General features: G+C 42.8%; 569 protein-coding genes, 18 tRNA genes, 1 other RNA gene, 3 pseudogenes and 2 riboswitches (1 of these 593 only partly in view). Of the genes and pseudogenes, 360 read left to right on the forward strand and 231 right to left on the reverse strand.

The features are described 5' to 3' along the window. The 8 genes from MLE17_RS00470 to MLE17_RS00505 form a co-directional block, all read right to left on the reverse strand. Nucleotides 1-1,707 carry the 5' portion of a BatD family protein gene (locus MLE17_RS00470; protein ID WP_243345431.1) on the reverse strand. Its footprint begins 129 nt before the window's first position, so only the first 1,707 of its 1,836 coding nucleotides appear in the window; its start codon is at nt 1,705-1,707; its stop codon lies beyond the left edge, outside the window. Between the two features lie 34 nt (nt 1,708-1,741). After that, complete coding sequence (locus MLE17_RS00475) at nt 1,742-2,461, reverse strand: tetratricopeptide repeat protein (RefSeq protein WP_243345432.1); 720 nt, start codon at nt 2,459-2,461, stop codon at nt 1,742-1,744. A 51-nt stretch (nt 2,462-2,512) separates the two neighbouring features. Further along, on the reverse strand, nt 2,513-3,529 hold the full coding sequence (locus MLE17_RS00480) for a vWA domain-containing protein (RefSeq protein WP_243345433.1): 1,017 nt from the start codon (nt 3,527-3,529) through the stop codon (nt 2,513-2,515). 42 nt (nt 3,530-3,571) lie between these two features. Beyond that, complete coding sequence (locus tag MLE17_RS00485; protein ID WP_410795593.1) at nt 3,572-4,555, reverse strand: vWA domain-containing protein; 984 nt, start codon at nt 4,553-4,555, stop codon at nt 3,572-3,574. Further along, nucleotides 4,555-5,523, reverse strand: coding sequence for a hypothetical protein (locus MLE17_RS00490; protein WP_243345435.1), 969 nt, complete (start codon nt 5,521-5,523; stop codon nt 4,555-4,557). Before MLE17_RS00490 ends, MLE17_RS00485 begins: the two co-directional genes overlap by 1 nt. 88 nt (nt 5,524-5,611) lie before the next feature. Beyond that, nucleotides 5,612-6,481: a DUF58 domain-containing protein gene (locus MLE17_RS00495; protein ID WP_243345436.1), complete on the reverse strand. Its 870-nt coding sequence runs from the start codon at nt 6,479-6,481 to the stop codon at nt 5,612-5,614. Between the two features lie 126 nt (nt 6,482-6,607). Continuing rightward, nucleotides 6,608-7,603: an AAA family ATPase gene (locus tag MLE17_RS00500; RefSeq protein WP_243345437.1), complete on the reverse strand. Its 996-nt coding sequence runs from the start codon at nt 7,601-7,603 to the stop codon at nt 6,608-6,610. Between the two features lie 197 nt (nt 7,604-7,800). After that, nucleotides 7,801-8,583, reverse strand: coding sequence for a sulfite exporter TauE/SafE family protein (locus MLE17_RS00505; protein WP_243345438.1), 783 nt, complete (start codon nt 8,581-8,583; stop codon nt 7,801-7,803). A 497-nt stretch (nt 8,584-9,080) separates the two neighbouring features. Between MLE17_RS00505 and MLE17_RS00510 the strand changes: the two genes are divergently transcribed. From MLE17_RS00510 to MLE17_RS00520, 3 genes are all read left to right on the forward strand, one after another. Then, entirely contained in the window at nt 9,081-9,383 is a 303-nt protein-coding gene (locus MLE17_RS00510; RefSeq protein WP_317236620.1) for a DsrE family protein, read from the forward strand. Nucleotides 9,384-9,572: 189 nt separating this feature from the next. Beyond that, nucleotides 9,573-10,097 (forward strand): methyltransferase family protein, encoded by a 525-nt coding sequence (locus tag MLE17_RS00515; RefSeq protein ID WP_243345440.1) that lies wholly within the window; start codon nt 9,573-9,575, stop codon nt 10,095-10,097. Nucleotides 10,098-10,452: 355 nt separating this feature from the next. Continuing rightward, nucleotides 10,453-10,794 (forward strand): TM2 domain-containing protein, encoded by a 342-nt coding sequence (locus MLE17_RS00520; protein WP_243345441.1) that lies wholly within the window; start codon nt 10,453-10,455, stop codon nt 10,792-10,794. A gap of 337 nt (nt 10,795-11,131) precedes the next feature. On the opposite strand, the gene MLE17_RS00525 is transcribed toward MLE17_RS00520, so the two are convergent. After that, nucleotides 11,132-12,073, reverse strand: coding sequence for a substrate-binding domain-containing protein (locus tag MLE17_RS00525; RefSeq protein ID WP_243345442.1), 942 nt, complete (start codon nt 12,071-12,073; stop codon nt 11,132-11,134). 243 nt (nt 12,074-12,316) lie between these two features. Between MLE17_RS00525 and MLE17_RS00530 the strand changes: the two genes are divergently transcribed. Then, nucleotides 12,317-14,335 carry an AAA family ATPase gene (locus MLE17_RS00530; RefSeq protein WP_243347068.1) on the forward strand — a complete coding sequence of 673 codons (2,019 nt, stop codon included), beginning with the start codon at nt 12,317-12,319 and terminating at the stop codon, nt 14,333-14,335. 36 nt (nt 14,336-14,371) lie between these two features. On the opposite strand, the gene MLE17_RS00535 is transcribed toward MLE17_RS00530, so the two are convergent. Together MLE17_RS00535 and gyrA are read right to left on the reverse strand one after the other, a co-directional pair. Continuing rightward, nucleotides 14,372-15,595 carry a hypothetical protein gene (locus MLE17_RS00535; RefSeq protein ID WP_243345443.1) on the reverse strand — a complete coding sequence of 408 codons (1,224 nt, stop codon included), beginning with the start codon at nt 15,593-15,595 and terminating at the stop codon, nt 14,372-14,374. Nucleotides 15,596-15,616: 21 nt separating this feature from the next. Further along, complete coding sequence (gene gyrA, locus MLE17_RS00540) at nt 15,617-18,184, reverse strand: DNA gyrase subunit A (protein ID WP_243345444.1); 2,568 nt, start codon at nt 18,182-18,184, stop codon at nt 15,617-15,619. A 309-nt stretch (nt 18,185-18,493) separates the two neighbouring features. Here gyrA and MLE17_RS00545 point away from each other — a divergent pair, with 309 nt between their 5' ends. The 3 genes from MLE17_RS00545 to rluF all read left to right on the forward strand — a co-directional run bounded on the left by MLE17_RS00545 (nt 18,494) and on the right by rluF (nt 23,571). After that, on the forward strand, nt 18,494-21,010 hold the full coding sequence (locus MLE17_RS00545; protein WP_243345445.1) for an ATP-dependent Clp protease ATP-binding subunit: 2,517 nt from the start codon (nt 18,494-18,496) through the stop codon (nt 21,008-21,010). Nucleotides 21,011-21,089: 79 nt separating this feature from the next. Further along, nucleotides 21,090-22,373: a DNA recombination protein RmuC gene (rmuC, locus tag MLE17_RS00550; RefSeq protein WP_243345446.1), complete on the forward strand. Its 1,284-nt coding sequence runs from the start codon at nt 21,090-21,092 to the stop codon at nt 22,371-22,373. Between the two features lie 199 nt (nt 22,374-22,572). Beyond that, nucleotides 22,573-23,571 carry a 23S rRNA pseudouridine(2604) synthase RluF gene (gene rluF / locus MLE17_RS00555; protein WP_243345447.1) on the forward strand — a complete coding sequence of 333 codons (999 nt, stop codon included), beginning with the start codon at nt 22,573-22,575 and terminating at the stop codon, nt 23,569-23,571. Nucleotides 23,572-23,645: 74 nt separating this feature from the next. On the opposite strand, the gene MLE17_RS00560 is transcribed toward rluF, so the two are convergent. From MLE17_RS00560 to MLE17_RS00570, 3 genes are read right to left on the reverse strand one after another with little or no spacing between them, the layout of a single operon-like run. Further along, nucleotides 23,646-24,137, reverse strand: coding sequence for a hypothetical protein (locus MLE17_RS00560; RefSeq protein WP_243345448.1), 492 nt, complete (start codon nt 24,135-24,137; stop codon nt 23,646-23,648). A 7-nt stretch (nt 24,138-24,144) separates the two neighbouring features. Next, nucleotides 24,145-24,639, reverse strand: coding sequence for a hypothetical protein (locus MLE17_RS00565; RefSeq protein WP_243345449.1), 495 nt, complete (start codon nt 24,637-24,639; stop codon nt 24,145-24,147). Continuing rightward, nucleotides 24,636-25,187: an RNA polymerase sigma factor gene (locus MLE17_RS00570; protein WP_243345450.1), complete on the reverse strand. Its 552-nt coding sequence runs from the start codon at nt 25,185-25,187 to the stop codon at nt 24,636-24,638. Before MLE17_RS00570 ends, MLE17_RS00565 begins: the two co-directional genes overlap by 4 nt. A gap of 239 nt (nt 25,188-25,426) precedes the next feature. On the opposite strand from MLE17_RS00570, the gene MLE17_RS00575 reads away from it, so the two are divergent. The 15 genes from MLE17_RS00575 to MLE17_RS00645 all read left to right on the forward strand — a co-directional run bounded on the left by MLE17_RS00575 (nt 25,427) and on the right by MLE17_RS00645 (nt 41,440). Continuing rightward, entirely contained in the window at nt 25,427-26,272 is an 846-nt protein-coding gene (locus tag MLE17_RS00575) for a hypothetical protein (RefSeq protein ID WP_243345451.1), read from the forward strand. Between the two features lie 740 nt (nt 26,273-27,012). Beyond that, the gene (locus MLE17_RS00580) at nt 27,013-27,738 is read left to right on the forward strand and encodes a hypothetical protein (protein ID WP_243345452.1); all 726 of its coding nucleotides are present in this window, start codon (nt 27,013-27,015) and stop codon (nt 27,736-27,738) included. A gap of 224 nt (nt 27,739-27,962) precedes the next feature. Next, a complete protein-coding gene (locus MLE17_RS00585) occupies nt 27,963-29,246 on the forward strand; it encodes an AAA family ATPase (protein WP_243345453.1) in 1,284 nt (427 codons plus the stop codon). Nucleotides 29,247-29,249: 3 nt separating this feature from the next. Continuing rightward, nucleotides 29,250-29,795 (forward strand): DUF4276 family protein, encoded by a 546-nt coding sequence (locus tag MLE17_RS00590; protein ID WP_243345454.1) that lies wholly within the window; start codon nt 29,250-29,252, stop codon nt 29,793-29,795. A gap of 240 nt (nt 29,796-30,035) precedes the next feature. Then, the gene (locus MLE17_RS00595; protein ID WP_243345455.1) at nt 30,036-31,139 is read left to right on the forward strand and encodes a lactonase family protein; all 1,104 of its coding nucleotides are present in this window, start codon (nt 30,036-30,038) and stop codon (nt 31,137-31,139) included. Nucleotides 31,140-31,157: 18 nt separating this feature from the next. Next, entirely contained in the window at nt 31,158-31,685 is a 528-nt protein-coding gene (locus tag MLE17_RS00600) for a hypothetical protein (RefSeq protein WP_243345456.1), read from the forward strand. Between the two features lie 557 nt (nt 31,686-32,242). After that, nucleotides 32,243-33,523 (forward strand): serine hydroxymethyltransferase, encoded by a 1,281-nt coding sequence (gene glyA, locus MLE17_RS00605; RefSeq protein ID WP_243345457.1) that lies wholly within the window; start codon nt 32,243-32,245, stop codon nt 33,521-33,523. A gap of 133 nt (nt 33,524-33,656) precedes the next feature. Beyond that, the gene (locus MLE17_RS00610) at nt 33,657-34,091 is read left to right on the forward strand and encodes an OsmC family protein (RefSeq protein WP_243345458.1); all 435 of its coding nucleotides are present in this window, start codon (nt 33,657-33,659) and stop codon (nt 34,089-34,091) included. A 150-nt stretch (nt 34,092-34,241) separates the two neighbouring features. Then, the gene (gene rpiB / locus MLE17_RS00615; protein ID WP_243345459.1) at nt 34,242-34,700 is read left to right on the forward strand and encodes a ribose 5-phosphate isomerase B; all 459 of its coding nucleotides are present in this window, start codon (nt 34,242-34,244) and stop codon (nt 34,698-34,700) included. Nucleotides 34,701-34,872: 172 nt separating this feature from the next. Next, a complete protein-coding gene (locus MLE17_RS00620; RefSeq protein WP_243345460.1) occupies nt 34,873-35,697 on the forward strand; it encodes a tetratricopeptide repeat protein in 825 nt (274 codons plus the stop codon). Between the two features lie 21 nt (nt 35,698-35,718). Beyond that, on the forward strand, nt 35,719-36,942 hold the full coding sequence (pepT, locus tag MLE17_RS00625; RefSeq protein WP_243345461.1) for a peptidase T: 1,224 nt from the start codon (nt 35,719-35,721) through the stop codon (nt 36,940-36,942). A 16-nt stretch (nt 36,943-36,958) separates the two neighbouring features. Beyond that, the gene (gene gcvT, locus MLE17_RS00630) at nt 36,959-38,044 is read left to right on the forward strand and encodes a glycine cleavage system aminomethyltransferase GcvT (RefSeq protein WP_243345462.1); all 1,086 of its coding nucleotides are present in this window, start codon (nt 36,959-36,961) and stop codon (nt 38,042-38,044) included. A gap of 70 nt (nt 38,045-38,114) precedes the next feature. Continuing rightward, on the forward strand, nt 38,115-38,759 hold the full coding sequence (thiE, locus tag MLE17_RS00635) for a thiamine phosphate synthase (protein ID WP_243345463.1): 645 nt from the start codon (nt 38,115-38,117) through the stop codon (nt 38,757-38,759). A gap of 210 nt (nt 38,760-38,969) precedes the next feature. After that, a complete protein-coding gene (locus MLE17_RS00640; RefSeq protein WP_243345464.1) occupies nt 38,970-40,169 on the forward strand; it encodes a pyridoxal phosphate-dependent aminotransferase in 1,200 nt (399 codons plus the stop codon). 26 nt (nt 40,170-40,195) lie between these two features. Next, complete coding sequence (locus MLE17_RS00645) at nt 40,196-41,440, forward strand: ABC transporter permease (protein ID WP_243345465.1); 1,245 nt, start codon at nt 40,196-40,198, stop codon at nt 41,438-41,440. Here the strand turns inward: MLE17_RS00645 and MLE17_RS00650 are convergent, their stop codons facing one another. Both MLE17_RS00650 and MLE17_RS00655 read right to left on the reverse strand, forming a co-directional pair. Further along, nucleotides 41,441-42,160, reverse strand: a complete 720-nt coding sequence (locus MLE17_RS00650; RefSeq protein ID WP_243345466.1) for a pirin family protein — start codon at nt 42,158-42,160, stop codon at nt 41,441-41,443. It lies immediately after the preceding gene. 93 nt (nt 42,161-42,253) lie between these two features. Beyond that, entirely contained in the window at nt 42,254-42,559 is a 306-nt protein-coding gene (locus MLE17_RS00655) for a carboxymuconolactone decarboxylase family protein (protein WP_243345467.1), read from the reverse strand. Between the two features lie 204 nt (nt 42,560-42,763). Between MLE17_RS00655 and MLE17_RS00660 the strand changes: the two genes are divergently transcribed. The 7 genes from MLE17_RS00660 to MLE17_RS00690 all read left to right on the forward strand — a co-directional run bounded on the left by MLE17_RS00660 (nt 42,764) and on the right by MLE17_RS00690 (nt 49,950). Beyond that, nucleotides 42,764-43,369, forward strand: coding sequence for a TetR/AcrR family transcriptional regulator (locus tag MLE17_RS00660; RefSeq protein WP_243345468.1), 606 nt, complete (start codon nt 42,764-42,766; stop codon nt 43,367-43,369). Continuing rightward, nucleotides 43,366-44,619, forward strand: a complete 1,254-nt coding sequence (locus MLE17_RS00665; protein ID WP_243345469.1) for a TolC family protein — start codon at nt 43,366-43,368, stop codon at nt 44,617-44,619. Before MLE17_RS00660 ends, MLE17_RS00665 begins: the two co-directional genes overlap by 4 nt. Nucleotides 44,620-44,686: 67 nt before the next feature. After that, nucleotides 44,687-45,559: an HlyD family secretion protein gene (locus MLE17_RS00670; protein WP_243345470.1), complete on the forward strand. Its 873-nt coding sequence runs from the start codon at nt 44,687-44,689 to the stop codon at nt 45,557-45,559. 84 nt (nt 45,560-45,643) lie between these two features. Continuing rightward, the gene (locus tag MLE17_RS00675; protein ID WP_243345471.1) at nt 45,644-46,606 is read left to right on the forward strand and encodes an ABC transporter ATP-binding protein; all 963 of its coding nucleotides are present in this window, start codon (nt 45,644-45,646) and stop codon (nt 46,604-46,606) included. Between the two features lie 35 nt (nt 46,607-46,641). Continuing rightward, a complete protein-coding gene (locus MLE17_RS00680) occupies nt 46,642-47,367 on the forward strand; it encodes an ABC transporter ATP-binding protein (protein ID WP_243345472.1) in 726 nt (241 codons plus the stop codon). Nucleotides 47,368-47,514: 147 nt separating this feature from the next. Beyond that, nucleotides 47,515-48,618: an ABC transporter permease gene (locus MLE17_RS00685; protein ID WP_243345473.1), complete on the forward strand. Its 1,104-nt coding sequence runs from the start codon at nt 47,515-47,517 to the stop codon at nt 48,616-48,618. A 216-nt stretch (nt 48,619-48,834) separates the two neighbouring features. Then, nucleotides 48,835-49,950, forward strand: coding sequence for an ABC transporter permease (locus MLE17_RS00690; RefSeq protein ID WP_243345474.1), 1,116 nt, complete (start codon nt 48,835-48,837; stop codon nt 49,948-49,950). Between the two features lie 160 nt (nt 49,951-50,110). Here MLE17_RS00690 and MLE17_RS00695 read toward each other — a convergent pair whose 3' ends face one another. Further along, a complete protein-coding gene (locus tag MLE17_RS00695; protein WP_243345475.1) occupies nt 50,111-50,560 on the reverse strand; it encodes an SRPBCC family protein in 450 nt (149 codons plus the stop codon). Nucleotides 50,561-50,803: 243 nt separating this feature from the next. On the opposite strand from MLE17_RS00695, the gene MLE17_RS00700 reads away from it, so the two are divergent. Next, complete coding sequence (locus MLE17_RS00700) at nt 50,804-51,403, forward strand: nitroreductase family protein (protein ID WP_243345476.1); 600 nt, start codon at nt 50,804-50,806, stop codon at nt 51,401-51,403. A gap of 454 nt (nt 51,404-51,857) precedes the next feature. Here MLE17_RS00700 and MLE17_RS00705 read toward each other — a convergent pair whose 3' ends face one another. After that, entirely contained in the window at nt 51,858-52,358 is a 501-nt protein-coding gene (locus MLE17_RS00705; protein ID WP_243345477.1) for a hypothetical protein, read from the reverse strand. Between the two features lie 340 nt (nt 52,359-52,698). Beyond that, nucleotides 52,699-53,346, reverse strand: a complete 648-nt coding sequence (locus tag MLE17_RS00710) for a hypothetical protein (RefSeq protein ID WP_243345478.1) — start codon at nt 53,344-53,346, stop codon at nt 52,699-52,701. A gap of 274 nt (nt 53,347-53,620) precedes the next feature. On the opposite strand from MLE17_RS00710, the gene MLE17_RS00715 reads away from it, so the two are divergent. Next, nucleotides 53,621-54,361 (forward strand): hypothetical protein, encoded by a 741-nt coding sequence (locus MLE17_RS00715; RefSeq protein WP_243345479.1) that lies wholly within the window; start codon nt 53,621-53,623, stop codon nt 54,359-54,361. A gap of 18 nt (nt 54,362-54,379) precedes the next feature. Next, on the forward strand, nt 54,380-54,829 hold the full coding sequence (locus tag MLE17_RS00720) for a hypothetical protein (RefSeq protein WP_243345480.1): 450 nt from the start codon (nt 54,380-54,382) through the stop codon (nt 54,827-54,829). Nucleotides 54,830-55,061: 232 nt separating this feature from the next. On the opposite strand, the gene MLE17_RS00725 is transcribed toward MLE17_RS00720, so the two are convergent. Next, nucleotides 55,062-56,213, reverse strand: coding sequence for a glycosyltransferase (locus MLE17_RS00725; RefSeq protein ID WP_243345481.1), 1,152 nt, complete (start codon nt 56,211-56,213; stop codon nt 55,062-55,064). A gap of 263 nt (nt 56,214-56,476) precedes the next feature. On the opposite strand from MLE17_RS00725, the gene MLE17_RS00730 reads away from it, so the two are divergent. Continuing rightward, nucleotides 56,477-57,004 (forward strand): hypothetical protein, encoded by a 528-nt coding sequence (locus MLE17_RS00730; protein ID WP_243345482.1) that lies wholly within the window; start codon nt 56,477-56,479, stop codon nt 57,002-57,004. Beyond that, nucleotides 57,001-58,203, forward strand: coding sequence for a hypothetical protein (locus MLE17_RS00735; protein WP_243345483.1), 1,203 nt, complete (start codon nt 57,001-57,003; stop codon nt 58,201-58,203). The genes MLE17_RS00730 and MLE17_RS00735 overlap by 4 nt, the downstream gene beginning before the upstream one ends. Nucleotides 58,204-58,207: 4 nt before the next feature. Here MLE17_RS00735 and MLE17_RS00740 read toward each other — a convergent pair whose 3' ends face one another. From MLE17_RS00740 to MLE17_RS00770, 7 genes are all read right to left on the reverse strand, one after another. Next, nucleotides 58,208-60,322 carry a patatin-like phospholipase family protein gene (locus MLE17_RS00740; RefSeq protein WP_243345484.1) on the reverse strand — a complete coding sequence of 705 codons (2,115 nt, stop codon included), beginning with the start codon at nt 60,320-60,322 and terminating at the stop codon, nt 58,208-58,210. 324 nt (nt 60,323-60,646) lie between these two features. Beyond that, on the reverse strand, nt 60,647-63,103 hold the full coding sequence (locus MLE17_RS00745) for an outer membrane beta-barrel protein (RefSeq protein WP_243345485.1): 2,457 nt from the start codon (nt 63,101-63,103) through the stop codon (nt 60,647-60,649). A gap of 225 nt (nt 63,104-63,328) precedes the next feature. Further along, nucleotides 63,329-64,489 (reverse strand): four-carbon acid sugar kinase family protein, encoded by a 1,161-nt coding sequence (locus MLE17_RS00750; protein WP_243345486.1) that lies wholly within the window; start codon nt 64,487-64,489, stop codon nt 63,329-63,331. Beyond that, on the reverse strand, nt 64,486-65,514 hold the full coding sequence (gene pdxA / locus MLE17_RS00755) for a 4-hydroxythreonine-4-phosphate dehydrogenase PdxA (RefSeq protein WP_243345487.1): 1,029 nt from the start codon (nt 65,512-65,514) through the stop codon (nt 64,486-64,488). The genes MLE17_RS00750 and pdxA overlap by 4 nt, the downstream gene beginning before the upstream one ends. A 53-nt stretch (nt 65,515-65,567) precedes the next feature. Continuing rightward, complete coding sequence (locus MLE17_RS00760; protein ID WP_243345488.1) at nt 65,568-66,716, reverse strand: iron-containing alcohol dehydrogenase; 1,149 nt, start codon at nt 66,714-66,716, stop codon at nt 65,568-65,570. Between the two features lie 34 nt (nt 66,717-66,750). Continuing rightward, the gene (locus MLE17_RS00765) at nt 66,751-68,307 is read right to left on the reverse strand and encodes a sodium:solute symporter (protein WP_243345489.1); all 1,557 of its coding nucleotides are present in this window, start codon (nt 68,305-68,307) and stop codon (nt 66,751-66,753) included. Nucleotides 68,308-68,341: 34 nt separating this feature from the next. Next, the gene (locus MLE17_RS00770; RefSeq protein ID WP_243345490.1) at nt 68,342-69,247 is read right to left on the reverse strand and encodes a dihydrodipicolinate synthase family protein; all 906 of its coding nucleotides are present in this window, start codon (nt 69,245-69,247) and stop codon (nt 68,342-68,344) included. 280 nt (nt 69,248-69,527) lie between these two features. On the opposite strand from MLE17_RS00770, the gene MLE17_RS00775 reads away from it, so the two are divergent. Continuing rightward, complete coding sequence (locus tag MLE17_RS00775; RefSeq protein WP_243345491.1) at nt 69,528-69,857, forward strand: zinc ribbon domain-containing protein YjdM; 330 nt, start codon at nt 69,528-69,530, stop codon at nt 69,855-69,857. Nucleotides 69,858-70,453: 596 nt separating this feature from the next. Here MLE17_RS00775 and MLE17_RS00780 read toward each other — a convergent pair. The 4 genes from MLE17_RS00780 to aldA form a co-directional block, all read right to left on the reverse strand. Beyond that, on the reverse strand, nt 70,454-71,038 hold the full coding sequence (locus tag MLE17_RS00780) for a lactate utilization protein C (protein ID WP_243345492.1): 585 nt from the start codon (nt 71,036-71,038) through the stop codon (nt 70,454-70,456). A gap of 2 nt (nt 71,039-71,040) precedes the next feature. Next, nucleotides 71,041-72,420 carry a lactate utilization protein B gene (locus tag MLE17_RS00785; protein WP_243347070.1) on the reverse strand — a complete coding sequence of 460 codons (1,380 nt, stop codon included), beginning with the start codon at nt 72,418-72,420 and terminating at the stop codon, nt 71,041-71,043. Nucleotides 72,421-72,450: 30 nt separating this feature from the next. Further along, nucleotides 72,451-73,191 carry a (Fe-S)-binding protein gene (locus tag MLE17_RS00790; protein ID WP_243345493.1) on the reverse strand — a complete coding sequence of 247 codons (741 nt, stop codon included), beginning with the start codon at nt 73,189-73,191 and terminating at the stop codon, nt 72,451-72,453. Nucleotides 73,192-73,309: 118 nt separating this feature from the next. Next, nucleotides 73,310-74,743: an aldehyde dehydrogenase gene (gene aldA, locus MLE17_RS00795; protein WP_243345494.1), complete on the reverse strand. Its 1,434-nt coding sequence runs from the start codon at nt 74,741-74,743 to the stop codon at nt 73,310-73,312. Between the two features lie 227 nt (nt 74,744-74,970). Here aldA and MLE17_RS00800 point away from each other — a divergent pair, with 227 nt between their 5' ends. Beyond that, nucleotides 74,971-77,010 carry a M13 family metallopeptidase gene (locus MLE17_RS00800; protein ID WP_243345495.1) on the forward strand — a complete coding sequence of 680 codons (2,040 nt, stop codon included), beginning with the start codon at nt 74,971-74,973 and terminating at the stop codon, nt 77,008-77,010. Between the two features lie 120 nt (nt 77,011-77,130). On the opposite strand, the gene MLE17_RS00805 is transcribed toward MLE17_RS00800, so the two are convergent. Then, nucleotides 77,131-78,033 carry a hypothetical protein gene (locus tag MLE17_RS00805; RefSeq protein ID WP_243345496.1) on the reverse strand — a complete coding sequence of 301 codons (903 nt, stop codon included), beginning with the start codon at nt 78,031-78,033 and terminating at the stop codon, nt 77,131-77,133. A 379-nt stretch (nt 78,034-78,412) separates the two neighbouring features. Here MLE17_RS00805 and MLE17_RS00810 point away from each other — a divergent pair, with 379 nt between their 5' ends. Both MLE17_RS00810 and MLE17_RS00815 read left to right on the forward strand, forming a co-directional pair. Continuing rightward, nucleotides 78,413-79,498, forward strand: coding sequence for an SGNH/GDSL hydrolase family protein (locus tag MLE17_RS00810; RefSeq protein WP_243345497.1), 1,086 nt, complete (start codon nt 78,413-78,415; stop codon nt 79,496-79,498). A gap of 273 nt (nt 79,499-79,771) precedes the next feature. Next, nucleotides 79,772-80,665 (forward strand): phospholipase A, encoded by an 894-nt coding sequence (locus MLE17_RS00815; protein ID WP_243345498.1) that lies wholly within the window; start codon nt 79,772-79,774, stop codon nt 80,663-80,665. 134 nt (nt 80,666-80,799) lie between these two features. Here MLE17_RS00815 and MLE17_RS00820 read toward each other — a convergent pair whose 3' ends face one another. Beyond that, nucleotides 80,800-81,225: an HIT family protein gene (locus MLE17_RS00820; RefSeq protein ID WP_243345499.1), complete on the reverse strand. Its 426-nt coding sequence runs from the start codon at nt 81,223-81,225 to the stop codon at nt 80,800-80,802. Nucleotides 81,226-81,562: 337 nt separating this feature from the next. On the opposite strand from MLE17_RS00820, the gene MLE17_RS00825 reads away from it, so the two are divergent. After that, a complete protein-coding gene (locus tag MLE17_RS00825) occupies nt 81,563-83,020 on the forward strand; it encodes a sialate O-acetylesterase (protein ID WP_243345500.1) in 1,458 nt (485 codons plus the stop codon). Nucleotides 83,021-83,872: 852 nt separating this feature from the next. Here the strand turns inward: MLE17_RS00825 and MLE17_RS00830 are convergent. Next, nucleotides 83,873-84,604, reverse strand: a complete 732-nt coding sequence (locus MLE17_RS00830) for a hypothetical protein (RefSeq protein WP_243345501.1) — start codon at nt 84,602-84,604, stop codon at nt 83,873-83,875. Nucleotides 84,605-85,089: 485 nt separating this feature from the next. On the opposite strand from MLE17_RS00830, the gene MLE17_RS00835 reads away from it, so the two are divergent. The 15 genes from MLE17_RS00835 to MLE17_RS00905 all read left to right on the forward strand — a co-directional run bounded on the left by MLE17_RS00835 (nt 85,090) and on the right by MLE17_RS00905 (nt 95,787). Then, entirely contained in the window at nt 85,090-85,437 is a 348-nt protein-coding gene (locus MLE17_RS00835; protein WP_243345502.1) for an adenosylhomocysteinase, read from the forward strand. 47 nt (nt 85,438-85,484) lie between these two features. After that, nucleotides 85,485-86,039, forward strand: coding sequence for a lysozyme inhibitor LprI family protein (locus tag MLE17_RS00840; RefSeq protein WP_243345503.1), 555 nt, complete (start codon nt 85,485-85,487; stop codon nt 86,037-86,039). A 135-nt stretch (nt 86,040-86,174) separates the two neighbouring features. After that, nucleotides 86,175-86,978 (forward strand): fibrobacter succinogenes major paralogous domain-containing protein, encoded by an 804-nt coding sequence (locus MLE17_RS00845; protein WP_243345504.1) that lies wholly within the window; start codon nt 86,175-86,177, stop codon nt 86,976-86,978. A gap of 55 nt (nt 86,979-87,033) precedes the next feature. Next, the gene (locus tag MLE17_RS00850; RefSeq protein ID WP_243345505.1) at nt 87,034-87,486 is read left to right on the forward strand and encodes a hypothetical protein; all 453 of its coding nucleotides are present in this window, start codon (nt 87,034-87,036) and stop codon (nt 87,484-87,486) included. 32 nt (nt 87,487-87,518) lie between these two features. Then, nucleotides 87,519-88,040, forward strand: a complete 522-nt coding sequence (locus tag MLE17_RS00855) for a TlpA family protein disulfide reductase (protein ID WP_243345506.1) — start codon at nt 87,519-87,521, stop codon at nt 88,038-88,040. Nucleotides 88,041-88,087: 47 nt separating this feature from the next. After that, entirely contained in the window at nt 88,088-88,378 is a 291-nt protein-coding gene (locus MLE17_RS00860) for a hypothetical protein (protein WP_243345507.1), read from the forward strand. A gap of 54 nt (nt 88,379-88,432) precedes the next feature. After that, nucleotides 88,433-89,239, forward strand: coding sequence for a hypothetical protein (locus MLE17_RS00865; protein ID WP_243345508.1), 807 nt, complete (start codon nt 88,433-88,435; stop codon nt 89,237-89,239). Between the two features lie 151 nt (nt 89,240-89,390). Then, nucleotides 89,391-90,035, forward strand: coding sequence for a hypothetical protein (locus MLE17_RS00870; RefSeq protein ID WP_243345509.1), 645 nt, complete (start codon nt 89,391-89,393; stop codon nt 90,033-90,035). A 298-nt stretch (nt 90,036-90,333) separates the two neighbouring features. Then, nucleotides 90,334-90,882: an energy transducer TonB gene (locus MLE17_RS00875; RefSeq protein WP_243345510.1), complete on the forward strand. Its 549-nt coding sequence runs from the start codon at nt 90,334-90,336 to the stop codon at nt 90,880-90,882. A gap of 2 nt (nt 90,883-90,884) precedes the next feature. Beyond that, a complete protein-coding gene (locus tag MLE17_RS00880) occupies nt 90,885-91,526 on the forward strand; it encodes an energy transducer TonB (protein ID WP_243345511.1) in 642 nt (213 codons plus the stop codon). A gap of 2 nt (nt 91,527-91,528) precedes the next feature. After that, nucleotides 91,529-92,122: an energy transducer TonB gene (locus MLE17_RS00885; RefSeq protein WP_243345512.1), complete on the forward strand. Its 594-nt coding sequence runs from the start codon at nt 91,529-91,531 to the stop codon at nt 92,120-92,122. A gap of 3 nt (nt 92,123-92,125) precedes the next feature. Continuing rightward, nucleotides 92,126-93,148 carry a radical SAM/SPASM domain-containing protein gene (locus tag MLE17_RS00890; protein ID WP_243345513.1) on the forward strand — a complete coding sequence of 341 codons (1,023 nt, stop codon included), beginning with the start codon at nt 92,126-92,128 and terminating at the stop codon, nt 93,146-93,148. A gap of 24 nt (nt 93,149-93,172) precedes the next feature. Continuing rightward, nucleotides 93,173-94,774 (forward strand): DUF4419 domain-containing protein, encoded by a 1,602-nt coding sequence (locus MLE17_RS00895; protein ID WP_243345514.1) that lies wholly within the window; start codon nt 93,173-93,175, stop codon nt 94,772-94,774. A gap of 74 nt (nt 94,775-94,848) precedes the next feature. Beyond that, the gene (locus MLE17_RS00900) at nt 94,849-95,199 is read left to right on the forward strand and encodes a YciI family protein (RefSeq protein ID WP_243345515.1); all 351 of its coding nucleotides are present in this window, start codon (nt 94,849-94,851) and stop codon (nt 95,197-95,199) included. 3 nt (nt 95,200-95,202) lie between these two features. Beyond that, complete coding sequence (locus tag MLE17_RS00905; protein ID WP_243345516.1) at nt 95,203-95,787, forward strand: hypothetical protein; 585 nt, start codon at nt 95,203-95,205, stop codon at nt 95,785-95,787. Nucleotides 95,788-96,223: 436 nt separating this feature from the next. Here MLE17_RS00905 and MLE17_RS00910 read toward each other — a convergent pair whose 3' ends face one another. The 8 genes from MLE17_RS00910 to MLE17_RS00945 all read right to left on the reverse strand — a co-directional run bounded on the left by MLE17_RS00910 (nt 96,224) and on the right by MLE17_RS00945 (nt 101,989). After that, the gene (locus MLE17_RS00910) at nt 96,224-96,820 is read right to left on the reverse strand and encodes an electron transport complex protein RnfA (RefSeq protein ID WP_243345517.1); all 597 of its coding nucleotides are present in this window, start codon (nt 96,818-96,820) and stop codon (nt 96,224-96,226) included. Between the two features lie 81 nt (nt 96,821-96,901). Further along, complete coding sequence (rsxE, locus tag MLE17_RS00915) at nt 96,902-97,492, reverse strand: electron transport complex subunit RsxE (protein WP_243345518.1); 591 nt, start codon at nt 97,490-97,492, stop codon at nt 96,902-96,904. Between the two features lie 12 nt (nt 97,493-97,504). Continuing rightward, nucleotides 97,505-98,119, reverse strand: coding sequence for an RnfABCDGE type electron transport complex subunit G (locus MLE17_RS00920; RefSeq protein WP_243345519.1), 615 nt, complete (start codon nt 98,117-98,119; stop codon nt 97,505-97,507). Then, nucleotides 98,112-99,065 (reverse strand): RnfABCDGE type electron transport complex subunit D, encoded by a 954-nt coding sequence (locus tag MLE17_RS00925; protein ID WP_243345520.1) that lies wholly within the window; start codon nt 99,063-99,065, stop codon nt 98,112-98,114. The genes MLE17_RS00920 and MLE17_RS00925 overlap by 8 nt, the downstream gene beginning before the upstream one ends. A gap of 24 nt (nt 99,066-99,089) precedes the next feature. Continuing rightward, a complete protein-coding gene (gene rsxC, locus MLE17_RS00930; protein ID WP_243345521.1) occupies nt 99,090-100,445 on the reverse strand; it encodes an electron transport complex subunit RsxC in 1,356 nt (451 codons plus the stop codon). An 18-nt stretch (nt 100,446-100,463) separates the two neighbouring features. Beyond that, complete coding sequence (locus MLE17_RS00935) at nt 100,464-101,306, reverse strand: Fe-S cluster domain-containing protein (protein ID WP_243345522.1); 843 nt, start codon at nt 101,304-101,306, stop codon at nt 100,464-100,466. A gap of 18 nt (nt 101,307-101,324) precedes the next feature. Beyond that, nucleotides 101,325-101,732 carry a SoxR reducing system RseC family protein gene (locus tag MLE17_RS00940; RefSeq protein WP_243345523.1) on the reverse strand — a complete coding sequence of 136 codons (408 nt, stop codon included), beginning with the start codon at nt 101,730-101,732 and terminating at the stop codon, nt 101,325-101,327. An 89-nt stretch (nt 101,733-101,821) separates the two neighbouring features. Then, complete coding sequence (locus MLE17_RS00945) at nt 101,822-101,989, reverse strand: hypothetical protein (protein WP_243345524.1); 168 nt, start codon at nt 101,987-101,989, stop codon at nt 101,822-101,824. 370 nt (nt 101,990-102,359) lie between these two features. Here MLE17_RS00945 and spt point away from each other — a divergent pair, with 370 nt between their 5' ends. The 3 genes from spt (at nt 102,360) to MLE17_RS18910 (ending at nt 106,828) form a co-directional block, all read left to right on the forward strand. Further along, the gene (gene spt, locus MLE17_RS00950; protein WP_243345525.1) at nt 102,360-103,544 is read left to right on the forward strand and encodes a serine palmitoyltransferase; all 1,185 of its coding nucleotides are present in this window, start codon (nt 102,360-102,362) and stop codon (nt 103,542-103,544) included. A 279-nt stretch (nt 103,545-103,823) separates the two neighbouring features. Then, nucleotides 103,824-105,206 carry an OmpA family protein gene (locus tag MLE17_RS18845; protein ID WP_317236615.1) on the forward strand — a complete coding sequence of 461 codons (1,383 nt, stop codon included), beginning with the start codon at nt 103,824-103,826 and terminating at the stop codon, nt 105,204-105,206. 218 nt (nt 105,207-105,424) lie between these two features. Continuing rightward, nucleotides 105,425-106,828, forward strand: a complete 1,404-nt coding sequence (locus MLE17_RS18910) for an OmpA family protein (protein WP_317236616.1) — start codon at nt 105,425-105,427, stop codon at nt 106,826-106,828. 293 nt (nt 106,829-107,121) lie between these two features. Here MLE17_RS18910 and MLE17_RS00980 read toward each other — a convergent pair whose 3' ends face one another. After that, the gene (locus MLE17_RS00980; RefSeq protein WP_243345526.1) at nt 107,122-110,508 is read right to left on the reverse strand and encodes a DEAD/DEAH box helicase; all 3,387 of its coding nucleotides are present in this window, start codon (nt 110,506-110,508) and stop codon (nt 107,122-107,124) included. A gap of 2,619 nt (nt 110,509-113,127) precedes the next feature. Here MLE17_RS00980 and MLE17_RS00985 point away from each other — a divergent pair. The 17 genes from MLE17_RS00985 to MLE17_RS01065 all read left to right on the forward strand — a co-directional run bounded on the left by MLE17_RS00985 (nt 113,128) and on the right by MLE17_RS01065 (nt 130,137). Further along, nucleotides 113,128-114,792: a tyrosine-type recombinase/integrase gene (locus MLE17_RS00985; protein WP_243345527.1), complete on the forward strand. Its 1,665-nt coding sequence runs from the start codon at nt 113,128-113,130 to the stop codon at nt 114,790-114,792. 353 nt (nt 114,793-115,145) lie between these two features. After that, on the forward strand, nt 115,146-115,607 hold the full coding sequence (locus MLE17_RS00990; protein WP_243345528.1) for a hypothetical protein: 462 nt from the start codon (nt 115,146-115,148) through the stop codon (nt 115,605-115,607). A 14-nt stretch (nt 115,608-115,621) separates the two neighbouring features. After that, nucleotides 115,622-116,554: a hypothetical protein gene (locus tag MLE17_RS00995; protein ID WP_243345529.1), complete on the forward strand. Its 933-nt coding sequence runs from the start codon at nt 115,622-115,624 to the stop codon at nt 116,552-116,554. A 145-nt stretch (nt 116,555-116,699) separates the two neighbouring features. Next, nucleotides 116,700-117,338, forward strand: a complete 639-nt coding sequence (locus MLE17_RS01000) for a WG repeat-containing protein (RefSeq protein ID WP_243345530.1) — start codon at nt 116,700-116,702, stop codon at nt 117,336-117,338. A gap of 252 nt (nt 117,339-117,590) precedes the next feature. Continuing rightward, nucleotides 117,591-118,262 carry a phosphoglycolate phosphatase gene (locus MLE17_RS01005; protein WP_243345531.1) on the forward strand — a complete coding sequence of 224 codons (672 nt, stop codon included), beginning with the start codon at nt 117,591-117,593 and terminating at the stop codon, nt 118,260-118,262. A gap of 1 nt (nt 118,263) precedes the next feature. Then, nucleotides 118,264-119,697: an FAD-dependent oxidoreductase gene (locus MLE17_RS01010; protein WP_243345532.1), complete on the forward strand. Its 1,434-nt coding sequence runs from the start codon at nt 118,264-118,266 to the stop codon at nt 119,695-119,697. A gap of 244 nt (nt 119,698-119,941) precedes the next feature. Then, the gene (locus tag MLE17_RS01015; RefSeq protein ID WP_243345533.1) at nt 119,942-120,562 is read left to right on the forward strand and encodes a CDP-alcohol phosphatidyltransferase family protein; all 621 of its coding nucleotides are present in this window, start codon (nt 119,942-119,944) and stop codon (nt 120,560-120,562) included. 484 nt (nt 120,563-121,046) lie between these two features. Further along, entirely contained in the window at nt 121,047-121,625 is a 579-nt protein-coding gene (locus tag MLE17_RS01020) for a YdeI/OmpD-associated family protein (protein WP_243345534.1), read from the forward strand. A 79-nt stretch (nt 121,626-121,704) separates the two neighbouring features. Continuing rightward, nucleotides 121,705-122,226, forward strand: coding sequence for a hypothetical protein (locus MLE17_RS01025; protein WP_243345535.1), 522 nt, complete (start codon nt 121,705-121,707; stop codon nt 122,224-122,226). A gap of 4 nt (nt 122,227-122,230) precedes the next feature. Next, the gene (locus MLE17_RS01030) at nt 122,231-122,911 is read left to right on the forward strand and encodes an HD domain-containing protein (protein WP_243345536.1); all 681 of its coding nucleotides are present in this window, start codon (nt 122,231-122,233) and stop codon (nt 122,909-122,911) included. A gap of 103 nt (nt 122,912-123,014) precedes the next feature. Beyond that, nucleotides 123,015-124,004, forward strand: coding sequence for a DUF6263 family protein (locus MLE17_RS01035; protein WP_243345537.1), 990 nt, complete (start codon nt 123,015-123,017; stop codon nt 124,002-124,004). Between the two features lie 97 nt (nt 124,005-124,101). Beyond that, on the forward strand, nt 124,102-125,415 hold the full coding sequence (locus tag MLE17_RS01040) for a hypothetical protein (RefSeq protein ID WP_243345538.1): 1,314 nt from the start codon (nt 124,102-124,104) through the stop codon (nt 125,413-125,415). 388 nt (nt 125,416-125,803) lie between these two features. Further along, nucleotides 125,804-126,328: a hypothetical protein gene (locus MLE17_RS01045; RefSeq protein WP_243345539.1), complete on the forward strand. Its 525-nt coding sequence runs from the start codon at nt 125,804-125,806 to the stop codon at nt 126,326-126,328. Nucleotides 126,329-126,478: 150 nt separating this feature from the next. Then, nucleotides 126,479-126,982 carry a hypothetical protein gene (locus MLE17_RS01050; RefSeq protein ID WP_243345540.1) on the forward strand — a complete coding sequence of 168 codons (504 nt, stop codon included), beginning with the start codon at nt 126,479-126,481 and terminating at the stop codon, nt 126,980-126,982. Between the two features lie 240 nt (nt 126,983-127,222). Continuing rightward, complete coding sequence (locus MLE17_RS01055) at nt 127,223-127,720, forward strand: hypothetical protein (RefSeq protein WP_243345541.1); 498 nt, start codon at nt 127,223-127,225, stop codon at nt 127,718-127,720. Nucleotides 127,721-127,851: 131 nt separating this feature from the next. Continuing rightward, the gene (locus MLE17_RS01060; RefSeq protein WP_243345542.1) at nt 127,852-128,730 is read left to right on the forward strand and encodes an ATG16 family protein; all 879 of its coding nucleotides are present in this window, start codon (nt 127,852-127,854) and stop codon (nt 128,728-128,730) included. An 87-nt stretch (nt 128,731-128,817) separates the two neighbouring features. Then, on the forward strand, nt 128,818-130,137 hold the full coding sequence (locus MLE17_RS01065) for a sigma-54-dependent transcriptional regulator (RefSeq protein ID WP_243345543.1): 1,320 nt from the start codon (nt 128,818-128,820) through the stop codon (nt 130,135-130,137). Here MLE17_RS01065 and MLE17_RS01070 read toward each other — a convergent pair. Next, the gene (locus MLE17_RS01070) at nt 130,127-132,304 is read right to left on the reverse strand and encodes a hybrid sensor histidine kinase/response regulator (protein ID WP_243345544.1); all 2,178 of its coding nucleotides are present in this window, start codon (nt 132,302-132,304) and stop codon (nt 130,127-130,129) included. The genes MLE17_RS01065 and MLE17_RS01070 overlap by 11 nt on opposite strands. Before the next feature lie 157 nt (nt 132,305-132,461). On the opposite strand from MLE17_RS01070, the gene MLE17_RS01075 reads away from it, so the two are divergent. Continuing rightward, nucleotides 132,462-133,883: a hypothetical protein gene (locus MLE17_RS01075; RefSeq protein ID WP_243345545.1), complete on the forward strand. Its 1,422-nt coding sequence runs from the start codon at nt 132,462-132,464 to the stop codon at nt 133,881-133,883. A 441-nt stretch (nt 133,884-134,324) separates the two neighbouring features. Here the strand turns inward: MLE17_RS01075 and MLE17_RS01080 are convergent, their stop codons facing one another. Genes MLE17_RS01080 through pyrB form a run of 3 tightly spaced genes read right to left on the reverse strand, consistent with a single transcriptional unit; the run spans nt 134,325 to nt 136,277 of the window. Continuing rightward, nucleotides 134,325-134,891 (reverse strand): flavin reductase family protein, encoded by a 567-nt coding sequence (locus tag MLE17_RS01080; protein ID WP_243345546.1) that lies wholly within the window; start codon nt 134,889-134,891, stop codon nt 134,325-134,327. Beyond that, nucleotides 134,888-135,346: an aspartate carbamoyltransferase regulatory subunit gene (pyrI, locus tag MLE17_RS01085; protein WP_243345547.1), complete on the reverse strand. Its 459-nt coding sequence runs from the start codon at nt 135,344-135,346 to the stop codon at nt 134,888-134,890. Before pyrI ends, MLE17_RS01080 begins: the two co-directional genes overlap by 4 nt. A 19-nt stretch (nt 135,347-135,365) precedes the next feature. Then, a complete protein-coding gene (pyrB, locus tag MLE17_RS01090; RefSeq protein WP_243345548.1) occupies nt 135,366-136,277 on the reverse strand; it encodes an aspartate carbamoyltransferase in 912 nt (303 codons plus the stop codon). Between the two features lie 446 nt (nt 136,278-136,723). Here pyrB and MLE17_RS01095 point away from each other — a divergent pair, with 446 nt between their 5' ends. The 3 genes from MLE17_RS01095 to MLE17_RS01105 all read left to right on the forward strand — a co-directional run bounded on the left by MLE17_RS01095 (nt 136,724) and on the right by MLE17_RS01105 (nt 138,852). Further along, nucleotides 136,724-136,885 carry a hypothetical protein gene (locus MLE17_RS01095; protein WP_243345549.1) on the forward strand — a complete coding sequence of 54 codons (162 nt, stop codon included), beginning with the start codon at nt 136,724-136,726 and terminating at the stop codon, nt 136,883-136,885. Between the two features lie 155 nt (nt 136,886-137,040). Continuing rightward, nucleotides 137,041-137,401, forward strand: an RNA gene (gene rnpB / locus MLE17_RS01100) — RNase P RNA component class A. A 116-nt stretch (nt 137,402-137,517) separates the two neighbouring features. Beyond that, on the forward strand, nt 137,518-138,852 hold the full coding sequence (locus MLE17_RS01105) for a YihY/virulence factor BrkB family protein (RefSeq protein WP_410795594.1): 1,335 nt from the start codon (nt 137,518-137,520) through the stop codon (nt 138,850-138,852). 92 nt (nt 138,853-138,944) lie between these two features. On the opposite strand, the gene MLE17_RS01110 is transcribed toward MLE17_RS01105, so the two are convergent. Continuing rightward, nucleotides 138,945-139,649 carry an MgtC/SapB family protein gene (locus MLE17_RS01110; protein WP_243345551.1) on the reverse strand — a complete coding sequence of 235 codons (705 nt, stop codon included), beginning with the start codon at nt 139,647-139,649 and terminating at the stop codon, nt 138,945-138,947. A 143-nt stretch (nt 139,650-139,792) separates the two neighbouring features. Continuing rightward, nucleotides 139,793-141,727, reverse strand: a complete 1,935-nt coding sequence (locus MLE17_RS01115; RefSeq protein ID WP_243345552.1) for an ABC-F family ATP-binding cassette domain-containing protein — start codon at nt 141,725-141,727, stop codon at nt 139,793-139,795. Nucleotides 141,728-142,054: 327 nt separating this feature from the next. Here MLE17_RS01115 and MLE17_RS01120 point away from each other — a divergent pair, with 327 nt between their 5' ends. From MLE17_RS01120 to MLE17_RS01130, 3 genes are all read left to right on the forward strand, one after another. Beyond that, nucleotides 142,055-143,155, forward strand: coding sequence for a chorismate-binding protein (locus tag MLE17_RS01120; RefSeq protein ID WP_243345553.1), 1,101 nt, complete (start codon nt 142,055-142,057; stop codon nt 143,153-143,155). Between the two features lie 170 nt (nt 143,156-143,325). Further along, entirely contained in the window at nt 143,326-145,020 is a 1,695-nt protein-coding gene (gene menD, locus MLE17_RS01125; RefSeq protein ID WP_243345554.1) for a 2-succinyl-5-enolpyruvyl-6-hydroxy-3-cyclohexene-1-carboxylic-acid synthase, read from the forward strand. Between the two features lie 84 nt (nt 145,021-145,104). Next, complete coding sequence (locus MLE17_RS01130; RefSeq protein WP_243345555.1) at nt 145,105-145,695, forward strand: protein-L-isoaspartate(D-aspartate) O-methyltransferase; 591 nt, start codon at nt 145,105-145,107, stop codon at nt 145,693-145,695. 227 nt (nt 145,696-145,922) lie between these two features. Here MLE17_RS01130 and MLE17_RS01135 read toward each other — a convergent pair whose 3' ends face one another. The 3 genes from MLE17_RS01135 to MLE17_RS01145 all read right to left on the reverse strand — a co-directional run bounded on the left by MLE17_RS01135 (nt 145,923) and on the right by MLE17_RS01145 (nt 149,171). Then, nucleotides 145,923-146,483, reverse strand: coding sequence for a helix-turn-helix domain-containing protein (locus MLE17_RS01135; RefSeq protein WP_243345556.1), 561 nt, complete (start codon nt 146,481-146,483; stop codon nt 145,923-145,925). 62 nt (nt 146,484-146,545) lie between these two features. Then, the gene (locus MLE17_RS01140) at nt 146,546-146,758 is read right to left on the reverse strand and encodes a heavy-metal-associated domain-containing protein (protein ID WP_243345557.1); all 213 of its coding nucleotides are present in this window, start codon (nt 146,756-146,758) and stop codon (nt 146,546-146,548) included. 199 nt (nt 146,759-146,957) lie between these two features. Beyond that, nucleotides 146,958-149,171: a heavy metal translocating P-type ATPase gene (locus MLE17_RS01145; protein WP_243345558.1), complete on the reverse strand. Its 2,214-nt coding sequence runs from the start codon at nt 149,169-149,171 to the stop codon at nt 146,958-146,960. A 214-nt stretch (nt 149,172-149,385) separates the two neighbouring features. Here MLE17_RS01145 and MLE17_RS01150 point away from each other — a divergent pair, with 214 nt between their 5' ends. The 4 genes from MLE17_RS01150 to MLE17_RS01165 all read left to right on the forward strand — a co-directional run bounded on the left by MLE17_RS01150 (nt 149,386) and on the right by MLE17_RS01165 (nt 152,530). Continuing rightward, nucleotides 149,386-150,021: a cation transporter gene (locus MLE17_RS01150; protein ID WP_243345559.1), complete on the forward strand. Its 636-nt coding sequence runs from the start codon at nt 149,386-149,388 to the stop codon at nt 150,019-150,021. A gap of 104 nt (nt 150,022-150,125) precedes the next feature. Then, nucleotides 150,126-150,731: a hypothetical protein gene (locus MLE17_RS01155; RefSeq protein ID WP_243345560.1), complete on the forward strand. Its 606-nt coding sequence runs from the start codon at nt 150,126-150,128 to the stop codon at nt 150,729-150,731. After that, nucleotides 150,728-151,027, forward strand: coding sequence for a winged helix-turn-helix domain-containing protein (locus tag MLE17_RS01160; protein WP_243345561.1), 300 nt, complete (start codon nt 150,728-150,730; stop codon nt 151,025-151,027). Before MLE17_RS01155 ends, MLE17_RS01160 begins: the two co-directional genes overlap by 4 nt. A gap of 54 nt (nt 151,028-151,081) precedes the next feature. Next, complete coding sequence (locus MLE17_RS01165) at nt 151,082-152,530, forward strand: DUF4173 domain-containing protein (RefSeq protein ID WP_243345562.1); 1,449 nt, start codon at nt 151,082-151,084, stop codon at nt 152,528-152,530. 88 nt (nt 152,531-152,618) lie between these two features. Here MLE17_RS01165 and MLE17_RS01170 read toward each other — a convergent pair whose 3' ends face one another. Continuing rightward, on the reverse strand, nt 152,619-152,957 hold the full coding sequence (locus MLE17_RS01170; protein WP_243345563.1) for a cupin domain-containing protein: 339 nt from the start codon (nt 152,955-152,957) through the stop codon (nt 152,619-152,621). 226 nt (nt 152,958-153,183) lie between these two features. Here MLE17_RS01170 and MLE17_RS01175 point away from each other — a divergent pair. Together MLE17_RS01175 and mnmA are read left to right on the forward strand one after the other, a co-directional pair. Continuing rightward, nucleotides 153,184-153,254 (forward strand) — tRNA-Gln (locus MLE17_RS01175). 185 nt (nt 153,255-153,439) lie between these two features. Beyond that, nucleotides 153,440-154,504 carry a tRNA 2-thiouridine(34) synthase MnmA gene (gene mnmA / locus MLE17_RS01180; protein WP_243345564.1) on the forward strand — a complete coding sequence of 355 codons (1,065 nt, stop codon included), beginning with the start codon at nt 153,440-153,442 and terminating at the stop codon, nt 154,502-154,504. 67 nt (nt 154,505-154,571) lie between these two features. Here the strand turns inward: mnmA and MLE17_RS01185 are convergent, their stop codons facing one another. From MLE17_RS01185 to MLE17_RS01195, 3 genes are all read right to left on the reverse strand, one after another. Further along, nucleotides 154,572-155,177, reverse strand: coding sequence for a hypothetical protein (locus MLE17_RS01185; protein ID WP_243345565.1), 606 nt, complete (start codon nt 155,175-155,177; stop codon nt 154,572-154,574). Between the two features lie 648 nt (nt 155,178-155,825). Further along, nucleotides 155,826-157,058: a PLP-dependent transferase gene (locus MLE17_RS01190; RefSeq protein ID WP_243347074.1), complete on the reverse strand. Its 1,233-nt coding sequence runs from the start codon at nt 157,056-157,058 to the stop codon at nt 155,826-155,828. A gap of 155 nt (nt 157,059-157,213) precedes the next feature. Next, nucleotides 157,214-157,870, reverse strand: a complete 657-nt coding sequence (locus tag MLE17_RS01195; protein WP_243345566.1) for a response regulator transcription factor — start codon at nt 157,868-157,870, stop codon at nt 157,214-157,216. Nucleotides 157,871-158,225: 355 nt separating this feature from the next. Between MLE17_RS01195 and MLE17_RS01200 the strand changes: the two genes are divergently transcribed. From MLE17_RS01200 to MLE17_RS01260, 13 genes are all read left to right on the forward strand, one after another. Continuing rightward, complete coding sequence (locus MLE17_RS01200) at nt 158,226-159,170, forward strand: PstS family phosphate ABC transporter substrate-binding protein (protein ID WP_243345567.1); 945 nt, start codon at nt 158,226-158,228, stop codon at nt 159,168-159,170. Between the two features lie 175 nt (nt 159,171-159,345). Further along, entirely contained in the window at nt 159,346-160,242 is an 897-nt protein-coding gene (gene pstC, locus MLE17_RS01205) for a phosphate ABC transporter permease subunit PstC (RefSeq protein ID WP_243345568.1), read from the forward strand. An 88-nt stretch (nt 160,243-160,330) separates the two neighbouring features. Next, nucleotides 160,331-161,170 carry a PstA family ABC transporter permease gene (locus MLE17_RS01210; protein WP_243345569.1) on the forward strand — a complete coding sequence of 280 codons (840 nt, stop codon included), beginning with the start codon at nt 160,331-160,333 and terminating at the stop codon, nt 161,168-161,170. A gap of 30 nt (nt 161,171-161,200) precedes the next feature. Continuing rightward, complete coding sequence (locus MLE17_RS01215) at nt 161,201-162,091, forward strand: phosphate ABC transporter ATP-binding protein (RefSeq protein ID WP_243345570.1); 891 nt, start codon at nt 161,201-161,203, stop codon at nt 162,089-162,091. 198 nt (nt 162,092-162,289) lie between these two features. Beyond that, the gene (locus MLE17_RS01220; RefSeq protein WP_243345571.1) at nt 162,290-162,523 is read left to right on the forward strand and encodes a DUF2061 domain-containing protein; all 234 of its coding nucleotides are present in this window, start codon (nt 162,290-162,292) and stop codon (nt 162,521-162,523) included. Between the two features lie 510 nt (nt 162,524-163,033). After that, nucleotides 163,034-163,966, forward strand: coding sequence for a substrate-binding domain-containing protein (locus MLE17_RS01225; RefSeq protein WP_243345572.1), 933 nt, complete (start codon nt 163,034-163,036; stop codon nt 163,964-163,966). Nucleotides 163,967-164,059: 93 nt separating this feature from the next. Then, the gene (locus MLE17_RS01230) at nt 164,060-167,089 is read left to right on the forward strand and encodes a SusC/RagA family TonB-linked outer membrane protein (RefSeq protein WP_243345573.1); all 3,030 of its coding nucleotides are present in this window, start codon (nt 164,060-164,062) and stop codon (nt 167,087-167,089) included. 83 nt (nt 167,090-167,172) lie between these two features. Then, nucleotides 167,173-168,690, forward strand: a complete 1,518-nt coding sequence (locus tag MLE17_RS01235; protein ID WP_243345574.1) for a RagB/SusD family nutrient uptake outer membrane protein — start codon at nt 167,173-167,175, stop codon at nt 168,688-168,690. Nucleotides 168,691-168,702: 12 nt separating this feature from the next. After that, entirely contained in the window at nt 168,703-171,000 is a 2,298-nt protein-coding gene (locus MLE17_RS01240; RefSeq protein ID WP_243345575.1) for an arylsulfatase, read from the forward strand. A 128-nt stretch (nt 171,001-171,128) separates the two neighbouring features. Then, entirely contained in the window at nt 171,129-172,379 is a 1,251-nt protein-coding gene (locus MLE17_RS01245) for a hypothetical protein (protein WP_243345576.1), read from the forward strand. 12 nt (nt 172,380-172,391) lie between these two features. Beyond that, nucleotides 172,392-172,652 (forward strand): hypothetical protein, encoded by a 261-nt coding sequence (locus tag MLE17_RS01250; protein WP_243345577.1) that lies wholly within the window; start codon nt 172,392-172,394, stop codon nt 172,650-172,652. A 10-nt stretch (nt 172,653-172,662) separates the two neighbouring features. Continuing rightward, nucleotides 172,663-174,978 (forward strand): arylsulfatase, encoded by a 2,316-nt coding sequence (locus tag MLE17_RS01255; RefSeq protein WP_243345578.1) that lies wholly within the window; start codon nt 172,663-172,665, stop codon nt 174,976-174,978. Between the two features lie 431 nt (nt 174,979-175,409). Further along, nucleotides 175,410-177,986 carry a TonB-dependent receptor gene (locus tag MLE17_RS01260; RefSeq protein WP_243345579.1) on the forward strand — a complete coding sequence of 859 codons (2,577 nt, stop codon included), beginning with the start codon at nt 175,410-175,412 and terminating at the stop codon, nt 177,984-177,986. A gap of 571 nt (nt 177,987-178,557) precedes the next feature. On the opposite strand, the gene MLE17_RS01265 is transcribed toward MLE17_RS01260, so the two are convergent. Next, on the reverse strand, nt 178,558-180,354 hold the full coding sequence (locus tag MLE17_RS01265) for a serine/threonine-protein kinase (protein WP_243345580.1): 1,797 nt from the start codon (nt 180,352-180,354) through the stop codon (nt 178,558-178,560). Nucleotides 180,355-180,955: 601 nt separating this feature from the next. On the opposite strand from MLE17_RS01265, the gene MLE17_RS01270 reads away from it, so the two are divergent. The 18 genes from MLE17_RS01270 to MLE17_RS01355 all read left to right on the forward strand — a co-directional run bounded on the left by MLE17_RS01270 (nt 180,956) and on the right by MLE17_RS01355 (nt 200,739). Next, on the forward strand, nt 180,956-181,171 hold the full coding sequence (locus MLE17_RS01270; RefSeq protein WP_243345581.1) for a hypothetical protein: 216 nt from the start codon (nt 180,956-180,958) through the stop codon (nt 181,169-181,171). 530 nt (nt 181,172-181,701) lie between these two features. Next, on the forward strand, nt 181,702-182,949 hold the full coding sequence (locus tag MLE17_RS01275) for an anaerobic sulfatase-maturation protein (RefSeq protein WP_243345582.1): 1,248 nt from the start codon (nt 181,702-181,704) through the stop codon (nt 182,947-182,949). A 3-nt stretch (nt 182,950-182,952) separates the two neighbouring features. Next, nucleotides 182,953-183,438, forward strand: coding sequence for a GNAT family N-acetyltransferase (locus MLE17_RS01280; RefSeq protein WP_243345604.1), 486 nt, complete (start codon nt 182,953-182,955; stop codon nt 183,436-183,438). A 275-nt stretch (nt 183,439-183,713) separates the two neighbouring features. Then, on the forward strand, nt 183,714-186,035 hold the full coding sequence (locus MLE17_RS01285; RefSeq protein WP_243345606.1) for a sulfurtransferase TusA family protein: 2,322 nt from the start codon (nt 183,714-183,716) through the stop codon (nt 186,033-186,035). A 718-nt stretch (nt 186,036-186,753) separates the two neighbouring features. Further along, on the forward strand, nt 186,754-186,969 hold the full coding sequence (gene thiS, locus MLE17_RS01290) for a sulfur carrier protein ThiS (protein ID WP_243345608.1): 216 nt from the start codon (nt 186,754-186,756) through the stop codon (nt 186,967-186,969). 133 nt (nt 186,970-187,102) lie between these two features. Continuing rightward, nucleotides 187,103-187,912, forward strand: coding sequence for a HesA/MoeB/ThiF family protein (locus tag MLE17_RS01295; RefSeq protein ID WP_243345609.1), 810 nt, complete (start codon nt 187,103-187,105; stop codon nt 187,910-187,912). A 228-nt stretch (nt 187,913-188,140) separates the two neighbouring features. After that, nucleotides 188,141-188,662, forward strand: a complete 522-nt coding sequence (locus MLE17_RS01300) for a DsrE/DsrF/DrsH-like family protein (RefSeq protein WP_243345611.1) — start codon at nt 188,141-188,143, stop codon at nt 188,660-188,662. Between the two features lie 75 nt (nt 188,663-188,737). Further along, nucleotides 188,738-188,965: a sulfurtransferase TusA family protein gene (locus tag MLE17_RS01305; protein WP_243345613.1), complete on the forward strand. Its 228-nt coding sequence runs from the start codon at nt 188,738-188,740 to the stop codon at nt 188,963-188,965. Nucleotides 188,966-189,041: 76 nt separating this feature from the next. Then, nucleotides 189,042-189,446: a Mov34/MPN/PAD-1 family protein gene (locus MLE17_RS01310; protein ID WP_243345620.1), complete on the forward strand. Its 405-nt coding sequence runs from the start codon at nt 189,042-189,044 to the stop codon at nt 189,444-189,446. A 278-nt stretch (nt 189,447-189,724) separates the two neighbouring features. Continuing rightward, nucleotides 189,725-191,476: an ABC transporter ATP-binding protein gene (locus MLE17_RS01315; protein ID WP_243345622.1), complete on the forward strand. Its 1,752-nt coding sequence runs from the start codon at nt 189,725-189,727 to the stop codon at nt 191,474-191,476. 15 nt (nt 191,477-191,491) lie between these two features. Next, nucleotides 191,492-193,291, forward strand: coding sequence for an ABC transporter ATP-binding protein (locus MLE17_RS01320; RefSeq protein ID WP_243345624.1), 1,800 nt, complete (start codon nt 191,492-191,494; stop codon nt 193,289-193,291). Between the two features lie 295 nt (nt 193,292-193,586). After that, nucleotides 193,587-194,495: an alpha/beta hydrolase family esterase gene (locus MLE17_RS01325; protein ID WP_243345625.1), complete on the forward strand. Its 909-nt coding sequence runs from the start codon at nt 193,587-193,589 to the stop codon at nt 194,493-194,495. A gap of 208 nt (nt 194,496-194,703) precedes the next feature. Further along, complete coding sequence (locus tag MLE17_RS01330; protein ID WP_243345628.1) at nt 194,704-195,897, forward strand: FN3 domain-containing metallophosphoesterase family protein; 1,194 nt, start codon at nt 194,704-194,706, stop codon at nt 195,895-195,897. A gap of 262 nt (nt 195,898-196,159) precedes the next feature. Continuing rightward, nucleotides 196,160-197,050, forward strand: a complete 891-nt coding sequence (locus tag MLE17_RS01335; protein ID WP_243345636.1) for a hypothetical protein — start codon at nt 196,160-196,162, stop codon at nt 197,048-197,050. A gap of 213 nt (nt 197,051-197,263) precedes the next feature. Next, nucleotides 197,264-198,064, forward strand: a complete 801-nt coding sequence (locus MLE17_RS01340; protein ID WP_243345638.1) for a TIGR00266 family protein — start codon at nt 197,264-197,266, stop codon at nt 198,062-198,064. A 569-nt stretch (nt 198,065-198,633) separates the two neighbouring features. Next, on the forward strand, nt 198,634-199,425 hold the full coding sequence (locus tag MLE17_RS01345) for a hypothetical protein (protein ID WP_243345641.1): 792 nt from the start codon (nt 198,634-198,636) through the stop codon (nt 199,423-199,425). A gap of 33 nt (nt 199,426-199,458) precedes the next feature. Beyond that, on the forward strand, nt 199,459-200,058 hold the full coding sequence (locus tag MLE17_RS01350; RefSeq protein WP_243345643.1) for a hypothetical protein: 600 nt from the start codon (nt 199,459-199,461) through the stop codon (nt 200,056-200,058). Between the two features lie 21 nt (nt 200,059-200,079). Then, on the forward strand, nt 200,080-200,739 hold the full coding sequence (locus MLE17_RS01355; RefSeq protein ID WP_243345645.1) for a hypothetical protein: 660 nt from the start codon (nt 200,080-200,082) through the stop codon (nt 200,737-200,739). Between the two features lie 30 nt (nt 200,740-200,769). Here MLE17_RS01355 and MLE17_RS01360 read toward each other — a convergent pair whose 3' ends face one another. Beyond that, a complete protein-coding gene (locus MLE17_RS01360) occupies nt 200,770-201,924 on the reverse strand; it encodes a CapA family protein (protein WP_243345647.1) in 1,155 nt (384 codons plus the stop codon). A 388-nt stretch (nt 201,925-202,312) separates the two neighbouring features. Here MLE17_RS01360 and MLE17_RS01365 point away from each other — a divergent pair. The 8 genes and pseudogenes from MLE17_RS01365 to smpB all read left to right on the forward strand — a co-directional run bounded on the left by MLE17_RS01365 (nt 202,313) and on the right by smpB (nt 209,343). Further along, nucleotides 202,313-203,101: pseudogene (locus MLE17_RS01365) on the forward strand (ADP-ribosylglycohydrolase family protein). Nucleotides 203,102-203,127: 26 nt separating this feature from the next. Continuing rightward, on the forward strand, nt 203,128-203,541 hold the full coding sequence (locus MLE17_RS01370) for a hypothetical protein (protein ID WP_243345657.1): 414 nt from the start codon (nt 203,128-203,130) through the stop codon (nt 203,539-203,541). A gap of 32 nt (nt 203,542-203,573) precedes the next feature. Further along, the gene (locus MLE17_RS01375) at nt 203,574-204,032 is read left to right on the forward strand and encodes a hypothetical protein (RefSeq protein ID WP_243345664.1); all 459 of its coding nucleotides are present in this window, start codon (nt 203,574-203,576) and stop codon (nt 204,030-204,032) included. 35 nt (nt 204,033-204,067) lie between these two features. Then, nucleotides 204,068-204,793 carry a DUF6250 domain-containing protein gene (locus tag MLE17_RS01380; RefSeq protein ID WP_243345667.1) on the forward strand — a complete coding sequence of 242 codons (726 nt, stop codon included), beginning with the start codon at nt 204,068-204,070 and terminating at the stop codon, nt 204,791-204,793. A 154-nt stretch (nt 204,794-204,947) separates the two neighbouring features. Beyond that, nucleotides 204,948-205,274, forward strand: a complete 327-nt coding sequence (locus MLE17_RS01385) for a hypothetical protein (protein ID WP_243345669.1) — start codon at nt 204,948-204,950, stop codon at nt 205,272-205,274. 122 nt (nt 205,275-205,396) lie between these two features. Continuing rightward, nucleotides 205,397-207,820 carry a TonB-dependent receptor gene (locus MLE17_RS01390; RefSeq protein WP_243345677.1) on the forward strand — a complete coding sequence of 808 codons (2,424 nt, stop codon included), beginning with the start codon at nt 205,397-205,399 and terminating at the stop codon, nt 207,818-207,820. A gap of 446 nt (nt 207,821-208,266) precedes the next feature. Then, the gene (locus MLE17_RS01395) at nt 208,267-208,839 is read left to right on the forward strand and encodes a YIP1 family protein (RefSeq protein ID WP_243345679.1); all 573 of its coding nucleotides are present in this window, start codon (nt 208,267-208,269) and stop codon (nt 208,837-208,839) included. A gap of 51 nt (nt 208,840-208,890) precedes the next feature. Continuing rightward, nucleotides 208,891-209,343: an SsrA-binding protein SmpB gene (gene smpB / locus MLE17_RS01400; protein WP_243345688.1), complete on the forward strand. Its 453-nt coding sequence runs from the start codon at nt 208,891-208,893 to the stop codon at nt 209,341-209,343. Nucleotides 209,344-209,460: 117 nt separating this feature from the next. Here the strand turns inward: smpB and MLE17_RS01405 are convergent, their stop codons facing one another. The 6 genes from MLE17_RS01405 to MLE17_RS01430 all read right to left on the reverse strand — a co-directional run bounded on the left by MLE17_RS01405 (nt 209,461) and on the right by MLE17_RS01430 (nt 217,415). Beyond that, complete coding sequence (locus MLE17_RS01405; protein WP_243345689.1) at nt 209,461-210,306, reverse strand: sugar phosphate isomerase/epimerase family protein; 846 nt, start codon at nt 210,304-210,306, stop codon at nt 209,461-209,463. Between the two features lie 79 nt (nt 210,307-210,385). After that, entirely contained in the window at nt 210,386-211,774 is a 1,389-nt protein-coding gene (locus MLE17_RS01410; protein ID WP_243345692.1) for a carbohydrate porin, read from the reverse strand. A gap of 103 nt (nt 211,775-211,877) precedes the next feature. Further along, nucleotides 211,878-213,218, reverse strand: coding sequence for an L-fucose:H+ symporter permease (fucP, locus tag MLE17_RS01415; RefSeq protein WP_243345694.1), 1,341 nt, complete (start codon nt 213,216-213,218; stop codon nt 211,878-211,880). Nucleotides 213,219-213,249: 31 nt separating this feature from the next. Next, a complete protein-coding gene (locus MLE17_RS01420) occupies nt 213,250-214,173 on the reverse strand; it encodes a carbohydrate kinase family protein (RefSeq protein ID WP_243345703.1) in 924 nt (307 codons plus the stop codon). Between the two features lie 75 nt (nt 214,174-214,248). Further along, a complete protein-coding gene (locus tag MLE17_RS01425; protein WP_243345706.1) occupies nt 214,249-215,250 on the reverse strand; it encodes a LacI family DNA-binding transcriptional regulator in 1,002 nt (333 codons plus the stop codon). 227 nt (nt 215,251-215,477) lie between these two features. Then, nucleotides 215,478-217,415, reverse strand: coding sequence for a DUF4914 family protein (locus MLE17_RS01430; protein ID WP_243345714.1), 1,938 nt, complete (start codon nt 217,413-217,415; stop codon nt 215,478-215,480). Between the two features lie 543 nt (nt 217,416-217,958). Here MLE17_RS01430 and MLE17_RS01435 point away from each other — a divergent pair. Further along, the gene (locus MLE17_RS01435) at nt 217,959-219,416 is read left to right on the forward strand and encodes a hypothetical protein (RefSeq protein ID WP_243345716.1); all 1,458 of its coding nucleotides are present in this window, start codon (nt 217,959-217,961) and stop codon (nt 219,414-219,416) included. Between the two features lie 71 nt (nt 219,417-219,487). Here the strand turns inward: MLE17_RS01435 and MLE17_RS01440 are convergent. Next, a tRNA-Ser gene (locus MLE17_RS01440) sits at nt 219,488-219,574 on the reverse strand. Nucleotides 219,575-219,744: 170 nt separating this feature from the next. Next, nucleotides 219,745-219,831, reverse strand: a tRNA-Ser gene (locus MLE17_RS01445). A 157-nt stretch (nt 219,832-219,988) separates the two neighbouring features. On the opposite strand from MLE17_RS01445, the gene mltG reads away from it, so the two are divergent. From mltG to MLE17_RS01485, 8 genes are all read left to right on the forward strand, one after another. Then, on the forward strand, nt 219,989-221,014 hold the full coding sequence (gene mltG, locus MLE17_RS01450) for an endolytic transglycosylase MltG (RefSeq protein ID WP_243345718.1): 1,026 nt from the start codon (nt 219,989-219,991) through the stop codon (nt 221,012-221,014). A 32-nt stretch (nt 221,015-221,046) separates the two neighbouring features. Beyond that, nucleotides 221,047-222,507, forward strand: coding sequence for a glycosyltransferase family 2 protein (locus MLE17_RS01455; RefSeq protein ID WP_243345721.1), 1,461 nt, complete (start codon nt 221,047-221,049; stop codon nt 222,505-222,507). Nucleotides 222,508-222,513: 6 nt separating this feature from the next. Continuing rightward, the gene (locus MLE17_RS01460) at nt 222,514-223,503 is read left to right on the forward strand and encodes a DUF4922 domain-containing protein (RefSeq protein WP_243345724.1); all 990 of its coding nucleotides are present in this window, start codon (nt 222,514-222,516) and stop codon (nt 223,501-223,503) included. A 369-nt stretch (nt 223,504-223,872) separates the two neighbouring features. Next, nucleotides 223,873-225,030 (forward strand): lactaldehyde reductase, encoded by a 1,158-nt coding sequence (gene fucO, locus MLE17_RS01465; protein ID WP_243345726.1) that lies wholly within the window; start codon nt 223,873-223,875, stop codon nt 225,028-225,030. 171 nt (nt 225,031-225,201) lie between these two features. Then, nucleotides 225,202-227,655 carry an endopeptidase La gene (gene lon, locus MLE17_RS01470; protein ID WP_243345728.1) on the forward strand — a complete coding sequence of 818 codons (2,454 nt, stop codon included), beginning with the start codon at nt 225,202-225,204 and terminating at the stop codon, nt 227,653-227,655. A gap of 194 nt (nt 227,656-227,849) precedes the next feature. Continuing rightward, on the forward strand, nt 227,850-228,239 hold the full coding sequence (locus MLE17_RS01475; protein ID WP_243345730.1) for a hypothetical protein: 390 nt from the start codon (nt 227,850-227,852) through the stop codon (nt 228,237-228,239). A 21-nt stretch (nt 228,240-228,260) separates the two neighbouring features. Beyond that, on the forward strand, nt 228,261-228,629 hold the full coding sequence (locus MLE17_RS01480) for a hypothetical protein (RefSeq protein WP_243345732.1): 369 nt from the start codon (nt 228,261-228,263) through the stop codon (nt 228,627-228,629). A 36-nt stretch (nt 228,630-228,665) separates the two neighbouring features. Beyond that, nucleotides 228,666-229,985 (forward strand): B12-binding domain-containing radical SAM protein, encoded by a 1,320-nt coding sequence (locus MLE17_RS01485; protein WP_243345742.1) that lies wholly within the window; start codon nt 228,666-228,668, stop codon nt 229,983-229,985. Between the two features lie 157 nt (nt 229,986-230,142). Here MLE17_RS01485 and MLE17_RS01490 read toward each other — a convergent pair whose 3' ends face one another. The 4 genes from MLE17_RS01490 to MLE17_RS01505 are packed head-to-tail and all read right to left on the reverse strand — an operon-like array spanning nt 230,143 to nt 234,704. Next, nucleotides 230,143-231,606, reverse strand: a complete 1,464-nt coding sequence (locus tag MLE17_RS01490; protein ID WP_243345744.1) for a TolC family protein — start codon at nt 231,604-231,606, stop codon at nt 230,143-230,145. A gap of 4 nt (nt 231,607-231,610) precedes the next feature. Next, entirely contained in the window at nt 231,611-233,221 is a 1,611-nt protein-coding gene (locus MLE17_RS01495) for a DHA2 family efflux MFS transporter permease subunit (protein ID WP_262920271.1), read from the reverse strand. Next, entirely contained in the window at nt 233,221-234,231 is a 1,011-nt protein-coding gene (locus tag MLE17_RS01500) for an HlyD family secretion protein (RefSeq protein ID WP_243345752.1), read from the reverse strand. The genes MLE17_RS01495 and MLE17_RS01500 overlap by 1 nt, the downstream gene beginning before the upstream one ends. Before the next feature lie 26 nt (nt 234,232-234,257). Beyond that, on the reverse strand, nt 234,258-234,704 hold the full coding sequence (locus tag MLE17_RS01505) for a MarR family winged helix-turn-helix transcriptional regulator (RefSeq protein ID WP_243345753.1): 447 nt from the start codon (nt 234,702-234,704) through the stop codon (nt 234,258-234,260). 1,607 nt (nt 234,705-236,311) lie between these two features. On the opposite strand from MLE17_RS01505, the pseudogene MLE17_RS01510 reads away from it, so the two are divergent. From MLE17_RS01510 to lysA, 7 genes and pseudogenes are all read left to right on the forward strand, one after another. Continuing rightward, nucleotides 236,312-236,644: pseudogene (locus MLE17_RS01510) on the forward strand (tyrosine-type recombinase/integrase); the annotation flags it as partial. A 9-nt stretch (nt 236,645-236,653) separates the two neighbouring features. Beyond that, nucleotides 236,654-238,999, forward strand: a complete 2,346-nt coding sequence (locus MLE17_RS01515; RefSeq protein WP_243345754.1) for a hypothetical protein — start codon at nt 236,654-236,656, stop codon at nt 238,997-238,999. 1,142 nt (nt 239,000-240,141) lie between these two features. Next, complete coding sequence (locus tag MLE17_RS01525; protein ID WP_243345755.1) at nt 240,142-241,683, forward strand: sensor histidine kinase; 1,542 nt, start codon at nt 240,142-240,144, stop codon at nt 241,681-241,683. A 944-nt stretch (nt 241,684-242,627) separates the two neighbouring features. Further along, on the forward strand, nt 242,628-243,221 hold the full coding sequence (hisIE, locus tag MLE17_RS01530; protein WP_243345778.1) for a bifunctional phosphoribosyl-AMP cyclohydrolase/phosphoribosyl-ATP diphosphatase HisIE: 594 nt from the start codon (nt 242,628-242,630) through the stop codon (nt 243,219-243,221). 39 nt (nt 243,222-243,260) lie between these two features. Continuing rightward, a complete protein-coding gene (locus MLE17_RS01535; protein ID WP_243345780.1) occupies nt 243,261-243,941 on the forward strand; it encodes a cell division ATP-binding protein FtsE in 681 nt (226 codons plus the stop codon). A gap of 129 nt (nt 243,942-244,070) precedes the next feature. Continuing rightward, nucleotides 244,071-245,396: an aspartate kinase gene (locus tag MLE17_RS01540; RefSeq protein WP_243345782.1), complete on the forward strand. Its 1,326-nt coding sequence runs from the start codon at nt 244,071-244,073 to the stop codon at nt 245,394-245,396. Between the two features lie 81 nt (nt 245,397-245,477). Next, a complete protein-coding gene (gene lysA, locus MLE17_RS01545; protein WP_243345784.1) occupies nt 245,478-246,665 on the forward strand; it encodes a diaminopimelate decarboxylase in 1,188 nt (395 codons plus the stop codon). A 358-nt stretch (nt 246,666-247,023) separates the two neighbouring features. Here the strand turns inward: lysA and MLE17_RS01550 are convergent, their stop codons facing one another. The 8 genes from MLE17_RS01550 to MLE17_RS01585 form a co-directional block, all read right to left on the reverse strand. Next, a complete protein-coding gene (locus tag MLE17_RS01550) occupies nt 247,024-247,236 on the reverse strand; it encodes an RNA-binding S4 domain-containing protein (protein ID WP_243345786.1) in 213 nt (70 codons plus the stop codon). A gap of 259 nt (nt 247,237-247,495) precedes the next feature. Continuing rightward, nucleotides 247,496-247,573, reverse strand: a tRNA-Val gene (locus MLE17_RS01555). A 48-nt stretch (nt 247,574-247,621) separates the two neighbouring features. Further along, a tRNA-Val gene (locus MLE17_RS01560) sits at nt 247,622-247,696 on the reverse strand. Between the two features lie 51 nt (nt 247,697-247,747). Beyond that, nucleotides 247,748-247,822, reverse strand: a tRNA-Val gene (locus MLE17_RS01565). 52 nt (nt 247,823-247,874) lie between these two features. Beyond that, nucleotides 247,875-247,949: transfer RNA gene (locus tag MLE17_RS01570), tRNA-Val, on the reverse strand. Nucleotides 247,950-248,000: 51 nt separating this feature from the next. Continuing rightward, nucleotides 248,001-248,075 (reverse strand) — tRNA-Val (locus MLE17_RS01575). Nucleotides 248,076-248,127: 52 nt separating this feature from the next. Next, nucleotides 248,128-248,202: transfer RNA gene (locus MLE17_RS01580), tRNA-Val, on the reverse strand. Between the two features lie 51 nt (nt 248,203-248,253). Further along, nucleotides 248,254-248,328, reverse strand: a tRNA-Val gene (locus MLE17_RS01585). Nucleotides 248,329-248,484: 156 nt separating this feature from the next. On the opposite strand from MLE17_RS01585, the gene purB reads away from it, so the two are divergent. From purB to MLE17_RS01615, 6 genes are all read left to right on the forward strand, one after another. Beyond that, nucleotides 248,485-249,828 carry an adenylosuccinate lyase gene (purB, locus tag MLE17_RS01590; RefSeq protein ID WP_243345787.1) on the forward strand — a complete coding sequence of 448 codons (1,344 nt, stop codon included), beginning with the start codon at nt 248,485-248,487 and terminating at the stop codon, nt 249,826-249,828. Nucleotides 249,829-249,897: 69 nt separating this feature from the next. After that, entirely contained in the window at nt 249,898-251,406 is a 1,509-nt protein-coding gene (locus tag MLE17_RS01595) for a pseudouridine synthase (RefSeq protein WP_243345796.1), read from the forward strand. A 230-nt stretch (nt 251,407-251,636) separates the two neighbouring features. After that, entirely contained in the window at nt 251,637-253,034 is a 1,398-nt protein-coding gene (gene asnS, locus MLE17_RS01600; protein WP_243345798.1) for an asparagine--tRNA ligase, read from the forward strand. Nucleotides 253,035-253,248: 214 nt separating this feature from the next. Continuing rightward, entirely contained in the window at nt 253,249-254,139 is an 891-nt protein-coding gene (locus MLE17_RS01605; RefSeq protein ID WP_243345801.1) for a DUF4294 domain-containing protein, read from the forward strand. Between the two features lie 285 nt (nt 254,140-254,424). Further along, nucleotides 254,425-255,804, forward strand: coding sequence for a tRNA lysidine(34) synthetase TilS (gene tilS, locus MLE17_RS01610; RefSeq protein WP_243345802.1), 1,380 nt, complete (start codon nt 254,425-254,427; stop codon nt 255,802-255,804). 3 nt (nt 255,805-255,807) lie between these two features. Then, a complete protein-coding gene (locus MLE17_RS01615) occupies nt 255,808-256,617 on the forward strand; it encodes a DUF3108 domain-containing protein (RefSeq protein WP_243345804.1) in 810 nt (269 codons plus the stop codon). Nucleotides 256,618-256,707: 90 nt separating this feature from the next. Here MLE17_RS01615 and MLE17_RS01620 read toward each other — a convergent pair whose 3' ends face one another. Continuing rightward, nucleotides 256,708-257,295, reverse strand: coding sequence for an RNA polymerase sigma factor (locus tag MLE17_RS01620; RefSeq protein ID WP_243345814.1), 588 nt, complete (start codon nt 257,293-257,295; stop codon nt 256,708-256,710). A 331-nt stretch (nt 257,296-257,626) separates the two neighbouring features. After that, on the reverse strand, nt 257,627-258,928 hold the full coding sequence (locus tag MLE17_RS01625; RefSeq protein ID WP_243345817.1) for a bifunctional folylpolyglutamate synthase/dihydrofolate synthase: 1,302 nt from the start codon (nt 258,926-258,928) through the stop codon (nt 257,627-257,629). Nucleotides 258,929-259,011: 83 nt separating this feature from the next. On the opposite strand from MLE17_RS01625, the gene MLE17_RS01630 reads away from it, so the two are divergent. Next, entirely contained in the window at nt 259,012-260,337 is a 1,326-nt protein-coding gene (locus tag MLE17_RS01630) for a PhoH family protein (RefSeq protein ID WP_243345832.1), read from the forward strand. Between the two features lie 106 nt (nt 260,338-260,443). Here MLE17_RS01630 and MLE17_RS01635 read toward each other — a convergent pair whose 3' ends face one another. The 17 genes from MLE17_RS01635 to MLE17_RS01715 all read right to left on the reverse strand — a co-directional run bounded on the left by MLE17_RS01635 (nt 260,444) and on the right by MLE17_RS01715 (nt 274,831). Then, nucleotides 260,444-260,968, reverse strand: a complete 525-nt coding sequence (locus tag MLE17_RS01635; RefSeq protein ID WP_243345841.1) for a cob(I)yrinic acid a,c-diamide adenosyltransferase — start codon at nt 260,966-260,968, stop codon at nt 260,444-260,446. Nucleotides 260,969-261,071: 103 nt separating this feature from the next. Next, nucleotides 261,072-261,818, reverse strand: a complete 747-nt coding sequence (gene cobK, locus MLE17_RS01640; RefSeq protein ID WP_243345843.1) for a precorrin-6A reductase — start codon at nt 261,816-261,818, stop codon at nt 261,072-261,074. Continuing rightward, entirely contained in the window at nt 261,815-262,549 is a 735-nt protein-coding gene (cobJ, locus tag MLE17_RS01645; RefSeq protein WP_243345848.1) for a precorrin-3B C(17)-methyltransferase, read from the reverse strand. The genes cobK and cobJ overlap by 4 nt, the downstream gene beginning before the upstream one ends. Before the next feature lie 305 nt (nt 262,550-262,854). Next, complete coding sequence (gene cbiG, locus MLE17_RS01650; protein WP_243345849.1) at nt 262,855-263,856, reverse strand: cobalt-precorrin 5A hydrolase; 1,002 nt, start codon at nt 263,854-263,856, stop codon at nt 262,855-262,857. Beyond that, a complete protein-coding gene (gene cobM / locus MLE17_RS01655) occupies nt 263,853-264,617 on the reverse strand; it encodes a precorrin-4 C(11)-methyltransferase (protein WP_243345859.1) in 765 nt (254 codons plus the stop codon). The genes cbiG and cobM overlap by 4 nt, the downstream gene beginning before the upstream one ends. A 63-nt stretch (nt 264,618-264,680) precedes the next feature. Further along, complete coding sequence (gene cobI / locus MLE17_RS01660) at nt 264,681-265,370, reverse strand: precorrin-2 C(20)-methyltransferase (protein WP_243345876.1); 690 nt, start codon at nt 265,368-265,370, stop codon at nt 264,681-264,683. A 14-nt stretch (nt 265,371-265,384) separates the two neighbouring features. After that, complete coding sequence (gene cbiT / locus MLE17_RS01665; protein WP_243345878.1) at nt 265,385-265,972, reverse strand: precorrin-6Y C5,15-methyltransferase (decarboxylating) subunit CbiT; 588 nt, start codon at nt 265,970-265,972, stop codon at nt 265,385-265,387. A gap of 161 nt (nt 265,973-266,133) precedes the next feature. Further along, the gene (gene cbiE, locus MLE17_RS01670; protein WP_243345880.1) at nt 266,134-266,778 is read right to left on the reverse strand and encodes a precorrin-6y C5,15-methyltransferase (decarboxylating) subunit CbiE; all 645 of its coding nucleotides are present in this window, start codon (nt 266,776-266,778) and stop codon (nt 266,134-266,136) included. Nucleotides 266,779-266,793: 15 nt separating this feature from the next. Beyond that, entirely contained in the window at nt 266,794-267,909 is a 1,116-nt protein-coding gene (cbiD, locus tag MLE17_RS01675) for a cobalt-precorrin-5B (C(1))-methyltransferase CbiD (protein WP_243345882.1), read from the reverse strand. Nucleotides 267,910-267,968: 59 nt separating this feature from the next. After that, nucleotides 267,969-268,607 carry a precorrin-8X methylmutase gene (locus tag MLE17_RS01680; protein WP_243345891.1) on the reverse strand — a complete coding sequence of 213 codons (639 nt, stop codon included), beginning with the start codon at nt 268,605-268,607 and terminating at the stop codon, nt 267,969-267,971. Next, on the reverse strand, nt 268,580-269,941 hold the full coding sequence (locus MLE17_RS01685; RefSeq protein WP_243345911.1) for a cobyrinate a,c-diamide synthase: 1,362 nt from the start codon (nt 269,939-269,941) through the stop codon (nt 268,580-268,582). Before MLE17_RS01685 ends, MLE17_RS01680 begins: the two co-directional genes overlap by 28 nt. Continuing rightward, nucleotides 269,938-270,756, reverse strand: coding sequence for an energy-coupling factor ABC transporter ATP-binding protein (locus MLE17_RS01690; RefSeq protein ID WP_243345914.1), 819 nt, complete (start codon nt 270,754-270,756; stop codon nt 269,938-269,940). The genes MLE17_RS01685 and MLE17_RS01690 overlap by 4 nt, the downstream gene beginning before the upstream one ends. Nucleotides 270,757-270,881: 125 nt before the next feature. Continuing rightward, a complete protein-coding gene (gene cbiQ / locus MLE17_RS01695; RefSeq protein ID WP_262920272.1) occupies nt 270,882-271,628 on the reverse strand; it encodes a cobalt ECF transporter T component CbiQ in 747 nt (248 codons plus the stop codon). Beyond that, complete coding sequence (locus MLE17_RS01700; RefSeq protein ID WP_243345918.1) at nt 271,628-271,918, reverse strand: energy-coupling factor ABC transporter substrate-binding protein; 291 nt, start codon at nt 271,916-271,918, stop codon at nt 271,628-271,630. The genes cbiQ and MLE17_RS01700 overlap by 1 nt, the downstream gene beginning before the upstream one ends. 12 nt (nt 271,919-271,930) lie before the next feature. Beyond that, on the reverse strand, nt 271,931-272,662 hold the full coding sequence (locus MLE17_RS01705; RefSeq protein WP_243345927.1) for an energy-coupling factor ABC transporter permease: 732 nt from the start codon (nt 272,660-272,662) through the stop codon (nt 271,931-271,933). Then, nucleotides 272,662-273,036 carry a sirohydrochlorin chelatase gene (locus MLE17_RS01710; protein WP_243345930.1) on the reverse strand — a complete coding sequence of 125 codons (375 nt, stop codon included), beginning with the start codon at nt 273,034-273,036 and terminating at the stop codon, nt 272,662-272,664. Before MLE17_RS01710 ends, MLE17_RS01705 begins: the two co-directional genes overlap by 1 nt. A gap of 89 nt (nt 273,037-273,125) precedes the next feature. Then, a riboswitch (cobalamin riboswitch) is annotated at nt 273,126-273,326 on the reverse strand. A gap of 89 nt (nt 273,327-273,415) precedes the next feature. Continuing rightward, complete coding sequence (locus MLE17_RS01715; protein WP_243345932.1) at nt 273,416-274,831, reverse strand: DUF5723 family protein; 1,416 nt, start codon at nt 274,829-274,831, stop codon at nt 273,416-273,418. A 443-nt stretch (nt 274,832-275,274) separates the two neighbouring features. On the opposite strand from MLE17_RS01715, the gene MLE17_RS01720 reads away from it, so the two are divergent. The 29 genes from MLE17_RS01720 to MLE17_RS01860 all read left to right on the forward strand — a co-directional run bounded on the left by MLE17_RS01720 (nt 275,275) and on the right by MLE17_RS01860 (nt 304,588). Beyond that, nucleotides 275,275-277,617, forward strand: a complete 2,343-nt coding sequence (locus MLE17_RS01720; RefSeq protein ID WP_243345943.1) for a transglycosylase domain-containing protein — start codon at nt 275,275-275,277, stop codon at nt 277,615-277,617. Nucleotides 277,618-277,956: 339 nt separating this feature from the next. Beyond that, nucleotides 277,957-280,419 carry a phenylalanine--tRNA ligase subunit beta gene (gene pheT, locus MLE17_RS01725; protein WP_243345945.1) on the forward strand — a complete coding sequence of 821 codons (2,463 nt, stop codon included), beginning with the start codon at nt 277,957-277,959 and terminating at the stop codon, nt 280,417-280,419. A 338-nt stretch (nt 280,420-280,757) separates the two neighbouring features. After that, entirely contained in the window at nt 280,758-281,495 is a 738-nt protein-coding gene (locus MLE17_RS01730) for a YebC/PmpR family DNA-binding transcriptional regulator (RefSeq protein WP_243345947.1), read from the forward strand. A 1,073-nt stretch (nt 281,496-282,568) separates the two neighbouring features. Further along, nucleotides 282,569-283,489, forward strand: coding sequence for a carboxypeptidase-like regulatory domain-containing protein (locus tag MLE17_RS01735; protein WP_243345948.1), 921 nt, complete (start codon nt 282,569-282,571; stop codon nt 283,487-283,489). Between the two features lie 89 nt (nt 283,490-283,578). Beyond that, nucleotides 283,579-284,103: a hypothetical protein gene (locus MLE17_RS01740; RefSeq protein ID WP_243345949.1), complete on the forward strand. Its 525-nt coding sequence runs from the start codon at nt 283,579-283,581 to the stop codon at nt 284,101-284,103. Nucleotides 284,104-284,196: 93 nt separating this feature from the next. Continuing rightward, nucleotides 284,197-284,745 (forward strand): REP-associated tyrosine transposase, encoded by a 549-nt coding sequence (locus tag MLE17_RS01745; protein WP_243345974.1) that lies wholly within the window; start codon nt 284,197-284,199, stop codon nt 284,743-284,745. Between the two features lie 84 nt (nt 284,746-284,829). Then, entirely contained in the window at nt 284,830-285,522 is a 693-nt protein-coding gene (locus tag MLE17_RS01750) for a DUF4304 domain-containing protein (RefSeq protein WP_243345977.1), read from the forward strand. Between the two features lie 271 nt (nt 285,523-285,793). Then, entirely contained in the window at nt 285,794-286,261 is a 468-nt protein-coding gene (locus tag MLE17_RS01755; RefSeq protein WP_243345978.1) for a hypothetical protein, read from the forward strand. 429 nt (nt 286,262-286,690) lie between these two features. After that, on the forward strand, nt 286,691-287,374 hold the full coding sequence (locus MLE17_RS01760; RefSeq protein ID WP_243345987.1) for a 4Fe-4S double cluster binding domain-containing protein: 684 nt from the start codon (nt 286,691-286,693) through the stop codon (nt 287,372-287,374). A gap of 306 nt (nt 287,375-287,680) precedes the next feature. Next, complete coding sequence (locus MLE17_RS01765) at nt 287,681-288,304, forward strand: hypothetical protein (RefSeq protein ID WP_243345989.1); 624 nt, start codon at nt 287,681-287,683, stop codon at nt 288,302-288,304. Between the two features lie 114 nt (nt 288,305-288,418). After that, complete coding sequence (locus MLE17_RS01770) at nt 288,419-288,562, forward strand: hypothetical protein (RefSeq protein WP_243345991.1); 144 nt, start codon at nt 288,419-288,421, stop codon at nt 288,560-288,562. A 65-nt stretch (nt 288,563-288,627) separates the two neighbouring features. Continuing rightward, complete coding sequence (locus tag MLE17_RS01775; protein ID WP_243345994.1) at nt 288,628-289,371, forward strand: energy transducer TonB; 744 nt, start codon at nt 288,628-288,630, stop codon at nt 289,369-289,371. 549 nt (nt 289,372-289,920) lie between these two features. Continuing rightward, nucleotides 289,921-290,514, forward strand: a complete 594-nt coding sequence (locus tag MLE17_RS01780) for a DJ-1/PfpI family protein (protein ID WP_243345997.1) — start codon at nt 289,921-289,923, stop codon at nt 290,512-290,514. Between the two features lie 162 nt (nt 290,515-290,676). Then, a complete protein-coding gene (locus tag MLE17_RS01785; RefSeq protein ID WP_243345999.1) occupies nt 290,677-291,129 on the forward strand; it encodes a GNAT family N-acetyltransferase in 453 nt (150 codons plus the stop codon). A 484-nt stretch (nt 291,130-291,613) separates the two neighbouring features. Further along, complete coding sequence (locus tag MLE17_RS01790; RefSeq protein ID WP_243346007.1) at nt 291,614-292,345, forward strand: carbon-nitrogen hydrolase family protein; 732 nt, start codon at nt 291,614-291,616, stop codon at nt 292,343-292,345. A gap of 310 nt (nt 292,346-292,655) precedes the next feature. Beyond that, nucleotides 292,656-293,141 carry a pyridoxamine 5'-phosphate oxidase family protein gene (locus tag MLE17_RS01795; RefSeq protein WP_243346015.1) on the forward strand — a complete coding sequence of 162 codons (486 nt, stop codon included), beginning with the start codon at nt 292,656-292,658 and terminating at the stop codon, nt 293,139-293,141. A gap of 171 nt (nt 293,142-293,312) precedes the next feature. Beyond that, a complete protein-coding gene (locus tag MLE17_RS01800) occupies nt 293,313-293,732 on the forward strand; it encodes a GNAT family N-acetyltransferase (protein ID WP_243346017.1) in 420 nt (139 codons plus the stop codon). Nucleotides 293,733-293,997: 265 nt separating this feature from the next. Continuing rightward, nucleotides 293,998-294,783 (forward strand): DUF6794 domain-containing protein, encoded by a 786-nt coding sequence (locus tag MLE17_RS01805; RefSeq protein ID WP_243346019.1) that lies wholly within the window; start codon nt 293,998-294,000, stop codon nt 294,781-294,783. A 1,025-nt stretch (nt 294,784-295,808) separates the two neighbouring features. Beyond that, nucleotides 295,809-296,927 (forward strand): IS110 family transposase, encoded by a 1,119-nt coding sequence (locus tag MLE17_RS01810; protein ID WP_243346046.1) that lies wholly within the window; start codon nt 295,809-295,811, stop codon nt 296,925-296,927. Between the two features lie 118 nt (nt 296,928-297,045). Continuing rightward, nucleotides 297,046-297,597, forward strand: coding sequence for a hypothetical protein (locus tag MLE17_RS01815; RefSeq protein ID WP_243346048.1), 552 nt, complete (start codon nt 297,046-297,048; stop codon nt 297,595-297,597). A 114-nt stretch (nt 297,598-297,711) separates the two neighbouring features. Beyond that, a complete protein-coding gene (locus MLE17_RS01820) occupies nt 297,712-298,014 on the forward strand; it encodes a hypothetical protein (RefSeq protein WP_243346050.1) in 303 nt (100 codons plus the stop codon). Between the two features lie 196 nt (nt 298,015-298,210). Then, a complete protein-coding gene (locus tag MLE17_RS01825) occupies nt 298,211-299,149 on the forward strand; it encodes a hypothetical protein (RefSeq protein WP_243346052.1) in 939 nt (312 codons plus the stop codon). A gap of 46 nt (nt 299,150-299,195) precedes the next feature. Then, nucleotides 299,196-299,816, forward strand: coding sequence for a hypothetical protein (locus MLE17_RS01830; protein ID WP_243346060.1), 621 nt, complete (start codon nt 299,196-299,198; stop codon nt 299,814-299,816). A 191-nt stretch (nt 299,817-300,007) separates the two neighbouring features. Beyond that, a complete protein-coding gene (locus tag MLE17_RS01835) occupies nt 300,008-300,655 on the forward strand; it encodes a hypothetical protein (RefSeq protein WP_243346062.1) in 648 nt (215 codons plus the stop codon). Between the two features lie 74 nt (nt 300,656-300,729). Beyond that, nucleotides 300,730-301,761, forward strand: coding sequence for a hypothetical protein (locus MLE17_RS01840; protein WP_243346065.1), 1,032 nt, complete (start codon nt 300,730-300,732; stop codon nt 301,759-301,761). 68 nt (nt 301,762-301,829) lie between these two features. Beyond that, nucleotides 301,830-302,432 (forward strand): hypothetical protein, encoded by a 603-nt coding sequence (locus MLE17_RS01845; protein ID WP_243346073.1) that lies wholly within the window; start codon nt 301,830-301,832, stop codon nt 302,430-302,432. Between the two features lie 55 nt (nt 302,433-302,487). Then, complete coding sequence (locus tag MLE17_RS01850; RefSeq protein ID WP_243346075.1) at nt 302,488-303,231, forward strand: hypothetical protein; 744 nt, start codon at nt 302,488-302,490, stop codon at nt 303,229-303,231. 261 nt (nt 303,232-303,492) lie between these two features. Further along, nucleotides 303,493-304,182, forward strand: a complete 690-nt coding sequence (locus tag MLE17_RS01855) for a DUF2293 domain-containing protein (RefSeq protein WP_243346077.1) — start codon at nt 303,493-303,495, stop codon at nt 304,180-304,182. 10 nt (nt 304,183-304,192) lie between these two features. Then, entirely contained in the window at nt 304,193-304,588 is a 396-nt protein-coding gene (locus tag MLE17_RS01860) for a YchJ family protein (protein WP_243346078.1), read from the forward strand. Nucleotides 304,589-304,683: 95 nt separating this feature from the next. On the opposite strand, the gene MLE17_RS01865 is transcribed toward MLE17_RS01860, so the two are convergent. Beyond that, a complete protein-coding gene (locus MLE17_RS01865; protein ID WP_243346079.1) occupies nt 304,684-305,142 on the reverse strand; it encodes a hypothetical protein in 459 nt (152 codons plus the stop codon). Between the two features lie 89 nt (nt 305,143-305,231). Continuing rightward, nucleotides 305,232-305,927, reverse strand: coding sequence for an SIR2 family NAD-dependent protein deacylase (locus MLE17_RS01870; protein WP_243346081.1), 696 nt, complete (start codon nt 305,925-305,927; stop codon nt 305,232-305,234). A gap of 110 nt (nt 305,928-306,037) precedes the next feature. Here MLE17_RS01870 and MLE17_RS01875 point away from each other — a divergent pair, with 110 nt between their 5' ends. The 4 genes from MLE17_RS01875 to rfbC all read left to right on the forward strand — a co-directional run bounded on the left by MLE17_RS01875 (nt 306,038) and on the right by rfbC (nt 309,108). Then, complete coding sequence (locus MLE17_RS01875; RefSeq protein WP_243346083.1) at nt 306,038-306,622, forward strand: FKBP-type peptidyl-prolyl cis-trans isomerase; 585 nt, start codon at nt 306,038-306,040, stop codon at nt 306,620-306,622. Nucleotides 306,623-306,669: 47 nt separating this feature from the next. Continuing rightward, on the forward strand, nt 306,670-307,464 hold the full coding sequence (locus tag MLE17_RS01885) for an FKBP-type peptidyl-prolyl cis-trans isomerase (RefSeq protein WP_317236618.1): 795 nt from the start codon (nt 306,670-306,672) through the stop codon (nt 307,462-307,464). A 42-nt stretch (nt 307,465-307,506) separates the two neighbouring features. Next, the gene (locus tag MLE17_RS01890; protein WP_243346085.1) at nt 307,507-308,409 is read left to right on the forward strand and encodes an FKBP-type peptidyl-prolyl cis-trans isomerase; all 903 of its coding nucleotides are present in this window, start codon (nt 307,507-307,509) and stop codon (nt 308,407-308,409) included. Nucleotides 308,410-308,553: 144 nt separating this feature from the next. Next, entirely contained in the window at nt 308,554-309,108 is a 555-nt protein-coding gene (rfbC, locus tag MLE17_RS01895) for a dTDP-4-dehydrorhamnose 3,5-epimerase (RefSeq protein ID WP_243346087.1), read from the forward strand. A 46-nt stretch (nt 309,109-309,154) separates the two neighbouring features. Here rfbC and MLE17_RS01900 read toward each other — a convergent pair whose 3' ends face one another. The 8 genes from MLE17_RS01900 to hisG form a co-directional block, all read right to left on the reverse strand. Further along, nucleotides 309,155-310,045: a LysR family transcriptional regulator gene (locus MLE17_RS01900; protein WP_243346091.1), complete on the reverse strand. Its 891-nt coding sequence runs from the start codon at nt 310,043-310,045 to the stop codon at nt 309,155-309,157. A 102-nt stretch (nt 310,046-310,147) separates the two neighbouring features. Continuing rightward, on the reverse strand, nt 310,148-311,515 hold the full coding sequence (locus MLE17_RS01905) for a TrpB-like pyridoxal phosphate-dependent enzyme (protein WP_243346099.1): 1,368 nt from the start codon (nt 311,513-311,515) through the stop codon (nt 310,148-310,150). Nucleotides 311,516-311,667: 152 nt separating this feature from the next. After that, a complete protein-coding gene (locus MLE17_RS01910) occupies nt 311,668-312,159 on the reverse strand; it encodes an SPOR domain-containing protein (RefSeq protein ID WP_243346101.1) in 492 nt (163 codons plus the stop codon). 125 nt (nt 312,160-312,284) lie between these two features. Beyond that, a complete protein-coding gene (gene hisB, locus MLE17_RS01915; protein WP_243347082.1) occupies nt 312,285-313,415 on the reverse strand; it encodes a bifunctional histidinol-phosphatase/imidazoleglycerol-phosphate dehydratase HisB in 1,131 nt (376 codons plus the stop codon). 84 nt (nt 313,416-313,499) lie between these two features. Then, nucleotides 313,500-314,528, reverse strand: a complete 1,029-nt coding sequence (gene hisC, locus MLE17_RS01920) for a histidinol-phosphate transaminase (RefSeq protein WP_243346104.1) — start codon at nt 314,526-314,528, stop codon at nt 313,500-313,502. Nucleotides 314,529-314,635: 107 nt separating this feature from the next. Beyond that, on the reverse strand, nt 314,636-315,916 hold the full coding sequence (hisD, locus tag MLE17_RS01925; protein ID WP_243346112.1) for a histidinol dehydrogenase: 1,281 nt from the start codon (nt 315,914-315,916) through the stop codon (nt 314,636-314,638). A gap of 62 nt (nt 315,917-315,978) precedes the next feature. Beyond that, nucleotides 315,979-316,233, reverse strand: a complete 255-nt coding sequence (locus tag MLE17_RS01930) for a four helix bundle protein (protein WP_317236621.1) — start codon at nt 316,231-316,233, stop codon at nt 315,979-315,981. 168 nt (nt 316,234-316,401) lie between these two features. Then, complete coding sequence (hisG, locus tag MLE17_RS01935) at nt 316,402-317,253, reverse strand: ATP phosphoribosyltransferase (protein WP_243346114.1); 852 nt, start codon at nt 317,251-317,253, stop codon at nt 316,402-316,404. Nucleotides 317,254-317,810: 557 nt separating this feature from the next. Here hisG and MLE17_RS01940 point away from each other — a divergent pair. From MLE17_RS01940 to rodA, 28 genes and pseudogenes are all read left to right on the forward strand, one after another. Further along, entirely contained in the window at nt 317,811-318,818 is a 1,008-nt protein-coding gene (locus MLE17_RS01940; protein WP_243346139.1) for a TerC/Alx family metal homeostasis membrane protein, read from the forward strand. 458 nt (nt 318,819-319,276) lie between these two features. Next, on the forward strand, nt 319,277-320,290 hold the full coding sequence (locus MLE17_RS01945; RefSeq protein ID WP_243346172.1) for a TerC/Alx family metal homeostasis membrane protein: 1,014 nt from the start codon (nt 319,277-319,279) through the stop codon (nt 320,288-320,290). A 420-nt stretch (nt 320,291-320,710) separates the two neighbouring features. Further along, nucleotides 320,711-321,733: an FAD:protein FMN transferase gene (locus MLE17_RS01950; protein WP_243346175.1), complete on the forward strand. Its 1,023-nt coding sequence runs from the start codon at nt 320,711-320,713 to the stop codon at nt 321,731-321,733. Between the two features lie 273 nt (nt 321,734-322,006). Next, entirely contained in the window at nt 322,007-322,816 is an 810-nt protein-coding gene (locus tag MLE17_RS01955; protein ID WP_243346176.1) for a polysaccharide biosynthesis/export family protein, read from the forward strand. A gap of 101 nt (nt 322,817-322,917) precedes the next feature. Continuing rightward, the gene (locus tag MLE17_RS01960; protein ID WP_243346179.1) at nt 322,918-325,257 is read left to right on the forward strand and encodes a GumC family protein; all 2,340 of its coding nucleotides are present in this window, start codon (nt 322,918-322,920) and stop codon (nt 325,255-325,257) included. A gap of 93 nt (nt 325,258-325,350) precedes the next feature. Further along, the gene (locus tag MLE17_RS01965; RefSeq protein ID WP_243346182.1) at nt 325,351-326,856 is read left to right on the forward strand and encodes an oligosaccharide flippase family protein; all 1,506 of its coding nucleotides are present in this window, start codon (nt 325,351-325,353) and stop codon (nt 326,854-326,856) included. Further along, a complete protein-coding gene (locus MLE17_RS01970) occupies nt 326,846-327,526 on the forward strand; it encodes a CatB-related O-acetyltransferase (RefSeq protein ID WP_243346185.1) in 681 nt (226 codons plus the stop codon). The genes MLE17_RS01965 and MLE17_RS01970 overlap by 11 nt, the downstream gene beginning before the upstream one ends. Then, the gene (locus MLE17_RS01975) at nt 327,523-328,164 is read left to right on the forward strand and encodes an acyltransferase (RefSeq protein ID WP_243346186.1); all 642 of its coding nucleotides are present in this window, start codon (nt 327,523-327,525) and stop codon (nt 328,162-328,164) included. The genes MLE17_RS01970 and MLE17_RS01975 overlap by 4 nt, the downstream gene beginning before the upstream one ends. Beyond that, complete coding sequence (locus tag MLE17_RS01980; protein ID WP_243346188.1) at nt 328,161-329,297, forward strand: NAD-dependent epimerase/dehydratase family protein; 1,137 nt, start codon at nt 328,161-328,163, stop codon at nt 329,295-329,297. The genes MLE17_RS01975 and MLE17_RS01980 overlap by 4 nt, the downstream gene beginning before the upstream one ends. Beyond that, nucleotides 329,294-330,184 (forward strand): glycosyltransferase family 2 protein, encoded by an 891-nt coding sequence (locus tag MLE17_RS01985; RefSeq protein WP_243346198.1) that lies wholly within the window; start codon nt 329,294-329,296, stop codon nt 330,182-330,184. The genes MLE17_RS01980 and MLE17_RS01985 overlap by 4 nt, the downstream gene beginning before the upstream one ends. Nucleotides 330,185-330,187: 3 nt before the next feature. After that, a complete protein-coding gene (locus tag MLE17_RS01990) occupies nt 330,188-331,294 on the forward strand; it encodes a glycosyltransferase (RefSeq protein WP_243346200.1) in 1,107 nt (368 codons plus the stop codon). A 331-nt stretch (nt 331,295-331,625) separates the two neighbouring features. Beyond that, nucleotides 331,626-332,861: a hypothetical protein gene (locus tag MLE17_RS01995; RefSeq protein WP_243346209.1), complete on the forward strand. Its 1,236-nt coding sequence runs from the start codon at nt 331,626-331,628 to the stop codon at nt 332,859-332,861. Beyond that, entirely contained in the window at nt 332,842-333,792 is a 951-nt protein-coding gene (locus MLE17_RS02000) for a DUF6492 family protein (RefSeq protein ID WP_243346211.1), read from the forward strand. Before MLE17_RS01995 ends, MLE17_RS02000 begins: the two co-directional genes overlap by 20 nt. Before the next feature lie 295 nt (nt 333,793-334,087). After that, nucleotides 334,088-334,846 carry a glycosyltransferase family 2 protein gene (locus MLE17_RS02005; RefSeq protein ID WP_243346213.1) on the forward strand — a complete coding sequence of 253 codons (759 nt, stop codon included), beginning with the start codon at nt 334,088-334,090 and terminating at the stop codon, nt 334,844-334,846. A gap of 342 nt (nt 334,847-335,188) precedes the next feature. After that, complete coding sequence (locus MLE17_RS02010) at nt 335,189-335,572, forward strand: lipocalin-like domain-containing protein (protein ID WP_243346215.1); 384 nt, start codon at nt 335,189-335,191, stop codon at nt 335,570-335,572. Between the two features lie 175 nt (nt 335,573-335,747). Further along, a complete protein-coding gene (locus MLE17_RS02015; protein ID WP_243346218.1) occupies nt 335,748-337,178 on the forward strand; it encodes a capsule assembly Wzi family protein in 1,431 nt (476 codons plus the stop codon). A gap of 118 nt (nt 337,179-337,296) precedes the next feature. Continuing rightward, a complete protein-coding gene (locus tag MLE17_RS02020) occupies nt 337,297-338,301 on the forward strand; it encodes a radical SAM protein (RefSeq protein ID WP_262920273.1) in 1,005 nt (334 codons plus the stop codon). Between the two features lie 142 nt (nt 338,302-338,443). After that, a pseudogene (locus tag MLE17_RS02025) lies at nt 338,444-339,527 on the forward strand (mannose-1-phosphate guanylyltransferase). 447 nt (nt 339,528-339,974) lie between these two features. Then, nucleotides 339,975-340,202: a ferredoxin family protein gene (locus MLE17_RS02030; RefSeq protein WP_243346241.1), complete on the forward strand. Its 228-nt coding sequence runs from the start codon at nt 339,975-339,977 to the stop codon at nt 340,200-340,202. Between the two features lie 72 nt (nt 340,203-340,274). Then, a complete protein-coding gene (locus tag MLE17_RS02035; RefSeq protein ID WP_243346257.1) occupies nt 340,275-341,351 on the forward strand; it encodes a 3-methyl-2-oxobutanoate dehydrogenase subunit VorB in 1,077 nt (358 codons plus the stop codon). 135 nt (nt 341,352-341,486) lie between these two features. Continuing rightward, the gene (locus MLE17_RS02040; RefSeq protein ID WP_243346260.1) at nt 341,487-342,248 is read left to right on the forward strand and encodes a thiamine pyrophosphate-dependent enzyme; all 762 of its coding nucleotides are present in this window, start codon (nt 341,487-341,489) and stop codon (nt 342,246-342,248) included. 89 nt (nt 342,249-342,337) lie between these two features. Next, complete coding sequence (locus MLE17_RS02045; RefSeq protein WP_243346268.1) at nt 342,338-342,895, forward strand: 2-oxoacid:acceptor oxidoreductase family protein; 558 nt, start codon at nt 342,338-342,340, stop codon at nt 342,893-342,895. Nucleotides 342,896-343,098: 203 nt separating this feature from the next. Further along, the gene (gene purH / locus MLE17_RS02050) at nt 343,099-344,622 is read left to right on the forward strand and encodes a bifunctional phosphoribosylaminoimidazolecarboxamide formyltransferase/IMP cyclohydrolase (protein ID WP_243346276.1); all 1,524 of its coding nucleotides are present in this window, start codon (nt 343,099-343,101) and stop codon (nt 344,620-344,622) included. 135 nt (nt 344,623-344,757) lie between these two features. Then, nucleotides 344,758-345,777, forward strand: a complete 1,020-nt coding sequence (locus MLE17_RS02055; protein ID WP_243346278.1) for a rod shape-determining protein — start codon at nt 344,758-344,760, stop codon at nt 345,775-345,777. Between the two features lie 305 nt (nt 345,778-346,082). After that, nucleotides 346,083-346,928, forward strand: a complete 846-nt coding sequence (mreC, locus tag MLE17_RS02060; RefSeq protein WP_243346286.1) for a rod shape-determining protein MreC — start codon at nt 346,083-346,085, stop codon at nt 346,926-346,928. Then, a complete protein-coding gene (gene mreD, locus MLE17_RS02065) occupies nt 346,925-347,431 on the forward strand; it encodes a rod shape-determining protein MreD (protein ID WP_243346296.1) in 507 nt (168 codons plus the stop codon). The genes mreC and mreD overlap by 4 nt, the downstream gene beginning before the upstream one ends. Continuing rightward, a complete protein-coding gene (mrdA, locus tag MLE17_RS02070; protein ID WP_243346298.1) occupies nt 347,428-349,356 on the forward strand; it encodes a penicillin-binding protein 2 in 1,929 nt (642 codons plus the stop codon). The genes mreD and mrdA overlap by 4 nt, the downstream gene beginning before the upstream one ends. Beyond that, on the forward strand, nt 349,268-350,722 hold the full coding sequence (gene rodA / locus MLE17_RS02075; protein ID WP_243346301.1) for a rod shape-determining protein RodA: 1,455 nt from the start codon (nt 349,268-349,270) through the stop codon (nt 350,720-350,722). Before mrdA ends, rodA begins: the two co-directional genes overlap by 89 nt. Before the next feature lie 80 nt (nt 350,723-350,802). Here rodA and MLE17_RS02080 read toward each other — a convergent pair whose 3' ends face one another. Further along, a complete protein-coding gene (locus tag MLE17_RS02080; protein WP_243346303.1) occupies nt 350,803-351,396 on the reverse strand; it encodes an NAD(P)H-dependent oxidoreductase in 594 nt (197 codons plus the stop codon). Nucleotides 351,397-351,591: 195 nt separating this feature from the next. Then, nucleotides 351,592-353,148, reverse strand: coding sequence for a replicative DNA helicase (dnaB, locus tag MLE17_RS02085; protein WP_243346306.1), 1,557 nt, complete (start codon nt 353,146-353,148; stop codon nt 351,592-351,594). A 178-nt stretch (nt 353,149-353,326) separates the two neighbouring features. Here dnaB and MLE17_RS02090 point away from each other — a divergent pair, with 178 nt between their 5' ends. Both MLE17_RS02090 and MLE17_RS02095 read left to right on the forward strand, forming a co-directional pair. Then, nucleotides 353,327-355,282: a putative porin gene (locus MLE17_RS02090; protein WP_243346308.1), complete on the forward strand. Its 1,956-nt coding sequence runs from the start codon at nt 353,327-353,329 to the stop codon at nt 355,280-355,282. 15 nt (nt 355,283-355,297) lie between these two features. After that, nucleotides 355,298-356,146: a transporter substrate-binding domain-containing protein gene (locus MLE17_RS02095; protein WP_243346310.1), complete on the forward strand. Its 849-nt coding sequence runs from the start codon at nt 355,298-355,300 to the stop codon at nt 356,144-356,146. Between the two features lie 82 nt (nt 356,147-356,228). Here the strand turns inward: MLE17_RS02095 and glmM are convergent, their stop codons facing one another. From glmM to MLE17_RS02110, 3 genes are all read right to left on the reverse strand, one after another. Continuing rightward, nucleotides 356,229-357,617, reverse strand: coding sequence for a phosphoglucosamine mutase (gene glmM / locus MLE17_RS02100; RefSeq protein WP_243346333.1), 1,389 nt, complete (start codon nt 357,615-357,617; stop codon nt 356,229-356,231). Between the two features lie 97 nt (nt 357,618-357,714). Further along, a complete protein-coding gene (locus tag MLE17_RS02105) occupies nt 357,715-358,290 on the reverse strand; it encodes a DUF4827 family protein (protein ID WP_243346335.1) in 576 nt (191 codons plus the stop codon). A gap of 118 nt (nt 358,291-358,408) precedes the next feature. Continuing rightward, nucleotides 358,409-359,440, reverse strand: coding sequence for a DHH family phosphoesterase (locus MLE17_RS02110; protein ID WP_243346337.1), 1,032 nt, complete (start codon nt 359,438-359,440; stop codon nt 358,409-358,411). Nucleotides 359,441-359,639: 199 nt separating this feature from the next. On the opposite strand from MLE17_RS02110, the gene MLE17_RS02115 reads away from it, so the two are divergent. From MLE17_RS02115 to MLE17_RS02125, 3 genes are all read left to right on the forward strand, one after another. Continuing rightward, a complete protein-coding gene (locus tag MLE17_RS02115) occupies nt 359,640-360,509 on the forward strand; it encodes a DMT family transporter (RefSeq protein ID WP_243346345.1) in 870 nt (289 codons plus the stop codon). A 193-nt stretch (nt 360,510-360,702) separates the two neighbouring features. Then, nucleotides 360,703-362,715, forward strand: a complete 2,013-nt coding sequence (locus MLE17_RS02120; RefSeq protein ID WP_243346390.1) for an alpha amylase C-terminal domain-containing protein — start codon at nt 360,703-360,705, stop codon at nt 362,713-362,715. A gap of 293 nt (nt 362,716-363,008) precedes the next feature. After that, on the forward strand, nt 363,009-363,740 hold the full coding sequence (locus MLE17_RS02125) for a peroxiredoxin (protein ID WP_243346392.1): 732 nt from the start codon (nt 363,009-363,011) through the stop codon (nt 363,738-363,740). 51 nt (nt 363,741-363,791) lie between these two features. On the opposite strand, the gene MLE17_RS02130 is transcribed toward MLE17_RS02125, so the two are convergent. The 4 genes from MLE17_RS02130 to MLE17_RS02145 all read right to left on the reverse strand — a co-directional run bounded on the left by MLE17_RS02130 (nt 363,792) and on the right by MLE17_RS02145 (nt 367,321). Next, a tRNA-Met gene (locus MLE17_RS02130) sits at nt 363,792-363,865 on the reverse strand. Nucleotides 363,866-363,944: 79 nt separating this feature from the next. Further along, nucleotides 363,945-364,018 (reverse strand) — tRNA-Met (locus MLE17_RS02135). 165 nt (nt 364,019-364,183) lie between these two features. Beyond that, nucleotides 364,184-366,730 (reverse strand): prolyl oligopeptidase family serine peptidase, encoded by a 2,547-nt coding sequence (locus MLE17_RS02140; protein WP_243346401.1) that lies wholly within the window; start codon nt 366,728-366,730, stop codon nt 364,184-364,186. A 6-nt stretch (nt 366,731-366,736) separates the two neighbouring features. Further along, complete coding sequence (locus tag MLE17_RS02145) at nt 366,737-367,321, reverse strand: nitroreductase family protein (protein ID WP_243346404.1); 585 nt, start codon at nt 367,319-367,321, stop codon at nt 366,737-366,739. Nucleotides 367,322-368,516: 1,195 nt separating this feature from the next. Here MLE17_RS02145 and MLE17_RS02150 point away from each other — a divergent pair. The 7 genes from MLE17_RS02150 to MLE17_RS02180 all read left to right on the forward strand — a co-directional run bounded on the left by MLE17_RS02150 (nt 368,517) and on the right by MLE17_RS02180 (nt 377,413). Beyond that, nucleotides 368,517-369,425 carry a carboxypeptidase-like regulatory domain-containing protein gene (locus MLE17_RS02150; RefSeq protein WP_243346406.1) on the forward strand — a complete coding sequence of 303 codons (909 nt, stop codon included), beginning with the start codon at nt 368,517-368,519 and terminating at the stop codon, nt 369,423-369,425. A 368-nt stretch (nt 369,426-369,793) separates the two neighbouring features. After that, nucleotides 369,794-371,938, forward strand: a complete 2,145-nt coding sequence (locus MLE17_RS02155) for a coiled-coil domain-containing protein (RefSeq protein ID WP_243346408.1) — start codon at nt 369,794-369,796, stop codon at nt 371,936-371,938. A 363-nt stretch (nt 371,939-372,301) separates the two neighbouring features. After that, the gene (locus MLE17_RS02160; RefSeq protein ID WP_243346410.1) at nt 372,302-372,946 is read left to right on the forward strand and encodes a DUF6563 family protein; all 645 of its coding nucleotides are present in this window, start codon (nt 372,302-372,304) and stop codon (nt 372,944-372,946) included. Between the two features lie 201 nt (nt 372,947-373,147). After that, nucleotides 373,148-373,588 carry a C-GCAxxG-C-C family protein gene (locus MLE17_RS02165; protein WP_243346412.1) on the forward strand — a complete coding sequence of 147 codons (441 nt, stop codon included), beginning with the start codon at nt 373,148-373,150 and terminating at the stop codon, nt 373,586-373,588. A gap of 926 nt (nt 373,589-374,514) precedes the next feature. Next, nucleotides 374,515-375,066 carry an REP-associated tyrosine transposase gene (locus MLE17_RS02170; protein ID WP_243346414.1) on the forward strand — a complete coding sequence of 184 codons (552 nt, stop codon included), beginning with the start codon at nt 374,515-374,517 and terminating at the stop codon, nt 375,064-375,066. A gap of 186 nt (nt 375,067-375,252) precedes the next feature. After that, a complete protein-coding gene (locus tag MLE17_RS02175; protein ID WP_243346416.1) occupies nt 375,253-375,984 on the forward strand; it encodes a hypothetical protein in 732 nt (243 codons plus the stop codon). A gap of 286 nt (nt 375,985-376,270) precedes the next feature. After that, nucleotides 376,271-377,413, forward strand: coding sequence for an endo-1,4-beta-xylanase (locus MLE17_RS02180; RefSeq protein ID WP_243346426.1), 1,143 nt, complete (start codon nt 376,271-376,273; stop codon nt 377,411-377,413). A 526-nt stretch (nt 377,414-377,939) separates the two neighbouring features. Here MLE17_RS02180 and MLE17_RS02185 read toward each other — a convergent pair. Both MLE17_RS02185 and MLE17_RS02190 read right to left on the reverse strand, forming a co-directional pair. Beyond that, a complete protein-coding gene (locus MLE17_RS02185; protein ID WP_243346429.1) occupies nt 377,940-379,829 on the reverse strand; it encodes an ABC-F family ATP-binding cassette domain-containing protein in 1,890 nt (629 codons plus the stop codon). A 533-nt stretch (nt 379,830-380,362) separates the two neighbouring features. Then, a complete protein-coding gene (locus tag MLE17_RS02190; protein ID WP_243346430.1) occupies nt 380,363-380,554 on the reverse strand; it encodes a cold-shock protein in 192 nt (63 codons plus the stop codon). A gap of 345 nt (nt 380,555-380,899) precedes the next feature. On the opposite strand from MLE17_RS02190, the gene rlmD reads away from it, so the two are divergent. The 7 genes from rlmD (at nt 380,900) to cobC (ending at nt 388,331) form a co-directional block, all read left to right on the forward strand. Then, the gene (gene rlmD, locus MLE17_RS02195; RefSeq protein WP_243346439.1) at nt 380,900-382,312 is read left to right on the forward strand and encodes a 23S rRNA (uracil(1939)-C(5))-methyltransferase RlmD; all 1,413 of its coding nucleotides are present in this window, start codon (nt 380,900-380,902) and stop codon (nt 382,310-382,312) included. 12 nt (nt 382,313-382,324) lie between these two features. Then, entirely contained in the window at nt 382,325-383,827 is a 1,503-nt protein-coding gene (locus MLE17_RS02200; protein ID WP_243346449.1) for a T9SS type A sorting domain-containing protein, read from the forward strand. Between the two features lie 172 nt (nt 383,828-383,999). Continuing rightward, entirely contained in the window at nt 384,000-385,343 is a 1,344-nt protein-coding gene (locus tag MLE17_RS02205; protein WP_243346451.1) for a hypothetical protein, read from the forward strand. A gap of 2 nt (nt 385,344-385,345) precedes the next feature. Next, nucleotides 385,346-385,819, forward strand: coding sequence for an NfeD family protein (locus MLE17_RS02210; protein WP_243346453.1), 474 nt, complete (start codon nt 385,346-385,348; stop codon nt 385,817-385,819). Nucleotides 385,820-385,837: 18 nt separating this feature from the next. Next, nucleotides 385,838-386,830 carry a flotillin-like protein FloA gene (gene floA, locus MLE17_RS02215; protein ID WP_243346456.1) on the forward strand — a complete coding sequence of 331 codons (993 nt, stop codon included), beginning with the start codon at nt 385,838-385,840 and terminating at the stop codon, nt 386,828-386,830. A 94-nt stretch (nt 386,831-386,924) separates the two neighbouring features. Next, nucleotides 386,925-387,797 carry a nucleoside phosphorylase gene (locus MLE17_RS02220; RefSeq protein ID WP_243346458.1) on the forward strand — a complete coding sequence of 291 codons (873 nt, stop codon included), beginning with the start codon at nt 386,925-386,927 and terminating at the stop codon, nt 387,795-387,797. Nucleotides 387,798-387,803: 6 nt separating this feature from the next. Continuing rightward, nucleotides 387,804-388,331, forward strand: a complete 528-nt coding sequence (gene cobC, locus MLE17_RS02225) for an alpha-ribazole phosphatase (protein ID WP_243346460.1) — start codon at nt 387,804-387,806, stop codon at nt 388,329-388,331. 50 nt (nt 388,332-388,381) lie between these two features. Here cobC and MLE17_RS02230 read toward each other — a convergent pair whose 3' ends face one another. Further along, entirely contained in the window at nt 388,382-389,491 is a 1,110-nt protein-coding gene (locus tag MLE17_RS02230) for a hypothetical protein (RefSeq protein ID WP_243346462.1), read from the reverse strand. A 204-nt stretch (nt 389,492-389,695) separates the two neighbouring features. On the opposite strand from MLE17_RS02230, the gene MLE17_RS02235 reads away from it, so the two are divergent. The 6 genes from MLE17_RS02235 to MLE17_RS02260 all read left to right on the forward strand — a co-directional run bounded on the left by MLE17_RS02235 (nt 389,696) and on the right by MLE17_RS02260 (nt 395,002). Continuing rightward, the gene (locus tag MLE17_RS02235) at nt 389,696-390,097 is read left to right on the forward strand and encodes an acyl-CoA thioesterase (protein ID WP_243347088.1); all 402 of its coding nucleotides are present in this window, start codon (nt 389,696-389,698) and stop codon (nt 390,095-390,097) included. A gap of 12 nt (nt 390,098-390,109) precedes the next feature. After that, nucleotides 390,110-391,216 (forward strand): DNA-processing protein DprA, encoded by a 1,107-nt coding sequence (gene dprA, locus MLE17_RS02240; RefSeq protein WP_243346465.1) that lies wholly within the window; start codon nt 390,110-390,112, stop codon nt 391,214-391,216. 72 nt (nt 391,217-391,288) lie between these two features. Then, nucleotides 391,289-391,363: transfer RNA gene (locus tag MLE17_RS02245), tRNA-Val, on the forward strand. 88 nt (nt 391,364-391,451) lie between these two features. Further along, on the forward strand, nt 391,452-392,627 hold the full coding sequence (locus MLE17_RS02250) for a nucleotidyltransferase family protein (RefSeq protein ID WP_243346468.1): 1,176 nt from the start codon (nt 391,452-391,454) through the stop codon (nt 392,625-392,627). A gap of 11 nt (nt 392,628-392,638) precedes the next feature. Then, nucleotides 392,639-393,790 carry a hypothetical protein gene (locus tag MLE17_RS02255; RefSeq protein ID WP_243346470.1) on the forward strand — a complete coding sequence of 384 codons (1,152 nt, stop codon included), beginning with the start codon at nt 392,639-392,641 and terminating at the stop codon, nt 393,788-393,790. A 120-nt stretch (nt 393,791-393,910) separates the two neighbouring features. Next, complete coding sequence (locus MLE17_RS02260; protein ID WP_243346472.1) at nt 393,911-395,002, forward strand: alkene reductase; 1,092 nt, start codon at nt 393,911-393,913, stop codon at nt 395,000-395,002. Between the two features lie 62 nt (nt 395,003-395,064). Here the strand turns inward: MLE17_RS02260 and MLE17_RS02265 are convergent, their stop codons facing one another. The 7 genes from MLE17_RS02265 to MLE17_RS02295 all read right to left on the reverse strand — a co-directional run bounded on the left by MLE17_RS02265 (nt 395,065) and on the right by MLE17_RS02295 (nt 402,085). Continuing rightward, entirely contained in the window at nt 395,065-396,324 is a 1,260-nt protein-coding gene (locus tag MLE17_RS02265; RefSeq protein WP_243346481.1) for an ABC transporter permease, read from the reverse strand. Nucleotides 396,325-396,327: 3 nt separating this feature from the next. Continuing rightward, a complete protein-coding gene (locus tag MLE17_RS02270; protein ID WP_243347090.1) occupies nt 396,328-397,236 on the reverse strand; it encodes an ABC transporter ATP-binding protein in 909 nt (302 codons plus the stop codon). Nucleotides 397,237-397,442: 206 nt separating this feature from the next. Further along, nucleotides 397,443-398,231, reverse strand: coding sequence for a hydroxyethylthiazole kinase (gene thiM / locus MLE17_RS02275; RefSeq protein WP_243346482.1), 789 nt, complete (start codon nt 398,229-398,231; stop codon nt 397,443-397,445). 105 nt (nt 398,232-398,336) lie between these two features. Continuing rightward, nucleotides 398,337-399,221, reverse strand: a complete 885-nt coding sequence (locus MLE17_RS02280) for a homocysteine S-methyltransferase family protein (RefSeq protein WP_243346492.1) — start codon at nt 399,219-399,221, stop codon at nt 398,337-398,339. A gap of 301 nt (nt 399,222-399,522) precedes the next feature. Beyond that, nucleotides 399,523-400,275, reverse strand: coding sequence for a LytR/AlgR family response regulator transcription factor (locus MLE17_RS02285; protein ID WP_243346494.1), 753 nt, complete (start codon nt 400,273-400,275; stop codon nt 399,523-399,525). Continuing rightward, nucleotides 400,257-401,306 (reverse strand): sensor histidine kinase, encoded by a 1,050-nt coding sequence (locus MLE17_RS02290; RefSeq protein WP_243346496.1) that lies wholly within the window; start codon nt 401,304-401,306, stop codon nt 400,257-400,259. Before MLE17_RS02290 ends, MLE17_RS02285 begins: the two co-directional genes overlap by 19 nt. Further along, nucleotides 401,303-402,085, reverse strand: a complete 783-nt coding sequence (locus MLE17_RS02295; protein WP_243346507.1) for a LiaI-LiaF-like domain-containing protein — start codon at nt 402,083-402,085, stop codon at nt 401,303-401,305. Before MLE17_RS02295 ends, MLE17_RS02290 begins: the two co-directional genes overlap by 4 nt. 397 nt (nt 402,086-402,482) lie before the next feature. Beyond that, nucleotides 402,483-402,577: riboswitch (TPP riboswitch) on the forward strand. Between the two features lie 55 nt (nt 402,578-402,632). On the opposite strand from MLE17_RS02295, the gene thiC reads away from it, so the two are divergent. The 4 genes from thiC (at nt 402,633) to thiD (ending at nt 406,669) form a co-directional block, all read left to right on the forward strand. Then, nucleotides 402,633-404,333, forward strand: coding sequence for a phosphomethylpyrimidine synthase ThiC (thiC, locus tag MLE17_RS02300; protein WP_243346509.1), 1,701 nt, complete (start codon nt 402,633-402,635; stop codon nt 404,331-404,333). A 69-nt stretch (nt 404,334-404,402) separates the two neighbouring features. Then, nucleotides 404,403-405,050 (forward strand): TenA family protein, encoded by a 648-nt coding sequence (locus MLE17_RS02305; RefSeq protein WP_243346511.1) that lies wholly within the window; start codon nt 404,403-404,405, stop codon nt 405,048-405,050. Nucleotides 405,051-405,087: 37 nt separating this feature from the next. Then, nucleotides 405,088-405,738 (forward strand): hypothetical protein, encoded by a 651-nt coding sequence (locus MLE17_RS02310; protein ID WP_243346513.1) that lies wholly within the window; start codon nt 405,088-405,090, stop codon nt 405,736-405,738. Between the two features lie 124 nt (nt 405,739-405,862). Beyond that, nucleotides 405,863-406,669, forward strand: a complete 807-nt coding sequence (gene thiD / locus MLE17_RS02315) for a bifunctional hydroxymethylpyrimidine kinase/phosphomethylpyrimidine kinase (protein ID WP_243346515.1) — start codon at nt 405,863-405,865, stop codon at nt 406,667-406,669. Between the two features lie 477 nt (nt 406,670-407,146). Here the strand turns inward: thiD and MLE17_RS02320 are convergent, their stop codons facing one another. From MLE17_RS02320 to MLE17_RS02345, 6 genes are all read right to left on the reverse strand, one after another. Beyond that, nucleotides 407,147-407,779 carry a 4'-phosphopantetheinyl transferase family protein gene (locus MLE17_RS02320; protein WP_243346518.1) on the reverse strand — a complete coding sequence of 211 codons (633 nt, stop codon included), beginning with the start codon at nt 407,777-407,779 and terminating at the stop codon, nt 407,147-407,149. Nucleotides 407,780-407,788: 9 nt separating this feature from the next. Beyond that, nucleotides 407,789-408,361 (reverse strand): gliding motility protein GldD, encoded by a 573-nt coding sequence (locus tag MLE17_RS02325; RefSeq protein ID WP_243346521.1) that lies wholly within the window; start codon nt 408,359-408,361, stop codon nt 407,789-407,791. Between the two features lie 107 nt (nt 408,362-408,468). Continuing rightward, nucleotides 408,469-409,779 (reverse strand): gliding motility-associated protein GldE, encoded by a 1,311-nt coding sequence (gene gldE, locus MLE17_RS02330; RefSeq protein ID WP_243346523.1) that lies wholly within the window; start codon nt 409,777-409,779, stop codon nt 408,469-408,471. A 145-nt stretch (nt 409,780-409,924) separates the two neighbouring features. Continuing rightward, nucleotides 409,925-410,389: a single-stranded DNA-binding protein gene (locus MLE17_RS02335; protein WP_243346524.1), complete on the reverse strand. Its 465-nt coding sequence runs from the start codon at nt 410,387-410,389 to the stop codon at nt 409,925-409,927. A gap of 98 nt (nt 410,390-410,487) precedes the next feature. Beyond that, a complete protein-coding gene (locus MLE17_RS02340) occupies nt 410,488-411,012 on the reverse strand; it encodes a chromate transporter (protein WP_243346531.1) in 525 nt (174 codons plus the stop codon). 18 nt (nt 411,013-411,030) lie between these two features. Beyond that, nucleotides 411,031-411,567, reverse strand: coding sequence for a chromate transporter (locus MLE17_RS02345; protein WP_243346534.1), 537 nt, complete (start codon nt 411,565-411,567; stop codon nt 411,031-411,033). 131 nt (nt 411,568-411,698) lie between these two features. Here MLE17_RS02345 and MLE17_RS02350 point away from each other — a divergent pair, with 131 nt between their 5' ends. Then, nucleotides 411,699-412,148 carry a PH domain-containing protein gene (locus MLE17_RS02350; protein WP_243346536.1) on the forward strand — a complete coding sequence of 150 codons (450 nt, stop codon included), beginning with the start codon at nt 411,699-411,701 and terminating at the stop codon, nt 412,146-412,148. A 6-nt stretch (nt 412,149-412,154) separates the two neighbouring features. Here MLE17_RS02350 and MLE17_RS02355 read toward each other — a convergent pair whose 3' ends face one another. The 28 genes from MLE17_RS02355 to metF form a co-directional block, all read right to left on the reverse strand. Next, on the reverse strand, nt 412,155-412,757 hold the full coding sequence (locus MLE17_RS02355) for an IMPACT family protein (protein WP_243346539.1): 603 nt from the start codon (nt 412,755-412,757) through the stop codon (nt 412,155-412,157). A 96-nt stretch (nt 412,758-412,853) separates the two neighbouring features. Next, nucleotides 412,854-413,957: a glycosyltransferase family 4 protein gene (locus MLE17_RS02360; protein WP_243346540.1), complete on the reverse strand. Its 1,104-nt coding sequence runs from the start codon at nt 413,955-413,957 to the stop codon at nt 412,854-412,856. Continuing rightward, entirely contained in the window at nt 413,951-414,691 is a 741-nt protein-coding gene (locus MLE17_RS02365; RefSeq protein ID WP_243346543.1) for a WecB/TagA/CpsF family glycosyltransferase, read from the reverse strand. Before MLE17_RS02365 ends, MLE17_RS02360 begins: the two co-directional genes overlap by 7 nt. Further along, the gene (locus tag MLE17_RS02370) at nt 414,657-415,907 is read right to left on the reverse strand and encodes a glycosyltransferase family 4 protein (RefSeq protein ID WP_243346544.1); all 1,251 of its coding nucleotides are present in this window, start codon (nt 415,905-415,907) and stop codon (nt 414,657-414,659) included. Before MLE17_RS02370 ends, MLE17_RS02365 begins: the two co-directional genes overlap by 35 nt. 166 nt (nt 415,908-416,073) lie before the next feature. Next, the gene (locus tag MLE17_RS18935; protein WP_410795592.1) at nt 416,074-417,156 is read right to left on the reverse strand and encodes an acyltransferase family protein; all 1,083 of its coding nucleotides are present in this window, start codon (nt 417,154-417,156) and stop codon (nt 416,074-416,076) included. A gap of 34 nt (nt 417,157-417,190) precedes the next feature. Further along, nucleotides 417,191-418,333 (reverse strand): hypothetical protein, encoded by a 1,143-nt coding sequence (locus tag MLE17_RS02375; RefSeq protein ID WP_243346546.1) that lies wholly within the window; start codon nt 418,331-418,333, stop codon nt 417,191-417,193. Then, the gene (locus MLE17_RS02380) at nt 418,308-418,856 is read right to left on the reverse strand and encodes a serine O-acetyltransferase (RefSeq protein ID WP_243346555.1); all 549 of its coding nucleotides are present in this window, start codon (nt 418,854-418,856) and stop codon (nt 418,308-418,310) included. The genes MLE17_RS02375 and MLE17_RS02380 overlap by 26 nt, the downstream gene beginning before the upstream one ends. A gap of 11 nt (nt 418,857-418,867) precedes the next feature. Beyond that, on the reverse strand, nt 418,868-419,803 hold the full coding sequence (locus MLE17_RS02385; RefSeq protein ID WP_243346557.1) for a glycosyltransferase family 2 protein: 936 nt from the start codon (nt 419,801-419,803) through the stop codon (nt 418,868-418,870). Between the two features lie 45 nt (nt 419,804-419,848). Then, complete coding sequence (locus MLE17_RS02390) at nt 419,849-420,835, reverse strand: glycosyltransferase family 2 protein (RefSeq protein ID WP_243346565.1); 987 nt, start codon at nt 420,833-420,835, stop codon at nt 419,849-419,851. A gap of 3 nt (nt 420,836-420,838) precedes the next feature. Further along, a complete protein-coding gene (locus MLE17_RS02395; protein WP_243346567.1) occupies nt 420,839-422,062 on the reverse strand; it encodes a hypothetical protein in 1,224 nt (407 codons plus the stop codon). Nucleotides 422,063-422,112: 50 nt separating this feature from the next. Further along, complete coding sequence (locus MLE17_RS02400; protein WP_243346577.1) at nt 422,113-423,291, reverse strand: glycosyltransferase family 4 protein; 1,179 nt, start codon at nt 423,289-423,291, stop codon at nt 422,113-422,115. Between the two features lie 213 nt (nt 423,292-423,504). Then, the gene (locus MLE17_RS02405) at nt 423,505-424,560 is read right to left on the reverse strand and encodes a GNAT family N-acetyltransferase (RefSeq protein WP_243346578.1); all 1,056 of its coding nucleotides are present in this window, start codon (nt 424,558-424,560) and stop codon (nt 423,505-423,507) included. A 5-nt stretch (nt 424,561-424,565) separates the two neighbouring features. Next, nucleotides 424,566-425,321, reverse strand: a complete 756-nt coding sequence (locus MLE17_RS02410) for a PIG-L deacetylase family protein (RefSeq protein WP_243346579.1) — start codon at nt 425,319-425,321, stop codon at nt 424,566-424,568. Nucleotides 425,322-425,400: 79 nt separating this feature from the next. Continuing rightward, nucleotides 425,401-426,543: a glycosyltransferase family 4 protein gene (locus MLE17_RS02415; protein ID WP_243346582.1), complete on the reverse strand. Its 1,143-nt coding sequence runs from the start codon at nt 426,541-426,543 to the stop codon at nt 425,401-425,403. Between the two features lie 107 nt (nt 426,544-426,650). Continuing rightward, nucleotides 426,651-427,709: a glycosyltransferase gene (locus MLE17_RS02420; RefSeq protein ID WP_243346583.1), complete on the reverse strand. Its 1,059-nt coding sequence runs from the start codon at nt 427,707-427,709 to the stop codon at nt 426,651-426,653. A gap of 29 nt (nt 427,710-427,738) precedes the next feature. Then, the gene (locus tag MLE17_RS02425) at nt 427,739-428,632 is read right to left on the reverse strand and encodes a glycosyltransferase family 2 protein (RefSeq protein WP_243346585.1); all 894 of its coding nucleotides are present in this window, start codon (nt 428,630-428,632) and stop codon (nt 427,739-427,741) included. An 18-nt stretch (nt 428,633-428,650) separates the two neighbouring features. Then, the gene (locus tag MLE17_RS02430) at nt 428,651-430,006 is read right to left on the reverse strand and encodes a glycosyltransferase family 4 protein (protein ID WP_243346587.1); all 1,356 of its coding nucleotides are present in this window, start codon (nt 430,004-430,006) and stop codon (nt 428,651-428,653) included. A 23-nt stretch (nt 430,007-430,029) separates the two neighbouring features. Beyond that, nucleotides 430,030-430,998, reverse strand: a complete 969-nt coding sequence (locus MLE17_RS02435; protein WP_243346589.1) for a glycosyltransferase family 2 protein — start codon at nt 430,996-430,998, stop codon at nt 430,030-430,032. A 2-nt stretch (nt 430,999-431,000) separates the two neighbouring features. Beyond that, nucleotides 431,001-431,963: a GT-D fold domain-containing glycosyltransferase gene (locus MLE17_RS02440; protein WP_243346591.1), complete on the reverse strand. Its 963-nt coding sequence runs from the start codon at nt 431,961-431,963 to the stop codon at nt 431,001-431,003. Then, on the reverse strand, nt 431,960-432,928 hold the full coding sequence (locus MLE17_RS02445) for a glycosyltransferase family 2 protein (RefSeq protein ID WP_243346601.1): 969 nt from the start codon (nt 432,926-432,928) through the stop codon (nt 431,960-431,962). The genes MLE17_RS02440 and MLE17_RS02445 overlap by 4 nt, the downstream gene beginning before the upstream one ends. After that, the gene (locus MLE17_RS02450) at nt 432,925-433,749 is read right to left on the reverse strand and encodes a glycosyltransferase family 2 protein (RefSeq protein WP_243346603.1); all 825 of its coding nucleotides are present in this window, start codon (nt 433,747-433,749) and stop codon (nt 432,925-432,927) included. The genes MLE17_RS02445 and MLE17_RS02450 overlap by 4 nt, the downstream gene beginning before the upstream one ends. A 40-nt stretch (nt 433,750-433,789) precedes the next feature. Continuing rightward, complete coding sequence (locus MLE17_RS02455; RefSeq protein WP_243346605.1) at nt 433,790-434,575, reverse strand: hypothetical protein; 786 nt, start codon at nt 434,573-434,575, stop codon at nt 433,790-433,792. Nucleotides 434,576-434,607: 32 nt separating this feature from the next. Beyond that, nucleotides 434,608-435,864, reverse strand: a complete 1,257-nt coding sequence (locus tag MLE17_RS02460) for an ABC transporter ATP-binding protein (protein ID WP_243346608.1) — start codon at nt 435,862-435,864, stop codon at nt 434,608-434,610. 11 nt (nt 435,865-435,875) lie between these two features. After that, nucleotides 435,876-436,739, reverse strand: a complete 864-nt coding sequence (locus tag MLE17_RS02465; protein ID WP_243346611.1) for an ABC transporter permease — start codon at nt 436,737-436,739, stop codon at nt 435,876-435,878. Between the two features lie 116 nt (nt 436,740-436,855). Beyond that, nucleotides 436,856-437,323 (reverse strand): gliding motility lipoprotein GldH, encoded by a 468-nt coding sequence (locus MLE17_RS02470; protein WP_243346613.1) that lies wholly within the window; start codon nt 437,321-437,323, stop codon nt 436,856-436,858. Nucleotides 437,324-437,403: 80 nt separating this feature from the next. Beyond that, nucleotides 437,404-438,819 carry a stage 0 sporulation family protein gene (gene ricT, locus MLE17_RS02475; protein WP_243346616.1) on the reverse strand — a complete coding sequence of 472 codons (1,416 nt, stop codon included), beginning with the start codon at nt 438,817-438,819 and terminating at the stop codon, nt 437,404-437,406. Nucleotides 438,820-438,948: 129 nt separating this feature from the next. Further along, nucleotides 438,949-440,115, reverse strand: a complete 1,167-nt coding sequence (locus MLE17_RS02480; RefSeq protein ID WP_243346618.1) for an ATP-binding protein — start codon at nt 440,113-440,115, stop codon at nt 438,949-438,951. A 117-nt stretch (nt 440,116-440,232) separates the two neighbouring features. Continuing rightward, entirely contained in the window at nt 440,233-441,186 is a 954-nt protein-coding gene (metF, locus tag MLE17_RS02485; protein WP_243346619.1) for a methylenetetrahydrofolate reductase [NAD(P)H], read from the reverse strand. 1,688 nt (nt 441,187-442,874) lie between these two features. Here metF and MLE17_RS02490 point away from each other — a divergent pair. The 5 genes from MLE17_RS02490 to MLE17_RS02510 all read left to right on the forward strand — a co-directional run bounded on the left by MLE17_RS02490 (nt 442,875) and on the right by MLE17_RS02510 (nt 448,157). Then, nucleotides 442,875-444,353, forward strand: a complete 1,479-nt coding sequence (locus tag MLE17_RS02490) for a hypothetical protein (protein ID WP_243346621.1) — start codon at nt 442,875-442,877, stop codon at nt 444,351-444,353. Between the two features lie 175 nt (nt 444,354-444,528). Next, nucleotides 444,529-445,374, forward strand: a complete 846-nt coding sequence (locus tag MLE17_RS02495; RefSeq protein WP_243346624.1) for a hypothetical protein — start codon at nt 444,529-444,531, stop codon at nt 445,372-445,374. Between the two features lie 277 nt (nt 445,375-445,651). Beyond that, nucleotides 445,652-446,773, forward strand: a complete 1,122-nt coding sequence (locus tag MLE17_RS02500) for a linear amide C-N hydrolase (protein WP_243346627.1) — start codon at nt 445,652-445,654, stop codon at nt 446,771-446,773. 54 nt (nt 446,774-446,827) lie between these two features. Beyond that, nucleotides 446,828-447,748 carry a hypothetical protein gene (locus tag MLE17_RS02505; protein ID WP_243346629.1) on the forward strand — a complete coding sequence of 307 codons (921 nt, stop codon included), beginning with the start codon at nt 446,828-446,830 and terminating at the stop codon, nt 447,746-447,748. Nucleotides 447,749-447,872: 124 nt separating this feature from the next. Next, nucleotides 447,873-448,157 carry a hypothetical protein gene (locus MLE17_RS02510; RefSeq protein WP_243346642.1) on the forward strand — a complete coding sequence of 95 codons (285 nt, stop codon included), beginning with the start codon at nt 447,873-447,875 and terminating at the stop codon, nt 448,155-448,157. 1,545 nt (nt 448,158-449,702) lie between these two features. On the opposite strand, the gene MLE17_RS02515 is transcribed toward MLE17_RS02510, so the two are convergent. Then, entirely contained in the window at nt 449,703-450,101 is a 399-nt protein-coding gene (locus MLE17_RS02515; protein ID WP_243346644.1) for a carboxymuconolactone decarboxylase family protein, read from the reverse strand. Between the two features lie 637 nt (nt 450,102-450,738). Here MLE17_RS02515 and MLE17_RS02520 point away from each other — a divergent pair. The 4 genes from MLE17_RS02520 (at nt 450,739) to MLE17_RS02535 (ending at nt 455,666) form a co-directional block, all read left to right on the forward strand. After that, on the forward strand, nt 450,739-452,031 hold the full coding sequence (locus tag MLE17_RS02520; RefSeq protein ID WP_243346653.1) for a nucleoside hydrolase-like domain-containing protein: 1,293 nt from the start codon (nt 450,739-450,741) through the stop codon (nt 452,029-452,031). 93 nt (nt 452,032-452,124) lie between these two features. Continuing rightward, nucleotides 452,125-452,787 carry a hypothetical protein gene (locus MLE17_RS02525; RefSeq protein WP_243346656.1) on the forward strand — a complete coding sequence of 221 codons (663 nt, stop codon included), beginning with the start codon at nt 452,125-452,127 and terminating at the stop codon, nt 452,785-452,787. Nucleotides 452,788-453,491: 704 nt separating this feature from the next. Further along, a complete protein-coding gene (locus MLE17_RS02530; protein ID WP_410795595.1) occupies nt 453,492-454,130 on the forward strand; it encodes an acetylxylan esterase in 639 nt (212 codons plus the stop codon). Between the two features lie 84 nt (nt 454,131-454,214). Next, nucleotides 454,215-455,666 carry a family 43 glycosylhydrolase gene (locus MLE17_RS02535; protein WP_243346667.1) on the forward strand — a complete coding sequence of 484 codons (1,452 nt, stop codon included), beginning with the start codon at nt 454,215-454,217 and terminating at the stop codon, nt 455,664-455,666. Between the two features lie 147 nt (nt 455,667-455,813). On the opposite strand, the gene MLE17_RS02540 is transcribed toward MLE17_RS02535, so the two are convergent. Then, a complete protein-coding gene (locus MLE17_RS02540; RefSeq protein WP_243346670.1) occupies nt 455,814-456,248 on the reverse strand; it encodes a peptidylprolyl isomerase in 435 nt (144 codons plus the stop codon). Between the two features lie 321 nt (nt 456,249-456,569). Between MLE17_RS02540 and MLE17_RS02545 the strand changes: the two genes are divergently transcribed. Continuing rightward, nucleotides 456,570-456,664: transfer RNA gene (locus MLE17_RS02545), tRNA-Met, on the forward strand. Nucleotides 456,665-456,692: 28 nt separating this feature from the next. On the opposite strand, the gene MLE17_RS02550 is transcribed toward MLE17_RS02545, so the two are convergent. Beyond that, the gene (locus tag MLE17_RS02550; protein WP_243346679.1) at nt 456,693-457,502 is read right to left on the reverse strand and encodes a DUF5602 domain-containing protein; all 810 of its coding nucleotides are present in this window, start codon (nt 457,500-457,502) and stop codon (nt 456,693-456,695) included. A gap of 904 nt (nt 457,503-458,406) precedes the next feature. Here MLE17_RS02550 and MLE17_RS02555 point away from each other — a divergent pair. The 11 genes from MLE17_RS02555 to MLE17_RS02605 all read left to right on the forward strand — a co-directional run bounded on the left by MLE17_RS02555 (nt 458,407) and on the right by MLE17_RS02605 (nt 470,154). Further along, nucleotides 458,407-460,497: a M3 family metallopeptidase gene (locus MLE17_RS02555; protein WP_243346681.1), complete on the forward strand. Its 2,091-nt coding sequence runs from the start codon at nt 458,407-458,409 to the stop codon at nt 460,495-460,497. Between the two features lie 100 nt (nt 460,498-460,597). Beyond that, on the forward strand, nt 460,598-461,095 hold the full coding sequence (gene tpx / locus MLE17_RS02560; protein WP_243346683.1) for a thiol peroxidase: 498 nt from the start codon (nt 460,598-460,600) through the stop codon (nt 461,093-461,095). Nucleotides 461,096-461,330: 235 nt separating this feature from the next. Further along, complete coding sequence (locus MLE17_RS02565; RefSeq protein ID WP_243346686.1) at nt 461,331-462,155, forward strand: glycogen/starch synthase; 825 nt, start codon at nt 461,331-461,333, stop codon at nt 462,153-462,155. Nucleotides 462,156-462,316: 161 nt separating this feature from the next. After that, nucleotides 462,317-463,672 (forward strand): DUF4270 domain-containing protein, encoded by a 1,356-nt coding sequence (locus MLE17_RS02570; RefSeq protein WP_243346688.1) that lies wholly within the window; start codon nt 462,317-462,319, stop codon nt 463,670-463,672. Nucleotides 463,673-463,819: 147 nt separating this feature from the next. Continuing rightward, nucleotides 463,820-464,677, forward strand: coding sequence for a murein hydrolase activator EnvC family protein (locus MLE17_RS02575; protein WP_243346690.1), 858 nt, complete (start codon nt 463,820-463,822; stop codon nt 464,675-464,677). Between the two features lie 4 nt (nt 464,678-464,681). Then, the gene (locus MLE17_RS02580; protein ID WP_243346691.1) at nt 464,682-465,833 is read left to right on the forward strand and encodes a 1-deoxy-D-xylulose-5-phosphate reductoisomerase; all 1,152 of its coding nucleotides are present in this window, start codon (nt 464,682-464,684) and stop codon (nt 465,831-465,833) included. Between the two features lie 34 nt (nt 465,834-465,867). Then, on the forward strand, nt 465,868-467,190 hold the full coding sequence (rseP, locus tag MLE17_RS02585; RefSeq protein ID WP_243346703.1) for an RIP metalloprotease RseP: 1,323 nt from the start codon (nt 465,868-465,870) through the stop codon (nt 467,188-467,190). Between the two features lie 217 nt (nt 467,191-467,407). Then, nucleotides 467,408-467,563 (forward strand): hypothetical protein, encoded by a 156-nt coding sequence (locus tag MLE17_RS02590; protein WP_243346710.1) that lies wholly within the window; start codon nt 467,408-467,410, stop codon nt 467,561-467,563. A gap of 313 nt (nt 467,564-467,876) precedes the next feature. Next, complete coding sequence (locus MLE17_RS02595; RefSeq protein WP_243346717.1) at nt 467,877-468,467, forward strand: RNA polymerase sigma factor; 591 nt, start codon at nt 467,877-467,879, stop codon at nt 468,465-468,467. Between the two features lie 64 nt (nt 468,468-468,531). After that, nucleotides 468,532-468,900 carry a hypothetical protein gene (locus MLE17_RS02600; protein WP_243346720.1) on the forward strand — a complete coding sequence of 123 codons (369 nt, stop codon included), beginning with the start codon at nt 468,532-468,534 and terminating at the stop codon, nt 468,898-468,900. 117 nt (nt 468,901-469,017) lie between these two features. Continuing rightward, nucleotides 469,018-470,154 (forward strand): hypothetical protein, encoded by a 1,137-nt coding sequence (locus MLE17_RS02605; RefSeq protein ID WP_243346728.1) that lies wholly within the window; start codon nt 469,018-469,020, stop codon nt 470,152-470,154. Between the two features lie 446 nt (nt 470,155-470,600). Here MLE17_RS02605 and MLE17_RS02610 read toward each other — a convergent pair whose 3' ends face one another. The 7 genes from MLE17_RS02610 to hemA all read right to left on the reverse strand — a co-directional run bounded on the left by MLE17_RS02610 (nt 470,601) and on the right by hemA (nt 478,632). Continuing rightward, the gene (locus tag MLE17_RS02610; RefSeq protein WP_243346730.1) at nt 470,601-471,971 is read right to left on the reverse strand and encodes a sensor histidine kinase; all 1,371 of its coding nucleotides are present in this window, start codon (nt 471,969-471,971) and stop codon (nt 470,601-470,603) included. Next, the gene (locus MLE17_RS02615) at nt 471,971-472,651 is read right to left on the reverse strand and encodes a response regulator transcription factor (RefSeq protein WP_243346742.1); all 681 of its coding nucleotides are present in this window, start codon (nt 472,649-472,651) and stop codon (nt 471,971-471,973) included. Before MLE17_RS02615 ends, MLE17_RS02610 begins: the two co-directional genes overlap by 1 nt. Before the next feature lie 90 nt (nt 472,652-472,741). Next, nucleotides 472,742-473,773, reverse strand: coding sequence for a uroporphyrinogen decarboxylase (gene hemE / locus MLE17_RS02620; RefSeq protein ID WP_243346744.1), 1,032 nt, complete (start codon nt 473,771-473,773; stop codon nt 472,742-472,744). Nucleotides 473,774-473,858: 85 nt separating this feature from the next. Further along, a complete protein-coding gene (hemL, locus tag MLE17_RS02625; protein ID WP_243346746.1) occupies nt 473,859-475,151 on the reverse strand; it encodes a glutamate-1-semialdehyde 2,1-aminomutase in 1,293 nt (430 codons plus the stop codon). A gap of 173 nt (nt 475,152-475,324) precedes the next feature. Beyond that, entirely contained in the window at nt 475,325-476,293 is a 969-nt protein-coding gene (gene hemB, locus MLE17_RS02630; RefSeq protein ID WP_243346749.1) for a porphobilinogen synthase, read from the reverse strand. An 83-nt stretch (nt 476,294-476,376) separates the two neighbouring features. Next, on the reverse strand, nt 476,377-477,300 hold the full coding sequence (gene hemC / locus MLE17_RS02635) for a hydroxymethylbilane synthase (RefSeq protein WP_243346752.1): 924 nt from the start codon (nt 477,298-477,300) through the stop codon (nt 476,377-476,379). Between the two features lie 78 nt (nt 477,301-477,378). After that, nucleotides 477,379-478,632 carry a glutamyl-tRNA reductase gene (gene hemA, locus MLE17_RS02640; RefSeq protein WP_243346754.1) on the reverse strand — a complete coding sequence of 418 codons (1,254 nt, stop codon included), beginning with the start codon at nt 478,630-478,632 and terminating at the stop codon, nt 477,379-477,381. A gap of 409 nt (nt 478,633-479,041) precedes the next feature. On the opposite strand from hemA, the gene MLE17_RS02645 reads away from it, so the two are divergent. After that, nucleotides 479,042-479,224: a hypothetical protein gene (locus MLE17_RS02645; RefSeq protein ID WP_243346761.1), complete on the forward strand. Its 183-nt coding sequence runs from the start codon at nt 479,042-479,044 to the stop codon at nt 479,222-479,224. Between the two features lie 294 nt (nt 479,225-479,518). After that, nucleotides 479,519-480,166, forward strand: coding sequence for a hypothetical protein (locus MLE17_RS02650; RefSeq protein ID WP_243346763.1), 648 nt, complete (start codon nt 479,519-479,521; stop codon nt 480,164-480,166). A gap of 68 nt (nt 480,167-480,234) precedes the next feature. On the opposite strand, the gene MLE17_RS02655 is transcribed toward MLE17_RS02650, so the two are convergent. Then, the gene (locus tag MLE17_RS02655) at nt 480,235-481,467 is read right to left on the reverse strand and encodes an isocitrate dehydrogenase (NADP(+)) (protein ID WP_243346765.1); all 1,233 of its coding nucleotides are present in this window, start codon (nt 481,465-481,467) and stop codon (nt 480,235-480,237) included. Between the two features lie 301 nt (nt 481,468-481,768). On the opposite strand from MLE17_RS02655, the gene rsfS reads away from it, so the two are divergent. From rsfS to MLE17_RS02685, 6 genes are all read left to right on the forward strand, one after another. Next, complete coding sequence (rsfS, locus tag MLE17_RS02660; protein ID WP_243347092.1) at nt 481,769-482,128, forward strand: ribosome silencing factor; 360 nt, start codon at nt 481,769-481,771, stop codon at nt 482,126-482,128. Between the two features lie 20 nt (nt 482,129-482,148). Next, entirely contained in the window at nt 482,149-484,137 is a 1,989-nt protein-coding gene (gene ftsH, locus MLE17_RS02665) for an ATP-dependent zinc metalloprotease FtsH (protein ID WP_243346773.1), read from the forward strand. Nucleotides 484,138-484,244: 107 nt separating this feature from the next. Then, nucleotides 484,245-485,060 (forward strand): phosphatidate cytidylyltransferase, encoded by an 816-nt coding sequence (locus MLE17_RS02670; RefSeq protein WP_243346783.1) that lies wholly within the window; start codon nt 484,245-484,247, stop codon nt 485,058-485,060. Between the two features lie 238 nt (nt 485,061-485,298). After that, the gene (kduI, locus tag MLE17_RS02675; RefSeq protein WP_243346785.1) at nt 485,299-486,144 is read left to right on the forward strand and encodes a 5-dehydro-4-deoxy-D-glucuronate isomerase; all 846 of its coding nucleotides are present in this window, start codon (nt 485,299-485,301) and stop codon (nt 486,142-486,144) included. A 110-nt stretch (nt 486,145-486,254) separates the two neighbouring features. Then, nucleotides 486,255-487,049: a gluconate 5-dehydrogenase gene (locus MLE17_RS02680; RefSeq protein WP_243346786.1), complete on the forward strand. Its 795-nt coding sequence runs from the start codon at nt 486,255-486,257 to the stop codon at nt 487,047-487,049. A 137-nt stretch (nt 487,050-487,186) separates the two neighbouring features. Then, a complete protein-coding gene (locus MLE17_RS02685; RefSeq protein WP_243346787.1) occupies nt 487,187-488,308 on the forward strand; it encodes a DUF4861 domain-containing protein in 1,122 nt (373 codons plus the stop codon). 84 nt (nt 488,309-488,392) lie between these two features. On the opposite strand, the gene serS is transcribed toward MLE17_RS02685, so the two are convergent. From serS to MLE17_RS02710, 5 genes are all read right to left on the reverse strand, one after another. Next, entirely contained in the window at nt 488,393-489,664 is a 1,272-nt protein-coding gene (gene serS / locus MLE17_RS02690) for a serine--tRNA ligase (protein WP_243346788.1), read from the reverse strand. Nucleotides 489,665-489,874: 210 nt separating this feature from the next. After that, nucleotides 489,875-490,132, reverse strand: coding sequence for a 50S ribosomal protein L27 (gene rpmA, locus MLE17_RS02695; RefSeq protein WP_243346789.1), 258 nt, complete (start codon nt 490,130-490,132; stop codon nt 489,875-489,877). 20 nt (nt 490,133-490,152) lie between these two features. Further along, nucleotides 490,153-490,464: a 50S ribosomal protein L21 gene (gene rplU / locus MLE17_RS02700; protein WP_243346790.1), complete on the reverse strand. Its 312-nt coding sequence runs from the start codon at nt 490,462-490,464 to the stop codon at nt 490,153-490,155. Between the two features lie 217 nt (nt 490,465-490,681). After that, nucleotides 490,682-492,430 (reverse strand): phospho-sugar mutase, encoded by a 1,749-nt coding sequence (locus tag MLE17_RS02705; RefSeq protein WP_243346792.1) that lies wholly within the window; start codon nt 492,428-492,430, stop codon nt 490,682-490,684. 77 nt (nt 492,431-492,507) lie between these two features. Continuing rightward, the gene (locus tag MLE17_RS02710) at nt 492,508-494,154 is read right to left on the reverse strand and encodes a dipeptidase (protein ID WP_243346794.1); all 1,647 of its coding nucleotides are present in this window, start codon (nt 494,152-494,154) and stop codon (nt 492,508-492,510) included. A gap of 383 nt (nt 494,155-494,537) precedes the next feature. Between MLE17_RS02710 and tsaA the strand changes: the two genes are divergently transcribed. Beyond that, complete coding sequence (gene tsaA / locus MLE17_RS02715; protein ID WP_243346795.1) at nt 494,538-495,026, forward strand: tRNA (N6-threonylcarbamoyladenosine(37)-N6)-methyltransferase TrmO; 489 nt, start codon at nt 494,538-494,540, stop codon at nt 495,024-495,026. A 33-nt stretch (nt 495,027-495,059) separates the two neighbouring features. Then, nucleotides 495,060-496,232, forward strand: a complete 1,173-nt coding sequence (locus MLE17_RS02720; RefSeq protein WP_243346798.1) for an ABC transporter substrate-binding protein — start codon at nt 495,060-495,062, stop codon at nt 496,230-496,232. 62 nt (nt 496,233-496,294) lie between these two features. Here the strand turns inward: MLE17_RS02720 and MLE17_RS02725 are convergent, their stop codons facing one another. Next, a complete protein-coding gene (locus MLE17_RS02725) occupies nt 496,295-497,302 on the reverse strand; it encodes an elongator complex protein 3 (RefSeq protein WP_243346808.1) in 1,008 nt (335 codons plus the stop codon). 296 nt (nt 497,303-497,598) lie between these two features. Between MLE17_RS02725 and MLE17_RS02730 the strand changes: the two genes are divergently transcribed. The 5 genes from MLE17_RS02730 to MLE17_RS02750 all read left to right on the forward strand — a co-directional run bounded on the left by MLE17_RS02730 (nt 497,599) and on the right by MLE17_RS02750 (nt 502,680). Beyond that, a complete protein-coding gene (locus tag MLE17_RS02730) occupies nt 497,599-498,417 on the forward strand; it encodes an ATP-binding cassette domain-containing protein (RefSeq protein WP_243346809.1) in 819 nt (272 codons plus the stop codon). 6 nt (nt 498,418-498,423) lie between these two features. Then, entirely contained in the window at nt 498,424-499,290 is an 867-nt protein-coding gene (locus MLE17_RS02735) for a hypothetical protein (protein WP_243346810.1), read from the forward strand. Beyond that, entirely contained in the window at nt 499,287-499,664 is a 378-nt protein-coding gene (locus MLE17_RS02740; RefSeq protein WP_243346812.1) for a GntR family transcriptional regulator, read from the forward strand. Before MLE17_RS02735 ends, MLE17_RS02740 begins: the two co-directional genes overlap by 4 nt. Further along, nucleotides 499,661-500,329, forward strand: coding sequence for a hypothetical protein (locus tag MLE17_RS02745; RefSeq protein ID WP_243346815.1), 669 nt, complete (start codon nt 499,661-499,663; stop codon nt 500,327-500,329). The genes MLE17_RS02740 and MLE17_RS02745 overlap by 4 nt, the downstream gene beginning before the upstream one ends. 1,169 nt (nt 500,330-501,498) lie before the next feature. Further along, a complete protein-coding gene (locus MLE17_RS02750) occupies nt 501,499-502,680 on the forward strand; it encodes a hypothetical protein (RefSeq protein WP_243346816.1) in 1,182 nt (393 codons plus the stop codon). A gap of 72 nt (nt 502,681-502,752) precedes the next feature. On the opposite strand, the gene MLE17_RS02755 is transcribed toward MLE17_RS02750, so the two are convergent. Next, complete coding sequence (locus MLE17_RS02755; protein ID WP_243346818.1) at nt 502,753-503,091, reverse strand: winged helix-turn-helix transcriptional regulator; 339 nt, start codon at nt 503,089-503,091, stop codon at nt 502,753-502,755. 248 nt (nt 503,092-503,339) lie between these two features. On the opposite strand from MLE17_RS02755, the gene MLE17_RS02760 reads away from it, so the two are divergent. From MLE17_RS02760 to MLE17_RS02850, 19 genes are all read left to right on the forward strand, one after another. Next, entirely contained in the window at nt 503,340-504,188 is an 849-nt protein-coding gene (locus MLE17_RS02760) for an SDR family oxidoreductase (protein ID WP_243346819.1), read from the forward strand. A gap of 109 nt (nt 504,189-504,297) precedes the next feature. Continuing rightward, nucleotides 504,298-505,635, forward strand: coding sequence for an APC family permease (locus MLE17_RS02765; protein WP_243346821.1), 1,338 nt, complete (start codon nt 504,298-504,300; stop codon nt 505,633-505,635). 202 nt (nt 505,636-505,837) lie between these two features. Then, entirely contained in the window at nt 505,838-507,244 is a 1,407-nt protein-coding gene (locus tag MLE17_RS02770; protein ID WP_243346825.1) for an alpha/beta hydrolase family protein, read from the forward strand. 134 nt (nt 507,245-507,378) lie between these two features. After that, nucleotides 507,379-508,131, forward strand: a complete 753-nt coding sequence (locus tag MLE17_RS02775; RefSeq protein ID WP_243346826.1) for a hypothetical protein — start codon at nt 507,379-507,381, stop codon at nt 508,129-508,131. Between the two features lie 147 nt (nt 508,132-508,278). After that, nucleotides 508,279-511,641, forward strand: coding sequence for a T9SS type A sorting domain-containing protein (locus MLE17_RS02780; RefSeq protein ID WP_243346828.1), 3,363 nt, complete (start codon nt 508,279-508,281; stop codon nt 511,639-511,641). Between the two features lie 146 nt (nt 511,642-511,787). Next, nucleotides 511,788-512,444, forward strand: coding sequence for an START domain-containing protein (locus MLE17_RS02785; protein WP_243346830.1), 657 nt, complete (start codon nt 511,788-511,790; stop codon nt 512,442-512,444). A 309-nt stretch (nt 512,445-512,753) separates the two neighbouring features. Then, nucleotides 512,754-513,761 (forward strand): FecCD family ABC transporter permease, encoded by a 1,008-nt coding sequence (locus tag MLE17_RS02790; protein ID WP_243346831.1) that lies wholly within the window; start codon nt 512,754-512,756, stop codon nt 513,759-513,761. A 5-nt stretch (nt 513,762-513,766) separates the two neighbouring features. After that, the gene (locus tag MLE17_RS02795) at nt 513,767-514,573 is read left to right on the forward strand and encodes an ABC transporter ATP-binding protein (protein ID WP_243346832.1); all 807 of its coding nucleotides are present in this window, start codon (nt 513,767-513,769) and stop codon (nt 514,571-514,573) included. A gap of 15 nt (nt 514,574-514,588) precedes the next feature. Then, a complete protein-coding gene (locus MLE17_RS02800; RefSeq protein WP_243346833.1) occupies nt 514,589-515,272 on the forward strand; it encodes a GTP-binding protein in 684 nt (227 codons plus the stop codon). Between the two features lie 361 nt (nt 515,273-515,633). Further along, complete coding sequence (locus MLE17_RS02805; protein ID WP_243346834.1) at nt 515,634-516,620, forward strand: ATP-binding cassette domain-containing protein; 987 nt, start codon at nt 515,634-515,636, stop codon at nt 516,618-516,620. Nucleotides 516,621-516,949: 329 nt separating this feature from the next. Further along, a complete protein-coding gene (locus MLE17_RS02810; RefSeq protein WP_243346835.1) occupies nt 516,950-517,651 on the forward strand; it encodes a hypothetical protein in 702 nt (233 codons plus the stop codon). Between the two features lie 43 nt (nt 517,652-517,694). Then, the gene (locus tag MLE17_RS02815) at nt 517,695-518,684 is read left to right on the forward strand and encodes a DNRLRE domain-containing protein (RefSeq protein WP_243346839.1); all 990 of its coding nucleotides are present in this window, start codon (nt 517,695-517,697) and stop codon (nt 518,682-518,684) included. A 55-nt stretch (nt 518,685-518,739) separates the two neighbouring features. Continuing rightward, complete coding sequence (locus MLE17_RS02820) at nt 518,740-520,785, forward strand: TonB-dependent receptor (protein ID WP_243346841.1); 2,046 nt, start codon at nt 518,740-518,742, stop codon at nt 520,783-520,785. A gap of 78 nt (nt 520,786-520,863) precedes the next feature. Next, nucleotides 520,864-522,072: an ABC transporter substrate-binding protein gene (locus MLE17_RS02825; RefSeq protein WP_243346844.1), complete on the forward strand. Its 1,209-nt coding sequence runs from the start codon at nt 520,864-520,866 to the stop codon at nt 522,070-522,072. Nucleotides 522,073-522,144: 72 nt separating this feature from the next. After that, nucleotides 522,145-523,146 (forward strand): ABC transporter substrate-binding protein, encoded by a 1,002-nt coding sequence (locus MLE17_RS02830; RefSeq protein ID WP_243346846.1) that lies wholly within the window; start codon nt 522,145-522,147, stop codon nt 523,144-523,146. A 41-nt stretch (nt 523,147-523,187) separates the two neighbouring features. Then, nucleotides 523,188-523,400, forward strand: a complete 213-nt coding sequence (locus MLE17_RS02835) for a hypothetical protein (RefSeq protein ID WP_243346848.1) — start codon at nt 523,188-523,190, stop codon at nt 523,398-523,400. A 296-nt stretch (nt 523,401-523,696) separates the two neighbouring features. Next, complete coding sequence (locus MLE17_RS02840) at nt 523,697-523,903, forward strand: molybdopterin-binding protein (RefSeq protein ID WP_243346851.1); 207 nt, start codon at nt 523,697-523,699, stop codon at nt 523,901-523,903. 543 nt (nt 523,904-524,446) lie between these two features. Beyond that, on the forward strand, nt 524,447-525,409 hold the full coding sequence (locus MLE17_RS02845; protein ID WP_243346852.1) for a polysaccharide deacetylase family protein: 963 nt from the start codon (nt 524,447-524,449) through the stop codon (nt 525,407-525,409). A gap of 479 nt (nt 525,410-525,888) precedes the next feature. Beyond that, the gene (locus tag MLE17_RS02850; RefSeq protein WP_243346854.1) at nt 525,889-526,902 is read left to right on the forward strand and encodes an AraC family transcriptional regulator; all 1,014 of its coding nucleotides are present in this window, start codon (nt 525,889-525,891) and stop codon (nt 526,900-526,902) included. A 309-nt stretch (nt 526,903-527,211) separates the two neighbouring features. On the opposite strand, the gene MLE17_RS02855 is transcribed toward MLE17_RS02850, so the two are convergent. Continuing rightward, the gene (locus tag MLE17_RS02855) at nt 527,212-527,352 is read right to left on the reverse strand and encodes a response regulator transcription factor (RefSeq protein ID WP_243346856.1); all 141 of its coding nucleotides are present in this window, start codon (nt 527,350-527,352) and stop codon (nt 527,212-527,214) included. Between the two features lie 230 nt (nt 527,353-527,582). Between MLE17_RS02855 and MLE17_RS02860 the strand changes: the two genes are divergently transcribed. The 7 genes from MLE17_RS02860 (at nt 527,583) to MLE17_RS02890 (ending at nt 536,162) form a co-directional block, all read left to right on the forward strand. Further along, nucleotides 527,583-529,124 carry a M28 family peptidase gene (locus MLE17_RS02860; protein ID WP_243346858.1) on the forward strand — a complete coding sequence of 514 codons (1,542 nt, stop codon included), beginning with the start codon at nt 527,583-527,585 and terminating at the stop codon, nt 529,122-529,124. A gap of 47 nt (nt 529,125-529,171) precedes the next feature. After that, nucleotides 529,172-530,125, forward strand: a complete 954-nt coding sequence (locus MLE17_RS02865; RefSeq protein WP_243346860.1) for an alpha/beta fold hydrolase — start codon at nt 529,172-529,174, stop codon at nt 530,123-530,125. 219 nt (nt 530,126-530,344) lie between these two features. Beyond that, a complete protein-coding gene (locus MLE17_RS02870; protein WP_243346862.1) occupies nt 530,345-530,785 on the forward strand; it encodes a nuclear transport factor 2 family protein in 441 nt (146 codons plus the stop codon). A 273-nt stretch (nt 530,786-531,058) separates the two neighbouring features. Next, nucleotides 531,059-532,612 (forward strand): serine hydrolase, encoded by a 1,554-nt coding sequence (locus MLE17_RS02875; protein ID WP_243346863.1) that lies wholly within the window; start codon nt 531,059-531,061, stop codon nt 532,610-532,612. 69 nt (nt 532,613-532,681) lie between these two features. Continuing rightward, on the forward strand, nt 532,682-533,887 hold the full coding sequence (locus MLE17_RS02880; RefSeq protein WP_243346864.1) for an MFS transporter: 1,206 nt from the start codon (nt 532,682-532,684) through the stop codon (nt 533,885-533,887). A 59-nt stretch (nt 533,888-533,946) separates the two neighbouring features. Further along, on the forward strand, nt 533,947-534,906 hold the full coding sequence (locus tag MLE17_RS02885; RefSeq protein WP_243346867.1) for an amidohydrolase family protein: 960 nt from the start codon (nt 533,947-533,949) through the stop codon (nt 534,904-534,906). Between the two features lie 302 nt (nt 534,907-535,208). Then, complete coding sequence (locus MLE17_RS02890) at nt 535,209-536,162, forward strand: alpha/beta fold hydrolase (protein WP_243346868.1); 954 nt, start codon at nt 535,209-535,211, stop codon at nt 536,160-536,162. 796 nt (nt 536,163-536,958) lie between these two features. Here MLE17_RS02890 and MLE17_RS02895 read toward each other — a convergent pair. Next, complete coding sequence (locus tag MLE17_RS02895; protein WP_243346871.1) at nt 536,959-537,102, reverse strand: hypothetical protein; 144 nt, start codon at nt 537,100-537,102, stop codon at nt 536,959-536,961. A gap of 683 nt (nt 537,103-537,785) precedes the next feature. Between MLE17_RS02895 and MLE17_RS02900 the strand changes: the two genes are divergently transcribed. The 3 genes from MLE17_RS02900 to MLE17_RS02910 all read left to right on the forward strand — a co-directional run bounded on the left by MLE17_RS02900 (nt 537,786) and on the right by MLE17_RS02910 (nt 544,626). Next, nucleotides 537,786-541,400 carry a YDG domain-containing protein gene (locus tag MLE17_RS02900; protein WP_243346873.1) on the forward strand — a complete coding sequence of 1,205 codons (3,615 nt, stop codon included), beginning with the start codon at nt 537,786-537,788 and terminating at the stop codon, nt 541,398-541,400. Between the two features lie 222 nt (nt 541,401-541,622). After that, nucleotides 541,623-542,186 carry a hypothetical protein gene (locus MLE17_RS02905; RefSeq protein ID WP_243346875.1) on the forward strand — a complete coding sequence of 188 codons (564 nt, stop codon included), beginning with the start codon at nt 541,623-541,625 and terminating at the stop codon, nt 542,184-542,186. Between the two features lie 1,678 nt (nt 542,187-543,864). Continuing rightward, the gene (locus tag MLE17_RS02910; protein WP_243346877.1) at nt 543,865-544,626 is read left to right on the forward strand and encodes a DUF6261 family protein; all 762 of its coding nucleotides are present in this window, start codon (nt 543,865-543,867) and stop codon (nt 544,624-544,626) included. 159 nt (nt 544,627-544,785) lie between these two features. Here the strand turns inward: MLE17_RS02910 and MLE17_RS02915 are convergent, their stop codons facing one another. Both MLE17_RS02915 and MLE17_RS02920 read right to left on the reverse strand, forming a co-directional pair. Next, complete coding sequence (locus MLE17_RS02915; protein WP_243346880.1) at nt 544,786-546,477, reverse strand: T9SS type A sorting domain-containing protein; 1,692 nt, start codon at nt 546,475-546,477, stop codon at nt 544,786-544,788. Between the two features lie 6 nt (nt 546,478-546,483). Then, on the reverse strand, nt 546,484-548,406 hold the full coding sequence (locus tag MLE17_RS02920) for a T9SS type A sorting domain-containing protein (protein ID WP_243346881.1): 1,923 nt from the start codon (nt 548,404-548,406) through the stop codon (nt 546,484-546,486). A gap of 1,043 nt (nt 548,407-549,449) precedes the next feature. Here MLE17_RS02920 and MLE17_RS02925 point away from each other — a divergent pair. The 7 genes from MLE17_RS02925 (at nt 549,450) to MLE17_RS02955 (ending at nt 562,576) form a co-directional block, all read left to right on the forward strand. Next, nucleotides 549,450-550,229: a hypothetical protein gene (locus MLE17_RS02925; RefSeq protein ID WP_243346884.1), complete on the forward strand. Its 780-nt coding sequence runs from the start codon at nt 549,450-549,452 to the stop codon at nt 550,227-550,229. 41 nt (nt 550,230-550,270) lie between these two features. Further along, a complete protein-coding gene (locus MLE17_RS02930; protein ID WP_243346886.1) occupies nt 550,271-550,714 on the forward strand; it encodes a hypothetical protein in 444 nt (147 codons plus the stop codon). 287 nt (nt 550,715-551,001) lie between these two features. After that, a complete protein-coding gene (locus MLE17_RS02935) occupies nt 551,002-551,565 on the forward strand; it encodes a hypothetical protein (RefSeq protein ID WP_243346888.1) in 564 nt (187 codons plus the stop codon). 74 nt (nt 551,566-551,639) lie between these two features. Further along, a complete protein-coding gene (locus tag MLE17_RS02940) occupies nt 551,640-553,175 on the forward strand; it encodes a leucine-rich repeat domain-containing protein (protein ID WP_243346890.1) in 1,536 nt (511 codons plus the stop codon). Between the two features lie 80 nt (nt 553,176-553,255). Further along, a complete protein-coding gene (locus MLE17_RS02945) occupies nt 553,256-560,383 on the forward strand; it encodes a leucine-rich repeat domain-containing protein (RefSeq protein ID WP_243346892.1) in 7,128 nt (2,375 codons plus the stop codon). Between the two features lie 955 nt (nt 560,384-561,338). Beyond that, on the forward strand, nt 561,339-561,782 hold the full coding sequence (locus MLE17_RS02950; protein ID WP_243346897.1) for a hypothetical protein: 444 nt from the start codon (nt 561,339-561,341) through the stop codon (nt 561,780-561,782). Between the two features lie 98 nt (nt 561,783-561,880). Further along, nucleotides 561,881-562,576: a hypothetical protein gene (locus MLE17_RS02955; RefSeq protein WP_243346898.1), complete on the forward strand. Its 696-nt coding sequence runs from the start codon at nt 561,881-561,883 to the stop codon at nt 562,574-562,576. A gap of 134 nt (nt 562,577-562,710) precedes the next feature. On the opposite strand, the gene nadC is transcribed toward MLE17_RS02955, so the two are convergent. Both nadC and MLE17_RS02965 read right to left on the reverse strand, forming a co-directional pair. Next, on the reverse strand, nt 562,711-563,550 hold the full coding sequence (gene nadC, locus MLE17_RS02960) for a carboxylating nicotinate-nucleotide diphosphorylase (protein ID WP_243346899.1): 840 nt from the start codon (nt 563,548-563,550) through the stop codon (nt 562,711-562,713). Next, nucleotides 563,543-563,932 (reverse strand): DUF4783 domain-containing protein, encoded by a 390-nt coding sequence (locus MLE17_RS02965; protein ID WP_243346900.1) that lies wholly within the window; start codon nt 563,930-563,932, stop codon nt 563,543-563,545. The genes nadC and MLE17_RS02965 overlap by 8 nt, the downstream gene beginning before the upstream one ends. A gap of 193 nt (nt 563,933-564,125) precedes the next feature. Between MLE17_RS02965 and rlmH the strand changes: the two genes are divergently transcribed. The 3 genes from rlmH (at nt 564,126) to MLE17_RS02980 (ending at nt 566,238) form a co-directional block, all read left to right on the forward strand. After that, nucleotides 564,126-564,599 (forward strand): 23S rRNA (pseudouridine(1915)-N(3))-methyltransferase RlmH, encoded by a 474-nt coding sequence (gene rlmH, locus MLE17_RS02970; RefSeq protein WP_243346902.1) that lies wholly within the window; start codon nt 564,126-564,128, stop codon nt 564,597-564,599. 116 nt (nt 564,600-564,715) lie between these two features. Then, complete coding sequence (locus MLE17_RS02975) at nt 564,716-565,894, forward strand: M24 family metallopeptidase (protein WP_243346903.1); 1,179 nt, start codon at nt 564,716-564,718, stop codon at nt 565,892-565,894. Nucleotides 565,895-565,926: 32 nt separating this feature from the next. Further along, entirely contained in the window at nt 565,927-566,238 is a 312-nt protein-coding gene (locus tag MLE17_RS02980; protein WP_243346907.1) for a hypothetical protein, read from the forward strand. A gap of 9 nt (nt 566,239-566,247) precedes the next feature. Here MLE17_RS02980 and ybaK read toward each other — a convergent pair whose 3' ends face one another. Next, nucleotides 566,248-566,721 carry a Cys-tRNA(Pro) deacylase gene (gene ybaK / locus MLE17_RS02985; protein WP_243346908.1) on the reverse strand — a complete coding sequence of 158 codons (474 nt, stop codon included), beginning with the start codon at nt 566,719-566,721 and terminating at the stop codon, nt 566,248-566,250. A gap of 9 nt (nt 566,722-566,730) precedes the next feature. Next, nucleotides 566,731-567,183 (reverse strand): DUF695 domain-containing protein, encoded by a 453-nt coding sequence (locus tag MLE17_RS02990; protein WP_243346909.1) that lies wholly within the window; start codon nt 567,181-567,183, stop codon nt 566,731-566,733. Between the two features lie 185 nt (nt 567,184-567,368). Between MLE17_RS02990 and MLE17_RS02995 the strand changes: the two genes are divergently transcribed. The 4 genes from MLE17_RS02995 (at nt 567,369) to MLE17_RS03010 (ending at nt 572,538) form a co-directional block, all read left to right on the forward strand. Continuing rightward, a complete protein-coding gene (locus MLE17_RS02995; protein WP_243346913.1) occupies nt 567,369-569,027 on the forward strand; it encodes a nucleoside kinase in 1,659 nt (552 codons plus the stop codon). 168 nt (nt 569,028-569,195) lie between these two features. Then, on the forward strand, nt 569,196-570,647 hold the full coding sequence (gene rpoN / locus MLE17_RS03000; RefSeq protein WP_243346914.1) for an RNA polymerase factor sigma-54: 1,452 nt from the start codon (nt 569,196-569,198) through the stop codon (nt 570,645-570,647). A 45-nt stretch (nt 570,648-570,692) separates the two neighbouring features. Continuing rightward, nucleotides 570,693-571,028 (forward strand): 30S ribosome-binding factor RbfA, encoded by a 336-nt coding sequence (gene rbfA / locus MLE17_RS03005; RefSeq protein ID WP_243346915.1) that lies wholly within the window; start codon nt 570,693-570,695, stop codon nt 571,026-571,028. A gap of 268 nt (nt 571,029-571,296) precedes the next feature. Continuing rightward, complete coding sequence (locus tag MLE17_RS03010; protein WP_243346916.1) at nt 571,297-572,538, forward strand: FtsX-like permease family protein; 1,242 nt, start codon at nt 571,297-571,299, stop codon at nt 572,536-572,538. 29 nt (nt 572,539-572,567) lie between these two features. Here the strand turns inward: MLE17_RS03010 and MLE17_RS03015 are convergent, their stop codons facing one another. The 7 genes from MLE17_RS03015 to MLE17_RS03045 form a co-directional block, all read right to left on the reverse strand. Next, complete coding sequence (locus MLE17_RS03015) at nt 572,568-573,398, reverse strand: lysophospholipid acyltransferase family protein (RefSeq protein ID WP_317236619.1); 831 nt, start codon at nt 573,396-573,398, stop codon at nt 572,568-572,570. Further along, complete coding sequence (locus MLE17_RS03020) at nt 573,398-574,402, reverse strand: lysylphosphatidylglycerol synthase transmembrane domain-containing protein (RefSeq protein ID WP_243346920.1); 1,005 nt, start codon at nt 574,400-574,402, stop codon at nt 573,398-573,400. The genes MLE17_RS03015 and MLE17_RS03020 overlap by 1 nt, the downstream gene beginning before the upstream one ends. Further along, nucleotides 574,389-575,324, reverse strand: coding sequence for a CDP-alcohol phosphatidyltransferase family protein (locus MLE17_RS03025; RefSeq protein ID WP_243346923.1), 936 nt, complete (start codon nt 575,322-575,324; stop codon nt 574,389-574,391). Before MLE17_RS03025 ends, MLE17_RS03020 begins: the two co-directional genes overlap by 14 nt. A gap of 82 nt (nt 575,325-575,406) precedes the next feature. Further along, on the reverse strand, nt 575,407-576,141 hold the full coding sequence (locus MLE17_RS03030; RefSeq protein WP_243346924.1) for an SDR family NAD(P)-dependent oxidoreductase: 735 nt from the start codon (nt 576,139-576,141) through the stop codon (nt 575,407-575,409). A 6-nt stretch (nt 576,142-576,147) separates the two neighbouring features. Next, a complete protein-coding gene (locus MLE17_RS03035; protein WP_243346927.1) occupies nt 576,148-576,606 on the reverse strand; it encodes an adenylyltransferase/cytidyltransferase family protein in 459 nt (152 codons plus the stop codon). 117 nt (nt 576,607-576,723) lie between these two features. Continuing rightward, the gene (locus MLE17_RS03040) at nt 576,724-577,797 is read right to left on the reverse strand and encodes a DUF1573 domain-containing protein (protein WP_243346928.1); all 1,074 of its coding nucleotides are present in this window, start codon (nt 577,795-577,797) and stop codon (nt 576,724-576,726) included. A 95-nt stretch (nt 577,798-577,892) separates the two neighbouring features. Further along, nucleotides 577,893-583,664: an alpha-2-macroglobulin family protein gene (locus tag MLE17_RS03045; RefSeq protein ID WP_243346930.1), complete on the reverse strand. Its 5,772-nt coding sequence runs from the start codon at nt 583,662-583,664 to the stop codon at nt 577,893-577,895. A gap of 162 nt (nt 583,665-583,826) precedes the next feature. Between MLE17_RS03045 and MLE17_RS03050 the strand changes: the two genes are divergently transcribed. Both MLE17_RS03050 and MLE17_RS03055 read left to right on the forward strand, forming a co-directional pair. Further along, nucleotides 583,827-584,429 carry an acetate uptake transporter gene (locus MLE17_RS03050; RefSeq protein ID WP_243346932.1) on the forward strand — a complete coding sequence of 201 codons (603 nt, stop codon included), beginning with the start codon at nt 583,827-583,829 and terminating at the stop codon, nt 584,427-584,429. A gap of 209 nt (nt 584,430-584,638) precedes the next feature. Continuing rightward, nucleotides 584,639-585,658, forward strand: a complete 1,020-nt coding sequence (locus MLE17_RS03055) for a hypothetical protein (RefSeq protein ID WP_243346934.1) — start codon at nt 584,639-584,641, stop codon at nt 585,656-585,658. Between the two features lie 351 nt (nt 585,659-586,009). Here MLE17_RS03055 and MLE17_RS03060 read toward each other — a convergent pair whose 3' ends face one another. The 3 genes from MLE17_RS03060 to MLE17_RS03070 all read right to left on the reverse strand — a co-directional run bounded on the left by MLE17_RS03060 (nt 586,010) and on the right by MLE17_RS03070 (nt 589,294). Further along, nucleotides 586,010-587,638, reverse strand: a complete 1,629-nt coding sequence (locus MLE17_RS03060) for a beta-N-acetylhexosaminidase (RefSeq protein WP_243346936.1) — start codon at nt 587,636-587,638, stop codon at nt 586,010-586,012. 114 nt (nt 587,639-587,752) lie between these two features. After that, the gene (locus MLE17_RS03065; protein ID WP_243346938.1) at nt 587,753-588,262 is read right to left on the reverse strand and encodes a hypothetical protein; all 510 of its coding nucleotides are present in this window, start codon (nt 588,260-588,262) and stop codon (nt 587,753-587,755) included. A 27-nt stretch (nt 588,263-588,289) separates the two neighbouring features. After that, a complete protein-coding gene (locus MLE17_RS03070) occupies nt 588,290-589,294 on the reverse strand; it encodes an AraC family transcriptional regulator (protein ID WP_243346940.1) in 1,005 nt (334 codons plus the stop codon). A gap of 333 nt (nt 589,295-589,627) precedes the next feature. Between MLE17_RS03070 and MLE17_RS03075 the strand changes: the two genes are divergently transcribed. The 4 genes from MLE17_RS03075 (at nt 589,628) to MLE17_RS03090 (ending at nt 595,075) form a co-directional block, all read left to right on the forward strand. Beyond that, the gene (locus tag MLE17_RS03075; protein WP_243346942.1) at nt 589,628-591,148 is read left to right on the forward strand and encodes a TolC family protein; all 1,521 of its coding nucleotides are present in this window, start codon (nt 589,628-589,630) and stop codon (nt 591,146-591,148) included. Nucleotides 591,149-591,222: 74 nt separating this feature from the next. Continuing rightward, on the forward strand, nt 591,223-592,203 hold the full coding sequence (locus tag MLE17_RS03080; RefSeq protein WP_243346945.1) for an HlyD family secretion protein: 981 nt from the start codon (nt 591,223-591,225) through the stop codon (nt 592,201-592,203). Between the two features lie 99 nt (nt 592,204-592,302). Next, nucleotides 592,303-593,472 carry an ABC transporter permease gene (locus MLE17_RS03085; RefSeq protein WP_243346946.1) on the forward strand — a complete coding sequence of 390 codons (1,170 nt, stop codon included), beginning with the start codon at nt 592,303-592,305 and terminating at the stop codon, nt 593,470-593,472. Nucleotides 593,473-593,827: 355 nt separating this feature from the next. Beyond that, nucleotides 593,828-595,075, forward strand: coding sequence for an ABC transporter permease (locus MLE17_RS03090; RefSeq protein WP_243346948.1), 1,248 nt, complete (start codon nt 593,828-593,830; stop codon nt 595,073-595,075). Nucleotides 595,076-595,144: 69 nt separating this feature from the next. Here the strand turns inward: MLE17_RS03090 and MLE17_RS03095 are convergent, their stop codons facing one another. From MLE17_RS03095 to MLE17_RS03140, 10 genes are all read right to left on the reverse strand, one after another. Further along, the gene (locus MLE17_RS03095) at nt 595,145-595,789 is read right to left on the reverse strand and encodes an energy transducer TonB (protein WP_243346950.1); all 645 of its coding nucleotides are present in this window, start codon (nt 595,787-595,789) and stop codon (nt 595,145-595,147) included. Nucleotides 595,790-595,792: 3 nt separating this feature from the next. After that, the gene (locus MLE17_RS03100) at nt 595,793-596,791 is read right to left on the reverse strand and encodes an energy transducer TonB (RefSeq protein ID WP_243346952.1); all 999 of its coding nucleotides are present in this window, start codon (nt 596,789-596,791) and stop codon (nt 595,793-595,795) included. 64 nt (nt 596,792-596,855) lie between these two features. Then, nucleotides 596,856-597,047, reverse strand: coding sequence for a hypothetical protein (locus tag MLE17_RS03105; RefSeq protein ID WP_243346953.1), 192 nt, complete (start codon nt 597,045-597,047; stop codon nt 596,856-596,858). Then, the gene (locus MLE17_RS03110) at nt 597,028-600,687 is read right to left on the reverse strand and encodes an AAA family ATPase (protein WP_243346954.1); all 3,660 of its coding nucleotides are present in this window, start codon (nt 600,685-600,687) and stop codon (nt 597,028-597,030) included. The genes MLE17_RS03105 and MLE17_RS03110 overlap by 20 nt, the downstream gene beginning before the upstream one ends. Nucleotides 600,688-600,787: 100 nt before the next feature. Then, nucleotides 600,788-601,996 carry an exonuclease SbcCD subunit D C-terminal domain-containing protein gene (locus MLE17_RS03115; protein WP_243346957.1) on the reverse strand — a complete coding sequence of 403 codons (1,209 nt, stop codon included), beginning with the start codon at nt 601,994-601,996 and terminating at the stop codon, nt 600,788-600,790. Between the two features lie 198 nt (nt 601,997-602,194). Continuing rightward, complete coding sequence (locus MLE17_RS03120; RefSeq protein ID WP_243346962.1) at nt 602,195-602,629, reverse strand: cold-shock protein; 435 nt, start codon at nt 602,627-602,629, stop codon at nt 602,195-602,197. 33 nt (nt 602,630-602,662) lie between these two features. After that, nucleotides 602,663-603,784: a DEAD/DEAH box helicase gene (locus tag MLE17_RS03125; protein WP_243346963.1), complete on the reverse strand. Its 1,122-nt coding sequence runs from the start codon at nt 603,782-603,784 to the stop codon at nt 602,663-602,665. 632 nt (nt 603,785-604,416) lie between these two features. Continuing rightward, nucleotides 604,417-605,895 (reverse strand): ketol-acid reductoisomerase, encoded by a 1,479-nt coding sequence (ilvC, locus tag MLE17_RS03130; RefSeq protein WP_243346964.1) that lies wholly within the window; start codon nt 605,893-605,895, stop codon nt 604,417-604,419. Nucleotides 605,896-606,030: 135 nt separating this feature from the next. Continuing rightward, nucleotides 606,031-606,918: an AraC family transcriptional regulator gene (locus MLE17_RS03135; RefSeq protein WP_243346966.1), complete on the reverse strand. Its 888-nt coding sequence runs from the start codon at nt 606,916-606,918 to the stop codon at nt 606,031-606,033. 335 nt (nt 606,919-607,253) lie between these two features. Further along, nucleotides 607,254-608,063: a hypothetical protein gene (locus tag MLE17_RS03140; RefSeq protein WP_243346967.1), complete on the reverse strand. Its 810-nt coding sequence runs from the start codon at nt 608,061-608,063 to the stop codon at nt 607,254-607,256. A gap of 896 nt (nt 608,064-608,959) precedes the next feature. Between MLE17_RS03140 and MLE17_RS03145 the strand changes: the two genes are divergently transcribed. From MLE17_RS03145 to MLE17_RS03180, 8 genes are all read left to right on the forward strand, one after another. Next, nucleotides 608,960-609,766, forward strand: coding sequence for a hypothetical protein (locus tag MLE17_RS03145; protein ID WP_243346968.1), 807 nt, complete (start codon nt 608,960-608,962; stop codon nt 609,764-609,766). Nucleotides 609,767-610,084: 318 nt separating this feature from the next. Further along, nucleotides 610,085-610,873, forward strand: coding sequence for a hypothetical protein (locus tag MLE17_RS03150; RefSeq protein WP_243346970.1), 789 nt, complete (start codon nt 610,085-610,087; stop codon nt 610,871-610,873). 143 nt (nt 610,874-611,016) lie between these two features. Then, a complete protein-coding gene (locus MLE17_RS03155; protein ID WP_243346978.1) occupies nt 611,017-613,479 on the forward strand; it encodes an immunoglobulin-like domain-containing protein in 2,463 nt (820 codons plus the stop codon). Nucleotides 613,480-613,969: 490 nt separating this feature from the next. Beyond that, nucleotides 613,970-614,320: a DUF6678 family protein gene (locus MLE17_RS03160; protein WP_243346979.1), complete on the forward strand. Its 351-nt coding sequence runs from the start codon at nt 613,970-613,972 to the stop codon at nt 614,318-614,320. A gap of 174 nt (nt 614,321-614,494) precedes the next feature. Next, on the forward strand, nt 614,495-615,364 hold the full coding sequence (locus MLE17_RS03165; protein ID WP_243346982.1) for an isocitrate lyase/phosphoenolpyruvate mutase family protein: 870 nt from the start codon (nt 614,495-614,497) through the stop codon (nt 615,362-615,364). A gap of 401 nt (nt 615,365-615,765) precedes the next feature. Beyond that, on the forward strand, nt 615,766-617,307 hold the full coding sequence (locus tag MLE17_RS03170) for a S26 family signal peptidase (protein WP_243346983.1): 1,542 nt from the start codon (nt 615,766-615,768) through the stop codon (nt 617,305-617,307). Between the two features lie 428 nt (nt 617,308-617,735). Continuing rightward, on the forward strand, nt 617,736-618,020 hold the full coding sequence (locus MLE17_RS03175; RefSeq protein WP_243346984.1) for a GNAT family N-acetyltransferase: 285 nt from the start codon (nt 617,736-617,738) through the stop codon (nt 618,018-618,020). Between the two features lie 250 nt (nt 618,021-618,270). Beyond that, complete coding sequence (locus tag MLE17_RS03180) at nt 618,271-619,134, forward strand: YkgJ family cysteine cluster protein (RefSeq protein WP_243346987.1); 864 nt, start codon at nt 618,271-618,273, stop codon at nt 619,132-619,134. A 7-nt stretch (nt 619,135-619,141) separates the two neighbouring features. On the opposite strand, the gene MLE17_RS03185 is transcribed toward MLE17_RS03180, so the two are convergent. Continuing rightward, nucleotides 619,142-620,020, reverse strand: coding sequence for a DMT family transporter (locus tag MLE17_RS03185; protein ID WP_243346989.1), 879 nt, complete (start codon nt 620,018-620,020; stop codon nt 619,142-619,144). A 545-nt stretch (nt 620,021-620,565) separates the two neighbouring features. Between MLE17_RS03185 and ilvD the strand changes: the two genes are divergently transcribed. The 4 genes from ilvD (at nt 620,566) to MLE17_RS03205 (ending at nt 625,539) form a co-directional block, all read left to right on the forward strand. After that, on the forward strand, nt 620,566-622,398 hold the full coding sequence (gene ilvD, locus MLE17_RS03190) for a dihydroxy-acid dehydratase (protein WP_243346991.1): 1,833 nt from the start codon (nt 620,566-620,568) through the stop codon (nt 622,396-622,398). A gap of 132 nt (nt 622,399-622,530) precedes the next feature. Beyond that, the gene (gene ilvB, locus MLE17_RS03195) at nt 622,531-624,231 is read left to right on the forward strand and encodes a biosynthetic-type acetolactate synthase large subunit (protein WP_243346995.1); all 1,701 of its coding nucleotides are present in this window, start codon (nt 622,531-622,533) and stop codon (nt 624,229-624,231) included. 46 nt (nt 624,232-624,277) lie between these two features. Then, nucleotides 624,278-624,808: an acetolactate synthase small subunit gene (gene ilvN / locus MLE17_RS03200; protein WP_243346997.1), complete on the forward strand. Its 531-nt coding sequence runs from the start codon at nt 624,278-624,280 to the stop codon at nt 624,806-624,808. Continuing rightward, nucleotides 624,808-625,539, forward strand: coding sequence for an acyl-[acyl-carrier-protein] thioesterase (locus MLE17_RS03205; RefSeq protein WP_243347000.1), 732 nt, complete (start codon nt 624,808-624,810; stop codon nt 625,537-625,539). Before ilvN ends, MLE17_RS03205 begins: the two co-directional genes overlap by 1 nt. A gap of 95 nt (nt 625,540-625,634) precedes the next feature. Here the strand turns inward: MLE17_RS03205 and MLE17_RS03210 are convergent, their stop codons facing one another. Next, entirely contained in the window at nt 625,635-626,615 is a 981-nt protein-coding gene (locus tag MLE17_RS03210; RefSeq protein WP_243347004.1) for an SPOR domain-containing protein, read from the reverse strand. A 312-nt stretch (nt 626,616-626,927) separates the two neighbouring features. On the opposite strand from MLE17_RS03210, the gene pheS reads away from it, so the two are divergent. Further along, nucleotides 626,928-627,947: a phenylalanine--tRNA ligase subunit alpha gene (gene pheS / locus MLE17_RS03215; protein WP_243347006.1), complete on the forward strand. Its 1,020-nt coding sequence runs from the start codon at nt 626,928-626,930 to the stop codon at nt 627,945-627,947. A 101-nt stretch (nt 627,948-628,048) separates the two neighbouring features. Beyond that, on the forward strand, nt 628,049-628,876 hold the full coding sequence (gene lgt, locus MLE17_RS03220; protein WP_243347007.1) for a prolipoprotein diacylglyceryl transferase: 828 nt from the start codon (nt 628,049-628,051) through the stop codon (nt 628,874-628,876). Between the two features lie 78 nt (nt 628,877-628,954). Here lgt and MLE17_RS03225 read toward each other — a convergent pair whose 3' ends face one another. The 9 genes from MLE17_RS03225 to dacB all read right to left on the reverse strand — a co-directional run bounded on the left by MLE17_RS03225 (nt 628,955) and on the right by dacB (nt 639,508). Beyond that, complete coding sequence (locus MLE17_RS03225; RefSeq protein WP_243347008.1) at nt 628,955-629,443, reverse strand: lipid-binding protein; 489 nt, start codon at nt 629,441-629,443, stop codon at nt 628,955-628,957. 19 nt (nt 629,444-629,462) lie between these two features. Then, nucleotides 629,463-630,110: a DUF5011 domain-containing protein gene (locus tag MLE17_RS03230; RefSeq protein ID WP_243347011.1), complete on the reverse strand. Its 648-nt coding sequence runs from the start codon at nt 630,108-630,110 to the stop codon at nt 629,463-629,465. A 19-nt stretch (nt 630,111-630,129) separates the two neighbouring features. Further along, nucleotides 630,130-631,515, reverse strand: coding sequence for a SusD/RagB family nutrient-binding outer membrane lipoprotein (locus tag MLE17_RS03235; RefSeq protein WP_243347013.1), 1,386 nt, complete (start codon nt 631,513-631,515; stop codon nt 630,130-630,132). 19 nt (nt 631,516-631,534) lie between these two features. Next, a complete protein-coding gene (locus MLE17_RS03240) occupies nt 631,535-634,687 on the reverse strand; it encodes a SusC/RagA family TonB-linked outer membrane protein (protein ID WP_243347014.1) in 3,153 nt (1,050 codons plus the stop codon). 221 nt (nt 634,688-634,908) lie between these two features. Beyond that, nucleotides 634,909-635,604: a YjjG family noncanonical pyrimidine nucleotidase gene (locus tag MLE17_RS03245; protein WP_243347015.1), complete on the reverse strand. Its 696-nt coding sequence runs from the start codon at nt 635,602-635,604 to the stop codon at nt 634,909-634,911. A 126-nt stretch (nt 635,605-635,730) separates the two neighbouring features. Then, on the reverse strand, nt 635,731-636,606 hold the full coding sequence (locus MLE17_RS03250) for a hypothetical protein (RefSeq protein ID WP_243347016.1): 876 nt from the start codon (nt 636,604-636,606) through the stop codon (nt 635,731-635,733). A gap of 40 nt (nt 636,607-636,646) precedes the next feature. After that, the gene (gene rsmI / locus MLE17_RS03255; protein WP_243347017.1) at nt 636,647-637,348 is read right to left on the reverse strand and encodes a 16S rRNA (cytidine(1402)-2'-O)-methyltransferase; all 702 of its coding nucleotides are present in this window, start codon (nt 637,346-637,348) and stop codon (nt 636,647-636,649) included. Nucleotides 637,349-637,354: 6 nt separating this feature from the next. Further along, nucleotides 637,355-637,912: a hypothetical protein gene (locus MLE17_RS03260; protein WP_243347018.1), complete on the reverse strand. Its 558-nt coding sequence runs from the start codon at nt 637,910-637,912 to the stop codon at nt 637,355-637,357. 156 nt (nt 637,913-638,068) lie between these two features. After that, nucleotides 638,069-639,508, reverse strand: coding sequence for a D-alanyl-D-alanine carboxypeptidase/D-alanyl-D-alanine-endopeptidase (gene dacB, locus MLE17_RS03265; protein WP_243347020.1), 1,440 nt, complete (start codon nt 639,506-639,508; stop codon nt 638,069-638,071). Between the two features lie 154 nt (nt 639,509-639,662). Between dacB and MLE17_RS03270 the strand changes: the two genes are divergently transcribed. The 6 genes from MLE17_RS03270 to MLE17_RS03295 all read left to right on the forward strand — a co-directional run bounded on the left by MLE17_RS03270 (nt 639,663) and on the right by MLE17_RS03295 (nt 642,560). Further along, a complete protein-coding gene (locus MLE17_RS03270; RefSeq protein ID WP_243347022.1) occupies nt 639,663-640,820 on the forward strand; it encodes an AI-2E family transporter in 1,158 nt (385 codons plus the stop codon). A 69-nt stretch (nt 640,821-640,889) separates the two neighbouring features. Next, nucleotides 640,890-640,962: transfer RNA gene (locus tag MLE17_RS03275), tRNA-Lys, on the forward strand. A gap of 36 nt (nt 640,963-640,998) precedes the next feature. Continuing rightward, a tRNA-Lys gene (locus MLE17_RS03280) sits at nt 640,999-641,071 on the forward strand. A 36-nt stretch (nt 641,072-641,107) separates the two neighbouring features. Beyond that, a tRNA-Lys gene (locus MLE17_RS03285) sits at nt 641,108-641,180 on the forward strand. 12 nt (nt 641,181-641,192) lie between these two features. Next, a tRNA-Asp gene (locus MLE17_RS03290) sits at nt 641,193-641,266 on the forward strand. Between the two features lie 199 nt (nt 641,267-641,465). After that, complete coding sequence (locus MLE17_RS03295; protein ID WP_243347025.1) at nt 641,466-642,560, forward strand: NAD(P)H-dependent flavin oxidoreductase; 1,095 nt, start codon at nt 641,466-641,468, stop codon at nt 642,558-642,560. A 55-nt stretch (nt 642,561-642,615) separates the two neighbouring features. Here MLE17_RS03295 and MLE17_RS03300 read toward each other — a convergent pair whose 3' ends face one another. From MLE17_RS03300 to MLE17_RS03310, 3 genes are all read right to left on the reverse strand, one after another. Further along, nucleotides 642,616-643,428 (reverse strand): TPM domain-containing protein, encoded by an 813-nt coding sequence (locus MLE17_RS03300; RefSeq protein WP_243347026.1) that lies wholly within the window; start codon nt 643,426-643,428, stop codon nt 642,616-642,618. 13 nt (nt 643,429-643,441) lie between these two features. Next, the gene (locus MLE17_RS03305; RefSeq protein WP_243347027.1) at nt 643,442-643,879 is read right to left on the reverse strand and encodes a TPM domain-containing protein; all 438 of its coding nucleotides are present in this window, start codon (nt 643,877-643,879) and stop codon (nt 643,442-643,444) included. A gap of 66 nt (nt 643,880-643,945) precedes the next feature. Then, nucleotides 643,946-644,554: a LemA family protein gene (locus MLE17_RS03310; protein WP_243347028.1), complete on the reverse strand. Its 609-nt coding sequence runs from the start codon at nt 644,552-644,554 to the stop codon at nt 643,946-643,948. 428 nt (nt 644,555-644,982) lie between these two features. Between MLE17_RS03310 and MLE17_RS03315 the strand changes: the two genes are divergently transcribed. Both MLE17_RS03315 and MLE17_RS03320 read left to right on the forward strand, forming a co-directional pair. Next, nucleotides 644,983-645,609 carry a DUF47 domain-containing protein gene (locus MLE17_RS03315; RefSeq protein ID WP_243347029.1) on the forward strand — a complete coding sequence of 209 codons (627 nt, stop codon included), beginning with the start codon at nt 644,983-644,985 and terminating at the stop codon, nt 645,607-645,609. 61 nt (nt 645,610-645,670) lie between these two features. After that, the gene (locus MLE17_RS03320) at nt 645,671-646,699 is read left to right on the forward strand and encodes an inorganic phosphate transporter (protein ID WP_243347030.1); all 1,029 of its coding nucleotides are present in this window, start codon (nt 645,671-645,673) and stop codon (nt 646,697-646,699) included. Between the two features lie 509 nt (nt 646,700-647,208). Here the strand turns inward: MLE17_RS03320 and MLE17_RS03325 are convergent. Next, nucleotides 647,209-649,242 (reverse strand): DUF2264 domain-containing protein, encoded by a 2,034-nt coding sequence (locus MLE17_RS03325; protein WP_243347031.1) that lies wholly within the window; start codon nt 649,240-649,242, stop codon nt 647,209-647,211. A 24-nt stretch (nt 649,243-649,266) separates the two neighbouring features. Continuing rightward, nucleotides 649,267-651,120, reverse strand: coding sequence for a family 43 glycosylhydrolase (locus MLE17_RS03330; protein WP_243347094.1), 1,854 nt, complete (start codon nt 651,118-651,120; stop codon nt 649,267-649,269). 477 nt (nt 651,121-651,597) lie between these two features. On the opposite strand from MLE17_RS03330, the gene MLE17_RS03335 reads away from it, so the two are divergent. Continuing rightward, nucleotides 651,598-655,674: a hybrid sensor histidine kinase/response regulator transcription factor gene (locus MLE17_RS03335; RefSeq protein ID WP_243347032.1), complete on the forward strand. Its 4,077-nt coding sequence runs from the start codon at nt 651,598-651,600 to the stop codon at nt 655,672-655,674. Nucleotides 655,675-656,992: 1,318 nt separating this feature from the next. Here MLE17_RS03335 and MLE17_RS03340 read toward each other — a convergent pair. The 6 genes from MLE17_RS03340 to MLE17_RS03365 all read right to left on the reverse strand — a co-directional run bounded on the left by MLE17_RS03340 (nt 656,993) and on the right by MLE17_RS03365 (nt 669,856). Next, nucleotides 656,993-657,748: a DUF6261 family protein gene (locus MLE17_RS03340; RefSeq protein ID WP_243347033.1), complete on the reverse strand. Its 756-nt coding sequence runs from the start codon at nt 657,746-657,748 to the stop codon at nt 656,993-656,995. 657 nt (nt 657,749-658,405) lie between these two features. Beyond that, nucleotides 658,406-660,274, reverse strand: a complete 1,869-nt coding sequence (locus tag MLE17_RS03345; protein ID WP_243347034.1) for a P-loop NTPase fold protein — start codon at nt 660,272-660,274, stop codon at nt 658,406-658,408. A 360-nt stretch (nt 660,275-660,634) separates the two neighbouring features. Next, on the reverse strand, nt 660,635-664,201 hold the full coding sequence (locus tag MLE17_RS03350) for a hypothetical protein (protein WP_243347036.1): 3,567 nt from the start codon (nt 664,199-664,201) through the stop codon (nt 660,635-660,637). A gap of 281 nt (nt 664,202-664,482) precedes the next feature. After that, nucleotides 664,483-667,488 carry a protein translocase subunit SecDF gene (secDF, locus tag MLE17_RS03355; RefSeq protein ID WP_243347038.1) on the reverse strand — a complete coding sequence of 1,002 codons (3,006 nt, stop codon included), beginning with the start codon at nt 667,486-667,488 and terminating at the stop codon, nt 664,483-664,485. Between the two features lie 351 nt (nt 667,489-667,839). Then, nucleotides 667,840-668,847, reverse strand: coding sequence for a phosphatase PAP2 family protein (locus tag MLE17_RS03360; RefSeq protein WP_243347041.1), 1,008 nt, complete (start codon nt 668,845-668,847; stop codon nt 667,840-667,842). 1 nt (nt 668,848) lies between these two features. Continuing rightward, a complete protein-coding gene (locus MLE17_RS03365) occupies nt 668,849-669,856 on the reverse strand; it encodes an NAD-dependent epimerase/dehydratase family protein (protein ID WP_243347043.1) in 1,008 nt (335 codons plus the stop codon). A gap of 395 nt (nt 669,857-670,251) precedes the next feature. Here MLE17_RS03365 and MLE17_RS03370 point away from each other — a divergent pair, with 395 nt between their 5' ends. The 6 genes from MLE17_RS03370 (at nt 670,252) to MLE17_RS03395 (ending at nt 682,397) form a co-directional block, all read left to right on the forward strand. Beyond that, on the forward strand, nt 670,252-672,909 hold the full coding sequence (locus MLE17_RS03370; protein WP_243347045.1) for a beta strand repeat-containing protein: 2,658 nt from the start codon (nt 670,252-670,254) through the stop codon (nt 672,907-672,909). Between the two features lie 129 nt (nt 672,910-673,038). Then, complete coding sequence (locus MLE17_RS03375) at nt 673,039-675,315, forward strand: GH92 family glycosyl hydrolase (RefSeq protein WP_243347049.1); 2,277 nt, start codon at nt 673,039-673,041, stop codon at nt 675,313-675,315. A gap of 383 nt (nt 675,316-675,698) precedes the next feature. After that, a complete protein-coding gene (locus MLE17_RS03380; RefSeq protein WP_243347050.1) occupies nt 675,699-677,531 on the forward strand; it encodes an NPCBM/NEW2 domain-containing protein in 1,833 nt (610 codons plus the stop codon). Nucleotides 677,532-677,893: 362 nt separating this feature from the next. Further along, nucleotides 677,894-679,720, forward strand: coding sequence for an assimilatory sulfite reductase (NADPH) flavoprotein subunit (locus MLE17_RS03385; RefSeq protein ID WP_243347051.1), 1,827 nt, complete (start codon nt 677,894-677,896; stop codon nt 679,718-679,720). Nucleotides 679,721-679,883: 163 nt separating this feature from the next. Next, the gene (gene cysI, locus MLE17_RS03390) at nt 679,884-681,683 is read left to right on the forward strand and encodes an assimilatory sulfite reductase (NADPH) hemoprotein subunit (protein ID WP_243347052.1); all 1,800 of its coding nucleotides are present in this window, start codon (nt 679,884-679,886) and stop codon (nt 681,681-681,683) included. A gap of 255 nt (nt 681,684-681,938) precedes the next feature. Then, nucleotides 681,939-682,397, forward strand: a complete 459-nt coding sequence (locus tag MLE17_RS03395; protein ID WP_243347053.1) for a pyridoxamine 5'-phosphate oxidase family protein — start codon at nt 681,939-681,941, stop codon at nt 682,395-682,397. Nucleotides 682,398-682,514: 117 nt separating this feature from the next. On the opposite strand, the gene MLE17_RS03400 is transcribed toward MLE17_RS03395, so the two are convergent. Then, a complete protein-coding gene (locus MLE17_RS03400) occupies nt 682,515-683,351 on the reverse strand; it encodes a Cof-type HAD-IIB family hydrolase (RefSeq protein WP_243347054.1) in 837 nt (278 codons plus the stop codon). 368 nt (nt 683,352-683,719) lie between these two features. On the opposite strand from MLE17_RS03400, the gene MLE17_RS03405 reads away from it, so the two are divergent. The 6 genes from MLE17_RS03405 to MLE17_RS03430 all read left to right on the forward strand — a co-directional run bounded on the left by MLE17_RS03405 (nt 683,720) and on the right by MLE17_RS03430 (nt 689,707). After that, nucleotides 683,720-685,048 carry a metallophosphoesterase family protein gene (locus MLE17_RS03405; RefSeq protein ID WP_243347055.1) on the forward strand — a complete coding sequence of 443 codons (1,329 nt, stop codon included), beginning with the start codon at nt 683,720-683,722 and terminating at the stop codon, nt 685,046-685,048. A 120-nt stretch (nt 685,049-685,168) separates the two neighbouring features. Then, the gene (locus MLE17_RS03410) at nt 685,169-685,993 is read left to right on the forward strand and encodes a helix-turn-helix domain-containing protein (RefSeq protein WP_243347057.1); all 825 of its coding nucleotides are present in this window, start codon (nt 685,169-685,171) and stop codon (nt 685,991-685,993) included. Between the two features lie 435 nt (nt 685,994-686,428). Continuing rightward, entirely contained in the window at nt 686,429-687,001 is a 573-nt protein-coding gene (locus MLE17_RS03415; RefSeq protein ID WP_243347059.1) for a YceI family protein, read from the forward strand. A gap of 91 nt (nt 687,002-687,092) precedes the next feature. Next, nucleotides 687,093-687,911, forward strand: coding sequence for a 4,5-DOPA dioxygenase extradiol (gene ygiD / locus MLE17_RS03420; protein WP_243347061.1), 819 nt, complete (start codon nt 687,093-687,095; stop codon nt 687,909-687,911). A gap of 173 nt (nt 687,912-688,084) precedes the next feature. Beyond that, nucleotides 688,085-688,657, forward strand: coding sequence for a pentapeptide repeat-containing protein (locus tag MLE17_RS03425; RefSeq protein WP_243347063.1), 573 nt, complete (start codon nt 688,085-688,087; stop codon nt 688,655-688,657). A gap of 6 nt (nt 688,658-688,663) precedes the next feature. Further along, nucleotides 688,664-689,707 (forward strand): acyltransferase, encoded by a 1,044-nt coding sequence (locus MLE17_RS03430; RefSeq protein ID WP_243347064.1) that lies wholly within the window; start codon nt 688,664-688,666, stop codon nt 689,705-689,707. Here MLE17_RS03430 and MLE17_RS03435 read toward each other — a convergent pair whose 3' ends face one another. Together MLE17_RS03435 and MLE17_RS03440 are read right to left on the reverse strand one after the other, a co-directional pair. Then, the gene (locus MLE17_RS03435) at nt 689,708-690,616 is read right to left on the reverse strand and encodes a PorP/SprF family type IX secretion system membrane protein (RefSeq protein ID WP_243347065.1); all 909 of its coding nucleotides are present in this window, start codon (nt 690,614-690,616) and stop codon (nt 689,708-689,710) included. Nucleotides 690,617-690,627: 11 nt separating this feature from the next. Next, nucleotides 690,628-697,833 (reverse strand): PKD-like domain-containing protein, encoded by a 7,206-nt coding sequence (locus MLE17_RS03440; protein WP_243347067.1) that lies wholly within the window; start codon nt 697,831-697,833, stop codon nt 690,628-690,630. Nucleotides 697,834-697,910 lie beyond the last annotated feature (77 nt).

Consider the following 697,910-nt stretch of genomic DNA (forward strand, 5'->3'; position numbering starts at 1 on the left):
AGTCTTGACAACCTCTTCTGCTGCTCCGTATTTTATCAACTCGCTTTCAATATTGTCTCTATTCAATGCCGAAACAGGAATATTGAGCTTGTCACTTAAATATCCCCAGCTTGCTTTCAGTACCTCATCATAGAAATCATCCTTCTTATTTTCTTTCAAATACTTAGCTGCAAGTTTCAATCGTTTTTCAGCCACTTTATTTGCCTTTTTCGTACGCATAAATGCCAGATTGGCATTTTCCTGTGCATTTTTCCGGAAAATAACAAATACAACAATAAATGCAAGCAAAGGCAAAATGTACAACAGCCAGTACAATGCAGAACCAAAGAAATAGTTCTTCTCTTTACTCAGGACAAACTTCTCGGTTTTTATAAAGCTGATATCCTGACCTAATAATTTGAGACTTTCTTTGCTCGTGTAGTCCGCTGATATATTCTGAGAACCACTTACACCTTTATCAACCTGTAAGTCAAAAGACTGTGTCTGGTGTGTTTTGTAAGTCCGGCTATTCGGATCAAAATAGCTAAAGGTTACCCTCGGAATTGTATATTTACCCTGGAAACGCGGAATCGCAAGATATTCAATCACTTTGCTTCCGACTGTTCCGGCTGCCGTAGTCTTGATATTGTTAGTTACTTTAGGGTCATAGACTTCAAAGTCCGCAGGGAATTTAATCTCCGGATTCTTCAGGAGCTTAAGATTTCCGTTACCGGAAATAACCACTTTTACTGTCACCGACTCGTTAGCCTTCAGGTGCTGTCGGTTTATCGAAGATGTAATATTGAAATTACCCACAGCGCCGTTGAAGGTAGCCGGTTTATTGGCTGGAAGGGGTAATACTTCAACAGTAACCGGTTCGGTAGTCAGAACCTTACGCACATCCTGATAAGTTTCGAAAAAATCGTCAAAAATGCTACGGCCACCGCCTCCTGCTCGAGACTGGATTCTGACAACTGCATTTAACTTACAGCCCCCGATTTTAATTGTACCGGTACGTTGTGGGAATAATAGCAACTGGCGAAGCACACCAACTCTATAGGTTTGGCCATTGACCGTTTCAAGGGTTAGCTGACGAGTTTTCGGAGTATAATCCTCCACCATAAAACCTTCAAATTCAGGATACTTTTCATTCTCGAAATCAAAATCATAACGAGAATAAACCTTAAAGGTAGCCTGAATATATTGCTGTTCGTAAATCTTCTTGGTAGAAAGATTTAAGCGAACAAAAAAGTTTTGATTGGAGATTTTAGCACCTGACTCTGTTGTAGTTGAAGTAGAAGCCCTTCCGCCCTGAGCCGCAGCTTGCTGACCGGATGATTTGTCCGCCGGCAATACACGGACAGACACTGCATTGGAAGAATATTTAGTTCCTCCGACCGTGACGGTTGCTGCCGGGATGGTAAAAGTTCCCTCTTTCTTAGCTATCAGGATGAAGGTGTAAGAGGTTGCAACCTCACGCGACATTTTACCATTTATGTACTGTGTACTGGAATAGGATGATGCGGAAGGTCCAAAGATAACATCAAAATTACCAATTGAAGGCATACGGATATCTCTGGCATTGTCTGAGTTAACAGAGTAGACCAGCTGAAACTGTTCCCCCTTGGCTACAGCGCCGGGAGCTTTTGCCGTAAATTGAATATTCTCGGCATGCACTACCGATACTACGGCGAAGAACAGTGCAATCAGAATATTTAATCGTCTCATCTATATATTGTTATAAGTGTGTATTTATTCGATTTTACCAGTCTTTGGATGTTGATTTTTGCTTTTGGGCTTTCACTTGCTGCTGTTTCATCTTGTCTTGGGTATTTTTTTCATCCTGCAAGAAGGCATCAAGCAATTGCTGCGCATTTTCCTTGGACATCTGGTTTGGATTAGGCTGCTGCTTTTGCTGATCTTTTTTATCCTGATCTTTTTTATCTTGATCCTGCTTGTTTTGATCCTGCTTCTGCTGCTGTTTCTGCTGGTCTTTTTTGTCTTTATCCTTATTCTTATCGTTTTTATTCTTGTTGTTCTTGTTTTGTTGCTGTTGCTTTTTCAGCAATGCCTGGGCCAATGCTAGGTTATAACGTGTCTCCTGATCATTGGGATAAAAACGCAAAGCCTGTTTGTAAGCTTCGACTGCCTTTTCATAGTCCTGTTGCTGGGACAGACAGTTTCCCAGGTTATGAAACGCCATGTATCCCTTTTCTGGATCCTTGACCGTCCGTATAGCAGCCTGATATTGCTGGGCAGCCTCTTTGTACTTTTTCTGGCGGTACATAGTGTTAGCCAGGTTGTAATTTGCCTCTACCGAGTTGGGATTTTGCTGCAAAGCCTTGCGGTAAGAGACGTCGGCTTCGCTATAACGTTCTTTTTCATACTGTTTGTTTCCCGACCGTATATTTTGGCGAACCGCTTTCTGGGAAAATGCAGTAAGCGAAAAACAGGCAAACATTATGATGAATATCTTTCTCATTGCGCTATTGATTAATTCATTAACAGTTGGGATGAATCACGAAAACGATCATCATTTGAATAAACGAATGTTTTTAGTCAGTTTATTCTTTCTTTCCAGAATAATAAATTCGATGATAAGCAGTATCAAGGCCAGCCAGGCAATGCTCTGGAACTGCTCATCGTATTCCGAATAAACCTTCCCTTCGATATCTGCTTTTTTGAGTTTTGCCAACTCTTTTTGAATGGTTTTTTGAGCATGGTTTGAGTTATCAGCACGGTCATAGACACCTTTTCCCGCCTGTGCAATCTGACGGCACATGTCTTCATTCAGTTTCGTGATCACAACATTTCCAGATTGGTCTTTTCGGAAATCACCTCTTTCATCAGGGATCGGCGCACCGGTCAGGCTTCCTACCCCAATCACATTGACGTGAATTCCTTTTTTGGCAGCAATCTGAGCCGCACCTACCGCGTCATCTTCGTGGTTTTCTCCGTCAGTGATTACAACGATAGCTTTCTCGCTATCTTCTTTCGGTGTAAAAGATCGGACAGCCATATTTATCGCCTCTCCGATTGCTGTACCCTGTGTAGGCACCTGACGGGTATTGAGACTGGAGAAAAACATTTTAGCAGATACATAGTCAGATGTAATAGGCAACTGAACATATGCCTGTCCGGCAAAGACAATCATCCCGATTTTATCGTTATCAAGACCATCCACCAGTTTGGAAAGAATCATTTTCGATTTTTCAAGGCGGCTGGGCTCTACGTCTTTAGAATTCATCGAATTAGAAAGATCAAGACAAATCATCACTTCGATACCTTTGCGTTTCACCGTATCCAACTTGGAACCGAACTGCGGTCCAGCCATTACAATAATCACCATCGCAATGGCACTCAGTAAGAGCCAGAATTTCAAAGGCGGACGGCGTCTCGAAACGTCCGGCATCAATTGAGACAGCAGTTCCGGATTTCCGTAGCGCTTGAGATCTCTTTTCTTTAAAAGTAAAGTATATACATAGAACCCGAATATTGCCGGTAATATCAGCAATAAAAAGAGGTATTCCGGTTGTCCAAATCTAAACATAATGCACTTTTATTTAATACTGCGAATTTTCACCGGTTATCATCACGGAATTTTTCGCAACACAAAATTTCTCAATAACAATTCAAGTAAAAGACACAAAAAAGCGGCAATCGCAAATGGCATGTAATGCTCATAACGCTTGCTGTACTGACGAACATTAAGTTTTGTCTTTTCGAGCTTGTCGATTTCGTTGTAAATCTCTTTCAGCTTTTCTTTGTTGGTAGCACGGAAATAACTTCCATCCGTAGTTCCGGCGATTTGCTTCAATACGGTTTCGTCAATCTCCACCGGCAGATTCTGATAACGAATGCCGTAGGGAGTCTGAACCGGATAAGGCGCCAAACCTTTCGTCCCCACCCCAATGGTGTAAACGCGGATACCAAAGGTTTTTGCAATGCCGGCTGCTGTCAGCGGAGCAACAGTCCCCATATTATTGGAACCATCCGTCAGCAAGATGATCACTTTGGATTTTGCCTTGCTATCTTTTAAGCGTGTAACGGCATTAGCCAGACCGGAACCGATAGCAGTACCATCTTCCAACATTCCACTCTGGATTCCCTGAAATAGATTGAGCAAAACGGCATGGTCTGTAGTCAGCGGACATTGAGTAAAGCTTTCACCTGAGAAAATAACCAATCCGATATTATCATAGGGACGTCCATTTATAAAAGACGAAGCTACCTCTTTAGCCGCCTCAATACGATTGGGCTTGAAATCTTTTGCCAGCATACTACTTGAAATATCAAGCGCAATCATGATGTCAATCCCTTCGGTTGAAGTATTTTTCCAACTGTTTGAGGATTGCGGACGGGCCAGCACAAGAATGATCAACACAACGGCCAGGACACGGAAGATAAAAGGCAAATGTCTCAGCCTTACTTTACGGCCTACCGGAAGGCGGTCAAAAGCCTGTACGGTAGGAACCTGCATCGAAGCCTGCGCTTTCTTATGTTTCAGCACGTACCATACGATCATGGCGATAGGCACGATCAGCAGGATAAAATATAATGGTTCTGCAAAACGAATCATGACTCTTTACTGTTTTTCAGTTTTACTGACTTAGCTAGTTCTTCAGGAGAAAGTTCAACCGGCTTAGTGCTGTCGATGAAGAGAATAGCATTGATCATACTCTGTTCATTTTCATCAGGTACCGGATGCCACTTCGCGAATTTCACGATATCAGCCAACTCCAGGATATTTTTCAGATTCTGATATACAGTCTGAGATTCCGGGAAGCAACGGATGATGTTAAGAATTTCTGCAGAAGTCATTTCCAAAGCATTGATTCCAAAGCGGTCAGTCAGATAAACACGCAACACATCGGTAAGGCGGGTGTAATAATCCTTCTCACGCCCCTGCTGCCAAAGTTTTTCTTTCTTGATATTTTCAAGCTCTGAAACGGCTTTGATGTGGGGTGGTAATTGGGGTTCGGGAGCTTTGGTAATCAGGAAAGGCTTGTCCTTCTTGTAACGAAGGTAAGCGTAAATGCCCCATACGACAAAGAACAAGAAGATCAGGATAGCCAATCCAATAAAATAGTAATCAGCCAATACCCATTCCGGCTTCATCACACCCTTGATGTCTTTAAACTCCTTTTTCACCGTATCCACTGGCAGTGTCACCACTTTAAGTCCCAGCGAATTGGTTCTCAGAGTATCTTTCCCGACCACAAATTTAATTGCCGGAATATAATAAAGACCTGAATCAAAAGAGGTCACCAGCAGATCCTGTTTGATACGGATAATTCGGTCATCAACTTCTTCCGTATCAGGTTTAGAAGCCGATAACACCTCAATCCCGGGCATCAGCCCTTCCGAAAAAGAAGGGAATTGCACCTTTTTATTTTTATCCTGCGAAACATCGAGATGGATTACCGTCTGCTGGCCTATCATGATGGCAGCCGAATCGATGGACGCCCGTACGGTCGTATGAGCCGATAGGGCAACCGGTAACGTCAACAGGCCGAACAAGCCATATTTAATTCTTTTAGTCATTTGATATACTGTTATTAGCGCAAGACAAGCGCCTACGGTAAATACAAATTATTTACTCCGAAAAGTCATTGCATAAGATTGCTCTACGTTAAGCTCTGCGCATAAAGAGAGACATAAGCGCCTTGACATAGTCCTCATCTGTAGCCACTGTCACGTAATCGACACGTGTTTTCTTCATCGACTCCTCCATCAGACGCTGACGGTTGCTCCACCATTCATTATACGCCTTGCGTGTTTTCGCCGATGAGGTATCAATCCATTGCTCTGAACCTGTCTCTGCATCGCTGATTTTCATCAGCCCAACATCAGGTAGGTTAGTTTCACGCTTGTCATAGACCTGCACGGCAATCAAATCATGTTTATTATTGGCAATGGAAAGCGCATCTTTGTACGGAGAATTATCGATAAAATCGGAAATCAGGAATGCCGTACAACGTTTCTTGATCGCCCCGGTCATATAACGCAACACCAACGACAAGTCAGTCTGCGTCTGCTCCGGTTCGAAGCTGAGCAATTCGCGGATGATGAAAAGAATATGTTTACGGCCCTTTTTAGGCGGGATAAATTTCTCGATTTTATTGGAAAAGAAGATGACGCCGATCTTGTCTTTGTTTTGAATGGCTGAAAATGCAATAGTGGCTGCTATTTCAGTCATCATCTCTTTTTTCATGACATTGGTGGTTCCGAAGTTCCGGCTGCCCGAAACGTCAATCATGAGCATCACGGTCAGCTCACGTTCTTCTTCAAAGACCTTTACAAAAGGCCGGTTATATCGCGCCGTCACATTCCAGTCAATGTCACGCACGTCATCACCATACTGATATTCACGCACTTCCGAGAATGCCATACCCTTGCCCTTAAAAGCAGAATGATATTCTCCGGCGAAAATATTATTGGTAAGTCCGCGCGTCTTGATCTCGATGCGGCGTACTTTTTTCAGAATTTCACTTGTTTCCATTAGTAGACCTCCCCCAGCCCCTCCAAAGGAGGTGAGTAAGCTTCATTATCAGATTAGACAACGTTCTTCAAATACATAGAAATACACTCTTCAAGCCCCTCCTTCAGAGAGGCTGGGGAGGTATTATCAGGGCACTTCTACTTTGTTCAGGATTTCGCTGATGATCTCTTCAGAAGTCATATTATTTGCTTCAGCCTCATAGCTCAATCCGATACGGTGACGGAGCACATCATGACAAACAGCACGGACGTCTTCCGGAATTACATAACCGCGGCGTTTGATAAATGCGTAAGCACGTGCAGCCAGGGCAAGGTTAATAGACGCACGAGGCGAACCACCAAATGCAATCATATCTTTCAGTGGTCCAAGACCGTACTCCTCAGGGTAACGGGTGGCAAACACGATATCAACAATGTAGCGTTCGATTTTTTCGTCAATGTAAACCTCCTTAACCACGTTGCGGGCTTCGATGATTTCCTGCGGTTTGAGGATTGGTTTAACTTCTGGTTGGGTGAATCCAATATTCTGACGGATAATGAGTTTTTCTTCTTCTTTTTTAGGATAACCGATCACAACTTTGAGCATGAAACGGTCCACCTGAGCTTCAGGAAGCGGATAGGTTCCCTCCTGCTCTATCGGGTTTTGGGTAGCTAATACGAGGAAAGGATCGTCAAGTTTGAATGTTTTCTCGCTGATGGTAATCTGGCGCTCCTGCATCGCTTCAAGCAAAGCACTCTGCACTTTTGCCGGAGCACGGTTGATCTCATCCGCCAATACGAAGTTGGCAAAGATCGGCCCTTTTTTCACCAGAAACTCTTCAGATTTCTGACTATAAATCATTGTACCGATTACGTCGGCAGGCAAGAGGTCAGGAGTAAACTGGATGCGGTTGTATTTAGCGTCAATCAACTGGGCGAGTGTTTTAATCGCTAACGTTTTCGCCAAACCGGGAACCCCTTCCAGCAAAACGTGGCCGTTTGACAATAAACCGATCAACAACGACTCCACTAAGTGTTTTTGTCCGACAATGACATTGTCCATACCCATGGTAACCATGTTAACGAACGAGCTTTTCGCTTCTATTTTTTCGTTAAGTGCTCTGATATCAACGGATTGATTCATAATCTCTATATGATTTTAAGTTTTATATCTCTGTATTTTTGTGTGATTTTGTCAGGCATTTCGCGAAATGCGATTGCAAAAATATAAATGTCCCGCCGTGTTTTAACAATTGAACCGTTAAATAAACAAAACCCTTTTCCTTAAATAGCGACATTCCACTTAGGCTTTTGTTTATCAGCTATTTACACAATCCGGCATCAAATGTATTTATACACCATATATGTCGCAACCCCAAGCAGGAAAACAGCATATACTTTTCTGAACACGGCTGTGGGAAGATTCAGCGCCAGTTTTGACCCCAAAACTACACCACCTACAATACCCAATGCCATTAATCCCGCATACATAAAATTGAAATACCCCTCGTGGGCATATACCAACACGCTTGGCAATCCAACCGGAAGTTGTAAAGCTGCCAATGAAGTTGCAGTAGCCGCTTTGGCATCGTAACGGAAAAACTTAATCAACATGGGAACAATAACGATGCCACCACCTTTACCGAACATACCGGCGATAACTCCGGCAAAAAGTCCGACTGCGATGTACAGCCAAAACGCACGGGTAACATGTTCCCCGGATACATCAGCCGGTTTGACTTCATTCTTTCTGAGTTTCGAAATCAGGGCTGGAATGTTAAGGTAACCAACTGCCACATACAAAAGGAAAAGAGCATATAACTTTGACAGCAGACTTACATCAACCCGGGTAGCCAGTTCTGCGCCACCAAATGAACCGGCAAATAGCCCCAAAGCTATCCACAACGACTCTTTCAGGTTGATTAACCCTGCCTTATAATAAGTTATCACACCCAATACACCCACGGGAAGTAACATCGCCGCCAAAGAGGTCGCATTGGCATTTAGCATTTCCATCCCGAAAAAAGCAATCAATGCCGGAACCATCACTATTCCTCCGCCAATTCCAAACAGTCCGGACATCACTCCGGCTAAAAGTCCTACGACAAATATTCCGATCTCCATTACTACTAAAATTGATTTCGACAACAAAAGTAGGCAATTCGGAAAAGCTTTAGTTGTAAAGAAAAAGAAGAAAAGATAATTTGTCATACCAGACGGAGATATACCGATGATAAAACCCATCCCTATTGATTAGTTTTATCCCGGGTTCATCAGGAAGTCATGAAGGATTTTTCAGAAAATTATCCCTTCTCCCCCCAGCCAGTAATGCTGTTGCATTTACTCGTTTCCTCCAAATAATTCTTTAACCAGAACATCAAAGTGTAAAAAAACAGCAATATATTGAAATGATTTTTCGTAGATTTGTAAGAAGATACATTACCGACAAAATATACTTGATAGACAAAACTACAATCGATGACGTAACCTTTAATTCTAACGATATGAAATCTCTGTTCTTTGCATTAGCCATCGCGTAAACTGCATTTCGCTATTTCCCCAGAATTGCAACAGTAAGCCTATTCCAGACTAACACACATGCCACCTCTATTGGAATCGTTATTTATTCTAATGATACAGAAACGGTATGGAACGCCATGCGGTTTGCCAATTTCGCGAAAAACGAAGGTGATACCATTTCCATATTCTTACTTGGCAAAGGTGTTGAAGTCGAAAAACTGACAGAAAAAAGCAAGGAGATCAATGAACAGGTGGATCGTTTTTTAGACATTAGAGGTAAAATTCTTGGTTGCGGAACCTGTCTTCAAAAACGGAACAATAACGAGCCTAAAGTCTGCAAATTCTCTTCAATGCAGGAACTTTACAATTTGACATGTGAAAACAAAACTGTATTGACTTTCTAATTGATCTCCGAGTGGAAAACAAAACCTTATCACTTTATAATCATGAAGGCTAATTATTTGATCAAACACCTTATCGGCACATGTCTATTTTTTGCATTTCTTTTTGTCAGTGCCGGAAGGATAAATTACTGGCAGGGGTTGGTTTATGTTTCGATTGGCCTGATCATGTTTGTTTTAAATTACACAGCTTTGAGAATAACCCCAGAGCTGCTTAACGAACGCACCAAGCCTGGAGTTGGAACAAAGAAATGGGATAAAGTCATTTTGGGATTGTCTTTACTCACGACCCTTTCAATGTATGTTGTAGCAGGACTTGACTCAGGCCGATATCACTGGTCTCCTGATTTTCACTGGAGTCTTTATCTGTTAGGGATTTTATTAACTGTCACAGGTCAGCTTTTGTTTCTCATTGCTCAAAAACAGAATAAGTTCTTCTCCAGTACGGTCAGAATTCAGACAAATAGAGAACATCAGGTTTGTGAGAACGGATTATACAAAGTTGTCAGACACCCTGCTTATCAGGGTTCTATAATTCAATCTGGAGGATTTCCATTACTCTTTGGCTCGATCTGGAGCATTATAACGGCATGTGCTTCAATTGCATTATTAATCATCAGAACCTCACTGGAGGACAGCACATTAAGAAAAGAGCTGAAGGGATATATAGAATATTGCGATAAAACCAGATACAAACTCATACCCTATATTTGGTAACAATTGAATAACCTATATATGTGGAAAAATGCGAGAAAACATATCATTAGTGGAAAAATGGAAGGATGGTTCTGGTTAATTGCCATTGCTCTGCTTACCATGACCGATCCAGATCAATGCGAACACTTCTCGTTCTGCCTGTTTAAGCACTTGGGAATTGATTTATGCCCGGGCCGTGGATTAGGACATTACAATGCAATGCATTGTTGTTCAGAGGAAGGTTTATTGAATCCTTTCACGCACACCCGTTAGCACTTCCGGCTGTTGTAATATTAATACACCGCAGCTACAAATTGCTTTTAGTTCGGAAGTCTTCATCCAATGACAAATAAAACACAACTTTAAAATCAATATTATGAATCGACTCTTATCACAAATGCCCGAACTTGAACTGGACGAGGCAATGACCATTGACGCACTATTGAAAGACAAAACTGACGAACAAGTCCGCAACTTTGCAATAATTTACCGCAGTCGACGACGTGATCCGATGATCATCCTGGTGACCACACTGCTTGGATTTGTCGGCTTTTCAGGTATCCAACGCTTCCTCACCAATCAAATGGGTATGGGCATTCTCTATTTTTTCACAGCAGGACTCTGCCTGATCGGCACTATTATTGATTTGGTTAATTACAAATCTCTAGCATTGGAGTATAATCGAAAAGTAGCACAGGAAGCTGCGATGTTTATTTAGACCTGATAAAAACAGGGGACATAGTAACTTATCCTATATTAAAGCATGAAATATCAAGTTATCGTGACTCCTTTCAAGAAAGACAGGCTGGGATTCAGCATGGCAAGTTGTACATGGATGTTTTGTTAATTTCAATGCCAGAACTGAAATTAACTACACAGACAGAGAAAATGGATGTTGGTGGATTCTGGGTCCGGTTCAATGGGATATCTGCTGTATTAATAAAAGATATATCAGCAGACTGGATCTAGTAAAAAGTATCCGACTCTGACGAATACATCAAAAAACGAGGCTGACAGAATAATACTGACAGCCTCGTTTTTTAATATAGGAAATATTACAACTTCTTCTCCTCTGCAGCTGCATTGGACTGATCTATAACTTTTACATTAATGAGATATTCCGGATTAAACTGCTCTCCTTTAATCGCTTTGTAAAGGTTTTTCACGCCTTCATAACCCATAGTCTGGAAATCCTGCTTCATCGTAGCACAGTTCGGATGTTTAGAAATGTAGTTCAGAAGCGGTTTGGAAACATCAAAGAATACAACAACTCCACCATCATCAACAAACTTAGATAATGCCGGAATTTTTTCTACGCCATCCAATGTCATTGCCCCCCAAACCATCTGGATTCCATTGATCTTCTTATTTTTTTCCAACTCGAGGCTTAGGATTTCTTTGCCTACATCCGGCATCTCAAATGAATAGAGGACATTCGATAGATTTTTCATACCAAATGCTTCTTTGAATCCATTCAAACGTTGAACCAGGTTATCTGCTGTCGGACCACCTCCAATAACAATGACATTATCAGGAGTCTTTCCGGCCTTTTGGTATAACTTATTCATAGTTTCAGCACAAACCTTTCCTGCGGTTTTATTATCGGAACCAATATAAAAAGTACGACCGCTACCCGGGCAATCAGAGTCAAAAGTACCGACTTTAATACCTGCAGCCATTGCTTTTTGGATAGGTTCTTTCAATGCATCGACATCATTACAACTAATCAGGATACCATTCACCTGATATTTAATCAGGTTTTCAATAATTTCCTTTTGCTTATCTGCACTACTGGAAGTAGGAGCTTCCCATGTCACTGTAACACCCAATTCTTTACCTGCTTTTTTACTGCTCTCCTTAACCTGATCGAAGATCGCATTATCAACTTTTGGAACCACGGCAATGATTACCTCATCACTCTGACGTACTTTTTTGCAAGAAACAGTCAAAGCCAGGAGCAGAGACAATGCAGAGAACAAAAACCATTGTTTTTTCATAACGTCTAGATTTAATATAGTTAGTAATTATATAAGTAACCAGGGATCATTCAACAGTTTACGGGAAGATGGTTTCAGATTAATTAGTACAACTGTATAACAATTTGCAGCTCAAGTTAGTTTTATACGTTTATACAGAAATCTATGTGTCAGAGACTTTTGATTGAAGTAACCTCTGAATTAATTGCCATTTCAAAGCCAAAACAATTCCGTACATTTGCAGGACTAATTTCAAGCAACAACATGTCCACGGTAATTGACACAGATAACCCCGAGTTTAAGGATGCGCTGAATCTGATTCAACACACCCGCCAGTCCGTTTTTCTCACCGGAAAAGCCGGAACGGGTAAATCTACATTTCTCAAATATATCTGCCAGATTACCCGAAAAAAGTTTGTCGTACTGGCACCTACCGGTGTAGCTGCCATTAATGCAGGTGGCAGCACTATCCATTCTTTCTTTAAATTACCGTTCCGCCCCATGTTGCCTGACGATCCCGACCTCAGCCTGCAACACTCCCGCATCTTCCATTTTCTGAAATACAAACGCGAGCACAAAAAGCTGATCCAAAACGTTGAGCTGGTCATCATTGATGAGATTTCGATGGTGAGAGCTGATATTATCGACTTTATCGATCGTGTACTTCGTGTTTATTCCGGCAATATGCGGGAACCATTTGGTGGGAAGCAGATGCTATTCGTCGGTGATGTATTTCAGTTGGAACCGGTCGTAAAAAGCGATGAAAGGGAAATTCTGTCACGCTTCTACCCTAACCCGTTCTTTTTCTCAGCCCGAGTGTTTAATGAAATGGCATTGGTTCCCATTGAGCTGAAGAAAGTTTACCGACAAAAGGATGCGGAATTTGTTTCCATACTTGACCATATTCGCACCAATACCGCTCATACTGTCGATTTACAGCACTTAAACAAGCGTTACCAACCATCGTTCACTCCGCCCAATGACGACTTTTTTGTCACCTTGGCTACCCGTAGGGACAATGTCGATTTTATCAACGATCAAAAGCTTTCGGAACTCTCCGGGGAAGAGTTTCGTTTTGTAGGAGAAATCAGGGGCGACTTTCCTGAAAGCAGTCTTCCTACCCAAATGGAACTGGTACTCAAGGAGCAGGCTCAGGTCATTTTCATTAAAAATGATTTTGGAGTCCCTCAGGACCGACGTTGGGCAAATGGTACAATCGGCAAGATTACACACATCTCTGACGATGGGAAAATCTATGTCTTACTGGAAAATGGACAGGAGTGCGAGGTCTCCAGAGATTCCTGGCGGAATATCCGGTACAAATACAATGAAAAAGAGAATAGAATCGAGGAAGAAGAACTTGGCGTCTTTATTCAATACCCCATCCGACTAGCCTGGGCGATAACCGTACACAAAAGCCAGGGACTGACATTCAATCATGTATTGGTGGACTTCAGTGGAGGCGTTTTCGCCGGAGGACAGGCTTATGTGGCACTAAGCCGATGTACATCTATGGAAGGAATGGTGCTGAAAAAGCAGATCAACCGCAGCGATATTTTTATCCGCCCAGAGATCGTCCAGTTCTCCAGACAGTTTAACGACCGGCAACTGATTGATCGTTCTCTGAAGCAGGCTCAGGCGGATATTTTATATGCACAATGTGCCAAAGAATTTGACCAGGGCGATTTTGCCAAATGTCTGGACTCTTTCTTTCAGGCTATTCATTCCCGCTATGACATTGAAAAGCCGGTTCCCAGAAGATTTATCCAGAAAAAACTCAATATCATCAATACTCTCCGGAAGAAAAACAAAGAGCTTCAGGAACGTTTAAACGAACAGCGCGTTTTTCTCAATGATCTTTCGCACGAATATCTTCTAATGGGAAACGAATGTATACTGAAAGCCAAAGACAGTAAAGCGGCACTGGCCAATTTTGAGAAAGCGCTCAAGTTAAATCCGACCAATATTGACGCCTGGATCAGAAAAGGTGTAACGCTTTATGATGAAAAAGAGTATTTCGATGCAGAAACCTGCTTTAACGAAGCAGTCCGGTTAAGTCCGGTATATTTTAAAGCTTTATACAACAGGGGGAAAAACCGATTTGCGATGAAGAATTATCAGGGAGCAATGAGTGATTTTGAGAAAGCGGTCGGCATAAAACCGGAACACGCGTCTGCTGTGGAATATCTGGGAGATTCATTTTCCCAACTGGGAGATCAGGAAACGGCGATGAAATTCTGGGAGATCGCAGAACATCTGAGAGATAAGAAAAAAAGGAAATAAAAAAGGATGCCGAAGCATCCTTTTTTTATTTGAGTCTTATTGTAAAGCTTTGATTTGTTTATCTATAGCATCATACTCTTTGGTCATATTGAGCTGATAGTAGATATTGCGGATCGGAGTCATATACTCCAGATTGTTGGGCTTCAACTCCAACGCTTTTTTGAAGTAAGGCAACGCCTCACGGAAAGTAGCTTTCACCTGCTCTTTAGCCGCATTGTACTTTTTCACCTCTTTCATAGGGATTTTACTTGCCGCTTCATTCATCTCAACAGCTTTGTTGAATTTCAGACGACCCAGGTAGTAGTGAGCTTGTGCGTAGTTAGGATCTACTTTCAATGCAGCTTCGAAAGTTTCTTTCACTTCCTGCTCTGGTTTGTTAGCAGCCTGCAATACTTCACCCAATGCGATGTAAAGATTCAAATCCTGTTTACGTTTCAAACCTTCTTTCAGAAAGGTAATCGCATTTTCGTAGTCTTTGTTATTGATGTATTCATTTACAAGGTTACCCAGGAAGAACATACTGTCAGAGTAAGCTTCATAACCCTCTTTCAACGCCTGAAGATATTTATCCTTCTGTCCGTTTTTTTTGTACACATCAGTAATGAAGTAATAAATGTTGTAACGTTGATAATCGACTTTTTTGGCAAAATTCAAAGCGTCAATTGCCAATTGATTATCGCCTGAGTTCATTGCAGCTAAGCTGGCATAATATGGAATCTGTTTGTAGTTTTGATCAGCAGCCAGATTCAGATCTTTCAGATTCTCGTTTTCAGGCACTTTTGCATAGGTAGAGAAATACTTGTATGCTGCCTGATAGTCTTTTTGATCATAGTAATATGCACCTCCATTGATAAAGTCATTGACACACTCTTTGATTTTAGCAACGATTTCTTTGTCGTACTTAGGTTTTATTTTACCTTTTGCATCCGGAAGCTTATCCAGTTCCAGACATTTTGTCCAATAAGTGTAACCATCATACAAAGCAGTATACATCACCTTTTCATCCACTTTTTGCTTCAGAATTTTTTTGTTACGCTCAGCTTCATAATGTTTGATAGAGATACTACCGGCAGTGTACCAGGTTTTCACATCATTTTTAGTCTCATCGTTTTGAAGAGCTTCTTTGATTTTTGATTCAGCAGTAACAAAATCAGGTTTTTCCTGCACTGCCAGGCTCATAGCTTCGGAAACCGCTTTTTTCTGTGCGAATCCCACTGACGTACCAGCAATGAGGCACGCCATCAACATGTACTTTTTCATTTAATTCTATTTTTAGGTTGATTATTCGTTATTCTCGTTTGAATCAGTTGTTGGCTCGTTACCTTCAGTATTCACCTCTGTATTTTCTGCTCCAAGTTCAGGGAAAAGCACTCCGTTAACAGGTTCAATAGTCTCTTCATCCGGATCTGTCATTACCTTACAAACTGAAGCGATCTGATCGTTACGTTTCCCCAGGTTAATCAGGCGAACTCCTTGTGTAGCACGTCCCATGATACGGACATCTGCCATCTTCAGACGAATCGTTACTCCCGATTTATTGATAATCATCAGGTCATTCTCATCATTCACGTTTTTGATTGAGACCAGTTTTCCGGTTTTGTCGGTGATATTCATGGTTTTTACACCTTTACCACCACGGTTTGTAATACGGTAATCATCAAATTCGGAGCGCTTACCATAACCTTCTTCAGACACCACCATGATAGATTCTGCTTTGGTATCTTCGATACAAATCATACCTACCACTTCATCCTGACCATCCTCATCAAGTGTCATACCACGAACTCCGGTCGCGGTACGGCCCATTTCACGAACTGCACTTTCGTGAAATGTAATAGCACGACCATTTTTGTTGGCCAAAATTACATAGTTGTTACCGTCTGTCAAACGAACCTGAATTACCTTGTCGTCTTCACGGATGGTGATCGCATTTACACCATTCTGACGGGGACGTGAATAAGCTTCAAGCGAAGTCTTTTTAATCACACCCTGTTTGGTACAGAACAACAGATAGTGAGATTGATTATATTGCGGGTCCTGTAGTTGTTTGACTTTGATAAACGCATTTACCTTATCATCCGATTCTATGTTCAAGAGGTTCTGAATAGCACGACCTTTGGTATTTTTAGCACCTTCCGGAATTTCATAAACCTTCAACCAGTAACATCTTCCTTTTTGGGTAAAGAAGAGCATGGTACTGTGCATGGAAGCCGGGTAAATATGCTCAATAAAGTCAGCATCGCGGGTCTCGCTTCCTTTAGAACCCACGCCTCCGCGATTTTGAGTACGGAATTCACTTAGCGGAGTACGTTTGATATAACCCATGTGAGATATGGTGATTACCATCTCATCATCGGCGTAGAAATCTTCTGGATTGAATTCTTCTGATGAATATACAATTTCCGATTTACGCTCGTCACCGTATTTATCCTTGATTTCAAGTAATTCATCTTTAATAACCTTCATACAAAGTTCCTCATTTGAAAGAATCTCATTCAAATAAGCGATCAGTTTCATGATCTCTTCATATTCTGCATGGAGTTTTGCCTGCTCAAGACCAGTCAACTGGCGCAAACGCATTTCAACGATTGCTCTTGCCTGAATATCAGATAATGCGAAACGTTCGATCAGTCGGTTGCGGGCTTCTTCCGGGTTTTGAGATGAACGGATAATAGCAATAACTTCATCAATATTATCAGAAGCGATGATTAAACCCTGAAGGATATGAGCACGCTTTTCAGCTTCAGCCAGCTCGTATTTGGTACGACGAATAACCACATCATGTCGGTGCTCTACGAAGAGGCTCACCATATCACGCAGATTCAGTAAGCGCGGACGTCCTTTTACCAGGGCAATATTATTTACTCCGAATGATGACTGAAGCGCCGTCATTTTGAACAGGGTATTCAGTACCACGTTGGAATTGGCATCACGCTTCACATCCACCACAATACGCATACCTGTTCGGTCTGACTCATCATTTACATTCGAGATACCTTCTATTTTCTTATCTTCTACAAGATCTGCAATGGTTTTAATTAGCTCTGCCTTATTGACAAGGTATGGAATCTCTGTTATAATGATCTTTTCGCGATTGTGCTCTGTTTCGATTTCAGCTTTTGCACGCATCACTACCCGACCGCGACCAGTTTCATACGCCTCTTTCACTCCAGCATGACCATAGATGTAGCCTCCGGTTGGAAAATCAGGCGCTTTCACGTACTTCATCAGTCCGTGAATGTCAATATCTTTATCCTCAATGTAAGCGATTGTTGCGTCAATTACCTCAGAAAGGTTATGAGGAGGCATATTGGTTGCCATACCTACGGCAATACCAGAAGCTCCATTTACCAAAAGATTTGGAATACGGGTAGGCAATACAATAGGCTCTTTCAACGTATCGTCGAAGTTGAGCTGGAAATCCACCGTATCTTTTTCAATATCAACGAGCATCTCTTCAGCGATTTTACTCAGACGTGCCTCGGTATAACGCATCGCAGCAGGGCTATCGCCGTCAACAGAACCGAAGTTACCTTGTCCGTCAACCAAAGTGTAACGCAATGACCACTCCTGTGCCATACGTACCAGGGCAAAATAGACAGATGAATCACCATGCGGGTGGTATTTACCTAATACCTCACCCACGATTCTCGCACATTTTTTATAAGGTTTATCGGAAGTATTGCCCAGCTCGTTCATTCCAAACAAAACGCGTCGGTGAACGGGTTTAAATCCGTCCCTCACGTCAGGCAACGCACGCGAAACGATTACAGACATCGAATAGTCGATGTAGCTGCTCTTCATTTCATCTTCGATGTTTACTTTAATTATTCTGTCTTGATCAGTCATTTATGAGAAATTTATTTGAGATACCATTTTCGTTAAAAAAGCGTGCTAAGGTAAGCTTTTCCCCTAAAATATGAAAGAAAGACAGCCAAAACTTTTCTCGATAAAAGCATCAAATCCCTATTCGGTAAACGGCTCGAAAAAATATGCAGAAAATATCGCCACAAGTGACCGAAATTAAATATAAGTGCTATATTTGCGGATAACAGGGCGTAAATCACTCTCTGTTTATTGTTATAATATTAACGAATGAATAGATGAATCAGCACGAAATTGGGCTGCACAAGTTTAGTCATTACAAAATGAGTTGGTATGAAAAATAACTATACACAAAAGGTAAAGGATGCTATCGGGTATAGTCGTGAAGAGGCAGAACGCCTTCAAAGCGCAAGCATCGGCCCGGAACATCTGATGCTGGGCATTTTCCGTGAAGGTACCGGAAAAGCCATAGACATTATTAGTAATATGGGGGTAAATATTACCGAGATGAAGCAAAAAATCGAACGTTTGGTTCAACGGAGTAATACCTACCTGATGCATTGGGACAAAGTACAAGATGGAATTTCGGTCAGTCAAAGCGCCGAACGCGTATTGAAAATCAGCATGCTGGAAGCCCGTCTGATGCAAAGCGACTCCACTGATACAGAGCACGTCTTTCTGGCAATACTGAAAGACAATAACAACCTTGCTGCAGAAGCATTCAGCGAACACAATATCACTTACAACTCCGTCCATCAGTTTATAGACGGTAAAGGTTTTGAAGCTCCTCAAGACATGGGTGCCGATTTCAGTGACGATGACGATGAAAATGATGACAAATTCCTTCATGGAGATTCACATCAGGGAGGTACGGCACATGCCAAAACATCTCAGGACACCCCGGTACTGGACAATTTCGGTAGTGATTTGACTAAAGCTGCCGAAGAAAACCGTTTGGATCCTGTCGTTGGTCGTGAACGTGAAATCGAGCGTCTGGCTCAAATCCTGAGTCGTCGCAAAAAGAACAATCCGGTATTGATCGGTGAGCCCGGTGTAGGAAAATCAGCTATTGTTGAAGGGTTGGCATTACGCATCGTTCAACGCAAAGTATCACGTATCCTTTTCGATAAACGTCTGATTTCATTGGATATGGCATCAGTGGTAGCGGGTACAAAATACCGCGGCCAGTTTGAGGAACGTATCAAAGCGATCTTGAATGAATTATCTAAGAATCCGAATGTCATTCTCTTTATTGACGAGATTCATACCATTGTAGGCGCTGGTGGTGCCGGAGGCTCTCTGGATGCTGCAAATATGCTGAAACCAGCATTGGCACGTGGAGAAATCCAATGTATCGGAGCTACAACTCTTGATGAATATCGTAAGAATATTGAAAAAGACGGAGCATTGGAACGTCGTTTCCAAAAGGTAATGGTAGATCCAACCACCCCTGAGGAAACGCTGCAGATCCTGAATAACATCAAGGATAGATATGAAGACCACCACAACGTAGTCTTCACTCCGGAAGCGTTGACAGCTTGTGTAAAACTCACAGAGCGTTATATCAGCGATCGCAACTTCCCTGACAAAGCAATTGACGCTTTGGATGAAGCCGGATCGCGTGTCCATATCACCAATATCGTTGTTCCAAAGGACATTGAAGAGCTAGAAAAGAGCATTGAAACTACCCGTCAGGAAAAAATCAGTGCAGTAAAAGCGCAAAATTTCGAACTGGCAGCCAGCTTCCGTGATAAAGAAAAGACGTTGCTCAACCAGCTTGATCACGCCAAAGACAAATGGGAAAAGGAGACAAAGGAAAACCGACAAATCGTTGACGAAGAGAAGATCGCAGAGGTTGTCGCCATGATGTCCGGTGTTCCGGTTCAGCGTATAGCACAGGCCGAAAGCCACAAGCTGTTGCAAATGGGGACAGAGCTAAAAGGTCGTATCATTGGTCAGGATGATGCCGTCGAGAAAGTGGTAAAAGCTATCCAACGTAATCGTGTAGGCCTTAAAGACCCCAATAAACCCATCGGTACATTTATGTTCCTGGGGCCAACCGGCGTAGGTAAAACTCACCTGGCTAAGATTCTGGCCGAGTTCCTCTTCGACTCATCGGATGCGTTGATCCGCGTCGATATGAGTGAGTACATGGAGAAATTCACCGTCTCACGCCTTGTCGGAGCACCTCCGGGATATGTCGGATATGAAGAAGGCGGTCAGCTGACTGAAAAAGTCCGTAGGAAACCATATTCAGTTGTTCTTCTGGATGAAATCGAAAAAGCGCACCCGGATGTATTCAACCTGTTGTTGCAAGTGTTGGATGAAGGCCGTCTGACAGACAGTTTGGGTCGCAGGATTGACTTCAAGAATACAATCCTGATTATGACCTCCAACATTGGCACCCGTCAGTTGAAAGACTTTGGTCGCGGTGTTGGCTTCACTACACCAACAGACGCCGATGATAAAGATTACACTCGCGGAGTGATCCAGAAAGCGCTCAACCGTGCGTTTGCCCCTGAGTTTCTGAACCGTGTAGATGACATTATTATGTTTGACCAGTTGAACAAAGAGGCCATCTACAAGATTATCGACCTCGAACTCAAAGGCTTCTACAAACGGGTAGAAAATCTGGGGTATCAGCTTCAGATTTCAGACGATGCCAAAGACTTCATCGCATCAAAAGGGTACGATGTTCAGTTCGGAGCCCGCCCGTTGAAACGTGCTATCCAGAAATACCTGGAAGATGAGATGGCTGAAATGATTATCCGCGCTACAGTCTCAGATGGTCACACCATCCACGTTGACTTTGACAAGGAGAATCAGAAAATCCTCACCAGTATTCAGTAAACGAAGAAAATTGAAATACACGAAAGCTGCCTGTTGAACACAGGCAGCTTTTTTATGCCACTTTATTAAGATTCCGGAAATGATAGGTATTGAAATTGGAATATTAGTTGGAGTCATTGCGCTGATTGTCATTTCTATGACAAAGAAGAATAATCTGACAGAGCAAAACAGGGAAATTATAGAACAACTCGAGAAGCGATTGACAGACATGGAAAACCGTTTAAGAGAGGAGTTTAAAACAAACCGTCAGGAAATGGCGACCAACGTGTCCGAAAACAGGACTGAGCTGAATGCCTCTCTAAAAGATAACCGAGAGGAACTGAACCAGACATTAGCCCGTTTCCAGGTCAATCTTGACCGGAATATCCAGTCATTCAATGAGCTTCAGCGGGAGAAATTTGCCCAAATGGACAACAAACAATCCGAAATGATTCTCAAAACAGAGCAGAAGCTGGAACAAATGCGGGAAACCGTTGACGAGAAACTACAGAAAACGCTCAACGAACGACTTGGGCAATCTTTTGAAACTGTCAGCAAACAGCTTTTGGCTGTACAGGATGGACTTGGAGAGATGAAGACCTTAGCACAAGACGTTGGAGGACTTAAGAAAGTGCTGAGCAATGTCAAAGTCCGTGGTACACTGGGAGAAGTTCAGCTTTCGATGTTATTGGAACAAATCCTGGCACCAGACCAGTTTGAAGCAAATGTCCGTACGAAGAAAGGATCATCCGATCTGGTAGAATTTGCGGTGAAACTTCCGGGACGTGACGATAACCAATCTCATGTTTATCTTCCGATTGATGCCAAGTTTCCTAAAGAGGTTTATGAAAAACTGCTTGATGCCTACGAATCAGGCGATAGCGTTCAGGTGGAAAGCGCTGGCAAGGTTCTGGAAACAACCATCAAACGCATGGCGAAAGATATTTCGGATAAATACATCGACCCTCCCGGAACAACGGATTTCGCCATCCTTTTCCTTCCGTTTGAAAGTATTTATGCGGAGGTCATCCGGCGCTCAGCATTGCTGGAGCAGATACAGCGGGAAAGTAAGGTGATTGTAACCGGCCCAACTACCCTGGCAGCTATTTTGAATAGTCTTCAGATGGGTTTCCGAACATTGGCACTACAAAAACGAAGCAGCGAGGTTTGGTCTATTTTGGGAGCGGTAAAGACCGAATTCGAGAAGTTTGGAGGGCTGTTGGAAAAGGCACAGAAGAATATCAATACCGCCAGCGACCAGATTGGAGAACTTATCGGAACGCGTACCAACGTCATCAAACGAAGATTGAGAGAGGTGGAATCACTCCCCAGCAGCGAATCCCAAAACATTCTTGGAATTACATCGGAGGAAATTGAAGATTAAGAAATAATACAGAGGGTACTTGCGGAGGTACCCTTCTTCATTTCCTAAAATAAGCCACTACCCTATCCCCGTTTTTGAATATCTCAAATAATATCACGACCTTTGCGACAATTTGGGAATAGAAAGTAACGATTTCGGAAGAAACCGCTAATGTTGACGTCATTTCCCGAAGCCAACAAATCCACTTATTTCCAGGTTAATGACAAACATCAACACTACCCGGCTCAATAAATTTATCAGCGAAAGCGGAATCTGTTCCCGCAGAGAAGCCGACCGTTACATCGAACAGGGCCACGTTTTCATCAATGGCAAACGCGCCCAGATCGGCGATCAGGTAAGTCCGCGGGACAAGGTCATGGTCAATGGCATCCTTCTCAAAGCTCAGGAACAGCAGGACATAGTTGTTCTTGCATTTAATAAACCTGTGGGAATTACCAGTACCACTGAGGTGGGTGTTCGTGACAACATTGTCGAATTCGTCAACTTCCCGCAACGCATTTTCCCCATCGGGCGCCTCGATAAAGATTCTCAGGGATTGATTTTCCTCACCAACAACGGGGATATCGTCAACAAAATCCTCCGTGCGGGCAATAACCATGAAAAAGAGTATCTGGTTACAGTGGATAAACCCGTTGACGATGAATTTATCTATAATATGTCAAGCGGAGTGCCTATCCTCGGCACCATGACCAAGAAATGTAAGGTCGTGAAAGAAGCTCCATTCGTATTCCGCATCACACTGATTCAGGGCCTGAACCGCCAAATCCGCCGGATGTGCGAGCATTTTGGTTATGAGGTGACGAAACTGGAGCGTGTCCGTATCATGCACATCAGTAGCAAAGGGATTCCCGTGGGTGACTGGCGCGAACTGAACGAAGAGGAAATGAAGAAACTTTTTCATCTGATTAAAGATTCTTCATCTACCCAAGAGGCCTCCGTACCCAAAAGTGCAGCGAATAAACGGGAGCCAAAACGCGACTTCAGAGCAGATGCTAAACGTGGAGGAATGCAGGACGACAAATTCGCGCCACGAGGAAGCTCTGCCCGTTCCGGCAAATCAGCACACAAACCGGAAGAGCGCTTCGGCGGAAAGCCTTCACGCGGCGGTAGCCCCAAAGGCGGCAAAAGCCAGGGAGGCAGCGCCAGAAGCAACCGTCCTAATGCGGGTAAGCCCGGTGGCAAATCAGGCAGAAGATAATCATCTCAAATATTATAAAGCAAACCCTTCTAACAGTAATTGTACGAAGGGTTTGCTTTTTGATTTCAGGCCGTTTACGGCAGGATATTTTGCTCCTGATTAAGTTCGCGGCGCTCAATTGCTCTGCGTTTCAACTCCTGAGTAACCTTTCGCTGGATTTCCATATCCGTCTTAAACATCTTCAGAATCTCCTGTGGTGAAAGAACTTTCCGGAATTCATCGTAATATTTCTCCCGCAAATCAATCAGTTTACGAGCCTTCTCGTTTTGTTCCCGGAACAGGCGCTCGGCCTCTTCGTTGGTCATCTCATCGCTCCGCATGGCCTTTGCACCGCGAAGAATATCCTTGGCTGATTGCTGTTTTTCCTGCTCAAACCGGATATATACAGGGCGAAACTGTTCGAAACGTTCCTGCGACAGGTTCAGTTCGCGGCGCATTTCCCGTAGTTTGATTTGCATAAAGCGTTGGCGCAGGTTTTCACCCAGACGTCCGGGCTGTTGGCTCCAGCTCATCTGAGCCGAGAGCAGCATGAGTAGCGTGATACTCAAAATCTTTATCGTCTTCATATCTTGATTATTCTTCGTTTATAAAATCATTTTCCGAGTAGCCATTGAGTTGCTCCAACTCCTCTCTGGAAAGGCTTTTAAGCGCATCATCCAGCGTTTCTGCCTTTTCAGCTTTTGGTGATTGCTTCCGGTTTGCCTTTTCGGACCGGGAGGTTTTATCCTGTTTAGGAGAAAAGACCACCTGCTTTTGCTGCGCCTTTGTAGTTTTCTGCTCTTTTGTCGCAGCGGGATTGACGATGGATGAATCTTTTTCCTTTTGGTTGTAAGCCAACGGAGAATCCAGCCCCCTGTTTTGATAAAAAGCAAACCAAACCCCGCTTCCCAAAACCAGTACAGCCGCAACCGCCGATATCCACCGCTTCAGGTGAACGACCTTCGCCTTTGGGGCTTTGCGGCGCTCATATTCGGCCATGATTTTCTCCGAAGTCTCTTCGAAGAAATCGTCCGGCACCTCGTAAGGCATGCGTTTGCCGATATTTTTAAAGTCAAAATCTTCTTTCATAGCTGATGTTGTATCATAAAATCCTTAATCTTCTCCTGTGCGTAATGGTAATTGGTCTTCAGCGTGCCAACCGATGATTCTAGTATCTGGCTGATTTCCTCGTAACTCAGTTCGTCGTAATAGCGAAGGTTGAAGACCAGCCGTTGCTTCTCGGGCAGTCGTAGGATAGCCTCCTGAAAAAGGAGCAATATCCGGTCGCTTTCGTCTGAGGAAGAGTCGTAAAGCGTATTTACCAGCACCTCTCCTACTTCATCGAGCGAAAGAAGCATTCCTTTGCGACTTCGAAACAAACGGCCACACTCGTTGGTCGCTATTTTATAGATCCAGGTGTAGAGTTTGCTGTCGCCTTTGTAGCTTTCGAAGAAGCGAAAGATATTAATAAAGGTTTCCTGCAATACATCCTCCGCATCTTCGTGCGAGACCACGAGGCGCCGCACGTGCCAGTACACCGGCTCCCGGTATTTTCGCATCAACAAAGCAAATCCCTGATTGGCCGTGCCCTTTCCCCGGATTAATGTCAGAATTTCGTCATCTGATATAGTAGTCATTGGCTCAATGTTCTTAATGATTCGAATGAATAACAACGGTTGCATTGTTATTGATTTCAGGACTCACTTTATCGGTTAGATGCAAGTTAGGCGAAAAGGTTAAATGCGAAGGCAAAAATCGGGAAAATATTTTCCGGCAAAAAAAATCTCTGTCCGCATTTAACTTCGGCTATATTTGTGCATCAAACCCTCAGAGACATTTCTCAAGATCAATTACAAACCCTCAAATCAAAAGTCAAATGAAAAAGCTTAGTTATCTTATTGTAGCGGGTGTGCTTGCCGTTTTTGCAACCTCCTGTAATAAATCGGAAGATCCTGCAGCGACAGCAGCCGCAGCAGAAACCAACCAAACCATAGTCGCCGATGCGAATACCACCGACCACGTGGCAACGGAAGTGGACGCCATCAGCGACGAATCCCTTTCGGTCTATTCTGCCGGCACATTAAAATCGGCCATTGCAACAGACTCGCTGAGTTACCTGATTACCGGAAAATTCTCAATTACCAAAGATTCAACTACGACCACCAAACGCCTGGTCATCAATTTCGGTACTACCGGTGTGACCTGCAAAGACGGTAAAGTTCGCTCAGGTAAAATCATCATTACCACCAAAAACTTTGCCGACATCAAACTGGCGAGAAGAGTTATTTTTGAAAATTACAAGGTGGACAGCCTGCTTATCGGGGGTAGTATCACCAAAACGTTTAAGATGGACTCTTCTTCAGTTGTCCGCACCTGTACCATCAAGGATAGCATCACCGTTACCTTCCCGACACGAGGTACCGCAACTCACATTTCTGACCTGTACCGCGTTTATCATTACGGCCTGATTGATACTACCCGTGTAAAATGGACCGCAACGTGGGGAAGCAAAAAGTTCACCAGCGTGAAAGGCAATGTCGTGACCAAAACCGTTGACAAAGCGACTCCGCTGATCTACCGGATGGCTTGCGGACACATCGTCAAAGGCATCGAGGTGATCACCCGTAACAATAAAACCATCACGGTCGATTACGGCAACGGCACCTGCGACAACGTAGCGACCGCAACGGACGGCACCAAAACCTGGACTATAAAGTTGTAAGATATTGTTTTGATTGCGTTGTTTGTTAATGCAGTGGTTTCTCTGGAAGCCGCTGCATTTTTTATTTACTCACCCAGCTAATGGCCGGACATTCATTTTCCTGAAAAGAGGCTTTACATCGGCCTTCCCGTCCGGAATAGTGCACTTTCCCAACCCTTATTCACATATCCCGGCCGACAGTTTGTAAAAATATTTTTTCGTTATTATTTGGCGGATAGAACTGTTTTTATAATTTTACAACCGGACTGAGTCATAATTCTCAATATCCAATCACTTTTTTCCTAAATATCAGCTAATAATACGGCTGAAAACAGGGTAAAAGCACAAACTACGGTATAAGATCACCGGATAACGCTTCCTGATCGCCCAATACCGACACTAACCCTGCCTGCAACAATACCTGGGAGACGCGTAACGATAGTGGGCAGTCCTGTAACGATGCAGATCGCGATATAACGAGGCCGGATTGACCTATAACGGTACTGACTTCGAATATAACGATGCGGGGTAAGTCTGTAACAACGCAGAATAAGATATAACGGTGCAGAATGCGCTGTAACGGCCCTATCCGCTAAAATAACCTTCGCAGAATGGGCTGTAACGACGCAGAATACGATATAACTGTGCGGGACAAGGCTGTAACGTCGCAGAATGGAATATAACGATGCCGGTTTAAACCGTAACATCACCTGGTAAGACAACTGTTTTCCTTAGTTATAACATAAAAAAACAAAGTAATCATGGAGTCAAAAAATTTCAAATGCAAACACGAAGAGGTACCGGTCATTGCCGGATTTGCAGCTACCAGCCTGCGCCGAGACATGTCTGCCTTCTCGGATTATTCGTCTCTGTTTAGCGAAAGTTATGCCGCCGAATTGGATTCGAGAAGTAAAACCTGCTACGAGATGATCAAATCAGGCGCCATCACCAGCCAGATCAAACAGGTTACCCAGCAAATGAGCGATAAGGTACAGAGCCTTCGCCTTAGTCTGAACAAGACAGAGGGTTACCTCGACCTGGCCAAAGGAAGCCTGGACATTGCGGTGGAAGACTTCGGCCTCAAAGCCATCCGCACATGCATTAACGTGGGTGACACGGAGGGGGTAATCATGAAGGGACATAATCTGGTCACCATCCTCACACGCAATCAGGCAGCGCTTCTGGCCAAAGGCATGAAGGCCGATTTCGTCACCACACTCACCACTCTCATCGACGAGATTGCCACGCTAAATAAAGACCAGAACAGCAAGCTGAGCGAACGCAGCCAAACCACCAACGATAACATTAAAGAGTTTAACGACCTTTGGGAAATGGTTGCCACTGTCCTCAAAACCGGCAAACTGCTCTATCGCGGCGTGGACGATGTGAAGTTGAAAGACTACACCCTCGATCAATTGCTGAAGCGGATTAATGCGGAAGGTAGCAGTAGTGCAGCCGGAGGTGCTACCACGGGAGGGAATAACTAAAAACATTCAACAAAAAGGAGCCAAGGGCTCCTTTTTGTCTATCAATGGGATACATACACACGATAAAAATTTCTACAATTCTTTGTTCCTAAGAATAAAGAGAATGCTCCGAAAGAAATATTCTCATTTTTTATTTTCGACCATTGAAACACATACACATTATATCTGTGCCAGATTAATATTTATCTTTGTAAAAACGAAACCACTCAAAATCTTTTGGTATCATGTTAATTAACAAAATACATCTCTCCAACTTTAAGAATTTCGAAGATGTGGAAGTTGATTTGTCAGATATGAATGTAATTGTCGGAGCCAATGCTTCGGGTAAAACAAACTTTATTGAAGCACTTCAGTTTATCAAAGACATCAAAGATTTCGGCATTGAGAATGCGTTTTCTTTACATGGCGGTATTGAATATCTTCAAAACATACAGTTAAAAGAAAAACGGTCAACAGTTATAGAAATTCATTTTCAAACAGATGAAGGTATCTCTATTGAGTCATCTTATAAAAATACTCTATACCTAAATATTAACAATATAATCTATTCACTTGAAATTATATTGAGCGATTCAGGATCGTATGAAATACAACAAGAGAGCTTTAGGTATAAAACCGAACTCCTTGATTTAATTTCGGAAACTCCTGTTTTGGACGAATATGAATTTGAATTTGAACTATTGTCAAAACAAGGAAAAATAACTTTTGAAAGCTCCTTAGATAAAGACATTACGATTACATCGAAAGAGAAAACGATAATTATAAAAAAAGAAAAGATAAGCCCAATCAGAGTTCCAATAGAGTTTCTAACTGATAATCCAAACCCATATGAGAAAAATAAGAAAAGAACTTTACTTGAAGAGTATTCTTTCTTAATTGAAAGTGATTTATTCAATTTCTCAATTTATGACTTTGACCTAAAAAAAGCAAAAAACAGTGCTCCTATAATTGGAAAGACAGATTTGGCTAACAATGGTGAGAATTTGACTTTCATAATTAAAAACATATTATCAAATCAAGAGAAATATAGACAGCTAGCAAATCTATTAAGAGATATATTGCCTTTTATTAAAGGATTAAATGTCGAACGATTTTATGATAAGTCCTTGCTATTAAAAGTTCAAGAGACATATAATTCGAATTCAGAGATTCCAAGTTCATTGTTATCAGATGGTACAATTTCAATTACAGCTATTGTTATAGCTTTATTTTTTGAGAATAAGAATCTAGCCATTTTTGAAGAACCAGAGCACGGGATTCATCCGGCTCTTATCGCTAAACTGATACAATTATTTTATCAGGCATCGAAAAAGAAACAGGTAATTATCACCACTCATAATCCAGAGATATTAAAACATACTCGCCTTGAAGATTTAATCTTGATTTTAAGAAAAGAAGATGGATTTGCAAACATAAGTAAACCAGCTGAGAAAGAAATGGTAAAAGCCTTTCTGGAAAATGAATTGGGAATAGATCAGTTATTTATCCAAAACCTTTTAGATGCTTAAGTCATGGAGTATCGTCAATTATACATTTTTGTAGAAGGACCAGATGATGAACGCTACATAAATCAGGTAATTAAACCCATATTAAAGGATCAATATAATGATATTAAAGTTATCAAGTATGCTAAATTACCAAAGGTTGTAGTTCAAAACTATATCAAAACATTCAACAAACAACAATCATCGGATTACCTTTTTCTATGCGACATGGACGCAAGAGGTAATTCTACCTGTATCACTAAACGAAAGGAAAAAGAACAAGGAATATTTGGCAACGTGATTGATAATGATAAAATGGTTATTGTAAAAGAAGAGATAGAGAGTTGGTATCTTGCTGGTATCACATCTGATCATCTGCAAAAGTTCAAAATAAAACCATTTACTGATACTCAGAGTATAACAAAAGAAGAGTTCGTCAGATTGATACCCAAAAACTTTAACTCGACTAATGATTTTATGGTTGAAGTTTTGAAAGAGTACTCGATAAAACAAGCGCAAAGCCTAAATTCTTCGCTAAATTATTTTATTACAAAGCATTGTATTCAAGAATAAACACTACAATCGTATTACGACAACTTCCACGTTGCTATGGAGAATAATCTTATAAAAACGTCAGGACGTGATCAGTGATCCGTACTGACGTTTTTATAGGCATTTACAAAGCGAAAACATAGCGATTCCCCGACTTACTGTTAAAGCCTCTTCTACATATTCCAGACATTCTTTTCTCCGATAGTCCCGTGAAATAAGGTATCTTTGGGCACTAAAATCTACAAACTACAAAACACGACTATGAGAAAAATTGGCTTAACCCTTCTTTTATGCGTTTCGCTGCTGGCTGTGCAGGCCCAGAACAAACACTATCGACTGTTGGTCGGCACCTATACCAATCCCGGCAAAAGCGAAGGAATCTATCTGTATGATCTGGCTCCGGAGAGCAAAACCTGTACACAAAAGTTTGTTGCAAAGGGAGTCGAAAATCCGAGTTTCGTGGCCTTGACCAAAGACCACAAATACCTTTACTCGGTGAATCAAAACCAGACAAACGCCACCATCAGCGCATTCTCATTCGACGAAAAGAACGGCACCATCACCTTTATCAATAAGGTCGATGCTCGCGGAGAAGGCCCCTGCTATATCACTGTTACCGACCATCACGTAATCACAGCCAACTACAACAGCGGCAGCCTCTGCGTCTTCGGCCGTAAAGCCAACGGTTCGCTGACTGATGCACAGCAAGTGATCCAACATACCGGCAGCAGCGTAAACAAAGACCGCCAGTCTACTCCACATGTACACCAGACAATCTTTTCTCCCGACGGAAAATACCTCGCCGTTAATGACCTCGGAACGGATAAAATAACTATCTATAAATACAACATAAACGGGACATCCCGCACACTGATTCTCAATGATTCCCTCAAGGTAAAAGCAGGCAGCGGGCCTCGCCACGTCACTTTCAGCAAGGATGGAAAACGCGTCTATCTGATCCAGGAACTGGATGGCACGCTATCTGTCATGCAGATGAATGAGGGAAAACTGAAGCTGCTTCAGGAAACTTCTGTAGTCAAAAAAAGCAATATCGAGACCGGAGCTGCCGACATTCACCTTTCCCCTGACGGAAAGTTCCTCTACGCCACCAATCGCGGCACGGCCAATGACATCAGCTGCTTCTCCGTCGGCAAAAACGGAACCTTAACTTACAAAAACCAGGTATCTACCGGTGGAGACGGCCCCCGCAACTTCACCATCTCTCCCGATGGGAAATATGTGCTGGTTGGTAACCAGAAGACGGATAACATTGTCATCTTCAAACGAAACGCCATCACCGGACAGCTCTTCCCTACCGGCCAGCAGATAAAGGTTGGAGCACCGGTGTGTCTGGTATTTTATTGATAGCGAGAACAGTAATCGATGAAAATAAAATACAACGAAACATTTAAGCAACTTCTGTCCGAATACAATTTATCAGAAGACTTCTCATTTTCAGTAGACTTTCCAGCGGAAATTCAGGAAATGCTTCGTGACAAAATAATTATTTCAACACTTGGAATACAACTAAAAAAGTTTGGTAGGTTACATAAGCCCAAAGAAACGTGGGAAACTAAATCAATTATAGAGGATTCTGAGAATCATTTTCATGTTGACTGGTATATTGAGCCTGAAGACAATAAAAATGCATTTTCATTAGGAATAAAGACTCTTTTATCACTGGCTGAGAAGTTTGAAAATGAAAAAATCTCTGGTATTAGATTTTGGTACTCGTTTCAACCACCTGAACTTGCAGAAAAATGGGCCAAGCATAATAATGTATTCGATGAAGACGAACAACATTATATTAGTGACAGGTTGAGTTTCTTTACACTAAGAAAAGATGAGGAAATAATTGAGATTAAAGAGAATGAGAACCTGTCCCATGCTATTCTGACAATTGATATTTAAAATGCTCCAACAATTTTCTGAATGATTTTTTCGGTAAAAAGAAAGGACAATTAGTCTTAACCAAAAATAGAGTGGGGCGATGCTTCCACTCTATTTTTGTATTTAGGAAATCCTGTTGTCATATTTTTTCGTAAACCTTCGGCTATGTACACCACAAAAAAATCCCGCAATAATCAAACTGCGGAATTTTCATTTCAGAGGTATCCAGTAATTGGGGTGAAGCACATCAAGTCTTCTTTCTTATCCACCCTTTTTGTTTTTGCAAAGTTATGGACCAAAACATAGGAGTACAAGATGCGGTTTACCGAAGGCTTACATTAAATACAGAAACTCGTTCTATTTCTTTCCCATCCGCTTTTCACACGAATTGCAAAACACTTTGCCCAACAACTCCAAGCCATACTAAAGGATTATTCCCCTTAATTGTTTCACTGGTCAATTTTCCATTGCTTTCTCTCTGCATTATGGACATAAAGTCTTATCTTTGCGCCTTAAAAATCAAATCCAGCCATACTTTGGCCATTATTTTCTTTGTATAAAACTAAAGCAACAATACAATGAAACGAGACAACGTTATTTTTGACATCATTGAGAAGGAACACCAACGCCAGTTGAAAGGTATTGAGTTGATCGCTTCTGAAAACTTTGTAAGTGATCAGGTAATGCAAGCTATGGGCTCATGCCTGACTAACAAATATGCTGAAGGTTATCCCGGCAAACGCTATTATGGCGGTTGCGAAGTAGTTGACCAAAGCGAACAAATCGCTATTGATCGCCTGAAAGAGCTTTTCGGTGCTGAATGGGCAAACGTTCAGCCTCACTCTGGCGCTCAGGCTAACTTAGCGGTATTCTACGCTGTAATGAATGCCGGAGATAAGTTTTTAGGTCTTAACTTGTCTCACGGTGGTCACTTAACTCACGGTTCTCCTGTAAACTTCTCAGGCTTGATGTACCACGCTCTTGAGTACAATGTGCGTGAGGATAATGGCATGGTAGATTACGATCAAATGGAAGAGGTTGCATTGCGCGAACGCCCGAAAATGATCATTGGTGGTGCTTCTGCTTACTCTCGCGATTGGGACTACGCCCGCATGCGTCAGATTGCTGACAAAATCGGCGCTATCCTTTGGGTGGACATGGCTCACCCTGCCGGTATGATTGCTGCTAAAGAATTGAAAAGCCCGCTTCAACATGCACATATCGTAACGTCTACAACACACAAAACATTACGTGGCCCTCGCGGTGGTGTAATCTTGTTAGGTCAGGATTTTGATAACCCTTGGGGTAAAAAAACACCTAAAGGTGAAATCAAAAAGATGTCGGCCTTGTTAGATTCTGCAGTATTCCCGGGTGCACAAGGTGGTCCGTTGGAACACGTAATTGCAGCTAAAGCTGTAGCATTCAGTGAGGCTTTGGCTCCTGAATTTACAACTTACCAAAAACAGGTAAAAAAGAATGCCGCTGTTATGGCTCAGGCATTTATGGATAAAGGTTACAAAATTGTTTCAGACGGTACTGAAAACCACTGTATGCTGATTGACCTTCGTACCAAATTCCCGGAATTGACTGGTAAAATGGCTGAAAATGCATTGGTAAAAGCAGACATCACCGTAAACAAAAACATGGTTCCTTACGATAGTCGTTCTCCTTTCTTAACTTCTGGTATCCGCGTTGGTACCCCTGCTATTTCGACTCGTGGTGCTAAAGAAGATTTGATGCTCGAAATCGTAGAGATGATGGACACTGTGCTTTCAAACCCTAACGATGATGCGGTTGCCAAAGCTGTTTGCGAAAAAGTAAACAAGACTATGGTGGAATATCCTATCTTTGCTTGGTAATCAGGCTTTTTTCATCTGAACATTCTATTTGCTGAAACGTTTATTCGTAAGCATATTACCCGAAATGCCTCTTAACTCTGTTTTGAGGCATTTCGTCATAATAACATTACATAAACATGAACAGCAAATAAATATGGCAGCGAAAATTACAATGAAGTGGCAGGACGGAATGAGCTTTGAAGCTACAATCGGCGACAACAAACTAACAATTGATGCAACTCCGGAACACGGGGGGAAAGGCAAAGGCCCTGACCCAAAGCCGTTAATGCTTACAGCATTAGCCGGTTGTTCAGGCATGGACGTAGTCTCCTTACTCGCTAAAATGCGGGAAAAGCTGGAAGAGTTTGACATGACAGTCGAAGCCGATATGACTGAAGAACACCCTAAAGTATATACCAGATTCACTATCGAATACCATCTCAAAGGGGAAACTCTTAATCAGGATAAAGTAATAAAGTCGGTTAAGATGTCGCAGGAAAAATATTGCGGTGTAGCGGCAATGCTTCGTAAAGTCGCTCCTCTTGATTTCAAGATATTCTTAAACGAAAAGCAATTGTCAATAGATTAGACAATTGCACATATTATTTACATTCAACTCCTCCAAATTTCTAATTTCAAACCATCATTTAAAAGTGCTTTTACTTCTCTATTCTGTTTTATTTACCTAATTTTGAATCGTAAAAACCAGAATAAGAAGTAAAAACTACATTAGAATAATATGAGCATTTTAAAATCAGGAAAACCCATTGGCATTGCATGCGACCATGCCGGGTATGAATTAAAACAATATCTGTTGGAAGTTTTCAAACAAAAAAAAATCGAAGTTGTTGACTTTGGAACAAACTCGACAGACAGCGTTGACTATTCCGATTACGCACACCCTTTGGCTGAAGCGGTTGAACGTGGCGAAGTATATCCGGGCATCGCTATCTGCGGAAGTGGTAATGGCATCAACATCGCGCTAAACAAACATCAGGAAATTCGCGCCGGACTTTGCTGGAGCGTAGAAATTGCCCGTTTGGTACGCCTGCATAATGATGCAAACGTATTGGTAATGCCTGGCCGTTTCATCTCTAAAGAAGAGGGAATGTTCATCGTGGACACTTTCCTGAATACCGATTTTGAAGGCGGTCGCCACCAGTGCCGCATCGACAAAATACCGGTAAAAAAACAATAACATCAAATATGAGGAAAGCCTGTCGCCCTTTGCTACAGGCTTTTTTTATGCCCTTTTCGAAGGAAATATACCTTCAACTAGTACTATTTATCGTTTCTCGATTATTTTTTCAATGTAATAATACCTCTCTTTGGTGCGGATAAATTAATTTAGGGCTCAAATCAAAATCAGAATGAAAAGATACGCATTATCGCTATTCTTCATCGGCGGAAGTCTTGTTAGTGGCTTCGCCCAAACCTATAATGAATGGGTGGAACAATCGTTTAAAGCATTAGCAGATAAAGACACAGTTAAAGCAGAAATGTGTCTAAAGAGCGCATTGCGGAAAGAACCCGCCAATCCGCAGAACTCATTAATACTCTCGAATCTGGGAACAGTCCAACGCATGATGGGACACCGTCTGGATGCACTCGCGTCCTACTCTGATGGGTTATTGTTTGCGCCTAACTCTGTTGCTATTTATATGAATCGCGCTGCTCTCTTTCTGGAAATGGACAGTCTGCAAAGTGCATTAAATGATTACTCCCTTGCAATCGAACTGGACAATAAAGAGGTGGATGCTCTGCAAATGCGAGGCAAGATTTACATGGAAAAAGCAGATACTGTTTCAGCCAAAAAAGATTTTGCACGCATTCTGGAAATAGACCCCAACAATCGTGAAGGCAAAAAAGGAATCGCTCTGATATGCAAGCTTCAGGGTAATTTCCAGGAAGCAGAAAAGCTATATAACTCCCTGGTTAAAGGAAATATAAAAGACCCGGAATTATATCTGAACCGTGCAGAACTATATTATTTCACAAAAAAATATGATAAAGCACTCTCTGATATTACCAAATCCATTGATCAGGATAATAACAATCCTGCCGCTTATTTTCTTCGTGGAAAAATCAATTGGGGTCTCTATGATCGTATTGATGCCAGAAAAGATCTCCTCAAAGCGAAGCAATTGGGGTATGATGCCAAACAGGTTGACAATTGGCTACATAAAATCAAATAATTGAAGAATACACAACGTAGTATGGAATTAATAGATCGCTTTTTACAATACGTCAAATTTGACACCCGCTCAAATGACACGACACATCTGACACCCAGCACTCCCGGACAACTTATATTTGTCCAACATCTCGAACAAGAGCTAATTGCAATGGGCATGCGCGATGTTCTTCTGGATGATAATGGTTACCTAATGGCTACTTTACCGTCCAATACGGATAAAAATGTTCCAGTAATCGGATTTATATCCCATCTGGATACTAGCCCGGATATGACTGGAAAGCACGTTACACCACGGGTAGTTAAATACGAAGGAAATGATATCGTATTAAATGAAGAGGATGGTACAATTCTATCACCTAATGATTTTCCTGAATTAAACGACTACCTCGGACAAGATATAGTTGTAACAAATGGCAAAACCCTGTTAGGTGCAGACGATAAAGCCGGTGTAGCCGAAATAGTATCGGCCATGAAATACCTTATCGCCCATCCAGAAATTAAACATGGAAAAATCCGCATTGGATTCACGCCAGATGAGGAAATCGGACAGGGTGCGCACAAGTTTGATGTGGAAAGATTTGGGGCTGATTGGGCCTATACGATGGATGGCGGAGCAATTGGCGAACTGGAATTTGAAAATTTCAACGCAGCTCAGGCTAAAATAACCTTCAAGGGGCGTAACGTTCATCCGGGATATGCAAAGCGCAAAATGCTCAATTCCATCCGGATTGCAAATGAATTCATCACCATGCTTCCCCGTTGGGAAACACCGGAACATACCGAAGGATACGAAGGTTTCTACCACCTTATAAACTTTGAAGGAACGGTAGAAGAAACCACTATCACCTATATTATCCGCGACCACGATAAAGACCGGTTTGAACGCCGGAAAAAGGAATTTGAACATCTGGTCAGAAAAACAAATACGGAATTTCCCAATTGTGCAACGCTGGAACTGAAAGACCAATATTATAACATGCGGGAAAAAATCGAACCGGTGATGCAGATTGTAGATATTGCCCATGAAGCAATGATACAGGTTGGCGTGAAACCTCTGGTTAAACCGATCCGGGGAGGAACCGACGGCTCACAGCTTTCGTACAAGGGACTCCCCTGCCCGAATATCTTCGCGGGAGGGCATAATTTCCACGGCCGCTATGAATATGTACCGGTTCAATCAATGGAAAAAGCGATGCAGGTCATTGTCAAAATCGCGGAACTGGTTGCTGAGAAAGAACTTTAAAACACCTTATATCACCATGAAAACAACACCATTTACCAGCATTCACGAGGCGTTGGGAGCCAAAATGCTCGAATTTGCCGGATATAACATGCCTATAGAATACAGTGGCATTATCGACGAACATATGAACGTGGTCAATAACGTCGGAGTTTTCGATGTGTCACATATGGGTGAATTTTGGGTAAAAGGCCCGAATGCTCTGTCATTTCTGCAAAGCATAACCTCCAACGACCCGGCATTACTTAGTATCGGTCAGGCTCAGTACTCTTGCTTTCCTAATGAAAAGGGAGGAATTGTAGACGACATCCTGGTTTATCACATGGAGCCGGAGAAATATATGATTGTAGTCAATGCTGCCAACATCGAAAAGGACTGGAACTGGTGTATCACACACAATCAGGCCGAAGCCACTATAGAAAATGCTTCAGAAAGAACTGTCCTATTAGCGGTACAGGGACCCAAAGCCATTGACGTTATCCAAAAACTGACTCAAGTGAAATTGAGCGAAATTCCATACTATCATTTTGCTGTTGGTGAAGTTGCGGGCGTAAAAGAAGTCATTATTTCAAATACCGGATATACCGGCGCCGGAGGTTTCGAGCTGTTTTTTTATCCGGAATATGCAGAGCAAATCTGGAACGCTTTGTTTGAATCCGGGGCTGAATTCGGTATCAAGCCGGCTGGACTGGGTGCTCGCGACACCCTTCGTCTGGAAATGGGTTTCTGCCTGTATGGCAACGACATAGACGATACTACTTCAACCATTGAAGCAGGTCTTGGCTGGATTACAAAGTTCACCGAAGGAAGAAGCTTTTCATCCAGAGCGATTTTTGAGAATCATAAAAACGAGGGGGTCTCCCGTAAGCTATGTGGATTCCGCATGGTCGATAAAGGAATTCCCCGTCACGATTACGAAATCGTAAACGAAAAGGGTGAAATTATTGGTAAAGTCACATCCGGCACCATGTCACCAACCACCAAAGAGGGTATTGGATTAGGCTATATAAAGACGGAATTTTCAAAAACAGGAACGAAAATCTTTATCCGAATCAGAAACCGAGATCTGAAAGCTGTGGTTGTCAAGCCGCCTTTTAGAAAATAACAAACTGAATATCATGGCGATTGTCAAGACAATCGCCATTTTCATGAACAGGATAATATTGAGCTAAATAATGAAAAAAGCATTTGACCTATCCCTATATCTCGTTACGGACCGTTCATTATCACTCGGTCGGTCGCTGCCGGAGGTAGTGGAAAAAGCCGTGGCAGGTGGTGTAACGATGGTTCAGTTAAGGGAAAAAGATTGTACGACCAAGGAATTTATCGAATTAGCTGTTGCTATCAAGAAAATCACCGCACCGAAAAATATCCCTCTGATTATCAATGACCGCGTAGATATAGCATTGGCTGCCGAAGCCGATGGAGTACATGTAGGGCAGAGTGACATGAGTTGTCATTTGGTTCGCAAACTGATGGGAAAAGAAGCGATAATCGGACTTTCGATTGAAAATGAAGCTCAGGCCATAGAGTGTGCTGACTGGGATATTGATTACATTGGCATTAGCCCTGTATTCTCCACTCCCACTAAAACCGATACAGCACCGCCACTGGGACTGAAAGGCATCCAGCGAATCCGGGAAATATGCCCGCACCGGATTGTGGGCATTGGAGGAATTAATCAAACCAATCTTGATCGGGTTATTCATGCGGGTTCGGAAGGGGTTGCACTGGTAAGCGCTATCTGTTCTGCTGCTGATATCGCCCTCGCATCCCAACAGCTAAAACAACAACTCGACCAAGTCAAATCTTCGCTCTGATTTGACTTATGAATAAAATTGAGCCGCTTGGCAGCGATTGTTCGGGATTTATTTGTTAAAACCCCATTTTGATAATAAATTTGCAGGCTCAAAGAAAACACAAACTACCAATAGTGGAATTTAAGTTTCGGTTCAGCACTGTAAATGCTTTTTTCAAGCATTCATACAAGAAGAACCGGATGAGATGACGGCTAAATAAATTATTAAAAGATGCCCGGAATATCAGACCGCGGGGTGAAAATGCCCGCTTCGCCTATTCGTAAATTAGTACCGTTGGCTAATCAAGCCAAAGAAAGAGGTGTGAAGGTGTATCACCTGAACATCGGTCAGCCTGACCTTCCTACTCCAGAAGTGGGTATCCAGGCCATTCGTAACATTGACCGTAAGATATTGGAGTACAGTCCCAGTGAAGGTATTGCCTCATTACGTCAGAAACTGGTAGGATACTACGCGAAATTCAACATCAATGTGAGCGCGGAGGAGATTATCATTACTACCGGAGGTTCCGAAGCGGTATTATTTGCATTTTTGGCGTGCCTTGATCCGGGTGACGAGATCATCGTCCCTGAGCCTGCTTATGCCAACTATATGGCCTTTGCTATTTCAGCCGGTGCGATCATCAAGACTATCCCAACAACCATCGAAGAAGGCTTCTCACTTCCTCACGTCGATAAATTCGAGGAACTGATAACAGAACGCACCAAAGGTATTCTGATCTGTAACCCCAATAACCCGACCGGCTATCTCTACACTCAGAAAGAGATGAACCAGATCCGTGATTTGGTCAAAAAATACGATCTGTTCCTTTTCTCGGATGAAGTTTACCGTGAATTTTGCTATACCGGTGCACCATATATCTCGGCTTTCCACCTCGAAGGCATCGAAGATAATGTTGTACTGATTGACTCTGTCTCAAAACGTTACAGCGAATGCGGCATCCGTATCGGTGCTTTAATCAGCAAAAATAAAACAGTTCGCGACAGTGTCATGAAATTCTGCCAGGCTCGTCTGAGTCCTCCGTTGATCGGACAGATCTGTGCTGAAGCTTCACTGGATGCTCCGGATGATTATTTACTGAATACCTACAACGAATACGTTGAGCGCCGTAAGTTCCTGATTGATGGGCTAAACCGCATTCCGGGCTGCTACTCGCCTATTCCGATGGGTGCTTTTTACACCGTAGCAAAACTTCCGGTAGATGATGCCGATAAGTTCTGTGCTTGGTGCCTGGAACATTTCGAGTACGAAGGTCAGACTGTCTTTATGGCTCCGGCTTCGGGATTCTATACCACGCCCGGCATTGGCCGTAATGAAGTACGTATTGCTTACGTCCTGAAAAAAGAAGATCTGGCAAATGCACTGATAGTTTTGCAAAAAGCACTGGAAGCTTATCCGGGTAAAACAATCTGATAGTTGGTTTCTTTTTGAATTAAACTATGAATCTGGAATATTTTATAGCGAAAAAGATACATTTCGGCACTGAGGGGGAGAAGCGGGTTTCTCCCCCTGCTGTTCGTATAGCTACCATCGGTGTGGCATTGGGACTTATGGTAATGATATTATCAGTCGCTATTGTAATCGGATTCAAACAAGAGATTCGCAACAAGGTAATCGGATTTGGCTCTCACGTGCAGATCACCCATCTGGACAGCAATAACTCTTACGAAATGCAACCCATTAACGTAAGTCAGCGATTGTTGAATGATGTAAAGCACACCAATGGAGTAATGCATGTGCAGGAATTCGCGACCAAACCGGGTATTATCAAGTTGGAAAATGATTTTCAGGGCGTTGTATTGAAAGGCATTTCAAAAGACTACGACTGGAACTTTTTCAAATCCAACCTGGTGGAAGGCGAGGTTCTCAAATTTGACAGTGATGCAACTTCAAACGATATAATGATCTCCAAAACACTGGCTAATAAACTCAGGCTGAAAGTTGGAGATAGCTTCCTAACTTATTTTGTAGAAAACAATGTACGTGTTCGTAAATTTCACGTTAAAGGCATTTATCAAACCAACTTCACCGAATACGATAAAGCATTCATTCTTGCAGACTTACGTCATATTCAAAAGCTAAACGGTTGGGACCCGGAACAAGCCGGAGGTCTGGAAGTATTGGTTAACGACTACAATCAACTTGCTCCTATTGCCGATGAGCTAGGTCAAAAACTTACTAACCGCGAAGACATTTACCACAACAATCTTTACGTTCGCTCCATCAAGGAAATCAATCCACAGGTATTTAGCTGGCTCGACTTGCTGGATATGAACGTCTGGATTATCCTGATCCTGATGATATCTGTGGCCGGATTTACAATGATTTCAGGGCTGTTGATCATTATTCTGGAACGGACCAATATGATTGGCATCATGAAAGCAATGGGAGCCAATGACCTGAGCATTCGCAAGATTTTCCTTTATGTGTCTTTTTTTCTGGTTGGGAAAGGGATGATTTGGGGAAATGTAATCGGCCTAGGCATTTGCATCCTTCAGCAACAATTCCACTTCCTCAAACTCGACCCTGAGGTCTATTATCTGACTTCAGTACCTATTGAACTAAACTGGGGAATACTGCTACTATTAAATCTCGGAGCTATGATTGTATCCATGCTGATGTTGGTAGGTCCCTCCTATTTGATCGCCAAAATCCGCCCGGCCCAGTCTATCCGATTCGAGTAATCAAAGCTTCATTGGAACTTCCATCAGCAGAATTTCCGCATCCTGAGAAAGGGCTTTAATTGAAATCTGAGCTGTATCGTAAATTCCAAGCCCATCACGTCTTTCAAGCACTTTTCCATCAATCTCGATGGTCCCCTTAACTACAAGAGCATAAACCCCATTTCCTTTTGCTTTTATCTGGTATTCCAAAGCAAAGTCTTTATCGAACTCACCCAAATGAAACCACGCATTCTGGTGAATCCACACACCTTCATCTTCCGTATTCGGAGAAAGAATCTGTTGGAGCTTATTCCGGCGATCCGCCACATTGAGACTAATTTGCTGGTAACGCGGAATCACATTCTTTTTATTGGGAAATACCCAAATCTGAAACAACTTCAACCCTTCTGAACGGTTAGCATTGTATTCGCTATGTTGAATACCCGTTCCGGCACTCATTACCTGTACATCTCCATGGTAAATAACGGAGGTATTCCCCATGCTGTCCCTGTGTTCCAAATCACCTTCCAACGGAATGGTAATGATCTCCATATTATCATGCGGGTGCGTTCCAAACCCCATTCCCGGTGCAATATAGTCATCATTAATCACCCTTAATGCACCAAAATGGATTCGTTCGGGATCATAATACCCTGCAAAACTGAAGGTGTGATAAGTATCGAGCCATCCGTGGTTAGCATGCCCACGGGAATTGGCCTTATGTAAGATGTAATTTGCCATAATCTTTACTTTTAAATGATCTGACAAAGTTACATTCCCAACAGGTGAAGAGGGTAGCACTTATAGGAAACAGTGTGGCAGTTTTAAGAAATCCTATTCCGCTTTATCATAAACCTCAAGAGCAACGGGTAAACAACTTGCAACACCTTTCAGTCCGCAAACTGATAAAGTAATCAGAATAGTATCCTTGATTTCATCGCGGGTAGCACCCAATTGCTTTGCCATAGCCACATGATAATATACGGCTGTAGTATCGCCCATGGCTGCTTTTATCCCGATATAGACGAGTTGTTTTGTCCTGGCGTCCAGCCCTGATGTTGATTTTAAAGCCTCTATCAGCCCGTTAAACGCTTCCGCCACTTCCGGCGCTTCTTTCTGAAAAACTTCCATTGGATTCATTGTGTTCTATTTTAGTGGATTATTACTACTTCAAAATTAATCATTCAAAAGAAATCAAGACTAAGATTCTCATTTTTATCGATTGAAAATCCGCACTTACCAACCAATTTAACCATTTGGTCAATATTTTCGTTTAACCATTTGGTTAAATCAGAAAAACACATTTACTTTGCCGTACAGTTTAACCATTTAGTTAAATACAAAATGAACAAAGATATCAGTACAGAAGAAAAAATTCTGGAAGCAGCCCGTCAGGTGTTCTACCGCAAAGGTATGGATGGGGCGCGTATGCAGGAAATAGCCGATGAGGCCGGAATTAACAAGGCGCTGCTCCATTATTATTTCAGGAGTAAAGAGAAATTGTTTGAAGCTGTCTTTCAGGAAGTAATCAAAGGATTCTTCCGTTCGATCGAGAAAACGCTTTATGCAGAACTGCCACTAACCGAGAAAGCCGAGTTTATTGTCGAACGCTACATTACGATGATCGAAAGCAACCCGTTTGTTCCTCAATTTATCATCAGCGAAATCAACCGGAATCCGCAAATGCTTCGAAACGTAATGATGAGCGAAAAACTAAATCCACAAACCCTTGTCAATGTTTTTGGAAAACCAAATGATGAAAATCAGCAATCCAAATACGATCCCCGACAAATGGTTATCAGCCTTCTGGGAATGGTGATATTTCCGTATGCTGCCCGTAACCTCTTGCAAATGATTTACTTTGATGGAGATGAGGCGGAATATTCAAAGTTCCTGACTGACCGGAAAGAATTTGTAAAAACCATGATATTAAAAATGTTGACAACATGAAGCGACTAATATTCATTTTATCCGCAACATTAGGATTAACAACAATGCAGGCTCAGGAAATCTCACTGGACAGTTGCCAGAGTTGGGCCAGGCAAAACCATCCCCTGCTGAAACAATCCGGTGTTATTGACGAAATATCGTCGTTAAAGCAAAAAAGCATCGAATCCGGGAATCTACCACAAATAGACCTTACAGGCAGAGCTACCTACCAATCCGATGTTACCAAGCTTATGACTTCAAATCCCAACTTCAACCTCAGGGATTTGTCGAAAGATCAATATAAACTCTATATCGACATCAAACAGAAGCTGTACGATGGTGGCATCTCCAAAAGTCGCAAGACAATGGAAGAGGTTGACCGAAAGATTTCTCAACAACAAAAAGAAGCAGACCTGTATAAAATCAGGGAAACGGTAAATCTGCTTTTCTTCCAGTCCCTGACCCTTCAGGAAAACAAAAACATTCTGAAGCTAAAAAAGCAGATGCTGGACGAACGAATTGCAGTGGTCGCTTCGGCAGTGAAAAACGGCATGGAGCTACTCAATGATTTAGACAACCTGAAGTCTGAGCAACTCCTGACCGACCAGCAATTGACCGAAATCGAAGCCGGACAACAAACCTCAGCTGATTTGCTAAGTATTATCACCGGCAAGAGTATTTCGGCTACAAGTAAATATTCAATGCCTGTAGTTGCTGACGATAACAAAAAGATCACACGTCCGGAGTTAAAGCTATTCTCTCTGCAAAAAGAGAAACTGGATAGTAATAAAAAGCTGCTCGATGATAGTCGAAAGCCTTACGCGTTCGCTTTTGGGCAAGTCGGCTACGGACGGCCCGGATTGAATATGCTGAATGACGGTTTTGACGATTGGTATATGGTAGGACTGGGTGTTTCCTGGAATATCTGGGACGGACGGAAATCTAAACATGACCGTGCTATCATTCAAAAGCAAAAAGGGCTGATTGATATTCAGCAGGAGAATTTTGAACGAAGCATCAATCTATCTGCCACTCAAGAGCGTAACAATGTCGGAAAAATGACTAGACTGATTGAAAGCGACCGGCAAATCGTTGCCCTGAAAGAGCAAATTGCCAAACGCTCGGCATCTGCTTTGGATAACGGCACGCTAACATCGGCCGACTATATCCGCGATCTTAACGCTTCTCTGCAAAGCAAAATATCTCTCGAAATTCATAAGATTCAGAAAATACAGGCATTAATCAATCTGAATACAATTCTTGGAAACTGACTTATTCGATTTTAGTAAAAGACAAAAGATATTTAGACAGAAAATAAAACCTATAAAACAACTCATTATGAAAAAACTACTCATACTTCCGCTGTTGGTATTAGCCGCTTGTTCGGGTAAAAAGGATCTTCCTGACGCTTATGGAAACTTTGAAACAGATGAAATTACCATATCTTCCGAGAATGGAGGCAAAATTGTCGATCTTCGTATCCACGAAGGAAGCGATATCAAAGCTGGTGACATTATCGCCATCACCGATACAGTGAATCTAAATCTCCAACGTCAACAATTGCTGGCACAAACCCAATCGGTCGAAGCACAATTAGCCAACGTGCAAGCTCAAATGGCTGTTTCTGACCAGCAAATTAGCAATCTCGGCAAAGATCAGGTACGCATCAATAAAATGTTGACCGATGGTGCTGCTACCCCAAAACAAAAAGATGATGTTGAAGGACAAATTGCTCTGGCACACAAACAAAAAAATGCATCCGCGTCACAGCTTCAGTCCATTCGCAAACAGGCAGATGCTGTAAAAGCTCAAATCAACGTGTTAAACGACAAAATCCGTAACGCATTTATAAAGGCGCCTGTCAACGGAACTATTCTGGAGAAATATGCCGAAATGGGGGAATTCTCGGTTCCTGGAAAAGCAATCTGCAAAATGGCTGATTTGGAGTCTCTGATTCTCCGGGTATATATCAGCGAAAATCAACTTGCCTCCGTCAAAATCGGACAAAAAGTGAAGGTTAATATTGATGCCGGAGATGATAAAATGAAGGAACTGCCGGGACAGATCGAATGGATTGCTTCTCAGGCTGAGTTTACTCCTAAAATCATCCAGACCCGTGAAGAACGTGTCAAACTGGTCTATGCCGTTAAAATACGGGTGCAAAATGATGGTTCGTTGAAGATTGGAATGCCGGGAGAGGTAAAATTCTAGCCACTCATAAAGACTTTCAAGGGACAGTTCTGTTAGTATATTTAACATCATTCCCTCAATCAATCATCCCCTCATTCCCTATTTATGATACACATTAATAACTTACATAAATCCTACGGCGAAACCGTCGCACTAAAGGACATCACCCTGCAAGTCAATGAAGGAGAACTCTTCGGGCTTATCGGGCCGGATGGTGCCGGAAAAACTACGCTGATGCGCATTCTGATGTCGCTCATGCTTCCGGATGGGGGTATTGCTCGTTTGGACGGATTGGACGTATGCAAAGACTACAAACAGGTACGCCAGATTACAGGGTATATGCCCGGGCGCTTCTCGCTTTATCTCGATTTGAGTGTAGAAGAGAATCTCGAGTTCTTTGCGACTGTATTCGATACTACGATTGAAGAAAATTACGATTTGATCAATGATATCTATTGCCAGATCGAGCCATTTAAAAAGCGTCGGGCAGGGAAACTTTCGGGTGGAATGAAGCAAAAACTGGCACTCTCCTGTGCATTGATTCACAAACCCAAAGTACTGATATTGGATGAACCGACCACCGGAGTAGATGCCGTTTCCCGTAAAGAGTTCTGGGAAATGCTGATGAGGCTAAAGAAGCAGGGGATTACAATTCTAGTATCTACCCCCTATATGGACGAAGCGTCACTCTGCGACCGGATTGCATTGATCCAGGAAGGTCATATCTTTACGGTAGATACTCCGGAAAAGATTGCTGCCGGTTTTCATGAAGATATTTGGGCTATTAAATCTCCGGTTCTGTATGAAACGTCTAAAAAGCTCCAGAATTTGCCCAATATGATTTCTGTAAATAGCTTCGGGCAGGAATTGCATCTGGTCACACCCAAAGGGCTCTATTCAGAGTCGTCTATTTCGGACTTTTTGAAGGATGCTGGTGAAGTTGGATTTGAAATCAATACAACGAAAGCATCCATTGAAGATGTTTTCATACTGTTTATGAATGGGACCTCCCCTCCCGATAACTATCGGGTCCTTCCGAAGGAGGGGCTTACTGACGCAGGTCTTTGAAATATTAGCTCGTTATTCCTGAAACAAAAACAACTATGACCCAAGATACAGTCATTTCAGTCAAAAATATGGTGAAAAAATTTGGCAATTTCGTGGCCAATGACAATCTCAACTTTGAAGTTCACCGGGGAGAAATCTTCGGATTTCTGGGAGCCAATGGTGCCGGAAAGACCACGGCTATCCGTATCCTTTGCGGCCTCTCTACTCCTACTTCCGGTGAAATGAAAGTGGCCGGATTTGATATATATAAAGAGACCGAAAAGATCAAAAAGAATATCGGCTACATGAGCCAGAAGTTTTCTCTCTATGAAGACCTGACCATTCATGAAAATATCCGATTCTACGGTGGAGTTTATGGAATACCACCTTCTGAACGGAAGAAAAAAACAACAGAAATGCTCGATCGTCTTGGTCTGACACCCTATGCCGACCGCAAAATCGGAGACCTGCCATTGGGCTGGAAACAAAAGCTGGCTTTTTCCATTGCTATTCTGCATGATCCGCATATTGTGTTTCTCGATGAACCCACCGGAGGGGTTGACCCTGTCACCCGCCGTCAATTCTGGAATCTGATCTATGAAGCGATACAAAAGGGCATCACCGTTTTTGTCACCACACACTACATGGATGAAGCAGAGTATTGCGACCGGATTTCTATCATGAACGAAGGAAAAATCGTAGCGCTGGACACACCGGAGAATCTGAAGAAGCAGTACAATGCAAAGAACATGGATGAGGTGTTTCTGAAGATTGCGAGGTAAGACCTCCCTCGCCCCCTCCGAAAGAGGGGAGATTAAGGGTACTCCATTATTCTACTGAGATGAGACATAAAAAATAACCAATTAATATCCGCACTCCCTACTCTCTCCCATTTGGGGAGGGCCGGGGTGGGGTCTTCCCTTTTAACTATGAAACGATTTTACGCTTTTGTCAAAAAGGAGTTTCTCCATATTTTCCGCGATAGACGGACTTTGGTTATCCTTTTCGGGATTCCCATTGTGCAACTGTTGCTTTTCGGTTATGCACTTTCGAGTGAGGTAAGGGACGTAAAAGTAGCGGTGGCCGATTTTTCCAAAGATGAACTATCGCGCAAGATTACCAACCAGATTGCAGCCTCTCCCTGGTTTCAGCTGGTTACCGTAACGGATAATCCCGCCCAATACGAAGAGCTTTTGCGTAGCGGTCAAGCCAAAGAGATCATCGTCTTTGAGCCAAAGTTTGCTCAAAAGCTGACTCATCAGGGTAAAGTATCCGTGCAATTGATTGCCGATGCTTCTGAGCCAAACACAGCACAGCTGGTAGTCAATTATACTACGGCGATCATCAACAGCAATATGCAGGCTACGGCAGCAAAACTGTCGATCAAACCGGACATTGACATCAAGACCCGCATGCTCTATAATGAAAACATGAAGGATGCCTTCAACTTCATCCCGGGATTGATGGCAATGATCCTGATGCTGATTTCTGCTATGATGACAGCCATCACCATTGCCCGCGAAAAAGAGATGGGAACGATGGAGATCCTCCTCGCCTCTCCGTTAAAACCGATTCAAATCATCCTGGGCAAGGTCACACCTTACATGATTCTTTCCATTCTGAATGCGATTGTGATTGTCGGGTTGGGGACATTCCTCTTTGGCCTTCCTATTCGGGGTGAACTGATGTTATTGATGTTTGAGGTGTTACTGTATATCTTCCTGGCATTGAGCCTGGGGATTATGATTTCAACGATCGCAGCGAATCAGATGGTGGCGATGGCGATTTCGGGATTTGTATTAATGCTTCCCTCTATCCTTTTGTCCGGGTTTATCTTCCCGATAAAAAACATGCCGCTTCCATTGCAGGTAGTCGCTCAGGCAATGCCTCCCCGTTGGTTTGTGGAAACGGTACGCATGGTAATGCTCAAAGGGGCGGACCTGACGTTGGTTTGGAAACATACATTGATTATGATCGGTTTTTCCGTATTGTTTATTGTAATCAGTATGAAGAAATTTAAGGTGAGATTATGACCTCCCCCTGCCGAATGCTATCAGGACCCTCCGAAGGAGGGAAAAACACTAACTGCAACCGGATAAGGTTCACCCCTAAATCCCCTAAAGGGGACTTATAAAGTGCAAAATATTAACTGAATACGTGTTTAACAACCCTCTTGCCGTAGTAAAATCAATGTTTCCACTGCGGCAAAGTCCCCTTCAGGGGATTTAGGGGTTTAAATGATCATAAACATGAAAATCCTCTTTTACATCCTTCAAAAGGAATTTACCCAGATATTCCGCAACAAGAGTATGCTGCCGATCATCTTTGCCATGCCGATGGTGCAGATGCTGATACTGGTGTTTGCCGCCACCTTTGAGATCAAGCAGTTGGATATATCAGTGGTAGATAACGACCACTCTCCTGCTTCGCGTCAACTGATTCATCAGGTGATGGGAAATAAACTCTTTCATGTGGATTATTTCCCCACCTCAGCCAAAGAAGCCGAACTTCTGATTCAAGCGACCAAGACTGATCTGGCATTAGTAATCCCGAAAGACTTCGACAAGAAGCTTACCCTGCACGAAGGAGCCGATGTGCAGATACTCGTAGATGCTATTAATGGTAATGCGGCACAGTTGGGCTCGGCCTACCTCTCCAACATCATTACCGATTTTGCCCATCAGATACGGGTAAAAGAGGCGGTGGTGAGCCAGATGCAACCGACGACGATCAATGTCACCCCCTCCTTCTGGTACAATGCGGAGCTGAATTACAAATTCTACATGGCGCCGGGGATTCTCGTGATCCTGATCACCATTGTGGGGATGTTGCTGGGAAGTATGAATCTGGTGCGGGAGAAGGAACTGGGAACGATTGAGCAAATCAACGTTACTCCGATCAAAAAATGGCAGTTCATTGCGGGAAAATTGCTCCCCTTTCTGGTCATTGGACTCTTTGATCTTGCTTTTGGTCTGACGTTGGCCAAACTGGTCTTTAGCATTCCCATCCGGGGAAGCCTGCCACTGCTCTTTTTCCTCGCCTCTATCTATCTGGTGCTGGTATTGTCGGCCGGACTCTTTATCTCGACCATCAGCGAGACGCAGCAACAGGCGACCTTCTCGGTCTATTTCTTTATGATGGTCTTCCTCCTGATGAGTGGGCTCTTCACTCCGGTGGAGAGTATGCCGCTGTGGGCGCAACGGCTCGATTACATCAATCCGCTCTACTATTTTGTCAAAATCATGCGGGGGGTGATTCTCAAAGGCGCCGGTTTGGCCGATGTTTTCCGCGAGTTTGCGGCGTTGGTGGTGTATGCTTCCATTATGTTTTCGCTTGCGATTATGCGGTACCGGAAGACGTCCTGACTTGTTTTAGTATCACAGAGAACAACAGAGATTTTGCACAGAGGACCACAAAGGTTTTCTTATGCAGCGAGGGGGCAACTTTGTGTTTGCCCCCTCGCTGTTTGTATGAAATCTTACTTACATACCTTTTTTGTTCTACACCCTATAATACTTCCTCTATTCAAGCGTCCGGGATATCCGGTTCTACCAGATTCTTCAGTTTTTCCAGAGACTCTTGCCATCCGAGATAGCACATTTCAACTGGAATGACAGCCGGAATATTCGTTTGAATGATATGTAATTCTGTACCACAGATCACCTCTTTCAGCGTGATGGATGTTACCATTTCTCCCGGCAAATTAGGATCATCAAACTGATCCGTGTACATTATAAATTCATTCTGAATCAATTCCTGATAAGTACCACCAAAGGAGTGTCCGTTTCCCGTCGAAAAATTCACAAAAGACATCCTGAATTGTCCGGCAACCTTTACATCCATACTATGGACTATACATAAAAAACCATACGGAGGTATCCACGATGCGAGCGCAAGAGGATCTGTAAAAGCACGATAAATCTTTTCGGGAGTTGTTTTTAGCACTCTGTGAAGTGCAACACTGTTATGTTCCATAATTCCATGATTTAATTAGTGTAACCTCTGTTTCCGACCCGTTCACATTAAAGGATGTGCAGCAATCAGACATTACATCTAACAGAATCACATAGTCACTGGTTCATGTCTGGTCGTTGTAGTAACCTTACACATATCTTTTCCTGAATGTACCACACCATTACCGTTTTGTGTAATTCCTGAGAGAATTATGGTCATAACTTTGTTCTATAAATAAGTAACAAATAAAAAGGAGATAAAATCATGGCAAAAGATTTTTATGCAGCTGTAGCTGACAGACGCACATTCTATGGAATAGGAAAAGAAATAAAAGTTTCGGATGAGAAAATAGAAGAGGTGGTTGCTCATGCAGTAAAACACACTCCGTCAGCGTTTAACTCACAGAGTGCAAGGGTAGTGCTTTTATTAAAGTCCGAACACGACAAATTGTGGAACATCACGATGGAAGCATTGCGAAAAATTGTTCCACCTGAAAAGTTTACTCCGACAGAGGAAAAGATCAATTCTTTTAAAAGCGGTTATGGGACTGTTTTGTACTTTGAAAACAGCAGCGTGGTTGAGACTTTTCAAAAAAAATTCCCTCTTTACGCGCATAACTTTGCGATTTGGTCTCAGCAATCTAACGGGATGTTACAATTCGTGATCTGGAGCGGACTTGAATTGGAGGGACTCGGTGCTTCATTGCAGCACTACAATGAACTGATCGAAGAGGAAGTAAAAAAAGAATGGTCATTACCTGCTGACTGGAAATTGACGGCCCAAATGCCGTTCGGGGCTCCTACGTTCCAACCTGGGGAGAAACAATTCAACCCGCTTTCTGAGCGACTATTTGTTTACAAATAATCACTGCAACCCAACAAAAAAAACGTCTGACAGATTATATTTCTATCAGACGTTTTTTTGTTTCCCCTAGCGCGAGATTAGCGAAGCGTTCTCGTGCTGGAAATTTAAACAGCTTGTAGCTGTTTTAGAATTCGAAGAATTCAGTACTACAAATATACGCTCATTAAGCTTATTGAAAAAGACAGCTACAAGCTGTCTCAGTTTTGGGCACGGGTTACGCTTTCGCTAAACCCGCGCCAGTGAGGGGACTCTGACTCAAATTGTTTCAGTTTTCAAACTGAATTTTCTCTCAGGTATCTTATCCTACGATCTTCTCAGTCATAGACTGCATTTCCAGCACAAGACCCCGCTGCGCTCAGACTCGCGAAACACTGACTACCATTGATTAAAATTGCGCGAAAGAGGGATTACGCTTTCGCTAAAGCCACGTCAGTGGGGGTACTCATTTCTTCATTTATTTCCCAGCGTTTCTCCAAACATAAATAGACATACTGCATATAAAAATTCCTACTAATAGTGTCGCAATACTTGCTTTGCTATGATTATGCTTCACTTCGTCAATTTGTAAATAATTCTCACCGTTTATTTCTACTTGATAAAGGTCTGAATTAAAATAATCCGCTGAGTGTTTTCGGAAGTAAATTGAAACGACATCTCCTTTTTTTACCGTTTGAAAAAAGTCGCTGTAATTTTGGCTTGGTCTAAAAACTCTAATGTTTTGGTCAAGACCGGCAATTTCGAGAGCCACAAATTTTTTATTAATACTAACCTTTCCACCTACAACTGAACTCTTGTCGGTCAGATAGAAATTTGTCAAAGTCCCTGTGAAGTGTGCTAAGTCAGATAGGTTAACTTGGTTTTCATTATGAACCTTATATGAAACTGCTAAACACAATGAGCCCAAAGCTAATGTCATAATGGTTGCATATATTTTTTTGAAAAGCATTTTGTTCATTCTGTTTATTTTGTTATCATTTTTTGTCTGTCAGTTGCGTTTGCTTTGTCTTCAAATAGTAGCTAGTAATAAGTACTTATCCTCCCCAATTCTTTCAAGCCTAAAATCCTGCACTCAGCACCTAGTTCTATTCTTCGCGCAGCAGGTACTTGGACACAAAATAGATTCAGTTTTCAAACTGAATATCCTCTCAGGCATCTTATCCTACTATCTTCTCAGTCACAGACTGCGCTGGTTTCCAGCACAAGTTCCCGCTGCGCTAAAACTTGCGCTAGGCACTGAATACCTTTAATTAGACTTGCGCGAAAGAGGGGCTTAAACTTACGTTATTAGGCCCTATCTATTTGTGATTAATCTTACGTGATATAGGAGATGTTTCTATTTTACACTTAAATTCTCCAGACCTATATTCGACAATTCCATATCGATCTTTTGTATGAAGATAAAAAGACCCATATATAATTTCTTCTTTTAAATAGTCTGGCTTATTTAAAACCAGTTTCTGACATTTAATTTCCGGATAATATTTCTTCGCTCCTTCTATAATATTATCAGAAGTTCGATATGGTAATATTGAATATTTATTTTTCACTATCGTTATATTCAAACCATCACTTGTAAATCCTGTATTAAAACACATATCAACAATTAACGTGTCATTTTTCAGAAGTGCACTACAATGATAATTTTTCAATTGACAAGCATACGTACTTCTCATCTTTTCATTTATCACTGATTTGTATATATTACATGTTTGCTTATGCATAGCTGTATCTCCAAAAAAGGGCTCTTTATAGAATGTTTTATCAATAGCCTCAAAAGAAGGATCATTGGGTAATTGCAAATTATATTCTAATGTAGACCAAACATATTTTCTATTGTATCTATTGTAACTAAAATATAGCGATAACGAAAAGAGTATTATGAAAACAGATACTCCCATAATAATCGTTGATTTTACTTTTACAGACAAATTGCATGTTTTCATATATAGAATGCTTTAGACGACTTATCCCGCCACAAACCTACCAATTCCCCCGCACATCTCCAACCCTTTCGAAAGATATTATTAACCGAATCAATCAAAACAAAAACATTTTTCTGCAATAAAATTCTTTTTGATGTATTTGCCAATTAATTTATTTTCTATATTTGCAAAGTAAGCTAAGTGATATTCACGTAATACAGGAATAATCATCATGCTTACAACAAAGCATTTAGAGATTAACAACTGTTTTACTCACCTATCAAAATCACACATTATGGCTAACAAAAAGATTTATTCATGCACTGACATCGAGATGGTGACTGCCAGCCTAATCATTGCCGGACACTTCGAAGAGCATTTCACGGAACTCTCTCCCCTGCGTGGCAATTGGACTCCGGACTATCTGAAAGACCTGAAAAAGCGAATCAATGACACTTCTACTAAGTATGTAAGTTCAGACAACCTGAAGGGACAACGTGATGCTACTTACAGCCTGCAAGAGATTCAAAGTGCAGCTAAGAACGACGTGGCTTTCTTCAAAACCCAGGTAGAAGAAGATTTCAGGGACAATCCCTCTTTTTGCAGCGAAACATTGAAGACGCTGAGTATCGAAAAGTACATCCGCGATGTACAGAGGGGAAGCCACGAGGCGCTTTCGGCACTGCTGATTGGATTTAACAACGGGATGACCGAGGCTTTGCGGCAGTCCGTTACGGCTAAGGGAATAAACGGAACATTGATTGATAGAATCATCAGCTATACAGATGCATTCCAGACCGCCAATGTAACTCAGGAGATACAAAAATCAACCTCCAAAAGCAATACACAGGAGGCTACCGACGCGCTAAACGGAATTTACACCGAAATAATCAGCATTTGCAAGTATGCCTCAAAACACTATAAAAATGATAAACTCCGCAAGGATCGTTTTACCTTTGGCAAAGTGGTGGCGCAACTGAGCGGTGGCAGCAAGCCATCATCAGGAACTACCCCGACTGACAATCCGACTACATAATCCGCTTTCGATAAGCGGTTGACACAGACAAAAGGCTCTCTGCACCAGCGGGGAGCCTTTTTTGCATTCATCCATGAAGGGGTAAATCTCATAGAAAAGAGTCTGACACAGATCGAAATCAGTTTGACAGACATAGAAATTAGCTTGACAGAGATCGAAATCAATTTGACAGACATAGAAATCAACTTGACAAAGATCGAAATTGGTTTGACAGAGATAGAAATCATCTTGACAAAGATCGAATTCAGCTTGACAGAAATAGAAATCGGTCTGACAGAGATAGAAATCATCTTGACAAAGATCGAAATCGGTCTGACAGAGATCGAAATCAATTTGACAGAGATAGAAATGATGTTGACAGAGATTGCCAATTTAAATCAAAAAAGCCGTATAACCGGCACTTACTGGCTGATTAAACGGCTTTTCCGTTTTATTGACCGGGTATCCCAAAAGTCAATTCTTTCATAATCAAACTTACATATTGATAGTTCGTCTGTTCTTTCCGCCCCTAATTGGCTACGCCGATCTTCGATTCCCCTGAAGGGGACTTTGAAGAGTGGGATTTAGTTCCAGATTTGCACTTTCAAACATCCCCTTTAGGGGCTTGGGGCGGTTTGTACTTACAATTTGTTACTCTTGAATTAATGATTTTTCTTTTGGGACATCCGGTCAAAAATATAGGACATATAAAGAAAATATCTTACTTCTTCTTACTCGTTCTCCCTTTTATGCGGTAGATAAAGTCAACCATCGGCTGCCACAGGTCATATACCGGCAGAAGTAAATAATAGTATTGTTCGCCCCATATCTTCGCTGTCTTTCTGAAAACAATAGTCTGTGGGATGAAACGTCCCAGGAAGAAAATCCCTCCCGCTACCGCCAATATCCAGTGGCAGAAACTTAAAACAAACATTGTGATGATGGCTGCATAAAACAGATAACGGGTCAAACTCTCGAATCCGAAAGTCAGGGCGCCCCGTTTTTTCAGGTAGCGGGAAGTGATGGCATAAGCCAGTTTCTGCTCGCGCCAGGCTTTATCGAAGAGGTAGTAATCAGCACGGGTAATGGCCTCTTCCGCAATCTCGATGCGGGTATTCTCACGGTAAGCCACACGGTTGATGAAGAGGTCGTCGTCGCCGTCACGCAGGTTGAGATAACCGGAATAGCCTCTGTTTTTGAAAAACAGCTCTTTGCGGTAAGCCAGATTGCGGCGTACTCCCATAAAAGGATTTCCACCCAATGCCAACCCCAGGAAGCGCATGTTGAAAAATAGATTATCCAAAGAGCGCCAAGCTGATGCTATGGCCTCGGGGAATAAATAGGAAGTATAAAGAATCACCACCTGGGTATCTTCGGTAAAGTTGCGGGCCACTGTAGCGATCCACTCCTCTCCCGCCACCTCACAGTTGGCATCGGTGGTCAGAATCCAATCGTATTTTGCCGCTTTAATCCCAACGCTCATTGCCAGCTTGCGACGGCTGTGGTTTTTAGCTTCTTCGGGAATATAGGTCTGGTAAAGATGCGGATTGGTCGGTTCGAGCTGGGCAAGTACCTCTTTTGTCTCATCGGTGGATCCATCATTAACCACGATGACCTCAAACTTCGGATAGTTTTGTTTCAGGATGGCCGGCAGGAACTTTTCCAGATTCTCGGCATCGTTGCAGGCATACACCACCACCGAAACCGGCGGCTGCTCGGTAGTATAGGATATATCTCCCCGCTTCTGCTTTTTGGTTTGGACAATGATACGTCTGTAAAGCGTAAGTATGTAAATAAGCTGGACTACCAGAAACAGAAAAGCTGCACCGACAAGGATTAATTCAGGGATGGAGATGTAGTTTGTTAAAATCATAGCGTGGTTCTCTTACAAAGTTGGTGCAAAGATAGCTTTTTTTAATCCTTTAAGGATGCTCAACGAGTCATTACCGGCAAGAAAAAACATAATCTTCCGTCATCTGTTTTATTTTAAAGAAACTATCCTGAACAGCTTAGTCCAAATGTCTTTTGAAGTGCCACCCAAACATCTGAATGATGTAGTATTGCATAACCTGAAGCAAAGACGTTCGTAATCTAAACCTTATAATCTTCTCATTTTTCACAAAAGCCTGAATTACCATGAAGAAGATCATTCTATTTTCCATAATCAACATTTTCCTACTATCCGTTTGCATCGCTCAAACCGATACTACCCTACAGGTGATCAAAAGGAATAGCGGCAAAACAGTTGTCATCAAAGAAAACAAGAAGATTAGCATCATCCGGTTTGACAATTCCAAAGTAACCGGAAAGCTGGACATCGTCTCCGACTCCTCCATTGCCCTAAACGGAGATACTATTCTTCTGAAAAACATCAACGAAATCAGAAAAAAAACGATTGGTCTCAGTATTCTCGGATTTTTATCTACATATCTGGGAGTTAATATAACTCTGGGATGCCTTATTACTCTGACTAGCATAATCGCCGAATTAGGGATTAACCCTATAAGCGTTATCTATGAAGGTTTATTTATCATCATCACATCCCCCTTTATCGCCGCCGGGGTAATTGGAACAATCTGGGGAATCAAAAAATTCTTTATCGGAAATAAGTATCCCCATACAAAATGGATATACAGAATCAATCCTAAACCCATAACACAATGAAAACATGTCTATTCTCAATAGCTATTTTCCTATTTAGCCAGACATTTTATGCCCAGAATGACACTCTTCAACAGGAAATTATAAAAATGGGAACCAGCAAAACAATGCTGATCAGTAATGGAAGAGTGTTACTTCTGGAAAAATTCCTCGAAGGAGATATGGTAAAGGTCAAAGAGATAAAAGATTATCTGCTAAGTCTGGAAAATGAAAATTACCGGGCTCTTTATCCCGGAGAAAAATGGTTGATTCTCTTCTGGACAAAAGAGTATCAGCCCATTCTGAATGACATCAGGGATTATAAGAATGTGCTGCACCCAAACAGAAACAAGATTGAACCACCTGATGATAATCTTTTCGAAAGACTTCGTGTCAAAAGTTACAACCACAAAGAGGATCTTTTTCAATATATTGAAAATGCATCCATCACAAATGAGGAGAAAGAAATCCTGGACATGCACCTGACACTCGGACTTAAGAAAGATGCTGATACTCCCGACATCACGCAAGAACAATTAAACGACCGTGCCGACTGGTTTCTCAAAACATATCCAAACTCTTATGCTGTGGATTATACCCGTGAATATATCCGCTACAAATGGGGAGCATCAAACTGGGGATGGGGATATGAGTTCTTTTTAGGGGCTGGTCCGCTGACAAACAAGCTGAAGGAACATTTTGACGTTCCAGCTTATATAGGTTTAGAGTTTTCTGCCAGCTATAAAAGGTTTCATTTTTTCCAACGTGATTTTATCGGACTTACCACGACTCTCAAAGACATACCTTCGTCAAATCTCATCTGGACTAAAGGAGCTGATGCAGAATTCTTTCTTTGGGAATTTTCAGTTGGTTATGCTGCAATTGAAACCCGCAAAATAAAGTTGGTTCCCTTTACCGGCATCGGAGGTAGTAATGTCGAGCCACCACAGGATCAAATCGATAAATACCCGGAATTATCCACGTTTAAAATGGCTTTCAAGACTACATACACCATTGGTGCAAATCTCGATATTAAATTGGGAAAAGGCGACGAGCATTTTGTCACATACACAGGTTGGGTAAAGACACGATGGATACTTCGCCTACGATATGAATACGCTTTACCTCAGTTTGCAGCTTATTATCCGGGGTACAATGGAAACATGCACATGATCACTGTAGGTATCGGAGCATTTTCACACAAAATCGTCCGTCAAAAATAGCGTCTTAAAACCAAAACCCGAGATTGGCAGAGAATGTCGGTCGTTTGTACAAATCAGACAATCCTACACCAATATCCAACGGCCCTACTGCTGTCTTGATGGAGTATTTTACGCCACCGCCAAAGACCGACCTGAAGTTTAGGTTCCGAATCGCATCATCCGTCTGCAATAATTCATTCAGAAGCACCGATACGTATCTGTTTTCGGACAAATGATATCGGGCGCCCAACGAACCGATATAGGCATAACGGTCTGCCAGCATCACCGGCGGCAATCCGATAAAAGGCAAATGGTGATTGAAATACTGCGAATAAGATTCCCCGCCCACCATCGTTATTTTTGCCAGCGGATAATCTTTATTGAAAAGCATACGGCTGTAAAATGCTGTCTGAAGAGCCACTTTATGCGACACCGGAATGGTATTATTCATCCGGATCAACAATGTCGGGGTCATTTTCTCAAGCGTATGCAAATCTGTGTTCAGTGAAAACTCCATATAGAGATTGGTTCCTTTAGTAGGAAAATAGTAATTATCCAGATTATCCAGCGAAAACCAGACATAGGGATTGGTCACCCAAAATGTGGACTTATCCGGTGATAAAATCTGATAGTCATTCTTGGAAAATATATCTCCTTTGAAAAACTCTTCCCGGACACCCACTCCGGCATTACATTTCGACAAAAAAGACTGGTACAAATAGGCCGAAGCGGAGGTGTAAAATATATCTATATTAAACGCCTTATGTCCGTCCTCAAAGACATTAATATGCTGGAATTTTCCCTTTATCTCAGCACCAAGCGTCATGAAGTTTCGGTTACTGCTCTCCGCAATCAGGCTCAGACCGGGATTGGCCGAAAACTCCGCATTGCCTGACAAAAGGGTAAACCGGTTGCCATAGCTTTTCTTCGAAATATTAAACATCAATGCGGCTGCATCGGTGGTATTTGCCTTGAAGCCAAAGTTCTGTGACCTCACTTTTTGCGGAATCACATCCAGATTCAAGGTCTTGGACTCAGCTCCGGTCAGGTCGAAATAGATACGTTCGAATCCACCCAAACCATATATCCGGTCAATCGCGTTTTTAATTTCCTGGTAAGAGTAATTTCCAGGCAGGGTCAGTCCCATCATCCCTTTCAGGAACTCTTCGTCGAGTGTGTAATTTCCTCTGAAACTGATTTGACCAACGTGCCACTTTTCAGGCATGATGTATTGCCGGGAACGCACTTTCGGCTCCAGATGATATTTTGTCTTTATCCTCCGGAACTCTTCCCGGTATTTGTCGGCAGCTTCCCGACCTCTCAGGGTTAAGGAGTCCAGCGCCTCCCCCGTAAAGGTCAGCATCGAGTATTTAGTTACATCCGGACGAATGAGAATATCACACATTCGGGTGTTTTGGGCATATTTTTCCTTACTCATAAATGCGACCAACTGGTTGACCACAATATCCATTGAGTTAAGCTCATTCTTCTTGGGTGGGTCGCGCTGCAAATCGACACCGATGATGATATCCGCACCCATCTCTTTCGCCACATCGATAGGGAAATTATTCACCACTCCCCCATCAATCAATGTTCGCTGATTACGCTGGGGCGATTGGAAAAGCGTCGGAATCGCCATACTCGAAAACATCGCAGTAGGCAGGAATCCATCTTTCATTACTACCTCTTGCCCCGTCTCCAGGTCGGCAGCCACACAGGCAAAAGGGATAGGAAGTTTGGAAAAATCCATGTCCACCGGCACATTGCCGGCAAGTCCGCAAAAGAGGTTCATCACATTCTGACCTTTCTTAAGCGCCTGGGGAAGTCCGATTTTCTTATCAAGTCCTACATCAAGCGAAAGCAGGTATCGCTGGCGAATCATCTGGTCATGCCTTGACAAATAGGCCCGTGGAACTTCGTCTTTCAGTAACGCGTCCCACTTTTGTGCCTTGGCGATGCGGTAAATCTCATCAGAAGAATAACCCATCGCATAAATCCCACCGACCAGACTTCCTATGCTGGTTCCCACTATAATATCGACAGGAATGCCCTCCTCTTCCAGCACCTTCAGCACTCCGATGTGGGAGAAGCCCTTTGCACCGCCACCACTCAATACGAGAGCGACTTTGGGTCGTTTCAATGTTATTGAATCTGATTGTGATGCAAAAACTGGATTGGCAAAAAATAAGAAGATTCCTAATAAAGAACTGATAATAGTGTACTTGTTTACCAACATATATCCCTCTATTTTTATGTTTGGTGCAAAAGTACTTGTTAGGCTGCATTCGTTCTGCAACATTTATTACAGAAGGCGGGAAGAAGTCGGTGAATGTTTGATTTGCGGGGATAAAAAGACAAACCGCAACGTTTCACAACGCTACGGCTCGAGAAAGTTAACCTAATTACAACTTTATACCTGACAGGTTTTCAAAACCTGTCAGGTATATATTTTATCGAAATCCAATTACTTCGCACTCCGACTCTGCTCTTCGCTCGATGCCGTGGAACGGTTAGCTCTTGTTTTAAAATTATCCTTACCAAAGCGATAGTTGAAAGAGATGTTCAGCTTACGGCTATCCCAATGATTCATCACATTCAGATCCACATTGGCATATTTGGTGTAACCTCCTCCCCGATTGGTATTAAAGAGGTCATTGACAGAGATCTTCAAAGTACCTTTATTATTCAGCAACTTCTTCTGGATACCTAGATCCACTTCATAACTATCGTAGATGTAGAAGTTTCCCCATAACTGTTTGGACTGGTAGCGACCCGATAGTTCCACTCCGAAGTCCTTTGGCAAGGTGAAGCTGTTGGTCATGTTTCCGCTGTAGCTCCATCGCTCAAACTTCGTCGCTCCGGCAAAGTCGGAAGTCACCTTCTTAAACATTCCCGTCACGGTTGCATTTAACCGCCACCATTTGGTCAACTCCAGCTGTGCAGTCTCGGAAGCGTTAAGATCAATGGCGTTGCTTAGATTTTCATTGGTTTGGTAAATCACTTTGGTCTCATCATTTTGTTGAATCACCTCGGTAAACAGGTCTTTGGTGTAATTATAGCCTACCGTGGTAATGAATTTACCTTTATAACTATGATTCACACTCATCGAATGGGTAAACTGCGGTTGCAGGAACGGATTGCCCTTCATGTAAGTATAAGGGTCAAGTATCCAGACAAACGGATTAAGAATATGGTAACTCGGACGTCCGATACGATAGCTGTATGAGAATCCCAACTGGTTGTTGTCATTCAGTTTTTGTTGAATAAAGAGCGAAGGAAACAAGTTGGTGTAATGGTTCTTATCCACGCGGTTCATCGAGAGCGAGTTTCCTTTGGAGTTGGTATTCTCAACGCGCAATCCCAGTTGCAGCGAGGTTTTACCAAACTGCCCGCGGCCGCTAACGTAAGCCGCATTAATATTTTCATCGTATATAAAATGGTCGTGCTTGCTAAGATCATTATTCCAGACAGTACCGGTTTGATCATCCACATCAAAATCTGATTTTCCATCATTGGTTACAAAACTTGTTTTTAATCCGGATTCAATTGTAATTTTCTTATTCAACGGATGAACGTAATCAGCCTTCACGGTAAAGATGTCGATGTCTCCGGTCTGAATACCCAACAATCCGAAATCACGGTTCAGGTCCTGGCCAATACTGTTGTAATATTTACTGGACTGATTATTGGTTGATTTGAAATAAAACTTCGCATAGTCGGCATCTACAGTCAACGAACGTCCGGTGCTGTCAATGTCCCATTTGTAGTTGGCATTGTAGGTAAAATTGTGCCAACGGGCATCGTCATCCATAGAGGTAATGATGGTAGAATCCAGCTTCTGATTACGGTCTGAGAAGGATGTCTGAGAAGCCCCGTCTCCCAGGTTATAGCCGGAGGATCCGCGAAACATCACGCTCACGACATGATTTTTGGCTAAATAGTAGTCCGCCCCTACCTTGAAGTTATGTGCGTTACCGTTGTTATTATCTTTCGCATAGATATTCTGGTAAGCACCTGCCAATGCCGAAGAGGTAAAACGTCGCGTGCCATCCATCGTATGCCAGCCCCTCCAATCGTAGAAGGAGTAGTTGCCGTATAAGTTTAGTTTGCCTGAATTGGCATTCAGGTCAATGGTGGCAAAATCCCCCAAACGTTTGCCAATATTCAGACCCGCGCTCACGTTTCCGTTGAAACCCGGCGCCTTGATGTGCTTCGTCTTGATATTAATGATACCGGAATTACCTTCCGCATCGTATCGGGCCGATGGATTTTCAATAATCTCAATCTTATCGACGTTCTTGCCCTGCATACCTTTAAGCAGGTTGGCCAGCTGGTCGGCTGAGAGGTAAGTCGGTTTGTCGTCAATCATCACCTTCACGCCCTGTTTGCCCTTCAGACTGATATTATCATTGTTATCGACCGATACACCCGGCAACTTCTTCAGTATCTCGTACACATTTTCCGAAGATGTAGTAATAGATGCTTCGGGATTAATCACCATCTTATCAGCCTGCTGTTCGATAAATTTCCGTTTGGCTACTACTGTCGCTTCCTTCAGTTGGTGAGTCGATTCTTTCAGTACAATGGTACGCTCTACACGAGCATTGGCAGCAATCTCAAATTTCTCTGTCTCCACTTTATTGTAACCCAACATAGAAACGGTAACAATGTAAGTACCCGGCACCACTTTATCAATCACAAATTCACCCGAACGGTTAGTAACACTTCCTTTAACCAACGATTTATCATTGGCACGCAACAAAGCCGCAGTGGCAAATTCCAACGGCTGCTTTTTCTGGTCCACGATGCGACCTTTCACACTTCCCAAGGATGCTGCACATATTGCAACCGGGAAAAGAATGCTAAACAGGACAATCCACGTTATCCTTCTTAGCTGACTAATGGTAGTTGTTGTTTTCATAGAGTTATCGCTTAATATTTTCTGGTTTTCTGATTGAATTTGTCTGTTAGACGGAAGAGAAATATCATCCGGTTGCAACAAGTGTGATATATTTTGTTAATTAAAACCATGACAGTATTCTATTGACGACCAGAAAGCGAAAACGTAACCTGAAGCGCATAAAAAAGCCTGACAAGAACGAATCCTGTCAGGCTATATCTGAATAAAACAATAACACGAAGTTTTTTAACTCTCTACTCCCCCTAAATACTTTGGCCAAAGGTAACTACCGGGTTTGATGGTTAGGTAAAGCGATGGTCGGTGCGAAACCTGCATGCGAACAACTCCGGGTGCCAACTCCTGAACGGGTATCAGCGTGTCCCATTGCTGAAATTTCATTACGCTGAAAGCTGTAGCTCCACCTTCTATCAGCAATTCACGCACATCACATTTGTCCAGAATATCTTGAATTACTTTGCTCATGCGCAATCCCAGGATGGAAGAACTGTTTGGATAACTTATCCGCTCATTGGAAATCGAAAGCACCAACCGGTGCGTCTCTTTCCAGATATCGGACATTTCGGCAGACCAACGGCCAGTTTCACCTTCAGGTTCTGTTTCCTCCAATAAAGCTTTGGGAAAATAGTGCACCGGACATCCCGTATCACGGATCTCCTCCACAAAGCGGCGGCCTTGCGGGTGTGTACTTCCGCAAATCATCAGGAAATCGGAGTTGATTTCCTTACTAACGATTTCCGGTTGCTCTGTTACACCAAATTTGTGAATCAAAACCTGTTCGAAGAAAGCAGCACTGCCTGCCATCATAGTATCAGGAGAAACCTCCGTCAAAGCCTTTGCCATATCTTCAACCGAAACAGCTTCGGGAATACAAATTCCATTCGGAGTAAATTCTGTTGAAATATTCCACTCCTTTTTAGCTGCGAACTCCGGACTGCGTTGCAAAAGCAACTCCTTTACTGAAGAACTTTTTGCCGGAAAGTCGGGATCTGTGGCAAAACCCGTCTCGTGTAATAACCTTTCTCCTACCCAATATTGTCCCTCACGAATGCAACGACCGACCGAAGGATTGGCTGGTTGAAGCAATACGGATGTTTTACCCGTTGCCTGCAAATGCGCCTCTATTTCCGCCAGCACATGCCCACGAAGCACGGAGTCGGTCTTTTTGAAAAGGAAACCCTGTGGCTTGGAGGCATCCCTTGTCAACTGCAAGTGTTGGGTAAACGCCTCTTCTTCTGAAGCGGAACGACTATCAGTCGCTACAACACACACATCGGATTCAACATCAGGTATCGATTCGATACCAAATGCCACCCGAAGGCCATAGCGCATAGCGACACCTGCCATTTCAGCCGCTCCGGTAAGGTCGTCAGCCAGTACGGTTATCATTTCTTGCGGTGTTTAGCCATCAGAATAGCGTAGTCGATTGCCACCAGCAATGCATCCGGTGAGGCAATACCTTTTCCGGCAATCTCAAACGCAGTTCCGTGGTCCACTGAAGTACGGATAATAGGCAATCCGAGAGTGATATTTACCCCTTTCACGCTCTTCATGGTCTGTTTCTCGTTATCCCACTGGAAACCTTCGAGTTTGAACGGAATGTGTCCCTGGTCGTGGTACATCGCCACGCACCCGTCATATTTGCCCTGAACCGCTTTTACAAACATCGTGTCGGGCGGTACAGGTCCTTCCACGTTATAGCCTTTTGCATTAGCTTCCTGAATGGCAGGAATAATCTCATTAATCTCTTCGTCACCAAACAAGCCATTCTCTCCGGCATGAGGATTCAATCCGGCTACAGCGATACGCGGATTTTCCATTCCAAACTGCACACAGGCATCATTGAGCAACTGAATTACTTCCAACACCCTTGACTTGGTACAAAGGTCACACGCTTTACGCAACGACACGTGTGTAGTAGCATGGATTACACGCAGGTTTTCATCAGCCAGCAACATGGCAAACTTAGCAGTGTTGGTATAATGAGCATATATCTCGGTGTGACCTGAGAATTTATGTCCGGCTGTGTGGATAGATTCTTTATTGATTGGGGCAGTCACTGTTGCATCAATTTCCCCGGCCAAAGCCAGGTCAATCACGGTTCGTACCGCTTCGAATGCTGCATTACCTGCCATAGCCGATACTTCGCCCGGTTTGAGCTCAGCAATATTTACATTGGCTAAATCATATACATCTACGGTACCAATCTCAAATTTCGCATCCGAGACAGATTTAACAGCGTTGATTTTAAGCGAACTACCAAGGTTCTTAGCAGCCTGTTTCATTACAGAGGCATCACCGGCTACCATAGGGCGGCAACGGTCATATACTGAAGCGTCAGATAACGCTTTGAGGCAGATCTCCGGTCCGATTCCGGCCGGGTCGCCCATGCTTATTCCTAAAATGGGTTTCATGTGGAGTGTGCTTTTAGACCTGACAGGTTTTGAAAACCTGTCAGGTCTGTGTATTATAAAAGTTTCTTGTAAATCGCAATTGCATCTTCCTTAGTCACCACGCGTGGATTGTTATTCAACAAACGGGTAACGTTCATCGCAATATCAGCCAGTTCAGGCAAAACCTCTTCGGTGATACCTATTTCTGTCAGGTGCTGAGGAATGCCGCAAGCTTTGGAAATCGCTTCCACTTTCTCAATACCGGCAAGGGCAGTAGCTTCGTCTGTAGCTTGTGGAGCCACTCCGAGAGCAATGGCCAGTTCAGCATGACGCTTTACATCGGCTGACATATTAAAACGCAATACTTCCGGCAAAAGAATAGCATTCGCCAATCCGTGAGGAACGTGGAATTTACCACCCAAACCGTAAGACAGAGCATGAACAGCAGAAGTATTAACCGGACCAAGTACCATACCGCCATACATTGAACCGAGTGCCAATGCTGAACGGGCATCCATATCAGCCCCGTCTTTACACGCTTTTTCCAGATTCTCAGCAATCAGTCCGATACCTCTCAGCGCATATGTATCTACTGCCGGATGAGCGAATTTATTGGTAAATGCCTCAATACAGTGGCAAAGTGCATCCATGCCTGTTTCGGCAGTCAGGCGTGAAGGTAATGAAACGGTCAGTGCCGGATCAATATATACGGTATCCGGCACCAGATAAGGACTGATAATACCGCTTTTTGCCATTGTCACTTCATTTAGCAAGATAGCATTAGGAGACATTTCACTACCGGTTCCCGCAGTTGTAGGAGCACAGATAAGCTTCATCGAACGACCGTTCAGGAATCCGATACCAACCACATCTTCGAGTTTTTGGGTATTATGGGTTAATGCTGCCAGCAGTTTAGCACAGTCCAGAACACTCCCGCCTCCTACTCCGACGATACAGTCTGCATTAAACGGTTTGGTTTTCTCCACCAATGTATCAAACAAGGCAAAAGTCGGTTCGCCCGGGAAGTTGTATTCAAATACTTCTACACTTTTTCCGGCAGCTTTCATCACTGCGACCGGAGCTTCCACAGCGCCCAGCACCGGAGTCGCCACCAATAGCAAGATGCGTTCGGATACACTAATCAAACGGTCTTCTGCCAGTTTCTTCAGACAATCAGGTCCGAAAGCTATACTTCCGGGCTGCAATAACAGAGTTGAATTCATTATTTCTTTTCGTTATAGAACAAAGTCAGTTTAATTATTTAGTCTTTTCCTTGAAATAGCCGTACAGCGTCAGGTGTGCCTCTGCCGGTTCGGTTTTGAAGAACATACTGGCGATGTACCCTACCACAAATACAATGATGTGACTATAGACCCCCAGCATATACTTATGGTGCGGGAAATTGTATTTACCCAAATCCAAGATCACATGCTCGCTGCCGTCCGCTCCTACTTTTGTAGAGGTCAATACGGCATAAGCGGTAAAGAGGATACATACACCGATACCGATGTAAAGTCCCTGCCAATTAGCTCTTCTCGACAACAAGCCGAGCAGGAAGATACCCACGATACCGGCAGAGAAGATAGCGTATAACCCGAATACAACACCGAGCACACCTTCTCCTTCCCATTTAATATAAAGAGTGGCAACAGTAATCATAATCAATCCGGCAGTGAAAACCAGAATCCGGCCCATTCTCAGGCGTTGTTTATCAGTACAGTTGGGTTTTATGCGTTGGTAATAATCCTCTACCCCAATCGCAGATATGCAGTTGAGGTCTGATTGCAAGCTTGCCAAAGCTGCTGCCACAAGCGCCGAGAGCACAAGCCCTACAGCTCCGGTCGGAAGTTGCGTACTAATAAAGTAAGGGAATACTTTATCGGCATTAATATCCGCAGGCAGAGAAACATTCCCGGTGTGATAGAATACATATAACAACGCTCCAATCAACATAAACAACGTCCAAACCGCTACACTGGCAAATACCCCGATATAAGCTGCCTTCTTGGCATCTTTATCTGATTTTGCAGCCAGATAACGTTGAACGATGGTTTGGTCTGTTCCGTATTTCTGCAAGGCATAAAAAGCACCGTTAATTACCATTACCCAGAAGGTCAGGTCGGCAAAACTGAAATCATACGGGCCAACATCTATTTTACCCATATCAAAAGCCTGATGAAGCGTTGTCATCGGGCCACATTCGGGACGGAATAATAGAATTCCAAGACAAAGCAAACCACCACCAATCAAAAGGCATCCCTGAATTACGTCCATCCAGATTACCGCTTCCATACCACCCAAAACCGTCAGGGTAATAATCGCGATACTCAGGATAATCATCACGGTAAATACATTAAATCCGGTAAAACTACTCAATGCAATACTTACCAGATAAAGCACGGTTCCCATTTTGGAAAAGTGGGTAAGCAGGAAAGCAATCGAACTATACATACGGGCAAATACACCAAAGCGTCGTTCGAAATATTCGTAGGTACTCAGGCGAATTACCTTGCGGAACAACGGTACAATATATCCGATAATTCCGACCAGGACAATCGGCACCATCAGGCCCTGTACCAGCAGAATCCAGTTTGATTTATACGCAGCTGCCGGATAAGCCAAAAAGGTTACGCTACTTAGCAATGTTGCAAAAATAGAGAGACCGATTGCCCACGCGGGAATGGTCTTACTTCCTGCAAAATAGCGGTCGGAACTTTTTTGTCTTCTGGCAAAATAAAATCCTGCGCCAATGGTAAAAAGCACCGACGCCACAACAATGAGTACGTCAATCAGGTGAATAGAGTTTTGTATCATTTCGTTAGATTATTCAGATTAATAAAGGTATTTCTCAGGCCAATTTGCTCTTCCATTCTGCGAAGCGGGTTAAAACAGCTTTTACATCTTCAGCCGGAAGTTCGGTCAAAGGCGGCATCATGGCAGTTCCGCAAATGCCTTCGCCATCCATCATTACCTTTAGCGCAGCCAGTGACTGTCCCAGCGTGCGGTCTTTCTGATAGATAACCGCCACTTCATCGGTTAAGTCTTGATAATGTTTGGTTTTAGCCCAGTCTCCCTGAAGTGCGGCTTCATATAATTTTCCGTATAACTCAGGAACAATGTTTCCGGTACTTGGCACCACTCCGTCAGCTCCCGCCTCGAGGCTACCATAGCTCTGAGCACCCCAACCACAGAAGTAAGCAAAATCAGCACGGTCTTTATAAGCTTCAATACACTCTTTCATGCGGTCAGCATCGCGCTCTGAGTCTTTCAGTCCCCAGATGTTCGGGTGATTGCTCAATGTTTTTACCACATCCAATGGAATAGACATCTGGGTGGTCGCTTTAATGTTATACACCATCACAGGACCTTTTACGTTATTGGCAAGTTGAATGTAGAAAGCAGTCATTTGCTCAGGAGTCAGGATATAATAACAAGGTAAAGTAGCCACCACTACATCGGCGCCCAATTCAATGAACTTATTGCCACGCTCAATCAAATCCGAAACCTGATTACCTACCAATCCGGCATAGACGCACTGGCCCACACCTTTAGCGGCAACGGCAGCTTCCACAAAACGGAGGCTCTCTTTTTCGTCGATGGAAGAGCTCTCACCCGTTGTACCCAGCACCAGCGGGTGTATTCCATGAGCGGCAAATCTTTTCATGATAACTTTTACCGCTTCAGTATCTACAGTAAAATCCGGTTTGAGTGGAGTAATCATTGGCACCACAACGCCTGAAAAACGTTTTTGCATTGTCTGAAATATTTGGTTAGATAAAGTCATTTAAAGGGTGTACTCCGTCATGTAAAAGCACACTTTTCAGCAGTACAAAAATAGTTTCACACCTATAGATCGGGCATACAGATAATTTCCAAAAATGTACTCAAATTGACAAAACAGGTATTTATTCATTATTGACAAAACAGACAGTTGAACCGCAAGCATCTGAATATCTTTACGTTCACTACCACTCCTTTGTTTTTGGTCAAAAATGACTACCTTTGCAACCCAATTAAAAAACTAAGAAACAATTATGAGTGAATTTCCAAGCTGTCCGAAGTGTAATATGGACAACACTTACTTTGATGGGGTAATGAATGTATGTCCCGATTGCGGATACGAATGGACAGGTAGCGAAGAAGAGGCTACGCAGGATGATGTAGCTAAAGACAGTAATGGTGCGGTATTGCAGGATGGCGATGCGGTAACCGTGATCAAAGATTTGAAAGTAAGAGGATCATCAATGGTAATCAAACGCGGTACAAAAGTAAAAAGCATCCGTCTGACCGAAAATCCTGAAGAAGTAGATTGCAAAATCGATGGCAGCAGCATCGTTTTGAAAACCTGCTTCCTGAAAAAATAAACTTATAGTCTTATAAGCAACAAAGCGCCGGAGAATCAAAACCTCCGGCGCTTTTGTGTTATATTGCTATCTAACTTACTTTTAAAGTTGGTCTCTTCATAAATACAATCTAATACAAAAAAGAAAAGGTTGTCATCACGACAACCTCAACCCTTTATTAACCTTAAAATCTAATACCATGAAAAACACATTGCAAATGTAGTACTTTTATGTCGCACAACATACTATTTGAGCATACTTTCACTTCAATACAACTTTGTTTAACAGTACAATCCTGCATACCTTATCCTTTTCACACTTACAAACAGGTTAGTACAGTTTTACATCTTCATATTGCAAGAATATTATAGTAAGTGATCAAAAACAGACCGGTAATCGCATCAAAAACAAACTGTATTGAGAAGTGCTACAAAGAATGGAGTTTGTTTTTGATCTCCAGATAACAAGCAACAACAGGAGATTTTTTCAATAAATAGAGAGTTTATACAATAACGGAATGATTATAAAAACTGCTACTGGAAGATCATAAAAGAAACAGGGGACTCCGACAAAACGGACATCCCCCATTTACACCAAAAACTCAACTTAAGAACGATTTATACCAGTAAAACAATCAGACTGCGGCTACCGTGCGCCCCGATCACCAGACTTTGCTCGATATCTGCTGTCTTAGAAGGACCGGAAAGAAAAAGTCCGAATCCTCCAACGTTATGCAACTCATCCTGCTGATAAGCCTGGTGCATATTCCATACTAGTTTTGATTTATCCAGCACAATAACCAGATGCTGGACTATAAAGGGTAATACACGATGTAACACCGACTTTTCGGAAATCCAGACAGCTCCGTTTTCTGCTACTCCGAATTCACCCGGCACAATAGCCAGCTCAATATCGTTCAGGAGGTGAGGGTCTGTTATGGAAGAGGCATTGATATTAGCCCGACTGACACCTTCTACCAACGAGCAGATTTTTTCCAGATCAGGATAATTCGCCTCAATGTGTGTATTAATCTCCTCACCCGGCATCAGCTCGATAGCCAATCCACCCACAAATTGCAGATTCTCCTTAAATTCGGCAATCAGATCACGAGGCTTCCCGTCAAACAATCCGAACTCGGGAAGTGGTGAGGCATCAGGTTTATTCTGCCGGATACGCTGTAATATAGATTCTTTACTACTCATATTCATTTGTGTTTATACTTTTCCTGTGACAAGTACCATTCGCGGAAACTTTGAGGCGGAGCCTGCGGTACTTCCCGCTTGATTCCCCAGGCATTGAGCTTGCTGTACAGGAGGAAGCGGGGCATAATCTTCACCGCTACCCGCCCCATCTTACCGGTTATGCGATAAAGTGACGGATGAGCAAAAAGAAATCCCATCATCTTCATCGAAATTTTCTTCACCGCAGGAAAATCACCCTGTTCAGCCACGATCTGCCGCCATTTATAGAGCTGGTGGTGGATGTCAATCTTCACCGGACAGACATCGGAACACGATCCGCAAAGCGTAGACGCAAATGGCATAGCGGAGTGTTTCTTAAGATCGACACCCGGAGAGAGTATCGAGCCGATAGGTCCCGGTATTATGTAACTATAGCTGTGTCCGCCACTGCGACGATAAACCGGACAGGTATTGAGGCATGCTCCGCAACGGATGCAATAGAGCGATTTGCGAAAATCGGCACGTCCCAGCTGTTCGCTACGTTTGTTATCGACAATGACGACATGCAGTTCCTGACCTTCACGCGGTTTGATAAAATGAGAAGAGAAGGAGGTGATAGGCTGTCCTGTAGCATTTCTTGCCAACATGCGTAGGAATACGCCCAAATGCTCCTGTTTCGGAATCAGCTTTTCAATCCCCATGCTGGCAATATGTATCGGAGCCAGATGAGCGCCTAAGTCGGCATTGCCTTCATTGGTACAAACTGTAAATCCTCCGGTATCTGCCACAGCAAAGTTTACTCCGGTCAAAGCGGCATCGGCAGCAAGGAACTTTTCACGGAGATGCTTGCGGGCTACTTCAGTCAGGTATTTGGGGTCACTTGCTCCTTTTTCTGAATGGAGATATTGATAAAATGTTTCGCCCACATCCTCTTTTTTGAGGTGAATGGCCGGAAGAACGATGTGGCTGGGTGGCTCATTGCGCAATTGGACGATGCGTTCGCCCAAATCTGTATCAACCACTTCAATGCCATTTTCTATAAGGTAGGGATTCAAATGGCACTCTTCAGTGAGCATCGATTTGCTCTTCACCATTTTCTTTACTCCTTTAGAACGGAGAATATTGAGAATGATTTCGTTGTGTTCGGCAGCATCTTTAGCCCAATGGACTTGTGCGCCGTTCTTTAATGCATTTTCTTCAAACTGGAGCAGGTATGTATCGAGGTTGGCCAGTACATTGGCCTTGATACCGGACGCTATTTCCCGCAGGGTTTCCCATTCATCCACCTTTTTGGTCTGGATATCCCGTTTCTTGCGGACAAACCACAGCGCCTGGTCGTGCCAGTCAGTGCGGCCTTCATCCCGGATAAATGCAGATGCTTTATTGGCATGTTCTGACATGATAATATGATTTTAGATTTAGCTTCGGTTAAATTAGATAGTAGCTCCATTGAAAATTTCAGCTAGGTGAAGAACCTTTATCCCCGTCCCCTGCCTGCGTATAACTCCCTCCAGATGCATCAGGCAAGAGACATCTCCACCTGTAATGACCTGCGCTCCGTTTCGCTGATGGTCAGCCACGCGGTCTTTTCCCATCTTGGCCGAAACAGCCTCCTCGGAAACACAAAAGGTACCTCCGAAGCCGCAACATTCATCCGTACGGTCTAATTCAATAAACTCCAGTCCATTGACCATTTCCAGCAATTGGCGTTGTTTGGAAAAATAGGTTACATTCAATTCGGATGAAGCGCCTAATCTCATCTCACGCAGACCGTGACAACTTTGGTGCAATCCTACTTTATAGGGAAAAGAGACATCCAGCTTTTCAATCTTCAGGACATCCAGCAGAAATTCGCTTAAATCATAGATATGCCTGCGCACATGACTTACAGCAACGGTTTGCTCAATGATATTGTAGTGTTCTTTGACGTACCCGACGCAACTGGCTGTAGGGCCGACAATATAATCGTAATCTTTGAAATTTTCGACAAAGAGCTGTGCCGTTTTAGCGCTGTCCTTTTCGCAACCGGAATTGCCCATGGGTTGCCCACAGCAGGTCTGGTTTGTTGGAAATCCGACGTCACAACCCAGTTTTTCGAGGAGTTGCAGGGTCGCAATGCCCACCTGCGGATAAAACTGGTCGATATAGCAGGGAATAAATAATCCGACTTTCATGATTTAGAGGTTTGGTGGTTAACTACGGGAATAAATAAAAACAGAATGTCGTACTCGTGGAAACCCGTTCCACAAGTACGACGGTGATCAAAACATTTGAAAACTATACTACTTATTCTCAGAACTGAATATAGGCAACATGTGTCTGGAGATACTCCATCAGACCATGTTTACCGTCGGCGCCACCAATACCCGATTTACGCCAACCCGCGTGGAAACCCTGCATCGCTTCAAAGTTTTCACGGTTGACATACGTCTCACCAAACTTCAGGTCTTTCACTGCCTTCAATGCAGTATTGATGTTTTTAGTAAAAATGGATGAGGTAAGGCCATATTCACAATCGTTAGCCAGGGCAATTGCTTCATCGTATTCAGAGAAGGTCAATACAGGAATAACCGGACCAAAGACCTCTTTGCGGACAATTTCCATATCCTGTGTACAACCGGCCAATACGGTAGGTTCGTAAAAATAGCCGGATGGAGTATCTGCTTTTTTACCACCAGTAAGCACTTGAGCACCTTCTTCTTTGGCTTTCACCACCATAGCATCAATTTTATCCAGCTGGTTCTTATCAATTTGCGAACTCATATCCGGGGTATGTTTGGCTAAAGGATCGCCATAGGTCACCTCTTGCATAGCTGCCGTAAATTTTTCAAGGAATTTATCCAATACGTTTTTATGAACATACACGCGTTCAGCACAGTTACAGACCTGTCCGCTGAAGATGACTCGCGAAGCCACGATACTCTTCACTGCTATATCCAGATCCGCATCTTCGAAGACGATGGCCGGTGCTTTACCGCCCAGCTCAAGCGATACTTTGGTCACGTTTTTAGCAGAAGAAGTAATGATTTCCTGACCAGCCTCCACACTGCCGGTCAATGTAACCATATCGGTCAGCGGACTTTCCACCAGATATTTACCCATCGTCTTGCCACCACCGGTTACGAAGTTGACCACACCATCAGGAAGGCCAATACCATCAATCATTTTGGCAAATGCAAGTGTGGTATTCGGAGTAAGACTACTTGGTTTCAATACGATAGTACAACCAGTCAGCAATGACGGAGCCACTTTGCGCGCCATCACAAAGAAAGGAAAGTTCCATGGACAAATACCAACCACTACGCCGATTGGTTTGCGGAAAAGGAAAATATTTTCGTTCGGACGGTCGCTGTTGATAATTTCACCTTCGTAAATGCGTGCCCATCCTGCATAATAATCAAAATAATCAGCAGTAAAATCAACTTCTACCTGAGCCAACGGAAGAACTTTTGCCTGCTCAGCTACCAGAATCTGAGCCAGTTCAATGCGGTTTTTTCGAATAACTTCTGCCATTTTCTTCAGGTAAGAAGCGCGGTCAGAGGCAGTTCTTGCAACCCAGGCATCTTGCGCGCCTTTTGCGGCTTGCAGAGCAGTTTCGGCATCACGGTTATCACCTTTCGGCACTCTCGATACGATTTTTCCTGTAAAAGGATTTTCTACTTCAATCCACTCTCCTGACTGGGAATTCACATATTTCCCGTTAATTAATTGCTGATACTCTTTCATGGAAATTATAATTTAAAGGTTTGATTCACAATCTCTCTAAACAATGGCTTTTCGGAGTTTGTTCGGCGTTTTTGAAGAAACATCAAAACACAAATATCAATGCCAAAATTGCAATCTAAAAAGATACTCTGAAATTGGTAAAAGATATCGTGGGTTATTTTAACTTTGCGGGGAATCAAAAATGTATTCTTTATTTTCAGATATTTATTCAATCCATAAGAAGTGTCATGAAACTCACCCACTCCATCAAAATGACATTCTCCCTGATGTCATTTCTCTGTGTAGCCATGCTTGGCAATGCTGCACAAAATACAGATCCGCTGGTAGCGCATATCGATTCAACAATCTCTCCGGGTAGAGATTTCTTCATGTTTGCCAATGGCAAATGGTTTAAACAGAATCCGATTCCGGCCAGTGAGACATCGAACGGCATTTTCCAGATGATACAGGACACCATCAATGCGCAGATCCACGATGTGTGCGTCTCGTCTGCCCGGATGAAAAACAAAGAACAGGGAAGTGCACGTCAAAAGATCGGCGACCTTTATATTACCGGCATGGATTCTGTCTCGCTTAACCGCAACGGTATTAATCCGATCAAAGCAGATCTGGCACGTATCGACAAGATTGCCTCGCAAAAAGACCTGTTGGCCACCGCAGCCTGGATGCGGACAATCGGAGCCGGAACAATGTACGGTCTTTATGTCGCGCAGGATGATAAGATCAGCAGCAAACATGCGGTTTTTATAGCACAGGGAGGATTGAGCCTGCCTGATCGGGAATATTACTTTGCCACGGATAAGCAAGCGGTAAAAGTTCGTCAGGCTTTCGTCACTTATGCCCGGAAAATGTTTCTGAGAATGGGATATGACGCTAATGGTGCACAATCAGCAGCCAAAGAGATTATGAAACTGGAAACTGCACTTGCCAAAGTTTCCCGCAAGCTGGAAGATACGCGTGATCCTTTTCGCAACTACAACAAAATGTCTTTCAACAAACTGACAGCAACCAACCCTGCGCTGGAGTGGCAACTAACTTTCCAGACCGTTGGATTACCTAAAGTGGATAGTGTGATAGTCGGCCAACCGGAATTTGTAAAGGCGCTGAATGGTTATTTAAAAAGCTTTCCGCTATCGGTATGGAAATCCTACCTGAAACTGAATCTCATCGGCTCTTATGCTGAATACCTCGATGATAAAACCTTCCGCATTGCCTTTGATTACAGTTCGGCACTGCGTGGAACTAAAGTGCCCCGCCCCCGCTGGAAACGCGTCACCAATGAAGTGGACGGCTCACTCGGTGATTTGGTCGGACAGGTTTATGTAAAGGATTATTTGCCTAAGGGTACCAAAGAAAAATTACTTGAAATAGGTACGGAGATCAAGAAAGTATATGCTGAACGCATCAAAAACCTGGATTGGATGTCGCCGGAAACTAAGCAAAAAGCCCTTCACAAACTTGATGTGATGATTATGAAAGCCGGTTATCCGGATAAATGGAAGGATATGAGCAAACTTGAAATCAACCGTTTTTCCTTTGCTGAGAATATGAAAAGAGTGGCTCAATGGCATTTCAACTACATGTTTTCCAAATATGGGAAACCGGTGGATCGGACAGAATGGGATATGCAGCCACAAACCTACAACGCTTACTACAATCCTTCGAACAACGAAATCGTAGTGCCGGGATGCAACATTCTTGTTCCGGGTTTCGAACGCAAAATGGCCGATGACGCGATTCTTTATTCCATCATCGGAGGCTCTACTTTCGGTCATGAGATGACTCATGGATTTGACGATCAGGGTGCTAAATATGACGCTAACGGAAACCTCACTAACTGGTGGACTCCCCAGGACAGCGCGAAGTTCTTTACCCGGACAAAAATGATCGTTGCGCAATTCAATAAATACGTTGCCGTGGACACGCTGCATATCAATGGTGAGATGACACAAGGTGAGAATATCGCCGATCTTGGCGGCATTGCGATGGGATACGAAGCCTTTAAGAAAACCGCCCAATACAAAAGCAACGAGATAATCTCAGGATTCAATCCTGACCAGCGGTTCTTCCTCGGATATGCTATGGCCTGGATGGTGAATGCCCGTCCCGAGTATATCTCCAATCAGGTACGCAGTGATGTCCATTCACCTGCAAGATTCCGTGTAAACGGACCGCTATCAGATATGGATGCTTTCTACTCTACGTTTCATATTCAAAAAGGAGATGCCATGTGGTTACCGGAAGAACTTCGGGTGAAAATATGGTAAAACGAAGAGACGATATTATTCAATTAAGCCCTGTTGATTTATTTTCAACGGGGCTTATTGCTTGTGCAAAAGTTATAATTCAAAGAATAAGTATCGAAAGAACGAATCTAACTTCTCTACTTATTTCTTGGGAGTCCAAATGGCCTTCCACAGGAGTACTTCATCATTAGCCGAATAAGATCTGGCAAAACGATCGCCTTTATCCGGATCTTTTTCGATAAACTTCACATCCGGTCCGGAGAGATATTTGTACGTCAATGCCTTGTTTGAACGGAATGTGATTGAATAATGCCTTTGATCTTTCTTGTTCATCTTCTTAATTGAATTCCAACCATCCCAACCACCGACGATATAGCAACCGTTTGTTCCCTCAGGCACTGTGACAGTATAGGTAATAAAGGCATCAGGAACCGATTTATCATACACAGCCAACCATTTTGCAACTACATCATTAGCGGAGTAGGTTCTTCCATCCACCCAATCACTAGTGGCTGTTATTTCCCCATACCCTTTACAGGGACCGGCAAAATAAACGTACTTCATTAATTTATTAGTCAGGATAGTTGTGGTATAATGTGTATCATCCACTTTCTGCATTTCTTTAAAGCTTTTCCAACCATCCCATGCTCCTGAAATATAACAGCATTTAGTACCCTGAGGTACCGTAACGTGAAATGTAAGGTTTTCATTCCTTATAGATTTATCATACACAGCCACCCATTTTGTAACAATATCTTTTGCAGCATAGGCCCGGTTATCAATTTCAGTGCCATCTGCTGCTTTTTCAACGTATCCCCAGCCCGGACCGGAGCAATATTTATATTTATGCGAGGTCTTTGCGGTCGGAATATTTATTGAGTAGTGTGTATCATCTATCTTTTTCATCATTTGATGCTTCCATCCATTCATTTCACCAGCAATGTAACAGGCATTTGTGCCCATAGGAACCGTAACAGAATAAGTAAGCGCGTTTGCCATTATAAAAGCAAACGACACAATCAGGGTCAATATCACTCTTTTCATGGCTTTGTTTGTTTTTTAGATTTTAGAGATTTCTCTTAAAGAAGAATAGTTTAAGGATTTGCGTATCTGTCTTAGGCATGAAAAATAAAGGTATGTAACAGCAGATTCGGAAAACATACCGGAGAGTGTTGTCACAAAGGGCTTAGGTATATACACCAACAATCATAATAAGGCTAACAATATAACAATCGGGGAAAATAAAGAGTTTATTTACTGAATATAACCCTTTAAAGTAGAATATTGAAACGGCATACTTTCAATTGGAGCAATTATTTCCTATAATGAGATGGCAGTCACAAATTTGATCAACAAAAAATGCCAGCATTTTCACGGAAAGCAATAAATTTGCCGCCTTAAATAATAATACTACACATCTACAATGAAAAAGAAACAACTACTGACGCTGCTTCTCTTTGCGTTTGCATTGCTGAGTTACGGAACTATTCCGGTTCCTTTCAATCAAAAAAACATCACTTACATGGGGCGAATCGGCATGGAGTCAAACCAGTACGCCGAATTGTATTGGCCGGGAAGTTCCATCTCGATTAACTTTAAAGGGACTGAAATCAAAGGGACATTTAAAAACGTGAAAGAAGAAACCTACTTCTTCGTAATCGTGGATGGTGACGATAGCAATCCGGTGAAAATCAAACCTGACACGATTAAATCCACCATTGTTTTGGCGAAGGGCCTGAAGAATAAGAAACACACACTACAGGTTTTCAAACTCACCAATAACACGACCTTCTCCCGCTTTTACGGTTTTGAACTGGCCGATGGCTCTAAAATTTTGCCTGCTTCTCCCCTGCCTAAAAGAAAAATAGAATTCTACGGCAACTCTATTACAGCCGGTCACGGAGTGGATGTGAAAGCCGGCAATCCTGATTCAGGAAGTTCAGCCCTGTTTAATAACTACTGGACTTATGCTGCCCGCACTGCCCGCCATTATCATTCGCAATACTCTTGCATTGCCCGCAGCGGCATCGGCATCATGGTAAGCTGGTTCCCCGAGATTATGCCTGAGATATATGACCGCACCAACCCTGACAATCCTCAAAGCAAATGGGATTTTAGCAAATACACTCCCGATATCGTGGTGATCAACCTCTTCCAGAACGATTCCTGGATAGTAAAACAGCCCAACAATGCACAGTTTAAGGCTCGATTTGGCACAACGGCACCTGACGAAGCGTTCATCATCAAATCATACCAGGATTTTGTAAAATCAATCCGCAGCAAATACCCAAAAGCTTCCATCATTTGTGCTTTAGGTAGCATGGATGCAACCAAAGAAGGCTCGCCATGGCCGGGATACGTGGAAAAAGCGTCAAAAGGATTGAATGACCCGAAAATATACACCTACTTTTTCCCTTTCAAAAACACGCCGGGACACCCCATTGTCGCTGAACAGAAAGTCATGGCAGATGGTCTGATTAAGTTTATCGACGAACACATCAAATGGTAAGATAATCGCTTTCCGGATACATAAAACTAAACGACAAAGATGGGAAATCAACTGCCCTCTTTGTAGTTTTTTGTTGCCGTACTCAAGGAAACAATTTGTAACCGAAGTGTAATATTTATCCGGTCTATCCTTCTTTTTAACGGTAAAACAGTCCGTCTTACCGATAAACATATCCCCGTTTTCCTCACAATCCTGAACTTTACATCGTTAAACAAAGGCAATCCGAGGATTGTCCGATTCAATTTACCCGAGATGGTCAAGACGATGAAATCAATGATCTGCAAACAACTTTTTCGCAAACCTCTGCTTCTGACAATAATGGCAGGATTGAGTTGCTCCCTTTCCTCCTATGCCGCACAAAACGATTATTCAGCTTTGATGGATAGCATTGACATCCACAAGCCCAATTATATCAAAGTTTATCACCAAGTAAACAGAAACGAACTCATTCGTCAGATAAACGAATCTCCGGCATTTGCTCCGGGAAAAGAAAACTACCTTAGTACGGGAGCTCCTATCGAAGACGAATTTGAGAAGGAAAATGCCGACATGAAAGCGCAGATCGAGCTCCGATACCGGTTCACCAAAGATATTATGCCTTTTCATTCCTATCTCATAATGAACTACCGCCAGACTACTTTCTGGCACATCTTCGACAAATCAATGACTCACAATTTCAATCCGTCTATCGGACTGACGAAGATTATCTTTAAAGGAAAACATATTATCGGAAGAGCCTCGTTGATGGCCGAACATGAATCGGACGGTAGGGATTCGCTCAACAATCACGGGTGGAACAATGTCTCTCTGACAGGTGAGTATTTTTTCAATCCAAGGTTGCACTTTGAGGGGAAATTATGGGCTCCCTTTGGTATCGGTAAGGAAAATTCTGATTTGATGAAGTATCGAGGGTATGGATATGTGGCTATTAGTGCAATGGATCGTTCAAAAATGGTCAGAGGCTCTCTCCTGCTCAATCCCAGAGGTAAGAATGACGGTGTAAACCTGACTCTGGATCTTAGCTTCAGGCTTTCGCAAAATGACAACCGCTATATATTCTTCCAATACTACAAAGGCTATGGCGAAGAGCTGCACAATTACAAACAATATCATTCGATTTTACGGGCAGGATTTGCCATCAAGCAGGATTTCGCATCATTTTTCTAATCCATCAGCATAAATCAAAACGAACCATCCGTAATATATGAATGGTTCGTTTTTTATTTCATTTCAGAAAAGCATCACGATGCACTAGTAAAGAAAAAGGACGTTCCGTGGAGTGTCCTTTCATATTTCAGTGATTATAATCCTGCTTTGATTTTGTCAATCATCTCAGCATATTCCGCATCTGAAAGATAAGTCTTCTGTGGATTCATTTCGATTACGCCACCGAAGTTATAGCCTCCCTCGTATTTAGGAACAATATGCATGTGCAGGTGAGAAAGTTTGTCAGAGAATGCACCGTAATTGATTTTAGCAGGATTGTAAGCCGATGCGATAGCTTTAGCTGTCTTAACCACATCACGCATAAAGGCGTTACGCTCTTCATCACTCAGTTCATATAGCTCAACGCCGTGATCTTTGTAAACGACATTGCAACGTCCCGGGTGAGACTGTTCTTTGAAAAGAAAAATTTCGGAAACTTCCAGCTCGGCAATTTTGATCATCAATTCGTCTAGTACCGGCAGTTTTTGGCAGTACAGACATTCTGATACAGGTGTTGGCATAATTGGTTTTGTTTTGGTAAATAATTGGTTTTAGCTGAATGCAAAGATATGTATTTATCAATAAGAAGAGCCTTCCATCTCTTTTATATCCTCAACAGATATCATCAAATATGGTATCCAAAATATCAAAATCAGCCCTTCAATCATTCACTCATCAAAGAGCGTAAGGCATCTACCGAAAGTCCGGCTTCAAAATATATGGGTAAATCATACAAAAACATGTCCTATCTTCCACCCAAAGAATAACGAAAGAGGCTTCTGACTATATTTGTGCGGTTTTTTAATTACCACTATAATCATTCTGGATTATTTATTCACACAAAACATACTACTTACTATGAAAATCAAAACACTTCTCACCCCTGCCCTTGCGCTTCTGCTGGCTGCGGGAATCAAGGCCGAAATTACCTTGCCAAAAGTGCTTGGAAGCAACATGGTGCTTCAGCGAAACCAATCCGTTCCCGTTTGGGGAAATGCTGATAAAGGCGAAAAAGTCACCGTAAAATTTGCCGGACAAACCAAAACCGCTGTTAGCGACACGTCCGGTTATTGGAAAGTGATGCTTACACCACTCAAAGCGTCAGAGAAACCTGCATCAATGACGATCAAAGGAAAAAACAAGATCATCCTGAATAATATTCTTGTGGGAGATGTATGGTTGTGTTCAGGTCAATCAAATATGGAATACCCCCTGAATAGAAAAACAAAGAAATATCAGGGTCCCAAAGCGACTCCCGATGTGGCAGCTGCCGAGCTGAAGAAAACACAACCGGATAATATCCGTTACTTCTACGTGGAAAAGAATTACAAACCCAACGAATATAAAACCAAAGGCTGGGTAAATGGCAACGACAGCGTCCTTCATAATCTGTCAGCTATCGGATACTTTTTTGCTCAGGAAATACATAAAGAGATCGGTGTACCCATCGGTATTATGTCAATATCATGGGGCGGAACCCGCGTGGAACAATGGACACCTTACTGGGCCTACGAACAATCTCCAATCTTTAAAGAACAAGCTTCCAAAAAGGATTTTAAGATTGACGGAATGCATCCCGGACAAATGTACAACAGTATGCTGGCACCGGTAATTCCTTTTGCAACCAAAGGAGTACTCTGGTATCAGGGAGAATCGAATCTTATGGTACACGATAGCCTGCGCTATTGTGACAAATTTAAACTTATGGTGGACACCTGGCGTAATTTATTTGGCATAAAGAACTGGCCTTTCTACTATGTACAGATTGCACCACACTATTATACACATCGAACTAAAGATCGCTTTCCGCATGATGTGGAAACACTGCCCATAACATGGGAAGTACAGTCTCAATGTCTCAAAATCCCATCTACAGGTATGGCAGTTACCACTGATCTGGTCGATAGCCTGAAAGATATTCACCCATGGAACAAATGGGATGTGGCCCACCGCCTTGCATTGATTGCAGCAGCAAAAAGTTATGGAAAAAACATCGAATACTCCGGCCCGGTCTATAAATCAATGCAGGTAATGAATGATAAGATTATCCTGTCATTCGATCACATTGGCAGCGGGCTGATCAGTAAAGACGGAAAGCCGCTTACCTGGTTCACCATTGCAGGAGAAGATGGTAAGTTTGTACAAGCAGAGGCAAAAATTGAAAACAATCAGGTAATTGTCTATTCTCAAAATGTTAAATCACCAAAAAATGTCCGCTTCGGATGGCATGAAGAAGCACAATCCAACTTCTTTAATAAGGAAGGATTGCCGGCATCACCTTTCCGTACTGATGCTCCTACGTGGGAGATGAAATAAGAGAGGGAAAGTAAGAGCTGAAATAAAAATGGAATCAGCTCTTACCCTCTACTCTATATTTCACCACAAAGATCCACATTCAATAGCACTGATAATCATATCAATAAATGTGATATCAAACAATGGCTATGCTCAACCAATCATTGGAGGAGCATAGCCATTGTTGTTTTTAAGAAGAAATATTCCAGGAAAATCAAATGTATAATGTATCTCTGAATCCCTTAAAATTCATCATCATAATGGATAATCCCATCAGTATAAATGAAAAACCGGTTATTAGGATAGGTTCTTTGGGAATGGAAATGGGAAGTTCAATCATCCGAATTTATAGTCCAATAGTGAACATATATTAATCATGTTTGGATATTGATAGTTCGACTTTCGATATTGATAAACCAATTATTAATATAGATTAATCCGGTTTGGATATTGGTTAATCCTTTTAAGATATGGAACTTCCAACTTTGAATATAGATTAATTATTATTGCGTAGGACTAATACCTTTTTACTGTAGGATAAACCAACTTTGAAAATAGATTAATCAATTATCAATATGTATTAATCGTTTTACGATAATGATAAACCGGGAATGGATATATATAATCCGGGAATCAATAATACAAAATCAGGTTTGGAAAATGATCAGATAGAAAAGCGGATATATGAAACAGCAGATATCCTGTTTCAATCATAAAGGCAGATATAAAAAGTTGAAGTCTCAAAAGGCTCTTATTCTCATTATACTATCATGAAAGGCTTAAAAAAAACCCTAACAGGTATTCAAAAACTGCCAGGGTTGGACTATCAAGATGCATTATAATCAAAATTGAAAATCAAAACAGGTGAAAGGGTTATTTGTTAAATGAGATATTACTAACAGCTTTGTATTGTGCAGATCCGGCTCCAAAAGCGGATTTTACATAATTCTTAACCGCCAAACCCACATCCACCAAACCAATACCGTCTTCATACAAGACCTGATCCCTCTTATTGGTATGAGTATCTACCAGTACGCTGGCAGATGTAATCGCCAGATTGGCATTCTTGTACTCCACTGATTTTGCTGAAATCGCTTCAATAGTCAAATCGGGTTCGTTGGGCTTATATTCAGGAATTTCTTTGAGAAAAACAACAAGACGGTTAAAGTTTGAGGCTTTCCGGTCATACGCAGCCAAATGTAAAGTATTGGATTTGCTTTCCGGGTCAGTTGCATTTTCTGCTGACTCGGTATTATCAGGCTTCTCGGAACTCCTCTGAGACCGCAATTCACGTATAATACTCTGGAACTGGTCAACGACCTCATTGGAAGCGCCTGATACCTTTACCGCATTGTTGATACGGGTAACATACTTATCAAAACCTCCATAGAGTGTTTTCCTGAAGCTTATCGCATTATTCATCAGGACAGTTGCTGTATGGGTTTCCTCTATACATACCCCTCCATCCTCTTTTAACTTTGATAAGTTGGAAATCAACAATACACTCCTCGACGGCTGGTATTTTTCTCCAAATGTCTCCACCCGGGAGATCATTTCTTCCATGCTGGTCACATTTTGTTCGTGTTTGAATTGTGATGAACGCATAAATTTTACATTTTACAGTAGATAACTTAATTCAATCTATCTCACACTTATTCGTCGGAACATCTCCATAATTAACGGCAGCTACAATCGCCGCAACCGACTAATAATCAATTCTATTTTCTATTTTCATCTTTCTCTTATTTCGGCCTCCTTTCTATATTATTATCCAACATAAAACATCGAATAACATTTATTACATTGGCAAATGTATTAAAACCCTACAACACACAATGATTTAGTGTGTTATATTTTGTTATACACATTGTTTGAAGTTCATTTTAGCACTAAAACCAATGATAAAAGCTCAATTATTCGTCTTTTTGCTTAATTTAGTTGATAAATATTTTTCAGGAGTGTTGGTAGTCTGGGGATTTTTTGGGAGATTTGTGGGGAGAAGAAAAATAAATTTATCTTCAAAACCTGTCAGGTCTTTAAGACCTGACAGGTTTAATAAAAGAACAAATAACAATAAACCTTACCCCTCCATGAAAAAGAGATTCATATTTGCTATTATGGCTATGACGTTTATGCTGGCCAAAGCCGAAAACAAAGTATCTGCCATCACTACGGCTCAAAATGATTCTATCACTGTCAAAAAACCGGCTGACGGCAGCTCATTCGAGAATGCAATTGTAATAACTGAAACCACAGAAGACAAAGGAGTAGCAGCCGAATATAAATGGATTAAACAGAATTATCCGGATGCCAGCGTAAGAGGACAGGTTTGTTCGGGCAAAAACAAAAGAAAGTATGACATCATAGATATCATCACAAAGTCAGGTGAGAAAAAGAGTATCTATTTTGACATCACCAATTTCTATGGTAAATTCTGAATTGAATAAAGCGGAAAGTATTTACTGATTCAGTAAAATCGTCATCTATGAAAAAGACACTATTTCTACTATTCGTATTGTCATTACCCCAACTCTGTAATGCTGCTTCACCCAGGGAAATCACAGCTCAGGAATTGGATAAATACAAAACTGAGATTCGTAAAATGGCAGCAGAACTCCGACAGAAACTCACAAAGAGTGATGATTTTGAAGGACTGAATAAGGCTATTTGCATTGAGTTTCATACTGACACATTATACATCGAAAGGCTAATGGATAAAAGAATCTCTATAGACTATTCTACTGCCGGGATGATTAAAGCCGCCTATGATGCCGAAACGGATTATGACAAACTGCTGAATAAGTACTACAAATATATTCTCAAGAGACTAAATCCATCGGATAAAGAGATCTTGAAAGAAACTCAAAGATGCTGGATACAATACAGAGATTGCGAACGTAAATTTAATAGCACTATTTCAAAAGATGAATACTCTGGCGGAGGAACTATGCAGAGGATATTGGTTACGAACAGAGATCTCGATCTAACCCGGATGCGTGTCTTTGAACTGTACGATTATCTGATACGAATGACAGAATGACAAAACAATGTGTACTCCTTATATTTACATACAACAATACGTCTTTATACTTCAGGAGTTTAAGCTGAAACAGCAAGATAAGACTAAATATCATACAAACAAAATAAGCAAACCCACAGACAATTCTCTATGAAAATGAAAAAAATTCTCATTATCCTATTTATCACTATCGCAATTGTAAACATAACCAAGGCGCAGGATACTCTTTATATCTATAAAGCAGGTAATGTAATAGATAAACATGCTGTTTCCAATATTGACAGTATTACATTTACAAAGCCGGCAAAATCTACCACTGGTACTTTGACAGATATTGATGGAAATATATATCATTGGATTACCCTTGGCAATCAAACCTGGATGGTCGAAAACCTTAAAACCACTAAATACAGAACCGGAGAAAGCATTAGTAATGTGACAAATGCGACTTTGTGGTCAAATGCTACATTCGGCGCCTATTGTGCATATGAAAACAACATTACTAATGGCGCTAAATACGGATATCTTTACAACTGGAATGCTGTTGTTGATAGTAGAAAAATAGCTCCTGCAGGTTGGCATATTCCAACTGATGCAGAATGGACAATATTAGTAAACTATCTGATTGCGAATGGATACAATTATGATGGTACTACAACAGGAAATTATATAGCTAAATCATTAGCTTCCACTACGGATTGGAGTAGTTATTCATCCAATGGAACAGTCGGAGACAATCTCAGTAAGAATAATAAAACCGGCTTCACGGCTCTTCCTGCAGGATTACGTAATCTTAATGGATCTTTTTCCAGTTTAGGAACCGGAGCCTATTGGTGGAGTTCTACACCAAATAGCGACAATTCAAACAATTGGGGAAGAGGAATTTGCTTCTATAAAAGTGATTTATTTACCTATGCACCCAAGGATTGTGGTTTATCTGTGAGGTGTATTAAAGACTAATTGTTCGCAATGAAACAACAAACTTATCTTCAAACAAACACACAAACATCACATTATGGGATTTATACAAGACTGGATCTTTGGAAAAGAGATCACATACAATGATAATCGAATTGGGGAATTGACTGCCCGGATAAGAAATAAAAAGAAAACTGATTGCGTCTGGACCGGAACCTATCTTATTCCGGGACAGAAAGCAGAAACCGTAATCATCCTCGAAGGGGATAGTAACACTCCTTTTTCCAGCCAGATCAAAGGTATCTATGCATTATTAGACAATATACAAGATATAAACCATAAGGTAGAAGAATATTGGAGAAACCAACCAATCGTGAAACAATCATTTACGGCAGATTGGATGGACAGATATTATATTGAAGGAATAAGTCCCTGGGAAATTGAGGATAATAGTTTTGAAATCAGCTATGAGCCTTATGATAAAAATGATTCATCATATATTGCACTGATTTGGAAAGATCAGGAGATCAGGGAAGTGGAGATAAAATAAAAACTGACATTTTACCCATAACATTTTGAACTATGAAAAAACGATATGTTAGTAGCATTCTATTAAGTTTGTTCTGCCTGGTACTGTTTGCACAAACCGATCTGATAAAAACGGGGCAACAAGCGCCTGCTTTCAGCTATAAAACTGAAAGTGGAAAGTTTATGAAATCAGCTGAACTAAAAGGAAAAGTCGTACTCATCAACTTCTTTGCAACATGGTGCGGCCCCTGCCGGATGGAACTTCCCGTACTACAGGAAAAGATATGGAACAAATACAAAGACAATGAAAAGTTCAGACTCATGATAATCGGGCGTCAACATACAGCTGAAGAGATTGCCACATTCAAAAAGAGTAATAAGTATGAAATGCCGATGTTTGCCGATCCCGAAAAGAAGATTTACAGTCTGTTTGCGACTCAATACATTCCCCGTAATTATCTTATAGATGGAAACGGCAAAGTGGTTTATTGCTCTATGGGCTATTCGGAAGAAGAATTTCAGAAACTACTTGAAGAGCTGGATAAACTGATGGCCCCAAATGAATCTAATCTGTAAAAAGTAATCTTATAATAACATGTTTGCTACTTCAAATCTTTAATCCTATGTCTGGTATATTCTTTATTTCATTTTTGACAGGTCTTATGAAAGGCGCTTTATTAATCGCTGTCGGTCTATTAATCAGCAGGTATTTCGAAACTTTGCTCGGAGTTATTAGAAGAAAACAAGAACCGGAAGAGACCCCGGACAATTACCAATACCATAAAATGATATCCCTGATAAAAATCATCGGATATATAATCATGCTGATGGGAGTCATAAACCTTTTATTGGTTATGATCACGTTGATATTTATGAACGGACATGGAATGGGTAATATGCATCTGAATTTGTAGTTTGGCTTCCACGTTCTTATTTCACACATAATGACAACATTAAAATCAGATACAATGAAAAACATCATTATCCTATTGCTCGCAATGACCTCACAGCTTTGCTACGGACAAACATCTTTCACCGATCAGGAAATCAAACAAAAGACCGATTCTATCCTGCAGGAAGGAACAAAACTTTATCAATTCGAACGGGCAGCATGGGTATCTACCGATCTTTTTCATGAACGGGGAGATCTTAAAGAAGTTGCAGTAAACTATCTTGTTTACCAGACAAACGATACCGTACGGACAATTTTCTACGATAAGGCAAAGAAACAATCCGTGATAGAATATTTCTTTTACAAAACATTTGATGCTCCGGTACTAACCCGTAAACATATCAGAGAATTGACTTTCAAAGAAAACCAACTAATAGATGCCCGAAACAAGATAATCGAACAAATCATCAAAGAGAAATATCCTGTGGGCGCTCCTCAGGGATATACTCTAAACAACCAGATTATTCCCAACGGAAAAGAATTCAAACTCTATTTCGTTACGGGTACTTCCCAAAACAATATCATTCCTTTGGGAAATGACTACATCTTCCATGCAGATGAAAGCGCTAAGATTCTTTCATGGAAAAGATTTCATTCGAGATTGCTACCACTACCTTCTAAGGGTGAAGATGGCTCGGCTGTAAAGGGACTTATTCACAGTCACCTGGTTGCCGAACCATTTATTTCAGCTACGGACATCTGTACCTTTAAGTTGTATGGACAACTTTACGGACTGAAAAACTTTTCTGTCTTATCCACTGCCTTGTCAAAAATTTTCACTTTCGATATAGATGAAAATAAGATTGAAGTAAAGAATAGATAAATCGGACCAATCCTTTATTTATCTGAACATTAAACAGAATATTAGAAATCAGCAGAATTATGAATCCCGACTTGCAGAAAAAACTGGAAAATATGTAATGCTTCAACAGCTACTCCATTCCAGACCGGAGATTACAAGCAGAAAGGCTCAGATGAAGTATCTTATCTTTGAATTTGACAATGTTATTGAGCTGATCAATGAAATATCCTACAAGAATATTGCCAGTATAGCATATAAACAAAGTATCAAATCAAGATTGATTAGTATGACTGTCGATTATTCTCAAAAGATTCAATCATATGCGATAGACCAGCAAAAAGTATTTTTACAGAGCACAACACTATTCACTGTTGATGCTCTTGATAAATTATCTATAAACGAGCTTCTGACAGCCTCTAATCAACTTTACAATATAATAGATATACACCTTAATGATCTTGACACCTTCTCATTGAATCAAGAAACTCAAGTTCGATATAAAACAGCAATTCTCTTATGTGAAAAGACGCTTGACAATGTAAGTTCTTTTTCTGTAGAAGATTATTTTACGGTAGCTGACAGAATCCTCCATAAAATGGAAAAGAGAGTCAAAGATGCTAGAATAGAAGAGCCTGAATTTCATAAAGAGTTTAGAAAGGTGATTAAATTACATCAAGTACCAATTATCAGACACCAAAAACCAGGATCTTTAGCGAATATATTAGTCAAAGGTTGCGTGAATGGAAATGTATATGATACCGAAACAGGAAAGGCTATACCAGAGGCCCGTATAACCTTCAAAAATTCGCACATTTAACTCCTGTATTAGAAATAAACACTTTAAGAGACGGTTCATTCAACAACAAATGGCTTCAAGTGGGAAAATATGATCTTACAATATCTCATGCTGACTACCGGACTCAGACCTTCTCGTTTTTGGTAACTAAAGATAAAGATTGTGTTATTACAACATCATTGAAGAAGCCATATAATGATGTGATGCCCGAAAAACAAGAAGTGATCAGATTGCCGGAAAAAGAGCAGTGATGAAAAAGGAATTTATTATATATGCAACTAAGAACTCCTATCGTTATATTTGAAGTAAATCAATAACCATGGCAAAAAGAATCCAACTACACACATTTCATTTGTTGTTTCGTCTCTTCTCCTTTTTAGCTGATAAATCGGGAGGATGGAGTATGTTTGTAAAGCCGAAATTGGTGATTGGAGCTTTGATTATGGGTATAAATGTTGTAGTTGGCAATGCTCAGAATAATATTATAAGTATTGATACTTTTAGCAAGCAAAATAATGATTCTGTTTCAGAGTTATGCTATGAACCTATAATATTAGTTGACGAACTCCCTGAATTTCCAGGTGGTTATGATTCTTTATATTCATACATCCAGAAGAAGATAATATATCCTCCTAAGGCAATTAGTCTGAAAATAGAAGGCATGGTTATATGCACTTTTACGATTGACGAGAAAGGAAAGGTTACAGACATTCAAATTATAAAAGGGATTCACCCTCTTCTTGACAATGAAGTAATCAGAATTTTTAAAGAAATGCCTAAGTGGATACCTGGAGGAAAACAAAACAAGCCTGTTCCTGTAAAATTCACCTATCCTATTCGCTTTACATTACCTGAGAAAAAACATTAACCATGGCAAAAAGAATTCAACTACATACCTTTCATCTGCTGTTTCGCCTCTTCTCCTATTTAGCTGATAAACCGGGAGGATGGAGTATGTTTGTAAAGCCGAAATTGGTGATTGGGTCGCTGATTGTGGGAATAGGATTTACTTCCTGTGATGTAAAAACACGAAATAAACCATCCTCATCAGAAAAAGATAAACAAGATTCTTTTCAAAAGATGGCTGAACAAAAAAAATCGAATGAAGAATCAACCACAACTTGTTATTTTACTGTAAACTCTTCTGAAGGCGGGAATATCAATACACCTGTTTTTGATGAGAAAGGCCAATATTATATCGTAGATCAAATGCCTGAATTCACTGGCGGTACAGATGCTTTGCTCAAGTTTATAAAGAAACATATAATATATCCAAGTTCAGTCATAAAAGAAGGTATTGAAGGAGTGGTAATATGTAGTTTTATTATCAATACTGATGGTTCAACGAGAAACATTCAAGTTATAAGAGGGCTAAATCCTAAACTTGACAATGAAGCAATTCGTGTTATCAAATTATTCCCCAAATGGAAACCCGGCAAACAAGGAGGAAAGATTGTCCCTGTGAAATTCACCTTACCTATTCTCTTTACTATACCAGAGAAAAAGAATTAGCCATGGCAAAAAGAATTCAACTCCATACCTTTCATCTGTTGTTTCGCCTCTTCTCCTATTTGGCTGATAAATCGGGAGGGTGGAGTATGTTTGTAAAGCCGAAATTGGTGATTGGGGCCTTGATAATAAGCTCAGGTTTAACCCCTACTGAAAAAATATTTAGTCAGAAAAATCTGTCTGATAGTAAAACAAAACAGCCAACACAATTAAAAAAGAGAAGTTCTTCTCAAGCAAAAACTTCAGATTCAACAGCTAAAATGCAAGATATGGAAGAAACTTGCTATATCATTGTTGAAGAAATGCCGGAATTCCCGGGTGGAACAGACTCATTAATGAAGTTTTTATCCAAAAACATCATCTATCCGAAAGAAGCCATAGAGAAAAAAGTAGAAGGAATGGTCATATGTTCCTTTATCATTAATAAAAGAGGACACGTTTCAGACATTCAGATTACAAGAAGCGTTAATCCTTTACTTGACGCTGAAGCTGTAAGAGTAATAAAAATTATGCCCAAATGGAAACCGGGCAAACAAGTCGGTAAACCAACTTCAGTAAAATACACCTTACCCATCAGATTTACATTACCCAATAAATAAAACATGCTCAATCTCCCACATATCGCCTTTGAAACAACCGACCGGTGCAATCTCGATTGCGTCTATTGCTACAACATCTGGAAAACGGATGCCGTAGAGCGCACACCGTTCAACTCTTACCAGAAAGCCATTGGTACGTTAAAACAGCTTTTCAGCACAACAAATATCCAGTATGTTGCATTTACAGGAGGTGAACCTTTTCTTTCGGAACGCTTTGCCGAGGTGATTCTCTACTGCCGCATGGAGGGGAAACAGGTCACACTCATCAGCAACGGCACGAAAGGAACAGAAAAAGACTACAAGCGGCTAATCAAACTCGGCGTGGGATTATTTGAATTCCCCATCCACTCAGCCCACGCAGAGGTTCATGACCAAATGGTGCAAATAAAAGGAAGCTGGCAAAAGTCTGTTGATTCCACGTTGGCTGTTTTGAAAAACGGAGGACGCGTTGTTCCGGTGGTGGTCATTACAAAACACAATGTCAACCAACTCGGAGAAACGCTCGAATACATCGCATCGCTCGGTTGCCGCAGAATTATGCTTAACCGGTACAACATTGGCGGGAAAGGATGCAATCAGCCGCTTGAAGTTTCGGCCACAGCGGAAGAACTGCGCAACGCTTTTGCCACAGCCAATGATAAGGCGGCCGAACTGGACCTGCAACTATCAGCAAACGTCTGCACTCCGGTCTGCCTGCTCAATCCGGCAGATTATCCGCTGATTGCGTTCGGGCATTGCTCGTTTGATGTGCTGAGGCGCCCCATCACAGTAGATATAAACGGAAATGTACGCCTTTGCAACCACTCTCCGGTTGTGGCGGGAAACATTTTCGAAAAAGAGATGGAAGAAATTCTCTTCTCAGACTACACGCGGGAATGGGAAGAGACGGTCCCGGCATTCTGTTCCGACTGCTCCCACTGGACAAAGTGCAAAGGCGGATGCCGCGCCGCATCGGAGCAGTGCCAACAATCCTTAGCCAAAGAAGACCCGATTATCGAACATTTAGGTATATTAGCATTGAAATAAAAACCTCCATGAAACACGTCAATCATGAATAAGTTCCATTTCCTACTAATTTCGTTTTTCTATTTAAGCTCTTCTGTTGTATATGCTCAGGAGAAAGCCCCATCCGGAAAACGATTTCTCGTTTCCAATGTTGTACAACCAAAGGCAATGCTGGAAACAGAAAGTGTAGTTACCGCATTTGAGGCTAAACTTCATAAGAAAATCAGCTACTATCCGACAGAATTCTCCTCTAAACAATTGGTTTATTGTGCCAATAACGGACTTATCGAAACCTTACAGCAATGTTATGACCAACACCGTCCATTAATTCTTTCACCGGATATTATCTGGTTAGCCATTTGCCAGGGAACCTCCATCCACATTAACCAACATTTCAAAGATTTCGAATCGGTTATCTTCAAGAAAGATAAACCCAATGAGATTGTAATAAACAATGACAGTCTCGAATTTGGCGAAAAACACTGGCAAAAACTGATCAATGATTTCTCCAGGGAAACACAGAAATATACGCAAGATGATTATTACAATTTCTTTGTGCCGGCTTTTTCCACGACTACTGCAATCGAGCAAAGAGCTTATCAAATCACCATGCTTGAAGCGTTCAAAAAAGCATTTACCTATATCGGTGAAACAGGTTGCGGAATTCCCAATATTACCCTGACCGGATCAAAAAAAGACTGGTTAGCGATATACAACAGGCTAGATCAATTGGACAAGATAGGTTTGTCTGAATGGAGAAAAGAGCTTAAACCAATCGTTCAGGAATTTATCAATGTGTATGATGATAAAATCAATATGCAGTTCTGGCAATCAATCTACAAATCTGCATCGACTTATGGCGCAGTGTATGTATCCGGATGGATTGTAAAGCTTTACCCTTATATCAAGGAAATTGAGTTGACAAAAGAGAAAGATTCCACCGGCGAAAAAGCCAAAGCAATTGAAAAAATCCTACCTAATCAGTTTCTCAAGGGAAACAGCTATCGTCTCTCCACCTTACAAACAGATAATTTTCCTTCCGGAATTGCGAAGATTGATATTATCTGGAAAAACTATTACAAACAGACCACCGAAACACTCGAAGCCTGTTCCGGATTTATGGGAATCAGACAGTATCAGGATAAATCATTGATGCCGGTTATTGCCTGGGCTTTATGTAAGAAAGATGCTCAAATTATTGAAGACCGAGAGCCAACCGCTGACACTCTTACGCTTAATATTCCCCACAAAAAGGATTATTGGTCTCCGCTAGTTTGCGACAAACTTGTCACACCGGCACAATACGATATACGAACCTATAAAACTCATCAGGAAGGAATCGACTATATCCGCAAACGGATTGAAAATGCCATCCTGAACAATAAAGAATTCAAACAGAATAAACTATCAAATATAAAAGTAAAGCTAATTATCCTGACCAATGGCGACATTGCCGACGGAAGCATAAAGTGTAATAATAAAATGCTGGCTGACTTTGTACGAAAAGAAATGACCTCCCTACCTGGCAAATGGACTCCCGCCCTGGCTTATCCGCAGGACTTCTTTGATGAAGAATTAACTGAGCAGGAGATGAAACTCAAGGTCAGGGTAAATAGCAAAGTGGAATTTACATTGTTCATTAATTAAGCAGACAATATCAGAAACTCTTCAGGAGTTATTATAAGATGATTTTCAATCTATACGATAAATAAATCAAAGCTATGAAGACGAAAGAATACATCCTCTTTTTCCGGATGGACATCACCACTCCGGAAGCTCAGCCTACCGCAGAGCAAATGGCCGTTTACATGGAACAATGGAGCCAATGGATAGAAGGCATTGTCGCACAGGACAAGATGGTCAGCGGCAATCACCTTTCACCGGACGGTTTTGTGCTGAAAACGAACGACGCTATCGCGGCCGGGCCTTACATTTCAGAGAAACAATCCGTGGCGGGATACATCATCGTTCAAGCCAATGATATGGACGAGGCATTGAGCCTGGCGAAGGATTGCCCTATCCTGCAAGGTGAAGGCACGAGTGTGGAAGTACGGGAAATCAGCAATACGTGACAGATGATGAAGCATTTTGCAACTGCAATTCTCCTGCTGCTTTCGCTCAGCGCCTGCAATGACCAGCGCGAAGCTGCCCACACCGTAAAGGCCATCATCAACGAAACGACTTCGTTGGTAAAACAGGCTACCGACCCGGATAATGATTCGGTAAAAATAGTCGGCGACCTGATCCTGAGCGGGAAAAGCATCTGGAACGACAACGAGAAATACATCAAACCGCTGATGGACAGTCTTGCCACCAAGGATTACGCCAAAAGCGAATATTACTTCAAGGTGTTTGGCAAAATCTGCGAACAGGCTGATGGGTATGTCGGTGAAGAACTGGGAACGTATATCCTGGATTATTTCCAGAAAGACCCGCAGAAGTTTCTTCGCCATTCAGCATTGGTTTCTAATGATATAGTGGGGAAAATGGGCTACGAAGCCGGTGTTGAATTAGCCATGAGGGAGGAACATCCCGAACAGGCTTTCCAGAAATTGATTAAAACAACCAAAGAACATCTCCCCAACCTGACCGACGACCAAAAGGAGAAACTGAATGAGTTTTTCCGAAAAATGAAAGAAGGGATGAAAGCGGGGGAATAATAAGGGTTTTAGGAGGCTTTCTGCATCACAGGGAAGCCTCTTCTTAATTCCTGAATATTATACCGTTGAAGATAGGAACCTTTCGATAGAAGATAGACAGCATTTCTCAGAGATAGTTGGCTTACCGCTCAAGTCCGAAGCCTCTTCGCAGAGGATAGTTGCCAGGTCGAATGAGATAGATGGCACTCCGAAGAAGTTAGTTGCCTATTTGCATCAGATAGTTACCTTTCCGAATAACATAGAAGCGACCCCGAACCACTTAGAAGCCTTATCGTAGAAGATAGAAGCTATCACGAATGAGTTAGTTGCCTTTTCGGGAAGGTAGTTACCTTTCCGAACAACATAGAAGCTGCCCCGAACCACATAGAAATCTTATCGAAGAAGATAGAAGCTACCCCGAATGAGTTAGTTGCCTTTTCGGGAGGTAGCTCAACCATCACATTCCCCACAACTTCGCCAGCGTCTTATCAATACCGGAAAATCCCATAAAAGCCATCGCCAGCATACCGGCCACAATCAGGGCAATGGGAGTTCCTTTCATTCCTTTGGGAATAAGGGTCATTGCGAGCTGCTCCCGCAATCCGGCAAACAAAACCAACGCCACGCCAAAACCAATCGCGGTGGAAAAGGCAAAGACTACCGACTCCACCAGATTGAGATTCTTCTGAATCACCAGAATAGCCACGCCCAGGATGGTGCAATTGGTCGTAATCAGCGGAAGGAAAACACCTAACGCCTGATACAACGGCGGCGAGACCTTCTTCAGGATAATCTCTACCATCTGCACCAAAGCCGCAATCACCAGGATAAAGGTGATGGTCTGCATAAAATCAATGCCAAATGCGGTCAACGCACCCTGTATGAGATAGGTGATAATAGTGGAAAGCGTCATCACAAAAGCCACCGCAGCACTCATGCCGATGGCGGTTTCCACCTTACGGGAGACGCCCAGAAAAGGACAAATTCCCAGAAACTGCGCCAATACGATGTTATTGACAAAGACAGCTGTGATAAATATGACAATGTAGGACATGGACTAAAGAAATTAAATAAATGAAGGCAATGAAAGGAATTAAAGTAATGAAGAGAGGAGAAAATGCATTACTCCAATACCTTATTTACTCCGTTTGATGAAAATATTGAATAATGCGATCAGGAAGCCAAGCACGATAAATGCCCCGGGTGCCAGCACAAAAAGCAGCGAACCGAATTTCTCCGGATAAATATTCCAGCCAAAAATCTTACCGGTTCCGAGGAATTCACGCACAGCCCCCAGAATCGTAAGTGCCATCGTAAAACCAAGCCCGATACCCAACCCGTCAAAAGCGGATTCTGTGGTTGTACTTTTTGCCGCAAAGGATTCAGCACGGCCAAGCACGATGCAGTTCACCACAATCAGCGGGATAAAAAGGCCCAGGCTGGCATAAAGCGCAGGTACATAGGCCTGCATCAGCAACTGCACCGCCGTTACAAAGGTCGCGATAACCACCACATAAGCCGGTATTCGCACCTTATCGGGGATAAGATTTTTCATCATAGCCACCGCCATATTGGAAGCCGTCAGCACAAAAGCCGTGGCGAGTCCCATACTCATGCCGTTTAGCGCCGACGAGGTCGTTCCCAGCGTTGGACACATCCCCAGCAAGAGCACGAATGTCGGATTCTCCTTAATAATTCCGTTGGTTAATATCTTCAGGTAACTCATATCTTCAGTTAATCAATTGGCATTCATTCCGGATTTCACATCATTTCCTGTTGTTGAGTGGTAAGCCTTGGCCGCTTGGTTCACCGCATCCAGAAAGGCTCGTGAAGAGATGGTTGCCGCAGTTATAGCATCGACCTCTCCCCCATCTTTTTTCACCTTTAGCGGCGTTTCCGGATTGTGACCTAAGATGGATTGCGAGGATTTGCTTTTGTCGGAAAACCACTGCTGCATTTTCGAACCCAACCCGGGTGTTTCACTGTGCTTCAACACCACATAGTTTACGACATTTCCCTCTGCATCAAATCCAACCATTAGCCTGATTTTTCCGGAGAAACCTTTATTCGTCACCGCCTCCACAGCGGCACCAACCAGCTTTCCGTTCTTTTTTGCCAGAAAAACCGTAAAAGAATCAGCACCTGCTACCGCTACTTTACAGGCTTCGTCCAAAGGTGAATTATCAAAAGCAGGTACCACTTGCCCTATTGCGTCAATCTGTTTTTGTTTCTCCGAAAAGGCAATCGGCTCCTTCGTCATCTTATAGACCGAAGCCAGGAGTGCGGCCGCCAATCCGGTAATCATAACCAGCGACAACACCATATTCCGAAATGAAGATTCCAGTTTAGCCATGTTTTACCTCCCCGAAACGTGTTGGTTTACAATAGGTATTAAGCAAAGGCGTTACCCCGTTCATCAGCAGAATGGCAAAAGAAACCCCTTCCGGATAAGCGCCGTATTGACGAATCAGCATGGTAAGCAGTCCGATAGAAGCGCCATAAATCAGCATTCCTTTGGATGTCATGGGTGAAGTCACATAATCAGTTGCCATAAATATCGCGCCCAGCATCAAACCGCCAGAGAAAAGGTGCTGCACCGGATCGCTCCCCATCAGGAAAGCAAAGAGAGCAACCGACGCAAAGATGGAGACCGGAATATGCCAGGTGATAATCTTACGGATCAACAGGAATACGAATCCGGCTAACAGGGCCAATGCACTGATTTCACCAAGACTTCCTCCCATTTTTCCATAAAATAAATCGAGAAAATGGAGTGAATCCGTTGATAGATATCCCTTCAACACAGCTAAATGGGTGGCTCCGGTCTCCACATCCACCGTGGAAAAACGATTGGCAGCATTGGCTATGGGCCAGGTGGTCATTTGAGCCGGAAATGAAATCAGCAGAAAAACCCTTCCGGCCAATGCGGGATTAAAGAGGTTGTTCCCCAATCCCCCAAACGGCATCTTGGCTACACCGATCGCAAACAGGGCTCCTAAAACGACTATCCATAATGGTAAATTAGAAGGCAAATTAAAGGCAAGCAACACGCCGGTCAATATCGCCGAACCATCCGAAATGGTCTTTTCTCCTTTAAGCAAATAGCGCTGTATCAGGTATTCGAATAGCAAACAGGCCGCTACCGAAGTCGCCGTCACCGTAATGGCTCCCAGTCCGAATGCATATACAGCCACGCAAAAGGCCGGAACCAGGGCAATCAGCACACTGTGCATGTTTTTGGCGACCGAGTCGCCACTGTGGATATGAGGGGATGGGGAAACTATCAATGGTTGTGTCATGATTAACTGTCAGTTTGTAGAATATTACTTTTGGGCACGCAATAAAGCGCCTGCTTTTGATTTACCCAGTCGGATAAAATCGACCAAAGGTCGATTGGCCGGACAAACGTAGGAGCATGTACCGCACTCGATGCAATCCATTACCCGCTCTTTTACTGCCATTTCCCAAAGTTGCAATTCTCCGGCTTTTCCAAGCAAATAGGGCTCCAGTTCCATCGGACAAGCCTGTACACATTTTGAACAGCGAATGCAGGGTTTCATCTTTACCCGTTGGGCTTCATCGTTAGTCAGAAGCAAAATCCCCGAACAACCTTTCACGACAGGCACGTCTGCATTTACCACCGCCTTCCCCATCATCGGTCCACCAGCAATGATTTTTCCGGTATTACCGGGCATTTCCCCAACGGCTTCAATCAGTTGCCGGATAGGAGTCCCAATACGCACCAATTTATTTGAAGGCCGGAGGACCGAACTTCCTGAGATTGTGACCACCCGCTCCACCAACGGTTTATTTTTTTGCACCGCTTCGTACACGGCAAAAACCGTGGCAACATTCTGCACCGTAGCGCCTACAGATGCGGGAAGTTCACCACTTTTCACTCGACGATTCAGTACAGCTTCAATCAATTGTTTTTCACTTCCCTGCGGATATTGGGTTTGCAGGGCCACCACTTCAATGCCGGAAGAATCCTTCACCTTCTCCCTGAATAGCCGGATTGCATCTGCCTTGTTATTTTCAATGGCGATAAATGCCTTATTAATTTTCAATGCCTTCATCAGCAATTGAATCCCGACCAGGATTTCATCCGCCTTTTCCAGCATCAGTTGATGGTCTGCGGTCAGGTAGGGCTCACATTCTACCGCGTTGACCAATAACACTTCAATTGTGGCACCGTTCGGCGGAGTTAATTTTACATGAGTCGGAAAGGTAGCTCCTCCCAGGCCAACAATCCCCATTTGCCCGATTTTGGAAATAATATCTTCAGGAGAGTATTGAATATCAGTTACCAAAGTATCAGTCCGGTCAATCCCGGATTCCCATTCATCCCCGTCCACATCGATAAAAATTGCAGGGCGACGATACCCGCTGATGTCAGTTACTTCATCAATCTTACTCACGACACCGGATACGGAAGAATGAATATTGGCAGAAACAAAACCATTTGCACGGGCAATGAGTGTACCCACCTTCACACTGTCTCCCTTTGCAACAATGGGAGACGATGGAATGCCCAGACTTTGAGCAATCGGGATAACGGCTGTTGTCGGGGGATGAAGCAATACTATCGGCTTTCTTGCCGACAATTTATTTTCAGGAGGATGAATCCCACCTTTTTTAAATGTTCTGTATTTATACTTTTGGAAAAACGATAAGCTCATAGTAACATTCGATATCGATTATTCTTCTGCCTCAGTTTTCTTTTGGGGCGGAAAGTTCAACTCTGCAATAGCCGAAGTTGGACAAACTTCCACACAAGCACGGCACAACGTACATAAATTACAATCTATGTACGCCAGATTATTTGCAATGGTAATTGCGTTATAGCTACAGACTTGCCGGCATTTGGAGCAGGCAATACAGGAAACCGAACAGGCTTTACGGGAAATAGCTCCTTTGTCCTTATTTACACAGTTGACAAATATCCGGTGTGATTTCTCCCCTTTTTTCCTGAGTTCGATTATATTTTTCGGACAAGCCTTAACACAAGCCCCGCAAGCTGTACATTTATCTTCAACAACTTCTGGCAGGAGTGTTTGTTCATTAATATATATAGCGTCAAACATACACGCTTTCACACAATCGCCATGCGAAAGACATCCGAATGAACAACCCGTTTCACCACCATAAAGCATCGACTCCACGGCACAGCTTTTAGCGCCATCGTATTGACTGGTACGGGGGCGATTGTCGCAGGATCCATTACACCGAACCACCGCAATCATCGGAGCAGTGACTTGCACTTCAAAACCCAGCAAACCTCCAACCCTTGACATCAACTCATCACCACCAACCGGACATCTCAGTCCATTTAAAGACGAAGCTTTCACACAGGCTTCGGCAAATCCGTGACAACCGGGATAACCGCATCCACCGCAATTGGCCGCCGGAAGGATTTCCTCGAGCAGATTCACCCGTTTATCTTCCACTACCTGAAAGCGATTGGCAACCACATATAATATGATTGCACTTGTACCCCCGACGATAGCGAGCAAAATTACAGATATAAGGATAATACTCATAAACAATAAACCTACAATTTATATACCGGTCTTTATCCGAAAGACGAATTTTCGCTTCAGGGTATCCCGCTTCAGATACAAAACCAGATAATATGGGACCAGCATCAAAAGAGACACTGCTCCGGATATTAATTCACTGAAAAAATAGTGTTGGAAAATAACGAGTGTAAAAATAAGAATTACCAGCGGAATAACGAAGGCATAAACAATGGCCTGCATACCCATTGACACACTTCCTTCCAGTAATACTTTCTGACCGATGTGAAGATTTTCAGGAGGCAAAGGCAGGTCAAGAATTATTTCCGATTGATCAACAACACTGCAACTACCTTTTGCATGACACCCGGCACAAGCCGACTGCTTATATAACCGGATGGTAACCTTCGCTTCATTAAGTTCAATAATTGTACCTTCGTGCTGGATCATTTTACTGCTTCCTTACTTTTCGAAGTAAAGATAAATAAAGATAATCAGACCGGATTCCCGGAAAATAAAAAAAGCAACTTTCGTTGCTTTTAGTTCAGAAACATATTGACTGTTTTTCCTTTTTCAGTTTTCTCCACAGTGAAGGTTCGGGCAAATTGCTTTAGCAGATTTAATGTAGATTTTCTCGGATTGTACCGACTTAATTCATTTTGCATTTTGTTTTTACTGTGAAATTCAGAAGTGTAAGCTTTCTTCATAGGCTAATTTAATTATGGTAAGGTAATACAGGTGATTGCAATATCCCTGCTATAATAAACTAACGCAACTGTTTGTCATTTAGTATCCAAACCTCCATTATTTGATTTTACAGGTTGAAAATCCGATTAACTAAAGGAGCGTTTCAAATTTAACAACCGCGGTCATCTTGAAATATCCAGCTGATTTACTTACACATACAACCATTTCAAAACCCTTCATCAACCGGCCCCCTTCTATATTTCAATATAAATTCAGGTGAAAAATCCGGATTATAATTTTTTTCACTATTTTTGCCGGTCGAAATTCGAAAGACCTGAGATATTCGGATAAAATAATGAGGAGTTAATAACCCTACCTTATACAAATGTTATGAAACTAATGCAACAGAAATTGGCCGAGTTCGATGCCCCACAAAAGGCAAAAGCACTTGGTGTTTACCCCTATTTTCGCATGATCGAGAGCGATCAGGATACGGAAGTAATCATTAACGGTAAAAAGGTATTGATGTTTGGATCAAACAGTTACCTCGGCCTGACCAACCACCCCAAAATTAAGGAAGCTGCTATTGCTGCTATAAAAAAATATGGAACCGGATGTGCCGGTTCACGTTTTTTGAATGGTACACTGGACATCCACGTTGAGCTGGAAAAACGCTTGGCTAAATTTGTTGGTAAAGAAGATGCTATCATTTATTCTACCGGATTTCAGGTAAACCTCGGTGTAGTATCGTGTCTTACCGGACGTCAGGACTATATTATCTGGGACGAACTTGACCATGCTTCAATCATTGAAGGACGCAGATTGTCATATTCCAATTCAGTTAAGTTCCGTCACAATGACATGGCTTCTCTGGAAAAAGCACTGGCTAAATGCGATCCTGATAAAGTAAAACTGATCGTTGTTGACGGCGTTTTTAGTATGGAAGGCGACCAGGCTCCATTGACAGAGATTGTACCTCTGGCTAAAAAATACAATGCCAACCTGATGGTGGACGAAGCCCACAGTTTGGGTGTGTTCGGCAAAAACGGACAAGGATTGTGCCACGCTTCAGGCGTAACTGACGATGTTGATCTTATCATGGGTACTTTCAGTAAATCGTTTGCTTCTTTAGGTGGATTTATTGCAACAGATGAAATTACAGCCAATTACCTGCGCCACAATTCTCGTTCATACATCTTCAGTGCAAGTATTACGCCTGCATCGACAGCCGCAGTTAATGCAGCTTTGGATATCATGGAAAGTGAACCGGAGCGCTTCGAGCACCTGTGGAAACTGACTGATTACGCATTGAAAGGTTTCCGTGCTATCGGTTGCGAAATCGGCCACACTACCACTCCGATTATTCCATTGTTCGTTCGTGACAATGAAAAAACCTTCCTGGTTACAAAAATGCTGCTTGAAGCGGGCATTTTCGTAAATCCGGTTGTTTCTCCGGCAGTTGCTCCAGACAGCACATTGATTCGCTTCTCTCTGATGGCAACGCACACATTCGAACAGCTTGACTATGCTATCGAAACCATCCAAAAATGTTTCAAGCAATTAGGCATTATCTAATTCCCGAAATATATTACTTCAAAAGCCCTGCAGATCATTATCTGTGGGGCTTTCTTTTTGTCCGATATTCCGTTTTCACAATAACAACTTTTCATATCCCCTCCCCTTCAACGCATTTTGTTAAAATGGCATAACCCAAGAAACTATTTAAGGATCAATTATGTTATTGAGGTATGTTGTTTGTTTTATTCACATTTCGCCTTATTTATCAAACAGATGAAAGAGTAATTTGCTGATTTTACATTCGAATCAAATAATACTAATCTAAACTTTACGATTATGAAAAAGATTTCTATTCTACTGTTAAGTTTCATGTGTAGTATGGTTATGATTGCCCAGAATGCTGACAATCCCTGGGCAATAGAAGGCCAGTTTGGTAAAAGCGAATACCGTGGTGACATCCAGAATCAGTATTGGAAATGGGATCCATTCTATGCCCTGGGCGGTATTGGCATAAGTAAATACCTCAACAAGTCATTCGATCTGGGAGGCTATTTTTCATTGGGTAAAATCGGAGCAGAAGTTGGAACGCGTAAATTTCTTGGTGGACGTTGGGACTTAAACCTACTAGGCAAATACAAATTGAACAACGGCAAAATCCTAAGCGAAAACAGCATTATTGCCCCCTATTTAGCTGCAGGATTAGGCTATGCTGACTATTACAACGGCTTTGGAGGCAACAGTTCAATCTTCCGTACAGGTGTCAATATGACGATTCCGCTGGGAGGCGGCATTAAAGTCAATCTATCCAAAAACGTAGCCCTTCAATACCAATTACTGTTCAACTTCAACGAAAGCGACTGGAACGGAGATAAACGTTACGATAATAAGATCGATAACTTCCTGAAACACACCGTAGGAATCGTGATTAGCTTCGGTGGTAAAAAAGACTCAGACAAAGACGGCGTATCAGATAAACTCGACGCCTGCCCGGGAACTCCGGCGGGTGTGCAGGTTGATGCCAAAGGTTGCCCAATCGACAGTGACGGCGATGGTGTAGCAGACTATCTGGATAAATGTCCGAATACCCCCCCCGGTGCGCAGGTTGATGCCAGCGGTTGTCCGATTGATAGCGACAATGACGGTGTTGCCGATTATCTGGATAAATGCCCGAATACACCTGCCAATGTAAAAGTTGATGCAAAAGGCTGTCCACTTGACAGCGATGATGATGGTGTGGCTGACTACCAGGATCAATGCCCGAACGAAAAAGGCAAGGCTTCTACCATGGGTTGTCCTGACAGAGACAATGATGGAGTGGCTGATAAAGATGATAAATGCCCTGATGTTGCCGGCCCTGCAAGCAACGGAGGTTGCCCGGTAGTTGAAAAACAAGGTATCCCGAATCTGTTATTTGCAACAAACCAATATGCAATTACACCCGAACATCAAACCATCCTGAGCGATGTGGTTAAAACCCTGAATGCAAACAAAGACTCCAAACTTTTGGTTAACGGTCACGCTGACAGCACAGGACCTGATGAATACAACCAGAAACTTTCCGAAAAAAGAGCAACCTCTGTAAAAGTTTATCTGGTGAAAAAGAAAATTGCCGCAAAACGTATCTCAACAGCCGGATACGGAGAAACCCAACCGGTCGGTGATAATAACACTGAAGAAGGCAAAGCTCAAAACAGAAGAGCTGAGTTGCAACTTAAATAACAAAAACCGATTCAAGCCCTGCTCCAAAAAAGCAGGGCTTTTTCTTGCTTAAAACTACATCTCTTATTGTTTTCTCAACACAAAGTCCCTTTGCTTTAAACTTTTTTCATTACCTATCTGTTTACAAGGATAGGTATTTGTGTTTATTCACAAATCAAATAAACTTTATTCATTCAAACATTTCATATTTAGTCGTTTAATCAAATAATAGATCAGTTATGAAGAAGATTAGCATTTTATTACTGGGTGTATTTTGCTCGATAGCCATTTATGCCCAAAACGCAGACAAAAAGTGGGCCATCGAAGCTCTGTTCGGGAAAAACGAGTACAATGGCGACATTGCCAATGACTACTTCAAATGGAACAAAACCTTCTACGGAATGGGAGGATTGGGGCTAAACTTCTATCTGGATAAAAATTTCGATGGAGGTTTTCAGGCTACTTATGGAAAATATGGTTCCTGGGTTAACTCAACAAGTAATTTTCTGGGAAAGAAGTTTGACCTTTCCGGATTATTGAGATATAAACTCAATAATGGCTATATCCTGCCGGAGAATAGCTTCTTTGCCCCGTACCTGACTGCTGGGTTTGGTTATGTGAATTACTCTGGTGGCCCCAAGATTTACGAAAGCAACACTGCGATCATTCCATTGGGAGTAGGATTAAAATTCAATTTCTCAAAGACCGTGGCATTACAGTACCAATGGCTCTTCAACTTTAATGCGAGCGACCGTCAGGATTTCAAAATGGATAACAAAGACGATAACTTCATGAAACACTCCGTGGGACTCGTAATCAGCTTTGGAGGCAAAAAAGACAAAGACAACGACGGTGTACTTGACAAATATGATCTTTGTCCGAACACTCCGCTGGGCGTAAAAGTGGATGCCAAAGGTTGTCCGATTGACAGTGACGGCGATGGTGTAGCTGATTATCTGGATAAATGTCCAAACACTCCGGCTGGTGTTAAAGTGGATGCGAATGGTTGTCCGCTAGACAGTGACGGTGACGGTGTACCTGACTATCTGGATAAATGCCCGAATACCCCTGCCGGTGTACAGGTGGATGCAAATGGGTGCCCGATTGATTCTGACGGAGACGGCGTGGCTGATTATCTGGATAAATGTCCTAATACTCCTGCCGGTGTTCAGGTTGATGCTAACGGTTGCCCGCTGGACCGTGACGGTGACGGTGTGCCTGATTATCTGGATAAATGCCCGGATGTGAAAGGTACAATTGAAAATAAAGGATGTCCGGAAATAAAACAAGAGACCAAAGAGGTATTCAAAAGAGCACTACAGGGTATACAGTTTGCCACCGGTAAAGATGTGATCCTGCCGAAATCATTCCCGATTCTGGATAATGTCGTTTCCATTATGAAAGAAAATCCGGCTTATCAGCTCGACATTAACGGACACACCGACAATGTTGGTAAACCTGAAGCCAACCAGATTCTTTCGGAAAAACGTGCAGCAGCAGTGAAGGCTTACCTGGTACAAAAAGGCATCAGTGCTGATCGTTTGATGTCAGCCGGATTCGGGGATAAACAACCGGTTGCTGACAACAAAACGGCTGCGGGAAGACAACAAAACAGACGGGTAGAGTTTAAAGTAAACTTCTAAAACAAACCTGTTTCAGATAACGGAAAAGGAGGAAATCTTTGCAGGTTTCCTCCTTTTTTTATTGAACACCAAGGCGATTAAGTACTGAGTATAATTTAATGTCCTATTTATACCATGCTTCTATAGGACTGTCTAGTCTTATCAATCCGGCAAGCGGCATGAAGCCGCTGCCCGGAGCACAGCGCTAGCGTTCAGCGGCTTCATGCCGCTTGACGCGTAATTCTTATTTCCCAATTCATACGACATCAATTCTCTCCTATCACTTAATGGATAAAATCAAATAAGCTTTCCCCTCACCCTAACCAGTCTAGCAATCGTTTATAGATCGGATTCTTCTCCAATATCTCCGGATTGCCCAGAATAAAGAGTTGTTTCTTAGCACGAGTGAGCGCTACGTTAAGTTTACGGTCCACCTCTACCCCTTCGTCGATGGTGATGTTGGGAAGAAAGGCCAACTGGTGCAGACGGTTTACACAAAACGAATAGATAATCACATCGCGTTGCCCGCCCTGGAAGCGTTCCACCGTATCAACAGAGAGGCCTTGCAGTTCGGTGATGCCGGTATTTTGCAATTCACGGCGGATGGCTGCAATCTGACTGCGGTAAGGTGTTATGATCCCCACACTTTCTCCGCCGTGAAACGGAATATCATTCAACTTATATAAATCATAGACCGACCGGCAAATCTCAGCCGTCAGTTTCGCCTCATTGCTGTTTATCTTAAATGAAATATCGGACGAAGAGGTCGTAGTCGGGAAAAAGTGAATCCGTTTCGAAGCCAGCAACTGCGTGAAACTATCCTCCCCCTTCTGTTCGTAAGGCAGATCCTCCTCTTGATGCGGAGTTGGTACCACGCGAAGTCGGTTATGGTAAAAGGCTTTGTTTGCAAATTCCGCAACCTCTTCATGCATGCGTCCCTGACGGTGAAGCATGTCAATGCAATGAGTTAAGCCCTTCTCCGTAGCATTGCGGAAGAGCCGCTCAAACAACGCTTCCCGGAAATTCAACAAACCAATCTGCCGCAATGACTCTTCTTTCACCTCCGATTCGGAAGGGGACTGCACCACAACAGCCGGTAATTGCTTATGATCGCCAATCAGTACAAACTTCCCGATGGCATTCTCTCCGTGACGGTCTTTCGCACAGAGCAGCCACAGCAGTTGCGGCTCGATGATCTGGCTCGCTTCGTCCACGATGGCTACGTCGAAACGTTTCAGGCGGAAGAGTCCGGTACGACCGTTCATCGTGGGCACGGTGGAGACATAGACGCGACAGTTTTGAAGGCGCTGGCGAACTTCGGCTCGATTACGACATTCCGCCAATTGGTTTTCGAGCAGGCGCGGGTGAAACTCCACTTCACTGGACCAGGCATTTCCTACCCGGATATAATCAATCGACGGCTCAATACACTCCAGGGCACGGCAGATTTCATCCACCGCCTTGTTGGTATAAGCCATCAGCAGAATGTTTTTATCTGGTTCAGCGTAGAAGGTTTCCACCATCTGCCGGAGTGCACAGGAGGTTTTTCCGGTACCGGGAGGGCCCAGCAACAGAAAGTAGTCCTTCGCCGCTTTGGCCTTAAGAGCCACCCGCTCGAAATCACTCTCCTCCCCGGTCAGTTTATCCAGAACGGATTGGTCTGTTTCCGCCTCCCGTTGCCCTAAAAGCAGGTCGCGGCGCTCTCCTTTTGCTTTGAGGAAGGCTGCAAGGCTTTTGTACATAGCCGTAAAGCCGACATCCATATAGTCGTGCTCGATGGCGTATTTGCTATTTAACGGTAACACTGACGCATTTTTCTGCGGACAACGCAACTGTAACTCCACGGAACTATTATCCATAGCGATGATCGAAGCCTTGATCACCTGACGGTTACAGACGTTATCCTGCGCATTGTTCCGTTCATAAATCAGAACAATGTCGCCCGCACGGAAATTGGGAAGAAAATCACCTTCATAAGCCGGAATGGAAAGTCGGAGACGATGTATATCGTTACGAATCTCGCTCTTTTCGAGGGTCAGGTCGTGCAGAATCTCACCGGACTCAATCTTCTCCTGCAACGAAGCGTTCCAAAGGGTAAAGATGCCGCGATTGGCATCGTAGTCTGAACCGCTGCCGGTCTTGGAGACAAACTGTTCCTTGGTGATGAAATTGTAGAGTCTGTGAAAATAGTCCGATTCAAGCTGAGTCAGATTCTTCAGCCGCTTTTCAAACTTGTCAATATCCGGTTGCAGATAGGTTTCCCAGAATTTCCCAGACATGTTTTTCTCGTTGAGCGTTGTCGCATTCAGAGTCGCGAGGAAACTGCGGGTATAGTCAATCTCGTTTTGATGCTGCACTCCGTAATCACAGAGCACGATGCGGTTACGCACCTCCACTGCGGTCTTCACCAGGCTCCAGAAAGGGCGCTCAGGATAGAGCATCGGATATTTGGAATACATCAGATAGGCCTGCGATTTATGCACATCCACACCCATATTGTAATGGAGGATCGCAAAGTAGAGCATCATCTGCACGTAATGGTTCTCGCGATGGGAAAGCGGCGGTGGAAACTCCTTTGCCTTGCCCGACTTTAACTCGATAAAGCAACTGTAATCCTGCATCATCAGGTCGAGACGCCCCTGAAAGCCAAGCGTCTCACAAAGGAAACCGGGCTCAAGTACCACCTGAGACTTATCTATGCCGTAACTTTTCTGTGGAAAATATTCGTTGACCAGCTTGCTGATATTATCAAACTGAAGTTTACAATCGGCAAAGAACTGTTTCTCTGCATCCATCTGCTCGATGTCGGGGCAAGTCGTGAAGTCAAACGGATTGCGGTTGAAAATCTCCTTCATCAATGCTCCGTATTCCACCGTTTCCCCCTCCCCGGCATTGACAAAAGCATCCAGGAAAGCATTTGCCACGTTTCCAAGCAACAGGTATTTATTGTTTGCAGGCAGCTCAAGGCGTGAATAGATGTAGTTCAGCGGATGCTTGCCGTAATCTTTGAAACATTCAGCCAGCGCACTGATATCCATCAGGTAATCAGGCTCAAGCACCACCATCTCGGGCAGATAAGCATGATTCTCTTCGTCAAATGCCACATCCACCAAATTGAGAGAAGCGCCATGATGAATCTTTTCGAGCAACGCGGCAAAATGCACACTCTCATCAAAGTCAGGTGAAAGCTGTACTTTCATCGGTTCGTCGGGGTCATCATCGGTCCAGGCCAGGAAGGAGTCTTCACCTGTTGCCTGTGAGAAGTGGCAGCGGATCTTTGGAATGCGTTCACCCTTGAAGCGACTTTTGAGCGAAAAGTTGATTTTTCCCGTTGGATAAATATCGAAAAGCGCAACCGGAGTCGGTTCGTTCGATACCTCATAGATCAAATCCGCCAGCAGCTTGATGGCCCACTCCACCTCGCTCACTGTGGTCTTTTGATCGCGATGAGAAGGATTGGTACGGATACGCAGGGCATTAAGCCCCTGATTGAGCGAAGGCGAAATGCCGTACTTTTTCACCACAAAATCGAGACGCGAAAAGAAGTTGGCAAAAGACAACTTATCCTCGTGTGTCGCCTGACGGCAAAAGCGGTCAAACAACTGCCGCAACCGCATCAGCTTATCGCCTGGCTTCCGATCGGAAACGTGGAGGGTTAGCAGCTCGGCATAATATTCCTGTGGTGAAAAGTGGTGTATCATAATTATCGTAAACCTCCAACGTAAACCTCCAAGGTTTTGAAAACCTTGGAGGTTTGTACCATCGGTTTGTTCTATCCTACAAAGGTCGGTAAAATCACCGAGCCGGAAAAGCCGAAATAGCAATCTTTTTGAGAATACGCATATCCGGTAACTTCAAGAATTTTTGCCCTACTTTTTTCATCTCTTCCAAGAGCCTTTTTTAAGGGTAGAAACAATAAAGAAACGCCCTTTTTGCAGCTACCGGCTCCCTGCGAACGTCCAAATATCACTCTGATATATTAAAAGTAAAAACGGCCAATTTTTGCAAACAAATCGAGTCCATTTCCTATCCCTCCCTTTTTCTATACCATCACCGGAGGATACCTAGAGTGTCCCTAGAGGATCCCTAGAGGATCAATACCGGGAAAAAGACTCATTTTCGAAATCCGACAGTAGCAAAATGTCAAAAACAGTCTGACTGATATTCTGAAATAAAACCCGAAGTGAAATCAGCAAAGTCAAACAAATCTCCCCTCCCATTTAAATACTATCCGGAATCAAAGCAAAAGATACTATCCATCCAATCCGGAAAACCATACTTTTAAACTGTTATTTTTTGTGGTATATATCATTACAAATCGACACAAAACGCCCACCCATATCAAAAAACGACAACAAACACTTATAAACCATCAATAAGAGCAGTATCGGAGGAACATCGGAGCAGTATCGGAGCTAGAACGGAGGAGAAGCGAAGCTGGCTGCTTTTCAGGTGAATTCTCTCTGATAGTACAAATACTCTCAAGAGTAAGAACCCAATTTGTTATATGGTCAAGCTCCTTAGGATTGCGAATACAATAAAAGTCGATGCGCCCTAAACAAAAAATGAATATCCCGATATACACCTAAGCCGTTTGACGAAACTCATATTACGGTGCGCTGCACCTAATGTTGAGTGGTATTATCCATATTCTACAAATATTATGGTGCTCTGCACCAATTATCATCATATAAAGGGACAGAGTCCCGTAATATTTGTAGAAAAATTGAATCCCCGGACAACAAAGGTGCAGAGCACCATAATATAAGACTCCGGTTAGATTAATAGGTGATTATACGGATATTCATAAACAAAATGTTTTTTGGTAATAGAAGTTGCGCGTGGATATAAACAGAAAAAGCGTTCTTTGATGTAGGTAGTATGAATGCTCAATGAGGCCGAACAGTGCCCATTGATGAAAATGAGAAAATAATCGCTTCGCACCATTTAGCCCTTCTGGTCTGTCCCCATTCATAAAATAAGTGCGAATCCTCAGGATTGTGCAAAACAATCAATTGCAAAAATCAAAAAGAGTCAGGAAAACGTATCTGTCGCAATGTACACAAGTGTGACATCAGCGGAAATGTATATATCCCATCGGGGATATGTTAAATTTCCACTGGAAATGTGACTATCCCAAACGGGATATCATAAATTCATACCGGAAACAGGCTTGTAACATGTGGAGTATCTTAAAATGTCTGAAGAAACAGACGTATCCCACGTTACACAAGCCCGTCATCACTAAAAACACACGTATCCCACATGGGATATATGCGTCAACTGCGGAAATTTGTAATATCCCATGTGGGATAAATGGAGTCATCACTGATGATAGGCATATCCCCGAGTAAAATGCAAAAATATCCGGTCGATCAGTTATTTCCCAGATTCAAATTGACTTTTCTATAGATGATGCCGTATTTCTCCTTAAAAGTTTTGGCTCTCATATCGGATATGAAAACGTAAAAAAGCAATGTGTAATCAAGGCGGTTCTGAATTCTATCGGGACTGCCACTACGGTACCGAAAATCCCAAAAGTATATCCGTCAGGGGCATTGGGAATATTTAGTCGAATGTCCTTTTGTTTTAGTAAGGCAGAAGGCCTTGTTTTTGGCTACGCAGGCCGGAGCCACACGCCGTACATCCTCATGCGTTTTGTGATTGTTAGTTAACCAGGTTACGCAGGACGGAGGCGTGCCCAAATCCCAGACTGCTTGTAGCTGTCGTATTCAAAAAGCTCAAACACTAAAATCAATAAAGAATCAAAACAACGCCATCAGGTGTTGCGGTTTTTAACCGCAATTATCTTGTATTGGAATCAACGGTTAAATCAGGCTGATCGGGACTCTGCTCCCATAAGAAAATGCGATAAATGAAAGGATGCTCCTTTTTTCATCGAATGAACAGTAAAGGACTTAACGCTGACAGATCTATAGACGCTGTCAGGTTATCGGTATACGATCATTGGGCGGTTAATTAGGCGGACTGGTACTCGCATCCCTCCAACTTCGTCAGCGTGCTTTCACCTAACAGCGTTATTAAAAACAGCATCACGCCTCACAACCATTATCATTCTGATAGTAAAAACCGGGAAACCCGACTATTTTTATCAAATCACCTATATGTGGACAACTGTGGAGCATATGTGGAGTTGCTGTTGAGTTGCTGTGGAGGAAGAGCGGAGTTGCCCGTTTTAAAAATTAGAGATATGGGGGACAAAATGACAAACACACTGGAGCCAGGGCTATTATTTATCCATTAGCCATTCCACCCAATTTTATATTTATTATTTTTGTATACAACCAACCTGACACACCATGAAAGCCAGCAAAATCACCCACCGAAACGAAATACGCATCCGGATAGATTTTCCATACAATCAGGAAATAGCGCTCAAATTAAAACGAATACCCGATTGCAAATGGAGCAGAACACTGAATGCCTGGCATATTCCTTATACGAAAGAGGCTTTCGAAAGGTTGAAAGAGTTATTTCCGGAAATAGAATATCCCCGGCCAGAACAATCTGATCCTGAAACCCCGAAAAACAGTCAGCAAAGGATAACGAAAATAGAAAAATCAGGGGAAATTAATACAAACGCAAACAATCCTCCTCTTAAACCAACTAACACATCCAACACAATCACAATTGAACTCTCCGATAAACAAATCAGTATCAAAATGCCCAAAAACGAGGTGGATATCCAATTCATTCGATCATTCAGGTATTTCCGATGGAATAAGAATACATTTTGCTGGTTAATCCCCAATTACAGGGATAATATTGACAAACTGAAAGCCTATTTCGGCAATCGAAAGATAGAAATCATTGAACACACATCTTCTATCCAGCCATTAAACTCCACACAACCAACGTATAATAAAGACCAAATGCTGGTCATCAGCTCCTTCAGGCGCAAATTACGGATCTATTTCAGCTACAACAAAGATCTGGCAGCCCGAATCAGACAAATTACACTCAGCAGTTGGAACAGCGATATACGATGTTGGGAACTTCCTTATTCTGAAAAATTTTTGACTGAAATCAAAGACCTGGCACAACAGAACTCTCTCGAATGGATTTATCGAGAAGAAAACAAAGGCAAAATTATACCACGTAAATCCCGGTTGGATATCAGAAATTACAAAACCTGCCCGATTGAATACATCGAAAAGCTCAAAGAGCTAAGATACAGCCAACACACGATCAACTCATACACTGACCTGTTCGAAGAGTTTATCAATCATTATGAAGCTCATCAACCGGAAAATATCACCGAGCCGATGATCATCGACTTCCTGCGCTATCTGGTAAATGAGCGGAAAATATCCACCTCCTACCAGAACCAGTCTATCAATGCTATCAAGTTTTACTACGAAAGGGTGCTAGGTGGAAATCGAAAAATCTATATCATCGACCGCCCCCGCGAAGAGAAGTACCTACCCGAAGTACTTAGTACAGAAGAAGTCACGATGATACTGAATGCCACCGAAAACCTTAAGCATAAAGCCATCCTGATGACTATATATTCTGCCGGACTGCGTATTAGCGAAGCCATTGACCTGAAGATTAAAGATATCGACAGCCAACGTATGCAGATAAGGGTGGAGCAAGGCAAAGGAAAAAAAGACCGATACACTTTGCTGGGATATAAGACTTTGGAAATACTGCGAAAATATTTTCTTCAATACAAACCAAAAGTATGGTTGTTTGAAGGTGCGAATGGAGAGCAGTATTCAAGAAGCAGCATCAAAAAAATTCTCAAAGCAGCTGTAGCTAAAACCAATATTAAAAAGCATGTCACCGTTCACACATTACGACATAGCTTTGCAACACATCTACTTGAAGCAGGCACGGATCTTCGTTATATACAAAATCTACTTGGTCATGAAAGTAGTAAAACAACAGAAATATATACACACATAACAACTAAAGGGTTTGAGCAAATAAAAAGCCCATTAGACCAATTAAACATCACATAATATTACAATAGATCAAAATACTTTATTACTTTTGAATCCAGAATTTAATAACATAATGACATCAGACATAGTATAACGAAATTCCTGTATGAGTACCTATCCCAAAACACCGAATATTCATATATCACTCATCTACAACAACATAGCAAGTTGCACAGCTATTTATATGACGGATATATGGGCAATCAGGTGACCATACAGAAAATGAGGTAACTATATATTGGTGTTATGGCCAAGTGTAAAAAAAAGAAAAAACGCATTCTACTATTGATACGTTTTGTAAAACTGACATAGAACAGAATTATTTATGGAAGTTCTTTTACGAATTTTCAAATCATTATAAATGAAGAATTATGATAAAACCACAAGAATTACGAATTGGGAATTTAGTCAATTATATGGGAAATCAACACACTGTAAATGGTGTTTTTGTTGGACACGTAAATTTTGAGTTTATGCTTGAAGAAACTGATAATCCTTCATTTCCCTCAAGATACAAGAATATAAATCTAAATAAAATAGAGCCAATTCCACTTACAGAAGATATTCTTTTAAAATATGGTTTTAAACAATCCAAAGAAGTACATACAACATATGTTCTAAGTTTGGACACATACTTTTTGTCACCGTCAATTAATCTATATGCTTACCTAGACACGCAAGGAAAAGTATGTGGATTTAGGTTGATACAAGGTCAAAATAGACATGGTAATATGCTATCAGAAATCTTGAGTGTTCACCAGCTACAGAACTTAATTTACACGTTGGCAGGTCAAGAGATGAACTTAGAACTCTCTCAAATTAAAAACTCATAAAACAATGATAATCTATGTTTGAGTATTATAGAGTCGAAAATTTAATTAATGAACCTAGTTCATTTTGGCTAAGCCTCTTAGTAGCATTTTTAGGAACAGGTCTTGGCTTTCTTGGAGCTTACTACTTAACAAAAGTAGCTGAAAGAAAACAGAACGAGAGAGATAAATATATTAAGCAAGACTTATATAATGACAGACTTGTATATATGTCTCAATTAATAGAAACTTGTGTTGATATTATAAAGAAGCAAATCGGGAAATTTGAAAAACTGTCAGCTGAAATTGAGAAAGTACCCACTGAACAACATTTATTAGAACTAATAGCTAGTAATGATTTGCTGAGACTACAAAAGATGGATACAGAAGAGGTTTTTCATGCATATCATTCTATTATACCCGATAGTCAAGAAAAAATAGCAGACTATAAAAATATATATAGTTCGATTGACTTTCTATACATGGAACTTAAGCAATCAATTGATTCTGTAGACAAACAGGTGAATTTTGTTTATCGAGACCAATTATATATCAAGGATAAAATTGAAAGTTTATCTACAGAAATAATAAAATGGATAAAAGATATCGAAGTAAAAGAAGGCAATTATGCTTCATTACCAGAATACCACTTTCTGACTTCTTTTCATGACGTATATCAGAAGCTAATTGATGAAAAAGCGCAACTTGGAAAAATAGAATCAAATTTTCTTTTACCTTTTGGAGTAGAATTAGCAAAGACATATAGCAGAGCTCCTTTCTTTAACGACTTGCATACATTAGCAACTCAAGCTGGAATTAGATTTAACCATGTTCGACTAAATGCTACTGAATTCGCAAAACAACTAAAAGGGATTAGAAAGAGAATCGAAACGTCACTTGAAAAACTAGAAAAAATTAACGACAAAATAAAAACGACAACCAGTATAATAAAACAAACACCTAGGCCATAACACACGCCTATGGTCATTGGCTGGCTGACGTGCATTTAGCAGGTTTTGCTCCCGCATTCACTTTGTCGCTGTGCGACAGCGAACGCTCCCGCAAACCGCCAAATGCCCATAGCCTCGGTCGTTAGGGGCAGCTTTAAAAAAGAAAATGAAGAACAGAAAACATATTACGACTATTATCATACTTCTTTTTTATCTAACTTCATTTGGACAAGAAAAGAAGTCAGACTATTTGCTTGCATTTAAAGACAAGGTTGGAGGAAAAGAATTGTGGGGCTTCAAGACAAGAAAAGGAAAAGTGGTTTTAAGTCCCAAATATGAACACGTAGAAACTGATACAATGTACCACATTGCATTTGTGACAAAAAAATTCAACTGGATTGTAATTGACCGACAAGGAAAGGAAATTCTAACACCGTTTATTTACGACAATGGTCCTGACTATGTTGTTGAAGGACTTTTCAGATACCAAGAAAACAAACGAATTGGATTTGCAAACATGAAAGGTGAGAAAATAACAAAACAACCCTTTGAATTTGCCTTTCCATTCAGTAGTGGCTTAGCAGCTTTCTGTGTGGGTGGACATATTGAGCGAGTAGACGAAGAACACACAATTTGGACTGGAGGACTCTGGGGATTTATCGACAAAACTGGAAAAATTGCGATTGAACCAAAGTTCACAAAAGTACGCGACTTTCAAAAACAGTATTGTGAAGTTTGGACTAAGGACAAAAAACATGTCTTGATTGACAAAAAAGGAAACATATATAAACTGTTGACAAAATAGAAACAAAAAAGTTGCCCCTAACACATGCCTATGTTCATTGGCTGGCTGACGTGCATTCCGGCAGTTTTGCTCCCGCATTCACTTTGTCGTTTCACGACAGCGAACGCTCCCGCAAGCCGCCAATGCCCATAGCCTCGGTCGTTAGGCGTAATTACAAATAGGACGCGTATAGAGTCCATTTTCTTCTAAAATCCCTATAATTGCTTCTTACTTAATCAAAACTTCCACATCTTTGTCGCACAATTAAGTAATATGGATTATAAAGACAAAGAACTTATTATATTTGACTTTGATGGTACACTTATCAATAGTATACCAGACTTAGCTACGGCGATCAATAACATGTTGACGCACTTTAATTTACCCGACATAGAAATCAGACTCATCGCTTCCTTTGTGGGGAATGGAGCTTCTACACTGGTCAAAAGAGCGCTTAACCTTGCCATGCAGGAGAAGGAACTAACGGATGATTTCTTCGCAGAAGCTTTTGCGTTTTATCTTTCGGCATATAAAGAGGTATCGTGTCAGAAAACCTTCACTTATGCCGGAGTATCAGAAACGCTAAACTACCTGGATGAAAAAGGGTATAAGATGGTGATATGCACCAATAAACCGTTTGATTACATCGAATCGATACTCGATTTTCTCTCCATTAAACAGTACTTTAAGCTTTGGATTGGCGAAGATTCCATACCTGAGAAAAAACCTCATGCCGCCCCTTTGCTCTATTTAGCCAACGCGATGAACACGACCATAGAAAAAAGCATCATGGTTGGCGACTCGAAAAATGATATTCTTGCAGCGCAAAATGCGGGGATGAATAGCATTGGTGTGACGTATGGTTACAACTACAACGAGAATATTGCAGACTATAAACCAGATATAGTTTTAGATCATTTTTCTGACCTACAAAAACTATTTTGAAATGAGTAAGATATATAAGGTGGGCATTATTGGAGGTGGAATATCAGGTTCTGTTATTGCCTTACAACTTGCCCAAAACGGAGTAGACAATATTTTATTCGAACAGGGTGAAAGCCTTGTAAACGGGCCTCCATTCTGCCACTTACACGCAGGAGGAAACCTGTACCCCGAAATATCGGTAGAGCAATGTAAACAGCTCATGCTTCAATCCATCGACATGGCGAAACTATTTCCACAGTCGATTGATGAAAGACCGACCTTTATCAGCGTTCCAAAATCAGAAAACATTGATGTAAATAAGATTGAGGATAAACTCAAACTCCTGGCAAACTACTATCAAGAGCTGATTAGCGAAGATGCATCAAATGAAGTGTTAGGCAATCCTGCCGACTATTACAAATCATATTCGCACGAAGATTTGGTCGCGCTGGCAAAGCAAGCCACGGTACAACATCCCAAATCGCAGGATGAATGGATGGCTAATGCTATTAAATACATTGATTACGAAAACCTGAAAATGCCGGTTTTCTTAGTGCAGGAATATGGATGGAACCTTTTTCGATTGGCGGCTCAGGCGCAGTTAGCTCTTTATAAGGCCGATGCATGCGAGCTACATACGCATACTAAAGTCATAAATATCAATGATGTACGCAACCAGCAACTGGATTACAATTGGGAAATAAGGACGAAGGATGCAGTCTATAAAGTGAAGTATTTAGTCAATTCATCTGGCTATAAAACTGCTCATGTAGATAAACATATACAGTTAAACTCTAATAGACTGGTTGAATACAAAGCGGCCTATATATCCAAATGGCATAGTATTCCGGGCTTAATTCCTGAGATGATTTTTCACGGAGAGCGTGGCAGTACGCACGGAATGTTACAGATAACGCCTTACAATAATGACTATTATCAGATCCATGGCATGACAAAGGATATCACTTTGTTTGACAATGGATTGATACAGTCAAAAAAGGATGGATCACCCGCTGAATTTGACTCATCTATCAAAAGGAAAATTGCTCGTGAATGGCATCAGAATGAAATCAACACAAGAACTGAATCCGCCATCCGTTATGCAGCCCGATATGTGCCTTCATTCAAATCGGCTACCGTAGGAGGGCCGCCCTTGCACGGAGCACAGCAGATACCGGGCGATGACCCGAGCCTGAGAGTGGGTGAGGTGAGTTTTCCAAGTGATTCGTATGCGCGTGCCGAGATTGTAAAAGCCTCTTCTGCCTTAACGGTAGCCAGGCAAATCATTCAAAAGATTCAGGAAGAAAACATTGTTCCGGTTATGGCAACGAATGCAAAACAAAATGCACTGCTTGACAGCATCTCAAAAACCGAGATTGATCATCTGGCAAGTGAACTGGCCATCCAACGCGGATATCCGGGCTCGCTCTCGCAACTACTTATTGAAAGAAAATAACAAACCACAGGGTTAAAACCCGTGTACTACAACATCGGCCATGCCTACGGCATTTGACAATGACAAAACACCGTAGGTGTGGCCGATCCGGTAACGCCGGACTTTAGTCCGGTGATGACAAAAGTAGAACACAAACCGCAGTAGGCTGTTCTACGCATGACTCCGGCCTACATCATCAAAAAACTGTCCCCACTCACCTCGCGCCAGGTCCGAAGTACCGCAACTGATAATCTATAATACCTGAATGACATTGAAAGCTCTGTTGCATAAAATCCCGCTAGCGTTAATATACTCAAGATTATTATTGGGGCCGGTTGTTCTTTTCCTCTCCTTTTATGATTCAATTTTAATCAGAGAGTTGATTGTAGGAATAATGATTTGGGCAATAGTATCGGATATCTTTGATGGTATAATTGCGAGGTCATTGAACATCTCGAATGAGAAATTGCGAAGGTTAGATTCATCAATCGATCAGATATTCTGGATATTTGCATTCGTGGGAGCCTTTATAATATCTCCGCAGTTTTTCAGAGACAATCTGTGGAAACTATCTTTAGTGATTGCTTTAGAAGCGCTTACTTATGCAATAAGCTATCTGAGATTCAAAAAGGAAGTAGCGACACATGCAATCCTGTCAAAATTCTGGGCATTAACCATTGTGGCAACCTTGATCGAAGTAATCCTAAGAAATGGCTCCGGCTTAATATTCAATATTTGCTTTTACCTGGGTGTATTGTCACGTATTGAGATAATAGCCATTCTACTTATACTCAGAAAGTGGACAAATGACGTTCCATCTGTTTTTCACGCAATAAAGCTCAGAAAAGGAGAGCCAATCAAACGAAACAAGATGTTTAATGGATAATCTTATTCCATTTATCCATCAAATAGCTTTGTTAGTAATATGCAAAACAAGGGAACATTACTGGAATTGTTTAAATTTGCGGTGTCTGGGGGACATACTGAGAGTAAACCTAACAGGTTTTCAAAACCTGTTAGGTTTGTCCATTTGAACTAGTTACAAAACAGGACATCAGGTAAACGCAGTAAGTGCATGAGCCAATTTAGTTTATACTAAAGTGTTAATTCAACTCTAGATTACCGACCCCTCCCGACCTCCCCAAAATGGGGAGGAGTGGTGCAATCACAACGTTAGCCTGGTCGAATAGCTAATTAAATGTGCTAATATTCATATATAGAACTGCGTTATAGCCCCCATTTTGGGGGTTGGGGGTCTGAGTGAGAAACTTGCAGCTCTGTCCCTTTAAGAACAAATAATACAAACTAATTACATTGTCCTACTTATAAGCAAACACTTTATAAAACAACTTCTTCAAAGAAAAAGCAATATGAATCCAAAGGTTGATGCATTTTTGAGCAAAACAGACAAGTGGCAGGAAGAGATGGTGAAGCTGAGAAAGATCGCTCTTGACTGTGGACTGACTGAAGAGTTGAAGTGGGGTGTACCATGCTATACGCACCAGCAGAATAACGTGGTACTCATTCACGGCTTTAAAGAATATTGCGCATTACTGTTTTTCAAGGGAGCCTTACTACAGGACACCCACGGGATCCTGATCCAACAAACGACGAATGTGCAGGCGGGCAGACAAATCCGCTTTACCAATATCAGGGAAATCACAGAGCAGGAAGACATTCTGAAAGCCTATATCTTTCAGGCTATCGAGGTGGAAAAGGCCGGCCTAAAAGTGGAGTTTAAAAAGTCGTCTGAATATAATATTCCGGAAGAGTTTCAAAAGAGACTGGATGAAATTCCTGCATTGAAGAGTGCGTTTGAGGCGTTGACTCCGGGACGGCAAAGGGCCTATATCCTTTACTTCTCACAACCCAAACAAGCCAAAACCAGAGAGTCGAGAGTTGAGAAATGTATCCCGATGATCCTGGATGGGAAGGGATTGAATGATTAGAGACAATAAATGCTTAATCAGCAACCAGACTTGCTATTTAATAAGATACACCTGAAAAATTATAAGAATCAAAAATCAGATGACAAAGAAAAGGAAAAAGCAAATTCAGATCAGACAAACACTTAGTAAAAAGAAAGATAAGAGTAAGATCAGGAAGAATATCCGAACTATGGTAATAATTATAGCAGTCTTTACTCTAACTATATTTTCATTCAGTTTCTATGTAGTACAAAATCACAACTCCATTCGCGAAGTGGTGAATCAAGATCCCAAATCAACAACTTCAAAAGTAACCTATATTTCAGGAGGTAAAGGCGCACACACGGCCACTTTTGAATTTTATATTGCCGGCATCAAACATTCAGGCTCAACATTTAATACCTATGATGGAGAAATAGGCGATAACATTAGAGTTATGTACTCTGCATCTAATCCTGACATCAATATCTATAGTGACGACACTACCCCGGAAACTTTTGTTGATGACGTCTTAATTTATACATTAGAAATTCTGGGAGTGTTTTTAGGTTTTCTTTGTGTAAGTCTTATGTACCTTAAATTGAAGCATCCGGGTAAAAACATCTGGGAATTAGAAAGCTAGAAACATGAAGATCACCACCACTCATCAATCAATGCTCAAAACCTCCATCATCCAACAAACCATCGCCTACGTCCAGTCAGAACTATCCACCACCGAAGCCGGGCACAACTGGTGGCACATCTACCGGGTGTGGAAACTAGCCCAACGGATTGCGCAAGGCGAAGAAGCGGATCAGTTCGTGGTGGAGCTCGGCGCTTTACTGCATGACATTGCCGATTCGAAATTTCATAACGGGGATGAAGAGATCGGGTCTAGTAAAGCGAGAGAATTCCTGAGTGCGATGGCAGTTGACAAAGAGGTGATTGATCATATAGAGCAGATTATCCGCCATATCTCATTCAAAGGGGGAAACCATGAGCAAACGTTTCATTCCCCGGAGCTAGACATTATCCAGGATGCCGACCGACTGGATGCGATGGGGGCGATTGGCATTGCCCGCACATTTAACTACGGTGGACACAAAGGCCGGGATATTTACGATCCTGCCATTCCTCCCAGCTTCAATATGACCAAAGAGGAGTATAAAAACAGTAACACCCCTACCCTCAACCATTTCTACGAAAAGCTTCTGCTACTCAAAGAGCGGATGAACACCCGAATGGGAAAAGAACTGGCTGAAGAGCGACACCGCTTTATGGAACTCTATCTGGAGCAGTTTTATAAAGAGTGGGAAGGGGTATTGTAATCTAAGGTTATACCTGACAGGTTTTAAAAACCTGTCAGGTATAAAACGACTCATTTCTCACAACGCACAAACACACAGTTAACCACCAATAATTCAAAAGATAATGAAAAGCATCAACCAACTGAGACTTATTACAGTTTTCACCGCATTACTCCTTTGCGGAACAACACAAGGAGAGACTTTGAAGCTTAACCTGAAAAAGGGTGACCAATTCCTGATGCATGGCCGCTTCAACATCACCACTTCGATCATTGCACCGGATAAGAACATGGAAATGCATGTAAAATTCGCTCCGGATATTTTGTATCGGATTAAAGAACAGACTCCGCAGGGGTACGCGATGGATGTTTCGTTTGAAAGACTGCTCATGAATGCCGCAACTCCACTAAAAGAGAAAGACTTCAGCATTGATACCGACGCTATTGCATTCAGCGACTCCCTCAGCACAACGACAGGCGATGTTGACCTGAAGAAACAACTGGGTATTATGTTGAAAATGATGATGGGAAAAAGCCTCTCCCTGGACGTTGCCCGGAATGGAAAGATACTAAAAACCGGGAATATTGCAGAAGCAATGCAACCGGCCCTGAATTACATGACCCGCCAACTGGCCAAAATGAAACTACCGGCTGATTCCTTAGAGAAAATCAAGGCAAAGCAAAAGAATAACCTCAAACAGGCTGATTTTGCTTCAGGGTTCGAGAAAACGTTCATCGAATTACCGGAGAAACCGCTTAATCCGGGGGACACCTGGCAAACGTTCACTCCTTTGCAAGGTGACACATTACATAAAATGACCAACACCTACAAATTACTAGCTATAAATCCGGACGAATACCTGATTGAAAGCGTTTCGAGCCTGCCGGAAATGCCTTCATCCGGGGCAGGTGGTTTTCTGGCCATGCTGTTCAAGCTGGAAATCGGAGAAAACAAAGCAATATATCATCTGGACCGTAAAACAGGATGGATTAAGAGCTTAGATGGTTCGATGACAATTTCCATTACCATCAATAGTAATTCTTCAGACAAGAAGCAAGCCGAAGGTAAAAGTACCAAAATGTCGATCCGGACCGACTATACAGTCACGATGTAAGAACAGGTGATTAGCTCACGGTTGAGCTCTTGATCGTAATACCAACAAAATTGATTCATCTCCTTATTCCGTTTAACCTTTCAGAAAAACCACCATCATGAACAGAGTACTCCTTTCCCTTCTTGTCTTGCTATTTGGCACATTGATTTCATGCCGGGGAGTGAATCACTCAAACGAAACAATTAAGGCCATTGAGAAAACGGATTCGTGCCTTACGGATGCTGCCAACAAATATGAGGTGTATATTCCGGCAAGGACGAAAGAGGAGGAAAAGTTGCCATTACTGGTGATTATTGATGCGCATGGTTCCGGAAAGTTTGCCCTGAATAAATTCAAGCTGGCTGCCGGGAAATATCCGATGATATTAGTCGCTTCCGATTATGTAAAAAACGGTTTTGAAGGGTATGACCGGGCAATACAAACACTGATTAACGATGTACGCAGCAAATATCCGGTAGGGAAAGCACTGTTCCTGACCGGTTTTTCGGGTGGAGCACGCATGGCATTGGGTTATGCGTTGGGACATCCGGCAGACGGACTGATCCTTTGTGGGGCTTTGGCCGGACGGAACGAAATCAGCACCCTCTCCTGCCCGATCATCTCCATTTCAGGAACGGATGATTTTAATTTTATGGAGACGGCTCAGTATCTTTTTCAGGAAGAATCCCTTCCGCATAATCTGAAAATTGAATTGACCAATGCTTCACACAGCTGGCCCGACAGCCTGATACTGGACAATGCAGTGGGGTATCTGCATTTCGTCACGCCAAATGCAGAATCTGCGAATACGAGGACTCAACTAACAGCCTATAATCAGCAACAACAAACCCGAATTGAATCACTGAAGCAACAGGGAGATTACCTGAAAGCAGCACTTATCGCCCGAAATATGGCCTCCGTTGAGCTCTTTGACTGGAATAAAACATTTGCCACAACCTATAATTCCCTGAAAAACGATGTGGTGTACAGAAATCAGCTCAGCCGTCTCGGAAATTGCCTGAACTACGAAATCGGGATGCGTCAGACTTATGTGGAGGCTTTCAACACCAAAGAGAGCAACTGGTGGAAAAACGAAATCAATACCGTTGAAGGTAAAATCAAAACCGAACAGGACGCCATGCGTGCAGACATGTACCGGAGAATTAAAGGATTCTGGGGAATAGTCTGTTACTCGCTGGGGAAACAAGCCATAGCTCAACACAATGCAGACTTACTGAACCGGGTTTTATTCGTTTACCGCACGATAGAACCTGAAAACTCCGAGATGTATTACTACTCTGCCTTCCCTCCTTTCTGGCAGGGTAACAATGAGGCGACAATTTCCGTTCTTCGAAAAGCGCTCAAAGCCGGATTTACTGACCTGAACAGGTTGAAAACGGATTTTCCGGAATCAATCAGTTCTAAGCTTTAAAGGCTCGTATCAAAAGAATTGTAAGTCTGACTCTCAAGCTCCACCGGGCAATCCAAGTTTGTTCGTTTATTTCATTACTGTCAATCCGGCAAGCGGCTTTGAGCCGCTGCCCGGTGTGGGGCTCTAGCATTCAGTAGCTATGAGCCGCTTAAAGTGTAACAAATACCCCCTTAAATTTGAACATTCTTAAATCTTGTCCCAGGTAAAATGGAATCTGAGACAAAAGGAGCTTCCATTTCCACACATCCAGCCACATTCCACACCACACAATTCCACAAATTTCCACACTCCACAAAATCATTATTCATAAATATATCAGCGCATTAGCAATTCCGGCACAATGATTGTCCTTTTCAAAGAGAGTAACAAACCTCTAAAATCAATCATTATGAAACCGCTAAGAATAATAGTAACCGGAATGGCAATCTTCATTGCCTGTGCCATGCACGCTCAATTTTCCATCAGTGTAAATATCGGTGCCCGTCCGTCATGGGCTCCCGCTGTAGAAGCGAGTGTACGGTATTATTACCTGCCCGATGTAGATGTATATTATGACATTCCCTCGTCTATGTTTATTTATATGGACAATGGAGAATGGATACACAGACGCGAACTTCCCGGACGATTCCGCAACTACGACCTGCACCATTGCCGCAAAATGGTAATCAACGATTATCGTGGAGATTCCCCATACACCCATTACCGCTATAGTGAAAGATATGCGCCGGGGCGTGATTATGATCACAACAATTACGCTCGCTCCGAAAGAGGATATTACCCCGACAACGACCGTCGTACTTATGAAGTTTCTTATAGAGACAATCAACGGTACAGACAAGACGGCGATGAAAGGGAGGACCACGATCGCGGCAGAGGACACGCTTATGGCAGATATAAAAGCTGGAAGGATTAAAAGCCAGAGCTGTCCTGACTGCTAAAACGGGGTTGTAAGTTTCGACCCCAAAACTTATTCCACACATTTACATTACATACATATCGAAAAATCTGGTGTGGGGTAATTATAATTCGCAAATCACATTAAACACCAATATAATAGTCTATTATGAAAAAGTATCTTTTATTATTTGCAGTAATCTCCTTCATTTCAGTATCATCATTCGGCCAGAACTCATTAGCAACGGGTAGAAGCCAGTTAAATTTCGGTGTAGGTCTCTCTGACTGGGGAGTACCTCTTTACCTGGGATTTGACCATGCCGTCAGCAGTGATGTAACGCTGGGAGGAGAACTAACTTATCGCTCATATCGCGAATACTGGGATCACTATTATTACGACCATAGTATAACCGGTATTTCAGGAAATGCGAATTACCACTTTAATAACGTATTCAACATTCCCCGCAACTGGGATCTCTATGCGGGACTCAACCTCGGATTCTATGTATGGAGTTCACCCGACACATACGACGGATCTCACACCTCCGGATTAGGACTGGGAGCTCAGATAGGCGGACGCTATTTTATTTCAAAAAAAGTGGGGATTAACCTGGAGTTTGGTGGAGGAAATGCCTTCTCTGAGGGGAAATTTGGCCTGACAATCAAGCTATAACATTTCTGTATCTCTATAGAGAAAGCTGTGGATAGATCAAATAATGCTGTTCACAGCTTTCTTGTTTTATTGAAAAGGGTTGATACACATGTCCACACCTATCCCCATCGCCCTTCTACAGTTTTCCACAACTTTCCACACCGCACTAAAGGCACACACCTATCATTATCAACCAGTTAACTATTCCGGCATAATAATTGAATTTATATCAGTATAAGACATTCTTTAAAAGCGAACATTATGAAACCTTCAAAACTTATAGTAGCCGGATTGGCAATATTACTTGCCGGTGCAATGAAAGCACAAGTATCTGTCAATGTAAACATTGGTGCCAGGCCGACATGGGGACCTGTTGTTGAACAGGACGTCAGATATTACTATCTGCCCGAAGTAGAAGCTTATTACGATATTCCATCAGCCATGTTTATTTATGCTGACAATGGAAGATGGGTACACAGACACCAGCTTCCCGGCAGATTCAGGGACTACGACCTGTATCGTGGCCGCAAAATCGTAATCAATGATTATCGCGGTAATTCGCCATATATCCATTGCGGATATACCCCAAGAAATACTCCTCCGGGACATGCTTATGGCCGTTACTTTCACGGTAACCCAAACAGAGGTTATTATTACAGGGAATATGATCGCCAGCCCCGGGAAGAATTTTACAAGGAAAAAGGAAATGGTCATGGCAGAGGACATGCGTATGGCAGAAATAAAGAGTGGAAGGATTAAGAGCCGCCCGGTCATGACAGCTAAAACGGGGTTGTAATACTCAACCCCACATTCTTTAGCCAAAATCAAAAACACCAACCCATTTAAAAGAACAAACAAAAAATATCATGAACCAATTAACTTTTAAACGTATGAAAACTTTCAAAATCTACGCAGTGATCGCTGCGCTTGCATTGACCTCTGCTTCTTGTGTCGAAAATTCAGGTAAATACAAATCCATGGTTGCCCAACGGGATTCGCTGAAACTGGAAAACGAGGCTTTGGATTCAAATTATAATCAAACACTTGCGACAATTAACGATGTTGAAGCCGGTTTTGCAGAGATCAGCAAAAGCGAAAACCGGATGAAGCTCAATATTAAAGGCACTTCAGAAAATGCGGCATCCAGAAAAGCAATTATCGGTGAACAAATGAATATGATCAAACAGATCATGGAGCAAAATAAGGCCAGGATTGCCGAACTTCAACGGATTTCAGGCAAAAAAGGAAAAGAGAACAGTACTCTGACTAAAACCATTAAACGTCTGCAAGGCGAACTGGCAGAAAAAGATGCGCTGATACAGTCTCTGCAGGAAGAACTTAATCAGAAAAACATCAAGATTGATGAGCTCAACGGCACCGTTAATAATCTGAATAACAACGTAGCCGAACTGAATAAAGTCAGTGACCAGCAAAAAGCAACCATCAAAACCCAGGATGACAACATCAATACAGTATGGTATTGCGTGGCTTCTACCAAAAAGCTGAAAGAAGCACATATCCTTTCCGGAACCGGTCTTTTCCAAAAGAAAAAAGTGATGGACAAGGAGTTTGATCAACAGGCATTTACCCAAGGTGATCTGAGAAGCATGACTTCGATCCCGACTAATAGCAAAAAAGTGACCATTCTATCAGCACATCCTAAAAACAGCTATAATCTGGTAGCCGGAGCAAATAAAACAATCTCAATCGAAATCACCAACCCATCCAGATTCTGGAGCGTATCGAAGTATCTGGTCGTTCAGATCTAAATTCATTCAAAATATCAGATTTGACAGATGATCACAGCATTATTATAACGGGAATAATCCGGTAAATTGATTATTTTTGTTCCCGTTATGCAACAGAGAATACTGATCATCGAAGATGACACCACCTTTGGAACCATGTTGCAAAGGTGGTGTCTTCGTAATGGATACGAGGCTGAGCTATGCTCAAAAGTGTCGGCTGCACAAGAGGTACTAACAAACAAGAAAGTAAACCTCGTGCTGACGGATCTTCGTCTGCCCGACGGAGACGGAATCCTGCTCCTGCAATGGATTCGGGAGCAAAAGATGACTATGCCCGTTATCGTTATGACCAGTTATGCTGAAATACGGAGTGCAGTGGCAGCCATGAAGCTGGGTGCGGAAGATTTCCTTGAAAAACCTATCAATCCTACCGTTCTTAAAGAAAAGATCGAGCAGGCTTTGTCAAAGACGCAGGAAAAAGTACGACCAACCCAACCGGTCAAACCGATAGCCAATAATATGGTGATGGGAAAAAGTGCAGGTGCCAGACTGATGTATAATCACATCTTGCGTGTAGCCCCTACCCGAATGGCCGTACTGATTCTTGGCGAAAGCGGTACCGGAAAAGAGTATGCCGCACGGATGATTCACGAAAACAGTACCAGGAAGAATAAACCGTTTATTGCAGTGGATTGCGGGAGTTTATCGCGGGAGCTGGCTCCGAGCGAACTGTTCGGACACCTGAAAGGCTCATTTACCTCAGCCGTGGAAGATAAAACAGGGGTATTTGTCCAGGCAAACGAAGGAACCGTGTTCCTGGATGAAGTGGGGAATCTGTCGTATGATGTGCAGGTGCAACTGCTCAGGGCCTTACAGGAGCAAAAAGTTCGTCCGGTAGGCTCAGCCAAGGACATCAAGGTAGATGTACGTATCCTTGCCGCAACCAATGAAAACCTCGAAACAGCCATTGCCGAAGGCCGTTTCCGGGAAGATTTATACCATCGTCTGAATGAGTTTTCTGTTTTCGTACCGCCATTGCGGGAACGGAAAGGTGATATTGAAGTATTTGCTAATGAATTCCTACGGCAAGCCAATGAAGAGTTGGATAAAGCGATTCTGGGATTCACCCCGGAAGCCCTTGCTATGCTTGAAAAGCACCATTGGAGCGGAAACCTGCGTGAGCTGCGCAATACGGTGCGAAGAGTGGTTCTGTTTGCATCCGGGGAGATGATTACCCCGGAGGACTTTCCTGCTTTTGCAGCAGCTCCGACGATCGAAGATATGGCCCTGCAACCCGAAAACGAACGGGAACAAATTGAAAACGCGCTCCGGAAAGCGCGCGGCAATAAAACATTAGCAGCCCAACTGCTTAAAATTGACCGTAAAACGCTCTACAACAAAATGCACCTTTACGGTATTAAACTTTGATGTTCAGGATAACTTCCACATCTGCCTGCCAGCCTTCATACACTTCACCCCGACGGGCATCCATGCGACGCAACTCATCGGTCGGATAGCCCAACTGGGCAAACATCGGCAGCATCTTGTGGCAAATAGATTGGGCTGTCCTGAAGTCGTTTTCCTCAAGGGCAGCTTTCAGCATATCAAAGTTATCCGCCGTCGAAGCCCGGAATATTTCCAGTATTTCATCCAAATCATCGCCCCATAGATCATCTTCGACCTTTTCTCCTTCACCAAAAATCTCACGTAATGCATTCAACGTGAAAGGTTTTGCCAGAAATCCGTCAAAGCCCAGGGAACGCGCCTTTTCGGTCGTATAATCACTGTGCCCCGTCATGACTACTACCGGAACATTGCCGGCAGAAGCCAGAATATCCAACCCGGTGATATCGCCCATTTCCATATCGGTGAGGATGATATCAGGCTCCTGCTCTACCACTTTATGTCCCAATTTCAGCAACATATCACGCACCATTTGTGCGACCACCGGATCATCTTCATAAATGGCAATCTTCTTCGTTCCGCTTTTGATGACATATTGTACCTGTTCGCAGGGAATCGTCACCTCAACCTTAGTCCCCTCTCCTACTTTTGACGTAACCCTGATCGTTCCACCCAGCAGATCGACCAATCCTTTAACCACGAACATACCCAGTCCGGAACCATTCGCCAGGCTATTGTTGCTCTCTACGCGGGTAAAAGGCTCGTAGATTTCCGCCAGCTTATCTTCGGGAATACCGGCACCGGTATCAGCTACAGTTAGCAGAAGCTGCCCTTCGGAATATTTCATTTGCAATGATACCTCTCCCTGACGAGTGTATTTGATGGCATTGGAGACCAGATTGATGATAATCTGTTTGATTTTCATTTGGTCTGAATGAATCCGAACTTTATCGGATTGTGCACTGAATGCGAGCTTTTTTGCTTCGGCCAGAGGAAGAAACATCTGACTGATCTCCTCATTCATGCCATAAATGGAAAAATCGCTCTTGCTTACAGTTAATGAGCCCTGTTCAAGACTTGAAAACTCCAGCAGGTTTTCCAGCAATGCCAGAATGTGCCGGGCAGAGCTTTTCATCGACCGGATATCCTCTCCCTGTTGCTGTCGAAGCTCCAGATAACCAAGGATGGAGCCCAGCGGACTTTTAATGTCGTGCGATACCGACAACAAGAGCTTATGCCGGCTTTCCATCACCTGACGGATTTTGTCGCGTGCCTCTTTGCCCTTGTTTACATCATAAATTATCAGAATAATAAACAATAAGATCAACGCCAGAGCCAATGCCCCACCAATTCTCGACACGTTATAATTCTTATCAATCTCCTTCTCGCTGCGTGAAATGGCAGTCAATACAGAATCAAAAGTCTGGCGATGTAGTTGCATCAACAGAGCCGATATTTGCGTAGAGATTTCCCGGTCAGAGGCAATCAGTTCAGCAACCTTTTGTCCGATCGATTTGATATTTTGCTGGTAACTCAGGTCTGCTTTCCTTGCCATCCGATCCACTTCTGCCAGAATCTTCTTCGAATCATTGTCGGTAAGACGAACAGTATCGATACGCTGGCGGTTGACAATGGTCATTTTAGGCTTTACGGGATTGAAGGCCTCCTTTAACCTGCCAAAAAAGCCTTTACGCTTCACGGTATTGTATATCGTGTCCTTTTTATAAGAGATTCGCAGGGTATATTCCTGTTTGGGTTTATAGCTGTGGATACGTTCGCTGATGGCCGCCACCGGGATCGGTTGGTTTAACTGCCGGTTGAGCTCTGTGATGTTGGAAGCCTGACGGGACAGCAACCCTTTGATCTGTTTCAACTTTGCCTTACCCACAGGCTGCGTCACCGAAAGGGTATCAATCAGCAAGTCAATCCGGTGGATTTGCTTACCAAACTTTCGGATGTAAAGGGTATCATTTGTCGAAATAAACAGGCTGACCGACGATTGCGCCTCCCCGACGGTATAGATCAGCTCGTTGGTTAAAGCCAATGACCTGTGTTGCGACTCAATTTCCTGCTTCTGTGACTGGATATTGCTCCGCAAATTATACAGATAGAAAAGCATAAATGCAGCTGCAATTCCGACGATGATATACAATCCTGCAGCTTTAAACCGTATTTTACTTTCAATGCTCATATTACAAAGGTAGAGATATTTTTACGACAAATAAAACCGCTTTGTTTTAGAGTAAATATTAAAGATCAGACTATTTTCCCCTATATTTACTTTTTGAATAGTGAAACGACAAAACCCAAACGGCCTTTGGTTGTTGTAGTTAAAAACCGTCCCGCTTATGAATGAACCCATGAATATCCTTTCCGCTAAGGAAAAATCGGTAAGAATCAACCTACATTCGCAGTATTACGGAGCCATCGCTGAGATCGGCGGCGGTCAGGAGACTGCCCGGCATCTCTTTCAGGCCGGAGGAGCATCCAATACCGTGGCCAAAACCATTTCGGCTTATGATAAATCCTTCAGCGACCATTTTTACAACCAGGGGACTCCCTCGCGCTATGTGGCCGAAGAGCGTGTCCGGAAAATGATCGAATACGAATACGATGAACTGATCGAAATACTGGACAAGAAGAATCCGCAGAAGTTTTTCGCCTTTGCCAATACGGTGGAGACGCTCAACTATACCAAAACCAATCAGGGAAACGGCTGGCTGGGGATTGCCGTGGAAGGAACCGACCGCTACAAACCCAACAAAATCGTGATTCACGTCAAACTGCACGAAAACGACACGCTGCTTCAGCAATACACGCTCGGATCGTTGGGCATTAACCTGATTTACGGAGGCTTGTTTATGTGGGAAGAGCCGCGCAAGGTGCTGCTCTCGTTGCTCGACAACCTCGACACCGACCGTGTGGAGGTCGATTACATCTTCGTGGATGGGCCCGACCTGCAATGGTGTGACAATCGCCTGCTCAACCTGATGCTGGTAAGCAACAGCATGACACCGGCCATTATGTTTGACCAGTCGGGACGCGTGCGTCAGCCGGGGGATATGCTCTACAAAAAGAACGTATTGCTGATGCGTGGATTTTTCCGTCCGATCAACAACCTCGCCATCGAGTTTATGGAGGACAGCCTCAACATCTTCAAAGGCGATGAAGATTACCGCCCCGACAATACCATTGCCTTCTGCGAAATTTCGCTGAAATACCTGATGCAAGGGGAAAAACTTGACGACAAAGACTTCCTCGACCGGGTTGACCTCGTAAACATGTCCGGCCACAGCGTCATGGTCTCCAATTTCTACCGTTATTTCAAACTGGTGGATTATTTTGCCCAGTTCAGGATGAATAAATTGCGAGTAGTCCTCGGATTACCAACGTTCGACAAGATTTTCCACAGTTCACAGTACACAGACCTGCGTGGCGGGCTGCTCGAAGCAATGGGAAAGCTGTTTCAGGAAAATGTGAAGCTCTACCTCTACCCCTACACCGACATGGAAACCGGCGATGTTATTTATCCCGAAGATAGCCACTTCAAAGACGAATACCGCTCGTTGTGGCAATATCTCGTCTCGACACGCAAGGTTCTGATTCTTCAGGGCATTCCGGTCAGCCACCTTAAAATCACGGCATCTTATATCTCCAGCCTGATTGAAAATGCTGACGAAAGCCTCCGGGATTATGTACCGGAGAAGATTTTTGAACATATCAAAACGAATCGGCTGTTTGGATATGGGAGGAATATTTCCAGTGAATAGTAACAATCATCCTCAGAAACTGAGTTTCCAGCCCCCGATCAGATCACCCAGGAAACTCAATTTTCAACATAGTTATAGATACAAAGGCTTTATAACGAATAGTGTGGGGTACATTACTTAGGGGAATATTCCCCTATGCTTCGTGTAATTATTTTTGTAGAAAGAATTCTTTTCAAATAATACAGCCACGAATCCACGAATAAAAGTCAGAAACACCAAATGTGTTGATTTTCAAATGAAAATAAAAACTGAACAACACAAATACTTTTCCAAAATTGGAAAAGAAAAGATACTTTCTTATTCGTGGATTCGTGGCTTAGAGATTAAGAATATTTCAGACTTAAATACACTACCCATACCATATAAACCGTTATAGAGCCGACACAAAAAACTCCCGCCTTCATTGCGAAAGCGGGAGTTTTGTATTGAATAGGCAACCATTTATTTCTTCTTCTGTACCGACCAGCCGAACTTGCCGATATGCTCGCCCAACCCGTAATAGTGCCCGTGCGAATAGGCCAGCAGTTTGGATTCATAGAGCTTGAACTCTCCGGTCTCAGGATCGATGTATTTGTCATCGGCCTTCACATTCACCACATCGGCGATAAACATATCGTGGGTACCCAATGCCATCACCTCACGTACACGGCATTCGATGCAGACGGGAGACTCCTCGATGATGGGTGCATTTACCATTGTCGCCTTACCCGGTGTGAGCTTCATCTCCTCAAACTTGTTGAAATCCTTTCCGGAACGCACGCCCACCCAGTCGGTCGCAAACGCCATATCTTCCGTAGTCAGGTTAATGACAAACTCCATATTCTTCTTGAGAATCGGATAAGAGTGACGGCCCGGACGTACCGAGATGTAACACATCGGGGGATCGGAACAAATCGTTCCCACCCAACTTACGGTAATCAGGTTATACTCATCTTCAGTTGCTCCGCAGCTCACGATAGCTGCCGGAACCGGATATATCATGGTTCCCGGTTTAAAATCTACCTTCATCGGATAATCAGATTTTCTTTGTCAAATACTCGTTCGCAATATAGGCATTTCACCACACCCTCCTCTTTATTCACTACCTTGAAGTGGGTCTTCATCGGCTCGTTGTTGGTGATACATTTGGGGTTCGGACATTTCGCGATACCCACCAGTTCACCCGGGAGTTCGATTTTAATCTTCTCCACCACGCGGAAGTTGCGGATCATACTCAGGATCACATTAGGTGCAACCAATGCGATGCGGTCAATTTCCTCTTTATGGAAATAACGGTTGGCAATCTTGATGATTCCTTTCTTACCCAGCTTCTGACTCTCCAGGTTAAATCCAATGGTGATACTATTTGAGCAGCTGTCCAATCCTAAAAGGGAAACAACTTCAAACAGATGTTCGGACGGTATATGGTCAATTACAGTGCCGTTTTCGAGGGCGGCTACCAAAAGTTCTTTTTTACTAGTCATCGTACACATAGTCGTTGATTTACAATAGTCCTAATACGTCGCAGATAATGGCCTGGCGGGCATACATCCCGTTGCGGGCCTGGTCGAAGTAGTAAGCTTTAGGATTGTCATCCACATCAATCGAGATTTCGTTGACGCGGGGCAGCGGATGCAATACACGAAGATTTTCCTTGCTATGTTCCAGCATCGCGTTGTGCAGGGTATAAACGTTTTTCACCTTTTCATATTCCATCAGGTCGGTGAATCGTTCACGTTGCACACGGGTCATATAGAGAATGTCGGACTGGTTAATCACCTCTTCGGTAAAGTCGCTGTACTCGAAGTACATGATATTATGCTTTTTGCAAAAGATCTTATACTCGTCCGGCATCTTCAGCTCTTTTGGCGCTACGAAATGGAAGGTCGGATTGAAATGCGACAGTGCAATCAGCAGCGAGTGTACGGTACGTCCGTACTTGAGGTCTCCCACCATTGTCACTTGAAGGTTCTCGAGCGTGCCCTGCGTTTTGTAGATAGAATAGAGGTCGAGCATGGTCTGAGACGGGTGCTGGTTGGCTCCGTCACCGGCATTTACTACCGGTACATTAGAAACCTCAGAAGCGTAACGCGCTGCCCCTTCGAGGTAGTGACGCATGATGATCAGATCGGCATAGTTGCTCACCATCTTGATGGTGTCTTTCAGGGTCTCGCCTTTCGAAGAACTGGTGGTAGCCGCATCGGTAAAGCCGATAATGCGTCCGCCCAAACGGTTAACGGCGGTCTCGAAACTCAGGCGTGTACGGGTAGAAGGTTCGAAGAAAAGCGTCGCCACCACTTTCCCGTCGAGCAGCTTCTGATTAGGATTCTGCTCAAACTTCTCTGCTTCTTTCAATATCCGGAGGATATCCTCTCTGGAATAATCCTTGATGGATACAAGATTTTTGTGTGTCATATCGGATAGTTGTTTTTATCGCTCGCAATCAGGCAAAAAAAAACCAACCGGAGATTACTTCCGACTGATTTTCCCTTAGAAATATTGAATCATTGATTTCATATTGCTTGCCTTACTCCTGCAAAAGTACAAAATCAAACTCATCTATTCACACTTATTTAGGTAAAAAAGAGTTGTTCTTCGGCAGATTTATTTTCAATGGGAGTCATTTGGAGCAATAGGGAGTTAAATGGAGCTAAATGAAACTCAGAGCCATTACCTGTAATCCTGAAAAGAAGATTTACCCTAATCGACTTCCCATTTTCCAAAATAAAGTAGGATAAATAGAATCCCAACTTATCAAAAATCTTAACCCGGCAAATATAAATGCCAACTCGGTTAAGACAAATGTAATCTCGGTATGCCAAAATACGATCTCAGAAGGTATAAATGCCATCTCGGCTGTTATGGATGTAATCTCGACTTTGCAAAATGCCATCTCGGCAGATATAAATGCCAACTTGCATAAGACAAATGTAATCTCGGTATGTCAAAATACGATCTCGGAAGGTATAAATGCCATCTCGGCTGATATGGATGTAATCTCGACTTTGCAAAATGCGAACTAAGGAGCAAAGAATGCTCATTCACCTCAAAAGAATGAGACCCAGCACCTTTCCACCCCATCTAACGACCTCTTTACGACCTGTGACTCCCGCCAAATGCCACTATTTTCGCCCACCGGCAACCAATTCCCCATATTTTAAACTATCTTTGCACTGATGCAGCAGAACGGTCTGTCGCTCTTCCGGTATAGGAAGGGAGGAAAGTCCGGGCAACACAGAGCACCATGCTTCCTAACGGGAAGGAGTTCGCGAGGGCTGAGTAGCGTAACAGAGAATAACCGCCACGGTTCGCCGCGGTAAGGGTGAAAAGGTGGGGTAAGAGCCCACCGGTCTGGGCAGCAATGTCACGAGCCGTACGCCTCATGGGTTGAAAGATCATGTATACCGACGCACGTAGGGCTGCTCGCCCGATGTCGGGGGGTAGATCGATAGAGCTGCGTAGTGATACGCAGTCAAGACAAATGACAGACATTCCGCTTCGGTGGAGTACAGAACCCGGCTTATAGGTCTGCTGCATTACTTTTTATACTTACGGTAAATTTGCACTCAGATGGAGTCCAGCATTTTTACCTTCTGCGAAAACGACCCTTTTTCTTTTACCTAAAAATGCTCTCCCCATGGCTAAAGAAAATCAAATCATTCAAAAGTCTAAATCCCTGATAGAATTTGTCACTACCGACATCTGGCGAATCTCAGAAACGGAACTCAGCAAAAGTAAACGACGGCTATATACGTTGCTCAAAGCGCTGACTGTATCCATCCGACGCTTCGATGAGGATGACCTCCAGACCAGAGCTTCGGCACTGACATACAGCACGCTGCTTGCCATCGTTCCTATCCTGGCATTGCTGTTTGCTATTGCCAACGGACTGGGATTTAAAACACTGATCGAGACCCAGTTGATGGACTACTTCCCCGGGCAAAAGGTAGTACTGGAAAAAGGATTGGAATTTGCCTCTTCTTACCTGGAAAGTGCTAAAGGAGGAGTATTCGTAGGAATTGGTATTATCATGTTAATTTGGGCCGTGATCGTATTGATCAGCCACATTGAGAATGCCTTCAACGACATCTGGCTGGTAAAAAAACCCCGCTCCTACTACCGGAAGTTTACTGACTACCTATCTCTGTTTCTCATCCTGCCGGTGCTGATGATTGCGTCCAGCGGAGTCTCTATATTCATCACAACAGCGCTCGAAAGCCTCAAAGAGTTTCAGGTAATCAGTCCGGTAATCGGGATTTTCATACGTTTTATTCCATTTATCATTACCTGGTTGATTTTCCTCTCTATCTACATATTTATTCCCAACACCAAGGTCTCTTTCAAACATGCTTTAATACCTGCACTATTGATCTGTATTGCTTTTCAGGTATTTCAGTACCTCTATATCGGCGGACAGATTTGGGTGACAAGATACAATGCGATTTATGGTAGTTTCGCCGCGCTTCCGTTATTGTTATTGTGGCTTCAGGTCTCCTGGCTAATTACACTTTTTGGTGCCGAGCTCTGCTATGCCTCGCAAAATATTCACAATTTCTACTTCGAAAAAGACACGAAACACATCAGCCGCCGCTACAAGGATTTCGTAACGTTGCTGATTGCCTCCATTGTTATCAAACAGTTTGAGAACGGAGGTAAACCGTTACGGGCAAAAGACATTTCCCAGGCTCACCATATCCCTATCCGCCTGACTCAGGATGTACTTTATCTTTTATCTGAAATCGAAATTATCAATGAATCGCTGGATGAAGATATTGACGAACAGATTTACCAGCCGGCATTGGATATCAATAAAATAACTGTGGGACTGTTGCTTTCCCGGCTCGATTTGCACGGCTCGGAAGTGTTTAGGATTGACTCCCAGAGTAAATTCTATTCCCAATGGAAATCCCTGCTGAAAAGCCGTGAAGAGATGCTGGTTTCGGCAAACGAGACGTTGATTAAGGATTTGGTCATTGAAGAAAAGAGATAACGCCAATCGGTTCTACCATAAAATTGAGCCCCGGATATACGATGCAAGACGTAAATCCGGGGCTTATTATTTATTGCAAATCAAAGGATGAATCAGGCTACTATTCTGACAGATGTGACTGCATCAAGCTTTCTCAACTGCTCGAAAAGAAGTACGTAATCGGTTTTTATTTTTACATAGACACTAAAATGTAGTTCGGTGACATTCCGGTGAAAATCCTGTTCGATGAAAATGTCATGTATCGACACGCCATGTTTTCTCAATAATTCTTCCACTTCTGCTTTCCTGACTAACAAGTCACTAAAAACCAGAATGACCGTTTTGGAGTTCCATTCAATCATGACCTTCCTTTCGAAATTGGCCATATTAATCAGGATAAAAAGCGTTATGACCATCCCTGCCAGAGAAACCTCATACATCCCGGCTCCGATAGCCAGTCCCAATGCTGCCACCATCCAGATGGAAGCGGCTGTGGTCATGCCTTTAATCGCTCCCCGGCTTTGAATAATCGCCCCGGCACCAAGAAAACCAATTCCGGTAATCACCTGCCCGGCTACCCGTGTCGGGTCGGAGCTATACGTCCCCCAAAAGACCTGTGGTAAATAAAGAGATATCAGCATCATTACTGTGGAGCCGACGCAAATCAGCGTGAAGGTACGGAATCCGGCATAGTGCTTGCTGTGTTGGCGCTCATAACCAATTATTCCACCGATGATAAGACTGAGCGCAAGCCTGAACATTGAGGTCTCAAAAGTGACCTCTCTGGAATAAATGATATCGGTTAGCCAGGTTGACATGGTAGTAGGTTTTTAAGGAGTTTATGGAAGGAAATGGAGGAAAAGGTCTTTCCATTTCCGGTTATCGAACCTTTCTATGAGTGAAAGGTTCGGGTGGCATTCGAAAGGTTCGCTCATAGAGAACCTTTCAATATATGATAAAATCAGCCTTTTATTTCGTCCAGTTCCATGGTCAGGTCCGTCCAGCGGTCCATTTCAGCGGAAAGCTTTTGTTTCAATGCCCCGTGTTGCGTGTAAAGAGAAACATCCGATGCGCCTTCCGGAGTTGCCATTTTTTCTTCCAATACTGAAATCTCCGTTTCGATTTTCTCTATCTGTTTTTCGGCATCGGCAATCGACTTCTCGATTTTACGGATTTGCTTACTGAACTCTTTACGCGCTTCGTAACTTTCCTGACCGGAACTTTTCGAAGCCTCTACGGTTGCAGCTTCTTTGTCTGCGACAGTTTTACGTTCCAGTTCCTGAAGGTTTTCCATCTTCTTTTTCTCGAGGAAAGCGTAGATTCCGCCAAGGTGTTCGGTCACTTTCTGATTACCGAACTCATAGACTTTATCCACCAGTCCGTCAAGAAATTCACGGTCATGCGAGACGACAATCACCGTACCGTCAAAGTCTTTGATAGCACCTTTGAGCACATCCTTCGAACGCATATCGAGGTGGTTGGTCGGCTCATCGAGAATCAGCAGGTTAACCGGTTCCAGCAGCAAACGAATCATTGCCAAACGGCTACGTTCACCTCCCGAAAGCACCTTCACCTTCTTGTCCGAAGCCTCTCCGCCAAACATGAATGCGCCGAGAATATCCCGGATTTTGGTACGGATGTCTCCGACTGCAACATAGTCAATGGTCTCAAAAACGGTCAGGTTCTCATCAAGCAACTGCGCCTGGTTCTGGGCAAAATAACCAATCTTAACATTGTGACCCAGCTTTAGAACGCCCGAAAAACCGGTTTCGTTCATGATACATTTTACTAAAGTTGACTTCCCTTCACCGTTCTTGCCGACAAACGCCACCTTCTCTCCCCGCTTGATGGTAAAGTTGGCATTGGCAAAGACCAGATAATCATCATAGTACTTGGTCAAATCATCTGCAATCACCGGATAATCACCCGAACGGGGTGCCGGTGGAAATCGCAGGCTGAGTGCAGAACGGTCGATTTCATCAATTTCGATTCGCTCGATTTTATCCAGTTGCTTGATGCGCGACTGTACTTGTACCGATTTGGTTGACTTGTAGCGGAAACGTTCGATAAAGGCTTCGGTATCTGCAATCTGTTTCTGCTGGTTTTCATAAGCGCGAAGCTGCTGCTCACGGCGTTCTTCGCGCAGCACCACATATTTGGAATAGGAAACTTTATAATCATGGATGTCCCCCAGCGAAATCTCAATAGTACGGGTAGTCACGTTATCGAGAAAGGCACGGTCGTGCGACACCAGCACCACAGCATTGGCACGCGTCGACAGAAACTGTTCCAACCACTGGATAGACTCGATATCGAGGTGGTTGGTCGGCTCATCGAGCAGCAACACATCCGGCTGACGCATCAGCAATTTAGCCAACTCAATACGCATACGCCATCCTCCGCTGAACTCCGAAGTAGGCCGGTCAAAATCACTGCGTTTGAAGCCCAATCCCATCAGCGTCTTTTCGATATCTGCCATGTAATTGGCAAAACCCATCATGGCCAGTTGTTCGTTGGCATGGGTCACCCGGTCAATCAGTTTGTGGTAGGAATCAGACTCGTAATCGGTGCGTTCCGCCAGTTCGAGATTCATCTTCTCAATCTCTTTTTCCTTATCAAAAAGATGCTTGAATGCCTGCTCGGCTTCCTCAATCACGGTGCGGCTGTTATCATGCACCATGTGCTGGGGCAGATAGCCGATAGTCACCTCTTTGGGGTAGCTGACGTTTCCGCGTGTCGGAGTCTGCACACCTGCCAAAATCTTCAGCATGGTACTCTTTCCGGCACCGTTTTTACCGACCAGACCGATGCGGTCTTTCTTGTTTATTACGTATGTGATGTCGTCCAACAGTGTAAAACCGCCAAACTCTACGGTCAATCCTTCTACTGAAATCATTATTCTGAAATCTATTTTAATGGGTAGTTTCGGGAAAATAATAAACTGCAAATCCATCGTATCGACCCTCTTTCCATGAGCGAAAGGGTCGAATTGCACTCGACTGGTTCGCTCATAGAGAACCTGTCGATAGTGAAGATTCTCAATATATTCCTGAAACGGAGCACAAAGATAGCCCAATTTTCGCAGGGTAAAAAAGGGGAAGAGCAAACAAATCCCCTATCCCACTCCTCTCTTTGCCGAATTTCCCCTACCTTTGCGGGAATTGAAAATGCAAAATCGTCTCCGGCGCTAAAAACCGGTGGATTTACGCCCTTTTCCTGAGAAATGAATTTATCCGACATTCAACATATTTGCCTCAATAACGGGATTCCCTTCTACAGCTACCGGATGCCACAAAGCAACGTGGTGGTGACGGGCTTACAACTCTCTCCGGATGTAGAGTCTTTTACCGGTTTTGCAGGACATCAGCAGGGATTTGTGATCGCTCCGTTTGATACGGAAAACCATTTGCCCTCTCTCTTTATCCGCGGGGAGATTATTTTTGAGAATAACGACCTGACGGCTAAAGATTCCGAAAGATTGAAGGCCATTCATTACACTCATCCTGCCCCGAAAGAGGAAATCTTCGAAATTTCAAAATCAGATTACATAAAACAAGCTGACGGACTTATCCGAAAACTGGCTGACGGTGAATTGCAAAAAGTGGTGCTTTCGCGCATCATTCATCACTCCAAAGGTTCACAGTTGGATGCTCCGACCATCTTCGAAGCGCTTACCCGCTCCTATCCGCATGCTTTCGTTTCGCTGTTTCATATTCCGGGAAAATGCACCTGGTTGGGCGCAACTCCCGAAACGCTCCTCTCTGTATCTGAAAATAGCCTCCGTACCATGTCATTGGCCGGAACCAAAAAGAAGGATGCCGCTATTGAATGGACGGTAAAGGAGAAAGAAGAACAGCAGATGGTAACCGATTTTGTGGAACAGGTTTTGGGAAAATTCAACGGACTGGAAATTTCTATCGACGGCCCCAAAGAGGTGGAAGCTGGCAATCTCTGCCACCTGATGACGGCATTCGATTGCAAAGGCAAACTTTCACCGGAGGATTTAGGCAAATTGGTCAGCGAATTGCACCCAACCCCGGCTGTGTGCGGACTTCCCAAGTCGGCATCGATGCAACTGATACGTGAAACGGAACAGCACGACCGTGAGTATTATGCCGGATTTATAGGTCCTGTTGTGGGTGAAAATATCGACCTGTTTGTCAACCTGCGCTGCATGAAGCTGATGAAAGAAAGTGTCGCCTTCTATGTCGGAGGCGGATTGACTGCCCTCTCCGACCCGGAATCGGAATGGCAGGAAACTTGCCTGAAAGCGGAGACGCTTTCGCGGTTTGTGGAGATGAACGCAAAGGAGCTAAGTCGCTAAGGGGCATATTAATATTTTATCACAGAGGACACTGAGTTTTTGCACAGAGAACCACAGAGAAGGTTTTCTAAACCTCTGTGGTTCTCCGTGATTTTCTCTGTGAATCTCTGTGATATAAACCAATTCAAATAACATCATCAGGCGTCACCACGCCATTTCGATAAAAAACTATGACCAGCACATCAGATAAAGAGACCGTACAAATCATTGTTGACCTTTGCGCCCGAAAAGGCGTGAAACGGGTGGTAATCTCTCCGGGGTCGCGCAATGCACCACTTTCCATCACTTTCAACCGCGACAAGCGCATCGAATGTTTCGTGATTGTGGACGAACGCAGTGCGGCATTCTTTGCCCTCGGCATGGCGCAGAAATCAGGCGAACCGGTCGGGCTGGTTTGTACCTCAGGAACAGCGTTGCTCAACTACGCTCCCGCCGTGGCCGAGGCTTTTTATCAGCGCATTCCGCTGGTGGTACTTTCGGCAGACCGTCCGACCGAGTGGATTGGTCAGGATGACAGCCAGGCCATCAACCAGCAACTGGTTTTTGCCAATTTCACCAAATACAACTGCCAGTTGCCGTCTGAAGTGACCTGCGCCGACGAAGCCTGGCATGTGAACCGTAGCGTAAACGAAGCCATCAACGCAGCTACATCGGGGCGCAAAGGACCAGTGCACATCAACATTCCTTTGCGGGAGCCACTTTACGGAACGATGTCGGCTAACGAAAAGTCGCAACGAACATTTACCCTGTTTGAACCGGAATCTGTCCTTTCGCAGCAAGCGATTTCCGAACTACAGAAACGTTGTGTTCAAAGCCCCAACATCCTGATTCTGGCCGGATTTTTACCTAAAGAATCAGGCGAAGCAGCAAATGCAATCATCAGGAAAATCGAGTCTCTACCCAATGTTGTGGTACTGGCAGAACCAATATCCAATATCCAAAGTAAAAAATCCATCAGCACCATCGACCGTGTGCTGAATACTTTTTCGATAGAAGAGGCGCAGAATTTCCGGCCTGACCTGTTGATTTCGTTTGGCGGTGCTTTGGTTTCGAAGCAAATCAAGACTTTCCTCAAAAAATACCCGCCCCGCGAGCATTGGTACATCGGCAAAGGAGAATCGCACATCGATACTTTCCGCCAACTGACGGCATTGATACAAACAGAACCGGCCGCTTTCTTGGAGCAGCTTTTTGCCAATATTTCTCTTCCGGAAACTGACTTTGCCAGCCGTTGGCAAGCGAAAGCCGAACTGGCAACGGAACGCCACGATGCCTTTATGCAGACCGCCGAATGGAGCGACTTGAAGGCTTTTGACATCATCAACAACGCTTTGCCTGAAGGTTCTGACCTGCAATTGGGAAACAGTTCTGCTGTCCGTTACGGACACCTTTTTGAGCAAAGAAACATCAACAGCATACAGAGCAACCGCGGTACCAGCGGCATTGACGGCTCTACTTCGACAGCAATCGGAGCAGCATGGCTGAATGATAACATCACCACCTTTATCAGCGGCGACATCAGTTTTTTCTATGATTCGAATGCCTTTTGGAACAAATACCTTTCGCCCAACCTGCGCGTAATTGTAGTGAAAAACGGCGGTGGTGGCATTTTCCGGTATATCCCCGGACCTTCGTCGGTACAGGAGCTGGACGACTATTTCGAAACGGCTCAGGATGTGAATGTGGAAGGGATTGCCCGGTTGTACAACCTGCCCTTTTACCGGGTGACGAATGCAGAAGAGCTGGAACAGGTTCTGCCTAAATTCTTTGCTTCGCATGAACAGCCGCCTATATTAGAAATTCTGACACCGAGGAAGGTAAATGATGAGGTTCTGAGAAAATATTTCGCAGCGATGCGAAAATAAGAAATGAAGTCCGGAAATGAGTAATCAACGCTCATTTCCGGACTTTTTCTTTAGCTAAAGCGTTATAAGAGAAAGCCATTAGTTATGCACTTCTCTATCCAGCAAATCTACAAAATCATGAATGAGGTGGGCCGGAGAAACTTCCTTCCTTCTGAACTCAAATACCTCGCCGACATCGAAGAGGCTCTTCCCATCGGCCATGACCAGACCATTTCCCAACCTTACATCGTGGCATTTATGACGGCTGCCCTTTCACCGGACAAAGACGACAAAGTGCTGGAAATCGGTACCGGGAGCGGCTTTCAGGCGGCGGTACTGGCCAAACTGGCTCATAAAATTTATACGGTGGAAATCATTAAAACACTGGCCGATGAAGCCCGGGAGCGCCTGTTTCAATTGGGCTATGAGAATGTATTTGTGCAGCACGGCGACGGCTACTGGGGATGGAACGAACAGGCGCCATACGATTGCATCATCGTGACGGCCTGTGCTGAGACGGTCCCCCAAACGTTGATTGACCAACTCAAACTGGGTGGTCGCATGATTATCCCGGTCGGACCGGTACATGGGGCGCAGAGTCTGGTCTTGATTCAGAAAGATGAAGCGGGGGTAATCTCCTCAAAAAATGTACTGGCGGTGCGTTTCGTTCCATTTACCAGAAATATCAGGTTGTAGGAAAGAGGATCTCAAAGTTCTGAGTTGTCGCAAAATTGCAGCGGCTCAGAACTTGAAGTTCCTGAGTCCTGCAAAATTGCAGGGGATAATTTCACCAAGTTCTGAGCTCCTGCAATTTGCAGCAGTCAGGATCCGGTTGAAATCGGGCCCTGCAAATTTGCAGGAGATAATTTCATGAAGTTTTCATCTGCTGCAAATTGCAGGAGATATTCTCGCAAAGTTCTCATTTAAACCTCATCCAGTGGTTTCCGGGGCTTTACCTTCAACTGCTTGTAGTGCGACGGAGTCATTCCGGTCTCCTTTTTGAAGCGGCTGGAGAGATAGGCCACGCTGCTGTACCCCATTTTATCGGATATTTCAGCCAGCGAAAGCTCTTCATAGGCAAGCAACTCCTTCACCCGTTCTATCTTTTGCAAAATGATATAACGCTCTATGGTCATGCCTTCCATCTCGGAGAAAAGATTACTCAGGTAGGTGTAATCGCGGTTCAGCTGGCTTTCGATAAATTCAGAATAGTTCGTTTTAGGCTGCTCCTCGGAATAATGCACCAACTTCACTACGGCATTTTTGATCCTTTCCACCATCCGTTCCGGCGTATTCTCAATGAGCTCAAAGCCCAGTTCTTTCAAACGCACAGCCAGTAAATCCATTTGTCCGCTTGTTAATTCCCGGTCAAGTTCCACCATACCCAAGTCAATGGAGCTGGCAGGAAATCCCAACTCCTTAAGCAGCCCGTCAAGCGCCATGACGCAACGGTTGCACACCATATTTTTGACGTATATCTTCATCGGTCACGGATTCTTTTTCTCAAAAGTAGGGCTTTTCTCTTTTGTTTCCTGAAAATGAAGAGTTAATCAATCTTTTCGGCCTGATAACCGAAGCCATTCAACGCGCCAATAATTTCTTCCGCAGCTACGGAATCGGGTTCCACTGTCAATACTTTGGCAGGAACAGTTACATCTACGCTCCAGTTTCCGTCACCGACCAGTTTATCGAGCAGGGCTGATACTTTTGCTACACAGTTGTTGCAGTTGAGGCTGGTTTTGAATTTTAATGTTGCCATAATCTATTGTTTTTTGTTTGTTTGTAAAATGCTTTGTTATCTGAGGTTGAACCCTTTCAGGGTTCAGTTTTGCTTAGTGTTTTTTTTCCACGGGTTTTACCCGTGGTTATTGAAATTCAATCCCTTCAGGATTACTAAAGTCAGCATTCGGTTCGACTCCTCCCCTTTGGGGAGGCCGGGTGGGGTCTCCCTCACCCCCTCAATCCTTCATTCCCTTCAATCGGAGGCTATTCGTCACCACCGACACCGAGCTAAACGCCATCGCCGCCCCGGCAATCATCGGATTCAGCATAAATCCGAACACCGGATAAAGTGCACCCGCAGCGATTGGAATCCCGATGAGGTTATAGATAAATGCCCAAAAGAGATTCTGGTGTATGGTGCGCACCGTCTGTTTGGACAGGCGAATGGCTTGTAAAATCAGGCGAAGGTCTGAGGAAATAATGGTCATCTTGGCCACATCCATCGCAATGTCGGAGCCTTTCCCCATCGCAATACTAACATCAGCCTGTGCCAATGCGTGCGAATCGTTGATGCCGTCCCCCACCATCGCGACTATTTTACCCTCTCGTTGAAGTTGTTGGATAAATCCGGCTTTATCAGCAGGCATCACTTCGGATTGGAAATGATTGACTCCAACCGATTGGGCAACAGCCCGTGCCGTCTGTTCATGGTCACCGGTCAGCATATAAACTTCGATGCCTTCGTTTTGCAGGTCGCGAATGGCTTCAGTAGAGGTCGGTTTTATCCGGTCGGCAATGGCAAAAGCAGCCAGTAATTCATTTTCCCGGGAAAAGAAAACGACCGTTTTGGCCTGTTGTTGCCACGATTCGATTTGACGTTGCATGTCATCAGCTATCGATACGTCCGCTTCACGACAAAGCTTTTCATTCCCCACGAAATAGTTTTGATCCTTATATTCTGCCTGAACACCTTTCCCCGTGAGGCTTTCAAAGCGAGACAAAGGCAGTCTTTCCCCGCTGTCTGGCAACGCATGAATGACCGCTTCTGCCAAGGGATGTTCAGACTGCTTTTCGATGGATAACAAAATCTGCCCCGAGTCCTTTTGCTCTTCGTCAGGAACCGTCCACAACAGATCGGTCACTTCCGGTTTTCCCTCCGTGATGGTTCCGGTTTTGTCCAGCACCACAGCATTCACACGAAGAGCCAGCTCCAGGCTCTCAGCATCTTTAATCAGGATTCCCTGCGAAGCGCCTTTGCCCATTCCCACCATAATCGCCGTGGGCGTGGCAAGTCCAAGAGCGCAAGGACAGGCAATCACCAATACCGTCACCATCGCCAGCAACGCTTGTGTAAAAGCATTTTCCCCACCAAAAATCATCCAGAGTGTAAAGCTCAGGATTGCGATCAAAAGAATCACCGGCACAAAGATTCCGGCTATTTTATCCACCAATTTCTGCACCGGAGCTTTGCTTCCCTGCGCCTCCTGCACCATTTTGATGATTTGTGCCAATATCGTTTCACCCCCCACCTTTTCTGCTTCAAAGACGAAACTACCTTTTTGATTGACCGTCCCGGCAAAAATTTTATCTCCGGGCATTTTCTCAACGGGCAATGATTCTCCCGTTATGGTGCTTTCGTCCACAAATGAAGTGCCGGAAACAATTACGCCATCAACAGCTATCCGTTCGCCCGGTTTCACCAATAGTCTGAAACCGACCTTCACCTGCGAGACGGGGATCTCCATTTCCGGCTCACCTTCGGCTACGAGCGTAACGGTTTTGGGTTGCAGGCCGATGAGTTTCTTTATAGCTGAAGAAGTCACGGACTTTGCCCGCTCTTCCAATAATTTGCCCAACATCACAAAGGCAATCACCACCGCCGAAGCCTCGTAATAGACATGCGGATGCAAACCGCGACTGTGCCAAAATTCGGGGTAAACCGTGTTGAAAAGGCTGAAAAGAAAAGCAATGCCGGTGCTCATAGCGACCAGCGTATCCATATTGGAACGCCCTTTCAGTGCCAGACGAGTGGCATTGACAAAAAACTTCCGGCCAAAGATAGTCAGCACAGGCAGGGTCAATGCCATCATAATCCAGTTGGCATAAGGGATATCCATCAGCAACATTCCGATAATCACCACCGGCACGGAGAAGACTCCGGCCAGAATCGTGTTACGCTGCATCTGTATATATTGTGTGCGGTGAATCTCTTCCACTTGCTCGCCTGCCTCTTCTTCAACCAACAAGTCGTAGCCGACATTATTCAATACCGATTTCAATGCTTCGGGCGAGGTTTTGTTCGGGTCGTATTCAATCATCGCCATGGCATTGGCCAAATTGACCGAAACGGACGATACTCCTTGCTGCATCTTCAGCACGCTCTCCACGCTGGCTGAGCAGGAGGCGCAACTCATTCCCATGACCGGGAAACTTTTCTTTATGGTTGACATACATGTTAGGGTTTGAGGGATTGATTAATTGAGGGATTGAATCCCTTCGGCACTTTATCCTGATTGCAAAGTTAAAGCCGCATTGAGCGGAATTTGTTATACTATCAGACTATTTACTTATAAGATTTACAGGTTTAATGACTAAAACTAATTGAAACAGTACAATACAAACCTTTTAGAAGTAAGTTTGTTCTGAAAAATTAAAAACAAAGCTATGACTGAAAAGGAACAAATACTCTACAAAAAGGCTTATGCACTGAGCCTCTTCACCATCTTCTATAATGTAGTCGAAGGAGTTGTTTCGATGATTCTGGGATATTCCGATGATACGTTGACGCTATTTGGCTTCGGGGTGGATAGTTTTATTGAGGTGATGTCGGGCATTGGCATTGCGGTGATGATTCGCCGTATCGGTAAAAATCCGGATAGCCCGAAGAGCTATTTCGAAATCACGGCGCTCAAAATCACCGGTACGGCATTTTATCTCTTATCAGCAGGTTTGCTGGCGGGAATTGTGGTAAATATCATCACACACCACAAACCGGAAACTACCCTCTGGGGAATTGTGATTTCGCTGATCTCCATCCTGGTAATGATATGGCTGATGAATGCCAAAAAGCTGATCGGACACCAGCTCGATTCCTCACCCATCCTTGCCGATGCCAATTGCACCAGGGTGTGCGTCTATATGTCGGTAGTATTATTGATGTCAAGCCTGATTTACGAACTAACCGGATTTGCCTATGCTGATGCAATCGGTGCGGCTGGTTTGATTTATTTCTCCATTATGGAAGGGAAAGAAGCCTTTGAAAAAGCAAAAGGTAAAGCGTGTTGCTGCGATTGTGATTGACCGAACACTTTTTTATTGATATATATTTCCCATTTATTTTCTCTCTTTTTTCTTGCATAATAAATTCTTATCCCATTACTTTGCATTTCAAAGTACTTTATCTTATGAAAAACGACGAAGCATTAGAATCTATAAAGGAGATTCGAGAAATGATGAACCGCTCCTCCAAATGCCTATCTTTAAGCGGTATATCAGGAGTATTTATTGGTTGTTATGCTCTTTTGGGGGCATATTCCATTCACTATATTTTATTAGAAATGACTGCTCTCCATACGACAGAGCGTAAAATTTATGTTGCAGCTATAGCAATAGTTATACTTCTGATATCTGTATTAACAGCCGTCATTCTATCTAAACGAAAAGCCCGTAAAAAGGGCGATTCCATATTCTCAGCTACGGCTATAAAAATACATAAGACCTTATTTACAGGACTTTTACCAGGAGGAATCCTATCAATAGCTATGGGAATATCTGACCATTCACAGTATATTACAACTGTAATGCTTTTGTTTTATGGACTGGCAATGGTTAATGCTTCACATTACACCTACCGGGACATTCGTTTCCTTGGTTATTCATTTCTGGCTACAGGATTTGTGAATTGTTTTCTTACCGAATACTCTCTTGAAATCTGGTGTTTAGGATTTGGACTTCTTCACATCATCTATGGAATCGTAATGTATTTCAAATACGAAAAAGCCGTCGAATGAAAAACCCGATTGAAAAGCTCAATAAAGCCTTCGAAAGTAAAGTTCGATTAGGGATAATGTCAACGCTTATGGTCAATGAAAGCGTTGACTTTAACTCCCTTAAATCATGGCTGAACCTGACAGACGGTAATCTCTCCAGCCACATCAAGGGGTTGGAAGAATTGGGGTATATTGAAGTTCGTAAGCAATTTGTAGGTAAAAAACCCAATACAACCTACCACATTACCGATGCTGGTAAAATTGCTTTCGAAGAGCACATTAACGGCCTTGAAGCCTTACTTAAAAGTATGGGATAATTTTTTTGCACATTCACTTTGCATTTCAGAGTACTTTATAAACAATACATCAATATGAAAAACGTAAAATTATTCGCCGGTCTTCTTGCAGGCTCAAGCCTGTATTGTTTGCTTATGTGGTATCAGGAACTTGGAATTAACACTCTTATATTCTCAGTTTTACTCATCGGTATGATTTACTTATACAAACCGGAACAACGGAATCTTCCGATAGTTAAGTGGCTGGCATTGGCATTCTTTGTCAGCACAGTGGGTGTTGTAATTAACGGAAACATCTTTAGCAAAAGCATTTACTACATGAGTATGCTTACTTTTTTGAGCGTTACCCAATCCCCCAAATTAAGGTTATGGCCATCAGCGGGACTTTCATTTCTAATCCATTGGGGTAAAGGAATCGTACTGGATCTAAGATTATTGGGAGATGTGATTCAGACTCTATTTTACAAAAACAAAACAAAGAATTTAAAAAACAGGATCGGAAACAAATTACTCCGCATAAGTATCATTGGTATGCTTTTCATCATATTTTTTCTCATCTTCACTTCTGCGAACCAGCAGTTCAGACACTTATGTGAGGGTATCTTTATTCCATTAAACAATTTCATAGAATTGATTTTCAAGACAATCAAACCGTTCGATATTATCCATTACCTTTTTGTTTTATTATTCCTTTCACTCTTTTTTCTCCGTTTCCAGGAGTCAACCCTATCAAAGTGGGAGGTCGAACAAAGCGATATCCAATTACGAAAAAAAGAAAAGTTGGTCTCTGATTATATGAGTATGGGATTAAAGGAAGAATATAAAACACAATGGTGGAGTATAGTTATACTTAATGCATTGTTACTTGTCGTAAATCTCACTGACGTGTCAACTGTCTGGATAGGAATTACCCCTGAAGACCCGGGAGACCTCTCCCACTTTGTCCACACAGGGACTTACTCATTGATTTTTAGTGTGCTGATTTCAGTTGGGGTATTATTAATTACTTTCAGGGGAAATCTCAATTTCATCAGAAATAACCGGCAATTAAAGATTTTATCGTATATCTGGATTTATCAAAATGGATTTCTGCTCATGTCCGTCGCTCTTCGAAACATCTTTTACATCAGTGAGTGGGGCCTTACTTATAAACGAATAGGTGTATTCATGTTCCTTATCCTAACTGGAATCATGCTCGTTTATCTTGCAATAAAGATTAAAAACAGACAATCCTTCTTCTACTTTATTCGTAAAAGTATGTGGGGTATTTACGCTGCACTGATACTTTTCGGACTATTCAATTGGGATTTGATGATTGCATCATATAATCATTTTCACAACCAAACAGATGCCAACTACAATAAGTACCAACTATCAGATCAGACTCTTATCTATGTTCCATTAAACCAAAGGGATAATCTGGATACAAATTATCGACAAAGAGTGACTAACAGACATTGGCTTTCATTCAACTGGTTTGATTATTGGGCAGTAAAACAATTGGAAAAGGAAAAACGTAACTAAATCTACAAAGATTTTGACCGGACTTAAAAATAGAAAAGCTGCCTGGAATTAAAAATCCGGACAGCTTTTCTATTTGCTTTTCAAAGATTTATTTCTTATCCCCCTTCACCATCACCAACATCATTTTAAACTTTTCGGTAGCAAAAACAGCGTGCGGAATGTGTGCGGGCATGACGATAGCCTCACCTTCGGTCAGCTCGTAAGGCTGTCCGTCGATGGTAATCTTTGCCAGCCCCTCAATGACCACCACCATGGCATCAAACGGTGCCGTATGTTCGCTCAGCCCTTCTCCTTTATCAAAGGCAAAAAAAGTAACATTTCCACCGGACTGTTTAATGGATTGTTTGCTGACTACAGAGCCGTCTGCATAAGATACAACCTCTTTGAGTGAAAATTTCTTCGGGGGGACATACATTTTGAATTCCATCACATCTTCATTTTTGGATAAATAATTCGGTAAACATCGCCACTCATGGTTATGTTCAATCGCGCCAAATTATTTTAACAGATTTTTCATGCAAAAAACCTCCATCTTATCTTTCTGAAAAGCAATAAAATAGCCATGAAACCCTTTCTAAATGGGCGTTCCAGAGAGCAAATACAGTTCATTTGTATTGCAGATTCAGAAAAAAGCACTACTTTTGCAATGTGATTGTCCCATGGTGTAATGGTAGCACAGCAGATTTTGGTTCTGTTAGTCTGGGTTCGAATCCTTGTGGGACAACGAAGTAAACGTTTGATTATCTGAATGATAGTCAAACGTTTTTCTTTTCTATAACTTTGGGTAGAAAGCAGACCCTCTTTTAGTTAAATAGCTCAAAGCCAAGACTAAATTACATACATTAAGATAATCCGGACAGCTTTGATTGTATCTTTGCACGTCCAAAAATTATAGCAAAAGGAGTTTTTATGGAAATTGCAGCATTGGTATCGGGAGGAGTGGACAGCTCCGTAACCGTCCATTTGTTGAAAGAACAGGGTTACGACCCAACGATCTTTTACATCAAAATCGGAATGGAAGACGAGCACGGTTACATCGATTGTCCGGCAGAGGACGATATGGTAATCGTGAACTGGCTTGCCAAAAAGTACGGTTGCCGTGTGGAAATGGTATCGTTGCACGAAGAGTACTGGGAGCATGTCGTATCTTACACCATCGAGAATGTAAGACGCGGCCTCACGCCCAACCCCGACATGATGTGTAACAAAATGATTAAGTTCGGCTACTTTGAGCAGAACTGGGGCAAGGAGTTTGATAAAATCACAACCGGTCACTATGCTACCACAACAGAACATGACGGTAAACTCTACCTTTCTACCGCTAAAGATGCAGTAAAAGACCAGACCTACTTCCTCGGACAGATTACACAACAGCAACTTTCCAAAATCATGTTCCCCATCGGGAGTTATGAAAAAAGTGAAGTGCGTCGCATTGCCGAAGAAGCCCGCCTGATCAGCGCCCAGCGTAAGGATAGCCAGGGAATCTGCTTCCTTGGAAAGATTCACTATAACGACTTCATCAAGCGATATCTGGGGGAAAAACCGGGTAAGATTGTGGAGCTTGAGACCGGCAAGGTACTAGGCTCACACCGCGGGTTCTGGTTTCACACCATCGGCCAGCGCAAAGGTATCGGTCTCAGCGGAGGTCCGTGGTTTGTGGTGAAGAAGGATATTGAGAATAACGTCATCTTCGTATCTAACGGATATGATCCCGAAACGCAATACGGTAATGTGGTTAACCTGAAAGGATTTAACTTTATCAGCGGAGATCCGTTTGGAGAGTTCGCAGGAGAGCGGGATATTACGTTTAAAATCCGCCACACTCCTGAATTTACAAAAGGTACACTGGAGAAAATCGGAGACATTTATCGCATCCGTTCTGAAGAGAAGATCCAGGGTATTGCAGCCGGGCAATTCGGCGTGCTTTACGATACCGAAAGTAAACTATGCTACGGTAGCGGTGAGATTATTTAAGCGCATTCATTTTTAAGATAAGATAGGAACGTGATTCAAAATAGATTATATTTTGAATCACGTTTTTTTATTCTTCGTTAGTAACAGCAACAGCTTCGGTCAGGTAATACTGAACAGGTATAAACCCTCTCTTTTTACCCTTAAATACATAACTAATTCCTGCTGACACAGTCACAAGCCCATCATAATCAAAGTCTTTATTAGCCTGATAACTAACTGGTATGACCGTCCCCTGTATATCCGTAAATACGGATAAAGCTTCACTCAGGTTATATTTCACCACTCCTCCTGCTTTTAGATTCAGATGAAAATTCTGGGGAAAATTGAGACTATTAACCGTACGTGTAGCTCCCGGACCTGCATAAGTAATTACTGTTATTTTCCGATGTCGGTTGTAGCTGTCGAAAAGATTGAATACATCCACCATCAGATTGAGATGTCCTTCCAGAATATTAATCCGTTCTTTGACCGGATCCTCCTTTACTTTGAGATAAGACCGTGGATTCTCACCGCCCAAAGAGCAGAAACCAGCTACCATCCTGACTCCGACCGATGGTGTCAGCCACTTTCCTCCATTAACATTAATATTTGGAATGATCACATCTTTGAAAACAAGCTGATTGTGATAAATATCTTCACCCAGATACACGCTGTTTCCAATTCCAGCACTCATAAACCAATTATCATTAGCATGACTGGTGTAGAGTGTTCGCACAGACTGCCCTTTAGTAAGTGTAAAATGAGAGTAGCAACAAAGGGCGAGTATTAGAAATCTAATCGCCGACAACATCACAAAAAAGGTTTAGGTTAAATCTTACGTTATAATCAAAATAAAATGGCTAAATCATATTCTATCTTCAGAAACAGGACAATAGCCTAATCACATATACAGAGTTACTCTTATAACGGTCAGACCTGAGTTTAAATCAACAGGTCAGACAACAAAAAATAATACTTTTCAACTCACAGAATATCTGCGCAAACAATACAAAACAACGTAATAAAATTCAGCTTATAGATCAATAGCCTTTAATATAAATACAGAACTGACTATGTCTTTCTTTCATTCGATCTTCTATATTAAAAACAACAAGAATACTATTTTGTTTATACTGGTTTTAAATAAAGACAAAAACTAATATGAAGCTATTGCTATAGTATATGATACAAAAAAAGGATTTTCGAAATCCATTGGACACGTCTTTATTTAAAGGGAGAACCTAAAAACAAAGACGTATCCGGCAGATTAAACGAAAACCCCAGAGTAATATTAAAATCCCGGTTTAATTACATTTCATCTTAAAAACAGACAATCAAAACGTTATACCAACGCCTGCTTAATATCTGCCAACAAATCATCAACAGACTCAAGCCCTATGGAAATACGGATCAGACAATCGTCAATATCCATCTCGTCACGCTGAGCCTGCGTAAATGTGCCGTAAATAGTAGAAGCCGGATGGATAATCAACGTGCGGTTGTCAAACAGATTTGTAGCACGACGTATCAGCTTCAGTTTATCAAGAAATGCAAAACATGCCTCCTGAGAGTCAAGCGTAAAGGTGAACATGGCTCCGGTATATTCACCAAACTGCTCTTTGCTTATACTGTAGTAAGGATGGTCTTCCAATCCGATGTGATTCACATGTTTAATACCAGTCAGTGATTTCATTCGCTTTGCCAGCTCTTTTGCAGAATTGGAAGCCTGACGGAAACGCAATTCTACGGTCTCCAATCCGAGAGTCTGCAACTGTGCCGTTTGAGGTGACATATAAGCTCCTACATTGCGGTGAATCTCTTTGCGCATTTTTGCAGTGAAAGCCATCGGTCCGAATTGTTTGGCAAATGCTTCCAATCTTTTCGAATGCTTCCAGTTGAAATTGCCGTAGTCTATAACCAGGCCGCCAATGCTTGTCGCACCGCCCGAAATATATTTTGTACTGGAAACAATCTCAATATTTACCCCAAAATCCTGCGCATGAAAATCAATAAACGGGATAATGGTCGTATCGGCCACCAATGGTACATTTTTGCTTTTAGCGACAGCTGACAAAGCCTTCAGGTCAGCCACTTCAAGGTGCGGATTGGTTACGATTTCAAGGAAAATTGCACAGGTATTTTCATCCACGTTAGCCGCGACTTCTTCGGGATTAGTTAAGTCGCAAAAGCGGGTTTCGAGTCCGAATGGAGCTAGCGTACTACTGAGTAACGACCATGTATTACCAAAAAGATGCGATGAGGTCACGATATTTGCCCCTGCATAGGCCAGTTCAAGAATGACATTAGTAATGGCAGCCATCCCGGAGTTTAAAGCCGTCACACCGACAGCACCGGTAATCTTTTGTACTCTTTGTTCAAAATATTGAACAGTAGGATTGGTGATACGTGAATAGGTATGTTCAGCCGAACGACCCTGAAAAGCATCCGCCATCGCTTCCGCAGACTCAAACTCGTAGGCGGCATTGGCATACAACGGCATTTGCAAAGCATTGTATGCGTCTTTTTTGAAATACCCGGTACTGATAATACCGGTAGTGAAATCTTTTTGCATAATAATAAGAGAGAGACCCCACCCCATCCCGATAGCTATCGGGACTCCCCTAAGGGGAGAGAGATGGAAAGTGCGGTCATTAATATTTGTAAGTTAATTCTGTTTCCTCAGTTTCAAAACGGACTCTTTCTCCCCTCCTTTGGAGGGGAAGGGGGAGGTCATATATAATATTCAGTCAAATCCACCAACCCGTGCTTCAACGCATATTTAATCAACTCCTGCACACTGTTTACCTCCAGTTTACGGAAAATATTTTTGCGATGCGTATTTACCGTATGGTGGCTGAGGCAGCGTTCTTCGGCAATCTCCTTGGTGGTTTTTCCTTGTGCCAACAGCTGCACCAACTCATTTTCAGTAGGTGTCAGCAGACTCTTATGGTCAATGTGCTTGCGGGTGCGTCCTTCAAGAATCACATCAAGCGCTTCACTGCAAAAGTATTTCTTCCCGGCCATTGTTGATTGAAGGGCCGCCACTACGATATCGTGCGTATTGGTTTTGAGGATAAAGTTGGCGCCCGGCAATGCTGAGGTCAAAGGCAGCACGAATGTCTCATTGACCTTCTCGGAGACAAACAGCCATTTGGATTCGGAAAAAGCCTGCGCCAGCGTTGCAACCTCATCAATCCCGGAAAAATCGAAGGTCTCGAAATCAACAATCACTACCGGAAGGTCGTTCATCGCCAATGCACGACGTAATTCCGATTTGGTGGTTACAATCTCAATAGGATGGTTGCGGATTTCGGCTTGTATCAGGTATTCAAATCCCAAACGGATGAGATCCTGATTGACTGCTAAGACAAATGTGGGCTTATTCATACGTCATTAATTATTTTGTTTGGGCTACGTATGGTACCGATAGCTATCGGTGTCGCATACAATGTCATCAACTTTGATAAACATTACGTCAAGCTCGTTTCATAAGATTAGTATTAATCCATTGGCAAAGGTAAAGCAAAATGGGGAATTATGGCTTTTTCACCACCATTTCGGTAGGAAAAAATCTGTTTTCAAACATAATTCACTTCAATTTACCCTAAACTAAGTATGGATATACCTAAATCAGGGTATTCTTTTCGGCCTGTATAGTGGCCACCTTTGCAGTATCAATTTCAAGTAAAGATTTACCTCTAACAAATATAGGTCAATAAGAAACATTAAAACCCCACATCAGATGAAAAAATTCACTTCACTTCTCGTTTTAGCGACACTTTTGCTGGCTTTGCCATTCAAAGCGAAAGCAGCAAGCAACGAATTGCAAGGAGAAATTTCCCTATCGGGCGCCTTCGCTCTTTATCCATTGGCTGTAAAATGGGCCGATGAGTTCAAAAAACTTCACCCGAAAGTAAAAATCGACATTTCAGCCGGTGGCGCAGGTAAGGGAATCACCGATGCTTTGGCAAAGGTGGTTGACCTCGGCATGGTTTCCCGCGAAATCCACCCGGATGAAGTCAAAAAAGGAGCTCTGGCATTCGCCGTGGCTAAAGATGCCGTGGTGCCGACCATCAACGCGAAAAACCCGAAAATCAAAGAGCTTCTGGCTAAGGGAATTTCTCAAAAGGCAGCTGAAAAGCTCTTTATCACCGGAGAGTTCAACGACTGGGGGGATATTACCGGCGTAAAAAGCAGCGTCCCGGTACACCTATATACCCGTTCGGATGCTTGTGGCGCGGGTGAAACCTGGGCTAAATTCCTCGGCAAAAAACAGGAAGACCTGAAGGGTACCGCCGTTTTCGGTGACCCGGGCATCGCCTCTGCCGTGCAAAAGGACCCGCTGGCATTTGGCTACAACAATATCTCTTATGCCTATGATATCAAGAGCAAAAAACCGAATCCCGGCATCCTCGTTTTGCCTATCGACATTAATAATAATGGAAAAATAGATGCGGACGAACAGTTTTACGCCAATTCAAACCAGCTAATCCGTGCCATTGCCGGAGGTAAATATCCTTCTCCTCCCGCCCGTGACCTTTACCTGGTTTCAAACGGTAAACCAAAACCGGTGGTAGTCGAATTCCTGAAATTTATCCTGACCGAAGGCCAAAAATACAGCAACGCCGTGGGTTACATCCAATTGAATAAAGACAAGCTGAAAGCTAATCTGGCTAAACTGAAGTAAAAAAGGCTGCCACTAAGCTTAGTGATAAGGAAAAAAGGTTCAAAAGCTCATCACTAAGCTCAAGTATGAAGAAAACAAACCCAAAACCTCATAATTGAGCTCAACGATGAACAAAAAAGATTGCACGGCTCAGACCTGAGCTCTTGCATCAAAAAACAAAATCGCACCCAACATCATGTCATCAATTGCTTACAACAGAATTCTCAAAGAAAAAATAGCCGGAGGTACCATGCTGGTTATTACCATTGCCTCTGTGCTGCTGGTAATTGCCATCGCCATCGGACTATACCTGAAATCGGCACCCATCTTTGAAACCAAATCCCTCTGGGAATTACTCTCCTCATCAGAATGGAAACCAGGCGAAGCAAAATTCGGGTTCCTGCCCTTTATCCTCAGCACGCTCTGGATTACCCTACTGGCTATTGTTCTGGCTCTACCGATTGCCTTGCTGACAGCCATATTCCTGACCGAGCACTCCAAAACATACGTTAAGAAATGGGTATTTCCTGCCCTCGATATCCTGGCCGGACTTCCTTCGGTGGTGTATGGCGTGTGGGGAATCCTGCTCATCGTGCCCTGGATTTCGGAGAAACTGGCCCCTCATTTTGTGGAATATGCCACAGGCTACAGCACACTGGCTGGCGGTATCGTGTTGGGAGTTATGATCCTGCCGCTACTGGTTAGCCTGTTTATCGAGATATTTTCATCGGTTCCGCGTGAGTTGCGTGATGCTTCTCTTTCACTGGGCGCGACACCTTGGCAAACGACCAAACTGATCATCCTGCGCAAAAGCCTTCCGGGTATTATCGCCGCAGTGGTGCTGGCCGTTTCCCGCGCTTTCGGAGAAACTATCGCCGTGTTGATGGTGTGCGGAAACCTGCCCCAGATACCGCATTCGTTATTCGACTCATGCTACCCGCTACCTGCATTGATCGCTAATAATTACGGAGAAATGCTCTCTGTTCCGCTTTATGAATCAGCCCTGATGCTGGCGGCATTCTTCCTGTTTATCGTAGTGCTGCTGTTTAATGCAGGGTCACGGATTGTGTTACATCGAATTGAAAAGGTTTGAGGGGTTGAGGGAATGAAGGATTGAGGGTCCTTAACCTGTAATCTTCAAATTTGCTAATTCTCTAATCTGCTAATTTACAAATTAAGATATGCGCTTCATCGAAGAAAAAATATTCAAAGTCCTGATGATACTGGCTACCCTGTTGGTGTTTGCCTTTGTCGGGAACATCCTATATACCATCCTGGAGCGGGGACTGCCTGCGCTTAACTGGGACATGATTACCAAGCTGCCGAGCGGAGGATTCTACATCGGCGGTGAAGGCGGTCTGCTTAATGCGATTGTCGGTTCGCTGTACATCGTGGGAGGTTCTACCCTGCTGGGCTTGCTTATCAGTATTCCGGTCGTTTTTTACCTGAATGTATATCTCTCGCGACAATCGAAACTGGCCTATCTGGCACGATTGTCATTCGACATCCTGTTTGGCATTCCCTCCATCGTGTATGGTGCATTTGCCTTTACCATCATGATTTTCCTGGGATTGAAAACATCACTCGGAGGAGGTATTCTGGTCATCACACTGCTGATCATCCCCATCTTCATCCGCTCGATGGACGAGGTGGCACGACAGCTTCCGCGTGATTTGCTGGATGCCTCCTACTCGCTCGGCGCTACCCGACTCGAAACCATCAAAGTGGTGGTGCGACAGATTGCACCGGGCATTGCGACCGCAACATTATTATCCATCGGCCGAGCCATTGGTGATGCTGCTGGGGTGATGTTTACCGCCGGATTTTCGGATAGCATCCCCACATCGCTGAGCCAACCGGCCGCTACGCTGCCCCTGTCGGTATTCTTCCAGTTGAGCAGTCCGTCGGCCGATGTGCAGGACCGCGCCTACGCTGCGGCATTAATCCTGACCATCATCGTACTCATCCTGAGCATCCTCGGAAGAATCGTTACCAACAAGTTTTCCAAACACAAAGTATAAAGCAAACAACATCAAAACACATAAGGAGATATGAAGAGTAATGATTTTGGCATTCCTGCCCTCAACCTCGAACCGGTGACCGAACGCCGTTCTTTCCTCAGCCTGTTTAAATCAAAACAGGAAGAACCGGCTTTCATTCCCAATCATAAAATCCGCAACAACGTAGTTGGCGCCGAACTAAAGGTGGAAAACCTCAACGTTCACATTCAGAAAAATCATATTCTGAAAAATGTCAACCTGGCCATTCCCGACAAGAAGATTACCTGTATCATCGGCCCTTCGGGTTGCGGTAAATCGACTTTGCTAAAGACATTCAACCGCTTAATCGACAACACGGAGAATGTGACTCTCGATGGAAGCGTACTCGTCGATGGCGAAAACCTCTACGATAAAAAAGCGGAAGTAACCCACATCCGCAAAAAGATGGGATTGCTGTCACAGCGCCCCTGCCCGCTGCCGATGTCCATTTACGACAATATCACTTACGGACTGCGCATACACGGCATCCGCAACAAGAAGCAACTGAACCGCACGGTGGAGCATTACCTAAAAGCGGTTGGACTGTGGGACGAGGTAAAAAACCGTCTGCACGCTCCGGCTGCGAAGCTTTCCATCGGTCAGCAACAACGCCTCTGTCTGGCTCGTGGACTGGCTGTGGAACCTCAGTTTATCCTGGCTGACGAAGCCACTTCGGCTCTCGACCCCATTTCAAGCCGCCACATCGAAGAGCTTTTCGTGAAGCTGAAAGAAGAATATGCGATTATCCTGGTGACGCACACCCTGCGTCAGGCCCTGCGCATCGCCGACCATGTCATCTTCATGTATTTGGGTGAAGTAATCGAAGAAGGTCCGGCCAATGAGGTATTTAAAAATCCGAAGCAAGAACTGACCCGCAAGTATCTGGAAGGAGCATTTAGCTAAATAACCGGACTGGAAACTTTTCCAAAGTTTAGAACTTTGGAAAAGTTGAATTACATCAAATTACTACAAACGAGGTATCGATTTACCCTGAATATGGTATTTATTGGGGGATGAAGTTGGTGCATCTTTGCATTATCGATTCGATTGAAATTTTGCAAAGAAAAAACCCAACACATCAACAACCCAAACAATATCATCATGACATCAGAAAAATCATACCGCAGCATCATTAAGGCCATATCGTGGCGTACCATCGGTACATTCGATACGATCATCATCTCATTTATCATCGTGGGCAACATCAAGTTTGCCTTCTCCATCGGCGCCGTAGAGTTATTTACCAAAATGACGCTATACTATCTCCATGAACGGGCCTGGAATAAGATTAAATTCGGCAAAGTGGAAACTCCCCCCATTGAGTACCAGATTTAAGTTATTCAATAATCATCTTAAAAAGCTATTGCAAAACCAGGAACAGTCAATATCGAATGCTCTTCGTTCTGCAATAGCTTTTTTGTTTTTAGTGCCTTTAGAAGTGACAATCTATCCCAATTATAAGCCTTAGTACAGGTTGACATTTACGCTACTCTTTCGAGCCAAAGCATCTTATTTTTTAGTCTAATTGAGTATAAACAGCTTATTCCATGTGTAACAAAATGCTATGCAACACAAAATATCCCATAAACGTGGTATGAATATACCCATTCAACGGGATTTCGGGAAGACTTGCAAATAAAGAACTTTGCATTATAAACCATAACCAAAAATTATACAGTTATGAAACAGAAAAAAATGACAATTATCAGGCTATTTAAATCTCAACGATATTGACGTTCTCCTTCCTTTGAAGCACATAAGATTATTCAGATAAAATTCTCATTAACTACTATTACTCCGGTTATGCAATACCGGGAAATTTTCTAATTAGCAAACTACAAGATTATGAAAACGAATAAATTACTTCCCCTGCTCCTTATTTTGGCACTTACCGTCAGCGCCACAGCTCAGGAAAAGAGCGACAAAACCATTTATATCAAAGGTGCTAAATTTGCTTATCCTTTAGTTGAGAAATGGATCTCCGAATACAAGAAAGAGAATCCGAAAGCTGACATTCAGATTATCAGCAAAGCAAACGCTTCGAAAGAACCTAACGTGACCATCCTCGCCCGAAAACCGGCAGAAAATGAGCTGGAGAAAGACCAACAGTTGACTTACGTGGCCCGTTATGCACTACTACCGGTTAGCAATAAGAAAAATCCGCTTCTGGACGAAATTAAGAAAAACGGCATCAGCAAAAAAGAGTTGAAGTTATTGGTTTTCAACGGTGATCCGTTCGACGAAGACCAGCCCAAATCAAAAATAAAAAGCCGCATCAACATTTATACCCGTGAAACGCAAGCATGTACTGCAGTCACGCTGGCTAAACATTTTGGATTCAACCCGTCCGATATCAAAGGGAAAAAAGTGACTGGTGATGACAATTACCTGATCAGCGCAGTGAAAAAGGACTCTATTGGATTTACGTTCAATAATTTCAACAGCATCTTCGACCTGCAAACCCGTAAAGTAAAAGATGATTTGGCAATTGTTCCGCTTGATCTGAAAACCGAAGTCAAAGAACAAATTTATTCCTCAAACCTGGATCAGGCGATTGCCCTGCTTGAAAAGAGTAATGTGGAATCCATTCCGGTCGAAAAGATTAGCTTTGTCGTTGCCAAGAATGATGGAGTTAACCCCGAGTTAACTGGATTTTTATCCTGGATATTAAGAAAAGGGCAAGAATACAACCACGAACTGGGATTCCTCAATCTCTCAGGCGATGATCTGGTAGAGCAACAAAACAAATTAAACGAAAAACTGCTAACCTTGAAATAGGCTGCTATCTTTAAATATAAACTAAAGCGAGCGCCCCTTCGTCCGTCGGCAAACTGATTCAGGGTGCGCCCGCTACAATTCACGAAAAATTGTATGGCAAAATTATTCATTTTTTCCGGAAATCAAAATCGATTTCCACTACTCTCTTATTCCCGACAAGGAATACTACTCCTTCTCTTTACACTCTCTTCTCTATCGTCTTACGCCCAACAGGTATTACTTAAAGGAACTATCATCGACGAAAAGAGCAAACTATCCGTTATTGGCGCTACCATCAAAATCAAAGGCCAACCCGGCGGAGCCATCACTGATGTGAATGGAAATTATTCGCTTAAGGTAAAATCGCTCCCGGCAACGCTGCTCATCACTATTGTAGGTTATAAATATCAGGAAGTCGATGTGTATGATGCTGAGCCAGTCACCATTTACCTGAATGAAGATTTCAACAAACTGAGTACAGTGGTTGTGGTGGGATATGGTACGCAAAAGCGGAGTGACTTCACCGGTTCCTTATCATCTATTCCTCAGGAACTAAAAGCGTTACCGGTAGCATCACCAGACCTATTGCTTCAGGGAGCAATAAGTGGTATTCAGGTCACTCAATCTACCGGTCAGCCGGGAGGTTCAGCATCCATCCAAATCCGGGGAACTTCATCTATTAATGCAGGAACCGAACCTTTGTATGTTATTGATGGTATTCCGGTTTATAATGGAAACAGTTCGGTGGATGCAGGTGTTACCACCGGTTCGAAAATTGATCCGCTCACAGGTCTTAATCCATCGGATATTGAGTCTATTGATGTATTGAAAGACGCTTCTGCAACTTCTATTTATGGTTCGCGCGGAGCCAACGGGGTAATCATTATTACCACAAAAAAAGCAAAGAAAAACGAATCAACCATCACTTACTCAGGTTATGCTGGCATTCAGCAGATAAGCCGACAGATTGATTTATTAAACGGACAACAATGGGCGGCTCTTAAAAATGACGCATTGGCCACCTCTGGAAAAACTGCGTTATTTACACAGGAGCAAATAGATGCATTTGGTGAAGGCACCGACTGGCAAAATGAGATTTTCCGCAAGGCCAATACGCAGAGCCATACTTTGTCATTAGCATCTGGTTCTGATAAAACACAATTATTTTTCTCTGGCAATTATCTAAAGCAAGATGGTATAATTCTCAATACAGGATTTGAAAAATATTCCGGACGACTGAATGTAAATCATGATGTGAACAAGGTACTGAAGTTCGGATTTCTCGGAAACGGCAGTTACTCACATGCCGACGTAGCTCCTGCCGGAATAGTAGAAAATACGTTAGCTATGGTGCCTATTGTACCTGTAAAAGATGAAAATGGGAACTACACTTCTTTCAGTAATTACGGTTCTGCTGTGGCAAATCCGGTTGCCACTTTGTACGGGACGACCAATGAGACAAACACCACCCGCTTTCTGGCAAATGCCTTTGGAGAATATCAGGTTCATAAAAACCTGACAGCAAAAGTTCTTTTGGGTACTGATATTGTTAGTAACAAACAGAACCGATATCTTCAATCATCTTTGTATGAAAGCGCAACAGGTGGACAAGCTTCAATAGGGTCACTGAATACTATCAGTTGGCTTAACGAGAATACTTTAAACTACAACAAAACGCTTCATGAAAAGCATTCGTTGGATGTGTTGGTCGGAAACTCACAACAACGTTCCATTACAGAACTTGTTACAGCAGGTGCAACTAACTTCTTGACCGATGAAACAACCTATAACAATATGGGCTCAGGTTCGGTTATTTTAACTCCTACGTCAAATGCGAGTCAGTGGTTTCTCCAGTCATTCTTTGCCCGGGTTAATTACGGATATAATGAAAAATATTTCGTGACATTAACGGCGAGAGCTGATGGTTCGTCAAAATTCTCAGAAAATCATAAATGGGGTACTTTTCCGTCAGCAGCGTTGGCCTGGAATGTCGCAAAAGAAGACTTTCTGAAGGGAAATAAAGTTATTGACGTCTTAAAACTCCGTTTGAGTGCGGGTCTGACTGGTAATCAGGAAATTAGTCCATACCAATCATTCTCAAGATTATCATCGTATCCTTATACAATAAACAACGCTTTAGTATATGGAACAGCCCCCAGTACTTATAAAATCTCAAATCTTACTTGGGAAAAAACGGCACAATACAATCTAGGATTGGATATTAATCTATTGAAAGACAGAATACAGCTAACAACAGACGTGTATTACAAAAAGACCTCCGATTTATTCTTGGAAGTACCTGTTCCATTCTCCTCCGGGTTGAATAGTGTATTTCAAAACACAGGGTCTGTTGAGAATAAGGGGTTAGAATTAGGATTGAAAACATCCAACATAAGAAAAAAACACTTCGATTGGTCTAGCAATGTGGTGTTTACGCTGAACAGAAATAAAGTTCTGGATCTGGGAGGTGCCGACTATTACATACCCGTTGATCCTTCAAACGTAACACAACCATCGCAAATAGTGAAAGTCGGAGAGCCGTTGGGGGCATTTTACACCTATATTACGGACGGACTGAATGCCGATGGAAGCCAGAAATACAAACTGGATGCAAGCGGAAATAAAGTAAAAGAAATAGTAGGAAGCGCTCAACCTGCATTTTTGGCAAGTATTACCAATTCCTTCAAATATCACAATTTCGATTTAAGTGTTTTCGTCTATAGTTCTTACGGAAATAAAATTTTCAACAGAACGAGAGCGAACATAGATTTAGGATCCGGTTACACTAATGCATCATCCGATTTATTGAATCGTTGGACTCCGACCAATACCAATACGAGTGTTCACAGAGCCGAAGAAAATCCGTCTGTCTCCATTTCTGATCGCTATATCGAAGATGGGTCCTACCTGAAGATTAAAAATATTACCCTGGGATATTCTTTCCCTAAGAAGCTGGTATCTAAGTTTAAAGTTCAGTCATTACGAGTATATGCATCAGCGCAAAACTACTTTACATTCACAAACTACAAAAGCTATGATCCCGAAGTAAGTGTAAATGGACAAAGCGCCGTAAATGCAGGTATTGATACAGGTGCATACCCATCTTCCAAATCACTTATCGGAGGCTTAACCATCCAGTTCTGATTCATAAATCAAAGGCCAATCATGAAGCCGTTCTCCGTGAAAACGAGGACGAGTTACGTACGGCCTAAATTAATTACTATCTTATGAAAATAAATATTTTAACAGCAATAATAGCATTATCGGGGTTGACGGCATGCTCCTCACTCTTAGAAGAGACACCTCAGTCTTTTATTTCTCCTGAACAATTCTATAAAACGTCGGCTGATGGTACCGCTGCAGTAAATGCGATTTATTACAATTTCGCCAGTAATGGAGATGGGAATCAACCCATTTATAATTCCTTGTTTAATACCGGGATGGACTTTATGACGGATGACCTCGACGCAGGCCCCGGATCTCCGAACAACGATGTGAGGACAATGGCAGTCCTATCTCATATTTCTGCAAATCTACGGGTAAAAGAAATCTGGCAACAACACTATTCGGGAATAAACAAAGCGAATGTAGCACTGGCCCGCATCCCGGGAATAGAGATGGATGTGAAATTGAAAAACAAATTGTTGGGGGAAGCCCGTTTTTTGAGAGCATTATATTATTTCAACCTGGTGCGTTTGTACGGTGCAGTCCCATTGTTGCTGACAGATCAGACTCAGGAAAGTGTTGAAGACCTGGATGTCGCACGAACACCCGTAGATGATGTATATACTCAGATTATAACAGATTTGAAAACTGCCTCAGTTCTGTTTAAGACTGGTTCCACCCCGGAAACCGGACGAGCAACGGAAGGAGCAGCCAAGGCTTTATTGTCAAAAGTGTATCTTACCAAACGCGACTGGACAAACTCAATTTTGTATGCCGATTCGGTGATTAATGGTTCTTTCGGATATGATCTATTTGCAGATTATAGTCAGGTCTTTTTGCCGGCTTATAAAAATGGCAAAGAACATATATTCTCAATTCAGTTCAAAAATGGAGTACAAACCAATCAGGTTTTAAGCCGGGATATTAAATCAGGTGTGCCGGGATTGAAAGGATCTTACGGTGATCAGGTCCGTTTTTATACGGTTGGTAATGATAATTATTTCAGCATTTTCAAATTATTCCCCAAAGGAGATAAACGTAAATACGTATCATTTACCACGAAATATGTAAGTCCGACCAATGGTAAAACCTATATAACACTGAATGCACCAGGCGATTCTGTTCCGTTTATCAACAAATACTGGGATCCGAACTATGCAAGTACCAATGTTTCTGAAGCGAATGCCACCATATTACGTTTTGCAGAAGTATTGCTGATAAGAGCAGAGGCGGAAAATGAATTGAATGGACCTGCAAACGCTTATGTTTATGTTAACAGAGTAAGAAAGAGAGCCGGATTAGCCGATTTGAAAGATCTTACGCAGAACAAGTTTCGCGAAGCAGTGTATCTGGAACGAAGGCTGGAATTGGTTGGCGAATATCAGCGCTATTTTGATCTGATTCGTGAAACCGACAGCATTGCTACCGGAGAAGGTCCTTTGGGACGGGGAATATTGAGTAAAAGCTTGAAAGCGGTGGGTAAAACCAATGTGGTAGTCCCCAGACATTATTTGTATCCGATTCCTCAAACTGAAAGAGAGCGAAATCCAAAACTTACTCAAAATCCCGGATGGGAATAAAAACTGAATACAATGATATCGAAAAATAAAAATATAAAACTGTTGGCTTCTACCCTCCTATTGGGAGGTGGAGTTACACAAGTCACCTTGGCTCAACACCAACCGCTTCAACCGTTCGGAGGTAAAATCGGTAAAACGCTTGATGAATCAACTCAAGCATGGCCCGAAAAGAATAAAGCGCCTAGAAATGCACCAAATGTTGTCTGGATTTTGCTTGATGATGTGGGGTTTGGAGCCTCATCAGCCTTTGGTGGTTTGGTGGAAACACCCCATTTCGAGGCACTAGCCAATGACGGGTTACGATTTACCAACTTTCATACAACCGGAATTTCAAGTCCGACCCGGGCTGCTTTACTGACTGGAAGAAATCATCACAAAGTAGCCATGGGGCACCATGCCGAGCTACAGATAGGAGCGCCTGGCTACACTGGAGAAATCCCTTTGGAAGCCGGACTCATCAGTGAAGTATTTCTCGAAAACGGATACAATACTTTTGCACTTGGTAAATGGCACGGGATTCAACCTCAACAGCAAAGTCTTAACGGCCCCTTTAACCGGTACCCAACCGGACGTGGCTTTGAGCATTTTTACGGATTCTTTGGTGGTTCCACCGACCAGTGGCATCCGCAGTTAGTAGATGGCATCAATCAGGTTAATATTGAGCCCAATGCCAAACACCTGAATGAATTATTGGCTGATAAAGCTATTGCTTACATTGCCAATCAAAAATCAACAGACCCGGAAAAACCATTCTTTGTGTATTATGCTACCGGAGCGACACATGCCCCCCATCATGTTGCCAAAGAATGGAGTGATAAGTATAAAGGTAAGTTTGATAAAGGCTGGGACTGGTACCGTCAGGAAGCTTTTAAACGTCAAACAGATCGCGGTCTTTTGCAAAAAGGGACGGTTCTGCCTCCGCGCCAAACAGGTGTAAAGGCATGGGATAGTCTTTCGGTAAATGAAAAGAAAGTTTTTGCCCGATTCATGGAAAATTATGCCGGATACCTTTCCTATACCGACCATGAAATTGGCCGTGTTATTGATTATCTAAAAGACAACGATTTGTATGATAATACATTGATCTTCCTGATTATCGGAGATAATGGCGGAAGTAAGGAAGGAACTTATACAGGAACGGTTGGGTTAGGCCAGCAAGAGAAGGCATTGGGTAATAATATCGATTTACTTTTAGGACAATATAACAATATAGGTACTGAAAAATCGAATCCGAACTACCCTCTTGGTTGGTCACAAGCTTGTAATACACCTTTCCGTTATTGGAAAAGTGATGCTAATAGTGAAGGTGGTACGCACAATCCTTTAATTGTTCACTGGCCGAAAGGTATTAAGGAAAAGGGGGGAATCCGCACGCAGTATTCGCATGTATCTGATGTATTCCCGACCACCGTTGAGTTATTGGGGCTAAATGTTCCTGAGAGCATCAATGGCTATCCACAATTACCGATTCAGGGAACCAGTTTTGCCTATGCGGTGAATGACGCTAAAGCTCCGACACGCAAATCTGTACAATATTATGAACTGCACGGAGGCCGCTCTATATACAAGGAGGGTTGGAAAGCCAGTGTGTACCATCCGCGAAATGTATTTGGTGAAGTGGGTGGAACTGACCCAAATTTCAGTCCGCGACCATTCAGTCAGGATAAATGGGAATTGTATAATCTCAATGAGGATTGGAACGAAGTTAATGACTTAGCTGATAAAAATCCCGAAAAGCTAAAAGAGTTACAGGATTTATTTGATAGCGAGGCTAAGAAAAACAATGTCTATCCGCTACATAGTTATCAGGAAGGATTAGCTGCACCTGTAATTAAACCTCAGACCGTTATACTTGAAGGTACTGATCAGAAAATCGCTGTAAACATTGGGAAAGGTGCTATAAAAATAACTGCAACAATAGAAACAAACGGGATAAATTCCGACGGAGTTATTTTTGCCGATGGAGGGTTGCTTGGAGGTACAAGTTTGTATGCTCAAAACGGAAGGATCAAATATCTGCTGAATGATGGCCTTTCAGAAAAACTGTTAGTTTCAACAAACACCCTCAAATCAGGATTAAATACAATAACCGTCGAGTTTACCGATAGCAAAACAGTAGTTCTTTCGGTAAACGGCGAAAAAGTGACGCAGGAAAATATCACAGCCCGCGCTAAATATCTGAATCCCATTTCCGGGGAAGGACTTAGCGTTGGGAAGGACTTGAATTCTCCGGTAACTAAATCATACCCCTGGCCGTTTCCATTCAAAGGAAAAGTGAAAAAACTGACAATTGATCAGGTTGTAAAATAACTTTCGCTTCAAAAAAAAGAAGTCGTCGGAATATGATATTCAGAATCATTAAGACGACTTCTTTCTGCTTTAGATATAACCTTCCCTAATCGGATAACATTGAGTTACCCAAAACATACAATTTAATCATGTTGAAATCAGCATTTAAAGTCATCATGTTTTTGTCATTACCCCTAAATGTGTGGGCACAGCAAAGCGAGTTTAATGGAAATGAGATATTTGCTACGGTGAACAAATATGTTTCGCTTGGTGAGCACAGGACTGGAACTAAAACAGATATACAGACGTCGGAATGGATAGGTTCGGAACTCAAATCTGCGGGTTATGAAGTAAACTTTCTTGAATTTCCGATTCGTCAGTTTTTCCCAGAAAAAGTTTATCTCGCAACAGGGAAAGATACCATTCAGGCATTTCCACTCTGGTGGGTCAACGAAAGTATAAACAGAGAAGTATCAGGTAAATTGCAACAAGCCCAATTGGCAAAATCCGGAGATATAGCACTTATACATTTTCCATTAAAAGGGGCCGAATCGGGGCTTAAAACCAGAGAGTATATTGATTCCTTAGCAAGAAAAGGTATTTCCGGCATTGTTGCTATTACCGACAATCCGTCAGGAGAAATAGAAGCTTATAATACGGATTGGAAACAGAAACCGTGGCCCATTCCAGTCGTATTGATTGCACCAAAAGATGAATCTCAAGCATTGAACTTCATTAAACAACATAATCAGATTCTTTTGTCTATTCAGGGGCAGTTCAGAGATGTAAAAGGTAGAAACATATATGGAACAATCGGGCATGGCGATAAATATATAGTTGTATCAACTCCCATAAGCGGATGGGTTACATGTGGCGGAGAAAGAGGTTCTGGTATAGGTATCTGGTTGGCTCTGGCTAAGTGGGTTGCCAGGCAAAACAGCAACTACACATTTGTTTTCACCGCAAATTCCGGACATGAACATGCTTTTAAAGGAGCACATGAGTTTTTAGAAAGATTTGCCCCACCTGTAGAAAAAACAGCGCTATGGATACATTTCGGAGCAGGAGCTGCTACCCTGGAATGGAAGCAAACTGCTACCGGATTGGTAAAACAGGCTAATGTAGATCCCCAAAGAAGGTTCTTTTATAGCTCTTTAGAAAAAGAGGTGTTCAACAATGCCTTTAGTAACATCACCGCTGTAAAGGTTCAAAGCGATGACAGTCCGGGTGGTGAACTAATTTATGTTGCCCAAAAAGGGTATAAAAATTTTGTGGGTGTTTCATACGCTCATCCGTTCTTTCATGTCAAGACCGACAATGAATACACGACTTCATCGGAAATACTGGAGGAGACTGCCAATGCTTTTAAAAATCTGATTAAAGCAACTATCACAAAATAGCAATATGAAAATATGAAAAAAGGACTTCTGGCTGGTATTCTACTGACGACATCAGCGCTATCAGCTCAAACAATTGATATTGTTGCACCTGAGAAAGATTACGAAGGAGCCAATCTCCCGTTTACGACATCGAAGTATGGATTATTCTGGGGAAAAACCCGTGAGTTACGAGATCCGGCTTTATTCGTAGAAGGGAGCAAATGGTATCTGCTCTATTCTGTTGCCGGTGAGAGTGGGATAGCTATTGGAGAATTAGACTTTATAAATCAATAAGAATTTACGTATGAAAAGAGAAAAACTAATTAAAGGCGGACTGGGTATTGTAGCCTCCTCACTTTTTGTAGGGACGTATGCACAAAATGCAATTAACGTCACCCCAAACACCGGATTTAAAGGAAAAATAGGGAAAACTTTGGCTGAATCAGAGCAATCCTGGCCTGAAAAGAAACAAGCCCCGGCCGGAGCTCCGAATGTATTAGTCTGGCTTATTGACGATGCCGGTTACGGAACCTCCAGTGCATTCGGAGGCTTAATGCAAACACCGGTTTTGGATAGTTTGGCAAACAATGGATTACGGTTTACTAACTTTCACTCCACGGGGGTCAGTTCTCCAACACGTGCCGCCTTATTGACCGGTCGCAATCACCATTCGGTACACATGGGAACGCTCAATTACAGTTCGCAGGGTTTTCCAGGCTACGATGCCATCATGCCGGGCGACAAAGCAACCATTGCCGAAGTGTTGCACGAAAATGGCTACAGCAATTTCGCCGTAGGTAAATATCACGTAGCTCCTCTCGACGAAATCACCGCCAACGGACCATTTGACCGTTGGGCGGTAGGACGCGGGTTCGACCATTTCTATGGTTTCCAGCTTGGACATACCGACCAATATCATCCTAATTTGTATGAAGATACAAAAGTGATCGACATTGAGCCAAATTCCAAGCATTTAACTACTTTGCTGGCCGATAAAGCGATTAGCTATATCGCCAACCAAAAGTCTATTCAGCCTGAAAAACCATTTTTCCTCTATTTTGCAACTGGAGCTATTCACTCACCTCATCAGGTGGATAAGAAATGGAGCGACTTATACAAAGGCAAGTTGGATAAAGGTTGGGATTGGTACCGCGAAGAAGTATTTGCCCGTCAGAAAAGATTGGGCGTTATTCCGGCCGATGCCGTGTTGCCCGATCGCGATCCGACGGTAAAATCCTGGGATAGCCTTACACCCGAACAACGAAAAGTATATGCCCGATTCATGGAAGTATATGCCGGTTTCTTAACTCATGCCGATTATGAATTTGGTCGCATCATAGACTATCTGAAAGAAATCGGACAAGATAAGAATACAGTTATTCTGGTGAGCATTGGCGATAATGGTTCAAGCCACAGCCCGAGAAACGGAAGTCTGAATCCATATATCAGTAGCCTCGATGAAGACAAACAAGTGGCCGAATTGTACAAGAACATTGATAAAATTGGTACAGAACACTCGTTCGAAGACGCTCCATCGGGTTGGACGCAAGCCACCAATACGCCTTTCCGTTTATGGAAAGCCGATCCCAATAGCGAAGGTGGAACTCACCAACCGTTGATTGTTTATTATCCGAATGGAGGTTTGGAAAAAGGGGGCATTCGTGGACAATATGGCCATGTGATTGATATTGCCCCAACTATTTATGAACTTACCGGAGCAAAAGTACCCGAAGTGATTAAAGGATACAAACAACAACCCATCGAAGGTACTAGTTTGGTGTATTCACTAAAAGACGCCGATGCGCCAAACCGTCATACCGTGCAATACTACGAACTATTTGGCAAGCGAGCCATAGTGAAAGACGGTTGGAAAGCATCCGTATTTCACCAATCGGGAACTGATTTCTCGAAAGATGTATGGGAGCTTTACGACTTGAAAAAAGATTTCAACGAACGTATTGACCTGGCTGCCAAATTCCCCGAAAAGGTAAAAGAACTGCAAGCTGTATTTGAAGCCGAAGCAATCAAATATAATGTTTATCCATTAAATGATAATGCATTGGGACATGGTGCAGGTGGCAGAGCCCGCAGTCCGTTTGGATTGAATAAAAAAGTGGTTTTGTACCCGGGTATTGATCAATTGCTTACTTATAGCGGGCCTCAATTTCAAAATGACCCATTTTCCATCACTGCCGATATTGAACTAAAATCTGCAACCGAACAAGGCGTATTGTTTGCAACAGGTTCCGAGTTCGATGGGTTAAGTTTGTATATTAAAGACGGTAAATTTCAGGTGGCTCACAACACCGGAAGCATAGTTCGATATTTGGAATCCAACGTCACTGTTCCTGCTGGAAAATCTAAGTTGAGATTTGAGTTAAACTACAAAGCACCTGAGAAAGGGACGAGAAATTATAATGCACCTGCGGGAACAGAAGCCATTTACATTAACGACCAAAAAGTGGGAGAAAGGGACATTGTTGCTTCCGAAGGTAGAATTGCCGTTTACAAAGATGGCATTGATGTGGGTTCTGACCGAAACTCGCCGGTTACCGACCGTTACAAGGTACCATTTGCCTTTACCGGAAAATTGAACAATGTGACGATTGAATATAAATAAAGCCTCTATTTATAAGCCTCATCCGGGAAATACCCGTCAATCTACCGCAATCAGGGTATGCAAATACTCCGATTGCGGTATTTTCCTTTAACGTCAGTAGATATAATTTTGCTTTATCAAATGTAACGGATTAATCAAGTCTTATCCGGCATTATATTTCTATATAAAAACAGGCAAACGACTTCCTCGTCCGTCGGCAAAACAGATTCGGGAAACGGTAGCCACAACACGAAAAATTGATGAAAAGTATCTCCTCTCAATCGGGTAAACCCAATAGGTTACCCCGGGATTATCTCTGCATTCCGGCATCCCATCCAATCTCTGTTACTTGCATTCACTATTCGTGTCGTTTTACACGAAACCGTTCGTAATAAATTATTACGCAACCGCATATATCCCAAATACATTAATAGTCACTAAAATTGAAAAAGATGAAACTACGAATTTACCTACCTTATCTTCTATTCATATTAGCAGCGCTCCCGGTGAGTGTATTGGCGCAACAAGTCACGGGAAAAGTTATTGACAGCAATTCCGGAGAACCTCTCATCGGCGTTACCCTTAAACTGGAAGGCACCAATACGGCTATCCAGACTGACGCAAAAGGAAAATTTATCCTGAAAACAAGCAAAAAACCGCCACTGACGATCTCTGTATCCTATACAGGATACCAGAAACAAGAATATATTATTGAAAATACAGAGGACGAGCTTACTTTCGACCTCCATCAGGATTATAACATTTTAAATCAAGTGGTAGTCACATCACGTCGCCGCAAGGAAACGGTTCAGGAGAGCCCTATTCCGGTCTCTGTAGTAACAGGTGTTAAGGTGGCCGAAGCCGGTGCATTCAATGTAAACCGGCTCAAAGAGTTAATCCCTACCGTACAGCTTTACTCGTCCAATCCCCGCAATACGGGTCTGAGTATCCGTGGATTAGGTACCACTTTCGGTCTGACCAATGACGGCATCGACCCGGGTGTGGGCTTCTACGTGGACGGTGTTTACTATGCCCGTACAGCTGCCACCACACTCGACTTTATCGACGTGGAGCGCGTGGAAGTATTGCGCGGCCCACAGGGAACACTTTTTGGTAAAAATACCACCGCCGGAGCATTCAATGTGACCACCCGCAAGCCAAGTTTCAAGCCGGGGGCAAACTTCGAACTGAGCTACGGTAACTACGGCTATATCCAGGCTAAATCATCCATAACCGGTCCTTTGAGCAAAAAGCTGGCAGGAAGATTCTCGTTCTCGGGAACCCAACGCGACGGACTGATTTACAACGTGGCCACCCAGCAGCATGTAAATGACCTCAACAACCTGGGAGGCAGAGCGCAGTTGCTATACAGACCATCTGACAAAACCGACATTATCCTGGCTGCCGATGCTTCCCGCCAACGTCCGAACGGTTACGCACAGGTGTATGCCGGAACCGCTCCTACCCTTCGTGCCAACTACCGCCAGTTCAGCCAAATCATTGCCGACCTCGGCTATACCTTACCGAGCACCAATCCGTTTGACCGCGTCATCGACCAGGATACTCCATCCCGTTCGTTCCAGGATTTGGGCGGTGTCTCATTGAATATCGAAACAGAACTGGGCAAAGGAACACTGACCTCTACCACAGCTTGGCGTTACTGGAACTGGAATCCATCCAACGACCGCGACTTTACCGGCCTTCAGGCATTAGCCTTGTCTCAGGCTCCGTCAAAACACCAGCAATGGTCACAAGAGGTGCGCTGGGCAGGTGATTTCTCTAAAAAACTGAGCGGTGTATTCGGTTTGTTTGCATTCGGACAGAATCTGAAATCGGACCCTTATCACACTGAAGAATCGGGTGTGGATACCTGGCGTTTTTCCCAAAATACGACCAACACCGCACTGTGGAAAACCACCGGTCTGTTTGACGGATTCGGTATCCATACCACTTCAGAACTGAACACGTTCAGTGGTGCTCTCTTCGGACAGCTAGACTGGGCCGTAACCAAAAAACTGCATGTACAACCGGGGCTTCGTGCCAATTATGATAAAAAGAAAGTGAACTTCGACCGTCAGACTTACGGCGGATTGCAAACCACTGATGCTGCATTGCTGAAACTAAAAAATGCGGTGTACACCAACCAGACTTTCAACGCAGATGTGGACAATACCAACTTCTCCGGTCAATTCACGGTAAGCTATAAGTTCAGAAAAAACATCAATGCATTTGCAACCTACTCTACCGGTTACAAGCCTGTGGGACTGAACCTCGGCGGTCTGCCTACCGGAACTGACGGTAAACCGTTACTTGACCTTGCAGTAATCAAACCGGAACGTGTACACCACGTGGAAGTAGCAGTAAAAACCTCTCCGACAAAGTTCTCTACGCTAAATATTACTGCGTATAATTCAGATATCAAAGACTACCAGACTCAGGTACAGTCTCCCGAACTAGGTGTAAACCGCGGTTACCTGGCCAATGCTGAAAAAGTTCGCGTTCGTGGTGTGGAAATCGAAGGGGATATCAAAGCGAATAAGCATTTCACCTTCAACGGTTCTGCTGCTTACACTGATGCTAAATACCTATCGTTCAAAAACGCACCACTTCCGTTGGAGGAAACCGGTAAAACCGACAACGGCGTTCAGGTAGCATTCAAAGACATCTCCGGCGGCGAACTTCCCGGTGTATCCAAATGGGCCGGTTCATTGGGTGGTGATTACAGCACAGCGGCAAAATTCTTAGGTCAGAAGGGCGATTTCTTCGTAGCGCTTGACACTTATGCTCGCTCTACCTTCTCCTCTAACCCATCACCTTCAAAATATCTGGTAGTTAAAGGATATGCCCTGCTGAATGGCCGCATCGGGTTCCGCAGCTCAAAGAAAGTATCAGTGTTCTTCTGGGGACGCAACCTGCTCAACAAAAACTACTTCGAGCAATTGCTGCCGGGCGCCGGAAACTCTGGTCAATATGCAGGTGTACTGGGCGACCCGAGAACTTACGGTATCACGCTGAAATACACCCTGTAATCAACTACATGGATGTACCCACATAGATTAATCATTCAAAGACAATTCGTTTAGAAGAAGATAATAAGAATAAATCAAACCATCTCCTGATGTCAATAGTGCACAGGAAGTGATGTCTTGATGTATGTTGGGTGAGGGAGTGCGATGTGAATCGCACTCCCTTTGTTTTTGTGAAGATTTTCTGTTGGGAGAATAAAAGAATGGCTCTGAGATTTCCTTTATCGGTCAGGCATTCAAATCGGAACTCCTCAGCACCTGGTTCTGAACACGGAGGGAACTTATTTTCTGTTCGGTATCCATTAATCAGCTTAGAGACGCAGGACGGTGTACGACAAGCGTCCCGCGGCTCGAGGCCGCTTGACGCGTTAGGAAGGAAACCGATCAGCATCAATGCGAACTTACCTTTCCTGTTTTCAAACGGATATACTTTTAAGCAGTTACAACTTGCTTTTGTTTTCGGTCCAGGTTTTGAAAATTTGAACCAGAAGTTATCTTCAATACTTGCGAGAAGATGTGCCAAAAGTTACTTCTCAAATTCGCGCCAAATAGAGAGAGAGTTGATAGATTAATTCTAATCATAGTCTTTTTTTAATCCAAGAATAATAGGTAATGGTTTTGCAATATAAAACACCCTCGAAAGTTTTATCTCCACTATACCATTAGCATAATTATATTCCTTGATAATATCCAATATTTCCCCCTTTATAATATCTATCGTTTCAGGCAAGTTCGCTACTTTATGAGTGTGCTTTCTGAATTTTTCAAACTGCCGATAGCTCTTAAATTTTATTGAATAATATCTTTCGTCAATTTTGTTGAATACTATTTGCCACTGCCGTTGGAACTCTATAAGTATTTCATTGATTTGTTTTTCATCATCCACATAACTATCTTTTATCAATTCGAGATCATCTTCGTTAGTTTCATAATTTATTGTGCGACTCCAGTTGATCGAAATATGTTCATCTAAATTAAACTTATAATGTGCCCCAAAAATATTTGAATAACCTTCGATCATTCCAGACCTATTTTCCTCAATCGTATTTTTCAATGCACTAACTATCCATAAAACAGGTGCATCTAAAAGATGGTATTTAGTCATTTTTAAAAGGTCATTTTCCTGGATGTGTTTCAGGATTTCTTTGCAATGATAATCTGCGCAGGACGAAAAGTATTTTAGGATTTGCCCAGATAAATCAAAGAATCTTTCGTATTCATACTTCAATGGATATTGATCAATTAAATCGCTCATCTGGTGATACAAAAGTAAATGTTCTTTATTCTCGTCCAGATTAAGAGGCGTATAAGTGTTATTGCGCTTATACACATTACTTTCATAAACGAACTTATTTTTGCAAAGCGTCAAAATCCTTTCCTGAAAACATATATTAAACAAAAAGGAGTCCACATTATATCCAATCTTCTTGTGCCAGTTCAGATTGATTTTATTTATTTCTTCAAGAGATTTAGTTTCAAAAACCATTTTAGCAAATAATATATCTTCGCTTGCTCTATTAATGATTTTGTTCAATGTTTTTCTACTAACATCATTCGGGTATACATCTTCAAGTAATACAGTCTGAATCTCTTGTAAATCCTGCTTGATTTTACCATGAATATATTTTAGTTCAACAATAACATCTTCAATTGTGAATCTTTCAATTGGATTTTGTTTGGTCATATTTTCCACCAAAGTGTCCAGATTGAAAAACAATGGATAATCGTCAGCTATGACTTTGAAACTTGAGCCTGCCGGATTTTGCTTGGTAAAGCATTCATTAATCACCAATCCCAGTGCATAAATATCAGCGGATTTCTCAATGTTATTGGCATTATTCTTTAGTTTTTGCTCAGGGGCTAAATAATTACGACTAACCAACAAATCGTTAGGCTTAGTTAGTTTTGAGTCTTTGAAATGAGCAATTCCAAAATCTGCAAGAACTAACTTTCTCCCGGCGATTAAAATATTCTCTGGCTTTATATCTCTATGTACAACACCATTCTTATGTGCAAACTTTATAGCAACGCACAATTGCAAAATATACTTTACTAAAAGATCAGCATCTTTTTCATCATGAATAATTTCTCTAAGAGTTTTTGTATAAAGAGGCATTACATAAAAGCGTTTACCTTTATGCATGCCTGCTGCTATAACAGAACATATATTTTTATGAGAATTTTCCGCGCAGAATTTCAATTCATTTTCAAATCGAATACCCTTTTTTGTTTCGATAGAATGCAAGAATTTTATTGCATAGTATTCGTTATTTGTAGTAGCTTTCCAAACTTCACCAGAGCCTCCTATTCCAATTGATTCAATTAACGAATAACGAACGTCTTTACAATAAATAAATTCGCCCTTTCTCATTGAAAATCTTTTTTGATTATCGGGACTGGACCCAAAACTCGTTCAGTTGTCAGACTGATATTCTTTCAGGTTGTTACAAACTGCTCCTATTTTAGGTTCAAGTTTTAAAAACTTGAACCAGAAGTTACCTTCTATACTTGCGACAAGAGAAGCAAAGCATCCCTGACAAATATGAGGATTATATCATAAATCCCGGTAGCTTACGGTTTCTCTAAAATCCACTTCCCCCACAAAAGTACACACATTTCTAACCCTTTTACCAAGTCACATCAAATAAACACAAAAACAACAAACAATTTTACTCCGGCAACAAATCACATTATTATCGGGCGTTAAAGGCTTGCAATAATTCCATAGTGCATTACAAGGATTACGTAGCGTTACATTCCCCCATCAAGTCACAATGGAGTGACAGTATAGGATAATACTACTTCAACACTGTCCATTTCCTGCCATACAATGAACATTATCGGAGCTACAATGTCCATTATCGGCGCTATAATGTCCATTGTAGCTCGAATAATGTTCTCTATTCTCGCAATAATCCTAAGCAGCTAAATAGTAATCCATTGATATTCAACATCAAGACAATCCCTATAAGTTGGAGAAACATCGCTGCATTGGATATGGTATCGGTGCGGTTCTTCTCTATCAGGGCGGAACGATGATTACAAACCGTATTGGGGCTGATAAACAATTTACGGGCAACTTATTCGGCGATATCCCCCTTCAGATTCAGACCGGCCACCTCCTGTTAGGAGTCAGAAAGGTGTTCTGTAGTTTAAAAGAGTGTCCAATGGGAGATTATAGTTCGTAATCAGATATACATCCCAGTCCTTTACTCGATAGTATCTAATCGGAGTAAAGTCTTGAGGGCAAAAACGGCTTTGTTTTCTTCAACCTCCGATGATGCTCCTGTGATCCTCTAAGGACACTCTAGGGATCCTCTAAGGATGCTCCGAAAAAGTTGGTTGGATTGATCTTTTAGATTATTATTATATAGAAGTGCTTTTCTTATGATTTGATGATGTATGGAGTATGATTGTTTTAAATTGAAAGTTCGGTTTTATTGATGTGAAAAGTCTTTGTATGATGTGTGATACCTGAGAGTATTTGTATCTGCCCACATAAATTGCTTGACGGCACTGATCTTACCATTGCCAACACTAACTATAACAATCAGGGGCTCAACGGCAAGGTAACCGGTGAAACATTATTGCCGATTCACATCATACCCCGATTATGGTACGCAAATACTTTAATCGGGGTATTTTCATTTGTAAATAAAATCAACACCTTTGCAGACAATAAATTAATCGGTCAATGAACCACACTCCCCGACACTCAATGAAAAAAACTATACAATTCAATCCCCTCAAATATCCCGTCTATGTGATGGCTAAGCCCATTGGGGCAGCCTGTAACCTGCGCTGTAACTACTGTTATTTTCTCGAAAAAGAGAAACTGCGCCCCAGGAACAGTTCTCCTAAAATGAGCGATGCCCTGCTTGAAGAGTTTACGCAGCAATACATCAATGCGCAACCCATCGAACAGGTGCTTTTCACCTGGCACGGCGGCGAACCGCTGCTGCTCGGGATTGACTATTTCCGCAAGGCGCTGCAATTCCAGAAGAAATACGCCCGTGGCCGCCAGATTGACAATGTACTGCAAACCAACGGCACATTGCTGTCTGACGAATGGTGCCGCTTCTTCAAAGCCAACAATTTCCTGATTGGACTTTCACTGGACGGGCCGGAGCATTGTCATGACCGCTACCGCAAAGACATTGCAGGCAAAGGCTCTTTTGCTGAGGTTATGCGTGCGGTGGAACTGCTCCAGTTGCATGATGTGGAGTTCAACATCCTGTCGGTGGTGAATGATTACAACGTGAAATATCCGTTGGAAGTCTATCATTTCTTTAAATCCATTGGCGCGCAATACATCCAGTTCTCACCGGTGGTGGAAAGGCTTGCACCCGACTCCGAGCTGTTGGCGACACTCCAAGAGCAAGACATTGCACTCACTTCCTGGTCGGTTCCGGCGCTGGAATACGGCAAGTTCCTGACTGCCATCTTTGACGAATGGGTGCGCAACGATGTGGGGCGGGTGTATGTCACCACTTTCGACAATACGCTGGCCGGATACGTGGGCGCTCCACACGGCACCTGCATCTTCGCCCCTACCTGCGGACATGCGGCAGCTCTCAGCCCGAACGGAGACCTATACGCCTGCGACCACTACGTCTTTCCGCAATATAAACGGGGCAATATTAAGGAAAAAACCATCACCGAAATGATGCTATCGAAAGAGCAGATTCAGTTTGGAAACGACAAGGCTGAGCGCCTGACACAAGCCTGCCGCCAGTGTGAATACCTGAAGCTTTGCAACGGGGAATGTCCCAAAAACCGCTTCGTCAGAATTTCCGGAGAGTCCAATGCCCACAACTACCTCTGTGCGGGACTCAAGCATTACTTCCGGCATACGGAACAGGCGATGCGATTCATGGCCAACGAACTCTCATACAAACGCGCTCCGGCCAATGTGATGTTGCAATATATCGATAAATCACCAATTCCAACATCTTCAAAGCATTAATCGATGAATGTACACATCCGCCCTATCTCCCCTCAAGACAACGCTCCGTTAGCAGCGCTTATCCGGCAGATCTTTCGTGAGTTTGGCATCGATCGTCCCGGCACGGTATATACCGATCGTGACACCGACCGGCTTTACGAAGTATTTCAGCATCCGAAATCAGCTTACTGGATTGCAGAGGAAGAGGGACAAATCATTGGCGGATGTGGTATTTACCCTACAGAAGGATTACCGGAAGGGTGTGCCGAGCTGGCAAAGTTCTACCTTCTCCCCCAATCCCGCGGAAGAGGTATTGGCAGACTTCTGATGGAAAAGAGTCTCTCGTCGGCTCGTGAGCTGGGCTACAAACAAATTTACCTCGAATCATTTCCGGAACTATCAGGTGCTGTATCGATGTATCGCAAAGCCGGATTCAAAGACCTCCCGCATTCCTGGGGAAACTCAGGACACTTCGCCTGTACGATATGGATGGTGAAATCACTCGAATAATTCTACTTCTCATGGGATTTATTTCCCAACACCCTCCCCTACCACGATTTAGGTATATCAAATGCCCTGATTGCGGGATTTTCCCGCCCGCCATTTTCCACGACCTTTGCTTTCTCAATTTTGCATCCCTGTTTGCGGATGAATGGATAACCAACAGTTATGCTCTATGGTTATTATTGATTTTTCCGTGAAATGGGAAAGCCATACTTTTGTGCCCAAACCCAAGAACTCAAAAACGTATAACATAATACGTAAAACATATAACTCATATCATCATGTACAAACTTCCTTCAACGCTTACGGACGACATTGCCTATTTCGGCACGTTGATTGACGACTTCCAACAGGGAAAAACCGAACCGGTCAAATTTAAGGGAATCCGCGTCCCGATGGGGATTTACGAACAGCGCAAAGACGGCACCTACATGGTGCGGGTGCGCACTACCGGAGGTTTTATCACCCCGCAGCAACTCAAACAGGTGGCATTGACAGCACAGGCACATCAATCGCCTTTTCTGCACATCACCACCCGTCAGGAGATTCAGATTCACCACATAGGCATCGACCAGGTGAAAACGATCCTGCCCGAACTGCAACAGGTGGAGCTTTCGTCAAAAGGCGGCGGTGGTAACACGACCCGAAACATCCTGGTAGATGTCGAAAGCGGCATCAGTGCCGAAGAGGAGTTCGACGTACTGCCTTATGCCATTGACCTCACCACCCGCCTGATTGCCGAGGCAGATTCATTCACGCTGCCCCGTAAACTGAAGATTGCTTTCTCGGCACATGCCGCTAACGGTGACCTGGCATTGGTCAATGACCTCGGCTTTGTGGCTAAGACCGTGGATGGCAAACGTGGTTTTACCGTTTACCTCGGTGGCTCGCTCGCTTCACACGCTACACTGGGCTGGAAAGTCTTTGACTTTGCACCGGAAGAAGAGCTTTATTATATTGCTGAAGCGGCTAAACAGTTCTTCTCCGCGCACGGTAACCGCAAGAACCGCCACAAGGCACGTATCCGTTACATTTTCTATAAACTGGGTGAAGAGAAAACGCTCGAACTATTCTTCAATGCCTACAACGAGCTGAAGAAAGACCCGAGCCTGAAATATACTCCGGGCAAACTGGATGTGCAGCTCACTACTCCCTCTTTTGCTCCTGCAACCATTGAAAGCGCCGCTTTCGAAGCCTGGAAAAACCGCTATGCACAACCGCAGAAACAGGCTGGATTATTTGCAATAACCATACCGGTGGAACATGGAAATGCACCCGCCGAGACCTTCCTCAAGATTGCTAAGTTTACCGAAGCATTCGGCACTGATGTGATACGCTTTACGGTTCGCCAAAACATCCAGCTGCGAAATATTCCTGAAGCATATCTTGGCAATGTCTATCAGTTGGTGAGCGAATTGAGACAAAAGGCAGATGTGCCTGCTTTGGTCAACAATGTTATCTCCTGTACAGGTGCTGATACATGCCGCTTGGGAATCTGTTTGCCCAAAGGTGCAGCGGCCGCCCTTCGCCAGAAACTGAACGAGAGCAAACTGCCGGTGGATGAGCTGAAAGATTTGCACATCAACATCTCCGGTTGTCCAAACTCCTGCGCACAACAGCGCTGGGCTGACCTCGGATTTGCCGGTCGCGTGTCACGCAACGATAGCCAGAAGATGTTCCCTGCATATACCATCTTCGCCGGAGCCGATCGTACGGGAAACGGCGAATTGGGCAATCCGTTCGGGGTGGTAAGCGCCAAGGATTTGCCTGACTTCACCCATGATTTGCTTGAGGAATATTTGAAAGTAAAAGCGAAATACGCTTCATTCCGCGAATACATTCAGCAGGAAGGAGCTAAAGCGATTGCTCTTTTGACCGAGAAATACGCCGATGTACCGTCATTCGAAGAAAACCCGGATTACTACTACGACTGGGGTAGCACCGAGCAGTTCTCGGTGGTAAACAAAGGACCGGCAGAATGTTCTGCGGGACTGTTTGACCTGATAGATGTGGACCTCAAAACCATCCAAACCGCTCTGGACTCATTGGAGGGTGAAGTGGATTTACAGAAAGTAAACCAACTGCTCTACACCATCGTTTTTGCATCGTCACGCATGTTGCTCGTGACCCGCGGTGCCGAGGCCAAAACAACAGAAGAGACCTTCGACCTGTTTATTGATAAATTCATCAAAGAGGGATACGTCAGCAAAGAGTTTACCTCGCTGGTGGAAGCTGCGAAAGCGGATCAGAAATATGACTTTGGCAAAAACAAAGAGGCAGTGATTGCCTTGGCCAAAGAGGTCATCGCACTCTATGAAAGCATGGACGATTCGCTCCAGTTTAAGGTAAAAGCGGAACCGGCAAAAGAAGAAAAGGCAGAAGCCGCAAGAGTGAAAGACCTCCGCCGTGTAGCTTGCCCATTCAACTTCGTAAAAACCAAGATTGAGCTTTCCACCCTCAAATCGGGCGATCTGCTTGAAATCCTGCTTGATGACGGCCAACCTATCGAAAACGTGCCGGGTTCGGTTCGCAACGAAGGACATGAGGTGGTATCAGCCACTCCCGTGCAGGACTACTGGAAGGTACTGATTCGTAAAGCGTAAGTTTCATTTTCCATAAATAAGAATAGCGTCATTCTCTGTCTCACGGCAGCGGGTGGCGCTTTCTTATAATATTAAGGTGATGAATACGCCCGTATTAAGGCGTCCAATACGGGCGTATTGAGGTATCGCATACGGGCGTATGGGGATGTCGCATACGCTCGTATGTTCTCATCGAATATTACCCTATATTATTTTGGAATATTGCTTTTGCAAATCCCCAGTGCGGGATAAAGGGTTTATCTCGTACGAGATAAGGTGTCGATCTAATACGAGATAAGCCCATTATCCCGTATTAGATAAGATCTATATCTAACGTTGTAGCGTCAGGCACTATCGCCCGTTAGCGGGTGACACTACTAGATAAGATCTATATCTAACGTTGTAGCGTCAGGCACTATCGCCCGTTAGCGGGTGACACTACTATGTTATTCAGGGAGGCTGAATCGTACGATTCAGGGTGTCAGAGTCGGGCGATTCAGAGGGTCTGAATCGCTCGGTTCAGGGTGGCTGAATCGTACGGGCGGGTTTCGGGGGTAAACCCGGGTTAGTTTCACACGTAAACTCGTACGGGTTTCACCGGTAAACTAACGTTAGTTTAAGTGCCAAACCCGCCATATCCCATAAACAGGGTAGATAAATGCCCCTTTTGTGGGATTTCTTTGCCCTCCGCTTTGGCGTTACTTTGCATTATCAAACAACAACATCAAATCATCATATTATGAGCAACATTATTGTAAATGGAAAATTACAGGCGATTGAAACCGAAAACATCTCGGTGATCGACCTGATTAAACTGAACAACGTGCAACAACCCGACATGGTATCGGTACAGTTGAACGAGGAGTTTGTTCTTCGTGATAATTTCGAATCGACCCTTGTAAAAGAAGGCGATGAGGTGGATTTTCTTTACTTCATGGGTGGAGGCGGTAAGTAATTTACCATTTAATCATTTACCATTTACAATTGAATATAGCTCATAAGCTTAAATTGTAAATATGTAAATTGTAAATCCTACAGCCCGTTTCCCTAAATAGTAAATTGTAAATCTCTAAATCGTAAATAAACAAGTGGAACTAAACGAAGAACAAATACAAAGATATAGCCGCCACATCCTGCTACAGGACGTAGGTGTGGAAGGACAGGAGAAAATCAGCAACGGTAAGGTATTGATTGTCGGCGCAGGCGGACTTGGCGCTCCTATCGCACTTTATCTGGCAGCTGCCGGTGTAGGTACCATCGGCATTATCGACGGTGACGTAGTGGATCTATCCAACCTGCAACGCCAGGTGATTCACTTCACCGAAGATGTCAACAAGCCCAAAGTGCTTTCGGCCAAGGAGAAAATCAACCGCATCAATCCCGATGTCAAAGTGGTGACTTATCAGGAACTGCTTACTGCCAGCAATGCGCTCGACATCATTAAGGATTACGACTTTGTGGTGGACGGTACGGATAATTTCCCCGTCAAGTTTCTCATCAATGATGCCTGTGTGAAGGCGCAAAAGCCTTTCTCCCACGGAGGAATCCTCCGCTTCGAAGGCCAGACCATCACCGTGCTTCCGGGCACAGCCTGTTACCGTTGCGTATTTCATGCCCCCCCTCCGCCGAATGCCGTACCTACCTGTTCGCAGGCTGGTGTATTGGGAGCCATCGCGGGAATGTTGGGAACTATCCAGGCCGCCGAAGTATTGAAATACCTGACCGGCGTGGGCGAACTGCTCACCAACCGTCTGCTCACTTTCAATGCCAAGACAATGGAGTTTCGCACCATCAAGGTGAAACACAACCACAAATGCGGGGTGTGCGGCGATGAACCTACGATTACCGAATTAATCGACTACGAGCAAGCGGCTTGTGAATTTAAACCTAAAAAATAGTTCTGAGCAACAAGTATCGCCTTGCCGTAAACTACTCAGGAAAATGGTTATGAAAGTCTCATTAGCGATCCCTCCGTTTTCCTTATAATTTAAATTAGAGATTGGGTTTTGTGTGTTAGTCATGCCTGTTAATGAGGATGGTTTCATTAGCCTCCCCTCATTACTCTCAGGCAAATGCTATTCAAACCCTCATTCCCTCACTCCTTCAATCCCTCAATCCTTGTAAATATGGGAATTACAGAATATGCCAGAAATCAGGAAGCCCAACAGATAACCCATCCGAAAAAGCTTTCGCTTATCGCCTTCAGCGGCGACTTTGACAAACTGGTGGCAACTTTTACTCTCGCCACAGGTGCAGCGGCCGTAGGTTACGAGGTGAATATCTTCTTCACCTTCTGGGGGCTGGATGCCATCAAGAAGAAACAGGGACGTGCCTTTGTCGGTACGGGATTCCTGCCGAAACTCTTCGGTTTCTTCATGGGTGGACCTAAAAGCTCACCCGTCAGCCGACTTAACTTCTTAGGCCTAAGCCCGAAGATCTTCCGCTACCTGATGAAAAAGAATAACGTTGCCACGCTCGAAGAGCTAATAGAAGCTGCCAAACTGCTCGGCATCAATCTTTATATCTGCGAAATGGCAATGCACATCCTCGGATTGAAGAAAGACGACTTCATCCACGAGGTGAAAGACGTACTGGGTGTACCTACCTTCCTGGAAATCTCTGAAGGTGGACGCACGCTATTTATCTAAAGGACGAATTGATTGGTCGTCTATGAATGAGGTTTCTTGAAATTGTAAATGGTAAATCCATAAATTGTAAATAACATGGCACTCAAACAACTAGACATCACCCGCGAACATTGCCCGATGACATTCGTTCGCACCAAAATACAACTCTCACAACTCAATCCCGGTGACCAGCTCGAAGTATTGGTATCCGAAGGCGAACCCTTGGAGAATATTCCCCGCAGTGCTGCCGAACAAGGCTATAACGTACTCGAGGTAGCACACGTGGAAGGCACTACCCACCGGATTCTCATTCAAAAGGATTGAATGACTGAAGGATGGAGGGAATGAAGGTTATATGCTCAAATTGTAAATGGTAAATCTTTAAATTGTAAATCAACAGATGCTCACAATACCCCAACATATCATTGACGAAATCATAGCCCATACCCGACAGGAGCTACCCAACGAAGCTTGCGGTTACCTGGCAGGAAATGGAAACGAAGTAAAGCAGGCTTATGCGTTGACCAATATCGACCATAGTCCGGAGCACTTCTCCTTCGACCCGGCGGAGCAGTTCCGCACAGTTAAGTCTGCCCGCAAGGCCGGTCTGGAGATTCTGGCAAACTTCCATAGCCATCCAGAGACACCGGCGCGTCCATCGGTCGAGGATATCAAGCTGGCATACGACCCGGAGATAAGCTATATCATTATCTCATTTGCAGGCGAGACGCCGGATGTAAAATCATTCAAGATCCGTAACGGAGAAGTAGAAAAAGAAGAAATACGTGTTGTTGTAAGTGTTTAGATTTGATGTTGGAACAGGTTCCGGAGAGAAGATTCCGACTTTTCCCGGAACCGTTTTTTACTTCATCCTACTTATTCTCTGTCAAATCGATTGAGTTAAAACATATAACGCATTTTGTCAAAAGAATATTCAGTACACCCCAAATCCATCGTCAACCACGTTGGGTATGGGGTGTTTTATTTCCGTCTTAATCCTTCAATTTGCACCACTTAACGATTATCAGATGGGAAAACCGACGGATTCTCGTTACTTTGCACTCCTTATTTTGAAGATGAAATATGTCAACCCAACAAGCCAAACCCCAAAAACCTCCCAGGCCCAATCTCTTCGCCATACTAAAGCCCTACAAAGGGCTGACTTTTATACTGATCGCCTTTGCCCTGCTGAGTAACGGCGTCAACCTCATTATTCCGAAAATTATCTCGCGGGGGATCGATTCCTTCGGTCACGGGGCATTCAACTACCGAACCATAGCCATAGAGTTTCTTTCGGCAGCATTGGTAATCTTCATCTTTGCCTATTTGCAGGGAATCCTCCAGACGCTTGTATCAGAGCGGGTTGCCAGAGATATGCGCACTAGCCTATCTGACAAGATCTCCCGCCAGGACTTCGTCTATATCCAGCAGGCAAATCCCTCGAAACTGTTGACTAACCTGACTTCCGACATCGACTCCGTCAAATTTTTTGTCGCACAGGGCTTTGTTTCCATCATTTCGTCGCTCTTCATGATTATCGGAGCCAGTGCGCTGCTGATTTCCATCAACTGGGAACTGGCACTGGCCGTGCTGACCATCATTCCGCTGGTAGGTGTAGCTTTCTTTCTCATCTTCCGCAAAGTGCGTGTGCTCTTCAAGCGCAGCCGGGAGATCATTGACCGCCTCAACAAGGTGATCAACGAAAGCATTCTCGGCGCGGCCATTATCCGTGTGCTCAATTCGCAGCAACTCGAATACAACAAGTTCCTTTCCGCCAACAGCGAGGCGCTGGGCCTGGGACTATCCATCCTGAAAATGTTTGCCACGCTGATCCCGATTGTCAACTTCGTGGGTAATATGGCCGGACTGACCATCCTCGTTCTGGGTGGGCATTTCGTCGTGACGGGCAACATGACGCTGGGTAATTTTGCTGCGTTTAACAGCTATCTGGTACTCCTGATTTTCCCGATTATCGTTATCGGATTCATGAGCAATTTCATTGCGCAGGCCGGAGCGTCATATCAACGAGTCAAAGAGGTGCTGGACGCCGCTGAACCGGTAGAATCCGGCACGCTGGAAAAGAAGTTGCAGGGAAATGTAGAACTACAAAACGTTTCCGTCAGATACGGAGAAAAGTACGCTCTGAAAGAGGTTTCCCTTCAGTTGAAAGGTGGCACGCAAACCGCGATTATCGGGCCGACGGCAGCGGGAAAGAGCCAGCTGCTCTACCTGCTGACGGCATTGATCAAACCCGAATCGGGCGCTGTCCTGTTTGACGGGGAAAGGATAGAAAACTATCGCAAGGAGGTTTTTCACCGCCAGATTGGACTGGTTTTTCAAGACAGCATTCTCTTTAATCTGTCGTTGAGGGAAAACATTGCCTTCAGTGACAAGGTGTCTGACGAATTGCTGCAAAAGGCGATTGAAACAGCCGAACTGGGTGAGTTCATTGAATCGTTGCCGGATAAATTAGACACGATCGTATCGGAGCGTGGCACATCACTCTCAGGCGGACAAAAGCAGCGCATCATGCTGGCGCGTGCCCTCGCCCTGAATCCGCAGATATTGCTTCTGGACGACTTTACGGCACGCGTGGATACGCTCACCGAACGTAAGATATTGCAGAATGTGCGCCGCAACTATCCCGATATCACAATTATCTCCGTCACCCAGAAGATTGCCTCCGTACAGCATTACGAGCAGATCGTACTGCTGATGGAAGGTGAAATCAGCGGTATCGGCACACACGAAGAGCTGCTCAGCAGTTGTCCGGAATATGTGCAAATCTTCAATTCGCAAAAAAGTCTCAACCATTACGAAACCGGCATCCGCTGATAAAGATATATGTATATGCCTGAAACAAAGCAAACCCCTCACCCATCCCGATATACGCTCAACCCGAAAACGGATCAACCCGCCAAATCCATGTCGGTGTACGCCACGCTCAAACGCATCATCGATTTGCTGGGTGACGAACGGCGTAACCTCTTGATTGCCTTTTCGGCTATCCTGGTCAATGCAACGATAAACATGGTTGCTCCGATGATGATCGGTTACAACATCGACCATTATGTGCAAACGAAGCAATATCACGGCATACTGGTCTTTTCTGGTATTCTGCTGGGCATGTACCTGACGGCATTGGTAGCCAACTACCTGCAAACGAAACTGATGGGTGGCATCGGCCAGCGCACGCTTTATAACCTGCGTAACCGCGTCTTCAGCAAACTGCAGGAGCTGCCCGTGGAGTTTTTCAACCAGAACCAGGCCGGAGACCTGATCTCCCGCATCAACAACGATACAGACAAGCTCAACCAGTTCTTTTCCCATTCGCTGATGCAGTTTGTCGGCAGCATCTTTATGATGCTCGGAGCAGGGATATTCCTCCTGAGCATCAACTTCCGCCTCGGTGCAGCAGCCCTTGCCCCTGCCCTGCTGGTCTATATTTTCACCCAATTTGTATCTCCATGGGTAAAACGACGCAATGCCGTGAACATGAAAAGTACAGGTACCATGAGTGCCGAGATACAGGAAAGCCTCAACAACTTCCGGGTAATCATTGCCTTCAACCGCCGCGATTACTTCCGCCGCCGCTTCGACGAAGTGAATGAAATCAATTACCGCACTGCCATCAAAGCGGGATTAGCCAATAACATCTTTATGCCGGTATATGGCCTAGCTTCCAATATCGGGCAGTTTGTGGTACTGGCTTTCGGTATTTACCTGATCTCCACCGGCCATTTCTCTATCGGTTTGCTGATCAGCTTCCTGGCCTATATCAACAACTTCTACAACCCGATGCGCCAACTGGCAGCGCTGTGGGCAAACTTCCAGGTAGCATTGGCAGGCTGGGACCGCATCTCGCAGATTCTGGATATGCACAATGACATGACCGTTATTGCATCTTCAACGGTTGCCCCTTCGGCCCCGTTGCTTTCGTTCCGCGATATTTCGTTCCGCTACCCCAATGGCAAAGAGGTGCTTCATCACATCAACTTCGATCTGGAACGGGGGAAAACCTATGCCTTTGTCGGCCCGACCGGAGGAGGAAAGACCACCACAGCATCGCTGATTGCACGCCTGTACGACCCGACAGAGGGAACCGTATTGCTGAATGGAAAAGACCTGCGCTCCATTTCGATAGAAGAACGGACGCAGAAGATCGGCTTTATTTTACAGGAACCGTTCCTCTTTTCCGGAACGCTGAAGGAGAATATCCTCTATGGCAATAGCGACTACGCCGGATACAACGATGAAGAGACCGAAAAGCTGATTCGCGAAACAGGGCTGGAACGTCTGCTGGAACCGTTCGAAAACGGACTGGCAACCCCATTATCGGTAAATGGGGACGGCATCAGCCTCGGACAAAAACAGCTGATCGCCTTTATGCGTGCTATTCTCAGAAAACCCGACCTGCTCATTCTGGACGAAGCTACCGCCAATATCGACACTGTTACCGAACAACTTCTGGATTCGATTCTGGAGAAATTACCGGCAACGACCACCCGTGTTATCATCGCACACCGTCTCAACACCATCACCAATGCCGATGAAATCTTCTTTATCAGCGAGGGCGAAGTGCAACGCGCCGGCTCTCTCGATGATGCCATCCGCCTGTTGCTTCACGGAAGTAGAAAGCTGACTTCATAAGTTAACTTCGGATGTTTATATCCGGAAAATCATTTGCCTGAAAAACGCCAGATCTTGATAAATGTAATCGTCTCTGAAAATCGGAGAAAAAAGTCTATTTTTAACATGCCATATCCGATTGCGGCCTGTGACTTTATGTTTATCTTTGCCCTGTTGAGAATGGAATATGCCACACAAAGACTCGCTCCTTTCTTTGTTCCTGCTTCAGTCTTTAGACATAAAAACAAACATCAATTGTCTTACGAATAAAAAGTAACAAGAAATAACCAGGAATCATTTAATTAAATCATGAACGATGAAAAAAACAGTTGTAATCTTTTTCCTTTTGGCTTCAATTTTTGCGGTCAATGCGCAATCAGGTAAATCAGTCGAAGCAGCACGTAAACTAAAAAATGCACCAACTCACAGCGCCGGCTACGGCAAAGACCTTGGTGATTTTAAGAGCGGAATTTACACGATCAACAGTGCAGGACTTGAACGCCAATATACCATTGACATTCCCAAAAACTACGACAAAAACAAAACGTACCGTTTGATCTTTACCATGCACATGATGGGCGGAAGTATGAAAACAATGGTTGATAATAACTATTATGGTCTTAAAACCTATGCTGAAAAAGAGAATGTTCCTGTTATTTTCGTTGCACCTCAGGGATATACCGACCAAACTCCCTGGCGTACACGTGATAACAAAGATCATATCTTCTTTACCGATATGCTTAAGTTGTTTAAGGATAAATTGAGCATTGACACCTCCCGCGTATTTTGCTGCGGCTTTAGCTTTGGGGCTATGTTTACCTACTCATTATCATTAGAATTCCAGAGCGATCTTCGTGCTGTGGCTTGTTATGCACCGGCCAACTGGAACATTTATCTTCCTGAAAACAAACACAAACCTCTGGCTTACTTTAGCACAACAGGTACTCAGGACGGTCTTTGCAAGTATGTCAACTCTGATGAAAAAAGGGAGGGGGGTAAGTATTGTGTATTGACTCATGCCGAAGATAACGGATTAAAACAATTGCCGGAATTACCATTAGCCACTACTCCTACTCATGTCACCACTGAACTTAAAGGACTTCCTGCTGAATATCCTGTAATGTTTGGTTCATTCGTGGGTGGTCATACCGATAACGCTAAAGATCCCGGTTCTGATGTTAACTGGATTGCTAAAGAAACGTGGGATTTCTTTATGCGTTTCTAATGGCTCATCACATTTGATTTGAATAATAATTGCCGGGGGTATTTACAGTTCGCTTGTAAATACTCCCGGTCTTTAAACAGGCTATTATATCTGTAAAGTAAGTTCTTATTCAGACTTTTCCTCACAACTCTTTGAGGCTAAAAAAGTTAAACAAACAGATTAAATCCGGCTCTTTCGTTGTTATATTCATATAACTAAAGAAAAAGCCATGAAGGCATATTTATTCCTGATATTATACCTTGGTACGTACCTGGTTACTGTTGCGCAGGACAGCCTGAAATTCGGGTTCAAAGCGCAACCTTATCTGCAACGCATGACCGAAACCGGTGTGACGGTGATGTGGGTAGCCAATAAGATGTGCACCTCTTATCTGTTATTTGGAGAAAACGATCGCCCGGATAATAAAGCATTAACGACCCATTACGGACTGATTGATGCGAATGTACCCGTCCAAAAGATCCGTCTGGACAATCTGACTCCGGGCAAGACCTACTTTTACCGGGCTGTCTCGGTTGAAATCAAGCAATACGGTGCCTACCGGATGACCTTTGGCGATACCATCATCAGCACATTACACTCGTTTACTCTTCCCCGGAAGCAAGTTTCTGCTTTCAACTTCCTCGTTTTTAACGACATTCACGGCAAGCCTTATTATGTGGACTCTGTAATTAAAGCCAATCCGGATTTCGATTTTGCTATTTATAATGGCGACATCATGCCAACCGCCTCTTCCGAAGAAGAGATTCTGAGCTTTATTTGCGGAAATGCTTTGGGTTCAGTGGCGGGAAACAAACCATTCATCATGGTGCGCGGCAATCACGAAACCCGCGGTGCCGAAGCCCGAAACCTCATCAACTATATCGACACGCCCAACGGTCAGTTTTATTACCTGTTTCGATGGGGAAATACCTGTTTTCTGATCCTCGATAGCGGAGAAGACAAGGAAGACAAGAACGCTCAATATAGTGGCCTGAGCGACTTTGATTACTACCGTAGTGAAGAGGCCGAATGGCTGAAAAAGGCTGTCACATCGGAAGAATGGAGAAATACTGATCACCGGATTGTCTGCTGCCACATCCCGGTTTCATTAAATCGCGGAGACGGACGTCACGGAACCACTGAGATCAGGAATAAGTTTGCGTCTATTCTCGATACAGCCAATGTTGATCTGGTGATCTCCGGACATACGCACCATGCCGAGCTGAAAAAACCCGGAAACGGACACCATTATGCCCTCGTGATCGGTGGAGGTCCCGAAAAAAGCGTTCCGTTTGTATTGTCCGGCCCCACCTACATAAGGGTTTCCATCGACGGCAAAAGGTTGTTTGTCGGACTATACCACATTGATGGCAGGATGATCGGATATTATAGAAAAGAGTTTACCGACGTCAGGGAGAATTAACACCATCATGACTTCTTGTCATTGAGTTTAAGGGGTTATTGCCAACATAATACGTCATTCCACTTCACCATCGGTATGTCCGATGATGACTATTTCTCTTTCGAGTCACCCCTTTTCCGGTATATTTCTAGGCTATTGCTTTGCATCAATAGTTTTACCTGAAAACGTATTTGAAGAACGCACCTAAAATCCATCTCATAAACATTTGTTATTTCCACTTTGTTATCAGTACAATCTGAAATAACCTAAAAACCAATATTTTATGAGATCAATACATTTTGCCGTTGCATCATTGCTCGTTACCAGCATCTCTGCTCAGGCTCAAAACAGTAAAATCCTGACAAGCAAGAGTGACACCCTCAACTCAAAAGATAAACAGATTACCAAAGTTACCACCTCCAAACAAACGCAGGGGGCAACATTTGGTAAAAAGGTCAATCAAGGCATACACGCAGCAGGAAGCGCTATAAACCAGGGAGCAACGCTGGTAGGTGGAGCTTTGCCGGGCGGAGCTATCGTCAGCGCCCGACAGATTCCCAATAGCATGCCCAATCGTATTTCCATGAATGTCACGGTAGCCAAACAGACACAGGGCGCCACATTCGGTGAACGTGCGGCTTCTTCAGCGGCAGGAACCATACACATTAGCCTGACCGATGAAGGTTGTGTGGTTTTTATGCCTGACAATACAACAATTCAGATCAACACCCGCACACAGACTGCCTCACAATTGAACGAAAAGGAGGCCATACCACTTAAAAGCAAACTGACAGCCAGAGATGCCCTTTGGGTGAGAAGCTCAAATAGCACAGCCGCCAACCTTCCGGGAGGTTCTATTGTTTCGGCTGCCGTCTCGTCTGTTTCAACTCTTGCGGGTTCGGAGGGTGGCGCAGCATCGGCATCCTATGCAGCTACCGGACGAACTGCCTCCGCCAGTCAGCAACTGATTGCCGAACTGCCTGACAACGATTGCGACGATGTACTACTGCTCTCTGACGGGGACTACGAGATCAGCTTCAAAGTGGTGGAGAAAGCCACTTCGGGACTGAAAGACACGCTGAAAACTCAGGTAAGAATCGGATTTACCGTGAAAGGTAACACCCTGAAGACAAAACACGACACAGCTAAAAATGCCATCAACAACGTTCGGTAAACGGGCTTACTGCTATTTCCTCTTTTCACAAACAGACTCTACCTTCATCCGGAAGAGTCTGTTTGCGTTTTCCTACTGTTTATCCAAATGAATGCACCTGAATCTAGCGGGTAAGGTCAATTTATATATATTTGCTGTCTGAAGAGCATCGGACTCTTATGCCGATGCTGAATGCAGAAATCAAACGTTTACAACTATAAACACAATCAACCTATGAGATCACATGAGATAGATTACCAAATCTATGGAGAAGAGATGCAATACATTGAGATCGAGCTCGATCCGCAAGAGGTAGTGGTAGCCGAAGCGGGCAGTCTTATGATGATGGATAACGGAATTCGCATGGAAACGATATTCGGAGACGGATCGTACAACAATTCCGGCATCTTCGGAAAACTACTTTCTGCCGGTAAACGCGTACTCACCGGTGAAAACCTATTTATGACAGCATTTGAAAACGTCGGTTACGGCAAAAGCAGGGTTTCCTTTGCTTCGCCCTATCCCGGCAAGATCATTCCGATAGCCCTGGCGCGCTTCGACGGCAAGTTTATCTGTCAGAAAGATGCTTTCCTTTGTGCAGCCAAAGGGGTGCAGGTAGGCATTGAGTTTACCCGCAAGCTCGGCACCGGACTCTTCGGCGGTGAGGGCTTTATCATGCAAAAGCTGGAAGGTGACGGACTGGCTTTTGTGCACTCAGGAGGCACACTGGTAGAGAAACAGCTTGCAGCCGGTGAAGTTCTGAAGGTGGATACCGGTTGCATTGTGGGTTTTACCCGCGATGTGCAGTATGATATTGAATTTATCGGTGGTATCAAAAACTCACTCTTTGGCGGTGAAGGACTCTTCTTCGCAACCCTGCGCGGTCCGGGCACCGTCTATGTACAGTCATTGCCGTTTAGCCGACTGGCCGATCGCATCATCGCTTCTGCTCCCAAAGCAGGTGGCAGTCGACGCGAAGAGGGCAGCATCCTGGGAGGTCTGGGCAACCTACTTGACGGTGATAACCGGTTCTGATTCTGAGAATAAGTTATCGTCTATTGTTTTATAAAGTTACTATCATCCCGGATCGGATGGTAGTAACTTTTTTTGTTTCTACAAATGGGCTCTTTCTCCGTACCATCTCCGGTGCATATTATCTATTATAGTATAGATATAACATACATATAGCTTAGATATAGCATATATATAGTATATTTTTAAAAGTATATAACATCTATGCTATAAATATATTATTACTAACTTTGTAGTGAACCATAATAGATATACAGGTACGGAGAAGCCCCCTGTATGACACATAGAGAGCACTGATTTGAATCGATATACACCGATAAAAAAAGATTCTTCCCCGTCCGCACCAATATTAATCCGCAACAGCCTCTCCATTATCCAAAATACGTTAACTTTGAACATCAAAGCAGAAAACAAAGTTATCCCGGATAGGAACGACTTTATCTTCAATACATTTCAGGTTAACGATAGTCTATTAAAAGGAAGGTTCTCAAAGAAATCCAGGCCAAAACAATCGGTCGGGATTACCCCTCTAAAGTTTCAGAACTTATTTATTTAACACAAAACATCTAATCATGAGTAAGAATCAATATCCGGATGACTTGCCCGATAAAAAAGAGCAACTCCGAAAAGAGAATGAAATAAAAAAAGAAAAACTTCGCCAGGAATATGGCGCAGATTTATCCGGAAGCAACAAAAACCTTTCACCTGAGATTGAAGGACAGTTTCTGGATTATATACTGAACTTTGAGAAGGCCTTCGAAAATGCTGAACCCATACAACTTTTCGAGATGATCGGAAGACCCGAATACCGTAAGTCGGAAGATATTCCCGATACTGAAATCGGAGAAGAACTGGACAATCTCTTTGAATTACTCAATCAACACAACCTCACTGTGGACACTATTTGTGAGGTAGAAGATCGTGAATTGTACCGGTTTATCACCGAAGAACTCTTCCTTGAAGAGATCGACAATATGAAAGTCCCCGGGATGTTCACCCACTTTACGTATGAAGAGTTTCATCCCAATCATGCTTATGACATTGAAAATCACAGCATCGACTTTTTCAGAATTTACCTGGACAAGAAAAGCACCTATTACACAACCTTCTTGTCAAAAGAGGCTGAAGCAGGAAACTGGCATACTGATTTCAGAGCCTCCTTCAGAGCATTCACCATCCGGAAATTCTCCATCACGAAGCTCTTTTTTGATCTGGAAAAAGCCCGGGTGCAGTTCGAATGTGACTTTACCGGAGAAATTGAAAACTCAATAGAGAAGGTTCGTTATTCAGGGAAAGGAAAGATGGAGTTGGTCAATCAATGGGGTTTCTGGTGTATCGACAAACTGATATTGCCTCAACATTAAACACAACGATTTCCACCAAATATCATAAAAATCATGGGCATCACCATTCATTACCGCGGACGATTCAATCCTGCCGCCAACTTATCAGAAATGATTGACGAGATCGAAGACATTGCCCGGACACAAGGTTGGGAATATTTTATTTTTGAGCGGGAATTTCCTGTTGATCTTTATAGTGATCGTATGACCTTAAATCATCCGATCACCGACAACATCTACGGTATCTCCTTCTCCCCTCCCCATTGTGAAGCGGTGCAATTCTCGTTTCTGTCCAACGGTCGCATGAGCAATCCGCTCAACTTACAGCTATACGGCCAGTCTACCAACCCTCAGGAACAAGAATTCCTTTACATGCTGTTTACCAAAACACAGTTCACCGGTGTTAAAACCCATATGGTGATCGTTGCATTACTCCGTTATCTGAGCAATAAATACCTCTCTGAATTTGTCGTAAATGACGAAGGAGAATATCGGGAAACGGGAGATAAGTATCTACTGGAAAGCAATTTCAGAAAGGTTGAAAATTATATCGACCTGGTCCAGAATAGCTTTGAAGCATTTCCAATCCATGAAAACGAATCAATCGAGCAATACGTTGACCGGTTGATGGGATATATCTTTAAGAATAAATGAGTTCCTATAAAAGCAAAGCGTATGAATTCCCATCCTGACTATATAGAAAACGTACACAACAACTTGCCCGACAAGCTTTCAGAAGATGAACTGGAGCAATGGGGAAAGACTCTCTTTGAACCGGATAAAACAATTGCAGACAAAAAACAAGCTCTGGCAATCCTGGCTCACTCCGGAAAGGTTTCGGCACATCAGCATCTGAAGAAATACGCCGAAAATCCGGAACAGGAACTGGAAGAGTGGGCTAAGTTGGCATTAGGCGAGTCTGTTCTTTTCCTACGAATGGAATTGGGGGTTGAAGATGAAGACTTTGTCTATACCGGCATCGGGAAAAACAATGACCAACTGAAGTTTTGTTTCATGATACTGCCCCGCGAAGAAGATCAGCATTTTAAAAACTGGCAAAACATTTACATAGAAACGGAAGCCAACGATATTGCCCGGGAACTTGGCTGCGAGCTTGAGTGGTACGAGGCTAAAGATGATTTCTTTATGTTCAGCATCCTGATGCCCACAACGATTTCCGTCGCCTCATTTATTGAAAAAGTAATCGAGACCTGCAATCAAATGGGCAATTTCATTCTGGAAGATTATTATTGCGGCTGTGAGAAACCCGACGATTCAGAAACATCGGAGATTATGGATATTGTAAGGGGGAAAATTCCACCACCTGAGTTTTAATGATGTAAGATATATTCATCTGAATCAGTACTACTTCTCCCATACCAGACAAAGTCTGTTATTTGGGTCCAATACTATCTTCCCACCGGAAAGTTGAGATTCCCGGTTTAGCATTTTAGCCAACCATTGGGCATCAGTTCGGGATGCCTTGTTCAACCTGAACTTCCGGATCGGCATAGGAGACATGGTCAGATTGACCAGTTTCCCGGTAGATGGATCTATTTCTACAAAATACATCAGAGCCAAATCCGGCCTGTAGGCCTCTTCCCCACCGATGCCTTCGTAGTCGTTTAACAAATCACCGCATCCGTACAGAATCAGTTTGCCTTTATACACTTCCAATCCTTTCGCATGGTGTGAAGAGTGGCCGTGGACAATATCCACTCCTGCTCCGTCAATTAGACGATGGGCAAAACGGACATAACTTTCAGGCGTTTCATATCCCCAGTTGGCTCCCCAATGAATCGAAAAAACAACAATATCCCCATTCTTCCTGACCGATTCAATCTTTTCCTTTATCCGTTGAAAGACCTTTTCCGTCAGATCGGGCAATAGATTTACTCCTGCTCTATTTGCAGTAGCAGCCCACTCTTCAGGAACTCCGCTGTAGAGCGTTCCGCAGGAATAGATAATCACCTTGCCTTTGCCCTTCACCGAAACGATGGCAGGTTTCTCTGCCTCATCCAGATTTACTCCGGCACCTGCATAATGAATATCTGATTTTCTCAAAGTTGCAAGCGTCTCCTTCAGTCCGGTATAGCCCCAGTCCAGGACATGATTATTGGCCAAAGAACAGTAATCAATCCCGACAGCAGTAAGACTGCCGATGTTGCGCGGATTCATCCGGTAGTTGATTTCCTTGTCAGGCCAGCACTCTTCGCTGGAAGTCACGGCCGTTTCCAGATTGATGATTTTAATATCAGGACTGAATCTCCTCAATTCCTTCAACCCGTCGCCCCAGATGTAGAAATTATTCACGGGATGTGGTATCGGTCCGTTAACCTCCTCCGCAATGCGGATATAATCACGGGCATCGCGTACATACGATTCATAAATAACAGGAGAAACCGGATAACGAAGGATCTGGTCAATTCCTCTTCCTGTCGCCACGTCACCACACAGAAAAAGTCGGATTGTAGCGGGAGTATCTTTGGGGTGAGTGTTTGAAAGATGGGGATGGTTCATGGTTTCAGAATGAGTAACTGTGCTTTTTCTTTGCAAAGGATGTCGGGATGAATCCGAACAGGCTGTAACGCAAAAAATGGTGGTAACAAGCAGTACAATTAGCCTGTCCCATCGGATTATCCGTTGTTTAATTGCGTTATTTGTATTCATTCCTGTTTCGGACATTAATAAGCAATTGATCTGCTACAACATTCTGTTGACATATTGCATATTGATGACTATTTCGTAACGTATGTATTTCTACTTTTGTTTGCGTGACCGGCAATTATTCGGAGGAAAGATATTGGTCAGAAAAAATAGATTTCAAAGCCATATCCGGGTTGAACAATAAATTATAAATACCTTTGTAGATAACCTGTAAAATGGAGATTCACCTTAAATTATACTTATGTTAGGAGTAATTATAGGCGACATTGTAGGTTCGCGATTTGATTTCCGTGATTTTAAAAGCAAAGCATTTGAGCTGTTTCATCCTGAATGTGACTATACCGATGACACGATATGCACGGTCGCTACAGCCGATTGGTTGATGAATGACGAAGCTTTGCAGGCCTGTCAATACCAGGCAACCCTGCTTGATTATTGCCGCAAATACCCCAATCCGATGGGTGGTTACGGTGGTTCGTTTGCCCGCTGGATAAGAAGTGATGCACCGAAGCCCTACGGCAGTTTCGGGAATGGTTCGGCTATGCGCGTCTCTCCCGTAGGATGGTTTTGTAATACGCTGGAGCAGACGTTAGATCTCGCGGAACGTTCCGCAGCGGTCACCCACAATCATCCGGAGGGAGTAAAAGGAGCACAGGCTGTAGCTGTTGCTATCTTTCTGGCCCGTTCCGGAAAAAGCAAACAGGTGATTAAGGAGGATATTATCGCTCGTTTCGGTTATGAACTGGATAAAACCTGAGACCAGATCAGACCAACCTATCAGTTTAATGAGACCTGCCAGGGAACCGTACCACAGGCCATAACCGCATTTCTGGATAGTACGGACTTTGAAGAGGCTATCCGGCTGGCTATTTCACTGGGCGGAGACAGCGATACGTTGACCTGCATTACCGGAGCAATTGCAGAGGCTTACTACGGCATCCCCGATGCGTTGATTAACAAGGCACTGCAATATTTACCTGAAGAGCTTCTGGAAGTCTATACCACTTTCAGTAGCCGGATAATCAGATGATTTTCTTTACATTTAACCAATAAGCGATGAAGACGTTTCCGAGACTCACCCCGGCATACATCACCACCCTTGCCGATAATGAAATCTTTGTATTCGGCAGTAATATCCACGGCATGCACGGTGGTGGAGCCGCACGACTGGCCCTGAAGTGGGGCGCCATTATGGGACAGGGAGTCGGTCTGCAAGGTAAAACCTATGCCATCCCGACCATGTTTGGCTCGGTTAGGGAAATTAAACCCTATGTCGATGAATTTATCTGTTTTGCCCGGCAACACCCGAACTACCACTTTCTGGTCACTGAAATTGGATGTGGTATTGCAGGATATACTCCTGAAGATATCGCACCGCTATTTGCCCAGGCGGTTTCTGACGATATTCAGAATATCTGGTTGCCGGAGCGCTTTGCAAAGGTAATTGCCGGAATTAACGAAGGGAAATAATATATTTGCAGAAACCCGATAGTATAAAACCGATGTTTGACAAAGAGAATTACCGAAATAACATAGACAGCCATCCCCTGTTCCAAAAGGGGAATGAAATATTGGAAATGGTCATTCAGATTACCGACCTAATCCCTGAAACTGAAGACCACTTAAATACCATCAAACGAATCATGCTGGAGGACGCACTGATGCTGACCTCCAAAGTAGCGGGTGCAGAGGGCGGCGACCTCTATGACCTGCGCATGGAGTGTGCCGCACTGATCCGCAAAGCTGCCCGCAACCTGATGGTACAGAATCACACACTGGAGATGTTCGGTTTCGAGCACACCGAATACTTCGATATCGTGCGCAAACTGATTGAGGAATATCGCCTGCTCTTCATCGACTGGGTGGCAGGCTTCGATAAATGGAATTATATTGTGGATGACTGGGGATTGTTTAATCCTCCGGGCATCGGACCATTTGATGGGGAAAATAGTTCCCTGTAGTTGAGCACCCACTCTAAAACATTTAGCAAACTCTTATGCACAATATCACCAGCTTATCATTCTCCAGACGACTTATACACAAAGTCGCATTTGCCATCATTTGCCTGATTCTTACTCAGTCAATTTCTGCAAAGAAAATAAAATCCGTTCTTTTGCCCGAAAACTGGATCATCGAGCAGGAATCTCCCCAAACGAAAGTGAGATTTTCAAAAGACACCGTCGAAATAAATTCCCCCAAAGGCATTACCCTCTGGTACAATCAGCCGCTCTCGGGAGACATCAGCATCAGTTACAAAGCACTATTCATCATGAATGGTGGTCCCAACGACCGGCTCAGCGATCTGAACAGCTTCTGGATGGCACAGGATTCTCTACATCCCAATGATTTCTTCGCCCGGAAAGAGTGGCGGGGAGGCGTTTTCTCAAAATATTATTCCCTGAAAATGTACTATGTGGGCTTTGGCGGCAACAACAACACTACCTCCCGTTTTCGCAAATACGACGGCGATTACGACAGCTTCAGGCAAGGGAAAGTACGTCCTGACATCATCAAAGAATACACCGATGCAGCACATTTGCTCAAGCCCAATTACTGGTACGATATCAAAATTGAAGTCGTTGGAAATAGAGTCACTTATATATTGAATGGCGAAAAACTCTTTGACTATACTGACCCGGCCCCTTATCGGTCAGGATATTTCGGATTCCGCACCGTACAGAGCCACCAACTGATTACCGGATTCAGGATTGAAAGACATTAAAAATCGGATAACCAAACGAATAAATGCAATAAACTGATTACCCCGATATCTAACAGGTATCGGGGTGTTTTTTTGTCTTATACAGATGGATTCACTCTATTTAAAATTGAATTAGCCAAATCCAACCGGTTTTCCTTCTACCTTTGCAGGCAAGATGAAAAGCCGGAAACGACATATAATCCTGATTGCGTGGCTGCAACTTCTCCTGCTACTGTTCCCTACTGCGGTGAAATTCATTCACCGCCATACGCAAGCGGACGTTTGCCGGCAAGAGAAGCAAACGGGATATGTTATTACTGGAGGTAAACATGCTTCTGACTGTCCCATCTGTGACTTTGAGTTTGTACAGTTCGTACAACCGGAGGAAGGAATTCTCCCGGAGCAACCGATTTATCCCGACAAACAATATGCGTTTCATCTTTCAGCCGTTACGGTTGAAGCCGTAGCACTTCCTTCTCTACGGGCACCTCCTGCGTGCTGATATTTTCATTCTCAGAATCAATTCATCAACAAAGCTGATGGCTTCTGTTACAATCTATTATATCCGTGTATCTGTTACGTTGACAGATGACTCCTATTTACATTAATCAATAATCATTTTCAATGAAAAGAATATATCTTGTACTGACGCTGATAGTGTCGGTTACACTTCACATATCTGCACGTACAACGGCGAAAGCCATTCTCACCGGGAAAGTCACCGAAGCTGCCACCGGCAATACGCTCCCCGGAGTAACCATCTATTTCCCCGACCTGAAAGTGGGAACCGTTACCGACATCAACGGTAACTACCGCATGGAGAATCTGCCCAACACCAAAGTGCTGATACAGGTTCAATACCTCGATTTTCGTACCGTCATAGAAAGCATTGACCTGACGAAAACCGCTGTAAAAAACTTCGCGCTCGAGCACACCGTGACTGAACTGAACGAGGTGGTGGTAACCGGACTTTCCAAAGCCGGGGAACAGAAACGCACCCCCACTCCGATCAGCGTTGTGCCGAAGCTTCTGCTTCTTCAAAATAGCTCGACCAACATCATCGACGCCATTGCCTCTCAGCCCGGAGTTTCGCAAATCACCACCGGAACAGGTATCTCTAAGCCGGTTATACGTGGATTGGGGTACAACCGCGTGGTGGTGGTTAACGATGGTATCCGTCAGGAAGGACAGCAATGGGGCGACGAGCACGGCATCGAAGTAGATGAATATGGCGTAGGCAGGGTGGAGATACTGAAAGGTCCGGCCACACTGATGTATGGCTCGGATGCAATGGCGGGGGTTGTCAATCTGCTGCCGGAACCGCCGTTGCAGGAAGGTAAGATTGCGGGCAATGTGACAACGAATTACCAGACCAACAATGGGCTGACAGGTTATTCGCTCAATCTGGCAGGCAATAAAAAAGGCATCATCTGGGACGTGCGGTACAGCCATAAGATGGCGCATGCCTACCAAAACCGATACGATGGATATGTCTTCAATTCAGGATTTCGGGAGAATGCCTTCAGCGGAAAGATTGGGCTAAATAAATCGTGGGGATATTCACACCTGACACTGAGCGCTTATCACCTCCAACCCGGCATGGTGGAAGGCGAACGTGACAGTGCTTCGGGCAAATTCCTTAAAACGGTTATCAATCAAAACGGACAGGAAGATTTCGCCATTGCCTCCGACAAGGACATGAAATCCTATCATCCGCAAATGCCCTACCAGCAAATCGACCACTACAAGGTTGTCTGGAGCAATAACCTCTATCTGGGGAAAGGCAATCTGGCGGCAACCTTGGGACTTCAGCAAAACCGGCGCCAGGAGTTTGACAATATTCTGACAAATCAATACGGACTCTATTTCCACATGAATACGTTGAATTACGATGTCAAATACAACTTTCCGGAAATCAACAATTACAACATCTCCGTTGGGGTAAACGGCATGCAGCAGGCTTCCCGCAATAAGGGGACAGCATATCTGGTGCCGGAGTATAACCTGTTTGATGCCGGGATATACGCCATTGCCCAAAAGGCTTTGGGGAAAGTCGATGTGAGCGGAGGTGTGCGTCTCGATAACCGCCACATTGATAGTCAAAGCCTATTCGTAAACGACAAAGGTGAAGCGGTAAGTTCAACAGAAAGCGGTGCCACCGAACGGTTCTCTGCATTCAGAAAGAATTTCGGTGGAGTGTCAGGTAGCCTGGGTGCGACGTGGCAAATCTCCAAAACCCTGTTTACCAAACTCAACCTCTCGCGTGGTTTCCGTGCCCCGAATATCTCCGAATTAGGAGCAAAGGGCGTGCATGAGGGGACTTTCCGTTACGAGATTGGAAACGTCAACCTGAAGCCTGAAAACAGCCTGCAACTGGATTACACTTTTGGACTGAACACGCAACACATCTCTGCCGAACTGAATCTCTTTGACAACCGCATCAACAATTATATCTTCGCCCGCAAGCTCAACAACGTGGCAGGTGGCGATTCGTTGATGGACGGAACTACCGCGTTTAAGTTCGTATCCGGAGATGCTCATCTGTATGGCGGAGAGTTCCGTTTCGACATTCACCCCCACCCGATAGATTGGTTGCACATTGAAAATGCCTTCTCATACGTGCGTGCCATGCAGTTGCATCAGTCCGATTCGACAAGGAATCTACCGTTTACTCCCGCTCCGAAATACCAGTTGGCAGTCAAAGCAGAGCTGCACAAGTGGGGAAAATTCATCCGAAACGGTTACCTTAAACTGGAGCTGGAGAACTATTTTGCCCAAAACAACGTCTTTTCGGCTTACAATACCGAAACACGCACTCCGGGCTACTCTCTGCTCAATCTGGGACTGGGAACGGACTTTACATGCAAAAGACATACACTCTTCTCCATTTACATGAATGTAACCAATCTAACTGATGTTGCCTACCAAAGTCACCTTAGCCGCCTGAAATATGCTCCGGTCAACTATGCCACCGGACGGACTGGCGTCTATAATATGGGGCGAAATTTTAGCGTGAAGTTGGTGGTGCCGATTGGCCGGGATCATTAAGGTGATCAATACGGACGTATTAAGATGTCCAATACGCCCGTATTCATGTATCGCATACGAGCGTATATGAGTGTCGTATATTAGCGTATGCGATTGTCGAATACGAGCGTATACGAGTGTCGCATATTAGCGTATGCGATTGTCGAATACGGGCGTATGCGAACATCGAATATTACCCTATACTTTACCAATATATAACGGGTATCAATTCAACCGTATAAGTTTGAAGGATTATCCCGTGTGATTCAGGGTGACTGAAACGAGCGAATCAGTTTTTACGGTAAAGTACGAGCGATTTTAAGCGGTAAACACGGGTTAGTCCAAACACCCACAATATCAGGGGCAATCGGAATAGAAATTAAAACGGTTATCCGACATTTTAGCAAAACCGTTCTTTAAACCTCTCTATTAATTTTTATCTTTGCACGAATATAACGACCCAGGAAATGATTAAGAATATTTTCACCTCCATACTTTTGCTTATCACCCAGCCTGCCAGGGCGTGGGATATGTTGTCAAAACGCGAAGAGAGCCACCAGGAATATCTGAGTCGCTTCGTCTATCCGTTGATTATCACAGCCACCATAGCAGCTTTTCTGGGTAAAATATATCAGGCTCGTGAAGATGAAGGCATGCAAACTGCAATAAAAGAGGCAACTACCGTTCTTACCGGACTTATAGGAGGATTCTACCTGGCCGCTTTTGCGCTAAAGCAGATAGCCGGTCGTTGGTATCCCACGATTAAGGGAGACAGCCGCTTTTTCCAGAAATATGTCGGTTATGCCTCTTGCATCACATTTGTTATCGTGGCCGTATTGGAACTGATTCCTGACTTTTTCTTTATCAAAGTAGGTGAATTGTACGTTATCTATATCATCTGGGAATCCATCGGCCCGTTTGTCAAACTTGATGAAAAGAAAAGAATCACCTTTACTGCTGTTTTCTCGGCCCTGATTCTTTTATCTCCGGTAATTATCGAGAAAATCCTCTTTTCCCTGATGCCGGGATTAAAAGTTTGATTTATAACAACCTACCATTGACAATTCTTATTTTGTAAATACATTTTCACAGTGAAACCATCTTCCATCAATATAAAAAATAAACGCGCCAGCTTTGACTACGAATTGCTGGATCAATACATTGCCGGTATCGTGCTTACCGGGACCGAAATCAAATCCATCCGTCTGGGAAAAGCCAGTCTGGTTGACACCTTCTGCTACTTCGCCAACGGTGAGCTTTGGGTCAAAAACATGCACATCGCCGAATACTCGTATGGTTCCTACAACCAGCATAATCCGCGCCGCGACCGCAAATTGCTGCTGACAAAAAAAGAGTTAACCAAACTCTGGCGTGCGACCAAGGATACCGGTTTTACCATTGTCCCCTCGAAGCTTTTTATCAGTGAGAAAGGGCTTGCCAAGCTGGTTATCTACACCGCAAAAGGTAAGAAAGAGTACGACAAGCGCGAAACCCTGAAAGAGAAAGAAGACCGCCGGGCCATGGACAGGGCGTTCAAGAAATAAAACGAAAAAGCAACGATATGGAAATCATTCCAACCGTTGCTTTTCTTTTTTAAAGGCTTGCAGAGAAAGCCCCAGTAGGCTTTCAACTGCAAAACCTTACTCAAACACACATTTCAACTATTTATACCATTTTTCTACCATCTGTTTCATAAAGGCGAGACTGCCTTTAGCTAAATCTTCAGAGTTGTATTTAGACGGTCGCCACAATGAGGTCGGCCCCACCAATTCTTTAATCTGAGACGAGAAATTCTCCAGTACCAAAGGCCCCTGGTAATTAATCTCAGCCAATGCACGGAACAGGTCGTCCCAATGTACATTCCCCTCTCCCATCATACCACGGTCACTTTCTGTCATGTGGACATGTTTCAGGCGGCTTCCAGCTTTGATCACCGGCTCATAAAAGTTCCTTTCTTCAATATTCATGTGAAAGGTATCCAAATGAACGCCAATATTATCGGCACCAATGGCCTCAATCATCTCCAGTACCTCTTCCGCTGCCGTAAAGACATAGCTTTCGTAACGGTTGATAGGCTCGGGGGCGATGGTGATGTTTCGCTCTTTGGCATAGGCCGCCACTTCTTTAAAGACCTGCTGCACGATTTTACGCTCATCCGGTGTACAGGGCTGTCCGGTAAAGGTTCCTATGGCGGAATGCAACACACCACCCAGGAAGTCACCCTCCATCTCTGCCACTAAATCCAACGCTCTTTTCAGCAAATCGGTCGCTTTATCCGGATAGTACGGGATGTGGCAATTGGCAGGGATATTGAGCGACAGTCGTCCTTCCACGCCATTATCATCAAGTTGTTTTTTCACCGTTTTCGCATCAAAATCGAGCGTTGACGGCAAGCTTATTTCCAGCATATCAAAGCCGAAGCTGGCTGTTTGTTGTATCGCGTATCTTCCTCTCTCTGCATCCCAGGAAGGGATAAACGATAATATGGATGTTCCAAATTTGGGCATAATCTTAATTTACAATTTATTCATTTACAATTGACTCTCTGATTCGCATTTGCTTATTGCTAATCCGCTAATTTTCAAATTAGAATATCCACCACTCTGTCTTCACACCGATGTAAGTCCCCCACTGTTTCTGGTTGATTTGCAACCAGGGCGAATACTGGTTATTCTTTGCAAAGTCGTTATAACGAGCCAGAGAGAATACCAGACGAATGTGCGGACGACACCACGGGTCACGTTTACCCAGCGGCACAATGGTCGGTGCAAAATCAAACTTCATCATCTCAGCATTCGGATTCACACCGTCTTTACGGATGGCGTAGTGTGCCTCTCCCAACAGGTGTAGCCAGTTGGTTGCATAAAACAATCCACGCATACCTACCACAAAGTCCGTTTTGCGGTTGTAAATCTGGTTACCGTTGAAGTAAGTCGCTTTACCGTCACTGTCGGCACCACCTTTACTTTTGGTAAATACTCCGTAACCATTCAACGACAGCTTTCTTGACAGGTTCAGCAGAAAATGCTCGACAGTCGTAAACGAATAGGCACTAGTATATTTGCCATTTTCATCAGGAGCACCGTAAGTAGCCCAGGTATAAGTGGTTCCGTTATCTCCTCCGTTGGCAATGCCATGTCCGTAACGCATTGAAAACTGGTTAAATGACCCCGGCAAAGCGGTCTTGATATCGTTATTATACTTCGCACCAATCACCCAGCCGTTGTCTGCGGCATATTTGACAGTTGCTTTTTCAGAAGTTCCGGCTACGTGGTGGAATTCACCCAGTAACTTCAGGACGGAACCATTTTTCGAAAGAATGCTATGCTCAATCACCCAGGCCTGACGTTGACGAATAACCGCATTCTTAGAATTTCCGATATTAATAGCATAATTATAGGGATAGACACCTGCCGAATCAGTATTTGCAGGCATATACATGGCAATCTCCGTATTCTTATGGCTGAATCCGAATCCCTGAGCCGAGTGGTCATCAAAGTAGAAGTAGTCCGTAATATGAATATCATCGTAACGACGGAAACGAACGCCTGCCCATGCCGACCATTTGCTACCCAGAATATTTTTACCTTCAATGTAGGTTTCAGGCAAAATAAAGGTCAGTCCACTCATGGTACGTGTACTCGTATTTCCCATAAACTGACCGTTCTGGGAATACATTCCCAATCGTACCTGAAACGTTACATTTGTACAATCTTTCCCTGCGATCATCGGAGTAAAGTGCAGTGCTGGCAACAAGTCCATATAATCCACTTGCTCCATACGTCCGCCCAATGAGCCCTGACCGTTAAGATTAAGTGGTTTCCACATATTACCTTCACCGGTGGGTGATGCACCCACTCCGATACGTCCTGTTGTTCCGAATGACATCCGGGTGTTGGTAATTACGACCTGCGCTTTCATTACCTGAATGAAGAGCAACATCGCTATAATGATGATTGATTTTGTGTTTTTCATTTTGTTTAATCGTTTAACCTGCGATGCAAAAAAAATAGCAGGGAGAAATTGAAATTTGTTTAGGCTAAATATTCAAATAGATTAAAAGGGTTATAAGGGCAAATTAATATGCTGAACATTCGGTATCGGACTCTGATTTTTCCTTGTATCCTCTCAAAGCGTAGAATGCGATAAAGACGAAACAAAGCAGCGGAACGAACAAAGAATTTGAAATTCCAGCCACATCAGATACAGCTCCCATTATCATGGTCAGTACAGCACCACCAATAATAGACATAACCAGCACCGAAGCAGCCAGTTTGGTATGTTGTCCCAGGTCACGGATACCCAATGAGAAAATAGTCGGATACATGATAGACATAAAGAAGCTGGTAGCCACCAAAGCCCAAACACCGATATTTCCGGGAAGCAAAACACCAATCAATAATAATACTACATTAATAACAGCATAGATACCCAATAGGTTGTGCCCTTTGATTTTCTTCAACAAAGCTGTTCCCACGAAACGTCCTGTTGTAAACACCAACAACGAAATAGTCAGGAAGTTAGCTGCAATTTTCTCAGGTGTTCCCGGAACAGTTCCCTGAATGTAACGAATCAAATAGCTCCAGATACATACCTGTGCACCTACGTAGAAGAACTGTGCCAAAACGGCTTGTCTAAAATGACGTTTGCCGAAGATGTGCACCAAGGTCCCTTTTGCGGAAGTTTTTTCTGCATCTTCCTCATCTTTTACAGTCGGGAATTTTGTAATGGCAATGGCAAAAGCAAAGGCCAGAATCACCATTCCAATCACTAAATAAGGCATTTGCACGGCATGAGACTCAGCTGAATAGTAGGCGTTCAGGGCTTCGGGAGACATTTTGGCCATCTGCTCTTTGGTATATTCCACACCCGAGAAGATGAAATGCTGACCAACCAGAATACCGGTTACGCAACCAATCGGATTAAACGATTGAGCCATATTCAAACGGAAGGTCGAAGTTTCAGGAGTTCCAAGCACTGATACATAAGGATTAGCAGCCGTTTCCAGGAAAGCCAGACCGGAAGCAATCACAAACAGGGCAAAGAGGAAGAATCCATAAGATCCCAGGTTTGCCGCCGGAAAGAAAAGAAACGCACCGGTAGCATAAAGCAACAACCCGATAATGATACCAGCCTTGTAGTTAAACTTCCGCATCACCAATGAAGCCGGAATGGCAAACAGAAAATATCCCATGTAAAATGCAGACTGCACCAGACCCGATTGAAAATCGGTAAGTTCAAACGTTTTCTTGAATTGTTTTATCAGAATGTCGTTTAGGTTATTGGCCATTCCCCACATAAAGAAGAGGCTCACGATAAGAATAAGCGGCAACAGATAGCTGCTTGCTTTTTGTACTTTCTCACTGGTCGATGCCGATGCAACGACGGTTTTCGCTGAATTAAAGCTTGAAGTTTGCATAGATTTGTGTTTTAAAGTATTAGGTTTTGAATTAAAAGGCAAGTTCAGGTTCTTTTTTTGTGATAAATTCGTTTAGGTTTTCAAGATTATATTCTGGGCAGGCTCCTTCGTGTGAAGCGACAAATGCACCCAATGCGGTGGCATATTTCATACCTTCTTCTGCCGGTGCTCCCTGTAATTTTTTAGCTAAGAATGCAGCAAGGAAGGAGTCTCCGCTACCTACCGTATCTTTCACCTCTACCAGGTAAGCCGACAATGAGCAACTTTCGGTCAGGGTGTAATAGGTTGCTCCTTCTGAGCCTTTGGTTACGATTATCTCGCTAATGTTGAATTCTTTTTGCAGAAATCGAACGCAACCCACTTCATCATCACATTCAAGGGAATACCATTGAGCAAGCAATGCCACCTCGTTTTCGTTTAACTTCAGTAAATCGCATTTTCCCAACAGATATTCCAGGATATCCCGCGAATAAAACGGAGGACGAAGGTTGATGTCAAACACTTTGAACTTCGCCTCTTCAATCAGGCGGTAAAGCGTTTCGCGTGATGTTTCGTTGCGTGTCACCAGACTGCCGAATACGAATGCGTCAGCATTTCTCACCAGTTCAGCCTGCTGCTCATTCCATTCGATAAAATCCCAGGCAGCACCTTCCTGGATGGTATAGCACATCTCATTGCCGGGTAATACGGTCGCCAAAACCTGTCCGGTTTCGTGATTGGTATCCGGCTGGCAGTAATTTGCAGGGATATTCCATCCTTTGAGCAAATAATTTAACCGGTCTCCCAGGTTGTCTGCACCTACCCGACTAATCATACGGCTGTCGATGCCGAATTTACGCAGATGGTAAGCCACATTCATCGGTGCGCCGCCGGGTTTGGTCTGTGTTGGGAAAATGTCCCAAAGTACTTCGCCGTAACACACCACTGTCTTGATTTTAAGGTCATTTGAGTTCATGATAAATATATTATTGATTTGAATTATTAATCCAAAGAGATTGTTTAATCGTTTAAACATTCGGGCAAAAAAATATTATCTGGAAATAACAGAAGATTGGCGGATGATAAGTTCAGTGTCCAGGATAACCGATTCGTAAGAATCAGGGTTTTCAATGGCATTGAGGAGGAGCTTCACAGCCTCGCTACCGAGTTCGGTCATAGGCTGTCTCACATAAGTAACGGGAGCATAAAACAGGTCAAAAGCATCTGTTTCGTCAAATCCAACCACTGCGACCTCATCGGGGATCCTTATCTTTCTCTCATTCAGGCTTTTCAGGCCGGAGATGGTCAACAAGTTGGTTGTAAAGAAAATAGCATCAACAGGTTCAGGTTGTGAAAGGAAGCGGGTTACCGCAGCCGTTACATCTTCGGCTACGTGATCAATACGCACCTCTCCGACCAGCGAAGGGTCATTCATCAATTCCACAGCACCTCTCTGACGTTCATTCAGGTGATGCAGGGTGGTGGCGTAAGATACCACACCAATGCGTTTGCGACCGTTATCTATCAGATGCTGAACAGCTTTAGCCGCTGCACGATAGTTGTCAATAGTCACGCAGTTTGCCGTAATTTCAGGAAAATAACGGTCAATCATCACGAAGGGAACTCCTACTCGTTTTAGATAATTGACCTGCTCTTCACAACGTTCCGGAAAAGCGATGATAAATCCATCCACCTGACGGTTCATCAGCAGCATAATGAGGTCCTGTGTCTTTGAGCCACTTTCGTCAGAACTGCCAAAAATGACAGTGTAACCATGTCTTTGCGCTTCATCCTCGATAATGCGGGCAATCTGGGACGAATACGGGTTAGCTATGTCAGCAACAATCAGGCCGATCGTAAGCGTCTTTTGCGCTTTGAGGCTGCGGGCGATTTGGTTAGGTTGATAGTTTAGGTCAATAGCCGCCTGTTTGATCTTGGCAGTCACCTCTTTGCTGATCCGGCCCTCTTTCTTATTGTTCAGCACATAAGAGACCAGTGCTGTCGATACTCCGACATGCGCTGCTATATCTTTTAAGGATACTTTCTTCTTCATGGCTGAACTGATAAGATTTTTATCTGATTACGCTTTGATAGGACAAATATAATTGGTTAAACGATTAAACCAGCACCTAAACGCAACTATTTATTACTATTTAACACACTATCATTCAACCAATCGGTCTGAAACAAAACAGTCCGGCACATTTAACCAATTGATATTGAATAAAAAAGCCCACCGGAGCAAACCGATGGGCCTTAACAATATATTAATCGTGGGGATTAATCTTGAGATTCGAGATCTTCCATAGTCAGGAATGAATATTGGTATTCCATTGGAAGCATTTCATTGTACTCTTCGACAGAAGCACCGTTAAGGCAAGCCTCGATGATTCTTCTACCCAGTGGGTTCAAGCCCGGCTGAAGGTATTTAGGCAGCTGTTTTCTGAAGAAGTCGTACAGGATTTCAGCTCCTTTGTCGTAACCCTCTTCTCCTACTTCAGGCTGACGGTACACTTTAAGGAAGCGTGAAGGAATTTTAGCGCCTTCGATAGTTACATAGTTCATCTCGTAACCCAACAGCGGACAACGCGCCGGTTCGTACTGATCACGACGGAACATCGCATTACCACGACGGGTCAGGTACTCACGCATGAAAAGCTGCGGTCTGAAACCTACTTTCCATACACCGATGTGCTGGTTAGGAGTCAATGTATAACGAACACGTGGGGTGTTTACGATCTGCTCAAGCAACAGGTTAGCGTGGTGAATCATCTGACCGGTAGCAAATGGCCAGTATGAACCTACACCTTCGCTCTCCATCTCGCCTGTATCCACGATACTTGGGTTAGCAAATCCACGTGGACTTACCAGACGCCACAACCATGCCAATGCTGGCGGCAACAGGTGGAACATACCGATGATACCGTAAGAAGGAGCTTCTTTGGTACATGGCGGAGTGCGCACCCCGAAGCTACGTACGTCAACCGCAACCGGTTTGTTCAATACGTTAGGGAAGTTCTTTCTTGGGATCACCACACGTGGGTTCGGACATCTTTTACCCGGAGCATCTTCAATGTGGTTCCAGATGATAGCCAAACCATCAGGTTTAGTATCGATATTTAAGAAAAGAAGCGGCTCTGATGGGTTCAGACTGAGTTTTTCCAGAATAGGCTCATCACCATAGTTATTTACCCCATCGGTACGCATAAACCAACCGTTCTCTGCATCAATTACAGTTAACTTACCACTTGTTTTTTGAACTGATGGGTGACACATTGCCATGTCATCGGTTACAGGGTAGTAAGAACAGAACATCGGGATAGAAATCAAACGCTCTTCCTGAGTCGCCATATTCAGACCGATTTTGATCTGACCGTTCGCTTCACGTGGGATGTTTTGCATCATCTCACTCTTACCACCTCCCGAAGCACCTTCGTGCATGAAAGTAGTCAGATTGTCGTAAGGGCTTGCAGCCTGTACGGTAGAACAGTGAGTGGTGATCCAACCCTCTTTTTCACCTTTATCCAAAAGAACTGCATAAAGACCTTTCTTAGCACTTGGTCCCGGATAGAGGTTATATGAATACACTTCGTGCAGATGCTCGGTACGGTTGTGAACCACGATCTGTTTGCCATCGAAGTGAGTATGTCTGAATGGAGGAGCAACGAATACAGCCGATTCGATTTTGAAATCTGAAGGAAGAGTATCGGTAGCCATCAGTTTCTGCAATTGAGCCAGTCCGAATCCAAAGAAGCCGGCATTAGCAGGAGCAATTACCAAACCACCCACACCTACAGGATAGTGTCCTGCAAAGTAAAAATAGGTAATCAGATCCTGATTTTTCAGCCATTCGAAGGTCTCTTTTCTCATTTCTGAGAATTCGTAACCACATTTGTCTTTGAATCGTGTCTTATCAGTCGGTTTCTCATCGCCGATCAACATGGTGTTGGGGTCTCTGCGGCGCATGTATGATTCAACATAGTTTGCAGAAATACCATTGATCACTTTGTGAACTACAGCCTCAAGGACTTCTCCTTTACCGGGAACATCATATTTCACTTCGAAACTGTTGTTTCCTTTACCGCCATAAGATGCCTCCAACAAATCCTGAGTAGAATTGTAGTGAGTCACACTTTTAGCTTGTAAAAGAAGATTTTCGATCTCGAGGGGAAGCGAAATTCCTTTTACTCTCAGTGTTTTTAATACGTCTGTAATCATATTCATCAGTTTAAATTTACTTTCCAGAACATTACCTCCTTTTAATCAGAGGGTTAGAATGAAAACATTAGGGTTTTACTTTTTCCGCTCGCAAAGATAACTAATAATTTCCAAAAATCAGCCTTACCCCAAAGTCAAAGTAGATGCGAAAACCCGCTACATCACTGAAACTTACGCAATAAAAAATTGAGCTGTTCTGCAATTTAAAAACACCGACATATTTAAGAATGTATCAAAATAACACAATCCGTGCACAGCCAAACTCCCCTTACGATAATAGCGGTATCTGGGCTGTCAAATGTGAATCAACCGATATCAAAAAGAGGCTTGTCTTCATTTTTTTTCGCAAATACCAAATCACAACCATTGATATTTGATATATTTTGCTTATTATTGCATTTAAACCGATGTTTTACACATATATACTAATCCACAACACTCAATCCCCCCATTAAAAAGAGCTACAAGACTATGTGTAAAGCATTTGAGCTATCCGAGCCCTAGGGGGCTACAAATTCAATACTTACCAAAAACTTATTCATTATGAGAAGGACAAACTTACTTAACAAAGGAAATTTTATTTCACTAAAAACGGGATTAACATTTCTATTGCTGCTATTTGCCACCAAAAGCCATTCCGGCAATACCCTAATCTCAGAATCATGCGCCTCTTCACCTACTGAGTGGAGCTACACAAACAACAACACCAATAATCCAATCCAGAAGGAGGGCTATTGGCTACTGGATGCAGGAACGCCTGGCGACCAGATCATCAGTCCGGCCTTCGACACTGGCAACTACACCAACCTGACGCTCTCATTCAGCTACGCCGGTTTTGATAACGGAAATTATAATTCGATCTTGGTTTCGTACTCCACAGACGGGGGCGCCTCCTGGTCCGCAACAAACTTCCTGACAGCTACACCCACCTCTAATAGCACATTCACCGCTTCGGGCGACCTGATCATCGGAACAGCAAACACCCGCAATTTCAAATTCAGACTATCCAATCCAGGAAGCAGCGGTAGAGGTGTCAAAATCAAAGACATCTTGTTAACCGCCTCGCCAATCATCACCGCCCCCACCTCACTCGAAGCTACCTGCATTTCACTCAAAAGCTTCAACGCCAATTGGAGCGCAATGCAGGGTGCAACAGGGTATCTCTTAAACGTAAATAAATCAACTCCGGCCATTGACGAAAACTTCAATACAATTGCAGCAAGTAGCTCTTTCGTCACCTCCGGAAGCGGGGCTTCTGGAAATCTAAACTTAAGCAACTCAGGCTGGAGTGTAATAAACGGATATGCAGCCGGCGGAACAGTCAAGCTGGGCACAAGTTCACTGGCAGGCACCTTAATTTCTCCCGCCTTAAATCTATCCGGAAAATTCAAAATAACCTTTAAAGCTGCCGCCTGGAGTGGCGATTCAAAAACAATCGACATCTTACTAAACGGAACGGCGCTAAAAACAATCACACTGGACAACAACATCTCATCCGCCTCAGAACTCAAAGAATTCACCATATCCGGAGTCGGCACAGGTGTTGACACTATCAGGTTTTCAGCACCCAAAACCACATCCAACCGATTCTTTATCGACGATGTAAAAATATGCAAACTTGAAGCGATTGAAGGCTCTCCATTTTCCGTAGCCACGGGAGAAACCTGCTACAAAGTCAGTGTTTCAACATCCGGAATCTACTCTTATACAATCCAGGCGACAAATAACATCTACACAAGCGAAGAATCAAATGAAGTAACAGTGGGCGTCAACTCCATATCAGAAGCAACTACAGCTAAAGTCAATCAAACAACCCTTACTCTATCCAAAGGTGCTGTAACCATCCTTAATCCGACACAAAACGAAAAGATTACAATATACAAGACCAACGGAGCGATTGTATCACAATTCACCCCAACCAAGACAATACATATCCCACTACCGGCGGGAATCTATTTGATCAGGTCATTAAATAGCACACTAAAAGTGGTAATCGAATAAGCAAAGCGACACAAGCAGAAAAGCCGCCTGACATAAAATATCAGGCGGCTTTTTTAGCAATTAATCTGAAGCGGAAGCGGGGGGATTCGAACCCCCGGTACGGTTACCCGTACGTCAGTTTAGCAAACTGGTGGTTTCAGCCACTCACCCACACTTCCTTTCTGCAAAGGGATGCGTCTCAATTGCGAGTGCAAATATAAGACAGAACTTTGAACCTCGCAAGTATCTTTGAAAATTTATTTCAGAAAATAAACGGAAATAAAAAAACCCGAAGAAAGAACTTTCAACGGGCTTTATGGTACATTTCTCGAAGTCATTAGATTTTGAGCGGAAGCGGGGGGATTCGAACCCCCGGTACGGTTACCCGTACGTCAGTTTAGCAAACTGGTGGTTTCAGCCACTCACCCACACTTCCTTTCTGCAAAGGGATTGCTTCTCGATTGCGGTTGCAAAGATATGTCGGAAGTTTGAATCTGCCAAGTGTTTCGGAAAGATTTTAATTAGAAATTATTTCGTACTTTTGGCCGTCTATTCGCATTTGTACATATATATCATTAGCCAAAACGTAAATTATGAAAACAAAATTCGGGGGTAAGCACCTGACTCTTAGTCTGCTTGCCACAGCTGCTTTTGTAGGTTTGATACTCTTCTATTTTATCTTTATCAAAAGCTTTTCCAGTGAAAAATTTTCTGTAAATATTCGTCCCAACACCCAATATACGGAGGTTGAAAGCCAACTTAAGGCTCATGCAAGCACCCCTTCGATGACTTTCTTCTCTCTTTTGAATGGTATTTTCAATTATAAAGAGCATGTAAAGGTAGGACATTATGAAGCAAAAAGAGGGACTTCAGTATGGACACTCTTCAGCAACATGCGCAAAGGCCGCCAGACTCCGGTCAGACTTACCTTTAATAATATACGCACCAAGGAGCAACTGGCCGGTCGTTTTGCCGAACAGTTAATGGTTGACTCAATTACCATTATCAACGAATTTAATAATCCGGACACTTGCGCTAAATATGGATTCAATATCGAAACTATCCCTGCAATGTTCATTCCGGATACCTATGAAATGTACTGGGACATTTCGCTCAGCAAGTTTATGAAACGGATGAAATCGGAGTATGATGATTTCTGGACTGCCAAACGCAAAGCGGAAGCAAAAGAAGTGGGACTTACCCCGGTGGAAATTTCAACCCTGGCCTCTATCGTTGAAGAAGAGAGCAACAATAAGGAAGAAAGACCCGCTATTGCAGGACTTTACCTGAACCGGTACCGCATCGGCATGCCACTGCAAGCTGACCCGACCGTTAAATTTGCCGTAAATGATTTTTCTTTGAAGCGTATTTTATTCGAACACCTGAAAGTCAATTCACCATACAATACTTACAAGAATATAGGATTGCCTCCGGGACCTATCCGTGTACCTTCTAAATCGGGGATTGACGCAGTGTTGCATTATCAGAAACACGAATACCTCTACATGTGTGCCAAATCGGATTTTTCAGGCCGACATGCCTTTGCCCGCACCATGGAGGAGCATCATAAGAATGCTCAACTTTACCGTGACGAACTAAACAAACGTAAGATTAAATAAGCAGTTAACCTTTCTACAAAACAGGATTGATTATGAACAAAATAGATTGCTTTATACCCTTGGGCGAAGCTGCCCAGACACTTAAAACATTGGATTATTTACGCGATTCGGGTGTCGTAAATAATATTTTCCTGCTTTCTACAAATGCAGAGTTTACTCTGCCCGGCTATGAAACAATTGTAATTGATAGCCTCCAAAGCAGTGATACAGTCGCTAAAATAGAAGCCAAATCCAAAGCTGAATATATCCTAATCTACTCAAAAACTTCCATTCTTGGACTCGGCTATTTTGCATTGGAGCGAATGGTCAAAATTGCAGAAGAGAGTGGCGCCGGACTGTTATACTCGGATTACAACGAAGTCAAATTAGGCCGCGTACATCCGGTTCCTTTGATTGACTGCCAGGAAGGAAGTGTACGTGACGATTTTAATTTCGGCTCGTTGATATTATATAAAACTGAAGCAATCCGTCAGGCTGTGACCAAAACGGAAACATCATACAAACATGCCGGACTTTACAATCTGCGCCTGAAGATTTCACAGCAATGGCCGTTGGTGCATTTGAATGAATATCTCTACACGGAAGTCGAGCTGGATGAACGCGTGTCAGGTGAAAAGCAGTTTGACTACGTTGACCCCAGAAACCGTGCTGTACAAATCGAAATGGAAGAAGCCTGCACCGACCACCTCAAAAAGACAGGTGTATGGCTGAAGCCGGAATTCAAAGCCGTTTCTTTCAACCAACAGGAATTTGAATTTGAGGCATCGGTAATTATTCCGGTACGTAATCGCGTCAACACCATTAAGGATGCGGTTAAATCTGCTCTATCCCAGAAAACAAACTTCCCCTTCAACGTTATTGTCATCGACAACCATTCGACAGACGGCACCAGCGATGTCATCGAGGAGTTCAAAATGGACCACCGACTGATCCACATCATCCCCGAAAGACTGAACCTTGGTATTGGCGGCTGCTGGAATGAAGGAGTGCATCATCCTCAATGCGGAAAATTTGCCGTTCAGTTGGATAGCGACGACATCTACAGCTCACCGCAAACGCTGCAAACCGTTGTGGATGCCTTTTACGACCAAAACTGTGCGATGGTGGTCGGCACATACCGTATGACCAATTTCGCTTTGGAAGAAATTCCTCCGGGCATCATCGACCACCGCGAATGGACACCTGAAAACGGTCGCAACAATGCTCTTCGCATCAACGGATTGGGTGCTCCACGTGCTTTCTACACGCCAATGCTCCGTGAAATCAAGGTTCCGAATACCAGCTATGGAGAAGACTACGCACTTGGTCTGAATTTTTCCCGCGAATATCAAATCGGACGTATTTACGATGTACTTTATCTCTGCCGCCGCTGGGAAGGCAACTCCGATGCTGCATTGGATGTACACAAACTAAATGCCAACAATCTTTACAAGGATAAAATCCGCACCATTGAGATGGCAGCTCGTAAACGCTTGAACCAAAAACAGAACTAACACTGCATGAATCGTATTCTCACAGATAATGAATTGAAGCCGTTCCTCCAGGGAAGCGGCTTCTCTGCTAATGCACGGGCGTTGCTGGCCCAACAACGAATCCACTTCCCACTGGCGGCCAAATTTTACGGCAGCCTGGATGGCGTGCAGGAAAAGTCATTTACCATCGATGGCACAGTCGTTCGCGTACAATTCAATCCGGCGCGTATCCAGTCTTCAGCGGCCAAAGTGGATGCAAAGTCAATCAGCGAGCGCAAATGTTTCCTGTGCGAAGCTCACCTTCCGGTCGAACAAAAGGGACTTTCATTCGGCAATCATTATATGGTACTGGTCAACCCCTTCCCTATTTTTCCGGAACACTTCACCGTTCCTCACCTCATTCATACTGATCAGCGAATTTCAGGCAGAGTCGGAGATTTCCTTGCATTGGCTGATTTGCTGAGCGAATTTGTCATCTTCTACAACGGGCCCAAATGCGGGGCATCAGCTCCTGACCACTTCCACTTTCAGGCAGGAAACAAAGGCTTTATTCCGCTGGAAACCGAATTTGAATCTATCCTCAACGAAAGCGAAGCTGTTTGTAAAAATGGTGAAACCGACATCTACTGTATCAAGCCATTCGGAGCAAACTGTATAGCTTTTGTATCTGATAATATCCGGTCCATTGAAGATGCTTTTGAAAAAGCTTATAACTATCTGTCGGAGAAATCACAAGAAGGGGCTGAACCAATGATGAATCTTCTGGGCTGGAAATGGCAAGATAAGTTTGTCCTGACGCTTTTCCCCAGGAAATTGCACCGCCCCTCACAGTTCTTTGCCGAGGGAGATTCCAATATCCTGTTAAGTCCGGCAGCTGTTGACCTGGGTGGAGTCTTTATCACTCCACTTGAAAAGGATTTTACCAAAATAACGGCGGATGACCTGTCTGATATTTTAAGCCAGATCCTGATCAGTGATGACGAGATAGCTAAATTGTGTAATAGCATTGCTCAATAGAAAATAAGATTCCTCATTTCTAATAATACATGCCGGTAATCCGGGTTTCTATAAATCGCCAGGAGCCCACAAAAATTAATACAAGAGGTAGTCTGTCAAATACATGGCTACCTCTTTTTATTCGTGTTTTAGTGGAATAATTTTCCTCATTATATCTTTCCGAATAACATGGTTACCCTAATTCCATATCTAAAATCAGTGCTGCTACCCTACCCCCTGCTTTGCATTATGACAATCGAATTTCAGTTTTGATGTTTCTTCCAATCGAGGTCTAAACAAGCTCCTTATTAAGGAAATATTTCTCTAATTTTGCCAACCTGAAAATTAAAGGATCAGATACATAAAACCAATTTATCTTTAAACTCAATTATGGCAATCTCTAGAATTATCCTGAACGAAGTTTCTTACTTCGGCCCCGGTGCGAGAACAGTTATCCCAACTGAAGTGGCTCGCAGAGGCTTCAAAAAAGCGTTGATCGTTACTGACAAAGACCTGATGAAATTCGGTATCGCGCAGAAAGTAATCGACGTATTGGTAGAAGCTAATATTCCATACGAAATCTACGATGAAATCAAACCAAACCCAACCGTTACCAACGTAAAAGAAGGTGTGGCTGCTTATGAAAAAAGCGGTGCTGACTTTATGATAGCTATCGGTGGCGGTTCGTCTATCGATACTTCTAAAGCCATCGGTATCATCATCAACAACCCTGAGTTTGCCGATGTGGTTTCTTTGGAGGGCGTAGCTGACACTAAAAAACGTTCAGTGCCCATTATTGCGGTTGCAACTACTGCCGGTACTGCTGCTGAGGTGACTATCAACTACGTAATTACCGACGAAGCCAACAAAAAGAAAATGGTATGCGTTGACCCTAACGACATTCCTGTATTGGCAATCGTTGACGCAGAGTTGATGACCTCTATGCCTAAAGGCCTGACTGCTGCAACCGGCATGGATGCCTTGACTCATGCGATCGAGGGTTACATCACTAAAGGTGCATGGACTATCAGCGACATGTTTGAGTTGAAAGCGATCGAACTGATCGCTAAACACCTGAAAACAGCGGTAGAACAACCAACCAACCTCGAAGCACGCGACGGTATGGCTGTTGCACAGTACGTTGCCGGTATGGGATTCTCTAACGTAGGTCTCGGTATCGTTCACTCTATGGCTCACCCACTCGGTGCGTTCTACGATACTCCTCATGGTGTAGCAAACGCATTGTTGTTGCCATACGTAATGGAATACAACATGCCTGCTGCTATGGACAAATACAAAGACATCGCCATTGCAATGGGTGTTAATGTAGCTGGTCTTAGCACTGAAGAAGCTGCTAAAGCTGCCGTTAAAGCTGTGAAAGACCTGGCGGTTTCAATCAACATTCCTCAGCAATTGAGCGCAATCGGCGTGAAAGAGGAAGATTTGGAAAAACTGGCAGTTTCAGCATTCAACGACGTATGTACTCCGGGTAACCCACGCGACACCAGCGTTGAAGAGATCCTCGCTATCTACAAAAGCGCTTTTTAATTCCTGATTTTATATAGGTTAATGATCCCGCTACGGCTTATGCTGTTAGCGGGATTTTTATTTTTTAATAAAAAGAACCATTTACATTGGAGATTCCGGGCAGTTTCCTTATTTTTGGCACGAATATTGAAGTGATACTACTCAATTAAATATACTGACAAATTCCCGCTTATGAATATTTACAAAAACATATTTGCCCAGGACGGTGAGGAGGAAAACGACGAGCAGATGATTCCTATTTTCACGGAAATAGAGATCAAAAACGATGACGAAAGCGTAAAAGTCCCCACCGACGGACTGCCTATCCTGACCCTTCGTAATATGGTAATGTTTCCAACCATCGCCTTACCGGTAACAGTAGGTCGCTCTAAATCGTTGCGACTGATTAAGGAAGCTAACAGCAAGAAGAAACTCATCGGAGTGGTTTGTCAAATGGACGAATCCATCGAAGAGCCGGAAGAAAAAGACCTTTTCCGTGTCGGTGTGATCGCTGAAATCCTTCGTGTAATCGAATTGCCCGATAAAACAACCACCGTAATTCTACAGGGAAAACGTCGTTTTGAGCTGGAAGAGATTACCAGCACAGAACCGTACTTTAAGGGTACAGTTCGCCTGCTTGACGAAATCAGCCCGGCGGATGACGACAAAGAATTCGAAGCGCTCACCGCTACCGTTAAGGAGATGACGCTCAAATACATGCATCTGCAAAACGAGATTCCACGCGAAGCGATGATGCTGATCAAGAATATGGTTCATCCGAAATTCCTGATCCACTTCATCTGTTCTAATCTGCCTATTTCGTTGGAAGAAAAACAGGCTTTACTGGAAATGAACGACCTGAAAGAGCGTGCATACCAGTTGATCCGTATCCTCTCCCGCGAAACGCAACTCGAGGAAATCAAGAGCGACATCCAGACCAAGGCGCGTGAAGACCTCAGCCAGCAACAAAAGGAGTATTTCCTTCAGCAACAGATAAAAACCATTCAGGAAGAGCTGGGCGGTACGTCAAACGACAACGAAATTAATGAGTTTCGCATCAAGGCGGCCAAGAAGAAATGGCCGGAAGCTGCAGCTGAAACTTTCGAGAAAGAGTTGAAGAAACTGGAACGTACCCACCCGCAATCGCCCGATTACTCGATGCAGCTCAACTATCTGCAGACCTTTATCGGATTGCCCTGGGGTGAATTTACCAAAGATCATTTCAATATCAAAAGTGCGCAAAAACTACTTGATAAAGAGCACTTTGGCATGGAAAAAGTAAAGGAACGTATCCTTGAACACCTCGCCGTGCTTCAGCTGAAAGGCGATATGAAGTCACCGATTATCTGCCTCTATGGCCCTCCGGGAGTAGGTAAAACCTCTTTGGGAAAATCCATTGCAGCGGCATTGAAACGTAAATACGTACGCATGTCTTTGGGTGGTCTGCACGACGAAGCTGAAATTCGTGGACACCGTCGTACCTACATCGGTGCTATGCCGGGACGCATTATCCAGGGCATTCAGAAAGCTGGGTCATCTAATCCGGTTTTCGTACTCGATGAGGTGGACAAGTTAGGTAAAGACTACAAAGGCGACCCCTCGGCCGCACTACTTGAAGTACTTGACCCTGAGCAGAATAACGCCTTCCACGATAATTTCCTCGATGTGGATTACGACCTGTCCAAAGTGTTGTTTATCGCAACAGCTAACAACATCGGAGATATTCCACGTCCCCTGCTCGACCGTATGGAGATGATTGAAATCAGCGGTTATATTCTCGAGGAAAAGATGGAAATTGCCCGCAAACACCTGATTCCGAAAGAGATTGCTAACCACGGTCTGAAAAAAGACCAGATAAAACTACCGAAGCCAACTATCGAAGCATTGATAGATGGTTACACACGCGAATCAGGTGTCCGCGAACTGGACAAGAAGATTGCCAAGGTGATGCGTAAGGTTGCTATCAAAGTACTGAACAGCGAAATAGGCGACGGTACAATTTACCCGGCTGAACTTCCTGATTATTTAGGCATGGTAGAATACACCCGCGATAAATACCAGACAAACGAATATGCCGGCGTAGTAACCGGATTAGCCTGGACAGCGGTAGGTGGTGAGATCCTTTTCGTGGAATCGAGTTTGAGTAAAGGCAAAGGCGGCAAGTTAACTTTGACAGGTAATTTGGGTGATGTCATGAAAGAGTCTGCCATTTTGGCACTCGAATACATCAAGGCACACGCCGATAAATTAAATATTAAGGAATCTGCTTTCGAAAACTGGAACGTACACGTTCACGTACCGGAAGGTGCTATTCCCAAAGATGGTCCTTCGGCGGGTATCACGATGGCAACATCACTGGTCTCTTCTTTTACCCAACGTAAGGTGAAAAGCAACCTCGCCATGACAGGTGAAATTACCCTGCGCGGACTGGTGCTTCCTGTGGGTGGTATCAAGGAGAAAATCCTCGCCGCCAAACGCTCAGGCATCAAGGAGATCATCCTTTGCAAAGAGAATGAAAAAGACATCAAGGATATAAATCAGATTTATCTCGAAGGCCTGACTTTTCACTTCGTGAAAGACATCAAGGAGGTGCTGAAAATTGCACTGCTTGACGAGAAGGTGGAAGATGCCTTAACGATAGAATAATCAGTACCGTTTTATACCAGACACCCCGAATGTTTAACGTAACATTTGGGGTGTTTTTTTGAAGAAAACTCCCCGAACAAGACCAAACTTATCTGCGGAAAACGCCCCTCTCCCACCGTCACAAACATTCCCCTCATTCCGATTGTTTTATAATTGCATTTCAACGTATTAACCCCATCTGAAAGCAATCCACCATGAGAAACATTAATTTCTACAGGACGGTCTTTATCGCAGCAAGCGTGTATGACCTGTTTTTGGGCTTCATTTTCTTCTTATTTTACAAAGCCATCTATTTCCTCTTCAACATTCAGCTACCGGAAAATCCGGCCTATCTTCATCTGGCTACTGCGTTTGTTTTTGTACAGGGCATCAGCTACTACTATGTATTCCGCAACTTACGACAAAATATCGATCTGGTCAAAGTGGGCATTTTCTACAAAATCATCTATGCCGGAGTATCGTTCTATTACTGGATAGTCGGTGGACTGCCCCATCCGATTTTTGCGGTGTTCGGGATATGCGATCTGATCTTTGGTGTTCTGTTTGTCCTGTATCTGAAAGACTATAAAAGAGTGATCCGCTAACATATACAAAGCCTTACCACTATGATCAACATTTACGCTGCCTGGATTGGATTTCTGCTGGGTTGCATTGCCGGTGCAGTTCCGGGGCTTTTCTTCCATAAAGAGAGCTGGTTGGGTGGATACAGTTCATGGAAACGCCGGCTGATCCGGTTGGGGCATATTGCATTTTGGGGAATCGGGTTCCTGAATCTTTCATTTGGGTTAACCGCCAAAGCTTTTGGTCTTGATATGGAAAACTCCGCAGCATCCATTTTGCTGATTATCGGAGCTGTTGCAATGCCTCTGACCTGTTATCTCAGTGCCTGGAAACCGTTCTTCCGGAACTTCTTTTTTATACCGGCGCTCTCTGTAACATTTGCCATTCTATTGTTTCTGACCCGGATCTTGTAAAGAGAGATACAACAACTCATTCATATTACATAGATTATGAAAATAGGACTTATAGCCATGAGTGGAATCCGTGTATGCGACACGGAGCTGTTAAAGCTGGGACTCACGCTTCCCGGTTTTGTAGAACGGAGTAAAACCATTGCCTCCCTGCCCAGTCTGGGGCTGCTTACTCTGGCCGGCATGACTCCCCCAAAGCATGAACTCCGCTACATCGAAGTGGCGGACCTCAATGAAGTAGAAGATATTCCCGGTAATTTTGATCTGGTGGTCATTTCAAGCTTCAGTGCCCAGATTGACGAAGCTTACCAACTAGCCGAACGTTATGAAAAGCATGGTGTGCAGGTGGTTATGGGCGGACTTCACGTTACAGCAGAGCCTGAAGAGGCATCCCAATACTGTACCTCCGTCATTATAGGCGAAGGTGAACCTTGCTGGCTCCAGGTACTTGAAGATGCCGAGAATGATGAACTGAAGCCTTTCTACGGCAACCGAAACAGTAAGTTCGATCTGGCAGACTCCCCTATTCCGGCCTTTGAGCTGCTCGATATCTCCAAATATAACCGTCTGACTATCCAGACCAGCCGGGGCTGTACTCACCAATGCGAGTTTTGTGCCAGCTCAATATTACTGACCAACCAATACAAGCAGAAACCGGTCCATAAGGTATTGGCAGAAATAGACCGGATACTTAGCATCTGGCCCCACCCGTTTATTGAGTTTGCAGATGATAACGGCATGGTTAATCATGCCTACTGGAAAGAGCTGCTCCAACAACTCCGGGGAAAGAAACTGCGCTGGTTTACCGAATCGGATCTCTCGATTGCCGAAGACACCGAACTGCTTGACCTGATGCGTGCCACCGGTTGTGCCCAGGTGCTTATCGGACTCGAAAGTCCGGTAAAAGAGGCACTACAGGGAGTAGAACTAAGATCCGACTGGAAATTCAAACATTTTGATTTCTATAAGAAAGCGATTCAAACCATCCAGTCAAGAGGCATCACCGTAAATGGCTGTTTTATCATCGGTCTGGACGGTCAGGGCCCCGATATTTTCGACCAGGTATTCAGCTTTGTAAAGGAACTGGAGCTGTATGAAGTGCAAATCACCATTCTGACACCATTTCCGGGAACTCCATTGTATGAGCGTCTGAAAAATGAAGACCGTCTGCTCGAACCGCGCAACTGGAAGAAATGCACCCTCTTTGACATCAACTTCAAACCGAAAAATATGACCGTGGAAGAATTACATGATCGCTTTAAGAAACTGGCAGTAGAGCTTTACAGTGATGAGTTTACCAATTGGAGAAGAAGTACCTACAAAGAACATTTGCGGCAGCAACTTTTGGGAAAGGATTAATCTGTCATCACTGACTGAAATATACAAAAAGAGGATGTTCTAAAAGATACATATCCTCATATACCTCTACAAGGCGTTGAGAATAAACCTGACAGGTTAAACTTGTCAGGTTTTCTTTTTAGAACATCCTCTTTTTTATGAGAAGAATATGATATGATCAATACAACCTTTCTCCGACAGCTGATTTCAGCTTATACAGATTGACAGTATAATCGATTTTTGATTTAAGCAACATCAGGCGGCTTTCGGATACAGCCGTAGAACCATCCAGCAATTCGAGGTTAGTAATCACACCCGATGCAAAGCGGTTCTGCGCCAGTTTGTATGCCTGGGTAGCCTGCTCAAGTTGCAGTTCCGATTGCTCCACTTTCTTTTGAGAAGCCTTCACGTTAGCAGAGCTTTCCACTACCTCATTGACAATGGTACGGCGGGTATATTCCGTCTCTTGGTCATTGACTACAATTGCGGATTTAGCCTGTGCCAGATTGTATTTACTGCGTTTGCCGTCATAAATCGGCACTTTCAGACTCACACCAATGGCGTAATTGGCTTTCGGTTGGTAAAGGTTTGGAAAATAGCCATCCTTGATACCGCCCTGCAGGAATCCGTTGATTGAAGCATTATTTTGCGCACCGGTCAGGCTGTATTTCATTTCTGCCAGTTTCGCTTTCTCGCGGGCCAGTTTCATCTCATCGCGGTTCTGCATAGCAGTGTTGATCAGCGCCTCATTTTGCAAATCCATAAGAGAGATATTCAGTTCGTTCTTCACCTGCTGCGAAGTCGATTCCGGTTTACCCAACAATGTATTCAACTGACTAACCTGAGTCTGACGGGCTACCTCAAGATCCGTTTTCTGGTTCTCAATCGCCGAGATACGCACCTGGGTAGTCAGGATTTCGTATTGAGTAGCCGAACCTGTCTCTTGTTTCTTCTTCACATAGCGAAGGTGCTCATTGAGTGTAGCCAGCTGCTCGTCTTTAATCTTAATAGATTCCTGGAGATACAACAGAGCGAAATAGTTGCCAATCGCTGCCTGCGAAAGCTTTTGTTTCACTTGCTCAATGGACTGGCGGGTTAACTCTTTGCCCTGTTTTTCCAGAGAAATAGCCTTATCGGTGCGTTTAAAATCGGTGATTTTCTGCACCACATTGAAGGCTGCGTTGTAATTCTCTGTAGGTGCCATTTTAAAACTATTTCCATTGAAACTTATTTCTGGCACCGGTCCGATATGAGTATAGGTTGCATCAAAATCAACTGTTGGCAAATAGGCCGATTGGGCAATGCCGATGCGGGCATCGCTGACAGTCAGTTCCTCCGATGCCTTCTTTACCAACGGGTGGTTTTGTACCACTTCGCTAATTATCGCATTGAGCGAAAGGGAATCTTTAGCCTGGGAAGCGCCTTTCACCGAGAAAACGGTAAATGCAACAGTAATCAAGCTCAATATTACTCTTGCTACCCCCAACCCCCTAAAGGGGGCTTTTGCAGAGGAGCCATTTGAAATTTCGGCTGTTCTTAATTGAATAAATCCAACTGCCCCGGAATTGCACTCCGCCAAGTCCCCTTTAGATTTAGGGGTGAAAGAAGCATAAGGAAATTCCTTTTTACTTGATAATATCATTGAATTAAGCTTTTACGGTTTGTTTATGTTTTTGGGTTCGCATCACAAGTACCGGGATAATCCCCAGAATGGTAATCACAGATGCAATCCAGAAGTCATCGTCAATCCCCTGGATATAAGCTTGCAAATTGAGGTGCGACAAAATCATGTACTTGCTTTGCTGCATAGCGGTGGCTGCACTACTGCCCACATGCTGTTGGGCATAATAGGACAGATTGGTCGCTACGTTTTTAAACTGTTGCGATGTGGCCTGAATGGCGGTTCCGTACATCTGCGCGTTATAGGTAATGCGAGAGGTGAGACAGGTAGAAAAAATGGCCACCCCAAGGCTACCGCCTAACTGGCGAATGGTATTGGAAATACTCGACGCCTGCGCCATCTTTTCGCGGGGAATATTCAACAGCATCACGGCACTTAGAGGTGTAAACAAGATACCCAAAGCAAGTCCACGAATGTAGAGCGAAGTCATGATATAGTCATGTTCGGTCAGGTACGAGAGCTTTGAATTCAGGAAAAAGCTGATGGCCAACAGTATCACGCCTAATGCCATAGGTGCTTTCGGACCGTATTTATCCGAAATCTTCCCAGACAACGGAGACATGAACCCCTGAATAATCCCTACCGGCAGGAACACCGAACCGGCCTGAACGGCGGTATATCCCAACGCATTCTGCAAATAAAGCGGCATCAGGAAGGTACTGCCCAGCATCCCCAAAAAGAGCAACAGCATGACCAGATTCCCCATCCCGAAGTTGTAATCCTTCAACAGTCGCAGTTCGATAAACGGATGGTCAGTCGTCAGCTCCTGGGTAATAAAGACGGCCAGCGAAAGTATCGAAATGGCCATACAAGAGAGGATAAACGGAGAGCTCCACCCTTCGCTATTCGTGGCTGCATTACCTTCCGACAAAGTGTACAACGTCAGAGGCAGGAAGATGACCACAGAGATAAACCCGATAAAGTCGAATTTTCCCACACGCGGATTGATAAACTCCTGCTGAATCAGTATTGTGAAAAGCATAGCCGCGATACCAAACGGAATATTTACCGTAAAGATGAGCTGCCAGCTGAAGTTATCCACCAGATAACCGCCAATCAGCGGTCCGAAAGATACAGAAGCCGCTGCCGCAATCGCCCAGAAACCTAACGCCATACCGCGTTGTTGCGGAGGGAATTCACGGGTAATCACCGCCATACCCAACGGCTGGATTACACCGGCACCCAAACCTTGTATGATACGGGAGATAATGAGCGTATTTTCGTCATACGACATTCCGCACAGTAATGACCCAATCGTAAAGAATAAAATCCCGAGGAAGTAAAGCCTTTTGTACCCAAACTTATCGGCGAGCCAGCCCGAAGTAGGCAGCATCACCGCCATGGCCAGCATGTAAGCGGTAATCACCCATTCGATCTTATCAATACCGACACCGAAGGAAGCCATAATCTTGGGCAGCCCCACATTAACGATCGTACTGTCGAGCACAGCCATGAAGGTACCTATCATGATATTCCCCAGCACGAACCACTTGTATTTATGGTGTCGGGGGTGATAGACCGATTCACGACTACGCAGTTTCCGGCGCAGTTTATGTGCTGTAGTAACTCTTCTCATTACCTAACTATTTTTACAACGGCCGACATACCTGATAAGATACGGTATTCGGATGCTTTTTTGCCGTCTGTTGTTCCGTCGATAGAGATTTTCAACTGCACGCGCTGAGTTACTTTGGTAAAGTTACCCGATGCATTGTTGGCAGGAATCAACGAGAAGGTAGAAGCGGTATTTGAACCCAATGTCATGATTTTACCGGTAAATGTCACGCCCGGATAGGTATCGAGGGTAAAGAGGACATTTTGTCCGATATGCAGGTTTTCCAGTTTTGTCTCTTCGAGGAAAATGCTGATCCACAATTTATTGCTACTTACCAGGGTAAAGATAGACTGTCCCGGCTGCGCAATATCGCCCGGCATCAACCAACGTTTACCAACTACACCGTTACAGGGTGCATACAACTTCGTATTGTTGATTTGGGTCTGAATCACACGGATCTGGGCATCAGCACTGGCAACGGCTGCTCTTGAACTGCTGATTTGTGCGCTCGACACTTTCGCCTGTGAACGGGAAGCTTCCAACTGCGCCTGAGCCGATTCGTATGCCTTTTTAGCATGGTCGTATTGCTCTTTGGCAATTACATCACCGCTGTACTGGCTTTTGGCACGGGCATAATCTTCTTTGGCTTTATCTAAAGCGATTTTCTGTACAGTGCTGTTTTTTACATCAAACTGCAATTTGGCTTCTGCCTGAGCGATAGAGGCCTGAGTCTGAAGTTTGTTGGCAATGGCCTGGTTTTTCTGGGCAACGAGGTCGGTACTGTCAAGCACGGCAATCAGTTCGCCTTGTTTTACCGAATCACCCTCCTGGGCAAACACCTGGCTGATTCTTCCCAGAATCTTCGAACTCACTGCCACATTATCACTTTCCACGTGCGCATCGTCCGTTTTGATGTATTTGGAGTAGTCGATATACCAGTAAACGGCACCACCCAGAACTAATATGATCACTAAAATGAGGGGAATATATACTTTCCCGCTTTTCTCTTTCTTTTCTTTGTTATTCTCCATAAACAATAGTTGAATATTAATTTGAATTACTCTTTTGACAATATAGTAAGTAGAATCTCTTTCACTTTTTGGGAAGAAACGAGCAGCTCTTCGAGTTCCTGATCGCTGAGTAATGCCAGCTTCTCCTTCAGGCCCTCTGAGGCACTTCTCTTTATTTCTTCAAAATTGTGTAATCCCTTTTCGGTCAACACAATATTAATCACACGCCTGTCTTTCGGGTCATTATGACGTTCCACATACCCCTCCTCGATCAGCTTATCCACAATCACTGTCACGTGTGGCTTGGGCATATCCAGGCATTTTCCGATATCCGTCATGGAAAGGGTTCCGTGCCTTTTCAGGCTCCCCAAAACAAACATCCCCCCCGGCGTAATCGGTGATTTGGCGCGCATAGGACGCGAAATGCTTTTATACAGCAACGGGTGAATCGAAATCAGGTTTTCGGCAATAATATTAATATTTGGTTCAGTCATCGCAATTATTCATTTGAATTAATGATTACAAAAGTATAACTATTATCAATGCGAAACTTATTAGTTAAGATGAATTGGGTGGAAAAGAGTATAGCGAAGATACTTTTAACAGAACAGCAAGCTCAATTAAAGACTATTTCCGAGAGTGAGGACACCAGCGTTCAGCGGCTCTAAGCTGCTTGACGCGTAACAAATAAAGAAATCAGAGAAAACAAATCACCTTTCCCGATCATTTAATCCTCACATTATCATTTTGACAGGAAAACACTCCTATCAAACAAAAAAGGCAAGCAAATCCCCCGACATACGACTTTTACCCGATTCCCGGAGCGTATGTAGACCATACGTGGAGCATACATGGAGGATACGTGGAGCATCAGCAGTATAAAACAGGGGGAATTTTGAAGTTTCGATAGTAACAAAATGTCAAAGCGGATGCATCGGAAGAATCTCAGCTTTCCCGAAAGCATCAACCTTTGGAAAAGTTGGCTATAACCGGAAATCACCCAGAGCTTCAACACACCGCAAGCACAGTCTCCTCTATCCTTAAGCACATTTCTGATTAAACTGATAAAGCAGAGTTATACTATTAATACAGTGATATCACAGTCCTATATAAGACTGTAATAACACTGTATTACTACTGTGTCAATACTGTGATACTACTGTGATATCTCACTTAATGGTGTGTTCATGGTATATCTATGATATGCTTATGATAACACTCCGAAACGAACAAAAAACGGAGATACCCCACCCCAAAGGCTCCCTCATCGAGAGTCTTTGGGTAAATGAAAAAATCTCCTCTTTCACTTTTCCCTACGAGGGAGCTATTGTAATACGTCTCCGGTGTCAATAAGGCACTCAATATCCAGACGAGATTAACAGCTGTCTCTTCTGCCGGAGTATAGGTAGTTTTTAACGCTGACAGATCTATCGACACTGCCAGGTTATCGGTACGTGATCATTGGGCGGTTAATTAGGCGGACTGGTATTCTCATCCCTCGAAACTGTCAGCGTGCTTGCATCTGACAGCGTTATTAAAAACAGCATCGCTCCTCACCCCATTATCATTCTGAAAGTAAAACCAGCCAATCCCGTATTTTTTATCAAACTGACTACATGTGGACAACTGTGGAGCATATGTGGAGTTGCTGTGGAGCATATGTGGAGTTGCTGTGGAGCTGCTGTGGAGGAAGAACGGAGTTGGGTGCTATGAAAACCGCATATTCTTGTGACAAAATGGCAAATGCTCACTTTTCCAAATTTTGCAACTCATACCTCCTAGTTATCGTTAGCAGGCATTACTTCAAGTAGCCGATAGTAACATCTCGAAAGGAGTTTCTGCAATAGATATGAAACATTTTTTTCAATATGAAGGTGGTAAAGCAGAAATAATCGGAAAGGAATGGTTATTTTTGATTCTTGTTCGAAAAATCAAATAATATTGGTGTGGAGATTTCCATTTATTATCGGGTGATTTTCACATTAAGGTAAATCCGGAGGCTTTGATATTCTAACGACGAAGACAGGAGCCTCTCGCCGAACGACATACTGCGGTTTTATTTTGTATGTAGTAGTTATTGGCATATTATGGAGAAAATATGGTTGAATATATGCCAATTTCAAAACAAGCTTATCATCTTTGCGGTGAACCCGACAAGCCGGAGCAACATGTTTTTGAAGATTTACCAGACCCCTATTGGAATTCGGGCCCATTAAAGCGTTGGATAAAATCCGCAGGAATTACACGAAATATTACGTTTCATTGCTTCCGTAATACTTACGCAACCTTGCAACTTGCAGGCGGTACAGATATTTACGCCGTTTCCAAGTTGTTAGGCCACACCAATGTAAAAACAACACATATTTATGCTAAAGTGGTAGATGAAAAGAAAGAAAAAGCAGTACACGCCATAAAGTTGAACATCAATAAATAATAACCTACTATGCCTAAAAGTAGAAAAAGAAAATTTCCAAAGAAAAATCCAAAGAAGAGGAATCCTAAACCATACGAAGTCGTTAAGCAAGAATTTGTTCAAATGGAAAATCCTTTTCCAGCTGATATTCCATTTGAGAAAAGAATAGAGTTTCTACTCGAAATAGGCAACAAAGCAAAAAACGACTTTGAAAGTGATTACCCAAAACTGATTCACTTCTTCAAAGAATATGATTCTTTGTATTTATGCTCTTTTTGTGCATATTATTTTTCGCTAAATAAAGAGGGGATTGATGAAGAAGCTGTTAATGGTTATCTTGACTTTGCCCCCTTTCACCTTGAAATTTTGCAATGTATCTCATTGATGTTTGAGCAAAACCTTTCGGCGAAGCCACTACATGAAAGTATTGAAGAATTTAAAACAACCATTAAAAACCTTAGCCAGAATCATTCTTTTATGAGTTTTCTGTTAGTAGAGAAAGCGGAAACCCAAGAAGACATTAGCAAAATGCTATTGAGAACAGAAATGATGAACCACACCCGAGCGGTGAGAAATTGGGCATTTGTTCAACAAATGGAAACCACAGCTTATGATTTAGCCGAATTGATAGAAGACCGCTTTGTTACTTCGCTAGGTTTTAGTCCTAAAAATTTTCTTGACATTCTCTTTAGTTTAGTTTCTCTTACAGAAGAAAAAATAAATATTCATCTCAGAAAAACCTCCTCTTTTTGCAGGATGAAAAAATATAATGAAGTGTTTGATAAATACGAGAAATGCTTTAGGCATGTGAAATGCACCGATGATTCGACAAGAAAAAGATTATGGGATAGGTATGGAAAGGATATCAAAACACTAAAAGCACTATTACTACAGCATTCCGATTTGTTTTTATCAGACATTTTCACGCATAGTTCATCCGAGATTCACAGTCATTTATCAGGCGAAATTCCAGAAAATGAGATTTGCAATGTCTTAGATAAGCTCAGTTTTAAATTTGGTGAACTCTCGCAGATAAATAAAGACCATATATTTTTGGATAATCCGGTTCATTCAAAACCATTTATAAATATAGATGGGGATAAGTATTTCTCTGTTATCACACACATGTTCAGTCACCTTGGAGTGGACTTACTTGAAAAGTTTATTTCGAACGACAACGAATTGAAAAAAGAATATGCTCTAAAAAAAGGGAAATATCTCGAAGCGAAAGTAGAGCAACTATTCAGGCAATCCTTTCCCGATGCTCAGATTTTTACCGGGAGTTTATGGAAATGCCCAACAGAAAATAAAGAATTTGAAAACGACTTAATCGTATTAATAGAAGATTTTGCAATAATAGTAGAATGCAAATCTGGCACCGTATCACCACCGGCAAGGCGTGGTGCAACTGAAAGACTTTCCGGAACTTTACAGAAACTAATCATAGAGCCTTCTGAACAAGCAATTCGCTTTGAAAATTACTTAAAGAAGCACAAACAGACACATACATTTAAAACAAAATCCGGGGCAAAAAATCAGATAGACAGTACTAAAATCGAATACTACGTGCCGCTTGGGGTTACTCTCTCAAACCTGGGATCAATAGGTTGTAACCTTAAAAATTTAATCGATTCAAAAATTACCTCTCACAAGTTAAGTGAATTAGCTCCCTCAATAAGTTTGACGGATTTAGAAGTAATATTTGAAGTACTTCCTTTACAAGCAGAAAAAATACACTATTTGTCAAGAAGAAGGGAGTTTGAGGCACATCTGAATTTTCGAGGAGATGAAATAGATTTGTTCGGCTTCTATTTAGATAATGGATTTAATATTGGAGAGACAGAATACGACGAATTATTCCACATTGATTTGACATTGAAATCAAAAGCACTTGACCCGTATTTTATTGGAAAACATAGAGGGGTTAATGTAAAGAAACCATATTTAAGAAAGACCAAGTATTGGAACGATTTGCTAGTAACGCTTGAGAAAAACGCCAAGAATTGGCTGCATATGTCGTACATCTTATTAAATATGCCAGAAGAGGATCAACTTAAATTTGAGAAGACTTTAAAACATCTTTCCGATAGGGTTATAAAGGGCAAGTGTATTCAACGGCACAATTGGCTAATTATGGATTGTGGCCCGAAAAGAAGAAAGTATGCAATAGTTGGGTATCCATATAAGGACACAGATAAAGAAACTAGAAATGCTATTATTAACGACATTGTCGTTTCGTGCGATAAAGAAAACATTAGAGGAATTGTGATATTAGGATATAACTTAGATTCTAAAAATTACCCATATTCTGTCGTTGCAGGAAGTCTCAAAACCGATTTCTTCGATAGTTTGGAATTGAAACATCAAATAGAGTAAGTAAACATTCTCCGTTCAGCATAGCTTAATAAACACCAATATAACAAAATGCAGCATGCCGTTCGGCGTATGACTCCAGCCTACGTCGTCAAAAAATCAAAGCCTCCGGCCTTACCAAAACAAAAATATCCGACCTAAGCACGCCACTTCAGTCGGATGTTTTTTATTTAAAACCAGCAGTTGAAAACTAAGTCACTGCAACTTGACACATCATACAGAACCTACAAGATAAAATTACCATAACTTTTGAGGGTAATTTTTTGAACAATAGAGTAGATGACTTCCAAATTATGAGCAACGCCCAAATATCCATCCGTTATTTTTGACGACCGCGAAGCACGAGCCGCCTGGGACGAACAAAAATCCAAATGGCGGTTTAGTGTGTTGGATATTGTAGCTGTGCTTACTAACTAGGACGATTACACCAAAACCCGCAACTATTGGAAACATCTAAAAGCCAAATTGAAAAAGAGAACAGTGAGTTTGTTAGTGACACTACCCAGTTGAAACTTTTAGCAAATCAACCAAAAACCTCATTAGGTCGTTCGGCGTATGGCTTCTGCCCAAGAAATGCACCTTAGATATAAGGACACTGTAAAATCAGAAAATGACACTGTAAATGACACTGTATTTTATCTGATAAAGGAAAACGACAAAATAACTACAACTGGAATCAGCGGTTAAATAGCTATCGGGAAACTTCCTCAACAAAGGATTGTCATCAATGAAGGTATATTTCTTCCCTTTTTTAGCGTAGCTTATAAACAACCAATACAACAATGACATACCACAGTTGATCACTCGGTGTATGGCAACACTCTCCGTAGGTTATCATATAAACTTAACCCCTCTTTTGTGCGAATATATTCATAGCACAACTCAGATATCAGACTTGAAAAAAGGCTTTATTATCTATAATCTGCAACAATTGCCTGTTTCGAATTTCGCTAAAGGGAAAATCCGCACCTAACTTGCTTTCCATGTTAAAAGTTTGGTTAAATTTGCCGCTACAACATCGTTTCCATCAGGTAAAGCTTCATCTAAAAATGAAACTATGTTTCGCTAAGGCTAATTCAACCTGCTTCAATCCGAATCGATGTTTATGTTATTATGAAACTAAATCTAATTAACCCGGAAAAAGAATGAGATTAAAAAAAGTAATCCTCGCTTTAAGTTTATGCCTCTATATGATGGTTCAAGCTCAAACCCCGACTAGCAAGGGAGATGACTTAATAAAACAGGCAAAAGCCCGATATGAACAAAAAGATTTTACATCTTCGCGTTCTCTCTACAAACAGGCCTTTGATGCTTTTGCAGCAGCCGGAAGCTATAAACAGGCAGTTGAATGCGGAATATACGTCAGCAATCTTTATCACAGAGAATTCCTTTATAAAGAGGCCTTCGATATGTGTCGCACATTGGATCAGATGATTGCTAATGCAGGACAGACTCAGCATAAAACACTATACGACCTCTTCTTTCTGGTAACCAAGGAACGGGAAAACATGTACCTGAAACTTAAAAATCCGGTTCAGGCAAAAGTTCAGTTGGACCGACTGCAGGAACTGGCAAATCAATCGGACAATCAGGATATCCATAATGACTATCTGTATAGCAAAATGAACTACCACTACTCTTTTGGACAAAATACAGAAGGCGATGCGACATTCTCCGAATTGATTGCCAAATACCGCAAACAGAAGAACTATGATAAAGTGACAGCATGTTACAAAACGCTGATCGGAGTTGCTACCCGCGCCAACAATGCACCACTCGTAGCTCGTACTTATGACAAGCTGATTGCATGGCTTGAAACTGCAAAAACAATGAATGCTCAGGACGAACTGAGTGTCGCTAAAAGGAAATACAACGAAAGCCTGCAAACGATAAAGGAAAAGGATGACGCGTTAGCCACTAAAAAGCACATTATCGGTGGACTGATTACTCTGATCGTAATTCTTGCAGCAGGTCTTGCAATTCTTATCGTATTGATGATTCGTAATCTGGCGGTAATTGCCCGGCAGAAAAAAACAATCCGCATTGCTAATGAACACAATGAACTGAAATCTCAGTTTATCAATAACATCTCAGCTCAGATGGCTCCGGCATTGGATGCTTTGGATCAATCAGCCGGCAGGATAACAGGAGCTCAACATTTGAGCGTACAAATCAGCGCATTGAAGAGTTTTAGTAAACATATCCAGGATCTTACAACTCTGGAAAATTCTTTATCAGAAACATATGAACTCAATGACAATTGTAATGTCGGTAAATTGTGTGATGAATTGATAAGCGGAATTAAAGGAGAGTTGAAAACAGGCGTTACCACTTCACTTGATGTGACTGCTCTTCAATTGAAAACCAACACCGAACAACTGACTTTTCTATTGAATCATTTACTGCGAAATGCAGCTTATCATACTGAAAGCGGGAAAATTACTCTCGAATTTAAGAAACGTGCAGCTCATGTCTTCCAGTTTTCTGTTACGGATACAGGTCCGGGAATTCCAGCTGAACAACGCGAAGAAATATTCAAACCGTTCAGCGGCATTAAGGATCTTACACAGGGTGATGGTCTTGGATTGCCTATCTGCTCTCTGATTGCTATGAAATTAAATGGCAGTCTGACACTTGATCCGACTTACACAAAAGGTTGCCGCTTCATACTTAAAATAACCGCATAAAGTGTCATTGCAAGCATAAAACGCTCACTTTTCACAGGATTGAAAAGTGAGCGTTTTTTTTATTATTAGGGTTCTACTGGTTTTAGTATGGGTTAACATTCTTAGCAACCTTTACAATTGAATCTTTAAGGTTAATACAATGCGTGAGCAAAAGTCTGAAGGACTTTAATTTGAATAACCACGGGTGAAAACCCGTGGAAGAATAAATAACCATCTATCCGTTCGGCGTAGCCTGATTTACAACCGATAAACAATCAAAACCGCAGTAAGCCGTTCGGCGTATGGCTCCGGCCTACGTCGTGAATAATCAAGGCCACCGGCCTTACCAAACAAAAAACATCCGACTAAAGCACACCGCTTCAGTCGGATGTTTTTCATTTAAACCCGACAGTAGAGAGTATATGCGGAGAAGAAAGCCACCAATCTCCGGAAAACATACGGAAATTACCCTACCCAACAACAGATTTACCTTACCGGGGTAATCTACTGCTCCGATACTCCTCCGATATTGCTCCGATACTCGTCCGATCATCCGCGATCATTCTCTGCATAGCGCAAACTATCACAATCAGCAAGTAAAGCTCAATACTTGCAAAGAATGTTCTTCTGCGGGCTATGTGATAACCGCGATAATATCCGATTGGAATCAGCGGTTAAATAGCTATCGGGACGCTGCACCCACAAGTGACTACCATCAATGAACATATATTCCTTTCTCTTTCATCTTACCACCCGACTAAAGACCGACGCCTGCGACACTCCACAACCGCACAACCCCGTAAGTGTGACCGATACATAATGCCAGAGCTGAGTCCGGCATATACCGACAACACTCCTGCATTGACAAAAACCACTCCCTCTCCCACCGATTCATCCAGTCAAACTTTCCGCTGTCCATTAAAAATGACTATCTTTGCCGCCTGCAAGCAAACTAATAGACAATTATGATCGACTTTAATAAAATGGAGGGATTGGTTCCCGCCATCATCCAGGATGAACAGACCAACAAGGTATTGATGCTCGGTTTCATGAACGAAGCTGCTTATCAGAAAACAGTAGAAATCGGCAAAGTAACCTTCTTCAGCCGCACTAAAAATCGTCTTTGGACGAAAGGTGAAGAAAGCGGAAACTTCCTGTTGGTAAAAAATATCGCTGTAGATTGCGACAACGACACATTGCTGATCAAGGTAAATCCGGTAGGCCCGGTATGCCACACTGGCGCGGATACCTGCTTCGAAGAGATCAACGAAAACCCGATCCAGTTCCTCGCATACTTGCAGGACTTCATCACCCGTCGTCACCAAGAGATGCCTGAAGGTTCTTACACCACTTCTCTTTTCAAAAAAGGGGTAAACCGCATGGCGCAGAAGGTAGGCGAAGAGGCTGTAGAGACTGTTATCGAAGCGACCAACGGTACCGACGAAGGGTTCCTTTACGAAGCTTCTGACCTGATCTACCACCTGATCGTATTGCTGACCAGCAAAGGCCACCGCATCGAAGACCTGGCTATGGAGCTGAAAAAACGTCACAAAGAATAGTTCGTCAAACTTAATCCTGCACCTCATACTGAGATCCTCATGGAAGTATTGGTACATTACCAGGGAGTAGATATTTCCCGTCAGGACAACGTTGTTCTGAAAAATGTAGAACTGGAATTGCGCAAAGGTGAATTCCTCTACGTCATCGGCAAGGTAGGCTCCGGAAAGAGTAGTCTGCTCAAAACCATGTACGCTGATGTGCCCCTTGAGAATGGCGTTGCCAGCGTACTTGGGTACGACCTGCGCCACCTGAAGCGCAAACAGGTACCGTACCTGCGCCGCAAGATGGGGATCGTATTTCAGGACTTCCAGTTGCTGACCGACCGTACCGTATTTGAGAACCTTCGGTTTGTGCTCAAATCGACCGGCTGGAAAAACAAGGAGGATATCCGCCACCGCATCAACGAAGTGCTGCAACAGGTGGGTATGAAGTTTATGGACAACAAGATGCCACATGAACTTTCGGGAGGAGAGCAACAGCGTGTGGTGATCGCCCGTGCCCTGCTCAACCATCCGGACATCATCCTGGCCGATGAGCCGACCGGCAACCTCGACCCGCAAACAGGGGATCAGATCGTACAGCTCCTGCAAAGCATTTGCGAAACCGGCACCGCGGTAATCATGACCACGCACAACCACCGTTTCGTGAAAGAATTCCCCGGAAAAGTGATGATCTGCGAAGATGAACAGCTGATTATATCGGAACACTCATCTTTGTAAATCAATTATTTGTTATAAATTTGCACGACTTTTTGAGTCAGAAAAGATAAACCGCAGGAACAGATCGGACGATCATAGCGAATGCGGTTTTTTATATAATCATACAATCCTCTTAATTTACAACGAAAAATGAAAGTTTTAAAGTTTGGTGGCACTTCTGTAGGTTCTGCACAAAGAATGAAAGATGTGGCCAAATTGATCTGTGACGGCGATAAAAAAATCGTAGTCCTGTCAGCCATGTCGGGTACAACCAACACCCTCGTTGAAATTTCCGATTATCTTTACAAAAAGAACCCGGATGCTGCAAGCGAGATCATCAACAACCTGGAGAAGAAATATGCAGGTGTAGTTAATGAATTGTTTACAACAGAGGAATATAAGAAGAAGACACTGGATGTATTAAAAGGCATCTTCAACGATATCCGCGCTTTGACCCAGGATCTGTTTACCATGTTCGAGGAAAAAGTGGTTTTGGCACAGGGCGAATTGATGTCAACCGCGATGGTGACAAACTATCTGCAAGAGACCGGCATTAAAGCCGCTTTGCTTCCTGCGCTTGACTTTATGCGTACAGACAAAAATGCAGAGCCGGACTTAAACTACATCAAGGAAAAAATCGCTATCCAGCTGCAAAACACACCTGATTCTGAAATCTACATTACTCAGGGATTCATTTGCCGCAACGCTTATGGCGAGATCGACAACCTGCAACGCGGAGGTAGTGACTACACCGCTTCATTGCTGGGAGCTGCGGTTAAAGCTGACGAAGTTCAGATCTGGACCGACATCGACGGTATGCACAACAACGACCCTCGCTTCGTGGATAAAACCACTCCGGTTCGCGTGCTGAACTTCGACGAAGCAGCTGAACTGGCATACTTCGGTGCGAAAATCCTTCACCCGACCTGTATCCTGCCAACAGCATTGGCTAACATCCCTGTTCGCTTGCTGAACACCATGGAGCCTAAAGCTCCGGGCACACTGATCTGCAACGAATCGGAACCTAATAAAATCAAGGCGGTAGCTGCCAAAGATGGTATTACCGCTATCAAAATCAAATCGGGCCGCATGTTGCTGGCTTACGGTTTCCTCCGTAAAGTATTCGAAATATTCGAATCGTATCAGACAGCGATTGACATGGTAACCACTTCTGAGGTTGGAGTTTCGGTAACGATCGACAACGCTAAAAACCTTCAGGAAATCGTTGACGATCTGAAAAAACTCGGAACCGTAACCGTTGACAAGGACATGGTGATCATCTGTGTAACCGGTGACCTGCAATGGACCAACCTCGGCTTCGAGGCCAAAGTGGTGAACGCATTAAAAGGAATCCCGGTTCGTATGATCTCTTACGGTGGTAGCGACTACAACATCTCATTCCTGGTACAGGCTGACGACAAGAAACGCGCCCTCCAGGCATTGAGCGACAACCTGTTTGCTGAAGATAACAAGTAATCATATCTCTACCCCTTCCGCAAGAAGGGGTATTTTTCAAATATACTCAGGTAAATAACAATAAAAACTATATTTCTAAAGATGAATACTAAAGGAAATTTCCCCGTAGAGAATTTTAAGAAATTACAGACTCCGTTCTATTTCTACAATACGGACTTGCTTCGTGAAACGCTTGACGTTGTAAATCAGGAAAGCAATAAATACGATAACTTCCACGTACACTATGCAATCAAAGCGAACGCTAACCCCAAATTGCTCAAAATCATCCGTGAGCAGGGATTGGGCGTTGACTGCGTGAGCGGCGGCGAGATCCTGGCTGCATTGAAAGCTGGTTTTTCTGCAAACAAAATCGTTTTTGCCGGTGTAGGTAAAGCCGACTGGGAAATCAATCTTGGTTTGGATCACGACATCTTCTGCTTTAATGCTGAGTCAATTCCAGAACTGGAAGTAATCAACGAACTGGCTGAAGCAAAAGGCAAAGTAGCATCAATCGCATTGCGTATCAATCCTGACGTAGCTGCTGACACTCACCACTATATCACTACCGGTCTGAAAGAGAACAAATTCGGCATCAGCCTTTCTCACATGGATCATGTAATTGATGTGGTCGCTTCAATGAAAAACCTGAAGCTGATCGGTCTGCACTTCCACATCGGATCTCAAATCCTGGATATGGGCAACTTCAAAAGCCTTTGCGTACGCATCAACGAACTACAAGACAAACTGGAAGCCCGCAATGTAAAACTGGAATTAATCAATGTAGGTGGAGGTTTAGGTATCGACTACCAACAGCCTGAACAGAACCCAATCCCGGGATTCGCTGCATACTTCGAAACTTTCCACAAACACCTGAAACTGCGTGCAGGACAAGGCGTTCACTTCGAATTAGGACGTTCTATCGTATGTCAGTGCGGTAGCCTGATCACCAAAGTGCTTTACGTAAAAGAGGGTGTAAATAAGAAATTCGCTATCGTAGATGCCGGTATGACCGATCTTATCCGTCCGGCTCTTTACCAGGCTTACCACAAAATCGAAAACATCACCTCTGAAGGTGAAATGGAAGCTTACGACGTAGTAGGTCCTATCTGCGAATCGTCTGATACTTTCGCGAAAGCGCTTGACCTGAACAAAACAAAACGTGGCGACCTGATCGCTATGCGTTCTGCCGGTGCTTACGGTGAAATCATGGCTTCTCAGTACAATTGCCGCCTGTTGCCGGCGTCTTACCTGACTGAAGATTTCGTAGTAGTTGAAGAAAACGAAGACTAATCTGTCGTTACAGTATAATGCAAAAAGAGCGGATTCCGGTTTGGAATCCGCTCTTTTTTTGCTTAATGAATATCTTTATAAAGATTGAAGAAATGCAAACATACAACCTTTCCGCAATCATCATATCTAATATTGTGCTATCTATCCGACAAGCGGCTTCAGGCCGCTTGTCGGAATGCGACAGAGCGTTCAGCGGCTTCAAGCCGCATGTCGCGTAGTCAACTATACCAGAACGCTATCGCTTTAAAGCGTGTTACGGCAATATTAGCGCAAGACTAACGCACTCATCTGAAGCCACAACGAGACAATATAATCGTATCTATCATCCAATCGAATCAATGTATGCCGCTGAAATCAATTACGCAGTAATATCTATCAGCACCTGACCGTCAAAATCAACCTGATCTCCGGCCCGCAGCTTTTTTCTTTTCTGAAATTCCACCTGACCGTTCAGTTTCACATAACCTTCAACAATCACGGTATTAGCCATACCACCGCTCTCTACCAGGCGAAGTATCTTCAGCAACTTGTTCAGCTCAATAAATTCGCGCCCCTCTAATGAAAATTCCATATCCGTTGAATGTTTAGAGCCTGTTTAAATTTTACCGAAACATTTTCATATAAGGAGATAAAACTCCTTTCTTTGCTCCTTTTTTAGCCTCTTTAGGGTATATTTTTCACTTTTCCCCCTTGATTTAGCCCGCTAAATCTGCGTGATAAAAGCAAAAAATCTACCTCGAAACAGCCCTTAAAAAGTCGAGCAATAAAATTTAAACAGGCTCTTAGTATATAAAAAAAGTCCTGCAAAAACTGCAAGACTTTCCAATTGGTGGTGGGCCCAATAGGATTCGAACCTATGACCCCCTGCTTGTAAGGCAGGTGCTCTGAACCAGCTGAGCTATGAGCCCCAATATTTGTTTTGTTGAATGAGTGGGAGTAATACTCCTTGTAAATCGTGGGTCCAATAGGATTCGAACCTATGACCCTCTGCTTGTAAGGCAGATGCTCTGAACCAGCTGAGCTATGAACCCGATTTATGCAATAACTTTGATGAACGTCTGGAGAAATTCTCCTGTAAATCGTGGGTCCAATAGGATTCGAACCTATGACCCTCTGCTTGTAAGGCAGATGCTCTGAACCAGCTGAGCTATGAACCCGATTTATGCAATAACTTTGATGAACGTTTGGAGTAAATCCTCCTGTAAATCGTGGGTCCAATAGGATTCGAACCTATGACCCTCTGCTTGTAAGGCAGATGCTCTGAACCAGCTGAGCTATGAACCCGATTTATGCAATAACTTTGATGAACGTCTGGAGAAATTCTCCTGTAAATCGTGGGTCCAATAGGATTCGAACCTATGACCCTCTGCTTGTAAGGCAGATGCTCTGAACCAGCTGAGCTATGAACCCGATTTATGCAATAACTTTGATGAACGTTTGGAGTAAATCCTCCTGTAAATCGTGGGTCCAATAGGATTCGAACCTATGACCCTCTGCTTGTAAGGCAGATGCTCTGAACCAGCTGAGCTATGAACCCGATTTTGCAATAACTAAGATGAACATTTGGAGTAAATTCTCCTGTAAATCGTGGGTCCAATAGGATTCGAACCTATGACCCTCTGCTTGTAAGGCAGATGCTCTGAACCAGCTGAGCTATGAACCCGATTTGTTAAGAAGCTTTATTTCTCAAAAGCGATGCAAAGGTACGACTTTTCCGCAAACCTCCAAATTTTTCATACAAACTTCTACAAAAAAGTCTCTATCCATCGTATTTTCCGACAAATAAGCATTAAATTTGCAGGGTAATAGAACCTAATTTATGAGATTAAATTCATTAACCGCTATTTCACCCGTTGATGGGCGTTACAGAGACAAAGCAGAAGCTTTAGACCTATACTTTTCAGAGTTTGCACTAATCCGTTACCGCGTACTGGTTGAAGTAGAATACTTTATCGCACTTTGCGAGCTTCCATTACCGGAATTACGTAATATTTCAGCCGACAAATTTGAGCCATTAAGAGAAATCTACCGTTCGTTTACCGAAGAAGATGCTCTGAAAATCAAATCTATCGAGTCGGTTACCAACCACGACGTAAAAGCCGTAGAATATTTCATCAAAGAAAAATTCGACATCTTAGGTCTTCAGGAATACAAAGAGTTTATTCACTTCGGACTGACTTCACAAGATATCAACAACACATCAATCCCGGTTTCTATCAAAGAGGCGGTAGATAAAATCTACATTCCATTGCTGGAGAAACTGATTGAGACGTTAAAAGGATTCGCCATCGAATGGAAAGAAATCCCGATGTTGGCAAAAACACACGGACAGCCTGCCTCTCCTACCCGTCTGGGCAAAGAGGTGATGGTATTTGTTTACCGTCTGGAAAAACAACTGGAGCAACTGAAAGCAGTTCCTCACAGCGGTAAATTCGGTGGTGCTACCGGAAACTTCAACGCTCACACCGTTGCATACCCTTCTTTCGACTGGAAAGCCTTCGGCGAGAAATTCCTGAGCGAAAAACTGGGTATCATCCGCGAAGATTACACCACACAGATTTCAAACTACGACAATCTGGCTGCTTTGTTCGATGCTTTGAAACGCATCAACACCATCGTGATTGACATGAACCGCGACTTCTGGCAATATGTTTCGATGGAATACTTCAAACAGAAAATCAAAGCCGGTGAAGTAGGTTCTTCAGCCATGCCGCACAAGGTTAACCCTATCGACTTTGAGAACTCGGAAGGGAACCTCGGTATCGCAAATGCAATTCTGGAGCATTTGGCAACCAAATTGCCTATTTCACGTTTGCAGCGCGACCTGACCGACTCAACCGTATTGCGTAACGTGGGTGTTCCGTTTGCTCACACGATGATCGCATTCCAGAGCTCATTGAAGGGGCTGAACAAACTGTTGCTGAATGAAAAAGCATTACAGGCTGACCTCGAAGGTTGCTGGAACGTGGTTGCTGAAGGCATCCAGACTATTCTTCGTCGTGAAGGTTATCCACAACCATACGAGGCATTGAAAGGATTGACCCGTACCAATGAAGAGGTGAACGAATCTTCTATCCATCGCTTTATCGACACATTGAATGTAAGTGAGGCGATTAAAGACGAGCTTAAAAAAATAACACCGCACAATTATACAGGAATCTAATTTATACCGTTATATAAAACACAAAGACAACAAAGCCGAGAGGCCCGTAATATTTAATTTAATTTACAAATGAAGACAGAAAGAGAACACAAGCGTCCAAGGATTGGCTCAGCCAACAAAGATGTAAACCGTGAGGGTAACAATTACGAGAGAGGGAACTCTCAATTTTCAGGCGGACGTCAATTTGAAAGAAGGAATGATGGAGGTTACGAACGCAGAAATGACCGTTTCGAGCGCCCGTCACAAGGCGGAGACAGAGATGGTAACCGTTTCGAACGCCCACGCCGTGAAGGTGGATACGAACAACGCCAGGGCGGATATAACCGCGAAGGTGGCAACCGTGAGGGTGGATTCCGTCGTGAAGGTGGATACAACCGCGAAGGTGGATTCAATCGTGAAGGAGGTAACCGCGAAGGTGGATTCCGTCGCGAGGGTGGATACAATCGTGAGGGAGGTAACCGCGAAGGCGGATTCCGTCGCGAAGGTGGATACAATCGTGAAGGAGGTAACCGCGAAGGAGGTTTTCGTCGTGAAGGCGGATACAACCGCGAAGGTGGCAACCGTGAGGGCGGATTCCGTCGTGAAGGTGGATTCAACCGCGAGGGAGGTAATCGCGAAGGCGGATTCGACAGACCACGTAAACCGTTTAACCGCGAAGGCGGATACAATAACAGAGACGGAAGAAGCAATGACCGTCCTTTCAACCGTGACCGCAATTTTGGCGGCGGACAAGGAGGATATAACCGTGGTGGTGGAAACCGTCCCGGTGGCAGACCCTTCCAGAGAAATGACCGTTTCAACAGAGAACCGTTCGTAAAACCGAAAGAGGTTGAATACAACGATACAATCACCGATCCAAACGAGCCTATTCGTCTGAACAAATTCCTGGCTAACGCTGGTATTTGCTCACGTCGTGAAGCGGATGAATTTATCCAGGCCGGTGTGGTGAAAGTAAATGGTGAAGTGGTTACCGAACTGGGAACCAAAGTTCACCGTTACGATCAGATCCATTTCCACGATGACGCGGTGAAACTGGAGCGCAAAATCTACGTTTTGCTCAACAAACCGAAAGATTGCGTAACAACTGCTGATGATCCACAGGCACGTACCACTGTAATGGAGCTGGTAAAAGAGGCATGTCACGAACGCATTTATCCGGTAGGTCGTCTGGATAAAAACACAACCGGTGTTTTATTGCTGACTAACGACGGTGACCTGGCATCAAAACTGATGCACCCGAAATTCCTGAAGAAAAAAATCTACCACGTGTGGTTAGATAAAGATATTCCAATGGAAGATTTGCAGAAAATTGCTGACGGAATCGAACTGGAAGACGGAGAAATCCACGCTGACGCTATCAGCTACGCCAACGAAGAATCCAGTAAAGAAGTCGGAATCGAAATTCACTCAGGAAGAAACCGTATCGTTCGTCGTATTTTCGAACACCTCGGTTACCGCGTGATGAAACTTGACCGAGTTTACTTTGCCGGCTTAACTAAAAAGAACCTTCCACGTGGACGCTGGAGATACCTGACACAACAGGAAGTCAACATGCTTCGCATGGGCGCTTTTGAATAATGAATTTCATCAGATAAACGACCGCAAAGAGCGCCGGGTGTGCGCATGAAGCCTGAAATATTGTCACTGACAAATATTTAAAGCCGAATGTAATGCCAATAAGCGATCTTTGCGGTTATTTTTTTTTCGTTTCTGTCGGTTTTTCGTTAATTTCGCAAACGATTTGCGTCAAATCGACAAAAATCAGTGACAATTAAAATTACAACAAACATATTTCAATCGTAATCATTATGGAGAGTATCAGTAGAACTAAAATCGTTGACCTGCTGAAACGCGAAGATTTCGGCGCTAAGGTAAACGTAAAAGGTTGGGTTCGTACCCGACGCGGTAGCAAACAGGTGAGTTTCATCGCCCTGAATGACGGTTCTACTATAAATAATGTACAGATCGTTGTTGACAACGAGCATTATGACGAAGAACTGCTGAAAGTCATTACCACAGGTTCATGTGTAAGCATTAACGGAACTTTGGTACAATCACACGGCAAAGGTCAGGCTGTAGAAATCCACGCTAACGGAGTTGAAGTATATGGTTCAGCTGATGCAACAACCTATCCGCTTCAGAAAAAAGGTCACTCATTGGAGTTCCTGCGTGAAATCGCACACCTTCGCCCACGTACCAATACATTCGGAGCTATACTGCGTGTACGTCACCACATGGCATTCGCTATCCATAAATTCTTTAATGAAAAAGGATTCTTTTACCTGCATACACCAATCGTTACTGCTTCAGACTGTGAAGGTGCCGGTTCTATGTTCCAGGTAACCACGCTGGATGTAAATAATCCTGCCCGTACTGAAGAGGGAGCAATCGATTATACTCAGGACTTCTTTGGAAAAAGCGCAAACCTGACTGTATCAGGTCAGCTTGAAGGAGAACTGGGTGCAATGGCTCTGGGTGCTATTTACACATTTGGTCCAACTTTCCGCGCAGAAAACTCCAATACACCACGACACCTGGCTGAGTTCTGGATGATTGAGCCGGAAGTCGCATTCAACGAGCTGAAAGAAAACATGGATTTGGCTGAAGAATTCATCAAATATCTGATCCAATACGCTCTAGACAACTGTATCGATGATCTGAACTTCTTGTCGGAAATGTACGACAAAGAGTTGATTGAGCGTCTGAAATTTGTCATTGAATACGACTTCGTTCGTTTGCCATATACTGAAGGGGTTAAAATCCTCGAAGAAAGTGGTGAGAAGTTCGAATTCCCGGTTTACTGGGGCGCAGACCTCCAATCAGAACACGAGCGTTACCTGGTGGAGAAACACTTCAAAAAACCGGTTATCCTGACCGACTACCCGAAAGAGATCAAAGCTTTCTATATGAAGCAAAACGAAGACGGAAAAACCGTTCGTGCGATGGACGTACTTTTCCCGAAAATCGGAGAGATCATAGGTGGTTCTCAGCGTGAGGAAGACTTCGATAAACTGTCAAAACGCATCGAAGAGATGGAGATCCCGATGAAAGATATGTGGTGGTATCTTGATACCCGTCGTTTCGGTTCAGCCCCACACTCAGGATTCGGACTCGGATTTGAACGTCTGTTGCTTTTCGTAACCGGCATGTCAAACATCCGCGACGTTATTCCTTTCCCAAGAACTCCGAAAAACTGCGAATTCTAATCTGGCATTTCGCCTTTTCATACAATGGCTTTCCGGCAACGGAAGGCCATTTTTTATAGCACTCCGTGAGCCTTGCTGCCGGTAACTGCGAAAAATTAACAATTCTACTTTCTTTAATCCTTTGGAATTATTTTACCGGAAAATAAATGGCTAAATTTGCATCCATTTTCAGAATAGCCGGACCAGACCGACGCTGAATGAAGCACGCATCAAAATGAATTTTTTCAGAAGAAACCGATATAACTTAATTGCTGCTTTTGTATCTATAGCTCTACACGTAACGTTTGTAGTGGTACTTAGTTTTAAGCTGAATAAGGAATTATTTTCGAAGGAAGATGAAGATAATCAGTTTGAGCTGCAGCTTCAACCAGAGCAAGAAAACCCGCTGCCACCTCAACCCCAACAAAAAACAGAAGAGACAAAAAAGCTGGTGGAAGAGATAATGAAAACCATTGACATCCCCCAGCCCGATCTTACCGATAAAACAGAAAACACTTCTCAGGATTTGGGAGAAATCCCGCTTGCCGAAAAGAAGGATACAGCTGTAGCTCAGGCCGTCGAGAAACTACTAGAAGCATTAACGACACCGCCTCCACCCGTTGAAGACAGCATTATCAAAAAAGAGATTCAGGAAATGCAAAAAGCAAGAGAGCAAATCCTGACAGACAAACGCCGCAAAGAGGACGACCGTCGCTTCCTGATAGACAATTACCGAACCATCCGTAACTTCAAAAAGGTTTATCCGTACGCTCTCAAAACCAGACAGGTGATTGATAGTTTAAATAAAAAACTGGCTACAGTTTCTGACAATCGTGTAAGAAAACAAATGATCAAAGAAAAAGAAAAAGAGCTTTTTGGTCAATTTGAAAAGGAAGTCCGGAATATGTCATTCTCTCAGGGAAAGCTTCTACTCAAGCTTATTGCCCGTGAAACTGACCAGAGTGCTTATGATTTGATTAAGACCTACAAAGGGAAAGTTCCGGCCACATTCTGGTATGGAGTGGGATTACTCTTCCGGGAAAATCTTAAGATGGAATATGATTCAATAAGCGAAGATGCTTTACTGGAAAAGATCGTTATAAAATACAAGCAGGGAAAATTGTAAAATCGATTATCAGGAAACCAAGATTTAATGAAACGCATTCGAATTACTACGTTCTTCAGGAAAATATAGCATAACACAAAAAGCGAAAAGAGGTTGTCTCCTGTTTAGGAGACAACCTCTTTTCGCTTTTTATCAGGCTCTTATTTGCTGATTGTGATAGTTTGCTTTACTTTTTCCACACCGGTAACCGTCTGAGGCATTTTAGTTGTGTAGTATAGTGACTCATTACAACGAGCAAATCCAATCAGGTAAATCATACAAAAACTTGAATAATCCTTCAGGAAGATGGCCGAATGTCGTTACCTTTGCAGTCTAAATAACATAAGGGTGCAACTAAAGGTCAAAGCATATATTCAGCAAAACAAACTATTACCGGACGGTGTAAAAGTGATTACAGGCGTTAGCGGAGGCGCCGACTCCGTCGCACTCTTACATTATCTGAAAGAAGCGGGATATGAATGTATTGCTGCTCACTGCAATTTTCACCTTCGGGGAGAAGAATCAAACCGTGACGAAGAGTTTGTACGTGATTTGTGCGGTAGGTGGGATGTACCACTGGAGGTAATTGATTTTCATACTGAAAAGATTGCTGCTGAGCAAAAAGTATCCATCGAAATGGCCGCGAGAGAACTTCGTTACCAATGGTTTGAAGAGTTGCGTATTCAATACAAGGCAGAAGTCATTGCTGTTGCCCACCACAAAGACGATTCGGTTGAGACCTTTTTGCTTAACCTGATCCGGGGAACCGGAATTCGCGGTCTGTCAGGGATGAAACCAGTCAATGGCAAAATCATTCGTCCGTTACTTTGCGTCTCCCGTCAGGAAGTTGAAGAATATATCGAACAAAACAATCTCTCTTTCGTCCACGACAGCACTAACAGCGAAACGCTCTATACCCGGAATAAAATCCGACTGGAAGTATTACCGCTGTTACAACAATTTAATCCATCTATAAAGGAAACGATTATACAGACTTCCTGTTATTTGAGTGATACGGCAGAGGTCTATTTCTCCGAAATTGAAAAGCAAAGGAGAAATCTGATCCATTCTGTCTCAGGAAAGACCTATATCTCAATTCCTGAGCTAAAAAAATCGCCTTTTGCCCAAACCATTTTATTTGAATTATTAAGCCCGTTTGGTTTTAACAGTACAGTTTGTGCTGAAATATTCGAATCTCTGGATGGCCTTTCCGGTAAACAGTTTTTTTCGACCGAATATCGGTTAGTGAAGAATCGTGAAGAGCTGATCATCGATAAAAAGAAGGAAGAAAATGAGGTTTCAATCACAATTCCGTCTCCGGAAGAAAAAGTGAGACGACCTTTCTATCTCAGTTTTGACATTATCCCGGCCGCAAATTTTAGCATCCCAAAAGATAAAGAGATTGGCTGCTTCGATGCCGATAAGGTCAGATTTCCCCTCACCCTGCGCAAATGGAAAATCGGAGATCGTTTCGTTCCTTTTGGAATGAAAGGCAGTAAGAAGCTAAGCGATTATTTTTCAGATCGGAAGTTTAGTCTTTTGCAAAAAGAGGAAGCAAATGTGTTATGCAGTGGAAACAAGATCATTTGGCTTATAGGCGAACGGACGGATAACCGGTTCAGAATTGACGAGCAAACAACCAAAATCCTCGTTATACAATACAATGCTAACTCAACAGATTTATAAGAAATGGAATTCTCACATAAAATAAAAAGCTTTGTCGCATGTCTGCTTTTATGCCTGACAGTTGCCAATGCCCAAAACCGTCCATTTCAACCAGGTGAGAAACTTACCTATAATGCATTCTACAACCTGGGAATGATCTGGCTGCACGCCGGAGAGGTACAGTTTTCTGTCGATCAAAAACCATTTGGAGGCAAGACGGCTTACTTTTTTGAAGCCGTTGGCAAAACAATTCCCAAGTACGACTGGATGTACAAAGTAAGGGATTACTACAAATCATACGTCGATATAGACACCTTCAATTCGCTTTGGGCAGAAAGAAACACCCTGGAAGGGAGTAACAAGGTGTATGAAAACTATACGTTTAAACCCAGGGATAAGCACATATATTACACAATAAAGAATTCGAAAACGAAATTACTCAAAGATACGTTGCAAGTATCCACAAATAGTGTGTTCGATGTATTGACTTTGATTTATCAATGCCGCAATTTAAACTTTGAGCGCTACAAAGTCAACGAAAAATTTCCGTTGCGAATTATTCTTGATGGTAAGGTTTATCCTATTTTCCTGCGATATCTCGGTAAAGAGGTGGTCAAAAATAAAGACGAAAAGAAATACCGATGTATTAGATTCTCAGCACTTTTGGTCGAGGGAAGTATATTTAAAGGTGGTGAAGATATGAATATCTGGGTAACAGATGATGACAACAGAGTCCCCATTCTGGTGGAAGCAAAGATTCTGATCGGTTCTGTCAAAGCCTATCTCAGGACCATGGAAGGACTAAAATATGAGGTAAAGGCGTTAGTACGATAAATATCCTGACATTCAAAAATAAAAGCATCTTTCTCTATTCAAAAGAATGAATGAGAAAGATGCTTTTGTATATTTATATTACTTGAAACACTAATCTAAAGTCAGTATCACATTATTTTCCTGAGCAAGGCGGCGCATATTAATCAGCGCATAACGCATTCTACCCAGAGCCGTATTAATGCTTACGCCTGTAATTTCGGCTATCTCCTTAAAGCTAAGATTCTTATAATAGCGCATAATCAATACTTCACGTTGGTTATCTGGCAGATTACGGATAATCTTACGGATATCCGAACGAATCTGGAGTTTTACCAACTGATCCTCAATGGTACCTTCGCTAAAACGCGAATTATTCAACACACCACTATCTTCACAAGAGGTCGAATTTTCATCTTTATCCTGACGGAAAAAGTCGATAATCAGGTTGTGTGCAATCCGGGAAATCCAGGCACCAAACTTACCATTCTCGGAATAACGACCCTGTTTAATGGTTATGATAGCCTTCATGAAAGTCTCCTGAAAGATATCTTCTGTCAGTTCCTTATCACGAACGATATAAAAAATGTACGAGTAGATTTTTGACTTATGGCGAGTAAGCAAAATATCAAATGCCTCATTCGTTCCGCTTGCAAACAGAGCAACCAGTTGCTCATCGGTCTGCTTTACTAATTTTTCCATGATGTTAGCTTTAAAAAATCAGTGTAAGCGTCATCTCATAGGCGTTGATATCTTTTTTAGAGGTTTATGATGCAAATAAAAGTCATTTTTCCGAGAAATAAAAACGAATCAGGCAATATTTCTGTCAAATCGTAGTTGAAAATTACATTTTAACACATTAACATCCGATATGTAAATACCCAATCTTGTGTTTTGAAGAAAAACCCCATTAAATCAAAGATTTCCACGGGACAACGTAGGGTATTTTACATCTCGCTCGGTGTGCAATCTCATTCTAAACAGATATTATTTTAACAAACAATCCGTCATTAATGTTCGGATGTTCTCCGGTTTATTTAGATTCAGTGGGCTTAAATACCGGAAGAGCATCTGCCACTACAAATGTACTTCCACCAATATATATCAGATCATTCTCTGCTGCATTTGCTTTAGCTGCGTTCACTGCTTCAGGAACTGACAAAAATGACTCCCCTACCAGCTGATATACCAATGCCTTTTGTTGCAGCTCTTTTGCATCCAGGGCACGCGGAATTCCGGCTTTGGTAAAATAATAGCGGGCATTGCGGGGCAGCATGGAAAGGACTTTGTTTACGTCCTTATCATTTACCATACCAATCACGAAATGCAATGTATCATACTGTTCATTCGCCAGTTGCTGAACAATATATTGAATTCCACCTTCATTATGAGCGGTATCACAAATAATCTTAGGGGTATCTCCCAGTTTCTGCCAGCGTCCCTGTAAACCGGTCAATGATGTTACTTTTGCAAATCCTTCTATAATGGCTTTCTGAGGAATATTATATCCCTGTTTAATCAGGATCTCCAATGTCAGAAAAACTGTAGTGGCATTTTTATCCTGACATAAACCACCCAGCTCTCCCCAGACCTCACCAAACGAACGGGTAGTATAGAGCCATCCACCACTTGTTTGTGATTCCGCTTTTACAATTGGCTTCTCTTGTTCTGCAAAATAGATCGGTGCGGAAACCTCATTCGCCTTATTTCTAAAAACAGCTTCTGTCTCTTCTACACTTTCGCCAATCACCACCGGCACACCAGCTTTGATGATTCCGGCTTTTTCAGCAGCTATTTTAGGTAAAGAATCACCTAAAAACTGCACATGGTCAAAGCTGATATTGGTAATTACTGAAACATCCGGGGTAATGATATTAGTGCTATCCAATCTCCCTCCCAATCCGACTTCAATGATTGCTACATCTACATTCTGCTGTGCAAAATAGTCGAAAGCCATGGTCATGGTAAGCTCAAAAAAAGAAGGATGAATAGTTTCGGAAAATGCCTTGTGCTTCTCTACGAAATCAATAATGAAATCTTTTTCAATCATCTCTCCATTTACACGAATGCGCTCACGAAAATCTACCAGGTGCGGAGAAGTATAAAGCCCCACCTTATAACCTGACTGCTGAAGGATTGCTGCCAAAAGATGAGACGTAGATCCTTTTCCATTCGTTCCGCCAACGTGAATGGTTCTGTACTTTTTATGCGGATACCTGAGGTAACTATCTAAGGCTAAACTGTTTTCCAAGCCCTCCTTGTAAGCGCTGGCTCCGGTCCGTTGAAACATTGGCAAACGGGTATAGAGATATTCGAGCGTTTCTTCGTAATTCATTAAAAAATCTGATATGAAAATGAGAATTATTCCAATTAATATTGTAATTTGGGTGCAAATATCACCAATTAAATCGATATACTATGGGAACAAAGAAAAATTTTGTGCTGGATACAAACGTTATTCTGCACGACTACAAATGTTTGGAGAATTTTCAGGAAAACGATTTATACATTCCCATTGTCGTTTTGGAAGAACTGGATAAATTCAAGAAAGGTTCGGAGCAAATCAACTACAACGCAAGGGAATTTGTCCGCCAACTCGATGCCCTGGCTGACAATGATATGTTTAAGAAAGGGGCTGATCTGGGAACCGGTCTTGGGAAGTTATTCATTATGGCCACTGACCATATCGAACCGGAAGTTTCGGAGGTTTTTCAGGAACGTATTCCCGACCATAAAATTCTTTCGGCTGCGATCCAACTTATCAAAGGAAAAAAATCCACGCACACAATACTCATTACCAAAGACATCAATCTGCGGATGAAGGCCCGTGCGCTAGGAATTCCTACCGAAGACTATATTAATGATAAAGTTACCAATGTCGATATTTTTGAACGGGAAGAACAGACCTTCAGCAATGTTGATCCCGATTTAATTGATAAGATCTATCACTCCAAAGAAGGTGTGCCGGTGTCTGAGTTTGAATTTGCCAACTTTATCCAACCCAATGAATGCTTTATCCTGCAAAGCATTCGCTCTTCTGTGTTGGTGAGATACAACCCATTCAGCCGAATGATCAGAAAGGTTGTAAAAGAAAAAAACTATGGAATCGAACCCCGTAATGCAGAACAAAGCTTTGCATTTGAAGTTCTTAATGATCCAGATATTAAGCTTGTAGCATTAACCGGTAAAGCTGGAACGGGTAAAACCCTGCTGGCACTGGCTGCAGCATTGAAACAACATCAGGACTACAAACAAATCCTTTTAGCACGCCCTATTGTTTCGCTGGCAAATAAAGACATTGGCTTTCTTCCCGGAGATGAGAAACAGAAGGTAGCACCATATATGCAACCTTTATTTGACAACCTGGCAGTCATCAAACACCAGTTTCATCCATCTTCTGCCGATTTCAAACTACTGGAAGACCTGCAAAGCAGTCAACAGTTGGTAATCGAAGCGTTGGCGTTTATTCGCGGGAGGAGCCTGAGCGAAACTTACTTCATTATTGATGAAGCGCAGAATCTGACCCCGCATGAAGTCAAAACGATTATCACCCGTGCCGGTGAAGGGACTAAAATGGTACTGACAGGTGATATTCAACAAATTGACTCCCCCTATCTGGATGCGGAGTCAAACGGACTGGCCTATATGATTGACAAGATGAAAGGACAGGACCTCTTTGCCCATGTGAACTTGTTGAAAGGAGAACGAAGTAAGTTATCCGAATTAGCTAGCAATTTGCTTTAAAAAGAACCGAATCGAATGGACAATAGCAGGTCTGAAGTCAGATATTTGTAAATAGCCAGATCATAGAAACGCCCCGGAAGAAGACCTTTCGGGGCGTTTTCTTCTATTAACTCTCAATACCTACCCTTGCCGGAACGCCTTGCTCCATCGGATGTTTGAGACATCTCATCTCCGTCACCAGATCAGCGACATCGATCAACCAGTCCGGAGCGTTGCGCCCGGTCATCACGATCTCCAGTCCCAATGGTTTGTTTTTGAGGAAACGAATCACATCCTCCTTGGCTACATATCCTTTGACAATGCTGTGGATGAGCTCATCCAGTATCAGGATATCGTATTGGTTGGATTGAGCAATGCCGACTGCCGTTTTAAAGCCTTCTTTGGTTTCCTTATCAAGAGCTGCAAGCTCTTCGTCATTCATCTCCCAGGTAAATTTCTGATTGGTATTTACCCGCTGGAAATGGATATTGGGAATCTTTTTGATGGAGAATAGCTCTCCCGTCACATCCGTCTTGAGAAACTGCACAATGGCTACCTTGAAATCACGGCCTGCAGCGCGGATGGCAAGGCCGAATGCGGCGGTGGTTTTACCTTTACCATCGCCGGTGTATAGTTGAATTAGTCCTTCCATGATTTTAAGGATTGAGGGAATGAATAAATGAGGGAATGATGGATTCTGTAAATAATTGACCTTATGCTTTTCGCCTTACGCCTTACGCCTTACGCCTTACGACTTATGACTTATGACTTATGACCTCCACAATCTCATCATACCCCGAAAAAACCGCCGGATATTCCAATGCCGGACGTCGTATTACAACAGCCGTGATGCCGGCTTGTTCAGCCGCTTCGAGCTTTTCAGGAAAACCGCCTTCGTTGCCGCTGTCTTTGGTGACAAGGTAAGCGATGTTATATTGGCGAATAGTAGCCAAATTGAATTCTGTGGAAAAAGGTCCGATAACTGCAAGGATATGCGACGGAACAATGCCTGCTTTGCTGCAAGCTTCCAGTCCGGCCGGAACGGGCAGTACGCGAGGGTACAACCGATCGGCACCCAACGGCACAAAGTCCGTCAGATTCTTGGAGCCGGTGGTCAGCAACACATTTCCGGGCTTATCCAGGAGGTATTGGCAGGCATCGGCATACGAATCGACATAAATGGCATTTGCCGAAACCTCGTTGGTCTCCCGCTCGAATCGGAGATAGGGCAACCCGGTTTGCTTTGCCACCGCCATTGCATTTCCCGAAACCACATAGGCAAAGGGGTGACTGGCATCGACAATCATCGAAACCGATTTCTCCCGAATCAAAGCCGTCATATCCTCCGGTGTCAATGCTCCTGTGCGCACCTCCACCCCTTCGCACCGGAACAGCGATTCGCCATATCCGGTGGTGACCGTCACCAGCAGAGGCAGACTTTTATCCGCAATCCGGCTGGTGAGTTCGATAGCGTTCGACGTGCCGCCTATCAGCCAGATCATATCTTGTAACCGCGCGGGGTGATCATCCGGCCATTATGCACAAAGGTCTGCGAGTTTCCGACGATCAGCGTCGTAGTCATATCGATGTGATGAGTCAGCATTTCACCGAGCGTAGTGATTGTCACCTGTTGCTCTTCGCGCATGGCATCACGCACGATGACAACGGGAGTCTCGGGCTTGCGGTGGCGCAGTACGATTTCACGGAAGATACCGATCTGCTCCACACGCTCCTTGCTTTTAGGATTGTACAGGGAGATGACAAAATCACCCTCTGCCGCTTTGTCGATGCGGTGGGTAATCACCTCCCACGGAGTCATCAGGTCGCTGAGGCTGATCACGGCGAAGTCGTTCATCAGCGGCGCTCCGGCCAACGAAGCCGACGATAGCGCAGAGGTAATGCCCGGCACTACTTCCACATCGATATCATCGCCGCTTTGGGCCAACATCTCCAACAGAATGCCCGCCATGCCATACACCCCGGCATCGCCGCTACTGATGAGGCCAACCACATTGCCCTGTTTAGCCAGATTGATGACTTCGCCGCAACGGTCCACCTCTTTGCGCATGCCCGATGATACGACGGTTTTGTCGTCGAGCAACGACTGAATGAGGTTGATATAGGTCTTGTAACCTACCACGATGTTACACGCTTTGACGGCGTTGATGGCACGCTGACTCATGTATTCGATTGAGCCGGGGCCTGTGCCGATGATGAATATTTTTGATTGCATATTTTTTAAACGCGAAGGAGCAAAGACGCGAAGGTCTTGCTGCTTCTTTCTATTAAACTATTAAATAGATTACTTATTTCGCTATGGTCTGATTAATTCTAATCAGGATTAATTCCCGATGGGCATTGGGAATATTTCCCAATTCCCGTCGGGAGAACTTTCCGATGAGTATCGGAGAATGAATCACACGCTCGTGTGATTTATAATCATACGCTCGCGTGACTCACAATCACACGCTCGTGTGATTCAAGATCACAGCCTCGTATGAGACCATTCAATATAAACATCTCTCACGGAGACTTCCCTTAATTGAAGATCTCAAACAATGCTAATGTGACTCCGTTACCGGCCTGTTTACGCAACAGGAAGCGTCCTTTGCCTCCCCCGACGATGAATGCAGCCGGTTCGCACACCCCTCCTACTCCGACGGCGCTCTGCACAAACTCCGAACGGGTGAAATCCGTTTCCAGCGCATTGATCTGCTCTTTGGTCACAAAGGACAATGGCAGATTCCAGTGTCGGGCGGCTTCGAGCAAACCCGCTTCATCCTGCTTCAGGTCAATGCTGGCCAGCGAACGAATGCAGCGCAAATCAAGTCCCAGCTTCTCCAGTTCCTTTTCTACAAAGGAAATGATCGTCTCAGACGGTACGCCTCTGCGGCAACCGATTCCGGCCACCACATTGGAAGCCAGCAGTCGGGCAAAAGGAAGTTCGCTCCTCACCTCTTTTTTATGGGTAATATAAATGAGTCCATCAGCGACATCGGGCGAATCATAAGCGGTCAAAGCCAACGATGTCTCATTGATCAAAGCCAGTTTGCGGCCATTGACCAGCATGGCAGTCAGGCGTTTCACCTCATCGAATGAGGTAATCATCAGCCCGTGCTGTTTGGCAAACATATCCACCGAAAGCAGCCCCTGTACATCGGTCGCGGTAGTGATCACCGGGATGGCATTGACCCTCTCGGAAATAGTGCGGGTCAGTTCATTGGCACCGCCCAGGTGCCCCGACAAGAGGCTTATGGCAAATGTGCCCTTTTCGTCCATCACCACCACACCCGGATCGGTCGATTTGTGTTGCAGCCACGGGGCAATGCAACGCATCACAATCCCCATCGCCATCACAAAGAGCAGCGAATCGTATTGCTGAAACAACACTCCGGTAAAGCTTTTCAAATCGCCTTCGATCACCTCTCCCCCCTCATAGCCCAGGACTTTATGGGCAAATATCTTGCTGTCGGGGAAATGGGACTGAATGCGTTTGGCCAGTTCCAGTGCGTTGCGGGTGACGACGACAATGGCTATCATTCGTTGGTTCCTTTTCTGTATTCGTGAGTAAATGTGGCATCATAGAGCTTCGAGTAGTTGTACTCTTCACCGAGGAAACGACCCACGAGGATCATCGCCGTCTTGCGGATACCTGCCTCTTCGATCTTTCCGGCAATGTCAGCTAACGTACCCCGCACGATGCGCTGCTCCGGCCAGGTGGCTTTTTCCACTACAGCAACGGGAGTGTTGGCAGGATAATGCGTCATCAATCGCTTGCACAGGCTGCCCATCATTTGTACAGATAAGAAAATAGCCATCGACGTCTGATGCGACGCCAGCAGTTCGATCTGCTCCAGATCGGGCACAGGAGTGCGTCCCTCGAAGCGGGTACAGATCACCGTCTGTGAAATCTCCGGCACGGTAAACTCCTTGCCTAACGCTGCTGCCGAAGCCACGAACGAACTCACGCCCGGGATCACTTCATAGGTAACTCCCTGTGGCTCGATCACCTCGATCTGCTCACGGATGGAGCCGTAAATCGAAGGATCACCTGTGTGGACACGAGCTAACAACAGCTTTTTTTCCTTTGCCTCGATCATCAGGTCGGTGATCTCCTGCAAGTTCATTCCGGCACTGTTATAGACACGGGCATCCGGTTTGCGATGTGCAATCACCTCGGGATTCACCAACGAACCGGCGTAGATGATGATATCGGCTTCACCGATTATGCGGTGGCCTTTGAGAGTGAGCAGCTCGGGATCGCCCGGCCCTGCTCCGATGAAATAGACGGTAGTTGTCATTATAATGGAGTTAATGGGAGTCATAAGAAGTAAAAGGGAGTTAGATGAAAACCCATCGATTCGTTATCCCCTCTTCTTTAATATTACGGTTGAAAAATAATGCACACCGTCCTTCAGATCATTAAAATCAAATGATACCACTTCAGAAGGTTTACCGGCATTAGTCACCATGCTGAAATCCCAACCGGACGTTTCACTCAGCAACTTGTACAGCAAGGGTGCATAAGCAGAGACCTTCATCAGCACCAGTGTGTTGAACGACTGGTAGGTCTGCCAGTTCTCCTCATCAATGGCGCACACTATCGCCATGTTCTCATCACCTTTTACCAGCGGGAGATTGAGCATATTGCTGATGGCGTTGAAGGAGTAAATACCGGGAATGGAAACCGGTTCCACACCATCCTGCTTCAGGTATTCGAGCAAGTAGAGGTAAGTACTGTAAAGCATTGGATCGCCCAGAGTCAGGAAAGCGACATGCTTGCCCTGATTGAGTTGCTCGGCTACGCGGTGAGCGTTGTTGCGACGGAATTGCTCCCGTTGTGCCACATCCCGTATCATCGGAAATTCGAGAGAAAGAATCTCCACATCGTCTTTCAGGTGCGGACGGGCAATGTCGTACGCTGTGCTCCCCGCTTCACGGGAGCTTTCGGGCACGGCGATGATGTCGGCCTGTGCCAGTGCCTTGACGGCTTTGAGGGTGAGCAGGTCGCAATCTCCGGGACCTACTCCTATTCCATAAAATGTTCCTTGCATGGGTATGTTGTTTCTTATTTCTTTCTCGCTACTAAAATAAATACCGGAGTCAGCGGCTTCATCATCGAATACTTACCAACCGCTTCGAAACGAGTAACCGCTACCTGGCTCAACTCCGTATCAAAATCCTCCCGATCTGCAAACCAACTCTGCGCTGTCATCAGGGTTTCCAGCGTAATGGCATTCACCACAAGAGTAAGATCGGCTTTTACCTGAGCGATGATCCACTCCAGTATCGCAGGGAGATTACCACTTGATCCGCCAATAAATACCTTATTTACTTCCGGTACATCAGAAAGTACTTCGGGTGCTTTTCCGGCGATTACCTTTATATTATTGACGCCGAACTTTTCGCAGTTTTGCCCGATCAGCGAGACTGCTTCCGGATTGTGCTCTACGGCATAAACGGTCTGTTCAGGTAAAAGTAGCGCCGCTTCGATGGAGACCGAACCGGTTCCAGCACCGATATCGAGAAAGTGATCGCCGGGCTGCAAACGCAGCTTTGCGATGCTGAGTGTACGTATTTCTTCTTTGGTCATCGGCACCTTACCACGGATAAACTCGTCGTCGGGAATGCCGGGGGTACTATATTTATTGCTCATAGATGTGTCCGATTTACTATTTATTCATTTACCATTTACTATTTAAATCTTATCAATCACGCGTCAAGCGGCCTGAAGCCACTGATCGCTCGCGCCTCACACCGAACTGCGGCTTCGGGCCGCTTGTCGGATTGACAACAATTTACTATTTAAAACAAGCCTCAGGAGTAGAGAATGATCACCGAGCACAATCCGAATTCATGCTCCTCATTCTCCAATTCCCGAGCCGTTTTCCGTAGAATAGTCTCATCGGGATATGAGAACCGATCCCCCACGATCATCTGACAATGCCCCAGTCCGTTATCACACAACAACTGTGCAATATACTTCCAAGAACGGTGGGTATCGGTCAGCAGAAAGAGCTTCGGATGCGTTCTGACCAGATTTACCACATCTGCATCCTGCCCATGTACGCTGGCAATGTGTGCGTCATGGTAGCTCATACCCACTTGGGCAAAGAGGTACTGGAACGAACTGATTCCCGGAATCACCACATAATCTTCGGACGAAAAATAGCGCTCCATCGTTCCAAGCAAACTATGAAATCCGGTATCGCCGGAAACCAGCAAAGTCACCTGCTTCCCATCGGGATTGTGCTGCAACAGTTGGCGCAGCCGACACACAATATCGTCGATGTTATTCGACAGCGCTATGGTCTCCTTGCCCGTGCAGTCAAAGAGTGAAAGGTGGCGTTTGCCCCCGATCAGCAGGTCGCTTTCGGCAACCCGTCGAAACACCGCTGGCAAAATGTAATCAGGATGGCCGGGGCCGATACCGCAGATATAGATAAATTGAGACTTTGTCATTTACTATTTGTTCATTTACAATTTACTATTGAAATGGTTCTTGAGAGTTATTTCCGCTCCATCGGTCACACCCAATAATCCTCTGTCCAAAGCGAATAAAATCACCTCCACCTCCAGTTTTCCCTTGACATGATCAACGCATCGGGTCTGGATTTCCCCACAGAGATAATGGAAAAAGCTATCGTCGCGCACCGCTTCGATGGCTTCCTCCGTGGTGTTACTCTGCATGATGTGGGCGAATCCGGCTGCATCATTCGTATTGTGGAAATAGTGTGCCGCCATCACCTCTCGACGACCATCGGCCACGCTGCTATGGGTGTTGAAGATACCGCCCGCCACCTTAATCAGCTTTCCGATATGACCTACGAGTACCACCCGTTTCATTTGGTAAAACACCGCCTGATGGAGCATGTAACCGATAAAGTTGCTGGTCTTGACAATTCGTTCAGGATCTACCTCAGCAAACTCCGCGATAAAGTTCTCCCCGTAATTGCCCGGTGAAAAAATCACACTATCGTGACCGGCCTCTTTCTGCATCGAGAGTTCGAGAGCCAATGCCTCTTTGAAGGCTTCGTCCGACATCGGGCTTACTATACCGGAGGTTCCCAAAATGGAGATTCCGCCCACAATGCCGAGCTTTTCATTGAAGGTCTTTTTTGCAATCTCCACTCCTTCAGGCACGGAGATTTCGATGGTAATGCCGCAATCCTCGCCACACACCTCCGACACTTCTGCCAGGATCATTTTCATCGGTCCGGGATTGATCGCCGCTTCACCGACCGATACCTGTAAGCCTCTTTTGGTGACCACTCCGACTCCGATACCGCCTTTGACTATGATCCGGTTTTCCGTATTCCGACTGGCACGGGCATAGACGCGTATGCCGTGCGTCACATCCGGATCATCTCCGGCGTCCTTGACTACGCAACAGTAGGCAAAGTCGGGTGTACTCTGCTGCTCCAGCACATCGAGTGTCAACTCTATGCCTGCGGGAGTCTGGATAATCACCTGCTCTTCCCACTCGGCACACAACAACAATGCCGTGGCGGCTTTGGCAGCCGCAGCAGCGCATGAACCGGTGGTGTATCCGCACCGGTAGGTTTTCCCGTTGATGTATTTAGTTGCAAGCATATGGAGTTGTTTAAACTTTTCCAAAGTTTGAAACTTTGGAAAAGTTATCGTTGACTATTTCAATCTCTTTTCAATCCGTACATGATCGCATTGAGGATCGCCACGGCCACGGTACTACCGCCTTTTCGGCCGTTGGTCACCACATACGGCACGCCCTTTCTGCGAATCATCTCTTTCGACTCAGCAGCACCGACGAATCCCACCGGCACACCGATCACCAATGCCGGATTGATTTTTCCCAATTCGATCAATTCACAGATGCGCACCAAAGCTGTGGGCGCGTTGCCGATTACATAGATGGCCGTTTTTTCATCCGAAGCGGCTTTATTGATTCCTACGATGGAACGGGTGATACCCGATGCTTTTGCCTCGGCAGCCACTTCGGCATTGTCCACATAGGTAAGGATTTCACATCCGAGGCTTTTCAGTACCCGTTTGTTTGCCCCCGCCACGATCATGTTGGTATCACAATAGACGATGCAGCCTTTAGCCAAAGCCGCCCGTCCCGATTCGATCGCGTCGGGGTGAATTTCGGTAATACATCCGTACTCAAAATCGGCCGTCGTGTGGATGACCCGTTTGACCACGGAAGCCTCCGGTTCAGGCAAGGTAAGGTGTCCGAGCTCCTCGGTAATGATCTCGAAGCTGCGATCTTCGATCTTGGTTGGATCTAAAATGGTGTATTTTGTTTGGTCCATAAGTCTATGATTTTATGATAAAACGAGGGGCTTGACAGAAACTGCACGTGAGCATAAGCTGCCAGAACGTTCTTACGGTGCAATCCGCAACTCCATCGGCGACCGTTAGAGGCTTTGGTGACCTGATAGGCCAGTTCAAAATTCGGCTCATCGGGTGTCAGCTGTTCGGAGTGGTGAAACTCGTGCGCCCTCGTCTCAGCCCCATCCAGTTGCACACTGCAATATCCAAATCTTTGCAAACGTTTAGTCATCGCCGAGGTGCTATTGAAAATACCCGTCATCGGGATGCATTCGCCCGAAAGCAATCTGATATTTTCAGTCAAATACATCAGTCCGCCGCACTCGGCATAGATGGGTAGCCCTGTTTCAGCAGCCTCTTTCAGGCTATCGAGCATTTTATTGTTAGCCGAAAGCCCGGAAGCATAAACCTCGGGGTAACCGCCCCCGATGTATAAAGCATTTGCCTTAATGGGAATATTTTTGTCATGCAGCGGACTGAAATAAACCAGTTCCGCACCGTGCAATTCCAACAGCTCCAGGTTGCTTTTATAATAAAAGGAAAATGCTTCGTCCTTCGCCACACCAACGCGCAATCCGGCAAGATCACGATGCCATTTGGCAAAAGCATCCTTATTATCAAAAGAAGATACTTCCGGCAATCGTGTCACCTTCAATAAAGAGTCATGATCAATGGTCAGCTCAAAAAGCGTCGTAAGATTGTCAATCTTTTCATTGAGCGAGTCCACTTCCGTAGCCTGAATCAGGCCGAGATGACGGCTCTCGAGCACCACATCCGGACGGGTAGGCAAGTAACCGATACAGACTACTCCGGTCTTACTTTCGATCATTTTTTTCAGGAAAAGATAATGCTCGTGATTCGGGACATGATTGAGAATTACGCCTGCAATCTTTACCGAAGGATCAAGCGTGGCAAAACCATGCACGGTAGCCACTACGCTCTGCGAAGCTCCTTTGCAGTTGACCGCCAGGATTACGGGAAGGTTCAGTATCCGAGACAAATCGGCGGCACTGCCTTCACTCTGCTCCCCCATACCATCAAACAGCCCCATTACGCCTTCGACCACAGCAATATCTTTCCCCGCTGTTTTCTCTAAAAAATGGGTGCGCAACATATCATGACTAACCAGATGGCTATCCAGATTGTAAGAATGCACTCCGGTTGCTTTCTGATGAAAAGCCGGGTCGATAAAGTCAGGTCCTGCCTTGAATGGAGCCACTTTCAATCCCTGTTTTTTCAGCAACGACATTAAGCCAAGCGTAATGGTCGTTTTACCACATCCGCTATTGGTTCCGGCCAGTATAAATCCGTTCATAATGCCGTTGTTATCAGGTTTGACAATTCCTCCACCGAACGGGGATAGTTTCCGGTTTGTAAACGCGGATGAAGACGTTCAAACAGCTCCACCAATACGGGTTGGCGAAGTTTGCAACGACTCATCAGCTCTGCATTGACCAATATTTGTTCAGGAGAATCATCGGCTTCCACCTGTCCGTCTTTCATCAGGATAATTTGCTGCGCCCAACTCCACGCAAAATCCACACTGTGCGTCGAGACAATCAGCGTCTTTCCTTTTTTATGTAAATCATTCAGAATCGCGGTCATCATCTGTGCCGATTCGGGATCCAGTCCCGATGAGGGTTCGTCAAACACAAGCACATCGGGATCCATAGCAATGACGGCGGCAATCACCACCCGCTTCTTTTGCCCGTAACTGAGCAGATGCGGCGGACGATGCTGCAAATCTTCGAGTTGCAATTGTTTCAGTGTCGCAGCTACCCGTTCACGAACTTCACTTACCGGCAATCCCATATTGGAAAGGCCAAACGCCACCTCGTCATACACGCTGGAGGTAAACAATTGATGTTCGGGATCCTGGAAAACAATCCCGACACGCTGGCGCAACATCTGCAGCTCTTTCTTGCTATAACCGACCGACGTTCCAGCTAAGAAGTATTCCCCCTTTTGCGGCCTGACAAGTCCAAGTAAGAGCGTAAACAGGGAGGATTTTCCGGCCCCGTTACTACCCAGCACGGCACATTTCACCCCTTGCCCGACGGTCAGGCTGACGTCTGACAAAGCCTGTGTCCCGTTAGGATAAGCATACGATATGTTATTTAACCTGAGCAATGGTTCTATTTTTGTTTTAGCAAACTCATAACACGGAAAGGACGGAAATGCACCAATCTATTCAACATCAGCATTAGTATCAACCACACCAATCGGTGCAAATCCGCATCTTTCGTGTAACAATATTATATTAGTATAAATCCTTCGGCAAGGAAAATCAGAAATCCAAACCACAATCCTAAATAGTTCTTTGAAAATTTCACCGGCAATACCGATGCCGGCCATTCACCCTGATAGCCCCGGGTCAGGACGCTGTTGTATTGCCGGTCCGCGCGGTAATAAGACAAGACGAAGGTTTGTCCCATCAACGAAACAAGAGAACGGTAGCCATTTCTGGCATTGTTGTATCCCATCCGGCAAGTTTGTGTCCGGTGAATCTGATTACTGACCCCAAGCAGTAGAAAGATATTCCGGTAAACCAGCAGCAGCACATCAATAAACAATGCCGGGAGCTTTATTTTCCTGAAAATATAAACCAACTCCTGCACCGATGTCACCAGAATAAACCAATACATGGCCGTTGTGAGTGCAAAACTGCGCGACAGAATTAGTTCCGACTGCTGCAATCCGTTAGAGGAAACGCCCCACCCCTTCCATAGTTTCATTATCAAGTCAGGCTCGCGGGTAATGACCAAAGGCAAAATGCCGAGCAGCACGAATCCGAACGGCAGGAGAAGCATCTTCAGTAAGACTGATTTTGGCATTTTCACCGAAAACAGAATAAATGCCACAATGGATAAGCCTTGCAAACAAAGAAACCCGACAGACTTTGACAAAAAGGCAAATACGATGAACAACAGAAAGAACATCACTTTATTTATAGGATGTACATGACTTAATCTGTTGGCTTGTAAATAGCTTTCCGGAAACATTATTTCAGGGTTGTTTTTTGTCCGGATTTCTTCAAAAAGCGGAAACAGATGGCAAATATTACCACACCGCTCAACATCTGTAATCCGAAAAACAGGGCTTCCATTTCCTTTGTCAGATCAAAGCTAATGCTTTTGCACCAGGGTTTATAAGCAGGTGCAATTTGACCGATAACGGTCGAAGCATTATCATCGGCGCCGGGCAAATCCTGCCGGAAATTATACATGTAAAGTCCTGCTACAATCAGCAGAAAAATGGATGCCGACAAGATTCGGATATGATTATTCTTCATAGGTTCAATTTTCTACTCTCCCGTTTTGACAAATGAGATTTCGGGAATATGTTTCGATACAAAACGATAGACAAACAACGTCAGGAAACCTTCGATGACCGAAAGCGGCAACTGAGTAACGGCAAACAAAGCGCCGAACTTCAGGAATGAAACCCACCATCCTCCAGTCGCATCCGGAAATGAAACCGCCAATTGGAACGAGGTCACCACGTAGGTGAAAAGACTACCAACAAACGAGGCAAAAAAGATATTCACCGATTCGTTCCAACGAACCTTTTTACCCAGGCAGAACAAACCATAAGCCAGAAACGGTCCGGCTATAGCCATTGAGAAAACATTCGCCCCGAGCGTCGTCAGTCCGCCATGTGCTAGCAAAAGAGCCTGAAACAAAAGCACCACCACGCCGACAACAGCCATCGCAGCAGGTCCTGTAATCATAGCCCCCAGGCTCGTGCCCACCAAATGCGAACTACTCCCCGTCACCGACGGCAACTTAATGGCCGACAGCACAAAGACAAATGCCCCGCATATCCCGAGAATCAGCTTCGACTTCGGGTCTGCGCTAATGGTTTTCCGTAAACGGTTCAATCCCCAGGCAATAAACGGCAACGATACCAGGTACCACACCAAACACCATTGAGGGGGCAGAAAGCCTTCCGAAATATGCATCGCCGAAGCGTTCTGAACCGCCAAAAGAGCAATCGAAACAGCAAATAACCGAAGAAACTTAGCGCTTTTCATCATCAGATTTCTACCACTTCATGAGCTTTTGCCAACAAAATATCGGCAATACGCGGGTCAAAGCCCAATGCTTTTCCGAAACTGAATTTCACCGCAGGATAGTTTTCTTTCACATCGGCAAGGATTTCCGGGATATCCTGCTTGATGTGGTTGCCGGTGTAGAGAAAATAAGGCAATACACGGATGTCAGTCACACCGCCGGCTACCAAAGCTTCCACAGTATCGGGAATATTGGGTTCAGCCAACTCCATGTGCGCACCTTTTACAATAAACTCGTCAGTCTGGAGGCTGGTATAAGCCACCATCTGCTCAAATTCCCTGACTGCATCGGATGACTTACTGCCATGACCGACAATCAGGATTCCTTTACGTTTCATAAAGCAATCTGTTAGGTAAATAAAATGTAAAACTTGGAACAAGAAAATCTTGAATGAGATGTGATTCGTGGCCCTTAGTTCCCGAAGGCGACGAAAAAACATTTACGGGCAGGTCTTCTGGCTTGTCCCGTTCCGGCGCCTTCCCGTTTCAATCAGAAACAGTGGCAAAAGTGTGCCGAAACGTTTTTTGCGGACTTTACAGCTACGGGGATAGCTCACGAATTGCACGTGATTCCCTTTTAATCCGTCTTCGAGAGATCGAATCCGGAACCGGTAAATTGCGGGGCAAAGGTAGGGAAATATTTTACACGACAAATCCCGAAGAAAAAACTTTTCCCGATTCTGCCTCTTTTGAAAGACAAAAAACCGGGAAAGGAAGTTAATACGGGTAATCTTTATACTTGTAGCGATAAGGAGGTTTATTCAGGAAAAGAGGAATTGCAATGCCGGTCTGCACATTAAAGGTAAAAGCGTTTTTAGGCAGGTAATCACTGTTTAACCGGGGCAAAAGAAAATCAGATGCGATGAAGAAATTAATCCATTTGGGTGAAAAGTTCATAGCCAATCCAAATCGATTCGGGTTCTTGTGTAAGAATGCGCATGTTCCTGTAAGACAAAACCAACTATTAGGTCTGAGATTTACAGACCCAACAGTTTCAAAATCGGAATCATACTCTCCGTAATAGATCGTATTCAAAAGGCCCAGACTGATTCTCTTATTGCCATTTTTCAGAACATCATATTCAAGACCAGTTCTGAGAGTGGCAGTTAACATATCAGTGTACCGTCGTTTCGTTGTCAAACGTTTGTACGCCAATATCTGTTTTCCATTCTCTCCGAGCCACCAGATCTGATTATTCCAGGTTCCGTAAGAGTATGTTGCCGAATCACTAACGCCACTAATATCATATTCATTTTTAGCTTCCCCTATTTTTACAGCAGAAGGATTCCAGGAAATGAAGCCTAAATCGGTCAAACTGGACGAAAGGGTAAGATCGGGAGTTATCCGATAGGAAAAGCCGAGGTCAATAGCAGCTCCAAATCCCGCAGGTTTGATATTATGCTTGTTAAACGTGTAATCCTGAAAGGTAAAATGATTCGTCGAATCAACCTTATACGAAAGGAAATTGGACGCGATGAAAGTCTGTCCGGAAGCATTCACATGCCACTGATCCCCAACGCGATTCAAATCCAGCTTACTGTATTTGATGATCTCCTCAGACATACCGGTGAGCAACTTTACCTTAAAACCAACCCTTAAACGTTCGTTGATCTCTTTTGAACAACCTAAAGAAGCCTCCAACCAGCAAACACTCTTTGCCCGCAAATCGGAAAGATCGTAATAGTTTTTCGTTGAATCTTTTGCAAATTCAAAAAGGGATTTGGGAAGAACTGCCGACGTGTTCTCTTTCAATGATAAACCGATTGTCCAGAAATCGTTATTTGAGGTAAAAAAGCCGCAAGAAAAAAGATCTGTGCTCAAACTTTGTTTTATCCTGTTTCGCGGCTGAAGTTTATTCAGGAAATCGGAGGTATTCACCGAAGGATGCAAAAATAACACCTGCTTATTATTATACGGAAAAAGAAAATTCAGAATCCCCACATCAGAGGTCGCTCCAACCTGCGTATTACCAATAACCGGCAGGGCAAAATAACCGTATTCAGGCACAAATGCCGGATTATACTCATGCCGCTGGCTCATTTCATTGATAAAATATAGCGAATACGCATACTGGGCGTTTACACACAACAACGACGTAAAAAACAGAATGACCGCAATCAGGGTTTTCTTCATGTCTAAATTTGAAATTTAAGGTATTCATTTGCAATAATGCGCCATTAATCCGTCCGGGGCACTATATATCAGGTAGTTGCCGGACAAATCAGACAAAACAGGTCGGGCTATTTAAATAACAAATTCCGGCACTAAAGATATTACAGATAAAGCAACAAAATATGGATTCAAGAGAGATTAATAGTATTATTAATTTTCTCTATACTAGCCCACTAAACGGAATTGAATAATTCACCGCACTATACCGAGCGAAAGGATTTTAACCCTAATCAGGCTGCAATTCTTAACACAATAACAACATTCGGGCAAAAGACTCTAAAAGATCGGGCTGAACCATCAGGATACAGGCATGAAAGAGACCTTATCCGGCATTTCCAACAAGAATTTATTGCTGCAAAACCAATAAAAGGATTAATTTTGCAGGGTTTAAAACTTTTCGATCAATGACGACCAAACAAAAACGCTTTATCCGCTTCTTTTGGATTTCATTTACCTTGTTTATTCTATCCATCGTTACCATATTTTCCCTGATCGCTTTTGGTAAAATCGGTTACATGCCACCCATCGCCGAGTTGGAGAACCCGAAGAACAAATTCGCGTCCGAAGTCTATTCTTCCGACATGCAGGTGCTCGGGCGATTCTACCAAAGCAAAGAGAACCGTGTATTTGTCACCTACAAACAGCTCTCCAAGCATTTGGTAGAAGCGCTGATCGCCACAGAGGACGCCCGTTTTGAAAACCATTCTGGTGTGGACATCTGGGCATTGCTCCGTTCGTTTGTGAAACGCGGCATATTCATGCAGAAAAGCGCCGGTGGTGGTAGTACCATTACCCAACAGCTTGCCAAACAGCTCTATTCGCCCACGGCTGAAGACATTTTCCAACGTATGCTGCAAAAACCGATCGAATGGGTAATTGCAGTGCAGTTGGAGCGCTTCTATACTAAGGAAGAGATCGTCAATATGTACTTCAACAAGTTTGACTTCTTAAATAATGCAGTGGGAATACAATCGGCTGCGTTGGTTTATTTTGGAAAATCGCCCGATCAGCTGAGTATCGAGGAGTCAGCTACATTGGTGGGGATGTGTAAAAACCCGGCAATGTTTAATCCGCTACGATTCAACGAAAGAACACGCGATCGCCGCAACGTGGTACTCGACCAGATGCGTAAATCAGACTATATTACAGCCGAGCAATGTGATTCGTTGCAAAAATTACCACTGGTAGTCCATTACAATAAAGCCGACCACAAGGAAGGTCCTGCCCCCTACTTCCGTGAATTCCTGCGTAAAATCATGATGGCCAGGAAACCGGAACGTAGCGAGTACGGTGAAGACCAGCAACAAAAATACAGCGAAGATTCTTTATCGTGGGAAACCAATCCGCTTTACGGTTGGTGTAATAAAAACAAAAAAGCGGACGGCTCACACTACAACCTCTACGTGGATGGATTGAAAATCTACACCACAGTGGATTCCCGTATGCAGCAATATGCCGAACAGGCGGTTACCGAACACATCGGAAAATTCCTGCAACCAAAATTCTTCGCAGAAAAACGCGGAAGAGACTACGCGCCGTTCTCCAATAAAATCAGTCCGGAAGAACGTGAAATGATCATGCAGCGTGCGATAAAGCAAACAGACCGCTATCGCATCATGAAAAAAGCAGGTGCTTCTGACAGTGAGATCCATCGCGTTTTCAATACGCCGGTTCCGATGCAGGTATTTACCTGGAGCGGCATGAAAGATACCGTGATGACGCCAATGGACTCGATCCGTTACCACAAATATTTCATCCGTTCGGGATTTATGGCAATGGATCCGCGCACAGGCTACGTGAAAGCTTACGTGGGAGGCATTGACTTCAAACAATTCCAGTATGACATGGTGACAAATGGTCGCCGTCAGGTCGGATCTACGATTAAACCGTACCTATATACCCTGGCGATGGAGGAAGGATTCACGCCATGTAACCAAATGATGCACGTAGCGCAACGTCTCTTCACGGAAGACGGAAAAGTGTGGGTGCCGCGTAATGCAAACAAGAAGTGCATCGGACAAATGGTGACGCTCAAATGGGGATTGGCAAATTCCGACAACTGGGTTTCGGCTTACCTGATGAGTAAGCTTTCGCCTTACGCATTTGTGCGCCTGCTCCGTTCATTTGGTATCAAGTCCAAGCTCGACCCTGTGGTTTCCCTTTGCCTTGGTCCATGTGAAGTGACCGTGGAGGAGATGGTTTCGGCCTATACCGCATTTGCCAATAAAGGAGTTCGTGCTGAACCGATATACGTTACCCGAATCGAAGACAGTTATGGAAACGTACTGGCCAATTTCACCCCGAAAATGTCGGAAGTATTCAGCGAAGAGACCGGATACAAAATGCTAACCATGATGAAAGGGGTAATCAATGAAGGAACCGGGGTTCGCCTGCGTTACAAATACGGTATTACTGCACCAATGGCCGGTAAAACCGGTACTACCAACCAAAACTCTGACGGTTGGTTCATGGGAGTTACGCCAAGACTGGTTGCGGGTATGTGGGTAGGCTGTGAAGACCGTGCCATCCACTTCGATATGACGGCCGATGGACAGGGGGCCAACATGGCATTGCCAATTTATGCCAACTTTATCAAGAAGGTGTACGCCGATCCCCGATTGGGCTACACCCAAACCGAAGATTTCCCGCCGTCACCGAAATATACCGACCCTTGTGCGGAGTCTTCATTTATCCAAAACTATCAAACAGAGCCGGCAGAAGAGAGCATCGACGAATCATTTCAGTAAAAATGCCTATTTTTGCATCCCGAATTGAGGGTAATAAGCAATTAATCGGATATCAGCCTTGATTGGATGCTTATTTTAGTCAGGTGAATAGACTAAAAAGCTTCTATTAAACTGTTCCGACCCCCAACCCCCAAAATGGGGGCTTTAAGAGCAGTTACAACAACGGCTTCTTTCGGAATAATAAAAGAGTAAACCATCAAAGTGTAATGTATTGCACGCGTTCCTCCCCACTTTGGGGAGGTTAGGAGGGGTCGGCAAATAAAGATTTGGACACCTTTCTCCTTTGTTTAATCGAAGGTCAAATATCTTACTAATAACACGTAACTAACTTACTGTACAATGAATATTTCATACAACTGGCTGAAAGAATACTTAAACTTTGACCTGCAACCCGAAGAAGTTGCGGCAGCGCTCACCTCTATCGGTCTCGAAACCGGAGGTATTGAAGAATTTCAGACCATCAAAGGTGGATTGGAAGGATTGGTAATCGGACATGTATTGACATGCGAAGATCATCCCAACTCCGATCATCTGCATATCACCACCGTCGATCTCGGAAACGGCGAACCACAGCAAATCGTGTGTGGAGCAGCTAACGTTGCAGCCGGACAAAAAGTGGTAGTTGCCACATTAGGTGCAAAACTTTACGACGGTGACGATGTATTTACCATCAAGAAATCAAAAATCCGTGGCATTGAGTCAAACGGAATGATCTGTGCCGAAGATGAAATCGGTGTTGGTACCAGCCATCATGGCATCATCGAATTGCCACAGGACGCGGTAGTAGGTACATTGGCCAAAGACTATTACAATGTAAAATCGGACTTCATCCTTGAAGTCGATATCACTCCAAACCGCGTGGATGCGGCTTCACATTACGGTGTGGCACGCGACCTGGCGGCATATCTGACCCAGCAGGGACAACAAATTAAACTGGAAAAACCGTCAATCGACAGCTTTAAAACAGTTGCCGACAGCGATGCGGTAAAAGTGACTGTGGAAAATCAGGCTGCTTGTCCCCGCTATTCTGGCGTTACCATCAAGGGAGTTACTGTGAAGGAGAGTCCGGAGTGGTTGCAAAACCGACTGAAATCCATCGGCCTTCGCCCTATCAATAATGTAGTGGACGTAACCAACTACGTCCTTCACGAAATGGGTCATCCGCTTCATGCATTTGACAAAAACCAGATCAAAGGCAACCAGGTCATCGTAAAAACCACACCGGAAGGCAGCAAATTCGTTACACTCGATGAGTTGGAGCGCAAGATGTCGGAAAACGACCTCATGATCTGCAACGCTGAAGAGGGAATGTGTATCGCAGGTGTGTTCGGCGGACTGAAATCAGGCGTAACCGAAGCAACTACCGATATATTCCTTGAAAGTGCATACTTCAACCCGATGTGGGTGCGCAAGACTGCCCGTCGTCACGGATTGAATACCGACTCATCTTTCCGCTTCGAGCGTGGTGCAGACCCTAACAATACCGTATATGTATTGAAGCGTGCGGCAACGCTCATCCAGGAGCTGGCCGGAGGAACCATCGCTGGTGATGTGGTGGACATTTACCCTGAACCGATCGAGAACTGCAAGGTAGAATTGACCTATGCCAAAGTCAACAGCCTGATTGGCAAAGAAATTCCGAAGGAGACCGTAAAAAATATCCTGAAAAGCCTCGAAAAAGAGATCGTGGCCGAATACGAAACTACATTGATCGTAAGCATTCCTACCTATCGTGTGGATGTACAGCGTGATGTGGACGTGATCGAAGACATTCTCCGCATCTATGGTTATAATAATGTAGAAATCGGTCAACAGGTAAATGCTACACTCTCTTATAAAACCGACACCGACAAGAGCAACCGTCTCCAAAACCTGGCTGCGGAGCAATTGATTGGATCAGGCTTCAACGAAATCCTCAACAACTCGCTGACAAAATCGGCATACTACAATGATCTGGTTTCGTTCCCGGGTGCAAACTGCGTGATGCTGCTCAATCCATTGAGTAACGACCTCAACGCAATGCGTCAAACCTTGTTGTTTGGTGGACTCGAAAGCGTTGCATACAACCGTAACCGCAGAAACAACGACCTTTCCCTGTTCGAATTCGGTAACTGCTACCGTTTCGAAGCTGAGAAACAAAAAGAGGGTGAATCACTCTCTCCGTACAGCGAAGACCAACACCTCGGATTGTGGTTGTGCGGCAGCAAAGTCAGCAACAGTTGGGCGCACGGTGACGAAGAAACTTCTGTTTACCTGCTGAAAGCCTATGTAGAAAACATCTTCACCCGCTTAGGAGTAAACAGCAACCGCTATTCGACCTTGCAAGTGAGCGATGATATCTTTGCAGCGGCCCTCACCTACTCAACCAAAGGTGGAAAACAACTGGCTATCGCCGGTATCGTAAACCGCAGCCTGACCAAGCAGTTCGACATCGACACACCGGTGTTCTACGCTGACGTCAACTGGAACGTACTGATGCGCGAGATCCGCAACCAGAAAGTAACCTTCAGTGAGATCTCAAAATTCCCGGCAGTGAAACGCGACCTTGCCCTGTTGCTTGACAAAGCGGTTACATTCGCCGAAATCGAAAAGATCGCATTCGAAAGCGAGCGTAAACTGTTGAAGAAAGTGGAGCTATTCGATGTGTATGAAGGCAAAAACCTCGAAGCAGGCAAGAAATCATACGCGGTCAGCTTCCACATCCAGGACGAAACCAAAACCCTGACCGATAAACAAATCGAGTCTATCATGGGTAAAATCCAGAATAACCTGGAACAAAAACTCAACGCGAAATTAAGATAAGTATAATATAAACCAGAACGGAGTTCAAAGAAGAGAAAAAGAGAGGCTCTCTTAATAGTCAGGAAAGATCGGAAAGATAACATTTTAGATTCAGATATGGATTGCTTTATATACCGCCCCTAAATCCCCTAAAGGAGACTTAAAGAGCGTGCAAGACATCCACAGAATCCTATAAATATATCCCTTTTAAGCACAGCATATTCCTAATTGCACTGCTGCAAAAGTCCCCTTTAGGGGATTTAGGGGTAATATAAGGAGTAAGAATTATAAAACTTCTTCCGATGAAATGATACTAACTATTTTCTCAACTACCTTACTCCACTAACTTCTAAAAACCAATGGGAAGAGCGTTTGAATACCGCAAAGCAAGAAAAATGAAACGTTGGGGCAACATGGCCCGCACGTTTACCAAACTGGGAAAAGAAATTTCGATCTGTGTAAAAGGCGGAGGTCCGGATCCGGATTCCAACCCACGCCTGCGTGCGCTTTTGCAGAATGCCAAAGCAGCCAACATGCCTAAAGAAACCATTGAACGCGCCATCAAAAAAGCGACATCGAAAGACGAAGCTGATTACAAAGAGATGGTATATGAAGGATACGGCCCCTTCGGTATCGCCGTGGTAGTGGAAACAGCTACCGACAATACCACCCGTACCGTTGGTAACGTGCGCAGCTACTTCAATCACTGCGGAGGTTCATTGGGTACTACCGGTAGCCTTACCTTCCTGTTCGACCGTAAATGTGTGTTCAAAGTAACCAAGAAAGACGGAATCGAGCTGGAAGACCTCGAACTTGAATTGATCGACTTCGGTGCCGATGAATTGGTGGAAGAAGAAAACGAAATCACCATCTACGGTGAATTCGAGTCTTTCAACGCGATCCAGAAATACTTCGAAGAAAACGGATTTGAGATCATCAGCGCAGAATTCGAGCGTATCCCTAACGATACCAAAGAACTGACTCCTGAGCAACGCAAACAGATCAACAAACTGATCGACAAGCTGGAAGATGATGAAGACGTGCAAAACGTTTTCCACAACATGGCTGAGTCGGAAGAGGACGAAGACGAAGAGTAATCTCTATCTTACACGATAATGAAACGGGCGGTAATCTGATTATCGCCCGTTTTTTTGCTTAAAACCTCCCCCGACCTCTCCGAAAGATGGGTGAATCTGGCTGATTAGACTGAAATCAGCTCTATTTACCCCAAAAACTACACTTATTATATCAAAGTACAGGGAATACAAAGACCGATTACAATAGTAACAAAGGTAAAATACACTTAAACATAGACTGATTACAGCAAAACATAAGCAAAGAACAAGAAAACATAAACCGATTACAGTAGTAACAAGGGCAAAGTACACGAAAACATAGACTGATTACAGCAAAACATAGGTAAAGTACACGAAAACATAGACCGATTACAGTCAATACAAAGGCAAAGTACACGAAAACATAGACTGATTACAGTCAATACAAAGGCAAAGTACATGAAAACATAGACCGATTACAGTCAATACAAAGGCAAAGTACACGAAAACATAGACTGATTACAATCAATACAAAGGTAAAGTACACGAAAACATAGACCGATTACAGTCAATACAAAGGCAAAGTACACGAAAACATAGACTGATTACAGTCAATACAAAGGCAAAGTACATAAAAACATAGACCGATTACATTAAAGCATATTGATCAAATAGGGATATATTCATCACAACATAGAATTAATCCCTCTAATTAACTAAAACTACCAGAAAAACAGACAACCAGTAGGATTAATAAGTAAAACACAAAAAAAAACAGCACATATAAACCTGGCAATAAATACATTAAACAGACACAACCCAATTTACACTATCAAATATTATGTATTAATCTAATTACATCTGGTTAAAACAAGCCACAAATTAGCCCATTAACAAAGGGATTGCAGCCAACATTAAACTTATTAAAGCTAACAGGTCTATTTATAACCTAACTAAATTAGCTCTTCTACCTGCATTATGTGTGTTTATTTTTGCTATTTCAAAACAGTATTCATACTTTAGCACAACCGATTCATTAAATATCATTAAGAGTAGTTTATCAAACACCCATCATACCATAAAAATTAAATACTAATCTTTTAAACTGATGTATCATGAAAGGAAGACTTCAAGCCAAATTAAACATGTATCTGGCATTATGTGATTTTTTGAAAAAGAATCCTGAAATTACAGCTAAAATCCCCGGCTTTACTGATTTTATGGCTGATCTTGATGCGGCAATCCTGTTGATTCAGGCACAAATCAATGAACAGAACCATAATCCTGCCGGAAAAATTGTCAATAGCCAGGTAATTAAGGAATCTGTAGTTGACATTACGCAGGAAAATGCCGATAAGATTTATGCTTATGCTAAAATCAGCAACAACGCCACTTTGCTGGCAGAAACGAAATTTACAGTTTCAGACCTGAGAAGACTTTCCATCCCGGAATTAATCAATGTATCAAATAATCTCTATAATCACATTGATGAGCATCTGGAGTATGTCGGGCCCTTTTTTCTGAATAGTAATACGCAAAGTGCCTTTAAAGCGACAATCAATTCACTGTTTGTCACAATCCCCGGTAATCTGAATGCCAATACTCAAACGAAAGAGTATCAGTTTATCGCCAATCAGGGATTTGAAGCCGCCGAAACCGCCATAGAAAATATGGATACCGTAATAAAAATAATCAGAACCACTGAGCCGGTCTTCTATAATAGCTATCTGAATGCGCGCAAAATTAAAGAACCGGCAATTTCGTCACTCAGCGCACAAGGTACCGTGACGGACGTTGCCACCGGCAAGCCGGTCATCGGCGCAACACTCACTTTCCGCCTTCAAGGTACAACCGACATCGTCCTGCAGAAAGAGAGCGCAGCCAAAGGCGGCTTTATGATCAAATCACTTGATGATGGCATCTATGAAGTCACCATTGAGAAGGTGGGCTTCAAAACAAAAACAATCATCGTCACCGTAAGCTGGGACGAATTGTGCAATATTAATGTGGAATTGGAAAAGATAGTGCAGGGGTAAAACCCTGTGCTACAAACTTTGGCGCGAGGTCAGCGATAGCGGATCTCGCGCTAATAGGTACTAAACTCGCTAGAGGAAGGACATTATAAATGAAAACACTATATAAAATATTAGGACTTACGATTATTGACTTTGGACTGATTTGGCTATGGGTGTATCGAATGGACCCAGACCCAAGTGTTTCAATAGAAATCATTCTTCTGGTTCCTTTTGTTTTTGTTCTTAATCTTATAATAGCAGGAGTTCTATTATTTGCTAAAAAGAAGGAGTATTCGAGTGTATTTCTTGTAAACTCAGTCCTTTCTTCAATTATAATGTTTTACCTGTTTGGAAGGGGTATCGACAGACACCAAAACAAACAATTAGAAGAATGGACATTTCAGAAAGCCGACACTACTTTTTCATTGATAAGGTTGAAAGAAACAAACGAATTTAGTCTCACTTACAGTTTAAATCCTGGTTCATCCTGTGGGTTCTTAGACGGACATTATGAGAACGAAAATGGGAATTGGATTTTAAAAGCGGACTCTATGACAATGAAAATTAGCAAAGACAATTTGATTGGTTTCAGAAATCCAACTGACACCATAAGAATGAAAAAAATAGAAAGATAAAAAGTAACTCTTGGCGCGAGTTTAGCGATAGCGTAACTCGTGTCCAAAACAAAGACAGCTTGTAGCTGTCGCATAAATAAAAGCAGAAATTCTATGAGTAGAAAATACAAATTCCGAAACCCGGAAGCGATCTATTTTGCCACATTCGCGACTGTAAACTGGATTGATGTTTTCACAAGACCATTATACAAAGATATAGTGGTCGATAGCCTGAATTATTGCATTAAGGAGAAAGGATTAGTGATATATGCATGGGTGATAATGAGTAATCATGTGCATCTGGTCATCGAGCAAAGGGAAATTCCGTTGGAAGATATCCTAAGAGATTTAAAAAGACACACTTCAAAAGCGATAACCAAAGCGATTGAAGAAAATCCACAGGAAAGTCGGAAAGAATGGATGCTTTGGATGTTTGAGCGTGCCGGAAAACGAAATTCTCATAATAGTAAGTATCAATTCTGGCAGCAACATAATCAACCGATAGAGCTTTCAACTCAAGCTTTTGCGATAGATAATACGATTGACTACATACATGAGAATCCGGTAAGAGCTGGTTTTGTGGACAGACCGGAAAACTATCCATACAGTAGCGCAATAGATTTTGCAGGTGGCAAAGGAAGAGTAAATATTGAACCTTGTTAAACAAAACCGCAGCTACAAGCTGCTCAAATTTCCAGCACGAGTTACGCTGCGCTAAACTCGCGCTAGAGGGAGTAGAAAAAACATATGACACCTGACAATTTAAAAACTGACTTCGACGAGATTTTTAAGGGAATAATTATTCCTTTCTTCAAAGACCTTGGATTTAGACGAAAAGCACAACATTTTTCACGACAAACGAATGACATAACACAGTGCTTTACTGTTCAGAAAAGTCAATGGAACTCGTATAACGACAGTTTGAGTTTTACGTTTAATTTGGGATTTTACAATGAGGAAATAAGGACACTTTCGTTGGGTAGAGAGTTGCCAACTAACTTTCCTAAAACTACAGACTGTTTTATATATGACAGACTTGGATCTTATTCTCACAAATGTGACCATTGGTATGAACTAAGTAAACGTGTTGACAGAACCAAAGTTGCAGGACAAGTAAAGAGTGATCTTGAGAAATATTTAAAACCATTATTTGAAGAGTATAAATCGCTTGACGACCTCAAAAGATATTCGGAAAGAAATACAGGCTTTCTTTTGTCTCCATACGGAAAAATAGTATTTCTAATGATGACAGATCAAATGGAAAGGGGTAAACAACTCATAAAAGAACAACACAAACTTGCTTTGACACCTCAAATGACGACTCAAATTATAAATTATCCAGACGGTCGAAAAGAAGAAAAAAAGTCTAAACCATACATAAATCAATATTATGTTGATCATATAGAAAGACTTGCAAGACATTACGATATTGAACTATGAAAAACCCTCTTTCGCGCGAGTATGAAAAGTAACTCCTGGCGCGAGTTTAGCGATAGAATAACTCGTGTCCAAAACAAAGACAGCTTGTAGCTGTCGCATATTAATAATACGAATATGATAAATAGTCGACTGGCATTGTTAGAGATTAAAGACAGAGTTAATATTGCAGCTTGTAGGACTATGCCGCAGCTACAAGCTGCTCGTATTTCCAGCACGAGTTACGCTGCGCTAAACTCGCGCTAGAGGGGTGTGTAATTGAAAAAAAGCTCTTATGAAAGTGGATTTGCTGAACGAAAAGCTTAGGATTTTAAAAAAGAAAATGGAAGGATTTAATTACGAAGTGTCCTTACATTTTGACTTATTTGAACAAGTTATTGATTTGGGTTTAATTAAAGATAAGATCAAAACTCTTTATCCAAAAGCTTATCCAGACTTTGACTCTTTGACTTTAACTGATTACGGAGACTTAAAAATAGTTGTTAGTGACTGTTTTGATTATCGCGTAGATAGCGGCGCTGGACTTGAATTAAATGAGAAAGAAGAAAAGGAATTAAAACTAGAAACACTTGAATTCTGGAATGCTTTTGATGGTTTCATTGCAAAGGATAATACTGATTTCTATATTTATCCAAATGAAACAGGATTGTCAATTTATCCAGTATGGTGGGATTTCGAATATTTAATTATCGATAATAAAAATCAGAACTCAGTATTATTTTATGGTGCAGCGTCTGATTAATGATAAAAATCAACTACCCCCTCTTTCGCGCGAGTTTGAAAAGTAACTCTTGGCGCGAGTTTAGCGATAGCGTAACTCGTGTCCAAAACAAAGACAGCTTGTAGCTGTCGCATATTAATGATATGAATATGAGAAATAGTCGACTGGCATTGTTAGAGATCAAAGGCAGAGTTAATATTGCAACTTGCCGGACTATCACGCAGCTACAAGCTGCTCGTATTTCCAGCACGAGGTACACTGCGCTAAACTTGCGCTAGAGGGGGGACTTATTGAATAGTTTGACAAAAGTAAAATTACCGACAAAACAAGAGTAAAACAAATACTACGTTCGTTGCTCGTTGACGAACAATCAATTGAACTAATAGTTGAATGAGGAAATTATATAGAAAATAAAAACTACCCGTTGGGTGCTATATAAAAAAGAAAATTATGATAACATCGAATGATATAAAAAAATATGCTTTTGATCAAGGAGCAGATTTGTGTGGAATAGCTTCAATAGATAGATTTGATGATTTTCCGAAAGGTTTTCATCCTAAAGATGTATACAAAGAAACACAATCTGTCATATCGATAGTATGTAAAATTCCTGAAATGCCATTGTATATAGATACTCCATCACCATATACAGCGATTGAAGAAATAGCTCTAACAAAAGTAAGTCAAATAGCATTTGCAATTACAAACTATATTGAGAAGAAAGGATATTCAGCAATATTGATACCTTCAGTTCCATATGATTATTGGGATGCAGATACTTTAACTGGAAAGGGAATACTCTCATTAAAACACATAGGATATAAGGCTGGAATCGGAAGAATAGGAAAAAATGCATTGTTATGTAATGAAAAGTATGGTAATTTGATAAAACTTGGAGCCATAATAACCAATGCTGTTTTAGAATCTGATGACTTAATCGATAAAGAGTATTGTAATGAAAAGTGTAGATTGTGTATCGATAGTTGTCCGGTAAATGCAATAGATGAAAATTATCATGTATCACAAAAGAAATGTCGAGAGTATTCAGAAATTAAAAATAAAAGGGGTGTTGAGATTTATTCTTGTAAAGAATGTCGAAAAGTTTGCCCAAATGGAAGTAGATTGAGAAAATAAATAATACAGCTCCTCTTTCGCGCGAGTTTGAAAAGTAACTCCTGGTGCGAGTTTAGCGATAGCGCAACTCGTACCCAAAACTAAGACAGCTTGTAGCTGTCGAATGTAAAGAAATAAATAAGCTGAAAGCAGTGAATCTATATTATCAAACAGGAACTCCTAAACTCGCACTAGTGAGGATAGCATAAAGGATTTGAAAGCAGTGAATCTATATTATCAAACAGGAACTCCTAAACTCGCACTAGTGAGGATAGCATAAAGGATTTGAATGTTATATAGAGGGATGCTAGGGCAGTTGAAAAAAACATGAGACAACAAAAGACAGACGATATAATCAAGTTCCTTAAGGACAATATTGAACCACTGCAAGACAGCGTATATGGACTTGGCTACCGTGCTTCTGTTTATTTAACAGACGGTACATTTTTACCATGCGTTATTTTCAGAAATCCGAAAACGATTGTGGATTTAGCGATAGGGCGGTTTAAAGAAGAACAACCGGAAAAAGGAATTTTTAAAAGAAAATCCGGAGTTAGTTATTACGACTTAGTGAAAAACTTCGTGACAACTGGTAATTGTATAAACGAATATGACATTGACAGAGTTGAGAAAAGTAAATTTGCTTTTCCACTAAAAATACAAAAGCAAATACAAGGTGAAACAACTATGGGTTGGACAGGTTTTGCAGCAAAAATGAAAGATGGAAAGTACGTAGGATTTGGAACGAATTTTCATTGGGAGTTTTTCAATATGCCTGACAATTATTCGGTTGACGACATTGAAGAAATAATTAATCATAGCTATGTTCTTAAGACTGGAGAGCTACGGTCACACAGGCAAGGACCATTAACAAGACCAGAAGAATATAAAAATGCTGTTGTTTATAGAGAACGACCATATTTTGAATGTTACTTAGACAACTTATTATGAGACAACACGAGTAATTTAAAAACGAAAAGTAACTCCTGGCGCGAGTTTAGCGATAGCGTAACTCGTGTCCAAAACAAAGACAGCTTGTAGCTGTCGCATATTAATGATATGAATATGATAAATAGTCGACTGGCATTGAAAGAGATCAAAGACAGAATTAATAATGCAACTTGCCGGACTATCCCGCAGCTACAAGCTGCTCGTATTTCCAGCACGATCCCGATAGAATTCGGGAATGCTGCGCTAAACTCGCGCTAGAGGGAGGATGTTATGTGCAACCGTAAAAAAACATAATCCGAAACTACTACAACACAATACTAATCATGAAAAGAAAATTATTTATTGCGCTCATTTGCTATCCATTAGTTTTAACTGCACAGCAAACAGTAAAAGTGAAAAAGAGTATGAAAAATTCATGCAGAACTGAGAATTATGAAGTTCTTAAATCAGATCGTAAAATTCGACATGGTCATTATCAACAGATATTAAACGGTCATATTTTGGAAGATGGTTATTACAAAAATGGTTTGAAAGATAGTCTTTGGCAAGACTATAATCTCAATGGATCTTTAATCTCAACTGGAATGTACAAGGAAGATCAACAGGTTGGTAACTGGAACTTCTACAATGCAATGGGCTTACTTGAGCAAACATATGATTTCACAAATCAGAAACTATTATATTACCTTCCCGAAAAGCAAGGAGAAGAACAAAAATATAATATTTTGATTAATAACGAAAATCAAGAGGTCATATTGGATAGACCTCCTTTATATATAGAAGGTACCGAAGCAGTAAGAAAGAAATTTACTTTTAACATGAAAATCCCTTTTGAGGTTTATGAATCAGGGAAAAGTGGGAAAGTAGTTATTCGACTTAGCATCAACGAAAAAGGAGAAGTTACCGATTATGAAATCAAACAAAGCTTTGGATATGGCTTAGACGAAGAAGTGCTGCGTGTTGTAAAAACCCTAACACATTGGCTACCTGCCATTTATCAAGGGAAAGAAATCGCGACAAAAATAAACATACCATTTAACTTTATGATGTCCACAGGAACACATTGACAATCATAAACAAAAAAGAATTCTAAAACGGCTAGCACATAATACATAGCCTTTCGTGCGGTCGGCAAGACCCAGCATGAAAGGCAGGTTGAACTATATTCCCGATTCACTGTCGGTCATGTACGGAAGAAAGAAGTCCCCTCTTTTGTGCGAGTTTTAAAGGTAACTCCTGCCGCGAGTTTAGCGATAGCGTTCCCGCTATCGGGAACGCTACCCCTCTTTCGCGCGAGTTTGAAAGGTAACCTCTGGCGCGAGTTTAGCGATAACGTAACTCGTGTCCAAAAACAAAGACAGCTTGTAGCTGTCGCATATTAATGATACGAATATGATAAATAGTCGACTGGCATTGTTAGAGATCAAAGACAGAGTTAATATTGCAGCCTGCAGGACTATCACGCAGCTACAAGCTGCTCGTATTTCCAGCACGAGTACGCTGCGCTAAACTCGCGCTAGAGGGAGTCGCATACAGGATTTGAGTGTCATATAGAGGGATGTTGGCACCAATGTTAGAGGAGGACACTGAAGCAATTGGATTATAAAATTACAAAGATGACTAAAAAGGTACTTTTATTTTTATCGCAAGGATTTGAAGCTTATGAAGCCAGCGCATTTACTGATGTGGTTGGATGGAGTCGTGAAGTCGGATTTAATGCTGTAGACTTAATTACAACAGGATTACGACCAGAATATACATGCTATTGGAATTTAATAGTAAAACCAGAAATATCATTTGACCAAATAAAAGTAGAAGATTTTGACGCACTTGCAATTCCAGGAGGAGCACCTGTTGCGGGATTTTTAGAAGATGTATACGATGAAAGATTCCAAAACTTAATCAGAGAATTTGATAAACAGAACAAAATAATTGCATCAATCTGTGTCGGTGCACTACCAATCGGGAAATCAGGGGTCTTGGCAAATCGAAAAGCAACTACTTGGGACTTGAACAATGGTAAACGACGAAAAGAATTAGCAGATTTTGGAGTAACTGTATTAGACAAACGACTTGTAATTGATAAAAATATTATCACATCAACAGGTCCTGCTACATCACTAGATGTTGCATTTACTTTGCTTGAAATGTTGACGAATATTGAAAATGTCAATGAGGTTAAAAAGAACATGCGATTTAATCTGGATTAAATCCATAGAATCACTGGAAAACTATAAATGCCCAGAATGTGAGACTTTAAATTCAGGTTGGGATTTATCTTGTCGAAAATGCGGAAACACACCGAGTTGTAAGTACGTAGAGAACAACCAAACAGAAATACAAGAACGAATAAAATAAAAGACAACTGGAATATGATAAGAATTAGAGAAGCGGTAGAAAAAGACTCAGTAATAATTTATGACTGTATTTGTGGACTGGCGGAACATGTTAATCAACTAGACATGGTTTCGGCAACAGAACAAGACATAAAAGAATCAATTTTCAGTTCAGACAGTCATGTTAAAGTGTTTGTAGCCGAGAACGAAGAGAATAAGATTTGTGGCTTTGCGTTGATTTTAAAAACATTTTCAACGTTTAAGGCGAAGACGAATTATTACATTGAAGACTTATTCGTTTTTCCTGAGTATAGAAATTTAGGAATTGGGAAACAGCTTTTTGATTACATAAAAGACTATGCGCAAGTTCATGGAGCGAATAAAGTGGAATGGTATGTGAACAACGCAAATCATGGAGCGATTGACTTTTATAAAAAGATTGGGGCTAAAGAACTTGATTATAAGTCGATTTACTACTTGACTGTTTGACAAACCAAGCACCTAGCCCATAATACATAGATCTTCGTGCGGTCGGCACGACCCAGCATGAAGAGCAGGTTGAATTACATTCCCGATTCACTGTCGGTCATGTATGGAAGAAAGAAGTCATATGATTATGGAGAAAGCAGCAGGTTTTAAGAGCACCGCGGTGTCAGGGAAAGAGAGAAATCGCTTGCTTCAAAGAGGCATTGACTGATACAAACACCAAAAGCAACGCAGCCATGAGTCTCTCTTTCGCGCGAGTTTGAACGGTAACTCCTGGCGCTAATAGGTAATTCTGTACAAGACACAAAAGATTCAATTCGAAAAACATTAAACAACTGAAATCCAACAATCAATCTATTAAGACATTAGTGTCGCATAAAGGATTTGATTGTCATATAGAGGGAAGTTAGTGGCAATTATAAAAAACAGACGAGAATCCTGGAATTAATAGAAATCGGTATAAAATGAAATTTAAATATCTAATAGAATGAGAATCGCAATAGCCCAAACAAAGGCAATTAAAGGAAATATTGAGAAGAATATAGAAAACCATTTAACGTGGATTAAAGAGGCAGTCCGGAATAAAGCGGAAATGATAGTTTTTCCAGAGTTGTCTGTAACAGGATACGAACCAGAGATAGCAGCGAGTCTTGCAACCAATCAAAACGATATAAGATTAAATGAGTTACAGGATTTAAGTGATAGAAATGGAATCACGATTGGCGTTGGATTGCCAACAAAAGACGAGAATGACACATTTGTAAGCATGATTATTTTCCAACCCAATAAGGAGCGAACGACCTATTCCAAACAGTATTTATATCCACCAGAAGAAACAATCTTTAAAGCTGGCAAAAATCCACTTGTTTTAAATTTTGAATCAGAAGTTGTATCTCCAGCTATTTGCTATGAGACGACTAATAAAGCACATTGTGAATTTGCAAAACAAAACAAGGCAACAGTTTATGTCGCAAGTGTATTAAGTTCTATAAACGGAATTGATGCTGAATTAAAATTACTTTCAGACATAGCTAAAAACAACAATCTGATAACATTTATGGCAAATTATGTCGGAAAATCAGGAGGATATGAATGCGCAGGAAAATCATCGGTTTGGAATGAGAAAGGAGAATTAATCTGGCAACTTGGGGATAAGGAAGAAGGTTTAATTGTTTACGACACGAAATCCAAAGAAATAATAACTGCCACTAATACATAGGACCCTGTTTCGCGCGAGTTTGAAAGGTAACTCCTCTTTCGCGCAAGAATGAACAATTGCAGTCAGGACCTAGCGCAAGTCTTGAGCGCAGCGGGGACTTGTGCTGAATTGAAAATCAGCGAAGCTAAAATCAAAGCTGTCTGCGACTGCAACAAGGAGTAAGCTCCTCTTTCGCGCAAGTTTGAAAAGTAACTCCTGGCGCGAGTTGAGCGATAGCGTAATTCGCAATAAAGAGGGAATAGCATAACTCGCGCTAAAGGGGGCTTTTTGGATAATTCAATTTGATTAAAAGAGAGAGATTAGAAATTATATGCAAAAATATCATTTACATAATAGACCAAATCGAGAGATTAAAGCAAATTCAGATATTTATGAGATACTTAAAAACGGTAAATATTCAGTGATTTCAATGTGTCGTGATAATGAGCCTTATATTGTAACTTTAAGTTATGGATTTGATTCTGAAAACAAGACTTTATATTTTCACTGTGCACCTCAAGGATTAAAACTTGATTTTATTGGTGCAAACTCACAAGTATGTGCTACTGTAATTGAAGACGGTGGTTATGTTATAAATGAATGTGGACATAATTATAGAACAGTTGTATTCTGGGGGATTATGACAATTGCTACTGATTTAGAAGAAAAGATTCATGGAATGAGTGTATTATTGAATCATCTTGAGAGTGATAGTATGGTGATTAAGGATAAGTTATTTAAATCGAACGATTATCACTCAAAAATGGTTGTCTTAAAGCTTGATATTACTCAAATACATGGAAAGGAAGGAAGATAAAAAATAAAAACGGCTTACAACAACGTATATAAAATAAAGCAGTAGCAGTGGGTTTTCGGGCAATTTGTCCTGCATCATCGTTTGTCACAGGGGATACAGACGCAGCTCCACAATCCGCTTCATTTCATATACGCAAACCGTTATGTGCAAGTTTATAAAAAAAGAATGACCATGAGTAATTTTAAAATATCTACGGATAAAGACAAGTTGGATTTAAATGTGATACATGATTTTCTAACAAATCGTTCATATTGGGCTATTGGTAGAAGTTATGAGACAGTTAAACGCTCCATTGAGAATTCTATTTGCTTTGGAGTATATGATAATTCAGACAAACTAGTCGGATTTGCAAGAGTTCTCACAGATTATGCTGTGTTTGCTTATATTATGGACGTTTTTATCTTAGAAGAATACAGAAAACAAGGATTGGGGAAACAACTTATGAATGCAATAATGCAGCACTCTGATTTGCAAGGTTTGCAACGCTTTATGCTTGCGACTAATGATGCCCACAAATTATATGAGCAGTATGGTTTTAGACAGACTGTAATTCCAGACAAGATAATGGAAATTGTAAATAAACCTCAGTAAAGACAATAATATTTATGCCTATATCGCGCGAGTTTGAAAGGTAACTTCTGGCGCGAGTTTAGCGATAGCGTAACTCGTGTCCAAAACTAAGACAGCTTGTAGCTGTCGCATATTAATGATACGAATATGATAAATAGTCGACTGGCATTGAAAGAGATCAAAGACAGAATTAATATTGCAACTTGCCGGACTATCACGCAGCTACAAGTTGCTCGTATTTCCAATACGAGTTACGCTGCGCTAAGCTCGCGCTAAAGAGGAATCTATGAAGAATCAAGCACTTAAACGGTTGACTATTTTATTATTTGGATTATTCATATTGACAGGTTTAATCGCACAAAAGCCTGATAATAAGTATAAACCCAAGAATTTAGATGAAGCTATTTCTCAGTTAGACATTTTGCTAACAGAAAAAGACAAGAAGGATATTTACGACATGACTGAAAAAGATTACACAACTAACAGTCATTTTTCGACTGGAATGTGGATAAGAAACAATTGGGGCTTATGGGGTGGACAAGAATTAGCGAAATACTTTAACGGACTAGGTATTTATCATCCAGACGATATGTCTGGAATTATTTTGTGCAGTTATTATCGCCACATACACAATCAAGACTACAAACTAGAAGAACAAATAAAATACTATCAAGATTACTGGAAGAAATCTCAAGAACTTGGACAACGATTAAAAACCGACACTGCATTTGCAAGACAAGAAAGAATCAAATTCGAAGAATCTATGAGAGAGAAAAAGGAAAAACAAAAACAATCATTTCCAATAGGCTCAAAAATAAAAGCATGGGTTGAGTATAATTCCGTTGGTAACAGAACTGAAATTATTGGAACCGTCATTGAATGGCGATATGTTGACGAAAAAGGCAAACGACTTTCTACAGACGGAACATATTTTAAGTTGAAGGACGTCGAAGCGAAAATCAAAGTTATTGAATTTATCGACAAGAAAAAGAAGAATCAAGTTGAGAAACAAAACCAAATGACAACTGACGAATTGTGGGTAAACATTGGTCAACTCGAAAAACAAGAATGAACAATGGCAGTCAGTCTCCTCATTCGCGCGAGTATGAAAAGTAACTCCTGGCGCTAAGGAGCAACATCAAAAATACAAGAAAGTAACATTATAAGTTAATAATATGGGATTATACTATCGGATTTGGGTCGATTGCATCATAAGATTGAAGTTGATTGATTCCAAAAAAACTGATTGGAAGCTTAAAAGTATGATTACTATGTCTATTGCTATGGTTTTCAATCTAGTATTAGTATTAGTTATTTTACAGAAAAATGTATTTGGATACTTTTATGAGATTAATATAGAATCTCTTTCTGGATTTGAGAATTACATTCTAACTATATTGGGTTTGTATTTGACACCTGTCATTGTGCTGAATTATTTATTGATATTTCGACATAATAGATATGAAATACTTTTAGAAAGATATCCATATAAAAACGGCAAAGTTATTGTGACATATATTCTGATTTCTATGTTCTTACCAATTATTCTTCTATGGGGTGGAATTATATTGGCAAAATTGAATGTCCTCTAACTATCTTGATTTAAAGATGAATGATAATGAGCAACTCTCGGCTCCTCTTTCGCACAAGAATGAACAATTGCAGTCAGGACCTAGCGCGAGTCTTGAGCGCAGCGGGGACTTGTGCTGGATATCAAAGCAGTCTGTGACTGTGATAAGAACAAAATATATGTCCGTTTAGAAACCATTCAGTTTGAAAACTGAAACAATTTGGAGTCCAAGTCTCCGCTGCGCTCAAGACTCATATCTTTACGACATATAAACATACAGCTAATACTTAGAAGAAACTTCATTGTTATAGAAGAAATGGCCTCTAATAGTGTAAAACAGCTAAGACTAAACACGAGACATCGATGTAGCGTTCAAGGAATCACACTATTAGAGCTTCTTCAAGAGTTTGAACAGTACTTAAGGATATGCGCATTGTTGCATAATCCAGCATAAAATATGAGTAAAGACGAAAAGAAGAGGAACCATTTAAAGCTCTAATTTATTATCAACTTAAAGCTAATTACTTATGGTAACTCCAGTAAAGTATTCGGTAGGAATAGATTGCTCTAAAGAAGAGTTTGTAGCTGCAATGTCGTTGTTTACCAGTGATCAAAAGATTACAGTCAAAGCGACTCGAAAGTTTAAAAATACAGCAAAAGGATTTAGTGATTGTGGTCATTGGATCTGCCAACACAAGAAAGTAGATGTTGCAATTGTATTGACAATGGAGGCTACAGGTAATTACCATGAGAATCTAGCTTATTACTTCTATAACCAAGGGTATATAGTAAGTATTGTGTTGCCGAATAAGGCTAAGAAATACATGCAAAGCCTGGGGTTAAAGAGTAAAAACGATACAATTGATGCAAAGGGGCTTTCTCAAATGGGAGCAGAGCAAAGACTTTCTAGATGGGAACCATTTTCACCATCAGTTTATGAGCTAAGAACCCTAACCCGTTTTTGTGAGCAACTGTCAATGAACCGTACACAACTCATGAATCAACTTTCAAGTATGGAGTATGGCATGTTTCAGGTTGAAGAGGTTAAGAATAGCTTGCGATCTCTTATTCAACTTATAGATACTCAGATTGCAGAAACAAAGGTTCAAATAGAAGAACTGATCAATAAAGATGAAAAGATTCATGAGCGATATGAAAAGATCAGTCCTATAAAAGGGCTTGGGCTTCTTACCTTTGCTACAATTATAGCAGAAACAAATGGATTTAAACTCTTTGAAAATGAACGTCAATTAACCAGCTATGCCGGTTATGATATTGTAGAGAATCAATCCGGAAAGAGAGTCGGAAAGACTAAAATATCGAAGAAAGGAAATAGCCATATTCGCCGTATAATGCATATGGCATCTTTGAATGTAGTCAAGTATGGAGAACCTAAATTCGTGAATCTATACAATCGGATTATGAGTAAAACGACAATAAAAATGAAAGCCTATGTCGCTATTCAAAGAAAACTTTTATGCTTAACATATATCCTGTGGAAAAGAAATGAAGCGTATGATGCAAATTACGAAGCTAAACAAAGCAATCCAGGTATAGATAAAAAAGTAGGTGGAATAAATCCACCTACACAAGATGAACTGTCTAGCATTGCTGCTGATAGTCCTCTTTCAATTCCACAAATATAGGAAAAATAATTGCGATTTTATTTGGAGATTAAGACAGTACCTTGAACTAAGTGCAGAGTGCAAAATAAAAACATGGAAGGAAATAAGAAAAAAATCAAAATAGAAATAACGATAAACAATGAAACAACTATTACTAGTTCTAGCCTTAATAGGGCTAAGTGTAAATGGGAAATGTCAGAATAATCCCGAATTCTTACTCTGGAATACAAATCATAGATTGACTGTTGATGATTTTGGTATAAAGAAAGGCCATACAACCTCACAATATTGCTTTGCTCAATTCAGCATTGAATATAACGTCAAAGGATTTGACTTTTTCACGAGCAACTTTAATAAGAAAGTAAAGAATTGTCTTATCAAATCAGCGTCCTGGATCGATACAACTCAATACACAGCACAGTCATTGAGATATCAGCAAACATTATTCGATATGGCAGAAATATATGTGCGACGCTTTCGCAAGGAACTACGGGAAAACAAAAAGAAGCTATTTGCAGGACTCTCAATCGTTGACCAGTTAAATGCAAAAAACTCGGCAGATTTCACCAAACGCAGATTACAATATGATTCGGAAACTAAATCCGGTACAATTGAAGAACAACAAAAAATTTGGAAACAAACAATTCAAGCCGAACTCAATGAATTGAGTGAATTTGCATACGATAAATAACGCCGAGAAGCACTGTCAACCGCTCGTGCACGCTTAATAAACACGAAAAAGATATATCCTGTATCACCAAAAAATTCATTCAAAAATCAATTACATAACCCCAAAAACAATCTTATGAAAAAGTTAATGCTTATCCTGGTTTCAATTTTAATGTTAGGAATTACATCTTGCAGTAAAGATGATGATGCAGCAAGTAATGTAAAACAAGACTGGACTATTACAATCACAACTACAATCTCTGTCGTACCGGCAATGGATGGTTACCCATTGACTCAAACCATTACAGTAGACGAAACCAATCTGACGGAATCTGAGGTTAAAACCATTGCCGATAAATATAAATCGACAATAACGCAAAGCATGGCGGGATATAGTTATACAACTACAATGTCTGCAACCTACACGGTGAAGAAATAATCCACTCTTACTCCGAGTCTAATCATTAGCAGTAAGGATCTGGTTCTAAACGCAACGATGACTTGGGCTCAAAACCAAATCAGTCTCCCTCTGTGATAAAACGCCACTAAACCTAACAGGTCTTTGAGACCTGTTAGGCTTCCCAAAAAGGAACAGCAGCAACACAAAAAGCAAATAACCATAAAACAACAACACAATGACTGAAATCGAAGTAGTACTATTCGAAAAGAATATATTATGGTATGAAATATATTCTGCCGAGTGCCCCGATACAGAGATTGATCTCGAAACAATGGAAGATCAGGACAGTGAAAATCCCATGATGAAACTCGGTAGTATGTACGACTACGCCATCCTGGAGGATAATAGCCGTGAGTTTTATACCGATATCATAGTAAAACTGCCTCATACGGCTGCAATGATGATGCGTTCGCAATATTCCATAAAGGCGGATGGATTTGAATGGGAATATCTCTTCTATCCGGAGAGGCTTAAACCGATTGTATATGATGCATTGATGAATTCAATGATAGAATTCAGGGCATTTTGTGCAGACAAAGGAGTAAAGCTTCCAGCGGAAATGTTAGCGCAAGAGCCCGAACTGACCGATGAAATGGTAGATGGTGTTTGCTATAACTTCGTAGAGGATTACAATAGCTACCGCAAAATCTATGATGCAGCAAATGCGGATGCGCAGAAAGAGATAGAGCTCAATTGTCCGAGATCAAACGGCGCAATCGTGACATTAAACCTGACATTCCTGGTGATGGAGCAAATATTGTTCTATAACAGACGGTTTAACCGGGCGCATAACCGGGAAGCATTCTTCAATGTCGTACCCGAAATGAAGTTCAACACCTTACGCATGAAGTGCATCCAGATCGGGCAACACCCGGTCGCATTAACGGTGGAGGATATTCACTATTTTCTGATCTGTATGGATTGCGCACTCCAAATGATACTGGGAGATAAAGCAGATTATTTAACTCCGGTGTTGCAACAACGTGGCGTAACCGAAGAGGTGCAGCAAATGTGGTTTAAGAATGCCTCGCAGTTATTAAATGCATGCCGCAAATCAGTCGAAGATTCAACCCGGAAAGGAGAAAAATTTGACTGGAGTGGCATGATCAGATAAATAAAAAGAGAGAGAATCTCCATGTCTAACAAAATCAAACAAATAGATGAAACGAACCACAGAAATATTAGCGGGATTGACCGGATTGGGAATAATTATTAGCTTTCTGGTTCTTCCATTCGGTAAACTATTGTCAGTAATATCTATCGTAACTCTTACTGCAATAGCTATAACTCGGCTAATTAAGGAAGTGATTAAGAAAGAACCGTCTGTAATACAACGACTTTATGAATTAACCTGCATACTTTGGTTATTGGTTTTAATTTCCCGGATAATGTTTTGGGAAATCGGGAAACCAATCTATTATATCTCAATATTGATGAGTATCGGTACGTTGACAACTCTGATTTCGAAAAATGAAAGGCTGGAAATTAAAGGAATTATTATATCGTCCTTGCTAATCTTTGGAGGAGCCAGTGGATGGCTCCATTCTTATACCTTCTTTAAATACTCAAACATCCATATCTTGACCGGGGAAGACATCAGAGCCAAAGAACATGACCGTTACAGCTATTACCTCTTTCTGGGAGAGAAAACAGAAGAAGGGATTATCGAAGGAGAAAAAGCATTACAGCAATCTATAAAAGAAACCGGAGAGAATAGCCAGGAGACAAATTACTTCAGAAATTGTCTGGAACAACGGAAAAGAGGTAATATAGTCTATTAAAAGACAACTGGACAAATGTATCCAATTCTAATGGAGATTGAGCACAACGGAAATCCGGATTCAAAACCAAAGCAATCTCAAACTAAGCAAAGTACCATTAAACAGGTTTCAAAGACCGGTTAGGTTTTCCGAAAATAGAAACACATCGTTTAAGAGATAAGAAATAGTAAACTACCTACACAAAAAAGCACATGACACGCATCACCAAAACATTAATTCTGCTCCTGATCGTATTGGTAACAAACGCCAATGCACAGGAGAAAAGAGAATATACCACCGATATCTTTGGATATAAAGTTTACAAATGCAACGGCTACGAAGAAAAATTCGGTAAGGATATCATGGGAAATTACGAGTATGAAAACAACCGCAGAGAAAAAGCCTCATTAGAGAAAGATGTTTTCGGAGGTATGACCTACAGCGATAGTAACGGCAATGAAATAAAGTATGGAAAGATCCAGTGGGCCGAATTAATTCGGAAATGGAACAATGACGAAGAAGGATTCTTTATGAATATGGTGGACAAGTATATGAAGAGTCGAAAAAAACAGTTCAGAGAAGAAGAAGAAGAAGAGCTCCCCGGCCACGACATTCATATGGGGAACATCGACAGGGAAGAGTTTAGACAGGATATAACCGGAGACTGGCAATACCGAAATAGCGAAGGACAAACAGCATCACTTCACATAGATGTGATGGGAGATATCAACTATTCGGACAGCGATGGAAATAAAGCAGTCATTTCGAAAAAAACTATGCATTCACAGCGTAAATTTCGCCACAGGAATCCCGAAGAAATCTTCAGGCATCTCGTCAAAAGCATCTTACTGGATTTATGATGACAACGCTTGGTGACACACAACTCATAAAACTATCAGAAACGACTTAATAAACAGAGATAACAAACAATAATATGAGGCTAAAGACATATCTGAGAACAACATTTATATTGCTATACATGAGTCTGTTTGTGATGGAACTCCCGGCTCAGAAAACAAATACAGATAAAAGAAAAGAGTCGGGTAACATCAGCAAGGGATCTTTTGAATATTACCAGGATTTACTTACGAAGAAGATCACCTTTGAAGAATCAATGCCCTACAGAGCCAATTATCTGTACTCAAGCCAGAATATAAAACCAGATTTAAAATCCAGAATAATCCAGATCCTACAAAAATCTGCAAAACCATCTATAAAGATAACCGGTGACAGCACGTACTTCTGTATCAATTATAATTTTGACACCCTCGATACTGAATCGGGCAAAATAATCAAAATCGATCATCTAAATATCGATAATACTTATTTTACACTAGCAGATGGCAAGTTAGTTCGAAGTAAAAGTATTTTAGGTCATAGCTATTCTAGTGTCAGAACAGTGAAAAGGGCGAATAAAAAAACTACCGGTATTATCATGACAGGAGAATCAGAATATTTAATCAATGACGCTATCTCAAAGAAAATAAAAAGTGGCAAAGCTAATCTGGTATTACAGACAATCGATTCCTATGATTCAGTAAGAATACAAAATCCGAAAGTAAATCAGCAAATTAAAATCGGTAATTACATGTTCGTTATTAAAGCGACGGTGAATAATAAGCTGATACTTGTATCAAATTCTAATTCCGGATTTCCAAACGGCTGTAATTATAGTTGCTTTGATAGCACAGGACAGGTTATCAAATTGGAAGAAAGCTTCCCCAGAGACCCTAATCCCCTATTTTATAAAAAAGAGATAATACAAGTAAGCCAGCCGTGCTATGACTTTATCTCAAAATACCCCGAAGGAAGTTATGAAGATTATCTGAACAGTCACCCCAACTCAGAAAACGAGAAGAAATACTACTATATTCTTAACGGATTCTGCCCGGAGACGAAATCATATTTAATATGTATCCCTCATTACAATAAAAGTCTGGCAATTAATCTTACATTCAAGAGGTAATCTGAATGAACATATCTGTTCTTCTGATTGAATCGAGGATACATATTTAAAACAACCATTACAGCAAAATGAAAAGATTTTTCATAATCCCGGCTATACTCCTATTTACTATTACATCATGTAACAAGCTCAGAATTAAAAAGCATGAGAATGTAGAAACGCCAAAAGCTTTACAAAAAGAAAGCTCATTGGATATTGTTTCCAAATGTAGATACGATGATATGGCAACAAGCTTATATAACGAGCAAGTTGAAAAAAGTCCAGAATTGAAGAAACTTGAAACTAAATTGGAGATGCTGTCAACCGCCAAGGGTGACTCGACCAGTGCATATAACATCTATAATAGATCAAATCAATCGTATTACAATTCAGCAAAAAATCATCTCAATTTAATCCAGGATTCACTTCTGAGAAAAAAGATAGAATCGTTGATTAATAAAAGCTTATCCGGATACAACACAAGAATATCCAGACATAACGCTTTACTCAAATCAATTGAAGCAAAAGAATCATATTTAAATGACTTACACCAAATACTAATCATTACAACGACATTACCTCTTATTGAAAAGTTCCAGAAAGATAATCAGCCATCGACTCAACCGATAGAGGGGTATTCAAAACAGATCGATAAAGTATTAAACTACGAAAAGGCTCTTATCAAAAAATAGAGGGAGGAATTTAGAAGAAATAAAGGGAAATCAATATGAAGATTAAAGACTTGGTATGAAACTGATTAAAATCCTCGAATTTATTGCAATTTCAATCTTCTGCTTGACAAGTTGTCAAAAGAAAGCAGATAAAGCATTAAGCAAGAAGCGATATTCATTGACTATTATGTGTGATAGTTGTATGAATAAGAGATTTTACAATAACATATATCTTACTTCAGAAAATGACACGATTAATCCTGAAAAGATAAATCGAAATAGAATAAACAGAACCATATCGTTTAAATGGGATAGTCTAAATATGGGGAAATATAAATTCCATATCAAAACAGTCTTCCAAAAAGAATACTCTACTTCATTTGCCTTATCTGGAGATACGACAATTATCATCAATTACAATACGATATATAGGCCAGCCTGTTTTATCACAAAAACAGAAATGGAGAAGGCTGATACTATTGAATTTGCATATCGAAGCACAGGTTGCTCATATCATCTTGAAAACTTTATGCTTGTAAAGGAAGGAAACCTATATCATTTGACAGGATCATATAAACGCAATGGAGAACTAATAGTCATTGACAAGATCATATTCCACAATATTATTGATGCTCTGAATAATATTGAAACGCAATACAGAATAAAAAGACAAGATATTCCTCGATCTACAATGAATCACGAATTCTTTTTGCTGGTAAAAAGCAAATTGTTCTATTTTGATGAAAACTATTCCTCTGACTACTATATGTATGGAACTCTTAAAGAACGGTATATTTTAAACACTAATGAAAGCAATTAGAGTCATAAGCAATTACAGTAAACTCTTTAATATGCTAATCGCGGATAGAAATAAAAAAACGCCATCTTATAGAAAGCATTGAAGTAAACTTCTGATTTCCAAAAACCTGAATCACATCAAGAAGCAACCCCTAACTGCTGTAAGATTATATTGAAAGCAAAAAACATCTATTTTACTCTACACCTCCCCTTCATAAAAAGGATATTGAGTAACTTTGAATCGTTGAAAGCCTGAAATTACGGGCTACAAACAGATAAATCAATGAAAGATCCACAAACAGAAAAAGGTATTCGCATTGTAAGACCAGCCAACGGAGGAAAACTAACCGGAGAAAATGGTGCACCACTCTCTCCTCCTCAGGGTTGGACATTTCTACCGGCCGGTGATGCCGGAGTCACCCGTAAAGTAACATCGAAGGGTAAATATTGGAGAGTAGAAGTCAGGAAAGGCCGGCGAACGATTTCGTTAGGTATCTGGGCTCCGGGGGATACGATATTGCAGGCGCAACAGGAGGTTCAGGCCATGCGCTCCACCGAAGAATACAAGAAAAAGAAAATATACACAGCCGAACGACGTGAAAAAAAACAAGCGGAATATGATGCCGAATTCTGCCAGGCCATTGAACGCTATCTTAATTTCCATAGCAATCACAAAGAGCTGGAGCATAAATTAGCAAGAGTGGTGACGGCTCATGCTATTCCTATCGGGAGCGGCACAGTTGCCCGCACCCAACTCATTCCGATTGAAGAACGAGCCGCTCATGCAGTCATTGCCTGGATGCGCCATCAAACTACTTTCTACGACGACATGAAGATTGCGCGGATAAAAGGTGAACGGAGGTCAATCAGACGACAATTAGCCCAGATATCGGTGAATCTACTTGCAGGATATCGTGAAGGAAAAGATATTGACAGAGATTGTCCGCTACAAAAAGCTTTAGATAACTTATAATCAACCTATCATGCCCAATAATTGCCCATGCGGTTCAGGTCGCCCCTATGCATTATGCTGCGAACCCATCATCAACGGAAAATCAGACGCCATCACTGCACAGGAACTTATGCGCTCGCGCTATACCGCCTTTACCCTGGCCAATGTCAATTACCTGATGCGTAGTCACCACTCCTCAACCCGCCCAAATAAAGAGCGAAAAAGTATCGAGAAATGGGCAAAATCAGTCAGATGGATTGGATTGAACGTGCTGAATTCTCAAGCAGGAGAAGCAACCGACGAAACAGGTTATGTGGAGTTTAAAGCGCTTTTCATGGAAAACGGACAGTTACAACAGCTTCACGAGCGCTCTTTTTTCCAACGGGAGAATGGGAAGTGGGTGTATGTATCGGGGACGATGTATTAGTTCTGATTATCTGCAATCCCCCGACTAATGACTAGAAAAATAAAAACCGGTTCGAGCCAATCGAACCGGTCTATATTCATAATGCATTATTACCATTAAAAGGTGTATCTGATGCCTAAGCCAAGGCTGCTTCCGCTAAAATTGGAAAAGCCAAAAGATGGACGGACATCCAGAGAGATTTGAATCGGCACATCAAGTTGGTATTCCAGTCCGACGTTTCCAACCGCATCAAGGATAAGTTCATTGCTTCCACTGTTATTGGATTGGTGACCTACACAAGCACCCAATCCCGCATACCAGCCAAGATTTCCCTGAATGGGCCAAATCCATTGATGTAGGCCGGTAATTCTCACTCTGTTTTTATCACTGCTGTTGAAAAAACCTAAATCACCCTCAAAACGGGTCGATGACGTCAAGCTACGTTGATAAGAGATCTCTGTCAGGAAACCATCACCACCACCTAAGCGTAAACCAAGCGCATTTGAATTTGATTGTGCCATTGCCCCTAATGTTGCTAATACGACTACAATCAAGACTGCAATTACTTTCTTCATAACCTTATTCTTTTAAGTTAAAAAACAAAATTCGCTGCAAATATAGGCCTTTCGCTGTTATCACGATGTTACAAATGCAAAATAATCCACTAACTGAGAGCAATCAGCTCTTCCGACAGAATTTTTACGCCTTCTGATGCACCCTGACGAATCACTTTTACATTATAGCCTCCCGAAACGCTGACGTCATTGGGGTCAATCAGATAAACCGGAACATCTCTCGAAACATAATGAATCAGTCCGGCTGCCGGATATACATTCATAGAAGTACCGATAATCACGAAGATATCCGCTTCTTCCGCTATTTTTGCTGCCTGCTCAATCATGGGAACAGCCTCTCCGAACCAAACAATATGCGGACGCAACTGGTACCCTTTTTCACAAGTATCGCCCAAATGAACTTCCGCATTTTCCGGCGACAATTCATAAATCAGCTCTTCGTATCGTTCTGAACGCACTTTCATCAATTCTCCATGCAAATGAAGCACATGGCTGCTACCGGCTCGCTCATGCAGATTATCAATGTTCTGGGTAATGATGCGAACGTCGAAGAATTTTTCCAAACCTGCCAAACCCCTATGTCCGTCATTGGGTTCAGAATTTATCAACTGTACCCTCCGCTGATTGTAGAAGTCTAAGACAAGCCCCGGGTTGCGTTGCCAGGCTTCCGGAGTAGCGACCTCTTCAATACGGTATTGATCCCACAAACCACCTGCTTCCCGAAAGGTAGAAATACCGCTTTCTTTACTCATTCCGGCACCGGATAAAACCACTAATTTTTTCATAACTCTATGATTAAGCGTTTTTTACTAAGCTATCCCTACAAAAATAGAGTTTTTCAATGTGTGAATCAATAAAAAGTTTACTTTTGCAGCCGAAAACTTTAATACTGACAATGGATAAAATCAGCTACGCCCTTGGACTAAGCATGGGCCAAAACTTCCTGAACACAGGAATCAAAACTTTAAATATTGAAGACTTCACCCGCGCTATTCAGGCTGTGTATGCCGACGAAAAACCGGAGATTTCTTACGATGAGGCTAAACAGGTGATTAATACTTACTTTGAAAAGCTGCAAAATGAAGCTTTAGAGGCAAATACAAAAGCCGGTGAAGCCTTTTTGACAGAAAACGCTAAAAACGAAGGTGTGGTAACCTTGCCTAGCGGTCTTCAGTATGAAATAATCAAAGAAGGAGATGGTGAAAAACCAAAAGCAACAGATCGTGTGAAATGTCACTACCACGGTACTCTTATCGACGGTCGTGTATTCGACAGCTCTGTAAGCCGTGGCGAGCCTGCTGTGTTTGGTGTTAATCAGGTAATTCCGGGATGGGTGGAAGCTCTTCAGCTGATGCCTAAAGGTTCTACCTGGAAGCTGTACATTCCTTCTCAACTGGCTTATGGCCAACGTGGAGCCGGTGAAATGATTGCTCCAAACTCAACCCTTATCTTTGAAGTGGAACTGATTGATATCGTTTAATTCAGTTAGAATTGACAGAAATCTAAATAATGAACACACAACAAACTATGAAACGTAATTTAATTGTACTGGCTGCCCTTTCATTTTTGGCAATGCCTTCTCAGGCAAAAAAGAAACAACCGGTAAAAGTTGCGCCGGCTGCTCCTGTTTTCCAAAACAATGTGGACTCTATGAGTTATGCTTTAGGTGTAAATATCGGTACTGATTTGGGTAGTAACCTGAAAAAAATCCCGGGAGGAAAATACAATCTTGATTTGTTCCTCAAAGCATTTACAACTGCTATTAAAGGTGATTCAGCAATGATGACCCCTCAGGCTGCTAATGAGTATTTCAGAAACTATATGATGAAAGCTCAGGAAAAAGAGGCAAATGAGAAAAAAGCTGTAGGAGAAAAATTCCTTGCTGACAACAAAACCAAGCCGGGTGTGATGACTACTGCTAGTGGTCTTCAGTATCAGGTAATCAAAGCAGCTGAAGGTGTAAAACCTAAAGCAATTGACTCTGTAACTGTTCACTACACAGGTACCTTAGTTGACGGAACTAAATTCGACAGCTCTGTTGACAGAGGCGAACCAGTAACCTTCCCATTGAATCAGGTTATTCCGGGATGGACTGAAGGTGTTCAGTTGATGTCTGTAGGTTCTAAATACAAATTCTTCATTCCTTACACCCTGGGTTATGGAGAAAGAGGCGCAGGACAAAGCATTCCTCCTTATTCAACTTTGATCTTCGAAGTAGAATTATTGAAAGTTAGCCCGGCTGTTGAAAAACCGGCTGCAAAAGCTGACGATAAGGCTGTAAAAAAAGCTCCGGCAGCAAAGACAGCATCTAAAAAGAAATAATACAGGTATCTCAAGTAATTACGAATCAAAAAATCAATAGAAATGAAAAAATCAATTTCTTTAATTGCAGCAGCGCTCATCATCGCTGTTTCTTTCACCTCTTGCAGCAAAAAGTCTGCTAAAATGAAAAATGAGACAGACTCTTTGAGCTACGCCTTGGGTATCAATCTGGGTAACATGTTCAAAGAAAATGCTGCTCAAATCCCTGGTGGTAAAAACAAAGTTGACTCTGTAATCGCTGGTTTCAAAGCTGGTTTGGGTGAATCAGAGCAATCTTATATCCTTGGTCTTTCTTACGCTTCAAACATCTCTAACCAGTTCAAACAAATGACTGAAGGTCAGAAAGTAAACAAAGACCTAGTATTGAAAGCTTTCATCGCTGCATTGAAAGGTGATAGCGCTACTGCTATGAACAACGAAGCAGCTAACATGTACCTGAGAAGCTACGTTCCGAAATCAAAAAAAGTAGAAAATACTAAAGCTAAAGTTGCTAATGAGCAATTCCTTGTTGCTAACAAAGCAAAAGCAGGTGTTGTTACTACCGCTAGCGGTCTTCAGTACGAAGTAGTTGCTATGGGTAAAGGACCAAAACCAACAATTAACGACAAAGTAAAAGTTAAATACCGTGGTACTACAATTGACGGTAAAGAATTTGACAAAAACGAACAAGGTGTATCATTCCCTCTGAATGGTGTAATCAAAGGCTGGAGCGAAGGTATCCAACTGATGCCTGTTGGTTCTAAATTCAAATTGTACATTCCTTACCAGTTGGCTTACGGCGAAACCGGCAACCAGGCTATCAAACCTTTCTCTACTTTGATTTTCGAAGTTGAATTGGTAGCTATCGAAAAAGGTGATGCTGCATCTGCACAGGCTGATCAAGCAGCTCAAATGCAAGCAGCTCAGGCTGCTGCTGCACAAGCTCAAGCTGCACAAGCTCGTTAATCCATTCCTTATAAATAATCAAAGAAACCTGAGACTTAAAAGTTTCAGGTTTTTTTATGCTCAATATTAAATCCCGTTTGCCCGAAAGGGGATTTTTAGATACTTTTGCCCTTCGGAAAATCTAAAGACTAAATTATATACCACATGAATGTGATTCAAACAGAAATACCTGAGGTTTTGATATTCGAGCCAAAGGTATTTGGTGACCATCGAGGCTACTTTTTCGAATCATTCCGACAGGATGTCTTTGACAAAGCTGTCGGACGAAAAATCGAATTTATACAGGACAATCAATCCAAATCATCTTACGGCGTGCTCCGCGGACTGCACTTTCAGCGCCAACCTCATACACAAAGCAAACTGGTACGTTGTATTGAAGGAGAAGTACTCGATGTGGCTGTTGATATGAGAGTCGGTTCACCGACCTACGGTAAACACGTCGCAGTTCGTTTGTCTGCTGAAAATCATCGTCAGTTGTGGGTTCCACAGGGATTTGCACACGGTTTTGCCGTATTGAGCGAAACCGCTGTTTTTGCCTATAAATGCGACAACTACTATTGTCCGGAATATGATGGCGGGGTTCTTTGGAACGACCCTGCACTAAATATTGACTGGTTGATTCCGAATAAAGATGTGAAACTGTCGGAAAAAGATAAAGTCCAGCCGCTATTTGAAACAGTAAAATGCTTCCAATATTAAGATATAAGAAATGCCCTCCGGTGATAATTCCGAAGGGCATTGTTGTTTATAGTGACTGACGTCTGACAAAGCGTATAAAGTCCTCAATCACTCCCCCGCTCTTCCCTTGCAATTCAATGAACTGAAAGGTACGAAAGATATCAAAATCCTTTATCTCAATCACCTTAAACCGACCATTAAAGATATCCTTGTTTACCGAACGGATGGAGACTATTCCAATACTATCCGAATTTTCAAGAAAAAGCTTGATACTTTCCGTACTGCCAAGTTGCATCAGGACGGACATATCCGAAAGCTTCAGGTGATGCTTCTTCAACTCCTCATCGAATACCTCGAGCGTACCGGAACCATGTTCCCGTAACACCAGTGGCAGATGCCTTAATTCATCCAGCGTAACTTCGTCATGTTGAGCCAGGATACTTTTTACAGAAGTAATAGCCACCAACACATCTTTCATGTAAAGGCTATATCGCAGATTAGGATTACGACTCTGACCTTCAATGATCCCCAGGTCGATTTTTTTATCGAGCAAGGCTTTTTCAATCTGCGCAGTATTTCCACTTAACACGGTAAGTTTAAGTTCTGGAAATTTCTTCAGAAAAGCCGCCAATACTGGAGGTAACACATACTGAGAAATGGTAGAGCTTGCTCCGATGCGTAATTCACCGGTAAAACGGGCTGTAAGCAAGTTCATTTCATAATCAAGCTGACGGAAAGCCTCCACGATACGGTCAGCATGGGAAAGCAGCAATTCTCCCTCCGGAGTAATACGGATATGGGTACCGATCGTGCGCTCGAAAAGACGAACCTTGTATTGCGACTCCAATTCCTGGATATGCTTGGTTACAGCAGGTTGAGAGATCAACATCTCTTTAGCCGCCCTGGAAAAGCTTTGATTACGAGCTACACTCTGGAACACTTTTAATCGGAAATCCATATTATTCTACGTTTAGTGATTCAAACAAAGATAAGGGATAAAAAAAGAAAAGGCACGAAAAACTGTTCATTTTTCGTGCCTTTTTATGATTCTGGTTATTTATCAGAACTTCTCAGCCAAATGCTCCAGCTTGGAAACATTATCGGCAATTGTCTCGGCTGAAACGCTGTAGTTCTGCAACTTACCTGCAAAATACTGATCGTATGAAGCCATATCAATCAGACCATGACCAGAAAGGTTGAACAAGATGGTTTTCTCAACACCTTCCTCTTTCGCACGCAAGGCCTCACGAATAGCCACAGCAATAGCGTGAGTCGATTCCGGCGCAGGAATAATACCTTCTGTCCGGGCAAAGAGCGTTCCTGCCTCGAAGGTTTCCAACTGAGGAACATCTTCAGCAACCACAAAGTGATCTTTTACCAACTGGCTCACAATAGAACCTGCACCGTGATAACGAAGCCCACCAGCGTGAATATCAGCAGGCTGGAAATTGTGTCCAAGTGTGTACATCGGCAACAGCGGAGTCAATCCTACCGTATCTCCAAAGTCATACTGGAATACACCGCGTGTCAGTTTAGGACAAGATGAAGGCTCTGCTGCAATAACCTTGAGTTTTTTACCTTCTTCCAACGTATGACGCAGGAATGGAAAAGCAATACCTGAGAAGTTGGAACCGCCACCGAAACAACCAATCACCACATCAGGGAAGTCACCCGCCATCTCCATCTGCTTTTCAGCTTCAAGGCCGATGATAGTCTGGTGAAGAATCACGTGGTTAAGCACGCTACCTAAAGCATAACGGGTATCAGGGTCTTTAGCCGCCATTTCAACAGCCTCAGAAATAGCAATACCCAGGCTGCCTGATGAATTCGGGTTCTCGGCAAGGATTTTGCGGCCACTCTCTGTCAATGTACTTGGAGAAGCCACAACCTGTGCTCCCCAGGTGTTCATCATTGATTTGCGGTAAGGTTTTTGCTCGTAACTCACCTTAACCATGAAGATACTTAAATCAATTCCGAACAATTTGCAGGCAAAGCTCAACGCTGTCCCCCACTGACCGGCTCCGGTTTCAGTGGTAATGCGTTTGATGCCCTCCATTTTATTGTAATAAGCCTGAGGAATAGCAGAGTTCAGTTTATGTGAGCCAACCGGGCTTACGCTTTCGTTTTTAAAGTAAATCTTTGCCGGCGTATCCAGTGCTTTTTCCAGGCCGTAAGCACGTACCAACGGCGTCGGGCGGTATATTTTATAAAGGTCTTGCACTTCTTCAGGAATCTCAATCCATTTCTCCTGGGAAATTTCCTGTTGAATCAGCCCTTTTGCAAAAATCGGCTCCAAGTCAGCAGGATTCAACGGTTCTTTCGTTGCAGGATTCAACGGAGGAAGTGGTTTGTTTTTCATATCAGCCACAATGTTGTACCATTGTGTTGGCATTTCATTTTCAGTCAATACGAACTTTTTCTGTTTCATTTTCAGTTTATATTAGAAATTGTATTATGAACATTGAGGGTAAGGCAAAAGTATAAATTTCGGTTTAATAACCTTTGTCTTTTCCCGATTATATTCAAAAAAACCGCCTCAACAAACTGTTGAAGCGGTTTTCCCTGAATATCTTCAGAATTCTATTCCTGACGTTCGAGCAACCAAATATCCTGGAAGTCAGGAGCATATTTAGCTTTAAAGCTGTCTCTTTCAGATGCAGCTGCCTCTTTTGTATCAAAGCTGGATACAATCACGCGAAACATCTGCTTTTCGTTCTGAGCAATAATTACTTTATACCCGTTTTTCTCCATTTTGTCCTTCAGCACATTTGCATTTGTCTGATTCACAAAGCTACCAATCACAACGCTGAATTTGCGTAAGCCTGATGCATCAGCAGCAAGTACCGGAGTGATCTTTTCTTTGCGGACAGCAACCTGTGCGTTGGTTGAGCGGGTTACAGTTACATTAGGTTGAGTAGCCTGTTCTGCAGCATTGGTGTTAACTTCAGGAGCTACAACCTCTTTCTCTTTCGCTCTGTCAAAAGCATTTTTGTAAGCAGTCTTTTTGGTTTTACAAGACGTAGCACCGACAGCTAGAAGTACTACAAAAGAATAAAATATCAGCTTTTTCATAGTCCGTGTGATTTTAATGATTACAAATATAAGAAAAATACAAAACCGACATCAATAAACAGCTATAAATTAAGGTCTGAACCCAATTTATGCTGCAAATTGAGCAAGGTCATTTTAGATTACAATTACAACACCCCCTTGGTGGAAGGCAATTCGTAGTTAAAGATATCCCTTCTTACAGCCATTTTAATTGCTCTGGCCAATGCTTTGAAGATACCTTCGATTTTATGATGCTCATTCTGACCTTCTGCTTTGATGTTCAGGTTCATTTTGGCTGCATCACTGAGTGATTTGAAGAAATGCAGAAACATTTCGGTAGGCATATCCCCTACTTTTTCGCGATTAAACACGGCATCCCACACCAGCCAAGGGCGTCCGCCGAAATCAAGAGCTACACTACAGAGACAGTCATCCATCGGCAGACAGTAACCATAGCGTTCAATGCCCCGTTTATTGCCTAAAGCCTGAAAAAGGGCATCACCCAGAGCAATCGCTGTATCTTCGATGGTGTGATGTTCATCCACATGAAGGTCTCCTTTTACTTTGATAGTCAAATCCATTCCGGAGTGTTTGCCAATCTGCTCCAGCATGTGGTCGAAAAAGCCAAGTCCGGTTTCGATATCGCAACGACCTTTTCCATCCAGATTGATTTCTACCAGAATATTGGTTTCGTGGGTAACGCGCTGCACTTTAGCCCGGCGTTCACCGGCAAAGAGGAATTCGGTAATCTCATCCCAGTCAGTTGAAATCAATACGCAAGACTCCTCCAGATTATTTTCGGCAATCAAAGGCTCCGCCACCTCAGCAGGCTGCATAAAGATAGCCTTACATCCGAGATTTTGCGCCAGCATCACATCTGTGACACGGTCTCCAATCACATAGCAGGAAGACAAATCATATTCATCGGTCAGGTATTTGGGAAACATGCCAATACCGGGCTTCCGGGTCGGCTTATTTTCATGTGGGAAAGATTTATCAATCAGAACATCATCAAATGTAACCCCCTCGTTTTCGAACGCCTGCAAAAACATATTATGAGGCGGATGGAAGGTATGCTCGGGGAATGATTCCGTACCTAAACCGTCCTGATTGGTCACAATCACCAATTCGAAATCGAGGTTTTTGCGGATAAAATAGAGATTGCGGAAAACCTTGGGTACGAACTCCAGTTTTTCCAGACTATCGAGTTGATAATCAACGGGTGGTTCTACCACTAATGTTCCGTCACGATCGATAAATAATGCTTTCTTTTTCATCATTCAAAGTAATATGTGCATACTGACAACTCAGTTGCAACAGATTGACACTGATATTTTCTTTAAGTTCTTAACCAGGTACGGTTAAATAGCTTTCATCGCATCCAGCAGAGTCTTGTTCTCCTCCGGAGTTCCTACCGTGATACGCAGACAGCCTTCACAAAGCGTTACCGAATGACGGTTGCGCACGATGATTCCCTGCTCTACCAACTTATTGTAAATACCGTTGGCATCTCCTACTTTCACCAAAACGAAGTTGGCATCTGTTGGATAAATCTTCTGCACGTAAGGTAACTGATTCAACTGTTCCACCAGATTCTGACGCTCGTTGAGCAAAACATTCACCCAGTCCTTCACCTGATCAGCATTAGCCAATACTTTCAGCGCCTGCTCCTGAGTCAGTTGATTGACGTTGTAAGGATATTTAATCTTATTGAGTACCGAGATGATTTCTTTGCTGGCAAATGCCATTCCCAGACGGATAGCTGCACTTCCCCATGCTTTAGAGAATGTCTGCAACACAATCAGGTTCGGGAAATTATCCAGATCAGAAAGGAAAGTACCTTTATCTGAGAAATCGATGTAGGCTTCATCCACGATAACGATACCGCCGAATCCGTTCAAAACACGGATGATTTCTTCTTTTGGAAAAGCATTTCCGGTCGGATTGTTGGGAGAACAAAGGAAAATTATTTTGGTTTTGGCATCCACAGCTTTCATCAAAGCATCCACATCGAGTTGGAAGTCTTCGGTCAGGCGGACTTTCCGGTATTCGATATTATTGATATCGGCGCAAACCTGATACATGCCGTAAGTCGGATCAATAGCGACCACGTTTTCCACTCCGGGCTCGCAGAATGCACGGAAGACCAAATCAATCGGCTCATCGCTGCCATTACCCAACAGGATATTCTCGCGTGACACACCTTTCACCTTTTCAATTTGCTCTTTTACCACCCATTGCAAAGGATCCGGGTAGCGGTTATAGGGCGCGTTATAGGGATTTTCGTTCGCATCGAGGTAAACAGAAGCCTCTCCTTTAAATTCATCACGCGCTGATGAGTAAGGCTTCAGACTCCAGATGTTTGGACGAACAAGTTCTTGTAAATTCATTTCTTTTAGGAGTTAGAGGGAGTTAGAAGGAGTTATAGGAGAACTACAAACTCAACAAACATCTAACTCTCTAAATTTATATTTCTACAAAATTATTCTCACTCTGATTATAGCGTTTTCAAGCGAACCGTTACCGCATTCTTATGCGCATCCAGCAACTCGGCAGCAGCCATCGTTTCGATAACAGGCCCGAGCTGCTTCAACCCTTCGGCTGTAATCTCCTGGAATGTAATTTTCTTGATAAAACTATCCAGATTCACACCGCTATAGGCTGTAGCATAACCGTTTGTAGGCAAGGTATGATTGGTTCCTGACGCATAATCACCTGCACTTTCAGGCGTGTAATGCCCCATAAATACCGAACCGGCATTGATGATTTGCCCTGAAAGCTCACGGTAGTTTTCGGTTTCGATAATCAGGTGCTCCGGTGCGTATTGGTTTGTCAGACGCACTACCTCATCCCAATCTTTTACCACGATAATTTTGCTATGGTTCAATGACTTTTCAGCCAGTTCACGACGGGGAAGAACGGACAACTGAGCTTCAATCTCTGCCAACACCGGTTCAACTACTGATTCGTCGCAAGTCACCAGAATAGACTGGCTGTCAGCTCCGTGCTCAGCCTGAGACAAGAAATCAGACGCTACAAATGCCGGATTTGCAGTAGCATCGGCAATCACCTGTACTTCTGAAGGACCGGCAGGCATGTCAATCGCCACATCTTTGAGGCTGACCAATTGCTTAGCTGCTGTCACATATTGATTACCCGGACCAAATATCTTATAAGTTTTAGGCACACTTTCCGTGCCGTAAGCCATTGAACCGATAGCCTGGATACCACCGATTTTAAAGACCTTGCTCACTCCTGCTGATTTCGCAGCAAACAGAATCGCCGGGTGAATCTTTCCTTCGCGGTTAGGAGGCGTACAAAGTACAATCTCGCTACAGCCCGCGATGCGTGCCGGGACTGCCAGCATGAGCACCGTAGAGAATAGCGGAGCTGTACCGCCCGGTACATAGAGACCGACTTTCTCAATAGCCACAGCTTTCTGCCAACAGGTTACACCGTTCATGGTCACCACCAGCTTGCCTTCAAAACGTTGTGAAGCATGGAAAGTCTCGATATTCTTCATCGCAGTCAGGATAGCCGATTTGAGCTCAGAAGAAACCATCGTTTCCGCTTCTGCTATTTCATCGGCTGTAACCTGCAAAGAGGTCAGTTCTACCTTATCGAACTTCAGCTCGTACTCCTTCACGGCTTCATCTCCGCGTGAACGAATATCGTTAAGTACCCCTTGAACGGTACCAAATAACGATGTCGTGTCCATTGCCGGACGGGCAAGTAATGCTGCCCATTCGCTTTGGGTTGGATATTTGACGATTTTCATAATTAGCAAATTAGCAAATTAGCAAATTAGCAAATGAATACACCCCTAATTGCTGAATCGCATTATTTATTATTCGATTTTGATGAACCAATGATTTTATTCAGTATCCGAATTATAACTGCATTTTTCTCTTGAAGCTCAATACAATCCGGATATTGTTTAGAACGGTTGCATAACACCAACCAGAAATCCGTCTCATCGGCTTCTTTCGCTGCTATCTTCATTTTATGAATAAAATCAATTTTGCTTTCTGCATTTTGAGCTTCTCTGACATTGGCTCCGATAGATGTTCCACTCTTTAATACCTGTTTAGCAATGACGAACTTCCATTTTCTTCCAAAAGCTCAGCATATTGGATAATATCCAATGCAAAATCAAGGCTCAAATTAAGAATCACATTCCCTTTATTTTCCATAAGTCAAAGAATTTCAATTCGCAAATTAGCTTCAGTCATTTGCTAATTTGCGAATCCTCAAATTTGCAAATTAAAGAATCATCTTCTCAATCGGCACGACCAAAATACCCTGAGCTCCAAGACCTTTAATCTTGTTGATTACATCCCAGAATTGTTTGTCGTCGATTACCGAATGAACAGAGCTCCAACCCTCTTCTGCCAATGGCATAATGGTAGGGCTTTTCATTCCCGGAAGAGTATTGATAATCTCTTTCAGGTTTTCGTTAGGAGCGTTAAGCAGGATGTATTTTTTGCCTTCTGCTTTCTGTACAGAGTCGAAACGGAACATCAGTTCATCCAGAATCTCTTTCTTCTCTTCTGACAATGCGTTGTGGCCAATCAGAACAGCTTCAGATTGCATTACAATCTCCACCTCTTTCAGGTGATTGCTTACCAATGTGCTTCCGGAGCTAACGATATCAAAAATTGCATCTGACAAACCGATACCCGGAGCGATTTCCACCGAACCGGTAATCACATGAATATCCGCTTTGATATTGTTTGCATTCAGGAAGTTTTGCAGAATTACCGGATAAGAGGTTGCAATTTTTTTACCATTGAACCAGTTTACCCCCTGATAATCCACATCTTTAGGAATAGCCAGGGAAATACGGCATTTGCTGAAACCGAGGCGTTTTACGATTTGTGCATCTTCTTCTTTTTCCACAAATTCGTTTTCGCCCACGATACCTACATCGGCAACACCCGATGCCACTGACTGTGGAATATCGTCATCACGAAGGAAAAGTACTTCGATAGGGAAATTCTTTGAAGGAATCAGAAGGGTACGTTTAGCATTCGAGAGTTTGATGCCTGCTTCTTTCATCAACTCCATAGTTTCTTCGTAAAGACGGCCTTTAGCCTGCACTGCGATTCGTAACATAGCTTTGTTGTTTGTATAGTTATTGTTATTCGTTTATATCATTTGTCAACTACCCGGAGGTATTATTTCTCCTACCCCTAAATCCCCTGAAGGGGACTTGAAGAGAGTGCAAAACATTAAGATTATCACACACCACTGCTTCTCTAAACGCAGAAAAACTGGTATTTTCACTGCTGCAAAGTCCCCTTCAGGGGATTTAGGGGTTATAGAGAGTGATTGGAAATAATAAAAAAGGCTCACCGGAAACGGCAAGCCTTTGCATAAATATCGTTTGTAAACATACATGACAAAACAGCCCACCGAGTATTACTGCTGGAAATGGTGATGACCGTGATGAAATGTTGTTGCGTACATATTCTTTTAATTTGTCGCAAATATAGACCAAAATATTGGAACCGCTATAATATTCACTGTACAAATTCTGTTTTCAGGGATTTTTTTCTGTCCTAAAACAGTTTTTATTACCGACTCGCTCCTATTGCCCCATGTTATTTCGGGAAAATCGTTTTTCTTTGTAAGACAATTCCCAATGACCACATAAACTTTGAATTAAAAAAATGGATTTACATCAGGTGTTTACTTACGCATTCTGGATTATTTTCCTGATTGCATTTGTTATTGATTTTCGATTTACCGGTACCAAAGACCGAACGATGAGTGTAAAAAAAGCCATCGGCTGGACACTTTTCTGGATTGCGATTGCCTTTGCTTACGATGCATTTATCTATCTTTATTATCCGCAAAATCCGGAAACGACCGTTTCCACAGCGCACACCATGGGACTAAAATTCTTGTCAGGGTTCCTCATGGAAAAATCGCTTTCGGTGGACAACCTCTTTGTGTTTATCGTAATTTTCTCTTCCATGGGCATCCGTGAAGAGAAACAAGCCAAACTACTAAAACTCGGAATCCTTCTTTCCATTATACTGAGAATCATCTTTATCCTTGCCGGTATGAGCCTGGTACACCAGTTTGAATGGTTGTTCTATGTATTCGGAGGTATCCTTGTATTTACCGCTATTAAGATGCTGGTCAAAAAGGAGGAACTGGAAGAGGTTCACCCAGAAAAGAATATGATGTACAAATGGGCCTCTAAGATCTTTCCGATAGATGCTCATTCCGACAAACTGATTCTCTTCAAAGAGGGCAAAATCACCGTGAGTTACCTGTTTCTGGCACTGCTCGTGATTGCATCCTCCGACGTATTGTTTGCAGTCGACTCCATCCCTGCCATCATCGGTATTATCCGCGAAGGCGCCCAGGGGATATTGACCAGCAGTCAGGAAAACTTTATTGCGATTTCTTCCAATATGTTTGCCGTGATGGGATTGGCCTCCCTATATTTTGCACTAAAGAGTGTGATGAATTCATTCCACTATCTAAAGGTGGGGGTAGCTGTCATCCTGGCCTTTATCGGATTCAAAATGTTGGTTGCCGATGCCGCATTCTTCAAAGCGATATTCGAAGAAAACCACTGGATCTCTTTCGCTGTAATTGTTACAACCATTTTCATTTCTATCATTGCCTCTATTGTCAAAAATAAGATTGAAGAGAAAAAAGGCTGAAACACAATCTGGAAGCTACATATTTATTAGAATATCAACAAATGGACCTCATGTTGGTCCATTTGCTGATATATACCCAATTGTTGATATTACAGAGCCTCTTGATTTGCTCTTTAATGGCCTCTATTTTGTCTTTTCACCCCTGTAAATCTCACCATCATCTATATATTTTGCTTCGGTGAAGCTTTAATTCGCATCAGAACTACTTTATTTTGCTTCGCGGTCTCTATAATTTGCGTCTGAGCCGCTTTATGTTACCCCGAGGTTTCTTTATTTTGCGTTGGTGCTGCTATAATTTGCTCCGGAGTTGATTTATTTTACATTGGGGCGCCTTTAATTGACTTTGGGGGAGCTTGAATTTGCATCGGGGCAAATAGACTTGACAGACTCCCCAATCAAACCATCCCCCACCCCGTTTGTTTTAACCCTGAAACAAGATCCTCCCAACACCTTACGCCATGAACTCAGAGCTCATATTCACCCTCTCTTTCTGGTTGATTTTTATCCTCGGTTTCACCATCGATTTCCGCATAACCGGTAAAAAGCATTTTCATATCACATTCAAAAAGGCGGTGGGATGGACTCTGTTCTGGATTAGCTCTGCCCTGCTCTATTGCGCGTCAATCTACTTTTTCTATCCGCAAAACCCGGGCAGCACCTACCCCACCGCCCAGCTCATGAGCCTGAAATTTATCTCCGGATACATCACCGAATATTCACTATCGGTGGACAATCTGTTTGTCTTTATCCTTATCTTCTCCTCAATGCACGTAGCTGAAGACCGCCAGGTCAAGCTACTCAAGCTAGGCATCCTTATCTCTATCGCGCTGCGAATACTGTTTATCGTGGTAGGCATGGAGCTTGTAAACCGCTTCCACTGGATGTTCTATATTTTCGGAGGAATCCTGATTTATACCGCCGTGAAGATGCTTTATGAAAAGGAAGACAATACACCCAAAGACCCTGCTCACAACATCGTCTGCCGGATAGCTTCCAAAGTCGTCCCGGTAGATGTGCACACGCGACATTTCTTCTCCCGGAAGGATGGGCAGTTTCACTTAGGCTACCCCTTCCTGGCACTCTTAGTGATAGGCAGCACCGATGTCATGTTTGCCACCGATTCTATTCCGGCTATTATTGGGGTTATTCGCGAAGGTTCCGCCAACATCCTTACCCAAAGCCAGAATAATTTCCTGGCCATTTCTTCCAATGCCTTTGCCGTTATGGGACTTACCTGCCTTTTTTTCATGATAAAAAGCATTATCACCAAATTTCGCTATATAAAAACAGCAGTATTCTTTATCCTGTCTTTTATCGGGGTAAAAATGCTGCTATTTGATTTCACACTCGTTGCTCAATGGATTGAAAAGCGACAGTGGTTTTCTTTTGTGGTGATCATCTCTACGTTAGTGATTGCGGTATTAGCATCGGTCTGGATACCTCATAAAGGGAATGAGGGAATGAGGGAATGAGGGACTGAGGGGGTGAGGGAAGGACGAAAATTGAAGGAATTTTGCCTGCTCAGAAAATTTATTTCTGGTATATTTCTTATTTCCACCCGAAACATTACAGAACCCCAAATAGAACCGAGGGTTTGTAGACATATGGACAATGCCACTCAGCATTAGGTGCAGCACACCGTAATATGTAATTCGAAAAATGGGTTAGGTGAATATCCGGATACTCAAAGGTACAGATCACTGTGCTCTGTACCTTTGAATCTTGAGTTAAACACCTTTTCTATAACTTCACAGCCCCCGACTCATGGCTTAAATTGAGTTGTGTTATTATATCACCCTTTAACTCTTAAGGCAATCTCTGCGACAAATATTTTGACTATTTTCGTGCCCTGACCATCAGGATGAACCTGCAACCCTTTGAACTGAAACGAAATGAATAAAAAAGCAATTATCATCACCACTTTGCTGGCCATTTTGATAGTGGTTTTTCTTCTTAACAGAAAACAAACCACTGCACCTGTTCCTTATCAGTTTAACGAAGGCCCCATATTTGGAACAACCTATCACATCAAATACCAATACGGGAAAGATGTGAAGCGCGAAATAGATTCTACGCTACAGATATTCAACAATTCGCTCTCGTCCTATAAACCCAACTCTATCATTTCCCGGATAAACAATAACGATCCGGATGTCGTCCCCGATAAGTTCTTTCTGACCGCGTACAAGGAAGCCATGGTTGTAGCCGAAGCCACCGACGGTGCTTACGACCCCACCGTAGCCCCTCTGGTCAACCTCTGGGGATTTGGGTTTAAAAAGAACCAGGTAGTCACACAGCAAAAAATAGACAGTCTGAAGAAATTGATTGGATACAAGAAAGTCCGATTGGCGAACAACAGGATTGAGAAAGACGATCCCCGCATCACGCTGGATCTGGCCTCCCTCTCTGACGGTTATGCCAGCGATGTCATCGCAGCTCTTCTGGAGCAAAAGGGTGTCAGCAACTACATGGTGGAAATTGGCGGTGAAGTGATGCTCAAAGGGGTAAATGCGGAAGGCAAAGCCTGGTCCATTGGCATAGACAAACCCATCGACAATCAGGCTCCAACAACGATTGACCTCGAAGCAAAAGTACAGATGACCCGGGGAGCAATCTCCACCAGCGGCAACTATCGTAATTTCTATTACAAAGACGGAAAGAAATATGCGCATACCATTGACCCGAAAACCGGGTATCCCGTCCAGCACAACCTGCTTAGCGCTACCATCGTTGCCCCCACCTGCATCGAAGCTGACGCCTACTCTACCGCTTGCATGGTGATCGGACTGGAAGAAAGCCTCGAACTGATCAGAAAACGCCCCCAATTAATAGGCTATTTTATCTATGCCGACAAAAACGGGAATATGCAGGTGAAATATACGAAAGGGTTTGAGAAGTTGCTTTCAACACACTGACCTTATATCTGCCGGTCAGTGACCTCCCGGATAAAATAAAAACCACTATTTATCGTTGAATAATGGATGCGTTTATAATACCTTTAAAACATATCTCATTCAAATACAAGCACTTCAGACCAGAATAAACAAAAAGGAGAGTTATTTAGCCAGATTATCCACATTGTTCCGCTAAAATATCTTTATCTTTACACCGGATTTGACTAAAAATCACGTTAACCCAGACAGAGTTTAAACTGAAATTCTGTTTGATTTGTATCAAATATAAAGTTTATGAACAAGATATCGTTGTTATCACTTACACTCTTTATTTTATTATTTACATCCTGTACATCCTATAAGAAAGTCCCCTATCTCCAGGGAGCTGAATCTATACCCAAAGAAGAGTTGAATAAACTCAATAAGCAATACATCCAAAAAATTATGCCCAGCGACCTGTTATCTATAACAGTGAACTCCACCACTCCTGAAGCCGCGATACCATTTAATTTACCATTAATTCCTACATCCCGGTTAGAAAACAGTGCCGGTGGAATCAACCAAACAATGGGTATGCAAACCTACCTGGTGGACCAGGAAGGAAATATAGACTTCCCTATTTTGGGGCGCTTAAATATTGGAGGCATGAGCAAACAAGAGGTACAAGACCTGATCAAATCAAAAATCTACCCCAAATACATTAAGGAAGAACCGATTATTACCGTACGATTCACTAATTATAAGGTATCCTTATTAGGGGAAATATCCAGACCTGGGACCTATGGTGTTGCTAACGAAAAAATCAATATACTGGAGGCATTGGCATTGGGTGGGGATATGACCATATACGGACGTCGAGACAACGTATTGCTGATGCGTGAAAACCTCTCCGGTGAAAAAGAAATTATCCGACTTGACCTGACCGATAAGAATCTGGTATTGTCCCCTTACTTTTTCTTACACCAGAATGACATTATATACATCCAACCCAATAAATCAAGGGCTCGTGGAGCGGATATCGGATCAGCCGAGACATTGACTATCTCGATTGTGGGTACTTTGATTTCACTGACCAGCTTGCTGGTTACCGTATTAGTTAAATAATATTGCACAAGAAACATCATGACAAAGAGAGTAAGTGTCAGCAAAGAAACATCCTCTTTCGACTGATGATCCAAGACTCACGACACACTACTTAAACAAAGATGGAATTACATTACCCAAGAGAAATAAAAGAGCAAGAAGAAGATAGCAATTTAAGCATCCACGATATCATACACCACATTGGCAGATATTGGAAATGGTTTGCTGTTTCTGTGTTGATTTGCCTGGCGGCAGGTGTTTTCTATGCTATGAAACAGACTCCAACCTTTAATGTCTATGCCTCCATCCTGATTAAAAGTAAAGAAGACTCTAATCCTATGCAAAACCAGATGGATGTACTTGACAACTCCAGCCTATTGGGAATGAAAGACAATGTACTTGATGAGATTGAGGTAATCAACAGCAAGTTATTACTCACAAAGGTGGTAAACCAACTGAAGTTGCATACTACATATTTCAGGAATAAAGGGCTGAAAGAGCTCGAACTTTATCAAAATAGTCCTATTTGCGTATCTATGCTCCCCGAAAATCAGGACACACTGGCGGCTCCGGTTATTATGAATATAAAATGTAACAACGGGAAAATATCAGTAGAAGGGCAGATGAAAAAGGGAACCTTTAGTTCTGTAAAGTTTGAAAAAACATTTACATCCCTGCCTGCCGCAATATCCACCCCTATGGGTATAATCCGCCTTACAGCCAGCAAACAACTGTCAGAAGGCAACTATAAAGTAACATTACTAAGTCCGTTTACAGCTGCCTCCGCATTACAAAACAGCCTGTCCGTAGAGCTTAAAAACAAGAAAGCCAATGTTATTACGCTTTCTGCCACGACAAAAGATATAAGGAAAGGACAAGACATTATTGCCTCACTGATCCACTTCTATAATGAAGCCTCCATTGAAGAAAAAAACAAAACCGCCTACAATTCCATTAAGTTCATCAACGAGCGCCTGGGACTGATTACCGGTGAACTCACCGATGTTGAAAAGCAGGTAGAAAACTACAAACAGGCGAATAAGCTAACCGATATCCAGCAAGAGTCAAAGCTCTATATTGAGCAAACGGGAGACTACGACAAACTACGCTTAGACAACGAGACACAACTCAATCTGGTGCAATTTGTGGATCAATACATCCGAAAAGAAGAAAACAAATTTGGAATTGTCCCCAATATCGGGCTCAAAGACGAGGCTCTGTTGAATGTCCTCAATGAGTACAACAAAATACTCTTCCAACGGGAACGCTTGATACGTACCACAGCAGCTGACAACCCGGTAATCGTGGATCTTGACAGACAAATCCGCTCCATGCGTACTGCTATTTTCGCCAGCATCGAAAGTTCGCGCAAAGGACTATTGATAGCAAAGCAAAATCTGGAACAACAGGGTTCAACGGTCTCTTCACGTATAAAATCTGTCCCTCGTCAGGAACGTGAATTCCTGGAAATCAAACGACAGCAGGAAATTAAGGCCGCCCTCTATACCTACCTGTTGCAAAAACGGGAAGAGAACAGTTTAACTCTCGCGATTTCTGTACCGGCAGCACGAATTATTGAGTCGCCCATTCCGGATGACAAACCCGCCTCCAAAGGTGCTTCATTTTTCCTTGTAATTGCATTGATTGCAGGGTTGATACTCCCGGTTTTTGTCATTATCCCGAAAGAGATCCTCAATGTACGACTCTCTGAGAAATCACAGCTGGAACGCATGACCGATGTTACGATACTTGGAGAACTACCCGATTACAATGGCAATGATACCATTGTCGTTCGACCAGGTAATCGTGAACCCATTGCCGAAATGTACCGACTAATGCGTACTAATCTTCAGTTTATCCTTAACGATAAACACAAGAAGGTCATTAATATTACCTCTACCGAACCGGGAGAAGGCAAATCTACCTTCTCTATCAATATGGCGATGACCCTGGCCCTGACCGGTAAAAAGGTGATTATGGTAGGATTGGATATACGAAAACCGTCTCTTGCGAGCTATATCAATATGACAGACGAACATGGAATTACATCCTATCTATCCGGGCATCATACCAACCTGGAGAAGTTGGTCAAAAAAACCCATTTGCATGAAAATCTATTCATTCTCCCGGCAGGAACCGTACCTCCCAATCCCAATGAATTGCTGCTCAGAGAGTCGTTGGATGACCTGTTTGCCATTTTGCGTAAAGATTTTGATTATATTGTAGTAGATACAGCTCCTGTTGGCCTGGTTTCTGACACCTTCCTGCTTGATCGTATTGCAGATGCTACACTTTATATATTCCGACTAAATTATTCACACAAGAATAACATCAAGATAATCAATGACATTGCAAAGAATAAGAAGCTGAAGAATATGTATATTGCCCTGAAAGGTTGCAACCTGAAATCAAACCCTTATGGATATGGAAAAGGTAAGAATGGGTATTATGGAAATAAGTAGCTCTGCACTTATATATCCAATCTAACCGGACGTCAATACAAACCTCTCAACTACTTTATAGTACAATAAAAACAAATTCAAAAGAATTCAAACTTGAAAAATCATAAAGTAAAACTAAATGTTATAAGCTCAGCAAGTCAGGTTATTATAATTGGGCTTGTGTACTTTTTTTTATACAAGTACTTATTAACTCAACTAAATATAGAATTGCTTGGCGTATGGTCTGTAGTACTGGCAACTTCATCATTAGCCAACCTTGCAAACTTCGGCATATCAAGCTCTGTAGTTCGATATGTAGCGCTATATAGCACGGAAAACGATGTTGAAAAGATCAAAAAACTCGTGTTTACATCTGGGCTTTTTTTACTGGGGTTGTTTACCTTTCTTTCAGCGGTTATCTACCCTTTTGCTGGGTTTATATTAAAATTGGCAATAAATGAAAAACACATAAATATTGCATTATCTATTTTACCATATTCTCTAATTTGCCTGATAACCAATGCTGTTGCAGGTGTTTTCTCTTCTGTTTTAGATGGGCTTCAAAAAAACTATATACGCAGTTTGGTTTTTTCAGCTTCAGCATTATTCCTTCTTGGAACAACAATTTTATTAACACCTCGATTTGGACTAAAAGGTGTTGCAATGGCCCAGGTAGCACAATCAATTTTCAGCTTGATTGGCTGTTTATTACTTGTTATACGGACAATTAAATACAATCCATTTAAATGGAACTGGAACAAACCGATATTCAAAGAGATCTTCTCTTATGGCATGAAGTTTCAGGTCATATCGCTATTCAGTATGTTTAATGAACCTGTAACAAAAGCTCTATTAGCTAAGTTCGGTGGACTTGCATTTACCGGATATTACGAAATGGCAAACCGCTTAATTATGCAAGTCAGGGGAGTCATAGTTAATGCAAATCAAAGTCTGATCCCTGTTTTAATAAACAAAGGGAAAGAAAATCATGATCATTGGTTAGCTTTTTACAAAAAGACCTTCTATTCTGTTTTTATGATTGCTCTATTTATTATAGGCTCTGTCTATTTAGGTAGTAATGTATTCTCTATTATCTGGATTGGACACGATGAAAAAGCATTCAGCAATATTGTAACAATACTCTCGTTTAGCATCTTTATCAACTTGTTATGTAGTCCAGCATATTTCTCTGTACTAGCAGACGGCAATCTGAACATATTGATTAAATCACAATTCTGGATTGCTGCAATCAACCTAGTACTCGGCATTAGTTTCGGTTTATTTTATAACGGATACGGAATTGTAATTGCGGGTTTCCTTTCCATCTTATTTGGCACAGTATATTTAACAATCAATTTTCATAAGAGTAAAAACACAAGTCTGAATTACATAATATCTGGAACAAATATAAAACTATTCACCTTAATGTCGTGTATAATATTCACTGCAAAACATTTCATCAACGGGCAACTGTTTACACTTCAAATCCAAATAGGTTTAGTCTGCCTTACCTTGTTCATATACACTTTAGTTTTTTTCTATAGTTATATACTGAATCGCCTACCTCAAAATATTGTTAACGCAATACCTGTATTTAAATCTAAGAAAAATGCCATTTGACAGAAGCTATTTACAGAATCCTATTTGGGAGTATTTTAAATGGTTATTTACTAAAGTGAGATATCAGAAGAAATACAAACATCTAAGAATTGGATACAAAACCAAACTTTCGAATGTAAAGTTTGGAGAATATAATTGGACAACTAAAAATGTAATTATTGAGAATTCAACAATTGGAGACTTTTCCTATGTATCAGACAATTGTGTAATTTTAGAAAGTGTAATAGGAAAGTTTTGCTCAATCGGCCCCAACGTCAGAACAGCACCTGGTAAACATCCAACAAAAACTATTGTTAGTACGCATCCTGCAATTTATTCTAGGCCTCATTATTGTTTAAAAAATTTCTCAAAAACAGACCATCATAAACCATATCGTAAAGTTATGATTGGAAATGATGTATGGATAGCTGCAAATGTAATAATTGCTGATGGCGTTAAAATTGGAGATGGTGCAATTATAGCAGCAAATTCAGTAGTAACAAAAGATATTGAACCTTATTCTATCGTGGGAGGTACGCCTGCTAAATTTATTAGAAATCGATTTGAGCCTAAAGAGATTGAATTTCTACTTAAATTTGAATGGTGGAATAAAGATCATTTATGGATAGAAGAAAACGTTGATTACTTAATTGACATAAAAAAATTCATGTCATTATCTCAGTACAAATGAAAGATAAAATAAATCACCTGATAGATTTCATACATCGCAAAATAGATAGCATCTTTTATTTTGCAACCATTTACCCCATTTACAAAATTCGATTTCGAGAAATTGGATACAAAACAAGGATTATGAGCCCTCTCCTAATTACCCCTTCTTTTATAAGAATCAAGAACAAAGTATCTGTAAGAAATGGAGCGCGAATTGAAGGAGTCTCAGTTTATTTAACAAAAACTTATTCACCTGACATTTTAATAGAAGACAATGTTACGATTGAACAAAACTCACATATAACCTGTGCAAATAAAATAACCATATCAAAAAACACTGCAATTGCAGCCAACGTGACAATTACTGACATTGACCACCCATATATAGACATCAACACACCTCCTGAAAAACAGGAATTAAACGTTGGATTTGTTTTTATAGGCGAAGACTGTAAAATATATAACAATTCTGTCATTTTACCAAATGCTCAAATAGGGAAACATACAATAATTGCTGCGAATAGCGTCGTATTAGGAAAAATATACCCTGCATATTGTGTTCTAGCTGGCATTCCAGCAAGAATAATTAAACGATATAGCTTTGAAACAAATAGTTGGAAAAAGACAGACTCACAAGGAAATTTTTTAGAAGTATGAAAAATGTATTAATCACTGGTGGAGCCGGATTTATTGGCTCAAATATAGCACTAAAACTTATTGCTAAAGGTTATAACGTTACAATTCTGGATAGTCTATCACCACAGATACACGGAGAAAACCCCGAAATTGATTCACCATTATATTTAACAATAAAGGGGAAAGTGAATTTTATCAAGGGAACTGTAACATCAAGAACTGACTGGCAGTCCGCCCTGGAAAACCAGGACGCAGTTATACACTTAGCCGCAGAGACAGGAACAGGACAATCAATGTACGAAATACAACGTTATGTAGATATAAATATCGGAGGAACCGCTATCTTATTGGATTTATTGGCCAATACAACTCATAATGTAAAAAAAGTCATTGTAGCTTCATCCCGTGCAATTTACGGTGAAGGCAAGTACAATTGCCCTAAACACGGCATTGTATATCCGACAGAAAGACTTGACAAAGAAATGGCACAAGGAGACTTCGCCTGTAAATGTCCATCATGTCATCAAACAGTTGAATTATTACCGACAACTGAAGATAGCAAAATTCATCCAACTTCTGTATATGGCATAACTAAACAAAATCAGGAACAAATGGTATTAACTGTCTGCAAATCCCTTGGAATAGCTGCTGTTGGCTACAGATACCAGAATGTATATGGACCCGGACAATCATTATCAAATCCATACACAGGAATTCTTTCCATATTTTCTACCCGTATTAAAAACGGTAATCCGATAAACATTTTTGAAGATGGCAAAGAAACCCGTGATTTTGTATATATTGAAGATGTAGCTGACGCCACTATGCTTGGATTGGAAAAAGATGAAGCCAACGGTCAGGTTTACAACGTCGGCACCGGTGTTTCAACGGATGTAATTACCGTAGCTCAAACCCTGAGTAAGAATTACGGTATTAGTGTCCCAATGACTATATCTGGAAATTATAGATTAGGAGACATTCGCCATAATTTTGCAGACATTTCCAAGGCACAAAGAGAACTCGGCTTCGCTCCCAAGTGGAGCTTTGAAAGAGGAATCGCGGCATTTACGGAGTGGGTAACCGAGCAAACAATTCCAGCGGATAAATATGAGGACTCGATTGAAGAAATGAAAAAGAAAGGACTTTACAAATGAGTAAAAAAATTGGAATTGTTACTGTTTTATACAACAGTCAGTCTGTTTTAGATGAATTCTTTGAGACGCTAGAGAGGCAACTCTACAGAGACTTTATATTGTACGTAGTTGACAATAAATCTCCGGATAATTCCCTGAATTTAAGTAAAGATCTTTCACAAAAGACAACATTTAAAACCGTGATTATAGAAAACGACTATAATTACGGGGTTGCTAAAGGAAATAATATCGGCATAAAAGCAGCTTTAAAAGATGACTGTGATTACATCCTTTTGTCCAATAACGACATTCGTCTCGAAGACGATACGATTTCGAACCTAATGCTTTCAGTTGTTAAGGAAAATGCACTATTAGCGGTTCCAAAAATATACTATTATGGGAGCAATAAAATATGGTGTGCGGGAGGTGAGTTTACCAAACGTTCAGGAATGACACGCCATTATCACGTAAGAGAAGAAGATTTGGGGCAATGTGATACACAAAAAATTGTTGCCTATTCTCCAACTTGTTTTATAGTTATAGCTAAAGAGGTATTCAATAAGATTGGAATAATGGATGAGGAATACTTTGTATATTTTGATGATACCGATTTTATGTATCGAGCATACAAAGCTAAAATACCTTTGCATTATTTCCCAAATTCTAAATTATATCACAAAGAAAGCGTATCAACAGGATACAAAAGTCCATTTTCCATTTACTATCATACTCGAAATATACTTTTATTCAACAGTAAATTCCGATCAAAAACATATTTATATTACATGATAGTGAGGATGTTTGTGTTTTTAACAGTAAAGTTGCCTTTTTCAGCGAATAAAAACACGCTGAAATCAGGCTATAAAGGTCTATACGATGGAATTAAACTATGCTTCAGAAAATATTAATCAATGAAGGTAGCGATAATAACAGGAGCTGTCCCGCCCGCGAAATGCGGTGTCGGAGACTACACAGATGTGCTGATTTCAAATCTCATCAATGCAGGTATCAAAATAGATGTAATTACAGATATCAAATATGGTGAGAATAATAAAGGTTATGTTCTACACAATGTAATAAAGCACTGGTATGGAATTTCATTTTTCATCACTGTTCTCCGGGTTTTAAAAGAGATCAATTGCGATATTGTTCATATACAATATCCGACAATTAGCTACAAAGGTTTTATTGAAATCAATCTTTTACCCATTTTATTAAGGATAAAAGGATATAAGGTTGTATATACACTTCACGAGTATAGCCAGAGACCTCTGATGTCAAGGATACGACGTTGGCCGAGCGTTAAAGCCTCACATAAAGTGATCGTTGTAGAAGACACTTTTAAGATCGATTTAGAACGTCTTCGACTAATAACATCTCGAGAAAAAACCGAGGTTATTTATATTGGTTCAAACATACCGAAGTCAAATGCCGCAGAAGGAGACCTATTAAGACTTAGAAGCCAGTTATTTGGCAACTACAACGGTTTAATAGCTTCATATTTCGGTTTTGTAAATTCAAACAAGGAATTAGTCACAACTATTGAAACAATGCATACTCTAAACAAAGAGCATCGTTTATTCTTTAAACTGCTAATTATTGGAGAACTAACCCCATCTGATGCTTATCAAAACGAAATACTTAAACGAATACACGAGTATAAGTTAGAGAATGAAATCAAAACCGTCAAGTATCTACCCAAAGAGGAAGTCGGAAAACATATTGCTTGTTCTGATTTTGCAATTGCTCTTTTTAGCAACGGAGTTTCGATTAGAAATGGAAGTTTTTTGGCACTATACCAAGAAGGAATTAAAGTCATTACCACAAAACCAAAAAATCATTATCCTATCAAGTTAAACAACGCTATCTTTTTAAACAGCAATTCTGTTTCAGAATTAAAATCAGCATTGCAACAATTACAAACATTAAATCTAAATAAGAACCTCGGAGATATTATCAACTGGGATAATATAGCTCAAGAACATATTAGAATTTACAATTCAGTTTACCGTCTTTGAGATATTCATTTCCGCCTCACTAAAGAATGATACTAAGACTTACACCTATTAGATTTAAATATAGAAATTTATTTGTCAGATTCAAAACGAATTATGGCGCTAATCCTTCTGTATATTGTAATATCTAAAACTTACAACTCATATCCAAAGGCCTCGGTGAATAAAACCTCAAAAGACTATTGTTTTTATGTTTGAATATAAACCCGCAATAAAAGTAACAGCACCAACTTGTGAATAAACTAGAGCAACATGTGATATACGCGTTGAGCTTGCTATAAGAAAGCATACAGACATCGAACTCATATTGCATAATGCCAAAATAAAAGACTACATGAGAGAAGCTTTTTTTTACATATACTTACTATTTCAGTTCAATTTCCTTGGATTGATGTATGATGATAGCCAATCATATAATTTGGTTCGTCTATTGGGTGGCATTACAATCATTGCATTGATTTTGAACGTAAATAAGATTAAGCTTAAAGGCAAATTTACCTGGATCATTCTTTTCCTTATGTTATATGTATTACTAGAGATTCTAATATCATCAATATTATATAGCACCTCAATTCATGTGATGTTCGCCTTTTCTTTAGGATTCGCTACTTGCTTGGCTTATTTTTTATTTAACAATGTAGAGCATGAGCGTTTAACACGACGTTTATGCTGGTTCTCTACTATAACTATTACGATCCTGACCTCACTCTATTTAATATTCATCTTTACAGGGGCTGAGCCATTAATTAAATTTAGCGAAATACCATTACGCATGGGTGTGCAAAGAATTTATGTTGGCGCATATCTTTTCCCATACTGCTTCATTTTGGCGCTATCAAAAATTATTAGATATTCAAACCTTAAGCAACGAATCCCTCCTCTATATATAATAACGTTGGCACTTACGTTATTTGACTTATTCTTTTTCATAATGACAAGAGCGTATCTTGTTATTCTTTTATTTGTAGCATTTGTAATGATCCTCGTTTTTTTAAAATGGAAACCCAAAATCTATCTTTTTATCACGATAGCTTTTTTCATTCTTATTATTGGTATTAATAACATAGGAATCCTCAAGGCCTATATTGAATTCTCTCAAGATGCAGACAGCGACACTATGAGCATAAGATATGCCGCTATGAATTATTATTTCAATCAAACAATTAATGGAAATTTCATTACCGGTTTAGGATTCATCAAACCTGACAGCTATGCACTTAGGACATTATTAAATGGGCCTCATGAAGAATTTTATCGTGAAGATGTGGGGATCTGGGGTTTTTTTAATACATTTGGACTTATCGGCTTATTATGGTTTATATCATATATACTAAGAGCGACTCAAATTGTAATGATCAAATTCAAGGCAAAAACAATTTATAACAACCCCGAGTTTTTTGGTATATTATTATTCTTTATCTTAGCTCAGTTCTCAACAATAAATATAATTGATTACGGAGGTATTGGTGCATTACCTATTATATCACTTTTATTAAATAGCAACATCAAGAAAGGTCCAAACCTAAAACAACTTATAATAGCAAAGCAAAATGCAAGCACCAAAATTTGATCTTATTATCCCTATTGTAAGGAAGGATCTCTCTCTAATATTAGACAATCTCAAACTATTAAACCACAACATAAAAGCACAAAATATTATTTTCATTGGAGAAGAAGACTTGACTGAATTATTTACTGGGATTCCAAATGTAAAATTCATATGTGAGAATAATATGATCGAAGGTCTGACCAAAAAAGAAATTGAAAATATTAAAACCTCAATAACTGGAGATGCAAAAAGATCCGGATGGTATTTTCAGCAATTCTTAAAAATGGGATATTCCTGTATTTGTGAGAATGAATATTACTTAGTTTGGGACAGCGATACAATCCCTCTAAAAGAAATAGATTTTTTCTCAAGCGCAGCCAAACCCTATCTATCTTTTAGGGAATATGCCAAATATGATGAATGCTATAGCAAAACAATTGAACACCTAATACAGGATAATCCAATAAAGAAAGATTCCTCAAAATCATTTATAACAGAACATATGCTTATCAATGCTTCCATTATGAGAAAATTAATAAGCGACATTGAAGCTAATATTTCATTGGCCGGGAATAAGTTTTATGAAAAGATAATGCATGCAGTAGATCCAAAATACATTAACCTATCGGGGTTCAGTGAATTTGAAACATACGCAGCATATATCCTTAAAAACTTTTCAAATGAATATTCTCTTAGACACTGGAACAATCTTCGATGTGGAAAAGTGTTTATTGGAAATAAACCTACCAAAGAACAATTAAGTTGGATTTCAACCTCTTTTAGTACTGTATCAATAGAAAAGTACGATTCACATTGGATTATCTTCAAGGTATTCAACCAACTTAAACTTGATAAGCTTTTAAGTTTTCATTATGTATATATTACGTGTATCCCCATTATTTCAGTTCTATATTCATTAAGATTAACTTTAAGAGCATTTATAAAAAGGTAAAGCTTTTTCCACTCAAAAAATTATTACCTATGATAACCAAATTGCGTGTGATAGATTATCTTTCAATATCCAATCACTCTAAAACGACTTATTAGAGTCAAAGTAGGGAAATTATTACAACAAATCCGCATACCAACCGTTATTTACTGTTGGGTCTAAAGTATTATATAAAAACATAACGTATTTATCACCCATTCTCTGTATTTCGGCACAAAAGGTCCATCTTTAGAAAGATTACCTAAGAACGAAAAATACAAGTGGTATATATACAAAAGCATTTTTTAAAGACAAAACAATGAAAGTATCCATCATTACTACTTGTTACAATCGAGCATATACCATTAAGGATGCAATAGAAAGTGTCTTAAACCAAGATTATCCCTTAATTGAATATATAATAGTAGATGGAGCATCTACTGACGAAACCATGGAGATCGTCCATCAATACAGTAACAGGATCACTAAGATTGTATCAGAACAAGACAGAGGAATGTACGAGGCAATCAACAAAGGGATTAGAATGGCCACTGGTGATATCATAGGACTGATGCATTCGGATGATGTGTTTTATAATAATCAAGTCATCTCCAGTATTGTTGCAGCCTTTAAAAGATATAATCCAGATATGATTTATGGAAATGGGATTTTTGTTGACGCCAAAAATCATAATCGCACTGTCAGAAACTGGATCAGTGGAAAAAAACGACACAAACGTTTTAAGCTAGGATGGCTCCCTTTGCATACTACCACTTATTTTAAAAGTGAAGTGTTAAAGAAATATGGCCTTTACAATGAAACATATCAAATCGCAGCTGATACTGAATTTCTAACACGATACATGTATAAATACAAAATAAAAACACACTATTTAAATCAATATATTGTTAAAATGAAAATAGGAGGTGCCAGTACTGATTTAAAAAAAGCAATAATTAAATGGAGCGAAGACATACGTGTATATAGACGATACAACCTAAATCCATATATCGCCTTACCTGCTAAAATACTACTTAAAACGCCTCAACTAATTACCAGAAAGAGACTTACAGAATAACAAATATTGGGTATAGAAAAACCAATATAATACAATTACCATATTGCAACACCCAACACTCTCGTCTTTCTAACTGAATATTTGAACTAAAACACATAAAAAGCACTCCAAATACACAGTTTTATATCGTATAACTTAGTGACTATATTGACACGCAATAGAACAGAAACACCCCATCTATACTTAAAACAAAGACTTCGGCGAATGAACAAATAATCGGCATGCCCCATACACTTATCAACAATAAAAAAAAGCAGAAATCGAGACAACAGAAAACCACAAGTCACAAATACGACATTTGAAGTGTTATACGCTGCCTGAATATCAAACAATTTAATACCAATGAAACGAATACTCTGGCTTTTCTTGCCCATCATATATATAGCCTGTTCCAATGAATTTGAAGATCAATTAAGAGGACAATGGCAATTGCAAAGCATAGTTATGAACGGAAAAGATTCTCTGCCGGAAATACCGTCATACTACTGTTTTCAAAACAGCGTATTTCAGATTAAAGACAAAAGCGGAATGGCTTTTGGCAGGTATTATAAAAAAGATGATTCTCTATGTATTATCTTTGAAGACAGTCTACAAGCAGAGGCGCTTCTTAACATGAAATACACCGATTGGAAGTCTGCCTACAGATCCTTCTATATTTCAGAACAAACCCCAAAGCACATATCCCTTAAAGACAAAAACAAAACTCTTAATTTCAGGTACTATTAATTTCGGACAACTATAATAACTTGTTTACATTTGCACAAATGTAAACAGGTTAAATAAAAGCGAATAGGCTCCTTTGAGTTTTGCAACAAAAGTAATCTTTGGTTTCACGTTTAGAATCTATTTAGATATAACTTAAACAGACCTCAAAACATATAAGCAAGAATACTAAAAAACAATGATAAATAGTCCCAAGATACAGAAAGCCTCACTGATATTAAGCGTGTGTATTAATATCTCCCTACAGTTTGGATTTGCTCAAGCACAGATACATACACAAATAGAGAGTGAATGCAATTCGAGCAACGGACAAAGTCCATTTTGGTTTACAAACAACAGACAAGGCATTTCTACTCTAAAAAATGAAAATGACTATTTAAAGGCTGGTTTATTTCGTGAAATGAACGATACCAGCAAATTTGATTACCAACTTGGACTAGATATTGTAGAGGCTCAAAACTATCCATCTAGCTTTTTCATACAACAACTCTATGGTGACATTCGGTATAAAAAATTTATATTTTCCCTCGGAAGTAAAGAACGGTGGGGAATACTAAAAAACCCTGAGCTAAGTAGCGGGGGATTATCATGGTCAGGAAATGCAAGGCCTATCCCTCAAGCCCGACTGGAAACAAATGGGTACCTAAGCTATCCATGGCTGTTAAACAATCAGTTAAAAGTAAATGCTGCATTATCATATGGTATCTTTTCGGACTATCAGTTTATTAAAAGAACTGCAGGAAGTAGTATAAACAATGTATTTTATCATAATAAGACACTGATTCTTCAATATGATATCCCACAAACACAATGGAGCACATCTATTGGTTTAGAATCACATTCACAATTCGGAGGATACCGAAAAGATCTAAAACAATTCCTCTTAATAACTATCCAAGCACAGGGAGACAGCAAAAGCTCAAAAGAAGATAAGCTTTATATGATTGGGAGCTCCCGTGGTAGTTGGCACATAATGCCGACCTATCATACTAATAACTACAATTTAAGTGTTTATCTAGAAAACTTTTTTGAAGATTTCTCTGGAATGGCAAAACAAAATAGACTAGATGGAATTTGGGGCTTGGAATATAAACGGACTGATAAAAAACAAGGAATAAGCGGAATAGTTTTAGAGTATCTACAAACTACTGATCAAAGTGGTCCTGTCAATTGGGTTATTCATGACCACCCCGGGACACAATTGCTTGCTGAATCACCCAAAGGGAATGATGGTTATTACAAAAGTGAATTCAATGGCATATGGGCTCATTGGGGAATGATTAATGGAAATCCATTACTTACATCTTCTATTTATAACAATTACTCAACTGTGGTATTCAATAATAGAGTTAAGGCTTTTCATTTTGGAATATCCGCATTATTCAATAAAGAGTGGAGTACAAAAATTATCTCCACATACACAAGAGGGTGGGGAACTTATGATAAACCATTCAATGATATCACAAATGATTACATGTCATTGGTAGAACTACATTACACACCGTTAAAACTCAAAAACTGGAGGCTTACGATAGCCGGAGCTTTAGACAGAGGAGACTTATACGGAAACAATACCGGAATCAGCTTAAAATTAAGATACCGACGATAAAGTTTTATAGTCAAACAACAACAGAACAAAAACCATCTGTATTTTATAATGAAAGGTCAACGATCAACGTTACAAGCAACAAAGTCCCTACATTATATAACAAATAAACAAAGCTCCCATGGGTCCCATTTACAAGTTACTAAAATACAGCAAGATAATAAAAAGCCATAGAGTTAAGAGTTTCGGTATATACTTGTTATACCTTTTACGGAGACGCTATCTGGCAATTTTTTTTGATCCGGTATTAAATTGCAACTTACGTTGTCAAATGTGTTACTTTAGTGATAGTGAGAAAAGAAAAAAAATGCAGGGCATCTTTCCCAAAGATAATCTAATAAAATTGTCTGATGCACTGTTTCATCGTGCATTAAAGCTCCAGATTGGATGTGGTGCAGAACCATCGCTCTACAAACACAACCAGGAAATTATACTTCTCGCCAAAGAAAAAGGCATTCCGTTTATATCGATGACTTCGAATGGCAACTTACTGGATAAGAAAACCGTTAAGACATTTATTGAATCAGGCCTGAATGAATTAACACTTTCATTACACGGTGTAAAAAAAGAAACCTATGAGCACCTTATGACAAATGCCTCTTATGACAGATTTCTATCCATACTAGAAGCTGTCAGAGAGTTAAAAGAAGATTACCCTAACTTCCAATTGCGCATCAATTATACTATTAACAATTCCAATATCGATGAATTAGCCCTTTTCTTTGACAAGTTTGGCCACATTCCAATTAATGTTATTCAACTGAGACCTATACAGAAAATGGGAGAAACAGCCTATGCCGATTTTTCCATAGAGGGTATTATTCAGAAATACGATCAGACTATTGGAAAAGTAATCAATGAGTGCCATAAACGCAATATCACATGTATTGCCCCGACTTTACAGTTATTACAAAAGGACAATAATAATGACAGCATGTTGGTAGAATCTACCTACTGCTATATTTCGCCAAACTATATCTGGAGAAATGATTTTGATTATCTAAATGAAACCTTCGAACAATATTCATCTCGAACTCAAATGAACAAATTGCTTTGGAATGAGATTTTCCGCAAGAAATCGGATTACATTTCAAACAAAAGGAATCTGAACTATACTGTAAACTGATTTCCGAATGATATAAAGTCATTATATGACACTCATTAAAGAAAACTATTCGGAGACAACAATGTATGAGCCTAAAAATAAACACAGGCATTTTCAAAAAACAATAAATCACACAACACACTATTAGCTAACACATATTTATATGGAAAATAAATCAACTATTTCAATAAACAACAACTATCTGATCATCATGGCCGGAGGAGTCGGCAGTCGCTTCTGGCCAATGAGTACCAGCGATTGCCCCAAGCAGTTTCTGGATGTTTTAAACATCGGGCGTACTTTATACAGCAAACCGCCGACAGGTTTGAAGGAATAGTGCCCAAAGAGAATATCATGGTGGTCACCTCTCAGAAATACAAACTGCTGGTTCGTGAGCAACTGCCCTTTTTAACTGATAATCAAATCTTGTTGGAGCCCTGTATGAGGAATACTGCCCCATGTATAGCATACGGCGTATGGAAAATAATCAAGCGCAATAAGCTGGCGAATATCATAGTTGCCCCGAGTGACCACCTGATCACCCGTGAAGAGGATTTTAAGAACGTTATAAACGAAGGAATCCGTTTTATCGCATCGACCGAGTCACTCTTAACACTGGGTATGAAAGCGCACAAAGCAGAAACCGGCTATGGTTATATCCAAGCTTCCCTTCAAAGCGCTATTGAAGGTTACACTCAACTCTATCCGGTGAACCGCTTTGCCGAAAAGCCAAATAAAGCTACCGCAGAGCAATATCTTTTGGATAGAGACTACTTCTGGAACTCAGGAATCTTTCTGTGGTCTGCACGCAACATCGAAAAAGCGATTCGCTCCTACCTACCAGAAGTTGCCGAAATCTTTGATAAGGGTACTAACCTTTTCGATACAGCAAGCGAGCAGGAGTTTATCAATGAAGAATTCCCCAAATGCACCAATATATCGGTCGATTATGGAATTCTGGAAAAAGCCGATAATATTTATGTAAAAACAGCGGACTTTGGATGGTCTGACTTAGGCACCTGGGGTTCTCTTCACGAGCAATCTGATAAGATAGGTGAAGGAAATGTTGTTATGGGGAAATTCGCACATTCGAGACACAAGACTCCATCATACGCATCTTCAGCGATAAAAAAGTAGTAGTCCAGGGCCTGAACAACTACATCGTAGTAGATACCGGCGAAGCCTTACTGATTTGCAATAAAGACGAAGAACAACGCATAAAGGAATTTCAGGCAGAATTTCTTTGAATTCATACCTGATTTGAATTCAATCAATGGTTATAGAGAAAGGGTTGCTTTACGGACCTTTCTTCCTTTGTATGAAAATATTGTATACTAATATACGTGACTACTTAAAGCGACAATTAATTACAACTTCAGTTTTTCATCCACACATGAAAAATCAACAAAATCTAAACACAAACACCTCTTTCTGGTCTGTTTTTTAGTCTCATTTACTCTTCGCCACAACCAACCAATATAATTCCACACAACATTATTTATCTATCTTTAGAGTTCCAAGATCCACTTGCACATCCCCAAATCAAATTACCCTAATTAACGATATTTCATTCTTATTCAGAGACAAACACACCCCAGACATCTTCAAAGATTGATTTTTCTTCCCTTAAACTATCGGATAGTGAAGTAAAATAGCGTAAATTTGCGAGCATTATCAAACCAAAAACGACTTTTATGGCTAAAGTAAAAGGGACTGTCGTAATCAATACGGAGCGATGTAAAGGATGCAACCTGTGTGTGGTAGCCTGCCCTTGCAATGTATTGGATCTGCAACCCAAAGAGGTAAACAACAGAGGATATCACTACGCCTACATGGATAAACCCGATGCATGCATCGGCTGTGCAGCCTGTGGCTATGTATGTCCGGACGGATGTATTACCGTTTACAAAACTAAGTTATAAGGAAATTTGTTTATACCTGAGCGCTTCCGGCGAACGGAGGCAAAATCGTAAAAACAAACATCAAAAAAAACAATGAAGGAAGAAATAAAACTGATGAAAGGTAACGAAGCAATCGCCCACGCCGCAGTACGCTACGGTGCGGATGGATACTTTGGTTACCCGATTACCCCTCAGTCAGAGATACTGGAAACACTGATGGAGCTTCACCCCTGGACATCGACCGGTATGGTTGTATTGCAGGCAGAAAGTGAAGTAGCCGCTATCAATATGGTATATGGCGGTGCGGGTTGTGGAAAGAAAGTAATGACCTCCTCTTCGAGCCCGGGCGTGAGCCTCAAACAAGAAGGAATCTCATATATCGCAGGAGCTGAATTGCCTTGCCTTATCGTAAATGTCATGCGCGGCGGCCCGGGACTGGGTACTATCCAACCGAGTCAGGCAGACTATTTCCAGACGGTAAAAGGCGGAGGTCATGGCGACTATAAACTAATCACCTTGGCTCCTGCATCTGTTCAGGAGATGGCAGATCACGTGGGTTTAGGATTCGAACTGGCATTCAAATACAATACACCGGCCATGATACTGGCTGACGGTATCATTGGCCAAATGATGGAAAAAGTAAAACTCCCCCCCCAACATCCAAGGCTCACCGAAGAGGAAATTGAAAAAAACACACCATGGGCTACTTTAGGAAAACCTAAAGGGGGCAAACAACGCGTAATCACTTCTCTGGAGCTCGACCCGGCAGAGATGGAAAGACGTAACCTGAAATTCCAGGCCAAATTTCGTGAAATTGAGGCTAAAGAGGTGCGCTACGAAGAAATTTCCTGTAAAGATGCTGAATACCTGATCGTTGCATTTGGCTCTAGCGCCCGCATCTGCCTGAAAGCTGTAGAGTTGGCTCGCGAAGAGGGCATCAAAGTCGGACTGCTGCGTCCGATTACCTTATGGCCTTTCCCTACTGATGCCATTAATTCCTACGCAGATAAAGTAAAAGGCATGCTCACTGTCGAACTAAATGCTGGACAAATGGTAGAAGACGTTCGTCTTGCTGTAAATGGTAAAATCAAGGTTGAACACTTTGGCCGTTTAGGCGGGATTGTTCCTACTCCGGATGAAGTTCTGGAGGCATTGAAGAAAATGATTTGAAAATGAAAGAATGAAAAGATTAATGACTGAAGAACCAAGATTTTGAGACAACTCCAGAAATCTTTATTTGTTGTTTATCGTCTATCTTCTTTTATCTTTTATCTAAATCAACACTCCCAATAATTAAAACAAATTATGGCAACTGATATAATGATTAATCCAGAGAATCTGGTGTACGCCAAACCCAGATTGCTCAACGACAACCATATGCACTACTGCCCCGGCTGTAGTCACGGGGTTGTACATAAACTCCTTGCCGAAGTAATCGAAGAGATGGGACTCGAAAACGAAACCATCGGGATTGCCCCTGTAGGTTGCGCCGTCTTCATCTACAACTACATCGACATCGACTGGCAGGAAGCTGCCCACGGACGTGCCCCTGCACTGGCAACTGCTATTAAGCGCCTCAATCCAAAGAAAATGGTATTTACCTACCAGGGGGACGGAGACCTTGCGGCTATCGGTACTGCTGAAACCATTCATGCCTGCAACCGTGGAGAAAACATCGCTATCATTTCGATCAACAACGGTATCTACGGTATGACAGGTGGCCAGATGGCGCCAACAACCCTGCAAGGCATGAAATCATCGACCTGTCCCGACGGACGCGAGATTGAGCTGGCCGGCTATCCGCTGAAAATTGCAGAGATGGTCGCTTTGCTTGACGGCGTTTGTTATGTTACCCGCCAGAGTGTGCATACGGTTGGTTCTGTCAAAAAGGCAAAAAAAGCAATCCGCAAAGCATTTGAAAATTCGATGCAAAATAAAGGCACCTCAATGGTAGAGATTGTTTCCACCTGTAGCTCAGGTTGGAAAATGACTCCCGACGAATCAAACAAGTGGATGGAGCAAAACATGTTCCCCCACTACCCTCTCGGTGACCTCAAAGACATTTAATTAACCCAACAGTTCAATAAGCGCGAAGATGCAATTGAGAGAAACCTTTATTGCTCCTTCGCGTTTCAACACAAAAGATACTACACAATATGACGGAAGAATTAATCATTGCCGGTTTTGGCGGACAAGGTGTACTCTCTATGGGTAAAATCCTCGCCTATTCCGGCCTGATGGAAGGAAAAGAAGTCAGCTGGATGCCATCGTACGGCCCTGAACAACGAGGTGGAACCGCCAACGTAACAGTTATTGTTAGTGATAAAAGAATAAGTTCTCCGGTATTGAACACCTTCGATACAGCCATTATTCTCAATCAACCTTCAATGGATAAATTCGAAGCAATGGTAAAACCGGGCGGCATCCTGATCTACGACAGCTACGGCATTCATAAGCCGCCAACACGCAAAGATATCTACGTTTATAGAATTGACGCCATGGATGCGGCTTCAGAAATTGATAAACGGGGATTCAACATGATTGTACTCGGTGGATTCCTTAAACTTCGCCCCATAGTCTCTCTGAAGAGTGTATTGGAAGGATTGAAAAAATCTCTGCCCGAACGCCACCATAAATTGTTGCCAATGAATGAAAAAGCCATTCAGGTAGGCATCGAGCTAATTCAGCTAATTTCGGAACCAACCACGAAATAAGACTATATTTTCACAATAAGCCACTAAATCCGAACGCTTTTCAGCAAACGGTCATTGGTGGCTTTCTGTTTTTATTTATCTGCAAATAAAAAGCAAGGTATCGCAGCCTGCCAGCATATAAAATTCAAACTTTAAGGCCATTTTTAGGTGCTAACAGAGCTTTATTTTGTACTTTTGCGCAAATTCTATAAATCAAGCAATTTATGTCGGAAAACAAGAAGATTAAAACGGCTTTAGTTTCTGTTTATCACAAAGATGGATTGGACGAAATCATCACTAGGTTACACAACGACGGGGTAAAATTTATCTCTACCGGAGGAACTCAGGAATTCATTGAGTCACTGGGCTTTCCCTGTGAAGCGGTGGAAGATTTGACTGGTTATCCTTCTATTTTGGGCGGTCGCGTAAAAACGTTGCACCCAAAAGTATTCGGAGGTATCCTTTGTCGTCGCCAACTGGCAGGTGACCTGCAACAAATCGAGCAATACGAAATCCCTGAAATTGACCTCGTAATCGTTGACCTCTATCCATTTGAAGAGACTGTAGCTTCCGGCGCTGAAGATCAGGCTATTATTGAAAAAATTGATATTGGCGGCATCTCATTGATTCGTGCTGCTGCTAAAAACCATAAAGACGTTGTTATCATTGCGTCTAAAGCTCAATATACTCCATTCCTGGAACTGCTTCAGGAAAAAGGATCAGCAACTTCACTCGAAGACCGTCGCTGGTTTGCCAAAGAAGCATTCGCTGTTTCTTCTGGTTACGACTCAGCCATCTTCAACTACTTCGACGAAAACGAAGGCAGCTACTTCCGTAGCACTGTGGACAGCGCTAAAGTGCTTCGTTACGGAGAAAATCCTCACCAAAAAGGTCTTTTCTACGGCAAATTCGAAGAGATGTTCGAACAGCTTCAGGGAAAAGAGATTTCATACAACAATCTGCTTGACATTGACGCAGCGGTTACTTTGATCAGCGAATTCAGCGACCTGACTTTCGCTATACTGAAACACAACAACGCTTGCGGTCTGGCTTCACGTCCGGTAATGCTGGATGCATGGAAAGACGCATTGGCTGGTGACCCGGTTTCAGCATTCGGAGGTATCCTTGTTACCAACGGTGTTGTGGACAAAGCTACTGCTGAGGAAATCAACAAACTTTTCTTCGAAGTAATCATTGCTCCGGATTACGACATGGATGCATTGGAGATCCTGACTTCTAAGAAAAACCGTATCATCCTGGTTCAGAAACAACCGGTAAGTGGAGGTAAAATGTTCCGCTCCCTGTTGAATGGCGTGTTGGTACAGGATAAAGACACCAAAGTTGAAACAGCAGAAGAACTGAAAGTTGTAACAAACAAAGCAGTTAACGCTGAAGAAATCGAAGATCTGCTGTTTGCCAACAAAATCGTAAAAAACAGCAAATCGAACGCTATCGTATTGGCTAAAAACAAACAGCTTATCGCCAGCGGTGTAGGTCAGACTTCACGTGTGGACGCTTTACGCCACGCTATCGAGAAAGCCGGCTCATTCGAATTTGACCTGAGCGGTTCAGTTATGGCTTCCGATGCATTCTTCCCATTCGCTGACTGCGTAGAGATTGCAAACAAAGCAGGAGTTACTGCTGTAATCCAACCGGGTGGTTCGGTAAGAGACCAGGATTCTGTTGACTATTGTAATGCTAACGGCATGGCAATGGTGACAACTGGGTTCCGTCACTTCAAACACTAATAGGAAATTTGGGGATGTGAAAATCAGAGGATGTAAAAATGCAATTTTCATTTCCTCTCTCCCTCACCCCCTCAAACCATTCTTTGCGACAAAATTTATAACGTACTACGTAACACGTATAACTACAAATAACACATGGGATTATTTTCTTTAACTCATGAAATAGCCATGGACCTCGGTACCGCAAATACTATCATTATTCATAATGGTAATATTGTGGTGGACGAGCCTTCGGTTGTAGCACTTGACCGCCGCACCGACAAACTGCTGGCCGTTGGAGAACAGGCTCGTCAGATGCATGGTAAAACTCACGAAAATATCCGTACCATCCGTCCTCTCCGTGATGGAGTAATCGCAGACTTCTACGCCTGCGAGCAGATGATGCGCGGTATGATCAAAATGGCAATGCCTAAAAACAGCTGGTTCTCTTCATCACTTCGCATGGTAATCAGTATTCCTTCAGGTAGTACTGAGGTGGAAATCCGTGCTGTACGTGACTCTGCAGAACACGCAGGAGGCCGCGATGTATATTTGATCTACGAACCTATGGCTGCTGCTATCGGTATCGGCCTGGACGTAGAAGCTCCGGAAGGTAACATGGTGGTGGACATCGGTGGTGGTTCTACCGAAATTGCCGTTATCTCATTGGGTGGTATCGTTTCAAATAAATCAATCCGTATTGCCGGTGATGATTTGACAGCCGATATCCAGGAATATATGCGTCGCCAACACAATATCCGTGTGGGTGAACGTACTGCAGAGTTGATTAAAATCAATGCAGGTTCAGCTCTGACCGAGCTGGAGAATCCACCGGAAGATTATATCGTACGCGGTCCTAACCAAATGACTGCTCTTCCAATGGAAGTCCCGGTATCTTATCAGGAAATTGCTCATTGTATCGAAAAGTCGATCTCTAAAATTGAAACGGCTGTGTTGGCAGCTCTTGAGCAAACTCCTCCCGAACTTTATGCCGATATTGTCAAAAATGGTATATGGTTAGCTGGTGGTGGCGCATTGCTGAGAGGGTTGGACAAACGTTTGACCGACAAGATCAACATCAAGTTTCACATTGCCGACGAGCCTCTTCTAGCCGTTGCTAAAGGAACCGGCGTTGCACTTAAGAATATCGATAAATTCTCTTTCTTAATTCGTTAAGAAATTCAATAAGTATGTCTCAAAAGTTTGTTCTGACTTTAAATCATCATGAAATTAGAGTCCGGCAAACTTATGAGACATCTTGTATTTAAATAGTCTGACCACTGAGTACTTTAGAGAACACAAAGAGAACCACAGAGAAAATAATTTCACTTTATGGTCTTCTTTGTAAAGTAAGAAACTGTGTGAATGCCTATTACACAAAATACATAGCAATATTTTTAGTTCAAATATCAATCAACGGTGGCCATAAGCGCCCACTCTGTTCACTCTGTGATATTAATTAATCACGGAAAAAAGAGAATATGCGAAATCTGATTCAATTTCTGGTCAAACACAGTAACTGGATAGTGCTGCTTATTTACACTATTCTTGGGTTTGTCCTGCTCTTCAATTTCAACATTTACCACCGCAGTGTCTATCTGGGCTCCGGAAATAAACTGGCAGGAGATGTTTATGCTGTTTCGAGCAGCGTAACCGGCTATTTCAATCTCAAACAAACCAATGGCGAGTTATTGGAACAAAATAGCCGTCTCGAAATGGAGGTATTGCAACTGAAGGACCAACTCAAAATCATCAACGCAGGCAAATTGAGTAACGATTCAGTCCACAACAGGCTGTTTCAACGTTTTGGATTTATTACCGCACAAGTCATCAATAACAGTGTGAATCATACTCAGAACTATATCACGTTAAATAGAGGCGAACTTGATGGTATCAAAACAGAGATGGGAGTTGTAGACCAGAATGGCGTGATCGGAAAAGTGGTCGATGTATCAGACCATTATGCTGTAGTGATCTCTCTTTTGAATCCAAAACTCAAGCTGAGTGCAAAAATCCAGCGAACACAGTATTTCGGTTCCGTCAACTGGGATGGCGCAAATCCGGAATATGCACAGCTGCTTGAACTTCCAAGCCACGTTGAATACAAGAAAGGCGACACCCTTGTAACCAGTGGGTTCTCCGGAACTTTCCCCGAAGGCATCATGATTGGAACCATTGAGACCAACAAGCCTAAAAACAGTGGAGAAATGCGCCCTATCAGAATAAAACTGAGCACAAGATTCAGTCGATTAAGTAACGTGCGCGTGATAACGAATAAGCTTATTAACGAACAACAGGAACTGGAAAACAAAGTCCAACAGCTATGATAAGTACAATCCTGAGATATACATTTTCATTTCTGGCACTTATTCTTGTGCAAGTAATGATTCTGAACAATTTCCAGATACTAGGATTGGCAACAGCCTATCTTTATATCTATTTCATAATTACATTACCTGCAAATACAAAGAGAAGCCTTGTCTATACGCTCGGATTTATAATGGGCCTTTTAGTGGATATCTTTTGCAACACACCGGGTATGCATACTCTTGCGGTACTTTTCACAGCAGCCCTGCGCCAACCGGTACTGGTTCTTTACTTTAACCGTGAGGAGCTGGAATCAAGCATCCCCAATGCCCGTTATCTGGGTATGTGGCGTTTTATACGATATGCCGTGACACTTGTTATCATTCACCATGTTTTTCTTTTCCTGATTGAGGCTTTTGCGCTCTTCAATCCAATAATGATGCTTGAAAAAATCGGTGCATGTACATTGTTTACGACTTTGCTCATATTTGTTGTCGAAAATATTAAAACCTCCAGACAGTGAATGTAAATCACGATTTTGACAACAGACGTTATTTCATTGCCGGTGCCGCGGTTTTTGTTGCATTGATATTTATAGCCCGACTCATCTTTCTACAAATTATCAGTAACGATTACAAAAAGTACGCTGATAGTAACGCCTTTCTAAAAAAAACAATATATCCGTCACGAGGCCTTCTTTACGACCGGAACGGCAAACTGCTTGTATTCAACAAACCAACCTACGATATTATGGTGGTTCTGAGAGAAGTGCAGGATTTCGACACCATAGATTTCTGTCGCACCATCGGATATACGAAAAAACAATTCCTACAGCGCGTCGAAGATATAAAAGACCGGAAAAAGAATCCGGGATATTCGGCCTATACTCCACAGCTCTTTATGACTCAACTCACAATGGAGGAATATGGAGCGCTTCAGGAGAAGCTTTACAAATTTCCGGGATTCTTCATTCAGAACCGTTCTGTCAGAGAGTACACCGCACCTATGGCCGCCCACCTGTTTGGTAGCATGGCTGAGGTGAACGAAAGAGATTTAGAGAACGATCCTTACTACGTCCAGGGGGATTATACAGGACGTTCTGGCGTGGAAAAGTTCTATGAAAACCAACTCCGGGGAACCAAAGGATTCGAAATTCTCTTAAGAGATGCTTACGGACGTCTGAAAGGGAAATACGAAGATGGTAAATATGACCAGGCACCCAAAGCCGGCCGCAACCTGAAACTGACCGTTGACGCCGACCTGCAGCAATACGGAGAAATGTTGATGTCAGGCAAACTGGGTAGTATTGTCGCTATCGAACCTACCACCGGAGAAGTATTGGCCATAGTCTCTGCACCCAACTTCGACCCTGCGCTTATGAACGGTAAACAGAGAGGAAAAAACTATGCAGCTCTGGAACGGGATGCCAATAAACCGTTGTTTAACCGTCCGCTGATGGCAGCATACCCTCCCGGATCGACATTCAAGACGACTCAGGGGTTGATGTACCAACAGGAAGGAATCATAAGTAGCCACACCATGTTTCCCTGTAACCGTGGTTTTGCTTATGGCTCGCACAAACTGGCCTGTCACGCCCACCCTTCACCGCTTGATCTGCCACACGCCATTGGAAACTCCTGTAACGCCTATTTCTGTTACGGTCTGAGAAATATGCTACACAACCGGAGGAAATATCCCAATATCCAGGAAGCGTTCACCGTATGGAAAGATCACATGGTAAAAATGGGATTTGGTTATAAACTGGGGATTGACCTGCCCAGCGAAAAACGGGGTATGATTCCGAACAGTAAATTCTATAATAAGATTTACGGAAAAAAAGGTTGGCGCGCCGAGACCATCATCTCAATCTCCATCGGACAGGGAGAGGTACTAGCTACCCCTTTACAAATATGTAACCTGGCTGCCTCCATTGCCAACAGTGGATATTACGTAACACCTCACGTGGTTAAACAAATCCAGGATACAGTTCTGGAAGCTCAATACCGGACGAAGCATTTCACCGGCATCAATCCGGCCTTCTATGGGCCTATCCGTGAAGGGATGGCATTTGCAGTGCAAGGCGGTACTGCCAGGGTTGCCAATTTACCGGGCATAGAAATCTGCGGTAAAACCGGTACAGCACAAAACCCTCATGGAGAAGACCACTCCATTTTCATGGCATTTGCCCCTAAAGATCATCCGAAAATAGCCATTGCCGTATATGTTGAGAATGCGGGGTTCGGTGCTGACTTTGCAGCGCCAATCGGATCTCTGTTGATTGAAAAATACCTGAAGAAAGAAATTGCGCCAAACCGGATTGGATTACAAGAAAGACTTAAAAACACTATAATTTCTGTACGTGGGATCAAGAAGTATAAATCTGTGGAAAGAACTGGACTGGTGGACAGTACTCATGTATCTGCTGCTCGTACTGGGCGGGTGGATTAGTATTTACGCCTCAACATACGATTTTGATCATGCCAGTATCTTCGATTTTAATGAGCGCTCCGGAAAACAGTTGTTATGGATAGCACTCTCAATGGTAATTGCATTTGTCATACTAATGCTCGAAAGCGATCTTTATGAACGTTTTGCCTACCCGATGTATGCCGGGATGATATTACTGCTGATTGCCACAATCTTCTTAGCGACTGATGTAAAAGGCTCCGGATCATGGCTTAAACTGGGGGGCGGGGTCAATATACAACCGGCTGAGTTCGGTAAATTTGTAACGGCTCTGGCTCTCGCCAAACTCTTTGACCAATACCAGTTCAGGCTCAACTCATTGGAAAGTTACATACGCGTAGGCCTGCTGATCGGGCTTCCCTTTATTATTATCGTAGCCCAGCGCGAGACCGGAACAGCATTGGTATATACTGCTTTCCTGATTATGCTTTACCGGGAGGGAATGAGCGGATTGATTCTTTTCGGAGGCTTTGTGATTGTTGCCCTATTCATTATGGTAATGAAATTTGAAGGTGTCGTAAACAGAATTACGCCGATGGATACTTTGCTGGTTTACCTGTTAATATTGGGAATGATCTGGACTTATCTGGTTTTATACGCAAAGAAAACATTAACAGCGCAATACGTTTTGTTGGCCTCTGTCGTAACCTTCCTTTTGGCCGGTATTATTTCGTTCTTCGGAGTCGGCATAAATTTTGCGTGGATAGCAATTGCATTGGTCGCAGGATCTATAATATACATGCTTGTACTGATCATAAAAGATCATGCCAGAGAATACATCCCTGTTATTTTAATGTCTGTTGGTGCAATTCTTTTTTCATTCTCGGTAAACTATGTGTTCAACGATGTACTGGAGCCCCACCAGCAGGTACGTATCAGAGTTGCTCTCGGACTTGAAGATGACCCACGCGGAGTAGGATACAACGTAAATCAATCGAAAATAGCCATCGGATCAGGAGGTCTTATCGGAAAAGGATTTCTCAACGGAACACAAACAAAACTGAAATACGTGCCCGAGCAAGATACGGACTTTATATACTGCACAATCGGAGAAGAAGAGGGATTTGCCGGTTCTGCGTTTGTTGTCATTATGTTTCTGATTCTGATTCTGCGGATAATCTATTTAGCAGAACGGCAGCGAACAATCTTCGCCCGCGTGTACGGGTATTGCGTAGCAGGAATTATTCTCTTTCACCTGTTGATTAACGTCGGGATGGTACTTGGCATAACACCTGTAATTGGTATTCCCCTACCCTTCTTTAGCTATGGAGGATCTTCCCTTTGGGGCTTTTCCATATTACTCTTTATCTTCCTTCGACTTGATGTTGCCAGGTTGGAAAGATTATAACCCGGTAGTTTCAGTGATATAAAAAAGGCAGTCTCAAATCATCATATGGAGACTGCCTTTTTTTATTGAGATAAGACAACTTAAAACCACAAAGAATGGGTTGTGCCCACCAATTCACAAACTTTTGAGAGCATCTCTTCCCTCCGTTGTTCATCGGAAGCAGTAACAGCACCGAAGTAAAGGTGTTTTTCTACCTCCATGCCGCAGAACTCGAAAATACCATGGTCAATAGTCTGATTCATTGAATAAATCATACCATTGCCTTTGTAAATATCTTCGGCTGTCCCCATTGTATTGATTATGTTTACCTTCTTGGAAGACAACAAACCATTCACACCATCAGTACAGGATCCGTATGCAAATCCATAACTGAAAACCCTGTCGATATAACCCTTCATAAGAGCAGGCATGCCCGTCCACCAGATCGGGTAAATAAACGTAATGACATCAGCCCACCGGATATGGTTTTGCTCCTCTCTGACATCAGGTAATGCAGATCCATTTTTCATCGCAATGACATCACCGTTAGTCAACACAGGATCAAAATCAAGAGCATATAAATCCCTTACTCTTACTTCAGCATTTACGCTTTCGAGCTCAATAACCAACCGGTCAAGAATAGCGTTACAGAAACTTCTCTTACCGGGATGACAAAAGACTACCAGGTGTTTCATTGTAAAAGATGCTTTAGATGATTACTATATTACATATTTATCATATTCATAATAGTTATACAAAGGGGCAATGATTAAACAAGAATAGATTCCCTATAGTTCTTGATTTTCAATTGTTTTATACCAAAAAAGCGCGTACTTAACAGCACGCGCTTTAGATTTTATCTACTTTTACTTTTCTTCAATATTGTAGCGTCAGAAAGGCATCACATCATCTTGTTGATTCAAAAAGCTTGCTTCGCCCACAGGAGGTATCGGAGGATAATCTCCCATTGGAGCATCGGGGATTCCACTGTTCATTTTTGAGCCATAAGTGTTGCCCACAAAATCCGGCATCGGTACACGATCGTCTTCCTGATTCATAAACTTGGCAAACTCTCCGCGAAAACGCAGCCTTGCATCCCCTACCGGACCGTTACGGTGCTTGGCTATGATGATTTCGGCCATACCAATCAAGCTATTTCCCTGTTCGTCCTCCATGATTTTATAGTATTCCGGACGGTGGATAAAGCACACCATATCGGCATCCTGCTCAATCGCACCTGATTCACGAAGGTCGGAAAGCTGAGGACGCTTAGCTTCGGCTCCGGTACCTGTCCGCGACTCCACGCTTCGGTTAAGCTGAGACAGTGCAATCACCGGTATATTCAACTCCTTGGCCAAACCTTTAAGCGAACGGGAAATGATACTTACCTCCTGCTCACGGCTGCCGTAACTCATTCCACTCGCATTCATCAGCTGAAGGTAGTCAATGATAACACACTTTACGCCATGTTCACGTACCAGTCGGCGGGCCTTTGTCCGAAGCTCAAACACAGACAAACTTGGGGTATCATCGACAAATATCGGGGCATCATTGAGGTCTTTGATTTTATAGAAAAGCTGCTCCCATTCGTGGTCTGAGAATTTACCGTTCTTGATTTTTTCAGCCGGGAGCTCGCAGACATTGGAAATCAAACGGTTTACCAGCTGCACGTTCGACATCTCAAGGGAGAAAACGGCTACCGGAGCTCCATTATCCACTGCCATATTTTTGGCCATAGAAAGGACAAATGCAGTCTTACCCATCGCAGGACGTGCCGCTATAATCACGAGGTCAGACTTCTGCCAGCCTGAAGTCATCTTATCCAGTTTGTGAAAGCCGGTGGGAATACCACTCAGACCGTCTTCACGCTTAGCCGCCTGCTGAATATTTTCAAGCGCCTCTTTGATTACGGGATTAATCTGGACAACGTCTTTCTTAACGTTGCGCTGCGAAATTTCAAACAGCTTACCTTCGGCTTCCTGCATCAAATCATCAACGTCCATCGACTCATCAAATGCCTTTCCCTGAACCTCGGAAGTAAACGAAATCAGCTCCCTCGCGAGATACTTCTGAGCAATAATGCGGGCGTGGTAATCGACGTGAGCTGCTGAAAGAACTTTTGTAGTCAGTTGAGTGATGTAGAATGGCCCTCCAACCTCTTCCAACTCTCCTTTTTTACGGAGTTGTTCGGTCACGGTGAGCATATCCACCGGACGCTGGGCTACTGCCAAATCAACAATAGCTGTATATATCTGACGGTGAATATTATCATAGAAACACTCCGGCTTCAGGATATCGCTCACCATCGAATAAGCATCTTTTTCGAGCAACAAAGCGCCCAATACAGCCTCTTCCAATTCTCTTGCCTGAGGTTGTAAACGGCCAAGTCCGGGCATTTGAGCTGCCTGTTCCTTTGGACTTCGTCTGTTTCGTTTAGGTTCAATCATATTTGTTCCGTTTTTGGACTTGCAAAAATAGCGTACATTTTCGGTATGGACTACATTCCGAGGAATACTTTATAATATGTTTCAGAATCATCATTCATTAAATCCGGATTAGCTGGGAGAAGTAATGAAGGTGCTTTATTTGTTTCTCAATGCGAGTTTTCGTACTTTTGCCCTGCTTATGAAAAAACTATACTTCATATTGATTTCCGGTCTTTTGAGCATTTCAGTATTTGCCCAGAACAGATCAAAAGAAACTAGCAGTAGTACGCATCAGACGTTGCCGCCCATGTCCATTTACTCATGGAAAGTAACACCGAAACTCGGCACTGAATATCGCGTCAATGTAGATACCGTTCCACTTGACTTTCAGGAATCCAGCACCGGAGAAGGTTATCGTTCTCCCCGCGGCTATCTGGGCAATCTCGGTTCTCCCTCCTATTCCAGGATATTCTTCTATCAAAATGATATTCCCCGGTTCATTTTTGCAAGAGCTTATGAGCCTCTTTTGCTATCTCCTGAAAATGCGTCTTTCTTCAACACAACAATTCCGTTGATGAATATCTCCTATCTGTCAGGGGGATCCAAGGCATTTGCAGAAGATCATTTTAAAGTTCTGTTTACAGCAAATCATGGAAAACGCCTTAACGTCGGAGGAACTTTTGAGCAATACAGACCCAATGGATTTTATAATGACCAATCGGTTAAACATGACAATTACTCTTTCTTCGGCAGCTATAGTTCCGATAAATATGTGCTTCAGGCCTATTTGGGGAATAACAACCTGTCCCAACAGGAAAACGGGGGAATAACTGAAGACAAATATATCACCGATCCCACATCGATAACCTCCGGATCTGGAGTATTGACCACAAATAGTATTCCTACAAAGTTAGATAAAACCTGGAACCGCCTCAATCACGGGACTTTCTTTCTGACGCATCGTTATAATCTCGGATTTTACAAGAAAGAGCAGAAAGATACTGTAGAAACCGAACGATTTATCCCAGTCACCAGCTTTATTCACACGTTGGAATACAATAAGTTCTTCCGCAGATACATTGCAAAGTCATCAGATACTGCTTTTTACAGCAATACCTATATGAAGAACGGATACTCCGGCACAAACGATTCCACGAATTACACCTCATTCCGGAATACTTTCGCTGTTTCGTTACTGGAAGGCTTCAACAAATATGCGCTCTTTGGACTAACAGCATATATCCAGAATGAAATCCGTCAATACCGGATTCAAAGACCGGTAGCTGATTCTTCGTATTATGACAAACGGACCGAGCAATCGACATTCCTGGGAGCTGAACTCAGTCGCCGTAACGGCAAAACAATCAACTACAACGCGAATGCCGAAATCGGAGTATTAGGCGCTGACCTTGGTCAAATGACACTCTCGGGACAACTTTTCACCAATGTAAATATTTTAGGGAAAACAGTTCAGTTTATTGCTAACGGATACATCAAGAATGTCACTCCGGCCTATTATCTGAACCACTATTTCTCAAACCACTTCAAATGGGACCAATCCCTTCAGGATGAGCGCCGTGTACGCATGGAAGGTGAACTCGCTCTTCCCGAAGAACATTTTTCTCTGAAAGGTGGAGTGGAAAATCTGCAAAATCATATCTATTTTAATAGCCAGGCACTACCTCAACAGGAGGGAAATAACATCCAGGTGTTATCGGGCTGCCTGAGCAAGGATTTCCAATGGGGGAAACTACACCTCGACAACGAGATCTACGGACAGTTATCTTCAAATCAGAAGATTATTCCTCTACCGGCTTTGTCACTTTATCATAACCTTTACCTGAAGACAAAGATTGCTGGAGTATTGACTCTACAAACCGGATTTGATGTCCGATATTTCTCGGAATATTATGCTCCGGATTATTGCCCGGCTTTAAGTCAGTTTATTTTGCAATCAGACAAAGACAAGGTATTAATCGGAGGTTATCCCCTGATAAATGCTTATGCCAACCTGCAACTGAAGCGTACCCGGTTCTTTATCAATTACTACCATGCAAATGAGGGGATGACAGGAACCAATTATTTCTCAACACCGCATTATCCAATCAATCCAAGGGTAATGAAGATTGGTATTTCGTGGAATTTCAACAACTAAAAAAGATTTCCTTAAATGGCTACAAGATTGAAAATTCTGAAAGTTTCGAAGACCAGTCTCGTCCTGCTTACCATTAGCGTTTTGGTTATTTCTTTCTTGTTCTGGAAGTTCTATACAAAAGGCGAAGGTCAAAAAAGAGATTTTGCAGAAATCAAAAAGTCTGGAGTCATCCGTATAGCCACTGAATACAACTCGGTAGGTTATTTTGTTTCTGGCGATTCCATTAAAGGATTTGAATACGAACTTGCATTACTCTTGGGAAAACGCTTCGGAATAAAAGTGGAGGTAATCCCGCAAATGAATTTTGAGGAGAGCATGAAAGGACTCAATGAAAAATCAATTGACATTGTAGCCCGACCAATCACCATTACCACCCAACTTCGCAACCAGTATCGTTTCACCCAACCCATCCTGCTCAATAAACAGGTACTGGTACAACGTAAACCGGATTTCGGTAAAACATCAGTATTTATACGAAATCAGATAGAACTGGCAAAGAAAACATTATACGTCCATAAGAACTCCCCCGTTTTGTTACGCATCCGTAATCTTTCAAACGAAATCGGAGACACCATTTACACAAAAGAAGATGAGAAATATGGCGATGAACAACTCATTGCGATGGTTTCGGGCGGAGAGATTGATTATGCCGTTTGTGACGAATCTATCGCCAGACAGCTTCAGTCGAAATACCCCGGTCTGGACTTTGACACTGATATCAGCTTTACGCAGCTTCAGGCTTGGATGGTTCGTAAAGAAAGCAAAGTCCTGCTGGACAGCCTGAATGTGTGGCTGAAAGAATTAAAGAAATCGGAGGAATACAACACGATCCACAAAAAGTATTTTGGAACTGGAAAGAAATAGAGTATCGAATTGCCAAATAACAAAATCTCCTGCAATAAAATTCATCATTGCAGGAGATTTTTATTTTAGTAGAAAGGCGGAATTACTTCGCCAGTTCCTTAATCACCGACATAATATCTGCGGCAAGAGCTCCAGCCAATTCCATAGTAGATGCCTCTGCATAGATCCGCACAATAGGCTCTGTATTTGATTTGCGCAGGTGAACCCATTTCTCAGGGAAGTCGATTTTCACTCCGTCAATAGTATTGACATCGTATTGCGCGTATTTGTTTTTCACCTCTTCCAGAATAGCATCCACATTGATTTCCGGAGTCAGTTCTACTTTTTGTTTAGCTATGAAGTAGGGAGGATATCCTGCACGCATTGCACTTACAGTTTTGCCCGTTTTTGCCAAATGAGTCAGGAACAATGCAATACCCACCAACGCGTCGCGACCGTAATGGCTGGCCGGATAGATTACGCCACCATTACCTTCACCACCGATTACCGCGCCAATAGCCTTCATCTTTTCAACCACATTCACCTCTCCTACCGCTGCAGCCTGATATTCCTGGCCATAACCGCGGGTTACATCGCGAAGAGCACGGGTAGAACTTAGATTAGAAACGGTATTACCCGGAGTTTTAGAAAGTACGTAATCAGCAACAGCAACGAGTGTGTACTCTTCACCGAACATCTCTCCGTTTTCACAGATAATTGCCAGACGATCCACATCAGGGTCAACCACAAAACCAACATCGGCTTTACCCTGCTTCATTACAGACGAAATCTCAGTCAAATGTTCAGGCAGTGGTTCAGGATTGTGAGGGAATTGTCCGTTAGGTTCGCAGTAAAGTTTCTCAACCTGTTTTACGCCCAAAGCTTCAAGCAGTTCCGGAATCGCAACGCCACCTACTGAATTTACGCAGTCAATTGCCACGCGGAATTTAGCATTGCGGATAGCTTCTACATCTACCAAATCAAGTGCTAAAACGCTTTCAATGTGTTTTTGGGTATAGGAAAAGTCTTCGGTAACTTTCCCCAAATCATCCACCTGAGCGAATGAGAAAGATTCGTCTTCAGCAATTTTCAGAATAGTCTGACCCTCCGCTGCATTGAGGAATTCGCCTTTATAGTTAAGCAATTTCAGTGCATTCCACTGTTTAGGATTGTGGCTTGCTGTGAGGATAATACCACCGCAGGCTTTGGCCATGGTTACGGCAAGTTCGGTGGTCGGAGTGGTAGCCAGTCCGATGTTCAACACATCAAAACCCATACCCGATAACGTACCTACCACGATTTGATTAACCATCTCACCGGAGATACGGGCGTCACGACCGACTACAATCGTTTTACTTTCGCCCTTATAGCTACCTTTAATGAAAGTTGCATACGCTGCGGTAAACTTCACGATATCAAGGGGATTAAGCCCTTCACCCGGCACTCCGCCGATAGTTCCGCGAATACCTGAAATTGATTTGATAAGTGTCATCTTAGTTTGTGTTTGAATTAGACGGCAAAATTATAAATTTCCACAACAAAAAAGGCATAAGCGGGATGCTTATGCCTTTTTTCTGTGATTACAATTATCAATAAAACTGATAAGTATAGTACGGATAATAAATTGTCTCCACTTTGGACTGTAAATCGGTATAACTGATTTTAGCCGGGATAATGATTTTAATTTTCGCACCGTTACCCAGAAACTCCAGAGGTTTCTGAATCGCCTCGCAGGTAGCATTTACATTCAACCCGCCTACGCTTTTATTTACAAAGTAAGTGGTAGAACTACCGTAATAATACTTAAGAGGCTGGTCGTTTTGATTATTTGAATACACGGTAGTATCAGCATTAGTCAGTATTCTTCCGAACTTAAAGCGGGAAAGAATCTCACGACTGTTTTTAGCAGCCATATCCGTCGTATCCCCTCTGCTGATAATGGCAATATAGGCCCCATTATCCATTTTCATAAACTTTTTAGTCTTTGGATTATACAGGGTGTCTTTATTAAAAGGAATAATTTGATACCCGCTATCGGCCAATAACTGAGCGATATTATCTTTCTCTTCCTGCAATAGTTCCGCATAGGTTTTCGAACTGCTACAAGAGGTAATTACAGTAGCCAGAATCAATATAAAGCTAAAAAACAATAAGAATTTTCTCATATCATTGTATTTGGTGCGCCAAAGTTAGAGAAAGAAGTCAAGACGCAAACCTTAAAAACGTTAAATTCAATCTCCGGTTGTTGTTGAATCAGTCAACGGTCGATTCCTCAACTGAAAATCACTGCGGAACGGCTGTTGCCACGTACCGGGGTATCACTTTTTCGAACAATGCAACAGCCTCGTTGATGGTACCGTAAAATTCGCCCCCGGCTGCGTTGGTATGCCCGCCACCACTAAAGTAGTCGCTGGCGATACGATTGACCGCAAAGCTACCCTTGCTACGGAACGAAATCTTGATCTTCTGGTCATCTTCCCGGAAAAAGACCGAACAACGGATACCGCTAATCGACAGCGGCATGTTTACGAAACCTTCGGTATCTCCCGATTGGTGGTTGAAGCGTTTCAGCTCCTCTTTTGAAAGGGTAATTACCGCCGTTTGATATTCGGGATAAATGCGGAGTTTTTCAGAAAGGGCAAATCCCATCAGCTTCATACGGTCAACTGAATTAGTGTGAAAGATTTTCTGGTAAACCAAATCCTTCTTCACCCCTTTATTAATCAATGCAGCTATGATCGTATAAATTTCGGGGCTTTCGGAGTTATAGGTAAATGCACCGGTATCGGTCATCATAGCCACATAAATGGCTTCAGCGCAGGCGTGATTGATCAGTTCAAATTCGCCCATGCGGCAGATCAGACGGAATACCAGTTCCCCGGTAGAGCAGATTTGCGGATAGGAAATGGTCACATCACAGAAATCCTCCGGATAAGGGTGGTGGTCAACCATTACTTTCCTGGCTTTTGATTTGACCAACGCCGGCTCGATGCAATCTGCACGTTTGCGGGCATTGAAGTCAAGACAGAACACCAGGTCAGCATCAGCCATCAGCTCTTCGGCAAACTCCGGATATTTTTCATAGACCACAATATCTTTCGCGCCATCCATCCATTTCAGGAACTGGGGCATATCATTGGGAATAATCACCGAAACCTGCTTATCCAGTTCATTCAGGAAATGAAAAAGGCCCAGCGTAGAGCCAATAGCATCTCCATCGGGTGATAAGTGGGTCAGGATAACTATCTTATCGTTCTTCTCGATCAGCTTTCTGACCTGTTGAATCTTCTCTTCGGCGATTACTTTTGAAATCATATTTTCTTTAAATAATTTACAGGGAGCAAAAGTACAAAATAATCAGCGACCCGAGAACAGCAAAACTGCAATTACCCGGCTCCGTAGGGCTTAATAAGTCAAAAAAGGTGATGATTTCTCCAATCACATATCTTTTGCCTAACTTTGCGTCCCGGATCTCTATTTATATCAATTCCACATAAAACCACTTTAAATAAGCATGCAAACTATAAATACACATCACCGCTGGAAACATTATCTGCTCCTTCTGGCCGGCATCCTCTGCATCTCCTGGTCGGCTATTTTGGTTAAGCTGGCCGGCATCAGCGGTTTGTCATCAGGTTTCTACCGGATGTTTATCGGTACGCTGGGCGTCATTCCCTTCTGGCTCTACTACAGGAAACCGATTACCGACTGGCGCGGAGTGCGCGTCGCAATGCTTTGCGGCACCTTTTTCGCCATTGACATCGCACTCTGGAACAGCTCGATTATGCTTTCCAAAGCGGCCATTTCTACACTACTGGCTAATCTGGCGCCGGTGTGGGTGGGTGTCGGAGCCATTTTAATTTTAAAAGAAAAGCCCGGACGCATCTTCTGGACAGGCACCGCCATCTCACTGCTGGGCGTTAGCATTATCATCGGCATCGACCAGATTGCGTCCTCAAAGCTCAATCTGGGCAATACGCTCGCCATCATCGCCAGCATGTTTTACGGAGCCTACCTGCTGATTGCCCGCAAAGGCCGCGTCAATCTTGATACGATTTCGTTCACCACCATTTCGATGGCGAGCAGTTCGGTGGTGCTGGGACTGATTTGTCTCTTCTCCTCTACTCCGCTTTGGGGATTTTCCACTCAAACGTGGCTTTCACTGGCAGCCCTGGGATTGGTGCCACAACTACTCGGCTGGCTGGCCATTAATTACGCCCTCGGCCATATCAAACAGACAGTAGCATCGGTAAGTCTGCTTAGCCAATCGGTCTTTACGGCTCTATTTTCAGTACCGATACTGGGGGAATATCTTACTGTAAGGGAAATTGGCGGTGCGGCAGTCGTACTTTCCGGCATTTATCTGGTTAATCGTAAGAAATAACCCGGTGATTGTTTACTAAAACGTCATTTTCAGGATAAAAATCAATCAAAAGAACGACTCTTCTAATCCAAATCTATCTTAGGTAAAATATTTGCTTAATTTTGTGATGCTGTTTTGTGCCTTTCAGGGCCGGAACAGCATCTCTTATTTTCTGCATTGTCATAACACACCTCTACTGATAAAACTTATTCAAATGGAATTACTTAAACTAATCCAGAATGACCCCTGGCTGGAGCCTTTTACCGAAGCCATTACAGGCCGTCATGAAAACTACAAAAACAAAGCGTTGCAACTGACCGGCAATGGGACAATGTCACTGTCCGAATTTGCCTCAGGTCACCACTGGTTCGGTCTTCACCGCACGAATGACGGTTGGGTTTTGCGTGAATGGGCGCCCAATGCCACGGACATCTATATCGTCGGCGACTTCAACGGCTGGCAGGAACTCGAAGAATACCGTCTGCACCGTATCGACCACGGAGGCTGGGAGATCCACCTACCGGCCGACCTACTCCATCACGAAGACATTTACAAACTGCGCGTCCATTGGGACGGTGGTTGCGGTGAACGCATCCCGGCGTGGGCCAACCGCGTGATTCAGGATGAGCAAACGCACATCTTCAGCGCACAGGTGTGGTGTCCGGAGCAGCCTTACCAATTTTCGATTGACCAATTTACCCCCAATACCGATCCGTTGTTGATTTACGAATGCCACATCGGCATGGCGCAGCAAGAGGATAAGGTGGGAACCTATAACGAATTCCACGAAAATGTCCTTCCCCGTGTAGCCAAAGCCGGCTACAATTGCATCCAGATCATGGCCATCCAGGAGCATCCTTACTACGGATCGTTTGGCTACCACGTGTCGAGCTTCTTTGCCGCTTCTTCCCGCTTCGGTACGCCTGACGAGCTGAAAGCGTTGATCGACGAAGCGCACCGCCTGGGCATCGCGGTGATTATGGATATCGTCCATTCTCACGCCGTGAAAAATGAGGTAGAAGGTCTCGGTCGTTTCGATGGTTCGTATGACCAGTACTTCTACGGCGACCACAAGCGCGAGCATCCGGCGTGGGATTCGCTTTGTTTCGATTACGGCAAAAACGAGGTGGTGCACTTCCTCCTCTCCAACTGCAAATACTGGCTGGAAGAATATAAGTTCGACGGCTATCGCTTCGACGGTGTGACCTCGATGCTCTACTACTCGCACGGACTGGGCGAATCGTTTGGCGGCTACGGCGACTACTACAACGGTCATCAAGACGACAACGCCATCTGCTACCTCACGCTTGCAAACAAACTGATACACGAAGTAAACCCGAATGCCATCACCATCGCCGAAGAGGTGAGCGGTATGCCGGGACTGGCTGCGAAAGTGGAAGACGGCGGCATCGGATTCGACTACCGCATGGCGATGGGTATCCCCGACTACTGGATCAAGATGATCAAGGAGAAAAAGGACGAGGACTGGCATCCGTCCTCCATCTGGTGGGAGCTGACCAACCGCCGCGCCGATGAAAAGACCATCAGCTATGCCGAGAGCCACGACCAGGCGCTTGTGGGCGACAAGACCATCATCTTCCGCCTGATCGATGCCGAGATGTACTGGCACATGTCGAAGGTGGTGCACACCACGCTGACGGTGGACCGCGGCATCGCGCTGCACAAGCTGATCCGCCTCGTGACGGCCTCGACCATCAACGGCGGCTACCTCAACTTTATGGGAAATGAGTTTGGCCACCCCGAGTGGATCGACTTCCCCCGCGAGGGTAACGGCTGGTCGTGCAAACATGCTCGCCGCCAGTGGAACCTGCTCGATGACCACCTGCTCAAATACCACTACCTCGGCGACTTTGACCGTGCAATGATCGAGACGCTCAAGGCGAAAAAAGATTTCCAAAAGACCGAGATCCTGAAGGTGTGGGACAACGACGGCGACCTGGTACTGGCTTACCGCCGCGAGGAGTTGCTATTTGTCTTCAACTTCCACCCGAGCAAATCCTTCACAGATTACGGATTCCTCGTGCCGGAGGGCAAATACGAGATCGTGCTCAACTCCGACTCGCACGCTTTCGGCGGTTTCAACCGTGTGGACAGTTCCGTACCGTACTTCACCCAATATGACCCGCTCTACCAACCGGAAGGCAAGGGTTGGCTGAAATTGTATCTGCCTACGAGGACGGCGGTGGTGCTGAAGAAGGTGGATTGATTTTTATCTAAATAGTAAATCTGTATATATCGTAGAGACGCGCCATGAGGTGCGTCTCTACCCGTTTCTGAACCTACCCCTCCATTTATCCACAAATACAATAGAAATCGCCCCCTTGACCTAATCCATCAATAAAGAAATAAGTCGGCAGGTTATCCGATTGGGATCAGAATAAATTGCATGATTAACAAATCGAATCCAAATTATGCAATTCAATTATTTACAGGCAAAAACACGTGAACATCCGAAACATCCGTTGCGTTTATCATAGAAATCTCTTTAAATAGAATATTATGGAACAAGTACAATTTTCTATGCCACGCATTGGCGATCCGGCGCCTGCATTCGAAGCACGCTCTACAGAAGGAAAAATCAAATTTCCGGAAGATTTTAAGGGGAAATGGGTAATCCTATTCAGCCATCCTGCCGATTTCACCCCGGTGTGCACCTCTGAATTTGTCGTGATTGCTTCGCAACTGAAAGATTTTGAAGAATTGAATTGCAAACTGATCGGACTCTCGGTGGACGGACTCTTCAGCCACATCGCCTGGCTGCGTACCATCAAGGAGAAGATCCACTACAAAGGCATTACCGAAACCGACTTTTCCTTCCCGCTGATCGAGGATGTGACCATGGCTGTTGCACAAAAATACGGCATGATGCAACCGGGCGAGAGTGACACCAAAACCGTCCGTGCGGTATTCATCATCGACCCCAACAGCAAGATCCGGACAATCGTCTATTACCCTATGTCTGTCGGACGGAATATAGACGAAATCAAACGGGTACTGATCGCCCTCCAGGCCACGGATGCTCTGGGCATAGGCGCTCCGGCCAACTGGCAACCGGGCGACGATATGATCATGGCTCCGGCCGAATCCTGTGAAATTGCAGAGGTGAATATGGAATCTATCGACAAGGATTCATCGGCGAAATGCTTCGACTGGTTCTTCTGCACCAAAGCCATTTCCAAAGAGTTTATCATGAAAACGATAAAAGAGTGGCATAAGATTGCCTACAAATAACGACATAACGAAAAGAGCACTTACCGGATTCCGATAAGTGCTCTTTGTTTGTAGCGCGACCCAGGATTGAACTGGGGACCTCATGATTATGAATCATGCGCTCTAACCAGCTGAGCTATCGCGCCATCAATTCTTTTACAACTGAGAAATATTTAGTGAGAATTAAAAAGCACTTACAAGATTGATGGTAAGTGCTTTTTTGAGTAGCGCGACCCAGGATTGAACTGGGGACCTCATGATTATGAATCATGCGCTCTAACCAGCTGAGCTATCGCGCCTTTTCTCAATTGCGATGCAAAGGTACTACTTTTTCCTTTCCCTGCAAGGGGTTCAGACAAACGAACTTAAAAAAATGCCGGACAAAAAAGCCATTGTGTTGTTTCTCAACAGATTTATAGATCAAAAAAAAGTTTGAATATCCGGCTTTTTTCAAAGCAAACAAGCTACTCCTCTATCGGATTCGCCTTGTACATATCGTTCCACCAACGCGAATCGCTGCGCAGATATTTGTCAAACCAGGCCAGAATCGTCTTTTGCCAATCGTAACGCTTCTGCATATCGAGCACATGGTGGTTCTCCCCTTCCACACGGATAAACTCGACCGGCTTACCCAACACCTTCAATGCAGTGTACATCCGGATACTCTCACTCATCGGAACATTCGTATCAGCAGTCCCGTGCAACAGCAAAAGCGGAGTATTTATCTTATTAGCATTAAAAAGCGGGCTGTGATCTACGTAAAGCTCCCGGTTATTCCACGGATAACTTTTGGCAGCGGCCAATCCGCTATAGGTGTAGCCCCAATACCCCTCGCCCCAGTAGCTCGAAATATCACTGATACCGGCATGGGAAATGGCAGCGGCAAACAGATCCGTTTTCGTCTGCAAATACATCGTCATAAAACCGCCGTAAGAAGCCCCGATGCAACCGATGTGAGTAGAATCGACATAAGTGTGCTGGCGGCAGAAAAGTTTCGTACCCAGAATAATTTCATCCGCCGTCTTTTCGCCCCAGGCATTGACGTGGCGGGCCGAAAACTCCTGTCCAAACCCGATGGCTCCGGAGGGCTGCAAAGTATATACGACGTACCCCATCGAAGCATACAGGCTCAGGGGATAGCGACTCTCGAAAGATCGGTCGGTAGGGGTTGTACCGCCATAATAGAAGACAATCAGCGGGTATTTCTTAGCAGCGTCAAAGGCAGGAGGCAGATAGCAACGGCCTTTGATCAAAGTACTGTCAGCTGACTTGAAGTTCCAATCCTCCACCTTGCCATAAGCGATATCTTTCAGGCGTTCTGCCGATGGGTCAGCGACCAGTTTCTCCCGTTGTGACTTCAGGTCATAGGAATAAACCAATCCGGGCTTTTGCAAGGTTTGTCCATAATATAATAGTGTTGAGCCATGATTCGCCAGATCAACTCCCGTAATCACATCCGGAGTCAGCGGTAGTTTACGGAAAGCATTCCGCTGCGGATTGTAAGCATAGAGACGAACGTAATCCTCATCCACCACCTTCAGGTAAATCTGTCCGTCCGTCTTGCTCCAGGCCAAAGAAGATACCGAGGGGGAAAACGATTTGGTCAACGGGGTAATCTTTTTAGTTGCCACATCCATCATGTACATCTGGATATCACTCATATTCGAGATTTGTCCCGGAGCAATGTTTAGTCCGATGCCGTCAAAAGATTCGGCCGCACCGGTAATAGCGATTTGTTTTCCATCAGGGGAATAGGTGGCTGAAGTGGCAAATTTATCATTATGCCACAGAGTATCAAGCTTCATGCTATCCAGCTTCAACTGATAGAGCGAACTTGCAGTGAAAGGACGTTCGGTAACCACATCCCTCTCCTCCTTAAAGAGAATGGCTTTTCCATCAAAACGAATATCCTGCAATGAGACATTCGCCTTGCCGTAAGTCAATCGCTGCATTACACCCGATGCAATGTCATACAGGCTCAGGTAACTGCGCTTGCGCCAGTCGGCCTGACGATCCTCGGGGGAAAGCAAACGCTTGAGGCTACCGTTATCATCGGTCGAAGCATATTCGTAACCGGTGTAAATGAGAAAGCGCTCATCCGGTCCCCAGGTGAAGTCCCCATCCGGCAGGTGATCGGTCAGCACACGATCTTCCAGTGTCACGGGATCCAAGATATGCAGTTCGCGCCCGTTCAACCCTTTGGTGGCATAGTACAACTTATTCGAAAGCGGCATCCAACCGACTCCCTTTGCATTATTATCGTCCGTAAGCAGGCATTTTCCCGAACCAATCTCAACCACCTGGGTCGTACCGATCTTCGTTGCATCTTTCAGCGTCGTCACATATCTGACCAGAGCCAACTTCCCATTCGGAGAAACAGCCACAGAGGCCGGTCGTTTTCCTACCAGATAATCTAAAATGTACAGGTTACGGTGAGGATCAGTCGTTACGGTAAATAGTGTACTCTTATCATTTTTGGAGCATGACACCTCCGCCTGCACAGCAGGAATCATTTTATCTTTGGAATCCATAAAGACTTTGACCAAAACCTCATAGCGGTGCGGTTCGGCCTTGATGGAAACCACCTCGGGCATGGCATGGATGAGGCTATCCTCTACGGTCTGCTTCTCCCCTCCCAGTTCGCCATCCACATACACTTCGAAGCGACAGGTAGATTGCACCGTGATTTTCATCGAAGCAAAGCGGTCAGACGTCACGTAAAACTTCAGCAAGGTCATGGTGCGACCGTAATTGGGCTGCACCAAGCGAAACACATTGCTGGTATCGCACAGCACCGGTTGGAAATCGCTCTCCTTCGCCGGTAGAAATGTCGTCTTCAGCAACGATTTTGCCTTAAACTTCTCCCCTTTTGCATTGACCGAATCACACAATACGGGGGAAACCACCTTCACAGGGCCATAGACCAGGTATTTATTGACGGGAAAAATACGTTGCGCCATCGCGGGCAACATCATCGTGCCCAGCAGCACGCACAGGAATATCTTCTTCATATTGATCTATTTATTGCCAATTGATTTAAGAACCAGTTCGCCCAGAGAACGTTTCGGCACATGATGATGCTGATTCTCATCGCGCCAGTACTGCACTTTGCCCTCCTGCATCTCCTCAAGCACCACCGTTTCTACCGGTTTGCCCAGCGCCAATACATAGAGAATCTCATACTGATCATCAATAGCCAGCAGCTCAGCCACCTTACGGCGATTAACCGCACCGATAATGCAGCCGCCAAGCCCTTGCTCCACGGCCCCCAACAGGATGGTTTGTATCGCCAGGCCATCATCGCAGAATATATTTTCACACAAAGTTGTATCGCGGGTAATGACAATGTAGGCCGAAGGGCGTTCACCTTCCACCGGTCCGGGCCACTCTTTGAGATAACCGGCCCATGCCAGACAGGGAAAGATTTGGCTATTCACCTCCGCATCATTGACCAATACGTACCGGAGCGGTTGCATATTGCGGGCGGATGGCGCCAGGCGAGCCAGGTCTATTAATTCAACTAAAGTATGCTGGGAAATAAAATGGGATTGGTCAAACCGGCGATAACTGCGATTATGCAGCAGAAGTTCTTTGAGCGTCATGTTTTCCTTCATTTAAAGATGAGTGCTGCAAATGTAGGAAAATTCACCGTGCGGAAAGGGATTGACACAAAGGGAATAAACAGGGACCGGTATAAAAAAGAAAAGGTTGTCATCACGACAACCTCAACCCTTAATTAACCTTTAAATCTAATACCATGAAAAACACAGTGCAAATATAGCAGGTTTTGTGTTATAAAACATACCATGTCGGCATATTTCTTTTGTCGGTTACGTTTATTTAACACCTACACCCCTCACTGGATTGAAATCCGGTGCTATAATATCGGTCATGCCTGCGGAATTATATATTGTATAAGTAGCATCAGTACAATCCATCTTATTACATTATACTTTAGTGTAATAAGAAAACAAGAACGCAAGTGATAAAACATAAAATCGTACCCACGGCATCATACAACAACAAAACACGTAGGTGAGAACGATATGGTAACACAGGGTTTTAGACTGGAGTAGTTAGCAATATTCCGATGTCCGGAGAAAAAAAACCGCGCCAAGGGAGCAATTGTCACCCGCCAAGTAATGATATGTCACCTGCTAAGTGGTCAATTGTCACCCGACAAGTAATGATATAACACCTGCCAAGTGGTCAATTGTCACCCGACAAGTAATGATATGTCACCCGACAAGTGGTCAATTGTCACCCGACAAGTAATGATATGTCACCCGCCAAGTAGTCAATTGTCACCCGACAAGTAATGATATGTAACCCAACAAGTGGTCAATTGTCACCCGACAAGTAATGATATATCAAATGTACAATCTCCCTCTCATCGTCTTCAAATTAATAAACCACAACTTATATATAAATATCCAATGACCCAATCCAACATCACATTAACAACATCAAAACCCGAATATATCAACACTTACCCTATCATTTACATCACAAACAGTCATAGTATTTTACATTTACAAGAAGCCAAGCTGTTAATTTGACAGTAAACAAGCCTGTTCACCTCCATTTTATCCTTAATTTATTGATATTATCTCATCTACAATCCCATTTAATACCAAAATGCTACCTATTGATTATTTTATCAATTTTTAACCCTACATTGCTTTGATTTCAAACTGCAATCCTTTAGATTTGCAAAACATCACTAAACAATCTCACAAAACCCTTTATGGAACACCAAAACCTCCTGGGGTATTAACACTCAAAACAGACTTTATTATGAACAACAAAAAGCTAGCAAAATTCAAGATGCTTCGCAACTTGATTATCTTCTTTCATGAAAACAGTGCTATAATAGAAAAACTGCCAAACTTCAATGAATTTCTGGCCGATCTGGAGAGTGCGGTTGCCCTAATCACAGAGAACGATGAAGAAAAAGGGAAAGTCCCTAAAGTAACCGAACAGAAAACAATCCTGCATGACGCATTGATTACCATCACGGTCGATCACGCCAACAAACTGCATGCACTGGCCCGGTTCCTCAAAGATCAGGGTCTGATGTCAGACTCTAAGATCTATCAAACAGACCTCAGCGCCATCAGCGCTCTGGAGTTGGTGAAAAGATCAAACAACCTCCATGGACTGATCAATAACAACCTGTCCCAGTCAGCTCCTTACCTGCTGACCGAAGAGTCACAAACTAAATTGAGAACGGCCATTGATGCCTTCAACGGCTCTATACCGCAATCCCGCCAGGCGCAACTCAAAACCAAAGAGTGCTCCATGCTGGAAGATCAGGGCTTCGAACTGGCTGAAAATACCCTCGAAGAGATGGATGCACTGGCTGAGATCATCCGCCTCTCCGATCCTATCTTCTACAGCAAATACAAAAACGCCCGCAAAACCATCGAGATCACCTACAGCACCCTGAAAGCACAGGGTACAATAACAGACCTCGCTACCGGAAAACCTATCCCCGGCGCCATCCTGACCTTCCGCCTGCAAGGCTCCACCGATGTGGTGCTGGAAAAAGAGACGGCGGCCAAAGGTGGTTTTATGATCAAGTCGCTCGACGATGCCATCTACGAGGTGACCATCGAAAAGATTGGCTTCAAAACTCAAACCATCACCGTCACCATCAGCTGGGATGAACCATGTAATCTGGATGTGAAGATGGAGAGGGTGTGAAAAGCTCACTGATCATAATCGAATAATCATGGCGCAGGGTTGAAACCCTGCGCTAGCATATAGGGCATGCATCCTCTGGCGCGATCAATAGCATAATTCATGCATAAAACAAAGACAACAACAAACTGTAGTGAATAAAGAAAAAAAAACAATAAGCTAAACATAGAACTCACCGAATTCTTTTAAAACTACCAGCAGTTTAAACTTCTAACATGAATACGCTGCTCTGACCCTGAACCACAAGGAGATTACACTCAACATTGTGCCGATATTTTTACACTTAACCCTAAAAACGGCACTCTAATATAGACTTAAACATTAGCAACAATCGTAAATGATCAAATGCTAAACACTAAAATAGATATAACATGCAAAGCAAAAACAACCTAGCTTTAATAGCAACCTTATACAACAACCACAGTGCTAATCTATACAGTGACATCTACTTCCCAATCATCAATTTTGGCATCGCAACAATCTCTAAAAACCAATTTGATCCTGAGAAGTATTATGATATTGAATTTTTGCAGTCCGCAATTGACCAAGATTTTGGTATTAAAATCCCACTCATCGTTTTAAAACAAGCATTAAAGGCTCTAGTTTCACAACAAAAAGACATTACACTGAAGCTTTTTGAAAATGGGGAGAAGTTTCAGATAATAAAAAAGTGGGATGTATATATTGACACATCCATTGACGAACGATTATCTTTAGTAATGAATAATTTCAATGAATTAGATGAATCATTCCGAATATTTATAGGGAAAAATAAAATATCCACAGATAAATCTTTTCTTGAATTCTTTTCAGAGAACACAAATGATATCTTTAAATACTTAGACCACTTAGAAGCTATACCTTCGATTAACGAGAATTATTACCACATTGCAAATTTTCTAATTGAGATCAAAGACACCAATAAACACCTATTTAATCTTGCAAATAACACATTCTGGGCTTCCGTAATTTCAGCTTTTTTAAAAAGAGAAGTAGACTTAAATATAAAACCAGAGAAGACTATTTATTATTACCTTGACTCTTCTTTGGTTATGGCAATACTTGATCTTGACAGCGAAATTAATGCTGTTTATGGTGCAGAACTTCTGAGTGTAATTCTTGCTGCTGGACATATTCCGTGTGTACATCCATTAACAATTAAAGAAATTGATGGTATATTACAATCTGTTGAAAGATCAGGCCCAAATCATGGCTCTGCTATTGAAAATGCATACTACAGAAGACAATTAAACCCTGTTGAAATTCTAAAGATTAGGAATTCGCTTCATAAACTTCTTAGTGGCATTAAAATTCAGGTAATTGAAAACACCTCCTCTACTGCGCTAGACGAAATATGCAATAGATATAAAAATAAACAAGCAGTAAATTCACTAAAACAAACCAGAGGGTATTCAAATGGAAGCATAAGAGACATCCATGACATTTTTATGTGTGATTTCATTATTAAAAAAAGAGGGGATGTACATGAGATTGAAAAAATCAATTCTTCTTTCGTTTCCCTAAATTCAGACTTGATTGCATTTATAAAACGAGAGTACAATGAAAAGTTTTCACCAATAATACATCCATCAAATATCATTTCTGATTTATGGCTACATGATCCTAAATGCACATTAATTAAAGAAAATGGATTGACAGAGATGATGACTAGATGCATTGCTTTGAACAACACTGACGTTAGAAGAAAGCTAAGACAATTGGCGAAATACATCGAAACGGACAACCTTTCAGAAAATGATTATGTTTCAGTATATAATTCTCTTATAAATCGCTCTCAAAAAGTCTTAAAGAAATTTGCCAGTATTGAGGATAATAATAAGATCGAAAGTGATCAGTCTCGTTCTATTGTTGCAGAGATAATCCAAGTCTCCAAAATTGAAGAGGAAGATCGAATAAAGCATATTAAATCTATTCATGATCAAAATGCTGCAATAGTAAATCAGAACAAGATTTTAATAGCAGAAATTGAATCTTTCAAAAAAACAATTGCAGATAAAATTGAAAGTCAAAATATTGTAGAACAACAGAACACTAACAAAGAAGCTGAAATTGTAAAGTTAAAACAAGAACAAAAGCGATTATTGCAGCTAACCAATAGGTCTAAAGAAATTGATTCAACAATCAACTCATTAGAAAGAAAAAAAGAAAGTAGCATATCAATGATAAAATATTGGATTCTTTTATTTACTGAAATTGGAGCTATTAGCTTGTTCCTTTTTTCAATGATACTATACGTAATAAAAACAGATAATTTACAGAAAGATTATGTTGCTATATTTTCAACTTTGCCTGGCATTGTAAGCCTTGGAGCCTTTTCAATTTCAATACTATTGTTCATTCTAAAATTTAGAGATTCCACAATACTATCATTTAAAATAAAATACCAATCAATCAAGGAAGAGCAAATAAAATATTGGCTATCAAACAATCCAAATTATTCAGAATTAATAGAAGAAAGAAAGAATATTGATTCAAAAATCAAATCATATGAGTAAACTTATCAGTTGTATCTCCGTTCCTCCGTTCTCCGTAGCCTGCCAATAAAATCGACAAACAAAAAAGGACGGTAGGCCGTTTGGCGACAGGCCCCTACCTCGCGCAAGTATAAATAATATGCAGTCTGTACCTAGCGCAAGTCTTGAGCGCAGCGGGGACTTGTGCTGGAAACCAGAGCAGTCTGCGACTGTAATAAGAAGAAAGAACAAGTCCATTTAGAAGTCATTCAGTTTGAAAACTGAAAACATTTGGAGTCCAAGTCTCCGCTGCACTCAAGACATGAACCAGATGCCGAGTACAACATTGTAACCTTAGAGATAGCAGGAAATAAAACATTATCAAGTAAATAACAAACCATTATTATGAAGAAAATATCAGCCGTTATCATCAGTATGATTATCTGTGGAAACCTACCAGCACAAAAAGTTGCAAATGGAGGATATAACAGTTATGAAGAATACAAAAACAATAAGCCAACTTATGCAGATTCCTTTATCGTAAAAAAACGGACAACCGGAGACATCAAAGCATGGGGAGGTAATGACTTTAAGGTAGAGTACCTAAGCGAGAGCGTCACCAAGAAAATGATAAAAAAGGAAATTTGGGGAATTAGCAAAAATGACACATTGTATTTGAATGCAGAACCACTATCGGGACTCTACTGGTATGCCAGAGTTGAAATTGTTGGCAAGTATTGTTTTGTACGTCCAGCATTTCCCATCAATGGAAAACTTCAGAAACAATATGGATTAAATGATCCTCAGTTCGGGTATATGTTCGGGGCTTTGGGAGGAGCACTGCAAGCTATGCAGACAGCCGTAAAAAGGATTCCTGTAATATATTGCCCTGAAACCGGAAATAAAATGTTGTTGTGCGAAACTAATCTGGCCAAACTTATGGAGAATAATACCGGGCTTTTAGCTGAATTCAATGCTGAAACCGACAAAAAAAATGAAGAGGTATTATTGAAGTATCTGAAAAAGCTCAATGATGTTGACAAAAGATAGCCCCGGTTGGACAACTGGTTCTGCCTTCGCCCTCTCTAATAACAATACATCACAGGATTAAAAACCCGTGTGCTACCATATCGGTCATGCCTACGGCATTGTACACAACAAAATGTCGTAGGTGTGACCGATATTGTAGCGACGAACTTTAGTCCGGAGATAACCAACCCCAACAATTACAAATACAAAACATTAAGCACGATGGAAAGAAAAAAACAAGCCGCAATCAGCTGTTTTCAGAATGGATTTAATTGCAGCCAGGCTGTTCTAAGTACCTTTAGCGAAGAATTAGGCTTGACTACAGAAACAGCATTAAAAATATCGACATGCTTTGGTGGTGGAATGCGAAATGGAGAAGTCTGTGGTGCTATCACTGGTGGATTGATGGTGATCGGCCTCAAATACGGTCATTCGAAACAAGGGGATGACACAACCAAAACCAGAGCCTATCAACTAACCCGTGAATTTACACAACAATTCAAGGAAAAGCACGGCACTCTTCTATGCCGGCAATTACTGGGTTATGATCTATCCGATCCGGAACAGCTTGCAATCATCAAAGAAAAGCAACTGTTTGATACCATTTGCCCGAGAATTATTGAAGATGTAGTCGAAATGGTGGAAAAGGTTGGAAGAGAATAACGTAATAAACAACGATAAAAATGCTACTGAACATCAATATAGAGAAATCCGTACCTAGCGCAAGTCTTGAGCGCAGCGGGGACTTGTGCTGGAAACCAGAGCAGTCTGAGACTGTAACAAGAAGAAAGGACAAGTCCATTTAGATGTCATTCAGTTTGAAAACTGAAAACATTTGGAGTCCAAATCTCCGCTGCGCTCAAGACTTGAACTAGATGCCGAGTGCAAGATATAGTCCTAGATAAAGTAACGATAATCTACCTGATAACAGCTATACAGAATATCAGTCAACCCAATGGTAGAGATGCGATTCATCGCGTCCCCTTTCTCGCGCAAATATAAATAATATGCACTCTGTGCCTAGCGCAAGTCTTGAGCGCAGCGGGGACTTGTGCTGGAAACCAGAGCAGTCTGCGACTGTAACAAGAAGAAAGGACAAGTCCATTTAGATGTCATTCAGTTTGAAAACTGAAAACATTTGGAGTCCAAGTCTCCGCTGCGCTCAAGACTCGAACTAGATGCCGAGTGCAAGATATAGTCCTAGATAAAGTAACGATAATCTACCTGATAACAGCTATACGGAATATCAGTCAACCTAATGGTAGAGATGCGATTCATCGCGTCCCCTTTCTCGCGCAAATATAAATAATATGCACTCTGTGCCTAGCGCAAGTCTTGAGCGCAGCGGGGACTTGTGCTGGAAACCAGAGCAGTCTGCGACTGTGATAAGAAGAAAGGACAAGTCCATTTAGATGTCATTCAGTTTGAAAACTGAAAACATTTGGAGTCCAAGTCTCCGCTGCGCTCAAGACTTTAACTAGATGCCGAGTGCAATTTAGCAACCTAAGAGCAAACACAGTATCAGACTAAAATAAAGGAATCACATAAATCAAAAAGCAGGTATTAAATTAGGACAATAAGCAAAGACTATGAGCCGAAAATATAAGTTTCGAAACCCAGAAGCGGTTTATTTTGTAAGCTTTACAACAATAAACTGGATAGATGTCTTTACCCGAAGTGAATATAAACATATCATCGTAGATAGCCTTAATCATTGCATTGAGAAAAAAGGATTAATCGTTTACGCATGGGTGATTATGAGCAATCATGTGCATTTGGTGATCGAAAGCAAAGGAATGGCCTTAGATGACATTCTACGCGACATGAAGAAATTCACTGCCTCTGAGATAATAAAAGCCATCTCTAATAATCTGCAGGAAAGTAGGAAGGAGTGGATGCTTTGGATGTTTGAACGTGCGGGTAAAAAGAACCCGAACAATACAAGATACCAATTCTGGCAGCAACATAATCAACCAATAGAATTAACCAGGCACGCTTTTGGTATTGATGCAGCGATAGACTATATCCATGAGAATCCGGTGAAAGCGGGTTTTGTTGACCGGGCCGAAAATTACCCATTCAGCAGTGCGGTTGACTTTGTAGGAAGAAAAGGATTGGTGAATATCGTTCCTTGCTGGTGAAATAGATCAGTTTGAAAACTGAAACAGTTTTGAGTCCAAGTCACCGCTGCGCTCAAGACTTGAACTAGCTACTGAGTGCAAAATATGGACTTAGAAGAAATGGAGACAAACTTTAATCAGTCGAATCAGAACAAAGTAGTAAACTGATCATTATTTGCACCTACCCAACAACAGAGACAAGAAAATATGAGAAAAGCACTATTTGTCATTTTAGTTTTAATCGTTTGTTTTCAATCCAATCTCAGAGCACAAAACAGATGGGATAAAAAAGATGGTGATAATTCAGAATATAAGACAACACTGGATACCCTATTAATTGCAACCGAAATAGGTGACACATTAAAATATACACAAGCTGAATTTAATGAGATCGTAGACAAACACCCCGAGTTTTTTCAGGAATTCGCGGATTCACCAGACCAGTTATATTTCAACAACAATAACAAAGAAGAATTTGGATCTGAAGTAGGACAAGATGGCTACTATGCATTATATGCTTATTTTCTTAAACAAAAGAATGGTATTGACAAATATGCTCAGGAACGAAAGAAACTTATAGAGATATACTCAGACATCAATTCACTGTTTGGGCATTTGCAGTACGGGGGAACTTACTTTGGACATCAAAGAATAAGAATCCTGGGGTACGCTGAATATTCCGTTTATCTTCTTCCTAAAGATAAAAGAGAGATCGAAAAGACTTATGATCTAACGAAGCAAAAAAAGCTGTACATCAGATCACTTCGACAACTAATAAAAGATGAAAGTAAAATCGATTTTGAAACTATAGGAAAAGGTAAAAAGGAAAGAACGATACAACAAAACAGAATCGTTGACAACCTGAACAGATTAATTACAGATCTATTTTATTTGCGAAGGGCACAAGAATTTCACTATTGCCATTACGAATATTATTAATACAGCCATCCCTTTATCGCGCGAGTTTGAAAGGCAACTTCTGGCGCAAGTTTAGCGATAGAAGAGTTCGAGAATGTAAAATCTAAAATTGAACACATTGTGTCTGGATTCACAAGCGGGTAGAAGTTGTAAATAGTAATTTTGTTACCGCCTCCATTTGAATATACGTCGATTGAGATTCGCGATATACGGAAGCGTAGGCAGGAATATTGAACTTTAAATAAATTGAAAAAGAATACAGCAAACAAGAGTTGTTTCTCTTACTAATTATTCCATTTCTAAAACCATGAAAAACAATCGAACAATCTCGCAATGGGGATGCTATTTCCTTGTATTATCAATGTTTATGATCACAGGGTGTGCCAAAGATGAAATACCAGAAGTCAAAAAAACAACCACACCAACACCGACCCCTGCCGATACCATAGTCCCACTAAAAACCCTTTTTGGGAAAATGTTTCCCATCGGGGCAGCAGTAGCATCTAATCAAGTGCTTTCGAGTGCTATCCAATACAACACTTTAAGAAAACACTTTTCAAGTATTACTCCCGAAAACTGCATGAAGCCCGATGCCATAGAACGGGTAAAAGGAGTGTTTACATGGGCCGAAGCCGATCGCATTGTAGCCTTTGCTCAAGCCAACAACATGAAGGTCAGAGGACATTGTCTCACATGGCATTCGCAGACTCCCGACTGGATGTTCTATGATGAGAATGGAGCTCTGCTATCAAAAGAAGTAGCTTTAAAACAACTGAAAGAGTACATTACCGCCGTTGTGTCGCGATACAAAGGAAAGATATATGCCTGGGATGTAGTGAATGAGGCTTTGTCGGACTGGACTCCAGATGCCAACGATATGTATCGTAAAGATTCTCCCTGGTATAAGATTTGCGGAGATGCTTCGTATATCGACTCTGCATTTGTATATGCCCACCGTGCAGACCCCAATGCCAAGTTATTCTACAACGATTACAACGAGATCTACGGTTGGAAAAGAAATAAGATATACAATTTGGTAAAAGGACTCAAGGATAGGGGTATTCCGATACACGGGTTGGGGATGCAGGCGCACTGGAATGTGGGTTTCAGCGAAAACGACATCAGAACAACGCTGGATCTGTACAAAACATTGGGCGTCGATTTGCAATTGACCGAACTGGATTTATCTGTTTATAAATCGGATACCGATGCCTCATCGACAGTCTATACTACTGCCTTTTCGGAGAGTCAGGAACTTGCTTACCCCAAACTGTTTAAGATAATAGCAGATTATAAAAGCTATATTACCGGGGTAACATTCTGGGGTGTAGCCGATGATTATACATGGCTCGATAAGTCCGACAGAAAAGCTTTTCCATTTCTGTTGAATACAAACCATCAACCCAAAAAAGCTTATGGAGCTGTACAGAAAATGATTAAAGCGTTATAATTAAACCGGTTGGTTAACAGATTGGAGCAGATTAGAAGTTTCCCCGTTGAGAGACAGGCTCCGCCTTCACCCAGTGCTCCGTAGCCTGCAAAAAACAACAAACACAAAAGAACGGTAGGCCGTTGGGCGACAGGCTCTGTCTTCGTCCTCTTTAATAACAAGCGTCCCCGCTTGTATAACAAACCCCAGATAAGCGATAGCATCCCAAAAGCTATCGCTTATCTTACATAAAGAGGTAATATATTGGTCTATCCAGACGCGATAAATCGCGGTCTCTACCAAGCATTACAGAAAGTCCCCCACTGGCGTGAGTTTAGCGATAGCGTCCCCGATAGAGATCGGGACCGTGACCAAAACCAAGACAGCTTGTAGCTGTAATAAATAAAGCAGAAAGCCGACAACATAAGGTCGATTTTCTGCTTTATTGATTCAAATCCAGAATTCTCCGAATTCTAAAACAGCTACAAGCTGTTTAGGTTTCCAGCACGAGTTCGCTATCGCTAAACTCGCGCTAAAGGAAGACAACCTACGCCATCTCACTCAATTCCAACCAGCGCATAGACTTCTCGTCAATCAAATCGATCAACTCACTGATGCGGGCAGACTTTGTCAAAAGATCATCGGTTGAAAGCATTCCGCTACTCATCTCCTGCTCCAGTTGCGCTTTCTCAGATTCCAGTTGTGGAATCTCCGCTTCCAGTTGCTCAAACTCCCGCCTCTCCTTATAGGAAAGCTTCTTCTTACTATCATCAACCGGACGGGCAGGTTTATTGGATGCAGCCGGTTTATCCTCTTTCTTCGCTTTCTCAGCCTGAAGCTGCTTCTCCTCTTTATCCTTCAGCTCCTTCCATTCGCGATAATCGGTATAGTTACCGGGGAAATCTTTCAGCTTCGCATTCCCTTCGAAGACCATCAGGTGATCCACCACCTTATCCATAAAGTAACGGTCGTGCGATACCACAATCACACACCCTTTGAAGCTTGAGAGATACTCCTCCAAAACATTCAACGTTACGATATCCAGGTCATTGGTCGGCTCATCCAGTACGAGGAAGTTCGGGTTACGCATCAAAACGGTACAGAGATAAAGGCGACGCTTCTCTCCCCCACTCAGCTTATAGACGAAATTATGCTGGGTCTCCGGCGCAAAGAGGAAGTGTTGCAGGAACTGGGAAGCAGTCAGCTTGTTGTTATTGCCCAGATCGATCACCTCGGCCACCTCACGCACCACGTCAATCACCTTCATCTGCTCGTCAAACTTCAGGCCGTCCTGACTGTAGTAGCCGAATTTTACGGTCTCACCAATATCAATCTTTCCGATATCAGGAGCCACATCGCCCATCAGCATCTTGATGAAGGTCGATTTACCCGTACCGTTATTTCCCACGATACCCATTTTCTCATAGCGGGCAAAGACATAGTTGAAGTCTTCCACAATCTTCAGATCGCCGAAGCTCTTGTAAAGATGTTCAATTTCGAATATTTTACTGCCGATGTATGAGGCTTTCACATCAAGTTTCACATCACCGGCGGCACGTTGTTGCTTGGCCTTCTTCTCCAGGTCGTAAAAAGCATCGATACGGGATTTCGCTTTCGTGGCGCGGGCCTGCGGTTGACGGCGCATCCACTCCAGCTCTTTGCGGAGAAGGTTGTTGGCGCGGTCGATTTCTGCATTTTGCGACATGACACGTTCTTCGCGTTTCTCCAGATAGTAGGAATAATTCCCCTTATAGGTGTAAAGTTGTCCGCGGTCCATCTCGATAATCTCGTTGCACACACGGTCAAGGAAATAACGGTCGTGTGTCACCATCAGCAGGCTGAGGCGTGAACGGTTAAGATAACCCTCCAGCCACTCGGTCATTTCGAGGTCAAGGTGGTTGGTCGGCTCATCGAGGATAATCAATTCCGGTTCGGAAATCAGCACGTTTGCCAAAGCCACCCGTTTCAACTGACCACCGGAGAGCTGCTCTACCTTCTGATCAAAGTTGCGAATCTTCAGTTCGGAGAGGATTTGTTTCGCTTTCTGCTCGTAATCCCACGCTTTGAGGTGGTCCATGCGGTGCAGAATATCCTCCAGATTGGAGTGATCGCCCGTCGCCATAGCATTCTCATACTCGGCAATCAGCTTCACGGTTTCGCTTTCTGAATGGAAACAGGCTTCCAATACTGTCAAGCCGGCAGGATATTGCGGATCCTGCGCCAGGTAACCGACCTTCAGGTCACGACGATAGACGACAGAACCGCTGTCGTAATCCTCTTTGCCGGCCAGGATGTTGAGCAACGTAGTCTTACCCGTTCCATTCGGAGCGATCAGACCGATACGTTCTCCCTCGGCAATCCCGAAACTTATATTTTCAAATAATATCTGACTGCCAAACGATTTGGTCAGTCCATCCACTTGCAGGTAACTTATCATTGGGTTTGTTTATTTCAAATGCTTATGGTGGAAAATTCCACGCTATTTATATGTAAAGAGAAGTTTGTATCACAGAGTTCCACAGAGAAATGCACAGAGAGCCACAGAGATTCTGGAATCTTTGCTATGAAACACTACATTCAACGCGTCAAGCGGCCTGAAGCCGCTGATCGCTGGCGCCCCCACACCGGGCAGCGGCTCCAAGCCGCTTGCCGGGTTGAATAAAATCCAGGCACTAGGAGCGAAAATCACAGTACCAACTATCCGTTTGCAACACTCATTATATCAGAATGTCCATTCAAAACACCCTCATCATATAAAAGAGGTGCAAAATTAGCAAAGAAGATTGGATAGTCGTGTGTCTGATTGAATTTTACCTGTTTGAAAGAGGCAAAGATGCCATACGACTTCGTTTCCATCACTGAAAAAACAGATTCACGAAGTTTTAGCAGAAACATCAAGTCTCAAAAGGGCACAAAAAAAGCCTCACTAAAGTAAGGCTTTGATTGTAATGTAATGATATATAATATAGACTATACTCGTTTAACATTTACTGCATTTAATCCTTTTTTTCCTTCCTGAAGGTCAAAAGTCACTTCGTCATCTTCCTGGATGTCATCTTGCAATCCTGATACGTGTACGAAATACTCATTCGAAGAATTACCATCTTTGATAAAACCGAAACCTTTTGACTCATTGAAAAATTTTACTGTACCTTTATTCATTGGTTCTTAATTAATTTGGCGCAAGTTACGCATAACTTTCCACCTGCTTGCTGATTTTCAGTATTTTATTATTTATTACAGTATTACCACTCTGTTCACGAATATACTTTTCCAGTGCTAAAATGCAAAAAGGCAACTCACAACACAATTATTCCTTCCAATATCTTCAACTAATAAAGGAACCGCAACCTCTGAAAACAGGCTATATTTCCCTACGAATAGGACAGGTTTTCTTAAACAAACCCAAAGCAATCTATTTCGTCCGGTTTACCCGATACCGCACGGTTACGGGTATGAGCAAATTATATTATCTTTGCGATTCAAATTTTGTAAAAGACTAAGACATTGGCACGTAAACACAAACCTCTTCCCCTGTTAGAGAATATCACCATCACAGATGTTGCCGCTGAAGGCAAGGCTATCGCCAAAGTGGATGACCTGGTTATTTTTGTACCCTATGTAGCTCCCGGCGATGTAGTTAACCTGCAACTGACCCGCAAAAAGAATAAATATGCCGAGGCTAAACCGGTGCATTTCCATAAACTTTCGGAGAAAAGAAGCGAACCGTTCTGCGAACACTTCGGTGTGTGCGGTGGCTGTAAATGGCAGCACCTGCCCTATGAGGAACAGTTGAAATTCAAACACAAACAGGTATTTGATAACCTCACCCGCATCGGCAAGGTAGAACTTCCGGAGTTTTTCCCGATTCTCGGTTCTGAGAAGACCCGTGATTACCGTAACAAAATGGAATTCACCTTCTCCAACAAGCGATGGCTAACAGATGAAGAGCGCCTGTCCGATACGAAATTTGACAACATGAACGCGCTGGGATTCCACATTCCGGGGATGTTTGACAAGGTACTCGACATCAACAAATGCTGGTTGCAGGACGGCGTCTCCAACCGCATTCGCCTGGAAGTGAAAAAGTATTGCCTGGATAACGATATTACCTTCTTTGACCTTCGCAACAAGGGCGGCATGATGCGAAATATCATTATCCGCACCAGCACGACCGGTGAAGTAATGGTGATCGTCGTCTTCTATGAGGATGACGTTGAAGTTCGTAACGCTTTGTTACAAAATATTGCAGATAAGTTCCCTGAGATCACCTCTTTGCAATATGTTGTTAATCAGAAGGCAAACGACACAATTTCCGACCAGGAAGTGATTGTATTTAAAGGAAGTGATTGTATATTTGAAGCAATGGAGGACCTGAAATTCAAAATCAGTCCGAAATCGTTCTATCAGACCAACTCGGAGCAGGCCTATAACCTGTACAGCATTGCACGTAACTTTGCCGGACTGACAGGAAACGAACTGGTTTACGACCTTTATACCGGAACCGGAACCATTGCCAACTTCGTGGCTCACCAGAGCAAACAGGTCATCGGTATCGAATACGTGCCCGATGCTATCGAAGATGCTAAAATCAATGCCAAACTGAATAACCTGGATAATACACTCTTCTTTGCCGGAGATATGAAAGATATCCTCAACGAAGACTTTATCCACCAATATGGCCGCCCCGATGTGATCATCACCGACCCACCCCGTGCCGGAATGCACGATGATGTTGTGAAGACCATCCTGTTTGCGGCGCCTAAACGCATTGTGTATGTTAGCTGTAACCCTGCTACGCAGGCACGCGACCTGAGCCTGCTGGACGAAGCATACCGTGTGGTGAAAGTACAGCCGGTAGATATGTTCCCGCATACACATCATGTGGAGAACGTAGTATTATTAGAGAAAAGATCATAACCCATTCATATCATGAGAAAACTGTTATTCGGAAGCATACTTATTATTGTCTCTTTTTGCTTTGGCATAAAGGTGCAAGCCAGTCGGATCAACGATCTTGGCGCTCCCGACAGTATTCTTTACCAACTGAATGATCTGAATAAAACCTATAAAACCGTTTACCAATACAAGGTAAACGGTTTTACTGCCACTACTTCACAGTTTGACGATAATGCTTTCAAATGGATTCCACTCAAACAAAATATTCTGCAAACTACAAACGGAGTAGAGACACTTATCGAAAAGAACTTCAATGCTGCTGCCGATAGCTTTATCAGTTTTCAAAAGTTTGAAACCAAAACCGATTCATTAGGCAGATGCCTGTTGCATGCTTTCTATAGCTGGGACTCGATTGCCTCAAACTGGAAAGGAGTTAATTTCAAAACGGAGAAAAGTTTTGATGCAAAAGGCAATTTGACGAGCTTTACCAATTCTGAGTGGGACAAAATCCATCACGTATGGTCGGTTTATGCAACCGGTAATTTCAGCTACAACACAGCCGGAAATCCGGATACTGTAAATTACTTCGTCCCCAACACATCCAAAGAGCTACTCCCCTCTTCCAGAATCATCAACAGCTACCTGTCGAATGGAAAACAAGAGCTGGAAACAGTATTTACATACAATACAACATCCGGTTCATTCATACCTTCATTCCGATACAGATATGTCTATGGTGATACAATCAACCAAACCACTCAATACCTGGAACTGAGTGATTCTACCCATAACCAATGGAACAATTTCCAGAAAACGGAAATGCTCTTTGATAAACAGGGGAATCTAAGCTCGTATGTTGTCTCGGATATTGACACTCTATCCCAACAATGGGTAGAAAGATATCGTCAAAACATCTCTGCAACAGCCAAAGACAATAGTTTGCAGGCTTTTATCAGTTATGCTCCGAATAACAACGAACTGGCTTCAGAGAAATACAACCTCAACAACCTGAATGGAGCGGTAATGTTGAGCGATACGCTTTATGAAGAGGGCTTACTCAGTGCTTATAATCAAAGTCAGTTTTTGATTCAAAACGGAACGATCACATCCTTCTCTAATAAAAACTCGAATAACAATACGAGACTGGAATGGAGCATAGATGAGACAAACAAAACACTGAATGTCAATCAATTTACACGTTTAGCTGCTTCAACAACTAAAACCGAAGAGATAAACCGTTCGGTGATATTCTATTTCGGCTCCAGTAAACCGGCTATAGAAACCAATCTCCCTCAAATCAAAACCGGCAAATTGACATTCTATCCCAACCCGGCACATGAAAATGTGACCATTGCCAATGCAACGGAACAGAGCTGTATTTACCACATCCTGTCTATTGATGGAAAGCCATTGAAAACAGGCTTCGCTAACGAACAGTTGAATACCATCCCGTTAAGCAACCTGCCGCAGGGAGCCTACATCCTTCAATTAAGTTCGGGTAACACCACCATTTCCAGAATCCTTATTAAGCAGTAAGAAACCAAACATTCAAATATACAGGCGATTGAACTACTCAGTCGCCTTTTTTGTATCCCCTAATCTTCAATATTTACCGGAAACAACCGAGAAACTGTACTGCAATTCAAAAAAAAGTCGTAAGTTTGAAAGGAAAACTAACACACCCTATTCCCTAACAACCACCATTGCTATGAAACTGATAAAGATTAAATTAACCCTTTTAATTTTATCTGCTTCTACACTATCTCACAGTCAGACCTTCGAAGAAGCCAAAGCTAATTTCGATAACAAGCACTACCTGAAGGCAAAAGAACAATTCAGCAAAATACTGAAGGCAAAAAAAGACCCGCTGACAAACCAATACTATGCACTTTGCCAGGCTCAGGTCGCATACACCAATTATCAGTTTGATGAAAGTGCATTGTTATTCAAAAAATGCGCCGATGATCCCAAAACGGATACTAAACTCAAAGCTTTTGCCGAGAAAGGACTCTCTTATGCCTCCGTTGCTTCCCGCCAGATACGCGGTGTGGAAAAAGTGCAGATCATTGACAGTATGGTTGTTGACAAACAGGATTTCCTGAAGACATACCAACTCAGCAGTGAATCAGGATCTGTCATGAGCACCGATCATTTCTTCGGCACATCTACCGGTAACTTCGCCTCGGTATATCAAAACCAACGCAAGGATAAGATCTATTTTGCCGAAAAGAGCGACGGTAACAATTTCCAGCTTTATACCCAAAACCGTCTGTTGGACAGTTGGAGTGAAAAGACGCTTCTTCCCGATGTTATCAATACAAAGGCTAATGAGAATTTCCCTTACGTTTTGACTGACGGTACTACATTGTACTTTGCATCTGACGGTGAAGGTTCAATCGGAGGTTATGACATCTTCATCACCCGCTTTAACCTGACAAACAACAGCTATCTGGCCCCCGAAAATGTAGGAATGCCGTTTAATTCCATCTACAATGATTATATGATGGTGATAGATGAGCAAAATAATATAGGATGGTTCGCCAGTGACCGTTACCAACCGGAAGGAAAAGTGGTTATTTACCTGTTCATTCCGAATGAAAGCAAACAGGTGTATGAAAATGAGACTCCCGATAGACTCATCCGTCTGGCTCAATTGCGTTCAATCAAAGAAACCTGGAAGAAAGGAGCCAATTATCAATCACTTCTGGACAAAATCAGAAATACGGACAAATCTGAAGACTCACAATCTTACACAAAAGGAGCGTTTCGTTTGGTGATTAACGATAAGCTCATTTATAATAACTGGATTGATTTCAAAAATGAAGATGCAAAATCAGCCTTTAAAGAAGCGATACAATCCGGAAACAAACTACTTTCCATCAAAAACCAATTGCATAAACTCAGGGAAGAATATTTGTCATCGGATCAAACCCATCGTGAAGAAGTCTCCAACGCTATTTTAACTTTGGAAAAAGAGGTGGAAGAGCTTCAAACCAAACAAGCAGACCTGAAACTTAAAGCAATCAATCTGGAAAATCAAAATCTCAGATAATTATGTGTATTGATCTGATAATCATCATAGTCCTATTGCTGGTCGGCATAGGTCTGTTAATCCTCGAAACCTTCTTCATTCCGGGGTTCGGTATTGCAGGCATCGCCGGAATTGCATTCTTTGCGGGTGGCATAATGTTTGCCTTTTCCTCGCTCGGCGCAAAAGGAGGAACTATAACATTAAGTGCCTCTATGATCATTACAGCTGCCCTTTTTATCTGGTTGATAAAGTCAAGCGCACTGGACCGTTTAGCCCTGAAGACACATATCTCATCAAGCGTTGCGGATGAAAAACACAGCAAAATAGAGCCGGGAGATCACGGTGTGACCATATCTCGTCTTAACCCGATTGGCAAAGCGATGATAAAAGACGAAATCGTTGAAGCTAAATCAGAACTGGGCTTTATCGATGAAAATACGCCTATCGAAGTGATTTCAGTCCATCCCACACAAGTTATAGTTAAACCATTAGTATAAACTTAAAAACAGGAAGTTATGCCTATTCAATTTAGCTTATTGCTACTCGTAGTAGCGATTATTTTGTTGAGCATTTTCTTTTATTTCGTGCCTTTCCTATTATGGATTTCGGCAAAAGTATCCGGTGTCAGCATCTCACTGATCCAGCTCTTTCTGATGCGCATCCGGAAAGTCCCCCCGACAATCATCGTCCGTGCCATGATTGAAGCACATAAGGCTGGTCTGAACAAACTTACCCGTGATGAACTTGAAGCACACTATCTGGCAGGTGGTCATGTGGAGCGCGTGGTTCATGCCCTGGTGTCTGCCTCAAAAGCAAACATTGACCTTAGCTTTCAGATGGCAACGGCCATTGACCTGGCAGGTCGTGACGTATTCCTGGCTGTACAGATGTCTGTAAACCCCAAAGTAATTGACACCCCTCCAGTAACCGCTGTTGCTAAAGACGGTATTCAGTTGGTGGCTAAAGCCCGCGTTACCGTGCGTGCCAACATCAAACAGTTAGTGGGTGGAGCAGGTGAAGAGACCGTATTGGCACGTGTAGGTGAAGGTATCGTATCATCTATCGGTTCATCGGAAAATCACAAATCGGTGTTGGAGAACCCCGACTCTATTTCCAAACTGGTATTGAAAAAAGGGCTAGACAGTGGCACCGCATTTGAGATTCTCTCCATTGACATCGCTGATATTGATATAGGACGTAACATCGGTGCTGCATTGCAAATGGACCAGGCCCAGGCTGATAAAAACATCGCCCAGGCAAAGGCAGAAGAGCGTCGTGCCATGGCAATTGCATTGGAACAGGAGATGAAAGCCAAAGCACAGGAAGCACGTGCGAAGGTAATCGAAGCCGAAGCTCAGGTGCCTCAAGCCATGGCAGAAGCTTTCCGCAGTGGAAATCTCGGTATCATGGATTATTATAAAATGAAAAATATCGAAGCCGACACCAATATGCGCGATTCAATTGCCAAACCGGGCAAAACGGCTCCGGGAAGCGATAAAATCGTTTAATAAGAAAATCGAATAGATAAACCAACTTTCCCGGAGTTCTACACTTTGAGAAAGTTGGTTTTGTAATTTCGCCTCCAGCTTAATACAGAATTCCATGAAATACTTTCCTGAATCAGAGCTAATCATCAATCCGGATGGTACCGCATTTCACCTTCATATCAAACCGGAACAACTGGCAGAAAAAGTCCTGCTGGTTGGTGACCCGGAACGGGTAACTCTCGTTGCATCCCATTTCGACACCATCGAATGTGACGTATTGAATCGTGAATTTCACACCATCACCGGAACCTACAAAGGCAAACGCATAACAGCTATGTCGCACGGAATCGGCACCGATAATATCGACATCGTATTGAATGAACTGGATGCACTGGCCAATATCGATTTTGATACACGAACAGAAAAACCGGACTTTCGTCAGCTGACCCTGATTCGTGTAGGAACTTCCGGCGGGTTGCAACCGTTTCTCAAAATTGGTTCGTTTTGTATTGCAGTGAAATCAATTGGCATGGATACCGTGTTGCACTATTACAGTGGTGGAAATGATATCCGTGACTTCGAATTTGAGTCTGCCTTCAAGAGCCAGACCAACTGGCCGGTAAAACTGGGAGCCCCTTATGTGGTACATGCCGATGAGGAGCTAGTTTCCCGTTTTGAAAATGTAGAAAACATGGTAAAAGGTGTGACCATTTCCGCTATTGGTTTTTACGCTCCACAAGGACGCGAACTTCGTATTCCATTAGCATTCCCCGACCTGAACAAGAATATTGAAGCATTCCGGTTTGAAGGTGATTGTATCACCAACTACGAGATGGAAAGCTCTGCTCTTGCCAGCCTTGCCCACCTGATGGGACATAAAGCGGTAACGGTCTGCACCATTATCGCGAACCGCCTGACCAATGAAGCGACTCCTAATTACAAATCGTCAGTAGATGATTTAATCAGGATTGTACTTGAAAAGATATAACCCGAAATGAAGCTTATTCTTATCCGTCATACTTCTGTTGCACCTCACCCCGGCATTTGTTACGGGCAAAGTGACGTGGATTTGGCAGAAACCTTCCCGGTGGAAGCAGAAGCAGTTGCGAACCAAATACGCCACCGACAGTTCGATGCAGTCTATGGTAGTCCGCTAAGCCGCTGCCGAAAACTCGCCTCACACTGCGGTTATGAAGAACCAATCCTGGATAACCGTCTGATGGAGTTGAATTTTGGTAACTGGGAGATGCAAAACTGGGATGAAATCAATGACCCTCACCTGCAAACCTGGTACAACGACTGGATTTATGAAAGACCTACCGGTGGTGAATCATTTCACGACATGGTATTACGGGTAAATGAGTTTATTGAAGAACTAAGGCAAAAGAATCATCGTGAGGTGTGTATCTTTACCCACGGGGGAGTTATTCGCATTGTAAAAATATTACAGGGCCATTTCCCAATAGAAGATGCCTTCAGGCATTCGGTCGAGTTTGGAGAGGTTGTAGAATTTGACATTTGACCATATAAAAGAGAAACGCACGGAGAATCAAATCTTCTGCGTTTCTTTTATCAATCATATTTTTCAGCCAGCAGAACTGTCGATTGAATATATTCAAATTCCGTCTCGAAAGCATTGCTAAAGAATTTCTTACCCATATTGTCCACAATCTGTTGTTCGGTCCAAAGCTTTCCTCCTTTCAGATACCTCATCTTCAAAATCTTATCATTCTCCAGGGGTAACATATAGAGATAATTGAGCGTCTTACGGTCGGCTGTTTCATGCACATATTTCAGAATAAAGCGGGGATTGAGTTTGACCTTTCCAAAGTGCTTGTGCAATAATCGCTTCACCGCATCCTGGACATTTTCCCCATAATTAATATAATCTTCGAGCGGCAAACAAACTGTGCACGGCTCAAACGGATAATCGGTTGGACGCTCTTTCAGGTAAAGTTTTCCGTCATATTTGATTAATACCCGCACCAAAGGATGAAGAAACTTATTATGATGAGCAAGGCTTTCGCTGAGAGCTATATGTCCGACTACTCTCGAATTATCGTCCACCACCGGCACAAAACGTTCTTCCTGAATCTGTTTCCCCATCCATCTCAGATTGAAATATTCCGTAATGGTTATCACAATAATGAGGAGAGGTAGAAGGCTTCTGATGATAAAGATATGCAATTCAGCGTTTGGACCGGAGTAGAATGCCCGGTGCAAAACCGTAACAAGCAAATGCACAGGTATAAATACAAAAAAGATTTTAGAGACGAAAAAGAAGATTTGCATCGCCGGCTTCAGGGATATCTTCAGACTGATTTTCAAATTGTTGTCGATAAAGCGATGAATGCGCTGCTCCAGCAACTTCATGATTGCCAGACAAACAAAGAAACAGCATTGAACTATAGCCACAGGAAACTGATGCAAAAAGCCGGTCGGTACAAACAAATACAGGGAGTTAAATATAAGCAGGGTAATCATTGTCGGCAAACTAAAAAACTGAAATATCCGTTTCTCTGCCAACCAGAGACTTAAACCAAATATTATAACAGAAAAAGCGAGTGAGATATCCACCGCCTTTTCTACTGTATTCGAAAGTATCAGAATCGAAAATACAAATAAAGGAGAAATGCCAATAAAAGGGTTATAAAAGAACTTCGCTATTTTATTTCTAAGCATATAAAAGGGTTTTCAGTATAACACGTAAACCGTCGTTTGGGCTGCAAAAGTAATACATATTACGCTTTTTTGACACTCCCCGTTATAACTTTGGTTTTTATGCTGATTCAATGAAATATCATTTCTGTGTATCATTCTACCTGGTAAGCATTCTCATTTGCCCTAAAAATCGTATTTTTGGCAAAAATATATTTTCTCCATACAATGGCAAACTACATTTACGAGCTTAAGCTCAAGGTAAGAGACTATGAATGTGACAGTCAGGGCATTGTAAACAATGCCGTTTACCAAAACTATCTGGAGCATGCACGCCACGAGTTCCTGGCCGCCGAAGGTATCAACTTCGTCGATTTGCACCAGCAAGGTATTGACCCGGTCGTTTCACGCATTGATATTCAATATAAAACACCTTTACGTGGTGGGGATGAATTTATTTGCCGCCTGTATTTACTCAAGGAGGGCGTAAAATATACTTTCATGCAAGATATCTTCCGTGCCTCAGATGAAGCAGTTTCAGTAAAGGCCAGAGTGGAAACCGTTTGTTTAGTTAACGGAAGACTTTCGCGTGGTGAACATTTCGACCCGATTTTCTCCAAATACCTTTAAATAAAAGACAGGATGAATCGTCAGGAGCTGTTTTACCTGATTGCTCTGTTGCAAATCAAGGGGGTGGGAAATATTACCGCCCGCAACCTGATTGCAATCACAGGAAGTTGTGAGGCTATCTTTAAAGAAAAGCCCTCCAATCTCCTGCGCATTCAGGGCATCGGGTCAAATACAGTTCAGGAGATTCAGAAGGCAAATATGGCGAAGGCGGCAAAAGAGATTGAGTTTATTGAAAAAAACAATATTGCGACCTTTACCTATAGTGATGAAAATTATCCCAGCCGGCTAAACGACTGCGTGGATGCCCCACTTCTTCTTTATTATAAAGGAAATGCAGCCCTGAATGCTGTAAAGACGATAAGCCTGGTAGGAACCCGCAATGCTACCGAGTATGGGAAAGAGCTTTCTGAACGCTTAATTGCTGATTTATCGGATAAATATCCGGAGTTGTTGGTGATAAGCGGACTTGCATATGGTATTGACATCGCAGCCCACAAAGCCGCCTTAAAGCACAACCTGCCTACTATTGGGATTATCGCTCACGGCCTGGATCGAATCTACCCAGCTACCCATCGAAAGACCGCAGTGGAAATGGTGAGTCACGGAGGGCTTTTGACTGAGTATCCGAGCGGAACCAATCCCGACCGGCAAAATTTTGTCATGCGCAACCGTATCATCGCCGGTCTCTCCGACGCAGTCATCGTAGTGGAATCTGCAGAAAAAGGAGGCGCCCTGATCACTGCCGAAGTAGCAAACAGTTACAACCGGGATGTCTTTGCCTTTCCGGGCAGGACGACGGATGTATCCTCCCGCGGATGCAATAACCTGATTCTTCAAAATAAGGCTTCTCTAATCCAGTCGGCTGAGGATCTGATCAACCTGATGGGCTGGGATAAAGTCAGCTCAACGAACAAAGTAGTCCAACAGCAACTGTTTCTTGATTTGACCGAAGAAGAGCAACTCATCACCAATTTGCTTAAAGAAAACACTCCAAAACAGATAAATTTGCTCAGTATCGAAAGTAATCTTCCGGTATATCGCCTCTCTCCCATCTTGCTGGAACTGGAGTTTAAAGGTCTTGTAAAATGTATGCCAGGTGGAACTTATTCGCTCCGGTAGCACAAATATTTAACCAAAAACGTTCCAAGCGTTTCGTCGTCTTAATTATTTGTCTATTTTTGTATCAGATACGGGACGTTAGCTCAGCTGGTTTAGAGCGCCTCCTTGACAGGGAGGAGGTCACTGGTTCGAATCCAGTACGCCCCACACTAATTTTCAGCCACTTATAAACGTTCTTATAGGTGGCTTTTTTTATTTCTTCCGATTTTCAAAACAGGAATAAAAAACAACAGGAATGCAACGAACTCCCGAAGAACAACTTCTACTGGCCGTACTCAAATTAGATACTTCAAAAACCGAACTTGAGCATATCGAAAGTCTGGCCCGTCAAATCAGTGACTGGGAAAGCTTCTCGACCCTAGCTATCAAACGGGCTATCGGACCTTTACTATACAAAAAGCTATCAACGCTTCCATATCAAGAAATTGTTCCTCAAAGTGTTATGAATAAACTCAAGCAGGTTTATTTTAAAACGTTCAGCAGGAATACGCTCTATTATGAACATCTACGAAGAATTTTAGATATTTTCTCTAAAGCTGGAATTGAAGTAATTGTACTTAAAGGAATCTATTTAACTGAATGGCTTTATAAGGATATTGGATTACGCCAACTTAGTGATATAGATCTTTTGATCAAAGAAGAAAAGATAGAAAAAAGCATTGAAATAATGGAAAAGCTGGGATATAAAGCTGCATATCCAATTGATCTATCAATATTTTTAGACAAGAACTTCCATTCACAACACCTGCCTCAAATGACTTATCAAGGTGTGGCTGTAGAAATCCATTTTAAGATCCTGAACTCTTGGGAAACTAAATCTATTGATTTAGAAACAGTATGGAATAGAGCAATCCAGACATCAATTTATGGAATAAATGTACTATCCCTTAATCTTACAGATCTTCTGATCCATCTCAGCTTGCACCTGGATAAACATTACAGGACAAATAGGGTTCAATTCGGTTGGTATGCAGACATAACAAATATTCTGGAGAAATATGCTTTAAAAATAGATTGGAATGAAATAGAAGAGAAATGCAATACCGCGAATTGTACCAAAAGATTCTTTCTACAGATTATGTTATGCCATCATTTTATAGGCGCAATTATTCCAAAAGATATAACTAATAAGTATAATTATCTTGTTACTACGAAAGAAAGCCGTTTGTTTGATAAACTGCTTATCGGTAAATCGCATAAGTCTAATCGTGTATCATATTATTTTTCCGGCTTGTCTCAACTTAGTAGCATTAGAGCTAAATCAAAATATTTGTTCCATCTTCTTTTTCCATCTAAAGAATTTATGATGTATCGTTATCCTGTTAAGCGTCAATCGTTATTTTATCTCTATTATCCACATCGTCTTTTTATAGGAATTAAATCCGCCTGGAAATATTTACAAAACAAATAGTACCTACACCCATGAAGCAAAAACAAATTACAGTTCTTGTACTGGCGTTAATGACGTTGTTTATTTTTGAAGGTTGCCGTAGCAGTAAGAGAGCCTTCAACCGCGGTGATTATTACCAGTCGTGTATGATTGCCATTGATAAGCTAAGAAGTAACCCGGAGCACAAAACCTCCAGAGAAGTGCTGCAACAGGCCTATCCCCTCTTAATCGAGAATACGAAATCAACCATTGAAAATATGCTGACGATGAATGGTGACGATAAGTTTCGCCAGATTTATCAGCATTATGGTGCATTAAACACGATTTACCAAAACATCAAAACCTGCCCCGGAGCACTTAAAGTAATTCCTCGGCCACAACCTTTCTTTGAAGAACAAGCTAAAGCAAAGGATAAAGCTTTTCAGGAATGTATGGAGCTGGGAAACCTAAAACTCTCAGCAGGCACACACGAAGAGGCCCGTCAGGCCTATTACCTGTTCAATGAAGCCCTCAATTACAGTCCTAACAATCCGCAAGCCAATATTAAAATAGCAGAAGCGCTGGACAAAGCGACTGTCAAAGTCGTATTGGAACAGATTCCGGTTCTGGGAAAATATCAGTTTTCGTGCGATTTCTTCTACGACCAGATATTTACTTATCTGAATAATGACCGAAGAAACCAGTTTCTGCGTTTTTATCGCCCCATAGAAGCGGAACGTACCAGACTCAAACCCGACCACGTGATTCGAATGGCATTTGACGACTTTGTGGTGGGACAAGTTTATGAAACCTCAAATACGGAGCAATGCAAAAAAGACAGCGTGATAGTCGGTACCGTCAAAATGGACAACGGCAGAGAGAAAAAGGTATATAATACAGTGACTGCAAAATTAACAACCCGCACCCGAACAGTCGAGTCAAAAGGGCTTTTGTCGCTGCAAATTGTTGATTTCAAAACCAAACAACTACTTGCACACGAGAAGCTCCCGGGGACTTTTACCTGGCAAAATTCATGGGGAAATTTTAATGGTGATTCAAGGGCATTAACTTCTCAGCAACTCAAAATCTGTGAACGGGAAGCTGTTGTACCACCACCTGCAAATGACCTCTTTATCGAATTTACCAAACCAATATTCACCAATACATCGAATTATCTGGCAAGATTCTACAAAATTACCCGATAAATCAAAGCCGCAATATTCGCTACCGGATAATGCGGCTTTCTTTTTTATAATCAAGCAATTAAAAAACCTTACCATTCTCTTTTCCGTTATATATCATATTGAATTTAATTCGCTGATAATATGGAAACATACAAATTATTCACACCCCATAAGCTGGGCACTATTGAGTTGAAAAACCGGGTGGTTATGTCCCCCATGACAAGATGCCGGGCAATCGGAAACATTCCTAATGACCTGATGGCTGAGTACTACTATCAACGATCGGGAGCCGGATTGAATATCACTGAGGGAACAGCTCCATCAGCAAACGGACTGGGTTATGCTCGTATTCCTGGTATTTTTAATAAAGAACAGGTGGAAGGTTGGAAAAAAGTCACTTCAGCAGTTCATGAAAAAGAGGGCAGAATCATAGTGCAACTGATGCACACCGGACGGATAAGTCATCCCCTTAATACGCCTGAAGGGTCTCAGATAATTGCCCCCTCAGCCGTGAAAGCAGCAGGACAGATGTGGACCGATGCTGAGCAAATGCAGGATTTCCCTGTTCCCAAAGAGATGACGGCAGAAGATATTATTCAGACTAAAACGGAATTTGTAGAAGCGGCTATAAATGGGTTGAAAGCCGGATTTGACGGAGTGGAGCTGCATGGAGCCAACGGCTATCTGCTTGAACAATTCCTTTCACCGGTGAGTAATATCCGTACAGATGGTTATGGCGGAAGCATTGAAAATCGCTGCCGGTTTGTACTCGAAGTGGTAGAAGCGGTGGCGGAAGCTATTGGAAGAGGGAAAACCGGTATTCGTTTATCCCCGTATGGAGTGGCCAGTGACATGCCGCATTATCCCGAGATAGATGCCACCTACAAATATCTGGCTACGGAACTGAATAAGCTTGACATCGCCTACATCCACTTAGTGGATCATTCGGCAATGGGTGCCCCGGCTGTTCCTCCGGAAATAAAAACGGCCATCAGGACTCTTTTCAAAAACACCATCATACTGGCCGGCGGATACAATAAAGAGAAAGCCGAGTCAGATATTGAAAGTGGGTTGGGCGACCTGATTGCTTTTGGCCGTCCGTTCATCAATAATCCTGATTGGGTTGACCGGCTCAAAAATGGCTATCCCCTCTCGCATGAGTTACATATGGATTTATTTTATTCCGCAGATGAAAAGGGATACACAGATTATCCCTCCTATAAAAAGGAATAACCGGGATAAGCATTAAGAGCCCTCTTCCAAAACCGGTCGAGGGCTCTTGCTTTTTTGTCAGCTCAATATTTCAGCCACTTCAGCAGCTCACGGTAATTCACCTTTTTCCCATACATCAGAATACCCGTGCGGTAAATTTTCGCTGCCATCCAGGTGGTTCCGATGAAAGTGATAATCAGCAATGTCAGTGACAATAACTTCTCCCACAACGGTACATCAAACGGCAACCTCACCATCATCACAATCGGGGACGTGAAAGGGATCAACGAGCACCAGAAAGCCAGCGGTCCGTCAGGATTCTGTGCACTGTAAATACCGGCATACATCGCAAAAATAATCGGAATGGTGATGGGCAACATAAACTGCTGCGTATCTGTCTCGCTATCCACGGCCGAACCCACCGCAGCAAACAAGGAAGCATAAAGCAAATATCCTCCCAGGAAATAGAGTACAAAATAGAGTATTATCTCTGCCAGGTTGACGCCTCCCATCATTTGCAGAATTCCGGGCGCCTGAGCAGAAGCTGTTGCGAGCAGGGGCATTCCCGTAGTCAATGCGACCACCATTAATATCCCTAACGAGAGAATTACCCAAAGCAGGAACTGTGTCAGTCCGACCAGGGCAATCCCGATGATTTTCCCCAACATCAACTCAATGGGTTTTACCGATGAGACCAACACCTCAACAATCCGCGAACTTTTTTCCTCCATCACGCCCCGCATAACCATCGCACCATACATGAAAATAAACATGTAAATCATGAACGTGGCAACAAGCCCAACAGCCGTGGCAAACTCGCTCGATGCGGCCTTCTCCTTCCCATTATCATTTCGCTTAATGGTCTTGATATTCAACTCAATCTGTGAATTCTGAATAATCTTTTTCAGGTCGGGAATGTTATACGAAGCCAGTTTCTCATTGCTCAGATACTTACTTAACTGGTCAGAGATATAGCCTTTCAGATCAGTCGTTATCTGCGTCTCCGAATAGATGGTAATCTTATCGGGGTGTTGCAGCAGGTCGGCATCAATCATCACAAAGGCATAAATATCCTTATGGTCATTGGGGTTAAATACCCCGGCCTCCTTTTTCATGTTGATAAAATGATAGTTATCCCGGTCTTTCAGTACCGCGCCGTACTTTCCGGTCACATCAATCAGGGCGATATTTTTCACCTCCGTATCTTTAAATGTCGAAAGCCACAACGGCATAGCCACCAGCACGACAATCAACAGCGGGGTCAGAAACGTAAAGATGATGAACGATTTCTTGTTCACCCTGCGCAAATATTCTTTTTGAATAATCAGTCCGATTTTGCTCATGACTTACTCATTTGGATGGTTAACGACCTTGATAAAAATATCTTCCATTCCCGGAAGTTCTTCTTCGAATGCAATCACTTCGTATCGTTCAATCAACATTTTAATCAATTGCTGAACGGAAATATTCTCCTCTTTTTGCAAACGCACTTCCAGATTTCCTGATCTGAGATTGGTTTGCAGAATAGTGAATGGATCTCCGGCTGACACCTCAATATTTTCTCCCCTGATAATTATGCGGAAAATATTACTGCGGAATTGATTACGGATTTCCTCCACTTTTCCCTGTAGTACCACTTTTGACCGGTCAATGAGCGTGATTTCATCGCAAAGCTCCTCCACCGAATTCATATTGTGTGTCGAAAGCATAATGGTGGCTCCGTTTTTCTTTAGCTCAAGGATTTCCCGTTTCAGTAAAGCGGCATTTACCGGGTCAAATCCACTGAACGGTTCATCAAAAATCAACAGCTTCGGCTCATGTACCACAGTGGTGACAAACTGTACCTTTTGCTGCATCCCTTTGGATAGTTCCTCCACTTTCTTGTTCCACCAACCATCGATTTCCAGCCGGTCAAACCAATACTCAATCCGTTTGCGGGCCTCTTTCTGCGACATGCCTTTCAGCTGCGCGAGATAGAGCGCCTGCTCCCCCACCTTCATCTTCTTATACAACCCTCTTTCTTCGGGTAAATAACCGATGTGACGGACATCTTCTGGAGTAATGGGTTTTCCATTGAGTAAAACCGCACCGCTATCCGGAGCAATAATCTGATTGACAATCCGAATCAACGTGGTTTTACCGGCGCCATTCGGACCCAGCAAGCCGTAGATGCAACCTTCCGGTACATCGACCGATACACAGTCGAGCGCCCGATGATTGGCATATTGTTTAATGATGTTCTGGGTTTGGAGCATGTTTTTCTGTTTTTTATTGATAAAAGAGAGGAGAATAAGTCTGACAAAGCCTGAATCAAGCCCGACATTGCCGTTGTGAAGCCCGTAAACACCAATGTGATGTCCAACAATGACAATGTTATGCCCAACAGTGGCAATGTCATGCCCAACAGTGGCAATGTCGGGCATGATTTTGGCAAATCCAGGCTTATTTTATATCGGTAAAACTACAAGGCATCCTGAATACCAGCCAGAGTCAGGTTGTAAAGTGCATCAAGGAATGCCACCTGAAAACTTCCAGGGCCGGTTGATTTAGCCAAAGCCTGCTCACCGCAAATGCCCATCACATACATGGCATTGATTGCAGCTTCAAACGAGTCAGGATTAATGGCAGCAAAAGCACCGCAAATGGCAGTAGCCGTACATCCCATACCGGTCAAGCGGGTCATCATCGGAGTTCCATTTTCAACTTTAGCCACCTGATCGCCACTAATGATGAAGTCGGTCTGGCCACTAATGACCACCACCGAACCAAACTCTTTCGAAATAGCCTGCGCCGCACCTACCGCGTCTTCAGCAGCAGCCGTACTATCCACCCCTTTCCCTCCGGATGCCGCTTTATTCAAAGCTAGAATCTCAGAACCGTTTCCGCGAATAATGGCCGGAGCCGCTTTCTGAATCAGGGTTTCACAAGCTTCGTTGCGCAATTGGGTAGCTCCGACAGCGACCGGGTCAAATACGATGGGCTTACCCAGCTCTTTGGCTTTGACCATTGCCATTTCCATGCCATCTATCCAGTGACGGCTGAGTGTACCGATATTCACCACCAGCGCACCGGCAAAGGCCACCATCTCCTCAACCTCATCCACACTATGCACCATAGCGGGTGAAGCACCAACGGCCAGAAGGGCATTGGCTGTATTGTTCATCACTACGTAGTTGGTAATATTTTGTACAAGCGGAGCGTTGGCTCTGATTTTTTTCACATCGCTCCAGATTGAATCTGCTCTTGTCATTGTTGTTTATTTTTAAATATCACAGAGGGCACTGATAATAGACCTGACAGGTTTTGAAAACCTGTCAGGTCTAACCGTATCCAAGCCTCTGCAGTTACAGAATGGTTATTTCTTAAGGACTTCTGCCAGTTTATGAATATGTGCGGGAGTAGTGCCGCAGCAACCACCAATGATATTTGCTCCCGCCTGTGCTAGTTTAGGCGCAATATTGGCCATCATCTCCGGAGATTCAGGGAAAACAGTGCAGCCATTATCGCAAACCGGCATTCCAGCATTAGCATGAATGAGCACCGGAATTACAGCATCTACCGAGCGAATCTCTTCCGTGATTTTAATCATACCCTCGATACCGTTACTGCAATTCGCACCGATGATGTGAGCACCGGCCTCTTTCAGCGCGGCAACCATTTCCGTAGGAGAAACGCCCATCATTGTACGGTATTCCCCGGTAGGTAGAAGGTCAAAGGTCATCGTGCAGATTACTTCGCAGGGGGTATTTTCACGTGCTGCTTTAATGGCTATGGAAGCTTCATCTAGAGCTGTCATTGTTTCGATAACGATGGCATCTGCTCCACCTTCATGCAACGCAACGCATTGCTCCTTAAAGGCTTCGTAGAGTTCCTCTTCGGTTACGTCACCCATGATGAGCATTTTGCCGGTCGGGCCAACTGACCCAAGCACATATTTATCGGCGCCGGCAGCTTCACGCGAAATGGCTGCTGCCTTTTTGTTAAGTTCAAATGCTTTATCGGAAAGGCCGAAGTTGGCAAGTTTGAAGCGATTTCCTCCGAAACTGTTGGTTTCGATGGTATCGGATCCGGCGGCTATGTAACTGCGGGCAATGTCAAGCACATCTTCGGTATGGTCGATGTTCCACTGTTCGGGACATTCTCCGGGTTGCATGCCTTTAGCCTGTAGGAATGTACCCCAGGCACCGTCGGAAATAAGAGTTTTTCCTTCGGATATTAATTGTACTAAGGTTGGCTTCATTGTATTATGACTTTAAATAAAAAAGACGACCTAACAAAGGTCATCTTTTATTTCAAAAACTCCAAATATTATCTGAGAACATCTACAGCATATCGGCTATCAGAGATTTAGCAAATAATTATCCACGAATAAAGTATTCCCTACTTTTTCAATCTTGAAAAAGATTCGGGCGAATTCGCAATGATTTAAACTCTGGCTTGATAAATATTCAATTCGTGGATTCGTGGCAAATAATTTATCGTTATTAAAAACTCCAGGAAACGTTTTTGTGAAATTCTTTCCCAAAAAACAATTAAACACATTACAGATTCAAGACTTTCTTCAGTGCCTTGTAGCCTGTCGCACTGACTTTGATATATTCACGATTAGAGAGCAGTAATGTCCAACTGTCTTTTTCGTAGAGTTCCATCCCCTTGATATGCTCCACGTTAACGATGTAGGAACGATGCACACGTACGAATTGACGTTCATCCAGATGGCTTTCGAAGAACTTCATCGTCTTCTCTTTCAGGAAGCGACCTTCAGCGGTATGTATCAGCACATAATCACCATCCGACTCAAAATAGAGGACATCATTTACCGGAATGATGCGGATTTTTTGTCCGCTTCGCACTGCCACTCGTTGCAACTTTTCTTCCTGAAGAGGTCCATTTTCCAAAAGCTTATTTACCGGAGATTCTTCTGCCGGAGCATTTGATGTCAGGCGAAGACGGGCTTTGTCCAGTGCCACATCCAACCGGTCGCGCAAGAATGGCTTCATCAGGTAATCGCAGGCATTGGCCTCGAAAGCTTTGATGGCATATTCGTCAAAAGCGGTTGTAAAAATCACAGCCGGTGGATTTTCCAGCAGCTCCAGCAATTCGAAACCGGAAAGCTTGGGCATCCGGATATCAAGCAACATCAATTCGGGCTGTAACTCTTTGACCAGCCGGAAAGCTTCGAATCCGTCGGCCGCCTCTCCAATGACTTCAATATCGGAATGAGATGAGAGATAATGTTTCAACAACGCCCTAGCCGGCGCTTCATCATCGACTATCAATGTTCTGATGGGCATATTCGGGGAATTAATAAGGTTGCGGTAAATAGTTGTTCTTTTTTCTCGGTTTCAAGGGAGGCTGTTTCGCCGTATATGAGTCGCAAGCGTTGACGGACATTATTCAGCCCCAGTCCGTTTCCTTTCTGGTAAGGAATATTCGGCTCGAAACTGTTTTGAATCACAATCCTGACATGCGTATCGTTACATGAAATCTTTGTCTCAATCCAGACCGGATCCGTACTTTCGTACACCCCGTGCTTGATCGCATTTTCATAGAGCGGTTGCAGAATCATTGATGGAATCTTCACCTGAAGACACTCCTCTGTCACCTGGTACTCCGCCTTGAGTTTTTCCCCGAAACGTATCTTCTCTATATTAATGTATCGGGTGATATTCTCCATCTCCATCTTCAGGGAAGATAACGTACGGTGTCCTCCGGCAATGGAATAGCGCAGATATTCCGACAGGGAAACAATCATCTCACTGGCTTTATCGGGTTGAATCTGTGTCAGCCAGTTCACCGAATTGAGACTATTGAAAAGAAAATGCGGATTGATCTGTGACTTCAACATATCCAGTTCGCTGTCCTTCAGCATTTCGCGGAGTCGTGCTTCATTCTGGGCTTTTTCCTGCAACACGTCATAACTGATTCGCAAATAGTAGGCCATCAGGATAAGCAGATAGACCATGAATCCATAAATCAGACGTTGTGGGAAAAAGATGGAAAAATCAGGCGGATTATTCCAGAGAAGACCTATCAGGATAAAGACCACCGACTGCCAGATAAAAAGTATCATGATACACGAAGCAGTAAAGTCTAGTATCCGTTTGAACAGCGAGGTGGTATTGATGAGCGTATATTTTACAAAAAACCACATCGATAATCCCAGGATAAAAAAGACACTATTGGAAATCAGGCTCAATATGATTGCTGCCTCCAGCGTAAAATAGCCTCCCAATGCCATCGACCACACCTGCAATACCGTTGGAAATAGCCAGGCCGCAGAGTAGAAAGGAAATATCTTTTTATTTAAGAAGGGATGGCTCATACATAGCTCTTAATCTCGCCACCACCGAAGATGCAGGAAGCTTTTACGATAAGGATGCGCGTATTGTCTTTTTGTGCTTCCGAATAAGGACGTTTATCGGCAAAATCTCCGAAAATGGAGTCTTTCTTCAATTGTACATTCCAGTCGGAAGGAACAATGAGCGTGATTCCGCCGAAGATACAATTTACTTCGAGTTGATTTATGCCTTCTTCCAGTTTAGCATGAGTCAGGTCAAGTTCACTGCCACCAAAGATGCAATTAATCTCCCCACCGCGAAATACCATATCCTGGAATTTACGTTTGGATCCGCTGAAGATATTATTCTCCTCAATGACTCCATTTTTAATTTCACTGCCGGTATAGCCGGAGTCTAACTTGTGAAACGGATCTCTTTTAGGACCAAATGAAGTCTTCAGAATGATGACAACTCCGGCTGCAATAATCAGCACCGGCCAGTAAAGATTCGCAATCTGAGGGTCGATATAGCCAAGTTTTCGCATCAGGAAAAATCCACCGATAAGCGTCAAAATGGTGCCTCCAAAAATGGAACGGTTAAACATCTGGGTAACACCAATCACCACCAACAGCATGGGCCAGGAGAAGATTACCGGTCGATACGATTCATTCAGAAGTCCGGTATTGAAGCCAAGTAACAACAGACCGGCCACGATAACGACAACTCCGAAAAACACCTTTGAACCGACGCAATGTCTATGGCGAGGCGGAGCACAGAAACGGCCGTAAGGAGCCGGGTCTTCATTTCTAAATTGAGATTCCATAAAATATAGGATTTATACGTTTGATTCTGACACAAAGATAAAGCACCTTTTGAATAGTTCACTACGATATTTCCGTCGGAATTGTTATTCCTCCGATAAAGGTCTGTTTTGGGGGGATAAGACCCCACCCGACCTCCCCGAAGGGAGGAGATGAAGTCTGCGAGAAATAACCTCCCCATATTTCAAACCATCTGACATAAAGAAACCAACCCCAAAGGGACAAACACAAATTCCAGACTGCCCAAAAGCTGTCTGAGCGAATAGACCATATTATTTACAATTGAAAGATTTACCATTGACAATTTAGAATAAGCAGTATCACCTAAATTGTAAATTGTAACTGGCTAAATTGTAAATCACTTTCTCATTTGCAGATACGTTCAAAATCCGTTACCTTTGCCACCGAAAGGGGTGCCTTACTAACAGGCTGAGATCATACCCTATGAACCTGATGCGGGTAATGCCGCCGTAGGAATTTATTCATAGCTTCTCTTTGTCATCTGTCCGATGTACCGTATCCCCTCCCATTTTATTAAATGATAACGGTATGAACAACAACATCAAAATCTCTTATCCGGCTTCTGAAAAGATTTATGTTCCGGGAAAAATGCACGACATTCACGTGGCCATGCGCCGCGTCACGCTGCTCGACACAATCGAGATCGAAAACGGCAAACGCAAAGTAACACAAAATGCTCCCGTAGTGGTTTACGACACCAGCGGTCCTTTTTCTGACGATTTAGCGGAAATAGATTTGAAAAAAGGTCTTCCCCGTCTGCGTGAATCATGGATGGTGAAACGCGGCGATGTGGAACAATTGCCCGACATCACTTCGGAATACGGAAGAATGCGTGCAGCCGACACTTCACTCGATCACCTGCGTTTCGAACACATCAGCAAGCCTTACCGTGCTAAATCCGGCAAGGAAATCACTCAGATGTACTACGCGAAACAAGGCATCATCACACCCGAAATGGAATACGTGGCTATCCGCGAAAACCAGATGATTGAGGCATTGGGTATCGAAAGCCACATCACGCCGGAGTTTGTGCGTCAGGAGGTAGCTGCCGGACGCGCCATCATCCCTGCCAACATCAACCACCCCGAAGCCGAACCGATGATCATCGGAACCCACTTCCTGGTGAAACTCAATACCAATATCGGAAACTCCGCGATGTCATCAAGCATCGATGAAGAGGTGGAGAAAGCCGTATGGAGCTGCAAATGGGGTGGCGATACCCTGATGGACCTCTCTACCGGGGCCAATATCCATGAAACCCGCGAATGGATTATCCGCAACTGTCCGGTACCGGTGGGAACCGTACCTATCTATCAGGCATTGGAGAAGGTGGACGGCAAGGTGGAAGACCTCAACTGGGAAATCTATCGCGACACGCTCATCGAGCAGTGCGAGCAGGGTGTGGACTACTTTACCATCCATGCGGGTGTATTGCTGAAACATGCTTCTTTATTGAGCAACCGCCTCACCGGTATCGTTTCGCGCGGAGGTTCTATCCTGACCAAATGGTGCAAAGTACACAATACCGAGAATTTCCTCTACACTCACTTTGATGAAATCTGCGAAATCCTGAAAGCCTATGACGTGGCGGTTTCACTCGGTGACGGCATGCGTCCTGGTTCCATCCACGATGCGAACGATGCTTTGCAGTTTGCAGAGCTCGAAGTGTTGGGTGAACTGACCGAAAAGGCATGGAAACACAATGTGCAGGTAATTATCGAAGGTCCGGGTCACGTGCCAATGAATAAGATTCAGGAGAATATGGACTTGCAGAAGAAGACCTGCCACGGCGCTCCGTTCTACACCCTCGGCCCTTTGACTACCGATATCGCACCGGGCTACGACCACATCACATCGGCAATTGGTGCTGCTCAAATTGCATGGTTGGGCACAGCGATGATTTGTTACGTGACTCCGAAAGAACACCTTGGTTTGCCCAACAAGGAAGATGTGCGCAACGGCGTTATCGCTTATAAGATTGCCGCTCACGCTGCCGACCTTGCCAAAGGGCATCCGGGAGCTCAGGTACGTGACAATGCATTGAGCAAAGCCCGCTTCGACTTCCGCTGGAAAGACCAGTTTAACCTCTCGCTTGACCCCGAGCGTGCGATGGAGTACTACAAGGAAGGCTCTCATTCCGACGAAGGTTACTGCACCATGTGCGGTCCTAACTTCTGCGCGATGAAACTGACCCGCGAGTTGAGCGACTGCGTGCATTCGGCTGAATAAACATATTTCAACCAGCTAACTTTTCCAAAGTTCCAAACTTTGGAAAAGTTACTTTAATTCCTCCCCGATATGAAATGGAGCGAACAAGCCTGGGCGGCTATTGAGCCCATCTACCAACGCATCTTGGAATTGCCTTTCCTGCACGAGCTGAAAGAGGGAACATTACCCAAGGAGAAATTTGACTTCTACCTCCGTCAGGATGCGATATATCTATCTGAATACGGGAAGATTCTGGCCGGTATCGCTACTCGCCTCCACCAACCCGAGCACCGTGAAGCTTTTCTCAAATTCTCGACCGAGACCATCGCGGTGGAATCGGCTTTGCACGGTTCTTTCCTGAAGGATGCCCCCATTCCGGCATACCACGGTGCATCCCCGAGTTGCCTTCTGTATACCGGCTTCCTGTCGAAACAGTTGGCGCATCACCCCATCGAGACCACACTGACGGCGGTCCTCCCCTGCTTCTGGATTTACAAGAAAGTGGGCGACCATCTCCTCGCCACTCAAAACCGGGACAACAATCCCTACCAGCCGTGGATTGACACTTACGGCGGAGATGACTTTGCCCGTTCGGTGGAGAAAGCCATCGCTATTTGTGACCACGCTGCCGAAAACTCTACCCGTCACGCTGAAATGACGGAAGCGTTCGTCTATGCTTCGAAGATGGAATGGATGTTTTGGGATAGTGCGTACCGGATGGAGAACTGGCCGGTGTGATGGAATAGCATTGATATATTGCAAAAACAACTAAAAGATGAAATACTATATTATCTCTTACATCAAAGCCCCTATAGGAGAAAGTGGAGAATGCTGTAAATCAGAATACGATTTTAGTAATGCTTGTGACTTTTGTGGTACAGGAGCAGAATTAGTTAGTCACTTAAAAGTAAAAGGATTCTCAAAGATATCCAAAGACTTTTTTGAGACTCTTGATGGTGACTTTATAATCTCAAAAAGGATGTATGAGGTAATTAGAAAATCAAAACCGAGCTTTATATTACGTCCTGTAATTGATTTAAAAGGCAATATTCTCGAGTACTATCACTTATATACATCAATAGTATTACCTAGATTTGAGGTGCAATCAACAGGCTACGTAATTGATGGACAATGTGACAAATGTAAACGAAATGGATATTTTAATCACGCTATAATTTCGCAAGACAAACCTACGATAGTAAGTCCATTAAATTTTATATATAAGGAAGCAACAATTGGCTTTTATCAAAACGAATTGCTTATGAAAACCTGGGAATGTATCGGTTTCTCTAATAAAGTAGCTTTTGGTAACAATATTGTTGGTTATGCCAGACCATGGATTATAGTAAATCAGGAATTGAAAGAAATTTTCGAATCTGAGAAAATAAAAGGAATTGAATTCGAAGAAGTTATTACAATTAAATAAAGAAGGAATGAGCTAATTCTACTTTTGTCCAGTGGAATTCATTTATAGTCCGAAACAATTTAAATCGACTAAGCTTTCACCACAAGCTCTTTCCGTCTAATATCCAGAAATAGAAACAACATTTATGCAATACAAAAGAACCCTTACCATAGCCGGCAGTGACCCCAGCGGAGGCGCCGGCATACAGGCAGACATGAAAACCATGTCAGCCTGCGGATGTTTCGCCACGACAGCCATCACGGCGGTGGTGGACGAAAATACGGTGGGCGTCTATGGCGTGCACCCCATCCCCATCCCCTTTGTGCAGGGACAAATCAAATCTGTCCTTGACGACATCGGTGCCGATGCCATCAAAATCGGGATGCTACACTCCTCGGAGCTGATTCGTGCGGTGAAGGAGACCCTCGCGCCATATCAAATCCGAAACATTGTGCTCGACCCCGTGATGGTAGCGACTTCGGGCGATAAACTGTTGCAGGACGAGGCCATCGCCACGCTCCAAAACGAACTGATGCCGATGGTACGGGTCATCACACCGAATATTCCCGAAGCGGAAGTTTTACTGGGAGAGAAAATAAATTCACAGGAGGATTTAGCGAAGGTCGTTAAACGTCTTTCGTGCGACGGTCGTGTCTCCGTGCTGCTCAAAGCCGGGCATCTGACAGAAGAGGTACTAACCGACATCTTCTACAATGCCGAAACGGATGAGATTATCGAACTAACCTCGAAACGCATCAATACGCCCAACACGCACGGCACAGGCTGCACCTTCTCTTCGGCGGTTGCCTCTTTCCTGGCACATGACATGCCGCTTAACGATGCCGTCCGCAAGGCCAAGGAGTATATCAATCAGGCCATTATGGCCGGTGCGAATTATGAAATTGGTAAAGGACACGGACCGGTTCACCATTTTCATAACTTCTGGAAATAAGAAATTTCTGAATACAATAACAGCAACCTGTTCCTTCCCGGGACGGGTTATTTGTTTTTTAGGGGAAAGATAAATTGAGCCTCTGACTCGAAATTTTTCGACTTCAAGTCACTCCATTTCGACATTGACACGCTTCATTTCGACTCCAACTCGAAATATTACGACTCGGAGATATATCATTTCGACTTTGACTCGAAAACTTTCGACTTCAAGTCGCTCCAGACCGACTTTGACTCGCTAAAGAGCGACTTAATCTCGCTCCCGACCGACTCGGAGACGCTTTTGACCGACTCTGACTCGAAAAATACCGACTTCAAGTCGCTTCGGACCGACTTTGACTCGCTCCCGACCGACTCGGAGACGCTCTTGACCGATAAAATGTCGCTCCCGACCGCTAACTTGGCAGTAACGACCGTCTCTGAAGCACTCTGGAGCGCTAATTTATCGGTTGGGACCGTCAATCAGGCACTTTTTACCTCACTCCTTCACCGTCAAAGTCAGGACAAAATCTTCATTTGTAAAATAGGGAATCGAAAAAAGATGTTGTTGCGGAGTGCGCAACTCCTGGAGGGAGAGAACTCCATTTCCATGAAACTCAAAAGGACGGGAAACAAGCTGCTCGCGAAAGTCAACCCCCTCCTCCCCGAGCGCTTTGAAGACGCTCTCTTTGGCCGACCAGAGGATCAGCGTCTGCATCATTTCGTGTTCGGGAGTAAGAACCGATATTTCATCGGGGGAAAGAAAACGTTGCTGGATTTTCATTACACGTGGAGAGACATGTTCGAGATCAATGCCCACCTCTTGATCGGGGTGAATCATCGCCGCCACAAATCCATTTGTATGAGTCAGGCTGATGTGATATGAGGAATCGGATAGGAATGGTTTGCCGGAAGGGAGATATTCCACTTGGGCATATTCACCTATCAGGTATTCTAAAGTAAGGCGAGTCACAGCAAATTCCAGTTTGCGCTTGTCGCTGGGGATATTTTCAAGTGACGATTTCAGTCTTTCGGCATCCAGAGAGAGTGCAATCAGATGCTCCAGACTCTCTTCGACCTTCCAAACGGCCCATTGGGCTCCAGCGTAGCTATTTTGTAGAATAATTGCCATGGCTTGACTTTATTTCCACGAAAAAGTTTTCATCAAATCGAGAATGTCCTCCTTGATATACTTCACCACAGGCGCGAGTGAGTCGGGCTGCGGGGCACAATCGAAATAGAGCGACCCACGAAAATAGTGATGCACACTGTCTGTCAGCATAAACTGCAAGGGAGTGGCCGCTTCACCTCTGAGGTCATAAAATACCCCATAGACACGGCGTTCCGGATTTTCAAATAGCTTGGCATCAATGGCCGATGCCTTGACGGTATGGCGGTAAACAAAGTCACGGTTCTCTTCTGAAATCGCACGGAATCCTGCCGGAGTAATCGTTTTATAAGTACAAAGCACCTTCGCTTTATAACGGGGATACTCAATCACCAGCCAGCTCCGGTCTTGTCCCGTCGTGTCGTATTTCAGGTTCGACGCCTTCGAAATCCCAAAACTATAGGGCAGCTGGCGCACATCAAATGCAACGACATTGCGCTTGGGAACATCGATGCGGAAATAACCTTTGGGACGAGGGATAGGCTTGTCGCAGGAAAAAAGAATAAACGCGAGAACAATAAGAAGCGGGAAATGGGTATATTTCATTTTGGGAAAATGTTATTAGGTTTCATATCACAGAGGCACACGGAGTTTCTCACAGAGAACCACAGAGGAATAAATAACAGAAGGATAATGGTAAAGGACAGGAACAATCAATCAGTGGAGCCTTCCTCCGGCTTTTCCTCCCTGAATTTCACTTTACGAATACGACGTTTATCTACCTCCAGAATCTGGAACGAATAATTGCCGAAGGAAATCACCTCACGACGGGCCGGAAATTCCCCTTTGATTTCGAGAATCATTCCCGCCAGGGTTTCGGCTTCAGCAATGACGGAAGCAAACAACTCATCGTCGATGCCGGTAACTTTGAAAAAGTCATTGAGCAATATCTTGGCTTCGAAGATGATCGAACCGTCCTCCAGCCGGATATACTGGCGCTCATCTTCGTCGTATTCGTCGCTGATTTCGCCCACAATCTCTTCAAGCACGTCCTCCATCGTAATCAGTCCCGACACACCACCGTACTCATCCACCACTATCGCCATGTGAATCTTGGCAGTTTTGAAATCTTCCAGCAGGTCGTCAATCTTTTTCGTCTCAGGCACGAAATAGGCCGGGCGAATAAGGCTTTGCCAACGGAAATTATCGGGTTTATTCAGATAAGGCAAAAGGTCTTTACCGTACAGCACACCCTTCACCGAATCCTGCACACCCGAATATACCGGAATGCGCGAATAGCCCGTCTCAATCACACGGGCCAGCGCCTCGCGGAAATTGAGTTTAATATCAATAAAGTCTATGTCGATGCGGGGGGTCATCGCATCTGCCACCAACTTATCCCCAAACTTTATGATGCCTTCGAGAATCTCCTTATCCTCGCGGTTATCCTCCGATGTCAGTTCCAGGGCATGGGAAAGTTCGTCCATCGAGATATTCTGATTGTGACGATGCTTGTGGCGGGTCAATACATTCCCGATGGAGACCAGACGCTTCGTCAACGGCGACATTAGCCAACTCACGCCATGCACCCATCGACCGCTCCGGCGAACCATTTTCAGGGATATCTCAGAAGCGTATATTTTGGGGATCAATTCACCAAAGACCAAAAGGGAAAAGGAAATCACCAGGATTTTGAAAAGATATTCTGAAACCAGGCTTGTAAAACTTATGACAGAATCAATAAGCAGACTGCTGATAACGATAAAGGAGAGATTAACCAAACTCGTTATGAGAATAAACGTCACCAGTAATTGACTGGGATCCTTAATCAACGAAACAACCGAACGGTCAACCCGGGAGTGCCCCGCCTCAACGGTCTTGCGGTCTTGTAGCGCGAGGGAGAAAAAGGCTGTTTCAGAAGCGGAAATAAAAGCGGAAATAAAGAGCAGAACCAAAGAAACGAAGGCCAGAAGCCCCGTTGTCAAAGACAAGGGATGGATAGCGAACCAATCCAACCAAAACATATATGAATGCGACGAGTCCAAGCAATTCAGATTTAATTAAACAAAAGATGCTGTTGCTTGGCTTACGTACAAAACAACAGCATCCAAAGGTCTTTACAATAGCGTGATTAATGTGACAACCACACTTGCAAAGGTAAAGAAAATATCAGAACGGCAAATCGTCCGTTGCACCATTTGCCCCAAAATCGGTGAATGGTTCCTGCACTTGTTGCGACGGAGCAGCCTGTGCCGGTTGAGCCGCCGGAGCAGCAGCTTCCGTTGTTGTGCCATTCGTATCTCTTTTACCCAGCAACTGCATCACATCAGCCTGGATTTCGGTCACATAACGTTTCACTCCATTCTGGTCATCGTACGAGCGGGTACGGATTTTACCTTCAATATAGATTTGAGTACCTTTCTTCACGTACTTCTCGGCCACTTCAGCCAATCCGCGCCACAATACAACATTGTGCCACTCTGTCCGTTCCGGTACTTGCACCCCACTTGCAGTAGTATATCCTCTTTCCGAGGTTGCTAACGTCAGGGTAGCCACTGCAACACCACTATCCAGATATCTGACCTCCGGATCTTTCCCAACATTTCCAATCAAAATTGCTTTATTCACCGACATAATCGTAAAGTTTTAAAAGTTCACACCTCAAAAATAAATATTTATTCATAAAGAGCAAAGTATTTTTAGAGAAAATATTGCTGCTGATTAAATTGTTTTCAATAGAAGGCATATCCTAATATTCCGGCCAGAATAATTGCAGGAATGGGACCTACCCTGGCAAAACGGACTAAGCCGAAAGTACCAAGACATATCAGAAGACTTTTGTAATCAATAAAATTCTCGTTATTCATCAATAAAAGTGCGGCAGCCGCAATCAGCCCGACCACAGCCGGACGGATGCCTTTGAAGGCAGCATCCACATACCGGTTATTACGGTGCTTCATAAACAATCGTATCACGATCGCCATGATAATCAGCGAAGGCAGGCAAAGGGCAACGGTCGCCAACAGGGATCCAAAGACATTTCCGGTAACCACATAACCGATATAGGTCGCACTGTTAATGCTAATCGGCCCCGGCGTCATTTGCGAGATTGCCACAATATCGGTAAACTCCTTTGTAGTCACCCAGTGGTGGGTATGAACAGCCTCATCCTGTATCATAGACAGGATAGCGTAACCTCCGCCAAAGGCAAAAAGACCAATCTTCAGGTAGGAAATAAAAAGCTGGATATATATCATCGGTTTAGAGTCGGTCTTTTATTTCTGAAAATACTTAACATATACAATGCCTCCGATTGCAGCAAACAGGAAGACATAGGCCGGCGAGACCTTGAGCTGCCAGATAACCAGTGCAGAAAGAATGGGAATGATGACATTCCGGAAGTTAATCCCAACCGATTTGGCAGTAGTAAACACGGGGACACAAATAAGGGCAACAACCGCCGGTCTGATTCCTTTGAAGATTCGCTCCACCACCGGATTATCTTTAATACCTCTAAAAAACATCGCAATCACCAGTATAATCAGGAAAGATGGCAGAGCGCTACCCAATATGGCCATCATGGCGCCTTTCTTCTTCTGGATATGGTAGCCTACGCAGTTAGCCATATTGATGGCCAGTACTCCGGGAACCGTCTGGGCAATCGCCAAAGAATCAACAAATTCTTCTTTGGTCATCCAACCTTTTTTATGGACAATCTCCTGCTCGATGACCGAAACCATCGCCCATCCGCCGCCGATAGTAAAAAGCCCAATCTTCAGAAAGCTGTAAAATATTTCCCAATAAATTTTCATCCCGCAAAGATAGTGCTTACAGATGAACAAAACGCCTGTTTTATCGCTATCTTTGCCTTTGGCAACTCCGGTGAATCAATGTCTGCCATTGCCTTTTCCACAATATTATCGTACCACTAAAGAAGTAAACTATGAGGTTTAGATGTCTTTGGAGTAAAACGGTCAGGGTGATTACCGTTATTGCCCTTTTAATCATTGGTTTCGGCCTTTATCAATCAGCGGTTGATGGCCACACCATCATCTTCTTTATCATCTTGCTGGCAACGCTTTATTGCCTGGCTTATTCTCCAATTTGTATTGACATTAACGAAGATGACCTGATAGTCAGACGAATGTTTAGTTCGGTCATTATTCACCGAAAAGACATTATTGCCATCAGCGCCTATAAAAGCGGATATGCTATCCGGAAATTCGGTAGTGGTGGGCTATTCGGTTATCTGGGTTGGTTTTACAATAGCGAAATCGGCAGCTACTTTTCCTATGCAACGGATGAACGAAATATGATTCTCATCATTACCAAAAACAGGAAATATGTCATCAGTTGCGAAAAGCCCAATGAGCTGCTAAGCCGGTTTATATGAGGCTATTCAGGTCAGATTTTCAACAGTTGCCGATTCCACCTTCGATAAACGCTCCCGTAACCGGTCAGCCTGTGCACGGCGAATGCGCAACACCATTTCGCAGTCCATCTCAAACACCTGGCGAATGATTTCAGGCCCTTCTTCTTTGACAATCCGCATCACATCATTCATAAACGGATATTCAAAGCGGACCATCACATCGTCATCGACCGTCTTTTCGATTATATCAGCTTCCTGCAAAGCCAACTGAGCAGCTTCCCGATAGGCGACAATCAACCCTCCGGTTCCCAGTTTTATTCCGCCGAAATACCGCACAACCACCACCAGAATATCCGTAAGCCCGAATGAATTAATCTGTCCCAGAATGGGTTTACCGGCCGTTCCCGAAGGCTCTCCGTTATCATTTGCCCTGAATTCTGTACGGGTATGGCCCAGCATATAGGCATAACAGATGTGGCGGGCATCGTAATATTCCTTCTGGAAACGCTCCAGATGAGACTTCACCTCATCCACCGTCCGCACGGGAATGGCAAATGCGATAAAGCGGCTCATTTTCTCTTTAAATAAACCTTCGGATATGGCGGCAATTGTTTTATAAGTATCTTCCATGAACTATCAATTCTGGTACAAAAGTAGTGATTCGGCATCAAAAAAGCGCAAAGACCAGGTCTCTGCGCTTTTCAGTGGCTATATAAAAACGGGATGTCAGAGTTTTACTTTCAGCAAAACCACCTTTTCTTCACCAGTGATCTCCCGGATGCTCGATCTTTGTCTTCTGATATGAAGTCCCAGTAACAATCCCTCTAAGCCCAATATGAAGAGAGTCAGAAAGATCAACGATGTGTACATACTGAAATACATTTGCAAATAATATCCGAAAATGATTACCACCAGATTGGCTGCCAATAATATCATAGTTGCCTGGAAATGATTTAATCCCAGATCAAGTAACCGATGATGGCAATGTCTTCGGTCTGCCTTTAGAGGGGATACCCGACGCATCATCCGGGTTACAAACACGACCATCATATCAAAAACAGGAATAGCCACAATACTAATTCCAATTACCGGAGGAAAAAACAGTCTCAGGTCATTGCTTTGGAAAGTTGTAAAGTCGAGAAAATGCAACGACATGACCGAGAAAGCCCCTCCCAACAACATTGAGCCGCTGTCTCCCATAAATATTCTGGCCGGATAGGTATTAAAATACAGGAATCCAATCAAAGCACCTGCCAACGCCAGGCAAAACTGTGCCCAGTGATAATCTTTATATACAAAGAAAATCCACGCATAACACAACGCTCCCAAAAGGCTGATAGACCCCAGCAAACCATCAATGCCATCAATCATATTGTACGCATTAATCATCCCAACAATAAATAACCAGGTCAATATTACACTTGGCCAGTAATCAATTTGAGTAAAGCCAAACAGCCCGAACATATTGGTAAACCGGATATCCGACCCGATTATCAGCACCAGGGAAACCAACGTTTCGTAAGCAAGGCGGCGGATAGGTTTTGACGGCAACAAGTCATCTTTCAGTCCAATCATAAAAAGGGCGATTATCCCCCCAAATGTACGAATCAATCCCTTGGGCATCCCATCGAACGTAAAAGCTGTAAATGCAAAAGCCAAAGCTATAAATAGTCCCAGCCCGCCTAGAATAGGCACGCTCCGGGTATGAATTTTCCGGTTTTTATCCGGCACATCCAGCAAATTCCTGGCAATAGCCAGCTTGAGCACCCGTGATACTGCATAAATAGAAACTATGATGCCCGTAATGAAGGTAAGGATTAGGTTTAGCATGGCTTTCTGTTTTTACATTCCTTTAAAATTAACTGCGGAGTAAAACGCAATATCTGAGCAACACGGCGCGACTGTTTTGCCGGTTCTGAGATCAAGCGGTACAACCATTCCAGCTTATAATTGACCATCCAGCGGGGCGCTCTTTTCATATCTTCTATTCCGGAATAGAATTTAAATACCGCCCCTACTCCTATCATAACACCCCGGTCGATATAGGGTAAAAGGTTATTCATAAAATGCTCTTGTTTGGGAGCGCCAAGCCCTACCCAGATAATATCAGGAGATACGAGATTGACCTTATCTGCTATTTCTTTAAAATCAAACTCATCATAAGAGCAAAAAGGCAGCGATTCAAAGGACATTTCTTTAATTCGGGAATCTATCCCAACTAACTGGCTTTTCAATGCCTGCAATAAAGAGTCTGATGCTCCGAGAAACGTCATCTTGTATTTCCGTTGACGAATAATATCCTCAAAAAGCTCACTGCCGGAATACTGCTTCATCCTTTTCCGATATATCAGCCGCAAATACACGGGCACCCAACTGCTATCACACACATTAAACAAAGCTGTTTGTAGAATCGACCGGAACGCAGGCTCTTTCACCGAATGAGTCAATACCACTCCGTCAACTACACAGACAAATCCTTTCCGGTCTTCGGATAACGCATTTTCAATCAACCGGAGGACTTCCGGGTGCTCAAACTCGTACCGTATGCCGAAATATTCGTTCATGGCTACAACTTTTTTCTGAAACCATTCGTTGCAATAGCACCTCCCACTGTTTGCTGACCGCTTCGGTAGTATATTTACTTTTCAATCTCCTGAAGGCATTTTGCCCCATTTTTTCCGCAACCTCCTGATGTGTCCATAACCAAACGACCTTTTGTTCCAGATCATCAACATCCAACGGACGAAACAACATACCGGTATTTTCCTGCTCCAGTCCTTTGGATGTGTCCAGTTGCGGCTTATCACGGATAATTTCGCGAAATCCGGACTGGTTTGGTCCTATTGTTGGCCTGGAAAAACTTGCCGCATCAAGAATCGTTATCGGAAAACCTTCATACCACCGACTGGCCATTACCGTAAACCGGGCATTCTCATAAAATTCAGATAGTTTTTCTCCTTGCAAATAGCCTGCAAACCGGATATTCGGCAACTGAGGGTCATGAATCTGCAGCATCTTATCTGAAGACTCTTTTCGGATTTCCCCGGCTAACACAAATGGAATTTCCGGATGCCTGCGTGCCACTTCGATAATCATATCCACACCCTTCTCGTAACTGATACGCCCTGAATATCCGACATAACTACCTCTGACTGGAGCGGGCTCGTCAACCTTATCCTGAAAATTCGGAATCACTTCTATACGATCGGCCGGGAATCCCGCTAAGATCATTTTACGACGCTGAAAATCAGTAATGCACGCATATCTATCCACACATTTCAGATATGCACCCGTCACTCGGGCAAACCAGTTGCGAAGCGCATAACCTGTGCTTTTAGAAATGGAGTGTTCGCAATTATACCTCACGCAGTTCCATTCACGTCCATGCAGACAATTCTCGCAAGGCAGTCCATCACGCATAAACAATCCAGTCGGACACATTAGCCTGAAATTATGAATGGTCATCACCACGGGAATACCTCTTTTTCGGATATAGAAAAGAATAGCGGGAGAGATAAACGGATACAGGTTATGGACATTAACGACGTCCGGTTGAAATTCATTCAACACCCTTCGCAACTGAATAAAGGCCATTGGATTAAACAGCGCAGCAAAAAAAGCACGCACTTTTCCCAGAAACATTTGCGGAATCTCAGCGCTGAAACGGGTAAAACGACGGACTTCATGTCCACTGGCAGAAAGCATTTTATCCATTTTATCCACTACGGCTTCTTCTCCACAATACTTACCATATTCATTATGAATAAGCAAAATCTTCATAATCGCGAAGAGTTAAACAAGACTACACCGATTTCCGGAATCTTAAAATCGGGATAGGAAAAAGAGGATACGAATTTCTTGGTTTAGGTCTATCTCATAGTGCAACTCATGGGTGAGCTGAGTATCTTTAACATGCTGAAAACCTTTATGTTTATAAAAGGCTTTCTTATTGTAAAACACGCTTAAAATGAATTAGTTCTTTAGGGAAAAGAATTTTTTGCAGCACCTTGCTTCTCTGAAGTATTAGAATCAATATCAAGGTTAAAAGGAGCGTTGCACACAGGATAATTAGTCCCATAAACAGACTTTCCGTCCATCCTGAAACATGAACCAGATACATCAACCCATTATATATAAATAAGTGGAACAGATAAATCTCCAGCGAATATTTGCCTAAAACCCTTAACAATCTAATCCGGCTAAACTCACGCCTGAAAATATATATAAGGGTAAAGAAAAAGACCGCCAATAAGATATTCCGAATCTCCTCACTGTATGTAGCAGCACCCAGTCCCGGATTTTCCATAAAATCAAAACTCAATATTGCAAATACCAACAAGGCTAAACAACCTGCATATATCCGGTGAATACTCTCATGATCAGCTCTTAACCGAAACCGAGGCACGTAACGAAGAATAGAAACAGAGATAACTCCCATAGGAAAAAGGAAAAGACTTTGCACTATTCCCAATGGAATCCAGAGCCGTAACTGTGCATACGACGGCAAGCCCAGATAAGCAGAGAAATGAACTAAGATCGAAATTGAAAAAAGCAAAATCCTGACTATTTTACCGGAAGTTGAGTAAATATCTCTCAGCAATGAGAATATGAAAAAAGCCGGTAAAAACCACAAAAAGTGAAATCCGGTCACCTGCTTGATCTGACTAATCTCACCACGCCAGAAAACCGATAAAAACTGAATCAAATCAAATCCATTACGCAACCACACCACAGAATACGCCAGATATGTAACCAGAAAAAACCAAAAATATGGCACATAAAACCTTATAAAATAATTGATTGTACGTTGCAGTGTTAAAGATGAGCGCGGGTATAAAAAAGGCAGGATAAAAAAGGAGAAATAATGAAACTGGTAGAAATAATTTTGTAAGGGAGAAGAAGTCGGAATTAGCAATGTATTGTGAGCCATTACAATGAGGATAATAAAAACACCCTTCATTGCTTCTGATTCTTCTCTTGAGGGACATAGAGGAAAAGTCTCCAATTTTATATTTTGAACTGTTTCCATATTCAGGATTCCACTTATTCTTATTTGAAAGCTATCAGCTGTTTATATCATCAAAAATACGCTCTACAAAATTGGAAGCACTATTCCCCGACACATAACTTTTACGTCGACTAATATCAGATATATACTCCACGGGAGCCTCTAAAAAGTCCCGTAATGACTCTATGGAAAAATCATTGATCAATACACCCAAATTATTGCGAAAAACCAGTTTTCCCAATAATCCTTGACGGGGAACAACCAATGTTGTATCAAACAAAGCACCATAACCAATACAACCGGAACTAAATGAGGTATTTTCATACGGGGCTAAAATATAATCAGCCTGAGCACAACACTCTCCTAATAGTTCATAGCTACAAAACTGGTCATGTATCGTAATCTCAATTTTATTTTCCAATAATCTTATCTTGTCATAAAACTCCGTTTTTATCTCAGGATAAACTACTCCGGCAAAAATGATTGCCTTATTTTTGAGGCCTTCTTCTTTTGACTGAAGTAATGCGTCCAGAATCCGGATTGTTCCCTTTCTGTTGCACAAACCTCCAAAATGAAGAAACCGAATCTTCTTACTATGTTCGTTCTTATCTTCCGGAGGATTAATTTCAGGAATCGGGTCGGGTAAAAAGCGGAATTTCGACGTCTTCAATTTCCGGTTAAGATATGAAACTGAGCTGGAATCGTTTAACAGGAAAACTGTCTTAAAGCCATTGTTTACCGCTAATAACATGTAATTGAAGCTATACAAAACCCGACGAAGAAATGACAAATGCTCCCAATTGTATAAGAACATATTATAAATAACTCCAGAAACCTCTGTTTTACGATAACAGGACAAACCAAGCAATGGCATAAACTGTTCCAGGTTAATCAAAAAAACCTTATTTGCTTTGGTCTGACGGATATACTTCAAGAGAAGATAATTCCTGTAGAATATTTTTACCAGATAAGAACCTTTTGATGAAAGAGATACGTAATTAAGAGGCATCAGTATTATACTAATATTGGCTACTTTATCCCAGGTCATCAAAGGCGAATATTTCAGAAATTCATCTTCACGAAATACAAAGAAAAAATCGGCCTCTGAGTCTTGTGTAGCGGCTTTATAGAAATGGTTCATCCATTCCATAACATGACCACCAAAACCAAAATCAAAAAAGAGTATTCTGTTCTTCATTATCTTTTTCGCTCTTTGAAATTATTCTGGCCGGCACTCCGACGGCAATACTATTATCAGGCACATCTCTGATTACAACAGCATTAGCACCGATAGAAACATCATTTCCCACATGCACTGCTCCCAAAATCTTAGCACCGGCTCCAATATCGACATTATCACCCAGCACAGGTAAATCAAAATCTTCCCGACGGTTTCCCAAAGTTACGCCATGACGAATGGTGCAGTTCTCGCCAATATGAACTCCGGAGTTTATCACAATACAACCATAATGAAAAATCCGTAATCCGGGACCGATTGAAGCTCCTCTCGCAATGTGTATCCCGGAGAAGAAACAGGTAATCATATAAATAGGTAGATGTAATAAATTCAGCAACCATCGGACAGGAACAAATCGGATCTGCCTCAACGAATGCCCTATACGAAAAAGGATAATAACCCCAATTGAGGGTTCGAACCACTCAAACTTGCCGTGACTCTTATATCTTTTCAGGTCTGATTTTATGATTTTCCAGAACTCCATATTCCATAATTTTATTGTCCGAACAGCTTCTTGAGTATTATCTTAATCTGCTTATAGCCCAGATTGTATTTACAGAGAAAGAATCCAATCTTTCCAATCGGGCGTAAATCCTGATGTTTCCGGAATCTGTTCCAAATAACTGTATCGACAGAGACATCAACTTCAGGATACAGTTCTCCCTCGAAAAGTTCAACAAAGTGTCGTCTGTCCGCCAGACCGTTATGAGTCGCCTGAGCTGAATAGCCTTTGATTTGCACTTTTGATTTCACCGGATAGACTGTAAATGCATTATTTCGGAACTGAGAATAACAGAACCGGATAGCCCATGAATTCATGCGCCCCATTTGCTGTAATTCCAGCAAACGATACATATCGTTTCCCGTCATATCAAAAGCGATTCTATCCTTCCGGTTGGAAGAAAAAGTTTCAAAGTCTTTCACCTGCCAGTCCACTTTACACCACCTATCAAGCCAGGTCGCCCAACCGTGAGAGGATGCTCTTCCAAACAAAAAAACATCATGAGGATAAAATGTCGGAATCTCTATCGGTGGCGAATATCCGGCAATCGACCAAATATTCTTACGGTAAGCGTACATCTCCAGGCATTGATTCATATAGTCCAGAAAATCTGAGGCAACCACCAAATCATCTTCCATCACTATTGCCTTTTCATGCAACAATATAACCTCGTTGGTTCCTTCAATAATTGAACGTGCAAGTCCTTTATTTTGAATTGCATAATGAATATGTACCTGTTCAAACCCCTCAATAGATGAAACAAACCGCCTTACTTCATCAACTACGATTATCTCTTCGGCAACTTTTGCAGCATCAGAAAAAATATACAACTGAGTATGCTTCGCCAATTTATTTCGAAGCAAAGACTCAACGGTACATTTTGTTTCGTTCAGTCTATTGTATACAAAGAGAATTACAGGCGCATACATTTTGGCACGGTTTTTAATCGTTCATCTATTGCTAGCTATTTATTTTCAGTGTCTTTTATTGTACTGGCTTCGGTGACTAAATGCCTTTAACCGCCATTTTACCGGCAAGATAATCAGCAACGCATAGGCAATATATTTCAATTTAAATTCAAATCTCAATGCGCTCAGGAGCGATCGGAAAGCGGCTTTATTCTCGCCCAATCGTAGATAAACGGATGCTCTCATTTCAAACCAGCGTCCAATATATGGTTTTAACCCATGAGCCCGCGTTTCTTTCCATAAAATCATCAGCTCTGCTCCGACCTTATTTTGGGGATCGGGCAATCTTTTGGGTTTGAAATCAGCACTTTCCGGTTGGTTAAATACGGCAAGAGGCAAAAGTGAATAGGCTATTGAATATCGGGCTGCCAATCTAGCCCAGGTCAACAGATCCTCACCAGAATGAATCCCAACCGGAAATCCGTGAACATTGTTCAAGGCTGCTTTCGATATCACAACATTGCTTGACCAGATGGGAGGATGTGAATGAGAAGCTACTTCAAAATAGTTTTTCAGAATCCCGTCAGTACCACAGATATGAAGGTTATTCAGTTTTAAGTCCGAATAAACGCCTTCTCCATGATAAAACCGGTAAGCGGTTGCAAACAAGTCACAATGCTCTCCATACTTTTGTATTAATCCGACAATTGTAGCCAGATACTGTGATTCCCAGGTATCATCAGCATCAAGGAGAGAAATGTAATCATATTGAGCCTCCATTATTCCTCTGTTCCTGGCTCTTGAAACACCACCGTTAGGCTGACTTACAAGTGAAAACTTCCCATCCTGGGTGACCCAGTGATCCTGGGATATTTCCACTATTTTATATCCTTTGTCAATCAAAAAGTCAATTACAACCTGAGTGCTTCCATCTGTAGATCCGTCATTAATCAAGATCACCTCATAACTTTGGAAAGTCTGATTGAGAACGGCTCTTAATGTATCTGCAATTGTTTGAGCTTTGTTATACAATGGAATGACAATACTAATCATAAATCAAACTGTTTCATAATTTTCAATCAAACGGGCCGGATCTTCAGCCTCCTCTTTCCGGAAAGTCAGATTATATCTGCGTATCCAATACAAACGACTAAACACAATCCCTATCATTGCAAATTGGAAGTTCCCGAAGAAGATCGAATACTTTAATATATTATCGGTGTACATAAGTGTAAAAAAGGGCAGAAAAAGCGTCATTGCCGAAGTGTACATCCAATAGGTAAATTTATCCTGAATATCATTTCTATGGTAAAGCATCAATAGTGCTAAAGCGATAAAACCCAATAACATCAACCCTAAGCCCACATATCCGTAATTATATCTTACTGCCAGATAATCGTTGTGCACCTCTTTCACCTTTAATCCTTTATTTTCCAATAGTTTAAGATCCGCCCTTGGACCATTACCCCAAACTGGAGATTCTTCAAGTCCCGGAGTCAATAGGGAGTACAGATAAATCCTTCCATTCGTATTAAAATGCTTATTCCCGTAATTAAGATCTTCGATTGACCCACCCACCTTTCCGAAATTCTTTTCCTGAAAAGCTTTTAAGTTGAAAATAGCGATACCGAGAAACCCGATAACAGCAATAACAAAGCCTTTCTTAATAAAATTGCGGTTTGCAAAATGTCCGATCGCTACAAGCAATACCGCCACTGCGCCAGTACGGGTTACCATATATACCGGAAAAAAAAGGCAACATACATATCCTATAATACCAATCCAGTTTTTGGTGTTAAAATAGTAGCATAAAAATAATGACGCAAAAACCGTCAAAGTCATTACTGTGGATGCCGAAAACGGAGTGACCTGGTACAATAACAACGAAATAAAGCAGATCGTAAAAAAAACAACAATAAACTGTTTTGCGAACTGATATAACTTATCAATTACCCAATCCGTGTATATCAAAGTAGATGCTGCATATCCTACCAATATTGAAACCAGGTATTGAAAAGATAGCTGAACTCCCAGAAATGAAAAGTCAAACAGGTTATACCCCAAAATATAAACCACAAACGGTAACCAGACCCAAAGAGGAATTGTTATCCTTTTCCCTGTCAATAAAGTTATTACGGCCACTATCAACATTATCATCCATGCCCATCCTCTAAGCGAAAAACCGTATAGATAGAAAGGAACAAATGGTATAATATTCAGATAGGGTAAAATTGTCGTAAATACTATCCATCGGAAAAAATTCAGAGTTTGCTTTTCCATATTTAAGTTGTTAACTTAAGGCCATGGTTTTACATTGTGAAATCCGGAAATCAGGAAAACGGTTGATACAAATCTCTCACGGCGTTCTTATATGTCTCATAGCCATATTTATCAGCAACCGCTTTTCCGTTGCCCCCCAGTTGCGCCCGCAATACTTTATTATCTAATAACATAGAACAAGTTTGTGCAAGCCCCGTCACATCACCCGGTGATATCAATATACCATTTACCTTATCTTCAACGACTTCAGGCAGTCCCCCTACCCTGAATGCTACGACCGGAATACCGGACGAAAGAGCCTCCAGTGCAATCAGCCCAAAACCTTCATACCGAGAGGGACACACACAGATATCAAATATCTGCTCCAGAGTAATAGTATCTTCCGGAGATTGTTTACCCATCCAGATAATCCGGTCATTGATTCCAAGATTCTGTGCCTTTGCTTCTAACTCAGCCCTACAATTTCCATCTCCGATAATTAATAAAACTGATTCCTGCATCTCTTTATATATCAGCGAATAAGAATCAAGGAGCAAATCAACTCCTTTGATTTGACTTAAACGGGCAACTGCACCAATGACTTGCTTTTCCTCTATTCCCAATGTCATTTTCACTTGATCAACATTTGTATTTGCTCTGATTCGATTAATTCTATCAAGATCTATCGTATTGTATAAAAGGACCACATTGTGTGGCCATTTATCACCAAACCAAGAATCCAGGACATGTTTTGATATACCTGTAAAGCGGGTTGTGAATAATACGGCCATTCTCAGATACAAATGATGAAATTTCCCATATGGTGCTCCAGATTGATGAACCGTTGCAAATAAATACCTTATACCTAATAGATTAAACAGCAGAATCGGCAGAGCACCCGGATCCATATACTGGACATGAGCGATCTCCGGTCGGTATAATTTCACTATTTCCCTTAAACTATGCCATAAAAAGGAGATCTTCTTAAGACCTTTTGGACGCCTCCAGCTATCATTTCCGGATTGATCCTTAGTCGCTTCAGGTGATAACAAACATACAATTGCACCAACTTTGCGATACTCATCCACCATCAGCGGATCCCATTCAAAATAGCAGGCGATAATTACCCTGAATTTTAGTTCAGACAGTGCTCTCGCAAGATAAAGTGTCTGATTTTCAGTTCCACCAATAAGTAAACAGGGAATACTGATAACGACCGTTTTATGCTTATTGTTTTTTCGCTTGTTCATTACAGAACATAAATAATAATATACAATAGCTTATCAATACTGATGAGATCCTCTGTGCAGCAATCTCTAATAATGAAACAAGAAAAGGGAGAAGTAAGTTTTTATGTTTCAGTATATAACTTAATGCTCATTCACAATTAACATTCCTATGAATGCCCAAATGTTTCGTTTCATAAAAAAGCCAACCTCAATTCGGGGTTGGCTGATTCAATATCAAAGTTTGTTTTTCATGTCTACGAAACAATTTCGAAAACGACTGATCAGGGATGGATTATTGATTCTGACCTGATAAAGTTTTTGTACAGAATCAGTCCATCCGCTTTTGTAATTCTCTTCTCCCCGCAGATGATCAAAAATATCTACTTTGTGCCCGAGCGCCCATTGATTAAGGTAAAGCAAATGAATCTTTCCCGGTGAAAAGTGAAGGAAATCAGGATGAGTAGCTGGCAGATAGTAGTAAAACACATTTCGCTCACAGAAACCGAGATGCCAACTGACAGGTTGATTACCAAGCATTAATGTAGAAAAATGAAGAAATCCGTCGTCTAATGCACTTCTTACGATTGCATCATGCAAATTCGGAGCCTGATACGATTTTGGGTAACGTTGTTTATGGAAAGCTAACAGACAATGAAGCTGGGTGAATACTTCATCCAGTTCATGTTTCGAATAAACTTTCAGGGAGAGATTACCTCTTTCTGTCAATCTACGCTGTTGACGGTTAAGGTCTCCACGCAGGGATGTCCGTAACGATCTTTGAAATGCAGCAAAATCATCAAACTTCGAAAGATGGAGCTGAGGACAAATTTCAGACTTATACTTTATGGAGGTTTGAAGAAAAGGTGATACTTCCCTTATTCCACTTAAGATGATTTCGTCTGCATCTGAATCAGAAGTTATTGCACGGATAAAAAAACCGACCAGATTATGCTTTAAATGTGAAGGTATTTCGCCTATTACTAATGGATCAAGATAGTCAAAATCTGAAAACCCGACAGGCACGATTAATTTCTGGAAAATATTTTTCCAGTTACGGCGCCAGATAACAAGGGGGTAGAAAAGCTTAAAACCATCAAATTCAGCGCACCAGAAATAAGGCGTGATGTTCTGAATCTGACGATAACTATTCAGCCAGGCCAATCCCATTGAAGGATGATGAAACACTGAAGCAGTATTGCATTTGTCATAAAACTCCCTCCATAAACCGGTAGTTCGTTCAGAAAAGACCTCTTCCCAGGATGTTATCCAATGCCATTTGATATTTTCCATGAACCTTAGAGTATTAGTTCCACAACTTCAAACTTCCACTTATTGGATGACAAAAACGCTTTAGGTAAAGCACCGATCCAGGGAACTCCATCCGCATCTTTTTCTTTGAGATATAGGTCTATGAGTCTCAGTTTCTCCTCTCTCACTTCTGTAACCGGCAACAAACTATAATGCCGTTTATCCATTCTCAAAACATTCATAATCGACTGCTGATACCAGGCCCAAACCCAGAATCCATACAATCTGCAACGATTATCCTTACTCAGGCGACGCGCCAGATCAAAGGCCGTCACATGATCAAAAGGCCAGTAATCAGCCTCATGTGTCACAAGAATAGTATTTATCTGATTCTCTCTGATAAACTCAGACAAAATGGAATAAGAATTTCGGGTAACCGGATCAGCTGATAGTTCAGAAGGAGCAAGTTCGCTAAGACAACCATCAGGTAAATGGAGGCGTTTCACATTCTGATGTATGATTTTCAGCCTGTTTAGCGCCAACTTTGAAGTTTCAATCCGGTTATGTTTGACTTCATGCGCGGGAATATGAGACCGGCTATGCTCTCCATCTGTCAGAAAACAAATAAAGATATTCTCCATCATATCAGAGACTTCCTCTTTATAGTAAAGATCCCGATATCGTAACAGATACCCACCCAGACCGAATATTTCATCATCAGGATGAGGTGCGATGATCAAAATACGGGCATCCGGGGAAAACAGTTGACTTGTTACCTCGGCATTCTCCTTTACAGGTCGCATGATACGCCTTTTAATCCAAAGGGAAATTAAACGAAGAAACTGTTCCAGATATAACCTAATCATATTCAAAGGTATAAATTCAACCAAGCATATAGGCCATTTGATAAAAACGGAGATATTCTTCCGCTGTACGGTGCCAATTGTAATGAGCGGCATGTATCAGAGACTGATGCCCCAGGGTCTTCCGGTCAATTTTTCCAGATTCGAAGTCTTTCATACATTGGGCCATTTGTTCTACATCGTCAGGTTCTACGTAGATAGCCACGTCACCTCCGGCCTCTTTCAGCGAACTGTTATCACAAGTTACCACCGGTGTCCCACATGCCATAGACTCCAGAACAGGCAATCCGAACCCTTCATATTTTGACGGAAAAAAAGAAGCAGTTGCACCGTTATATAAATGCCGGAGTAACTGATCATCTACATTATGGAGAATACGAATCCGTCCTGTACTGATCTCAGGAGCAAACTCTTCGAGGTAATCCCGGGGAGGATTATTCCACGCCAGTACCAGATCATGGTCTGCATTTTTATCCTGCAAATAGATCCGAAATGCATTCATCAGGCCTATCGTATTTTTTCGTCCTATATCACAGGAGATCATCACAAAATATGGTCTGAATAAACCTCTTTCCTCGAGCTTTCGGTGCATTTCTACCGGATTTCTTTCAGGATGAAAAACAATATGCGACACTCCCCATGGTATGACCGTAATTTTTTCTGGGAGAATATTCATATAATTTACAATGTCACTTTTTGATGAATTGGAACAGGTTACAATTGCCCTGCACTTTCGGGCCAGTTTAGGGCACATTTCCCGTGCCTGATCATGTCCCAGAAATGATTCCGGATAACTGAAGAACATCGCATCATGTATGGTCAACACCGTTTTCGAAGCATTTGACACCTGATCATAGTTATGCGGCAAATGGTATAAATCATATTTATAAAAATACTCCTTGACCCTGAATTTATTAACCCAATCCTTCATGACACCGCTTCCCGGAAGTGGAAAATAGAGATGTTCAAAAGGAAGTCGGTACTGATCAATACCGCTATCAGGCAATCGTTGGGTAAACAGGCGTAAATCTATGGGCAAATTCTTCATTTTCTGGAAAGCAAGCAATAATTCAAGCGTGGTTCGTCCAATGCCAGACAAATATTTACGTCCGGTCGGGACCACGATCGAATTGACATCCATCAATATTTTTATTTTGCCCATGATAAAAACGAATTATTATGATCCACTTAGAAATGAAAAATCCCGCTATTGCTTTTTATTAAAAACACTCTTTGATTGATTTCGTTTTTTTGAAGGAAAGAATCCTATCAAATTGACATTGATTTGTTATTTCTCCCGAAAAGCTTTTGGTAAACTTCCAACGCTATGCTTTTCTTAAAAAAGAGCACAAATGATAAGGCATTCAACTGGTTAAAGTTGTTCTTTAATATTGGAAACAGGTCTAAAACCGAAGTCAGAACTTTAGCATACCCCCATCTTCCGGCACATGAGAGCCGGTGAAATCGCATAAAATAAGCCTGAAGTATGGTATCAGAAAAAGATCGGGATTGTTTGCAATGACAAAAGATTGCATAATATAAACGCCCGAATTCAATTCTTTCAGATCGGGTAAACGGATGAAAGTCATACAATAAAGCTTGAAGAAGATCTAACTGAACCGGTTCTGTTTTAATATCTAATTCTTGCAAATGTTTTCCGATTGCTCTTATGGCAAGGACGGATTGTTCTTTATAATGACGGGTTGTAATATTTTCCAGTGAATAGCGATAAGCGATCAGGACTTCCGGAATATTGGCAATTTCTACTAACCGTGAAGCCCGCTGAAACAGCTCGAAGTCTTCAACGTAAGTAAATGCCTTATCGTAATACAAAGAGTTTTGGGTAATTACCACACTTCGCATCATTGCGCTTGACTGCACCATGGCGCTTTCAAACAGCAGCCTGGTTCTAATCTCTTCTGATTTCAATGGAAGTATGATATCAAACAGCTTGTTGCCATGCTCGTCAATCGCATCAGCATAACTCCCTACAATGGCTATGTCCGGATGTTTTTCCAGAAAATCCACCTGTTTCTCAAATCGCCGGGGATAAGAAATATCATCGGCATCAAGCACGGCCAGATATTCTCCCTGCGCATATTGGATGGCCAGATTGCGGGATTCTGCTGCTCCGGAATTGATCTTCTTTTCTATGATTTTGATTCTGGGATCATTAAACGAACGAAGAATTTCAATGCTATCATCGGTGGAACAATCATCAACAGCCACGAGTTCCCAATCAGCCATAGTCTGATTAACAACACTTTCAACAGTCGGTTTTAGAAATTTACCGGCATTGAATACGGCCATAATGACGCTTACTTTCATGATTTATCGACTTACGTTTTTTTTCGTTATTAGATAAAGGCTCCTTCTTTTTTTGACCGGAAACGAAATCCTGATATCTTTCCAAAGTAAAAAGCCAGGTCACATATAACGACAGTAATTACAATCGTCCGGTACAATATCGCTTTTAATTTTCCCCTAACAGGTTCATTCCAAATCTCTTTGATCAATCGCTGAATTTCGCTTTTTGCTAAACGACAAGGATTGGCAAGATAAGTTCTCAATTTCAACCTGAAACGACGGATCAGGTAAATCAGATGTCCCTTTGGAAAAGTTACCTCCTGACGGGTTTCATGGAAAGCGACCTGATCCATTGCGACACATATCCTGTATTTAAAAAACAATACACGGTCACAATAGTTATCATCTTCCCCATAATGGTAAAACAGAGGAGAAAACAGCCCCACTTTTTTCACAACTGCAATGGGAATCAACCAAACTGCAGCATCTATAAAATTCACCGGTTGAAGGTTATCTACTGCCGGATATTTTGATTTCCCGGCATTCAGAAACATCGTAAAATAGCGTTCCGGAATACCCGGAGCATAATCCTGAACAGGGGTCAGAATACCGATATCCGGATTTCCGGAGGCTATCTCTACCAGTTTTTCCAGTGTATCCGATTCGATATAAGCATCCTGATTCAAGAGAAATACATAGTCGGCATTTTCATTTAATGCCAATCTTATTCCGATATTATTTGCTGCACCAAATCCGAGATTTCTACTTTGTGGAATAAGCACTACATCCTGAAAATTTGTTTTTATCAAATTCACCGTTTTGTCCGAAGAGGCATTGTCTATGACGATCACCTTAGACTTTAAGGTACTTTCAAGCAAGCTATGCAAACATCTGGCAATGCAATGCTCTCCGTTATAGGTAACTACGATAGAACAGACTTTCATAACCCGACAAATTATATGTTACCTTGAATTGATGGCGTATTTACGGTACACATTCATTAAGTCACTAACATGCTTTTGCAAAGGAATGACCCGTTTGCCTGATGCTATAACCATTTTTTCAAGCAATTCCCGATTGTTGACGCATTCAGTCATCGCTTTCACCAGTTCATCTACCCGGTTCGGAGAAATCAACCAACCATTTTCCCCCTCCCTAATCTGCATCTCGGCTCCACCGCATCGTGTAGATATGACGGGTTTACCCAGCATCTGCGCTTCAGCAATATCCAAGCCGAAAACCTCCAGAAAAATAGCCGGATGTACCAAGACATCAAAACCCGCTATTAACCGCAATGTATCTTCCCGTGAGAGTTTTCCGTGATAGACAATATTGGCTAACGGACCTTGTTTGTGCGTTTCACCCGGTTCTGCAATTCTGAATTTATTCTTCAGATCGCCCCAATATCTCTTTTCATTGGACGTTACAGCACCACCAATTATATGCAACTCAACTTTACAGGGAAGTTTTTTCTTTGAAAAATGAGTAAATGCATCCAGCATAATATGTACCCCTTTTTCCCGGCATAGACGACCTACAAAGAAGAACCGGAGTACCTCCCTGACGGATGTTTCATCTCCCGTTTTTTCAAGTAAAGGAATACCGTGGGGAATCACCGTTACTTTAGATGAGCGCGCGCCATTGCGAATCATACTCGAAGCTATGGCATGAGATGGGGCAATCAGCAAAGTCGCATTCTCCCTGATGACCTGCCATTCTTTGATTTTCCTCGTTATATCGTAAGACGCTTTTCCTATGGGAGTCAGAAATGGGACAAACGGCATCAAAGAAAGTCTTTTACCGACTGCAACTTTTAGATTCGTGGGAATCATTTTCAGGAATGGCCACCAGATTATCCCTGTCCTGATATTTCGTAATACGCACGGCAGGCAAGTCTTTACGTTGGCCGGAAGCCTGCAAATCTCATCCTCATGGGTTAATAATGCTCCTTGCGGGCATAAAATACCCCCGTGATGAGCGGTGATAACACACGGGATACGCATTTCATGGCAGGTTTGTGCAAAAAGCATCTTAAAACCGTGTGCGTGTACAATATCCGGCTCCACTTCTTCCAGGAGTACTTTCAACTGTTTTTTAGTCAGGCCGGGACTTAAAACCCGGTAAACCGGTACCCCATTATAGTTTCTGACAAACTCGCTTTTTTTCACCGAGGGAATACTCGATTTATTTTCCGCTAAAGAAAATACCACCACATTCTTTCCCTGGCTTATCAATTCATTCACCAGATTTCGCACATAAACCTGGCCGCCGCCATAATCAGAGAAGAAATCTTCACTGGCCACCAATGCTATTTTCATAACTGCACTTATTATCTGATAAATCAAATTACATATTTCACAACCTGAGCCTTAACCCATTGTCGAAAAGGAAGATGATACCCCCTTTTTGCCGATTCGGAAAGTGCTTTTAATATATAAGTACGATCCTTTCGTTCGAATGCATCTTTAAAGAAAAAGTATAACTCCTTCCGTATCCAGGTATCAATGGTATATCGGGGAAGCTTATATTTGTCAATCAGATAAAGTCCGATTAGAAAAAAACCAAATCTGAATTTCACCTGTTTGATCTTGTCTTTTGCTGCTGAAATAGAATCATGAAAACCTATCACAGTGGTATCTTCATCAATAAAAACAAATCTACCCCGTAAACACATCTCTTGAAAAAGCTGGAAATCCTGCGTGGGAAAATCCGGATTAGAGAAAAGGTACTCGTCCGCTGCCAGGATGTCTGCCATAATTTCCCGACGGTAACATACGGTTGATGTCTTTATCGGACGGAAACAGCCTTCAAACTCTGCAATAACACCATCAATACCGGATTTCTCTTCCCTGATGCAGACTCCATCGAAACGGATGAAATGATCTTGTAAGTGACCTGATTCTATATCCAGTAATTTACAATTTGTATGGACCAAAACAACATCCGGTTGTGTTTCCAGTATCTCCACCTGCTTCCGGAGTTTATCATCGGTAATCCACCAATCATCGCCCTCCAGATAGGCTATGTATTTACCGCGGCAAGCTTTAAAAGTCCTTATAAAGTTTTGGTTCAGACCTATATTTTCCGCAGAAGTAACCAGATGGATTTGATCGGGATATTTACGATTATACTCTTCACAAATAGCCCTGGTATTATCAGTAGAGGCATCTTCTCCAATAACAATTTCAAAAGGGAAACCGGTCTTCTGCATCAAAGCACCATCCAGTGCCCGACGGATAAATGCCTCGTGGTTGTAGGTGACCAGCAACACACTGAGCAGAGGCCTGTTTTCCAAATATGAATCTGTCATAATTATTTCAAAATGCGGGCTATAATCTGTTTCTGATACACTTCATCTTTCAGCTCGGGAAATGACTGTCGCTTTGCTGATGTTGCTTCGTTTACATATTTTCCATCAACGGATTGAACCGTTGTAGCACCTTTTTTATACCATTCATATTCAATATCCAGATGCCCCAGATCAATGGCCTGAAATCCTTGTTTAGCCAGATCGTAGGCCAGGACTGTTGCTGTGGGTCCCAGGGCTATCAGCATCAACTTATGTTTCGGTTGCACCGAAGCGGTCTCCAGAATCCGGTCATAATGATCAAAGGCATCAAAATTGGGACAAACAATCCGTTCAATACTTTTGGTATTTGCAAACAGATCATTGCCAATGCCGGCTCTTGTGTATTCCCCCTCAATCAAAACGATTTCCCTCTCCTGCCACAAAAGCGGGAAGCGGCCGATTATTTGCGCAGCAACACTTTTATCCCTGATATTGAGGTAAGGTCTCGTCACTCCCGAATCATAATAGACCTTCTGAAAATCAATCAAATTATAGACCGATTCCCGGTTATAACCATAATAGACACTCGCCCACTGCTTTGATACATGTTCAAACCGATCCAGAGAACCCATCGAATCGGGAATTCCCACCAGGATTGATTCATCATCCGATTTTATGATTTCAAGCAAACGGATGGAAAGCGAAGGATGATAGGCCTGAAACCGGATGGAATGTCCCTGCATAATGGAAAATTCGCCATCTCCGTAACGACAGATGGAACATTTCCTGGCAATCAGCTTATCCAGAGTCTCCAATGCCGGAATTATCTTCGGAAAGAGAATTTCTTGCTGACGAATAGAATCTGCGATTTCATATTTCAGGTTTCTTAGCCGGGCATCCATGTCATACCTTTCCATGAGATATCTGGCAAAATAGGCCATAAACTCATCGATTCTCTCTTTGCATATTTTCCTGAAACCTTTCATACAGATTCTCCTTTCAATTTTTTCAATAACTGAAAAAGCCAAAATAGATTTGGAAAACCCAACGCTTTAAGAGTTATTATCCGAACCCTGTTCTTCACTGACAATCTGCCGTTTATAAAGTCACCCATTGACAACGGATACTGCTGAAATGCCCGGATTGAGCTCATTCGCTCCTCTTTGGAATAGTGATAAAGGGAATAAAGCTGCCACCAAATGATGTTTATCCAAAATTCAGCCCGTTCTTTTTTCAGAGATGAATAGTGGCGGGATTCGTCATATATCCGCATCATTGCATCCAACTGATCACTATGCTTTCCGTATGAAAGAATCGAATTAAGAATTGAGCCCGGCCTGTATCGGTAATAGTAAACACCTGATTCAGAAACCACGACTTTCTTAATTTTCTTGGCAAGATCAGGCACAATGTACATATCTTCAAAACATTTCCCCTTGGGGTAAGTTACTGACCGAAATATCTCACGCCGATAGATCTTATTCCATGCCGAGTAAATCAGCTGATCGTTTTTCCACCACAAAGCAAAGACATCATCCCCCTGAATAATGCGGGATTGAGGTTTACGCAAATATTGATGGTCACTTTGCCAGTCAAACATAACCGGAAATTGCACCATATCAAGAGCTGCATCCTCCGTGAAATAACCGACATTCAGCTCATAACAATCATTGGACAAACAATCATCTCCATCCAGAAACGTAATCAAATTCCCGGTCGCCCTGGCAATTCCTGCATTACGGGCTTCACTAAGTCCGCCATTGGTTTTGTCAATGATTATAATCCTGTTATCTCCTTTGTAACGACCGATAATCTCTCCCGTATTGTCAGTACTTCCGTCATTTACCACAATAATCTCCAGATCACGGTAAGTCTGATTGACAACCGAATCCAGACATTCGCCGATATACTCAGCGACATTATAGGCGGGTATGATGACGGATAACTTCATGTTTTACTCTCTATTCGTTTGAAGAACTTATAGCATTTGACAATTCCTGAAACCAATGCTGCAACGAACTTTCTTAAGCCGGTCGTACGTTGTAAGAAAACCACACTTTCATACAACTCTGATTTTCTCAACATAAAAAAGGTCTGAAAATCATCCAATACCAATTCAGGGAATCGGGTTGGCAAAAATAGCTCCCGCTCTTTACGAATAAGCGATATACTATCTTTTTCTGAGCTTAAACCGGTTGCATCATAATTCGCAATTATCAGATCTACATAGAGATAAGAGCAGGCTTTAAAAACAACCTGATCCATCAAAAAAATCCAATCCGATATAAGACGGTACGATTCATCAAATTGTAAATCGTGAAAAAGATCTCTCCTATAGAAAATTGACTGTTGCACAATCGTTTGCTCATACAAGAATGCCATTGTGAGTTTCCCGGGATATCTAATCACACGATCTTCCGGTGTAACCCAAACATTTCCGTAAAGGATAGATTGATCATGTTCTGTTTCGAAAACCTGCCACAAAGTATCTGACGCATATAACTGATCCCCTGAATTCAGGAAAAGCAGGTAATCACCCTGCGCCAACCGGATTCCTTTATTCATTGCATGATAGATTCCATCATCCGGTTCACTGACCCACTTGCTAATGTTATCCGGATATTGCTTTATGATCTTCAAACTATCATCAACCGAACCTCCGTCAATTATGATGTATTCAAAATTCTGGAAGGTCTGGCTAATAATGCTCAGAATGGTCTTTTGTAATCCATGTGCATTATTCAGATTTACTGTTATAACCGATAGTTTCATGAAGACATAATCTTTTATTCAAAACCCCACTTAAGATTATCTATTTATTCTTCCACGATTTAACCCATTCTATAATTGGATTTCTGTCTTTCAAACGTGTTGTTCTGATCGCATTTTCTTTTGAACATTCTTCCATATTCTCGGTCAAAATGAGATAATTCTCTTCAGTTTTAAACCTTAATCCCAAAATTGAGAAAATTGATAAATCATGGCGATGATTGATATAACCTTCAATCTGGATTGATTTTTCAGCAATTAACTCATCTGTAAACAGATATGGATTAAACAATGCTAAGCGATACCAATCATTGATCAGGGCATTGTAATAGGTTTTCTTTACAAAAAATACCCCGGCAACCAATTGCGGTTCTTCCTGCCAGCTTCGATCAAAACCCAATGAATCAAAATATTCGGCAGCTCCTTTTTTGGTCCAATATTTGAGTAAAGGACTTTTATTTTCGTACCACCAGTTATAATTCTGATTTTTATATTGAAACAAAATGCCGTTATATCCTTCTTGTAGCGCCTTAATATAATAAGTCCACTCTTTCGATTTCTTTAAAGTACACCCTGCATCAGCATAAAATATCACATCACCCGCATTAAGCTGCTTTAAAGTGTTCCAGATTACAAAAGGTTTCCATATCCAATATCCACCTCCTTTATCAAATGCCATCAAAGGAGAGTTTTTTATATAATCCGGTAAATCTTTTTCCGTGTAAATATAAAACTCGTCGAAAATGTGCAATTGCCTGGCTTCTGCCTCAATTCTCTTTCGTGCATATTTATAGACTCTATCACCATATGTAACGAATACTATCTTCATCTTACTTTGATATAAAACTCATATATACCATTTTATGCTTTTTCGAGGACAATTAGTCCTGCATTCTCATATTCAAACACATGTCCTGTATAAAGTATTAAACCCTCAACATTAAGCTGTATGGACCGATCAGTTTCAAAATAGGTTTCAAATCCGGGGTAAGTCAGAGCTATATAACCGTTAAAACACCCCTTGGTCAGATTGTGAGGGATTTTTATCCTTTCCGAAAACATAAATTCGCCTTCGTATTCATGGATTTCACCATAAGTGTGTCCTCCGGAAAAGAATGCCACTGGCAGACCAATGACATCAAAAAAACGGACTTCCAGCGCCATTCGTTTCTTTCCCTTTAGAAATCCGCAAATTGTAATCTCAAATTCATGATGCTCCCGATCAATATCGATGATCCAATCTGATTTCCCATTTATCGAAATTGATTTCACTTCAAGCCCGGCATTTTGAATCTGTATATGTTGTCTTAATTCAAAGTTCCTACTAATCACGCTATTCTCTAAGTAATAACGTATCGCATCTTCAACTAAACCGTATTTTTCGCATCGGCCATTACTCAAAACTAGTCCTTTCTTACACAATGATCTGACTGCAGACATATTGTGACTCACAAACAACACAGTTCTACCCTCACCCCGGGATACCTCCTGCATCTTCCCAATCGCTTTCTGCTGAAATTCGGCGTCACCTACAGCCAGCACTTCGTCAACGATCAGTATTTCAGGTTCAAGGTGAGCTGCAACAGCAAATCCCAAACGGACCATCATGCCCGATGAATAGCGTTTTACCGGAGTATCCAGATAACGTTCCACTCCGGCAAAATCAACGATTTCATCCAGCTTACGTGTAATTTCTGAACGAGTCATGCCCATAATAGCTCCGTTCAGGTATATATTCTCACGCCCCGTCATTTCAGGATGAAACCCGGTACCGACCTCAAGCAGAGATGCGATTCTACCGCGGGCTCTGATTTCGCCGGTGGTGGGAGCTGTAATTTTGGACAATATTTTGAGTAAAGTAGATTTACCGGCACCGTTTTTGCCTATGATGCCGACAACATCGCCCTGCTCCACCGAAAAGTTTATATCCTGCAATGCCCACACATAGTCACTCGTTCCTTTGTGCGACCGGTCGTTTATCTCTCCGATTTGCAGGTAAGGATCTTCTTTCCCCCGAAACCTGGCCCACCAACGATTCAGGTCGTGCGAAACCGTACCGGTACTGATTTGTCCCAGGCGATACTGTTTACTGATGTTGTTGAATTCGATGGTATTCATATCCGAAGTTATTACACGACATCCATAAAACTACGTTGTACTTTGTTGAAGGTTACAACACCTGCAAAAAGTAAAACCACGGTAACTATAAGGCTATATGTCAGATAAAGCAGTGAAAATGTACCCTGTCCGAGAAATCCATATTTAAACGTTTCGATAATCGCTGTCAATGGATTGAGAGCCACGATCCACTTATACTCTTCCGAAATCGTGGAAAGCGGATAAATAACAGGCGTGGCATACATCCAAAGCTGTACACCGAACGTCAGTAAGAAGGTCAGGTCGCGGTATTTGGTTGTCATGGAAGAAAAAGCAAGTCCGAAACCAAGTCCCAATCCTGCCAGTAAGAGGATCAAAAAAGGAAAAAGCAGAGCAACCGCATTGGCATGAACCGGTGCTCCCCTCATCATAAAATAGATGTATAACAGTACGAAAAGAGAAAGCTGTATAAACAACCTGATCATATTGGAGATGACGACTGAAAACGGAATAATCAATCGTGGGAAATATACTTTTCCAAATATATTTGCATTGGCAGTAAAGGTAGTAGATGTGCGTGTAAGGCAGTCAGAAAAATAGTTCCAGCAGACAATGCCTGACATATAAAAAAGAGGTTGCGGCAAGCTGTCTGTAGAAATCTTAGCCAGGCCGCCGAAAACCACCATGTAGATAATGGTCGTAAATACAGGTTGGATAAAAAACCAGATCGGGCCGAGAATGGTCTGTTTGTAAAAAGTGACAATATCGCGTTTGACAAACATGTACAGCAAGTCGCGATATTGCCACAGCTCAGCTATATCCAGTTTCCAGATATTTTCTTTGGGACGGATCAGCGTAGTCCATCCTTCATTGCTTATGGTTTTATTCGACGGCATATCCAAACTAATGCTTTACAGAATTTTAACGGCAAAAACGACTAACCGGTTCACGCCAACCGGCTAATTCTTTGCTGTAAAGCAAATAAAGTTGATGGAATTGCTACCGAAGAGTTTTATTGGGCCTTTTCGATGTGAAAACCTACACTTTCCATGCCTTTCAGGTCATAATCCCTCATGCCCTGTACAATCCTGAAAGTGTAGTGTTTTCCCTGATTTAATGTAAAACTATTTTTCACAGGAGTAGTCAGTTCATACAATGATCCCCATCCTGAACCAAACCAGTTTCCCAGCTTATCGGCCAGTTTAACCTCCAAAGTGTCAGAAAATAAGACTCCCGAATCCTGTTTGCATGAGATAAACATCCATACATTCTGATAGTTGTATTGGTTATTGTTTCGGGTATCAACAAAGAGGTTATACTTCCCTGTCTCCTTTATTTCCGGTGAAAAAGTCAGAGTGTCGTATCTGTTCCATCCCTTTTCGGAGAAATCCCTGAATTCGGTAAAAGTCTGGTCAAAATGACAGGATGCGCAGATAAAAAGTAGTGCTAAAAGGGGTAATATCTTTCTGAGACAAAGCATATCAGATAATCTTTTCAATTCAAAACACATAAAAAAGAGGTGTCATTCAGCTGATAAATCACTGAATGACACCCGATTATTTATTTCTCTGAGGATTCAGGGTTTTCGGGACGCTGTGGGCGGTTAGGACGCTGGTTCCGTGGCGGTCTGTTCTGACGTTCAGGCCTGTCGTTACGTTCTGGTCTGTCGTTACGCTCATTGCGATCACTGCGCTCATTACGCGGACGTTCTGGGCGTTCCGGACGGCTCGGGCGTTCGCCGCCTCTGCGGTTCTGGTTATTGCGGTTTTGATTTCCGCCTTCCCCCGTTGACTGTCTCTCACCGGGTGCTGCCTGTGACTGGTTCTGGTTATTATTCGGTCTGTTGCCTCTGTTTCTATCACGGTCACGATCCCGGTCGCGGTCACGACCGTTGTTTATTTTTTTCCTTTTTTCCCTGTCGAAGCGGGTCAGACTCTCCTCTCCCACTCCATCCTGGAAGTCTTTCGGCTGAGCTTTTTTCTGTGGTTCTTCCAACAGATTTTCGGGCTTGATGCCTTTTTTATTCTGACTGATAATTTCAAAAACGCGGTCAGCATGTATCGTTGTCAGATTCGCCAATACGTTTCTGTCACTTGAATAAGTCATTAACCGGTTGAAGATATCTGTTTTGAAGTGATAGAAAGTACCCATTTGAGTTTCAAGCGGTATTTCGCGTGATGGAAGTTCTTTCTGTACCTCCACATAGCTATCCACTTCATAGTTCAGGCAACATTTCAGCTTAGCACACTGGCCGGCCAGCTTTTGCGGATTTAATGAAATATCCTGATAACGTGCGGCACTGGTAGCCACCGATACAAAGTTTGTCATCCAGCCGGAGCAGCACAACGGACGGCCACAGGGACCGATACCGCCAATGCGACCCGCTTCCTGACGGGCCCCGATCTGTTTCATCTCGATACGCACTTTAAACGAATCTGCCAAAACTTTAATCAGTTGACGAAAATCGACACGATCATCGGCTATGTAGTAGAAGATAGCTTTATTGCCATCCCCCTGATACTCAACATCCCCGATCTTCATGTTCAACTTCAGCTCATCGGCAATCTGGCGGGAACGAAGCATGGTTTCGTGTTCGCGGGCTTTCGCCTCTTCGTATTTCTCCATATCCACCGGACGAGCCTTGCGGTAAACCCGCTTGATATCTGCGCTATCCTGACGAATATTCATCTTCTTCATCTGAAGAATAACTAATCTGCCAGTTAAGGTCACCGTACCGATATCATGTCCCGGAGTAGCTTCTACCGCTACCACATCGCCTTTTTCAAGACGGAGTCCGTTACTGTTGCGATAATACCCTTTGCGGGTATTTTTAAACTGGACTTCGATAAACTCACATTCGTTGTGTGCTTCGTCAATGTCGCACAGCCAATCAAAGGTATTGAGCTTGGTATCCATTTTGGTACTGCAACCTTTCTTGTTCATGTTGCAGCCCTTATTATCGTGTTTAAAATCCATTTAAGCGTAAAGTATATATATTGAGTTGAATGAAAAAAGCCTCTTTCGGAAAAGAAGCCTACAAATATAATCATTTTCTATGCCGAAAATCTAAATAACAACGGTATGAATGAGAAGTTTACCGGCTGATTAATTTTTAAGTAACATAATGGCTTTCAGGGCGAGGTCAAAAAAGATCATTTTAGCATAAACGTTCTGCCCGATTTCGACTTCGGCATGTTCGAATGCCTCCAAGAACTGGAATACATTCCGGTGATGGATAAACGGTGCAAATTTAGATGAGAAAGCCGCCTCTTTGGCATTCAGGTAGCTAAGTGATGGCACGCGCAGGTTCAGGACAAAGTTCTCGCGCAGGTAACGCTGGCAATAGGCCAGAAACTGTTTCTGACGTTCACGGCCCAGCTCTGAAATCTCATCAGCCACCTCCTTCAGCTCTTTCAACGCGTTGAATTTCAGCAGGGGATTATCGGCCCGCTTCATATTGGCTACCGTATAGGCCAGACGCATATAACGGGTAAAATATTCGAAGTAAAGCTGATTTTCTTCATTCAGCTGAATGGTTTCGATGGCTTTGAGGTAGTTTCCTCCGGCAATATGAGCCACGGCAGCCGAATCCTGGTCGGTCAGTCCGTAACGGGTACTCAATACCAAACGCAACGTTTCCGATTCAATCGGACGGACATTCACCCGCTGGCAGCGCGAAAGAATGGTGGTCAGCATCTGTTCAGGCTGCTCGGCAACCAGCAGGAAAAGCGTCTTTTGCGGTGGCTCTTCCAGCATCTTGAGCAGTTTATTGGCGCAGACATCGTGCATCTTCTCGGGCAGCCACACGATCATGATTTTATATTCCGCCTCATAGGTCTTAAGCGAAAGTTTGCGGATAATCTCGCTGCTCTCTTTGGCGTAAATCAATCCCTGCGCATTTTCACTACCCAGAAATCCAAGCCAGTGGTTATAGGAAAAGTAACCATTCTTCAGGACAAACTCCCGCCATTCAGGAAGGAAGTCGTCGCAAACCTCTTTTTTCTTCTTGTCGGCTTTGACAATCGGAAATACGAAATGGAGGTCCGGGTGAATCAGTTTGTTGTACTTGCGGCAGGAAGGACATTCGCCACAAGCGTCGTTTTCAAGCGGATGAGTACAATGCACATAACGGGCATAAGCCAATGCCATCGGAAGCGCGCCGACTCCCTCCTGGCCGCAAAAGAGCTGGGCGTGGGCAATATGCCCCTCCCGCACCGTCTGAATGAGACGCTGCTTCAACTCTTCCTGTCCGATCACATCTTGAAAAAACATATTTTAAAGTTAAACGTTTTACGTCATACGTTATACGTTTGGAAAGATAGAAACTCTACCTAAAACCAAACAGTCATCAACGTAAAACGTACAACGTATTACGTTCAACAGGTATAATTAATATACAATTTGAGCTACTTCTTTCACGCTCTTGGTTGCCATCAGCGTGTAGAAGTGAATGCTTGGAACTCCGTGCTGGATCAGTTCCCTGGCCTGCATGGTACACCATTCCACACCCGCAATGCGAGCCTCTTCGTCGGATTTGCATTTACGCAGCTCCTTGGCAAAATCTTCAGGAATATCTACGTGGAAGATTTTTGGCAGCACGGTCAACTGGTCAAGAACGGTCAGTGGCTTCAATCCCGGGATGATAGGCACGGTAATACCTTCGGCACGACAGCGATCCACAAACTCGAAATATTTCTTATTATCGAAAAACATCTGGGTAACGATATACTCCGCTCCTGCTTTTACCTTCTCTTTCAACCAGTAAATGTCTGAATCGAGGTTTGGGGCCTCATCGTGTTTTTCCGGATAACCGGCTACACCATAAGAGAATGGAGTGGTCAACGGATCCATTTTACCACCGTCGATCAGGTGTCCCTGATTGAAGTCGTTAATCTGGTGTTGCAGATCAAGCGCGTGGCTGTGGCCGTTCTCTTTCGCTTTGAATGATTTCTCCGATTTGGCTTTATCTCCGCGAAGTACCAACAGGTCGGTAATCCCCAGGAAGCTCAGGTCGATCATAGCGTACTCTGTCTCTACCTTGCCAAAACCGCTACAGATGATGTGTGGCACAGCGGTAATGCCGTATTTATTCTGGATAGCAGCTGCAATAGCCACAGTACCCGGACGGCTACGCTCTACGACCGGCTTCAGAAGTCCGTTATCCACCGTCTTGTAAACGACATCACTACGGTGAGTTGTGATGTTGATATATTTAGGATCGAACTCGCGAAGAGTGTCGATGGTTCTGAAAACTCTTTCGATGCTGCTTCCTTTCAGCGGAGGCAAAATTTCGAATGAAAACGCCGTCTTTTTGGCGGACTGAATCATTTCAATTACTTTCATCTATAATTACACCTTTAATTTTGAGGGGCAAAGGTACGAAATCCCGCCGAATTTTCATTAACATTGCCTTTATCAAGAACCGAATTATTTATAATCAGACCACACTGGCACAGCGAATAACCACCTATCCAAAGAGATAGGTCCTGCAATATCATTTCTCAGGTACTTGCACAGGTACAATCCCCCTTGAATCAAGATCGAAGCTGCAAATATCATTATAATCCCATTTGATCGACATTTCCTTACAAAAAGACAGATTTACGCTATTATTTAATACACTGGCCATTTCATAGACCATCCCCGAAGGATCCTTAGAGGATCCCTATAGTGTCCCTAGAGGATCAATCACTGAAAAACGGCGTATTTTGCAATTGTAAGAGTAGCAAAATGTCAAAAGCGCATCTTACATTCTGCGACGTAATATCACCTAAATCCGGAAAATCAGGCTCTATAACGGTTTGTATGGGTGGTATTTCTAAGATAGCTAAATCTAAGAAAATTCTAAGCCACGAATTTACGAATAAGAAAGTATCTTTTCTTTTCCATTTTTGGAAAAGAATTTGTGATATTCGGTTTTATTTATTCATGATCTCAGCAAGTTAGCCTCTCTATATTCATTCGTGGATTGACTGCGTCGAACTACGTTTCGTGGCTTGCTATTTTGATTTATGTCCTGTTTCTCAGAATAATCACACGAAGTTTAGGAAAATATTTTTCCTAATTAATAGAGTTACCCACACCATTCTTTATAAAGCCGAAAACCACCTCCCTCATCCACTAAATACTTTCAGGAATCATCACAAAACACTCGATTTTCAAGGCCCTTCAGCAAGCGCTTTCAATTCATCATAAAAGCGCACCTCAATGTTACAAATTACCACCATCCATACCCCCAAATAAACAATTCAAAACAACCTATCTCTTTTCGCACTAACTTCAGCACTGGAGTTACACTGGAGTTGCACTGGAGGAACAGCGGAGCTGTAGCGGAGGATAGTCTGAGAAAGGCCGAATCTGGCTATTTTGTAGCTTATTCGATAGATACCGGAAACACCTTAGTTGGTTAGCAACCGACAACCTCAAACACAAAGCCATCCTGATGGTCGTCTATCCAGTCGGTGTGTGCCGCTAGCGTCCAGCGGCTTCAGGCCGCTTGACGCGTAATTCATATTTCCAATTTACAACATCAATTCCATCCTATTACTGAATTGAATATTTCTAGTAAAGCAGTTAGCAGTTACGACAATACATGAAATTAATCTACTAAGGGATTAACTGATTTAAGAGATGAACTTTCGAGTGTCGCGTCCCGATAGCGATTTAACCGCGATAATATTCGATGATAATCAGCGGTTAAAAACCGCTGCACCCGAAAGGGACTGCTGTTATTGAGGATAAACCTGACAGGTTTGATACACCAGGGACACGTCTTTTTGCTTTATGAATGTGGTGAAGCAGATATAAATCGAAAAGGAATGGTTATTTTTGGGTCTCGATCGGAAAATCTGATATTTTGGTGTGGATTTTTCGGGCCATTTTTAAAAGAAAATAAAGCCGTGCTTTGATCTTTTGATGACGAAGACAAGAGCCTGTCGCCTAACAACTTACTGCGGATTGGATTTGTTAACAGAGGCCATTAGCAGACTACGGACGGAAACCATGCAGATACTTAGAAATATATTATTACAATGAATAAATCAACAATCATACTAGTGATGTCATTTTGGTATTTATCTATAATAAGCCAAACTCTCCCAGATAAAATAGTTATCATAAAAAACATATATCAGAATCAGTATTTTTCAAAGAATGAAGAAATATTCAAGTCAGATACCATAGTACTGTCCAATAAAAAGAAGATTAATAATCTATATACACAACTTGTCAGATTCGATAAAGAAGAACAATTACTAAACAGACTTGGAATTGATACTACTTTTACACAAAACAGTCCAGATAAATTATTGAAAGGATTTAATGACAATAATAAGAGTAAGTTCGATTGGAACCAGAAACAAAAGGAATTCATATTCAAAAAACTAACGGACATCAATGTTTACAAATCCGAATTAAATGAATATCTGTATAGGTATAACCTCTATAGCACTTATCACCATTTCCCGAAGTTTTTTAAGTCTCATCGAATTTCATATTGTGGGATGGGGACACCAATATATAACCGGGAATATTTGATTTTGCTTTACAACAAAAAAGACATATCTGATATTTTCACATCTCGCAAATGCCCCTCTGGCTTTAACACTCCATACAAAAACAGATCAAACAGAGCCACTTACGATTTTAAGATCGACTTGCTACTGAATAAACTTTTTAAGCAAAAGATCAATCTTGATAAACTTTTAAAAGGAGATGATTTACTCAAATACATTGTGAATCAGATTATAAGAAACAACACGAAAGAACTATATAAGTTAAGTGCATATTCATTCGAAAAAGAGATTTCAGAATTATCGACAGATTTCGATATAATTTCTTCCGAAGAAGTATATGGTAGAGGTCGGTACATTTGGGATGAGCCCAAGACGATAAAAGTTTCGCTCAAAAACAAATACATGTTACCAAATGTCTACCTGCAATTTTTGGATAGTAAATATGGTAGTACCCTCTATTCAAGAGATTCGATAAAAAAAGACTATAAAGAAATTATATCACGTGTTCAGGCTATATCTTTCATTACAAATTATCTAAAACAAGATTCAAGTGCCCGGCTTGATATATACTACTTCAATAATAGCGGAATAAACAAATACAATATAGAAGAAGTTAATAAAAAACCATCCGATTGGAAGAAGCAAGATGAATATATCGAAAGTTTAAAATGGTATACCACAAACAATATCAAGCCATCATTTGATTTAGAAAAAGCAATAAAGACTTCTGAAAGAATAAATTGTGGATGCAATTATAAACTCGATAGCGAGTTCATTAAGAAAGCAATATTTATTGAAATCACCAGTAAAAGGAATGCTAGTTCGATTTGGTTTTTATTACCAGATAATACTTTAATTCTTTATCATGTAAATTCATATAACATAGATGATGTAACTGTGTTGGATATAAGATTGAATAGTCTGGGGGACAGCTTTGAATTACCTTTTGCATGTTTACGATTTGACAAAAACGGGAAATTATTTGAGAAAAAATAAAACACTCTTGGGGCCCATCAAATAGGTAGATAAATGTGGCGGCTTTGATTTTCCGTAAACGAAGACTGAAGCCTGTCGCTGAACGACCTACAGCGGTTTAGGTTTGTTTTTTGTGGAAATTAGTAGGCAGCAAAAGAATTAAACAGAAAGAGAACACACAAAACATTATCAACAAATGACAGAGATCAATACAAGATCAGGAAAACCAATATCGTTAAGAGAAGTCATTCTAATCTTCAGAGAAAAACCAGTATGGACAATACCATTATTGGCTATCATAGCAATAAACATTGCCTTTGCATTGAGCACAGCTGATCTTTATGAAACGAATATTGAGGGAAGTATTACAACTGCGTTTTTTAGTCTTTGGTTTTTCTCTACCTCTTTAATTCTGGCGTGTGTCGTTTTATTACAAATGATGAAACAGGACAAAACCGAAGAAAATGAGAATCTGGTTCAAGCTTTATGGAGATTACTGAATGTAAGAACCATCTTATTTTTGCTTTTGTCACTGGGTTGGGTTATAATCAGTATTCCTCTATTGATCTTCGACTTTCTATTCAGTAATACTTATAGCAAGACTGAAGATTTAGATTTCACTCTTAAAGTGACTGCCATCAATGTTGCAAACGGACTTTCATCGATTAGTGATTTACCTTTAAGATTGAAAATAAGAGCTATAAGACAGATCCAGTTTATGATACTACCAGTATTAATCTGGGAAGAGAAAGGCTTATTTACCAGCTATAAAAGGAGCAAGTTTATTGTACGGAAACAGATAAGCGAAACCATCTTAAATCCGGACATAACCTATAGAATGTTGTTTTACGCACTGGCCCCTTCACTGGGTTTAGTTGTCCTGACGATTAAATACAAACTTGTAATTTCCACCTTGTCAGGTTGGCTCTCCCTGATTTATGCCGTTATATTAGTCTGTTTTATGTTTTATGCAGATCATATCTTAGTATTTGATAAGTATATGAGATTCACAGAAGAGAATCCCAGAACCTCAAATACTTAATCCTCCGTTCGGAGTAGCGTTCGATAACCGTAGTTTGGTCGGTTGGTCGGTTGGTCGTTAGGTAGTTGAGCGAAGACTCTGTCTTCGTTCGTGCTGGAAGCCAGCCTCCCGGCTGGCAAAATGAGCTACCATTGGCGCGGGTTTAGCGACAGAGCAGACCGATAAGAAAAGGAATGATTATTACAGCTATTTCCTTCCATTCGCTTAATTTTGCAGATGAAACGTAAATGATTCAAGTTACAATTCCTAATTATACAACAATGCAATAAGGATCACTATGAAAAAATCTATTTTTCATTTCTCTATTCTCCTGATAGGAGTCTTCGTGCTAAATACATTCTCATCAAATGCCTGTTCGGCTTTTATGTTAAAAGGAAAAGGCTATTGCACGATCGGATTTAATGAAAACTGGAAAACAATGCCCGGGATAGTCGTAGTCAATCCCAGGGGGATAGAAAAACAGAGTCTGAGTTGGAATTTTCTGACCGCTGAGATAGCTACTTCTGAAAAACGGATCAAATGGAAGTCTAAATATGGATCGGTTAGCTTCAACCTCCTTGGAATAGATATGCCCTGCTACGGAATGAATGAAAAAGGGCTTTTCATCGTGGAGCTTTATTTGGATAAAACTTTTTCGACCCCTGACAGCACCAAAGCATCTATGTTTTGGGCCCAATGGATACAATATCAGCTCGACCGTTATGCTTCTGTACCAGAGCTAATCGCCAATCTCGATAAGGCACCGGTGATCGATTGGTGGCCAACATTCCCCGGCAGTCATTTTTTTGTGAGCGATAAAAAGGGAAACACTGCTGCTTTAGAGATAATTGATGGCGTTTTTCGGGTATCAACAGCTAAGGCAATGCCAATTCCAGTGCTTTGCAATAAACCCTATCAGCAAGAATTGCAAAGTTTGAATAAATACCAGGCATTCGGAGGTGCAGAACCCTTCAATCTTTATTCCCGGAAATGGGATGATCGTTTTGAAAAAGCGGCCCACCTTTTGAAATCGTATGATAGCAGTAAGATGTCTCCTTTGACCTATTCGTGGAATTTACTCGATAGCGTGAAGCCCGGACAATGGCAATTTGTAGCCGATGTTCTCAATGAGGAGCTCTATTTTCGTTCCAATGTAGGTAAAGCAATCAAATGTTTGAAGCTTAATCAATGTGACTTCTCGAACAAATTGTCAATACTTTATTTGGATATTAATTCTATGTCAGAGGGTAATGTTCATTCGAATCTAATGCCTCTCACTGTTTCCCTTAATCGTAATTATGTGGAGCAAGGATTTCCAGTCGGGTATGAGAATGCTGCGTTTTATAAATCCCGGGGGTACGTGAATTTGAAACATGCAATAGATGAATACGTACGCCGAACATATCGGTTGAAAGAATAGAAATCATACTAACCGGGCGCCAATGTACTTGCCCCAAAATCATCCATAATAAATATGACTGTAAATCATTCATCGTTTACAAGAGACGAGAATAATAGCAATGTGTGGTTGTCTCAAAACAGCGACCAGGAATTTAAATACACCGATCAGGGTATTTCACCGATAGTACTTGAAAGTGAAGCAGAGGTAGGCAAGGCGATGTTAAATGAGCTGTACAGTACAGCGGCGGCCAAAGAAGGAGATATCAATATTGCCCTGCTTGGCGGAAGAGGAGCGCAGGAGTTGCACCGTTTGCTGGGAGAGATTGCAAAGGGCACCGAACAGGATGCGCTTCTTGCCCGGCTGAATGTCTTTACTCAGGATGCCCTTGCACCTATGGGGATGAAGAACGGGTTAAGTTTTGTGCGTGATTTTGAGCGCATACTGGGAGATGATTTCTTCAAAAAGATAAAAAGCTTCACTCCCATGCGTACGGATACGGAAGATATAGAGTCTTCGCTGATCGGGTATCTGACTAAACTGGAAGAGCTGGGCGGTTTGGATATATTCTTTATCGGACACGGTCCGGAACAAAACCAAGCATCACACCTGGCTTATATAAAACCTTTCTCCGGTGCACTGAATCACCATGTTGCAGGGATTATCCCGATTTCAAGCACCATACTGGAACACCACATCAACAAGTTTAAAGCGGGAGGCAGTATTATTAGTGAAAGTGATGAAAAGGAGTGCAGATCCGCTAAATACATCCTCACATTAGGGCCGGCTGCAATATTAGGAGCCAAAAAGATCGTTCAGTCTGTAGTTGATGCCGACTCTGCTCCTGCTAAGATTCAGACGTATGCCAACGTGCTTAACACCCGTATAAGTGCTGATAAAGAAGAGGCGATGCAGCAATTAAATGCCAATCCCGGCTTATGGATCAGGCTGCATACTAATACTAAGTCTTTTGTGTTGCCTAATTTAGGGGTGTAATTTGCAGCTACAAGCTGCTTGAATTTCCAGCACGAGGTACCGCTACGCTCAAACTCGCGCTAGTGGGGGAACTTCACTCCGATTAATCATTTCACATATAACGAGTTTCAATTAAACAGCTCATATGAAATTTACAGTAGAAATTGGCGAAATCGAGAAACAAGTAATTTTCTTTAGTTTCAATAAATTCTGGGGAAACCTTAAAATATCCGTCAATGGAAAGACAATAATAAGAGATCTAAGAACGGCTTCTGCTGATCTCGTAAAATCATACGAATTTAAAGTTGGAGTAAAGGAAATCCACAATATAAGAATTGAAAAGATTAGACCTTTACTTTTTGCGGGTCTACGAACAAATGACTACAAAGTTTACGTTGATGGAGAGCTTTATAAAGTATTTAAAGATTGAGTGATTGCCTCGCATATCACCGGATATGAAACCGTATAAGAATGATGTACCGTCGGGGCGTGATCTGCGATCCGCCCCTTTGTTATTATAAGCATTTGTAATACGAATAAAAATAGGTAATATATTAGCGTCATTGCTAAAATGCTTATTTCTATAGCGGAATAGTTTGTTGTCGGATTGTAAATCCTATTACTATTTAAAAGGTGGGATTGCAAATCCCACCGACGGTTCCACAACTTTCCACTGTTTATCCGGAGGAACTGGAGCTGCCTTTACGCACGAGGATGAAGAATTCTTCGAATTCTGAAACAGCTACAAGCTGTTTAGATTTCCAGCACGAGTTACCGCTACGCTCAAACTCGCGCTAGTGGAAGCAAACGATTTCGTATTCTGGTAGTCGGTTATCCCACTTCAAAAATAAGTGAATCCTGTCGGAATTACGTCATCACAGTAAAAGAGTGCGTGATCGCATACTTTTACTGCGTTCGCGTATAAAAAGCATGCGTGCATGCACCGAAAGTGTGCGATCACGCAGCCAAAGTGTGCGTGATCGCACGCCAAGTGTTAAACACCGCACACTTTCTGTGCGTGATCGCAGTAAAAGTGTTAAACATCGCACGGTTTTTGTGCATGATCGCATGCCGGGTGTGCGTGATCGCATGAAATGTGTGGAAATGGGCTGTTTATGGCTTCTCCTTCACACGAATTTGAAAAGTAACTTCTTGGCGCGGGTTTAGCGATAGTGAAAAAAGACAAAGGTCAGAAAGAACGAATCTTTCTGACCTTTGCTTTTTCATATCCTGAATCGGGAGAGGCTAACATCGTTGCCCGTAGGCATTAAAAACCAACCGTGCAACGAATAACCCAGCTAAACAATGCATAATCTGCATCGATTATTTTTAAATGCGACGAATATCAACCTTATTTACCGCAAAATATGCAACGAATAAAAGCTCTTTTTTGTGCGAGTTTGAAAAGTAACTCCTGGCGCTGGTTTTGCTATAGCGTACCCCGTGCCTAAAACTGAGACAGCTTGTAGCTGTCCTTTTCAAAAAGCTAAATGGGCTAAACTGAGCAAAATATATGATGCAGAATTCTTCGAATTCTAAAACAGCTACAAGCTGTTTAGATTTCCAGCACGAGTTCCCGCTGCGCTCAAACTCGCGCTAGTGGGAGGGTTATTATTTTTTCCGCCCCTATATCCCCTGAAGGGGACTTTTGCAGCAGCAAAAACAAGTAAAGCAGCACATTTATTGACCGACTTAACCAGAATACGGTGTTGTTTGCACTACTTCTCCCCTCCTGAAAGCTAACGGGATTGGGGCGGTTGGGAGGGCGCAATAGGCAGACCTCCCATAGAGCTCCGGAACGAATACGGCACAAGGACTCGGGAGTCATCATCAGTAGATAGGACGCAATGTGAGTAAAAAAAAACAGGCGCTTCCTTCAACGTAAGCGCCTGTTTTTCCATTTTCAAATAAATAAGACAAATAGAGAAAGGGTTGACTTTGAGAGGACATTGCCGGAGCAAAGCCATCCATCCTATTAGTGACGCATAAGATGCATCTCTTCACGGATATGTGCACAAGCCTGGTCAATTTCTTTCTTAAACTGTGCAAAGTCAATCTGCATTCCATGAATATAAGTGCTCCATCCGGAGGAATCCTTAGCAATGTGTACGGCATTTTCGATTTCAGCATCAGTGGCGCCATTTAGCTTGGCCATCTGAGTATGGAAATATGCACAAAACTGACATTTCATTGCTGCTGCAATGCCCAGACCGATTAGTTCACGATATTTTGCTGGAATAGCGGCATCTTCGATCTGAGTTTTCTTGAATAGTTGCCATTCAGTTTCCAGAACTGAATCAGGCAACGTCTTGAACATAGAGGGAACCACTCCCATCATGTGTTCAATCTCCTGATAAATTTTCTTGCGGCTCATGATCTTTGTTTTTAAAGTGAATAATCTGTATATCTGAATACAGTACATTAAAACAAATCACAAGCACCTATGTTCTTGCATTTCACATGTTTAACCCACCAAAACAGTAACACATACAGGTACCAATTAATTCATAGTACATAACGGAAAGACAGACTGTACACCTACTTTTAATACTCCCCGAACTATGTGTCTTGTTTTTAACCCTGCTTATTTTCTTCATCCGTGAGGAATATCCCTATCCAGACTGGCTAAAACCCAATATCTTGCTCTTTAAAGAATGCTGATACAGCAACAGATTGAAACCGCTTTTCTCTTTTATAAAGACTAATACATACCCTTCACACTCTTTTCACGAACATTGCCAGTAGGGTATTTGGAGATATATCAGTAGAGAATGGATTTTCTTTATTGATTTATAGCAGGATCTTACGGGTGGAGCGGTTTATTACGGTTTATTGAATGGATTAGTCGATTAGGTAAAACCGGGGAACGGGAAATAGAATGATCCGGAATTTAATCCCGGAAACAGGCTCTCACCCAATTAAAACCCGTATTCTACCAGAATTTACCTTTGTGTCAAAGCTGAAATTAGTAATTTCGTCAAGGGTCTATTATATTCTAGTTAAACAACACCATGACAAAACACATTCTGCTACTTCTCTTTGTACTATCTACAATGACACTGGCGGCTCAACAGCCTGTTCCCGTAAAACCACGTATCCTGATCAGCACAGATATCGGTGGCACCGATCCTGATGATAATCAGTCGATGGCTCATTTACTCATGTATAGCGACCGGTTTCATATCGAGGGGCTGGTCTCCTCCCCTTCCTATGGCAATGGAAGCACCAAGGAGATTCTGCGAATGATCGGGTTGTACGAAAAAGATCTACCGCAACTCCGGAAGCACCGGAATGGCCTGGCATCACCTGATTATCTGCGCTCTGTTACCCGGCAGGGACACCGGGGCAATGCACCCTACATCGGGTATGCCGAAGCATCAGAGGGTTCGGAGTGGATTATCCGCTGTGCCCGCAAAAAAAGCACACAACCTTTGTGGATATTGGGCTGGGGAGGTCTGGAGGATCTGGCCCAGGCACTACACGATGCTCCGGATATTCAAGATAAAATCAGGGTTTACTGGATCGGAGGTCCAAACAAGAAGTGGAGCGCAAACAGTTACGCCTATATTGCAGCGAACTTCCCCAACATTTGGTTTATTGAAGTCAACTCCTCCTATTACGGGTTCTTTTCCAATAATGATTCCCCTGACAGTATCAGGAGCACCAACTACTACGGCCATTGCATCCAGGCCAGAGGATATTTGGGAAAAGACTTCAAAAACTATTACAAGGGAGAAGTAAAGATGGGCGATACCCCTTCGTTGCTCTACATGATGGATGGCAATCCCTCTGACCCGACCCGTGAAAGCTGGGGCGGAAGCTTCGAAAAGTTCACCTACAGTCCGAGGGTGATATTTAACCGGACTACCACTGTGGCCGACACTGTCGCTTTTTGTACCGTGATGGAGTTTCACTTCCAGGGTCCTGTGATTAACCTTCGGCCTGACTCTGCCTGTTTTTACATGGAGACTATCTACAAGAATAATATCCAGCGATGGCCCGGGTACTATCTGGGAAACGGAGAATATGCGCTTCGGTATATTCCCAAGCAGGCTGAAGTGGTCAACTACCGCTTTACATCCGGCGTTGCTGGATTTGCATCCGGAGAAGGCCGCATCGTAGTGACCAACAACTGGCCGGGAAAACCTCATGCAACCGATTATCAGCTGGGTGCAAACTGGTTCACCGATAAGGCTGACTTGTCACTCTATGACGGAAAGATTCAGGGAGGAAAAACAATACTGAAATGGAGGAGCGATATTTTGTCCGATTGGGCAAAACGCTGGAGTTGGTTGGCAAAGTGATGATGCGAGAATCAGATAAAAGGCTTAATTTTGGGGCAAAATAGTCCTAAAAAGTATCGCAACGAAATTTAAACAGGCTCTTATCAAAACAGGATGATGAAAATAAGATTTGCAATTATAGCGGTGGTATTGATTCTAAGTATCGGTTCTCTTTCCGCTAAAAAAGCACCCGGATTTATTATCAAACACAATTGTGACACTATATTCGGAGAGGTAAATATTTCATTCTTTGATCCCTATTCGGGCGGATTTGTATTTTATGGAATAAATCTGGAGCCTTTTCAGTCGGTATTGTATTTTAGAGAAAAAAACAGTACTCGTTTTACGGCTTTCACACCAAAAGATATTGCGGGTTTCGGTTTTACTTACAAATCGGTAAACTATAGATTCAAGACATTATTGGTTGAATATAGAAGTATCATCAAGTCTGAAAGAAAAAGGCTTCGGTTTTTAAACCTGATTTACCAGGGACAGCTGGCTCTTTACAAAGAAATAGTAAGAAAAGAGAGTTATTTTACAACAGGCGCACCCAATAGACTGGTAGATTATTACGATTACTATTTGTACGATGACAAACACGGACTAAAAAGAGTCATCCCAACAAAAGAGTTTAGAACATTAAAAGATATGCTTCAATTCTATGGAATACATCCGAATTTCATAGAGATTCTTCCTTCAGATGCCCGGTTTAAAGATGTAAAGTATTTTCTTGAAGAGTACGATCTGTGGAAACGATGGCTCTATTATTATCTGTGACCTGTAATTCAGCAGTTAAACGAAGCAAGGCCAACCTTTTACCAGAGAAAAAGCTACTGCCATCCCTCCCGGAGTGAATTTAGAGAAAGAGGAGAGAAAAGAGGCAGGTTTGGGTTATATTTCGAAGCCCCAAACAGAGAAATGGAAATAGAATAAGAAGCTTTACAGAAAAAGTTTTGCGTTTTTTACTCACAATCAAGAGATTCATATCTCCTCATCCGAAAATCTCGTCTGGTACAATTTGAAAAACACAACGACCGCCCCTCTGTTAGTGGATGTATCAGGGACCACAGCACGATCAACTACCGCATAATCTTATCAGCACAAGACATTAGCGCACACATATACAGCCTCTTACAAACTTAATCCTGGCTAAATAATTCATTTAAGCATGGATGAGAAAAGTGCAAACTGTAAGGGTTTGTTTCCCTCCGAAATTGTGACGCTATTTTACAATAAACTACCTCGTATATTGCTACTAATCATACACTTCCCCTATCCACCCCTTCATTAATCGCGTGGTATAAAACAATAATTTTTGTAGTTTTGTAAAGTACGTGTACTTATTTTTCCAAGAACAACAAACGTAAAAACCGCAAAAATCTACCATGGATATTAAACGAAAAACATTGTCATTAGCGATTAGTTCTGCTATTTTGACAGGATTAGGATTACAGGGAAGTTACGCTACCACAAGAGCCGAAATGAATGGTACTACCCAAAGCGATACTACGCGAAGTATCTCCGCATACTTCACTCCGGCCACGACTACCAAAAAGGCTCCCGATGCGAAAGGATTCATTCGACGTTGGTTACTATTAGAGCCCATTAACAAACCCAACCGTAGCAATGCTGTTTTTACCGACAGCTACCTCAGAACGGCATTCTCAACCGAGTATTTTCCAAACCAGTTTACGGCTCTCCCCAAAGATGGAGATAAAGTAAAGGTCGGCGAACAGGAACTTGCATGGCACGCATTGGATAGTAAAAACTTCAATGTTAAATTGTTCCGTTTTGCCTATGGATTAAGAAAGCCCATTTACGGAGTGCTGTTTTGGTCGGTAACCGTGGTTGACTGTCCACGCGAAATGAAAAACGTAAGAATGGCCGTAGGATCCAACTCGGCATCGATGTGGTGGCTCAACGGCAAGGAAGCCGTGCTACTTTCGGGAGACCGGCGTATGGTTATGGACGATTGCGTATCGCCCCGCCTCACACTGAACAAAGGAAGAAATATCATTCGTGGAGCCGTAATCAATGGTCCGGGAATGAGCGATTTCTGTGTTCGCTTCCTGGATGAAAACGGAAAGCCGATCAAAGATCTCTCCATTAGCTGCGAATAAAATCAGGTTAGTCCTTCCATCAAATCAGAATGTGGGACGACTGGTAGAAAAACAAATTGACCTTAAAAAACAAATTATACTCAGATGAACTTTAAAACTAAAATAATGGGCATAACAGCCCTGCTATCGTTACTGTTAGCCGGAACTTTGAACGCACAAACCGGGAAACCATTCATACATGATCCATCAACCATCATGGAGTGTGACGGGAAGTATTACACATTTGGTACAGGTAGCGGCGGATTAATATCCGAAGACGGTTGGACCTGGAACGGTGGTGCCATACGCCCAGGTGGAGGTGCAGCTCCGGATGTGATAAAAATCGGCGATCGATACCTTATTGCTTATGGCTCAACCGGTGGCGGACTGGGTGGCGGACACGATGGTAAAATAAATACCATGTGGAATAAAACTCTTGACCCTAAATCGCCAGATTTTAAGTTCACTGAACCCGTTGTAGTGGCTTCATCTGCCAATATGGAAGATAACGATGCCATTGATCCGGGACTTCTGCTCGATCCTACTGACGGCCGTTTGTGGTTGTCATACGGCACCTATTTCGGGTTTATTCGTCTTGTAGAGCTCGATCCGAAAACCGGGAAACGGGTAGAAGGTAACAAAGCCATCAATATTGCCATCGACTGCGAAGCTACCGATTTGATGTACCGCGATGGCTGGTATTACCTGTTAGGTACACACGGAACCTGCTGTGACGGTCCGAATTCAACCTATAATATCGTTGTCGGTCGTTCCAGAAAAGTTACAGGCCCTTACCTCGACAATATGGGACGCGATATGCTGGAAGGTGGCGGTAAAATGGTGATTGCTGCCGGAGGAAGAGTAACCGGACCGGGACATTTCGGTCGTTGGATACTGGGTGATGGTGTAGAAAAACTGTCGTGCCACTTCGAAGCCGATTTGGATCAGGGCGGCCGTAGCGTATTAGGCATTCGCCCACTGTTATGGAAAAACGGATGGCCTGTTGCCGGAGACAACTTCAAAGAAGGCACTTACGAAATTGAATCGGAAAGAAGGGGATATGCTTTGGAACTGGTAGTGGACTTTACAAGAATGCCGGGTGGCATGCGTGGATTCGGTCACAACACTGACGAACCGATCAAACCCGTTGCGTCGCAGGAGTTGGCCGATGTGATTAAAACCTGGCCGACCGGAAATATTAGTGTGAGAATCGGAGACTACATGTTCCGCCCTCATCAGAAATGGACAATCACAGCAGTTCCCTATGCAGGTGGATGCCCCGGAGGACCTTACTACAAAATAGTAATCGCAGGCACTGACCGTGCGTTGGCTGCAACTGCAGATGCAGAAGTAATAACGGTACCAACATTTACCGGTGCACCCGAACAATTGTGGCGCATCGATCAACTGACCGATGGAACTTACAGGATTATGCCTAAAATAGTTCCTAATTCGAAAGGACAACTGGCTTTGATTTCCTCGGGGGACAGCACACCCACTCTTGGCAAATTTGATATGAATAGCGACAATTCCAAATGGAATTTCAAAGCTCACTAAATGATTCCTTGTGAAATGCTTGTGTTGTTGACAACACAGGCATAAAATATATCAATTCCACCTTACAATAATGAAACAATTTGATAAAGCAAAGGTCAGAAAGAGCTATTCTTTCTGACCTTTGCTTTATCATATCTTTATCGGAAATTATTCCGACACTTCGATTTTCAGAATCTTATCGCCCCGACGAATCAGGTCAATCACTTCCAAACCTTCCACTACCTTACCAAAGCAAGTGTGTTGACGGTCCAGATGAGAAGTATTTGTGCGCGAATGGCAGATGAAGAACTGCGAACCACCGGTATTGCGTCCGGCATGTGCCATGGACAATACGCCTCTGTCGTGGTACTGGTTGCCACCTTTCAGCTCACAAGGGATAGAATAACCGGGGCCACCTGCTCCTGTACCGTCAGGACATCCGCCCTGAATCACAAAATCAGGAATTACACGGTGGAAAGTCAACCCATCGTAAAATCCTTCTTTAGCCAGCTTGATAAAGTTAGCTACGGTTTTAGGAGCATCCTGCTCGTAAAACTCAACCAGCATCTCGCCTTTTTCGGTAATAATCTTAGCCGTTTTCATAAGTACGTATCTATTTATAATTGTTTCTATAGTTATATCAGTACAAAGGTCGTGATGTTTTGCATCATTCTCAAATCCTGACCTGGTTATTCATTTTATTTAATCACAAAAGAGATAATGTTACATTTTGGGAAGAATACTGAAGCGTAAACGGCAAGAAAAAGATTTTTGAATGTTTCCGGTTAGAGCGCATAATTCATAATCATGAGGTTCCCAGTTCAATCCCGGGTCGCACTACTCAAAAAAGCACTTACCACCAATCTTGTAAGTGCTTTTTAATTCTCACTAAATTTTTCTCAATTGCAAAGGAATTGATGGCGCGATAGTTCAGTTGGTAAGAGCGCATGATTCATAATCATGAGGTCGTAAGTTTAATAATTTATCCCCCTATAAACAAAGAGCACTTATCCGGATTAGGTAAGTGCTCTTTCGCTTTTCTACTAATTATTCAGCATAAGCCTCATGATAAACCAGATTGGTCAGGCTGATGATATACTGTTTCGGATTGGTATTGATATACCTTACACTGTATTTCATCGGGTACCAACCTTCGCTTTGGAATGCAGCCGGTTGCCTGATTTCGATGGTTTCGTTCGGTTGAGTCAGCAAATAATCCCGTGTAATCATCGGTTCGTAGAAGATGAAACGTCCGTCATAACTACCAAAGATAAAGGTTTTGGTAAATGTCCCCCCATTGAATTCCGGAGCAAGCAAATCGACCCAGTGAGCTCCCATTTGCGGTACTCCTCCCGGAATCTTCCAATACATCGGCGGGCAGAAGATTGAGTCAGGTACGTGGGCAAACTGTACGGTATCGTTAGGTCCGATTGCCAGCCGTTGAGCATCGGTAAATCCAAAGTAGAAGTGGAAATCAAAGTGGGGCTTGTCATAGACGTGTGCCGGCTCGTGTCCCATCGGGTTCCAGTCAATCAACGCATGGGTAAAGTTTGTTTTTCCCGCTTTGAGATGGAAGGGAAGGGTGATGGAAGTGGGTTGTTCCGGCAGGCTTGACAAAGTGGCCTCGTTGAGAATAATACCCAGCTCGACAGGCGTGCCGCTCAGGCTTTCGGTATAGTAGGTCTTAACGTTGCCATTTCCCAATCTGACAACATTGCCGTAGTAAGTAACTGTCTTATCCGCATTGGCGGATTTGAGTTGTGACTGATCGCTGAGCGATCCCAAATCGGCTAGTTCTTGCTGACATCCGGCCAGCAATACAAGAACCAGAATGAATAATGATCTTATTTTTGTCATGACTGATTTGAATTTAAGGTTGAATAATGACGAAATGTTAGAGGTTAAATAATGATGAAAAATAACTCTTAAAGGAAGACGCCTGCCAATCTGCTTAAATGCGGTGTGGTAGAGTCCCGTGGTCCCGACAGCTTAGAGTCCCGCATCGGGGATCATGTGCTGCCTTTCATTCATCCAATTTATGCAAAAGGAAAAAGAAATAAGAAGTCGTATAGTGTCGGAATCGGGTTCCGGTATTATGTTCTGATATTATGATATGCGGCATTTTCCGCTTTAAGGGTGAGAGCCTGTTTAAATTTTACCGAAACATTTTCATATAAGGAGGCGAAACTCCTTTCTTTGCTCCTTTTTTAGCCTCTTTCGGGTATATTTTTCACTTTTCCCCCTTGATTTAGCCAGCTAAATCTGCGGGATAAAAGCAAAAAATCCCCCTCGAAATAGTCCTGAAAAAGTCGAGCAATAAAATTTAAACAGGCTCTTAGGTTTAACAACAATCTTAGTCGGACTATATCCGTACTGCTTTTACTGGAAACGGGATAAGTTGTGGCTCCCGTTTTCGTTTGCTGCTTTTCAATCGGCTTCGATAAATTAGAACAACTCTAAAATACTTTTGATTGATGCCGGAATAGAGTTTTAGGAAAAGTTATCCGTTAGGTATGCGATTGTTCAATCACTGTTGCATACTGTTGACTAAAAGCCTATTGTGCAAAAATGTGCGTCCGGATGTTTGTAAAGATTTAGAAAACAGGTAATGCCAATATTGTTACAGAGAATGATGAAATGGAAAAGTGAAGGGTATCTGTCAGATTTACGACTAAAGCTGCTTCATGCATTTATAAAGCTCCGTACATCGCTATCCACCACTTTTCACTAACTTTGCCTTCATCCATAAGAAAAAACAGATATGAAACGAATAAAACGATTACTAACCGTAATATTATCATCCAGTTACATTATGACACAAGCAACCAATCCTTTTCTGATCAAACCGGCAACACCGTTTGAGACAGTACCTTTTGATAAAATCAAAATCGAGCATTACGAACCGGCTTTCGATGAAGCCATGAAGCTTCACAATATTGAGATCGATGCTATTGTCAATAACCACCAGGCTCCTACATTTGCCAATACAATTGAGGCGCTGGAACATTCGGGCCATATCCTCAATCTGGTTTCATCTGTATTCTTCAACCTCAACAGTGCAGAGAGCAACGACCAGATGATGGATCTTTCGCAAAAGATTTCCCCGAAACTGACTGAACACAGCAATAATATCACGCTCAATGAGAAACTGTTTGACCGGGTGAAAGCGGTATATGACCAACGTGACAAACTTGGACTGAATCCGGAACAGAAAATGCTGCTCGAACGCACCTACATCAGCTTCGAAAAGAACGGGGCTAACCTGAAAGGCGAGGATAAGGAAAAATTCCGCAAGCTTTCGACCGACCTGGCACAAGCAACTCTTATGTTCGGACAAAATGTATTGAAAGAGACCAACAAATACCTGCTCGAACTGACCGACAAAAGCGAGCTTGCAGGACTTCCCGCAGATGTTATCGATGCGGCTGCCCTTCGCGCCAAAGATAAAAAGAAAACCGGATGGGCATTTGACCTCTCCATGCCGAGCTACGTGGCATTTATGAAATACTCCGACCGTCGCGACCTGCGCGAAAAGCTTTACATGGCATATAACAGCAAATGTATGAACGGCGGCGAATTTGACAACCGTGAGCTAATCAAAAAAATATCCCAACTCCGCATGGAGATCGCCCAACTGATGGGCTACAAAAACTATGCGGAATATGCCCTCCGCGACCGTATGGCTAAAAACGAAAACAACGTTTACGATCTGCTCAACAAACTGCTCGATGCCTACAAACCGGTTGCACTGGAAGAATACAAAGAGCTGCAGGGCTACGCTATCGGCCACGAGAATAAAGACATCACGTTGATGCCGTGGGATTTCTCTTACTACGCTGAAAAGCTGAAGGATGCCAAATTTCAGATCAACGACGAACTGCTCCGCCCCTACTTCGAGCTGGAGAATGTAAAAAAAGGCGTTTTCGGCCTGGCAACCGAGCTATACGGATTGACATTTAAGAAAAACGAGAAGATCCCGGTGTACAACCCCGAAGTGGAAGCCTTCGAAGTATATGATGTACACAAGAAATTCATCGCTATCCTCTATACCGACTTCCATCCCCGCAGCGGCAAACGCAACGGAGCCTGGATGACGGAATACAAAGGTCAGTACAAACTCAATGGAAAAGACAACCGTCCATCCATCTCGCTGGTAATGAACTTTACCCGGCCGACTGCATCCAAACCGGCATTGCTGACTTACGACGAAGTGAACACCTTCCTGCATGAATTCGGACACTCGCTTCACGGCATGCTAACTCAATGCACCTACGAATCTCTCTCCGGCACGAATGTTTACCGTGACTTCGTGGAGCTTCCTTCACAGTTTATGGAGAATTACATGAGCCAGAAAGAGTTCCTGGACCGTTTTGCCGTGCACTACCAAACCGGAGAAAAAATCCCCGCCGAGCTCGTTAAAAAAATCAAAGAAGCGGATAACTTCAATGTGGCGTACGCAACTGTTCGCCAGTTAAATTTCGGCTTCCTGGATATGGCGTGGCACACTCTCACCTCATCATTCGGCGGTGACCCACTGGTTTTCGAAAGCGAGGCATGCTCTAAAACCCAGATATTGCCCAAAGTGGATGGCGTCTCTATCAGCACGGCATTCAACCACATCTTTGCAGGGGGTTATGCAGCAGGATATTACAGCTACAAATGGGCAGAAGTACTCGATGCTGATGCTTTCTCGCTTTTCGAGCAAAAAGGGATATTCAGCAAGGAGGCTGCCGACTCATTCCGCAAAAACATATTAGAAAAAGGAGGCACCGAAGACCCGATGGTTTTATATAAAAAATTCCGTGGACAGGAGCCAACCATTGATGCTTTATTGAAAAGAACCGGAATATAAAAATGAAAAAATCCACCTGATACACTGAACCATTTTCTGAACGTTACGTTATTTGAGTCGTGAACACTATTTATACTGAATATAAAAAACAAATTGATTTATGGCTACAGTAACATTAAAAGGAAACGAGTTTAACACATCAGGTAATTTACCATCAGTAGGCAGCGAAGCCCCTGCATTCGAATTGGTAAAAAACGATTTGGGTAACCTGAGCCTGGCTGAACTAAAAGGCAAGAAAGTGGTTTTGAATATCTTCCCAAGCTTAGACACTGCAACCTGCGCAACTTCAGTTCGCAAATTCAACGTTGATGCTGCTAAAAAAGACAACGTGGTGGTATTGGGCATTTCAAAAGACCTTCCGTTTGCCAGTGGTCGCTTCTGCTCAACAGAAGGAATTGATAAAGTAATCACTTTGTCTGCTTTCCGTGATAAAGGATTCGGTGCAGCTTACGGAGTGGATATTGTGGATGGCCCATTGGCCGGACTCTTTGCGCGTTCAGTTGTGGTAATTGACGAAAACGGCAAAGTGGTTTATACAGAACTGGTACCTGAAACAGTAAATGAACCAAATTACGAAGCCGCATTGGCTGCATTGTAATTGCCAATTGCATAGAACATTGAAGCGGTTTAGTTGGGTGAACATCCAATTAAACCGCTTTTGTTTTTAATTACTATATTACACTATTGAATGGTTTTCTGCTGCAAAATGATTTTATCTCATTGAAATAATATCCCGGAGAACTCCTTTTTAAGTATTATCTATAGCCTGCGGATATTCATACGAAAAATTTTTATTATCTTTGCAGACCCAAATCGAATAGATTGATTTTAGAATGAAAGCCACCAAAGTATTATTTATCTCTCAAGAGGTAATGCCCTATCTCCCGGAATCGGAAATCTCAACCATTTGCAGACAACTACCCCAAGGAATACAGGAACGAGGAAAAGAAATCCGCAATTTCATGCCTAGATTCGGCTGTATCAACGAACGCCGTAACCAACTGCATGAAGTAATCCGTCTTTCGGGTATGAACCTGATCATTGACGATACGGATCACCCGCTCATTATCAAAGTGGCATCTATCCAATCTGCCAGAATGCAGATTTACTTCATCGACAACGATGACTACTTCCAGCGCAAAGGTACGGTAGCCGACGACGATGGCACCGAATATGAAGACAACGATGAACGTTGTATATTCTTTGCCCGTGGTGTGCTCGAAACCGTTAAGAAGCTCCGCTGGACTCCCGATATTATCCACTGCCACGGCTGGATTACCGCTTTGGCTCCCCTTTACATTAAAAAAGTATATTCCGACGATCCGTTCTTCAGTAACTCTAAAATCGTATATTCTGTGTACGATCACGACTTCCAGAACAAATTTCGTCCGAATTTCAGCGAAATGCTCCGTCTTGACGGAATTACTGATGAAGATGTTGCTTCAATTGTCGGAAAAGAGGCTACCTTTGCCGACCTGTCCAAGTTTGCAATGCAATTTTCAGACGGCGTAATCCAGGGTAGCGCAAACATCAACGAAGAGGTAAAATCTGCCGCACTCAGCAGTGGACTTCCTTTCCTTGATTACCAGCAACCTGATGTTTACATCGATGCTTATAATGAATTTTATGACAAGGTATGGGAGAATGCAAATAAATAAAAATTATTTACAGCTCCCCGCTTAACATATAATTTAATTGCTACTTTTGGGCACTGTTGAATAGACTTTACAACTATGAAACCGGCATGCACAGGCATTCTTTTCAAAGTATGATGATGCTGCAGGTTTCATGTATAGCCAACCAAATCCATTAATGACAGATGAAGTTAAAGTATTTGTTTTTAGCCTTGGCATCATACGCCCTTTTCTCATGCAATGACACATTAGACCAGATCGGCTCTATCTTACAGCCGAATTCTGACATTCTTGCAGTATCCAACGATACCTTTAATATCGAATCAGCCACCGTCATCTTAGATTCTATCTATGCCAAGACTGACATTGGTCTGTTAGGGAAATTCCACGACGACACTTACGGAAACCTCACCTGTGACTACTTCGGGCAGGTACGCTGTCCGGATGATTTCTCGTTAACCACAAAAGGAGAAGAGTTGCTCTCACTTGACTCTGCATCTATCGCCCTGCAATATACTTCCTATGTTGGTGACTCTCTGGAGCCCATGCAGATTTCCGTGTACAGAATGAAGAATACAGACGCATTCAGTAACGGAAAAAACCTGTACTCTAATCACAATACGCCCAAATCAAGTGATTTAACTTTTTGGAGAAAAAAGACTGTATCAACCTACGATGCTTCTATACCTGATTCTCTAAGATCAACCAGCTCTACCAGGTATCTGTACATGACGTTACCCGCCGGCTCCATAGATACATTGGTAAAAAAGGCTAAAAACCCGACTGAGTTTAACAAGTACATCCCCGGGCTTTATTTCACCACAAACTATGGAACAAAAGCCATCATTAAAACTACCGGGAGTTTCATCCTCCTCCATTATACTTATAAAAAAGACACTGACACAATTTCCAATCAGTCATATCCTCTGGCATTTACTAAAGAGCTTTTTCAGATCAACCATTACCAAAACAACACCAACTGGCAAGAATTAGATACGATCAACTACTCATACATAAAAACGCCAGTCGGTTTAGTTACCAAACTCCCTATTCCATTAGGGCAAATGGCCGATTCATTGATTAAACATAATGCAGAACGCCTAAATGGAGTCAAACTCGCCTTAGGATCAGTACGCGTTGAGAAACTGACTAGCGTACTGCAGCCACCCACATATCTTTTATTGGTTAAAAAGACGCAGATGGATTCCCTGTTTAGCGGTAAGATAACTTTTGATGCAGAGAAACATCTCTATGCCACATTCTCAAAAACAAACAACACCTACACATTTTCCAACCTCCGCACCGCACTTAACGATGATTTGAATGCTCTTGCTAATCAGATCAAAGCAGCAAAAGAGGAGGGAAATGCAACCAAACTAAGTTCACTGATCAACCAAAAACAAGAGTTTTACCTGGTGCCTTTTACCATACAGAACTCAAACACCAGCGGAACGATAACCGCCATTTCGCACGACTTTGCTCCTTCAGCCGTAAAACTGAAGACCAAAGACCTCAAAATGTCTATCATTTATTCTAAATGATCCAAACAAAAGCATACGACAATCGCTTGTACCCTTTGGTGCAAGCGATTTTTTTATATCCAAATAGCCCATTCTCCTTTGTAAAAATCCTAAACACGCAATCGGGAGACGTATTATTTATTAAATTTGTCGTTCATAAATCCACGTATGGCAAAGAAAAAAAGAGGTAAAACTTTTTGGCAGCATATCCGTTTCCAGTACAAGCTTTCGATACTGAATGAAAAGACACTTGAAGAGGTGTGGGCGTACAAATTATCGTTGCTTTCAGCTTTTTGGGCCGGACTTGCTCTTTTCATCTTTGCCGTTTTAATTGTTTCCACCCTGATCGTTTACACCCCCATTAAAAACTTCCTTCCCGGATACCTGGATGTGAAAGCACGAAACGACATTCAAAACAATGCCCTGAGGCTGGATTCGCTGGAAGAACAAATCAGTAATCAGGATAAATATCTGGCCAATCTGAAAGGGGTACTCAGAGGAGATATCAAACTCGACTCTATATCTGTGATCGACTCCCTGATCAGCGTTAGTCCGGAAAATGTGAAAGCGTCAAAAGCTGAACTCGCATACCGGGCACAATACGAAGAGGATGAAAAATACAACCTGTCCATTCAGCCGAAATCTTCAAACGGAGAGAAAAGCATCGTATTTACCCGTCCTGTAAAAGGGGTAATTTCGCAAAACTTTAATCCGTCAATCAAGCAATTCGGCATTGCTGTCGCTGCCAATGCTAACAGCCCGGTAATGTCTGTCCTCGAAGGAAATGTCATTCAAACCGGATATCTGCCTAACGGAACCGAATTCATCCAGGTGCAACACACTGACGGTTATATTTCCATATATAAAAATTGCAGCCGGATATTGAAATCGCCGGGAGATAATGTTCATGCAGGGGAAGCGTTGGGCACAACAGCGACTTCATCGGATAAGAAAAGCATTCCGGTAATCATTGAAATCTGGTATAAAGGCAAACCTGTTAATCCATCCCAATATATTGTATTTTAAACCAATGAAGAAGAAACAACTGGCCATTCTGGGCTCAACCGGTTCGATCGGAACCCAAGCTCTGGAGGTCGTAGCAGAAAATTCTGAACTTTACGAAATATACGCTTTAACGGCCAATAATAACGTCGACCTGCTGATTGAGCAGGCTCGTCAATTCCAACCCGAAGCGGTAATCATTGCCAATACTGAAAAATACGGCGAACTCAAAGAAGCTCTTAAGGATCTCCAGATTAAAATTTACGCCGGGAATGAGGCCATTGCCCAAATTGTAGAATCAGAACCGATTGATATGGTGCTGACTGCAATGGTCGGTTTCTCGGGATTACAGCCCACCATCCAGGCCATCCGTGCCGGAAAGGCAATTGCATTGGCAAATAAAGAGACACTGGTGGTTGCCGGTGAGTTAATCAACGAGTTGGCGCTGAAACACCGCACCCCTATCCTACCGGTCGATTCAGAACACTCGGCCATTTTCCAGTGTCTGGTGGGAGAAGCGGACAATAAAGTAGAGAAAATTATCCTTACCGCATCCGGTGGTCCGTTCCGCACAACACCGATTGAACAACTGGCACACGTAACGAAACACCAGGCATTGAAACATCCAAACTGGGATATGGGCGCTAAGATCACTATCGACTCAGCTACAATGATGAACAAAGGCTTTGAGGTCATCGAAGCGAAATGGTTATTTGACCTGAAACCGGAAGAGATCGAGGTGGTAGTGCATCCGCAATCCATCATCCATTCCATGGTGCAATTTGAAGACGGAGGAATCAAAGCTCAAATGGGTATGCCTGACATGAAACTTCCGATCAGCTACGCCTTCTCTTTTCCGAAAAGATTAGCTAGTAAATCTCCTCGCGTGGACTGGAAAACCTGCACAGAGTTTACTTTCGAGCAACCAGACCTGAAGAAGTTCCGCAACCTGGCATTTGCCTACGAAGCGATGGCTACCGGTGGAAATATGCCCTGCATCCTGAATGCAGCCAATGAAATCGTCGTGGCAGCTTTCCTTCAGGATAAAATCGGCTTCCTGCAAATGTCCGACATCATCGAAAAGACCATGCAGAAAGCGTCATTTATCCAACATCCGGGATATGAAGATTACATCGCGACTGACAGCGAGGCCCGTGCAATTGCCCAGTCGTTACTATAAATACAATTCAAAAACAAACAGAAAACAATAAACAATGGAGTCATTTTTGATCAAAGCTTTACAGCTTATATGCAGCCTTTCGATACTGGTGATCGTACACGAATTCGGGCACTTTATCTTTGCCCGGATCTTCAAAGTCCGTGTCGAAAAGTTCTATCTCTTTTTCAATCCCTGGTTCAGTCTCTTCAAATTCAAACCTAAAAACAGTGAAACCGAATACGGAGTGGGCTGGCTTCCGTTGGGTGGTTATGTAAAAATTGCAGGGATGATCGACGAGTCGATGGACAAAGAACAGATGGCGTTGCCCGCCCAGCCTTTCGAGTTCCGTTCCAAACCTGCCGGGCAGCGATTGATGATCATGGTGGCCGGTGTGGTGATGAACTTCCTGTTGGCGATTTTTCTTTATGCCATGATCTCATTTACCTGGGGCGACAAATACGTTCCGTTGAAAAATGCCAGACTGGGTATGGAGTTCAGCGAAACAGCACAACGCATCGGATTTCATGATGGGGATATCCTGCTGAGTACCGACAAAAAAGAGCTGGAGCGTTTTGACGCTGACATCCTGTCGGATATTTCAAAAGCGAAACAGGTAAACGTTTTGCGTAACGGACAGGTGGTTTCAGTGGCTATTCCGGCAGACTTTATGCAACAGTTGTTGCGCGACAAGAAAGGATTTGCACTGATGCGTATTCCGATGGTAGTAAAACGCATCATGTCTGGCAAACCTGCTGAAAAAGCCGGCATTCAGGAAAGAGACAGTATCACGTCCGTGAATGGAGTGAAAACAGTTACAGCATTTGCTGCAATGGATGCCCTCTACAAAAACCAGAACAAACCGATCAAACTGGGATTCTACCGCAACGGCAAAGAGCATCAGGTGATTATTACTCCAGACTCAAAAGGTAAAATCGGTATTGAGCTAATGGCTGAAACCGATATTTACTCACCGAAAATCAAAAGTTACGGTTTCTTCGAATCCATCCCGGCGGGCATCAACAAAGGTGTAGGTAAACTGACCGGATATGCCAGCAGCATGAAATATGTATTTACTAAAGAAGGAGCCAGCAGCCTCGGCGGATTTGGAACTCTGGGTAGCATCTTCCCTTCGCAGTGGAACTGGTTGGGCTTCTGGGAGATCACCGCATTCCTATCGGTTATTCTTGCCTTTATGAATATCCTGCCTATTCCAGCTCTGGACGGTGGTCATGTATTGTTCCTCTTGTACGAGGTAATTACCGGTAGAAAACCTAGCGACAAATTTCTTGAATACGCTCAAATCGCCGGTATGGTATTGTTGTTCAGCTTACTGATCTATGCAAATGGAAACGATCTCTTCCGCTTTTTTGCGAAATAATTAATCCGGAATAATTCATAAAAACGGGATGGGAATACAATTTTCTCATCCCGTTTTTAGTTTATAACCTGTCAGCCTATTTTGAATGGATATAACTTATGCCACTTTGTAAAACCGTTCAATTAACGCTGATTAACCTGAGCAACAGTAGGGTTACTGTTTTCTCTCTCGGTGTAAATATGTAGTCAAATAATTTTCTTCTAAACAAACTATATTTATGACAAAGGTTGTATTAGCATTTTCTGTTATCGCCATCAGCATGCTTAGCAGTTGTACAAAAAAACAAACCGAACCCGATGTTACAACTGGAGCAACAACTAAAAGCGCTGTCGTAACCGACTCGACAAGTAATAGCTCCAGTGTGAAGAACTAAATTGAATGACTATCCCTTAGGTATTAGTTTTTTAAGGATCCTACCCAGCCACGTGTCTCCGGACAGGTGGCTTTTTTTGTATATAAGGTTATCCAACATTTACTCCGTTCTTTGGTTTATAATCTGTATTTTAGGGCTCAAAACGATCGTCCATCAGTTTCTTATACAGAAAACGCATCATAGCATAAACATACAAATGGGATTGAGAAACAACCAACTCAATGTACAAAATAAGGCTTAGAATAAAAATTTCACAAATAAAAATCGACCAAACCTCTTTACGCTCGTATAATAAGTAAACAGCACTAAAAAGATGAAACAACAAGACCTGGAAATACTCATAAATAAGTGCCGGAAAAATGACCATAAGGCATTTCGTGTGATTGTTGAAAGCTATCAGGCAATGGTCTTTTCTCTTTCTTTCAGGCTCTTGTGTAATGAGGAAGAAGCTAAAGATACGGTACAGGAGACGTTTCTCAAAGTATGGATGAATATTGAGAAATACCGCACAGATACGAAATTCAGTACGTGGATCTACACAATAACCACAAACCTTTGTCTTGATAAGCTCAAATCTGCCAGATATACGACGACAGGAAGTACTCAACCGGAGATTGCGGAACGACTGATTTCACCTGAAAACATCGAACAACAGCTAATCAATTCCGATCTGGGAAAAATCATAGAAACACTTGCAGGTGAATTATCCCCCAAACAAAGGGTTGTATTTACACTTCATTATCTGGAAGAGATCGATATCGGCGAGATCGCAGTGATCACCGGAATGACGACCGATAAGATTAAGAGCAATCTTTTTCTGGCCCGAAAAACGATAAAAGAAAAACTCGAAAAATTAGAGACACGATATGAAACGAGCATGAATAAATGTTCATCAAGTCGATGATATGATATGCGATACCGATAGATATCGGTACCATACGTAGCCAAAACATAATAAATAATGACGTATGAAAAATACAGACGATAAACTAGACCTTTTGATCAGCAAACTTCAGGAGCAGACGCCTAAAGCTGACAATCCGATGGAACTGACCGATGATATTCTAAAACGGATCGAACAGAGACCGGTAAAACGACCACCTGTCCTGTTGTTTACAATCCGGATGATATCGACCATTGCTGCATCATTGCTGTTGTTGTTCTTTCTGAAAGAACAATCGATTGAGGCTGCTTACCCGCAAAACAAGCACCTATATGTTGTAATAGCGAAATCTCAAACAGAACTTTCACAGCAAGGCATGGTAAAAAGTTACCTCAATCACATCCGTAACAATTCGATTAAAAACGAGAGATTAAAATCATTGCTTAACCAATAAATAATATGAGGATATGAAACGAGCATGCACTAACATTCACCAAAGAGAATAACATTGTATGCGATACCGATAGCTATCGGTACCATACGTAGCTAAAACAAAAATAAATCATAACGTATGAAAGCACTACATTTCTTCCTGATCCTGATTCCGGCTATGATGTTGTTTTCCTGTAAAAACAACGCAAAAGAAATGCGTACCGTGATCAATCCTGACGGCTCATGCTACCGGGAATTCAAAGCAGCAGGTCAACGGGAATTTTTGTTGGGAGATTCATCCCAAAAAGCCAATCCATTCCCAGTCAAAATGGATTCTACCTGGAAAATATCATGGCAATACAAAGAGCAGCCCCGTTGTTATAAATTTCCGGTCACTATGGCTGAGCTTGACTCGATAACGGGTCCACTACCCAATCGACATTCAAGTGAAGTGGAACAATATTCCGTGTTTCTTAAGAGAGACTTTAAGTCTGTCGAAGATATGGCGACCAATTTCAAACTGGATCCCGAGCATAGCCTGAGTCATGTAAAAGTCCGGTACAATCTTGAGAAAAGCTTCCGCTGGTTTTACACTTATTATCATTATCGCGAGACCTATCCTAAACTCAACATTAAATTTGAAGCCCCGATCAGTGAATATATGAGTAAGGATGAGGCAAACTTCTGGTTTACCGGACAACCGGAGATCACCAAAGGGCTAAATGGAATGGAGATCCGCGAGTTAATGGGCAATCTGGAGGACAAATACAACCGTTGGTTGACTTACAACATCTGGAGCCTGGAGTATAAAGCGCTAATCAGATATTATGACCGGATTCCTAATCCACCGGTGTCCAAAGCGACGTTTATCACGCTCAGAGACTCCATCTATGAAAGTAAAGGTGCAAAATCATTGGATAATTTAGATGTAGAAGAGAGTCTGAACAAGTTCTTTAAAACCAATCAGTTTTCCATTTTATGGAAAGCGCCGGACGCACCGATGAAGAAAGCAGAAGATGAAATGATCGGAAAACGTTTTGCCTGGATGTTTGACACCTATTTCCTTTATAAACTGGAGATGCCGGGAACGGTCATTTTCACCAACAGCAATATCACCGAAGGTAAAACATTAGTCTGGCACCTTTCTTCCCCTCGTTTTTTGCTGAATGACTTTACCATTGAAGCCGAATCACGCAAAGCCAACATCTGGGCATTTCTGATCACCGGACTAATTGTGGTCGTGGCTGTTGGAAGCTTTGTCTTCAAACGTAGATAATAAGACTTCATCTACAAAAAACCTTGGAGGTTTAATCAATCAATCAGTTTATACCCCATAGCCTCTCCCCGGCTTTGTCTTTCATTTAATGTTCTCCCTGCCTCAATCAGACACTTTCACTTATTCTTTTGTAAAGACAAATAATGGAGAATTGCCGGAAACTCAGTTTCCAATGAGAACTAAGATCAGTTTGACCTGGAAACTCAGTTTCTAACGAGAACGGAGCTCAGATCTGCCCGGAAACTCAGTTTCTGATAAGAACCGAGGTCAGTTCTGCCTGGAAACTGAGTTTCTGACAAGAACTGACCTCGGTTGGGGCTGGAAACTGAGTTTCCGGGGGGTGGTGAGGGGGAGGTGGAAACTGAGTTTCCGGAGAGTAAGCAAAATCTTTCCCAAAGATTGGGACTTTGGAAATAGTTGAAAACCGACGAGTCCTTTACTTTGCCCTACACCTTAAACGTCAGCGTAAAACGATTTAACCCATCCTGCGGTACATCATAGGAAATCCGGGCATCATGATGATGCAGGATACGTTCCACAATGCGTAACCCAAGGCCGGTTCCGTCTGTTTTGCGAGCATTGCTGCCACGGGCAAAAGCCTTGTAGAGGTTCTGTTGTTCTGTTTCGGAAAGCGTTTTGCCATTATTCGTCACAATGACTTTAATATTTTCAGGTTCCTGCCTGAGCAGAATATTCACCTGTTTGTCGGCGGAGTAGAGGTAAGCATTTTTCAGCAGATTGGTAAATACAATCTTCAGCAGATTCATATCTCCCCGAATTTCAAAATCTGCATCTATCGTTTCGTCACTATCAATATCAAACTGAATGCGGTAATCCGGAAAAGTTTTCTGCGTCACTTGCATTGCCTCGAAAATCGCTTCGTCGATGCGACACGGTGGTAAAAAGCCGGAAGCCCTTTTCTTATCAATCCGTGACAACAGCAACAACGAGGAAATGATATCAGCCATCTGCGTCGCATCTTCCTGTATGCTATGAAGATATTTTACTGTATTGGGGCTGTGTTGTTCCTGCAAAAGGAGGTTATGCAACTGCATGAGGATACGTGCCACCGGCGTTCGCAGCTCGTGGGAGGCATTATCGGTAAATTCCTTCTGCTGTTTGTAAGCCACATCGATACGGTCCATCATCTGGTTAAAAGACTTGGCCAAAGCATTAACCTCATCGTTTTTTCCTGAATCTTCCAGACGCACGTCCATCTTCTTTCCTGAAATTTCAGCAATCCGGTCTTTGAATTTATCCAAAGTAGAAAAACTTCGCACACTAACGTAATAAGACAAGCCCATTACCGACAAAGTGCCAAAGATAAAAGCGCCCAAAAGGACATATCCGAGATAGGCCATCTGCCGGTGAGCGTATTTATCTTCTGCCGAAATCAGGACAAAGTAGTCCTTCTCACGGTTTCTTGAGTCGTGGAAATATCCATAGAAATCAATTTTATCCTGGTGACGGTAAAATGATTTATGTGACTTGAGGTATTCGATATCCTTCTGGCTCCAGTCAACAGGAGCATATCCCATGTTACTGTACACCAATACCCCCTCATGGTTAAATACCAGGAGTTTTTCGTTGTAGAGCTTGTCGATCGGGTTCTGGTCGAGAATGCGCATCATCTGCCGGGGAGGCAGCTTCGCATTGACCAGTAGTTTGACGGTAGAAAAGACTTTCTGTTCCAATCGCATCCGAAACTGGTCATTCCGGTAATCAGAAAAGAGTGAGAAAATGACAATCAGCACTATGCCCAGAATCGTTGAAAACAAGATGCTGAAATAGATCGCAAAGCGCTGCTTGAGATTCATTATTCTTCTGATTTAAGGTAATATCCAAATCCGGGACGGGTATGGATTAATTTAGGAGAAAAATCGCGGTCAATCTTCTTCCGGAGGAAATTGATATAGACTTCGATGGTATTGGTTCCGGTTTCAAAGTTAATATCCCAAACCGACTCGGAAATGGTCTGCTTGGAAACCGTACGCCCATTGGCTCCTGCCAAAAGGACTAATAGCTGATATTCCTTTGGAGAAAGGGAAATTTCATTACTATCACGGTAAACTTTCTTCTCTGAAAGATTGATTTCGAGATTTTCAATCTTAATTATTTCATCAGCATTCTGCGGCTGAAGTTGACGACGCATCAGCGACTGGATGCGGATAAACAGCTCATCAAAATGAAAGGGTTTCACCAGATAATCATCGGCTCCGCGGTTGAAAGCATCTACTTTATCCTCGATCTCGCCAAAGGCGGTAAGCATGATGATGGGGGTCACTTTATTGACCTGACGAACCTGAGCACAGACCTCCATCCCATTAATCCCCGGCACATTGATGTCGAGTATCAACAGATCGTATTCAGCCTGGCGAAACTGTTTCATAAACAAGTTGCCATCATACACGGCATCGCATTCCATTTTCTTTTCTTCCAAAAATACACGGACTTCAGAAGATAGCTTGAAATCGTCTTCGAGGAGTAATACTTTCATAGGTCTTTATTTTTAGGATTGAAGGTCCCGATAGCTAGGGAGAGGGATTGAGGGGATGAATCATTCCCAAATCTTCAAATCCTCTAATTTTCATCGTTGCCAATCCACTCGTTTTACCCAATCTGCCAGAAATTTAGCCTTTTCATAAGACAATCCGGGCATAAAACCGTGGCCAAGATTGAAGATAAAGTTAGTGTGTTTGCGACCAAATTCAAGAACAGGCTGTAACTGACGCTCCATTTCTACCTCTGAAGCATAAAGCAAACGGGGATCAACATTACCCTGCAAACCAATGGCAGGATGCACCAGCTTACGCGCAATTTCGAGCGGAGTCTGCCAGTCTACACTCAGAAAGTCGCAATCTTCGGGGGTAATTTCGGTAATCCCCACTCCGATTCCTTTCGGGAAAAAGATAAACGGAACACCTTTATCGCGGACTGCTTTGGCAATCTTGCGCACAGCAGGCATAAAGAGCTCCTGATACATCGTAAACGGAATCAACCCTGCATGTGTATCGAATAACTGGAATACCTCAACTCCGTGTTCTATTTGACCTAAAGCATAAGTGATAGAGAGCTCGGTCACCTGATCAATCAACGTTCGTGTCGCTTCCGGATTTTCATACAGAAACTTGATTGCATCGGGGAAATCGCCTTTGCGGCCAAGACCTTGCAACATAAATAACAGCACTGTCAATGGCGCTCCGCAAAACCCAATCAACGGTGTTTTTTCCGGACGAGTCTTGATGATCTCATCAATCACTGCATAAATATAGTTGAGCTTCGACGGATCTGGCTTCAGATCAGCCAGCGGATTTTCACGAAATGCCAACGGTTTTTCAAATACCGGGCCGTTATCCGTAAAGTCCAGTCCCATGCCAAGAGCATAAGGAATTACCAGGATATCGGAAAAAAGAATGGCAGCATCAACCCCCAAATCATTGACCGGAAGCAAGGTTACTTCGGCTGCAACTTCGGGCTTCTGCATCATCTGCCAGAAGGTATAGTTTTCTTTAATCTTAAGGTAGGAAGGCAATACACGGCCTGCCTGACGCATAAACCAGAATGGAGGACGTTCGGTTGCCTCTCCGCGAAGGGTCTTGAGTATAAGGGATTCCTGCATAAAATTTCTCGTTGAACGCTAAGTCGCAAAGACGTTACGTTTTTTTGTTCTTGGCGTCTTTGCGACTTTGCGTTTAAATTAATCTTTATAACTGCTTCATCGCATTCAAAGCAGCCTCAACGGTCTGGTCAATCATCTCATCGGTATGGGCGATTGAGACAAAACCGGCCTCGAATTGCGACGGTGCTAAATAAACACCTGCATCGAGTGAAAGTTTAAAGAAGCGTGCAAAACGTTTGGTGTCTGATTTCATCACATCATCAAAACTCTTCACGGATTGTTCTTCGGTAAAGAACAACGTAAACATGGAACCGACACGATTTACCACACCCGGAATGCCGGTTTCTGCCAGACATTTTTTCAAACCTTTTGCTAAACGGGCCGCTTTCATATCCATCACGTTGTAGAAGAACGGCGTTTGTTCAAGGATTCTCAGGGTCGCCAATCCGGCTGCCATAGCCAATGGGTTTCCGGATAATGTTCCGGCCTGATAAACCGGACCTTTAGGTGCCAGTTGATCCATAATTTCCTGCTTACCGCCATAAGCCCCAACAGGAAGACCTCCACCGATGATTTTTCCTAATGTAGTCAAATCCGGAGTGATGCTATACAATTCTTGAGCACCACCGGCAGCCAGACGGAATCCGGTCATTACCTCGTCGAAAATCAGCACAGTACCGTATTCTGTACAAAGGTCACGAACGCCTTGCAAGAAGTCTTTCAGAGGCTCAACAACACCCATATTCCCGGTCACAGGTTCCAGAATTACAGCCGCAATGTGTTCACCATGTTTCTCGAACAATTGCTTAACAGACTCCAGGTCATTATATTTTGCAATCAAAGTGCTTTGTGCAGTTCCGGTGGTAACGCCCGGAGAATTTGGGGTACCAAAAGTCAGTGCTCCCGAACCGGCTTTAATCAGGAAGCTGTCGTTGTGACCGTGGTAACAACCTTCAAACTTCAACACCAGTTCACGTCCGGTGAAACCGCGAGCCAGACGCAATGCGCTCATAGTCGCTTCGGTTCCTGAATTTACCATACGAACCGACTCGATAGAAGGCATCATACGCTTAATCATCATCGCCATTTCGGTTTCGAGCAATGTAGGTGCACCGTAGCTCACGCCTAATTCTGAAACTTCCTTTAAAGCATCAAGGACACTTTGGTGTGCATGACCCAAAATCATCGGGCCCCATGAACCGACATAGTCGATGTACTCGTTACCATCGATGTCATACACTTTTGCGCCTTTGGCTCTTGCGATAAAAAGGGGATCCCCATCTACGCTTTTAAACGAGCGTACGGGTGAGTTCACGCCTCCGGGAATGTGTTTTTGCGCCTCCCGAAAAGCGGCAATACTGTTTTTGTAGTCTCTCATTGTGTTGTTATATTTTAAGGAATAAAGGGAGGAACTGTAGTTATTGTAGTCAATGTAGTTATATGTAACTTTAGATTATAAAGGCAGGTGGAAATAAATCCGCCTTCTATTTACTACCTATTACTACTTTATCTTCTATTACTACTTTGTCTCCATTAATCCGCAGAAATCTCTTATAAATCACCCAACACATCCTGTGCGTGGTAAGTGATGATAATATCGGAACCTGCCCGTTTGATGGAAGTCAGGATTTCGTGAACAATGCGTTTTTCATCAATCCAGCCTTTCTCGGCAGCGGCTTTTACCATCGCAAATTCACCGCTGACATTGTAAGCAGCCACCGGCATATTGAAGTTTGTTTTAACCTTCTGAATAATATCGAGGTAGCTCAATGCCGGTTTTACCATCACGATGTCAGCTCCTTCTTCGATGTCAAGCGCCACTTCACGCAATGCTTCGTTTGAATTGGCCGGATCCATCTGGTAAGTGCGACGGTCCCCAAACTGAGGCGTACTCTCGGCAGCTTCACGGAAAGGACCGTAGAAAGCAGAGGCGTATTTAGCCGAATAGGCCATGATCGGTGTCATTTGAAATCCGTTGGCATCCAATGCCTGTCGGATAGCCCCGACCCGACCGTCCATCATATCGCTTGGGGCAACCATGTCAATCCCTTCCTCAGCCAGTGATACACTTTGTTTGGCCAATGTTACCAGAGTAAGATCATTGTCCACATCTCCGTTGACAATGGTTCCGCAATGGCCGTGTGTGGTATATTCGCAGTTGCAGACGTCAGCAATCAGATACAAACCCGGCACCTCCTTTTTTAATGCGCGGGCAGCTTTCTGGACAATGCCGTTATGTTCACAGGCTACCAATCCATGCTCATCTTTGTGCTCGGGAATTCCGAAAAGCAGCACCGACTTTAAACCCTTATCGTAAAGTGCTTTGGCATTTTCCACCAACAAATCCACGGACATCTGATAGTTGCCGGGCATGGAGCTGATGGGATTGCTGACCTTCGTGCCCGGGCAGACAAACAAAGGCATCACCAAATCGTCGCGAGTCAGTACAGTCTCGCGTACCAGGTCTCTTAATACGGGTGATTTGCGCAAACGACGCAAACGGGTAACTGGAAATGACATATTGAAAATCTTTATTTGTTAAAATTCGGGGAATGAGGGAGTGAGGGATTGAGGGAATGATTTTCCATTCTCAAATCTTCAAATTATCTCATTCTCACATCTGCTAGTAATTTCTCTGCCCCTTTTTCTTTGAGCAATTCAGCTAATTGAATGCCCAACTTTTCAGGCTCTGCAATATCACCGGTAAGCGTTTCGCGAATCATCTCTTTGCCATCAACCGAGGCTACAAATCCGCTCAGCTTTAACTGTTCGTTTTCCAACCGGGAATAACAGCCCAGCGGCACCTGACAGCCTCCTTCGAGAGTTCGCAGGAAAGCACGCTCAGCAGCTACAACCTGCCAGGTTTCGGCATGGTTGATTTTGGATAAAATGGTTTCCACGCGCGGATCATCCTGACGCATCTCAATCGCGATAGCGCCCTGACTCACCGCTGGCATGATCACTTCAGGATCGATAACTTCGGTAATGTAACGATCCAAACCCAGGCGTTGCAATCCGGCTGCGGCCATAATCATAGCATCGCAGTAACCTTCTTCCATCCGTTTCAGGCGGGTATTGACATTTCCACGGATATCTTTCAACGTAACATCGGGATGCACCTGCAATAAACCTGCCTGACGGCGCAGGCTTGAAGTGGCAATCACGTCACCGGCTTTCATCTCGGAAAGCTTGCGTCCATCGCGACTTACAAAAGCATCACGAAATTCTGCACGCTCCAATACCGCCCCAAGTTTCAATCCTTCGGGCAAGGTGGTGGGTAAGTCCTTGAGACTGTGCACGGCGATATCGACCGAACCATCGAGAAGAGCATTCTCAATCTCTTTGGTAAAAAGGCCTTTATCCCCGATCTTGGACAAAGCCACATCCAGAATCTTATCACCTTTCGTGTGGATGATTTCAATCTCCACGGTCAGTTCGGGAAAAGCTTCTTGCAATTCGCTTTTTACTTTCTCCGCCTGATAAAGGGCAAGCTGGCTGCCACGGGTTCCTATTCTTACTTTATTCATCAATTATTAGGGAATGAAGGGATGAGGGATTGAGGGAATGATTTTCTCATTTCCAAATCCTCACATCTTCAAATTATCTTATTCCTTCTTAAACAGCTCCGAAACAAACTGCAACGAATCCAGAGTCTTACCATTATCGGTCATGTCCTTCAGATTCTTCACCAGCAGATTCATGTAACGTTGTGTGAGCTGCTGATCGTATTCGACGATGGCATCGTAAACCTCGTTGGAGTGTTTTTTCTTTGCCTCGGCCAGTTCGAGCTGGCTGAACTTCTGAAATTTCGAGGAAATCGCCTTGATCACCGGACGCAGGGAACGGCTGGCCATCCACTCATTGAAGTCGGCCACTACCTCTTCGATGATCTCCATCGCCGAATCCACACATTCCAGCTTCCTTTCAGCGCTTTCACGAACCACCTCTTCGAGGTCATCCACGCCGAAAAGCTGCACCCCAGCCAGGTCACCAATGTTTTCATCAATATTCCGCGGGACGGAGAGGTCGATAAAAACCTGCGTGCCACATTCCTCGCATTGCTGTGCCTGTTCCACCATTTCGGAAGTAATCAGCAACGATTGGGCGCCAGTGGCCACCACCACGATATCGTATTTATGCAAATGCTGGTTGAATTCGTCGAAATGAAGTACGTCACCATTGTGTTCGTCGGCCAATGCCTGAGCCCGTTCAAGGGTGCGGTTGGCCACGGTGATCTGCGTAACGCCTTTCTGCACGATGTTTTGCAGGGCCAGGCTTCCGGTCTCTCCTGCCCCGACCAGCAAAACCGACTTATCGGTTAAATCACCGAAAAGCTGAGCACAAAGCTCCACTGCCGCACTACTTACTGAGGTTGTCCCCAGCTTGATGCCGGTTTCGGTGCGCACCCGTTTACCTGCCTCAAAAGACTTTTGAAAAAGGCGCATCAACACGGCATCGGTCAATGCCGCTTTGGTGCAAAAAAGATAAGACTCTTTCACCTGTCCGATGATCTGGTCTTCGCCGAGAATCATCGAATCGAGCCCCGAAGCCACTTTGTACAAGTGGCGCACGGCATCGCATCCCCACAGGTGATAAAACTGATGCCAGCAGTTCAGGTCAATATTCTTAAACCGGAGCATCGCGTTGAAGACCAATTCAAAAGCGCTCTGGCGGTCATATTTATCTTGTGAAAAATAGAGTTCGGTGCGGTTGCAGGTCGAAAGAAGCACGATATCGGAAATCTCCGTCTCCTGTTGCAAGAACTCTGAAAACGGGACAATCTCTTCGTTGGGAAAAGCGAACTTCTCCCTCACTTCGAGCGGTGCGGTTTTATAACTAATGCCTAACAGACCTATCATCTTTACTGTAATTATTACTGTTGTTGGGTTAAACTCAGGAAATACATTCCTGCAATAACAGACAAACAACAGCTTTGTTTATTACGGGACACAAAGATAAGTCATAAATCCCACTCTGCCGAGCCTCCCGAACGATGAAATTCCATATTTAAACGGGTTATTTGCCCCGAAATAATGACTTTTCACAGATGTAAACGGTAGTTATGGATATAACGGGACATGGTAACAGTATAACGATCCAAGATCAGAATATAACGATAAAAGGTACGGCTGTAACGACGCAGAATATGATATAACGGCCCTAAGGAAGCAATATCGCTACGCAGAATGCGATATAACGATACAAGGTTCGCCTGTAACGGTGCAGAATGGGATATAACGGTTGAAGGTTCGCCTGTAACTATGCAGAATGCGATATAACGATGAAAGTTCTGCCTGTAACGACGCAGAATGGAGTATAACCGTTGAAGATTGGTCTGTAACGATACGGGGGATTCATGCCCGAATGCGGGAGACGGTTGCCGGAATACAGGATGCGTTTGCCGTATCACGGGAACCTCTTGCCGGAGTAAGGGAACCTCTTGCCGGATAACGGGAAAGGGTTGCCGGACTAAGGGATTCTTTTGCCCGAACACGGGAGACGCTTGCCGGAATGAGGGATGCTGTTGCCGGAGTAAGGGAAATGGTTGCCGGAATGAGGGAAACGGCTAACTGAGCAATATTTCTGTTAATTACAACTATAACCGGCTATATCATTGACAGTTTTCTTGAAATGATTACTTTTAGAGCGGAAAAAGTTTTTTTTTGAGTGAATGATGTTGATATATTTAATGGAAAAGAAATCCTATACACCCAACGGCTATTACAAAAAAAAAACACATAAAAAATGAAACATAAGATTTGCCTCTTTGCGATAGTTATTTTAAGTGCTTGTACCGTAAAAACCACGCACAAAACAGTCAATAAGATTAAGTTTAGTAACAAAGTAATCTCTGACTCACTATTAGCTAAAATACCGTCAATCAAATATTCAAGATTTGAGTTGAATTCAAACTCAAATCAGAAAATCGAACAACGCTATATCAAACTAACCCAAAATCAAATTGACTTTTTCTTTACATTTAAAGAGCAAAAGAAACTCAATGATTTTATGGAGTTTAAAACATATTTCCTCGGAAAGAAACAACTAAGCAAAGATAAACAGGCCATCTTTCTGATTTGCGATGCTGACTATATGGGCATCTACCTGTATTGTGCGATAATAAATCAAACCGGAAAATTAATCGGAAAATTCAATCCCGCATATCTGGAAGTCGATGCCGATTATTCGATAAATGGGAAAGGTGAATTTGTTAATGATTCGACCTACCGATTTACTGAAGTAGATTTTCAATACATTGACGACAATCACAAAAAAGCGACACAAGATTCGTTGATTAGAATTTTCCACATCACACCAAAGCAAATTCAGATAATGAAGGAAACAAAATTCCCTACCGATACAATTAGAGAAGAGGAAAATCTCATAAACTAAAATATTCAAACAAAAAAGTGAGACCGCAAATCGCAATCTCACTTTTTTCATTTATCAGAAAGGCTTAATTACAAGCCCATTTTCTTTTTCAAACCGGCATCGATAGCATCGAGAAACTCTTCGGTGTAGAGGTAATGCTCACCGTGGTTCACCTTGTTACCGTGAATACAAACGGCAAGGTCTTTGGTCATTTTACCGCTTTCCACCACTTCGATACAGACCTGTTCGAGTGCGTTACTGAAGTCAATCAACTCCTGGTTGCCGTCCAGTTTGCCACGGAAAGCCAGACCGCGGGTCCAGGCAAAGATAGAGGCAATCGGGTTGGTAGAGGTCGGTTTACCTTTCTGGTGCTCGCGGTAGTGACGGGTCACAGTTCCGTGGGCAGCTTCCGCCTCCATCGTCTTGCCGTCAGGAGTCACCAGTACCGAAGTCATCAAACCTAACGACCCGAAGCCCTGAGCCACAGTGTCGCTCTGCACGTCTCCGTCGTAGTTTTTACAAGCCCACACGAAGTTTCCGTTCCATTTCAATGCGCTGGCCACCATGTCGTCAATCAGGCGGTGCTCGTAGGTAATACCCGCTGCGTCAAACTGAGCTTTGAACTCGTTTTGGTAAACATCTTCGAAGATATCTTTGAAGCGACCGTCGTATTTCTTCAGGATGGTATTTTTGGTAGAAAGGTAAAGCGGCCATTTTTTGCTCAACGCCATATTGAAACAGCTGCGTGCAAAACCGTAGATACTTTCGTCGGTATTGTACATGGTCATGGCCACGCCGTCGCCTTTGTAATTATACACCTCGAATACCTGAGGCTCGCCACCATCTTCCGGCGTAAAGGTCATGGTCAGTTTACCTTTGCCCTTGATCACGGTATCGGTGGCACGGTACTGATCGCCAAAGGCATGACGACCCACGATAATCGGAGCAGTCCAGTTAGTCACCAGGCGGGGAACGTTTTTGATTACGATCGGCTCACGGAATACGGTTCCGTCCAGAATGTTACGGATAGTACCGTTAGGTGATTTCCACATCTGTTTGAGGTGAAATTCTTTTACGCGGGCCTCATCGGGAGTGATGGTTGCGCACTTGATACCCACGCCATATTGTTTGATTGCGTTGGAAGCTTCGATGGTAATCTGGTCATTTGTATTGTCACGTGACTCAATGCCCAGGTCGTAATATTTGATATCTACATCAAGATAAGGAAGGATCAGCTTGTCTTTGATAAACTTCCAGATGATGCGGGTCATTTCGTCCCCATCAAGCTCCACAACGGGATTGGCTACTTTGATTTTACTCATAAGTGATATATTTGAATTGTTATTTACGATACGATACAGCGCGCAAAGTTAAAAAAATCGACACGAATCGCTTATTCAAACAGAATATAAATTAGAACTGTTCACGATAAATGCTCCGGTCGTTGATCTAACAAAGCCTGTCCGGTTCATCCATTTGACTTAAAACCATCAATTTGTTTATTAATTAATGTTTTATCAGACGCTATAGCCGGTCTATTTTTCCCCGAATCTCAAAAATATAGAACTTTTCAAACTATATTTGCGAATGAATTGTTCGTTAAAGCGTAATTTAAAAGACAAGATGGATAATACACAGGATTTGCTGGAGAAAGTTATCGAAGGAATTCAGGATAAAAAAGGAAACAGAATAACCGTTGTTGACTTACAAGAGATTGACGATGCGATATGCCGTTACATGGTCGTGTGCCAGGGAGGTTCTACCACCCAGGTGGGTGCGATTGCCAATAACGTGGTAGATCATGTGCGGACTCACAACGGCGATAAGCCGATTGCCCAGGATGGAAGAAAAAACATGGAATGGGTGGCTATTGACTTCGGTTCGGTGATGACACACATTTTCCTCCCCGAAACCCGTGAATATTACAAGCTGGAACAACTCTGGGAAGACGCCAAACTTACACAGATTGAAGATATCTATTAAAAAACACAAGACCAAATATTATGGAGCAACCACAAAATCCGAATAACAAAAAGCCCAATTTTAAAATCAACCTCTACTGGATTTATACCGTCATCGCTTTTATTCTGATCGGAGGCTATTACTATAGCAACATGCAGAATACCACCGATGTGAGCTGGTCAAAATTCCAGAAATACGCCAAAGATGGTTCAATCAAGAATATTGTCGTCTATCAGGGACAAAATATGCTGGAGGCGACCGTACAGGATTCGGCGATTCAGAAAGTAACCGGCAAAACTAAACAGGAGGTTGGCAGCAACCCTAAAATCACGGTTCAAATCCCCTCTTCCGATAAAATCAGCGACCTTGTATCCCAATGGGAAAAGGAGAATGGCGTTAGCGTTCCCCTTAAATACGAAAAAGGGAATGATTTCTTCAGCCAGTTTTTGTGGACATTCGGTCCGCTCATCCTGCTGGCATTCGTCTGGATCTATTTTATGCGTCGTATGTCGGGACAAGGCGGTGCCGGCGGTGGCGTATTCAACGTTGGCAAAGCCAAAGCGCAAATCTTCGATAAATCAGCACAAAATAAGGTTACGTTTAAAGACGTTGCCGGACTTTCCGAAGCCAAACAGGAGGTAGAAGAGATTGTGGAATTCCTCCGCAACCCGTCTAAATTCACCGAGCTGGGTGGTAAAATCCCGAAAGGCGCCCTGCTGATTGGCCCTCCGGGAACCGGTAAAACCCTTCTGGCTAAAGCTGTAGCAGGAGAAGCGGATGTACCTTTCTTCTCGTTGTCAGGTTCTGATTTCGTGGAAATGTTTGTCGGTGTGGGAGCTTCCCGCGTACGTGACCTTTTCCGTCAGGCAAAAGAAAAAGCACCGTGTATCATCTTCATCGATGAGATTGACGCTGTGGGTCGTGCCCGCGGCAAAAACCCGAGCATGGGCGGTAATGATGAGCGCGAAAGCACCCTCAACCAGCTGCTTACTGAAATGGACGGTTTTGGCACCAACAGCGGTATCATCGTGATGGCTGCTACCAACCGCGTCGATATCCTGGATAAAGCCTTACTCCGCGCAGGTCGTTTCGACCGTCAAATCAACGTGGATTTGCCTGACCTGAATGACCGTAAAGAAATTTTCGGGGTTCACCTTCGCCCGATTAAGATTGACGAATCTGTAAATATCGAATTCCTTTCACGCCAGACTCCGGGCTTCTCCGGGGCTGATATCGCCAACGTTTGTAACGAAGCGGCTTTGATCGCAGCCCGTAACGGTAAAACATACGTGCAAAAACAAGATTTCATGGATGCCGTGGACCGTATCATAGGTGGATTGGAAAAGAAAACAAAAATCACCACCCGCGAAGAACGTGAAGCCATTTCCATTCACGAATCGGGTCACGCTACCCTGAGCTGGTTCCTCGAACATGCCAGCCCGCTGGTTAAGGTGACCATCGTTCCCCGTGGACGTGCATTGGGTGCTGCCTGGTATTTACCGGAAGAACGCCAAATCACAACCAAAGAGCAGATGCTGGACGAAATGTGCGCAACATTGGGCGGACGTGCTGCTGAAGAAATCTTCCTCGGTCGCATTTCAACCGGCGCAATCAATGACCTGGAGCGCGTAAACAAACAGGCTTATGCCATGATTGCTTACTACGGCATGAGCGATAAGCTTTCAAACATCTGCTACTACGACTCAACCGGTCAGGAATACGGATTCACGAAGCCTTACAGCGAATCAACCGCCCTGCTGATTGACCAGGAAGTAAACAAGATGATAAACGAGCAGTACGACCGTGCTAAAGAGATGCTACTTGCTCATAAGGACGGACACCGCGCCCTGACAGACAAACTGCTCGAAACCGAAGTAATCTACAAAGAAGACCTTGAAAAAATATTCGGAGAAAGATTATGGAAATCCCGCAGTGAAGAGGTTCTGGCAAATGTAGAGCCTAAAGCAGACGAGCCGAAGGATGAAAGCAGCGAAAACGACGAAATCAATCAGGACGTTCAACCTCTTTAATTCATTTTCGCACCAATATAGCACAACGGAGAGGGCACATCGGCTTCTCCGTTTTTTGTGCCCGAAACTTTTTATATCTTTGCCGCATTAAATTCAAAGACACACTAATGCCTGAACTTTTAAAACGCTCTATCACCGGATTCATACTCGTAGGAGTAATGATTTCTGCGATTCTGTTCCATCCGGTTTCCGCCCTTTCCGTATTTATCCTGATAACTTTTGCCGGCCTTTATGAATTTTACGGTCTTATGAACCGCCTCGAATTTGTAAAAAGCCAGAAGCTGATACATGCTGTTGCAGGAGCCTATTTACTTATGATCTCTTATTTGGGTGCAACCGGAGAATTCCACAAATGGCTGCTTCTCCCCTATTTTATCTACTTCATCTATCTCTACATTGCCGAATTGTACAAAGAAAAGGGAGCTTCAATACAGAATAACGCTTTAGCTCTTTTCGGACATCTTTATATTGCTGTTCCATTTGCCATCCTGATGTGGTTTGGCTATGTCCACAGCGATGAATATAATCCAATCTTACCTTTAGCCCTGTTTGCGTCTATCTGGATAAATGATTCAGGCGCCTATCTGGTTGGAGTTAAATTCGGGAAACACCGTCTGTTTGAACGCATTTCCCCGAAAAAATCATGGGAAGGATTTGCCGGCGGACTCTTCTTCGCCCTGATGGGTTCATTGGTATTTGCTCACTTCAGCGATGTCCTGAATGTATGGCAATGGCTCGGTTTTGCCTTTACCGTATCAATCAGCGCCACTTACGGAGACTTGTTTGAGTCCATGCTGAAACGATCGCTCAACATCAAGGATTCAGGAAATATCCTGCCGGGGCACGGGGGCATCCTCGACCGCTTCGACGCACCGCTATTGGCAATTCCTGCTGCGGCGGCGTATCTGCTTCTATTTGCATAAAACACTAACCGTTAAATATTTAAGGGCATTCGTTTTCGAATGTCCTTTTTTATTTCCTGAAAGCCATGAAAGCCTCTTCCCCATCAAAATCCTGTGTAAAATATTAAAATACACACATTTTCCCTGTCTGATTTTTCCTGCTATCTAAAAAATTACTACTTTTGCGCAATCGGTTGCGCAAATTCCAAAACCGAGCCATTTTTCCTATTCCTACATACAAATACAAAATAAAGTTTTTATGAAAACAAACTATGAAATTCGCTATGCATCTCACCCGCAAGATGCTAAAAATTACGACACTGCCCGTCTTCGTAAAGAGCATTTGATTGAAAATCTTTTTACGGCAAATGAAGTAAACATGGTTTACAGCCTTTACGACCGTATGGTGGTAGGTGGCGCTCTTCCTGCCGGCGAAGTATTGCCTATCGAAGCAATCGACCCGTTGAAAGCTCCTCACTTCCTACACCGTCGTGAATTGGGTATCTTCAACGTTGGTGGCGGTAAAGGTATCGTAAAAGTGGGTGATGTAACATACGAACTCAACTATAAAGAAGCGCTTTACCTGGGTGCTGGCGACAGAGAAGTTACTTTTGCAAGTGCTGATGCTTCAAACCCTGCCAAACTTTACTTTAACTCCTGCCCTGCTCACAAAACTTGTCCTGATAAAAAAGTGACTAAAGCTGATGCGTTGGTAATGGAACTGGGTTCTTTGGAAACTGCTAACCACCGTAACATCAACAAAATGTTGGTTCGGGAAGTAGTCGAGACATGCCAGCTTCAAATGGGTATGACCGAACTGAAACCGGGCAGCATCTGGAACACCATGCCGGCACACACTCACAGCCGTCGTATGGAGGCTTACTTCTATTTCGAAGTACCGGAAGGACAGGCAGTTTGCCACTTCATGGGCGAACCTACTGAAACCCGTCACATCTGGATGACCGGCGACCAGGCTGTATTGTCTCCTGAATGGTCTATCCACTCTGCTGCTGCTACCTACAACTACACCTTCATCTGGGGTATGGGTGGCGAAAACCTCGACTACGGAGACCAGGATTTCTACAAACATACTGAATTGAGATAAATACGTCTGAATCATATATTCCGGACTGCAAATACTTTCATCAGGGTAGGTCCGGAATTATTTTGATTCATGTATTCGATATTTCTACTCATCACATAAAAAAATCATCAATGGTAAACTTTTCATTAGAAGGAAAAATTGCTCTGGTAACCGGAGCATCTTACGGAATCGGTTACGCAATTGCCTCTGGTCTGGCAAAAGCAGGCGCTACTATCGTATTTAACGATATCAATCAGGATGCTGTAAACAAAGGTCTGGCCGCATACGAGGCTGACGGTATCAAAGCTAAAGGTTATGTTGCTGACGTAACCAACGAAGAGCAAATTCAGGCAATGGTTGCTCAAATCGAGAAAGAAGTTGGCACTATCGACATTTTGGTAAACAATGCGGGTATCATCAAACGTATGCCAATGCACGAAATGTCAGCTGCCGAATTCCGTCAGGTAATTGATATCGACCTGAATGGTCCGTTCATCTGCTCAAAAGCGGTATTGCCAGCTATGATGAAGAAAAAATCAGGTAAAATCATCAACATCTGCTCTATGATGAGTGAACTTGGCCGCGAAACTGTATCTGCTTATGCAGCTGCTAAAGGTGGTCTGAAAATGTTGACTAAAAACATCGCTTCTGAGTACGGTGAATACAACATCCAGTGTAACGGTATTGGCCCGGGCTACATCGCAACTCCTCAGACCGCTCCATTGCGCGAGCTTCAGGCTGATGGTTCACGTCACCCATTCGACCAGTTCATCATTGCTAAAACCCCTGCTGCTCGTTGGGGAAATCCAGCAGACTTGGTTGGTCCTGCGGTATTCCTTGCATCAAGCGCTTCTGACTTCGTAAACGGACACGTTCTTTACGTTGACGGTGGTATCCTGGCATACATCGGTAAACAGCCGAAATAATTTACCAAATAAATAGACGACAGGCTACGAATGACGATTATTCCGATGTTCGTAGCTTGTCTCGTTTTAGAGAAAATGTAAATTTGCATAGCGAAGAATCTTTCTTCGAAATTAATTAACTTCTTAATCTCTGAATAATGAAAAAACTATCATTTCTTGCCGTTGCTCTGCTGGGAATGCTGGGCGTTTTGAAAGCTGAAATTGTTATCAGCAATCCATCCGGCCTGCAACGTACCAATGAAACCGTGGAAATTAAATGGTCTGACGTAGTTTCTCAAACCAAGCTTAAAGCCGGACAGCAAGTTGTCGTGCTGGATGCTGCAGGTAAAGAAATCCCTAGCCAGGTTGTGTTTGAAGGTAAAAAAACGCCTCAGAAACTGATTTTTCAGGTAACTCTGGCACCTAAAAAATCTGCCAGCTTTAAACTTCAGATAGGCACTCCGCAGAAATATACAGCTAAAGCTTACGGTCGCTTCGTTCCTGAACGCAAAGATGACTACGCATGGGAAAATGACCGTTCTGCTTATCGTGTTTATGGCCCCGCCCTGCAACCTATCGACGGACCCAGCAACGGAATTGACGTTTGGAGTAAACGCACCGAGGAACTGGTAATCAATGAAAGATATGCAGGAGAAACAGCTAAACCCGGATATTACCACGAAGACCACGGTAACGGTCTTGACTTCTACAAAGTAGGACGTACACTGGGCGCCGGCGCTATGGCTCCTTACTCCAACAATACAATGTGGCTGGCAAACAACTTTGTAAGACAGGAAAATATGGACAATGGTCCTATCCGCACCTCTGTCCGTCTGGATTACGGTAAATTTATTGTAAATGGAGACACCATCACAGAAACCAGAATCATTTCACTGGATGCAGGTTCACAACTCAACAAAATATCTGAGATCTATTGGAAAACCAAAGGGCCGATGCCTGTTGTTGCCGGTATTGTAAAACGTGACGGCGCCGACTCTATAGCATTCAATGCACAAAAAGGCTATGCTGCATACTGCGAACCAAACACCAAAGACGGAACCACTTATCTGGCTCTAGTCTTGCCCCGTGCCTGGAAATCAGTAAAAGCGGAGAAAGGTCACATCCTGGCAGAAACAGATTATATTCCAAATAAAAAGCTGGTTTACTATTCAGGTGCAGGCTGGAGCAAATGGGGCTTCCCTACCCGCAAAGCCTGGGTAAAATATGTACAGGATTATGCTGCAAAACTGCGCGAACCGCTGATGATTATCGTCAAATAAACAACAGACAATATTCTTAAAATGGAAAGCCCTGCCGAATTTATTTTTCGACAGGGCTTTCTTATTTTGAAGTTGAAATTTCGATTAATCAATCATTTCAAATCCGGCATATGGAACCAACGCCTTTGGCACACGGATACCGTTTGGAGTCTGATTGTTTTCAAGCAACGCAGCAACAATGCGAGGCAATGCAAGGGCGCTACCGTTCAAGGTATGGCAAAGCTGAGGTTTCTTGTCTTCGCTCTTGAAACGGCATTTCAGACGGTTTGCCTGGTAGCTCTCAAAGTTCGAAACAGAGCTAACCTCCAACCAACGCTCCTGAGCTGCTGAATACACTTCAAAGTCGAATGTCAATGCAGAGGTAAAGCTCATATCACCACCACACAGGCGAAGAATACGCCATGGCAACTCCAGCTTATCAACCAAAGTCTGTACATAATTCACCATCTCCTGCAATGATTCGTACGATTTATCCGGATGCTGGATTTGTACAATCTCCACTTTATCGAACTGGTGCAGACGATTCAAACCGCGAACATCTTTACCGTAAGAACCTGCTTCACGACGGAAACAAGCCGAATATGCTGTATTTTTGATTGGCAAATCGTTTTCGCTCAGGATTACATCACGATAGATGTTGGTTACAGGTACCTCAGCGGTAGGAATCAGATAAAGGTTATCCAATTGAGCCAGGTACATCTGTCCTTCTTTATCCGGCAACTGACCGGTTCCGTAGCCCGAAGCTTCGTTTACTACGTAAGGAGGTTGCACTTCCAGATAACCGGCATCACGCGCATTGTCCAGGAAGAAGTTAATCAACGCACGCTGCAAACGGGCGCCTTTGCCTTTGTAAACAGGGAAACCCGCTCCGGTGATTTTCACACCCAATTCAAAATCAATCAGGTCATATTTTTTAGCCAAATCCCAGTGTGGAACAGCGCCGTCATATAATTCCGGAACCACACCACCGGTACGCTCAACAACGTTATCTTCAGCCACACGACCTTCAGGCACCTGCTCACTTGGCAGGTTAGGAATAGTTACCAAAAGTGATTGAAGTTCTTCATCGAAAGCTTTCATCTGGGCTTCCAGATATTTAACGCCCTCTTTCATTTCGGCAACACGGGCACGGGCAGTTTCTGCCTCTTCTTTCCGGCCCTCTTTCATCATCTGACCGATGGTTTTCGACAAACCGTTCAGTTCAGCCAATGTAGCATCCAGTTCTGACTGTGTTGCTCTTCTGTTTTTATCTGCCTCCAATACCTGAGCAATTACCTCTTTTGCGTCGAAATGCTTTTTAGCTAACCGGCTGATTACCTCATCCGTATTTTCTTTGATTACCTGAAGTGTAAGCATGTTATTTTGTTCTATAAAGGCCCTTGAAACCCCGGACCCAATATGTGATTAAATTAATTTATAGCGCTTTACAACGAAACTAAATGTTTCAGTATCCCCTGATATTATATGAGTATAAAACAGGATTGCAAAGATAATGCTTATAAACAAAAACTCCCGACTTTACACGAAGTAAAATCGGGAGTTTAAAATGCTTTGATCAATTATTTCTTAGCTAAGTGGCTCAACTGAAATAAATGATTTGTTTTCTCCTTTTTTGCGGAAAGTTACAGTACCATCAACCAAAGCGAACAAAGTGTGGTCTTTACCCATACCTACGTTTTCACCAGCGTGGTGAACTGTTCCTCTTTGACGTACAATGATGTTACCTGCTTTTGCAAATTGTCCACCGAATATTTTTACGCCTAATCGTTTGCTTTCTGATTCGCGACCGTTCTTCGAACTACCTACACCTTTCTTATGTGCCATTTTTCTTTCAATTTAAAGGATTAAGCAACAACTTCTTTAATTAAAATCTCAGTAAAGCTTTGACGGTGACCGTTGCGTTTTTTGTAACCTTTTCTTCTTTTCTTTTTGAAAACGATTACTTTTTCGCCTTTCACGTGTGACAAAACTTCAGCAACTACTTTAGCGCCTTCCACTACCGGAGCACCAATAGTCAGTTTACCTTCGTTGTCAACCAACAAAACTTTGTCGAACTCTACAGAAGCTCCTCTTTCAGCTTCAACACGGTGAACAAACAATCTTCTGCCAGCTTCAGCTTTGAATTGTTGTCCTTGAATTTCTACAATAACGTACATCTGTTATTTATAAATTACAGGTTACCTCCGTAAGGCGGGTTTGCATCCCTGCACTCCTCTTGACTGCCTACCCCGGAATCAGGCCGCAAATTTAGGAATTTATTTTCAGGAAACAAAGTCAAAAGTCTGCTTTTGCAACGAATTTAATCAAAAAACAGAGCCGATTGATCTATTGTGAATCAGTCGGCTCCTGTATTATGAATTTTATTATCTCAAATTAAATTCCTAGAGATGCTTTTACTGCATTTACTTTAGCTTCTGCAGTTGCACAAGCATTGGCGTAATCTTCGCGTGATTTCATCACACCTGCCACCTCAACGTAGAACTTGATTTTCGGCTCAGTTCCCGAAGGACGAACTGATACTTTTGTTCCGTCTTCGGTGAAATACTGAAGAACATTTGAAGTAGTCGGCATATCGAGGATCATCTTCTCGTTTTCGATTTTGTCGTAGCCGGTCAGGTTAGCATAATCCTTGACAAGGGTTACTTTCGAACCTGCGATTTCAGCCATCGGATTCTGACGGAAGTCTTTCATCATCTGTTCGATTTCCTCAGCACCTGATTTACCTTTTTTGGTTACCGAGATACCTTTTTCCATGCGGAAACCGTACTCAACGTAAATATCCAGCAACAATTCGTACAGTGATTTACCGTTGTCTTTTGCCCATGCAGCCACCTCAGCCATCAATGCACAAGATGAAACGGCATCTTTGTCACGAACGAAATCTTCAGGAAGGAAGCCATAGCTTTCCTCACCACCACCGATGTATTGTTTTTTGCCTTCGAGCTCGCCGATGATTGCTGCAATCCATTTGAAACCGGTATAGCAGTCAAACATTTCGATCTTATTTTTCTCAGCAATTTTTGCAATCAACTCAGTCGTTACAATCGTTTTCACGATGTACTCTTTGCCGGTCATTTTGCCACTCTCTTTATAACGCTGAATCAGGTAGTTCAGGAAGATCAAAGCAATCTGGTTACCGTTGATCAGGATAAACTCGCCTTTATCGTTTTTAGCTGCAACACCCAGGCGGTCAGCATCAGGATCAGAAGCCAACACCAGTTCGGCATCGGTTTCGATTGCTTTTTTGATAGCCATATCCAATGCAGCAGGCTCTTCAGGGTTTGGAGAATATACGGTTGGGAAATCTCCGCTCACTACATCCTGCTCAGGTACGTGAATGATATTGGTGAAACCGAATGCAGCCAAAGCCTGAGGTACAAGTTTCACACCGGTTCCATGAATCGGGGTGTAAACAATCTTCATGTCTTTGTTACGCTCGATTGCTTCAGGAGAAAGAGAAATCGTTTTCAGTTTTTCAACATAGATATTATCGATTTCTTCTCCAAGAATTTCAACAAGTTTAGGATTACCTTTGAACTTGATATCTTTTGCAGTACGGATTTTATTTACTTCAACGATTGTATTCTTATCGTGAGGAGGAATCATTTGAGCACCGTCATTCCAGTAAGCTTTGTAGCCGTTATACTCTTTCGGATTGTGAGATGCAGTCAGGATGATACCGCTCTGGCAACCCAGGTGACGGATTGCAAATGACATTTCGGGAGTCGGACGAAGGTCTTCAAACAAATATGCTTTGATGCCGTTTGCAGAGAAGATTTCGGCAGAAATTTCAGAAAATTTGCGGCTGTTGTTACGACAGTCGTGGCCGATACAAACTTTGATCTGCGGCAGATCGCTGAATTCCTGAAGCAGATAATTGGACAAGCCCTGAGTCGCAGCACCTACGGTGTAGATATTCATGCGATTTGTTCCAACGCCCATGATTCCGCGCAGACCACCGGTACCGAATTCAAGGTCTTTATAGAAACATTCGATGAGTTCGGTTTTGTCTTCTGCATCGAGCATTCTTTGTACTTCCGCACGGGTTTCGGCGTCATACTCTTCGCCTAACCAGATTTTAGCTTTGGCAGTTACTTCTTTCAATAGAGATTCTTGTTCCATTATGTGTGTATCAATTTGTGTATAGTCTTTATCCTACAAGTGTCAAAACGACACAATTGAATCGGCAAAGATAGAAATTAAAACGAAACCTTAAGTCGGTCACCCGTATCTTTCACAATTGATTTGTAAAATTCTTTAGAATACCCCGGCTGGAGTGGTTTGGCTGAAACACCGTCATTGGTTCGTTGGAATTTGCCATCTTTTTCCCGCTTGATATTACCGTCAATGTATTTTACCATTAGATATTCACCCAGTTTTTTCCAGCTCTCTAAAGTCGATTGCGCTTTGGTGATACTGTAATCATTCAACAGTTTTGCAACCTTTTCAGGACTCTGGGAATAAAGGTCGATGGCTGATTTTTCAATGACAGGCTGAGAGGCTTTGAATTCATCTTCAAGTTTTTTCTGCACCAACCTGATATCAGCTGACATATAATTGTATTTCGAATAGGCCATATTAGCTACCCAGTTATTGATCCAGAAAGCCGATGTCCAGGAGAAAGTCAGCAAATCGCCATTTCCCACTTTAAAACATTCGGGAACTTCTGTTATGGAACAATACATCGGGATATAAACCGAAGTTGCGGCATCATCCACCCCAAACCAAAGCACTCCTCCTATCGGATTAGGCAGATAGTTGCGCATCTGTGCGACGAACGAGAATCCGGTCTGCTGAGTAGCAATCGCCCGCTCATTGATATACTCAATACTGTCCACTTTAAAGGTCAGCGGACGCCAGCGGTATGGACAGGCAAACGGTCCCGCACCAATATCTTTGGTCATATCGAAAGGCGTACCCTCAAAGTGGTCGCGCATCGCATTCATCATGTTTTGGGGAGAGATCTTTCTATCCGGCTTTATGTAAAGAGGAAGAGGTTCTTTCGATTTGCCATATAGGTAGGGCAAATATTTATCCATTCCGGAGCTAAACATATTGTAGAAGCTCCATACACGGGCATCACAACTGCGTATTGCTTCAAAATCAGCCGGGGCATAGGCATCGGCAAAGCTGAAATCCGTATTCAGGCCAGAGAAATAACCTTTTTGGCGGGCAAATGATATCACATCGGGGGAATAGATGCAGTTATCGGGATCTTCAAGTGGAAAAGTATGGATACGGGCATGGTTGGCATGGGCCGAGATGCAGTCATCCGGAATACGGACGGCTACCCAAACCGCACCTTTATTGCGTAGCCCCTTTCCTATCATTTCCATAATCCAGACCTCATTCGGGTCGGCAATGGTGAAAGACTCGCCTTCACTGCGGTAACCGTATTTCTGAACTAATAAGGTCATGGTCCCGATGGCTTCCCGTGCTGTACGGGCACGTTGGAGTGTAATGTAAATCAGGCTGCCATAATCCATAACAGCAGTTGTGTCCACAAGCCCTTCACGGCCACCGAATGTCGTTTCGCCAATGGTTAGTTGGCATTCATTCATATTCCCGACTACATTGTATGTTCGCTCAGTCTGGGGAATCTGCCCGAGAAGATGATTCGTATCCCATTCTCTGACATCAAGCATCTCACCGGGCGAATGAGTCGCAGCCGGCCAGTGGTATAATTCACCATATAACACATGAGAATCTGCCGCATAGGTAACCAATGTAGAACCATCCGTTGACGCACCTTTCCCCACGATAAGGTTTGTACAGGCCTCAACAGCCGGAATTGCCATATTCACAAACAGTATTGCACTTAATATTCGCCTATATATACGCTTCATTCGGTCTGATTTACTGATTATAGTACTATCTCTGAATTCTATACGACAAAAATAAACGAAAATGAGAACTTCCTTTCGTCAGGAAATAATAATTCTTGTGAATCTCTAAAAGACAAGTCACCCCCAATCTCACATTTAGGTAGAAAAGAACGCCCCGGATTTTACAGGAATGTAATCCCGCACAATTCACAGCCCTATGTAATCATCTAAATATGTGCAACCTACCAGTTTGGCACAGTTTTTATAATATGATAAATGGGAAATTCGGGAGAGATTTCTGAATTCGTTATTCATCAAAAGGGACAACGAGTAAAAGTCCGCCATCTCATCTGCAGAAATTCCCGTGATTAAAGAATAGGACAAACCACAAATCAACAAAAACTATGGACGAAATCATTATCAAACCTATCGGGATTATTCACACACCGTTTGACGATGTGAGAAACATGCCGATACAACCTATTGCCGCCGAGGGCGTATTCGGGCTGGTAGAGGTCTTTTCCGAATTCGCACCCGGACTGAAGGATCTGGAAGGATTCTCACACATTACACTGGTGTACCGTTTTCACAAAATTGAAAGTTACGAACTGGAAGTAATCCCCTTCATGGACGATCAGCCTCACGGCATCTTTTCCTGCAAAGCGCCCAAACGCCCCAATGCAATCGGAATCTCTACGGTCAAACTGATGAAAATAGATGGTAACATTCTGCACATAGAACAACCCGATATGCTTAATGGCACTCCACTGATAGACATCAAGCCTTTTTATCCCCGCTACGATAACCGTCAGGATGTAACTATCGGCTGGTTGGAGAAAAATAAAAACCTTCCGCTTGAACAACTGCGGGCCGATGAAAGATTCAAATCATAATACACTTTTACAGGAACCACAAATGCAATCATTATGAACACGCTATATACTGCCGCCAATAACCAGCCGGAAATATGGGAAGAGCTTTTATCCGAAATCGATATCCCGGTTCAAATCCCGACAGATGATCTCTCATCCCGTATTTTCACGACAGCTACCTGCCTGAGAAGCTTCGGCGTAAGCCCGGAAAAACTCTCCATAGCCCGTAAGATAGCCCGGATGGAAGAAAATGCAGCTACGGATAATGGAAAACCTTTCATGGTGGCTCTCCTCCCCTGCGGCATGCGCAATGCCTTCAAGGAGGCGTTCTTCGAAAAGTTTCCGCAATATGCCGATGATGACGAACAGGTGGTGATCGACGGAAACCTCAATTTTGAGAAACAGTTTTACAGCTACCTCGACCACATAGGTTCAACGGAAGAGTTACCCGATATCCTGATCACCTCCGACATCAACAATCTATACTACCGTGATTTCATGTACAAATTCCTGCTACATGAGGGTTTCGACCGACTGAATTATCCGGTATACGACTATTTCTCCGATATGAACCCCGACCATCCCCAAGGGGCGATGAAGATGATTTCTTCCAATATGCTGGTGATGGTGATCAATCAGAAACACTATTCAACCTCAGCCAAACCCCAGGAATGGTACGAAATTCTTGATAAAAAACTGGAGAAGAAACTGGTACTTCGTGGAGATAAAGATTTCTTTTGCAACGCGGTTCTCTATCCTTTTTACAAAGAATACGGTGACGAAGCCCTTCGCGTATTGGGTAAAAACACACTTAAGGGAATGCATCCGGCCGAGATGGTACGCGAAATCAACACCAAAAAGGAGAATGACGTAGCGGTTTATGTCATGCCCTATTCATTTGCCTGCAAAGTAAGAAACGTCAACTTTACGACAGTTTGGCCTAAGGACGGAGCCATTGTCAGTCCGGTGCAGATACTGGTGAAAAGAGGGAAAGCCGCCCAACACAAAGAGCTGCTTGATTTTATATTTGGAAAAATCATGGGAGAACAGCTTGAGCAGAACGGATTCCCATCCTTTCATGCCGATACCATCAAACGTTACCCGGGCAGAAAACTAAAATGGGTGGGATGGAATTTCTTTATCGAAAATGATTTACAAGAAGTAAAAATGAAAATGCAGGAAGCTTTTATGGAGAGTTTTCATAGCAGTGGGATCTATTTACGCTAACTAACATCCCGGCAAAACACTTATATACCTCAAACCTAACAGGTTTTAAAAACCTGTTAGGTTTAGAGTTCACTTACCCGATATTGAAGTTTTTTCAGGGAATCATTCTCCACCAGTTTCACTTCACGATACGACTCCAGCAACTTCCTTTTATTTATCCCCTTAAATCCGGCTGCATAATTGACCTGTCCGGATGGTACTTCTATCAGAATCCGCCTTGCCTTATTTTCAACCGATACTTCAGCTAATTCGTCTGCCCAGATAGCCGAAAGCATCATCTCCTTCATGGCCGGATGGAACGGACCGGCAAGGATATTTGTACCGGAACGCAAATCATCAGAAGCGTGTAAGCCGACGCGCAGCACACGCACATCCTGACTGATAAAATAGCGCAACACCTCTTCCCCCCAGCTGATTGCCTCATCCAGCGTAAGCGGGTGATATTTACCCTGCCCGTACAATGTCGCCAATGCTGTATCCGGGATCACCAGGCAAGGATAGATGCGGGTGGAAACGGCCCCCAATGCAACAATCTCACGGGCCGTATGCAATGCTTTTTCATGGGTATCGCCCGGCAATCCCAGCATCATTTGCAATCCGTAAGGAATCCCCGCCGTTTTCAATAGTTCAACAGCCCGATAGACATCTTCTTTGGTATGCCCACGCCCCGAGGCCTTGAGTACCTCATCATCGGTCGATTGCACACCCAGCTCCACCTCCGAGATGGGATAATCCCGCAAAAGGCCAACCGTCTCAGGGGTGATATAATCCGGACGGGTGGACAAGCGGATGCCATGCACCCTCTTTTGGCGTATATACCCGGCGGCAAGGTCTAAGTACACCTTCTGCTCTGGAAGAGGAATCCCGGTGAAGTTACCGCCGAAGAAAGCAATATTCACCACAGTATTGTCCGTAGCTGTAGAGAGATAAGTGCGGATAATCCTGTCCACCTCCGGTATGTCAGGCACAGTCATTTGCCCCGAGATCTTCTGCTGATTGCAAAAGACACAGCGGTTGGGGCAAGCCAGCTCCGGTATAAATACGGGTATGTTGATGTGTTTCTTTTTCAAGCGGGAGTTTTTAAAGGCACAAAGGTAATGCTTTCTCCCCGGAATTATCAGATCACACCGACTCTCCCGGCTATAAAAAAAGGTGTAAAATACCCGATGACCTCTCCCTCCCAACCTTCCCAATATCGATTTCTACCAGGGACGATTCGCTACAGCAACACCCCTTATATACCTGTATCTGAGCAAAATATGATCGCATCGATTTTTTTTTCAAAAAAGTTGCATTTTTCTTTGTCAATTAAAATATTGTCCGTTTCTTTGTGGCATAGCAACATAGGTCACTAAATTATTATGCCATGATTAACATTCAAAACTTATCATTTCATTACAAAAAGAAATCGCCGCTATTCAAGGATTTTTCGTTGGAATTAGAAAGCGGAAGTATTGTTGGGCTGCTCGGTAAAAACGGTGCGGGCAAATCGACCTTACTACATCTGTTGGCTGGACTTATCATGCCGCAGGAAGGTAAAATATCGGTCAATGGCTATGTGCCGTTCGACCGGAAGCCGTCCTTTCTGGCAGATGTTTACATGGTGCCGGAGGAATTCGCATTTCCGCACATAAGTATAAACACATATGTGAAAGCGTTCAGTCCTCTGTATCCCGACTTCGATCATCAAAAGCTGCAAAACATTTTTTCTGAATTCGAATTGAAGCCCACCGCAAACCTAAACAGGCTTTCACACGGACAACGCAAGAAATTCCTGATTGCGTTTGCTCTTTCCACCAATTGTAAAATGCTGGTATTAGACGAACCGACCAATGGACTTGACATTCCGTCCAAAAGCCAGTTTCGGAAGATTATGGTGAGTTCGGTTACCGACGATCAATTAGTAATTATCTCCACCCATCAGGTGAAAGACATTGACACTGTAATCGACAAGGTCGTTGTGATTGAAGATGGAGAGATTATTTACCGCGAAAATATTCAGGACATAACCGGAAAAGTATATTTTGACATAGTGCCAAGTCTGAATGGAATCGATAGAATCATTCACCACGAGCGATGCCCAATGGGACAAAAAATCATTATTCCGGCTATTGATGGCAAGGAGTCGAATATTGATCTGGAATTGTTGTTTAATGCTATTATTAACCAGAAAATCAAGTCGTAACAATATATGAAAACAAATCAATTTTTCAGCTTACAACGTTTTTGCCTTCTTCTGAGAAGTGACCTGTTAATCAATTACAAGAAATATACCCTAATCATTGTGGGGGCATTTATAATGGGTTTTGTTGTGCTCTATGGCAATATGCCAAAAATTGTCTATGGCGATATACAAGACTGGAATACTTTTGGTTCTAACAAATACCTGGGCATTTTCATAGCTTCGTTATTGGCATTGGGGGTATTGGTTGGCAGTTCGTTTCCCGATTTCGGATCAAAGGTCAGGACTACTAATTACTTACTCATCCCGTCTTCTACCTTTGAGAAATTTTGCAGCCAGATTTTTATCCGCTTTATTTGCGGAGGAGGTCTCTTCCTCGTTTTGTTTTGGATAGATGCACAATTGGCACGCTCCATATCGGTAATGCAAATGGTGGATGTGAAAACCAACCTTCATTATGCTAATGCAGAGCTGGTCATCCAGAAATTTAATTACGGCATGATTTTCATGCAAGAAACAACTCGTTACCCAAATATGAAAGTTGTTCATTATCCGGCTATTGGGACATGGGGTATTAGTATGCTTGTTATATCTGTAGGTTTATATTTATTCTCAGTAAGATTGTATTTTAAGAAACTCGGATTGGTAAAAAGCATCATCTCGTTTGCGGCTCTATTTTTCATATTATTCTTGTTTATGGTTATTTATTCGCACATATTTTATCCGAATACAGAAGGATTTGAAGTACATCTACAAGATTATACTGCCTGGAATATTTTAAGCAATGTTGAAATATGGCTTTGTGTGATTGGTTTCGTATCACCATTATTCCTGCTTCCAATGGGATATTTCAAGCTTAAAGAAAAACAGGTATGAGCATAGATTTTAAATCGGCAAAGGGTATTTTCCAGCAAATAGCCGATAACCTTTGCCACCAAATACTGGAAGGCAAGCTGGCTCCCGGCGAACGTGTACCTTCAGTGCGCGATCTGGCGGTGGAGTTTGAAGTCAACCGCAACACACTGCTGCGAACGTATGCCATGCTCGAAGACAACGGCATCATTGTGAATAAGCGTGGAATCGGTTTTTTTGTAGCCGACAATGCCATCGAGCTCATCCGCACATCCGAGAAACAGGAATTCTACACGAATGACCTGCCAATGCTTATCCAAAAGATAAGGCTGCTAAAACTCACGGCAGATGATTTAAATGATTTATTATTAGCCATTAATGAAAACAAGAAACAATGAAAACAAGCCTGAAAATAATTATCGCATTTGCATTTTTCCTGTCAGGGAGTATGCTCTTTTTATTTGCTGACGCCATAAGACATAATACCGAAGAGATCGCTAAAATTAGCTTCAAAGAGTATCCGTTACCAGAAAATTTCAAAGTAATTGTTGCAGAAAAAGGGTCAGACGTAAACATCGTTCGCTCGGATAGTACTTCAATCAAGATTGAATATATAAAGGGGAAAGCAGTTCCTGCTAAGATGTACGAAGTAATCAATGATACGTTGTACGTTTACGGTGGACTTCGCACATTTGTAAAATGTGATAATATAACGACTGTAATTGGCAAACATCAATGGTGGTTTGGTGTTTATAAGTTCGCACCACAATTAATAAAACTACGAATGACGGGCGGAACTGCAACTTACAGCAATGAAGAAATTGAAGAGAAGCCCTTTGATATTGACTTGAGCATTTGTGAGGATGCTAATATTGAGGTTAAGAATGTGAATTTGAGAAATCTGAATGTATCAATTGACAGAGCGCATGTAAACTTAGACTGCCATATCCAAAACCTCGCCGGAAAAGTGATTAATCACTCCGATTTAAAGGGGATTCAATCTGCTCAGAATATCTCTGTTCAACGCGATACCACGAGTGCTTATTCGTCAGTAAGTTACTGACAGTAATACCAGCAGCATAAAATAACAAAGGTCAGAAAGAGCGATTCTTTCTGACCCTTGCTGTATAAGATTTTAACCGGAAATAACCTGATCGCCTGTGAGACCAGACAAAGCAAATCGCCCCACCCAATCACAAAATCGCCACTATCACTTTGACAGAAAAAACAAACCATTCACTCAAAAAAGGTAAGCAAATACCCCAATATCCGGTTTTTACCCGATACGTGGACCATACGTGGAGCATACGTGGAGCATACGTGGAGCATCAGCGGTACAAAACAGGGAGTATTTTGTGGTTTGGTGAATAGCAAAATGTCAAAACGTGTGCAGCAAAGAAAAGAACTACAACATCCTCTGATACGGGTTAGACTTTCGCAAAACCCTCGCTAACGAGGGGCAACGGCATTTCCTTTTGTCAATGAGAAGATCAGTACGTGAAACCTTTACCCCCAATAAATATAAATACTTTTAGGAAACTTCACTGGTAAATACAACCTGATATACAAGAGATTTCCATTATTAATATGCAATATTACCAGCCCAATACACAACAATCCGAAAGTAAACAAACCAAAACCATTTCAATATAAAACCATACATCAACTACTGACACTATAGAATCCTTAGAGCATCCCTATAGTGTCCCTAGAGCATCACCGGAGGATGAACAGAGGCAGGGCAATTTCTACAAGTTAATCCCCCTGCCAGATAAATACTATCCGGTAAATTACCGGAACGGTGTTATCTGTCGAATGCCTTTTTTATTATAACGCTGACAGGAGCAAGCACGCTGTCGGGTTCTTCGGCTCACCTTGATGTGCGGCCTCTCCTGATAATTCACTCCCGTTTTTTAGGTTCTGCTAAAACATAGCCGCTCACACACCGCCGACTATTGCCTCTCCCCCTCCGTTATCATTCTGACAGAAAAAATGCAACATTGCGGCTTTTTCATCAAACCACCCGGATGTGGACAACTGTGGAGCATATGTGGAGTTGCTGTGGAGTTGCTGTAGAGGAAGAGCGTAGTTGTCTGCAATGAAAACAGGAGAAATTCATGACAATATGTCAACTCGGAATCTAGTAAATTATTCCAGACTGAATGACAGTCTATTTTTCAAACGCCGGATATATTCCTACTTTTGTACTCAGTAACAATATTCCCCAATCCAATGAATACACTCTTTGACGACGATGAAATGGGTACGCTGCCTCAACCTCAACCGGAGATAAAGCAATCCATTAAAATAGTCCCATCTAAAGATAAACCGCTCAGCAAGCAACAGCAGACCTTCAACCGTCTGACGAAACGGATTGAAAATCTGCAAAAAGAGATTGCCATCGAATCGGAAAAACTGGAGCTGATACTCGGTCTCTATTCCGAAAAAATTCCCTCACTTGAAATAGCCATTGCTGAAAAACAGATAAAACTGGCGAAGAAACTTTCTTATTCATCGAGGTCAATTAAATATGGCAAGCGACAACTAGAAAATCTGGGGCAGGTTATCGTCTATTTGCTCAACGAAGCCTTCACCAGCATCGAACCTGATGAAGAGACGGAAGCGCTCTACGACCAATGGTCTGAAACTTCTTTTTCCGAGGAGAAAGAACTACAGGAGACTGAGATGAGAATGATGATGGAGGATATGCTGCGCGAGCAGATGGGTATTGACCTTGACCTGTCGGACATGGATGATTCTCCGGAAGCGTTTGCCCGGATGCAGCAAAAGATTAAGGAGGAGCTAGACAAAAAAACAAAGGAAGAGAAACACCAAAACGCAAACAAAACGAAGACCAAAAAGCAGTTGGAGAAGGAGTTGAAGCTGAAAGAGGCGGAAACGATGAAGCTGAAAAGCCTCCGCAACATCTATATCTCACTGGCGAAAGCCCTGCACCCCGACACAGAGACCGACCCGACCGAAAAACTGCGCAAGGAAGAACTGATGAAAAAGGTGACCATTGCCTATAACGAAAAAGACTTACCGGCTTTGCTGCAACTGGAGATGGAGTGGGTAACTGCAGAAAGCGACCATTTGGCCAATATGCCGGACGAAAAGCTGAAACTCTATATCACATCGCTCAGGGAGCAGGTGGCGGAACTGGAAAGGGAACGGAATGCGCTTTACCACCATCCACGATTTAGCAACATCAGGCATTTTGCTCATTACCACGAGGCGAGCGCCCGTCGTGAAATCAGCAACATGGTCGGAGCCCATAAAAAACAGAAAAAGTCCCTTGAAGAGCTTTATTCGATTATATCAAAGCCTAATCCGAAAAATGCCATTATGGAATTTGTCAATAGTACTATTGAATACTTCGAAAGAAGAAGTATGTGGGATTTGATGAATTTCTGATTTAAACAGAATATCAAGGATAGCATTCATATCAAAAAGCCGCCTCAACATGTCTTGAGACGGCTTTTTTGATTAATTATTCTCTTGTCTTTTAGCCAGAATATTTTCAGTACCCCACGTTTCCAGTTCACGGAAAACCGAAGATAGGCTTTTCCCCAGGTCTGTCAACGTATATTCCACACGCGGAGGAATCTCCTTAAACTCCTGACGGATTATCAGGCCATCACTTTCCAACTCTTTCAGTTGCTCGGTCAGCACCTTTCGGGAGATATTGGGAATACGAACCGCTATTTCTCCGAAACGTTTCGTCCCCGGAGAGAGACAATAGAGAATAATCGTTTTCCACCTACCTCCAATCAATTCAAGTGTGGCAGTAATGGGACAATTTGTGGTGCTATTAAAATTCGCCATAATGGTTACTATTACGTTACTACTTTTATTCCTGTTACCAGAAAGTAACCTGTTACAATCTAAAACTATTATTAGTTACTTTGCGTAACAAAGGTAGTAATAAACACCGTATCAGTTTCATCAGACAACGAATGATATGTTTATTTAACGGCTATAATGCCATCAAAATCAACCTGATATTGGTTTTATAAAAATAAGCCTTTGAAAATACTTAGTTCTAAATCCTCAAACAAGAAAGGAAAATCAAAATGAAAATCGGAGTAACAGGAGCGACCGGCCAATTGGGTCGCATCGTAGTAGCCAAACTGAAAGAAAGAATTTTAGCAGAGAGTATTGTAGCCTTGGTACGCACACCACAAAAGGCCGCTGATTTGGGTGTGGAAGCCCGTGAATTTGACTACAACAAAGCGGAGGGACTGGCAACATCGCTTCAGGGAATTGACGCATTATTACTTATCTCAGGTAACGAAATCGGACAACGCGCCCCCCAACATGCCAACGTAATCAACGCCGCCAAAGAAGCCGGTATCAAATGGATTGTTTACACCAGCTTGCTGCATGCCGATAAATCTTCACTCAGTCTGGCGGGTGAGCACCTGGCCACCGAAGAGGCATTGAAAGCATCCGGTATCCCCTACACACTGCTGCGCAACGGATGGTACACAGAGAACTACACCGGTTCGGTACAGGGAGCCATTGCCGGAGGTGCATTTATCGGAAGCGCGGGTGAAGGAAAGATAGCTTCTTCGGCACGGGCTGATTATGCTGAAGCTGCAGCTGTTGTCCTGACCAGTGAGGGCCATCAGGGTAAAGTTTATGAATTGGCGGGTGACGAATATTATACTTTGAATGATTTGGCTGCCGAGATTTCCCGGCAGACCGGAAAAGATATTCCTTACAAAAACCTGCCAGAGAGTGAGTATGCAAACATATTGAAGAGTTTTGGTATTCCGGAAGGTTTCGCCGCAGCCATTGCAAGCTGGGATACCAGTGCCTCAAAAGACGATTTGTTTGATGCAGGTCATCAACTCTCCAAACTGATTGGAAGAGCGACCACACCGTTGGCTAAAGTGGTGGCGGATGCTTTGGCTGGATAAGTTATTGACAGGATTATATTGTCGTAACCTTGATATTAAGCGGTTTCAGTAATCACTGGAGCCGCTTTTCATGTCGGTTTATTTGTTATAGTAGAAAACCATCAGGTATATGCAAGACAAATCAATCTCAAATGGTAATGGAAAACTCAGGCGGGCATTAGGTCTCTGGCCGGCAACAGCTATTGTTATCGGCAATATGATTGGTTCGGGTATCTTCACCTCACCACAATCCCTGGCAGCAGGTTCAAATCCGACCGCCTCGCTGATTGCCTGGGCTATCACTTCCATCGGCTCGCTTTGTGTGGCCCTGGTATTTGCCCGGCTCGGAGTCCTGAATCCCTGTACCGGAGGCCCAGTCGTTTATACCCGGATGGCATTCGGAGAATTTGCCTCTTTCCTTATTGCATGGACCTTCTGGATTGGAATGTGGGTTGGAAATGCAGCCATCATCACCGCCATAGTCAGGTATTCAACCGTATTCTTTCCTATTCTGAAAGAAAATGGGCTATTGGCATTTCTTTTTTCATCAGCCATTCTTTGGTTTTTCACGCTGATCAATATCAAGGGGGTAAAAGAGGCCGGAGTCGTAAGTATAATCACAACGCTGTCGAAGGTGATAACCCTGCTGATTATCATGGTTATTGCCTTCCGGGGATTTGATTCCGACAACCTGAATACAGTAGCCAATCCCGAGCACCAGGGATTCGGGACAATCCCGGTAGCCGTTGCCATCACCTTATGGGCCTATATCGGACTTGAAAGCGCCTCGCTAACCGGAGGCGAAATCAAAAATCCCAACCGCAATGTACAACGAAGCACCATTATCGGATTTTCGATAACTGCGGTATTGTATATTTTGACCGCAGTGGCAACTATGGGAAGTTTGCCACAGGAAAAACTGGCTCACGCAGCAGCCCCGATGTCCGATATTATCAACCATATCACCGGAGCCCGATGGGGAGGTTGGTTTGTCGCTCTGGGAGTAATCATTGCGGCAAGCGGCACCATCTCGGGTTGGGTGCTGACGACAGCCCGTACAGCCTTTGCCGCAGGGGAAGAGAAACTGTTTCCCCCTTTCTTCGCCAGGGTACATCCCCGCTTTGCCACACCAAACGTTTCCCTGATCATATCAGGCATATTAACCAACCTTCTACTCAGTCTGAATTATGTTCAATCTCTTACCGAGGCATTTGACTTTCTTATTTTACTGGCCACTCTCACCTTTATGCCAGCCTACAGCTTCTCGGCTGCAGCAATGATATTACTTGATAACAAGGACGAAAAGTCCCTGAAAAGAGTCTTCCGCCGCTCCATCATTCCCTTGCTGGCTTTTCTTTACTGCATTTACGCCACTTATTCGGCAGGCGCAACCATGGCGATGTATGGATTCCTACTGATGCTTAGCGGCATCCCGGTCTTTGTATTTATGAGATTGAAAAGAGGATGAAAGCTTGTGAATCTTATCCATAATCCACAGGAATAGAATCAGATAAATTCTAGTTTGTGCTTACTCTATTAAAAATCCTGCTACTTTTGCTTAAAACAAAAACCTGTCTATGCCAGACTCGTCCGGAAAAAACGAAGTGTAATCATACACATGACAATTAAAATCTATCCTTCTTATAGAAATGAAAACTAACTTGGAAACTATGAAAAAGATATTGGCATTTGCTGCTCTATTCATTGCACTCTGCAATGTATCAGCAAAGGAAGTTACCGGTGACTGGAACGGGACCTTAAACATCAATGGCATGAAGCTGAGAGTTGTGTTTCATATTTTAAAAACTGATAAAGGCTACTCCGCAACCATGGATAGTCCGGATCAGGGAGCCAAAGGAATCCCGATGACATCTGCAACTTATGATAACAAAACATTGACACTGCTCTATGATGCGGCCAAAATCAACTATTCCGGTCAGGTTATAAACAGCGACTCCATTGCCGGGACATTCACCCAAATGGGTATTTCATTTCCTCTAGGGCTAAGCCGGAAAGCTTCTGTGAGTGATAAACCAAAACGACCACAGGAGCCCACCCCACCCTTTCCCTATAAATCGGAAAATATAACATTCACCCATACAACAGAGAAATTCACTCTTGCCGGTACGTTTACCTACCCTGCCAATGGGAAAAACTTTCCGGTGGTAGTCCTGATTTCCGGAAGCGGGCCACAGAACCGGGACGAAGAGATCATGGGACATAAACCATTTCTGGTACTGGCCGATTATCTGACCCGAAACGGAATTGCCGTTCTCCGGTTTGATGACCGTGGCTGCTACGATTCGAAAGGCGATTTTTCCAGGGCAACCACAAATGATTTTGTCACCGATGTAGAATCAGCCATTGCCTATCTCAAAACCCGTAAGGAAATTAATCCGAAGAAAATAGGACTGATCGGTCACAGTGAAGGTGGCATCATCGCACCGTTGGTGGCTTCTCATAACAAAGATGTCAGCTATATCGTTATGATTGCCGGCACAGGTGCTCCGGGAAGTGAAATCTTACTGCGCCAACAAGAACTGATCGGCCGGGTAAACGGTGCTAAAGAAGAAGATCTCAACACGACCAAAGATCTCAACAGTCATATCTTTAAGATGATCCATGACATCTCAAATACAGATACGTTGAAAGCCCGGATTGCCGCCTATTTGCTTCAAAAGTCAAAAGAATTACCTGAATCGAAAATTCCTCCGGGAAGCAACATCAACGATATCATTGATATTCAGTTGAAACAAATAACCAATCCCTGGATGTTGAACTTTCTCCGTTATGATCCGGCTCCTACTCTTACCAAAGTGCATTGTCCGGTTTTGGCAATCATCGGGAGTAAAGATCTTCAGGTTCCGGCTGATATAAATATCCCGGCAATCGAAAAAGCATTGAAACAGGGAGGAAAGAAAAAATATACCGTTAAAGAGCTTCCCGGCCTGAACCATCTTTTACAGGAGTGTAAAACAGGCTCTCCAAACGAATACCCGCAAATAGAACAAACCATTTCTCCTACTGCCCTAAGCCTTATTACAGGTTGGATAAAAAGTGTCTGTAATATGCATTGACCGGATTTCACTGAACGAAATAACATTTTCCATCTATTGAATTTTTATCTGAAATCTAATTAACCCAACCGGTATCCGAAACCGGTTGAATTTTATTTTTGTTACAATGTTAGAATCACATAATACAAAGGAATATGTTTGACAACGAAGAAGAACAAGACATCCGGAGCGAATTTGAAGAATGGATGGATATCAATTTCTTTTTATTGCCTGTACCATTCCGCTTTGGACAGGAACCGGAATACGAACTCTACAGCTTTTACACCGGTATCTATAAGAAAGTGATGCGGGAATTATGGAAGCCGGTCCGCGAAATCACCCGCCGGCATTACCCCGAAGTGATGGAAGAAGAGCGTCCGCTTGTCGTGGAGCGGATTGAACGGATTCTCAACTTTGTGGGACACCGTTTCCTTTTAAATCTCTTCGAACTTCTATATGACCAGCGCTGCGGAGTTGATTTGCGTGAAAAATATCCCGATTTTGACAAGTACAAAATGAATTACGCCAAACCCCAAAGGCAAAATTTCCACGATGATTCTTTCTTCGATGATAAACCCTGGATTACAGAGGAACAAAAAGAGATACTGAAACAATGCTTTGAGGAAGATGCACCGCAAATATCCTTTAAAGAGATGCGGAAGATCGAATTTGTAGATATGCTCCAATCGGTATTGCTAAAGCATTTTGACGTGGCAGACCGACTTGAGCCTGACAGCCTGATCATCTATGCCATGTACCTGGCGTGCGAACATATGGATTTCCGGTTGGATATCGAACATTACTCGACATTTATCCAATACGGATTTGACGAATCGGAACTGGACCTGAGTTACGAGGAATTTATGGAGCGTTTATCAAAAAAAATCAGCCAAAAACTAAACGGATAATGACAAAACTGAGTCATTATACCTCAGCACAGCACAGATCAGCACATTTGTATCAAAAAGAACAGGCAAAAAATCAAATTGGTAATTTTCGGTCAGTAGTAAAATTGCGAATTTTAAAGTTCCTTAATTTACTAACCTATTATTACCATGAAAAAGAAATTCTCACCTATTATTTTTCTATCCCTATTGGTGAATTTTTCCCCGCTGCATGCGTTGGGAACGCTCCAAAAATCACAGGCTTCAACTGAAGCGGTATCCACTGACACTGTCTATTATGTTGACTTTAAAAACAAGCCGGCGGCATTTACCACCGGAGACGTTTTTACTGCATCAAGCTCCAATGCCAACAAAGAGAAGACGGTAAACGGAATCATATTTGGCGCAGGTCCCAACGGCCAACGCATCAATATGAACATTTCACAAAGCGCGTCTCAGTACGGAAGCAGTGCGACGACCTACGTATCGGCCAGTGCCAACGACGACGGGGCAACTGCCGGTGCTTTCAGTTTCCTGACAACCGGGACAGGTTCTGCTTCGGGCGGTTACATTATTTTGCCTGGAGTACAGGGACCAACCGACATTACCATCTGGGCCTGTGGCGCCAATACCGGAAATACACAGTCATACAAACTAATGACCAGCAGCGATGGCGGAACTACCTGGACTCAATTGGGTACAGCTTCATTTACCGACCTGAAGCTTATTCACAAAAACGTTTTCTCTTACACCGGCAATACTAATGTGAAGATTAAGCTTGTTTGTTCGACCGGTAGTAACTCCAGCTGTAACCTGTACATATACGACGCCTTATTGACCAAACGCCCTGCCATTGACCTGACATCTGCGGTTGGAACCAATCACCAGACCATTGCTACGTTACTTAATGAGTCGCTGACAAATATCGTTTATACCTGGGGAGGCAACGCAACCTCAGCCGCTGTTACCTGGACAGGAACAGCAGATGCTAACACCCCTCCCTCCGGTATATCTGTGACTACTGATGTCAATGCTAAAACCGTTACAATTTCCGGAACGCCAACTGTATTGGGAACCTATAGTTTTAGTATTACGAGTACCAATGGCTCACTTACCAGTAGTGCATTAACAGGAAGCATCAGGGTAGTCAGCGCTGCTGTTCCTTTGCTTACACTTACCTCTGTATCAGGAACCAATTCTCAGAAAGTGACTGCCGGCAGTGCTATGACTGCGGCTCAATACACCTGGGGAGGCTCGGCGTTTGATGCCAAAGTCAGTTGGACCGGAACCACATCATCAACAACGGCTCCGGACGGAATCATTGTAACCAAAGATTCCCTGAATGAAATTATGACTATTTCAGGCACACCTAATACATCCGGAACCTACGGTTGGAGCATTACCTCCAACGACAGCACACAGGTAAGTACAGCTCTGACCGGCACTCTGACCGTTGTTCCTCCACCGACAATATCCCTCACCTCCGATGCTGCTACAACCAATCAAACAGTTCCATTCTGTATTGGAATGACCAATGTGGTATTGACCTATGGCGGTTCGGCAACCTCTGCATCATTGACCTGGAGCGGCACGTCTTCGTCATCAACTCCTCCTGCGGGAATCACGGTTTCAACCAATACAACAGCAAAAACCATCACCATTACCGGAATGCCTTATTTGACCGGAACATTCAGCTATTCGGCAACCTCTACAGACGGGGCTATAACCTCAGCAGCCGTAACAGGTAAAATCATCTCTTCGGCGACCTCTGACGCTTTGCCTTCATTCCCGGGAGCAGTGGGATATGGCTCTCACGCTACAGGTGGTCGTAAAGGTTCTGTTTATCACGTCACCAATCTCGATGACAGCGGTCCCGGTTCATTCCGCGATGCCGTAAGTGCATCCAACCGTATCATTGTATTTGACGTTAGCGGTTATATCAATCTCCTGACTGCCGTTTCCTGTAAAAGTAACCTGACCATCGCCGGACAAACCGCACCGGGTGAAGGTATCGGATTCCGTGGTGGCGAGATTTCGTTTGCCAACCAGCAAAACATCATTTGTCGTCACGTCCGCATTGTGCCGGGAAGTGAAACGGCCAGCACCGGTGACGACGCATTGAGCTTATATCTTGCCCGAAATGTGATTATGGATCACTGTACATTTGAATTTGCCCCCTGGAATAATATCGACGGAGTGAGTGACAACTACACCGTCTATCCGGTAACAGGAATTACCTTGCAAAGCTGTATCGATGCTAACCCGACCGGACAGCAGTTTGGTGCACACTGCGAATCGGTAAACGGACAGTGGACTTTCTACCGCAACCTCTTTGCCAACTCGCATAACCGCAATCCGTTGTCAAAAATCAACGACCAGTTTATCAATAACGTTCATTACAACAACGAGGCGGGATACACCACCCATACCAGCACAAATTTCAAACACGATATCGTTAACAACTACTTTGTGTGGGGTCCTGCATCGGGTAGTAATGTTCCCTGGTTCCAGATTGATGCCAACCAAAGTATCTATTATCCGGGCAACCTGAACGACGATAACGAAGATGGCCTATTAAACGGAACTTCAACCACACCTTACTGGTATTCAGGAACAGGTACCATCCTGACCTCACCCTGGTCACCGCTGACTCCGTTGATCCCGACTGTCGATGCTCCATCTGCATTCCGCGGGGTCATTTCAACAGCTGGAACGCAACCGCTCAGCCAACTGGATTCTATGATTATTAACCAGGTTAAAACTCTCGGACTGGGAAATGCGGGATATACAGCAGGATCTACCGGACCTTCAGGTGGTCTTTACACGACTCAGGCACAAACCGGACTTACCAACAACGGTTACGGAATTATCCGCACTGGTGTAAAAGCAACAGATACCGACAACGACGGAATGCCCGATTACTGGGAAATTGCAACCGGTTCGAATGTAAATGCAGACGACGCGATGCAGGTTGCATCTGACGGATATACATTAATCGAGCACTACATCAACTGGTTGGCCGAATTACACGCGACGACCAACAATAACGTACCTCTCGATATTAATTTGAATCAATATTGCGGCGGATTCAGCAGTGTATCTCCGGTTTATACAGTTAGTGACAATGTTTGTGGTACTGCAACTACCCTGGCCGATGGTCACACCGCTCGGTTTACACCTTCGGCTACCAACGGATTAGCCAGCTTTAAATTCAAAGTTACCGGTTCGGACGGTACATCGTACACAAACACAATTTCAATTGCTTTATTACCGGCAAATACTTCCGCGGTTAATATGCCTGAAAACAGAGTTTCGATTTATCCGAATCCGGCCAGCGATATTCTGGTTATTGAAAATGCTCAGGTTGGTACTTTCCACATATTCGACGCTTTAGGCCATACGGTATTAGCTGGAAATATCGCCCAATCAGGAGCTTCTGATAAAATCAATATTGCAGCATTGAACACCGGTGTTTATGTCCTGAAACTGACCAATGACAGCAAATCAGCCATCTACAAATTTGTAAAGAAGTAAAGCGACTCTGTATAATATCCGTACTTAGAAGAGTGTCCGACCGGGCACTCTTTTTTTATACAATGAAATCTGGAAATTGGATAAACATTGAACAGGAGAAAGGGGTTTTAATAGGAGATTGTCGATCAAATATATCTTTAAAGTTTATGAATGCCCTCCAATTCCATATTGCAAAATACAGGTTTCATATAATTATATTACTCCTGTTTATTTTCCCTGTTACCCTATCCAGTCAGGCATGGAAATATGTAAAGGAACAGGATGGGGTGAAAATATATTCCCGTCAGGAATCAGGGAAAAATCTGAAATCCTTCAAAGGTGTGACGGAGTTCAGGGAATCTTCAGATAAAATTATGGCTTTTCTCGTGGATGTTAATAAGAAAGATTGGTGGGATAAAAACCTCAGTCAGATCAAAATCCTTTATCACGAAAAGAATAAACGGACGCAATATTATCTCGTTTATAAATTGCCATGGCCTTTCAGGAACCGGGATCTTTGCGTTGAATCTACCGTGGTTCTGAACCCATCTACCGGAGTAAGTATAATCATTTCCGTCCCACTTACCGGAGTCGTTCCCCCTCAAAAGAACTTAACCCGGATAAAAGATTACCGCCAGCAATGGACGATTATACCATCCGGCACAAACACCTCACAAATAGAACTTGAGTTTTATGTAGATCCGGCAGAAAGTCTCCCAGACTGGCTTTTAAATATGATCTTAACCGATTCACCTATCAAATCCATCAAAAGTCTCAGACAGGGATTGGAAAAACAGGCGCTCACAAGTACCGTTAAACCTTAAGCGAACAACCGACATTTGCGTAAAAACACATTCACAGTTCAAACATATCTGTAGGGAACAATGGTTCCCGTCAACCGGATAAATTATTAAAGCAATAGATTCCCCTTCTACCCACAAGAGCCATACGTCACATATATACCTGATATACGTCACATTACCACCCACAGATAGTTCACTTCAACGTTTCATTTTACTATTAACCACATTTCTGCCTCATTCTGGCACGCTATTTATTACTGGTTTCATCAATAACACTGAGTAGCGACACCCGTCGTTATTCATATTGATGAATATCATAAGTAAAATCCTATGCGTGTGCTGATATCCAACCGTTCCATAGTTCCCGTTTGCCTGGTGGTGTTGCTGATTGTAGCAACGTTATCGTTGTGCCTGGGACGCTATCCAGTATCGCTGAAGGATTTATCTGCTTTTATTTTCCAGACCGGGACATTTGACGAAAACCTGAAAATCATCCTGCTCAATATCCGCATACCCCGGATACTGGGAGCCATTGCGCTGGGTGGTTCGCTGGCATTGGCGGGAGCATCCTATCAGGGAATGTTTCGTAATCCGATGGTAAGCCCCGATATACTGGGTGTTTCGTCAGGAGCGGGATTCGGCGCGGCTTTGGGCATCCTGCTCGCGATGCCGGCTGTGGGTATCCAGCTGTTTTCCTTTATGGGTGGGATGTCGGCGGTATTGATTGCAATGGCAGTGAGCAGGCTCATTGGCAATAAACACGAACCGATACTGATACTGGTACTCTCGGGCATCATTATCTCCTCTTTTTTCGGAGCGATGCTTTCCCTGATAAAATATGTGGCTGACCCCGACAATAAACTCCCTGCCATCACCTACTGGCTGATGGGCAGTCTTTCAGGCATCCAACTCAACGACATCAAGACCGTATTTCCGATCCTCACACTGGGCATTGTCCCTTTGCTGCTTATCAGTTGGCGGGTCAATGTACTCTCTTTCGGTGAAGATGAAGCCCGGTCACTCGGGATAAATACCGGCAGGCTCAGGATGCTGATTATCGTTTGCTCCTCGCTGATTTCGGCCAGCATGATTTCGATTTGCGGGATTGTGGGATGGGTCGGACTCATCATCCCCCATTTGGCACGGATGATAGCTGGGCCGGATTACCGGGTCTTATTGCCGGTTTCGTTTCTGACCGGAGGGATATTTATGCTGGTGGTGGATACTATTTCAAGGTCGCTCACTCCCATTGAGATACCGATTGGAATACTGACATCAGTGCTTGGCGCTCCATTTTTCATCTATTTCCTGAAAAAATCATCACACAAAAACTGGTAGTGCTTATGAAGACGAATCACTCCAATATGGGAACGCCGGGGCGCATGGAATTTTCCCAAACGCATTTCGGTTACGATGGACAACCGGTGCTGAAGGATATCAGCTTCAGCGTGTCGTGTGGCGAAATCATTTGCATTCTCGGGCCGAACGGTGTGGGCAAAACGACCCTGTTTAAGACCATCCTGGGATTTATTCCTCCTATCAGCGGGGAAATCCGGCTCAACGGGAAAAACATCGCTGACTTTTCGCCCAATGAATTTGCCAAAATGGTGGCTTATGTACCGCAGAACCATACGATACCCTTTCCCTATAAAGTGAAAGATGTCGTATTGTTTGGCCGGACTGTACACTTGGGCATGTTCCAGACACCGGGCCGAAAGGACAGGCGCATTGCCCTGGAGGCGATGGAGCTGCTGGATATCCGGCATCTGGCAGACCGGTCGTTTTCCGAATTGAGCGGTGGCGAGCGACAGATGGTGCTTTTCGCACGGGCACTGGCACAGGAGGCGCGATTCATCATACTTGATGAGCCGACTTCCAACCTCGACTATGGAAACCAAGTGCGGGTGATTCGCAAAGTTAACGAACTGAAGAAGCAGTCCGTGGGTATCCTGATGGCCACCCATTCGCCCGACCACGCCTTTATGGTGGCGTCGAAAGTCATTCTGATCAACAACGGAAGGCTATATAAATCGGGCGTACCCGACAGTACCCTCACACCGGAAAATCTGAAGAAGATATACGGCATCGAGGTTTCCGTTATGGAGACCTGCGATTCCGGAAAGGTGTGTGTGCCTCTTATTCACAACTAATAAAACCAGGAAATTATGAAACTTATCACCGTTTCCGGACCACCGTCATCAGGGAAAACCTCCGTGCTGCTCAATGCCGTAAAAGCATTGCAGGCGGAAGGTAAAAAGGTGGGCGTGGTCAAGTTTGACTGCCTCTATACCGACGATGACAAACTCTATGAAGCCCTCGGCATCCCCGTTCGGGTGGGACTTTCGGGTAACCTTTGTCCCGACCACTACTTTGTGAGCAACATCGACGACTGCATTGAATGGGGCAAAGACCTCAACCTCGACTTCCTGCTTTCGGAGAGTGCCGGACTGTGCAACCGCTGTTCGCCCCACGCCAAAAACGTGCAGGCCGTCTGCGTCATCGACAACCTAATGGGCATCAACACCCCCAAGAAGATCGGTCCGATGCTGAAATTTGCCGACATCATCGTCATCACCAAAGGCGATATCGTGTCACAGGCCGAGCGAGAGGTATTTGCCTTCAAAGTGCGCCAGTCCAATGCCAAAGCCAAAATCATGTATGTCAATGGCATCACGGGACAGGGTGCATACGAACTAACGACGCTATTTCATTCGGCTCAAAACACCCATACCCTCAATGGAGGCTCCCTGCGTTTCTCCATGCCTGCCGCGCTTTGCTCCTATTGCCTGGGAGAGACTAAAATCGGCAAGGATTACCAGATGGGAAATGTCAGGAAGATCAAGATTTAATGCAATAACGACTTCCGTTACCTGGAGGACGGTCAGCTAAACTTAGAGGATGACTGGCGAAACCTAGAGGACTATCAGCGAAACCTAGAGGACGATCAGCGAAAGCTAGAGGACGACCAGCGAAACCTAGAGGACGATCAGCGAAACCTAGAGGACGACCAGCGAAACCTAGAGGACGATCAGCGAAACCTAGAGAACGGTCAGCGAAACCTAGAGGATGACTAGCGAAACCTAGAGGACGGTCAGCGAAACCTAGAGGACGGTCAGCGAAACCTAGAGAACGACCAGCGAAACCTAGAGAGTCATCAGCGAAACCCATTTATTCAATCATTCATTCCCTCAACCCCTCAATCCCTACCCTATGGAACTATTAGAAAAGGAAATTGGGCTTATATCCGAAGAAACGCCATACGTTGCTGAATTCTTCAGGACATATCGGATCACTCCGGCAAATCCTAAAATCAGTCTGGGCGAATACCTCAACACACAGGATGACGAATATTTTGAAGACATCGGGATGGACAAGGAGCAGTTAATTGACAATCTGGCCGGCTTTATCGAAATGGGCCAGGAGAAAGAGGAAAGCAAAGTCAACTCCATCACTATCATTGGTGGTCACGACAAAAGCGGAAATGCCGAAGAGCTGACCCTCACACTCGATAACGGCACCATCACCAGCATTGTCGGGCCGACAGGTTCAGGCAAAAGCCGCCTGCTGGCCGACATCGAGTGGATGGCACAGGGTGATACCCCTACCTCCCGCAAGATTCTGGTCAACGGTTCAGTCCCTGACCCTGAACTACGCTTTTCCCTGGAACACAAACTGGTGGCACAGCTATCACAAAATATGAACTTCGTGATTGATACCACCGTCGAGGAGTTTATCACCATGCATGCCGAGAGCCGCATGATCCTGAACCCTACAGAGATTGTGGCAGAAATCATTCGCCAGGCGAACCTGTTGGCGGGAGAATCCTTTACCGGTGAAACACCTGTCACGGCACTGTCCGGCGGACAATCCCGCGCGCTGATGATTGCCGACACCGCGTTTCTGAGCAGCTCTCCGGTAGTGTTGATCGATGAAATTGAGAACGCTGGAATCGACCGTAAAAAGGCGCTCAGTCTTTTAGTCAAAAAAGAAAAGATCGTGCTGATGGCCACCCACGACCCCATTTTGGCATTGATGGCCGGACAACGACTCGTCATCAAAAACGGGGGTATTCACAAAATTATTCCGACATCGACTGCCGAAAAAGCTAATCTTTCTGCACTGGAAGAGCTCGATAATAAAATACTGGCCTTACGTAATAGTTTGCGAAATGGAGAAGTGATTGAAGGAGAATTCTGATCCACCTCCACCTTGATTCAATAGTATAAGTTAATCCCGAAGTTTGTCTCCATACAGACTTCGGGATTTATTTTTCTCCTGCCTGATATATAAATTCGTGTCAGACAGAGCCATTAATCGTTATACATTCTTGTAGATTTCGTCCACCAACCCTGACCTCGATGTAGGACACTGACTCCACACTAAAACCGCTATTGACTGATATACTACGATTTACATTTATGGCACGATATTTATATTAGTAAAAGCAGAATAGCGAATCACCGCACCTACCGTTATTCATCTTTATGAATAATAAAGTATTCACTTTTTAAAGACCACATAGTAAAATGACTCAGACACGACTAAATAAATATTTCATTTTCCTGCTGTGTACTGCGGGTTTGGCATTTGAATCCGGATGCAAAAAAGTACTGGACGAAAACTCCTTCTTCACCGACCAGATACCTTCGACTGGAATCCTGGAAACCAAACCACAGAACTATCCCGCCGGATTCGGGGTGGACTTCGAAAGCGACTCCATCGTGTCGCTCGACGAATACCCCAACTTCAAATACGACCTGAAGATGCTGGCGTGGCGCATACAGGACCCGGTAACCAGTTCTTATGGCGGTCGTCCAGTGGTATTTCTCTGGGGAGACGAATCTACACCGACCAAGGCGATCGCGCTCAATGTCTCTGAATTTGCCGGGATTGGATTGGGGGCTGAGGGTTTCGCTGAGTTTAATTATGTGACCAAGCTGATGCAGGATAGCGTAAAGGCCGATAAGGTATTTTCCATAAATCCAAACGACTCGACAGCCTATCCCTGGAAAGACGGATTTATCCAGATGAGTGAAGCGCTACTGCTGGGAGCCTATCAGGTACTGGTCATTGGCGACAAAGTGGTTCGCCTTCCTGAAAGCCAATCCCCGGTGTGGCTCATCCGCACCTCTGATGGAAATTACTTCAAGTGGCAACACATCGAGCGTCAGGGCGGCGGCCACGTCCCCATCCGATGGTATCGCTTTAAACCGTATGAGATGGACTAACAATAATAATACAATAGGTTTCACACAATTAAATTTTAAGGTTATGAGAAAAAGAATTATTACACTCAGTTTGCTTTCTGCTATTAGCTTTGGTTCCATCATCAAAGCGAGCGAATCGGTATCCATCCTTTGCTCAAAGGACAACACCATTATCCAATCGGCAACCGGTTCATTAAGTAACGCTCTTTATTCAATCACCGCAGGAAGAACCAATCAGGATGCAGGAGCGGCAGTTACAAGTATCCGTCGGGCATTGGTCTATTTTGACGTTGCCAATCATGTTCCGGTCAATGCGACCATTGACAGTGTACGTTTAAGTATGTACTTCAGCCGGACTTCCGGTGTGGGGACTAACGTTGATTTGCATCGCGTTTTAAAAGACTGGGGCGAAGGGACATCCATGCAGGGTGGTGGTCAAGGTGCAACGGCCACGCAAAACGACGTGACCTGGCTCTATACCTTTAACAATGTGGCCTCTCCTACCAGCAGTCCGGCTTGGACAACTCCGGGTGGGGATTTCGACCCGACAGTTAGTGCAACTATCTATGCGGGAACAGGCTTAACAAGCACCGGAGCTGATGCCTATGGACTGAAATACTTTGTCTCAACCACGATGACATCAGAAGTACAAAACTGGTTAAATACACCATCATCAAACTTCGGATGGGTTTTACAAGGGGATGAAACAAAAGCTCAGACTGCCAAACAATTCCTCTCCCGCGAAACAGGTGATGCGACAACCAGCCCGCTTTTAAAGGTCTATTATACTGTATCCGGTGGAATTCCAATGGGAATAAATTCCGGATTAGCAGTAAAATTCACAACCTATCCTAACCCTGCGTCAGACTATGTTACCGTAAGTTTTACTAAAGCTTCTTCGGAAAAAGTATTTATCTACAACACCTGCGGTACTCTGGTTAAAACAGTTCAGGCAAATAACGAAGAAAAACTGAACATCGAATTGACAGATATGAAACCAGGCATCTATCTCATCAAAGCCGGAAGCTATACTTCGAAACTCATGGTGAAATAATTTCTTTTGTTCATCATTGCCGCCTGACATTCGATGACGGCTCAAATTTGCAACTATGATTAAGCGGGTTAAATACATCATTCCTTTTCTTTTTCCACTCTTCTCACTTCAGGTATCTGCTCTCCCGGCAGATACGCTGAAAGTGAAGAGCGTGACCAAAAACAAAGAAGTCAGGCTTCAGGAAGTCAGCGTCAACGGCTTCAGACAAGAGAAGCTGAAAGCTAAAAATGCGGTGATTCTCACCCCTAAAGATATTTCGGCAGTCGCTTCAGAGAATTTCATCAACGTGGTGGACCAATTACCGGGCATTGTAAAGGTAAACGAAACGACCTTTCCTCTCCTGATCCGGGGCATGTACGGCAGCCGCATCCATGTGGAGAAAAACGGGATGGTGAAGACCGGCATCGACCAATCGGGGTATAAACTCGAAGATATCAACCCGAACGATGTGTCGGATGTACAACTTCTGCACGGAGCACGTAGCATTGCGTACGGTAACGGAAGTGTCGGCGGTGTTTTGCTGATTAATGAAAAGCTGTCGTTTAAGAAAAAGGGATTTAACGGAAATGCAAAACTCGCTTACGGGAGCAATAACAACGAACAGACGGCTGATACCCGCTTCTGTTATGCGAACTCATCAAACGTCTTCACCGTGGGTGGTCGATATACTTTAGCCGATAACTTCCATTATCCCGACCAGGTGGAGGCCCTGAATTCAGCGTACTCCTATAAAAACCTCTCCACTAAGCTGGCCCATAAATTTAAAGGTCAAAGTATCATCGAATGGGACAACAACTATTACAGCGGACAGCGGGAAAAGCCGTTGGGATTTCAAAACAACCCGTATGACTACCGCACCTTTTTTGACCGGTACAATATCGAATCATCGCTCAAGTTTCGCACCACTATCGCTAACGGCACGTCTGTCAATACCAACCTTTGGTACAACGGGCTCAATACTGACCAACGCCAGGACCAGGTGAATGCGGGAACCAAACTGCTTGCTATCCGTGAGATGATTTATTCCTTCAAGCAAGCGGGAGGATTTAAGGTAAATGCTTCCAAGAAAATCGCCCGCTATTGGGTAGGTGAAGCCGGTGCCGATGCGTACACAGACTACCTGTGTCAGGATCACGGTACGGATGATATTAAGCACAATACGTCGAGCCTTTACAAATATTATTCTGAGCAACAACAAACCATTGGCGGCATTTACGGCATTGCCGAATACGAGAAGGAGAAACATCAAATCGGGTTAAGTCTGCGCGGTGATTACGGCAACCTGAAGAAAGACAGCATCCACTCCAAATCGTACTACAATGTGACCGGAGGCATTGACTGGAGCTATAAATTCCGCCCGTGGCTGCAAAACGACCTGAGCCTGAGCCGCCACTTCCGTTTCCCAATTCCGATGGAGGCTATCGGTGTTTTCTACGGAGGGCGAGGAACTTTTGTCGGGAATCCTGATATTGAACCGGAGACCTGTTACAACATCGAGTGGGTGGTAAAAGGCGAACTCAAACACCTCATGTACACGCTCAACGGCTGGGCATCGTTTTTCCACAACCGCATTTCGGAATATGAGCTGTTTACCAACAAATACACCTATATCAATATCGCCAAAGCGCGTCTTTATGGCTTCGACGGTTCGTTGACTGCATTTACCGGAGATAAAAAAAGAGCAGGGAAAGCCGAGCTGACCATCAATGCAACTTACGCTTATGGCGATGATGTGACCAACGACGGTTATCTGGGCAAAGGCTCTCCACTCGAAGGTATTCCTCCGGGACGAATCCGCAACAAGTTGCAATATTACAAAAGCTGGAAAAATGTGGAGCCGTCGGTGTTTATCATCTTCAGCTACATCGCCTCGTACGACCGCCTGCCCGAATATTCTGTCACCAAAACCTGGGGACAGAATGCCCGGAACGCCTATCCACTTTGGGATGCAGGATTGAATATTCATTTACCCAAAGCGTTGAATGGTACCACTTTCAGTCTTTTAGTCAACAATATGCTGGATACAAGCTACCTGCCTTATGGCGGTTACCTGAGAGGCATCGGACGAAATTTCAAAACAACCGTCAATGTGCGGTTTTAAGAAGCCCCCTTCCGGCCTCCCCCCAAAGGGGAGGAGTAACGATAACATCAACAATATCAGGTTAAAATGCAAAAAACAATGGAAGCAAACAGCTCAACAATTACAGTAAACACCCCTCTCCGGAAACTCCTGGAATCCTATAAAGGAGCTTACCGGGTGCTGCTTTGTGCCGGAATTAAACTTTCTCCGCTCACGATAAGTTACAATGAAACGTTGGGGAAATACCTGACAGAAAACAACCGGGAAGAGATACTTTCCGACCTCAATCACATCGTCCGCCGTGAACATCAGGATTTCGACCAGCTGGAAAATATCCGGCACGAGTTGATTCAACCCGGTAAAGTGAACATGGCCGGTTTTGCTGACTTTACCTGGCACGAGGCTTTTATTGAGGAAATGGAAAAATTCGCCAATACAGAGAAAATCCCTCTCAACCATCAGTTTTTCCAGAAGAATAATAAGAAAGCGTTCCAGTTTTACCTTGCCCAATGCGAGAATCCGGACGAACTACCGGATATACTGGTAGGTAAAGGATTCAGTTCGCTCATGACCCGCCGCTTTGTGGACAGGTTCGTAAAACCGGGATATTTCGATACACCGTTGAAAGTAAATGTACATGAGCTTTGGAACAATTCAGGGCTTTACGATACGACAGAACAATACCACGCTTTCGGTGCTGAGGAACTGGTGATTCTCCACGACAAATCGAAGGAGGAAAATCTACCAATACCAACCCGCTGGAGCGACCTGCTTAGTCCGGTATATGCCGATGCCGTAACGCAAATGGGGAAACCCCAGCGCGACCATTTCGGGTCCAATATGCTCTTCTACCTGCACCAGAAATACGGTGAACAGGGTATCCGTAATTATGCCCGCTCGGTGAAGTTTAAATGGCATTTCTCCAAAATCATCAAAGACATCGGAAAGAATCATCCCGAGTCATCGCCTTTCAATGTGGTGCAGCGATACACCACCCTCTTTGTCCGCAGTAATGCAGATGTGGAGGTGCTTTCTCCCAAAGACGGCAATCCGGTCAGTACCTTCTTCCTGTTGGTCAAAAAAGGGAGTAACGAGCAGGTTTTGAAAATCGCCCGGCATTTCTTTTCCAAAGAGATTGCCGGATTTCTGGAAAATGCGGGTGCCATATCAGCGCATCCCGATTCGGAAACTGCGGCTAATGCCAATATTCGCTGGCTCGGCTGGGAGACGATTAAAAACTCATCCCTCCCCTACCAGAAAGATTATTTCAGCGAAATTGCCTTCGAAGTATTTGAAAATAAGGATTGACGACTTCCAACCGACTTCCAAACCTCCAAGGTTTTCAAAACCTTGGAGGTTTAGAATCCAAATCAACGAATTATGAAAACAATGCTATCCCTCCTCCTGCTGCTCGCATCGCAGCTGATATTTGCCCAAACCCGAGTAATCACCGACATGGCTGGTCGAAAAGTAACGATACCAGTGAAAATCAACCGTATCCTTCCCCACGATGAAAAGACCTGCCTGATGCTTTTCCCCTGCTCAAGCGGAAAACTCATCAGCCGTGGCCTCAATCCTGACAATACGGACATGAAGTACATCCACGAAAGTTACCGCAAGCTTCCCATTACCGACATCAAAAATCCGGAAGCTGTGATGAGTGCAGCCCCTGATATTATTATCGCTGGCTGCTTCGTTCCCGAAGATTATTCCCGTTATGAAAAGCTCAGCAAACAAACCAATATTCCATTGGTAATCATCGACCTGAACATATTGAAAATGGATAATTCTTACCGTTTTCTCGGTTCTCTGTTAGGAGAAAATAAGGAAACCAAAGCCTGTGCCGATTTCCTCGACAACTTCTATAAAGAACTATCTCAGTTACAAAAAACAAATGCTAAAAACAATGCCTCCGCTTACCTTGCAGTAGGTAGCGATGGGCTGATGACTGCACCCAGCGGAAGTAAGCACGCCCAACTCTTTGACTTGTTAGGCATCCGCAATGCTGCCGAAACGGAAATCGAAGCCCGTGGTTATGCGACCGTTTCATTGGAACAGATCATGCTGTGGAAACCCGATTACATCTTCACGGTGGACAAAGGCGGTGACGATCCTTACACCGAAATATACGCTTCCCCGCTGTGGAAGAAGATTCCTGCTGTACAGAAAAAACATGTCTTCCACATTCCGGAAGAGCCATACAACTGGTTTGGCAATCCGCCCTCCATCAACCGCATACCGGGACTGATTCTGCTTTCGGAGTTTTTTTACCGGCAATCACAAAAGAAAGCGCATGAGCAGATCAAAGCTTTCTACCGCCTTTTTTACAAATATCCATTGAGCGAGACAGAGTTGGCAAGGCTTTTGCAGTCTAAAAAGTGAACCCGCATACCAATATGCGTCTCACATCAACTCTTACGAATATGGAAGAATACATCGAAAAGGTAACCCTCATCAAGTTGAGTTGTTTTGAAGAGAAAACATTCTATATTTTTCAAAATGCAGCCGGTGAATTCCGAACCCTTGAAACAGACAAATTTGAGAATGACGCCCTACAACCGGGCGATGTCCTTCAGGCCCGTATGCGAAAGAAAGGGTGTGCAGGCCGGGAAATAACAGAGTTAATCCTTTCCTGACAGATCCGGAAACGGATATCGATGAAGTTATTTTCGCTTTTGCAAATTATTAACAACCATCGACCAGACTCATTTTTCTCTGAATTAAACTGTCAAACCCACTCATAGCCGGTATTGCTTTTCAGATATTTATGTGAACCAATCTCCGACAGACTATTTCACTCAATAAAATGAATAACGCCATTTTACTACCAAAAAGTCGTCATTCATCTGTTTTTACAACAAACCTGTCGTGATTATTTGCGTTATATTTGACAAAACAACTTATTTGTCAAACAATATCAAAACAAACAATTATGGAACTTAGCGCAAGAAACAAAATCAAAGGAACCATCGAAGAAATCGTATTAGGTGCTGTCATGGCCAAAGTAAAAGTAAACATTGGTGGCGGTAACACCGTCAGCTCTCTCATCTCGGTAGAAAGCGTGGATGACCTGAAGCTAAAAGTAGGTGATGAAGTGTATGCTATCGTGAAATCTACGGAAGTAATGATTGGCAAATAATAGTTCTTTCTTTCCAAAAGAAAACCCGGCAGTGATTTCTGACCGGGTTTTTCTATTTATATATGTCTCTGTAGAACTCGTTTTTAGAAAAAAGAAAAGGTTGTCATCACGACAACCTCAACCCTTTATTAACCTTAAATCTAATACCATGAAAAACACAGTACAAAGATAGTTGCTTGTGTTATACAACATGTAATGTCAGCATATTTTATCCACCAATAATACATCATTTAACTCAAATACGCCATATAACGAATCTGTTACATACATATTCACTCTACAATGGCTATCACATACCCCTATAATCTGTTTTTGAATAACTTCTGGTTACGATCATTTTCTATTGAACCGATCAGAAATAAATAATGGATTTCAACAAACAGAATAATCTCAAACGACGTTTCATTAGTAGTCTGCCGGACTCAGACTCAGTCGTTGAGCTCTATTTCAAATTCCATTCCAGGGGATGTTTCGATCTTATTTACAGGAACATCTGCGATTATCTTTTGTATTTGTTATTAACCTGTTCTTATCCCTGAATGTATGAAAACCACCAACACCGCCATTGCTCTCGTATGCATGCTTTTATTAGCGCCTGTCATGCGGGGGGCAGACAAAAAGGTTTGCTTTACCATTGATGATCTCCCTGTGAGCGTGCAAAATGACACTACCCTACTCTTTGAGCTACAGGTAACAACCTCCCTGATTAAGACCTTTACACAGTACCACATACCTGCTATTGGCTTCGTCAATGAATCGGACCTTTACAATGACAAGATGAAACCCGATCAAAAACAGGTTGATCTGCTCAGAGCATGGATGAACGCCAGACTGGAGTTGGGCAATCATACCTATTCTCACCCGGATTACAACCAGACTAACTATAGGGCGTTTACAGATGACATACTGGAGGGAGAGAAGATTATCCGGCCGTTAATGGCTCAATACCACAAAAAGCTACGCTATTTCCGGCATCCGTTTTTGAGTATCGGCGAAACGAAAGCGAAAGCAGACTCGCTGACCCGGTTCCTGACCAGTAAGAAATACATCGTTGCACCGGTTACTGTCCACAATGATGACTGGAAATTCAACGATGCGTACGATAGTGCTATGGTGCAAAAAGACACGGCATTAATGCGTAAAATCGGGACATGTTACCTCGAATATACACAGGAACAACTGGATTACAGTGAAAAGCTCTCTCAATTACTATTTGGAAGAAGTATAAACCAGGTCATGCTGCTGCATGCCAATGCCATAAACCGAGACTATATTGACCGGATTGCACAAATATTCCGGGACAAAGGCTACCAGTTTATTTCACTGAAAGAGGCTATAAAAGATAAAGCGTATAAAACGGAGATTACTTATTACAATGAGTACAATCCGGCATGGTTGCTCCGGTGGGCTGCTTCTTCCGGGTTAAAAAGAGAACAATATGAGAATTGGCCATTGACGCCGGAATTTATCCTAAAGCTGGCGCATCTTCCTCTTTTCTACAAATAGTTTTTTTGCCAACCAACCTTATAGGATAAGAAACCTATAGAAAAAAGAAAAGGTTGTCATCACGACAACCTCAACCCTTTATTAACCTTAAATCTAATACCATGAAAAACACATTGCAAAGATAGTGTTTTTATGCTACAAAACATACATTAAAAACACAAAGCCATACCATATTAACTTTAATTCAATCACCCGAACTACAACTGCATCAGAATTCACACTTCAAAACAATACAACAGTCCAGTTATATCAAAAAAAAGCGTCGGTTTACCTTATATAAACCGACGCACACCATCATAAAAAAACCAAATAAGGGGTTGAATAACTATCTCTATATATCTGAATCTGATGGAATAAATACCTTAAATCTTCTAATAAACCCACCTATTTTAATAGCGACAAAATTATCTACTCCTTATCTCTTGGATTTCGCCCAAAATGTATTATTTTTATCCGATCGCGACAAAAAACAATAAGCTATGCTAAGCGGAATAATTCTAAGAAACGTCATTTTCTCCCTGGAGTCGAAAGGGTACAACTTTGTTGACTTATTGGAGGAGATTTCCATTTCCCCGGAGGAACTGTACAAACCAGACCTGGTGCTTACCCCCTATCAGATGGGCGTATTTTCAGAGAAAACAGTAAGACGGCTTGAAGATATCCGTATCGGCCTGCGTATAGGTTATGAATCGCCCTATTCAGCGCTGGGTGTACTGGGACAGCTTTATCAAAACTGTGACACGTATGCCGCTGTACTGAATAATATGATAAAATACATCAACCTGATTGATTCTCTGAACGATTATTCCTATGAAATAAGGAAGGACGGCATCTACCATATCAAGAGAACTAATTTGTCATGGATTGAAAATTTCCCGATAGCCGCCCGACAGTCTGCGGAATTATATATCAGTATATCGCTCCGTAGTCGTAGGGAGATTCTGGGTAGAGAGGTCAGACCATTAAAGATATTTACTCCATACCCTAAAGAGGGTAAAGTTGATTTATTGGAAGAGTACTTTCAGTGCCCGGTAGTGTTTAATGCAGAGTACACCTGCTTTGTACTCCCTCTTGAGGTGCTGACCTGGAAAGTGCCAACCGCTAATCCCGCTGCTCTGCAATTGTATCAGAACTATATCCAGCAGATAAAAAGCAGCCGGAATATCTGGTCAGAAAACACCAAACAACACATCGGCTATCAGTTGAGAAACACAACGCCATCATTAACCCTGATCTCTTCGCTGATGAACCTTTCGGCCCGGAGCCTGCAACGTTATCTGAAGAGTGAGGGGACAACCTTCCAGGTGTTACTGGACCAGGTCAGACACGAGTCTGCCCGTCATCTGCTGTCACATACTAAACTGTCCATCAGTGAGGTATCTGAAATGCTGGGATTTGACGTGCAGAACTCATTCAATCGCTTCTTGCAGAAAAAAGAGGGAAAGACTCCGCTGGAACTGAGGAGAGAGTTGACTCTAGGAATAGAAACCTGACAGAGGGAATTTCAACTATATGGATATTTGAAATATTTCTTCGGTCCACAAATTCAACGGGAATGGGTTTTGTACAAAAGATAAGGTGCGGGGGACCTGCGATCAGCGGCTTCATGCCGCTTGACGCGTAACTAGTTTTACCTTAGTAAATACGACATCAAGTCAATCCATCTACTTAGATCATTTTATAGTAAAGGAAAAACGCTGCTATTTTTCCCAAAAGTTATTTTTTATTGCCCCCCGATATCCCTTGAGGAATATAGATACGGTGTTTCTAACAAACCTAACAGGTCTCAAAGACCTGTTAGGTTAATACCACCCACACTCCACAGCCTTAGCCACCAGTTCGGCAGAATTACGCACACCCGCCTTCCTGATCAGATTAGTAAGGTGCTTCTTCGCGGTAGTGATGCTGATAAAAAGATCCTGCGCCACCTCCTTTATCTCCATTTTTCTTTCACATTAGCCAGCCCCTGAGAACTACACCATTCACACATTATCCTCATCGTTACAGGTATGATTTAGGGTTGAAAAATACTACCATGGTAGAATTGACTTGAGGCAAGGCAATGACTAACTTTGATATTGGGAAAACTTAGCCTAATGCGACCCAGGTTCAAGATAAGAATCTCCCCTGGAAGAAAGTTCGTTATAGGTTGAAATTAATAGGAGAATGAACCATGAAAACAATAATCGTATGTATTGTAATGAGCTTATTTACATGGACTGCAATACATGCTCAAACCGACTCCGAAAAACGATTGAAAGCCGATATTCAGTTTTTATCAGACGATCTGCTTAAAGGCAGAGCTACCCCGGGTGAAGAACTCGATATTGCAGCCCTCTACCTCGCAAACCAACTCGAAGCCTATGGCTGGAAGCCGGCTAACGCAGGCTCTTATCTGCAAAATGTTCCGGTTGTGACTTTTGATCCGTTTAAGAGTAAATATAAGGTCGTGCTAAATGGATATGAATTAAAACCCGAAGAATATGTTCTTATACCCCAAGGTCTGAAACTGGATAACACAACCGAAAGTCATGATCTTGTTTTTCTCGGCCAGGGCATTTTTGATCCGGAAAAGAACATCGACGATTTTCAAAATATTAATCTTGAAGGGAAAGCCGGAATTGCATTCTTCGGAGCACCCTGGACTATGAATCCACATGAAATGCACGGATGCGATCATCTAATTGGCAAAGCTGTACAAGTTGGAGTTCGCAAAGGATCATTACTTGTATATGTTACGGATGAATTTGAAAATCCTGCCCGCAATAATATCAACCTGGAGATTCCAATGGTAAAGACATTCCATCTGTTACCAAAAACAAGGCTTGCTGACAGCAACAATAAAGCTATGGAATATTCAGCTTTCCTCATTATCTCTAAATCTACTTTTGACAGGACTTTAGCCGGAATTACCGGAAAGAATTACGACCAATGGCAAAAGAGACTTTACGAAAAAAAACGGATAAAATCATTTCCCCTTAAATCAAAGATTGATATCACGATTAATGCTCCTAAGATTTACGGAACAGGACACAATGTGGTTGCTATCCGGGAAAGCAAAGATCCGCAATATGGGCATGAATGGATTGTATTGACTGCACATTATGACCATTTGGGGATAAAAAGAAATGCCGAAGGTAAAGACAGCATTTATAATGGAGCCGATGACAATGCATCCGGAACTGTTGCGGTAATGGAAATCGCGCGCAAGTTATCTGAAACGCCTAATCTTCGCAGGAGTATCATGGTGATCTTTTGTTATGGGGAAGAAAGTGGACTGCTTGGCTCAGCATATTTCACTTTCCGCCCGTTGATTCCAATGGATAAAATCGTTCTGGATATTAATCTCGATATGGTTGGCCGGTATGCTGATCATATCGAATGTATAAATAATGGTTGCGAAGAGTTGTACCAACAAGCAAAGAAACTGGAAGGACGATTTGATTTAAAAGTTTTGCCTGAGCAAAATCCGCATCTTAGATTAGCCTATTTTACAGACAGTTATAGTTTTTCCAGATACGAAATCCCATTTATCGAATTCACAACAGGATTTCATCCCGATTACCACCAACCCTCCGATGAAACCCGACTGATTAACTACAACGCGTTAGATAAAATCTCAAAACTGATCTACGACTTTACGGTTTATTACGCCAACAGTGCCGAAAAACCAGTATTCAAACGTCCGGCATGGTTCCTGACTTCGGGACATTGACAAACAAGCATCACTAAATTAGTTCAATCAACTAACTCATCTGCCTTATGAAACGAATTATTCTATTCACATTTATTCTTTCCATGGCCACTGTTTTGACGGCTCAGCATTTTCCTGACAGTCAAAAAGACGGAAAGTATTACACGGTAAACGGAGCTAAACTCTGGACAGTAAGTTTTGGCAAGGGAAAGTCTTTATTTATTATTGCCGGAGGACCGGGTTATGCTCATTTCGGGTTGAGAACACTCGATTCTTTATCGCTTGACAACACGCTTGTCTATTATGATGCATTCGGTAGAGGGAAGTCGGATACGGCTCAAAATCTCAGCGAATACACACTGAAAAGAGATATTGATGATCTGGAAGGACTACGCAAAGCTATGGGTTTTAAGAAAATCAATATTCTGGGGCATTCTTATGGTTCCGTTGTTGCACAGGGATATGCACTGCGTTATCCAGAAAATGTAAATCATCTGATACTTATTTCACCATTACATAGCAACGCGATGTGGCAGGAAAATAATGACAATTGCAACCGGGAGATTAAAATTAATTACCCCGAAGTGTGGGACACTTTGATGATCATCCGTAAACAGGGGTATAAATCTACTTCGCCCCTTTACCAGCGATTATGTGAACGCATTCCATTAGGATTCTTATATGCTTATAACCCCGAAAACTTAAATATTTTAGCTCAGCTAAAATATCCCAACCGATTGAATCCCAGAATATACTATCAAATGACAGGTGAAGATGGAGATTTTACGGTTGGAAGCGATATCGGTCGTTTTGACTATAGGAACGAATTGAAAAACCTGAAAATGCCGGTACTTATCATCGCTGGTAGGTTTGATCGTGTATCCGTCCCCTGGATGATGGTGCAATACAAGGAATATTGCCCACAGGCGCAACTGGTCATGTTTGAAAAAAGCGGACACTTCCCGTTCCTGGAAGAATACGACAAAACAATGGCCGTAATCCGGGCTTTTCTGAAGAAGTAGGCGGCACTGTTTATTGGATCAATTGCCTCCAACTTTAGTTGGAGGATTATTGATTTGATTTAGAATAATGGCTTTAGCCGAATGATACTCCTTCAGCGTTAACTCAGGAAGAAATATTGAAAAGGCTTAATAATATAACCTCTGGAAAAGCAGCAAAATGGATTAAAGTTATTGAAGGAAAATCTGAACAGAGTAAGTAACCTAAAAAATCAAACCATTATGAAAAAGACAATTCTATTCATTTTAATTCTGGTGGGACTATTGACAGCCTTCCAACAGATAAATCAGAAGGATGACTCTGATAAATTAAAATCAGTATTAATGGACTACCTTAATGCTCTTAAGAACAAAGACATCAAAAAGATGAATGCTTTGACGACAACCGACTTCGTTATTTTTGAGGACGGCAAAGTCTTAAACAATGACAGTTTGATCAACTTTTTCAACAGCTTTCCAAAGATCCATGCCGAATATAAATTAGACAACTTCAAGATTAATGTTGATAATAACTCCGGCTATATGAGATACTTTAATCACGGAGAATTCACAATCAACGATACGACACATTTGATATTTAACTGGCTGGAAAGTGCTACGTTTAAGAAGGTCAACAACAAATGGAAACTCAATTTTTTGCACTCCACCGTAAGGAAAAGATAGCATAGGCGATAGTACTCTGCCATTTTATCAACCAAACAGGCAATATAACTCAAATATGTAATCAATATTGCCTGTTTCTCGATTTTACTAATTTTTCAGACCGTCCTTAGAGGATCCCTGGAGTATCCCTAGAGGATCAGTTTACGTAAATGGGCTGATTTTCAAAATCTGAAAGTAGCAAAATGTCAAAAGGGGATATTCACATAAAGCTACTTTTTTGTACCAGATTGTTGTAAGTATAGATATCCTTAACCCAAATCAAGACAGATTACAATGAAAAGACTATACACCATTTCTTCATTCCTACTGATGAATATCTGTTCATTTGCACAAATTCACTCCAGCCAGCAAATTGATTCTTTAATAGAAAAGACACGGGAAGCTTTTAACGTTCCTGGTATTGCTGTCGCTGTGATAAAAGATGGGAAGATTATTCATTCCAAAGGGTACGGAGTCCGTTCTCTGAACACGATGAACCCAGTTGATGAAAACACTCTTTTTGGTATTGCGTCCAACACCAAGGCCTTCACTGCTACCGCCCTGGGAATATTGGTTGATGAAGGGAAAATACAATGGGACGATAAAGTAATCAAATACATTCCTGAATTCAAACTTTATGATGCGTGGGTCACAAAAGAGTTTACCATTCGCGATTTGTTAACTCATAGAAGCGGCTTGGGAATGAGCGCCGGGGATCTGATCTATTACCCAGACTCTTCAGACTTTGCCATTAAAGATATCATTTATGGCCTTCGCTTTAGGAAACCGGCATCAAGCTTTCGGAGCAAATTCGAATACAACAATAGCATGTACATTGTTGCAGGAGAAGTAGTGGCCAGAGTGAGCGGTAAAAGCTGGGAAGATTTTATTGAAGAACGAATTTTTCGCCCCATAGAAATGACGCAAAGTGCGGCCTCCTTCAACCGTATAAAAAACAAATCCAACGTGATTGATGCTCATGCATTAGTAAACAATACTGTACAGGTAATTCCAAGACACTACGGCACAACTTACCATGCAGCCGGAGGCATTTATAGTTCTATTGCAGATTTAAGTAAATGGGGTATGCTCCAGCTCGCCCATGGGAAATACGGAGATTCGTTGCACAACCAATTGTTTTCAGATAATGTCCACGAAGAAATGTGGTCTCCTCAAACTATTATGCAAGTACAGAACCCCGTCTTTTACAATACTCATTTTAAAGCTTATGGATTAGGATTTGTTATTACAGACGTTCAGGGTTACAAACAAATACTCCACAGAGGATTCGTTGAAGGGATGAAATCACAGATTACAATGTTACCTGAATTAAACTTAGGTATTATAGTATTGACCAATCAGCAAGAGGGTGGTGCTTTTGAGGCAATTACCAACCAGATTCTGGACGGCTATTTTAATATACATGGTCGGGATTGGATTAATACCTGTTTAAATAGCAAAAAGCAATCATTAGAAAGTGCGAAAAATATTACTGATTCGGTAGCAAGAATTACTGCTCAAACTCAAACATCAGATAACAGGAATATAAAACCCTATACAGGTATCTATCACGATCCATGGTTTGGAGATGTTGTGATTTCGATGAACAATGGAAAGTATTGGTTTAAATCAAAAAGATCTCCTCTTTTAACCGGAGAGATATTTCCATATAAAGATTACACCTTTATCGTAAAATGGAGAACCCGAAGCCTGGATGCCGATGCATTTATAACATTCTCAGAAATCCACAAGGGCAAGCCAATTAAAATGACAATAAAATCTATTTCACCGCTGGCAGATTTCAGTTGTGACTTTCAGGATCTTGACTTTACGAGAATCTCTCAATAAAAAAGGACATTGATAAGCTAATGATGATATGTAAAATCATCTCCTGCCTCTTTGAAATTATTACATCTCATGTCAGATATTCGGGAAAATAGTAATCCATTCATTATTCTGATTCTGGTATTACCCTATGGAATCAGTGGAGGATTCGTATTGGGTACCCTTCCCTATCTGCTGACCCGGCACGGATTTTCAGTAGCCATGGTAGCCTCCATGGTTGCCTTGGGGGGATCTGCTAATATCTTGCGTTTTCTCTGGGCTCCGATGTGTGATCTTTCCTTAAGCCTGAATAAATGGTACATTATCGGAAACATTTTCGGTGCTGCATCACTACTCCTATTCAGCTTTATCCCTCTGGATATCTGCTACAAAACGCCGTTAACGATACTTATTTTCATCTCACAGATAGCCGCTAATCTGATAGTTACACCTGTGGGGGGCTTTATGGCAAAAACGATAAGGGAGGAACGGCTGGGCATGGCAGGTGGTTACTGGCAGGCCGGCAACCTGGGCGGTGGAGGGCTTGGAGCCGGTGCAGGAATCTGGCTTGCTACCCACTTCTCATACCATACGGCAATTATTGTTTTGTGCGGTATTATGATTAGCAGCTTGTTTGCCATCAGATATATGCCACAGATCCAGGCTGTCTCTACAGAAAAGCTGACAAACAAAATCCGACTCCTTGTCAGTGATATCAGGGAACTGATTCATTCACCTGTTGCGCTCTATACCTCATGCGCCATAATTACTCCAATCGGGATAGGAGCAGCCGGTAGTCTCTGGTCGGCCGTATACTGGAATTGGCAGGTCGGGGCTGAAACCCTGGCTCTGACAATCGGTATATTGAATTTAATTGTAAGCTCAATCGGTTGTCTTGTGGGTGGCATCATTGCAGATAAATCAGGCAAGTGGACCGCATTCTTCTCTTCTGGCATATTGCTGGCAATGACTACACTGCTTATGAGTATTTCCAGTTTCGTTCCAGCTAATTTTGTCGGAGGAGTATTGCTTTATGCTTTCGCCTGTGGCATCAATTATGCGGCTTTTAGTGCTGTTGTTTTGCACGCTATCGGCAAGGGAGTGGCTTCTACCAAATATGCCTTGCTTTCATCATTGGGAAATATACCTGGGACATGCATGACTGCTTTCGATGGTTGGATGCACGACAATTATGGTATCAAAGGAATGCTTTGGGGAGAAACTGTGATCGGAGTCGGTTTTGTTATTCTATTCCTTTCTCTTCTGGAGTATTTAAAAACACGTAAGATCAGAGTCTGAATTTCTAAAAAGAGATAGCTATCAGTCCCATATGTAGTCTAAAACACAAATTATGACGTATGAAAACAAGATTAGTAATCATCGTATTGTTTCTTTCCGCTTTCTACAAATGCTATGGACAGGTTGATTCTACTCATGTAAAAGTCCAGGCCGAGGAAAGAATAAAAGTAATTGATGTACATATCCATGCACCACTTGGGCCTGGAGATGTAGAAGATAATTCAATGCAAAAACAGAAAATTGAACTTGTTCGTGAAATGGATAGTTTAAACATTGTTTTTGGTGTATTGAATGGTCTTCCCGAATTTTTTGATCCCTGGAATAAAGCGGCACCGGGAAGATTTGTGAACTATATTCTTTTCCCATGTATTAACGGAAAGGCGCCAAGTTTTGCGCGAGACTGTTTTCCGGGAGGCAAATCATTCCCCGATATAAAATGGTTAGAGAATGAAATCAAAAAAGGGAAAATACATGGCCTTGGCGAATTTATCCCTGAGTATATCGGAATGAATCCGAATGATAAGAAACTTGAACCGTATTGGAGTTTAGCTGAGAAGTACGACATACCTGTTGCCATCCACATGGGTTTAGGTCCACCAGACGCAGCTTACCCCTCTAATCCTTGTCCGTATAAATCACCAAACTTCAGAGTCGCCGCTGGCAATCCTTTATTGCTTGAAGACGTACTACTGAAGCATAAAAAGTTGCGCGTATGGGTAATGCATGCCGGCTGGCCCATGATCGATGAAATGATTTATATCCTGTATGCGCATCCGAATGTGTACGTGGATACCGGAGTTCTACAATGGGCAATACCCAGAAAAGAATATTACTACTATTTGCAAAGGCTTGTGGAGGCGGGTTATTCTAATAGAATCATGTTCGGGTCTGACGGAAACCCCGGAGAAGGAATAAAAGCCATTTTAGAGGCTAACTTTTTGACAGACAAACAAAAACAAAATATCTTATACAATAATGCTGTCCGATTTCTAAAGCTGAAACTAATTAACAACCAATAGATTGTGTAATATTAGGAGGCAAAGCGGAGACGGTTTTCTCATTTAACCATGGGTGTAACCTGCAAGAAAGGAAACACTCCGGACTGCTCGTCCCCACTAGAGCAGCGCTGATTAAGCTCTTTCAGTCTGGTTATCCGGCAAGCGGCACTAAGCCGCTGTCCGGTGTGAGGCGCAAGCGTTCAGCGGCTCCGGGCCGCTTGACGCGTAATTAACATGTCCTGGCCCCTGAATGTTCTGAGTACTTAAGAGCCCTTCCCGCGAGAGGACGAACATATTTTATTCACTCAAAAAACTATCCTACTATGAAACGAATTATCCTATTCTCATTTATTCTTTCCATGGTAAGTTCTTTATCGGCTCAGCATTTCCCTGACAGTCAAAAAGAAGGAAAGTATTACACGGTAAACGGAGCAAAACTCTGGACTGTAAGTTTTGGCAAGGGAGAACCTTTGTTTATTATTGCCGGAGGGCCCGGTCTGGCGCATTTCATAATGAGAACACTCGATTCGTTATCACTTGACAACACGCTTGTCTATTATGATGCATTTGGCAGAGGTAAGTCAAATACAGCTCAGAACCTCAGCGAATACACGCTGAAAAGAGATATTGATGATCTGGAAGGACTACGCAAAGCTATGGGATTTAAGAAAATCAATATTCTGAGTCATTCGTATGGAACCGTTGTCGGACAGGGATATGCACTGCGTTATCCAGAAAATGTAAATCACCTGATACTTATTTCACCATTACATAGTAACGCCATGTGGCAGGAAAGTGATGACAATTACAACCGGGAGATTAAGACTAATTATCCCGAGGTATGGGACACCTTGACGATCATCCGGAAACAGGGATATAAATCCGCTTCAACTCTTCACCAGAGTATATTTTATCGCCTTCCTATGGGCATAACATATGCTTATAATCCAGAAAACTTAGATGTTCTGTCTCATATAGATTATCCCAACCATTGGAATTCCAGGTTGTACTACCAAATGACAGGTGAAGATGGAGATTTTACGGTTGGGGGTGATATGGGACGTTTTGACTACAGGAGCGAACTGATAAACCTGAAAATGCCGGTACTCATCATCGCCGGCAGATTTGATCGGATAGCCGTACCATGGATGATGGTGCAATACAAGAAATATTGCCCACAGGTGCAACTGGTTATGTTTGAAAAAAGCGGACATTATCCGTTTCTGGAAGAATACGACAAAACAATGGCCGTAATCCGGGCTTTTCTGAAGAAGTAGGCGGCACTGTTTTATGATTGCTGCAAGACGCTGATACCCCTTAATGAAGATAGATGCGACTTGTGGTGTTTCTGACAGACCTAACAGGTGAGGTGTCAAAAATAATACAGGCTCTATAACGTTTTGTATTGGTAGCGTTTTAGGCTGAAACAGGCTTAATTATTTCGCCACGAAACGTAGTTCGACGTAGTCAATCCACGAATAAGAAAGTATCTTTTCTTTTCCAATTTTGGAAAAGTATTTGTGTTGTTCGATTTATATTTTCATTTGAAAATCAACACATTTGGTGCTTCTTCCTTTTATTCGTGGATTGACTGCGTCGAACTACGTTTCGTGGCAGTATTATTTGAAAAGAATTCTTTCTGCCAAAATAATTACACGAAACTTAGGGGAATATTCCCCTAAGTAATGATATTACCCACACTATTCGTTATAGAGCCAAAATACAGAGTATTCAATGTGACAAATTCGGCACTTAAATCAATGAGTTAAATTCGTGCTCAAATGTTAATGTTGTCATCCCGCACTTGATGCGGGATCTTTCAACCAGATAATGATTGTATTACGAGCAAAAGGCAACATTCTACGATTTTGAGATCCCGTGTCAAGCACGGTCCCGATAGCTATCTCGGGAGACAGTTCGAAGTTTTGCTCACTCATTAGCAAAGTAGAATGAAGATATATTTCCATTAAAACTGATTTTTGACACCCCACCTGTTAGATTTGATACCACCCACACTCCACTGCCATAGCCGCCAGCTCGGCCGAATTGCGCACCTCCGCCTTCTTGATCAGCTTATTGCGGTGCTTCGGTAGTGAGGCTGATAAAAAGCGCCTGCACCACCTCCTTATCTGTCTTTCCTTTTACGATCAGGCTTAACATCTCCTTTTCTGGAAATCCGGCAAGCGGCATAGATCCGCTGCCCGGTGTGGAGAGCAAGCGTTCAGCGGCTTCTGGCCGCTTGACGCGTAATAAATATAACCACAGAGATTTAATTAGCCCCCTCAGTGGAACTCTGTGAAAACTCTGTGCTTCTCTGTGGTAATAGTTGTGGTAAAAAGAAATCCAGGTTTCATTTTAAGGAGTGTGAAATGAACTTTAGCCGTAAGGCTACCATGCAGGCTGAAATCTCTCCGGCTCGAGTGGTTTTAGAATTGTTAAATATGAAGATCTGAGAGAATTCAGCCTGACAGATAACAAACATTATAACAATAGTGTTGTTCTATTAAATGAGAAGGGTAGTTTTTATCCTATATGAACACGTAACCGCAACGATTAACCTAAACCGAATTGTAAAACCTAAACCTTTACTTACTATTCGTAAAGAAGAGTGGTCATCTGAACGATGATCACTCTCAAGCCAAACAATTTTTTTCTTTCTTTAGACTGGCAACCTCTCCTTAGAGGAATTTATGCCCGTGCGATCTTATATATAATGCTCTGCTCCCCTGTTCCACCGGCCAGGAATCATGTATTTAGCCGATGCTGGAATTGTACTTACTTATTGATATTGAATTTGTTTGATTGCGAACATCAACTCTCCTAATGCCGTCCGACCTCTTCTGAAATAAGATCGTAAATCGCATTTTACCTTATTATATAGTAACCTAAACGACACAATTATGAAAAATTCTATTCACTGGAAAACGAAAGGGACGTGTGGGTCGCTTTTGTTGCACATGCTGCTCCTTGTGGTGGTAACTACGTGGAGTGGAAATGTTTATGGACAAGACTCAATAGCTGTTGCCCATAATGATTCTGAAGCCTATGTACAGACAGATCTTCCGGACTATGCACCGGGATCGACCGCCCATATCGACGGTGAATACTGGACGCCCGGTGAAAAGGTGTACCTGGTGGTAACTCACTTATCACCACTCCCTGTACCCGATGCCACAGGTGTTTCTCCTAATCCTTATGAAGTATGGACGGTTATTGCCGATGAAAAGGGCGAAATTCATACTACCTGGTATGTGAATCAGTTTGAAGCTGGCGCCCAGCTCAGTCTGGAGGCTTACACTGAGACGGGGTATCATTATACGGTATTTTTTACGGATGCAACTAATGACTTAATTTCTTATGCCAGTGATTGCAACACTTCAAAAACCTCTTTTTGTAGTGGTGAAACAGTTTGTGTTAAAGCAACATTTACTAGCGGTAATAATCACATTGAATGGTATAATCCTTCAAATGGTTTAGTTAATCGAACACCTGCAACAGGAGATCAAAATGGAGATATTTCAAGCTCTTACGCACCATCTGGAGCTGGAACTTGGACAATAAAATTAGTCAAGAGCAACGGTAGCATACCAAAAACAATAACCATAAATATAAATTCTTCAACTGCAATAAGCTCCTCCCCATCTTCTAAGTCGATAACTTACGGAGATGCTTCAACTTTTACAGTTTCAGCATCTGGAACTGGAACATTAATCTATCAATGGAAGGAAAATACCGGTAGTGGATTTACAAAAATTACTGATGGCGGAGTCTATTCTGGTGCAACTACAGCAACTTTAACCCTCACTAAACCACCAGTTGCGATGAGTGCATATCAATATCAGTGTGTGGTAACAAGCGACTGTGGTTCGGCAACTAGTAATGCGGCGAGTTTGACAGTAAATAAGAAAGATATTACAGGAAGCTTTACAGCCAGCAACAAAACCTATGACGGTGGAATTGCAGCAACAGTTATCTCACGTTCTCTGACTGGTGTTATCTCTCCAGATGTCGTTTCTCTGACTGGTGGCACAGCTGCCTTTAGCGATAAGAATGTCGCTACAAGCAAAACTGTCACCCTGACAGGTGCAACCCTGACCGGTACTGACGCAAGCAATTACAGTCTGACTTCGGTAAACACAACTACAGCAGACATCAACAAATTAGGTTTGGTTGGTTCATTCCTGGCCGACGATAAGACCTATGATGGGAACAACAGTGCTACGGTAACTACAGGTAGCTATTCAGTAGCGACCAAAATAGGAACCGAAGATGTTAACATCACCGGAGGTACTGCAACCTTTGCTGATAAAAACTGGGGCGTTGACAAAGTCGTAACCTTAACTGGTGCAACCCTGACCGGTACTGACGCAAGCAATTACAGTCTGACTTCGGTAAACACAACTACAGCAGACATCAACAAATTAGGTTTGGTTGGTTCATTCCTGGCCGACGATAAGACCTATGATGGGAACAACAGTGCTACGGTAACTACAGGTAGCTATTCAGTAGCGACCAAAATAGGAACCGAAGATGTTAACATCACCGGAGGTACTGCAACCTTTGCTGATAAAAACTGGGGCGTTGACAAAGTCGTAACCTTAACTGGTGCAACCCTGACCGGTACTGACGCAAGCAATTACAGTCTGACTTCGGTAAACACAACGACTGCCAACATAACACAACGTGATCTCACTGTATCAGCAACAGCCGATGATAAAACCTACGATGGTAATACAACAGTAGTTGTACATTTAACAACGGACAAAGTTTCAGGCGATAATGTTGAAGCAAGCTATACTTCTGCGTCTTTTGATGATCCTGATGGTGTTGGTCCATTAGACGGTTCAGAAGTAGGCACTAACAAAGCTGTAACTGTATATGGAATTTCTATAAGCGGGGCTATTGCCACGAACTATAAATTGCTTAATACAACAGCAACTGCCACTGCAAAAATTACACAAGCGACAACCACAACATTACTTAGTACAAGTGCCGAAAGGGTAAGGTATATGGATTATTTAACTCTGACTGCCCAGATTAAACCTCTAAATACTGGTAGTCCATTAACAGGTGAAGTTAAATTCATGATTGGTGATAAAGAATATGGCAGTGCAAGTGTTGTACCTATCCCAGGAGTTACTGATGGTTCAGTACAGGCTATGATGATTGTCCAAGTTAAAAACTTACCTGCAACTTATGATGTCAAATGTAATTTCATTTCATCAAATCCAAATTACTCAGGAAGTGAAGTTGGTAGTCCAAAACTAACGGTTGATCCAAGAACTGCAACTCCATACAATGCAACTGGTTTTTATACCGGTGATGGTTTTGCTTGGACTACCGGAACAAATACCAGTACTGCAACATTAACGATGACAGCTGTGATTCAAGATACTTGTTCACTTAAAGGTAAAGGTGACGTTCGTGGTGCTAAGGTTTCATTCTACATTGTCAATGGTACCACTTATACAGCTATACCAAGTGCGCAGAATTTACCAGTTGGACTGATTGATGTAACAGATGGAAGTGTTGGTGCTGCTAGTGCAATTGTTCAGTTGAATATCGGTTCAGCAAATGCTGCCAGTTTCCAAATTGCGATTAAAGTAACCGGGGCATATACAAATAATCCGGGTGACGCATTATCACAATCAATTGTTACGGTTTCAAAACCTGTAACTGGTGGATATATTACTGGTGGTAGTAGTATGCTAAACTCTAACTCTTCGGGTTATATTAGCGGAGCTAAAGGATTGAATACTGATTATGAATTTGATATTCAATATACAAAATCCGGTACGAATCCGAAAGGAAAGGTAACAATATTAGTTCGTAGTTATTATACGAAAGATGGCATTCTTGATTCAAAAATGCATACATACATAATTACGACAAATGCAATTGCGCTATTGAATGTAGGTACACCTACCGCAACTGGTACGTTCAGTGCTAAAGCTAATTTGGTAGAACAGCTTTCAGATTTGTCTACAGTAGCTATTGAAGGTGGAGCAACATTCCAAATGGTAGCATTCCAGAATGCTTGTGACCAAGAAATAGCAATAACACTTTATCGTAAAGCTGGAGGTGTTTGGTTCTCTAGTAACTGGGATAAAGCAAGCTCAACAACAAAACTTCAAGCTGTAAATACAGGTAGTAATGTGTATGTTGCAGGAGGAGGAAAATGTACGACCATCTCTAAATCCGCCACTACCGACATGCAACAAGACCTGACTTCCGAGTCAGCCCCTGAAAACATGTTTAAGGCATATCCAAATCCATTCAAAGACCGACTCTACTTCGATCTGCAATGGACGAAAGATACACGGGCAAGGATCGAGCTATTTGATGCAAGTGGTCTGAAAGTAGCTACTATCTACGATGCACAGATCAAAGCCAACGAGCTGTACAAGATAGAATATGTACCTGCTGCGAATATTATCCCGGGCAGCATACTCTTCTACCGACTGACACTCGATGACAATGTGATTAACGGAAAAGTAATTTACACACCCAGATAATTAATCTGGTAAATTAAAACTAAACCTGACAGGTCTTTGAGACCTGTCAGGTTTTTCCACATTACTACCGGCGCGATAAACCTGCTATATAAAGAAGGGTTTTATAGAAAAGGGTTTTTGCAGGAGCTGCGCCGGTAGTTTCTGTATCTGCTACAAAGCTAATAAGCTTTCGGTCTATCTGTTTTTTGCTTCACCCCCATCCTACCTTAAACAATCATTCAAATGAAGACAATCATTGTAACTACACTATTCCTTCTCGCGATTATATCACCTTCCTTTAGCCAAAATGAGCTAAAGAATTATCTGGTTATAAAGAGTAAAACCAGCAAAGCCTGGACTGTAATCCCCGAAGGAAAGAAAATTAAAGTCGTAATGGCCGACATGGAATCACACAAGGGGAGATTTCACCTTGACCTGAATCAGGAAACCGGGGAGTTAGCCGGTATAATCATTAAGGGAGACACACTCCTTACAAGTGAAATAACATACATCAGTTATAATTCACGTCAGGATGCAAGTATTACCCTAATAGCTCTAGGAGCTATTTATTCTTCGATAGGATTGTTAGGGTTGTTATCTTCAAATAAATCAGATTCGCATTTGGAAATTATCCCAGCAGACGCCATAGCTTATTCCACGCTGGGTGTGGGAATAGTTCCATTAGCAATTGGTGGTTTAATTTCCAGACCAAAGAAATACCCACAGAACAACTGGGAGTACTCATGTTTACAAACAGCATTGAAAAAGAACAGTAAGGAATTTTCAAAGAAAATAGATTCAAAGTAACTGAATTGATGATAACAAAGAGGGTGTCCCAAAAGAGAAATAGGCTATTTAAAAAGTTACAAATTGTAAGTATGAATTGCCCCAAGCCCTAAAGTTCTGAAGTGCAAATTAGCTCCGAAATACCACTCTTCAAAGTCCCCTTTAGGGGAATCGTAGATCGGCGGAGCCAATTAGGGGCGGCAAGAACGATTCAACTATCATTTTGTAAGTTCAATTTTGTCAGAATTGACTTTTGGGACACCCTCTTTAAGACGCTCCCCTCCCTTTCGCTCATCGGAAAAGGGAGGGGAATCAAACGATCTTATTATTCGGGGTGCGATATTAAATCGCACTCCGATTCGTTTCCCACAACCTGACAGCGTCGATAGACCTGTCAGCGTTTAATTTTTTTCTAACGCTGTCAGGTGCAAGCACGCTGACAGGTTTGCGGGTTGCGGTGGTAAGTCTATTTAATCAATCGTACTTCGATGATGTAGCTGGAAAACCTGACAGGTCTTTGAGACCTGTCAGGTTTTGAATAACAGACCTTCAGCATCGTATCGAACGGGTCTCTATGAGCGACCCGTTCGAAAAAAGCCACCCTCAATATTTATACAGCCACACCTCACCCACCACTTAATATTCTTACATTTTTACACTTTGCCTCCACTATTCTCTATTAATTCATTATTATTCCTCTTTTAAATCTTTCAATCTCTCACATTTTGCTTTATACCAAAACCCGCATTATTTAGACTCAATATCAAATACCGCCACATTTATCAGCTCGTCCCTAAAGGTATAATTCTCAACAAAAAACTCATCATCATCTTACTATTCTCATTGCCCCCATCAATACCCGAGATACTACGCCACAACAACGAACACCTTATTACACTGTTTTTCAACCTATTAAATACACATACACGATAAAAAGCAGAAATGTAAAATTTTAGTTGTTAATTTCACATTCAATTGTTTTCTAAATAAAATAATCTGCTTACCTTTGCAATATAGTCTTCAACACTGTTTACAGAATGAGGGCTAAGGGTTGAATTGACACGGTTAATCAATCAACATTAATTATCAAATTGCAAAAGCTGCTGAATCATTTATTAAGTCGTATATGCAATGAGATAATGGCGTTCTTTGAAATTTTTTTGCGGGAAGATGTAAAGCTATTGCATGCCCGGCCTGATGCAAGTGCTTTACAAAGACAACTGATAAGCAACAGTTTGTAATTCAATGGCGGTTTGGGCTATTCGATATTTATATACGGGTGTTTTATACTGCTACCTGACACAAACATTCTTTCGGTTGGATTAAAAAACAGTGCATTTAATAAAACCTACCCGTTGGTCGGAACAATTCACGATGGAATTTGCAAAACCAATCTGTTGGTCGATCATTTTCCGGTGGAATTAGCCAAACCGACCCATTGGTCGGAGCAATTTACGCTGGAATTTGTCAAACCAATCCGTTGGTCAATCAATTTCCGGTGAAATTAGCGAAACCGACCCGTTAGTCAGAGCATTTTACGTTGGGTTTTGTCAAACCAATCCGTTGGTCGATCAATTTCCGGTGGAATTTATTAAACCTATCTGTTGGCCGAATGATTATCTGTTCCTCCTGTAGAATACGTCGTCAACTCAATTTTTTCCGTGAGTTATATCTCAAGTATTAATTAAACTATTTTTGTATGAGAAATTTTTCTACTTCAAAACTGACAATTCGTAAATTGTCAACGTTATCCATCAATCTGATTGGCGCAGTGCGCAAGTCAGGAATCCCCGAGGCACAGCAAGGTGCTGTATTTGAGGAGTTAGTGAATCAGGATGCCTTATTCACACTTGCCATCGCCAGGAGCCGTTACAGCTCGCAGAACCAATCGCTTACAGCGATTTCAGCAGAGCGTAGCCGAATTATTTCAGGCTTCAAGGGCATAGTCTATAACCTGACTAAATCACCGATTCAGGCTGAACGGGATGCAGCAAACCTGCTCTATCCGGTATTCACCAGTTTCGGTAGAAGTCTGACTAAAACCATTATCAGCGAACAGACTGGTGTGATCAACACTTTTTTGGCAAAGCTTAGAGAGCAAAAGTACACTGATGCTCTCAATGCCATTAATCTATCCAGTTGGAAATCAAAAGTGGAGGAGCTGCAACAATCATTTGTAGACCAATACGTTGACCGTGACTCCGACCAGAAAGACATCAATGTTACCAAGTCGGCTACGGGTATGCGTGAAGATCTGACGGATGCCATCAATAACTATTACGAATGGATCCATGCTACTTCGATTGTAAACAAGCAGGAGATTTGGAAAAATCTGGCAGAAACGCTGATGCAGAACTACAACAACGCTGTTTCGAGCATTTCCACAAGCTCTGACAATACGAGCTCTACTGACAGCAGTTCATCTGCAACAAAGAGTGAAACTGATAGTACGGCAAAGTAATGAAACCTAACAGGTTTTGAAAACCTGTCAGGTTACACCGTATGCAATGCCTTTTTTGCCGGGAAAGAGTTTGCATGAGGCGATGCTATTGTAAAAAGAGTAATGATCAAACGCCCCGCAGCTGTAATGGCTGTGGGGCGTTTTTATTTACAAATTCAACTACTCTTTGATTACCATTTTCTGAATAATAAATCCGTTTTGCAAAGTGACTAATATAACATAAACTCCGGCATTGAATCCCCGGGCTGGAATTGAAGATACATTTTCCGGGATATTAACTTCTATAACTTTAAGACCTTCAATTGAGAAAATCTGCACCCGTTGTATTGGCGCGTCCGATGCGATACAGATAATATCCCCATCTGTTACCGGATTGGGATAAATCCTCAATGAATTTACAGTTGAATTTACAATTCCAGAAGAATTTGCCATTTGAGAATCAGTAATCTGTTTTACCAGTTCATTAAGATATACCTCAACGTTAGTGTAGCTTTCACCGGAGGAGATTAACGGCCCATCTGCCGGATTATTCGGATCAAGACCATGTGCAGTTTCCCAACTATCGGGCATACCGTCTTTATCCGTATCAGTAGGTACATCTTCAGGGTTAAAGTTATAGGCAGGCCATCCGCCCACATCACTCTGAGAATCGATCAGGCCACCTGTACTCCCATTGCTTCCAGCACTACAGGAAATAGTTCCATTCAATACATTATTTATAATCCTGGAATCGACCGCATCACGCTTCAGACTGGCTCCAGCATAAGATGTTACACGGAGATAGGCATCTTCCGCAGATTGAGTAGTTACATAAGCCATTGGAAACGGAGTAAATAACTGAAGGTCAGACAGAGGTTTTGTACCAAGATAATACGGCTGAAATCCCAACCAGTTATCAGCAGTAACAAACGGACTATTCTTCATCACATTTCCACTCAGATGAAAAACGCCCCACACCCCTGCCGGTTGGCTACTGGATCCATCGTCAGGCCAGGGGCTAAAAATCCGGTAGTTGACCTCTCCTACCCTTGTTGCCGGACCTGAACGGTAATAATTGTTGATGATATTATGAGATCCTCCTTCCCCACCATAACCGGAATTATTACCCCAATTGTAGATGACATTGTTTCGGAAATCGACCTTTTCAATTGACGGATTATTGGTATTCTGGCTTCCACAAAAACGGGGATTACGACTATCGTGGCAAGCCAGGAGATTGTGGTGAAAGCTGGCAGGTGCACCTCCCCATATACCACCATAGCCGTGTGAAACTTTTGTATGAAACGAATAACGCAAGCTCTCAGACAGTATGCACCACTGCATAGTAAAATTCTTATTATCATAGAAGGAGGCACACTCATCTATGCTCCAACTCATGGAACAGTGATCAAGGATTACATTAGACAAATTACGCCCCCATATCGCATCAGCCCCATCCCAGCCAAAGGTAGGATTGACTGCCGCTGCTTCATCGCCCATCCTGAAACGCATAAAGCGGATAATAACATTATTGGCCGATACCAATACCGGATAGTTTTTCAAACAAATGCCATCCCCCGGCGCACTTTGACCAGCAATGGTAAGATTGCCATTCGTGATTTGAATCTTGTTGGTCAAAGGAATTACTCCTGCCACTTTAAACATAATAATCCTGGGACCAGTCTGATTTAATGCCCAGCGTAATGTCCCTACCGAGCCATCATCTGCCAGGGAGGTAACATATAAGATTTTCCCTCCTCTTCCCCCGGATGTGTACATACCGCTGCCTTCTGCTCCCGGAAATGCGGGTATTTGAGCCTGCAAATATGCACACAAAAGGATGCTGCTAAATAAAAGGAGTATTGATTTCATAAACAACTACTTTTTCACCATGATTTTCCTGCAACAATACCCTTCATCAGTGGTAATCATTAGTAAATAAGCACCTGATGGAATATTGCTGATATCTACTTTCATTTGTTTTCTGCCTCCACTGTTGCCACAAAACACTTCTTTGACAAACTTGCCGGAGGTATCATACAATCTTATTGTATAGTGTGCATCAGCCAATTGCATTTCAATGTACAATTCTGTGGTTGACGGATTTGGATAAACAGTAATCTCTTTCACCCTATCCCTGATGTTATTTACCTCAGTCGCCGGGAAACCATCAAATGATAAGTTATCGACATATAGTATTGAGTTACCCAAAGGTTCATAGTGATAACCAGTACTTATGTCATACATTTTATAAGCAAATATCCCAATACATGCACTATCAGGAATCGAAGTATCATCAAAATAATCTAAATCAATAGAGAAAGGAGCCCAGGTTGAAACAGGTTCTTTGCATTTAATAGCGTAACCCATTAAGGGATATTCAGGATCAGGTGATTCTAAAAATCCATGTTTATACATGAAGACAAAAAACTGGCAGGAATCACCTGTGATTGCAGGAATGAATTTATAATATCCATTCAATGAGGTATGCCTTTTACTCACTTCAAAAGCCGGACACATTGCACCCCAATCACCTCCCGCTGGCGGAGCAGTATTGGCTAAACCAGACCTGTCTGTGTAATATAAGCCGGAAATATTATTTTGAAGTCTTAAGGCATACCTTCCCGACTGTGTATCTGATGTTTGTACTGCCGTCCCAGCTACAAACCAACCTTTAGGCATTACAAATTTTCCGTAATCGGCATATACCAATTCCCAATTTTCAAAACCTGAATTGGGAATCGGATCTATGACATTCATATACCACCGGGGATCACCAGCACTATTAGCTCCGGCAAAACTGTTATCTTTTATCCTGTAGTTAATACCATGATTTACAAATGTCGCTCCGGGTGTTGATGAAGACGGACTTGTGAAAATATCCGTTGATTCACCCGGATAAGTAGTAAAAGCCCCTGTTATATCAGAGATTTTCATAGAATCGGCAGCATAAAAGTCAGTTGTGATATATGAATTATCAATATTCAATGTTCCGGATGAACGAATACAAACCGAAGGATTCCCCGATTTACCGAAGATACAATTTGAAATGGTTACGGGAGTCTTCTGTGATGTACCTAAATCAATCAGGTATCTGATATTTGCTCCGGAAGATAATAACATTGTATTGTCAAATGTACAATCTGACAGCTCCAACTGTCCTGTATTCGTCTGTAAATAAAACACAGTTAATCCGAATCCATAAAACGTTGAGTTCTTCACTTTAATCCGATCCATATAACTACCCACTTTATTATTATAAATGGCACCATAATCAGCGAAGTTGCTTATTTTACAATTGGTGATAAAAATATTTTTTACCCTCTGAGGTACCAACGTATCTGTACTTTGAAAACGGACCAATGAGCGAAATGTCGAGATATTACAATTAGAAAATGCAATAGTATCGATAAGTACAGTAGAACTGGCTACATTAATGATGTAATTTTGGGTAGGATCACTCATTGCCCCTGAAATTGTCAGGTCTTCAAATGTCAGTGCAGCCAGGTTAGGTGGAGGATTTAACCGTCTGAGTTTCAAGACAGGCATTGTACCATCCCCTCTGAAGGTTATCCGGGTATTTTCGGCCAGTGTATTGATGCTTGTAAAATTGGTTGATAACGGATTAGTGTAACCTTGTGGAATAATTACTACTACATCTTTTCCCAGATAGCTTGACTTATTTGCAATTACAGTTGTGATATCATCATATTTCCCCAGATATATCACATCAGCCGCTCTTAAGGATAAACTTGTCAGATATATGACCACAATAACTATCTTTAAAATAGAAGTTTTCATACGTTCTCAGTTTTTTGGGTTAGAATAAGTTCAACAACAATAATCAGAAAGAATAGCCATCCTTTGAACAGACAAAATACAATCGGCTATAAATTAAGGTTAATAATACACAGACCATTCATTTCGAAATAAAGTTACAATCGGAAGATTAGGCACAATATCTAAATGATATTCAATACATAAAAGATCTATATCTGAAAAGTAAAGAGTTTACGTCCAATATATATACAAGTCCTGAAGCCACCTGTCATTTTTGAAAATAACCAGTGCAAATCACAACACCATATAATATACAACAATCTGGTACTTCATTAAGCCCCCACCAGGTGCAAAAAACTAATTGTCTGAGCTAAAAATACTACTTTGGTAGTATTGATTTCGGGGGAAAGAATGTTGTATCTTCGTATGGAAATAGAATACCACGCATGAACAGAATGGGAAGTGCGCTTCTGAATGGCTAGTATCATAGGACAATTTATGAACCTAATTCCTGGAGACCACACAATTTAGAGGGGAAGTGCACTTCATTTTTTCTATAATGCCAGTTCAGAATCAAGTCGTGTACTATATATGATTATTCTATATGTAACTCCGGATGTTATAACAATAATCTTTGACCTTGACCTAAACCTTAACTACAGAAAAATATATCTATTTATTCCGTTCTTATTATTTCCCGGACTTACATCCTCAGACCATAGATGATTAAGAAATTCTGTCGGCAACTAACCGGATAGAGCAAACAACATCAATGGTCTGATTGTTTTATTTTATATAGCTACTACAAAACCCACACCGATGGCTATTTTTCTAAAGAACCAGCAACTTTAAATATCGGACTAAGGACCCAGGTGCATGTGATTGAAAATCCATTAATTCATTCCGCTTATCAAGCGATGAATTGAAGAGATATTAAACCGACGTAGAAAAGCAACTAAAGCTTGAATGCTGCAGCTGACTCTATGTCGTTTTTTGTTTTCTCAACCTTCAGACTTCACAGCCATACCAGATTGAAATTTACTTGCATCTTCAATCTTTGAGCCATGAAAAAGAGCGTTTTTTTTATTCTCTGCATATTGCCCGTCATAATGAGCAGTTGTGCACATTATTACTATTCACCCGGTCTCCAGCAAATTCCGTTATTTACGAAAAAGCATGATCTTCGTTTGACGGGAGGGCTTACCTTTGGGGATGATGGTTCTGATGGATTGAATGCCGGTATTGCATATTCCATATCGAATCAATTTGCATTAATGTCAGATTATACGTTTTCATCCTCCAGTGATGCAACAGGAGGCAAACAATCGCGATTTAATGGAGCTATCGGGTACTATAAGGCCTTCCAAAAATCATTTGTTTTTGAAACATACGCCGGACTGGGAAGTATAAGTGAACATCATTCATACACATACCCCCTATATTCACCAAATGACTTCGGATATACTAATCAAAACTACACGTCAAGATTATCGGCTTCAAAACAATTTATCCAAACTTCACTTGGATACACCTCTAGTTGTTTTGATTTAGCAGTAGGCACTCAGTTTGATTATTTGAGATTTTATAGTGTAGAAACTAATCTGGATCCATCCTTAAGTGAGTATGGCAGAATTTGGTTTTTGTCTCAACACAAGAATATTCTATTTTTTGAACCGTCTTTTACAGTACGAGGCGGTTGGGAATATGTCAAATTGCAAATCCAGTATATACCGTTAATTCCAGTCAATTATAAATACAAGTCTTTATTTGGGACTAAACAGCTAAATATTGGCCTCTATTTTAATTTTCCTCAAAAGAAAAACAAAGTCAGTTCCCTGAAATAAGCCAGAAGATTACAAATCACAACAACTTAAATTCTAAAACTATGAAACGATTTATTACCCTGCTTATCGTTGCAATAACTGTGACGCTTAGCTATGGAAAGCAAAAAGCTGTGCCTCTCGAAGGAACCTGGCAAATGGTACATGCCCAATACTACCACCTGGATTCACTGATGTTTCAATTCTCTGTAAAAGATGGAGACTTTCAATGGAAAGTGTTCAGCAAAGGTTATTTCGTTGCTGTAAACCAATCCATCTATAACGGAAAGACTCAGAATGGCGGCATTTGCGGGAAATATGAACTGAAAGGTTCTAACCTGGTGGAAATCCTGGACGACCATTATCCGGATGCGATCAAATACTTTAGTAAACTGCCCCAATATACAGTACAGATTAAGGGGGACACCTTAATCCAGACAGGGCCGTATGATGAAAAAGGACGAATGATCTATTTCCACTTTGTGGAAAAATATGTGCGGATGAAGTAGTGATATGGCGCATCTTACTCAGATACTGCCCCAAAGTACTTTGACATCACATTTGGGACCAAACTTGATATTTCGTTAAATGAGAATAAAGGGCCTTACCGGGGAATGAATCTTGTATGCGGATTCAGCGTTAATCCAGATCAATGGGCTATACGCTCTGAATTCGGATTAATGAAAAATCTGGCATCTTTCAATGACTACTCTGTCGTGAGCTTTTGCGTTGAATTTACATTGTATATCAACACATTACATAGAACATCAAAACCCAAGTCATAAACGACAAATGTATGAAAACCAATATTCTTATCGTTTTTATGTCCTTAGCTTTTCTCTCTGAAGGGTTCTGCCAGTATGAGATAAAGAATTACCTGGTCATAAAGAATAAAATCTCGAGTGCAAAGATTAATATACCGGAAGGGAAAAGAATCAAGGTAGTAATGGATGATAAACAATCTTTTAGTGGTCCTTTCAAAATGTATTTTGAACAGAAAACCGGGGAATTTACCCGAATCATCATTAAGGGCGACACATTGAATATCACGGATATATCAAATATAAAGTACTATAAGTATCATGGATATGGAGTAGGTAATATATTAAGTGGAATTTCAGTATCTGTAATTGGGTTATTTATCAGGTCTGCTCCTGAAAAAAGAGCCTCAAATCATGGTTTTCAAACAATTCAAATATCTAATGAAGCAGTTGGCGATATCTTCATATATAGCGGATTAATTCCAATAGGTATTGGATGCCTGTTGATCTGGCCATCAACCTATTCTCATCACAAATGGAGTTATACATTCATGCAAAAAGAGGTCAGAAAAAGATCAAACGAAATATTTCCATATTGACTATTAAAGGAGAATACTGTACACTTTACTAATTTATCAGTAGTAGAATATACTCCTATCTAAAATTCAAAGCCATGAAAAAACTATTCCTTATCCTCTGTTTTGTTCTATTGGCTGCAATTGCTAACGGAGCTGTTTCAAAAAGCGTGAACGTGACCACAGTCGGCACCCTCAATACTTTGTTAACCTCAACTGAAAAAGCAACAGTAACCGATCTCACAGTAACCGGGACAATTGATGCTCGGGATTTTAAATTTATGAGGGATAATATGACGATGCTTACGAATCTGAATATTAGTTCGATAAATATCACTTCCTATTCAGGTGATGCCGGCCCCTCTTACTCTTCATCTTTCCCGGCAAATCAAATTTCTGAATATGCCTTTTACGAAAAGACTTCACTCAAAACAATCAAACTCCCTGCTTCAATAACATCAATCGGACAATTCGCTTTTTATCAATCCGGACTAACAGGTAGTCTCACTCTACCCGGCAATCTCAAATCTATCGGATATCTTGCCTTTTACGAATGTCCCGGTTTGACCGGCACTATCATTATCCCTAAATCTGTTAATCAAATCGATGCCGTTCCTTTCGGATTATGTAGTGGTATTACAGCATTCATTGTAGAAGATGGAAATAACTATTTCACTGCAACAAACGGAGTTCTCTTCAACAAAAATCAAACTCTGCTCATTCTGTATCCTTGTGGCAAAACAGGAAATTACGAGATTCCGGGAACGGTAAATATCATCGGAAAAAATTCATTTGCCTGGTGTGCTGGTCTGACCGGCAGCCTGATTATTCCCAATTCTGTAACCCGAATTGAAGATTTGGCGTTTAATTACTGTACAGGATTAAGTGGAATTTTGTCTATTCCCAATTCAGTCACCTATATCGGGAGCTATGCATTTCAGTATTGTGAGGGACTTATCGGTAAAATTACTATTCCCGGTTCGGTAACCAACTTAGAAGATTATTCCTTTTCAGGATGTAAAAGCTTTACCGGTGATTTAATTATTCCAGAGTCTGTTTCAACTGTCGGATGGTACACATTCTATGATTGCCCCGGACTGGATGGGAAGGTTCAATTTTCTGAAACTGTTACGACAATACCATACACTGTATGCGACCAATGTCCGTCCATTAAAGAGGTGATTCTTCCCAAATGCACTAAATATATTTCAGGCATGTCTTTTAGCGGTTGCATAGGTTTGCAGAAAATCAAGTCGGCAAATCCTTTACCTCCATCAATCAAAAGCTCGAGTTTTGAACAGGTAAACAAATCCACTTGCCAACTGATTGTTCCCATAGGTGCAAGGACAGCTTATCAGGCAGCACCTTACTGGTCAGAATTTACCAATATCACGGAACAGGACTTATCCGCCGGTATAACTACAACCAAAACTGATATCTGCAAAGTTTATAGCTCAAATGGTCAAAACATTATCGAAAATGCGACGAATGAGTCCATTGAGGTTTTCACTCTTTCCGGAGTTTTGGTCAAAACAATTAATAACCGGGAAATAATCAAAACAATCAACCTACCTAAAGGGACTTATATTGTAAAAGTCGGAAATAATTATCAGAAAGTGGAATGTGTAAAATGATATAGTGTACAGAATATAAAACGCTCGTTTTTTATCACCTTCTGCACATGCAATTTAACCTAAACAAAAATTCAAATGCCATGAAAAAAACAATCGTCTCCTTCGGTTTTGCCCTGTTGGCAATAGTTGCTTTTGGGCAGGTTTCCAAAACAGTAAATGTGAATACTGCGGGATCACTGAGCAGCCTACTCTCCGCAACTGAAAAGCAAACGGTTGCCGATCTCACTGTAACGGGAACTATTGATGCCCGCGATGTGATGTTAATGCGGGACAGTATGACTATGTTGGCCAATCTGGATTTGTCCGGAGTCAATATAACAGCCTATACAGGAATAAAAGGCACTATAAATGAATCATTTACCTATCCGGCTAACGAAATGCCCATTTTTTCATTCTGCAATCCGTACACATACTCCGGCAAAGTCTCCCTCAAAAATGTAAAATTACCTATCTCAATAACCCAAATAGGGAATTATACGTTCTTTTTGTGCAGTGGGCTGAGTGGAAGCTTCACAATCCCAGACTCGGTCAAGTTAATTGGCAATGGAGCTTTCGGTGCCTGTGAGGGACTAACAGGAAACCTAACAATCCCATATTCGGTTACAACGATTGGGGATTCTGCTTTTTACGATTGTAAAGGTCTAACAGGCAGCTTAATCATTCCGAACACCGTGACAACGATCGGATTTGGTGCTTTCTATCTTTGTACCGGCTTCTCTGAATTATTTTTACCCCAAAGTTTATCCGAAATATCAGATATGGCATTTGCATCATGCAGCGGTTTGAAAAAGATAACAATAGCTAATCCGATTCCTCCTACAATTTATAGTTGGACTTTCTACCAGGTAAATAAAAACACCTGTCAACTGATTGTCCCTCCAGGTTCTGAATTGGCTTATCAATCAGCAAACTATTGGTCAGACTTTTTTGCAAAAACACCCCAACCCAAAACTATTCATCTGACCACAGCGGGAACACTGAAAGACTCACTTTCCCATACTGATGCTGCAACGATTGCAAATCTTTCCTTAACCGGGCTCATTGATGCCCGCGACGTAAGGTTTATGCGGGACAGTATGACTGTATTGGCAAGCCTGGATTTGTCGGGAGTGTGTATTGCTGCCTATACGGGTACGGACGGAACTTATTCAACTAATACAACAATCTATCCCGCCAATGAAATACCAAAATATTCTTTTAGAAGGCCCGTTTCACCATTAGGAAAAACCACACTAAAAAGTATAAAACTCCCCATTTCAATTACATCTATTGGAGATTTCGCCTTTTATAATTGCTATACACTGACAGACAGTTTATATATTCCAAACTCAGTAACTTCAATAGGCGATTTTGCTTTCTATTACTGTCCTGAATTAGTGGGTAATTTATCCTTTACCAATTCTTTAACTTCAATCGGGAAGAGCTCATTTTTCTATTGTAAAGGGCTAAAAGGTAGCTTAACCATTCCTAATTCGGTAATCTCAATCGGAGATAGCGCTTTTTTCTATTGTGGCGGGCTAATGGGTAGTTTAACAATTTCAAAATCTGTGGCATCGATAAACAATGGCGTTTTCGCCGGATGCTATGGATTAACTGGAAATTTAACGATACCAAACTCAGTGACTTCAATTGGCAATAATGCATTCTATAAGTGCAACGGACTCACAGGAAGCTTAGTAATTCCGGATTCTGTGATTTCGATTGGAAATAAGGCTTTCTTTAATTGCACCGGATTTACTGACTTACTTTTGCCCAAAAGTTTAGCTACTATATCAGATTGGGCTTTTGCTTCATGCACCGGATTGAAGAAAATAACAGACAATAATCCTGTACCTCCAACAATTTATGGCAGTACCTTTGATCAGGTAAATAAAACAAGCTGCCAACTTATTGTTCCTTCTGGTTCAGAACTGGCCTATCAATCGGCAACCTATTGGTCAGACTTTTTTGCAAATATACCCCAACCCAAAACTATCCATCTGACCACAGCAGGGACATTAAAAGACTCACTTTCATATACTGAAGCTGCAACAATTACCGATCTCACAGTAACAGGTACTATTGATGCGCGGGATGTAAGGTTCATGCGGGACAGCATGACTGTATTGGCTAATATGGATCTGTCAGGGGTGAATATATCAGCTTATACGGGAACACTGGGTACAAATACAAATATCCAGACCACATATCCGGTAAACGAAATGCCAATATATTCTTTTCGAAAAGTTGATTCTTATCAAAACGGCAATACTTATCTCCAGACTATAAAACTTCCCCTTTCAATTACTTCAATCGGGGATTACGCTTTTGCATACTGTAAAGGACTGACCGGTAGTTTAATAATCCCCGATTCTGTTCATACAATTGGGAATTATGCTTTTTCAGATTGTACCGGTCTATCTGGCAGTTTAGTAATACCCAATGCTGTCACAAGTATCGGAGATTATGCATTCTCAATGTGTAGTGGACTATCAGACAATTTAATTTTCTCGTCTTCTGTAAAGACAATAGGCAATTACGCCTTTAATCATTGTACTAAACTTAAAGGCAATTTAAATCTACCAAATTCTCTCATAACAATCGGAAATGGTGCTTTTTCGTATTGCTCAGGATTTACAGGAAACCTTACTCTACCCGGTTCGGTAACTTCAATAGGGGATTATTGTTTTGAGCAATGTAAGGGGCTTAACGGAAATTTAATTATACCCGCTTCGGTTAAACAAATTGGAGCCTATGCTTTTAATGGATGTAACAAAATATCGGGCAATTTGACTATTCCCGAATCAGTCACATATATCGGCAGTTCTGCTTTCAACTGGTGTTCGGGATTTACTGGAAATCTGATCATACCTGATTTCATAACCAATATTGAACCTGGCACTTTCAGTTATTGTAGTGGATTTAATGGATATCTTAAAATTGGAAACGCAGTTAAAACGATAGGTAGTAATGCATTTCAGGGATGTACCGGATTAACCGGCAACCTGATTATGCCTAACTCTATCGAATCTATTGGTGATAATGCGTTCTACAATTGTAAAAATTTATCCGGCAATCTGACAATCCCTGATTTTGTAACCCAAATTGGGCAAAATGCTTTTGGTAAATGTAGTGGATTATCAGGAAGTCTATCGTTTCCTAAATCTATGACAACTATCAATTGGAACACTTTTAGTGGATGTTCTGGTATCACGGAATTAATTATCCCTCCAAGTATAATATCCATTTATGATTGGGCATTTAGTTCCTGTACTGGATTGACCAAAATAGTATCAGTCCATACACAACCAGTGTCAATAGGCTCTTACACTTTTGACCAGGTAAATAAATCAGCCGTTCAACTGATCGTTCCGACAGGATCAACAGCAGCTTACCAATCTGCAACCTATTGGTCAGCGTTTACCAATATAACAGAGCAGGACTTTGGATTCAGTAAGAAAATTCATGTAATACTACCCGGGACTCTGGGTGCTTTACTTAATGCATTTGACATATCAATTATATCATCTCTTTCTTTGACCGGCACTATAGATGCACGAGATATTAAACTTATACGTGACAGTCTCGTTTCTATTACCGATCTGGACTTATCAGGAGTCAATATAGTGTCATATACTGGAAAAGGGGGTACCTATACTGACTCATTGACCACTTATCCTGCTAATGAATTACCTGTTTACGCATTCAGTACACCAGGTACATACTCCTATTATAACAATAAAAGCAATCTCAAATCATTCAAACTACCCTCCACCATAAATTCAATTGGTAATAGTGCTTTTGCCTATTGCTCAAAATTGACTGGCAACCTTGTCATTCCCGGATCCGTAAAATCAATTGGTGATTACGCATTTTATTATTGCTATGGATTTAATGGAAACCTGATAATTCCTGACTCGGTCTGTATGATCGGGGATTATGCTTTTTATTCCTGCAACGGATTTAGTGGCAACCTGACTATTTCAAATTCAGTGAAAGTGATTGGAAAATCCGCTTTTTCAAATTGCAATGGATTTTATGGTAGCCTAACTTTGCCTAATGCTGTTACAGCCGTTGGAGAATATGCTTTTTCTTGGTGTGGAGGACTAACTGGTAATATCATTATACCGGCAACATTAGATTCCATTTCATCAGGGATTTTCATTGGATGTAGCAGATTGACAGGCAGTTTGGCCCTTCCTCCAAACATCAAATATATTGGTAAAAATGCTTTTCAGGGATGTAGTAGTTTAAGCGGAAATTTAATTATTCCTGATTCAATAAAAAGAATTGGTAGCTATGCGTTTGGTTATTGCTACGGATTTACCGGCAACTTAAGGCTCTCAAATTCACTGACTAAAATTGAATCCGGCACTTTTTACGGATGTGGCGGTCTATCAGGAAATCTGACAATCCCTAACTCAGTCATAACCATTGAATCATCAGCATTCGCTGAATGTAAAGGATTTACAGGAAATCTAACACTTCCAAATTCAGTAAAAAAAATAGGTAGTGATGCATTTAGTTATTGCAGTGGATTTACCGAAGATTTAGTGCTTCCATCTTCCATTGATACTATAGAAGACTGGGCATTTCGAGGATGTAGCGGATTATCTGGAAGAGTATCAATTCCATCATCCGTTAAATCTATTGAATCAAATGCTTTTGATGAATGTTGGGGAATTTCAGAATTCCTGGTTGATGATAATAATGCATATTACTCATCATCAAATGGTATGTTATTGGATAAAAATCAAAACCTTTTAATTCAATGTCCACTGGCTAAACAAGGAATCGTCCAAATACCCCAGACTGTAACAACTATTGGTAATCATGCATTTTATAACTGCAACAAACTAACCGGAGACCTGATTTTACCGGATCACCTCAAGACTATCGGCTCTGAGGCATTTCAGGGATGTAGCGGTCTGACAGGAAATCTAACAATCCCTAATCAGGTAAGAACTATCAGTTACCAGGCATTCAATGGTTGCAGTGGATTCACTGGAAGACTAACAATTCCAAATTCTGTCTCAACAATTGATTGGAAGGCTTTTTATGGATGTAATGGTTTTTCTGAATTATTTTTGTCTCAAAACATCGAACAGATATACGATCTGACATTCGGCCCCTGCAACAATCTAAAAAAAATAATGTCGGCCAGTGTTGTACCACCTCTGATTTATTCGTATGCAAATCCGTTTGATCAAATAAATAAAAACAGTTGTCAGCTTATTGTCCCTACAGGATCAAAAACAGCCTACAAATCGGCAACCTACTGGTCTGATTTTTCTAATATTATAGAACAGGATTTTACCATAAGAAAAGTCATTGATGTAATCACACCAGGAACATTATGCAATCTACTCAACATTAATGAAGCTGACACAATTACAGATTTAACTGTGATAGGTTTTATTGACGCCCGAGACGTAAGATTTATGCGGGACAGCATGAGTGCATTAATTAACCTGGACTTATCTGGTGTAAAAATTGCATCTTATACTGGAACAGAAGGTACCAATTCTAATACTTTATCCTATTATCCGGTAAACGAAATGCCCGTATATTCATTCTCTAAACCCGATGAAGATTATCCAGATTACTACTATTATTATTCAGATCCGGTTCTTCTCAAAACAATTAAACTACCAGTCTCAATCACCTCAATCGGAAGCATGGCATTTGCTTATTGTATGAGATTAACCGGAAACCTGATGATTCCAGATTCTGTAATTTATATTGGTAAAGGAGCTTTTGCGTATTGTATCCAATTAACTGGTAGTCTTAATATCCCCAACTCAGTAACTTCAATTGGGGATGGTGCATTTGCATATTGTTCCGGGTTAGACGGTGAGCTGACTATTCCTCGCTCTTTAAAAACAATCGGTGATGGTACTTTTGCCGCATGCTATGAATTAACAGGCAGTTTAATGTTACCTAATTCGGTGAAAAATATCGGGAAATATGCATTCTACGGCTGCAGTAACTTAACCGGAAATTTAATTATCCCCGATTCACTTACAATGATTAATGACAGTGTGTTCTTTTTATGTAGTGGATTAACCGGTAACTTAACGATCCCGGGGGTAGTTAGAACAATCGGTAACAATGCTTTTGCTTATTGCTCCGGATTTAGCGGTAATTTATATCTTCCAGACTCTGTGACAGCGATTGGAGACAATGCCTTCGATGGCTGCTCCGGACTTAAAGGAGACTTAACCATTCCGAAATCTGTAAAATCAATCGGAAATCACTCATTCGGGCAATGCAGCGGATTAACCGGTAGTTTATTGATTCCGGATTCGGTTTCATATATCGGCGATTATGCTTTTGCCGGTTGTTCTGGATTTACCGGGGAATTAAGTATTCCATCTGCCATAGATTCAATTGGCAACGGTATTTTCGAAGGTTGTACTGGACTGACCGGTAATCTGACTATTCCTAATACTATCAAATCAATTGGTTATGATGCTTTCCAGGGATGTAGTAGTCTAAGTGGCAATTTAGTCATTCCAAACTCTGTTCAGGCAATTGGATGGTCGGCATTTGCCGGATGCTCAGGTTTTACCGGAAATCTTATCATTCCAAACTCTGTTAAAACAATAGATGCTTATGCATTCTCCGGTTGTAAAGGCTTAAATGGTAGCTTAGCCATTCCCGATTCCCTCTCTATGATCTATTATGGCACATTTAGGGGATGTAGTGGATTAACCGGTAGTATAAAAATACCGGGAACGGTTACCTATATCTACTGGAATGCTTTTGAAGACTGTAAAAACTTCACAGAGTTGTATTTACCCCAAAATATCAAAAAAATAGACGATTACACATTTAAGGGCTGTAGTGGTTTGATGGAAATTAAATCCACAAACCCTGTGCCTCCAACAATTTCCAGCTATACCTTTAATCAGGTGAATAAATCAAATTGCCTACTTATTGTTCCTAGTGGTTCTATTACGGCCTATCAAACAGCCCTCTACTGGTCTGAATTTTATAAGGTAATCTCTCTGGGAATCACACCAATAAAGGCTCAGCTATATAATATTTACAGTTCAAATGGTCTGATCATTGTAGAAAAAGTTACAGACGAGGTTATTAAAGTTTTCTCAATATCTGGTACACTTATCAAAACAATAAATAGCCAGAAAGGAACTACGACTATTAACTTACCCAAAGGTTCCTATATCGTAAAAGTCGGAAGCATCACAGAAAAAGTGAATTTATAGAATGAAGCCTTCGTTGAGTAGTTAATGAGTAAAACCTGACAGGTAATAAAGATCTGTCAGGTTTTAGTCCTTCTATCAGTCTGGATCAGCCCTAAAGCAACCAGATATTGAAATCATATCTTCCATAACTAAGCCTCCCGGGGCAAATTCAGGTTCAAATGCTGACATTAGGGAGTCTTATGAGTTCCGGATCTCTGAAAACGCTTTTGTTTTAAAGTAATGATTCAGGGCTTTTTCCATATCTACCGAGAAAAGGTATCCCTTGTAAATATCCGGCATTCCGGTCATGAAAGTCGAACCGACCGTATCTTCTTGAGATTCACAATAGCATGATCCGTTATACTGAATAACATGAAGTATATCTTAATTCATTGTTCTGCAAGATGTAACAAAAACAACAGATAAGCACGATATTATTCCGCCCGGTTATTTTCATAGGATAAGAGGTTATTTATGGGTAAATATTCAGAAGATCTATTTGTAACAAATTCCCGGCTTATTTCATTTTAGAGCCTGTTTAAATTTTATTGCGATACTTTTTCAGGACTATTTTGAGGTAGATTTTTTGCTTTGATTTCGCAGATTCAGCGGGCTAAATCAAGAAAGGAAAGTGAAAAATATGCCCAAAAGAGACTAAAAAAGGAGCAAAGAAAGGAGACTCTTCTCCTTTATGAAAATGTTTCGGTAAAATTTAAACAGGCTCTTAAACTCTTATCGCCTAAAAACCACAACTTTCTATATTACAGGATTGTTTTATACATAAGATTGCCAATCAACGCCCATTAACAAACAGAGATTTAACAGGACTCCGCACTTGCTCCCGCAAACAAGTGCATCCGGAACCGGAATCTCAGTCGGACTCTTAAAACCTTTGTTTATGAATATACTGTAAATCCCGTGTATTATCTGGAAAAGAGATATTACAACAATCAATTCAACCCTAAACATTTAAACTATGAAACGATTTATTACTCTGCTTATCGTTGCAATCACTGCAACGTTGAGCTATGGACTGAAAAAAGCTGTTCCTATCGAAGGTACCTGGCAAATGGTACATGCTCAATACTACCATTTGGATTCGTTAATGTCTCAGTTTTCGGCAAAAGATGGAGATTTCCAATGGAAAACATTCTGCAAAGGTTATTTTATGGCCGTATATCAGTCCATAAATAACAATAAGCCAGGAAATAGCGGAGTTTGCGGAAAGTACGTATTGAAAGGAAATAACCTGGAGGAAACACTGGATAGCCACTTTCCGGATGCGATTAAATATTTTGGCAAAAAGCCTTTGTACAATGTACAAATTAAAGGTGATTCGCTGATTCAGACCGGACCGTACAATGAAGACGGAAGAGCGATCCTTTTCCACTTTATAGAAAAATATGTACGGGTGAAATAGAATATGTATGGATAATGAGACGAAATCTAACAGGTTTTCAAAACCTGTTAGGTTTGGCCTTTTGGTCAGTACTATTGAACAATAAACTTCGGCAGAATATGAATACACAACGACAATTTCTCATCCGGACCAGAAGTACAAAAGCTCTGATTCTTACATCCATTCTCTTTTTTCTCGGCTGTTTTGCTTCTACAGCCCAGATTGTCAACACATATTATGAAAAAGCCAATATTATCTACAAAGGAGATATGGAGTGTACTGTCAATTACTCCCTTCATAAGTCTTGCTCCGATGTCCTGTTACCATCGGAAATTTTAGGTACAAACCACGTAGGTGTCAGATTGGGATATGGGATTAACAAAACATTCGATCTGAAAGTCAGGTACGAACGATTCATGCAAAATAATAAAGATATGTCAGGTGACTTTAATTATGTCGCAATATCACCACGTATTACACTTAAAGAAGACATACTATCCGGTGCGTTGGATGTCAGCAGCTATTTTTCAGGAAACACTCACTATGAGTTCATTGGTCCCCGGTTGATACTATCTTTTAATATTTCAAACAGATTTGATGTAACCACAGGTACTAAACTCGATTTAGCACTTAACAGGGAGCATTATTCGTATTGGGGTGGAAATTTGGGTTGCGGTATAAGCTCTGACCTGAACAAATGGGCAATACGACCTGAAATTGGTGCAACCTTTAATGTCAGGAATGTAACCAACATAATATGGAACTTCGGATTGGCTTTTGTCGTAAATTTCAATACCTGTAAGATATTATACTAAGCATCAATGGAATATGTTCACTCATGCAATCAGGACTCCGGATCAGCAATAATAAGGAACCGGGCGATACCTGGTCTGGAAATCAGGATATCGCCCGGAAATAATATATTTCCCGAAACTGTCGGGTAGTGTTATCAGCAAGCCTTAAAGCTTAAATCAAGACTCTTTACCGAGTGGGTCAATGCCCCTACAGAAATAAAGTCAACGCCACATTCAGCATACTGACGAAGAGTTTCGAAAGTAATACCACCTGACGATTCCGTTTCATATTTACCACCTATGCGATCAACGGCTTTGCAGGTCAGCTCGGGAGTAAAGTTATCGAGCATAATACGGTTGATGCCGCCTGTTTGCATGACCTCTTCAAGTTCTTCCATCGAACGAACTTCTACCTCAATGGTCAGATCTTTCCCTTTTTCCTTCAGATATTCCTGAGCACGAAGAATCGCATTCCTGATTCCTCCGGCAAAGTCAATGTGATTATCCTTCAGCATAATGGCATCATAAAGGCCGATGCGGTGATTTACACCACCTCCGATTTTCACAGCTGCCTTCTCTATAAGACGCATGCCGGGAGTGGTTTTGCGGGTATCCAGCACTTTGGTTTTAAGACCGGCAAGTTCGTTTACATAACAGCGGGTGGTGGTGGCCACACCACTCATGCGTTGCATTACATTAAGCATCAGACGCTCTATTTGCAGAAGCGAACGCTCCTTTCCCTCAACGGTAAAAACGATATCTCCGGGTTTTACCTCAGCTCCATCCTGAATGAAGACTTCGACTTTGAGAGTAGGATCAAAACGTTTAAGAATATGTTGAGCCAATTCAACACCGGCAATCACACCGGGATCTTTAACTAATAGTTTTGCTTTGCCTGTGGCAGATTCGGGAATGCAACAAAATGTGCTATGATCGCCATCGCCTATATCTTCTCTAAGGGCAATGTCAATCAATTGATCGATTAATTCATTCATTGGAAGGTTCGATTCGTATCTGGCTGATTAGATATTGTGTATTTACTTTTTTGAAGAGCAGGTGCACGCGGTAATTTCCCCGTGCTGTCGTTAAAGAACAGACCATAAACTTGGTTTCGCCACGATTCCCCTGGTGAATAATAGTAAAATCCTTCGGTGAAACGGAACGCAAAAAGCGCGTAACCAAAATCACACACTCATCGTGGTTTACAGATGAATCTTCTGACGGTAAAATCAGATCGACTGACGAACTGATCTGGTCAGACATCAGCGAGAGATTGGCTTTCTGGAATGCAGTCTCAATATCAGATGCATCCTGAGCAAAGAGTCTGCTCACCGAGAACAGACAGGTTGCGATTATGATTAAAAAGAAACGTTTCATGAGACCTTGATTTTTTTGGTTTTGGCTTCACTTGGAACTTGCATTGGATACAATCTCTAAAATAGAAATGCTGAATGCCCGTTTCATGATGATTTGCCTGAAATACAATACAAATTTACTCAGAAAAACCGTAAATTCGCCTCCCAAACGACAAAAACCAACTTTTCACCCATTTAAAGCTGTTACTTATTAAATGAAGATAGCGCTGATCGCCGTAGGAAGAACCACCGAAAAATATTTCACCGAAGCTATTGATGAATATCGTAACCGACTGAAATTCTACCTTCCCTTTGAATTTGAAATTATTCCCGAGCTCAAGAACACCAAGAGCATGAGCGAGTCTCAGCAAAAGGAGAAAGAGGGGGAACTGATATTAAAACAACTGCAACCCGGAGATGTTTTGGTTCTACTCGATGAACATGGCAAAGAGTTTACTTCAATGAAATTTGCCGACTATATTGAGAAAAAGATGCATTCGGTATCGAAACGTTTGGTCTTTGTCATTGGAGGGCCTTATGGCTTTTCGGATAAAGTGTATGCAGCGGCGCAGGAAAAGATTTCGGTATCGAAAATGACCTTTTCACACCAGATGATCCGCATGATATTTCTGGAACAGCTTTACCGGGCCATGACTATCCTGAATAACGAACCATATCACCACGAATAATTGACCATTTAGCAATTTACTATTTACAATTGACATCTTCGTGATTCGATACTTACAAATAGTAAATTGAGGCCCCAAATAGTAAATTGTAAATCCATAAATTGTACATATACAAGATGTTTAAAAACGAAATTTTACCTGAGCTCAGCAACCGCTGGAAAGCCATACAGAAAGAGATGGCCAGACAAGGCACCGAAGGTTGCTTACTGGCAGGAAATGTCAACCTGTTTTATGTGGCTGACCGTGTATTCAGCGGTTACTTTTATTTGCCGGTAGAAGGCAGTCCTTTCTTCTTTGTGAAACGTCCGGTAGGTCTCAAAGGTGAAAACGTATATTATATCCGCAAACCGGAACAAATCGCAGAGATTCTGGCAGAGGAAGGTATCACAACTCCAAAGACACTGATGCTGGAGCTTGACGAACTGAGCTACAACGACGTTACCCGTCTGCAATCCATCTTTACACCGGAACAGACCTTCAATGCAACCGCCGTATTACGCAAAGTGCGTACCATCAAATCGGCTTATGAGATTGGCCTGCTGCGCCATTCAGGACTTTTGCACGCAGCTTGTTACAGCGAAGTACCGCAACTCTACAAACCGGGCATGACCGACATCGACTTCTCTATCGAAATCGAACGTCTGTTCCGTCAGAAAGGAGCCTTGGGACATTTCCGGGTATTCGGGCAATCGATGGAAATCTTTATGGGAAGTGTAATTGCCGGGGACAATGCTGATGCACCTTCGCCTTATGATTTTGCAATGGGCGGTAGCGGCTTGCACAGCTCCTTACCGGTCGGTGGAAACGGAACAGTCCTGACTCCGGGAACAGCCATTATGGTGGATATGGGAGGAACTTTTACCGGATATATTTCGGATATGACCCGCGTATTTTCGGTAGGCAAAGTGGCTCCGCTGGCTTATAATGCACACCAGTTGGCCCTGGAGATTCAGAGCGACATTGTAGCTATCGCCAAACCAGGTGTAGCAACTGCAGAGCTTTACAACATGGCCATTGAAAAGGTAAAAAAACATGACCTTCTCCCCTACTTCATGGGATACAGCCAACAGGCCGGATTCATCGGTCACGGCATCGGTATCCAAATCAACGAATCGCCTGTACTGGCTCCACGTTCGAAAGAGATCCTGACCGAAGGCCACATCTTTGCCCTCGAACCTAAATTCGTAATCCCTGGCACGGGAGCTGTGGGTGTAGAAAATACTTTTGTAGTAAATGCCGACGGTATCGAAAAGCTGACTGTCCTTAATGAGGAGATTGTAGAACTTCCTTGTTGAGTTCTTCGACATAGAAAAGAGAAGCCGGAACAATGTCAATCGTTCCGGCTTGTTTTATTCAATTAAACGGTATTTCTACCGCCTCTCGTGAAGCTGCGAACGGCTCTCGCTGTTCATCTACCACCTATCGCGAAGCTACTACCGCTTCTTGTAGTATTTCTACCACCTCTCGTAAGATTTCTACCGGTTATCGTGAAGCTGCGAACACTTCTCGTGATTCTTCTACCGCCTCTCGTGAAACTACTACCGGCTCTCGTAGTATTTCTACCACTTCTCGTGAAACGGCGAACACCTCTCGCGGTTCTTCTACCTACGAAATTGTATTATCTCATTTATTCGCCTGAATAACAGAGTTACACCACCTCGCAAACCGTAGCATTTACCGCCTGACATAAATCCTGCGGAGAGAGCTTCAATTGCAGGCCGCGCTGTCCGGCACTGATGTAGATAAACGGTTGCTCCAGCGCATCCTTGTGGAGGTAAATAGGGTACGGCTTTTTCATACCCAAAGGAGAACAGCCGCCACGGATATATCCGGTCAACGGTAAAAGCTCCTTCATGGCAACGGTTTCGGCGCTTTTATTACCGGAGACTTTGGCTGCCAGTTTGAGATTAACCTCTGCCGCACCGGGAATGACACAGACAAAAACACCGGATTTATCACCACGCAATAGGATGGTTTTATACACCTGTTCGATGGACTGCCCCAATTGCTCTGCAACGTGAATCGCGCTCAGGTCACTTTCGTCCACCTCATACGGAACCAGTTCGTAAGCAATTTTCAAACGGTCGAGTATGCGGGCGGCATTGGTCTTCTGTATCTTCATGGTAAGAAATTAATCTTCATCGTCATCATCACCACCCCAGCTTCTCATCTCTAGCATATCGAGATACTCTTCGCAGTCAGGGTCATTTTCCGTATAAATCTCAATTGGCAACAGGTCAAAGGAAGAGAGTGCCTCATTCAAGCGCTCTCCAAATACACGAACGGTGCGGCAGATAAAGACCCAGGTCTTCTGCCCACCTCCGGTATAGACGCCGGTCAGGATGGCCAGTTTGTCCTTTTCCATGGATTTACGCAAAGCCTCTTCCACCTGCTCCATTTGTTCTGAAAGCTCCTCCGACGGCATTCCCTGTCCATCGCCTTCGTATTTCCAGTAAATCTCGGCTCGCTCTTTGAATTTTCCGGATTTCACAAAATCCATAATATCGTCACGGCCGGTCACGATGACCAGTTTGCCATTCTCATCTTCAGAGATAGCGCTAAACCATTTGTCGGTAAGTTTCATATAGGAGTAAATTATTGTTTGATTTAGAAAACCGACAAACCTACGAAATTCTGAGGAAAACCGGCATGGAATTCCCTAAATTCATTGCTTTGAGAAAAAAAAGAGGCGACTGTTTGTTTTATTTACTCAAAACGGATATATTTCGGAGAATAACCTCTATTGTCTCACCAAAAACACGAACCACCATGTACGATACCGTCAGAATATATTGCAAAAACACGAATGAGTTTCGTGATTTTCCCGTGGGAGTAACCCTGCTTGATATTTACAATGAACTGGAGGTTCAAACGCCTTACCTCGTCGTTAGTGCGAAGGTGAATAACCGGGTGGAAGGACTTCGTTTCCGTGTTTTCACCTCAAAAAATGTCGAATTCATAGATTTGACCAATTCATCGGGAATGCGCACGTATGTGCGTTCGCTGTGCTTTGTGCTTTATAAGGCGATGGCGGAAATTTTCCCGGGGTCAAAACTGCGGATTGAACACCCCATTTCCAAAGGCTATTTCTGTAAAATGGAACTGGGAGCGGATGTTTGTTCGGATAAAGTATCACGGATAAAAAGACGGATGCAGGAGATTATCGACGAAGACCTTCATTTCCACCGCAAAGAGGCGCAGACCGAAGAGGTCGTCCGTCTGTTTGAACTCAACGACATGATGGACAAGGCTGAATTGCTGGCTTCCACGGGGGAGGTTTATTCTTCATACTATCAGCTGGGCGAGCACATCAACTATTTCTATGGCAACCTGGTTCCATCGACCGGATACCTTTACCTGTTTGACCTGATTTGTTACGAGGACGGTGTGTTGCTTCGAATCCCCAACCGGGATAAACCGACGATTTTGGAGGATATTGTGCCTCAGAAAAAGATGCTCGATATATTTCACGAATACAACCGTTTCAATGAAATCCTCGGGTTCAGCGATGTGGCGACGTTGAATCAGGCCAGCAAAAGCGGGGAAGCGACCGACATTATCAAGGTTTCGGAGGCGCTTCACGAAAAGAAAATCTCCCACATTGCCGATGAGATTGCCGCTAAAAGCTCCAAGATCATCCTGATTGCAGGCCCTTCTTCGTCCGGAAAAACGACCTTTACCAAACGACTGAGCATCGAGCTGATGACCAATTTGCTCAAGCCGGTCTCCATTTCCCTGGATAACTATTTTATCGAACGGGACAAAACGCCGCTGGATGAACATGGGGAGCATGACTTTGAATCCCTCTATGCCCTGGACCTGGAGCTTTTCAATAAAGACCTGAATGATTTGCTCGAAGGAAAGGAAATCGCCATGCCAACGTTCAGTTTCGAACAGGGCAAACGTCAGTATAAAGGAAATAAACTGCGCCTGCATGAAAATAACATCCTGCTGATTGAAGGTATACACGGTCTGAATCCGGAATTGACCCCGCATATCCCCGATGAACTGAAGTACCGGATTTACGTTTCGGCGTTGACCACGATTTCGCTGGATGACCATAACTGGATTCCCACAACGGATAACCGTCTGTTACGCCGCATCATCCGCGACTTCAAATACCGCAACTACTCTGCCCGTAACACCATTGCCCGCTGGCCGAGTGTTCGCCGGGGCGAAGAGAAGTGGATTTTCCCCTTTCAGGAAAATGCCGATGCGATGTTCAATTCGGCTCTGTTATTTGAGTTGGCCGTGCTGAAACGCTATGTGGAGCCGCTGCTGATGGCTGTGCCGCAAAACTGTGACGAATATTCCGAAGCCACTCGCCTGTTGCGTTTCCTTAGCTATTTCTATCCGATTTACGACCGGGAAATTCCACCGACATCCCTTATCCGGGAGTTTCTGGGTGGAAGCAGTTTCCGGTATTGATACCAGACATATCCCTAAAGCCTGTCGGAGAAATGATCCGGCAGGCTTTCTTTTTCAGGCAATCTCCACCTTCAGGGCTTCTGCTGTTTTATATTTTCAACTTTTATAAGCGTTGAAAATGTCGTACCTTTGCATCAATCATGCGCTGAGCCTGACTTTACCCGATTTATGCAAAAACTTCAACTATCACAAAAACTTCAACAAAAGCTTACTCCGCAATTAATCCAACAGATTAAAATGCTGGAGCTAAACACCATGGAGCTGGAGGAGAAAATCCATCAGGAACTGGAGGAAAATCCGGCTTTAGAAGAGGGTGTTGATTTGGCTGAAGTTTCTGACACAGATGACTTTGGCAACGAAACTGATGATAACTGGTCGAATGAAGATTTCAGTCTGGGCGATTATATCAACGAAGACGAAATCCCTTCCTACAAGCTAAATGAAAAGCAAAACCGCGAAGACCGCAGCGAAACTATCTTTGTAGGTGAGCGCGAGACTTTTCACGAGGGGCTTATCCGGCAACTCCACTTAAGAGAACTCTCCGAGCTACAAGAAAAAGTGGGTGAATACATCATTGGAAACATTGACCCGGACGGCTATCTGAGACGCGATTTGCGTGCCATCTCTGACGATTTGCTGTTTCAGGTCGGCATAGATATATCCGACGAAGAGCTACGTCTGATTCTGGATATTATCCAGGACCTTGACCCGGCGGGTGTAGGTGCCCTGGATTTACGGGAATGTCTTTTGCTTCAGTTGAAACGCAAGAAACAGGAACCGTCTATCGAACTTGCCATCCGCATTGTCACTGATTCGTTTGAGGAATTCTCCAAAAAGCATTTTGACAAAATAATCACCCTGTATAAAATCAGCGAAAAAGAGCTTAAAGCGGCCATTGCCGAAATTACCTCTTTGAATCCCAAACCCGGGAACTCTTCCGGAGAGGAAGGCGAAGCGATCGGAGTAAATCAGATCATCCCTGATTTTATCGTTGAAGCCATTGATGGAGAGCTTTCGATTTACCTGAATGATAAAAATATTCCTGACCTTCGGGTAAGCCGCGGTTATTCGGATATGTTTCAGGATTTCATGGGTAATAAAGCAAACCAAACCAAGGATAAAAAAGCGGCGGTACAGTTCGTCAAGCAAAAACTTGATTCCGCCAAATGGTTTATTGATGCACTCAAGCAACGCCAGATGACGCTTTCTTCTACCTTTGAGGCCATCGTAGAGTTACAACGTGATTTTTTTCTTACGGGAGATGAAACCGACCTTCGGCCCATGATCTTGAAAGACGTGGCTGAAAAGGTAGGCCTGGACATCTCCACGATTTCCCGGGTGAGCAGCAGCAAATATGTACAGACCAATTTCGGGGTTTACCCGCTGAAGTTTTTCTTTTCTGACAGTATGCAGACTGAATCGGGTGAAGAAGTTTCAACACGCGAAATCAAGAAGATCCTCAAGGATGCTATTGAGGCTGAAGATAAGCGCTCCCCGCTACCCGATGAAAAGTTGTGCGAAATCCTCAACGAAAAAGGGTACATCATCGCCCGGCGCACAGTAGCTAAATACCGGGAGCAATTAGGCATGCCGGTAGCACGCTTACGTAAAGAAGTTTAATTAATATCAGCTCCTCTTTTTTCAGGAGCAAACCAGTTTATATAAATGGAAACAACAAGACAAAGTAAAATCAATCGCCTGTTACAAAAAGAATTGAGCGATATATTCCTTCAACAAGCCCGTGCCATGCAAGGTATCCTGATTACCGTGAGCACCGTGCGCGTATCTCCTGACCTGGGAATTGCCAAAGTATATCTCAGCGTTTTCCCATCGGCAAAAGGCCCGGAGCTGATTAAAGCTATTCAGGCTAATGTGAAGCAGATTCGTTTCGATTTGGGCAAACGTGTACGTCACCAGCTTCGCGTGATTCCTGAGTTGTCATTCTATATAGATGACTCGCTGGACTACATCGAGAATATCGACAACCTGCTTAAGAAATAAAGCATTTTCCCATCCGGACTTAGAGCCTGTTTAAATTTTACCGAAACATCTTATAAAGCAGGCTTATCGTCTTTCTTTGCTCCTTTTTTAGTCTATTCCGTGCATATTTTTCACTTTTCGCCCTTGATTTAGCCCGCTAAATCTGCGGGAGAAAAGCAAAAAATCTACTTTGTAATAGCCCTAAAAAAGTCGAGCAATAAAATTAAAACAGGCTCTTAACCCACAAACTGGCAATTCATCCCCAGGATGACATAAAGAAAACTACACCATGAGTCTTTCCGGTAAAATCGCATTTCGATATCTTTTTTCGAAAAAGTCCCACAGTGCCATCAATGTCATTTCGATGGTATCGGTCAGTGGTGTAGCCATCGCTACAATGGCACTGGTCTGTACTTTATCGGTTTTCAATGGATTCCAGAATCTGGTTGCATCTCTTTTTTGCTCCTTTGACCCCGAACTAAAGGTCTCTGTTGTTGAAGGAAAAACATTCAATGCAAATAATGAAAAAATCAATGCATTGAGAAAGATGCCCGAGATAGCTGTCTTCTCTGAGATTGTGGAAGACAACGCTTTAGTTCGCTACAAGGACCGTCAGGTAACTGCAACCCTGATGGGGGTTTCGGATAATTTCTCAAAGCTAACCCACATTGATAGTATCCTGTATGATGGGAAATTTGTATTGGCTGATAGCCTGGTGAGTTATGCGACCGTTGGCGCCGGATTATCCCTGTCGCTTGGAGTGGGGGCTAACTTTGTGGAGCCGCTTGAAATTTACGCTCCGAAAAGGGAAGGTAAAGTCAGCATGGCTAATCCGGCATCCGCATTTAATACAGACTACGCCTATGTCACTGCAATATTTAGTGTCAATCAGGCGAAATACGATGAGTCAACTATCATCGTTCCGATCAGTCTGGCCAGAAAGCTTTTCCAATATACCAATGAGGTAACCTCAATTGAGTTAAAACTGAAGCCAAACACAGATATTGACGATGTTAAGTCGAAAATAGCCAGGGCTCTGGGGCCTCAGTTTAAAGTTGCAGACCGGTACGAACAACAGGAAGAGGCTTTCAAAATGATGAAAATCGAAAAATGGATGACCTTCCTGATCCTTTGTTTCGTCCTGATGATTGCGACATTTAATATCATCGGTTCGCTGTCTATGCTGATTATCGAGAAGAAGGCTGATATTGCAACACTACGTAGCCTGGGTGCGGACAATCAGCTTATTTCACGGATCTTCTTATTTGAAGGGTGGATGATCTCCGCAATTGGAGCAATAGTCGGTATTGTACTAGGACTTCTTCTATGTGTCGCTCAGGAAAGTTTCGGATTATTACGAATGGGAGGCAATATGGGAGCATTTGTAGTGGATACCTATCCGGTAAAAGTGGTCTGTACAGACCTGATGACCATATTAGGAGTGGTATTTACGATTGGGTTCCTGTCTGCCTGGTATCCGGTAAAATCGCTGAAGAATAAATATCTGAGCGAAACCAGACAAAATAACTGATAAAAAAGGGTGAGTGGAAAATTTTCCATTCACCCTTTTTTACTCAGTGCATAAGTCCTGGCTTTCAGGAAAGCAGCCAGCTCCTCTACTTTTGCATATTGTTTCTGCTCTTCCCAGGAAATTGGATCACCGATTGTTACTTTTATTGTTTTCCCTCTTTTATTGAAAACTTCGTAAGGCATACGCATGCTTCGGAGTTGCCAGTTGACCCGGCCGAGAAAGTTAAAGAAGCAGGAGTTCTTTCCATGAAAGAAAATAGGTATAACCGGTGCCTTTGCCGCTTGAATAAGACGTATTACAGTTGGCTGCCAGTCACGATCAGTAAGTTGAAACCAGTTGGGTTTATGAAAGTTGGAAACTGCTCCTGCCGGGAAAAAACCCATAGGATGCCCCTCTTTCATGTGCCGAATTGTTTCTTTAAGTTTTAGAGCATTATCATTAGAACCTGAACTTTTAGCCGTTGCAGGTTGAACACCGACAAAATTATCAGCCATGGTTCTGACATTCATCAGAATGGAGTTTACCATGAATTTATAATCAGGGCGACGTCTAACCATGATGTCGATCATAATAACACCGTCTAATCCACCATAAGGGTGGTTAGAAACAGTTATGAAAGTCCCCTCTGGTAAATTAGATAACTGTTCTTCATTTTCAATTTCATAAGATACTCCCACGTCTTTAAGTAAAGAAGCGGCAAACTCTGCCCCTCTCAAATGTATAGAGTTTTCATATACCCGGTTTACCCGATGTATTGACAACAACCTGACAAGACACCGTCCTAAACGTAACCCTTTTTTACCCCTTAACAGCGGTGACATTATTGCGAAATCTTTTTGGTCAAGAACTACCCTGCGCATTATTTCGAATTAATTTTCATAAGAACAACACCAATACCGATCCAGATCATTTCCCGGATACGTGTAACGAGACTTACATAAATACCCAAACCACCTACCGGGCCTACAAGAGGCGCTATTTTCATCAACTTTAAAGCTCCGGTATATCCGAACTCCCTTGGACCCAATTGCATTGGGAAAAAGAAAAGAATATTGGCCAGTAATGTTGTGAGAGCAACCATTACAAACGCTTGCATGTAGGTCACATCAATACCAATTGCATGAATGATGAAATAGACTTCAAGGCTATTCACCATTCTACCGAGGAATTCTAGGCCTAACGTATAATAAAACGTCTTCCTGCGGTTAAGGTACAGATCTGATATCTGAGTATCAATTTCAATCAACTCTGCCTCTTTTTTCTCATAAAAAGCTGCAGCCTTCTTTTTGAAAAACGGTTGTTTTTTGAGGAAAGCAAAAAACTTCAATAACAATCCTCTTTTATATCCTTTGAAAAACAGGAATGTCAGACCAACGAAGAAGATAAATATAACCGTTAGCACAATCGACAAATCGTGGGAAACGGTAATAAAGAATGCAATAACCAGGATAGAGGTCAACCAAAAGAAAAAGTGGGCCATCACATGCATCATGGTATAAAGCACCACTGAGGAAGTCGCTTTATGCCCTCCTACTATCTTCTGTAGTTCTAAAGCCCTATATGGCATCCCCCCCATCATACCGGCCGGAGTAGAATAATTAAGGGCAAAACCGGTAATAGTCAGTTGAAGAGACTTCAGATAAGAGACTTTGCCATTATGCTTTTCGTCGTTGATGATCAGATGAAACGCTTTGGCATTTATCAGATAGACCACCAGCCAGATACCGATAATCGGGAAAAACCACCACCCTGTTTTCAGGATATTCTCAACAATAGTATCAAAACCTATCTTCCATACAATTAACACAATGGCTACAACAGCGATGAGAAAGAAGATATTCTTGGTGATTTTACCTTTTGTCATATTTTCCGGCTAAAATGTTTTCATTAATAGTTTTACAAACTTGCTCATATCTCTTCAATCCGGTAAGTAAAGCCAGATTCAACGCCACAATCTCAAAAATAAAGTAGTACCATGGATGACCGATTAAAGTAAATCCGAATAAGAAAAGAGAACGAGTATTAAAAGATAACGAGTGCATCCAAAAGATGATTCCGGTTGATTCGGTACGAAAACCGCTTTTTAATTCTTCTGAAATGTTATTGTTGTATCTGGATGCGATAGTTTTTCGCATTTTCTGAATTTCGGGAGTAAGCTTTTCCTGTCCGCGGGTATAAAAGCGATAAAAGAATTTGAATAATTTTTCCCAGAAATCATTTTTCCAGGAAAGGGCAAGATATTTTTGTTGTAAAGTTTCGGCATCATCCAGTTCACTACCGGCTGTCCCCTTCAGGAAAAAGAGGTGGATATTCTTAAAATAATCAGCGATAGCAGCCTGACGGGAATGAGAATAACCAGAGAAAATAGCTAATGCAAAGATATATACCGGAGCTCCTTCATTCATGGTACGCAAACATATCGCGATATAAATAGTTGCAAACCAAAGATCACCGGCAAATCCATCAAGAATTCTACCGATTTTCGATTTAATCCCAGTAAGTCGGGCCAATTGGCCATCAACACAGTCGAGTGTATTAGCTAAAATCAGGAGAAGGATACCCGTAATATTTGTCCAGATATCATCAAAGTAAAAGCGGGTACCAGCGGCAATCCCAACAAAAATGGACAAAACGGTGACCATATTGGGTGTTGCCGGAGTATGACGAAGTAATAGAGCGATCTGAAAAGCGACCGGACGATAAAAGTAACGGTCAAGGAAATTCTCAATTTCCAGAGATTTTAGAGAGGATTCGAGTGTTATTTTTTCAGTTGAATTTTGAGCCATTGTGGTTGTAATGTTTAGACATAGTCTTCATAATGGCCGCAAAGGTAGTCAAATTAAGCTATTTTTCGATTCCTCAGATATGTTATTTGTACGAATAGGCACCGTCCACAGTGATAATTTCGCCGTTGATGTATTTATTTTCAACCAACATCAGGTAGACATCAGTTAATTCTTCCGGTTCGCAAAAACGCCCCAAAGCAATCTTGGCATTAATATTAGCCTTGATTTTTGCGGGTTTCGTCTTCTGCCACTCTGTATCCACAAAACCGGGTGCCACAGCATTTACACGAATCCCTTTTGGAGCTAGGAATTTGACCAGGTTCTTTACCAATGCGTGAACGGTCGATTTGGTGACTCCATAGACAAGTGACACCGAATGGGGATGAATTCCCATCAATGATCCGGTGAAGACAACGGATGCACCGGGTTGCATTTGATCATATAATTTTTGAAGAAGGAAGACTGGGAAATGAACATTAGCATCAAAGACACGTTTCCACTCTTCCGGATTGATTTGATGAAAGTCAGTTCGGTCAGTCAGTCCGGCATTGAAAATCACAGAACCAATAGAAAGGCCATTATCAGATATATAATTACAAATAAGATCAATTGATGCCAAATCTGAAATATCAGCCTGAAGGATATAAACCCGACTTGAAGGGAAAGCACTTGCGAGTTCATCCTTAACTTCGTTTGCACGCTGAATATCGGATCCATAGGTCAATAAAACATCAAAGCCCTCACCCAACAATCGCTGAGCAACGGCTTTGCCTATTCCTTTTGTCCCACCTGTTATTAAAGCGGTTTGTTGATTCATTATCTCTTATTCTTCTTTGGGAATTATCGGTTTTGCTTCACGCTCAACGCGCAGACTCTGGTTATAGCTTTCGTAAATTGACTTTTTCAGGCTGGTAGAAGAAATACCGTTGCCATATGGGAAATAAAAAACATCCACACCTAAATCCTGCAGATAGTCGTATTTACCATACCAGTCATCCCCTACCACAAAAACATCAATGTGTAGTTTCTTCACAATCTCAGTGTGATCAAGGCTGTGCTGAGGTATAACAATATCGGGGCCTTTAAGTGCTTCAACAATTTGTAAACGCTCTGTAAAAGGAATAGCCGGTTTGGCCTTATATGAACAAACCAGCTCATCTGTACTGACACCAACAATCAATAAATCGCCCAAACCACGAGCGTAATTGATCATTTTCAGGTGATTGATATGGAACATATCAAACGTTCCGGATGTATAAACTACGGTTTTTCCTTTAAACATATTGTAAGCTTTCCGGCATTCTGCCTCTAAAATTTTCCGCAAAAGTAATCATTAAATCCAAAGATTGTCCGAAAATGGATATTCTGTCCGTCTATAGCACTCTGAATTTGGGAAGTATTAACGTGTAGCGGCTACATGAATGTTGATTATCGAATTGGACGGATCATTGGATATAACACTTACCAATTCATTCACACCACTTTTGGCTTTACCCGGAATAAGAGCAATCTGCAACTGAATAGATTTCCCCGGAGCAACACTGACACGGTCAGCCCTTACCTGTAACAGGCTGGAATTAGCTTTTATTTTACGGATATGAAGCGTGCTTTTTCCTGCATTTTTCAAAGTAATAACTTCTGTCTTTTTGTCGCTAAGATTAATTTTGCCAAAATTTACGTTTGTAGAACTGGCTTCAATGCGGGGCGCATTTTCACGTTGCTGAGGAGTTAAAACGGAAAAATCTTCCACGATATTAGCCGAAACTGTAATCTTGCGATCACTGGCGATTTTTGACTCATTATTCTGGAGAATAAAAATATCATCAAGACGAGTTCCCCAATCTTTCACAGCACCTTTGTAGGTTACAACGATTTCTCCTTTTCCTGAAGCCGGAACAACAGCAGGAGAAGCAACTACAGTCAAATGTGACGGAACACGGCTAAAATGCAAAGACAGCGGGTTTTTCCCGCTGTTGTAAATTGCAATTTTGTCAGTTTTGGTTCCGGTTTTCTGAATGTCATAAAACGAAAGGTTTATTTTACCAAGCTTCAAGTCACCAAAAGATACCGGATATTGGTCTTCGATACTTGCTGTTTTGGGTAAAACGTTTCCTTTGATGTTCAGTATGACAGTACCTTCTTTTGTGTTGCAATACACTGTGATGGTTTTGCTAAACTGTCCGGGACGGCCTTTGGCTGCATAAGTTGCTTTTACAAATCCCGTTTTGCCCGGAGCAATTGGCTCTTTACTCCAATCAGGAGTAGTACAACCACACGATGCCTGCACTCGACTGATTACCAATGGGGCATCACCTTTGTTGGTAAAAATGAACTCACAGGTTACACTCCCGTCATCTTCCTTGATGGTTCCAAAATCATGCGATTTGTCTTTGAAATCAATCACTGGCCCACTCTGAGCGAAAGCTGAAATTGCAGCTAACATAACTAGTGCTGCGAAAAACACTTTTTTCATAACTCCACTTTTTTATTTAGATGAATAAATCATGATACAGAATATCCCTGCAAATGTATTAAAATAAGGGTAAATGCGAATCCCTTACAGCCTTTTTATGGCTTAACAGACAAAGATTCTCCGACAGAATGCGCAACAAACTCCGGTGCATATAAGCATTGTAATGATGCAACGCCTGCGGTATAGCTCCCGGCCCGGTTGACCCACAATGAGTACTCAATCACATAAGTTCCCTTATTAAGTTGTGGGAAAAAGAACTGGGTGGAAGCGTCCTTTGTTTCCTGATAATAGCAAACGGCATCTTTCCAACGGCATCCCGAAAGTTGTTCCACCGGCTCAAGGCAAGCTGCCCGATTATCTTTTAAATGAACAAAATCCAGATCCCGATCTGATTTTAGAACCAGTCTTACGATAACCTTATCGCCTACTCTAAGAGGCATTTCCGGTGTAACCGGCTGTGATTGCTTCTGATTACCAGTTAGGGCCTCACGATACAATGTTTTGGAAACGGATAAAGCACCTTTTTGAGCCTTGATTTTATCCATATCTTCAAAATATTGCCGATAAATGGCTCCCCAGGTTATCCCCGGACTTGTCTTGGTGAAAACGATTTCCCGATTCGATTTATTGAAATCCGAAACAGGAATTTCCGCCTTGTATTCAAACGTTGGAGAATCGTCATTTGTTTTCAGAACAACATTATCCCCGACTTTTACTGAAACTTTACCGGTTGCAGCGAGTAACTCGCTGTCTCTCTTGAGTAAAGCATACACGGCATCGACGGTTTCAGGCAACGAATTCCATTGTTCAGTCTGTTTTTGCTTCAATAGCCATATTTGCATTTTCTTCAAAATTGGAGCTTCTGTTCCCATCAACTCAAAGGCATCCATAATTTGGGTATGAACGGTTATTGCTGTTCGCCCCCATCGGTGGTCAGGTGTCAAAGAAGGGAAATAGTACCCAAACTCCGGTGATTCGCTGCCGAATTCTTTGATGGATTTTAGAATATTTGTCGCCACTGACTGATTTTGCAGACGCTTCATCAGGATTAAGGTCAGTGCTTTTTCCTGTAATGACTTTTCAACCCAATGTTGCTCTGCCAGTGTCTGATAGAATTGATAAGCTTCTTTTTCCTTAGCACTCATTTCTATATTGGGAAATGCGGCACGCAAAACCAACGTCTGTAAATCTGACAGAGACAGCACTGCAGTCTGGGACCAATTTGAATTGTACTTCTTCAAATCCTCATAAGTTTTGAGCAAGTCGGCATCCAGATAGTGGACTGCCTTTTCAAGTATTGGTTTAATTTCCGGATTATTTTCTGTTGCGCCCAACGATGAAAGTTTCGAAAGACTGGATAGTACAAAGCGAGTCAGATAAGCACTTCCAGCCATTTGCGGATACCAGGAAAAAGAACCATCATTGTTTTGTAATTGTGTAATTCGGGTCAGCGCCTTATCTGTAAGTGTTTTTGACCGGTTGGAATTAAGCAGTTCGCTTAATCTCTGTTTGTGTTGCGTTTCCCCTACAGCCTGATTGACCCACGGAGTTTCCTGTATCAGGACGGATTTCAGCTCTTCATTTTTCTCCAGTTTGGAACGGAAGGCTTCCTGCGCATTTGTTGACAACGATGCGGTCTTGAAGTAATTCTGTATGCCCGGATTTGAGGCTACAATGTGTGTTGCCAATGAATTGGCATACAAAGCCGTTACCCAGGAAACGAGGTCTTCAGAGGTCGGTTCTGCCACTACGGGTAAAGCATGAACAGCATACCAGGCCGGATTGGAAACCAACTCAAGAGTAATCCGGTAATCGGTCTGTGAAGGTGAACCTTGGGGTAATGAAATCTTTTTATCTCCCGTCCATCCGAGATTCAAAGGAACTGCTTCCGTGACTAACTGACGTTTGGTCAGTACTGGTAGAATCTGTTCTTCACCATCGCTAAACTGACCGGATTCGGCTATAAAACGACACCCCAATAATTCAGCGTCAGAAGGAATATCCAGATTCCATGCGACCGATGTATTACCGTCAGTCGGAAGCTGATAAGGCAGAGGATTCAGGCTGATATTAGTCAGAATCTTTCCCGTAAACGGATTGAAAATCTCGACTTTGGCAATTCCGGAAATAGCCTTATCGGAGAGATTTGAGATTTTGGCAGTCAACACCACTTTATCACCCTGACGCACGAAGCGCGGCATATAGGATTCAATCATTAAATCTTTCCTGACGGAAATGGTATCCAACAGCTGATAAGTCCGCATATCCTTAGTGTGGGCCCTTCCGATAAATTTCCAATCTGAAAGATTATCCGGTACAGTAAAGCTGACCACAGCATCTCCGTCTTTGTTCGTTTTGAGCTGCGGATAGAAGAAGGCTGTTTCTCCAAAGTTTTTGCGAATTGTAACAGGTTTCTGGTTTTGTTCGAGTGTTATTTTTTTTGTGGAAATTTGCTGCACTCCGGTTATTGCCACTTTTGTTTCATTAAGCACCATAAATGGTTCAGAAATATCATCTGTCCCTTTGTCAAAATTGACAGCACCAACGGCCGCCTTTGCCTCCATTACCCCCGCCCTTAATGACCTGTTTCTGTAGGAATTGATATCCAGATTTAATCGGTCAAAGTCAAATTCGCGGGATTTGTACTGTTTCCCGTCAAAATTCAGCCAACCGGTTTCATTATTAAATCCTCTTCCTTCGGAATACCAGGGACTCAACGCATGAGTTGTAAACGTAGGAAGATTAAACACCGGATTAAAAGGTCTGATTTGGTCTAATGACAGGTCATACATCTCCGCCAGCACTTCTGCTTTTAAGGGATAATCCTCCCGGTCACGAACAGTTAGTTTCCACTCTTCCTTTTGTCCGGGTGTGGTTTTATCGCGGAAAGAGCTCCAACGCATAGAGATTTTACGATCGGGTTCGGCCTGTTTCACATCGACGGATTCATGGAAGAAATGCCCGTTCTTGAAATAACTGAATTGCACGGTAATGGATTTCCCATAGCTTGAAAGATACTGCACAACTACCCTTCTTACATTGTTGTTGAGTTTCAACCGTTTCCGGTCAACCAATGATTTATTGTCATAGACTTCAAAAAGAACGTCGGCATCTGCCGATGAACCGAACAGCATCACGGCTCCTTCGCCAACACGACATTCGGTGACGGATTTGTACAACCAGACGTAAGCCGTCTTTGGCATCTCCTTTTCATAAAAATGGAAAAGGGTAAAGCGACGTTCTTCCTTGATTATTCGTCCTTGTTCGTCCTTTGTTTCGGCAACAATCAGATATTCACCGGAAGTCAATGCATTCCAACGGTCGGTATTAATCGGTTTATTGGCTTCAAATTCGGCTTCCAGTCGTGGTTTCTTTTCGCGCACCAACTTCTGATTGTCATCTATTTCCTGCAAAGTCTGATTTTCATACCGGTAAAGCCGGTAGCTGCCTTTTGCTGTAACCGGCATTCCACTGAGATTATTCGCCCGAATGATTATTTTAGGCAAATGCTCCCGATCCACATCCTGCGGCATTTCAAAATCAAGTGCCATTGAAACATTGCCAACCGGAACAGACAGGTCTGCTTGCTGTGTTTCTCCGGTTTTATCCGTCAATGAGGCTTCAACATTGAAATTGTAAGCCAGCCAGGGATAAGCAGAGCTATTAGGATCTTTTTCTGCCTGAAAAGAAATCGTAAACTGGCCGTTCGCATCCGTTTTAGCAGTTCCCGTAGCGATTATTTTTTCGATCCGGCTTCCCCAGCGGCAGAACCAGTGCATCCTTCGGGTTACCTTATATTTCACGACCTGGCCGTCCATCTTCACGCCGGAGAAGGTTTGTGCATTTCCCTTGACGGTAATGTTATCTCCAAACTGGTACGTTTTGTCTGACTGCTTCAACTCAATTTTGAACTTCGGCAGTTTGTATTCTGCTACGGAGAAGGAGTAATTTGCATTAGCCGTAGATATAGAAAACTCCCCGTTTAGGGTTTGTTTGGGTAAAATAAAACTGCCGGCAAATGAGCCAAATTCATTTGAAACCAGTTCTTTTTTATCTATTTCCCTACCATTCGCATCTTTGAGTAAAACGGTTACTGCCCTTTGCTCGATGGCCTCCGTCCCACGCTCCAACGAACTCCGGTAAACATATCCTTTGAAATAAACCGTCTGTCCGGGACGGTAAACGATGCGGTCTGTGAATAGTTGCTCGATGTCAGCACCCGTTGCCGTTGTCAAGGGTTCACCGGAATAGGGTAAATAGGAAATGGGGGAATAAACATCATCGCCATCCACGACCTGATAGGCGTTGGCTGATTTTGATTTATCCACAGTAAAAAGTCCGTGCGCCTGTGTTTTACCTCTTCCGACTTCCGCAAATTGGTCGGGATAATTCCTTTTGTATAGAATTACTGTGGTGTTGGTCAAAGGGTCGCCACTTTTAAAATCAGCAGCCAGCACCTCTACAACACCTCCGGCAGACCGGCTAACTGCAGCTATTTTACTTACACTGAAATGTTCAGACCCGTTGTTTTTGACCTCTTTGCCCGATACAGCTGAACTTTCTAACCGGTAATTACCGATTTGAGAAACAGAAATTTCCACTACGGTATCTTTTTCCAGATATGGTTTCGGATTGGAGAGTGATAGTTTTTGTTCCAATACCATTTTCTCCGGATATTTACTCTTTGTCTGGATGATTTCCGCCATCATTGGAGCATCCACCCGATAAATGCGGAAGGAAAGCTGGTCAAGATTCCGGTAGTGGATTTTGACTTTAGCCTTTTGACCGGGATAAAGCTGCGACGGCATGGAAAAATGGGCGAACGGTAACAGAATCTGTTCTTTCAGGGATTGAATCTGTCCGATTCGGTCGTAATTGGGATAAAGACGAATCGCCTCATTGCAAATCTGAAGCACCTTTTCATAATTGCGGATTTTAGTAGAGTTGTCTGGTTCAACCTCTGAATTATCTTCATTCAGGGGAATAATATCATTGTCATTTTCAAGATAAAATTCAGCCAAAGCAAGGTCAACCTCCACCGAAATTGGCGAATTCCTATATTTCTTTTGCAATGCTAATAATGCTTGTTCGTACTGGTTATCTGAAACTTCGCGGCCTTTGCAGAATGATAATCGCTGCAATTCAGCCATCAGGTAGGCATCCCCGTTTCCTTTTTGGGTATTTATGTTCTTCAAATCATTCAAAGCCGAAATTGCAATTGACCGGTATTCATCGAAGTCATTTTCCTGTAGCAACTCCACTGCCCGGTAAACGAGTAAATCGTACATGGAAGGACGTAACCGCGGAGAATCTTTGCCTTTATCCAATACCAGAGCGTATTTCTCAGTCGGAACAGTAGAGAGGGTCGATTGATTTTGCAAAGATTGTTTGATGTGGCTGACTATGACATCGATATACCGGGCAGAAGTCCAGGAAGACATATCATCAGAATTATCGGAAGCAATAGCAGTCCGTTGTCTGATGACCCACCACTCACGCCGGTAACTCTGGTGATAAAGTTCAGCCAGAGCGGAGTGAAGAAGACTTTTAAAAACTGGTTCCTGATTTTCCTCCAACATTCCTTCCATTTCCCTAAACAGATATTTCACACTATCCGGGGCAATCGTTTGTTGTAGCCCGGCTATCAGGACCAACGACTTCAATATGGCCGGACCGTTTTTATCAGACTTTGCCTGAGCTAAAACAGCCCGGCTTTCTTTTAATGCACTCTTAGGCAACCCCTCTTTTTGCGCTTTTTCGATTTTGGTCCAATAAGGTTGGTATTTGTCATTTACCGAAGAGTTCTGCGCATTCAGGGCGAAAATGCCACAGAGAATCATTGTCCAAAATAAAAGTTTTGTTTTCATATTCATGTAGGATTTATATCACGGCTTCTGTTTTTCTAACGGAAATATACTCAAAACATTCTTCTCCATGAGCAAAATAAGGTCTTATAAATTAACCTTAGTTTGCAGTGTACTGATTTATAACTACCTTTGCGCCCGCAAATTATAAACTAAAATCTTTTTATGCACGAACAAGGCAAGTACATTAGAATTGAAGTGGCCGACCCCACCCCGCTGGGATTGACCGGCCTTGCTATGGTTACCCTGGTAGCCGCATCTCAAAAACTGGGCTGGACTGAAGGCCTTTCCATGGTGATTCCATGGGCTATCTTCCTGGGTGGTTTCGCTCAGTTGATGGCATGTGTTTATGACTTTAAACACAACAACCTTTTTGGTTCTACCGCTTTTGGTATCTACGGATTTTTCTGGTTGTCAGTCGGAACCGCATGGTTGATTAAACTGGGCGTTTTCGGAGCTGCTCTGGCACAAACTGTAGATGTTCACCAACTCGGTTTTGCATTTCTGGGTTACCTGATTATCTCACTCTTTATTACGGTGGCTTCGTTCCGCACAAATAAAGTACTGATTGCAATCATGGTACTGATTGATGTGCTTTTCCTTGGCCTGATGATGAGCTCTTTCGAAATGGGCGAAATCTGGCACACCATCGCTGCATGGTCAGAGTTGTTTATCTCTCTGTTAGGCTTCTACGGAGCCGGAGCTAACCTGCTCAACAAATTCTACGGTCGCGTAATGCTTCCTGTAGGTTCTCCAATCATGAAATAATTTAGTGGTAAACGAAGCTCATTCGTACACCTCTAAAAAACAATTAATCCGGTGATTTTGTGCGCTTCACAAATCACCAGATTTTTTTGTTTCCCACTGACTCTAACTTTTCCAAAGTTTTGAACTTTGGAAAAGTTTAACCATCACCGCCGTTAGTAAAAAGTTTTCGCTATCTTGCATTCCGTTAAACCACCAGACAATTATGCCTTATGAAAAATGTCATTCTATCGTTAACCGTCGCATCCCTCCTTCTTTTCACCGGATGCGGAAACAAATCTGAATCTTCAGCTAAAGAAAATTCAACAAAGAAATCCTTGTCAAAAGAAGTTGCCAAAGAGACAACCAATTTGGACACAGTCGCATACAACAAAAAACTACAGGCACTGGTCAACGGTGACACGACCGGCAGATGGCCTGTGAAGCCTCAACCTTATCCGCAAAACGGAGCGATTCTACCCTTCCACCGTATCATTGCCTATTACGGGAATCTTTTCTCTAAGCGAATGGGGGTTTTGGGTGAATATCCTCCGAAAGAGCTTTGGGTGAAGCTTCATGCCGAGATGAAAGCGTGGCAAAAGGCCGACCCGACGACACCGGTGATTCCGGCCATTCACTACATCGCGGTAGTGGCGCAGGGCAGTCCGGGCAAAGATGGAATGTACCGTTACCGGATGCCGGATAAGCAGATTGATTCGGCGCTGACCATTGCAAAAATGGGAAATGCCATCGTCTTCCTGGATGTACAGGTGGCACTGAGTAACCTGAAAGCAGAAGTGCCGTTACTTGAAAAATATCTGAAAATGCCAAATGTACATCTGGCCATCGACCCTGAATTTTCCATGAAGGAAGGACACCGCCCAGGTACGAAAATCGGTTGGTTTGATGCTGAGGATGTGAATTATTGCTCCAATTATCTGGCCAAACTGGTCAAGGATAATCACCTGAGCACCAAAATCCTGATTGTACACCGTTTTACCCAGGGCATGGTGAAGAACTACAAGAACATCAAACTTCACCCCGAAGTACAGATTGTGATGAACATGGACGGTTGGGGCGCTCCTTACCTGAAACACGACAGTTACGAGGCATACATCCACCACCAGCCGGTACAGTTTACAGGATTCAAACTGTTTTACAAAAACGACCTCAAGAATCCTCCTCACCACATGCTCACCCCCGAAGAGGTGTTGAAGGAAAAACCAAGACCCATTTACATTCAATATCAATAAAACAAGGAAAGCCGGTTCATCGTGAGCCGGCTTTCTTGTTTTATATGGTAAAATATTTGCCTGAAAATCTTGCAGCGTCCGTTCCCACTCCGGGAAAACCTGCTCAATTTTGCAGCGCATCGTCCCGCTTCGGGAACATTCGCTGCAATTTTGCGACAGTCCGTCCCGCATCGGGAACATCTCCTGCAACTTTGCAGCGCCCGTTCCCATTCCGGGAAAGTTTGTTGCAATTTTGCAGCGGTCATTCTCGCATAGAAATTATCTCCTGCAGATTTGCAGCAACTGATTTCACAGTGAAATTATCTCTCCAAGTTTCGATTTCCGGCAAATTTGCATCGGGCAAAAACCCACCTATTCCCCCTTCTGAAATGACCGGCTGTAACGCAATCCCATCGCATCGTAATGCGGTAAAAGGAGATTCAACCGATTCAGAAAAGCGTTGTAGTCTTTATTTACCTGAGAAGACCAGGCCGTTTCGGCAATAGCGGCAGCCCGGGGGAAAGCCATGTATTCGGCATAGGCCTCGGTAGCGATGTATTCCGTCCAGAGATTTCCCTGCACCCCGAGGATATGAGCCGCTTCATCGGGTTTGAGCGATGCGGGCGTGGGGTCGAAGTCATATGTCTTTGACAAAGGAGTGAAACCGCCGATAGCCAGCGGTTCGTCCGCCTGTTTTCCCTGATAATGGTCGAGGTAAACGCTTTGCAGCGGAGTCATAATCACATCGTGATGCTGGCGTGCAGCTGCGATACCGCCATCCGTTCCCCGCCACGACATCACGGTGGCATTCGGCGCCAGACCCCCTTCCAGTATCTCGTCCCAACCGATGATTCGTTTCCCTTTCGTTTGCAGGAAATCCTCCATGCGACGGATAAAGTAGCTTTGCAGTTCGTGCCCGTCCTTCAATCCCTCCTTTTTGATGCGTTCCTGACAGGCAAAGCAGCGCAACCAACGCAACTTGGGCGCCTCATCTCCCCCGATGTGGATATACGGAGCAGGGAACAAATCCGCCACTTCGCTCAATACATCTTGTAAAAACAGAAACGTCTCTTCACGCGAACAATAAATATCCTTCCGGATACCCCAATCGCCGACCAATTCAAACGGGCCTCCGCTGCACGAAAGATTCGGGTAAGCCGCCAAAGCCGCCTCGGCGTGACCGGGCATCTCAATTTCAGGAATGATGGTCACGAAACGCTTTTGCGCATACGCGATGACATCGCGTATCTCCTCCTGCGTGTAATAGCCGCCGTAGTGCGTCATGTCCCAGCGGCGCGGTTTGTCGCTGTAGTGGCCAATCAGGGTGCGGTCACGAAAGGCGCTCACCGCCGTCAGTTTCGGGTATTTCTTTATCTCGATGCGCCATCCCTGGTCATCGGTCAGGTGCCAGTGGAAACGGTTCATCTTGTGGTAAGCCAGGTAGTCGATGTATTTTTTGACAAATGAAACGGGGAAAAAGTGGCGGCAGACATCCAGCATCAGTCCGCGGTAAGGGTAGCGCGGGTAATCCTCAATCTCCATGCAAGGCACTGACCACTTGACACCGGAAGATAACGAATCTTTGTCAATAGCTGCCGGAAGCAGTTGGCGAAGGCTCTGCATCGCGTAGAAAATCCCCGCCGGAGTGGCTGCCGCAACTTCGATACGGTGTGGAGTAACATTCAGTTTATAGCCCTCTTTATGCGTAATGGCCGGACTCAGCGAGCAGACGATTACCTGTGCGCCTTTCGCATTTGAAGTTACGTTAAGTTGAATTCCGGCACTGCGCTCGAAACGTTCGGAGAGAATGGCGATTGCATTTCGCATCTCCGGATTGTCGGTGGTGAGGCAGATTTCTGTTTTGGGTGAAAAGGTAAATGTCCCTTTTTCCACTTTGCAATGCACGGGGACAGGAATCAGGTCCACCCTAGCTTTCTTTTCCGATGCCATCATATTCAGGGTAAATAAGAGTGCGGCCAGGATTGCGGTTATTTTTTTCATTGGATATAAATATGAATTGAACAAGATATGGTCAAAAAAAAAATTGGTAATGGGTGAAGTTTTACTATCGAACTTTTCTAAAGCTTGAACCTTTGGAAAAGATAATTCATTGAATTATTCTCCCCATAAATGATAAATTGTCATTTCTTGTCTGCTTTTACTGAATAGTATAAATCCTGTTTTTTCAATCGACTCATCTGTTCCCGGCTCAACTAGAAGCCACCCAGTTCGAAAGCTATATAAGTCAAAATCAGAATAAATATATCGAGGTAGTTTGTCATTTATTTGATTATCAGCATTGTTTGATTTATTGTAATTAAATGGGAAAATAGCTTTTCCTAAGAAACTCCAGCTATTAGGCAGTTTAGTATTATAACTACAACTATCAATCAATATCCACCCATTATCTTTAGCATAATTAAAAATATCACTTTTTTCAAATGCTTCGTTACCCTTTATTTTCCAATGAATTATCCTATATCCACCCCAAGGACCTTGATTATTAAGTTCCTTAACTATAAAATCTTTTTTATAGTTCAACCAAAAAGCAGCAGGAGATATTTTAGTGCATGAAATAATTCCAATTGAGATAATTATTAGCAATATTACTTCTTTTATCCGCATAAATAATTTGAATTAGAATATTATTACTCACTCTCCCATCAGCTCCTTTCGGAACTCCTTCGGCGTTTTCCCGATACGCTTTTGCAGAAAACGGGTAAAGGAGCTTTGCACTTCGAAGCCGAGACGGTCGGCAACTTCAACAATAGGAATTTGCGGCTGTTTCAGCAATAACTTGGCCGACTCGAAACGTATCAGGTCGAGCTGCTCCTGAAACGAAGTCTCCTCTTTTTTCAGATAAAACTGCAATGTGCGCGGGGAGAGATTCATCAGCGACGCTATCAGGTTGAGTGACGGAGCCGTACTCTTCATTTGCTCAAAGATATGTTGCTTGGTATGCTCGGTCCAGACGTTACGCCGGTTTTTTATGCGCTGGATGTAGCTTTCGTACATCTGCAAGGCATCGGGATTGGCCGTCGGAATTTTCCATTCGAGCATTTCCAGTGGCAAAACAATACAAAGATACTCTGCCCCGAATATAATCGGACAGTCGAAATACTCCTCCAGCAAGTCGCGCTCGCCCTCTTTGGGATAGGGAGTATATATCTTCACCGGCTTCACGATGCGCCCCAGAAATTCACGACGGTTCCGTATGTTAAACCCGATGTTGTGCTCCGTCATTTGCCGGGCCGCCATCGGATAATTCTCCAACCAATCTTCATGAATGCAGGTAATGTGGTAGATACCGTCCTCTTTTATCTGAAAATCATAATAGTTGAGCGTATCAATCAGGTCGATGTGCTTTTTCATGTTTTCCAACGCTTCGGCGTAGGTGTTACAGCTTTGGTAAATCTGCCCCAGTACGCCCAACGTGGAAAAAGGCGATTCGAACCCAATCTTTAGTCCGATGCGATGGTCGTTTAGCTTTGCGACCGTTTTCTCCAGGAATTCACCCAATTGCACAGGCGAAACCACCACATCGGTCTTATAGAGGTCATCCGGAGTAAGATTGACCTCCGTGAGCAGGTCATCAAAGTCAACGCCCCGGGATTCGAGGCTGAAAAGTATATTGCGAAGGGCTATTCCGTGAATCATATTTGTAATTGTTGTGACCAGGCTACGAATGGACGAATGAGATGTTTCTTCCCTTTTTTCAGTCTTGAAAAAAGATTCGGGAGTATTCGCTTGAAATATCAGAGTTTAACTCCGGTTTTTATTCGTGAATTCGTGGCTAAAATAAAAAGGCTTGCGCGATTGGATAAAAGTAATTCATTTTGGGGAAAATGCAAACCTTAAAGTGAGAGTAATTTTGCCCCCGAATTCATATAAATAAGATATCAGTGAATAAGCACGCATTGACTCCACTCGGGAGAGCCTGTCAATGCGTGTAAGTTCCATCGAATTTTGAAATTAAAATATTATCTGAAAATGAAAATAGGCGTATTCGGAATCGTTGTTGTATGCAGTGTGGTAACTGCACAGGCACAGCAAAAATTCACCCTCGAAGATTGCCGCCGCATGGCCATCGACAACAACAAGGAACTCAAAATCTCTCAGGAGAAAATCACCGAAGAGCATAGCAAAAAGAAAGCGGCATTTACCAAATACCTGCCCGATGTCTCCTTTACCGGAACTTACCTGCGCAACAGCAAAAACATCTCCCTGCTGAGTGAAGATGCTTACCTGCCGGTGGGAACGGTGATGTCTGACGGTTCATTCGGCTTTCGGGCGGACCAGGTCAACAATTCCTGGACAATGGTAAACGGAAGTGCTGTTCCTCTGGACAAAAACGGCAATCCATTCAATCCCAAGACCAATCCCGAAAAAATCCTCTGGAAAGATTACGCCATCATCCCCAAAGAGGCTTTCGAGATGGACATGAAGAATGTCTTCGCCGGTATCCTGACCGTGACGCAGCCTATCTATATGGGCGGTAAAATCAAGGCTTACAACGAAATCACCAAATTTGCAGAGGAGCTGGCCAAAACCAAACACAACACCAACCGGCAGGACATCATCCTGAAAACGGACGAAAACTACTGGCAGGTGGTTTCATTGGCCAACAAGAAAAAACTGGCGGAAGGTTATGTGAAACTCCTTCAGAAACTGGATGCCGATGTGCAGACCTCTATCGCTACCGGCGTAGCTACCAAGGCGGACGGACTGACCGTGAAGGTGAAACTGAATGAAGCGGAAACCGTTTTATCCAAAGTCGAAAACGGGTTGAGCCTGAGCCGGATGTCCTTGTGCCAATTGTGTGGAATTTCCCTTCAATCCGAATTTATCCTGAATGATGAAAATACCCCTACTGAACCGGAAATGGTTATCGCTTCGGGTGATGCAAACCGGGCATTTACCAATCGACCGGAACTTAAATCACTGGATTTAGCCACCAAAATATACAAGAAAAAAGAGTCACTGGTAATTGCCGACCTGTTGCCGCAAGTTGCAATGACCGGAAGCTATATCTTGTCGAATCCCAACAGCTACAACGGTTACGAAACCAAATTCGGTGGAATGTGGAATGTGGGCGTGGCAGTGCATGTCCCGATATTCCACTGGGGCGAAAACTTTCACAACCTGAAAGCCGCCAAAAGCGAAACCCGTGTAGCCCAACTCCAGTTGGATGAGGTAAAGGAGAAAATCGAATTGCAGGTCAATCAGGCGGTGTACAAATCCAACGAAGCCTCTAAGCGCCTCATCGCTGCGAAAAAGAATATGGAGAAAGCGGAAGAGAATCTGCGTTATGCAACATTAGGATTCAACGAAGGAGTAATCCCCGCTTCCAATGTACTCGAAGCTCAGACTGCCTGGCTTTCGGCAAACTCCGAAAAGATAGATGCGGAGATTGACGTAAGGCTTTGCAAGGTGTATCTGGCAAAAGCGTTAGGGGAAAACTTAGACCTCCCCAACCCCTCCAAAGGAGGGGCTTCTGGTTCCGGCAAATAAATGATAACTCAATAAATTATTAATCGGCCATCAAGTCCCCCTTCGGGGGATTTAGGGGGTCTATCACTACAAACATGAAAAAGAACAGACTTTTCTGGGTATTTCTGATTCTGCTGGCTGGAATCATAGCCGCAATCGTTATCGGATTTTTATGCCTGAAACCTCAACAGGAGGTGATTCAGGGACAGGTAGAAGCAACCGAAGTACGCATTTCGGGTAAAGTGCCCGGACGCATTCAGGCTTTTCGCTTTGCCGAAGGAGAAAAAGTATCCAAGGGAGATACGCTGGTTATCCTTGATTCTCCCGAAGTACTGGCCAAACTGACTCAGGCAGAGGCGGCTGAAAATGCGGCACAAGCGCAAAATATGAAGGCCATCAAAGGTGCCCGTCAGGAACAGATTACCGGTGCTTATGAACTGTGGCAAAAAGCCATTGCAGGCCGTGAGATTGCCCATAAATCGTTTGACCGCGTGCAAACCTTGTTTGACAAAGGCGTGGTAGCGGCACAGAAACGCGATGAAGCCGAGGCTAATTACAAAGCCTCCGTCGCCACCGAAAAAGCCGCTAAATCTCAATACGACATGGCCAGAAACGGAGCGGAACGTGAAGATAAGCTGGCTGCCGCAGCACTGGTTGACCGTGCGAAAGGTGCAGTGCAGGAAGTCCGGTCTTACCTGAAAGAAACGGCCCTTACCTCTCCGGTTGATGCTGAAGTTTCGGAGCTTTACCCGAAAGTGGGAGAACTGGTCGGTACCGGAGCACCCATCATGAACCTGGTGGACCTAAACGATAGCTGGGTGGTATTCAACGTGCGCGAAGACCAGTTGAAAGAGCTGAAGATGGGTGCAACCTTCAAGGCTAAAGTTCCGGCATTGGACAATAAAGAGATTACGCTGAAAGTAACTTTCCTCAAGGATATGGGTAGCTACGCGGCCTGGAAATCAACCAAAGTAACCGGACAGTTTGATGCGAAAACCTTCGAGGTGCGTGCCCGTCCGGTGGAGAAAGTGGCTGATTTACGTCCTGGAATGTCGGTGCTGCTGGTTAGGGATTGAGGGAATGAAGGAATGAGGGAGTGATAATTAGCAAATTGGGAAATTAGTAAATGAGCTAATTGTTTCTGCATATTTCAATGGTAAATTGTAAATGATTAAATGGTAAATAATATAGGTCTTCTCCCCGTTATCCGTCGGGAAATACGGCGACTCGTATCGCATCCGATTTACGTCTTTACGATGGTGATTGCGCCGTTGTTTTGCTACTTCCTGTTTACTTCGCTCATGAAGAACGGATTGCCGACCAATCTGCCCGTGGCGGTGGTTGATTTGGACGGGACATCAACATCGAGGAACGTCATTCGCCAGCTGGATGTTTTTTCCCAAAGTCAGGTGGTGATGGAATTGGCTCAGTTTACAGAAGCCCGTTCGGCCATGCAGGAGGGAAAGGTCTATGCCGTGTTTGTCATTCCGCGCCATTTCACCCGCGATTTGGTGAATGGAGAGCAACCGAAGATTTCATTTTACACCAATAATACCTTTTTCATTGCTTCGTCTTTGGTTTTCAAAGATATGAAGACCGTATCGGTATTGGTGTCGGGAGCAGCAAATCGCAAAACGCGTCTGGCCAAAGGTCAGGAGATGCGGCAGATTATGGCGCAGCTGCAACCCATTGTGGTGGATTCGCATCCGTTGAGTAATCCGTGGATGAACTATTCCATTTACCTCAATAATATCTTATTGCCTGGAGTGTTACAATTGCTGGTTTTGTTGCTGACCGTTTATTCAATAGGGATAGAAATCAAGCAAAAAACGACGCTGCACTGGCTGCATACCGGCGGGGATTCGATGACGGTTTCCATTATCGGTAAACTGTTGCCACATACGGTCATCTTTACGTTGGTGGGTGTATTCTTTCAGGTGTTGCTTTACAAATACCTGCATTTCCCATTGATGAGCGGTGTCTGGCCAATGGTGCTGGCGCTCTTGTTACTTGTCATGGCATCGCAGGCACTGGGAGTATTCTTTATCTCGCTGCTGCCGGTGTTGCGGTTGGGATTGAGTGCGGCGAGTCTGATTGGGGTGATTTCCGTTTCGATGTCGGGATTTTCCTTCCCCGTTTTTGCCATGGCCAAACCGTTACAGGTACTCAGTCATATTTTCCCGTTGCGCCACTACTTCCTCATCTATGTGGACCAGGCGCTGAACGGCATTAGTATGTACTACTCACGGGTAGATTATCTGGTATTGGTCGGATTCATGTTGTTGCCGTTGCCTTTTTTACCCAAACTCAAACATGCTTTGAAATATAAGGAGTATAAAATGTAGTATTCCCAGACATAAGAAATCAGACAAGTGATAAAAACGCGAGGGGGTCGCTCGGAAATGCAAGGGAGTCACGTAGAAATGCCCCGTCGGCATGCAGAAATGTGAGAGAGGCGTGCAGAAATGCATCAGCGGCACCCGGAAATGCGAGGGAGTCACGCAGAAATGCCCCGTCGGCATGCAGAAATGCGAGAGAGGCACGCAGAAATGCTCCGTCGGCATGCAGAAATGCGAGGGAGGCGTGCAGAAATGCATCAGCGGCACGCAGAAATGTGAGGGAGACTGACTCCCTGCCATTTTTCAGTGCCGCTACCAAAGTCCTGACTCTTTTATCTCATGGTCTTTAATCTAAAAAAATATGACCGAAACAAAACTATACCGCTTTCTGCGGACCGTGATTGCCGACATCTTCTCTGTCTGGTTTAAGGAGCTGAAAAGTGTCTTTTCCGATGCAGGGGTAATCATATTCTTTTTGGTGGTTCCCTTCGGATACCCGCTGCTCTATTCCTACATGTACAATAACGAAATGGTACGTGAGGTTCCCATGGTGGTAGTGGATCAGAATCGCTCCTCTATGAGCCGGGACTTCATCCGCCGTATTGACGGAACCCCTGATGTACATGTCGTTTCCCGCTGTACGGAAGTGAGTGAAGGACAGGAACTGATGCACCGTCGTCAGGCGTATGGTATCCTGCTTATTCCCGAAGATTTCAGCCGGAACATTGCCCGGGGAGAACAATCGACCGTCTCGCTCTACAGCGACATGAGCAGTATGCTCTTTTACAAAGCGATGCTCACGGCCTCTACCGATGTTTCGATGAAGATGGGTAAAGAAATACAGGTACGCAATCTGGGTAACGTTACCCAAACCCAGGGCGACCGTATCACTACACCTGCCGGATACGATTGGGTGCCGATGTTTAACCCGCAAGTGGGATTTGGTTCGGCTATGGTGCCGGCTATTCTGATATTGATTATCCAGCAGACACTTTTACTGGGTGTGGGTATGCTCACCGGAACCAGCCGCAATCATGCAAACCGTACCTTCCCGCTCGAATTCGGACATCATCATTTCATCGGGAGCCTGCGTATTGTAACGGGAAAAGCGCTGTGCTATTTCATGATCTATGCACCGGTGTGTGCGTGGGTACTACGTGGCGTGCCTTCTATCTTCGACTTCCCGATGGTGGGGCATCCGGGACAGATTATGCTCTTTCTGCTGCCATACCTGTTGTCGGCTATCTTCTTTGCCATCACACTGGCAGGGGTGATTCGTGACCGGGAAACGCCAATGCTGATTTTTGTCTTTACCTCCGTTCCTCTGCTCTTTCTGGCGGGGGTATCGTGGCCGCAGGCGGCAATTCCGGTTGGATGGAAATGGTTTTCCTATCTCTTCCCTTCTACTTTTGGAATTCAGGGTTTCTTGAAACTAAGTACAATGGGGGCTGACCTTCATCAAATCCGTTTCGAATACATTGCCCTATGGGTCCAAACTTTTGTCTTCTTCACCACAGCGTGCATCTCGTATCACTTTGTGATTACGGGTAATAAACTGAAAAGGCTCCGTGCCATGCGCATGCTGAAAAGGATTAATCTAATCCGATAAAAGACTTTTGAAAGTGACTATATTTAGTTTCTTGATTAATGCACGCCGGTCTGCGAAAGTGGGTCGGCGTTATTTTTTGGGAGGTAAGGTAAAACGGATGGGAAGGGTGTATTTTACAGGAACTGCTTTCCCGCCTTGTTTTCCCGGAATCCATTTGGGCATTATTGAAATAAGACGAACTGCTTCAGCATCGAGTCGTGGATTAATGCCCCGCACGACATTAATATCTGAAATTGCACCATCTTTGTTTATCACAAATGTACATATGACCATCCCTTCTACTTTATTCATCTTGTCTAATGGTGGGTAAAATGGTGGATAGATAAGTTTTTTATCAATAAATTGATTCATTGCATCTCGGCCTCCAGGAAACTCGGGCATTTGATCAACTATAATATATGGCCCATTATTGTCATCTGTATTTTCTACACGAGCTAGACCTGCAATTGAATAACAAGCAAAAACGTGTGAGCCATCATTTTCTTCTGAATCATTATCGCTTCGTCTTTCTTTTGCTGAATCTGACTTTTGTTTATCCAACGCTTTTTCTGGATTCTTTCCTGTCTTTACATTACAAGCGGTTACACCCACAATCAACGCACCCACCATCAACTTGGGACGTACAAACATACTCCACCCTCCCGACTTATCAGCCAAATAAGAGAAGAGACGAAACAACAGATGAAAGGTATGGAACTGGATTTTTCTGGACATGGGTTATTTCTTTTTATGGGGTGGTGTAAAACGGATGGGAAGGGTATATTTTACCGGAACTGCTTTGCCTCCTTGCATTCCGGGTTTCCATTTAGGAAAAGTCTTTATAATTCGTACTGCTTCTTCATCAAGTAATGGATCTAGCCCCCTTACAATCTTAATATCTGAAATTACTCCTTCTTTACTTACAAGGAACTCACAGAGGACTGTTCCTTTTATATTTGAATCAAGCAGTTCTTTTGGATAAATAATATGCTCATGAATATAATCCATCATTGCTTCATTTCCTTTTGGAAATTCTGGCATACTTTCAAAGATTAATATTGGCTCTGGAATATCGTTATTATCGGAGATAGTTGAATCTTTTTTATATATAACAGTATCAGATAGAACGACAGAATTCTTTTGAGTCTTGGAGTTTGTCGGTGTTGAAGATTTATACGTCTCCTTTGGAATTGTAAATCGGATAGGTAATGTGAAACGAAGTGGAGAAATATCTTTACTGTCTTTATTCCATTTCCATCTTGGAAAAGATTTAATTACCCTTACAGCCTCTTCATTAAGCAATGGATGGACGCCTTTAATGATTTGTACGTCTGAGATTAAACCACTTTTGTCAACGAAAAAATTGTTGATAACCAACCCTTCTATTTTCTTTTCAATAGCTTCTTTTGGGTATACCATGTTTTTTGAAAGGAACATCATCATACTATCTATTCCACCGGGATATTCAGGCATGTCTACCATATAACAAGTAGGCATAATTTCTTCCTTTATCATTCCCGAATCCGGAACTACAGTCTGTGCCGGAGGTGTTTTTTCATCTTCATAAGGCTTTTGCGCAACCGCTTTTTCCGGTAAAACCAATCCCAACGAAAGAATAATTGAACCCACCATCAGCTTCGGACGTACAAACAGTGCAGCGCCATTCGTGCGGTCGGCAAAATAGGTCAACAGGCGAAAGGTAAAACAGAGGAAATGGTATTTGGATGAAGGTGTCATATAAATTCTATTTTTGAAGAAATCAAAGATAGTTAAATAACGATTAAAGGCTATATATCAGTATCTAAATTGTAGTTATTCTACGACAGCCGGTAGAAAAACTACGAGAGCCAGTAGTAGCTTCACGACAGCTGGTAGAAGAACCACGAGAGGTGGTAGTAGCTTCACGAGAGCCGGTAGAAGAACCACGAGAGCCGGTAGTAGCGTTACGAGAGCCGGTAGAAGCACCACCATTCTCATACAATCTCCACCGCACTCACGCCGTTGCTGCGCTTCTTCACCACGATTTGAGTAGGAATACGTTCTTTGAGGCTGTCCACGTGCGAGATGATGCCGATCATCTTGCCTTGTGACTGAAGGGTTTCGAGGGTGGCAATCACCGTCTCCAGGGTATTGGCATCAAGCGTTCCGAAACCTTCGTCGATAAAGAGCGACCCGATGCGGACATTGCGGCTGGCGATGTCGGAAAGGCCGAGCGCCAATGCCAGGCTGATGAGGAACTTCTCACCCCCGCTGGAGGTCTCCACGTAACGCATTTCGTCGGTCTGGTCGTGGTCGATGAGGACAAATTGCAGCTCCTCACCCGCTTTATATTTGTCGCCCATATAGAGCGAATAGCGGTTGTTGAGTTTGGATAAATGGTGGTTAGCCAATCGAATGAGGTGCTTCAGGGTCAACCGCTGGATGTAGGTGTTGAACGAATCCTTTGAACCGCCCAACCGAGAGTAGAGGCTTTCCCATTTCCTGACTACCTTTTCTTGTGCATTGATTTTCTCCACTACCTCCTGATTTCGTAGCTGAATCTCACCGTCCTTGCGGAAACGCTCTGTGATTTCGCCCAACTGCTTTTGCATCGCACCGCGATCAGCTTCGCACTGCTGTTTTTGTGCCAATGCCTCTTCGGCAGACTGTTCGAAGTTTTTATTTTGCAAGTGAGAATCCGACTCCGACTGTCGCTGCTTTTCGAGGGTAATGAGTTCCAATGCGGTATCGTCAAGCTGCTTTTTAAGCACATCAAGTTGTCGCTTCCGCTCATCGGAGAGCAAGGCCTCCTCCACCGCTGCCCGGGTGAGAAACGGCGTATCGGAGAGCTGTGCAGCCAGTTGCTGCTGCAAGGTATCGTAATTCTCTTTTTGTGTCAATGAATCCTTCGAAAGCGTCTCCAGTTCGGTGCGGGTAGCAAGCAGTTTTTCCTGAATCACACTCCGTTGGTCAGTGGCCGACTTCAACTGTTGCTGCGCCAATTGCACTTGTCGGGTCAACTCCTCCCGCTGCTTTTCCACCGACAGTTCTTTCGGTAAAATGGAGATCCGCTGCTGCTCCTTTTCGGTAAATTGAACTGTCAACTCATCGTATTGCTTTTGCAATTGTTGCAGGGCGGTCTCTTTTTCGGCAGCCAGTTCACCCTGTGATTTCAGTTCGGCAGCCAGTGTATGGATGTCCGTCAAAAGCTTATTTTGCAACGTGGACTGTTCCTTATATTGACTAATGCGTTTTTGCAGACTGGCAATAAACGACTCGGTCTCTTCCACCTGCGGCAATGCGAATCCGTATTTGTCAATACTTTCCGTCAATTGATTGACCACGATTGCCAACTCCGACTGCAATCGCTCCGCCTCTTTCTGGTCAGTTTCCAGTTGTTGCTTCAACGCCGATTGCTTTCCCCGAAGCTCCGTCCCGTTATTGGTGATATCGGCAAATTCATTGGAGAGTGTCTGAATGTCGGACTGTAACTTTTCCCGCTCCTTCTGTAGCTGTTGCGCTCCGGCAATCTGCCCCTCCAGGGTCTGCAATGCCTGATTAGCCTCAACCAATCCGGCAGCCAGAGTTTCTTTATCGGTGATTGCAAAGGAAACATTTCCGGCCTGAAAATCGGCTTCCAATTGCGCCTGTTGTGCGGCCAGTTGTGCTGATTGCGTTGTGCCTGACTCGATACGAGCCTGCACGGCTGCGACATTTGCCGAAATGGCATTCAGTTCGTTTTGCCGCTTTTCGACCAAAGCTTTTTCCTCCGCGACTTGCTTCTGCGTGGCAGTTAGCTCCAACCCGGCGTACTGCTTCACATAAGGGTGAACGGTGGAACCACAAAGGGCGCAAGGCTCTCCTTCCACCAGCTTTTTCCGTTCCTCTTCGTAGCTTTTGATGCGTGATTCTAGCTCCAGAATCTGCTCCGACTTCTGCATCAATGCTTTGGCATTTCCCAACGCCTCTTGCTGTCTCTTTTGTTGCGATTGAAGCGTTTTCTGATTTTCCATTTGCACCTTCAATCCTTCATCCAGCTCTTTTTTCTGCTGAGATAAACTCAGAAAAGAAGCCGATATCTGCTGCAAACGGCCAAACAAGGCCTGCTTAGCCACCCATTCATCCTTCTGCTTCAGGTATTGTTCCAACGGATGCTTTTCGAGCGTTTCGGCCAGCGACTTTTCCTTCGTTTGCGATTCTGCTAATTGCGTCTTCCTGGTCGAATATTCTGCCAGAAGTTTCGCGATTTGCTCATCGACCGATTGCAGCAGCTTGCCGTTTTCCTCCAGACGGGAAACGGTTTTCACCTGTTGCATGGCCAGTTGTGAACGGATGCTGAAGTGCTTCACCCATTCTGCCAGCGAAGTTTCGATTTCGGGTAAATCCTTTTCTGATTGCAAAAAAGCCTCTACCTCTTTCAGTTGAGCCTGATATTGGGTAAATACCGACTGTTTGGTGGAAATATTCTTCTGCAAGAGGTCTAATGCTTGAGCGTCCGCCTTCTTCGCATCACCGGTTCGGGTGATTTGCTCCCCGATGCTACGAAGTTCAGTATCGAGTTGCGTCACTTTATCCAGTTGCGGTTGCCAGTTGCGGAAATGCTCTTCGGCGGTCTGATGGGCCGATTGCTTTTGCTGCAATTCTCCGTCAGCATTCTTCAACTGCACGGATTGTTCCTCCTGTTGCTGCAAAAGTTGTCTGTTCCGCTCCTGCTTCCGTTGCAACTCGGTTTCGGTGCGTTGCAGTTCTGTAATCAACGGTTTGAAAGGTTCCGCCTTTTGATGGGTTTCAAGGGCCAGCAATTCCGGCTGTAGCTGTTCACTTCGGGTAGTGAGTTCCACCTGGCGGGCGGCAAGTTGTTGCTTCCGGGCCGTTAATTTTTCCTCCGCTTCGTACCAGGCGACCATCCGGTTGGCTTCTTGCCATAAAGTATCCGACGCTTTTACTTCGTCATTTAGAAGGACCTGACGACTCGTCAATTCTGTTCGTTGCTCCTCTGTCAGCAGGTCTGCATTATTGATTTTGGATTTGATGGCATCGAGGGAGCTGCTTTCCGCGTTGATACGGCTGCGTACCGCCTCCCCGATTTTCTTATAAATCTCCTGTCCGGTGATTTGCTCCAGCAAAGCCCCTTTTTCCGATTGTTTGGCTGACAGGAAAGCGGCAAACTCGCCCTGTGCCAGCATCACCGAGCGGAGAAACTGCTTGTAGTTGAGCTGGGTAATCTCTTCGATTTTCTGCTCCTTCTCGCTCTTCTTCTCGGCGATGATGGTTCCGTCTGTCAGGTTCTTGAGCTGGACGGTTTCAATCGGCTTCGTGAGGCGGACACCCCCCTTGCGGGTCAGTCGAATGGACCAAAACGCTTCGTATTTCGCATCGTTGGTCTCGAATGTTACCCGTGTAAAGGCGTCTTCTGCTCCGCGGCTCACCACATCTACTAATCCGGTCGCAGCCTGCGACTGGTTGAATCGCGGCACATCGTGATAGAGTGCGATGGTAATGGCATCGAGTATGGTGGTCTTTCCCGCACCCGTCGGTCCGGTAATCCCGAAGAGGCCGACACCGCGGAATTTTTCGCCCTCGAAGTCAATCTCCACGGGGGATGCTGACTTCAGCGAATTGATATTTTGTAATTCTATGCGAATGATTTTCATTGGAATTGTTTCTTTTACAAACCTAACAGGTTTTCAAAACCTGTTAGGTTTTGGGTTATTCTGACGCGATTCATCGCATCCGAAAACAAATACAAACACCTCACTGCCCCTGTACCAATTGCAATATCTCGTGAAAGGCATCCACGATTTCGGGGTTTTGTTCCAAATCGAAATCTTCCTCTTTACATTTCAGACGGAAAACTTCCACCGGATCCAGGTCATTGATATCCAGTTCCTGTTCGGCATATTGCCCTGCCCCATTGACCTCTTTCGTCTGGCTATAAGTTACCCGAAGCACCTCAACATTCAGCGGTTCAGCCACTTTGTTGATTTCAGTATAACTGAGAATTGCATCAGGTTTTCTTTCCAATATCACCTCTACCCAGGGAGTGAGGGCATGCTCTTGCTGTGCGATCAGTTGCAATTTCGCCACGCATTCGTCATACGTTCCCCGGATGCGGTTGATGTGACGAAAAGCCGGAACCACAACGGGACTAATCTCTTTTATCTGAGCATCTTTTGTCTCGATAAGCAATACCTGTTTTTCCTGATTCACCTCGCTAAAGCTCAACGTCAGTGGCGAACCCGAATAGCGGATATGCTCCTTCCCTCCTACCTTTTGTGCTCGGTGCAAATGTCCCAACGCCATGTAGTCGAAGGTTTCGGGAAAATCCTCTGCTCCGATATCGCCCAGATTACCAACATAGATGCTCTGCTCGCTGTCCGATACCTTTCCGCCAATGGCAAAGAGGTGTCCCATCGCGATAGTCAATGCTTTTTCCGGTTTATTCTCCTCGCAGATACGTGCCACGTCGTGGTAATGCCGCATAAGGGCCAGTTTGTAGCGCTCCGTAATCTGATCGAAGCTCTCTCCCGCCACAGCCCGACGAATATCCTGGTCACGCAGGAAAGGAACGGCAGCGACCTGAAGCTTTTCACCGTTGCACTCCACAGTAAACACCTCATCGCACAATTCTTCAGTCGCCTTTCCCACCACTTGTACGGACAGTGCATGCAGCAACTCCTTCGGAGCATCGAGCGTACCCGGAGCATCGTGGTTTCCTCCGGTGATAAACACGGAATGACAATTCGTCTGACGCAGATTCACCAGAAAGTCATAGTAAAGCTTCAGGCTTTGGGCCGAGGGCGCTCCCGTATCGAATACATCCCCCGCCAAAAGCAGCACATCAATCTGATTTTGTAAAATATAGTCTGACAGCCAGTGTAAAAAGAGCGAATGCTCCTCGTATTGGGAGTGTTCATGTAGCCGGTGGCCGAGGTGCCAGTCGGAAGTATGGAGTATTTTCATTATAGGATCAAATGAGGAGAATTTTTTTTGAGAAGAACAAAATTACGGTTTTCGGATGCAACAACAAATTAATTTACCGGAGAAAATGTCTTTACTTTTACCATGAAAAAAGCGGCTTCAGCCTATCGCTGAAACCGCTTCAATGAGTATTTATAACTCCGGATAAAACCGGAACTCTATTCTGTTATAAAAGAATGATTATTTGGTCAACTCAATTCTGACCGCATTCATTCCTTTCTGGCCACGCTCCAGTTCAAACGACACCATATTGCCTTCAGCAATCGTATCGGGAGCATTGTTGATGTGAAAGAAATATTTCTCCGTACTACCCAGGTCCTTGATAAAGCCATACCCTTTAGCTGAGTTATAATGCTCTACGCGACCTTTCAGTATAGGATCTTCTACGTCTTCTTTTTTAGGAGTGGAAACTGCGATGGATTCCAGATCCACTTTGCTTTTTTTGGTGGGATCCGGTGGAGTGTCGGTAATCATACCATTTTCATCCACATAGGCAATCATATCGTCAAACGATTTGCTACCACTGACTTTGCGCTCCTCTTTGCGCTTCTGTTTTTCCAGTTTCTTAGACTGTTTCTTCTTTTCTAACTCTTTCTTATTAAATGAAATCGCCATTTATTTAGTATTTGTTTTTTATTGTTTCTTATCTTATGCTGGAACCGACAGAGTATTCAGCTTCTTACCCGTCAGCTTTTGAATCTCCCTGACCATCGCCTTTTCTTCCGGAGAACAAAACGTAAGAGCCGTTCCGTTATTCCCGGCCCGTCCGGTGCGGCCGATGCGGTGAACATACGTCTCAGCCATATCCGGCAAATCGTAGTTGATTACCAGCTCCAGATTGGCGATATCAATACCGCGGGCAGCAATGTCCGTAGCGATGATTACGCGGGTTTTACCCGACTTGAAGTTGGTAAGGGCTCTCTGACGGGCATTCTGGGCCTTGTTACCGTGAATTGCTTCACAGCCTATTCCTTTTTTATTCAGGATTCGGGCCAGTTTGTCCGCACCGTGTTTAGTACGGGAAAAGACCAGTACCGATTTATCTTTTTGCTGATTCAGCAGCGTAATCAACAAGTCGCTTTTTTGCGGTTTCTCTACAAAATAGAGATGCTGATCCACAGTCTCCGCAGCCGATGATACGGGAGCGACTTCTACCCTTGCCGGATTCTGCAACATCGATTTTGACAGGCTGGCAATGGCATTCGGCATCGTTGCCGAGAAGAAGAGCGTTTGCTTCTGCTTGGGCAACATCGGGAGTATGCGTTTGATATCGTGGATAAATCCCATGTCGAGCATACGGTCGGCCTCGTCGAGGACAAAATGGCAAATATTCGCCAGACTGATGTGCTTCTGGGCTATCAGGTCGAGCAATCGTCCCGGAGTAGCTACCAGGATGTCTGTACCCTGCTTAATCTTATCCACCTGCGGGCGTTGGTTCACCCCGCCGAAAATCACTGTATTGCGCAGATTCGTATATTTGGCATAATCAGTAAAACATTCGTCAATCTGAATCGCCAATTCACGTGTCGGAGTAAGAATCAAAGCCTTAATCTCCCGCTTTCTTTCCGATTTTGACTGGCAAAGCTGTTGGATAATGGGAATGGCAAAAGCTGCTGTTTTCCCCGTACCCGTCTGTGCGATACCTAATAAATCGCGGCCGGCAAGAGCGACCGGGATTGCCTGCCCCTGAATGGGAGTCGGCTTATCGTATTTTTTGTTCGTCAGTGCCTTCAATATCGGCTCTGATATTTGTAATTCTTTAAATGTCATAATTTGTTCAGCTGCATCACTGCGGCCATCTTTTGATAATTAATTGAAATAAAATGCTGGAATGTCGGGATTAAATTGTTCAATCGGGAATCTGTTCCGGAACCAACAGAGGGTAAAAGCACGCAAAAGCCAATGAAGATTCTGATCTCCATTGCATCCTGGCTAATTTGCTGCCAATATACTTTTCCCCAAAGAAAACGATTTAATCATATTCGTAAAAGTGTGTCACGACCATTGTTTTCACACTTTCGCGACCGGGTTATCCAAACAAGGAAGCTGATTTTGAGGTCGATTTTTAACGATGAGAAGTTCCGCCGACAAGGGCGAATCAAAGCATTGCAGAGAATGATTTCAATATTAACTTGATTGTCGAGAGTACAAAGATACGATATTTATCTGAGATTCAGAAACTCTCTGATTTTTAGTGTAAAAACACGATATAATGAGAATCAGCGGTTAAAAACCGCTGCACCCGTAAGGTTCTGCTGAAAATGAAAGTTTATCTATCCCCAACTCATTCTCTTTATTCCGTTCAAATAAAAAAGGTGCTCCATCATTGATAGAACACCTTCTTATTATTTATAGAATCCTTTAAACTGATGCTTAAAAGAATTGAGTTTAAAATCAGCGGATTAACCTACGATTTTTTTCATTGCAGTCATCGCCTGACGAAGTTCAGCACCAACGATTTCGATTGGGTGGAAACGGATCTCTTCGTTTACAGCGATCAAAGCCTGGTTGTCAACGCCGTTACCTTTACCTTCAGCAAAAGCTTTACCGATTACGTTAGTATCGATTTTCTTCATGAAGTCAGTCAACAACGGTTTGCAAGCGTGGTCAAACAAGTAACATCCGTACTCAGCAGTATCAGAGATAACACGGTTCATTTCGTACAATTTTTTACGAGCGATAGTGTTAGCGATCAGCGGAGTTTCGTGCAATGACTCGTAGTATGCAGACTCTTCTTTGATACCTGCTTCAGTCATGGTTTCGAATGCCAATTCTACACCGGCTTTCACCATAGCTACCATCAATACACCGTTATCGAAGTACTCTTGTTCAGAGATTTCTACGTCACCGGCAGGAGTTTTCTCAAAGTTGGTTTCGCCTGTAGCTTTTCTCCAGGTCAACAGGTTGATATCATCGTTAGCCCAGTCTTTCATCATAGTAGATGAGAATTCGCCAGACATGATGTCATCCATGTGTTTCCAGAACAAAGGACGCATGATAGATTTCAATTCTTCAGCCAAACCGAATGCTTTGATTTTAGCAGGGTTTGAAAGACGGTCCATCATGTTGGTGATACCACCGTGTTTCAACGCTTCAGTGATCGTTTCCCATCCGTACTGGATAAGTTTAGATGCGTAACCAGCGTCGATACCTTTTTCGATCATTTTGTCAAAGCAAAGGATAGAACCTGTCTGCAACATACCGCAAAGGATAGTTTGCTCACCCATAAGGTCAGATTTTACCTCAGCAACGAAAGAAGAGTGAAGACATCCCGCACGGTCACCACCGGTAGCTACAGCATACGCTTTTGCATAAGCCCATCCTTTACCCTCAGGGTCGTTTTCAGGGTGAACAGCCAACAATGTAGGTACACCGAATCCGCGAACATACTCAGCACGAACCTCAGAACCCGGACATTTTGGAGCTACCATGATAACGGTAATATCTTTACGGATTTGCTTTCCTTCTTCTACGATGTTGAAACCGTGAGAGTAAGAAAGAGCAGCACCTTGTTGCATCAATGGCATAACTGCATCAATAACTGCAGAGTGTTGTTTATCTGGAGTCAGGTTGATTACGAGGTCAGCAGTTGGGATCAATTGCTCGTAAGTGCCTACAGTGAATCCGTTTTCAGTAGCGTTAACGTAAGAAGCTCTTTTTGCATCAATAGCCTCCTGACGCAATGCGTAAGAGATATCCAGACCAGAATCGCGCATGTTCAAACCCTGGTTCAAACCCTGAGCGCCACAACCTACGATAACGATTTTTTTACCTTTCAGCGCGTTAACGCCGTCAGCGAATTCGCTTTTGTCCATGAATTCGCAAACTCCCAATTGATTCAATTGCTCTCTCAAAGGAAGCGTGTTGAAGTAATTAGCCATGTTGTTTTTTATTATTTAAGTGAATGATAATCTGTATTCTTGACGGTAAAAGCATCACCGTAAGGATTGCAGGAATTTTTCCGGATGCAAAGGAAATCAATATTTATTACATACGCGTGTAAAAAGGCATGTTATTTAGGTACTTTTCATGGATTCGCTCCGAAAGCGCAGCGGGGTCATACCTGTCATTTTCTTGAAAAACTTGGTAAAATAGGACTGGTCCACGAAATTGAGCTGATTGGCAATTTCCGAAACACCGAGGTTTGTATGCACCAAAAGGCGCTTTATTTCAAGCAGTTGTTTTTGCTGTAGAATATCATTGCTGGTTTTACCCGTCAGTTGCTTCACGGTTTGCGTGAGGTGGTTAGGCGTGATGGCCAGCATTGAGGCGTATTCGTTGACCGAATAGTTATTTTGGTAGTTTTCTTCGACCAACTGGAAAAAGCGTTTGACCAGCAAATGGCCTTTTCCTTTGACCAGCATCTGCTCATCCACTTTGTAGAGTGAAGCGGCATACACCAGTATCAGATCCAGCAACGAGCGCAGCAATTCTTCCGAATACTCAGCCTTGCCCACTTCGCTAACCGCCTGTATGAACAGCTTTTCCAGAAATGTAGTCTCCTGCTCGTTTTCCAGATGCAATGGAGGGTTGGTCTGCTGGACGGTAAAGAAGAAGGGAAACTCCAGCAAGCGATTCTGGTTGCTTTGGTTGATGAGGTAAAAATCAGATGTAAATAGGAAAATGTAGCCTTCAATGTCTTTGCTCAGCTCCAGTTTGTGCGCCTGCCCCGGCGACATGAAAAAGATGCAGGGCGGTTGTACCTGGTACTGTTTATCATCGATCACATGTACTCCCGAACCCTTATAGAGATAGAGCACCTCGAAAAAATCATGCCGGTGCGGATATTCCACCGCAAAGTGACGATTGGCATCAAACACCTCTACCTGAAAGGCACGGCTGCCCAACTCGCTCTTGCTGAAGTTGCGCAACGAATAGACGGGAAGTGTTGTGCTGGTTTTCAATTTTCGGGATATATTTTCATGACCACAAAGATAATGAAAAAAATGCGGGGTCATTTTGCAATACTTCGTGGTAAAACCGGTCGTTTCACAGCGAGAACGAGTGCCACGATTTTGCAGGAGATAATTTCCAGGCAAGAATGCCCCTGCAAATTGCAGCGAATAATTTCACGATGAAATTATCTGTCGCGGTTTTGCAGGAACTCAGAACTTCGTGAAATTGGGCGTGTCTCAAAAGGTCAAGCCTAACAGGTTTTTAAAACCTGTTGTTATGACTTGAAGCGGCTAGGTACTGATCGGATGATTCCAAGTCATCTGATCAGTCGTATCCCACCACATCACTTCACGGCAAAGATCCGTGTCACGGCACCATATTTCGCATCATGAGGTTTACCGTCGACACCCACATCTCCATAATGCAGTGTCACCGACACCACCAGAGAATCATTTTCGCTCAGCTTCCCTCCTGCCTGTTCCGCCACACTCAACACAACTTCCTGACCCGGAATGACACCTTTGGCCGGAATCCACTCCGACTCATAGTATGCACTGATACCGTGACACAGCTCATTGACTGGCATCGCTTTTTCCCGCTCTGCATTATACTGCATATCCGAAATGATGGCAAACCGGATTTCATACCGCATCCAGCTCTTTCCGGGGAAGTTATACAGGTGATTCTCACCATGCGTTTCCGGGATGCGTATGCGTGCAGTGAGATGCTCCCGATCCACCACTACCTCCGGCAATTTTTTGACCACGTTATTGAAGCTTTGGTTCTTACCAAAGTCAAAGCCATCCAGCATCTCCCGGTTTTGGGATAAACAAATCCCCCGCACTCCCCGGTCATGATGTTCATCTTTTTTGAGCATCTGCATCATCAGTGCATTCAACTTACCGGAACTGCTGTAGTCCGAGCTATACGTATTAATCTGAAGATTATCCCGAATCACCCTGCCCATCGCGCTACAGGTGGAAAACTCAGTATTGTTCTCACGGATACGGATACAACTATCCGAATTCTTAATCATTTTTTTAGTCGGTCCGCCTTTCCTCCGGACAACAATCTCATCGACACCATGCATTTTATACATGGACAAATCTTCCAGTTTGCCCGTAATATTCAAAAGTCCTTTCAGTTTGGCCATAATATATCGTTTTTTTTTATGTGATTAATTAGTCTGCACCTACCCTGCCCTTCTTATGCAACCGGTGGTATAGGGGATAGCTAAGGCTATGTAAGGAGTATAACAAAGATACAATAATTGGGGACTAAAAAGGGATATCACAGGGATATTACACTATTTATTTCTGTTATATCCCTGTCTTATCCCTGTTATATGGCTGGTTTATCCCTGTTTTATGGAGCCTTTAGGTACGCTTAGGGTAAGAAGTAGGTAGGGAGGAATATTGAATTTGGAATACAATCATATTTTGTATAGTTAGATGCTTTGATATAATAACGATAGCCCATAGGTCTTTGCTGAACAGGAGAGCAAAACCCCTTATGCTAAAATGTGCAAGATGCCGGATAAATGAATCATTCCAAAAGACAATAGCTTATTCCGTTTTTTGTTTATATTTGCTAATCTGAATTTTCTTTCTGAATTAACCAAAATGAAAGTCAGGAAGCAATTAAGCACCAACAAACCGTCAAGGAGTTTGACCAAATCACCCTCGTTCGCGCGAGTTTGCAAGGTAACTTCTGGCGCGGGTTTAGCGAAAGCGTAACCCGTGCCCAAAACAAAGACAGCTTGTAGCTGTCGTAAATTAATGATAAGTAGTGGACTGGTATTATTGAAAAACATAGACGGAGTAAATATTGCAGCTTACCTGACTATACCGCAGCTACAAGCTGCTCGAGTTAGGCTTTACTAAACGCGCTAGAGGGAAATACGGTAGAATTATACTATTCAGAAAGATTAATGGGAAATGGATTGATTGCATTTGTATTTATGCTTGGGTATCCTGAAAGAATAATAATCAACTACCGTAAATAACCTTCTAAACAGATATTACAATCAGACACAAATTGGATAAAACTATGATTCGACTACTATCCCCACTGACACTTTTACTAGGACTTCTTGCTTTTGGTCCTGTAGCATATTCATCTACAAAAATCATTTTTAAATACAGCAAAGGACATAATTCCTGGAACAACCCAGGAATCTACGGAAATAGTGAGCAGATTGAATATACACAAACGAATGATAATAACTTTAGATTAACGCGTTTCTTTAGAGTTGCATGTTCTGCTGGCAAAAACGGCAGGACATTCACAAAAGACACAACCGAGTTTTCCACTAAAAAACATGCTATGCCAAATAAACATTACGTTAAAAACTGGCTTATTCAACTGAACACTCATAAAGAGAACTATAATGACGCATTTGTAAAACCATTATTGACAAAGCCTGATAAAAAAACAATTGCCTATGTGGCAAAATCAATAGATCAGGAACTTTTCTTTGACAAAGACTTCAAAAAAGAACGGAAAACCATAACTAAGAAAATCCAAACCTTTTACAGGCTCGATTCATTTCTGATTCAAACAAAACCCAATATTGAAAACTCGTTTGTAGTTACTGATGTCTGGCATAATCTTAGAATAGAAGTGATTAATAACAATGACTCAACAATATACCAAAGTCAATTTTGGGATCCATTCGGACAACCTATCTCACGATATGAACACTATAAATATAGAAACGAAATAAATATCATCAATCTTGAAGCAAATATCTTTGCACGAGCTTTTCTTCCTAAAGGATCACTTACATTCAAAATACTTGACATCAACAACGTAAAACAAGAATACATCAAATGGTGCTTAAAAAAATATTTTTAGAGTCATAATCTTCCCTCGTTCGCGCGAGTTTACAGGGTAACTTCTGGCGCGGGTTTAGCGAAAGCGTAACCCGTGCCCAAAACAAAGACAGCTTGTAGCTGTCGTAAATTAATTATAAGTAGTGGACTGGTATTATTGAAAAACATAGACGGAGTAAATATTGCAGCTTACCTGACAATACCGCAGCTACAAGCTGCTCGAATTTCCAGCACGAGGTAGGCTGCGCTAAACCTCGCTAGAGGGGGATTAACCTGGATACTCAAATACCATAAATCAACTATTGGCAACACACATAAAAACAAACACAATCAAACACTTATGACTGAAACTAAATTATCTATTTCTGATTCTATGAAATCGGGCTTCCAACTATGGAAAAAGCACCTTCAAAAAATAATGGTTGTTGGGCTGATTGTTTATTTTCCTACTCAAATTTGTATTGAATTAATATCAGTCCTTTTCGAGAAGGTATTCTCCATTGAAGAAAACTTAAATAACCTAAGTCTGATAAACAATACGTACGATATGATAAGGTATTTAATCGGCTCTGTTGCTTTGCTCGGTATTTTAAATTTTATCACAAACAGACTGGAAAAAGAAGATGACGAAGAACAAAGTATTAAAGACATTATATTACATGGGCTAAGAAAATGGCCAACTTTTATAGGTGTCGGATTTATTGCTGGAATAAAAATCTTAAGTTATGCTCTTTTATTAATCGTTCCTGGAATATATAAATCTGTTCGTTTATCATTTATTGATTGTGAAGTTGCAACAAACGATGACAAAACGATTGATTCATGTGATGCTAGTGAAAAATTGGTAGATAATCATTGGTGGAGAGTATTTGGCTTCTCATCCTTAATGTTTTTGCTTCAAGTATTATTGGAGCTTCTGTTTGTAATACCATTATTTTTGAATTCAGAATCCAATATTATGTCCTTGCTTCTTGGTGTAACAACCAAGTTATTAGAAACCTATTTCATTGTTGTTAGAGCAAACTATTATTTCAGACTAAAAAGACAAAAAGATCACGATAATATCACGACTGAAATCAAGGATGATTTTAATGAAACGCAACAAGGAACAGCTATGACGACTATATAAAGAAAAAAACGACAGCCTGCCCTCGTTCGCGCGAGTTTGAATTGTAACTTTTGGTGCAAGACGAATAAACGAAGAAAAACGAATGACCGCGAACTCATTTCAACTGACCTTTTATAACCTTAGAAATAACCAATCTAATCACTATGAGAACCAGAACATTAAGAAACAAATCAAACCACCGCAATGCATCAAACAGGAATGCATTTCTTGCATTTATTTTGTGTGCTGCATCAATTATGATTTCATTGCGAACGAATGCACAAGACAGCACATTGAAAGTCCATTACACTTTCGAAAAAGGAACCTACGCAGATAGTGTTACAGACAATTCCGGGAATGGATGCAATGGTGCATTGAAAAATGGTGCAACAGTAAGGAAAATAGGCCGTTTCAATATTCTGGATTTGGGGTCGGCAAACGGATACCTTGATATGGGGAAGAAGACGGGGACTATCATCAAATCCTTAAGTGATTTCTCTATTGCTCTAAATGTGTATGTGGATCAGGCTACGGATCTTAGTGCTTATGGTAATTTTATCTGGACATTTGCCAAATCCGATGATATGGCAAATACAGCTAATGGAAATATGTTTTTCTCTGCCAAAGAGACACGCTATGCCATTTCTCCAAACAATTGGTTAAGTGAAACAACGCTCACTTTATATAGTCCTTTGACTCAGGGAGCTTGGCAACATATCGCTTATACTCAATCAGGAAATACCGGAACGATCTATATCAATGGAATAGCATATTTATCAGGAACCATCCAGACTAAACCTTCAACTTTGGGGGCCACCACAAGCAACTATTTAGGAAAATCCTGTTATGCAAGTGATGTGTATCTGCAGAAATCCATGCTGAATGACTTCCAACTTTATAGCCGGGCACTTACCGCTAAAGAAGTTGTCAGTTTGGCTTCCCAAAAAGCAGGATTAGACAGCGCCCTGGTGATTCAACAAATTGAGGATGCAAAATCCAACTTAATATTGAGCGGATTAGATTCTGTCAAATCTAATCTAACCTTACCCACCTCAGGACAAAGCGGTGTGGTCATAACCTGGAGTTCGGACAATGTGAATGTCATTTCAAAAACAGGAGTAGTTACCCGTCCTGCATCGGGAGCATCAATTGCAACAGTAAAACTGACGGCAACACTTTCAAAAAACGGATTTACTGCAACAAAAGAATTTATTGCATATGTCATTCCTTTCCTGTCCGATCGTTTAAGTGTAAAACAAGATTCTGCTAATCTGATCCTCTATGGAACCCTGAATGCTCTTAAACAAAACCTGATCCTTCCGGTGAAAGGTTTTGAGGGGTCAACCATCACATGGAGCTCCAACAAACCCGACACCTTATCAAATACGGGCTCTATTCTGAATTATTCTGCTAAAAATACCGGAAAGACTAAAGTAATACTGACCGCTACCCTATCGAAAGGAAGTGAATCAATCACCAAAACCTTCGAAGTATATATTGTCGAAGCAGATACTTACGCCGGGTATCTGTTTGTCTATTTTACAAATGGCTCAGAAGCCATCCATTTTGCCCTGAGCGATGATGGATATAATTATAAGGCATTAAACAAAAACAATCCTGTGCTTAGTTCGTCTGCCATCAGTTCGTCGGGAGGAGTGCGCGATCCACACATTTTTCGAGGAGAAGACGGCAACTATTATATGGTAGCCACAGATATGGTCTCGGCATTGGGATGGGATTCAAACCGGGCTATGGTACTTCTGAAGTCATCCAATCTAACCGATTGGAAATCAAGCGTGGTTAATATCCCGAACACTTACCCTGAGTATAGTTCAGCCACTCAGGTTTGGGCTCCTCAAACGATCTATGATCCGACTGTAGGAAAATACATGATCTATTATGCTATGCGTCTTGGGACCAACACTCAAAAAATATATTACGCGTATGCCAACTCTGACTTTACCAAATTAGAAGCAAGTCCTAAGGTATTGTACGAAAAACCCAACACCGGAATTATTGACCCGGACATCATCCTCAAAGACGGAATCTATCATTTGTTTTTCAAAAATGAAATTAATGCATCGGGGCTGCAAAAGGCAATATCAAGCAACCTGACCGGAGGATATGCGATTGATAATAACGCTAATTTGGTTCAGGGTTTTGAAGGATCGTGTGTATTTAAACAATTCGATTCCAATACCTATATCATGATGATAAATGGTTATGTCACCTCAACCAGTACTGATTTGGAGAATTTTTACGCTATTACCAAAACAGCATCCTATGATTTTTACCCTGTTCATGGAACGGTCATGCCGATTACAGTTGCAGAAAAACAAGCATTGAATGCTAAATGGGGAACTACCGGCATAGAATCAATCTCTGAAAAGAATGTTTTGGCTGTCTATCCCAATCCGGTAAAGGACATTCTTCACCTATCTATCAATGAAAACAACACGGAAATCACAGCAACAATTTACAATTTAACCGGAAAGGAACTGATTTCTAAAACAATCCAGGCCAATAAGGCACAAATTGACGTGTCCGGGTTGCCTTCCGGTATATATGTGATTTGTTGCAAAACGAAAGACAGAGTTTTGGGCTTTTCAAAGTTTATTGTATTGTAAACGCCTCTCTGGCGTGAGTTGTAATGATGCACGTATCCCAGAGGTCTTAATTGAACGCAAAGAAAGACATCATTGAATATAAACACTTTGCACCTTAGTAACTTTGTGTTTAGTTTGACTTTTGGGATATCCCTCAGTAGTTGAGCGAAGCGTCTCGCTTCGTTCAAACTAAAAGCAAAGCTCCCGCTTTGCCAATAATCGGGAAGCAGGAGTTATATATTTTGATAAGACCAGAGGCTTTGTCCATTTAAGGTAAAGCTGGAGGCTTTGATTTTATAACGACGAAGCCAGAGGCTGTCGCCGAACGGCCTACTACGGTGTTGTTATTGTTGATTGGGTTATTTACAGACTGCGGGCAACCTGAGAAATATGGCCTTTAACGACTTAGCTGATTATTGTGATGTAGAACTTTATGATGGTTGGGATGTAGAGAAATTGACTTAAGCTCACATTGATCGTATAATAGAGGTATAAAAAAAGAAAGAAAAACTTGAAGACAAATATTCCCCTCATAAAAAAATATCTCAGTGGTAAACCCTGGCAATATAGGCTAAAACTAGCAGACAGAGATATTTCGTCAAATTGGAGTAAATGGATATTAAACCCATCAGGTGAATATATTGAAACTGAAAACAGTGAGCCTGTCTTGATTTCAGAAATTGAGTGGATTGAAATAAATCCCATTGAAAATAAAAAGATTGGCAGATTAGTCCCGGATAAAACAATCAACCATTCCTCTGAAATTTGTCAAATGTTGGACAACTTGAACATAGAATATTGCGTTGATAATGGAATAGTAAAAATACCTACAAACAGGCTTCAATTTACGATTGAGAGTTAGGTACTAAACCGGTGGATTTGCCACTATGGATTGTAAGCAAAAGTTTAAGCATGCACCTCGCTTCGATCAAGCTAAAAGGAAAGCACCAGTTTTGTCAATATTTGAAGTTGCAGAAACTTTTCAGTTCATAGATAACCTGGCTACATTTACGTAAACATCAAATACAGCAGAATTATGGTACCAACAATCCAAAAAGAAAAAGCTGAAATGTTCCTCAAATTTCATCTTGACGAAGAAATTTTGGTTCTGTTAAACTCATGGGACGCCGGAAGTTCAAAGTTAATAGAAGCTTGTGGCTACAAGGCAATCGCTACAACCAGTATGGGAATAGCCGCTTCATTAGGTTACCCCGACTGCCAGATCATACAATTATCGGAAATGCTTCAGGTTATAACGGGAATCGTAAATGCGGTACAGGTTCCGGTATCAGTAGATATTGAAGCCGGATACGGAAATAATCTGGATGAGATCATTGAGTCGGTTAAGAAAATCATTGCCACCGGTATAGTAGGGATAAACATCGAAGACAGCATCGAGTTAAGTCCTGTCCTAGTGGACGAAATGGAATTTTGTGAGCGGATATCGGCCATTCGCGCATTATCGGATTCACTGGGCTTTCATTTAGTAATCAATGCAAGAACTGACTCTTTTTATACTTCGTCAGGTTCGACACAGGAAAAACTGGCAGAATCCATAAGGCGTGGTAATAAATACCGGGAAGCAGGTGCCGACTGCATATTTGTACAGCCAGTATGGGAAAAAGAAATAATCCGAACACTGGTTAAGGAAATCAATGCGCCAATCAATATTCTATCAAACCCGACAATCGGGGCTGAGTTACCGCCTTCTGTACGTGAACTTCAGGATTTGGGTGTTGCCCGTTTAAGCATGGGGTCTGGTTTGATGAAAGCGACTTTGGCTTTAATCAAAAAAGTGGCTGACGAACTCTCCGAAAAAGGAACATACACCATTTTATCAGATACAATGACACCACGTACCGAAGCTGCATTAGCCTATAAAATGGCAATTGGGTTAAACAAGTAATGAACATTGACCTCCAGCTAAAGCTGGAGGCAATTCAAAGGTCCGGAGGATTTTAACACTGACAGCGTCATTGTAAATAAAAATCCAACAGATATGGAGTTTTAGGATGAGTCTCCCCCCTTGCCTGTTTTCTTCCAATCAATACCCGCCTTATAACTCAGTGCTGAGTACCAGACAGAGAATATATCATTCGAAATAAAGGGGATGGGTCTGGCGTTTTTGCTTCTTACTTCATACAACCGAAGAATCGATATTGAATTTTGAAAGCATCTATAACAAGAAATATTACAACATCCCGTTTAAGAGAGATATGCTTTTTCCGGAATTCATTATCCGGTGACCACATAGTTTTACAGACAATGACCTGTTTGGGTTAAATCCCGAATCTACAATTTACAGAAATGAACGAAGACAAACGAACAAAACATTTTCAACAACCGCTGAAACAATGGATTAAGTGCAGCGTGTGGAGTCTGATTTATATCCTATTTATTGCCTGGGTTGGTAATTTCTGGTGGCTTTTGGGCTTGCCTGTAATTTTTGATGCCTTCATTACTCATTACATACCCTGGACTTGGTGGAAAAAATCGAAAAACAAGCATGTACGAACCATAATGGGGTGGTTTGATGCAATTGCATTTGCTTTGGTTGCTGTCTATTTTATCAATTCCTTTTTGTTTCAGAATTACCAGATACCGAGCTCTTCGCTTGAGAAGTCTCTGTTGGTTGGGGATTTCCTGCTTGTCAGTAAGGCCAGTTACGGCCCACGTATACCCAATACCCCACTCTCCTTCCCATTGGCTCAGCACACCCTTCCGATACTCAATTGCAAATCGTTTATTGAAAATCCGCAATGGGACTACAAACGCCTGAAAGGGTTCGACAATATAAAACGCAATGACATTGTGGTATTCAACTTTCCGACCGGAGATACGGTGGCTATAAACCGCCAGAATCCGGATTATTACACCAGTTGCTATGAAGAAGGGTTAGCTTTTATAAAAAACCAACTCCCCAACGTAACCCCAACAGCAGAACAATGTTTCCGGTATGGACGTGAGATAGTAAATGTAAATCCGGGAGTGTACGGAAAAATCGTTTACCGACCTGTTGACCGTCGTGAAAACTATGTCAAACGTTGTGTGGCAATTGCAGATGACTGGCTGACGATCAAAAACAATCAGGTGTATGTAAACAGCAAAAAACAGGAAAAGATTCCCGGAATACAGCTCAATTATTACATCCAGACAGATGGAACACCTCTGAATAACGAAACACTGGATAATCTTGGAGTTAGTGATGAAGACAGAATGATGCTGGATAATCCTCAAAATGTGAAACAGCTAAAAGCGCTAAATCTCAATCCGGGATTACCAGTATATCATTTTCCTTTAACACAGGATGGCTACCAGAAATTGCTTCATCAGAAAGGGGTAAAGCGACTGAAGGTTGAACCGGAAAACACTTCATGTCAGGCGCTGGTAGATCAAAACCGGTCGATCGTAAAAAGAGACGGATTTACCCTGTCTGTAATCTGTCAAAATAGCGAGGTTTTCCCTCTGGGAATGAAGAAAACCTGGACAAGGGACAACTACGGGCCTTTATGGATCCCTAAACGGGGTATGCGCTTAGTGCTGAACCGGTACAACCTTCCGATTTACGAACGAATCATCCGCGTATATGAGCACAATAAACTGGAAGTGAAAAACGGCGTATTTTACATTAACGATAAAGCGACAACTACCTACCGCTTTAAAATGGATTACTACTGGATGATGGGAGACAATCGTCATAATTCAGCCGATTCCCGTTACTGGGGTTTTGTTCCGGAAGATCATATCGTGGGCCGTCCGTTATTCGTATGGTTATCTCTAGACAAAGACAAAGGCTGGTTTAGTGGCAAGATTCGCTGGAACAGGTTTTTCAAAAGTGCGGAGAGATAAACTCCTTTCTCTATCCTACATACTTTTTTTCCGAAACAATGGACAGATAAAGTAATAAATATGGCTCTATAACGGTTTGTATGGATAGTATTATCTTAGTCTGGAACTACCTAATTGTTTAGCCACGAATCCACGAATAAGAAAGTATCTTTACTTTTCCAGTTTTGGAAAAGCATTTGTGATATTCGATATATATTTATTCAATATTTCAGCAAGTTAGCCTCTCTATATTCATTCGTGCATTCGTGGCTTACTATTTTGATTTATATCCTGTTTCACTGAATAATTACACGAAACTTAGGAAAATATTTTTCCTAAGTAATAGAGTTACCCACACTATTCGTTATAGTGCCATAAATATGGTCAACAAACGATCGTTTTCATAGTTTTCAAATAGAAAAAAACATATACTGACAAATAAACGAACTATGGTAAAAATAGAACAGGAAGAAAATGGCAAAAAAGGTAGATTTGTCATTTACGAAAATGAACAGTTTGCAGGGGAAATGACCTATACATGGACAGATGATACAAAAATCAAAATAGACCATACAGGTATCGGAGATGCCTTTGGTGGAAAAGGGTATGGTAAACAACTGGTAATGAAAGCGGTTGAATTTGCCAGGGAAAAAGGAATTAAAATCGTCCCGGTATGTCCGTTTGTCAAAGCGACTTTTGAGAGGGATGAAAACATCCGGGATGTGAGGGGGTAGACTAAATACTGCATCAGGTTAAAAACCCCGATGCTACATTATCGGTCATACCTACGGCATTTGCATACAAGCATCCCACCGACCACATCAATGTCAGTGTAACGAATGAAGTCACCACTAAATATCCTCAATCTTTCCTGCAAATTGACCGGGAGTAACGGAGAATCCCGTACTTTTGAAGGCTGAAAGTTATTTCAATCAAATGACTACCTACGTTATATCAGCTTAAACAAAAGTCTATCAAATATTTATGCAAACAACCCGACTCACACCTGACACCAAACTACCGCTCACCTGTTCACGCACCGGAATCTGCTGCCACGGAAACAGAGTCTGGTTAAATCCGTGGGAACTGCTTTGTCTGGCAACGGAGAAAGGCATTTCTGTTCGGGAATTCCGGGATTTGCATTCCATTTTTGGCGGTATTCGTTTGCTGTTTAACGGTAAGAGTGATAATCAGAGCAGACAGGCATGCAATCAATACATTGAGAACTTTGGGTGCAGCGTTCATCCGGGACGTCCGTTGGCTTGCAGATTGTTTCCGATAGCCAGACAAATTCAAAACGGAGAGGTATGCTATATGTATCAGGGCAGTCAGTTCCCTTGCCTGGATAGCTGTCCGGAAGTGTTGGATTTGCCCCAATTAACCGTAGCGGAATACCTTGAAGGTCAGCAGACAGAACGATTTGAGCAGGCACAGGACGCCTATCTGGAGTTGATGCAAAGTCTGGCGGATATTGCTTTTATGTTATTACTCGATACTGGTTTAGCTGCGTCTGGTGACCGCAAAACCCTGGCAGCCTGGAAACAAATGGGTAAAGAAGACCCCGACGCGTTGGTCACCCGTATCGGCAACGAGTGGATGGACGACCTGATGCTTCCTGAAATCCCTTACTCAAACGACCCGGTTTTGTTTTCACAACAACACAATGAGTTATTGCAAGAAAAACTACAACTCGCTTGCGGCAACCTGAAAACTGAACAAGAGTTGCACGAAGCTTCCGTTTTGACCATGGCAATGGCCTTACATTTGGCTCGTAGCCTCGGAGCAAATCCACAACACCTGTCGGAGCATTGGATAAATATTGCCAAAGAGAACGGGGCTTTGAATTGAAGATCAATTACATAAAAAACAGACTCACCCCAATAATACTGATTATGGCCCCTACAATCTGCTGAATCTTAATCTTTTCATTAAACATGACAGAAGAAGGCCAGATAATAAATATCGGAACGAGAGCCATCAGTGTAGAGGCAATCCCCGTATTGGTATGCTGTATGGAAAAAAGCGCCAGTGCAACACCGACAAAAGGGCCAAAAACTGCGCCTACTGTTACTGCCTGCATACCCGCTTTATCCCTGAATGCCCGAATAACATGAGACCAACGTTTCATCAGGGTAATCATCACGATAAAGCCAACTAAGCCAAACAAAGCTCTGATTTGTGTAGCAGCCAGAGCATCATACGTTCCGATACCCTTTTTACTCAGAATAATACCTCCGGATTGCCCAAGGGCTCCTCCCAAAGCAAACATCAGTCCTTTGAAAGGAATATTCAGTTTCATTTTCCGGTTGGAAATAGCGGTAACAATACCAGTCACACTGACCATAATGGCAGTAACCTCCAGGGCATTCAGCTTCTCCTCCAGAAAGAACCAGCCAATCATTGCTGTCAGCATGGGTGAAAAGCTCATTATCAACGCTGCCGTGCGCGAACCGACAATCATGTAGGACTTAAACAACAGTAAATCACCCAGATAAAATCCGATAAAACCGGATAAGCCCAACCAAAACCATTGATATCCGGTAGCATCTGAAGGAAAGAAAATCCCTTTGGTAAGCAAAGTGGTGATACCCAAAAACAAAATTGCAAAAAACAAGCGGATAAAATTGACAGGCAATGACCCTATTCTACTTCCTGCCTTTTCGAAAAACAAAGCGCTCAGTGTCCAGCAAACAGACACTCCCAGCCCGGCTATCTCTCCTATATGTGCTAACATAATGATCTTTTTTTTTGCAAAGGTAGAGCTATTCTATCAGTTTTCAATCTTTGCAAACTTGAGTATCAATGATTACATTCTGGCTATAATACTGAATGAAACCTTCCATCATTTATAATATCAAACAAATACCACGCCCCAACTTTCAGTTTCGCAGAAATAACAACATTTTTCTAACAGAAAATTTGGAAGAATAAATAGAATCGCTATATTTGCAAAATCAAAGAATCAAAGCATAATGATTTACAACTTACATATCGTCTCTGTTAATGTCGTTCTAGTGGTCTGGAAACGCAAATGAGAAAGGTATGTAGTTAAAAGAACTATAAGCAGTTATTGTCAAAGCCTTTCTCGTTGTCGGGAAAGGCTTTTTCAGTTTTAATCCGTATTTTTGCACGGCAAAAATGGCCGACTGTTAAAATAGTCATCCAACATAACAGGATTTACATAGAAACATCGAAATTATACGTGGCAAACAGCTCTTTATCAATCGGGAACAACTCCCCAGAAAAAGATTCTGACCGCCGATTAAATTCAAACAAACAATGAAAAATCAGTTACGCAGTTCGTTCAGCACACAAGGCCGCAGAATGGCCGGTGCACGCTCTCTCTGGAAAGCCAACGGGATGAAAAGTGAACAATTAGGCAAACCTATCATCGCCATAGTCAACTCATTTACTCAGTTTGTACCGGGACACGTCCACCTTCACGAAATCGGACAAAAGGTGAAAGCCGAAATCGAAAAACTGGGCTGCTTTGCTGCTGAATTCAACACCATCGCTATCGACGATGGAATCGCAATGGGACACGACGGTATGCTATATTCCCTCCCTTCACGCGACCTGATTGCCGACAGCGTTGAATATATGGTTAATGCACACAAAGCCGATGCTATGGTGTGTATCTCCAACTGTGACAAGATCACTCCGGGTATGCTGATGGCTGCTATGCGCCTCAATATCCCTGCAGTTTTCGTATCAGGTGGTCCGATGGAAGCCGGAGAGCTCGACGGCAAACACCTTGACCTGATCGACGCCATGGTACAGGCAGCTGACGACAGCGTTAGCGATGAACAAGTAGCTAAAGTAGAGGCTTCGGCCTGTCCTACCTGTGGTAGCTGTTCGGGAATGTTTACCGCCAACTCGATGAACTGCCTCAACGAAGCCATCGGTCTGGCCCTGCCGGGTAACGGTACTATCGTGGCTACTCACGCCAACCGTACCCAACTGTTTGTTGACGCAGCCAAGCTGATCGTTGAAAACGCATACAAATATTACCGCGACGGAGACGACAGCGTATTGCCACGCTCTATCGCTACCCGTTCTGCCTTTATGAATGCGATGGCACTCGATATTGCCATGGGTGGTTCTACCAACACGGTTCTTCACCTCCTTGCTATTGCCAACGAAGCGGAAGTTGATTTCAAAATGGCTGACATTGACGCACTTTCACGCAAAACTCCTTGTTTGTGCAAAGTAGCTCCAAACTCGCAGAAGTACCACATTCAGGACGTTAACCGTGCCGGAGGTATCATGGCCATCATGTCGGAGTTGAACAAAATCGGATTGATTGACACAAATGTAAGTCGTGCTGACGGTCTGACATTGGGCGAAGCGATCGACAAATTTGACATCAACAGCCCGAATGTTACCGAGGTTGCCATTGACAAATACAAAAGTGCCCCTGCTCACCGCTTCAATCTGGTGATGGGTTCACAAGATTCTAAATACAAAGAGCTGGATACTGACCGTGTAAACGGCTGTATCCGCAATTACGATAACGCTTATGTAAAAGACGGCGGTTTGGCTGTCCTTTTCGGAAACATCGCGCTCAACGGCTGTGTGGTTAAGACCGCCGGAGTAGATGAAAGCTGCTTCCTTTTCAAAGGAACGGCGAAAGTATTCACATCGCAGGATACAGCCTGTGATGGAATCCTGAGAGGAACAGTACAAGCCGGAGACGTCGTGGTGATCACTCACGAAGGGCCTAAAGGCGGCCCGGGTATGCAGGAGATGCTTTATCCGACCTCATACATCAAATCACGCCACCTCGGTAAAGAGTGTGCGTTGATTACCGACGGTCGCTTCTCCGGAGGTACTTCAGGTCTTTCTATCGGCCACATCTCTCCGGAAGCAGCTTCGGGCGGTAATATCGGCTTGGTTCAGACAGGCGATATCATCGAGATCAACATCCCGGCCCGTTCTATCAACCTGTTGGTCAGTGACGAGGAGTTAGCCGAAAGACGCAAAGCCGAAGAAGCACGAGGTAAAGATGCCTTTAAACCCAAAGACAGAAACCGCGTTGTTTCTAAAGCACTCCGCGCTTACGCCAGCATGGTAGCTTCGGCTGATATGGGTGCTGTAAGAATTGTGGAATAAAATTCTATCTTAAAGAATTCATAACTGAGAACATTCAGTTAAAACCTAACAGGTTTTTAAAACCTGTTAGGGCTACAATAACATCAAGTTTTAACTATTTTCCCAAACGATAAAATCAGAAAGGGATCTGCTATGAGCAAAGAACTAATTTCAGGCGCGGAAGCATTAATGAGATCACTGATCCATGAAGGGGTTGATACCATCTTTGGATATCCCGGCGGTGCCATCATGCCGGTTTACGATGCTTTACACGACCATCAGGATAAAATCAAACACATTTTGGTTCGTCACGAACAAGGTGCAACCCATGCGGCACAAGGATATGCCCGCGTTAGTGGTAAAACAGGTGTCGCACTTGTTACTTCCGGTCCGGCAGCAACAAATGCCATTACCGGTATTGCCGATGCCATGATTGATAGCACACCTATGGTTGTCATCATCGGTCAGGTAGGAGCTGCACTATTGGGAACAGACGCATTCCAGGAAACGGATGTAGTAAGTATTACCCAGCCTATTACCAAATGGAGCTACCAGGTACGCAATGCAGAAGATCTCCCCGGTGCAATTGCCCGTGCATTTTATATCGCACGAGAAGGCCGTCCGGGTCCTGTTGTGATTGACTTTGCTAAAAACGCTCAAATCGCAAAACTCGAATATAGCTATAAAAAATGCACCTTCATCCGCAGCTTCGTTCCGGTACCAGATGTGGAACCATGGTCCATTGAAGCTGCTGCTGCGTTGATCAACTCAGCAAAAAAACCTTTTGCATTGATTGGCCAGGGGGTTATCCTTGCCAATGCTGAAAAAGAGTTGAATGCCTTCCTTGAAAAAGCAGACATTCCTGCGGGATGGACTTTGCTTGGTTCGTCTGCAATGCCGACTGAGCACCGTCTGAACAAAGGTATGCTGGGAATGCACGGAAACATCGGTCCAAACATAAAAACCAACGAATGCGATGTTTTGATCGCTATCGGTATGCGTTTTGACGACCGTGTAACGAGTGATTTGAACACTTATGCCAAACAGGCCCGTGTGATTCACTTCGACATTGACCCGGCTGAGATCAACAAGAATGTAAAAGCGGAAGTAGCTGTATTGGGTGATGCCAAACAAACATTGGAATTGGTTACCGAAAAACTGAATGCAGCTAAACATACCGAATGGATTGATTCATTCACCGAATACGAACAAACCGAACAAGAGAAAGTAATCGAACCGGAACTTAATCCGACAAGTCACGAAATCTCCATGGGTGAAGTAATCCGTAAAGTTTCGGAAGCCACCGAAAACAAAGCGGTATTGGTAACCGACGTAGGTCAGAACCAAATGATGGCTTCCCGTTATTTCAAATTTACCCAATCCCGCAGCATGGTTACATCGGGCGGATTGGGCACGATGGGATTCGGACTTCCGGCTGCTATCGGGGCTAAAATCGGAGCACCAGACCGTACTGTTTGTCTCTTTACCGGTGACGGTGGTATGCAAATGACCATCCAGGAGCTGGGAACTATACTGCAGGAAGGTACAGGTGTGAAAATGATTATCCTGAATAATAACTTCCTAGGTATGGTACGCCAGTGGCAGGAACTCTTCTTCAATGACCGTTACTCGGAAACCCACATGAAGAATCCGGATTTCATCATGATTGCCCAAGCATACGGGATCAAAGGTCGTTCGGTTTCTCAGCGTGAGGATCTTGATGGCGCCATTGCCGAGATGCTCAGCGATGACCAGCCCTATTTGCTTGAGGTGAAAGTTGAAACCAAAGGTATGGTTTATCCGATGATCCCTACCGGAGCATCTATTTCTAACATTTTACTGGGTGATAAATAATCCCACCAATAACGGTAACGTAGAACATTAAACTTTGCACCGAATTATGGAACTATTTACTATCATCGTTTTTTCGGAAAACCAACCCGGACTCCTGAGCCAGGTTTCGAATATATTCACACGTCGTCAGATCAATATTGAAAGCCTGACCGTTTCTGCCTCTTCGATCGAGGGTATCCACAAATACACCATCACCGTTTTCTCAACCAAAGACATGGTGGATAAAGTGGTTAAGCAGATCGAAAAGCGCGTAGATGTGGTTAAAGCTTACTTCTATACTGATGAAGAGGTTATTTATCAGGAAATTGCACTCTACAAAGTGGCAACCAACATCATCGTTGACCATGTAGAAGTGGAAAATCTGGTTCGTAAGTACAATGCCCGTTTTCTGGAAATCAACCGCGATTACGCCGTACTTGAACTTACAGGACATACGGAAGATACCCAGTTATTCTTTGAAGAGCTGAAACAATACGGAGTAATGCAGTTTGTTCGTTCAGGACGGATTGCCATTACCAAGAGCTCAAAGGAGCTGCTGAGTAATTTCCTTGAAAAGAGGGCTGAAAAAGCAGACTAATGAACCGGATAGGTAGTTACACCTTTAGTATAGAAGCGGGAGACGTCGATATTTTTGGAAAATATCCGTTACCGGTACTCGTGCGAAAGATGCTTGACTGCGCCGGATACCATGCTGACGAACGAGGCTGGGGGCTCCGCCATTTAAATGCAGGGAACTGTTCCTGGGTATTAGCCAGAGCTGCTATTGAGTTGGAGAGCTTTCCTGAAATCTATGACCATATTGTTATTCAGACCTGGGTTGAAGATTTGAATAAACATTTCTCTACCCGGAATTTCTGTTTTCAGAATCAAAAAGGTGAAATTTTAGGTTACGCACGCACTGTGTGGTCAATGATAGACCTGAACACCCGAAAGGCTGCAGATCTAACAGCTGTAAGCGACATCAGCAATCACAAAGTTGACAAAGAGTGTCCAATCGATAAACCTGGCAAAATCGGGATTGTATCAAGCGAACCGGAATATTTTCATGATGTGAAATATTCAGATTTGGATTTCAACGGACATGTCAATACCTGCAAGTATGTGGAGCATATCATTAACCTGTTTTCATCAGACATTAAGCAAATCGGAGAACTAAACAGATTTGACATCACATTCATGTCGGAATCAAAACCCGGAGATAAGCTTCATTTTCACCGGGCAACAGCCTCCGATCACGAAACTCAGATCGAAATCACGGGACATAACTCCCGGTCAATTTGCAGAGCTAAAATTACATTTAAGAAATAAAAGCCGGATTTAGTCCGGCTTTTTTATTCTCATTTACTGGTAAAAAAATACCCCCTGCAATCGCAGAAGGTACTCTGATATAATAAACTTAAAATCTATTTCATACAATATAACCAAGCCTCTTTATACTCCTCCCGGTCATCCCTGATCTTGTTCAGATATTTCATGGCAGAATCCTTATCAGCAAATCCCTTCAGATAGGTACGCATCTTGCTTCCCATCTTTTTCACTCCAACATGAGGGACACCCAACTCTGAAAGCTGTTCTTTATGCCGGTTAGCTGCATGTTCGGTCTGGAAACTACCCAGCACGATAAAATAGTGCAACTCTTCGACTACGGAATCCCTAGGTTCGACTGCTTGTTCTATCTTTTTCTCCACGACGACTGTATCCTTCATTATGACCGTATCTTTCTTGACCGAAGGCGTTACAGGGGAATGTGGTTTCGAAAACTCCAACCGCGAAATCATACCTGCACAACTGATGTTTGAGCGTTGATCCTTTACCGGAGATGAAAACACCCACAATATCATTATCGCCGCAGCAGAAGCCATAGCCCGAAGCATTTTGCGCTTACTGAAACGGATATGAATAATATCTCCCTCCTGCTCAGCAAACGGTTTGCGCTCGGCTGGTTGTGGTTTTGCTTTTTGCTGAATCTGATCCAATGTTTTCAATTGCAGCGGAGCAAAACCCAAACATTCAAGGTCTGTGGAAACATTATCTTTTGGTTCAAATAGCAAAGTTTGCTCTTCATCGAAAGAGAACTTTCCTATTTCCCCAAATTCAATACTCTTTTGATGAGATAATTCGGCATTGAAAATCCCGACCTCATTATTCAACAGACGCCGTGCTTCAGAATAGCTGATCCCCTGCGTTTGAGAAATTGATGAGATGAGAATCCCGTCATCATGCACCAAACCCGGATTAAAACAGATCTCCCGCGATGGAGGCAGAATGCTTGATTCTGTAATCAACGCATTATGCTGCTGTACCACAAAACCACCCCAGCCGGGAACAATCACGCAATCATTCTCGGTTAACAGGTATTCAATATGTGATATCAGAAGCTTCATCCGAATAATTTAATCTTTGAAACAGATGGGAAACTCTCGATAAATCCATTTGCTACGGCTAATAAACACCGAATTGCGGATCCACCTTCGTTTCATAGTGCAAAGATAATTTTTATTCGCACTTTTCCGCTAATATACTAAAGAAAGTTAGCAACAAAAACGATGATTTGCAGCACATTTCGCTTTTGATTCTGACATATTGCACCTATCCGGTTCAAGATTCACCAGAAGAGAAGCTTTTTTCATTTAGCAAAGACATACGTGTAACTTAATTTTGTACTTTTGCACTCTGAATCAGAAAACACGATGATTATGATTGACAAAATTAAATCGTTGCTCGACGAAATATCCAACCTCACCGCTGCAAACCTTGACGAGGTAGAAGCGTTGCGTATCAAATACCTCAGTAAAAAGGGCGAAATCACCAGCCTGATGAATGATTTTCGAAATGTTCCGGCTGAACAAAAACGTGAAGTTGGACAGCTTATCAATCAACTGAAAGATAAGGCGCAGGAAAAAATCAATACGCTCAAAGAAGTATTGGAAAGCCAAAACCTGGGCAGCGTAGAAGAAGACCTGACCCGCACGGCCTATCCGATTGCATTAGGTACACGCCACCCGCTTTCTATCGTCAAAAACGAAATTTGCGATATTTTTGCCCGTCTTGGATTTACCATTGCCGAAGGGCCTGAAATCGAAGATGACTGGCACGTATTTTCTTCACTCAACTTTGCCGAAGACCACCCTGCACGTGATATGCAGGACACTTTTTTCATCCAGCGTAGTCCGGACGTGTTGCTTCGCACACACACCTCTTCTGTTCAGACTCGCGTCATGGAGAAAACCCAACCGCCTATCCGTATCATTTGCCCGGGACGCGTGTATCGCAACGAAGCGATTTCGTACCGTGCACACTGTTTCTTCCACCAGGTAGAAGCGCTGTATGTGGATAAAAACGTTTCATTTGCTGACCTGAAACAGGCTTTATTATACTTTGCAAAGGAGATGTTCGGAACCGAAACCAAAATTCGTCTCCGCCCGTCTTACTTCCCGTTTACAGAGCCATCGGCTGAAATGGATATCTCCTGTAACCTTTGCGGAGGAAAAGGCTGTCCATTCTGCAAACATACCGGATGGGTAGAAATCCTAGGTTGTGGCATGGTGGATCCGAACGTATTGGAAGCTTGCGGTATAGACAGCAAAGAATACACCGGATATGCCCTCGGTATGGGTATCGAACGTATCACCAACCTGAAATACCAGGTAAAAGATCTCCGGATGTTCTCCGAAAATGATGTGCGGTTCCTGCGACAATTTGAATCCGCCTACTAAGCTGAGGAAATCAGAAACAAATAATATAAAGAGTTGTGAGTTAACAGGGTAAATTTTATCTTTGCCGCTCACAACTCTTTTTACGTTAAACCAATACCACTATGCTGAATTATATTACCTGGACTGTAGATCCGGCCATTGTCAATATCCTGGGCCGTGAAATCCGTTGGTACGGACTGATGTTTGCCATTGGATTCTGGATCGGATACAAGATTGTAGAGAAAATGTTTAAGCAGGAAAATATCGACCTGAAATGGCTCGACAGCCTGTTTATCTATGTCATCGCCGGAACGGTGATAGGTGCCCGTTTGGGACATTGTCTCTTTTATGCCTGGGATTACTATTCGGCTAATCCGATCGAAATTTTCAAAATCTGGGAAGGCGGACTGGCCAGCCATGGAGGAGCAATCGGTATTATCATTGCCATTTGGATCTATTCAAAGAAGGTAACGCACCGGAGTATGCTCTTTACATTTGACCGTCTGGTTGTACCTGTAGCGTTAGTTGGTGCATTAATTCGTCTCGGCAACCTATTCAATCACGAAATTTATGGCCATGCAACCAATTTGCCCTGGGCATTCCGCTATGTGACCAATCTTCAGGCCTGGAGACATGGGGCAGAACCAATTTTCTCCGATCCGTCACATCCGACTCAGATCTATGAAGCTGTGTGCTATATCCTTGTTTTTATCTTGTTGATGAACCTTTATTTCAAAAAGAAGGCGTGGCAAAAAGAAGGGCTTATATTCGGCATCTTCCTGAATGGGATATTCCTAACCCGTTTCTTTATAGAATTTATCAAGAACGACCAGGAAGCATTTGAGGCTAATATGCTATTAAATATGGGCCAATTGTTGAGTCTGCCGTTTATAATTATTGGGTGTTATCTGATTTATAGAGCATTGACCAAGCCCAAAGCTATTATATAAATATCAGCTTAAAAATCGACCAATAAAAAAAGGCATTTTTCAATGCCTTTTTTTATTGGTTATCATTTCCTGAATCACTTAATGATTCATGTATTCTTCATACGAGGTTGATCTGTGCCCTGCTAAAACATGAGTAACGCCATATGGAGTAGCATCGTCTTCAAACATTATTTCAAAATAGATACTGTCATTGTTTATGACTTTTCCATTAGCGACTTTAATCCCGATGCCATATCCCGGAATTACAGATGTTGACAAACCTGTTTGAAATGTTTTGGAAGTCATATCCGCTTTTGCCTTGAATTTCATTGTCCAATAATTACCATATTGACTGGCACTTGCAACTCCGGTACCATAATCATCAATCCAAATTGAATCTTTCCCAAATGAAGAGTTATAGATCTTTATTTCAAACGGAGATCCACTGGCAACTCCATCTACATACTCTTTAAGCATCCAGTCTCCAGACAAAGGATATGCCCAGCTGTACTCTTTTTTATATTCCTGCTCACAAGAAAGAGCCAATAGCATGAACAATGTCAACAATAGATAATTTATTTTTTTCATAAGACTATACTTTTTATTATTATTGCTTGATGAAAGTACGTAAAGCCGTTCCGTAACCAGAATTTACACATACCCATTTAAACAGATTATTGGTTGCATCATAGACTCCATTTATACAGGCAAATTCACCAACCTTAGTATCCTGAGATGGAGCATTCACTACAGTCGCTTTCGTCTGGAACATATAAACATAAATATCACTGACGTTTGTACCATCCGAATTTTTGGCTCCTCCCGGATTATTATTGATATAAAGCCCCGGATAATTTGTCTTTGTCACACTCACCAACCCCAAAGCTCCAGCATTTCGCTTGTAAGTTCCTGAAATATCCATAGCGGCAGCTTCTGCTGTTATTACACCAACATAGCGTCTGGCTGTAGCCGTAAAGCCATCTTTATTTGTCGCAGTATATTTAATAGTATAAACGCCTGGGGTAGATGTGTTGACAGCGCCATCAATGACCACAGTGCTACTAATATCGGTATCGCCCTCTTTAGCGATTACGCCTGATTCTGTATAAGAGCCTCCTACAAGAATAGTCAACGCCTCATCGCCCTTCAACTCGACAGTCGGATAAGTAGTCATTGTTGAAACTCCTTCAGAGTCCTTATTGCAAGAAGCCATAATAGCTCCTAACAAACTTATGATCATAATTATTTTTTTCATATCTAGTCAGTTTTAGAAGTTATAGTCCCCACCAGACTTTCTCTGTAAGAGGAACTCTATCAGGTGTATTTGCATTAGTCTTTCTCTCTGTTGCCGGAAAGAACAGACGTTTTGGTCTAGCATTGCCGGATAAAACAGAGGTTAATGACGTACTAAAAAAGTCAGGGTAACCAGTCCTGTTAAAATCAAAGTAAGCTTCAATGGCTCTCAGGTTTGTTGCTGCAATCCATTTCTGTTCAATAATTGACTTTATTCCATTATATGAATATGAAACAGTGTCCTCTGGAAGTCCATATCTACTCAATGATGCTTTAATGCCCTTCAGATAAGTCGCTTGGGCTTCTGCTGACGTTTTATATCTGGCCTGAGCTTCCGCAATCATAAACAAAACCTCTTCTTTAGTAAATAAATAAACCGGATCTATTTGTCCAATATTAGGTGTGGCGTAGTTATTAATCGTTCCCAATAAGGTTTTAGACTCACCTGTAGCAACACTGGCATAAATTGAACCCGTCACAGAAGCATTGAAAAATTTTTGAAGTCTTGGATCATTATTATTCTCCAGATAATTTACCAATGTTTTATTAGCGACAATATTTCCTGCCAGACGATCAACAAAAGTATTATAGAAGGGATTATATCCGGTTTCCTGCGCTTTGAATGCCGTAAAACGGACATCTTTCGTTAAGAAATTATTTTCGTTTAAAAGCGCAATGATTTGGCTCTTATATTTATTAGGATCTACATTCACATACCTCAGATACATTTTAAGTTTAAGTGTATTTCCAAACGCGATCCATGCATCCATATCTCCACCTAATAATACGTCAGACGTTTCGAGGGAAGCAGGAACATTAGTTAAGTTCCGGGATATTGCATCATCGATCCGGGCAAATAAGCTATCATAAACTAAAGCCCCCTTATCATATTTCGGTTGTAAAATAGTTGATCCTTTTAAAGCCTCTGTAAAAGGTATTTGATCATACAAGTCAGCCAACACCTGAAAATCGTAAGCCTGAACCAGGGTTGCAATTGAATAATATGGCCAACTAGACGAATTCTTAGCCTGCTCTCTCACATATTGTAGGTCGGTTAATGCACCGGAATACATAGTAGTAAACTGTCTGTCAAAATCATCATCAGTCAGGTTATATGATTCCCATTCTAACCATTGTGACGCCGCAGGAGCCTGTGCATATTGTTGTGTCCAGAAACTTCCTAATGCGTGATAATATCCTCCTATAACAAAGACACTACCTGATATTCCACTGGGTAATGCTAAAGCAGGTGTAACCACAGATGGATTATTGGGATCTGTATTTATATCCCAGAATTTATCACTACATCCCAGTAATGAAAACGTACTTATCAAAACCAGCAAGTACTTATATATTATCTTATTCATAAGGTTTATTTTTTATAGATTAAAATCCTAATTTCACGCTAAATCCCAGGCTTTTAGTAGAAGGTGTTGCACCATAATCACCAAAACCGGCTTCAATGTCATTACCAAAAGTCGTTTGCTCCGGATCTGTAAAAATATTAGACTTGGGTGTCCATATGAATAGATTCCGTCCAACCAAAGCGATCTCTGCGGAATTAATGAATGACGATGCCAAAACTGACTTAGGAATAGCATATGATAAACTTAATTCCCGCATTTTCAGGAAAGTCCTGTCTACCAAAGCATATGCACCTCCAATACCTGCATTATATGTTTGATTGTAGTACAAATTAAGATTATGATCCCATCCGGCAATTGGAGTTGTATTTTCAACATACTTTCCATCAACCAACTGGACTGAATTTGGAATAATGAATGGTTGACGGTCATTATAGGTTGTTTGCGGAGCATTACCGGTAAAGTACAGAATTTCTTTAGTCCTGGAATAGAGATGCCCTCCTTTTCTAAAATCAAATACCGTTTTGAGAGTAATCCCTTTAAATTTAATGGAAGTTCCGCCACCTATCCTATACTTACTTTGCGATGAACCAAGATAGCCTTTCTCTGATTTGAAAATTGGAAGTCCCTGAGCATCCACTACTGTATGACCATCCGGATCTGTCTCTAATACATTTCCTTCAAATAATCCTAATTCATAACCAGGTCTGGCCATATAGTTGATGGAGCTGGTTCCTCCTAATGAAATTTGGTCAAGACCTTCGGTTAGTTTCACTAGTTTGTTGATGTTTCTTGTATAATTGGCAAAAACCTCCCATTCAAGATCTTTTACTTTAACCGGTATCACACTCACACTGATTTCTACCCCTTTATTCGTTATTTTACCAAGGTTCATCATCATGCTTGTATATCCAGTACTAGCCGGAATGGATGCTTGCCATATCAAATCGGTAATAGTCTTATTATAGAGAGCAATATCCATACCATATCGATTATCCAGGAACTTCAATTCAGTTCCAATCTCCATATCGGTTGAAATCTCTGGCTTCAATTTATCACTTCCTATTCTGTTGGATACAGAGAAACCATTTATCGAACCAGCCAAGGGATATTCCAGAGATCTGTATCCATCCGTATGGGTTGTTTGAACCAATACAGAATTAATCAAATAAGGATCAGCATCATTACCTGTCTGTGCTATACCTGCCCGTATCTTTCCATAAGATAGAATATTTTGCACAGATTTACCCATCAACTCAGTAAATACAACACTGAGACTTCCTCCTGGAAAGAAAAACGATCTATTATTAACGGGAAGCGTTGAAGACCAGTCATTTCTGGCAGAAAAGTTTAGGAATAACCAATCTTTGTATCCCAGGTCAAAGCTACCATATACACCAACCAACCGCCTTTGAGTTGTAGTTGCGGTAACAGAAGGTGTAGATGAACTATTTGACAGATTATAATAATTGGGAATATCAAGACCGACCACTTCTGCAGTCTGAACTCTGGTATCCCGTTGATTAAAGTTATGCCCCAGAATTGCATTCAAAGAAACTTTATCTTGTAACTTCTTTTCAATTTTCAATAGGAAATCAGTATTAAACTCAGATGCATAGTAAGAGTTTTCCCCTACCCGACCTACTTCTTTGTTATAATCTGCTCTTGTAGATTTGGTTATTGCCCGCCAGGTTTTCAAGGTACTGTTAGAGGCATCTTCTCCGATTCTGAAAGTGGCTGTCAACCATGGTAAAATCTTAGCGTCTAAAGCCGTATTGCCATAGACTCTGTTTTCCATAAATTTATTGCCGTGCTCATTCAACACATAATATGGATTCTGAGCGTACACAGTATAATAATTATCCACGTTGTTAAACTTGTTATTGTAATCTTTCAAGTCAACAAGGCTGATATCACGCGCACTCTGCCAAATAGCGTCTAATACAGACTGCTCCTGACCGGTTGGGACGAATTTTGTATCCTTTCTCACATAGTTAAGTGAACCGGAGAGTGTCAGGTTTTTCAAAAAAGTAGAAGAACCTCTCAATGAAAGATTATTTCTTTTATACGAATCTGCATTGGAAGGCATTATTCCATCATTATTGATGTTGGCATATGAAATAAAATAGCTTTTGTCCTTATCACCATTGGACAACGAAAAGCTATTATTGGTAGTTACACCAACATCAAAAAAGTCTTTGATATTACTAGGTAGTGCAACATAGGGTTTAATCTGTTGTTGGTTATCGACAACATGTCCCCAAATTCTGATTTTCCCATCAAATCGAGGTCCCCAACTGCCATTTTCTTCTAGGTTTGTAGCTGTTCCCCCTACATCATACCATCCCTGACCGAATTCATTTTGCATCAATGGCAATTTCAAAGGTGTATCAAAAGTTGTCGTTGATGAGACTTCAATTTTCGCCTTATTATTAGCTTTTGATCCGTTTTTTGTAGTAATAATAATAACTCCGTTTGCTGCTCTAGAACCATATTGAGCTGTACCAGAACCTCCTTTTAAAACTGTAATTGACTCGATATCATCAGGATTGATATCATTGGCTCTGTTCCCAAAATCATATCCTCCATTTATGTCGGTTTGATTTACTACTCCATTACTGACTGGCACTCCATCAATTACATATAACGGTTGATTATTTGATCTTAGCGATGAATAACCTCTCAGTATCACACGTGTAGATGCACCCGGAGAGCCGGACGCTGAAGAAATATCAACACCGGCGACCTTTCCCTGAAGTGCATTTAACGCACTTCGGTCTCCTGTAGTAGTCAATTGCTGATTAGAAATTGTGGTTGCTGCATAACCGAGACTTTTCTCTGATCTTTTTATGCCCAAGGCAGTAACAACCACTTCACTTAACGCCTGCGAAGAGGGCTGCATCACAATACGCATTGAGGCTTTAACTGATTCTTCCTTTGAATCAAACCCAACGTACCTAAAGACTAAAGTCTTTGTTCCGAAAGGAACATTTAAACTAAAACGACCGTCCAGGTCTGTTACAGTCCCCACTTTGGTACCCTTTACGACTACCGAAGCTCCGATGACGGGTTGCCCATCTTCAGCAGATATGACCAATCCACTGACCTTGGTCTGTGCAGAAACGAGCGCTATGTTTACAATCAAACATAGAAAGAAGAGCGTCAACTTTCTCATAAAACCACTTTTAAATTAAAACTTATATCAACTATCCCAAATACACTAAATACGTCTATTTATACAGAATCATACATTATACATACACATACTATAAAACATTTTGTCACACTATCACTTACACGTCAGCAAATATATTCAATTATTATTAGAAACAGTACAACCAGAACAAAGTTTGCATTAAAACAGGCTTTCTTTATGTCAGAAATGCATAAACTGCATTAAAGTATAGATTTCACCTCATCAAGCGTATCTACAGAGTAGGTCGGAGTAAACGGAAGTGAATGACATTGAAAATTCATAAAATAGATTTGGTCTAATTTGTAGTTATAGGCACCCGCTATATCCGCTTCAGGATTATCACCAATCATTATACTCTCTTTTTTGCGGGAATTTGTTGATTTGAGAGCATACTCAAATATTCCAGGGTAAGGCTTATTTACCCCGACATCTTCGGAAGTAATGATTTTCTCAAAATAACCCAGAAGACCGGAATTAGCCAGTTTTTTTTGCTGCACATCCCTAAAACCGTTTGATAAAACAAATAATCTGTATTTGGGATACAAATACTCCAGAAGGTCTTTTGCATTAGGTATCAGTTGGGTTTTAGATGATACAGCGTCAAGATAATCGCTATTCATTTGTATAGCAAGATTTTCGTCAGCCAAACCCGCAAAACGCAAAGGGTGAAGAAACCGCTCACTAATTAGAAATTGTTTCCCAATCTGGCCATGATGGTACTGATGCCACAATTCCTGGTTTCTTTCCGTATAAATCCCATAGTAATGTTCGAAACTCTCAAAATATTCTTCCAGTTTATACTGAAAAAAGATTTCTGTCATACCCTCTCTTGAATTTGATTTGGTATCCCACAACGTATCATCAAGATCTACAAATACACTTTTGTACTTCCTCATTGTCAACAATTTATATATAAATCAAAATCCTATCTGTTTTCTTACTTTCAATTTTATATCAATAGAAAGACCTGCCTTTCCTCAAAAAAGCAGGTCTTTTAAAAGATTTATCTGAACGTTCTTTTCTTAGTCTACCTGGATTACGAGATAGCGAGAAACGCTCCAGAATGCTTTATAGTCAGTAATTTTCAGAATCAACATACCGGAATTATCTTTTTCCAAAGAGTAACTTCCTGCCGGATGGGTAGTAAGGAATTTTGCCTTTTTAGAGAAAAGCTCAATAGACTTAGTATTACGAATATCGATAGCGATGAAGTATTCTTTACTGAACTCTTTTTTCATCACATCTGCTTTCTTGAACAAACCCCCACCGGTGATTACATTCTGTTTTTTCAACTCAGCTTTAGTTCCGAACACATACCAGGCTGTATTGATGGCTTTATCCTGTGATGCGATTTCCTCCTTCTGCTTTGTTGATTCTGTTGTCAGGCTTGTAACCTGTCCTGTCAAATTTTCAGTCTGAGCAACCAATTCTCCAATTTTCACATCTTTCTGTTGCAACTGAGCCTGAAGATCTGCAATAGCTTTGGTTTTTTCTTCTAATTCGGCCACCATCTTCTCAATGGTCTTTTTCATCTGTGCCGATTGAATGCGGCCATTTTTAACCATCGCATTCAATTTATCCAGATTTTCTTTGTTTTTTTGAAGTGTTTCAGAAACAAATTTCATATCTCCTACAATCTTCTCTCGTGCAGAAGGAGTCAGTTCTTTACCTTGGGCACCCTGCACTTTCAGGTAATTCTCTGCATCTTTCATTTTGCCAAGCCCGTCCTGTACCTCATTGATCAAGGTAAGTGCGTCATCATACTCTTTCACGACTTGCTCATGTTGTTGTTTAAGCGAATCGTTTTCAGCTTTCAGAGTTTTATACTCTGAAGAATTTTTTCCGCATGAAGCAACCATCAGGGCTACTGCAAGCAATGGTAAAAGCAGCTTTTTCATCTTAGTATCTATTTTAGATTAATAATGGTGATATGTCATATTATTCTTTGGGTTCTTTTGTTCCTTTTTCAGAAGGCTTTCCTCCTACAATAATAACAAATTCTCCGCGCGGTTCATTTTGTTCAAAATGAGCAATAACTTCAGCCAATGTACCTCTGACGGTCTGCTCGTGCAGCTTTGACAACTCTCTTGAAACGGAAACAGCTCTTTCTGAACCGAAAAATTCGGCAATCTGAGTCAATGTCTTGAGTACACGATATGGAGATTCATAAAAGACAATGGTTCGCGACTCTTCCGCCAACTCTTTAAGGCGCGTATTCCGCCCTTTTTTCTGAGGAAGAAACCCCTCAAAACAAAAGCGGTCATTGGGTAAACCAGAAACAACCAACGCAGGAACAAAAGCTGTAGCGCCAGGCAGACACTCCACCTCGATACCGGCTTTTACACATTCACGAACAACCAGAAATCCCGGATCCGAAATCGCAGGCGTTCCGGCATCTGATACAAGCGCCACATTTTCTCCGGCATTTATCCGGTTAACGATTTGTTCAATCGTCTTATGCTCGTTAAACTTGTGATGCGATTGCATTTTTACAGAAATATCCAAATGTCTCAACAAATTCCCAGTCGTGCGGGTATCCTCAGCTAAAACCAAATCAACCTCTTTCAATAATCTGACCGCACGTAGCGTAATATCTTCTAAATTGCCAATCGGCGTAGGTATAATAATCAATTTTGCCATCAGCAATTATTTAATGTTTCGTTCGAGAAACTGTACAAAATCAAGAACGGGTGCACTTTCCCAATCCCATTGAAATTTCACTTTCAGGTATTCTTCCATTTCGTCCAAACCGGATTTATTATCCAATTCTGCAAAAACAGACATCATCAGAGATTCATTTCCCGAAAAAAGATTCCTAAGAAATCTGAAGCGTTCATTCAAAGTCAGTTTTTGAGCCAGAGTGGAAACCGATTTTTCAGAAACCTCTTCAACTGAAACCGGAGGAACGACAGGCATTGAAACCGAAACCTCTTCCGGCTGAATAAATTCTTCAGAAACTGTATTCAAAACAATCCCTTTATCCTCATTGTTTACTGGAGCGGCATCGTTAATTGGTTTTTCTACAGCTTCCAATGTGGAAAAATCAGCAGAAATCTCCCCGGAATGAGTCATTACCTGCTCCGTAAGAGTAACGACTCTTTGAGCTTTATCCTTAATCAGTTGTAAAAGGGACTGTGGCAATGGATTGCATACTGCCAGTGCATCACTCAAAGACTGCAATTCTTTAAGCTCCCTTACAATCATTTCAATATTCCTTTTTTCGGCCATAAACCTTTCAAGAACAAAATATAGAGTTGTTAGATAAACAAAAGTAATGTATAAAACGGAAAACTGATATTTTTGAATCAGATTTTTATCCAATCTGAATAGACTTTGGGCAAATTACCCCGTAAAAGACAATCATAAATCCATCAAAAACTGTTCAATGGCCCTTTTCACGACAGATGTCTGACAGGTGAAAGCATTTACCATTACACAAAAGACATATTCCGAACCATTCTTATTTACTATACCGGCGTATGTTAGCACTCCTTCAAAACTTCCGCTTTTTGCCTTTACTTTCCCTTTTAAAGCTGTATTCGCAAGAAAGCTCTTCAACGTACCATCTTCTCCAGCAATAGCCAATGACCGGACATAACTTTCTTTGTTGTGACTTTGCGTAATCATATAGCGCAACAGATCAACCAGAAAACCGGAGTTAACCCTGTTTGATGGAGCAAGACCACTACCATCATAAATCAATATTTTCCCTGCATTAAGGCCTTTCTTATCCCAGAAAGCTTTTTCGGCTGCAATTCCAGCTGGTAAGGACCCGTCTTTGCTATACCTGGATGCTATAAGTCGCAATAATGCTTCGGCGTAAAAGTTATAGCTTTTCTTATTAGTCACTTTTATAATTTCGCCCAAAGAGTCTGATCTAAAAGTACACAAGATCTCTCCGTTGGGAATTATGGCACTACCCTGCTGCTCTAAAATCCGGCTGGTAGTCTCCTCCCCCGATACTTTCACCCCACGACTTCTTAAATACACGGCCAAAGATTGCACCGCAAATAAAGCCGGATCAGGAACATCCCCCTTTATGAAAAAAAACGATTGATTGGCCGGAACAGAACCATAAATATAACGTTCATGGCAATATGGCATACCATACAGATATGCACTATCTTTATCATTATCTTTTGCTATCAGAAAGTTCTGAAACTTTAGACCTATCACTTTCGGTTCAACACCTACAATCCGGGGACGACTTCCTGCTGCTCCGGTCTTAAATGTCAGCTTATAGCTATTATCCGAATAATTCAACGCTGAAACTCCGGCCGCATAATAGTTCCCCATATCCTCCCAGGGAGTTTTCCATGGCACAATTTCCGTATTATAAAGTCTCTCATCACCGATTATTTTACCGTAAATCTCGCGAATACCGTTACGTTTCAAGGCTGATAAAATAGTATCAAAAAATGCACTTTGTCCCTGAGAGGAATACTGTGCCCCTAAAGTAGGATCACCACTTCCTTTAACGACAATATCTCCGGTCAACACTCCGGCCGAACTGATCTTACCGCTATAATATACCTTGGTTTCAAAACGAAACTCCGGACCAAACATCTCTAACGCTGTAGCAGTCGTAAGCAGTTTCTGTGTAGACGCTGGTGTAAGATTGAGTTGAGAATTATGCGATACAATTGTATTTCCATTACCAACATTCTTAACAGTAACTGAGAGGCCTGCTGATGAAAAACAGTTATTTGAGATAAAATGCTGCAAAGCCTCCGACTTTTGCGCAAATCCACTGAAGAAAAGAAACAATGATGAAACCGTAAGGAGTATTTTTCTGTTCATAAAGAAATAGTGGTCTGATTTTATATTTGAAAAACAATGACAGGAAACTAACCGACTGACAAAAGTATTATTTTTGCAATGAACATCAACATAAGGCGGGGAATTACCTCTTGATTTCTGCATCATATACCACATTTTTCTTATATCCATTATTATGATAGAACTTCGAAAACCATTTACCTTTGACCGGGTTTCGCGAATATTTTTCAGTATAATATTTGCAATAGCTATTATTTATATTCTTATACTGATAAAGGAAGCACTACTCCCATTTCTTATTGCGTGGCTTATTGCATACCTTCTGAACCCATTGGTTGGATTTTTTCAGAATAAGCTTAAGTTCAAAAACAGGATTCTTGCCATCATCGCCACTATTATATTTGCAATATCCATCATAATCGGGGCTTCCTGGCTACTAGCACCATCGGTTACGGATGAAATTTACAAATTAAAACTTTTAATTAATGAATACCAAAACCGCAAAGGGCCAATACCTCTGATTCCGGCTGAATGGACCATTTATTTCAAACATAATATCAGTCTAGATTATCTTCTTTCAGCATTAACAAAGGAAGATATTAAACAATTAATTCAACAGGTCGCCCCCAGATTCTGGGAATTCCTCTCCAGTTCTCTAAACCTGGTCTTGAGTGTACTGGCATCTGTAATCATCCTGCTTTACACCATATTTATTCTGAAAGATTTTGACCGCATCAGTAATGGTTTTATAGAATTATTCCCCGTAAGATACAGAAATCTGGTCGAACAAATCATTTCTGATGTAAGTTACGGTATGAACCGATATTTTCGTGGGCAAGCTCTGGTTTCTCTAATTGTAGGTACTTTGCTGGCGATCGGATTTAAAATCATAGGGATGCCCCTAGGTATTATTATGGGTCTATTGATGGGTTTACTTAACCTTATCCCCTACATGAAATTCGTTGGGCTACTCCCCATTGTCTTTCTTTCTTTGCTAAAAGCGGCAGAAACCAACGAAAGTTTCTGGGTAATTATAGGTCTTGCTTTTTTAGTTATGGCAATCGTGCAAGGCATCGAAGATATGATTATTGTGCCAAACGTAATGGGACGGGTAACCGGACTGAACCCTGCAATCATCCTTCTTTCGCTTTCTATCTGGGGTAGTTTATTAGGTTTGATCGGTCTGATAATTGCACTTCCTGCGACAACTCTTTGCCTGAGTTACTACAAAAGATACATTTTACACGAAATCGATAAAAAAAATCCATCCACCTACGATGCTGATTCCATGACAAATAGAGATATTCAGCACAAAAACCAGGAAAATCTTTAAGCGAAAACATTTGCAGATTAAAAATAAACCCCTACCTTTGCATCGCTTTTGAAAAACAAAGCAACTGATGATTCGCTAGCTCAGCTGGTAGAGCACAACACTTTTAATGTTGGGGTCCTGGGTTCGAACCCCAGGCGGATCACAAAAAACATTTTTTCCTTCTAAAGGAAATCCCGATGATTCGCTAGCTCAGCTGGTAGAGCACAACACTTTTAATGTTGGGGTCCTGGGTTCGAACCCCAGGCGGATCACAAAAAACATTTTTTCCTTCTAAAGGAAATCCCGATGATTCGCTAGCTCAGCTGGTAGAGCACAACACTTTTAATGTTGGGGTCCTGGGTTCGAACCCCAGGCGGATCACAAAACTCAAACGGTGTGGTAGTTCAGCTGGTTAGAATACCTGCCTGTCACGCAGGGGGTCGCGGGTTCGAGTCCCGTCCATACCGCAAAAAGCAAGTCGAAAGGCTTGCTTTTTTTGTTTATACAAAAACATTACAGAATAACAAACTGACAAACGTGCTATAAATAACGAATTAACAAGGATTTATCCCCAAATTCAGTTAAAAATCACCCCTTTCAAAAACGGAATCAATACAGGTGATTTTTTATATGTAACTTTGCTCAGTTTATATCTAATCTTAATATATGAATTCATTAAAAATCGGAAACCTAACGGCTCGTGTACCTATTATTCAAGGAGGTATGGGAGTAGGTATTTCATTAAACGGACTTGCATCTGCCGTTGCTAACGAAGGTGGAATCGGTGTTATCTCATGCGCCGGTCTTGGTCTTATCTACAGAAACACTGCTAAAGATTATATGGAAGCGTGCATCTGTGGTCTCAAAGAAGAAATCAGAAAAGCAAAAGAAAAAACATCCGGTATAGTCGGGGTAAACATAATGATGGCTCTTACCAACTTTGCGGATATGGTTAAGACCTCCATTGCGGAAAAAGCTGATATTATTTTTGCCGGAGCAGGACTGCCATTGGATCTTCCCAAATATCGCACTCCCGATTGTACAACCAAGCTGGTTCCTATTGTTTCTTCTGCCAGAGCAGCCAAGCTGATCTGTGACAAATGGAAATCTTTGTACGACTATCTACCCGATATGATCGTGGTGGAAGGCCCTAAAGCTGGTGGTCACCTTGGCTTTAAAAGCGATCAGATTCACGACCCTAACTTCTCTCTGGAGACCTTGATTCCGGAAGTTGTAAAAGAGGTTGCCGTTTTTGAAGAAAAATATGGTGTAGAAATTCCTGTAATTGCTGCCGGTGGTATCTACACAGGTGAAGATATGTACAACATCATGCAGAAAGGCGCTAAAGGCGTTCAAATTGCCAGCCGTTTTGTAACTACTCACGAATGTGATGCTGACGAAAAATTCAAGATGTCATATGTAAAGGCAGATGTAAATGATGTTGAGATCATCCAGAGCCCGGTGGGAATGCCAGGTCGTGCTTTAAAGAATAATTTCCTTGAAAAAGTAAAACAAGGTTTGACCAAACCAAAATCATGCCCTTATCAGTGCTTAAGAACCTGCGACTACCAAAAAAGCCCTTATTGCATCATTGTTGCACTTTACAATGCTTACAAAGGAAATCTGGACAATGGTTATGCATTTGCAGGTAGTAATGCTTATCTTGCACCCAAAATATCATCGGTTAAAGAGACTATCAATGACCTGATGAGCCGTTTTGAAAAAGCAAAAACGGAAACATTAGCAAAAATCAAGAAATAAAGATTGATATACTAAAAGAAAGACCTTCAGTTCATGCTGAAGGTCTTTTTTATATCTACCAGCTACCACCGGCACCTCCTCCACCAAAGTCACCGCCACCGAAACCGCCAAAATCGCCACCGCTATCACTACTACCTCCTCCGGAAAAATTTCCCCAGGAGCCATTATGATTACGATTAGCCATGCCGGCAAGGAAAATCATCGTCCAAAGATCAGGTCCTGAGCTTCCGCCTCCACGACCAGTAAAATCATCATTGCCGCGATTCCCTCTTTTAATCAGCACAATGACGATAATGACAAATATAATGACGACGAGTCCGATTCCTGAGCCTCCTCCTTTTTTAGGACTTTCTGTTTTATACTTGTACTCCCCTTGGGCAACCGGCATAATCACCCGCAATGCACTGACTACACCTCCGAAATAATCATTCCGGCGAAAATAAGGTATCATTTCATTCTCTACAATTCTCTTGCAGATGGCATCCGGCAATGCTCCTTCCAGTCCGTATCCGGTTGCAATAAAGGCTTCGCCCCGGGTTTCATTTTTAGGCTTCAGGAGAATCACGATACCATTATTGCGTTTTGCCTTCCCCACTCCCCATTTCGAACCAATCTGCTGGGCAAAGGTCATTTTATCATAACCACCCAAATCATTAACTGTTACAATAACAATTTCATTGGAGGTGCTATCATTAAATGCGACAAGTGACTGCTCCAACTCCTGTCGTTGTTCATCAGAAAAGATGCCCGCTAAATCATTGACCAACCTTGGCGGATTGGGCTTCGCAGGAATCTGCGCCTGAATGGTTATCGCAAACACCCCAACCAGCATCATCAGGAAAATAGATCTGATATTTCTACGTTTCATTATCTTGTTTATTTTAAATCCCGAATGAAATATCATCAGGCAATTCATTTGTATCATCTTTACGGTATTGGAAATGCTGTTTCAGTAATTTCCCGGCTTCAAGCACTGCAAGTGAAATACCGTCTGTCAGATTGCCCTGAGCAAATTGAGTCCGCATTATCTCTTTTACACTATCCCAGAAATCAGGAGGAACAATGGAATTGATCCCTTTATCTCCTATTACGGCAAACTTTCGGGATTCTACAGCGACATAAATCAATACGCCATTACGTTGTACTGTCTTTTCCATCTCCAATTGATAGAATAGCCAGGCTGCATGATCGAGTACGTCTTCTCTGCAAAATCGTTCGATTCTGACCCGAATCTCACCGGAAGTATCTAATTCAGCCTGCCGAATAGACTCTGTAATTTTATGCTGTTGTTCTTTTGTAAAATAACTGGAAGCTCCCATGTGTTTTTCATTTAGATTTAGTCATGCCGAAACCATTTATTTCAGCATGACAGAATAAATATACTCCTATTTCCCAAAATCAAAACTCACACCCGGAGCCTTTTCCGCACCTGCCTGAGCCTGGAAGTAACCTTTTTTCTCAAAACTGAACATTACAGCCATGATATTTCCCGGAAAATGACGAATTACATTGTTATATCCATTTACTTCGTCATTAAATTTCCCACGTTCAACCGAGATGCGGTTTTCAGTGCCTTCCAGTTGTGCCTGTAACTCAAGAAAGTTCTGGTTTGCCTTGAGCTCAGGATAACGCTCAACTACAACCATCAATCTGCTTAACGCTGAAGATAAACCATCCTGAGCTTTTTGAAAAGCCGCAATATTCGACTCATTCAAATGAGTCGGGTCTATCTTAACAGACGTCGCACTAGCCCTGGCTGCCATTACCTCCTTCAATGTCGATTTTTCAAAATTGGCAGCTCCTTCAACCGTTTTAACAAGATTAGGAATAAGATCAGCGCGGCGTTGATAGACATTTTCTACCTGCGACCAGGCTTTGGCCACAGCTTCATCCTTTGTCACCATACCGTTATAGGTACCCGACATCCATGTTCCCAAAATAAAAATAAGACCAACGATAACAATTAATGCAATCCAACCTTTTGACAGTTTCATAATTCATTCAATTTATAAGTGATTCAAAGCAAATATAATACTAATGCAGCACACTTATGAATAAAATCGACAAAGACGAATAATAGAGGGTTGAATTTTTTATTTTGCAAGATAAGCTCAAGTGGGTTAACCATCCTGTTTCCAGGCTTTAGGCTTCTGATAATCCACGACCTGAATAATAAAGAATGTAAAAAATACGCTGTTAAACATGCGATAAGTCCCCCTTGATGAAACTTCGGACTTCCTGTTGACAAATTCGCAAATGGTTAGCTATAAGGGGTATTTCGAGGGTTCCAGCTTTCATTTTGTCACACATTTTATCAGTTCTGAAAGAGATGTTACAAACCTGTTACAACTTGATTTTATTGATGTTACGAATAAAATACCTATCTTTGATGTCGCTTTTAAAAACCCAAAAACAAAAATTTATGTTACGAGGACTTTTGCCCAAAGAAGGCGCTTTTTTCGATTATTTCGATCAATTGATGGATATCAACAAAAACATCAGTCGTACATTCCTTGAAATGGTCGAAGGAAAGCAAAGCTTTGAATCAGCATCGACAAGTATCAAAAAAATGGAACGTGATGCAGACCGCATCTCACGTGTTTGTCTTGATCTTTTGCACCGTACATTTATTACGCCAATCGATCGTGACGATATCTTTAACCTGGTGAAATGCCTTGACGGTTTTGCCGACAACATTAATTCATCAGCATACCGTTTTGCTAATTATGGTGTGGAAGAAGTACGCAATGAAACTTTTGAATTTGCAAAAGTGATTATTGCTGCAGTTGACGCACTTGACGTTGCGATGCACGGGTTGAAAAACATCAAAAAGAACGATCAGGTTATGCGTGAAAAATGCGTATTGATCCACGATCTTGAAGATGAATCAGACGAAATCAACCGTAAAGCAGTAGCAGCATTGTTTTCACAAAACGATGTAATGATGTTGCTGAAATGGAAATCAATCTTCGAACGTATGGAGCGCGCTGTTGACCGTTTGAATCATGCAGCAAACATCATCGAAACTGTAATCATTGAACAATCATAATCCCCGACTCCTTCATTTTTTTGGAAGAATCAGTTCATTCATTTAACAAAAACAAGAATCTATGGGGTCAATCTTTATAGTCGTATGTATTACTGTTGCCCTGGCGTTGATTTTTGACGTCATCAATGGTTTTCACGATGCGGCTAACTCAATCGCCACGATTGTTTCCACACGCGTGCTTTCGCCGCGCTTTGCCGTGATGTGGGCGGCTTTCTTCAACTTTATTGCAATGTTTATCTTTGCTCCCAAAGTAGCAAACACTATTGCTAAAATCATTAAAATAGACCAAGGCGACAATGCTTTTATTTATGTGGTATTAGCAGGACTGCTTGGAGCTATCATTTGGGACCTTATCACCTGGTGGTACGGACTTCCGGCCAGTTCCTCTCACGCACTGCTTGGAGGTTTGGTGGGTGCAGGACTTGCATATAAAGGCACTTCTGTCATTAACTGGGATGTAGTAACTAAAACAGCTGCTTTTATCCCTATTGCACCACTGGTTGGTGTTGTTTTAGGTTTCTTTGTAATGATAGGAGTAATCTGGTTGGTGCATAAATGGACTCCGAAAAAGGTAGATACAACCTTCCGTGCCGGACAGCTGATATCAGCCGCTCTTTACTCAATCAGCCACGGTGCCAATGATGCCCAGAAAACAATGGGGGTTATTGTTGCTATTCTTGTAGCCGGTAAAATTTACACTCCTGATATTGAGCTTTCTATGGGTAACCAAACACTCTGGATTATTATGGCTTGTCAGGTCGCTATGGCAGCCGGCACCATGATGGGCGGTTGGAAAATTGTAAAAACCATGGGTATGAAACTGACCCAGTTGAAACCTGTTCACGGGTTCTGTGCTGAGTTAGCAGGTTCCTGCTCAATCTTCATCGCTACTCATTTGGGAATTCCGATTTCCACTACTCACACTATTTCCGGTTCTATTATTGGCGTAGGTTCTGTTCAGAATCTGGCTGGTGTAAAATGGGAAACAGCAATCCGTATCGTAGCGGCATGGGTATTAACGATCCCGGCAGCAGGGATTGTTAGTGCATTGGTATTCTGGGGTATCAGAGCTTTACATTGCGGATTCTGATTTTTAGAATCTTCAGGTTTATAAAAAGAACAGCCTTGGCATTGTGTCTATGACATATTGCCAGGGCTGTTTTCATTTGTGATCCTCTGGAAAGATTTGTTTTGCAGCAACGCTATTTTTTCAGCGACCCTCAACCTGATCAAATATTGACTTGAAGTTTATTTGTCAACTAATCATTTTCCAGCTTGAGATACTATCAATTACTCGACAAACGACTATTCTTTGATTTTAGAACGGTTATTTTGGGGCTGATTACTTGCATCACAGTTTGAAAACAACTATTTTTTCGTCAATTATGTGTATCAAGGTTTGAGAGCAATCATTTTTTCGTCAATTAAGTGCGTCACAGGTTTGAGAACGAGTTATTTTTCGTCGATTATGGCATTTCGATTCTGAGAAGAGCTAATTTTTATTCAGCAAAAACATTTCCGGCATTGCTTCAAGTAAAAAACAAAAGCAGAAGAATATCCCCTGCCTTTGTACTATCCATGAATCAAAAATTTACATATTTAAAATACCACCGTTTTAGTTTCTCCCGTTTTTAAGAGTACCTCAATGGTCTGTCCGTCTCCTGACCCGATAATCTTCTTCACCGGATCCAGCTCGTCATTAGTCCACAATTCATTTGCCCTTTTCCAAAGCATCAGAGTGATGTAAACGCCCTTACCCTTGTCACCGGGGATAAAGCGGCCGCAGACATCAATCACGGCACTCTTATCGCTGACCGGATGTAATCCTGAGACTCGAACATTTTGTATTTTCTCCCATCCCTTCAACGGTATCATCGCCAACTGGTACTCGCCATTATTGATGATGCGCACCTGATGTCCGTTTACCTTCCGGCTTTCCTCACGAATCGGTGTATTCAACTCCGGCAGTGCGTAGTGGCCTAAACGCATATCTACGGTATCGGTGCTGATATTCCGATCCACTCGCAAAATGCCATTGGCAAGAGGAATATCCGCCAACTGTAGTTTTACGTTCGGATTTGTCTCTAGGATAACATCACGGTAGTACACTCCGTTTTCAAATTTCCTGAAATCATACAGACGAAGAGCTTCCCATTTGTTTTGTTTGTTTTTAATTACATAGTTCATCGCCACTTCACCGTTTTCACCATCAGCTTGCCAGGGAAAAGCGCTGTTGTAAGAGAGACGGTTGTAATTTTCTGTTGATCTGAACTTCTGCCAGTCGTCTTTTACCTTCTCATGACACCATGCACGTACCTCTGAAGCTCCGATATTCGGATAGTCGGTAATCAGGATATTCGACCCTTTCTCGAATTTATTATAAACCTGACCTATCTGAAGTTCATTTTCCCATGGGCCTTCATTCTCTTTGGCCGTCCAAAAAGGGCTATCGGCCGGAGCTAAAAGTCCCAGAAAAGCTTTTGCCAACCAATATGCACTTCCCCGGCAACTATATATCTGTACAGCCGGTTCGAATGCACCGTAAAAGCCTAAAGTAGGAACTCCGTCTTTGAGGAAACCGGGATTTTGAAAGAACTGGAGCAATACCCCGGAGGCAATCCTGCGCATCCAGCCATAGTTAACATCCGGTTGGTTGTAAAAGCCCATCAATGGAAACGGCACAATGGCTCCGGTACGGTAACAGATACTACGTCCCCACATAATCATTTTGCCATCACGGCTAAAGAGGTAAGGATAATTATCCTTCAGATCATAAAAGTTTTGCTGAAACTGCTTGGCATATTCCGGGTAATTTTTCTTTCCGAAAAACTCCGACCAAAGCGTGCCATACATCTGGAATGCCCACATGCTGTAATAATCGAAAGCCGGGCTATCGTTATACCAACCCTCGCCACGATATGCTTTGAGTGATTTTTGCAAATACTCCTCCAGCAATTTATCATTGACGGTATATCCCTGGCTCTTGAAAAAACTCATTACGAAAATATTGAAGAACTTCCAGTTGGAATCGACAGTAGGGCCATCGCCATAGCTAAGCATGGTCGATGCCAGGGCATCTTTCTGCTCTTTCGACAGAGGCTCCCACAAGATATTGGGGATGGCAAAAAGAGCTACCGAAAGACCACCAAACTCCACCAGTATCTGGCTTGGGCCACCGTTCTTAGAACGGGGTTTGATGTAAGCCGGACTATTCGGATCAATCAGATTCTGAATCTGATGGCGGTAATATTCCCCTACCCGGATTCCATTGATTTCCAGATTAGGATCTTCCTTCAGCAAAGGAGCAGCCACAAAGAGCGTACGGCAAAGACCTTCCAGTTTCTCTGTCGGAATCTGATTGTCATTCTGCGGATAGCTTTTTCCCGGCTGTTTGGGGAATTTCATCGGGTCATCTATCGTTTTGACATAACCGAATGTTCCTTTCAACAGATAAAGAGCGGCATCTTTCCAGTGCTTGCGGGTCATTCCCGTCTTCGGGCTTAAAGCATAATCAGGCTGCTCCAACCAGAAAACATTATCGTTTTCCGGATTAGAAGCAGCCTGATTATTTGCTTGCGCAATTCCCATTGAAAGGAAACCCGCAAGCAAAAATAATTTCAGGTGAAATCTCATTTTCTTATGAATTTGATTGAGACATTAAAAAGTCGGTGTAACTTGTTTGATGGTTCCGTCTTCATTGAACTCCATCTTATCAAGGCAAACTTCGCGGTGGAAACCTGCTGGATCCCCCATTTTGATTCCGTCAGGATATGGGAAACGGTGGTAAACGATATACCATTCGTCTTTTCCAGGAATCTGCAAAACAGAATTATGACCGGTTCCGTAAATTCCTTTTTCCGGAGCTTTAGCAATGACAATATTGTTAGCCGGAATATCCAATGGACCAAGAGGAGACTTAGACATACCGTAACGAACCTTATAGTTCGGGCTGCGGGTATCATCATCCGACCACAAGAAATAGTAAGTGCCTTTTCTGTAGAAAACATAAGTTCCTTCGCGGAAAGTACGGTCAACCTTGATGGTTTTGATTGTCTCTTTTTTGATTGAAACCATGTCTTTGTTCAATTCGGCAACCGCCATATATCCGTTCCCCCAGTAAAGATAACATTTTTTGCTGACTGGATCCTGAAAAACATCCGGGTCAATCTCCTGACCACCTCTTACGCCTGCAGGTCTTTCTGCAACAATCGGTTTGCCTGAATCCTTAAACGGACCGGTTGGATTATCCGCAACTGCTACTCCAATCTTCTGAGCAGCTGTAAAATAATAATAGTATCTATACTTCTTGCCTTTGCCCATTTCAATGATACAGGGAGCCCACGCGTTGCGATTTGCCCAGGAAACATCTTTCTTCAGGTCGAGGATAACTCCTTCATCTTTCCAGTTTTTCAAATCGGAAGATGAGAATGTTTTGAAGTAAGTTCCACTCCATCCGTCAAAGCCATCACTGGTCGGATAAATATAATATTTGCCGGTCTTTTTAGCGTAAAGCACTTCTGGGTCGGCAAAGTAACCGGTTAATACCGGATTATTCTGAGTAAATGTGAAGTTTGCAGGTCTTCCCCATTTTGCAATCAGGGCATTCAGCTCCTGGCGGGTAATAGGCATTACCGTTCCGTGACGTGGATGGAAATCCATAGTCACATCCTGGTCAATTACCGTAAAGTTTGTCAGATCCGAACTTCTGGTAAACTGATATTTTCCTTTCATGTACATATCGTACATCAGGACATAGTCGTTAGTGTTATTCAGTTTAAAGGTTCCGGCTCCTTCTACAGCTTCTGGTGTCTGCTGAAGGTATTTATCATATTCCTCCCATTTTCCGGAAGTCAGATCTTTTGTTGTCGCTCTTTTGATGCCATTGCCGTGGCCTTCGGTTTTATAAAACAGATAAAAGGTAGAGTCTTTATAAACGATATCACCGTCGATACACGATTTCTTATCAGCCGGAACAAACAACGGTTTGGGTTCACCTTCAAGATCGGTAAAATCTTTATTGGCATAAGCATAATAGATGACATCCGGTCCGCCACTATACTGCATTGACCAGTAGATCAGGTATTTCTTTGCATTGGCATCATAAATCGTTTGCGGAGCCCATACGCGTTTCAGGTTTTCCTGCCCCGCATATTTCTTTTGAATATTGATTACAGTCGATTTCCAGTTTACCAGGTTATCAGATTTCAACAATACCATAGCACGGTTGGAATCCCAACCTTTGGCACATACCATATCCGTCGCTACCATGTAGAATGTACCATCTTCGCCACGCAGGATATGCGGATCGCGTACTCCTCCTGTTTCACTGATGGCTGCGGAATTCAGTACGGGCTGATTATTATTCAGCGCATAATAGTTATACCCATTGCTACTGACGGCAAAGTGAATAGACTCGTCGGCTTTGGCATTTCCTGTAAAATAGACAAAAAGATAAGCCACAAAATCTTTCGGCTGTAATGCCGGTAACAATTCTCCAGCGAATGAACTCATTAATTTGCCGGCAAATAATAAGAAAAAGAGAAGCGCTCTTTTCCACTGACCTTTTTTCATGTACGTTAATGATTAATTATAGATTAAATTTGATTCCAACGATAGATTTGAAAACCTGTAAACATTATGCTTTTCTCATCATCAAGCACAACTATTGATATTACAAAATTAGGGCAATTGAATAAAAAGCAAGATACAGTAATTAGTCAGAATAGTACATTATCAGGTCATTTTGTCATTAATCTCAGGGCGAATTATTATTGTAACTGAATTGATCGTCTTCTCCTGATTTATTTTTCGCCAGTTTCATTACATAACACATTATACAACGGAAAAATCTATTCTGTTGCTTGAGTAAGCAGTCGAATATCCCCCGGGGAGTACTTTGTATTAAGCAATTTTCAGAGGCTCAAATCCCGATAACCCCTTATAAATTCGTAATATTGCAGTGAAATTCACCATCACCATTTATTGACCATGATCAGATACAGACTAAGTTTTCTTATTCTTCTTTTAGTTGTATTCTTTCAGAATCTATTTTCTGAGCCCTCCCGTCTCCATTTCGAGAATTTTCCTTACTCAGATAAGCTTCCATCCAACTCTGTCATCCGCATCTTTAACGATAAGGAGGGTTACATGTGGTTTGGGACCAAAGACGGGTTATGCCGTTTTGACGGTTACGATGTGAAAGTATTCCGTTCGAGCGCTTTTACTCCCGGCAAATTGACCAACAATGAAATTCAATGCATTGCCGAAGACAATAATAACCGGATCTGGGTAGGTACGCTGGAAGGTATTAATATTATTGACAAGAAAAGCTATTCGATCACCACGCTCGATAATCCTTATCTTAAAAAAGAACGAATCAACAACCTGGTTATTGATTCTAAAGGCTACATCTGGGTAGCGACATCCAATAACGGGGTATTGTGTTTTGAACCCAATTCAGAACATTACATCCGGTATTCCACCGATGCAAACTCTCCTTTAAAGTTAAAATACAACTCAGTCAGCCAGATTTTCGAAGACCGTGCGAGTCGCATCTGGCTCTCAACCTGGAAAGGCGGGGCTTGCTGGATAGACAAATCGAGAAAGAAGATCTCATTTGCCCCTCAAATAGGTGCATCTAATAATCCGTTCCGCATTATGCAGGATAAGAGCGGACTCTACTGGGTCTGTACCTGGGGCGACGGCATTTTCAATATGACAGTCGATGCGGCTAACAGAATCACGGTTCGCCCTTTGCCGGTCTCAGCCCAATCGTCTAAAAAGGTAGATGATATTGTATATAGTATCGTTCAGGACGACAAGTACGGATACATCTGGGCTATCACATTCAATGGTTTAATCCTTATTTCCAAAGATAACGCGAATTCCTACGTCGTATCTGATGCAGATAAGTTTTTCACCTCCTCTTCCAATAAACTATTTCACGAAATCATCAAAGACCGGAAGGGCAATTTGTGGCTCGGTTCTGTTGGTGATGGTCTGTTTAAGCTCGACTTCAATAAGCTTGTCATCAACAACTATCCGTTGAGCGAGTTTATCAGCAGTTACAATTTCGCCCCTTATATCACCCGTTTTTGCGAACTACCATCTGGCGAAATCTATATTGTAGCCAACCGGATCGGTTTGTTCCAGTTTGATTTGAAAAGCGGCAATATCAAACGTCCCGCCAACACTGTTGCCAAAAACATGAGAAGCATCAGTGCTTTGAAATACATCTCAAAAAACAATGAAATCTGGATGGCAAATGAAGGGGATAACTACATCCAGACATTCCGTAAAAGCAGCTCCGGAGATTTGGATTATGTAAAAACCTTGCCTCTGGATAAAACACACTCCTCTGAAAATAGTATTTCAACGCTTTACGAAGACTCTCGTGGAAATGTATGGATCGGATCAAACCGTGGGCTTTTTATTCAGTCAGGTAATGCCGATATCCGAAAAATGTCGCCCGGGTTAGAGTTTGTAAATACCATTTGCGAAGACAAAGAGAAGAACATCTGGGTGGGAACCGAAAAAGAGGGCGTCTATATATTTCACCCACAGAATCAGGGTGGGAAAATAACCTACACCTCATCCCGGTTAAACCTGACCATAGATAACTACCAAAGCCTGAGCGTACAAAGCATCTGCTGTACGAAAAACGGCGATATCTATATCGGAACAAAAGAGGGATGTATCTACTTTTACAATGCCAAAGAGCATACCGCTACCGATATCAGCGGTCTTTACGGCATTACCGAAGAGGGAATCATGGATATTCTGGAAGATGATTTCGGCATGCTTTGGATTACTTCGGTGAAAAAAATCATCAAGTACAATCCGCAAACCCATACTGCGACCTATTTTTCCAATTCTGACGGGATGCTGATCTCTTCCTTTTACAAAGACTCACATCTGAAACTCAAATCAGGCCAAATCCTCTATGGTGGAAATAACGGTATCTGCGCCTTCAATCCGGCCAGCCACATCAACCCTTCTCACTCAAGTAAACAACAGGTGGCATTGACAGATATCCTGATTCAGAATAAATCAATCTTTGACGATACCGATTTCCAGCATTTCAACGCACGTAAAAACAGAGTTGTACTGAAAAGCGACGAAAGTAACCTGAGTATTGAGTTCTCGGCTCTTGACATCGCATCAGCAGGGAAAATTCAGTATGCTTACATGCTTTCAGGCGTTGATAAAGACTGGACTTATGTTGGAAATAACCGCCGCTTCGTCAACTATGCCAACCTCCCTACCGGAACTTATACGTTTCTGGTAAAAGCCTGTGATGAAAACGGCATCTGGAGTGATAAAGTTACCTCGCTGGAGATCAAAATCCTTCCCCCGGCTTACAAAACATGGTGGGCGTATCTGATCTACCTGGCACTGCTGGGTGCTGCGGCTTATTTTATGTCAAGAATGGTGGTTAACCGTATCCGCCTCCGTAACGAACTGAAGATTTCCAACATCGAGAAGCTGAAGTCGGAAGAGCTGGCGCAAATCAAGCTGCGCTACTTTACCAATATCTCCCACGAACTGCTGACGCCGTTAACAATCATCATGCTGATTATCGAAGGGCTGCAAAAACGCTACAAAAGCGACTCTGCGCAGTTTGATATTATGAAGGCAAATGCCAACCGCCTGAAAAGATTGATTCAGCAGATTCTTATTTTCCGGAAAACAGAAAGCGGAAATATGAAGCTGAAGATTCAGGAGAGCGATGTGATTGCATTTGTCAATAGCATTTGCCAGTCCAACTTCCAACCGTTGACGGTAGAGAAGAATATCAAATTCTCCATTATCTCGGACGAGCAGAGCTACATGGCCTACTTCGACCCGGATAAGCTGGATAAGATTCTCTACAACCTGCTGTCAAATGCCTTTAAATATACGCCAAACGGTGGTGAGATTGCTGTTAAGATGAGCTTCATTCCCCGGATGGAGGATGTTATCCTCCGCCTCTCCGTTTCAGATAATGGAGCAGGTATTGCCGAGGAAGATATTCCGCATATCTTTAAGCGCTTTTACATCAGTAGCGCTTCTGACCAGAGCCAGAGTCACGGTATCGGATTGGCATTAACCTACGATCTTATCCAGTTGCATAAAGGAAATATCGAAGTGAAAAGCCAGTTGGGCGAAGGGGCTGTATTTACCTTTGAAATCCCGGTATCGAGAGAATCCTACTCCGACGATGAGATTTATGTAGAGGAAGAACCTCAGGAGACAATCCCGGCGGTACCCGAACTCACCGGACACGATGATGTGATCCTGACTCCGGAGCAACAGGAAACTCAGGAGAACCAGACAATCCTGGTAGTGGAAGACAATCGCGAGCTGAACACGTTGATTGTTGAGAACTTCCGTCCGAAATACAATGTCCTCTCTGCCGAAAACGGGGTGCAGGCATTGGAACTCCTGAAAGAAAACGAGGTGGACCTGATCATCAGCGATATCATGATGCCGGAGATGGACGGACTCTCCTTCTGCAAGCTGGTGAAGAACGACATCTCCACCAGCCACATCAATATGCTGATGCTGACGGCGAAAAACAGTATCGAGGATCGTATCGAATGTTACAATGCCGGTGCTGATGCTTATATTTCCAAGCCATTTGAACTCCGTGTACTCGATGCCCGTGCCGAAAACCTGATCAGCCGGAGAAGACAGAAGAATGTTTCCTTCCAAAGTAACCAGGATATCAACATCACCGAAATGGAATACGGTTCCATCGACGAGACCTTCCTGCAACAGGCGGTGAAAGCGGTAGAGGATAAACTGGCGGATATCGCTTTCGACTTCGACCAGTTTGCCATCGATATGGGGACTTCCAAATCGACCCTGCACCGTAAGCTGAAATCATTGACAGGATTGTCACCCGGCGAATTTATCCGCAATATCCGCCTGAAGCACGCCGCAAAAATGCTGGTCAACCACGTGGGTAATATCTCGGATATCGCTTATGCGGTAGGATTTAATGACCCGAAATACTTCAGTCGCTGCTTCAAGACTGAATTTGGTCTTACTCCGAAAGAGTATATCGATTCTCACAAAGCATAATAGCAAAGCCGCCGGATGGTTGTCCGGCGGCTTTGTTTTTGGGGGTTATCGTAAGAATAAAAGGATAATCTTAGCTGAAATGTAGAGGTGAGTGGTATCAAAACTGTTTTAAGTTTTCAAACTATCAATATCCAATACAACTTACATTTCTCTATTACGCGTCAAGCGGCCTGAAGCCGCTGATCGCTAGCACACACCGAACAGCGGCTTCAGGCCGCTTGTCGGATTACTCCAACTAATAATAATGCTAACGCAAAGACAATCATAAAGACACCACATATTTTCATCCATATTGCATTAGACTTACTCTTTAATATGTTGTAGAATTTTGAGCCCTCTTCATATCTGGCTAACAAGACAAATTTTGAAATTGTCTTGTTAGTATTAAAGATAAAATTATATCCCAATACAAAGCAGACAATAGAGAATGGTAATAGTAATACAAACTTGATCATAATTATTTCTCCCCTTTTAGAACTCCAATTCAACCTTTAGGCATTCATTTAATCTAGATACACCTCAATTATTTATCCAAAATAGTATTGTCCCTTTCTGAATCACTTCTTATATCTATTTTAAGCCCTTTCAATTGTAAATATTTCAAAACACTCATAATTCGTCTTGGTCTAAAACAAGAAAATGAATTGGAATAATTAATCCTATCTGATGTAGTTAATAAACCTATTACTGCACCTCTATACCTTACAACTGGGCAATAAACAACACTTCTGATAATCATATAATCTATTCTTCTTTTTCGATTAAATAAACGAAGAGGATAACAGACCTCGATATAATCATCATTTAGAGTAAAGATATTCAGAGTGAAAAGAGAACTTATATATCCCATTATTACAAAGCTAAACAACCATAATAATAGGCTATTAAGAAACAAGCTAATAATAGCCGAAATGATTAAACATATCACTATTGAATCTATAAACGATGAAATATTAGAGAAACGTCTATCGTTTCTATTTACACTTCTTATCATATTATTTATGGTGTTATAATGTCTCTCATTTTCAAATCTTCCGAATCAGCACTCAGTGCCTGGGTCAAGTTTGAGCACAACGGGAACCTGGACTCAAAATTAATACAGTTTCTAAACTGCCAGCTCTGATCCTAAGAAATAATCTTCAAGATTGCTGGCACACACCGAACAGCGGCTTCAGGCCGCTTGTCGGATGGATAGAAATTGAAAAACTGAGCCTGATGTTACATGAAAAACCTCCAGGGTTTTAGAAACCTTGGAGGTTTAGCAACTATCGTAATTTTTCCAGAGTTTGAAACTTTGAAAAGTTATCTTAGCTAATTATCAATTCACGCTTCCCTTAGCTTCTTCTGTCGCTTTGTCTTTCACGCCCTGGCTACGTGCCAGCTGATTGGCATAATAACTGCGGGCTTCATTGATCAACTCCAGCACTTTGACAAATTCCGGGGTATCCAGTGCATTGTCCATCGACACGATGTATTGCGTCGTCTCGTTATAGAGGGAGTATAACTCCTTGCGCAGCAGCTTGGCATTGTATGACACCGTGGCGGCTTCCACTACCAGTCGATTGCCAAACAATGACTTGAATGCCTCATTGGTCTCTTTCACACGGGTCACGTAACGGCCCATGCCCAACAATTCGACTTTCGCCTTGTACGCGTCACTCTCCAACGCTTCAACCATTTTATCCAATCCCAGACTCTCAGCCTCATACTTCTCTTCCGTAATTCCTTTGTAGGTATTCATCAGGATAGAGAGACTGTGTGCTGCCTCCACTTCAGCCGCATCATCCGATTTGGAATGCAGGCTGATGGCCGATATGATAACCGATACTGACTTATCACGGCTACCATCGGCTGCTGCGATTTTAGCTGACTCTTCATTGACTTGCACCTGTAACAGTGCTTTTTCATAAGTTGCCTCACTGGCGTTTAAGCGGGTGAGGTAATCTTTTAACGGCTCGTTGGTAATCAGAGCCGGATCGAGCGTTGCGATATCGCTCAGGTGCCGTCTGATAAGCTGCCCGGCATCGAGGTTAGGCAGACCCGCCAAGCGGAGTGGTTCTAGTTGATACTTCATAAAGAAAAGTTTTAATGTGGTAAAATACGTGGCTCAATTTGGGAATTTTATTTGAAACATTAAACACACAAAGGGGAATAATTTAACCACAAATTAAACATTTAGAATCACTCCAAACAACAATCAACCTCAATATAACAGTACATAAGACCCCATTTACAGACTTAAACGACAGTGCGGGAATCCTTGCATAATGCCTCCACAAAGAGATTCCTGCTTTTTAGCAAGAGAATGCTTCATTGGATGTACTCTCTGTCTCAACCAGACTCTTTCGCACGTTTTTTCGTAATGAAAAATCAGGAATAATTGCCGGAAACTCAGTTTCCAATCAGGACTGAGGTCAGTTTGACCTGGAAACTCAGTTTCCAACAAGAACCAGGCTCAGTTCTACCTGGAAACTGAGTTTCTAACGAGAACGGAGCTCGGTTCTGCCCGGAAACTCAGTTTCTGATAAGAACCGAGGTCAGTTCTGCCTGGAAACTGAGTTTCTGACAAGAACCGACCTCGGTTGGGGCTGGAAACTGAGTTTCCAGGGGGTGGTGAGGGGGAGCTGGAAACTGAGTTTCCGGGGAGAATAGCGTAATCCTTTCTGAGGGTTGGAACTTTGGAATCAAGGACAAATATTTAATTCCTATAATACTCACAAATAAGTCAATGTTAAGACTCTATTTTATCATGCAACTCTTTTTGGAACTTTTCAAACAAATAGTAACCTATTCCTTTTTTCTCCAAGGACTTACTTTTACGATCAATCTTATTTTTAAGTATAGTAAGGAAATCTCTTTCTGCCAGAATTAGTTCTGGTGGAACTTCATAGTAACGGCTAAGTAAAAATAGACGAATCTCATATCGCATATGATTGTCAGCATTAAGAAATAATCTATAAAACTTATCTGGGCTGAAATATGACAAAATCGGCTTATACAGAATTCTCACTCCAGAAAGTAATATTTGATTGTTAAACAGTTCTTGCTTGAATGCATAAAAATCCGTATAACACAACTCTTCCAATCGTTTGGCCTCAAGTTTTAATTGTTTTTCTTCAAGCCTTTGATTAATTTCTAAAGCAACAGCCCTTATTCGATGCAGTCTTTCTTTATTTTGCGCTTGATCATCAATACTTAAGAATACATTCAAATTTGGCACATATTCATTTTTATATCTCTTTACTCCATTAATTACACGTTTCTCTAGTCTATCTAAATTATATCCTATTGGATTACCAAAAGTAGAAGCGAAATAAAAAACAGTAAGATAATCTTTTATATTATACGCACCTAAATCAACATATTTCATTAACTCGATGACTAAATTCTTATAATCGGCATCTGATATTGAGAAAACCGAAGGGTAACTCAGCATATTAAAGAGCTCATATTGAGGTAATATTTTATCGTCTAAAATATTGTATTTCTCTTCCAATTCTTTTCTCAGTTTATTAAAAGAGAAAATTTCACCTCCTGTCAGAAAACTATAAACAGAATCATAGAAATGATAATCTAAATCGGAATAAAATCTTTGGATAAACATCTCACAATATGTTTTCTCCTTTTCAACTTCTTCGACTTGTTCATTTTGTATTCCATTATACATTATCCTGCCCAAAACCATATGAATTCCATCTGAATCCAAATCATTTCGTCTTTGATAAGTTATTTTTCCTTCTTTGTATTCAATAGAAATTACAATAGTAAATTTGAGCAAAGCCTCCATTATCTCCTTCTCTTTTGATCTAAGAATGTGCTGCTTATCAATATTGATTTCAAATTTAGAGAATATACTTTGAAAATACGAGAGCGCAAAAATGAGTGTTCTCAGATTGGTAGAATACGGAGAAAAGACTTTAAGAATATAGTCTTTATGGGTTTCCAGAAAAGATTTATATTTTGGAGATCCTTCAAACTTAGCAGAAATAATACTGTCATAGATTGCATTCAAATCCTGAACAAACTCAATACAATTACCTATAACTTTTTCTTTTAGAACATGGTATCTCTCGTGATCAATTTTACCTTCATTTGCTATAATCAGTATCTTCACATTCTCATTCTCTACTAATGAGTTCACAAAACCGATAAACTCTTCAAGTTTTAACGACTCACTAATTCGCTCAAGATCATCAAAACAAATTACCAGCTCATCAAAACTTATCCATTCCTCTTTTTTTATTTCAATATCAGAAGCTATTTCATAACATCCATCTAATTGCTTCAACTTTGAAATCCCCTTAATCAATGATTTAAAAATACTTGCACCTAGCTTTACAGCTTTATTCTTTAGCAAAGGATAAATTGAAAGAAATATTTCTGACTGTATCTGTTCTACCGATTTTAAGCCAAACAAAGAAATATGAATGGGCTTATATTTCTTTGTTTGGTTACAATAAACAGATGTATCTGATATTTGACAATGAAGTGTGTTTTTAAAATAGAATGTCTTTCCTGTTCCCCATTCACCTGTAATCATCAATGCGTGATTGGTGTCAGAGCTGAGATAAAACTTAAGGATATCATCTAGTTGCTGCATAATAGTTGATTTGGATTAAATCTTGAATACGTGGTTATACTCTCCAAATTTACGATTATTGTTATCAAAAATCAATACTTCCGGAATCCACACAATCCGAAAAATAAAAAGCCACATCTACCTAACACATTCTACCGCACACAACCATAACAACGGTTTTGAGAATCGATTCCAATAACTAGAAACCTTTTACTACATTCCGTGCTCATTCATAAAAAGCAAAAGAGCCGCAACTCACGCTGCGGCTCTCACCATCAAAAAACAATAGAACACCACCAAAACGGCTCTATTATTCCGTCCACACTTGTAGCCTATAGATAAGTTTGAGTCAATCTATATTCAAACAAGCAATGAGAATCTTCATTTTGAAAGAATAATTACTTTTTCATGACCGATGATATATATGCCATTATTAAGGCTTTTCAAAGCTTCTGCTTTTGTATACTTTCTCGAACCTATCATCTGACCATAGACATTGTACACAGTCTGGGGAGTATCTTCAAGGCCATTCACATTTACCGAATTTACGCCATTGATAATACCTGCTCCCGCCAGAAATTTAGCTGTTGCATCCTTAAGCGTCTGTATGGCTGTGGCACATTCTGTTATCGTAGTGTAGATCTGCTGTAAAGCCGTTTGAAGATTGTTATACAAATCACCGCTTGTAACGGTCGGATAACGATTCATCGCCGCCTGTGCGCTGTCCCTGGCCATGCCCCAATAAAAGCTTTCTACACTCTCCACACTCTGGTCGGTCAGGATACGGACATTGTCTAAAAATAATTTGGGACCGGCTCCCGACCCCCCACTTGAACAGCTCGCACCTACACTTACCTCACACTGAGTAGGTGTTGCAAAATAGGCGCTGGCAGAAGAGGTTATCCATGCAGATGCCGCGATAGTGGTCGTTGGGTCATAATAGGTCGCAGAGCCGTTACGAAAGCCGTTTAAATTAGCAAGAAGGGTAGTTGCACTGGTGTTGCCGTTATACGCATCGTAATTCATTTTGTAATTACCGGCAGGCAATAGCACTTTCTGGGTAAATTGCACTGCATTACCGGAACCCCATCCGGATGATGCACCTAAGCAGGCTCCGGCACTGCTGCCGCTTTTATCTGTCTTTGGAACTGCTATACTATTGAAAGTTGCCGATGATCCCAAAGCGTAGGTTGCTGTAAATGTTGAATTGGATGAAACGATACTGCGGTTGGTCCAGTCGGTCACATTGTAGGCATACGCGCTGGTCCAGCCCGCTCCGGTCCACATGTTTACCGCACTTGTATTTAATGTTCCCGCCACGTTGTAGGTTACCGGTGATGCATCGAAGCTGGCATTTTTCAGCGCAAGAACGGTGATGTCATTGCTGGGAGTCTGCGGTACCGGTGCATTCGAAGCTAGCAATTCTCCATTTTTAGCGGTTACTACGACGCGGCTATTAGCCGGAACATCAATGTTACCAGTGATTTTACCCTGACCCGTGATAATCATTACCCCGATCGTTTTTGGTGAAGCTGTTGTATTAATCAGCAATGCACTGATTGAATCTGCAGTTTGCTGAGCGGTGATGTCACCCGATGTAACAAACACCCTTAGAGCATTACCTACACTTCTGGATGTTGCGAGGCTAAAATGAGCAGTTGACTTTCCTCCTGAAATATCGGTCGGAACAGAGAATACCGGCGCACCTTCGGATAATCTGATTGGTTTCATATCAGCCGTTGTAGCACCGACAAAGTTACTGACCAACATATATCGTACACTGTCCGGATCTGTTGCAATAACCCCGTTCCATCCTGTCGGAAGTGAATCTTTCAGCACAATAGTGTTAGCTGCCAGTTCTTTGGTTTTATCGGCGCTAACTCCGCTGTAATAAATCAATTGACGACGATCAACGACATCTCCACTAGCCACTGTTCTACTGGCGGCACTATACAACGGATAAAAATTTGTAGTATTGATAGAGTTATTTGCAGCCCTGTCACCAAAAGCCATGCTGCTATTTCCGGGTGTTACAATACCGATCTGGTTGTCAATGTTTGCCCATGAAGTGGCAAAAGGAACTGTCGTTGCACCATCTGTTTGATAGCGTCCGTTCTGATGATAGATTGTTCGTTTCACTTTGGTCAGGTCATCCGTACTGATTGCAAGCAATCCACCTCTGGCTCCGGTAATCGTTACCGCACTGTTGGCTTTTACATAATCCAGATAGATCAACGCATTCCCCGGAGTAGAATAAAGAGCGAAGTTATTGGTCAATGAAACATCGTTGGTATTAATTACGCCGTTCATGGTGTAGCTGTTGCCTTGGAGATTGTAAATGCCGCTTGTTACAGGTGCTGCATTGGTCGCTTTTCCACTCACGGTGTACCAACCCAGGATATTACCGGTGTTATTGGCTTTGTACGGAACCACGATTTTATTTTTGTCCGGACAATTCTGAGTAAAATATCCGGTGTAGCTACTGATACCGCTGCTCCAGGAAAAACAGGTAAAACGATCTTTTGTATTGGCTCTTACGATATTTTGTGAAGTAAACACTTCAGCTGCGTCATGATTCTTTCTGAAGTCAGTCCAGTTCGTTGGAGTTACATCAGCAGTGGATGCCATTTCGTGCATCAGCCAGCTCATCATTACACGGTGAGCCTGAACCCCCATACGACGTGCGCCTACATCTGCACGCAACAACCAGCTGCCATCGGTAGTTGTTCCTTGTCTGGCTTTGATATTTTTATACGCCACATTTTCCAGCATCAACGCATTCGGGTCTTTCAGGAAACAGGCTATCGTTGAATATGAAGTTATCTGGTCATACAGGAACAAACTCCAGTCATTGCCGTTTGGCATAGCCAACTCACCATCAGCAAGGGCAAGTTTGTTGAGCACTTTATCCATTACATTCTGGTTGTTGTGCATCAGGGCATTTGTTTTCCATTTCTCAGTACCTGCAATTCCGTTCTGGAACATTTTCAGGGCTAATGCACTTTCACCCAACTCCTGCATCACCACATTCTGGTAAGAGGTATGGAAATAGTTGTGATTCTGAAGTGTGTAATCGTCATAAAGGTTTTTTCCTAAATAGAGATCTTTCACAGTCTTCGTATTGTACTCCGGATCGATAACGGTCACATCTGAGACATCAGTAAACTGAGAATAACAGTTAATGGCAAATGCTCGCAAACGATCATACCACTGCGAAGCCAAAGCATCATTCGGATATAAGCCCAAAGCACAAGCCAGAATATTGGTTTCCCAACCATTCTCTTCTGCTTTTGTATCACCGGAGAAACCGGTAGGGATAGTGCGGGTCAACTCATAGTTACATTCTGATTTTACCAGATTATACACATATTGTTTCTGTGCAGCTGTCAGCTGATCGTATTGAAAAAAGGCAGAATAGGCAACCGACATGGACCATAATGAACTTTCCCAGACGTAATCGGAAGTGCTGGTAGATCCCCAGTAATCACCGGCCGCACAGGTTTTCAATTTATTGGCCTTATGGGTAGAATAAGCAAATATCAAACTCTTTCTTGCCATATTATTCACATCGTCCCAGGTTACACCGGTGGGCAGTGTCACTTTATCTTTTCCGTATTTGTACAAAAATGCACAGATCATGGAAAGATCAGCATTAGGTCTTACACCTTGCTCATTACTTCCCGCACTATTTTCACCTTTAAAATAACCGCAAGCTTCTCCTGCACTATTAGTTGCAGCGGCATCTATATAATCGTTTTTCACATAAGTCATGAAGTTGGCCAGCATTTGCAGCAGGTCTCCTTTCATGTTCGTTTCGCTGACAAAGCTGGAATTAATAACGCCTTCTGTTGGCGACGATACCTGATCTTCGGTACCCCCTACAATCGTTTGTGCATTTGCCGCCAGAACGACAAAAGCCATCACAAAAAGTAACTTTAGTTTTCTCATAGATTTATTTTACAGGGTTTTATTTCAAAAGGGATGAATTTCTCTTTAGAGGGAATGGATAATAGCATTTCTGTTTTTATCAATGAATTACATGGTAATAAGGTTATAGCTAAAATAAACTCCCCCAATTTAGGATAGTACAAAAATAAGTTCTACCGAAAGGAAACGTGTCTAAAAATCATTCAAATAGGTGATGATTAAAATCAGGTCAAAAAAAAGAGAGCATCCTTTGCAGAATGCTCTCTATATAGTAGAAAATAAATTCAGTTAAGCCGGGCTGATTAAGCGCCTTCTACTTCCTGTTTTTTATGTTTACGTTTCATCATTTCGTAAGCCACCGGCATCGCAATGAAGAATGTAGAATATGTACCGATTACCACCCCGATAAACATCGCAAAGGTAAAGCTTCGGATGGTATCACCACCAAGGATGAAGATACAAAGCAATACGATCGACGTACATAATGAAGTACTCATGGTACGAGACAGAGTCGAGTTCAATGAGTCATCCATCAGTCGTTTCAGGTCACGTTTCGGATAGTTGTGCATAATCTCACGGATACGGTCAAAGATGATCACCGTGTCATTTACAGAATAACCGATTACGGTCAACACCGCAGCGATAAACGACTGGTCCACATCCATAGAGAACGGTACAATCTTATAGAAGAACGAGTACACACCGACAATAATTAATGTATCGTGAAGCAATGATGCAATCGTACCCACACTAAATGCCATATCACGGAAACGGACAAAGATATAAATACCCATTGCAATCACCGCAAAGAATACTGCCCAGATCGCTCCCTGAAGAATATCCTTAGCAATTGCAGGACCTACCTTTTGAGAACTTACGATATTATTAGAAACAAATTGCTCCATTGTCGTTCCGGCTGGCAATAAAGGTTTGAGTCCCTGATAGAACTTCTGGTTAATCTCTGTGTCAATTGCAGGATCATTCTCTGCTATACGGTAGTTGGTTGTTACACGTATCTGGTTGCTTGAACCAATCGTGATAGCTCCAACAGCGTAATCACCAAAGAAAGGTTTCAGATCGTCTGTGATTTTAGCAGTTTCTACCGGTTTATCAAAACGAATAATATAGTTACGACCACCTGTAAAGTCAATACCCGGTTTCAATCCATTGAAAACGAATGAAGCCACAATAACTAATCCAAGGATAGCTGAAGCCATATAACCTTTCTTACGAACTGCAACCCATTTGTAAGTCGGATTTACAAAGATATTTTTGAAAGCCTTGGTTGTAAAGGTCAGGTCATTGAATTTACCTTTAGCAAATGCACTTTCGTACATCAAACGAGTCAGGAACACAGAGGTAAAGAATGAACAGACGATACCGATAATGGTTGTTGTCGCAAATCCTTTAATTACACCTGTACCGAAGTAGAACAGGATAATACCCGTAATGATCGAAGTTAAGTTCGAGTCAAAGATAGCAGCAAAAGCATGTTTGTATCCTTCTTCTACGGCTTTGCGAACCGGTTTTCCTCCACGCATCTCTTCTTTAGTTCGTTCGTAGATAAGTACGTTCGCATCCACAGCAATTGCCAGCGCCAATACCAAACCGGCAATACCTGACAGAGTCAGTACTGACTGGAAGGACGCCAGAATACCCATAGTAAAGAAGAGGTTCACAATCAGTGCTGCATTTGCAATCAATCCAGGAATAACTCCATAGACACTGATCATATAAATAAAGATCAACAGCAAGGCAATACCGCAAGAAAGCAATCCATTATGAATAGCTTCTTTACCCAAAGAAGGACCTACGATATCTTCCTGTACGATTCTCACGGAAGCAGCCATTTTACCTGACTTCAATACGTTTGCCAAGTCTTTTGCTTCATCCGGTGTAAAGTTTCCGGTAATTGAGGAACGTCCACCAGTGATTTCATCGTTCACGCGAGGGAAAGAATATACATAATTATCAAGAACAATTGCAATTGATTTGCCGATATTCTCTTTAGTCAGACGAGCCCATTCTTTAGCTCCTTCAGCATCCATAGTCATGCTTACGCTGGCGTTAGCGCCATGTTGCTCGAAGTCTGCATTTGCATCAGTTACCACATCGCCACTCAAAGGTGCTTTACCGTTACGGTTAATTACCTTGATAGCTACCAGTTGATAGAATTGCTCATTCTTATCAATAGCTTTAACAGTCCAACGGAACTGAACGTTACGTGGCATTACGTCACGAACCGCTTTCATACGAAGGAATGCTCCGATCTGAGCTGTGTCACGGTAGTGAGCGATACCAACAACCGGACTTTTGGGCTGCAATCCCTGCATGCTCATCAAAGAGAGCAAAGGATATTGAGCTTTAATATCTTTGTCGTTTTTACCTGCAGCTTGTTCTCCGGCTCCCTGACCTTGTGCTTTACTTTTGATTTTTGCCAAAAGTGCTTTTTCAGAAGTCCCCGTAGTGTCAGCTGAAGCTGTTTTAGTCGAATCGGCTGAAACTTTAGTTGAATCTGTTACTTCAGCTACAGCTCCTTTTTTCGATTTCTTGAGGTCACGGATAACGTTATTCGCAGTCATCAGGTTTTGGTAAACCTCTTCCAGATTGTATGTTGTCCAGAATTCGAGGTTAGCGCTACCCTGAAGCAGTTTGCGCACACGTTCCGGCTCTTTAACACCCGGAAGCTCGACCAGGATACGACCATCCTGCTCCAGACGCTGAATGTTCGGCGCAACCACACCAAAGCGGTCGATACGGGTACGAAGTACGTTGAAAGAGTTGCTGATTGCACTTTCAAGCTCGGTTTTCAGAACTTTGATTACTTCTGCATCCGAGCTGGTAGTCGAGATTTTATCTTTAAACTGGAAACTAAACAATGCTGCCAATCGTGCATTTGGCTCCAACTTCTTGTACTCCTGAGCAAAGAAGTCAATATAGTTACCCTGTTCTTTCATTTGGCGGGCAGATGCTGCCGCCAGGGCCTTGTTGAAATTCTCATCCTGATTGTAACCGGAGAACGATTTCAATACATCTGCAACATTAAGTTCCAGAATAACGTTCATACCACCTTTCAGGTCAAGACCCAAATTAATTTCCATTTCACGGCATTCTTTCAAGGTATAGCCCAACCACACTTTCTGAGAAGAAAGCGAGTCAATATACTGGCTCATTTTTACTCTGTCTCCGTGAGATGCCTCTTCTGCCTGTTTGGCATAATGATGCGTTACCACCGAAAAAGAGAGGTAGAATAAGCAGACTAAGGTAAGCAATACCGAAAATACTCTTACGAATCCTCTGTTTAACATTTGAAAATCACATTTATTGTTTGGTTAATAATTATTTTACGCTATTCATCGGGAGTACCACATTAGATTTAGTTATCGTAAACCATCAAAACAATGGAAAAAACGAGCATCTAAAACTAACTACACCCCATGGTTAGTGTTAAATTAGCTTGCAAATATAGATGTTTTTTCCGTTCTCCCTATAAAAATGAGAGCAAATTGTACGGTTTGTTCATGCGAACACGATATACATCAGAATTTCTGTCAGTTAGCAAAACCCAAAATAAGAAACCGGCCATTTGATTAAATAGAAAAGCTTATTTATTCTGACAACTAATTCTGAAATCCGGATTGTTTCCCGCAAACTATATTTTACTCAATGCTTTTCGTTTTCCAGTACGGTTTTCTCTTTTCGAAAAACTCAGCATGCTCCATCAATCCGTGATACCTTTTGTTAAAATAGACGAATAACACATTGCTCAGGTAATAAAATAACCCGGCTGTAATCAATCCGGCAATCACATCGATCAGATAATGAGCTTCAATGTAAACCGTTGCCATTACCAGGCAAATATAAAAAGGTATAATGGCTGCCAGCAACCTATAGCGACGCTTACGCCAGATCAGAAGTAAAATCAGGGTTGAAATACCGACATGAGAGCTCGGAAACGCAGCGGTAGGACGTTCTCCCACCTGTTGTGTATGTTCAACCATCTTAAAAAAGATACCCGAATTATTAGCCGTCTCATTTAAAGTAGAATGGTAATTAAAATAGCGTCCCACTTCAGGGAAGATTCCGGCATGTACATTTTCAAGTCCTATCGCGGGGAAATAATACTGTGGACCGGCAGTCGGAAACAGAATATAGATGATGTAGTAAATGTAAAATGAGCAAAGTACTACAAAAAAGAAGTGCTCGAAATGCTTTTTCCCGAAAAAAAAGAAATAGAGGCTAGAGCCGAGAATAATCGGATAATAGGCAAAATAGCCCATATTAACCAACTCACTAAACCAGTGCTGCGGAATTGCCTGCCGAAACAACAAAGCCGGCTGACACCCAAAAATCATCTGCTCCCACCCCGCCAATAAATAGTCATGGTTAATCAGTGCCCGGTTTATCTCATAGGTATCGGGATACCAAAAGGAAAGCAAAGCCCCTACAAAAGCGTATCTTGCCAGCTTAACTACCCACCAGTGACGAAGCGAATTGAAGTAAGCGAGGATAAAAATGGTCACAGCAATCATCAGGCGCAATCCCACCAGTTCAAGCGGATTGGCCAATCGGCCCATCACACTAAGAATAAGGATGGTAGTAAAAAGGATATATGCAAATGTGATTTTCTCAACTGCAAGAAATCGGATAGGGAGTCTGTTAGCCATGTCAGAGCCAGTGTTGTTGTTTATACCATTGTATGGATTCCTCCAGTCCTTTTGACAAATCGTATTCGGGTACAAAGCCGAGCTCCGATTGAAGGGAGGAAATATCGCAAAGCCAATTGCGCTGCTTCATTATTTTGTACTTATCGGCATTCAGCGTACTGACTTTTCCGAAAAGCGAGGCCCATTTCTGAGCACACAAAGATACAACTTTTACTATATGTAATGGCAATGTAACGGCAATGACCCGTTTTTTGGGCAAATAGCGTTGCACCAACTCCCTGAAATCACTGGCCAGATAAGATTTTCCATCTGAGATAAAATAGGAACGGCCGGTCACCGGACTTTCAATGGCAAGAAACACCACACGGGCCAAATCTTTGACATAAATAAATGAAAGAAGCTGTGGAACACGCCCCATACCCAAATCAAATCCGGCTTTGATAGTCTTGATCATCAGAAAATAATCTTTCTCCCTCGGGCCGTAAACGCCGGTCGGACGGAGAATGACATACGGAAAATCTTTAAGGTTTTCCAGATACTGTTCTGCCTTTCTTTTACTCAGTCCATAAGCGGTATTCGGCTGCGGCAAATAATCAGGCTGTATCGGCTGCATCGTCACTTCATCAAACGGTCCGCAAACACTGAGACTGCTCATGTAAATGAATTTCTTAGGTTGAATGCCAGCCATACGCAACCCCTCGACCAGATTTTGAGTAAAATGGAAATTGATCCGGTCAAAATCCTCCGGTTTAGCCACCTTTGTTGCCCCCATATTATGTACCACATAATCCCAGCCGCCGAATTCCTTACGGCAGTCATGCAATTGACCAATCAGCTTATCCCGGCTCCCGAAGTTCAGATCAATGAATTTAATTCGTGAGTCCTGAAGATACTCCCGGCTACTGGTACTCCGTATTCCGGCCCATACTTCATATCCACGTCTTAACGCCTCTTCAACAATAAAACTGCCAATAAATCCGCTGGCTCCGGTGATTAATATCTTACTCATGACTATCAATATCTGATTTCAAAACTTTGGCGGCTGCAAAAATAGGGAAATTTTAGCGCTATTCGGGTTAAGCTCTTATTATCCCTCTATTCTATAATGTTTTTTCAGCGTGAACTCACACCTCTCTCTTTGGGATTTTCACATCACTGGAAAAGAATCCACTTTCTCTGAAAATTTGTCCACCTGTTTAATCATCAGAAACAATCTTAATAAAGACCAAATTCCCAACTGTATCTCTTTCCATCACAAAGTACAATTTTCCATTTTCCACAACACGCCTAATCCATTAATTTGCAAATGGTTTAACGGAGAATTGCTTATCTGCACTGACAGATTGCAATAGTATGTATCATACCATTATTTTCATTTTTGTTAATCACTTAATCAATTTATCTATGAGAAAAATTAGACTTCTTTTGGTCGCTGCGGCGGCGTTTATTGGAGCAATGACCGCATTGGCCACTACTGCTCCGAGTTATATTGTAAATGAGGCTTTTACCGGCTTAACTGCTTATCCTACAGGGTGGGGTACAGGAACAGCTCTTTATGGTGGTTCTGCCGGAGCAACAATTGCCAGCGATAAATTAACTGTTTCCGCATCTGCTGGTGGTGGTAACCGAGGTCTTACAATAAATCATCCAAGTAGTGGTTCAGAAACACTTGTATATGTCGATTTCGATTGGACAATCACGTCTGCAACAGTTGGGTACAGAAATGCACTCGGCCTATACTTACATGACAGCAATGGTTATGACATTTTGGGATTGTATCTCTCTGGTAACGATGCTAAATTTCACCTTCAGAATTTAGATAATTCAACTGCTGCTTTTCTTAGTGGAGGAAACTTCAATAAAGCTGCTGCGGATAATACGTCATGTAACACATTAAATGCCTCAACAATAACCACATTATCTTGGTCTACAGGAACCACTTATAATGTCAAAGCGACATTAGACATTTCTAATCATACTGTCACCTATTTAAAAATCACAAATAATTCAACAAGCGCATTTTATGAAACTACTGGAAGTCTTAACTTTCTAAATACTAGTGCTGCCAATATCTCGAAAATAAGTATTTTTAATTCAAGAGCAAATAATACCGGTACCAATGGTAGTACTGTTACTTTTAGTAATGCTATTGACAATTTCAAAACCTATAAAATGGTGGAAATTACAGGAACTGCAAATGTTACAATCAACTATCTGGATACTGACGGTAATACTATTAAAACTGCCAGAACAGAGGCAGATCAAGTTATTGGTTCTACATATCCAGCACTCTCTACAGACAAAGCGTCCTTCAATGACGGTTCATTCTACTATGCTTATGATGCAACAGCAACAACAGCCGACAATGTAGTTGTTGCATCTGGAGGCTCTGCAATCAATCTGAAATTCAAAAAAACAGCCTTGACAGCCGGTACATATACCTGGACAAATGCCAGCAGTGCAAACTGGAACGAAACAGAAGCAAACTTCACAACAGACGGAAGCAATAGTCTTGCTTACCAAAACAGCAATGCGGTATCCTTCCCTGCTACTGCAACACAGAAAAGCGTATCTCTGACCGGAGCCTTAGATCTTGGCAGCAATAATGTAAATCTTGCAGGAGATGGTTATACTCTTGCAGGTTCAGGAAGTCTTACAGGTACAGGTACATTGAACCTGAATCTAAATACGGGCGAAACAGCTTCATTGAACTTAACAAATAATCTGACCGGCGGTGTTGCCATTAATGGAGGTATTGCTGTTATCCTTAAAGATGCAGCAGCGTCTAAACTTACTGTTGCAAACGGAGCAACATTAAATCTTAGCACAGGCGCAGCATTTAGCAAAGCTATTACCGGAGCAACCGGTTCTCTGAATATCCTGCCGACATCTAATGTTACTTATTCATCTGCCATTACAGGCGTTGATGCATTAAACTACGCATTGCCATCAGCCGGATCAGTAACTACCGCTGGGGTATTTTCTTCTATGCCGATTCTGAATAATAATTACAGCGGAGCGATTAACGTGGGCACTTCACTTACGGCTGCAATGTTTGGCTCAACCATTAATTTCACCAGCAACAAAGTCGCTTTAGGGGATAATGTATCAATGGTTTACACAACAAACCCTGCAACTGATGGCTCCACAACGGTCTCTATCGGTGAATTGACAGGAACTTCAGCATCAAAAATAATGGGTGCGCGTTTAAGAACTCTTACTTACTCGATCGGAGGTTTGAATACTGATGCTGTATTTGCTGGTACTTTTGAAAATTTTGCTGCTGATGCATGGAGTAATATACCAGTACTCAACATCACAAAAGTAGGAACTGGCTCTTTAACTCTGACAGGAAACAATTCTGCATATCTTTCAGGTACAGCCACTGTTAGCGCCGGTAGACTTATTGTAAATGGATCTTTAGGAACTACTGCTGTTGTTGCAACTGTAGGAGCTAACGGAACTCTTAGCGGTACCGGTACCATCAACGGTGCAACTACCGTAAACGGAACACTTGAAGGAAACCTTAACTTCGGAAGCACACTTTCACTTGCAGGAACAACCAATCTGACAGTGAATGGATTCAATACCGGTGAATACAACGTTGTTAATGTGACAGGTGCTGCAACTACCGGTGGAACACTGAACGTGACTGTAAATGCTGCGACTGCTCCGGAAGTAGGCACTGCAATCAAATTGATCAATGCAGGTTCTTACGCTGGTGGATTCACAACTGTAAATGTTCCTATCGGATACGCTTACACCGAAGCAACAGGAACTCTTACCTACAATGGAACTGGTGTCCCTACCGCCATCAACAATGGTAAAGCAGGTGCAGTAAGCATCTATCCTACCCTGACAAAAGGTAGCATTAATGTTACCAATGCAAAAGCTGCAACAATTGAAGTTAGCAACGTAGCTGGTGTTACTGTTCAGATCGTAAAATCAACTGACGACAACACTTCTCTTCAACTGTCGGCATTGTCAAATGGAGCTTACATCGTAAAAGTTAGTTTGGCTAACGGTTCAGTAAAAGTTCAAAAAGTGATTCTTCAGAAATAAAGAATACGAGTGTATCAAAATGCATCAAAGGCGCTTCGGAAACGGAGCGCTTTTTTGTTCTCCGGGAGTAAGACCAATTAGATGATTCCCTATCTTTGGGCTCTCTTTTAAAAATCAGTCGATACTCTCATGAGACACACTTTGCTCCTCGCCACCCTCCTCTTTTCCCAAATCACATTTGCAGGAAACAATAAATCGCCATACCTGCTGCCATTTGTCAATACCTTTGTGGGAACGGCAGCCGCAACGACCGACAATGCCGGTAAGCATGGCAAGCAGACCGAAGAGTTTGGGCAGACCCTTCCGGCAGTACTCGCCCCCAACGGGATGAACTTCATGACGCCGCAAACCCGTGACACGGAACAGAAATGTATAGCCCCCTATTACTATAAAGATACACTGCTACAGGGCTTCCGCAACTCTCACTGGATAGTGGGCGGATGCACACAGGACTACGGCAGCATGACGCTGATGCCGATGCTCGATAAGATGGCTTTCCAGCCGGAACAACGGGCATCACGTTTCAGCCATAAAGATGAGATTTCGACTCCCGCCAATTATTCGGTTTACCTGGAAGATTACCATATTCAGAGCGAGATGAGCGCAACTACCCGCTGCGCTATCTTCCGCTTCACCTTTCACAAGGCGGGGATGGCCTACATTGCCGTCAATCCCAACAGCGACGAGAGGGAAGGCTCCATTCAGGTAAATGCTTCGAAAGGCATCATCACCGGTTCCAATCCGGTACATCGCATTTATCAGGGATGGGGAAAGCCGGCAGGATTTGCCGGTCATTTTTTAGTGAAAATAGAGCGACCGGTTACAACTTATGGTGTATTTCAGGAAAACAGGATTTTAGAGCAAACGACCGAACTAGCCAACCAGCCCCGCCTCGGTGGATATGTGGGCTTTCCGGTGAAGGCGGGCGAGACGGTTATCGTCCGCATGGCCTCCTCCTTCACCGACCTGAAACATGCGGAGATGAACCTGCAAGCGGAGATTCCGACTCCCGATTTCGATAAAATCAAATCACAACTGGAAGAGACTTGGAACAAAACATTATCCAAAGTCTCTGTTACCAATAAAGATTATGCCGCCAAACGCAAGTTTTACACGGCAATGTACCACGCGCTGTTCCTGCCGCGGGTGATGAACGATGTGGATGGGGTCTATCCCGCATTTTCCAAAGGCAATACTCTATTTACCCAAAAGGGAAGAAACTACTACGACGACTACAGCATGTGGGACACCTACCGTGCGCTTCATCCGCTGATGAACATCATTCGTCCGGAGGAGTCGGCCGATATGATGGAGTCGTTGGTGGACAAATACCGGCAGGGCGGCTGGTTCCCCATTTTTCCATGTTGGAACAGCTATACCGCGGCGATGATAGGCGACCACTGCGGCGCCATAATTGCCGATGCTTATGTGAAAGGGATTACCAATTTCGACGTACAAAAGGCGTATGAAGGATTACGAAAAAATGCCTTTGAGTCGCCCACCAATTTCGAAGATTACAAAAACGGCATGGGGCGCCGCGCCCTTTCCTCCTACCTCAAATACGGTTATGTGCCGTTGGAGGATTCGGTGAAAGAGGCATTTCACAAAAACGAACAGGTAGCGCGCACGCTCGAATATGCCTTTGACGACTATGCCTTGTCGCGATTGGCGGATAAGTTGGGCAAGTCAGACGATGCGGCCACGTTGGGCAAACGGGCGATGAACTACCGCAACGTGATAGACCCGGCCACCGGTTATGCGCGTGGTCGCTATGCCAACGGTTCATTTATCAAGGAATTTAATCCGTTTAACTTTGCCAGCTATATCACCGAAGGCTACCCGGCACACTACACCTGGTACGTGCCGCAGGATATCCCGGGACTGATGTCGCTGATGGGCGGTGAGAAAATCTTTCGCCTGAAGCTTGATTCGATGTTTACCCAAAACCGTTACTGGCACGGTAATGAGCCCTGCCATCAGGTGGCGTTTCTGTTCAATTATACCCAAGAAGTTTGGCGCACGCAGAAGTATGTCAACGCCAATCTGCAAAGCGAATACAAAGACACACCCGGTGGACTTTCGGGCAACGATGATGCGGGGCAGATGTCGGCCTGGTACATCTTTGCCGCATTGGGATTTTACCCTGTCACACCGGCCACGCCTTACTATCTGATTTCGGGGCCGACCTTCGAACGGGCTTCCATCGCCTTGCCGCAGGGGAAATCATTTACTCTGATTGCCAAGAATCATTCGCCCGCCAACATCTACATCCAATCGGTCACCCTCAACGGGAAGCCTTACACGAAAAACTATATCTCCCATTTTGATATCGTAAAAGGCGGGGAAATGGTCTTCGTGATGGGGGCTAAACCGTCCGGTTGGGGCGTGGGGATGTGTCCGAGGTAGATGCTCTTCGAAACCTGACAGATAGTCCGAAACCTGACAGGTTTTAAAAACCTGTCAGGTTTAACGATACTTGAGCTCAACGATGGGCGGTAGAAACTTTTTTCTTCGTACTTGAGCTCAACGATGAACCGCAAAGATTTTTTTCTTCATACTTGAGCTCAAGTATGAGCTTTTGAAAGTTTTTTGTCCATACTTGAGCGCAGTGATGGGTTTTTGAATTCATTTTGTCTGTCACTGCATTCAGTAAACAGCATTTACAGGAGAAGTAAATCAGTCAAATAGCGCAGAAATATTGTCAATCGGGATTAGGTGGAAATTCCAACCGTTTTCATTGTACCAAAACCGTTATTTTTGTATTCAAATAACACACAACACATTTTTCCATGATAAAAAAACACCTTCTTTCCGGTGCCCTGCTGGCATGCCTGTTGAGCACAAACACATTTGCCCAAAACAAAAGCGACTATCACGACTGGGCGAAAACCCCGCCGATGGGCTGGAACAGCTGGGACTGCTATGGCCCCACCGTGGTCGAAAGCGAAGTCAAAGCCAACGCCGACTACATGTCTAAATACATGAAAAAGTATGGCTGGGAATATGTCATCGTCGATATCCGCTGGTACATCAGCAATGACAAGGCGCATGGCTACAACGAGAAAGATGCGCAATACAACATCGACGAATACGGACGCCTGACTCCTGCCGTAAACCGTTTCCCGTCGGCTGCCGATGGCAAAGGCTTCAAAGCACTGGCCGACTACATACACAGCAAAGGGCTGAAATTCGGTATCCACATCATGCGCGGTGTACCCATCGAAGCAGTAAAACGCAATCTGCCCATCAAAGGCAGCTCGGCCAAAGCCTCCGACATTTACAGCAAAGAGGAGCAATGTACCTGGCTTCGCGATATGTACACCGTCGTGCCGGGTCGCAACGGGGCGCAGGAGTATTACAACTCTATCCTCGAACTTTACGCTTCGTGGGGAGTAGATTTTATCAAGGTGGATGACCTCTCCTCCCCGATTTACCATCAGGGTGAAATCGAGATGATACGCAAGGCCATCGACCGCACCGGCCGTCACATCGTCTTCAGCACCTCACCGGGCGAGACTCCGATTGATAAAGCCAAACACGTGCAGCAACATGCCAACATGTGGCGCACCGTGGGTGATTACTGGGACAGTTGGGACCAGTTGAAGGAGCATTTCGACGTATTCCACCGCTGGGCGCCTTTCATCATGGACGGAGCATTCCCCGATGGTGATATGTTGCCAATGGGTCGCCTCGGTATCCGTGCCGAACGGGGCAATGACCGCATGAGCGCCTTCACCCATGAAGAGCAGCAACTGATGATGTCGCTCTGGTGCATCAACCGTTCACCGCTGATGTTTGGAGGTGATTTGCCTTCGAATGATGCCTTCACGCTCTCGATGATTACTAATCCGCGTGTGCTTGATGTGATGAAGTACAGCAAAAACAACCGCGAACTCTACAAGCAAAACGATAAAGTGGCGTGGGCTGCCGATGATACCAAGAGCAAGGACAAATATGTGGCACTTTTCTACATTGCCGACCAGAAACAGATTTCGGAGGAAAAGGCAGTTTACAACAGTGGCCTGATTACCCGCCAGACTCCCGGGCAATGCGCCAATATCAACGTCGATATTAAAGGGAAAAAGAAACTCTACCTGATTGTTTCGGGTGGAGAAGACGGTACCTCATGGGATCACGCCGACTGGATTAATCCTGTTTTGACAAATGGAAAAGATTCCATCCAGCTCACTTCCCTCAAATGGAAGAAAGCGTCCTGCGGATGGGGCAAAGTCTCCATCGGGAAAGCGGTTTCGGGTTCCGACCTGATGGTAAATAAGGTAAAATATGCCAACGGCATCGGCACACACGCCAATTCGGTGATTGAATACGACCTGCCTGAAGGATATGATCGATTCAGCGCAACGGTGGGACTGGATAATGCCGGCGCCGTTCAGAACGAAGGAGGTACCATCAAGTTTATGGTCTTTACCGAGAATCCAAGCGGACCCATGCCAGCCGAAACTTCAGAGGTGTCGGTTGACCTGAAATCATTGGGCATCAACGGTGAATGCACAGTCACCGACCTGTGGTCAGGCGCCAAACTCGGTACCTTTAAAGGAAAATTCACCCAGACACTGAAACGTCATGCGGGAGGACTGTACCGCATCTCGGTGAAAAAGTAAACTGATTACCGGATTATGTCCGGGAAATAAGATTCACTATTGAGCAAAGCGTGGATATCCTTTTAGCGAGGTATTCACGCTTTCTGTTTTATCCAGACTCCATTTCGTTTATCCATCATTCCGTTTGGTTATAACCACTCCCCTATTTTTCCTTAAATCTGCCTATCCGGCTAAACCCCAGCACTCTTTTCCCTGTTTATAGGCTCGTGGAAATAGCAATTTACAGAAGCAACTGGCTAACCCTCTCTTTCACATACCACATTCAGGGTATATGATTTACATGGATTGTGGTATTGTTACCCCTGTCACATCGCTGTAATTTTGCATCAATCTAAATAACATCAAATTACACCCAACAGATAATGAATAATTTGACAACACCTCTCTCAGCTGAACAGGCTCAACAATTATCACAGCTAATCGCTCACCTTTCCCGGGAGCAAACCTACTGGGTATCGGGCTATTTTGCTGGATTGTTAGCCCAAAAGCCCGCTATAGCCGCTCAACCCTCACCCGAAATAAGTGCGGTTATTGCACCTGAAGTCGTTGCCGAAGCTATCCCCGCAAAGGCAAAAGTATTAACCATATTATACGGCTCACGCACCGGAAACGGAGAAGCATTAGCCAAACTGGCTCAAAAGATGGCCGTAGAATCGGGTTTCGAGGTCTCCCTCAAAAGCATGGAGAACTACAAAGCCCGCGAAATCAAAGACGAGAAGAATCTGCTGGTTATCGTCAGCACGCACGGCGACGGTGAACCTCCTTTCCAGGCGAAAGAGTTCTACGAATTCATCCACAGTAAGCGTGCTCCGCAACTGAATAATACTCAGTTTGCAGTCATCGGACTGGGTGACCGCAGTTACCTGAAATTCTGCCAGGTAGGCGTAGATTTGGATAAACGTTTGGCCGAACTGGGCGCGAAAAGAATCAATGACCGCACCGACTGCGACGTGGATTTCCGTGGTGAAGGCATGAGAGCCATCTCCAAACTGCTTAGTGTACTTGAAAAAGAATCAGGTAGTGCTACTCAAAACATTTCTGTAGTGCAAACTGCAGTAGCCACAGAAGAGCATGAGGAGCATAACCGACTCAATCCGTTTCAGGCAACGGTATTGGATAAAACCTTCCTTCACGGACGAGACAGCGACCGCCAGACTCTGCACGTTGAATTATCACTCGAAGGTTCGGGTATTACGTATGAGCCCGGGGATTCGATGGGTGTCTACGCGACTAATCCACCGGAACTCGTAGACCAGGTATTGGAGACTTTACAGCTCAATCCAAATGATAAAATAACCACTGAACGTGGTGAAACAACACTGAGTGATGCATTGTATAAAGAGGTTGAATTGACAACGCTGACTCCGGATGTATTGAACCGCTTTGCGACTACGACAGACAATGCAGAGCTGAAAGGCATTCTGACCGATCCGGCTGAATTGAAGAAATTCATACATGGTAAAGACATTGTGGACCTGTTTACCCATTATCCTGAAAAATTCAATCCGGAGCAATTGTTGGGACTGTTGAGAAAAATACAGCCCCGCCTGTACTCCATTTCATCAAGTCCGTTGGCTCATCCCGATGAAGCACACCTGACCGTAGGAGTTGTAAAGTACAACAACAAAGGCCGTAATAAGACAGGTCTCTGTTCGGTATTCCTCTCCGACCGGGTTTATGAAGAGGAAACTGCCCCGGCATTTATTGAAAAGAATCCGAATTTCCGCTTACCGATAAACCCACAAACACCCATCATCATGGTGGGAGCCGGTACGGGAATTGCACCATACCGTGCCTTCGTTGAGCATCGTGCCGAACAGGATAATGCGGGCAAAAGCTGGCTCTTCTTCGGGAACCGCTTCTCTGAAAGTGAATTCCTCTACCAGCTGGAATGGCAACGTTTCCTGAAAGAAAAAACATTGACGAAAATGAGTGTCGCTTTCTCCCGTGATTCCGAACAGAAAGTGTATGTACAGGACAGACTTTTGGAAAATAGCCGTGAAGTATTTGACTGGCTCGAAAACGGCGGACACTTCTACGTCTGTGGAGATATGAAGAAAATGGCCGGTGACGTGAACCATGCCCTGATAAAAATCATTGAAAAAGAGGGCGGTTACAAACATGACCTGGCATTGGAATACATCAACAACCTGCAACGCGAGAAACGGTATCAGACGGATGTGTATTGATTCTCTTTTCAGGAGTTATTGGGAGTAAAAGGGAGTTATAAGTAGATAAGAGGCACTATTGTTTCACTCAAAAAGAGTTAGAAGAAACTACTCTACCCAAATCTCACGCCTCACAACTTATTACTTACGACTTATTACTTACGACTAAACGCATAAACACAATATGAGCAACAAACCATTATCAGACTTAGAACGTATCAAGACCGAAAGCAACTACCTGCGCGGTACATTAGTAGAAAGTCTGGCAGACCCGATAACCGGAGCTTTGGCTCCCGATGATCAGCAATTGATCAAATTTCATGGTGCATATCAGCAAACTGACCGCGACTTCGATGAAGAACGCCGTCGTCAAAAGCTGGAACCACTTATCAGCTTCATGATTCGCGTGCGTGTACCGGGCGGAGTGCTAACCCCAAAACAGTGGCTCGACCTGGACGAACTGACCGAGAAACATTGCAAGCCTACCCTGAAGCTGACTACACGTCAGGCGGTGGAGCTTCACGGCGTGGTAAAACGCAAAATGAAAACAGCCATGCAGGGTATTCACGCCACATTGCTCGATTCATTAGCCGGTTGCGGTGATGTGAACCGTAATGTGATGACTTCTGCCAACCCGTGGGAATCTCCGGTTCACCAACTGGTATTCGACGATGCACTGAAGATTCACAAGGAATTCACACCCAGAACGACTGCTTACCATGAAATCTGGCTAGATGACGAGTTGGTAGTCGGAGGTGAGAAAAAAGAGGATCACGAACCGTTGTATGGCAAAACATATCTTCCTCGTAAATTCAAGGTGGCTATCGCTGTTCCACCACGTAATGATGTGGATGTTTTCGCCAATGACCTGGGCTTTATCGCCATTGTCGAAAACGGTGAACTGGTCGGATATAATCTCCTTGCGGGTGGTGGCATGGGTTCAACCTTTGGAATGGAAACCACCTATCCACGACTGGCTAACGTAATCGGCTTTGTCAAAAAAGAGGATATCGTGGAGGCTGCCAAAGCTGTACTGATTTTCCAACGCGACCACGGAAACCGCTCCGAGCGTAAATTCTCCCGTCTGAAATATACCATCGACCGTCTGGGTCTGGCCTATTTTAACGAACAAATCAAAGATGCCCTCGGGGATAAACTGAGTGAAGCCCGTCCATTTAAGTTTGACAGCAACGGTGACAAACTGGGGTGGAGCAAAGGCTACAACGGGAAATGGTACTTTACCCTCTTCATCCAGGGCGGTAAAGTCCGCGATGATAAACACCTGCAACTCAAAACTGCATTGCGCGAAATCGCATCGGTACTGAAAGGAAACTTCACCCTGACCGGTAATCAAAACCTTGTAGTTGGAGACATCGACGAACAGGACAAAGCGGAAATCGAAGCTTTACTCGAGAAATGGAACCTTGTCAAGCCGCTCAGCGGATTGCGACGCAACAACATTGCCTGCGTGGCATTGCCGGTATGTACGATGGCTTTTGCCGAAGCGGAACGTTATGCTCCTTCGTTGATAGACAAGCTCGAAAAGATTTTGGAAAAATACAACCTGCTGGACGAAGATATTCTCTTCCGTATGACCGGTTGTCCAAACGGTTGCGCCCGTCCGTTCCTCGGAGAGATTGCATTGGTGGGAAAATCGCCGGGTAAATACAATCTTTACCTTGGTGCCGGATTTACGGGTGAACGCCTCAACAAGCTCTATGCTGAACTGGTGGAAGAGCACGAGGTAATCGGCCTTTTAACCCCTATCTTCGAACGTTTCTCCAAAGAGAGACTGGAAGGCGAACGGTTTGGCGACTTTGTTATCCGCAAAGGATATGTGCAGGCAACCACCAGCGGACTTGATTTTCACCAAAATATCAAACTGGCAAAATTTCACGATATCAAACCAGTATTGCCAAAGAAGAAACAGACGCTTGACTCTATTCTTTTCGTGAAAAAGGATAAGAAAAAGAAGAAGAAATAATCTTAGCCGGATTAGTATATCAGGAGGGGATTCGGAAACGGATACTCTCCTTTTTCATTACACCAACTAACTACATTTTCGTAGTTATCCATACCAAAAGTTACATTCACTTCTTACATAGAATTCTGCCTAAAAAAAAAGAGTTCTCATTTCCAGATATTTAATTCTATTACAACCGGAATCTAAATTTACGGCACAGTATTTGGATTAAATCCGTAAAGTCAAATCATAAATACGAAGAATATGCAAGGCAGAATGAAAGAACACCAACTATCAAGAGCTGAAATAGAGACTTTACTTACAGAAGAATCAGTCGGTAACCTGGGCACCATTTCAGAAGATGGGTATCCTTACATCACCCCGGTACACTTTGTCTGGAAAGATGAAAAGATATACATCCACGGATTACGCGTCGGTCAGAAAATTGACTACCTGACCCGAAATCCGAAAGTCGGGTTTGAGGTCTTCCGGATGAATAGACTGATCCATGATGCCGAACTGCCTTGCGACACCAATACCGACTATCAGAGCGTTATTATGCAGGGAAAAGCACAAATGGTAACCGAAGAAGACCTTTGCATCAAAGTACTTGATGCCGTCGTAGCCAAATACACACCTCAACACGCCGGCAAATCATATCCTCCGGCCATGCTCAAGGCAACCGGAGTCATTGAAATTGAACCGTTTGATATTACGGGGAAATATTTCAGGTAATCAGATAAACATTAAAACGCTAATTCAAATCAGTATTTCACTAAAGAAATCACTGATTCAGATTAGCGTTTTTCGCAAATATCGCTGATTTTATTCAGCGATTATATCATGCAAAGATTAATTCTCTCCCAGGATAAAGCGCTCAACCACCTCTGCCACACCATCTTCCATATTGGAAGCTACGATAACATCAGCTTTATCGCGAAGTTCCGGAGTAACGTTATCCACCCACACACCAAGTCCGGCATATTCAACCATCGAAAGGTCGTTTCCTGCATTTCCCACAGCAATCACTTCGCTTTGCTGAATCCCCAGCATATTGGACAAAAGCTCCAGACTCGCCGCTTTATCAATTCCCTGTGGCATGACTTCGAGAAAGAAGGGCTTGGAACGGGCTATGCTCAGGTCTGTACGTTCAGCTTTTAGCTTTGTCTCCATCGTCTTGAGGTAATCCGGATTTTCCAGAAGAATACACTTTACGGCAGAAGTCTGCACTTCGCTTTTGAAGCAGGGTACTTTGTGGTGCGGAAGCCCGGTAAGCTTGATTTCCACGTCGATGTACTCAGATTCGGTTTCGCTGATTACCCCTTTATCTGAATAGGTGATAATGTGCAGGTCGTTTACCTTACAGAAATCGTGCAGACTGTGAATCTCCTCTTTGGTGAGGCTTTGTTCGAAAATCACTTCATTATCACGTATCGAAGTAACCATTCCTCCATTGAAAGAGATTAAGTATGAATCGTATTTATCCAGTTGAAGAGTTTCGATATATTGAGTCATGGCCGGAGTGGGACGTCCTGATGCAAGCACCACTTTTACACCCTTTTCCTGTGCTTTGAGTAGCATCTTTCTGTTTCTTTCAGAGATGGAGTGGTCATCGCGGAGTAAGGTGTCGTCCAGGTCGAGCACCAGCATTTTGTAGTTTAAGTCAGTAGATGATGTAGTCGTTGACATTTAATTCGATTTTGAATCCGGCGGCAAAATTAGCTCATTTCCACGAAACCAGCATGTTAATTATACAAATTCCTGCAACCTAACCATTTCTGAATTGTTTTATAAATATCATTGTTGTATAATGAAAGAGCATCTCCCCCGCGATAGGGGCTGCACCTACCAATACTGAATTTCATATCAAAAAAGTATTAACCTAAACTGTTGAATTATTCCTCTGGTCATCTGTATTCCGGAGCTTTTCTCTTTTCTTTCTACCTGTTTCTCCCCAATACAGCACTACGTATTGCATTACAACCGATTGTTTATTCATTCATCTAAAAACCCAAACCACGCCTCAATTATTTATTCTAACCTAAATCTGAAGACATATGAAATCATTATCATTCATTATCTCATTCGCATTCTTAACCCTCTTCTTTGCTTGTCAGAGTGATGAAGTCTATGACAATGCTGCAAAGGATGCCGTTTCGCTGAAGTCGGTGACATCTGAAGATGGAATTAAGATTGCTATCATGTCAGACCTGCACGTCATGCACCCCTCTCTGCTTATTGGAGCCAATCCTGACTATGAAGCTTATATCCAGCAGGACCCCAAATATTTAGTGGAAAGTTACAACATTCTTAAAGCGGCTGTAAATCAGCTTATATCCCAAAAGCCGGACCTGGTATTAATTCCCGGTGATATGACTAAAGACGGTGAACTGATAAGCCATGAGCTGGTACAGGCTCAGTTGAAAAAACTGGAAGAGAACGGAATCAAGGTATTGGTTACCATAGGAAACCATGACATAAACAATGGTGATGCAAAGAAATTTGCCATGAACAAGACGATGAAAACAGAAACCGTTCAGGCCAATAAAATTCCGGTTATCTATTCTCATTTCGGATTTGCTGAAGCGCTGTACAAAGACCCCAATTCACTCAGCTATGTAGCCGAACCGATACAGGGACTCTGGGTTATCGCCATTGATGCAAACAAGTATTATGATAATACAGACAAACCCATTACTTCCGGCGTGATAAAACCCGCAACATTAGACTGGGTTAAAGCCAGACTGGCAGAAGCCGCTGAAAAAGGTAAGATGGTAGTCGGTATGATGCACCATGGCCTGGTGGAACATTACAGCATGCAAAACGCTGTTGACCCGGGTTATGTAATCGATGATTATCCTGCCGTTGCTGACCAACTGATTGAGGCCGGTCTGAAAGTCATCTTTACCGGACACTACCATGCCAACGACATCACCAAACGGGAAAAAGGTGATAAATTCGTCTTTGACGTAGAAACCGGGTCAAACGTAAATTATCCATGCGCTTACCGCATGCTAACTATCAAGGACAATAAGTTTAAATTTGAATTTCAGCCTATTCTCCCGTACAGTCTGCCGGGAAGCGCTGCTCAGTTATATTCACAAAAATATCTGGGTATCTACTTCACTAATATGTTAATGTCAAAAGGATTCCCGCAATCTGATGCAGCAGCTCTGGCTCCTGCATTTGCATGGTCAGCTATGACGCACTTTGCCGGAGACGAGCCTGCTATTCCAATGCAAATCCTGGGTGTTATCAGTATGCTTGAAGGTAATTCTCAAACCTACGGCCTCGGCTTAGCCATGGAATCTCTCTGGACCGACTTGGGTGTACCGGATAACAATGTTACTCTCAATATGGTGGATGGGACATTTTCAGCCAATTAAACTAAACATTTTCCCTGCATAAACAGTTAATTATAGCAGTTCAATGAAACCGACTTCTTCACCAGGTCGGTTTTATTATGGACAAATGCTACCTTTGCTTATCCGAAAATGAATAGAGCTATGAAAGAACCTTTCCGCATCGTAGAAGTCAATAAAGAGCTGATTGATAAAATCAACTCCTCGCCCGAGAATATGCACCAGCACAACTTCGAAGAGTTGATTATCCTTACCGAAGGTAAAGCCGACCACGTTATTAACTTTGACCGTGAAGTGATTGAAGCGCCTATCTTTGTGTATGTTTCAAAAGGAAAGGCACATCAGTTTCTTCCTCATGACGGGGCCAGCGGATGGATTGTCCTCTATGAAAATGAGCTGGTTCCGGATAGCCGCTTTCATTTCTACTCCAACTTTACCGACCGGGTGAACTACTCGCTGGAGCAGATGGAGTGCATTAGCCCCATCTTCAACCTTTGCAACATGATGGCATATGAATACAACAAGCCGGTACCTCAATTCAATATTATCCGCCACCTGCTGGCTGCCCTGCTGGCCAAGCTCGAAGCTGAAAGCAACAACGAACCCCAGGCCTTCAGCGATGCATCCAACAACCAGCGCATTGCCTTTCACAACTTCCTCAAGATATTGGAAGAAAACTTTAAACGCCCCGTTGGCGTGCAGTTCTACGCCGATAAGCTGAATACCTCTGTCCGTAATCTCAACCTCATTTGCCAGAATGTATTCCACAAAAGCGTATCGGAAATCGTCGAGACCCGTAAGCTCATTGAAGCCAAACAACTGCTGATGAATTCCGGCCTTACCGTTTCGGAGATTGGCTTTGAGCTGGGGTATAACGAGAAATCCTACTTCACCCGCGTATTTTCCAAAAAGGAAGGCATCACACCTACAGAATTCCGCAACCAGATGAATAACGTTATTCTCAAATAAATAGCGGCGTTTTTTAGCATACAGATGACACTGATTTGAATCGATTTACACAGATTTCTTATCCGTGTAAATCTGTGTTGCTTGCATCCGTGTCATCTGTGCCTATCTTTTCCTAAGACTCCTTTTTACTCCATAATATATTCCCGACGTATAGCCTAATATGCAACTAACGTATAGCCTAATATACGGATGTCGCATATTAGGCTATGCACTGCCCGTATATTAGGCTATGCGGTCGTCGTATATCTGGCTATTCGACCGTAATATTGCACCTTTTCCTAAAAGTACCACACCCCTTCTCAAAAGTGTTACCCCTACCTCTCTCCACCGCCCTATCTTTGCAATATCAAAACAATCAAACAGTCAGAGTATCTGAGGATAATGAATCAGGTGCTCTGACTACAAAAAACAAAAACAATTTAAATTCAAAGCCTTATGAAATCATTTGCATTAACTTTCGCCGCTATCTTCGTATTAGCAACTTCTGTATTTGCTCAAAACAAATACACTTTGGACAAGTATCACTCTCGTCTTGCATTCAGTGTAAAACACATGGGTATCTCCAGCGTGGACGGTAATTTCAAATCATTTGACGTAACGGTCACCTCCTCCAAAGCTGACCTGACAGATGCTAAAGTAGAAATGGTCGCTCAGGTAAATTCCATCAACACGGAAATCGACAAACGCGACCAGCACCTGCAATCCGCCGACTTCTTTGATGCAGCCAAATACCCGACGCTGACTTTCAAAAGCACTTCATTCAAAAAGGTAAAAGGAAATGTGTACAAACTTTCAGGATTCCTGACCATGAAGGGTGTAACCAAACCTATCGCATTCACAGTAGTACATGCCGCTGTAAAAAGCCCGATGGATAATAAAATGCACCACGGATTTGCTATCACCGGTACCCTTAACCGTCAGGACTATAACGTAGGTACCAGTGCTTTTGCCGCGGTAGTTGGCAATCAGGTGAAGTTGAGCGCAGAAGTAGATTTTGCACAGGAGTAAGCAACCTCACCAGCTCTTTTTATGGTAGGTGAAGAGGTTGCCCGATAACACTCTATCTCAAACCAGTATTAACGAAGTAACCTCTTTGATTATGACACTCAACGATTTAAGCAACCTAAACCTTAACAGAGATAATTCCGTCGTAATGCCTATGCTGTTTGTCGGACACGGAAGTCCGATGAATGCAATCGAGGAAAATGAATTTGTGACAGGTTGGCGCAATCAGGCGACAACGCTTCCCCGCCCCTCGGCGATACTCTGTATCTCCGCCCACTGGGAAACTCGCGGAACTTATGTTACCGCTATGGCTAAGCCCCAAACGATTCATGACTTCGGTGGATTCCCCTGCGAACTTTATCAGGTACAATATCCCGCTCCGGGCAATCCGGGTCTGGCCAATGAAGTCACAAAACTAATAACAGGTACACCCGTCTTCCCTGACGAGAAGTGGGGACTGGACCACGGCACCTGGAGCGTGATAAAGCATTTCTATCCCGAAGCCGATATTCCGGTAGTACAGCTCAGTGTCAACTACCTGATGTCACCCCGCCACCACTACGAGCTGGCCAAAGAGTTGGCCATCCTTCGAAGTAAAGGCGTACTCATCGTCGGCAGCGGAAATATCGTTCACAACCTGCGCGTCCTCAACTGGAGCAATCCCAACGAGGGTTACGATTGGGCTATCAATGCCAACGAAAAGGTCAAATCCCTCATTCTAAAAAATGACTATACGTCACTGATTGACTACTCCTCACTGGGCAATGATGTAAAAATGGCCATCCCGACTGCGGAACATTTCCTGCCATTGCTTTATATCCTAGGTCTGAAAAAGGAGAACGAAGAGCTGAGCTTCTTCAACGACAAAGCGGTGTACGGGTCATTGTCGATGACTTCGGTACGTGTCGGTTGACATAGTATCACAGAGAACCGCGGAGAATTTCACAGAGAGCCACAGAGAATATCAAACTCTGCGGCTCTCTGTTTTTTTAGCTTTCTGTTAAACTCTGTGGCCCTCTGTGTCCTGCTCTGTGTCCTCTGTGATACAAAAAATCCTACCTTTGCATCACTAAAAGCAAATCCTCCATGCACGAAACACTTCACGAAGACCAGACCTTTCATCAATTGGATTTCTCCGAACAAGAGATTTCGGGAAATGAATATCTCCGCTGCACATTCAGTCACTGCGATTTCTCCAAAGCCGACCTTTCGGGAAATGACTTCGTGGAATGCTCCTTTGAGCATTGTAACCTGACTATGGTGAAGCTCCACGATACCGGCATGAAGGATATTTGCTTCCACGACTGCAAGGTGATGGGGGTTGACTTCCATCCCTGTTCGAAGTTTATGTTTGAGGTCAATTTCCAGAAATGCCAGGTGGACTACTCCTCTTTCTTTCAACGGAAAATGAAGAAAACCCGTTTCACCGACTGTTCCCTGCGTGAAACCGACTTCACCGAAACCGACCTGACCGAAGCTGTATTCAGCCAATGCGACCTGTACATGGCTGCTTTCGACCGTACTAATCTTGAAAAGGCAGACCTCCGTACCGCCAATAACTATACGATTGACCCGGCTATCAACCGCGTCAAGAAAGCCCGCTTTGCCTATCCCGGTGTATTGGGATTGTTGCGCAATTACGACATCCGTATTGATTAAGGGAAAATGCAAACGAGACCGAAACTGATATGGGCTGATAACCTGCGGGCCATTGCAACCATTGCCGTAATCACACTGCATGCTTCTTCTGGGCTGTTGCTGCAATTCGGCAAAGTACCTGATAGCTATTGGGAAATCGGATGCTTTTACAACGGGCTGGGACGCTTTGCCGTACCGGTATTCGTTATGCTGAGCGGTGCATTGCTGCTCGACCGAGAGCTTCCGGTAAAGGATTTCCTGAAGAAACGGTTTAGCCGAATACTCTATCCGTTCCTGTTCTGGAGTTTGATATATATCGCAGTTTCGCTCTATTACAAAAGCCTGCACGGTCACCATTTAAACTGGAGTAATGTGCCTGCGTGGATAGGCAAGCTGCTTATAAACGGCAGTTCGTACCACTTCTGGTACATTTACATGATACTGGGGTTGTACCTCTTCATTCCCGTTTTGGGCAAATGGATTCGCAACTGCCCGCGCAAGGAGATGTACTATTTTCTGGCCATCTGGTTTGTCGTTCAATTCCTGAATACCCCCTACCTGATTGAATACAAGCCCAAGCTCCGGCTTGATTATTTCGCCGATTACCCGGGTTATCTGGTGCTGGGTTACCTGCTTTCCAAAGCCTCCTTTCATCGGATTAAGCATAAAAGCTTCGTCTTTCTATCCTTATCAATAGCCTTGCTCGCCTTTGCCGTTTGTATGGCCATTTACGACAAATACCATCCGGGACATCGTGCAGGAGACTGGTTCAGCCCCACTGCTCCTAACGTGATTTTGCTGGCTTCTTCTGTATTTCTCTTTTTCAAGTCCCTGCACATCCGGAATACGATAATTGTGTCAGTGCTGGCATTTATAAGCCGCTACAGTTACGGCATCTTTCTGGTGCATGTATTGGTGCTTTCACGCATGGCCAATTGGTTTCAGATTCACTGGAACTTTACCCATCCGGTGATTGCTATTCCGGTGACTGCAATCGTTTGTCTGATTTTATCTGCTACCCTGATCTTTTTGTTGCGTAAGATACCAGGCCTAAAAACACTTGCAGGTTAATTATCTTTTCAGGCAACGACAGTTGTCGATTTTTCCCAGTTTCAGAATCAACATCAACTCATGTGTGCCTAAAGAACTATGACTGATGCCTCCAAGATTAAAATCATAGCTGTAAGACACGTACAATGAATTGCCCAGATTCGCTCCTAGAATAGCCCCCATTTCATTCTTTGTCCGGTAAAACAACCCAAACTTGAACAAGTCCTCCATCTCATAGTTCTTCAGATAAGCCGTAGTATTCAACTCCATCTGGTACAGGTTACGGTTTTGAATGGCATTAGCTCCAAATCCAAAATCCAGCATATTATCACTCAGGTTACGATACATCGTATATAAGAAGTTTGTGTATGGGTATGTGCGGTTCTTCTCCGGAGCAAACAGTGAAATAAAATTCTGGCTGGAACCACCAATGAGCAGCGATTTACTTACAAATTCGAAACCGAGATCAGTATTAAAATCGTTCGCATTCTGGAGAACACGATATACTTTGGGGTCATCGGCTGAAGCCAGATTAATCTGATCCAGATCATAGGAAAGACTGTGAATATTTCCCGATAAACCCAGATTCAACTTCCATTCTGTATCCAGCGTAACCGCATAAGCGTATGTTAATCCCAGATTGGAGGTTGAGGTATAGCCAATCTTATCCCTCACCAGCTTTACCCCCACCTGAGTCGCGTAATGCTCAATATAGGCTGAAGCCGAAGCAAATACCGAGTTAGGCGCTCCTTCAAATCCGGTCCACTGTTTGCGGTCAGCAATTGTAACCATCGCTGTATATTGATTATTAATTGAGGCCGGATTAATACTGTACAAATTGTCCCAATAATTATTCAGGCGGATGTTAGACTGAGACCACATTCCTACTGACAATATACTGAATAAACTGATTAATAATATCTTCTTCATATTGACTACAATTATCGAACAACGGTAATATAACCCGATTTATATTTCATTCCGGAACCTAACATATACTCCAACACGTAGAAATACGTATCATTCGACACCGCTTTACCTTTGTAAGTGCCATCCCACCCTTCGGTCCCATCGTATAAGAGGATTCCGTTACGGTTATAGACCTGGACGTGAGAGCCTTTCATAAACACATCATTAACACCATCTCCATCAGGCGTAATTGTGTTAGGAATAGATGTAGAGGATTGAGTAACCAGAATGCGTTTTGTCACATATTCCACACAACCGTTTGGATTGATTACTCTTAACCGGACATCAAAGTATCCCTCCTGAGGTATGGTATAGGTGTGGGTAAGATCATTTCCAGACATAGTCGTACCATCCCCCAAATCCCAGTAATAAAGCGAAGAAGGAACTTCCTCTGCCTTCAGCCTGAGAGTCGCATTATCAGTACTGAGCTCTTCTTTATCCGTCTGGATGGAATAGTTATAGGAACCTAAACTCGTCGATTTAAAGCTTAGATATGAGAGGCATCCTCCTTTTGAAATTCCTTTAACGGTATAAGTTGCCTCCTTATTAATCCAAATGCTATCGGCTGTAGAACCATTCTCCCATTCGTAAGCATTTGCACCTAAGACACGGACTAAAACAGAGTCTCCTGGACAATATGCAGGCTCCTGACTCAGAGATAACACCGGTGTCTCTTCTGTAACTATCGTTTTTTCGAAGGTGCCGCTACAATCCGGCGTTGTTACAGTCAACCGGACTTTATAGCTATTCTGGGTAGCAAAGGTATGCTTCGGATTTTTGAGCGTGCTGCTGTAGCCATCTCCAAAGTCCCAGAAATAGGTCATGTCACCGTTGGTATCATTTTGCGCTAAAGCATTAAACTGGTACACGCGATTTTTACAATCCGACACCTGGTAATCGATTATTTGCGTTGGCACAGTCACGTTAAATGAGGAAGAAGTCGTACACCCCGATGCATCTGTCACCTGAAGTGTATAGGTGCCGCTTTGGCCCGTTGTCATGATTTCATTATTGACTCCGCTGACCGTCCCGCCTGACCAGGTCAACCTGTATGGAGCAACCCCGCCGGTCACTTGCACAGTACAAACTTTACGCAGCGTTTTGGTATCGCAGTTTATGGTCGTGTTCTGTGCGATATTAATTGTCATTGCCGACTGGCGGAGTATCTCGAATTTCATTGTTTTCAGATAACCGTTGGCGTCGGTGACAGTCACCTGATAAGTCCCTGCGGCTGCATTTATCAAATCTTCTGAAGTTGCACCGTTTGACCAGATATAACGATACGGAGTCATTCCCCCGGATACGGTCAGGTTAATCATTCCGCTATTGGCGGCCTTGCATTCGGTGACGTGGGTGATTTCAGCCGACAATATTAGTTCCTGAGGCTCCCGGATGACAAATGACCGGACAATCGAACATGGCGTTCCATCATTGATTGTCACAGCATATGTTCCCGCTTTGAGATTGGAACGAACCTCTCCGGTTCCATTATCACTCCACAGAATCGACAGAGGTGCCTTACCTCCGGTAATATTCAGTGTGATACTACCGTCACCAGCGCCTGGCTGCGTTACATTTTTCACGACCGGATCTACTGTAAACACCGGAGCTTCCGGGATATTAACAGTTACAATTTTCTGAATGCCGGAAGCATCTGTCACCGTGATTTTATAATCACCTGCAGCAAGGTTTTCCTGGTAGGGACCTGTACCGGAATTACTCCATTGAATCTGATAAGGTGCAATACCTCCGGTTACATTTACCTTAATGGTAGCATCGTTAGCCCCATAACATACAATCGGCGTAGTAGCTGTCGTAACACTTAACAACTGAGGTTGAATCAACGTCACAGGAACAGTCTTCGTACAGCCGGAAATTTTGTCACTCACGCTCAGATTATAGGTCCCTGCCGACAATCCGGTCAGATTCTGTTGAGTGCTGGTAAATCCGTAGGGGCCTGTCCAGTAATAAGTAAACTGTCCATTTCCACCGGTAGCCGAGACATTGACCCATCCATCTTTTCCTCCGAATGAACTAACATTATAACCTTTATAACCCGAGACATTGGTTGAAACCGAGAACGAAGGATTAACCGTAACCGAGTATTCGGAAACGGCACCCGAACAAGCCATATCATTTTCAAATGTAGCTTTGGCCAAATAGGTTACCGTTAGCGGACCGCTTGTATTGTTGACCAGGTTTTGCACCGGAATAATATTGGTCCCGGACTCTATTACACCGGTAACGCCCGTCGGAATATTAGCCACCCAGTCAAACTTCACATTCCCGGTAGTCCGGCTGGTTAAATCAACCGGAGCCGTACTTTCTCCCGAGCAAACCGTCTGGTTTGATTTGGAGAACTCGACATTAGGCGACGGCAATACAGTCACAGTAACCGGAAATGAATTACCACGGCAACTACCAAACACAGGAGTTACGGTATATATTGCCGTTGCAACCTGTGTGGAATGATTGGTCAGCGTCTGGCTAATCAACGGTTGGGCAGAATTCTGAGCCGAACCTCCGGTAATGGTTCCGGCAGGATTGATAGCAGGAGCTGTCCAGGTGTAAAGCGTTCCTTCCGGGATGAGATTATCACTGCTACTCATCGGTACCACCGTAAACTTACTTCCACTACAAATCGAAACCTTCTGCGAAGAGATAACCGATGGTATCGGATTAACGGTAATGGTAAATGTTTTGGTAGATCCGTCGCAATTCATGCCCCCGTTACTATAGACAGGAGTAACCGTAACGGTAGCTTTTACCGGAATATTTCCTGAATTCTGAACGGTAAACTGACCGATATTGCCTACACCGTTTGGAGCCAGTCCTATCGTCGTATTATCATTGGTCCAGAAATAAGTTGTGGTACCTCCGTTGTTTATCGTACTAAAATCAACAGACAACACATCGTTATTACAAACCACATCATTATCGGGCTGATTAACCTGAGCAGAAGGATTAATAATCACCTTAAAGGTCTTTGATGCCCCGGGGCATCCGCTGTTACCATTCGTGAAAGTAGGTGTAACGGTGACGTATGATGATATAGGCGCAGTTCCCGGATTTCGAGCAGTAAATGACAAATTCCCGCTTCCCGAAGATGGTAATCCAATGTTCGTATTGGTGTTGGTCCAGGAATAGGTTGTTGCTCCGCCGGTATTTACTGTAATAAAATCAAACAGCGTCTCCTGACCGTTGCAGGACACCACATTTTCGGGCTGATTAACCTGAGCTGTTGGGTTCACGGTTATTTTGAAAGAGACCTCATCTCCCGTGCAGCTTACGCCTCCGTTACTGAATGTCGGTGTAACAATGATATTGGCTGTAAGGGGACGTGTCCCTGTATTTTTAGCCAGGAAAGAGATGTTACCACTTCCATTTGCTGAAAGACCGATAGCAGGATTATCATTTTTCCAGGAATAGGTAGTAGTTCCTCCGGTATTTTGGGTGGAGAAATTCACTCCGGCAGACTGGTTATTGCAAACCAGAACATCCAATGGCTGATTGATCTGCGCTGTAGGATTGACGGTAATCTTAAACGATTGGGCAACTCCGGTACAGGTTGTTCCTCCGTTTGTATAAGTCGGGGTTACCATAACCACAGCTGTGGCCGGAGAAGTTCCGGTATTACGTCCGATAAATGAAATATCACCTGTTCCTGAAGCATCCAATCCGATTGCCGGATTATCATTCGTCCAGAAATAAGAAGTAGTACCTCCGGTATTCTGAGTAGAAAATCCGATAGAAACAGGTTCCTCATTACAAATCACCCGGTTTTCAGGTTGATTCACCTGCGCTTTGAGTGGATTGACGGTAATGGTAAATGATTTCGCCTCTCCGGTACAACTTGTTCCACCGTTGTTGAAAGCAGGTATAACGGTAATTGTTGCCGTAAGCGGAACCGTTCCCGTGTTTTTAGTTACAAAAGACAACTTACCCGAACCGGTAGCTGATAATCCGATAGCTGTGTTATCATTGGTCCAGGTATAGGTCGTTATTCCACCGGTATTGGTTGTTGAGAAATCAATCACTGTCGGTTCTTCGTTGCAGAGCAGGTGATTCTCCGGTTGGTTGACCTGTGCCACCGGATTTACCGTAATGGTAAAGGTTTTAGCCGATCCGGAACAGATTTCACCGCCATTAATAAAGACAGGAGTTACTGTAATGGTTGCTTTAACCGGTGCTTTCGTATTATTGCGGGCTATAAATGACAAATTATCACTACCCGTTGCGGTTAATCCGATTGCAGAATTATCATTGGTCCAAGAATAAGAAGTAACCCCTCCTGTATTTGCCGTAGAGAAATTCACATTAACCGGTTGTCCGTCGCACACGACCTGTTCCGCCGTCTGGTTGACCTGAGCCACCGGATTGACCGTAATGGTGAAGGTTTCTGCAATACCGGGGCAAGAGGCGCTTCCATTGGTAAATGTCGGGGTCACCGTAATGGTTGCCGTTACCGGTTTTGTACCGCTATTTTGGGTCGTGAATGAAATGTTACCACTGCCCGATGCGGACAACCCGATTTCGGTGTTACTGTTTGTCCAGGAGTATGAAGTGGTTCCGGCAGTATTGAGCGTAGAAAAATCCACAGCCGCCGTTTGATTGGTACACATAACGATGTTGGACGGTTTATTGATCTGTCCGGTAGGATTTACCGTAATGCTAAACGTTTTTGCCACTCCGGGACAAAGGTTGCTCCCTGTGCCGAAAGATGGCGTAACCGTAATGTGAGCCGTTATTGGTTTTGTTCCGGTGTTCAATGCGGTAAAAGTCAGACCGCCATTACCCGATGTCGGTAATCCGATATTCGGATTATCATTGGTCCACGAATAGATGGTTGCTCCGCCTGCATTCGTGGAAGAAAACTCAACCGCAGTGGTTTGTCCGTTACAAATAACCTTGTCCGTCACGTCATTAACCTGCGCCACCGGATTTACTGTTATCCTGAAAGATTTAGCAACTCCGGTACAGGTTGCATCACCGTTTTTGTAAACCGGCGTAACCATTACGGTGGCAGTCACCGGTGCTATTCCGTAATTTCTTGCCGTAAATGAAATATTTCCGGATCCTGAAGCCGCTAATCCGATAACGGATTTATCATTGGTCCAGATATAGGATGTTTCACCGCCGCTATTTACAGTAGTAAAATCGACCACTCCGGCCTGATTGTCACACAATACCAAATCTGCCGGTTGATTAACCTGTGCGGTCACCGGATTAACGGTAATGGTAAATGTTCTGGGGGTACCAGAGCAATTGATTCCTCCATTGGTATAGGTTGGGGTTACCACAATAGTCGCCGTTGCCGGTGCCGTACCGGTATTACTTGTCATGAAGGACAAATTACCGGTACCTGATGCCGGAAGACCAATCGCGGTATTATTGTTTGTCCAGCTATAGGTAGTCGTTCCGCCGGTATTCATCGTGGTAAAATCAACCGTAGTCGGCTCCTCGTTACAATAGGTTCGGTTTGCAGGTTGGTCCATTTGCGGCGCCGGATTTATGGTGAGCGTAAATGTTTTGGAATCGCCGCTGCACGAACTTCCTCCATTTATAAAAGTCGGCGTTACTGTAATAGTTGCCTTCAACGGGGAAGAACCCGTATTGTGCGCAGTGAAGGATTTGATACTTCCCGAGCCTGAACCCGCAAGGCCAATACCAGGTGTATCATTGGTCCAGCTGTAAGTCGTGGTGCCGCCAGAGTTAATGGTCTCAAAATTGATATCGCTCAACTGATCGTTGCAGACTACCATATCCACCGGTTGGTTCACCTGTGCAACCGGATTGACGGTGATGGTGAAGGTTTCCGGGTAACCGGCACAAGAGGTTATGCCGTTATTAAAGGTTGGTGTGACGGTGATGGTAGAGGTAATCGGTTTGGCACTGCTATTTTGTGACGTAAAGACGATCTCCCCACTTCCGGATGCCGCCAGGCCGATTTCGGTATTACTGTTGGTCCACGAATAGGTAGTCGTTCCTCCGCTGTTCTGCGTGCTGAAGCTGATGGCTTTGCGCTCGCTACTACACATCACAAGATCTGCTGGTTTGAAGACCTGACCCACCGGATTTACCATGATTGTAAAGGTCTGCGCAGTGCCGCTGCAATTATTGCCGCCATTACTGTAAGTCGGAACCACCCGGATATTGGCAGTCATGGGTTTGGTCGTACCATTCACTGCCGTAAATGACAGGTTGCCGCTTCCGGAGGCCGATAAGCCGATCTGGGGATTGTCATTAGACCAGCTATAGGTCGTCGTGCCACCCGTATTGGTAGTGAAAAAGCTGACCTGTGCCATTTCCCCCGAGCAGACGATCTTATCACCCGGCTGGTTGACCTGGGCTACCGGATTCACCGTGATTCTAAAGGATTTGGCAACGCCGGTACACACCGCGTCACCGTTTTTGTAGATTGGCGTGACCATTACGGTGGCAATTTCCGGAGCGGAACCGTTATTCTGTGCCACAAAAGAGATGTTACCCGTTCCCGAAGCTGCAAGGCCAATGCCCGGTTTGTCATTGGTCCAGCTGTAGGTCGTCTCTCCCCCACTGTTGATGGTTCCGAATTCTACTACGCCGGACTGGTTATTGCAAAGAACTAAATCGCCAGGCTGGTTAACCTGGGCGGATAGCGGGTTTATAGTAATCGTAAATTCTTTCGGGTCACCGGTACAACTCGTGCCGCCATTGCTGAAGGTCGGCGTCACCACAACCTTTGCCGTCAGAGGAGTCGTACCGCTATTACGGGTCATAAAGGATAAATTGCCGCTTCCCGATGCCGGAAGGCCAATCGCTAAGTTATCGTTGATCCAGCTGTAGGTCGTCGTACCACCGGTATTGGACGAGGTAAAGGTAATGGTGGTCGGCTCTTCGTTACAAAGTATCTTATTGGATGGTTGATCTACCTGGGCTGACGGATTTACCGTGATAGTAAAGGTTTTGGAATCGCCGCTACAGGAACTTCCTCCGTTAATATAAGTCGGTGTAACTGTGATGGTGGCCTTCAAAGGGGAAGTGCCCATATTGCGTGCCGTGAAAGACTTGATACTTCCCGAGCCGGAACCCGCAAGGCCAATACCAGGTGTATCATTGGTCCAGCTGTAAGTCGTGGTACCGCCAGAGTTAATGGTCTCAAAATTGATATCGCTCAACTGATCGTTGCAGACTACCATATCCACCGGTTGGTTCACCTGTGCAACCGGATTGACGGTGATGGTGAAGGTTTCCGGGTAACCGGCACAAGAGGTTA

Origin of the sequence: Parabacteroides sp. FAFU027, from assembly GCF_022808675.1 — a bacterium.
Taxonomy (GTDB): domain Bacteria; phylum Bacteroidota; class Bacteroidia; order Bacteroidales; family UBA7332; genus CAXXIC01.

Excerpts from the sequence above, each read along its gene's own strand:
- MLE17_RS00700 (WP_243345476.1), top strand. The coding sequence starts at position 50,804 with ATGGCAAAAGATTTTTATGCAGCTGTAGCTGACAGACGCACATTCTAT.
- MLE17_RS01790 (WP_243346007.1), top strand. The coding sequence starts at position 291,614 with ATGAGAATCGCAATAGCCCAAACAAAGGCAATTAAAGGAAATATTGAG.
- mreC (WP_243346286.1), top strand. The coding sequence starts at position 346,083 with ATGCGAAATCTGATTCAATTTCTGGTCAAACACAGTAACTGGATAGTG.
- pstC (WP_243345568.1), top strand. The coding sequence starts at position 159,346 with ATGTCATCAATTGCTTACAACAGAATTCTCAAAGAAAAAATAGCCGGA.
- MLE17_RS02775 (WP_243346826.1), top strand. The coding sequence starts at position 507,379 with ATGTTTGACAACGAAGAAGAACAAGACATCCGGAGCGAATTTGAAGAA.
- MLE17_RS01420 (WP_243345703.1), bottom strand. The coding sequence starts at position 214,173 with ATGAACTCAAATGACCTTAAAATCAAGACAGTGGTGTGTTACGGCGAA.
- MLE17_RS02080 (WP_243346303.1), bottom strand. The coding sequence starts at position 351,396 with ATGAAACACCTGGTAGTCTTTTGTCATCCCGGTAAGAGAAGTTTCTGT.
- MLE17_RS01070 (WP_243345544.1), bottom strand. The coding sequence starts at position 132,304 with ATGAGCATTGAAAGTAAAATACGGTTTAAAGCTGCAGGATTGTATATC.
- MLE17_RS02140 (WP_243346401.1), bottom strand. The coding sequence starts at position 366,730 with ATGAAGAAGATATTCCTGTGCGTGCTGCTGGGCACGATGATGTTGCCC.
- MLE17_RS03155 (WP_243346978.1), top strand. The coding sequence starts at position 611,017 with ATGAGAACCAGAACATTAAGAAACAAATCAAACCACCGCAATGCATCA.
- cobM (WP_243345859.1), bottom strand. The coding sequence starts at position 264,617 with ATGACAACTACCGTCTATTTCATCGGAGCAGGGCCGGGCGATCCCGAG.
- MLE17_RS02650 (WP_243346763.1), top strand. The coding sequence starts at position 479,519 with ATGAAACATAAGATTTGCCTCTTTGCGATAGTTATTTTAAGTGCTTGT.
- MLE17_RS00710 (WP_243345478.1), bottom strand. The coding sequence starts at position 53,346 with ATGAAAACATGCAATTTGTCTGTAAAAGTAAAATCAACGATTATTATG.
- MLE17_RS01020 (WP_243345534.1), top strand. The coding sequence starts at position 121,047 with ATGAATCCAAAGGTTGATGCATTTTTGAGCAAAACAGACAAGTGGCAG.
- MLE17_RS01480 (WP_243345732.1), top strand. The coding sequence starts at position 228,261 with ATGATCAACATTTACGCTGCCTGGATTGGATTTCTGCTGGGTTGCATT.
- MLE17_RS01010 (WP_243345532.1), top strand. The coding sequence starts at position 118,264 with ATGAGTAAGATATATAAGGTGGGCATTATTGGAGGTGGAATATCAGGT.
- MLE17_RS02390 (WP_243346565.1), bottom strand. The coding sequence starts at position 420,835 with ATGATTAGTATTGTCATTCCATTGTATAACAAAGCTCAAACAATTGCA.
- MLE17_RS00715 (WP_243345479.1), top strand. The coding sequence starts at position 53,621 with ATGGCTAACAAAAAGATTTATTCATGCACTGACATCGAGATGGTGACT.
- MLE17_RS00695 (WP_243345475.1), bottom strand. The coding sequence starts at position 50,560 with ATGGAACATAACAGTGTTGCACTTCACAGAGTGCTAAAAACAACTCCC.
- cbiG (WP_243345849.1), bottom strand. The coding sequence starts at position 263,856 with ATGATAGCCATTGTCGTCGTCACCCGCAACGCACTGGAACTGGCCAAA.
- MLE17_RS02255 (WP_243346470.1), top strand. The coding sequence starts at position 392,639 with ATGAAGCAAAAACAAATTACAGTTCTTGTACTGGCGTTAATGACGTTG.
- MLE17_RS01145 (WP_243345558.1), bottom strand. The coding sequence starts at position 149,171 with ATGTCAACCATAAAGAAAAGTTTCCCGGTCATGGGAATGAGTTGCGCC.
- thiS (WP_243345608.1), top strand. The coding sequence starts at position 186,754 with ATGAGCAACATTATTGTAAATGGAAAATTACAGGCGATTGAAACCGAA.
- rluF (WP_243345447.1), top strand. The coding sequence starts at position 22,573 with ATGACAAACATCAACACTACCCGGCTCAATAAATTTATCAGCGAAAGC.
- MLE17_RS00855 (WP_243345506.1), top strand. The coding sequence starts at position 87,519 with ATGAAAAAACGATATGTTAGTAGCATTCTATTAAGTTTGTTCTGCCTG.
- MLE17_RS01705 (WP_243345927.1), bottom strand. The coding sequence starts at position 272,662 with ATGATGAAAAGCGCTAAGTTTCTTCGGTTATTTGCTGTTTCGATTGCT.
- MLE17_RS02430 (WP_243346587.1), bottom strand. The coding sequence starts at position 430,006 with ATGAAAATAGCATTGGTGGCCAGTGAAGATTTCTTCTCTGATTATGGC.
- MLE17_RS03060 (WP_243346936.1), bottom strand. The coding sequence starts at position 587,638 with ATGAAAAAAATAACCGCAATCCTGGCCGCACTCTTATTTACCCTGAAT.
- pepT (WP_243345461.1), top strand. The coding sequence starts at position 35,719 with ATGGAATTAATAGATCGCTTTTTACAATACGTCAAATTTGACACCCGC.
- rseP (WP_243346703.1), top strand. The coding sequence starts at position 465,868 with ATGGAGTCATTTTTGATCAAAGCTTTACAGCTTATATGCAGCCTTTCG.
- MLE17_RS01235 (WP_243345574.1), top strand. The coding sequence starts at position 167,173 with ATGAAAATAAATATTTTAACAGCAATAATAGCATTATCGGGGTTGACG.
- rfbC (WP_243346087.1), top strand. The coding sequence starts at position 308,554 with ATGAATGTGATTCAAACAGAAATACCTGAGGTTTTGATATTCGAGCCA.
- MLE17_RS01730 (WP_243345947.1), top strand. The coding sequence starts at position 280,758 with ATGGGAAGAGCGTTTGAATACCGCAAAGCAAGAAAAATGAAACGTTGG.
- MLE17_RS02190 (WP_243346430.1), bottom strand. The coding sequence starts at position 380,554 with ATGAATAAAGGTACAGTAAAATTTTTCAATGAGTCAAAAGGTTTCGGT.
- MLE17_RS02805 (WP_243346834.1), top strand. The coding sequence starts at position 515,634 with ATGGAACTATTAGAAAAGGAAATTGGGCTTATATCCGAAGAAACGCCA.
- MLE17_RS00735 (WP_243345483.1), top strand. The coding sequence starts at position 57,001 with ATGAAAACATGTCTATTCTCAATAGCTATTTTCCTATTTAGCCAGACA.
- MLE17_RS01115 (WP_243345552.1), bottom strand. The coding sequence starts at position 141,727 with ATGATTTCAGTAGAAGGATTGACCGTAGAGTTTGGCGGTTTTACACTG.
- MLE17_RS01260 (WP_243345579.1), top strand. The coding sequence starts at position 175,410 with ATGAAACTACGAATTTACCTACCTTATCTTCTATTCATATTAGCAGCG.
- MLE17_RS03085 (WP_243346946.1), top strand. The coding sequence starts at position 592,303 with ATGGTAAATAATATAGGTCTTCTCCCCGTTATCCGTCGGGAAATACGG.
- MLE17_RS03425 (WP_243347063.1), top strand. The coding sequence starts at position 688,085 with ATGCACGAAACACTTCACGAAGACCAGACCTTTCATCAATTGGATTTC.
- MLE17_RS01855 (WP_243346077.1), top strand. The coding sequence starts at position 303,493 with ATGAAAGATCCACAAACAGAAAAAGGTATTCGCATTGTAAGACCAGCC.
- MLE17_RS00650 (WP_243345466.1), bottom strand. The coding sequence starts at position 42,160 with ATGGCAAATTACATCTTACATAAGGCCAATTCCCGTGGGCATGCTAAC.
- MLE17_RS00895 (WP_243345514.1), top strand. The coding sequence starts at position 93,173 with ATGAATAAGTTCCATTTCCTACTAATTTCGTTTTTCTATTTAAGCTCT.
- MLE17_RS02380 (WP_243346555.1), bottom strand. The coding sequence starts at position 418,856 with ATGGAGTTCTGGAAAATCATAAAATCAGACCTGAAAAGATATAAGAGT.
- MLE17_RS01740 (WP_243345949.1), top strand. The coding sequence starts at position 283,579 with ATGAAAACACTATATAAAATATTAGGACTTACGATTATTGACTTTGGA.
- MLE17_RS01185 (WP_243345565.1), bottom strand. The coding sequence starts at position 155,177 with ATGAGTGCTGGAATTGGAAACAGCGTGTATCTGGGTGAAGATATTTAT.
- MLE17_RS02885 (WP_243346867.1), top strand. The coding sequence starts at position 533,947 with ATGAAAACAAGATTAGTAATCATCGTATTGTTTCTTTCCGCTTTCTAC.
- MLE17_RS01715 (WP_243345932.1), bottom strand. The coding sequence starts at position 274,831 with ATGAAGAAAACCCTGATTGCGGTCATTCTGTTTTTTACGTCGTTGTTG.
- MLE17_RS03320 (WP_243347030.1), top strand. The coding sequence starts at position 645,671 with ATGGGGTCAATCTTTATAGTCGTATGTATTACTGTTGCCCTGGCGTTG.
- MLE17_RS02445 (WP_243346601.1), bottom strand. The coding sequence starts at position 432,928 with ATGAAGTTATCCGTCATCATACCCGCCTATAATGTCGCTGAGTATATC.
- MLE17_RS01000 (WP_243345530.1), top strand. The coding sequence starts at position 116,700 with ATGAAGAACAGAAAACATATTACGACTATTATCATACTTCTTTTTTAT.
- MLE17_RS02845 (WP_243346852.1), top strand. The coding sequence starts at position 524,447 with ATGAAAACCACCAACACCGCCATTGCTCTCGTATGCATGCTTTTATTA.
- MLE17_RS00535 (WP_243345443.1), bottom strand. The coding sequence starts at position 15,595 with ATGAAAAAGTACATGTTGATGGCGTGCCTCATTGCTGGTACGTCAGTG.
- MLE17_RS01860 (WP_243346078.1), top strand. The coding sequence starts at position 304,193 with ATGCCCAATAATTGCCCATGCGGTTCAGGTCGCCCCTATGCATTATGC.
- MLE17_RS00860 (WP_243345507.1), top strand. The coding sequence starts at position 88,088 with ATGTCTGGTATATTCTTTATTTCATTTTTGACAGGTCTTATGAAAGGC.
- MLE17_RS00750 (WP_243345486.1), bottom strand. The coding sequence starts at position 64,489 with ATGATAACCGTACTGGCTGACGACCTTACCGGAGCGGCTGAAATGGCA.
- MLE17_RS02780 (WP_243346828.1), top strand. The coding sequence starts at position 508,279 with ATGAAAAAGAAATTCTCACCTATTATTTTTCTATCCCTATTGGTGAAT.
- rpoN (WP_243346914.1), top strand. The coding sequence starts at position 569,196 with ATGCAAAAACTTCAACTATCACAAAAACTTCAACAAAAGCTTACTCCG.
- MLE17_RS01620 (WP_243345814.1), bottom strand. The coding sequence starts at position 257,295 with ATGGAAAAATTAGTAAAGCAGACCGATGAGCAACTGGTTGCTCTGTTT.
- asnS (WP_243345798.1), top strand. The coding sequence starts at position 251,637 with ATGGAGAGTATCAGTAGAACTAAAATCGTTGACCTGCTGAAACGCGAA.
- MLE17_RS01535 (WP_243345780.1), top strand. The coding sequence starts at position 243,261 with ATGGAAGTATTGGTACATTACCAGGGAGTAGATATTTCCCGTCAGGAC.
- tsaA (WP_243346795.1), top strand. The coding sequence starts at position 494,538 with ATGGACGAAATCATTATCAAACCTATCGGGATTATTCACACACCGTTT.
- gcvT (WP_243345462.1), top strand. The coding sequence starts at position 36,959 with ATGAAAACAACACCATTTACCAGCATTCACGAGGCGTTGGGAGCCAAA.
- MLE17_RS01755 (WP_243345978.1), top strand. The coding sequence starts at position 285,794 with ATGAAAGTGGATTTGCTGAACGAAAAGCTTAGGATTTTAAAAAAGAAA.
- MLE17_RS00880 (WP_243345511.1), top strand. The coding sequence starts at position 90,885 with ATGGCAAAAAGAATTCAACTACATACCTTTCATCTGCTGTTTCGCCTC.
- MLE17_RS02555 (WP_243346681.1), top strand. The coding sequence starts at position 458,407 with ATGAAACGAATAAAACGATTACTAACCGTAATATTATCATCCAGTTAC.
- MLE17_RS02150 (WP_243346406.1), top strand. The coding sequence starts at position 368,517 with ATGAACAACAAAAAGCTAGCAAAATTCAAGATGCTTCGCAACTTGATT.
- MLE17_RS03045 (WP_243346930.1), bottom strand. The coding sequence starts at position 583,664 with ATGAAAACAAAACTTTTATTTTGGACAATGATTCTCTGTGGCATTTTC.
- lysA (WP_243345784.1), top strand. The coding sequence starts at position 245,478 with ATGAATACTAAAGGAAATTTCCCCGTAGAGAATTTTAAGAAATTACAG.
- MLE17_RS03110 (WP_243346954.1), bottom strand. The coding sequence starts at position 600,687 with ATGAAAATCATTCGCATAGAATTACAAAATATCAATTCGCTGAAGTCA.
- MLE17_RS01345 (WP_243345641.1), top strand. The coding sequence starts at position 198,634 with ATGAGTAAGAATCAATATCCGGATGACTTGCCCGATAAAAAAGAGCAA.
- cobC (WP_243346460.1), top strand. The coding sequence starts at position 387,804 with ATGAAGCTTATTCTTATCCGTCATACTTCTGTTGCACCTCACCCCGGC.
- MLE17_RS03040 (WP_243346928.1), bottom strand. The coding sequence starts at position 577,797 with ATGAAAAAAGTGTTTTTCGCAGCACTAGTTATGTTAGCTGCAATTTCA.
- MLE17_RS01875 (WP_243346083.1), top strand. The coding sequence starts at position 306,038 with ATGGATAAAATCAGCTACGCCCTTGGACTAAGCATGGGCCAAAACTTC.
- MLE17_RS02120 (WP_243346390.1), top strand. The coding sequence starts at position 360,703 with ATGGAATTACTTAAACTAATCCAGAATGACCCCTGGCTGGAGCCTTTT.
- ftsH (WP_243346773.1), top strand. The coding sequence starts at position 482,149 with ATGGAGCAACCACAAAATCCGAATAACAAAAAGCCCAATTTTAAAATC.
- pyrI (WP_243345547.1), bottom strand. The coding sequence starts at position 135,346 with ATGACTAGTAAAAAAGAACTTTTGGTAGCCGCCCTCGAAAACGGCACT.
- MLE17_RS00990 (WP_243345528.1), top strand. The coding sequence starts at position 115,146 with ATGATAAAACCACAAGAATTACGAATTGGGAATTTAGTCAATTATATG.
- MLE17_RS01505 (WP_243345753.1), bottom strand. The coding sequence starts at position 234,704 with ATGACTGAACCAAATATTAATATTATTGCCGAAAACCTGATTTCGATT.
- MLE17_RS00810 (WP_243345497.1), top strand. The coding sequence starts at position 78,413 with ATGAAAAAGAAACAACTACTGACGCTGCTTCTCTTTGCGTTTGCATTG.
- MLE17_RS02155 (WP_243346408.1), top strand. The coding sequence starts at position 369,794 with ATGCAAAGCAAAAACAACCTAGCTTTAATAGCAACCTTATACAACAAC.
- MLE17_RS02940 (WP_243346890.1), top strand. The coding sequence starts at position 551,640 with ATGAAAAAACTATTCCTTATCCTCTGTTTTGTTCTATTGGCTGCAATT.
- MLE17_RS01780 (WP_243345997.1), top strand. The coding sequence starts at position 289,921 with ATGACTAAAAAGGTACTTTTATTTTTATCGCAAGGATTTGAAGCTTAT.
- MLE17_RS00475 (WP_243345432.1), bottom strand. The coding sequence starts at position 2,461 with ATGAGAAAGATATTCATCATAATGTTTGCCTGTTTTTCGCTTACTGCA.
- MLE17_RS02095 (WP_243346310.1), top strand. The coding sequence starts at position 355,298 with ATGGCTACAAGATTGAAAATTCTGAAAGTTTCGAAGACCAGTCTCGTC.
- MLE17_RS02385 (WP_243346557.1), bottom strand. The coding sequence starts at position 419,803 with ATGTATGCGCCTGTAATTCTCTTTGTATACAATAGACTGAACGAAACA.
- MLE17_RS02565 (WP_243346686.1), top strand. The coding sequence starts at position 461,331 with ATGAAAGCCACCAAAGTATTATTTATCTCTCAAGAGGTAATGCCCTAT.
- hisC (WP_243346104.1), bottom strand. The coding sequence starts at position 314,528 with ATGAATTTACAAGAACTTGTTCGTCCAAACATCTGGAGTCTGAAGCCT.
- MLE17_RS01615 (WP_243345804.1), top strand. The coding sequence starts at position 255,808 with ATGGAATTCTCACATAAAATAAAAAGCTTTGTCGCATGTCTGCTTTTA.
- MLE17_RS03150 (WP_243346970.1), top strand. The coding sequence starts at position 610,085 with ATGACTGAAACTAAATTATCTATTTCTGATTCTATGAAATCGGGCTTC.
- MLE17_RS01195 (WP_243345566.1), bottom strand. The coding sequence starts at position 157,870 with ATGAATAAGCCCACATTTGTCTTAGCAGTCAATCAGGATCTCATCCGT.
- pheS (WP_243347006.1), top strand. The coding sequence starts at position 626,928 with ATGATTGACAAAATTAAATCGTTGCTCGACGAAATATCCAACCTCACC.
- MLE17_RS02440 (WP_243346591.1), bottom strand. The coding sequence starts at position 431,963 with ATGAAAGGTTTCAGGAAAATATGCAAAGAGAGAATCGATGAGTTTATG.
- MLE17_RS18910 (WP_317236616.1), top strand. The coding sequence starts at position 105,425 with ATGAAGAAGATTAGCATTTTATTACTGGGTGTATTTTGCTCGATAGCC.
- MLE17_RS02305 (WP_243346511.1), top strand. The coding sequence starts at position 404,403 with ATGAAATGGAGCGAACAAGCCTGGGCGGCTATTGAGCCCATCTACCAA.
- MLE17_RS02785 (WP_243346830.1), top strand. The coding sequence starts at position 511,788 with ATGAATGCCCTCCAATTCCATATTGCAAAATACAGGTTTCATATAATT.
- MLE17_RS02685 (WP_243346787.1), top strand. The coding sequence starts at position 487,187 with ATGAAAAAACTATCATTTCTTGCCGTTGCTCTGCTGGGAATGCTGGGC.
- MLE17_RS02415 (WP_243346582.1), bottom strand. The coding sequence starts at position 426,543 with ATGGGCAAAATAAAAATATTGATGGATGTCAATTCGATCGTGGTCCCG.
- MLE17_RS01375 (WP_243345664.1), top strand. The coding sequence starts at position 203,574 with ATGTTTGACAAAGAGAATTACCGAAATAACATAGACAGCCATCCCCTG.
- MLE17_RS01990 (WP_243346200.1), top strand. The coding sequence starts at position 330,188 with ATGAAGGTAGCGATAATAACAGGAGCTGTCCCGCCCGCGAAATGCGGT.
- MLE17_RS02170 (WP_243346414.1), top strand. The coding sequence starts at position 374,515 with ATGAGCCGAAAATATAAGTTTCGAAACCCAGAAGCGGTTTATTTTGTA.
- dprA (WP_243346465.1), top strand. The coding sequence starts at position 390,110 with ATGAATCGTCAGGAGCTGTTTTACCTGATTGCTCTGTTGCAAATCAAG.
- MLE17_RS02825 (WP_243346844.1), top strand. The coding sequence starts at position 520,864 with ATGGAAGCAAACAGCTCAACAATTACAGTAAACACCCCTCTCCGGAAA.
- MLE17_RS02520 (WP_243346653.1), top strand. The coding sequence starts at position 450,739 with ATGACAAAACACATTCTGCTACTTCTCTTTGTACTATCTACAATGACA.
- MLE17_RS00640 (WP_243345464.1), top strand. The coding sequence starts at position 38,970 with ATGCCCGGAATATCAGACCGCGGGGTGAAAATGCCCGCTTCGCCTATT.
- MLE17_RS01015 (WP_243345533.1), top strand. The coding sequence starts at position 119,942 with ATGACATTGAAAGCTCTGTTGCATAAAATCCCGCTAGCGTTAATATAC.
- MLE17_RS03075 (WP_243346942.1), top strand. The coding sequence starts at position 589,628 with ATGAAAATAGGCGTATTCGGAATCGTTGTTGTATGCAGTGTGGTAACT.
- MLE17_RS03020 (WP_243346920.1), bottom strand. The coding sequence starts at position 574,402 with ATGACAAAAGGTAAAATCACCAAGAATATCTTCTTTCTCATCGCTGTT.
- MLE17_RS03400 (WP_243347054.1), bottom strand. The coding sequence starts at position 683,351 with ATGTCAACGACTACATCATCTACTGACTTAAACTACAAAATGCTGGTG.
- MLE17_RS01795 (WP_243346015.1), top strand. The coding sequence starts at position 292,656 with ATGCAAAAATATCATTTACATAATAGACCAAATCGAGAGATTAAAGCA.
- MLE17_RS02980 (WP_243346907.1), top strand. The coding sequence starts at position 565,927 with ATGTCAATCGTTCCGGCTTGTTTTATTCAATTAAACGGTATTTCTACC.
- MLE17_RS01540 (WP_243345782.1), top strand. The coding sequence starts at position 244,071 with ATGAAAGTTTTAAAGTTTGGTGGCACTTCTGTAGGTTCTGCACAAAGA.
- MLE17_RS00670 (WP_243345470.1), top strand. The coding sequence starts at position 44,687 with ATGAAAAAACTACTCATACTTCCGCTGTTGGTATTAGCCGCTTGTTCG.
- MLE17_RS01515 (WP_243345754.1), top strand. The coding sequence starts at position 236,654 with ATGCCTAAAAGTAGAAAAAGAAAATTTCCAAAGAAAAATCCAAAGAAG.
- MLE17_RS02790 (WP_243346831.1), top strand. The coding sequence starts at position 512,754 with ATGCGTGTGCTGATATCCAACCGTTCCATAGTTCCCGTTTGCCTGGTG.
- MLE17_RS01095 (WP_243345549.1), top strand. The coding sequence starts at position 136,724 with ATGGATGTAATCTCGACTTTGCAAAATGCCATCTCGGCAGATATAAAT.
- MLE17_RS03070 (WP_243346940.1), bottom strand. The coding sequence starts at position 589,294 with ATGATTCACGGAATAGCCCTTCGCAATATACTTTTCAGCCTCGAATCC.
- thiM (WP_243346482.1), bottom strand. The coding sequence starts at position 398,231 with ATGACAAGAGCAGATTCAATCTGGAGCGATGTGAAAAAAATCAGAGCC.
- MLE17_RS02705 (WP_243346792.1), bottom strand. The coding sequence starts at position 492,430 with ATGGAACAAGAATCTCTATTGAAAGAAGTAACTGCCAAAGCTAAAATC.
- MLE17_RS01305 (WP_243345613.1), top strand. The coding sequence starts at position 188,738 with ATGGCACTCAAACAACTAGACATCACCCGCGAACATTGCCCGATGACA.
- ilvN (WP_243346997.1), top strand. The coding sequence starts at position 624,278 with ATGGAACTATTTACTATCATCGTTTTTTCGGAAAACCAACCCGGACTC.
- MLE17_RS03375 (WP_243347049.1), top strand. The coding sequence starts at position 673,039 with ATGAGACACACTTTGCTCCTCGCCACCCTCCTCTTTTCCCAAATCACA.
- MLE17_RS02860 (WP_243346858.1), top strand. The coding sequence starts at position 527,583 with ATGAAAACAATAATCGTATGTATTGTAATGAGCTTATTTACATGGACT.
- MLE17_RS02840 (WP_243346851.1), top strand. The coding sequence starts at position 523,697 with ATGGAACTTAGCGCAAGAAACAAAATCAAAGGAACCATCGAAGAAATC.
- MLE17_RS00825 (WP_243345500.1), top strand. The coding sequence starts at position 81,563 with ATGAAAATCAAAACACTTCTCACCCCTGCCCTTGCGCTTCTGCTGGCT.
- MLE17_RS01060 (WP_243345542.1), top strand. The coding sequence starts at position 127,852 with ATGAAAACTTTCAAAATCTACGCAGTGATCGCTGCGCTTGCATTGACC.
- MLE17_RS02610 (WP_243346730.1), bottom strand. The coding sequence starts at position 471,971 with ATGAATCTCAAGCAGCGCTTTGCGATCTATTTCAGCATCTTGTTTTCA.
- MLE17_RS01220 (WP_243345571.1), top strand. The coding sequence starts at position 162,290 with ATGACATCAGAAAAATCATACCGCAGCATCATTAAGGCCATATCGTGG.
- MLE17_RS01800 (WP_243346017.1), top strand. The coding sequence starts at position 293,313 with ATGAGTAATTTTAAAATATCTACGGATAAAGACAAGTTGGATTTAAAT.
- MLE17_RS02320 (WP_243346518.1), bottom strand. The coding sequence starts at position 407,779 with ATGGCAATTATTCTACAAAATAGCTACGCTGGAGCCCAATGGGCCGTT.
- thiC (WP_243346509.1), top strand. The coding sequence starts at position 402,633 with ATGAACAACAACATCAAAATCTCTTATCCGGCTTCTGAAAAGATTTAT.
- MLE17_RS01685 (WP_243345911.1), bottom strand. The coding sequence starts at position 269,941 with ATGAACGGATTTATACTGGCCGGAACCAATAGCGGATGTGGTAAAACG.
- MLE17_RS02280 (WP_243346492.1), bottom strand. The coding sequence starts at position 399,221 with ATGAAGCCAACCTTAGTACAATTAATATCCGAAGGAAAAACTCTTATT.
- gldE (WP_243346523.1), bottom strand. The coding sequence starts at position 409,779 with ATGTTTTGGTTGGATTGGTTCGCTATCCATCCCTTGTCTTTGACAACG.
- MLE17_RS00500 (WP_243345437.1), bottom strand. The coding sequence starts at position 7,603 with ATGAATCAATCCGTTGATATCAGAGCACTTAACGAAAAAATAGAAGCG.
- MLE17_RS01760 (WP_243345987.1), top strand. The coding sequence starts at position 286,691 with ATGATAACATCGAATGATATAAAAAAATATGCTTTTGATCAAGGAGCA.
- MLE17_RS01500 (WP_243345752.1), bottom strand. The coding sequence starts at position 234,231 with ATGGAGAATAACAAAGAAAAGAAAGAGAAAAGCGGGAAAGTATATATT.
- MLE17_RS01945 (WP_243346172.1), top strand. The coding sequence starts at position 319,277 with ATGAACTCAGAGCTCATATTCACCCTCTCTTTCTGGTTGATTTTTATC.
- MLE17_RS02965 (WP_243346900.1), bottom strand. The coding sequence starts at position 563,932 with ATGAAACGTTTCTTTTTAATCATAATCGCAACCTGTCTGTTCTCGGTG.
- MLE17_RS01285 (WP_243345606.1), top strand. The coding sequence starts at position 183,714 with ATGTACAAACTTCCTTCAACGCTTACGGACGACATTGCCTATTTCGGC.
- MLE17_RS02905 (WP_243346875.1), top strand. The coding sequence starts at position 541,623 with ATGAAGACAATCATTGTAACTACACTATTCCTTCTCGCGATTATATCA.
- MLE17_RS18935 (WP_410795592.1), bottom strand. The coding sequence starts at position 417,156 with ATGGAAACAGTTCAAAATATAAAATTGGAGACTTTTCCTCTATGTCCC.
- MLE17_RS00690 (WP_243345474.1), top strand. The coding sequence starts at position 48,835 with ATGAAAATCCTCTTTTACATCCTTCAAAAGGAATTTACCCAGATATTC.
- MLE17_RS01155 (WP_243345560.1), top strand. The coding sequence starts at position 150,126 with ATGAAAAACGACGAAGCATTAGAATCTATAAAGGAGATTCGAGAAATG.
- MLE17_RS02260 (WP_243346472.1), top strand. The coding sequence starts at position 393,911 with ATGGAAACATACAAATTATTCACACCCCATAAGCTGGGCACTATTGAG.
- MLE17_RS01040 (WP_243345538.1), top strand. The coding sequence starts at position 124,102 with ATGAACAGAGTACTCCTTTCCCTTCTTGTCTTGCTATTTGGCACATTG.
- rbfA (WP_243346915.1), top strand. The coding sequence starts at position 570,693 with ATGGAAACAACAAGACAAAGTAAAATCAATCGCCTGTTACAAAAAGAA.
- fucO (WP_243345726.1), top strand. The coding sequence starts at position 223,873 with ATGGCAATCTCTAGAATTATCCTGAACGAAGTTTCTTACTTCGGCCCC.
- MLE17_RS02760 (WP_243346819.1), top strand. The coding sequence starts at position 503,340 with ATGAAAATCGGAGTAACAGGAGCGACCGGCCAATTGGGTCGCATCGTA.
- MLE17_RS02755 (WP_243346818.1), bottom strand. The coding sequence starts at position 503,091 with ATGGCGAATTTTAATAGCACCACAAATTGTCCCATTACTGCCACACTT.
- MLE17_RS02465 (WP_243346611.1), bottom strand. The coding sequence starts at position 436,739 with ATGCCGTCGAATAAAACCATAAGCAATGAAGGATGGACTACGCTGATC.
- purH (WP_243346276.1), top strand. The coding sequence starts at position 343,099 with ATGTCGGAAAACAAGAAGATTAAAACGGCTTTAGTTTCTGTTTATCAC.
- MLE17_RS03315 (WP_243347029.1), top strand. The coding sequence starts at position 644,983 with ATGTTACGAGGACTTTTGCCCAAAGAAGGCGCTTTTTTCGATTATTTC.
- MLE17_RS01380 (WP_243345667.1), top strand. The coding sequence starts at position 204,068 with ATGCACAATATCACCAGCTTATCATTCTCCAGACGACTTATACACAAA.
- MLE17_RS03225 (WP_243347008.1), bottom strand. The coding sequence starts at position 629,443 with ATGAAAAAAATAAATTATCTATTGTTGACATTGTTCATGCTATTGGCT.
- MLE17_RS03100 (WP_243346952.1), bottom strand. The coding sequence starts at position 596,791 with ATGACACCTTCATCCAAATACCATTTCCTCTGTTTTACCTTTCGCCTG.
- rsfS (WP_243347092.1), top strand. The coding sequence starts at position 481,769 with ATGGATAATACACAGGATTTGCTGGAGAAAGTTATCGAAGGAATTCAG.
- MLE17_RS00900 (WP_243345515.1), top strand. The coding sequence starts at position 94,849 with ATGAAGACGAAAGAATACATCCTCTTTTTCCGGATGGACATCACCACT.
- MLE17_RS02875 (WP_243346863.1), top strand. The coding sequence starts at position 531,059 with ATGAAAAGACTATACACCATTTCTTCATTCCTACTGATGAATATCTGT.
- MLE17_RS01475 (WP_243345730.1), top strand. The coding sequence starts at position 227,850 with ATGAGAAACATTAATTTCTACAGGACGGTCTTTATCGCAGCAAGCGTG.
- MLE17_RS01035 (WP_243345537.1), top strand. The coding sequence starts at position 123,015 with ATGAAAAGCATCAACCAACTGAGACTTATTACAGTTTTCACCGCATTA.
- MLE17_RS02000 (WP_243346211.1), top strand. The coding sequence starts at position 332,842 with ATGCAAGCACCAAAATTTGATCTTATTATCCCTATTGTAAGGAAGGAT.
- MLE17_RS01870 (WP_243346081.1), bottom strand. The coding sequence starts at position 305,927 with ATGAAAAAATTAGTGGTTTTATCCGGTGCCGGAATGAGTAAAGAAAGC.
- menD (WP_243345554.1), top strand. The coding sequence starts at position 143,326 with ATGACCAGCACATCAGATAAAGAGACCGTACAAATCATTGTTGACCTT.
- MLE17_RS01960 (WP_243346179.1), top strand. The coding sequence starts at position 322,918 with ATGGAATTACATTACCCAAGAGAAATAAAAGAGCAAGAAGAAGATAGC.
- MLE17_RS02855 (WP_243346856.1), bottom strand. The coding sequence starts at position 527,352 with ATGGAGATAAAGGAGGTGGCGCAGGATCTTTTTATCAGCATCACTACC.
- floA (WP_243346456.1), top strand. The coding sequence starts at position 385,838 with ATGCCTATTCAATTTAGCTTATTGCTACTCGTAGTAGCGATTATTTTG.
- hisIE (WP_243345778.1), top strand. The coding sequence starts at position 242,628 with ATGATCGACTTTAATAAAATGGAGGGATTGGTTCCCGCCATCATCCAG.
- MLE17_RS00575 (WP_243345451.1), top strand. The coding sequence starts at position 25,427 with ATGAAAAAGCTTAGTTATCTTATTGTAGCGGGTGTGCTTGCCGTTTTT.
- MLE17_RS03140 (WP_243346967.1), bottom strand. The coding sequence starts at position 608,063 with ATGGCCAAACTGAAAGGACTTTTGAATATTACGGGCAAACTGGAAGAT.
- MLE17_RS02410 (WP_243346579.1), bottom strand. The coding sequence starts at position 425,321 with ATGCGACCTGTAAAGGAGAATGCCGAGGTAACAAGTCAACTGTTTTCC.
- MLE17_RS03235 (WP_243347013.1), bottom strand. The coding sequence starts at position 631,515 with ATGAATAAGATAATATATAAGTACTTGCTGGTTTTGATAAGTACGTTT.
- MLE17_RS03415 (WP_243347059.1), top strand. The coding sequence starts at position 686,429 with ATGAAATCATTTGCATTAACTTTCGCCGCTATCTTCGTATTAGCAACT.
- rmuC (WP_243345446.1), top strand. The coding sequence starts at position 21,090 with ATGATAGGTATTGAAATTGGAATATTAGTTGGAGTCATTGCGCTGATT.
- MLE17_RS02375 (WP_243346546.1), bottom strand. The coding sequence starts at position 418,333 with ATGAAGAACAGAATACTCTTTTTTGATTTTGGTTTTGGTGGTCATGTT.
- MLE17_RS00585 (WP_243345453.1), top strand. The coding sequence starts at position 27,963 with ATGTTAATTAACAAAATACATCTCTCCAACTTTAAGAATTTCGAAGAT.
- MLE17_RS00580 (WP_243345452.1), top strand. The coding sequence starts at position 27,013 with ATGGAGTCAAAAAATTTCAAATGCAAACACGAAGAGGTACCGGTCATT.
- MLE17_RS02600 (WP_243346720.1), top strand. The coding sequence starts at position 468,532 with ATGAAAAATACAGACGATAAACTAGACCTTTTGATCAGCAAACTTCAG.
- MLE17_RS02455 (WP_243346605.1), bottom strand. The coding sequence starts at position 434,575 with ATGAAGATAGTATTCGTTACATATGGTGATAGAGTCTATAAATATGCA.
- MLE17_RS02335 (WP_243346524.1), bottom strand. The coding sequence starts at position 410,389 with ATGTCGGTGAATAAAGCAATTTTGATTGGAAATGTTGGGAAAGATCCG.
- MLE17_RS02345 (WP_243346534.1), bottom strand. The coding sequence starts at position 411,567 with ATGAAAATTTATTGGGAAATATTTTACAGCTTTCTGAAGATTGGGCTT.
- aldA (WP_243345494.1), bottom strand. The coding sequence starts at position 74,743 with ATGAAAGAGTATCAGCAATTAATTAACGGGAAATATGTGAATTCCCAG.
- pyrB (WP_243345548.1), bottom strand. The coding sequence starts at position 136,277 with ATGACACACAAAAATCTTGTATCCATCAAGGATTATTCCAGAGAGGAT.
- MLE17_RS02975 (WP_243346903.1), top strand. The coding sequence starts at position 564,716 with ATGTTTAAAAACGAAATTTTACCTGAGCTCAGCAACCGCTGGAAAGCC.
- MLE17_RS00790 (WP_243345493.1), bottom strand. The coding sequence starts at position 73,191 with ATGAAAGTCGGATTATTTATTCCCTGCTATATCGACCAGTTTTATCCG.
- MLE17_RS00775 (WP_243345491.1), top strand. The coding sequence starts at position 69,528 with ATGAGTGAATTTCCAAGCTGTCCGAAGTGTAATATGGACAACACTTAC.
- MLE17_RS01950 (WP_243346175.1), top strand. The coding sequence starts at position 320,711 with ATGAATAAAAAAGCAATTATCATCACCACTTTGCTGGCCATTTTGATA.
- MLE17_RS01135 (WP_243345556.1), bottom strand. The coding sequence starts at position 146,483 with ATGAAGATATACGTCAAAAATATGGTGTGCAACCGTTGCGTCATGGCG.
- MLE17_RS00985 (WP_243345527.1), top strand. The coding sequence starts at position 113,128 with ATGAAAGCCAGCAAAATCACCCACCGAAACGAAATACGCATCCGGATA.
- MLE17_RS02590 (WP_243346710.1), top strand. The coding sequence starts at position 467,408 with ATGACAAAGGTTGTATTAGCATTTTCTGTTATCGCCATCAGCATGCTT.
- MLE17_RS01770 (WP_243345991.1), top strand. The coding sequence starts at position 288,419 with ATGATAAATAGTCGACTGGCATTGAAAGAGATCAAAGACAGAATTAAT.
- hemE (WP_243346744.1), bottom strand. The coding sequence starts at position 473,773 with ATGCAGGAATCCCTTATACTCAAGACCCTTCGCGGAGAGGCAACCGAA.
- MLE17_RS01110 (WP_243345551.1), bottom strand. The coding sequence starts at position 139,649 with ATGTCAACCTGGCTAACCGATATCATTTATTCCAGAGAGGTCACTTTT.
- MLE17_RS02160 (WP_243346410.1), top strand. The coding sequence starts at position 372,302 with ATGAAGAAAATATCAGCCGTTATCATCAGTATGATTATCTGTGGAAAC.
- MLE17_RS02290 (WP_243346496.1), bottom strand. The coding sequence starts at position 401,306 with ATGAGCCATCCCTTCTTAAATAAAAAGATATTTCCTTTCTACTCTGCG.
- glmM (WP_243346333.1), bottom strand. The coding sequence starts at position 357,617 with ATGACACTTATCAAATCAATTTCAGGTATTCGCGGAACTATCGGCGGA.
- MLE17_RS01525 (WP_243345755.1), top strand. The coding sequence starts at position 240,142 with ATGAGATTAAAAAAAGTAATCCTCGCTTTAAGTTTATGCCTCTATATG.
- MLE17_RS01840 (WP_243346065.1), top strand. The coding sequence starts at position 300,730 with ATGAGGCTAAAGACATATCTGAGAACAACATTTATATTGCTATACATG.
- rpmA (WP_243346789.1), bottom strand. The coding sequence starts at position 490,132 with ATGGCACATAAGAAAGGTGTAGGTAGTTCGAAGAACGGTCGCGAATCA.
- MLE17_RS00865 (WP_243345508.1), top strand. The coding sequence starts at position 88,433 with ATGAAAAACATCATTATCCTATTGCTCGCAATGACCTCACAGCTTTGC.
- MLE17_RS02325 (WP_243346521.1), bottom strand. The coding sequence starts at position 408,361 with ATGAAATATACCCATTTCCCGCTTCTTATTGTTCTCGCGTTTATTCTT.
- dacB (WP_243347020.1), bottom strand. The coding sequence starts at position 639,508 with ATGAACAGAAAAATACTCCTTACGGTTTCATCATTGTTTCTTTTCTTC.
- MLE17_RS02535 (WP_243346667.1), top strand. The coding sequence starts at position 454,215 with ATGAACTTTAAAACTAAAATAATGGGCATAACAGCCCTGCTATCGTTA.
- MLE17_RS03410 (WP_243347057.1), top strand. The coding sequence starts at position 685,169 with ATGAAAGAACCTTTCCGCATCGTAGAAGTCAATAAAGAGCTGATTGAT.
- MLE17_RS00525 (WP_243345442.1), bottom strand. The coding sequence starts at position 12,073 with ATGAAAAAACAATGGTTTTTGTTCTCTGCATTGTCTCTGCTCCTGGCT.
- MLE17_RS01775 (WP_243345994.1), top strand. The coding sequence starts at position 288,628 with ATGAAAAGAAAATTATTTATTGCGCTCATTTGCTATCCATTAGTTTTA.
- MLE17_RS01255 (WP_243345578.1), top strand. The coding sequence starts at position 172,663 with ATGAAAAGAGAAAAACTAATTAAAGGCGGACTGGGTATTGTAGCCTCC.
- MLE17_RS03025 (WP_243346923.1), bottom strand. The coding sequence starts at position 575,324 with ATGGCTCAAAATTCAACTGAAAAAATAACACTCGAATCCTCTCTAAAA.
- MLE17_RS00600 (WP_243345456.1), top strand. The coding sequence starts at position 31,158 with ATGAAAATAAAATACAACGAAACATTTAAGCAACTTCTGTCCGAATAC.
- MLE17_RS01975 (WP_243346186.1), top strand. The coding sequence starts at position 327,523 with ATGAAAGATAAAATAAATCACCTGATAGATTTCATACATCGCAAAATA.
- MLE17_RS02950 (WP_243346897.1), top strand. The coding sequence starts at position 561,339 with ATGAAACGATTTATTACTCTGCTTATCGTTGCAATCACTGCAACGTTG.
- MLE17_RS01700 (WP_243345918.1), bottom strand. The coding sequence starts at position 271,918 with ATGAAGAATAATCATATCCGAATCTTGTCGGCATCCATTTTTCTGCTG.
- MLE17_RS02770 (WP_243346825.1), top strand. The coding sequence starts at position 505,838 with ATGAAAAAGATATTGGCATTTGCTGCTCTATTCATTGCACTCTGCAAT.
- MLE17_RS02045 (WP_243346268.1), top strand. The coding sequence starts at position 342,338 with ATGACGGAAGAATTAATCATTGCCGGTTTTGGCGGACAAGGTGTACTC.
- MLE17_RS00730 (WP_243345482.1), top strand. The coding sequence starts at position 56,477 with ATGAAGAAGATCATTCTATTTTCCATAATCAACATTTTCCTACTATCC.
- MLE17_RS03270 (WP_243347022.1), top strand. The coding sequence starts at position 639,663 with ATGATAGAACTTCGAAAACCATTTACCTTTGACCGGGTTTCGCGAATA.
- MLE17_RS00495 (WP_243345436.1), bottom strand. The coding sequence starts at position 6,481 with ATGGAAACAAGTGAAATTCTGAAAAAAGTACGCCGCATCGAGATCAAG.
- mltG (WP_243345718.1), top strand. The coding sequence starts at position 219,989 with ATGAAAACAAAATTCGGGGGTAAGCACCTGACTCTTAGTCTGCTTGCC.
- MLE17_RS01390 (WP_243345677.1), top strand. The coding sequence starts at position 205,397 with ATGAAAAGAATATATCTTGTACTGACGCTGATAGTGTCGGTTACACTT.
- MLE17_RS01335 (WP_243345636.1), top strand. The coding sequence starts at position 196,160 with ATGAGATCAATACATTTTGCCGTTGCATCATTGCTCGTTACCAGCATC.
- MLE17_RS00840 (WP_243345503.1), top strand. The coding sequence starts at position 85,485 with ATGAAAAAGACACTATTTCTACTATTCGTATTGTCATTACCCCAACTC.
- MLE17_RS00890 (WP_243345513.1), top strand. The coding sequence starts at position 92,126 with ATGCTCAATCTCCCACATATCGCCTTTGAAACAACCGACCGGTGCAAT.
- pheT (WP_243345945.1), top strand. The coding sequence starts at position 277,957 with ATGAATATTTCATACAACTGGCTGAAAGAATACTTAAACTTTGACCTG.
- MLE17_RS00800 (WP_243345495.1), top strand. The coding sequence starts at position 74,971 with ATGAAACTCACCCACTCCATCAAAATGACATTCTCCCTGATGTCATTT.
- MLE17_RS01330 (WP_243345628.1), top strand. The coding sequence starts at position 194,704 with ATGAAGGCATATTTATTCCTGATATTATACCTTGGTACGTACCTGGTT.
- MLE17_RS01410 (WP_243345692.1), bottom strand. The coding sequence starts at position 211,774 with ATGAAAAACACAAAATCAATCATCATTATAGCGATGTTGCTCTTCATT.
- MLE17_RS02040 (WP_243346260.1), top strand. The coding sequence starts at position 341,487 with ATGGCAACTGATATAATGATTAATCCAGAGAATCTGGTGTACGCCAAA.
- MLE17_RS01720 (WP_243345943.1), top strand. The coding sequence starts at position 275,275 with ATGACGACCAAACAAAAACGCTTTATCCGCTTCTTTTGGATTTCATTT.
- MLE17_RS02165 (WP_243346412.1), top strand. The coding sequence starts at position 373,148 with ATGGAAAGAAAAAAACAAGCCGCAATCAGCTGTTTTCAGAATGGATTT.
- MLE17_RS02550 (WP_243346679.1), bottom strand. The coding sequence starts at position 457,502 with ATGACAAAAATAAGATCATTATTCATTCTGGTTCTTGTATTGCTGGCC.
- MLE17_RS03305 (WP_243347027.1), bottom strand. The coding sequence starts at position 643,879 with ATGGGAGCTTCCAGTTATTTTACAAAAGAACAACAGCATAAAATTACA.
- MLE17_RS03240 (WP_243347014.1), bottom strand. The coding sequence starts at position 634,687 with ATGAGAAAGTTGACGCTCTTCTTTCTATGTTTGATTGTAAACATAGCG.
- hisG (WP_243346114.1), bottom strand. The coding sequence starts at position 317,253 with ATGTTACGAATCGCAGTGCAGGCTAAAGGCCGTCTTTACGAAGAAACT.
- mreD (WP_243346296.1), top strand. The coding sequence starts at position 346,925 with ATGATAAGTACAATCCTGAGATATACATTTTCATTTCTGGCACTTATT.
- MLE17_RS02615 (WP_243346742.1), bottom strand. The coding sequence starts at position 472,651 with ATGAAAGTATTACTCCTCGAAGACGATTTCAAGCTATCTTCTGAAGTC.
- MLE17_RS03260 (WP_243347018.1), bottom strand. The coding sequence starts at position 637,912 with ATGATTGTAAGGGAGCTTAAAGAATTGCAGTCTTTGAGTGATGCACTG.
- MLE17_RS02930 (WP_243346886.1), top strand. The coding sequence starts at position 550,271 with ATGAAACGATTTATTACCCTGCTTATCGTTGCAATAACTGTGACGCTT.
- MLE17_RS00830 (WP_243345501.1), bottom strand. The coding sequence starts at position 84,604 with ATGCGTTCATCACAATTCAAACACGAACAAAATGTGACCAGCATGGAA.
- MLE17_RS01150 (WP_243345559.1), top strand. The coding sequence starts at position 149,386 with ATGACTGAAAAGGAACAAATACTCTACAAAAAGGCTTATGCACTGAGC.
- MLE17_RS01820 (WP_243346050.1), top strand. The coding sequence starts at position 297,712 with ATGAAAAAGTTAATGCTTATCCTGGTTTCAATTTTAATGTTAGGAATT.
- MLE17_RS02200 (WP_243346449.1), top strand. The coding sequence starts at position 382,325 with ATGAGAAAACTGTTATTCGGAAGCATACTTATTATTGTCTCTTTTTGC.
- MLE17_RS03345 (WP_243347034.1), bottom strand. The coding sequence starts at position 660,274 with ATGCAGCAACTAGATGATATCCTTAAGTTTTATCTCAGCTCTGACACC.
- MLE17_RS02270 (WP_243347090.1), bottom strand. The coding sequence starts at position 397,236 with ATGCTCCAAACCCAGAACATCATTAAACAATATGCCAATCATCGGGCG.
- MLE17_RS02580 (WP_243346691.1), top strand. The coding sequence starts at position 464,682 with ATGAAGAAGAAACAACTGGCCATTCTGGGCTCAACCGGTTCGATCGGA.
- MLE17_RS03435 (WP_243347065.1), bottom strand. The coding sequence starts at position 690,616 with ATGAAGAAGATATTATTAATCAGTTTATTCAGTATATTGTCAGTAGGA.
- MLE17_RS01230 (WP_243345573.1), top strand. The coding sequence starts at position 164,060 with ATGGCAAAATTATTCATTTTTTCCGGAAATCAAAATCGATTTCCACTA.
- MLE17_RS03325 (WP_243347031.1), bottom strand. The coding sequence starts at position 649,242 with ATGAGATTTCACCTGAAATTATTTTTGCTTGCGGGTTTCCTTTCAATG.
- MLE17_RS02395 (WP_243346567.1), bottom strand. The coding sequence starts at position 422,062 with ATGGAAAAGCAAACTCTGAATTTTTTCCGATGGATAGTATTTACGACA.
- MLE17_RS01455 (WP_243345721.1), top strand. The coding sequence starts at position 221,047 with ATGAACAAAATAGATTGCTTTATACCCTTGGGCGAAGCTGCCCAGACA.
- MLE17_RS02800 (WP_243346833.1), top strand. The coding sequence starts at position 514,589 with ATGAAACTTATCACCGTTTCCGGACCACCGTCATCAGGGAAAACCTCC.
- MLE17_RS01890 (WP_243346085.1), top strand. The coding sequence starts at position 307,507 with ATGAAAAAATCAATTTCTTTAATTGCAGCAGCGCTCATCATCGCTGTT.
- MLE17_RS01955 (WP_243346176.1), top strand. The coding sequence starts at position 322,007 with ATGAACAAGATATCGTTGTTATCACTTACACTCTTTATTTTATTATTT.
- MLE17_RS01830 (WP_243346060.1), top strand. The coding sequence starts at position 299,196 with ATGAAACGAACCACAGAAATATTAGCGGGATTGACCGGATTGGGAATA.
- MLE17_RS02645 (WP_243346761.1), top strand. The coding sequence starts at position 479,042 with ATGCGATATAACGATGAAAGTTCTGCCTGTAACGACGCAGAATGGAGT.
- rlmH (WP_243346902.1), top strand. The coding sequence starts at position 564,126 with ATGAAGATAGCGCTGATCGCCGTAGGAAGAACCACCGAAAAATATTTC.
- MLE17_RS02175 (WP_243346416.1), top strand. The coding sequence starts at position 375,253 with ATGAGAAAAGCACTATTTGTCATTTTAGTTTTAATCGTTTGTTTTCAA.
- MLE17_RS01910 (WP_243346101.1), bottom strand. The coding sequence starts at position 312,159 with ATGAAAAAGCTGATATTTTATTCTTTTGTAGTACTTCTAGCTGTCGGT.
- MLE17_RS03210 (WP_243347004.1), bottom strand. The coding sequence starts at position 626,615 with ATGAAGCTTCTGATATCACATATTGAATACCTGTTAACCGAGAATGAT.
- MLE17_RS01985 (WP_243346198.1), top strand. The coding sequence starts at position 329,294 with ATGAGTAAAAAAATTGGAATTGTTACTGTTTTATACAACAGTCAGTCT.
- MLE17_RS01130 (WP_243345555.1), top strand. The coding sequence starts at position 145,105 with ATGCACTTCTCTATCCAGCAAATCTACAAAATCATGAATGAGGTGGGC.
- MLE17_RS01045 (WP_243345539.1), top strand. The coding sequence starts at position 125,804 with ATGAAACCGCTAAGAATAATAGTAACCGGAATGGCAATCTTCATTGCC.
- MLE17_RS00570 (WP_243345450.1), bottom strand. The coding sequence starts at position 25,187 with ATGACTACTATATCAGATGACGAAATTCTGACATTAATCCGGGGAAAG.
- MLE17_RS00760 (WP_243345488.1), bottom strand. The coding sequence starts at position 66,716 with ATGAATTCAACTCTGTTATTGCAGCCCGGAAGTATAGCTTTCGGACCT.
- MLE17_RS01900 (WP_243346091.1), bottom strand. The coding sequence starts at position 310,045 with ATGGATTTCCGATTAAAAGTGTTCCAGAGTGTAGCTCGTAATCAAAGC.
- MLE17_RS01300 (WP_243345611.1), top strand. The coding sequence starts at position 188,141 with ATGGGAATTACAGAATATGCCAGAAATCAGGAAGCCCAACAGATAACC.
- MLE17_RS02730 (WP_243346809.1), top strand. The coding sequence starts at position 497,599 with ATGATTAACATTCAAAACTTATCATTTCATTACAAAAAGAAATCGCCG.
- cysI (WP_243347052.1), top strand. The coding sequence starts at position 679,884 with ATGAGCAACAAACCATTATCAGACTTAGAACGTATCAAGACCGAAAGC.
- MLE17_RS01550 (WP_243345786.1), bottom strand. The coding sequence starts at position 247,236 with ATGGAATTTTCATTAGAGGGGCGCGAATTTATTGAGCTGAACAAGTTG.
- serS (WP_243346788.1), bottom strand. The coding sequence starts at position 489,664 with ATGCTTACACTTCAGGTAATCAAAGAAAATACGGATGAGGTAATCAGC.
- tilS (WP_243345802.1), top strand. The coding sequence starts at position 254,425 with ATGGCCGAATGTCGTTACCTTTGCAGTCTAAATAACATAAGGGTGCAA.
- MLE17_RS03125 (WP_243346963.1), bottom strand. The coding sequence starts at position 603,784 with ATGACATTTAAAGAATTACAAATATCAGAGCCGATATTGAAGGCACTG.
- ilvB (WP_243346995.1), top strand. The coding sequence starts at position 622,531 with ATGAGCAAAGAACTAATTTCAGGCGCGGAAGCATTAATGAGATCACTG.
- MLE17_RS02055 (WP_243346278.1), top strand. The coding sequence starts at position 344,758 with ATGGGATTATTTTCTTTAACTCATGAAATAGCCATGGACCTCGGTACC.
- MLE17_RS02355 (WP_243346539.1), bottom strand. The coding sequence starts at position 412,757 with ATGGAAGATACTTATAAAACAATTGCCGCCATATCCGAAGGTTTATTT.
- MLE17_RS03015 (WP_317236619.1), bottom strand. The coding sequence starts at position 573,398 with ATGCGCAGGGTAGTTCTTGACCAAAAAGATTTCGCAATAATGTCACCG.
- MLE17_RS02350 (WP_243346536.1), top strand. The coding sequence starts at position 411,699 with ATGAGGTTTAGATGTCTTTGGAGTAAAACGGTCAGGGTGATTACCGTT.
- MLE17_RS01490 (WP_243345744.1), bottom strand. The coding sequence starts at position 231,606 with ATGATATTATCAAGTAAAAAGGAATTTCCTTATGCTTCTTTCACCCCT.
- MLE17_RS01970 (WP_243346185.1), top strand. The coding sequence starts at position 326,846 with ATGCCATTTGACAGAAGCTATTTACAGAATCCTATTTGGGAGTATTTT.
- MLE17_RS02365 (WP_243346543.1), bottom strand. The coding sequence starts at position 414,691 with ATGAACGAATATTTCGGCATACGGTACGAGTTTGAGCACCCGGAAGTC.
- hemA (WP_243346754.1), bottom strand. The coding sequence starts at position 478,632 with ATGATAGGTCTGTTAGGCATTAGTTATAAAACCGCACCGCTCGAAGTG.
- MLE17_RS03030 (WP_243346924.1), bottom strand. The coding sequence starts at position 576,141 with ATGAATCAACAAACCGCTTTAATAACAGGTGGGACAAAAGGAATAGGC.
- MLE17_RS02105 (WP_243346335.1), bottom strand. The coding sequence starts at position 358,290 with ATGAGAAAATTCTTATTGTTTTTTAGCTTTATATTGATTCTGGCTACT.
- MLE17_RS02185 (WP_243346429.1), bottom strand. The coding sequence starts at position 379,829 with ATGATAAGTTACCTGCAAGTGGATGGACTGACCAAATCGTTTGGCAGT.
- MLE17_RS01280 (WP_243345604.1), top strand. The coding sequence starts at position 182,953 with ATGAATGTACACATCCGCCCTATCTCCCCTCAAGACAACGCTCCGTTA.
- MLE17_RS02450 (WP_243346603.1), bottom strand. The coding sequence starts at position 433,749 with ATGAAACTATCGGTTATAACAGTAAATCTGAATAATGCACATGGATTA.
- MLE17_RS01495 (WP_262920271.1), bottom strand. The coding sequence starts at position 233,221 with ATGAGAAGAGTTACTACAGCACATAAACTGCGCCGGAAACTGCGTAGT.
- MLE17_RS02180 (WP_243346426.1), top strand. The coding sequence starts at position 376,271 with ATGAAAAACAATCGAACAATCTCGCAATGGGGATGCTATTTCCTTGTA.
- MLE17_RS01995 (WP_243346209.1), top strand. The coding sequence starts at position 331,626 with ATGAGAGAAGCTTTTTTTTACATATACTTACTATTTCAGTTCAATTTC.
- tpx (WP_243346683.1), top strand. The coding sequence starts at position 460,598 with ATGGCTACAGTAACATTAAAAGGAAACGAGTTTAACACATCAGGTAAT.
- MLE17_RS03440 (WP_243347067.1), bottom strand. The coding sequence starts at position 697,833 with ATGGTAGTCTGCAACGATCAGTTGAGCGATATCAATTTTGAGACCATT.
- MLE17_RS03115 (WP_243346957.1), bottom strand. The coding sequence starts at position 601,996 with ATGAAAATACTCCATACTTCCGACTGGCACCTCGGCCACCGGCTACAT.
- hisB (WP_243347082.1), bottom strand. The coding sequence starts at position 313,415 with ATGAAAAAGAAAGCATTATTTATCGATCGTGACGGAACATTAGTGGTA.
- MLE17_RS00925 (WP_243345520.1), bottom strand. The coding sequence starts at position 99,065 with ATGACACAACCATTGATAGTTTCCCCATCCCCTCATATCCACAGTGGC.
- MLE17_RS03245 (WP_243347015.1), bottom strand. The coding sequence starts at position 635,604 with ATGAGGAAGTACAAAAGTGTATTTGTAGATCTTGATGATACGTTGTGG.
- MLE17_RS00815 (WP_243345498.1), top strand. The coding sequence starts at position 79,772 with ATGATCTGCAAACAACTTTTTCGCAAACCTCTGCTTCTGACAATAATG.
- MLE17_RS01245 (WP_243345576.1), top strand. The coding sequence starts at position 171,129 with ATGTTGAAATCAGCATTTAAAGTCATCATGTTTTTGTCATTACCCCTA.
- MLE17_RS03370 (WP_243347045.1), top strand. The coding sequence starts at position 670,252 with ATGAGAAAAATTAGACTTCTTTTGGTCGCTGCGGCGGCGTTTATTGGA.
- MLE17_RS02360 (WP_243346540.1), bottom strand. The coding sequence starts at position 413,957 with ATGCTAAACCTAATCCTTACCTTCATTACGGGCATCATAGTTTCTATT.
- MLE17_RS02955 (WP_243346898.1), top strand. The coding sequence starts at position 561,881 with ATGAATACACAACGACAATTTCTCATCCGGACCAGAAGTACAAAAGCT.
- cbiQ (WP_262920272.1), bottom strand. The coding sequence starts at position 271,628 with ATGTTTCCGGAAAGCTATTTACAAGCCAACAGATTAAGTCATGTACAT.
- MLE17_RS02090 (WP_243346308.1), top strand. The coding sequence starts at position 353,327 with ATGAAAAAACTATACTTCATATTGATTTCCGGTCTTTTGAGCATTTCA.
- MLE17_RS03380 (WP_243347050.1), top strand. The coding sequence starts at position 675,699 with ATGATAAAAAAACACCTTCTTTCCGGTGCCCTGCTGGCATGCCTGTTG.
- spt (WP_243345525.1), top strand. The coding sequence starts at position 102,360 with ATGAAACTAATGCAACAGAAATTGGCCGAGTTCGATGCCCCACAAAAG.
- MLE17_RS02990 (WP_243346909.1), bottom strand. The coding sequence starts at position 567,183 with ATGAAACTTACCGACAAATGGTTTAGCGCTATCTCTGAAGATGAGAAT.
- cbiE (WP_243345880.1), bottom strand. The coding sequence starts at position 266,778 with ATGACAAAGTCTCAATTTATCTATATCTGCGGTATCGGCCCCGGCCAT.
- MLE17_RS02925 (WP_243346884.1), top strand. The coding sequence starts at position 549,450 with ATGAAAAAGAGCGTTTTTTTTATTCTCTGCATATTGCCCGTCATAATG.
- MLE17_RS01050 (WP_243345540.1), top strand. The coding sequence starts at position 126,479 with ATGAAAAAGTATCTTTTATTATTTGCAGTAATCTCCTTCATTTCAGTA.
- MLE17_RS02540 (WP_243346670.1), bottom strand. The coding sequence starts at position 456,248 with ATGAAAACGGCTAAGATTATTACCGAAAAAGGCGAGATGCTGGTTGAG.
- MLE17_RS01005 (WP_243345531.1), top strand. The coding sequence starts at position 117,591 with ATGGATTATAAAGACAAAGAACTTATTATATTTGACTTTGATGGTACA.
- MLE17_RS02890 (WP_243346868.1), top strand. The coding sequence starts at position 535,209 with ATGAAACGAATTATCCTATTCTCATTTATTCTTTCCATGGTAAGTTCT.
- kduI (WP_243346785.1), top strand. The coding sequence starts at position 485,299 with ATGAAAACAAACTATGAAATTCGCTATGCATCTCACCCGCAAGATGCT.
- MLE17_RS00745 (WP_243345485.1), bottom strand. The coding sequence starts at position 63,103 with ATGAAAACAACAACTACCATTAGTCAGCTAAGAAGGATAACGTGGATT.
- MLE17_RS01850 (WP_243346075.1), top strand. The coding sequence starts at position 302,488 with ATGAAACTGATTAAAATCCTCGAATTTATTGCAATTTCAATCTTCTGC.
- MLE17_RS00980 (WP_243345526.1), bottom strand. The coding sequence starts at position 110,508 with ATGATACACCACTTTTCACCACAGGAATATTATGCCGAGCTGCTAACC.
- MLE17_RS00520 (WP_243345441.1), top strand. The coding sequence starts at position 10,453 with ATGAATCGACTCTTATCACAAATGCCCGAACTTGAACTGGACGAGGCA.
- MLE17_RS03165 (WP_243346982.1), top strand. The coding sequence starts at position 614,495 with ATGGTACCAACAATCCAAAAAGAAAAAGCTGAAATGTTCCTCAAATTT.
- cobJ (WP_243345848.1), bottom strand. The coding sequence starts at position 262,549 with ATGCAATCAAAAATATTCATCATCGGCACAGGCCCCGGCTCAATCGAA.
- MLE17_RS01765 (WP_243345989.1), top strand. The coding sequence starts at position 287,681 with ATGAGACAACAAAAGACAGACGATATAATCAAGTTCCTTAAGGACAAT.
- MLE17_RS01635 (WP_243345841.1), bottom strand. The coding sequence starts at position 260,968 with ATGGAAGGACTAATTCAACTATACACCGGCGATGGTAAAGGTAAAACC.
- MLE17_RS00770 (WP_243345490.1), bottom strand. The coding sequence starts at position 69,247 with ATGCAAAAACGTTTTTCAGGCGTTGTGGTGCCAATGATTACTCCACTC.
- nadC (WP_243346899.1), bottom strand. The coding sequence starts at position 563,550 with ATGAATGAATTAATCGATCAATTGATTGACATTGCCCTTAGAGAAGAT.
- MLE17_RS02795 (WP_243346832.1), top strand. The coding sequence starts at position 513,767 with ATGAAGACGAATCACTCCAATATGGGAACGCCGGGGCGCATGGAATTT.
- MLE17_RS01325 (WP_243345625.1), top strand. The coding sequence starts at position 193,587 with ATGAAAAAAACAGTTGTAATCTTTTTCCTTTTGGCTTCAATTTTTGCG.
- MLE17_RS02005 (WP_243346213.1), top strand. The coding sequence starts at position 334,088 with ATGAAAGTATCCATCATTACTACTTGTTACAATCGAGCATATACCATT.
- MLE17_RS02710 (WP_243346794.1), bottom strand. The coding sequence starts at position 494,154 with ATGAAGCGTATATATAGGCGAATATTAAGTGCAATACTGTTTGTGAAT.
- MLE17_RS00685 (WP_243345473.1), top strand. The coding sequence starts at position 47,515 with ATGAAACGATTTTACGCTTTTGTCAAAAAGGAGTTTCTCCATATTTTC.
- MLE17_RS02205 (WP_243346451.1), top strand. The coding sequence starts at position 384,000 with ATGAAACTGATAAAGATTAAATTAACCCTTTTAATTTTATCTGCTTCT.
- MLE17_RS00610 (WP_243345458.1), top strand. The coding sequence starts at position 33,657 with ATGGCAGCGAAAATTACAATGAAGTGGCAGGACGGAATGAGCTTTGAA.
- MLE17_RS02570 (WP_243346688.1), top strand. The coding sequence starts at position 462,317 with ATGAAGTTAAAGTATTTGTTTTTAGCCTTGGCATCATACGCCCTTTTC.
- MLE17_RS01025 (WP_243345535.1), top strand. The coding sequence starts at position 121,705 with ATGACAAAGAAAAGGAAAAAGCAAATTCAGATCAGACAAACACTTAGT.
- MLE17_RS01435 (WP_243345716.1), top strand. The coding sequence starts at position 217,959 with ATGAGAAGGACAAACTTACTTAACAAAGGAAATTTTATTTCACTAAAA.
- MLE17_RS01055 (WP_243345541.1), top strand. The coding sequence starts at position 127,223 with ATGAAACCTTCAAAACTTATAGTAGCCGGATTGGCAATATTACTTGCC.
- MLE17_RS01140 (WP_243345557.1), bottom strand. The coding sequence starts at position 146,758 with ATGGCAACATTAAAATTCAAAACCAGCCTCAACTGCAACAACTGTGTA.
- MLE17_RS01315 (WP_243345622.1), top strand. The coding sequence starts at position 189,725 with ATGTCAACCCAACAAGCCAAACCCCAAAAACCTCCCAGGCCCAATCTC.
- MLE17_RS02035 (WP_243346257.1), top strand. The coding sequence starts at position 340,275 with ATGAAGGAAGAAATAAAACTGATGAAAGGTAACGAAGCAATCGCCCAC.
- MLE17_RS02210 (WP_243346453.1), top strand. The coding sequence starts at position 385,346 with ATGTGTATTGATCTGATAATCATCATAGTCCTATTGCTGGTCGGCATA.
- MLE17_RS03360 (WP_243347041.1), bottom strand. The coding sequence starts at position 668,847 with ATGGCTAACAGACTCCCTATCCGATTTCTTGCAGTTGAGAAAATCACA.
- MLE17_RS00590 (WP_243345454.1), top strand. The coding sequence starts at position 29,250 with ATGGAGTATCGTCAATTATACATTTTTGTAGAAGGACCAGATGATGAA.
- MLE17_RS01845 (WP_243346073.1), top strand. The coding sequence starts at position 301,830 with ATGAAAAGATTTTTCATAATCCCGGCTATACTCCTATTTACTATTACA.
- MLE17_RS02020 (WP_262920273.1), top strand. The coding sequence starts at position 337,297 with ATGGGTCCCATTTACAAGTTACTAAAATACAGCAAGATAATAAAAAGC.
- MLE17_RS00780 (WP_243345492.1), bottom strand. The coding sequence starts at position 71,038 with ATGAGTAGTAAAGAATCTATATTACAGCGTATCCGGCAGAATAAACCT.
- MLE17_RS02235 (WP_243347088.1), top strand. The coding sequence starts at position 389,696 with ATGGCAAACTACATTTACGAGCTTAAGCTCAAGGTAAGAGACTATGAA.
- MLE17_RS00935 (WP_243345522.1), bottom strand. The coding sequence starts at position 101,306 with ATGAGTATTATCCTTATATCTGTAATTTTGCTCGCTATCGTCGGGGGT.
- MLE17_RS02750 (WP_243346816.1), top strand. The coding sequence starts at position 501,499 with ATGAATACACTCTTTGACGACGATGAAATGGGTACGCTGCCTCAACCT.
- MLE17_RS02575 (WP_243346690.1), top strand. The coding sequence starts at position 463,820 with ATGGCAAAGAAAAAAAGAGGTAAAACTTTTTGGCAGCATATCCGTTTC.
- cbiD (WP_243345882.1), bottom strand. The coding sequence starts at position 267,909 with ATGCTTGCAACTAAATACATCAACGGGAAAACCTACCGGTGCGGATAC.
- glyA (WP_243345457.1), top strand. The coding sequence starts at position 32,243 with ATGAAACGAGACAACGTTATTTTTGACATCATTGAGAAGGAACACCAA.
- MLE17_RS00675 (WP_243345471.1), top strand. The coding sequence starts at position 45,644 with ATGATACACATTAATAACTTACATAAATCCTACGGCGAAACCGTCGCA.
- MLE17_RS02495 (WP_243346624.1), top strand. The coding sequence starts at position 444,529 with ATGACAGAGATCAATACAAGATCAGGAAAACCAATATCGTTAAGAGAA.
- MLE17_RS01075 (WP_243345545.1), top strand. The coding sequence starts at position 132,462 with ATGAATGAACCCATGAATATCCTTTCCGCTAAGGAAAAATCGGTAAGA.
- MLE17_RS00480 (WP_243345433.1), bottom strand. The coding sequence starts at position 3,529 with ATGTTTAGATTTGGACAACCGGAATACCTCTTTTTATTGCTGATATTA.
- rsxE (WP_243345518.1), bottom strand. The coding sequence starts at position 97,492 with ATGAGTTACCTGAAGATATTAACCAACGGAATTATTAAGGAGAATCCG.
- dnaB (WP_243346306.1), bottom strand. The coding sequence starts at position 353,148 with ATGATTGAACCTAAACGAAACAGACGAAGTCCAAAGGAACAGGCAGCT.
- MLE17_RS02470 (WP_243346613.1), bottom strand. The coding sequence starts at position 437,323 with ATGCTTTGTCTCAGAAAGATATTACCCCTTTTAGCACTACTTTTTATC.
- ybaK (WP_243346908.1), bottom strand. The coding sequence starts at position 566,721 with ATGAAGATACAGAAGACCAATGCCGCCCGCATACTCGACCGTTTGAAA.
- MLE17_RS02605 (WP_243346728.1), top strand. The coding sequence starts at position 469,018 with ATGAAAGCACTACATTTCTTCCTGATCCTGATTCCGGCTATGATGTTG.
- MLE17_RS00565 (WP_243345449.1), bottom strand. The coding sequence starts at position 24,639 with ATGAAAGAAGATTTTGACTTTAAAAATATCGGCAAACGCATGCCTTAC.
- MLE17_RS02745 (WP_243346815.1), top strand. The coding sequence starts at position 499,661 with ATGAAAACAAGCCTGAAAATAATTATCGCATTTGCATTTTTCCTGTCA.
- MLE17_RS18845 (WP_317236615.1), top strand. The coding sequence starts at position 103,824 with ATGAAAAAGATTTCTATTCTACTGTTAAGTTTCATGTGTAGTATGGTT.
- MLE17_RS03300 (WP_243347026.1), bottom strand. The coding sequence starts at position 643,428 with ATGAAACGTAGAAATATCAGATCTATTTTCCTGATGATGCTGGTTGGG.
- MLE17_RS01630 (WP_243345832.1), top strand. The coding sequence starts at position 259,012 with ATGGGAACAAAGAAAAATTTTGTGCTGGATACAAACGTTATTCTGCAC.
- MLE17_RS03310 (WP_243347028.1), bottom strand. The coding sequence starts at position 644,554 with ATGAAACTGTCAAAAGGTTGGATTGCATTAATTGTTATCGTTGGTCTT.
- MLE17_RS00545 (WP_243345445.1), top strand. The coding sequence starts at position 18,494 with ATGAAAAATAACTATACACAAAAGGTAAAGGATGCTATCGGGTATAGT.
- cobK (WP_243345843.1), bottom strand. The coding sequence starts at position 261,818 with ATGATCTGGCTGATAGGCGGCACGTCGAACGCTATCGAACTCACCAGC.
- MLE17_RS01750 (WP_243345977.1), top strand. The coding sequence starts at position 284,830 with ATGACACCTGACAATTTAAAAACTGACTTCGACGAGATTTTTAAGGGA.
- purB (WP_243345787.1), top strand. The coding sequence starts at position 248,485 with ATGAGATTAAATTCATTAACCGCTATTTCACCCGTTGATGGGCGTTAC.
- MLE17_RS02530 (WP_410795595.1), top strand. The coding sequence starts at position 453,492 with ATGAATGGTACTACCCAAAGCGATACTACGCGAAGTATCTCCGCATAC.
- MLE17_RS00945 (WP_243345524.1), bottom strand. The coding sequence starts at position 101,989 with ATGAAGAAAGCTTACACTTCTGAATTTCACAGTAAAAACAAAATGCAA.
- MLE17_RS00940 (WP_243345523.1), bottom strand. The coding sequence starts at position 101,732 with ATGATCCAGCACGAAGGTACAATTATTGAACTTAATGAAGCGAAGGTT.
- MLE17_RS02830 (WP_243346846.1), top strand. The coding sequence starts at position 522,145 with ATGAAAACAATGCTATCCCTCCTCCTGCTGCTCGCATCGCAGCTGATA.
- MLE17_RS03405 (WP_243347055.1), top strand. The coding sequence starts at position 683,720 with ATGAAATCATTATCATTCATTATCTCATTCGCATTCTTAACCCTCTTC.
- MLE17_RS03170 (WP_243346983.1), top strand. The coding sequence starts at position 615,766 with ATGAACGAAGACAAACGAACAAAACATTTTCAACAACCGCTGAAACAA.
- hemC (WP_243346752.1), bottom strand. The coding sequence starts at position 477,300 with ATGAATAAAGTAAGAATAGGAACCCGTGGCAGCCAGCTTGCCCTTTAT.
- MLE17_RS03385 (WP_243347051.1), top strand. The coding sequence starts at position 677,894 with ATGAATAATTTGACAACACCTCTCTCAGCTGAACAGGCTCAACAATTA.
- MLE17_RS03340 (WP_243347033.1), bottom strand. The coding sequence starts at position 657,748 with ATGAAGTATCAACTAGAACCACTCCGCTTGGCGGGTCTGCCTAACCTC.
- MLE17_RS02525 (WP_243346656.1), top strand. The coding sequence starts at position 452,125 with ATGATGAAAATAAGATTTGCAATTATAGCGGTGGTATTGATTCTAAGT.
- MLE17_RS02250 (WP_243346468.1), top strand. The coding sequence starts at position 391,452 with ATGCAACGAACTCCCGAAGAACAACTTCTACTGGCCGTACTCAAATTA.
- MLE17_RS01865 (WP_243346079.1), bottom strand. The coding sequence starts at position 305,142 with ATGAAGAAAGTAATTGCAGTCTTGATTGTAGTCGTATTAGCAACATTA.
- MLE17_RS03035 (WP_243346927.1), bottom strand. The coding sequence starts at position 576,606 with ATGTTTAAAGGAAAAACCGTAGTTTATACATCCGGAACGTTTGATATG.
- MLE17_RS00995 (WP_243345529.1), top strand. The coding sequence starts at position 115,622 with ATGTTTGAGTATTATAGAGTCGAAAATTTAATTAATGAACCTAGTTCA.
- MLE17_RS02425 (WP_243346585.1), bottom strand. The coding sequence starts at position 428,632 with ATGAAAGTCTGTTCTATCGTAGTTACCTATAACGGAGAGCATTGCATT.
- hemL (WP_243346746.1), bottom strand. The coding sequence starts at position 475,151 with ATGAGAGACTACAAAAACAGTATTGCCGCTTTTCGGGAGGCGCAAAAA.
- MLE17_RS01275 (WP_243345582.1), top strand. The coding sequence starts at position 181,702 with ATGAAAAAAACTATACAATTCAATCCCCTCAAATATCCCGTCTATGTG.
- thiD (WP_243346515.1), top strand. The coding sequence starts at position 405,863 with ATGCAATACAAAAGAACCCTTACCATAGCCGGCAGTGACCCCAGCGGA.
- MLE17_RS02405 (WP_243346578.1), bottom strand. The coding sequence starts at position 424,560 with ATGGAAAATATCAAATGGCATTGGATAACATCCTGGGAAGAGGTCTTT.
- MLE17_RS00905 (WP_243345516.1), top strand. The coding sequence starts at position 95,203 with ATGATGAAGCATTTTGCAACTGCAATTCTCCTGCTGCTTTCGCTCAGC.
- MLE17_RS03350 (WP_243347036.1), bottom strand. The coding sequence starts at position 664,201 with ATGAGAAAACTAAAGTTACTTTTTGTGATGGCTTTTGTCGTTCTGGCG.
- MLE17_RS03175 (WP_243346984.1), top strand. The coding sequence starts at position 617,736 with ATGGTAAAAATAGAACAGGAAGAAAATGGCAAAAAAGGTAGATTTGTC.
- rplU (WP_243346790.1), bottom strand. The coding sequence starts at position 490,464 with ATGTACGTTATTGTAGAAATTCAAGGACAACAATTCAAAGCTGAAGCT.
- MLE17_RS02435 (WP_243346589.1), bottom strand. The coding sequence starts at position 430,998 with ATGACAGATTCATATTTGGAAAACAGGCCTCTGCTCAGTGTGTTGCTG.
- pdxA (WP_243345487.1), bottom strand. The coding sequence starts at position 65,514 with ATGAAACCCATTTTAGGAATAAGCATGGGCGACCCGGCCGGAATCGGA.
- metF (WP_243346619.1), bottom strand. The coding sequence starts at position 441,186 with ATGAAAGTAATTGAAATGATTCAGTCCGCCAAAAAGACGGCGTTTTCA.
- ricT (WP_243346616.1), bottom strand. The coding sequence starts at position 438,819 with ATGGATTTTAAACACGATAATAAGGGCTGCAACATGAACAAGAAAGGT.
- MLE17_RS01745 (WP_243345974.1), top strand. The coding sequence starts at position 284,197 with ATGAGTAGAAAATACAAATTCCGAAACCCGGAAGCGATCTATTTTGCC.
- MLE17_RS03230 (WP_243347011.1), bottom strand. The coding sequence starts at position 630,110 with ATGAAAAAAATAATTATGATCATAAGTTTGTTAGGAGCTATTATGGCT.
- rpiB (WP_243345459.1), top strand. The coding sequence starts at position 34,242 with ATGAGCATTTTAAAATCAGGAAAACCCATTGGCATTGCATGCGACCAT.
- MLE17_RS02880 (WP_243346864.1), top strand. The coding sequence starts at position 532,682 with ATGTCAGATATTCGGGAAAATAGTAATCCATTCATTATTCTGATTCTG.
- MLE17_RS01030 (WP_243345536.1), top strand. The coding sequence starts at position 122,231 with ATGAAGATCACCACCACTCATCAATCAATGCTCAAAACCTCCATCATC.
- MLE17_RS01310 (WP_243345620.1), top strand. The coding sequence starts at position 189,042 with ATGCTCACAATACCCCAACATATCATTGACGAAATCATAGCCCATACC.
- MLE17_RS03080 (WP_243346945.1), top strand. The coding sequence starts at position 591,223 with ATGAAAAAGAACAGACTTTTCTGGGTATTTCTGATTCTGCTGGCTGGA.
- MLE17_RS01395 (WP_243345679.1), top strand. The coding sequence starts at position 208,267 with ATGATTAAGAATATTTTCACCTCCATACTTTTGCTTATCACCCAGCCT.
- MLE17_RS02480 (WP_243346618.1), bottom strand. The coding sequence starts at position 440,115 with ATGTTTTTTCAAGATGTGATCGGACAGGAAGAGTTGAAGCAGCGTCTC.
- MLE17_RS01425 (WP_243345706.1), bottom strand. The coding sequence starts at position 215,250 with ATGAAGAAGAAAGTATCCTTAAAAGATATAGCAGCGCATGTCGGAGTA.
- MLE17_RS01160 (WP_243345561.1), top strand. The coding sequence starts at position 150,728 with ATGAAAAACCCGATTGAAAAGCTCAATAAAGCCTTCGAAAGTAAAGTT.
- MLE17_RS01170 (WP_243345563.1), bottom strand. The coding sequence starts at position 152,957 with ATGGAATTCAAAATGTATGTCCCCCCGAAGAAATTTTCACTCAAAGAG.
- MLE17_RS00655 (WP_243345467.1), bottom strand. The coding sequence starts at position 42,559 with ATGAATCCAATGGAAGTTTTTCAGAAAGAAGCGCCGGAAGTGGCGGAA.
- MLE17_RS00490 (WP_243345435.1), bottom strand. The coding sequence starts at position 5,523 with ATGACTAAAAGAATTAAATATGGCTTGTTCGGCCTGTTGACGTTACCG.
- MLE17_RS01485 (WP_243345742.1), top strand. The coding sequence starts at position 228,666 with ATGAAAATAGGACTTATAGCCATGAGTGGAATCCGTGTATGCGACACG.
- MLE17_RS02265 (WP_243346481.1), bottom strand. The coding sequence starts at position 396,324 with ATGAGCAAAATCGGACTGATTATTCAAAAAGAATATTTGCGCAGGGTG.
- MLE17_RS03180 (WP_243346987.1), top strand. The coding sequence starts at position 618,271 with ATGCAAACAACCCGACTCACACCTGACACCAAACTACCGCTCACCTGT.
- MLE17_RS00845 (WP_243345504.1), top strand. The coding sequence starts at position 86,175 with ATGAAAAAAATTCTCATTATCCTATTTATCACTATCGCAATTGTAAAC.
- MLE17_RS01430 (WP_243345714.1), bottom strand. The coding sequence starts at position 217,415 with ATGATTACAGACGTATTAAAAACACTGAGAGTAAAAGGAATTTCGCTT.
- ygiD (WP_243347061.1), top strand. The coding sequence starts at position 687,093 with ATGACACTCAACGATTTAAGCAACCTAAACCTTAACAGAGATAATTCC.
- MLE17_RS03055 (WP_243346934.1), top strand. The coding sequence starts at position 584,639 with ATGAAAAATGTCATTCTATCGTTAACCGTCGCATCCCTCCTTCTTTTC.
- MLE17_RS02945 (WP_243346892.1), top strand. The coding sequence starts at position 553,256 with ATGAAAAAAACAATCGTCTCCTTCGGTTTTGCCCTGTTGGCAATAGTT.
- MLE17_RS01065 (WP_243345543.1), top strand. The coding sequence starts at position 128,818 with ATGCAACAGAGAATACTGATCATCGAAGATGACACCACCTTTGGAACC.
- MLE17_RS02870 (WP_243346862.1), top strand. The coding sequence starts at position 530,345 with ATGAAAAAGACAATTCTATTCATTTTAATTCTGGTGGGACTATTGACA.
- MLE17_RS00660 (WP_243345468.1), top strand. The coding sequence starts at position 42,764 with ATGAACAAAGATATCAGTACAGAAGAAAAAATTCTGGAAGCAGCCCGT.
- MLE17_RS02910 (WP_243346877.1), top strand. The coding sequence starts at position 543,865 with ATGAGAAATTTTTCTACTTCAAAACTGACAATTCGTAAATTGTCAACG.
- MLE17_RS02935 (WP_243346888.1), top strand. The coding sequence starts at position 551,002 with ATGAAAACCAATATTCTTATCGTTTTTATGTCCTTAGCTTTTCTCTCT.
- MLE17_RS00705 (WP_243345477.1), bottom strand. The coding sequence starts at position 52,358 with ATGAACAAAATGCTTTTCAAAAAAATATATGCAACCATTATGACATTA.
- MLE17_RS03295 (WP_243347025.1), top strand. The coding sequence starts at position 641,466 with ATGAATTCATTAAAAATCGGAAACCTAACGGCTCGTGTACCTATTATT.
- MLE17_RS02310 (WP_243346513.1), top strand. The coding sequence starts at position 405,088 with ATGAAATACTATATTATCTCTTACATCAAAGCCCCTATAGGAGAAAGT.
- MLE17_RS03095 (WP_243346950.1), bottom strand. The coding sequence starts at position 595,789 with ATGTCCAGAAAAATCCAGTTCCATACCTTTCATCTGTTGTTTCGTCTC.
- MLE17_RS00595 (WP_243345455.1), top strand. The coding sequence starts at position 30,036 with ATGAGAAAAATTGGCTTAACCCTTCTTTTATGCGTTTCGCTGCTGGCT.
- MLE17_RS02285 (WP_243346494.1), bottom strand. The coding sequence starts at position 400,275 with ATGCCCATCAGAACATTGATAGTCGATGATGAAGCGCCGGCTAGGGCG.
- MLE17_RS01120 (WP_243345553.1), top strand. The coding sequence starts at position 142,055 with ATGAATTTATCCGACATTCAACATATTTGCCTCAATAACGGGATTCCC.
- MLE17_RS02865 (WP_243346860.1), top strand. The coding sequence starts at position 529,172 with ATGAAACGAATTATTCTATTCACATTTATTCTTTCCATGGCCACTGTT.
- MLE17_RS00920 (WP_243345519.1), bottom strand. The coding sequence starts at position 98,119 with ATGGCTAAACTGGAATCTTCATTTCGGAATATGGTGTTGTCGCTGGTT.
- secDF (WP_243347038.1), bottom strand. The coding sequence starts at position 667,488 with ATGTTAAACAGAGGATTCGTAAGAGTATTTTCGGTATTGCTTACCTTA.
- MLE17_RS02500 (WP_243346627.1), top strand. The coding sequence starts at position 445,652 with ATGAAAAAATCTATTTTTCATTTCTCTATTCTCCTGATAGGAGTCTTC.
- MLE17_RS01835 (WP_243346062.1), top strand. The coding sequence starts at position 300,008 with ATGACACGCATCACCAAAACATTAATTCTGCTCCTGATCGTATTGGTA.
- MLE17_RS00665 (WP_243345469.1), top strand. The coding sequence starts at position 43,366 with ATGAAGCGACTAATATTCATTTTATCCGCAACATTAGGATTAACAACA.
- MLE17_RS01815 (WP_243346048.1), top strand. The coding sequence starts at position 297,046 with ATGAAACAACTATTACTAGTTCTAGCCTTAATAGGGCTAAGTGTAAAT.
- MLE17_RS02400 (WP_243346577.1), bottom strand. The coding sequence starts at position 423,291 with ATGAACAAGCGAAAAAACAATAAGCATAAAACGGTCGTTATCAGTATT.
- MLE17_RS01340 (WP_243345638.1), top strand. The coding sequence starts at position 197,264 with ATGAGATCACATGAGATAGATTACCAAATCTATGGAGAAGAGATGCAA.
- ilvC (WP_243346964.1), bottom strand. The coding sequence starts at position 605,895 with ATGGCTAATTACTTCAACACGCTTCCTTTGAGAGAGCAATTGAATCAA.
- MLE17_RS00875 (WP_243345510.1), top strand. The coding sequence starts at position 90,334 with ATGGCAAAAAGAATCCAACTACACACATTTCATTTGTTGTTTCGTCTC.
- MLE17_RS02655 (WP_243346765.1), bottom strand. The coding sequence starts at position 481,467 with ATGAGTAAAATCAAAGTAGCCAATCCCGTTGTGGAGCTTGATGGGGAC.
- MLE17_RS02015 (WP_243346218.1), top strand. The coding sequence starts at position 335,748 with ATGATAAATAGTCCCAAGATACAGAAAGCCTCACTGATATTAAGCGTG.
- MLE17_RS03090 (WP_243346948.1), top strand. The coding sequence starts at position 593,828 with ATGACCGAAACAAAACTATACCGCTTTCTGCGGACCGTGATTGCCGAC.
- MLE17_RS00560 (WP_243345448.1), bottom strand. The coding sequence starts at position 24,137 with ATGAAGACGATAAAGATTTTGAGTATCACGCTACTCATGCTGCTCTCG.
- MLE17_RS00680 (WP_243345472.1), top strand. The coding sequence starts at position 46,642 with ATGACCCAAGATACAGTCATTTCAGTCAAAAATATGGTGAAAAAATTT.
- MLE17_RS01360 (WP_243345647.1), bottom strand. The coding sequence starts at position 201,924 with ATGAACCATCCCCATCTTTCAAACACTCACCCCAAAGATACTCCCGCT.
- MLE17_RS02110 (WP_243346337.1), bottom strand. The coding sequence starts at position 359,440 with ATGATTTCAAAAGTAATCGCCGAAGAGAAGATTCAACAGGTCAGAAAG.
- lgt (WP_243347007.1), top strand. The coding sequence starts at position 628,049 with ATGCTGAATTATATTACCTGGACTGTAGATCCGGCCATTGTCAATATC.
- MLE17_RS02460 (WP_243346608.1), bottom strand. The coding sequence starts at position 435,864 with ATGAATACCATCGAATTCAACAACATCAGTAAACAGTATCGCCTGGGA.
- MLE17_RS00805 (WP_243345496.1), bottom strand. The coding sequence starts at position 78,033 with ATGAAAAGAGTGATATTGACCCTGATTGTGTCGTTTGCTTTTATAATG.
- MLE17_RS02125 (WP_243346392.1), top strand. The coding sequence starts at position 363,009 with ATGGAACAAGTACAATTTTCTATGCCACGCATTGGCGATCCGGCGCCT.
- MLE17_RS00620 (WP_243345460.1), top strand. The coding sequence starts at position 34,873 with ATGAAAAGATACGCATTATCGCTATTCTTCATCGGCGGAAGTCTTGTT.
- MLE17_RS01805 (WP_243346019.1), top strand. The coding sequence starts at position 293,998 with ATGAAGAATCAAGCACTTAAACGGTTGACTATTTTATTATTTGGATTA.
- MLE17_RS01735 (WP_243345948.1), top strand. The coding sequence starts at position 282,569 with ATGAAAGGAAGACTTCAAGCCAAATTAAACATGTATCTGGCATTATGT.
- MLE17_RS02505 (WP_243346629.1), top strand. The coding sequence starts at position 446,828 with ATGACTGTAAATCATTCATCGTTTACAAGAGACGAGAATAATAGCAAT.
- MLE17_RS00765 (WP_243345489.1), bottom strand. The coding sequence starts at position 68,307 with ATGATACAAAACTCTATTCACCTGATTGACGTACTCATTGTTGTGGCG.
- MLE17_RS02920 (WP_243346881.1), bottom strand. The coding sequence starts at position 548,406 with ATGAAAACTTCTATTTTAAAGATAGTTATTGTGGTCATATATCTGACA.
- MLE17_RS03335 (WP_243347032.1), top strand. The coding sequence starts at position 651,598 with ATGATCAGATACAGACTAAGTTTTCTTATTCTTCTTTTAGTTGTATTC.
- MLE17_RS02220 (WP_243346458.1), top strand. The coding sequence starts at position 386,925 with ATGAAATACTTTCCTGAATCAGAGCTAATCATCAATCCGGATGGTACC.
- MLE17_RS03120 (WP_243346962.1), bottom strand. The coding sequence starts at position 602,629 with ATGGCGATTTCATTTAATAAGAAAGAGTTAGAAAAGAAGAAACAGTCT.
- MLE17_RS01885 (WP_317236618.1), top strand. The coding sequence starts at position 306,670 with ATGAAACGTAATTTAATTGTACTGGCTGCCCTTTCATTTTTGGCAATG.
- MLE17_RS01710 (WP_243345930.1), bottom strand. The coding sequence starts at position 273,036 with ATGAAACGTAAAGGAATCCTGATTGTCGGTCATGGCAGTAAGTCATCC.
- MLE17_RS01080 (WP_243345546.1), bottom strand. The coding sequence starts at position 134,891 with ATGAAGGTAGATTTTAAACCGGGAACCATGATATATCCGGTTCCGGCA.
- MLE17_RS02850 (WP_243346854.1), top strand. The coding sequence starts at position 525,889 with ATGCTAAGCGGAATAATTCTAAGAAACGTCATTTTCTCCCTGGAGTCG.
- MLE17_RS00530 (WP_243347068.1), top strand. The coding sequence starts at position 12,317 with ATGTCCACGGTAATTGACACAGATAACCCCGAGTTTAAGGATGCGCTG.
- MLE17_RS01785 (WP_243345999.1), top strand. The coding sequence starts at position 290,677 with ATGATAAGAATTAGAGAAGCGGTAGAAAAAGACTCAGTAATAATTTAT.
- lon (WP_243345728.1), top strand. The coding sequence starts at position 225,202 with ATGAATATTTACAAAAACATATTTGCCCAGGACGGTGAGGAGGAAAAC.
- hemB (WP_243346749.1), bottom strand. The coding sequence starts at position 476,293 with ATGTCATTTCCAGTTACCCGTTTGCGTCGTTTGCGCAAATCACCCGTA.
- MLE17_RS02915 (WP_243346880.1), bottom strand. The coding sequence starts at position 546,477 with ATGAAATCAATACTCCTTTTATTTAGCAGCATCCTTTTGTGTGCATAT.
- MLE17_RS01225 (WP_243345572.1), top strand. The coding sequence starts at position 163,034 with ATGAAAACGAATAAATTACTTCCCCTGCTCCTTATTTTGGCACTTACC.
- MLE17_RS00505 (WP_243345438.1), bottom strand. The coding sequence starts at position 8,583 with ATGGAGATCGGAATATTTGTCGTAGGACTTTTAGCCGGAGTGATGTCC.
- MLE17_RS00835 (WP_243345502.1), top strand. The coding sequence starts at position 85,090 with ATGAAAAAGAGATTCATATTTGCTATTATGGCTATGACGTTTATGCTG.
- MLE17_RS02030 (WP_243346241.1), top strand. The coding sequence starts at position 339,975 with ATGGCTAAAGTAAAAGGGACTGTCGTAATCAATACGGAGCGATGTAAA.
- MLE17_RS02835 (WP_243346848.1), top strand. The coding sequence starts at position 523,188 with ATGGAAGAATACATCGAAAAGGTAACCCTCATCAAGTTGAGTTGTTTT.
- MLE17_RS02815 (WP_243346839.1), top strand. The coding sequence starts at position 517,695 with ATGAGAAAAAGAATTATTACACTCAGTTTGCTTTCTGCTATTAGCTTT.
- MLE17_RS03065 (WP_243346938.1), bottom strand. The coding sequence starts at position 588,262 with ATGCGGATAAAAGAAGTAATATTGCTAATAATTATCTCAATTGGAATT.
- MLE17_RS01215 (WP_243345570.1), top strand. The coding sequence starts at position 161,201 with ATGAAGAGTAATGATTTTGGCATTCCTGCCCTCAACCTCGAACCGGTG.
- MLE17_RS01355 (WP_243345645.1), top strand. The coding sequence starts at position 200,080 with ATGAATTCCCATCCTGACTATATAGAAAACGTACACAACAACTTGCCC.
- MLE17_RS01595 (WP_243345796.1), top strand. The coding sequence starts at position 249,898 with ATGAAGACAGAAAGAGAACACAAGCGTCCAAGGATTGGCTCAGCCAAC.
- MLE17_RS01625 (WP_243345817.1), bottom strand. The coding sequence starts at position 258,928 with ATGAATTACGAAGAAACGCTCGAATATCTCTATACCCGTTTGCCAATG.
- fucP (WP_243345694.1), bottom strand. The coding sequence starts at position 213,218 with ATGCAAACTTCAAGCTTTAATTCAGCGAAAACCGTCGTTGCATCGGCA.
- MLE17_RS03145 (WP_243346968.1), top strand. The coding sequence starts at position 608,960 with ATGATTCGACTACTATCCCCACTGACACTTTTACTAGGACTTCTTGCT.
- MLE17_RS02115 (WP_243346345.1), top strand. The coding sequence starts at position 359,640 with ATGCAAACTATAAATACACATCACCGCTGGAAACATTATCTGCTCCTT.
- MLE17_RS01405 (WP_243345689.1), bottom strand. The coding sequence starts at position 210,306 with ATGCCCAAATTTGGAACATCCATATTATCGTTTATCCCTTCCTGGGAT.
- MLE17_RS03205 (WP_243347000.1), top strand. The coding sequence starts at position 624,808 with ATGAACCGGATAGGTAGTTACACCTTTAGTATAGAAGCGGGAGACGTC.
- MLE17_RS01210 (WP_243345569.1), top strand. The coding sequence starts at position 160,331 with ATGCGCTTCATCGAAGAAAAAATATTCAAAGTCCTGATGATACTGGCT.
- ilvD (WP_243346991.1), top strand. The coding sequence starts at position 620,566 with ATGAAAAATCAGTTACGCAGTTCGTTCAGCACACAAGGCCGCAGAATG.
- MLE17_RS03395 (WP_243347053.1), top strand. The coding sequence starts at position 681,939 with ATGAAAGAACACCAACTATCAAGAGCTGAAATAGAGACTTTACTTACA.
- MLE17_RS01265 (WP_243345580.1), bottom strand. The coding sequence starts at position 180,354 with ATGAGAAAGGGCGAATTTATTTATTGTAAAGACGTTCGTTATTCGTTA.
- MLE17_RS02900 (WP_243346873.1), top strand. The coding sequence starts at position 537,786 with ATGAAAAATTCTATTCACTGGAAAACGAAAGGGACGTGTGGGTCGCTT.
- MLE17_RS02515 (WP_243346644.1), bottom strand. The coding sequence starts at position 450,101 with ATGAGCCGCAAGAAAATTTATCAGGAGATTGAACACATGATGGGAGTG.
- MLE17_RS01810 (WP_243346046.1), top strand. The coding sequence starts at position 295,809 with ATGGTAACTCCAGTAAAGTATTCGGTAGGAATAGATTGCTCTAAAGAA.
- MLE17_RS02145 (WP_243346404.1), bottom strand. The coding sequence starts at position 367,321 with ATGACGCTCAAAGAACTTCTGCTGCATAATCGCAGTTATCGCCGGTTT.
- MLE17_RS01905 (WP_243346099.1), bottom strand. The coding sequence starts at position 311,515 with ATGAAACAGAAAAAGTTCGTATTGACTGAAAATGAAATGCCAACACAA.
- MLE17_RS01250 (WP_243345577.1), top strand. The coding sequence starts at position 172,392 with ATGAAAAAAGGACTTCTGGCTGGTATTCTACTGACGACATCAGCGCTA.
- MLE17_RS02670 (WP_243346783.1), top strand. The coding sequence starts at position 484,245 with ATGCCTGAACTTTTAAAACGCTCTATCACCGGATTCATACTCGTAGGA.
- MLE17_RS02765 (WP_243346821.1), top strand. The coding sequence starts at position 504,298 with ATGCAAGACAAATCAATCTCAAATGGTAATGGAAAACTCAGGCGGGCA.
- rsxC (WP_243345521.1), bottom strand. The coding sequence starts at position 100,445 with ATGAGCTTATCGTTTTTCCAAAAGTATAAATACAGAACATTTAAAAAA.
- MLE17_RS00870 (WP_243345509.1), top strand. The coding sequence starts at position 89,391 with ATGAAGTATCTTATCTTTGAATTTGACAATGTTATTGAGCTGATCAAT.
- MLE17_RS03010 (WP_243346916.1), top strand. The coding sequence starts at position 571,297 with ATGAGTCTTTCCGGTAAAATCGCATTTCGATATCTTTTTTCGAAAAAG.
- MLE17_RS02720 (WP_243346798.1), top strand. The coding sequence starts at position 495,060 with ATGAACACGCTATATACTGCCGCCAATAACCAGCCGGAAATATGGGAA.
- MLE17_RS01460 (WP_243345724.1), top strand. The coding sequence starts at position 222,514 with ATGAATCGTATTCTCACAGATAATGAATTGAAGCCGTTCCTCCAGGGA.
- MLE17_RS00885 (WP_243345512.1), top strand. The coding sequence starts at position 91,529 with ATGGCAAAAAGAATTCAACTCCATACCTTTCATCTGTTGTTTCGCCTC.
- gyrA (WP_243345444.1), bottom strand. The coding sequence starts at position 18,184 with ATGACTGATCAAGACAGAATAATTAAAGTAAACATCGAAGATGAAATG.
- MLE17_RS02595 (WP_243346717.1), top strand. The coding sequence starts at position 467,877 with ATGAAACAACAAGACCTGGAAATACTCATAAATAAGTGCCGGAAAAAT.
- MLE17_RS02490 (WP_243346621.1), top strand. The coding sequence starts at position 442,875 with ATGAATAAATCAACAATCATACTAGTGATGTCATTTTGGTATTTATCT.
- MLE17_RS00725 (WP_243345481.1), bottom strand. The coding sequence starts at position 56,213 with ATGATTTTAACAAACTACATCTCCATCCCTGAATTAATCCTTGTCGGT.
- MLE17_RS02295 (WP_243346507.1), bottom strand. The coding sequence starts at position 402,085 with ATGGAATCTCAATTTAGAAATGAAGACCCGGCTCCTTACGGCCGTTTC.
- MLE17_RS02510 (WP_243346642.1), top strand. The coding sequence starts at position 447,873 with ATGAAATTTACAGTAGAAATTGGCGAAATCGAGAAACAAGTAATTTTC.
- MLE17_RS01370 (WP_243345657.1), top strand. The coding sequence starts at position 203,128 with ATGAAGACGTTTCCGAGACTCACCCCGGCATACATCACCACCCTTGCC.
- MLE17_RS01385 (WP_243345669.1), top strand. The coding sequence starts at position 204,948 with ATGAAAAGCCGGAAACGACATATAATCCTGATTGCGTGGCTGCAACTT.
- mnmA (WP_243345564.1), top strand. The coding sequence starts at position 153,440 with ATGGAAATTGCAGCATTGGTATCGGGAGGAGTGGACAGCTCCGTAACC.
- MLE17_RS02010 (WP_243346215.1), top strand. The coding sequence starts at position 335,189 with ATGAAACGAATACTCTGGCTTTTCTTGCCCATCATATATATAGCCTGT.
- MLE17_RS03330 (WP_243347094.1), bottom strand. The coding sequence starts at position 651,120 with ATGAGTTCATTCGCTGGAGAATTGTTACCGGCATTACAGCCGAAAGAT.
- cbiT (WP_243345878.1), bottom strand. The coding sequence starts at position 265,972 with ATGAGCAATAAATATAGTACCCCCGGCATTCCCGACGACGAGTTTATC.
- MLE17_RS02740 (WP_243346812.1), top strand. The coding sequence starts at position 499,287 with ATGAGCATAGATTTTAAATCGGCAAAGGGTATTTTCCAGCAAATAGCC.
- MLE17_RS00910 (WP_243345517.1), bottom strand. The coding sequence starts at position 96,820 with ATGTCCTACATTGTCATATTTATCACAGCTGTCTTTGTCAATAACATC.
- MLE17_RS02820 (WP_243346841.1), top strand. The coding sequence starts at position 518,740 with ATGATTAAGCGGGTTAAATACATCATTCCTTTTCTTTTTCCACTCTTC.
- MLE17_RS03185 (WP_243346989.1), bottom strand. The coding sequence starts at position 620,020 with ATGTTAGCACATATAGGAGAGATAGCCGGGCTGGGAGTGTCTGTTTGC.
- MLE17_RS00850 (WP_243345505.1), top strand. The coding sequence starts at position 87,034 with ATGGGATTTATACAAGACTGGATCTTTGGAAAAGAGATCACATACAAT.
- MLE17_RS02420 (WP_243346583.1), bottom strand. The coding sequence starts at position 427,709 with ATGAAAGTAAGCGTCATTATGGCCGTATTCAATGCCGGTAAATTTCTA.
- MLE17_RS00820 (WP_243345499.1), bottom strand. The coding sequence starts at position 81,225 with ATGCCAACACCTGTATCAGAATGTCTGTACTGCCAAAAACTGCCGGTA.
- MLE17_RS01825 (WP_243346052.1), top strand. The coding sequence starts at position 298,211 with ATGACTGAAATCGAAGTAGTACTATTCGAAAAGAATATATTATGGTAT.
- MLE17_RS01165 (WP_243345562.1), top strand. The coding sequence starts at position 151,082 with ATGAAAAACGTAAAATTATTCGCCGGTCTTCTTGCAGGCTCAAGCCTG.
- MLE17_RS02370 (WP_243346544.1), bottom strand. The coding sequence starts at position 415,907 with ATGAAGATTTTGCTTATTCATAATGAATATGGTAAGTATTGTGGAGAA.
- cobI (WP_243345876.1), bottom strand. The coding sequence starts at position 265,370 with ATGCAAGGAACATTTTATGGAATAGGAGTAGGTCCCGGAGATTGCGAC.
- MLE17_RS01350 (WP_243345643.1), top strand. The coding sequence starts at position 199,459 with ATGGGCATCACCATTCATTACCGCGGACGATTCAATCCTGCCGCCAAC.
- MLE17_RS03050 (WP_243346932.1), top strand. The coding sequence starts at position 583,827 with ATGCACGAACAAGGCAAGTACATTAGAATTGAAGTGGCCGACCCCACC.
- MLE17_RS03250 (WP_243347016.1), bottom strand. The coding sequence starts at position 636,606 with ATGAAAAAGCTGCTTTTACCATTGCTTGCAGTAGCCCTGATGGTTGCT.
- MLE17_RS02995 (WP_243346913.1), top strand. The coding sequence starts at position 567,369 with ATGTACGATACCGTCAGAATATATTGCAAAAACACGAATGAGTTTCGT.
- MLE17_RS03430 (WP_243347064.1), top strand. The coding sequence starts at position 688,664 with ATGCAAACGAGACCGAAACTGATATGGGCTGATAACCTGCGGGCCATT.
- MLE17_RS01200 (WP_243345567.1), top strand. The coding sequence starts at position 158,226 with ATGAAAAAATTCACTTCACTTCTCGTTTTAGCGACACTTTTGCTGGCT.
- hisD (WP_243346112.1), bottom strand. The coding sequence starts at position 315,916 with ATGAAAATCGTCAAATATCCAACCCAAAGCGAATGGGCAGCATTACTT.
- MLE17_RS03365 (WP_243347043.1), bottom strand. The coding sequence starts at position 669,856 with ATGAGTAAGATATTAATCACCGGAGCCAGCGGATTTATTGGCAGTTTT.
- MLE17_RS02680 (WP_243346786.1), top strand. The coding sequence starts at position 486,255 with ATGGTAAACTTTTCATTAGAAGGAAAAATTGCTCTGGTAACCGGAGCA.
- MLE17_RS01940 (WP_243346139.1), top strand. The coding sequence starts at position 317,811 with ATGGATTTACATCAGGTGTTTACTTACGCATTCTGGATTATTTTCCTG.
- rsmI (WP_243347017.1), bottom strand. The coding sequence starts at position 637,348 with ATGGCAAAATTGATTATTATACCTACGCCGATTGGCAATTTAGAAGAT.
- thiE (WP_243345463.1), top strand. The coding sequence starts at position 38,115 with ATGAAAAAAGCATTTGACCTATCCCTATATCTCGTTACGGACCGTTCA.
- MLE17_RS01240 (WP_243345575.1), top strand. The coding sequence starts at position 168,703 with ATGATATCGAAAAATAAAAATATAAAACTGTTGGCTTCTACCCTCCTA.
- MLE17_RS01980 (WP_243346188.1), top strand. The coding sequence starts at position 328,161 with ATGAAAAATGTATTAATCACTGGTGGAGCCGGATTTATTGGCTCAAAT.
- MLE17_RS02735 (WP_243346810.1), top strand. The coding sequence starts at position 498,424 with ATGAAAACAAATCAATTTTTCAGCTTACAACGTTTTTGCCTTCTTCTG.
- MLE17_RS02230 (WP_243346462.1), bottom strand. The coding sequence starts at position 389,491 with ATGCTTAGAAATAAAATAGCGAAGTTCTTTTATAACCCTTTTATTGGC.
- MLE17_RS02810 (WP_243346835.1), top strand. The coding sequence starts at position 516,950 with ATGACTCAGACACGACTAAATAAATATTTCATTTTCCTGCTGTGTACT.
- MLE17_RS01320 (WP_243345624.1), top strand. The coding sequence starts at position 191,492 with ATGCCTGAAACAAAGCAAACCCCTCACCCATCCCGATATACGCTCAAC.
- MLE17_RS00645 (WP_243345465.1), top strand. The coding sequence starts at position 40,196 with ATGAATCTGGAATATTTTATAGCGAAAAAGATACATTTCGGCACTGAG.
- MLE17_RS01680 (WP_243345891.1), bottom strand. The coding sequence starts at position 268,607 with ATGGACCAAACAAAATACACCATTTTAGATCCAACCAAGATCGAAGAT.
- MLE17_RS01605 (WP_243345801.1), top strand. The coding sequence starts at position 253,249 with ATGAATTTTTTCAGAAGAAACCGATATAACTTAATTGCTGCTTTTGTA.
- MLE17_RS02340 (WP_243346531.1), bottom strand. The coding sequence starts at position 411,012 with ATGATATATATCCAGCTTTTTATTTCCTACCTGAAGATTGGTCTTTTT.